At 66.8% G+C, this 922,746-nt stretch carries 783 protein-coding genes, 8 tRNA genes, 13 pseudogenes and 1 riboswitch (1 of these 805 only partly in view); of the genes and pseudogenes, 504 read left to right on the forward strand and 300 right to left on the reverse strand.

What is annotated here, in order from left to right:
• Positions 1-104 precede the first annotated feature (104 nt).
• A complete protein-coding gene (locus AC5ZH6_RS04315) occupies positions 105-653 on the forward strand; it encodes a hypothetical protein (RefSeq protein ID WP_006372432.1) in 549 nt (182 codons plus the stop codon).
• Between the two features lie 31 nt (positions 654-684).
• On the opposite strand, the gene AC5ZH6_RS04320 is transcribed toward AC5ZH6_RS04315, so the two are convergent.
• The 5 genes from AC5ZH6_RS04320 to AC5ZH6_RS04340 all read right to left on the reverse strand — a co-directional run bounded on the left by AC5ZH6_RS04320 (position 685) and on the right by AC5ZH6_RS04340 (position 6,800).
• Positions 685-1,260 carry an FAD-dependent oxidoreductase gene (locus AC5ZH6_RS04320; RefSeq protein WP_006372433.1) on the reverse strand — a complete coding sequence of 192 codons (576 nt, stop codon included), beginning with the start codon at positions 1,258-1,260 and terminating at the stop codon, positions 685-687.
• A complete protein-coding gene (locus AC5ZH6_RS04325; protein ID WP_306304200.1) occupies positions 1,257-2,555 on the reverse strand; it encodes an aldehyde dehydrogenase (NADP(+)) in 1,299 nt (432 codons plus the stop codon). Before AC5ZH6_RS04325 ends, AC5ZH6_RS04320 begins: the two co-directional genes overlap by 4 nt.
• A 230-nt stretch (positions 2,556-2,785) precedes the next feature.
• Positions 2,786-5,020 (reverse strand): AAA family ATPase, encoded by a 2,235-nt coding sequence (locus AC5ZH6_RS04330; RefSeq protein WP_006372435.1) that lies wholly within the window; start codon positions 5,018-5,020, stop codon positions 2,786-2,788.
• Entirely contained in the window at positions 5,017-6,066 is a 1,050-nt protein-coding gene (locus AC5ZH6_RS04335) for a CDP-alcohol phosphatidyltransferase family protein (protein WP_006372436.1), read from the reverse strand. Before AC5ZH6_RS04335 ends, AC5ZH6_RS04330 begins: the two co-directional genes overlap by 4 nt.
• Positions 6,063-6,800, reverse strand: coding sequence for a phosphatidylserine decarboxylase (locus AC5ZH6_RS04340; protein ID WP_006372437.1), 738 nt, complete (start codon positions 6,798-6,800; stop codon positions 6,063-6,065). The genes AC5ZH6_RS04335 and AC5ZH6_RS04340 overlap by 4 nt, the downstream gene beginning before the upstream one ends.
• Positions 6,801-7,006: 206 nt before the next feature.
• Here AC5ZH6_RS04340 and AC5ZH6_RS04345 point away from each other — a divergent pair, with 206 nt between their 5' ends.
• Positions 7,007-8,380, forward strand: a complete 1,374-nt coding sequence (locus tag AC5ZH6_RS04345) for an HNH endonuclease (protein ID WP_035728796.1) — start codon at positions 7,007-7,009, stop codon at positions 8,378-8,380.
• On the opposite strand, the gene moeA is transcribed toward AC5ZH6_RS04345, so the two are convergent.
• Complete coding sequence (gene moeA, locus AC5ZH6_RS04350) at positions 8,336-9,577, reverse strand: molybdopterin molybdotransferase MoeA (protein WP_496168512.1); 1,242 nt, start codon at positions 9,575-9,577, stop codon at positions 8,336-8,338. The genes AC5ZH6_RS04345 and moeA overlap by 45 nt on opposite strands.
• Before the next feature lie 80 nt (positions 9,578-9,657).
• On the opposite strand from moeA, the gene AC5ZH6_RS04355 reads away from it, so the two are divergent.
• Positions 9,658-10,455 carry an HAD-IIA family hydrolase gene (locus AC5ZH6_RS04355; protein WP_006372440.1) on the forward strand — a complete coding sequence of 266 codons (798 nt, stop codon included), beginning with the start codon at positions 9,658-9,660 and terminating at the stop codon, positions 10,453-10,455.
• 9 nt (positions 10,456-10,464) lie between these two features.
• Here the strand turns inward: AC5ZH6_RS04355 and AC5ZH6_RS04360 are convergent, their stop codons facing one another.
• The 5 genes from AC5ZH6_RS04360 to AC5ZH6_RS04380 form a co-directional block, all read right to left on the reverse strand.
• Positions 10,465-10,920: an SRPBCC family protein gene (locus AC5ZH6_RS04360; protein ID WP_006372441.1), complete on the reverse strand. Its 456-nt coding sequence runs from the start codon at positions 10,918-10,920 to the stop codon at positions 10,465-10,467.
• Between the two features lie 119 nt (positions 10,921-11,039).
• The gene (locus AC5ZH6_RS04365) at positions 11,040-11,471 is read right to left on the reverse strand and encodes a DUF350 domain-containing protein (protein WP_006372442.1); all 432 of its coding nucleotides are present in this window, start codon (positions 11,469-11,471) and stop codon (positions 11,040-11,042) included.
• A 272-nt stretch (positions 11,472-11,743) separates the two neighbouring features.
• Positions 11,744-12,856 (reverse strand): acyl-CoA dehydrogenase family protein, encoded by a 1,113-nt coding sequence (locus AC5ZH6_RS04370; RefSeq protein ID WP_006372443.1) that lies wholly within the window; start codon positions 12,854-12,856, stop codon positions 11,744-11,746.
• Between the two features lie 49 nt (positions 12,857-12,905).
• Positions 12,906-14,105: an acyl-CoA dehydrogenase family protein gene (locus AC5ZH6_RS04375; protein WP_006372444.1), complete on the reverse strand. Its 1,200-nt coding sequence runs from the start codon at positions 14,103-14,105 to the stop codon at positions 12,906-12,908.
• Positions 14,080-15,345, reverse strand: a complete 1,266-nt coding sequence (locus AC5ZH6_RS04380) for an MFS transporter (RefSeq protein ID WP_006372445.1) — start codon at positions 15,343-15,345, stop codon at positions 14,080-14,082. The genes AC5ZH6_RS04375 and AC5ZH6_RS04380 overlap by 26 nt, the downstream gene beginning before the upstream one ends.
• A 104-nt stretch (positions 15,346-15,449) precedes the next feature.
• Here AC5ZH6_RS04380 and AC5ZH6_RS04385 point away from each other — a divergent pair, with 104 nt between their 5' ends.
• Entirely contained in the window at positions 15,450-16,043 is a 594-nt protein-coding gene (locus tag AC5ZH6_RS04385; protein ID WP_006372446.1) for a TetR/AcrR family transcriptional regulator, read from the forward strand.
• Here AC5ZH6_RS04385 and AC5ZH6_RS04390 read toward each other — a convergent pair whose 3' ends face one another.
• Positions 16,044-17,033, reverse strand: a complete 990-nt coding sequence (locus AC5ZH6_RS04390; protein WP_006372447.1) for an alpha/beta hydrolase — start codon at positions 17,031-17,033, stop codon at positions 16,044-16,046.
• 74 nt (positions 17,034-17,107) lie between these two features.
• On the opposite strand from AC5ZH6_RS04390, the gene AC5ZH6_RS04395 reads away from it, so the two are divergent.
• Positions 17,108-18,523, forward strand: coding sequence for an amidase (locus AC5ZH6_RS04395; protein ID WP_020172405.1), 1,416 nt, complete (start codon positions 17,108-17,110; stop codon positions 18,521-18,523).
• 169 nt (positions 18,524-18,692) lie between these two features.
• Here AC5ZH6_RS04395 and AC5ZH6_RS04400 read toward each other — a convergent pair whose 3' ends face one another.
• The 3 genes from AC5ZH6_RS04400 to AC5ZH6_RS04410 all read right to left on the reverse strand — a co-directional run bounded on the left by AC5ZH6_RS04400 (position 18,693) and on the right by AC5ZH6_RS04410 (position 21,185).
• Positions 18,693-19,118, reverse strand: coding sequence for an HIT family protein (locus AC5ZH6_RS04400; protein WP_006372449.1), 426 nt, complete (start codon positions 19,116-19,118; stop codon positions 18,693-18,695).
• Between the two features lie 70 nt (positions 19,119-19,188).
• Positions 19,189-20,820: a monocarboxylic acid transporter gene (locus tag AC5ZH6_RS04405; RefSeq protein ID WP_006372450.1), complete on the reverse strand. Its 1,632-nt coding sequence runs from the start codon at positions 20,818-20,820 to the stop codon at positions 19,189-19,191.
• Positions 20,817-21,185 carry a DUF485 domain-containing protein gene (locus AC5ZH6_RS04410; RefSeq protein ID WP_006372451.1) on the reverse strand — a complete coding sequence of 123 codons (369 nt, stop codon included), beginning with the start codon at positions 21,183-21,185 and terminating at the stop codon, positions 20,817-20,819. Before AC5ZH6_RS04410 ends, AC5ZH6_RS04405 begins: the two co-directional genes overlap by 4 nt.
• A 203-nt stretch (positions 21,186-21,388) precedes the next feature.
• On the opposite strand from AC5ZH6_RS04410, the gene AC5ZH6_RS04415 reads away from it, so the two are divergent.
• Complete coding sequence (locus AC5ZH6_RS04415) at positions 21,389-22,330, forward strand: dipeptidase (RefSeq protein WP_006372452.1); 942 nt, start codon at positions 21,389-21,391, stop codon at positions 22,328-22,330.
• A gap of 12 nt (positions 22,331-22,342) precedes the next feature.
• Here AC5ZH6_RS04415 and AC5ZH6_RS04420 read toward each other — a convergent pair whose 3' ends face one another.
• Genes AC5ZH6_RS04420 through AC5ZH6_RS04435 form a run of 4 tightly spaced genes read right to left on the reverse strand, consistent with a single transcriptional unit; the run spans position 22,343 to position 26,542 of the window.
• Positions 22,343-24,091, reverse strand: coding sequence for a sodium/solute symporter (locus tag AC5ZH6_RS04420; protein ID WP_006372453.1), 1,749 nt, complete (start codon positions 24,089-24,091; stop codon positions 22,343-22,345).
• Entirely contained in the window at positions 24,091-24,516 is a 426-nt protein-coding gene (locus AC5ZH6_RS04425; RefSeq protein WP_006372454.1) for a hypothetical protein, read from the reverse strand. Before AC5ZH6_RS04425 ends, AC5ZH6_RS04420 begins: the two co-directional genes overlap by 1 nt.
• Complete coding sequence (locus AC5ZH6_RS04430) at positions 24,513-25,298, reverse strand: LytR/AlgR family response regulator transcription factor (protein ID WP_035728798.1); 786 nt, start codon at positions 25,296-25,298, stop codon at positions 24,513-24,515. Before AC5ZH6_RS04430 ends, AC5ZH6_RS04425 begins: the two co-directional genes overlap by 4 nt.
• The gene (locus AC5ZH6_RS04435; RefSeq protein ID WP_014358880.1) at positions 25,295-26,542 is read right to left on the reverse strand and encodes a sensor histidine kinase; all 1,248 of its coding nucleotides are present in this window, start codon (positions 26,540-26,542) and stop codon (positions 25,295-25,297) included. The genes AC5ZH6_RS04430 and AC5ZH6_RS04435 overlap by 4 nt, the downstream gene beginning before the upstream one ends.
• Positions 26,543-26,658: 116 nt before the next feature.
• Between AC5ZH6_RS04435 and lppU the strand changes: the two genes are divergently transcribed.
• A complete protein-coding gene (gene lppU / locus AC5ZH6_RS04440; protein WP_014358881.1) occupies positions 26,659-27,219 on the forward strand; it encodes an LppU family putative lipoprotein in 561 nt (186 codons plus the stop codon).
• Positions 27,220-27,364: 145 nt separating this feature from the next.
• On the opposite strand, the gene AC5ZH6_RS04445 is transcribed toward lppU, so the two are convergent.
• The 3 genes from AC5ZH6_RS04445 to AC5ZH6_RS04455 form a co-directional block, all read right to left on the reverse strand.
• Positions 27,365-29,032, reverse strand: a complete 1,668-nt coding sequence (locus AC5ZH6_RS04445) for a class I adenylate-forming enzyme family protein (RefSeq protein WP_014358882.1) — start codon at positions 29,030-29,032, stop codon at positions 27,365-27,367.
• Entirely contained in the window at positions 29,029-29,994 is a 966-nt protein-coding gene (locus AC5ZH6_RS04450) for a cyclase family protein (RefSeq protein WP_006372461.1), read from the reverse strand. The genes AC5ZH6_RS04445 and AC5ZH6_RS04450 overlap by 4 nt, the downstream gene beginning before the upstream one ends.
• A gap of 149 nt (positions 29,995-30,143) precedes the next feature.
• A complete protein-coding gene (locus tag AC5ZH6_RS04455) occupies positions 30,144-30,980 on the reverse strand; it encodes a TetR-type transcription factor C-terminal domain-containing protein (RefSeq protein ID WP_081484703.1) in 837 nt (278 codons plus the stop codon).
• Positions 30,981-31,071: 91 nt separating this feature from the next.
• On the opposite strand from AC5ZH6_RS04455, the gene AC5ZH6_RS04460 reads away from it, so the two are divergent.
• Complete coding sequence (locus AC5ZH6_RS04460; protein WP_014358884.1) at positions 31,072-32,826, forward strand: AMP-binding protein; 1,755 nt, start codon at positions 31,072-31,074, stop codon at positions 32,824-32,826.
• 33 nt (positions 32,827-32,859) lie between these two features.
• On the opposite strand, the gene AC5ZH6_RS04465 is transcribed toward AC5ZH6_RS04460, so the two are convergent.
• The gene (locus AC5ZH6_RS04465) at positions 32,860-34,242 is read right to left on the reverse strand and encodes an aminotransferase-like domain-containing protein (RefSeq protein ID WP_014358885.1); all 1,383 of its coding nucleotides are present in this window, start codon (positions 34,240-34,242) and stop codon (positions 32,860-32,862) included.
• Positions 34,243-34,434: 192 nt separating this feature from the next.
• Between AC5ZH6_RS04465 and AC5ZH6_RS04470 the strand changes: the two genes are divergently transcribed.
• The 6 genes from AC5ZH6_RS04470 to AC5ZH6_RS04495 are packed head-to-tail and all read left to right on the forward strand — an operon-like array spanning position 34,435 to position 42,123.
• Complete coding sequence (locus AC5ZH6_RS04470; RefSeq protein WP_014358886.1) at positions 34,435-35,283, forward strand: nitrilase-related carbon-nitrogen hydrolase; 849 nt, start codon at positions 34,435-34,437, stop codon at positions 35,281-35,283.
• A 26-nt stretch (positions 35,284-35,309) separates the two neighbouring features.
• Entirely contained in the window at positions 35,310-36,731 is a 1,422-nt protein-coding gene (gene hydA / locus AC5ZH6_RS04475; RefSeq protein WP_014358887.1) for a dihydropyrimidinase, read from the forward strand.
• Between the two features lie 7 nt (positions 36,732-36,738).
• The gene (locus tag AC5ZH6_RS04480; RefSeq protein WP_006372475.1) at positions 36,739-37,764 is read left to right on the forward strand and encodes a TIGR03842 family LLM class F420-dependent oxidoreductase; all 1,026 of its coding nucleotides are present in this window, start codon (positions 36,739-36,741) and stop codon (positions 37,762-37,764) included.
• Position 37,765: 1 nt separating this feature from the next.
• Complete coding sequence (locus AC5ZH6_RS04485) at positions 37,766-39,097, forward strand: aspartate aminotransferase family protein (RefSeq protein ID WP_014358888.1); 1,332 nt, start codon at positions 37,766-37,768, stop codon at positions 39,095-39,097.
• Positions 39,094-40,590: a CoA-acylating methylmalonate-semialdehyde dehydrogenase gene (locus tag AC5ZH6_RS04490; RefSeq protein ID WP_014358889.1), complete on the forward strand. Its 1,497-nt coding sequence runs from the start codon at positions 39,094-39,096 to the stop codon at positions 40,588-40,590. The genes AC5ZH6_RS04485 and AC5ZH6_RS04490 overlap by 4 nt, the downstream gene beginning before the upstream one ends.
• 24 nt (positions 40,591-40,614) lie before the next feature.
• Positions 40,615-42,123 carry an NCS1 family nucleobase:cation symporter-1 gene (locus AC5ZH6_RS04495; protein WP_006372481.1) on the forward strand — a complete coding sequence of 503 codons (1,509 nt, stop codon included), beginning with the start codon at positions 40,615-40,617 and terminating at the stop codon, positions 42,121-42,123.
• Between the two features lie 21 nt (positions 42,124-42,144).
• Here AC5ZH6_RS04495 and AC5ZH6_RS04500 read toward each other — a convergent pair whose 3' ends face one another.
• The 3 genes from AC5ZH6_RS04500 to AC5ZH6_RS04510 form a co-directional block, all read right to left on the reverse strand.
• Positions 42,145-43,857 carry a protein kinase domain-containing protein gene (locus tag AC5ZH6_RS04500; RefSeq protein WP_238534852.1) on the reverse strand — a complete coding sequence of 571 codons (1,713 nt, stop codon included), beginning with the start codon at positions 43,855-43,857 and terminating at the stop codon, positions 42,145-42,147.
• 213 nt (positions 43,858-44,070) lie between these two features.
• On the reverse strand, positions 44,071-44,553 hold the full coding sequence (locus AC5ZH6_RS04505) for an Hsp20/alpha crystallin family protein (protein WP_006372483.1): 483 nt from the start codon (positions 44,551-44,553) through the stop codon (positions 44,071-44,073).
• 109 nt (positions 44,554-44,662) lie between these two features.
• Positions 44,663-45,817: a hypothetical protein gene (locus tag AC5ZH6_RS04510; RefSeq protein ID WP_014358891.1), complete on the reverse strand. Its 1,155-nt coding sequence runs from the start codon at positions 45,815-45,817 to the stop codon at positions 44,663-44,665.
• 340 nt (positions 45,818-46,157) lie between these two features.
• On the opposite strand from AC5ZH6_RS04510, the gene AC5ZH6_RS04515 reads away from it, so the two are divergent.
• From AC5ZH6_RS04515 to AC5ZH6_RS04550, 8 genes are all read left to right on the forward strand, one after another.
• On the forward strand, positions 46,158-46,934 hold the full coding sequence (locus AC5ZH6_RS04515; RefSeq protein WP_014358892.1) for an ABC transporter ATP-binding protein: 777 nt from the start codon (positions 46,158-46,160) through the stop codon (positions 46,932-46,934).
• The gene (locus AC5ZH6_RS04520) at positions 46,931-47,833 is read left to right on the forward strand and encodes an ABC transporter permease (RefSeq protein WP_496168519.1); all 903 of its coding nucleotides are present in this window, start codon (positions 46,931-46,933) and stop codon (positions 47,831-47,833) included. The genes AC5ZH6_RS04515 and AC5ZH6_RS04520 overlap by 4 nt, the downstream gene beginning before the upstream one ends.
• A 39-nt stretch (positions 47,834-47,872) precedes the next feature.
• Positions 47,873-48,913: an isopenicillin N synthase family dioxygenase gene (locus AC5ZH6_RS04525; RefSeq protein WP_288337922.1), complete on the forward strand. Its 1,041-nt coding sequence runs from the start codon at positions 47,873-47,875 to the stop codon at positions 48,911-48,913.
• A 22-nt stretch (positions 48,914-48,935) separates the two neighbouring features.
• Positions 48,936-49,586, forward strand: a complete 651-nt coding sequence (locus AC5ZH6_RS04530; protein WP_288337923.1) for a GntR family transcriptional regulator — start codon at positions 48,936-48,938, stop codon at positions 49,584-49,586.
• A 31-nt stretch (positions 49,587-49,617) separates the two neighbouring features.
• Entirely contained in the window at positions 49,618-50,823 is a 1,206-nt protein-coding gene (locus tag AC5ZH6_RS04535) for an alkaline phosphatase family protein (RefSeq protein WP_288337924.1), read from the forward strand.
• A gap of 184 nt (positions 50,824-51,007) precedes the next feature.
• On the forward strand, positions 51,008-52,633 hold the full coding sequence (gene groL / locus AC5ZH6_RS04540) for a chaperonin GroEL (RefSeq protein ID WP_006372490.1): 1,626 nt from the start codon (positions 51,008-51,010) through the stop codon (positions 52,631-52,633).
• 158 nt (positions 52,634-52,791) lie between these two features.
• Positions 52,792-53,469 (forward strand): DsbA family oxidoreductase, encoded by a 678-nt coding sequence (locus AC5ZH6_RS04545; protein WP_094601847.1) that lies wholly within the window; start codon positions 52,792-52,794, stop codon positions 53,467-53,469.
• Complete coding sequence (locus tag AC5ZH6_RS04550) at positions 53,462-53,608, forward strand: hypothetical protein (protein WP_165776324.1); 147 nt, start codon at positions 53,462-53,464, stop codon at positions 53,606-53,608. Before AC5ZH6_RS04545 ends, AC5ZH6_RS04550 begins: the two co-directional genes overlap by 8 nt.
• Here AC5ZH6_RS04550 and AC5ZH6_RS04555 read toward each other — a convergent pair whose 3' ends face one another.
• Both AC5ZH6_RS04555 and AC5ZH6_RS04560 read right to left on the reverse strand, forming a co-directional pair.
• Positions 53,609-54,454, reverse strand: a complete 846-nt coding sequence (locus AC5ZH6_RS04555; RefSeq protein ID WP_094601848.1) for an SDR family oxidoreductase — start codon at positions 54,452-54,454, stop codon at positions 53,609-53,611.
• Between the two features lie 199 nt (positions 54,455-54,653).
• Positions 54,654-55,523, reverse strand: a complete 870-nt coding sequence (locus AC5ZH6_RS04560; protein ID WP_094602166.1) for a TetR-type transcription factor C-terminal domain-containing protein — start codon at positions 55,521-55,523, stop codon at positions 54,654-54,656.
• Positions 55,524-55,573: 50 nt separating this feature from the next.
• Here AC5ZH6_RS04560 and AC5ZH6_RS04565 point away from each other — a divergent pair, with 50 nt between their 5' ends.
• The gene (locus AC5ZH6_RS04565) at positions 55,574-56,383 is read left to right on the forward strand and encodes a tyrosine-protein phosphatase (protein WP_094601849.1); all 810 of its coding nucleotides are present in this window, start codon (positions 55,574-55,576) and stop codon (positions 56,381-56,383) included.
• Here AC5ZH6_RS04565 and AC5ZH6_RS04570 read toward each other — a convergent pair.
• Genes AC5ZH6_RS04570 through AC5ZH6_RS04585 form a run of 4 tightly spaced genes read right to left on the reverse strand, consistent with a single transcriptional unit; the run spans position 56,373 to position 60,370 of the window.
• The gene (locus AC5ZH6_RS04570; protein WP_094601850.1) at positions 56,373-57,200 is read right to left on the reverse strand and encodes a glycosyltransferase family 2 protein; all 828 of its coding nucleotides are present in this window, start codon (positions 57,198-57,200) and stop codon (positions 56,373-56,375) included. The two genes, AC5ZH6_RS04565 and AC5ZH6_RS04570, sit on opposite strands and share 11 nt — an antisense overlap.
• Complete coding sequence (locus tag AC5ZH6_RS04575) at positions 57,197-58,183, reverse strand: hypothetical protein (protein ID WP_094601851.1); 987 nt, start codon at positions 58,181-58,183, stop codon at positions 57,197-57,199. The genes AC5ZH6_RS04570 and AC5ZH6_RS04575 overlap by 4 nt, the downstream gene beginning before the upstream one ends.
• Positions 58,180-59,232: a glycosyltransferase gene (locus AC5ZH6_RS04580; protein ID WP_240524104.1), complete on the reverse strand. Its 1,053-nt coding sequence runs from the start codon at positions 59,230-59,232 to the stop codon at positions 58,180-58,182. The genes AC5ZH6_RS04575 and AC5ZH6_RS04580 overlap by 4 nt, the downstream gene beginning before the upstream one ends.
• 31 nt (positions 59,233-59,263) lie before the next feature.
• Complete coding sequence (locus tag AC5ZH6_RS04585) at positions 59,264-60,370, reverse strand: glycosyltransferase (RefSeq protein ID WP_094601852.1); 1,107 nt, start codon at positions 60,368-60,370, stop codon at positions 59,264-59,266.
• A 137-nt stretch (positions 60,371-60,507) separates the two neighbouring features.
• Here AC5ZH6_RS04585 and AC5ZH6_RS04590 point away from each other — a divergent pair, with 137 nt between their 5' ends.
• On the forward strand, positions 60,508-62,091 hold the full coding sequence (locus tag AC5ZH6_RS04590) for a DUF1266 domain-containing protein (RefSeq protein ID WP_288337210.1): 1,584 nt from the start codon (positions 60,508-60,510) through the stop codon (positions 62,089-62,091).
• A gap of 38 nt (positions 62,092-62,129) precedes the next feature.
• On the opposite strand, the gene AC5ZH6_RS04595 is transcribed toward AC5ZH6_RS04590, so the two are convergent.
• A complete protein-coding gene (locus AC5ZH6_RS04595) occupies positions 62,130-62,615 on the reverse strand; it encodes a PaaI family thioesterase (RefSeq protein ID WP_288337209.1) in 486 nt (161 codons plus the stop codon).
• Positions 62,616-62,657: 42 nt separating this feature from the next.
• Between AC5ZH6_RS04595 and AC5ZH6_RS04600 the strand changes: the two genes are divergently transcribed.
• From AC5ZH6_RS04600 to AC5ZH6_RS04630, 7 genes are all read left to right on the forward strand, one after another.
• Positions 62,658-63,263 (forward strand): TetR/AcrR family transcriptional regulator, encoded by a 606-nt coding sequence (locus AC5ZH6_RS04600; protein ID WP_006372502.1) that lies wholly within the window; start codon positions 62,658-62,660, stop codon positions 63,261-63,263.
• A gap of 129 nt (positions 63,264-63,392) precedes the next feature.
• Positions 63,393-64,070, forward strand: a complete 678-nt coding sequence (locus AC5ZH6_RS04605; RefSeq protein ID WP_094601855.1) for a DUF4166 domain-containing protein — start codon at positions 63,393-63,395, stop codon at positions 64,068-64,070.
• 77 nt (positions 64,071-64,147) lie between these two features.
• Positions 64,148-64,588: an SRPBCC family protein gene (locus AC5ZH6_RS04610; protein WP_014358903.1), complete on the forward strand. Its 441-nt coding sequence runs from the start codon at positions 64,148-64,150 to the stop codon at positions 64,586-64,588.
• A gap of 232 nt (positions 64,589-64,820) precedes the next feature.
• Positions 64,821-65,333 carry a DUF6764 family protein gene (locus AC5ZH6_RS04615; protein WP_006372505.1) on the forward strand — a complete coding sequence of 171 codons (513 nt, stop codon included), beginning with the start codon at positions 64,821-64,823 and terminating at the stop codon, positions 65,331-65,333.
• 107 nt (positions 65,334-65,440) lie between these two features.
• On the forward strand, positions 65,441-66,388 hold the full coding sequence (gene ppk2, locus AC5ZH6_RS04620; RefSeq protein WP_006372506.1) for a polyphosphate kinase 2: 948 nt from the start codon (positions 65,441-65,443) through the stop codon (positions 66,386-66,388).
• Between the two features lie 28 nt (positions 66,389-66,416).
• Positions 66,417-67,223 (forward strand): hypothetical protein, encoded by an 807-nt coding sequence (locus tag AC5ZH6_RS04625; protein ID WP_014358904.1) that lies wholly within the window; start codon positions 66,417-66,419, stop codon positions 67,221-67,223.
• Positions 67,224-67,297: 74 nt separating this feature from the next.
• Complete coding sequence (locus tag AC5ZH6_RS04630; protein ID WP_006372508.1) at positions 67,298-67,993, forward strand: rhomboid-like protein; 696 nt, start codon at positions 67,298-67,300, stop codon at positions 67,991-67,993.
• On the opposite strand, the gene AC5ZH6_RS04635 is transcribed toward AC5ZH6_RS04630, so the two are convergent.
• The 4 genes from AC5ZH6_RS04635 to AC5ZH6_RS04650 form a co-directional block, all read right to left on the reverse strand.
• Positions 67,976-69,379, reverse strand: coding sequence for a lipase family protein (locus AC5ZH6_RS04635; RefSeq protein ID WP_247608746.1), 1,404 nt, complete (start codon positions 69,377-69,379; stop codon positions 67,976-67,978). The two genes, AC5ZH6_RS04630 and AC5ZH6_RS04635, sit on opposite strands and share 18 nt — an antisense overlap.
• A 132-nt stretch (positions 69,380-69,511) precedes the next feature.
• On the reverse strand, positions 69,512-70,240 hold the full coding sequence (locus AC5ZH6_RS04640) for a TerD family protein (RefSeq protein WP_006372510.1): 729 nt from the start codon (positions 70,238-70,240) through the stop codon (positions 69,512-69,514).
• A gap of 72 nt (positions 70,241-70,312) precedes the next feature.
• Positions 70,313-72,250, reverse strand: coding sequence for a hypothetical protein (locus AC5ZH6_RS04645; protein ID WP_006372511.1), 1,938 nt, complete (start codon positions 72,248-72,250; stop codon positions 70,313-70,315).
• Between the two features lie 5 nt (positions 72,251-72,255).
• Positions 72,256-73,932, reverse strand: coding sequence for an Hsp70 family protein (locus AC5ZH6_RS04650; RefSeq protein ID WP_006372512.1), 1,677 nt, complete (start codon positions 73,930-73,932; stop codon positions 72,256-72,258).
• A 77-nt stretch (positions 73,933-74,009) separates the two neighbouring features.
• Between AC5ZH6_RS04650 and AC5ZH6_RS04655 the strand changes: the two genes are divergently transcribed.
• Entirely contained in the window at positions 74,010-74,513 is a 504-nt protein-coding gene (locus tag AC5ZH6_RS04655) for a nucleotide exchange factor GrpE (RefSeq protein ID WP_006372513.1), read from the forward strand.
• A gap of 4 nt (positions 74,514-74,517) precedes the next feature.
• Here AC5ZH6_RS04655 and AC5ZH6_RS04660 read toward each other — a convergent pair whose 3' ends face one another.
• The 4 genes from AC5ZH6_RS04660 to AC5ZH6_RS04675 all read right to left on the reverse strand — a co-directional run bounded on the left by AC5ZH6_RS04660 (position 74,518) and on the right by AC5ZH6_RS04675 (position 80,672).
• The gene (locus AC5ZH6_RS04660; protein WP_006372514.1) at positions 74,518-76,608 is read right to left on the reverse strand and encodes a prolyl oligopeptidase family serine peptidase; all 2,091 of its coding nucleotides are present in this window, start codon (positions 76,606-76,608) and stop codon (positions 74,518-74,520) included.
• A gap of 552 nt (positions 76,609-77,160) precedes the next feature.
• Positions 77,161-78,435 (reverse strand): HNH endonuclease signature motif containing protein, encoded by a 1,275-nt coding sequence (locus tag AC5ZH6_RS04665; RefSeq protein WP_496168522.1) that lies wholly within the window; start codon positions 78,433-78,435, stop codon positions 77,161-77,163.
• A gap of 390 nt (positions 78,436-78,825) precedes the next feature.
• Positions 78,826-80,091: an NADH:flavin oxidoreductase gene (locus AC5ZH6_RS04670; protein WP_496168524.1), complete on the reverse strand. Its 1,266-nt coding sequence runs from the start codon at positions 80,089-80,091 to the stop codon at positions 78,826-78,828.
• Positions 80,088-80,672, reverse strand: coding sequence for a TetR/AcrR family transcriptional regulator (locus AC5ZH6_RS04675; RefSeq protein WP_014358913.1), 585 nt, complete (start codon positions 80,670-80,672; stop codon positions 80,088-80,090). Before AC5ZH6_RS04675 ends, AC5ZH6_RS04670 begins: the two co-directional genes overlap by 4 nt.
• 130 nt (positions 80,673-80,802) lie before the next feature.
• Here AC5ZH6_RS04675 and lpdA point away from each other — a divergent pair, with 130 nt between their 5' ends.
• Positions 80,803-82,188, forward strand: coding sequence for a dihydrolipoyl dehydrogenase (gene lpdA / locus AC5ZH6_RS04680; protein WP_026920339.1), 1,386 nt, complete (start codon positions 80,803-80,805; stop codon positions 82,186-82,188).
• Between the two features lie 98 nt (positions 82,189-82,286).
• Here the strand turns inward: lpdA and AC5ZH6_RS04685 are convergent, their stop codons facing one another.
• Positions 82,287-83,051, reverse strand: coding sequence for a hypothetical protein (locus AC5ZH6_RS04685; RefSeq protein WP_496168526.1), 765 nt, complete (start codon positions 83,049-83,051; stop codon positions 82,287-82,289).
• A gap of 163 nt (positions 83,052-83,214) precedes the next feature.
• Here AC5ZH6_RS04685 and AC5ZH6_RS04690 point away from each other — a divergent pair, with 163 nt between their 5' ends.
• From AC5ZH6_RS04690 to AC5ZH6_RS04710, 5 genes are all read left to right on the forward strand, one after another.
• Positions 83,215-84,096 carry a DNA-3-methyladenine glycosylase family protein gene (locus AC5ZH6_RS04690; RefSeq protein WP_020172354.1) on the forward strand — a complete coding sequence of 294 codons (882 nt, stop codon included), beginning with the start codon at positions 83,215-83,217 and terminating at the stop codon, positions 84,094-84,096.
• 171 nt (positions 84,097-84,267) lie between these two features.
• The gene (locus AC5ZH6_RS04695; protein ID WP_496168527.1) at positions 84,268-85,122 is read left to right on the forward strand and encodes an ABC transporter permease; all 855 of its coding nucleotides are present in this window, start codon (positions 84,268-84,270) and stop codon (positions 85,120-85,122) included.
• A gap of 14 nt (positions 85,123-85,136) precedes the next feature.
• Positions 85,137-85,889 carry an ABC transporter ATP-binding protein gene (locus AC5ZH6_RS04700; protein ID WP_094601864.1) on the forward strand — a complete coding sequence of 251 codons (753 nt, stop codon included), beginning with the start codon at positions 85,137-85,139 and terminating at the stop codon, positions 85,887-85,889.
• 101 nt (positions 85,890-85,990) lie between these two features.
• Positions 85,991-87,031, forward strand: coding sequence for an ABC transporter substrate-binding protein (locus AC5ZH6_RS04705; protein WP_006372524.1), 1,041 nt, complete (start codon positions 85,991-85,993; stop codon positions 87,029-87,031).
• On the forward strand, positions 87,028-88,170 hold the full coding sequence (locus AC5ZH6_RS04710) for an LLM class flavin-dependent oxidoreductase (RefSeq protein ID WP_496168528.1): 1,143 nt from the start codon (positions 87,028-87,030) through the stop codon (positions 88,168-88,170). Before AC5ZH6_RS04705 ends, AC5ZH6_RS04710 begins: the two co-directional genes overlap by 4 nt.
• On the opposite strand, the gene AC5ZH6_RS04715 is transcribed toward AC5ZH6_RS04710, so the two are convergent.
• Positions 88,121-88,768, reverse strand: a complete 648-nt coding sequence (locus AC5ZH6_RS04715; RefSeq protein ID WP_094601866.1) for a class I SAM-dependent methyltransferase — start codon at positions 88,766-88,768, stop codon at positions 88,121-88,123. The two genes, AC5ZH6_RS04710 and AC5ZH6_RS04715, sit on opposite strands and share 50 nt — an antisense overlap.
• Positions 88,769-88,780: 12 nt before the next feature.
• Positions 88,781-89,317, reverse strand: coding sequence for a carboxymuconolactone decarboxylase family protein (locus AC5ZH6_RS04720; RefSeq protein ID WP_496168529.1), 537 nt, complete (start codon positions 89,315-89,317; stop codon positions 88,781-88,783).
• A gap of 25 nt (positions 89,318-89,342) precedes the next feature.
• On the opposite strand from AC5ZH6_RS04720, the gene AC5ZH6_RS04725 reads away from it, so the two are divergent.
• The 4 genes from AC5ZH6_RS04725 (at position 89,343) to AC5ZH6_RS04740 (ending at position 94,294) form a co-directional block, all read left to right on the forward strand.
• Positions 89,343-89,810, forward strand: a complete 468-nt coding sequence (locus AC5ZH6_RS04725; protein WP_020172349.1) for a MaoC family dehydratase — start codon at positions 89,343-89,345, stop codon at positions 89,808-89,810.
• A gap of 144 nt (positions 89,811-89,954) precedes the next feature.
• Positions 89,955-91,469: a Na+/H+ antiporter NhaC family protein gene (locus tag AC5ZH6_RS04730; protein WP_006372529.1), complete on the forward strand. Its 1,515-nt coding sequence runs from the start codon at positions 89,955-89,957 to the stop codon at positions 91,467-91,469.
• Entirely contained in the window at positions 91,466-92,983 is a 1,518-nt protein-coding gene (locus tag AC5ZH6_RS04735; RefSeq protein WP_006372530.1) for a basic amino acid/polyamine antiporter, read from the forward strand. The genes AC5ZH6_RS04730 and AC5ZH6_RS04735 overlap by 4 nt, the downstream gene beginning before the upstream one ends.
• 63 nt (positions 92,984-93,046) lie before the next feature.
• Complete coding sequence (locus AC5ZH6_RS04740; RefSeq protein ID WP_006372531.1) at positions 93,047-94,294, forward strand: arginine deiminase; 1,248 nt, start codon at positions 93,047-93,049, stop codon at positions 94,292-94,294.
• A 2-nt stretch (positions 94,295-94,296) separates the two neighbouring features.
• On the opposite strand, the gene AC5ZH6_RS04745 is transcribed toward AC5ZH6_RS04740, so the two are convergent.
• Genes AC5ZH6_RS04745 through ramB form a run of 3 tightly spaced genes read right to left on the reverse strand, consistent with a single transcriptional unit; the run spans position 94,297 to position 98,626 of the window.
• Positions 94,297-94,935 (reverse strand): response regulator, encoded by a 639-nt coding sequence (locus tag AC5ZH6_RS04745; protein ID WP_006372532.1) that lies wholly within the window; start codon positions 94,933-94,935, stop codon positions 94,297-94,299.
• A 10-nt stretch (positions 94,936-94,945) separates the two neighbouring features.
• Positions 94,946-97,144, reverse strand: coding sequence for a sensor histidine kinase (locus AC5ZH6_RS04750; protein WP_006372533.1), 2,199 nt, complete (start codon positions 97,142-97,144; stop codon positions 94,946-94,948).
• 45 nt (positions 97,145-97,189) lie between these two features.
• On the reverse strand, positions 97,190-98,626 hold the full coding sequence (gene ramB, locus AC5ZH6_RS04755; protein ID WP_006372534.1) for an acetate metabolism transcriptional regulator RamB: 1,437 nt from the start codon (positions 98,624-98,626) through the stop codon (positions 97,190-97,192).
• A gap of 92 nt (positions 98,627-98,718) precedes the next feature.
• On the opposite strand from ramB, the gene AC5ZH6_RS04760 reads away from it, so the two are divergent.
• From AC5ZH6_RS04760 to AC5ZH6_RS04780, 5 genes are all read left to right on the forward strand, one after another.
• Positions 98,719-99,267, forward strand: coding sequence for a hypothetical protein (locus tag AC5ZH6_RS04760; RefSeq protein ID WP_496168530.1), 549 nt, complete (start codon positions 98,719-98,721; stop codon positions 99,265-99,267).
• Positions 99,255-99,518, forward strand: coding sequence for a hypothetical protein (locus AC5ZH6_RS04765; protein ID WP_496168531.1), 264 nt, complete (start codon positions 99,255-99,257; stop codon positions 99,516-99,518). The genes AC5ZH6_RS04760 and AC5ZH6_RS04765 overlap by 13 nt, the downstream gene beginning before the upstream one ends.
• 493 nt (positions 99,519-100,011) lie before the next feature.
• A complete protein-coding gene (aceA, locus tag AC5ZH6_RS04770; RefSeq protein ID WP_006372536.1) occupies positions 100,012-101,298 on the forward strand; it encodes an isocitrate lyase in 1,287 nt (428 codons plus the stop codon).
• A 183-nt stretch (positions 101,299-101,481) separates the two neighbouring features.
• Positions 101,482-102,366, forward strand: a complete 885-nt coding sequence (locus AC5ZH6_RS04775; protein ID WP_006372537.1) for a 3-hydroxybutyryl-CoA dehydrogenase — start codon at positions 101,482-101,484, stop codon at positions 102,364-102,366.
• Positions 102,367-102,566: 200 nt separating this feature from the next.
• Entirely contained in the window at positions 102,567-103,340 is a 774-nt protein-coding gene (locus AC5ZH6_RS04780) for a hypothetical protein (protein ID WP_006372538.1), read from the forward strand.
• 34 nt (positions 103,341-103,374) lie between these two features.
• Here the strand turns inward: AC5ZH6_RS04780 and AC5ZH6_RS04785 are convergent, their stop codons facing one another.
• Positions 103,375-103,974, reverse strand: a complete 600-nt coding sequence (locus AC5ZH6_RS04785; protein WP_035728807.1) for a helix-turn-helix domain-containing protein — start codon at positions 103,972-103,974, stop codon at positions 103,375-103,377.
• 29 nt (positions 103,975-104,003) lie between these two features.
• Here AC5ZH6_RS04785 and AC5ZH6_RS04790 point away from each other — a divergent pair, with 29 nt between their 5' ends.
• The gene (locus AC5ZH6_RS04790) at positions 104,004-105,242 is read left to right on the forward strand and encodes a benzoate/H(+) symporter BenE family transporter (protein ID WP_006372540.1); all 1,239 of its coding nucleotides are present in this window, start codon (positions 104,004-104,006) and stop codon (positions 105,240-105,242) included.
• Here the strand turns inward: AC5ZH6_RS04790 and AC5ZH6_RS04795 are convergent.
• The 6 genes from AC5ZH6_RS04795 to AC5ZH6_RS04820 all read right to left on the reverse strand — a co-directional run bounded on the left by AC5ZH6_RS04795 (position 105,183) and on the right by AC5ZH6_RS04820 (position 111,885).
• Positions 105,183-105,632 (reverse strand): MarR family winged helix-turn-helix transcriptional regulator, encoded by a 450-nt coding sequence (locus tag AC5ZH6_RS04795; protein ID WP_244421213.1) that lies wholly within the window; start codon positions 105,630-105,632, stop codon positions 105,183-105,185. The two genes, AC5ZH6_RS04790 and AC5ZH6_RS04795, sit on opposite strands and share 60 nt — an antisense overlap.
• A 107-nt stretch (positions 105,633-105,739) precedes the next feature.
• Positions 105,740-106,855: a DUF3089 domain-containing protein gene (locus tag AC5ZH6_RS04800; protein WP_138944171.1), complete on the reverse strand. Its 1,116-nt coding sequence runs from the start codon at positions 106,853-106,855 to the stop codon at positions 105,740-105,742.
• A 611-nt stretch (positions 106,856-107,466) separates the two neighbouring features.
• Positions 107,467-108,741 (reverse strand): HNH endonuclease, encoded by a 1,275-nt coding sequence (locus AC5ZH6_RS04805; RefSeq protein ID WP_006372543.1) that lies wholly within the window; start codon positions 108,739-108,741, stop codon positions 107,467-107,469.
• A 595-nt stretch (positions 108,742-109,336) separates the two neighbouring features.
• Positions 109,337-110,212: a PPK2 family polyphosphate kinase gene (locus AC5ZH6_RS04810; protein WP_006372544.1), complete on the reverse strand. Its 876-nt coding sequence runs from the start codon at positions 110,210-110,212 to the stop codon at positions 109,337-109,339.
• A gap of 57 nt (positions 110,213-110,269) precedes the next feature.
• Positions 110,270-111,055, reverse strand: a complete 786-nt coding sequence (locus AC5ZH6_RS04815; RefSeq protein ID WP_006372545.1) for an SDR family NAD(P)-dependent oxidoreductase — start codon at positions 111,053-111,055, stop codon at positions 110,270-110,272.
• Entirely contained in the window at positions 111,052-111,885 is an 834-nt protein-coding gene (locus AC5ZH6_RS04820) for a TetR/AcrR family transcriptional regulator (protein WP_244421216.1), read from the reverse strand. The genes AC5ZH6_RS04815 and AC5ZH6_RS04820 overlap by 4 nt, the downstream gene beginning before the upstream one ends.
• A 52-nt stretch (positions 111,886-111,937) precedes the next feature.
• On the opposite strand from AC5ZH6_RS04820, the gene AC5ZH6_RS04825 reads away from it, so the two are divergent.
• From AC5ZH6_RS04825 to AC5ZH6_RS04865, 9 genes are all read left to right on the forward strand, one after another.
• Positions 111,938-113,272 carry a DUF445 domain-containing protein gene (locus tag AC5ZH6_RS04825; protein ID WP_014358936.1) on the forward strand — a complete coding sequence of 445 codons (1,335 nt, stop codon included), beginning with the start codon at positions 111,938-111,940 and terminating at the stop codon, positions 113,270-113,272.
• A gap of 105 nt (positions 113,273-113,377) precedes the next feature.
• Complete coding sequence (locus tag AC5ZH6_RS04830; RefSeq protein WP_006372548.1) at positions 113,378-113,896, forward strand: helix-turn-helix domain-containing protein; 519 nt, start codon at positions 113,378-113,380, stop codon at positions 113,894-113,896.
• 61 nt (positions 113,897-113,957) lie between these two features.
• The gene (locus tag AC5ZH6_RS04835) at positions 113,958-115,103 is read left to right on the forward strand and encodes a histone H1-like repetitive region-containing protein (RefSeq protein WP_496168535.1); all 1,146 of its coding nucleotides are present in this window, start codon (positions 113,958-113,960) and stop codon (positions 115,101-115,103) included.
• A gap of 39 nt (positions 115,104-115,142) precedes the next feature.
• Positions 115,143-115,457 carry a DUF2516 family protein gene (locus AC5ZH6_RS04840; protein ID WP_006372550.1) on the forward strand — a complete coding sequence of 105 codons (315 nt, stop codon included), beginning with the start codon at positions 115,143-115,145 and terminating at the stop codon, positions 115,455-115,457.
• Between the two features lie 183 nt (positions 115,458-115,640).
• Positions 115,641-116,123 (forward strand): RrF2 family transcriptional regulator, encoded by a 483-nt coding sequence (locus AC5ZH6_RS04845; protein ID WP_006372551.1) that lies wholly within the window; start codon positions 115,641-115,643, stop codon positions 116,121-116,123.
• 54 nt (positions 116,124-116,177) lie between these two features.
• Positions 116,178-117,368: a globin domain-containing protein gene (locus tag AC5ZH6_RS04850; RefSeq protein WP_006372553.1), complete on the forward strand. Its 1,191-nt coding sequence runs from the start codon at positions 116,178-116,180 to the stop codon at positions 117,366-117,368.
• Positions 117,365-117,799 carry a hypothetical protein gene (locus tag AC5ZH6_RS04855; protein ID WP_006372554.1) on the forward strand — a complete coding sequence of 145 codons (435 nt, stop codon included), beginning with the start codon at positions 117,365-117,367 and terminating at the stop codon, positions 117,797-117,799. The genes AC5ZH6_RS04850 and AC5ZH6_RS04855 overlap by 4 nt, the downstream gene beginning before the upstream one ends.
• 93 nt (positions 117,800-117,892) lie before the next feature.
• Positions 117,893-118,834 (forward strand): MerR family transcriptional regulator, encoded by a 942-nt coding sequence (locus tag AC5ZH6_RS04860; protein ID WP_035728809.1) that lies wholly within the window; start codon positions 117,893-117,895, stop codon positions 118,832-118,834.
• Between the two features lie 39 nt (positions 118,835-118,873).
• Positions 118,874-119,965 carry an alpha/beta fold hydrolase gene (locus AC5ZH6_RS04865; RefSeq protein ID WP_006372556.1) on the forward strand — a complete coding sequence of 364 codons (1,092 nt, stop codon included), beginning with the start codon at positions 118,874-118,876 and terminating at the stop codon, positions 119,963-119,965.
• On the opposite strand, the gene AC5ZH6_RS04870 is transcribed toward AC5ZH6_RS04865, so the two are convergent.
• From AC5ZH6_RS04870 to AC5ZH6_RS04880, 3 genes are read right to left on the reverse strand one after another with little or no spacing between them, the layout of a single operon-like run.
• Positions 119,910-121,310: a sensor histidine kinase gene (locus AC5ZH6_RS04870; protein WP_006372557.1), complete on the reverse strand. Its 1,401-nt coding sequence runs from the start codon at positions 121,308-121,310 to the stop codon at positions 119,910-119,912. The two genes, AC5ZH6_RS04865 and AC5ZH6_RS04870, sit on opposite strands and share 56 nt — an antisense overlap.
• On the reverse strand, positions 121,307-121,972 hold the full coding sequence (locus AC5ZH6_RS04875) for a response regulator transcription factor (protein WP_006372558.1): 666 nt from the start codon (positions 121,970-121,972) through the stop codon (positions 121,307-121,309). The genes AC5ZH6_RS04870 and AC5ZH6_RS04875 overlap by 4 nt, the downstream gene beginning before the upstream one ends.
• A gap of 58 nt (positions 121,973-122,030) precedes the next feature.
• Positions 122,031-122,750, reverse strand: a complete 720-nt coding sequence (locus AC5ZH6_RS04880) for a DUF5666 domain-containing protein (RefSeq protein ID WP_006372559.1) — start codon at positions 122,748-122,750, stop codon at positions 122,031-122,033.
• A gap of 185 nt (positions 122,751-122,935) precedes the next feature.
• Between AC5ZH6_RS04880 and AC5ZH6_RS04885 the strand changes: the two genes are divergently transcribed.
• The 3 genes from AC5ZH6_RS04885 (at position 122,936) to AC5ZH6_RS04895 (ending at position 127,295) form a co-directional block, all read left to right on the forward strand.
• Entirely contained in the window at positions 122,936-124,240 is a 1,305-nt protein-coding gene (locus AC5ZH6_RS04885; RefSeq protein WP_035728810.1) for a DUF1800 domain-containing protein, read from the forward strand.
• Between the two features lie 31 nt (positions 124,241-124,271).
• On the forward strand, positions 124,272-125,486 hold the full coding sequence (locus tag AC5ZH6_RS04890; protein WP_006372561.1) for a DUF1501 domain-containing protein: 1,215 nt from the start codon (positions 124,272-124,274) through the stop codon (positions 125,484-125,486).
• 519 nt (positions 125,487-126,005) lie between these two features.
• Complete coding sequence (locus AC5ZH6_RS04895) at positions 126,006-127,295, forward strand: HNH endonuclease signature motif containing protein (protein ID WP_006372562.1); 1,290 nt, start codon at positions 126,006-126,008, stop codon at positions 127,293-127,295.
• Between the two features lie 412 nt (positions 127,296-127,707).
• Here the strand turns inward: AC5ZH6_RS04895 and AC5ZH6_RS04900 are convergent, their stop codons facing one another.
• Positions 127,708-128,787, reverse strand: coding sequence for a UDP-N-acetylmuramate dehydrogenase (locus AC5ZH6_RS04900; protein ID WP_006372563.1), 1,080 nt, complete (start codon positions 128,785-128,787; stop codon positions 127,708-127,710).
• Positions 128,788-128,855: 68 nt separating this feature from the next.
• Here AC5ZH6_RS04900 and AC5ZH6_RS04905 point away from each other — a divergent pair, with 68 nt between their 5' ends.
• The 6 genes from AC5ZH6_RS04905 (at position 128,856) to AC5ZH6_RS04930 (ending at position 133,735) form a co-directional block, all read left to right on the forward strand.
• On the forward strand, positions 128,856-129,350 hold the full coding sequence (locus AC5ZH6_RS04905; protein WP_006372564.1) for a DUF2505 domain-containing protein: 495 nt from the start codon (positions 128,856-128,858) through the stop codon (positions 129,348-129,350).
• A gap of 15 nt (positions 129,351-129,365) precedes the next feature.
• Complete coding sequence (locus AC5ZH6_RS04910; protein WP_006372565.1) at positions 129,366-129,875, forward strand: DUF2505 domain-containing protein; 510 nt, start codon at positions 129,366-129,368, stop codon at positions 129,873-129,875.
• 34 nt (positions 129,876-129,909) lie between these two features.
• A complete protein-coding gene (locus tag AC5ZH6_RS04915; RefSeq protein WP_035728812.1) occupies positions 129,910-130,662 on the forward strand; it encodes a methylase in 753 nt (250 codons plus the stop codon).
• A 9-nt stretch (positions 130,663-130,671) separates the two neighbouring features.
• Positions 130,672-131,499: a carbon-nitrogen hydrolase family protein gene (locus AC5ZH6_RS04920; protein WP_006372567.1), complete on the forward strand. Its 828-nt coding sequence runs from the start codon at positions 130,672-130,674 to the stop codon at positions 131,497-131,499.
• A 33-nt stretch (positions 131,500-131,532) separates the two neighbouring features.
• Entirely contained in the window at positions 131,533-132,813 is a 1,281-nt protein-coding gene (locus AC5ZH6_RS04925; protein ID WP_006372568.1) for an LmeA family phospholipid-binding protein, read from the forward strand.
• Between the two features lie 73 nt (positions 132,814-132,886).
• Positions 132,887-133,735: a hypothetical protein gene (locus AC5ZH6_RS04930; RefSeq protein ID WP_006372569.1), complete on the forward strand. Its 849-nt coding sequence runs from the start codon at positions 132,887-132,889 to the stop codon at positions 133,733-133,735.
• An 82-nt stretch (positions 133,736-133,817) separates the two neighbouring features.
• Here the strand turns inward: AC5ZH6_RS04930 and deoC are convergent, their stop codons facing one another.
• The gene (gene deoC, locus AC5ZH6_RS04935) at positions 133,818-134,495 is read right to left on the reverse strand and encodes a deoxyribose-phosphate aldolase (protein WP_006372570.1); all 678 of its coding nucleotides are present in this window, start codon (positions 134,493-134,495) and stop codon (positions 133,818-133,820) included.
• Positions 134,496-134,523: 28 nt separating this feature from the next.
• Here deoC and purU point away from each other — a divergent pair, with 28 nt between their 5' ends.
• Entirely contained in the window at positions 134,524-135,480 is a 957-nt protein-coding gene (purU, locus tag AC5ZH6_RS04940; protein WP_006372571.1) for a formyltetrahydrofolate deformylase, read from the forward strand.
• 43 nt (positions 135,481-135,523) lie between these two features.
• Here purU and AC5ZH6_RS04945 read toward each other — a convergent pair whose 3' ends face one another.
• Positions 135,524-136,513, reverse strand: a complete 990-nt coding sequence (locus AC5ZH6_RS04945; protein ID WP_006372572.1) for an NAD(P)/FAD-dependent oxidoreductase — start codon at positions 136,511-136,513, stop codon at positions 135,524-135,526.
• Positions 136,510-137,400, reverse strand: coding sequence for a class I SAM-dependent methyltransferase (locus AC5ZH6_RS04950; protein WP_244421214.1), 891 nt, complete (start codon positions 137,398-137,400; stop codon positions 136,510-136,512). Before AC5ZH6_RS04950 ends, AC5ZH6_RS04945 begins: the two co-directional genes overlap by 4 nt.
• 48 nt (positions 137,401-137,448) lie before the next feature.
• On the opposite strand from AC5ZH6_RS04950, the gene AC5ZH6_RS04955 reads away from it, so the two are divergent.
• Together AC5ZH6_RS04955 and AC5ZH6_RS04960 are read left to right on the forward strand one after the other, a co-directional pair.
• Complete coding sequence (locus tag AC5ZH6_RS04955) at positions 137,449-138,039, forward strand: helix-turn-helix domain-containing protein (protein ID WP_006372574.1); 591 nt, start codon at positions 137,449-137,451, stop codon at positions 138,037-138,039.
• 58 nt (positions 138,040-138,097) lie between these two features.
• Positions 138,098-139,354: a L,D-transpeptidase gene (locus tag AC5ZH6_RS04960; protein WP_006372575.1), complete on the forward strand. Its 1,257-nt coding sequence runs from the start codon at positions 138,098-138,100 to the stop codon at positions 139,352-139,354.
• A 19-nt stretch (positions 139,355-139,373) separates the two neighbouring features.
• Here the strand turns inward: AC5ZH6_RS04960 and AC5ZH6_RS04965 are convergent, their stop codons facing one another.
• Positions 139,374-140,129 carry an SDR family NAD(P)-dependent oxidoreductase gene (locus AC5ZH6_RS04965; RefSeq protein ID WP_006372576.1) on the reverse strand — a complete coding sequence of 252 codons (756 nt, stop codon included), beginning with the start codon at positions 140,127-140,129 and terminating at the stop codon, positions 139,374-139,376.
• 122 nt (positions 140,130-140,251) lie between these two features.
• Here AC5ZH6_RS04965 and AC5ZH6_RS04970 point away from each other — a divergent pair, with 122 nt between their 5' ends.
• From AC5ZH6_RS04970 to AC5ZH6_RS04980, 3 genes are read left to right on the forward strand one after another with little or no spacing between them, the layout of a single operon-like run.
• Positions 140,252-141,382 (forward strand): ROK family transcriptional regulator, encoded by a 1,131-nt coding sequence (locus AC5ZH6_RS04970; protein ID WP_006372577.1) that lies wholly within the window; start codon positions 140,252-140,254, stop codon positions 141,380-141,382.
• A gap of 53 nt (positions 141,383-141,435) precedes the next feature.
• Positions 141,436-142,248 (forward strand): transglutaminase-like domain-containing protein, encoded by an 813-nt coding sequence (locus AC5ZH6_RS04975; RefSeq protein WP_014358958.1) that lies wholly within the window; start codon positions 141,436-141,438, stop codon positions 142,246-142,248.
• A 5-nt stretch (positions 142,249-142,253) separates the two neighbouring features.
• A complete protein-coding gene (locus AC5ZH6_RS04980) occupies positions 142,254-143,366 on the forward strand; it encodes a zinc-binding metallopeptidase family protein (protein WP_006372579.1) in 1,113 nt (370 codons plus the stop codon).
• Positions 143,367-143,397: 31 nt separating this feature from the next.
• Here the strand turns inward: AC5ZH6_RS04980 and otsB are convergent, their stop codons facing one another.
• The 4 genes from otsB to AC5ZH6_RS05000 form a co-directional block, all read right to left on the reverse strand.
• Entirely contained in the window at positions 143,398-144,180 is a 783-nt protein-coding gene (otsB, locus tag AC5ZH6_RS04985) for a trehalose-phosphatase (protein WP_006372580.1), read from the reverse strand.
• Positions 144,177-145,733, reverse strand: coding sequence for an alpha,alpha-trehalose-phosphate synthase (UDP-forming) (locus AC5ZH6_RS04990; protein WP_006372581.1), 1,557 nt, complete (start codon positions 145,731-145,733; stop codon positions 144,177-144,179). The genes otsB and AC5ZH6_RS04990 overlap by 4 nt, the downstream gene beginning before the upstream one ends.
• Before the next feature lie 3 nt (positions 145,734-145,736).
• Entirely contained in the window at positions 145,737-145,901 is a 165-nt protein-coding gene (locus tag AC5ZH6_RS04995) for a hypothetical protein (protein ID WP_165776325.1), read from the reverse strand.
• Between the two features lie 122 nt (positions 145,902-146,023).
• The gene (locus AC5ZH6_RS05000) at positions 146,024-147,451 is read right to left on the reverse strand and encodes a threonine/serine exporter family protein (RefSeq protein WP_006372583.1); all 1,428 of its coding nucleotides are present in this window, start codon (positions 147,449-147,451) and stop codon (positions 146,024-146,026) included.
• 4 nt (positions 147,452-147,455) lie between these two features.
• Between AC5ZH6_RS05000 and AC5ZH6_RS05005 the strand changes: the two genes are divergently transcribed.
• The 3 genes from AC5ZH6_RS05005 to AC5ZH6_RS05015 all read left to right on the forward strand — a co-directional run bounded on the left by AC5ZH6_RS05005 (position 147,456) and on the right by AC5ZH6_RS05015 (position 150,421).
• Positions 147,456-147,527 (forward strand) — tRNA-Thr (locus AC5ZH6_RS05005).
• Positions 147,528-147,651: 124 nt separating this feature from the next.
• Positions 147,652-148,875, forward strand: coding sequence for an arginine deiminase (locus AC5ZH6_RS05010; protein WP_006372584.1), 1,224 nt, complete (start codon positions 147,652-147,654; stop codon positions 148,873-148,875).
• Position 148,876: 1 nt separating this feature from the next.
• Positions 148,877-150,421 carry a carboxylesterase/lipase family protein gene (locus tag AC5ZH6_RS05015; RefSeq protein ID WP_288337941.1) on the forward strand — a complete coding sequence of 515 codons (1,545 nt, stop codon included), beginning with the start codon at positions 148,877-148,879 and terminating at the stop codon, positions 150,419-150,421.
• Between the two features lie 418 nt (positions 150,422-150,839).
• Here the strand turns inward: AC5ZH6_RS05015 and AC5ZH6_RS05020 are convergent.
• Positions 150,840-152,128: pseudogene (locus AC5ZH6_RS05020) on the reverse strand (HNH endonuclease).
• A gap of 446 nt (positions 152,129-152,574) precedes the next feature.
• On the opposite strand from AC5ZH6_RS05020, the gene selD reads away from it, so the two are divergent.
• On the forward strand, positions 152,575-153,573 hold the full coding sequence (selD, locus tag AC5ZH6_RS05025; protein WP_288338364.1) for a selenide, water dikinase SelD: 999 nt from the start codon (positions 152,575-152,577) through the stop codon (positions 153,571-153,573).
• Between the two features lie 105 nt (positions 153,574-153,678).
• Positions 153,679-154,842, forward strand: a complete 1,164-nt coding sequence (locus tag AC5ZH6_RS05030) for a GGDEF domain-containing protein (RefSeq protein ID WP_288338365.1) — start codon at positions 153,679-153,681, stop codon at positions 154,840-154,842.
• Here the strand turns inward: AC5ZH6_RS05030 and nrfD are convergent.
• The 4 genes from nrfD to AC5ZH6_RS05050 form a co-directional block, all read right to left on the reverse strand.
• Positions 154,826-155,935 (reverse strand): NrfD/PsrC family molybdoenzyme membrane anchor subunit, encoded by a 1,110-nt coding sequence (gene nrfD, locus AC5ZH6_RS05035; protein WP_288338366.1) that lies wholly within the window; start codon positions 155,933-155,935, stop codon positions 154,826-154,828. The two genes, AC5ZH6_RS05030 and nrfD, sit on opposite strands and share 17 nt — an antisense overlap.
• A gap of 7 nt (positions 155,936-155,942) precedes the next feature.
• Positions 155,943-156,992, reverse strand: coding sequence for a 4Fe-4S dicluster domain-containing protein (locus AC5ZH6_RS05040; RefSeq protein ID WP_288338367.1), 1,050 nt, complete (start codon positions 156,990-156,992; stop codon positions 155,943-155,945).
• Positions 156,993-160,313: a formate dehydrogenase gene (gene fdh / locus AC5ZH6_RS05045; RefSeq protein WP_288338368.1), complete on the reverse strand. Its 3,321-nt coding sequence runs from the start codon at positions 160,311-160,313 to the stop codon at positions 156,993-156,995.
• 149 nt (positions 160,314-160,462) lie between these two features.
• On the reverse strand, positions 160,463-161,203 hold the full coding sequence (locus AC5ZH6_RS05050; protein ID WP_043456258.1) for a hypothetical protein: 741 nt from the start codon (positions 161,201-161,203) through the stop codon (positions 160,463-160,465).
• Positions 161,204-161,587: 384 nt separating this feature from the next.
• On the opposite strand from AC5ZH6_RS05050, the gene AC5ZH6_RS05055 reads away from it, so the two are divergent.
• The 4 genes and pseudogenes from AC5ZH6_RS05055 to AC5ZH6_RS05070 all read left to right on the forward strand — a co-directional run bounded on the left by AC5ZH6_RS05055 (position 161,588) and on the right by AC5ZH6_RS05070 (position 164,916).
• Positions 161,588-162,076 (forward strand): CarD family transcriptional regulator, encoded by a 489-nt coding sequence (locus AC5ZH6_RS05055; protein WP_006372593.1) that lies wholly within the window; start codon positions 161,588-161,590, stop codon positions 162,074-162,076.
• A gap of 12 nt (positions 162,077-162,088) precedes the next feature.
• Positions 162,089-162,817, forward strand: a complete 729-nt coding sequence (gene ispD, locus AC5ZH6_RS05060; protein WP_496168545.1) for a 2-C-methyl-D-erythritol 4-phosphate cytidylyltransferase — start codon at positions 162,089-162,091, stop codon at positions 162,815-162,817.
• A pseudogene (gene ispF, locus AC5ZH6_RS05065) lies at positions 162,814-163,275 on the forward strand (2-C-methyl-D-erythritol 2,4-cyclodiphosphate synthase); the annotation flags it as partial. The gene ispD and the pseudogene ispF, both read left to right, overlap by 4 nt.
• Before the next feature lie 123 nt (positions 163,276-163,398).
• Entirely contained in the window at positions 163,399-164,916 is a 1,518-nt protein-coding gene (locus AC5ZH6_RS05070) for an FGGY-family carbohydrate kinase (RefSeq protein WP_288337080.1), read from the forward strand.
• On the opposite strand, the gene AC5ZH6_RS05075 is transcribed toward AC5ZH6_RS05070, so the two are convergent.
• Positions 164,901-165,692, reverse strand: a complete 792-nt coding sequence (locus tag AC5ZH6_RS05075) for an SDR family NAD(P)-dependent oxidoreductase (protein ID WP_288337081.1) — start codon at positions 165,690-165,692, stop codon at positions 164,901-164,903. The two genes, AC5ZH6_RS05070 and AC5ZH6_RS05075, sit on opposite strands and share 16 nt — an antisense overlap.
• 60 nt (positions 165,693-165,752) lie before the next feature.
• Positions 165,753-166,757 (reverse strand): sugar-binding transcriptional regulator, encoded by a 1,005-nt coding sequence (locus AC5ZH6_RS05080; protein WP_006372598.1) that lies wholly within the window; start codon positions 166,755-166,757, stop codon positions 165,753-165,755.
• Between the two features lie 175 nt (positions 166,758-166,932).
• Here AC5ZH6_RS05080 and eltD point away from each other — a divergent pair, with 175 nt between their 5' ends.
• The 10 genes from eltD (at position 166,933) to rlmB (ending at position 178,168) form a co-directional block, all read left to right on the forward strand.
• Positions 166,933-168,021 (forward strand): erythritol/L-threitol dehyrogenase, encoded by a 1,089-nt coding sequence (gene eltD / locus AC5ZH6_RS05085; RefSeq protein WP_288337082.1) that lies wholly within the window; start codon positions 166,933-166,935, stop codon positions 168,019-168,021.
• 52 nt (positions 168,022-168,073) lie between these two features.
• Positions 168,074-169,495, forward strand: a complete 1,422-nt coding sequence (locus AC5ZH6_RS05090; protein WP_496168547.1) for an ABC transporter substrate-binding protein — start codon at positions 168,074-168,076, stop codon at positions 169,493-169,495.
• 9 nt (positions 169,496-169,504) lie between these two features.
• Complete coding sequence (locus AC5ZH6_RS05095) at positions 169,505-170,461, forward strand: carbohydrate ABC transporter permease (RefSeq protein WP_288337083.1); 957 nt, start codon at positions 169,505-169,507, stop codon at positions 170,459-170,461.
• A gap of 2 nt (positions 170,462-170,463) precedes the next feature.
• Positions 170,464-171,357 carry a carbohydrate ABC transporter permease gene (locus AC5ZH6_RS05100; RefSeq protein WP_020172303.1) on the forward strand — a complete coding sequence of 298 codons (894 nt, stop codon included), beginning with the start codon at positions 170,464-170,466 and terminating at the stop codon, positions 171,355-171,357.
• Positions 171,357-172,487: an ABC transporter ATP-binding protein gene (locus AC5ZH6_RS05105; RefSeq protein ID WP_288337084.1), complete on the forward strand. Its 1,131-nt coding sequence runs from the start codon at positions 171,357-171,359 to the stop codon at positions 172,485-172,487. Before AC5ZH6_RS05100 ends, AC5ZH6_RS05105 begins: the two co-directional genes overlap by 1 nt.
• Positions 172,484-173,653, forward strand: a complete 1,170-nt coding sequence (locus tag AC5ZH6_RS05110; protein WP_288337085.1) for an ABC transporter ATP-binding protein — start codon at positions 172,484-172,486, stop codon at positions 173,651-173,653. Before AC5ZH6_RS05105 ends, AC5ZH6_RS05110 begins: the two co-directional genes overlap by 4 nt.
• Positions 173,650-175,296 (forward strand): dihydroxyacetone kinase family protein, encoded by a 1,647-nt coding sequence (locus tag AC5ZH6_RS05115; RefSeq protein WP_496168549.1) that lies wholly within the window; start codon positions 173,650-173,652, stop codon positions 175,294-175,296. Before AC5ZH6_RS05110 ends, AC5ZH6_RS05115 begins: the two co-directional genes overlap by 4 nt.
• The gene (locus tag AC5ZH6_RS05120) at positions 175,293-175,760 is read left to right on the forward strand and encodes a ribose-5-phosphate isomerase (protein ID WP_006372606.1); all 468 of its coding nucleotides are present in this window, start codon (positions 175,293-175,295) and stop codon (positions 175,758-175,760) included. Before AC5ZH6_RS05115 ends, AC5ZH6_RS05120 begins: the two co-directional genes overlap by 4 nt.
• Before the next feature lie 62 nt (positions 175,761-175,822).
• Positions 175,823-177,217: a cysteine--tRNA ligase gene (gene cysS, locus AC5ZH6_RS05125; RefSeq protein ID WP_265077477.1), complete on the forward strand. Its 1,395-nt coding sequence runs from the start codon at positions 175,823-175,825 to the stop codon at positions 177,215-177,217.
• Positions 177,218-178,168: a 23S rRNA (guanosine(2251)-2'-O)-methyltransferase RlmB gene (gene rlmB, locus AC5ZH6_RS05130; RefSeq protein WP_020172298.1), complete on the forward strand. Its 951-nt coding sequence runs from the start codon at positions 177,218-177,220 to the stop codon at positions 178,166-178,168.
• Between the two features lie 4 nt (positions 178,169-178,172).
• On the opposite strand, the gene AC5ZH6_RS05135 is transcribed toward rlmB, so the two are convergent.
• Positions 178,173-178,958: a LamB/YcsF family protein gene (locus tag AC5ZH6_RS05135; protein WP_014358983.1), complete on the reverse strand. Its 786-nt coding sequence runs from the start codon at positions 178,956-178,958 to the stop codon at positions 178,173-178,175.
• A gap of 23 nt (positions 178,959-178,981) precedes the next feature.
• On the opposite strand from AC5ZH6_RS05135, the gene AC5ZH6_RS05140 reads away from it, so the two are divergent.
• A complete protein-coding gene (locus AC5ZH6_RS05140) occupies positions 178,982-180,601 on the forward strand; it encodes a carboxylesterase/lipase family protein (RefSeq protein WP_496168552.1) in 1,620 nt (539 codons plus the stop codon).
• 69 nt (positions 180,602-180,670) lie between these two features.
• Here AC5ZH6_RS05140 and AC5ZH6_RS05145 read toward each other — a convergent pair whose 3' ends face one another.
• Positions 180,671-181,477, reverse strand: coding sequence for an alpha/beta fold hydrolase (locus tag AC5ZH6_RS05145; protein ID WP_014358985.1), 807 nt, complete (start codon positions 181,475-181,477; stop codon positions 180,671-180,673).
• 281 nt (positions 181,478-181,758) lie between these two features.
• On the opposite strand from AC5ZH6_RS05145, the gene AC5ZH6_RS05150 reads away from it, so the two are divergent.
• The 4 genes from AC5ZH6_RS05150 to AC5ZH6_RS05165 are packed head-to-tail and all read left to right on the forward strand — an operon-like array spanning position 181,759 to position 188,495.
• Complete coding sequence (locus AC5ZH6_RS05150; protein WP_496168553.1) at positions 181,759-183,726, forward strand: hypothetical protein; 1,968 nt, start codon at positions 181,759-181,761, stop codon at positions 183,724-183,726.
• Positions 183,727-183,736: 10 nt separating this feature from the next.
• Positions 183,737-185,275 carry a hypothetical protein gene (locus AC5ZH6_RS05155; RefSeq protein WP_014358987.1) on the forward strand — a complete coding sequence of 513 codons (1,539 nt, stop codon included), beginning with the start codon at positions 183,737-183,739 and terminating at the stop codon, positions 185,273-185,275.
• A complete protein-coding gene (locus AC5ZH6_RS05160) occupies positions 185,272-186,831 on the forward strand; it encodes a glycosyltransferase (protein ID WP_496168555.1) in 1,560 nt (519 codons plus the stop codon). The genes AC5ZH6_RS05155 and AC5ZH6_RS05160 overlap by 4 nt, the downstream gene beginning before the upstream one ends.
• A complete protein-coding gene (locus AC5ZH6_RS05165) occupies positions 186,828-188,495 on the forward strand; it encodes a glycosyltransferase family 39 protein (RefSeq protein WP_496168556.1) in 1,668 nt (555 codons plus the stop codon). Before AC5ZH6_RS05160 ends, AC5ZH6_RS05165 begins: the two co-directional genes overlap by 4 nt.
• Positions 188,496-188,524: 29 nt before the next feature.
• On the opposite strand, the gene AC5ZH6_RS05170 is transcribed toward AC5ZH6_RS05165, so the two are convergent.
• A complete protein-coding gene (locus AC5ZH6_RS05170) occupies positions 188,525-189,652 on the reverse strand; it encodes a beta-mannosidase (RefSeq protein ID WP_253193870.1) in 1,128 nt (375 codons plus the stop codon).
• 36 nt (positions 189,653-189,688) lie between these two features.
• On the opposite strand from AC5ZH6_RS05170, the gene AC5ZH6_RS05175 reads away from it, so the two are divergent.
• Positions 189,689-190,231, forward strand: coding sequence for a DUF2599 domain-containing protein (locus AC5ZH6_RS05175; RefSeq protein ID WP_014358990.1), 543 nt, complete (start codon positions 189,689-189,691; stop codon positions 190,229-190,231).
• A gap of 22 nt (positions 190,232-190,253) precedes the next feature.
• On the opposite strand, the gene AC5ZH6_RS05180 is transcribed toward AC5ZH6_RS05175, so the two are convergent.
• The 5 genes from AC5ZH6_RS05180 to AC5ZH6_RS05200 all read right to left on the reverse strand — a co-directional run bounded on the left by AC5ZH6_RS05180 (position 190,254) and on the right by AC5ZH6_RS05200 (position 194,880).
• The gene (locus tag AC5ZH6_RS05180) at positions 190,254-191,141 is read right to left on the reverse strand and encodes a metal ABC transporter permease (protein ID WP_094601913.1); all 888 of its coding nucleotides are present in this window, start codon (positions 191,139-191,141) and stop codon (positions 190,254-190,256) included.
• Positions 191,138-191,965 (reverse strand): metal ABC transporter ATP-binding protein, encoded by an 828-nt coding sequence (locus tag AC5ZH6_RS05185; RefSeq protein WP_496168558.1) that lies wholly within the window; start codon positions 191,963-191,965, stop codon positions 191,138-191,140. Before AC5ZH6_RS05185 ends, AC5ZH6_RS05180 begins: the two co-directional genes overlap by 4 nt.
• Entirely contained in the window at positions 191,965-192,909 is a 945-nt protein-coding gene (locus tag AC5ZH6_RS05190) for a metal ABC transporter solute-binding protein, Zn/Mn family (protein WP_014358993.1), read from the reverse strand. Before AC5ZH6_RS05190 ends, AC5ZH6_RS05185 begins: the two co-directional genes overlap by 1 nt.
• Before the next feature lie 100 nt (positions 192,910-193,009).
• Complete coding sequence (locus AC5ZH6_RS05195; RefSeq protein WP_006372624.1) at positions 193,010-193,627, reverse strand: TetR/AcrR family transcriptional regulator; 618 nt, start codon at positions 193,625-193,627, stop codon at positions 193,010-193,012.
• Positions 193,624-194,880: a cytochrome P450 gene (locus AC5ZH6_RS05200; RefSeq protein ID WP_035728819.1), complete on the reverse strand. Its 1,257-nt coding sequence runs from the start codon at positions 194,878-194,880 to the stop codon at positions 193,624-193,626. Before AC5ZH6_RS05200 ends, AC5ZH6_RS05195 begins: the two co-directional genes overlap by 4 nt.
• A gap of 147 nt (positions 194,881-195,027) precedes the next feature.
• Between AC5ZH6_RS05200 and mshA the strand changes: the two genes are divergently transcribed.
• From mshA to AC5ZH6_RS05215, 3 genes are all read left to right on the forward strand, one after another.
• The gene (gene mshA / locus AC5ZH6_RS05205; protein ID WP_020172289.1) at positions 195,028-196,368 is read left to right on the forward strand and encodes a D-inositol-3-phosphate glycosyltransferase; all 1,341 of its coding nucleotides are present in this window, start codon (positions 195,028-195,030) and stop codon (positions 196,366-196,368) included.
• A gap of 56 nt (positions 196,369-196,424) precedes the next feature.
• Positions 196,425-197,012 (forward strand): type III secretion system chaperone family protein, encoded by a 588-nt coding sequence (locus AC5ZH6_RS05210; RefSeq protein ID WP_006372627.1) that lies wholly within the window; start codon positions 196,425-196,427, stop codon positions 197,010-197,012.
• Between the two features lie 580 nt (positions 197,013-197,592).
• Positions 197,593-198,882 carry an HNH endonuclease gene (locus tag AC5ZH6_RS05215; protein WP_496168560.1) on the forward strand — a complete coding sequence of 430 codons (1,290 nt, stop codon included), beginning with the start codon at positions 197,593-197,595 and terminating at the stop codon, positions 198,880-198,882.
• A 501-nt stretch (positions 198,883-199,383) separates the two neighbouring features.
• Here AC5ZH6_RS05215 and AC5ZH6_RS05220 read toward each other — a convergent pair.
• The gene (locus AC5ZH6_RS05220; RefSeq protein ID WP_496168561.1) at positions 199,384-200,190 is read right to left on the reverse strand and encodes a hypothetical protein; all 807 of its coding nucleotides are present in this window, start codon (positions 200,188-200,190) and stop codon (positions 199,384-199,386) included.
• Between the two features lie 280 nt (positions 200,191-200,470).
• On the opposite strand from AC5ZH6_RS05220, the gene AC5ZH6_RS05225 reads away from it, so the two are divergent.
• The 6 genes from AC5ZH6_RS05225 to AC5ZH6_RS05250 all read left to right on the forward strand — a co-directional run bounded on the left by AC5ZH6_RS05225 (position 200,471) and on the right by AC5ZH6_RS05250 (position 206,274).
• The gene (locus AC5ZH6_RS05225; protein ID WP_496169174.1) at positions 200,471-202,075 is read left to right on the forward strand and encodes an AMP-binding protein; all 1,605 of its coding nucleotides are present in this window, start codon (positions 200,471-200,473) and stop codon (positions 202,073-202,075) included.
• 33 nt (positions 202,076-202,108) lie between these two features.
• Positions 202,109-202,762: a DUF1361 domain-containing protein gene (locus AC5ZH6_RS05230; RefSeq protein WP_014359001.1), complete on the forward strand. Its 654-nt coding sequence runs from the start codon at positions 202,109-202,111 to the stop codon at positions 202,760-202,762.
• 32 nt (positions 202,763-202,794) lie between these two features.
• Positions 202,795-203,541 carry a phosphoglyceromutase gene (locus tag AC5ZH6_RS05235; RefSeq protein WP_079928846.1) on the forward strand — a complete coding sequence of 249 codons (747 nt, stop codon included), beginning with the start codon at positions 202,795-202,797 and terminating at the stop codon, positions 203,539-203,541.
• Between the two features lie 67 nt (positions 203,542-203,608).
• Positions 203,609-203,929 carry a GNAT family N-acetyltransferase gene (locus AC5ZH6_RS05240; RefSeq protein WP_006372737.1) on the forward strand — a complete coding sequence of 107 codons (321 nt, stop codon included), beginning with the start codon at positions 203,609-203,611 and terminating at the stop codon, positions 203,927-203,929.
• A 187-nt stretch (positions 203,930-204,116) separates the two neighbouring features.
• Entirely contained in the window at positions 204,117-205,511 is a 1,395-nt protein-coding gene (locus AC5ZH6_RS05245) for a sensor histidine kinase (protein ID WP_496168563.1), read from the forward strand.
• Between the two features lie 76 nt (positions 205,512-205,587).
• Positions 205,588-206,274: a winged helix-turn-helix domain-containing protein gene (locus tag AC5ZH6_RS05250; RefSeq protein WP_006372735.1), complete on the forward strand. Its 687-nt coding sequence runs from the start codon at positions 205,588-205,590 to the stop codon at positions 206,272-206,274.
• Here AC5ZH6_RS05250 and AC5ZH6_RS05255 read toward each other — a convergent pair whose 3' ends face one another.
• The gene (locus tag AC5ZH6_RS05255) at positions 206,275-207,120 is read right to left on the reverse strand and encodes a DUF3109 family protein (RefSeq protein ID WP_020172282.1); all 846 of its coding nucleotides are present in this window, start codon (positions 207,118-207,120) and stop codon (positions 206,275-206,277) included.
• A 114-nt stretch (positions 207,121-207,234) separates the two neighbouring features.
• Between AC5ZH6_RS05255 and AC5ZH6_RS05260 the strand changes: the two genes are divergently transcribed.
• The 12 genes from AC5ZH6_RS05260 to AC5ZH6_RS05315 all read left to right on the forward strand — a co-directional run bounded on the left by AC5ZH6_RS05260 (position 207,235) and on the right by AC5ZH6_RS05315 (position 218,315).
• Entirely contained in the window at positions 207,235-208,212 is a 978-nt protein-coding gene (locus AC5ZH6_RS05260) for a Ppx/GppA family phosphatase (RefSeq protein ID WP_014359006.1), read from the forward strand.
• Between the two features lie 77 nt (positions 208,213-208,289).
• The gene (locus tag AC5ZH6_RS05265; RefSeq protein ID WP_496168565.1) at positions 208,290-210,188 is read left to right on the forward strand and encodes a DoxX family protein; all 1,899 of its coding nucleotides are present in this window, start codon (positions 208,290-208,292) and stop codon (positions 210,186-210,188) included.
• A complete protein-coding gene (locus AC5ZH6_RS05270) occupies positions 210,185-211,096 on the forward strand; it encodes a sugar phosphate isomerase/epimerase family protein (RefSeq protein ID WP_006372731.1) in 912 nt (303 codons plus the stop codon). Before AC5ZH6_RS05265 ends, AC5ZH6_RS05270 begins: the two co-directional genes overlap by 4 nt.
• Before the next feature lies 1 nt (position 211,097).
• Entirely contained in the window at positions 211,098-212,066 is a 969-nt protein-coding gene (locus tag AC5ZH6_RS05275; RefSeq protein WP_496168567.1) for a thioesterase family protein, read from the forward strand.
• Positions 212,063-212,902 (forward strand): pyrroline-5-carboxylate reductase, encoded by an 840-nt coding sequence (gene proC / locus AC5ZH6_RS05280; RefSeq protein WP_496168568.1) that lies wholly within the window; start codon positions 212,063-212,065, stop codon positions 212,900-212,902. The genes AC5ZH6_RS05275 and proC overlap by 4 nt, the downstream gene beginning before the upstream one ends.
• A 211-nt stretch (positions 212,903-213,113) precedes the next feature.
• Positions 213,114-213,347, forward strand: a complete 234-nt coding sequence (locus tag AC5ZH6_RS05285; RefSeq protein WP_006372728.1) for a helix-turn-helix domain-containing protein — start codon at positions 213,114-213,116, stop codon at positions 213,345-213,347.
• Positions 213,348-213,573: 226 nt separating this feature from the next.
• Positions 213,574-213,675: a 30S ribosomal protein bS22 gene (locus tag AC5ZH6_RS05290; protein WP_003402602.1), complete on the forward strand. Its 102-nt coding sequence runs from the start codon at positions 213,574-213,576 to the stop codon at positions 213,673-213,675.
• Positions 213,676-213,852: 177 nt separating this feature from the next.
• Entirely contained in the window at positions 213,853-214,905 is a 1,053-nt protein-coding gene (locus AC5ZH6_RS05295; protein ID WP_006372726.1) for an NAD-dependent epimerase/dehydratase family protein, read from the forward strand.
• Positions 214,906-215,152: 247 nt separating this feature from the next.
• Positions 215,153-216,307 carry a lysophospholipid acyltransferase family protein gene (locus tag AC5ZH6_RS05300; RefSeq protein ID WP_014359011.1) on the forward strand — a complete coding sequence of 385 codons (1,155 nt, stop codon included), beginning with the start codon at positions 215,153-215,155 and terminating at the stop codon, positions 216,305-216,307.
• A 55-nt stretch (positions 216,308-216,362) separates the two neighbouring features.
• Positions 216,363-216,854 (forward strand): hypothetical protein, encoded by a 492-nt coding sequence (locus tag AC5ZH6_RS05305; protein ID WP_496168572.1) that lies wholly within the window; start codon positions 216,363-216,365, stop codon positions 216,852-216,854.
• Between the two features lies 1 nt (position 216,855).
• The gene (locus AC5ZH6_RS05310; RefSeq protein ID WP_006372723.1) at positions 216,856-217,152 is read left to right on the forward strand and encodes a hypothetical protein; all 297 of its coding nucleotides are present in this window, start codon (positions 216,856-216,858) and stop codon (positions 217,150-217,152) included.
• On the forward strand, positions 217,152-218,315 hold the full coding sequence (locus AC5ZH6_RS05315; protein ID WP_006372722.1) for a zinc-binding dehydrogenase: 1,164 nt from the start codon (positions 217,152-217,154) through the stop codon (positions 218,313-218,315). The genes AC5ZH6_RS05310 and AC5ZH6_RS05315 overlap by 1 nt, the downstream gene beginning before the upstream one ends.
• 52 nt (positions 218,316-218,367) lie before the next feature.
• On the opposite strand, the gene AC5ZH6_RS05320 is transcribed toward AC5ZH6_RS05315, so the two are convergent.
• On the reverse strand, positions 218,368-219,501 hold the full coding sequence (locus tag AC5ZH6_RS05320; protein WP_035728847.1) for an HAD family hydrolase: 1,134 nt from the start codon (positions 219,499-219,501) through the stop codon (positions 218,368-218,370).
• Positions 219,502-219,667: 166 nt separating this feature from the next.
• Between AC5ZH6_RS05320 and AC5ZH6_RS05325 the strand changes: the two genes are divergently transcribed.
• The 6 genes from AC5ZH6_RS05325 to hemB all read left to right on the forward strand — a co-directional run bounded on the left by AC5ZH6_RS05325 (position 219,668) and on the right by hemB (position 225,891).
• Positions 219,668-219,919, forward strand: coding sequence for a glutaredoxin family protein (locus AC5ZH6_RS05325; RefSeq protein ID WP_006372720.1), 252 nt, complete (start codon positions 219,668-219,670; stop codon positions 219,917-219,919).
• Between the two features lie 127 nt (positions 219,920-220,046).
• Positions 220,047-220,745, forward strand: a complete 699-nt coding sequence (locus AC5ZH6_RS05330; RefSeq protein ID WP_006372719.1) for a redox-sensing transcriptional repressor Rex — start codon at positions 220,047-220,049, stop codon at positions 220,743-220,745.
• Between the two features lie 22 nt (positions 220,746-220,767).
• Positions 220,768-222,150, forward strand: a complete 1,383-nt coding sequence (locus AC5ZH6_RS05335) for a glutamyl-tRNA reductase (RefSeq protein WP_020172274.1) — start codon at positions 220,768-220,770, stop codon at positions 222,148-222,150.
• Positions 222,147-223,094 (forward strand): hydroxymethylbilane synthase, encoded by a 948-nt coding sequence (hemC, locus tag AC5ZH6_RS05340; RefSeq protein WP_006372717.1) that lies wholly within the window; start codon positions 222,147-222,149, stop codon positions 223,092-223,094. The genes AC5ZH6_RS05335 and hemC overlap by 4 nt, the downstream gene beginning before the upstream one ends.
• Before the next feature lie 54 nt (positions 223,095-223,148).
• A complete protein-coding gene (locus AC5ZH6_RS05345) occupies positions 223,149-224,903 on the forward strand; it encodes a bifunctional uroporphyrinogen-III C-methyltransferase/uroporphyrinogen-III synthase (RefSeq protein WP_496168574.1) in 1,755 nt (584 codons plus the stop codon).
• A gap of 10 nt (positions 224,904-224,913) precedes the next feature.
• Entirely contained in the window at positions 224,914-225,891 is a 978-nt protein-coding gene (gene hemB, locus AC5ZH6_RS05350; RefSeq protein ID WP_006372715.1) for a porphobilinogen synthase, read from the forward strand.
• Positions 225,892-225,949: 58 nt separating this feature from the next.
• On the opposite strand, the gene AC5ZH6_RS05355 is transcribed toward hemB, so the two are convergent.
• From AC5ZH6_RS05355 to AC5ZH6_RS05380, 6 genes are read right to left on the reverse strand one after another with little or no spacing between them, the layout of a single operon-like run.
• On the reverse strand, positions 225,950-226,708 hold the full coding sequence (locus AC5ZH6_RS05355) for an HpcH/HpaI aldolase family protein (protein WP_006372714.1): 759 nt from the start codon (positions 226,706-226,708) through the stop codon (positions 225,950-225,952).
• On the reverse strand, positions 226,705-227,496 hold the full coding sequence (locus tag AC5ZH6_RS05360; RefSeq protein ID WP_265077495.1) for an SDR family NAD(P)-dependent oxidoreductase: 792 nt from the start codon (positions 227,494-227,496) through the stop codon (positions 226,705-226,707). The genes AC5ZH6_RS05355 and AC5ZH6_RS05360 overlap by 4 nt, the downstream gene beginning before the upstream one ends.
• The gene (gene hisD, locus AC5ZH6_RS05365) at positions 227,493-228,314 is read right to left on the reverse strand and encodes a histidinol dehydrogenase (RefSeq protein ID WP_496168575.1); all 822 of its coding nucleotides are present in this window, start codon (positions 228,312-228,314) and stop codon (positions 227,493-227,495) included. Before hisD (AC5ZH6_RS05365) ends, AC5ZH6_RS05360 begins: the two co-directional genes overlap by 4 nt.
• Positions 228,315-228,372: 58 nt before the next feature.
• Positions 228,373-228,537, reverse strand: coding sequence for a hypothetical protein (locus tag AC5ZH6_RS05370; RefSeq protein WP_496168576.1), 165 nt, complete (start codon positions 228,535-228,537; stop codon positions 228,373-228,375).
• Complete coding sequence (locus AC5ZH6_RS05375) at positions 228,537-229,241, reverse strand: alpha/beta fold hydrolase (RefSeq protein WP_496168578.1); 705 nt, start codon at positions 229,239-229,241, stop codon at positions 228,537-228,539. The genes AC5ZH6_RS05370 and AC5ZH6_RS05375 overlap by 1 nt, the downstream gene beginning before the upstream one ends.
• Complete coding sequence (locus tag AC5ZH6_RS05380; RefSeq protein WP_496168580.1) at positions 229,238-230,371, reverse strand: cupin domain-containing protein; 1,134 nt, start codon at positions 230,369-230,371, stop codon at positions 229,238-229,240. Before AC5ZH6_RS05380 ends, AC5ZH6_RS05375 begins: the two co-directional genes overlap by 4 nt.
• Before the next feature lie 314 nt (positions 230,372-230,685).
• On the opposite strand from AC5ZH6_RS05380, the gene AC5ZH6_RS05385 reads away from it, so the two are divergent.
• The 11 genes from AC5ZH6_RS05385 to AC5ZH6_RS05435 all read left to right on the forward strand — a co-directional run bounded on the left by AC5ZH6_RS05385 (position 230,686) and on the right by AC5ZH6_RS05435 (position 240,998).
• The gene (locus AC5ZH6_RS05385) at positions 230,686-231,693 is read left to right on the forward strand and encodes a LacI family DNA-binding transcriptional regulator (RefSeq protein ID WP_496168582.1); all 1,008 of its coding nucleotides are present in this window, start codon (positions 230,686-230,688) and stop codon (positions 231,691-231,693) included.
• 279 nt (positions 231,694-231,972) lie between these two features.
• The gene (locus tag AC5ZH6_RS05390; RefSeq protein WP_276115016.1) at positions 231,973-232,782 is read left to right on the forward strand and encodes an ATP-binding cassette domain-containing protein; all 810 of its coding nucleotides are present in this window, start codon (positions 231,973-231,975) and stop codon (positions 232,780-232,782) included.
• Positions 232,782-233,867, forward strand: coding sequence for an ABC transporter permease (locus tag AC5ZH6_RS05395; protein WP_006372707.1), 1,086 nt, complete (start codon positions 232,782-232,784; stop codon positions 233,865-233,867). The genes AC5ZH6_RS05390 and AC5ZH6_RS05395 overlap by 1 nt, the downstream gene beginning before the upstream one ends.
• 10 nt (positions 233,868-233,877) lie before the next feature.
• Complete coding sequence (locus AC5ZH6_RS05400) at positions 233,878-234,879, forward strand: ABC transporter substrate-binding protein (protein ID WP_496168584.1); 1,002 nt, start codon at positions 233,878-233,880, stop codon at positions 234,877-234,879.
• 48 nt (positions 234,880-234,927) lie between these two features.
• A complete protein-coding gene (gene hisD, locus AC5ZH6_RS05405) occupies positions 234,928-236,259 on the forward strand; it encodes a histidinol dehydrogenase (protein ID WP_496168586.1) in 1,332 nt (443 codons plus the stop codon).
• 98 nt (positions 236,260-236,357) lie between these two features.
• Positions 236,358-237,470 carry an ester cyclase gene (locus tag AC5ZH6_RS05410; protein ID WP_240524110.1) on the forward strand — a complete coding sequence of 371 codons (1,113 nt, stop codon included), beginning with the start codon at positions 236,358-236,360 and terminating at the stop codon, positions 237,468-237,470.
• Positions 237,471-237,484: 14 nt separating this feature from the next.
• A complete protein-coding gene (locus AC5ZH6_RS05415; protein ID WP_496168588.1) occupies positions 237,485-238,267 on the forward strand; it encodes a nitrilase-related carbon-nitrogen hydrolase in 783 nt (260 codons plus the stop codon).
• Positions 238,268-238,339: 72 nt separating this feature from the next.
• The gene (locus tag AC5ZH6_RS05420; protein WP_496168590.1) at positions 238,340-239,245 is read left to right on the forward strand and encodes a hypothetical protein; all 906 of its coding nucleotides are present in this window, start codon (positions 238,340-238,342) and stop codon (positions 239,243-239,245) included.
• Entirely contained in the window at positions 239,232-239,708 is a 477-nt protein-coding gene (locus AC5ZH6_RS05425; protein ID WP_043456275.1) for a hypothetical protein, read from the forward strand. The genes AC5ZH6_RS05420 and AC5ZH6_RS05425 overlap by 14 nt, the downstream gene beginning before the upstream one ends.
• Positions 239,705-240,391, forward strand: a complete 687-nt coding sequence (mce1N, locus tag AC5ZH6_RS05430; RefSeq protein ID WP_020172267.1) for a transport-regulating membrane protein Mce1N — start codon at positions 239,705-239,707, stop codon at positions 240,389-240,391. The genes AC5ZH6_RS05425 and mce1N overlap by 4 nt, the downstream gene beginning before the upstream one ends.
• 82 nt (positions 240,392-240,473) lie before the next feature.
• Positions 240,474-240,998, forward strand: coding sequence for a DUF6328 family protein (locus AC5ZH6_RS05435; RefSeq protein ID WP_276115022.1), 525 nt, complete (start codon positions 240,474-240,476; stop codon positions 240,996-240,998).
• A 12-nt stretch (positions 240,999-241,010) separates the two neighbouring features.
• On the opposite strand, the gene AC5ZH6_RS05440 is transcribed toward AC5ZH6_RS05435, so the two are convergent.
• The 3 genes from AC5ZH6_RS05440 to AC5ZH6_RS05450 all read right to left on the reverse strand — a co-directional run bounded on the left by AC5ZH6_RS05440 (position 241,011) and on the right by AC5ZH6_RS05450 (position 245,633).
• Positions 241,011-243,065 carry an acyl-CoA dehydrogenase family protein gene (locus tag AC5ZH6_RS05440; protein WP_211542482.1) on the reverse strand — a complete coding sequence of 685 codons (2,055 nt, stop codon included), beginning with the start codon at positions 243,063-243,065 and terminating at the stop codon, positions 241,011-241,013.
• Positions 243,066-243,118: 53 nt separating this feature from the next.
• Positions 243,119-244,654, reverse strand: coding sequence for a hypothetical protein (locus tag AC5ZH6_RS05445; protein WP_496168593.1), 1,536 nt, complete (start codon positions 244,652-244,654; stop codon positions 243,119-243,121).
• Positions 244,655-244,784: 130 nt separating this feature from the next.
• Positions 244,785-245,633, reverse strand: a complete 849-nt coding sequence (locus AC5ZH6_RS05450; protein ID WP_006372696.1) for a LuxR C-terminal-related transcriptional regulator — start codon at positions 245,631-245,633, stop codon at positions 244,785-244,787.
• A gap of 189 nt (positions 245,634-245,822) precedes the next feature.
• Between AC5ZH6_RS05450 and AC5ZH6_RS05455 the strand changes: the two genes are divergently transcribed.
• Positions 245,823-247,523: an AMP-binding protein gene (locus tag AC5ZH6_RS05455; protein WP_211542478.1), complete on the forward strand. Its 1,701-nt coding sequence runs from the start codon at positions 245,823-245,825 to the stop codon at positions 247,521-247,523.
• 9 nt (positions 247,524-247,532) lie between these two features.
• On the opposite strand, the gene AC5ZH6_RS05460 is transcribed toward AC5ZH6_RS05455, so the two are convergent.
• The gene (locus tag AC5ZH6_RS05460; RefSeq protein ID WP_496168595.1) at positions 247,533-248,120 is read right to left on the reverse strand and encodes a hypothetical protein; all 588 of its coding nucleotides are present in this window, start codon (positions 248,118-248,120) and stop codon (positions 247,533-247,535) included.
• Between the two features lie 74 nt (positions 248,121-248,194).
• Complete coding sequence (locus tag AC5ZH6_RS05465; protein ID WP_006372693.1) at positions 248,195-248,737, reverse strand: hypothetical protein; 543 nt, start codon at positions 248,735-248,737, stop codon at positions 248,195-248,197.
• A gap of 80 nt (positions 248,738-248,817) precedes the next feature.
• Between AC5ZH6_RS05465 and AC5ZH6_RS05470 the strand changes: the two genes are divergently transcribed.
• From AC5ZH6_RS05470 to AC5ZH6_RS05485, 4 genes are all read left to right on the forward strand, one after another.
• Complete coding sequence (locus AC5ZH6_RS05470) at positions 248,818-249,546, forward strand: TetR/AcrR family transcriptional regulator (RefSeq protein ID WP_035728842.1); 729 nt, start codon at positions 248,818-248,820, stop codon at positions 249,544-249,546.
• Positions 249,547-249,731: 185 nt separating this feature from the next.
• Positions 249,732-250,895: an acyl-CoA dehydrogenase gene (locus AC5ZH6_RS05475; protein WP_006372691.1), complete on the forward strand. Its 1,164-nt coding sequence runs from the start codon at positions 249,732-249,734 to the stop codon at positions 250,893-250,895.
• Between the two features lie 205 nt (positions 250,896-251,100).
• Positions 251,101-251,697: a hypothetical protein gene (locus tag AC5ZH6_RS05480; protein WP_496168597.1), complete on the forward strand. Its 597-nt coding sequence runs from the start codon at positions 251,101-251,103 to the stop codon at positions 251,695-251,697.
• A complete protein-coding gene (locus AC5ZH6_RS05485; RefSeq protein WP_416361929.1) occupies positions 251,681-251,872 on the forward strand; it encodes an endonuclease domain-containing protein in 192 nt (63 codons plus the stop codon). The genes AC5ZH6_RS05480 and AC5ZH6_RS05485 overlap by 17 nt, the downstream gene beginning before the upstream one ends.
• 63 nt (positions 251,873-251,935) lie before the next feature.
• Here AC5ZH6_RS05485 and AC5ZH6_RS05490 read toward each other — a convergent pair whose 3' ends face one another.
• The 4 genes from AC5ZH6_RS05490 to AC5ZH6_RS05505 all read right to left on the reverse strand — a co-directional run bounded on the left by AC5ZH6_RS05490 (position 251,936) and on the right by AC5ZH6_RS05505 (position 257,573).
• Positions 251,936-252,514 (reverse strand): YdcF family protein, encoded by a 579-nt coding sequence (locus AC5ZH6_RS05490; RefSeq protein ID WP_496168598.1) that lies wholly within the window; start codon positions 252,512-252,514, stop codon positions 251,936-251,938.
• Between the two features lie 72 nt (positions 252,515-252,586).
• Positions 252,587-254,056 carry an NAD-dependent succinate-semialdehyde dehydrogenase gene (locus AC5ZH6_RS05495; RefSeq protein ID WP_035728838.1) on the reverse strand — a complete coding sequence of 490 codons (1,470 nt, stop codon included), beginning with the start codon at positions 254,054-254,056 and terminating at the stop codon, positions 252,587-252,589.
• A 49-nt stretch (positions 254,057-254,105) separates the two neighbouring features.
• Entirely contained in the window at positions 254,106-256,064 is a 1,959-nt protein-coding gene (locus AC5ZH6_RS05500) for a primary-amine oxidase (protein ID WP_496168599.1), read from the reverse strand.
• 69 nt (positions 256,065-256,133) lie between these two features.
• The gene (locus tag AC5ZH6_RS05505) at positions 256,134-257,573 is read right to left on the reverse strand and encodes an aspartate aminotransferase family protein (RefSeq protein ID WP_496168600.1); all 1,440 of its coding nucleotides are present in this window, start codon (positions 257,571-257,573) and stop codon (positions 256,134-256,136) included.
• A 183-nt stretch (positions 257,574-257,756) separates the two neighbouring features.
• On the opposite strand from AC5ZH6_RS05505, the gene AC5ZH6_RS05510 reads away from it, so the two are divergent.
• From AC5ZH6_RS05510 to ccsB, 8 genes are all read left to right on the forward strand, one after another.
• Positions 257,757-259,283 carry a PucR family transcriptional regulator gene (locus AC5ZH6_RS05510; protein WP_496168602.1) on the forward strand — a complete coding sequence of 509 codons (1,527 nt, stop codon included), beginning with the start codon at positions 257,757-257,759 and terminating at the stop codon, positions 259,281-259,283.
• On the forward strand, positions 259,280-260,176 hold the full coding sequence (locus AC5ZH6_RS05515) for an SGNH/GDSL hydrolase family protein (RefSeq protein ID WP_496168603.1): 897 nt from the start codon (positions 259,280-259,282) through the stop codon (positions 260,174-260,176). Before AC5ZH6_RS05510 ends, AC5ZH6_RS05515 begins: the two co-directional genes overlap by 4 nt.
• A 69-nt stretch (positions 260,177-260,245) precedes the next feature.
• On the forward strand, positions 260,246-261,583 hold the full coding sequence (gene hemL, locus AC5ZH6_RS05520) for a glutamate-1-semialdehyde 2,1-aminomutase (protein ID WP_020172252.1): 1,338 nt from the start codon (positions 260,246-260,248) through the stop codon (positions 261,581-261,583).
• A complete protein-coding gene (locus AC5ZH6_RS05525) occupies positions 261,583-262,209 on the forward strand; it encodes a histidine phosphatase family protein (protein ID WP_006372682.1) in 627 nt (208 codons plus the stop codon). The genes hemL and AC5ZH6_RS05525 overlap by 1 nt, the downstream gene beginning before the upstream one ends.
• Before the next feature lie 127 nt (positions 262,210-262,336).
• Complete coding sequence (locus AC5ZH6_RS05530) at positions 262,337-263,014, forward strand: TlpA family protein disulfide reductase (RefSeq protein ID WP_496168604.1); 678 nt, start codon at positions 262,337-262,339, stop codon at positions 263,012-263,014.
• Positions 263,011-263,799 (forward strand): cytochrome c biogenesis CcdA family protein, encoded by a 789-nt coding sequence (locus AC5ZH6_RS05535; protein WP_006372680.1) that lies wholly within the window; start codon positions 263,011-263,013, stop codon positions 263,797-263,799. The genes AC5ZH6_RS05530 and AC5ZH6_RS05535 overlap by 4 nt, the downstream gene beginning before the upstream one ends.
• The gene (gene resB, locus AC5ZH6_RS05540; protein WP_496168605.1) at positions 263,796-265,505 is read left to right on the forward strand and encodes a cytochrome c biogenesis protein ResB; all 1,710 of its coding nucleotides are present in this window, start codon (positions 263,796-263,798) and stop codon (positions 265,503-265,505) included. Before AC5ZH6_RS05535 ends, resB begins: the two co-directional genes overlap by 4 nt.
• Positions 265,506-265,562: 57 nt before the next feature.
• Positions 265,563-266,591 carry a c-type cytochrome biogenesis protein CcsB gene (ccsB, locus tag AC5ZH6_RS05545; protein WP_496168606.1) on the forward strand — a complete coding sequence of 343 codons (1,029 nt, stop codon included), beginning with the start codon at positions 265,563-265,565 and terminating at the stop codon, positions 266,589-266,591.
• Between the two features lie 139 nt (positions 266,592-266,730).
• On the opposite strand, the gene AC5ZH6_RS05550 is transcribed toward ccsB, so the two are convergent.
• Entirely contained in the window at positions 266,731-266,943 is a 213-nt protein-coding gene (locus AC5ZH6_RS05550) for a hypothetical protein (RefSeq protein ID WP_006372677.1), read from the reverse strand.
• A 195-nt stretch (positions 266,944-267,138) separates the two neighbouring features.
• Positions 267,139-267,360, reverse strand: a complete 222-nt coding sequence (locus AC5ZH6_RS05555; RefSeq protein WP_006372676.1) for a BldC family transcriptional regulator — start codon at positions 267,358-267,360, stop codon at positions 267,139-267,141.
• A gap of 484 nt (positions 267,361-267,844) precedes the next feature.
• Here AC5ZH6_RS05555 and AC5ZH6_RS05560 point away from each other — a divergent pair, with 484 nt between their 5' ends.
• From AC5ZH6_RS05560 to AC5ZH6_RS05605, 10 genes are all read left to right on the forward strand, one after another.
• Positions 267,845-268,117: a DUF4229 domain-containing protein gene (locus AC5ZH6_RS05560; protein ID WP_210738916.1), complete on the forward strand. Its 273-nt coding sequence runs from the start codon at positions 267,845-267,847 to the stop codon at positions 268,115-268,117.
• Between the two features lie 19 nt (positions 268,118-268,136).
• Positions 268,137-269,267, forward strand: coding sequence for an L-cysteine desulfhydrase Cds1 (gene cds1 / locus AC5ZH6_RS05565; protein ID WP_020172248.1), 1,131 nt, complete (start codon positions 268,137-268,139; stop codon positions 269,265-269,267).
• A gap of 60 nt (positions 269,268-269,327) precedes the next feature.
• On the forward strand, positions 269,328-270,032 hold the full coding sequence (locus AC5ZH6_RS05570; protein ID WP_020172247.1) for an ABC transporter ATP-binding protein: 705 nt from the start codon (positions 269,328-269,330) through the stop codon (positions 270,030-270,032).
• A complete protein-coding gene (locus AC5ZH6_RS05575) occupies positions 270,029-272,593 on the forward strand; it encodes an FtsX-like permease family protein (RefSeq protein WP_496168608.1) in 2,565 nt (854 codons plus the stop codon). Before AC5ZH6_RS05570 ends, AC5ZH6_RS05575 begins: the two co-directional genes overlap by 4 nt.
• 152 nt (positions 272,594-272,745) lie before the next feature.
• Complete coding sequence (locus AC5ZH6_RS05580; RefSeq protein WP_006372671.1) at positions 272,746-272,988, forward strand: helix-turn-helix domain-containing protein; 243 nt, start codon at positions 272,746-272,748, stop codon at positions 272,986-272,988.
• Between the two features lie 31 nt (positions 272,989-273,019).
• The gene (locus tag AC5ZH6_RS05585; RefSeq protein ID WP_496168610.1) at positions 273,020-273,967 is read left to right on the forward strand and encodes an ATP-dependent Clp protease ATP-binding subunit; all 948 of its coding nucleotides are present in this window, start codon (positions 273,020-273,022) and stop codon (positions 273,965-273,967) included.
• 186 nt (positions 273,968-274,153) lie between these two features.
• A complete protein-coding gene (locus AC5ZH6_RS05590; protein WP_496168611.1) occupies positions 274,154-275,941 on the forward strand; it encodes a siderophore-interacting protein in 1,788 nt (595 codons plus the stop codon).
• Positions 275,942-276,036: 95 nt separating this feature from the next.
• Positions 276,037-276,669: a TetR/AcrR family transcriptional regulator gene (locus AC5ZH6_RS05595; RefSeq protein WP_496168613.1), complete on the forward strand. Its 633-nt coding sequence runs from the start codon at positions 276,037-276,039 to the stop codon at positions 276,667-276,669.
• Positions 276,670-276,845: 176 nt separating this feature from the next.
• Positions 276,846-278,231 carry an MFS transporter gene (locus AC5ZH6_RS05600; protein WP_496168615.1) on the forward strand — a complete coding sequence of 462 codons (1,386 nt, stop codon included), beginning with the start codon at positions 276,846-276,848 and terminating at the stop codon, positions 278,229-278,231.
• A 22-nt stretch (positions 278,232-278,253) separates the two neighbouring features.
• The gene (locus AC5ZH6_RS05605) at positions 278,254-279,135 is read left to right on the forward strand and encodes a 1,4-dihydroxy-2-naphthoate polyprenyltransferase (protein ID WP_496168617.1); all 882 of its coding nucleotides are present in this window, start codon (positions 278,254-278,256) and stop codon (positions 279,133-279,135) included.
• Positions 279,136-279,147: 12 nt separating this feature from the next.
• Here the strand turns inward: AC5ZH6_RS05605 and AC5ZH6_RS05610 are convergent, their stop codons facing one another.
• The 5 genes from AC5ZH6_RS05610 to AC5ZH6_RS05630 form a co-directional block, all read right to left on the reverse strand.
• A complete protein-coding gene (locus tag AC5ZH6_RS05610) occupies positions 279,148-279,546 on the reverse strand; it encodes a hypothetical protein (RefSeq protein WP_455410282.1) in 399 nt (132 codons plus the stop codon).
• Between the two features lie 43 nt (positions 279,547-279,589).
• On the reverse strand, positions 279,590-280,360 hold the full coding sequence (locus AC5ZH6_RS05615) for a potassium channel family protein (RefSeq protein WP_265077507.1): 771 nt from the start codon (positions 280,358-280,360) through the stop codon (positions 279,590-279,592).
• Positions 280,361-280,464: 104 nt separating this feature from the next.
• A complete protein-coding gene (locus AC5ZH6_RS05620) occupies positions 280,465-281,490 on the reverse strand; it encodes a cellulase family glycosylhydrolase (RefSeq protein WP_496168619.1) in 1,026 nt (341 codons plus the stop codon).
• A 118-nt stretch (positions 281,491-281,608) separates the two neighbouring features.
• Positions 281,609-282,460 carry an SGNH/GDSL hydrolase family protein gene (locus tag AC5ZH6_RS05625; protein ID WP_496168621.1) on the reverse strand — a complete coding sequence of 284 codons (852 nt, stop codon included), beginning with the start codon at positions 282,458-282,460 and terminating at the stop codon, positions 281,609-281,611.
• A 128-nt stretch (positions 282,461-282,588) separates the two neighbouring features.
• Positions 282,589-283,752, reverse strand: coding sequence for a lipase family protein (locus tag AC5ZH6_RS05630; RefSeq protein WP_496169177.1), 1,164 nt, complete (start codon positions 283,750-283,752; stop codon positions 282,589-282,591).
• A 116-nt stretch (positions 283,753-283,868) separates the two neighbouring features.
• On the opposite strand from AC5ZH6_RS05630, the gene AC5ZH6_RS05635 reads away from it, so the two are divergent.
• The 3 genes from AC5ZH6_RS05635 to AC5ZH6_RS05645 are packed head-to-tail and all read left to right on the forward strand — an operon-like array spanning position 283,869 to position 287,928.
• A complete protein-coding gene (locus AC5ZH6_RS05635; protein ID WP_211542439.1) occupies positions 283,869-285,521 on the forward strand; it encodes a glycosyltransferase family 2 protein in 1,653 nt (550 codons plus the stop codon).
• Positions 285,518-285,859, forward strand: a complete 342-nt coding sequence (locus AC5ZH6_RS05640) for a hypothetical protein (RefSeq protein WP_249154768.1) — start codon at positions 285,518-285,520, stop codon at positions 285,857-285,859. Before AC5ZH6_RS05635 ends, AC5ZH6_RS05640 begins: the two co-directional genes overlap by 4 nt.
• A complete protein-coding gene (locus AC5ZH6_RS05645) occupies positions 285,856-287,928 on the forward strand; it encodes an acyltransferase family protein (RefSeq protein ID WP_496168623.1) in 2,073 nt (690 codons plus the stop codon). Before AC5ZH6_RS05640 ends, AC5ZH6_RS05645 begins: the two co-directional genes overlap by 4 nt.
• 27 nt (positions 287,929-287,955) lie before the next feature.
• Here AC5ZH6_RS05645 and AC5ZH6_RS05650 read toward each other — a convergent pair whose 3' ends face one another.
• Positions 287,956-288,945, reverse strand: coding sequence for a glycoside hydrolase family 26 protein (locus tag AC5ZH6_RS05650; RefSeq protein WP_496168624.1), 990 nt, complete (start codon positions 288,943-288,945; stop codon positions 287,956-287,958).
• Positions 288,946-289,451: 506 nt separating this feature from the next.
• On the opposite strand from AC5ZH6_RS05650, the gene AC5ZH6_RS05655 reads away from it, so the two are divergent.
• Positions 289,452-289,919, forward strand: coding sequence for a hypothetical protein (locus AC5ZH6_RS05655; RefSeq protein WP_288338193.1), 468 nt, complete (start codon positions 289,452-289,454; stop codon positions 289,917-289,919).
• Here the strand turns inward: AC5ZH6_RS05655 and AC5ZH6_RS05660 are convergent.
• Complete coding sequence (locus AC5ZH6_RS05660; RefSeq protein WP_288338192.1) at positions 289,902-290,186, reverse strand: hypothetical protein; 285 nt, start codon at positions 290,184-290,186, stop codon at positions 289,902-289,904. The two genes, AC5ZH6_RS05655 and AC5ZH6_RS05660, sit on opposite strands and share 18 nt — an antisense overlap.
• A 114-nt stretch (positions 290,187-290,300) precedes the next feature.
• On the opposite strand from AC5ZH6_RS05660, the gene AC5ZH6_RS05665 reads away from it, so the two are divergent.
• Positions 290,301-290,897, forward strand: coding sequence for a hypothetical protein (locus AC5ZH6_RS05665; RefSeq protein ID WP_288338191.1), 597 nt, complete (start codon positions 290,301-290,303; stop codon positions 290,895-290,897).
• Between the two features lie 197 nt (positions 290,898-291,094).
• Positions 291,095-291,922: a DUF2189 domain-containing protein gene (locus AC5ZH6_RS05670; protein ID WP_006372653.1), complete on the forward strand. Its 828-nt coding sequence runs from the start codon at positions 291,095-291,097 to the stop codon at positions 291,920-291,922.
• A gap of 301 nt (positions 291,923-292,223) precedes the next feature.
• On the opposite strand, the gene AC5ZH6_RS05675 is transcribed toward AC5ZH6_RS05670, so the two are convergent.
• A complete protein-coding gene (locus AC5ZH6_RS05675; RefSeq protein WP_496168627.1) occupies positions 292,224-293,777 on the reverse strand; it encodes a sugar transferase in 1,554 nt (517 codons plus the stop codon).
• A gap of 564 nt (positions 293,778-294,341) precedes the next feature.
• Between AC5ZH6_RS05675 and AC5ZH6_RS05680 the strand changes: the two genes are divergently transcribed.
• The gene (locus tag AC5ZH6_RS05680) at positions 294,342-295,358 is read left to right on the forward strand and encodes a hypothetical protein (protein WP_249154767.1); all 1,017 of its coding nucleotides are present in this window, start codon (positions 294,342-294,344) and stop codon (positions 295,356-295,358) included.
• A 1-nt stretch (position 295,359) separates the two neighbouring features.
• Positions 295,360-295,773, forward strand: coding sequence for a hypothetical protein (locus AC5ZH6_RS05685; protein ID WP_006372649.1), 414 nt, complete (start codon positions 295,360-295,362; stop codon positions 295,771-295,773).
• Positions 295,774-295,806: 33 nt separating this feature from the next.
• Here AC5ZH6_RS05685 and AC5ZH6_RS05690 read toward each other — a convergent pair whose 3' ends face one another.
• From AC5ZH6_RS05690 to AC5ZH6_RS05705, 4 genes are all read right to left on the reverse strand, one after another.
• Positions 295,807-297,498 carry an endo-1,4-beta-xylanase gene (locus tag AC5ZH6_RS05690; protein WP_496168629.1) on the reverse strand — a complete coding sequence of 564 codons (1,692 nt, stop codon included), beginning with the start codon at positions 297,496-297,498 and terminating at the stop codon, positions 295,807-295,809.
• Between the two features lie 207 nt (positions 297,499-297,705).
• The gene (locus AC5ZH6_RS05695; RefSeq protein WP_271355003.1) at positions 297,706-299,085 is read right to left on the reverse strand and encodes an alpha/beta hydrolase-fold protein; all 1,380 of its coding nucleotides are present in this window, start codon (positions 299,083-299,085) and stop codon (positions 297,706-297,708) included.
• A gap of 53 nt (positions 299,086-299,138) precedes the next feature.
• Entirely contained in the window at positions 299,139-299,735 is a 597-nt protein-coding gene (locus tag AC5ZH6_RS05700) for a YdcF family protein (RefSeq protein WP_006372646.1), read from the reverse strand.
• 6 nt (positions 299,736-299,741) lie between these two features.
• Complete coding sequence (locus AC5ZH6_RS05705) at positions 299,742-301,178, reverse strand: O-antigen ligase family protein (RefSeq protein WP_244421217.1); 1,437 nt, start codon at positions 301,176-301,178, stop codon at positions 299,742-299,744.
• Positions 301,179-301,436: 258 nt separating this feature from the next.
• On the opposite strand from AC5ZH6_RS05705, the gene AC5ZH6_RS05710 reads away from it, so the two are divergent.
• From AC5ZH6_RS05710 to AC5ZH6_RS05740, 7 genes are read left to right on the forward strand one after another with little or no spacing between them, the layout of a single operon-like run.
• On the forward strand, positions 301,437-302,903 hold the full coding sequence (locus tag AC5ZH6_RS05710; RefSeq protein ID WP_211542421.1) for a tyrosine-protein kinase domain-containing protein: 1,467 nt from the start codon (positions 301,437-301,439) through the stop codon (positions 302,901-302,903).
• Positions 302,904-302,956: 53 nt separating this feature from the next.
• A complete protein-coding gene (locus AC5ZH6_RS05715; protein ID WP_211542419.1) occupies positions 302,957-304,207 on the forward strand; it encodes a lipase family protein in 1,251 nt (416 codons plus the stop codon).
• Positions 304,204-304,896 (forward strand): YveK family protein, encoded by a 693-nt coding sequence (locus tag AC5ZH6_RS05720; RefSeq protein ID WP_211542417.1) that lies wholly within the window; start codon positions 304,204-304,206, stop codon positions 304,894-304,896. Before AC5ZH6_RS05715 ends, AC5ZH6_RS05720 begins: the two co-directional genes overlap by 4 nt.
• Complete coding sequence (locus tag AC5ZH6_RS05725) at positions 304,893-306,182, forward strand: lipase family protein (RefSeq protein ID WP_211542415.1); 1,290 nt, start codon at positions 304,893-304,895, stop codon at positions 306,180-306,182. The genes AC5ZH6_RS05720 and AC5ZH6_RS05725 overlap by 4 nt, the downstream gene beginning before the upstream one ends.
• Positions 306,179-307,462 (forward strand): acyltransferase family protein, encoded by a 1,284-nt coding sequence (locus AC5ZH6_RS05730; RefSeq protein ID WP_094601957.1) that lies wholly within the window; start codon positions 306,179-306,181, stop codon positions 307,460-307,462. Before AC5ZH6_RS05725 ends, AC5ZH6_RS05730 begins: the two co-directional genes overlap by 4 nt.
• Positions 307,459-308,700 (forward strand): lipase family protein, encoded by a 1,242-nt coding sequence (locus AC5ZH6_RS05735; RefSeq protein WP_165776326.1) that lies wholly within the window; start codon positions 307,459-307,461, stop codon positions 308,698-308,700. Before AC5ZH6_RS05730 ends, AC5ZH6_RS05735 begins: the two co-directional genes overlap by 4 nt.
• A 4-nt stretch (positions 308,701-308,704) precedes the next feature.
• Positions 308,705-309,595, forward strand: coding sequence for a sialate O-acetylesterase (locus AC5ZH6_RS05740; RefSeq protein ID WP_094601959.1), 891 nt, complete (start codon positions 308,705-308,707; stop codon positions 309,593-309,595).
• On the opposite strand, the gene AC5ZH6_RS05745 is transcribed toward AC5ZH6_RS05740, so the two are convergent.
• A complete protein-coding gene (locus tag AC5ZH6_RS05745) occupies positions 309,562-310,572 on the reverse strand; it encodes a GDP-mannose 4,6-dehydratase (RefSeq protein WP_211542411.1) in 1,011 nt (336 codons plus the stop codon). The genes AC5ZH6_RS05740 and AC5ZH6_RS05745 overlap by 34 nt on opposite strands.
• Positions 310,572-311,567 (reverse strand): GDP-mannose 4,6-dehydratase, encoded by a 996-nt coding sequence (locus tag AC5ZH6_RS05750; RefSeq protein ID WP_094601961.1) that lies wholly within the window; start codon positions 311,565-311,567, stop codon positions 310,572-310,574. The genes AC5ZH6_RS05745 and AC5ZH6_RS05750 overlap by 1 nt, the downstream gene beginning before the upstream one ends.
• A 213-nt stretch (positions 311,568-311,780) precedes the next feature.
• On the opposite strand from AC5ZH6_RS05750, the gene AC5ZH6_RS05755 reads away from it, so the two are divergent.
• From AC5ZH6_RS05755 to AC5ZH6_RS05790, 8 genes are all read left to right on the forward strand, one after another.
• Complete coding sequence (locus AC5ZH6_RS05755) at positions 311,781-312,842, forward strand: beta-galactosidase (RefSeq protein ID WP_094601962.1); 1,062 nt, start codon at positions 311,781-311,783, stop codon at positions 312,840-312,842.
• 292 nt (positions 312,843-313,134) lie between these two features.
• On the forward strand, positions 313,135-314,331 hold the full coding sequence (locus AC5ZH6_RS05760) for a glycosyltransferase (protein ID WP_496168632.1): 1,197 nt from the start codon (positions 313,135-313,137) through the stop codon (positions 314,329-314,331).
• Positions 314,328-314,957, forward strand: a complete 630-nt coding sequence (locus AC5ZH6_RS05765; protein WP_006372633.1) for an acyltransferase — start codon at positions 314,328-314,330, stop codon at positions 314,955-314,957. Before AC5ZH6_RS05760 ends, AC5ZH6_RS05765 begins: the two co-directional genes overlap by 4 nt.
• Positions 314,958-314,968: 11 nt before the next feature.
• Positions 314,969-316,123 carry a glycosyltransferase gene (locus AC5ZH6_RS05770; RefSeq protein WP_496168634.1) on the forward strand — a complete coding sequence of 385 codons (1,155 nt, stop codon included), beginning with the start codon at positions 314,969-314,971 and terminating at the stop codon, positions 316,121-316,123.
• 2 nt (positions 316,124-316,125) lie between these two features.
• Entirely contained in the window at positions 316,126-317,337 is a 1,212-nt protein-coding gene (locus tag AC5ZH6_RS05775; protein ID WP_496168636.1) for a lipopolysaccharide biosynthesis protein, read from the forward strand.
• Position 317,338: 1 nt separating this feature from the next.
• Positions 317,339-318,469 (forward strand): glycosyltransferase, encoded by a 1,131-nt coding sequence (locus AC5ZH6_RS05780; protein ID WP_496168637.1) that lies wholly within the window; start codon positions 317,339-317,341, stop codon positions 318,467-318,469.
• Positions 318,470-319,038: 569 nt separating this feature from the next.
• Positions 319,039-319,986, forward strand: a complete 948-nt coding sequence (locus tag AC5ZH6_RS05785) for a hypothetical protein (protein WP_271355011.1) — start codon at positions 319,039-319,041, stop codon at positions 319,984-319,986.
• Positions 319,987-320,180: 194 nt separating this feature from the next.
• Positions 320,181-322,031 (forward strand): APC family permease, encoded by a 1,851-nt coding sequence (locus AC5ZH6_RS05790; RefSeq protein WP_271355012.1) that lies wholly within the window; start codon positions 320,181-320,183, stop codon positions 322,029-322,031.
• A gap of 419 nt (positions 322,032-322,450) precedes the next feature.
• Here the strand turns inward: AC5ZH6_RS05790 and AC5ZH6_RS05795 are convergent, their stop codons facing one another.
• A complete protein-coding gene (locus AC5ZH6_RS05795) occupies positions 322,451-322,840 on the reverse strand; it encodes a winged helix-turn-helix transcriptional regulator (RefSeq protein WP_496168639.1) in 390 nt (129 codons plus the stop codon).
• Between the two features lie 43 nt (positions 322,841-322,883).
• Here AC5ZH6_RS05795 and AC5ZH6_RS05800 point away from each other — a divergent pair, with 43 nt between their 5' ends.
• Positions 322,884-323,276, forward strand: coding sequence for a VOC family protein (locus AC5ZH6_RS05800; protein WP_094601968.1), 393 nt, complete (start codon positions 322,884-322,886; stop codon positions 323,274-323,276).
• A 164-nt stretch (positions 323,277-323,440) separates the two neighbouring features.
• Here the strand turns inward: AC5ZH6_RS05800 and AC5ZH6_RS05805 are convergent, their stop codons facing one another.
• A complete protein-coding gene (locus tag AC5ZH6_RS05805) occupies positions 323,441-324,757 on the reverse strand; it encodes an aspartate aminotransferase family protein (RefSeq protein WP_496168641.1) in 1,317 nt (438 codons plus the stop codon).
• Positions 324,758-324,795: 38 nt separating this feature from the next.
• Positions 324,796-326,367: an APC family permease gene (locus tag AC5ZH6_RS05810; RefSeq protein WP_006371106.1), complete on the reverse strand. Its 1,572-nt coding sequence runs from the start codon at positions 326,365-326,367 to the stop codon at positions 324,796-324,798.
• Positions 326,368-326,665: 298 nt separating this feature from the next.
• On the opposite strand from AC5ZH6_RS05810, the gene AC5ZH6_RS05815 reads away from it, so the two are divergent.
• From AC5ZH6_RS05815 to AC5ZH6_RS05825, 3 genes are read left to right on the forward strand one after another with little or no spacing between them, the layout of a single operon-like run.
• Complete coding sequence (locus tag AC5ZH6_RS05815; protein WP_496168643.1) at positions 326,666-327,691, forward strand: phosphotransferase enzyme family protein; 1,026 nt, start codon at positions 326,666-326,668, stop codon at positions 327,689-327,691.
• Between the two features lie 53 nt (positions 327,692-327,744).
• Positions 327,745-328,539, forward strand: a complete 795-nt coding sequence (gene fabG, locus AC5ZH6_RS05820) for a 3-oxoacyl-ACP reductase FabG (RefSeq protein WP_496168644.1) — start codon at positions 327,745-327,747, stop codon at positions 328,537-328,539.
• A complete protein-coding gene (locus AC5ZH6_RS05825; RefSeq protein WP_496168646.1) occupies positions 328,539-329,321 on the forward strand; it encodes a GntR family transcriptional regulator in 783 nt (260 codons plus the stop codon). Before fabG ends, AC5ZH6_RS05825 begins: the two co-directional genes overlap by 1 nt.
• Positions 329,322-329,748: 427 nt before the next feature.
• Here the strand turns inward: AC5ZH6_RS05825 and AC5ZH6_RS05830 are convergent, their stop codons facing one another.
• Both AC5ZH6_RS05830 and AC5ZH6_RS05835 read right to left on the reverse strand, forming a co-directional pair.
• Positions 329,749-330,837 carry a PrsW family glutamic-type intramembrane protease gene (locus tag AC5ZH6_RS05830; protein WP_288336535.1) on the reverse strand — a complete coding sequence of 363 codons (1,089 nt, stop codon included), beginning with the start codon at positions 330,835-330,837 and terminating at the stop codon, positions 329,749-329,751.
• A 151-nt stretch (positions 330,838-330,988) separates the two neighbouring features.
• Positions 330,989-331,648 (reverse strand): hypothetical protein, encoded by a 660-nt coding sequence (locus AC5ZH6_RS05835; protein WP_288336534.1) that lies wholly within the window; start codon positions 331,646-331,648, stop codon positions 330,989-330,991.
• 254 nt (positions 331,649-331,902) lie between these two features.
• Between AC5ZH6_RS05835 and AC5ZH6_RS05840 the strand changes: the two genes are divergently transcribed.
• From AC5ZH6_RS05840 to AC5ZH6_RS05910, 15 genes are all read left to right on the forward strand, one after another.
• Entirely contained in the window at positions 331,903-332,202 is a 300-nt protein-coding gene (locus tag AC5ZH6_RS05840) for a type II toxin-antitoxin system YoeB family toxin (protein ID WP_288336537.1), read from the forward strand.
• Positions 332,139-333,623 carry an arylsulfotransferase family protein gene (locus tag AC5ZH6_RS05845; RefSeq protein WP_288336533.1) on the forward strand — a complete coding sequence of 495 codons (1,485 nt, stop codon included), beginning with the start codon at positions 332,139-332,141 and terminating at the stop codon, positions 333,621-333,623. The genes AC5ZH6_RS05840 and AC5ZH6_RS05845 overlap by 64 nt, the downstream gene beginning before the upstream one ends.
• Before the next feature lie 108 nt (positions 333,624-333,731).
• Entirely contained in the window at positions 333,732-335,057 is a 1,326-nt protein-coding gene (locus tag AC5ZH6_RS05850) for an alpha/beta hydrolase (protein WP_265077537.1), read from the forward strand.
• Positions 335,058-335,396: 339 nt separating this feature from the next.
• Positions 335,397-336,143, forward strand: a complete 747-nt coding sequence (locus AC5ZH6_RS05855; protein ID WP_094601977.1) for a GntR family transcriptional regulator — start codon at positions 335,397-335,399, stop codon at positions 336,141-336,143.
• Between the two features lie 16 nt (positions 336,144-336,159).
• Positions 336,160-337,107: an ABC transporter permease gene (locus tag AC5ZH6_RS05860; RefSeq protein WP_265077538.1), complete on the forward strand. Its 948-nt coding sequence runs from the start codon at positions 336,160-336,162 to the stop codon at positions 337,105-337,107.
• Positions 337,108-337,147: 40 nt separating this feature from the next.
• Positions 337,148-338,023 (forward strand): ABC transporter permease, encoded by an 876-nt coding sequence (locus AC5ZH6_RS05865; protein ID WP_094601979.1) that lies wholly within the window; start codon positions 337,148-337,150, stop codon positions 338,021-338,023.
• Positions 338,020-338,922 (forward strand): ABC transporter ATP-binding protein, encoded by a 903-nt coding sequence (locus AC5ZH6_RS05870; RefSeq protein WP_288336530.1) that lies wholly within the window; start codon positions 338,020-338,022, stop codon positions 338,920-338,922. The genes AC5ZH6_RS05865 and AC5ZH6_RS05870 overlap by 4 nt, the downstream gene beginning before the upstream one ends.
• The gene (locus AC5ZH6_RS05875) at positions 338,922-339,692 is read left to right on the forward strand and encodes an ATP-binding cassette domain-containing protein (protein ID WP_288336529.1); all 771 of its coding nucleotides are present in this window, start codon (positions 338,922-338,924) and stop codon (positions 339,690-339,692) included. Before AC5ZH6_RS05870 ends, AC5ZH6_RS05875 begins: the two co-directional genes overlap by 1 nt.
• 126 nt (positions 339,693-339,818) lie before the next feature.
• A complete protein-coding gene (locus AC5ZH6_RS05880) occupies positions 339,819-341,444 on the forward strand; it encodes an ABC transporter substrate-binding protein (protein WP_288336528.1) in 1,626 nt (541 codons plus the stop codon).
• 65 nt (positions 341,445-341,509) lie between these two features.
• A complete protein-coding gene (locus tag AC5ZH6_RS05885) occupies positions 341,510-343,099 on the forward strand; it encodes an amidase family protein (RefSeq protein ID WP_288336526.1) in 1,590 nt (529 codons plus the stop codon).
• 38 nt (positions 343,100-343,137) lie between these two features.
• The gene (locus tag AC5ZH6_RS05890) at positions 343,138-344,373 is read left to right on the forward strand and encodes an MFS transporter (RefSeq protein ID WP_288336525.1); all 1,236 of its coding nucleotides are present in this window, start codon (positions 343,138-343,140) and stop codon (positions 344,371-344,373) included.
• Positions 344,354-344,566, forward strand: a complete 213-nt coding sequence (locus AC5ZH6_RS05895; RefSeq protein ID WP_265077543.1) for a hypothetical protein — start codon at positions 344,354-344,356, stop codon at positions 344,564-344,566. The genes AC5ZH6_RS05890 and AC5ZH6_RS05895 overlap by 20 nt, the downstream gene beginning before the upstream one ends.
• Complete coding sequence (locus tag AC5ZH6_RS05900) at positions 344,563-345,978, forward strand: amidase (protein ID WP_288336523.1); 1,416 nt, start codon at positions 344,563-344,565, stop codon at positions 345,976-345,978. Before AC5ZH6_RS05895 ends, AC5ZH6_RS05900 begins: the two co-directional genes overlap by 4 nt.
• A gap of 44 nt (positions 345,979-346,022) precedes the next feature.
• Positions 346,023-347,441: an amidase gene (locus AC5ZH6_RS05905; protein WP_496168650.1), complete on the forward strand. Its 1,419-nt coding sequence runs from the start codon at positions 346,023-346,025 to the stop codon at positions 347,439-347,441.
• Positions 347,438-347,629, forward strand: coding sequence for a hypothetical protein (locus tag AC5ZH6_RS05910; RefSeq protein ID WP_288336522.1), 192 nt, complete (start codon positions 347,438-347,440; stop codon positions 347,627-347,629). The genes AC5ZH6_RS05905 and AC5ZH6_RS05910 overlap by 4 nt, the downstream gene beginning before the upstream one ends.
• Positions 347,630-347,697: 68 nt before the next feature.
• On the opposite strand, the gene AC5ZH6_RS05915 is transcribed toward AC5ZH6_RS05910, so the two are convergent.
• Positions 347,698-348,768, reverse strand: coding sequence for a phospholipase D-like domain-containing protein (locus AC5ZH6_RS05915; protein ID WP_288336521.1), 1,071 nt, complete (start codon positions 348,766-348,768; stop codon positions 347,698-347,700).
• Between the two features lie 471 nt (positions 348,769-349,239).
• Between AC5ZH6_RS05915 and AC5ZH6_RS05920 the strand changes: the two genes are divergently transcribed.
• The gene (locus AC5ZH6_RS05920) at positions 349,240-351,015 is read left to right on the forward strand and encodes an HNH endonuclease signature motif containing protein (protein ID WP_496168652.1); all 1,776 of its coding nucleotides are present in this window, start codon (positions 349,240-349,242) and stop codon (positions 351,013-351,015) included.
• A 140-nt stretch (positions 351,016-351,155) separates the two neighbouring features.
• On the opposite strand, the gene AC5ZH6_RS05925 is transcribed toward AC5ZH6_RS05920, so the two are convergent.
• From AC5ZH6_RS05925 to AC5ZH6_RS05935, 3 genes are all read right to left on the reverse strand, one after another.
• Positions 351,156-351,866 carry a TetR/AcrR family transcriptional regulator gene (locus AC5ZH6_RS05925; RefSeq protein WP_496168654.1) on the reverse strand — a complete coding sequence of 237 codons (711 nt, stop codon included), beginning with the start codon at positions 351,864-351,866 and terminating at the stop codon, positions 351,156-351,158.
• 230 nt (positions 351,867-352,096) lie between these two features.
• Positions 352,097-352,789, reverse strand: a complete 693-nt coding sequence (locus AC5ZH6_RS05930; protein WP_496168655.1) for a TetR/AcrR family transcriptional regulator — start codon at positions 352,787-352,789, stop codon at positions 352,097-352,099.
• Positions 352,790-352,825: 36 nt separating this feature from the next.
• Entirely contained in the window at positions 352,826-353,440 is a 615-nt protein-coding gene (locus AC5ZH6_RS05935; RefSeq protein WP_496168656.1) for a DUF4916 domain-containing protein, read from the reverse strand.
• Between the two features lie 185 nt (positions 353,441-353,625).
• Here AC5ZH6_RS05935 and AC5ZH6_RS05940 point away from each other — a divergent pair, with 185 nt between their 5' ends.
• From AC5ZH6_RS05940 to AC5ZH6_RS06005, 14 genes are all read left to right on the forward strand, one after another.
• A complete protein-coding gene (locus AC5ZH6_RS05940; RefSeq protein WP_288338282.1) occupies positions 353,626-355,023 on the forward strand; it encodes an IS1380 family transposase in 1,398 nt (465 codons plus the stop codon).
• Positions 355,024-356,691: 1,668 nt separating this feature from the next.
• Complete coding sequence (locus AC5ZH6_RS05945; RefSeq protein ID WP_496168658.1) at positions 356,692-358,194, forward strand: sugar transferase; 1,503 nt, start codon at positions 356,692-356,694, stop codon at positions 358,192-358,194.
• Entirely contained in the window at positions 358,194-359,495 is a 1,302-nt protein-coding gene (locus AC5ZH6_RS05950) for a UDP-glucose dehydrogenase family protein (RefSeq protein ID WP_496168659.1), read from the forward strand. Before AC5ZH6_RS05945 ends, AC5ZH6_RS05950 begins: the two co-directional genes overlap by 1 nt.
• Before the next feature lie 11 nt (positions 359,496-359,506).
• Positions 359,507-360,793 (forward strand): glycosyltransferase family protein, encoded by a 1,287-nt coding sequence (locus AC5ZH6_RS05955; RefSeq protein ID WP_496168661.1) that lies wholly within the window; start codon positions 359,507-359,509, stop codon positions 360,791-360,793.
• A gap of 110 nt (positions 360,794-360,903) precedes the next feature.
• A complete protein-coding gene (locus AC5ZH6_RS05960; protein WP_496168662.1) occupies positions 360,904-362,769 on the forward strand; it encodes a WecB/TagA/CpsF family glycosyltransferase in 1,866 nt (621 codons plus the stop codon).
• The gene (locus tag AC5ZH6_RS05965) at positions 362,763-363,725 is read left to right on the forward strand and encodes an NAD-dependent epimerase/dehydratase family protein (RefSeq protein WP_496168664.1); all 963 of its coding nucleotides are present in this window, start codon (positions 362,763-362,765) and stop codon (positions 363,723-363,725) included. The genes AC5ZH6_RS05960 and AC5ZH6_RS05965 overlap by 7 nt, the downstream gene beginning before the upstream one ends.
• A 224-nt stretch (positions 363,726-363,949) precedes the next feature.
• Positions 363,950-364,345 carry an LbetaH domain-containing protein gene (locus AC5ZH6_RS05970; RefSeq protein WP_496169178.1) on the forward strand — a complete coding sequence of 132 codons (396 nt, stop codon included), beginning with the start codon at positions 363,950-363,952 and terminating at the stop codon, positions 364,343-364,345.
• Between the two features lie 88 nt (positions 364,346-364,433).
• Positions 364,434-365,816, forward strand: a complete 1,383-nt coding sequence (locus AC5ZH6_RS05975; RefSeq protein ID WP_496168665.1) for an oligosaccharide flippase family protein — start codon at positions 364,434-364,436, stop codon at positions 365,814-365,816.
• Between the two features lie 23 nt (positions 365,817-365,839).
• Positions 365,840-366,736 carry a glycosyltransferase family 2 protein gene (locus tag AC5ZH6_RS05980; RefSeq protein ID WP_496169180.1) on the forward strand — a complete coding sequence of 299 codons (897 nt, stop codon included), beginning with the start codon at positions 365,840-365,842 and terminating at the stop codon, positions 366,734-366,736.
• A gap of 582 nt (positions 366,737-367,318) precedes the next feature.
• On the forward strand, positions 367,319-368,137 hold the full coding sequence (locus AC5ZH6_RS05985) for an O-antigen ligase family protein (protein WP_496168666.1): 819 nt from the start codon (positions 367,319-367,321) through the stop codon (positions 368,135-368,137).
• Entirely contained in the window at positions 368,134-368,628 is a 495-nt protein-coding gene (locus AC5ZH6_RS05990; RefSeq protein WP_496168667.1) for a serine O-acetyltransferase, read from the forward strand. The genes AC5ZH6_RS05985 and AC5ZH6_RS05990 overlap by 4 nt, the downstream gene beginning before the upstream one ends.
• A 41-nt stretch (positions 368,629-368,669) precedes the next feature.
• The gene (locus tag AC5ZH6_RS05995) at positions 368,670-370,088 is read left to right on the forward strand and encodes a tyrosine-protein kinase domain-containing protein (protein ID WP_496168669.1); all 1,419 of its coding nucleotides are present in this window, start codon (positions 368,670-368,672) and stop codon (positions 370,086-370,088) included.
• 144 nt (positions 370,089-370,232) lie between these two features.
• Positions 370,233-387,626, forward strand: coding sequence for an amino acid adenylation domain-containing protein (locus AC5ZH6_RS06000; protein ID WP_496168671.1), 17,394 nt, complete (start codon positions 370,233-370,235; stop codon positions 387,624-387,626).
• Positions 387,623-390,055, forward strand: a complete 2,433-nt coding sequence (locus AC5ZH6_RS06005; RefSeq protein WP_496168672.1) for a DUF4012 domain-containing protein — start codon at positions 387,623-387,625, stop codon at positions 390,053-390,055. The genes AC5ZH6_RS06000 and AC5ZH6_RS06005 overlap by 4 nt, the downstream gene beginning before the upstream one ends.
• A 746-nt stretch (positions 390,056-390,801) precedes the next feature.
• Here the strand turns inward: AC5ZH6_RS06005 and AC5ZH6_RS06010 are convergent.
• On the reverse strand, positions 390,802-392,115 hold the full coding sequence (locus tag AC5ZH6_RS06010; protein ID WP_496167932.1) for an ISL3 family transposase: 1,314 nt from the start codon (positions 392,113-392,115) through the stop codon (positions 390,802-390,804).
• A 490-nt stretch (positions 392,116-392,605) separates the two neighbouring features.
• On the opposite strand from AC5ZH6_RS06010, the gene AC5ZH6_RS06015 reads away from it, so the two are divergent.
• The 11 genes from AC5ZH6_RS06015 (at position 392,606) to AC5ZH6_RS06065 (ending at position 424,619) form a co-directional block, all read left to right on the forward strand.
• Positions 392,606-393,829: an IS4 family transposase gene (locus tag AC5ZH6_RS06015; protein WP_496167491.1), complete on the forward strand. Its 1,224-nt coding sequence runs from the start codon at positions 392,606-392,608 to the stop codon at positions 393,827-393,829.
• Between the two features lie 510 nt (positions 393,830-394,339).
• Positions 394,340-395,860, forward strand: a complete 1,521-nt coding sequence (locus AC5ZH6_RS06020; RefSeq protein WP_496168673.1) for a sugar transferase — start codon at positions 394,340-394,342, stop codon at positions 395,858-395,860.
• A gap of 169 nt (positions 395,861-396,029) precedes the next feature.
• The gene (locus tag AC5ZH6_RS06025) at positions 396,030-397,097 is read left to right on the forward strand and encodes a glycosyltransferase family 4 protein (protein WP_020172185.1); all 1,068 of its coding nucleotides are present in this window, start codon (positions 396,030-396,032) and stop codon (positions 397,095-397,097) included.
• 14 nt (positions 397,098-397,111) lie between these two features.
• Positions 397,112-398,191 carry a glycosyltransferase family 4 protein gene (locus AC5ZH6_RS06030; protein WP_051110357.1) on the forward strand — a complete coding sequence of 360 codons (1,080 nt, stop codon included), beginning with the start codon at positions 397,112-397,114 and terminating at the stop codon, positions 398,189-398,191.
• Positions 398,188-399,297: a polysaccharide pyruvyl transferase family protein gene (locus tag AC5ZH6_RS06035; protein WP_020172183.1), complete on the forward strand. Its 1,110-nt coding sequence runs from the start codon at positions 398,188-398,190 to the stop codon at positions 399,295-399,297. Before AC5ZH6_RS06030 ends, AC5ZH6_RS06035 begins: the two co-directional genes overlap by 4 nt.
• Entirely contained in the window at positions 399,294-400,697 is a 1,404-nt protein-coding gene (locus AC5ZH6_RS06040; protein WP_211542343.1) for an oligosaccharide repeat unit polymerase, read from the forward strand. The genes AC5ZH6_RS06035 and AC5ZH6_RS06040 overlap by 4 nt, the downstream gene beginning before the upstream one ends.
• Positions 400,684-402,117: an MATE family efflux transporter gene (locus AC5ZH6_RS06045; protein ID WP_020172181.1), complete on the forward strand. Its 1,434-nt coding sequence runs from the start codon at positions 400,684-400,686 to the stop codon at positions 402,115-402,117. Before AC5ZH6_RS06040 ends, AC5ZH6_RS06045 begins: the two co-directional genes overlap by 14 nt.
• Entirely contained in the window at positions 402,104-403,543 is a 1,440-nt protein-coding gene (locus AC5ZH6_RS06050; RefSeq protein ID WP_231386730.1) for a tyrosine-protein kinase domain-containing protein, read from the forward strand. Before AC5ZH6_RS06045 ends, AC5ZH6_RS06050 begins: the two co-directional genes overlap by 14 nt.
• Before the next feature lies 1 nt (position 403,544).
• A complete protein-coding gene (locus AC5ZH6_RS06055; RefSeq protein WP_496168674.1) occupies positions 403,545-405,365 on the forward strand; it encodes a DUF4012 domain-containing protein in 1,821 nt (606 codons plus the stop codon).
• A complete protein-coding gene (locus AC5ZH6_RS06060; protein ID WP_496168675.1) occupies positions 405,362-423,025 on the forward strand; it encodes an amino acid adenylation domain-containing protein in 17,664 nt (5,887 codons plus the stop codon). Before AC5ZH6_RS06055 ends, AC5ZH6_RS06060 begins: the two co-directional genes overlap by 4 nt.
• 220 nt (positions 423,026-423,245) lie before the next feature.
• Positions 423,246-424,619 (forward strand): alpha/beta hydrolase, encoded by a 1,374-nt coding sequence (locus tag AC5ZH6_RS06065; RefSeq protein WP_496168676.1) that lies wholly within the window; start codon positions 423,246-423,248, stop codon positions 424,617-424,619.
• Here AC5ZH6_RS06065 and AC5ZH6_RS06070 read toward each other — a convergent pair.
• The 6 genes from AC5ZH6_RS06070 to AC5ZH6_RS06095 form a co-directional block, all read right to left on the reverse strand.
• Positions 424,529-425,467 (reverse strand): type IV toxin-antitoxin system AbiEi family antitoxin domain-containing protein, encoded by a 939-nt coding sequence (locus AC5ZH6_RS06070; RefSeq protein WP_020172176.1) that lies wholly within the window; start codon positions 425,465-425,467, stop codon positions 424,529-424,531. The two genes, AC5ZH6_RS06065 and AC5ZH6_RS06070, sit on opposite strands and share 91 nt — an antisense overlap.
• A 76-nt stretch (positions 425,468-425,543) precedes the next feature.
• Positions 425,544-426,683: an o-succinylbenzoate--CoA ligase gene (gene menE, locus AC5ZH6_RS06075; protein WP_026920313.1), complete on the reverse strand. Its 1,140-nt coding sequence runs from the start codon at positions 426,681-426,683 to the stop codon at positions 425,544-425,546.
• 35 nt (positions 426,684-426,718) lie between these two features.
• Positions 426,719-427,243 (reverse strand): DUF3349 domain-containing protein, encoded by a 525-nt coding sequence (locus AC5ZH6_RS06080; RefSeq protein ID WP_265077571.1) that lies wholly within the window; start codon positions 427,241-427,243, stop codon positions 426,719-426,721.
• Between the two features lie 150 nt (positions 427,244-427,393).
• Positions 427,394-427,702 (reverse strand): DUF3349 domain-containing protein, encoded by a 309-nt coding sequence (locus AC5ZH6_RS06085; RefSeq protein ID WP_094602353.1) that lies wholly within the window; start codon positions 427,700-427,702, stop codon positions 427,394-427,396.
• Between the two features lie 37 nt (positions 427,703-427,739).
• Entirely contained in the window at positions 427,740-428,024 is a 285-nt protein-coding gene (locus AC5ZH6_RS06090; protein WP_094602354.1) for a hypothetical protein, read from the reverse strand.
• Between the two features lie 23 nt (positions 428,025-428,047).
• A complete protein-coding gene (locus AC5ZH6_RS06095; protein WP_026920312.1) occupies positions 428,048-429,268 on the reverse strand; it encodes an inorganic phosphate transporter in 1,221 nt (406 codons plus the stop codon).
• Between the two features lie 214 nt (positions 429,269-429,482).
• On the opposite strand from AC5ZH6_RS06095, the gene AC5ZH6_RS06100 reads away from it, so the two are divergent.
• Complete coding sequence (locus AC5ZH6_RS06100; protein WP_026920311.1) at positions 429,483-430,544, forward strand: LLM class F420-dependent oxidoreductase; 1,062 nt, start codon at positions 429,483-429,485, stop codon at positions 430,542-430,544.
• Between the two features lie 27 nt (positions 430,545-430,571).
• Here the strand turns inward: AC5ZH6_RS06100 and AC5ZH6_RS06105 are convergent, their stop codons facing one another.
• Entirely contained in the window at positions 430,572-431,600 is a 1,029-nt protein-coding gene (locus AC5ZH6_RS06105; RefSeq protein ID WP_014359096.1) for a glycosyltransferase family 2 protein, read from the reverse strand.
• Between the two features lie 264 nt (positions 431,601-431,864).
• Between AC5ZH6_RS06105 and AC5ZH6_RS06110 the strand changes: the two genes are divergently transcribed.
• Genes AC5ZH6_RS06110 through AC5ZH6_RS06135 form a run of 6 tightly spaced genes read left to right on the forward strand, consistent with a single transcriptional unit; the run spans position 431,865 to position 438,860 of the window.
• The gene (locus AC5ZH6_RS06110) at positions 431,865-433,100 is read left to right on the forward strand and encodes an O-antigen ligase family protein (protein WP_231386728.1); all 1,236 of its coding nucleotides are present in this window, start codon (positions 431,865-431,867) and stop codon (positions 433,098-433,100) included.
• Positions 433,097-434,167, forward strand: coding sequence for a glycosyltransferase (locus tag AC5ZH6_RS06115; RefSeq protein WP_014359098.1), 1,071 nt, complete (start codon positions 433,097-433,099; stop codon positions 434,165-434,167). The genes AC5ZH6_RS06110 and AC5ZH6_RS06115 overlap by 4 nt, the downstream gene beginning before the upstream one ends.
• A gap of 8 nt (positions 434,168-434,175) precedes the next feature.
• Positions 434,176-435,063, forward strand: a complete 888-nt coding sequence (locus AC5ZH6_RS06120; protein ID WP_231386727.1) for a hypothetical protein — start codon at positions 434,176-434,178, stop codon at positions 435,061-435,063.
• Positions 435,060-436,556 carry an oligosaccharide flippase family protein gene (locus AC5ZH6_RS06125; RefSeq protein WP_014359100.1) on the forward strand — a complete coding sequence of 499 codons (1,497 nt, stop codon included), beginning with the start codon at positions 435,060-435,062 and terminating at the stop codon, positions 436,554-436,556. Before AC5ZH6_RS06120 ends, AC5ZH6_RS06125 begins: the two co-directional genes overlap by 4 nt.
• A gap of 29 nt (positions 436,557-436,585) precedes the next feature.
• Positions 436,586-437,692 (forward strand): glycosyltransferase, encoded by a 1,107-nt coding sequence (locus AC5ZH6_RS06130; RefSeq protein ID WP_231386726.1) that lies wholly within the window; start codon positions 436,586-436,588, stop codon positions 437,690-437,692.
• A complete protein-coding gene (locus AC5ZH6_RS06135) occupies positions 437,685-438,860 on the forward strand; it encodes a glycosyltransferase family 4 protein (protein ID WP_231386725.1) in 1,176 nt (391 codons plus the stop codon). Before AC5ZH6_RS06130 ends, AC5ZH6_RS06135 begins: the two co-directional genes overlap by 8 nt.
• On the opposite strand, the gene AC5ZH6_RS06140 is transcribed toward AC5ZH6_RS06135, so the two are convergent.
• A complete protein-coding gene (locus AC5ZH6_RS06140; protein WP_020172168.1) occupies positions 438,815-440,041 on the reverse strand; it encodes a putative glycoside hydrolase family 15 protein in 1,227 nt (408 codons plus the stop codon). The genes AC5ZH6_RS06135 and AC5ZH6_RS06140 overlap by 46 nt on opposite strands.
• 122 nt (positions 440,042-440,163) lie before the next feature.
• Between AC5ZH6_RS06140 and AC5ZH6_RS06145 the strand changes: the two genes are divergently transcribed.
• The 6 genes from AC5ZH6_RS06145 to AC5ZH6_RS06170 all read left to right on the forward strand — a co-directional run bounded on the left by AC5ZH6_RS06145 (position 440,164) and on the right by AC5ZH6_RS06170 (position 446,967).
• Positions 440,164-441,525: a polysaccharide pyruvyl transferase family protein gene (locus AC5ZH6_RS06145; RefSeq protein ID WP_231386724.1), complete on the forward strand. Its 1,362-nt coding sequence runs from the start codon at positions 440,164-440,166 to the stop codon at positions 441,523-441,525.
• A complete protein-coding gene (locus tag AC5ZH6_RS06150; protein ID WP_014359105.1) occupies positions 441,522-443,000 on the forward strand; it encodes an exopolysaccharide biosynthesis polyprenyl glycosylphosphotransferase in 1,479 nt (492 codons plus the stop codon). The genes AC5ZH6_RS06145 and AC5ZH6_RS06150 overlap by 4 nt, the downstream gene beginning before the upstream one ends.
• Positions 443,001-443,204: 204 nt before the next feature.
• A complete protein-coding gene (locus AC5ZH6_RS06155) occupies positions 443,205-444,461 on the forward strand; it encodes a class I SAM-dependent methyltransferase (RefSeq protein ID WP_014359106.1) in 1,257 nt (418 codons plus the stop codon).
• Positions 444,458-445,276: a glycosyltransferase family protein gene (locus AC5ZH6_RS06160; protein ID WP_014359107.1), complete on the forward strand. Its 819-nt coding sequence runs from the start codon at positions 444,458-444,460 to the stop codon at positions 445,274-445,276. Before AC5ZH6_RS06155 ends, AC5ZH6_RS06160 begins: the two co-directional genes overlap by 4 nt.
• Positions 445,273-445,929: a PIG-L deacetylase family protein gene (locus AC5ZH6_RS06165; protein WP_014359108.1), complete on the forward strand. Its 657-nt coding sequence runs from the start codon at positions 445,273-445,275 to the stop codon at positions 445,927-445,929. The genes AC5ZH6_RS06160 and AC5ZH6_RS06165 overlap by 4 nt, the downstream gene beginning before the upstream one ends.
• A 9-nt stretch (positions 445,930-445,938) precedes the next feature.
• A complete protein-coding gene (locus AC5ZH6_RS06170; protein WP_014359109.1) occupies positions 445,939-446,967 on the forward strand; it encodes an NAD-dependent epimerase/dehydratase family protein in 1,029 nt (342 codons plus the stop codon).
• On the opposite strand, the gene rfbC is transcribed toward AC5ZH6_RS06170, so the two are convergent.
• Positions 446,951-447,502, reverse strand: coding sequence for a dTDP-4-dehydrorhamnose 3,5-epimerase (rfbC, locus tag AC5ZH6_RS06175; protein WP_014359110.1), 552 nt, complete (start codon positions 447,500-447,502; stop codon positions 446,951-446,953). The two genes, AC5ZH6_RS06170 and rfbC, sit on opposite strands and share 17 nt — an antisense overlap.
• Positions 447,503-447,516: 14 nt before the next feature.
• Between rfbC and AC5ZH6_RS06180 the strand changes: the two genes are divergently transcribed.
• The 4 genes from AC5ZH6_RS06180 (at position 447,517) to AC5ZH6_RS06195 (ending at position 452,381) form a co-directional block, all read left to right on the forward strand.
• A complete protein-coding gene (locus AC5ZH6_RS06180; protein WP_014359111.1) occupies positions 447,517-448,644 on the forward strand; it encodes a Rossmann-fold NAD(P)-binding domain-containing protein in 1,128 nt (375 codons plus the stop codon).
• Complete coding sequence (locus AC5ZH6_RS06185) at positions 448,641-449,993, forward strand: glutamate-1-semialdehyde 2,1-aminomutase (protein WP_020172167.1); 1,353 nt, start codon at positions 448,641-448,643, stop codon at positions 449,991-449,993. Before AC5ZH6_RS06180 ends, AC5ZH6_RS06185 begins: the two co-directional genes overlap by 4 nt.
• A 155-nt stretch (positions 449,994-450,148) precedes the next feature.
• Positions 450,149-451,333 (forward strand): EAL domain-containing protein, encoded by a 1,185-nt coding sequence (locus AC5ZH6_RS06190; protein ID WP_014359113.1) that lies wholly within the window; start codon positions 450,149-450,151, stop codon positions 451,331-451,333.
• Between the two features lie 256 nt (positions 451,334-451,589).
• Entirely contained in the window at positions 451,590-452,381 is a 792-nt protein-coding gene (locus AC5ZH6_RS06195; RefSeq protein ID WP_014359114.1) for a hypothetical protein, read from the forward strand.
• Here the strand turns inward: AC5ZH6_RS06195 and AC5ZH6_RS06200 are convergent.
• Both AC5ZH6_RS06200 and AC5ZH6_RS06205 read right to left on the reverse strand, forming a co-directional pair.
• Positions 452,340-453,491, reverse strand: coding sequence for a ThiF family adenylyltransferase (locus AC5ZH6_RS06200; RefSeq protein ID WP_014359115.1), 1,152 nt, complete (start codon positions 453,489-453,491; stop codon positions 452,340-452,342). The genes AC5ZH6_RS06195 and AC5ZH6_RS06200 overlap by 42 nt on opposite strands.
• A gap of 82 nt (positions 453,492-453,573) precedes the next feature.
• On the reverse strand, positions 453,574-454,743 hold the full coding sequence (locus AC5ZH6_RS06205) for a GGDEF domain-containing protein (RefSeq protein WP_020172166.1): 1,170 nt from the start codon (positions 454,741-454,743) through the stop codon (positions 453,574-453,576).
• A gap of 518 nt (positions 454,744-455,261) precedes the next feature.
• Here AC5ZH6_RS06205 and AC5ZH6_RS06210 point away from each other — a divergent pair.
• Positions 455,262-456,446: an EAL domain-containing protein gene (locus AC5ZH6_RS06210; protein ID WP_020172165.1), complete on the forward strand. Its 1,185-nt coding sequence runs from the start codon at positions 455,262-455,264 to the stop codon at positions 456,444-456,446.
• 14 nt (positions 456,447-456,460) lie between these two features.
• On the opposite strand, the gene AC5ZH6_RS06215 is transcribed toward AC5ZH6_RS06210, so the two are convergent.
• Both AC5ZH6_RS06215 and AC5ZH6_RS06220 read right to left on the reverse strand, forming a co-directional pair.
• The gene (locus AC5ZH6_RS06215) at positions 456,461-457,114 is read right to left on the reverse strand and encodes a YdcF family protein (protein WP_271355735.1); all 654 of its coding nucleotides are present in this window, start codon (positions 457,112-457,114) and stop codon (positions 456,461-456,463) included.
• A gap of 125 nt (positions 457,115-457,239) precedes the next feature.
• Positions 457,240-458,208, reverse strand: coding sequence for a 1,4-dihydroxy-2-naphthoyl-CoA synthase (locus AC5ZH6_RS06220; protein ID WP_271355077.1), 969 nt, complete (start codon positions 458,206-458,208; stop codon positions 457,240-457,242).
• Positions 458,209-458,358: 150 nt separating this feature from the next.
• Between AC5ZH6_RS06220 and AC5ZH6_RS06225 the strand changes: the two genes are divergently transcribed.
• A complete protein-coding gene (locus tag AC5ZH6_RS06225) occupies positions 458,359-458,532 on the forward strand; it encodes a hypothetical protein (RefSeq protein ID WP_014359120.1) in 174 nt (57 codons plus the stop codon).
• Between the two features lie 48 nt (positions 458,533-458,580).
• On the forward strand, positions 458,581-459,237 hold the full coding sequence (locus tag AC5ZH6_RS06230; RefSeq protein ID WP_288337443.1) for a PaaI family thioesterase: 657 nt from the start codon (positions 458,581-458,583) through the stop codon (positions 459,235-459,237).
• 9 nt (positions 459,238-459,246) lie between these two features.
• Here AC5ZH6_RS06230 and AC5ZH6_RS06235 read toward each other — a convergent pair whose 3' ends face one another.
• The 3 genes from AC5ZH6_RS06235 to AC5ZH6_RS06245 are packed head-to-tail and all read right to left on the reverse strand — an operon-like array spanning position 459,247 to position 462,305.
• Positions 459,247-460,548, reverse strand: coding sequence for a saccharopine dehydrogenase family protein (locus AC5ZH6_RS06235; protein WP_211542336.1), 1,302 nt, complete (start codon positions 460,546-460,548; stop codon positions 459,247-459,249).
• 31 nt (positions 460,549-460,579) lie between these two features.
• The gene (locus AC5ZH6_RS06240) at positions 460,580-461,656 is read right to left on the reverse strand and encodes an AbrB family transcriptional regulator (protein ID WP_288337442.1); all 1,077 of its coding nucleotides are present in this window, start codon (positions 461,654-461,656) and stop codon (positions 460,580-460,582) included.
• A gap of 25 nt (positions 461,657-461,681) precedes the next feature.
• Complete coding sequence (locus AC5ZH6_RS06245; protein WP_288337441.1) at positions 461,682-462,305, reverse strand: class I SAM-dependent methyltransferase; 624 nt, start codon at positions 462,303-462,305, stop codon at positions 461,682-461,684.
• Between the two features lie 160 nt (positions 462,306-462,465).
• Here AC5ZH6_RS06245 and AC5ZH6_RS06250 point away from each other — a divergent pair, with 160 nt between their 5' ends.
• The 6 genes from AC5ZH6_RS06250 to AC5ZH6_RS06275 all read left to right on the forward strand — a co-directional run bounded on the left by AC5ZH6_RS06250 (position 462,466) and on the right by AC5ZH6_RS06275 (position 467,963).
• Positions 462,466-463,296 carry a putative endonuclease domain-containing protein gene (locus AC5ZH6_RS06250; protein ID WP_035728201.1) on the forward strand — a complete coding sequence of 277 codons (831 nt, stop codon included), beginning with the start codon at positions 462,466-462,468 and terminating at the stop codon, positions 463,294-463,296.
• Between the two features lie 169 nt (positions 463,297-463,465).
• The gene (menD, locus tag AC5ZH6_RS06255; RefSeq protein WP_006370778.1) at positions 463,466-465,151 is read left to right on the forward strand and encodes a 2-succinyl-5-enolpyruvyl-6-hydroxy-3-cyclohexene-1-carboxylic-acid synthase; all 1,686 of its coding nucleotides are present in this window, start codon (positions 463,466-463,468) and stop codon (positions 465,149-465,151) included.
• Between the two features lie 21 nt (positions 465,152-465,172).
• Positions 465,173-465,712, forward strand: a complete 540-nt coding sequence (locus AC5ZH6_RS06260) for a DUF3592 domain-containing protein (protein ID WP_006370779.1) — start codon at positions 465,173-465,175, stop codon at positions 465,710-465,712.
• Between the two features lie 93 nt (positions 465,713-465,805).
• Positions 465,806-466,969, forward strand: coding sequence for a glycosyltransferase family 4 protein (locus tag AC5ZH6_RS06265; RefSeq protein ID WP_006370780.1), 1,164 nt, complete (start codon positions 465,806-465,808; stop codon positions 466,967-466,969).
• Positions 466,970-467,079: 110 nt separating this feature from the next.
• The gene (locus AC5ZH6_RS06270; RefSeq protein WP_211542322.1) at positions 467,080-467,778 is read left to right on the forward strand and encodes a HemK2/MTQ2 family protein methyltransferase; all 699 of its coding nucleotides are present in this window, start codon (positions 467,080-467,082) and stop codon (positions 467,776-467,778) included.
• Entirely contained in the window at positions 467,775-467,963 is a 189-nt protein-coding gene (locus AC5ZH6_RS06275) for a CDGSH iron-sulfur domain-containing protein (protein ID WP_006370782.1), read from the forward strand. Before AC5ZH6_RS06270 ends, AC5ZH6_RS06275 begins: the two co-directional genes overlap by 4 nt.
• A gap of 47 nt (positions 467,964-468,010) precedes the next feature.
• Here the strand turns inward: AC5ZH6_RS06275 and AC5ZH6_RS06280 are convergent, their stop codons facing one another.
• From AC5ZH6_RS06280 to AC5ZH6_RS06295, 4 genes are all read right to left on the reverse strand, one after another.
• On the reverse strand, positions 468,011-469,021 hold the full coding sequence (locus AC5ZH6_RS06280; protein ID WP_288337440.1) for an iron-containing redox enzyme family protein: 1,011 nt from the start codon (positions 469,019-469,021) through the stop codon (positions 468,011-468,013).
• 37 nt (positions 469,022-469,058) lie between these two features.
• Positions 469,059-469,253 (reverse strand): hypothetical protein, encoded by a 195-nt coding sequence (locus tag AC5ZH6_RS06285; protein WP_006370784.1) that lies wholly within the window; start codon positions 469,251-469,253, stop codon positions 469,059-469,061.
• Entirely contained in the window at positions 469,250-469,423 is a 174-nt protein-coding gene (locus tag AC5ZH6_RS06290) for a hypothetical protein (RefSeq protein WP_006370785.1), read from the reverse strand. The genes AC5ZH6_RS06285 and AC5ZH6_RS06290 overlap by 4 nt, the downstream gene beginning before the upstream one ends.
• A gap of 123 nt (positions 469,424-469,546) precedes the next feature.
• On the reverse strand, positions 469,547-470,560 hold the full coding sequence (locus tag AC5ZH6_RS06295) for a ferritin-like domain-containing protein (protein WP_288337207.1): 1,014 nt from the start codon (positions 470,558-470,560) through the stop codon (positions 469,547-469,549).
• Between the two features lie 202 nt (positions 470,561-470,762).
• On the opposite strand from AC5ZH6_RS06295, the gene AC5ZH6_RS06300 reads away from it, so the two are divergent.
• Positions 470,763-471,458: a demethylmenaquinone methyltransferase gene (locus AC5ZH6_RS06300; protein ID WP_094602370.1), complete on the forward strand. Its 696-nt coding sequence runs from the start codon at positions 470,763-470,765 to the stop codon at positions 471,456-471,458.
• A gap of 194 nt (positions 471,459-471,652) precedes the next feature.
• On the opposite strand, the gene AC5ZH6_RS06305 is transcribed toward AC5ZH6_RS06300, so the two are convergent.
• From AC5ZH6_RS06305 to AC5ZH6_RS06320, 4 genes are all read right to left on the reverse strand, one after another.
• A complete protein-coding gene (locus AC5ZH6_RS06305; protein ID WP_496168683.1) occupies positions 471,653-472,300 on the reverse strand; it encodes a DUF3558 domain-containing protein in 648 nt (215 codons plus the stop codon).
• Entirely contained in the window at positions 472,293-472,706 is a 414-nt protein-coding gene (locus tag AC5ZH6_RS06310; RefSeq protein WP_288337206.1) for a hypothetical protein, read from the reverse strand. Before AC5ZH6_RS06310 ends, AC5ZH6_RS06305 begins: the two co-directional genes overlap by 8 nt.
• 100 nt (positions 472,707-472,806) lie before the next feature.
• On the reverse strand, positions 472,807-473,742 hold the full coding sequence (locus AC5ZH6_RS06315) for an oxygenase MpaB family protein (RefSeq protein WP_020172146.1): 936 nt from the start codon (positions 473,740-473,742) through the stop codon (positions 472,807-472,809).
• 144 nt (positions 473,743-473,886) lie between these two features.
• Positions 473,887-475,128 (reverse strand): geranylgeranyl reductase family protein, encoded by a 1,242-nt coding sequence (locus AC5ZH6_RS06320; protein ID WP_006370793.1) that lies wholly within the window; start codon positions 475,126-475,128, stop codon positions 473,887-473,889.
• Between the two features lie 178 nt (positions 475,129-475,306).
• Here AC5ZH6_RS06320 and AC5ZH6_RS06325 point away from each other — a divergent pair, with 178 nt between their 5' ends.
• A complete protein-coding gene (locus AC5ZH6_RS06325; RefSeq protein WP_288337205.1) occupies positions 475,307-476,323 on the forward strand; it encodes a polyprenyl synthetase family protein in 1,017 nt (338 codons plus the stop codon).
• Positions 476,324-476,456: 133 nt separating this feature from the next.
• On the forward strand, positions 476,457-477,308 hold the full coding sequence (gene htpX, locus AC5ZH6_RS06330; protein ID WP_079928924.1) for a zinc metalloprotease HtpX: 852 nt from the start codon (positions 476,457-476,459) through the stop codon (positions 477,306-477,308).
• Between the two features lie 21 nt (positions 477,309-477,329).
• Here the strand turns inward: htpX and AC5ZH6_RS06335 are convergent, their stop codons facing one another.
• On the reverse strand, positions 477,330-477,821 hold the full coding sequence (locus AC5ZH6_RS06335; RefSeq protein ID WP_006370796.1) for a YajQ family cyclic di-GMP-binding protein: 492 nt from the start codon (positions 477,819-477,821) through the stop codon (positions 477,330-477,332).
• Here AC5ZH6_RS06335 and AC5ZH6_RS06340 point away from each other — a divergent pair.
• The 6 genes from AC5ZH6_RS06340 to AC5ZH6_RS06365 all read left to right on the forward strand — a co-directional run bounded on the left by AC5ZH6_RS06340 (position 477,820) and on the right by AC5ZH6_RS06365 (position 479,985).
• Positions 477,820-477,984 carry a hypothetical protein gene (locus AC5ZH6_RS06340; RefSeq protein ID WP_288337204.1) on the forward strand — a complete coding sequence of 55 codons (165 nt, stop codon included), beginning with the start codon at positions 477,820-477,822 and terminating at the stop codon, positions 477,982-477,984. The two genes, AC5ZH6_RS06335 and AC5ZH6_RS06340, sit on opposite strands and share 2 nt — an antisense overlap.
• A 68-nt stretch (positions 477,985-478,052) precedes the next feature.
• Positions 478,053-478,133 (forward strand) — tRNA-Tyr (locus AC5ZH6_RS06345).
• A gap of 136 nt (positions 478,134-478,269) precedes the next feature.
• A tRNA-Thr gene (locus AC5ZH6_RS06350) sits at positions 478,270-478,342 on the forward strand.
• A 41-nt stretch (positions 478,343-478,383) separates the two neighbouring features.
• Positions 478,384-478,457: transfer RNA gene (locus tag AC5ZH6_RS06355), tRNA-Met, on the forward strand.
• A gap of 85 nt (positions 478,458-478,542) precedes the next feature.
• Entirely contained in the window at positions 478,543-478,710 is a 168-nt protein-coding gene (gene rpmG, locus AC5ZH6_RS06360) for a 50S ribosomal protein L33 (protein ID WP_003929651.1), read from the forward strand.
• 174 nt (positions 478,711-478,884) lie between these two features.
• On the forward strand, positions 478,885-479,985 hold the full coding sequence (locus AC5ZH6_RS06365) for a fused (3R)-hydroxyacyl-ACP dehydratase subunits HadA/HadB (RefSeq protein WP_288337012.1): 1,101 nt from the start codon (positions 478,885-478,887) through the stop codon (positions 479,983-479,985).
• Between the two features lie 24 nt (positions 479,986-480,009).
• Here the strand turns inward: AC5ZH6_RS06365 and AC5ZH6_RS06370 are convergent, their stop codons facing one another.
• Positions 480,010-480,591 (reverse strand): TetR/AcrR family transcriptional regulator, encoded by a 582-nt coding sequence (locus AC5ZH6_RS06370; RefSeq protein ID WP_014359135.1) that lies wholly within the window; start codon positions 480,589-480,591, stop codon positions 480,010-480,012.
• A 1,194-nt stretch (positions 480,592-481,785) separates the two neighbouring features.
• Positions 481,786-482,805, reverse strand: a pseudogene (locus AC5ZH6_RS06375) (DMT family transporter).
• Here AC5ZH6_RS06375 and AC5ZH6_RS06380 point away from each other — a divergent pair.
• From AC5ZH6_RS06380 to AC5ZH6_RS06415, 8 genes and pseudogenes are all read left to right on the forward strand, one after another.
• Positions 482,804-484,222 (forward strand): aminotransferase-like domain-containing protein, encoded by a 1,419-nt coding sequence (locus tag AC5ZH6_RS06380; protein WP_014359137.1) that lies wholly within the window; start codon positions 482,804-482,806, stop codon positions 484,220-484,222. The pseudogene AC5ZH6_RS06375 and the gene AC5ZH6_RS06380 overlap by 2 nt on opposite strands.
• A 297-nt stretch (positions 484,223-484,519) precedes the next feature.
• A tRNA-Trp gene (locus AC5ZH6_RS06385) sits at positions 484,520-484,592 on the forward strand.
• 38 nt (positions 484,593-484,630) lie between these two features.
• Positions 484,631-485,110 (forward strand): preprotein translocase subunit SecE, encoded by a 480-nt coding sequence (gene secE / locus AC5ZH6_RS06390; RefSeq protein WP_006370802.1) that lies wholly within the window; start codon positions 484,631-484,633, stop codon positions 485,108-485,110.
• A 146-nt stretch (positions 485,111-485,256) separates the two neighbouring features.
• Positions 485,257-486,126 carry a transcription termination/antitermination protein NusG gene (gene nusG, locus AC5ZH6_RS06395; protein WP_006370803.1) on the forward strand — a complete coding sequence of 290 codons (870 nt, stop codon included), beginning with the start codon at positions 485,257-485,259 and terminating at the stop codon, positions 486,124-486,126.
• A 90-nt stretch (positions 486,127-486,216) separates the two neighbouring features.
• Positions 486,217-486,648, forward strand: a complete 432-nt coding sequence (rplK, locus tag AC5ZH6_RS06400) for a 50S ribosomal protein L11 (RefSeq protein WP_006370804.1) — start codon at positions 486,217-486,219, stop codon at positions 486,646-486,648.
• A gap of 125 nt (positions 486,649-486,773) precedes the next feature.
• Complete coding sequence (gene rplA, locus AC5ZH6_RS06405; RefSeq protein WP_006370805.1) at positions 486,774-487,490, forward strand: 50S ribosomal protein L1; 717 nt, start codon at positions 486,774-486,776, stop codon at positions 487,488-487,490.
• Between the two features lie 110 nt (positions 487,491-487,600).
• Positions 487,601-488,059, forward strand: a pseudogene (locus AC5ZH6_RS06410) (helix-turn-helix domain-containing protein).
• Positions 488,056-488,511: a VOC family protein gene (locus AC5ZH6_RS06415; RefSeq protein ID WP_006370807.1), complete on the forward strand. Its 456-nt coding sequence runs from the start codon at positions 488,056-488,058 to the stop codon at positions 488,509-488,511. Before AC5ZH6_RS06410 ends, AC5ZH6_RS06415 begins: the two are co-directional and overlap by 4 nt.
• Here the strand turns inward: AC5ZH6_RS06415 and AC5ZH6_RS06420 are convergent.
• Positions 488,489-489,550 carry an LLM class F420-dependent oxidoreductase gene (locus tag AC5ZH6_RS06420; RefSeq protein WP_094602380.1) on the reverse strand — a complete coding sequence of 354 codons (1,062 nt, stop codon included), beginning with the start codon at positions 489,548-489,550 and terminating at the stop codon, positions 488,489-488,491. The two genes, AC5ZH6_RS06415 and AC5ZH6_RS06420, sit on opposite strands and share 23 nt — an antisense overlap.
• Positions 489,551-489,579: 29 nt before the next feature.
• Entirely contained in the window at positions 489,580-490,419 is an 840-nt protein-coding gene (locus AC5ZH6_RS06425; RefSeq protein WP_094602381.1) for a crotonase/enoyl-CoA hydratase family protein, read from the reverse strand.
• 504 nt (positions 490,420-490,923) lie between these two features.
• Here AC5ZH6_RS06425 and AC5ZH6_RS06430 point away from each other — a divergent pair.
• The 16 genes from AC5ZH6_RS06430 to AC5ZH6_RS06505 all read left to right on the forward strand — a co-directional run bounded on the left by AC5ZH6_RS06430 (position 490,924) and on the right by AC5ZH6_RS06505 (position 507,030).
• A complete protein-coding gene (locus AC5ZH6_RS06430; RefSeq protein WP_006370810.1) occupies positions 490,924-491,655 on the forward strand; it encodes an MlaE family ABC transporter permease in 732 nt (243 codons plus the stop codon).
• A 23-nt stretch (positions 491,656-491,678) separates the two neighbouring features.
• Complete coding sequence (locus AC5ZH6_RS06435; protein ID WP_006370811.1) at positions 491,679-492,548, forward strand: MlaE family ABC transporter permease; 870 nt, start codon at positions 491,679-491,681, stop codon at positions 492,546-492,548.
• A complete protein-coding gene (locus AC5ZH6_RS06440; RefSeq protein ID WP_094602382.1) occupies positions 492,548-493,711 on the forward strand; it encodes an MCE family protein in 1,164 nt (387 codons plus the stop codon). Before AC5ZH6_RS06435 ends, AC5ZH6_RS06440 begins: the two co-directional genes overlap by 1 nt.
• Positions 493,711-494,724 carry an MCE family protein gene (locus tag AC5ZH6_RS06445; protein ID WP_288337010.1) on the forward strand — a complete coding sequence of 338 codons (1,014 nt, stop codon included), beginning with the start codon at positions 493,711-493,713 and terminating at the stop codon, positions 494,722-494,724. The genes AC5ZH6_RS06440 and AC5ZH6_RS06445 overlap by 1 nt, the downstream gene beginning before the upstream one ends.
• The gene (locus AC5ZH6_RS06450; protein WP_288337009.1) at positions 494,721-495,722 is read left to right on the forward strand and encodes an MCE family protein; all 1,002 of its coding nucleotides are present in this window, start codon (positions 494,721-494,723) and stop codon (positions 495,720-495,722) included. Before AC5ZH6_RS06445 ends, AC5ZH6_RS06450 begins: the two co-directional genes overlap by 4 nt.
• Positions 495,719-496,963, forward strand: coding sequence for an MCE family protein (locus AC5ZH6_RS06455; protein ID WP_288337008.1), 1,245 nt, complete (start codon positions 495,719-495,721; stop codon positions 496,961-496,963). The genes AC5ZH6_RS06450 and AC5ZH6_RS06455 overlap by 4 nt, the downstream gene beginning before the upstream one ends.
• Complete coding sequence (locus tag AC5ZH6_RS06460) at positions 496,963-498,108, forward strand: MCE family protein (protein WP_288337007.1); 1,146 nt, start codon at positions 496,963-496,965, stop codon at positions 498,106-498,108. Before AC5ZH6_RS06455 ends, AC5ZH6_RS06460 begins: the two co-directional genes overlap by 1 nt.
• Complete coding sequence (locus AC5ZH6_RS06465; RefSeq protein WP_288337006.1) at positions 498,105-499,514, forward strand: MCE family protein; 1,410 nt, start codon at positions 498,105-498,107, stop codon at positions 499,512-499,514. Before AC5ZH6_RS06460 ends, AC5ZH6_RS06465 begins: the two co-directional genes overlap by 4 nt.
• Positions 499,490-500,080 (forward strand): Rv1363c family protein, encoded by a 591-nt coding sequence (locus tag AC5ZH6_RS06470; RefSeq protein WP_288337005.1) that lies wholly within the window; start codon positions 499,490-499,492, stop codon positions 500,078-500,080. Before AC5ZH6_RS06465 ends, AC5ZH6_RS06470 begins: the two co-directional genes overlap by 25 nt.
• Positions 500,077-500,883, forward strand: coding sequence for a hypothetical protein (locus AC5ZH6_RS06475; protein ID WP_288337004.1), 807 nt, complete (start codon positions 500,077-500,079; stop codon positions 500,881-500,883). Before AC5ZH6_RS06470 ends, AC5ZH6_RS06475 begins: the two co-directional genes overlap by 4 nt.
• Positions 500,884-501,177: 294 nt before the next feature.
• Entirely contained in the window at positions 501,178-501,582 is a 405-nt protein-coding gene (locus AC5ZH6_RS06480; RefSeq protein ID WP_079932171.1) for a hypothetical protein, read from the forward strand.
• A gap of 5 nt (positions 501,583-501,587) precedes the next feature.
• Positions 501,588-502,637, forward strand: coding sequence for an alcohol dehydrogenase catalytic domain-containing protein (locus AC5ZH6_RS06485; protein WP_240524242.1), 1,050 nt, complete (start codon positions 501,588-501,590; stop codon positions 502,635-502,637).
• Between the two features lie 4 nt (positions 502,638-502,641).
• Entirely contained in the window at positions 502,642-504,162 is a 1,521-nt protein-coding gene (locus AC5ZH6_RS06490; RefSeq protein ID WP_276115952.1) for an aldehyde dehydrogenase family protein, read from the forward strand.
• Between the two features lie 45 nt (positions 504,163-504,207).
• A complete protein-coding gene (locus tag AC5ZH6_RS06495) occupies positions 504,208-505,536 on the forward strand; it encodes a cytochrome P450 (RefSeq protein WP_094602390.1) in 1,329 nt (442 codons plus the stop codon).
• Positions 505,536-505,748: a ferredoxin gene (locus AC5ZH6_RS06500; protein ID WP_094602391.1), complete on the forward strand. Its 213-nt coding sequence runs from the start codon at positions 505,536-505,538 to the stop codon at positions 505,746-505,748. Before AC5ZH6_RS06495 ends, AC5ZH6_RS06500 begins: the two co-directional genes overlap by 1 nt.
• A gap of 1 nt (position 505,749) precedes the next feature.
• Positions 505,750-507,030, forward strand: coding sequence for an NAD(P)/FAD-dependent oxidoreductase (locus AC5ZH6_RS06505; protein ID WP_094602392.1), 1,281 nt, complete (start codon positions 505,750-505,752; stop codon positions 507,028-507,030).
• A gap of 37 nt (positions 507,031-507,067) precedes the next feature.
• On the opposite strand, the gene AC5ZH6_RS06510 is transcribed toward AC5ZH6_RS06505, so the two are convergent.
• A complete protein-coding gene (locus AC5ZH6_RS06510) occupies positions 507,068-508,216 on the reverse strand; it encodes a LuxR C-terminal-related transcriptional regulator (RefSeq protein WP_079932166.1) in 1,149 nt (382 codons plus the stop codon).
• Positions 508,217-508,277: 61 nt separating this feature from the next.
• Between AC5ZH6_RS06510 and AC5ZH6_RS06515 the strand changes: the two genes are divergently transcribed.
• From AC5ZH6_RS06515 to AC5ZH6_RS06525, 3 genes are all read left to right on the forward strand, one after another.
• Positions 508,278-509,852, forward strand: coding sequence for an acyl-CoA synthetase (locus AC5ZH6_RS06515; protein ID WP_288336372.1), 1,575 nt, complete (start codon positions 508,278-508,280; stop codon positions 509,850-509,852).
• Between the two features lie 47 nt (positions 509,853-509,899).
• Positions 509,900-510,964 (forward strand): ABC transporter ATP-binding protein, encoded by a 1,065-nt coding sequence (locus AC5ZH6_RS06520; RefSeq protein ID WP_094602394.1) that lies wholly within the window; start codon positions 509,900-509,902, stop codon positions 510,962-510,964.
• Between the two features lie 135 nt (positions 510,965-511,099).
• On the forward strand, positions 511,100-512,035 hold the full coding sequence (locus tag AC5ZH6_RS06525) for an alpha/beta fold hydrolase (RefSeq protein ID WP_288337317.1): 936 nt from the start codon (positions 511,100-511,102) through the stop codon (positions 512,033-512,035).
• A 393-nt stretch (positions 512,036-512,428) separates the two neighbouring features.
• Here AC5ZH6_RS06525 and AC5ZH6_RS06530 read toward each other — a convergent pair whose 3' ends face one another.
• Together AC5ZH6_RS06530 and AC5ZH6_RS06535 are read right to left on the reverse strand one after the other, a co-directional pair.
• Positions 512,429-513,718: an HNH endonuclease gene (locus AC5ZH6_RS06530; RefSeq protein WP_496168693.1), complete on the reverse strand. Its 1,290-nt coding sequence runs from the start codon at positions 513,716-513,718 to the stop codon at positions 512,429-512,431.
• A gap of 702 nt (positions 513,719-514,420) precedes the next feature.
• Positions 514,421-517,957, reverse strand: a complete 3,537-nt coding sequence (locus tag AC5ZH6_RS06535; RefSeq protein ID WP_020172140.1) for an indolepyruvate ferredoxin oxidoreductase family protein — start codon at positions 517,955-517,957, stop codon at positions 514,421-514,423.
• A 213-nt stretch (positions 517,958-518,170) separates the two neighbouring features.
• Between AC5ZH6_RS06535 and AC5ZH6_RS06540 the strand changes: the two genes are divergently transcribed.
• The 12 genes from AC5ZH6_RS06540 to AC5ZH6_RS06595 all read left to right on the forward strand — a co-directional run bounded on the left by AC5ZH6_RS06540 (position 518,171) and on the right by AC5ZH6_RS06595 (position 535,003).
• Positions 518,171-519,781 (forward strand): carboxyl transferase domain-containing protein, encoded by a 1,611-nt coding sequence (locus AC5ZH6_RS06540; RefSeq protein WP_496168694.1) that lies wholly within the window; start codon positions 518,171-518,173, stop codon positions 519,779-519,781.
• 91 nt (positions 519,782-519,872) lie between these two features.
• Positions 519,873-521,978 (forward strand): acetyl/propionyl/methylcrotonyl-CoA carboxylase subunit alpha, encoded by a 2,106-nt coding sequence (locus AC5ZH6_RS06545; RefSeq protein WP_496169183.1) that lies wholly within the window; start codon positions 519,873-519,875, stop codon positions 521,976-521,978.
• A gap of 40 nt (positions 521,979-522,018) precedes the next feature.
• The gene (locus AC5ZH6_RS06550; protein ID WP_496168695.1) at positions 522,019-523,164 is read left to right on the forward strand and encodes an acyl-CoA dehydrogenase family protein; all 1,146 of its coding nucleotides are present in this window, start codon (positions 522,019-522,021) and stop codon (positions 523,162-523,164) included.
• Positions 523,161-523,679, forward strand: coding sequence for a MaoC family dehydratase (locus AC5ZH6_RS06555; RefSeq protein ID WP_014359146.1), 519 nt, complete (start codon positions 523,161-523,163; stop codon positions 523,677-523,679). The genes AC5ZH6_RS06550 and AC5ZH6_RS06555 overlap by 4 nt, the downstream gene beginning before the upstream one ends.
• A 57-nt stretch (positions 523,680-523,736) precedes the next feature.
• Positions 523,737-524,633 carry an HpcH/HpaI aldolase/citrate lyase family protein gene (locus tag AC5ZH6_RS06560; RefSeq protein ID WP_020172135.1) on the forward strand — a complete coding sequence of 299 codons (897 nt, stop codon included), beginning with the start codon at positions 523,737-523,739 and terminating at the stop codon, positions 524,631-524,633.
• A gap of 31 nt (positions 524,634-524,664) precedes the next feature.
• A complete protein-coding gene (locus AC5ZH6_RS06565) occupies positions 524,665-526,341 on the forward strand; it encodes an AMP-binding protein (protein ID WP_026920306.1) in 1,677 nt (558 codons plus the stop codon).
• The gene (locus AC5ZH6_RS06570) at positions 526,338-528,341 is read left to right on the forward strand and encodes an acetoacetate--CoA ligase (RefSeq protein WP_020172133.1); all 2,004 of its coding nucleotides are present in this window, start codon (positions 526,338-526,340) and stop codon (positions 528,339-528,341) included. The genes AC5ZH6_RS06565 and AC5ZH6_RS06570 overlap by 4 nt, the downstream gene beginning before the upstream one ends.
• Before the next feature lie 385 nt (positions 528,342-528,726).
• Positions 528,727-530,004: a DUF5336 domain-containing protein gene (locus AC5ZH6_RS06575; RefSeq protein WP_496168697.1), complete on the forward strand. Its 1,278-nt coding sequence runs from the start codon at positions 528,727-528,729 to the stop codon at positions 530,002-530,004.
• 154 nt (positions 530,005-530,158) lie between these two features.
• Positions 530,159-531,811, forward strand: a complete 1,653-nt coding sequence (locus tag AC5ZH6_RS06580; protein WP_020172131.1) for a cell division protein PerM — start codon at positions 530,159-530,161, stop codon at positions 531,809-531,811.
• A gap of 151 nt (positions 531,812-531,962) precedes the next feature.
• Positions 531,963-532,544 carry a phosphoribosylglycinamide formyltransferase gene (gene purN, locus AC5ZH6_RS06585; protein ID WP_043457014.1) on the forward strand — a complete coding sequence of 194 codons (582 nt, stop codon included), beginning with the start codon at positions 531,963-531,965 and terminating at the stop codon, positions 532,542-532,544.
• Positions 532,541-534,145 (forward strand): bifunctional phosphoribosylaminoimidazolecarboxamide formyltransferase/IMP cyclohydrolase, encoded by a 1,605-nt coding sequence (gene purH / locus AC5ZH6_RS06590; RefSeq protein WP_020172130.1) that lies wholly within the window; start codon positions 532,541-532,543, stop codon positions 534,143-534,145. The genes purN and purH overlap by 4 nt, the downstream gene beginning before the upstream one ends.
• Before the next feature lie 111 nt (positions 534,146-534,256).
• Positions 534,257-535,003 (forward strand): sulfite exporter TauE/SafE family protein, encoded by a 747-nt coding sequence (locus AC5ZH6_RS06595; protein ID WP_020172129.1) that lies wholly within the window; start codon positions 534,257-534,259, stop codon positions 535,001-535,003.
• Positions 535,004-535,048: 45 nt separating this feature from the next.
• On the opposite strand, the gene AC5ZH6_RS06600 is transcribed toward AC5ZH6_RS06595, so the two are convergent.
• Genes AC5ZH6_RS06600 through AC5ZH6_RS06610 form a run of 3 tightly spaced genes read right to left on the reverse strand, consistent with a single transcriptional unit; the run spans position 535,049 to position 538,906 of the window.
• Positions 535,049-537,835 carry a fumarate reductase/succinate dehydrogenase flavoprotein subunit gene (locus AC5ZH6_RS06600; protein WP_496168699.1) on the reverse strand — a complete coding sequence of 929 codons (2,787 nt, stop codon included), beginning with the start codon at positions 537,833-537,835 and terminating at the stop codon, positions 535,049-535,051.
• 55 nt (positions 537,836-537,890) lie between these two features.
• Positions 537,891-538,118 carry a 4Fe-4S dicluster domain-containing protein gene (locus AC5ZH6_RS06605; RefSeq protein ID WP_496169184.1) on the reverse strand — a complete coding sequence of 76 codons (228 nt, stop codon included), beginning with the start codon at positions 538,116-538,118 and terminating at the stop codon, positions 537,891-537,893.
• Between the two features lie 26 nt (positions 538,119-538,144).
• The gene (locus AC5ZH6_RS06610; RefSeq protein ID WP_496168700.1) at positions 538,145-538,906 is read right to left on the reverse strand and encodes a GntR family transcriptional regulator; all 762 of its coding nucleotides are present in this window, start codon (positions 538,904-538,906) and stop codon (positions 538,145-538,147) included.
• Between the two features lie 356 nt (positions 538,907-539,262).
• Between AC5ZH6_RS06610 and AC5ZH6_RS06615 the strand changes: the two genes are divergently transcribed.
• The 5 genes from AC5ZH6_RS06615 to AC5ZH6_RS06635 are packed head-to-tail and all read left to right on the forward strand — an operon-like array spanning position 539,263 to position 543,249.
• Entirely contained in the window at positions 539,263-540,129 is an 867-nt protein-coding gene (locus AC5ZH6_RS06615; RefSeq protein WP_496168702.1) for an ABC transporter permease, read from the forward strand.
• 6 nt (positions 540,130-540,135) lie between these two features.
• Positions 540,136-541,194 (forward strand): taurine ABC transporter substrate-binding protein, encoded by a 1,059-nt coding sequence (locus tag AC5ZH6_RS06620; protein WP_265077599.1) that lies wholly within the window; start codon positions 540,136-540,138, stop codon positions 541,192-541,194.
• Entirely contained in the window at positions 541,175-542,026 is an 852-nt protein-coding gene (locus AC5ZH6_RS06625; RefSeq protein ID WP_496168703.1) for an ABC transporter ATP-binding protein, read from the forward strand. The genes AC5ZH6_RS06620 and AC5ZH6_RS06625 overlap by 20 nt, the downstream gene beginning before the upstream one ends.
• Positions 542,027-542,048: 22 nt before the next feature.
• Positions 542,049-542,327, forward strand: a complete 279-nt coding sequence (locus tag AC5ZH6_RS06630; protein ID WP_496168705.1) for a hypothetical protein — start codon at positions 542,049-542,051, stop codon at positions 542,325-542,327.
• On the forward strand, positions 542,293-543,249 hold the full coding sequence (locus tag AC5ZH6_RS06635; protein WP_496168706.1) for a TauD/TfdA dioxygenase family protein: 957 nt from the start codon (positions 542,293-542,295) through the stop codon (positions 543,247-543,249). Before AC5ZH6_RS06630 ends, AC5ZH6_RS06635 begins: the two co-directional genes overlap by 35 nt.
• Here AC5ZH6_RS06635 and AC5ZH6_RS06640 read toward each other — a convergent pair.
• Positions 543,246-543,758: a hypothetical protein gene (locus AC5ZH6_RS06640; protein ID WP_094602410.1), complete on the reverse strand. Its 513-nt coding sequence runs from the start codon at positions 543,756-543,758 to the stop codon at positions 543,246-543,248. The two genes, AC5ZH6_RS06635 and AC5ZH6_RS06640, sit on opposite strands and share 4 nt — an antisense overlap.
• A gap of 243 nt (positions 543,759-544,001) precedes the next feature.
• Between AC5ZH6_RS06640 and AC5ZH6_RS06645 the strand changes: the two genes are divergently transcribed.
• From AC5ZH6_RS06645 to AC5ZH6_RS06670, 6 genes are all read left to right on the forward strand, one after another.
• A complete protein-coding gene (locus AC5ZH6_RS06645; protein WP_014359163.1) occupies positions 544,002-544,409 on the forward strand; it encodes an ArsR/SmtB family transcription factor in 408 nt (135 codons plus the stop codon).
• Positions 544,403-544,897 carry an SRPBCC family protein gene (locus tag AC5ZH6_RS06650; protein WP_211545429.1) on the forward strand — a complete coding sequence of 165 codons (495 nt, stop codon included), beginning with the start codon at positions 544,403-544,405 and terminating at the stop codon, positions 544,895-544,897. Before AC5ZH6_RS06645 ends, AC5ZH6_RS06650 begins: the two co-directional genes overlap by 7 nt.
• A complete protein-coding gene (locus tag AC5ZH6_RS06655; protein WP_094602413.1) occupies positions 544,894-545,472 on the forward strand; it encodes a TIGR03086 family metal-binding protein in 579 nt (192 codons plus the stop codon). Before AC5ZH6_RS06650 ends, AC5ZH6_RS06655 begins: the two co-directional genes overlap by 4 nt.
• 81 nt (positions 545,473-545,553) lie before the next feature.
• Positions 545,554-547,908: a glycosyltransferase family 39 protein gene (locus tag AC5ZH6_RS06660; protein WP_288337436.1), complete on the forward strand. Its 2,355-nt coding sequence runs from the start codon at positions 545,554-545,556 to the stop codon at positions 547,906-547,908.
• A 135-nt stretch (positions 547,909-548,043) separates the two neighbouring features.
• The gene (locus AC5ZH6_RS06665; protein WP_026920301.1) at positions 548,044-549,513 is read left to right on the forward strand and encodes a sigma 54-interacting transcriptional regulator; all 1,470 of its coding nucleotides are present in this window, start codon (positions 548,044-548,046) and stop codon (positions 549,511-549,513) included.
• Between the two features lie 78 nt (positions 549,514-549,591).
• Entirely contained in the window at positions 549,592-551,577 is a 1,986-nt protein-coding gene (locus AC5ZH6_RS06670) for a vWA domain-containing protein (protein WP_014359168.1), read from the forward strand.
• Here the strand turns inward: AC5ZH6_RS06670 and AC5ZH6_RS06675 are convergent.
• On the reverse strand, positions 551,551-552,117 hold the full coding sequence (locus AC5ZH6_RS06675; RefSeq protein WP_496168707.1) for a hypothetical protein: 567 nt from the start codon (positions 552,115-552,117) through the stop codon (positions 551,551-551,553). The genes AC5ZH6_RS06670 and AC5ZH6_RS06675 overlap by 27 nt on opposite strands.
• 104 nt (positions 552,118-552,221) lie before the next feature.
• On the opposite strand from AC5ZH6_RS06675, the gene AC5ZH6_RS06680 reads away from it, so the two are divergent.
• Positions 552,222-552,881, forward strand: a complete 660-nt coding sequence (locus AC5ZH6_RS06680; protein WP_496168709.1) for a DUF1707 SHOCT-like domain-containing protein — start codon at positions 552,222-552,224, stop codon at positions 552,879-552,881.
• A gap of 13 nt (positions 552,882-552,894) precedes the next feature.
• Here AC5ZH6_RS06680 and AC5ZH6_RS06685 read toward each other — a convergent pair whose 3' ends face one another.
• Positions 552,895-553,530 (reverse strand): TetR/AcrR family transcriptional regulator, encoded by a 636-nt coding sequence (locus tag AC5ZH6_RS06685; protein ID WP_211542253.1) that lies wholly within the window; start codon positions 553,528-553,530, stop codon positions 552,895-552,897.
• Positions 553,531-553,615: 85 nt separating this feature from the next.
• On the opposite strand from AC5ZH6_RS06685, the gene AC5ZH6_RS06690 reads away from it, so the two are divergent.
• Positions 553,616-555,115, forward strand: coding sequence for an MFS transporter (locus tag AC5ZH6_RS06690; RefSeq protein ID WP_496168710.1), 1,500 nt, complete (start codon positions 553,616-553,618; stop codon positions 555,113-555,115).
• A gap of 40 nt (positions 555,116-555,155) precedes the next feature.
• Here AC5ZH6_RS06690 and AC5ZH6_RS06695 read toward each other — a convergent pair whose 3' ends face one another.
• Positions 555,156-556,088, reverse strand: coding sequence for an AEC family transporter (locus tag AC5ZH6_RS06695; RefSeq protein ID WP_014359173.1), 933 nt, complete (start codon positions 556,086-556,088; stop codon positions 555,156-555,158).
• 136 nt (positions 556,089-556,224) lie between these two features.
• Between AC5ZH6_RS06695 and AC5ZH6_RS06700 the strand changes: the two genes are divergently transcribed.
• The 3 genes from AC5ZH6_RS06700 to AC5ZH6_RS06710 all read left to right on the forward strand — a co-directional run bounded on the left by AC5ZH6_RS06700 (position 556,225) and on the right by AC5ZH6_RS06710 (position 558,029).
• A complete protein-coding gene (locus tag AC5ZH6_RS06700; RefSeq protein WP_496168711.1) occupies positions 556,225-556,905 on the forward strand; it encodes a DUF4190 domain-containing protein in 681 nt (226 codons plus the stop codon).
• Positions 556,906-557,073: 168 nt separating this feature from the next.
• Entirely contained in the window at positions 557,074-557,247 is a 174-nt protein-coding gene (gene rpmF / locus AC5ZH6_RS06705; RefSeq protein ID WP_014359175.1) for a 50S ribosomal protein L32, read from the forward strand.
• A 101-nt stretch (positions 557,248-557,348) separates the two neighbouring features.
• Positions 557,349-558,029 carry a trimeric intracellular cation channel family protein gene (locus tag AC5ZH6_RS06710; protein ID WP_014359176.1) on the forward strand — a complete coding sequence of 227 codons (681 nt, stop codon included), beginning with the start codon at positions 557,349-557,351 and terminating at the stop codon, positions 558,027-558,029.
• A gap of 376 nt (positions 558,030-558,405) precedes the next feature.
• On the opposite strand, the gene AC5ZH6_RS06715 is transcribed toward AC5ZH6_RS06710, so the two are convergent.
• A complete protein-coding gene (locus AC5ZH6_RS06715; protein ID WP_496168713.1) occupies positions 558,406-559,176 on the reverse strand; it encodes an SDR family oxidoreductase in 771 nt (256 codons plus the stop codon).
• A 171-nt stretch (positions 559,177-559,347) separates the two neighbouring features.
• Here AC5ZH6_RS06715 and AC5ZH6_RS06720 point away from each other — a divergent pair, with 171 nt between their 5' ends.
• The 5 genes from AC5ZH6_RS06720 to AC5ZH6_RS06740 all read left to right on the forward strand — a co-directional run bounded on the left by AC5ZH6_RS06720 (position 559,348) and on the right by AC5ZH6_RS06740 (position 565,282).
• The gene (locus AC5ZH6_RS06720; RefSeq protein WP_014359178.1) at positions 559,348-560,298 is read left to right on the forward strand and encodes an AurF N-oxygenase family protein; all 951 of its coding nucleotides are present in this window, start codon (positions 559,348-559,350) and stop codon (positions 560,296-560,298) included.
• A complete protein-coding gene (locus AC5ZH6_RS06725) occupies positions 560,298-561,917 on the forward strand; it encodes an FAD-dependent oxidoreductase (RefSeq protein ID WP_094602423.1) in 1,620 nt (539 codons plus the stop codon). Before AC5ZH6_RS06720 ends, AC5ZH6_RS06725 begins: the two co-directional genes overlap by 1 nt.
• A gap of 151 nt (positions 561,918-562,068) precedes the next feature.
• Positions 562,069-562,416: a molybdopterin oxidoreductase gene (locus AC5ZH6_RS06730; RefSeq protein ID WP_496168714.1), complete on the forward strand. Its 348-nt coding sequence runs from the start codon at positions 562,069-562,071 to the stop codon at positions 562,414-562,416.
• Entirely contained in the window at positions 562,416-564,914 is a 2,499-nt protein-coding gene (gene nirB / locus AC5ZH6_RS06735; protein ID WP_496168715.1) for a nitrite reductase large subunit NirB, read from the forward strand. Before AC5ZH6_RS06730 ends, nirB begins: the two co-directional genes overlap by 1 nt.
• On the forward strand, positions 564,911-565,282 hold the full coding sequence (locus tag AC5ZH6_RS06740; RefSeq protein ID WP_094602426.1) for a Rieske (2Fe-2S) protein: 372 nt from the start codon (positions 564,911-564,913) through the stop codon (positions 565,280-565,282). Before nirB ends, AC5ZH6_RS06740 begins: the two co-directional genes overlap by 4 nt.
• A 20-nt stretch (positions 565,283-565,302) precedes the next feature.
• Here the strand turns inward: AC5ZH6_RS06740 and dctA are convergent, their stop codons facing one another.
• A complete protein-coding gene (dctA, locus tag AC5ZH6_RS06745; RefSeq protein ID WP_211542238.1) occupies positions 565,303-566,718 on the reverse strand; it encodes a C4-dicarboxylate transporter DctA in 1,416 nt (471 codons plus the stop codon).
• 109 nt (positions 566,719-566,827) lie between these two features.
• A complete protein-coding gene (locus AC5ZH6_RS06750) occupies positions 566,828-571,024 on the reverse strand; it encodes a bifunctional nitrate reductase/sulfite reductase flavoprotein subunit alpha (protein ID WP_496168717.1) in 4,197 nt (1,398 codons plus the stop codon).
• Between the two features lie 235 nt (positions 571,025-571,259).
• Between AC5ZH6_RS06750 and AC5ZH6_RS06755 the strand changes: the two genes are divergently transcribed.
• From AC5ZH6_RS06755 to AC5ZH6_RS06785, 7 genes are all read left to right on the forward strand, one after another.
• Positions 571,260-571,946, forward strand: coding sequence for a response regulator transcription factor (locus AC5ZH6_RS06755; RefSeq protein ID WP_014359185.1), 687 nt, complete (start codon positions 571,260-571,262; stop codon positions 571,944-571,946).
• Between the two features lie 233 nt (positions 571,947-572,179).
• Positions 572,180-573,598, forward strand: a complete 1,419-nt coding sequence (locus AC5ZH6_RS06760) for a HAMP domain-containing sensor histidine kinase (protein WP_496169185.1) — start codon at positions 572,180-572,182, stop codon at positions 573,596-573,598.
• A gap of 203 nt (positions 573,599-573,801) precedes the next feature.
• Positions 573,802-575,439, forward strand: coding sequence for a S1C family serine protease (locus AC5ZH6_RS06765; RefSeq protein WP_496168719.1), 1,638 nt, complete (start codon positions 573,802-573,804; stop codon positions 575,437-575,439).
• A 118-nt stretch (positions 575,440-575,557) separates the two neighbouring features.
• Complete coding sequence (locus tag AC5ZH6_RS06770) at positions 575,558-576,181, forward strand: MogA/MoaB family molybdenum cofactor biosynthesis protein (RefSeq protein ID WP_496168720.1); 624 nt, start codon at positions 575,558-575,560, stop codon at positions 576,179-576,181.
• A gap of 36 nt (positions 576,182-576,217) precedes the next feature.
• Positions 576,218-576,466, forward strand: a complete 249-nt coding sequence (locus AC5ZH6_RS06775; protein ID WP_496168722.1) for a hypothetical protein — start codon at positions 576,218-576,220, stop codon at positions 576,464-576,466.
• A gap of 372 nt (positions 576,467-576,838) precedes the next feature.
• Positions 576,839-577,501 (forward strand): MspA family porin, encoded by a 663-nt coding sequence (locus AC5ZH6_RS06780; RefSeq protein WP_496168724.1) that lies wholly within the window; start codon positions 576,839-576,841, stop codon positions 577,499-577,501.
• A gap of 68 nt (positions 577,502-577,569) precedes the next feature.
• Positions 577,570-578,244: an MspA family porin gene (locus AC5ZH6_RS06785; RefSeq protein WP_496168725.1), complete on the forward strand. Its 675-nt coding sequence runs from the start codon at positions 577,570-577,572 to the stop codon at positions 578,242-578,244.
• A 125-nt stretch (positions 578,245-578,369) separates the two neighbouring features.
• Here AC5ZH6_RS06785 and AC5ZH6_RS06790 read toward each other — a convergent pair whose 3' ends face one another.
• The 4 genes from AC5ZH6_RS06790 to AC5ZH6_RS06805 all read right to left on the reverse strand — a co-directional run bounded on the left by AC5ZH6_RS06790 (position 578,370) and on the right by AC5ZH6_RS06805 (position 583,280).
• A complete protein-coding gene (locus AC5ZH6_RS06790) occupies positions 578,370-578,627 on the reverse strand; it encodes a hypothetical protein (RefSeq protein WP_496168727.1) in 258 nt (85 codons plus the stop codon).
• A gap of 632 nt (positions 578,628-579,259) precedes the next feature.
• Positions 579,260-581,362, reverse strand: a complete 2,103-nt coding sequence (locus tag AC5ZH6_RS06795; protein ID WP_496168729.1) for a heavy metal translocating P-type ATPase — start codon at positions 581,360-581,362, stop codon at positions 579,260-579,262.
• Positions 581,363-581,489: 127 nt separating this feature from the next.
• A complete protein-coding gene (locus tag AC5ZH6_RS06800; RefSeq protein ID WP_271355139.1) occupies positions 581,490-582,386 on the reverse strand; it encodes a large conductance mechanosensitive channel protein MscL in 897 nt (298 codons plus the stop codon).
• A 237-nt stretch (positions 582,387-582,623) separates the two neighbouring features.
• Positions 582,624-583,280 carry an SAF domain-containing protein gene (locus AC5ZH6_RS06805; RefSeq protein WP_211542223.1) on the reverse strand — a complete coding sequence of 219 codons (657 nt, stop codon included), beginning with the start codon at positions 583,278-583,280 and terminating at the stop codon, positions 582,624-582,626.
• A gap of 218 nt (positions 583,281-583,498) precedes the next feature.
• Between AC5ZH6_RS06805 and nhaA the strand changes: the two genes are divergently transcribed.
• Together nhaA and AC5ZH6_RS06815 are read left to right on the forward strand one after the other, a co-directional pair.
• The gene (nhaA, locus tag AC5ZH6_RS06810; RefSeq protein WP_249154746.1) at positions 583,499-584,809 is read left to right on the forward strand and encodes a Na+/H+ antiporter NhaA; all 1,311 of its coding nucleotides are present in this window, start codon (positions 583,499-583,501) and stop codon (positions 584,807-584,809) included.
• 102 nt (positions 584,810-584,911) lie between these two features.
• Complete coding sequence (locus AC5ZH6_RS06815; protein WP_211542219.1) at positions 584,912-585,259, forward strand: FmdB family zinc ribbon protein; 348 nt, start codon at positions 584,912-584,914, stop codon at positions 585,257-585,259.
• An 18-nt stretch (positions 585,260-585,277) separates the two neighbouring features.
• Here the strand turns inward: AC5ZH6_RS06815 and AC5ZH6_RS06820 are convergent, their stop codons facing one another.
• The gene (locus tag AC5ZH6_RS06820) at positions 585,278-585,853 is read right to left on the reverse strand and encodes a 5-formyltetrahydrofolate cyclo-ligase (RefSeq protein WP_496168732.1); all 576 of its coding nucleotides are present in this window, start codon (positions 585,851-585,853) and stop codon (positions 585,278-585,280) included.
• Positions 585,854-585,998: 145 nt separating this feature from the next.
• On the opposite strand from AC5ZH6_RS06820, the gene AC5ZH6_RS06825 reads away from it, so the two are divergent.
• From AC5ZH6_RS06825 to AC5ZH6_RS06835, 3 genes are all read left to right on the forward strand, one after another.
• Positions 585,999-586,949 carry a UTP--glucose-1-phosphate uridylyltransferase gene (locus AC5ZH6_RS06825; RefSeq protein WP_020172095.1) on the forward strand — a complete coding sequence of 317 codons (951 nt, stop codon included), beginning with the start codon at positions 585,999-586,001 and terminating at the stop codon, positions 586,947-586,949.
• 143 nt (positions 586,950-587,092) lie between these two features.
• Positions 587,093-588,397, forward strand: coding sequence for a molybdotransferase-like divisome protein Glp (gene glp, locus AC5ZH6_RS06830; RefSeq protein WP_496168734.1), 1,305 nt, complete (start codon positions 587,093-587,095; stop codon positions 588,395-588,397).
• A gap of 69 nt (positions 588,398-588,466) precedes the next feature.
• The gene (locus AC5ZH6_RS06835; protein ID WP_496168736.1) at positions 588,467-589,123 is read left to right on the forward strand and encodes a GNAT family N-acetyltransferase; all 657 of its coding nucleotides are present in this window, start codon (positions 588,467-588,469) and stop codon (positions 589,121-589,123) included.
• A 35-nt stretch (positions 589,124-589,158) separates the two neighbouring features.
• Here the strand turns inward: AC5ZH6_RS06835 and AC5ZH6_RS06840 are convergent, their stop codons facing one another.
• Positions 589,159-589,953, reverse strand: a complete 795-nt coding sequence (locus AC5ZH6_RS06840) for a hypothetical protein (protein WP_496168737.1) — start codon at positions 589,951-589,953, stop codon at positions 589,159-589,161.
• 181 nt (positions 589,954-590,134) lie between these two features.
• Here AC5ZH6_RS06840 and AC5ZH6_RS06845 point away from each other — a divergent pair, with 181 nt between their 5' ends.
• The 4 genes from AC5ZH6_RS06845 to sepX all read left to right on the forward strand — a co-directional run bounded on the left by AC5ZH6_RS06845 (position 590,135) and on the right by sepX (position 594,121).
• Complete coding sequence (locus tag AC5ZH6_RS06845) at positions 590,135-591,400, forward strand: sensor histidine kinase (RefSeq protein WP_496168739.1); 1,266 nt, start codon at positions 590,135-590,137, stop codon at positions 591,398-591,400.
• Positions 591,397-592,059, forward strand: coding sequence for a response regulator (locus AC5ZH6_RS06850; protein WP_455410480.1), 663 nt, complete (start codon positions 591,397-591,399; stop codon positions 592,057-592,059). The genes AC5ZH6_RS06845 and AC5ZH6_RS06850 overlap by 4 nt, the downstream gene beginning before the upstream one ends.
• Before the next feature lie 32 nt (positions 592,060-592,091).
• Positions 592,092-592,748, forward strand: coding sequence for an SIMPL domain-containing protein (locus AC5ZH6_RS06855; protein WP_496168741.1), 657 nt, complete (start codon positions 592,092-592,094; stop codon positions 592,746-592,748).
• A gap of 137 nt (positions 592,749-592,885) precedes the next feature.
• Positions 592,886-594,121: a divisome protein SepX/GlpR gene (sepX, locus tag AC5ZH6_RS06860; protein WP_496168743.1), complete on the forward strand. Its 1,236-nt coding sequence runs from the start codon at positions 592,886-592,888 to the stop codon at positions 594,119-594,121.
• Here sepX and AC5ZH6_RS06865 read toward each other — a convergent pair.
• On the reverse strand, positions 594,078-594,848 hold the full coding sequence (locus tag AC5ZH6_RS06865) for a hypothetical protein (RefSeq protein ID WP_496168744.1): 771 nt from the start codon (positions 594,846-594,848) through the stop codon (positions 594,078-594,080). The two genes, sepX and AC5ZH6_RS06865, sit on opposite strands and share 44 nt — an antisense overlap.
• Positions 594,849-594,953: 105 nt before the next feature.
• On the opposite strand from AC5ZH6_RS06865, the gene AC5ZH6_RS06870 reads away from it, so the two are divergent.
• The 4 genes from AC5ZH6_RS06870 to AC5ZH6_RS06885 all read left to right on the forward strand — a co-directional run bounded on the left by AC5ZH6_RS06870 (position 594,954) and on the right by AC5ZH6_RS06885 (position 596,917).
• Positions 594,954-595,026 (forward strand) — tRNA-Ala (locus AC5ZH6_RS06870).
• Between the two features lie 65 nt (positions 595,027-595,091).
• Entirely contained in the window at positions 595,092-595,397 is a 306-nt protein-coding gene (locus AC5ZH6_RS06875) for a nucleotidyltransferase family protein (protein ID WP_265077685.1), read from the forward strand.
• Positions 595,381-595,668: a HepT-like ribonuclease domain-containing protein gene (locus tag AC5ZH6_RS06880; RefSeq protein ID WP_496168746.1), complete on the forward strand. Its 288-nt coding sequence runs from the start codon at positions 595,381-595,383 to the stop codon at positions 595,666-595,668. Before AC5ZH6_RS06875 ends, AC5ZH6_RS06880 begins: the two co-directional genes overlap by 17 nt.
• 106 nt (positions 595,669-595,774) lie before the next feature.
• Positions 595,775-596,917, forward strand: a complete 1,143-nt coding sequence (locus tag AC5ZH6_RS06885; protein WP_496168748.1) for an AfsR/SARP family transcriptional regulator — start codon at positions 595,775-595,777, stop codon at positions 596,915-596,917.
• 25 nt (positions 596,918-596,942) lie between these two features.
• Here AC5ZH6_RS06885 and AC5ZH6_RS06890 read toward each other — a convergent pair whose 3' ends face one another.
• Positions 596,943-598,202 carry an IS256 family transposase gene (locus AC5ZH6_RS06890; protein WP_336874021.1) on the reverse strand — a complete coding sequence of 420 codons (1,260 nt, stop codon included), beginning with the start codon at positions 598,200-598,202 and terminating at the stop codon, positions 596,943-596,945.
• Between the two features lie 196 nt (positions 598,203-598,398).
• Here AC5ZH6_RS06890 and AC5ZH6_RS06895 point away from each other — a divergent pair, with 196 nt between their 5' ends.
• On the forward strand, positions 598,399-599,955 hold the full coding sequence (locus AC5ZH6_RS06895) for a hypothetical protein (RefSeq protein WP_496168750.1): 1,557 nt from the start codon (positions 598,399-598,401) through the stop codon (positions 599,953-599,955).
• Positions 599,956-600,044: 89 nt separating this feature from the next.
• Positions 600,045-601,295 (forward strand): alpha/beta hydrolase family protein, encoded by a 1,251-nt coding sequence (locus AC5ZH6_RS06900; protein WP_496168752.1) that lies wholly within the window; start codon positions 600,045-600,047, stop codon positions 601,293-601,295.
• Positions 601,296-601,360: 65 nt separating this feature from the next.
• Here AC5ZH6_RS06900 and AC5ZH6_RS06905 read toward each other — a convergent pair whose 3' ends face one another.
• From AC5ZH6_RS06905 to AC5ZH6_RS06915, 3 genes are read right to left on the reverse strand one after another with little or no spacing between them, the layout of a single operon-like run.
• Positions 601,361-603,748 carry a PEP/pyruvate-binding domain-containing protein gene (locus AC5ZH6_RS06905; RefSeq protein ID WP_496168754.1) on the reverse strand — a complete coding sequence of 796 codons (2,388 nt, stop codon included), beginning with the start codon at positions 603,746-603,748 and terminating at the stop codon, positions 601,361-601,363.
• Positions 603,745-604,743, reverse strand: coding sequence for a TIGR03617 family F420-dependent LLM class oxidoreductase (locus AC5ZH6_RS06910; protein ID WP_496168755.1), 999 nt, complete (start codon positions 604,741-604,743; stop codon positions 603,745-603,747). The genes AC5ZH6_RS06905 and AC5ZH6_RS06910 overlap by 4 nt, the downstream gene beginning before the upstream one ends.
• A gap of 8 nt (positions 604,744-604,751) precedes the next feature.
• The gene (locus tag AC5ZH6_RS06915; RefSeq protein WP_496168757.1) at positions 604,752-605,867 is read right to left on the reverse strand and encodes an Rv3169 family protein; all 1,116 of its coding nucleotides are present in this window, start codon (positions 605,865-605,867) and stop codon (positions 604,752-604,754) included.
• Positions 605,868-605,919: 52 nt separating this feature from the next.
• On the opposite strand from AC5ZH6_RS06915, the gene AC5ZH6_RS06920 reads away from it, so the two are divergent.
• Positions 605,920-606,510 (forward strand): TetR-like C-terminal domain-containing protein, encoded by a 591-nt coding sequence (locus tag AC5ZH6_RS06920; RefSeq protein ID WP_496168759.1) that lies wholly within the window; start codon positions 605,920-605,922, stop codon positions 606,508-606,510.
• Between the two features lie 165 nt (positions 606,511-606,675).
• On the opposite strand, the gene AC5ZH6_RS06925 is transcribed toward AC5ZH6_RS06920, so the two are convergent.
• Both AC5ZH6_RS06925 and AC5ZH6_RS06930 read right to left on the reverse strand, forming a co-directional pair.
• Positions 606,676-607,908, reverse strand: coding sequence for an LLM class flavin-dependent oxidoreductase (locus tag AC5ZH6_RS06925; protein ID WP_496168761.1), 1,233 nt, complete (start codon positions 607,906-607,908; stop codon positions 606,676-606,678).
• 37 nt (positions 607,909-607,945) lie between these two features.
• Positions 607,946-609,391: an MFS transporter gene (locus tag AC5ZH6_RS06930; protein ID WP_020172079.1), complete on the reverse strand. Its 1,446-nt coding sequence runs from the start codon at positions 609,389-609,391 to the stop codon at positions 607,946-607,948.
• Between the two features lie 100 nt (positions 609,392-609,491).
• Here AC5ZH6_RS06930 and AC5ZH6_RS06935 point away from each other — a divergent pair, with 100 nt between their 5' ends.
• Both AC5ZH6_RS06935 and AC5ZH6_RS06940 read left to right on the forward strand, forming a co-directional pair.
• Complete coding sequence (locus AC5ZH6_RS06935; RefSeq protein WP_496168763.1) at positions 609,492-610,535, forward strand: Lrp/AsnC family transcriptional regulator; 1,044 nt, start codon at positions 609,492-609,494, stop codon at positions 610,533-610,535.
• On the forward strand, positions 610,532-611,101 hold the full coding sequence (locus tag AC5ZH6_RS06940; protein WP_014359237.1) for a MarR family winged helix-turn-helix transcriptional regulator: 570 nt from the start codon (positions 610,532-610,534) through the stop codon (positions 611,099-611,101). The genes AC5ZH6_RS06935 and AC5ZH6_RS06940 overlap by 4 nt, the downstream gene beginning before the upstream one ends.
• Positions 611,102-611,238: 137 nt before the next feature.
• Here AC5ZH6_RS06940 and AC5ZH6_RS06945 read toward each other — a convergent pair whose 3' ends face one another.
• The gene (locus AC5ZH6_RS06945) at positions 611,239-611,721 is read right to left on the reverse strand and encodes an excalibur calcium-binding domain-containing protein (RefSeq protein WP_496168765.1); all 483 of its coding nucleotides are present in this window, start codon (positions 611,719-611,721) and stop codon (positions 611,239-611,241) included.
• A 253-nt stretch (positions 611,722-611,974) separates the two neighbouring features.
• Here AC5ZH6_RS06945 and AC5ZH6_RS06950 point away from each other — a divergent pair, with 253 nt between their 5' ends.
• Together AC5ZH6_RS06950 and AC5ZH6_RS06955 are read left to right on the forward strand one after the other, a co-directional pair.
• Positions 611,975-612,703 (forward strand): hypothetical protein, encoded by a 729-nt coding sequence (locus tag AC5ZH6_RS06950; protein ID WP_014359239.1) that lies wholly within the window; start codon positions 611,975-611,977, stop codon positions 612,701-612,703.
• Positions 612,704-612,962: 259 nt separating this feature from the next.
• Positions 612,963-614,051 carry a hypothetical protein gene (locus AC5ZH6_RS06955; RefSeq protein WP_496168767.1) on the forward strand — a complete coding sequence of 363 codons (1,089 nt, stop codon included), beginning with the start codon at positions 612,963-612,965 and terminating at the stop codon, positions 614,049-614,051.
• Positions 614,052-614,068: 17 nt separating this feature from the next.
• Here the strand turns inward: AC5ZH6_RS06955 and AC5ZH6_RS06960 are convergent, their stop codons facing one another.
• Together AC5ZH6_RS06960 and AC5ZH6_RS06965 are read right to left on the reverse strand one after the other, a co-directional pair.
• Positions 614,069-615,133, reverse strand: coding sequence for a fatty acid desaturase family protein (locus tag AC5ZH6_RS06960; RefSeq protein WP_496168769.1), 1,065 nt, complete (start codon positions 615,131-615,133; stop codon positions 614,069-614,071).
• 783 nt (positions 615,134-615,916) lie between these two features.
• Entirely contained in the window at positions 615,917-616,120 is a 204-nt protein-coding gene (locus AC5ZH6_RS06965; protein WP_006369600.1) for a cold-shock protein, read from the reverse strand.
• Between the two features lie 108 nt (positions 616,121-616,228).
• Here AC5ZH6_RS06965 and AC5ZH6_RS06970 point away from each other — a divergent pair, with 108 nt between their 5' ends.
• Both AC5ZH6_RS06970 and AC5ZH6_RS06975 read left to right on the forward strand, forming a co-directional pair.
• A complete protein-coding gene (locus tag AC5ZH6_RS06970; protein WP_020172075.1) occupies positions 616,229-616,447 on the forward strand; it encodes a hypothetical protein in 219 nt (72 codons plus the stop codon).
• 76 nt (positions 616,448-616,523) lie between these two features.
• Positions 616,524-617,474, forward strand: coding sequence for an esterase/lipase family protein (locus tag AC5ZH6_RS06975; protein WP_496168771.1), 951 nt, complete (start codon positions 616,524-616,526; stop codon positions 617,472-617,474).
• Between the two features lie 41 nt (positions 617,475-617,515).
• Here the strand turns inward: AC5ZH6_RS06975 and AC5ZH6_RS06980 are convergent, their stop codons facing one another.
• From AC5ZH6_RS06980 to AC5ZH6_RS06990, 3 genes are all read right to left on the reverse strand, one after another.
• Complete coding sequence (locus AC5ZH6_RS06980; protein ID WP_496168773.1) at positions 617,516-618,229, reverse strand: hypothetical protein; 714 nt, start codon at positions 618,227-618,229, stop codon at positions 617,516-617,518.
• Positions 618,230-618,413: 184 nt separating this feature from the next.
• Positions 618,414-618,737 (reverse strand): AzlD domain-containing protein, encoded by a 324-nt coding sequence (locus tag AC5ZH6_RS06985; RefSeq protein WP_211542189.1) that lies wholly within the window; start codon positions 618,735-618,737, stop codon positions 618,414-618,416.
• Positions 618,734-619,492 carry an AzlC family ABC transporter permease gene (locus tag AC5ZH6_RS06990; RefSeq protein ID WP_496168775.1) on the reverse strand — a complete coding sequence of 253 codons (759 nt, stop codon included), beginning with the start codon at positions 619,490-619,492 and terminating at the stop codon, positions 618,734-618,736. Before AC5ZH6_RS06990 ends, AC5ZH6_RS06985 begins: the two co-directional genes overlap by 4 nt.
• A gap of 18 nt (positions 619,493-619,510) precedes the next feature.
• Here AC5ZH6_RS06990 and AC5ZH6_RS06995 point away from each other — a divergent pair, with 18 nt between their 5' ends.
• Complete coding sequence (locus AC5ZH6_RS06995) at positions 619,511-620,128, forward strand: helix-turn-helix domain-containing protein (RefSeq protein WP_094602451.1); 618 nt, start codon at positions 619,511-619,513, stop codon at positions 620,126-620,128.
• A 3-nt stretch (positions 620,129-620,131) separates the two neighbouring features.
• On the opposite strand, the gene AC5ZH6_RS07000 is transcribed toward AC5ZH6_RS06995, so the two are convergent.
• From AC5ZH6_RS07000 to AC5ZH6_RS07010, 3 genes are all read right to left on the reverse strand, one after another.
• Positions 620,132-620,959 (reverse strand): maleylpyruvate isomerase N-terminal domain-containing protein, encoded by an 828-nt coding sequence (locus tag AC5ZH6_RS07000; RefSeq protein WP_014359247.1) that lies wholly within the window; start codon positions 620,957-620,959, stop codon positions 620,132-620,134.
• A 160-nt stretch (positions 620,960-621,119) separates the two neighbouring features.
• Complete coding sequence (locus AC5ZH6_RS07005; RefSeq protein WP_014359248.1) at positions 621,120-622,658, reverse strand: 4Fe-4S binding protein; 1,539 nt, start codon at positions 622,656-622,658, stop codon at positions 621,120-621,122.
• 113 nt (positions 622,659-622,771) lie between these two features.
• On the reverse strand, positions 622,772-623,773 hold the full coding sequence (locus AC5ZH6_RS07010; RefSeq protein WP_020172069.1) for an AurF N-oxygenase family protein: 1,002 nt from the start codon (positions 623,771-623,773) through the stop codon (positions 622,772-622,774).
• Positions 623,774-624,049: 276 nt separating this feature from the next.
• On the opposite strand from AC5ZH6_RS07010, the gene AC5ZH6_RS07015 reads away from it, so the two are divergent.
• Entirely contained in the window at positions 624,050-625,903 is a 1,854-nt protein-coding gene (locus AC5ZH6_RS07015) for a cation:proton antiporter (protein ID WP_026920294.1), read from the forward strand.
• 8 nt (positions 625,904-625,911) lie between these two features.
• On the opposite strand, the gene rpsR is transcribed toward AC5ZH6_RS07015, so the two are convergent.
• From rpsR to rpmB, 4 genes are read right to left on the reverse strand one after another with little or no spacing between them, the layout of a single operon-like run.
• Positions 625,912-626,181: a 30S ribosomal protein S18 gene (gene rpsR / locus AC5ZH6_RS07020; RefSeq protein WP_014359251.1), complete on the reverse strand. Its 270-nt coding sequence runs from the start codon at positions 626,179-626,181 to the stop codon at positions 625,912-625,914.
• 58 nt (positions 626,182-626,239) lie between these two features.
• On the reverse strand, positions 626,240-626,545 hold the full coding sequence (gene rpsN, locus AC5ZH6_RS07025) for a 30S ribosomal protein S14 (protein ID WP_020172067.1): 306 nt from the start codon (positions 626,543-626,545) through the stop codon (positions 626,240-626,242).
• Positions 626,545-626,709 (reverse strand): 50S ribosomal protein L33, encoded by a 165-nt coding sequence (gene rpmG, locus AC5ZH6_RS07030; RefSeq protein WP_020172066.1) that lies wholly within the window; start codon positions 626,707-626,709, stop codon positions 626,545-626,547. The genes rpsN and rpmG (AC5ZH6_RS07030) overlap by 1 nt, the downstream gene beginning before the upstream one ends.
• Positions 626,709-626,945, reverse strand: a complete 237-nt coding sequence (rpmB, locus tag AC5ZH6_RS07035) for a 50S ribosomal protein L28 (RefSeq protein WP_020172065.1) — start codon at positions 626,943-626,945, stop codon at positions 626,709-626,711. Before rpmB ends, rpmG (AC5ZH6_RS07030) begins: the two co-directional genes overlap by 1 nt.
• Before the next feature lie 85 nt (positions 626,946-627,030).
• Between rpmB and mrf the strand changes: the two genes are divergently transcribed.
• The 8 genes from mrf (at position 627,031) to AC5ZH6_RS07075 (ending at position 636,205) form a co-directional block, all read left to right on the forward strand.
• Positions 627,031-628,380, forward strand: coding sequence for a ribosome hibernation factor-recruiting GTPase MRF (gene mrf / locus AC5ZH6_RS07040; RefSeq protein ID WP_020172064.1), 1,350 nt, complete (start codon positions 627,031-627,033; stop codon positions 628,378-628,380).
• On the forward strand, positions 628,377-628,661 hold the full coding sequence (locus tag AC5ZH6_RS07045; RefSeq protein ID WP_020172063.1) for a type B 50S ribosomal protein L31: 285 nt from the start codon (positions 628,377-628,379) through the stop codon (positions 628,659-628,661). Before mrf ends, AC5ZH6_RS07045 begins: the two co-directional genes overlap by 4 nt.
• Before the next feature lie 86 nt (positions 628,662-628,747).
• Complete coding sequence (locus AC5ZH6_RS07050; RefSeq protein ID WP_155828381.1) at positions 628,748-629,311, forward strand: hypothetical protein; 564 nt, start codon at positions 628,748-628,750, stop codon at positions 629,309-629,311.
• A 307-nt stretch (positions 629,312-629,618) separates the two neighbouring features.
• On the forward strand, positions 629,619-631,235 hold the full coding sequence (locus AC5ZH6_RS07055) for an FAD/NAD(P)-binding protein (protein WP_020172060.1): 1,617 nt from the start codon (positions 629,619-629,621) through the stop codon (positions 631,233-631,235).
• A gap of 1 nt (position 631,236) precedes the next feature.
• Complete coding sequence (locus AC5ZH6_RS07060; RefSeq protein ID WP_006369580.1) at positions 631,237-631,677, forward strand: hypothetical protein; 441 nt, start codon at positions 631,237-631,239, stop codon at positions 631,675-631,677.
• A complete protein-coding gene (locus tag AC5ZH6_RS07065) occupies positions 631,674-633,173 on the forward strand; it encodes an FHA domain-containing protein (protein WP_496168780.1) in 1,500 nt (499 codons plus the stop codon). The genes AC5ZH6_RS07060 and AC5ZH6_RS07065 overlap by 4 nt, the downstream gene beginning before the upstream one ends.
• A 34-nt stretch (positions 633,174-633,207) precedes the next feature.
• Positions 633,208-635,373 (forward strand): cation:proton antiporter, encoded by a 2,166-nt coding sequence (locus AC5ZH6_RS07070; protein WP_094602456.1) that lies wholly within the window; start codon positions 633,208-633,210, stop codon positions 635,371-635,373.
• 1 nt (position 635,374) lies between these two features.
• The gene (locus tag AC5ZH6_RS07075) at positions 635,375-636,205 is read left to right on the forward strand and encodes a protein kinase domain-containing protein (RefSeq protein ID WP_006369577.1); all 831 of its coding nucleotides are present in this window, start codon (positions 635,375-635,377) and stop codon (positions 636,203-636,205) included.
• A gap of 43 nt (positions 636,206-636,248) precedes the next feature.
• Here AC5ZH6_RS07075 and AC5ZH6_RS07080 read toward each other — a convergent pair whose 3' ends face one another.
• Complete coding sequence (locus tag AC5ZH6_RS07080) at positions 636,249-638,024, reverse strand: serine/threonine-protein kinase (RefSeq protein WP_014359261.1); 1,776 nt, start codon at positions 638,022-638,024, stop codon at positions 636,249-636,251.
• Positions 638,025-638,093: 69 nt separating this feature from the next.
• A complete protein-coding gene (locus AC5ZH6_RS07085; protein ID WP_006369575.1) occupies positions 638,094-638,447 on the reverse strand; it encodes a hypothetical protein in 354 nt (117 codons plus the stop codon).
• Between the two features lie 178 nt (positions 638,448-638,625).
• Here AC5ZH6_RS07085 and AC5ZH6_RS07090 point away from each other — a divergent pair, with 178 nt between their 5' ends.
• The 7 genes from AC5ZH6_RS07090 (at position 638,626) to AC5ZH6_RS07120 (ending at position 645,759) form a co-directional block, all read left to right on the forward strand.
• Complete coding sequence (locus tag AC5ZH6_RS07090; RefSeq protein ID WP_026920292.1) at positions 638,626-639,492, forward strand: universal stress protein; 867 nt, start codon at positions 638,626-638,628, stop codon at positions 639,490-639,492.
• 64 nt (positions 639,493-639,556) lie between these two features.
• Complete coding sequence (gene soxR, locus AC5ZH6_RS07095) at positions 639,557-640,003, forward strand: redox-sensitive transcriptional activator SoxR (protein WP_211542168.1); 447 nt, start codon at positions 639,557-639,559, stop codon at positions 640,001-640,003.
• A 43-nt stretch (positions 640,004-640,046) separates the two neighbouring features.
• Entirely contained in the window at positions 640,047-641,087 is a 1,041-nt protein-coding gene (locus AC5ZH6_RS07100) for a patatin-like phospholipase family protein (RefSeq protein WP_014359263.1), read from the forward strand.
• A gap of 10 nt (positions 641,088-641,097) precedes the next feature.
• Positions 641,098-642,321, forward strand: a complete 1,224-nt coding sequence (locus AC5ZH6_RS07105; RefSeq protein ID WP_006369571.1) for an MFS transporter — start codon at positions 641,098-641,100, stop codon at positions 642,319-642,321.
• A gap of 11 nt (positions 642,322-642,332) precedes the next feature.
• The gene (locus tag AC5ZH6_RS07110; protein ID WP_211542164.1) at positions 642,333-643,598 is read left to right on the forward strand and encodes an arginine deiminase; all 1,266 of its coding nucleotides are present in this window, start codon (positions 642,333-642,335) and stop codon (positions 643,596-643,598) included.
• 6 nt (positions 643,599-643,604) lie between these two features.
• Complete coding sequence (locus AC5ZH6_RS07115) at positions 643,605-644,000, forward strand: GntR family transcriptional regulator (RefSeq protein ID WP_006369569.1); 396 nt, start codon at positions 643,605-643,607, stop codon at positions 643,998-644,000.
• A gap of 73 nt (positions 644,001-644,073) precedes the next feature.
• Complete coding sequence (locus AC5ZH6_RS07120) at positions 644,074-645,759, forward strand: BCCT family transporter (RefSeq protein ID WP_211542162.1); 1,686 nt, start codon at positions 644,074-644,076, stop codon at positions 645,757-645,759.
• A 46-nt stretch (positions 645,760-645,805) separates the two neighbouring features.
• Here the strand turns inward: AC5ZH6_RS07120 and AC5ZH6_RS07125 are convergent, their stop codons facing one another.
• Positions 645,806-647,350, reverse strand: a complete 1,545-nt coding sequence (locus AC5ZH6_RS07125; RefSeq protein WP_231387059.1) for a dolichyl-phosphate-mannose--protein mannosyltransferase — start codon at positions 647,348-647,350, stop codon at positions 645,806-645,808.
• A gap of 109 nt (positions 647,351-647,459) precedes the next feature.
• Between AC5ZH6_RS07125 and rsmI the strand changes: the two genes are divergently transcribed.
• On the forward strand, positions 647,460-648,311 hold the full coding sequence (rsmI, locus tag AC5ZH6_RS07130) for a 16S rRNA (cytidine(1402)-2'-O)-methyltransferase (RefSeq protein WP_211542160.1): 852 nt from the start codon (positions 647,460-647,462) through the stop codon (positions 648,309-648,311).
• Between the two features lie 16 nt (positions 648,312-648,327).
• On the opposite strand, the gene AC5ZH6_RS07135 is transcribed toward rsmI, so the two are convergent.
• Both AC5ZH6_RS07135 and metG read right to left on the reverse strand, forming a co-directional pair.
• Positions 648,328-649,527 (reverse strand): aminodeoxychorismate synthase component I, encoded by a 1,200-nt coding sequence (locus tag AC5ZH6_RS07135; RefSeq protein WP_211542158.1) that lies wholly within the window; start codon positions 649,525-649,527, stop codon positions 648,328-648,330.
• Between the two features lie 10 nt (positions 649,528-649,537).
• Positions 649,538-651,142: a methionine--tRNA ligase gene (gene metG / locus AC5ZH6_RS07140; protein ID WP_496168785.1), complete on the reverse strand. Its 1,605-nt coding sequence runs from the start codon at positions 651,140-651,142 to the stop codon at positions 649,538-649,540.
• A gap of 290 nt (positions 651,143-651,432) precedes the next feature.
• Here metG and AC5ZH6_RS07145 point away from each other — a divergent pair, with 290 nt between their 5' ends.
• Positions 651,433-652,548, forward strand: a complete 1,116-nt coding sequence (locus tag AC5ZH6_RS07145) for an alpha/beta hydrolase (RefSeq protein WP_020172054.1) — start codon at positions 651,433-651,435, stop codon at positions 652,546-652,548.
• A gap of 57 nt (positions 652,549-652,605) precedes the next feature.
• On the forward strand, positions 652,606-653,721 hold the full coding sequence (locus AC5ZH6_RS07150; RefSeq protein ID WP_014359268.1) for an alpha/beta hydrolase: 1,116 nt from the start codon (positions 652,606-652,608) through the stop codon (positions 653,719-653,721).
• 33 nt (positions 653,722-653,754) lie between these two features.
• Here the strand turns inward: AC5ZH6_RS07150 and AC5ZH6_RS07155 are convergent, their stop codons facing one another.
• Positions 653,755-656,109: a glycoside hydrolase family 65 protein gene (locus AC5ZH6_RS07155; protein ID WP_014359269.1), complete on the reverse strand. Its 2,355-nt coding sequence runs from the start codon at positions 656,107-656,109 to the stop codon at positions 653,755-653,757.
• Entirely contained in the window at positions 656,106-656,816 is a 711-nt protein-coding gene (locus tag AC5ZH6_RS07160; protein ID WP_006369560.1) for an HAD family hydrolase, read from the reverse strand. The genes AC5ZH6_RS07155 and AC5ZH6_RS07160 overlap by 4 nt, the downstream gene beginning before the upstream one ends.
• Positions 656,817-656,922: 106 nt before the next feature.
• Between AC5ZH6_RS07160 and AC5ZH6_RS07165 the strand changes: the two genes are divergently transcribed.
• The 4 genes from AC5ZH6_RS07165 (at position 656,923) to rsmA (ending at position 660,925) form a co-directional block, all read left to right on the forward strand.
• Positions 656,923-657,801, forward strand: coding sequence for a PhzF family phenazine biosynthesis protein (locus tag AC5ZH6_RS07165; protein WP_020172052.1), 879 nt, complete (start codon positions 656,923-656,925; stop codon positions 657,799-657,801).
• A 116-nt stretch (positions 657,802-657,917) separates the two neighbouring features.
• Positions 657,918-658,784, forward strand: coding sequence for a TatD family hydrolase (locus AC5ZH6_RS07170; RefSeq protein ID WP_338066895.1), 867 nt, complete (start codon positions 657,918-657,920; stop codon positions 658,782-658,784).
• Positions 658,785-658,926: 142 nt separating this feature from the next.
• Positions 658,927-660,045: a resuscitation-promoting factor gene (locus AC5ZH6_RS07175; RefSeq protein WP_196813462.1), complete on the forward strand. Its 1,119-nt coding sequence runs from the start codon at positions 658,927-658,929 to the stop codon at positions 660,043-660,045.
• Positions 660,008-660,925: a 16S rRNA (adenine(1518)-N(6)/adenine(1519)-N(6))-dimethyltransferase RsmA gene (rsmA, locus tag AC5ZH6_RS07180; protein ID WP_020172049.1), complete on the forward strand. Its 918-nt coding sequence runs from the start codon at positions 660,008-660,010 to the stop codon at positions 660,923-660,925. Before AC5ZH6_RS07175 ends, rsmA begins: the two co-directional genes overlap by 38 nt.
• A gap of 88 nt (positions 660,926-661,013) precedes the next feature.
• Here rsmA and AC5ZH6_RS07185 read toward each other — a convergent pair whose 3' ends face one another.
• Both AC5ZH6_RS07185 and AC5ZH6_RS07190 read right to left on the reverse strand, forming a co-directional pair.
• On the reverse strand, positions 661,014-663,128 hold the full coding sequence (locus tag AC5ZH6_RS07185; protein ID WP_094602459.1) for a HelD family protein: 2,115 nt from the start codon (positions 663,126-663,128) through the stop codon (positions 661,014-661,016).
• A gap of 187 nt (positions 663,129-663,315) precedes the next feature.
• On the reverse strand, positions 663,316-664,314 hold the full coding sequence (locus AC5ZH6_RS07190) for an LLM class F420-dependent oxidoreductase (protein ID WP_006369554.1): 999 nt from the start codon (positions 664,312-664,314) through the stop codon (positions 663,316-663,318).
• 143 nt (positions 664,315-664,457) lie between these two features.
• Here AC5ZH6_RS07190 and AC5ZH6_RS07195 point away from each other — a divergent pair, with 143 nt between their 5' ends.
• From AC5ZH6_RS07195 to AC5ZH6_RS07210, 4 genes are all read left to right on the forward strand, one after another.
• Positions 664,458-665,144 (forward strand): HAD family hydrolase, encoded by a 687-nt coding sequence (locus AC5ZH6_RS07195; protein WP_211542153.1) that lies wholly within the window; start codon positions 664,458-664,460, stop codon positions 665,142-665,144.
• 31 nt (positions 665,145-665,175) lie between these two features.
• The gene (locus AC5ZH6_RS07200) at positions 665,176-666,135 is read left to right on the forward strand and encodes a 4-(cytidine 5'-diphospho)-2-C-methyl-D-erythritol kinase (protein WP_211542152.1); all 960 of its coding nucleotides are present in this window, start codon (positions 665,176-665,178) and stop codon (positions 666,133-666,135) included.
• Positions 666,136-666,251: 116 nt separating this feature from the next.
• Positions 666,252-667,373: a lipase family protein gene (locus tag AC5ZH6_RS07205; RefSeq protein ID WP_211545423.1), complete on the forward strand. Its 1,122-nt coding sequence runs from the start codon at positions 666,252-666,254 to the stop codon at positions 667,371-667,373.
• 67 nt (positions 667,374-667,440) lie between these two features.
• Positions 667,441-669,303: an ABC-F family ATP-binding cassette domain-containing protein gene (locus AC5ZH6_RS07210; RefSeq protein ID WP_211542150.1), complete on the forward strand. Its 1,863-nt coding sequence runs from the start codon at positions 667,441-667,443 to the stop codon at positions 669,301-669,303.
• A gap of 3 nt (positions 669,304-669,306) precedes the next feature.
• Here AC5ZH6_RS07210 and AC5ZH6_RS07215 read toward each other — a convergent pair whose 3' ends face one another.
• Entirely contained in the window at positions 669,307-670,083 is a 777-nt protein-coding gene (locus AC5ZH6_RS07215) for an alpha/beta fold hydrolase (protein WP_211542148.1), read from the reverse strand.
• 101 nt (positions 670,084-670,184) lie between these two features.
• Here AC5ZH6_RS07215 and AC5ZH6_RS07220 point away from each other — a divergent pair, with 101 nt between their 5' ends.
• Both AC5ZH6_RS07220 and AC5ZH6_RS07225 read left to right on the forward strand, forming a co-directional pair.
• On the forward strand, positions 670,185-672,461 hold the full coding sequence (locus tag AC5ZH6_RS07220; protein ID WP_370530182.1) for a carbon starvation CstA family protein: 2,277 nt from the start codon (positions 670,185-670,187) through the stop codon (positions 672,459-672,461).
• Between the two features lie 17 nt (positions 672,462-672,478).
• Positions 672,479-672,652, forward strand: a complete 174-nt coding sequence (locus tag AC5ZH6_RS07225) for a YbdD/YjiX family protein (protein ID WP_370530183.1) — start codon at positions 672,479-672,481, stop codon at positions 672,650-672,652.
• A gap of 36 nt (positions 672,653-672,688) precedes the next feature.
• Here AC5ZH6_RS07225 and AC5ZH6_RS07230 read toward each other — a convergent pair whose 3' ends face one another.
• Both AC5ZH6_RS07230 and AC5ZH6_RS07235 read right to left on the reverse strand, forming a co-directional pair.
• Positions 672,689-674,224, reverse strand: a complete 1,536-nt coding sequence (locus AC5ZH6_RS07230) for an ABC-F family ATP-binding cassette domain-containing protein (RefSeq protein WP_006369546.1) — start codon at positions 674,222-674,224, stop codon at positions 672,689-672,691.
• Between the two features lie 146 nt (positions 674,225-674,370).
• Positions 674,371-675,324: a DMT family transporter gene (locus AC5ZH6_RS07235; protein ID WP_020172039.1), complete on the reverse strand. Its 954-nt coding sequence runs from the start codon at positions 675,322-675,324 to the stop codon at positions 674,371-674,373.
• 93 nt (positions 675,325-675,417) lie between these two features.
• Here AC5ZH6_RS07235 and AC5ZH6_RS07240 point away from each other — a divergent pair, with 93 nt between their 5' ends.
• From AC5ZH6_RS07240 to AC5ZH6_RS07250, 3 genes are all read left to right on the forward strand, one after another.
• Positions 675,418-676,308, forward strand: a complete 891-nt coding sequence (locus AC5ZH6_RS07240; protein ID WP_020172038.1) for a LysR family transcriptional regulator — start codon at positions 675,418-675,420, stop codon at positions 676,306-676,308.
• A gap of 5 nt (positions 676,309-676,313) precedes the next feature.
• Positions 676,314-677,321 (forward strand): enoyl-CoA hydratase/isomerase family protein, encoded by a 1,008-nt coding sequence (locus tag AC5ZH6_RS07245; protein ID WP_026920288.1) that lies wholly within the window; start codon positions 676,314-676,316, stop codon positions 677,319-677,321.
• A 514-nt stretch (positions 677,322-677,835) separates the two neighbouring features.
• The gene (locus AC5ZH6_RS07250) at positions 677,836-678,942 is read left to right on the forward strand and encodes an IS110 family RNA-guided transposase (RefSeq protein WP_464394480.1); all 1,107 of its coding nucleotides are present in this window, start codon (positions 677,836-677,838) and stop codon (positions 678,940-678,942) included.
• A gap of 358 nt (positions 678,943-679,300) precedes the next feature.
• On the opposite strand, the gene AC5ZH6_RS07255 is transcribed toward AC5ZH6_RS07250, so the two are convergent.
• The 4 genes from AC5ZH6_RS07255 to AC5ZH6_RS07270 form a co-directional block, all read right to left on the reverse strand.
• Complete coding sequence (locus AC5ZH6_RS07255) at positions 679,301-680,575, reverse strand: HNH endonuclease (RefSeq protein WP_496168790.1); 1,275 nt, start codon at positions 680,573-680,575, stop codon at positions 679,301-679,303.
• Between the two features lie 343 nt (positions 680,576-680,918).
• Entirely contained in the window at positions 680,919-681,593 is a 675-nt protein-coding gene (locus AC5ZH6_RS07260) for a hypothetical protein (protein WP_496168792.1), read from the reverse strand.
• Positions 681,594-681,602: 9 nt separating this feature from the next.
• A complete protein-coding gene (locus tag AC5ZH6_RS07265; protein ID WP_496168794.1) occupies positions 681,603-683,213 on the reverse strand; it encodes a peptide chain release factor 3 in 1,611 nt (536 codons plus the stop codon).
• A gap of 85 nt (positions 683,214-683,298) precedes the next feature.
• Positions 683,299-684,315: a beta-ketoacyl-ACP synthase III gene (locus AC5ZH6_RS07270; protein WP_496168796.1), complete on the reverse strand. Its 1,017-nt coding sequence runs from the start codon at positions 684,313-684,315 to the stop codon at positions 683,299-683,301.
• 258 nt (positions 684,316-684,573) lie between these two features.
• Between AC5ZH6_RS07270 and AC5ZH6_RS07275 the strand changes: the two genes are divergently transcribed.
• Positions 684,574-685,587, forward strand: a complete 1,014-nt coding sequence (locus tag AC5ZH6_RS07275; protein WP_496168797.1) for an ATP-binding cassette domain-containing protein — start codon at positions 684,574-684,576, stop codon at positions 685,585-685,587.
• Positions 685,584-686,345 (forward strand): ABC transporter permease, encoded by a 762-nt coding sequence (locus tag AC5ZH6_RS07280; RefSeq protein ID WP_006370844.1) that lies wholly within the window; start codon positions 685,584-685,586, stop codon positions 686,343-686,345. The genes AC5ZH6_RS07275 and AC5ZH6_RS07280 overlap by 4 nt, the downstream gene beginning before the upstream one ends.
• Before the next feature lie 50 nt (positions 686,346-686,395).
• Here the strand turns inward: AC5ZH6_RS07280 and AC5ZH6_RS07285 are convergent, their stop codons facing one another.
• The gene (locus tag AC5ZH6_RS07285) at positions 686,396-688,111 is read right to left on the reverse strand and encodes a PQQ-binding-like beta-propeller repeat protein (protein WP_496168798.1); all 1,716 of its coding nucleotides are present in this window, start codon (positions 688,109-688,111) and stop codon (positions 686,396-686,398) included.
• 318 nt (positions 688,112-688,429) lie between these two features.
• Here AC5ZH6_RS07285 and AC5ZH6_RS07290 point away from each other — a divergent pair, with 318 nt between their 5' ends.
• Positions 688,430-688,729, forward strand: coding sequence for a hypothetical protein (locus AC5ZH6_RS07290; RefSeq protein WP_211542144.1), 300 nt, complete (start codon positions 688,430-688,432; stop codon positions 688,727-688,729).
• An 83-nt stretch (positions 688,730-688,812) separates the two neighbouring features.
• Here the strand turns inward: AC5ZH6_RS07290 and AC5ZH6_RS07295 are convergent, their stop codons facing one another.
• The 3 genes from AC5ZH6_RS07295 to AC5ZH6_RS07305 form a co-directional block, all read right to left on the reverse strand.
• Positions 688,813-689,883 carry a beta-ketoacyl-ACP synthase 3 gene (locus AC5ZH6_RS07295; RefSeq protein WP_020172029.1) on the reverse strand — a complete coding sequence of 357 codons (1,071 nt, stop codon included), beginning with the start codon at positions 689,881-689,883 and terminating at the stop codon, positions 688,813-688,815.
• 75 nt (positions 689,884-689,958) lie between these two features.
• Entirely contained in the window at positions 689,959-690,525 is a 567-nt protein-coding gene (pth, locus tag AC5ZH6_RS07300) for an aminoacyl-tRNA hydrolase (protein ID WP_211542143.1), read from the reverse strand.
• Positions 690,526-690,534: 9 nt separating this feature from the next.
• Positions 690,535-691,161, reverse strand: coding sequence for a 50S ribosomal protein L25/general stress protein Ctc (locus AC5ZH6_RS07305; RefSeq protein ID WP_211542141.1), 627 nt, complete (start codon positions 691,159-691,161; stop codon positions 690,535-690,537).
• 270 nt (positions 691,162-691,431) lie between these two features.
• Here AC5ZH6_RS07305 and AC5ZH6_RS07310 point away from each other — a divergent pair, with 270 nt between their 5' ends.
• Genes AC5ZH6_RS07310 through AC5ZH6_RS07320 form a run of 3 tightly spaced genes read left to right on the forward strand, consistent with a single transcriptional unit; the run spans position 691,432 to position 692,773 of the window.
• Positions 691,432-691,887 carry a limonene-1,2-epoxide hydrolase family protein gene (locus tag AC5ZH6_RS07310; RefSeq protein WP_211542139.1) on the forward strand — a complete coding sequence of 152 codons (456 nt, stop codon included), beginning with the start codon at positions 691,432-691,434 and terminating at the stop codon, positions 691,885-691,887.
• 27 nt (positions 691,888-691,914) lie between these two features.
• Entirely contained in the window at positions 691,915-692,337 is a 423-nt protein-coding gene (locus AC5ZH6_RS07315) for a TM2 domain-containing protein (RefSeq protein WP_006370851.1), read from the forward strand.
• Between the two features lie 25 nt (positions 692,338-692,362).
• A complete protein-coding gene (locus tag AC5ZH6_RS07320; RefSeq protein WP_006370852.1) occupies positions 692,363-692,773 on the forward strand; it encodes a DUF2752 domain-containing protein in 411 nt (136 codons plus the stop codon).
• Positions 692,774-692,801: 28 nt separating this feature from the next.
• Here AC5ZH6_RS07320 and asnB read toward each other — a convergent pair whose 3' ends face one another.
• From asnB to glmU, 5 genes are all read right to left on the reverse strand, one after another.
• Positions 692,802-694,643 carry an asparagine synthase (glutamine-hydrolyzing) gene (gene asnB / locus AC5ZH6_RS07325; protein WP_006370853.1) on the reverse strand — a complete coding sequence of 614 codons (1,842 nt, stop codon included), beginning with the start codon at positions 694,641-694,643 and terminating at the stop codon, positions 692,802-692,804.
• A gap of 124 nt (positions 694,644-694,767) precedes the next feature.
• Complete coding sequence (arsC, locus tag AC5ZH6_RS07330) at positions 694,768-695,109, reverse strand: arsenate reductase (glutaredoxin) (protein WP_035728230.1); 342 nt, start codon at positions 695,107-695,109, stop codon at positions 694,768-694,770.
• Positions 695,110-695,119: 10 nt separating this feature from the next.
• Positions 695,120-696,295 carry an MFS transporter gene (locus tag AC5ZH6_RS07335; protein WP_265077709.1) on the reverse strand — a complete coding sequence of 392 codons (1,176 nt, stop codon included), beginning with the start codon at positions 696,293-696,295 and terminating at the stop codon, positions 695,120-695,122.
• Between the two features lie 118 nt (positions 696,296-696,413).
• Positions 696,414-697,391, reverse strand: coding sequence for a ribose-phosphate diphosphokinase (locus tag AC5ZH6_RS07340; RefSeq protein ID WP_006370856.1), 978 nt, complete (start codon positions 697,389-697,391; stop codon positions 696,414-696,416).
• A gap of 82 nt (positions 697,392-697,473) precedes the next feature.
• Positions 697,474-698,976 (reverse strand): bifunctional UDP-N-acetylglucosamine diphosphorylase/glucosamine-1-phosphate N-acetyltransferase GlmU, encoded by a 1,503-nt coding sequence (gene glmU, locus AC5ZH6_RS07345; protein WP_496168801.1) that lies wholly within the window; start codon positions 698,974-698,976, stop codon positions 697,474-697,476.
• A 211-nt stretch (positions 698,977-699,187) separates the two neighbouring features.
• Here glmU and AC5ZH6_RS07350 point away from each other — a divergent pair, with 211 nt between their 5' ends.
• The 8 genes from AC5ZH6_RS07350 (at position 699,188) to AC5ZH6_RS07385 (ending at position 709,078) form a co-directional block, all read left to right on the forward strand.
• Positions 699,188-699,943, forward strand: coding sequence for an SDR family oxidoreductase (locus AC5ZH6_RS07350; protein WP_079931750.1), 756 nt, complete (start codon positions 699,188-699,190; stop codon positions 699,941-699,943).
• A gap of 126 nt (positions 699,944-700,069) precedes the next feature.
• Positions 700,070-700,141: transfer RNA gene (locus AC5ZH6_RS07355), tRNA-Gln, on the forward strand.
• A 1,062-nt stretch (positions 700,142-701,203) separates the two neighbouring features.
• On the forward strand, positions 701,204-701,554 hold the full coding sequence (locus AC5ZH6_RS07360) for a hypothetical protein (RefSeq protein WP_348809543.1): 351 nt from the start codon (positions 701,204-701,206) through the stop codon (positions 701,552-701,554).
• A 127-nt stretch (positions 701,555-701,681) separates the two neighbouring features.
• Positions 701,682-702,302 (forward strand): AAA family ATPase, encoded by a 621-nt coding sequence (locus tag AC5ZH6_RS07365; RefSeq protein WP_348809544.1) that lies wholly within the window; start codon positions 701,682-701,684, stop codon positions 702,300-702,302.
• 131 nt (positions 702,303-702,433) lie between these two features.
• Positions 702,434-702,610, forward strand: a complete 177-nt coding sequence (locus tag AC5ZH6_RS07370; RefSeq protein ID WP_496168802.1) for a hypothetical protein — start codon at positions 702,434-702,436, stop codon at positions 702,608-702,610.
• 259 nt (positions 702,611-702,869) lie between these two features.
• Positions 702,870-705,233: an AAA family ATPase gene (locus tag AC5ZH6_RS07375; protein WP_348809546.1), complete on the forward strand. Its 2,364-nt coding sequence runs from the start codon at positions 702,870-702,872 to the stop codon at positions 705,231-705,233.
• A 690-nt stretch (positions 705,234-705,923) separates the two neighbouring features.
• Positions 705,924-706,361, forward strand: a complete 438-nt coding sequence (locus tag AC5ZH6_RS07380; protein WP_348809547.1) for a hypothetical protein — start codon at positions 705,924-705,926, stop codon at positions 706,359-706,361.
• Between the two features lie 14 nt (positions 706,362-706,375).
• The gene (locus AC5ZH6_RS07385; RefSeq protein WP_348809548.1) at positions 706,376-709,078 is read left to right on the forward strand and encodes an ATP-binding protein; all 2,703 of its coding nucleotides are present in this window, start codon (positions 706,376-706,378) and stop codon (positions 709,076-709,078) included.
• Positions 709,079-709,101: 23 nt separating this feature from the next.
• On the opposite strand, the pseudogene AC5ZH6_RS07390 reads toward AC5ZH6_RS07385, so the two are convergent.
• Positions 709,102-709,614, reverse strand: a pseudogene (locus tag AC5ZH6_RS07390) (restriction endonuclease); the annotation flags it as partial.
• Positions 709,615-709,753: 139 nt separating this feature from the next.
• Positions 709,754-710,533 carry a hypothetical protein gene (locus tag AC5ZH6_RS07395; RefSeq protein WP_496168804.1) on the reverse strand — a complete coding sequence of 260 codons (780 nt, stop codon included), beginning with the start codon at positions 710,531-710,533 and terminating at the stop codon, positions 709,754-709,756.
• Between the two features lie 261 nt (positions 710,534-710,794).
• Here AC5ZH6_RS07395 and AC5ZH6_RS07400 point away from each other — a divergent pair, with 261 nt between their 5' ends.
• Positions 710,795-712,054, forward strand: coding sequence for an IS256 family transposase (locus AC5ZH6_RS07400; RefSeq protein WP_163376561.1), 1,260 nt, complete (start codon positions 710,795-710,797; stop codon positions 712,052-712,054).
• On the forward strand, positions 712,038-712,973 hold the full coding sequence (locus AC5ZH6_RS07405) for an amidohydrolase family protein (protein ID WP_496168805.1): 936 nt from the start codon (positions 712,038-712,040) through the stop codon (positions 712,971-712,973). Before AC5ZH6_RS07400 ends, AC5ZH6_RS07405 begins: the two co-directional genes overlap by 17 nt.
• Before the next feature lie 212 nt (positions 712,974-713,185).
• Here AC5ZH6_RS07405 and AC5ZH6_RS07410 read toward each other — a convergent pair whose 3' ends face one another.
• Both AC5ZH6_RS07410 and AC5ZH6_RS07415 read right to left on the reverse strand, forming a co-directional pair.
• On the reverse strand, positions 713,186-714,445 hold the full coding sequence (locus tag AC5ZH6_RS07410; protein WP_336874021.1) for an IS256 family transposase: 1,260 nt from the start codon (positions 714,443-714,445) through the stop codon (positions 713,186-713,188).
• 107 nt (positions 714,446-714,552) lie between these two features.
• A complete protein-coding gene (locus AC5ZH6_RS07415; RefSeq protein ID WP_496168806.1) occupies positions 714,553-715,248 on the reverse strand; it encodes a type ISP restriction/modification enzyme in 696 nt (231 codons plus the stop codon).
• A gap of 128 nt (positions 715,249-715,376) precedes the next feature.
• Between AC5ZH6_RS07415 and AC5ZH6_RS07420 the strand changes: the two genes are divergently transcribed.
• Complete coding sequence (locus AC5ZH6_RS07420; RefSeq protein WP_194984735.1) at positions 715,377-716,777, forward strand: IS1380 family transposase; 1,401 nt, start codon at positions 715,377-715,379, stop codon at positions 716,775-716,777.
• Positions 716,778-717,032: 255 nt separating this feature from the next.
• Here AC5ZH6_RS07420 and AC5ZH6_RS07425 read toward each other — a convergent pair.
• Positions 717,033-717,368: pseudogene (locus tag AC5ZH6_RS07425) on the reverse strand (DUF262 domain-containing protein); the annotation flags it as partial.
• Positions 717,369-717,650: 282 nt separating this feature from the next.
• On the opposite strand from AC5ZH6_RS07425, the gene AC5ZH6_RS07430 reads away from it, so the two are divergent.
• From AC5ZH6_RS07430 to AC5ZH6_RS07450, 5 genes and pseudogenes are all read left to right on the forward strand, one after another.
• Positions 717,651-717,839 carry a DUF7701 domain-containing protein gene (locus tag AC5ZH6_RS07430; protein WP_259851984.1) on the forward strand — a complete coding sequence of 63 codons (189 nt, stop codon included), beginning with the start codon at positions 717,651-717,653 and terminating at the stop codon, positions 717,837-717,839.
• 773 nt (positions 717,840-718,612) lie between these two features.
• Complete coding sequence (locus AC5ZH6_RS07435; protein ID WP_095719468.1) at positions 718,613-719,068, forward strand: transposase; 456 nt, start codon at positions 718,613-718,615, stop codon at positions 719,066-719,068.
• Positions 719,065-720,120: an IS3 family transposase gene (locus tag AC5ZH6_RS07440; protein WP_083249486.1), complete on the forward strand. Its 1,056-nt coding sequence runs from the start codon at positions 719,065-719,067 to the stop codon at positions 720,118-720,120. The genes AC5ZH6_RS07435 and AC5ZH6_RS07440 overlap by 4 nt, the downstream gene beginning before the upstream one ends.
• Positions 720,121-720,205: 85 nt before the next feature.
• Positions 720,206-721,102, forward strand: a complete 897-nt coding sequence (locus AC5ZH6_RS07445; RefSeq protein WP_496168808.1) for an SMP-30/gluconolactonase/LRE family protein — start codon at positions 720,206-720,208, stop codon at positions 721,100-721,102.
• A 113-nt stretch (positions 721,103-721,215) separates the two neighbouring features.
• A pseudogene (locus tag AC5ZH6_RS07450) lies at positions 721,216-722,016 on the forward strand (IS481 family transposase); the annotation flags it as partial.
• A gap of 11 nt (positions 722,017-722,027) precedes the next feature.
• Here the strand turns inward: AC5ZH6_RS07450 and AC5ZH6_RS07455 are convergent.
• Positions 722,028-722,603, reverse strand: a pseudogene (locus AC5ZH6_RS07455) (IS3 family transposase); the annotation flags it as partial.
• A 179-nt stretch (positions 722,604-722,782) separates the two neighbouring features.
• Here AC5ZH6_RS07455 and AC5ZH6_RS07460 point away from each other — a divergent pair.
• The 3 genes and pseudogenes from AC5ZH6_RS07460 to AC5ZH6_RS07470 all read left to right on the forward strand — a co-directional run.
• Positions 722,783-723,328 (forward strand): annotated as a pseudogene (locus tag AC5ZH6_RS07460) (transposase); the annotation flags it as partial.
• Positions 723,329-723,558: 230 nt separating this feature from the next.
• A complete protein-coding gene (locus AC5ZH6_RS07465; RefSeq protein ID WP_211542297.1) occupies positions 723,559-723,876 on the forward strand; it encodes a transposase in 318 nt (105 codons plus the stop codon).
• Complete coding sequence (locus tag AC5ZH6_RS07470) at positions 723,873-724,766, forward strand: IS3 family transposase (RefSeq protein WP_211542299.1); 894 nt, start codon at positions 723,873-723,875, stop codon at positions 724,764-724,766. The genes AC5ZH6_RS07465 and AC5ZH6_RS07470 overlap by 4 nt, the downstream gene beginning before the upstream one ends.
• 49 nt (positions 724,767-724,815) lie before the next feature.
• Here AC5ZH6_RS07470 and AC5ZH6_RS07475 read toward each other — a convergent pair whose 3' ends face one another.
• Positions 724,816-726,078: an IS256 family transposase gene (locus AC5ZH6_RS07475; protein ID WP_182641640.1), complete on the reverse strand. Its 1,263-nt coding sequence runs from the start codon at positions 726,076-726,078 to the stop codon at positions 724,816-724,818.
• A 104-nt stretch (positions 726,079-726,182) separates the two neighbouring features.
• On the opposite strand from AC5ZH6_RS07475, the gene AC5ZH6_RS07480 reads away from it, so the two are divergent.
• A complete protein-coding gene (locus AC5ZH6_RS07480) occupies positions 726,183-727,442 on the forward strand; it encodes an IS256 family transposase (protein ID WP_163376561.1) in 1,260 nt (419 codons plus the stop codon).
• A 27-nt stretch (positions 727,443-727,469) separates the two neighbouring features.
• On the opposite strand, the gene AC5ZH6_RS07485 is transcribed toward AC5ZH6_RS07480, so the two are convergent.
• Together AC5ZH6_RS07485 and AC5ZH6_RS07490 are read right to left on the reverse strand one after the other, a co-directional pair.
• Positions 727,470-729,947, reverse strand: coding sequence for an NACHT domain-containing protein (locus AC5ZH6_RS07485; RefSeq protein WP_496168810.1), 2,478 nt, complete (start codon positions 729,945-729,947; stop codon positions 727,470-727,472).
• A gap of 942 nt (positions 729,948-730,889) precedes the next feature.
• Entirely contained in the window at positions 730,890-731,516 is a 627-nt protein-coding gene (locus AC5ZH6_RS07490) for a hypothetical protein (RefSeq protein WP_348809550.1), read from the reverse strand.
• Between the two features lie 1,194 nt (positions 731,517-732,710).
• Here AC5ZH6_RS07490 and AC5ZH6_RS07495 point away from each other — a divergent pair.
• The 3 genes from AC5ZH6_RS07495 to AC5ZH6_RS07505 all read left to right on the forward strand — a co-directional run bounded on the left by AC5ZH6_RS07495 (position 732,711) and on the right by AC5ZH6_RS07505 (position 737,918).
• On the forward strand, positions 732,711-733,394 hold the full coding sequence (locus tag AC5ZH6_RS07495) for a hypothetical protein (RefSeq protein ID WP_348809551.1): 684 nt from the start codon (positions 732,711-732,713) through the stop codon (positions 733,392-733,394).
• The gene (locus AC5ZH6_RS07500) at positions 733,391-735,685 is read left to right on the forward strand and encodes a hypothetical protein (protein ID WP_496168813.1); all 2,295 of its coding nucleotides are present in this window, start codon (positions 733,391-733,393) and stop codon (positions 735,683-735,685) included. Before AC5ZH6_RS07495 ends, AC5ZH6_RS07500 begins: the two co-directional genes overlap by 4 nt.
• A 130-nt stretch (positions 735,686-735,815) precedes the next feature.
• Positions 735,816-737,918, forward strand: coding sequence for a hypothetical protein (locus AC5ZH6_RS07505; RefSeq protein ID WP_348809553.1), 2,103 nt, complete (start codon positions 735,816-735,818; stop codon positions 737,916-737,918).
• Positions 737,919-738,005: 87 nt separating this feature from the next.
• On the opposite strand, the gene AC5ZH6_RS07510 is transcribed toward AC5ZH6_RS07505, so the two are convergent.
• The 6 genes from AC5ZH6_RS07510 to AC5ZH6_RS07535 all read right to left on the reverse strand — a co-directional run bounded on the left by AC5ZH6_RS07510 (position 738,006) and on the right by AC5ZH6_RS07535 (position 745,711).
• Entirely contained in the window at positions 738,006-738,566 is a 561-nt protein-coding gene (locus tag AC5ZH6_RS07510; protein WP_348809554.1) for a hypothetical protein, read from the reverse strand.
• A 90-nt stretch (positions 738,567-738,656) separates the two neighbouring features.
• Positions 738,657-738,824, reverse strand: a complete 168-nt coding sequence (locus tag AC5ZH6_RS07515; RefSeq protein WP_348809555.1) for a hypothetical protein — start codon at positions 738,822-738,824, stop codon at positions 738,657-738,659.
• A gap of 462 nt (positions 738,825-739,286) precedes the next feature.
• Positions 739,287-739,685, reverse strand: a complete 399-nt coding sequence (locus AC5ZH6_RS07520; protein WP_348809556.1) for a hypothetical protein — start codon at positions 739,683-739,685, stop codon at positions 739,287-739,289.
• A 216-nt stretch (positions 739,686-739,901) separates the two neighbouring features.
• The gene (locus AC5ZH6_RS07525) at positions 739,902-742,085 is read right to left on the reverse strand and encodes a type IV secretory system conjugative DNA transfer family protein (protein WP_348809557.1); all 2,184 of its coding nucleotides are present in this window, start codon (positions 742,083-742,085) and stop codon (positions 739,902-739,904) included.
• 1,912 nt (positions 742,086-743,997) lie between these two features.
• Positions 743,998-744,327: a helix-turn-helix domain-containing protein gene (locus tag AC5ZH6_RS07530; RefSeq protein WP_425476247.1), complete on the reverse strand. Its 330-nt coding sequence runs from the start codon at positions 744,325-744,327 to the stop codon at positions 743,998-744,000.
• A gap of 283 nt (positions 744,328-744,610) precedes the next feature.
• Positions 744,611-745,711, reverse strand: coding sequence for a tyrosine-type recombinase/integrase (locus AC5ZH6_RS07535; RefSeq protein WP_496168816.1), 1,101 nt, complete (start codon positions 745,709-745,711; stop codon positions 744,611-744,613).
• A 1,420-nt stretch (positions 745,712-747,131) separates the two neighbouring features.
• Between AC5ZH6_RS07535 and AC5ZH6_RS07540 the strand changes: the two genes are divergently transcribed.
• From AC5ZH6_RS07540 to AC5ZH6_RS07550, 3 genes are read left to right on the forward strand one after another with little or no spacing between them, the layout of a single operon-like run.
• On the forward strand, positions 747,132-748,259 hold the full coding sequence (locus AC5ZH6_RS07540) for an aromatic ring-hydroxylating dioxygenase subunit alpha (protein WP_496168817.1): 1,128 nt from the start codon (positions 747,132-747,134) through the stop codon (positions 748,257-748,259).
• Complete coding sequence (locus AC5ZH6_RS07545) at positions 748,256-749,224, forward strand: PDR/VanB family oxidoreductase (protein ID WP_496168819.1); 969 nt, start codon at positions 748,256-748,258, stop codon at positions 749,222-749,224. Before AC5ZH6_RS07540 ends, AC5ZH6_RS07545 begins: the two co-directional genes overlap by 4 nt.
• A gap of 51 nt (positions 749,225-749,275) precedes the next feature.
• On the forward strand, positions 749,276-750,655 hold the full coding sequence (locus AC5ZH6_RS07550) for an MFS transporter (protein WP_496168821.1): 1,380 nt from the start codon (positions 749,276-749,278) through the stop codon (positions 750,653-750,655).
• A 93-nt stretch (positions 750,656-750,748) separates the two neighbouring features.
• Here AC5ZH6_RS07550 and AC5ZH6_RS07555 read toward each other — a convergent pair whose 3' ends face one another.
• On the reverse strand, positions 750,749-751,609 hold the full coding sequence (locus tag AC5ZH6_RS07555) for an HpcH/HpaI aldolase/citrate lyase family protein (protein WP_496168823.1): 861 nt from the start codon (positions 751,607-751,609) through the stop codon (positions 750,749-750,751).
• 225 nt (positions 751,610-751,834) lie between these two features.
• Between AC5ZH6_RS07555 and AC5ZH6_RS07560 the strand changes: the two genes are divergently transcribed.
• The gene (locus AC5ZH6_RS07560) at positions 751,835-752,098 is read left to right on the forward strand and encodes a hypothetical protein (RefSeq protein ID WP_006370865.1); all 264 of its coding nucleotides are present in this window, start codon (positions 751,835-751,837) and stop codon (positions 752,096-752,098) included.
• A 24-nt stretch (positions 752,099-752,122) separates the two neighbouring features.
• On the opposite strand, the gene mqo is transcribed toward AC5ZH6_RS07560, so the two are convergent.
• Entirely contained in the window at positions 752,123-753,625 is a 1,503-nt protein-coding gene (mqo, locus tag AC5ZH6_RS07565) for a malate dehydrogenase (quinone) (RefSeq protein WP_496168825.1), read from the reverse strand.
• Between the two features lie 83 nt (positions 753,626-753,708).
• Here mqo and AC5ZH6_RS07570 point away from each other — a divergent pair, with 83 nt between their 5' ends.
• From AC5ZH6_RS07570 to AC5ZH6_RS07600, 7 genes are all read left to right on the forward strand, one after another.
• Positions 753,709-754,599: a LysR family transcriptional regulator gene (locus AC5ZH6_RS07570; RefSeq protein WP_496168827.1), complete on the forward strand. Its 891-nt coding sequence runs from the start codon at positions 753,709-753,711 to the stop codon at positions 754,597-754,599.
• 122 nt (positions 754,600-754,721) lie between these two features.
• Positions 754,722-756,329, forward strand: coding sequence for an ABC transporter substrate-binding protein (locus AC5ZH6_RS07575; RefSeq protein WP_496168829.1), 1,608 nt, complete (start codon positions 754,722-754,724; stop codon positions 756,327-756,329).
• Complete coding sequence (locus AC5ZH6_RS07580; protein ID WP_496168831.1) at positions 756,326-757,291, forward strand: ABC transporter permease; 966 nt, start codon at positions 756,326-756,328, stop codon at positions 757,289-757,291. Before AC5ZH6_RS07575 ends, AC5ZH6_RS07580 begins: the two co-directional genes overlap by 4 nt.
• Entirely contained in the window at positions 757,288-759,924 is a 2,637-nt protein-coding gene (locus AC5ZH6_RS07585) for a dipeptide ABC transporter ATP-binding protein (protein WP_496168833.1), read from the forward strand. The genes AC5ZH6_RS07580 and AC5ZH6_RS07585 overlap by 4 nt, the downstream gene beginning before the upstream one ends.
• A gap of 67 nt (positions 759,925-759,991) precedes the next feature.
• Positions 759,992-760,660 carry an O-methyltransferase gene (locus AC5ZH6_RS07590; RefSeq protein ID WP_496168835.1) on the forward strand — a complete coding sequence of 223 codons (669 nt, stop codon included), beginning with the start codon at positions 759,992-759,994 and terminating at the stop codon, positions 760,658-760,660.
• Positions 760,661-760,737: 77 nt separating this feature from the next.
• Positions 760,738-761,184 (forward strand): SRPBCC family protein, encoded by a 447-nt coding sequence (locus AC5ZH6_RS07595; protein ID WP_496168837.1) that lies wholly within the window; start codon positions 760,738-760,740, stop codon positions 761,182-761,184.
• A gap of 159 nt (positions 761,185-761,343) precedes the next feature.
• On the forward strand, positions 761,344-761,628 hold the full coding sequence (locus AC5ZH6_RS07600; protein WP_006370873.1) for a hypothetical protein: 285 nt from the start codon (positions 761,344-761,346) through the stop codon (positions 761,626-761,628).
• Between the two features lie 27 nt (positions 761,629-761,655).
• Here the strand turns inward: AC5ZH6_RS07600 and AC5ZH6_RS07605 are convergent, their stop codons facing one another.
• Both AC5ZH6_RS07605 and AC5ZH6_RS07610 read right to left on the reverse strand, forming a co-directional pair.
• Positions 761,656-762,840, reverse strand: a complete 1,185-nt coding sequence (locus AC5ZH6_RS07605) for a serine/threonine-protein kinase (protein ID WP_496168838.1) — start codon at positions 762,838-762,840, stop codon at positions 761,656-761,658.
• Positions 762,841-763,167: 327 nt separating this feature from the next.
• On the reverse strand, positions 763,168-764,691 hold the full coding sequence (locus AC5ZH6_RS07610) for an MFS transporter (protein WP_496168840.1): 1,524 nt from the start codon (positions 764,689-764,691) through the stop codon (positions 763,168-763,170).
• 99 nt (positions 764,692-764,790) lie between these two features.
• On the opposite strand from AC5ZH6_RS07610, the gene AC5ZH6_RS07615 reads away from it, so the two are divergent.
• Positions 764,791-765,468: a TetR/AcrR family transcriptional regulator gene (locus tag AC5ZH6_RS07615; RefSeq protein WP_006370876.1), complete on the forward strand. Its 678-nt coding sequence runs from the start codon at positions 764,791-764,793 to the stop codon at positions 765,466-765,468.
• Between the two features lie 12 nt (positions 765,469-765,480).
• On the opposite strand, the gene AC5ZH6_RS07620 is transcribed toward AC5ZH6_RS07615, so the two are convergent.
• The 4 genes from AC5ZH6_RS07620 to AC5ZH6_RS07635 are packed head-to-tail and all read right to left on the reverse strand — an operon-like array spanning position 765,481 to position 769,233.
• Positions 765,481-766,485, reverse strand: coding sequence for a glycine betaine ABC transporter substrate-binding protein (locus tag AC5ZH6_RS07620; protein ID WP_496168842.1), 1,005 nt, complete (start codon positions 766,483-766,485; stop codon positions 765,481-765,483).
• Positions 766,485-767,288, reverse strand: a complete 804-nt coding sequence (locus AC5ZH6_RS07625) for an ABC transporter permease (RefSeq protein WP_006370878.1) — start codon at positions 767,286-767,288, stop codon at positions 766,485-766,487. The genes AC5ZH6_RS07620 and AC5ZH6_RS07625 overlap by 1 nt, the downstream gene beginning before the upstream one ends.
• Positions 767,285-768,592: an ABC transporter ATP-binding protein gene (locus AC5ZH6_RS07630; RefSeq protein WP_006370879.1), complete on the reverse strand. Its 1,308-nt coding sequence runs from the start codon at positions 768,590-768,592 to the stop codon at positions 767,285-767,287. The genes AC5ZH6_RS07625 and AC5ZH6_RS07630 overlap by 4 nt, the downstream gene beginning before the upstream one ends.
• Positions 768,589-769,233, reverse strand: a complete 645-nt coding sequence (locus AC5ZH6_RS07635; RefSeq protein WP_006370880.1) for an ABC transporter permease — start codon at positions 769,231-769,233, stop codon at positions 768,589-768,591. Before AC5ZH6_RS07635 ends, AC5ZH6_RS07630 begins: the two co-directional genes overlap by 4 nt.
• Positions 769,234-769,514: 281 nt before the next feature.
• Between AC5ZH6_RS07635 and AC5ZH6_RS07640 the strand changes: the two genes are divergently transcribed.
• Entirely contained in the window at positions 769,515-770,210 is a 696-nt protein-coding gene (locus AC5ZH6_RS07640; protein WP_006370881.1) for a TetR/AcrR family transcriptional regulator, read from the forward strand.
• A 176-nt stretch (positions 770,211-770,386) separates the two neighbouring features.
• Here AC5ZH6_RS07640 and AC5ZH6_RS07645 read toward each other — a convergent pair whose 3' ends face one another.
• Positions 770,387-771,181, reverse strand: coding sequence for a dioxygenase family protein (locus AC5ZH6_RS07645; protein WP_035728232.1), 795 nt, complete (start codon positions 771,179-771,181; stop codon positions 770,387-770,389).
• A gap of 90 nt (positions 771,182-771,271) precedes the next feature.
• Here AC5ZH6_RS07645 and mfd point away from each other — a divergent pair, with 90 nt between their 5' ends.
• On the forward strand, positions 771,272-774,847 hold the full coding sequence (gene mfd / locus AC5ZH6_RS07650) for a transcription-repair coupling factor (RefSeq protein ID WP_496168844.1): 3,576 nt from the start codon (positions 771,272-771,274) through the stop codon (positions 774,845-774,847).
• Here the strand turns inward: mfd and AC5ZH6_RS07655 are convergent.
• On the reverse strand, positions 774,844-775,986 hold the full coding sequence (locus AC5ZH6_RS07655) for a M48 family metallopeptidase (RefSeq protein ID WP_496168846.1): 1,143 nt from the start codon (positions 775,984-775,986) through the stop codon (positions 774,844-774,846). The genes mfd and AC5ZH6_RS07655 overlap by 4 nt on opposite strands.
• A gap of 304 nt (positions 775,987-776,290) precedes the next feature.
• Here AC5ZH6_RS07655 and AC5ZH6_RS07660 point away from each other — a divergent pair, with 304 nt between their 5' ends.
• Positions 776,291-777,430 carry a nucleoside triphosphate pyrophosphohydrolase gene (locus AC5ZH6_RS07660; RefSeq protein WP_496169189.1) on the forward strand — a complete coding sequence of 380 codons (1,140 nt, stop codon included), beginning with the start codon at positions 776,291-776,293 and terminating at the stop codon, positions 777,428-777,430.
• Positions 777,431-777,452: 22 nt separating this feature from the next.
• On the opposite strand, the gene AC5ZH6_RS07665 is transcribed toward AC5ZH6_RS07660, so the two are convergent.
• The 6 genes from AC5ZH6_RS07665 to AC5ZH6_RS07690 all read right to left on the reverse strand — a co-directional run bounded on the left by AC5ZH6_RS07665 (position 777,453) and on the right by AC5ZH6_RS07690 (position 782,687).
• Positions 777,453-778,202, reverse strand: a complete 750-nt coding sequence (locus tag AC5ZH6_RS07665; protein WP_496168848.1) for a GntR family transcriptional regulator — start codon at positions 778,200-778,202, stop codon at positions 777,453-777,455.
• Between the two features lie 102 nt (positions 778,203-778,304).
• On the reverse strand, positions 778,305-778,730 hold the full coding sequence (locus AC5ZH6_RS07670; protein ID WP_496168850.1) for a hypothetical protein: 426 nt from the start codon (positions 778,728-778,730) through the stop codon (positions 778,305-778,307).
• A gap of 161 nt (positions 778,731-778,891) precedes the next feature.
• The gene (locus AC5ZH6_RS07675) at positions 778,892-779,575 is read right to left on the reverse strand and encodes a phosphonatase-like hydrolase (protein WP_496168851.1); all 684 of its coding nucleotides are present in this window, start codon (positions 779,573-779,575) and stop codon (positions 778,892-778,894) included.
• 62 nt (positions 779,576-779,637) lie between these two features.
• Positions 779,638-780,783 (reverse strand): TIGR03364 family FAD-dependent oxidoreductase, encoded by a 1,146-nt coding sequence (locus tag AC5ZH6_RS07680; protein WP_496168853.1) that lies wholly within the window; start codon positions 780,781-780,783, stop codon positions 779,638-779,640.
• Between the two features lie 483 nt (positions 780,784-781,266).
• On the reverse strand, positions 781,267-781,926 hold the full coding sequence (locus AC5ZH6_RS07685) for a 3-oxoacid CoA-transferase subunit B (protein WP_006370916.1): 660 nt from the start codon (positions 781,924-781,926) through the stop codon (positions 781,267-781,269).
• Positions 781,923-782,687, reverse strand: a complete 765-nt coding sequence (locus AC5ZH6_RS07690; RefSeq protein WP_026920278.1) for a CoA transferase subunit A — start codon at positions 782,685-782,687, stop codon at positions 781,923-781,925. Before AC5ZH6_RS07690 ends, AC5ZH6_RS07685 begins: the two co-directional genes overlap by 4 nt.
• A gap of 190 nt (positions 782,688-782,877) precedes the next feature.
• Here AC5ZH6_RS07690 and AC5ZH6_RS07695 point away from each other — a divergent pair, with 190 nt between their 5' ends.
• The 10 genes from AC5ZH6_RS07695 (at position 782,878) to cysC (ending at position 793,993) form a co-directional block, all read left to right on the forward strand.
• Positions 782,878-783,645 carry an IclR family transcriptional regulator gene (locus AC5ZH6_RS07695; protein WP_020171993.1) on the forward strand — a complete coding sequence of 256 codons (768 nt, stop codon included), beginning with the start codon at positions 782,878-782,880 and terminating at the stop codon, positions 783,643-783,645.
• 102 nt (positions 783,646-783,747) lie between these two features.
• The gene (locus AC5ZH6_RS07700; RefSeq protein WP_496168856.1) at positions 783,748-784,386 is read left to right on the forward strand and encodes a GntR family transcriptional regulator; all 639 of its coding nucleotides are present in this window, start codon (positions 783,748-783,750) and stop codon (positions 784,384-784,386) included.
• A complete protein-coding gene (locus AC5ZH6_RS07705) occupies positions 784,383-785,639 on the forward strand; it encodes an MFS transporter (RefSeq protein WP_496168858.1) in 1,257 nt (418 codons plus the stop codon). Before AC5ZH6_RS07700 ends, AC5ZH6_RS07705 begins: the two co-directional genes overlap by 4 nt.
• A 25-nt stretch (positions 785,640-785,664) precedes the next feature.
• Positions 785,665-786,552: a LysR family transcriptional regulator gene (locus AC5ZH6_RS07710; RefSeq protein ID WP_496168860.1), complete on the forward strand. Its 888-nt coding sequence runs from the start codon at positions 785,665-785,667 to the stop codon at positions 786,550-786,552.
• A 69-nt stretch (positions 786,553-786,621) separates the two neighbouring features.
• Positions 786,622-787,623: an alpha/beta hydrolase gene (locus AC5ZH6_RS07715; RefSeq protein WP_006370922.1), complete on the forward strand. Its 1,002-nt coding sequence runs from the start codon at positions 786,622-786,624 to the stop codon at positions 787,621-787,623.
• Positions 787,620-788,693: a quercetin 2,3-dioxygenase gene (locus AC5ZH6_RS07720; RefSeq protein WP_288338109.1), complete on the forward strand. Its 1,074-nt coding sequence runs from the start codon at positions 787,620-787,622 to the stop codon at positions 788,691-788,693. The genes AC5ZH6_RS07715 and AC5ZH6_RS07720 overlap by 4 nt, the downstream gene beginning before the upstream one ends.
• Before the next feature lie 42 nt (positions 788,694-788,735).
• Positions 788,736-790,247 carry a sulfatase family protein gene (locus AC5ZH6_RS07725; RefSeq protein ID WP_014359339.1) on the forward strand — a complete coding sequence of 504 codons (1,512 nt, stop codon included), beginning with the start codon at positions 788,736-788,738 and terminating at the stop codon, positions 790,245-790,247.
• Between the two features lie 94 nt (positions 790,248-790,341).
• Positions 790,342-791,142 (forward strand): trehalose 2-sulfotransferase, encoded by an 801-nt coding sequence (stf0, locus tag AC5ZH6_RS07730; protein ID WP_006370925.1) that lies wholly within the window; start codon positions 790,342-790,344, stop codon positions 791,140-791,142.
• The gene (gene cysD, locus AC5ZH6_RS07735) at positions 791,139-792,104 is read left to right on the forward strand and encodes a sulfate adenylyltransferase subunit CysD (protein WP_496168863.1); all 966 of its coding nucleotides are present in this window, start codon (positions 791,139-791,141) and stop codon (positions 792,102-792,104) included. The genes stf0 and cysD overlap by 4 nt, the downstream gene beginning before the upstream one ends.
• Positions 792,104-793,993, forward strand: coding sequence for an adenylyl-sulfate kinase (gene cysC / locus AC5ZH6_RS07740; protein WP_496168864.1), 1,890 nt, complete (start codon positions 792,104-792,106; stop codon positions 793,991-793,993). The genes cysD and cysC overlap by 1 nt, the downstream gene beginning before the upstream one ends.
• A gap of 18 nt (positions 793,994-794,011) precedes the next feature.
• On the opposite strand, the gene AC5ZH6_RS07745 is transcribed toward cysC, so the two are convergent.
• From AC5ZH6_RS07745 to efeU, 4 genes are all read right to left on the reverse strand, one after another.
• The gene (locus AC5ZH6_RS07745) at positions 794,012-795,436 is read right to left on the reverse strand and encodes a serine hydrolase domain-containing protein (protein WP_496168866.1); all 1,425 of its coding nucleotides are present in this window, start codon (positions 795,434-795,436) and stop codon (positions 794,012-794,014) included.
• A 104-nt stretch (positions 795,437-795,540) separates the two neighbouring features.
• Entirely contained in the window at positions 795,541-796,836 is a 1,296-nt protein-coding gene (gene efeB, locus AC5ZH6_RS07750; RefSeq protein ID WP_496168868.1) for an iron uptake transporter deferrochelatase/peroxidase subunit, read from the reverse strand.
• A 43-nt stretch (positions 796,837-796,879) separates the two neighbouring features.
• Entirely contained in the window at positions 796,880-798,070 is a 1,191-nt protein-coding gene (efeO, locus tag AC5ZH6_RS07755; protein ID WP_006370930.1) for an iron uptake system protein EfeO, read from the reverse strand.
• Positions 798,067-799,812, reverse strand: coding sequence for an iron uptake transporter permease EfeU (efeU, locus tag AC5ZH6_RS07760; protein WP_288338103.1), 1,746 nt, complete (start codon positions 799,810-799,812; stop codon positions 798,067-798,069). The genes efeO and efeU overlap by 4 nt, the downstream gene beginning before the upstream one ends.
• 483 nt (positions 799,813-800,295) lie before the next feature.
• Between efeU and AC5ZH6_RS07765 the strand changes: the two genes are divergently transcribed.
• From AC5ZH6_RS07765 to AC5ZH6_RS07785, 5 genes are all read left to right on the forward strand, one after another.
• On the forward strand, positions 800,296-800,985 hold the full coding sequence (locus AC5ZH6_RS07765; RefSeq protein ID WP_231387039.1) for a lytic transglycosylase domain-containing protein: 690 nt from the start codon (positions 800,296-800,298) through the stop codon (positions 800,983-800,985).
• Between the two features lie 117 nt (positions 800,986-801,102).
• Complete coding sequence (gene eno / locus AC5ZH6_RS07770) at positions 801,103-802,386, forward strand: phosphopyruvate hydratase (protein WP_014359347.1); 1,284 nt, start codon at positions 801,103-801,105, stop codon at positions 802,384-802,386.
• Between the two features lie 13 nt (positions 802,387-802,399).
• Positions 802,400-803,098, forward strand: a complete 699-nt coding sequence (locus AC5ZH6_RS07775; RefSeq protein WP_496168870.1) for an FtsB family cell division protein — start codon at positions 802,400-802,402, stop codon at positions 803,096-803,098.
• Positions 803,099-803,143: 45 nt separating this feature from the next.
• Positions 803,144-803,668, forward strand: a complete 525-nt coding sequence (locus AC5ZH6_RS07780) for a DUF501 domain-containing protein (protein ID WP_094602496.1) — start codon at positions 803,144-803,146, stop codon at positions 803,666-803,668.
• A complete protein-coding gene (locus tag AC5ZH6_RS07785) occupies positions 803,665-804,612 on the forward strand; it encodes a Ppx/GppA phosphatase family protein (protein ID WP_094602497.1) in 948 nt (315 codons plus the stop codon). The genes AC5ZH6_RS07780 and AC5ZH6_RS07785 overlap by 4 nt, the downstream gene beginning before the upstream one ends.
• Positions 804,613-804,727: 115 nt before the next feature.
• On the opposite strand, the gene AC5ZH6_RS07790 is transcribed toward AC5ZH6_RS07785, so the two are convergent.
• The 4 genes from AC5ZH6_RS07790 to AC5ZH6_RS07805 form a co-directional block, all read right to left on the reverse strand.
• The gene (locus AC5ZH6_RS07790; protein ID WP_020171978.1) at positions 804,728-805,237 is read right to left on the reverse strand and encodes a DUF4395 domain-containing protein; all 510 of its coding nucleotides are present in this window, start codon (positions 805,235-805,237) and stop codon (positions 804,728-804,730) included.
• Between the two features lie 128 nt (positions 805,238-805,365).
• A complete protein-coding gene (locus AC5ZH6_RS07795; protein ID WP_014359351.1) occupies positions 805,366-805,824 on the reverse strand; it encodes a hypothetical protein in 459 nt (152 codons plus the stop codon).
• Positions 805,825-805,943: 119 nt separating this feature from the next.
• Positions 805,944-807,146: a fatty acid desaturase family protein gene (locus AC5ZH6_RS07800; protein WP_020171977.1), complete on the reverse strand. Its 1,203-nt coding sequence runs from the start codon at positions 807,144-807,146 to the stop codon at positions 805,944-805,946.
• 5 nt (positions 807,147-807,151) lie between these two features.
• On the reverse strand, positions 807,152-808,255 hold the full coding sequence (locus AC5ZH6_RS07805; protein WP_026920277.1) for a ferredoxin reductase: 1,104 nt from the start codon (positions 808,253-808,255) through the stop codon (positions 807,152-807,154).
• Positions 808,256-808,509: 254 nt separating this feature from the next.
• On the opposite strand from AC5ZH6_RS07805, the gene AC5ZH6_RS07810 reads away from it, so the two are divergent.
• From AC5ZH6_RS07810 to AC5ZH6_RS07855, 10 genes are all read left to right on the forward strand, one after another.
• Entirely contained in the window at positions 808,510-811,779 is a 3,270-nt protein-coding gene (locus AC5ZH6_RS07810) for an acetyl-CoA carboxylase family protein (RefSeq protein ID WP_020171976.1), read from the forward strand.
• Between the two features lie 52 nt (positions 811,780-811,831).
• Positions 811,832-812,611 (forward strand): SDR family oxidoreductase, encoded by a 780-nt coding sequence (locus tag AC5ZH6_RS07815; RefSeq protein ID WP_006370942.1) that lies wholly within the window; start codon positions 811,832-811,834, stop codon positions 812,609-812,611.
• Between the two features lie 39 nt (positions 812,612-812,650).
• Complete coding sequence (locus AC5ZH6_RS07820) at positions 812,651-813,844, forward strand: acyl-CoA dehydrogenase family protein (protein WP_020171975.1); 1,194 nt, start codon at positions 812,651-812,653, stop codon at positions 813,842-813,844.
• The gene (locus tag AC5ZH6_RS07825; protein WP_020171974.1) at positions 813,841-815,001 is read left to right on the forward strand and encodes an acyl-CoA dehydrogenase family protein; all 1,161 of its coding nucleotides are present in this window, start codon (positions 813,841-813,843) and stop codon (positions 814,999-815,001) included. Before AC5ZH6_RS07820 ends, AC5ZH6_RS07825 begins: the two co-directional genes overlap by 4 nt.
• 74 nt (positions 815,002-815,075) lie before the next feature.
• Positions 815,076-815,747 (forward strand): TetR family transcriptional regulator, encoded by a 672-nt coding sequence (locus AC5ZH6_RS07830; RefSeq protein WP_014359357.1) that lies wholly within the window; start codon positions 815,076-815,078, stop codon positions 815,745-815,747.
• Between the two features lie 167 nt (positions 815,748-815,914).
• Positions 815,915-817,024, forward strand: a complete 1,110-nt coding sequence (sfnG, locus tag AC5ZH6_RS07835; RefSeq protein WP_014359358.1) for a dimethylsulfone monooxygenase SfnG — start codon at positions 815,915-815,917, stop codon at positions 817,022-817,024.
• 1 nt (position 817,025) lies between these two features.
• Complete coding sequence (locus AC5ZH6_RS07840) at positions 817,026-818,300, forward strand: SfnB family sulfur acquisition oxidoreductase (RefSeq protein WP_035734596.1); 1,275 nt, start codon at positions 817,026-817,028, stop codon at positions 818,298-818,300.
• Between the two features lie 92 nt (positions 818,301-818,392).
• Positions 818,393-820,030, forward strand: coding sequence for a serine/threonine-protein kinase (locus tag AC5ZH6_RS07845; RefSeq protein WP_020171972.1), 1,638 nt, complete (start codon positions 818,393-818,395; stop codon positions 820,028-820,030).
• Positions 820,031-820,106: 76 nt separating this feature from the next.
• On the forward strand, positions 820,107-821,030 hold the full coding sequence (locus tag AC5ZH6_RS07850) for a serine hydrolase (protein ID WP_231386712.1): 924 nt from the start codon (positions 820,107-820,109) through the stop codon (positions 821,028-821,030).
• Between the two features lie 181 nt (positions 821,031-821,211).
• Positions 821,212-822,147: a serine hydrolase gene (locus AC5ZH6_RS07855; protein ID WP_020171969.1), complete on the forward strand. Its 936-nt coding sequence runs from the start codon at positions 821,212-821,214 to the stop codon at positions 822,145-822,147.
• A 16-nt stretch (positions 822,148-822,163) separates the two neighbouring features.
• Here the strand turns inward: AC5ZH6_RS07855 and AC5ZH6_RS07860 are convergent, their stop codons facing one another.
• Both AC5ZH6_RS07860 and AC5ZH6_RS07865 read right to left on the reverse strand, forming a co-directional pair.
• On the reverse strand, positions 822,164-823,801 hold the full coding sequence (locus AC5ZH6_RS07860; protein WP_020171968.1) for a YibE/F family protein: 1,638 nt from the start codon (positions 823,799-823,801) through the stop codon (positions 822,164-822,166).
• Between the two features lie 70 nt (positions 823,802-823,871).
• Positions 823,872-825,335: an LLM class flavin-dependent oxidoreductase gene (locus AC5ZH6_RS07865; protein WP_020171967.1), complete on the reverse strand. Its 1,464-nt coding sequence runs from the start codon at positions 825,333-825,335 to the stop codon at positions 823,872-823,874.
• Between the two features lie 127 nt (positions 825,336-825,462).
• Here AC5ZH6_RS07865 and AC5ZH6_RS07870 point away from each other — a divergent pair, with 127 nt between their 5' ends.
• Positions 825,463-825,972 (forward strand): mycothiol transferase, encoded by a 510-nt coding sequence (locus tag AC5ZH6_RS07870; RefSeq protein ID WP_006370953.1) that lies wholly within the window; start codon positions 825,463-825,465, stop codon positions 825,970-825,972.
• Between the two features lie 50 nt (positions 825,973-826,022).
• Here the strand turns inward: AC5ZH6_RS07870 and AC5ZH6_RS07875 are convergent, their stop codons facing one another.
• From AC5ZH6_RS07875 to AC5ZH6_RS07900, 6 genes are all read right to left on the reverse strand, one after another.
• Positions 826,023-826,637 (reverse strand): response regulator transcription factor, encoded by a 615-nt coding sequence (locus AC5ZH6_RS07875; protein WP_006370954.1) that lies wholly within the window; start codon positions 826,635-826,637, stop codon positions 826,023-826,025.
• On the reverse strand, positions 826,630-827,733 hold the full coding sequence (locus AC5ZH6_RS07880; RefSeq protein ID WP_006370955.1) for a sensor histidine kinase: 1,104 nt from the start codon (positions 827,731-827,733) through the stop codon (positions 826,630-826,632). Before AC5ZH6_RS07880 ends, AC5ZH6_RS07875 begins: the two co-directional genes overlap by 8 nt.
• 28 nt (positions 827,734-827,761) lie before the next feature.
• Positions 827,762-828,577, reverse strand: coding sequence for an ABC transporter permease (locus AC5ZH6_RS07885; protein WP_006370956.1), 816 nt, complete (start codon positions 828,575-828,577; stop codon positions 827,762-827,764).
• A 31-nt stretch (positions 828,578-828,608) separates the two neighbouring features.
• Positions 828,609-829,511 carry an ABC transporter ATP-binding protein gene (locus AC5ZH6_RS07890; RefSeq protein ID WP_496168877.1) on the reverse strand — a complete coding sequence of 301 codons (903 nt, stop codon included), beginning with the start codon at positions 829,509-829,511 and terminating at the stop codon, positions 828,609-828,611.
• Positions 829,512-830,455: 944 nt separating this feature from the next.
• Positions 830,456-830,875 (reverse strand): hypothetical protein, encoded by a 420-nt coding sequence (locus tag AC5ZH6_RS07895; protein WP_006370958.1) that lies wholly within the window; start codon positions 830,873-830,875, stop codon positions 830,456-830,458.
• A 97-nt stretch (positions 830,876-830,972) separates the two neighbouring features.
• Positions 830,973-832,913 carry an APC family permease gene (locus AC5ZH6_RS07900; RefSeq protein ID WP_496169192.1) on the reverse strand — a complete coding sequence of 647 codons (1,941 nt, stop codon included), beginning with the start codon at positions 832,911-832,913 and terminating at the stop codon, positions 830,973-830,975.
• A 270-nt stretch (positions 832,914-833,183) separates the two neighbouring features.
• Here AC5ZH6_RS07900 and AC5ZH6_RS07905 point away from each other — a divergent pair, with 270 nt between their 5' ends.
• The 3 genes from AC5ZH6_RS07905 to AC5ZH6_RS07915 all read left to right on the forward strand — a co-directional run bounded on the left by AC5ZH6_RS07905 (position 833,184) and on the right by AC5ZH6_RS07915 (position 835,710).
• Complete coding sequence (locus AC5ZH6_RS07905; RefSeq protein WP_288338037.1) at positions 833,184-833,867, forward strand: MspA family porin; 684 nt, start codon at positions 833,184-833,186, stop codon at positions 833,865-833,867.
• A gap of 64 nt (positions 833,868-833,931) precedes the next feature.
• The gene (locus tag AC5ZH6_RS07910) at positions 833,932-834,603 is read left to right on the forward strand and encodes an MspA family porin (protein ID WP_288338038.1); all 672 of its coding nucleotides are present in this window, start codon (positions 833,932-833,934) and stop codon (positions 834,601-834,603) included.
• Between the two features lie 195 nt (positions 834,604-834,798).
• Positions 834,799-835,710 (forward strand): cation diffusion facilitator family transporter, encoded by a 912-nt coding sequence (locus tag AC5ZH6_RS07915; RefSeq protein WP_288338045.1) that lies wholly within the window; start codon positions 834,799-834,801, stop codon positions 835,708-835,710.
• 37 nt (positions 835,711-835,747) lie between these two features.
• Here AC5ZH6_RS07915 and AC5ZH6_RS07920 read toward each other — a convergent pair whose 3' ends face one another.
• Positions 835,748-836,395, reverse strand: coding sequence for a hypothetical protein (locus AC5ZH6_RS07920; protein WP_288338039.1), 648 nt, complete (start codon positions 836,393-836,395; stop codon positions 835,748-835,750).
• 224 nt (positions 836,396-836,619) lie between these two features.
• Here AC5ZH6_RS07920 and AC5ZH6_RS07925 point away from each other — a divergent pair.
• The 4 genes and pseudogenes from AC5ZH6_RS07925 to AC5ZH6_RS07940 all read left to right on the forward strand — a co-directional run bounded on the left by AC5ZH6_RS07925 (position 836,620) and on the right by AC5ZH6_RS07940 (position 839,986).
• A pseudogene (locus AC5ZH6_RS07925) lies at positions 836,620-837,149 on the forward strand (TetR/AcrR family transcriptional regulator).
• Positions 837,150-837,592: 443 nt separating this feature from the next.
• Positions 837,593-837,859: pseudogene (locus AC5ZH6_RS07930) on the forward strand (response regulator transcription factor); the annotation flags it as partial.
• Positions 837,860-837,955: 96 nt separating this feature from the next.
• Positions 837,956-838,219 carry a winged helix-turn-helix domain-containing protein gene (locus AC5ZH6_RS07935; RefSeq protein WP_288338046.1) on the forward strand — a complete coding sequence of 88 codons (264 nt, stop codon included), beginning with the start codon at positions 837,956-837,958 and terminating at the stop codon, positions 838,217-838,219.
• Between the two features lie 3 nt (positions 838,220-838,222).
• Positions 838,223-839,986: a sensor histidine kinase gene (locus AC5ZH6_RS07940; RefSeq protein WP_288338040.1), complete on the forward strand. Its 1,764-nt coding sequence runs from the start codon at positions 838,223-838,225 to the stop codon at positions 839,984-839,986.
• On the opposite strand, the gene AC5ZH6_RS07945 is transcribed toward AC5ZH6_RS07940, so the two are convergent.
• Positions 839,886-841,910: an acetoacetate--CoA ligase gene (locus AC5ZH6_RS07945; protein WP_288338041.1), complete on the reverse strand. Its 2,025-nt coding sequence runs from the start codon at positions 841,908-841,910 to the stop codon at positions 839,886-839,888. The genes AC5ZH6_RS07940 and AC5ZH6_RS07945 overlap by 101 nt on opposite strands.
• 157 nt (positions 841,911-842,067) lie before the next feature.
• Here AC5ZH6_RS07945 and AC5ZH6_RS07950 point away from each other — a divergent pair, with 157 nt between their 5' ends.
• Positions 842,068-843,057: an LLM class flavin-dependent oxidoreductase gene (locus tag AC5ZH6_RS07950; protein WP_265077813.1), complete on the forward strand. Its 990-nt coding sequence runs from the start codon at positions 842,068-842,070 to the stop codon at positions 843,055-843,057.
• On the opposite strand, the gene AC5ZH6_RS07955 is transcribed toward AC5ZH6_RS07950, so the two are convergent.
• Positions 843,044-843,481, reverse strand: a complete 438-nt coding sequence (locus AC5ZH6_RS07955) for a TIGR03668 family PPOX class F420-dependent oxidoreductase (RefSeq protein WP_288338042.1) — start codon at positions 843,479-843,481, stop codon at positions 843,044-843,046. The two genes, AC5ZH6_RS07950 and AC5ZH6_RS07955, sit on opposite strands and share 14 nt — an antisense overlap.
• Before the next feature lie 61 nt (positions 843,482-843,542).
• On the reverse strand, positions 843,543-844,136 hold the full coding sequence (locus AC5ZH6_RS07960) for a TIGR03086 family metal-binding protein (RefSeq protein WP_288338043.1): 594 nt from the start codon (positions 844,134-844,136) through the stop codon (positions 843,543-843,545).
• A 94-nt stretch (positions 844,137-844,230) separates the two neighbouring features.
• On the opposite strand from AC5ZH6_RS07960, the gene AC5ZH6_RS07965 reads away from it, so the two are divergent.
• The 3 genes from AC5ZH6_RS07965 to AC5ZH6_RS07975 are packed head-to-tail and all read left to right on the forward strand — an operon-like array spanning position 844,231 to position 846,476.
• Complete coding sequence (locus AC5ZH6_RS07965) at positions 844,231-845,181, forward strand: helix-turn-helix transcriptional regulator (protein WP_496168880.1); 951 nt, start codon at positions 844,231-844,233, stop codon at positions 845,179-845,181.
• Between the two features lie 57 nt (positions 845,182-845,238).
• Positions 845,239-845,631 carry a hypothetical protein gene (locus AC5ZH6_RS07970; RefSeq protein WP_006373021.1) on the forward strand — a complete coding sequence of 131 codons (393 nt, stop codon included), beginning with the start codon at positions 845,239-845,241 and terminating at the stop codon, positions 845,629-845,631.
• Between the two features lie 2 nt (positions 845,632-845,633).
• On the forward strand, positions 845,634-846,476 hold the full coding sequence (locus AC5ZH6_RS07975; protein ID WP_094602224.1) for an alpha/beta hydrolase: 843 nt from the start codon (positions 845,634-845,636) through the stop codon (positions 846,474-846,476).
• Here the strand turns inward: AC5ZH6_RS07975 and AC5ZH6_RS07980 are convergent.
• Entirely contained in the window at positions 846,439-847,689 is a 1,251-nt protein-coding gene (locus tag AC5ZH6_RS07980) for an SAM-dependent methyltransferase (protein ID WP_265077817.1), read from the reverse strand. The genes AC5ZH6_RS07975 and AC5ZH6_RS07980 overlap by 38 nt on opposite strands.
• A 159-nt stretch (positions 847,690-847,848) precedes the next feature.
• The gene (locus AC5ZH6_RS07985) at positions 847,849-849,276 is read right to left on the reverse strand and encodes an aldehyde dehydrogenase family protein (RefSeq protein WP_006373018.1); all 1,428 of its coding nucleotides are present in this window, start codon (positions 849,274-849,276) and stop codon (positions 847,849-847,851) included.
• Positions 849,277-849,434: 158 nt separating this feature from the next.
• Between AC5ZH6_RS07985 and AC5ZH6_RS07990 the strand changes: the two genes are divergently transcribed.
• From AC5ZH6_RS07990 to AC5ZH6_RS08000, 3 genes are all read left to right on the forward strand, one after another.
• Positions 849,435-849,755 (forward strand): putative quinol monooxygenase, encoded by a 321-nt coding sequence (locus AC5ZH6_RS07990; protein WP_014359385.1) that lies wholly within the window; start codon positions 849,435-849,437, stop codon positions 849,753-849,755.
• Positions 849,756-849,855: 100 nt separating this feature from the next.
• Positions 849,856-850,560, forward strand: coding sequence for a TNT domain-containing protein (locus AC5ZH6_RS07995; protein WP_496168885.1), 705 nt, complete (start codon positions 849,856-849,858; stop codon positions 850,558-850,560).
• A 2-nt stretch (positions 850,561-850,562) separates the two neighbouring features.
• Complete coding sequence (locus AC5ZH6_RS08000) at positions 850,563-851,012, forward strand: Imm63 family immunity protein (protein WP_014359387.1); 450 nt, start codon at positions 850,563-850,565, stop codon at positions 851,010-851,012.
• Here the strand turns inward: AC5ZH6_RS08000 and AC5ZH6_RS08005 are convergent.
• The 5 genes and pseudogenes from AC5ZH6_RS08005 to AC5ZH6_RS08025 form a co-directional block, all read right to left on the reverse strand.
• Positions 851,004-853,349: an MMPL family transporter gene (locus AC5ZH6_RS08005; RefSeq protein WP_496169194.1), complete on the reverse strand. Its 2,346-nt coding sequence runs from the start codon at positions 853,347-853,349 to the stop codon at positions 851,004-851,006. The genes AC5ZH6_RS08000 and AC5ZH6_RS08005 overlap by 9 nt on opposite strands.
• 522 nt (positions 853,350-853,871) lie before the next feature.
• Positions 853,872-853,997: pseudogene (locus tag AC5ZH6_RS08010) on the reverse strand (TetR/AcrR family transcriptional regulator); the annotation flags it as partial.
• Between the two features lie 109 nt (positions 853,998-854,106).
• Positions 854,107-855,633, reverse strand: a complete 1,527-nt coding sequence (locus AC5ZH6_RS08015; RefSeq protein ID WP_014359390.1) for a DEAD/DEAH box helicase — start codon at positions 855,631-855,633, stop codon at positions 854,107-854,109.
• 280 nt (positions 855,634-855,913) lie between these two features.
• Entirely contained in the window at positions 855,914-856,150 is a 237-nt protein-coding gene (locus AC5ZH6_RS08020; protein WP_006373011.1) for a hypothetical protein, read from the reverse strand.
• Between the two features lie 35 nt (positions 856,151-856,185).
• Entirely contained in the window at positions 856,186-857,709 is a 1,524-nt protein-coding gene (locus tag AC5ZH6_RS08025; RefSeq protein WP_414536949.1) for an alkaline phosphatase family protein, read from the reverse strand.
• A gap of 214 nt (positions 857,710-857,923) precedes the next feature.
• Between AC5ZH6_RS08025 and AC5ZH6_RS08030 the strand changes: the two genes are divergently transcribed.
• The 3 genes from AC5ZH6_RS08030 to AC5ZH6_RS08040 all read left to right on the forward strand — a co-directional run bounded on the left by AC5ZH6_RS08030 (position 857,924) and on the right by AC5ZH6_RS08040 (position 861,737).
• On the forward strand, positions 857,924-859,381 hold the full coding sequence (locus AC5ZH6_RS08030; RefSeq protein WP_496168888.1) for a dihydrolipoyl dehydrogenase family protein: 1,458 nt from the start codon (positions 857,924-857,926) through the stop codon (positions 859,379-859,381).
• 98 nt (positions 859,382-859,479) lie between these two features.
• Entirely contained in the window at positions 859,480-859,914 is a 435-nt protein-coding gene (locus AC5ZH6_RS08035; protein WP_496168890.1) for a MarR family winged helix-turn-helix transcriptional regulator, read from the forward strand.
• Entirely contained in the window at positions 859,911-861,737 is a 1,827-nt protein-coding gene (locus AC5ZH6_RS08040; protein ID WP_496168892.1) for an MFS transporter, read from the forward strand. Before AC5ZH6_RS08035 ends, AC5ZH6_RS08040 begins: the two co-directional genes overlap by 4 nt.
• Here AC5ZH6_RS08040 and AC5ZH6_RS08045 read toward each other — a convergent pair.
• On the reverse strand, positions 861,662-862,297 hold the full coding sequence (locus AC5ZH6_RS08045) for a GPR1/FUN34/YaaH family transporter (RefSeq protein ID WP_496168893.1): 636 nt from the start codon (positions 862,295-862,297) through the stop codon (positions 861,662-861,664). The genes AC5ZH6_RS08040 and AC5ZH6_RS08045 overlap by 76 nt on opposite strands.
• A gap of 344 nt (positions 862,298-862,641) precedes the next feature.
• Here AC5ZH6_RS08045 and AC5ZH6_RS08050 point away from each other — a divergent pair, with 344 nt between their 5' ends.
• From AC5ZH6_RS08050 to AC5ZH6_RS08060, 3 genes are all read left to right on the forward strand, one after another.
• Positions 862,642-863,922, forward strand: coding sequence for a chloride channel protein (locus AC5ZH6_RS08050; protein WP_496168894.1), 1,281 nt, complete (start codon positions 862,642-862,644; stop codon positions 863,920-863,922).
• Positions 863,923-864,065: 143 nt separating this feature from the next.
• The gene (locus tag AC5ZH6_RS08055; protein WP_006372331.1) at positions 864,066-864,329 is read left to right on the forward strand and encodes a 4Fe-4S dicluster domain-containing protein; all 264 of its coding nucleotides are present in this window, start codon (positions 864,066-864,068) and stop codon (positions 864,327-864,329) included.
• Entirely contained in the window at positions 864,326-867,427 is a 3,102-nt protein-coding gene (locus tag AC5ZH6_RS08060; RefSeq protein WP_496168895.1) for an FAD-dependent oxidoreductase, read from the forward strand. Before AC5ZH6_RS08055 ends, AC5ZH6_RS08060 begins: the two co-directional genes overlap by 4 nt.
• A 79-nt stretch (positions 867,428-867,506) precedes the next feature.
• Here AC5ZH6_RS08060 and cynS read toward each other — a convergent pair whose 3' ends face one another.
• A complete protein-coding gene (gene cynS, locus AC5ZH6_RS08065; protein ID WP_006372329.1) occupies positions 867,507-867,959 on the reverse strand; it encodes a cyanase in 453 nt (150 codons plus the stop codon).
• Between the two features lie 120 nt (positions 867,960-868,079).
• Positions 868,080-868,316 (reverse strand): DUF4190 domain-containing protein, encoded by a 237-nt coding sequence (locus AC5ZH6_RS08070; protein WP_006372328.1) that lies wholly within the window; start codon positions 868,314-868,316, stop codon positions 868,080-868,082.
• Positions 868,317-868,524: 208 nt separating this feature from the next.
• Between AC5ZH6_RS08070 and AC5ZH6_RS08075 the strand changes: the two genes are divergently transcribed.
• Complete coding sequence (locus AC5ZH6_RS08075) at positions 868,525-868,992, forward strand: hypothetical protein (RefSeq protein ID WP_014359398.1); 468 nt, start codon at positions 868,525-868,527, stop codon at positions 868,990-868,992.
• Between the two features lie 499 nt (positions 868,993-869,491).
• On the opposite strand, the gene AC5ZH6_RS08080 is transcribed toward AC5ZH6_RS08075, so the two are convergent.
• Positions 869,492-869,568, reverse strand: a tRNA-Leu gene (locus tag AC5ZH6_RS08080).
• A 166-nt stretch (positions 869,569-869,734) separates the two neighbouring features.
• Between AC5ZH6_RS08080 and AC5ZH6_RS08085 the strand changes: the two genes are divergently transcribed.
• The 3 genes from AC5ZH6_RS08085 to AC5ZH6_RS08095 all read left to right on the forward strand — a co-directional run bounded on the left by AC5ZH6_RS08085 (position 869,735) and on the right by AC5ZH6_RS08095 (position 873,705).
• Positions 869,735-872,092, forward strand: a complete 2,358-nt coding sequence (locus tag AC5ZH6_RS08085; protein WP_496168898.1) for an MMPL family transporter — start codon at positions 869,735-869,737, stop codon at positions 872,090-872,092.
• The gene (locus AC5ZH6_RS08090) at positions 872,046-872,726 is read left to right on the forward strand and encodes a TetR/AcrR family transcriptional regulator (protein ID WP_271355328.1); all 681 of its coding nucleotides are present in this window, start codon (positions 872,046-872,048) and stop codon (positions 872,724-872,726) included. The genes AC5ZH6_RS08085 and AC5ZH6_RS08090 overlap by 47 nt, the downstream gene beginning before the upstream one ends.
• 121 nt (positions 872,727-872,847) lie before the next feature.
• On the forward strand, positions 872,848-873,705 hold the full coding sequence (locus tag AC5ZH6_RS08095) for a Bax inhibitor-1/YccA family protein (protein WP_014359401.1): 858 nt from the start codon (positions 872,848-872,850) through the stop codon (positions 873,703-873,705).
• 69 nt (positions 873,706-873,774) lie between these two features.
• Here the strand turns inward: AC5ZH6_RS08095 and AC5ZH6_RS08100 are convergent, their stop codons facing one another.
• Both AC5ZH6_RS08100 and AC5ZH6_RS08105 read right to left on the reverse strand, forming a co-directional pair.
• The gene (locus AC5ZH6_RS08100) at positions 873,775-874,998 is read right to left on the reverse strand and encodes an acetyl-CoA C-acetyltransferase (protein WP_496168899.1); all 1,224 of its coding nucleotides are present in this window, start codon (positions 874,996-874,998) and stop codon (positions 873,775-873,777) included.
• 59 nt (positions 874,999-875,057) lie between these two features.
• Positions 875,058-875,660, reverse strand: coding sequence for a TetR/AcrR family transcriptional regulator (locus tag AC5ZH6_RS08105; protein WP_014359403.1), 603 nt, complete (start codon positions 875,658-875,660; stop codon positions 875,058-875,060).
• A gap of 85 nt (positions 875,661-875,745) precedes the next feature.
• On the opposite strand from AC5ZH6_RS08105, the gene AC5ZH6_RS08110 reads away from it, so the two are divergent.
• The gene (locus tag AC5ZH6_RS08110; protein ID WP_496168901.1) at positions 875,746-877,161 is read left to right on the forward strand and encodes an MDR family MFS transporter; all 1,416 of its coding nucleotides are present in this window, start codon (positions 875,746-875,748) and stop codon (positions 877,159-877,161) included.
• A gap of 19 nt (positions 877,162-877,180) precedes the next feature.
• Here the strand turns inward: AC5ZH6_RS08110 and AC5ZH6_RS08115 are convergent, their stop codons facing one another.
• Complete coding sequence (locus AC5ZH6_RS08115) at positions 877,181-878,119, reverse strand: SGNH/GDSL hydrolase family protein (protein ID WP_006372319.1); 939 nt, start codon at positions 878,117-878,119, stop codon at positions 877,181-877,183.
• 139 nt (positions 878,120-878,258) lie between these two features.
• On the opposite strand from AC5ZH6_RS08115, the gene AC5ZH6_RS08120 reads away from it, so the two are divergent.
• Genes AC5ZH6_RS08120 through ilvA form a run of 3 tightly spaced genes read left to right on the forward strand, consistent with a single transcriptional unit; the run spans position 878,259 to position 882,062 of the window.
• Entirely contained in the window at positions 878,259-879,659 is a 1,401-nt protein-coding gene (locus tag AC5ZH6_RS08120) for a cystathionine beta-synthase (RefSeq protein WP_014359406.1), read from the forward strand.
• Positions 879,660-879,699: 40 nt separating this feature from the next.
• Entirely contained in the window at positions 879,700-880,854 is a 1,155-nt protein-coding gene (locus AC5ZH6_RS08125) for a cystathionine gamma-synthase (RefSeq protein ID WP_006372317.1), read from the forward strand.
• A gap of 8 nt (positions 880,855-880,862) precedes the next feature.
• Entirely contained in the window at positions 880,863-882,062 is a 1,200-nt protein-coding gene (gene ilvA, locus AC5ZH6_RS08130) for a threonine ammonia-lyase (RefSeq protein ID WP_006372316.1), read from the forward strand.
• 46 nt (positions 882,063-882,108) lie between these two features.
• Here ilvA and AC5ZH6_RS08135 read toward each other — a convergent pair whose 3' ends face one another.
• The gene (locus tag AC5ZH6_RS08135; protein ID WP_496168903.1) at positions 882,109-882,627 is read right to left on the reverse strand and encodes an SRPBCC family protein; all 519 of its coding nucleotides are present in this window, start codon (positions 882,625-882,627) and stop codon (positions 882,109-882,111) included.
• Positions 882,628-882,706: 79 nt separating this feature from the next.
• Between AC5ZH6_RS08135 and AC5ZH6_RS08140 the strand changes: the two genes are divergently transcribed.
• Complete coding sequence (locus AC5ZH6_RS08140; protein WP_211542005.1) at positions 882,707-886,006, forward strand: AfsR/SARP family transcriptional regulator; 3,300 nt, start codon at positions 882,707-882,709, stop codon at positions 886,004-886,006.
• Here AC5ZH6_RS08140 and AC5ZH6_RS08145 read toward each other — a convergent pair.
• The 3 genes from AC5ZH6_RS08145 to AC5ZH6_RS08155 all read right to left on the reverse strand — a co-directional run bounded on the left by AC5ZH6_RS08145 (position 885,988) and on the right by AC5ZH6_RS08155 (position 888,250).
• Positions 885,988-886,824, reverse strand: coding sequence for an ABC transporter permease (locus AC5ZH6_RS08145; protein WP_271355334.1), 837 nt, complete (start codon positions 886,822-886,824; stop codon positions 885,988-885,990). The genes AC5ZH6_RS08140 and AC5ZH6_RS08145 overlap by 19 nt on opposite strands.
• Entirely contained in the window at positions 886,821-887,858 is a 1,038-nt protein-coding gene (locus tag AC5ZH6_RS08150; protein ID WP_496168905.1) for an ATP-binding cassette domain-containing protein, read from the reverse strand. Before AC5ZH6_RS08150 ends, AC5ZH6_RS08145 begins: the two co-directional genes overlap by 4 nt.
• Before the next feature lie 89 nt (positions 887,859-887,947).
• Entirely contained in the window at positions 887,948-888,250 is a 303-nt protein-coding gene (locus AC5ZH6_RS08155) for a hypothetical protein (protein ID WP_006372310.1), read from the reverse strand.
• A 274-nt stretch (positions 888,251-888,524) separates the two neighbouring features.
• Here AC5ZH6_RS08155 and AC5ZH6_RS08160 point away from each other — a divergent pair, with 274 nt between their 5' ends.
• From AC5ZH6_RS08160 to AC5ZH6_RS08170, 3 genes are all read left to right on the forward strand, one after another.
• Positions 888,525-889,298, forward strand: a complete 774-nt coding sequence (locus tag AC5ZH6_RS08160; RefSeq protein WP_006372309.1) for a hypothetical protein — start codon at positions 888,525-888,527, stop codon at positions 889,296-889,298.
• A gap of 124 nt (positions 889,299-889,422) precedes the next feature.
• Positions 889,423-890,136 carry a DUF4352 domain-containing protein gene (locus tag AC5ZH6_RS08165; RefSeq protein WP_006372308.1) on the forward strand — a complete coding sequence of 238 codons (714 nt, stop codon included), beginning with the start codon at positions 889,423-889,425 and terminating at the stop codon, positions 890,134-890,136.
• Between the two features lie 94 nt (positions 890,137-890,230).
• Positions 890,231-891,088, forward strand: coding sequence for a hypothetical protein (locus AC5ZH6_RS08170; RefSeq protein ID WP_006372307.1), 858 nt, complete (start codon positions 890,231-890,233; stop codon positions 891,086-891,088).
• Positions 891,089-891,112: 24 nt separating this feature from the next.
• Here AC5ZH6_RS08170 and AC5ZH6_RS08175 read toward each other — a convergent pair whose 3' ends face one another.
• The 4 genes from AC5ZH6_RS08175 to AC5ZH6_RS08190 all read right to left on the reverse strand — a co-directional run bounded on the left by AC5ZH6_RS08175 (position 891,113) and on the right by AC5ZH6_RS08190 (position 893,998).
• Positions 891,113-892,012 carry an SGNH/GDSL hydrolase family protein gene (locus AC5ZH6_RS08175; protein ID WP_006372306.1) on the reverse strand — a complete coding sequence of 300 codons (900 nt, stop codon included), beginning with the start codon at positions 892,010-892,012 and terminating at the stop codon, positions 891,113-891,115.
• A 115-nt stretch (positions 892,013-892,127) separates the two neighbouring features.
• A complete protein-coding gene (gene greA, locus AC5ZH6_RS08180; RefSeq protein ID WP_006372305.1) occupies positions 892,128-892,622 on the reverse strand; it encodes a transcription elongation factor GreA in 495 nt (164 codons plus the stop codon).
• Between the two features lie 138 nt (positions 892,623-892,760).
• Complete coding sequence (locus AC5ZH6_RS08185; protein WP_006372304.1) at positions 892,761-893,513, reverse strand: queuosine precursor transporter; 753 nt, start codon at positions 893,511-893,513, stop codon at positions 892,761-892,763.
• The gene (locus AC5ZH6_RS08190; protein WP_006372303.1) at positions 893,510-893,998 is read right to left on the reverse strand and encodes a DUF4307 domain-containing protein; all 489 of its coding nucleotides are present in this window, start codon (positions 893,996-893,998) and stop codon (positions 893,510-893,512) included. The genes AC5ZH6_RS08185 and AC5ZH6_RS08190 overlap by 4 nt, the downstream gene beginning before the upstream one ends.
• Before the next feature lie 162 nt (positions 893,999-894,160).
• Here AC5ZH6_RS08190 and mca point away from each other — a divergent pair, with 162 nt between their 5' ends.
• The 3 genes from mca to AC5ZH6_RS08205 are packed head-to-tail and all read left to right on the forward strand — an operon-like array spanning position 894,161 to position 897,430.
• A complete protein-coding gene (gene mca / locus AC5ZH6_RS08195) occupies positions 894,161-895,027 on the forward strand; it encodes a mycothiol conjugate amidase Mca (RefSeq protein ID WP_211545405.1) in 867 nt (288 codons plus the stop codon).
• On the forward strand, positions 895,024-895,344 hold the full coding sequence (locus AC5ZH6_RS08200; RefSeq protein ID WP_211541988.1) for a hypothetical protein: 321 nt from the start codon (positions 895,024-895,026) through the stop codon (positions 895,342-895,344). Before mca ends, AC5ZH6_RS08200 begins: the two co-directional genes overlap by 4 nt.
• Before the next feature lie 49 nt (positions 895,345-895,393).
• A complete protein-coding gene (locus tag AC5ZH6_RS08205; protein WP_496168908.1) occupies positions 895,394-897,430 on the forward strand; it encodes a thioredoxin domain-containing protein in 2,037 nt (678 codons plus the stop codon).
• A 9-nt stretch (positions 897,431-897,439) separates the two neighbouring features.
• Here the strand turns inward: AC5ZH6_RS08205 and AC5ZH6_RS08210 are convergent, their stop codons facing one another.
• Positions 897,440-898,045 carry a TetR/AcrR family transcriptional regulator gene (locus AC5ZH6_RS08210; RefSeq protein WP_006372299.1) on the reverse strand — a complete coding sequence of 202 codons (606 nt, stop codon included), beginning with the start codon at positions 898,043-898,045 and terminating at the stop codon, positions 897,440-897,442.
• A gap of 80 nt (positions 898,046-898,125) precedes the next feature.
• On the opposite strand from AC5ZH6_RS08210, the gene AC5ZH6_RS08215 reads away from it, so the two are divergent.
• Positions 898,126-898,521: a DUF4345 domain-containing protein gene (locus AC5ZH6_RS08215; protein ID WP_006372298.1), complete on the forward strand. Its 396-nt coding sequence runs from the start codon at positions 898,126-898,128 to the stop codon at positions 898,519-898,521.
• Here AC5ZH6_RS08215 and AC5ZH6_RS08220 read toward each other — a convergent pair.
• Positions 898,490-899,347: a patatin-like phospholipase family protein gene (locus tag AC5ZH6_RS08220; RefSeq protein WP_006372297.1), complete on the reverse strand. Its 858-nt coding sequence runs from the start codon at positions 899,345-899,347 to the stop codon at positions 898,490-898,492. The genes AC5ZH6_RS08215 and AC5ZH6_RS08220 overlap by 32 nt on opposite strands.
• Positions 899,348-899,379: 32 nt before the next feature.
• Positions 899,380-900,003, reverse strand: coding sequence for a histidine phosphatase family protein (locus tag AC5ZH6_RS08225; RefSeq protein WP_006372296.1), 624 nt, complete (start codon positions 900,001-900,003; stop codon positions 899,380-899,382).
• Positions 900,004-900,267: 264 nt separating this feature from the next.
• Here AC5ZH6_RS08225 and AC5ZH6_RS08230 point away from each other — a divergent pair, with 264 nt between their 5' ends.
• From AC5ZH6_RS08230 to AC5ZH6_RS08255, 6 genes are all read left to right on the forward strand, one after another.
• A complete protein-coding gene (locus tag AC5ZH6_RS08230) occupies positions 900,268-901,581 on the forward strand; it encodes an ISL3 family transposase (RefSeq protein WP_496167932.1) in 1,314 nt (437 codons plus the stop codon).
• Positions 901,582-901,632: 51 nt separating this feature from the next.
• Positions 901,633-902,229 carry a TetR/AcrR family transcriptional regulator gene (locus AC5ZH6_RS08235; RefSeq protein ID WP_006372295.1) on the forward strand — a complete coding sequence of 199 codons (597 nt, stop codon included), beginning with the start codon at positions 901,633-901,635 and terminating at the stop codon, positions 902,227-902,229.
• A 63-nt stretch (positions 902,230-902,292) separates the two neighbouring features.
• Complete coding sequence (locus AC5ZH6_RS08240; protein WP_006372294.1) at positions 902,293-903,249, forward strand: DUF7064 domain-containing protein; 957 nt, start codon at positions 902,293-902,295, stop codon at positions 903,247-903,249.
• A complete protein-coding gene (locus tag AC5ZH6_RS08245; protein ID WP_006372293.1) occupies positions 903,246-905,795 on the forward strand; it encodes a PEP/pyruvate-binding domain-containing protein in 2,550 nt (849 codons plus the stop codon). The genes AC5ZH6_RS08240 and AC5ZH6_RS08245 overlap by 4 nt, the downstream gene beginning before the upstream one ends.
• Before the next feature lie 132 nt (positions 905,796-905,927).
• The gene (locus AC5ZH6_RS08250) at positions 905,928-906,329 is read left to right on the forward strand and encodes a YciI family protein (protein ID WP_244421207.1); all 402 of its coding nucleotides are present in this window, start codon (positions 905,928-905,930) and stop codon (positions 906,327-906,329) included.
• 8 nt (positions 906,330-906,337) lie between these two features.
• Positions 906,338-907,600, forward strand: coding sequence for an RNA polymerase sigma factor (locus AC5ZH6_RS08255; protein ID WP_006372291.1), 1,263 nt, complete (start codon positions 906,338-906,340; stop codon positions 907,598-907,600).
• Here AC5ZH6_RS08255 and rocD read toward each other — a convergent pair whose 3' ends face one another.
• Entirely contained in the window at positions 907,601-909,715 is a 2,115-nt protein-coding gene (gene rocD / locus AC5ZH6_RS08260) for an ornithine--oxo-acid transaminase (RefSeq protein ID WP_081482557.1), read from the reverse strand.
• A gap of 97 nt (positions 909,716-909,812) precedes the next feature.
• Here rocD and AC5ZH6_RS08265 point away from each other — a divergent pair, with 97 nt between their 5' ends.
• The 5 genes from AC5ZH6_RS08265 (at position 909,813) to AC5ZH6_RS08285 (ending at position 913,913) form a co-directional block, all read left to right on the forward strand.
• Complete coding sequence (locus tag AC5ZH6_RS08265) at positions 909,813-910,259, forward strand: Lrp/AsnC family transcriptional regulator (protein WP_006372289.1); 447 nt, start codon at positions 909,813-909,815, stop codon at positions 910,257-910,259.
• Positions 910,260-910,481: 222 nt separating this feature from the next.
• On the forward strand, positions 910,482-911,516 hold the full coding sequence (locus AC5ZH6_RS08270) for an alpha/beta hydrolase (RefSeq protein ID WP_014359426.1): 1,035 nt from the start codon (positions 910,482-910,484) through the stop codon (positions 911,514-911,516).
• The gene (locus AC5ZH6_RS08275) at positions 911,509-912,021 is read left to right on the forward strand and encodes a hypothetical protein (RefSeq protein WP_006372287.1); all 513 of its coding nucleotides are present in this window, start codon (positions 911,509-911,511) and stop codon (positions 912,019-912,021) included. The genes AC5ZH6_RS08270 and AC5ZH6_RS08275 overlap by 8 nt, the downstream gene beginning before the upstream one ends.
• A gap of 309 nt (positions 912,022-912,330) precedes the next feature.
• Positions 912,331-913,428 (forward strand): 3-deoxy-7-phosphoheptulonate synthase, encoded by a 1,098-nt coding sequence (locus AC5ZH6_RS08280; protein WP_006372286.1) that lies wholly within the window; start codon positions 912,331-912,333, stop codon positions 913,426-913,428.
• Positions 913,429-913,523: 95 nt separating this feature from the next.
• Positions 913,524-913,913 (forward strand): helix-turn-helix domain-containing protein, encoded by a 390-nt coding sequence (locus tag AC5ZH6_RS08285; protein ID WP_006372285.1) that lies wholly within the window; start codon positions 913,524-913,526, stop codon positions 913,911-913,913.
• Between the two features lie 13 nt (positions 913,914-913,926).
• Here AC5ZH6_RS08285 and AC5ZH6_RS08290 read toward each other — a convergent pair whose 3' ends face one another.
• The 3 genes and pseudogenes from AC5ZH6_RS08290 to AC5ZH6_RS08300 form a co-directional block, all read right to left on the reverse strand.
• On the reverse strand, positions 913,927-914,532 hold the full coding sequence (locus AC5ZH6_RS08290; RefSeq protein WP_006372284.1) for a ClpP family protease: 606 nt from the start codon (positions 914,530-914,532) through the stop codon (positions 913,927-913,929).
• On the reverse strand, positions 914,529-915,143 hold the full coding sequence (locus AC5ZH6_RS08295) for a ClpP family protease (protein ID WP_211541978.1): 615 nt from the start codon (positions 915,141-915,143) through the stop codon (positions 914,529-914,531). Before AC5ZH6_RS08295 ends, AC5ZH6_RS08290 begins: the two co-directional genes overlap by 4 nt.
• Positions 915,144-915,253: 110 nt before the next feature.
• Positions 915,254-916,871, reverse strand: a pseudogene (locus AC5ZH6_RS08300) (alkaline phosphatase D family protein).
• 101 nt (positions 916,872-916,972) lie between these two features.
• Positions 916,973-917,182: riboswitch (cobalamin riboswitch) on the forward strand.
• Between the two features lie 89 nt (positions 917,183-917,271).
• Between AC5ZH6_RS08300 and AC5ZH6_RS08305 the strand changes: the two are divergent.
• Genes AC5ZH6_RS08305 through AC5ZH6_RS08315 form a run of 3 tightly spaced genes read left to right on the forward strand, consistent with a single transcriptional unit; the run spans position 917,272 to position 920,154 of the window.
• Positions 917,272-918,345, forward strand: a complete 1,074-nt coding sequence (locus AC5ZH6_RS08305) for a FecCD family ABC transporter permease (RefSeq protein ID WP_271355359.1) — start codon at positions 917,272-917,274, stop codon at positions 918,343-918,345.
• Between the two features lie 31 nt (positions 918,346-918,376).
• Positions 918,377-919,150, forward strand: coding sequence for an ABC transporter ATP-binding protein (locus AC5ZH6_RS08310; RefSeq protein WP_094602258.1), 774 nt, complete (start codon positions 918,377-918,379; stop codon positions 919,148-919,150).
• Positions 919,147-920,154, forward strand: a complete 1,008-nt coding sequence (locus AC5ZH6_RS08315; RefSeq protein ID WP_094602259.1) for an ABC transporter substrate-binding protein — start codon at positions 919,147-919,149, stop codon at positions 920,152-920,154. Before AC5ZH6_RS08310 ends, AC5ZH6_RS08315 begins: the two co-directional genes overlap by 4 nt.
• A gap of 58 nt (positions 920,155-920,212) precedes the next feature.
• Here the strand turns inward: AC5ZH6_RS08315 and trhA are convergent, their stop codons facing one another.
• Entirely contained in the window at positions 920,213-920,875 is a 663-nt protein-coding gene (trhA, locus tag AC5ZH6_RS08320; protein ID WP_205741493.1) for a PAQR family membrane homeostasis protein TrhA, read from the reverse strand.
• Between the two features lie 122 nt (positions 920,876-920,997).
• Here trhA and AC5ZH6_RS08325 point away from each other — a divergent pair, with 122 nt between their 5' ends.
• Positions 920,998-921,807 carry an isoprenyl transferase gene (locus AC5ZH6_RS08325; protein ID WP_265077825.1) on the forward strand — a complete coding sequence of 270 codons (810 nt, stop codon included), beginning with the start codon at positions 920,998-921,000 and terminating at the stop codon, positions 921,805-921,807.
• Between the two features lie 18 nt (positions 921,808-921,825).
• Here the strand turns inward: AC5ZH6_RS08325 and pdxR are convergent, their stop codons facing one another.
• Positions 921,826-922,746, reverse strand: partial view of a MocR-like pyridoxine biosynthesis transcription factor PdxR gene (pdxR, locus tag AC5ZH6_RS08330; RefSeq protein ID WP_020171767.1) — the 3' portion only. 555 nt of this gene lie beyond the right edge of the window; the window shows 921 of its 1,476 coding nt (coding positions 556-1,476); its start codon lies off the right edge, out of view; the stop codon is at positions 921,826-921,828.

The following is a 922,746-nucleotide window of genomic DNA, read 5'->3' on the forward strand; positions in this document are numbered from 1 at the left end:
AGTCCCGACCAAGCGGACGTGGGCACCGTGGAGTCACTTCCATCAGGCCCCGACTGCGCGTGTCAGACGCGCCCCGGGCAGACCCGCGAAAGCGAGAGTGACTCATGTCGGCTCCCGACACCACGACCGAGGCCCACGTGCCCGACCCGAACGAGGGGCAAGCCCCGACTACTCCGGTGACCCAGCCCGCTCCGGCAACCGAACCCGCGGCGGCGGCCCAGCCCGCGGCAGCAGCCCAGCCCGCGGCAGCGGGCGGCCCGGCGATCCCGTCGAAGACCAAGAACGCGATCATCGCCGGCGGCATCGGACTCGCGGTGGGATTCGGGCTCCTCGGCTTCGGCGCCGGCTACGTCGTCGGCGACTCCGGGTCGTCGACCACCCAGCAGCAATTCCCCGGTGGTGGCAACGGCCAGTTCCCGGGCGGCGGCACAAATGGTGGTGGCATGAACGGCGGGGGTATGAACGGCGGTGGCATGAACGGCGGTGGCATGAACGGTCAGATGCCGGGCGGCGGCAACGGTCAATTCCCCGGTGGCGGCAGTGGCCAGATGCCGGGTGGAACCCAGAACGGTCAGACGCCGGGCCAGCAGAATGGTCAGACGCCGGGCGGTCAGACGGCTGCGCCCACCCAGACGCAGTCGCAGACCAGCTGATCCGGCGGGCGGCTCCCGGTCCGTGCGGTGGCTATCTCCCGTCGTGACCGGCGAGCTCGCCGAGTCGGATCGGTTGGGCGATGGCCCGATTCTGCGGTGTGGCCGCGGGTGGGCCGGAGGCACCCGCGCGGTCGGCGGCCCGCTCGCCGCAGATCGCGTCGACGTTGGCGCCGCAGAATCGTGCCTGGCATGGCCCGAGGCCGGCCCGAGTGTTCAGGCGTGTCGCGCGTGCCGACGCCTCGGCGCTGTGTGTACCACGCAGCTGCCCCAGGGTGGTGGCCTCGCACCGGCAGACGACGGTGGTGTCCTCCAGCCACGTCTGCCAGCCGTCAGGGATCGAGTGCGCGGTGGTAAGCCGTGTCGAGAAATGTTGTGCTGTTAGGCGTGCGCGCGACATATCTCGTCGATGGTGGATGGTCATAGCGTCTGGGACAGTTGTGCCAGTGCCAGTGCCCTTGTCGGACACGAGAACGTTACCCACGCCGTGCGCGGTCGTTCCGGCGCCGGGCGCGCCGCGATCGATGACCTCCACACCGAGGCCGCGCCGGGCCAGCTCCCGGGTCAGAGCGCATCCGATGATGCCCGCACCGACGATGACAGCCTTCATGTGAAGGACTCCGGGTCGGCTCCCGCACCGGGACGCAGCTCCTGGGGGAGCAGTCCGGCGGGGAAGTTCTGGTAGGTGATCGGCCGCAGGAATCGCGCAATTGCCTTGGCGCCCACCGAGGTCGTGTGGATGGCCGTGCTCGCCGGGTACGGGCCGCCGTGATGCTGTGCGTCGGTGACGGACACGCCCGTCGGCCACTGATTCCACAGCAGTCGGCCGGCCGTGCGAGCGAGAATGCCTATCAGTGACTGCATGTCGTCGCCGACGTCGGAGTCCTCGCCCTGTACCGTCGCGGTGAGCTGACCGGGCAGTGCGTCGGCAAGCGCCGTGAGTTCGGCGGCATCGGCGTAGGTCACGATGACCGACGACGGCCCGAAACACTCCTGCAGCAACGTCTCCGGGTCGTCGAGGACGTGTGCCGCGGTGGTGCGGTGCAGTTGCACGGCAGCGGTGAGGTCGTCGTCGCCGTCGACGGTGGCCAGGGTGCTCACACCGTCGAGTGCGGTGGCCTCGCCCACCGCGCGATCGAAGCCCGCGCGCATCGATGCGGTGAGCATCGGTGCCGGGGCGGGCAGAGTGGCCCGCTCGAGGGCGGCATGCGTCGCCGAGCCGTCGGGGACGATGAGAAGCCCTGGGCTGGTGCAGAACTGACCCATGCCGAGGGTGAACGACGCCACGTACTGCTCGGCGATCTCGGCGCCGCGTGCGCGGTCGGCGGCGGCGGTGACGAACACCGGGTTCACACTGCCCAGCTCGCCGAAGAACGGGATCGGGTCCGGACGCGACGACGCGATGTCGAACAGGGCGCGCCCACCGCGGGTGGAGCCGGTGAAGGTTGCCGCCCGTACCCGCGGATCGGTCAGCGCGGTGATTCCGGCGTCGACCCCGGAGATCGTGCCGAAGACGCCGTCGGGGGCGCCGGCGTCCTGCAGGGCGGACGTCATGAGGTCGCCGATGCGTACCGAGAGCCGCGGATGGCCGGGATGGATCTTGACCACCACCGGGCACCCCGCAGCCAGCGCCGAGGCCGTGTCTCCGCCCGGGACGCTGAATGCGAACGGGAAGTTGCCCGCCGCGAAGTTGAGGACAACACCCAGCGGTAGGTGCGTGCGGCGCAGATCGGGCCGCGGGGCGCCCATCGGCCAGTCGGGGTCGGCGTGATCGACGATCGGATCGAGGTGCCGGCCGGCGGCGACGTACTCGCCGAGATAGCGCAGTTGGAAGGTGGTGCGGACGAGTTCGCCGCGCAGGCGTCCGAGGGGTAGATGGGACTCCTCGGCGGCCAGGTCGATCAGTTCCTCGCCGTGTGCGTCGAGGACGTCGGCAACCTGCGTCAGGCCGCCACCGCCGCCTCGACCTGATCCGGGGTGGAATCGGTGATGTCGGTGCTTGTCGGGGTCAGTACGGGGTTCATCTGGAGTCCTTCCGGGTCAGGTCGGGTCGGGTGCGGCCGGGATCAGCGGTAGCGCCTGCCGAGTACAGCTTCAGTGTCCTTGATGATCAGCTGACGCAGCCGGAGGGAAACCTATTCCGACCGTCGCTGGGCGTAGGCGCGGAGATTCTCCACCTGCGCGGCGTCCAGCGACGGGCGGACCCGGGTGCGGGCGTCGGCGACGTCGTCGGCGGTGACCGTGGCGGCCTCGATGTTGCGGCGCATCGCCGAGAGTGCGGCCTCCCGCAGCAGAGCCGAGCAGTCGGCGGCCGAGTAGCCGTCGAGATCTGTTGCCAGCGACTCGATGTCGACGTCATCGGCGAGCGGGACGTTGCGTCCCGAGGTGCGCAGGATGTCGGCGCGTGCCTGTGCATCCGGTGGTGGGACGAATACCAGTCGCTCGAGCCGGCCCGGCCGCAGCAACGCCGGATCGATCAGATCCGGACGATTGGTGGCACCGAGGACGACGACGTCGGCCAGCGGTTCGACGCCGTCGAGTTCGGTGAGCAGCGCGGCGACCACGCGATCGGAGACCCCGGAATCCGACGACTGACCGCGCCGGGGCGCCAATGCGTCCACCTCGTCGAGGAAGATCAGGGAGGGCGCGGATTCCCGTGCGCGGTCGAACAAGTCGCGGACCGCACGCTCGGAGGCGCCGACCCACTTGTCCATCAGTTCGGCGCCCTTGACCGTGTGTACCGAGAGCCGACCCGACGCGGCCAACGCCCGTACCACGAAGGTCTTGCCGCAGCCGGGCGGTCCGTAGAGCAGCACCCCGCGCGGCGGATCGACACCGAGACGGGTGAACGTGTCGGGATGTTCGAGCGGCCACAGTACGGCCTCGGTGAGCGCCTGCCGGGTCTCGACCATGTCGCCGACGTCGTCGAGCGTGATCGATCCCAACGAGACCTCCGGCGACGTCGCACGCGACACCGGTCGGATCACCCCGACGGCGCCCCGCAGGTCCTCGGCGGTCAGTGCCGGTGAGGCCGTCGATCCGGCCGCGGTCACCCGGGCCGCAGCCCGCAGGGCCGCCTCCCGGGTCAGGGCCGCGAGATCACCGGCGACGAAACCAGGTGTCCGTGAGGCGATCTCGGAGAGCTGCAGGTCGCCCTCGGTGGGCACGCCGGTGAGAATGGCCGCGAGCAATCGGCCGCGCAGCGCCGCGTCGGGCAGCCCGATCGAGAGCTCCCGATCGCACAGTTGGGGATCGCGCAATCGGGTGTCGACCGCTGCCGGTTGTGTCGTGGTGGCGATCAGCGCGATCGTGCCAGGCTGATCATCCTTGCCTGCCAACGCTTCTCGCAGGGTGTCGAGGAGGAGTGTGGAGACCGGTTCGGCCTCGGCGGGTAGCAGGGCGTCGACGTCGGTGATCAGCAGGACCCCGCCGCCGGGACGCAGTGAGGATACGGCGTCGGTGACGGTGCGTAGTCGCGAATTCGCCTCGGTCGCACCGACGGTGGGGCCGTCGATCACGGCCAGCGGCCGCCCGTCCGCCACCGCGCGTACCAGCGTCGCCTTGCCCACCCCGGCCGGGCCGGTCAGCAACACTCCCAGGCGCGGGACCGCACCCAGGGTGCGCAACACCTCGGGCTGATCGAGCGTGATCCGCAGCCACTCGGTCAGTTTCGCCACCTGATCGTCGACGCCGACGAGTTCGGCCACCGGCCGCACCGCGCCTGCGCCCCCGCCGACAGCGCTCGCCACCCCGCCGACAGCGCCCGTCCCAGCACCGACAGCGCCCGTCACCGCGCCGGCAGCGCTCGGCGCGGTGGTGTCGGTCCACATCACTGCGGTGTTGGGCTGCACGCTTACCGGTGCGCCGGGCTCGGTGGCGGTCACCGTGAGAAGCTGTGTGGTCCAGGTGATCCCGACGGATCGGGCAAGGGTGCGCACTGCCTCGCTGGCGGTCAGTTCGGGTCCGAGGTCGCGGGGGAGCAGGGAGACGGTGTCGCCCACCGACAGCACCTTGCCGAGTAGCGCGCGTCGCAGGGTCGGCGCGTCGACGCCCTGGCTGGCCAGCGCCGACCCGGTGACCGTCACCCGGGTGGCGGCCTGCACCTGCACCGGCTCGACGACCACCTGGGCGTTCTCGCGGACGCCGGTGTTGGAGAAGGAGATGTCGTCGAGCAGGATCGTGCCGGTCGATGAGTCCGCGGGGGCAGCGGCGACGACGGCGGCGCTCACGCGCGCACCGGTGATGCGTACCGCATCCCATTCGCGGAGTCCGAGTGCGGTGAGTGCCTCGGGGTGCACGCGCACGATGCCGCGGCGGGCGTCGCCGGCCGACGGGTTCAGGCGCGCGGTCAGCGTGAGTTGGGCGCTCACGCGGTGGGGCTGTCGGCGTCGTCGGGATGGGGGGACGTGCCGTCCGCACGGGGGGTGCCAGTACCGGTGCCGACCGCGCCGGTGCCCGCGGGCCGGTGTAGCCCGAGGCGTGCCTGCGACTTCTTCATCGTCTGCCGACGCCGCGGAATGACGCGCCGTCCGGGCGTCTCGCGCGCCATGGCCCGTCGCTCCGCGCGACGTTCGCGCGGCGGCGCGTCCCAGTGCTCGGGGCGCGAGGCCACCCAGCGGCGGGAGCGCCAGGCGAACGGGATGTGCACGGCATAGCCCGCGATGCCGATGATCATCAGCACATACGGGAAGGTCACCAACAGCGCTGCACCGATGGCGACCAGGATCAGCAGGACCGGCAGAGCGCGCGGCGACACCTTCGCTGCCTTCAACGACGCCGTCGGTACCCGGCTGGCCGCGAGGAACGCGACGATGAGCAGCCACGTGCACACCACCGGCAGCGACGTCCACCAGCCTGACCCGAACTGCTGCAACAGCCCGACGGGCAGCAGCGCGATGATCGCGGCGGCCGGTGCGGGCACGCCGACGAAGAAGTCGCGGGTGTATGCGGGTGCGTCGTCGTCATCGAGGAGGGTGTTGAAGCGGGCCAGGCGCAGCACGATCGCGCAGGTGTAGACCAGGCCGATCAGCCAGCCGATGTCGGCGTGCTCCATCAGGGTCAGATACACCAGGAAGGCCGGCACCACACCGAAATTGATGGCGTCGGCGAGTGAGTCGATCTCCGCGCCGATCTTGGTGGTGGCACCCATCAGGCGCGCCACCCGCCCGTCGATGCCGTCGAGTAGTGCGGCCGCGACGAGCAGGGCCAGTGCCGCATTGATGTTGTCGTTGGAGGCGAATCGGATCGCGGTCATGCCCGCGCAGATCGCGAGGATCGTCAGCGCCGACGGCACGAACATCCGGCCGGCCGACGCCTGACGGCGCAGCCGCGACTGCTCGGCCGGGGTGTGTGCGCGTCCGGCCACGCGCGCGGGCGTGCGGTGCGGGGTTCCCGGCCGGTCGGCGCGCGGACTCATCGGCCTGCCGCTGGATCGGCGCCCGGGCCGAGGACGGCGATCGTCGTCTCGGCCCCGATCGTGCGCTGCCCGAGCCGGACCTGCGGCGTGGTGCCGGGCGGCAGGTAGACGTCCACCCGCGAGCCGAACCGGATGAGCCCGTAGGTGTCGCCGACCGACAGTGCGTCGCCGACCGTGGGATTGCACACGATTCGACGGGCGAGCAGCCCGGCGATCTGCACGACCGCGATGTCGGCGCCCGTCGCGGTGCGGATCGTCATGGTGGTGCGCTCGTTGACCTCGCTCGCGTCGGGGAGATCGGCCGACACGAACCGGCCGGGCGTGTGGGTCACCGAGGTCACCGTGCCGGCGATCGGCACGCGCTGCACGTGCACGTCGAACAGCGAGAGGAACACCGACACCCGGGGTCGCGGCGCGTCGCCGAGCCCGGACTCGGCGGGCGGCACGGCCTCGTCGAGAAGACTCACGGTCCCGTCGGCCGGGGCGGCCACCGCGAACGGATCGGTGGGCGCGACGCGGGCGGGATGCCGGAAGAAGGCCGCGCAGGCCCCGGCGGTCAGGACGGCCGGTGTCCGGATCCACCGGTGACGCCGACCGAGCACCGCGACGGCCGACGCCGCGGCGACAAAGGGGAGGCCCGCCGGATGGACCGGGGGTACGGTTTCGCGGGCCAGGGTGACCAGATGTGCCGGGGACAGTCCGTCTGGTGCGTCCTCACGCGGGCGCCTCGCCACAGTCATCCTCTCCGACGTCGTCCACGCGACCGATCGTCGCGCCCGTTCAGCTTAGAGCCCCGGGTGCCGGTGGCTCCACGTGCTGGGAGGCGGTGTGCATCGACGGCGGTTGTGCACAGCCGGTGAGGTCGGTGGCACATATCACCGAACGCATGTACAATAGATCAAGAGTTCGACGTACGCGCTACGGACACCGGGGGGTGGCAATGCTCGAGACGACCGACGATCTTCGCGAGTTCGCCTGTGCGCTCGTCGAGATGACGGCGGCGGCCACACAGGCCGATGCGGTGGAGCGGATCACCTTCCTGGAAGAACTGAAGTCCGCCGCCGCGGCCGCCCAGGTGCGCGAGACCGCCCGACTCGACGAACTGCGCGCCGCCGATGAAACCGAACGCAATGTGCCCCAAGGTAAGAGGGGTAAGGGGTTGTCGGCCGAGGTCGGTCTGGCGCGCAAGGCGTCGGCGCAGCGAGGTGGCCAATTCCTCGGGTTCGCGCGGGCCCTGGCCACCGAGATGCCGCACACCTTGGGTGCGCTCGAGGACGGCGATCTGACCGAGTGGCGCGCGACCATCCTGGTCCGCGAAACCGCCTATCTGACACGAGAATCCCGCGAGGAGATCGATCGTGTCGTCGCCGGGGACCGGCAGGCTCTGCTGAGCATGGGGGACAGGGCGTTGACCGCGCGGGCCAAGGAGTTGGCCTACGAGCTCGAACCCCGCACCGTCGTCGACCGCAAGGCGAAAGCCGAGCGCGATCGTCGGGTGGCGGTGCGGCCCGCCCCGGATCTGATGGCGCAGGTGTCGGCGCTGGTGCCGATGGCACAGGGGGTGGCGGTGTTCGCCGCGCTCACACGCCACGCCGATGCAATTGCCGGGTCCGACGGACGCACGCGGGATCAGATCATGGCCGACACCCTCGTCGAGCGGGTCACCGGTCAGGCGTGCGCCACCGCGGTGCCGGTCGCGGTGAACCTGGTGATCTCGGCCGAGACGATGCTCGGCGGGGATGCGTCTGCGGAGATCCCCGGATTCGGGCCGATCCCCGCCGAGATGGCGCGGCAGCTCATAGCCGACGGCGTCGACCCCGACGGCGAGACCGCCTCGACGATCCGGCGACTGTACGTACGGCCCGCGGAAGGCACGCTGGTGGCCGCCGACGCGCGGTCGCGGTGCTTCCCCTCGAGCCTCGCGCACTTCGTCCGCATGCGCGACCGGCGGTGTCGGGTTCCGTTCTGCGATGCGCCGATCGCCGAGATCGATCACGCCCGACCGCACCGGCACGGTGGGGAGACCTCGCTCGCCAACGCCGACGGCACCTGCGTGGCGCACAACCGCGCCAAGGAGGCCGATGGTTGGACCTACACGCCCATCGACACCGAATACGGGCACATCCTCGACGTCACGACGCCGACCGGCGCCTGGCATCGGAGCCGGGCGCCGCATCTGGTCGGCCGGCAGCCGCGTGCGTCGATGACCTCGACATGGCGAAAACCCAAACATCCCAATCGGTTACGCCCCGCCCGCCGACCACGCCGGTCACGTCAGCCGAACCACGTCCACCAGGTCGCCGGCCGCCAGTGACACGGTCTCGGCGGGGATGTCGACCAGCGCGTCGGCGTGGGCGAGGTTGCTCAGATGGTGTGATGCCGGTGGCCCGACGGTCGTGACGGCCGGTCCGTCGGGGTGGCGGACGAAGACCGCACGCTGGAACTGACGTTTGCCCGCCGGTGAGGTCAGGGCGGTGGTCAGTTGTGCGCGCAGCCGTTGTCGGCGCAGATGCTGGCCCATCGCGGCGCGCAGTGGGTCGCGGATGAACACCTCGAAGGACACCAGCGAACTCACCGGATTGCCGGGTAAGGTCACGATCGGCACGGACCGTCCGGCCGGACCGCGATAATGCCCGCAGCCCTGGGGCATCCCCGGCTGCATCGCGACCTTCACGAATTCCACCCCGCCGGTCATGCCCAGCGCTTCCTTGACGACCTCGAAGGCGCCGGCACTGACCCCGCCGGAGGTGAGGATGAGGTCGGCGTCGGCGGCGATCTCGTCGAGGCGATGCAAGAACTGGGTCGTGTCGTCGGGGACGAGATGCACGTGCCTGGCCTCGGCGCCGGCCTCGATGGCCGCCGCGGTCAGCATGGCGCCGTTGGATTCGTAGATCTGTCCGTGCCGCAACGGAATTCCCGGCGCCACCAGCTCGGAGCCGGTGGACAACACCGCCACCCGCATCGGCCGGAACACGCTCACCGTCGAGAACCCGAGCCCACACAGCAGCCCGATTTGCGCGGCACCGATACGGGTACCGGCCGGCAGCGCGGGCTGCCCGGCGACGATGTCGGAGCCCGCCGGGCGAATGTGCTTACCGGTCGGCACCGCGGTGGTAATGCCCACCTGCGTGCCCTCGACGGGTTCGGCGCCGCTGAACACGGCGGTGGTCAGTTCCACCGGCACCACCGCGTCGGCACCGGCCGGCATCGGTGCGCCGGTCATGATGCGGTGCGCAGTTCCCGGTGCCAGCGGCGGTGGGTCGACGCGGCCGGCAGGGATGTCGGCGTCGACGCGAAGGTGCACCGGCTGCGCCGGCGTGGCCGCGGCGACGTCAGCCGCGCGGACCGCGAAGCCGTCCATCGCGGAGTTGTCGAAGCCGGGTAACGAGATCGGGGCGACGACGTCGGCGGCGAGCACCCGACCCAGTGCGGCAGTGACGGGCATGATGACCGGCTCGGGCGGGCCGAACAGACTGGCGACGACCTGCTGGTGTTCGGTGACCGTACGCATGGCCCCAGCATGCCATCGCCCCCACGGCGCGCACGCACCGCCGACGCGCAGGTTCTCCCCACACACCCTAGATTTGTAGGATGACGCTCGGGTTGCTGATGGACATCGACGGTGTGATGGTCACGTCGTGGAAGGCGCTGCCCGGCGCGGTCGAGGCGGTCCGCATCCTCGCCGATCGCGGCCTGCCGCGGATGTTCTTGACCAACACGACGTCCCGTTCGCGCGGTCAGATCGCCGACGCCCTCAACAGCTGCGGGTTCGAGGTGTCGGCCGAGGAAATCCTCACCGCCGCCAAACTCACCGCCGAATACCTCGCTCAGACCTATCCGGGCAAGAAGGCGTGGGTACTCAACGAGGGCCCGATCGCCGACGACATGACCGGCATCGCCCTCACCGACGACCCGGCCCAGGCGCAGGTCGTGGTGCTCGGCGGCGCCGGACCGGTGTTCACCCATCGAGCGTTGTCGATCGTGCTCGAGTTGATGTTGGCCGGAGTGCCGGTGGTGGCGATGCACCGATCGATGATCTGGTCGACCGCCCAGGGACTGGCCATCGACACCGGCGTCTACCTCGAGGGCCTGGAGAAGGCGTCGGGTCGCAAGATCCGCGCCATCGGCAAACCGTCACCACTCGGCTTCCGTGCTGCAGTCGAGATGATGAATCTTGAGCCGACCCAGGTGGTGATGGTCGGCGACGACATGCACAACGACGTCCTCGGCGCGCAGGCGTCGGCGCTGATCGGGGTGCTCGTGCGGACCGGCAAGTTCCGCGAGGAGGCACTCGTCGCCCTGCAACGCGACGAGTTCGGGCCGGTCCCCGACCACGTCATCGACTCGATCGCCGACCTGCCCGCCCTCATCGAGAAACTCGACGGCTGAGGGCGCTACTCAGCCCTCGACGGCGCGCTTGATCTTGCCGAGCGTCTCGGCCATACCGAGTTTCAGCTCGGCCTCGAAGTTCTCGGTGCCGCCCATCAACTTGTCGACGAGCACCGACGACACCGTCGACGTCGTCCCGCCCGGCACCTCGCGACGCTCGGTCACGGTGACCCCGCTCGCCTTCGGTGTGATCGTGTAGCTCCACACGGTGCGGTTCTCGGCGACGCGGAAACCGAGTTCCTGGTTGGGGGAGAAGCGGACGATCTTCGACGTCGTCGGCCACACCAGCGGTCCGCGGCGGTTGACGTTGATCGTCTTGGTGCCCAGGCCCACCGGGCCGCGCACGATCATCTTCACGCACTGCGGACTCCATTCGCCCATGCGCTTGAGGTCGGAGATGACCTCCCACACCTGCTCGGGTGTGGCGTCGATGTCGATGGACTCCTCGATGAGTGGTGCGGCCATGCGGTGATTCCCCCTGCGTGGTGTCGGTCCGGCCGGACGGCGCGCGCCGTCCTCTCTGGGGACACTAGGGCACTTATTGAGCAAGCGTCAATAAGCTCATGAGTCACAAGCCCGGGGCGTCAGGCCAGCAGGACCGCCGCGATCACCGCGCCGATACCGAGGAACACCGTCGCGGTCACCCAGATCGCCGGATGCTCGCCGTCGTCGTCGAGCAGCAGGGTGCCGAGCTTGCCGGGGGTGAGCCAGTCGATCAGGACGAACGACCACATCATCACCGCGATGGTCAGCGCGACGTAGACGATGGTGTAGACCAGCCCGCGCCACAGTTCGAGATAGGCGGTGTCGATCACCGAACAGACCATCACCGCTGCCAGTCCGATCACCATCGAGACGGTCAGGATCGTGGCGTTGCGGTTGTGGTCGACCCAGACCAGCTGCCGCAGCCGGCCCGGCGTCACCAGATCGAGGGCGACGAAGCCGACGATCAGCAGCGCGATCCCCACCAGGGAGAACGACGCACCATGTGCCAGGTTGTCCCGCAAGATCTCCACTGAAACCCTCCCGTTCTCGGCACGTCAGCGGCGAACCGCATCCCTGCGGAGAACCCTAGGCCATCACCGGCGCCCGATCGGGCAAGAAGATCAAACCCTGGATGGGCCAAACCCTTACGCGGGTAGCGGGTCGGTTGTGTACTGCCACACCATGACCTGGTTGTTGCGCCTGCTCGAGTCCGAGCACCGGCATCTGCTGAGGGGTGTGGAGAGTTTGTGCCCGGAGGGGGTCGGCGCCACCGATCTCGGCACCGACCCCGTCCGGGTCGAGATCAGGACAGGGCGACCAGATCGTAGGAGTTGACGTTGCGTGCCAGGCTCTGCACGTGCTCGGTCGCGTCGCCGAGGGTGTGGCTGATCGCGGTCAATCGGCTCGTGTAATGGCCGACCGGGTACTCGGCGGTCATCCCGATACCGCCGTGCATCTGGATCGCCTCCTGGCCGATGTGACGGCCTGAGCGGCAGATCTGCAGCTTGGCGCGTGAGGCGATCACCGGGTCGGAGATGCCGTCGGCGAGCGCGGTCGTGGCATACAGGCTCATCGACCGCGCCAGCTCGAGCTGCACGTACATGTCGGCCGCCCGGTGCGTCAGCGCTTGGAAGGTCGCCAGTGTCACCCCGAACTGCTTGCGCGTCTTGAGGTAATCGACGGTCAGGTCGAGTGCGCGTTCCATCGCCCCGACTGCCTCCGCGCACAGCGCGGTCTGGATGCCGACCTCGACGTCGGCGAGCAGTGCCGAGGCGTCGCCGGAACCGAGGCGGGTGGCCGGGGCGCCGTCGAAGACGATCTGAGCGCCTCGACGCCGATCGTGGGTCCGGTAGGCGGTTCGGGTGACGCCCTCGGCGTCGGCGTCGACGAGGTACAGCCCGACCTCGCCGTTCTCGCGCGCCGACACGATCAGCTTGTCCGCGCAATCACCGTGCGGCACCAGCGATTTGGTTCCGGTGAGCTTCCCGTCGGCGGCGGTGGTGGCCACCGCGGCCGCAGGCCAGCGGTCGCCGGCCTCCTGATGGGCGAAGGCCAGGAGCAACTCGCCGCCGGCCAGGCCGCCGAGGAGTTCCTCGCGCAGGTCGCCTTCGGCGGTCGCGACGATCAGCGAGCCCGGGACCAACGCCGCGTCCAGGTACGGCTCGGGTGCCAGCGCTCGGCCGATCTCACCCATGACCGAGGCGAACTCGACGGGGCCCGCTCCGGCGCCGCCGTCTTCCTCGGGAATGGTCAGGCCGAGGATGCCGATGTCGGCCAACGACTTCCAGACGTCGCGGCTCCAGCCCAGCTCGGTGTCGGTGACCTTGCGTAGCGTCTCGACGTCGTAGGTCTTGCTCAGCACGTCGCGGACGGTGTCGCGCAACATCGTCTGTTCTTCGGACAGTTCGAAATCCATGTGTGTTCCTCGTGTGTCGGGAGGTCGAATGGTCGTGTGTGCGGCGCGATTACAGGCCGAGCACGGCCTTGTCGATGATCTGGCGCTGGACCTCCGACGAACCGCCGTAAATGGTCACCTTGCGGTAGTTCAGATAGGTCGGCACCGACAACTGCGCCCACTCCGGGGCCTCGATGTCGGCCGATCCGTTGGGCGCGGCCGGGTCGAGTCCGGCGACCGGAAGCGAATCCGGGCCCGCGATGTCGGCGAGCAACTCCATCGCTTCCTGCTGCAGCTGGCTCCCGCGAAGCTTGAGCAGCGACGATGCGGGGTTGGGCTTGCCGTCGGCCGACGATGCGACCACACGCAGCTGGGTCAGCTCCAGGGCGAGGATCTCGTTCTCGAGTTCGGCGAGGCGCGCGGCGAGGAACGGGTCCTCGATCAGTGGCTTGCCGTCGGCCGCGGTGATCTCACGGGCGAGTTCCTTGGCGCGGGCCAGCTTGGTCTTGGTGTAGCCGACGCGCGCGATGCCGCTGCGCTCGTTGCCCAGCAGGAACTTCGCCTGCGTCCACCCCTGGTTCTCCTCGCCGACGAGGTTCTCCACCGGAACCCGCACGTCGTTGAAGAAGACCTCATTGACCTCGTAACCGCCGTCGATCAACTGGATCGGACGCAGTTCGACGCCGGGGGTGTCCATCGGGAACAGCAGCATCGAGATGCCGGCCTGCTTCTTGACGTCGGGGTCGGTGCGGCACAGGCAGAAGATCCAGTCGGCGAACTGGCCGAGGGTGGTCCAGGTCTTCTGGCCGTTGACGACGTAGTGGTCGCCGTCGCGCACCGCGCGGGTCTTCAGCGACGCGAGGTCCGAGCCCGCCTCTGGCTCGGAAAAGCCCTGGCACCACCAGATGTCGAGATTGGCGGTCTTGGGCAGAAAGCGTTCCTTCATCTCCTGCGACCCGAACTGGGCGATGACGGGCCCGATCATGCCCGCGTTGAACGGCAGCATGTCGGGCACCGACGCGAGGCTCATCTCCTCGCGGTAGATGTGGTGCTGGATCGGGGTCCAGTCCTGGCCGCCCCATTCGGTCGGCCAGTGCGGTACGGCGTAGCCCGCCTCGTTCATGATGCGGGTGGTGGTGACGATGTCCTCGGGGTAGTTCAGCTTCCCGGCGGCCGAGCGTTCGCGCAGGTCCTTGGGGATCGCGGTGGTGAAAAATGTCCGAAGTTCGTCGCGGAAGGCTTCTTCACTTGAACTGAATTTCAGGTGCATGCCTACCTTCATACTCTCCGAGGTCGCGGGCGCAAACCCGGGCCCGGAGATTCGCCCGCCGGCGGGTGCGCGCCGACGCCAGTCCGCCGAGGACGGCGAGTGCGAGCACGTACCCGACGTAGATCGCGACGGTGGCGCGCAGACCGAGGTGGCCGACAACGAGTCCGGCGATCACCGCGGGCACGCTGAAGGCCACGTAGCTGACGATGAAGACCGCCGAGAAGACCTGGCCCCGCGCAGGAGCGGGTGTCTGCGCGCTGATCGAGTCCAATGCACCGAGGAAGGTCCCGGCGAATCCGGATCCGGCGATCAGCGAGCCGACGATGTACACCGGCAGTGACTCGGTGAGCACGCCGGCCAGCGAGATGACCGCACCACCGGCGAGCGCCGGATAGCCGAAGGCCAGTTTGGCCTGCGGCGCCCACGACGTGACCAGCAACGAGGTCAGCGCGCCGGCGGCGAAGAAGGCGAACAGCAGTAGGCCCGCTTCGGCGTGATTGGCGACGCCGAACACGCGCGCCACCACCGATGAGCCGAGCGAGAGGTAGAGGCCACCGAGCGACCATGTGGCCACGAACGCGGGGATGGCCGCCCAGAACAGCGGGCGCACCGCGGCGGGCACCGACGCCTGCGGAGCCAGGGTGCCGAGCAGGTGACGTCGTGACGAGAAGCCCACGCGCTCAGACGTTTCCGGCACGATCAGCAGTGCGATCAGGAGGACGGCGTAGAGGGCGAGGACGATCTCGTAGACCAGGAAGCGAGGGTGGGGAGCGTACTGAACGAGAACGCCGGCCACCGCGACCCCGCCGGCGAGACCGATGGTCGGCCCCGCCCCGGTGATCGCCGACGACAGGCGGGGGCTCGGTGCCATGTCGACGACGGTCGCCGTCAGGGTGCCGATCGCAGCACCGGTCGCCAATCCCTGCAGCGCACGGGCTGCCATCAGGGTGCCGACGCCGTCGGCGACGAGGAACAGCGCCATGCTCGCGATCAGCAGCACCAGGGCAACCGCGAGGACGGGCCGTCGGCCGATGTGATCGGAGAGCGATCCCACCGACAGCAGGCTGATCAGCATCGTGACGACGTAGATCGCGAAGACGCCGGTCAGGGTGAACGACGAGAAACCCCACAGCTGTTGGTAGACGGGATAGAGCGGTGAGGGCGCCGCCGACGCGAACAGCACCATCACCACCGTGGCGGTGACCACCCAGAACGCGCGGTGCGGATGTAGACGCGACACGGGAACCTCCGAAGTTGACGAGCCGGCTAAAGCAAAGGCGTTTGCGTTAGTCAAACTAGCCGGGATGGACTCCTAAAGCAACGCGGTTTGCAATAATCGATTCCATGAGTGCGACAACGGCGACGAATGTGCAGGTGGACGAGGGGCAGCACCCACGACGGCCCGGTGGACGCAGTGCTCGCGTGCAGCAGGCGGTCTACCGCGCCGTGGGACAACTCGTCGGTGCCGGCGAGCGCGAGACCATGACCATCCCGCAGGTCGCCGAGCTCGCCGGGGTCAATCCGACGTCGATTTACCGGCGTTGGGGATCGATCACCGCACTCGTCGAGGAGGTGGCGGTCGCCGTCCTCACCCAGGGCGAGGACCTCCCCGAGACCGGCACCCTGCGTGGCGATCTCACCGAGTGGGCACAGATCATCGCCGCCGACATCGGACGGCCCAAACGTCGGTCTTACCTACGGGCGATGATCGTCGCGCGCGATGAACTCGTCGACGAATGCCCGTGCTGGGAGATCCGGCGCGACCAGGCGCAGCAGATGGTGGCCCGCGCCGCCGAACGCGGCGAGCCCACACCGACCGTCGAGCAGATCCTCGACCACATCATCGCGCCGCTCTATCACCACGCCGTGTTCGGCAAGGCCATCGACGACTCGTTCGCCGCGCAACTGGCCGGCGATGTGATGGCGATGATCGTCTGATCAGCCGCCGATCGCGCGTCGGAAGAACGGCCACGACCGGTGGAGCTGATCCTGCCAGTAGCCCCATGAGTGGGTGCCCGGCCGGCCGATGTCGGCGGTGTAGGGGATGTGCAGTCCGTTGAGGCGTCCGAGGAGTTGCTGGGTGCAGATGCTGGTGGCCGCCTCGATCCCGCCGCCGAGCACCACCTGATCGGTCAGCGTGATCGGGTCGCGCACCGCCTGCGGGGTGTCGTGCGGACCGGGCAGACCACTGGAGTTGGAGATGTAGAGCGCGGTGCCGCGCAGCTTGCCCGCATTGAGGACGGGATCGTTGGCACGCCATAGCGGCCCGTTGTCGGGGCCCCACATGTTCACGGTGTTGCCACCGCCGCGACCGTCGACGACGAGCTTGATGTACTGCTGTCCCAACGGGTCCGACGTCGAGGCGCAACCGCTGTAGGACGCCGCCGCCCGATAGAGCCCGCGGTGCGCGATCGCCAGATTGAGCACCGAGGTCCCCGACGATGAGATGCCGCCGATCGCGTTACGTCCGCTCGTGCGGTAGGCCGAGTCGATGACCGCGGGCAACTCCGAGCCGAGGAACGTCGACCACTTGTTGACGCCGAGCGTCGGATCACGACGAATCCAGTCGGTGTAGTAACTGAATGCTCCCTGCTCGGGGATGACGACGTAGACGTTCTTGTCGGCGAAGAACGACTCGATGTCGGTCCGCGCGAGCCAGGAGGCGCTGTCCTCACCGCCGCCGGCGCCGTTGAGCAGGTACAGCACGCCTCGCGGCTGCGACGGATCGCGCGGCTTGATCACCGTCAGCGGGATGTCGCGGTCCATCGCATCGGAGTGCACGACGATGGTGGTGAGCTTCTCCGACGGCGAGCCCGCCGAGACCATGTGCCCGGCCGCATGGGCGTCGGGAGCCACACCGACCGGGACGAGTAGCGCTGCGATGGCCAGCGCCGCGATCAACAGTCCGCGTCGTGCTCGTCGCGTCATCCCCGGGCCCCGTTTCGTGTGCTTGTGGATGGAGTGGACGCTATCAGGGTCGACGCCCGCTAGGGTGGGCGCGCATGAGGCATGTGCATGCATTCGGTGACGACGCACTCGGGCAGTCCGACGCACTCGGCGTGGCGGCGGCCATCGCCGCGGGGGAGATCTCGGCGACCGAGGCCGTCGACGCCGCGCTCGAGCGGATCGACCGGGTCAACCCGCAGATCAACGCGATCGCCGTCGACGACAGGGAACGTGCCCGCAAGCGCGCCGCCGACGACGATTTCGGTGGCGGGGTGTTCGCCGGTGTGCCCTCGGTCATCAAGAACAACACCCTGATGGCGGGTATCCCGACGACCCACGGGTCCGCGGCGGTCCCCGAGCGGGTGGCCACTGCCAACGAGCCGTTCACCGATCAGCTGCTCGCCACCGGACTGAACATCGTCGGGGCGTCGACGCTGCCGGCGTTCGGCCTGACCGCGACGACCGAATTCGTCGACCGTGACCCCACCCGCAATCCCTGGGACACCGACTACTCCTCGGGCGCGTCCTCCGGCGGATCGGCCGCACTCGTCGCATCGGGGGCGTTGCCGATCGCGCACGGCAACGACGGCGGCGGATCGATCCGGATTCCGGCCGCCGCGTGCGGACTCGTGGGACTCAAACCCAGCCGCGACCGGGTGGTGGCCTCGCCCGAGGGTACGGCGATGCCCATCGACCTCATTTCCAACGGGGTCATCAGTCGCAGTGTGCGCGACACCGCCCACTTCCTCGCCGATGCCGAGAAGTTTTGTCCGGCACCGGGTCTCCCACCCGTGGGCCTCGTCGAGGGGCCATCGGAGCGGCGCCTGCGCATCGCCATGCTCACCGAGCCGCTGACCGGACAGTTGCTCGACGACGACACCCAGGCCGGCCTGACCGCCACCGCCGAACTCCTCGAAAGCCTGGGCCATCGCACCGAATTCATCCCGGTTCCCGTCGACCGTGCCTACGTCACCCAGTTCACCGACTACTGGGCGATGCTGGCGTTCTCGCTGGACCGATTCGGAAAACGGATGATCGACAAGGGTTTCGACCGCAGCAAGCTCGATTCGTTCACCCGCGGACTCTCGCGCATGTACCTGCGCCGCATGTGGCGTACGCCGTCGGTGATCCGCGGACTCAAACAGTCGACCGTGCGCTTCCGGGAAACCTTCGCCCGCTTCGACGCGGTCCTCTCGCCGACGCTGGCACACACCACCCCGAAGATCGGATACCTCGATCCCGCAGGCGATTTCGACGAGATCTTCGACCGGCTGACCCGCTACGTCGCGTTCACCCCGGCCAACAACACCTCCGGCGCGCCGGGTATCAGCCTGCCGCTCGCGCAGACCTCGCAGGGCCTGCCCCTCGGCATGCACTTCACCACCGACCTCGGTGACGAGCGCACGCTGCTCGAACTCGCCTACGAACTCGAGGCGGCACAACCGTTCGCACGAATCAACGACGCCGGCTGACGCCGGAACTCTGGGGGAGATGTCGGGTGTTGATCGACGAGCTGACGGAATTACTGGGCATCGATGTCGACGTGATCAGCGTCGGTGCTCTGACCGACAACGGCGTTGCTCGACGGATACTCGCCTAGGCCGTGCCTCTTTGACCGATGTACTCCCAGTCCAGCGCCCCTCAGCCCAGCGCGACCGACAGCCGATCCGCGAAGTCCGTCATCACCTGTCGATCTCCCGGGACACCCGGCTGCCAGGGCAGTCGCAGGCGGTCCCGATCCCGATCGGCGTAACGCGGTATGACGTGCAGGTGAAAGTGGAAGACGGTCTGCCAGGCGTCGGCGCCGCAGCAGTTGAGGAGATTCACGCCGTCGGCGTCGAGGTCGCCGACCACGGCGCGGGCGATCCGCTGCGCTTCGAGGGTGACCGCGGTCAGATCCTGCGCGTCGATGTCGAGTAGATCGGTGCTGTGGCGCTTGGGGATCACCAGCAGATGGCCGTCGTTGCCCGGCGCGATGTCCATGAACGCGTAGGTGGCCTCGGTTTCCGACACCCGGACACTCGGCGCCGTACCCGCGACGATCGCGCAGAAGATGCAGTTGGTCATGCCCGAATGGTAAAGGCGTGTCTCCCGAGATCACCTCGGGAGACACGCCTTCGGGTCGTCGGATGGCGTCTTAGTGCGCCACCGCCTCTTCGGCGCCCACGCCGGTCAGGGAGCGAACCTCCATCTCGGCGTTGCGTTCCGGGGTACCGCGATCCGACGGCGAGGTCAGCGTGCCGACGATACCGAGCACGAAGGCCAACGGGATCGAGACGATGCCGGGATTCTCCAACGGGAACCAGGCGAAGTCGGCGCCGGGAATCATCGAGGTGGCCTTACCGGAGACCGCGGGCGAGAACACGATGAGCAGCAGCGTCGAACCGAGGCCACCATAGATGCTCCACAGCGCACCGCGGGTGTTGAAGCGCTTCCAGTACAGCGAATACACAATTGTCGGCAGATTGGCCGCAGCGGCGATGGCGAACGCCAGGGCCACCAGGAAGGCCACGTTCTGGCCGTTGGCGAGAATGCCGAGCACGATTCCGAGGACGCCGAGAGTGATTGCGGCGTAGCGTGATACGCGGACCTGCTCGTCCTCGCTGACCTTGCCGCGCTTGATGACGCTGGCGTAGATGTCGTGGGCGAAGGACGCCGAGGCGGTGATCGTCAGTCCGGCGACGACGGCGAGGATCGTCGCGAACGCGACGGCTGCGATGATGCCGAGCAGGATCGTGCCACCGAGTTCGAAGGCGAGTAGTGGCGCTGCGGCGTTCTCCTTGCCGGCGGCCGCGAGGATGCGGTCGGGTCCGACGATCGCGGCGGCACCGTAACCGAGGATGAGGGTGAACAGGTAGAACGCACCGATGAGCGCGATCGCCCAGACCACCGAGCGCCGAGCCTCTTTCGCGGTCGGGACGGTGTAGAAACGCATCAGCACATGCGGTAGGCCGGCGGTGCCGAGAACCAGGGCGATGGCCAGTGAGATGAAGTTGATCTGCGATTCCATCGACCCGCCGTACTTGGCGCCGGGCGCGAGAACGTCACGGGCGGCGACCTTTTCGCTAGACGATCCGCTGATCGCATCCTGCGCGCCACCCAGGATGTGGGACACGTTGAGCCCGAACTTGGCCAGCACCAGGACCGTCATGAACGCGGCACCCGCGATCAGCAGCACAGCCTTGATGATCTGCACCCAGGTGGTGCCCTTCATTCCGCCGACGAGCACATAGACGATCATCAGGGCGCCGACCACGGCGATCACGATCGACTGCCCGGTCCGCGATGTCACGTCGAGCAGCAGGGCGACCAGACCGCCGGCGCCGGCCATCTGCGCCAGCAGATAGAACAGCGAGACCGCCAGCGTCGAGATCGCCGCCGCCAGTCGTACCGGGCGCTGCTTGAGGCGGAAGCTCAAGACGTCGGCCATGGTGAATTTGCCGGTGTTGCGCAGCAATTCGGCGACGAGCAGCAATGCCACCAGCCATGCCACGAGGAATCCGATGGAGTAGAGGAAGCCGTCATAGCCGTACACGGCGATGGCGCCGGCGATGCCGAGGAAGCTGGCGGCGGAGAGATAGTCACCGGCGATGGCGATGCCGTTCTGGGGTCCGGAGAACGTGCGGCCACCGGTGAAGTAGTCGGTGGCCGACGCGTTCTTCTTGCTCGCGCGGATCACCACGAACAACGTGATGGCGACGAAGGCGACGAAGATGGCGATGTTCGCGATGGGGTTACCCACGGCGGCAGATGCTGCGAGAGTGGTCATTTGGCGGCCTCGTTCATCATCTCGGTGCGGATCGCCTCGGCCTTGGGGTCGAGGTCACGATTGGCGAAGCGGACGTAGAGCCCGGTGATGACGAACGTCGTCACGAACTGCAGCAGGCCGAGAATGAGCCCGAGGTTGATGTCGCCCCACACCCGGGTTGCCATGAAGTCGTGCGCGAACGCCCCGAGCAGCACGTACACCGCGTACCACAGCAGAAAGAAGGCGGTCATCGGGAACACGAAGCGGCGCAGGGTGCGCTTGAGATCCTGGAATTGCGGACTGGCCTGCATCGCGACGTATTGTTCGCCCGTCGGATGCGCGGGCGCCGGCGGCGACGCCGGCGTGGGTTGGTCGACAGTGGACACGAGATCCTCCCAAACTGTGATGGTTCGCCCAAACTGTGATGGTCGATGACTCACAGAGTCGATGAGGGCCATGTCACACACAATGGGGTGGCGCGGGTCACACGACGAAACCGGTCATCCGTGCGGTGGGCGGTCGGTCGGCCCAGACGAACGGTCGGAGTCGATCGGCCCGCAACCACACGACGGTGGGAGAGGATGGCCGTATGACGCTTCTGTGGGATCAGCATGCATGTCTGCCGCTGCAACCCGACGCCGACGTCGGATACCTGCGGCGATTCGACCGCAACGGACCGACATATGTGTCGGTCAACGTCGGCTACTCACCGCAGAGCTTCGACGATTCGTCGTTGCTGCTGAGGCGTTTCCGGGCCGCGATCACCGACCACCCGGGCCTGGCGCTCGCGACGACGCCGTCCGACATCGAGGCCGCGGTCGGGCGGATCGCGGTGGCCTTCGATCTCGAGGACTCCAATCCCCTCGACGGTGACCTCGACAACGTCGCCCGGTTCGTCGACCTCGGCGTTCGCACGATGCTCCCGACGTACAACCACGCCAACCGCGCCGGGTGTGGATGCCTCGATACCGACGACACCGGACTGACCGCGTGGGGTCGCGACCTCGTCGCCGAGATGAATTCGGCCGGGATGGTGCCTGACGGTTCGCACTGCTCGGTGCGCACCGGCCTCGATCTGTGCGAGGTGTCGAGCAAGCCCGTCATCTACAGCCATTCGTGCATGCGCGGTGTGTGGGATCACCCTCGCAACATCACCGACGATCAGGCCCGCGAGTGCGCCGCGACCGGCGGGGTCGTCGGGATCACCGGTGTCGGGATCTTCCTCGGCCCCAACACCCCGACGCTCGAGGCGATGACCCGCCACCTCGAGTACGCGGTCGAACTCGTCGGCATCGAGCACGTCGGCGTCAGCACCGATCACTCCTTCGACGCCGAGGACTTCCTCGCCGAGATCCGCGACCATCCCGAGGCGTTCGACGAGTCCTACACGCGGTGGGGTCCGATCCGCTGGATGGCGCCGGAGGCTTTCGTCACCCTGGGAAGCCATCTGGCCCAACGTGGTTGGGCCGCCGACGACATCACCGCGGTACTCGGCGGCAACTTTCGGCGGGTTGCTGAGTGCTCCTGGTGACGGTGCGTGACCTCACTGCGCCGCCCCGTCGCGGGGGAGGCGTTCGACGCCCATCCCGACCCGTTCGGGGACGTGCATCCGCGCGAAGGTGCGCGAGAGGTCGCCGGGCACGCGGGTGCGGGTGGCGAGGCTGACGAGCATCATCGTCGCGAAGGCGAGCGGTACGGTCACCGCCGCGGGGAAGCCGACGATGACCGCGGGCCATCCGCCCAGTGAGGTGTCCCCGATACCGCCGGCGATCGCCAATGATGTTGCGGTGCCCGACGACAGACCACCGACCAGCATGCCGGTGATGGCGCCCGCTGGGGTCAGTCGGCGCCACCAGATGCCGAGGATCAGCAACGGGCACAGGGTCGAGGCCGCGACCGCGAACACCAGACCGACCGTGCGCGACAACTCCAGAGACGTTGCGGCCACACTGAACACGATGGGGATCACCCCGCCGATCACGGCGGCGACCCGGAAATCGCGGATGCGCCCACGCAGGACGTCGGTGGAGATCGCCCCGGCCACACTGACGAGCAGTCCCGACGAGGTCGCGAGGAACGCGGCGATCGCGCCCGCGGCCACGAGTGCGGCGAGGAGTTGGCCGGCCACCCCGCCGATCGCCGCCGACGGCAACAGCAGCACCGCGGCATCGGAGGTGCCCGTGATCAACAGTTGCGGCACATAGAGTCTCGCGAAGACCCCGAGCACCATCGGGAACAGGTAGAACAGGCCGAGCAGGGCGATCACCGTAAGGGCGGTCCGGCGTGCGGAGCGTCCGTCCGGGTTGGTGTAGAACCGCACCAGCACATGCGGCAGTCCCATGGTGCCGAGGAAGGTCGCGATGATGATCGAATACACCTGGTACAGGGGATGATTGCCGCCGAGCCCACCGCCCGGCGCCACCCAGGACGCACCGGTCGTCGGGGCGCCGGCCACCACCGGGGTGGCTGCGCCGGCGTCGAGCCGGATGGTGCTGCCCGAGCTCAATGTGTACTCACCGGGCGCGCGAAAGGCGGCGTCGTCGACGTGTGAGCCGTCGATGGTCCCGGTGACGTGCACCCCGGCGGTCTCCGGGACCGACAGCACGGTGTCGGTGGTGATGTCGACGGTGGTGGCGACGTCGACGCGCGGTGGGGCGGGCTCGCCGACCGGCTCACGGTGTGCGAGGAACACGATCACCAGGGCCAGCGCGGGTACCCCGATCGCGGTGAGCTTCAACCAGTACTGGAATGCCTGGACGAACGTGATCGAGCGCATGCCACCGCCGACGACGTTGACGATCACGATCACCCCGACGGCCACTGCGCCCACCCAGACCGGTACGCCCAGCAAGATGTTGAGAGTCAGTCCGGCGCCCTGGAACTGGGGAATCAGATACAACACGCACACGACGACCACCACCAGCATCGCCGTCTGGCGTGCGGGTCTCGACGAGAGCCGGAACTCGGCGAAGTCGGGCACGGTGTAGGCGCCCGAGCGTCGCAGCGGGGCGGCGACGAACAGCAACAGCCCGAGATATCCCGCGGTGAAACCGACCGGATACCACAGGGCATCCGCACCGTATTTGGCGACGAGTCCGGCGACACCGAGAAATGATGCCGCCGAGAGGTATTCACCGGACACCGCGGCGGCGTTCCATCGGGAGCCGACGCTGCGTGAGGCCACCAGGAAGTCAGACGTGGTACGCGCGAAGCGCCCACCGTAGGCACCGATGACGATGGTCGCCAGTGCCGCCGCGACGAGAGCGAACGCGGTCAGGATCGTCCCCGACATCAGTCGTGCTCCGAGGGGCCGGCGCCCGCATCGTCGTCGACGACGCCCATGAAGTCGCGCTCGGCCTGCTCGGCCAGATGCACGTAGAGTCTGCCGAACAGATACAGCAGCGGATAGACGAGCACCCCGAGGACCAACCAGGACACCCGGATACCGAACACCGCGTACTCGCCGAGCGCTGGAAAGACGATGCCCAGCAACGGAACCAGTGCGATGATCGCCGTCACGCTCAGGCCCAGCCGCAACGCCAAACCCAGCTGTGCGCGCATCAGGCCGCGGACCAGGGCGTCGCCGACCTCGGTCTGCTCGTGCACCTCCACCCGCGTGCGCACCACGCGTGCGCCGCGTCGGCGGGCCAGCACCACCCGCTCCCGCTGCGGTGGTCGCTCCGGGCCCGAAGGCGTCTCGCCCCGGCCCGAGGTCACTGGTCGTCTCCGGTTCGGTAGGCGCGCATCGGGTCCCGGATGAGGCGATCCTTGAGTTCTCGGACCTGCCGGCGGCTCACCGGGAGTTCCACCGCCTCCGAGTGGCCGTTGGCGCGCACCGCCACCATCGTCGTCGACCCGGAGGCCCGCAGCCCGGTCACCATACCCAGCGCCACCAGATACGACCGGTGGATACGCGCGAAGCCCTTGTCCTGCCACCGGGATTCGAGGGTGGACAGCGGAATTCGCACGAGGTGTGCACCGTCCGCCGAATGCAGCCGGGCGTAATCGCCGACGGCCTCGACCCACGAGATCGAATCCCGTCGGATCAGCGAGGTCACCCCGCCCAGTTCGACGGGGATGACGTCGTCGTCACGCGCGGTCGACTCGGGGGTGGTCGTGGGTGGCGCGGCCGCGGCGGCGACCCGATCCACCGCCTCACGTAACCGGTCCTCGCGCAACGGTTTCAGCAGATAGTCCAGCGCGCCGACGTCGAATGCGTCGACCGCGCGGTCGTCGTGGGCGGTGACGAACACGATCTGTGGGGGACTGCTGAGCTTGCGCAGCACGGTGGCCAATTCGATGCCCGAGAGGCCGGGCATGTTGATGTCGAGGAAGACCGCGTCGATCCGGTGGTCGCCGAGTTCACGCAGCGCTCCGGTGGCGTCGCCGGCGGCGAAGACCTCGCCGATCCCGGGCGCGCGGCGCAGCAGGAACACCAGTTCGTCGAGGGCAGGGCGTTCGTCGTCGACAGCCAGGACCGACAGTGCCATGGGTGTCATACTCGCACCCCGGCACGGAATTTGGGGACCCGCATCCCCACCTTGGTGCCCGCGCCGATGCCGGTGTCGACCACCAGGCCGTAGTCGTTGCCGAATGCCGCGCGCAGCCGATGATCCACATTGGTCAGGCCGACCCGGGCTCCCGCCGACCCGTCGCGTGCGCCCGGGTCTGATGTCGCCGATTCGTCGCGCGAGGGCGTGGCGTCGGCGGGCGGATCGAGCGCGTCGATGTCGCCCGACCGCAGGAGCTGGGGGTCCATGCCGACGCCGTCGTCCTCGACGGTGATGACGCAGTCGGTGCCCTCGTCGCGCGCGGTGATCGTGATCGATCCGCCGCCCTTGGCGGCGAGTCCGTGCCGCACCGCATTCTCGACCAGCGGCTGCAGGGCCAGGAACGGCAGCACAACACCCAGAACCTCGGGCGCCACATGTAGTTTCACGTCGAGCGCCGGGCCGAAGCGCGCGCGTTCGAGGGTCAGGTAGCGATCGATGTTGCGCAGTTCGTCGGAGAGCAGGGTGTACTCGCCCGCCGCGCGGAACGAGTAGCGGGTGAAGTCGGCGAACTCGATGATCAGTTCGCGTGCCCGGTCGGGGTCGGTGCGCACGAATGACGCGATCGTGTTGAGCGCGTTGTAGATGAAGTGCGGACTGATCTGTGCGCGCAGGGCGAGGACCTCGGCGCGGTCGAGCCGCGCCCGTGAGGCGTCGAGCTCGGCCAGCTCCACCTGATCGGAGACATACCGGGCGACCTCCGCGATGGCGCCGAGCATGCCCGGGCCCGGGCGGCTCACCGTCGCGACGACGAGCGCTCCCGCGCCGGCGTCCCCGGCGATCAGCGGCTCGGCGACCAGCGCGCGTACCGGGGAGTCCGGGCCGGACGGATCGTTGACGAGTACCCGCCGCTGCTGCGCCAGCGCCGAGGCCGCCGCCGCGTCGGCAGCGGTCAGCACACGTGTGGTCCACACCGGGTCGTCGTCGTGGGCGAGTGCTTCGGCGTCCGCGTCGTACAGGGCCACCCCCTGCGCCGCGGTCAGCGAACGCAGAGGTGGCAGGGCGTCGCGCGCGGATTCGGCACCGAGCCCGCCCCGTAGCGATCGCGCAGCCAGCGACGCCGTGTGCAAGGCGGTGTGTACGGCGCGCTCGGTCGGCGTCGCGACCACCCGCCGGGTCCGGATGAGGACCACGAGGCCGACGACGATCAGCGCGGCCAACACCACCACGATCGCCGCGAGATCACTCGACATCGGAATTCACCGACTCATTGTCGCGCGATCGGCGAGCCCGGGATCGGAACATTGCCGGATGTGTCGTACTGTTTCTCCGGCGATGGCAGGGGGCCAGCGTGAAGGGGGAATCCAGAATGGTGCGATATCTGTCGGCGAGGCTCGTGGGTGCGCTCGGGGTGCCGGGGCTGATTGCGCTTGCGCTGACCGGCTGTTCGGCGCTGCCGTTCAGCAAGTCCACGCCGGTCTCGTCGGTCACCGAGAGCCAGGACGCCGGTGGCGACGTCGACTTCGACGCCGCGATCGGGCAGTGCGTCTACCTGTCCGGCACGATGATGGACGCCAAGATCGACCACGCGACCTGCGGACAGGCGCCCGCCAACTATGTGGTGGTGGCCAAAGCGCCGACCAAGGAGGCCTGCCCGTCCGATGTCGACCAGACCTACTACGTCACCCACGGCGGCACACAACAGGGTGCACTGTGCCTCGACACGGATTGGGTTGTCGGGCAATGCATGACGGTGCCGAGCTTCGGCGACCCGGCGCACGTCCCGTGCAGCTCCACCGATTCCGACGCCCGTCGCATCCTCGCCGTCCTACCGGGAGCGACCGACGAGAGTGGTTGCCCGGACGCGACAACCAACTACTACACCTACGATCAGCGGCACAAGGTCGTCTGCGTGGAGAAGCTGAGCTGAGAGTTCGGCGCCGACAGCGCCCGTCCACACGCCGACAGCGCCCAGCAAAGCGCTGTCACGGCGCTGGTGAGCGCTGTCGGCGTTGAACTGGGCGCTGTCGGCGGTGAGGAGAGCGCTGTCGGCGCTGGGGAGGGCGCTGTGGGTGTCAGCCCTGGTCGCGCAATTCCCGCCGCAGGATCTTGCCGGTGACGGTCTTGGGGAGATCCCCGACCACCTCCACCGAGCGCGGGTACTTGTAGGCGGCCATCTGCTCCTTGCAGAAGGCGATCAGTTCGTCGGGATCGACGGACTGTCCCTCCCGAAGGGACACATAGGCTTTCACGGTTTCGCCACGATAGTCGTCGGGTACGCCGACCACAGCTGCCTCACGCACCGCCGGATGGGTGTACAGCACGTCTTCGACCTCACGTGGCCACACCTTGTAGCCCGAGGCATTGATCATGTCCTTCTTGCGGTCGACGAGATAGAACCAGCCGTCGGCATCCATGAAGCCGACGTCACCGGTGTGCAGGGCGCCGCCGGGGATCGACTTCTCGGTGGCCTCCGGCTTGTTCCAGTATCCGGGCACCACCTGTGGGCCCGACGTCACGAACTCGCCGACCTCACCGACGGCGACGTCGTTGCCCGCCTCGTCGACGACGCGCACCACCGTGTTGAACACCGGTACACCCACCGACAACGCTCCCGACGCGGGATCGACCGGCGCCCGAACACCCAGCGGCACACCGTGAGACGGAGAATTCGTCTCGGTGAGTCCGTAGATGTTGTGGATGTAGGCCCCGAAGACCTGCTCGAGCCGATCACCCATCGCCGGGGCGATGGGCGCGCCACCGGAGTACAGGATCCGCAGACTCTCGAAGTCGTCGGCGCCGGCACCCGGCGCCGATGCGAGAGCGTTGAACGCGGTGATCGCGGCGACCGTGAACACCGGACGGTGTTCGCGGATGGCGTCGAGCATGACCGACGGCTCGAAGCGATGTGCCAGGATCAGTGGTGAGCGGGCGATCATCGCGAACATGACGTGACCGACCAGTCCGGTGATGTGGAACAGCGGCGCGATACCAAGGATTCCTTCGCCGGGTTTCAGTCCGGTCCAGTCCCGATAGGTTTGCGCGTTGAACGCCAGGTTGCCATGAGTGTTCATGGCGCCCTTGGGATTACCGGTGGTTCCCGACGTGTAGGCGAGGACGGCCAGATCATCGGGACCGGGGGAGACATCCGGGAGATCACCACCGACGAAGTCGTCGATGATGGTCACCAGATCGAGAGTCCCCTCGGGCCGGGTGCGCTCGAGCTCGGCGAACAACCGGGGATCGCCGCGCGTCTGGAAGTCCAACGCGGAGCACGTGATCACGGTGTGCACCGACGTCGACCCCGACTCGATGACCCCCTTGGCGACACCGGTGTAGAGATCGTCGAGGGTGAGCAACGCCACAGCACCGGAATCAGTGAGCAGATAGGTGAGCTCGCGGGCCTTGTTCATCGGGTTGATCGCCACGGCGGCGCCGCCGGCCCGCCACGCGGCGAGGAGTCCGATCACGAACGCCGGATTGTTCTGGACGTACAGACCGAGGCGATCGTCATCGCCGAAACCGTGCTCGCGCAGCGTGACCGCGACGGCACGCGAGGCGCGATCGACCTCGGCGAAGGTCAACGACTGATCGAAGTAGATCAGGAAGACGTCGTCGGGATTCTCGGCGACGGCGGCGTCGAACAACGCCAGGCCCGACGCGTACTCCGTCGTGATGTCACCGGCGGTGCCCGGTGGGTACAGCGACAACCACGGCCGCGCGGCGTAGAGACCCTCGCTCACTTGATCACCACCGGGTTGACCGGCGAGCCGGTGGCGTTGTGGATCTTCAACGGTGCTGCGACATAGAAGAACTCGTACACTCCGTCGTCGGCGCAGTCGGCGGCGAGCTTCTCGAGATCACAGATCTCGGTGAAGGCGATGCCGAGGTTGCGCATCAACGCGTTGTGCAGCACCAGGGCGACACCGTTGTTGGGGTCGGTGGTGATCTCGTTGGCGATGGTGTCGGTCACCAGGTTGGGGATCTCCTTGGCCTGGAACCATTCCACGAGTTCGGGCGAGTAGACCAGGCCCGGCTCGCAGAAGTCGTCGTAGAACTTGTCGCCCTGCTGGAAGAACAATTCGAGATGGTTGGTCCGGATGATCAGGATGTCGCGCGGCTTGATCTCGATTCCCTGTGCCTGCGCACACTTTTCGAGATCGGTGTGATCGTAGGTCTCGCGCGGGCCGAGGTGGTCGACGCCGCGGTGGCGCGCCATGTCGAGCAGTACGGCCCGGCCGGCGACGCCACGCTCGGCGATCGGCTCGACGCTGGCCTTGTCGAGGCCACCGATGGTGGTCCGGGCGTCATACCCGTTCCAGATCTTGCCGCCGTACCAGACGTGGCCCAGGGCGTCGTACTGCGTGGAGCCCTGCAGGAAGGCGTTGATCTTGTCGTCGGCGTAGTGCAGGCCGCCGGGGAATGCGGGGCCGTCGCCACCGTCGTCCCAGTGCGACTCGTCGAGGATCATCTCGCGGGTGGCGGGACTGCGGCCCGGCCAGACCGGGTCGCCCTTCGGGTCGCCGATCAGGCGTTGCAGGGTGAACAGTGCGCCCTTCTTGATGAGCGACGCGCCGGCGATCACCTGTTCGGCGGTCAGGTAGTTGAGGCTGCCGACCTCGTCGTCGGGTCCCCACTTGCCCCAGTTGGTCGGCGCGTTGTCGAGGAGTTCGGTGAGTGCAGGAGCTTCGGGAGCGGTGGTCATCGTTGATCCTCCAGTGATGAGCGAATGTTCTGAACTGTCCGAGCGATCGTTCAGGTCGGGTTCAGTGAGATGAGCATCACAGACGTTCCCGGGGTGCGTCAACCCCCGCATCACAGCGATGTGCGGGTGGTGAGATGTGGCGTGCGAGTTCAGTTCTGCTGAACTCGATGGCCCATCATCGCCAGGGCGAGTTCGGCGTATTCGGCGGCGACCTCGGCTGGTGATTGCGGGCCGCCGGGCGAGTACCAGTAGGGCAACGCCATGCACATCGTGGCGATGGCCCGGCCGGTGTTGTGCGGGTTGGGGGTGGTGAACTCGCCGGCCGCCACGGCGTCCGCGGCAACGACGTCGAGGTGCTGTTGGACACGGCGTCGGGAGTCGGCGACGCGGGTTCGGTCGGGCTCCTCGAGGCTGCGCATCTCGGTGGCGGCGATGAAGGCGAGGTCGCGCCGGTGCGTGTGGCACAGGGCGAGCGCCTCCACCATGAGCGCGAAAGATGGCACCGGATGCGGATTTTCGTCGGCAGCCGCCGACATCCGCCAATGCACCTCGGTCATCATGACGTCGAAGAGTGCGACGAGTAGCTGCTGTTTGCTCCGGTAGTGGTGATAGATCCCGGCGACGCTGATACCCGCCGCGCCGGCGACCACGCGCATCGTGGCACCGTGATAGCCGGTCTCGGTGAACACCTCCACCGCGGCCGCCAGGACGGGGTCGAGGTCGAGGTCGGCGAAGTGTCGCCAGTCGTCATCCCCGCGCGGCGGGGTCGGACGGACGAAGGTATCGCCGGCCAGCAGGGCGCCTGCGGTCACCCCGAGCACCGCGGCGACGGCGTTGAGTCGTTCTACGGTGACCGCGACCTTGTTGTTCTCGATCGCGCTCATCGTGCCGACACTGACCTCGAGGCGCCCGGCGAGATCACGCAGGGTCATCCCCGCGCTTTCCCGCGCTCGTCGCACCGCACCGCCCACCGCAGGTTCAGTCACGCTGAACAATGTACGGGCCGAGTCGGGCGCGCGCGGCGATTCGTGCGTTCACCACTGCTGCACGGGTTGCGGCCGTACACTCACGCACGCGATGCGCACATCAGACGACCCCGATCCCCGACGATCGACGAGCGGCCCGGCCCCCGGCGACTACGACCGGCGCCCGTGGCTGGTCCACTATGCGCCGGATCTGGGTGCGCACCTGACAGCGGGCGCTGCGAATGCATTGCAGATGTTCGAGGCGACCGTCGCCGACCGGCCCGATGACAACGCGCTGGACTACCTCGGACAAACGATGACGTGGCGGGAGGTCGACGAGGCTGCCGACGCGGTGGCCGGTCTGCTGGTCGCGCGCGGCTTCGCACCCGGCGATCGACTCGCCATGCTCCTCCAGAACGACCCCGCGTTCATCATCTGTCTCGTCGCGGCGTGGCGGGCCGGCGGGATCGCCGCGCTCATCAGCCCGATGGTCACCGCCGACGAACTCCGGCAACGACTCCGCGACCACACGCCGACAGCCCTGGTCGCACTCGACGACCTCTACCTCGACGTCGTCTCACCACTGCTCGCCGACGGAACCTGCAGCGTGCGCGTCGTGATCACCACGTCACCGCTGGACGGACCGAGCGGTCCGGTCGACGAGCCGAGGCTCTTCGCCGAGGTCACCCGCCGCACCGTCGCCGATGCCGTCGACCTGCACACCCTGATCGCGAATGGGCAAGCGCGACAGAGCTTTGCGCCTCGACCTCTCGGCCCGCGGGACATCGCGGTGGTGATGGCCACCTCCGGGACCACCGGGCCGCCGAAGGGTGCGTGTCTGACCCACGCCAACGTCGTGTTCAGCGCGCACGTCTACCGACGATGGTGCGCACTCGGGGCCGAGCCGATCCTCGCCGCCTCGCCGCTGTTCCATGTCACCGGCCTGATCGGGGCCGCGGCGCTGTCGATGCTGACCGGGTCCCCGCTGGTGCTCACCCACCGGTTCCGGGCCGACGTCGTCCTCGACGCGATCCGCCGCACCCGGCCCCGGTTCATGGTTGCGGTGATCACCGCCTACATCGCACTCGCCGACGAACCATCGTTGTTGCCAGGGGATCTCGACTCCCTGGAGTTGCGGCTGTCCGGCGGTGCGCCGATCGATCCGGCGATCGCCTCGCGCCTACAGGAGCGTCTCGGAGGCTACATCCACAACGTCTATGGACTGACCGAGACGTCGTCGCCGTCGCACATGGTGCCCATCGGCGCGCAGGCGCCCTTCGACTCCGAAACCGGGGTGCTCTCGGTCGGGGTGCCGGTCTTCGACACCGTCGTGCGCGTCGTCGGTGATGACGGAGCAGATCTACCGCCCGGCCAGATCGGCGAGCTGGTGGTCTCCGGCCCGCAGGTGATCGGCGGTTACTGGCGTAACCCTCGTGCCGACGCCGAGGCCTTCGTCGGCGGCGAATTGCGCACCGGGGACATCGGTTTCATGGATACCGACGGCTGGTTCTATGTCATCGACCGCAAGAGCGAGATCATCAACGCCTCCGGATTCAAGGTCTGGCCCAACGAGGTCGAACGGGTCCTGCGCACTCATCCCGCGGTCGTCGACGCGGCGGTGGTCGGCATCCCCGACGACTACCGCGGCGAGTCGGTCAAAGCCTTCGTTGTTGTTGCCGAAATGGAAGCCTCCGAAAAGGATGTCGCCGAGGAGGATTCGGCGGAGATGATCGCGCCGACCGAGCAGGAGCTGATCGACTACTGCCGAGATCATCTGGCGGCCTTCAAGTATCCGCGCGAGATCGAGCTGGTCGGCGAACTGCCCCGCACCGCCACCGGGAAGTTGTTGCGGCGCAAGCTGCGGTGAGGTGTCCCTGTCCGACCCCACCACCGGCCCCGATCACCGCAACGGGTAGAAATCCGCCTGGTTTCCCGACGCCGCTGCCGCGAGGGTCGCCGCGACCCGCTCGACGTCGTCGCGCAGCGTGGCGATCGTGACGCGCACGTGGTCGCCGCCGCGCTGCGGCTCGACGATGAACGGATCGCCCGGTGCGACCTGAATACCGTTGGCGGCCAGATGGATCAATGCGTTGCGTTCGTCGGCGACCGGCACCCACACGTTGAGGCCGTCGGTGCCGCCGACGTCGATTCCCTTGTCCGCCAACGCCTCGACCAGTGCTGCACGGCGGGACCGATACGCCGCGCGGGCGTTGTCGACGGCGGCGACGGACGCCTCGTCGGTGAGCAGTTCGTAGAGCACCCGTTGCAGCAGCCGCGGGGTCCAGCCGGGTCCGAGCATACGGGTGGCGGTGACCCGGTCGATCACCTCGCGCGGACCTGTCATCGCGGCGATCCGCAGGTCGGGGCCATGAGACTTGGAGAAGCTGCGCACATGGACCACCTGATCGGGCAGCCACCGGCCCAGGCTGATGTCGGGGGCGGCCACGGCGGCACCGCTGTGGTCGTCCTCGATGACGACGCACCGCGTCCCCCGGACGGCACGCGCGAGATCGCGTGCGCGGGCCGCGGTCATGCTGACACCGGTCGGGTTGTGGGCACGCGGCTGCAGGAGCGCCACGGTGGGCGCCTGGGCCATCGCGCGGGCGAACGCATCCGGATCGGGCCCGTGGCGGTCGACCGGCACCGGGATGTGCTGCAGGCCAAGGGTGTCGAGCAGATCGAGGAACTGCGGAAACGTCGGGTCCTCGACGATGACGCGGTCACCGAAGCGGGTGACCGCCTGCAGCGAGCGGGTCACCGCGTCGAGGGCGCCGTCGACGACGGTCAGTGCCTGCGCCTTGGACGGCCAACGGGTGCGCAGCAGGTCGCCGAGCTCGGGAACCACGGGATGATCGTGATAGCTGGTCGTCGCGGCCCGCTCGGCCACATTCGACAGTGCGGCTTTCAGTTCGGGGAGCAGCTCGGGGTCCGGTGACCCCTTCGACAGATCGAGCCCGATGCTGCCGTGGGTGCGGGCCATCGTCGCGGTGCGCGACACCCGGGGCACCTCCGGTGAAACGGCGCCGTCGGCGACGAACGTGCCGCTGCGTCCGCGCGAGACCACCAGGCCCGAGCGGGACAACGCCTTCCACCCGTAACTGACGGTCGCGGGGGAGACCCCGAGCTGGGCGGACAGATCGCGCACCGTGGGCAGGCGATCACCCGGGACGAGTTCACCATTGCGGATCATCCGTCCGATGGCGCCGGCGATCCCCGCAGGCGTGGGGTCGTCGATCACGATGCGCTGCGGCGTCACCTCGGTGGCGGGGTCGTGCACGGTCATCGGATACCTCGGTGGGTCGGTCGGGGCGGTCGGTCGGGATCGAGAAGTGTCTTGAGGAGATTCTGTCGTTTCGGCCCCGCGGTCGTAACACATACTCCATAGTGAGAAATATTCCGGAAATGTTTACTCGCCAGAGTGTCATTTATTCAATCACAAGTTGACGAGTCCCACCGACGACGGAGGAAACAAGCGATGACCGTGATCAGAGCGGCGATCACCCAGGCGGAATGGACCGGGGACGAAGAGTCCATGGTCGTCAAGCACGAGGGCCTGGCCCGCGAGGCCGCGGCTCAGGGCGCGAACATCGTCTGCTTCCAGGAGCTCTTCCACGGTCCGTACTTCGGGATCGTCGAAGACGCCAAGTACTACGAGTACGCGCAGTCCGTCCCGGGCCCGCTGACCGAACGCTTCGCGGCGATCGCGAAGGAACTCGGCATCGTCATCGTGCTGCCGGTGTACGAGGAGCAGATGGCGGGCCTCTACTACAACACCGCTGCGGTCATCGACGCCGACGGCAGCTACCTGGGCAAGTACCGCAAGAACCACATCCCCGACGTCGACCGCTTCTGGGAGAAGTTCTACTTCCGGCCCGGCAACCTCGGCTACCCGGTCTTCGACACCGCGGTCGGCAAGGTCGGCGTCTACATCTGCTACGACCGGCACTTCCCCGAAGGCTGGCGGGAACTGGGTCTGAACGGCGCCGAGATCGTCTTCAACCCCTCGGCCACCAAACCCGGGCTCTCGAACCGCCTGTGGGAACTCGAGCAGCCCGCCGCCGCGGCCGCCAACCAGTACTTCGTCGCCGCCAACAACCGGATCGGCACCGAGAGCGGGGAATTCGGCGACAAGGCGGTCACCTTCTACGGCAGCTCCTACTTCGCCGACCCGCGCGGCAACTACGTCGGCGAGGTCGCCTCCACCGACACCGAGGAGATCGTGGTCCGCGACCTCGATCTCGACCTGGTGCGCACGGTCCGCAACGACTGGCAGTTCTACCGCGATCGCCGCCCCGACAGCTACGACGCCATCCCCGCCCGCTGACCGCGCCTTCTCGCGAGAGGATCTCCATGGCAACCACATTCATCCACGGCGGCACCGTCGTCTCGGCCACCGGCAAGGGCGCAGCCGACGTCCTGGTCGACGGCGAGCGCATCGTCGCCCTGCTCGAACCCGGCTCGACGGTGCTCGGCGCCGATCTGGCCACCACCGCCGACACCGTCATCGACGCCACCGGCAAGTACGTCATCCCGGGCGGCATCGATGCGCACACCCACATGTCGATGCCGTTCGGCGGCACCCAGGCCAGCGACACGTTCGAGACCGGCACGCGGGCCGCGGCGTGGGGTGGTACCACCACCATCATCGACTTCGCCGTGCAGAAGTTCGGTGAGCGACTGCAGGATTCGCTGGCGACCTGGCATTCGATGGCCGACGGTGAATGCGCGATCGACTACTCGTTCCACCAGATCGTCGGCGACGTCAACGCCGACTCGCTGGCCGCCATGGCCGGCCTGCAGGACGAGGGCATCACCAGTTTCAAACTGTTCATGGCCTATCCGGGCGTCTTCTACAGCGACGACGCGCAGATCGTGCGGGCCATGCAGGTCTCGGCCGAGACCGGGTTGCTGACCATGATGCACGCCGAGAACGGTCCGGCGATCGACGTCCTCGCCGAGCAACTCGTCGCCGCGGGCAAGACCGATCCGTACTATCACGGGATCGCCCGCGCCTGGCAGCTGGAGGAGGAGGCGACCCACCGGGCGATCATGCTCGGAAACCTCACCGGCGCACCGCTCTACATCGTGCACGTCTCGGCCAAGCAGGCCGTCGGCCAACTCGCCGCCGCCCGCGACGCCGGACAGAACGTCTACGGTGAGACCTGCCCGCAATACCTGTATCTCTCGCTCGAGGATCAGCTCGGCGCACCGGGGTTCGAGGGCGCCAAGTGGGTGTGCTCGACGCCGCTGCGATCCAAGCACGATCACCACCAGGACGAGGTGTGGCAAGCCCTGCGCACCAACGATCTGCAACTGGTGTCGACCGACCACTGCCCGTTCTGTATGAAGGGCCAAAAGGACATGGGCATCGGGGATTTCACCAAGATCCCCAACGGCATCGGCTCGGTCGAACACCGGATGGACCTGCTCTACCAAGGGGTGGTCGACGGCAAGATCAGCCTCGAACGCTGGGTGGAGATCACCGCGACCACCCCGGCCCGGATGTTCGGCCTCTACGGACGCAAGGGTGTCATCGCACCGGGCGCCGACGCCGACATCGTGATCTACGACCCCGCCGGGCACACGTCGATCGGCATGGGCAAAACCCACCACATGAACATGGACTACTCCGCGTGGGAGGGATACGAGATCGACGGCGCCGTCGACACCGTCCTGTCCCGCGGTTCGGTGGTCGTCGCAGACCGTGACTACGTCGGCACCAAGGGCCACGGGAAGTTCGTCCGCCGAGAACTCAGCCAGTACCTCATCTAGGAGCATCATGGATTTCGGAGTTGTCCTGCAGTGCCATCCGCCGTCGGCGCGCACCATCGCGCTCACCCGCCTCGCGGAATCGCATGGCTTCAGCCATGTCTGGACGTTCGACTCGCACGTGCTGTGGCAGGAGCCCTATGTGCTGTTCGCCCAGATGCTCGCCGAGACCCGGCGCGTCACGGTGGGGCCGATGGTCACCAATCCCGCGACGCGTGATTGGACGGTCACCGCATCGCTGTATGCCACGCTCAACGAGATGTACGGCAATCGCACCATCTGCGGTATCGGGCGCGGTGATTCGGCGGTCCGTGTCACCGGCGGCAAGCCGACCACCCTGCGTGATCTGCGCGAGTCGGTGAACGTCATCCGCGAACTCGGCAACTCCCGTGAGGTCGAGATCAACGGCTCCACGGTCCGATTCCCGTGGAGCTCCGGTTCGTCACTGCCGGTCTGGGTGGCCGCCTACGGCCCGAAAGCGCTGGCGCTGACCGGTGAGATCGCCGACGGATTCATTCTGCAACTCGCCGATCTCGACATCGCGTCGTGGATGATCGACACCGTCCGCTCTGCGGCCTCGGATGCCGGCCGCGACCCCTACGACGTGAAATTCTGTGTGGCAGCACCGATGTACGTCGGCGACGACCTCGATCACCAGCGTGATCAGTCCCGGTGGTTCGGCGGCATGGTCGGCAATCACGTCGCCGACATCGTCGAGCGCTACGGCACCGACGGCTCGATCCCGGCCGCCCTCACCGACTACATCAAGACCCGCGAGGGGTACGACTACAACCAGCACGGCCAGGTCGGGAACACCCACGCCGACTTCGTCTCCGACGAGATCGTTGACCGCTTCTGCGTGCTGGGGACCGTCGAGGACCACCTCACCAAACTCGAGGCGCTCGGCAAACTCGGTGTCGACCAGTTCGCCGGCTACCTCCAACACGACAACAAGGAGGAGACGATGCGCATGTACGGCGAGCACATCATCCCGACCCTCACCCGCGGCGGCGTCGCCGTGCGAAAGGAGCAGTGAGATGAGCACTCTCGAGAGCTCGGTGCACGAGCGCGCCTATCAGCTCGACCGCCAGTACGTCTTCCATTCGTGGTCGGCGCAGGCCGATCTGGACCCGATGGTCATCACCGGCGGCAGCGGTTGCCGGGTGTGGGACGATGCCGGGCGCAGCTACCTGGACTTCTCCAGCCAGATGGTCAACACCAACATCGGGCATCAGCATCCGCGTGTGGTGGCGGCGATCGCCGAGCAGGCACAGACGTTGTGCACCATCGCCCCGGCGACGGCCAACCTCGCCCGCGGCGAGGCCGCCAAACGGATCGTCGACCGTGCCCCCGACGGGTTGAACAAGGTCTTCTTCACCAACGGCGGCGCCGACGCGGTGGAGAACGCGATCCGCATGGCCCGCCTGCACACCGGCCGTGACAAGGTGCTCAGCACCTACCGCTCCTATCACGGCAACACCGGTGCCGCCGTCGTCGCGACCGGCGACTGGCGACGCGTGCCCAACGAATTCGCGCGCGGCCACGTCCATTTCCACGGTCCCTACCTCTACCGTTCGGAGTTCTGGGCGAGCACCCCGGAGCAGGAATGCGAACGGGCACTGGCACATCTGGAGCGAACCATCGTCGCCGAGGGGCCCGCGAGCATCGCGGCGATCCTGCTCGAATCGGTACCCGGGACCGCGGGAATCATGGTGCCGCCGCCCGGCTACCTCGCCGGCGTGCGCGCGCTCGCCGACAAGTACGGCATCGTCTACATCGCCGACGAGGTCATGGCCGGATTCGGCCGCACCGGAACGTGGTTCGCCTTCGAACCGCACGACGTGGTGCCCGACCTCATCGCCTTCGCCAAGGGCGTCAACTCCGGATATGTGCCGATCGGCGGGGTCATCATCTCCGACGCCATCGCCGAGACCTTCGCCCACCGGGTCTTCCCGGGCGGACTGACCTACAGCGGGCACCCGCTGGCGGCGGCGTCGGTCGTCGCCGCCCTCGACGCCATGTCCGAGGAGGGCATCGTCGAGAATGCCGCACGCGTCGGCGCCGAGGTCATCGGACCCGAACTCGAGGCGCTGGCAGCGCAATTGCCGATCATCGGCGAGGTCCGCGGCGTCGGCGTGTTCTGGGCGATCGAGCTCGTCACCGACCGCGCCACCCGGGAACCGCTGCCCGCGGCGCAGGTGGCCGGACTGAAGTCCGAACTCGCCGCGCGCGGGCTGCTCGCGTTCACCGCCGAGAACCGCATCCACGTGGTCCCGCCGTGCATCGTCTCCGACGACGAGGTCCGCGAGGCCATGGCCATCTATCGAGAAGTACTGTCCAGCACGACGATCGAAGGAGTGACGAAGTGACCACCACGGTGCTCGACCATTACGTCGGGGGCAAGGCATGGGCGGGGGATTCCGAGCGCACCTCTCCGGTCTACGACCCGGCGCTCGGTGAGGTCAGCAAGCAGGTGCGGTTGGCCAGTGCCGCCGACGTCTCGCAGGCCGTCGCCACCGCCGTCGGCGCCTTCGACGGGTGGGCCAACGCCTCCATCGCGGCGCGTCAGGCAGTCATGCTCCGCTTCCGCGAACTGCTCGCCGCGCGGCGCGACGAGCTCGCCGAGATCCTGACCGCCGAGCACGGCAAGGTGCTCTCCGACGCGGCCGGCGAGATCGCGCGCGGACTCGAGGTCGTCGAGCTTGCCCTGAGCATGCCGCAGCTGTCCAAAGGTGAGTTCTCCCAGAATGTCTCGACCGGTGTCGACGTGTACTCGGTGCGCGAGCCGGTGGGCGTGGTCGGGATCATCAGCCCGTTCAACTTCCCGGCGATGGTGCCGCTGTGGTTCTTCCCGCTGGCCATCGCGGCCGGCAACACCGTGATCCTCAAGCCCAGTGAGAAGGACCCGTCCGCGGCGAACTGGCTCGCTGAGCTGATGACCGAGGCCGGTCTGCCGCCCGGAGTGCTCAACGTCGTACACGGCGACAAGGAGGCCGTCGACGCCCTGCTGACCCACCCGGACGTCCCGGCGATCTCCTTCGTCGGGTCCACACCGATCGCGCGGTACGTCTACGCCACCGGCACCGCACACGACAAGCGGGTGCAGGCACTCGGCGGTGCGAAGAACCACATGCTGGTGCTGCCCGACGCCGACCTCGACCTGGCCGCCGACGCCGCGGTCAACGCCGGATTCGGCAGTGCCGGTGAGCGATGCATGGCGGTGTCGGTACTGCTGGCGGTCGACTCGATCGCCGACGAGCTGATCGAGCGCATCGCCTCCCGGATGGCCGGCCTGCGCACCGGCGACGGCCGCAAGGGCTGCGACATGGGTCCGCTGATCACCGCGGCCCACCGCGACAAGGTGTCGGGCTACATCGACATCGCCATGGCCGACGGCGCCCGCGTCGTCGTCGACGGTCGCGACGGCGAGTTCGACGGCGGCGCCGACGGATTCTGGCTGGGCCCGACGCTGCTCGACGGGGTGCCGCTCGACTCGGCGGCCTACACCGACGAGATCTTCGGACCGGTGCTCTCGGTGGTCCGGGTGCCCGGCTTCGCCGAAGGCGTCGAGATCATCAATGCTTCTCCCTACGGAAACGGCACGGCGATCTTCACCAACGACGGTGGGGCCTCCCGACGATTCCAGCGGGAGGTCACCGTCGGGATGATCGGGATCAACGTGCCGATCCCGGTTCCGGTGGCCTACCACAGTTTCGGGGGTTGGAAGGCGTCGCTGTTCGGCGACGCGAAGGCGTACGGCAGTGCCGGTTACGCCTTCTTCACACGGGAGAAGGCGGTCACATCGCGGTGGCTGGATCCGTCACACGGCGGCATCAACCTGGGTTTCCCCCAGCATGATTGACCCACTTCACTTTTCGGAGAACTGATGACCGACACAACAATTCAGCAGACGCCGGAGCGTTCGGCGCTGCTCAATGCAGATCTCGCGCCCACCGCGGAGGGCAAGGCCACCTGGCGCTCGTGGGATCTGTTCTGTCTGTGGATGACCTCGGCACACAGCCTGGGTAGCTACACCTTCGCCATCGGCATGCTCGCCCTGGGCCTGTCCGGGTGGCAGACGATGCTCGCGCTGTTCGTCGGCGTTCTCGGACTCTGGTTGGGCTCCAACCTGATCGGTGTCGCCGGGCAGAAGGTGGGCGTACCGTTCCCGGTGTTCGCCCGCGCCACCTTCGGCATCTTCGGCGCCAACATTCCCGCCCTGTTGCGCGGACTGGTCGCGGTGTTCTGGTACGGCATCCAGACCTACCTGGCATCGCTGGCGGTGATCGTGCTGATCGTGCGCATCTGGCCGGGCATGGAATCGTGGACCACCGGTGGTTTCCTCGGGCAGAGCCCGCTGGGCTGGATCACCTTCATGGTGCTCTGGGCGGTGCAGTTGCTGGTGCTCAGCTACGGAATGGAAATCGTCCGCAAGGCTTCGGATTTCGCGGGACCGGTGGTGTGGATCGGCATGATCGCGTTGGCCATCTGGATGCTCGAACAGGCCGACTGGAGCATCAACTGGCATGCGCGCGTCGGCGACGTGTTGTCGCTGCCGAGTACCATCGCCGCCTTCGTCGCCGTCGCCTTCCTGATGATCGCCTACATGGCCGGCCCGCTGGTCAACTACGCCGACTTCGCGCGGTTCGCGCCGTCAAAGAAGGCGATCAAACGCGGCAACGCCCTGGGCATCCCGCTCAACGAGACGGCATTCGTGGTGCTCTCGATCATCATCTCCTTGTGCTCGCTCAAAGTGTTCGGCGACGGCACCCTCGACCCGGTGGCGCTGGTGTCCAAGATCGACTCGAACGTCGTCGTGGTGATCGCCGCGGTGTTGTTCGCGATCGCCACCGTGGGCATCAACATCGTGCTGAACTTCGTCTCGCCGTCCTACGACATCAGCAACGTCGCGCCCAAGTACATCTCGTTCCGGACCGGCGGCATCATCACCGCGGTGCTCTCGATCGTGGTGTTGCCGTGGAAGGTCTGGGGTAGCGAGACCGCGATCGTGTACTTTCTCGGCGGTGTCGGTTCGTTGATGGGCCCGGTGTTCGGCATCCTCATCGTCGACTACTACCTGCTGCGCAGGGAGAAGACGAAGGTCGCCGATCTGTATTCGGTCGACCCCGATGGTGCCTACCACTTCACCCGGGGATTCAACCCGGCCGCGGTGGCGGCACTGGTGATCTCGGGTGTGGTGGCCGCGCTGGTGGCGCTGGTGCCCGAGTCGCAGAACATCACGGCGTTGAGCTGGCCGGTCGGCGCGGCGCTCGGCGCGATCCTGATGCTGGTCCTGAGCCGGTTCACCGGTGCGGGTCGGGTCGCGGGTCGCTCGACCGCCGACGTCCCGGTGGAGTCCGAAGTCGGAAGCGAGGTCACCGGCTCACAGGCGTGAGCCGCTGCGGCACCATCGTTCTCAGGCCCGCGTCCCCGTCGACACCTCGTCGTCGGCGACGCGGGCCTTGCCGGTGATCACGGCGTCGCCGAACACCACCGCATCGCCACCGACGTGGGCCTCCCCACTCACCTGGGCATTCCCGTGAACCCGTGCGCGCCCGTCGATCACGGTGCTGCCGCCGATGGTGGCCGCTCCGGAGATCCGGACGTGCCCACGCACCCGCGCATGACCGCCGACCCGGCAGTTCTCGGACAGGATGGCGTACTCGTCGACCAGTGCGTTCTCGGCGACCCGGCTGTGGCCGCAGACACGGGCGTTGCCGATGGCGCCGGCGTCGCCGTCGATGACCGCCTCCTCGTACACCCACGCGGTGCCCGATACCCGTGCGTGCCCGATGATCTCGGCATCACCTGAGATCCGGGCGCCGCCCGAGACGACGGCGTCGGCGAACACCGATGCATTGCCGTCAACCCGTGCGGTACCGCGGATCTCGGCACGATCGCCGACGAAGGCGTTGTCGCGGACGGCGGCATTGTCGGCGACCCGGGCCTCGCCGACCACCCACGCCTGGTCGCCGACCCACGCCTGATCGACGACGTTGTCCGCCGAGGCGACCCATCCGCCGAGATCACCTGCGCTCACCCGGTGTTGGGGGAGATCGCGGGTCGCGCGAATCCGGCGGAGCGCCACGGTGTGCGAGGTGCCCGAGAGTGTGTAGGTGAATTCCTGTGCCGCACCGACGAATTCGATGTGCGAGGGCACCAGCGTCGGTATCGAACCCGAAGAGACCTGGGTCTGGGCATAGGCATCGGCGGGCGAAGGCGCAGGTGGCGGCGCAGCGACCGGCACCGGTGCAGGTGTAGCCGGCGTCGGAGTCGACAGGGCCACCGACAGTGCGTGAACGAATTCCGCGCACGATGGGTACCGCTCGCCGGGGGTCTTCGCGAGGGCGCGCAGGAAGACGGGGTCGATGGCCGGCGACAGGTCGGGACGCATCGCCGAGATCGACGGCGGCGGATCGACGAGGTGTGCCTTCATGATCGTCGCGACGGTGGGCCCCTGGAACGGTTTGCATCCGGTCAGCAGTTGGGCGGCCATACACGCCAGGCTGTACTGATCGGATCGGCCGTCGAGCTCGTGGGCCGAAAGTTGTTCGGGCGAGCAGTAGTCGAAGGTGCCGATGAACGTACCGGCCGCGGTGAGCCCGTCGTCGGCACCGATCTGACGCGCGATGCCGAAGTCGCCGAGCAGGGTCTGGTCGATCTCGGTGTCGATGAGGATGTTGCCGGGTTTGACGTCGCGGTGCACGATGCCGCGGCGATGCCCGAAGTCCAGGGCGCGGGCGGTGTCGCGCAGCACGGCGAGCACGGTCGGCACCGGCATGCCCTGCGGTGCGTCGGCGACGAGTTGGGCGACCGACGTGCCGCGCACGAGACGCATGCTCATCCACAGCAGTCCGTTGTCGTCACCGCAGTCATAGATCGACACGATGTGCGGATGTTCGAGGGTCGCGGCGAGGTGCGCTTCGCGTCGGAACCGTTGGCGGAATCCGGGGTCGGCCGATACCGAGGCGTTGAGCACCTTGAGCGCGACCATGCGCGGTAGCCGCGGGTGATGGGCGGCGTAGACGGTACCCATGCCACCTTGTCCGAGGATGTCGGCCACGCGGTATCCGGCGATCTGTCGCTCACCGGATCGTTGCATTCCCCGCGCCTCCACTGCATCGAGCACCGCACTTGTTGTCGGCGCGCGCCGCTTTTTCCCGCCGCACCGCCGTGCGTGACGTTAGCACCGGTATTGCGGAGAATGCGTGCTCGAGCGGGGGAGATGACACCGATCGAATGAGCACACCATTCCAGTGAGCGACTGCGCCGATCATGCAGCGGCGCCGCCCGGAACAGTTCCGGGCGGCGCCGCTGGGGAAGGGTTGATGGGGCAGGGACGTCAGCTCGCGTCGGACGAGCCGTCGGTGATCTCGATGCGCCGGGCGACCGCGGGTGCGGCCTTGGTGAGCTCGAGACGCAGGACGCCGTCGGTGAGGGTGGCCTCGACCTTGTCGGCGTCGACCTCGCCCGGTACCCCGAGGCGGTAGTCGAACTTGCCGGTGCGTCGGGTCTGATGGCGTACCTCGCCGGTGCGTTCGACCTCGGTGGTCTCACCGTGCACGTGCAGGACGTTGTCGTCGAGTTCGACGCTGATGTCCTCACGCTTGATGCCCGGCAGCTCTGCCTCGACGATGTAGGCGCTCTCGGTCTCCTCGACGGTCACCGCCGGGGTCCACGCGTCGGCGAACCGCGTGGGTTCGAGTCCGGCGAAGGCGGTGTCGAAGAAGTCGAGCAGTCCGCGGTTGTCCTCGAACATCCGGAACGGGCTCAAGAACGGGGTCGCGGCGCGACGGGCGGGAACGAGACGGCCGTTGGTTGCCATGATGATCTCCTTTGACTCGGGGGTGCTCCATGTGGAGCAATCTTATGTCAAGTTGAGCGCACCACTATCAAGTTTTATTCCCGTCGGCACCAACTGACATCGCCCCTGGTCAACGGACGTTCTGGTCGATGAACTCGGTGGTGTACAGCTGCGAGGCGGGCAGGGTGGCCGGCAGGTTCGCACCCGTCTTGTTCAACACCGGGATCAGCTCGTCGATCGAGGTCTGGGCCTTGGTGAGGTCGTAGCCACCCCAGACGCCCGCGGAATCCGGACCGATCACGCCCTTGTCCTTGAGCAGTTGCGCCGAGTAGGCGGCCTCGCCCTTGCTGTAGGGGGTGAACGCGACGTCCTGGCTGACCCAATCGGTGATCGTGGTGTTGATGGCCTCGGGTGCGGAGACATAGTTCTTGCCGGTCTGCTGGATCATCGGGACCAGCTTGGTCAGGCAGGCGCGCAGTGAGTCGAGTTTGTCGGCGCGCACGGTGACGTTCGAGGCGTACACGTCGTAGCCCGCGTCCTTGACCATCGCGTACGTGACGGGCTTGTCCCAGGATGGCGTATCGTGCTCGTAGGTGTACGGCTCGGAGTTCGCGAAGCCCTGCTGTGCGATGGTCGGGTCGCCGACGAAGCGGGCCGGGGCGCCGTCGTATCCGGTGTCGAGCTGACTCTGTTTGAGCAGGCCCTTGGCCACCAGCCACTGCGGGAAGACCTGGTCCTTGGACACCACGACGGTTGCGTCGGAGCGGCCGATGTCGGCGATGGTCTTCCACGTCGGATGTGCCTTCGGGTCCCACATGAGGATCGACGGGTTGTACTGCAGCAGCGGTGTCACGCCGACGACGCGCTGGGCGGTCGCCGCCGAGACCATCTGATCGCCGTGCACCAAACCGAGATCGATCGAATCGTCGGAGTACATCACCGAGGGCACCGATTGGAATCCGATCGCCGGCCCGCCGGCGCGCAGGGTGATGTCGACGCCGGTGTCCTTGCCGTCGAAGACGAGCGGGCCGGTGGCCGACTTCTGATCGGTGTTGACGCTGTAGCCCGGGCCGAGCAGGCTGATGACGCCGGCCATGTCGGATTGTGGCTGCCACTGGAGTTGCACCACAACATCTTTCGGGCACGATGCGGCGAGGTTGTACTGCGGAGGTGCGGGCGGAAGGCTCGACGCGGCGCCGGAGGTGCTCGACGAGTCGGTGCAGCCGGTGATGGCCGCGAGGCACGTGGCCACCGCGGCGCGGAGGGAAACGGTCGGGATTCGCAAGGGGTGCTCCTGGACTGGTTGGAACGAATGAACTGGGTGTAACGGATTGCATGTAAACGTAGGGCACGACGCCGTGTGGGGCCACTTGGCTACATGTAGTCGCCGCTGACCGTCCCTGATCCGTCAGAACGTCCACTGAGCTGGTAATAGTCTGGATTCGAACTGGTGGAGCCCATCAGGATGGGGCTGTGCGACACACAGAGTTCACAGAAGATCACGCGATTGCAATACATGTAATCAAGAATCATCACCACGCAGCCGATGTGGTCGCTACATGTAACGCGACCCCATCTCGGCCTCGTCCACCCGCCATCTCGCCGGCCCAGCACCAGGAGCGCCCATGAGTCTCATCGACACCGTCAACGAGCCGGACGCCCGGCACCTGCGCAAGGGAGTGGTCATCTCGGTGGCCGGGGCGAGTAAACGATTCGAGTCCGGGACCGAAGCGCTTGCCGAGGTCGATCTCGACATCGCCACAGGCGATTTCGTCGCCGTGGTCGGTCCGTCGGGCTGCGGTAAGTCGACGCTGCTGCGGATGGCCGCCGGCCTCGAGTCGCCGACCTCCGGCAGCGTCGCCCTCGCCACCGACTCGGTCGGCGTGATCTTCCAGGAAACCACCCTGCTCGGGTGGCGTTCGGTGCAGGCCAACGTCGAACTGTGTGCCGAACTCGCCGGAATGCCCAAGGCGCAACGCAGATCCCGCGCCGCCGACGCCATCGAGGCGGTTGGGCTCACCGGGTTCGAGAAACAGCTGCCGCGCATGCTCTCCGGCGGTATGAAGATGCGGGTGTCGTTGGCGCGCATGCTCGCCAAGGACCCCGAGGTGATGTTGCTCGACGAGCCGTTCGGCGCGCTCGACGAGATGACCCGCCTCGACATGCAATCGGAGTTGCTGCGGCTCTACACCGCACACCGATTCACCGCGATGTTCATCACCCACTCGATGTCGGAGGCGGTGTTCCTGGCCAACCGGGTCATCGTCATGTCCGCGCGGCCCGGCCGCATCGTCGCCGATCTGCGCATCGACTTCCCCTATCCGCGCGACCCCGAACTGCGATTCGACCCGGCCTTCACCGCTCACGTGGCCGAGGTCTCCACAACCTTGCGAGGTGCATGATGACCCTGACAAGCGCTGTCCCGAGGAAGAACTCGCCCCCGAAGAAGAACTCGGCCCCGAAGGAGAACCCGGCCCCGGCGACGGATTCCGCCGCGGTGCCGCGCGCGGCGTCGCCGGGAACTGCGGCCCGCGCCCGCAAGGTCCTGGCGATGGTGGCACCCCCGGCGCTGTCGCTCGGTGTCGGGATTGCCCTGTGGTACCTCGTCAGCTACCAGATCCTGAGCCCTGAGCGACGATTCCTGCTGCCCCCACCGCATCAGGTGCTGACCACCTCGCTGCTCGACAAGGCCCACGTCGACCCGATGCTCGACGCCCTGCTCGTCACCGCGCGGGTCAGCCTGGTGGGATTCGTGGTGGCTGCGGTGCTCGGCGTGGGCATCGGCGTCGTGATGAGTCGCGGGGCATTTGTCGAACGCGCCATCTACCCGTGGGCGGTGGTGGCCCAGGTGATCCCGGTGCTGGCCATCGTGCCGCTCATCGGATTGTGGTTCGGCTACGGCATGACCGCCCGGACCATTGTGTGCGTCATCATCGCGATCTTCCCGATCATCGCCAACACCCACTTCGGGTTGATGTCGGTGGACCGCGGAGCCCACGAACTGTTCACCCTGTCGCGCGCATCGATGCCCGCCCGGCTGTGGAAACTCGAACTGCCCTCGGCACTTCCGGCGATCATGACCGGTTTCCGTACCGCGTCGGGTCTCGTCGTCGTCGGCGCGATCATCGGCGACATGTTCTTCGCCAAGGGCCAGCCCGGCATCGGCACCCTGCTCGACATCTACCGCTCGCGACTGCAATCGGAGGATCTCATCGCCGCGATCATCCTCGCGTCGCTGTTCGGGATCGCGGTGTTCGCCGTGTTCAGCGTGCTCAACGCGCTCGTGCACCGACGCCGCTGACCCGGCCCCCGCTCACATCCCACTCCCGAGAGGCTCACCATGTTTCACGTCCCCGTCATCGACATCTCCGCCTACCGAGATCCGCACGCCGACCCGTCGGCGCGTGCCGAGATCGCCCGCGCCCTCGACGAGGCCTGCGCCGGAGTCGGTTTCATCCAGATCGTCGGCCACGGCGTCGCACCGGAGGTGATGACCGATCTGGCCGACGCGCTCGACGAGTTCTACGCCCTGCCGCTGGAGGTCAAGAAGCGCTACACCCGGGCGGGGGAGAATCGCGGTTACAGCCCGCCCAAGAGCGAGTCGCTGAGCATGAGTCTCGGTGTGGCCGCGGCGAATCAGATGAACGACTTCTACGAGGCGTTCACCGTCGGCTCCGAACGTGACTGGTACCCGGGGGTATCCGGGCCGCCGGAGGCGAGCTACCCCGACAACACCTGGCCCGACGCGGCACCGGGGTTCCGGCCGGCCGTCGAGCGGTGGTTCGACGAGGCGCGCACCGTATCCCGGATCCTGTTGCGCGCGTTCACCGATGCGCTCGGTCTTCCCGACGGGTACTTCGCGTCGATGGTCGACCACTCCATCGACGCGCTGAAGATGAACAACTACACCCTGCCCGAGGGGGAGATCGACCTGATCGGTGAGCTCACCGGGATGGGTGCGCACACCGACTTCGGCATCCTCACCGTGTTGTGGGCCGATCAGGTGCCCGGGCTACAGGTCCTCGACCACGACGGCGTCTGGCACGACGTCGAGCCCGCCGACGGTGCGCTCATCGTGAATCTCGGCGACGCGATGGCACGCTGGACCAACGACCGGTGGCGTTCGACGATCCATCGCGTCGATCCGCCGGTCGTCGACGGTCGTATCCTGCGCCGGCGTTCGGCGGCGTTCTTCTTCGACGGCAACCACGACGCCGTCATCGAGACCCTGCCCGGATGTGCTCGCACCGATCAGCCCGGATACCCGCCGATCACCATCGCCGACAACATCAATGCCAAGCTGGCCGGCATGAAGTCGGGGATCGCACCGCAGGGTGCCGAGCGGGAGGCGGCGCGCGTCGGCGCGGCACGCCCGGCGTGAGCGCCGATTACGCTGCAAGACGATGAGCGTCGACAACAGCGATGGGGCACTGCTGACCCAGGCCGTCCTGCGTCGGCTGCGCGACGAGATCTTCGACGGGACGATGGCCCCGGGAACGCCACTGAGCGTGCCCGGGCTCGCCACCCGGCTCAAGGTGTCGCGGAGCCCGGTGCGCGAGGCGGTGCAGCAACTCGTCGTCGAGGGTCTCGCCGAATACACCCCGCGCGTCGGGGCCAAGGTCGCGGTACTCGACGAGGACATGCTGCGCCAGGTGTTCGAGGTACGCGAGGTGCTCGACGGCCTCGCCGCCCGGCAGGCCACCGCCCGCGTCACCTTCGCCGACCTCGAGATCCTGTGGGAGCACGTGCGCCGTCAGGAGGAGATGCTCGACAGCCCCGCCGACCATCGGCGCGACGCCGAACTCGACCTCGACTTCCACACCGCGGTCCGTACGCTCTCGGGCAACAAACCGCTGTGCGACGCCCTGCTCAAACTCGACACCCAGTCACACCTGTACCGCTCGGACATGTGGGCACTCGAGGTCAACCGCCGGCTCGCGGTCACCGAACACCGCCGCATCGTCGCCGCGCTGGAGGCCGGTGACGCCGACGGCGCACAGCGCGCCGCATGCGCACACGCGGCAGGCGTACTGGTACGGCTGTTGCGGTCCTGACCGCGTGCCGGTTCGTGCACAATGGCGGGTCATGACCACCGACATCCCCGGCGAGTCGCTCGACGAACTCCCACCGACGCAGTGGGCCGGCCACCCCAACACCCTTGCCGGTGTAATGGGTTGGGCCGCAGGTGTGTTGGGTGTCGGTCCGCAACCGGTTGCGTCGATGCCGCAAGTCGCGGCCGCCGACGTCGTACTGCTGCTCGTCGACGGTCTAGGCGACCGGCTGCTGCACCGTCATGCCGACGTCGCCCCGACGCTGTCGGCGCTGCACGCCACCACCCTGCGGGCCGGGTTCCCGGCCACCACCGCCACCTCCATCACCAGCCTGACCACCGGTACCGCATGCGGCCTGCACGGCATCATCGGTTACGCCTTCCGGCCCGACGACCATTGCCGCACCACGGGTCCGCGCCGGATGCTCAACGCGTTGCGTTGGACCATGGACGCCGCCGACGGACCATCGGCCATGGCCACCTATCCACCCGATCTCGTCGCCCCACTCGCCGGTGCGCTCGCCGGACTCGCCGAGCACGGGGTGTCGATCAGCTACGTGATGCCCGGGGAGTTCCGCGGAACCGGCTTGACCCAGGTGGCCTTCCGCGCCACCGGACGCCATCTGGCCGCCAATACACCCGACCTCGTTCGTGAGGGTGTGGGCACCGCGCTGGCGCGGCGGTCGGGTCGACGGGGCTTCGTCTACGCCTACCTCTCCGACCTCGACGCCGCCGGACACCGATACGGCCCCGGCTCGGAGGAATGGGTGCGCACCCTGCGCACGGTCGACGCGCTCGTCGCCGACCTGGTCGCCGATCTGCCGGCCGACGCCGTGCTCGCGGTCACCGGTGATCACGGCATGCTCGCCGCGGGCCGGCGCGTCGACCTCGACGCGGACCCGCTCTGGACGGCCGGGGTGGAGATGATCGCCGGGGAACCGCGGGTGCGCCACCTCTATGTCGCCGACAGCGCCCGCGACGACGTCCTCGCCACGTGGACGGCCGAACTCGGCGCCGAAGCCCGCGTCGTCACGCGCGAGCAGGCCGTCGACGAAGCGTGGTTCGGCATCGCGGTCGACCCGGACATCGCGCAGCGGATCGGCGACGTCGTGGCCGTCGCCCGCGACCGCACCGTGCTGGTCCGCGGCGACGTCGAACCGCTCGAGGCGAGGATGATCGGGCACCACGGCGCGTGGACCGCCGACGAACAACTCGTGCCGCTGCTCGTCGCTCACGGTTGACGGGTCCGACCAGACCTTGCACTCGCCATGGTCGAGTGCTAAAACGGACGTTGGCACTCACGGACCGTGAGTGCCAGGTCGGGACGGTGAGATCGGTTCCGAATGACACACCGGTCGTCCGTCGCGGGCACCGAGTCCGGCCATAGATACCTGGTGTCACCCCCTATCGGAGGATCACTTACCCATGGCCAAGCAAATCGCGTTCGACGAAGAGGCCCGCCGCGGCCTCGAGCGGGGCCTCAACAGCCTCGCCGACGCTGTCAAGGTGACGTTGGGCCCCAAGGGTCGCAACGTCGTTCTGGAGAAGAAGTGGGGCGCCCCCACCATCACCAACGATGGTGTCTCCATCGCCAAGGAAATCGAGCTCGAGGACCCGTACGAGAAGATCGGCGCGGAGCTCGTCAAGGAAGTTGCCAAGAAGACCGACGACGTCGCGGGTGACGGCACCACCACCGCCACCGTGCTCGCCCAGGCGCTCGTGCGCGAGGGTCTGCGCAACGTCGCCGCCGGCGCCAATCCGCTCGGCCTCAAGCGCGGCATCGAGAAGGCCGTCGAGGCCGTCACCGAGTCGCTGCTCAAGAGCGCCAAGGAGGTCGAGACCAAGGAGCAGATCGCTCAGACGGCCGGCATCTCCGCGGGCGACGCATCGATCGGTGAGCTCATCGCCGAGGCGATGGACAAGGTCGGCAAAGAGGGCGTCATCACCGTCGAGGAGTCCAACACCTTCGGGCTGCAGCTGGAGCTCACCGAGGGCATGCGCTTCGACAAGGGCTACATCTCGGGCTACTTCGTGACCGACGCCGATCGTCAGGAAGCCGTCCTCGAGGACCCCTACATCCTGCTCGTGTCGGGCAAGGTCTCGACCGTCAAGGACCTGCTGCCGCTGCTGGAGAAGGTCATCCAGGCCGGCAAGCCGCTGCTGATCATCGCCGAGGACGTCGAGGGCGAAGCCCTTTCGACCCTGGTCGTCAACAAGATCCGTGGCACCTTCAAGTCCGTCGCCGTCAAGGCCCCGGGCTTCGGTGACCGTCGCAAGGCCATGCTGGCCGACATCGCCATCCTCACCGGTGGCGAGGTCATCAGCGAAGAGGTCGGCCTCTCGCTCGAGGGTGCAGGCGTCGAGCTGCTCGGTACCGCCCGCAAGGTCGTCGTGACCAAGGACGAGACCACCATCGTCGACGGCGCCGGTGATGCCGACGCGATCGCCGGTCGCGTGGCGCAGATCCGCACCGAGATCGAGAACAGCGACTCCGACTACGACCGTGAGAAGCTGCAGGAGCGCCTGGCCAAGCTGGCCGGCGGTGTTGCGGTCATCAAGGCGGGCGCGGCCACCGAGGTCGAGCTCAAGGAGCGCAAGCACCGCATCGAGGACGCCGTCCGCAACGCGAAGGCTGCCGTCGAAGAGGGCATCGTCGCCGGCGGTGGCGTGGCCCTGCTGCAGTCCGAGCCGGCCATCGACGCACTCTCGCTCGAGGGTGACGAGGCCACCGGCGCCAACATCGTCAAGGTTGCGCTGTCGGCTCCGGCCAAGCAGATCGCCTTCAACGCCGGGCTCGAGCCGGGCGTCGTCGCCGACAAGATCCTCAACTCGCCGAAGGGCACCGGCCTCAACGCCGGCACCGGCACCTACGAGGACCTGCTCGCCGCAGGCATCAACGACCCGGTGAAGGTCACCCGCTCGGCGCTGCAGAACGCAGCCTCGATCGCGGCGCTGTTCCTCACCACCGAGGCCGTCGTCGCCGACAAGCCGGAGAAGAACCCGGCCCCGGCCATGCCGGGTGGCGACGAGATGGGCGGCATGGGCTTCTGATCTGATCAGAACCCAACGCTCACACAGCGTTACACGTACAAAGGCCGGTCACCCCTGGGGTGGCCGGCCTTCGGCGTTCGCTGCAGGATTCCGCGGAACGTCCCCCCAGGAGCGAACCTTCTGCGGAATCTGCCGCGCGTGGCCGGAATGCCGGCCCGATGACGACGGTTGAACCGCTCGTGAGTTCAACGATCCCCATCGACGTGTGGTCCGACATCGCCTGCCCGTGGTGCTACATCGGGAAGCGGAAGTTCGAGGCAGGTCTTGCCGAATCCGGCCTCGCCGACCGGGTCGCCATCACCTATCACAGCTTCGAGCTGGCCCCCGACACCCCGGTCGACTTCGACGGCACCGAGGTCGACTTCCTCGTCGGCCACAAGGGCATGCCCCGCGAGCAGGTCGGGCAGATGCTGGCACAGGTCACCGCGATCGCCGCCGAGGCGGGTCTGACCTACGACTTCGATGCGTTACAGCACACCAACACGCTCACGGCGCACCAACTGCTGCATTTCGCGAAAGCCCAAGGGCGACAGCTCGACATGGTGGAGAGGTTGTTCCGCGCGTACTTCACCGAGGGCCGGCATGTGGGACGGGCCGCCGACCTCGCCGATCTCGCGGCCGACATCGGACTCGACCGCGACAACGCACTCGCCGCCCTGACCGACGGCACCTACGCCGACGCCGTGGCCGCTGACATCGCGCAGGCCCGTGCGTACGGCATCAGTGGCGTCCCGTTCTTCGTGATCGACGGACGTTACGGGGTCTCGGGCGCGCAGTCGCCGGAGACCTTCGCCGACGCCTTGCGCACGGTGGCGCGGGAGCGCGCCGATGCCTGAGGACCGCGAGCAGAGCGGCGACGACCCGACCTCGACCACCGACACCGACGGCGCCACCGCACCGGGGTTCACGATGCTCGGCGACGCCGGGGCGGTGTGCGTCAACGGTGTTTGTGACCTGCCGGAGCGCCCGGACTGATCACTTGCGCGTCATCCAGAAATCGAGCTCCAACTCGTCGTCGCTGTCTACGGTCCGGTACTTCGAGAAGTCGGTGACGCCGTCGGCGGCGAGTACCTCGTCGTCGATGTAGCACTGGCCGGTGGCCGCGGCCGGGTCCTTCGACAGGATCGCATAGGCGGCGTCGGACATGATCTCGGTACTGCGGCTACGGGCGATCAGCTGCTCGCTCAAGATGTTTCGCACCGCAGCGGTGCTGATCGTGGTGCGCGGCCACAGGCAGTTCGACGCGACGCCGTCGGCGGCCAGTTCTCGTGACAGGCCCAGGGCGACGATCGTCATGGAGAATTTCGACACGGTGTAGGCGGTGCCGATCTCGTCGAACCAGTGTGGCTCCAGCGAGATCGGCGGTGACAGGGTCAGCACATGTGCGTGATCGGACTTGCGGAGGTAGGGGATGGCACTGCGGGACAGCGAGAATGCGCCGCGGGCGTTGATGTCCTGCATGAGGTCGTAGCGCTTCATGTCGATCTCGGCGGTCGCGGCGAGGTTGAGGGCGCTCGCGTTGTTGATGACGAAGTCGATTCCGCCGAAGCGCTCGGCGGTGGCCGCGACGGCGTCGGCGACCTGCTCGTCGTCGCGGATGTCGCCGACGATCGGAAGTGCTTGTCCACCGGCTTCTTCGATGGCCTGTGCGGCGGTGTAGATGGTGCCGGGAAGCTTCGGGTGCGGCTCGGCGGTCTTGGCCAGCAGGGTGATGTTGGCGCCCGCCCGCGCAAGACGTACCGCGATCGCCTCACCGATTCCGCGGCTGCCGCCGGAGATGATGGCGGTGCGTCCTTGCAGCGTCTTCTCTGATGCGGTCACGAGTGGTCCTCTCGCTGGATGTGCTCATCGCCCCCTTTACAGAGCGATCGATCGGTCACGATCAGGGTGCCTGCTGCCTTCTCAGGTGTCAATACTGGGGTCAGCTCTCAGTATCGCCGGGCCGACGTGTGGTGGCGGGCGCACAACCAGACGTCAACTGTTCGGCTTTTCCGAACATTGCGGAATCTGTGTGCGCCGATTACCGACGCGCGCCGACGAGATTGAGGGCGTATCGGGTGTAGAGCGCGGCGATCTGTTCGGGGGTGTCCGGGCCGTCGGGGTCGTACCAATCCGCCACGCCGATACACAGGCCGACGACGGCACGGGCAGCATCACGCGGACGAGGTGCACCGAACCGGCCGGCTGCGGCGGCGCGGTCGACCTCGGCGTCGAACATCCGCTGCAGGGCGACTCGCCGATCGGCGATGCGACGTCGGTTGGGCTCGACGAGACTGCGCATCTCGGTCGCGCCCAGAAACGACAGTCGTCGACGGTAACTGTGGTAGAGCACAAGGCTTTCCACCATCAGGGTGAATGCCTGCACCGGGTCGCCGCCGGCGTCGTCGCGGGCACCGGCGGCGCGATCGAGCAACTCGTTCATCGTCTGGTCGAACAGGTCGACGAGCATGCCCTGTTTGCTCTCGTGATGGTGATACAGCGAGGCCACCGACAAGCCGGCCGCGTCGGCGATGTCGCGGATGGAACATCCGTGATATCCCTTGGCCACGATGCAACCCAGTGCGGCATCGAGGACGGGGTCGACGACCTCGGCGCCACCGAAATCACGCCACGCCTGCGTGGCGTCGGCTCGGTCGTCGGTGCTCGCCGGCGCGTCGAATCCGGGAACGGGGCCATCCTCGAGCAGCGCCGAGGGGTGAATACCCAGGGCTGCGGCAATCGTCTCGAGCCGTTCGACGCTGATACCGGTCCGGTTGTTCTCGGTGGCGCTCAGCGTCGCCGGACTGATCCCGATCCGTCGGGAGAACTCGCGCAGCGACACGCCACTGGCCGTCCGGACGGCACGAATGCGGTCGCCTGGATGGCGACCGGCGGGGGAATGAAAAGCCACGTGTTCAGGATATCCGAACACACGTGGTGACCTCTGGGATACTCGTCGGCATGACATCGCCTCCGGCTGCCGCCAGCCCCGTGCCGACTCTGCCCAATCTGCGTGATCTCGGCGGGTGGACAACCGCCGACGGGCGGGCAGTCGCCCCGGGACGCCTGTACCGGTCGACGGACTTCTCCGCCATGGCGACGGCCGACCTGCCGCGCCTCGAAGCGCTGGGTCTGCGCACGATCTATGATCTGCGCTCGGCCACCGAGCGAAAAGCGTTGCCCGATCCCCAACTCGATGACGTCATCGACATCCACCTCGACGTGCTGGCCGACGCGGCGATGGCGATCCCCGCCAACATCGGTGCGTTCCTGTCGGATCCCAAGACGGTGGCGATGGCCAGTCAGGAACTGTCCGACGGTAAGGCACGGGAGCTGATCGCACGCACCTATCGGGACCTGGTCTCGCTGCCCAGCGCCGGACGGGCTTATCGCGAGTTCTATCGCGGTCTGCTCGGCGAGCACCCGCGACCGGCACTGTTCCACTGCACCACCGGCAAGGACCGGACCGGCTGGGCGGCGGCGTCGTTTCTCACCCTGATGGGTGTCGCGAAAGACGATGTCTACCACGACTATTTGCTCACCAATGAGCGCCTCATCCCCGCTTTGAAGCCGATCTTCGACGACTTCGCCGCCGCCGGCGGGGATCCCGATCTGCTGATCCCGGTGCTCGGAGTGGACGCAGCCTATCTCGACGCGGCCTTCGCCGAGGTGGACTCCACCCACGGCGGGATCGAGGGGTACCTCGCCGACTCGCTCGGTATCGGCGCGGCCGAGCAGGAGCAGCTGCGCGAGAGATTCCTCATGGGCTGATCCGATGCCACGACGGTTCGGCGCCATCGAACTCGATCAACCCGGCCGCGGCGAAGGCGTGCAGCCACCCCAGCATCGGCCACACTCCCCACCGATCGTGGAAAAGTCGTGCGTTACAAAGGATCTCGTCGAGGTGTTCCACCGGAGGATCAGAGATCGGGTGGTGCTGATGATATGCGTGGGCGCCGCCGACCCAGGCTATCCGAAACTCTCGGGTGGCCGCCTGGAACGCGAAGTCGGTGTCCTCCCCGCCGTATCCGCGGTAGGTCTCACAGAACCCGCCGCTGCGCCGCCAGTCCGCCGCGGTGATCGCGAACGACAACGACCAGAACAACTCCATCCGGTCGTCGACGATCACCGACCCGTCGGGCGGCGCCGGGCGCGCGGGATGGGGGGCGGTGTATGACTCGGGGTCTTCTTCCTCGCCCGGATGTAGATAGGTGACCGGGCCGCAGAACAGCAGGTGCCCATCGGGGTGTTCACGCACGGCCTTTCGGTAGCGGCCGAACATCTCCACACCCGGGATGCAGTCGACGTCGAGAAAGATCAGTATATCGGCACCGCCGGCCAAAGCCGTTCGGGCGCCAAGGTTTCGGGCGCGGGCGAGCGGAAGTGCGCCGAGTCCGGTGGGCAGTTCGACAACCCGGGTCCGCGTGCGACCGGACACCAGATCGGCGACTTCGGGATCGCCCATCGCAACCACGACATGGTCCTCGGGCCGGTCGGTGGCGGCCGCGATGCCCGCGAGCTGACGTTCGAGATGTGCATGGCGACCGTGCACGATGGTGATCGCCGCAGAAGTGGGCGAATCGTTCATCGCGCACACTCCTCGATCACCTCGGCTGCGCGGCCCGCCGCACCTGCGGTACGCCACCGGCCCCATTCCGGCGGCCGGCGACCGGGGTGCCGGGCCGCGTCGAGGATGGCTTCCCAGCTCTGTGGACTCGGCCACTGTGGCGCGACCGTGGCCAGATCGGCGCGCCGCAGCGTTGTCGCGGTGGCATGCTGTTCGTCAAAAGGTCTGTGCTGGGGGAGAACCAGCGCCGGACGTTGGGCGGTGGCAACATCGGCGACGCTGCCCTGGCCGGCGTTGATGACAACGAGTCGGGCGCTGCACAGATCAGGCCATGGATCGTCGACCCAGGTACCGAAACTCGCTCCGAGGCCCCTGATCGACAGGTTCGGATGATCGGCGGCGAGCCGCTCGACGTCGCCGGAGTCCGTGTGTGAACCACCGGTACCGGTCATGACGAGAACATCGGAGCGGCGACACTCGTCGACGTCGATCCGGCGTCCATCGTGGCGACTGATGCCGCCGGTGAATGTCGTCTTCTCGCCGAATTCGTCGAGCCAGCCCGGGCGGTAGAGTTCTCGCGGCCAGGGCGCCACGATCGCGTCGGCGACCCGATGGGCGAGACGGTGCGGCGGGTCCGAACGCTGACCCGGCATCGCGATCACCACGACCGGCACGCCCATCAGCCGGGCGAACACCGCGACCTCCACCGATACGTCGACCACGATCGCCGACGGTTGCCGCTGCACGATGAAGTCGGCGATCTGACCCATTCGTTCCCGTAATCCATTGTCGTGCAATGGAACCCAGTGCAGTGCGTGGTCGGCGGTGACATCGACCGGATGCGGCGAGGTGTCGTCTCGGTCGAGGGTCACGACGTCGGTGCATCCGCCGGGCGGGTCACTCAGGCTCGTCAGAGCGACGACCGGTGAGGTCAGCGCGGAGATGATCGCTTCGGCGCGGGTGCGGTGGCCGCTGCCCTGGTGATGGATGTAGTAGCCGATCACGACGCCATCACCGGTCGCCCCATCAGATCGAGGTAACGCCGCTGATAGCGCTCCACCATCGCCGACTCCGAACAGTTCCGCATCGCGTGTGCGCGTACGGCAGCCCGGTCGAGGTGTTCGGCTGCGCACGCTCCGGCGGCCAGGGCGTCCGGGTCGTCGGAAGCGACGAGAATCCCTGCGTCACCGACGATCTCGGGTATCCCACCCCTTGCGAACGCAGCAACCGGAGTGCCGCACATCATGGATTCGGCCACGACGAGTCCGTACGGCTCATCCCATACCGGAGTGATCAGGGCCACCGCGCACGATCCGACCAGACGGGCGAGCTGGTCTTGGTCGAGATGCCCGACGTAGCGGATGTCGTCGTCGAGTTGCGGTGCGACGCGGGTGGTGTAGTAATCGTGATCACTGATCGGTCCGGCCAGCCGGAGTCGGCGACCGGCCCGGCGGGCCGCGGCGATCGCCAGGTGCGCGCCCTTCTCCGGAACCATCCGCCCGAACCAGACCCACTCGTCCCCGCCCGCGCCGAGCGGCCAGTTCTCGTGCCGAATTCCGTTGCCGATCACCGGGACCGGGCCGGTGATGGGCTCCCAGGACTGTGCGGTGTGATCACTGACCGCCACGCAAGCGGTATCCGGTGTGATGCTCAGCGCCGACTCCAGCCAGGGCGTCGGCGGTGTGTGCAGAGTGGTGAGCATGGGGATTCGTAGCGCCGGCGCCATCGCGATGGGCAGATGGTGCAGGCTGTGATTGTGGACGATGTCGAAGGCATCGGGATCGTCGATCAGGTCGAGCATCAACGAGAGATAGGCGTGGTGTTCACGCAGCACGGTCGTCGGCGGCATCGAGATGTCGGCGCGCGCACGCGCGGAGGGCTCGAATGGCACGGTGTTGAGAAGTGCGGTGCGTAGTTCGGTGTCCGAGCCGGGACCGGCGAACAATGTGACCCGATGACCGGCCTCGACCAGGGCGCGGGTGAGATGCCACACGTGGGCCTCGAGGCCGCCGGCGAACGGTTGGGCGATGGGATGGCGACTCGAGGCGATCATCGCGATCGACAGTGAAGCGTCGCAGCAGCGGTCAACCATCGACACATCCCGCGTAGAGATCGCGGTGGGCGTCGGCAAGCGCGTCCCGTTGCCGCAGACGCTCGGCCCGCGACGGACGCCGTGTCGGCGTCTGCCGGACTTCGTCAAGAGCCTGGGCCAATGACTCCTCGGCGAAGGTCGATTCGGTGAAATCGAAGGTGGCGCAGTCCTGCTGTTGGTGGTAATAGCCGCAACTGGGTGCGATGACGGCGGTTCCCAGATCGTGGCAGGCCTCCAGCCATCCCGAGTGTGTGCCGAAGCGGTACGGCAGTACCGAGGCCGACAGGCCTGCGAGGTAGTCCCACAGTGCGGTGTCGTCGAAGTACGGATGAATCTGCACGCGAGCCCGCGGATGATTTGCCAGAGCAAGCAGTTCGACGCCGAAGTCGGGGTTGTACCAGTGGTTGCCGGGTTCGAAGATCTCGTCGTGTGCGTCGATGCGGATGACGATGTCCGGAGACTGCGCGGCGGCCTCGAGAAGGGTGTGGATCACCGGGAGCGGATCCATGTTCGCGCGCACGCTCTTGGTGTGCACTCCCACGACGAACGGCTCGTCGGTCGTGGTGTGACGCGGCCGGGTGGGTGACAATCGCGTCTCCGGGACGACGTGCGGATGCGGTAACACCGCGGCCTCTCGACCCCAGCGGCTCGAGATCTCCTCTGCAGCACCGGGTGTCAGGGTGATCACCCGGGTGGCTGCCGGGATGAGGAGGTCGAGCGCCTGTTCGTGCGCGCCGGGTTCCGGGTGATGTGGATTGCGCAGATCATGCACGGTGTAGACCAGTGGTTTGCCGTGTCGGTCCAATTCGCCGATGACCGCGGCGATCGTGTCCGGTGCGATGGCGTCGAAACCGAAATGCAGATGGAAGACGTCGAAGTCGTCGGCGTGGTCGGCGATCCAGCGTGGGTCGAGCATCAATGGCGGCCACCACCCGCCTGGGACCGTGGCTCCGTCCGCGGGTACGGGATCGGGTAGGCGGATCACCGGGCGCTGGAGCGCGGTATCAGGACTGCTGGACGCCAGATGTCGGACGTAGACGTGCGATGCCGGTACCGAGGCGACTCGTAGTGGGGAGGACAGCGACTGGCAGGACGGCAACTGAAACCCTCATTCGGTGGCGGGCGAGAACCGGCTGTTCACTGAACCGGGCGTGGTCGACGAACTCATGACCAAGGGGCGGTGTTCCCGCGGGCGCAACGGTTCAAACCCGGTCCGGCGCGGTAGCGTCGCAGACCATGAGACCGGCTGTGGGGGACGTGTTCGCGGGCTATCGGATTCTGGGGGCGATCGGTGCCGACGAGATGAGCGAGACCTATCTCGCCGCTCATCCGAGGTTTCCGCGACGAGACGTGCTCCATCTGCCGGCACCCGCTTTGATCGACGACGACGGTGCGCGCGAGGAATTCGTGCGGCGGGCCGACACACTGTCGGCGGTGGTGCACCCGAACATCGTGCCCGTGTACGACCGCGGCGAGACCGACCGATGCCCGTGGTACGCCACGGCGCACATCGACGGCGGTGATCTCGGCGAGCTGATCGCCGACACGCAGCCGGAACGGATTGCCACCGACACCTTTGTGGAGATCGCTAGGCCGATCGCCGACGCCCTCGATCATGCTCACGAGCACGGCGTGGTCCACGGTGACCTGACGACCTCGGCGATCCTGTTCGCGGGTGACCGGCGCCGACAGGTCTATCTGACCGGGCTGCGGCCCGCACCCCGCGGCGTCGAGCGGCCCGGGGCAGCCGATCGCGAGGCCCTGATCGGGCTGATCCGCATGATGCTCCGTGATCTCGGCGGTGGGGTCGTCGACGCCGTGATCTCTCTCGGTGCGCTCACAGCTCCCGGCGGTCGGCAGACCTGCCGGGATGTCGTCGACGTGCTCGCCGTGGAGCTCGCGAAGGGTGCGGTCAACAAGGGCGCGGACAACGTCGCCCCGGCTGCGCCCGCAACGACCGTGACCCCGACTGCTGTGGCCCCGACTGCAGTTGCCCCGACCGCTGAGTCCCCGACCGTTGCCGCGCCGGGGATGCCAAGTCCGCCGCCGGTGGCCGGCCGGCCGGCCATGCCCGTACCACCCATGCCCACGCCAGGGCCGGTGGGGTTCGGCCCGATCCGCTGGACCGGCTACCCCGGAACGGTCGAGCAGTTGCGCGGACTGGCGTGCGGTGCGTTCTTCGCCGTGGACTCCGGGTCCGACCCCGTCGACCACCTGATGATGGCCGAGAGTGATCGGCAGATCCGTAAGATCATCCGGCGGGCCTGGGCGATCACCGATACCAACTCGGCGGTCGAGACCGTCGAGTTGCTCACGCTGGGGATGGTCACCCCCGATTACGACGCCGTGCTGGCGAGTCTGGCGCGCACGTATCCGGGAGCGCAGCGTGCGGGGATGCGCCTCGACCCGGATGTCGCCGCCGCGATCGCCGCCTGGGTCGGCGTCGAATCCGGGCGCGTGCAGACGCTCGTGCAGGTGGCAGCGCAGTCGCGAACGCTACCCCGGGATCTACCGGTGAGCACCCGAGCGTGGGAGCTCGGGCAGGCCGTCGAGCTGGTGCGGATGTGCCGACGGGCGGGACTCGTCGACGACGCGTGGGCGTGGGCGGCGATCATCGACACGGGGCACCGCGCGCAGCAGTGCTATGCCGACTGGACGGCCTTCGCGCTTGGCTTCGAATGGGGGCGGGCGCTGGCTTCCGCCGAGGACACCCGCGACGTGGCCGCAGCGGCCGACGAGTCGTGCGCCCGCACCCGTCCGGTACTGACCACCCTCCTGACCGATCAGCTCAGTCCGTGGCTGCGAATCCCGTTGCGCTGACCGCGACGTCGGGTCGTCCGATCAGCGTGGCGCGTCGCTCACCGGAACACGATGCACGTCGTCGTGCCGTGCGCGACGAGTTTTCCGTCCGCGGCGAACACCCTGCCCTCGGCGGTCGCGGTGCGTCCACCGACGTGGATGACGGTGCCGACGCCGGTCAGCTCGTCGGCGTCGAGGGCCACCGACCGGATGTAGTTCACCTTCAGTTCCAGGGTGCTGTACCCGACGCCGGCGGGCAGGGTGGTGTGTACCGCGCAGCCCATCACCGAGTCGAGCAAGGTGGCGCAGATGCCGCCGTGCACGGTGCCGAGCGGGTTGGCGAAGTCTGCCTTGGGGGTGACGGCGAAGTGCACCTCGCCCTCCTCGATGCGGACCGGCCGCATACCGAGCAGCCGGCCGATGCTGGGCCGATCGTCGTCGGGGGTGGATTGCCAGGCGCGCAGGAGCTCGAGCCCCGACATCGCGCTCAGATCGGTGGGGACCGATGTGTTCGTTGAGGTCGTCATGATTATGTATGGTTGCATAGAAGCATCGGATTATGAAGGCCTACATAGGAGTGATGCCCGATGGGTGACGAGGCCACCGACATCGTGACGACCAAGACCCGCTCACGCGGCCCGCGTGAGCGCATGGTCGTGCACGCTGCCGATCTGATCGGTCGCGACGGTGTGGCGGCCACCTCGATCGGCGACGTCATCGCGGCCAGTTCGGCCCCACGCGGCTCGATCTATCACCACTTCCCGGGTGGCAAGACGCAGCTGATGACCGAGGCGGTGCGCTACGCGGGTGACTTCATCGCCACCCGGATCGGTGGTCAGCATCCGGGCTCGCCGGCCGAGGCCATCATCGGGATCGGCGACGTGTGGCGTCGGATGCTGGTCGCCACCGACTTCCAGTTCGGCTGCCCGGTCCTCGCCGGCGGTCTCGCCCGGCGGTCGGAGCCGTCCGTCGCCGACGAGGCCGACGAGATCTTCGGAAACTGGCTGCGGCTGATCGCGGCCCGACTGGTCTCCGAGGGGGTCGCCCCAGAGCGTGCGGATTCCTTGGCCAACCTGGTCGTCGCCGCTATCGAGGGTGCCGTCGGGCTGTGCCAGACGCAGCGCAGCGTGGCGCCACTCGATCAGGTCATCGGCGAGCTCGCACGCCTCTGCGACGACGCCGCCGCACACTGATCCGCACCTGTCGGGCCCTCGGGGTCGCGCGGGCCCCGACCACCTCGGGCTCCCGATGTGAACGACGACATAGTAGGTTTTTCGTTCGAACATGTCGTGGGACACACATCTGCGGGAGGTGGTGGGGCGATGACACCGGTGTACCGAGATGTCCTCGGCTCCGACTTCGACCGTCTGCACCCCAACATCGCGTGGCGCTACAGCATCGACTCCACCTCGAATGTCGCCCAGATCGGGACCGGCATCCTCGAGTCGGTCTACATCACCCCGGCGCTGCCGCCACCGTTCTTCTGGTACTACGGCAAACGCAACGCGCTGCCCTCGAAGACGAGCCGGATGGTGCCGTTCAGCCAGGGACATTATTGCTACACCGACGAATTGGGTCGAGAGAATCTGGCCGTGCTGCGCAGCTTCGACTACACCTCGGGGACCCGCAAACTGAATTCGCTGCTCGTGGCCGGACGCATCGGCCTCGTCGACTATTTCGGCGACGGACCCGAACTGCTCTACCCGATCGAGCCGTCGGTGACCACCGCCGGTGAACTGCTGCTGGAGAGCGGGCCGATGCGCTGGCTGGGCCGCGGCCCCAAGGTCGGGATGAAGGGCCTGTTCGGCGCCCAGATGAAGTACATCGAGGGATGGGACGAGGAACGTCAGCGGTTCCGGTGCGACGCCACCGTCCGCAACCCGGTGATCGGGGAGATCCTGCACTTCCGCGGCTGGTTCACCGCCACCGACATCGCCTGCGGCGTGCGCGACATCCCCGACGAGGCGTGGCCGCTGAACCTCGTCGACCGCGAGGTCTGACGGAGCCGCAGCCGGATCTGGCCCGCTCCGACGAGGTTCTCCTGCCGCGGCACTTCACCGCGCGGTACATTCTGCGCATGGCTGTCTCTGCGAGAACCGAGTTCGATGTCGCCGCACCCCCGTCGGTCGTGATGGAGGTGCTGATGGATGTGGAATCCCTGCCCGAATGGTCCGGTCCGCACAAGGCGGCCGCCATCGTGTCCGAACACGACGACGGCACGCCCGATCAGGTCACCATGACCGTCTCGGCTGCAGGCGTCAACGATGATCAGACCGTCTCCTATGCGTGGACCGACAACACCTGCTCCTGGAGTCTCATCGAGTCCAAGATGCTGGCCGAGCAACAGGGCAAGTACACGGTGACGCCGTCGGGCGACGGGTCGCACGTCGAGTTCGAGCTCGAGATCGACCTCAAGGTGAAGCTGCCCGGCATGCTCGTCAAACGTGGCCAGAAGACGGCTGTGGAGACAGCCAAGAAAGGTCTCACCGCGGAGTCGGAGCGCCGCGCAAAAGCCTGATTTCAGACGTCAAAACCCAATGGGGCCTGCCGATTTCGATCGGCAGGCCCCATTGGCGTCCGGGTGGTCCGGTGCGGGGCGACCCGTCCGCGGGCAATAGATGCCGTTCCGTGACCGAGTCGGTCGGGCGGGTGTCGGTGACGGGAGTACGCTGTGCTCAGTCTGACCATCTGGTCATCACTTCCGCCATCGCCAGATGGCTGTCCCAATACGGCGAGGAGGCCGATTCACGTTGCGTACTCACAGGTTTGCGGCACGGGCCCTGATTGTCGCCGTCGGCGGCGCAGGAGCGATCTGGGGTCTCGGCCTCGGTGGCGGTGGTGCCCAGGCGGTCACCTGCAACGCGACGAATGGCCATGAGGTGCAACAGATTCAGGGCACCAGCGGGTGCGGCGCGCGCGCCGGTGTGGGCAGCAGTGCCAGCGCGCAGGAGACCGGTGGGGGTACGGCGGTGGCCGTGTCCGACCGCGGCGGCAACGCCAATGCAATCAACCAGGCGCCCGGTTCGTCGGCGCTGGCGGGGGCCACCACCAACGGCACCTCCTACTCCATCACCACCGGACCCAAGGCGCTCTCCGTCGCCCAGGCCCGCGCCGGCGGGTACTCGGTCGCCATCGGCGGCTGGGGAGGCCAGGCCTACTCGGGTCAGCCCGGCGTCGGCTGCTCGGGCGGTTTCGCCGCGGCCGCCGACACCACCAGCGGCAAGGCGTGCCTGAAGTACGGCTCGATCGACCTGCACAACTGATTTTCACGGGTCCGACTCCTCAGGTCAGTCTGACTTCACAGATCTGAGGGTCTCCTCGTTCACCCCTTCGACACACGACGTTCGTGACCGCGGCATATCGTTGATCCGTGACCGAGTTACACGACCTGGAAACCCTGGGCCCCGACTTCAGCAAGCTCAACGGGCGCGAAGCGCTGCAGAGCCTCGTCGATCTACACGACACCACCCAGTTCGAGGTGAACGACGACGATGACGACGATCCGGTGCTGCTGACGCTGCCCGAGCGCAACGTCGTCGACACCTGGCGTGAGGATTACCCGTACGAGGAGCGGATGAGTCGCCGCGAGTACGAGGTGACCAAGCGCAGGCTGCAGATCGAACTGCTGAAACTACAGAAATGGTCCAAGCAGACCGGCCAGCGTCACCTGCTGGTGTTCGAGGGCCGCGACGCCGCGGGCAAGGGCGGGACGATCAAGCGGTTCAACGAGCATCTCAATCCCCGCGGCGCCCGGGTCGTCGCGCTGGAGAAGCCCTCGGAACGCGAGTCCACCGAGTGGTACTTCCAGCGGTACGTGCAGCATCTGCCCGCGGGCGGCGAGATGGTCTTCTTCGACCGCTCCTGGTACAACCGGGCCGGCGTCGAGCGGGTGATGGGTTTCTGCACCCCCGAGCAGTACGACCAGTTCATGGATCAGGTCCCGGCGTTCGAGAAGATGCTCGTCGACGACGGCATCAACCTGGTGAAGTTCTGGTTCTCGGTGAGCCCGCTCGAACAGCGCACCCGCTTCGCGATCCGGCAGATCGACCCGGTCCGCCAATGGAAGCTGTCCCCGATGGACCTCGCGTCGCTCGACAAGTGGGATGCCTACGGTGCGGCCAAGGAGGCGATGTTCGCCAAGACCGACACCGACATCGCGCCCTGGACGGTGGTGAAGAGCAACGACAAGAAGCGCGCGCGGATCAACGCGATGCGCCACGTGCTCAGCCTGTTCGACTACAAGGGCAAGAACGACGAGCTCGTCGGCACCCCCGATCCGCTGATCGTCGGCCGGGCCCGGGTCATCGCCGACGAGTGAGCGAGTCTCGGCAGGTACCCTCGTGCCGGTGCGAACGTTTCTCAGTGCGCTGCTGACCCTTGTCGCGATGGTGGCCATCGTCGTCGCCCTGCCGTCGATGTGGGCTGCCGAGCGGGTGGTCGATGCCGACGGTTTCGCCGACGTCGCCGCACCGCTCGCGCACGACCCGCAGGTGCAGGCGTTCATCGCCGACGAGATCACCGAGCAGGTGTCCTCCCGGGTCAATGTGCCCGGAGCGTCGACGCTGATCGAACCGTTCGCGAAGCGCTACACGCAGGGACAGGACTTCCCCGCCGACTTCGCCGATCTCGTCCGACAGCAGCATTCCTGGCTCTTCGATCCCGCGCCCGCGGGCGGCTCCCAGGAGATGCAACTCGACATCACCGCGATGGTAAACCGGGCGCTCAAGAGCGCCAACCTGCCGTTCGTGACCTCGGTGCCGGGCAAGATCGAGGTGCCGATGGCCGAGGGCAGCGGGCTCGATGCCGGCCGGTATCACAAAGTCGGACAACAGATCACGACGATCGGATACGTCGCGACCGCGGTCGCGGTGATCGCCGGCCTGCTCGCCCTGCTCGTCGCCCGACGACGCGGGACGGTGCTGATCGCGCTCGGTCTGGGTGGGTTGCTGGCGGCCTTGCTGAGCTGGCTGGCGGCTCTGAATGCGACGACGCTGGTCAACCGCCAGTTCGTCAATCACTCCACCGGCAACGCCCTGACCCGAGCGGCCACCGACGCCCTGGCCAACGACCTCACCTGGTGGGCGACGGTGGGTGCGATCGCCGGGGCGATCGGGATCGTGCTCGGCATCGTCGTGCGGCTCATCGCGCGCTGAGTGTGTCCCGGTCCCCGGCGCGGGCGTCGCTCGACCGGCACACTGATCACCGGGGCTGACGAGTGGGAGACGAGGTGGACCGACTGACGAGCGCCGGCGCGTGGATCTGGGATCGAATCCGTTCCGCTCCCGTGACCTGTGTGTGGCTCGTGATCCTGCTGATGACGACCATCCTGCAGCACTCGATGTCGCCGAGGCATCTCAACCACGTGCTCGGTCATCAGTCGACCAACATCGTCAATCTGCAGAAGGATCCGTTCCAGGTTCTCCTCGCGAGCCTGTTCTGGCTCGACGGTTCGTACTGGTTTCCGTATCTGATCCTCTTCTGCATCTTCCTGATCCCGGCCGAACGATGGCTCGGCACCGCACGTTTCGTCGTGGTCGGTCTCAGCGCACATGTCGTCGCCACCTATGCCAGTGAGGGATTGCTGCGGCGTGCCATTGCATCTGGTGATGCGAGTGCGGACCTGGTACGCATCCACGACGTCGGCGTCAGTTACTTTCTGGCGGCGGTCGCGGCGGTGCTGGCTTATCACATCGCCCGCCCGTGGCGGTGGGTGTACATCGCCGGTTGCGTGGTGATCTACGTCGTCCCGCTTCTCTCGCACATCACCGTCACCAACATCGGGCATGCGTGTTCGGCCCTGATCGGATTCGCCTGGTACCCGCTCACACGCGGCCTCGCCGGGCAGCAGTGGGATCCGATGGTCGTCGTCCGGGCGATTCGGCGGCATCTCGGTTCCCGGCGCCGGTCACAGTGCAGCGAGTAGCCACTGAAGGTCCGGGGCGTAGACGTCACCGGGTCCGCCGAGGCAGCTCACGACGCGGGTCGTGACGCGGGCACCCTTCGCACGATAGGTCGCCGCGGCGCGTGCGAGGTCATCGACGGGCGTCACCGACACCGGCGAGAGGTTCGAGTCGCACCGCGTCAGCCGCAACCGCGCGGTCGGGGTGGGCGAGGTGGGGGTGGCCAGCGCGGCCGCGTCGAAGGCGCGCCGGAAGTCGGGGTCGGCCCACGGGGAATGACCCGGCCGGAACAATGCCGGCAGCGGTACGTACGACAGGGTGAGATAGGTCGGGACCGCGCACGCGTGCCGGAAGGCGTCGGCGATCCTCTTGCCGACTGCGGTGAGTTTGTCGTCGATCCGCATCTCCGGGTGCCCGGTCTCCAGACCCAGCAGATCGGCGACCGCGAATCCGGCTCCCACCGTGCCGCTGTTCCGGCGGATGAAGTTACGGTGATCGGGCACCATCTGACCGATCATGATCGCCGGGATGTGCAGTTCGGGCGCATAGGTTCCGGCCTGCTCGGCGGCCACCGCGGCCGCGCCGCTCCCGCCGCCGGACGGACCGTAGATACCGATCGGCGACGACGCGGTCAACCCGGCCGCGGGCACCGAGCGGGCCGCGCGGCTCGCGTCGAGCAACGCGTGCCCGTCGAAGCGGGGCAGCAGCGTCGGGGTGGGCGACGGACCACCGTCGTCGGCGAGATCGGCGACGACGACGGTGTGGCCGGCACGCAGCGCTGTCGATGCCGAGTCGACCGGGCCCATACCGCGAACCTGATCGATCACCGAGTTGCGTGACATCGACGAGGTGGGCCGGCAATAGGAGCCCATGCTTTCGTCGGCCACACCCATGCCGATCAATGCGCGCATGCCGTGCGGTGGAGTTGCCGTCGGGACGAACAGTGACGCGCTCGCCGCGGTCCGGTCGCCGAGTGGCCCGGTCGTCACGTACAGCATCCGGAACCCGCGCACACCGGGCACTGTGCGTTCCACCGCCGGCGCAGCCATCGGTTCGATCCGCAGGATCTCGCCGAGACGGGCGTCGGCGCCCGGCGGTGTGTGAGCGTAGAACGGATCGGGATCGGCGACGACCGACCTCATCGCGGCATCGGCGATCGCGTTCAGATCGAGCGGTGAATCCGGCCGTGCCGCCGCATATCCGGCGTTCAGCGCGACGGTGGTCATCGTGACGGTGGTCATCGCGACGGTGGTCATCGTGACGGCGACGAGTATTGCACGCAGGCGGCATCGCGCCGCAACGCGCCAGGTCGAGAACTTCAGCACACCATCCCCCGATTGAGTGCCCGGGGACGTCCGGCACGGTCGCCCCCGACGGGCCGACGCCACCAGCAGGGGCGGTGTCGGCATGACCGCGCAGACCTTACGGCACGCGGCGGGCTCGTGGTCGGTGGTGGTGAGCGAACGCACACCGCCCGGGCACGGTCGATGTGCGCGTGCGGCGAGCGGTGTGCGTCAGGTGGTGCGGGGGAAGGGCAAGCGCTACTTGCGGCCGGCCTTCCAGTTCAGTCCCCAGCCGTAGGCCTCGTCGACCTTGGACTGGGAGCCGCGGATGTAGCGCACCTCGCGATTGACGACGAGTTCGCCGCCGCGGTTCTCCAGTAGTGCGATCGCGCACGAGATGGCGCCCTGATCGGCTTCGTCGAGGCGTACCTCGATCTGCGGTCCGCTCGCCGGGAACAGGGTCACCACGCCGTTGGCGCTCGCCCAGTTGGGGGTGCCCTCGTAGATGTAGGCGAAGATCAGCACGCGACGGATCTGATTGGACGCCGACAGGTCGATGTACATGTTCTCGCCGCCGGTGTTCGATCCGGAGCGGTCGTCGCCGTCGAGCCAGATGATCGGCCGTCCCTGGTACGGCGCCTGGAACGAGTTGCCGAGGGCCTGCACGATGCCCTTGCTGCCGTCGGTGAACTCCCAGAGGCAGGCGAGGTCGAGGTCGACGCCGGTGGCGCGCTTGAACAGTCCGCCCTTGGAGCCGGCGGTCCAGTTGAGGTTCACCCGGACCTGACCGGTCGCCGAACCCTGCTTGGTCAGCGACACGCTCGGCGCGGACTTGGTGAGCGTCACCTTCGACAACGACACCGGCGGCTGAGCTGGAGCCTGGTTCGGGTAACCCTGCGGCGGTTGCTGATACGGCTGTGCCTGTGGAGTCGGCTGTGGCTGTGGGGCCGGCGGCGTCTTCGGTCGCTTGGTGTAGTCGATTCCCATGGCAGGTGATTCCCCTCTGAATCTGGTGGTCGAGGTCGGTGATGTCCGATTCGGCGAATTCAGCCTAGCGAATCACGGGCGTGGGTTGGTGTTCGTCGCCGGCAGGGCCGCGCGCGCCCGGGGGCCGAAGGCGGCGGCGACGGTCAGCGCGCCGCTGCCGTCGCGCCGGCACGCCGCCACCGCGATGTGCCCGGGACGTGCGATGGAACCGGGGATCGCGAACCCGCCGTCGATGGCGTAGCGGGTGTTGGTGATCTTCTTCGCCCACGCCGCCGGGTCGGTCGGCGACTGCGGAGGTGCATCCGCCCGAATGACGACGAGGGCCTCGGTGACGCCGTCGGGCCACGCGAAGATCACCCGGTCCCCGTCGACGCGGACGTCGGTGACGGCGGGCAGATCATCGGTCGGTGGCGTGGTGGGAGCCGTGGGTGTTGTGGGTGCAGGAGCCGGGGGTCGGGGCGGGGGCGGCGGGTTACCGGAGATCGCGACGTCGGAGTGCACGCCCGCGCGGGTTGCGGTGACCTCGTAGGTGGGCAATGGGGTTGCGGTGCCGACGCCACCGTCGTCGAGTGCGGTCTCCGAGGTGCGGCCGACCACCTGCCTGCGGCCGTTCGGCTCGACGCGGGTGACCCGATAGCTCACCCCCGCGGTGGGTGAGGGTTCCCAGCTCACCCGCACGGTGCCGTCGACCGCCTCGGCCCGAACCTGCGACGGCGCTGCGGGGGGCGGCTCCGCTGACGCTGCCGGAGGCGGCCCTGGTGCCGGGGCCGGTTCGGGTGGCGGGTCGGTGGCGTCCAGGGTTCGCTGGGCCTCGTCGGCGACCGCATCGATCTGACGGAGTGCGGTGGGGTCGTCGCCGGCGGCTGCGCGCGCCTGTGCACATCGCCGCCGGGCCTCCTCTGGGCGGCCCTTGCGTAAAGCCTGTCGGGCCGAGCGCAATTCGCGCTGCCAGTCGACTGCTGCCGGGGTGTGCGGCGTCGGAGCCGGTGCGGCCGGTGCGGGGGCCGGGGCGGGGGCCGGCTCCTCGACGGCGCCGCCGTACTCGGCCGCGATCGTGGCGATCAGCCGGCGCGCGTCGCGGGTGCCGAGACCGAGTCCACGCGCCTCGTCGAGCATGAACTGGTGATCGTCGGGGTGCAGGCGATCCTCGACGAGGATCGCCGCCCGGATACGGGGCCGCAGATGTTCGGTGACCCGGTCGGTGACCGAGGCGAGGTACGCGACGGTGACCTCGACGGGTCCGAGCAGGATCTCCGCGATGTCGATGAGGAGCTCGTCGACGATGGCGCGCATGCGGCCGGCGGGTAGTTCCCGTGCGCGGTGGCGCATTCCGTCGACGCGCAGCCGGATCTCGCCGCGGTCGGCGGCGTTGTCGGTGGTGAGATCGAGTACCGCGAGCAGTGTGTGGGCAGGCGGTCCGCTGCGGCGGCGGCTGAACTCGGTGAGCAGCTCGGTGATCTGGGAGAGTTTGTGGGCCGACAGCGTTTGCGGCGCGGCAGGAGTGGAAGCCGTTGCCCCGGAGGGGGTATCGGACACTACGCGGTGTCTGCGCAGTCGGGTCGCGACCTCGTCGGTACTGAGTCCACCCATCGCCCCGATCTCGTCGAGACCGGCGCGCTTTCCCTCCGGGATGCCGCCATAACGGGCGACGAGGCGTTCGATCGCGCTGTCCAACAACTGATATCGCTGCTCATCGAGCTCGGTGCGGCGCGCCTGCACGGACCGGGCCAGCGTCACGCGGCGAACCGACTCACGTAGCGGTGCACTGCGGTCGCCGTGTTCGGCGACCAAATGCTCCACGAGCATCCGGTACTTGGGGTGATCGCGTTGTTTCTGCCAGAACGCCCACACCTCGTCGATCCGGGCGGCCACCTCGGGGTCGGAGAGGGTGGCGGCCTCGGCGATCGGGATGTCGTACAGCTCGAAGGGGTCGGATTCCTCGACGCCGCCGCGGCGTTCCACCGCGGCGAGGACGCGTTTGCGGTAGTCGTTGCCGACGAAGGGTTCCACGGCGCTCAGACGTCCCGGCGTCGACTGCGGTGGACCTGGTCGAGTTCCCGCGCGACCTCCGACTGGGACAGCGTCGCACCGGTTTTCGCGGTGAGGGTCAGCGGTATGTCCGCCTCGACATGATGGGCTCTGACGTGCAGCACGCCGTCGAATCCCATCTCGAAGGTGACCCGCACCTCGCTGTTCTCGTCGTGGCCGGGCGGGATGTCCTCGATGGCGCCCTCGATCAGCATCTTCGCGTCGCGCGGTGAGGGCGAGGCCTCCTGCCCGAGTTGTTCGACCACGGTCAGCTCGATGCGCCGCTGGTCGGCGCGCACCGTCCCGAAGGAGCGCTGGACGCGGATCGGCAAGGGCTGGTTGCGATGCACCAGCCAGGTGACCTCGAGTTCGCCGTTGCGACCGCTGACCGCGAGTACCCCGAAGCCGCGAGAAACCACGGTGTCGACGCTGATCTGGAGCATTCGACGGACTCCGGCGACCGGTATCGCGAACGCCGCGGCCACCCGGGCGGCGGCCTCGTCGACATCGGCCGGCGCGGCGTCGACGAGCGTCGCACCGGGCGCCAATCGACCTCGGGTGATCAGGTCGGCGGTGACCAGACGCTCGATCTCGAGTTTCTCCCCGTAGATCGCCGCACCACGCGCGACCGCCAGATCCGGATCGCGCAGTTCGGGGGTGATCCCGAGCCGCGCCGTGATCTCGCGTGTCACCGCAGGCATCCGGGACGAGCCGCCGACCAGCAACACCCGATCCACCTGTGCCACCCCGCGTCGGCGGGCGCCGGCCACACACGAGTCGGTGAGATCGAGGGTGCGTGCGAGGAGTCCGGCGGTGAGTTCCTCGAGTTCGGTGCGGGTCACGGTCAGTACCGACCGCACGCCGTCGTGCGAGACGATCACCGATGTCGAGTTTGATTCGCTGAGTTCGTGTTTCGCACGTTCGGCGGCCATGATCAGGGCCTGCGAACCGGCCGAGTCGTCGAGGGGATCCTCGGCGTCGGGGTGCTCCTCGCAGAACTTCCGCGACAGGTGCAGGGCGAGTCGCTCGTCCCAGTCGGCGCCGCCGAGCTGATGGTCGCCGTCGACGGCAAGCACCGAGATGCGCCGGTCGGCGAGTTCGATCACCGTGGCGTCGAAGGTGCCGCCGCCGAGGTCGTAGACGAGGACCGTCTCGTCGGGTGTGGCCGTGGCGACGGTGTCGGTCAACCGGCTGAATCCGTAGGACAGCGCCGCCGCGATCGGCTCCGACAACACCCCGGCGACGTCGAGTCCGGCGTAGGTACCCGCCTGGATGGTGGCGCGGCGTTCCTCGTCGCCGAAGTAGGCGGGCACGGTGATCACCGCGCGCTCCACCTTCTCGCCGGCGAATTCGGCGTTGGAGACCAACGATTTCAGGATGAGCGCCGAGATCGCCGGGGCCGACCAGCTCCGGCCGTGGGCGACGAACCGCCAATCTGCTTCACCCATACGACGTTTGACGAGCGCGCACACGTTGTCGGGGTCCAGTCGTGCCTGCCTGCGGGCACCTTCGCCGACGACGTGGTCGTGCGCCGACGGCAACAGCACGACCGACGGTGTCGTCGGCGCACCATTCCAGTCGCCGATCACCTCGGGCCGTCCGTCGCGGTCGATCGCCGCGATCGCCGAATTCGTCGTGCCCAGATCGATGCCGAATACGCCCACGGTCGGGGATCGTAACAGCGCGACGCGCGCCGGGCAGGCGTCTCGATGGTGCGAGCGCCGGGTTCTACGCTGGTCGGATGACCGAGGGTGCAGACGACGTCGCCGGTGCGGAGAGCCAGGGTGGTGCCGATGAGGTGGCCGAGCCGTTCCGCCGTCTCGACGAGCGGCTCGAGGATCTCGGGCGGGTGATTGTCCGGCAGTCGCAGTCGCTGGACCGGCTCCTCGACGCCGAGAAGAAGCGGTCGGCGCGCGATGCGGCCGGCGCAGACCTGGCCCTGCTGGTGGACCTGCTGGCGCTCTACGGCGACGCCGCGGGCTGTGCCTCAGCGTCGACCGACGCCGCCGACCGCGCCGCGTTCACCGCGCTGGCCGACGGCCTGGAACGCGTGATCGTCGGCCGCGGGGGCACGCTCGTGACACCGCGGATCGGCGACGACTTCGACGCCGTCACCATGGACGCCGTCGACACCCGGGAGACCGGCGCGGCCGACCGGTCACGGACGGTCGCCGACGTTCTGCGGCCGGGACTGAACGTCGGGCCGCGGTCGGTGCGGCCCGCGGCGGTCGTCGTCTACCGTTGACCGCTCAGTGGTCGGCCGATCCGATGGTGCGCCACAGGAATTCGTACGCCAGTGCCGACTTGAAGGCCGCCTGCTTGTTGTCGGCGGCACCGCCGTGCCCGCCCTCGATGTTCTCGTAGTAGCGGACGTCGTGACCGTACTCCTCGAGTCGCGCAACGAGTTTGCGGGCGTGCCCGGGATGGACGCGGTCGTCGCGGGTGGAGGTGGTGACGAGAATCGGCGGGTAGGTCTTCTCGCGTGTGAGGTTCTGATACGGCGAGTACTCACCGATGTAGGCCCACTCGTCGGGGTCGTCGGGGTTGCCGTACTCGGCCATCCACGACGCGCCCGCCAGCAGCAGGTGGTAGCGACGCATGTCGATCAGCGGGACCTGACACACCAACGCGCCGAACAACTCCGGATATCGGGTGAGCATCACGCCCATCAGTAGGCCGCCGTTGGAACCGCCCTGTGCGCCGAGTTGGGCCGGGGTCGTCAGTCCACCTGCGACGAGGTCCTTGGCAACACTCGAGAAGTCCTCGTACACCAGGTGACGACCGGCCTTCTGGGCTTGGGTGTGCCAGGCCGGGCCGTATTCGCCGCCGCCACGGATGTTGGCGATGACATAGATGCCGCCGCGTTCGATCCAATTGCGTCCCGAGAGCGCCAGATAGCCCGGCGTCAGCGAATTCTCGAAGCCGCCGTAGCCGTAGAGCAGTGTGGGGCCGCTGGTCACGTCGCGGCGCCGGATCACGAAGTAGGGGATCGGGGTGCCGTCGTCGGACGGGGTGAAGAACTGTTCGGCCACCACCGATTCCGCGTCGAAGAACTGCGGGGTCTGTTTGATCACGGTGACCTCGGTGCCGCTGTTGCCGTGCAGCAGGCTCGGTGGCGCGGTGAACGACGTCGCCGACCAGAACACCTCGTCACTGTCGTCGGGATCGGTGTCGAGGACCGAGACGGTCGCGAGTTCGGGGAGCCCGGGTTGTGGCACGACCGTCCAGTCGCCGAGAGTGCGCACGGTCACCTCGGTGTGCACGTCGTGCAGGGTGAGCACGATCAGGTGTGACCGAGTGAAGGAGAATGACTGCAGGCTGGTGTGCGCGTCCGGGGTGAACAGCACCGTGTGTTCGCGCGCCCCGGCGAGGTAGGACGGGTAGTCGAAGACGAGCAGAGTGCCTGCCGGATAATCGGTTCCGCCGACTTCCCAGTCCGAACGGGGGCGGACAAACATCCAATCGTGGTGCACGCTGACGTGGGCATCGGTCGGCACGTCGAGCAAGATCTCCTCGGTGCCGCGGAGCTCGTAGGTGAGCTCGTTGAAGAAATCCGTTGCGCGCGAGACGAAATGACGCTCGAATCCAGGCGTGTGGTCGTACCCGGCGCTCACCGCCACATCGTCGACAGAGCCGGCGAACACCGTCGGCGCCGCATCGACCGGAGTGCCGCGCGTCCACCGTTTGATGACGCGCGGATACCCCGAGGTGGTCAGTGATCCGTCGCCATCGGGCTGTATCCCGAAATCGGTTCCGACATAGACGGTGTCGCGGTCGATCCAGAAGATCGACGACTTCGCCTCGGGGAGCGTGAAGCCGTCGTCGACCCAGCTACGGGTCGCGACGTCGAACTCCCGGACGACGGCGGCGTCGGCACCGCCGCGCGACATCGAGATCAGGGCGCGGTCGTACCCGGGCCGGTTCATGGTGGCCGATTTCCACACCCAGTTCTCGTCCTCGGCGATGGCGAGGGCGTCGACGTCGATGAGGACATCCCACTCGGGGGAGTCGGTGAGGTATTGCTCGAGCGTGGTCCGCCGCCACAGTCCGCGGGGGTGCGCCGCGTCGCGCCAGAAGTTGTAGAGGTACTCGCCCCGGCGACGCACGTAGGGGATGCGGTCGTCGGTGTCGAGGATCTCCAAGGCCTGCGCTTCGAGCTGGGAGAACCGGTCCGAGTCGGTGAGTTCGGCAAGGGTGGGTGCGTTGTGGTCACGCACCCAGGCGAGTGCCTCGTCGCCGGTGACGTCCTCGAGCCACAGGTAGGGGTCGTCGGCGGAGGTGGTGGTGTTGCTGTCGGTCACCTCGCCAACGTACCCGGCTTCAGCCGGCGCGTCCTGCATGCCACATGCTGAGCTCACACGATGACCACGAACTTTCCGACCCCGTCCGTCTCGTCCAATGATGCCGGGCGCTCCCCAACCCAATGGTCGAGGTGACCCGCAACGGGATGCACCTGCCGTGCCACTCCCGTGGTCGAGGTATGGGCGAGGTGCCGAGGAGCGCCAGCGACGAGACTCGAGACACCGTGCGCCGAAATATATTCGGTCCACGGTGGTGCGAATCCAGCACCGGTGCAGGTGGTCTCGAGGCTCGCCGCACGCGGCTCGCACCTCGACCAGCGGGGTATGCGCTCCCCTCGAAGGATGCTGATGCTCTCCCATCCGACGATCGGATGCTGACGCCCTCCCCACCCGGTGGCCTCCCCTCCCGGTGGTCGAGGTGCCGAGGAGCGCCAGCGACGAGCCTCGAGACCTGTTGCGCCGAAGGGATTCCGGGCCAAGGGTACGACCATCCCGACCATCGGGTGGGGATTATCACTATGGAGTTCTCAAACAACAGACGCGGTCCCGGCCGGGCCGGGTGCGGGGAATCAGGTTGTGGGGCAGCGCAGGTCAGGCTGCTGTGTCGTCGAGTCGCATGGTGCGGCGGTGATACGACGGCACCGGCCGGCGTTGCGGATCGATGCTGGCGGGTGGAATCAGCCAGGGATGTCGGTCGAATCCCATGATGATGTCCCACCCGTGGTGGTGCACATCGTCGTGGCAGCTGGTGCAGAGGAGGCATCCGTTGTCGAGGTCGGTGGGACCACCATCGGCCCAATGGTGCGAATGATGTCCTTGGCAGCGTCCGGCGTGGGCACCACACTTGATGCACCCGCGATCCCGCACCAGCAACGCTTTCCGTTGTCCCGGTGTGAAGAAGCGTTTCGCTTCGCCAACACTGAGCGGTACACCGTTCGGATCGAGCATGATTTTGGTGATCGTGGTGTCACACGACAACAGTTTGGCGGTGGATTCGGTGATCGCACCCAGGTTCTGCAAATCCCCACCGAGTGCCGGGTTGTCCGCAGACCAGGTCCACAACAGTCCGTTGGTGGGTTTCGCCGAGAATGTGGTGTCCGCCAATCCCTGTGCCGCGAGTTCGACGATCGTTTCAAACGCCGCGGCGCAGATCTGTTCGGGTGTCCGGGGATCGGGGGATCCGTCGGGTTGAGCTTTGGGCGCCGACAAGGTTTCCATCAGGGTGCGTGTTTTCTCCCCGGCGATGATGTCGAGGTTCGCCGAGATCTCCAGTCGTCCGTCGTCGGTGATGCGGTCGGTGTAGGAGTTGATCGTCTTGTCTTCGGCGGCCGGTAACCCGCCCGGTGTGTCGGCCGCCAACTCGTTACCCAACTGCCGCGCGTAGAGGTTGATTTCGGCGGGGGTGAAACCGGCGAAGTAGTGCGACAGCAGTTTCCGCAGGTATTCACACCGTCGCACGGTGTCGAGGGGTTCGGGGGAGCGGGTGTCGATGTGCGCCAACCCGCGCACGATCGCATCCACATGTTCGGAAGAGATGGACCCGTCCGCTTCATGCGCCAACAACAGATCGACATCGGTGGTGGTGGCGACCCGCACATACCGACCTGCGACGGCGGGTGCGCAACCCATGCTGATCAACAACTCCCGCAGTCGGGTGGTCTTGTGGTCGGCCACGCCCAGCCGGTCCAGTTCGCCGGTGAGGGTGGTGGCGTGGTGATCGATCAGGTTCCGCAACAACAGGACTTGCTTCATCGCGCCGAAGGCTTGGTGTCCGGTCATGTCCGGATTCCATTGCAGGTCGCTGAGTTGGCTGACAATCCCGGCGAAAACCGCTTCGGCGTCAAGAGCTTCGGTGGTGTCGATCATGGGCCCCTCCCCAGTGGCTGATCGGTGTGATGGGTCCACTCTACTCGAACATGTGGATTAGGGTAAGTGTGTTCGATGATTCTGTGGAGGTAAATGTGCTTGTGGACAACAGGTTTCGGTGGTGAGCTGGCGGAAGTTTTCTGTCGGTGGGATGTGGTAGGCGGTGCGGTTTTCGCTGCGGCTGTTCGATGTGGTTGGGAAGCGTGTTGTCTCACCGGGTCTCGAGGCCCGGCGCCTGGGGCGCCGTGCACCTCGACCATCGGGGGAAGGCCCGGCGCCTGGGGCGCCGTGCACCTCGACCATCGGGGGTCTCGACCAGCGGGGGAAGGGGCACATGACCATGGTGTCGCTCATCGCCGATTTCCAGGAGTCACATCGTGTGCGGTGGTCTCACCCACGTACCGGGCACTCGGTGCGTGTGTAGATCGTCGGCATGCACAGGTTGCAGTGGATGCATTGCGACGTCGTCGATGGGTCGTCGCTGATCCGTTGTGGCAGATCGGGTTCGCGGAGTAGGGCGCGGCCCATGGCGAGGAAGTCGAAGCCCTCGGCGAGTGCCGCATCCATGGTGGCACGGTCGGTGATGCCGCCGAGCAGGATGATCGGTAGGTCGACCGCCTCCCGCAGTCGGCGTGCCAACGGCAGCAGATAACCGGGGTGGTACTCGTAGTGCTTGAGGAAGAACGGGCCTGCGGCCTTCAGCCCCCAGCGCATCGGTCCGGTGAACGCGTCGGCGAACGCGGTCCGCGGCGCCTGACCGTGAAACAGGTACATCGGGTTGAGAAGTGAACTGCCCGCGGTGGGTTCGATGGCGTCGAGGTATCCGTCGGCTTCGAACAGCCGCGCCGCCGCGCACGCTTCGTCGACGTTGAAGCCTCGCCACCGGCGTGCGGGTGCGCCGACGGCTCCGACGCCGTCGTACATGTTGAGCTTGACCCAGATCGCGACATCGCTGCCGACCTCTTCGCGCACCGACTCGAGTACCTCGCGGGCCAGCCGGGCGCGGTTGACCAACGAGCCACCGTAGTCGTCGCGGCGGCGGTTGAGTAGCGGGGACAAGAAGCTGCTGAGGAGATAGTTGTGGCCGCAATGGATTTCGAGTGCATCGAAGCCGGAATCGACCGCGATGCGAGCCGCGCGGGCGAATGTGGTGCGCAGCGCGGCGATTTCCTCGACGGTGGGTGAGTGCGTCATCGACATCCCCATCGGCGCCGGGATCGGTGAGGCGGCCAGCGCCCGGGCCCTGTTCGACACCGAGTTGGCGACCGGGCCCGCGTGACCCAATTGTGCTGCCGCACGAGCACCTTCGGCATGGATGGCCTCGGTCAGCCGGACCAGTCCGGGCGCGGCCTCGGGCCGTAGCCAGATCTGATGCCGGTCGGTGCGGCCCTCCGGGGAGATCGCACAGTAGGCGACGGTACTGATCCCGACCCCGCCTGCCGCCACCTCCCGGTGGAACTCGATGAGATCGTCGGTGACGAGGGCGTCGGGGGTGCGGCCCTCGAAGGTCGCGCACTTGATGAGGCGGTTGCGCAGGTGCAGTGGACCGAGTCGGGCGGGCGCGAACGGGTCCGGCGCTGAGGGGTCCGGCGCTGAGGGGTCCGGCGCTGAGGGGTCCGGCGCTGATGAGTCCGGCGCAGTGATGTTGGTGGTCATGACAACTCCTTCGAGACAACCGGTGCGCCGAGTCCGGCGACCACGAACGCGCGCAGTGCCGCGATCGCGTCGTCGGAGAGGGGCCCGTTCCCACCGAAGCGGTGGAGGATCAGCGTGAACGCGAGCGCCCACCGGCGTCGCGCGGCGCGCGTGTCGAGGCCGGGAACCAGCGGCGTGAGCAGATCCACCCAGTCGTCCAGGCGGAACCAGCGGCGCGTCCACGCGGCGTCGGGATGGGCGTCGACGAAGCGGGTCAGCAGTTGCAGATGGAGATGGCCGACGGGATCGGCCCGAAGTCGAACGAGCGGGTCGACGACGAGGTCGATGAGGTCGGCGATGGTGTGGTCGGCGAGGTCGTCACCGCCGAGGGCGTCGGCCCACAGTGGCGCCAACCGGTCCTCCAGCAGGGCTGCGACCAGGTCGTCCTTGGATCCGAAGTGGTAGTGCACGGCCGCCGGATTCACCCCGGCCTCGGTGCAGATGGCCCGCACCGACACGGTGTCGGGTCCGTCGGTCAGGAACAGTCGCTCGGCGGCCATCAGCAGGTGTTCGCGCGTCACCTGGGCGCGTGTCGGTGCCATACCTGTCGATCAAAGCAGATCCCCATCATTGATTCAATCAGTGATGGAAACCGTCGGTGTTCGAGGTGGTTACCGGCCAGTACCGGGGACGCTCTGCGCTGGTACCCGACGCCGTCGTAGGGTGGTGGCCGTGGCTGAACACTTCCAAACAGTTGTCCTGGGTGCTGGTCCAGGTGGGTACGTGGCCGCGATCCGGTCCGCCCAACTGGGCATGAAAACCGCCGTCATCGAAGAGAAGTACTGGGGCGGTGTGTGCCTGAACGTCGGATGTATCCCGTCGAAGGCACTTCTCCGGAACGCCGAGCTGGCGCATATCTTCAACCATCAGGCGAAGACCTTCGGCATGTCCGGTGAGGTCTCCTTCGACTTCGGTCCGGCATTCGACCGCAGTCGCAAGGTCAGTGAGGGCATCGTCAAGGGTGTCCACTTCCTGATGAAGAAGAACAAGATCACCGAGATCGACGGATACGGTGTGTTCCAGGACGCGAAGACCCTGAAAGTGGGGGACCGCGAGATCACCTGGGACAACCTCATCATCGACACCGGATCGACCGTCAAGCTGCTGCCGGGCGTCGAGCTGAGCGACAACGTCGTCACCTACGAGACCCAGATCCTCACCCGTGAGCTCCCCGAGTCGATCGTGATCGTCGGTGCCGGCGCGATCGGCATGGAATTCGGGTACGTGCTGGCCAATTACGGGGTCGACGTCACGATCGTGGAATTCCTCGATCGGGTCCTGCCCAACGAGGACGTCGACGTCTCCAAGGCCATCGCCAAGGAATACAAGAAGCTCGGCGTCAAGGTGCTGACCTCGACCAAGGTGCAGACCGTCACCGACAACGGTGACAGCGTGACCGTCACCTACAAGGACGCCAAGGACAACGACGGTGAACTGACCGTCGACAAGGTCCTGATGTCGGTCGGTTTCGCCCCGCGCGTCGACGGCTACGGCCTCGAGAAGACCGGCGTCGAACTCACCGAACGCGGCGCCATCGCGATCGACGACCACATGCGCACCAACGTCGACGGCATCTATGCGATCGGCGACGTGACCGCCAAGCTGCAACTCGCACATGTGGCCGAGGCGCAGGGCGTGGTCGCCGCCGAGACGATGGCCGGCGCGGAGACGATGACACTGGGCGACTACCGCTTCATGCCGCGCGCGACGTTCTGTCAGCCGCAGGTCGCCTCGTTCGGTCTCACCGAGGCACAGGCCAAGGACGAAGGCTACGACGTGACCGTGTCGACCTTCCCGTTCTCCGCCAACGGCAAGGCGCAGGGACTCGGCGAGACCGCCGGCTTCGTCAAACTCCTCACCAACTCCGAGACCGAGGAACTCCTCGGCGGACATCTGGTGGGCGACAACGTCTCCGAGATGCTTCCCGAGCTGACGCTGGCCCACAAGTGGGACCTCACCGCGCGTGAGCTGGCACGCAATGTCCATACCCACCCGACGATGAGCGAAGCGCTGCAGGAAACGTTCCACGGCGCGATCGGACACATGATCAACCTCTGAGTCACGCGACGAACGCGGCCCGTCCCGGCCAACGCCCGTGGTGCACCACCGGCGCGGACCGGGACGGGCCGCGTTCGTCGTGTTCGACGCCGGAGCGCTCAGCCGTCGGCGGCCACCTTGTTCACCGCCGCGGTGAAGAACTGCCGGAAGGCGGCGTCGTCGGGAGCGGAGCCCGGTGTGGTCGCGGTGTAGAGGGCCGAGACGCTGTACCCCTTCACCGACGCGAAACCGGTGTAGGTGGTGACGGTCACGACCTGGCCGGCCGTGGAGACCTTCTGGTCCTGACGCAGCACCAGGACATCGCCCGGATCCGCCTGGGTGGCCGGTGCGGGTATCACGGTGTTGGTCGCGGTCGCGGTGGTGCCTGCGGCCGCGCCGGTGTTGATCGTGATCGAGAAGTTCTTGCAGGGTCCCGTGGCCCTCGCCCGTGCCGCGGCGACGTCGCTCGACTGCGCGGCGAGGCCTTCGCTGAGAATGCCGCCGCTCGTCGAGGTCGCGACCGCGACACCGAGCTTCGAGGCATCCACGTCCGGCAGCTTCTGCAGATCGGCGCACGCGGACGGGGTGATCGTCGCGTTGCGGGTGGTCCCCTGGAACTGCGACACCGCCTGCTGGAACTGATCCTCCGGCAGCGGGGTGAGGGTGAATCCGGCCGGGAGATCGGCAGCGGTGACCACCAGGCCCTTGACCTTCGCTGGATCGCCGCTGGTCGTCGATACGGTGCTCGGCGACGCCGTGGACGGACCTGCCGACGTTGTGTCAGCGGCCTGCGGTGTCCCCGACGTCGTGCAGCCTGTGATCAGCAGAACCGAGGTGGTGGCCGTCGCGGCCGCCAGAGAACTGCGGATGACCGTGTTGCGCATGAAGTGCCCCCTGTGTCGATGGTTCCGGGCACACCGGAGCCACCGATGAGGGTAACGGCCGGCTGGGCGTCCTTTCCACGGATGGTCGTTCGCGTGAACGCCTCGTCCGCGGTGGTTCGTCCCCGCCCGGGAGTGTCGGGAACGATGGATACAGTCGAGGACGATGAACGCCGAGCGCACCAGGGTGTGGACGCCGCCGGGACCGGTGGATCTGCGATACACGCTGGGACTGCACCGGCGCGGCGGAGGTGACCCCGCGTTCCGCTACGGCCGCGACGGGTCGGTGTGGCGCGCGAGCCACACCCCGGACGGAGCGGCAACCCTGACCGTGCGTGTCGACGGTGAGCGCATCGTCGGCCGCGCGTGGGGCGACGGCGCCGACTGGCTGCTCGAATCGATGCCCGCAATGCTCGGCGGCGACGACGCCCCCGAGTCCATGCCCGTCCACGACGACGTGGTCGCCGGACTCGTTGCCCGCTCGCGCGGGTTGCGCATCGGGGCCACCGGGCGCGTGTGGGAGGCGCTCGTGCCGGCCATTCTCGAACAGAAGGTGGTCGGTGCCGAGGCCTGGCGGGCGTGGCGATACCTGGTGCGCCGCCACGGTTCCCGGGCGCCGGGGCCGGTGCCCGACGACATGCGGGTGCCGCCGCCGCAGGAGCTGTGGCCCTCGATCCCGGTGTGGGACTGGCACCGCAGCGGCGCCGAGCCGGTGCGGATGCGCACGATCCGAGGCGCCACCTCACTCGATGTGGAACGGCACGCCGGTCGGCTCGACATCCTGCGCGGTGTCGGCCCGTGGACCGTCGCCGAGACCCGGGCGCGTGCGGTCGGCGACGCCGACGCGGTGCCCGTCGGCGACTACCACATTCCGTCGGCGGTCGGGCAGACTCTCATCGGGGAACCGGTGGATGACGCGCGCATGCTCGAACTCCTCGAACCCTATGCCGGACACCGCTATCGGATCATCCGGATGGTCGAGATGCACGGCTCGCGTCCCCAGCGACGGGGCAACCGGATGAGCGTGCGCGACTATCGCACGATGTGACTGCCGGATAATCACACGGTGCAAGCGCCGAATCGTCAGACGGTGCAAGCGCCGAACTATTGCACGATGCGAACATCGGTGTCGAGTCCGAAACGGGCTGAGCGCACTTCGCGTCATGCTGAGCGCAACCGTTCTGCCCGCTCCGGAACTGCCGCATCATTGCCCACCATCATGGCAATTTCTCTTATCTCGGGTTCCAGTTCCTCGGCGGCGTCGTCATCCGGGCGACCATCGGGCACCAGGTCGGCGGCGCAGATCCGCGCGGCACGACGCTCACGCGTGCTGACGTGGATCCGGGTCCTCTCACCCATCGGCGTGCTCGCACTGTGGCAACTCGGGAGCGCCCTGGGGGTCCTGCCGCAGGACAAGCTGCCCGCACCCTCGCTCATCGCCGAGGCCGGCTGGGAGAAGCTGCAGAGCGGTGAACTCACCGACGCCATCGTCGCCTCCACCGAACGCGTGGCGATCGGCCTGGGACTCGGCGTGGTCATCGGCATCGGGCTCGGGGTGATCGTCGGACTGAGCCGGCTCTCGGACGCGATCATCGACCCCAACATGCAGGCGATCCGGGCGCTTCCGCTGTTCGGTCTCATCCCGCTGTTCATCCTGTGGTTCGGTATCGAGGAGACCCCGAAGATCCTGCTGGTGGCACTCGGTGCGATCTTCCCCCTGTATCTCAACACCTCGGCCGCGATCCGACAGATCGACCCGAAGCTCCGCGAGAACGCCAAGGTCCTCGGATTCGGCCGCCTGCAGACGATTCGGGAGCTGGTCATCCCCAGCGCCATGCCGCAGATCCTCGTCGGACTCCGGCAGTCACTGGCGATCGCCTGGCTCAGTCTGATCGTCGCCGAGCAGATCGCGGCGACTTCCGGGCTGGGATACCTGATCAACAACGCGCGCGATTTCCTCCGCACCGACGTCGTGTTCTTCGGCCTGATCATCTATGCGGCACTGGGATTGATCACCGACGCGATCGTGCGCGCGTTGGAGAAGTACACCACGCGCTACCAACGGACCAACTGAAGGAGGGCCGGCCCATGACTGCCACCATCGATGCCGCGAGCGCCACGCGGACAACGCAATCGACCGAGATCGCCGGGCAGGTGTCGGCGGCGACCTTCGCCTACGGCGACGCGGAACCGGTGCTGCGCAACGTGTCCCTGACCGTGCGCACCGGCGAGATCGTCGCCATCATCGGCCGCAGCGGCAGCGGCAAATCGACCCTGCTGCGGCTGCTCGCCGGCCTGTCGCAACCCTCGACGGGTGACGTCACCACGTCCGGGGCACCCGCGGTGGCATTTCAGGAGCCCCGACTGTTCCCGTGGCGCACGGTGCGCCGCAACGTCGAATTCGGGGTCGTCCGTTCCCGACTCAAGGGTGCGGCGGCCGCCGCCCGGGTCAACGACACGCTCGCCGAGGTCGGGCTGGCCGACAAGGCCGACGCGTGGCCGGCGCAGCTGTCCGGCGGTCAGGCCCAACGGGTCTCGTTGGCGCGCGCCCTGGTTGCCGATCCGCAACTGTTGCTGCTCGACGAACCGTTCGGTGCTCTGGACGCATTGACGCGGGCGGCCATGCACCGGCTGCTGATCAACCTGTGGCAGGCCCACGGATTCAGCGTTCTCGTCGTGACCCACGACGTCGACGAGGCGCTGCGCCTCGCGGACCGGGTGGTCGTGCTCGCCGACGGGCACATCGCCGCCGACGTCACCGTCGACGCGCCACGTGATCCCGACGGCGCAGCGCAGACCGCGCATCTGCGGGCCCGGCTGCTCGACGCTCTCGGCGAATAGGGCACTCACCGTAACCTCCCGCTCACCAGTTTTCTTGGCCCGACGTCTGTCGGGTCGGCATCATCGAAAGGCTCGTGGAAGAAATGTCTCGTGGTTCACGCATGTCCGCCGGAGGGTTCCGCGGACGTGCGACCGTACTCGTCGTCCTGGCCGGGATTCTCGCGCTTGCGCTCAGTGGCTGTGTCAGCAAAGAGGATTCGACCGGCGCCGTCGCCGACGCCAGCGTCGATCCCGCACAGTTGGCCGGCCTGACGTTGCGCGTCGGCGACCAGAAGGGCGGTACCGAATCGCTCATGCGCGCTGCGGGAGAACTCGATTCGCTGCCGTTCAAGGTCGAGTTCTCGACGTTCACCTCGGGTCCGCCCGAGATCGAGGCCGCCACCGCGGGCAAGATCGACTTCGCCGTCACCGGTAACACGCCCCCGATCTTCGGTGCGGCGTCGAACGCGAAGATCAAGATCGTCTCCGCCTACACCAACAACGCCGGTGGTGACGTCATACTCGTGCCCGCCGGCTCCACCCTGACCTCCGTCGAACAACTCAAGGGCAAGAAAGTCGCTGTGGCCAAGGGAAGTTCGGCCCACGGCAATCTCCTCGAGCAGTTGAGCAAGGCGAACCTGAAGCTCGGCACCGACGTCACCCCGGTCTTCCTGCAGCCCGCCGACGCGTTGTCGGCCTTCTCCAGCGGCGCGGTCGATGCGTGGGCGATCTGGGACCCGTATACGGCTATCGTGCAAAAGGATTCGGGTGCGAAGATCCTCGCCTCGGGGACCGGGGTGGTCAACGGCTACGGCTTCGGCATCGCGTCCAATGAGGCCCTTGCCGACGCCAAGCGCAACACCGCGCTGCGGATCTTCGTCGAACACCTGGCCAAGGCCAGCAAGTGGGCGTCAGCCAACGTCGAGACCTGGTCGCAGCAGTACGCGAAGGCGATCGGCATCGACCCGCAGGCCGCACTGGCGGCACAGCAGCGCAGCGTCCGGCCGGCCATCGAGATCGACGACACCGTGGTCGCCTCGGAGCAGAAACTGGCCGACGCCTTCGCCGCCGCCGGCCAGCTCGACCACAAGCCCGTCATCGCCGACTTCGTCGACAAGCGCTTCAACTCCACCGTGGCGCCCTACGCAGTGAGTACGCAATGACCGCAGAAGCCCAGCCCGAGGCACACTTCCACTGGTTCCTGCCGACCTCCGGCGACGGACGCGAGGTCATCGGCGGATTGCAGTCGGCAGGCATCCTGGGCACCGCGTCCGCGATCCGGCCACCCGATCTCGACTATCTCGCGCTGGTGGCGAAGACCGCCGAACGGTTGGGTTTCGAGTCGGTGCTGACCCCGACCGGAACCTGGTGCCACGATGCGTGGCTGACCACCGCCGCACTCATCCGGGAGACGAGCCGCCTGAAGTTTCTCGTCGCCTTCCGGCCCGGGCTGATCACCCCGACGCTTGCCGCCCAGCAGGCCGCCACGTTCGCCGAGTTCTCCGGCGGCCGTCTCGCCCTCAACATAGTCACCGGCGGTGACGCGCAGGAGCAGGCGCGGTTCGGGGACCGGCTCACCAAGGAGCAGCGCTACGCCCGCACCGGGGAATTCCTGCAGATCGTCCGGCATGCCTGGACGGGAACGCCGTTCGATTTCTCCGGTGAGCATTACGACGTCACCGGTGCGGTGGTGGGCCATCCGCCGAACCCGGTGCCGCAGGTGTTCTTCGGTGGTGCCAGCGAGTACGCGCGCGAGGTGGCCGCGGCCACCGTCGACACCTATCTCACCTGGACCGAACCACCGGAGAAGGTGGCCGCACTCGTCGAGGACGTCCGTGCCCGCGCCACCCGGCACGGCCGGGAGCTGACCTTCGGAATCCGGGCGCACGTGATCACCCGCGACACCCGCGAGGAGGCCTGGGCCGAGGCCCGCAAGTTGGTCTCGCGGATGGACCCGGCATTGATCGAGCTTGCCCGCCAACGTCTCTCGCAGTCGGAGTCCGAGGGACAACGTCGGCAGCTCGCCCTCAACGCCGACCTCGACAACCTCGAGGTGTACCCGGGGCTGTGGGCGGGTTATGGTCTGGTTCGCCCGGGAGCCGGAACCGCATTCGTCGGCAGCCATGCCGAGGTCGCCGACCTCATCGCACAATATCGGGCGATCGGCATCGACCACTTCATCCTCTCCGGGCAACCGCACATCGAGGAGGCCTTCTGGTTCGCCGAAGGCGTGGCGCCGCTGGTGCGTTCGGTCAGTGCCCACCGGGAGCCTGCGCCAGCACATACTGCCCCTCACCGATGACGGTCTGCTCGATGTGTTCGGCACCGCCTCGGCGCAGCGCGCCGGTGATCTCGTCGCGCCCGAAGACGCGGTAGCCGCCGATGGCCGCCAGCGTCTTCACCCCGGGCACCGTCGACACCGGTCCGGCCACCGAGGTGAACACCACCAGCAGCGCACCGGGGAGCGCCACCCGCAGCATCTCGTCGAGCACGGGGAGCGGGTCGGGGATCAGGTAGAGCGCGGCCAGGCAGATCACCTCGTCGAAGGTGTTGTCGGCGAACGGGATCGCGTGCGCGTCGACACGGAGGTAACTCGCGCGGTCGATGCTGTTGGTGGCCACCGCGGTGTGCAGCATCGACGGTGAGTAGTCGATGCCGACCACCCGTCCGTCGCCGGTGAGGCCTGCAGCAATGTCCCGGGTGTAATTGCCGGGCCCGCAAGCGATGTCGAGGACCATGCGTTCACCGGGCCGGCACAGATAGGCGCGTAGTGCGGCGTCGTAGTCGGCGGTCTCGGGACTGCCGAGACTGAAGCCGCGGGTGAACACCGGGCGCCACGCGTGCTCGTAGACGCGGGAGAACAGCGGGTTACGCATCATCCGCGCGGCAAACGACCCCATCGCCGAACGCCCTCAGGCGCGGACGTCGAGCTGCACCCGCAAGGTGTGCAGGGTGGTGGCGAGCATGTCGTACTGACCGACGAGCAGCAGTAGGCCGATGGTGCGGCGCTCGTCGAGGTGGCGGCGCAGCGCCTCCCACGCGACGTCGTCGATGTCGCGGGTGGTCACCAGTTGGTCGACCACGCGCAGGATGGCGCGTTCGCGATCCCCCCATCCGGCGTCGGGACCGTCGAGGATGCGCGCGAGTTCATCATCGGTGATGCCCGCGCGTTTGCCGATCCGACGATGGTGGTCGAGCTCGTAGGCCGACTCGCGCAGATGCGCGACACGGATGATCACCATCTCGGAGTCCTTGCGCGACAACGTCCCGAACGGCATCAGCCGAGCCCCGAAGTACAGCCACGCCCGGAACAGACCACGGGTGCGGCCCAGCGTGGAGAAGATGTGGGTGTCATGGACACCGGTGACGCGCGCGGCGAGGCGGGTGAAGGCCCAATTGGCGGGACCGAGGTCACGGAATCCGCCGGGAGCGATCCGAGGGGTGCTCATGGCATCACGGTAGACTACGGCGATTATGACGACTATCACACCGCGCGTGTTCGGCTCCCTCGATGACGTCAAGGCCGCGATCGGCGAAGACCTCGGCTCCGGGGAATGGCTCGAGATCACCCAGGAACGGGTCAACCAGTTCGCCGAGGCCACCGGCGACCACCAGTGGATTCACGTCGACCCGGAGCGCGCGAAGGCCGGGCCGTTCGGTGCGCCCATCGCACACGGCTTCCTGACACTCTCGTTGCTGCCGATGCTCGCCGGGTCGATCTTCACCGTCGAGGGCCCCAAGCTCGTCATCAATTACGGCATGAACAAGGTGCGTTTCCCCAATCCGGTACCGGTCGGGTCCCGCATCCGCGCCAACGCCGTGATCACCTCCGTCGAGGAGGGTCCCAAGGGCGTGACCATGGTGGTGCGCAACACCGTCGAGATCGAGGGCGCCGACAAGCCCGCATGCGTCGCCGAGAACGTCCGGGTGATGGTGTACTGACCCCGGCGCGTTCACGGCTGCGTGGCCACGTCACGCAGATCGTGACCCCCGAAGAGGGGACGGCGGACCGTCGGCGCCGTGACCCTTCTCCGAGCACTATTGTCTTGCGGCGCAATCGCGTCCGTGGTCTCGGAGAGGGCGCGTATGGACGACGAGGGGCAACGATCCGAACCCGACGAGCCCAACGGCCAGGCCGCACCCACCAGGGAACCCAGCGTCGCCGACGCCGTCGTGCCGATGCTCGCACTGGCCGTGTTGATCGCCGGATCGCTGGCGCTCTTCGGACTCGACGCACTTGACGGTCCGATCCAGGTTGCGCTGATATTCGCGTGTGCCGTCGCCGCACTCATCGCGTTGAAGAACGGCCATCCGTGGTCGCAGGTGCAGGTTGCCGGGCAGGGCGCGCTGTCATCGGTGAGTAGTGCCATCTTCATCCTGCTCGCCGTCGGTGCGTTGATCGGGACGTGGAATCTGTCCGGCACCATCCCAACCCTCGTCTACTACGGCATCCAGGTACTCGCCCCCGGATACTTCTACATCGCCACCGCCGTCATCTGCGGCATCGTCGCGATGTCCATCGGGAGTTCGTGGACCACCGTCGGCACGATCGGGGTCGGGCTGGTCGGGATCGCCACGTTGCTGGGGGTGTCGGCGGCGATCACGGCCGGCGCCGTCATCTCCGGCGCCTACCTCGGTGACAAGCTGTCGCCGTTGTCGGAGACCACGATCCTCACCGCGCAGATGGTCAAGGTCGACCTCTACACCCACATCCGCTCGCAGGCATGGTCGTCGCTGCCGGCTTTCGGGCTCGCGTGTGTGGTCTTCATGATCCTCGGGATCGCCGGACCAGCGGTCACCGCGACCCCCGGCGAGGAGGTCGAACTGGCCAAACTCGACCAGATCTACTGGATCAGCCCGGTGAATCTGATTCCGCTGTTGGTGCTCGTGGTGATGTCCGCGCGCAAGGTCCCCGCGTCGCTGGCTCTGCTGAGCGCGGCCCTGGTGGCCGGAGTGCTTGCGCCATTCACCCAGGCGTCGCTGGTTCGCGAGTTCGTCGGAGACATCGGCGGGTCGCCGAACGTGGTTGTCGGTGCGATGCAGGCCATCTGGAAGGTGATGGCCAACGGACTCACTGTCAACACCGGAATCGCCGACATCGACCGTCTGGTGTCGCGAGGCGGTATGGACAGCATGTTGTTCACGATCTGGCTCATCATCGGTGCGGTCACCTTCGGTGCGCTTCTCGAGCATTTCGGACTCATCAATCGCCTCATCGTGCCCGCCATCGCCGCGGCTCGAACCCGTGGCCGCCTGTATCTGACGGTGTTCGCCACCGCATTCGGGCTGAATCTCGTCGCCGGGGATCAATACATCGCGCTCGTCCTGCCCAGCCGCATCTACCGCGCCGAGTTCGGCAGACGTGGGTTGGCACCGCAGAACCTCTCGCGATTGTGCGCCGACAGCGCGACGGTGACCTCCCCGCTGGTGCCCTGGAACTCGTGCGGTGCATTCATGGGTGCGGTCCTCGGGGTGGCCACGCTGTCGTATCTCCCATTCGCGTTGTTCTGCATCTTCAGCCCGCTGCTCAGCATCGTGTACGGCTTCACCGGATTCAAGATCGTCCACCAGCCCACCATCGGAACGGAGACCTCGGCGTGAGCCAGAACGCAACCGGTGAGCACGCCGGCAGTGAGCAAGCCGGCAAGGTCAATCTGCCGACCCTGACGGCGATGGTCGTCGGCTCGATGGTCGGATCGGGGGTCTTCTTGCTGCCCCGCAGATTCGGCACCGAAACCGGGGTGTTCGGCGCCATCATCGCCTGGGCCATCGCCGGTACCGGAATGTTGATGCTGGCGTTCTGTTTCCAACGCCTGGCCACGCGCAAGCCGGATCTCGACGCAGGGATCTACGCCTACGCCAAGGCAGGCTTCGGCGACTACGTCGGCTTCGCGTCGGCATTCGGTTTCTGGGCGTCGGCGTGCGCCGGCAACTGCTCCTACTGGGTGCTCATCATGACCACCACGAGTGCGTTGTTCCCCGGATTGGGCGACGGTACAACTGTTGCGGCCGTGATCGTCTCGTCCGTGTGCGTCTGGCTGTTCTTCTTGCTCATCAGCCGCGGAGTGCAGCAGGCAGCCATCATCAATCGCATCGCCACGATCGCCAAGATCATCCCGCTGGTGGTCTTCATCGTGCTGGCGCTGGTCATGTTCGACGCCGGATACTTCGCCGACAACTTTTGGGGCGGAAACGGAATCGACGTCGGTTCGCTGTGGGACCAGGTCACCGGAACGATGCTGATCACGGTGTTCGTGTTCCTCGGAATCGAAGGCGCCAGCGTCTATTCGCGATTCGCCAGGAAGCGTGAAGATGTCGGAAAGGCAACCGTTTTCGGGTTTCTCGGGGTACTGGGGGTATTCGCGCTGGTGACGCTTGTGTCCTACGGCTCCATGCCGCAGGGTGAGTTGGCCTCGATCGATCAGCCGTCGGTGGCCTCGGTGCTCGCGCATCTGGTCGGTGACTGGGGTTCGATCTTCATTCGCATCGGCGTCGTGGTGTCGGTGCTCGGCGCCTACCTCGCGTGGACCCTGATGGCCGCCGAGATCCTGTTCATCCCGGCCCGCAGCAAGGACATGCCCGCCTTCCTCGGCCGTGAGAACAAGGCGGGTGCACCGATTTGGGCTCTGGTTCTCGCCTCGGGACTCGTGCAGATCCTGTTGATCGTCGTTCTGTTCGTCGACGACGGGCTGGACTTCATGCTCGACCTCACCTCCGCGCTGGCGTTGCTGCCCTATCTGCTCGCCGCCGCATTCATGCTGAAACTGACCGTGACCCGCGAGACCTACGAGTCCGGGAGATCGCGGACCCCCGACATGATCATCGCGTGTGTCGCGGTCGTCTACACGGCGTTCCTGGTGTGGGCGGCCGGCCTGGACAAACTCTTGTTGTCCTGCATTCTGTACGCGGTGGGAACCGTTCTGTACGTGCTCGCGCGACGCGAACAACGTCTGCGGATCTTCACTCGTGTCGAGGCGATGGTCTTCGGGGTGGTCCTGGTGGGCGCAATCGGCGGGATCATCTATCTGGCAACGGGTTCGGAGGACATCCACGAACACCCCGACCATGAGCGTCACGCGACCTACGTCGAGGGCGCCGACCAGCCCGCGCATTGACGCCGCCCGGATCGGCGTCGTCCCCGATTGTCCCGATTCTGCTGTGAGAAAGGAATTGTTCCGATGGCCAACGCTTCTGCCGCCTATGGTGTCCACTCCGAGGTGGGGCGCCTGCACAAGGTCCTGGTGTGCGCCCCTGGGCTTGCCCACGAACGCTTGACCCCCACCAACGCCGACGACCTGCTCTTCGACGACGTGCTGTGGGTGCAGAATGCCAAGCGCGACCACTTCGACTTCATGACGAAGATGCGTGACCGGGGTGTCGAGGTGGTCGAACTGCATAATCTGTTGGCCGAGACGATGGAGGACCCCGCCGCGCGCGCGTGGCTGCTGGACCGCAAGATCGTCGCCAACGAGGTCGGTCTCGGACTCGTGGCACAGACTCGCGGCTACCTCGACGAACTACCCGCCAGGGAGCTGGCGGTTCTGCTGATCGGCGGGATGTCGACCCGGGACCTGCCGTCGGACCTGCGCTCGGACTACATTGCACTGGCGCGTGAGGAGACCGGTCCCGCCGAGTATCTGATGCCGCCACTGCCCAACACGCTCTATACCCGTGACACCACGTGCTGGATCTACGGCGGCGTCACCCTGAACCCGCTGTACTGGCCTGCGCGCCATGACGAGACGCTGCTGATGAAGGCCATCTACCGGTTCCATCCCGACTTCGTCGGCGCAACCGTGTGGTGGGGTGACCCGGAGAAGTACTGGGGCGCAGCGACGATCGAGGGTGGTGATGTTCTCGTCCCGGGTAACGGCGTGGTGCTCATCGGTATGAGCGAACGCACCTCGCGGCAGGCGGTCACCCAGGTGGCCGCGGAGTTGTTCGCCAATGGCGCTGCCGAGAAGGTCATCGTCGCCGGGATGCCGAAATTGCGGGCCGCGATGCACCTCGACACGGTGTTCACCTTCGCCGATCGTGACGTGGTGAGTGTGTACCCGAAGATCGTGAACTCCATCGATACGTTCATGTTGCGGCCCAACGATTCCGGCGTGGGCATCGATGTCACCACCGAGGACCGGCCGTTCGTGGAGGTGGTCGAGAAGGCACTGGGGTTGGACCGGTTGCGCGTGGTGGAGGCCGGCGGTACGGAGTACGCGTCCGAACGGCAACAATGGGATTCGGGTAACAACCTCGTCGCCGTCGAGCCGGGAGTCGTATTCGCCTACGACCGCAACACCCACACCAACGCGCTGCTGCGCAAGGAGGGCGTCGAGGTGATCACCATCGTCGGTGCCGAACTCGGACGTGGACGTGGCGGTGGGCATTGCATGACCTGCCCGATCATCCGGGATCCGTTGCCCGCCTGAGATCACCGATCGGCGTCGGCGGAGGATCCGCGGGGGATGAATCCGTCGGCGACGCCGGCCGCGTACAGCTCGGACTTGGTCCGCGCGTGCAGCCCGGCCCGGTCATACTTGGCGCGGACACGATCGATGTACTGCTTCGCCGTACTCGGTGCCACCCCCATGCGGCGGGCGACACTGTCGAGTTTGAGCCCGCAGGCATAGAGCTGCAGTGCACGCACCTCCTGGTCGGACAGCGCAGGACGGTCGGATGCGGTGTCGTCGATGAACGCCCGGGCCAGCAGCGGGCTCGTCGCCGGCTCGCCCCGACAGGCCGCGCGCACCGCGGCAAGCAGATCCACGATGCCTTCGTTCTTGCCCACCACGCCGCACACGCCGAGCGCCACCAGGCGACGTACGTGTCGGGGACTGCCGAGCGCGGAGACGACCAGGACCGGGGTTCCCGCGCCGATGATCCGGGCGACGCTGTCGGCGTCGACCAGGCCGGCCGGTCCGAGATCCAGGTCGACGATCACCAGGTCGAGGTCGGTGCGTTCGACGACGTCATCGAGACTGTCTGTGCTGCAGACGATCTCGTGGCCCTCTCGCGAGAGCTGAGCGGCCATCGATTCACGGACGAGTTCGTGGTCGTCGACCAGGGCCATCACCGGCATCTCACACCCGCTGTTCCAGAACACCATCGGGGACGCCGGGTGCGACGACGGTCAGGCTCGGTCCGTCCTCATCGTCGAAGAAGCCCATCGACACCGCATCGTGCGGTGCGGACTCGATGATCACCCGCGCCACGACCTCCCGAGCCCGTGCGGCGGTGCGTTCGTCCACATCAGCGGCGGCGATGATCGACAGGCGCACCTCGTGCGGACGGGCGATCGCGATGAGATCCACCAGAAGCCGCGTCAGAATCGGTGCGGCGGTGGGTAATCCGGCGATGCAGCGCAGGTACCCTTCTTCGCGCTCGGCGTCGGCCCGCACGCTCGCATGCTCGGTGGCAGCAGGGTCGGCGGCGATCCGGTGCAGGAGTGCGGCGGCGGCGATCAGCGTGTCACCCACACCGTCGGCGCGCAACGCCTCGGTGGCCGCCGCCTGATCACGGGCCATGCGGATGGACCGCATTCGCATCTGCCGGTGGTCGATGGCCCGTGACATCGTCACCAGGCGGTGGCGGAGCCAGACGACGGCAGCCACGACCAGCACGTCGGCGACGAGCAGCACCGGCGCGGAGGATGCACAGCCCTGTGGCCCGAGAAGGGTGAGGAGCGTGGTCGCAGCGACGACCATCGCGATGACCGGTCCGACGACGCGAACGCGCCCGTCCACCAGGATCACCACCACGCACAGGGTCGCCGCGGCGTCGCCGGACCAGCCGACGATCGACGTGGTACCGCAGGTGGCGGGCATGCCGTGCGTGCCGACGAGAACAGCGGAGGCGGTCACCGTTGCGCCGATGATCGCCAGGACCGGTGATGACAGTCGACCGGACCGTGCCGCGGTGCCGATGACCGCGACCAGACATGCCGCGGTGAGCGTCCAGACGAGGGCCGCGGTCGACACCGCGCCCGGCGGGGTGTCGCGGCGGTCGACGACGAACATGATGATCGAGATCAGGGCGAACTGCGTGAGCATGATGGCCGATACCGAAGCGGCAAGTGGCCCGGTGCTCGCGACGAGAGTGCCGGCCTGCGAGCCCGGCCGATCGATCTCGGGGGTGATCGTCACCGAGGTGCCGGTGCCGGCGAGGGTGTGCACCGTGATCGCGACGCCGGTGTGTGCGGCGCGTGCGTCCATCGATGTGCGAAGCGCCTGGGGGTCTGCGCAGCCCACACCGTCGTCGTCGACGTGCACCGCGGTCGAATCGGGTGCCGACCACACGCGGGCCACAGGCACCTGTGCGTGCTTGGCAACGTTGGTGAGAGCCTCGCGGATGAGTGCGAGAATCTCTGAGCGGCGCGACGGTGGTAGACCGGCGAGGAATGCGTCGACGGGGGTCCGGTCGGCGATCAGCACCCGTACGCCAAGGGCCGCGGCGTCCTCGATGACCTCGTCGAGCGTGCGCAGCACCGACGTGCCGACATCGCCGACGGTGGCGAGGGCCTCCAGATCGGCACGGCAACGGGCGACGACGGCGTCCTCGCGGCCCGTGAGGCGTCCTCGCGCGATGGCTCCCAGCGTGTTGATGACCGTGTCGTGGAGAAGCCGTGAACGCCGGGCCGCGAGCCGGGTCTCGGCGAGTGCGCGGTCGGCGTCGAGACCGGCGCGCGCGGCGCGGTCGGAGAGCAGGGCCACCCGCCGCAGTGACGCGGCGATCACCGCGGCGGCCGCGGCGCCACACAATGAGTAGACGGGTGTGGCGAGCTGATACCTCAGGACCGTTGTGGTTGCGGGTAGCAGCGCCGCGGTGCAGGCCGTCGCCGCCAGCGTGGTCGATGCCGCGGCCGCCAGTGCTCGACGAGCGGGCAAGACGAGAGCGGCGCCGATGCCGAACATGATGCACGCGTCGACCACAGCGCGAAGGTGCGCGGTGTCGGGAACCGTGGTGGTGGCTGCGATTGCCACCACCAATCCCATCCAGCTCAGCAGGGCGGCGCCGGGACGGGCGTACCCCCGTATCGCGAGAACACCCACCACGAGATGAATCGCGTAGCCGCACCACAGTCCGATGTGATCGTCGGCGCCGTGCCGAATGGACAATGGGACGAGTGGGGCCGCAACGGCCATACCCAGCGCGAGACGGATGAGGGCGGAGTCGACACCCGCGGCGTACATCGAGGTCGTGCGGTGGGGGTCGGCACGGTGCCAGATGGCGTCCCGGAGCGGCCCGGCCGCCCGCGTGTCGACCGCTCCGCCGCTGCGCACGTGATCATTATGCGGGGCGGTCCCCGCCGACGCCCGGGACTTTGGTCATATGTTCATGTACGGCGAGACGGTGCTCCCGTGCTCGTTGACCCGCAGACGCGTGCCCAGCGAGGGGAAGGCACGTTGCGCGCAATGCTGGCGCTCGCACACACGGCATCCCGCGCCGATCGGGGTGATCCGCGCCTGCGGACCGATCTCGAGCCCGTCGGAGTAGATGACGCGCGCGGCATGTCGCAGCTCGCACCCCATGCCGATCGCGAAGGTCTTACCGGGTTGGCCGAAGCGTGCCGCCCGGCGCTCCACGGTCCGCGCGATCCAGAAATACTCACGGCCGTCGGGCATCTCGGCGATCTGGGTGAGGATCTTGCCCGGTGATCCGAACGTCTCGTACACATTCCACAGCGGGCAGGTGCCTCCGGAGGAGGAGAAGTGGAATCCGGTGGCGGACTGGCGTTTCGACATGTTTCCGGCCCGGTCGACGCGCACGAACGACCACGGGATGCCCCGCAGATTGGGTCGTTGCAACGTCGAGAGCCGGTGACAGATCGTCTCGTAGGAGACCGCGTAGAACGCCGAGAGCCGTTCGATGTCGTACCGGAAATCCTCGGCCGCACCGTGGAACTGGCTGTAGGGCAACAGGGTTGCGGCCGCGAAGTAGTTGGCCAAGCCGTACCGGGCCAGCGAGCGGGCCTCGTCGCTGGTGAAGGTGCCGGCCTCGACGAGCTCGTCGATGAGATCACCGAATTCGAGCAGCGCCAATTCGGTCGCGAGCTTGAAGGCGCGCTGCCCCGACGACAGCGCCGCCGACACCTCCAGTCGGCGGGTGTCCGGGTCGAACCGGTGCAGCACATAGTCACCCAGGTCCACGCGGCGGACGACGGTGACCCCGTGACGCTTCTCCAGGCGATCGATGATCTCGCGGCGCACATCACCGGAGTGCATGCGCATCCGGGTGGTCATCTCCTCTGCGGCGACGTCGAGTTCGTGAATGTAGTTGCGGCGCTGATAGAAGTAGTCGCGCACTTCCTCGTGCGGTGCGGTGATCGCGCCGCGCATCGATCGGTCGCCGCGTTCGTCGGTTGCCGCGGCGAGCTGATCGGAGGAGTTGCGGTAGCGCCGGTACAGCGTGACCATCGCGTTCGCGATGTCGGGGTGCCCGGCGACCATCGCACTGATCTCCTGCGGGTCGAGCGCGGTGTCGGTGGCCTCGACGTCGTCGTCGAGCAGCACCTCCCGGAGCTCGGCGACGAGGCGGACGTCGTCCTGGGAGTCGAAGAATCCGGCGTCGACGCCGAAGGTCTCGGTGATCCGGGCGAGCACCTTGGCGGTGAGCGGCCGCGCATCGTGCTCGATCTGGTTGAGATAGGACGGGGATATCTCGAGTGTCTGGGCCAACGCCACCTGCGAGAGGCCGCGCTCCGAACGCAACTGGCGCAGGCGTGAACCCACGTAGGTTCGCGCACCCGCATAGGTCTTGGTCACCGCACACCTCCGCTGCTCACCGTCGCTGGGACCCGCCCGGCCGATGCGCCCGATCCCGGGGGAGTCGATGAGCTTCAGGGTACGGTGACGGCGTGCGGGTAGGGCGCGCTCATCGGCGCAGGGGGACGACGGCGGGGCCGGCGACGCTGGTGGTGGGCCTCGTCGCGGCGGTGACGGTGGCGTGTGGTCATGCGCCGACGACCGTCCCCGATCTGGCGGCCGCGCCGGCCGACCTGCTGCTCGATCCGTCGACGCTGCCGGTCGGATTCACCGCCACCGAGTTGTCGGTGCCCCAGCTCGTCGACGCCAACTCCACGCAACTCAAGGCCTCCGACGCCACCGAGATCACTCCTCCGCAATGCCGGCCCACCGCCGATGCGAAGCTCAATCCGACCCTGACCGAGGCGAATTCGGCGGTACTGGCCGCGCAGGCCTCCTTCGGTGGGCTCGTCGAGCTGGTGACCACACAGATGCGCGACATCGGCGCCGACGTGGCCGCCATGACCGGCGCCTGCGCGCGCACGCAGACGATGATCACGACGGGCAACCTCGCCGGGACGAGCATCGTCACCGAGCACTCCGAGATGGCCACACCGAACTCGGCAAGGACGCCGAGAAGGTCGAGCAGATGCTGCTCGTGAAGTCGGCGACGACGACCACCCTGGCGGATCGATCGGTCCGCACCCGCATCGACTACGTGGGCTACGCGATCGTCGCCCGTCCGGGTGGGGCCGCACCGGTCTCGGTGAGTCTCACGGTGTCCGGTGACCCGACCGACGCCGTCGCGCCGCCCGCGGCGCCACCCGCCGCCCAGCCCCCGCTCGCCGAGCAGGACTTCGTGACGCTGTTCGGCAGTGCGCTGTCGGTGGCCGCGGCGGGCCGCAAGAGCTGACGACGGCGTCGCGCCGGGGCATTCTGCGGTGGCCCGCCGGCGATGGGCTGTCCGATTTTGTGTGAAGGTCGTCACATCCCTATGGCCGGGCGAGGCCGGCCGGCGCTCACGCCGGTCGTCCGCCCTCGCATCGAGGGCGTCGGTCGGATCGTCGAAAATCCCAGTACGCGCGTACTTTTTTATGAAACGCGCGCGGCCTTCACACATCGCCTTTCGCAAAATTTGCAAAACCCAGGGGAATCATGGCCAGTGTTCACACCACAAACCTCACTGGACCTGCGGCTTTGCCCTGTGGCACTCTTGGTTGCAGACACAACCGGATCGCTTCGGCGAGTTCGCAAAAGTGACTGCGGCCCTCGGGTCCCGGCCATCGATTGCACCACTCACCGAAACCGGGCGTCTGTCAGCAAGGGATTCGGCTCGGGTTTCACGCACGGGCCGGACCACCATCGGTCACGTCGGGCCGAGTAGTACAACGAAAGCGAAGTGGCTAATGAGCAACGTCGGAAAGCCCCGTACCGCCGCGGAGATCCAGCAGGACTGGGACACCAACCCGCGCTGGAAGGGCATCACCCGCGAATACACCGCCGACCAGGTCGTCGAGCTGCAGGGCTCGGTCGTCGAGGACCCCACCCTGGCCCGTCGTGGCGCCGAGATCCTCTGGGAGGGTGTCAACGGCGACAACTACATCAACGCGCTCGGTGCCCTCACCGGCAACATGGCCGTTCAGCAGGTGCGCGCCGGCCTCAAGGCCATCTACCTGTCCGGCTGGCAGGTCGCCGGTGACGCGAACCTCTCCGGTCACACCTACCCCGACCAGTCGCTCTACCCGGCCAACTCGGTGCCGTCGGTCGTGCGCCGCATCAACAACGCGCTGCTGCGTGCCGATGAGATCGCCAAGGTCGAGGGCGACACCTCGGTCGACAACTGGGTCGTGCCGATCGTCGCCGACGGCGAGGCCGGCTTCGGTGGCGCGCTCAACGTCTACGAGCTGCAGAAGGCCATGATCGCCGCGGGTGCCGCCGGTACCCACTGGGAGGACCAGCTCGCCTCGGAGAAGAAGTGCGGCCACCTCGGTGGCAAGGTGCTCATCCCCACCCAGCAGCACATCCGTACCCTGACCTCGGCTCGTCTGGCCGCCGACGTCGCCGGCGCGCCGACCGTCGTCATCGCCCGCACCGATGCCGAGGCCGCCACCCTGATCACCTCCGACGTGGACGAGCGCGACAAGCCGTTCCTCGATGGGACCCGCACCGCGGAGGGTTTCTACGGTGTGAAGAAGGGCATCGAGCCCTGCATCGCCCGCGCCAAGGCCTACGCCCCGTACTCCGACCTGATCTGGATGGAGACCGGCAAGCCCGACCTGGAGCTGGCCCGCAAGTTCGCCGAGGCCGTCAAGAGCGAGTTCCCGGACCAGTTGCTGGCCTACAACTGCTCGCCGTCGTTCAACTGGAAGCAGCACCTCGACGACGCAACCATCGCGAAGTTCCAGAACGAGCTCGGCGCAATGGGTTTCAAGTTCCAGTTCATCACGCTGGCCGGCTTCCACGCCCTCAACTACTCGATGTTCGATCTGGCCTACGGCTACGCCCGCAACCAGATGAGTGCCTACGTCGAGCTGCAGGAGCGCGAGTTCGCCGCCGAGGAGCGCGGTTACACCGCCACCAAGCACCAGCGTGAGGTCGGTGCCGGATACTTCGACAAGATCGCCACCACCGTCGATCCCAACACCTCGACCGCAGCCCTCAAGGGCTCGACCGAGGAAGGTCAGTTCCACTAGGACTCGACTGTCCGCGATTGTGCGTACCAGACAGGCGGCCCGCGACTCACGTTGCGGGCCGCCTGTTCCTGTACGGGCGGGGTGTGGTCGACCCCCCGGGGGTCACGCGTCGTCGCCGAATTCTTTGTCGTGTAACGACATCGAGTGCTGGGTTCTTATTGATCTGTCGCTAGGAGTGCTGCAATGTCCGGTGAGATCATCTCGCGCGTGGGTGTCGTCGGCGCGGGGCAGATGGGTGCCGGGATCGCCGAGGTGTGCGCTCGCGCCAACGCCGACGTCCTGGTCTACGAGGCCACGCGGGAACTGACCAGTGCCGGGCGGTCGCGCATCCTGCGCTCCCTCGACCGCGGTGTGTCGAGCGGCAAGCTCACCGAGCGCGAACGCGAACAAGCCTCGTACCGATTGCGATTCACCTCCGATCTCGGGGATTTCGCCGATCGGCAGATCGTGTGCGAGGCGATCGTCGAGGACGAATTGGTCAAGACCCAGGTGTTCGCGCAACTCGACAAGGTCGTCACCGATCCCGTTGCGGTGCTCGCCTCCAATACGTCGTCGATCCCGATCATGAAGCTGGGCATGGCAACCCACTGCGCCGGACGGGTGATCGGCATGCATTTCTTCAACCCGGTGCCGGTGCTGCCGCTCGTCGAACTGGTCACCACGTTGGAGACCGCGACCGAGGTGAGCGAGCGCGCCGAGACCTTTGCCCACGACGTGTTGGGCAAACAGGTGATCCGATCGGCCGATCGCTCCGGGTTCGTCGTGAATGCGCTGCTCGTGCCGTATCTGTTGTCGGCGATCCGGATGGTCGATACCGGTTTTGCGACCGTGGAGGACATCGACAAGGGCATGGTGCTCAGTTGTGCGCATCCGATGGGTCCGATGCGGCTGGCCGATCTCGTCGGCCTCGACACCGTCAAGGCGATCGCCGATTCGATGTACGACGAGTTCAAGGAACCGCTCTACGCCCCACCACCTCTGCTGTTGCGCATGGTCGAGGCAGGTCGGATCGGCAAGAAGGCCGGGCGAGGTTTCTACTCCTACCCCGATGGGGTCACCGACGCGTAGCGCTGTGGACGGTCGGGTCGCTATGACCGTGCTAACAAAGCGCTTGCAATTGCTAGCGAAGCGTGGATACTGGTAGATGGATGCGCCGCAACACCGACGATCTCGACCAGCTCTCACCGTCCCGACGATCATTCATTGATCTCGAGAATCGACATTCGTTGCGCTGCTGAACTTCTGACAACCCCACCAAGGAGGCCGCAATGAGCACCGCCGAACGAACCCTGGCAAACCCCTTCTATGCAGTCGTCGGCGCGGGCGATCTGGCCATCGCGCAGGTGACCGATGTTGTCGCGCAGCTGCGCGAGCGCACCGAAACCGCCACCGAGACCGCGAGCACCCGCTTCGAGGAGACCAAGAGCCGGCTGAACAGCCTGCCCGATGAGGTCCCGAGCATCGACGAGCTGCGCGCCAAGCTGAATCCCGAAGAACTGCGCAAGGTTGCCGAGCCCTACGTCGAGCTGGCCACCACCTTCTACAACTCGCTCGCCGAGCGCGGCGAGGAGACCCTCGAGCGCCTGCGTCAGCAGCCGCTCGTCCAGGAGGGTCTGACCCGCGCCGAGAAGACCTACAACGACGCGGTTGACCTCACCGAGGACGCCCTCGGGGTCGTGTCGACTCAGACCCGCTCGGTCGGCGAGCAGGCCGCCAAGATCGCCGGTCTGGTCGGAGCCCGCGTCGGTGAGGCAGGCGACGCACTCGACGACGCCGCCGATGCCATCGGCGACAAGGTCGACGAGGCTGCACTCGAGGCCGGCGAGAAGCTCGACGAGGCCGCCGAGGCCGTCACCGAGGCCGGCGAGACCGTCAAGGCGCAGGCCGCGACCGCTGCATCCAAGATCGACGGGGCGGCAGGCACCGTGGAGGGCAAGGCGCGCACCGCGAACGACTCGCCCGCCAAGAAGATCGCCGCCGCCAAGAAGGCTCCGGCGAAGAAGGCCCCGGCCAAGAAGGCCCCCGGTCGGGCGACCAGCTGAGCTGACCCGGGCTGAACCGAATTCCCAACGACCCCTACGGCTTCGGCCGTGGGGGTCGTTGTCTGTCGGGTGGTTGTGTATCCGGGGTGTTGGGCGTATCGGGTGAGTCGGGCGTCTCGGGTGAGTCGATGGTGAGCACCGCCAGCGCGCCGTCGTCACTTCGGTAGCTGTGGTCGGTATCCGACATCCACTGCAGGGATCGGCCGGGTCCGGCGGTGTTCTCGGCCCCGAGCGGGCCGGCGGTGACGTGCCCGCGTACCACCCGGACATGTTCGACGACGCCGGGTCCGTGGGCGGGGGAGATCGTGGTGCCGCCCGGATGAACCGCGAGCCAGAACACCTCGGTGGTGGCACCGCCGAGATGGTGTTCGACGTGCAGGAGTCGCGCCGAGAGGTGCGGGCCCGAGCCCTCGGTGCCCGACTCCTCGCCGAGTAACGCGGTCAGCGGTACCCCGAGCGGGCCGGCGACGGCGTAGAGAGTGTCGAGAGTCGGGTTGCGCCTGCCGGATTCGAGTTCGGACAGCGATCCCTTGCCGATGCCGGCGGCGCGGGCGAGTGCCGACAGACTCATGCCGCGCCGCTCGCGGGCCGCGGTGATACGCGCACCGACCGCAGATCTCCCCGGGTGTTCCATAAACAGAACGATAGCGTTATGGTGGCCTGATGACCACCTCTCCGGCATCGTCGATCAGTGAGCCGATCACCGCGGGAATCATCACCGCGCTGGTCGGCTTCACGTCGTCGTTCGTCGTGGTGGTCGCCGGGTTGCGTGCGGTCGGCGCCGATCCCGGGCAGGCGGCGTCGGGTCTGCTCGCGCTCACCGTGACCTTCGCGGTCGGGATCATCGTCCTGTGCGTCGCCACGCGGAAGCCGATCACCCTGGCCTGGTCGACGCCGGGAGCGGCGATGCTGGTGGCCGCGGGCGCGGACTATCACGCCGGCTGGCGGGCTGCGGTCGGGGCTTTCCTCGTCGTCGGAATCCTGATCCTGGCGACGGGGCTGATCCCGGCTCTGGGTGATCTGATCGGCCGGATACCTACTCCGATCGCTCAGGCGATGCTGGCCGGCGTCCTGTTGACCCTGTGTCTGGCACCCATGAAATCGCTTGCAGCGCAGCCGCTGCTGACCCTGCCGATTCTCGCCGTGTGGCTCATCGCGACTCGATGGCTGACCCGCTGGGCGTTGCCGCTGGCCTTGGTGACCGCCCTCGTCGTCATCGGCATCTACGTCGCGGTACACGGTATCGGCGCGGGTGTGACGACGCAGTGGTGGCCGCAAATCGCCTGGACCACTCCGAGATTCGATGTGTCGGCGATCGTCGGGCTGGCCATCCCGCTCTATGTGGTGACGATGGCGTCGCAGAATGTTCCCGGCGTGGCGGTGTTGAAGTCGTTCGGTTATGACACCCCTTGGCGTCCTGCGATGTTCGTGACCGGGATGGGTACGGTCGTCGGCGCACCGTTCGGTGGGCATGCCATCAACCTGGCCGCGCTGTCGGCGGCGCTGGCCGCGGGCGAGGAGGCGGGCACCGACCGAACCCGGCGATGGATTGCCGGTGTGTCCGGCGGCATCAGCTATCTGGTGCTGGCGGTGGCTTCCGGAGCGCTGGTCACCATCACCGCGATTGCGCCGCAGGGACTGCTGGAGTCCGTGGCCGGGCTCGCATTGCTGGCAACGTTCGCCAACGCTTTACTTGGTGCGTTCACCCACAACGAGTTTCGGATCGCGTCGGGTCTGACGTTCGTCACCGCAGCTGCGGGCGTGACGTTCTGGGGGATCAGCGGCGCCTTCTGGGCCATCGTCGTCGGGCTTGTGTCCCACGGGGTGTTGCGTCGTCGAGGGTCAGCGTCCGGACCCGACGGGCATCGCGGAGTTGAGGATCGCCAGCGTAGCGCTCAGTGACTTGTGAGCCGATGCCGACAGGCAGCCGAACACCTCCACCGAGATCGACTCCATCATCGCGTTCGCGTCGGCGAGCGTGGCGCGTCCGCGATCGCTCACCGTGACGATCGATCGCCGTCGGTCGGACGGATCCTTGGCGCGCACCGCCAGGCCGGCCGCATGGAGTTCGTCGATGGCCGCCACCATCGTGCTCGTGTCGATGCCGGTCTCCACCGAGAGTTGTTGTTGAGAACGAGGCCCCGAGTGATCGAGAACCGCCAGGATGGTGAAATGCCGTGTGCGGATGCCGAGTTCGGCGAGCCTGTGCTCGGTCATCCGGAACATCTCCTGCCCCAGTCGCAGGAAGACGCAACTGTCGTGCTGGGAGACCGGCTCGGGTACCAGCGCCACCGCGATCACATCTCCTTTGTCTCGGATACATGTCTCGGCCGTTCCGATGCGCACAAGCCGATGTCGCGAATGATATCGGCGTCCGGCAGAGTTCGCCCTCTGCGGGGTCAGTGCTCACGGGACCAACTCGTGATCTGTTGTGCGGCGATGGAGATGAGACGGTCATAACCGAGGTTGATGTCGACGAGATGCGTGTTGAACAGTGGGAGTTCGTTGGGTTGGCGTCCGCCGTCGATGACCGCGAACCGATACAGGTGATGGCCGTTGGTGTCGACGCAACGGCCGACTGCGCGTTCTTTGCTGGTCGTCCAACTGGACCGAGAGCGGGGTAGCCCCTCCGGGAACGTGGTGTAATCCATCAGCACCGAGATGACACCGAATGCATAAGGGTCAGAGGGAACGGTGATGCCGACCGGTTGTCGGTCACCGCTCAACACGGCCGGGTCTGTGCATGCGATCTCGCTTCCCGATCCCGCCGGTAACCCGAAGGCGGCACTGAGAATGTCCAGATTGCCGTTTCCGAACAGGCTCAGTCCGGTCGGCGGGTCGGTCACTGCCGTGGAATACGCGACAACGCAACCGCTTTCGCCTCGACGTGTGCAGAGGGGGATGTGGCGGAAATCGCCACCCGTGGTGCGTCCCGGTGCGGTCGACACGTTTCCGCCCATCAGGAATGCGCCGACGAGCCGGTTGCGCACGGTCGGGTTGTTGTCGATGTTCTCGCGAATGAGCTTGCGTAGCATGAGCGTTCCCTGCGAGTGGCCGATGAGGATAACTCCTCGCCCGTGGTTGTCGTTGGCAAGGTAATCACGCCATGCGTGTAGTACGTCTTCATACGCGAGATCACCCGCACGCGAGCCCAACGCCTGGGTGGCCAGGGCGCCCAGCGTGACCTGCCGGTAGACGGGCGCGAAGATACGACACTGCGATCGGAAGCGGGCGGCCTGGTACTCGGCGATCGACTTCACCACCGGCGAGGCCACCATGGGAGCGTTGAGTGCAGGATCGCTGGTCACGGTCGGGTACACGTAGAAGCAATCGACAGGCTTGCGGTTTTCCGGTGGTACCGGGGTGACTGTCCGCTTTCCGGTGGACAGATCGGTGGTGTCGGTGGGTAGGTCACAGGGGTCGTTGGTCATCGACGGCGAACACAGCCAGGTGGTGCCCGAGCCTGGTGGTTGCGCCTCGGCAGGCGCCGCGAGCGCGCTGAGTGCTGCAACCATGCTCGTCAAGACGACAAAGACGAGCAGCCGAGCCGATGTCTGACTCTTCAACGGAACCCCCTGAGTAGTATGACGTGGCACATACACGCACCTAAGTGTGTCTTGGACCATAGCTCATTGTTCGTGGTGGAAACAATTAGTGGTGCGATCTGATTGTGTGCCGGTCGACCCGGACCTCGTGAGTCGCGTGAGCGGACACCTGTGATCGGGGTGCCTGATTGTCGGCGTGACGCTCCAATGCCCGGTGTTCGAGGTGCCGAGGAGCGCCAGCGACGAGCCTCGAGAACCCCTGTGCTGACGGGTTTCCGGGCCATCGTGATCCGAATCCAGCGCCAGCGCAAGCGGTCTCGAGGCTCGCCGCACGCGGCTCGCACCTCGACCATCGATCTGTGATGCTCCACCCTACCTGCCCGACGGCCGTCCCATCCCGATGGTCGAGGTGCCGAGGAGCGCCAGCGACGAGCCTCGAGACCCCTTGTGCCGACGGGATTCCGGGCCACGGGCACGACACCTCGACCATCGGGTGGGGTAGTTCTCTATGGAGTTGTCAAACAACAGATGCGGTCCCGGCCGGGCCGGGTGCGGGGAATCAGGTTGTGGGGCAGCGTGGGTCAGGCGGCTGCGTCGTCGAGTCGCATGGTCCGCCGGTGATACGACGGTATCGGTTGTCGTTTCGGATCCACGCTGGCGGGCGGGATCAGCCAGGGGTGGCGGTCGAAGCCCATGATGATGTCCCATCCGTGGTGGTGGACGTCGTCGTGGCAGCTGGTGCAGAGTAGGCAGCCGTTGTCGAGGTCGGTGGGACCACCCTTGCTCCAGTGGGTGAGGTGGTGTCCTTGGCAGCGTCCGGCGTGGGCTCCGCATTTGATGCACCCGCGATCCCGGACGAGTAGTGCTTTGCGTTGGCCGGGTGTGAAGAAGCGTTTCGCCTCCCCAACACTGAGCGGTACCCCATTGGGATCGAGCATGATCTTGGTGATCGTCGTGTCACACGACAACAACTTGGCGGTCGCTTCGGTGATCGCACCCATGTTCTGCAAGTCCCCGCCGAGCGCCGGGTTGTCCGCCGACCAGGTCCACAACAGGCCGTTGGTCGGTTTGGCCGAGAACGTGGTGTCGGCCAATCCTTGTGCCGCCAACTCCACAATCGTCTCGAACGCGGCGGCACAGATCTGTTCGGGTGTCCGAGGATCCGGGGACCCATCGGGCTGAGGTTTGGGCGCCGACAGCGCTTCCATCAGAGTTCTGGTTTTCTCGCCGGCGACGATGTCGAGGTTCGCCGAGATTTCCAACCGTCCGTCGTCGGTGATGCGGTCGGTGTAGGAGTTGATCTTCTTGTCCTCCGCGGCAGGTAACCCGCCCGATGTCTCGGCCGCCAACTCGTTCCCCAACTGCCGCGCGTAGAGGTTGATCTCGGCGGGGGTGAAACCGGCGAAATAGTGCGACAAGAGTTTCCGCAGGAACTCGCACCGTTGCACGGTGTCCATAGGTTCGGGGCATCGGGTGTCGATGTGCGCCAACCCGCGGACGATGGCGTCGGTGTGTTCGGAGGAGATGGACCCGTCCGCGGCATGCGCGAGCAGCAGATCCACATCGGTGGTGGCCGAGATCCGCACGTATCGACTTGCGACGGCGGGTGCGAAACCCATGCTGATCAACAACTCCCGGAGCCGGGTGGTCTTGTGATCGGCGACGCCCAAGCGATCCATCTCGCCGGTGAGGGTGGTGGCGTGGTGATCAACCAGGTTCCGCAGTAGCAGGACCTGTTTCATGGCGCCGAAGGCTTGGGGTCCGGTCATCTCCGGATTCCATTGCAGGTCGCTGAGTTGGCTGACGATCGCGGCGAAAACCGCTTCGGCGTCAAGAGCTTCGGTGGTGTCGATCATGGGCCCCTCCCCAGTGGCTGATCGGTGTGATGGGTCCAGTCTACATCGCCAGGGTGTTCGACGCAAGAGTTGTTTTGATCAATTCTGCTTGTGGACAACGTGTTTCGGCGACGACTTTCTGTCGGTGGGGTGTGGTAAGGGTGCGGCTTTCGTTCGCCTTGTCCTCGATGTGGTTGGGAGGCTGGTTGTCTCGCCGGGTCTCGAGGCTCGCCGCACGCGGCTCGCACCTCGACCATCGGGGGGAAGGCTCCCGAGTATCGGAAGGGCGGGTTGTTCGACCATCGGGGGGTCTCGACCAGCAGGGAAGTGCTGACGATCCGGAGGAGGGCGCCTTGACCGTCGGGAGTGATGCGTCCGCGGCTCCACTGTGCAGACGCGGCTGGTGTAGCGGGGGCGTTTGCGAATTCGGCTCGCGTTCAGGTCGTGCGACGGTGGATGTGGTTGGGAGGCTTGTTGTCTCGCCGGGTCTCGAGGCCCGCCGCACGCGGCTCGCACCTCGACCATCGGGGGAAGGGCTCTCTCGACCGTGGGGGGAGGGAACCATCGGGTGAGGGTCTCTATTATCGGGAGGGGGAGCTGCGCGACCAACGGGAGGTCAGTCGGGGAGGGCGGCCAGGCGCTTCTTCTCGGCGTCGACATCGAAATCGGCGGCGGGCCAATCGAGGTCGAGACCTGTCAGGGCATCGATGAGTAGTTCGCAGATCGCCAGGCGGGAGAACCACTTCCGATTGGCGGGGATGAGGTACCACGGGGTGGCGTCGGAGTCGCAGCGGTCGAAGATCGCTTGGTAGGCCTCGAGGTAGTCGTCCCAATAGGCGCGCTCATCGAGGTCGGCCGGGTTGTACTTCCAGTACTTGTCGGGACGGTCGAGGCGTTCGGCCAGTCGGGCCTTCTGCTCGTCCTTCGACACCACCAGAGCGCATTTCACCACCGTGGTGCCGGCGTCGACGAGTTCGTGCTCGAATCGATTGATGATGTCGTAGCGTGCTTCCCACTCCGATTGCGGTACCAGGGAATGCACGCGCACCGGCAGGACGTCCTCGTAGTGGGAGCGGTCGAAGATGCCGATGCGTCCGGCCGGGGGCAGCGCCTTGCGGATGCGCCATAGGAAGTCGTGGGAGAGCTCCTCGGGTGTGGGCTTGCCGAATCCCTTGATGCTCAGGCCTTGTGGGTCGAGCAGTCCGCCGACGTGTCGCACGATCCCGCCCTTGCCTGCGGTGTCCATGCCTTGTAGGACCAGCAGTACGGAGCGGTGGTCGCCGGCTCTGCCGTTGGCGAAGAGCAACTCCTGCAAACCTGCGAGGATCTCACCGCGTTCGGTGAGCAACTCCTCGCCGAGACGACGGTCGCCGTCGAATCCCGGTGTGCTGTCCGGGTCGAAATCGGCGATCGGGCCGACAGTACCCACGCGCAATGCGTCGATCGGTTCTTGTGCCCAGCCCTTCGTCGAACCTCCGCCGCGCTTGCCCATGATGCAACCTCCTCGTCGTGTGGTCCAGAGGGTACCCAACACCACCAGGGCCGCGGGTCAGGTTGGCGGGTAGAGTGGACCGCCGCCGAAAGCGTCGCGATGCGAATCGGGCTGCGCGCCATCATTGTTGACGATTCCGTGCTCGCGCCCGTACTCCGCGCTGATCAGGGTGTGTCCGGTCAGGTTCGGCAGTGCCGGGTCGTCGGCGAGCGCCGCGATGACCCGACCCACGAACTCGGGGTCCTCCGCGCGCTCCAACGAGAACCCCGCGAACTCCTCGACGCCGAGGGACAGCAGCAACTCGGTACGGATCAGGCCCAGCCACAACGACACCGCGTGGACGCCGGTGCCCTGCAGTTCGATGGCCATGTCGGCGACCATCTTGTCCAGTGCCGCCTTGCTCATGCCGTAGAGCACCGAGTGCAGGTGACCGCGTGTCCCGAACGACGAGATGTTGACGATCAGACCCGACCCGGCGGCCACCATGAGTCGGCCGGCATGCACCGAGGCCACGTAATGGGCGCGCACGCCGACCCCGATCAACGAATCCCAGTCGCCGACCGGTCGCTGCCAGAACGGTTCGCTGAATCCGCCGAACCCGCGGGGTGCCGCCCACACGTTGTTGACCAGCAGATCGAGGTGGCCCTCGGCGTCGTCGATCGTCTCGAAGACCTCGCCGACGGCGGCATCATCGGTGTGATCGCAGGTGATCACCCGGGCCCTGTCGGGCCCGCGTCCACTGCGCGCGGTGGTGTAGACGGTCCATCCGGCGTCGAGAAGTGCGGTGGCCACCCCGAGACCGACGCCGCGACTGGCGCCGGTCACCAACGCCACCCGACTCACCGGAGTGGCGTCTCGTCGTCAGCCGAACCGGGCTCGTGATCGTCCCGGTCTCCCTCGGTTGCTGCGGGCTCGGGCAGCGGCGGAGGGTCGGCCATGAATGCGGTGCGGGAGCCGTTCACCGCGGCGACCCCGACGATCGAACTCCACACCATCATCGTCAGGTAGTCGATGAGATCGTCGACGCCGATGGATCGTTCACCCATCCACCAATCGACGGCGCGCTGGATACCGCCGACGAGGGTGTAGGCCCACACCTGGGCTCCCGCGGCATCACCGTCGCGTTCGCCCAGACGCATCACGATGGTCGAGGTGAGCAGCTGGGCCACCAGCTTCTCCGACTCCGCGGAAGTCACCGACGAACTCGGCGACGCCGACAACGCGAACCGATACAACGCGGGCTCGTCGGCGACGGCATGGACGTAGACGCTGATCACGGTCCGGGTCAGCGTGTACTCGTCGACGTCGTCGGTGATGGTCTCGATCAGCCGGGGCATCAGGGTGGTCTCGAAGAACCGCACCGTCGTGGCGACCCCGAGATCGTTCTTGTCGGTGAAATAGCGGTAGAGCACCGTCTTGGAAACGCCGATGTGCCGGGCGATCTCGTCCATCCCGACGTCCGCGCCGAGTTCACGGACCGCAGCGATTGTGCCGTCGGTCAGTTCGGTGCGGCGCTCCCGCTTGTGGGTTTCCCAGCGCTGCCGGCGACCATCGGGTTTGGAGCGCTCCTCGACCGCCCCGCCGAGCAACGCCTGCTCGATTCCGCGGGTCACGTTCGTCGCCGCCGACACCGCAGCGCGCGCCGCCGCGGCCGGACTGGGACGATTTGCGATCACCCGGCCAGCGTAGTCGCTGCCGGCGGGTAGAAATGGATGGGTGTCAACTGTGACGACCGACGTTTCCGGTACCGGCAGGCATCGGGCTGCGCCGACAAGTGCGCCCGGGTTCTCCTCGGGCGGTTCCGCGTCCGACGACCGCCGTCGCCGTGATCTGCGCAAGATGAAACTGCTGGCGACCAGCTTCCTCATCGTCGCCGCCGTCATCTACCTGTTCACCCGCTACCTCGAACACCGCGACGGCGCCGACGTCGCCGCATGGGTTGGCTATGTGCGCGCGGCGTCGGAGGCCGGTATGGTCGGCGCGCTGGCCGACTGGTTCGCGGTGACGGCGCTGTTCCGGCACCCGCTGGGCATCCCGATCCCGCACACCGCCCTGATCCGCAAGAAGAAGGACGACATCGGCGATCAGCTCGGTGGCTTCATCGAAGAGAACTTCATGACGCCCGAGGTGATCGTGCAGCGCGCCGAGCAGCTGGACCTGCCACGTCGTGTCGCGACCTGGCTGGCCGATCCGAACAACGCCCCACGGGTGTCCGACGAGGCGGCCCGCGCCATCAAGCTCGCGTCAGAGATGTTGCGCGACGAGGACATCGAGCAGTTCATCCAGGCCACCCTGCGGTGGGCGGCCGAACCCGAATGGGCGCCGCCGATCGGGCGCATCCTGCATCAGCTGATCGCCGAGGACCGTCTCGAGCCGGTCTTCCAACTCCTGTGCGACCGCGCCCACGACTGGGCGCTCGGTAGCCAGGACCTCATCGACCGGGTGGTGGAGAGCGACGTCGGACCGGCCTGGAAACCGAAGTTCGTGACCAACCTCATGGGCGATCGGATCTACCGCGAGCTCGTCGATTTCACCTACAAGGTCCGTGCCGACCCGAATCACGAGATGCGCCGGTCGATGCACGAATTCGTCGAGCAGTTCGCCGACGACCTGCAGAACGACCCCGAGATGGTCGCCCGGTTCGAGAACATCAAACGTGAACTCGTGGGCAGCGAGGAAGTGGCCGGCGCGGCGTCGACCGCCTGGAACACCGGCAAGGCCGTCATCGAGCAGATGCTCGCCGACCCGAACAGCACGTTGCGCAACACCCTGACCGATGCCGCGATCAACCTCGGCATACGGATCCGCGACGACCGGCCGCTGCAGGAGAAGATGAACTGGTGGGTCGCACGTGTCGCCAATCACCTTGCCACCAACTACTCGCGGGAGATCATCTCCGTCATCACCGAGACCGTGCGCGGCTGGGACGCCGAGGACACCAGCCGCAAGATCGAGCTCCAGGTGGGCCGCGACCTGCAGTTCATCCGCATCAACGGCACCGTCGTCGGATCGCTGGCGGGACTGGTGATCTACACGATCTCGGTCCTCATCTTCCCCTGACCGGCCCGAGGGGAGGGCTTCGACGCCGCGCCGCGCTGCATGCACTGTGCTTGCACGTGTTAGCACTGGGGTCGATACTGGGCTCGGTGAGCCACGGGAGGTGACATGACAGCGAAGAGGCCCCACAACAGCACATCCGAGCATCGCTCGGGCGACGATCCCGTCGATGAGGCGTCGAGCCCCGACGAGGACGATCGCGACACCGGCGGCGTCGGACACACCGTGGAAGCCGTCACCGCCGTCACCGCGGTGGCCTCGGATGCGGTCGCAACCGCGGCACAGGACATCGGTGGGTTCATCCGATCCCAGCGAATGGCCGCAGAGGTGTCGTTGCGGCAGTTGGCCGAACGGGCCGGCGTCAGCAATCCGTACCTCAGTCAGATCGAGCGCGGACTCCGCAAACCCTCGGCAGATGTGTTGGCGCAGATCGCCAAGGGCCTGCGGGTGTCGGCCGAGGTGCTGTACGTTCGGGCCGGGATCCTCGAAGAACGGCCGGCCAGCCCGGTGCGTGATGCGCTGATCGCCGACGACTCGATCAGTGAACGCCAGAAGCAGATGCTGCTCGAGATCTACGAGTCCTTCCGCAAGGAGAACGCCACCGAGGAGCCGATCCCCGACGAGTGACCACAGGGTGACTCGGGCGGTCGATTCACCACCCGCACAAGCGAATCGAGGAGTTCCGATCATGCCGGACAACCCGTTGTCGACAGCGTTGGGTCAAGTGTCGGCCCTGCTCAACGATTTTCGTGAGCGCGGTGAGGCCGCCACCGAGCAGGCCCAGACAAAGATCGCCGAGAGTATCGAGTCGGCGCAGGAACGGATCACCGAGTCGCGCGAGGACCTCACCGAACGCGTCGCCGAGCGAGTCGATTCCGCGCAGTCCACCCTCGACGAGACGCTGGCCAACGCGCTGGCGACGTTCGAGGAGGCCAAGAGCAAACTCGCCGCCCTGCCCGTCGAACTGCCCGCCGAGATCGAAGAACTGCGCGCGCGATTCTCCCCGGAAGAACTGCGCAAGGTCGCCGACGCCTACCTCGCGGTCGCGGCCGCGCTGCTGGCATCGTTGTCCGAACGCACCGAAGAGGTCGTCGACCGACTCAAGGCCCAACCTCTCGTCGGTGAGAACCTGCCGAAACTGGAGAAGGTCTACAACGACGCCGTCGCCCTCACCGAAGACGCACTGGGAACCCTGGCGACGCAGACCAAACTGATCAGCGGCCAAGCCGCCCGCGGAACCGGTGTGGGACAACTGACCTCGCGACGAACCGCCAAGAAGGCCGCTCGCGCAAAGGGTTCGGCCACCAAGGCGCTGCCCGCGGCGAAGAAGGCTGCCGTGACGAAGGCCGCGCCGGCGAAGCAGGCCGCGCCGGTCAAGGTCGCGGCCAAGGAAGCCGAGGCGAAGAAGGCTGCCGTCGTCGCGCAGGCGCCCGCGAAGAAGGCTGCGGCGAAGAGGACGGCGGCGAAGAAGTCGGCGGCGAAGAAGTCGGCGGCCACGAAGTCGGCAGCAACGAAGTCGGCAGCAACGAAGGCTCCGGCGAAGAAGGCCACGACACCGGGGGCCAAGAAGACTGCGACACCGGCCAAGAAGACCGCTGCGAAGAAGGCCGCTGCAACAAAGGCTCCGGCCAACAAAGCCGCTGCCAAGAAGTCTCCGGCAAAGAAGACGGCAGCCACGAAGACCCCGGCCACGAAAACAGCAGCCAGGAAGACAGCAGCCAAGAAGACCCCGGCGAAGAAGTCCACCGCAGCAAAGAAAACCGCAGCCAAGACCACCGCAGCCAAGAAGAGCCCCGCGAAAAAAACGACCGCACGCAAGTCGCCGCGCTCCTGAGCGTCCGACAAAACCGACATGGAGAGCTAGAGTGGTCGCGTGAATTTCGTCAACGTCCTCGCCGCCGGTCAGAACCTCGTGTTGTGGGTGCTGACCGTGGTCGCCGGTGTCGCGGCCATCGTCGCCCTCGTCCACGCGTCCCTCCAGCGCAAAGACGCCTTCCCGGCGGTCGACAAGCAGAGCAAGGTGCTCTGGGTGTCGTTGCTGGCCCTCGCGACCCTGTTCATCTGGCTGTTCCAGGCGCCGACGCTGTTCTACCTCATCGGCGTCGTCGCGCTGATCGTCTACCTCGTCGACGTCCGGCCGCGCGTCGACTCCATTCAGAACAAGCATTGGTTCCGCAAGATCCGGTGAGCTGAACCCGGGTCCGCGCCCGTGTGCGCCGCGCAGGTTTCACCAGCCGCCCGCGACCGTCCTCGTGACGGTCGCGGGCGGCTCTCGTATGACACGACGCCGGCGATGGCCCGCACCGACGAGTGACGAGCGCCACAGGCATTTAATATGCATCTCAGATGCAAATTATGATCTGATGATCACATGCAACTGACCCGCTTCACCGACATCGGCTTGCGCGTGGTGATGCGCCTGGCCGTCTCGGACGGGTCGATGACCACCCGGGTCCTCGCCGAGGAGATGGCCGTGCCGTATACGCATGTCACCAAGGTGACCGGGCGCCTCGCTGAACTCGGCGTCGTCCACTCCCGGCGGGGTCGCGCGGGTGGGCTGGTGATCACCGAGTTGGGCCGTACGGCCCGAATCGGTTGGCTCGCAGCAAGTCTCGAAGGTGAAGGAGAAGTCGTCGACTGCGACGGCGAAACGCCGTGTCCGCTGCGTCGGGCGTGCCGGTTGCGCGGTGCGCTCGCCGCCGCCCGTCGTGCCTTCTTCGACAGCCTCGACGACGTGACCGTCGGGGACCTCGTGACCGACCCCACCGGAGCGGTCCTGCTCTCCCTCGACCCCCCGCGTCGCGCCGAGGCGACGCCCCACGGTCGAGCGGAATCTCACAGTCAAGCCGAATAGGTTCGGCAACAAACGATTTCGCCACCGGGCGGAACAGATCAGATCGGAGTCGTCGTGCTCACCATGCCCACTCGCGAGGTCATCGCGGCCACCCTGCCCGCCGTCGACGGAGCACTCGGGGAGATCACCCCGAACTTCTACGCGCGGATGTTCGCAGCCCACCCGACGTTGCTCGACGACATGTTCAACCGCACCCATCAGCGGTCCGGTGAACAGCCGATGGCGTTGGCGGGGTCGATCGCGGCATTCGCCAAGCTGCAACTCGAGCCCGATCTGCGGCGGCAGCGATTCATCATCGACCGCATCGCGCACAAGCATGCGTCCCTCGGGGTCACGCGTGATCAGTACTCGATCGTCCACGAGCACCTGTTCGCCGCGATCGTCGAGGTGCTCGGTGCCGCGGTGACCCCGGAGGTCGCCAATGCGTGGGACGAATTGTATTGGGAGATGGCCGATGTGCTGATCCGTGAAGAAGCCGGCCTCTACGCCGCGGCCGGCGTCGAACCGGGTGCGGTGTGGCGCGATCTCGTCGTGACCCGACGCGATCAGGTGGCCCCGGACGCGGTGTCGTTCATCCTGGCCGCGCCCGACGGTGCGGATCTTCCGGCATTCTCTCCCGGGCAGTACATCTCGGTGCAGGTGCCGCTGACCGACGGCGCGCATCAGATCCGCCAGTACAGCCTGATCGGCACGCCGCAGGCGCGCGAGGAGTGGCGGATCAGCGTCAAACTCGCCGGCGAGGTGTCGGCGTTCCTGCACGAGAACGTCTTCGAGGGCGACGCGGTGCACGTCTCGATGCCGTTCGGTGATCTCGTTCTGCCCGAAGATGATTCGCCATTACTGCTGGCATCTGCGGGCATCGGGTGCACACCGGTGATCGGGCTGCTGACCGCGCTCGCCGAGTCGGGCACCGACCGCCCGGTGACAGTCCTGCACGCCGACCACTCGCGGGCCGGCCAACCTCATCGTGGGCAACTCGGCGCCCTCGTCGAGCAGATCGATTCCGCACGGCTCTACCAGTGGTATCAGCATGGTGCCGACCACCTGGTGTCCGACGCGGTGCGTACCGGCCGGATGTCGTTGGACGGCATCGACCTTGCCGACGGCGTCCACGCCATGCTGTGCGGTCCCACCGGATTCCTCGACTCGGTCCGCACCCAGCTGCTCGACCGGAATGTGCCCTCCGAGCGCATCCACTTCGAGACCTTCGGGCCGGAATTGTTGCGCGCCGGCGCCTCGCGATGAGCGTGTCGTACGCGGTGGCGACCGCGGTCACCTTTGTCTGGTTGGGCATGGTGATCGCGATCTCGTTCCTCGAGGCGCCGCTGAAGTTCCGTGCTCCGGGTATCACCATTCCGCTGGGTCTGGGGATCGGACGGCTGGTGTTCCGTGCGCTCAACGCCGTCGAGGCGGGTGCGGCGATCGTGCTCATCGTGTGCGCGGTCGCCGGGGGATGGGTGGGGCAACCCGCGGGCATCCTCGCCGTGGCTGTGGTGGTGGTGCTGGCGGTCCAGCTCGTCGGTATCCGGCCCGCATTGAACCGCCGCTCGGACGAGGTGCTCGCCACCGGAGACGCCGACGGTCCGCGCAGTCACGCGCACCTGGTGTACGTGGCTGCCGAGGTCGTCAAGGTGGGCGTGCTGATCGCTACCGGCGTCGTGCTGCTGGCCGGATGACACGGTGCTCTTTGCCGGATGACCGGACGGGAGAGGCGAGTCGTCGGGCGCGGGTCGTCGGGCGTACGACATCCGGCGAATACACTGTCATTCGTGGCTGAGTATCGGATCAACGACCTGGCAGAGGCGTCCGGCGTCAGCGTCCGCAACATCCGGGTCTATCAGGATCGTGGGCTGCTGCCGCCGCCGACGATCCGCGGTCGCACCGGCTGGTACTCCGACGATCACCTCAATCGCCTGAATCTCATCTCGCGGATGCTCGAACGCGGATACACCTTTGCCACCATCAGTGAGCTCCTGCATGCAGCCCACTACGGGATGAAGGTCGAGCATGTGTTGCGTGGCGCGCCCACCAAGGGCGGCCGATTCCGCAACTTCAAGCGCGCGGCCACGATCACCTTCACCGAATTGCGCAAGACGCTCAACGCCAGCGAGCGCTCCATCGCGCTCAGCCAGAAACTCGGGCTGCTCGTCAAGGACGGCGCTCATTACGCGATCAAGAACCCGGAGGTCCTCGAGGGCGCCGAGGTGCTGGTCAAGAGCGGCGTCGACATCGACGTCCTGCTCGACCGCTTCGTGCGCGTGCAGGACGACCTCGAGGATGCGGCCCGCAGTTTCGTCTCGATCATCACCGACAAGTACCTCAACGAAAACCTGCCGACCCTCGGCGAGGCCAAGGTCAGCAAGATGGCCGAACTGATCCAGACGGTCCGGCCGATGGCCCACGAGATCGTGGAGACCACCTTCCGCAAGGCGCTCGACGACGAGATCACCCGGGCGATCGGCGAGGCGTCGACGTACTTCGACGTCGCCGACACCGATGTTCCCGCCCCCGATGTTCCCGGCGCCGACGTCACCGACGGACCCGCATCGGGCATCGATCCCGAGACCGCAGGCGATGGCGCCCAGAACATGACAACGGGTAGTGTTACATCGAACGCTGTGTCCCCCGACACGTCCGAGGGTCCGACGCCGGGCACCGAGGAGTCGGTGGACACGCCGCAAACGCACCGTCCGACTCCGCGATCGTCCTGATCGCCACACCCGGGCGGTGCCCTGGCGAGAGGGTGACACATGAGTCGACGCGGGTGGGCCATCGGTGGCGTTGCCGCCGGGGCAGGTCTGATCGGGGTCGGGGTGGGCACCATCGGTGCCGGCCTGGTACGCGAAGCCCTGCACGGCGATCCGGCCGTCGACGACGGGCCCGACGATCTGCTGGCCACCCCCACGGCTCCGAGTGACACCAGAACCGTCCGCGCCGCCGACGGCACCCGGCTCAACGTGGTCACCTACGGTCCCGGTGCACGCGGTGACGACGACACCGGTGACGTGATCGTCGCGGTGCACGGATGGACGTGCAACACCACCTACTGGTATCCGCAGATCAACGCCTTCGCCGGTGAACGCACCGTCATCACCTACGATCAGCGCGGACACGGAGCCAGTGAACTCGGTCGCAAACGACCCACCGTCGCGACCCTCGGCCAGGACCTCGACGCCGTCCTCGACGCCGTCGTCCCGCCCGGGCGCCGAGCGATCCTCATCGGCCACTCCATGGGCGGCATGACGATCATGTCGTGGGCGGCGCAGTACCCGCACAAGGTGTCCGATCGCGTGTCGGCGGTGGTGCTCGCCTCGACCGCCGCCAAGGCGGTCATGCAGAATCACCTGCTCATCCCCCTCGATCTGCCGCGCTACAGCAAACCGTTCGCGCCGGCGGTCACCAAGCTCATCACCTCGGCGCCACTTCCGGTGCCGCGCAGCTCCTATGGGCCGCGGATGTCGCAGTACATCGCGCTCGGCTCCACCGCTCGCGCCTCGCACGTCGAGTTCGTGGACAACATGATCATGAGCTGCCCGCCCCGTGCGCGGGCCCGCTGGGGTGCGGCGATGGGCAAACTGGATGTGACCGCGGGGCTGGACGCGCTGACGGTCCCGACGACGATCGTGGTCGGCAGTGCCGACCGCCTGACCCCGCCGTCGCACGCCGAGCAGATCGCAGAGGTGTTGCGGCGCAACGGAACCCTTCGTGATCTCGTCGTTCTCGACGGGGTGGGTCACATGTCGACGATCGAGGCCGGGGCCGTCGTCGACGAGGCCCTCGCGGCGGTCATCGCGGATGCGGAGCAGCCGACCCCGCAGACCGATCACGTCCCGTCGGTCTGAACGGCAACTCCAGGCGGAACACCGCGCCCTGTGTCGCGCCGTCCGGTGTGCGCGGAAGCAGGCGCACCTCGCCCCCGTGGGCGCGGGCCAGACCACGCGCCACCGCCAGCCCCAGACCGGCGCCGCCCGAGCGCCGATCTCGTGAATCATCCAGGCGCACCATACGATCGAAGATCCGCTCGCGGTCGGCGTCGGGGACGCCCGGTCCGGTGTCGCTGACCGTCACGGTCACCCACCCGCCGGACTCGGTGGGTGCGTGGGCGACCGCCACCTCGACTCGCCCGCCGGCCGGTGTGGCCTGGCAGGCGTTGTCGATGAGGTTGGCCAGGATCTGTGAGATCCGGCCGGGGTCGGCCAGTGTCGGAGGGGCGTCACCGGTGGCGACGACCGTCAGCTCCGGATGCAGGATCGCCACCCGGCGACACTGATCCTCGGCAAGGGCGACGAGGTCGACCGCCTCGGGATGCAGCGCCAGACCTGCGTCGATGCGGGCCATGTCGACCATGTCGCCGACGAGGCGTCCGGCGCGGTGGGTCTCCTGAATGAGCAACAGCAGCAACTGTTCTCGATCCTCGGCGGATGCGTCGGCATCCATCTGCAGCAGTGTCTCGGCGATCGCCTGCACCCCGGTGACCGGGGTGCGCAACTCGTGGGCTGCGTCGGCGACGAACTGCCGGACCGACTGTTGCGCGGCGCGCTGATTGGCCTCGGCACCCTCCAACGAGTCGAGCATGTCGTCGAATGCCGCTGCGGTACGCCCCAACTCGGTGTCGGTCCGGGTCGGGGCGAGGCGCTCACCGCGTCGGCCACGCGCGATCGAGCGCGCCACATCGGTCATGGTGTCCAACGGCGCCAGGGCATAACGCATCCCGAACCACAGCAGCAACGCGGTGAGGACGAGCGCCCCCGAACCGGTGATCGCCATCCCGATCAGCAGCCGTGACTGCACCCCGCCGAGCAGATCGCCGTCGACGGCGAGGGTCAGCGTCGCGCCGTCGGCCCAGGATGAGTTGGGCGCCTTGAGGGTGATGGTGCGGCGGGCGACCGCGTCGCGGGTCGGGCGGCCGAACACCTCACCGTCGGCGAGTTCGAGTCGGGCCCGCACCGAGCGGCCCTCGATGCGCTGCAGGAAGATCTCCGGCGTGCGTGAGGTCCGGGCGTACTGCTGGGCGAGGGTGGCCCGATCACTGAGGAGCGCCCCGGCGGCGCGATGGCCCGCCACGGCGAACAGTGCGCTGCCGATGGCGATCAGCGCGACCAACGACACCGCGAGCACCACGACGGCCAGAGCCGTCACCCGGCTGCGCAACGAGCTGCCGGTCAGTCGAGTACGGATCGTCGTCATGACGGGCGCAGGGTGTAGCCGCGGCCGCGTTCGGTGTGCAACAGTCGCGGACCGTGGGCCTCGAGCTTGCGGCGCAACGCACTGACGTTGACCTCCACGAGATTCGGATCGTAGTGGTCGTAACCCCAGACGCCGGTGAGGATCTGGGTTTTGGTGACCACCCGGCCGCGGCGCTGTGCGAGGTAGGTGAGTACCCGGAACTCGGTGGGCGTCAGAGCGATTCGCTCGCCAGCGCGGGTCGCCGTCCCGCCGTCGCGGTCGATCTCGAGGTCATCGACGTAGAGGATGTCGGTGCGCCCGCCACGTCGGCGCAGCACCGCGCCGACGCGCGCCACCAACTCCGCCATCTCGAACGGCTTGACCACATAGTCGTCGGCGCCCTCGGTGAGGCCGTGCAATCGGTCGGCGACGGCGTCGCGGGCGGTCACCATGATGATGCCGGCGTCGCTGCGCCGCCGCACCACGTCGAGCAGGGTGAAACCGTCCGAACCGGGCAGCATGACGTCGAGCAGGACGGCGTCGGGGCGCGCCTGTGCCAGATCGTGTTCGAGTCGCGAACCGTCGGGGCGGGCGAGGACCCGATGCCCGGCCTCGGTCAGTGCCGCGGCCACCGCGACACGGATCGGGGTCGAGTCCTCGATGACGAGGACCGTGGCGCTCATGTCATGTGATTCTGCCAGCCCGCGGTCACGTCTCGGTCATCGTCGACCCCCGTACCGGTCAACTCGGTTGCGCCGAGGTCGGGGCCGGTGCACCACTGGTCTGCGGCGTCGCAGTGCCGGCCGGCGTCGGACGCTTCGCGACGATCCGTGCGGTGACCGTGTCGCCACTTCGGGTCCCGGCGACGACGACCCGGTCGCCGACGGCGAAGTCGCTCTGCTGCTGCGGCTTCCGTTCGGTCCCGAAATGCGTGTCGCCGGTGATGTCGACGGTCACCGTCTTGTCGCCGCGGGTTTGCACCGTCCAGGTCTGGCCGTTGATCGCGGTGATCTGGCCGGTCACCCCGCGTCGGCTCGCCGCGGAGGTGGCCTCGTGGCGGGTCTTCTTGCCGTGCTGGGCGGTGGCTGCGACAGGCTGTGTGTGCGAGTCGTCGTGTCCGGTCGCCCATCCGATACCGCCCCCGATGAGACCGCCGATGATGAGGGCGGCGACCCCGGTGACCAGCGCGGTGCGCTGACTACGCCAGAACGACGGCTTGGGTGCCGGACCGGGAGTGCCCGGTTGCCCCTGCGGTGGCATCGACGGCGGTGGCCCGGAAGGGGGCGGTCCGGAGGGTGGTGGGCCGGCGTATGGGCCCGGCTGCCCCGGGCTCGGTGCGATCGGAGTCGTCGGGTTCGCCCCCTGCGACATCGGTTCGGTACCGAACTGGGTGGTGGGATCGTCGGGCGTGGCCTCGTGCGGTTGCCGGCCGGGTTCTTGCGGGTTCTCGGTGTCTGACATGGCGACCACCGTAGGGCGGGGGAGTACGGGGCAACTGAAGGCTTTCTGAAGGTTGCCACGACAGGACCGACGGTTTGCCGGTCGCCGGGCGGGATGCCGGATCTGCGAGGGTCGTGCTGAAGACTCCCTGAAGGACCGGCGGCGTGGCCTGGTTCCCGGCGCCGGGGTTGGCCAGACTGGCAGCCATGACGCAATCGGCCGACTGGATGGCGGCGGCGAGAGTGGTGCGGCGGTTGGGGTTCGGTGCGACCGGAACCCAGGTCGACGCCGTGGTGGCCTCGGGAATCGACACCTACCTCCAGCGCGTGCTCACACCCGCCCCCGCACCCGATCGTGGGGTCGATGCCACCCCGGCCCCGCACTTCGGCATCGTGGCGCGGGTGCCGCGCAGCGCGTCGGCCGCGGTGCGCAAGCACGTCCGATCCGAACGTTCGGCGCAGACAAAGCAATTGGTGACCTGGTGGACACATCGGATGATCGCCGCCGAGGTGCCCGAACGCGAGAAACTGACCTTCATGTGGCACAACCACTTCGCCACGTCGATCGCCAAGGTCGGCTCTGCCGCGGAGATGCTCGCCCAGAACGAGAAGCTGCGCACGATGGGGCTCGGACAGTTCCGTCCGCTGGCCTACACCATGCTGACCGATGCGGCGATGCTGCGCTGGCTCGACGGCGCCAGCAACGTCAAGGGTGCCGCGAATGAGAACCTCGCCCGCGAATTCATGGAACTGTTCGCCCTCGGACACGGCAACGGGTACACCGAGACCGACGTCCGCGAAGGTGCACGGGCCCTGACCGGGTGGCGGCCGGACAATCGCGGGGGCACGGTACTCAAGCCGACGTTGCATGATTCGGGCACCAAGACCGTCCTGGGCGTCACCGGCGATCTGGACGCCGCGAGCTTCTGCGACGCAGTGCTCGATCACCCGACCTCCGCCGGCTACGTCGCCACCAGGGTGTGGCAGCACCTGGCCGGGGACACGCCGCCGTCGGCGGCCGCGCTGACCCGGTTGACCTCGGCGTACGGCCCCGACCGTGATCTGCGCGGTCTGGTCGCCGCGATCGTTACCGACCCCGAGCTCGGCAACTCCTCGGGAGTGGCCTCCCCCGTGCAGTGGCTCATCGGCGCCACCAGGGCGCTACAGCCGAAACCAGGTGCTTCCGAACTCAAACGAACAACCTCCACCCTCAAGACGTTGGGCCAGCAGCCCTTCTACCCACCCGACGTCGGGGGCTGGCCGTCCGGGCAGGCATGGCTGTCGACCGCCGGCGCCGAAACACGCTGGAACACAGCGATGCGCCTGGCCCGTGACGCGCAGGTCACCACCATCCACGACGCCGCCGCGGGGGAGCGTATCGACGCCGCGGCGCATCTGCTCGGTGTCGGCGGATTCTCCGACCGGACCGTGAAGGTGATGCAGGGGTCGGTCAAGAATCCAGTGACGCTCACCGCGATCGCCCTCAACAGCCCCGAATACCTGACCGTCTGAACACCATTCGCGCGATCCGAGGCAGGAGCACATGAAGACCATCGACGTCAATCGCCGCACATTCCTCGTCGGCACCGGTGTGCTGGCCGCACTCGGCGCCGCGGGCGGGGTTACCACCGTCACCTGGGACGACCTGCACCGGGCGAGCGTGGACCATCCACGAGTCGTGGGCAACGGCGTGCTGGTCATCCTCACCATGTACGGCGGGAACGACGGCATCAATACGCTGATCCCGTACGCGGACAGCGCCTACCACGACAACCGGCCCGAACTCGCCTACGCCCCACAGGATGTGCTGCACCTCGACGACTCGCTTGGGCTGAACCCGGCGATGAAGGGACTGCATAACGCGTGGGGCGACGGGACCCTGGCGATCGTGCGTGGCGTCGGGTACCCGCAGCCCGACCACAGTCATTTCCGCTCCATGGACATCTGGCAGACCGCGTCGCCGGGGTCGGCGGTACCGAGCGGATGGATAGGACGATGGCTCGACGCGACGGGCGATGATCCGTTGCGCGCCCTCAACATCGGGCCGGTGCTGCCGATGCTGTCGATCGGTGCGAAGTCGACGGCAGCCGCACTCGACCCTACGGGTAGCCCGCTCGCCGCGCCGGTCGTCGCACGGCTGGCGCAACTGGGAGCACCGTCGGCGCCGGACAGTCCCGCCGAACAGATGGTCTGCACTTCTTACGCCGCCGAGAACAAGGCGGCGTCGGCGCTGCGTGGGGTGCGGGCGTCGAAGGGGACGACCGGCTCGGCGGGTGCAGAGGGCAAAGCGCTTGCCGAACAACTCGATACCGTCGCCCGGTGCGTGAGCGCCGGAGTGCCGACCAAGGTGTACTCGGTGAGCATCGGCGGATTCGACACACACGCCGACGAACGCGAGACACAGCAGAATCTGCTCGGTGAGGTCGACTCGGCCCTGTCGTCGTTTCTCACCCGGATGGCCGGTGACCCGCGCGGCCGCGACGTCATCGTCATGGCCTACTCGGAGTTCGGTCGTCGCGTGCGCGCCAACGCCTCTCAGGGCACCGACCACGGCACCGCGGGCCCGGTCTTCGTCGCCGGCTCTCCCGTCCGCGGCGGCTTCTACGGTGACGAACCGAGTCTGACCGATCTGGACGACGGAGATCTCAAGGCCACCACGGACTTCCGCGACATCTACGCCGAACTCCTGGGAACCGGCCTCGGCACCGACCCGACGCCGTCGGTGGGGACTGGACGGCGGGCGGTCGGGTTCCTGTAGGTGGGGTTGCCTACACAGGGGGTTTCGAGTACTTGTCGAGACCGTCCTGCTCGAGACCACCCTTTCCCCGGATGATCGAGAACCCTTCCCCTCCCGATGGTCGAGGTGCGAGCCGCGTGTGGCGAGCCTCGAGACCCGGCGAGACAACAAACATCCCAACCACATCCACCGTCACATGACCCAACGCGAGCCGAACTTGTGGACGCCCCCGCTGCACCAGCCGCGCCCGCACATTGGAGCCGCGTACGTATTACTCCCGATGGTCGAGAACCTTTCCTCCGATGGTCGAGGTGCACGGCGCCCCGGCGCCGGGCCTCGAGACCCGGCAAGACAACAGGACTCCCAACCACATCGGATACTCACACGGCGAAATTGCACCGCTTACCACATCCCACCGACAAGACTTCAGCTCCGAAACAAGTTGTCCACAAGCAGAATTGATCGAAAGTATCCCTTGCATCGAACATACTTTCCTGTAGACTGGATACATCGCACCGATCAGCCACTGGGGAGGGGCCCATGATCGACACCACTGAAGCTCCCGACGCTGGAACCGTCGACGCCGAAGCAGTTTTCGCCGACATCGTCGCCCGACTCAGCGACCTGCAATGGAATCCGGACATGACCGGACCCCAGGCCTTCGGTGCGATGAAACAAGTCCTCTTTCTGCGTAATCTGGTTGATCACCATGCCACCACCCTCACCGGCGAGATGGATCGCTTGGGTGTCGCCGATCACAAGACCACCCGGCTTCGGGAGTTGTTGATCAGCATGGGTTTCGCACCCGCCGTCGCAAGTCGATACGTGCGGATCTCGGCCACCACCGATGTCGATCTGTTGTTGGCGCATGCCGCGGACGGGTCCATCTCCTCCGAACACACCGATGCCATCGTCCGCGGGTTGGCGCACATCGACACCCGATGCCCCGAACCTATGGACACCGCGCAGCGCTGTGAATACCTGCGGAAACTCTTGTCGCACTATTTCGCCGGTTTCACCCCCGCCGAGATCAACCTCTACGCGCGGCAGTTGGGGAACGAGTTGGCGGCCGAAACACCGGGCGGGTTGCCGGCCGCCGAGGACAAGTCGATCAACTCCTACACCGACCGCATCACCGACGACGGCCGGTTGGAGATCTCGGCGAACCTCGACATCGTCGCCGGCGAGAAAACCAGAACTTTGATGGAAACCTTGTCGGCGCCCAAGCCTCAGCCCGACGGATCCCCGGATCCGCGGACACCCGAACAGATCTGCGCGGCCGCGTTCGAAACGATCGTGGAGTTGGCGGCACAAGGTTTGGCGGACACCACGTTCTCGGCGAAACCCACCAGCGGACTGTTGTGGACCTGGTCGGCGGACAACCCCGCGCTCGGTGGGGATTTGCAGAACATGGGTGCGATCACCGAAGCGACTGCCAAGTTGTTGTCGTGTGACACGACGATCACCAAGATCATGCTCGATCCCAACGGGGTACCGCTCAGTGTTGGGGAGGCGAAACGCTTCTTCACCCCCGGACAACGCAAAGCGTTGCTGGTGCGTGATCGTGGATGTATCAAGTGTGGTGCCCACGCCGGACGCTGCCAAGGACATCATTTGCACCATTGGGTTGATGGTGGTCCCACCGACCTCGACAACGGCTGCCTACTGTGCACCAGCTGCCATGACGATGTGCATCACCATGGCTGGGACATCATCATGGGATTCGACCGGCACCCCTGGCTGATCCCACCCGCCAGCATCGACCCGAAACGACGACCGATACCGTCGTATCACCGACGGACCATGCGACTCGACGACACCGCAGCCTGACCCACGCTGTCCCACTACCTGATTCCCTGCACCCGGCCTGGCCGGGACCGCATCTGTTGTTTGAGAACTCTATAGCGAAACCCACCCGATGGTCGAGGTGTGTCGCGCCGCCGGTGGCCCGGAATCCTTTCGACACAAGGAGTCTCGAGGCTCGTCGCTGGCGCTCCTCGGCACCTCGACCATCGGGATGGGATGGCCGTCGGGCGAGGCGGGCGGAGCATTCTTCGATGGCGAGTCGTCTTCCCCCGCTGGTCGAGGTGCGAGCCGCGTGCGGCGATCCTCGAGACCGCCTGCACCGGTGCTGGATTCGGGCCACGGTGGTCCGGATGTATATCGGCGCAAGAGGTCTCGAGGCTACGGAGTTATCGCTCCTTCGCACCTCGACCAGCGGGGTCGATCGTCGGGCGGGGTACTACAGCGCGCAGTTCACCAAGACCGGCTCCGGGTGCAGGGTGACACCGAAGGTGTCGGCGACGCCGTCGCGCACGTCGCGGGCGAGAGCGAGGAGTTCTTCGGTGGTCGCGCCACCGCGATTGGTCAGGGCCAGTGTGTGTTTGGTACTCAGACGCACCGGAGCGTCGGGGCCGGGGTAGCCCTTGGCGTAGCCGGCGCGCTCGATGAGCCAGCCCGCGGAGAACTTGACGCCATCCGGTGCCGGATAGGTGGGGACGGCGACGTCGGCACCGAGCCGGCCGGCGATGCGGTCGAGAATGGCCGGCGCGTCGTCGGCCCCGACGATCGGGTTGGTGAAAAACGAACCGGCACTCCAGGTGTCGTGGTCGTCGGGATCGAGCACCATGCCCTTGCCCGCACGCAGCGCCAGGACGGCCTCACGGACCGCCGCGGCGTCGGCGCGGCCACCCGGCTCGACGCCCATGGCGGCGGACAGTTCGCGATACCGCAGTGGCTGACTGGCGCGATCGTCGTTGAGCCAGAACGACACCGCAACCACGACCATCTCGTCGCGATGCTTGAGTCGCGACGTGCGGTAGGCCAGGCCGAGTTCACCCGGGGCCACCCATCGCAGGGTCCCCGAACGACGGTCGAGCACCTGGACCTCACGCAGCACGTCGGCGACCTCGACGCCGTAGGCGCCGACGTTCTGTACCGGCGTCGCACCGGTCGATCCAGGAATCCCGGAGAGACATTCCAGCCCACCGAAACCGGCCTCGACGGTCGCGGCCACCAGATCGTCCCAGGTGACCCCGGCGTCGGCGGTGACATGGGCCCGGCCCGATTCGCGGCCGGTCCCGAACTCGATACGGCTGCTCTCGATGCGGATGGCGGTTCCGGCGAAGCCCGCGTCGGCGATGACGAGGTTCGATCCGCCACCCATGACCAGGACCGGCTCGGAGACGGCGTCGGCGGCGAGGATCTCCTCGACGACCGATCGGGTGTCCTCACAGCGGAGCAGTGCCCGCGCCGGGCCGCCGACCCGCAGGGTGGTCAGGCCGGCCAGCGGCACTCCGGGCTGCAGCGAAGTCTCGGTCACGGGGCCAACGGTAACCCGAGGCGGCGCACGACAGCCGACGTCGGTGGCGTCGAGTAATCTCTCATCCCATGGCGAGCCCGCTGAAGCACTCGGTGTCCTATCCGTTCTCTGCCGACCGGTACTGGGAGATCGTGTCGACCGAGCAGTACTGGCACGACCTGCTCGAAGCCACCAACTCCAGCCACGGCAGGCTCGAGTCCTTCTCGTCGGACGGCACCACGGTGACGGTGAAGATGCTCCAAGGGGTGCCCGAGGATCGACTGCCGTCGGTGGTCACCAAGGTGCGTCCCGGCGACCTCGAGATCCCACGCACGATGACCTTCACCCGGGCGAAGGACGCGGTCAACGGCACGATGCACGCCTCGGTGTCGGGCGCTCCGGCCGACGTCGAGGGCGCTCTGGTGGTTTCCGGTGACCCGGCCGGCGTCGAGTACACGGGCACCGCCAAGGTGGGGATTCCCTTCGTTGGCGGCAAGATCGAGAGCGCCGTCATCGAACAACTCGTGGACCTGCTCGACAACGAACGGGAGAAGACGGTGACTTGGGAGGCCGCTCACCGCTGACGTAACCTGGCCGTCATGGCACGACGTCTCAGCTACTCCGCGCGCTATGCGCATCCCGTGGAGAAGCTCTACGAAGCTCAGAGCTCCCGGCAGTATTGGGATGACATGATGGCGGGCTTCCAGATGATCTCGCCGCACTGCGAGGTGGAAGACTTCCGGTCCGATGAAACCGGCCTTAAAGTGGTGCTCAAGCAGCACATCGGCCGCGATCAGCTGCCCCCGATCGCCCAGACCGTCCTGATGAAGGACATGGTGATCACCCGCGAGGAATCGTTCGGGCCGTTCGACCCGGACAACACCAAGGGCAATTACACCGCGTCGATCCCCGCGGGTCCCGGCAATCTGCAGGGCTGGCAGGAACTGTTCCCCACCGAGACCGGCTGCACCATCCGCAAGACCACCGAGGTCAAGGTCTTCATCCCGTTCATCAACGGCAAACTCGAGCAACTCATGCTGGTCAACCTGGTGGATCTGTTCCGTGCGGAGGCCGAGTACTCCAAGGACTGGATCGACAAGAACCTCTGACGGCGTGACACCCACCCCGAGACCTCACGGTCGGGTGACCCGGGGTACCACCAACATCAACCGCCTGCGCCGCGTTGACCGGTGGATGGCGCACGAACCGTCGATCGTCGCGGCACTGGCCGCCGTCGCGCGACCGATCGTCGTCGACCTTGGATACGGTGCACGGTCCGACACCTGTGTCGAGATGGCCCGGCGACTGCGGCCCGTCGCTCCCGACCTGCAGATGATCGGCCTCGAGATCGACCCCGACCGCATCGTCGCCCCGATCGACGGCGTGCGATTCGCACTCGGTGGTTTCGAGCTCGCCGGATTCCGGCCACAACTGGTCCGCGCGTTCAATGTCCTGCGACAGTACGACGAGCACGAGGTCGCCCCCGCGTGGTCGCAGATGATCACGCGACTGGCTCCCGGCGGGCTGATCGTCGAAGGTACCTGCGACGAGATCGGCCGTCGGTGCGCCTGGGTGCTGCTCGACGCCGCCGGGCCTCGCAGCCTCACCCTGTGCTGGTCGCCCGCGCACACCGGGAGACCCTCCGACCTCGCCGAACGGCTCCCCAAGGCGCTCATCCATCGCAACGTGCCCGGTGAGCGCATCCACGAGTTGCTCGTCACCGCCGACCGCTGCTGGGACAACGCCGCCGGTCGGACGGTCTTCGGCCCACGCGCACGTTGGGCGCAGACCCTCACGCTGATGCGTGCGGCCGGCGTCGACGTCGCGATTCCACGCCGCCGCGTCGTCGACAATCTGTTGACCGTGCCCTGGGAGACGGTCGCACCACGCGGGTAGTTTGGCCACATGCGCATCGCGATGGCCCAGATCACCTCCGGTACCGACCCGGACGACAACCTGCGTCTGGTCGCCGAACACACGGCCGCGGCGGCCGCCGACGGTGCCGTTCTCGTCGTGTTCCCCGAGGCGACGATGTGCCGGTTCGGGGTGCCGCTGGGCCCGGTCGCCCAATCGCTCGACGGGCCGTGGGCCACAGGCGTCTCGCAGATCGCGGTCGAGAACTCGGTGACCGTGATCGCGGGCATGTTCACCCCCGGCGACGACGGGCGAGTCGCCAACACCCTGCTGGTCGCAGCACCTGACGGCGCCCGCATCGGCTACGACAAGATCCACCTGTACGACGCCTTCGGCTTCCGGGAATCGGCCACCGTCGCACCCGGTGACGTCGCGCGGACCGTGACGGTCGACGGCGTCCGCATCGGCCTGGCCACCTGCTACGACATCCGCTTCCCGGCGCTGTTCACCGCGCTTGCCCAAAACGGGGCCGAGGTGATCGTCGTCCCCGCGTCCTGGGGTGCCGGGCGCGGCAAGGTCGAGCAATGGCGGACGCTGGCCACCGCACGTGCCCTCGACTCGACGTCCTATGTGGTGGCCGTCGGGCAGGCCGAACCCGCCGACGAGGAGCTCCGCGCGTCGAAAGCGCCGACCGGCGTAGGACATAGCCAAATCTCAGATCCCTTCGGTAGCGTGGTCGCGTCGTACACGGGGGAGCAACGGCTGGGTGTACACGACCTCGACCTGGGTGTTGTCGCCAAGGCTCGCGAGCAACTCGCGGTCCTCGCCAACCAGCGGGAATTCCGAATCGAACCGACGCCCGTCGCGTACGAACTGTGATCACGCAAGACCGACGCCCCTAGGACGGAGTGCATGGCCGACGACACGACCGACGATCCGCAGACCCCTCGTGGTCCCGAGGATCCGGATGCCACCAAGCAGGTCGGTCGGGAGAACGCGCCGCGCGACCACTCCGCGGGAGGGGACTTGCCGGCCGAGCAAGTACCGGCCGATCAGACTCCGGCCGATCAGACTCCGGCGGAGCCGACCTCAGCAGCGCAGACTCCGGCCCAGCACGGTGCGGGGGAGAATCCCGCCCCCGACACCGAACAGTGGGAGCCGACCACCACCTCCCGCCATGCTCGCGCCTACTCGCAGATCTCCGACGCCACCACGACCCCAGTGACGCCGCCGCCACCCGCGGCGCACCCACAGACCGCGCAGTTCACCACCGGGGAGAACCCGATGGGCGGAGGCGAACCGGGAACGGGTGCGCATGCGGTTCCCCCGACCGGCGACGGTGTGGTCACGACGGCGCCGACGAAACGCGGCAAGGGAAAGTTCATCGCGCTCGGCGCGGTCGGACTGGTGTTGGTGATCATCATCGCGCTCGTCGGCACCGAACTCTTCTTGCGCAGCCGCGCCACCGATTGTCTCGAGCAACAGTTCGGCGCTCTGACCGGTCAGCCCACCAACGTGTCGATCAGCAAGAAACCCATTCTGCTGCAGAAGTTCTCGAACGATTACCCCTACGTCCAGGTGGACACCAGCGACTCCAATTCGACGCAGATGCAACTGCACGTGCGGGCCGACGGGGTCAGCCAGGACGGGAACACGGTCAAGGTCGACTCGCTCGCCGGCACCGGTTACGTCCCGTTCCAGCGGGTGATCGAGCTGAGCAAGCAGGGACAACTCTCCGGTGGCTCGACCGACAACAGCGGGACCAACGGTGGCACCACCAACGGCGGTACGGGAACCGAGGGCTCCGGCATCTTGGGCAGTACCCAGGTCAGTTCGGTCACCGGCAACGCCGCCGACGGCACGATCAAGGTGGACGCCGCGGTACAGGTCGCGATCTTCCCGGTGCCGGTCAGCCTCACCATGAAGCCGGTCCTCGACCAGGGCAAGGTGCGCTTCCAGGTGGAGCAGGCCAGCGCCTTCGTCTTCGGGATTCCCGCCGACTTCGCCCAGCAGTTCGTCGACGGCTTCGGCGACAGCCTCTTCGGTGACCTCACCAAGGAAATCAAGGTCACCTCCCTGAAGGTCACCGACCAGGGCGTCGACTTCGCCGTCACCGGCAGCAACGTCGATCTCGGGTCGGCGGCCGCGTCGACGTCGAGCTCGGGTTCGGCGCCGACCTGCTCGATCCTCTGAGCCGGACGGGCCCCACCACCTCGCAGGTACGCTGGGAGATGTCCGATTTTCCGACCCCGTTCCGGAGGAACCCGTGGGCCAGCTGCTCCTGATCGCCGTCGTCATCCTGCTCGTCGTGGGGGTGGTGGTGGTCATGCAGCGGCGCTCCGGTGCCAACACCGCCCGCACCCTCGACGACGCGAAGGCCGACGCCCGACAGGCCATCGAACGACTCGGCGGGCAGGTGTACATGCTGGTCGGGGATTCGCCCGCCGCCAAGCAGGCGCTCGCCGACGCGGCCGAACGGCACACCGCCGCCGGCTCGCAGATCGACCAGGCCACCAGCCCCGCACAGGCCCGACTCGCCAAACAGACCGCCATCGAGGGCCTCTACTACATCCGCGCCGCACGGACCGCGATGGGCATGGACCCCGGACCGGCGATCCCCGAACTCGACGGACAGAAGAGTGCGGGCCAGGTCACCGAGAACCGTGAGATCGACTTCGAAGGCCGCACCGTGCAGGCCTCGCCCGCACCGTCGCCGACCACCCCGAACTACTACCCGGGTGGCCGCGTCGCCGGCCGACCGGTACCGGCCGGCTGGTACTCCGAACCGTGGTGGAAGCCCGCGCTCGTCGCCGGAGCGTGGGGTGTCGGCTCGATGTTCCTGTTCTCGGCACTGTTCTCCGGTATGGCCGGGGTCAACTACGACGCGGCCGCCTTCGAGAACGGCGTCGGCGACGGCACCGACGCCGGAGCCCTCGATGCCGCGGATTACGGCGATGGGGGCTACGGCGATGGAGGCGGGGGCGACATGGGTGGCGGCGACGCCGGGGGCGACATGGGCGGTGGTGACTACGGCGGCGGTTTCGGTGACTTCGGTGGCGGCAACGACTTCGGGGGTGGCGGGGACTTCGGCGGCGGGGATTTCGGCGGGTTCTGACCGCGAATCACCCATGCGCCCAACTCTTCCGGGCTGATCCCTCAGGTGTGCTGTCGTGGCCTGAACCCGTTGCGGCCGATCGCTATTCGGTGAAGCCCTCCAACACCGCACGGCTGCCCGACAAGCCGAGTCGGGTGGCGCCGGCAGCGATGAGTTCGGCGGCGAACCGTGCATCGCGGATTCCGCCGGATGCCTTCACCCCGACCCGGGCCGGCACGGCGGCCCGCATGATCTCCACTGCCCGCACACTCGCGCCGCCGGCCGGATGGAACCCGGTCGAGGTCTTGACGAAGCTCGCCCCGGCGCGGGCCGCGTGCGCGCAGACCTCGGTCAGGGTGTCCTCGCCGGCAAGGTCGAGCAGCGCCGCCGACTCGACGATCACCTTGAGGACCGTCTCGTCGCCGACGGCCTCACGCACGGTGAGCACGTCGGCGAAGACCTCGTCGAATCGCTGATCCAGCGCGGCGCCGACGTCGATGACCATGTCGACCTCGTCGGCACCGGAGTCCACGGCCAGGCGCGCCTCGGCGGCCTTGACCAGCGAATGGTGCTTGCCCGACGGGAAGCCGGCGACCACACAGGACTTCTGGTCACCGGTGTCGATCGGCAGCATCGACGGCGACAGGCAGACCGCGTAGACGCCGAGCTCCGCGGCCTCGGCGATGGTGGCCTCGGCGTCGGCGCGGGTGGCCTCGGGCTTGAGCAGGGTGTGGTCGACGAGGGCCGCGACATCGGCTCGGCGTAGGTCGGTGATCGTCACACAGACGAGCTTGGCACACTGAAGGACCGTGACCACCCCCGCCACCGCTGTCCCATCCAGCTCAGTCCCCGCCACCTCGGTCCCCGCCACCGACGCCTCCGGTGCCGACCGTCGCTATGTGCTCACCCTCGGCTGCCCCGACCAGACCGGGATCGTCGCGCGGATCTCGAGCTTCCTCGCCGAGATCGGCGGCTGGATCACCGAGGCCGCCTACCACTCCGACGAGGACTCCGGATGGTTCTTCACCAGGCAGGCCGTCCGCGCCGACACGGTGACGATCCCCCTCGACGAGGTGCGCGCCCGATTCGCGGGCATCGCTGCCGAATGGGGACCGCAGACCGAGTGGAAGGTCACCGACACCGGCGAGGAGAAATCGGTGGTGCTGCTCGTCAGCAAGGAAAGCCATTGCCTCACCGACCTACTCGGTCGCGCCGACCGTGGTGAACTGCCGGCGACGATGTCCGCGGTCATCGGCAACCATCCCGACCTCGGCGGACTGACCGAACGCTTCGGGGTGCCGTTTCATCACGTGCCGTTCACCGGACCCGACGGGAAGTCCGGTGCGCGCGCCAAACGAGTAGCCTTCGACCGGGTCGAGGAGATCGTCGACAGCCACACCCCCGACGCGGTGGTGCTCGCCCGCTTCATGCAAATCCTGCCGCCCGAACTGTGCGAGGCGTGGGCCGGGCGCGCGATCAACATCCACCACAGCTTCCTGCCCAGCTTCATCGGCGCCCGGCCGTACCACCAGGCGTTCGCCCGCGGTGTCAAGCTGATCGGCGCGACCTGTCATTACGTGACCGCCGACCTCGACGCCGGCCCGATCATCGAGCAGGACGTCACCCGGATCGACCACTCCGACAGCGTGCGCGACATGGTCCGGCAGGGCCGCGACATCGAAACCCTGGTCCTGGCGCGGGGTTTGCGGTGGCACCTCGAGGACCGTGTGCTGGTGCACGGCCGCAAGACCGTGGTGTTCAGCTGATACCGGTGTTCAACTGACAGCGATGTTCAACTGACAGCGATGTTCAGCCGGCCACCCGGCTCCCGAGCGCCCGCCGGGTGTCCTCCTCGATGAGGTCGACGTTGATCATCGCGCCGCACTGCACCCCGGCCGCCGCCGAGGCCCCGACCATCGCTGCGAGATCCACGGAATTGCCTGCCGCCCAGACCCCGTCGATCGGGGTTCGTCCGGTCCGGTCGGCGGGGATCATGCTGCCCATCGGGTTGTCCTCGAGTGTGCCGCCGAGCGAGGTGTAGATCTCGGCTCGGGCGCGCATTCGTGGTGCGACGACGAGTGCATCGAGCTCCAGCTCGCGTCCGTCGTCGAACAGGACTGCGCGCAAACGGTTGTCGGCGTCGGCGTCAACCCGCGTCACTGGTCCGCCGATGATCTCGATCCCGCGTACCTCGGCCTGCAACCGCTGTTCCGGGGTGAGTGGTGGCATGCCGTGATCGATGAGGGTGATGTGGGAGGTCAACTGGGAGAACAGCATTGCCTGGTGCATGGCCATCGGCCCGGTGCCGAGGACGCCGACCCGCCGACCGCGTACCTCGTAGCCGTGACAGAACGGGCAGTGGAGCACGTCGCGGCCCCAGAGTTCGGCGAGCCCGGCGACGTCGGGGAGTTCGTCGACGAGTCCGGTCGCGATCAGCAGTCGGCGGGCGACGACGGTGGGCCCGCCGGTGCTGTGCACCTCGAAAGCGCAGGTGCTGTGCACCTCGAAAGCGCTGTCGGCCCGGTGTTCTGGGCGCACCACGGCGGTAACGGTGCCCTCGCGGATGATCGCGCCGTATCCGATGGCCTCCGCGCGTCCGGCGCGCAGCAGTTCGGTCGGGGCGATGCCCTCCCGGCCGAGGAGGTTGTGCGCACCGGCGGCGGGTGCGTTGCGGGGTGCGCCGGCGTCGATGACGACGACCGTGCGCAGTGACCGCGCGAGGGTGACCGCAGCGGACAGCCCGGCTGCGCCGCCGCCGATGATGGCCACGTCGACGGTCTCGGTTGCCGTGGTGGTCATGAGATCTCCTGGTTCGCTTCGGTGGTCGATGCGGGCCCGGTCGCGATCCAGATCGTGCGGGCGGCCCGTACGGCGACGTCCGGGCGGTGGCGCAGGGAGGTGGGTCCGTCGCCGAGTAACTCGTCGAGGGTGGCCGCGTCGGTGTCGGTGAGGTCGTCGGCGAGTCCGGTGCGCACCCGGGAGAGCCATGCCTGCGCGTAGGCGCGGGTGAGTTCGGTGGGTTCGGGAACGTCGATTCTCACGGTGTGCCGTGTGCGCATCTCGAATCCGGCGGCGGTGATCGTGTCGGTCCAGTCGGGAAAGCTGTTGGCGCCCTTGGCCCGCATGAGCTCCTCGATCCGATCATTGAGGTCGGTGTGCGGTGTCTCGGTCTGCAGGAATCGGGGCTGATGCGGCATCTCGATGACCGCCAGCACGCCGCCCGGCCGCAGATGGCTGCGTGTGGTGCGCAGGAAGGCGGCGGGGTCGGTGACGTGATGCAGCGACGCCGACGCCCACACGACGTCGGCGGCCCCGACGCTCGCCGGCCAGCCGTCGTCGAGGTCGGCGGTCACCGTCCGCACGGTGCCCGGTCCGGCGGCGTCGATGCGTGCGGTCATCTCGGGGGAGCCGTCGATGGCGACGATCTCGGCGTCCCCGAAGGCCGCTGCGAGGGCGCGGGTGCCGACCCCGGTACCGGCGCCGGCGTCGACGATCACCTCGATGGGCCGGGTGGTCTCGGTGCGGATGAGGGAGATCGCCTCGTCGAGGTAGGTGCCGGTGACAGCGGCGTCGAGTTCGAGCAGATCGCCGATGTCGGTGCCGTCATGATCGTGTGCCCCATGATCTTGTGTCCCGTGCGAGTGCCGTCCGTGGTGCCGATGATCTGATCCGTGCGTGCTGGTCATGATGTCGAGGCTAGCGAGCTGATGCGCAGGGGGCATACCATCTTGCCCATGGAGCAAGAAATCGATGCGGTGGTCCGTCAGCGCATCCGCGCGATGCGCGTCGCCAAGGGGTGGACCTTGGATTCGCTGGCACATCGCTGTCACCTGAGTCCGTCGACGCTGAGCCGGATCGAGACCGGACATCGGCGGGTCGCGCTCGATCAGCTCGTCCCGATCGCCCGCGCGCTGGGCACCTCACTCGATGTCCTGGTCGAGCCGGTCGGCGACGCCGACGTGGTGATCCGTCCCGAACCCCACTCCAACGAGGGCATCACGGTGTGGCCTTTGTCACGTGACAACACCCCGGCCGGTGTGACCGTGGCAAAGATGCGACTCGACGAATCGGTTCGGGACGCCGCCCGCGAGCTGCGGGTGCACCCCGGACATGAGTGGTTCACGGTGCTCAGCGGCACGATCCGGCTCCGGCTCGGCGAACGGACGATCATCATTCCCGCAGGCCACGCCGCCGAGTTCGCATGCACGGTCCCGCATTCGTTGGCCCCCGACGACGGACCCGCGGAGGTCCTCTCGATCTTCGACCACGACGGTGAGCGCGCCCATCTGCGTGGGTCGCCGGCGTCGCCGGCATCGCTGTCTTGACCGAATCACAGCAGGCAGAGAGCCGTTCATCAGCCGGTCTCGGTACCCTGGTCCCGACATGAACACGCAGCCGACACCCAGCCGACGCACCGTTCTCGCGGCGGCAGGCATCGCCACCGCGGGCCTCGTGGCCGCCGCCTGTGGACGATCCGACGACACCACCTCCGCCCAGAAGTCGAAGCAGCCGACCGTCAAGGTCACCTACACACCTGCACTCGACGATCCCGCCGCGCCCAATCCGACCGCCAAGGTCGAGGTCAAGGCGTCGGGCGGCACGCTGAACCCCGACGTCAAACTGGTCAACGCCAGCGGCAAGGCGGTCACCGGCACGCTCTCCGACGATCGCACCACCTTCACCGTCAACGAGGTGCTCGGCTACGGCACCACCTACACCTGGCAGGGCAGTGCCGTCGGGCAGGACCGACTGACGGTGCCGGTCAAGGGATCGTTCACCACCCTCGATCCCAAGCAACAACTCAACGTCGTCGTCAACATCGCCGACGGGCAGGAAGTCGGCATCGCCGCACCGCTGATCCTCAAGTTCGACGGGACCGTCGACGACAAGGAAGCCGTCGAGCGCGCACTGACCCTGACCACCACACCCCCCGCGGAGGGCAGTTGGGCCTGGCTCGGCGAGGACAACGGGTCACGCGTGCACTGGCGCTCCAAGGAGTACCTCACCCCGGGCACCAAGATCCACATGTCGGCCAAGCTGTACGGGCTCGATCACGGCGGCGGGGCATACGGTGCCGCCGACGTCACCAGCGACTACACCGTCGGCCGCTCGCAGATCGTCAAGGCAGACGCGCCCAGCCACCAGATCGTGGTGGTCCGTGACGGATCGACGCTGATGACCTTGCCCTGCAGCTACGGCGAAGGCGACGTCGACCGCAACGTGACCCGCTCGGGTATCCACGTGGTCAGCGAGAAGTACGAGGACTTCTACATGTCCAACCCGGCAGCGGGGTACTTCAACGTCCACGAACGCTGGGCGGTGCGTATCTCCAACAACGGCGAGTTCATCCACGCCAACCCCGAAACCGTTGGCGTGCAGGGTTCGTCGAATGTGACGAACGGCTGCATCAACCTGTCGCTGGACAACGCGCAGCAGTACTTCACCACCGCGATCTACGGTGACCCCGTCGAGGTGACCGGCACCCGGATCGATCTGTCCGAGGCCGACGGCGACATCTTCGACTGGACCTACGACTGGGACACCTGGAAGTCGATGTCGGCGATCAAGGGCACCCCGCAGTCGGCGTCGGTGCCGGCGACCCCGAGTGGTGCACCCTCGTCGGTGAGCGCCCCGAACTGAGGGCCCGGAGCGGCCCCGCCTAGCCGGTCTTGATGTTGCGCCGCGCCGAGGCCTGATCACGCGGTTTGAGCACGATCTGATCGAGATTCACGTGCGGCGGCCGGGACGCGACAAAGCCGATGACCTCGGCGACATCGTCGGCGGTCAGCGGCGTCAGGCCTTGGTAGACGGCGTCGGCGCGTTCCTTGTCGCCCTCGAAACGCACCAGCGAGAAATCGGTTTCGACCATGCCGGGCGCGATCTCGGTGAGCCGGATCGGCTTGCCGAGCAATTCGTAGCGCAACGTCCGATGCAACACTCCCTGAGCATGTTTCGCCGAGGTATAGCCGGCGCCGTTGTCGTAGGCCTCCAGGGCGGCGACCGAGGTGATGGTGACGATCAATCCGTCGCCGGAGGCCTCGAGCGCCGGGAGCAGCGCCTTGGTCATCCGTAGCGTCCCCAGAACGTTGGTCTCCCACATCCAGCGCCAGTCGTCGAGGTCGGCGGTGGCCACCGGGTCGAGGCCTTTCGCGCCGCCGGCGTTGTTGACGAGCACGTGTACCGAGTCCAGGCCGTCGACGAATCGGGCCACCGACTCCTCGTCGGTGACGTCGAGTTGCTTTCCGGTACCACCGATCTCGGCGGCCAGCGCCTGAACCCGATCGACCCGGCGGGCGCCGAGGACCACGTGAAAGCCCTGTGCGGCCAGGGCGCGGGCGGTGGCCGCGCCGATCCCGGAACTCGCACCGGTGACGACGGCGACGCGGGTGACCTCGGAGGCGGTGGACTCACTCATGATCGTGAGTTTACGTGCCGAGCCGGGTGGGGCCCGAGTCCCGGGCCAGACATTGAGCCCCGGACTGGGTCTCGACGCCGATCGGGATGCGCCCGCCGACGGCGATGCTAGATTCTCCAGTCATGCACACGGTCATCCCGGCGACACTCGGTGTCGGGACGACCCCCGCGGCGCAGGTGTTGCAGCGCATCCGGGTCGGTGCGCCCATCACCCGCGACACCCTTGCCGCCGAGACCGGGTTGTCCCCGGCCACCATCAACCGACAGGTGACCGCGCTGACCGAACTGGGTTTCGTCGTCGAACGCCGCGACCTGGTCCATGCCGGCAGCATCGGTCGGCCCAAGCATCCCCTGACCCTCGACCGCGACAGCCTTTGCGTCGCGGGGATGCACATCGGCGCCCGACGGACCCTGCTGGCCATCGCCGACCTCGGTGGGCGCACCCTCTACAGCCACGCCGTACTCACCCCGCACGACGATCCGTACGCGTCGGCGGCCGAACTCTGTCACGCCCTGCGGGAACTCGCCGACCGATTCTCCGGGCGCCGCCTGCTGTGGGGCGGGGTCGCACTCGGCGGGCGCGTCGAGCGCGCCGGCGGTGTGGTCGATCATCCCGTCCTCGGCTGGCGCAATGTCCCCGTTGGAGCGCAACTCGCCGAGGCACTCGGCGTGCCGGTGTCGGTGTGCGAGCATGTGCAGGCCATGGCCGCAGCCGAACTGTTGCTGAGTTCGGCTCGCAGCAGCGCGAATACGGGACTTTTCTTCTACGCGCGCGAAACCACGGGCATGGCCCTGACCGTCGGCGGGCAGGTGGTGGTCCCCGACCGCGGGGCCGGCACGATCGCCCACATCGGTGTCGACGCCCCGACGCTGTGCGGGGGTGCGGCCACCCTGCAGGACGTGATCGGTGTCGACGTCGCACGCCGCGCCGCGCAGCGCCTCGGCGTCTCACCGGACGCGTCGGTGATCACCGACGAACGCGCCCGCATCCTCGGGGAGGTGGTCGCCGTCTTCCGTGACGCGGTTAATCCCGACGAGGTGATCGTCGCCGGTGATGCGTTCGCCGCGCATCCGCAGGGGCTCGGACCGGTGCAGGCGGCCTTCGACTCCGCATCCAGGATCGGTTGGCCGCTGGAGCTCACGGCGTCGCGGTTCGGGTTGTCGGTCCAGGAGAGTGCGGCAATCGTGGTGGCGCTCAGCGTGATCTACGCCGACCCGGTCGCGGCGATGACCCACTGTCGCGCCCGGCCGTAGCGTAGCGGGCGCCAGTGACGCAGAGTCCGGCGTTTTGCCCTACCGTGACAGGCATGACGATCCCCCCTCGCGACGTTGCCGCGACCATGTCCATTTCCGTCACCGCACCCACCGAGATCGAGATGCAGATCGCGGTGGCCCGCATGCCCGGGCTGTCCCTCGACGAAACCCTCCAGGTGACCCTCGACGGCAAGCCGGTGTCGGTGGAGGAGATCGTGGACAATTACGGCGGCCGCATCCACCGGCTGTCGGTGGAGTCCGGTCAGCTCGATGTCGACTATCGGGCCGCGGTGACCACGCCTGCCGATCCGGCCCAGGTCGCGGTCACCGATCATTCGATCTACTTGCGCCCCAGCCGATATGCCGAGGCCGACAAGTTCTTCGGATTCGCCGCGGGTCAGTTCGACACCTCGTTGCCGAAGGGGGAACTCCTCAACCAGGTGACCGCGTTCGTCGAGGATCGCCTCGACTACATCCCCGGCGCGAGTGACCCCATCGACGGCGCCGCCGACACCCTGCTGGCCGGTGCGGGCGTCTGCCGCGACTACGCGCATCTGGTGGTGGCGTTGCTGCGCGCGTTGAACATCCCCGCCCGGTTGGTCGCCGTGTATGCGCCGGGCTGCGATCCGATGGATTTCCACGCGGTCGCCGAGGCGCTCATCGACGGCGTCTGGGTGGTGGTCGATGCCACGCGGCTCGCGCCACGCCAGGGGCTGGTGCGCATCTCGACCGGGCGGGACGCCGCCGACACCGCATTCCTCGACAACCACGAGGGTTCGATCAACCTCGACTCATATCAGGTGACCGCGGTGGTGCGCGGTGATCTGCCCATCGACGACGGAAAGGACCGCATCAGCATAGGCTGAGCGGTGTGCGCGCACTGACGTGCCCGATCTGCAATGCGCTGTCGGGATTCGAGAACCAGAACTGTCCCCGCTGTGGCACCTCCGTCGGAGTACATCTGCCCAGCCGATCACTGGTGGTGGCCTCCGAGGACGGCGTCGACATCGACGGGCGACACTGGGAGCGGTGTTCGAGTTGGTCGCGCACCGGCTGCAACTGGATGACGCCCTCGGAAGTGGGCGAAGGTGAGATCGGTTTGCGGGGACTGTGTTTCCCGGATTCGCTGGTGCGGCGCCAACCCGATCCGTCGGACACCATCGCCGTCGAGAAGCTCGCGCCGACCACCTTCGATCTGCGGATGGTGATCTATCAGCTCGCCGATCTGGGGCTACCGATCGAACCCTACTGGCGCACCAAGGGCGGATTGGCCTTCGACCTGTTGTCCAGTCTGTCGGAGGGCAAACAGGTGATCATCGGGCACGCCGGTGGCGTCATCACCATCGACCTCGCCGAAACCCTTGACGCACATCGTGAACGGCTGCGGGTGTCACTCGGCGAGCCCTATCGCACCATGGTCGGGCACTTCCGCCACGAGACCGGGCACTACTACCAGCATGTGCTCGTCGAAACCGGCGACGGGGCCGACCGCTATCTGGCCCGGTGCCGCGAGATCTTCGGCGACGAACGAGCGAGCTACAGCGACGCTCTCGACCGGCACTATCGGCACGGGCCACCGGCCAATTGGCGTGACTCGTTCATCTCCGAATACGCCACCATGCACCCGTGGGAGGACTTCGCCGAGTGCTTCGCCCACTACCTGCACATCACCGGAACCATCGACACCGCACGTGAATCCGGGCTGATGCTCGAGAGTGATCAGGTGCGTTTCTCGATGGACCGCGACATCGTGCCGCTGGCGACGTACGCCGATCAGCCCATCGAGAAACTGCTGTATGACTGGAAGTGGCTGTCCACCATGTTCAATCGCGTCAACCAGGCGATGGGCAGCCCGCCGCTGTATCCCTTCGACATCCCGCAACCGGTGGTGCGCAAACTCGGCTTCGTCCATCGCGTGATCCGGGAGTCGACCAAGCGTAATCCGGTCACCGATCCGATGGTCGCCGAGCCTGCGGTGTCGTGAACCCGCACCAGTCGCCCGGGCCGCCGCCAGGTCAGCCGAGCGCCTCGCGGCGATGGGCGGCAACGAATTCGAGGACGGCGGCCACATCCGCCGGATCGCCGACGCGATACTGGGCGGCGGTGTCACCGGGGCCGACCTTGATGCTGATGTCGTGGTCGTGGCGCAGATGGGCGAAGGCCTTTTCGTCGGTGACGTCGTCACCGAGATAGATGACGACGTCGGCGCCGGTGCGGTCGCGCAGGAGGTCGAGTGCGAGGCCCTTGCTGGTCTCGATGACGGCGAGCTCGATGACCGCCTTGCCCTCGGTGGCCTCGACCCCGTCCCACCGGGCCGGGCCGAGACGAGCGCGGTCGAGGGCGGTCGCGGCGTCGGCGGGGCTCGCGTTGCGGACGTGCAGGGTGGTGCTGACCGGTTTGACCTCCACCGTGACACCGTCGAATTCTGTTGCGATGGACTCGAACTCGTCGATGATCCGGGCGAGGAGCTGCTGCTGCTCGGCGGTGACCGGTTGCCCGAAGCCGGTGTCGAACTCGCTGCCGTGGCTGCCGACGAGGGTGATCGGGTCGTCGGCGAGACCGGACAGTGCGGCGAGATCCGACAGCGCCCGCCCGCTCACCACGGCCACCGTGGTGCGGTCGAGTCGGGCGGCGGCCCGTAGCGCCTCGATCGATTCGGGCAGACCGACCGCGTCCTGCGGCCGGGAGACGATGGGGGCGATACAGCCGTCGTAGTCCGACGCGAGCAGCAGCCGGTTCACCGTGCTCGCCCGCAGCAGCGCGTCGGACAGCGGTGTGGGGATGCCCTCGGCGCTCATCGCCCGTCGGCCGACTCGTCGGCCCCAGACTCGATCGACCCAGACTCGATCGGCCCAGCCTCGTCGGATTCGGAATCCAGCAGGCGCACACCGCGGTTCGCCGATGCCTCGGTCTCGGTCGTATCGGCCAGGGTGCCGAGGAAACTTGCCGCCCACTTGCCGACGTCGTGCGCCAGAACCTGCCTGCGCAGGGCCCGCATGCGGCGTCGGCCTTCTTCGGGGGCCTGCTCGACGGCGGCGACGATCGCGTCCTTGACGCCGTCGAGGTCATACGGGTTGGCCTGATACGCCGACCGCAATTCGGCTGCGGCACCGGTGAACTCGCTCAGCACCAAGGCGCCACCGAGGTCGTTGCGGCACGCCACGTACTCCTTGGCGACCAGGTTCATCCCGTCACGCAGGGGCGTCACGAGCATGACGTCGGCGGCGACGAAGAAGGCGATGAGGTCGTCGCGGGGGATCGGACGGTGCAGGTACTGCACGATCGGCCGGCCGACCTCGCTGTAGCGGCCGTTGATGTTGCCGACGAGCTGTTCGATACCCGCGCGCATCTGGATGTAACTCTCCACGCGTTCGCGGCTCGGTGTCGCCAGCTGCACCATGACGGTGTCGGCGGCGTCGATTCGCTTCTCCTCCAGCAACTCCTGGAGCGCTCGTAGCCGGACGTCGATGCCCTTGGTGTAATCGAGCCGGTCGACGCCGAGCATGATCGTCTTCGGGTTGCCGAGTTCTTTGCGGATCTCGGCGGCACGTTTGCGGATCTCCTTGGATCGCGCCTTCCCGTCGAGTTCGCCGGAATCGATGGAGATCGGGAAGGCCCCGACCCGTACCGTGCGGAAACCGACCTGCACCACACCGAACCGCGACCGCACGCCGACGGTGCCCTTGCTGGTGGCCTGACCGGCGAGGCGTCGTGCGAGATAGAGGAAGTTCTGGGCGCCGCCGGGGAGGTGGAAGCCGATGAGATCGGCACCGAGGAGTCCCTCGACGATCTCGGTCCGCCAGGGCAGCTGCATGAACAACTCGACCGGCGGGAACGGGATGTGCAGGAAGAACCCGATCTTGAGGTCGGGGCGCAGCATCCGCAGCATCTTCGGGACGAGCTGCAGTTGGTAGTCCTGAACCCACACGACCGCACCCTCGGCGGCGGCCTTCGAGGCGGCCTCGGCGAAGCGGCGGTTCACCTCGACGTAGGTGTTCCACCATTCGCGGTGGTATTCGGGTTTGACGATGACGTCGTGGTAAAGCGGCCACAGGGTGGCGTTGGAGAAGCCTTCGTAGTATTCGGCGATCTCCTGCGTCGACAGCGGCACCGCCTGAATGCCGATCCCCTCGACCTCAGGGTTCTCGTCGGAGTCGGCGATGCCCGACCACCCCACCCAGGCGCCGGTGTGGGAGCGAAGGATGGGTTCGAGAGCGGTGACCAGACCGCCGGGGCTGCGCTTCCAGGTGATCTCGCCGTCGGCGTCGACCGACTTGTCGACGGGCAGCCGGTTGGCCACCACGACGAACTCGGCGCCGGATTCGGGTACCGCTCGGCTCTCCGAGGTCACGGGTCAGGCGTTCTCGCCCGGTGCGATCCCCAACATCGACAGCAGCATCCGGCACTCGTCGGCGTCTGTCGCGTAGGCGGCGACGACGCGTCGCGCGGAGCTCGCGGTCTCGTCGGCCACTGGCTCCAGCTCTTCGTCGGCGATGTCGGTGGTTTTGGCTGCTGCCATCATGTCCCCTCGGTCGTGGCCCCGGATGGGGCGCCGCGGTCGTCGGATGTCGTGGTTGTCGCACCGTCGTGTGGTGCGCGCGACCACCCATGGTACCCGGTCACCCGCTGAGGGCTTCGCGGTCACCACTCGATCCGGCGGCGTCGGCGCAGGCGGCGCCGGTGCGCCCATTCGGGCCGGACGATGCGGGGCCGGCGCAGGGTGCGGGCGATGAACTCGCCGAGGGTCACCCCCGCGGCCAGCGCGCAACCGACGCCCAGGGCGCTTCCGGCCCAGGTGAGTCCGTCGAGAGTCTGATCGTTGAGCAGCCCGTACAGACCGCGGTAGACGGCGAGACCCGGCAGCAGGGGCGTGATACCGGCGACGGCGACCACCAGCGGCGGAGTGAGTGCGCGGCGCGCAAGCAGACCGCCGAGCATCCCGATGCAGACCGCGGCCAGACCGGAACCGATGACGTCGCCGACCGGGATGAACGAGGCGCCCGCGGCGACGCCGACACCGATCACGCCGGAGATGAAGGCGACCGGCAGCGCGCGCCGCTCGGCGTAACAGGCCAGCGCGAACGCGAATGCGGCGAAGGCGCCCGCGGCCACGCGTGCGGGGATGTCGACGGCCGCGAACTCCGTGGTGGTGGTGATGGCGGGCAGGTAGATGCCGACCGCCGAGAGCATCCGCAGCGCCATACCGACGCCGGCGATGATGCCACCGGTCATCAGCAACAGCTCGAAGAAGCGGGCGACGCCGGTGATCGGTGCGCCGGTGATGGCGTCCTGCACCGAGCCCACCAGCGACAGTCCCGACAGCAGCACGACGATCCCCGCCGCGATGACCTGGGACGGCATGATCTCGAACCCGAGTTTCTCGCCGCCCTCGAACACCAGCGCCGCCGGTACCACCGCGATGAAGCCGCCGGTGACCTGTTGGAAGAAGATCGGGGTGCCGATGCGATTGAGTAGCCGATTGATGGTGACGGTGACCCCGGTCGTCACGAACGCCAACAGCGCGATCAGCGGTCCGCCGCCGAGCAGCACGCTGATGCCTGCGGCCATCAGCCCCCACGCGAGAGTCGCGACCTTGTAGGGGTAAGGGTGCGGGGCGGCGATGATCGCGTCGACCATCCGGTGCGCGGTGGCCGGCGTGATCGCCGAATCCCGGATGCGGCGGATGAGTTTGTCGACCTGCGCGAGTCGGGTGAAGTCCAGCGAGCGGTAGTGGACGGTCTCCATCGTCGTGATGGGCGGCAGCGTCGCGCCGCGTCGGGCGCTGACGACGATGGTGTTGTAGGTGACATCCACGTCGACGTCCTCGATGCCGTAGATGTTCGCGACGAACTGGATCTGGCTGCCGGTGTCGATCGCGCCGGTCCCCGAGTCGAGCAGCACCGCGCCGATCTTAGTCGCCAGGTCGAGCACCTCGGTGATGGCCCCGACGTCGAACCGATCGATCGGACGCCGGGGCGCCACCATGATGCTGCCGGGTTCGATGGTGTCGATCGTGGCCTGGCTGGTGCCGATGAGGCGGCGGGCGGTGCGGCGGATATACTCGCGCAAGCATGCCTCCTTAGCTCAGTGGTAGAGCACTCGCCTTGTAAGCGAGCGGTCGTCAGTTCAATCCTGACAGGGGGCTCGCCTGCAGACTGCGGCCCGTCCGGTGTGATTTCGGACGGGCCGTCGGTCTTGGGCGGGTGCAGTCGATGTCGTCGAGTTGTCATCGTCCCGCGCCGGCCTGTGTGCGCGATTAGAGTTCGCGTATGACTTTCCACGTCGACTCCGAAGTGGGTCCGCTGGCCCAGGTCATCCTGCACAAGCCGGGGATCGAGTTGTTGCGTCTCACACCCGACAACGTCAAGGGATTGCTGTTCGACGACGTGATGTGGGCCGAGAAGGCGCAGGAGGAGCACGAGCAGTTCCAGCAGATACTGCGCGACCTCGGGGTGACGGTCCACCTCTATCAGGACCTGCTCGCCGAGGCACTCGCCCAGGACGGTGCGCGCGACGAGCTGGCGGCCGAGCTGATCACCGAAACCCAGTTCGGGACCGAACTCGACGGACCCCTGCAGGAGTTGCTCGACGAGCGCACACCCGACCAGCTGGCCGAGCTGTTGATCGGCGGCATGCTCAAACGAGAGGCGGCGCCGCATCTCGGTGGCGTGTCGAGCCTGCTGCTCCACAGCCTCGACGACGACGACTTCCTCCTCGCGCCGCTGCCCAATCATCTGTTCCAGCGCGACAATTCGGCGTGGATCTACGCCGGGGTCAACCTCAACCCGATGGCCAAACCGGCACGGCAACGCGAGACCATCAACTCCCGGCTGATCTACAACTTCCATCCGATGTTCACCGCGGAGGAGTTCGTGTTCTACAACGGCAACGATCCGATGCGGCACACACCGGCCACCATCGAGGGCGGGGACATTCTCGTCATCGGCAACCGCACGGTGATGATCGGTATGAGCGAACGTACCGCCCCGCAGGGCATCGAGGTGCTCGCCGAAAACCTGTTCAAGTCGGGGACCGTCGACAAGGTCATCGTCGTCGAACTCCCGATGGAGCGGGCGTTCATGCATCTCGACACCGCCATGACGCAGGTCGATCGCGACGCGTTCAGTGTCTACCCATATCTGCCGGATACCTTGCGCTCCTACACTCTGGTGCCGCGAAACGACCAGGGCCACTTCACCGTGACCGAGAACGCCGAGCTGTTCGCCGTGGTGGCCGAGGCGCTCGGGGTGGACACGTTGCGGGTTCTCAAGGCGCCGATCGACCGGCTCGAGGCGGCCCGGGCGCAGTGGGACGACGGCAACAACTTCTTGACCGTATCGCCGGGGGTCGTGGTCGGGTACGAACGCAATGTCACCACCAACAAATACTTGGGCGACAACGGCATTCAGGTCATCGCCATGTCGGGGTCGGAGCTCGGGCGTGGTCGAGGCGGGCCACGGTGCATGTCCTGCCCGATCGAGCGTGAGGCCTAGCATGAGCGACACACAGTCCGGCGGTGGCTCCTCGTCTCCCGTGGTGGAGACCACCTCGGGCGCCTATCGCGGTGTTCGTGACCACTGGATTCACGTGTGGAAGGGCATCCGGTACGCCGCGCCACCCGTAGGTGAGAATCGCTGGCGCCGTGCGCGTCCGGCGATTCCGCACGCCGGTGTCGTCGATGCCGACCGGTTCGGTGCGGTGTGTCCACAGGCGCGTAATCCGGCGATCGGTCTGGGTAGCGACCCGGTGATGGACGAGGACTGTCTGTTCCTCAACGTGTGGGCCCCGGTGGCCGGCGCCGACTCACCGCGACCGGTGATCGTGTGGGTACATGGTGGGGCCTACGTTTTCGGATCCGGTAGTCAACCCCTCTACGACGGCACCCGGATGGCCGCGCAGCGTGACGTCGTGGTGGTCACGATCAACTACCGCATCGGTGCCTTCGGGTTCGCCGACATGGGGCCGGTGATCGATGGTGCGGAAACCAATGTCGCATTGTCGGATGTGCTGGCCGCGTTGACGTGGGTGCGCGACAACATCTCCGGGTTCGGTGGCGACCCGGCGCAGGTGACGGTGGCCGGCGAGTCGGCGGGCGGTGGGATCGTCACCACGCTGCTCACGATCCCGGCCGCTCGCGGACTGTTCCATCGGGCGATCGCCCAGAGCTCACCGGCGACGGCGGTGGCCTCGGCGCAGCGGATGGGGATTGTTTCCGAGCGTATCGCCGCCGCTATTCCCGGCGATCTGCGCTCGGCGTCGTCGGCGCAGTTCGTCGACGCGCAGATGCAGGTCTTCGCCGAAGTACCACAGGAGAATCCGGGAATCCTGGCCTTCACGGTCACCGTTGACGGGGATCTGGTTCCGCATCACCCGATCGACGTGTACCGGGCCGGCGAATCGATCCCGGTGCCGTTGCTGATCGGAACGAACCGCGACGAGTCCGCGCTGTTCCGTTACATGAAGTCCCCGTTGATGCCGATCGACCTGTCGACGATCCGCACCATGTTCGAGCGGATCGCGCTCGAACAGCCCGAACTCCGTGTACCCGATGAGCACACCGTACTCGCGGCGTATCCGCGGAATGCCAAGGCCGCCGGGCTCGGCATTGCGCGTGACCTGGCTTTCCGGATGCCGACGCTGTGGGTCGCTGATGCGCACGCCGAGGTGGCGCCGGTGTACATGTACCGATTCGACTGGGCGCCCAGGATGTTCCGTGTACTGCGCCTCGGTGCCACGCACGGCACCGAGCTCAACTACACCTGGGGCAATCTTCCAGCGGGACGCAAGGACATCACCTACAAGCTGGGTGGGCGGGCAACCGGTGAACATATTGCCGAACGGCTCCTCGGTCGCTGGGGATCGTTTGTGCGAGAAGGTGTTCCCGATGTCCGGCTCGACTCGGGCCCGACGCCCTCGTGGCCCCGATACCGCAGCGACGATCGCCGCTCCCTGGTGATCGACGAGGACGATCGCGTGGTCCAAGGGCTCGACGACAACCTCCGCGACACCTGGGGCAACGACATCCTCGCCTTCCGCTGAGGTATCGCGGGGACGAATCCAGCACCGGTGCAGGTGGTCTCGAGGCTCGCCGCACGCGGCTCGCACCTCGACCATCGGGGGAAACCGCCCCATCCCGGTGGTCGAGGTGCCGAGGAGCGATAGCGACGAGTCTCGAGACCCCTTGTGCTAACGGAGTTCCGGGCCACCGTGGCCCGAATCCACCACCGGCGCAGGTGGTTTCGTGGCTCGCCGCACGCGGCTCACACCTCGACCATCGGAGGAAACCGCCCCATCCCGGTGGTCGAGGTGCCGAGGAGCGCCAGCGACGAGCCTCGAGACCCCTTGTGCCGAAAGGATTCCGGGCCACGGTCACACGACACCTCGACCATCGGGTGGAAATTATCGCTATGGAGTTCTCAAACAACAGATGCGGTCCCGGCCGGGCCGGGTGCGGGAATCAGGCTGCGGCGTCGTCGAGTCGCATGGTGCGTCGGTGATAGGACGGCACTGGTCGGCGTTTCGGGTCGATGCTGGCGGGTGGGATCAGCCAGGGGTGTCGGTCGAATCCCATGATGATGTCCCATCCGTGGTGGTGCACATCGTCGTGGCAGCTGGTGCAGAGTAGGCAGCCGTTGTCGAGGTCGGTGGGCCCACCCTTGCTCCAGTGGGTGAGGTGGTGTCCTTGGCAGCGTCCGGCGTGGGCTCCGCATTTGATGCACCCGCGATCCCGCACCAACAACGCTTTCCGTTGGCCGGGCGTGAAGAAGCGCTCTTGGCGTCCGACGTCGAGGGGTACGCCGTCGGTGTTGAGAATGATTTTGGTGATCGTGGTATCACACGACAACAACTTGGCGGTGGCTTCGGTGATGGCACCCATGTTCTGCAAATCGCCGCCGAGCGCGGGGTTGTCCGCTGACCACGTCCACAACAACCCGTTGGTCGGTTTCGCCGAAAACGTGGTGTCGGCCAAACCTTGTGCCGCCAACTCCACGATCGTCTCGAACGCGGCGGCGCAGATCTGTTCGGGTGTCCGCGGATCGGGGGAGCCATCGGGCTGAGGTTTCGGCGCCGACAAGGTTTTCATCAGAGTTCTGGTTTTCTCGCCGGCGATGATGTCGAGGTTCGCCGAGATCTCCAACCGTCCGTCGTCGGTGATGCGGTCGGTGTAGGAGTTGATCGACTTGTCTTCGGCGGCCGGCAAGCCACCGGGTGTTTCGGCCGCCAGCTCGTTACCCAACTGTCTTGCGTAAATGTTGATCTCGGCGGGGTGAAACCGGCGAAGTAGTGCGACAGCAGCTTCCGCAGGTATTCACACCGTTGCACGGTGTCGAGGGGTTCGGGGGAGCGGGTGTCGATGTGGGTCAATCCGCGGACGATGGCATCACTGTGTTCCGACGAGATGGACCCGTCCGCGGCATGCGCCAACAACAGATCCACATCGGTGGTGGCCGAGATCCGCACATATCTGGAAGCGACGGCCGGCGCGCAACCCATGCTGATCAACAGCTCCCGAAGTCGGGTGGTCTTGTGGTCGGCCACTCCCAGCCGGTCCAGTTCGCCGGTGAGGGTGGTGGCGTGGTGATCAACCAGGTTCCGCAACAACAGGACTTGCTTCATCGCGCCGAAGGCTTGGGGCCCGGTCATCTCCGGATTCCATTGCAGGTCGCTGAGTTGGCTGACGATCGCGGCGAAGACTGCCTCGGCGTCAACATCTTTGACGTCAAGAGTTGTGGTGGTGTCGATCATGGGCCCCTCCCTAGTGGCTGATCGGTGCGATGGCTCCAGTGTACATCGCCAGTGTGTTCGACGCAAGGGGTAGTTTGATCAATTCTGCTTGTGGACAACGTGTTTCGGCGCCGATTTTCTGTCGGTGGGGTGTGGTAGGGGGTGCGGTTTTCGTTTGTCTTGCTTTCGATGTGGTTGGGAGGCTTGTTGTCTCGCCGGGTCTCGAGGCTCGCCGCACGCGGCTCGCACCTCGACAATCGGGGGGAAGGGTTGTCGGGTATCGGGGAGGACGGGTTGTTCGACCATCGGGAGGGGCGGGTTCTCGATCATCGGGGAGGACGGGTTGGTCGACCATCGGGAGGGGAGGATTCTCGACCATCAGGGAGGGCGGGTTGGTCAACCACCAGGGAACGGGTCGAGCCATCGGGGGAGGGAAGGTGCGTCGTCCATTGCCGTAGCATCGGGGCATGAGTGCGGTGGATGACATCGGGGCGTTGCGGCTGACGGGGTTCGCGCACGGCGGAGGGTGCGCGTGCAAGATCCCGCCGGGCGAGTTGGAGGTCGCGGTGGCCGGGCTGACGGGGCAGGTGGGGGAGGACATCCTGGTCGGTCTCGACGACGGCGATGACGCCGCCGCGGTTCGGGTGCGTGACGATCTCGCCGTGCTGTCGACCGCCGACTTCTTCACCCCGGTCGTCGACGACGCGTTCACGTGGGGCGCCATTGCCGCCGCAAATGCGTTGTCGGACATCTACGCCATGGGTGGCCGACCCGTCGTGGCGATCAATCTCGTTGGCTGGCCCCGGGATACGCTGCCGATGGAGTTACTGACGGAAGTGCTGCGGGGTGGTCTCGATGTGGCCGGCCGGGCGGGATGTCCGGTGATCGGCGGACACAGCATCGACGATCCCGAACCCAAGTACGGGATGGCCGTGACCGGAACCGCGGACCCGGCCCGGCTGATCCGCAACGACGCGGCGGTGGCGGGACTGCCGATCACCCTGACCAAACCGATCGGCGTCGGGTTCCTCAACAATCGTCATAAGCAGACCGGGGAGGTCTTCGAGGCGGCGCTCGCGACGATGACCGAACTCAACGACGCCGCCGCGCAGGCGGCGCTGGCGGCCGGGGTGCGCGCAGGCACCGACGTCACCGGTTTCGGGCTGCTCGGACACTTACACAAACTCGCGCGTGCATCGGGGATGGGCGCCGTCATCGATCGGTCGGCGGTGCCTGCTGTCGACGGCGCACTCGAGGCACTACGCGATGGATTCGTCTCCGGTGGCACGCGCCGGAACCTCGACTGGGTACGGCCGCATCTCGACGCCGCGGGCGCCGTCACCGACGACGATCTGCTGTTCCTCGCCGACGCCCAGACCTCCGGGGGACTTCTGTTGATCGGTGAGGTGCCCGGGTATCCGGTGATCGGTGAGACCGTGGCCGGCGCAGGGATCCGCGTGCGCTGAGTCGCCGAGGATCTCGGACGCGGAGAAGGGTCTTTGGACCCACGTGCCCCCGCTCGGCGCGTCGTACACTCGGTCCGCAGGTTTTTCGGCGGAAGCGGGTACCAGATGGGCGGGTTGGATGCGCCCACTTCGACGTTCACATCATGGTTTGTCGGTGATGGTGAGGTCGAGTGGGGATTGCCGTTCTGGGAGCGGATCGGCCACATGCGCCTCAAGCAGATCAGCTTCTCGCTCGGGACGCTGATCATGACGATCGCGGCCGCCGGGGGTGTGTTCAGTCCCGCCGGTGAATACAACGACGTCGTTCGCTCGTTGCTCGCCGTCGGTGTGGTGCTCGGTGCCACCTATGTGGTTCGGTGGTGGGTGTTGCCGCCGCGTCGACGCACCGAGGCCATCATGCTGGTGGCGGGTACGGACGTGATCATCGCCCTGGCGTGCATGAGTCATCCAGATCCCGCGCTCGGAATTGCCGGTACCTCGGTGTTCCTTGTCGTCAGCGGGCTCGCGGCGTTCTACTGTGCGCCGGCGGTTCACGCGCTGCATGCCGTCTTCGCTGCGATCGTCATGTGTGCCATCGTCATCCGGATGGCAGACGAGCCCGGCCCCGGGCACCTGGCGTTGGCGGTGTCGAAGGGCGTTGCCCCGGTTGCTCTCGTGTTGTTCGTGCTCCCGATGGCGCAGTTCATGTTCTGGCGTCTGGGGAGCGACGCCATGGTCGCACAACATGATCCGTTGACACGCTTGGTCAATCGGCGAGGGCTGGCCCGGTTCGCACCACGTCTGCACTGCACCACTGGTCGGGTTGCGATGATCATGATCGACGTCGACGAGTTCAAGCGGATCAACGACACCCGAGGTCATCAACTCGGCGACCTGGTGTTGATGCAGATCGCGAACCGGATCGCCGACGTCGCGGCACGGGCGGAGGTCGCGGGCCGGTCCACGATCGCCGCGCGAATCGGTGGTGAGGAGTTCGTCGTCGTCCTGGACGGCGACATCGACGACGGATGCCGGATCGCCGCCGACCTCTGCCGTGACGTCCACGCGCATGCGACGCCACCGGTGACCATCAGTGTCGGGGTGGCCGGTGCGCCCGCCGCGTCGTGGAATCTCCACGATCTCCTCCGCGACGCGGATCTGGCCATGTACGAGGCGAAACGCCAGGGTGGCAATCGGTTCATCTGCTCACCGCAGTACCCGAGTCGGCACCGCCCCACTGGCCAGTGGCCGGCGCCGAGCCTGCCCCACGGTGTCAGTAACCCGTGGTGATCGAATCGTCGGTGATGCCGGCCGCGCGGCGGGCCGCCAGGCGGCGCTTCTGCGGAATGATGGTGTAGCGCGGGTCTTTTGCCGACTCGATGCCCGCATGGAAGACGCCGAAGCGGGTACACGCCGACGCCGCCAGCAATGCCATCCCCGAGGCCGCCGAGACAGTGCGGGACCGTCTCGAGAACAGTGCGCCGATACCGCCGACGACGGCGAGCCGCTCCGCCCAGCGCATGAGTGTACCGGGCCGGCCGTGGTGAAGTGGTTGGGCCGTAACCGAATCCATGCGACGTTCCATGAGCCGGGTCGCCGCCACATCACCGACGACGCCGACGACGGCGAGGCTGCGGGCCGGTCCCGCCTCGGCGACCGGCGTGGTGACCATCGCCAGTCCGCTCGCCGCCAGACTCGCCGAACTGACGAACACGAACGGCAAATCGCGGTGCATCGCATTCCATGTGGGAGTGGCGGTGTCGCCCAGCAGGACTGCGGTGTAGACGGCGAGCAGCGGCCCGAACGCGCCACCGACGAGACCGGCCGGAGTCTCACCCAGACGCAGCACCGTCCGCAACGGCCCCAACGGAAGTCGCTCTCCGGTCATCCGGTCCACCTCGGCGGCGGCAGCCACTCCGATGCCGCCCGAGAAGGCGGTGAGAATCCACGACCCGACGCTCATCGGGGAGGTGACCTTGAAGGTCCGCAACATGTTGTAGAACCGGTCCGGCCGACCCAGGTCGGCGACCAGCGCCACCGCACCCAGCCCCACCGCCGCCAAGCCGCCCAGCCGCGCGTTGCGGCGCAACGACTCCCGCCCGGTCAGTTGGGCGCCCGCAGCCAGCACACCCGACCCGCCGCCAACGCCACCGAGGAACAGATACAGCGCGATCTCGTCGCCCCACGGCGGTGGTTTGACCACCGGATGGCCGTAATAGCCCTCGCCGGTGAGCTTCTCGAACTCGGCGTCGGGCACCATCGACATCTCACGCGACCCATCGGTCCCGCCGGCGCCACGCCGTCGCCGCGCGACCCGATTGCGGATGCGGTCGCGGCGTCGTGGCGGCTCGGGCGGGCGCAGTGCGTCGTACTCGGAGGTCATCAGGTGCTCACCGCCCGCGCCCGGTGAGGAACGAGACCGCAGCGGCGGCAAGCATTCCCACGGCGGCCACACCGGCACGCCGATACATGCTCGGCAGGTCGGCGGTGCACACCCGCGGATCCGGCGGCAGCCCGTACACCTCGGGTTCATCGAGCAGTAGGAACACCGACCCGGTACCGCCGACGCCGTCGTTGGTGTTCGCCCCGTACAGCCGGGCCTCGGTCATGCCCTGTGCGTGAAGGTGCGCGACCCGCTCGTGAGCGGCGTCGACGAGGTCGTCGTGGTCGCCGAACTTGATGGAGGTGGTGGGGCAGGTCTTGGCGCAGGCGGGGGTCTCGTCATCGACGAGACGGTCGTAGCAGAGCGTGCACTTCTGTGCGACACCACGTTTGGGTACCGGCGGCTGCTCACCCTTGCGCTGGCCTTCGCGGGTGGTGGGTTCGACGGTGCCGTCCGAGCGGCGTTCGACGACCCCGAACGGGCAACCGGCAACACAGGTTCCGCATCCGTTGCACACGTCGTGTTGCACGACGACCGTCCCGAATTCGGTGCGGAACAACGCGCCGGTGGGGCACACGTCCAAACACCCGGCGTGTGTGCAGTGCTTGCACACATCCGACGACATCAGCCACCGGAACTCGGGGGTATCCGGTGGACTGACATCAGCCCGTACACCGGCGACCCCCGGCACATCACCGACCCCCTGCGGGGCGTCGGTCGACGTCGGCTCCCCGCTGGCACCCGGCAGCGCGGGCATCCCCAAATCGGTGAGCGCACGACCGGATTCGCGTGCGGCACTGATCTGTTCGCGGTTCTGCTCGATGAACGCGACGTGCCGCCAGGTACTCGCGCCGAGCGCGACGGTGTTGTCGTAGGACATACCGGTCAACTCGAGATCGCCGTCGCGCGGATTGCCGTTCCACTCCTTGCAGGCGACCTCACATGCCTTGCAGCCGATACAGATCGAGGTGTCGGTGAAGAAGCCCTTCCGCGGCCGTTCGCGATCGCCCCAGTGGGCGTCCGCGGTCGGGTCGGTCGGTCCGGACAATTGGCCCATCTAGTCAGACCTCCCTGGTTCGCCGGGTTCGGGATACACCGTTTCGTGTGCCGGGTCGGTGATCCGTGTGTTGTCGGTCTCCACCGTGACCCCGGCGCGTTCCTGGTAGCGGCGCACGAGATCGAGCAGCGCGGGACCTTGTGGGCGCCGGCCCGCGATCACGTCGCAGGAGGCCACCTTCGACTCCTGGATCTGCACATTGGGGTCGAGGGTGACGCCGAGGAGGTCGTTCACCGCATCGCCGGTGACGACGGCGTCGCCGCCCTGCCCCCAGTGATACGGCAGGCCCACCTGGTGCACCTCGCGGCCGTTGATGCGCAGCGGCGTCATCCGATCGGTCACCAGCACCCGCGCCTCGATCGCCGAGCGGGGCGAGATGATCGTCGCCCATCCCTCGTTCACCAGTCCGCGCGCGGCCGCCAATTCCGGTGACACCTCACAGAACAACTCCGGTTGCAGCTCGGCCAGGAACGGCGACCACCGGCTCATCCCGCCGGCCGTGTGATGCTCGGTCAGCCGGTAGGTGGTGAACACGAACGGGTAGACCTCGTCGCCCCGGTCACCGGCGCTCGGCGCACCCAGATTGTCCCTGCGCGCGAAGGTGATACGCGCCGGCGCCTGCTGTTGCGGATACAGGGCGTTGGCCACCGGCGACTCGTGTGGCTCGTAGTGTGCGGGCAGCGGTCCGTCAACGAGCCCCTTCGGCGCGAACAGCCAGGCCTTGCCGTCGGATTGCATGATGAACGGGTCGTCACCGGCCAGCCCCTCGGCGCCACCGAGGTCCGGATCGGGCCGCGCATCGGGCGCCTTGTCGACCGGGAAGTCGGGCACGTCGTTGCCGGTCCACCTGCGGGCCTGGGTATCCCACCAGATGTAGCGTTTGCGCTCACTCCACGGTCGTCCCTCGGGGTCGGCGGACGCGCGGTTGTAGAGGATGCGCCGATCGGCGGGCCACACCCAGCCCCACTCGTGCTGACTGACCGAATCACCGCCCTGCGGTACCCGGCGGGCCGCCTGATTGGTGGCGTGGGCGTACACACCGGTGTAGATCCAGCAACCTCCCGCGGTCGATCCGTCGGCGGTCATCTGCGTGTACGACGTGAGGTTCTCGCCCGCGTGCGGCCCGGAGGTGAAGTACCCGTTGATCTCCGAGAGCACCGCCTCCGGCTCGGGGTTGCCGTGCTCGTCGAGCGGGTAGTCCCACGTCAGATCGAGCAGCGCACGGTCGCGGTCGTCGGTCGAGTCGGCCAGCCGTTCCCGGATGCGGCGGCCGAGCTCGTAGAAGAAGTCCAACTCGCTCTGCGCCTGCCCGGGTGGCGCCACCGCCTGGTGGCGCCACTGCACCATTCGCTGTGTCTGCGTGAAGGATCCGGCCTTCTCCACGTGGGTGGCCGCGGGCATGAAGAACACCTCGGTGCCGATGTCGGTGGTGCGCAGCTCGCCGGAGGCGATCTCGGGTCCGTCGCGCCACCAGGTGGCCGACTCGATCATGTTGAGGTCGCGGACCACCAGCCACTTCAACTTCGACATCGCCATCCGCTGCTGGCGGCCGTTGGCCGACCCGACCGCCGGATTCTGCCCGAGCACGAAATAGCCCTCGACCTTGCCGGCGAGCATGTCGACGGTGGTCTGATAGGTCCCCGCGGGGCCGGACAGACGCGGCAAGAGGTCATAGGCCCAGTCGTTCTCGGCGGTCGCATTGTCACCGAACCAGGCCTTGAGCAAGCTGATCATGTAGGTGTCGGCGTAGGCCCAGAACCCCTTCTGCTGCGGGGAGCCCACGGCGGCAAGGTAATCGGCGAGCGTGTCGTGCTTACCGACCGAGGGCATCGGTAGATAGCCGGGCAACAGGTTGAACAGCGTCGGGATGTCGGTCGACCCCTGGATGCTGGCGTGCCCGCGCAGTGCCATGATCCCGCTGCCCGGCCGACCGACGTTGCCCATCAACAATTGCAGGATCGCCGCGGTCCGGATGAACTGCACCCCGAGGGTGTGCTGCGTCCAGCCGGTCGCGTAGCCGAAGCAGGTGGTGCGGTCGCGGCCGGAGTTGTCGGCGATCGCCTCGGCCAGATAGGTGAAGTCGTCTATCGAGATCCCGCACATGTCGCGCACCATTTCCGGTGTGTACCGAGCGAAATGGCGTGTGAGGATCTGAAAGACGCTGCGCGGGTGGGTCAACGACTCATCGCGGCGTACCCGCGCGTGCTCGAGGGGTGGGCCACCCGATCCGTGTTCATCGCCGGCGGCGCGTGCCGACGCCGACGTCCCGTGCTCGTGGCCGTCGGGCGAGGCGACCTTGCCGTCGGACGGATCGTCGTAGGCCCACGTCGTCGGATCGTAGGTGCCGGTCTCGGGATCGAACCCGGAGAACAGACCGCCGAGATCCTCGGTGTCGCGGTAATCCTCGGTCACCAGCGTCGCGGCATTGGTGTAGGCCACGACGTACTCCCGGAAGTACCGCTCATGGGTGAGCATGTAGTTGATCAGCCCACCGAGCAGCACGACGTCGGACCCCACGCGGATCGAGATGTGCTTGTCGGCGTTGGCCGACGTGCGGGTGAAGCGGGGATCGACGTGGATCACCCGTGCACCCTTCGCGCGTGCCTCGACCACCCACTGGAAGCCCACCGGGTGTGCCTCGGCCATGTTGCCGCCGATGAGCACGATGCAATCCGCATTGGCCATGTCCTGCAAGGACTGGGTGGCGCCGCCGCGTCCGAACGAGGTCCCCAGACTGGGAACCGTGGCGGAGTGTCATATACGCGCCTGGTTCTCGATCTGGATGGCACCGGCCGCGGTGAAGAGCTTCTTGATCAGATAGTTCTCTTCGTTGTCCAGGGTTGCGCCGCCCAGCGAGGCGATACCCATCGTGCGACGCAGGATCCGGCCCTGCTCGTCGGTGTCCTGCCAGGTGCGGCGACGGGACTCGACGAAGCGGTCGGCGATCATGTCGATCGCGGTGTCGAGGTCGAGGTCGGTCCAGTCCGTGGCATACGGCGCCCGATAGCGAATCGTGGTCTGCCGCATCGGATTGTTGACCAGCTGCTCACTCGACGCGCCCTTGGGGCACAACCGTCCGCGAGAGATGGGGGAGTCGGGGTCACCCTCGATCTGGATGACCCGGCCGTCCTTCACATAGACCTTCTGCCCACACCCGACAGCGCAGAACGGGCACACACTTTGCACGACCTTGTCGGCGTCGGCGGTGCGCGGTGCCATGTCGCGGGTCTGCGCCGACTGCACGGCCGGACCCCGGCCGAACCTGTCGCCGGTGCACAACTGGCGGAACACCGGCCACTCCAGTGGGCGCAAGGAGGGCACGAAGCCGAGTCTAGACCGTGAGCGTCGACGGCCGCGCGCACCCGCAGAAACGACCGCGGGCCGCGCCCTCGAAAGGGTGCGGCCCGCGAATCCGTCTGTAACTCTTGCCCCGGGGACTCTTGCCCCGGAACTCTTGCCGGGGACGAGCGTCAGTGCCCGCCTTCGCCCTCGGCCTCCTGGCCGCCGCGCGGCTGATCGACCCGGGTCTCCAGGGTGGTCGCGTCGACCGAGGCGTCGGCCTTGATGGTGCCGGCGTCGACCCAGTTGCCGTTGTCGTCCTGCACCTGGAAGTAGAAGGTGAGTTCGGTGGTCAGTCCCGGTGCAACCGAGTGCCCGGCGCCGTCGAGTTCGGCCATCATCGCCGACTCGCCGAGCAGTGCCGAGCTGGGATTGGCTGCGCTGGTTGTGGTCGCACTGGTCGCGGTGCTGCCGGACTCCGTGCTGCTGGACTCCGCAGTGGTCGAGGCCGCACTGCTCTGCGACTCACCGGAGGCGCTCGGGGTCGAGCCGTCCGGCAGAACGTTTGCCGGGTTGCCCGCGCGCACGGCCTGTCCGGGCGCGATGGTCGGCTCGCCGGTGATGGTCACCGTCGCCGACGACGGTGCGCCCTGTTGGGACACCGCGATCTTCGTCAGCTTGTAGGTCTTGGTCGGGCTGCTGTTGGCGATGGTGAACGACACCTCGAACGGCCCGCCCTTGTCGAAAACGGTGTCGGCCTGATCGGCCGGGTAGACCACCTGCAGGTTGCGGATCTCGACCTTGTCCCACGTCGCGGTGGCCTCGCCACCGTTGACCCCGGGCATCATGTTGGAGGTCTGCGCGATCTGTCCCGCACCACAACCGGTGGTGCCCAGTGCAATGGCGACTCCCGCAGCCGCGATGGCGGTCACCGACGCCAAGCGTCGTGCAGTCGAAGGTCGTCGCCGAAGTCGAGTTGGCACGGACACCCGTTCCTCCCAGGTAGTCGAACGCATAAACGCAGTGAACGAACGCTGCACTACGCAGCGTAGTGGGCGCGCGTCACAAAATCCCGGCGGGGTGCCAGATTGGCCCGTGTCGTGGCGAGCGCATCGGCGGCGCGGATCTGCGCAACGGGGCGCGAGTGCGGCTGTGGACGCCATGGTTGCGCAGAAGCGATGCGGTTGCCAAGGGGTGGTGTCTCACCTGCCCAAACGCCGAGGCCGGGCGGCCATCATGGCCTTGACCTGCACCGTTGTCTGGGCCGTCTGGGGCGCCCGTGTTAGACTGGCCATACTCGAAAGGGGCACGGAACATTGAATTTCAAAGTTGGCGACACCGTTGTCTATCCCCATCACGGTGCTGCTCGGGTCGAAGACATCGTGATTCGGACCATCAAGGGCGAACAGATCGAATACCTGGTTCTCAAGGTTGCCGATGGTGACATGACCGTCCAGATTCCCTCATCCAAGCTCGAGTACGTCGGCGTGCGTGACGTCGTCGGCGAGGAGGGGCTCGATCAGGTTTTCCAGGTTTTGCGCGCCCCGCACACCGAGGAGCCCACCAACTGGGCTCGCCGGTTCAAGGCCAACCAAGAAAAGCTCATCTCCGGCGACATCATCAAGGTCGCCGAGATCGTCCGCGACCTGTGGCGTCGTGAACAGGATCGTGGACTGTCGGCAGGCGAGAAGCGCATGCTGACCCGCGCTCGTCGCGTCCTCGTCGACGAGCTCTCGCTTGCTCAGAACACCGACGACGAGAAGGCCACCAGCATTCTCGACGAGGTTCTCGCCGCGGCGTCGTAGACGTCGTCTGCTGTGACCGAACAACCCGGGCCGATCTCGTCGGCCCCGGACGGCCACGCGAGTTCGCAGGTCTGCGTGATCATCCCGGCCGCAGGCTCGGGAACACGGCTCGGTGAGTCGATCCCGAAGGCTTTCGTCGATCTGCACGGGCGCACCATCCTCGAACGGTGCGTCGATCAGGTTCTCGATCTCGATGCTCGTGTGGTCGTCGTCGTGCCTGCCGACCTCGTCGGCCGGGCACGATTTCTTCTTCCGCCACAGGTGGGTGTGGTCGCCGGTGGCGCCCATCGTTCCACCTCGGTGCGGGCCGGACTCGCCGCGGCCGGTGACGCCGGGATCATCCTGGTGCACGATGCGGCCCGTCCGCTCACCCCGGTGAGCGTGTTCTGTCGGGTCATCGACGCGATCCGCTCCGGGCATCGTGCGGTGATCCCCGGGATTCCGGTCGCCGACACGCTCAAGCACGTCGAGGAGATCGACGCCGGTCTCGCACAGGTCACCACGACTGTCGATCGAGATCTGCTCCGCGCGATCCAAACCCCGCAGGGCTTCACCCGCGAGGCGCTCGTCGCCGCGCACGCCGACGACGAGGGCCTGGCCACCGACGACGCCGGTCTGGCCGAACGCATCGGGATCCCGGTGTATGTCGTCGACGGCCACCCGATGGCCATGAAGATCACCACCCCCTGGGACCTGCGGGTCATCCGTCAGATCCTGAACTCCGGAGAGGTCGTCACATGAGGGTCGGTATCGGCTCCGATGCCCATCGCGTCGAGTCGGGCGCGCCGTGCTGGATGGTGGGTCTGCACTTCCCCGACGATGCCGGCTGCGAGGGCCACTCCGACGGTGACGTCGGCGCCCACGCGCTGTGCGACGCGGTGCTCTCGGCGGCCGGACTCGGTGATGTCGGCTCCGTGTTCGGGACGGGCCGTCCCGAATGGGAGGGCGTGTCCGGTGTGCAGATGCTCACCCATGTCGCCGAGCTGGTGTCGCAGGCAGGGTTGCGCGTCGTCAACGGTGCCGTGCAGGTCATCGGCAATCGTCCCAAGATCGGCCCGCGCCGCGCCGAGGCGCAACAGGTGCTCTCGTCCGCGCTCGGCGCTCCGGTGTCGGTGTCGGCGACCACCACCGACGGGCTCGGCATGACCGGACGGGGCGAGGGTATCGCCGCGGTGGCCACGGCGCTGCTCGACGATGCCCCAGTCGACGATGCCCCGGTCGACGATGCCCCGGTCGACGATGTCGCGGTCGCACAGGTGCCGGTGGTTGTCGACTCGCCAACACGCTGAGAACCGCGCGCCCCTGCGGTTAGGGTGGTGCGTGTGGATCTGTTACTCGGAATCGACATGGGGACAGGCAGTTCCAAGGGGGTGCTGGTCACCGCCGATGGAACGGTGCTGGCCACCGAGTCCCGTACGCACGAGATGTCGCTACCGCGACCGGGCTGGGCGGAGTTCGACCCGGAGGCCATCTGGTGGCGCGAGGTCTGTGAGATCAGCGCTGCGCTGATGTCGCGATGCCCGCCGGCGGCACGCATCGCGGGGGTGTGCGTCAGCGGCGCCGGCCCGTGCCTGGTGTTGGCCGACGAGGACCTGCGCCCCTGCCGTCCGGCCATCCTCTATGGCATCGACACCCGGGCGAGTGCGGAAATCGAGTTTCTCACAGAGGAATTCGGGGCGGAGGAAATCCTTGAGCGCGGCGGCACAGTGTTGTCGAGCCAGGCCGTCGGACCCAAGATCGAGTGGGTCCGCAGGCACGAACCCGACGTGTTCGCCGGTGCTCGTCGCTGGTATGGATCGAACTCCTACATCACCGCGAAACTCACCGGCGAATACGTGATCGATCACCACACCGCCAGTCAATGCGATCCGCTGTACGAGACCGCACGATTTCGCTGGAATGAGCTCTGGGCACAGCGGATCTGCGCCCACCTCGAGATGCCGCGACTGGCGTGGCCCAGCGAGGTCATCGGCACCGTGCACGCCGCGGGTGCGCAGGCCAGCGGTATCCCTGCCGGCACGCCGGTGGTCGCCGGTACCGTCGACGCCTTCTCCGAGGCGTTCTCGGTGGGCGTCCGTGCGCCCGGCGACCAGATGCTCATGTACGGCTCGACGATGTTCCTGGTCCAGATCATCGACCGCTACCACAGTGATCCGGCGCTGTGGACGACGGCCGGGATCGAGCCCGACACACTGGCTTTGGCGGCCGGGACGTCGACGGCGGGCAGCCTCATCAGCTGGTTGCAGTCGACCTGCGGTGACGTACCGATCGATCAGTTGGTCGCCGAGGCGCAGGCGGTGCCGCCGGGATGTGAGGGGCTGCTGGTGCTGCCGTACCTCGCCGGGGAGCGGACCCCGGTCTTCGACCCCCACGCGCGCGGCATCCTCGCAGGAATCACACTGCGACACAACCGGGGTCACATCTTCCGCGCGGCCTACGAGGGAATCTCCTTCGGCATCCGCCACATCCTCGACCGCTTCGACGACGCCCACGTCGCCGCGCGCACCGTCGCGGTCGGCGGCGGGGTCCGCAGCGCCCTCTGGGTGCAGACGATGTCGGACATCACCGGCCGGGCCCAGCTGATCCCGGAGCAGACCATCGGAGCCAGTTACGGTGATGCCTTGCTCGCCGCGATCGGTACCGAACTCGTTGCCCCCGAAACGGATTGGGCGAGGATCTCCCACGTCGTCGAACCGCAGGACCGGCTGCGCCCCCTCTACGACGACCTCTACGGCACGTGGCTCGAACTCTATCCCGCGACCCGGCCGCAGATCCATCGCCTCAGTGCCCTCGACAATTCGAGCGATCAGGACGGTTCAGGCGATCAACCCATGGTGTAACCGCCATCGATCGGGATGTCGACGCCATTGATCATCGCTGCCGCATCCGAGCACAACCACACCACCGCGTCGGACACCTCGTGCGGAAGGGCGAAGCGGCCCAGTGGGATTCGGTCGAGCATCGGCGCGGCCTTGCTCGCCTCGCCCCACACTCGTTGCCCCATCTCGGTCAAGACGACGGTCGGGCAGACCGAATTGGCGCGGATGCCATGGGGTCCGAGTTCGCGGGCCAGCACCTTGGTGGCCATCACCAGCCCGGCCTTGGATGCGCAGTACGCATAGTGCTCGGGCAGAGGGGCCAGCGCGGCCGCCGAGGCCACCGTCACGATGGAGCCACCGGTGCCCTGCTCGACCATCTGGCGCCCGACGGCGGCGGCGAGCAGCGCCGGCGCGCGGAGATTGACGGTGAGTGTGGCGTCGAAGTGATCGGCGTCGACGTCGACGACGGACTCGGGAAACGAGATGCCCGCATTGTTGATCAGGATGTCGAGTCCATCGAAGGCTGCGGCGGCGCGACCGGCCAATTCGTGTGGTGCATGGGGATCGGTCAGGTCGACGGCGACGCCGCAGACCTCCGTCGAGAACCGTCCCGCCAACTCCTCGGAGGTCGTCGCCAACGCTGTCTCATCGCGGCCGGTGATCACCAACCTCGCACCGGCTGCGGCCAGGCGGGCGGCGATGTCGGCGCCGATACCCTTGGCGCCACCGGTGATCAGGGCGCGGCGGCCGTCGAGTCGGAGATCGCCGACGGCGTCGGGTGCGGTCATGGTCGTCATGGGTACCTCGTGGGAGATGGGGACGGCCGAAGCCGCCGCCGGTGGTGGATGGGCGGGCGGTCAGGTCGGATCGGTGAGACCGACGATCGCGTGGGCGGTGGCCGGATCGGTCACCAGTTGATTGAAGAATCTGCCGGTGGCGCCGGCGATGATCGATTCGGCCTTGTCGGCGCCGATCGCCACGGCGATGCCGACCGGGACGTTGCGCAGCACGTCGAGGGTGACGGCCATGAGCCGGTCGGAGCCGTCGAACTCCACCGATTCGCCTCTGCGGTCGTAGAACCGAGAGCACACGTCGCCCACGGCGTTGCGCAGGGCTTCCGACGACGTCGGGACGAACTGGGGGATGTCGGTGCGCAACAGGGGCGGGGCGCCGACGCCCATCAACGCGCACCGCGCGGTCGACCAGAGCCCGATGACCCGCTCGATACTCGGATCCCGCTGCAACGAGTGGTAGAGGTCGGGGCCCGGAAGTGCCGGTGCGAAAAGGTAATTGGGGCGTGCCCCGGTGCGGTCGGAGACCAGTCGGGTGATCTCGTTGGTCTGATACCACGATTCGGGCTGATCGTTACCGCCCACGGTGGGGACCACGAGCACACCCGGCAATGCGGTGAGGTCGAATTGGGCGACCTCGTAGACGGTGCGGCCGGATGACACGAGCAGCACGTCGCCGGGCAGGAGTCCGGCGCCGGCGAGTGCTCGTCCGACGACCGGTGCGAGCGCGCCGCCCATGACGTCGACTGCGGTACGTCCGGGTCCGGGGTTCGGAAGCGGGGGACTCAGGTGTACCGCGGTCAGCCCGAGGATGCGGGCGACCCGGTCGGCGAGATCGTGGTCGTCGGCGTCCTGTGGCGCCACCACCTCGATGCGGACGATCCCGCGGCGCTTGGCCTCGGCGAGAAGTCTGCTGACGGTCGCGCGACTGGTCCCCAGTTGCGCGGCCACCTCGGCCTGCGTCGCGTCCTCGGTGTAGTACAGCTTGGCCGCCGCATACAACAGTGCAGGTGAGAAGTGCCCGGTGTCGGCGTCCTGGGAGCCGGTCGGGGCGGGAGCAGAGCGGGCCACGTGAAGAGTATGGCATTGAACAGATGCTCACCGCAGCAGATTCTCTGAACATTCGTTCTGGACAAATGACATCACGTCTGGCTAATGTGACTCCAACCACACAAGCCGGGGCTTGTGGCGGACCCAGGACGACGACGCGGCGGGCTGTGCCGGACCGCGCGGACGAGGAGGACGAATGCCCGAACAGATTCCGGAGAAGATGCAGGCCGTGGTGTGCCACGGCCCGCAGGACTATCGGCTCGAGGAGGTCGCGGTCCCGCGGCCGGGTCCCGGTGAGGCGTTGATCAGGGTCGAGGCGGTCGGCATCTGCGCCAGCGACCTCAAGTGTTATCACGGGGCGGCCAAGTTCTGGGGTGACGAGAACCGTCCGGCCTGGGCGGAGACGATGGTGATCCCCGGACACGAATTCGTTGGGCGCGTCGTCGAACTCGACGACACAGCAGCGCAGCGATGGGGAATCGACGTCGGTGATCGGGTGGTCTCCGAGCAGATCGTGCCGTGCTGGGAATGCTTGTACTGCAAGCGCGGTCAGTACCACATGTGCGCGCCGCATGATCTCTACGGATTCAAACGCCGTACCCCCGGAGCCATGGCGAGCTACATGGTCTACCCCGCAGAAGCATTGGTGCACAAGGTGTCGCCCGACATCCCGCCGGCGCATGCCGCGTTCACCGAGCCACTCTCGTGCTCGCTGCACGCGGTCGAGCGGGCGCAGATCACCTTCGCCGACACCGTCGTGGTGGCAGGCTGCGGGCCCATCGGTCTGGGTATGATCGCCGGTGCCTGCGCGAAGAGCCCCAAGCACGTCATCGCCCTCGACATGGCGCCGGAGAAGCTGGACCTGGCCGCGCGGTGCGGCGCCGACATCACCCTCAACATCGCCGAGACCGATGTCGCCGAACGGATTCGGGGACTGACCAACGGCTACGGCGCCGACGTCTACCTCGAGGCGACCGGTCACCCGTCGGCGGTTCCACAAGGACTGAACCTGCTGCGCAAACTGGGCCGCTACGTCGAGTACGGCGTCTTCGGCAGCGATGTGTCCGTCGACTGGAGCATCATCAGCGACGACAAGGAACTCGACGTCCTCGGAGCACACCTGGGGCCCTACTGCTGGCCCGCCGCCATCCGGATGATCGAGTCCGGGGTGCTGCCGATGGACCAGATCTGCACCCATCAGCTTCCGCTGCAGGACTTTCAGACAGGACTCGACCTCGTCGCCAACGGCACGGAGTCGGTGAAGGTCTCGCTGATCCCCGCGTGAGCGCCGGCATGACCCAGCACGTGAGAACCCACGAAGGGAACGACAAATCGTGATGAGGAAGCGAAACCTCGGCGGTCCGGACCTGTCACGCCGAAACTTCCTGCGCGCCATGGGCGTCGCCGGCGCCGCCGCAGCCGCGGTACCCGTGCTTGGCGCCTGCGGCATCGGCGGCGGCGGTGAGGTGCCCAACGGGGCCTCGGAGGTGGCGGGCTCGTTCGACTGGCGCAAGGCATCCGGGGCGACGATCAACATCCTGCAGACACCGCACCCGTATCAGCAGTCGTATCAGCCGTTGCTGAAGGAGTTCACCCAACTCACCGGGATCAACGTCAACGTCGATCTCGTGCCCGAGGCCGACTACTTCACCAAGCTGAACACCGAATTGGCAGGCGGCACCGGCAAACACGACGCCTTCATGCTCGGCGCGTACTTCATCTGGCAGTACGGACCGCCCGGATGGATCGAGGATCTCGGTCCGTGGCTACAGAATTCGGCAGCCACCGACGCCGACTACGACTTCGAGGACATCTTCGACGGATTGCGTAACTCGACCCGCTGGGATTTCCGCACCGGTTCCCCGTTGGGGACCGGCGGGCAATGGGCGATCCCCTGGGGATTCGAGAACAACGTCGTCGCCTACAACAAGGCCTACTTCGACAAGCGCGGAATCCGCTTGCCGGATCGGTTCGACGACTTCATCCAACTCGCCGTCGACCTCACCGACCGCTCGCAGAACCGGTACGGCATCGCCACCCGCGGATCGAAGTCCTGGGCCACCATCCACCCGGGTTTCATGACCCAGTACACCCGCGAGGGGGCGGTTGACTACCGCTTCGACGGGCAGCAGCTCATCGCCGAGATGGACAGCACCCAGGCCATCGACTTCACCACGAAGTGGATCGAGATGCAGCACAAGGCCGGACCGACGTCGTGGACCACCTACGACTATCCCAATGCCACCGGTGATCTCGGCGACGGGACGGCGATGATGGTCTACGACGCCGACTCGGCGACATACCCGAAGAACAAGCCGGGCGCCAGCGCGCAGGCCGGCAATCTCGGGTGGTATCCGGGCCCGGCCGGCCCCGACGGCAACTACAAGACCAACCTGTGGACCTGGAGCTGGGCGATGAACGCCCACTCCACCAACAAGCTCCCGGCGTGGTTGTTCATCCAGTGGGCCACCGGCAAGGAGTCGATGAACAAGGCCGTGCAGGGCGGGATCTACGCCGACCCGGTCCGGCAATCGGTCTTCGACACCACGTTCAAGAAGGTCGCGGCCGATCAGCCCGGCTACCTCGACACCTTCGAGAAGGTGATCGGGTCGTCGAGGATCCAGTTCACACCGCAGAAGAAGTTCTTCGACACCACCACCAATTGGGCTGTGGCGCTGCAGGACATCTACGGCGGCGGCGACGCGGCCGCCCGGCTGCACAGCCTTGCCAAGACAAGTACGTCCAAGGTCAACCTGTAGGGGAATGTCATGATCACTCAGACGCCCAAGGCGTCGGCCACCCGACCCGACGAGCCGGTCGGCGCCCCGCGACGCGCACTCCCGCAGGTCCCGGTCTGGCGCCGTAGACTCCGCCCGTATCTGCTGTCGCTGCCGGCGCTGGTCATCGTCATCGGCATCCTGTATCCGTTCGTCGTCGGCGCCTACTACGCATTCCTCAATTACGCGGCGGTGAACCCGCATCCGCAGTTCGTGGGTTTCCGCAACTTCGCCTCGGTGCTCGGCGACCAGGTGTTCTGGAAGAGCGTCTCGGTCACCGCGATCTTCGCCGTCGTGGCCACCGCGGTCGAAACCGTTCTCGGTGTGGGACTGGCGTTGCTGCTCAACCGCTCCAGCATCATCGGGCGGATCTTCGAGAAGGTGTTGATCCTGCCGCTGATGATCGCCCCGGTGATCGCGGGCGTGATCTGGAAGCTGATGTTCAACCCACAGTCCGGCGTGCTCAATCACGTACTCGGGCTGGGCAACACCTTCGACTGGCTCTCCAGTCAGCACGCCCTGTGGTCGGTGATCCTGGTCGACCTGTGGATCTTCACGCCGCTTGTCGCGATCCTGGTCCTCGCCGGCATCCGCTCGTTGCCCAAGGAGCCGTTCGAGGCGTCCGAGGTCGACGGCGCGAGTTGGTTCTACATGTTCCGCAAACTGATGCTGCCGATGATCTGGCCCTACATCCTGGTCGCGGTCATCTTCCGGTTCATGGACAACCTCAAGGTGTTCGACCACATCTACGTGCTGACCGCGGGCGGGCCCGGGGTGGCCACCCGCACCCTGCAGATCGGGGCCTTCGAGGACTCGATCATCAACCTCGACTACTCGCGCGGCAGCACCTACATGCTGCTGCTCTGGATCATCGTGTTCATCACCGCGCGCATCCTCGTCGGTGTGCTCGGCAAGGCGCAGCGTCGTGCTGCCGGAGCGGAGTCCTGATCATGCCGAAACTCAAGCTTCCCTCTCTGGCCCCGAACGAATTGCTTCCGGGCCGTAAACGATTCACCCTGTCGTCGGTGGCGGCCGATCTCACCGTCATCGTCTGGTTCATCTTCTCGTTGTTCCCGATCGTGTGGATGTTCCTGCTGGCGTTGAAGAACGACTCGCAGCAGACCACCACGTTCTTCCGGTTCAGTCCGACGTGGGAGAACTTCGGTACCGTCCTGTCGAGCCGGGGCACCGAACTGACCAGTGTCGACTTCAAGGCCTCGTTGCTGACGAGCCTCATCAATTGCGGTGGTGCGGTGATCGTCTCGCTGGTCATCGGCATCCCGGCCGCCTACGCGGCGGGACGCTGGCAGTACCGCGGCAGCAACGACCTGATGTTCCAGATGCTCTCGTTCCGATTCGCCCCCGAACTCATGGTGATCGTGCCACTGTTCGTCATCTACAACCAGATCGGGCTCTTCGACACCAAGGTCGGCATGATCTGGGTGCTGCAACTGGTGACGATGCCGCTCGTGGTGTGGATTCTGCGGTCCTACTTCCAGGACCTGCCCGAGGATCTCGAGCAGGCCGCACTCCTCGACGGCTACACCCGCCGCCGGGCCTTCGTGATGGTCGCCCTGCCGATCGTGCGTCCCGGGATCGCGGCAGCGGCGTTGCTGGCGTTCATCTTCGCCTGGAACAACTACATCTTCCCGTTGATCCTCGCCGACAGCAGCGCGAGCACCGTGACCGTCGCGATCACCAAGTTCCTCGGCGGTGGCGGTCAGGCCTATTACAACCTCACCGCGGCCGCGGCCATCATCGCCGCACTACCGCCGTTGGTGCTGGCCTTGACGATCCAGCGCTACCTGGTCCGCGGCCTGTCGTTCGGGGCGGTGAAAGCCTGATGGCCACACTCGATCTGACCGGGATCACCAAACGATTCGGCCCGGTGACCGCCGTCGACGACCTCTCGGTGAGCATCGACAACGGTGAGTTCTTCGTCATCCTCGGCCCCAGTGGTGCCGGCAAGACCACGACGCTCAAGTCGATCGCCGGCCTCGTCGACGTCGACGCCGGGTCGGTGCACATCGGCGGAACCGACATGACGCGCGTGGAGCCCTACCACCGCAATGTGGCGATGGCCTTCGAGAGTTACGCCCTGTACCCGCAGAAGACGGTGACCGACAACCTCGCCTCCCCGTTGAAATCCGGTCGTACCGGCCGTTATTCGAGTGCCGAACGCGCCACGAGGATCGAGCAGGTCACCACCACGCTGGGTATCAACCATCTACTGGACCGCTTCCCACGCGAACTGTCCAACGGACAGCGCCAGCGCGTGGCGCTGGGCCGGGTCCTGGTACGGCCGGCCGACGTCTACCTCCTCGACGAACCGCTGAGCCACCTCGACGCCAAGCTGCGGGCCGCGATGCGTGCCGAACTCAAGCAGTTGGGCGCGGTGTCGGATACGACCACGATCTATGTGACCCACGATTACCAGGAGGCGTTGGCACTCGGTGACCGCATCGGCGTGATGCGAGCGGGTGCGTTGATCCAGATCGGCACCCCCGCGCAGATCTGGCACCGTCCGGCCGACACCTTCGTCGCCCGATCCCTCGGCCAGCCGGAGATGAACCTGCTCGACGGCGTCATCGACGACGGCGCGGTGGTACTCGGCGACGGCAGCCTGCGGGTGCCCGTACCGGCAGGTCTCGACGCCGATCGCGGCGACCGACTTCGCGTCGGAATCCGGCCGTGCGACATCCACATTCGCGGCTCGGAGATCGATCCCGCGGTGGACGTGGAGATGCGCGGTCATGTGCAGCTCGCCGAGCGACTCGGCCGCAACATCGAATTGACGCTCACGGTCGCCGGTGAACAGGTGATCGCCCTGACCACCGGCCGATACGGCGTCGGCGAGGGCTCCGATGCGCGAATGTCGGTGGCGCACCACGATCTGCACTTCTTTGCCGCGGGCGACGGCGACACCGCCCGACTGTCCACCGATCGATCCGACACCGTGGAGGTGGCCCGATGAGTTTCACCCGCACCGCCAAGACCTCATCATCGGCCGACGCCGGGCAGACGGCGCAGAGCCTGACCCTGAGCGCGTTGGTGAAAACCTATGCCGCGCGCGGGCGTCGGGAGTTCACCGCGGTCAAGGGCATCGACCTGGTGATCGAACCGGGCGAGCTGGTGGCGCTGCTCGGCCCGTCCGGCTGCGGCAAGACCACGACGCTGCGGATGATCGCCGGCCTGGAGACGGTGACCAGCGGTTCGATCAGGATCGGCGAGCGGGAGATCTCCGATCTGCCGGCCGCCAAACGCGGGATCGGTGTGGGTTTCGAGAGTTACGCGCTGTATCCGCCGTTGTCGATCAAGGAGAACCTCCTCTACGGACTCAAGGCCCGCAAGGTTTCCGGAGCCGAGCAGATGGTCGAGTCGATCGCACGGCGCCTCGACATGGAGGACCTGCTCTCGCTGCGCCCGGCCGGTTTGTCCAGCGGGCAGAAGCAGCGCGTGGCGCTGGCCCGTGCCCTGGTCCGCAATCCGCCGGTGTTGTTGCTCGACGAGCCGCTGAGCCACCTCGACGCCTCCGCCCGCAACCGGGTCCGCCGCGAATTGAAGGTTCTGCAACGGGAATTCGGCTACACCACGATCGTGGTCACCCACGACCAGGTCGAGGCGCTGTCGCTGGCCGACCGTCTCGCGGTGATGGACGCCGGGATCGTCCAGCAGTTCGGTACCCCCGACGAGGTCTTCGACGACCCGGCCAACCTCTTCGTCGCGCAGTTCGTCGGCGAACCGCAGATCAACGTGCTGCCGGGTACGGCCCGTGTCCGCGACGGGCGGGTCCGCGTCGAGATCGGTACGCGTGCAGGTTCTCTGGCAACCGAGGTGACCTCCGTGGCCGACGGCACCGCGGTGACCGTCGGGGTGCGCCCACAGGACTGCGTCCTCCACCCCGGGCCCGGTACGGACACCGGAGACGGTGTCGAGACCGGAATCGCCGCCGAGGTCGCCTACTTCGAGCATCTGTTGGAGTTCGGGATGACGACAACCACGGTGAGCGGGATCGAGGAGGGCTTCGTGGTGGTCACCCCCGCCGCCGACACCTACGCGACGTCGGATCGGGTGCGGATCACCGCACCCGCCGAACGCGTGTACCTCTTCGACACCGAGACCGGAGCACGACTGCGATGACCACCCTCTACAACGATCCCGCCCGCTTCACCGAGGACATGCTGGCCGGATTCCTCGACGCCAACGCCGAGCAGGTGATGGGCGTGCTCGGCGGCGTCGTGCGCGCCACCACGACACCCGCCGGGAAGGTGGCCGTCGTCGTCGGCGGCGGCTCGGGTCACTACCCGGCGTTCTGCGGGGTCGTCGGCACCGGTTTCGCCGACGGTGCCGTCGTCGGCAACATCTTCACCTCCCCGTCGGCCGACGAGGCGGCCTCGGTCGCCCGCGCCGCACACGGCGACGCCGGAGTGCTGCTGATCACCGGCAACTATGCGGGCGACGTCATGAACTTCGGTCTGGCCGTCGAGCAATTGCGCGCCGAGGGCATCGACGCCCACTACTTCGCGGTGACCGACGACGTGGCGAGCGCCCCCGACGGACAAGAGGACCGCCGTCGGGGGATCGCCGGCGACTTCACCGTGTTCAAGTGCGCGGGTGCGGCAGCCACCGACGGCCTCGACATGGCCGGGGTGGTGCGCGTCGCCGACGCCGCGAACACGGCGACCCGCACGCTCGGTGTTGCCTTCGGCGGATGCACCATGCCCGGCGCCGACGAACCGCTGTTCACCGTGCCCGACGGCACCATGGGCATCGGGCTCGGCATCCACGGGGAGCCCGGAGTGTCCGACGAGCCGTTGCCGAGCGCCGCCGAGCTCGCCCGCACCCTCGTCGACGGCGTCTGCGCGCACGCGCCCGCGGGCGCCGGCGACCGGGTCGCGGTGATCCTCAACGGGCTCGGCCGCACCAAATACGAGGAGCTGTTCGTCGTGTGGGGCACGGTCTCGGCGCTGCTGCGCGAGCGCGGACTGACCGTCGTCGAGCCCGAGGTCGGCGAACTGGTGACGAGCCTGGACATGGCCGGCTGCTCGCTGACCCTCATGTGGCTCGACGACGAACTCGAAAGATATTGGCGCGCACCGGCCGACACGCCGGCATACCGCAAGGGTGCGGCGCACACCGACGCCGGTACTCCTCGCTCGGTACACGACGAGGCCGCCGGTGACGACCTCACCGAGGCGGCCGCGCGTGCCGACGACGACGCCCGATCGGTCGGCCGCGCGGTGGCGCGCGCGCTGGCGTCGATGGCCGAGGTGCTCGCCGACGCCGGCGCCGGCACGGTGTTGCGTGCGGCCGGCTCGCAGTGGGCGGCACGAGCCGGCGGCACCTCCGGGGTGCTGTGGGGCGCGCTGCTCGGCGCCGTCGGCGCGCGGATCGGCGATCGCGGCCGGCCCGACGGGGCGACCGTGGTCGCCGGCGTACGCGACGGTTACGACGCGATCGTGCGGCTGGGCAAGGCGGCACCGGGTGACAAGACGATGCTCGACGCGCTGCACCCCTTCACCGACGACCTCGATCGCCGGGTACGGGATGGGGAGCCCTGGCCGCAGGCCTGGCGTGCTGCAGCGCAGGTCGCCACCGCCGCCGCGGCCGACACCGCCGATCTGCGACCCAATGTCGGACGGGCGCGACCGCTGGCCGAGCGCAGCATCGGGACCCCCGACGCGGGCGCGACCTCGCTGGCGATGTGTCTGAGCACCGTCGCGGCGAGCATGACCCCGACCGGCGTCGGGGTCGGTACCGGTGCGAAAGGAGACCACCGATGACCGGGATACGGATCGTGGTCGGCGCCGACGACGCCGGCTATGACTACAAGGAAGCACTCAAGGCCGATCTCGAGGCCGACGAGCGGGTCGCCGAGGTCATCGACGTCGGCGTCGTCGACGGTGAGCACACCGCCTATCCGCACGTCGCGGTGGATGCCGCGCGGCGGGTGGCCGCCGGGGAGGCCGACCGGGCGTTACTGGTGTGCGGCACCGGGCTGGGGGTGGCGATCAGTGCCAACAAGGTGCCCGGCATCCGCGCCGTCACCGCGCACGACAGCTACTCGGTCGAGCGGTCGGTGCTGTCGAACAACGCCCAGATCCTCTGCTTCGGCGAACGGGTGATCGGGCTGGAGCTGGCCCGCAAACTCACCCACGAATGGCTCGATCACGAATTCGACCCGGCGAGCTCGTCGGCGGCGAAGGTCGAAGCCCTGCGCGGTTATGAGGCCCCGGGTTCCTCGTGACCTCGGACGCCGCCACCGGGGGTGGGCGGTCACGGGCATCGATCCGGGTAGAATCGCACGTCGTGACCCTGCGCCTGTATGACACCGCCACCCGGGAGGTACGCGACTTCGTGCCCCTGCACACCGGGCATGTGTCGATCTACCTGTGCGGCGCCACGGTCCAGGGAGTTCCGCACATCGGTCACGTCCGCAGCGGCATCGCCTTCGACATCCTGCGCCGCTGGTTGCTGCACCGCGGCGACGACGTGCTGTTCGTCCGCAACGTGACCGATGTCGACGACAAGATCCTGCGCAAGGCCGCCGAGGCCGGACGCCCGTGGTGGGAGTGGGCGGCCACCCACGAGCGGGAGTTCTCCGCGGCCTATGACGCGCTCGGCGTGCTGCCGCCGTCGGGGGAGCCGCGGGCCACCGGATTCGTCACGCAGATGGTCACCTACATGGAGCGTCTCATCGAACGCGGCCACGCCTACGCCGCCGACGGCAACGTCTATTTCGACGTGCGCAGCCTGCCCGAGTACGGTGCGCTCTCGGGTCACAAACTCGACGACGTCCATCAGGGCGAGAGCGCGGGCACCGGCAAACGCGACCCGCGCGATTTCACACTCTGGAAGGCGGCCAAACCCGACGAGCCGTCGTGGCCCACCCCGTGGGGAGCGGGACGTCCGGGCTGGCACCTCGAGTGCTCGGCAATGGCCACCTCGCTGCTCGGTGCAGAATTCGACATCCACTGCGGCGGAATGGATCTCATCTTCCCCCACCATGAGAACGAGATCGCCCAGGCGCACGGCGCCGGCGACCCGTTCGCCCGGTTCTGGCTGCACAACGGCTGGGTGACCATGGGCGGGGAGAAGATGAGCAAGTCGCTGGGCAATGTGGTGTCGATCCCGGCGATGCTCGCGCGCATGCGGCCGGTGGAATTGCGCTACTACCTCGGCAGTGCCCACTACCGCTCGATGCTGGAGTACTCCGACGGCGCCCTGACCGAGGCGGCCGCAGGCTATCGACGCGTCGAATCCTTTGTCGAGCGCGTGCATTCGCGCGTGTCGGAGGTCGGCGTGGGTGAGGTACCCGCCGAGTTCGCGGCCGCCCTCGACGACGACCTGGGTGTGCCCGCGGCGCTGGCCGTCGTGCACAACACCGTGCGTCACGGCAACACCGCCCTCGAGAGCGGCGACGGGCCCGGGGCCTTGTCCGCGGCATCGGCGGTGCGGGCCATGACGGGCATTCTCGGCGTCGATCCGCTGGACCCGCACTGGCATTCCGACGCCGCCGACGACTCGGCGGCCACGTCGGCACTCGACGTGCTCGTGCAGGCCGAACTGGCCCGGCGGTCGCAGGCGCGCGCCGACAAGGACTGGGCCACCGCCGACGCGGTACGAGACCGACTGGCGCAGGCCGGTATCGAGGTGACCGACACCCCCGACGGGGCACAATGGAGCTTGAAAGGCCGGGAGTAGATGGCGGGCAACTCGAAACGCAAAGGCGCCGTGCGCAAGGACGGCAGCAAGAAGGGGCAGACCGTCGGCTCCGGCGGTCAGCGACGCCGCGGACTCGAAGGGCGTGGGGCCACCCCGAAGGCCGTCGACCGTCCGTACCATCCGGCGCACAAGCGCGCCAAGGCCGCCGCGAAAACCACTGCGGGACGGCCGAGGTCGCGCAAGGACGACGGGCCCGAGTACGTCCTGGGTCGCAACCCCGTCGTCGAGTGCCTGCGTGCCGACGTGCCGGCGACCGCTTTGTACGTCGTCACCGGCAGTGATCCCGACGACCGGGTCGCCGAGGCGGTCAAGCTTGCCGCCGACCGCGCCATCTCGATCCTCGAGGTGGGCAAGGGTGAGCTGGATCGGTTGTCGGCCAACGGTATGCACCAGGGCATCGCCCTGCAGGTCCCGGAGTACAGTTACGTCCACCCCGACGATCTGATGCGCGATGCCCTCGACAGCGGCACCCCGCCGCTGCTGGTGGCGCTCGACAACATCACCGACCCCCGAAACCTGGGGGCGGTCATCCGCTCCGTCGCCGCCTTCGGCGGGCACGGGGTGCTCATCCCGCAGCGACGCAGCGCGTCGGTGACCGCGGTGGCGTGGCGCACGTCGGCGGGTGCGGCGGCCCGGTTGCCCGTCGCACAGGCCCCGAATCTGACTCGCACGCTCAAGGATTGGGCGGAGACGGGTGCGCAACTCGTCGGTCTCGACGCGGAGGGGGACGTGACGCTTGACGCCTACGACGGCACCGGACCCACCGTCATCGTCGTCGGTTCCGAGGGCAAGGGCCTGTCGCGACTGGTCCGCGAGACCTGCGACTCGATCCTGTCGATCCCGATGGCCGGCGACGTCGAGAGTCTCAACGCGTCGGTGGCCGCGGGAGTCGTGCTCGCCGAGTTCGCACGGCAGCGGCGGCTGGCGTAACGCGCTATGACCCGGCGCTGACCCGAATCCCGGCCAGCCGCAACGCTTCCCGCACCTCGCGGGCGTGTCCGACGGCGCCGGGGGTGTCGCCGTGCAGGCAGATCGACTCGGCGTCGACGCGCAGCACCGAACCGTCGACGGCCACCACGGTGCCCTCGGACACGAGCCGTACGACGCGCTGCGCGATCTCGCGGCTGTCGGTGAGCACGGCGCCCGGCTCGGTGCGCGGCACCAGGGTGGCGTCGGGGGTGTAGGCGCGGTCGGCGAACGCCTCGGCGATGACGGGGAGTCCGGCGTCGCGGGCACGGTGCAGCACCGGTGATCCCGCAAGCCCCATCAACGGCAGGGTGGCGCCGAGCTCGCGCAGCGCGTCGATGACGGCGTCGGCCTGCCGGGTGTGGTGCACGATCGAGTTGTACAGCGCGCCATGCGGTTTGACGTAGGTGACCTCGACGCCGACAGATCTCGCGAGGCCCTGCAGGGCGCCGATCTGGTAGAGGATGTCGGCGGTGAGTTCGGCCGGGGCGATGTCCATGAACCGCCGGCCGAATCCGGAGCGGTCGGGGTAGGAGACCTGCGCGCCGACGCGTACCCCGGACACCGCGGCCCCGCGGCACGTCGCACGCAGTTCGGCGGGAGTGCCGGCGTGGAAGCCGCAGGCGACGTTGGCGCTGGTGACGATCGCCAGCATCGCCTCGTCGTCGCCGACGCCCTCACCGAGGTCGGCGTTGAGGTCGACCGACCGCCCGACCTCCTGCCCGGCGGCCACACGCACAGTGTTCGACGTCACTGCCGCATTGTAGATTCGACAGCATGGGAGTTCCGAACACCGCAGTGGCCGACACCAGGGTCTCGACCGCGGAGGGGATCGTGTCCGGGGTCCGCGGCCGGCGTTCACGGCGCGGCACCGTCGCCTGGCGGGGCATTCCGTATGCGGCGCCGCCGGTCGGCGGTGGACGTTGTGACGCCCCGCAACCGGTGGCCCCGTGGCCCGGCGTGCGGCGCTGCGAGAACTTCGGCGACGCCGCGGTGCAGGACAAACTGCTCACCGCGACCGGCCTCGGACGATTCCAGCCGGTGAGCGAGGACTGCCTGACCCTCAACGTCGTCGCCCCCGACACCGTGGCGAGCGCGCCCCGACCGGTGATGGTGTTCATCCACGGCGGCGCCTACATCCTGGGCACCGCGGCGACCCCGCTCTACGACGGCACGCACCTCGCACGTGCGCAGGACGTCGTCGTGGTCACCATCCAGTACCGGTTCGGGCCGTTCGGGATGCTCGATTTCAGCGGCTATTCGACGCCGGAACGGCACTTCGACGAGAACCCCGGTCTCAAGGACCACATCGCCGCCCTGCAATGGGTGCAGCGCAACATCGCGGCCTTCGGCGGCGATCCCGACAACGTCACCATCTTCGGCGAGTCCGCCGGGGGGACCTCGGTGTTGTGCCTGCTCGCCGCGCCCGGCGCACGCGGACTGTTCCACCGGGCGATCGCCGAGAGCCCGGCCACCGACCTGGCGATCTCCCGCGAGAGCGCCGCGTTGTTCGCCGACGAGTTCCTGCGCCTGCTGGCCGATCCGAACCGGCGCAGCACCGACGCCACCAGCCCGCGCGAGCCGATCGACCCGCACGAGGCGGCCCGGCGCCTCGACGCCGCCACCCCTGAGGAACTCCACCGCGCCGGCGGTCGGCTGATGGGCTTCGCCCGCCACGCCGACAGTGTCGAACCGACCCCGTTCGGACCGGCCTACGGCGTGCCGTCCCTACCGCAGTCGCCGTATGCCGCGGCCCGCGACGGCAACACCGCGCCGGTCCCGCTGATCATCGGCACCAACCGCGACGAGGGCAAACTCTTCGACAAGTTCTGGAATCTGCTGCCCGACACCCAACGCACCCTGCTGGCCATCCAGGACGAGACCGCGCGCGACGAGATCATGAACCAGTACGCCGGCGGCCCCGACGACCAGTTGCGGCTGACCGCCGACAGCATCTTCTGGGCTCCGGTCACCGCCTTCGCCGACGCTCATCGCGCGGTGGCACCGACGTATGTGTACCGCTTCGACTTCCATACGCGTGCCCTCGCGCGCGCCGGACTCGGCGCCACGCACGCAACCGAGTTGTTCGCGGTGTTCGGCGGATATCGGATGCCGGTGTTCGCCGGGCTGGCGACGGCCGACTGGCGCGCCGCGGGCGCGATGGTCGACGAGATGCAGTCCCGGTGGGGCGATTTCGCTCGCGGGCGGCCTCCCGGGCCGGATTGGCCCGCCTACGACGCGGCGCATCGGCCGGTGATGGTGCTCGACCGCACCAGCCACGTCGAGTCCGACCCGGACGCGTCGCGCCGGCAGGCGTGGGATCGGGGGCGTCAACTCCTCGTCGCGTCCGGCGGTTCACCGGAGGCGCCGTCCGACGTCGCCGCGCTCGACGTCTGAGCAGCCGGGTCTCCCGGCGGTCACGGAATCCAGCGATCACGGAGTCCAGCGGTCACGGAGTCCGGTGATTTACGGAGTCCACTGACTCGGCGGGTCCGACATCAGGAACGACAGCACCAGCGGATTGAACAGTTCCGGTGACTCGATCGGCAGGATGTGCGTGCCGGGGAGAATCGCGAGCCGTCCGCGGGGCAACGTGCGCGACAATTCCAGGCTCTGTTCGAGGTGCACCACGCCACGGTCGGCGGCGACGACCAGCACGGGTGCGTCGACTTCGGCGAACTCGGTGACCGCGTAGTCCGGTCCGTTGATCAGGAAGTCCTCGGTTTTCGCGTACACCGTGTCGAAATGCTCTGGGCCGTCCGGGCTTTCCTCGTTGTAGGTGCCGCGCAGGAAGTCGACCAGATCCGGATCCCGATCGGTCATCCGGGAGAAGAACTCGGGCGCGTCGCGTCCTGCGGAGTTGATGTAATTGCAGGTGAGTACGACCCGGGACACCAGATCGGGGCGCACCCGCGCGACGAGGAGCGCGAGCATCGCGCCGTCGCTCCAGCCGACCAGATTGGCCGGCACCCCGACCGCCGTCTCGAGATAGGAGACGATCTGGGCGAGCATCGCATCCATCGACCACGGCCCGGCGATGTCCGGACTGTGGCCGTGGCCGCTGCGTTCGGGAACGAACAGATGCAGACCGGCATCGGTGAATCCGGCGATCTGCGCACCCCACGTCGCCGCCGACGCGAAGGCGCCGTGTAACAGAACCGTCGGCGCCCCGGCCGGGTCGCCGCCGACGAAGTGCCAGATCAGGGCGCCGTCGACGTCGATGTAGCAGCCGGCGTCGACGCGGTCGCCGACGCGGATCCCGGAACGGGTCATCGCGGATGTCGGGGACATGGCGCGCTGCGTCGGAGGAGGAACTCGGTGGGCATGGCGCCCATGCTCCCAGAGTCCCCGTAGCGCGGTGAGAACGTTTGAGAGTCGAAACGGCATCGGTCCGCCCGCGGACGAGCCGCGCGCCACGCGCCCGCCGTGTGTCGCCCGACCGAAGGCGCACATGCGGCGGTCTTTACCGATACGGTGACTTCACCAGACTCGATAAACCGCGAGAATTCTCGGGAGATCGCGTCATCGAGAAATGCCGGCCGTCGAAGGAACCCATGATCTTTCGTGTGCGCGTCACCCCCATTGTCCGCGCAGTGACTGTGTGCCTGCTCGTCCTCGGGCTCGCCGCCGGGCCTGCGGCATTCGTCCACGCGGTGCCGGGCGACCCGCCGCCACCGATGTCCCTCGAGCAGATCGGCTCGTCACCGACCATCACCTTTCCCGGCCAACAGGGGGAGGTGTCGCTGTCGATTCCGGTGCCCGACAATCTGAATCCCGACGAACTGCGTGGCACGGTGTCGTTGCCGTCGTTCGTCACCGGCGGCACCGTCGACGTCATGCAAGGGTCGCGGTTGATCTCGCGGACCCCGATCCCGAACGCACCGAACGCGCAGATCGTCCTGCCACTGGCCGGTGTCACCGTCAGCGCAGACGCCGCAGACATCACGTTGCGCGCCTATCTGACCGTTCAGGGAATCTGCCAATTCGAGCCCGACAATGCATTCACCCTCTCCGGTGCGGTGGTGTCGTTCACCGGGCGAGAATCCATTCCGCAGACCGTCGCGCAATTCCTGCCGCCGATTCTTCGGCAATTGACCCTCGTCATTCCCGACGACGTGAAGCAGGCCGAGGGCGCAGCGGCCGTGGACCTCGCCGCGGCTGTCGTCGCGCACTACGGAACCGCGTCGGTGCCGGTGACCACCGTCGCGCGTCCCCGCTCGGATCTCACACCGCCCACGGCTCCCGGGCCGCTCGAACGTCAGATCGTCATCGACTCGTCGGCGCCGGCGGGGCTGTCGTTGCGCAGCGGCCCGCAGGGCTCGGCGTATCTCGTCGTCGGGGGCCCCGCCGATCAGCTCGTCGCCCAGGCGCGCATGCTGACCAGCAATCTCGCCTCGATCGCCGCGAGTTCGTCGGCGGTCGGCGGCCCCCTCTTCGACGCCCCGCAGCTCGCGCCGGACGTGCAGACCCTCGCCGATCTCGGCATCGGTGACCAACAGGTCGTCTCCAACACCTGGCCGTCGATCTCGGTGGGGATCGATCAGACCCGGTTGGGCCGTCCGTCCAAGAACATCCGGATCCAGCTGATCGGCTCCTACGCACCGGCCGGTGGTGACAACGCCGTGATCTCGGTGCGCATCGGCCGGCGGGTCATCGCAACACTGCCGACGGACTCCTCGGGGACCTTCAACAGCTGGGTCGACCTGCCCGACAACGCGGTCACCCGCTTCACCCAGCTCACCGTCACGCTCGAGCGCGGCGGGGTGAACGAGGGCTGCGGGAACGGCTCGCGCTCGAGTCTGTCGTTGAGTTCGGCCGGCGAGATCACCAGCGACGTCGCCGATCCGCCGCAACCGGCCGGACTCGGATCGGTCCCCGAATCGTTGATGCCGTGGGCCAAGCTGGCCTGGACCAAGGGCGATGTCGGCGACGTCAGCCGCGGTGTGGAGATCGCCGCCGGTCTGCAGCGGCTGTCGGTCGTCCCGCTGGGGCTCGACGTGGTGTCGATGGCCGACGCCGCATCGTCGCAGCAGCCGGCCGTGCTGATCTCGGCCGATGGTCGGGGCCTGCCCGATCTGACCCTGCCGGTCAGCTCGTCGGGCGGCACGGTGACGGTGCATGCCGCGAGCGGGTCGTCGGCGCAGATCACCCTGACCCCGGCGCTGCGGTACGGATCGTTGCAGGCGACGCAGTCCGGCGACCGGACCGTCCTGGTGGCGACGTCCACCGGGGACGGCTCCGATCTCGATGACCTGCTGCGCTGGCTCGACGACGACAACCGGTGGACATCGATTTCCGGGGATGCGCTGATCAAGGTGCGTGATCAGGACCCGGTCTACGTCGACGCCGCGGCGTCGACCCCGCGTCCGTCGGCGTCGTCGGGGCTCGGTACGGGTGCGACGATCGGCATCATCGTCGGCGTGCTCGTCGCCGCGGTCGTGGTGGCCGGCGCGGTGATCCTGGTGCTGCGTCGCCGCCGGTCCGCCGCCGGTGTCGCCGACAGCGCCCCGGACGAGCGGTGATGGTCCCACCATGACGGTGACCGAGCCGACCACCCCGCCGCCGGCGCCCGCCCGGCCGGGTGTGTCGCTGCGCCCGGCCGACCATCCGTCGGTGGTGCTCGCGGTGCGCTGGCTGGTTCTGGCCGCGCTCACCGCCATCGCCTTCCGGGTCACCATCCTCGCGGTGCTGGCGGAGATGCGTGCGCTCACGCTCATCATCTACGTCCCGGTGCTGCTGGCGCTGGTGCTGATCGCGGCGATCGGCAAGTCCTGGCGTCCCACCCCGGAACCGCCGATCTACGACCGGCAGACCGACACCATCGTCGGGGCGATCGTGTTGCTGTTGTCGGTGTCGGTGCAGTTCATGGTCAATCCCCGATACTCGCAGGCCTACATCACCGCGCACATGGACCTGCTGGCGTTGTGGTTGTTCGTGCTCGGCGGGGCGATCGTGATGTTCGGTCTGCGACCGGTGATGCGGTTCCGGTGGACCTGGGCGCTGGCGCTACTGATCTGGCCGGTACCGATGCGGGTGGTGATCCTCACCGCGGGCGGCGGCCCGGTCGCCGCGGGCGCGGTGATGGTCGTCGTCGCCGCGATCGCGACACTCATCGCCGTCGGACGCAACCGTCGCCGGGCCTTCATCGGCGCCGTACTGTCGTTGGTCACCGGACTGGTGATCCTGATCGTGATGCACGTCTATGTCGAAGGCCTGCAGCGAATTCTGCTGGTGGTGGTGCCTGCGGTGGCCGCGGCGCTGATGTCGTCGCTGGTGATGTACTTCGACTACCGCAACCGGCATCGGCTGGGCTGGTCGCCACTGGGACGCAACGTCCATCCGCCGACGCTGGCCCGGGTCCGCAGGCCCGGGCTGTTGTTGCTGCTGGCGACCGTTGTCATCGCCTTCATCCCGGTTCCGGTGACGGCGTCGAGCTGGCCGAGCGCGACCATTCCGGGCATGTCGGTGGGTGTGCCGCTGGCCCTGCCCGCCGACTGGCGGCAGGAGTCGGTCAGTCGGTACGACTGGGCGGAGCGCTTCTACAGCTCGGGATCGGTGATGTACCGGCAGATGGTCGTGCAGCGGCAGGGCAGTTCCCGGTTCGACAAGCAGTCCCGGCCGCGGCGGGTGGCCGTCGACTCCGTGGACACCGGGCGGCCGCTGTCGCTGCAGACCTACCCCTACATCTTTCGCTACGACATGGTCGGCGACCGGTTCGGTCCCTCGGTGGAGGTGCCCATGCCGCACGGTGTGCGCGCCTGGATGTGGACGGTGATCGACGACACCCGCTACCTCAGCTACACCGTCGTGTCGTGGTGGTGGAACAACGGTGACCTCACCCAGCAGGTCGTGCTGTGGTCGGTCGACAACCACGAGACCGACGCCTACTTCCCGGCGCCGACGTACACCGTGGTCGGCAACGTCAACACCATGTTCACCGTGCTGTTCCGCGGGAACGCGGCCATCCGCGACACCACACCCACCTACAAGGACCGGGATCTGTTGGTGCGCTTGGCCGCCGGCATCGTCGACGCGCAGGTCGAGGCGGCCGGACGGGAGGCCGGGACATGAGTGCCGAGGACACCGGAGCGCCCGTGCGGGCCCGGCATCGCACCGAGGCCGATCCGCGGAGCCGTTGCACCCGGCCGACGCGTCCGGTCGCCGAGTTGCTCGTCGACGAGGACTATCGGCAGCAGGCCCTCTACGACGCGGTCGAACGGCTCCGCGACGCCGACGCCGACGCCTCGGCATCCACCGCGTTCTCCCGGCCACAGAAGTACGGCGGCCTGGCCCTGCTGCTCGTCATCGTCGTGTTGGTCGGCTTCTTCCCGATCCCGACGCTGGCCACGCTGATCGGCATCGCCACCGTCGCCTACGTGGTCACGCTGATCGACCGGCTGGTCATCTTCCGACGCGGCCTGGTCAACGGGGCCATCGCCGTCTCCGACGAGCAGGCCCGCGCCCTGTCCGACGACGACCTGCCGCCCTACACCGTGCTCGTGCCCGCCTATGGCGAACCCGAGGTCGTCGGCGACCTCATCAAGGCGGTCGAGTCGATCGAGTATCCGCAGGACAAATTGCAGGTGCTCCTGCTGCTCGAGGAGGACGACGAACCGACCATCCGGGCCGCGCGCGCGATGGAGGACGAGGGCGGCGTGGTGACGGTGGTGCTCACCCCACCGGCGCAGCCGCGCACCAAACCCAAGGCGTGCAACTACGGTCTGCACTTCGCCACCGGCGACATCGTCACCATCTTCGATGCCGAGGACAAACCCGATCCGCTCCAATTACGCAGGGCGGTTTGGGTTTTCCGAAACATCGGCGACGACTCGGTGGTCTGCGTGCAGGGCAAGCTCAGCTTTCACAACGCCACCGACAACCTGTTGACCCGCTGGTTCACCGCCGACTACGGCATCTGGTTCGGGTTCCTGCTGCCCGGCATGATGGTCAGCCGCGCCCCGATCCCGTTGGGCGGCACGTCCAATCACTTCCTGCGCGACGTGCTCGACGACATCGGCGCGTGGGATCCGTTCAACGTCACCGAGGACGCCGACCTCGGCGTGCGCATCGCCGACAGCGGATACCGCACCGCCGTGCTGGATTCGGTGACCCTCGAAGAGGCCAATGTCGATGCGATCAACTGGGTTCGGCAGAGATCGCGCTGGTACAAGGGTTACATGCAGACGTGGCTGGTGCACATGCGTCACCCGATCACGTTGTGGCACATCCTCGGTCCGGTGGCGTGGGTCCGATTCACTTTCCTCATCGCGGGCACCCCGCTCATCGCGTGCATGAACATGGTCTTCTGGTTGATCCTGATCATGTGGATCGCCGGCCAGCCACCCGTTGTCGCGCACCTGTTCTGGGGTCCGATCTACTATCTGTCGTTGCTCTCGCTGGTCTTCGGCAACGGCTCGGCGCTCTACATGAACCTGATGGCCATCCGCGAGGACGACCGCAGCGAACTGGTGGGTTCGGCACTGCTGGTCCCGGCGTACTGGATTCTGATGAGCATCGCCGCGATCAAGGGGATGTGGCAGATCCTGTTCAATCCGTCGTACTGGGAGAAGACGGTGCACGGGTTGGCTTCCGGCGGCGAGGAGACCGGTTCGGGTGGTGGCGCATGACCCGAAATCGGGTGCTGGTGCTGTTCGTGGCGATGTTCGCGCTCTACTGCGGGGTGGGCCTGTACCTGGCGGTCGATGTGCACCTGTACTTCGGCGACGCACTCTCGCGGGTGCAGTCCGCACAGTCGGTGTTGTTCAGTCGCAGTCCGCATCTGGCGGCCATCGGATTCGTCTTCACGCCGCTGACGGCGATCGTGCAACTCCCGCTCACCGCACTGACCCCGTGGATTCCGCAGATGACCACCGACGCGGTCTCGGCGGTGATGATGTCCTCGGCGTTCATGGCCGGATCGGTGATCCAGGTGTCCGGGGTCGCCCGCGACCGCGGCCTCGATCCGGTGGTGGCGACGCTGGCGACCGCGTGTTACGCGCTGAACCCGATGATCGTGCTCTACGGCGCCAACGGCATGAGCGAGGCGCCCTACCTGTTCTGCCTCGCGTGGGCGGCGCGGCGGCTCATGCGATGGGTCGACACCGATGACGTCCACGAATTGGCGGTCGCCGGAATAGCATTGGCGTTGAGCTACCTCACTCGCTACGACGGTGGTGCGGCGGCGCTGGCGAGCACGATCGGGGTCGCCTGGGTCAGTTTCTTCCGCGCCGATCGCACCAAACGGGTCAGTCGTACCTTTCTCGACGCCGTGCTGGTGGCCGCGCCGTCCGGTGTGGCATTCATCGCATGGGCCTTCACCGGTTGGCTCATCACCGGAAATGCGTTCGCACAGTTCTCCTCCGAATACGGCAACGCCGCCATCATCGAGCAATCCGGGGGCAGTGGGTCCAACGGTGCGGGTGAGGCGCTGCGGTTCTCGATGACCGAGTTGGCGATCCTCGCGCCCCTGTTGCCGCTGCTGGCGGTGCTCGTCCTGGTCGTGCGAGCCCGGCACCGCCGTTTGTACGCGGTGTTGGTGCCGCTGGCCATGATCGGCGCGGTGCTCGCGTTCCAGGTCTACACCTACGCACGGGGTTCGACGTTCGGTTTCCTGCGGTTCTACATGACGGTGATCCTGCTCGCCGCACTGGTCTCGCTGTTGGCCGTGCCCGCACGACGCCAGTCGCCGTATCGTCGGCAGGGTCCGCGCACCACTCTGGTGGCCCACTGGACCGGGGGACCGATCCGGCGATACGTGTTCTCCGGCACCATCGCGGTCCTGGTGATGCTGGTGTCGTTGCCCACCACGGCATTCGGGATGACCTCGCCGAAGTACGCGCCGCAGGAGTTCGCGCTGTCGTCGGTGGTGTGGCCGCGCCCGGATTCGGTTTCGCAGCGCCATCTCGACGAACGACGGATCGTGCGCAGCTTCTCCACCGAACGGACCCTCGCCCGCTACCTCGACTCACTCGACCTGCCCGACGGCAGCGTGCTCACCGACACCGTCTACGGATTCGCCGTCGTCGTGCAGTCGCGACGGCCCAAACAATTCGTCATCCCGTCCGACTCCGACTTCGTCGAGGTCCTCAACGACCCCAAAGCCGCAGGGGTGCAATACATGCTGGCGGTACCCGCGTCCGGACGAGGCCTGTCCGACGCCCTCAATCAACGCTATCCGACGCTCTACGAGAACGGTGCGCAGATCGCCGTGCGGGTCCTCGACGTGCGCAACCAGGGGGCCGACCTGCCCGACTGGCGGGTGTACCGGGTGACCGGGAGTCGGTCGGGCTGAGGGACACCGATCGAGCGACGTGGGGCGACTCAGACGATCGCCTGGTCGACGACCCGCCACGCGGGGTCGTCGTAGCCGATGTCGTAGGTGCACTCGTCGGGGCGCGGATCGGGGACGAATGCCCACAGCAACACCCCGGCGACACCTTCTCGCCGGATGTCGGCGAGGCGGGTGCGTAGTTCGGCGGCGCGGGTCGAGATCGACAGGCACGAACCGGCCTTGATGCCGAGTTCGTTGACGACGATCGGCTTGCCGAGGCGGTGCGCCAACGCGATTCGCGCGCTTAGGTCGCTGCCCGCGGGTGGGATGCCCTCGTCGTTGCGATAGTCGTGGTAGTCGAGTACGTCGAGATGCGGCGACTGCGCGACGATGTCCATGTCGGTGCCGGTGGTGCCGCATTGGTCGCCGCCGGTGAAGCCGGCGAACATGGGGTGGCGCCGATCGATGTCGCGCAAGGCGGCCCCGGCGGCATCGAAGAAGTCGCGCAGAACCTGCGCCGCGCCGGGTTGGCAGGTGCGGTGTGCCAGGTCGCAACCGCCTGCGCCGCAGCTGCTGGTCTCCGGCTCACCGACGAGTTCCCAACCGGCGAGCGATGTTTCGCCGGCCCAGCGCTTCACCGCGATCGACATCCAGTCGGCGTAGGTCATCCCACCGACGGCGCGGGTGGTGCGCCATCCGTCGGTGTACCAGGACCGGTCCTTGAACACCCCGTCCTCGCAATCGCCCGACGAGCCGGTCAACACCGGCAGCACCATCTGGTGGTGCCGCTTGGCGGCTGCGAACACGGCATCGAGCGGGCCGAAATCCAGTCCGCCGGTGTGTTTGTTGACCGCGAACATCGCATACAGGTTGAAGCGGGTGAGGGCGCGCGGCGGCAGTGCGCCGAAGTAGCGGTCCAGATCCACCTCGGCCCCGCACCCGGCGTTCACCGCCCAGTTGGTGCCGAGCTGATAGGCGTTGAATCCGGAAGGCCACCACGGCGTTCCGTCGAGGTGCAGACCGGTGGGGGTGGTGTCGACACGTCCGGCGAAATGTGTGGTCTCGGCACCGGATTCGGAACCCGGGTTGAGGTAGCTGCAGGCGTTGAGCCCGAACAGGACCACGGCCAGCACCAGGCTGATCACCGTGGTTCGTACGCGAGTGCGACCGTTCGGCACACCGCGCAGCCTACTCCGGTGACTATTGTCGCGGAGGTGAGACGTCAACCGTGGCACCGAATACTCGCTTCCGTCGTCGGCGCCGTTGCCTGCGCCGTACTGCTCGTCGGCGTGGCCGGCTGCGGCGACGAGTCGTCCTCTGCGACGGGTTCGGAGCCGAGCACGTCCCTGTCGCCATCGTCCCCGTCGCCGGATGCTTCCTCGCCCACCGCTTCGTCACCGTCGTCGTGGATCGAGCCGACGGCGTCCCCGACGACCGATCCGGTGCACCTGCCGCCGTACATCGATCACGTGCAGTGGGTGCAGACGCAGGTCGGGCCGAGCCTGCAGATCTATCCGACGCCCTCGGGTCGCAAGACGACCTCCGACAACGGCGCCGACGTCGCGTGGGCCGAGGTGCTCGCGCTGGCGCCCAACGCCGACACCCCGGGGATGCGCGCCCAGTTCGACTGCCACTGGACCTACGCGCGGATCGTCGCGCCCGACAAGCCGAGCTGGAACATCGAACCCGACCGCCCGGTGGTGTCGCAGCAGGAGATGATCAACACGATGTGCAACCCGGGCGGGCCGGAGGAGTGACACCTCGGCGCCGGTGGTGGGGTCAGGTGCGGGTGGCGTGTGTCCGCCGGGAGCCGATCGCCCGGCACACGAGGTAGATCACGAACGAGATCGTGGTGACGAACACCGAGACCGGTAGTTGCGGCGCCAACGAGAGCAGCAGACCGCCGACGGCGGCGATCTCGGCAAATAGCACCGACAGGCCCAGCACGACCGTCGGATTGGCGCTCAGGCGCGCGGCGGCGGCGCCGGGGGTGATCATCAGCGACATCACCAGCAGCGCCCCGATGATCTGCACGCCCTGCGCGGCGGCGAGGCCGACGAGGATCGCGAACACCACCGACAGCACACGCATCGGCACGCCGCGTGCCTGCGCGACCCGGGGGTCCAGCGAGGCGAACAACAGCGGACGGTAGATGACGGTGAGGACCACCAGCACCACGGCGGTGGTGATCGCGATGGCGGTCATCCCGTGCACGCCGACACTGACGACCTGCCCGGTCAGCAGCGCGAAGCCGGCACCGATGCGGCCGTAGAGTGCCAGGAACAGCACGCCCAATCCCAATCCGAAGGCCATTACGACGCCGATCACCGAATCGCGTTCGCGGGCACGATTTCCCATGAAACCGAAGACGGCGGCGGCGAGGACCGCGCCGATCACCCCGCCGAGATTGATGCTGACACCGGCGAGCAACGCCGCGGCGGCGCCGGTGACCGACAGTTCGCTGGCGCCGTGCACCGCGAATGACATCTGCCGCGACACGATCAGTGGGGCGAGGACGCCGGAGAGTGCGCCGAGCAGCGCCAGCGCGATGAGCGCCTGCCAGACGAAGTCGTAGTGCAGCAGTCGCGCGGTCTCGGCGAAGTCCCAGAAGTCGCGGAGTTCGACGTCGGCGGCCACGACGGTACGGGCGGCCAGAACGGTACTCACAGGCCCGGATGCTCCTCGTCGGCGTGGCAGTGTGCGATGCCCTCTTCGCCGCCGACGACGAGGAGGCGGCCGTTGACGCGCACCACCTCGACGTGACTGCCGTAGAGCGCCGAGAGTGTCGCCGTCGTCATCACCTTCTCCGGCGGCCCCGCGAGGAACTGGCCGCCGACGAGGTAGAGCACCCGGTCCACATACGGCATCACCGGATTGATCTCGTGCGTCACCAGGACCACTGCGGTGTGCGCGGTGCGCCGGCGACGGTCGATGAGTTCGACGACGCGTTCCTGGCTGGCCGGGTCGAGGCTGGCCAGCGGCTCGTCGCAGAGCAGCAGCTGCGGATCGGTGGTCAGTGCCTGCGCCACCCGCAATCGTTGCTGTTCACCGCCGGAGAGCAGCCCGACCGGGGCATCGGCGTAGGCGGTCGCACCGACCTCGGCGAGTGCGGCGTCGACGATGCGTCGGCGTTCGCTTCGCCCGCGCAGACCGATACCCCACCGCGCCCCGTCGACGCCGAATCCGACCAGGTCGCGGGCACGCAGCGCCATGGTGTCGGCGTCGTCGGCGTGCTGCTGCGGGATGTAGCCGACGGCGTCGGTGACGTCGAGGTCACCGGCGCTCAGCGGGTACTGGCCGAGCAGGGTGCGCAGGAACGACGTCTTGCCCGAACCGTTCGGACCGAGGACGGCGACGAACTCGCCGGCCTCGATCGTCAGGTTCAGGTCGTCCCAGAGCACCCGCTCGCCGAAGGCGAGCCGCGCGTGGCGAAACGAGGCGACCGGGATCGGCGTTGCGGGGCTCGGGGTGGCGGGGATCGGGCTGGTCATCAGGCTCCGGACGAGTTCAACGCATTCGCGAGGGCCTCGACCTGACCGCGCTGCCAGACGACGTAATCGCTGACACCGTCGGGCAGCGTTTCGGTGAACTTCACGACCGGTACTTTCGCACCTTGGGCGACGGTGAGCAACGCCTCGGTCACCGTGTCGACGGCCTGGGTGTTGTAGATGAAGGCCTTCACGGTGCGGGAGGTGAGCAGGTCCTGCAGGGCGGCGCGGTCGGCGGCCGAGGGTGACTGACCCTCCTCGACGGCTGCGGTGAAGCCGGCGGGGGAGACGTCGGAGAGTCCGGCCTCGGTGAGCAGGTAGCCGGCCAGCGGTTCGGTCTGGGCGACCTTGGTCCCGTTGTGGGCGGCCTTGATCTGGCTCACCTGATTGCGGACGGCGGCGAGTTCGGTGTTGAAGCGCAGGGCATTGGTGCGGTAGGTCTCGGCGTGAGCGGAGTCCTTGGCGGCCAACGCCTCACCGAGCTTGGTCGCGACCGTTCCGACGACGGCCAGATTGTAGAAGACGTGCTCGTTGACCTCGTGCGAGTGACCCTCGTCGGTGCCGGTCTCTTCGGTGGACTCCTCGTGACCGCCCTCCATGATGTCGAAGGCGTTGATCACCGTGCCGGAGCTGTTCTTGGCGGCCTGCTCCATGTACTCGTCGTAGTGGCCACCGTTCATGAGGATCACCGAGGCGTCGGCGACCTTCGCGGTGTCCGACGCCGACGGCTCGAACTCGTGCGGGTCGTCGGCGCTGTTGGTGAACAGCGCGGTGACCTCGGCGTCGTTCCCGGCCACCGCGGAGGCCACCGAACCCCACACGTTGGTCGAGGTGACCACGGTCGGTTTGCCGCCACTCGACGAGCCGCCGCCGTCGTCCGAACAGCCCGACAGGACCAGGGCCGCGGCGGTCAGCAGACCTGCGGAGGCGACCAATGCACGCTTCATGGAGTAGCACCCTTCGCGAAAACGACAATCGTTACCGAATGCAGTGTAGGGGACGGCATTCGTCGCGACGAATCGGCGCCCGCTCGCCGGTGGGTGCGGTTTACGCGGGAGGGTGCGAAGGAAGGACGACCGGCACGACGAAGCGGGTGAGCAGGTCGCGTTCGGTGTCGGCGTCGGGCGCGGGGGCGGCCAGCAGGGAGACCATCACCCGCACCAGCCAGCCGGCTCGATCGGAGAGGTCGGTGTCGGGGAGTTCGTTGTCACCGAGTTCGTTGTCACCGAGTTCGGGTGCCAGCCGGGCGAGGATGCCGGTGGCCAGGGCGTCGATCGCCGGCGAGAGCAGCGCCAGCTGGGTCGACGTGCCGGCCATCTCGGCGTCGAACCATGCCGACAGAGCCGGGTTCCGGCGCACCCCGGACAGTGCGGTCTCGATCGCGGCGACCAGCCGATCGGCCGGTGTGCCGACCGCGCCGATGCGTTCGGCGACGTCGGTGCCGATGATCGTCGCCGTGCGCTCGACGTAGGCGGCCAGCAGGCGGTCGCGACCGGGGAAGTGGCGGTAGAGGGTGGCGCGCGAGCAGCCCACCGCGTCGGCCACGTCGCGCATGGTCACCGAGGCCACCCCGCGGGCGACGAACAGCGACTCGGCGGTGTCGAGGATGCGCGTGGCCGCCAGGTCGGCGCGGTCGGCGGCCAGCCAGTCGGTGGGCGAGGTCATCGGTGGACCGGGCCGCTCCGGAACGGGACGCAGGTCGGTCGTCGGACGTAATGTCCTGCCGCCCATTCGATTCCGTCGACATCGACCTCGAACTCGGGGAACCGGGCCAGGAGTTCGGTGAGCGTGACGTCGGCCGCCATCCGCGCGGCGGCCGCGCCGAGGCAGTGGTGGTCGCCATGGCTGAAGGTGAGGATGCCGCGCGGTCGACGCGTGACGTCGAGGGCCTCGGCGTCGGCGCCGAAGACCTCCGGGTCGCGGTTGGCCGCGGCGTAGCAGAGCAGCACCTTGCGGCCGGCGGGGATCTCGACCGGACCGTCGGGGGTGTCGTAGCGCACCGGACGGGTCGTCGAGCGGCATAGCCCCTGCACCGGGGAGGTCAGTCGCAGCAGCTCTTCGACGGCGTCGCCGATGAGTGAGGGGTCGGCGACGAGTTGTGCACGCTGATCGGGATGCTCGGACAGTAGCGCCAGCGAGCCGCCCAGCAAGCCCGTCGTGGTGTCGTTGCCGCCGGCGATCATGGTGAACACGAACGCGAGGATCGAGACGAGGCCGGCGTCGTCGTCGGCGCGTCCGGCGGCGACGAGGGTGGAGACGGTGTCGGAGCCGGTGGCGCCTTCGGTGCGGCGCTGCGCGATGAGGTCGGCGAAGTAGCCGAGGAGTTCGCCGGTCGCGGCGCCCGCGGTCCCCGCACCCGGGTCGGCGGTCCCGCCGACTGCGCCGACAATGGCCTCGGTCCACTCGTCGAATCGTGCCCAATCCTTCTCCGGCACACCGAGATAATGCGCGACCAGCATGCTCGGCAACGGTTTGAGGAGCAGGTGTGCGATGTCGACGGGGGTGGCGGGTCCGTGATCGGCGATTTCGTCGAGGCGGGTGGTCACGAAGTCGTGGATCCGCGGCCGGATCGACTGCACCTGACGAGGGGTGAAGCCGCGCGCGACCAGAGCGCGGAAGGCGGTGTGGCCGGGCGGGTCCTGCATGACCATCGGTGGGTTGTCGGCCATGCCGATGGCCTCGATCTCACCGTCGACGACGGTGAGTCCCGCCGCCGAGGAGAACGTCGTCGGGTCGGTGGCCGCGGCCATGACGTCCGCATGCCGGGTCAGAACCCAGAAGTCCGCGCCGGACGGGTCGTCGGTGACGTGATGGACCGGGGACTCGGCACGCAGGCGCGCATACATGCCGAAGGGGTCGCGCCATTGCGCGCCCGAGCGCAGGCGGAAAAGCGGTTCGTGAGACGTTGCAGTCGTCATGTAGTGATAGTGAGACACTCTTGCCAATGTGTCAACGTCCGAGTCGAGAACTGTGGGGCATGTGGACCACACACGGTGGGTGGTCGTGGCCGTCCGGACGGGGGCGCTGACCCGAGCCGTCGCCGTGTGCTTCTCTAAGCTGAAGGGATGAGCTCGTCACGGCCCCGGCGCATCGCGTTGATCTCGGTGCACACCTCGCCGTTGGCGCAGCCCGGTACCGGCGACGCGGGCGGGATGAACGTCTACGTCTGGCAGACGGCGCAGCGTCTGGCCCGGCGTGGGGTGAAGGTCGAGATCTTCACGCGGGCGACGTCCTCGGCGGATGCCCCCACGGTGGCGGCCGCGGACGGGATCACCGTCCGACACATCGTGGCGGGTCCGTTCGAGGGGCTCGACAAGCGGGATCTGCCCGCCCAGCTCTGTGCCTTCACCGCGGGGGTGCTGCGCGCCGAGGCGATGCAGCGGCCCGGCTATTACGACCTGATCCATTCGCACTACTGGTTGTCGGGGCAGGTGGGGTGGCTCGCCCGGGAGCGGTGGGGCGTGCCGTTGGTGCATACCGCGCACACGCTGGCTGCGGTGAAGAACGCCTCGCTGGCCAAAGGGGATGCGGCCGAACCGCGGTTGCGGGTGATCGGCGAGCAGCAGGTGGTCGCGGAGGCCGATCGGCTCGTGGCCAACACCGACACCGAACGCAACGAGCTGATCACCATGTACGACGCCGACCCCGGCCGCGTCGACATCGTGACACCCGGTGCCGATCTCGACTGCTACACACCGGGTTCGCGCTCCGATGCGCGCGCAGAACTCGGACTGCCGGCCGAGGCGAGCATCGTGACGTTCGTCGGTCGTATCCAGCCGCTCAAGGCTCCCGACGTCTTGCTCGCCGCCGCGGCGCCGCTGATCGAGCGGCAGCGGGCGACGGGCCGTCGGCCGGTCCACGTATTGATCGTCGGCGGACCGTCGGGCAGCGGACTCGACCGGCCGACCGCGCTGATCGATCTGGCCGCCGAACTCGGCATCTCCGACGCCGTCACGTTCTTGCCGCCGCAGCCCGCGACGCGCCTGGCGGAGGTCTATCGGTCATCGGATCTCGTTGCGGTGCCCAGTTATTCGGAGAGCTTCGGTCTTGTCGCCATCGAGGCGCAGGCGTGTGGCGTCCCGGTGTTGGCCGCCAACGTCGGCGGACTCGGGGTGGCGGTGGCCGACGGCAGGTCGGGGATGCTCGTGGATGGGCATCAGATCGGGGACTGGACGACCGCGCTGGAGAAAATGCTCAGCAGTTCCGATCAGCTGGCCGCGATGGGACGCCGCGCACGCGAGCATGCCGAACAATTCTCATGGGAGCACACCACCGACGCGCTGTTGGCGAGTTATGCGCGAGCGATGGAATCCTTTGCGGGTAACCGTGTCCCGGCCGTCGGGGTGACCCCACTGGTGCGGGCGACCCGCCGCTGGCGACGCCGTCGGGCGCGGATGCCCCTCTGAGTGATGGTGTCCCGAGAGATTCTCGTGGCCACAACCGTCGAAGCGGAAGGAAGACGATGAGTCACACCGACCACATCGAATTACTCGAAAAGGTGCTCTCCGAACGGGAGATCCCGTTCACCCGTAAGAGTTCCGGCGCAGCCCAGGCCGAGCACATCGTGCTCGAGCTGCCGGGGGAGCGCAAGCTCAAGACGACGGTGCTGCTGACCGCGGGCACCTACGGTGTGCGGGTGGAGGCATTTGTCTGCCGCCACCCCGACGAGAAACTCGAAGAGGTCTTCAAGTTCCTGCTCAAACGCAATCGCCGGCTCTACGGCGTGGCGTACACGATCGACAACATCGGCGACATCTACCTGATCGGCCGGATCTCCGGGGATGCGCTCACCGCCGATGAGGTGGACCGTGTTCTCGGACAGGTACTCGAGGCCGCCGACGGCGACTTCAACGCTCTGCTCGAAATCGGCTTCGCCACCTCGATCCGTCGCGAATGGGCGTGGCGCGTTTCGCGCGGAGAGTCGTTGCGCAACCTGCTCGCCTTCGAGCATCTCATCGACAAGGACTCACTTCCCGAACCCGGAGAACCGTTGCCGGACAGGTACGTTCCCGGCGAAACCTCGGTGATCGACGACGCCTCCGGTAGCTGACCGCTCCACCCGATTCCCGCTGGTCGAGTTCCCTCCGGTGGTCGAGGTGCGAGCCGCGTGCGGCGAGCCTCGAGACCCGGCGAGACAACAAGCCTCCCAACCACATCCGCTCCCGGCAGCGCCAAACGCGAGCTGAACTCGTCAACGCCCGCGCTGCACCATCCGCGTCCGCACAGTGAAGCCGCGGACGCATTACTTCCGGCGGACGAGCACCCCTTCCCCTCGATGGTCGAGCATCTTCCCCTCGATGGTCGAGAACCCTTGCCCCCGACGGTTGAACAACCCGCCCTCCCCGATGATCGAGCGCACTTCCCCTCGATGGTCGAGAAAGTGTTCCCCCTCGATGGTCGAGGTGCGAGCCGCGTGCGGCGAGCCTCGAGACCCGGTGAGACAACAAGCCTCCCAACCACATCGAAAGCAAGACAAACGAAACCCACACCCCATACCACACCCCACCGACAGAAAATCAGCGCCGAAACACGTTGTCCACAAGCATAATTAGCCAAAACACCCCTTGCGTCGAACACTCTGGCGAGGTACACTGGACCCCTCACACCGATCAGCCACCGGGGAGGGGCCCATGATCGACACCACCGAAGCTCTTGACATCAAAGGTGTTGACGCCGAAGCAATCTTCGCCGCCATCGTCACCCAACTCAGCGACCTGCAATGGAATCCGGAGATGACCGGGCCACAAGCCTTCGGTGCGATGAAACAAGTACTGCTGCTTCGTAATCTGGTTGATCACCATGCCACCACCCTCACCGGTGAGATGGATCGCCTGGGAGTGGCCGATCACAAGACCACCCGGCTACGAGAGTTGTTGATCAGCATGGGTTGCGCGCCTGCCGTCGCAGGTCGGTACGTGCGGATTGCTGCCACCGGCGACATCGATCTGTTGTTGGCGCATGCCGCTGACGGGTCCATCTCGTCCGAACACACCGACGCCATCATCCGCGGGTTGGCGCACATCGACACCCGGTCCCCCGAACCCCTCGACACCGTGCAACGGTGCGAGTTCCTGCGGAAACTGCTGTCGCACTACTTCGCCGGTTTCACTCCCGCCGAGATCAACATTTACGCGCGGCAGTTGGGTAACGAGTTGGCGGCCGACACACCGGGCGGGTTACCGGCTGCCGAAGACAAGTCGGTCAACTCCTACACCGACCGCATCACCGACGACGGACGGTTGGAGATCTCGGCGAACCTCGACATCGTCGCCGGCGAGAAAACACGCACCCTGATGGAAACCTTGTCGGCGCCCAAGCCCCAGCCCGACGGATCCCCCGATCCGCGGACACCCGAACAGATCTGCGCGGCCGCGTTCGAAACGATCGTGGAGTTGGCGGCACAAGGCTTGGCCGACACCACCTTCTCAGCCAAACCCACCAACGGCCTGTTGTGGACCTTGTCAGCCGACAACCCCGCACTCGGCGGCGATTTGCAGAACATAGGTGCCATCACCGAAGCCACCGCCAAACTATTGTCGTGTGACACCACCATCACCAGAATCATTCTCAACCCCGACGGCGTACCCCTCGACGTCGGACTCAAAGAGCGCTTGTTCACCCCAGGACAACGCAAAGCGTTGTTGGTGCGTGACCGCGGGTGCATCAAATGCGGAGCACACGCCGGCCGCTGCCAAGCACACCACGCGCACCACTGGGCCGACGGCGGGCCCACCGACCTCGACAACGGATGCCTCCTCTGCAGCAGCTGCCACGACGATGTCCACCGCCACGGATGGGACATCATCATGGGATTCGACCGACACCCCTGGCTGATCCCACCCGCCAGCATCGACCCGAAACGACGACCCGTGCCGTCGTATCACCGACGCACCATGAGACTCGACGACACCGCAGCCTGACCCGAAGCGCCTCTACTACAGCCTGATTCCCCCGCACCCGGCCTGGCCGGGACCGCATCTGTTGTTTGAGAACTCCATAGAGATAATCCCCAACCCGATGGTCGAGGTGTCGTGTCGTCCGAGGCCCGGAATCCCGTCGGCACAAGGGGTCTCGAGGCCCGGCGCCAGGGGCGCCGTGCACCTCGACCATCGGGGTGGGACGGGCGGGGTGGGGCGGCGATCCGGGAGGGACCGGTCCTCCCCGCTGGTCGAGGTGCGAGCCGCGTGCGGCGAGCCTCGAGACCGACTGCACCAGTGCTGGATTCGACCCATGGTGGCCCGGATAATCATCGGTGCAACAGGTCTCGAGGCCCGGCGCCTGGGGCGCCGTGCACCTCGACCATCGGATGGGGAACCGCCGAACGTCATATATCGCTGGTCGAGGTGCGAGCCGCGTGCTCGTCGCTGGCGCTCCTCGGCACCTCGACCACCGGATGGGAGGCTCGCCGGGCGGGAGAAGCGTCAGAAGGTCAGTGGTGTGGTGGCGCTGGGGCCCTGGCGGTATCGGGCGAGGTCGACCGACTGCCAACGTCCGTTGAACTCCGGGATCGGCAGCGGGAACCAATAGCTCGAGTCGAGCCACATTTGGCCGAGAAGAGGGACCGGGCCACCGGAGATGTCGTGCCACGTACCGATCGGAGCATCTCGGAACGTACCGACATTGTGTCCGTCGACGAAGAAGTTGACATACTCCTTGTCCAGCTTGATCGAGTAATCATGCGGATTGGCAAGTAGTTTCGGGTCGAGGAGGACGATCTGCGGGAGCAGGGTTCCGGCCTTTTTGACCATCATGAAGAAGCCGCGCGGCATGTCCTGCGCGAAGGCGTGGAACAACGGCGTGGTGAGAAGCTGGCTGGCCTGGCCCATGAATCCGGCCGAACCGTTCCACATGAACCACGCGACCTCGAGGCCCAGTGGATCGATGGAGCGATTCGAGATCCCCCAACCGGTGGTGCCGTTCCACGTCGGGATCTGTTGTGTGCCGGTCACTCTCATCGTCATCGTCTGGCCCGGCTCGAAGACGGGTTTGGCGAGGAGTTCGGCGTTGTTGTACGGGAACAGGCCTTGCACCGTCGGTGGGACGGAGAACGTGGCGCCTTTCGGGCCGAACGACAAGCGACTGTAGCCGACATCGGTGTTGCACCAGTCGCGAGGCGGATGGGCGAAGTTCTCGTCCATCGGACGAGAGGGTTGTGGCGCCCCGGTGCCGATGTAGCCGGCGGCGGCGCGTGCGTTGAGCACCGCGCAGTTCGGCACGCCGTCATCCACGCCGGGGGTCTGGATGTTGGGGGTCCGCCGATGCCATGCCGGCACCGGCGATGATCGCGGCTGCCGCCGCCACCGCGACCGCCTTACGGATGGCTGATTCACGCTGCATGACGCCTCGATTCACGGAGTGATTCAAATGTGGAAACAGACGTTATCAGAAACATCGTTCGAGATCTGTTCCAGCTTCGGCGAAAGCGACATACCCGACCGAGGTCTGCGTCACAACGTGGCAATGACTGTTGATACGATTGCGCTGATCATCCTGTCCAACGGAGGTGCCATGAGCTTCGCGAGTCCTTTTCCCGATGTCGAGATCCCCGATGTGAGCCTCTACGAGTTTCTGTTCGGGTCGATCGCTGACGCCGATCTGGAACGGGTGGCGCTGGTTGATCCGAAGTCGGGTGCGGAGACCACGTACGGCCAGCTGATCGGTCAGATCAACGCGGCGGCCGGGGCGCTCGCGGCGCGCGGTATCGCGGTCGGTGACGTCGTGGGGGTGCTGTCACCGAACATCCCCGCGTTCGCCACCGTCTTCCACGGCATTCTGCGTTGCGGTGGTACTGCGACGACGATCAATGCGTTGTTCACGGCGAGCGAGATCGCGAAGCAGCTTCGGGATGCGGGCGCGAAGATGCTGGTCACGATCTCGCCGATGGCCGAGCAGGCGCTCGCGGCGGCGACCGAGGTCGGTATCGCCGGGGAGAACGTGATCGTTCTCGACGGTGAGGGGCAGGATGCGACCGGCCACCCCAACGCTGCTGATCTGCTCGCGCCGAATCTGGCTGCCCCGGAGGTCACCTTCGATCCGGCGACCCATGTCGCGGCGTTGCCCTACAGTTCGGGCACCACCGGGAACCCGAAAGGTGTTGCGCTGAGCCATCGCAACCTGGTGGCCAACGTGGCGCAGATCAAACCGTTGCAGGGGATGACACCCGACGACGTGGTGATCGCGGTGCTGCCGTTCTTCCACATTTATGGGATGACCGTGCTGCTGAATGCGGCGTTGTACAACCGTGGTCGCCTGGTCATCATGCCGCGCTTCGATCTCGTCGAATTCCTCGACAACATCCAGAAGTATCAGGTGACCAGCGCTTATATCGCGCCGCCGGTCGCCGTGGCGTTGGCCAAGCACCCGATCGTCGACAACTACGATCTGTCGTCGCTGAAGGTGATGATGTCGGGGGCGGCCCCGCTCGATGACGAGTTGGGCAAGGCGGTGGCCAAGCGTCTGGATCTGCATATGTTGCAGGGCTACGGCATGAGTGAGCTTTCGCCGGTCAGCCACCTCATCCCGATCGACACGACTGCGGCGCTGGGTGTCGAGGAGCCGCCGTTGTCGTCGACGGGGTGGGCGATCCCGAATACCGAGAACAAGATCGTCGACCCGGGGACCGGCAGGGAGATCGAGCTCCCTGCCGAAGGGTTGTCCGAACCCGGTGAGCTGTGGGTCAAGGGCCCCAACGTGATGTTGGGGTATCTCAACAACGAGCAGGCCACCGCCGACACCATCGACGCCGAGGGTTATCTGCACACCGGAGACATGGCGCAGGTCGACCCGACCGGGTGTGTCTACATCGTCGATCGGCTCAAGGAACTGATCAAGTACAAGGGCTATCAGGTGCCGCCGGCGGAGTTGGAGGCGTTGTTGTTGACGCATCCGAAGATCGCCGACACCGCGGTGATCGGGGTCAACGACGACGACGGCGAGGAGATCCCGAAGGCGTTCGTGGTCACCCAGCCCGATGCCGACCTCGACGAGAACGAGGTGATCGAGTTCGTCGCCGCCAAGGTCGCGCCGCACAAGAAGGTCCGCGCCGTCGAGTTCATCGACGCCATCCCGAAGTCGGCGTCGGGCAAGATCCTACGAAAGGACTTGCGCAAGTAGGTGACCGGCGGGTCATCGGGCACAATCGCTGCGGTGATCCCCATCCGCCACCTCGTGCTCGCCGCGTCGCTGATCGCCACCACCGCCCTGACTGTCGGTCTCGGCGTCACCGACCCGGCCACGCCGCTCTACTATCCGACGCGGTTTCTGGTGTGGAATCTGTTTCTTGCCTGGATTCCGATGATCTTCGCGGTCGGATTCGCCGTCGTCCGGCGGCGCGTGTGGCTGATCCCGCTCGGTGTCGGGTGGCTGGCGTTCCTGCCCAACGCGCCCTACCTCGTCACCGACCTCGTGCACCTCCGCGAGGGCTATGACCTGTGGCGGCACATCCTGCAGTACGGCTTCGCGGCGTGGACCGGCATCATCCTCGGCGTGGTGTCGTTGCTGCTGGTGCACCGGCGCCTCGGCCGGGAATTCGGCCCGATCTTCGGCTGGCTGGCCGTCGTGTGCTCGGTCGGGCTGTGCGCGATCGGCGTCGTCATCGGCCGCTTCCAACGCTGGAACTCCTGGGATCTGCTGACCCGGCCCGGATACGTCGTCCGATCGACCCTGGGATGGGTGGGTTCTCCGTTCTCCCACGTCGAATCGACCGGTGTGGCGGTGGCCGTCGCGCTGTTCTTCGGGCTGGCCTACCTGACGATCTGGGCGATCGACGGCCTCGATGCGGTGCGGCCCAGCAAGCGCTGACCCCGCCCGACCGGTGTGACAAACTATCGACCATGAGCAACGGCACCCTGATCCTGATGCGGCACGGCGAGAGCGAGTGGAACGCGTCCAACCAGTTCACCGGCTGGGTCGACGTCGCGCTCACCGACAAGGGCGAGGCCGAGGCGAAGCGGGCCGGGGAGCTCCTCGTCGAACATGATCTGCTGCCCGATGTCCTCTACACCTCACTACTGCGCCGGGCGATTGCGACCGCGCAGATCGCGTTGGACACCGCCGATCGGCACTGGATCCCGGTGGTCCGCGACTGGCGTCTCAACGAACGTCACTACGGTGCGCTGCAGGGCCTGAACAAGGCCGACACCCTCGAGAAGTACGGCAAGGAGCAGTTCATGCTCTGGCGTCGCAGCTACGACACCCCGCCGCCGCCGATCGATCCCGACGCCGAGTACAGCCAGACCCACGATCCGCGGTACGCCGACCTCGCCGAGGTGCCGCTGACCGAATGCCTCAAGGACGTCGTCGAGCGGCTGATCCCGTATTTCACCGAGACCATCGCCGCCGACATCACCGCCGGCAAGACCGTTCTCATTGCGGCGCACGGTAATTCGCTGCGCGCACTGGTCAAGTACCTCGACGGGATCTCCGACGCCGACATCGCCGGTCTCAACATCCCGACGGGCAATCCGCTGCGCTACGACCTCGACGAGAACCTCAAGCCGCTCAATCCCGGGGGCACTTATCTGGACCCTGAGGCCGCCGCGGCGGGTGCGGCAGCGGTCGCGGCGCAGGGACAGAAATAGCCGCGTGTTGTGATCTGTAACACAATCGTCATGGCGGCGCTCGTGTGACAGGCGCTACATTGGGTGCATGGCAGATCCGGGGCACCTGCGCATCGCTCATTCGGCTGCGCGCGAGCGATACGAAGCAATCCTGACCACCGACTCCGACGGTGACGAGATCACGGTGGGATATGTCGATTACGTCTCCGAGCCGTACCAGGTGGTGTTGACCCATACCGTCATCCCGGAGGCCTACTCCGGGCGCGGATATGCCGGCCAGCTCGTCCAAGCGGTTCTCGATGACATTCGTAATGCGGGAAAGCAGGTCGTGCCGGTCTGTTCCTATGTGCGGCGCTTCATCGACCGCCATCCGGAATACGCCGATATGGCGGTACCGGTTCCGCAGTGAGAATGCGCCTGTGCCACCCCGGTTCTGCGCTGGTGAGCCCTGGTGGTGCCCTGACGATCCCGGTCGAGACCCTTCCGTAGGCCATTTCGGTGCCTCAGGTCACGTTTCGGTGGAACACCGCGTGAACGGAAGTCGAATTGTGCCGTCGGGAATGTTCGCGGAGTTTCCGGGACCGTAAGCTGCCAGTGTGACCGCTGCATTCATTGCCGGGGCCATCGTGGTAGTTGTGCTCGCGTTGTTGCTCGGGTACGAGCTCGGTCGTGGCAACGTGCGGGGTCGGTGGTTTCGCCGATCCTCCCGCGACGCCGCCCCGTCCGATCTCGCCGCATCCGTCCACGCCGATCCCGTGCACTCCGACTCCGACGTCATCCCCAGCGGCGCACCCGTCGTCGCCGACCGTCCGCGCGAGGTCCCGGATTCGGCGGCCCTGCGCGAGTCCGATCTCCCCGTGGTCACCCCGGACGGTCAGATGACCAAGGCCGGGCTGCTCAGCCTCATCGTCCGCAACTCCGAGGTCGCGGTCGCCGTCGTCGACGAGTTCCGCGACGTGGTGCTCTACAACCATCGGGCCGTCGAGCTGGGGCTCGTCTCCGAGCATCTGCTCGCCGAACCGGTGTGGGAGCAATCGCTGACCGTCCTCGAGACGGGCGAGCAGGCGCGCTTCGACTTCGTCCCGCCGACCTCCACGCTGGGATTCCTCTCCACCGGGCGCGCCACCAAGCGCAACGCCGAATCGGTGCGCTGTTTGGCCCGGCTCGGCTATCACGGCGACGAGCGCTACGCGATGATCTACGGCACCGACGACACCGAGAACCTGCGGGTGGAGGCCACCCGCCGTGACTTCGTCGCCAACGTGTCCCACGAGCTCAAGACCCCGGTCGGCGCGATCGGTCTGCTGGCCGAGGCACTGATCGAGTCCGCCGACGACGCCGAATCCGTCGAACACTTCGGGCACCGCGTCGTCGCCGAGGCCACCCGGATGGGCAACATGGTGTCCGAACTGATTGCGCTGTCCCGACTCGAGGGCGGCGAGAAACCGCATTTCGCGGCCGTCGACGTCGACGAGCTCATCGACTCCGCCATCGACGGGGCCGCGGTGAGCGCCGAGGCCGCCAACATCGTCCTGCGCGCCGACGAGCCCATCCACACCTGGGTGCGCGGCGATCGGATGCTGCTGCTGACCGCGTTGAGCAACCTGATCGTCAACGCCATCGCCTACTCGCCGGAGAACACGACCGTCTCGGTGAGCCGGCGCGTCACGACCTCGGCCGGGGTGCCGATGGTGTCGATCGCGGTCACCGACCGCGGCATCGGCATCAACCCGTCCGATCAACAGCGCGTCTTCGAACGTTTCTTCCGCGTCGACAAGGCGCGGTCGCGTCTGACCGGCGGCACCGGTCTGGGCCTGGCGATCGTCAAACACGTTGCGGCCACCCACGACGGCACCATCAACCTGTGGAGTCAACCCGGTACCGGGTCGACGTTCACCCTCTCGATTCCCCAGGACCTCGACGCCGAGAATGCGCATGCGTCCGGGGAATCCGAGAAGGAGTCCCACCGAGCCGACCCCCAGATCGCGTGACCTCCTCGGAGGAGGACGACGAGAGTCACGTGACCACGCAACTACGAGAACGTCTGAGAAATAAGGAGCTTCACGAGTGACGCATGTACTGATCGTCGAGGACGAGGAGTCGTTGGCCGATCCGCTGGCCTTCCTCCTGCGCAAGGAGGGGTTCGAGGCGAGCGTCGTCAACGATGGTGCACAGGCCATCTCGGTGTTCGAGCGCATCAGCCCCGACATCGTCCTGCTCGACCTCATGCTCCCCGGGGTGTCGGGGACCGAGATCTGCAAATCGCTGCGCGCCCGGTCGAGCGTGCCGGTGATCATGGTGACCGCCCGCGACAGCGAGATCGACAAGGTCGTCGGACTCGAACTCGGTGCCGACGACTATGTCACCAAACCGTATTCGGCGCGTGAGCTCATCGCACGCATCCGGGCGGTCCTGCGTCGTGGGGGAGACGTCGGCGACGACGACCTCGCCTTGGCGGTCCTGGAATCCGGACCGGTCCGGATGGACGTCGAACGCCACACCGTCGCGGTCAACGGTGAGTCGATCACGTTGCCGCTCAAGGAGTTCGATCTCCTCGAATACCTACTCCGCAACTCCGGACGGGTACTCACCCGCGGGCAGTTGATCGACCGCGTGTGGGGTGCGGACTACGTCGGGGACACCAAGACCCTCGACGTCCACGTCAAGCGGCTGCGCTCGAAGATCGAACCCGATCCGGCCTCGCCGAAACACCTTGTGACGGTGCGTGGATTGGGCTACAAGTTCGAGCCGTGATCAGCCCGCGGCGTCGGCGTCGGTGTCGAGTAGCTCGTACTTGATGTCGGTGTCGCGGCGGCTGGTCGCGGCCCGGGTCGCCGGGTGGATTGCGATGAGCCCGAGTCCGTTTCGGCGTCGGCACGCATCGGCGAGCGCCTCGTAGGCGGGGCGGCCGATCAGCTCGACCAGTTCGGGCTCGTAGGACTGCCACACCTGGGTCGCCCCGACGTGCGCGTCGGGGGACCCCGAGCAGTACCACTTCAGGTCGTGGCCGCCCTCGCCCCAGCCGCGGCGGTCGTACTCGGTGATGGTGGTCTTGAGGATCTGGGTGCCGTCGGGCCGCTCCACCCAGTCCTGCTCGCGACGTACCGGAAGTTGCCAGCACACATCGGGTTTCACGGTCAGCGGTTCGAGACCGCGCCGCAGCGCCATTGCGTGTAGCGCACAGCCGGGACCCCGCTCGAAGTCCGGACGGTTCAAGAAGATGCACGCGCCCTTGTGTTGGCGGGTCTTCAGGGCGGGCTCGTCGTCGAGTTCGTCCTCGACGAGATACCCACGGGGGCCGAGCGGATCCTTGCCCGACCCCTTCTTGTGGAACTGCCAGTCGTCGGCGGTCAGCATCGCCACACCCTTGGCCAGCCGTTTGCGGTCGTCCTTGTCCGACAGATACGCGCCGTGCGTGCAACATCCGTCGGTCTCGCGGCCGTCGACGATGCCCTGGCAGGCGGGCGTGCCGAACACGCACGTCCAGTGCGAACACAACCAGGTGAGGTCGGCGTTGATGACGTGTTCGGGATCGGCCGGATCGGCGAATTCGTACCATTCCCGGGGGAAATCGAGATCGACCTCGGGAGCGGGCGTCATCCGCGGGGCTGCGCTGGGCTTGGGCACATCCCAACGGTAACCGTCACCGCCCGATCGCCGCACCACAGCGACCCGCCGCAGACAACCGAACCCGCGACGCACTACCGTGTATCCGTGCGTTTAGGAGTCCTCGACGTGGGCAGCAACACAGTTCATCTCCTGGTGGTCGATGCCCACCGCGGAGGACATCCGACCCCGATGAGTTCGACGAAGGCGGTGCTGCGGCTCGCCGAGCACATCGATGCCGACGGGCGTCTCACCGCCGGTGCCGCCGAACGGCTCGTCGACTCGATCGAGGAGTTCACCCTCATCGCCAAGAGTTCCGGCTGCGAGCAGATGATGGCGTTCGCGACCTCCGCGGTCCGCGACGCCACCAACTCCGACGGCGTCCTCGCGCGGGTCGCGGCCAAGACCGGCGTCCAGGTGGAGGTTCTGACCGGTCGCGACGAGGCCCGGCTGACGTCGTTGGCCGTGCGCCGCTGGTACGGCTGGAGCGCCGGACGCATCCTGGCGCTCGACATCGGCGGGGGCTCGCTGGAGATGTCGAACGGCGTCGACGAGGAACCCGACGTCGCGCTGTCGCTGCCACTGGGTGCCGGCCGCGTCACCCGCGACTGGTTACCCGACGATCCGCCGGACCGGCGCCGTGTCGGGGTCCTGCGTGATTGGCTCGACGCCGAGATGCGGCCGGCCGCGAAGGAACTCCTCGGACCGGGTAAGCCGGACATCGCGGTCGGCACGTCGAAGACCTTCCGCAGCCTGGCCCGCCTGACCGGCGCCGCCCCGTCGGGGGCCGGTCCCCGCGTCAAGCGGACCCTCACCGCCGGTGGACTGCGGCAGCTCATCGCCTTCATCTCGCGCATGACCCGAGACGACCGGGCCGAACTCGAGGGCGTCAGCGCCGATCGGGCCGGACAGCTCGTCGCCGGGGCACTTGTGGCCGAGGCGGCAATGCGCGGACTCGGGGTCGATACACTGGAAATCTGCCCGTGGGCGTTGCGGGAGGGGGTCATCCTTCGTCGCCTCGATGCGGAGCCGGCCGACACCTCGGATCCGGCTGCATCAGGCATCGGTGCACGCGACGTCCACTGACACGCGAACGACGCGAGTCGCCGTACCGCCACTCCCGGCGGCGCGGCGAGATTGGTGAGGACGGAGAGCGCACTTCGATGGCGAACACACCCGGCGGTAACGAGCCCGGCGGCCGCAACCCCGGTGGCAGCGACCCCGACGGGGCGACCGACTCCCGGCCCATCTCGGTGTCGGAGCTGCTCGCCCGCACGCAGGCCGCCGATGCGGCGGACGCGACAACCGGCTCGCGCCGGGACCGTGGACGTCGGCGCGCGGGGCGTGCCGGTGCCGTCTCGGTGTCCGAGCTGACCGGTGAGATCCCCCGGGTCGAGGGACCTGCCGCTTCTGACACCCCCGGTACGACTCCCGACACCGCCGGCACCCCAGCTCCGACCACTCCTACCCCGAGCCCTGCTACCCCGTCTACTGCTACCCCGGCCACCCCCGCCGCGAGTGCGCCCGCACCGAGCGCCCCCACGCCGGACGGCCCGGAGACAGCACCCTGGTCACCGTCACCGACGTCGGGCGCGTTCCCCCGGTCGCAGAATCCCCTCGCCGCACGAGGCCCGGCGACCGGGCCGGTCACCGAGCCCGGCCCGCGGGTCAGTCGTGGCGCGAGTTCGGAAGCGGCGAGTGGCATGCCGAGCTTTGCTCCGCCCCCGACCCGGGACTTCACTTCCGGTGACGTATCGCGTCGATTGCGGGACCAGCCGGCCGATCCCGCCTCGGCCGCCGCCGATACGGCCGCCGCCGGTTCGGACGCCGGTGGCCCCGATCCGACCAGCCACGACCCGGCCACTGCGAACGCGGTCACCGGCATCATCCCGCTCGTCGACGATGCCGACGCAGCCGCCGACACCGAGGACGCAGCGCCCCGCAGCGGCCGGTTCGAGGAGGTCTTCGACGAGGACTTCGAGGCCTATCGATCGTTCGCCGACGTCGAGCACGCCGAGGAGGAGCCGAAGAAGAAGCGCCGCTGGTTCGGCCGCGGCAAGAAACAGGACACCGCAGCAGCAAGCGCTGCCGCAGCGGGTGCGGCTACCGCGGTTGCGGCCGCGGCAGGTATGGCAGCCGCCGACACCGACGAGTCCGCCGGCACCGGGACTCGCGCAGGTATCACCCACCAGCCCGACGACGTCGCCGCCGACGCCGTCACCGGCATCATCCCGATCGTCGACGACAGCGAGGTCGGCGACGATGTGCACATTCTCGACGCCGACGACGTCGAGGGCGCCGACCTGGCCGCGCCCAGCGGGTCATTCGGCGCCGAGCACGGGCCGTTCGATCAGGCCGATCACGAGCCCGCCGCGACCGTCGCCGCGAACGTCCTCGACCCCGACGACGAGCCCGAACCGCACCGCGATGAGTCGCACCACGATGAGTCGCACCGCGATGTGGCGGGCCACGACGACTCGGCTGCCGGCGCCGCAGGCACGGTGGCCGCGGCCGCCGGACTCGGTGGATTGGTCGCCGCGAGCCGTCGGGCCCGGCGCGACACCGACTCCACCGACGAGCCCGCCGAGACCGTCGCCGCGAACGTCCTCGACGACCATGCCGACGCCGACCATGCCGACGCCGACCATGCCGACGCCGACCCCACCGACGCCGACCCCGCCGAGCGTGGACCCGTCGCCGACGCGACCGCCGACCCGGAGACCCGAGATCGCGCCTCGAAGGCGCGCAAGGCGCGAAAAGTCAAGCCCGCCAAGGCTGATGGGCGTGAGTCGTGGGCCGATCGCAAGCCGGTGTTGGCGTGGCTCGCGGTGATCGCCGAGGTCATCGCCGGGCTGGCCATCGGCGTGGGTCTGTTCTGGGGCTTCACCGAGCTGTGGAAGTGGAATCCGTACTTCGCGTTGGTGCTCGCGGTGCTGGTGATCTTCGGCATCGTCACGTTCACCCATCTGGTGCGCCGGACGTCGGATCTGATCACCACCTTGCTCGCGCTCGCCGTCGGGCTGATCGTCACGATCGGCCCGCTCGTGCTGTTGTCGACGTGAGCGAGTCACGCGAAGCCCTCGGTCCCTCGACGGTGGCCGGGGAGATCCCGATCGGACTCTCCACGGCATCGGTCTACCCGCAGAACACCGAGGCGGCCTTCGCCTACGCCGCCGACCTGGGCTTCGACGGGGTGGAGCTGATGGTGTGGGGTGATCCGGTCAGCCAGGACATCCGGCATGTCGAGCACCTCTCCGAGCGGTATCAGGTGCCGGTGCTGTCGATCCACGCGCCGTGCCTGCTCATCACCCAGCGGGTGTGGGGACGCGATCCACTCAAGAAGCTCGCGCGCGCCGCGCACGCCGCCGAGGCGCTCGGTGCCGCCACCGTCGTCGTCCATCCACCGTTTCGCTGGCAGCGTGCCTACGTCGAGGGCTTCGACGATCTGGTGGGGGAGTTGTCGGAATCGGACGTCTCGATCGCGGTCGAGAACATGTTCCCGATGCGCGCCGACCGCGTCTTCGGGGCCGGTGAACGCTCCGCGCGTCGGCTCACCCGCCGCGGCGGTACACCCGGCCCAGCGGTGTCGGCGTTCGGCAAGTCCATCGACCCCACCGACGACGGTTACGACCACTACACCCTCGACCTCTCGCACACCGCGACCGCGGGCACCGACGCCGTCGCCCTGTACGAGCGGATGGGCACCCATCTGACGCACCTGCATCTCGCCGACGGATCCGGGGCGGCCACCGACGAGCACCTGATCCCCGGAGACGGGACCCAGCCGTGTGCGCAGGTGTGTCACCGGATCGCCCGCAGTGATTTCTCCGGCGCGGTGATCCTCGAGGTCACCACCTCCTCGGCGCGGACCAAACCCGAACGGCAGGCGATGCTCGCGCGTTCGTTAGATTTTGCCCGGCAGCACCTCAAGCGTGAGACGAGCCGGACCCGGTGGCTGCCGGAAAGGTGACATGAGCCCGAAGCTGACCGAACTGCTGGACCTCACCGTGACGGGCGGTCCGGTCGCGGCGCCGACGGCCCCGGCGGAACAACCGTCGATCACCTACGCCACCTCGATCGATCCGGCGTTCACCATCGGCCCCAAGGTGCACGGCGGCACCATGCAGATGATCATCGCGCGGGCGGCCTCGCGCGCGTTCGACGATCTCGCTCCCAGCAGCCCGGACACCGCGCTGCATGCGGCCGACCTCGTGCCGGTCGCGATCGCCAGCGACTATCTCGCCGCGCCCGATCCGGCGCCGGTGGAGGTCACCGCGACCGTCCGCAAACGCGGCCGCACCGTGACCCTGCTGCACGTCGATCTCGCCCAGAACGGCCGGACCATGGTGTCGTCGTCGGTGACGCTGGCCCGCCCGGACACCGGTCACTCGCGGCATTCGTCGCCCCACGTGCTCGACGACCTCGCCCCGACACCGGCCGCCGACGCCCTCCGCATCGCGGACTCGCCGATGGCCGACGTCATCCATCTCGGGGCGGCCCTCGACACCGCTCTCGACACGCACAGTTTCCCGGCGGCACGCGGGCAGACCGGCGATCCGGTGGTGCGCGGCTGGTGCCGCCCCAAGGGTGCCGAACCCGACGCGGACTTCGCGGTACTGGTGTGCGACATCTCGCCGCCGGTCGTGATGAACCTCGCGGTGTTCGGATGGGCGCCGACCGTGCAGCTGACCACCTACATCCGTCGCGAGCCCGCCCCGGGTTGGCTGCGTTTCGCCGCGACGAGTCTGGAGGTGGGCCCCGGGATGTTCGAGGAGGACCACCTCGTGGTGGACTCGATGGGTGCGGTCGTGGCCCAGTCACGTCAGCTCGCGCTGATCCCGGCCGGGCGAGTGCCGAAGAGTTCTGACACAGAAGACCCGACCCGCCAGAAGACCCGACCCAGCAGACCCGTGAACGAGAAAGGCGTACCCCACCAGTGACCGAGCGCATCGCGATCGTCGGCGGCGGCAAGATCGGCGAGGCCTTGCTCGCCGGACTGATCGCCGCCGGCAAACAGGCAAAGAACCTCGTCGTCGTCGAACGTGTCCCGGCGCGGGCCACCGAGATCGCCGACGAGTACGGGGTCCTCGTCACCGACGACGTCACCACCGCGGTCAGTTCGGCGCAGTTCGTCTTCCTGGCGGTGAAACCCGACGACGTCGAGGGTGTGCTGCGCAAACTCGCCACCGCCGACGACGACGCCGAGTCCGAACGTGTGACGGTGACCCTCGCCGCGGGCATTCCGCTGGCCCGCTACGAGAAGATGTTGCAGGCGGGTTCGCCGGTCGTGCGCGTCATGCCCAACACCCCGATGCTGGTCAACGAGGCCATGTCGGCGGTCGCGGCCGGACGCCACGTCGACGACGAGCAACTGCGGGCGGTCGTCGAGCTCCTCGAGTCGGTGGGCCGCGTCGCGGTGGTACCCGAGAAGCAGATGGATGCGGTCACCGCGATCTCCGGGTCCGGGCCCGCCTACGTCTTCCTGATGGCCGAGGCGATGATCGATTCCGCGGTCTCGTTGGGCCTGACTCGCGCACAGGCCACGACCCTGGTCGTGCAGACCATCCGTGGCGCCGGCGTACTGCTCAGCGACTCCGGACTCTCCCCGGTCGATCTCCGTGCGGCGGTCACCTCGCCGGGCGGAACCACCGCCGCAGCCGTGCGCACCCTGGAGACCCAAGGGCTGCGTGGGGCGTTCTACGAGGCGACCGAAGCCGCCGCCGACGCCAGTGCACGCGCTGGACGTCGAGCTGACGTTGAGGGTTCACAACCCTGACACGCCGACCCGTTGGCCCCACGATTAGTGGTTGTTACTCGAGAAACCCCAGTATGTTGTGGTTGAGTACGGCAAAACGGTAATTTCCTGGCCACTCACGTCGCTTTTTTCACATCAGCCACGCTAAGCTCCTTTAAGCACGTGCGTGTCTGGTGTCCGCCGGAGGGGAAGCCGGCGGCCGCGACGCGTGCTCCGGAGGTATGAGAATTTCATGGCACCTGCAGAGACTCCAGGAGACAGGTCGGCATCGGTCGGCAACGCGGCTTCCGGGTCGCAGTTCCTGACCGTCGCCGAGGTCGCATCGCTGATGCGGGTCTCGAAGATGACCGTCTACCGCCTGGTCCACAACGGTGAGCTGCCTGCCGTACGCGTGGGCCGGTCGTTCCGTGTGCACGCCAAGGCCGTGCACGATTACCTGGAGACGTCCTACTTCGACGCGGGCTAGACCCTCGGGCGTGCGGCCCGCTCCACGCCGCGATGGTCGGACGCCGGTGATTTCGGTTTGACGGGGTCCGGCCGGTAAGGTGGGACTTCGGCTACGCCGCACCGGCTCGCCCGTCCGCGTCGGATATCCGTCGGGATTCACCACGACGGCGGTCACGACGCACGGCGACCGTCCCGCAGCACTTGCGGGCTCGATGAACATTGCACGTGAAGTGAGGAAGCACCCCATGGGTTCAGTGATCAAGAAGCGCCGCAAGCGCATGTCGAAGAAGAAGCACCGCAAGCTGCTGCGTCGTACCCGGGTGCAGCGTCGCAAGCTCGGTAAGTGAGCTGATCGCCGGGCCCTCTCGAGGGCTTCGGCGCCGCAACATCGGTGTGGCCCGGCCACGCACCACAAGAACCCGCCGTCGTGCGGGTTCTTGTCGTTGCGCGACCAGGGTGCCGGCGTCGTGCCCGGTGACCTGCTCGCCCGGTGGAGGGGCGCGCCCTCGGGTTAGCCTGATGCCATGACCGACGCGACCGATTCGACGCCGCGGACCGTTCTGGTCACCGGCGCCTCGACCTTTCTCGGGGGCTATCTGGTGGCCCGGCTGGCCGCCAACCCCGACATCCGCCGGGTGATCGCCGTCGATTCGCGCGTGCCGCGCAAGGATCTGATGCGACGGATGGGCCGCGCGGAGTTCCTGCGGCTCGACATCCGCAGGCCGGCGATCGCCAAGGCCATCGCCAACTACGACGTCGACACCGTCGTCCATGCCGCGACGTCGATCATGGACACCGCGCCGCACTCGGCCGCGATCAAGGAGTTCAACGTCGTCGGCGCCATGCAGGTGTGCGCGGCGTGCCAGCGCAGCCCGTCGGTCAAGCGTGTGATCCTGCGGTCCACGGCGATGGTCTACGGCGCGAGTGCGAGCGATCCGTCGCACTTCTCCGAGGAGATCCCCGCCAAGCGTGAACCCACCCGCAGCTACGGCCGCGATCTGCTCGACGTCGAGGGATACTTCCGCGGACTCGGGCGCAGGCGCCAGGACATCGAGGTCACCATCATGCGGCTGCAGGCGATGCTGGGGCCGCGGATCAACACCCGGATCAGTTCGTATCTCTCGTTGCCGGTGGTGCCGACGGTCTTCGGGTTCCAGCCTCGGTTGCAGTTCCTGCACGAGGAGGATGCGCTCGCGGCGATGGAACACGCGACCTTGGCGAGCCGGCCGGGCACGTTCAACGTCGCCGGCGACGGCGTGGTCACCCTGACGCAGGCGGTGCGGCGCACCGGGCACCTCGAACTGCCCGTGCCCGGGCGTCTGCTCGCGCCGATCACCGGGGTGCTGCAGGACCTCCGGTCGGCCAAACTCCGTAGCTCACAAACCGAGTTCCTCACCTACGGCCGGGTGCTCGACACCACCCGGATGCGATCGGAACTGGGATTCGCACCGCGCTACACGACCCTGGAGACCCTCGACGACTACATCGCGCGCAGCGGGGTCACCCCGGTCATCAGCGCCGACCGCTGGCGCGGACTCGAACGCAGCGTCGTGCGGACCGCCCTGCAGTTGCGCTGACGCCCGGGTCGGGTTCGCGGCGTACGTGATGGATGTGACGCCGAAAGTCCCGTGTGACAAGCGATGTCCCGGTTCCTTGCGACCCCACCGCGTATGGCATGCAACCCCTCTGCAACCCGAGTAGCATGGGTGGTCAGCAGTTCGTCCGGTGTCGAACACGCCGCCCATGGTAGGGCTATCGTTGACGCGTAGACAGTGAAGACAATTTCCGATTGGCACATCGACATCAGGGTTGTGGGGTGAGAGCGTGGCGGGTGGTCCGGTACCTGATACGCGCACCGCGAAGGTCATCCAGCTCTACGCGAGCTCGGCACCCTCGTCCGACCGACAGTCCGGCCTCGACGCCGGCAAGGGCCGTCATCCCAGCCAGCAACCGGGTCCGGTCCGTCCGACCGAGTCGCCCCGTCATGAGCCGCTGGGCCATCCCAACACCGACGGGTTCGGTCGGGAGCCCGCGTCGGTGACACCCATCAGTGACGAGATCACCGTCGACGACAGTCTCGGCGTCGAGCACGGGCGCGTGCGGCCCTCGCCGCTGTTCAGTCTCGGCGGCATCCGCAACGCCGTCGCCGATTCCCTCACCGCCACAGCGGGTTTCATCCGAGAGCGGATGACCGGGGATTATGAGGTCGACGATTTCGGTTTCGATCCGCACTTCACCGAGTCGGTGTGGTTCCCCGCGATCCGGCAGGTCTACGAGAAGTGGTTCCGGGTCGAGGTCACCGGGGTGGAGAACCTGCCCGTCGACGGCGGGGCGTTGCTCGTGGCCAACCACGCCGGGTCGATCCCGATCGACGCGATCATGACCTCGCTGGCCGTCCGCGACAATCATCCGACCGGCCGTTATCTGCGAATCCTGGCCGCCGACATGGCATTCGATTCGCCGGGCGTCAGTGAGGTGGCACGCCGGATCGGCGCCACCCTGGCATGCACCGCCGACGCCGACCGCCTGCTGCGCCAGGGCGAGCTCACCGCGGTGTGGCCGGAGGGGTACAAGGGCATCGGCAAGCTCTACAAGGATCGCTACAAGTTGCAGCGGTTCGGTCGTGGCGGTTTCGTCACCACCGCGCTGCGCAATGCCGCCCCGATCGTCCCGGTGTCGATCGTCGGCTCCGAGGAGATCTACCCGATGATCAGCGACCTCAAGCCGCTCGCACGGGTGCTCGGGTTGCCCTATGTGCCGATCACACCGACCTTTCCGTGGCTCGGCCCGCTGGGCTTGATCCCGCTTCCGTCCAAGTGGCACATCCATTTCGGTCGACCCATCGAGACCGACAGCTACGACGCCTCCTCCGCCGACGACCCGATGGTGGTCTTCGACCTCACCGACCACGTCCGCGAGGAGATCCAACAGACGCTGTTCCGTATGCTCTCGCGGCGCGGCAGCGTCTACTTCGGCTGACGCGGTCCCTCGAAGCCCACATCCGGGCGTATGCGGGCCGGTATAGATTGGGCGCATGTCCTTCGATGCGGAACTGGGTCCGCTCAACTACGTCGTCATCACCTTCGAATCGCTTCCGCTTCCGGCCTCCGGATTCACCTCCCTCGCCGATCTCGCCGACGCCGGACGCATCCGAATCCTCGACGTGGAGTTCGTCCGGCGCGCCGCCGACGGTGCGGTCGCGGTGATCGATGCCGCCGAGGCCGGAATGCCCGACTTTGCCGGTGCCACAACCGGACTCATCGACGCCGACGACGTCGCGACCGCGGCGCAGACCCTGCGACCCGGTGGCGTGGCCGTGGTCGTGGTCTACGAGGACCTGTCCATCGTCGAGCCGGTGCGCCGGTGGGAAGCCGACGGCGGGATCGTCGTCGCCGAGGGTCCCATCGTCGTCGACGAACTCCTCGATGCACTCGACGCCACCGATGCACTCGACGCCACCGAATCGCTCGAGCCCACCGAATCGCTCGAGCCCACCGAATCGCTCGACGCCACCGAAGGGAAATGACATGAGTTTGCTCAGGACCGCCGGCCGGGCGGCCGTCGCCAGCTCGGTACACGGCCGCGTGCAGCGCCGCCAGCAGCAGCGTTGGGCTGCCCAGGGAGCCGCAGCTCCGGCCGCGCCGGTACCGGCCGCACCGGCACCCGCACCGGCCGCACCGGCACCCGCACCGGCCGCACCGGCGCCCGCGGAACCGGCCGGCGACGCGCGGTCGGAACTCATGGTGTCGCTGACCGCACTGCGCAACGCCGGGGTCGTCACCGACGCCGAGTTCGCCGCGATCTCCGGAAGGATCTTCGCCTGATGCGCGCCGTCGTCTGTCACCAGGGGCAATTGAGTGTGCAGGATGTGAGTGCGCCCGAACCGGGCGTGGGGGAGGTGTTGCTGCGGGTCCGCCGGGCCGGCATCTGCGGGTCGGATCTCCACGCTCGCTTGCACGGCGACGAGACCGCCGACGTCGCCGCCGCCGTCGGTTACGACGCATTCATGCGGTCCGAGCAGTCGGTGATCATGGGCCACGAGTTCGTCGGCGAGGTCGTCGCCTACGGACCCAAATGCCGCAAGAAGTGGGAGCCGGGTACCGCCGTGGTCTCGTTGCCGATGGTGCGCCACGGCTCTGATCCGCATCTGACGGGCCTGTCCGAACACGCCCCCGGTGCGTACGCCGACTTCGTCATCGTGTCCGAGGACATGACGATGGAGGTCCCCGACAATGTCTCCCTCGACGAGGCGGCCCTGACCGAACCGATGGCCGTCGCCTATCACGCGGTGCGCCGCGGTGAGGTCGGTCGCCGTGACGTCGCGGTTGTGATCGGTTGCGGCCCCATCGGTTTGGCCGTTATCTTGATGCTCAAGGCCACCGGGGTGCGGACCGTCATCGCCAGCGACCTGTCGGCGGGCCGGCGTGATCTCGCGCGACAGGTCGGTGCCGACGTCGTCGTCGACCCGACCGTGGACTCGCCGTGGGACGCCGTCGTCGACAAGGGTCGGTACATGTCGCGGGCGTCGGATCTTTTCGGTGCCGCCTTCGACGGGATGCGCACCCTGCGCCGAATCCCGGTGGTGCCGTGGGCCTCGGTCTTTCATCTCGCCGACAAACTCGGGGCCACCCCGAAGGGACCGGTCGTCTTCGAATGTGTCGGTGTGCCCGGCATGATCGAGCACGTGATGACCGGCGCGCCGCTGCGCTCGCGGATCGTGGTGGTCGGGGTCTGCATGGAATCCGACGCCATCCGCCCGGCGATGGGCATCAACAAGGAACTCGAGCTAAGGTTCGTCTTCGGTTACGACCCGGCCGAGTTCCACGACACGTTGCAGATGATCGCCGGCGGCGACGTCGACGTCACCCCGCTCGTCACCGCGACCATCGGATTGGACGGTGTCGCAGCGGCTTTCGATGCCCTCGGCTCGGCCGAACACCATGCGAAGGTGCTCATCGACCCGGCCAGCGAGGTCGTCACACTCTGACCGCGGGATCGGTGGGCCGGTGGTCGGTCGGTGGGCGCGGGGCCGGGCGAGATCAGCGCCGTCGCCACAGCCGGGTGGCCGCGGCCACCCCACCGCCCGCCGCGCCGAGAGCCAACGCCGTTCCGGCGCCGTACTTCGCGGCCTTGCGGGCGGTGCGGAAGTCGTACATCTCCCAGCCGCGGACCTTGGCGACGTCACGCAGATCGGCATCGGGATTGATGGCGACCGCGGTGCCGACCAGCGAGAGCATCGGGACATCGTTGTGTGAGTCGGAGTAGGCGGTGCACCGTTTGAGATTCAGGCCCTCGCGAATGGCCAACGCGCGCACCGCATGCGCCTTGCCGGGTCCGTGCAGGATGTCGCCGACGAGGCGTCCGGTGAACACCCCGTTGTGGCTCTCGGCGACGGTACCGAGCGCGCCGGTCAGTCCGAGTCGGGTGGCGATGGTCTGGGCGAGTTCGACGGGGGTGGCCGTCACCAGCCACACCTGTTGGCCGGCGTCGAGGTGGCGTTGTGCCAAAGCCTTTGTGCCGGGCCAGATCTTGTCGGCGATGTACTCGTCGTAGATTTCCTCGCCGAGTTCGACGAGTTCGGAGGTGGGGCGCCCGGCGATGAAGCTCAACGCCTTCTCGCGCCCCTCGGCGACGTCGTTGGCGTTCTCCTTGCCGGTGATCCGGAATTTCGCCTGGGTCCAGGCGAAATCGAGGATGTCGCTGTAGGAGAAGTACTTTCGGGCCGCCAGACCGCGTGCGAAATGCACGATGGAGGCGCCCTGTACCAGCGTGTTGTCCACGTCGAAGAATGCGGCCGCGGTGAGATCGCGGGGTGCCTCCGGGCTGCCGTCGGCCGGTGGGCGTGCGCGCAATGAGTCCACGGCGGCCTTCGCGCTGGCCTCGCCGGCGAGTGACTGCCGCAACTCCTGTGCGGTCTGCCGGAAGCGCCCGCCGGCCGCGCTGGCGCGTTCGGTGAGCCACGCGGTGACCCGATGGCTCTCGTCGTCGGCGTCGTGGTCGTCGGGGTCATCGCCGTGATCGTCGTCCTCGGAGTGCACGCCACCGTCGACGAGGTCGGCGTGGGCTTCCCAATCGTCGCCGGAGGGCTCCGCAGGATTTCCCCCGGTACCGGGTACCTCGGCCGGGTTCGTGTCACCGGTTGAATTCGTGTCACCGTCAGAGGTCACACCCACAGTTCACACCTCCGCGACGGCCCGTACGGGCGGTTGGGGCTCGACGGGTACAGCCTAGCGGGGGGTCGAAGTGACCAGACGGCAGACTGGTCCTCATCGACCTCGTCGGGTCGACGAGATGAGGCCGGTCGCCCCTGCGCGGGGCCGGTGTCGAGAGGAGCCCATCATGACGGTCACCCTGCTCAGCCGCGACGGGTGTGCGGCGTGTGCGCGCGCCGCCGACGAACTGGCGCGGATCTGTGCGGAGGAGGGCGTCGATCTCGAGGTCGTCGACGTCGATGCCGCCGCGGCGGACGGCGATGTCGGGTTGCGCGCGGAGTTCGGCGATCGACTGCCGGTGATCCTGCTCGACGGAGAGGAACACGGCTACTGGGAGGTCGACGAGGCCCGGCTGCGTGCCGATCTCGCCCGGCGCTGATCGTGGCCCGGGCGCGGAGATCGGCGGGGTCGTGCCCGGCCGCGACGTGACCCGGGTATACGCTGATCGGCATCGACGCGGGCGACGACGGCCGCCTGCCCGGGTGTGTGGGAGTGGGTGTGCGGCAGTGAGCGTCAGTTCGGAGTCCGGCGACATTCCCGACCCCACCGTCGCCCGTCTCGCGAGTTATCTCTACGTCCTGCGGTCCTTTTCCCGGCGCGGCGTTCTCGTCGCCTCCAGTGGCCAGCTGGCCACCGCTGCGGGCGTGAATCCGGCGATCCTGCGCAAGGATCTGTCGTATGTCGGGGCCAATGGCGTGCGTGGCGTCGGATACGACGTCGGCAAGCTCACCGCCCGCATCTCCATCGCGCTGCACACCGACACCATCGCCACCGTGGTCCTCGCCGGCGCAGGCCGTCTCGGGCGCGCGCTGCTCGCCCACACCGGTGTCGGACGCGGCTTCGTCGTCGCCGCACTGTTCGACGACGACCCCGACACCATCGGACGGCGACTGACCCCCGACACGCCGGTGGTGGCCGCGCTCGACGACATCGAGACCGTGTGCGCCGATCCGTCGCTCGGATCGGTCGACATCGGCGTGGTCGCCACCGCCGATGAGCACGCACAACGCGTCGCCGACGCGTTCGCCGCGGTCGGCGTGCGGCAGCTTCTCAATGTGACGCCGGTCGGGCTCGTCGTCGACTCCGATGTCGTCGTCCGGCAGGTTGATCTAGCCTTGGAATTGCAGGTATTGGCCTTCACGGCGTCGCGCGGCCCGCTCGGTGCCCGCAACGCCGATCAGTTGCGCGCAGTGGCGGACCGGTAGGGGATATGAAAACGGTGACGGCGTGAGTGTCTTGTTGTTCGGTGTTTCGCATCGGAGCGCACCCGTTGAGGTGCTCGAGCGGATCGCGGTCTCCGACCACGACCGGCCCAAACTGGTCGACGAACTGCTCGGTTCGCTGGCCATCTCCGAGGCGATGCTCGTCTCCACCTGCAACCGCGTCGAGATCTACGCCGTCGTCGACGCCTTCCACCCCGCGCTCGAGGCCGTCGGCAAGGTCATCGGCGACCACTCGGGCATGAGCGTCAACGACCTCACCCGCCACGCCTACGTCCGCTATTCCGAGGCCGCCGTCGAGCACCTGTTCACCGTCGCGGCCGGCCTCGACTCGCTCGTCGTCGGCGAACAGCAGATCCTCGGGCAGATTCGTAACGCCTACCTCGACGCCGACGCCAACCGCAGCACCGGCCGCGTGCTGCACGAACTGGCCCAGCAGGCGCTGCGGGTGGGCAAGCGCGTGCACACCGAAACCGGTATCGACCGGGCCGGTGCGTCGGTGGTGTCGGTGGCCCTGCACCGTGCCCAGTCGTTGCTCAACAGCCCCATGACCTCGGCGGTCGTCGTCGGCGCCGGGGCGATGGGCGGACTCGCGACCGCGCAACTCGCCCGCGAGGGCGTCACCCACCTGACCGTGGTGAACCGCACCGTGGCCAATGCCGAGCACCTGGCCGGCAATGTCACCGCCAACCACGGCATCGAGGTGGACGGCGTCGGCTTCGACGATCTGCCCGCGGTGATGGCCGACGCCGATGTCGTCGTCGCCTGTACCGGTTCGGTCGGCTCGGTGATCGGGGTCGGTGACGTGCATTCGGCGCTCGCCGCGCGCGGAGCCGACGCCGACAACCCGCTGGTCATCTGCGATCTGGGACTGCCGCGCAATGTCGATCCGGCCGCCGCGCGTCTGCCCGGCGTGCACGTCGTCGACATCGCCGGGCTCCGCGGGCACGCCGAGGCCAAGGCCGCCGAGGACGACACCCTCGCCGCCCGCTCGATCGTTGCGGGCGAACTCGCCGACTACCTCACCGCACAGCGTCAGGCCGAGGTCACCCCGACCGTTGCGGCGCTGCGGCAGCGGGCCGCCGACGTGGTGGAGGCCGAGATCCTGCGTCTGGAGACCAAACTCCCCGGGCTCGACGATCCGCAGCGCGACGAGGTCGCCAAGGCGGTGCGCCGGGTCGTCGACAAGCTGCTGCACGCGCCGACGGTGCGGGTCAAGCAACTCGCCTCGACGCCCGGTGGCGATCACTACGCCGAGGCGCTGCGTGAGCTGTTCGAGCTCAAACCGGGCTCGGCCGAGGCCGTCAGTGCTCCCGAGACCGGGCTGGGCCAGGCCGGGAGTGCACGTCACACCGGTCTCGATTCCACCCCCGATCAGGGAGAACGTTGAGCGATACGCAGAACCGGGCCGTCATCCGCGTCGGCACCCGGGGGTCGTTGCTGGCCCGCACCCAGACCCAGACCATCATCGACGCCCTCATCGCAGCCGGCCACCCGGCCGAATCGGTGATCATCAAGACCGCGGGCGACGCATCGGCGGCCCCGGTCGCCGAGATCGGCGTCGGCGTGTTCACCACCGCGCTGCGCAACGCCCTGCACGACGGGCGGATCGACGTCGCCGTGCACTCCTACAAGGATCTGCCCACCGCTCCAGATCCGGGGCTGGTCATCGCGGCCGTCCCGCCCCGCGAGGATCCGCGAGATGCCCTGGTCAGCAAGGGTGGACAGGTGCTCGGGGAGCTGCCGCCGGGATCCACGATCGGTACCTCGGCCCCGCGGCGGGCGGCACAGCTTAAAGCATTGGGTCTCGGTTTGGAAATCCGCCCCCTACGAGGCAACCTTGATTCTCGGTTGGGCAAAGTCGCCAGCGGCGAACTCGATGCGGTCGTCGTCGCGCGTGCCGGACTCGTTCGAATCGGAAGGGCCGATGAGGTCACCGAGGCGTTCGACCCGGTGGTCCTGTTGCCGGCACCGGCGCAGGGGGCGCTGGCCGTCGAGTGTCGCTCCGACGATGCCCAACTGGTGAGAACTCTCGCCGAGTTGGACGACGAGTCCACCCGTGCGTCGGTCGACGCCGAACGCGCGGTGCTCGCGGCGCTGGAAGCCGGGTGCACCGCTCCGGTCGGGGCGATCGCCGAGGTGGTCGAGTCGCTCGATGACGACGGGCGCATCTTCGTCGAACTGTCGCTACGGGCGGCGGTGGCGGCCGAGGACGGATCCGATGTGATCCGCGCTTCGGTGGTGGGTCCGGTGGATCGTGCCGACCAACTGGGTAGGGATCTCGCGGCCGAACTGCTGGAACTGGGAGCGGGCGAGCTCGTCGACTCTTCCTAGTTCCGGTGAGGAACACACAGCTCTCAGCGGATGAGGGCAGGAGAGTGCGAACGCATGAGCCGTACGACCAAGAAGGCCAATCCGGGGCGGATCTTTTTCGTGGGATCGGGCCCCGGGGACCCAGACCTGCTGACCGTCCGGGCGCGGAGCGTCATCACCTCCGCGACCACTGCCTACGTCGACCCCGACGTACCGGCCACGGTGGTCGCCATGATCGGTGCCGCGCACCGCGAGGAGCCCGCCGACGACCGGCGTAAACCGGCGAAGCAGACCGCAGAGAAAGCGGGCGCAGAGAAGTCGGGCGCAGAGAAGTCGGGCGCAGAGAAGTCGGGGTCCGACGTGGCCGCCGACGGCGCCGCGACCGAGGCCAAGCCCGCCGACTCCGAGTCGGCCGCCGACCAGCGCGTCGAGGCCGACCACGCCGATACCGATGCCGATCAGGTGGTTCGCCCGGCGCTCGGCGATCCCGGTGAGGTCGCCAAGACCCTCGTCGCGGCCGCCAAGGCCGGTGACGACGTGGTGCGCGTGGTCTCCGGGGACCCACTGACCACCGACTCGGTGCTCACCGAGGTCCATGCCGTGGCGCGCACCTCGGTCACCTTCGAGGTGTTGCCGGGCCTGCCCGCGGCTTCGGTGGTGCCCAGCTACGCCGGTATGCCGCTCGGCTCCAGTCACACCGTGGCCGACGTCCGCGCCGAGGGCGTCGACTGGGCGGCGCTGGCCGCGTCACCGGGACCGCTGGTGCTGCACGCGACGTCGGGGCACCTGGCCGAGACCGCAAGTGCACTGACCGAGCACGGGCTGGCCCCGCAGACACCGGTCGCGATCACCATCAACGGCACCACCTGCGCGCAGCGGACCATCGAGGCCACGCTGGCCACGCTCAACGAGCAGGGCAACGCGCTGACCGGTCCGTTGATCCTCACCGTGGGCAAGGTCGTCAGCCAGCGCGGCAAGCTCTCCTGGTGGGAGTCGCGCGCGCTCTACGGCTGGACGGTTCTGGTGCCGCGCACCAAGGATCAGGCCGCCGACATGAGTGAGCGCCTCGTCGGGCACGGCGCGATCCCGAAGGAAGTACCGACCATCGCGGTCGAGCCGCCGCGCAGTCCGGCTCAGATGGAAAGGGCCGTCAAGGGTTTGGTGGACGGACGCTACCAGTGGGTGGTGTTCACCTCCACCAACGCGGTGCGCGCGGTCTGGGAGAAGTTCGCCGAGTTCGGACTGGATGCGCGAGCGTTCTCCGGGGTCAAGATCGCCTGTGTCGGAGAGGCCACGGCCGAGCGGGTGCGGGCCTTCGGGATCAATCCCGAGCTCGTGCCGTCGGGGGAGCAGTCCTCACTCGGTCTACTCGAGGACTTCCCGCCGTATGACGACGTGTTCGATCCGGTGGACCGAATCCTGTTGCCGCGGGCCGATATCGCCACCGAGACCCTCTCGGAGGGACTGCGTGAGCGTGGCTGGGAGATCGACGACGTCACCGCCTATCGCACGGTGCGTGCGGCCCCGCCGCCCGCCGAGACCCGCGAGATGATCAAGACCGGCGGTTTCGATGCGGTCTGCTTCACCTCGAGCTCGACGGTCCGCAATCTCGTCGGTATCGCCGGAAAGCCGCACGCGCGCACCATCGTTGCGTGCATCGGTCCCAAGACCGCGGAAACGGCAACGGAATTCGGGCTTCGCGTCGACGTGCAGCCGGAGAACGCGTCCATTCCGGACCTCGTGGATGCACTCGCCGAGTACGCCGCCCGACTGCGGGCCGAGGGGGCGTTGCCCCCGCCGCGCAAGAAGTCGCGGCGGTCGCGGTCCTAGGAGGGTGACGATGGCCCCGGTGATCCGTCCCCGCCGACTGCGCACCAGTGCCGCGATGCGTCGTCTCGTCGCCGAGACCACGCTCGCGCCAAGCGATCTCGTGCTGCCGATGTTCGTCGCCGTCGGCATTGACGCCCCGCGTGAGATCACGTCCATGCCGGGCGTGGTCCAACACACCCTCGACTCGCTGCGCAAGGCGGCCGACGAGGCGGTGCGCGCCGGCGTCGGTGGGTTGATGCTGTTCGGGGTGCCCGCGGCCGGTGACAAGGATGCCGTGGGTTCGGGTGCCGACGACCCCGACGGTGTGCTCAACCGCGCGCTGTCGGAGCTGCGGTCGGATCTCGGTGATCGCACCGTGCTGATGGCCGACACGTGTCTCGACGAGTTCACCGACCACGGCCACTGCGGCGTCCTGGACGAGTCGGGTCGGGTCGACAACGACGCCACGCTCGAGCGGTACGTGTCGATGTCGTTGGCGCAGGCCCGATCCGGTGCTCATCTGCTCGGGCCGAGCGGGATGATGGACGGTCAGGTCGCGGCCATCCGTGAGGCGCTCGACGCGGAGGGCTTCACCGACACCGGCATTCTCGCCTACGCCGCCAAGTACGCGTCGGCGTTCTACGGGCCGTTCCGTGAGGCGGTGGGGTCGTCACTGCAGGGTGATCGGCGAACCTATCAGCAGGACGGTGCCAACCGGATCGAGGCGTTGCGCGAGGTGCGACTCGACCTCGACGAGGGCGCCGACATCGTCATGGTGAAGCCGGCGATGAGCTACCTCGACATCGTCCGCGACGTCGCCGAGATATCCGACGTTCCCGTTGCCGCCTACCAGATCTCGGGTGAGTATTCGATGATCACCGCCGCCGCCGAACGCGGCTGGATCGACCGCGATGCCGCGATTCTGGAGTCGCTCACCTCGATCCGACGTGCGGGCGCCAAGATCATCCTGACCTATTGGGCCGCGGAGGTTGCCGCGCGGTTGGGTTGAGCGCGCTCTCCGGTCCTGCCGTGAGTACGCCACGGCAGGACCTGCGGTTCACCCGTGGTTACCGGTCGCGCGGTGCGACGAGGTCGCCGAGTAGAGCCATCAGTGCGTGCGTCAGATTCACCACCACCATGCTTGCGCCTGCTTCCAGTGACGTCCGTACCTGCTCGGCACCGCCGACGATGTCCATCCGCAGACGACCTGCGTCGGCAACCGACCGATGGATCCGGTCGAGTTCAGCGGCGAGCGCCGGATCAGCGCTGGATTCGAGGCCCATCGAGATCGCGAGATCCGCGGGCCCGCAGAGCACACCGTCGATTCCTGCCACCGCCAGGATCTCCGGGGCGCTCGCGCAGCCCGCACGGGATTCGATCATCACGATCGTCAACGTCGTGTCGGCGTCGGCGTGCAGATGCTCGCCTGCGCTGACCGTGCCGAATCGCCCGGCCCGACCGTAGGTGGCGAATCCACGATCACCGACCGGTGGATACCGGGTGGCGGTGACCACCGCGCGCGCGTGCTCCGCCGTGTCGACGTGCGGCACCACCACTCCGGAAGCCCCCAGATCGAGGACGCGTTGGATGAGTGCGGTCTCGTGCTGACCCACCCGGACCAGCACATCGACCCCGTGCACCTGCGCCGCGGTGATGTGGGCTCGCAGCTGTACCTGGTCGGCGGGACCGTGTTCACAATCGATGAGGATGTAATCCATCCCGGCGACAGCAGCCATCTCGACGAGTTCCTCCGAAGGCATGCGGGTGAGCACACCGACGACCTGCTCACCTGCCTGCAGACGACTCTTGAGTGTCGGCCGGCTCATCGGGCCACCATCCCTGCCGACAAATCGATGTCGGCGCCACACAGCCCCGACATCGTGAGCATCGCAATCACCGAAGCGGCGACCTCGTCTTCGGTCACCATGCGCCCCAACGCGGCTCGCGAGACGAAGTTTGCCTGCGCCTCGGCGTAACTCATGCCGGTGCGCTCCGCTTCCCTCGAGAAGTTCCGGTGCATGCGCGGGCCGTCGACGGGACCCGGGGACAGTGAGTTGACGCGGACACCGTAGGGCCCCACCTCCGTGGCCAATGTGCTCGTCAGTCCGATGACCGCCATCTTCGACGCACAGTAGGGGGTGCGTCCGGTCAGGGGTCGCTTCCCCGACACGGATGCGAGATTGATGACGTCCCCATGAGCCCTGGCGATCATCCCCGGCAGGAATTCACGGCACACGAGGTAGGTGCCGCGCACATTCACCGCGAACACCTCGTCCCAGTCGTCGACGGCGACGTCGACGAGATCGGCGACGGGTCCTGCGACGCCGGCGTTGTTGATCAGGATCGACACCTCGGTGTCGGCGAGCTCGGCACCGAGCCGGGTGACCTGGAGTGGATCGGAGACATCGCAGGTCGTGGTGCGCCGGATCAGCGGATGGCGCGTGGTGACCGCATCGAGTGCAGCCGGGTCCCGTCCGGTCACGACGACCTGCGCCCCGTAGGCGGCGAGGGCGCATGCGATGGCCGCTCCGAGGCCGCTCCCGCCGCCGGTGACCAATGCGGTCCGGCCGGCCACCGCGGTCTGCGCCGGCCGATTCTCGGAGGCGACCGTCATCGGGTCGCCGCGCTCAGGGCGTTCGACCAGGGCAGTTCCACGCCGGTGTACTTGGCGGCGCGGACGTCGCCCGAACGAGCATGGCCCTCGAACAGCTCGACGCGCGCCGCGCGCCCGCAGACCTCACCGAGGTGCGCACTCGAGTCGGTGTTGCGCACCTCTGAGTACGTGACGGTCTTGAGGTACTTACCCACCCACAGGCCGCCGGTGTAGCGGGCAGCACCGCGCGTGGGCAGTACGTGATTCGTGCCGATGACTTTGTCGCCGTAAGAGACACACGTCCCCTCGCCGAGGAACAACCCGCCGTAGTTGCGCATGGTTGTCAGGGCCTCGCGCGGTTCGGCGGTGAGTACTTCGACGTGCTCGCTCGCGCGGGCGTCGGCAACGGTGTACGCCTCCGCGAGATCGTCGACGATGATGACCTCGCCGTGGTTGCGCCAGGCGGGCTCGGCGAAGTCCTTGGTGGGCATGTCGACCAGTAGCTTGTCGATGTGGTCGACGACCCGGGCACCGAGGTCTGCCGACGTGGTGACGAGTACCGCGGGCGAATCCGGCCCGTGCTCGGCCTGCGACAGCAGATCGACCGCCACGACAAAGGGGTCGGCGGTCTCGTCGGCGATGACGAGGATCTCGGTGGGACCGGCGAACAGGTCGATGCCGATCTCGCCGAACAGCTGGCGCTTTGCCTCGGCCACATAGGCATTGCCCGGTCCGGCGATCAGATCGACCCGCTCGATCGTCTCGGTTCCGGCGGCCAGGGCCCCGACCGCCTGAACTCCACCGAGAAGGTAGATCTCGTCCGCGCCCGCGAGGTGCATCGCTGCTACGGTCGCGGCTGGGATCTCACCACGGATCGGAGGGGTGCATGCGGCGACGCTAGTTCTCCGGCGTCCAGTGATCGAAGGTTGCCGACCATTCACGAACGGCGGCGTCGCCGCGATCACGGATGTCGTCGAGGATCGCGGTGACGCGGCTGCTCACCTCGGTGCGGTCCGCTCGCGGGTTGGGCTGGGCTGTCGGGGATTTCACTATGGTAGGCATCAGATCTCCTGTAGTTCTGGGGAATCGGTGAGGTGACTGCGGATGAGTTGTGCCAGTCGGTCGGGGCGGTCCCAGGTGCACAGATGTCCGGCATCGACGGACGCCAGCCGGGCGCCGGGGACGGCATCGGCGATCCGCTGGTGATAACGCGGAGGGCAGAGCACGTCGTGGGAGGCAGAGATCACCAGGGTGGGACGGTGCACCCTCGTCAGATGTGCGAGTGCGTCGGATCGAGTCGACTGGGCGGCCAGTTGCGCGCGGAACGTTGTCGGTCCGACCCGACGTGCCATCTCGACGAACCGCTCGACCTGTGCACGGCTCGGACGGGCGTCGGCGAACATGGTGGGCGCGATGTCCTCGCGCACGATTGTCTCGAAATCACCTGCGACGGTACGAGCGGCGTGCGAGCGCCACGCGGACAGTTGGTGGGGTGTCGGTGCGGAGGCGTTGGTGGAGATGGCGCAGAATCCGATGACTCGGTGTGGGGCTCGCCGGAGTATCTCGAATCCGACGATCGCACCGAGGCTCAGCCCAGCGAGGACGAAGGTATTCGGTGCGGTGTCGAGAACCTCGTCTGCCATGCCGGCGATTGTTGGGCGGGTCAGTGGTGGGAGGGAGTGCGCTCCGAGGGCCGGGGCGATGTCGATCCACGTCTCTTCGTCGCACAGCATGCCGGGGATGAGGATGACGGGGGGACCGGTCATGGGGAGGGCACCAGATCTGCCGGAGCCACATACCCATTGGGATCGATGGCCAGTCCCGCGTCCCCGGCGGCCTTGACGACCTCGTCGTCCCACTCGATGCGGACGCGGCCGTCGCCGCTGGTCACCATCAACAACATGCCGGTGTCCGCACCGACGCTGCGGATCTCCCGAAACGCATTGGGCGGCACCGAGAGCATGTCCCACTCGGCGAGACGAACCGATCGGGTGTCCGGTCCGCGATTGACGGTGACCTCCCATTCGCCGCTGTACACCATCAGGACCGTGCTCTGCGAGTGCCGATGCATCGAGATACCCTGCCCGCGAACAGCTCTGAGCCATGAAACCGAATGACCGTGAGGATGGACTATTCGCGGAAGCTGATCGCGGTCCTCGGTCATGCCGAATCCGATCACCGATCCCAGTTCGGTGCTGCCACCCGGCAGAGCCGAGTCCAGGAATGCCCGGTTCGACCAGGTGATGTTTTCGGGCGTGGCGATCCGAGCGGCCATCTGATCCACCGAATACTTTGGCAGGGAATCGATCTGGTGCGGGGTCAGCGGGGTGACGAGTTCACTGTCGTCGGGGAGCGGATCGCCTGCGACGGTGTCGACGAGGCGACCGTCCGCGGTGAGATACAGTCCATGGCCCTTGGCCTCCTCGAGAACCGAGGGGCCCCAGATGATCCCACCGGTGCGGTCCATGCCGAGGACGGTGAACAGAATGCCGTCGTCGGGGCCGATGTTGGTGAAACCCCGGAAGATCCACGTGGGAATCGACGCGATCTGACCTTCGCGGAGGACGAGCTCGCCCTCCGAGCCATCAGCGCCCCATCTCAGGAGGTACTCCCCCTGGAAGCACAGGAAGACCTCGGCGGTGAAGTGCAGGTGCAGATTGTTGGTAACCCCCCGGGGCATGGCGGCCGCGCCGATCTGGAATCCGTGCGGCTCGGTCAGATTCACCACCTGGCCGGCATTCTGGCTCACGCCGCGCCCGATCATCGAGTAGTTGCGCTTCTGGTCGGAGCCGGGAGTGCGGCAGTCGATGAATGCCTGGTTGCAGGAGACGAAATCGGTGCGCAGGATCGTGCGCCGACGCAGCTCCTCGTCACTGACGACGAGTTCGGTGGACATGGTGTGGCTCCCATTCGATCGTGATCGGTTGTGCCCGGAGGTGGACGGAGGCGTCTTGTCGAGCCGGGGGTGAGATTACTCGGCAAGCGATGATTTATACGTATGCATTGTTGCGCTGAGATGGTGCCCGCGTCAACCCCCAAGCCCGGAATCGGTGCGGGTTCGGCTCAAAGAAACTGATGTGCACGAGTTTTGGCTTCGGTCGGAGAAGGGACGGGTCGTAGGCCTGTTGTCGCCGAAGGTGTGGGTAGGCTTGCACCGCATAAGCAATTCATTCGCGTGCACCGACGACAGAGATTGTTTCGAGGAGTGTCATGGCCATCACGAGTCGCGACGTGGCGAGGCTCGCCGGCGTGTCCCAGCCGACGGTGTCACGTGCCCTGCGCGGTGACCCGCGAGTGGCCGAGGCGACCAAGAAGCGGGTGGCCGAGGCGGTCGCGGCCCTGGGATATGTACCCAGTGAAGCGGGTCGGAGTTTGGTCACGCGGACCACGCGACGGATCGGCATCGTCGTCACGGATCTGACCAACCCGTTTTATCCGCAGCTCATCGGACCTCTTCACGACGAACTCGGCGCACTCGGTTATCGCGTCATGGCATTCACCGAGCGGTCCGACAGCTTGTCGGCGGTCGAGCACCTGGTGGATGGGTCGGTCGATGGGGTCGTGTTGCTGACGACGACGATCGGATCACCACTACCGGCCGAGTTGGCCCGGCGGGGGGTGCCGTTCGTGTGTTTGAACCGCGAGTCGGGAACGGGTCTCGGCGATGCTGCGGTCGTCGACAATGCCGCAGGTGGCAGGTCTGCCGCGGAGCATCTCGTCACGCTCGGACATCGTCGTATCGCGGGGATCTTCGGGCCGGAGGACACGAGTACCGGTCGCGATCGCGAGCAGGGATTTCGGCTTGCGCTTGCCGATGCAGGCATCGGGATTCCCTCCGGACTCAGTAGTCACGGACCCTTCGATTTCGACACCGGCCATCGGGAGATGCTGCGTCTGCTGTCGATGGAATCGCGGCCCACAGCGGTCTTCTGCGGCAATGATGTGGTCGCCATCGGCGCTCTCAACGCCGCGATCGCGGCGGGGGTCGACGTGCCGGGCGAGATCAGCGTGATCGGCTTCGATGACATCCCGATGGCCTCGTGGGAGGTCTTCGAACTCACGACAATCGGTCATGATCTGGCCGAGATGGCGGCCTCGGCCGCTCGATTGCTCGTCGATCGGCTCACCGCCGACGGACAAGCCGGTCCGCCGCGACGGATTGTGTCGGTGCCAACTCTCGTCGCGCGTCGGACCACCGGGCCTGCTACGCAGCGCTGAGAAGGCAATCTGACACATGCGTATGTGCCTGGCGCACCGCCTGTGAAGGCAAGCCTCTTTCGTTGAGAAGTACAGGTAGATCGCTATTGCTTCGATGTTCGGGGAATTCGTGATCAGCCCTTGCGTGCGTTCGATTCATACGTATACACTCTCTCGTTGAGACGCCCGTCACACCGGCCGTCCGCACTGTGTCCACCGCGGTGCCCGCCGGTTCGCCCACAGTCATCCGGACGTCGGCCGCCGCCTCACGAGGCGCGGCACACTTCGAAAGGTGAGTCCATGATCTCCACACCGCCACCCGCCACACCCCCACCCTCCCCGAGTCCGATCACGAGAACCCCGCTGCTCGAGGCCAAGGCCCTCTGCAAGAGCTACGGCCATGTCGAGGTTCTTCGTGGCGTTGACTTCACGGTCTATCCCGGTGAGGTCACCGCGCTGATCGGCGACAACGGCGCCGGTAAGAGCACTCTGGTCAAGACGCTGTCGGGGGTCGTTGCACCCGACAGTGGCGAATTGTTGCTCAACGGTAGGCCGACCACCATCGACTCCCCTTTGCACGCACGGGAACTCGGGATCGAGACGGTTTATCAGGACCTTGCCCTGGCTCCTGAACTCAGTGCCGCGGACAACGCCTTCATCGGACGGGAACTCCTCAAGCCCGGTGTGCTCGGTCGGCTCGGTGTCCTCGACAAGGCCACGATGCGAACGCGTGCCAGGGATGCATTCCGTTCTCTCGGAACCGAACTCAAAGACCTCGACGCACCGATCGCCGCACTGTCGGGTGGGCAGCGTCAATCGGTCGCAATCTGCCGGTCGGCAATGTGGGCGCGGCACTTGGTCTTCATGGACGAACCCACGGCAGCACTGGGCGTTGTGCAGACCCGGAAAGTCTTGCAACTGATCCGACGGGTCGCCGACACCGGGATCGCGGTGGTGTTCATCAGTCACAACATGCCCGAAGTCCTCGAGGTCGCCGACCGCGTACAGGTTCTCCGGCTGGGGCGGCGGGTCGCCGACCTCACCGCGAACGAGTGCGACGTCGATGATCTCGTGGGGGCCATGACCGGCGCACTGGACGGAGTTGCGTGATGAGCACCCAGAATACTGCACCCGCCACGTCGAAGGCCACCACTCCCGCCGGAGTGGGTGAGGCCGTGGTCACCACCGACATCCCGGAGCTCAACGGGACGAACGGCCTTCGCGCACAACGGATTCTCCGGAAACTGAAGACCTCGACGCCCGCGTACATGTTTGGCGTGATGGTACTGCTGTTCATCGCCTTCAGCCTCCTCGCGCCCGATGCCTTCCCGACGTTCATCAACGTGCGCAACATCCTCACCGATGGCTCGACGCTGCTCGTCCTCGCGGTCGGCGTCACCTTCGTCATGGTTGCCGGCGGTATCGACCTGTCCATCGGGTCGGTGTTGGTCTTCGCCAACGTCGCCGCGGCCAAGGTCATGACGGCGATGGGCACCGACAACGCCTTCACGGTGGTCGTGGGAACCGTGGTCGCCCTGGCGTGCGGAATCGGTTGGGGAATCTTCAACGGGTTGTGTATCACCAAACTCCGTGTGCCCGCACTGATCACCACGCTGGGCACCCTCGGGGCCGTCCTGGGGTTGGCCAATCTCCTCGTCGACGGCAACGACATCAGTGATCTTCCGACCTCGATGATCTCGCTGACCACCAGTCGAGTGCTCGGTCTGAGTCCCCTGATCTGGGTTGCGGTCATCGTCGTCGTCCTCGGCGCTGCGGTTCTCGCCTTCACCCGTTTCGGGCGGCACACCTACGTTGTCGGTTCCAATGAGGAGGCTGCTCGCCGCGCCGGTATCCACGTCGATCGGCACCTGATCAAGCTCTATGCGCTGAGCGGGTTGCTCGCCGGTCTCGCCGGGATGCTGTCGCTGATTCGGTTCGACACCACCACCCTGTCCGGCCACACCACCGACTTCCTGGCGGTCATCACCGGTGTCGTCCTCGGCGGTATCAGTCTCTTCGGCGGTATCGGAACGGTCGGCGGCGCAGTCATCGGCATCTTCATCTCGACGATGCTCATCAACGGTTTCACGATCATCAACGTCCAGCCGTTCTGGCAACAGGTCGCGATCGGATTCATCCTCATCGTCGCGGTATACATCGACCAGCTCAAGCGGCGCAGCCGTGAGCGCGGGTAGGGCGATCGGCATGACTCGGCAGACAGCCATGCGGCGCACGCAGGTCGCCGCTGCGATGATCCTGGCCGGCGCGCTCACCGTTCTGCTCGCCGCCTGCGGGGGTCAGTCCTCGGCAACACCCACCGGTCAGCCCGCAGGCAAACGTGTGGTCTACATCCCCGGCCTGACCGGCAACCCGTTCTACACCAGCGTGTCCTGCGGAGCCGCCCAGCGTGCACAGCAGGTCGGGATCGACTACGCGACCCAAGGGGCAGCAGAATTCTCGGTACCTCTGCAAACCCAGATCGTGGAAGCGGTCTCCGCGAGCAAACCCGCGGCCATCATGATCGCGGTCACGAGTCCGAAGGCCATGATCGCTCCTCTGCTCCAGGCCAAACGCGACGGCATCAAGGTCATCACCATCGACGGAGACCTCACCGACAAGTCGATCGCACTGACCAACATCGAGTCCGACAACTACAAGGGCGGGCAGATGGCCGGCGAGAAGATGGCACAGCTGATCGGCGGTAAGGGCGACGTCGTCGACATCGACAGTGCGTCGGGCTCGGTGGTGGCGGAGGCGCGACGTCAGGGATTCGTCGATGCGATCGCCAAATATCCGGGAATTCACTTCATCGGAGTCCAGTACAGCGAGAACTCACAGGCGAATGCTGCGCAGATCGCAGCGACCCTCGCCAGCTCGAATCCGAATCTCGCAGGCATCTATGCACAATCGACCAACAACACCGCCGGTGCCATCACAGGGCTCCGAGAGGTCGGCAAGACGAACAAGGTCAAGCTCGTCGGATTCGACGTCTCCGATCCCATCATCGACGCCCTGAAAGCCGGTCAGATCGAGGCCACCATCCTGCAGGACCCGATATCGGCCGGACGTCTCGGCATCGATTCGGCTGTGGCCGCGATCGAAGGGCGGCCGGTCCCGCGTGACCAGCGACCGACGTTCGCTGTCGCCACGCCGGACAACCTCACCACGCCGGCCGTCGCCTCCCATTTGTACAAAACCCACTGCTGATCGCCGATCGGCGCTCCCGACCCGACCACCAACGAAGGAACACACCTCATGAAGTTCACTCCGGCCCGCCTCGCCGAACTCGACGGCCGGTTCCGGTTCATCAAGCAACCTGAGCTGGATCATCCTGCCGCACAGCGTGACCCGAAGGTCATCGAGACCGTCTCGACGATGCTGTCCAGCATCGAGAAGGGAGGAATCGACGCGGTCCGCCGATACGCGGCAGACCTCGACGGTTACGACGCACCCGACTTTCTCGTGTCCGCCGCCGACCTCGCCGCGGCCGGCGAGAGCCTACCGACTGAATTGCGCACCGCGCTCGAGCTGGGCTCGGAACGCACCAAGGCCTTTGCTCGCGAAAGCCGGTCGCATCTGGTCGATTTCGAGATCCAGTTGGCGGAGGGGCTCGTCACCGGGCAGCGATACGTACCGATCTCCCGGGTCGGCGCCTACGTTCCGGCGGGCCGATTCCCGTTGCTGGCCGGCGCCTTCATGACCGTCGGGGTGGCCAAGGTCGCAGACGTGCCGACCGTCGTGGCCTGCACCCCACCACGTCGTGACGGTACCGCCGATCCGGCCGTGCTGTACTCGGCGTATCTGTCCGGTGCCGATCAGGTCTTCGTTCTCGGCGGTGTGCAAGCCCTCGCGGCCATGGCGTTCGGTCTCCTCGGTGATCATCCCGTCGACATGATCGTCGGTGCGGGCAATGCCTATGTCGCCGAGGCAAAGCGACAGTTGTTCGGCACGGTCGCGATCGATCTACTGGCCGGTCCGTCGGAGGTGGCGGTGATCGCCGACGAGACCGCAGACGCGGCGACGGTGGCCGCAGACCTGCTCGGGCAGGCCGAGCACGGCACGGAATCGCCTGCGGCCCTGGTCACCACCTCCGAAGAACTCGCCCACGAGGTGATCGCGCAGGTGCAGGCGCAGCTCGCCGAACTCAAGACAGCCGAGATCGCCGGACCCGCCTGGCGCGATCACGGATCGGTCACCTGGGCGCAGGACCGGGAGACCGCGATTGCGCTGATGGACGATCTTGCCCCCGAACACCTCGAGATCCAGACCGCAGACGACGACTACTACCACGACAATCTACGCAATTACGGGTCGATCTTCCTCGGCCCGTGGAGCACGGTTGCCTACTCCGACAAAGGCATGGCCGGCACCAACCACGTGCTGCCGACCGCGGGCGGAGCCCGTCACAGCGCAGGACTGTCGGTGTCGCGATACCTGAAACCGCTTACTTATCAACGTGTTTCCCGGGAGGCGACCCCGTCCGCTGCAGGTGCTGTGGAGACGATCGCGCACTACGAGGGGATGGCCGCCCACGAGGCCACGGCGACCATCCGACTCAATGCCTGGCGCAAATCGGCGGCCAAGTGAGAATGTCGAAGAACGGAACGAACCCTCTGTCCGACACCGAACAGGACGGCACCACCCTCGTCGAGTCGGCCACGCGACACCTCCCGAAAGGGGACATCATGACCTCGCCGGTCGCCCGGAAGATGCCCGGAGACTTCACCATTGCGCTTCGCCCGGCCAACGGAGCCGACATCGACGGCCATCCGCGCGGAGAGCGCCGACAACCCATGCGGGGTTTCGAGGACACCTATGTCGACATCGTCGACTACATCGTCCGGATCACCCATCGCATCTGGGAGGACCAAGACGTCGGCTACATCTATGACACCTACGCGCCGGGCTGTCGACTGCACACCGACAGCGGCCTGCAGTACGGCGTCGAGGCGCTCGTCGAGGGCACTCTGCACTCGATCAACGCTTTTCCCGATACCCGCCACTACGCCGACGACGTCATCTGGGCCGGAGATGAAGATCAGGGTTTCGTGACCAGCCACCGCGCGATCAACATCGGTCACCACACCGGACCATGGCGGTGGGGCCCGCCGACCGGTCGCAAGGTGCAGACTTGGGTGATTGCGAACTGCTTGGTGCGGGAGAACGAGATCGTCGAGGAGTGGGTGCTCTACAACACGGCCGCACGGTTGGCGGCTTTGGGAATCGACGTCGTGGAAGCCGCCCGGACCTATGCCAACGAGGGCGGACTCGCGCCCCTGAGCGAGCGCGACATCACCGAGGTGGACCGCCTGCGTGGTGGACGTAAGCCGGTGCCCTACCCGAAGCCGAGTGACGATCGTGGCTTCGACGTGGAGCACATGGTCAGGGCACTCTGGCACGACATGTACAACCGGCGTGACCTCAGCGCCGTCGACCGGGCCTACGCGCCAACCGTCTTGTGGAACGGCACAACCAACCGCGTGGGTCGCGGTCGCGGTGATGTCCGCGCCTTCGCGCGCAGCTTGCTATCGACCTTTCCCGACCTCGGGGTAGCTGTCGACGAGGTGTACTGGATGGGTAACGACGCCGACGGGTACCGGGTGATGCTCCGGTGGGTCGGGGCGGGCACCCATCGCGGGTACGCGTTGTACGGCACGCCGACGGGGCGACGTGCACACCTCTGGGGGATCACACAGCTCTACATCAAGGATCGTCAGATCGTCGAGGAGTGGAACCTCTTCAACGAATTCGACGTTCTGGCCCAACTGGTGCGCGACGATCAGCACGCGGATCTGTGACCCGGATCGTCTGTGTGCCCTTGGCGCCGGACGTCGGGCGGTTCGAGCAGAACTGCGTGCTGATCGAGGACGGGATCGCGACGGCGGTGTCGGCTGGTGCCGACATCGCCGTGCTCCCCGAACTGGCCACATCCGGGTATGTGTTCGAGTCGGGGGACGAGGCCCGAGGCGTTGCCTTGCACGCCGACGCCGACATCCTCGCGCGTTGGGCGCTGATGGCCGGCGACACCACCGTGGTGGTCGGGTTCGCCGAAGTGGGAGGCGACGGCTCGCTGCACAACTCGGTCGCGATTCTCGACGGCGGTGAGGTTCGCCGTGTGTACCGCAAGGTGCATCTGTGGAACACCGAGAAGCGGTTTTTCATTGCCGGATCGCTGGCGCCCCCGGTACTCGACACCCGGCACGGCCGTATCGGTGTGATGATCTGCTATGACCTCGAGTTCCCGGAACTGACCCGGAAGACCGTTCTGGCCGGGGCCGATGTGCTGCTGGCTCCGGTGAACTGGCCCTTGGTACAGCGGCCGGTCGGGGAGCGACCGCCCGAGCAGGTGATCGCCATGGCGACCGCCCGCATCAACCGGGTGTTCGTCGCGTGCTGCGATCGGTCGGGTGCCGAGCGCGGCCAGGAGTGGACCGAGGGGACGGTGATCGTGGGCCACGAGGGATGGCCGCTGGCCGGTGCGCGGGGCAGCGAGTTGGTGATCGCCGATGTCGATCTCCGGGAAGCGAGAGACAAGAGGCTGGCCGGTCTGGCGGATGCGCTCGGCGATCGCCGGCCCGACGTCTACGCGACATGATCGGACCCGGCTCTTCTCGGAGTTGATCCTGCGCCACCGCACGGCCCCGAACGGTTAACTACCCTGGTACCCATGTCAGCATCCATCGACCCGGGCCACGGCACCGGGCCGCAGCCCGACTCCCCGGAGGGTGCGAAACCGAAGCTCGTCGAGTCGATCGTGATCGCCTCCGAGCTGTGGCTCGTGGTGATCGTTGCGCACGTCGTCACCGTCATCGCCACCTTCGGGGCCACCCGCGACATGTATCACCAGGTCGCAAAGCAGAGCTACACCCCGGGTTCCGCCGAGTACGACATGATCACCTCCGGCGGTGTGATCGTCGGCGTCGTCGTGGTCACCACGATCATCGAGATCGGCGTCGCGGTGGCGCTGCTGATCCTCACGCGCAAGGGCTACAACTGGGCGCGCTTCATCCTCGGCGCGATCAGCCTGTATCTGGTGATCAGCATGTTCTTCACCCTGTTCGGCGATGTTGCGCCGCGCTGGGCGATGATCCCCAACGTGATCGGTGGCGTGGCCGCCCTGGGTGCTGTGGTGCTGTTGCTGCGTCGCGAGTCCGACACCTACTGCAAGAAGATGGCGCAGTACCGCCGTGCACCCCGGATGGTCGGCACGCCGTATCCACCGGTGCCGAGGTTCGGTCCGTACCCACCGACGCCTGGTTATCCACCCCAGCAGGGCTATCCACCGACGCAGGGCTACCCGCCGACGCAGGGCTACCCGCCCTCTCAGGGATATCCGCCTCCGGGTTATCCGACGCCGGGCCAGTACCCGCCGTCGAACGGCTACCCGCCGAACCCCTCGACCCCGAATCCCTCGACCCCGAATCCCTCGCCGCCGAATCCCTCGGCGCCCGACTCCGCCAAGCGTGGCGTCGATACGCCCGACAACACATCCGACAACCACCGCAACAACGACAACCACCCCGACGACACCGTCTCGCTCGACAAAGGACAGCGCCACCGTGACGAAACCTGATCCCGCCCAACGCCCTCGCGTCGTGGTCTGGGCGTATCGCTGCTGGTTGCTGGCCGGTGCGCTGTTGGTGATCCTGGGCGTTGTCTACGCCGTGCTGGCGGTGATCGTGCCCGGTCCGACTCTGCTGCCGGTCGGTATCGGTGTCCTGATCGCGGCGATCGGCGCCGCCGAGGCATTCATCGGCACCAAGGCCTACACCGGTGACGAGCGCTGGCGCTCGTCGCTGGCCGCGCTGACCCTGGTGGCGGTCATCATGCTGCTCATCCTGAGCTTCCTGGAGTCCCTCCTCGCGTTCGCGCTGCTGGCAGCGGTCATCGGTCTGTTCGGCTCTCTGCTGGCGTACCGCCCCGAAGGCGACGCCTGGTTCACCGGCAAGAACCCGGCCGACATCAAGAAGGGGCAGGCACAGAAAGCTCAGACGTCGAAGTCCGCGGGCAAGAAACGTGGACGGTCGGGACGGTGACCGATCGTTCGCCCGCTCCCGACGACGACCCCGCCGAGACCGAGACCGACGTGCCCGACGCGGGCGCCGATGCACCGGTGGCCGACGCGACCGAGTCGTCCGATGAAGCAGAGTCTCCCGAGCCCGCCACCCCCGAGTCCGAGTCCGCCGAACCCGAGTCCGCCGAACCCGATCCCCATCCCATCCCCGAGGATCGCGGCGAGGTGCTCTTCTACGAGCCCGGCGGAAGCTGGTGGGTGGTGGCCATCGGTCCGGTGCTGATCGGGGCGGTCCTCGCGATGGAGATCAGCGGCCCCGGGCAGGTGCACTGGCCGGTGCTGATCATCTTCGGGTTGATCATCATCGGCTTCTCGGTCGTGCAGGTGATCGCCGCGCGCAGGCATGTGTCCGTCGAACTCACCGAACTGACTCTGCGACAAGGTGTTCGGATCATCGCACTCGACGAGATCGATACCATCTACCCCGAGAACAACGGCCCCGACGCCAAGGATTGGGAGAGCGCTCGTGCCCTGGGCGAACTTCACGGTGTCCCTCGTCGTCGGCGCGGTGTCGGACTCAAACTCGCCGACGGTTCGCTCGCCCAGGCGTGGGCGCGGGACGTGCAGAGGTTCCGGCGTGAGCTCACCGAGGCTCACACCGCGGTCGCGCTCGGCCTGCCACCGCGGGGCTCCGCCACGGACTGACCGGCCGCAGGCCGCAATGCAACGCCCGGCCGCAGGCCGCAATGCAACGCCCGGCCGCAGGCCCCAATGCGACCATGGATCGGTGAGCCCGCACCCAACCGACGACGAATGGAACCGCGAGCAGCGTTCGGAGACGACGACCGAACGTCTCGACCGCAACTGGTCGGCGCTGCTGCAGGAGTTGCGCGTGGTGCAAACCGGTGTGCAGATCCTCACCGGTTTCCTGCTGACGCTGCCGTTTCAGAGCCGGTTTTCCGAACTCGACGACGGTATGCGGGTTACCTATCTGATCACCGTGTCGCTGGCGATGGCGGCCGCGATCGCGTTGGCGGCCCCCGTCGCACTGCACCGGGCGCTGTTCCGCCGCCATCGGCTCGACGTCATCGTCACCAGCGCACATCGCCTGGCCCTGGTCGGTCTCGTCCTGCTCGGACTGGCGTTGGCCGGCGCGATGGTCGTCGTCTTCGGGGCGACCGCCGGTACGGCTCCCGGCATCCTGGCCGGTGCTGCCACCCTGGTGATGTTCGCGTGCCTCTGGCTGGTGTTCCCGTTCGCGCTGCGCGTGCGCGCAGATGACCCCCCATCGGACGCGCGCCACCGACCGTAATGCGCTGCGGTACTACCCGTTCTCGATCATCGGCGCCACCAGGAGGTTCTCCGGGATGCCGAAGGCATCGACGAGAACGTCTGCGTAGGGCCGCAATTCAAGACACAGTTCGTTGACGCCGCGCCGGATCGCCTTGGCGCGCTCCACCGACACGTGCCGGTGCATCAGGAACCATGCCAGGTCGTCCTCGAGCGCCGAGTAGACGAACAGATCGCAGACCTTGCCGAGCAGTTCGGCGGCGGCTTTCGAGTCGCAGTCGTTGATCGCCTCGATGAACGATTCGAGCACCACTCGCTCGGTGTGTACCCGGCCGACCTTCAACAGATGATCCTGGGCGTTGTTGAACACCTCGAAGGCGTCGTTGTCGTCGTCGGTGGCCCGCCGTAACCGCTGCGCACAGGTGCGGACGAGGTGGTCCTCACGGTTGCGGAACAAGCGGATCTGTGTGCCGCGATCGGTCAGCGTCGACTTCTCGGTGTCCTCGTCGGAGCTCTCCAACAGGGTTTGGATCACCTGTCGCGCAGCGGTTTTCTCGACGACGACATCGCGCGCCATACCGGCGATGAATCGCACCCACCCGCCGGCCGAGAGACCCTGCACGTCATCGGCGTAGGCGGAGAGCAACTCCTTGGCGACCAGCTGGGTGAGGACCGTGTTGTCACCCTCGAAGGTGGTGAACACGTCGATGTCACCACGCATGATCGAGAGCTGGTTCTCGTCGAGATAGCCTGCGCCGCCACAGGCTTCGCGGCTGACGTTGATCGCGTGCGATGCGTGCCAGGTGCCGTAGGCCTTCAACCCGGCCGCCGAACTCTCGAGCTGGCGCTGACGTCCGGCGTCGGAATCGTCGGGTGCGGCCGATTGCACCTCGTGCAGCTCGGCGACCAGCTCGTTCTGTGTGAACGTGATGGCATACGATTTCGCGATGAGCGGCAACAGTTTTCGCTGATGGCCCAGATAGTCGAGCACGGTGATCTCGTCGTCGGCGCCGGGTGCCTCGAACTGTTTGCGGACCGTCCCGTACTTCGTGGCGAGCGCCAGCGCCTTGCGTCCGGCCGCACCTGCGGTCGCCGCCACCGAGACCCGACCTCGGATCAGGGTGCCGAGCATGGTGAAGAACCGCCGATTCGGGTTCTCGATGGGGGAGCGGTAGGTGCCGTCGGCCTCGACGTCGGCGTAGCGATTGAGGAGGTTTTCCGCAGGAATCCGGACGTGGTCGAACAGGATTCGGCCGTTGTCGACGCCGGCCAGTCCGCCCTTGTAACCGCAGTCGCTGGTCGTCACACCCGGCAGGTCGTCACCGTTGTCGTCGCGGATCGGCACCACAAAGCAGTGCACCCCATGGCTTTCCGGCTCCTGGCCCGGCCCGGCCGTGATCAGCTGGGCGAAGACCGCGGCCAGCCGCGCGTGCTGCGCGGCACCGCCGATGTAGTCCTTGCGCGCCGACGGGGTGGGGGAGTCGATGACGAACTCCTGCGTCTGCGGGTCGTAGGTGGCGGTCGTCTCCAACGCCTGCACGTTCGAGCCGTGGCCGGTCTCGGTCATCGCGAAGCAGCCGAGCAGATCGAGGCTGATGATGTCGGAGACGTACTTGTCGTGGTGGCGCTTGGTGCCGAGGTTCTCCACGGCCCCGCCGAACAGTCCCCATTGCACGCCGGCCTTCACCATCAGCGACAGATCGGCGTAGCCGAGCATCTCGATGGCGGTGATCGACGCGCCCACGTCACCGGTGCCGCCGTGATCACTTGCGAAACCGGCCGCCGCGAATCCCTGCGAGGACAGTTCGCGCATCTCCTCGAGCACGCGGGCACGTGCCTCGTCGAGGGTGCGCGACGGGTCGGGCAGCAGGTCGGAACGGTTGGCGCGTTCGCGCACACTGTCGCGGGTGGCGCGCCAACGGCCGTCGAGCGTGCGTCGCAGGCCATCGACGAGCAACTCGCGGGTCGCCTGATCGAGTTCGGTCGATTCCTCACGGCCCGGGACGTCGACGTCCGTCGACGCCGCGGTGCTGCGACTGCTCGTGGTGTCGTCGGGGTTCGCGGTCGGCGATTGCGTGGGTGTGGACATGGCTCCACGGTACGGACCCCGCGCGGCCGAGATGGGTGGTTTGGTGTGCGATCTCACGCGCCGACGGCGTGCGCCGGTCGCGCGACCGGTTCCGGCATCCGATGCCTGCCGCCTGCGCCACCGGGTGTGGCAGGCGGGCGCAACGCCGCGCGGACGCCGTCGACGACGGTGGTCACCGCCGCCGCGGGCGTCCCGCGGGCGAGGTCGGCGGCCACCTGCCCGGGAATGGTGGCCGGGTCGCTCGCCGCACGAGTCGGGACGGCCGAAGGCCGGGCGGCGGCCCGGGCGGGTGTGGTCGGGGCACCGGTACCGTGCAGTGCCCGGTCGGCGCTCACCGTGACCTGTGTGGCCGCCGCGCGCGCAGGTGGCTGTGGCGCAAACGAATCGGCGATCGAGTCGAGCAGTTGCCGTCCCGACCCCGCGGCCACCGGAAGGGCCTGCTCGAGTCCCTTGATGTTGGCGGCGATGTTCTCCCCGAGCTGGGCGCGCACCGCCTGCAGGGTCGCGTCGAACTGCGCGACACTGGCCCGCAACGCCTGCGGAGTGGTGGCCGCGGCGAGGTCGGCACCGATCTGTTGCTGGGACTGCTTGGTCCAGATGTTGTAGGTGACCGCATGATCCGGGCGCGTCGCCTCGTCGTAGTCGGGGCGATTGGTCACCCAGTCGTGCGCGGTGAGCGGCTGCCCGAAGTCGAACAACGTGTAGTACCTGCCGAACAGGTAGATCTTCGGAAGCGAGTCCGGCGCGCCGATCGCGGCGCCGCCGATCTGGCAGGGCAGGCAGTAGGTGCCCGGCACCATCGGGTCGAGCGACTCCCAGGTTGCCGCGCCCAGCGCGGTCAACGCCGTGGCCCATTGGCTACCCGACGGCGCCGCGACGTAGCCGGTCGGGGTCTGGGTGAGGGTCTGCCAGATGGCCTTCCATGGCCCGAACGGTTCGAGGCGGTACGTTTTGCCCGACCAGTCCGGTTGGATGTCGACGACCCGGCCGTCTGCGGTCGTGTATGTCTGATCCGTCGGGTCGATGGTGTTGCGGGTCGTGGGAAAGGTGTACCCGAGAACCAGCCGCCACGTCGGAACCTGCCCATATTGGGTGAAATAGAAGACGTCCGAGCAGGGGCCCGGAATGCCCGTACAGTCCGGGGTCATCGGCGCGAACGCCGCCAGCGACAGCCACCATTGATCGTAATTCGCCTGTGCCACCAACGGAATCGGCACCATCATCAGGGTCATACCCTTGAGCTTCTCTTTGTCCTGCTCGTCGAATCCGACGACGTTGGTGGGGATGTAGAGCCACCAGTTGCCCGAATCCTCCAGTGCCGCAGTGGTCAGGTTCACGCCCTGATACTCGTAGGCCGCCATGTTGGCGATCGTCTGCGCCAGGTTCGCCGGAATGTTCGCCACCGAGTCCGCGGTCAGTCGAATTGCGACGGTCGACGCCTCGGGAGTCGCTTCGGCGGTCGGTGTGGGCGGCGGAACATACGTTGCCGCGGAAGCGATTCCCGCTCCGATCAGTGCCGTCGACACCGCCGCCAGTATGCGCCCGGCCGCCTGCCCCGATCGATCCTCGGCCGCGGATGTGTACCCCACGTGTGCCCCCTCGTGCCTTCCCCGGCCTCCTCGCACCGTAGGCACATACAGCCGGTTCCGGCCACCCCCGGGGCCACATTGCCAGGAAACCGACAGTCGTCGCCGATGCCGAAGTGCGTCGACGGCTGCCTCAGGGCAGCAAGCCGATTCGCCGCGCCCGCACCACCGCTTCGCGACGATTGTGTACTTCGAGTTTGCGCATCAGATTGCCCACGTACCCCTTGATCGTCTCCGGCCGCAACGACAACCGATCGGCGATCTCGGCATTGCTGCAGCCGAGTGCGAGGTGCGCCAACACGTCGGTCTCGCGGGTCGACAACGAGACCGCCGTGCTCGATTCGGCCCCTGATCCCAGCCCGCGTAGACGCCTCTCGACGCCGCGCAACCGTTCGGCCAGTGCGGGATCGGTGGTGGTGTCCGCGATCTCCCGCAGCGCCAGATAACTTTCGATGATCCCATCGGCCACCGACGCCGGCACCGTCGTCGGATCGCTCTGTGTCTCAATCTGTTTCACGCGACGATCGACGTCGTCACGGACCTCGATCTCGTGTGCGAGTCGGCGAGCGCCCACCGCGACCCGCGCGACGATCCGATCCCCGATGCGCTCGGGTGCGCGCAGCCCGCCGTAGAGAACCGCCCGGGTGCGCCCGCCGACCACCGCGGGAGCGGCCACCAACGATTCGATGCCCTCCCCGGACACCTCGCGGTCGTAGTCGTGGGTGATCTCGGTGGAGTGGAAGTAGTCGGCGACGGCGCCGGGGCGGCGCTCGACGATGGTCCGTCCGCCGAGCCCACGGTCGGAACCGATCAGGAGATCACGCAGCAGCGCGGTGCGGGTCCCGACGAAACCCGACAGCAGCGCGCCCGGACCGTCCACGAGCCCGCCGAACAGCACCGGCAGGCCCGTCGTCCGATGCACCCCGCGCAACTCGGCGCGCACCGCATCGGCGTCGTCGGGACGCCGGGGATCGGTGACCATGGTCCTCTCCTCCTCGCCCCTTGTCTTTGCCACCGGTACGTGTCGGCCCGACATCGCCATCGGGGCCGAAACCACCTACTTTCGGGGGTGGTGCCGGCACTAGTGTGATCCATACGCTCGGAGGACGACAAACGTCGCGGCCCTCACCCGTGTTCGCATCGGCCGCGGCACGACGATCTGGAGGAGACGATGTCTGTCTCGGACACCGATACGACCCTTGCCGAGGCCCTGGCGCTCGACGCCGACTTCGGCCGGATCGATTGTGGCAGCGCCAACCGGTCCGAACTGAGTCCGCTGCGATTCCTTGAACGCAGCGCAACGGTGTTCGGCGACCGCACCGCGATCATCTACGGGGATCGTCGCGCGAGTTACGCGGAGTTCGCCGACGAGGTGCAGCGCCTCGCCCGGGTTCTCAAGAGCCGGATCGCGCGCGGTGAGCGGATCGCCTATCTCGCACCCAACATCCCGGAGATGCTCGTCGCGCACTACGCGGTCCCGCTGGCCGGCGGTGTGCTCGTCGCGCTCAACTCCCGCCTGGCCGGACCCGAACTGGTCTACATTCTCAATCACGCGGGCGTCACCACGCTGTTCTTCGACGCCGAATTCCGGCACACCGTTTCGCTCATCGCCGACGAGGTCCCCGAGGTGGCCACCACCGTCGAGATCACCGACCCCGAATTCGGTCCGACGATGGGCGATGTCGGCGCGTCGGGGATCACCGGCCTGCAGACCTATGCCGATTTCCTGGCCCTCGCCGACGGTCCCGACGTCGAGCAGGACCCCATCCCGTGGACCGTCGACGACGAGGACACCGTCATCACCATCAACTACACCTCGGGGACCACCGGAAAACCCAAGGGCGTCATGTACACCCACCGCGGGGCATACCTGAACTCCTTCGGCGAGACCTTCCACAACCAGTTCACCGGCCACAGCCGCTATCTGTGGACGCTGCCGATGTTCCACTGCAACGGCTGGTGCACCCCGTGGGCGGTCACCCAGGCATCGGCGACCCACGTGTGTCTGCGTGCGGTCCGTGCCGACGCCGTGTGGGACGCCATCGACGATCTCGGCATCACCCACCTGTGCGGGGCACCCACGGTGTGTACGACGATCGCGGGATCGCCTCGCGCACATCGCCTCGACCGGCCCCTGCACATCACCACCGCGGGTGCGCCACCGAGCCCGACCGTCATCGGTCAGCTCGAGGCGCTCGGTATCACCGTGGTTCACGTCTACGGCCTCACCGAGGTCTACGGCCCGTACACGATCTGCGAATTCCAGGACGCCTGGGCCGAATTGCCCGCCGATGCGCGCGCGGCGAAACTCTCCCGACAAGGCGTCGGCATGGTGCAGGCCGAGGCGGCGCGCGTCGTCAAACGCGATGTCCTGCCGCTCGTCGACGTACCCGCCGACGGAGAAACCATGGGCGAGATCGTGTTACGCGGCAACAACGTGATGGCCGGCTACTTCCGGGATCCGGCCGCAACCCGGGAGGCGTTCGCCGGCGGCTGGTTTCACACCGGCGATCTCGGGGTGATGCATCCCGACGGGTACATCCAGCTGCGCGATCGAGCCAAGGACATCATCATCTCCGGCGGCGAGAACATCTCCACCATCGAGGTCGAACAGGCTCTGGTGAGCCATGATTCGGTCCTCGACGTCGCCGTCATCGGCGTCCCGGACGAGAAGTGGGGTGAGCGCCCGCGCGCCTACGTCCTGCTCACTCCCGAGGCGCAACTGAGCGCCGAGGAGCTCATCGAGCACGCCCGGACCCTGCTGGCCGGCTACAAGGTGCCGCGCGACATCGTCTTCGCCGACGAGCTACCGCGCACCTCCACCGGCAAGGTCCTCAAGTTCGAGTTGCGTCAGGACGCCCAGCACGACTGAGCATCGGGGTCATCGGCGCCGGAATCCACGTCGCAGGTAACGGGCCCGGTAATCGGCGATCACCTGCGGTGGCACCAGTTCCCGCGGTAACAGCACGACGGTGCGCCGGCCCGTGCAGAGCAGCACCACCCGCGAGTTGATCACGACCCGGTCGAACCGCTCGAGCGGGATCTGCGAGTAGGTCGCTCCCACCCGGTGCCCGATCCTCAACGGGGTGAACTCCGCGCCGACCGGTGTCCCGGCGGGCATGATCCGACGCATCCGGCGTTGGCCCAGCACGATGCCCAGCGTGAGCATCGCGGCCTGGGCGAGCAGGAACAGGCCGAGGACCACGACCACCGTAACCACCGCCGGCGGCCAGGAGTCGGTGAAGGATGCGGCGACTGCGGCGACGAGCGCGCCGACGGCGGCGGGCACTGATTGCCGCAGCATCCATCCCGGCGTGAGCAGGGCGCCCCGGCACAGTCGGGGACCGAGTGCGTCGTCGGCGATCAGTTCTGCGCGCAGCACCCTGTCGGGTCCGGCCCCCACGTACGGCGGGGGTGCGGTCGGTGAGAGCGGCGGCGAGGACGACGACGGTGAGAACGGGGAGGCCACATCACGATTGGACCGCATTCCGCCCCGAAAAGCCGCCCCGGTCGGCGGTCCGAATGACCCTACCGAGCCCGACCTCACCGAGCGCCGGACGCCCACTGCGCCGCGAGATGCGGCGGCAACAGCTCCACCGGCACGGTCATCCGGAGCCCGCGATCGGTGCGCAGGACCACGACGTCGTAGCGACAGGTGACGCCGCTGATCCGTGTCATGTGCATGCCGTTGATCAGGCCCGCATAGTCCACGAGTATCCGGCTGTGCGTGATCTCCGCCGACAACATGGAGCCGTCGGGAAGCATTCGTCGCCACAACACCCAGGGCTGCAGCGCCACGATGACCACCACGAAGATCGGGACGGGCGCAAGTGCCAGCGGGTTCGAGGTGGACGGGAACACGAGGGCGAGGCCGATCAGCACGATCAGCATCAGGACGGCCAGGCCCGCCAGGAGGTTGCAGTGGGTCCGGGTCAGCAACGTCGCCCGCGTCAAGCGCCGGCGCACCTGGGAGTCCACCGGAATCGTCGCGTGGAAGGTGGGCGGCGCCATGGTCGACGGGTGGGCCGGGGTCGTCGGCGTACCCCAGTGCCCGGGATTCTGTACGACGAACTCAGGATTCGACATGGGAAATATGGTACCGGCGGCTTCCGCTGTCGCAAGCCGTCGACTGTCGCGCGGGCGGCATCGCGCGCCATACTGGACAGATGGCACCGAGTGACACGACGGTCGATCCGGTCGATCTGCGCACCCAGGTCGTCGCGGCATCGATCCGGCTCTTCAGCGAGTACGGGTACGAGTCGACGACCGTCGATCAGATCGCCGCGGACGCCGGGGTCTCGCGACGCACGCTGTTCCGACAGTTCCGCTCCAAGGAAGACATGATCTTCGCCGATCACGAGGCTCTGATCGCCCAGGTTGCCGAACGTCTCGGCGCCGACGAGTTCGCGCCGGACGAATCGGTGGACGGCCCGGACCCGTGGACGGACGTCTGCGACGCCGCCGAGATCGTCTTCACGCACTTCCTCGCCACCCGGGACCTTGCCGTCCGACGGCTTCGCGTGGTCACCCGGGTACCGGCACTGCGCGACCGCGAGCTCGTCACCACCTACCGCTACCAGCGCGTCTTCGAGGAGTTCCTGCGCCGACGCCTTCCCGACGAGTCGCCCGAGCGCATCGTCGCCTTCGCCGCCGCGGTGACCTCGGTGCACAACTACCTGCTGCGGTCGATGATCCGCGGCGACGCCGACGCCACGGTGAACACGCTTCGTACTGAACTCCGACGCATCCGGCTGGCACTGGGTGCCGACGATGGCGGCGACGACGGTGCCGGTACCGCGATCACCGTCGTCACCCACCCGATCGACGCGGGCGCCGATCAGATCGCCCGTGCGGTCGCCGAGGAGATCCGGGCCCAGCGATCTCGCCGGACCTGACGGCGCGCTACCGACGCCGGTGTGCCCACACGGGTGGCACGTAGTGTCGACATCTGCACCACCGACGGAGTATCCTGGCACTCAGTGTCGTCGTCTGTGGTGCCCGCATCCGTCGCACGACCGGTACCCCGACGAGCATCGATCACCGCCGCGCAGCACTCCGCGCGCATCGAGGAGGAGCCCCCATGGCCTTTGGAAACCCCGGATTCAACGTCTTCGAATTGCCCGAGGAGCACGTCGCGCTCCGCGAGGCGATCCGTGCGCTCGCCGAGAAGGAGATCGAACCGCACGCCGCCGACGTCGACGAGAACGCGCGCTTCCCGCAGGAAGCCCTCGACGCGCTCGTCGCCAGCGGATTCAACGCGATCCACGTTCCCGAGGAGTACGACGGACAGGGTGCCGACTCGGTCGCCGCCTGCATCGTGATCGAAGAGGTTGCGCGCGTGTGTGCGTCGTCGTCGCTGATCCCGGCCGTCAACAAGCTCGGCACCATGGGTCTGATCCTCAACGGTTCCGACGAACTCAAGGCCAAGGTGTTGCCGTCGATCGCCGCCGGTGAGGCGATGGCGTCCTACGCCCTCTCCGAGCGTGAGGCCGGTTCGGATGCGGCGTCGATGAAGACCCGCGCCCGCAAGGACGGCAGCAACTGGGTGCTCAACGGCTCCAAGTGCTGGATCACCAACGGCGGCAAGTCATCCTGGTACACCGTCATGGCGGTCACCGACCCCGAGAAGAAGGCCAACGGCATCTCGGCGTTCATGGTCCACGAGGACGACCCGGGCTTCACCGTCGGCCCGCTGGAGAAGAAGCTCGGCATCAAGGGATCACCCACTGCCGAACTGTATTTCGAGGACTGCACCATTCCCGAGGATCGGATCATCGGTGACGAGGGCACCGGCTTCAAGACCGCGCTGCAGACCCTCGACCACACCCGCCCGACCATCGGTGCGCAGGCCGTCGGCATCGCGCAGGGTGCGCTCGACAAGGCCATCGCCTATGTCAAGGACCGCAAGCAGTTCGGCAAGCCGATCAGCTCGTTCCAGGGTGTGGAGTTCATGATCGCCGACATGGCGATGAAGGTCGAGGCCGCCCGGTTGATGGTCTACACCTCCGCCGCTCGCGCCGAGCGTGGCGAGAAGAACCTCGGCTTCATCAGCTCGGCGTCGAAGTGCTTTGCCTCCGACGTCGCCATGGAGGTCACCACCGACGCCGTGCAGCTCTTCGGAGGTGCCGGCTACACCCGTGACTTCCCGGTCGAGCGGATGATGCGCGACGCCAAGATCACCCAGATCTACGAGGGCACCAACCAGATTCAGCGCGTCGTGATGAGTCGCGCACTGCTGCGCTGAGCCCTTCCCGGCCGAAACGGCGCCCCATCGACTCGTCGATCGGGCGCCGTTTTGCGTCGATCGTGCGCTCAAACCCGTCGATCGTGCGCTCAAATTCGTCGACCGTGCGCTCAAATTCGTCGATCGGGCGTTTCCCCGAACCACTCGTCCGCGCATGTGCCGATGTCGACGGAACCATCGAGGCGACCGCTGCGTCGAATCTCCCATGACCATCGATGAACCCACAGCGACACCCGAACTCGTTTTTCGACGCGACGCCCTCTCGGAGCCGGGAATGTCGCCCGAACGATTCGCCGCGGAATTCAGGCTCCTTCGCGGCGAAGCGCACATCGGGCGCGGCGAGATGCTCACTGCACGTCAGCGGGTGATCGCGATCGCGTCTGCGGCGCAGGGAGATCCCGTGGTCGGCGGTCAGGCCGCCATGGTCATGCACGGTTCCCGGTGGTTCGATTCGGATTTCCCGATATTACTCATCCGAGGCGCCAGCGCCTCTGGCCGCGCGGCGCGGGGCTCCGTCCCCCGTAGGGTGGATCTGCGGCCCGAACACATCGAGGTCATCGATGGCATCGCGGTCACCTCGCCGATCCGGACCGCCTTCGACGTCGGGAGGATTCAGCCGAGAATGCGCGCGATCGGCCATCTCGCCGCGCTCGCCGCGGCCACCGCATACGACCTCGGTGAACTCGCCGACTACGTCGAGACTCAGAAGGGCGTCCGATACGTACGGCAGCTGAAAGGTCCTTGTTGCCCGCCACGACTGGGCCTACCCCGAGCTGAAGATCGGCATCGAGTACGACGGTGAGGAATACCATTCCAGTCCCGAACAACGAGCGAGCGATGCCGCACGCGACGCGGAGTCGGCGCGGCTCGGCTGGAAGGTCATCCGTGCGAACAAACATCGGATGAGAACCAATCCCATGGGCGTGGTGAACGAGATCGCCGAGGCCATCCGCACACGCGGCGGCTACTACTCGTGAGCGCCCGGTCGACGGTTCGAGCGCCCGGTGGACGAAAACAGGCGCCCGGTCGGCGAAAGACGATCAGGCGTAGCTCGGCTGGAACTGCAGGGCGGCGTGTTGTTTGGCCGCGGCCGCCCGGAAATCGCCCATGGCCCTGGGCATGTGGAACGCGTTGGTGACGATGAGAGCCCCGGTGGCGCCCATGGCCTTGAGCATGGCGACGGTGTAGGTGGCGTTCTCCACGGTGTCGGTGGAGCGGCCCTCGTTGACCATCTGCCACATCGGCACACCGCGCCTCATCAGCCCGAGATTCATGAACTGCGCCTCCGACACCGGCAGCCACCAGGTATCGCCGCCGGAGACGATGACCCGATTGAACGGATGCGACCGGGCCAAGGCCGCGCCGGTGTCGAGGCGCTCATTCAGGATCGTCGGCGTCTGACCGAAGGTTCCCATCTTGGCGCCCAGGACGACGATGTAGCGCGTCGGCGGACTCTGCCACAAGAACAGGCTGGTGGGGGAGAGCAGATCCGAGCTGCCCAGACCCGAGCTGCCCCAATCCGACGAACCGTTGTCCGCGCGGGCCGGCGACGACACCAGGCCGCCGACGGTCGCCGCGAGAACCACTACCACGATTGATGCCACCACCCGAAGCCGCATGCGATGTAGCATAGCGCAGACTATTAGCTGTACTAATTGTCTCGTTGGCCTCGAATGGCCACTTCGCGCGGATCAGGTGAAGGCGATGTACTTGACCGTCAGGTACTCCTCGATGCCCTCCGAGCCGCCTTCGCGGCCGATACCGGACTCCTTGACGCCGCCGAACGGTGCGGCGACGTCGGAGATCACACCGCGATTCACACCCACCATCCCGGAGTCCAGCGCCGTCGACACGCGCAGCGCCCGATCCAGGTCGCGGGTGAAGAAGTATGCGGCCAAACCGAATTCGGTGGAGTTGGCGGCCTTGATCGCCTCGTCCTCGGAGTCGAAGGAACTGATCACGGCCACCGGGCCGAAGATCTCGCCGCGGGTGACCGGTGCGTACGCGTCGACGTTGTCGATGACGGTGGCCGGGTAGAAGAAGCCCTTTCCGCCGGGGGCCTTGCCGCCCAGGCGAACCCGGCCGCCGTGCGCGACGGCGGTCTCCACGGCCTCGGCGACCTTGTCGCGCTGCGCCGCGCTGACCAGCGGACCGAGGGTCACGCCGTCGTCGTACCCCGGTCCGATCCGAACCGCCGACATCTTCTCGACGAGTTTCTCGGTGAACTCCTCGACCACACCGGACTGCACCAGAAAGCGATTGGCCGCGGTGCACGCTTCGCCGCCGTTGCGCATCTTGGCCAGGAAGGCGCCCTCGACGGCCTTGTCGACGTCGGCGTCATCGAATACGACGAACGGCGCGTTGCCGCCGAGTTCCATCGACGTGCGCTGCACCCGCTCGGCGGCCTGGCCGAGCAGGTTCTTGCCGACCGGGGTCGAGCCGGTGAAGCTGATCTTGCGAATCCGGTCGTCGCCGATGATCGCCGATGCCACCTCCCGCGCCCGCATCGTCGGGAGCACCGACAGCACGCCCGCGGGAAGTCCGGCCTCGGCGAAGATCTCGGCGAGCGCCAGCATCGTCAACGGCGTCTCGTGGGCCGGCTTGACCAGCATCACGTTGCCCGCGGCCAGCGCGGGACCGATCTTGCGCGTGCCCATGGCCAGCGGGAAATTCCACGGTGTGATCGCCAGGCACGGGCCGACCGGGGCGTGGGTCACGACGATCCGGCCGGTCCCCGCCGGAGACTGGGTGAACCTGCCGTCGATGCGTACCGCCTCCTCGGCGAACCACCGCAGGAACTCGTTGCCGTAGCGCGCCTCGGCCAGGCTGTCGGGCAGGGCGCGTCCGAGTTCGAGGGTCATCAGCATCGCGAGATCGTCGGTGCGGTCGGCGACGAGACCGAAAGCGCGACGCAGGATCTCACCGCGCTCGCGGGCCGGGGTCGCCGCCCAGTCATCGGCGACCGAGGTTGCGACGTCCAGGGCGCGACGCGCGTCCTCGACGGTGGCGTCGGCAACCTGGGTCAACGGTTGCTCCGTTGCCGGATCGTAGACGGTGAACGTACCCGCATCCGACGCGTCGACCGACTCGCCGCCGATCCACAAACCGGTGGGTACGCCGTCGAGAACGGCCTGGGTGTCGATGATCTCGGTGGTGCTCATGAAAGGTCCTCTCGCTGCGATGCTCGGTGGTTCGGTGTTGTTCGCCGATTCAGTGGTGCTCGGCGTTCGATGCGTGACAGTGCGCCGAAGGCGACGGTTCGACGTCGAGTGCCGGGTTGCGGTCGAAGAATCCGAAAGGCTTGAGCCAGAACGAGACCACGTCGGCAGGCATGACCGGCCAGTCCTCGGGACGGGTGATGTGGTGGATGCCGAACACATACCACAGGACGACGTCGGTGTTCTCGATCGACCGGTTGTTCTTGGTCCACTCCGCCAAACCCGTGTCGCGCTCGGACTGGTTGACGAATTCACCTGCAGGCCAACGCTCGTCGGCATTGTTCGGTGTCACCCAGAGGGTGTGGCCGATGACGGTGGCGCGCTGGAAGACCGGCGAGGCGGGGTCGAACATCGCCGGGAACGCGCCGGTCGGGGACAGCTTGTAGGCCGGATGGTGACCGAGCTCGGTGGTGCGGTTGGTGTTGACGATCTTCCAGCTCTTCTGCGTCGCGAAGTCCGGGTCCTGCATGCCCTCGCTCTCGGTGCGCAGTGCCGTATTGCGTTGCGTCAGCGACAGTCCGAGCGGATTTCCCGGACCCATCGGCTCGGCGACGGTCTCCGAGGCGAACACGGTGTTGTCGGTGCCATCGATATCGAGGTCGAGCCGCGCGACGAGGAAGTGCTGGTGGAATGGTGCATACGTGCGATCGTCGATGACGGTGCCGTGCGGATTGCTGGTCACCCCGGGCGGCATCGGTGTGGTCACCATGATGCCGGTGGCGCGGACCTCGCACTCGATGTTGCCGTCCTGATAGAACCGCCAGTACACCAGGTATTCGTAATTGGCCACGGTCACATGGAAACTGACCGTGAGTCGCCGCATACGCCGGACCTCGGCCCCGGCATCGTGATCGACATGCTTCCAGAGGACGGCGTTGTCCTCCTCGTGGATGCAGATGGCGTTGGTGATGGTGTAGGGCTCACCGGCGCTGTTGTGCAGCACCGCATCGAGGTAACGGATCTCGCCGAGGCAGTCGCAGCCGAGTTCGAGCGAGGTCGTCATGAAGCCCAGACCCCACTCGCCGATGTCGAAAGCGGTACGGCGGTAATGGTCCTCGCAGTGGTCGCGGTAGGGCACCACCATCTCGGCGAACGACATGCGATGCGCCACCGACCGCTCGCGCCCGGCATCGTTGTAGGTCACCGAATGCAGGGTCATGCCCTCCCGGTAGTTGAAACCCACTCGCAGCGACCAGTTCTGCCACGTCAGCCGGTTGCCGTCGAGGGTGAACGACGGACCCTCGGGCTGGGTGATCTCCAGAGGCTTGAGTGGCGGGCGCTTGAAGGTGTCGCGGATGCGTTGCGGGATATGGCGCGGCACATACTCGCCCATCACCTGCGGACGCTCGAAGCCACCCGAGCCATCTGCCCCACTCCCGGCGGCCGTATCTTCTATGCGCAGCAACTCCATCGTGTTCACGTCGATCACACAGTGCAGCCCCGACACGGGATTCGCGTACGGATTGGCGCCCTCGGCGTTCTTCACCCAGGTGTCCGACCAGCCCAGACGCCGCCCCTTGAACTCCTCGGGGATCAGCGCGCCGCCGTAGGTCCAGGTGTCCATGAAGACCAGGTCGAGATCGGTGATCCCGCGTCGCGCGAGAGCCGCCTGCACCTCCGGGTGTGCCCGCAACACCCGATCGCATTCCTCGAACTCGTCGACGGTGAAGTTCGCCTGCACGTCCGGGACCAGATCGAACGATTCGACGGTCTCATCGGTGAGGCGTACCACCGACTTGTATGTCAGGTTCTCGGAACTGTTGAGACAGATGACGATCGCCCGTCGTGCGGGGACGGTGCCGTCGGCCTCGTACGCGGCGAGCTCGGCCTTACCCGGCTCGGCGAGTTCGATGGAGGCGTACCGCCATCCGTCGCCGACGCCCTGCTCGCGCGAGAGAACCGCGGAGACGGCCCGGAATTCGTCGGCGGAGAGTGGATCGAGCGGGTGCATACGGTGTCCTTTGTCTCGCAGCGGTTTTCGGAAGTGGACGGTTGGGGCGGGGTCGATCAGGCGGGGCGATCAGACGAGGGACTTGATGGCGTCGCTCAGTACGCCGAGGCCCTCACGGAGCAGGTCGTCGCCGATCACCAGCGGCGGCAGAAGCCGGATCACGTTGCCGTAGGTGCCGCAGGTCAGGACGATGACGCCCTGGGCGTGACATGCCGCGGCGACCGCCTTGGTGAGGGCCGGGTCCGCTTCCGGGCCGCCGGGAGCGGAGCGAGCGGGGCCCATATTGCCGCCGCCGAGAGCGGAGCGAGCGGGGCCCATGTTGCCGCCGCCGGGCCGTACTATTTCGATCGCCATCATGGCGCCCCGCCCGCGGATCTCGCCGATCACCGGCTTGCCCTGTGCGGCAAGTTCATCGGCCGTTTCGGAGAGGACGGAGGTGATGACCTCGCCGATGTGGCGGGCGCGCCCGGCCAGATCGAGGGTTTCCATCTGTTCGATCGCGGCGAGGGCCGCGGCGCACGCGACCGGGTTTCCGCCGTAGGTGCCGCCGAGTCCGCTGGCGTGTACGGCGTCGAGCAGTTCGGCGCGGCCGGTCACCGCCGAGAGCGGCATGCCGCCGGCGATGCCCTTGGCCATGGTGATCAGATCGGGGACGACGCCCTCCTCCTCACACGCGAACCACGTTCCGGTGCGGGCGAATCCGGCCTGCACCTCGTCGGCGATGAAGACGACGCCGTTCTCGCGGCACCACTGCGCCAGGGTGGTCAGGAATCCCGGTGCGGGGACGATGAATCCGCCCTCGCCCTGGATGGGTTCGATGATGATGGCGGCGAGCGAGTCGGCGCCGATCTGTGTCGTCATCGCCGAGATCGCATGTTCGGCTGCGGCTTTGCCGTCCACGCCGAACTGGTCCCGGAACGGATAGCTCATCGGCATCCGGTACACCTCGGGGGTGAACGGACCGAAGTGCGCCTTGTACGGCATGTTCTTCGCGGTCAACGCCATCGTCAGATTGGTGCGGCCGTGATAGGCGTGGTCGAAGGCGACCACCGCGTCCCGCCCGGTCGCCAGCCGCGCGATCTTCACCGCATTCTCGACGGCCTCGGCGCCCGAGTTGAACAGGGCGGTGCGCTTGTCGTGATCACCGGGGGTGAGCGCGTTGAGCTTCTCGGCCACCGCGACGTAGCTGTCGTAGGGCGCGACCATGAAGCAGGTGTGGATGAGATGGGCGGCCTGGTCACCGACGGCCGCGGCCACCGCGGGGTTGGCCGATCCGACCGAGGTCACCGCGATACCCGAGCCGAGGTCGATCAGCGAGTTCCCGTCGACGTCGACGAGGACTCCGCCGTCACCGTCGGCGGCGTAGGACGGCAGGATCGAACTGACCCCGGCGGCCACCGCGGCGGATCGGCGAGCACCCAGCTCGATCGACCGCGGGCCCGGCAGGTCGGTCACCAGCCGTCGCTCCTGGGGCAGGCGGTAGACGATTTCGGTGGCGGAAGCGGTCATCGGGTGTCACCTCGTGCTCGATGTGTGGGGGCCTGTTGTTGTGTGGGGCCTGGGGTGCGCGGCCGCACTGGGCGCTGCTGGTCATCAGTGTTCGCCCAGTGACCCGGTTCACGCGCCTGACAATGTGTCCACCGATTTCTCGGTGACACTCCACGATGTCCAGTCCGGGCGTACGGTGAACGGGTGTCGACGTCCGTTCGCTGGCTGATCGCCCAACGCAGCCTCGAATTGGTGCTGCATGCCGGCGGTGCGGGCCTCGAACGCCCCATCGACAGCGCGGTCAGTTCCGAGCTGCTCACCGCCGCCGAGTGGATGGTGGGCGGCGAGGTGCTGCTCACCACCGGACTCCGACTCACCGACGACCCCGCCGAGCAGCAACGGTACGTCCGCTCCCTCGATGAGGTCGGGGTCGCCGCCCTCGGTTTCGGGGTGGGCCTGGGCTTCGACGCCATACCGCAGGCGATGATCATTGCCGCCGACGAGGCGGGCCTTCCGTTGTTCGAGGTTCCGCTGCACATCCCGTTCTCGGCGATCACCCGCGCCCTGCTCGACCAGATCGCCGCCGGCCGCTCGGCCCGCCTGGTGTCGGCGACCCGCGCGCAACCCCGCATGACACGTGCCGCGGTGGCCCGTGGTCCGGCCGCGGTGGTCGGCGAACTCGCCGACGCGATCGAGCGTCGCGTGCTGCTCCTCGACGCCAACCATGCCGAGGTGGCGTCCTCGCCCGCTCCGCCCGACCCCGACGATCTCGCCCGGGTCCGCGCCCTCGTCGCCCGCGATCCCGCGTCGGCGGGCGCGGTGTTCGTCGCCGACGACGTCACCTTCATGGTCACCCGGATCGGCTCGGCCACAAGGACATTCGGATTCCTCGGCGTTGTCGGGGCACCTCTCGACGAGGTCAACCGGATGCTCGTCGGCCACGCCACCTCGCTGCTGGCCATCGAATACGCCAAACCGCAGGAGGTGCGTCGGGAGATGGCCCTGCTGCAAACCGACGTGCTCGGATCGGCACTCGACGGAGTAGTCGGGCCCACCGCGCTGCGGGTGTTGCGGCGCGCCGCCAGCCCCGACGACGCGGTGCGGGCGGTGGTGTTCACCTTCGCCGGCGACGCCGATGCCGAGCGGGGGCAGGCACGCCTGACCGACGAACTCGAACGCCGGTGGCGCCCGGTGTTCGTGCACCGGGCCGGAACCGAGGTGGCGACCCTGCTACGCGGCGACGACCCCGTCGACGTGGCGATCGGCCTGCTGAGCGTGCTCGCGACCGCTGCGACGGTGCGCGGCGGGATCGGCCCGCCGGTCCGCCTGGCCGACGCGGCGGAGACGCCCGACGCCGCGGCCGTCGCCACATCGGTGACGCAGGCCCGCCTGGCCTGTCGCTCGGCCGCGGTGGGGCAACTCGTCGACCTCGACGACGCACAGTCGCTGCTGGCGGTCGACCCGGTGCGACAAGCGTTGGCCGACAACCACGATCGGCGTCTCGCGCCGATCCTCGACCACGATCGCCTCCAGGGCACCGCGCTGCACCGGAGTCTGCTGGCGTATCTGGAGGCCAATGGCAACTGGGGGAGTGCGGCCACCGCACTCGGCGTGCACCGGCACACCCTGCGCAGCCGGATCGAGAGGGTCGAGGACATGCTCGCCATCGACCTCGCCGATGCCCGCACCCGCGCCGAACTGCTGCTGATGATGCTCGGGGCCGACGCATGAGGCGCGGGGCGCTCGCCACGATGCTGGCGGCGCTGCTGATCCTCGTGGTCGGCTGCGGCGCCGACGACGGATCTCCCGCGCCGTCGTCGTCGGCCCCGAGTTCGACCGGCACCGCTCCGGCCGCGACCGCATATGTCAATCTCGGCGACAGTTACGCCGCGGGCGCCGGAGTCCTTCCGGTGCAATCGGATTCGCCGTTCCTGTGTCAGCGGTCGGCGATCAACTTCGCCCACCTCGTCGCCGCGCAACGTCGGCTGCCGCTCACCGACGTGAGTTGCTCGGGCGCCGACACCGCCGACCTCACCACCAGCCAATACTTCGGCATACGACCACAACTCGACGCGCTCGGACCACAGACACGGCTGGTGACGCTGATGCTCGGCGGCAACGACGAGAACACCTTCGGCGGGGCGATCAGCAAATGCGGCGACGCGATCGCCGACAGCCCCGGAGTCCCCACCGGTTCGCCGTGCCGGGATCGTTACGGCTCGGAGTTGACCGCACCCATCGACGCCGAGATCTATCCGGCCCTCGTCGACGGCCTCACCCGGATTCGCGCCCACGCCCCGAATGCCCGCGTCGTCATCGTGGGCTATCCGTGGATTCTGCCCGCCACGCAGGGCTGCTACCCGGCGATGCGCGTCGCGCCCGGTGACGTGCCGTATCTGCGTGGACTGCAGGCCGACCTCAACGACGCCGTGCGCCGCGCCGCCGAGAAGACCGGCGTCACCTTCGTCGACATGTCGCAGGTGTCGCAGGGCCACGACGCGTGCGCGGGTGCGGCGCGCTGGATCGAACCGCAGCAGGGCACCACGGCGCGGATCACGGTGCATCCCAACGCCCGCGGCCACGAGGCCATCGCGGCGCAGATCGAGGCTGCGCTGGGGCGGTGAGCACGCCCCGGCAGTGCCCTGACCAGGCCGAATTTCTCTCACTCGGTGCCATTTGGAACACTGGAGGCCGTGAGCAGATCCGCCGACGTCGCCGTGAAGTCCAGTGAGCTGTTCGAACGGGCGCAACATGCGATCCCCGGTGGGGTCAACTCACCGGTGCGTGCGTTCTCCGCCGTCGGCGGCGATCCCCGGTTCATCGCCTCGGCCACCGGCTGCACTCTGACCGACGTCGACGGCAACACCTACGTCGACCTGGTGTCGTCGTGGGGGCCGATGATCCTCGGTCACGCCCATCCCGCCGTCGTCGAGGCCGTGCAGCGTGCCGCCGCGGGCGGACTGTCGTTCGGCGCGCCCACCGAATCCGAGGTCGAGCTGGCCGAGGAGATCATCGACCGCGTCGACCCGGTGCAGCGGGTGCGGTTGGTCAACTCCGGCACCGAGGCGACCATGTCGGCGATCCGGCTGGCCCGCGGCTTCACCGGCCGCCCCAAGATCATCAAGTTCTCCGGCTGCTACCACGGCCACGTCGACGCACTGCTCGCCGACGCCGGCTCTGGTGTGGCCACCCTCGGCCTGCCGACCAGCCCCGGTGTCACCGGCGCCGCCGCCCACGACACCCTCGTGTTGCCCTACAACGACCTCGATGCCGTCGCGAAGGCCTTCGAGGAATTCGGTGACGACATCGCCGCGGTGATCACCGAGGCCGCCGCGGGCAACATGGGTGCGATCGCGCCCATCGACGGTTTCAATGCCGGTCTGCGTGACCTCACCCGCCGGCACGGCGCCCTGCTGATCATCGACGAGGTGATGACCGGATTCCGGGTCAGCCCGGCCGGCTGGTTCGGGCTCGAGGGTGTCGGCGCCGACCTCTACACCTTCGGCAAGGTGATGAGCGGCGGCCTGCCCGCCGCGGCCTTCGGCGGTCGCGCCGACGTCATGGAGCGCCTCGCGCCGACCGGTCCCGTCTATCAGGCGGGCACGTTGTCGGGTAATCCGGTGGCCGTCGCCGCCGGCCTGGCGACGCTGCGGACCGCCGACGCGGCGGTCTACTCGGCCCTCGACGCCAACGCCGACCGCCTCGCCGGCCTGCTCACCGACGCCCTGCACACCGCCGGGGTGGCACACCGCGTGCAGAAGGCCGGCAACCTGCTCAGTGTGTTCTTCACCACAGACGGCGCCGCCGACACCCGCATCGTCGACTACGCGGGCGTGAAGGCAACCCAGACCTGGCGTTTCGCGCCGTTCTTCCACGCGCTACTGGACGCCGGTGTGTACCCGCCGCCCAGCGCGTTCGAGGCCTGGTTTGTCTCGGCGGCGCTCGACGAGGATGCTTTCACTCGAATTGCCGACGCGTTGCCGGCCGCTGCGCGGGCCGCGGCAACCGCGCCCACTCCCGGGGAGAGCTGATGCACACGATCGTTCACATGATGCGCCATGGTGAGGTGCACAATCCCGACGCCATCCTCTACGGACGGCTGCCCGGCTTCCATCTCTCCGACACCGGTCGCGCTCAGGCCCGCAAGGTCGCCGACGCGCTGGCCGACCACGACATCACCGCCGTGTTCGCCTCCCCGCTGCAGCGCGCACAGGAGACCGCCGGACCGATTGCCGCCGCGCACGACCTGCCGATCCTCACCAACGACGAGCTCATCGAGGCCGACAACATCTTCGAGGGACTCAAGGTCTCGGTCGGCGACGGCGCGCTGCGCAAGCCGCGGCACTGGCCCAAGCTGCGCGACCCGTTCACCCCGTCCTGGGGCGAGCCGTACATCCAGCTCGCGCACCGGATGCTGGCCGCGGCCAACAAGGCCCGCGACGCCGCCCGCGGCCACGAGGCCGTCTGCGTGAGTCATCAGCTGCCGGTGTACACGCTGCGCCGCTTCCTCGAGGGCCAGCGGCTCTGGCACGACCCGCGTCGTCGCCAGTGCTCGCTCGCGTCGTTGACCAGCCTCATCTACGACGACGACGCCCTCGTCGACATCATCTATTCCGAGCCGGCCGGTGCGTCGGATCCACTCGTGACCGGGGCTTGAGCAGGAGAGTGTTGAACGCGTGAGGGTGCGAGATCGTGGTGGTCGTGACGTGTGTCCGACGCCGTCGGAACGAGGCCACCGGCACCCCTCGCGACCCCGCGTCCGACTTGTCGTAAACGCACGAGTGATGAGAATCTTTGCCGCACTGCTGGTCTCGCTCGCGCTCGGCGTGGCGTTGACCGCGTGCGGTACCGGTGACGACGCGGTCTCGCAGGGCGACACCTTCCAGTTCGTCTCGCCCGGTGGGCAGACCGTCATCACCTACGACCAGGCCGACCGCAAACACATCGCCGATGTCTCCGGCGAGAACCTGACGACCGGAAAACCGTTGTCGCTCAGTGATCCCGAGTTCGCCGACAAAGCCGTCGTGATCAATGTGTGGGGCTCGTGGTGCGGCCCGTGCCGCGGTGAGGCCGCCACCCTCGAGCAGGTCTACGAGCAATACCAGGGCCAGGGCGTCAACTTCCTCGGCATTAATCTGCGTGACAATCGGCAATCGGCACAGGACTTCGTGGACGACCGCCACGTCGGGTATCCGTCGATCTACGACTTCGCCGGGGCCTCGCTGGCCGCGCTGACCACCCCGACGTCGGTGGTGCCGACGACGATCGTGCTCGACCGGCAGCATCGTCCGGCCGCGGTGTTCCTGCGCGCGGTCAGCGCCGACGAACTCGGCGCGATGGTCGGCAAGGTGATCGCCGAGGACCCGGCACCCGGTGGTTCCCCGGCATCAAGCACTTCCACGGCGCCCGCGTCGTCCACCCCTGCATCTGCCGCTCCGTCGTCTGCCGAGGTGCCCCAGTGAGCGGTATCGGACAGACCTTCGCCGACACGGTGTCCTCCGGGCCGCTGCTGCTCGGGGTGGCCGCGGCGGCGGTCGCCGGGATGGTGTCGTTCGCCTCACCGTGTGTGGTGCCGCTGGTCCCGGGTTATCTGTCGTATCTCGCCGGACTCGTCGGTGCCGAGGCCCCCGCGGTCACCGTCGGCGAACCCGCCAAACGCGGTCGCTCTCGCGTGGCGATGGCCGCCCTGCTGTTCGTCCTCGGGTTCACCGTCGTCTTCGTCGCCGCCACCGCGACGGTGATCGGTTTCACCAGCACCGTCATCGTCAATCACGAACTGCTGCAACGCATCGGCGGGGTGGTCACCATCGTGATGGGGTTGGTCTTCATCGGCCTGATCCCGATGATGCAGCACGAGGTGCGACTGGCCCCGCGGATGGTGTCCAACATCGTCGGTGCCCCGTTGCTCGGTGCGGTCTTCGCGCTCGGCTGGACGCCGTGTCTCGGGCCGACGCTGGCCGCGGTCATCGCCACCGCGTCGGGCACCGAGGGGGCGACCGCCGCCAAGGGCGTCACCCTGATCATCGCGTACTGCCTGGGACTGGGTATCCCGTTCGTGGTGCTCGCGTTCTCCTCGGCGTGGGCGTTGCGCAGCCTCGCCTGGCTGCGCAATCATGCACGCGCCATCCAGGTCTTCGGAGGTGTCATGTTGATCCTCGTCGGTATTGCGCTGGTCACCGGACTGTGGGATCAGTTCATCGTCTGGGTGCGCGACGCCTTCATCACCGATCAGGTGTTGCCGGTATGACCCGCGCCGACACCGCGCTCGCCGACCGCCCGGCCCAGCCCAGCCCGCCCCGTCGCCCGCATTGGGTGCTGCGTCGGGTGCTGTGGCCGCTGCGCAACCTGTGGCGGTCGCTGACCTCGATGCGCACCGCGCTGGTGCTGCTGTTCCTGCTCGCGCTCGCCGCGATCCCCGGCGCTCTGCTCCCACAGCGCGAGCTCAACGAGCAGAAGACGCTCAAGTACATCTCCGACCACGGCACCCTGGGCACGTGGATGGACAAGCTGCAGCTGTTCGACGTGTTCTCCAGCGCCTGGTTCACCGCGATCTATGTGCTGCTGTTCGTCTCGCTGGTGGGATGCCTGACCCCGCGGCTGATCGAGCACGCCAAGAGTCTGCGCGCCAAACCGGTTGCCGCGCCCCGCAATCTGAGTCGCCTGCCGCGCCACCTCACCACCACCGTCGACGGTGATCCCGAGGAGATCGCCGAGCGGGTCTCGTCGAACCTGCGGGGTTGGCGACGCAACATCGTCGTCCGTGACGACGCAGCAACAGGCGACGACGCGGCAACAGGCAAGGTCGTCGAGGTCTCCGCGGAGAAGGGGTATCTGCGCGAATTCGGCAACCTGGTCTTCCATTTCGCCCTACTCGCCCTGCTGGTGTCGATCGCGCTCGGCAAGCTCTACGGCTACGAGGGCACCCGCAGTCTCGTCGCCGACGGTGAGGGCCTGTGCAACACCTCGACCGCGGTGTACGACTCGTTCCGGGCCGGCGCGATGGTCGACGGCACCGACCTCAATCACTTCTGTTTCAAGGTCGACGCGTTCTCCGCGACCTTCCTGCCCAACGGTCAGCCCGACATGTACGACGCGACGATGTCCTACACCAAGGGCGCCGGCACCTCCGCCGGTGACTGGCATCAGACGTCGGTGAAGGTCAACGACCCGCTGCGGGTCGCCGGCGACCGCGTCTACGTCCTCGGCAACGGATTCGCCCCGACGTTCACCGTCACCTTCCCCAACGGGGAGAAGCGCACCCAGACCGCCCTGTTCATCCCCGACGAGCTGCAGACGATGCTCTCCTCCGGCGCGGTGCGGTTCGACACCCCGGCGGGCCTCTACCCCGACGAGGACGTACGCCGCAAGAACCAGATCGCCATCGAAGGACTGTTCGCCCCGACCGCGGATTACCAAGGGACCCTGCTCAGTTCGTCGTCGCCTGTGCCGAACGACCCGCAGGTCGCGATCCGCATCTACAAGGGCGACACCGGACTCGACACCGGCCTCCCGCAGAACGCCTATTCGCTCGATCAGAGCCTCATCAACCAGGGCAGGCTGCAACGACAGGCCCAGGTGAACCTCGCCAAGGGCGCCAGCACGACCCTGGCCGACGGCACGGTCGTCAGCTTCGACGGCTACCAGCGCTGGGTGTCGGTGCAGGTCTCGCACGACCCCGCCCAGGACTGGGTACTGGTGTCGGCGGTGGCGATGCTGATCGGTTTGCTGGTGTCGCTGCTGGTGCGCCGACGCCGGATCTGGGTGCGGCTGGTGCCGGCGGATTCGGACCGGGCGGGCACCGACGATGGCAAACGACGTACGGTAGTAGAAATCGGCGGCCTCGCCCGGACCGATCAGGCCGGTTGGGGCGAGGGTTTCGACGAGCAGGCGGCCGGGTTGGTGGAGCCCGGCGGTGGCTCGGCGAAACGCATGTCGAGATGGCGCAAACTCTGACACGGGCGCACCCCACGGCGGCCGCACGCTCTTCCGCAGGACTGATGAGGTGAATCGATGAACACTGGTACAGAGCACGTCGACGAGACGCTCGCCCGGTACTCCGACCTGCTGTTCGGAACCGCCATCACCGTCTACGTACTGGCGATGCTGCTGTTCCTCGCGGCCCTCGCCGGCGCGCGGACCAGGCGGCTGGCGTCCAAGGAACTCGTCGGGGCGGGCGTCGGATCGGGTGCCACCGGAGCCGGTGCCTCCGGGGACCGTACCCCCGGCAAGATCGCCGACACCGCGAGCCGCCGGACCTTCTCCGAGACCCTCGGCGCCATGGCCTATCCGGTGGTCTTCGTCGGCCTGGCCGCGCACATCGCGTCCATCGTCTGCCGCGGGATGGCCGTCGATCGTGCGCCCTGGGGCAACATGTACGAGTTCATCTCGCTGACCTGTGCGGCCGGCGTCGTCGCCGGCGTCGTCGTGCTCCGTAAACCCGCGAACCGGCCGCTGCTGTCGTTCGTGCTGGTCCCGGTCGCGCTGCTGATGTTCATCGCCGGCACCGAGCTCTACACCCAGGCCGCCCCGGTGGTGCCCGCGCTCAAGTCGTACTGGCTGGCCATCCACGTCTCGATCATCTCGGTGAGCTCCGGCGTCCTGCTGGTGTCGGGGGTGTCGAGCATGCTCTACCTCGTCAAGATGGCGTGGGGCGAGAAGGCCGAGTCCCTCGAGCGCACCGAGACCGGCGCCAAGGGTGCGGTGATGCGTCTGGTCGCGCACATCCCGGGCGCCGACGCCCTCGATCGTCTCGCCTACAAATGCGTGGTCTTCGGCTTCCCGCTGTTCGGTCTGGGCGTCATCTGCGGCGCCATCTGGGCCGAATCCGCGTGGGGACGCTTCTGGGGCTGGGACCCCAAGGAGACCGTCTCGTTCATCGCCTGGGTGATCTACGCGGCCTACCTGCACGCACGTGCCACGGCCGGCTGGCGCAACACCGCGGCTGCCTGGATCAACGTCGCAGGCTTCGTCGCGATGCTCTTCAACCTGTTCATCATCAACCTGGTGGTCTCCGGCCTGCACTCCTATGCAGGACTGTGAGTAGCGCGGGACTCTGATCCGCAAAGGACCGAGCAGCCCCACACCGACACGAACGCGCCCCCGGAGCGGAGAACTCCGGGGGCGCGTTCGTTGTGGTATCGGGACGAGGTCGGTCAGTGGTCGTCAGTGCTGGTGATCGTCAGTGCTGGTGATCGTCCGGGTCGGACCCGTTGGTACCGCGGCTGCGACGGTCGAGGTCCATCAGGAACTCGGGATCGTCGTCGGGACCGACCGGGCCGCGTTTGGCGGCCGGTACGCGTGCGCCGTCGTCATCGATCAGGCTGGAACCGAAAACGCGCCACAACAGAAAACCGACGGCCATGATGCCGACCAACGTGAGCAGAAATGCCATGGCAACCTCCCACTCACCACATTACGCGACGGTAGACGGGGGATGCGTCGTCCGACCGACGTCAAAACAGCAGGTGTCGGGCGGCGTCGGCACTGAGGTAGTGGGGCGTGTGCTCATTGCATCCACCTCATGGCGCGGCTCGGTCGGCGTCGTGTGGACGGCGACACCGGCCGAGCCGGCCGCTGCGGCGGCGTCTCAGGGCACGCGACGGTTCAGCAGGGCGACGACGTCTTCTTCGCGGAAGCGACGATGCCCGCCCGGCGTACGGATGGAGCCGAGGATTCCCGAGCTGGCCCACCGCGCGACGGTCTTGGGGTTCACATTGAACATTGCCGCCACCTGTCCGGGGGTCAGCGTGTGCTGGCTCGCCATGCCCGGGGTGATCATCGACAGCGGGTTGGAGTGAATTGCGGTCATGGGAGGACTCCCTCGTGTGTCCGTGCCGAGAACCTGACGCTCTCGGACCCTTTGCGCGCAGTCGCGCGCTGACTCAATGAATACACGCAAAACGCCCAGGTACTCGAACCGTCAGCGGTAGGTAAAGAGAGTGCAAAGAAGCCTGTGACCTGCGCACACGTCCGACCAGTGCCTTTTACGTCCCCTTTGCCGACCCCGGTGACACCCTTGGTACAAAGTGGGCCCTCGACCGCTCCTCGACGTGCACGCCGACCGGGCGTGGTTTTGCGTCCATCGGGTGCCCATTTCCACCCATCGGGCGTCCGATTTCGTCGACCGTGCGCTCAGTGCCGTCGACCGTGCGCTCAATCCCGTCGACCGTGCGTCGATCCGCGTCCATCGGGCGCTCGCCCCTCACCGACCGGGGCAGACCGCGGCGGGCCGCCGGGCCGCGTCACAACGTACGCTGGTCGCCGTGAGTGAAGAGCGTAAACCGCAGGTCGGTATGGGCAGCCTCCTGGCGTCCATCGGCCTGTACACCCTGGCCCGTCTCGTGTTGGTGGTCGTGGTCGCCGCGATCATCATCGGCATCGGCAAGCTCGCGGGCGTCAACGTGCCGCTGCTGGTGGCCGCGGTGTTCGGGGTCCTGATCGCGCTGCCGCTGGGCATGGTCGTGTTCAAATCGCTGCGCACCCGCGTCAACACCCAGATCTCCGCCGTCGACGAGCAGCGCCGCAAGCGCCACGACGAACTGCAGTCGAAGCTGCGTGGCAGCTGACCCGAGCCGACCCGAGACGATGAGCCCCGCACGCACCATCGACATCGATCGCCGCGCCGACCGCTCCTGGGCCGACAACGCGGTCCGGCTGATCGAGGCCGACGCGCGCCGCAGCGCCGACACCCATCTGCTGCGGGTGGAGCTACCCGAGTGGTCGCGCTGGACCGACGCCGACGGCACGCCGGGCGGCGTCGACCTGTATCTCAAGGACGAGAGCACCCACCCGACCGGCTCGCTCAAGCATCGATTGGCGCGATCGCTGTTCCTGTATGCGATCTGCAACGGCTGGATCACCGAGGGCACCACCGTCATCGAGGCGTCGTCGGGATCGACCGCGGTCAGCGAAGCCTATTTCGCGCACCTGATCGGCGTGCCGTTCCTCGCGGTGATGACGTCGTCGACCTCGCCCGCCAAGACCTCCCTGATCGAACGAGAGGGCGGCCGTTGCCATTTCGTCGAACGGCCGGCGCAGGTGTACGCCGAGGCATTGCGTCTCGAGGCCGAACTCGGCGGCCACTTCATCGACCAGTTCACGATGGCCGAGCGCGCCACCGACTGGCGTGGCAACAACAACATCGCCGAGTCGATCTTCGCGCAGATGGCCGACGAGGAGTACCCGATCCCGACGTGGATCGTGGTCGGCGCGGGCACCGGCGGCACGTCGGCGACCCTGGGCCGCTACCTGCGCTACCGCCGTCACCCCACCTGGCTGGCCGTCGTCGACCCGGAGAACTCGGTGTTCCTGCCCGCCTACGAGAGCGGCGACGGCACCCTGACCTCCGAGATCGGTTCGCGCATCGAGGGAATCGGCCGCCCGCGCGTCGAGCCCTCCTTCGTCTCCCAGGTCATCGACCGCATGATCGGCGTCCCCGACACCGCCTCCATCGCCACCGCCCGCTGCGTCAGCGAACGACTGGGCCGCCGCGTGGGCGGGTCCACCGGCACCAACATGTGGGGCGCACTGAAACTTGTCTCGGAGATGGTCGGCGGACGACAGTCCGGCAGCGTCGTGACCCTGCTGTGCGACCCCGGAGAGCGGTACAGCACAACATATTTCGACGATGACTGGCTTGCCGCCCAACAGCTCGACCTCACCGCGCCGACGAGCGTCCTCGACGAGTTCTTCGCCACCGGTCGGTTCACCGGCTGATCCGGGAACGCCGGCCGCCGCGACGTACGCCGACGGCCACACCCTCGCTACCATCGACCCATGGCCGTGGGGGAGCGCAACCTCGTCGAGGCAGTCGACGTCGTCCGTGAATACCGGTTGGGGCAGGAGCGGGTGCGTGCCCTCGACGGGGTGAACCTGACCCTGCCGGGCGGGCAGTTCGTGTCGATCGTCGGCCCCTCGGGGGCCGGCAAATCGACGCTGCTGCACGTGATGGGCGCACTCGACACCCCCACCTCGGGGTCCATCCGCGTCGACGGCGTCGACCTCGGTGCCCTCGACGACAACGCCGCCTCCGAGTTCCGGCGCCATCGCGTCGGCTTCATCTTCCAGTTCTTCAATCTCGTCCCGACGATGTCGGCGTGGGAAAACGTTGCGCTGCCCCAACTTCTCGACTCCAAGTCGCTGCGCCGGGCCAAACCGCGCGCCGTCGAGCTGTTGGAGCGGGTCGGTCTCGGTGACCGCATCAACCACCGGCCGTCGGAGCTGTCGGGCGGGCAGATGCAGCGCGTGGCGATCGCCCGCTCGCTCATCATGGAACCAGCGATCCTGCTCGCCGACGAGCCGACCGGAAATCTCGACTCCACCACCGGACAGTCTGTGCTGCAACTGCTCTCCGACGTCGCCCACGGTTCCGGTGCTCATGACGAGCACGCCGGCCGGTTGGTCGTCATGGTGACCCACGATGAGCACGCCGCGGCGGTCGCCGACACCACGATCACCGTCCGGGACGGAAAGATCGCGTGAGCGCAGGCGCCGGTGGTCTCGTCGCCGGGTTCCTCGCCGGCTTCACCCGCATCCGGGTGCTCAATCTGCGCGAGATCCGGACCCACCGGATGCGCGTGTTCACCTCGCTCAGTGTGGTCGTGGTGTCCTCGGCGTTGCTGGTCGCGGTATTGGGCACCTACGGTTCGTTCACCGCGTCGGTGCGGGCCTTCAACTCGGCGATCTCCGGTGCCGCCGACCTCGAGGTCGCCGCCATCGCCGATTCCGGTGTCGACGCGGGCCTGGCCGCCGAACTGCGTCGTGACCTGCCCGACGCCAAGGCCGTGGTCCCGCTGATCCGCGGGTCGATCACCGTGGGCGGCACGCAGATCCCGTTGCTGGGATCGGACTTTCGGGTCACGGCGTTGTCGGGGGATCTCGCCGCCGCGCAGGGCGGGGTGTCGATCTCACCGGCCGACCTGGAGGACGGGATCATCGCCGGACCCGCCACCGGACTACGTGAGGGACAACAACTCACGATCGGTGACGACGAGGTACGCGTCGCCCGGGTGGTCACCGGTCCCGACGCCGACAAGCTCAACGAGGGTAGGTACGCGTTCGCGTATCTGCCGCTGGCGCAACGTCTCACCGACCTGGCCGGCCCGGCGGGCACCGCGGGCCGGGTGACGTCGATCCTCCTCGTCGCCAAGCCGGGAGCCGACGTCGGACATCTGCGCGCGGAGGCCACTCGCGTCGTCGACGGTCGAGCTGTCGTGGTGAACCCCGACTTCCGGGCCAAGCAAGCGGAATTGGCGAGCTCGGTGACCCGCGACTCGACGCTGCTGGTGGCGTTGGTGTCGCTGGTGATTGCTGCCTTCCTGGTGTTCAACACGATGAACATGGCGGTGGCCGCCCGGCGCCGATCCCTGGCGATGGTGCGCGCGTTGGGTGCCCGCCGCACCCACCTCGTCGGTGACATGCTCGGCGAGGCAGCGTTGTTCGGCATCGTCGGCGGTGCGATCGGGGTACCCGTCGGAGTTCTCGCCGGACGCTGGGCGGTCTCTCAAGTCCCGGAGACCACCCGGGACGGGGTGACCATCGCGATCACGTACCACTTGCCTGCGTATGTACCGGTCGTCGCGATCCTCGCCTGCGTCGTCTCCTGCGTCGGTGCGACGAGTCTGGCTGCGCGATCGGTGTTCTCGGTGTCCCCGGTGGAGGCGATGAGTCCCGGCGAGGTCGCCGACGGCGTGCCCCGTCGTGGTGTGGCGGTGTGGGTGGCGGGACTCGTCGGCGTCGCCGCGGTGATCGGCGCCTGGATCATCGTGTTCACCGTCCCCGGTAGGCCGGCCATCGTCGCCGGCGCCGTCTACGCCATCGGTGCGTTGCTGATCTGCTTCGCGTTCACCCGACCACTGGTCACCGCAGTCGTGCTGTTGGCCAGGGCATTCCGCGGCCCGGGCCGCCTGGCGTCGGTGAACACCGGGCGCGCCCCGCGTCGTGCGTGGGCCACCCTGATGACGGTGGCCGTGGCGATCGCCGTCGGTATGGGAACCTCCGGTGCCCTGGACAATCTCGTCTCGTCGATCTCCACATCCCTCGACGGTCTCGGCGATCCGGACTACTACGTGTCCTCCTCCACCTCGGACGAGGTGCCACTGGGCCCTGTCCTGCCGCCGCGGATCGCCACCGAGGTCGCCGCCGTGCCCGGGGTGAGTGCGGTGATCGGCGGCCAGTGGGCCAACGTCAACATCGGTGAGGACCGTGCCCTCGTCCAGGGACTGGTGCCCGGCTCACGCGCCCCGTTCATGCGCAAGGCGAGTCCCGACGCGGTCCGTCAGGTCCTCGCCGGCAACGGGATCATCCTGTCGAATGTGCTCGCCCGTGCCCTCGGCGTCCACACCGGCGACGTCCTGCGCATCGCCACGCCGACGGGCTACCAGCAGACGGTGGTCCGCGACACCGTCGACTACGTCGCCATCGACTCCGGCACCGCCGCGGTCTCGAGCGCCCTGCTCGGCCGCTGGTTCAACCGGCCCGGCGACACCTATCTGCAGGTGATCACCGCGCCCGGCGCCGACAAGACCCAGGTGCGCGCGGCCCTCGACCGCATCGCTGCGCAGATCCCGCTCGACGGCGGACTGCACGCCCACGTCTACACCGGGGCCGAGGCGCTGGCCGCCACCCAACGCCAAGCCCAGCAGGCCGGCGGCTTCACCGTCGCCATCCAGTGGATCGTGTCGGTGGCGGCCGCCGTGGCGCTGCTCAACACCCTGTTGTTGTCGGTGATCGAGCGCCGACGCGAACTCGGCGTCCTGCGCGCCATGGGCGCCTCCCGACGATTCCTGTCCCAGATGGTGCTCGCCGAAGCCGGGGCGGTCGCCGTCGTCGGCGCACTCCTCGGACTCGTCATCGGCGTTGTCCTGCACCTGCTGAGCGACGAGATACTCAGTGCCACCACCTCATTGGACATCGCGTACTCGCCCCGGCCGATCACGCTGGTGTTCGTCGGGGTGTCGGTGGTGCTCTGTCTCGTCGGCGCGCTCGTGCCCGCCCGCCGGGCCGCGCGCATGAACATCACCGAGTCCATCGCCAACGAGTAGCGCCCCACTCTCGCGACAGCGCCCTCCCCACTCTCGCGACAGCGCCCTCCCCACCGTCGACAGCGCTCTCCTCACCGCCGACGGCGCCCACCCCGTCAAACTTCTCGTCAATAATTCTTGACAACCACTCGACGTCAACATAACCTGACACCATGCACGACGAACAGACCAACGAACCCACCGAGGCCGACCGCCTCGCCGGGGCCGCCGCGAGCGACGACCCTTCTCGAGGTCTGGCCGCGGTACGCGCCCTGCGCACCCTGGCCGACCGCCTCGAGGAAGTTCAGGTCGCCAACGCCCGTGACCAGGGCTGGAGCTGGCAGGCGATCGCAGATGTTCTGCAGATCAGCCGGCAGGCCGTGCACCAGAAGCACTCACAACGCGATGCCCAGTGATGGGCCGCACGACTTCGTAAGGAGAACCATCATGTTCGGTCGATTCACTCGAGACGACAAGATGCTGCTGGCATTCGCCACGCAAGAAGCCGCCGACCTGGAACACCACCGGCTCGGCAACGACCACCTCATCCTCGGGATGCTGTGCAACGCACGGACGCCGCTGTACGGCGTGCTCACCGAGGCGGGGTTGAACCTGATCGACGCGCGAGACGCCTCCCGCGCCTATCACGACGAGAACGACACCGACGACGACGATGCCGAGCAGAGCGCCGCCGACCGCTACGAGGAAGACCGAGAAGCGTTGCGCTCCATCGGAATCGACCTCGACAAGGTACGTGCCGCGGTGCGCGACCGCTTCGGCGACGACCTCGCCGACGGCTGGGCCGAGCGCCCGCACCGGGGTCGCGGACGCGGACGCGGGGACTGCGGCCCCCGAGGCGGACGGGGCCGCGGACATGGCCACGGTCGTGGTCGCGGACGCGGCGGCTACGGACCCCAGGCCTGGGGCCCTCAACCGTGGGGACCGCAAGCCTGGGGACCTCAGGGTTACGGGCCACAGGGTTACGGACCCCAGGGTTACGGACCACAGGGCTGGGGCCCGGCGCCCTGGGCACCGCAGGATGCCGACGCCGAGGACGGACAGTCCGAGGGCTGGGGCCCCGACCGCCGCGGACGCGGCTGGGACGGACCCGGATTCGGCCCCGGCGGACCCTTCGAACCCGGACGCGGCCGACGCGGGCCGCGCGGTCGTGGCATGCGTCCGCGTTTCGCCCCCGAGACGCGTCAGGCGCTCGAGGCTGCGGTCCGCATCGCCCGTGAACGCAACGACCGCGGGCTCCGCGCCGAGTACCTGCTGCTCGGCATCATCGAGGTCGCCGACCCCGCGTCGGTGGCCGTGATCAACTCGGCGACCACGCCTGACGATCTCAAGGCCGCGATCCTCGCGAGCCTGCCGGAGGCGCCGGCCGGGGTCTGATACCTCGCCGCGCCGACGAGAAAGCCGGCCGTACGCACTGTGCGTACGGCCGGCTTTCGGTGTCCGCTGCGCCGGAACCGGGCGTATCGGACGCCCGCACGCGCGGGTACGGTGATGGGCGCACGGACCCGTCGGTCACGCCGACGCCCGATCCGACGACCCCACACCAGGAGATGAGCACCACCGATGAGCCGGTCCCGATATCGCGCCCACCCGCTCGTCCTGCGATGCGTCCAGGTGCGCGCGGTCACCGACGTCACGCCGCGCATGCGGCGCGTCACCGTCGGCGGTGAGCAACTCGGCGCCTTCACCCGCGACGGAATGTCGTTCCCCGCCTTCGCCGCTCCCGCGTTCGACGACCACATCAAGCTCATCTTCGCCCCCGGTGCCGACATCACCGACGCGCTGCCCCGCCAACAGGAGAACGGCATCGACTGGTTGCCCTCGGAGCACCGGGTGACGCGCGATTACACTCCGCACCACCACGATCCGCGGGCGCTCGAGATGCAACTGGACTTCGTCGTCCACACCGACGGCGACGCGTCGGGCCCGGCCGAACAGTGGGTGCGTTCGGCGCAACCGGGCGACGACCTCTGGTTCGCCGGACCCAAGGCCTCCACCGTGATCCCCGACGACGTCGCCGAGTTGCTGCTCGTCGGCGACGAGACGGCGATTCCCGCGATCGCCCGCTTCTTCGCCGAGCGTCCGCTCGATGTGCCGACCCGTGCGATCCTCGTCGTCGCCTCGCAGAATGCGATGCAGGACATCGCGATCGGTGACGGCGACCGACTCGACTGGGTCATCGGTACACCCGGCGACCGTGACGAGTTGCTGGCTGCGGTTACCGATGCTGCGCCTGTCCGTCGTCCCGCTTATGTGTGGGCGTCGGCGGAGAGCCGGGCGCTGCTCCCGCTGCGCCGACTCGTGACACGCGACTGGGGTATTCCCAAGTCCCACACCGACATCACCGGATACTGGCACATTCGTGACGAACCCGCCGATGTTGCAGCAGACGGCGAATCACCCACTGCGGGTGTACCCGTCATGCCGATCGGGTCGCCGGTGGCGTGGATGGCCACCCGCGCGGCCCTGCGGCTCGGGGTGATCGACGCACTCGCCGGCGGAGGTCGCTCCCGCGGAGAGGTCGCCACGGCCACCACAATCTCTGTGGCAAGCCTGGATTCGCTGCTGGGTGTTCTTGTTCCCTGCGGTGTGCTCGGTGTTCGCGGCGACGAGATCGTCCTCGGCCCGGTGGGGGAGCGGTTCCTCGACGACGAGCACGCGCGTGAGGAATTCGACGGTCTCTACGCCGAGCAGGTGCTCGCCCTCGGTGGACTCGCCGACGCGTTGCAGGCCGGGCGACCGGCCTGGTCGGAGCGCACGGGTGACACCTTGCGGACACATGTGGCCACGTCGGCGGAGAACTATGCCGAACTGGTCGAGGAGGCCGAGGGGCTCGTCTTCCTGATGCCCGCGCTTGCCGCACTTCCCCTGTGGTCCAGGTACTCTCGAATCGCCATCGGCGGCCCGGCCGCGCTCGTCGTCGCCGACGGACTGCGCACCGGCGGGGTGCGCGCGGCACTGACCGTGGTGGAGGAGCCGGCCCCGCTGGCCGCGTTGCGCAGCGACGACCCGCCGCCCGGCGTCGACTTCGCCGAAGACTGGGGCACCGCTGACGCCGTCGTGCTCGCGGGTGCGGTCGAGCATCGCACCGACGACGAGATCATCGAGTATCTCGACCGGGTCCATGCCGCCACCGACATCGTGTTGCTGGTCGAGTCGACCGAAGCCGACGCCCTGAACGCCCGGGCCGCCGAGATGGCGGTGGTCGCGCTCGGAGCCGTCGGGGCGCCGCCGCGCACCGGTGCCGACCTCAAACGCCTCGCGCGCGCCGCCGGCTGGTCCGTCGCCTCGGCCACTGCCCTCGGCTGGGGCGTCGAGTTCCTGGAGTTGTCGCCGACCCAGCCCGGCTGACACCACCTCGCCGACAGCGCCCACCCTGATGCCGACAGCGCCCGTCTCACCATCGACGGCGCTCGCTTCGGCGGCGGCTGGTAGAACTGGTCATCATGCCGCCCGCCCCGTCCCTGCAGCGCGACGACATCGTCGACGCCGCGATCCGACTCATCGAACGTGATGGTGTCGAGGGCCTGAGCATGCGGCGGCTCGCGAGCGAACTCGGGTCCAAACCGATGACGCTCTACAACTACGTCGACAACAAATCCGAACTGCTGCAACTCGTCCTCACCGAGGTCGCCGCGCGCATCCCGTGGACCCGACCCGAAGGGCCTCCACGCGAGCGGATGATCACCGTCGCCGTCGACATGTACAACGAGCTCGCCGCGATCTCCTGGATCGTCCCCATCCTGCGTGAGGGCACCACCGTCGGCGCGCCTGCGCTCGTCCTCGCCGATACCTTCGTCTCTGCCGCAATCGAACTCGGCGTCGACGAGGTGACCGCGATGTCGACGTGGCGCTCGGTCTGGTACATCGTCGCCTCCGAGCTGCAGTGGCAGGACACCCTGGCCCGACGTCGTCCGGGTGAGAAGTCGTGGCACCAGACGATCGACCCCGACCTCCTCACCGACGTGCCCACCATTGCGCGACTGCTGCCGCATCTGATCGAGTACTCGCGCGAGTTCCGGGTTCGCGACGCGGTGGCGGCGCAGATCGACGGCGTGCTGTCCCATCTGAACGACTGATCCGACCGTCTGGATCTCCGGGCGCTGTCGGCGCCAACCAGAGCGCCGTCGGCGTTACACCGGGCGCTGTCTGCGACAACCCGAGCGCCCTCGACACCCACCCCAACTTAGGCTAGCCTTCGGTACGCGTACGTAAACGTACGCGTACCGAATTCATCCGAGAGGCCTCACCGTCAATGACCCTCACGCCGCCGACGACGACTCCCACCCATCACCGCGCCCTGGTCGCAACCGTCTTCACCCTGCAATTCCTGGTCGCGCTCGACATGTCGCTGGTCAACATCGCCTTGCCTGCCATGCGCGCCGACCTCGGGTTCACCGCCTCGGGACTGCAGTGGGTCGTCAACGCCTACCTGCTTACCTTCGCCGGGTTCATGCTCCTCGGCGGCCGGCTCGGCGATCTCTGGGGCCGCCGGACCGTCATCCTCACCGGACTCACGGTGTTCGCCCTCGCGAGCATGATCGGCGGATTCGCCACCAACCCAACCATTCTCGTTGCCGCCCGGGCGATTCAGGGGGTCGCGGCCGCCCTGCTCGCCCCCGCATCACTGGCGCTCGCCTCGAGCGCCGACCCGGCCGTCCGCAAGACCGCGATGGCCTTCTGGGGCGGCGCCGGAGCTGCCGGCGGCGCCGTCGGCGTGGTACTCAGCGGGCTGCTCACCGACTGGTGGTCTTGGCGCGCTGTGCTTTTCGTCAACGTACCGATCGTCGTCATCGCACTCCTCGCCGCACTGCGCGGTGTCGACGCCGGGCATCGGCGCAGCGTCGGGCGTCTCGACGTGCCGGGTGCGGTCCTCGTCACCGCAGGCGTCGCCTCGCTCGTGTTCGCGGTCGCTGCTGCAGGTGACCACGGGTGGTCCTCGGCGCGCGCCCTGATCGGCTTTGCCGCCGCGGCAGTACTGCTCACCGGATTCGCTGTCGTCGAGCGCACCGCCGGCCATCCACTCATGCCGCCCCGGCTACTCATAACCCGAAGCATCATGGGGGCGAACATCTTCGGATTCATGCTCGCCGCAGGACAGCTCGCGGCCTTCTACTTCGCCTCGCTTTACGTGCAGACCGTGTGGGACGTCGACTCCGACGTCGCCGGGTTGCTGTTCCTCCCGTTCTGCGCCGGAGTTGTTCTCGGGATAGTTCTTTCGGGGAAGCTGTCGCCGAAGATCGGTGCCCGCAACAGTATCGGTGTCCTCGGTCTCCTCGGCGCCGCCGGACTCGGATTGTTCGCAGTGATGCCCGACGAGTTCGATTTCTGGCGCGGAATCCTGGCACCGTCGCTCGTTGCGGCGATCGGTATCGGCGGATCGATGGTCCTCGTCGGCGCGGTGGGCACGAGCGGCGTGCGGCCCGCAGAGGTCGGTGTCGCCTCCGGCGTGCTCAACAGTTCGCGGCAACTGGGCGGCACGATCGGGCTCGCGGTGCTCGTGACGATCGCGGCGAGTCAGAGCGTCCCGGCCGACGGCTACCACCTCGGATTCGCCGTCGGGGCTGTCTTCCTTCTCGTCGGCAGCGTCATCGCCTGGGCGGTCCTGCCGCGCCACGAGGTCGCAGGCACCGCGCCGTGATCCGCATGGCACGATCGAGTGCGTGGCAACCGCAACGCAGTGGATAGCAGGCGCCCGACCGCGCACCCTCCCCAACGCGATCGCCCCGGTGGTTGCCGGGGTCGGTGCCGCGCTCTTTGCCGGCGGTAACTCCTCCGACGTCGTCTGGTGGAAGGCCGCGTTGGCGCTCGTCGTCGCGACCGCGCTCATCATCGGCGTGAACTTCGCCAACGACTACTCCGACGGCATCCGTGGCACCGACGACGAGCGGGTAGGCCCGATGCGGCTGGTCGGGTCGGGAGCGGCCCAGCCGTCGGCGGTCAAGGCCGCAGCATTCCTGTGCTTCGGGATCGGCGCGATCGCCGGACTGGTCCTCGCGGTGACGACGGCCTGGTGGCTGGTCGTCCTCGGCGCGATCTGCATCGCCGGGGCGTGGTTCTACACCGGCGGGTCCAAACCGTACGGTTACTACGGCCTCGGTGAGATCGCCGTGTTCACCTTCTTCGGTCTGGTTGCGGTACTCGGCACGCAGTACGTCACGTCGGGCCGGGTCGACTGGGTCGGTCTGGTGTGCGCGATCGCGGTGGGCTCGATCTCGACGGCGGTGCTCGTCGTCAACAATCTGCGCGACATCCCCAGCGACACCGAGTCGGGCAAGATCACCCTCGCCGTGCGTCTCGGGGATCGACGTACCCGTGGCCTCTACGTCGGCCTGCTGGCGGTACCCCTCATCGCGAGTTGCGTTCTTGCCCTGGCAACCCCGTGGTCACTGATCGGTCTCGCCGTCGCGCCCGTCATCTGGCTCGCTGCCCGCCCGGTCCTGCGAAAGGCGGTGGGCCCGGATCTCATTCCCTCCCTGGGCGCCACCGGCATCGCGATGCTCGTGTGGTCGATCCTCGCCGCGATCGCGTTGGCCGTCGGCTGAATCCGATACGCCTCAGCGGCATCTCGTGCTGATCGCGACGGTACTGCCGTAGAAGTCGCGCGGGACGGTGTAGCCGTTGTGGGCGACGCTCTGCACATATCCGGCGTCCTCTCGCACCGCGGCATCCGGGAACGTGTAGGCGAGGTGTGCCAGATGACGCAGCGCTGGACCGATCGCGGCACGATCCGCACCGCCGTTCTCGACGGTTACGGCCGCCGCGGCGTCATACGCCCGGCACAGGTCGGCCACCGACGTCGTCGCCAGCGGGTCGCGCTGGGGTGCCAGCACGATCTCGGTGACCGGGGCAGCGGATGTCGTTGTCCCGAGCACGGATTCGTCGTCGGAGGCGCATGCGCCGGCGCCGAGCGCGACGGTGATCAGGGCGATCACCAGGCCGATCCTCCGATACATCCGCCCAGCATAGGAGCCCGACTCGGACGGTACACTCGGCCGATCAGGTGAATTCTGTCGTTGGGTCAGTGCGTCCGGCCACCCCGCCGTCGGTGAGAGCATCTCGCAGCGAACGGATCTCGTCCCGCAGTTCCCGGATCTCGGCGGCGGTCGCCGCGCGTTCGGCGTCGTCCTCCTCGGCGACCCGCTGCACGATCCAGGAGGCGATGGTGGCGGTGATGACACCGATGAGGCTGATCCCGCCGAGCATCAACAGCACGGCCACGATGCGGCCGGTGATGCTCACCGGCGCGAAATCGCCATAGCCGACGGTCGTGACCGTGACGAACGACCACCACACCGCATCGCCGAACGAGGTGATCGTCGCACCGGCGTGCCCCCGCTCGGCGTCGTAAACCGCAAGGGAGGCAACATAGATCAGTAACACCGAGCTTGCCGCGGTGTAGACGATCACCTTCCCGCGGATGGCGCCGCCGATCGCCTTCTGCAACGCGCCGACCAGAACGACGAGACTGATCAGTCGCAGCGGCCGCAGCATCGGCAGGACGACCACCGCGAGGTCGAACAGGTGCCGGACAAACCAGCGCCCTCGTTCGGGAGCGATCACCAGGCGCACCGCGTAGTCCACGGCGAAGGCCAACCACGACACCACCAGCACGACGCGCAGCACCGCGATCCAGACGCTGTCGGGGTGTCCGAGGATCTGAAAGGAGTACGCAACCAAGAAGATTGTCGCAATGATCGCCAGGGGCCACTCGGCGCGGTGCTCCCATCCGGCGAGCAGATCGACGCGGTGGTCTCGGGATGTGGTCATCTCGCCTCATTCGCTCTCGGTACGCCCACGGTTCGCGCCGTGTCTGCCGAGAATCATCACCCGAGCACGTCGCCGAACGCAGCAATTGGCCGACGCGCGGGCCCCTAGTGCGCGGCCGCCACCTCGGGGGTCGGACCGTCGACGACGGTGCCGTGGGGTGCTGCGGTGTCGCCCGGATCGTCGCCGGGCTGGCCGTCGGGTGGATCGCTGTCGGGTGTAACGGTTTGTGTCGCAGGGGAATTCGTTGCCGGTGACGTCGCCGTCGGCGTCTGTGAGGTCTCACTCGGCGTCGCGGTGGCCGTCGTGCTTGTCGCGCCACCACCGGCATCGCCACCACCGGCGCCATCACCACCGCCCGGAGTTTGCGTGGCATCGGTGTCCGGTGTGGTCTCCGGGGCGGGCGCCGCGGGGGCAGCCGACGGCACCACGGGCGCGCTCGACGGCATCGGCACGACCGTTTGCACGACGTCGGGAACCGGCGCCGACGGCGTCGGTAACAGCAGACTGAGCACCTGCTGGGTTCGGACCAGCGCACCTGGGTCGGCGGCCTGGATCGCGGCGCTGGCCGCGTCGAGCAGATCCTGCAGGACGTCGGCCGGCACGAACGCGCTGATTGTCGTGCCCACTTCGTTCCAGATTTCGTACCCGGCGACCTTGCCGCGATATCGGCTGGCCAGCAGCTTCGCGAAGTCGGCGAATTCGGCGGGCGACGACGCCGCCGGTCCGGACGACGGCGTCCACGGGGAGTTCAGCGACGCCACGATCACCACGGTCATCCCGCGCGCGCGTGCCCCGTCGACGATGGCATCGAGCCGCGCCCACCCGTCGCCGTCCTGATGGAGGAAACTCAGCGGGGCCCCGACCCTCAGGTCGGTGACGCCGAGGGCCTGCAGATCGTCGAGCGTGGCGTTGAGCTGGGCGTCGGACATGCGATAGATCTGGTCGTCGGTGACGCCCAGTTGGGTCGGTTCCTCGGCCACCGAGGACAGCGCGACCTGCAGGTTGGTGGTGGTCGCCGGTTCGGCACTGGGCAGTGACCACATCGTCGCCCCGACCATCGTCCCGGCGATGCCGACCGCCAACACACCCGCGCCGATCCGGCGCGCAAGAGGTGTGGCGAGCGCGTGCATGACAGGACTTTCTCAGGTTCGATATGGACGTTCCTCAGAATTGTTCCGTAAAAGCGCGCGACACGGAAGTGACAGGGTGTCCTTCGGCCGGGTGAAAAGCGTGTGCCGGGAGATTTCCTCAGGTGGGGGTGGGGAGACCGAACGCCGCGAGTACCGACTTGGCCCACAATTTCTGGCCCGCCGCGTTGGGGGCGACCCCGTCAGACATCAGCGACGCCCGAGCAGCCGGATCGGCGGGAAACGCCGAATACACGTCGATCACCTGAATACCCTGCGCATCCATCGCCGACGCATACCCCGACACCTGATCGCTGTTGTCGGAGTCGCGTGGTGGGTTCTGCTTGATGACGGCGATACCGGCGTCGGGGAACTTCTTCTGCAATGCCGCGATCAGCGGCTGCACCTTCGTGGCCAACGGCGCGTTCGCGTCCTCGGTGAGCCCGAAGTTCACCAGGATCAGGTCCGGGGTGATCGCCGCACCGCTCGGCGAGGTGGTCAGCGCGGTCAGGTTGTCGACCGCATACTGCACGTTCTTGCCCGCGGCCGAGCCGTTCCAATATCCGACGGCGCCGTTGGGGCCCGAACCGAGTCCGACGGGAGCTCCGTATTTGGCGGTTTGGGTGTTCCAGTACGCGGTCGCCACGGGCCGGTCGAGCGATGTGCTGATCGCCTGCCCGAGCTGCGGCGCCCATCCGTTGGGGGAGGCGCCCGTCGAATCACCGAGGAGCAGCAGCGTCTTCGGTTGCTTCTGGTCCGCCTTGGCGGAGTCGATGAACTCGACGGTCGCCGGGGTGCCGGCCGGTTCGGTGGCGCTCGGCACCGATGGGGTGCTGGCAGCGTTCGACGACGCCGGTGCCGTGCGATTCGAGGAGATCACCAGACCGACCACCAACACGATCACGCACACGACCATCACGATCCACGCCCACAACGGTGCAGAGTCGTAAATTCGCTTCACCAGGTTTTTCATCCGCGCATGACTCCACTCACACCCACAACTCCCGACAAGTGGTCATCACGATAGCGGCCACCGCCGCCGCTCGCGCGTCGCGGATCGGCGCACCGGTGTCGCTGTCGTCCGGTCGGACGAATTCTTTCTCAGCAATTCCCCGCCGCCGGACGATTCGCGAAGCGGTCGGCGATCCACTCGCCCAGCAGTGGACCGGGGTCCAGGGAATGGCCGGCGCCCTCGCGCCGGACGCGCTGCACGGAGTCGCCGAGCGCGCAGCCTTTGCGCAACGTCGCCTCCATGCGGTCGACCGGGATGATCTCGTCGACGCTGCCGTACATCGCCAGGATGGGTATGTCAGTGTGGCTGCGGGGCAACGACATCGACTCGAGGACGCCACGTAGCTCCGCGGCCGCGGCGGTGCTCGGGGTGAAGGCGGAGGTGTCGGCGGCCTGGATTCGCGCCGTCAACGCCGACGTGTTCGCAGCACACGACACCAGCGTGGCCTCCCGCTCGGCGGCCACGCCGTGCAGGTAGTCGTCGGGATCGATCTGCGGATTCGCCTGTGCCACACCCTCGATGAGGATCGGATACAACCAGCGCTGAGCCGGGGTCAGTTCCCCCGATTGCGCGCGTTCGACGAGGTAGCTCGCATCGAGCAACGGGACCGAGGCCACCGCGCCGAGCATCGCTCCACTGCCCCGTCCGTACCCGGCGAACTGTTCGGCACTCGCCCACGCCGCCGCACCGCCCTGCGACGCGCCGACGGCCACCCAGCGCGCACCGATCGTCGGTTCCTTGGACCGGGCGGCGCGGACGGCGTCGATCACGTTGTAGGCCGCGGTCCGCGGCTCGAGGTAGGGATGCGGTGCCGTGGTGGTCCGCAGCCCGAGCCCCTGGTAGTCGGTGGTCGCCACCGCATAGCCCGAGTTGAGGAATGCCGCAACCGCTTTGAGATCGCCGAGCATGTCGGGCCGGTCGGAGGGCCCGCAGTCGCGGGTGATCCCGGTCGTGCCGTGCGCGTACGCGATCAACGGCCAGCCGCCGGCCGGGCGGGTCCCGCCGGGTACGAACACCGCCCCGGAGACCGTCGTGGTCGTCCCGTCGACACCCGACACCGACCGATAGACGATACGGCTCGCCCGCGTTCCCGACGGAAGACTCGTCGCCCACTCGGCCGGCGCCTCGGTGGTGCTCACGACCTGCCCGCGGACCGCGAGCGCGTCGGCGCTCGGTGCGGGCGAGGAGTACGCGGCCGACGAGACGGTCGTCGCGGTGGGCGTGCACGCACCGAGCGCCGGAGCGCACAGCACGGCGACGACGCCGAGGATCGCTCGGCGTCGAAATCGGGGAGAGGGCCACACCACACGAGAACGGTAGCGCCCGGAGGCGTCCCGGATTGCATTGGTGTTGCCGGTAACCGATTCTGTTGGGCGTGGGACTCACGCTCGGGGGCACAGACGTCGACGCCGCGACACTCGATGCCGCCGCGAGCGCGGCCGGCCGCCGCCGCGCCGGCGCGCCACCCGAGCCCGCGCCGCCGCACGCGGTCACCCCGCCCGCCGACAACGAGGTCTATGAGTACCTCGGCCCGCAGATGCGCTGGATTCACCTCCTCATGCTCGTCGCGTTCGGGTTGGCGGCGTGGTCGCTGACCGCGTTCGCCACCGCCCATCCCGTGCTGTGGCCGGCGCTGATCGTCCTCGCCGTCAACGTCGTCGGCACCGTGGCGTCCCTGGCCACCGGGCTCGGCACCCGACGTGTGACCTGGCGCACACACCAACGGCTCGCTGCCACATGGGTTCCCGACGGCGGCCGGTTCGTCTCCGTCGATGTGTTCCTGCCGACCTGCGGCGAGAGCCTCGACATCCTGCGCAACACCTACACCCACGTCCGTCGTCTCGGGTGGCCGGGCGCCCTGGCCGTCCACGTCCTCGACGACGCCGACCGTCCTCAGGTCGCCGGTCTCGCGGCCGAATTCGGTTTCGGCTACCACGTGCGCGGCGACCGCGGGCATCTCCGCAAGGCGGGCAATCTGCGGCACGCGTTCGACCGCACCGACGGTGACGTCGTGGTCATCTTCGACGCCGACTTCTGTCCGCGCCGAGACTTTCTCGCACATCTGATGCCCTACCTCGACGATCCGCAGGTCGCCGTCGTGCAGAGCCCGCAGAGCTTCGCCACCACCGAACGGATGGGATGGATCCAACGGACCGCCGGCGCCACCCAGGAGTTCTTCTATCGGTGGGTGCTGCCGTCGCGTGATCGTCTCGACGCCGCCAACTGCGTGGGCACCTCGGCGCTCTATCGACGCTCGGCGCTGCAGCGTATCGGCGGCTTCGCGCCCATCGAACACAGCGAAGACCTGCACACCGGCCGACACCTGCAACAGGCGGGATTCCGGATTCGCTATGTGCCGGTGGTGCTTTCGCGCGGGCTCTGTCCCACCGATCTCGCCGGCTTCCTGAACCAGCAGTATCGCTGGTGTATGGGATCGCTGTCGCGGATCGCCAATCCGGCTCTGGCGCAGGATCGTCGGCGAATGACGCTCGGCCAGTCGATGGCCCACTGGGCCGGTGTCTTCTACTATCTGACGACGGCGCTGAACGTCTTCTTGTTCTTCGTGCCGGGCATCATCATGCTGGCGGCATTCCCCGAGGACATCCGGCCGGCCCAACTCGTTCCCTTCCTCGCCGGCTTCTGGGTATATGTGGTGGTGTTCCCGCTGGTGTCGCGGACACGCTGGCGCCTGGAGGTGCTGCGCATCCAGATGGCCTACAGTTTCGCGCATGCGGTGGCCATCGTGCACAAGCTCATCGGACGCGAAATCGGTTGGGTACCCACCGGTGCCGTCGGTGTGAGCAACACCCTCGCACGCAGCATCAGCGCGCTCGGCGCGGTGTCGTTGAGCGCCTCGCTCGTCGGGTTCTGGGTATTCGCGATCATCGACGTCGCCGACCGCGGACTGCCGATGTTCTGGATGATGATCGGGTTCGCCGGCGTCTACAGCTATCTGGCGGTGCCGCTGCTCGTCGAATTCCTGCGGGTGCTCATCGCACGCGACCGAAAGACCCTCGCATGACAGGGGAGTGGACCGCTCCGGAGGATCTCGACGGCCCTGATCCCAGCGCCCCTGACCCCAGTGCCCCTGATCCCAGCGCCCCTGACCCCAGTGCGCCGGAGCCCGGCGATCACGCATCCGGCCACCCGGATTCCCGCCCTGCGAGCGGTCCCACCACCGACCGTCTGCCCGTTGCGGACGGCCTGCCGCGGCCGCCGATCACCGAACGCCGCCCGAGCGCACCCAATTGGAACCGGATCACCGCGTGGGAGGTCGTCGGTTACACCGTGGCCATCGTCTTCCTCGCCGCCGTGGCGCTCGGGGTCTTCGACATCATGCTGCCGTGGACCGCCTCGTGACCCGACCCCAGACCTCGGCGTTCTTCACCGACATCGCCGGATTGCGGGGCGTCGCGGTACTTCTCGTCGTCGTCTTCCACTCCCGGGTACCCGGCTTCGGCGGCGGCTTCATCGGCGTCGACGTGTTCTTCGTCATCTCGGGCTTCCTCATCACCGGACTGCTCATCCGCGAGTTCGAACGATCGGGGACCTTGTCGTTCAAGGGGTTCTACGCACGCCGCGCCCGACGGATCATTCCAGCCGCGGCGCTGGTGATCGTGGTGTCGTTGATCGGTGCGGCGCTGACGATGCCGCTGCTCCGGGTGTTCAAACAGTCCATCGATCTGCTTGCCGCGGCAGCGAATCTGGCCAACTGGCACTTCATCGCCCAGAATGCCGACTATCTCGCCGGCGCGATCGACGGCAGCCTGGCGACCCACTTCTGGTCCCTGGCGATCGAGGAGCAACTCTACTTCGTCTGGCCGCTGACCATCTTCGGTGCCGCGGTCCTCATTGCGAGAACCCCACTGCGCAACCACGTCTCGATCCGCTGGTCGATCCTGCTGGTGGTCGGGGCGGTCACCGTCGGCTCACTCGTCTGGGCCATCCGGCTCACCCCGGTCGACCCGGCGACCGCCTACATGGCCACCTACACCCGCGCCTGGCAATTCGGGGTCGGCGGCCTACTCGCCGTGGCCGAGCCGCTGCTGATCGGTGCGGCCCGACGTGCCCGGCCCACGAGGTGGCTGGCGGCCGCGCTGGGCTGGGCGGGTCTCGCGGGCATCGTCGCCTCGGTGGTGACGATCAGCGCGAGCACCCCGTACCCGGGCACCGCCGCTCTGCTCCCGACCGTGTCGACGGCCCTGATCATCGCGTCCGGACAGGTGATTCCGGCCGACATCGGCGCCCGCGCCGGCAACATGTTCACCCCGGGATTCCTGCTGTCGCTGGCGCCGATCCGTTTCCTCGGACGCGTCTCCTACGCGTGGTATCTGTGGCATTGGCCGGCGTTGGTGTTGTTCGAGACACAGACCGGTATCGCGTCGTGGCCGGCGCTGCTGGCTGTCGGCGGGGTGTCACTGGCGATCGCCACCGCCTCGACGCTCTTCTTCGAAGAACCGATCATCGCCAACACCGAACTGCGGCGCAATCATTCGGCGTCGCTGTCGGTCGGGCTCACCGGGCTCGTCGTCGGCCTCGCGGTCGCGATGACCGCCGGCGTGATCACCGTGAAGGTGGCCAGTCGCGACACCGTCAGCAACGCCGCGCTGAGCTATCAGTCGGTGTTCGGGCAGGAGAATGCCGCCACCTCAGGGCCCGTGGTGCCGAACCCGTTCCAGGCCTACGACGATCGCCCCGAGCCCAACGACTGTCTGGTCCGTGTCGGTGAGTACGGCCCCGGACGCGAATGTGCCTTCGGGCCCGGCGACGGTATCCCCGTCGTCCTCTTCGGCGATTCACACGCCGAACAATGGTCGGAAACCGTGCGCGACATCGGCAATGCGCACGGCTGGCGGATCTACCAGTTCACCAAGGCGGCGTGTCCGGCGCAGGATCTCCGGCCCCGACCCGGTCGCCCCGACCCGTTCAACGCCGAGGACTGTGTTCGTTGGCGAGACGATGCCTTGCACCAGATCGCCGCGCTCGCACCGAAGATCATCATCTTCTCGTCACTGTCGACCTACGTTCCCGACTACGGCGAATCGGCACGAGCGTGGGACGACACCCTCGCCGCATTGCGCGCCACGGGTGCCCGACTGGTCTACATCGCCGACACCCCGTACCCGAACTTCCAGATCGCCGACTGCATGTCCGGTGCCCTCGACGACTGGGCGCGTTGCGATTTCCGCCTCGACGACGTCACCCGCCACGAACCGATCCTCACCGAACAAGCCCGCGACCGGGACAAGGACATCATCACCCTGTCGGTCAACAACCTGCTCTGCGAGAACGACACCTGCGTCCCGGCCCGCAACAAGATCCTGCTGTACCGTGACGAATCCCATCTGACCGCCACCGCCGCACACGTTCTCGAACCCGCCCTCACCCGTCAGCTGGACAAACGCCGCTTCGACTACAACGCTCGCTGAGCGGTTCCCGCAGGATGGGCAGGCCCCTCACCACCGCGCCACCCCCGCCCGAAACGCCTCCGTACTCGCGGTGGTGGAGTTGAATCGCCAGTCCCGCTCCTTGTCCATTTGAAACCAGACGAAACCCTCGACGCGCGATTGGTTGTCGACGATGGAGAAGAAGTTCCGGATCCACGACGCCTTGTCCTGCGCGGTGAGTCCGTCGGCACATCCGACCTCGGTGAGCAGGATGGGGTGCGTCGCATCGAGCGCCCGTAACGTTTCGAGACTCGGCACGAACAGGTCGGCGGCCGGCTGCCAGTGATGGCCGGGCGCCTCACCCCAGTTGTAGCCGTCGAGACCCAGCACGTCGATCTGGTCGCGGCCGGGATAGCATTCCCCAAAAGGGTTGGTGCCCAGCGTGAGTGCGTTCGGCGCCCACACGAAACGTACGTTGTCGGGGTGTCGGTCGGCGATCACCGAGCGCATCCGCGCCCACGCGGCGCGATAGTCGGCGGCGGTGTTGCCGTCCACTCCGACCGCCCATGGGTACCAGGTGCCGTTCATCTCCTGCGCGAACCGCACCAGCACCGGCTTTCCCCACGACGCGAGTTGTGTTCCCCATCGCGCGAATTCGGTGTCGAAGGCGCCGGAGGCGATGCGCGACAACGCGAACTCGGGTTGTCCGGTTCCGCCGTCGGGCTTCCACGGCTCCAGCGTCAGTAGGGGGGTAGCGCCGAAGGCGACGACGGCGTCGAGGTCGCCGACGGGTACCGGATCACCGAGCGCACAGAAGCGGTGGACGTACCTCGGTGCCGTACCCGCGAGATTCGTCAGTTGCTGCAGCGGGGTTCGTGTCGCGCCCTGCGCCGGTGTCACCGATGGGATGAACGCGCCCCACCGCCGCTCGTCCGGCGAGGCAGGCGACGGGGAGGGCGTCGTCACAGATCCGGTCGAGGCGCACGCGCTGACTGCGCCGGCCGACCCGAGCACCGTCAGCCGCATCAGGTCACGTCGCGAGAGCGCCGGAAGGGTCACCCGGCCATGCTAAGCCGAACCCGCCGATCCTCAGGCGTGTGCCGGACCGGCCAGAGCCGCCGTCGTCGCGCCTCCGCCGGGCCGGATACGGTTTCGCACAAGGTGGCGCCACCTTGTTCCTCAGTTCCGCCGACCTCAACCGTGAGCTCGACGCCGTCGCGAGAACCGACGCCTGCCGGCTGCGTGTGGGTATCGACTGGTCGAGCATCGAGCCGACGAAGGGCCCCACAACTGGTCCAATCCCGACCAGGTCATCAAAGCTGCCCGAGCCCATCACCTCCGGATCCTGTCGCTGGTCACCACCACCCCTACCTGGGCCCGACGTGCCGCGGCGCCCGGCGCGCTCGGTATGTACGCGCCACCCGCCGACGCAACGATGCGGGGCGCGTTCATGAAGAAGTTCGTCCGAGCGCTATCCCGACATCACCCACCACGAGATCTGGAACGAACCGCATCGCCCTGCCTTCTGGGGTTTTGCCCTGGCCAACCCCACCGAGTACACCAACGTGCTGAAGGCCCCCTACACCGCGATCACGCAGGTACAGCCCGGCTCGACGGTCGTCGCCGCCGGGATGAGCCCGCAGGCCGGTGGCTCCGACTTCCACACCAAGACGTATGCGGCCGGTGCCAAGAACTGCTTCGACGCCACGGCCATGCACGCCTACGGGTTTCCCGGTGGGATCGGCAAGACCTCCAACGGATGGACCGAAACCCAACAGATCCGGGCGGTGATGGTCGCCCACGGCGACGCCGCGAAGAAGATCTGGCTCACCGAGATGGTGACCAAGCAACAGCAGGCCACACAGATCGTCGACGTGTTGCGCGCCGCCGCCGACTCCGGCTACTGCGGTCCCGCGTTCATCTACTCGGTGCGCGACTGGGGGACCTCGGCCACCAACCGCGAGGACAACTTCGGCGCACTGCTCACCCACGACTGGAAACCCAAGATCACCGCCTCAATCCTCGCCAGATAGCGGTGCTCGCTTGCGCGAACGCACGAGAGCCCAGACCGCGATCCCGACCGCGACGAATGACAACAGATCCGATTCGGTGATGCCGTGCCTGCCGGTGAGGCTGATCAGCGTGGCCCCCTCCAGAGGCTTGTTCCAGTAGAGCCAGGCCGCGCCGACCACCACCAACGCCAACGCCGCCCGCACGGTCGGGCGCAGCAGAGTCCACAGCCCGCAGGCGAAAAGCAGGTTGAGCAGGACGAGGGCGTGGAAAAGATCGGGTGAACGCATCGTGAACAAGTATGTCGATTCACCTCCATGAACGCACCATTCGGCCATCTGACGTGTCGTGACGACCGGCGGTCGTCATGCTTACGGTGTGGAGATGGGCAGGGAACGGAACACATGAGACGGGTCGTCGTCGCGCTATGTTTCGCGATCATGCTGGCGGCGTCGTCCGGCTGTGCGACACCGACAGAGTCGACGCCGTCCTCACCACGTAAGACGGTCACGGTGTTTGTCTCTGCCTCCACAACGCCGAGCAGTTCGGTCCCGGCCACGGCCGCGGCTCCGCCGAGCACGGTCGAGACGGGTACCACCCCCGACGCGGCGCCCGTCGTCGAGGAAGGCGTCCAATGCAGTCCACTCGGCGCCACCGCGGTGTTCGCCGACGGCACCACGGCCTACTGTTCCCGAGTGCAGTACACCGACAACTCCGTCTGGTCTCGCAACCCTGTCTTGGCCCCGAATCCTGCTCCACCCCAGACGCAGACGCCGACGACGACTGCGGCGCCGACCATCGGCCAGTCATGCATCGGCGCCGACATCGGCCGCACCGCCACCGACCCCAACGGCACAGCGATCGTGTGTGACAACTACCAATGGGTGCCCAACACCGGTCAAACACCCCAACATCCGTGGGCTGACGATCAACGCGAGTGGACCGAGTGCATTCAGACGCACACCACTGATGAGTGCCGCGAAATACTCGGTACCGGTTAGTGCGAATTCTGCTCCCACCCCGTCATTTCTTAGGTGTGCGAACGAGATTCGTTGTCGCCGAGGCAAGGCGCCAGGGTCTGCCAACTGTGGCGCATTCTTGATTATTTCGTCATGGGCATTTCTCGCCGATGCCATTGCTTTCTCGCCGGGCTCGTGTCACTGTCGCTGACAGTCACTGATCAAACGCGAGGAGTGTCATGACCAGTACGCCAGGCGGACCCGACCAGCCCCCGTACCCGGGGGAGGACCCGCAGAATCAGGGCTACACACCTCCTCCGGGTGGATACGAAGCGCCGCAAGGCGGCTCCTATCCGCCACCCGGGCCAGGGGCATACCCGCCGCCGGCCGGTCAGTACCCGCCAGGCGGCGTACCCGGTTACGCGCCGGCGCCTGCCCAGCTCGACCTCGGCGCCGCTCTGAGCTACGGCTGGAACAAGTACAAGGCCAACGCGCTCAACTGGATTCTGTTCGCCATCGTCACATTCGTGGTCGTCGGCCTGATCGACAGCGCGGCGCGCGGATTCCACTACGACACGTCGGTGCTCAACGCGCAGGGGATCATCGGGTCGCTCGTGTCCGGCATCCTCAGCGTCCTCGTGCAGGCGGCGTTCACCCGAGGTGCGCTCAACGAACTCGATGGAAACAAGCCGTCCTTCGCGGACTTCTTCACCTGGAACAATCTGGCTCAGGTGTTCATCGCCGCGATTCTCGTCTGGGTCATCACGACCATCGGCTTCATCCTCATCATCATCCCGGGACTCATTGCCACGTTCTTGCTCTGGTACACCCTTGCTTTCGCGATCGACCGCAATCTGTCGGCGACCGACGCGATCAAGGGCAGTTTCGAACTGACGTCGAAGAACGTCGGCAGTCTGCTGTTGTTGGCCATCGTGGTGATCGTCCTGAACCTCGTCGGCGCCCTCCTGTGCCTCGTCGGGCTCCTGGTGACCGGTCCGGTCACCCTCATCGCCTCGACCTACGCCTACCGCGTGTTGTCCGGCGGGCAGGTGAGCCCGGCGCAGTGACCATTCGCCTGTTTTCAGTCATTTCCCGAGTAGCCTGACGGAAAAACCCCAGGTCGCGGGTCGGGTGCTATATCGCGAATGACTGAAAACAGGCGAGGCATGAGCCGCTGGCCGCGTCGCCTGGCGAGTACGAATACAGCTTCCACCAAATCAGGTTGAAAACCGCGATTTTCGGGGTCGGGGGCCCGCTCCGGTGTCATCTGTATTCGTAGTCGGCGGTTCCTTCGCCCGGTTGTCGAGGTGTGACGAGCCGCCAGGCGAGGAGCCTCCGTGGTGCGCCGGTGCTGGTGCCGGGACCCGGTCAGTACGCCCCGTCCTTGCGGGCCACCGCCCAAACGGTGCGCCACAGGATGGTGAGATCTTGCATGATGGACCAGTTCTCGACGTAGGAGAGGTCCAGCCGCACCGACTCCTCCCACGACAGGTCCGAGCGCCCCGACACCTGCCACAGTCCGGTGATCCCCGGCTTGACGAGCATTCGCCGCGCAACGCGGCCGTCGTAGCGCTCCACCTCGTCGGGGAGTGGGGGTCGGGGGCCGACCAGGCTCATCGACCCGCCGACCACATTGAACAGCTGCGGGAGTTCGTCGAGACTGTAGCGCCGAATGAACTTGCCGACGCGAGTGACCCGCGGATCATCACGCACCTTGAACAACACACCGGCGCCCTCGTTCAAGGCGGCGATCTGCGGTCGCAAGGCGTCGGCGTCGGTGACCATCGATCGGAACTTCCACATCTGGAACGGCGCATTGTTCAGTCCGATTCGGGTGGCGCGATAGAAGATCGGCCCACGCGAATCCAGCTTCACGGCAATCGCGATCACCACCATCACGGGCAGCAACATCAGCAGCGCCGACAACGCTCCGACCCGGTCGAGAGCTGCCTTCCGAAAGCGGTTCGCCCCTTCATATCTCGGCTTGTCGATGTGGAGCAGCGGAAGCCCGGCGACCGGTCGCACCATCATTCGCGGCCCGGCCACGTCGGTGACGCCGGGCGCGACCAGCATCTCGACGTCACGTCCCTCGAGGTCCCACGACAACTCCTGCATCGCCTCGTGACCGAGAGCTTCCGCGGAGGTCACCGCGACCGCGGTCGCGCCACATTCGTCCACGGCGGCGGCCACGTCGTCGAAGTCACCCCACCGGGGAACCTCGTGGTCGTCCACACGCACTGATGTCCCGACGCCCGGCTGTCCCAGCCGACTGTTGTCCGGGGAGCACACTCCGACGACCGTGTACCCCAACGCGGGATTGCGCATCAGGCGGGCGATGAGTGCTGTCGCCGAAGGGATCTCACCGATCACCAGGAGCCGGTCGAGGTAGGCGCGCGCTGCGTCGGGGTCGGCTTTGCGTGCCGAGACCAGGCGCCGTCGCCACAACCAGCGGGACAGCACCAGGGCGGCCGTCCCGACGGGCAGGGCGACGGCCACATATCCGCGGGCGACGCTGAGGCGAAACAGGAGGTCGACGATCGCGAGTGTGCCGAACACCGTCAGGCATGCGGTGACCACCCGGCTGTACTCCTGCGCCCCCGCACCCAGAATCCGACGGTCCAGGGTCTGGAACACCCGAAGCGCCACGACCCACGCGACGATGAGAAGCAGTGACACGGCGTCGGCGGTGAGTTTGACCCCGTTGAGCACCGGGCCGCTGCCCCAACCGAATCGGGCTGCCTGGGCTCCGACCACCGTGGCGCAGACGATGAGAACGTCGGAGACGGTGAGCAATCGCTGGTAACGATGAACCCACGACCGTGAGGTCTCTCGCTTGCGCATGCCGAACCGAATCCGACGAGCCACGTCCTCGCGCGAGGACCGGTCGCGTGCCGGCCACTCGAGAGCGGGATCACCAGCCATGACGACCTCCGGAAGTGAGTCATTTCCCGACATGTCGCCACCAGACGCCTCGGTGCAGGTGGAGTCGTGCGGGAGAAACGGATGCGGCGTCACCCCGCGACGTCCGCCGTACGAGTGAAGATTACGAGGACAACGTGGTTTCCTCAACCGCTGGGAGACCGGTCGGAAAAGGCCGACAATGAATTCTCGGTAATGCGACCGCAGCGCCGCCGAATATGATGTTCGATTGCCGATCGGCGACCCCTGCGAAATGGAAACATGGTCGGATGCCGAACCCGCAATGCCGCTCTCTGTACAGGAGAAACCGGCCATACCGGAGAAGCGGGGCGGGCACCGACCGCCCTCGCGCGGGCCATTCGTCGGCGGGGGTCCGAACGTTACGAAAATGTCCGCGGAAATCCAGTGAGATAGGTCTCGGCGATATCGGTCTGGTACCGCCGTCTCGACGCGCCGAAACACCCCATCGCCGATACACTGTCCGGCGTGCCACACCTCAGAGGATCGTGTCGACCGCGTCATGCGTCGAGAACCCGGAGAATCGCTGCCCCGTTGATGATCTGTGCCATGGTCCTGGTGATCGTGGCCGGCATGGTCTCCGGAGCACCACGCGCGCAGGCCTCGGTGCTCGCCCCCGCCGCCGGATACGGCTTCGCGCAGGGCAGTTCGCCGCTGACTCAGTCTGCAGCGACCATCAACCGGGAGTTGGACGCGGTGTCGCGGACCGGTGCCGGTTGGCTGCGGGTGATGGTCGATTGGTCCACCATCGAACGCGTTCGTGGACAGTATGACTGGAGCGTCCCCGACCGCGTCATCGGCGCCGCCCGCCGACACCATCTGCGGGTGCTCTCCAACGTGCTGACCACTCCGCAGTGGGCTCGTGGTTCCGCTCCGCTCGGTATCTATGCCCCGCCCGCCGATCCGGCCGCCCTGGGCAGGTTCATGAAGGCATTCCTCGCCCGATACCCCGACGTCACCGACCACGAGATCTGGAACGAGCCGAACCTTCCGTTGTTCTGGGGTGCACAGGCACCCGATCCCGTGCGGTACACCGCGCTCCTGCGGGCAGCATATGTCGCCATCAAAGCGGTGCAACCGAATTCGACGGTCGTTGCGGCGGGGCTGAGCCCCGGTGCCGGCGCGACGGGATTCGTCGCGGCCATGTATGCCGCCGGTGCACAACGCTTCTTCGACGCGCTCGCCATGCACCCGTATGTGTTCCCGGGCGGTATCACCGCCACCCCCAACGGGTGGACCGAGGTCGGCGGAATCCGCGCGGTGATGATGCGCCACGGCGACGCCCGTAAGAAGATCTGGCTCACCGAGATCGGCGCGCCCACCCTGCCCGCCGGGGGTACCGCACCGATCGGATTCGGCGTCACCGACATGGTGACCCAGCGTGCGCAGGCCCGCCAGATCACCGACGTCCTGGCTGCCGCAGCCCGGACCGGTTACTGCGGACCGGCTTTCATCTACTCGGTGCGCGACGCGGGCACCTCCCCGGCCAATCGTGAAGACCACTTCGGTGCCCTGCTGACGATCGACTGGAAGCCCAAGTATGCCGCGACGGTGCTGCGGCGCTGACATGCCGCGACACACCGTGCCTGGCACCGCAGCGTGGGCCGTCACCGCACTGACCGCGGCGGCCGTGACGCTGGCCGTGGCGTCGTGTGGTGCACCGACCAAGGCCGACAATGCCTCCGACACAGCGATATCCACGATCGCGGTCGGGACGCCGACGACCTGCAACCCGCTCCACGGCGATCCGGCAGGGCATGTGGTCGTCGCGGACGGTGTCACGTGCGCCGAGGCCAATCGAGTGATGGACGAGGTCTTTGCGGCCGCACTTCGCGGCGACGGCGATCATCGACACAAGTCGGGTTCGTGGCTGTGTTTCAGCGGTCCGATCCACGGCACCGCGAATCAGCGGACGATGACCTCGGCACTGTGCACCAACAGCGAACCGTCGGCGATCGTGACGGTGACCTCCGCGCGCTGACCCGGTCTCGCCGCCTACGGCGCGTTCGACCGACTACGACGCACTCGACGCGGTGGGCACGGTTGCCGAACCACCCGCGGAGGAAGTTGTTTCGCTTGTGGCGGAGGACTTGTCGGCGGCTGAGGGGGTCGCGTCGGCAGTGGGGGCGGAGGTGGCGCTCGACGTAGTGGCCGAGCTGGCCGGCGCCGAGGTCTCGGGAACGGTCGTCTCGGGAACAGTCGTCTCCGGAACAGTGGTCTCCGGAGCAGTGGTCCCGGTCGTCGTTGCCGACGAAGAACTCGACGCGGTGGGCGCCGCCGACGTCGTCGACGCCGCAGCCGTCGTGGTGGGCACAGAACTCTCGGTCGTCGTCGAGGTCGTCGACGCCGCAGCAGATGTCGAAGCAGCAGATGTCGTGGCAACAGGTGTCACAGCGGCCGACGTCGCCGCAGTGGCTCCGGCCGCGGTGCTCAGCGCCGCGGCCGTGGCCACCGTCTGGGTCGTGGTCGTCGCGGAGGCACCGAACATCGATTGCAGTGCACTTGCCAGGTCCTGCCAGAGCTGCTGGATCGCGGCGAGTTGCGACTGCGCGAGCTGGGTGACCCACTGTTGCAGCGCGCTCGCCAGTGCTTGCCCGAGATCGTGGGTGGCCGAGCCGCTTCCGGAGTATTGGGCGATCAGATCGGCGAGGACCTGGGCGGCGGGTTTGGGGGTCCAGTCGGTCTCGTACAGACCGAAGTTGTCCTCGATGTTCGAGGATCCGGTATCGGTGTCACGCGTGGTGTAGATGTAGATCGGTCCCGCACCGGTCTGGTTCTGCCACGCCTCGATGAAGTCCTGGATGAACGCCGCCTGCTGCGCTTGGGTGTAGCTCCCGGTGGTCGGCTCGCCGTACTCGGTGATCCAGATCTTCTTCGCCGCATCCCCGTACTGGGCCATCAGCGCCTGGATGGCGGTCACCTGGCTGGCCGGGGAGTCCGCGTGATCGTTCTCGCTGTACTCCTCGGAGAACTGGTACGGGTGAAACGACAACGCGTCGAAGTAGCCCGCGGCCCCGGCGGCATACATCTCCTGGACGAAGGTCACGGGATCGAGGGCGGCGCCGGTGGTGGTCGTCGCCCCGAGGACTCCCGCGATCACGAGGGCGTTCGGGTCGGCGGCTTTGATCGCGGTGTAGGCGTCTTTGAGGAATGCGGTATACGACGTCGGGTCGATCGGATTGTAGAACAGTGCGGCATTCGGTTCGTTCCAGATCTCGTAGCCGCTGATCTCATTCTTGTACCGGGTGGCCACCGCACTGACGAAATCGGCGTACTCGTCGGGATCGAAATGGCCATTGATGATATTTCCCGCCCACGCCGGCGTTCCGGTGAGGGTGGCGACGATGCTGATTCCGCGCGATTGTGCCGCCGATACGAGCGCATCGAGTTGCGTCCAGTCGTAGGTCCCTTCCCTGGCCTCCACACTCATCCACGGGATCGCCACCCGGACACTGGTCACCCCGAGTGAGGCGATGTGGTCCAGCGTGGTGTCCAGCGTGGCCGAGTCGAGGCCGTACAGCGAGGAATCGGCGATGCCGATGGTCGTCGAACTCTGATCGATCACGGCCACGAGGCGAATCGGTACCGGCGCCGCCTGGCTGATCACCGACGCGACGGGTGGGATGGTGAGGAAGGGCGCGCTCGACACCGTCCCGAATCCGAGAATTGCGGTGGCACACAATGCGGCGACCCGTGTGGACGACATGACTGGACTACGATTCCGCATGGACTGTCCTCAAATGAATGGACCGTACGTGGACTGCCGGTCCGCCTCTGATGTCAATTGATATCAAATGGCGTGAGAATGCGCCACACGGAATGCTGTGAATTGGCGCGCGCTATCGAGAGCCGCCCATTTACGTTGTTTTTCGTGAACAGAGAATGAATGCCGGTGCGAAGGACCCGGCGAGGTTCAGTGAGCCGTCGAAGCGGTGGGCACCGACGCGGAGTCGGTACCGGGCGCGAGGATCGGTGCAGCGGACGGTACCGAGGGCGTCGTCGATGTCTGCCTCGCCGTGCTCGACACGGCCGACTCCGACTCCGCCGCCGCCGACGCCACGACCGGGCCGGCGTCGCCGGACGACGCACTGCTCCCCGTGGCTGTTGTCCCCGCAGAGCTCACTGCCGCACTCGTCTGCACGGGGGGCGTGGTGGTCACGACCGCCGAGGTACTCACGATCGCTGCGGTCCTGGCGGTCGACGTACGGGGCGCTGTGCTCGATGTCGTCGGCGAATCCGCTGCCGCGAGAGCGGACTCCACCGCCGCCGCATTGGCCCCGGCATTCGCCGACCATTGCGTCCAGCTGTGCAATCCGACGGTGTAGGAGAAATCGACGGGCAACCCGTAGAGGACGGCCTGGGCGTTGAGGGCCAGCGTGGAGGCGAGCGCCCCGAGTTCGATCGCCACGCCGCTGACGAAGGCCACGGGGTTGCCGGTGATGGCCATGATCAGAAAGTCCTGCGGCAGTGGCACTCCGATGCCGGTGGTGATGAGTATGCGTTGACCCGAGGCGGTGATCTCGCCGATTCGGGCCGAGACATCGTGCGCCGACCACGTGCTCGTCGGGCCGAGCGGATCACCCCACATCGCGGTGTTGCCGTTGGCGATGCCGGTGACGTAGCTCTGGATGGCCGGGATCACGAACCATCCGACGGGATTATTGGTTTGGTAGAAACCGGAAAGTGACTGCGCGACAGTGAAGATCTCGGGGTGATCGAGTGCAATGGTGAGTGCGGGCCCACCCGACATCGACAGGCCGACGATCGCGTTGCCGCCGGGCTCGACGGAGAAGTCGTCGGCGAGGTAGGCGGGTAACTCGGTCGACAGGAAGGTCTCCCACTCGGCCGACGCCCCCGGGGTGCCGGTCGCGCCGGCCGGTGTGGACTGCCAGTCGGTCATCCACGTTCCGGCCCCACCCGCGGGCATCACCAGGTTGTACGAGTTGCTGTAGGCGGCCAGGGCGCCGCTGTCGGCGTCGGCCCAGGTACTGCGGGTATCGGGGGCGCTGATGCCGTCGAGCAGGTAGACGGCGTGCTCGGCGGACCCAGGCGCCAACGTCGACGGCCGGATTTGCACCAGGACGATCCGGTTCATCGCTGCCGAGTACACCGCGCAGGTCTGCACAGCGGCTGCCTCGTCGGCCTCGCTCGCCCAGGTGCAGTTGGGGCGCAACTGATCCGGGCTGAGCGCCGCGGCGGGCGGTGCGGCCACGAACGCCGCGGCAGCGCACACCGCGACGGCGGTGGCGGCCTGGACCGCTCGGCGGGACACGCTGGAAATGCGTCGTCGCATGACTGATCCCCTTGCTCGTAGTCTCACTGCTCGTGACCTCGCTGCTCGTGATCTCACCGATCGCACCCGACGACCGCGGCCTTCGCCAGACCCGCGTACTGGTACGCGAAGTTGGCGCCCCAGTACAGGACCGACGACGGATAGTCGCGGGGCACCGCCCGCATCACCACACCGTCGGCACCGCATTGATCGAAGATCATCCGGGCACGCACGAGGTGGAAGCGCCAGCTGATGACGATCATCGAATGCCACCGGTGTTCGCGTGCCATCCTGGTCGCGAACATCGCCTCACCGACCGTGGTGCCCGGCTCCGGGACGAAGCAGATCACCTGCACCGCAGCAGTACTCGCGGCGCACGCGCGATCCATCACCGGGTCGGGGACCTTCCCCTCGAAGCGGTTGTACGGGTCCGAGAGCAGCACCACCGGCGCGTAGCCGCGTCGGGCGAGGTCGATCCCGTACTGTTCCCGCCCGTCGTGTTCGCCGCCGAGGACCACGATGGCGTCCGCGCGGCGCAGGGTGTCCTCGTGGGACCGGTAGAACAGGAAATACCCGACGACCCAGAACGCCGAACCGAGCAGGAGCGCGGTCACCACACCGACGATCAACGCCCGACGCAGGGTGCGATGCCGCCGTAGATACGCGCGCATCCGGCCCTAACCGGCGCCGACCGATGTCGCCCGGGCCGTCGCGCGGGCCGAGACGGACTCGTCGGACGTCGAAAACCGCTGGGCGAACGCGAGAAACGCGATCATCACCGACAGATCGGTCACCGACACGGGGATGGTGACGGTACTGAAGTCCAGTTGCATGCCCAGGACGAAGAACCCGATGAAACACCCGCCGAAGAAAGCCGGCTCCCAGCGGGCGTGTCGCAGGCATCGATACGCCAGCCAGCAGCAGTACAGCATGACCACGGTGAACGCGATCCCGACGAACAGACCACCACGATAAATCGCAAGCAATGGTGCGTTGGCGACGTAGTTGATGGTGAACGCCAGCGAGGGATCCTTGAACTCCGGTATGCCCCAGCCATGCCCGAGAAGCCAGTGGCCGGCCATGTTCGCCGGATAGTCGCGTAACGCGTCACCGCGCGCCGACGAGCCGGTGTCGCCGGAACCGAACGACGAGAAGATCCGGTGTCGCGACGCCGGGACCGCGGCGAGGACCACCATTCCCGCGACCATCGATCCGGCGATGTATCCGCGAGCGCGTCCGGACATGGTGTGGAACACCAGCATCAGGATGACGCCGAGGACCACCGAGAACAACGCCGCACGGCTGAGGGTGCCGGCGATGCACGCCAGCAGGAACAGGCCCAGCAGCCAGCGGGTGCGTCCGCGGAACACCAGTGGGCAGATCATCAGTGCCGCGAGCAGACCGATGCCCGCGGCGTTCGGGTCGATGAACGTCCCCGACAGACGCGGGATCGCGGTGGCGCCGGTGTAGACGAATCGTCCCGCCGATGCCGGGGTGTACCCGAACGGCGAGAGCAGGCTGAAGGTCTTGCCGCCGGTGTCGACGGTCAGCATGATGAGGCCGATCAGGCCGGACACCGCTGTGGCGCCGACGAACACCCGCCCGAAGGTGGCCAGCTGCGATCCGGGAAGGCGACGCAGGGCGACGATCAACAACACCGCCGTCGCCCATTTCGCGTATTCGACGATGTCGGCGAGTCCGGTCATCGTCAACACCACCGACGGAATCGCGATCAACGCGAACAGGATCAGCAACCGGTCCAACGGCTGCAGCTCGATGCGAGACCGTGCAGTGGGGGACCCGGCAGTGGACCACCAGGTAGTGGACGACCAGGTAGTGGACGACCCGGCTGGGGGATGAATGACGGTGGCGAGCAACACCGCCGAGGTCATCGCGAAGATGAGCGGCAGATGCACGCCGGGCACATATCCGGCGGGCAGGCAGGCGAGCACGGCGGCCAGCGCCCACAACAACCAGGTGGGATGCGCCAGTCCGATGTAGGTACCCACGATGACGATGGCAAGCAGCATCACCAGTTGGGTCGGCGTCGGCCCGGCGATGACGGCGGCAAAAGTGATCGCCGACACCGCGCCCACGATTGTCGCTGCGCGCACTGTTCCCACGGTGAGCATCCTTACATGATCGAGCCGCGATCACATGCCGAAGAATGCCGGACCAATGGCGCCCGACGTATTGGTGAGGGTGTTTTCTTGGGCGTTCAACTCTCCGAGTGCGTTGTCGGCGGTTGTGGACTATGGTCTGCGAAAGTGCCATCCGGGTCGGCGAATGTCTGAATTCGCCGGTTGGACCCGAAAAGGTCACTGCGGCTGAGGCTTAGAGGTGGGTCCGGCCGACTGAAAGGAGCTTGCCCGGTGGCTGTTCGGGAATACGTTCACATTCTCGTGAAGTTCTGGTGGGTGCTGATTGCCGGAATGGTGATTCTCGCCACTGCCGGATTTGTTTACGGAATGTTCATCCAGCCTGTCAAATATGTGTCGACGGCAAAGCTGTTCGTCTCCGCGGAGGGCGGCACATCGGTTGGGGAGTCGTACCAGAACAACCTTTTCGCCGAGGCTCGGGTCAATTCCTATGCCCAGGTCGCCACCAGCGACCAGGTCGCCGAACGTGCCTCACGTGCCCTCAACGGCCAGGTGAGTGCCGCCGACCTGAAGGCGTCGACGACGGCCACCCCGATCGACAAGACCGTCATCCTCGACATCTCGGTGAGTGCCGCCTCCGCCGCCCGCGCCCAGTCGGAGGCCGCGGCGGTCACCCGGGAGACGGTCGCCGTCGTCCAGGAACTCGAGACCTCCCGGCGCGGTGGTGAACCCGCGGCCACCGCCATCGTCTACGACGAGGCATCGCTGCCCGGTGCGCCCGCCGGGCCGGCGTGGTGGTTGCTGACCGCCCTCGGCGCCGTGGTGGGTCTACTCCTCGGTCTCGTCGTCGCGCTCCTGCTCGGCCTGCGGGCCCGCCGACGCGTCAACGACCCACTCGCACTTGCCGATACCGCAGACCTTCCGGTCCTCGCGGTGATCGCCGATGAACCGGCCCGCGCCGAGGCCCCACTCATCACCGACCTCGCGCACGATCCCCAGGGCGACGCCTACCGCGACCTGCGCACCAACGTCAGGTTCATCGGCGCAAAACGCACTCCCGACGGCGCGGCACCACGCGTTCTCGCGGTCGTCGGCTCCGGCCCCGACGTCGGCACGTCGAGTGTCGCGGCCAATCTCGCCGCCGAGATCGGCGGGTCGGGTCAATCGGTGGTGCTCATCGACGGCGATCTGCGCGACCCGTCCCTCACGGCGCACCTCGCCGCCGGGGCGAACGCCGGCCTGTCGACCATCCTGACCGGAGAGTCCGACCTGCTCGGGCAGGTCCGCACCACCACCACGCCGGCCTTCCTGCCGGCCGGTCCCGTGCCCCCGTCGCCAGGGGAACTCCTGGGTTCGCACCGGCTGGAAACGGTTCTCGCACAGGCACGTCAGCACTTCGACGTGGTGGTCGTCGACGCCGGGGTGATCGGCCCGGACGCACGCGCCATCGCAGGGCTGGCCGACGGCGTCGTCGTCGTCGCCCGTCGCGGCCGCACCACGCGCTCGGCGCTGCGTGCCGCGGTGGAGTCCGTCGCCACCGTCGGCACGGTGATCGGCACGGTACTGACCTTCGGTGCACCGGCTCGCCGTGCATCGTCGGCGGACGCCGGCACCCCGGCGGGGACCGGCGCCGGCCAACCGTCCGCGGACTCCCCGGAGCCGACTCCCGAACCCACGGCCACCGGACCCACGGCCACCGGGTCGACACGGCCCGAGCCCGCACTGCGTGAGTCGCGGTGAACCAGCACCGGCTTCACAGCACCCCGGGTGGGCCGCGTCGGCGATGGAGGACGGTGATCGTCCTGGCGGCCACCATGATTCTCGGTGCGTCGGCGTGCGCCGCCCATGACGACCAACCCGGGGCGATCGCCCTGGCCCCCGACGTCTCCGGGTCACCACTCGTGACGCCGGAGCCTGCGCCGAGCGTCGATCGTGCCGCCGGCGGATCGGCGCCGGGTTCGGTGCTGACCGTGGGGATGGCGGGTTCCGAGGACATCGCGCCGATCACCGAACTGGGTGCGGTCGTGCATCGTGTCGAATACCGATCCACCTCCGGGATCACCGGCCAACCGACCGTCGTGTCCGGGGTCGTCGCGGTTCCCGGCGGCCGACCCCCTGCCGGTGGATGGGTGACCGTCGCACTGGGCCACGGCAACTCCGGCGTCCGCCACAAGTGCGGTCCCTCGCTCTACACCAATCTGTTGGGCAACGACGTGATCATCGCGGCGTTGTTGTACAACGGTTTCGCCGTCGCCATGACCGATTATCAGGGCCTCGGTATGGACAACGCCGACAACCCGTTCCTCGATGCGCGCACCTATGGGTACAACATGATCGACGCGGTTCGCGCCGCCCGCGCCACCTACCCGTCGCTGTCGGACAAGTGGATCTCCTACGGGGTGTCACTCGGTGGGATGGCCGCCTGGGCCGCAGGCGATCTCGCCGACTCCTACGGCGGTGGTCTGGACCTGTTGGGTACGGTCGGGTTGGTTCCGGTGTCGAACATGCGGGATCTGGTCACCAAGGCCGAGGCGGGGACCCTCACCCGGGATCAGTACCCGCTGCTCGCCTATCTCATCGACGCGTTGTCGCGGGTGCTGCCCGATCAGTTCAACGCCGACGACTACCGGTCGTCCTATGCGAAGTCGGTGTGGGAAGAGGTGCTGAACTGCATCCCCGCAGGCAATTTCGCGGGTCAGTTGCGTGCCACGGCGTCGCTGGGGCCACAAGATCTGCGACCCAGGACCGCTGCCGCCGGGCAGCGCCTCTACGACTGGCTCGATCGCACCGGTCTCCCGCTGGGTACCGGGAACTTCGGTGGCAAACCGTTTTTCATCATGTACGGCTCCGACGACCCGCTGATCGACTGGCCGTGGACCGCCCGCGTGATCGCGCAGTCCTGTCGGCAGGGCGGTCACATACAGGCCATCAAACGTATCGGTGAAACCCACGCCACACTCGATTCCAGCCAGTCGGTCGCCTGGATGCGCAGCCTCGTCAACGGCGGACCCACCCCACCGGCGAATTGTGGTGACCTGCCATGAGATCCCCCAGCGACCGCACACCCGCCGACTACGTCGCACTGTGGGTCCGCGGTCTGCCGGTGATCGCCGCCGCGACCCTCGGGGCGGTGGTGGCCGGACTCGTGGCCTTCATCTTCCTGCCGCACTCCTACGAGTCGCAGGCACGGCTGCTGGTCACCGCGACCGGACCGGCGACGGTGTCGGCGGCACAGGCCTCCGATCTGGCGGGGCGACTGCGTATCTCGAGCTACAGCGACCTCGCCGTCTCCGATCAGGTCCTCGGTCGGACCCGGCTCGCCGACGCCACCGGCGCCCTCGGTGGCGCCGACATCGCCACGCTGCGCAGCCGGATCACGGTGCTGCCCTACGGCGACGGAGCCGTGCTCACCGTCGTCGCGAAGGGCCCGACCGCCGACGCCGCGCAGACGTTGGCCCGCGGGGTCGGCACGAACCTTGCCGGGTTGGTCACCGAGCTCGAATGGAGCCGCACCGACGGCATGCCGCAATACGACGCCGAGGTGATCGACGCCGGCTCGTCCGCGACGTCGGTGTCACCCGGGATCTCGACGACGCTGCTGACCGCGCTCGTCCTCGGTGTGGTGCTCTCGAGCGTGTGCGTCCTGGGCGTCGGGATCTCCCGCGACGTCATCGAGGCACCGCGGGAAGCAGTTGTCCGCGTGCGTGAACCGGCGATGGGGGCCGACCGATGACAGACATTCGCGAGCCGGCCGGCCAAGCAGCGGTCGGCGCCGCACCATCGCGCCGTCTCGCGGGATGGTGGCTGGCGATCCTGGTGATCGTCGCCGTCGTCGCCACCGGATGCTCGTCGAACCCCGACCCCGCTCCCACCGACTCCGGCGACCCCGGTGTGGCCTACGACGTCAACACCAGTGGGACCGGACCGGGCGCGCTGCGCGCCGCGCAGACCATGCCGTACCTCGACCGCCGCGTGACCGCACAGGCGAGCACCGCGCTGCGAATCCGGTACGCGTCCACCGACGGTCGCACCGGAGCCCCGACGACGGTGTGGGGTGCGGTGTTCGTCCCGTCCTCGGCGCGTCCCGCCGATGGGTGGGACACCGTCGTCCTCGCCCACGGCACCACCGGACTTCTCGGCGAATGCGGCGTGACCCTCGACCCCACTCTCGGCGATCTCGCCGCCACCGCCGCGGCATGGCTCGAGCAGGGCTATGTGGTGGTCGTGCCGGAGTATCAGGGCCTCGGCTACCCCGGCAGCAGCGATCCCACCCACCCCTACCTCGACGCGCGCACCGAGGGGATGAACGTCATCGACGGTGTCCGGGCCGCCCGGGCGCTGGTGCCCGGCGTCTCCACCCGGTGGGCGGCGCTCGGCGGTTCCCAAGGCGGACAAGCGGTGTGGGCGGCCAACACGCTGGCCGGCACCTACGGAACGGGACTCGATCTACGGGGGACGGCGAGCCTGTCGCCGGCCGCGCAGTTCTCCGGTCTGGTCGATCTGGCCACCCGACGGCAACTGACCCTCGACCAGTACGGCCTTTACACCTGGTTGATCCTCGCCGTGCAACAGGAGAACCCCGGATTCGACCTCGGCAAGTATGTGCGTGGTGCGGCCAAGAGCCATTGGGATGAACTCGCCCAGTGCCTTCCGGTGCACGCACAGGCGCGGGCGAGCATCCTGCGATCGTTGAGTCCCGACGATCTGACGCCGGACTCACCGGCCGACGCCGCCGCCCTCACCGCATTGCTGGCCCGTCGCGCGGTGCCCGACCAGCGCCCGGCCGCACCGATGCTGGTGCTCTATGGCGGGCGCGACCAGTTGATCGACTCGCGTTGGACCGCCGCCGCGATCGGGTCGGCATGCGCCAACGGCGCCACGCTGCAATCGCAATTCCAACCGGACGCCGACCACGGCGGCGTCGCCGGCGACAGTGTTGTCGGCTGGATTCTCAACAGGTTCGACGACGAGCCGGCCTTCTCCACATGCGGCACCGCCCCCGGGAGTGAGCAACGATGACCGAAGAACTCGCCGACCGACGGCAGCCACCCGTCACGCCCGCCGCGCCGTCCGCGGACCCCGTGAGTCCTCCGACCTACAAGGCCGGCCGCATCCGCGGACTCGACGGACCGCGCGGTGTGGCGTGCTGGGCGGTCCTCATCGTGCACGTGGCCAATCAGTGTTCCCCGGACACGATGGCCAAGGGCGGTCTGGCGATGCTCGGGCAGGCACTGATCTTCTTCTTCGCGCTGTCGGGTTTCCTGCTGTATCTGCCGTATGTGCGAGCACTGCTGCAGCACAAGCAGACCCAGCCCGACACCCGCGCCTACGTCATCCATCGGCTGCTGCGGGTGTTCCCGGGCTATCTCGTCATCTTCCTCATCGTGAACTTCGCGCTGCAGGCCTCGTTCCTGCACAACGAGTGGGCGTCGAGCCACACCGGCACGGACGCGGGCACCGGCATGATCACCGACCCCGGACTGCTCGCCACCAACCTGACCCTGCTGCAGTCCTACTTCCCGCACTATCTGCAGACCGGCATCAGCCCGTCCTGGTCGTTGACCCTCGAACTCGTCTTCTACGCCTGCCTTCCGGTGTTCGGCGCGGCAATGTGGTTCCTGCGGCGACGATTCGGCACCAACCTCGCCGCGCTCGTCCTCGCACCACCGGCGATCCTCATCGTGCTCGGGATCGCCGGGAAGATCCTGGCCGCCTGGCTCACCGACCGCGCGGGCATCACCACCACCATCGAGGCCAACTGGGGACCCAACTGGGCGGCCGTCGTACTGCGCAGCTTCCTGGCCTCCAGCGACAACTTCGCCTTCGGAATGCTGGCGACGGTGGTGTTCGTGGCTGTCGGCGTCGGGATGATCGACGCCCGCCGAGTGCGTCCGATCCGGATCGCGGCGATCGTCGCCATCGTGCCGAGCCTGCTGATCATGCTGGTACTCATCGCCGCCGGCTCCAACTTCCAGTCCACCTTCACCGCACTCGCCTCCGGTCTGCTCATCTTGATCATCGTGTTGCCGATGGCAGCGGGCGGAGACAGCGTCTTCGCCCGTGCCCTGGACTGGCGGCCCCTGGAATATCTGGGGCGGATCTCGCTGAGTATCTATCTGTGGCATTTCCCGGTGATCATCGTGCTGATCAGACTGGGTGTGCTGCAGGGGGATTCCTGGGCCGGGTTGGCGGTCAACATCGTGGCATGCAGTGCGGTGAGCTTCGCGCTGGCCGGCGTGACCTTCCATTTCGTGGAGAAGCCGGCCATGACCTATGCGCGCCGGTTCAAGGTGCGATGACGGGAGTCATCCGTGGTCACCGGACGGGAGTCATCCGTCGACACCGGGTGTTGTTCGGTCTGCTCGCAGTCGCGGTGATCGTGCTCCTCGTGCTGGTGGTGGTGATCTCGGTGCGACTCGCCTCGATCCTCGTCGTCGGCAAGGAGTCGGTGGGATTCCGGCCCGGTCAGGGCCCGGGATCGGTGGTGACGGCGGAGACGTTCAACGGGCTGCCGGTCTCGACGAAACTCGCCGGGGTCAAGGCCTTTCGCGTGACCTATCGGTCCACCGACGCCACCACGAACACACCCACGGTGGTCAGCGCCGTCGTCGTGGCAGGTACCGGTGACCCACCGCGCGGTGGCCGGCCGGTGATCGCCTTCGCCCACGGCACCACCGGGATCAACACGCCGTGTGCGCCGTCGGTCGCCAAGGGCATGTACGGTCTCGGGGCGCTCGCCGGCAACCTCGCCCGACAAGGTTATGTGGTGACGCTGCCCGACTATCAGGGGCTCGGCGCACCCGGGATACACCCGTATCTCGACGCCCCCACCGCCGGATTCAACGTCATCGACAGTGTGCGCGCCGCGCGTGCGGTACTCGCCGACACCTCGCCGCTGTTCGTCGCCTACGGCGGATCCCAGGGCGGCGGGGCCGTGGTCGCCGCCGCCACCGAATTCCCCACCTACGGTGCGGGACTCGAGATGCTCGGTGCCGCTGCGCTCGCCCCGGCCGCCGACGTCGTCGGGGTGGCCGCGAAGGCACGCGCCGGCACCGCCACCCCCGATCAGCGACTGATGCTGCAATGGGTGATCGAATCGTGGGCACGTGCCGATCACACCGTCGCCCTCGACGACTACCGCACCGGTGCCGCCGTGGGCGGCTGGGATGCGTTGTCGCAGTGCGCACCGTCGGCCGGAGCCCGACGCGAGGCCGTGGCCACACAACTGCGCCCCACCGACATCGGGCCACGCACCATCGACGCACAGAACCGGCTGACCGCCCGGCTGATCCGATCCCGCGCGCCCGTCACCCACACACCGGTGCCGCTGCTCATCGCCTACGGCGGCAAGGACACCTTCATCGATCCGGCCTGGACCCGCGCCTACATCGGTGAACTGTGTGCGGCCGGCACCGTCGTCGACGCCGACTTCCAGCCGGACAAGGGACACGGCGACCTCGACGGGGATGCAGTCCTCGGATGGATCGGCCAGAGATTCACGGGCGCAACCGCTCCCGACACCTGCGCAGGAGGATGACCACATGACCGATCAGACCGACCAGACCCCGACGGCCGCGGACCTGCGGCTTCACGGCGACGCCGCGAAGGCCGCACAGTGGCGTACCCGCGCGAAGGACACCGTCAAACGGGCACTGGCCTCGGGCACACCGGTCACCCCGACACCGCCCTATCAGGTCGTTGCCGTCCTCGGCCAGTCCAATGCCCATGGCGCGGGCCGGCTCCTCGATCCCTCGGCAGCACCGGTCACCGATCCTCGGGTGCATCAATGGCCCGGGTGCGGACGCCGCCGTGGACAGATCCTGCTCGCCGAGGATCCGCTGTTGCACGGAACCCCCGGCGCAGGCGTCGGATTCGGGACCACCTTCGGTCGGCTGCTCGCCGAGGACACCGACGGCGCCGTGTTGCTCGTCCCCGCGGCCCGCGGCGACACCAGTTTCCATCCGAAGAACGGTTTCAGCTGGGACCCCGACCAGAGATCGGTGCGCGTCAACCTCTTCGACCGGGCCGTCGCCCAGATCGCCGGCGCGCTCCGGGCCGCCGGTCCCGAGTCCGAACTCGTTGCGGTGCTGTGGCATCAAGGCGAGAGCGACGTACCGCTGACGGCTCCGGAGGCCTATCGGGACCGGCTCGACACACTTATCCGGCGGCTGCGTGACCGCTTCGGCACCGTGCCGTTCCTCCTCGGGCAGATGGTGCCCGAGGAGATCACGACCGGCCACGAGCGCTATCCCGGAATCGATGCCGTACACCGAGATACACCGTCGCGCCATACGATGTGTGTCTTCGTCGAGGGCCCCGAGGGGATGCACAACCCCGGTGAGGCCATCCACTACAACGCGACCGGAGCTCAGGTCCTGGGGGAGCGGATGTTCCGTGCTTACGCCACGGTCCGGCCCGACCCGGCAGGCTGAGCCGCGGCGTCGGCATGCTCGACCGACGCCATGTCATGCTCGACCATCGTCGCCACCACCTCGCTGAAGGTCTTGGTGGGGCGCCAGCCCAGAGTGGTCCGCAGGCGGGTGCTGTCGCCCACCAGGTCGATGCTGTCGGCGGGCCGGAACAACGACTTGTCGGTGCGGACGTGATGATGCCAGTCGGCGATGCCCGCGGCCGCGAACGCCGCCCCGGCGAAGTCGGCGACGCTGTGTGAGACACCGGTGGCGACCACGAAATCGTCGTCGGCCCGCGCGGTGGCCATCGAGATCATCGCCTCGACATAGTCCGGCGCCCAACCCCAGTCCCGTCGGGCGGCGAGATTGCCCAGCGCGAGTTCGGATCTCGTTCCGGCCGCGATCTCGGCGACCGCCCGGGTGATCTTGCGGGTGACGAAGTGCGGAGCCCGTAGCGGCGACTCGTGCGGATAGAGAATCGCGTTCGACACGCTCACCCCTTGCGCGCGGAACGCCGCAGCAAGCAGATGACCATAGGCCTTCGACACCCCGTACGGTGACGTCGGGCAGATCGGGGTCGACTCGTTCTGCGGCGCACTGTGTGTGCCGGCGAAGATCTCTCCGCTGGAGGCGTTGACCACGTGCACCGGATGGCCGTCACGCACCAGATCCCGGGCGGCGGTGAGCAATGCGGCCGTCGCCTGGGCGTTGACCTGACCGGTGTGCACCGGGTCCTGCCAGCTCTGACCGACCGACGACACCGCGGCGAGATGGAAGATGACGTCGGGCCGCACCATCTCGACCACCGACGCGCATGCGTCGACGTCGCCGAGATCGACCGCCACGCACTCGGCGTCTCCGAGCGGGGCGATGTCGAGTTCCCGATGACGGCTCGGACCGACCACTCCGGTGGTCGTCCATCCGTGTTCGGTGAGTGCCGCGAGGAGCAGCCGGCCGTCCTGGCCACTCGCGCCGGTGATCAGCGCGCGGTGGGGCATCACGCCACTTCGCGTGTCACGGAGCCGGATTCGGCCGCGACGTCCGAACGCACCATCATCCGGACGAGAGCGTCGAAGTCGACCTCCGGCTTCCAGCCGAGTTGCGCACGCGCCTTGCTGGAGTCACCGATCAGCAGGTCCACCTCGGCCGGACGGAAGAAGCGCGGATCGATGTGCACATAGCGCTCCCAGTCGTTGATGCCCACCTCGTCGAAGGCCACGTCGAGGAGTTCGCGGATGGAGTGGGTCTCGCCGGTGGAGATCACATAGTCGTCGGCCTCGGGTTGCTGCAGCATCAGCCACATCGCTCGCACGTAGTCGCCGGCGAAACCCCAATCGCGTTTGGCGTCGAGGTTGCCCAGCGCCAGCGACTCCTGGAGGCCGAGGTGGATGCGTGCGACCGCACGGCTGACCTTGCGTGTCACGAATTCCGGTCCGCGACGCGGAGACTCGTGATTGAACAGAACACCCGAACTGGCATGCATGCCGTAGGACTCGCGGTAGTTGATGGTCATGTAGTGACCGAAGACCTTGGCCACCCCGTATGGCGAGCGCGGCCACAGCAGCGTCGATTCGCGTTGCGGAACTTCCTGCACCTTGCCGAACATTTCCGAGCTGGAGGCCTGGTAGAAACGGATCTGCTTGCCGGTGGTGTCCTGGTGCAGGCGCACGGCTTCGAGCACATTGAGTACGCCCGTACCGGTCACGTCGCTGGTCAGGCGGGCGTTCTGCCACGAGTACGCGACAAACGAGACCGCACCGAGGTTGTAGACCTCGTCGGGATCGGCGAAGGCCATCGCCCGCATCAGGCTCGACAGGTCGAGCAGATTCCCGGAGACGATCTCCACGAAGGGATGGGACGCGGCCAGGGCGTCGGCCTTCGGATTGTTCTGCCCCCGAACCAGTCCCACGACCCGATAGCCCTTGGAATGCAGCAATTCGGACAGATAGAGGCCGTCCTGACCGGTGATCCCGGTGATGAGCGCGGTTTTCATGCCAACCCCGATTTCTGATGTGTGTGGATGCCGTGGACGCAGCATCGTCGGCGAGCCCGTGCCTCGGGTCCGACAAAGAGATGTTCGCATGCGGCGCGAGAATTGGCGCGCCGAGTTACCGGAATTGGACAGCATTCGGGCGATTGTCACGCAATTCACATGTATTTCATCTCTGATGAAGAATGTGTCAGAAGCTCTGGTTACGATGCGTGCATGAAACATGTCATGTCTCGCGCGGTGCGCCGTTTGCGGTTTTTCTCAATCGTTCTCGTCGTGATCGCCGTCCTCGGTGCGGGAATGGTCGGCGCCGAGCCGGGCCGCGCGAGCGCGGAGGTGTCCATTCCGCCGGACGGGTACGGGTTCGCCGGCGGTAGCGACATGTTGTGGTTGTCGCAGGCCGACCTGAACCGCGAACTCGACGGCGTCACCAAGACCAAGGCGAGTTGGCTGCGAGTGGTCATCGATTGGAACACCATCGAGCCGACCCAGGGCACCTACAACTGGTCGACGCCCGACCGACTGATCAACTCCGCCCGCGCGCACGGACTGAAAGTGCTGGCCACGGTGGTGTCGTCGCCGGCCTGGTCACGTCCGGCGGGCAGCTTCTTCACCGCTCCGCCCACCGACAACGGTGACCTCTCGACCTTCCTGCGTGCCCTGATCGCACGGTACAAGGCCAACGTGTCGAACTATCAGATCTGGAACGAGGTGAATCTGCCGCTGTTCTTCGGCGGTAGCGTCGACGCCGCCCGCTACACCTCGCTGCTCAAGTCCGCCTACACGGCGGTCAAGGCGGCCCAACCCGGCGCGACGGTCATCAGTGCCGGTCTGGCGCGTTCGGTTGGTCCGTATTCTCCGCTCTCGTACTACACCGCGATGTACAACAACGGCGTGCAAGGCTACTTCGACGCGGCCGCAATGCATCCGTACGTCTTTCCCGGCGGAATCACGACCAACCCGGAGAATGTCATCAGCGACACCGTCGGCCTGCGCAACCTGATGATCGCGCGGGGTGACGGCGCCAAGAAGATCTGGTTCACCGAGATCGGTGCACCCACCGCCGCCGATTCGCCCGACGGGGTGAGTCAGGTCGAGCAGGCCAAGCAGATCACCGACATGCTCTGGTACGCCGCCAACTGCGGGTTCGCCGGTCCGACGCTGATCTACACGATCCGCGACTCGGGGACCAGCACCACCGACCGCGAGCAGAACTTCGGGGCGCTGTTCACCAACGATTGGACGCCGAAATACGCCGCGTCCGTTCTCGCGGGGTGATCGCCGGATTCTTCGGAATCCGAATGTGAAACAAAGAATGGTTTTCGTACCGCGTGTAAGTGGCGTTACAGAATGCGCGAGAGATGCCGGTCACAATGCATTCGAGATGCCGATCATCCGAAGCGATGTTAGCGTTTCCCCTGTCCCAGGGATGCGGTGGCATTCCCAGCACGCACTGACCGATTCCGTGGTTCGAATTGTGCATGCGCCCGTAGGTGGCGGTCGTGTGCATCTGCCTTGGCCTGCCACGGCGATCGGTGTTGCTGCGTACTCACAGAGAATGGATGGACCCGTGGTTACTGATGACGCTCCTCGTCCAAGGATCGCCATAGCGCACGACTATCTGACCCAGCGCGGGGGAGCGGAGAAGGTGGTGCTGTCGCTGAGCCGGGCCTTCCCGGACGCGGTGATCCACACGCTGCTCTTCGAACCCGATCAGACCTATCCGGAGTTCGCCGACAAGACCGTCGTGACCTCGCCGGTGAACCGAATCGGATTCCTGCGCAAGAATCATCGGGCTGCGTTGCCGCTCTTGCCGTTTGCCGCATCACGAATGGTCATCGACGCCGACATCGTGCTCACCAGCACCAGCGGGTGGGCGCACGGCTTCTCCACGACCGGAACCAAGATCGTCTATTGCTATTCGCCTGCGCGCTGGCTGTATCAGACCGACGTGTACCTCGGGGAGACGCCGAGCACACTCAAACGGTTCGCCATGTCGGCGATGGGACCGGGACTCAAACGGTGGGACCGTCGCGCCGCCTACAGCTGCGATCGCTACCTGGCGATCTCCAATGCGGTCCGTGACCGCATCCGCACCACCTATGGACTCAGCTCGACCGTGGTCTCCGCGCCGGTCACCGCGCCCGCCCCGGTCGAGGGTGCGGTATCGCCTGACGCGTCGCTGACCGACGCCCCCTTCTTCCTGTGTATCTCGCGGCTGCTGTCCTACAAGAACGTCGACAAGGTCATCGAGGCCTTCCGGGGCAGCGGGCGTCGCCTCGTCGTCGTTGGGCGAGGTCCGGAAAAAGATGCACTGCAAGCGATCTGCCCCGACAATGTGACCATGCTGCAAGACCTCACCGACGCCGAGATGGCGTGGCTGTACCAGCACTGCGCCGCGGTCGTCGCGGCGAGTTACGAGGATTACGGGCTGACCCCACTCGAGGGCGGGATGTACGGCAAGCCGTGTGTGGTGTTGCGATGGGGCGGTTTCCTCGACACCGTCGTCGAGGGCATCAACGGTGAATTCTTCGACGAGCCCGAACCAGAGCAGATCCGTGACGCGGTGGACCGGGTGGTGGCGATGGACTGGGATACCGACGTCATCCGCCATCACGTGCACAAGTTCGACGAGAGCGCCTTCATCAGTGAGATCCGACGGGTGATCGACGAGAGCACTCCCGGCCCCAAATCTGCAGAGCCCGGAGCGACAGAACTCCGCCCGACCGACCTCGGACCGGCAGCATCGGCAAAGGAGATGGTGTGAGCGACAACGAGACCGTGGCCGCCCCGGCGAGCGTCACCGTCCCCGAACGGGACGATTTCACGCCGAGATACTCGTTCAACGACATCTCCACGATCGCCAAGGCGCGCAATCGCGTCGGAATCCTGCTGTACAACAACCTCATCACCTTCATCCCGTCGCACACCATCCGGCAGGCCTTCCTGCGGCTGTTCGGCGCCAAGATCGGCAAGGACACCTCGATCCTGCGTGGCTGCCAGGTCTTCGACATCGATCAGATCCGGATCGGCGAGGCCTGCTCCATCGGATTCCGGGTGCTCTTCGACGCCCGGTCGGGGATCTGCATCGGCGACAACGTGGTGATCGCCAGCGACACCCAGATCATCGCCGGCAAACACGACCCGGCCAGCCCGGAGTTCGTGCCCGTCATCGAGCCGGTCTACATCGGTGACTACGTGTGGATCGCCAGTCGTGCAACCATTGTCAGCGGTGTGAGCATCGGTCGCGGTGCGGTGGTCGCGGCGTGCGCCATGGTCGGCAAGGATGTCGCCGATCTCGACATCGTCGGTGGGGTGCCCGCTCGCGTCATCTCCAAACGTCCCGAGACCGCGCTCCGATACCGGCCCAAGTACCGGCCGCTGTTCTACTGACGCCGACTGTGATGGCAGAGTTGGCGGATCTACGGGTGATCCACGTGGGCCCGCGCGCCGAATGCGGTGGGGTAGGCTCCTATTCGGTGCGATTTGCCGAGACGTTACGTGGCCACGTTGCCGAGGTGATCGAGGTCCGACACGGGAGCCCGGGGTCTGACACCGTGGCCGACCTGCGTCGTCGGCGTCGACACCTGACCGAGTTGATCGCGGCGTCCGACCGGCCGACCGTGCTGCATGCCGAGTTCTCCGGCGGGTCGGTGGAATCCTTCTGGCCCACAGCTGGTTTCGTGGCGTCGGACAAGCTGGCGATCTCCGCGACGGTGCACGACCCGCCCGGACTGGTGTGGTGGCCTGCGCGCACCCGATTCCTTCAGCGCCGGCGACTGCTCAACCATGGCCTGCACTTCCCGATGCGGGCGGTGTCACGTCGTGTCGAGCGAGGTGTGTTCGGTGATCGGATTCTGTTCGGCACCAGCGTGATCGGTGCACAATCGCTGCGGGAGCGGTATCCGGACGCCACGGTGCACGTCGCACCCCTGACGGTGCGCGCCATGCCGGAGATGCCAGCCGCACCCGGCCGTCCGCGCGCCGTCGGGCTTTTCGGACTCGTGTACCGGGGCAAGGGATTCGAGCACGTCGAACGACTGCGCGACCAATTGCCCGACGACATCGCGATCCGGATCGCCGGCCGCGGGACCGAAAACCTGCCACGCCGTGACGGCATCGAGATCCTCGGCGGGCTGGCCGAGGAGGAGATGGCCGGCTACTTCGCGTCCATCCGGGCGCTGGTGGTGCCGTACGGCGATCGCAGCCCGTACGGCACCGCGTATCCGTCGTCGGGTGTCGTCGCCGACGCCATCAGTCACCTGACGCCGATCGTCACCACCGGTCACGGTGCGCTGCGAGAGTTGGGGGCCGAGGGTGGGGCCGTGGCGATCGACGAGGGCGTCACGGCTGAGCAGACCCCCGCAGCGCTCGCCGGCAAGATCGTCGAGATCATCGACGACACCGAGCGTTTGGCGGTGATGGCCGCGAGCGTGGAAGGTATGCGCAAGCTGCGTGAACCCGACACCGTGATCGGGGGCTATGTCTCGGTGTGGTCATCGGTGCTCGAAAAGTCATCGGCGTCAGAGAGTTCACCGAAGCCTGCGGGGTCGCGGTGACGGTGACCGACGCCCCTGCTCCCGTTGATGGTCGCCGCAACGTGATCAAGGCGGTGGTCGCCGCCGGGTGGGCCTACGGTGGCCGTGCCTCCGGGTTGCTGTGGACCATTGTGGTCGTCGCCCACCTCGGTGTCGGATCGTACGGACAGTACGCGATGGGTTTCGCTTTGGGCGCGATCATCGCTGCGCCACTGGACAATCCGTTCAACGTCCGCGCGATCCGCGAGTCCAAGGAACGTTTCCTCACCGAACGCGCCTCCCGGGCACTGCTCGGCATCGGATTGATGATTGCCGGCGCGGCGTGCTCGCCGTTCTCCTATCTCGCATGGTTCGCGCTGGTCGTCGGTGGCGGCGAGATCGTGTTCAACGCGGTCAAGAGCGCCCCGCTGCGCGACGGACACCCCGATCGGGTGATGCGGATGGACACCATCCGCCAGTTCTCCAGCATCGTCCTCGGCGCCGGATACCTTCTGGTGGCACCGCATCCGAACCTGACGGCCGCCAGCGTGCTATACGCCCTGCCGTACGTGGTGGTCGCCGCGCGTGGGCTGATGCTGGTGCCGGGCAACCGCCCCGGCATTCCCGGCCATCCGCGGCTGATCGCGGTGCTGTTCGCCGAGCACCTGGCCAACGCCGCGTACATGCAGGGCGACATCCTGCTGCTCGGTGCCCTCACCGATTCCGACATCGCCGGGTACTACGCGATCGCCAGCACCGTCGGTTGGGCTGCAGCCCAACTCGGCATGGCGTTGGGCAACACCTATCACGAGCCGCTACGCGCGGCCGGAGGTGCGCTGAGCGCCGGTCCACCCACGAAACACATTGCCGCCGTGGCGGTCGCGACATCCGGATCGGTGATCGCCGCAGGCCTGGTCATGTTGGCCACACCGTTCTCGACACAGCTGGCGTGGTCGCTGGTGATCATCGGGGTGTTCGTCGCGATGCGGGTGGTCAACTTCGTCCTGATGACGGTGTTGTACGTGCAACGACGCGACATCGTCCGCAGCGTTGCCGCCGGCGTGCTCGCCCCGATCAAGCTGCTGCTCGTGTTCGCGTTGGCGCACTGGGGATCGATCGGTGCATGTATTGCGTCGGTGGTGACCGATGCGCTACTGCTGGCCATCTACCTCGCCGCAGTGCGCCGTCCGATTCCCGCGGTGGAAGCCGAGCAGGCTGTGGTGGTTCCGGAACAGACTGTCAGAGAGGGTGAATGAGATGACGTCGGTGACCTTTCTGTTGTCGAAGGACCCCGAGCACGAGCACGGCGGCGACATCGCGCTGTCGCGGGTCGTGATGGACATCGCGCGGGAGAACTTCGATGTGCGTGCGGTGTGTCTGTCGGGCAAGGGGATTGGGCCGAGCGCCGACGGCAGTATCGTCCGGGTGCCCAAACCGGCGGTGAAGGGCCCGTCGTTGGCGTGGCAGAGCGTGACGACGCGACGCAGTCTGTGCCACGTTCGTTACGACGTCGACGAGTTGGTCGATGCTCTCGACGACACCTGCAGCGACATCTATTTCGCCGAGCACTCGTACATGGCGGAAGCGTTTCTGCGTTCGCGCCACAGTGTCTCGGCACCGTTCGTCATCAGCACCGTCAATCCGGAGTCGTCGGTGTGGAAGCTGACCCGCGGCACCATCGGTCGGCTCGAGGCGCCGCGCATCACCGCCGACGAGTTACGGGTCGCCCGCAAGGCCGACGCGCTCGGTGGCTACGACCTCGACGAAGCGCAGTACTACCGCGACAACGGTGTTCCGAACGCACGATGGATCGATCTCACCCTGCCGCCCGGGGTTCCTGCCCATCGTGACATCGCGCCCCCGCGACTGGCATTCATGGGTACTCGGGGATGGCCGCCGAACCAGGAAGCCTTCCTCGAGGCACTGCGTCTGTGGCCGGAGATCTCGAAGGGCATCGACGGAGCTGAACTCTGCGTCATCGGCGCCCCGAAAGCCGGCGCCAAACAACCGACCCTGCCCGACGGCGTCCGCGACCTCGGCTTTGTCGACGACATCACTGCCTTCCTGAGCACCTGTCGTGCACTTATCGCTCCCGTGCGCACCGGCGGTGGGGTGCGCGTGAAACTCCTCGATTCCGCGAGCATCGGTCTGCCCGTCGTCGGGACCTCGGCCGCCATCGGCTCCCTGGGTCCGGTTTTCGGTCTCACCCCGTACGACGACGACGCCGAATTCGTAGCCCGCTGCCGCGAATACCTCCTCGACGCCGAGATGGCCCGCAAGGAAGGCGAGCGACTCTACGACACCAACGCCGCCCGGTGGCACGACCGCGTCCCTCACGAGGCCGTCGAATCCCTCATCCTGCGTCGCCCCCCGACCCCCGGTCACTGAAACCCCTACCGTCGGCCCCCATAATCGGTGGTCGAGGTGTGAGGCGCGCCAGCGCCGAGCCTCGAGACCGCTTGCGCCGCTGCTGTTTCCGCACCACCGACGTCATTCGGTCGTCTGACATTGACCAACCCGCCGGGCTCTTCCTCCCGGTGGTCGAGGTGTGAGGCGCGCTAGCGCCGAGCCTCGAGACCGCTTGCGCCGCTGCTGTTTCCGCACCACCGACGTCATTCGGTCGTCTGACATTGACCAACCCGCCGGGCTCTTCCTCCCGGTGGTCGAGGTGTGAGGCGCGCCAGCGCCGAGCCTCGAGACCTCCTGCGCCACTGCTGGTGCCGCACCACCGACGTCATTCGATCGTCCGACATTGTCCAACCCGCCGGGCTCTTCCTCCCGGTGGTCGAGGTGTGAGGCGCGCTAGCGCCGAGCCTCGAGACCTGTTGTGTCAGAGCTGGTTCCAACCCCTTCTGTCGTGGGGAGAGATCGACGAACGACGCGCGAGAAGGCAGATCGAGAATACGTCCGCGAAAGCACGATACTGTGACCACAAGCGTCGACGAAAGGGAGGCCTCGTGCTCCGGCGACTCTGTGTATCGGCGGTGATGCTCGGTGTGCTCGTGGCGACGGCGGGCTGCCACAACTCGCAACAGGCCGCGCCATCAACGATCACCCACACTGCGACGGCAACCGCCACCGCGTCGTCGAGCACGTCGTGTGCGCCCACACCGAGCTGGCTGGCCGGCGGCGTGGTGCCCACCGGCGGACCGTCTCCGGACACGTGGGCTCATCTCGACACTCATCCGAAGGCCACCAACTTCGACGCCTGCCAAAAGGGATTGGGTTACGCCATCCTCGCCGGCCAGAACGGTGACCGGGACCGCCCCGCAGGTACCGGCTCGAGTCTGTTCGAGGCACTCGCGATCTTCGTCGACGGCAAACTGTCGGCGATCCGCCCGTACGAGTTCCGCGAGATTCGGATTTCGTCCGCGACGCCTGATCGCATCGTCGCGTCGGTCGACACCCGATCCAGCGGTGTCGAGCAACCCGCGTGGAAGAACGTCACGTTCACCGTCTCGGACGGAACCGTCACGGCCACTCCGGATCTCGATGCCATCGCCGACGGCAGGCTCTGGCTGGAACTGAGCCCACAGACACCAACCACCACGACAACCGGCGCGGCCGGTCCACTGATCGATCGAGGCAGCTACCGAATGCTGCCCGCCTCCCAGTTCGCCGACGGCGGTCCGGGTTCGACGTTCGGCTTTGCCCTGCCCTCGGGAAACGTCATCTGCTCCGGCACGTCGACGAGTCTGCTGTGCGAAACCAAGTTCAGCGTGCCGGTACCCCTCGATGACACCTGCGGTTTGTACGACCGACAGGACGAGACGAACGCGACGATGTTCGGCTGGGCGGATTTCGACAAGCCGGTGTGCGCGTCGCTGGTGCAGGGCACCTACCGCCAGGTCGGAGCGACGTTGAACTACGGCACGCCGTCACCTGGCAGCCCCGCCCCGACCTGACGTTCGTCTGCTACTCGCGCTCGGCCGGTCTCGTCTGTGAGAACCCGCATGGCTACGGCTTCACTCTGGCCCGGCAAGGCTTCACACGGTATCGGGTGGGCTGAGCGTCATGCTGCCGTGAACGATCACCGGCGCAGCGTCAAAAGATCGTATGGAACGCGGTATCGCCCGCTTGGCGGACGTAGAACGGCACAGTGCTGAACATCGCCACCCGTACCGCCCCGACGGATTCCGGATCGACACCACAGACCCCGGAGCCGCCCGACCCCGCCGAGAAACGTCGTCTGACCGCGACCACCGGACTCGCCGCACTGTCGTTGGATGCGATGGCGTCGGTGGCCTACGGCCCTGAGGCGATCGTGGTGGTCCTGGCCGCCGCGGGTAGCCACGCCCTCGGGCTGACGCTGCCGGTCAGCGCGGCCATCGTCGCCCTGCTCGCCATCCTGATCGCGTCGTATCGGCAGCTGATCGCGGTCTTCCCCGACGGGGGAGGGGCGTATGCGTCGTCGAAGCGCTATCTCGGACGGCGCCCGGCGCTGGTGGCGGCGGCGTCCCTGGTCATCGACTACGTGCTCAACGTCGCGGTGTCGGTGGCGGCCGGGACCGCTGCGCTGACGTCGGCGATCCCCGCGGCACGGCCGTACACGGTGTGGATCGGTCTGGGTGTTCTGGTGCTCATCACCGCGGTGAACCTCCGCGGCATCGTCAGCAGCGCAATGGTGTTCATGGCGCCAACGGTGATCTTCATCGTGTCGATCCTCTCGCTCATCGTCGTCGGACTGATCACCGGCGGGCACCCGACCCACTCCTCGGTCGAACACACCACCGGCACCCTCACCACCGTGGGACTCCTGTTGGTGCTCAAGGCATTCGCCAACGGATGCGCCGCATTGACCGGTGTCGAGGCCATCGCCAACGCCACCCCGCAGTTCCGGCAGAACCGGGTTCGCCGTGCCCAGCACGCCGAGGTGGCGCTCGGTGTGCTGCTGGGCGTCATGATGCTCGGGGTGGCCGCGCTGGTGGAGGTCCTGCACATCGAACCGCGCGACGGGGTGACCGTGCTCTCGCAGATCACCGAGGGCGTATTCGGGCGTGGTGCACTGTATTACGTCATTCAGGCGGCGACGGTCATCCTGCTCGCGTTGGCCGCCAACACCAGTTTCGGTGGACTGCCGCAGCTGATGAAGGTGGTCGCCGCCGACGATTACCTGCCGCATCGGCTCACCCGCGCCACCCACGGTGTCTACCGCGAGGGCGTGCTCGTACTCGCTGTTGCCGCCGGCATCCTGATCGCGGTGACCGAGGGCAACGTCAATCTGCTGGTGCCGTTGTTCGCGATCTGTGTGTTCATCGGATTCACGCTGGCCCAACTGGGTTTGGTGCGGCACTGGTGGACAGCGCGCACTCGCGGGTGGCGATGGCGTTTGGCGCTCAACGCGATCGGCGCCACAGCGACCGGCCTGGCCACCGTGGTGGTGACCGTGATGAAGGCCGACGAGGGGTCGTTGTGGGTCATCGTGGTGCTCGTCGTGCTGGTTGCGTCGATGTCGGCGGTCTCGCGTGCATACCGTAAGCGTCGGGTCGCCGCGGCCGCCGCCGACCATCACGCCGATCTCGTACGAAAGACGCTCACCCACCGCTCCTTTGCCGGACAGGGGATCGCCGTGGTGCCGGTATCACAGCCGTGCACCGCGGTCGACGACGCGCTGCGCCGGGCCCGATCCTTCGGGCGGGAGGTCCGGGTGGTGCACGTCGAGGTCGCGGTGTCCCCCGATGATGGTTTCGCGACGTGTTGGCGAGAGCGGCATCCGATGGTGCCGCTGGAAACCCTGTACGCCGTCGACGAGGATTCGATCGTCGATGCCATCACGGACTACGTCGAGGGCCTCACCGCCACCGACGACGTGCTCGTCGTCATCCCCGACCCCGACGCCACCGCCCGCTCACGTCTGCTATCCGCCGGACGCGCCGATGATCTCGAAGAGGTATTGCGGCGCGACACCGCAGCGCTTGTCACGCGGGTGTGTGCGCGGCCGGTGGCCTGAAACCAGCATCGGCGCAGGCGAACCCCCGGATGGCTGGGCCCTTCCCCCGATGGTCGAGGTGCCCGAGCGCGCTAGGGCGAGGGCCTCGAGACCTGGTGAGATGAGAGGCATCGCATCCACAGCGGGACTGACGAAACCAGCATCGGCACAGGCGGTCTCGAGGCTCGCCGCACGCGGCTCGCACCTCGACCATCGGAAGATGACGGCCTGCCGCTGGCCGGATCTTCCCCCCCCAATCACGGGGCCGCCTTCCCCCGATCGTGGTGCCGCCCTTCCCCCTTGCCGTGGGCCGTGTCTTCCCCCCCGGTGGTCGAGGTGCCCGAGCCCGCCAGGGCGAGGGCCTCGAGACCCGGTGAGACGATGGGAATCGGAACTACGTCATCTCTGGCGAATCCAGCGTGCTTCGTGCGGCATCAACGTCAGACGTCACGTGATGCGTGGGTCGCGCCGCCCTCGATCAATTCATCGAGATGTGCCCTGGACCAGGCGCACATGTTGTGCAGAAGGACGAGCAGCTCGGCGCCGGCGGGGGTGAGCGAGTAGTCGACGTGCGGACTGGCATGCCCATGATCTCGCCGCGCGACCAGACCGGAGTGCTCGAGCGTCCGCAGAGTCTGAGTCATCACCTTGTGGCTGACCGGACCGACCGATAGGCATACATCGGCGAAGCGCTTGGGCGGACCGTCGAGGTATTCGAGGGTTCGCAGGCCCCATTTGCTGGAGACGGCGGCGAACACCTCGCGGGCAATCGTCTGGGCGGCGAGCACCTCGGGGTTGCTCTCGACGTCTGTACCTGTGGTTACTTTCAAGTGCGTACTTCCCGGTGGGTGGCCGTGTTCTTAACCTCAGAGTATGTCGATTCTGAAAACCTATGCACGATGCTTCGTTGACGATCTGGACTCGGCGCTTCCGTTGTACGAGACGCTCGTCGGGCAAACGGCCGACCTACGCTTTGAGTTCGAGGGAGCGTCGCTCGCCGCCGTGGGAGATCTCCTGCTGATCGGCGGTCCGCCCGAGGTGACCGATCGCTTCCGCGGTACGGTCGGTCCGCTGGTTGTTGATGACCTGACCGAGACGATGGATCGACTGCGAAGCTTGGGCTCGCAAGTGGTGGGCGGGCCGTCCCGGAGCGCGACGGGCACGTTCGCTTATGTTCGTCACCCCGACGGAGCCGTGATCGAGTACGTGCAGTGGGACGCGGAGATCTTGGACAAGGTCAGGTGCAACGAGCGCGTCTGTCAGTAGGACAACCGTGATCCACCGAAACCAGCGCCAGCGCAAGCGGTCTCGAGGCTCGCCCTGGCGGGCTCGCACCTCGACCATCGGATGGTGGCCCTTCCCCCCGATGGTCGAGGTGCGCGAGCCCGCTAGGGCGAGGGCCTCGAGACCCGGTGAGATGAGAGCGCCACTCACCCCAACACCTTCCCCAGTCCCGCACACAACCAGTCGACATCGGCGGACGAGAACACCAGTGGTGGGCGGATTTTCAGCACGTTCGAGTCCGCGCCGCACACGGAGATCAGGATGCCTTCGCGCCGAAGGTCGTTCACGAGACGTCGGGCGAATACGCGGTCCGGGCTGCGGGTGTGCTCGTCGGTGACGATCTCGACGCCGATGTACAGGCCGCTGCCGCGCACGTCACCCACCCTGCCATCGTCGCGGGTGACGTCGAGGATGCCACCGAGGAGTTCGCCGCCGACGGTGGCTGCGTTCTCGATGAGCTTGTCCTCCTCGATGATGTCGAGCACAGCGGTGGCGGCCGCCGCCGCAACCGGGCTCCCACCAAAGGTGTTGAAGTAGGGGACCGCCGTCGCGAAGGGTGCGAGCACCGTCGACGATGCGGCCATCGCCGCGACCGGAATGCCGTTGCCCATGGGTTTGCCCATGGTGACGAGGTCGGGGACCACCGCGTGCCGGTCGAAGCCCCACATTCCTGCGCCGGTCCGTCCGAATCCGGGCTGCACCTCGTCGGCGATGAACACACCGCCGGCGGCACGGACCGCTGCCACGGCGGGTCCGAGTAGACGGGGGTCGACGAAGATCCCGTCGGAAGAGAACAGCGTGTCGACGATCAGCGCGCTCACCCCGAAGCCGGCGCGCTGTAGATCCGCAGCAGCCGCGGCGACGTTCGCGGCAAAGTACTGCGCCGCATCCACGGGTGAGAGCAGGTGGGTGTCGGGGATGGGCACGGTCCGGACATGCTCGCCGACGCCGATTGTCGAGCTCAGCGACGGCGAGATCTCGGTCACCGCAGCGGTGTTGCCGTGGTAGGCGTTGGCGGTGATGATCACCCCACGTGCCCCTGTGTACTGCGCCGCCACCCGCAGGGCGAGGTCGTTGGCTTCAGAACCGGTGCAACAGAACATGATCTGATCGATCTCGCCGGGCAACGTCTCCAGCAGCCTGATCGAATAGTCGACGATCCCCGAATGCAGGTACCGCGTGTGGGTGTTCAGGGTGCCGATCTGTCTGGCGACGGCGTCGGTGACCCGAGGGTTGGCGTGCCCCACGCAGGCAACGTTGTTGTAGGCGTCGAGATACTCGCGGCCGTCGGCATCGAACAGCCGGGTCCCCTGACCACGGACGAGATGCACCGGATCGTCGTAGAACAGTCGATAGGCGGGTCCGAGGACTCGCTCGCGGTCGGTGATGAGCTCGGCGATCGTGGGATCGACGGGTTGGGTTCCGTCAAAGCTGTTGGAATCCATGATGTTCGAGTAGCCCACGATCGCCGTGCCTTTCGGGTGTTGGAGTGGATGGTGTTTCAGCGTTCGTGGGCCTCTTGCAGGACGACCCGCCCGAGTTGGGAGTATCGGCGCGGAGAGCGGACCCGTAGGATCACCGCCAGCGCTATCCCGCCGATCCCCACGACGCCGACGACGTAGGGGATCGCATGGAACACCCAGTCGGTCGACGCGGTACCGGCGGCGAACGAGGCGTTCTTGGCGAGAAGATAGATCACGTACAGCATGCCGAGTCCGCCCAGTAGTGGGGCCACCAGTGTTCGGAACCAGTTCGCGGTCTCCGGATGCTGTTTCTGCACATGGAAATACGAGATGACCGCGAACGCTGCGAGTGCCTGGACGATCATGATGGCAGTCGTCCCGAGCAACGCCATCAACCCGTACAGCCCGGTGTAGGGGTCGCGGCCGGTGACGGCGAAGAACACCACGATCACGGTCGCGACTCCGGTCTGGATGAATCCGGCGATGTGGGGTGAGCCGTGCACCGAGTGCGCCGCGCCCAGCGTCTTGCGCATGCCGGGGATGACGTCCTCACGGCCGATCGCGTAGATGTAGCGGGCCGCGCAGTTGTGAAAAGCCAAGCCGCACGCGAACGATCCGGTCATCAGAAGGATGTGGAACATGTCGACGGCCCACACTCCGAGGTGCTCACGCACCGGTAGGAAGAAGATCTCGCCGGCCGTGTTCGAATCCTGAGCCAGGGCAACGGCGTTGTCGGGTCCGGTGCCGACGATCGCCAACCACGACACCAGCACGTAGAACACGCCGATGCCGATCACCGAACTGAGCACCGCGATCGGGATGATCTTCTTCGGGTCCTTGGACTCCTCGCCGTACATCGCGCTCGACTCGAAGCCCACCCACGACCAGAAGGCGAAGAACAGTCCGACGCCGGCCGATCCGGCCACGGCGATCGGTGATCCACTGGCGCCGGTGACCGTACCGCTCAGGCTGTGAAAGCCGTTGAGCGGGTTGAGTGATCCCCACGACCAGCCTTGGGGTCCGCCGCCGGTGGCGAGGACCGACACTGCGAGAAGCGTCAGCATGGCGATCTCGGTGATCAGCAGGATGCCGAGCACCTTGGCGGCCAGGTTGATGTCGAAGTAGCTGAGGATGGCGTTCACGGCGAGCATCGCCAACGCCAGGATGATCCACGGGATGTGCACACCGAAGAACGTGTTGAGCAGATCCTCCCCGAAGAACGAGAAGATGCCCACCAGCGATGCCTCGAACACCATGTACGCCAACGCCGTCAGGAATCCCGCCCCCAACCCGACAATCCGTCCGAGCCCGTGCGAGATGTAGCCGTAGAACGCGCCGGTGGCGGTGATGTGACGTGACATGGCCGCATAGCCGACCGCGAACAGGGTCAACACGATGGTGGCGACCATGTATCCGGCCGGGGCGTAGGCCCCGTTGCCGAATCCGACCGAGATCGGCACGTTGCCGACCATCGCGGTGATCGGTGCGGCGGTCGCGACCGCCATGAACAGCACGCCGACGAGCCCGACGGCGTTGGGTTTGAGTCGCTGGACGGTGCTCGCGTCGGCGGGTGCCGTGGAGGTGGGTGGGGAATCGACGGTGTCGCTCATCGGAGGATCTTTCGCAACTGGCCTGCCTGGTGGCAGGGCGAGGGCTGGGAGTCGAATTGGTCTGGTTAGCGACTGTGATGACCGGACCGATTGGAGGTGTCGTGTACGAGGTCGCTCGACACGATCACGAATTATTGGCACAGGAGTTGGTGCTGGTCAAGTGCTGAGATCGCAGCGGCGACAACATGTGTTACGCGCAGATTGCCGATGTCGGGTTGATGAAACGATCCGGTGAAGTGCTCGCTATTTGGTCTGTTCTCCGGTTGTCGAAGACCGCCTGCTCGCTCATGCTGAGCCGATGCAGGAGGCGACGGCTCAGATGCGCGAGCGGACCGTACTTGCCGACGACTACCGTGCGTTCGCGGTGGCGGCGGCACCGCGGTACGGGTTGGACAGGGCGGATGTGCGGCTGCTCAGCATCAGCGAGAACGGCACCTTTCTTCTTGAGCAGGACGGCCGGCGTCTGGTGATGCGCGTGCACCGACCGGGCTATCACTCGCGTGAGGCCATCGAGTCGGAGCTGGCGTGGATGGCCGCGCTCGCCGAGTCGACGACAATCTCGACGCCGGCAGTCGTTGCTGCGCTGGATGGTTCGCTGTTGATGTCGATTCAGCTCGGGGCCGAGCGACGTTTCGTCAGTGCCTTCGAGTTCGTCGAGGGCATCAACGGTGAGGACCCGACCGCCGACATCGGTTTCCGGGATCTCGGGGTGATCACCGCCCAGTTGCACGAGCACGTCGAAACCTGGCGAATGCCGCCTGGATTCACCCGATTCCGGTGGGACCTCGACGCCACGCTCGGCCCGCAGGCACGCTGGGGCGACTGGCGTGCCGCACCGGGTCTCACCCGGGGTCAGCAGGTTCGGATCGGCCACGCGGTCGACACGCTCTCGGCTCGGCTCGATGCCTACGGTATGGGCCGCGACCGTTTCGGGCTCGTGCACGCCGATCTCCGTCTCGCCAACCTCATGGTGCACGACGCAACGATCACCGTCATCGACTTCGACGACTCCGGATGGTCTTGGTATCTCGCCGATCTCGGCGCTGTGGTCTCCTTCGTTGAAAACACCCCGCAGGCCGAGACGATGATCGGCGAGTGGGTGTGCGGCTACCGGTCGGTGCGGGCACTCGACGCCGAGCATCGTGCGATGATCCCGACCTTTGTGATGCTGCGCCGCGTCATGCTCACCGCCTGGATCGGCAGTCACCCAGAGGCCGACTCTGCGCTGGCCGCCGGTGCCGACTTCGTGTCGGGCACAGCCGAGATCGCCGACCGTTACTGCCGGGATCGTATGTGGTTGGCCGAGCCGTGCCAGCTGGTATGACGATTGTTTTCTCGAACAACTCTCGCCCGGGTGGCGAGCGAAAGGAGTAGCCGATGTTCGCGCTCGCGGGTAAGTCCGTGGTGGTCACCGGGGCCAGCAAGGGGATCGGGAAAGGGATCGCGTCGGTATTCGCCCGCGCCGACGCGAATGTCGCCGTCGTCGCCCGCAACGCCGAGCAGGTCGCTGCCTGCGCTGCCGAACTCGACCTGCTCGGCACCGGACGAGTGATCGGCGCCGTAGCCGACGTGTGCGATCCGGAGTCCTGTACTGCCATGGCGCGCACGGTGATCGACGCGTTCGGTGGCATCGATGTGGTGTGCGCCAACGCCGGGATCTTTCCGGAAGCGCCGCTGGCGACGATGACCCCGCAGCAACTCGACGAGGTTCTCGACGTCAACGTCAAGGGCACTGTCTACACGGTGCAGTCCTGTTTGGACGGGCTGCGCGCCTCGTCGGCCGGCCGGATCATCCTCACCTCGTCGATCACCGGTCCGCTCACCGGCTTTCCCGGATGGTCGCATTACGGTGCGTCCAAGGCCGCGCAACTCGGGTTCATGCGCACCGCCGCCGTTGAACTCGCCCCGCACGGCATCACCGTCAATGCCGTTCTGCCGGGCAACATCCTGACCGAAGGGCTCGTCGAGATGGGGGAGGACTACATCGCGTCGATGACCCGCAGTATTCCGGCGGGCACCCTCGGCCGTCCTGACGACATCGGTTATCTCGCTGCGTTTCTGGCGACCCACGAGGCCGCGTACATCACAGGTCAGGCGATCGGCGTCGACGGTGGACAGGTGCTGCCCGAAACCCCGGAAGCGGTGCTGCCACTCGACGATGCGACGTCCTGATGGAGGAGACGAAAGGCGGCCCGGTCGCCGAGGACGTCCGACGGCGCATCCTTGCCATGCTCGGTCGCGGTGAGATCGGGCCGGGTTCGCGGCTCGGGTCCGAACGTGATCTGGCCGAGTCGTTCTCGGTATCGAGGTCGACGCTGCGCAGCGCGCTGCTCACGCTCGCCCAGGCGGGCATCGTCGAACGCCGTCCAGGCCGCAGTGGAGGAATCTTCGTGCGCGCCGGAGTGGTCGAACGCGCCGCGGGAGAGTTGAGCAGCCTCCCCGAGCGGCTACTCACCGGCGGACACACGAGCAGATCGCAGGTGCTGGCCACCGAACGGCGCCCGGCCACCGTGGTCGAGGCGCGGTCACTGGAGATCGGCGAGCGCGACGAGGTCCTCGTCGTGCGACGGTTACGCTTCGCCGACGGTGTTCCGCTGTCGGTCGACACCGCATGTCTCGTCGCCCAGCAGGTGCCCGACCTCCTCGACCAGCCGCTTGGCGGATCCCTGTACTCGCTACTCGAGGAACGCTATGGGTTCCGTCCGACCACCGCATGCGAGACCATCGAGGTGGTGATGGCCAATCCGCGTGAGGCGCAATGGCTGCAGATACCACGGAATCGGCCGCTGCTTGCAGTCAGCCGGGTCACCCGCGATCAACGTGGGCGCCCCTTCGAGTACGGCAACGACCTGTTCCGCGCCGATCGCGTGCGGCTGGTCGCCGCCACCAACACCGTCCTCGGTCGCGAGAGCCTGGCCGCCGACGGCGTGGTGGAGCGGGTCGTCAGCGTTTAATCCCCGATCGCCGGCCAAGCCTTCCCCCCGGATGGTCGGCCCACTCGCCGGCCGGTCCTTCCCCCCGATGGTCGAGGTGCGCGAGCCCGCTAGGGCGAGGGCCTCGAGACCCGGCGAGATGATAGGTATCGCAACCACCGCGGAACTGACGAAACCAGCATCGGCGCAGGCGGTCTCGAGGCTCGACCTAGCGGGCTCGCACCTCGACCATCGGGTGGTGGCAGCCTGCCGCGGGCAGGACCTTCCCCCTCGACCGGGGGGCGGCGATGACCTACCCCGATCTCGGGCCGGCCTTCCCCCCGCTAGGGCGAGGGCCTCGAGACCCGGCGAGATGATAGGTATCGCAACCACCGCGGAACTGACGAAACCAGCATCGGCGCAGGCGGTCTCGAGGCTCGCCCTAGCGGGCTCGCGCCTCGACCATCGATTAGCGGTGACCTTCGAACCCTGACCCCGCCGCCGCCGACTCCACCGGTGCAACCTGCGCTTCCGGCACACCCCACTGCACGAGCCGGGGCCGCCAGCGTGGTGCGTTGGTGGCGATGGCGGTCGGTGGGACGAGTTCGCGCAGTACGTGGCGCAGGACCAGGTAGGAGACGACGGCGACGAGGATGGAGAAGACGTTGAGTACCACTCCTTCCTGCACTACATCGGTGAGGGTGAAGTCCTGGTCGGTGACGGTGTTCTTCGACCCGTGCTGGCCGAACGAGCCGATCCCGTCATGCACCGAATGCAGGAGGGCCGCGGTGAGCCATCCGAGGAAGCCGACCTTGGTGATCACCCGCCCGGATCGGTGCGCCGCGAGCCAGATCGCTGCGGCGGCAATACTCGCCCACAGCGGATGCCCGATCTCGGTCAGTGGACGCGTGACCGCTTGCAACAGATGCGAGTTGGTGCCGTTGCCGCCACCCATGTACTGGATGGCCTCGCCGATGCCGAACACCGACCCGCTGATGAGCACCATGAGCACCCCGCGGCGAGGGTCGCCGAATACCGAGCGCGCGAAGATCAACAGGATCAGCGGCACCGCGATCTTGCAGGTTTCCTCGATGGGCCCGGACAACCACAGGTCCACCGCGAAAGGGAGGTGCAGATGCGGCTCGAGGAGCCCCTCGATGGCCGTAGCGACGCCGAGGGCCACCGCCCCCGACACCACGCCGACGACGATCGTCAGAGGGAGTCGATTCAGCTCGGTGAACCGCAGGTGTGGGGCCACGAGCGTGACGATGCCCGTCATCACCAGCACGACGCCGATCGCCGCGGGCCACACCCACCAATGCCCGGAACCCGAATTTCCGATGATTCCGAAACCGACGGCCACCACCATTCCGGCGACGATCCACCAGAACCATTGATGTGTCAGAAAACGCCAGGGACGCCGATGCCACGCAGGTGGTGAGGATACCGAAGAATCAGGTGCGGATTCGCCGGTCCATCCCATTCCGTCCCAGTGTGCAGTGGTTGATGCGGCACCGTAGGGATACCATCCCGGCGGCGGGACCAGCGAGTTCGTCATGACAGCCTGCTTTCGTCGCACGAGTGAAAGCAATTCTCGCACGCTCGTGCACGATCTGCGGAGGTATTCCCCCGAACGAGGGAATAACCAGCACCGGCGGAATTCAGCTATTCGGCAATCGCGACAAGAATGTCTATCTCGTGCAAGGTATTCACAATGCCTCGACGTTTCGGTCGACCAGCCCCCGCAGGTTGGTCATCATCCGCCACGTCATCACCGCGCTGATGACGCTGGTGACCTCGATCATGGCCCGGGTGGCACGGCTGCTGGTGGCGTAACGCTCCCGCAGATGCAGCCGGGTCGCCGACGATCCGTTCGTTGTGACGGGACTCAAGCAGAACGCCCACGTGGTGTCGAAGTCCATGTCACCGGGGGCATCCGCGCCCTGGGAGGACACGACGAGCGCGCGTCCGGGCTCTACCTCGGCCACGCGCAGCGCGATGTCGGGGTGGAGTGTGAATCGGTCCCCGACGGCGACGTCCTGCCATTCCGGATGGATTCGGGTGGCGCCGGTGATCTGGCAGCCGACGAGGTTCTCCAGCCCTTCGAATGAGTAGAAGCCTGCCTTGTTCTGTCCGAGCTGGGCGATCCACGGCCACACAGACGACGGTGGCGCCGCGATGGTGCACGCGCGATCGTTCTGCACCTGCGCGCCCGGAAGCAGGTCGTCACCGGGCAATGCCGCCCGGGCTTCGTCCGCCGTCGCGCCGAGCCGGCGGTGCGCTCCGGTGACCACGACGGCGGCGAGACTTGCAGCGGCAGCCGCAATCGGCGCGAGCAGTGCGGCTGTGGCCGCTCGACGTATCGACATGATGTCTCTCCTGGGTGCGCCGTGCGTCAGATCAGCGCACAGGCTGCGCGAAGGTGATGGTCATCGAGGCCCAGTCCAGCCGGGTGATGGTCCTCATCCACTCATGATGCATCACGAGGCTAGTCGACGATCGCCTTTCCGTACCCGGCCCGAAAGTCGGTGATCGCGTCCTCGCCGGCGATCGCTCGCAGCATCGCCGTCCACGGGTAACGGCAACGTCGTTCTCGCCGTTGACGATTGCCGCATACGGCTTGATGCACCCGCTCTCGGGATCGACGAAGTCTGCGGAAGACTATGTGCACTGGCAATCCGCTGACCGGCGACTACTGACGCGGATCCACACCCTGCTCGACGCGTGCCTGCGCGATGCATTCACCGGCATCGGAAGACCTGAACCGCTGACTCCAGTCGAGGCCGGTGTGGAATCACCATTCCCCGCCCTCCAGCGAACTCCCAGCTCTCTGACAGCGGGCCGTCCTACCCTGACCCCATGGCGTCACACCGGTGTCGGGGTCTGCTGTCCATTGCGGGGGTCGCAGTGCTGGGGTCGGTGATCGCCGCCTGCGGCTCGCCGGGAACGTCGGGATCGACGTCGTCGTCGGCGGCGTCGGCGGTCGCCCCCACCTACACCGTCAACGTCAACGACGCCGCGGGTGCCACCGGCGGCTACGTGTTCTTCAACGAGGGCACCTCGCCGGCGAGCGCTGTGGTCGGGCAGCGCTCGCACGACGAGCGGCGCGCGAGTTCACGGGTCGTGATCGCCGACAAGAAGGGGCGCGTGGTGTGGTCGCGGACCGCCCCGCCCGGCCAGTCGATGGCCGACCTGCAGGTGCAGCAGTTCCACGGCAAGCCGGTGCTCACCTGGTGGCAGGGCAACCTGGCGTCGGGGCAGAGTGGGGTGGACTACATCGCCGACGAGCACTACCAGATCATCGCGACGATCCCGGCCGGACCGGCCGGCGCCAACATCCACGAATTCCGACTCACCGACAACGGCGAGCATGCATGGATCACCATCTACCAGCCGATCACCGCCGACCTGACCGCGGTCGGCGGCGCCAAGGACGGCACCATGTACGACGCGGTGGTCCAGGAGATCGACGTCGCCACCAAGAAGGTGCTCTTCGATTGGCATGCCTCCCAGCATGTTCCGATCACCGACTCGTTCATCTCGCCCAATGACACCGTCGACAACTCCGGCGGCATCTACGACCCGTACCACGTCAACGCGATCTCTCTGGCACCCGACGGTCACGTGGTCGTCTCGATGCGCCACACCTCGACCGTCTACAACCTCGACCCCACCACCGGCGCCATCGACTGGCAGATCGGCGGGAAACACTCGTCGTTCGCCCTCGGTAAGGGAGTGCAGTTCTCGTTCCAACACGACGCCGAGATGCCCGACGCCACCACACTTCGGTTGTTCAACAACAACTCCGACGGTCAGACCACCAACGGTGCGTCGAGTATCGAGTGGATTCACCTCGACACCGCCACCCACACCACGACGTTGATCCGCAACCAGACCCACCCGGGCAACGTGCGAGCCACCGCGATGGGCAACGCGCAGATGCTGCCCAACGGCGACGTGTTCGGCAGCTGGGGGACCGGCAATCACATCGCCGAGTTCACCCCGACCGGGCAGATGGTCTACGACGTCACCCTGGCCCCGACGGGCAGCTACCGCGCCTACTACCAACCGTGGACCGGTGAGCCGATCGGCGTGCCCGAGGCTGTCATCGGCCACGACGGCATGACGATCCGCGCCGCCTGGAATGGCGCGACCCGCGTTGTCCAGTGGCGGGTGCTGCATGGCAGCACCGCCGCCAACCTGACACCGCTGACGACCACGGCGTGGAACGGCGCGTCGACGCCGATCACGCTGCCGCAGAAAGCTTCCGGCTACTACCAGGTCGAGGCACTCGACTCGGCCGGGAAGGTGATCGGGCGGTCGGTGCCGTTGTCGGCGGAGTGAGATCACCCGCTCGTCTGTCCACCTTTTGAGGGACCGATGTGGCATTGTCACCGCCCGTTGCGTCGGGGCCCGTACGGTGGAGTTGATGCGACAAGTGAGGGGCTCCGCATGAAGCGACACGCCACGACCAAGCGATCCACGTCGCGCCGAGTGGCCGCCGCGGTGCTTGCCGTGTGTCTCGCCTCGAGCGGAGCGGCCGTGGTCGGTGCCGGAGCGGCGCACGCGGTCGACCCCGATCGGCTGCGACCAGGATGCGTGTGGCGCACCGCGGAGGATCAGGCGAATCATGTGCAGACCTGTAGCTGGCACTCGGAGTCGCTGGGCCGCGAGGTCACCGTGCAGGTACGGCCGTCCGATCAGCAACCCGGCCAAACCGAACGAGGCGTGTACTTCCTCGACGGGCTCGGCTCCACCCCGGCCTACAGCTCGTGGTCGTTGCCGATCGCAGGTGCGGTCCAGAACTACAGTCCCGCAGACAATCTGGTGATGCCGACGGGCGGGTCGGGGGAGTGGATGACCAACTGGCGTACCGCGCCGACCGGTGCCGCGTCCGCGCCGCAGTGGGAGACCTTCCTCAGCTCGGAACTCCCTGCATACCTGTACTCGAATTTCGATGTCGGACAGCACAACAACGCGATCGTCGGGGTGTCGATGTCGGCGGCACCGGCGATCATCACCGGGCTTGACCACCCCGAGACGTTCTCGGTGATGCGCGCTTACTCCGGTTACTACGAGACCGACAACCCGCTGGGATGGCTCGCGATCCCACTCATCCAGATCAGCCGATCGGGCATCACCAACGGGCTATGGGGAATGTGGGGTAACCCGTTGAGCCCCGGCAACAACTGGGCGCACAACAGCGTGGCGCGCCGACTCCTCACCGAGCCCGCCCCACCCCAGACGATCATCGTGTCGACCGGGAACGGCACTCTCTCACCGGCCGAGATCGACGCGCAGAACGCTGCGATGGCCACCATCTGGCGTGAGCATCCCGAACAACTCCCGGCATTCCTGCTCTCCTCGGCCGACGGAGTGCTCGTCGGCGGAGCGCTCGAATCCGCGGCGTTCGGCTCCACCCTGCTGCTGCAGGCGGCGACCACCGCTGTCGGGCTTCCGGTGCGCTACCGCTATTCGAGCGGCGGTCACAACTGGCTCGCGTGGGGCGACGACGCACACGCCGACGCGCAGGAGGTCGACGCCGCGCTGGATGCGGCAGCCGCCGGTACTTCAACGTCATCGACGCAATCCTCGTCAGTTGCACCGACCTCGCCGACGCCACCGAGTCCGGTGAGCCCGGCCAACGTCGAGCGCGAGCTCTCGTCGTTGCCGGCGACGCTTCCCGCACCGGTGCGTGACGCCGTTGATACTGCGGCCACGGCCATCGGGTCGCTGGCTCCGCATCTGGCGCCGGCGATCACCTCGGCGCACCGCTGAGCCGGTCGGTTCACCGGCCGAGTTTGTTATCTGTCAATGAAATCCAGATACCGCCACTGATCCACCATCTCGCGACGGTGAGGGCAATTCGAAAAGTTCGACAATCGGGTAGCAGCGTCTGCGTCGACCCGCAACTCCGAAGAGCGTTCCAAGACTGATCTGTCCGTCACACCAGGGCGGGGCATTGGCCGCGCAGGGAGTGCCGTTTGGCAGCGTCATTCGACTGTCGGTTATCGAAAGATGCTGGTGAACAACAGCGTACAGATGAGGTTGCCCGCGTAACTATCGCGTTACTGAAATGTTGTTGCGGCGATACACCCTTACCTAACCATTCTCCGCATGAGCTACCCAGGCCGGAACCCGCGAACGCTGCGCAGGTTGGCTGCTACGCGACAGGTTCGTGATCTCTTACGCTCCGCCATCGTCAGCGGTGAGATCACGGACGGAGTCTTGCCCAGTGAATCCGAGCTGATGATGTCGTTTTCGACGAGTCGGCAAACCATTCGCGATGCCTTGGCGATGTTGCGCGATGAAGGTCTGATCGCTCGATATCAGGGCGCGGGAACGTTTGTCGTGGCATCGAAGATCCGGCATGCTTTCACTCACCTGCACGGTGTGGATTCGGCTCCGACTGTCAACACGTTGCTCGACATCACTTACGAACCGTCGGTACCGCGAGTGGCAGCCAAGCTCAACATGCGACCCGGAGACAGTTGCGCGGTGGTCGATTACGTCACGACGATCCACGGTTCGCCTTATTACGTGGCCACCCTCTACCTCCCTGCTTCACTGGGCCCGGTCGTCGAGCGGGCACGCGGTGGTGTCCCGGATTGGTACGGCCTGTACGAGGACGCAGGGATCGAAATCGGGATCACGGATTTCAGCGTGGAGTCCACGATCGTCGTAGACGACCATGTGGCACAACAACTCGCGGTACCCGTCGGGTCCCCGGTGATGCTGTTCGAGCGCCGTATCCGTGACACCGGCGGACTGGTCCTCGAGTACGGCTTCGCTCGCGTTCGGGGAGACCGGATCGCGATCCAAACTCAACTACCGCGGCGGGGTAACCGTCGTTCCGTTCACTGATCCGGGGGAGATTCTCATGCTCACATACGTTGGTCGACGCGCTCTACTGGCGATCCCCACACTCCTGGGAGTGTCGTTGGTCGTCTTCATCACCATCAAGATCATCCCCGGCGATCCGGTCGCCACCATGCTGGGCCCCACCGGTACGCCGGAGGCCCACGCCGAACTGTCGGCGCGGCTGGGACTGGACAGACCGCTGCCGGTCCAGTACGTCACATGGCTGCTGCACGCGGTCACTGGAGACTTCGGCACCAGCCTGTCGAGACACTCCGACGTCGGCCCGATCGTCTCCGACGCCTTGTACAACACGTTGATACTCAGTGCTATCGCCGCCGTGCTCGCGCTGCTGTTGGGTGTCGGCATCGGAGCGTTCGTGGCGTTGCGACCGCACGGGATCGCGGCGAAAATCGCCAACAGCTTTTCCTTGGTGGCCATTTCCGTACCGCAATACTCGGTCGGAATTCTGTTGATCATATGGCTGTCGGTGAACGTCGGGCTCTTTCCGTCCAGCGGCATGTACAGCCCGGTGGGTGGTGGCGGACTCGGCGATCTCCTGAAGCATGCGGCGCTGCCGGCATTCACTGCGGCGCTGGTACCTGCCGGCATCATCGCGCGCATGTTTCGCAGCTCGGTGCGTGACGTCATGAGTATGGACTTCGTCGAATCCCTCACCGCCCGTGGCCTGCCGCAGCGCACGGTGATGCGACACGTCATGCACAACACGGTCCCGTCATTGCTCACCGTCGCCGGTTTGCAGATCGGTTACCTGTTGGGCGGCGTGATCTTCGTCGAAGCCGTCTTCTCCTGGCCCGGCATCGGATTACTTGTCTACCAATCGATCACGCAACGAGACCTACCGGTGATCCAAGCTGCGGTGCTCGTCTCGGCGTTCGCCTTCGTGCTCCTCAACCTCATCGTCGACGTTGTGCAGGGACTCATCGATCCGCGAGTGCGCGTCGCATGATCACACCAACCGACCACCAACGAATCAGGAAGCACGAATCATGAACACTACCGTTGCGGCGTCCGGCATCCGATTCCGGTTGGCGAGCAATCATATTCATATTCCACGCCTGCGACCGTCGATGACGATCGCCACACTCGTCGTGATCTTCGTCGTTCTCATGGCAACGTTCGGCCCACTACTCGTCGCCGATCCGAATGCCGGCGACATCGCGAACCGACTCCAACCCGTCGGCACTGCCGGACATCTCCTCGGAACCGACGGGCAAGGCCGGGACATCCTCGCCCGCATCGTGGTGGGGTCGCGGCTGTCACTCCTCGCCGGTTTGGTCCCGGTTTTCGTGGCGGGCACGATCGGATCGATACTGGGTGTCTCTGCCGGACTGGGACGTCCATGGACCCACCGCCTGATCATGCGGACTCTCGACGTGTTCTACGCCTTCCCCGCGGTCCTGTTGGCGATCGCCATCGCCGCCGCCCTCGGTTCCGGCGTATCCAACTCGATCATTGCTCTCGCGGTCATCCTGATCCCGCCGGTTGCACGTGTGGCCGAGACCGAAACACGGCGGATCGTCGATCTCGATTACATGGAGGCAGCTCGTGCGTCCGGTGCTGGACCAGTGGCCATCGCCTCCCGACAGGTGCTGCCCAATGTCGCGCCACCAGTTGTCGTCTACTGCACCGCGCTCATCGGCCTGTCGATCGTCTACGCAGCAGGGCTCAGCTTCCTCGGCCTGGGCGTCGCACCGCCGACCGCAGAGTGGGGACTGATGGTCAGCGATCACACGCAGTACATCTACAGCCAGCCGATCCTCGCCGCTATTCCCGCGGTCGCCATTCTCATTGTCTCCGTGGCCTTCAACGTCCTCGGCGACGGACTCCGCGACATCCTCGACGTGAAGGGCGGCGACCGGTGACCACCACCGCGATACCGGACAGCAAGACCGGCGAACAACCACCCCTGGCGATCGATTCGCTCGCGACGAGCTTCGTCGGACGCGACGGGACGGCCACCGAGATCGTGCGCGGCGTCTCCTTCACGGTCGGCCGCGGCGAGACCTTGATGCTGCTGGGAGAGAGTGGATCGGGAAAGTCGGTGACGGCCCGTTCGATTCTGCGACTGTACGACAAGTCGGCGCAGATCACGGGTTCGGTCCGCTTCAACGGAGTAGAACTTCTCGACACCACCGACGAAGCGATGCGCGGATACCGCGGTAGTGAACTCGCACTTGTGCCTCAAGACCCCACAGGCGCGCTGGATCCGCTGCGCAGGATCGGTGCACAACTACGCGAGGTCATCCTGATGCACCGGCAGGAGGGCACCAAACGCGCCGCCGACCGCCTTGCGCTCGAGCTCCTGGATCAGGTGGGTATCACTGATCCGCGCCGGGTCTTTCACAGCTTTCCGCACGAGCTGTCCGGCGGTATGCGACAACGTGCCGTCATCGCGATCGCGATCTCCTGCCGTCCGCAGGTCTTGATCGCCGACGAACCCACGACGGCCCTCGATGTGACGGTGCAGGCGCAGATCCTCGACCTCATCGCGGACCTGCGACGTGACACCGGGATGGCGGTACTGATGGTGACCCACGACGTCGGCGTCGCTGCCGACTACGGCGACCATGTCGCCGTGATGTACGCCGGCCGGATCGTCGAATCCGGAATAGCTCATCAGGTCCTGACCCACCCCACCGAGAAGTACACGGCCGGCCTGCTCGCGGCACAACCACGCCCGGGCATTCGCCGGGGAGAACTGCCGACGATGGCTGGATGGACCTGTGGGCCAGACGGATTCCCGACAGAAAGTGTGGCGTGATGACACAACCCTTGCTGCAGGCAACCGACCTGGTGAAGACATACGGCAACCGGCACAGAGCAGTTGACGGTGTCTCGCTCGAGGTCTCGGCCGGCGAGATCGTCGGAGTCGTCGGCGAATCAGGGTCGGGCAAGTCGACCACGGGCCGGATGCTCCTGGGACTGCTGAAGCCCGACTCGGGCACAGTGCTGTTCGACGGGGCGGACATCTATTCGATGTCGCGGGCTCGGCTGCATGAGCTTCGTGCCCGGATGCAGGTGGTACCGCAGAATCCCCAGACCTCGTTGAACCCGCGACTGACCATCGGTGCCTCGATGGAGTTCAACATGCGCGTTCATGGGATTGCGAGAGCCGAACGGCAGCAGCGTGTCTCGGACTTACTCGGCCGGGTGGGGATGACGCCCTCGTACGCGCGCCGATATCCGCACCAGATGTCGGGCGGACAGCTGCAACGGGTGGCGATAGCCCGAGCGCTCGCGACCGAACCACAGCTCGTGGTGTGCGATGAAGCAGTCTCGGCCCTCGACAAGAGCGTTCAGGCGCAGGTGCTCAACCTGATCGCCGACCTCCAGCGAGACATGAACGTCGCGTTCATCTTCATCTCGCACGACTTGGCGGTCGTCGAGCACATCTCCGACAACGTCGTCGTCATGAACCACGGAAAGGTCGTGGAATATGGTTCGGCCGAACAGGTCTGGTCGAATCCGCAGGATGAGTACACCGCTCGTCTGCTCAGCGCGATCCCGGGGAAGTCGCTGATGGCTTCGTGACAGCCTGATCAGCCGACGCGCAGCGCGGCGCAACACAAGATCGACATCTCTCACCACCAGTCCGACCAGTGGCCGGATCGATGACGCCTGCCCACACACGGTCGGGCACCACAATGAAGGAGTACCGTGCAGAAGAATCTCACCTCCCGCTTTCGGGCTCGAGTGCGAAAGCGGGTAGTGCCGCTGGGTTTCGTGTCGGTTGTGGCGGTTGCCGCGATCGCCCTCAGCGCTTGCGGTGGCGGCAAGGCTGTCCAGGGTGGGGGTGACGACACGCTGATCATCGGCATGACCGCCTCCGATATTCCGTTGTTGGACACCGGTCTTGCCCAGGGCCAGGGATACGAGGGGCTGCGGTTCGTCGCCAACCAGCTCTACGACGGACTGACCAAATTCGATCTCACCTCCTCGGACAAGATCCCCACGATCAAACCCGATCTCGCCGAATCCTGGACGGCCAACCCCGAACTCACGGAGTGGACGTTCAAGCTCCGGCCCGGGGTGAAGTTCCAGGACGGAACCCCGTGGAACGCCGACGCCGCGATCTTCAACCTGGAGCGCTACGTCGACACCGGCACCGACCACTACTACCCGGAACTCGCCGCGCAGGGCGGATTGTCGATCTCGGGTGTCAAGTCGTTCGCGAAGGTCGATGACATGACGATCACGATCTCCACCAAGGGCCCGTGGGCGTATCTGCCCAACGACCTCGCCACGGTCTACTTCGGCAGTCCGACGGCCATCAAGAAAGAGGGCAACCAAGGTTTCGGTCAACATCCGGTCGGCACCGGTCCGTTCAAGTTCAATTCCCTCGAGCGTGCCAAGCAACTCACCCTGGACGCGAACCCCGACTACTGGGCCGGTGCCCCGAAACTCAAGCAGCTGATTCTGCGGCCGATCCCGGACCCGACAGCCCGCACCGCGGCAATCCGTTCCGGCGAGGTCAACTGGATCGAGGTCCCGCCGCCCGATGACGTGCCCGCGTTGAAGCAAGAAGGATATGACGTCCTGACGAACTCCTATGACCACGTCTGGCCGTGGGTGTTCGACACGACGCGTGCACCCTTCAACAATGTCCAGGTCCGGCAGGCGCTCAACTGGGCGATCGATCGCGATTCGCTGGTCAGCGGAATCCTGAAGGGGACCGCCGAACCGGCATTGGGCATCGCTCCCAAGGCGAACACGGCGTACCGAAAGTCGAACGAGGTCTACGGATATGACCCGGCCAAGGCCAAGCAGATGCTCGCGCAGGCCGGCTATCCCAATGGCTTCACCATGACGTTGTCGTACCCCACCAGCGGTTCGGGCAACATGGTGCCGACGCCGATGAACACGGCGCTGCAATCCGATCTGGCCAAGGTCGGCGTCAAGGTCGAGCTCAAGCCGATCGAATGGTCGGCGATGCTGACCGACTTCTTTGCCGGGAAGATCCCCGACAACGCGAACGCGGTCAACATCTCGCTGTCGTTCCAGCAAGAAGGCTTCTGGTCGATGTGGTTCGGGAGCCAGTCCCTGCCCAACGTGGGCAAGTACTCGAATCCACAAGTCGATGCCCTTCTGGCCCAGGCGAAGACGGTCGCCAGCGACCAGGCCCGCGCCGACATCTACGCGCAGGTCGCCGGAATCCTCGGACGCGACGCCCCGTGGCTGGTTGTCGTCAACGACAAGAACCCGCGTGTGATCACCGAGAACGTGCACGGGTTCGTGCAGCCGCAGTCGTGGTTCGTTGACCTGACACAGGTCTCGGTCAGTTGACATCTCGTGTGCCGGCGAGATGCGTCTCGCCGGCACACGAGGTCCTCGTTCCAGAAAGGCACATCATGTCTGTACCCCGCGGCCGTATCCGTGGCTTCATCCGTCGGCCCACCCCGCAGGAAGTGGCACAACTCGCCGAACGAGAGTATCTCTCGCTGACGCCAGAAGAAGCCGAGATCTATGCCCGTGTCCTCGACGACACGTTCGCAGCCGTCGACCGGCTCGACGAGCTGGGGGCGCAAGTCCCGTCGTTGCGGCACACCACCCGTGACCCCGGCCGCGTACCCACCGACGTCGAGGATCCCTTTCACGCGTTCACCAGGATCTGCGAGGTCAAGGGCGCCGACGCCGGGCCGCTGCGAGGAATGCGCGTCGGCGTCAAGGACAACCTCTCGGTGGCCGGCATCCCGGTCACGAATTCCTCTCGGACGTTGTCGTATACCCCCACCGTCGATGCGGTGGTTGTCGAGCGCATGCTTGACGCGGGAGCAACCGTCGTGGCGAAGACCAACCTCGATGACTTCTCGACCTCGGGCACCGGAGAATCGAGTTGGTTCGGACCTGCACGCAATGCGGTGGACCCCTCTCGCTCCGCCGGAGGATCGTCGGGGGGCTCCGGCTCGGCGGTGAGATCCGGCGCGGTGGACATCGCCATCGGCGTGGATGAAGGTGGGTCGGCGCGAATTCCCGCCTCTTTCAACGGGATTGTCAGCATCAAGGCGACCCACGGGTTGGTTCCGTCGCACGGTCTGACCTACATGGACCACACGATCGACGCAGTCTGTCCCATGGCGTCGACGGTCGCCGCCACCGCCCGGTTGCTCGATGTGATCTCCGGTCACGATGACCGGGACCCGCAGTGGGTGCGCCGATCCCCCGAGCCGACCACCGCCGAGTCGTCGGTGCATGACGGTGTCGGCGGGCTCCGGGTGGGGGTGGTGACCGAGGCGTGTGACGAGTCGCTCTGCGACCAATCGGTGCTCGATGCACTCGAGGATTCCTGTCAGGCGCTGTCGACAGGTGGCGCCGAAATGAGCCAGATCTCGATTCCGCTGTGGCGGGAGGCCTGGGCCATCGAGACGGCACTGCTGCTGCACCTCGCATGGCTGACCTTCCAGAGCGACGGCATCGGGTACTCGCATCTCGGCGAGGTCGACGTCGAACGTGTCCATGGCTTCGGTCTCGTCCGCCGGATGGAGTCGGACTCGTTCCCGCCGTTCCTCAAGACCTGGCTTCTCGGTGGGCGTTACCTCAACGAACGCTATTTCTCGACCTACTTCGCCAAAGCAGCGAACCTGAGGCGTGCACTCACTGCGCAAGTCAGTGCAGCACTTCAGGACGTCGATCTACTGGTCTGTCCGACAACCCCGCACGTTGCGCCGGTGCTGCTGGATCGCCCGGCCGATGACGATGAATTGCTCTCTCGTGGAACGACGATGGTCGCCAACACGTGCGTCCTGAACCTCAGTGGACATCCCGCGTTGGCCGTTCCGAACGGAGTCGATCAGCTCACCGGTATGCCCACCTCCCTGCAGATCGTCGGGGCGCATTGGGCAGACGAACTGACTTTCCGGGCCGGCCAGGTCATCCAAGACAGTGTGGGCCCGATGCCCGGCAGCGGATTCACCCAGGACTCCCCGGTGGTGTCGATGTGAACGCGGTCCGATGCGGCCATGGCGAGGAGTCCACACTCATGGGTACCGAGCCGCGCGATCGACGAATGTTCTACGCGACGATCCTCACCGCGGGAATCGGTTTCGGGATCGTTGCCCCGTACGTCGCGTTGACCGTCACCGAGGTGGGCGGCAGCCCGACGGCGGCAGCGGTGACCGTTGCGTCGATGGGGATTTCCCTGCTGGTCGTCGACCTGCTCGCCGCCCAGTGGCTGGTCGGCGGCGGCACCCGGGTGATCTTGACCGCCTCGACCCTCACGTTCGCCTCGGGCTCGCTGCTCTCGGCCTTCGCGTCGATGTGGGAACTCGTCGCAGTGGGCCGGGTCGTTCAGGGTGTCGGTGCGGCGATGTTCATGAGCGGTGGTGCCAGTCTGGCGATGCGCCTGGTGCGGTCGGATTCGGCGGACGGCCGCAGCATGATCCGTGTGTTCAACGCGGTGTGGTTCGCCGGCATCGCGCTCGGCCCGCTGATCGGCGGTGGTGTCATCGCTGCCGATCCCGGACTGCCGGGGCTTCGGTTGCTGTTCGTGATCTCGGTGGTGGCGTGCACGGTGGCGGGAATGGCCGGGTGGTTTCTCGTGCCGCGAGTCGATCCCACGCCGGCGAGGGTCTTCGGACCGCCACGGGCGTTGTACGGCAAACGAATTCCCGGGCGCTCGGTCTTGGTGCTCGCCGCGGCCGGGCAGGTAGTGCGGGCCGCGATCGCCATGACCCTCATTCCGCTCATCTGCGGTGCGCAGCAGATGGATTCGGTGTCGATCGCCGTCACCCTGTTCGCGCTCGCGGTGACCGACACGGCGTCGATGTTTCTCGCTCCCAAGATCATTCGCGAATCGTGGCACCCGTTCGTGTTGGCGGCGGCGCTGGTCTGGGGTGCCGGAGTGTGCACGGCCCTTGCTTTCTGGTCTACGGGACCATTGCAGGTCGTGGCATTGGCTCTGGCGATGGGCTTCGCGGTCGGGGTGTCCTGGATCATGCCTGCTCTGATCGCTGTCGAGGTCATCCGACCCACTGCCGACGCGCTCAGCTTGTACCGGATCGCCAGCGACATCGGCCTACTCGTCGGCGGCGCACTGACCGCGCTGGCCCTGGCGACCGTGGGATTGCGTCCCACTCTGCTTGCCGCGGGCATCGCCATGGTGCTCCTCGCAGTTGTCGCTGCGCACCTCGGCCGACGCATGCGCACCCAAGGGATCGTCGTCGGCGATCCGCCACGCCACAAGAGAGGACACGTTCATGCCCTTCCCATCGATTGACCAGTTCGCGGTGTTCGCCACCACTCTCGACATCGAACACTCGCCGGAACGACTCGAGCAGGCATATGAATCGAGCAAACGAGAGCTCCCCGACATCAAGAGACTGCGGGCGCTTGCACTCGACTACGTCGGCGAGGTCAGCGAACCCTGCCACGGACTGGCCTTCATCGCCGGAGCAACGGAGGAAAAGTGAGATCCACGGATTTGGCGGAATTGACGGCGTCGGAACTGATCACGGGCTACTCATCACGCGAGTTCACGTGCACTGACGCCGTCGAGGCCTGCATCACACGGATCGGCGACACCGATCCGGTGCTGAACACGATCATCACCGAGGTCTTCGACCAGGCCAGAGAACATGCCGCGCAGTCGGATGCGCGGTGGGCGGCGGGAACGCAGCGTTCGCTCGAAGGCGTTCCCTACGGCTTGAAAGACATCGTGGCCACCGCCGGAATCCCCACCACGGGCGGTTCGGTGATCTACAAGGATTACGTCCCGAACGCGGATGCTGTTGTCGCGAAACGCCTGTCGGACAGCGGGGCCGTACTCCTCGCGAAGCTCGCGACGTTCGAGTTCGCCTGCGGTGGTGCGGTCAACAAGACGTTCGGGCCGACCCGCAATCCGTACGATGTGACGCGGACGACCGGAGGGTCATCGAGCGGATCGGGAGCAGCGGTGGCGGCACGCCAGATGCCGTTGGCCATCGGGACCGACACCGGGGGATCGATCCGAATCCCCGCCGCCTACTGCGGGTTGTCGGGCCTCAAACCGACGTACGGCCGGGTACCACGGGCAGGGATCATGGGTTTGTCGTGGACGCTGGACCACGCTGGGCCGATGACCCGGTCGGTGCAGGACTGCGCGATCATGCTCGATGCCATTGCCGGCCCGCATCCTTCGGATCCGACGGCGCTGCCTGCGGCTTCGGAGCCGTTCGCCACCGCGATGCAGCAACCGGTCGACGGCATGCGGATCGGCCGTGATCGTCGGTTCCTCGAGAGCCGGATGCACCCCGACGTCGCCTCCGCCTACGAGCAGGCTTTGGTCGACCTCGCGGGTGCGGGCGTCACGATCGTCGACATCGATCTCGGTGACTTCGAACTCACCCAGCAAGCCGCCTGGTCGATCATCTTTGCCGAGATGCTGTCGCTGCACGAGGAACGAGTCAACGACATGGACGCGCGCGATGAGCAGGGTGCGGCCATGCTGGCTGCGACACCATTCGTGACGGCGGCCGATTACCTTCGTTCGCTGCGACTGCGCACGCGTTTTCAACGCCGGCTTTCCGAGGCGATGCAAGGTCTCGACGCTATCGTCACACCCTCGATGTCGACCCTGCCACCGGTGATCGCCGACCAGATGGTTTGTGATCTCGGTGGGGGAGAGACCGCCGCCTGGCTCGACATCGCATGCCAGTCGATGGTGCCGTTCAACTACACGGGCAACCCCGCCCTCGTCGTGCCCTCCGGCACCGTCGAGGGGATGCCGATGAGTATTCAGTTGGTGGGTCGACACCGAGACGAAGCAACCATTCTTGCTGTCGGACAAGCATTTCAATCTGTCACCGACCATCACCTGATCAGTCCGTCGGTCGCTGCTGCCTGACGGTGCACACCACCGAGGATCCGAATCCCACAGAGAAGAGATGAATGACCATGTATCTCAGCATTACCGAGGCGGCGGCAGCGCTGCGAGCAGGGGAGACCACTGCGTCGGCGTTGGTGGACGACTGTATCGATGTCGCCGACCGCTACGACGGCGACATCGGGGTCTTCCTCGCGCGGTATACCGAGTCCGCGAAGGAAGCTGCCGCGCAGGCCGACGAGAAGTTCGCGAAGGGGATCGACGAGGGGCCACTGCAAGGTATCCCTCTGGGTATCAAGGACATCATCACAACGGCAGAAGGTGAGACGACCGCCCAGAGCTTGGTGCTCGACCGCAGTTGGGGGCAGGGTGACGCACCGGTCGTTGCCCGATTGCGCGCCGCGGGTGGTGTGATCATGGGCAAGCTGACGACCATGGAGTATGCGATCGGCATGCCGGACGAGACCAAGCCGTTCCCGTACCCTCACAACCCTTGGAGCCTCGATCACTACGCCGGCGGATCGAGTTCCGGCACGGGCTCCGGTGTGGCGTCGGGGATGGTCCTGGGTGGATTGGGAACCGACACCGGCGGGAGCATTCGGTGGCCATCGGCGGTGTGCGGCATCTCCGGGATCAAGGCCACCTTCGGTCGGGTGCCCAAATCCGGTTGCGTACCACTGGGATACAGCTACGACAACATCGGACCCATGGCCCGTACGGTTGAGGACTGCGCGCTGATGCTGGGCGTCCTGGCCGGCCATGACGCGTCCGATCCGTGCTCCTCGACGGAACCGGTCGCCGACTATCTGTCGGGTTTGACCGGCTCACTCGACGGTGTGCGGATCGGGCTGGACACGCTGGAACGGTTCTGTGACGACGAGTCGTGGGACCCCTCATTGACGGCCCTCATCGCGGACTTCGTCGCGACACTCGAGGCTGCGGGTGCGGTGGTGGTGCCGGTCGAGTTGCCCTACTACCGGGAACTGACGTCGGCGACCTTCCAGGGATTCTCCTGTGAGGCATACGCTTACCATCGCCCCGACCTGCAGTCGCGATGGGACGACTTCAGTGCGGGCGCGCGGATGGCCGTAGCCGCCGGAGCACTGATCCCGGCAGGGGACTACGTCCAGATGCAACGGGTGCGACGCGCAGGACAGCGTCTGGTAGCCGAACTGTTCACCGATGTCGACCTGCTGCTGACGCCGACGACGAGTTGGCCGGCTCCACGGGTCGAGCAGACGGACCTGGGGCCGATCATGCCGACGCTGCACACGCCGTACTGGAACGCCGTGGGCAATCCCGCGCTGGCAGTTCCCGCCGGCGTCAACGCCGAGGGTTTGCCGATGTCGATGCAGATCGTCGGTCCGCCGTTCGGTGAGGCCGACGTTCTGGCCGCAGGCTATGCCTACCAGCAGCGCACGGACTTTCATCGACAATTGCCGCCCATCGTGGCGGCCCACCTGGAGGGAGCAACAACAGCATGAGCATTGACACGAAAGCACTTGTGACACAACAACTGGCAGCGGCGGGTATCGCCCCGTCGCCAGCAGAGATCGACACCCTCATCGAGGGCGCCGACGAGCGGGTGCGGCAGATGGACGCCATGTACGCCATCGCCGAGGCGCGATACGAAGAGCCCGGCTTGATCTTCCAGCCGAGACGACAGGACTGACGCCGGTACGACGCGCGGGTCGGCAGTGCACAGTGCGCTGCCGACCCGCGGTCACGTCAACCCGGCCCTCACCTGTCGACGAATTCCAGATCCGGCCACCGCGCCAGGATCGCGTCGATGACGCTGCGGCGCAGATACCCGATGTCGTCGTCGAGCGTGACGCCGATGGCGTCGAGTCCGTCGGCGATGTCGCCGTAAGTCACTTCCGCCGTCGAACGCGGCACGAGGACGTAGTAGTAGGTGCGCGCGGGGGAGGCGTCGTAGTCGATCCACTTGTGGATCACCTGCCCGGGTTCGGATGCGATGCAGCGCCGCTTTGCCCGGCCGCGGACCTTCCACACCAGCACCACGTGGTTGCCCTCGGCGTAGACGTCCTGAGCCGTCTTGCGGTCGCCGTCATTGCAGAACACTGCGATGTAAGGCTTGCCGACAATGGAATTCTCTTCGGTTGTCGCGTCGTGCTTTTCGATCAGTAGGTCGCGCTCGAACTCGGCTTCGGCAGACATGTCGTCGACCGCCGACACCTGCGTGACGAACAGCTTCGACGGGCGAGGCCACTGGTGGACCTCGTGGGTCTGCTCCCCGGACGCCTGCTCGTCGGGCGACTCCTCGTCGTCCGGCAGAGTCACGGTCGACTGATCAAAGATGTCGCACAGCTCGCGGACCCGGGCGATCGTCAGCGGCGTGGCCCGCTGTTTCCAGTCGGCGAGGCACGAGCGTGCTTCGTCGACCGTGTCGGGACTGTCGGTCAGCACGACGGCCTCCTGCAGCACGGCCTGCGAGCGGTCCGAGACGTTGGCCGACCCGACGGCCACGAACGCGTCGGAGTCGTCGGTGGCATCACAGAGCAGCATCTTGGCGTGTAGGTGAGGCAGCGAATAGACCCGCACGTCTGCCTTGAGCCACGCCAACAGCGAATGGGGGTTGGTCGACTTCTGTTCCACGGCCCGGACCGTGGCGTCGACGATGATCGACGACCCGGATCGCAGCGGAAGGTGGGTGGGCGCGTCGGCGCCCACAGAGGCGATCGCCGCGGTCACCGAGTGTTGCCGAGCGGCGATGAGGGGAGTGAGTTGGGTCCACACCGAACCGGTGAGGAGTCGGGCCGTGCGGTTGGTGCCAAGTCCGAGGGTGTCCACGAGGACTCACAGTAGAGGGCCGTCGCCGTGCTCCACCAGAGTGCGGCGCCCCTCCGATGGTCGAGTCGATCCCGGCGAGCCGACCCCCTCCGATGGTCGAGGTGTGAGGCGCCCCAGGCGCCGAACCTCGAGACCCCCGTAGCCGATTGCTGGACCTGCCCGCGCCGGAGACTCACCGAGCCGCCACCCCCTCCGATGGTCCATCCAATCGCCGCGCCGCCCCCCCACATCGATGGTCCATCCATTCGCCGCGCCGCCCCCTCCGATGGTCGAGGTGTGAGGCGCCCCGGCGCCGAACCTCGAGACCCCCGCAACCGATCGCTGGACCTACCCCACGACCAGGGTCAGGTACGCAAGGCGACCACATTCTGGGCGTTATGTGCGCCCCCTCCGCCCGGCACATCAATGCCCCAAACCATCCCTCGACCAGCGAGGATCAGTTTTGTCAGACCCCGAAGGTATGTTCGATTCATGTCCTCCGAGATCCCGCTCGACCGCGACGCTATCGCCGATGCCGTCGGCGTGCCGAGCCCGACGGATCTGTGGCTTGCGGGCGCGCATGACGAGCAGCCGAAGTCGTTCTTGGAGCAGATTCCCGAGGATGAGGACCTCTCGAAGACCGATCTGGTCGAGGTCATCGCGCATAGCGCCGCGACGATCTCGGCGGCGCACTACCGGATGCTGCAGGGCATCTCGCTGCTTCATGAGGCGCACGAGGAGGAGTACGGATGCGAGGTCGCCGAGAAGACCTCCGGTGAGTCGAGTCTTGTGGAAATCGCCGAGTCGGCGGCGAAGGCGGTCTGCGGAGTCGATCCGCGCGAGCAGTTCGGTCCGGACGGCTTGGACCGTACGGTCGCCGACGTCGGGGCCGTACTGTCGATGTCTCCGGCCGCCGCCAAAGAGATGATCAAGCTGGCCGAGGCTGCCCGCTATCGGCTGCCGTCGACCGGCGCGATGCTCGGATTCGGTCGAATTGACCTGCAACGTTTCAAGATTGTGGCTGCTGCGACCGAACTGTGTGATCCGGAGCTGCTTCCGGAGATCGACGTGAAGTTGTCGGCCATGATCGGTTCCCGTGATCAGATGTCGACGCAACGGTTCACCAACATGGTCAAGCGGGTGGTCTCCAAGGTCGACCGGTCGGTGTCTCGGCGTCATCGGGAGCGGGCACATTCTGACCGGGGCGTCGCGATCGGGCCCGATCGATTCCGGCCGGGCCAGGCGCGGATGACCGCGCAGTTGCCCACCGCCGACGGCGCTCTGGTCGGCACGCAACTCGATGCGATGGCCGAGGGCGTTCACAAGGATGACCCGCGGACCAAGAAGCAGCGGCGCGCTGACGCGTTGATCGCCCTGACGCAGGGACGCGATCGCCTCGCCTGCGAATGCGAGGACTGCACCGCGGTCGCGGATGACAGCGACAGAGACGTCGCACCCGACGACTCAGCGGTGCTCGATGCCGAAGCGCCGCAGTATGATCCGGATGCCGATGAGGCGCAAGCCCCAGAAGCGGAGCAGCTCGCAGAGCACGAACAAACCCCAGAGGAAGCGCAGACGGAGTGCACCTGCGAGTGCGCCGACCATCGTCACGAGCCGGCGGGCCCTCGCGGGACGATCTTCGTCGTGGCCAACGAGTCGACGCTGGCCGGCGAGGACGACGATGACGCGCTCATCGACGGATACGGTCCGATCGACGCCGACGCCGTCCGTCAACTCGCCGAGGCAGAGTTCACCCGCAAGGTCGGGATCTCCCGCGAGTCGGCGCTCAAGGGCATCGACGGTCTGAAGTATCGACCGGGTAAGCGTCTGCAGGCCTTCATCCGGGTGGGTGAGCTGTGCTGTACGTGGCCGGGCTGCAACGAGCCGGTCTGGAAGACCGATCTCGACCACAGCGAGCCGTTCGACCATCAACACCCCGAGCGTGGTGGTCCGACCGAAGTGTGGAACATCAAGCCACTATGCCGTTTTCACCATCGGATGAAGACCTTCGGCCGGTGGCGAGACTTCCAGGACACCATGATGACCGCGATGTTCCAGTCGCCGACCGGGCATTGGTTTGTCGGCAACGCCTTCCGCGGTGTCGACATGTTCCCCGGGCTGAAGGGTGCCCACAAACTGAGGTACCTCAAGAACAAACCACCCGATCATCCCGCCCGCAAGGCGATCGACGCGCGCCACGCCAAGGCACGCGCCGCGGATCAACGTGCCCTGAAGCGTTGGGATGACGCGCATCCGCCGCCGTACTGACCTCGTGCGGCGTGACGTCCGCGATGTTCGGAGCACAGAACCCGTCGGAGACGTCGGGTTCTGTGTGGACGTCGTCACCTGTCGACGTCCGTCTGGATTGCCACCGCGTTCGGCGTCGGCAAGCCGTTCAAGCCCAGCCCTCAGGCCGACGCCACTTCCGCCGACCCGCTGACCTTCCGCCCCGCCTGCGCGCGAATCGCCTTGCGGGTGGTGGCCGGAACTGTGGTGCGCGCGTTGGCGATGGCGCCGTCGATGAGCGCGGCGAGGTAGGGGACGACGCTGTATCCCTCGGACAACGACGACCATTGCCCGAAGACGCGTGCCGCCGATGGGTGGGCGTCCAAATCTGCGTCGGTGAACTCGGGTGTGAGCATGTGATCGCCGCGCCGCACGCGCGCCTCGCCGTTCCACTGCAGTTCCGAGGAGATGACGAACCACGTCGTGCGCCACAACCCGAAGGCTTCGTCGTCGTCGAATCCCAGGTCGTAGCAAGCAGACAGGAAATCCTCGGCCTGGGACAGGGAGGGAATACCGACGCTGGTGCCCTCGTGTAGCACGTCGGAGATCCACGGGATGTCACTCAGCTTGTCGTAGAGGTCCACCGACTGGCTCAGCAGTCGCTCACGCGGGGGACCCGAATAGCGCGACCACACGACGCGCTGGACGACTTCACCGAGCACCATCGTGAGCAGAGTGCTCTTGTTGGGCACGTAGTAGTACACGGCCATCGGTCGCAGATGTAACTCGGCGGCGAGGTGGCGCATGTTGAGGGCGTCGACCCCGCCCTCGTCGAGAATGCGGATCGCCACGTCCACGATGTGCCGCCGTCGTTCGATGTTCGCGCCGTCCATCTTTGCCATTCTTAACGACACTTCGGTCAATAGCGAGTAGGACCAAGGTCCCGATACTGTTCATTTGACTAAGGAAATGCATATCAACCTGCAACTATCTCGGACGAATCCAGTTGGGATGGCACAGAGGCTCTGGCGGAAGCTCGAAACGAATTCTCCGGAATGAACTCAACCACTTTTCGAATATTCGCAACTGCTGAATGATGATGACGTCGAGCATGTTCCGAGAACTACGAGACGTCCACCTCGTGGATCGGCGGGGTGACACCGCCGACCGCAGAGGCCGTTCCGGTTCCGTTCGCCCGACTGACTGCGCCATCGATCAATGCAGCAATGTGCGGTGCAATGGAGTACGTCTCGCGCAATTCGACCCACTGCTCCAAGAAATGTGCAGCCAAGGGACGATCGGTCAATTCCTCGGTGGTGAAGTCTGGTGCCGTGCTCTCACCGGGTTGCGCGCTGTGGGTTTGTGCGCTGCTCATCAACTCCGAGGATACGAGGAACCAGATGGAGCGCCAGAGCCCGAATGACTCGACGGCGTCGAGGCCCAATTCGTGACAGGCCACCAAGAACTGTTCTGCTTGTTCGGGGCTCGGATGTGTCGGCTGGGCGCCGGCGGCCAGCAGGTCGGGAATCCACGTGATCGACGACAGTCGCGTGTACAGGTCCATCGACTGGCTCAGCAGTCGTGTCTGCGGCGGCCCGCAATAGGTGCCGCTCTCGAGACGGTCGAGGGTCTCGGTGAGCACCATCGTCAGGAGTGCACTCTTGTTGGGGACGTAGTAGTAGAGCGTCATCGGTCGGAGGTGGAGGTGGGCGGCGAGGCCACGCATGTTCAGGGACCCGACGCCGCTGTCATCGAGGATGTCGATTGCTGCTTTGACGATCTGGTGGATCCGTGACTGATGACTGAATGGCTCCACGGTCCGATTCTGAACCAGCGCCATACGATCTGCCAGTTATGGGCGATTCTGCAACGGCCACCGGTCGATCGCCTCGATCACCCGCTGCACCAGACTGAAACTGCCAGGCCACATGTCGATGCCGCTGAGTTCGTCGACGTCGAACCACGCGAACGCCGACGCTTCGTCGGCGCTCGTGGGTCGCAGGGACACGTCGGTCGGCATTGTTGCCGCATAACAGGTGCTGACGGCGTGCTTGCGGGGATCGCTACCGAACGGGTGGATGGGCGCGGGCTGCTCATGCGCAAGCCCGAGCCTCGGTGGGAACCACTCGCTGACAACGGGATACCGCAACACATCGAAGTCGATGGCCGCCGCAGCGTCGGCCTCGGAGTCGAAGGTGAACGTGTCGTACGAGTGGCGGACAAGGCCGGCGCGCAGTGTCTCGCCGAAACGGACGCGTCCACCGACCTGACACCACACGTGGGAGGTCCGAACGGGGTCGGGGAACGGACGACTGATGAGCCCGACCCGCAGCACCTCGCCAGTGGCGGGATCGAGGTCCACCGGAAAGAAGTCGACGCAGCAGATCGGCATCGAGCGCTGGATGGCGTTCCATGTTTCGGGGGACAGCCAGCCGTCGGTGGCCTCTGCGTCGGTCTTATGGATCATTCGACAACTGTATCCGCGACCGAAGTGTAAACCCTGAAAGCTCGGACGCGCTTTGCCGACCTAAGCCTGAATCCACCGAACGATCAGCCGCGTAGCAGCGTGTCGAACTGAAGAAAGTGCCCCCTGAACTGGGAAGATTGGAGTTCTCACACAACAAATCCACCAGGTCACGAAAGGCACTTCCGGTGAAAGTGTCCCACAAGTTCATCGACGGCTCCGCCGTGTTCGACGAGGACAACCTCGTCTCGTGCGCCGGACTGGTCCCGGTCATGACACTGGCCGAACACACCCACCTGCCGGACCTGCTCACCGAGAAGGTCTCGATCACCACCACGAAGGTCACCTCCGGGGCCGCGAACCCGGCACCGAAACTGCTCACCCTGATCGCCGGGATGTGCGCCGGCGCCGACAGCATCGACGATATCGACCTGCTGCGCTCGGGCGGCATGCCACACCTGTTCGCAGGCGTCTACGCGCCCTCGACTGTGGGAACGCTGCTGCGCGAGTTCAGCTTCGGTCATGCACGTCAGCTCGAATCCGTGCTCCGCGAACACCTGATCGCACTCGCCGCCCGGGTCGAGATCCTGCCCGGTCTGGCCGAGCAGGCGTTCATCGACATCGACTCGCTGCTGCGCCCGGTCTACGGCCACGCCAAACAAGGCGCGAGCTACGGACACACGAAAATCGCCGGCAAACAGATCCTGCGCAAAGGCCTGTCCCCGCTGGCCACGACCATCAGCACCGCCGACTCCGCGCCGATCATCACCGGCATGCGACTGCGGGCCGGGAAGGCCGGCTCGGGTAAAGGTGCAGGTCGGATGGTTACTCAGGCCATCGTCACCGCCCGCCAGGCCGGCGCGACCGGGACCATCGTGGTCCGTGGGGACTCTGCGTACGGCACCCGCGCGGTCATCTCCGCGTGTCTGCGCGCGAAAGTGTGTTTCTCGCTCGTCCTGGCCAAGAACACCGCCGTCCAACGCGCGATCGACTCGATTCCCGACGAGGCGTGGACCGCGGTGAAATATCCCGGTGCCGTGCGTGACCCGGACACCGGTGCCTGGATCTCCGATGCCGAGGTCGCCGAAACCACTTACACCGCTTTCGCTGCCACCAGGACTCCGGTCACCGCCCGGTTGATCGTGCGCCGCGTCAAAGACGCCCGCTTCCCCGACGCGTTGTTTCCGGTGTGGCGATATCACCCGTTTTTCACCAACACCAGCGCCCACACCGTCGATGCTGATGTCACCCATCGCCGGCACGCGATCATCGAAACCGTCTTCGCCGACCTCATCGACGGGCCCCTGGCGCACATGCCGTCGGGGAGGTTCGGGGCGAATTCGGCATGGGTGCTCTGCGCGGCGATCGCCCACAATCTGCTGCGCGCGACCGGTGTTCTTGCAGGTGGCGGGCATTCGCGCGCCCGTGGGGCGACGCTACGCCGCAAGATCGTCAACCTTCCCGCCCGATTGTGTCGACCGCAACGAAGACCGATCTTGCGACTGCCCACGCACTGGCCCTGGTCGGCTGCCTGGCTTCGACTGTGGGCCAACACCATCGGCCACAGTCCGCCCTCGACCACCTGAACACTGACCGACCCGCCGAGACGGCACGACCGGAGCCGCACCGTGGAAAAGCTGGGCAAACCAGCGGTTACTTCACGCCCTGAGCCCGCACTCGTCTGGAATCCAGATCCGGATCGACCTTCAAGGACTCATCGGTGGATTCAGGCTAAGTGGTCGGCCGCCGAGATCTGGTCGGGTCGACGCTGTGGCGATTGGTTCGAGGCGAAGGTGTTCTCGGATCTGGTGGGTCGCACGAGTAGTGAACGCAATCTGACCGATCGAGGCTCGATACTCGACTCCTTCGAGGAGGCTCGACCCACTCTGTCATGCCCGCAGCAGCCGAGGTGGAGCATTCTCGTCAGCAGCACCTACCGCGTCGACTTCCGACTTGCGCTCAGAGAACCTACAGATCCAGGCCAATGTGCTTGATGAGACGTGCAATAAAGGGGTCCGCATCTGTTGTCCTTGATTTCATTGTGCATCTATCCCAGATTCGCCGATCAGCCATCCGCGGAGATTTGCTTCTTGGCGGGACCTCTGGAGCCGACCAACAATGCATATGCGAAAGCCAGCATCGCCGACACACTCAACATCCGAGTACGCCAGTAGTCCGCATTGCCGGCGACTCCCGGTGATGCCTACCAACCAGCCCTTGTGACCCTGCGACAACTTCTTGCCGACGTCCTCCCACGTGCTGTGCGTGTTGATTCAGAGATATGCCGTAGCGCGTTAGGCGGGCGACGTGGTAGTTACCAAAGTAAGACCGACACACCCAGGCGAGCATTCCTTTGTATAGACGACAAGGCATCGGCATGGCTGTATCTGCTCGAGAACCTCGACAGTCGCAAACAGGAGGATGCGGGGACGGACATCGACGACTTGCTGGGGAGTTCGCCGCTGCGGTGTCCCGAGGTAGCCCGATTGGAGAACGAAAGACGTTGGAATGCAGCCTAGTCCGACGATGCTCCGAGAGACCTTCACCCGTGTCAGCACGTTGCGGAACTGCAGGTGGTCGCCATGGACCAGTCTGGACAGAGGCGTCGGTGGGCACCATCGAGTTGTGCCGCGAGAACAACCGTAGCTCTCTGCGGCGCTGGCAAGAATGTTTGCAATGAAGGAATTCTGTTAGCCGCGTTAAGAAACCTATCCACTGCTCGGCTCTACCTCAAGTATTGCGAATTACGACTTTAGCCAACAGAAGCCTCGCCTGCCGCGCTTTCGAAAAAGTTGAAAGTGCTGTAGTTCGTTTGAGTGAATCTAGCCGCGAGGGGCTTGCAAACATTGTTTCATTCAGATTTCACGCTGTAACAGCCGTGAGCGCCACGACGTCGTGGCACCGCGTGCAGACGGCGAGAATAGCCAAATACACAGGGCTGCAGCACTATTCAACCGGGCGCCCGACGCCCTTTCATGAGCGTGTGAGACGCTCGTCACACGTCCCGGGTTCGCATGTCAAAACTTCCGAATTGTGTGGAACCTGAGAGCAAGCTATCTTTTTCGTACACGTCCGAACCGGGCATCGAACAGAAACCGGGCCGTGGCGCTATCGCACGAAATCGGGAATGACTAAGCAGGGACTTTGGTGTCCGGGGAAGGGCTGTTCGCCTACGGTCGTCCCCGTTCAACACGACGGGAGGTGCACACTGTGTGTACTGTGAGCGCGTTCGGTTGGACTCTTCGGGGGAAGTTGTGACCGCTAATCGCGATCTTAGGATTGGTCGTCGGCCGCTAGCAGCGGACGACGACAGTCATGTCCGCACGCCACAGTCATGGGTGCTCGGGTACCTGCGAACTGTCGCCTGGGGTGACTTTGCAATCGTGGTCGCGTCGATCGCGCTGGCGCAGCTGGTCAGATTCGGTTCCGGCGACCCCCTGGAAGCTAACGGCGAGTCGGGTATTCCCGCCGCGTTCGTCTCGGTCGTGCTCGCAGTCGCGTGGCTGGCAGCGCTTCGCGTGTTCCACACGCTCGATCGTCGGGTCATTGGTTCGGGACCCGACGAGTACAGCCGCGTCGTCACCGCGTGCCTGTCGGTGTTCGGTGTGCTGGCGATGGTGGACCTCTTGTTCCGGCTCAACATTGCCCGCGGTTTCCTCCTGATCGCGTTGCCAGTGGGCACCCTCAGCCTTGTCGCAGCACGCTGGTACTGGCGGAAGCGACTCACACGTCAGCGTCAACGGGCACGCCACCTGGAGAAGCTTCTCGTGGTCGGATCGGTCGGGGCTTCCGCCCCCTTGGTCAAGAGGCTGCTGAACACCCCCACTCTGGGCTACGACGTGATGGGTGTATGCCTGCCGCCGAGTAGGAGGGGCACACCCGAGGAATTGCGCATTGACGACCGCCACGTTCCCGTGTTCGGTGACTTCGACGATGTGACGTTGGCGGTCAAACACACCGGCGCGACCACCGTGGCGGTGACCTCCACCGAAGCGCTGGGACATCAAGCGATGCAGGACTTGTCGTGGGACCTCGAAGGCATGAACGTCGAGATGCTGGTCTCGCCCGGAGTCACCGATGTGGCCGGCCCTCGCATGATGGTCCGGCCAGTCGCGGGTCTGCCGTTGCTCCATATCGACAAGCCCCGGTACGAGGGGGCCAATCGGTTCCGAAAGGCTGCACTCGACAGAGTGGGGGCACTGGCCACGCTGGTGATGCTCGCCCCGATCATGGTCGCTGTCGCGATCGCCATCAAGGTCGACTCTGCCGGCCCGATCTTCTACCGAGCTGTGCGCATCGGGCTGAACAACAAGCCGTTCCAGATGTGGAAGTTCCGATCGATGGTGCGGGACGCCGACAAGCGAAAGCACGAGCTCGCCCACCTCGATGAGGGAGCAGGGGTGCTGTTCAAGATGCGCGACGATCCTCGCGTGACCAGAGTGGGCCAGTTCATTCGGCGCTACAGCCTCGACGAGCTTCCTCAGCTCTTCAACGTCGTCACGGGAAGTATGAGCCTCGTCGGACCGCGTCCACCGCTGCCGGACGAGGTCGCGAAGTACGACGGGCGAATCGCACGCCGCATGCTCGTGAAGCCGGGAATCACCGGGCTCTGGCAAGTCTCCGGCCGATCCGACCTCTCATGGGAAGAGTCTGTGCGACTGGACCTCTCGTACGTCGAGAACTGGTCGATCATGCAAGACCTTGTCATCCTCTGGCGTACCGCCAAGGCCGTGCTGGCGAAAGAAGGAGCGTACTAATGCGGATGGTTGTGTTGGGCCTCGGCTACCTCGGCGCGACCCATGCGGCGTGCATGGCCGAGCTCGGACATGAGGTACTCGGAGTTGAGGTAGTCCCGGAGAAGCGCGACAGCCTTGCCCGGGGTGAAGTGCCCTTCTACGAGCCCGAGCTTCCGGAGCTGCTGAAGAAGCACATCGACACAGGCAGGCTGCGGGTCACCGACTCTTACGCCGAGGCTGCCGACTTCGCAGATGTTTTCTTTGTTGCGGTTGGAACGCCCCAGAAGAAAGGAGAGTACGGAGCCGACTTGCGATTTGTAGATTCGGCAATCGAGGAACTGGTTCCGCTCCTCGCTCAAGACGCTCTGATACTGGGCAAGTCAACCGTACCGGTGGGCACCGCACTCCGACTCAGCGAGCGATCTGAGGAGCTGGCGAAGGACATCGATGTCGAGATAGCTTGGAATCCAGAGTTCCTCCGCGAGGGCTTCGCAGTCAGAGACACGCTACATCCCGATAGGGTGGTACTCGGACAGTTCAGCGGAGGCAGAGCAGAGGTTGTGTGCCGGGAGATCTATGCTTCGATTCTCCAGGAAGGGACACCATTCATAGTCACTGATCCACCCACTGCCGAACTAGTTAAGACTTCAGCTAACGCGTTTCTGGCCACAAAGATCTCATTCATCAATGCTATAGCAGAGGTGTGTGACGCAGCGAATGCCGATGTAAAGGCAATCGCCGACGCCATCGGATTTGATGCTCGGATTGGAAGGAAGTACCTGAACGCCGGCCTAGGGTTTGGTGGCGGTTGCCTGCCGAAGGATATACGAGCCTTCATGGCAAGAGCGGGCGAGCTAGGGGCTGCAGAGGCTCTTTCATTCCTACGTGAGGTCGATAACGTAAACATGCGACGACGAACTAGAATGGTGGAGTTAACCCGAAAAGTCTGCGGAGGGTCTTTGGTTGGTGCCCAAATCGCGATTCTAGGGTGTGCATTCAAACCCGAATCCGATGACGTTCGCGATTCCCCAGCTCTCAATGTCGCCGGACAAATTCAACTGCAGGGAGCCTCGGTTAGCGTATATGACCCAAAGGCGGCAGAAAACGCTAAAAAACTCTTTCCAACGCTTGACTATGCGCCTTCAATAGAGCACGCAACCAGAAACGCCGACGCGATCCTTGTTCTTACCGAATGGAAAGAATTTGAGAATATGGACCCGAATAGCGTGCGCGAATGGGTACGGAAGCTAAACATAATAGATGGCCGCATGTGTCTTGAGCCTACACGCTGGCGTCAAGCTGGATGGACCTATACGGCGTGACTGACCTAACGATGAGCAGAGCGATTCACACGATGAATGACCGGAAGGAAGTGCCTAAGCTTCCGAGGTCGGTGTCGATTGCCAGTGTAGTAATCGCGGTAGGTATCGTCATCTTAGCTATGCGAACGCCTACGCTCAGGTATGCAGATGAACTAGAATACTGGAACTTAGCTCACAGCATTGTTACAGGCCGTGGCTATTCAAACGAGGGGCTCGCAACTGCATGGCGACCTCCGGCATGGCCATTTATGCTTGCACCGACGCAAGCCGTTGGCGTGCGATATGCCGTGCTCTTGCCAGTGTTGTGTGTGATCGCCTCGGCATTCTTGGCGGGCGCCGCTACAGCGGAAATAACAAGAAATAGATGGGGCTGGCTTGCTACTCCATTCACGCTTCTGTACCCGCTCAACATCTATACTGCTACAACTCTTTACCCGCAAGCCTTCGCAACACTGCTGGTGATGGCACTGTACTTCGTGGCTCTACGCGCCTACGCCCTGATCGGAAGGCTAGCCATAACGACGGCGTTCGCCGCTGGCATATGTGGCGCTCTCTTAGCACTATCCGTACCAACGCTTGCCGCGACCGCAGCTTTCGTCGTGGTCTATATAGTCGCACAATGGATAAGATATCACCGTCAGATGGCGGCCACGGTAACCCTCGTCACGTTTGTAACCCCCATACTAATATGGAGTACTAGAAATTGGATAGTGCTTGGGAGTCCAGTCGCGCTTAGCACCTCTGGAGGTCTCAACTTACTATTAGGTAACAATCCAGACGCGCGCGCAGATTCAGGAACTGCAGTCGACATCAGCCACTACCAGCGCGCAGCCGGTCCGTTAAACGAAATCGCGCGTGACCACTACATGCAGGGGGCGGCACTGGGCTGGATAAGGGATCATCCTGGAGACGCAGGAGAGCTCTATGTCAAAAAGCTGCTCAACTACTTTAATCCCTATAACGCACCGGTGACGGCCGTCGGGGGTAACGGACACGAGAAAATAATTCTTTGGACCTGCGCTATAACTATCGTGATGTTCGTAGCCGCCAGAGTTTGGTACCGCGCGCTAGTTCCTTTCCGCGCGGCCGAGTCATTGTTCTGTCTGATTTTCCTGATCAACGCTCCGATAATGGCGGTATTCTTTACACGAACCAGATTTCGCCAGCCCCTAGATAATATATTAATAATCGAGGCCACGATCGGCGTGTTGATCGCATCGACACTGCTGGCCCAGCTCTACTCGATCAGACGCCGAAGCCGGCGAGGAGTGCAAGTAAGCGGAGGGTCGATGCAATGATACCTAAGAATCGCGAGAAACCTCGACATGTAGACCGAGTGATAGTTCACCAAACTGACATTACGAATCCCGCGCCAGGCGGGATCGATACTTGCATACACGGACTCTGTATGTACGCGCCAAAGGACTACCAGTTGGCCGTCGTTGGGGTCGACGCGGGATATGGATCCAAGAAACGGCTCGGGCAATGGCTCGAAATTAACGTGGGAGATAGGCTCGTATACTTCTTGCCAGTTGCCAGGCTAAACTCGGCAGATCAGAATCGCCTTGTGCCGCATTCGTTGCGCCTCGTTATGGGCTTCGTCAAATACTGGCTGAGGATTCCCAGTAGCGACTATATCCAGGCGCACAGAGCAGACGTAGCGTTAGCTCTTATCGCGCTATGCAAACGCGACATCTCATACTTTATCCACACCCAGGACTCCGGAATCGTATCAGGCAACAGTGACTCTATATGGCGAAAAGCAGGCACGATACACAGAGCTATCGAGAATGCGGTGATTACTCGAGCTCGCGGAATCGTCGTGTTCAACCCACAGTATGCAAATAAAGTCAGGGAGAGCAACCGAAATACATTGGCTTCCCCTACATGGTATGACCCCGGTACGTTCTATCCAAGAACCAAAGCTGAGAGACGCGACGGCAAAACAATCGTCTGGGTAGGGAGGTTGCAGCGACCAAAAGACCCGCTACTGGCAGTGAAGACTCTGGAGAAGTTGGTCGAGTTCGAAGAGACTGCTGTCACGCTTAGAATATTTGGGACAGGTTCAGAAGAAACAGCTATACAAAGCTATCTAAGCTCAGTCCGACCAATCGTGGCCAACAGCGTCGAACTGTGCGGTCGACGGAACGCGCGGAATCTTGCTGACGCACTCAGAGATGCAGACGTGTTCTTGATGACTTCTCATCCTGGATACGAAGGCTATCCACGGGTTCTGGTCGAAGCGCTCGCCTCCGGGCTTCCTTGTGTAGCTACTCGCGGGGCGGACACGGGTCAGTTAATAGACAATGGTCTGAATGGATACGTTGTCGAGAGCAGGTCACCGACCGATCTTGCAGAAGCAGTTTTAAAGAGTTTCGAGCTAGACCCCGCCAAGTCGGTGACCTCAGTCGCTGACCTGGCGGCCCCGACAGTCGTTCAACGAATCTTGGGCCTCCTACCGAGGAAGCACCTGGAAGCCACTGGCCCCAGCAAACTAATCTCTGTAGACGAAGACTTAAGATTAAATATCGACGGACAACCAGTATTCGGCGGCGATGCCGCAGAGCTCCTCGACGAGATAGCCGATCTGGTGGCCAGACAGGATCGCGCGCACATGGTGGCAACTCCCAATGTCGACCATCTAGTTAGTCTACGTCGGGACGGCCAGCTTCGTGCTTTGTATTCACAGGCGAGTCTCCGAATCATTGATGGCCAACCGATAGCGTGGGTCGCCAGAATGCTCGGAAGTGCGTACTGTAATCGCCATACTGGAACAGATCTGTTAGAGACCTGTGTTGCGCAATCGGCTCATCGAGGATGGAAGGTCGCGATCCTTGGTGGGGAGCCAGACGTACTACACACAGCTGTTGCGGTGCTTAAAGCACGTTATCCTGACGCCAATCTGGTTGGTATTGAATGGCCAGCGGTAAGCCTAGAACGGCTAGAGGCGAGTGAAGCTTCGCTGCAGGTTCTGGATAGTATTCATCCCAGCATCACTTTCGTCTGTCTCGGATTTCCAAAACAGGAACTCTGGATCAGAGAGAACGCCTCGCGGTTGCCTGCTGGGGTCTACGTCGGTGCGGGTGCTGCCTACGAGTTCGCCGCTGGTACAAAGCGCCGGGCCCCGGAGCTTGTTCAGCGGTTCGGTTTGGAGTGGATATTCCGTTGGGCACAGGAGCCACGAAGGCTATCAAAGCGGTATCTTGTTTCCGACTTGATGTTTGTGAAGGTACTCGCCGAGTCAATTTGGATGCGGATGGAGAGATCGTGGTAGTTGTTGTAACTGGTGCGGCCGGATTTATCGGTAGCACGCTCGTGGACGAGCTACTTAAGAATGGCGAAACTGTACTCGGCATTGACCTATTCACTGACTATTACGACGTAAAAACTAAGCAGAGTAATATTAAACGAGCGCTTAGGAATGAAAGATTCTCGCTAATTCGCGGCGACATCAACTCTATAGACCTGCGCGAACTCTTGGACGGTGTCTCAATCGTATACCATCAGGCAGGACAAGCAGGCGTCAGGAAGTCCTGGGGCGCTTCGTTCACTGAATACACTCAGTGGAACATCAATGCTACGCAGCGCCTGCTGGAAGTCGTGAAAACGGCGTCGAGCGTCGAGCGGTTCGTCTACGCTTCATCTTCGTCAGTGTACGGAAATGCGGTTTCGTATCCCACCAGCGAAGAAGATCTTCCTAGGCCTTATAGTCCCTATGGTGTTAGCAAACTTGCGGGCGAACATCTTTGCAGGTTGTACGCAAATAATTACGGTGTCCCTACTGTCTCGCTCCGATACTTTACAGTCTATGGACCGCGTCAGCGGCCTGATATGGCTATAAGTAGATTCATCTCGAGCGGTTCATCAGGGTCTGAGATCCAAGTATACGGGGACGGTACCCAGCTTCGAGACTTTACTTTCGTCAGCGATGTTGTTGACGCGAACATCGCGGCTGGGAACTGTGATGTTGAGCCAGGTTCCGTATTCAACATTTGCGGAGGAAGCACTGTATCGGTTAATGAGGTCATTGGCCAGATTGGTGTAAGGCTTCACCGTGAGCTCCGCGTCAAGTATATAGCGGCCGTCGCCGGCGACGTGTTTCAGACGGGAGGCACGAACCGGGCTGCCAAGGCTCAGCTAGCCTGGTCACCTCGAGTTTCTCTTGCAGAAGGTGTATCTAGACAGACCGATTGGTATCTTTCGCAAGCGGCGGAGCGGCACGCGTTATGACCGAGGAGTTGATAGGAGTGCAGGAGAAGTATGCTGTAGCGATGGCGGCCGACCTGGCTGCGTATGGGATCAGCCGGTGGCGAGCGTGGTATCGGCTAAAGTATCCAACATTGTATTATCAACGTATTCTGCGGCGCGCCGAGTTACTAAATGACTTGTCAGTGCGGTGGCCCGTGGTATTGCCCCTGGCTTTGGTTCTGCGTGCACGCTTGAAAATGGTCGGAATGAAACTCGGTGTGAGCGTTCCACCGGGAGTCTTCGGTCCGGGATTAAGTATACCGCACTACGGCTCAGTAATTGTAAACAACAAAGCGCGTGCTGGCGCATTTTGCAGACTCCATAGCTCTACTAATATCGGCGAGTTGAACGGGCACGCACCAAACATTGGGAATGGTGTCTACATTGGTCCTGGTGCAGTGGTGTTCGGTGGCGTGGAATTAGGGGACAACGTCGTTGTAGGCGCAAACGCCGTGGTCAACAAATCTATTCCGTCGCGATGCCTGGCCGTCGGCGCACCCGCCAGAAGTCTAGATGGGGCGAGCGTGCACCAGAGGGTGATGCCGGCGCAGATTCGTGCTGCTCTGTCGTTATACCTCGAATCTCGAGGGTTTAGTGAGTAGCCCCCGTGCCTTGCCTGGGCAAGGAGACGAGGTGCGAACCCCTCGACGCCGGAGCATCCTCGGCGCCGGAACTTTCATCGTGCCAGCGATGCTGCAGAAACTGATACCGTTCGTTGCACTCCCTTTGTTAGCGCGTCAGCTTTCGCTCAGCGATTTCGGCAGCGCGAGTGTGTTGACAACGCTCTTCCTGCTTGGCAGCGCTGTCTTGGTTGCTGGACAAGACACTGTCATCTTTCATCGTTCCAGAGGCATGTCTGTGACGGCAGAGCAGCAGGGAATTGCTGAACCGATAGGAGTGGTGTACGCCGTCAACAGCTTGGCGCTCCTCGTTCTGGGGCTCGGTGTCGCGGTTGCTTGTGTTGCTAATCTAGGCGAGTGGTATTTCGCGGTACTAGTCGAGCTAGTCAGCGCATGCCTTTATAGCATAGGGTATGCCGTCAACGTTACAATCTACCGAATCAATACCGATGTAAGACGTTTCTTTGTCGCGGCTATAGGTTTTACGGCGTTACAGTTCTCGCTGAAAATCGGTCTTACCGTCCACGCGACATCGCCGCTAATAATGTGGGCGTTCAGCGACTTAGTTGCCTCGATCGCTGTATGGCTGTTCGGATGGTTTCACCACAGCACCCGGCCGAAGTTCCGGATCCTCGATGGCCTTCAGACTCGGTCGAGTTCGAGGATGGGGTTGCCACTGGTCCCAAGCAAGCTATTCCAATGGCTGCAAACATCCTCCGACCGCCCGATAATGGCCAGACTCGTTGGGTCGGTTGATGTGGGCAGATACGCGGTGGCGTCCCAGTTCAATAATGCAGCGCTTGCAATCACGGTTGAACTCTGCCGCTACTTCGCGCCCCAGATGGCGGACTTCTTACCACGCGGGGAAAGAGCCCACAGCGGTAACCGGGCCACTGGATTCAGAATGGCCGTTCATTGGCAGGTCTGCGGTATATCTATCATAGCAATAGCATTGAGCTGCCTTGGCCCTCTTATGGTGTCGTTTCTCTATCCTGCCGACTTCTCGTCGGCGCGACCATCAGTTGCGGTTCTAGGTTTATCTCTGTGGCTGGCAGGTATAGGCTATGTGCTCATTAACTTTGCCACAATATCGCGTGGGGTTACCGGACGGATTTGGATATACACAGCTCTCGGTGCTGGTGTAACGATCGTGGCAAACTTCTTTCTTATTTCGTGGATAGGCATCCTCGGCGCTGCGGTATCTTCGGTTCTCGGATATGCCTGCACAGCTATAGTCCTTGTTTGGGCAGATTGGGAGCAACTTAGGGAGTCTGGTGTTTTATCGGCACCATCCATAGCTTGCTTTGGAGTTTGCTTCGGGGGGGTTGCCAGTGGCATCGTAGTAAGTGACTCTAGTTCGACATTGTTGTTTTTGACGTTTCTTGTTTGGGCATCGATACTGATGTTTTGCGGCAAGTATTTCGCTAACAAGATACGATCTGGCGTTTGGTGATTAATCGAGGACTGGAGATTGCTATGGGGCTATCAATCGTCTTGCCTGTGCGTAACGGCGGTGAAACAATCGAGCGTGCGGTTCGAAGTACGTTGCGGGCCATGCCTGAGGAGTCATCCGAGTTAATCGTCGGGTGTGACGGTTGTACCGATAACACCTCGGGTCGCCTGGAGAACATCCGCGATCCACGGCTCCGCATTATAGCGTACGACGAGCCGATCGGTATCGCTGCGACACTGAACTTGCTGATCGGGATGTCTACTTACGCGACGGTCGCTAGAATGGACGCGGATGACGTTTGCATGCCGTGGCGATTCAGGCATCAACTCCGTATATTCCGCCCTGGGAGCATCTTGTTCAGCAATGTTCTTCATTTTGGTTCTGGGTTCCGTGTACCGAGGCCCGTTGCGCCTGTACAACTCGGCCCGAGTTCGATTTCTGGTCTTCTCCTTCTCGAGAATCCCGTAGCGCATCCTACGATGATTGCTGATCGGGAGGTACTCCGGACTCTTGGAGGGTATCGAAATGTCCCTGCCGAAGACTACGATCTATGGATGCGCGCCGCGGCGCGAGGCGTACCGCTAGTTCGCGATAGAGTCCACTGTTTAGCGTACCGTCACCATACCAATCAGGTTACTAAGAACCGGGCGTTTATGCGACGACGTTCGTCGTCGCGCGAGCTGAGTGAGGTACACAAAATTCTTTCAGGGAAAGTGTTGGGTACCAGATATGGCGTCTGGCAGTACCTGACAGGTGGGCTGGGTCAGCAGGATAGCTGTCACCTTGCGCAGGAGTATTCTCGATTTAGGTCTGAGCTAGTTGATTTCGCTAGTCAGCTTCCGCGTTTGGATCGGTATGCACTTCTTCGTGGAGTGAGACGTGCCGATCAACGTGTGTTTGGTGACAGGTATCGAGTCTGAACGCCGCTTCTTCCGGGAATTTCGTAGTATTTCTCACCCGAGTCTGGAAGTGTGGAAAGTGTGGAAATTATCATATACGGGTTAGCTCTAGTCGCTTTTGGGTTGGTCGCGGTGATTTCCGTGCCGTGCGTGCGCTTGGATGTCGCAGTTTGCACATGCGTCCTCGCCCGTGCCTTCTGTGAGATCGGCCATGCGGCGGGCGTCGGGCTATTGCCAAGTGGTGCAATTATTATTGGCTTGTCGGTGTACCTTTGGGTCCTTTACGCGTTTCATGTCCCAAGGTTTTGGCTTCAGCCTTCGACACCTTCGGTCGTCTTCTTAATATTTCTGATTGTCTCTGGCGTAACGTACTTTAGCTCGTTTGGCCTTTCGCTTGATTCCTCTGTGTACCTCCTGAGTTTGTCCTCACTATTGCCCCTTGGGGCACTTTGCTCGATTGCTTTTCGTTCATTACGCTATCCCCGAAGCACTAGTTCGCAGGTGCCTGACTTTCTCGGTTCGATGGTAGTCGCAGCAACGGCGCCAGCGCTTTTTCTTATAGTAGGCTACCTTTGTTTTCCGCGCCAGACGATAGGCCTCAACATGCGTGCTGCAGGAAGCTTCGTGCACGCTAACGCCGCAGGCTCGTTCTGTGCAATATCGCTGGTTTTTAGCGTCTGGCTGTTTTGGCAGTATAGAAAACCGTCGTTTGCTGCGCTTGCGGTCGTCTGCCTAATCGCCGTTCTATTGACAGAGAGTCTGAATTCGGCAGCGAGCGGATTGCTTGGAGTTGTTGTGTTGGGACTGTTGCTAGGTCGTTCTGCTATGGAAAGACTGATCTTCTTATTCGCTTGTTCTTCAATTGCTATTGGGTTATACCTGTTCACTTCTGTGGGCGACCGAGTCCGTGAGATTCTCGGCTCGGATGTTACAAGAGCGATCTCATCTGGAGTTAGTGAGAATAGCTTCGAATGGCGCCTCCTAAACTGGTCGGCTTTGATTGCCAAGTGGGAGAACCGTCCTATTTTTGGATTCGGCGGTGGTTCGACACTTGGACCTGTTCAGCCCTACGGTGGTCCTGCTCATAGCGTGTATGTCCAGTTACTCGTCGAAGGTGGGGTTGTCGGCGTGGTCTTGGTTGCGGTGTTGGTTGTGTTACTTTCCGCCTCTCTAGCGGGCAGGTGGCGTTCCGACCCGCTTGCGAGGCCTTTCTTGGCTTGTGCCGCAGCGGTGTTTGGTTGCGTTGCCGTGAATTCGCTTGCCGCTAACCTTCTTTCGAGTGGTGCAGCTTTGTACCTGTGCTGTGTTATCTTGTTCGGTCTGTCGGCGTCGTCGCGCGGCAGGTCGTGCGTAGGCTCCACGAAGTCTGGTGCCGCCAGCGGCGCTATAAATAGTCATAGCGAGAGAGAGGTTCTTCTTTGAAAGAGTATCTTGGTTGCGTAGCCGACGACTGGCGTTCCAACCGTGGCTTCTATGTAGAGTTCGTTTGGTTGTTTACCTTTCGATCGGCCTCGTACCTGAGAAATTCGAAATTGTTGTGTGTGCGGGTCATAGGTTTACCCTTTCGGGTCATTCAACGTATAGTTTCACTAATTGTGTTTTCCATCGATATTCCGACGCGCACTGTCATCGGAAGTGGTCTCTGCGTGCGGCATGGATTTGGACTTGTTGTGCACGCCGACGCAATTCTAGGCCGTGGTGTGTTATTGAGGCACGGGGTCACGATCGGCGCCACCGAGCGCGGCGTACCAGTAATCAAGGACGACGTTGATATCGGAGCGAGCGCGATCATTTTAGGTGACGTGGTTATTGGTGAGGGCGCTGTTGTCGGGGCGGGTGCGGTAGTTGTATGTGACGTGCCGCCGATGGCTGTGGTAGTTGGTAATCCCGCAAGAGTTGTTTCCGCAGGTTGAGATTGTTCTTGACTATTCAAACTCAGAAGGAGGTATAAGTCATGGCTGGTGAAAGTAGCTTGCGCCCACCGTTGTTCTTGCTGTCGGGAGCAGGTGCTTTGAAGGCGGGTTGGTATTGGTTGGTGATCTTAGCTCTGTTGGGTGGTTGTGTAGCGACGGGTATTTCTCTCGTTCAGCGCCCGGTCTATGCAGCTAGTGCTACGATGTACGTCACCATCGCCGGTGGCGATAGTAATGTGCAATCGGTTTATCAGGGAAATCTTGCTTCACAACAACGTGTGGCGTCGTACGCGAGACTCGCGACTTCGACGGTGGTGCTGGAGGACGCTGTTCGTCAGACGAGCCTTCCGGGCGGCGTAGACGCTGCGCGACGATTGGTGTCTACAGACTGGTCGCCTGAGACGGTGTTACTAACTGTGACCGCTCGCAGCGGGGCTCCAGATGCGGCTGCGCAGTTGGCGAATGCTGTTGCCTCGGCTACGTCTGCTCGCGTAGCGGCCCTTGAGACCCCTTTGGGTTCCGATTCGTCGTTGGCGAAGCTGTCTGTGGTTTCGCCCGCAGAACCTCCGTCTTTCGCAGTGTCGCCGAACACGAAGATGAATCTGGTGTTCGGTCTGGTTGCAGGACTGATAGCTGGTGGACTATTTGTTGTTTTCCGTGCGCGTTATTCTTCCAGGGTGGATTCGGCAGATCGACTTGCTGCGGTTGGTGGTGGTGTTCCTGTGTTGGCATCGATTCCGGATGACGATACTGTTCGTCAGCGAACTCTAGTAGATTTCTCGTCTGGTTCAGGTGGTGCTGCGGAGGCGTTTCGCCGTCTACGTTCGAATATTCGATTCGCTAATGTAGATTGTCCGCCTACGATTATTGCCGTAACCAGCTGCCTCCCGGGAGAGGGGAAGACATCAACTTCGTTGAATTTGGCAGCGTCCTACGCGGAAATGGGCAAACGGGTCATCGTCGTCGAAGCTGATTTGAGAAGGCCTAGCATTTCTTCAATTTTGGGCATCGGAACCGAGGCTGGTCTTACGTCGGCACTGAGGCGCGATGGTGACGTTTTGGACTTTGTTCAGAAATCGACGTACGGTTTCTGGGTTTTACCCTGTGGCGAGATTCCTCCTAATCCAGCGGAGCTTTTGGATACTGAACAGACGGGTAGCGTGCTATCCGCGCTGGCTAATTCTTTCGACTTGATTGTTATTGACACTCCTCCTGTAAAGCCAGTGATTGATGCAGTTGTACTGTCTCAGCATGTGGATGGATTCGTTTTTGTTGCTCTGTCGGGGCGTTCAAGATCTCAGGATATCGAGCTAGGGCTGTCGGCCCTGCGTGAGGGACATGCGAATGTCCTGGGCAGTGTTCTGAATGGGGACAGGCGAATGTTCCGTGCCTACGGCGATCGATACTACGGATATCTAACTTCGGACGGCGCTCCGAGCCGAGTTGTTAGCGTTCTTTAAAACATCGGCCTGGCGGTTCGCCAATGATTGTATCGAGGTAGTATTGTGGATTGCCGAACTTCGCGTTATGTACCCATTGAATTGTCTTGAATTGGCGCAGACGTGGTCTGCCGCAGCTCCACGACGCCGCACCCGGGGTGGCACGTGACTACCCTCAGCATCGTCGGCGGATACGAGTTCTTGCTTAACGACGCGCAGAGGTTGCTGCTGCACCGACAAACCGCGATGGCGCGCGTGCCGCTGAACGTCGCAAACTACATTGTCCTTGAGGGTCGACTCGATGTATCACGATTCCTGTGTGCATTGCGGGACGAAGTCCGTGTTGGCCGCTCAGCGCAGATCACGCTGGGCTCAGATGCGTCCGGTACGACCGGCGTCTACGACCCGACACTGCACGACTTCGTGGAGCACATTGACCTTCGGAACGAGGAGGATCCATTCGGCAAGGTGCTGGAGACGATGCGCGAGGACGTGTCCAAACCTGTCGATCCATTCGCCGACAGGCTTGCTCGAGGAATCCTGTTCGAGCTCAGCAGCACTCGATTCGTACTCTTCCAACGGACGCACCACATCGTCACCGACGGGCTCGGTGCCTTCAACTATATGAGCCGCGGACTCTCGAGAATCGGCGAGATCCTCGGCGGTGCTCCCGATGTCAGCGCTCCGATCATTCCTGACCTGCGCGCTCCCGCCCGAGCCGACGCAGAGTACCGCGCCTCACGCCGCTTCCAGACCGACCGTGATTATTGGCGCACCGTGCTCGACGGTGTTGGTGGCGGAACCCCGTCCCCGTCGCTGCATGTCGGGCCGCCGGAAGCGATTAACCGGAGAGTGTCGGCGCTTATCCCTACTCCCATGATGGGCACACTGCGACGTGCTGCGGAGGAGCGCACCACCACGCTCCCGGCGCTCATCGCGACCACCTTGGCTGCGTACTTCGCGCGCATCACCGACCGTGATGACGTCGTCATCGATCTCGCGGTCGCCGCGAGAACTGTCGCTGCTCTGCGGAATACTCCGCTGCCGACCTTGAATTTCGTGCCCGTGCGGACCGGGGTTGGCTCGGCAAGCACCGTCGGGGATGCGCTGCGCTCCACGCAAAGCGCGCTCATGGGCGCACTGCGGCATCAGCGCTACCGGCGCGACGACATCGTCGCCGACCACGGCGGCCCTATCACCGGACCCGTGCTCAACATCATGATGTTCGACCGGAAGATCCAGTTCGGAGAGTTCACCGCCACCTTCCACTCCCTGACCACCGGACCCGTCGACGACCTGTCGCTCAACATCTATCCCGACACTGAAGGCGACCCGAGCGTGGACGGTTCGCTCGTCGTCGAACTCGAAGCCAACCCGAATCGGTACGACGAGGCCGATGTCGTCGAGCATCATCGGCAGATCGTCGCGCTGCTGGGGGAGGTGGCGACGGCTCTTGTCGAGGGTGGGGAGGTGGCTGTCGACGATCTGCCGATGGTGGTGGAGGAGCCGGCTGCGGTGTCGACGCCGGCGCGGGCGCGGGTGTTGACGGAGATCCTCGATGAGACCGTCGAGCGGTTCGGTGATCGGATTGCCGTCGACGGCGGAGCGTGTGGCGAGGACGCGTTGACGTTCGCCGAACTCGATGAGCGGGCAACGGAGTTCGCCGAAGAGTTGCGCGGGTATGGGGCGCGGCCGGGGGAGACCGTGGCGATCACGCTGCCGCGCGGGGTGGAGCAGGTGGTTGCGTGGTGGGCGGTTGCGCGGAGTGGGGCGGCGATATTGCTCGTTGATCCTTCGTTGATGCGGGTGCGGGTGGAGACGATTCTGCGGGTGGCGGGGCCGGTGTGTGTGGTGTCGGAGGAGAGGGTTGAGTTTGGTGGTGGGCTGCGGGGGTCTCGAGGCTCGGCGCATGGGGGCGCCTCGCACCTCGACCATCGATCAAATAGCGCCGACCATCGATCAAATAGCGCCGATCAGCGGGGGGAAGGCGACGATCGCCTCGACCACCGGATAGAGGGCGGCGGCGACAAGCCGGGGGTGGACGACGTGGCGTATGTGGTGTTCACGTCGGGGACGACGGGGGAGCCCAAAGGTATTGCGGTACCGCATCGGGGACTGGCGAACCTGATCCGGGATGCGGAGTCGCTGCTCGACGACGGGAACGGGCCGGGACGGCTGGCGGCGGTCGCGTCACCGGCCTTCGACATCGCGCACTTCGAGATGCTCGCCTGCGCGGGACTCGGCTACACCCTGGTACCGATCCCGTCGATCGACGCCGGCCTCGGCACAGCACTCGTCGAGAACGCCGTCACCCACCTGTACGCCACCCCGTCGCTCATCGCGCGCATCCCCACCCATCAACTGCCGTGGGTGGTCGGCACCATCGGCGAAACACTGCCGCCGGCCGTCGCGAATCAGGTCTCACCTCAACGCATTTTGCGCAACACGTACGGGCCGGCCGAGGCCACGCTGTATGCGACGGTGGCCACCCTGGATGCACCGATCCCCACCGACCGGCCCACCCCGATCGGCACCGCCGTCGACGGCATGGCCGCCTACCTCCTCGACCACCGGCTCCGCCCACAACCGACGGGAATGATCGGCGAAATCTATCTCGCCGGAGCGCAACTCGCGCTCGGATACCTCGACCGCACCGACCTCACCGCCGCCCGATTCGTTGCCTGCCCCTGGCAACCCGGCACCCGCATGTACCGCACCGGCGACCTCGCCCGCATCGACCCCACCACCGGACTCCTCGAATTCCACGGCCGCAACGACGACCAGATCTCCGTCCACGGCGTCCGCATCGAACCCGCCGAAATCGAACGCACCGCCGCCGATGTCGACGGCGTCGACGCAGCCGTCGCCATCGCCGTCCACAACACACAGGGCACCACCATCGACGTCGCGATCACCACCGACACCGACGACCCCACCGTCCTCGCCGCCACCGTGCGCCAGCACCTCTTCGCAACACTGCCGTCGATGATGTGGCCACGCCGCGTGGTCGCCGTCGACGAACTCCCACTCGGCACCACCGGCAAACTCGACCGACGCGCCGTCGCCACCCTCCTCGCGCAGATCCCGATCACACCGATCGCGTACGAGCCACCCGCCGACGCTGACGAAACTCTGGTCGCGGCAACGGTATCCGCTGTACTCGACGTCGACGAGCCGTCGATGCTCGCCTCCGTCATCGACCTCGGCGGAACGTCGCTATCGGTGATGGAGATCGTCGGACGCCTCGCCACCGCCACCGGCCGCGTCCTCACCATCGCCGACATCACCGCCGCCACCACACTGCGCGACATCGCCGCCCGACTCGCCGCCGCACCGACACACACAGCCCCCGCGCTCACGTCGCAGACCACCCGCGACCACTACCGACCCACCCGCCCCCAACAAGAACTCTGGCTCGCACACCGTCTGAACCCCGCCGACGCCGCCTATCACCTGCCCGTCCACCTCGAATTCGCGCCGGCGATCACCACGTCCGTCCTCACCGCAGCACTCACCGACGTCGCCACCCGACACGAGGCGCTGCGTACCGTTTTCGACGCCGCCGACGACGGAACGGCCACCGCACGAGTTCTTTCCGCCGCGCACCTCGCCGACCACCTACCGGTCACCACCGCACCCCTCGACGAGCCCGGCATCCACGCCGCAGCCACCGCGCCGTTCAACCTCGGCGCGGCCCCCGCCTGGCGAGCCACCATCGACGACTCCGGCGACGCCATCTCGGTGGTCCTCGTCGCCCACCACATCACCGTCGACGGCGCTTCCCTCCCCATCCTCGTCACCGACTTCCTCACTGCCGTCGACGCCCGCCGCGACGGCCACGCACCCAGCTGGCCCAGCCCGGCAGCTCCGTTCAGTGCGTCGATCACCCCCGACCCCACCGATACTGCTGCGGCGCAGACCTTCTGGAGCACCCACCTCGACGGCGCACCCGACCGCTCGGCACTGCCCGAACCCGCGCGGCCCGGGCCGGTGAGCTATCACCACCGCCACCTCGACACCACCTCTCGTGAACGGCTCGCGCAGACCGCCGCTGCGGCCGGCGGCACCATCGCAGCCCTGTTGCGGATCACGCTGGCCGCGGTACTCGCCCGCATCACCGGCCTCGACGACGTCGTGCTGTCGGTGCCGACCAGCGGCCGCGCCACCACCGCCGACCTCGGACGCGTCGGCATGTTCGTGCGCACCCTACCCCTACGGCACACCGCCACCCTCGACCAGCGGCTCGGCGAAGCGCTGACGCGCACCGACGCCACCCTCGCCGAGGCGGTACGTCACGCCGACGCCGCACCCGCCGGCCTCGCCGACGTACTCGTCACCACAGCCGTCACACTCCCGGACGTCATCGACACCACCGGCACCCTGCTTCGCACAGTCCGTCCCCTCGACACCGGATTCGCCCAGACCGCACTGCAATTCGCCATCACCGACACCACCGACGGCCTCGACATCCGGATGACGGTCGACGAGCGCCGCGTCGACCCGACCGGCGCAGAACTACTCCTCGACGCGTTCGTGGAGGCCGTCACCCAGCTCGCCGACGCGACCGCCGACACGGTGATCAGGCACCAGCTACCGCCGGTCGCCGCTCCCGCACCAGCCCCGCGACGCACCCCCACCCTCGACCCGATCCGCGCACTCATCCCGCACACCCGGAGCACCCCGCACGCCGTCGCCGTGACCGACACACGGGGCGACCTCACCTACAGCCAACTCGCCGCCCGCGCCCGCACGCTGGCAATCACCCTGCTGCGCACCGGGGTCCGCGACGGCGATCGCGTCGCCCTGCAGATGAGCCGATCGTCGGACACGATCATCGCGATGGTCGCGGTTCTGATGGCCGGCGCCGCCTACGTCCCCATCGACCCCGACCACCCGCAGTCACGCATCGACGAACTCCTCGACGCCGCAACACCTGTCGCGATCATCGGTGACGACCTGCACGTCGAAGCCCGCGGTCCCTCGACCAGTGCGCGCAGTGCCGACCACCGCGCGCCCGGCGAGGCGTACGTCATCTTCACCTCCGGCTCCACCGGAACACCCAAGGGTGTCAGCGTCAGCCGCGACAACCTCGCGACCATGCTCGGCGCCACCCTCGACGTGGTCGGCGCCGGCGCCGCAGACGTGTGGAGCTGGGCGCACTCCTACGCCTTCGACTTCTCCGTGTGGGAGATCTTCGGGGCGTTGGCCTCCGGCGGCCGCATCGCCGTGCTCGACCGCACCACCGTCCGCGACCCACGCCTGCTCCTCGACGCCCTCGCCACCCACGGCGTCACCATCTTGTCGCAGACACCCACCGCCTTCGCCCGGCTCAGCGACCCCGAGATCGTCGGCGACGACGGCGATCTGCCGGCATTGCGGACCGTCGTCTTCGGCGGCGAAGCCCTCCACCCCACCGCGCTACATGATTGGGCGACAACCCATCCCGGCACGCGCTTGATCAACATGTACGGCATCACCGAGACCACCGTGCATCTCACCGCCGCCGACGTCGACACCACCGACGCCCGCAGCATCATCGGCACACCGCTTGACGGCGTACACCTCTCGGTCCGCGACGCCCGCGGACGCCGCGTCCCCGCCGGCGGGCGCGGCGAACTGTACGTCTCCGGGCGGCAGGTCTCTCGCGGCTACCTCAACGCGGCCGCGGCGACCGCCACCCGCTTCGTCGCCGACCCCGAACAGACCGGCGCACGCATGTACCGCACCGGCGACCTCGTGCGCATCCTGCCCGACGGCCGCCTCGCCTACCTCGGCCGCACCGACGACCAGATCCAGCTGCGCGGCCACCGCATCGAACCCGCTGAGATCGCCGCCGTCCTGCGCCGACTACCCGGCGTCACCGACGCCCGCGTCCTCGTCGGACCCGGCACCCGCGCCGGCGACGAACGGCTCGTCGCCGCGGTCACCGGCTCTGACGCATTGGACGAGGCCGTCCTCCGCACCGAGTGCGCCGCCCAACTCCCCGCCTATGCGGTGCCGTCGCGCGTCGGCGTTGTCGCCGCGTGGCCCGTCACCGACACCGGGAAACTCGATCGCTCAGCACTCCTCACGGCGATCACCGCATCAGCCGCACCCGCGCGACCGCTCACCGAGGCCGAACAGCAGGTCGCCGCGGTGATCGCCGAGGTCATCGGCATCGACGCCGTGGACGCCGACGCCAACTTCTTTGCCCTGGGCGGCAACTCGCTGTCGGCGGCACGGCTGGCCGCCAAGCTCAGCGGACCGCAGCGGTGGGTCACCGTCGGCGACGTGTTCGCCCATCCGACGGTGTCGGCGCTCACCACGCTGGTGGGCCGGCCCGCCGAGGTGGCGGTGGGTAAGCCGCTCGCTGCGACGCAACTGACTGCGGCACAACGGGCTTTGTGGATTCTCAATCGCGTCGAACCGTCCGCGGCCTATCACCTCGCCGTGCGAATCCGGTTGACCAGCAGCACCAGTCGGGAAGTGGTTGAGGCCGCGCTGCGTGACGTCGCCGACCGGCACGAGGCGCTGCGGACGATCTACCCCGAGGTCGACGAGGAGCCTGTGCCACGGGTGCTCTCGGCGGAAGAGATTACGCCGATCACCGACCTAGATGAGCGCGAGGCGGTGCGCACACCGTTCGACCTGAGCCGCGACTGCGGCTGGCGGGCTGTGATCTCCGCGGACGGCGCCGAGCTGATCCTGGTGGCCCACCACATCGTCGTCGACGGATGGTCGGTGCCGGTGCTGGTCACCGACTTCCTGCACGCCCTCGACGCCCGACGCGACGGTTCGGCGCCGCAGTGGCCCGAGCCGCAACCGCTTTTGGGCGCGCGACGCGTGCCGGCCGACGCCGACTACTGGACCACCCACCTCGCCGGTGCCCCCACCACACTCGCACTGCCCGAGCCGCCCGACCCGCGCCCCACCGGGCTGACCGCCGGACCGGCTGTGGTGGAGCACTCGACGCTCGACGCGGCCACCGCCGCCGCCCTGGCACAGCGGGCCGCCGACGCCGGAACCACCGTGTACGCGCTGCTCTGGGTGGCGCTCGCCGCCACCCTCGCCGAGATCACCGGCACCGACGACGCCGTCATCGGCATCCCTGTCGCCGGCCGCGACGACCCGGCCACCCATGGCCTCGTCGGGATGCTCGCACGCACCGTTCCGCTGCGCGCCAGCGGTATTCGCTCATCACGTGTCGCTGACGCGCTGGCGCAGGCGCACACTACATTCGCCGCGGCCATGGCGCACGCCGACACCGCACCGGTGACGGTGCCACCCGTGCTCCTCGACCACGACGTCACGCCGCCGATTCCGCCGGGCGTCGCCGAGTACGAGGCGCTGCCCACCGGGCAGGCGCGCACCGCACTGGAAGTCACCGTCCGCGACACCGGCACCGGCATGACCATCGCGCTGTCGGTGGCCGAGCACCACGTCGACCCCGCCGCCGGACCTGTTCTGCTGCAACGATTCCTCGCGTTGCTGCGGGGATTGGCGACGGCTACGGATGCTCGTGTTGAGGATCTGTTGCCTGCCGCAGAGCCGATCGAGTCGCCTGCCCGCACCGCCGACCCCGCCGATGTGCTCGACCTGCTGCGGACCGTGGCCGCGCGTCATCCGGAGGCGACCGCCGTTGCGGACGAACACGGTTCGCTGACGTATGCGGACCTGCTGGCGCGAGCGAGCGCGTATGCCGCGGACCTTGCGGACAGCGGCGTGGGGGCCGGTGAGAGGGTCCCGTTGACGTTGCCGCCGTCGGTGGATGCGGTCGTCGCGATGGTCGGCGTGCTGATGGCCGACGCGGTGGTCGTGCCGATCGACCCGGCCGCACCGCAGGAGCGGGTCGCGGCGATGCTCGCGCGGTGCGAGACGGCGACGACCCCGGGCGATGCCTACGTCATGCACACCTCCGGCTCGACGGGAACACCCAAGGGCGTCATCGCCACCCGCGCCGGACTGGCCGCCATGCTCGCCGCTTCCCGCGACCTCATCGACCCCCGACCGGGCGACGTGTGGGCGTGCACCCATGCCCCCACCTTCGACGTGTCGGTGTGGGAGATCTTCGGGGCGCTCACCTCGGGCGGCACCGTCGCGATCGTGAGCCGCGACGACGTCGTCGACGTAGAGCGCTTCGTCGACGCCCTCGACCACCACGGCGTCACCATCCTCGCCCACACGCCCACGTCGTTCGTCCGGCTCACCGACCCGACGATCGGCGCACACCGGCTACGGACGCTGCGGTGCCTGGTGCTCGGCGGCGAAGCCTTCGACCCGACCGCGCTGCAGCAGTGGACACTCCTGCATCCCGACGTCCGGCTCGTCACCATGTACGGACCCACCGAAACCACCGTCCAGGTGACCGGCGGCGACATCGACGTCGATGACCACCGACCCCTCATCGGCCGACCACTGGCCGGCGTCGGCGCAGAAGTCCTCGACATACAGGGCCGACCGGTGCCGATCGGCGGACGCGGCGAGTTGTACCTCACCGGAACACAACTCGCCCGCGGATACGTCGACCCCGCCGAAACCGCGGCACGCTTCGTCGCCGCACCCGACGGCACACGCCGCTATCGCACCGGCGACCTGGTGCGCCGCCTGTCCAACGGCCGACTGGCCTACCTCGGCCGCACCGACGATCAAGTGCAGATCCGCGGATACCGCGTCGAACCCGCCGCCGTCGTGGCGGTACTCCGATCCGTGCCCGGCGTTAATGACGCGCGGGTCGTCGTCGACTCGGGTGCACAGCCCGGCGACGAGCGGCTCATCGGATTCGTGATCGGCGACGCCGACGAGTCGACCCTTCTGGATGCTTGTGCCGCAGCACTTCCCGCGCATCAGGTGCCCGCGCGGATCGGATTCGTCGACCGGTGGCCGCTGACCGCACACGGCAAACTCGATCGGCAAGCGTTGCTGCGCAGCCTCACTACGTCCGACGTGCGTGAGCCGGGGGAGCTGACCGATCGCGAACAGCTGGTTGCCGACGCGATGGCCGCCACCCTCGGTGATGCGCCACCCATCACCGCCGACACCAACTTCTTTGCCGTGGGCGGCAACTCGCTGTCGGCGGCACGGCTCGCCAGCCGGTTGTCTCAATCAGGGCTCGCGATCTCGGTGACCGCCGTCTTCGCCGGGCCCACCGTGCGGGATCTGGCCGCGCTGGACGCCGTGGCGACGGACGGTGTGCCCGATCTGGATGGTGTTCGCATTGAACCTGATCGGCTCCCACTGGCGCCCGAGCAAGAGGACCTGTGGCTGCGGTGGCGTGCCGAACCCGACCGCACCGGATACCTCATGACCATGGCGATCCCGGTCGCCGAGATCTGGGACGGCAGAATCGACGACCTGCGCGGCGCACTCACCTCCGTCGCCGTGACCTACGACGCGCTGCGCACCAGCTTCCCGATCGCCGACGACGGCACGCCCTACCAGGAGCGCTGGGCCGACGCCGACGTCCGGACCCATCTGGGTGCGCTCGCGGTCACCGAGGTCGCCGACATCGGCGAGGCACTCGCCGCGTTGGCCGAGCCCATCGACCTGACGACGAGCCTCCCGTGGCGCCTCGCCCTCGCCGAACACGACGCCACCACATGGGTTCTCGTGGTCGTCCACCACATCGTCGCCGATGGCGAAACGCTGCCGATCCTGCGGACGGCGCTGACCGCGCCCACCCTTCCGGCCGTCGACTACCGGCGCTACACCCAGTGGCGCCTCGACGCCCTCGCCTCCCGCCGCGCCGAACTCATCGCCTACTGGACGTCGGTGTTCACCGAACCCGTTGCCACGCTGCAACTCCCCGAAATCGACCTCGGTGCACCCGCCGGCGGCCGGCCCCGACACAGTGCGGTGGTGCTCTCGGCAGAGACCACCGCGCAACTCGACGCGCTCGCCGCCGATGCGCGCAGCACCCCATTCATCGCGCTGCACACCGTCCTCGCGATGATCCTCGCCCGACAGTCCGGCAGCGACGTCGTCACCATCGGCACCGCACTGTCCGGGCGAGTCGACCCGCGCCTGGCAGACGTCCCCGGACTCTTCGCCCGCGCCGTCCCGCTGCACACCCGCATCGACCTCGACGTCCCGTTCACCGACCTCCTCGCCGCCGTCACCGCCACCGACGTCGGCGCGCTCGCCCACGCCGACCTCCCGCTCTTCGAGATCGGCCGAATCGCCGACCCCGACCGCGACCGCGCCGGACGCCCACTGTTCGACGTCGTCCTCGGCGCCGTCCCCGACGACGTGGCATCGCGCTACTCCGGCGCTGCCGCACCATTGTTCGGCATCGACGTGATGAGCCACCGCCGCGACGGTCGCGCGCACCTCGATCTCACCTGCGGGGAACGCGTCACCGACCAACCTCGACTCGACGCCTTGGCCTCGCTCCTCGGGTCGGTTCTCGAACAGGCTGTGGCACAACCCGAACGGACCGGTGCCGACCTCCTCGGTGGCTCGGAAGCGCGGCGGGTGAAGCCACCACCGCCGGAGACGCTGGCCGAACTGCTCGACGCGCAGCTCGCCACACCGTCGGCGATCGCCATCGACGATGCCGCGCACCGCATTCCCGGATGCGGTGCCCCGCTGCGTTACGGCGACATCGACCGCCTCGCCGACGCGCTCGCATGGCGGCTGCGGGAGCAGGGGATCGGACCGGGTCAGGTGGTGGCCTGTCACCTGCCGCGGTCGGTGTTCGGGGTGGTGGCCACCGTGGCGATCGCCCGGGCTGGCGCGGCATTCGTCGCCGTCGACCCCGCTGACCCCGCAGCCCGACGCCGCGACATCCTCGACCGTGCCCGTGCTGCCGTGGTTCTCATGCTCGTCGCCGACGAGGTGCCCGACGTGGGTGCGTTGCCGGTCATCGCTGTCGACAATCCGTACCTGTATCCGGCCGAACGGCGACGATTCACCCGCGCCGACCGGGTGCGCCCGCTGCATATCGACGACGCCGCCTACCTCACCTTCACCTCGGGGACCACGGGCCGGCCCAAGGGCGTCGTCGTCACCCATCGCGGACTCGCCGGCTGGGCCCGCGACACCGTCCGACGCCTCGAGCTGACACCCCTCGATCGCGTGATGCACACGTACGCCGTCGGTTTCGACGCGCACCTGATGGGACTCGTGCCCGTCCTCGCCGCAGGAGCCTGCGTGGTGATCTGCCCGCCGGAGGTGATCGGCGGCGACGACCTCGCCGACCACATCGCCGACACCGAGACCACCGTGCTGCTGACGACGCCGTCGGTGCTGTCGACACTGAGCCCCGCGCAGGTGCCGGAGGTCCGGCACGTCGCGGTCGGTGGCGAAGCGCTGAGCGCCCGGCTGGCCGGCACGTGGATGGCGCACGGGCACACCGTCAGCAACGAGTACGGGCCCACCGAGACGACGGTCGCCGTCACCAGCGCGCGATGCCGGCCCGACGGCCCGATCACCATCGGCACCACCATGCCCGGAGTCGACGCCATCGTCCTCGACGGCCGGCTGCGGCCGGTGCCCGACTACACGATCGGAGAACTGTACATCGGCGGAAGTGCCCTCGCACGAGGCTATCTCGACGACCCGGCGGGCACCGCCGCCGCCTTCGTGGCCGGCCCCGACGGGACACGGCGGTATCGCACCGGCGACCTAGTCCACCGGCGCGCCGACGGCGACCTCGTCATCCACGGGCGCGGTGACGATCAGCTGAAGGTGCGCGGCATCCGGATCGAACCGGCCGAGGTGGAGGCCGCCCTCACCGGTCTCCCGGACGTGAGCGAAGCCGTCGTCGCCGCCCGTCGCACCCCGGCCGGTGAGCGGGTGCTCGCCGCATGGGTCATTCCGGCACCCGGTTCCCCCGTTGACGGTGCGAGCCTGCGGGAACAGGTGCGTACGGTGCTGCCGCGCAGCGTGGTTCCGGCGTCGATCACACTCGTCGATCGGCTGCCGCTCGGGCCGACCGGCAAGGTCGACCGCAGCCGCCTGCCCGCCCCGGACCTCGCGGCTGATGTCGCGGAGATCGTCGCCCCACGCACCGATGTGGAGCGGACGGTGGTGGCCGTGTACCGCGAGGTCCTCGGCGTCGACGAGGTGCACGCGCACGCCGACTTCTTTGCCCTCGGCGGTACGTCGTTGTCGGCGACACAGGTCGCCTCACGGCTCTCCGAACGTCTCGGCGCCGACGTCGCGGTCCGCACCCTGTTCGACACGCGGACCGTCGCCGCCCTCGCCGCGGCAATCCCAATGGGCTCCGATGTGCCGGTCGCTGTGCCACGCCACCTGCCACGACCCGAACGGCTGCCGCTGGCATACCCGCAGCGGCGCATCTGGATTCAACATCTCCGTGCTCCCGCGTCGACGGCGTACCACGTGCCGCTGGTGGTGAGGCTGACCGGAGCCGTCGACGTCGACCGGCTCGCCAAGGCGATGGTCGCGGTACTCGGGCGCCACGAGAGCCTACGGACCGTCATCGACGACGGGCCGTGGCAGCGACTCGCCGACGGCGCCGACGTCCGCATCGTCCGGGTGAACGAAGCTGTGGGCGCGGCGATTCGGGACGAGATCACGCGACCCTTCGACCTGGAATGCGAGATCGGCGTTCGCGCAGTTCTTTTCGAGAGCGCCGACCACGTCGATGTGGCCGTGACCGCACACCACATCGCGCTCGACGGCTGGTCGGTGCGACTGCTCCTCGGCGAGCTCGCCCAGGCCTACACCGGCACCGAACTGGCCCCGCCCGCACTCACCTACGGCGACTACACCCAGTGGCACCTCGCGCTCCTCGGGCGCCCCGACGATCCGTCGAGCCGCTACTCCCGCGAAATCCGGCACTGGCAACAGGTGTTGGCCGACGTCACCCCGTTCCGCACCCCCGGCGTCGGCGGCGACGTCGGACCGGGCGGCCGTATCACCCACCGCCTCGACACCGGCGTCACCACCGCGATCACCGCTGCGGCACAACGGGAATCGGCAACCCTGTTCCAAGCAGCCCATGCCGCGCTGGCATCGGTCCTCGGCCGCTGGGCACGACGCGACGACGTGGTCATCGCGATGCCCGTGCACGGGCGATCGGCACCGCAGTGGGAGTCGGTGGTCGGGATGTTCGTCAACACCGTCGCCCTGCGCACCCGGATCGACGCCACCACGTCGATGCGGTCGGCGGTGCGGCAGGCGCGCGACGTCGCGCTCGACGCCCTCGCCCACGCCGAGGTGCCCTACGAGGCGGTGGCCGCAGCCGTCCGCCCCGGTGCCCGCGACGGCATCGACCCGCTCACCTCGATCCTGCTCGTCGGCCAGGACGTGGTGCCCGCGGTCGACGGGGCAGGGGTGTTCAACGCAGGAGTTCTCGCCGACGGGGTGCGAGCGGAGCCCGTGCCACTCGACGGAGATGCGGTGGCCGCCAAACTCGACGCCGAACTGGTGATCACCGTCGTCGAGGGGCACCTCGAGGCGACCGCGGTGTATTCACCACGAGTGTCGGCCGAGGTGGCCGACGCGCTGCTCACCGACGTCTGCGCAGCACTCGCGGCGATGGCCGACGACCTCGACCGACCGTTCCCCGAGCTGATGGCGCTACCGACCGGGGCGGTGGCCGAGGAGGTGACGCCGCGGCCCATTGCGGCTGTCGGCGAGCCGAACTCGCACGATGTGGAGGCGGTGCGCGCGGTCATGGCTGACATCCTCGGCGTCGACGACGTCGGGGCCGACGAGGACTTCTTCACGCTCGGCGGCACGTCGTTGTCGGCGACGCAGGTGTCGTCGAGGTTGGGACGCGACCTGGGGGTGCGGGTGCCGACCGCGCTCGTCTTCGACCACCCGACGCCGCGTGCACTGGCGAGCGCTGTCGCGGGTGTGGTGAGCGCCGTCGGCGGAGAAGTGAGCGCTGTCGCGGGTGGGGAGGGCGCTGTCGGCGGGGAGTGGGTGCCGCTGGCGCCGACGCAACGACGACTGTGGACCGCGGCATCCATGGCCGAGGCCGCACCCCTTTACGCGGTGCCCGTCGTGGTGCCGGTACCCGACGGCGTGTCCGTCGAGAATGCGGCCGACGCTCTGCGCGCCGTGATCGCCCGCCACCAGGCCTTGCGCCTGGCCTACGGCGACACGGGGAGTGGCCCGCGCCAGCGGGTCGTCGAGGGCTGGTCATCCGATGTCGAGATCCTCGCCGCCGAGTCGTTGGACGCCGATGTGCTGACCGGCCTGCTGCACCTCCCGCCCGCCAACTCCGCCGGCACACCGCCGGTGCGGGCGCTCGTCGTCAGCGTGCTCACGGACACCGGCGAGCGGCCACTCGCGGTGGGTATCCTCGCCCACCACATCAGCATCGACGGCGAGTCCGCGGCCATGATCGCCGCCGACCTCACCGCCGCAGTGATGGGCACCCCGCTCGGTGCGTCGACGGGTGATTTCCTCGGTGCCGCAGCAGAACTCGATTCGCGAGAACGTACCGAACGCGCTGACCTGCTGGAGTTCTGGGAGCAAGCTCTCGACGGATACGCCGACGACCTCGGCCTCGTCGAACACCGGCCCGTCGTGCGTGACCTCTCGACGGCAACCGTGCGTCGCACCCTCACCCGCCACCTTACCGACAAGATCCGCAGCACCGCACGCGCCCACCACGCCTCCGAGTTCCACATCCTGCACGCGGCCACAGCATTCGCGCTGAGCGTGCAGGCCGGTGCCGACGACATCGCCATGGCCACTCCCGTCTCACTGCGCGGCGACGACCGGTGGCGCTCGGTGGTCGGCATGCTCGTCTCGACCGTGGTGGTGCGCACCCGGATCGGGGCCGTCGGCACCGTCGAGGAACTCATCAACATGGTGCGCGACGACGACCTCGCGGCCACCGACCATGCCCTCGTCGCCTTCGACGACGTCGTCGACCATCTCGGTGTCACCCGCGTCGTCGGCCGACATCCCCTGGTGCAGATCATGTTCTCGGTGGTCGACGGAGCCATGGCGTCGGGCTCAGCGGCAGCCGCCGGCACCGTGCCCGGCATCGACGAGTTCAGCCCGAGAAGTGAATTCGATCTTCAGGTGATCGTCACACTCGACCCCGAGGGACACCGCATCGACGTGATCTATGCGCGACAACTGTTCTCGGAGGCTCAGATCAACACGATCGTCCGGAGAATCGGCACCGCACTGCAGATCGTCACCGGCGACGGGACACAGCGCCTCGACCCCACCCGTCTGCTGAGCCGGCGCGAGTCGGAGTTCATCCTCGAGCATGCGGGCGCCACCCCCGACAGCGTCGAACCGCCACTGCTGCACGACATTCTCGACGCGGCCGTGCGTCGGCATGCGAACGTGATGGCCGTCGGCGACGGTGTACGGCATCTCACCTTCGCCGAGCTCGACGCCTGGGTCTCGGTGACCGCCCGCAGCTTCGCCGACCGCGGTGTGCGCGTCGGCGATCGGGTCGGGCTGCTCATCGACCGATCGGTCGAATGGGTGGTGGCGTGGTGGGCGGTGAGCCGGCTCGGTGCGGTGATCGTGGCCGTCGACGTCGATCATCCGGCCGCTCGCATCGAGAAGACCCTCGCGCTCGCGCAGGCCCGACCGGTGACCCGTCACGACATCCCACCCCAGCCGCACGGTCCGGTTGCACCTGTTCCAGCACAACGTGTCTCACCCGATGCGCTCGCCTACATCATCACCACCTCCGGCACCACGGGCGCCCCCAGCGCGGTCGCGGTCACCCATCGTGGAGTGCACCGCTGCACCAGCGTGAGCGGCATCTCGGTGTTGGACCGGGTCGCCTTCACCACCGGCCCGGCGTTCGACGCGTCGATCATGGCGATCCTGTCGGCGGTCGGAGCGGGTGCGGCGCTGGTGGTTGCGCCGTCGTCGGTGCGCGCCGGCACCGAACTGACCGCGTGGTTGCGGGAGGTCAGCGCCACGGTGATGCTCGGGACGCCGTCGGTGATGCAAACCGTCGACCCCGCGGCGTTGCCGTCGATGCGTCGCGTCTTCATCGGGGGAGAAGCGTTGCCGCGCACCCTTGCCGACCAGTGGTCGGCGCACACCGAGGTCGACAACGTCTACGGCCCCACCGAAGCGACCGTCTGGGTGACCGGCGCCCCCTATCGATCCGACGAACCGAATCGCATCGGATACCCGCTGCCCGGCATCGGAACCATCATTCTGGACCGGCGTCTGCGGCCGGTCGCCCCCGGTGTCGTCGGCGAACTGTACGTCGTCGGAACCGGATTGGCGCGCGGCTATCTGGGTGATCCCGGCAAGACCGCCGCACGGTTCGTTGCCGGCCCCGGAGGTGAACGGCTCTATCGCACCGGTGATCTCGTGCGCTGGGACCGGCGCGGCGGTGGCCTGATCTATGTGGGGCGCGTCGACCGACAGATCAAGATCCGCGGGCAACGCGTCGAACCCGCCGAGATCGACGCCGTGCTCTTGGGATCGGGGGCGGCACAGGCGGCAACCGTCGTCCGGCCGGGTCCGGCGGGTGCTGTCCTGATCTCCTATGTCGTCGGTGCCGCGGCCGACGTCGAGCAGATGCGCCGCGCGGTCGTCCGCATGCTCCCGCGGCACATGGTGCCCGCGCAGATCATCGCCGTCGACGCGTTACCGCACACCAGCGCAGGCAAGATCGATGACGCTGCGCTCCCACCGCCGCAATGGACCCGATCCGGTCGCGCGCCGACCACCGCCCACGAACACGCGGTGTGCGCGGCGTTCGAGTCGGTCCTCGGGATGCCGGTCGGCATGGACGACGACTTCTTCGACGCCGGCGGAAACTCGTTGGCGCTGATCGCGTTACGTGACGAGATCGAGCACCGTACCGGGTTGCGGATCTCGGTTGCCGAACTGTTCGCGCACGCCACACCCGCCGGCGTCGTCGCCGGCAGTGACCGGCTTCTGGAGCACCGGGTGGTGGAGTTGTCGGCGGAGAGCGCGGCGCGCAAGGCCATGGTGGGGGAGAGCGCGCCGCTGTGGGTGGTGCACACCGTGACGGGCATCGTCACCGATTACGCCCCGCTGGCCCACGCCATGCCGGATCGCCGCGTGCTCGGCCTCCAACTACCCGAGCTCCTCGACACCGCGCACGCGATGCCGGAGTCGTTGGCCGCCATCGCAGCACGTCACGTGACCGCGATCCGCGAGCGCCAACCCGACGGTCCGTATCGACTGATCGGCTGGTCGTACGGTGGGGTGCTCGCCCACGAGATCGCCCGCCAGATCGTCGAGTGCGGCGGAGAGATCGCGTTACTGGTGCTTCTCGACCCGCGGACCCCGGCCGAAGTCGCCGCCGCCGAACTCGTGGGCGTCGCCGACGACGATGCGGCCCGGCTCGACGATCTGCTGCAGCCGCTCGCCGCCGCCGACCCCGACCTGGCAGCCACGGTCACCCACCGCATCGGGATCGTCGTCGACGGGTTGCGCCGACATCAGCCGTCGTCGGTGACCGCAGGTAGGGTCCTGTACCTGGCGTCGAACGACGGCGGCATGGATGTGGACGTGAAGAGGCAGGCGTGGGCGCCCTATCTCGACGGTGACGTCGAGGTGATCGAGACCGGTCGTGCGCACGCCGATCTTGGTGGGCCGGCGTCGATGCGGCAGATCGCGGAACTACTCGAGGAGCATTGGTGAGCGAAGGACAGAGCGGTCCGGGAGTGGGCGACCGGCCCCAGTCGATTCTGTTCGTGTGCACGGGCAACATCTGTCGGTCGCCGATCGCCGAGCGCATTCTGCGGACACTCGCCGGTACCGTCGGGGTGTCGGTGACGGTGACCAGCGCGGGTGTCGGCGCGCAGAACGGTGCGCCGATGCATCCGCTGTCGGTCGAGGTGCTCGACGAACACGGCTACGACGCAGCCGGATTCGAAGCCCACTACCTTCGCCCGCAGATCCTCGACGGTGCCGACCTGGTGCTGACGATGACCCGCGAACACCGCGCCGCGTGCCAGCGGACGACACCCGCGCGGTGGAAGCGGATGTTCACGCTCAACGAGTTCGTGGAGCTGGTCGGCGAACTCGACGGCGCCGGCCTGTCGACGGTGATCGAGTCGCGAGCACGGATCGACACCAACGCCGAGCGCCTCGACATCGTCGACCCGATGGGACAGCCGAAGGAGGCGTTCGAGCGGGTCTTCGCCGAGATCGAACCGCGGGTGCTCGACGTGGCGTCGTGGCTGGCCGGCGGTGCGGCCGTCGAGTTGCCCGGTGGTCGCGAGCCGGAGCCGGTCCCCGTCGAGCCGGTGGCAGACGACGGTACGCCGCCGCCGGAGGACCCGGGGTCGGCGTCGTCGGGTGACGACACGCTGCACGCCCGGAGGTGGCGGAATCGGTGGCTGTGGATCGTCCTCGGTGTGCTCATCGCTGTGGTGGTGATCGGTGTTGCGTGGCTTGCCTATTCGGCGTTCGCGGCGAAGGGGGAGTTGGAGTCGGCCCGCACCGACACGCAACGCGCGCGCACCGCGATCCTCGACGGCGACCAGAAGACGGCCAAGCAGGCCGCGCAGTCGGCGGCCGACGAGGCGGGTAGTGCCGCAGACCGCACCGACGGGGTGGTGTGGTCTGCGGCCGCGGCCATCCCGTGGCTCGGCAAACCACTCGACTCGGTGACCCAGATCAGTTCCGCGGTGTCGGACTACGCCTCCCAGGTACTGGTGCCGTCGGCGGATCTGTCGTCGGTGCTCTCGCCGTCACAGCTGCGCCGCGGCGACACCATCTCCACCGCCCCGCTGCGGCAGGCGCAACCGCAGCTCGCGGCGATCGCGGAGAAGTCCGACGCTATCGCCACCCGCGCCGCCGGGATCGATCCGAGCTGGTCGGGTACGGTCGCCGACGCCCGCAACCAGCTCGTCGACCTGCTCGACCGTGCCAACACCACCGTGCAGGGCACCGATATTGCCGCGCAACTGGTTCCGTCGATGCTCGGCGCCGACGGGCCGCGGAACTACATCCTCGCCCTGCAGACACCGTCGGAGTCTCGGGGGACCGGTGGGCTCGTCGGCGGGTTCGCGATCATCAACGCCACCGACGGCCGGGTGACCGCGCCGACGTTGGGTGCCAACTCGGACTTCCGTAATCCGGCGCGTCCGCAGATCGATCTGGGGCAGGAGTACGACTGGCTGTTCGACTCGTTCAAGCCCTACACCGACTTCCGCAACTCCAATCTGAGTCCGAACTTTCCCGACGCCGCCCGGATCTGGATCGCCAACTGGAAGTCGCAGACCGGTCAGCAACTCGACGGTGCCGTCGCGCTCGACCCGATCGCGATGAGCTACGTCCTGAAGGTGACCGGGCCGGTCACGCTGCCGAGCGGGGAGAAGATCACCGCCGACAACATCGTCCCGATCACGCTGTCGACGGCGTATCAACGCTTCGCCGACAACAATGATGCGCGAAAAGCGTATCTGCAGAGCATCTCCCGAGCCGTCGTCGGCCAGATCTCCGGTTTCCGCGGCGACACAGGTGCGCTCCTCGAAGCACTCGGTCGTGGAGTGCATGAGCGTCGGATCATGGTGTACAGCGCCGATGCCGCCGAGCAGAAGATCCTGGAGTCCACCGACCTCGGACACCAGATCCCGGACACGTCCGCACCGTATCTCCAGGTCGCGCTGTCCAACGCCGCCGGTAACAAGCTCGACTACTACCTGCGCCGGGAGATCTCGTATCAGGCCGCCGGATGCAGCGGGGACTCGCGGAAGAGCACGGTGACCGTCACGCTCACCAACACTCTCGACAACCTCTCGCTGCCCGACTATGTCGTCGCACCCAACGGCACCAACCTGTCGGTGGCCCGCGGAACGAACCTCGTCAACGTCGCGATGCTGACCACCAAGGGCGCGACCGTCACCTCCCTGACCGTCGACGGCGTCGGTCCGCTCTACACCAACGAAACCCTCAATGGCCGCCCCTACGTCTCGACCCTGGTGCGCGTGCCGCCCGGTCAGAAGGTCACCGTCACCATGAACCTCGAGGAGCCGACGTCGGCGCACGGCCCCGCCGACGTCCCCATCCAGCCCCTCGTCGACACCCCGCAGGTAAAGGTGGATGTCCCGGCCTGCCGGTGATCGCCCCTTCTGGGCGACTCCCATGATCGGTCGTCGAGGTGCGACGAGCCGCTAGGCGAGGAGCCTCGAGACGTGGTGACCCGGTGCTGGGTGCCGGCCCGGTACGAATATAACTTCCACGGAATCGGCCCGAAAACCCCGATTTTGGGGGTCGGTAGTCCTCTCCGGTGGAAGTTGTATTCGTAGTCGGCGGTTGCGGTGGTCTCGAGACGCGTCGTGCTTGCTCGGCGCTCCTCGACCAGCGGAGGGGATCGCGCCCGGCGGCATCGAGGGGTGGCGCTCCTCGATCATCGGGTGGGGGCGGCCCTTTCCCGGTCGTCGAGGTGTGACGAGCCGCTAGGCGAGGAGCCTCGAGACGTGGTGACCCGGTGCTGGGTGCCGGCCCGGTACGAATATAACTTCCACGGAATCGGCCCGAAAACCCCGATTTTGGGGGTCGGTAGTCCTCTCCGGTGGAAGTTGTATTCGTAGTCGGCGGTTGCGGTGGTCTCGAGACGCGTCGTGCTTGCTCGGCGCTCCTCGACCAGCGGAGGGGATCGCGCTCGGCGGTGTCGAAGGGTGGTGCTTCTCGACCATCGGAGGGGGCCACGCTCCGGCGGTCCATTGGGCAGAGGGAAAGCGGCTCGATGATCGGACGAGCTCACCAGGAATGCATTCTTGGCGACATTCTTTGACGCGTCCTCACCATTCATGCACGGGATTCCTCGGCATTCTTTGCGGGCTCTTCGAAGTTAGGCGGGCACTGCTCAGCAGTGGAATTGCTGGATGCTGGCCCGCTGGGCGCGGGTGCAGTGGAATCGTATCCGGCGGCGTGAGTTTTCGGTGTTTCGGAACCCGCAGGCCACGCGTTTGACCTGTTTGACCAGGCGGTTGTAGCCCTCGGTACGCGCGTTGGTCAGACCGGTGTGCAGGAACGCCAAGACCGCTGGCCACCAGGTCTCGATCGTGGTCGCCAGCCTGGTGACCTCGGGGATCTGGGTGTCGGCACACCAGCTGTAGAACCGATAGAGACGTGCGCGGATCTCGGCATCATCGACGCTGTCACGAGCGGCGGCGAGCAGTGTGCGGAGCTCTTCTTTGGCGATGTAGGCAGCCAAGATCTGGCCGGTCGGATCGTTGTCGATCAGGGCGTTCCACATATTCGCAAATGACTTGTCCGACAGACGTTCTCGCGATGTCAGCAGCCGTCTCCGGTTGGCCCATTCCGGGTCTTGTTTGCGGCCGCGGCGGCCGTGGGTATCGAAAGTGACCCTGCGCCGGACCGCGGTGACCATGTCGTTGGCCAGCTTGACCAGATGGAAGTGATCGACCACCACCTGCGCGTTCGGCAAGAGGGTGTCGGTGACTGCGGCGGCGTAGGCGGCCGACGGGTCGATGACCACATGCCTCACCGCGTGGCGGAACTGCGAGGTCTGCTCGCAGAGCCAGTCGGTGACCGCGGCACTGGTGCGGCCCTCGACCTGGCCGAGTAGGCCCTGAGTGCCGCCGAGATCGACGAACCCGGTGTCCCAAGGGTCGGTGCGTAGCCAGGACCGGTCGGCAGCATCACGAGTCCAGCGGGGCTTGCCGCGGCGGGTCTCGTCAATACCGAGTACCAGCACCGGTTTCGGGTCGGTCAAGACCTCGTCGGCGTGGGCGGCGAACGCGGCGTGTGCAGTCGGCCACGACACGCCCGCCCCAGCGGCAACCTCGGTCACCGAGCGGGCTGCTTCACCGATGCTGCGGCCGATCTGAGTCCGCAGTCTGGTGGTGGTACGTCGTCGTGCCGGTACCTGCGGGATCGATTCGGTAAACGAGCGACGCACACAGCCAGCGTTACGGCAGTAGTAGCGTGTCTTGTTCCACCGCAACTGAATTGGTGCATCACCATAGCGGATGTCACGTGGACTGGTGATCGCGCGGCCCTTCACAGAACTCGAAGCAACCCGACAGTCCGGACACCTCGCCGCCGCCCGATCGGCCGTCACGACATCAACGATCCGAGTCCCGTCGGCGCGCCGAGAAACCCCGACGACCTCCACTCCTTCCAACCCCAACAACAACGACGTAGCATCGGCCATGCCCCTGGTACTCCTTCACCGAAATCTTGAATGCTTCGCAACATCCAGATTTCCGGAGACCGGGGGCGTCTCACCTCAACGACACGCCGGCCCGCTGACCAGGCCTCGCCCGCTCAACCTTGAAGAGCCTCTTTGCGTGGCCTGGAATCGCGGAACGATGGATTCACGAGAATCAAGAATCCAGTCTCGCAAAGCTGGCGTTCGGGATCTGAGTGAAATGACACCAAGATGCCCATTGTACTGCTGGTTTACATGGCGGAAATACAGGTATTGGCACGCAAGAAAGCACTGTGAAGACCGTCACACTCGCTGGGATCAAGCAATCTGGACTCTGGTCCGTAACGCTGCGACCGGACAGAACGTCCGACCCGGGCGCGCTGGTCATGGCCCTGCGGCCGATCGGCGATCGGGCATTTGTTGAGCAAAGCGAAGAATCTCCGTTAATCGCAATACCGTTCAGTTAAGGTTACATGGGTGTAGTTTGTAGGGTATGCTTCGTGCTGGGTGGGTGAAGCCTGAGTCGGATCGTCGGTTGTCGGATGTGGTGTCGGTGGGCGTGTTGACGCGGACGTTTCCGCCGGATGTGGTGGACGAGGTGATCGCAGCGGCGGGCCGGACCGAGGTGCGTCATCGGGCGTTGCCGGCGCGGGTGATGGCGTATTTCTCGATCGGGATGGCGTTGTATGCCGAGGGCTCGTATGAGGATGTGTTATCCCAGCTCACGGATGGTTTGTCGTGGGCGTCGGGGTGGGAGGAGTCCTATCGCGTTCCGGGGAAGTCGGCGATCTTTCAGGCGCGGTCTCGTCTGGGGTCGGCGCCGATGAAGGCGTTGTTTGAGCGGGTCGCAGTGCCGTTGGGGCGGGAATCGACGCCTGGGGTGTGGTTGGCGGGGCGGCGGCTGGTTGCTGTGGATGGGACGTGTCTTGATGTCGCCGACACGCCGGTCAACGATGAGTATTTCGGGCGGCCCGGGGTGAACAAGGGTGAGCGGGCGGCGTTCCCGATGGCGCGGGTGGTGGCGCTCGCCGAGTGCGGCACGCACGCCATTTTCGCCGCCGCGGTGGGCACCTACGCCCAGTCCGAGGCGGTGCTGATCGAGTCGTTGCTACCGCATCTGACACCGGGGATGCTGGTCACGGCTGATCGTGGAGTGTTCTCGTATGCGTTGTGGCGCAAAGCTATAGCGACCAACGCGGATCTGTTGTGGCGGGTGAAGACCTCAGGTACAGGGCCGTTACCACGACATGTGAAGGACTTTCCGGATGGCTCGTGGCTGGCCGAATTGCACCAGACACATTCGGCCGCGGCGCGGCGCGCTGAGCCGATGCTGGTGCGGGTGATCGACTACACCATCGATGACGGCCGGGAGAACGCCGACCACTATCGGTTGCTGACCACGATCCTGGACCCTGACGAAGTCGGTGCGGTCGAGTTGGCTGCGGCCTATACCGAGCGGTGGGAGATCGAGATTGCCTTCGATGAGCTGAAAACCCACCAGCGCGGGCCCCGTACCGTGCTGCGTTCGAAGTCTCCTGATCTTGTGCTGCAGGAGATTTGGGGGCATCTGTGTTGTCACTATGCGATCCGGTCGTTGATGGTCGAGGCCGCCGGTCACGCCGGCCACGACCCCGACAGGGTCAGTTTCGTTGCCGCACTGAGGATTACCCGCCAATCGGTCGCCCACCAGGGCGACTTTCCCCCCTCACGACCCTGACACCACCAGCCGCAGCTGGCTCACCTTCCTCACTCGCCTCACACGCAGACTCAACCCCGCACGTCGACGACGAGCCAACCCACGCGTCGTCAAACGCAAATACGTGAAATGGCACGTCAAACGCGCTCACCACGCCTCCTGGCCGCAACCGACACAGTCACCGATCTACACAACCGACCCGCTTAACTGAACGGTATTGCCGTTAATCGCGTTCGGTGTGGCTGTCAAACGGTGGAGAAGTCACAAAAGAATTCCAATCCGGCGTTGTGGTCCGGGTAAACGGGGGTTAATGTTGACCCGTGCTAAAGATCAACGGGATCTTGTCAACTGTCCCGCATTGATTGATTCACGTGAACATGGCCGAAGAGTGGTTCGGGGCGGTCATGGGCCCGCGCAAACAGCGCGCAGGTTGGCTCGGCGAAGAGGCCGAGCCGCGAGAAGGCCGGCGGTGGCGATGATGCGACCGCCCGGCCGGCATCGCCCCACCGAGATCTGATCGCGGGAGGTGTGGTGAGTCCGTCAGGGCAAGCATCGGCGCTGAACGTGTGGAGTTCAGACGCAACACAAGACAGCAATCCCGACATCGGCGCACGTCGTAGTCGCCCCCAATGGAGCAAGAAGTACCTGGCCCGGCTGGCCATCTCCGACGCGGTCATCGTGATCGCCGCGGTCACCGTCGCGCACCTTCTCCGGTTCGGCACCGGCAACCCGTTCGGCCAGCGCGGACAAGTCGAGATCCCGGCCACCAGCGTGGCCCTCATCCTGATCATCCTGTGGCTCATGGCTTTACGTGCCAACCACGCGCTGGATCGTCGCGTCGTCGGGTCCGGCCCACAGGAGTACAGCCGCGTGGCCACGGCCTGCTTCGCCGTCTTCGGCGCACTGGCGATCGTCGACCAGATCTTCCGGCTGCAGATCGCCCGCGGCTTCCTGCTGCTGGCGCTGCCGCTGGGCACCATCGCCCTGCTCGTGTCGCGATATCTGTGGCGCCGCAACCTGTCTCGTCAACGCCGCAACCGGCTGAACATGGAAAAGCTCCTGGTCGTCGGCAGCCGCGACACCGCGACATCGCTCGTGCGCCGGCTCACCCACACACCCCAGCTCGGGTACGACGTCGTGGGGGTGTGCCTCCCGCGCACCGTCGCGCCGCTGCCCCCACACATCGAGGTGGGGGAGCATGCGATCCCGGTCCACGGTGACCTCGACGACGTGCTGGCGGCAGTCGACTCCGCCGACGCATCGGTGGTGGCGGTCAGCTCGGCCGAGGTTCTCGGCCCCGACGCCATGCAGGAACTGTCCTGGGGCCTGGAGCGCGTCGACGTCGACATGCTCGTCGCCCCCGGCGTCGCCGACGTCGCAGGCCCCCGACTCACGGTGCGCCCGGTTGCCGGACTTCCGTTGCTGCACATCGACAAACCCCGCTACGAAGGCGCCAACCGATTCCGCAAGGCGCTCGTCGACAGGGTGGGCGCGGCGGTACTGATCCTGGCCCTGGCGCCGGCGATGTGCCTGGTCGCGCTGGCGATCGTGCTCGACACCGGCGCCCCGATCTTCTACCGCGCCACCCGGATCGGGGTGAACAATGCGCCGTTCCAGATGTGGAAGTTCCGGTCGATGGTGGTCGACGCCGACCGCGTCAAAGCCGATCTCCGCGCGCGCAGCGAGGGCAACGGCGTCCTGTTCAAGATGCGTGACGACCCGCGAATCACCCGGGTCGGCAAGATCATCCGCCGCTACAGCCTCGACGAATTGCCCCAGCTGTTCAACGTCGTCGGCGGCACGATGAGCCTGGTCGGCCCGCGCCCACCGCTACCCGACGAGGTCGAGCAGTACGACGGGCGGATCGCACGACGCATGCTGGTCAAACCCGGGATGACCGGGCTCTGGCAGGTGTCGGGCCGCTCGGATCTGTCCTGGGAGGACTCGATCCGCCTTGACCTCTCCTACGTCGAGAACTGGTCGATCATGCAAGACGTGCTGATCCTGTGGCGCACCGTCCGGGCGGTCTTCGACAAGACCGGCGCCTACTGAGCGCGCCCCAACCTGGACGCCCCCAGACCCCGGACGGCGCCGTCGGGTGCTGAGTAACCCCACCCCCGCGAGTACCCGCCGACGCCGTCCGGTCCATTCCCCCCAGAGACATATACCACCGCCAGACACACCACCGACATCCACGACCGACGCGAGAAACGAGAGCCCGATGTCGTACCCGACCCATACCCCCCGAATCCTGCACACCACCAACGTCTATGACGGCGGCATCAGCCGGGCGGTGGAGAAGATCGTCTCGCTGACCCCGCAATACGAGCATCACCTGCTGGCCGCGGGCGGATCGGTCGGCTCCGGTACCGCCGAGTTCGCGTCGGTCACCGAACTCTCCCGAGACCCGTTGCGCGCCATCGGCGACCTGCGCACCCGGACCCGTCAACTGCAACCCGATCTGGTCCATGCGCACTCCAGTTGGGCCGGATTCTTCTGTCGCGCCGCGGCTCTGCCGGTGCACACGATCTACCAGCCACACTGCTTCGTGCTGCAGGACCCGCAACGCGCCGGCTGGAAACAAGGCGTGTTCCGGGCCGCCGAACAACTCCTGAGTCTGCGCAAACACACCATGGTGGTACTGACTCCCGAGGAGGAGTCGGTGGCGCGCAGCATGATCGGCGTGCGCCTCGGCCGCGCCCACGTCGTGCGCGTACCCAACGCCGCGCACCGCGAACCCGCCGACCCGCTGCGCACCGCGACACAACCCTGGCATGAGCGGGCCCGGGTCGCGATGATCGGCCGGATCTGCCCGCAGAAGGACCCGCGGTTCTTCGCCCAGCTCGCCAAGGCACTACAGCGCAAACATGAAGACGCCGAGCTCATCTGGATCGGCGACGGCGACCCCGACGCCAGGCGACTGCTCGAACACAACGGGGTGACGGTGACCGGCTGGGTCGGCGACGACGAACTCGACGCGCTGCTCCGCTCGATCGACGTCTACGTGCACAGCGCACTCTACGAAGGGTTCCCCCTGTCGGTCCTCGACGCCGCGAGCTACCGCATCCCCACCGTGGTCCGCGACATCCCCTGCTTCGACGGCACCCCACTGGTCTGCGAATCGACGGTCACCGAGGTGGCCGAACAGATCCACCACATCGTCGCCGACGACGACTACCACGACGAGGTCGTCGACCGCACCGTGCGCGTGCTCTCGACGATGAACAAGACCAAGCAGCGTCAGGCCTTCGTCGACTGCTACGACGCCTGCCTCGCCGAGGGAGCCTAGCGGTGCGGGTGGGCATGCCGAGGCGCATCCTCGACCGCCACGTCGGCGGCAACACGACCTACGCGCGGTCGCTGGCCGGGCAACTGCGCGACCGCGGCCACACCGTCGACGGATTCGGCGGACTCGGCCACCCGCTGGCCAACACCGTGCGCGAGACCGCAGCCGGAATCCGTTCCACCGAGCTGGATCTCGTCCACTACGTCGCCGACACCGGGCCGCTGGTGCGCACGCGTGTCCCGTCGGTGGTCACCGTCCACGGCGTGGCCAGCAGATGGATCGACACCGGCCGCACCCCGATGGCCGAACGGATCTGGCGCACCCGGGTCGCGCGTGCCATCGACTCCTGCGACCGCATCATCACCGTCTCGCAGGCCAGTGCCATCGACGTCGCGGAAGTCTTCGACGTCGACCCGAACCGTATCGACGTCATCTACCACGGCATCGAACACACCGGCATCGAGCACACCGGCATCGAGCACACCGGCATCGAGCAGACGGGAACAGAAGGCCCAGCGCCCGCCCAGACCGACGAGAACGACCCACCGGTCCGCACGACCATCCGGGCCCTCGACGACTACATCCTGTATCTGGGAAACCTGGAGCCCCGCAAGAACGTCGCCGCGCTCATCCGCGCCATGGACGACGTCCCCGCTGGGGTGACGTTGGTGATCGCAGGCAAACCGGCGTGGGCCGCCGACGCGATCATGGCCGAGATCGCCAACTCACCCCGGGTCCTCCACCTCGGATTCGTCAGCGACTCCGAGCGCGAACACCTGATGCGTCACTGCCGGCTGTTCGTGTTCCCCAGCCGCTACGAGGGTTTCGGGCTACCGGTCCTCGAGGCGCTGGCACACGGCTGCCCGGTGCTGTGTTCGCGGCGCGGCGCACTCGCCGAGGTCGCCGGTCCCGCCTTCGAACTCGCCGAGATCGACGAGTCGGCCATCGCCGCGGGCATCACCGACGCTCTGGCCGCCGTCGCCGACGACGACACCCGCACGAGGCTCGCCGACGCCGGACGTGACTGGGCCCGACAGTTCAACTGGCAGCGCAGCGCCGAGGCGCACCTGGCTGTCTACGAGGAGTTACTGACATGAAAGTCGCCCTGCTGCACTGCTACAGCTCCGACAACCTCGGCGACGGCATGCTCGTCGACCGGGCCGTGGACCTGATCACCGAGGCACTCGGCCCCGACACCGACATCGACCTCGTCGCGGCATACCCGGAATCCTTTCAGTACCTGGGCCTTCGGTGCGTGTCGAGCAAACCGGGATCACTGGGCGAGGCGCGCCGCTACCTGCAGGTGCTGCGCAACCTCGACGGTTACGACCTCGTCGTCGGGGTCGGCGGCGGCTACCTGCGTTTCGGGTCGGGCGTCGAATCCGTCAAGACCGCGATCGTGCACGGACCGCAACTGCTGGCCGCCGGCCGCACCCAGACCCCGACGGTGTACCTCCCGCAGAGCATCGGACCCAGCCGCGGCGCCACCCGACGCCTGGTACGCAGCATGATCGGCTCACTCGACGCCGTGTGCCTGCGCGACGACCGCAGCATCGAGGAACTCGGCACCGCCCCCAACATCGCGCGCATCCCCGACGTCGCGATCATCAGCGGCTCGGTCGCCGACCGCGGCACCGACGACGCCGCCGCCCCGGGCCGCACGACCATGCCGCGGGTGGTGCTCTCGGTGCGCTCGGTCCGCGGCACGCTGCCGCGTCCGGTCACCGAACTCGCCGGGATGCTCGGCAAATTCGACGGCTACGTGCAGAGCGCGGTCGCCGGGAACAACGACACCACCGTGATGGAATCACTCGGCCCGGCCGAGATCCTCACCCCGCGTGAGCTTCTCGACCCGCGCGCCGAACCACGGGTGGTGGTGGCGATGCGTCTGCACGCCGCGTTGATGGCCCTCGAAGCCGGCCACTACGTCATCCACCTCGCCTACGAACGCAAGGGTTTCGGAGCCTTCGCCGACCTCGGGCTCGACGCCTACGTCCATCACTTCCGCAGCTTCACCCCGGCCGTGGTGGAACAACAGGTCGCCCGACTCCTCGACGATCCCGCCGAACGCGCGACCTACGACCGACTGCTCGCCCACCGCGCCGACGCCCACCGCGCCCGGTGGCGCGAACTGCGGGACCGGTTGCGCACCAGCGTCGGCCTGACCCCCGAACTCCACGCGCTGGCGGGACATCCGGGATGACGGCGCCCCACCTCGCCGCACCGCAGGCCGGCCCACCCGGGCGGGCGGAGCAGTCGCGCAGCGCGCCGGCCGGGTTGGCGGCGGGTGAACACGGCTTCCGCCTGATGATCCCGTGGTGGTTCCACCCGCTGTGGATCGCCGCGATCTTCGTTGCGCTGCTGCCCATCTCGGCCGCGTTGATCCCGACAAGTGCGTTCACCCTGTGGAAGACCCCGCGCTACATCGACGCCACCATCGGGATGACCGGCTTCCTCTCCGGCCTGAGCCTGCTGGTGGGTCTGGCGGTGTTCACGCTGCGGGTGCGACCAGGGGTGACGATCGTGCGGGTCAGTGCCTCGGCCGTGGCGCGGCTGCGGGCGATCGCCGTCGGCGCATTCGTGTTGGCGCTCTTCGGTTACGGCATCTGGATCGCCCTGTCGTTCCTGCGCGGGACCACCGTCACCGACTTCGTCAACGTGATCACCCTGCAGGAGGGCGCGATCAGCGCGCTGAAGAAGATGAACCCGCCGGTCGCCGGGATCACCACCTTCACCCAACTCGGGCCGGTCGCCGCCGGGGTGATGATGATGCTGCGCCGCATGGGTGTGCGCGCTTACACCTGGCAGATGGTGGTCCTCGTCGCCCTGGCCGTCTACCGCTCGTTCTTCTACGGCGAACGCCTCGCGATCATCGAGGTCGGTCTGCCGCTGATCTTCCTGTACTTCGCGGTGCAACCGATGCGCACGGGCACGGCGCCGGGCGCTCAGATCGCGCGGGGCGGACCCATCGAACGCGTGATGCGAAAGACCGCACCGTTCTTCGCGATCCCGGCCATCTGGGGTCTGTTCGCGGTGTTCGAATACTCCCGCAGCTGGCTGTACTACCGCAACATCGTGACGACGAGCTTCACCGAATACATCTCCACCCGATTGGCCGGCTACTACGTCACCACCGCCAACAACAGCGCCATGTACCACGCGGCCGTCGCCGGCAAACCACATGACCCGTACTACTCGTTCGCCGCGGTGTGGGACGGGCCGGGGATGTCGATGATCGCCGGACGACCCGAGATCGCCGGACTCGACCCCCAACAGTGGTGGAAGATGATGCTGGAGAACAGCGCCAACCCCGAGTTCAACAACCAGGGCACCTTCCTCATCACCGACGCCGACCTCGGCACACCGCTGTCGATGCTGTACTGGTTCCTCCTCGGCCTCGCCGTCGGCTACCTGTTCTACCGCGCCACCCAGGGCAGCCTCGTGTCGCTGCTGGCCTATTCGCTGACCATCATGGGTCTGCTCGAGGTGTCGCGGATCATCTACTGGTCGCAGGGCCGGTTCATCCCGATCCTGTTGGCACTGTTGGTGATCGCCGTCCTCCTGCCCGGACCGAAACGCCGGGAGATCCATGCGTCCGGGTAAGTCGCTGCGGCAGAAGCTGTCCCGGCCGGGCCCACGGGCCCGGGCGATGGTTTTCGGTGCCGGTGACCAGGCCGTGGTCAGCCTGGCCAGCTTCTTGTTCCTGGTGATCGCCGCCCGCTACCTCGACACCGCCGAACTCGGCTTGTTCGCCGGAGCCATGGTGTTCTACCAGGCGCTCACGGCGATGGCGCGTTCGGTCACCGGTGAACCGCTCGTCGTCCTCTGTGGCGACAAAAGCGGCGGTAGCAACGGCACCGGGGGCAACGGCAACGGCGACAAAGGCAACAGGGGCAACGACATCGACGCCGGCGAGCTCCGCCGCGCAGTCGTGTGGGTCTCGTTGATCGTCCCGCTGATCCTGGCTGTGCTCGGCGGCATCGGCTTCGCCGTCATCGACAACCGGCTGGTGCAGATCTGCTGCCTGTGCCTGGTGGTCTCGCCGATCATCCTCGGCTACGACACCCTGCGCTTCGTCTACATCTCCCGGCTCGACACCGCCTCACTGCTGCTGCTCGACGTCGTCGTCGCGATCGCCCAACTGTCGCTGCTCGCCGCGACCCTCGCCGGCGGCGGCAGCGCCGATCAAGCGATCCTGGTGATGTTCGCCGCACCCGTTGTGCCCCTGGTGATCCACCTGATCCGCGGCGGACTACCGTTGCACCCGCTGCGCCGGTGGGTGACGACGGCGCGCCCGTACCTGGGTAGCTTCTTCTACGAGTCGGTGTGGGGCGCGCTGCTGCAATGGGCGCTGGTGTTCGTGATCGCCGCGGTATCCGGGGTCGCCGACGTAGCCGCCTTCCGCAGCGTCATCGTCATCTACGGACTCACCAACGTCGTCACGAATTACCTGCGCAGCGTGGTGTTGTCGCACATCGTCACCCGCGGCCGGCTCACCCGCGCCGACATCGGCACCGACACCATCGGCATGACCGCGACCATCGCCGTCACCATCGGCACCTCGATGCTGATTCTGCTGATGCTGCCCGACTCGCTGGGCCGTGCGCTGCTCGGCGACACCTGGGCGCACGCCGCGCCGTTCATCCTCATCGGTGGCCTGGCCCGGTTCTCCGCGGCGATGGAAGCCGTCCCCGGAGTGCTGGTGCGTGCCGCGCGCCAGACGTGGTCGGTGGTGCGGGTGCGCACCATGGTCGGGGCGCTCGCCCTGATCGTCTGCCCCCTCGGCGCCTGGCTGGGTTCGGTCACCGGTGCCTTCGTCGCGATGATCGTTATGTCGTGGGTACTGATCGCGTCACTGTTCGCGCTGCTGTTCTCCCGCGTACCGGGCGGTGCGCCCGCATCGCCCCCATCCCCAGAACCGTTGCGAGCCAACCGCGATGACGCGGTCGGTCGCTTCCAGAAGAGCGTCAACCAGAGAGGTAGCAACCATGCGAGTCGAGTCGGTGTCGGTGGACACGAATGACCCAGGACGGGTCGCTCCCGTGCTGGACGCGGTACGCCGTGGCTGGTGGATCGTCCTGGCCTGCGGGATCGTGGTCGCCCTGTGCGGCTTCGGGTACTCCATGCTGCAGAGTCCGGTGTACCGGGCCACCGCTGCGGTGTATGTGACATCCGGATCGGAGGCCTCGGCGCAAACCGCCTATCAGGGATCGCTGGCCTCCCAACAGCGCGTGGCCTCCTACGCCGAACTGGCCTCCTCCGACGAGGTCATCGACCGGGCCATCAGCCAGGGCAACCTCGGGATGACCCGCGACGAGGTGCGTGAGGCGTTGCAGACCTCCGCCAAACCCGACACCGTGATGCTCAACATCAGTGCCGACGCCGGCTCGTCGGAGAAGGCCGCGCAGATCGCGAACGCGGTCGCCGACAGCCTGTCGGGATATGTGGCGACCCTGGAGAGTCCGGCGGCCGGCGGTCAACCACTGGCCAAGGTCACCCCGGTCACCCACGCCGAGAGCAAAACGCAGGCCGTGTCACCCAAACCCGTCCGGGATACGTTGCTGGCGTTCCTCATCGGCATCGTGCTCGGTCTGATCGTGCTGTTCGTCAAGAACCGCTTCGACCGCACCGTCACCTCCACCGCCGATCTCGAGGACATCGGGTCGAGCCTGATCTTCGGGTCGCTGCCGTTCTCGGCGGACCTGCGCGACACCAGTCTGGTGCCGTTCAACAAGGGGGCCTCGGCACTGGCCGAGGCGTTCCGGATGGTGCGGACCAACCTCGCCTTCGCCAACGTCGACGACCCGGTCCGGGCCATCCTGATCACCAGTGGTGGTGCGGCCGAGGGCAAGACGACCACCGCGGTCAACCTGGCACGCTGCCTCGCCGAGGCCGGCAAGACGGTGATCCTCGTCGATGCCGACCTGCGTCGTCCGGCGGTGGCCACCGCACTCGAGATCAACCCGCACGTCGGCCTCACCGACTACCTCGGCGGCGAGGGGTCGATCATGGAGTTCGTCCAGCCCAGCGGCACCGAGCGGCTCAGCATCCTCGCCGCCGGGTCCGTGCCGCCCAATCCGGCCGAACTCGTCGGCTCGCGCCGCGCCGCCGACGGTATCGCCGAACTACGCGAGCGCTTCGACTTCGTCATCATCGACTCACCGCCGGTGCTGCCGGTCACCGACGCCGTCGTGATGTCGCAGTGGGTCGATTGCGTTGCGCTGGTGGTACGTTCGGGTAAGACGCTGGCTCCCGATCTGCGTGCGGTGACCAGCCAGTTCGAGGTGGCCGGTGTCGCTCTGCTGGGCTTCGTGCTCAACGGTGTCCGACGCGGCACCAGCGCCTACTCGGGCGGCTACACCTACTACAGCAACGATCTGGGCAAGCCCAACTCCACCGCATCCGTCGAGGGCTCGACGCCCCGCGGCCGCCTGGGTGCACGGCGGTGAGATGAGGGCACCCGATCAACGCACCCATCGGTCCCGGCTGCGTCCGTCGCGGCGGGTATGGCTCGGCGGTGCGCTCCTGCTGGCGGCACTGGTCGCGGTGGGCTGCTATCTGGGTGTCCGCGCCGAACAGGCGCGGTCGGCTCTCCACGATGCGCAGGACCACGCGGTGACCGCGAAAGCGGCACTGCTGTCCGGTGATTCGCGGAAGTCGTCGGGGGAGGCGTCGGCCGTGCGTGCCTCGGCGGCCGACGCCTACGCCGCCACCAACGACCCTCTCTGGCGGGCCGCGGCAGCGCTGCCGTGGCTGGGTCGGCCGTTGGCGAGTGTGCGTGAGATGACCGATACCGTCACCCAATTCAGCGACGAGGTCCTCGTCCCGAGCGCCGCACTGGCCGGCACTATCGGACCGTCGACGCTGCGCACCGCCGACAACGGAGTCGACGTCGCGGCCCTGCGCAGCGCGGCCCCGCGCATCACCGCGATGGCCGACGACGCCACCCGCCTCGCGCAGCGTGCCCGAGGTATCGACGGCACCTGGCTGGGGCCGGTTGCGCAGGCGCGTACCGACCTCGCCGCGCAACTGGACTCGGCCGCACGTACCGCGCAGGGCACCTCGGTCGCGGCGCGACTGGCCCCGGCGATGCTCGGCGCCGACGGCCCCCGAAACTACTTCGTAGCCTTGCAAACACCGTCGGAGGCCCGCGGCACCGGCGGACTGGTCGGCGGATTCATCGTCATCCGCGCCGAGAACGGACATCTGCGCGCCGCCGAGACCGGCCGCAACATCGACATGTTTCGCCCGAGCAGCCCGCAGATCGACCTCGGTGACGGCTTCGACACCCTGTACTCGACGGTCGAGCCCTACACCGACTTCCGCAACAGCAACCTGAGCCCCGACTTCACCGACGCCGCCAAGATCTGGATGGCCAACTGGCAGGCACAGACCGGCACGGCCCTCGACGGGGCAGCGGCACTCGACCCGATCGCCCTGAGCTACGTACTCCGCGTGACGGGGCCGGTGCGGTTGCCGTCGGGCGAACAGATCACCGCCGACAACGTCGTACCGCTCACCTTGTCGCAGGTCTACACCCGCTTCGCCGACGACAACACCGCACGCAAGGAGTATTTGCAGACCATCTCCCGCACCGTCGTCGCCGACGTCCTCGGTGCCCACGCCGATGCCGGCCGGCTCCTCGAAGCACTCGGCCGCGGCGTGGCGGAACGTCGGATCATGCTCTACAGCAGCCGATCCGATGAACAGGACATCATCGCGTCCACTCCGCTGGCACATCAGTTACCCGACGATTCGGCCCCGCTGATGGACGCGACCATCACCAACGCAGCGGGTAACAAACTCGACTACTACCTGCGCCGCGAATTGAGCTACACCGCAGGCGACTGCTCCGCCGACATGCGCGATGCGACCGCACGGGTGACGCTGACCAACACCGTCACCGACCTCTCGTTGCCGCAGTACGTGATCGGCTCGATGGGTGCCATCGGCAGCGGCCTGCCACCGGGCACCAATGCGGCCGGCGTGCAGATCGCGCTGACCCGCGGCGCGCAGGTCCGCAAGGTCACCCTCGACGGACAATCGGTGCTCTACGGCACCAGCGAACTCCACGGTCATCCGGTGGTCCGCACCCGCGTACCACTGGCACCGGGTCAGCGCAGTGTCCTCGAGGTGACACTGACCGAGCCCACCTCGGCCCGCGGCGACGCACAGGTGCCCGTGCAGCCGCTCGTCGACACCCCGCCCGTGCACGTGTCGGTGCCGTCGTGCGGTGCGGCGACCGGGCAGAGGGCACAGGGATCGCCATGACCGAGAAGATCCAGGTGACCGAACTGACTGCGGCGCAACGCTTCTTCTGGTTGCGGCAGCAGGCGATGCCGTCGGTGCCGTTGAACATGGCGCAGGTAACCGACATCGAGGGACCGCTCGACCGCGAGTACTTCCTCACCGAACTCGCCGAGCAGGGACGCCGAGCGCGAGTGATGCAGCTCCGGTTCGAGGAGGGCCGCCGCGGCCCGGTGTGCATATACGACCCGTCGTTGCACGATCACGTCGAATACGTCGATCTCGGTGACCGACCGGATCCGAATGGGGCTGTGCAAGACATCATCGACGCCGATTTACACCGCGCGGTCGATGTGACCGCCGATCGATTGGCACGGGCCGTCCTGTTCCGGTTGTCAGATCACCGACATCAGCTCTACAACCGTGCGCATCACCTGACCACCGACGGGGTGGCCACTCGCGACAACCTGGTGTGCGCGTTACGTCGTTGTCTTTCCCGCGACCCGAGCGCACCGTCGGTGCCCGTCGCCGACCTTGCCGCCGCGCCAGCCGCCGACCACGCCTACCAGAGCTCATCGCGCCGCGCCCGCGACGCCGACTACTGGCGCGAGGTCCTCGCCGGCCGCGACCCCGCGACCTCACCGGCGCACCGTTCGGGCGGCCCGGCCTCCCGCAATCACACGGTGGCGGCACCGATCCCGATGGCGACGATGGACACGATCCGCGAGCTCATCACGGCCATGCCCACCAGCCTGCCGACACTGATCGCGACCGCCGCCGCGGGCTATCTGAGCCGCCGCACCGGCGACGCCGACGGTGCGCTGACCCTCGCGGTGGCCGCCCGGACGACGGCCGCACTGCGCGCCACACCGCTACCGACCATCAACTTCGTGCCGCTACGCGCCGGCGTCGGCCGACACACCGAGATCCATGCCGCCGTGCGCACCACCGAGCGGGCGATGCTCGGCGCACTACGTCATCAGCGGTACCGGTTCGAGGACATCGTCACCGAACACGGCGATCACACCGGCGGACCGGTCCTCAACCTGATGCTCTTCGACCGTGAGATGCGATTCGGCGAGACGACCGTCCGATTCTCCTCGGTGACCACCGGACCGGCAGAAGACCTGGCCATCAACGTGTTCCCGTCCGGAACTCTCGCCGAATCGACCGACACCGGCACCTTCATCGTGGAGATCGAGGCCAACCCGCGCCGCTACGACCCGGCCGAGGTGACAGCGTTCCACGACGGACTGCTCGCGATGCTCGGCGCACTCGCCGACGCACTGACCGCCCCCGGGTCGGCGCGCGTCACCATCGACGACCTGCCATTGCCCGCGCGCACACCCGCGGTGCCCGGCACCGAAAGTCCCACGGACACACTGCCGGACCTCATCGCCGCCACGGTCGCCCGCGCCGGAAACGACGCGGCCGTCGACGGCAGCCTCCTCGGCGAGCCCGTGATGACCTTCGCCGACCTCGACACACGCACCGCCGACCTCGCGCGCCGACTCTCGGCACTCGGAGCCCGACCCGGCACGCGGGTGGTGGTGCTGATGCGCCGCAGTGTCGATCAGGTCATCGCCTGGTGGGCGGTGGCCCGCAGCGGCGCGACGATCGTGCTGATCGACCCGGCCCAGCCGACCGCGCGGATCGACCGGATGCTCGCGACCGCCGCTCCGATCCTCATCCTCGCCACGAGCCCCGATCATGGTGCACGGAACGGCATTCCGTCACGGTCCCTCGACGACCTCGCCGACGTCGCACCCCATGCCGGCCGGCTACCGGCACCGCATCCGTCCGACGCCGCCTACATCGTGTTCACCTCGGGGAGCACCGGCGAACCCAAGGGGGTCGTCGTCCCGCATACCGGGCCGGCCGCCATCGCCCGCGACATGTGGGCCCGATTCGGGGCGGGTGACGAGATCGATGTCGGGGCGCGCTGGCTCGCGGTGGCATCACCGATGTTCGACATGGCCCACTTCGAGATGCTGGCGTGTGCCGCGCTGGGCCACACCCTGATTCCGGCCGCCGGACTCGACGCCGACCTCGGCCGCGCGCTGCTCGATCACCGCATCACCCACCTGATGGCCACCCCGACCGTCCTGAATCGGATTCCGGTGCACACGCTCCCGCCGACGGTGGCGGCGATCGGCGAGGCGCTGTCACCGGCGCTCGCGGCCCGCATTACGCGTCGACCACCGGGAGGGGGCGGTGCGCGGCGGGTGTTCAACACCTACGGTCCCGCCGAGGCGACGCTGTATGCGACGGCCGCGCCGATCACCGCCGACGTCCACCTCGACCGGCCGGTACCCATCGGCCGACCGGTCCCGGGGATGGCCGCGCTGGTCCTCGATCACCGGCTGCGACCGGTGGCCGACGGGATCATCGGCGAACTCTATCTGTGCGGACCGCAACTCGCGCATGGATACCGGGATCGGCCCGGGCTCACCGCGACGAGATTCCTCGCCTGCCCGTGGCGCGACGGCGCCCGGATGTACCGGACCGGTGATCTCGCGCGCCGTGACCCGACCACCGGTGATCTCGTCTTCGTCGGCCGCGCCGACGGGCAACTCTCGGTCCGCGGGGTCCGCGTCGAACCGGCGGAGGTCGAGAACGTCGCCACGGAGGTCGACGGTGTGGGCGCCGCGGTGGTCGTCGCCGACCACGCACCCGACGGCGATCTGGCGCTCGACGTCGCCTGCGTGGGGACCGGTGCCGCGCCGGGCGGCGACGGACTCGAACGGGCGGTGCGGGCGCATCTCATCGCGACCCTGCCGTCGGTCATGTGGCCGCGGCGGGTGCTGATGCTCGATCGGCTACCGACCGGGCCGACCGGCAAGATCGATCGCGACGCCGTGGCGCACGCGGTGGCCGGGATCGCGCTGCGCGAACCGGAATTCGTGGCCGCCACCTCCGACGTCGAATGCGCGCTCGGCGAGATCGTCGCCGACGTGCTTCGGGTGGAACGGGTCTCGATGGCTGCCTCGGTCATCGACCTGGGTGGCACGTCGCTGACGATGCTGGAGATCATGGCGCGCCTCGGCGCACGGGTGGGCCGTCCGCTGCGCATCGGCGAGCTGACCCCGGCCACCACCCTGGCCGAGATCGCCGCACGCGTCGACGCCGGTGACCTCACCGCCGCCACCGCACCGGCCACCGCGCCGGTCGTGACGCCGGCACAACACCAGATCTGGGCATTGAACCGCTCCGACCCGGCCGACCATGTGTACCACCTCGCCGTGCGGGTCGAGTTCGCGCCGGGCACGGGAACCGAACCGGTGACCGCGGATCTTGTGACTGCGGATCTCGTGACTGCGGATCTCGTGACATCGGCGCTGACCGACCTCGCCCTGCACCACGATGCGCTGCGCCGCGTCTTTCCCGCCCGGCCCGACGGCACCCCGACGGTACGCCTACTACCCACCCAGGCGATGGTCGACGCGATGCCGATCACCCGGGATACCTTGAGCCCGAGCATGGTTCGTTCCGTGGTGGCCGCACCCTTCGATCTCACCGTCGACCCTCCGTGGCGCGCCGTCCTCGACGACAGCCGGGGTGCGGTGTCGATGGTATTCGTCGTGCATCACATCGCGGTCGACGGCTGGTCGATCCCGATCCTGGTGCGGGACATGCTGATCGCGGTCACCGCACGTACCGGCCACCGACTGCCGGAGTTCCCCGGGCCCGGAGACTTCGGCGGTGGGCGACCGGTCGCCGATTCCGATGCGGGACACAGCTACTGGCGGGACGTGCTCGCCGGTGCCCCGACGCGACTCGCGCTGCCCGAGGCACGTACGGTCCGCGACGGGTATACCGAGGCGGTTCATCTGGAACGGGTGGTTGACGCGAGGCTCTCGGCGGCGGCCACCGCACAAGCCGCCGGCGCCGGCGCCACCCTGCAGGCGCTGGTCCGGGTGGCCGTGGCCGCCGTCCTCGCCGGTGTCGTGGGCGACGACGACGTCGTCATCTCGGTGCCGACCTCGGGGCGCTGGAGCTCCTCCGACCTCGAGCGCGTCGGCATGTTCGTCCGGACGGTCCCGGTTCGGTCCCGCGCAGTCGCGTCGCAGACCGTCGCGGAGGCGCTCGCGGGATCGGTGGCCGCACTGCAGGCCGGGATGCGCCACGCCGACACCGCACCCGCACAGCTCGCAGATGTGGTGCTGGCGCAGGCGAATACGATGGACGGCGCCGAGCTCGGCCGTGAACCCGTACTGCCGGGGCGCGCGGTGATCCGCTCGGCCACCCCGATCCGCACCGGGAGAGCCCGCACCGCACTGGAATTCGTCGTCGACGACAGCGGAGACCAGCTGCGGTTGGCTCTGACGGTGGCACCCGATCGCGTCGACCCCGACGGCGCCGGGATTCTCCTCGACCACGTGGTCGACACACTGACCCGGCTGGCACTCGCCGACCCGGCCACCCTCGTCGGGTCGTGCACCCCGGCCGGACGTGGCGTCGCCGCGGAATGCCCGGTGTCAGGCACCGACCCGATCCACGCACTACTCGCACACGTCGGCGCCACCCCGCACGCCATCGCCGTCACCGACGCCCGAACATCGATGACCTACGAGCAACTGTCCACGCGCGCTTTCGAGATGGCGATGGATCTGCGTCGGGTCGGGGTACGGGCGGGTGACCGGGTGGCCCTGCTGCTCGGCCGTGGTGCCGAAACCGTGGTGGCGATGGTTGGCACCCTGATGGCCGACGCGGCCTACGTTCCGCTCGACCCGGAACATCCGCCCGCGCGCATCGCGGAACTCGTCGCCGCGACCTCCCCGGCGGCGATCGTGGGCGACGGCCTGTTGATCGAACCGGGCCCGGGCCTCGGGACCGCGCCCCGCCGACCAGGGATCGCGTACGTCATCCACACGTCCGGATCGACCGGACGGCCGAAAGGTGTTGCGGTGCCGCGTACGGCGCTGGCCGCGATGCTCGGTGCCGCCCTCGACGTCGTCGACGCCACCCCCGCCGACGTGTGGAGTGCGACGCACTCGCACACCTTCGACTTCTCGGTGTGGGAGATCTTCGGCGCACTCTGTTCCGGTGGCCGCGTGGTGATCGTCGACCGCCCGGTCAGCCGGGACCCGGTGCTGCTGAGCGCAATTCTGAACGATTGTGGCGTCAGCATTCTCTCGCAGACCCCGACCGCGTTCGCGCGGCTCGCCGCACCGGATGGTGCCGGTTCGTCGAGCAGTAGTGGGTCGCGGTTGCCGGCCTTGCGGTGCGTCGTGTTCGGCGGCGAGGCGCTGCAAGCACCTGCGCTGCACGATTGGGCGCAGGCCAATCCTCGTGTGCGCCTGATCAACATGTACGGCATCACCGAGACCACGGTGCACCTCACCGCCGCCGACGTCGACACCACCGACGCCCGCAGCATCATCGGCACCCCGTTCGCCGGTGTCGGCTGGTCGGTGCGCGACCGGCACCTGCGTCCGGTGCCGGTGGGCGGTCTCGGCGAACTGTACGTCAGCGGTGCGCAACTCGCCGACGGCTACCTGCACGCACCCGCCCTGACGGCGAGCCGCTTCGTCGCCGACCCCGACGGGTGCGGCGCACGAATGTACCGAACAGGCGACGTGGTGCGGCTGATCGCGCCGGATCGGCTTGTCTACCTGGGCCGGTCGGACGATCAGATGCAGGTGCGTGGTCATCGCGTCGAGCCCGCCGAGATCGCCGCGGCTCTCGTCGAGGCGCCCGGCGTCCGCGAGGCACGCGTGGTGATCGCCGGCGGGACACAACCCGGCGATGAACAAATCCTCGCCTTCGTGATCGACGACGACACCACCGGCGCCGAGGTGCCGGTCGGCGAGCGCGAAGCCCTTCTCCAGCGCGCGTGCGCCACGCGGCTGCCCGGGTATCTGATGCCCACGCGCATCGGCGTCGTCGAGCGCTGGCCGCTCACCGACAACGGCAAACTCGACCGGCACGCCCTGATCGCGGGACTGCCCGCGGTGACCGGCACCCCCGCCCCGCTGACCGCGGCGCAACGTCGCATCGCCGATCTCGTCGCCGAGATTGTTGGGCAACCCGGACCGCAGGCAGCCAGCCGGGCGACAAACGAGGACGGACCCGAGCGGTGGGGACCTGACGTCAACTTCTTCTCCGTCGGCGGAAACTCGTTGTCGGCGGCGCGACTTGCCGCACGGCTGTCGGGACCGGGCACCCAGGTCACCGTCGCCGACATCCTCGCCGCACCGACAATCCGCGGACTGACCGAACTGGTTGCCGCCGACACTCACACACCGCAGGTACGGTCACGTGACGTCCTGTGTCCGGCGCAGCGTGTCCTGTGGGATGCCCATCGCGGACAGCCCGATTCGGCCGCGTACCATCTGGCGTTGCGACTCACGGTGCGTGCCGAGGTGCCCGTGGTGCGGGCAGCGCTGCTCGATCTCGCCGACCGGCATCCGATGCTGCGTGCGGTGTTTCCCGATCGCGGGGACGCAACTCCGGAGATCGTCGTCCTCCACGCCGACGCTCTCACTGGGAATCCGCCGATCACCCAACGCGATACGGTCCCCGACGCCGGTCAGGTCGCCGAGATCGTCAATGCCCCCTTCGATCTGACCACCCGCCCGGCATGGCGCGCGGTGCTCGCCGACTCACCCGCGGGCACCGGCATCGTGCTCGTCGCCCACCACATCGCCGTCGACGGCGCCTCGGTACCGATACTCCTCGACGACCTGCACACGGCGCTGACGGCACGCCTGCGCGGACGCAGCCCGCGCTGGTCCGAGCAGCGCGACGAGCTGCAGATCTCGGTACGCGATGACGACACCGACTATTGGAGAACGGTTCTCGACGGCGCACCCGCACACCTCGCCCTTCCCGAACCGCCCCGACGGCACCCGGCGGCCGAGAAGCCCGCAGTGGTCCACGAGCGCCGTATCGACGCCGACACCGCCGCCGCGGTCGACGACGTGGTGGCCGGAGCCGGCACCACGCTGTATTCGGCACTGTGGGTGGCACTGGCTGCGACACTCGCCGCCGTCACCGACTCCGACGACGTCGTCGCGGCGATCCCGGTTGCCCTTCCTGGCGGACCCCGCGTCGGTATGCGCGCCACCACAGTTCCGGTGCGATGGTCGGCGGCGACGGCGCACCGCCGGCCCGTCGTCGCGCTGCCGATCGACGAGGCACTCGTGTACGCGCACCGCACGATCGCCGATGCCGCCACTCACGCCGCGTCGGCGCCGGCGACCCTGCCCGACGTGCTGCTCGACCATGCCGCCGCGCTGCCTGACTCACCGGGACCACTGATCACCGACATCACGCCGATCGATGTGGGAATCACCCGCACCGCACTCGAATTCACGGTGCGTACGGTCGACGACGGAGCGCTGTCGGTGCAGGTGACGGCGTCACCCGCCCGGGTCGACGCCGCAGCGGTGGAACCGATGCTCGAGTATTTCGTCGCCGCCCTGACGGCCCTGACCGACTCGTCGACACGGTGTGTGGCCGAGTGCCTGCCTTCAAGTGTCCTCGCGCAGAACACTTCTGTTCGCCCCAGCGTTTCTGCGCAGTCGATCGATCCCGTCGACGCGGTCCGCGCCATGGCGACGCGTCAGCCCGACGCTGTGGCGATCGTCGACTCCAACGAGGTCGCGGTCGTCGACTCCGACGATGTGCTCACCTACCGCGACCTGTGGTGTCGTGCCGAGCAGGTGGCCGAGAAGTTGCATGCGGCCGGGACCCGCCCGGGGACCACGGTCGTGCTGGCATTGCGCCGGGGGAGTGAGGCGGTCGTGGCCGCGCTGGGTGTGCTCGCCGCGGGCGCCGTGTTCGCGCCCGTCGACCCGGACCTGCCACCGGCGCGACAACGGTTGCTGTACCGCCGAATCGGGCCCGGAGCGACGATTCGCGAGGGCCTCGAGATCAGCCCCGCCCACAGCGGGACCGGCCCCGAGGTGCCCGGCGCCGCCTACGTCATCCACACGTCGGGATCGACCGGCGCACCCAAGGGCGTGGTCGTCGACCGGACCGCGATGGCCGCGATGCTCGGCGCCTCACTCTCCCGTCTCGGGTGCACCGGTGAGATGGTCGGGAGCTGGTCGCACGCACTGTCCTTCGACGCCTCCGTGTGGGAGATGTTCGGCCCGCTCGCCGCGGGCGGACGGGTCGTCGTCTTCTCCGACGACGACGTCCGCGACCCGGCACGCTTCGCCGCCGGTCTCACCCGACATCGCGTGACCCATTGCGCACAGACCCCGAGTGCGTTTGCGCGACTGACCGATCCGTCGGTCCTGCAACCGCTCGCCGGCACCGCCGACGTGTCACTGGCGTCGCTGCGAACAGTGATCCTCGCGGGTGAGGCCGTCGACCCCTCGCGGTTACGCGGATGGGCATCGGCGCACCCCGACGTGCGGCTGGTCACCATGTACGGGCCCACCGAGACCACCGTGCAGGTGCTCTGCGGCGAGATCGACCTCGACGACGACCGCCCGATCATCGGCACACCACTCGACGGCGTCCACGCCGAGGTCCGCGATCGGCACGGACGAGCCGTGCCCGTCGGTGGACGCGGCGAACTCCACCTCTCCGGGCCGCAACTCGCGATCGGCTATCTCGGTGACCCCGCGACGACCGCGACACGATTCGTGGCCGGACCCGACGGCACCCGCCACTACCGCACGGGTGATCGGGTGCGGCTGTTGCCCGATCGGCGGATCGCCTTCCTCGGCCGCGTCGACGACCAACTGAAGATCCGCGGATTCCGCATCGAACCGGCCGAGATCGTTGCCGCGCTCACCGCGGCCCCCGACGTCCTCGACTGCCGGGTGCTGCAGGACGGTGTCGCGAGTGCAGCGCGTCTCGTGGCGGCCGTCCGCGTGGGCGCCGCAGCGCAGGCGGTACCCACCGAGTCGACCCTGATCTCGTGGTGTGCGCAACGACTGCCCACCTATGCGGTGCCCAGCCGCATCGTCGTCGTCGACGACTGGCCGCTGACCGTCAACGGCAAGATCGACCACACCGAACTCCTCCGAAAGCTGCACTCCTCCAGCGATATCAGCCGGCAGTTGACGCCGCGCGAAGAGGTGGTGGCCGCAGCGATCCGCGAATGCCTCGACAGCGGCGAAGGCCCAGCGGCATCGGAACCGCTCAACCCTGACACCGACCTCGTCACCCTCGGCATCAACTCGTTGACCGCCGCGCGCCTGGCGGCCCGACTGTCTTTGCACGGCAGCAGAATCGGCGTCACCGAGGTGTTCTCCCATCCCACCATCGCCGGGCTGGCGCAGTTGTTGTCGACCTCGCCGATCGTCGACGACGACGCGGTCCCGGATCTGGGGGAGGTCGAGGAGGGGAGCACCGACCCCGATCACCCGGCGCTGACACCGGAGCAACTCGATCTGTGGCTGCGCTGGCGCGCCGACCCCGACCACCCCGGCTATGTGCTCGCCGGCATCATCCCGGTACCGGGCGCCGATGCCCGCGAGATCCGGCGTCGGGTGGCCGAACTGGTCCGGCGACACGACTGCCTGCGCACCGGCTTCCCGGAACTCGACGGGGTGCCCTATCAACGACTCTGGACCGACGACGAGGTCGACGCCTACCTCGGTGCCCTCGATCCCCTCACCGGCGTCGACGCCGACGAGGTCCTCGCCGAGATCGCGCGTCGCCCCATCGATCTCACCGTGTCCCTGCCCTGGCGGGTGCGGCTCGTCGACACGCCGGGCGGGTGTCGGCTGGTGTGCGTGATCCACCACATCAGCGCCGACGGCGAGACCGCCCGCATGCTGCGCCGCGAACTCACCACCGGTCCACCGACCGACTCCACGCGTCGTCTCGACTACCGGCAGTACAGCAGATGGCGACAAGCGATGGTGCGCACCCACCGCGACCGTCTCACCGCCTACTGGTCACGGGTGTTCGCCGAACCCATCGTGCCGCTCACCGTGACCGACATGGACCTCGCCGCAACGGGATCGGGAGCCACACATCACGGGCGAGTGATGTTCTCGACCGAGCTGACCGCGCGGATCGATCGGTGCGCGGCCGCGGTCGGGAGTACCCCGTTCATCGTGGTGCACACCGCGATCGCCGTGGTCCTGACTCGCCAGGCCGCTGCTGCGGAACGCGTCATGACCACCGGCGGTGCGTCGGAATGCACCGTGGGCACCGCGGTGTCGGGACGGACCGATCCTCGATGGAGCACGGTCTGCGGGCTCTTCGCGCGGGCCGTCCCGCTGCGCACCCGCATCGAACCGGACGACTCCTTCGCCACACTGTTGCGCCGCAACACCCTCGGCGTTCTCGGGGCGATCGACCATTCGGATCTGCCGTTGGCCGAGATCGCCGCGATCGCCGACCCGGAGCGTGAACGCGCGGGCCGATCCCTCGTCGACGTCGTGGTCGGGGAGGTACCACCGGACCCGGGCATCACCGGGCTGGATACCACCGGGCTGGGTACGACCGGCAGTACTCAGGCCGCACTGGACATCATGCTCGGCCGCGACGGCGATCGGACGTATCTCGTTGCCGCATGCCGGGACTCGGTCGCCAACTGCGACCGTCTCGACGCGCTCCTGACCGCCATCACCGAGACCCTGGAAAGCGGCACCGCCGACCCCGCGCTGCCGGCACGCGCCCTGACACGCACACCGGTGCCGCAGCCGAGCGTGGAGACGCCGGTCATCTCTGCCCACACCCGTGCGCCGCACACTCTTGCCGAGCTCCTCGATCGTCAGCCCGTGCCGGACGCCACACGGCCGGCGATCATCGATGTGACACATCGCTTTCCCGGATACGGCGAGGTCCTGTGCCACGCGGACGTCGAGCGGCTGGTGCGGATTCTCGCGTGGGCGTTGCGGGATCGCGGCCTCGGGCCCGGAGACGTCGTCGCGAAGCATCTACCGCGATCGTGCTTCGATGTCATCGCGACGATGGCGCTGGCCCGTGTCGGCGCCGCATTCGTCAACCTCGACCCCGCGGACCCACCCCGGCGCCGGGAGCGGCTGATCCAGCGCTCCGGGGCGCGCACGATCCTGACGCTGCGCGCCGATCGCCCGCCCCGACTGCCCGTCAGTGTCGCGGTCGTGGCACTCGACGACCCCGACCTCTACCGGACTCGTCGCGTCACCGAGTTCGAACCCCGGCATCGCACCCGCACACTGCAACTCGACGACGTCGCCTACCTCGCGTTCACCTCCGGGACGACGGGTACACCCAAGGGTGTGGAGATCACCCATCGCGGGCTGGCCGCGTGGGCGCTGACCACCGCCGAACGACTCGGGCTCGACGCCACCGACCGGGTGATGCACACCCACACCACGGCATTCGACGCCCACCTGATGGGTGTGGTGCCGGCGCGCGCGGCCGGGGCGTGCATCGTCATCTGCCCACCCGAGGTGATGGCCGGAGCCGAACTCGCCACCGAGATCACACGGTCGGCGGTGACGGTGCTGATGACCACGCCATCGGTGCTGAGCACCCTGGACCCGTCCCAGATGGCACGGCTGCGGCATGTGGTGGTGGGCGGAGAAGCGTTGCCACGCACGCTCCTGAGCCGGTGGACGTCGTCGGTGTCGGTGACCAACGAGTACGGGCCCACCGAGACGACCGTCGCGATCAGCAGCGCCACCTACCGTCACAACACGACCGGCGCCGTAAGCATTGGCACCCCCAGCCCGGATACCGAAGCGCTGGTGTTGGATTCGTCGTTGCAGGCGGTTCCCGACTACACCGTTGGCGAGTTGTACGTCGCCGGAGCCGCATTGGCGCGCGGCTACCTCGCCGACACCTCCACCACCGCCTCGCGATTCGTCGCGCGCCCCTTCGGCGACGGTGACCGCATGTATCGCACCGGCGATCTGGTCCACCGGCGCGGCGACGGCTCGCTGGTGATCCACGGTCGCGCCGACGACCAACTCAAGATCCGTGGCGTGCGAATGGAGGCCGAGGAGATCAACGCCGCGCTCGCCGGATTGCCCGGGGTGGCAGCCGCCGCCAGTGCGGTGCGCACCAACCGGGCCGGTGAGCCACTGCTGGTCTCGTGGGTCATCCCGGCGCCCGGCGATCGGCCGCGTCCCGAGCGGTTGCGTGAACAAGCGCGGACCGTGTTGCCGCGCACCATGGTTCCGGCCGCGATCGCGGTGGTCGACCGCTTCCCGACCCGACCGAGTGGCAAGATCGATCATCCCCGGTTGCCGAATCCGGTTGCCGCGCAGGAGCCGGTGCCGGGAGCGGAGCGAGCGGGCCGAATTGTGCCCGCGAACACGCCGGTCACCACTTCCACCGAACAGCTCGTCGCCGAGGTCCTCGCGGAGGTTCTCGACTGCGCGGGCGCCGAGATCGGCTCGGACACCGACTTCTTCGCGCTCGGCGGAACGTCGCTGTCGGCGGCGCGGGTCCGGTCTCGGCTCATCGCACGCACCACTCGTGACCTCGACGCCGACGTCGTGTTCCGCGCGCGGACCGTCGGCGAGCTGGCCCGACGGATCGACGCCGCGGCAGACCTCACCGGCCCGATACCGCACCGCGCGCCGCGTCCCGAGTATCTTCCACTGGCATATCCGCAGCGGCGCATGTGGATTCACCACCGCTTCGATCCCGAGGACACCACCTACCACATCCCGCTCGTCCTGCGGATTCGCGGACCCTACGATCCGGCGCGGATCGTCCGGGCGTATCGCGCGGTCGTGGGTGCGCACGAGTCGCTGCGCACCGTCTTTCCCGATGCCGGTCGCGGACCGGAGCAACGTCTCGCCACCGACGTTCCCGACCTCGTCGTGCAGTCGGTCAGCACTGCGGAGGTCCGCGACGCCATCGCGGCGGAAGTCGCACGTCCCTTCGACCTCGAACGCGAGACCGCCATCAGAGCACGGCTGTTCGTCAGCGGTGACAGTGACGAGGGGGAGACCGGCCTCGGCGGCGCCTACCTGGTGCTGACCCTGCACCACATCGCCGTCGACGGATGGTCGATGCGCATCCTTCTCGACGACCTGATGACGGCCTACCGGACGGAACTACCCGCCGAGCCGGCACCCGGCTATGCCGACTACACCCGGTGGCAGCGCGACATCCTCGGGGACCCGGATGATCCCACCAGTCGCTTCACCCGCGACATCGACTTCTGGACCACCGAACTCGGTGATGCCGGCGCACCCGTCGTGCTGCCCGGCCCGCCCGGCGACAGCGGGGGCCGGGTGGTGCGGGACGTCGACGCGCACGTGATCCTCGCGCTCCGGGAACGGACGTCGGCGTTGGGCACGAGCGTCTTTCACGCCGTCCACGGCGCACTGACCGCGACGCTGGGACGACTGACCGGGGAGTGGGATGTCGTGGTCGGTGTCCCCGTGCACGGGCGCTCGGCGCCACAGTGGGAGCGCGTTGTCGGTATGTTCGTCAACACCGTTGCGGTGCGCACCCGGCTGCAGCCGGGTGCGACTGTCGCCGACGCGGTGGCGTGTGCGCGGGAGGCGCATCTGCGGGTCGCCGACCATCAGGAAGTGCCGTACGAGTCGGTGGTGCGTGCGGTGTGCCCGAATGCCCGGTCCACCCACGATCCGTTGACGTCGATCTTGTTGGTGGGGCAGGACGTGGTGCCGGAGCCCGACGCGAATATGCCCGGCGCCGGGAGCGACGCGGTGCGTGCGGAGCCGGTGCAAATGGTGCCCGAGCGTGAGGCCGACGGTCATGATCTCGAGGTGATCGTCGGCGACCGTGACGGGGCGTTGGTGCTCACGGTGGTGTATTCGGCTCGGGTGAGTGCCCGGACGGCCAACGAGGTGGCCGACGCGCTCGTCGACGCAATGGTCGGTTTCGCGGGCGCGGGTGGGGAGCTCGTCGGTGAGGAGACAGTGGGCCGGACGGACACCTCGGAGTCGGTGGCCGCGGCGTTCGCGGAGATCATGGCCGTCGATCGCGTTTCGGTGCGTGCGGATACCGACTTCTTCGATCTCGGTGGTACTTCGCTGTCGGCGGCGCGGGTGGCCTCGCTGCTCACCCGGGAGCTCGGGTGGACGGTGTCGGCGAAGTGGCTGTTCGACCATCCGACCGTCGGTGAGCTCGCCGCGCGGCTCGACCGCCGGATCGCCGAGAAGGCGAACGACGGCGAGGTGCGTGTTGCGTCCGACGCCGAACAGATCGCGACCGCGGCCGGCGACATCCCGCTGACCGGGCCGCAACGACGGATGTGGATGGCCGCAGAACTCGGCAAACCCGGTTATCACGTGCCGGTGCTCCTGCCGATCCCCGGTGGTGCGACTGTGATCGATGTGCGAACTGCGTTGCGTACGTTGATCGGTCGGCATGCCGCGCTGCGCACTGTGTATCCGATGTTCGACGACGGGCCGCGCCAGCGGGTGCTCGACACCTGGGAGCCGACGATCGACCTGCTCGACGCCGGTGCGGTCGGCGAGATGCTCGCGACTCCGTTCGACTCGCTCGCCACCTCTCCACCGGTCCGGGTGGGCCTGATCCCCTCCGAGGAGCAGACGGTGTCTGCGGTGCTGGTGGTGGCGCATCACATCGCGGTCGACGGTGAGTCCTCGGTGGTCTTGCAGCGGGAACTGGACGCGCTGATCACCGGCGGCGTGCTGCCCGCGGCTCCGTCGGCCGCGCGGGTGAGCGGTCGGTTGCTGGCCGCCGAGTCCGCTGCGCGTGACCGCGAACTGGCGTATTGGCAACGTGTGCTGGCCGATCCGCCCGCGCCCCTCGTCCTCGATCACCTGCCGCACGCCGAGGGCGGGATCGTCCGCACTCGTCGCGCGCTCCCGGCGGGTCTGTGGCCGCAGCTCGACGTGGTCGCACGGAGCCTGCGGGTCAGCCGATTCCACCTTGTCCACGCAGCCTTGGCGTGGGCGCTGGCCGTGCAGTCGGGCACCGACGACGTCGTCGTCGCGACCACCACGTCCCTGCGACGGTACCCCGATCTGTCCGAGGTGGTGGGGATGCTGGTCGCGACCGTCGTTCTGCGGACACGGTTCGACCCGCGAATGACGTTTGCAGAGTGGGTGAATCGGGTCCGAGACGACGACATCGCGGCGCTTGAGCATTCGTGGGTTCCGTTCGATGAGGTGATGCGGGAGATCGGGGTCACCGGCGGGTCGGTCGCTCCTTCGTTGGCGGAGGTGGCGGTGACGGTGGGTGCCGACGCGTCCGATCACACGCTCCTCGGTCCGGCTGCGATCGGTCACGCCGACGAATCCCTCACGCCGATGGGGGATTTCGCGCTGCGCGTGATCGTCGATGACGGAATGCTCCTCTGTGCGCATCGGGCGCAGTGGGCGGCTCGTGCGACCATCGAGACCCTGATGGCACGCATGGAGACGGCGCTGCGGCTCCTCGTCGATGAGGCCGAAACACGCATGGCCTCGGTCGATCTGCTGTTGCCCGGCGAGCATGCCCTGATCGAGGCGAGTGCGCACGGAGCGCCGTACACCGATCCCGCGACACTCGGTGACATGCTCGCCGAACCCGCTACACATCAGCCGGAGCGCATCGCCCTCGACGACGGCACGACGCAGCTGAGCTATCGGCACCTCGACGACTGGGTGGCGGTGACCGCACACGCGTTGCGCGCGCGAGGTATCCGCAGTGGTGAGCGGGTGGCGATTCTCATCGAACGGTCCGTACGCCAGCAGGTCGCCTTCCGCGCCGTCACCCGGATCGGCGCGGTGCCCGTCCCCGTCGACGTGGCACATCCGCCGGCGCGGATCGACGCAGTGCTCGAGCGAACCGGCGCATACCCGTTGTACGACAACGATGTTCCGCCGCGACCCTCCACCTCGGGAGCGTCGGTGACCGAGGTGCCGGTCGCGCGGGTGTCGCCGGCATCCGCGGCGTATGTGATCACCACGTCGGGTACCAGCGGCGCACCGAATGCGGTGGTCGTCGGGCACCGCGGGTTGCGGCGGCTCGCGACCATCGCCCCGATCCGATCCGACGACCGGGTCGCGGCGATGGTGAGCGTCGGCTTCGACCCGTCGATCATGGAAATGGTGCTGCCATTGGAGGCGGCCGCCCGGTTGGTGATCGCACCCGCCGGGATCACCGCCGGGACGGAGTTGACCGCGTGGCTTGTCGCGCAAAGAATAACGGTGTTCATCGCGACGCCGTCGGTGCTCGCGACGCTCGACGCGCAGCAACTCCCGTCGGTACGACTGGTCTTCGCTGGGGGTGAGGCGCTGTCATCGTCGATCGCGCGTACGTGGGCAGCGCGCTGCGAACTCATCAACGTGTACGGCCCGACGGAGGCCACGGTCGCGGCAACCTTCGCACCCGTGCGTCCGGACGGGACGGTACGGATCGGCAGGCCCGTCGACGGCACCACCGTCGTCGTCCTCGACCGTTGGCTGCGACCGGTACCACCCGGCGTCGACGGCGAGCTGTACCTCGCGGGAGATGCACTGGCACAAGGCTATCTGGGTGACACCGCGTTGACGTCGGCGCGCTTCGTGGCCTGCCCCGGCGGCGGCCGCATGTATCGCACCGGCGACCGGGTGCGTCTCGAGGGCGACGGTGCGCTGACGTATGTGGGCCGGACGGACCGGCAGATCAAGCTTCGGGGTCAGCGGGTGGAGCCGGCGGAGATCGAGGCCGTCCTGATGGGTGCGGGGGCCACCCAGGCCGCGGTGCTCGTGCGGCCGGGGCCTGCGGGGCCGATGCTCGTCGCCTACGTGGCGGGCGTGGGCGGTGCCGAGGCGGGCCGAGCCTGCCGGCAGCGACTACCGCGACATATGGTGCCCGCCCAGGTGGTCGCAGTCGACGAGATCGCACGCACCGTGACCGGGAAGATCGACACCTCTCGGCTGCCCGACCCCGCCGGGCCTTCATTGCGTGACAGTGGTGTCGAAAACTGCAGTGACGTTACTGATCTGGAGCGTCAGGTGATCGCTGCTTTCGATGCGGTGCTGGGCTGCGAACCAGGCGTCGATGACGACTTCTTCGCCCTCGGCGGGCATTCGCTTCTGCTGCTGCGGCTGCATGCCGAGATCGTCGATCACACCGGGCTGCGTCCGGATCTGGCCGATCTCGTGGCCCATCCGACCCCGCGCGAGGTGGCCGCCGCACTCGCGCGCGTCGGCACCGACCAGGAGCGCGTCGTCGACTTCGACTGTGCCGACAACGATCCCGGACTGCCGCTGCTGTGGGCGGTGCACGGCGTGAGCGGCATGCCGACACCGTTCCGCCCGTTGGCTGCGACGTCGGGACATCGGGTCGTGGGACTGCAACTCCCCGAACTGCTTTCCGGTGAGATGCCCGGCAGCATGGCAGAGATCGCGCGGCGTCACGTCGACGCGATCCGCCGTCGGCAGCCGTCGGGACCCTACCGGCTGATCGGGTGGTCGATCGGCGGGAACCTGGCCCATGAGATCACCCGCCAACTCACCGACCTCGGTGAGCGGGTCGAGCTGCTGGTGTTGATGGACGCACGGACTCCCGACGAGTTGGCACTGGCACCGGCGCAGGAGGGCACGACGGCCGATGTGGTTATCGCCGAACGATTGCGAGCTCTCATCGCTGCGGTGCGTGCGCATCGGACCGGTCGCGTCGACGTCGACGAGGTGCTCTACGTGGCGTCGGCACAGACCGGTGACATTTCCGGGTGGGAGTCGTTGGTGAGTACGACGCCGCGGGTGGCACGGCTCGACGTCTCCCACGCCGAGTTGGGGGAGCCGGATGTGATGGCGAGGGTCGCGCAGTTAATCGCTGACCGTGCCGTCGCGCGAGGGCGCTGAGGCCCGACCCACCGTTCGCGCCTTTGCCGACGCGACCAGGACCATCGGTACAGCAAAGTCGGCGTTTGTGCTGCGTAGAGGGTGTGCTGTCCGTAATGTTCTCTGCGACGACGAGCAGGTGGTTGTCATCGATCCGGGTCGGGGGGAGATCTCGGAAGGCACTGTCATGCGTGGTGGGGGATTCGGTGTGCGGCGACGTGTGGTCACCACACTGTTGGTGGTGAGCGCGACGGCCGGCGCACTGATCGGGGTGGCGGGGCAGGCGCGTGCGGTCGACCCGGACACGCTTCGTCCGGGATGTGTGTGGCGGACCCCGGACGAGCAAGCCGAGCACATCCAGACCTGCACCCTCTACTCGGAGGCGTTGGGCCAGGACGTCGTCGTGCAGGTGCGGGCATCGGATCAGGCACCGGGCCAGACCGAGCAGGCCGTGTATTTCCTTGATGGCCTGGGTTCGAACGACGAGTACAACAACTGGGCGCTGCCGACCTCGGGTGCGGTGGCCGCGTACAGCACCAGCTACAACCTGGTGATGCCAGCCGGCGGTAAGGGCGAATGGGACACCAACTGGCAGTCGGCGCCGACCGGCAGCACCACTGCACCGCAATGGGATACCTTCCTCGGTGAGGAATTGCCCGCCTACCTGAACGAGAACTTCGACATCGGGACGTCGGACAACGCGATTGTCGGCGTCTCGATGTCCGGGGCGCCCGCGGTCATCGTCGCGCTGAACCATCCCGAGGTGTTCGCCGTGGCGCGCTCGTACTCGGGTTTCTACGAGACCAACAACCCACTGGGGTGGGTACTCATCCCGATCATCCAGACCGCGCGCGCCGACATCGACAACGGTCTGTCGGCGATGTGGGGACTCCCGCTGAGCGAGGGAAACACCTGGGCCGACAACGACGTCCTGAGCCGGATCGCCGAGGCGAAGGCCAACGGGCAGACCATCATCATCTCCACCGGCAACGGCATCCCGTCGGTCGGTGAACTCCAGCTCGCCTGGCAAACGCTGCAACAACAACCACTTGTGTTGTGGCCGATCCTCATTCCCGGCGCCCTCGTCACTGAGGTACTCGGCGTCGGACTGGAGGTCGGTGCGCTCACGTCGACGGTGATCCTCAACGCCGCCGCCCAGCGGATGGATCTGCCGGTCGAGTTCACCTACTCCAACGGTGGGCACAACTGGTTCTCCTGGGCGTCGACCCAGCCGTCGGACGCCGCCCAGATCGAAGCGGATCTGGCGGCGGCAGCCCAGAAATCGGCGCAGGAGAAGACGGTGGCGCAAGAGTCGGCGGCGCAGCAGCAGGTGACGGCGGAACAGGTGGCCACGCAGGTGACCACGTCCCAGCCCACGACGACGCCCGCGCAGGTATCGGCTGTCGAGGGGACCACCTCCCAGCCCACCACGACGGCCGCCGATACCCCGGCTGCCCAGCCGACCACCGCCGCTGAACTCACCTCCCAGCCCGCGGCCCCTGAAGACTCCGCAGAACGTTCGCCCTACACGGCACCTTCCGCGGAATCTGGGGCGCCCACCACCTCTGCGGCACCCGTTCCCGCTGCCACGCCCGCAGCGGCCAACGCGCGCTGAATCCGCTCGGCCACATAATCGGGGCGCAGGAGGAGATCGCTGTAGGTGAAGTGCAGGACGTTCCAGCCGGCGTCGCTGAGGTCATTACCGCGTCGTCGGTCTCGCTGAAAGGCCTCGGCGTCGCTGTGGTAAGCCATCCCGTCGATTTCGACGGCGACACGCTGTGCAGGGAAGGCGAAGTCGATCTCGTACGGCGGGGCCGGATGACCTGCGACCCAACCGGTGATGCCGTGGGCGGTGAAGATGTCGATGGCCATCCGTTCGGCGTACGAGCGGCCGCCGTGGCTGATCAGTGCGAGCAGAGTGCCCATCGTCGCCGAGTCCTTGCAGCCACGGCGACGTGTGTAGGCGTCGATCAACTGCTGCTCGGTGACCCGGCGTCGGAGCAAGGCACGGTCGACGACGTCGATGCCCTGCTCGACGCCGGCCTCGAGGACGGTCAGGGGCAGGGCGGTGATCGACAGACCGGAGTGGACGGTCAGGTCCGCGGGCTCGAGATCGCGGAATCGTAATCGTGTGGCGGACAGCTTCTTTCGGTGTCCTCCGGTCGGCACCGTCACCGTGATGATCGGCGGATGCCGATCGACCAGACCCCACCACCAGGCGGCAGCGGCTCCCGACAGCACCGCCCGCTCGTGTGCGCGCAAAGCCGCGATCCGCATGCGGGTGCGGTCGGTGAGCGGATGAGCGGCGAGGCGGTGCGCGCCGCGCGCGACACCGATCAGATCTCCGGCGGAGACCAGGCGGTGGACCGCAGCACGGTTGAGCCCGAAGGCCCGGAAGTCGGCAGCGGTGAGTACGCCGTCATGGCGCAGGGCGAGGGAAAGAAGCCGCGGAGGTAGCGTCATGGATCGTTGGACGCACCCGAGCGCCAGGTGGTTCCGTCACCTTCCGCAGAACGTCACGCCCTGGGCGAACCTTCTGCTACGTCTGCGGCGCCAACCGGGTGCGAAGCGCGCGCCGGTCGACCTTACCGGGGCCACGGAGCGGGAGCGCATCGACGACGATCACCTCGCGCGGTGCGGCGTAGCGATCGAGCCGATCGGTGACCGCGTCCCGAAGGCGTTGTGCGTCCACCGAACCCGAATCGGACTCCACCACGACGGCCACCACCTTCTCGCCGAGACGCTCGTCGGGCAGCCCGATCACGGCGCATTCGGCGACCGCGGGGTCCTCGACGATGACTGCCTCGACGACCTGCGGGAGGATCGTGAGCCCGCCGGAGGAGATGGCTTCGTCGGCGCGGCCGATGATCCTTAGGACGCCGTCGTCGACACGTCCGAGGTCGTCGGTGCGGAAGGTGCCCGGCGTGGCGAAGGCCGGATGGTCGGGGAGCAGGCGATAGCCGTGCGCGACCATCGGTCCGGTGAGTTCGACGCGCCCGATGCCGTCGGCGCTCGCCCCGTCCAGGGTGATCTGCATGCCGTGCAACGGAATGCCGTCGTAGACGCAACCGCCCGCGGTCTCACTCATCCCATAGGTGCGCACGATCGGGATACCTGCCTCGATCGCCCTGTGCAGCAACGGTTGTGGAGTGGCTGCGCCGCCGACGAGCAGGGCGTCGACGTCGGCGAGCGCGGCCGTCGCGCGCGGCGAGTCGAGGACCTTGACGAGTTGGGTGGGCACCAGCGAGGTGTAGCGGCGCGGACCCTCGAAACGATCGAGGGCGTCGGCGAGGGCGTCGGGATCGAAACCCGCCGAAAGATCGAGCACGGCGGGGATGTGCCCGGCGGCCAACGCGCGCAACAACACCTGCAGTCCGGCGATGTGGTGCGGCGGCAGCGCGAGCAGCCAATTGCCCGCGCCGCCGAGATGATCGGCGGTCGCGCGGGCCGAGGCGGCGAGGGTGGCGGGCGTGTGCTGCGAGCCCTTGGGGGTGCCGGTGCTGCCGGAGGTGGCGATGATCAGCGAGACGTCGTCGGCGACGTCGGACCCGATTCCGAAGGCGTCGTGCAGGATTCGCGACTCACGATCCGACTCCGGGACCGGGGCGAAAGCCGCCGAACCGTCGAGGATGGCGCGTAGGTCGTCGAGATGGTCGAGAACCCGCGGCCCGGACGGCAGGGGGAGGGGACGCAGAGCCAGAGGACGGAGGGGTTTCAGGGCTGGTCCTCGTCGGGAGTGGGTGGGTCTCGCGGCTCGTCGCTATCGCTCCTCGCACCTCGACCATCGGGGAACGGCTGGTCGCTATCGCTCCTCGCACCTCGACCATCGGGGAACGGCTGGTCGCTATCGCTCCTCGCACCTCGACCATCGGGAAACGGCTCGTCGCCGGGGGAAGGGGGAGCATCGGAGGAAGGGCCAGCGGAGGGAGGGTTCAGCGGGGAGTCGTCAAAGGGGAAGCCGTGCTCTTCGAGGTACTGCTGCACGCGCGCGAGGTCGGCCTCGTGCGGAAGTTCCTGGGTGACCGCGGAGATCTTGACCCCGGCGTCGATCTTCGAGATGGGTTCCGGTGGCGGGGCCGCCTCGTTGATCAGTTCATCCGACACATGCTCGACCTCGTCCTCGGACAGTTGTCGTCGGAGGATGGCCAGGAGCGGTACGTAGTCGTGGTCGGGCACGCCCTGTGGATATCCGGCGCGCAACCACGCGATGATCCTGGCGACCAGCGGTCGATCGGACATCACGCACCCCCTTCTCGTCTGCGGCCCAACCCTCCGCCGATTGTAGGACGCAAGCTGGGTGGGCCGATTGATGGATATGCAGCGAACAACCCGGCGCCTGGCGAGCAGGTCGTCCGGGTTGTTCGGCGCCCCATGGGCGCTGGATGGAACTCAGGCTGTTGCCGGTGAGGCGGCCAGGGGCCAGCCGACGGCGGCCAGCCGAGAGGCCACCTGATTGATCTCCGCATCGGTCGGCTGGGTCTCGGTGACCTCGAGGATCGCCTGCTTGATCCGCTCTGGCGTCACCGGGGCATCGGCTGCACGATCCTTGGCCAGGACGAGCGCCACGTTGGTGACCTCTTCCTCGGTGAGGGTCCGCATCAGCAGGGCGAGCAGCGGCGGGAAATCGGTGGGCGGAACGCCATCCGGGTATCCCTTGCGAATCCAGTTGACGGCAGAGTCGAACAGTGAGGAGGACATGATCGCCTTTCGCGGTGTGGACGAGATGGCTGGCGGATCAGCTGTAGGCCCAGTCGGGGAAGACCTGCCAGTCGAAGTAGTACGACAGGGTCTGGCGGGTGACCCACAGCAGACCGACCAGGATCGCGGCGACGACGATGGCGAAGAACAGATAGCCCAGCGCCTTCAGCGCCGGATTGGGCGCGCTGATCGTGCCGTCGGCGTTGGCGTCACCGGCGCCGGCCGAGTGTAGCCGCATGCCGATGGCGAACAGGGCGGGCAGTCCGGCACCGAAGATCATGCCGATGACGAGAACCTTGAGGATGGCTTCGAGGATGTCCATGAGTGTGAGGTCCTTCCCGGCCGTCAGGCGAGGGTGGCGGGTTTGTCGGCGGAAGCGTCGTCGGCCGGGATGATCGAGTTGGTGGACTCGTCCCATTCGGCGTTGACGTTGTTGGAGTCGACCTTGTTCTGCTGTGCGCGCCAGTACATGTAGCTCGAGGCGGCCACCAGCAGAATGAAGATGACGATCGCGCCGGTGACGTCACCGAGCAGATGTCCCAGGCCGTAGCAGACGGCGCCCACGATGCCGGCGGCCGGCAGCGTGGTGACCCAGGCGACGACCATGCGGGCCGCGACCGACCAGCGGACCTGCGCGCCCTTCTTGCCGACACCGGAACCGAGGATCGAGCCGGTGGCGACCTGGGTGGTCGACAGTGCCATGCCGGCGGCGCTCGAGGTCAGGATGATCGCGGCCGAGGAGGCCTCGGCGGCCATGCCCTGCGGGGAGGTGATCTCGACGAGTCCCTTGCCCAGCGTGCGGATGATGCGCCAGCCGCCCAGGTAGGTACCGAGGGCGATCGCCGCGGCGCAGCTGAACACGACCCAGATGGGCAGGCCGTGCTTGACCGAGGAGGCGTCGAGGTGGTTGGTGGAGATCAGCGCGAGGGCGATGACACCCATCGTCTTCTGTGCGTCACCGGTGCCGTGGGCCAGCGAGACCAGCGAGGCGGTGACGATCTGGCCGGAGCGGAACCCGCTTTCCTGGCGTGAGACAAGCACTTTCGCGGTGATCTTGAAGACCAGCCAGGTGCCGACCGCGGCCACCGCGCATGCGATGAATGGCGATGCCAGCGCCGGGATGATGATCTTGGAGAGCACGCCGTGCCAGTCGATGCCGCTGGTGCCCATGGCTGCGATACCGGAGCCGATGAGTCCGCCGAACAGGGCGTGGCTCGAACTCGACGGCAGACCGAACAGCCAGGTGAAGAGGTTCCAAAGGATGCCGCCGATGAGGCCGGCGAAGATGATCAGCAGGGCTTCGTTGGCGCTGATGCCGCCGACGAGTTCGCCCGACTTGCTCTGCAGGTGTAAGACGTTCTTGGTGATGGTGGCAGCGACCTCGACAGAGAGGAACGCACCCACCAGGTTCAGTATCGCCGACAACCCGACGGCGACCTTGGGCTTGAGTGCGCCGGTGGCGATGGAGGTCGCCATGGCGTTGCCGGTGTCGTGGAATCCGTTGGTGAAGTCGAAGCCCAGTGCTGTGATGATCAACAGCACGAGAATCAGCATCTCTCCGCTCATGGGCAATATCATGCGTCCGCGGGTGCCGATCTGCATAAATTTCGCTCCGGCAACCATTGTGCAGATCGGCATCATGACCTGCGTGTTTGCCCTCTTCCGCGGGTTGTTCATCTACTGTTCATCCAACTGCACCCACGGGTACACCGAAGCCGGCGCGAGCGAACGATCGCACGGGCCTCTGTGGACGGGTCGCGGTGTGGAAGAATTCGGCGTCATGACGTCGATGAAGCTGGGCATGCCGATCAACTACGCCGGTGATTTCCGCGAGACGATGGACAATCTCGCCGACTTCGAGAAGGCCGGCGTCGCCCGGGTCACCGTCCCCGAGGCGTACAGCTTCGACGCGGTCAGTCAGCTCGGCTACATCGCCGCCAAGACCGAGAAGATGGAACTGCAGACCGGCATCCTGCCGATGTTCTCGCGTACCCCGTCGAATCTCGCGATGACCGCCGCGGGAATGGATTACATCAGTGGCGGGCGGTTCATCCTGGGCATCGGGGCGTCGGGGCCGCAGGTGATCGAGGGCTTCCACGGCGTCAAGTACGACTACCCCGTTGGCCGGGCCCGCGAGAACGCCGAGATCTGCCGAAAGATCTGGCGTCGCGAGAAAACCGAATACCAGGGCCGCCACTACACCCTGCCGCTGACGAGAGAAGACGGCGGCACCGGATTGGGCAAGGCGCTCAAGATCATCAATCACCCTGTGCGTGATCGCATTCCGATGCTCCTTGCCGCGATCGGCCCGAAAAACACCGAGTTGGCCGCCGAGCTGTTCGAGGAGTTCCAGCCGTTCCTGTTCCACCCCGAGTACGTCGAGGCAGCCTTCGGTGAGCCGCTTGCGGCCGGCAAGGCCAAGCGCGATCCATCGCTGGGCGAACTGGGGATCGTGGTACAGGCGAGCGCACTGATCTCCGAGGACGCCGAGCAGATCGAGGTGGCGATGCAGCATGTGCGCAACCACGCCGCTCTCTACATCGGCGGCATGGGTGCGCGTGGCAAGAACTTCTACAACACCCTGGCGGTGCGCTACGGCTACGCCGACGAGGCCAAGCTGATCCAGGATCTCTACCTCGACGGCAAGAAGGCCGAGGCCGCGGCCGCTGTGCCCGACGACCTGGTGCGGGCGATGAGCCTGATCGGTCCGCGCTCGCTGGTGGCCGAACGCGTCGAGGCGTTCGCCAAGTCGGGTGTCACCGTCGTTTTGGCGGGGCCGTTGGCGCCCACGCACGCGGAGCGGGTGGCGACCATGGAAGGTCTTGCCGAGATTCTCGGCTAGCTCGAGCGCGACGACGGGCGAACCCACTCACCACTCGAGATAGCGATTCAGCCGCACGCCGACGCCGTGCCGTAGAGCCTGTGAGCGCGTTCGTGCGAGCCGGGCGAGGGTTGCCGCAGCTCCGGTGTCCTCGGCTGTGGCGCTTGGTATCTCGCGAGACACCACGACGCCGGGATCGGTGTCGGACGCAAAGTCGGCCAATCGTACGGCCACCTCCTGTGACTCCTCGTCGGCACTGTCGAAGGCGGCTCGCGCGCCTCGCGCGGCCTCTTCGGCCACCTTGCGATGCGCAGCGTCGCGCAGGTTGTCGGCTCCCTCGACCGGACGTTGCGCTGCCGCCCGGTCGAGGGCGAGATCATAGACGCGCCGTCGAGCCGTCAGATCCGTGAGGAGCCCTTCGCTGCTCTTCACGAAGTGCATGTTCCGCGAATGCACGCGATAGAACGCCTGATCAGCGTTGTTCACCCGACCCACCCCGTGACCCGACAGCGCCACCTGCAGCCACAGCAACATGTCGGCCCCGGTGGGGTGTTCGGTGTCGTAACCGCCGACTTCTGCCAGCACCGAGGTCCGCATGGCGACCTCGGGCGTCAGGATGATGTTGCGTCCGCGGCGGTACATGCGCGCGGCCCATTCCGGGCCGTCGAAGAGCACCCAGCTGCGCGCGCGGGTGCGGGGTTTCGGCGGTTCACCGGTGAACCGAATGCAATGTCCGTAAACGAGACTCACGTCGGAATGCGCCTCCATCAATGCGACCGATCGGGTGATCGAACCGGGGGTCAGGAGATCGTCGGCATCGATCAGGACCGTGTATTCCGAGGTAACGCGGCCAATGGCGTCGTTGTAGTTCTCCAGATACGGCTTGTTGTACGGCTGCTCGGTCACGCGGACGCGGGAATCGGCGGCCGCGATGCGCCGGGCGACGTCCACGCTGTCGTCGGTGGAGCAGTTGTCGGCGATCACGACCTCGACGTCGACCTCAGGGTTGGTGAATGCACTGGCCACGGCCGTAGGTAGGTAGGCGCCATAGTTGTAGCAGGGGATGAGCACGGTCACGCCCGGTCGGGACCGGAGCGGCCGAGATTTCACGTAGCGCACAAAGCTCCTCAGAACGCCTCCGGAATCGTTCTCCGTGTAGCGCCATCGTAGGAATTCGGGGATTCAGGTTGCCGATTCAGTGGTGACAATGCGAGAGTCTAGATGGTTCATCAATAAGATATAGTCAGATGGCCACGATAGAACAAGACTTTCTTGATGGCGAGTGGACGGGGGTCCCGCTTTCCCTTGGTTTGGACGACACATGGCATGGGATGGGATCGGATGGCACACGCGACCACGATGTGGGTTTCGCACGAGCGCCTGGTGCGTCTGCCGCGAGTTCCGCGGGTCCCTCTGCCGACGCTCTTCTTGTCGGCGGCGGTCGCTCTCGTGGTGGCTGCAGCACCCATCGAGGGCTACCTCATCGCCGCGTACCCCCAGCTGGGGAAGGTTCCCGCTCTCGTCCTCGTCGGTATCTGGCTGATCGTCCGGGTACGGCAATATCGGCTGCCCGAACTGCAGCCGGTACACGTGGCCCTGGCGGCCTTGGCGCTTGTGGTCGTGCTCAGCACGGCAGTGCACCTGACCTCGCCGTTCAGCGTCGAATACGCCGGTCGCTGGCTGCCCTTTCTCCTCACCTGCGCAGTCCTGATCGACGCGGTTGCCCATGAGGTGAAGGTCGAAGTGGTGTTCGCCGCGGCACTGACCGGCGCTGCCATCTCCGCGGTGGGCGCGGTGTACAGCATGTTCGCGTCGGGCGATCTGCGGGCCTCCGGTCCGCTGACCGACCCCAACGATCTCGCCTACGTGCTCGTCGCGGCACTTCCGCTGGCGGTGGGCTTCGCGCCGCATCGGCGATGGCACGCCATCCTGCTCGGCGGCGTGGCCGTTCTCCTTGCGCTCGGTGCGGCCACCACGCTCTCGCGCGGTGGCGGCATCGCGCTGGCGGTGGCGGTCACCTGGTTGGTGATCCGCAGGGTCATCGCCATCCGGGCGGTCGTGCTCGCGGGCATCGGCGCCGCGGTCGCGGTCGGTCTGGCATGGGTCTTCGCCCACTCGTTGGTCGCCTCGGCGGTAGGGCAGAAGGGATACATCGCGGCGTCGAACGTGGACACCCGATTGACTCGCTGGCATGCCGCCGCCGAGATGCTCGGCACGAATCCGATCCTCGGCGTGGGCCCGGGGGGATTTCGCAGCAACTACGTCGCGACGTCCCATCTCGCAGAGATCGCCGAGCAGACGCCGGTGGTGCACAACATGTACATCGAGGTTGCCGCCGAATTGGGGATTGCCGGGATCGTGCTTTTCATCGGGCTGATCGTCGGTGCCCTCGTCGCCTGCGAGCGGGCACTGCGTCTCGGTGCGGAGCCGCGCGTCGCGATCGCTGTTCAAGCCAGCCTGCTCGCCGTCGTCAGTGCCTCGGTGTCCTTGTCGGAGGAGTACTACATGGCGCTGTGGTCGATACTCGCCATCGCCTATGCCCTGTACGCCAAGACGGCTGGGGAGGCGCGTCGATGACTCTTCGCGTACTTCACGTCATTGCCGAGATGGGCGTCGGCGGAGCCGAATCCATGGTCGCCGAGATGATCCGCAATGGTTCGTCACGCGGCTGGTCCTCGGCGGTGGCGTCGAGCGGTGGGATTCGTCTCGACGAGCTCGACGGCACCACCTATCACGTACCACTGGTGCACCGGTCGGTGCGGGGACTGCTCACCGCGCGAGTCGCGGTCGAACGAGCGGCCACCGAATTCGTCCCGGATGTCATTGTCGCCCACAATGTTTCGGCAACCGTGGTTGCCCGACTCGCCGCGCCGCGGCGGCCGATCCTGTCGGTGTTCCACGGCGTTGACGGCAAAGACTATCGGATGTCGGCGATCGTGCTGAGTCTGGCCCCGACCCGCGTTGTTGCGGTCGCCCACGCAGTTGCCGGCAGGTTGCAGAACTCGGGACTGCGCCACACGCCCACGTCGGTGATACACAACGCGGTGACGCCGCCGGTACTACCCGATCGGGGTGAAGCGAGAGCACAACTCGGCCTACCCGGGGACACGCCGATCGCTCTGTGTCTGGCTCGACTGGAACCGCAGAAACGCCATGACATCTTGATCGACGCCTTTGCGCGGGTGCGTACCGACGCACGTCTTCTCATCGCCGGTGACGGGTCGCTGCGAACTTCGATCGCCGACCGCGCGCGACCACTTGGTGATCGAATTCAACTCCTGGGCAACAGATCTGATGTGCCGACGCTGCTCGCCGCCGCCGACGTGACGGTCTTGACCAGTGACTGGGAGGGCTTGCCGGTGTCGGTGCTCGAGTCGATGGCATCCGGTGTGCCGGTGATCGCGCCCGACGTCGACGGACTACGAGAGGTGCTCGGCGATGGCGGTGGCGAACTCATCGCGCCCGGGGACATCGACGGGTTCGCCGATTCGCTGGACAAGTTCCTGCACGACAAGGTGTTCCGCGAGGAGCACGGCCGTCGAGCACAGAAGATCATCAGCGACGAATTCAGCTTACAAACCATGATGGCCGACTACGACGAGGTGCTGCGGTCGATGACGGAGAGGACGATGGCCCCGCGATGACGATCGGAATGAAAACAGTGATCAAGCGGGTCGGAGCCGCGATGGCCGTTGGCCTGGTGGTCTTCGTCGCAGTCCTCGTCGTACTGCTCACCCGGCCCACCGCCTACGACGCGCGAATCAGCCTACTCGCGACACCGTCGTCTTCGAGCTCGTCCAGCTCGGACTTCGGTTCGGTTGTCGCGCTCGGGCTTCCGGCGGCCGTCGATGTGGCACACAGCCCGTCGGTGTTGAACCGGGCGAGCCGTGCGGTGCCCGGCGCCCCCGACGGTGACGCGCTCTCGGGGGCGGTGACGGTGGAGCTCGTACCGGCCTCGGGGCTGGTGCGGGTCACGGTGCGAGCCGACTCCGACGCTGTCGCATCCGGGGTCGCCGCGTCTGTCGCCCAACAGATCTCATCGGCGAATCTGCTGGCACCATCGGCAACTCTACGCATCATCGACACCGAGGCGCAGATCACCCAGGTAGCCCCCGATGCGGCCTACTCCGGCGGAATCGCCATCGTGGCGGGCGCGCTCGGCGCGGCCATCGTCTACGGGCTGATGGTGCTGATCCGGCCCTCGGTGCGAGCCCGCGTCCACAGGGCGCTGGTGCGTAGCAAGATCGAGGGATCGGTCGCCGTCGTCGAAATGGGCGGATCAGAGGGTGTGCCGGACGAACTGATACTGCTCGCCGAATCAGCCGGTCGGCCGGTCCGGGTGATTGCCGCCGATGCCAGGTCGCGCGACGAGGCGGACAAGCTCCGCAACGACCTCACGGAGTCATCGATCACCATGACCGATGATGCCGATGGACCCACCATGGCCGTCGTCGGGAAGCCCGTCGATACCGTGCAACTCGTCGCGAGTATCAATGTGCTGCCGGAGAACGCCGAGTTGCTCGCCGTCGTCGTTCGATGATCATGAATCCTGCGGAGGGCGCACCCGCAGATACCGAGTTCGAGGATTCCGCCGAACTCGGTGCACGTGCCGCGCACGGCGCGGCCTGGCTCGGAGTGATCAATCTGGCGAGCAAGGGCAGCCAGATCATGGTGACCCTGATCCTCGCCTCCTTCCTGACCCAGGGACAGCTCGGTCTCGTCACGGTCGCGGTCTCGCTGATCACCGTCGCCCAGGTGATCCAGGCCATGGGCGTCTACGACGTGATCGCCCGCACCGACGGCAATCCGCTCGCCATGACGCGCACGGTGGCGACACTGTCGATCGGAGTCGGTGCGGTCGCCGCTGTCGTCCTGGTGGCGGGAGCCTCGCCGCTGGCCGACCTTCTCGGCGCTGCCGACGCTGCACCGCTGATCATGATCACCGCGATCAGTCTCCCGTTCACCGCGCTCGGCGGGGTGCAGATGGCATTGATGCACCGCGACCTCGACTTTCGGCGCCGGATGTTGCCCGACGCCGGCAGCGCGCTGATCGGTGCCGTCTTCACCGTGGCGCTTGCGGTGACCGGTGCCGGGGCATACTCGCTGGCCGTCGGACTTCTCGTCGGGGCGATCCTGCAACCGGTCTTCGGATTCTTCGTAGGCGTGCGGATATTGCCATCCTGGGATCGCGAAGCCGCAGCCGAGGCGATGCGGTGGATTCGCGTGGTCGGGCCCGCGGCGATCGTCTGGACGATTTTGATCAACATCGATTACCCAACGATTTCGCGGGTGCTCGGTCCCGACGCAGTCGGCGTCTATTCGTTGGCGTATCGAATCGCGTGGATCCCTTACATCATGGTCGCGGTGGTGCTCGGTGCCGTCGCATTCCCGGTGTACACCAGCATGATCCGACGTGGAGAGCGCGATCAGATCCCTGCCGCTGTCGGACGGCTGACACACGCCACCTTGTTGATCGCCGGCGGCATGTACGCGCTGATCGCCATCATGGCCCCGAGCATCGTGGTACTCGGAGGACAGTGGAGCGGGTCGGTTCCGGTCTTGATCGTCCTGTGCGGGTATGGGCTCGGCATCAGTGTCATGTCCGCGTGGTACGAGGGCATTCGGGTCGTCGGATGGACGCGCACCTTTCTGGCTCTCGAGTCGACCCACCTGATCCTGCTCGCGACATTACTTCCGGTACTGACGCGATACGGCGTGGTCGCGGCCGCGCTCGCCCAGGTGGCGGCGGTTGCGGTCCTCATCCCCGTGGCGTGGATCGTCTCATGGAAGGCGAAGGTCGCGCCGCCGGTCGGCGGGTTCGTGCGGGCGATCCTCGGACTTCTCGTCCCGGCGGGGGCCTGCTATGGCATGCAGATCCTGGCCTATCGCATCGGGTGGATGACGCGACCGGTGACGTGGACCGAAGCGATCGTCGAGGGCGTGGTGATGGTCGTGATCTTCGTGGCGGTTGCCTACATGGCGAACAAGCGCGCCGTCGACGAGTTGTGGCGACTGCGAGGTCGGCGTTCATGATCGCGGAGGAGAACGAAGGAAGGCCGGGCATGCGGATTTTGCATGTGGCGCAACCGATTGACGGCGGGGTCGCCGGTGTCGTGATGGACCTCGTCGAGGATCAGATCGGCAGGGGATGGCGCCCGGTCGTGGCCTGCCCCGAACGCGGCCGGCTGTCGGATGCGCTCGCCGAGATGGGCGCCGAGCATCGCTCCTGGGAGGCAACGCGATCGCCGGGGCCGGCGACTGTGCCGGAGACCGCGGCGCTGCGTCGGATCGTGAGGGACACCCGGCCGGATGCCGTGCACCTGCACGGATCCAAGGCCGGTCTCGCCGGCAGGCTCGCGGTGCGTGGCTCGATACCCACCGTGTTCCAACCACACCTGTGGTCGTTCCAGTCCGACCGCGGTCCCGCCGGTCGGGCGGCGGTGATCTGGGAGCGGATCGCAGCGCGGTGGACCGACCTATTCGTTTGCGTCAGTGGCGACGAGTGGCGGGACGGGCGTGCTGCGCACATCGGTGGCCGAATGGTGGTGGTGGCCAACGGTGTCGACGTCAGCGGACTGGTTCCGGTCGACAACGCCGGGGTCAAGCCGCAGATGGGGTTCGGCCCGGAACCGCTCGTGGTCTGCGTCGGGCGGCTGGCTCCGCTCAAAGGGCAGGACGTCTTGCTCGATGCGTGGCCCGCGGTGCAGTGCGTCATGCCGCACGCGCAGTTGGTCTTCGTCGGTGACGGGCCGCAGGGTGAACAACTTCGCGCGCATCCGGTCGCCGCAGACCCATCGGTGCATTGGCTGGGTAACCGCGACGACGCACACCGTTACCTCGCGGCGGCCGATGTGGTCGTGGTGCCCTCTCGCGCCGAAGGCATGGCATTGGTACCGCTGGAGGCCATGTCACTTGGGCGTTCGCTGGTGGCCAGCGACGTCGGCGGAATTCGCCAGAGTGTCGGTGAGGCGGGGGCTGTTGTACCGCCCGAGGATGTGCAGGCACTGACGACGGAGATCATCCGCCGCTTGATCGACGATGAATTGCGCTCTCGGGAAGGCATTCTCGCCCGTGCGCGAGCCGAGAAGTTCTTCGATCGCCGACGTGTCGGTGAGGAGATCGCCACGCTGTGTGCCGCCCTGGTGACGGAGGTGAGTAGCGATGTCTAGGATCGCCTACGTCCTGACCCAGGACAAAGGCGGGCCCGTCGACGTGGCAGTTCGGTTGGCGCACAACCTGATCGATCAGGGTGACGACGAGGTGCGGGTGTTCGGACCGACGCCCGCACGTGACGCCGATCTGATCGTCGGGTATCACGAACCGATTCTTTTCGGGTCCAAGCGGGACGGTGCGCAGGCCCGCGAGCTGCGCGCGGCGATACGCGACTGGGCTCCCGATATCGTTCACGCGCAGGACCGCCGGGCAGGGCTGGCGATCGTCGGACTCGATCGCCGAACAGCGTCGATTTCCGCCTTGGTGCACACCTATCACGGTGTGCCCGATGATGTTTCCGAATCGTGGTTTCGTGGCGAGCGCGGTGCGGGCGGTCCGTCGTGCTACACCCGGGCGGTGTTGGCCGCCGATGCGGTGGTGGCCCGGTCGGTCGGTGCAACGGTGGCGCCGTCCACGGTGATGGCGGATTTTCTGCACCGCCGGCTCCGGGTGCCGCGTCGTCGCCTCGTCCACATCGACAACGGTGTGGCGTTGCCGACGGCGACACCGTCCTCGGGGCCGGTCCGCCGGCTCATCTTCGTCGGACTGCTGGTCCCGCGTAAAGCGTTGCTGGACTTGCTGAGCGCGCTCGACCGTCCCGGTGTCATGCCCGCCGACGCCACACTGACCGTGGTCGGTGACGGTGAGCAGCGCGCGGCGGCCGAGGCCTTCGTCACCCGATCGGCAATTGCCGATCGGGTCGAGTTCCTGGGTTTTCGGTCCGATGTCGCGGACCTGATCGCCGCACACGACGCGCTGGTGTTGCCGTCGCTGATGGAGCAGCAGCCGTTGGTGATCGCCGAGGCCATGGGGGCGGGGAAGATGGTCGTGGCCACCGACACCGGGGGTGTTTCGGAGATGCTCACCGACGATGGGGGGTCGGGTTTCCTGGCCACACCCGGTGATGTGGACGACCTGGTAAGGCAGCTTCGTCGGCTTTTCGAGCTGTCGGACTGCCGGGAGATCTCGGCGACGATGATTGCACGCGCACGCCGTCGGTTCGACACAGGCGTCACCGCGCAGACGCATCGTGCGCTCTACGCCGGCCTCCTCGACTCACGCATGCCCGGAAGTCCTCGTCACTGTGAGACAGAGACGACAGCATTGCCGGGAGGTAGCGAATGATTTTCTCCGGAACCACCGCCCGTCTGCGGGATGTCGAACGGCTTGGTCGTCGAGGTGGGGTTGACCGCCACGACGCCATCGGCGAAGTGCCGGGTCCACAGGCCGTCGGAAATCGCCGGCGGACCGACCGGTGTGCCGAGCGCCGAGCGTTGCACGGCTTGCCACGGCGGCTGCGCGTAGTCGGGGTCGGGTGCGGCCATCCAGCTCGTTTTGGCGCCGGCGAGCAGGGCAGCCGACGCGTAACCGTTGGACACGTCGGTCAGGTCGGCGCCCTGGGTGATCAACAGGATGTATTCCGTGCCGCGCGCGGCGATGTCGAGCATCTCGGTCCACTGCTCGGTGTCGAGGGGCAGGATCGAACCGTTCTGGCCGGCGGTGGCGAAGTTCTCTTCCATCGCACCGCCGAACCGGGAATGCGAGGTCCAGCGGCCGGGGGTCAGGCGCGCCTCGGCGATGTTGGGAATGAACAGCTTTCCGGCGGCCTGCAATCGGGTGCCGGCCACCGCGACCAAGGCGTCGAGACCCGACCGGATCTTGGCGTTGGTCGCATCTGCCGACCCCGTGCCCTTGATCAGTTGGGTGGAGTAGAACTGCAGCCGCGCGAAATCGTTGTCGGCCAACACCCCGTCCCAGTCCTGCGCGACGACCTCGTCGGTCACCTGGCGGGCCCAGTACTGCTGGTAGCCGGTGTTCCACACCGCCATCTGCCAGTGTCCGGGATACGAAGGCGCCCATTCGATCCGACGGTTTCGGGAGTCCGTTGCGAACCAGTCGGGATGGTTTCGAGAAGCGTAGACGTACCCCACGCCGCTCGGCAGGGCGGTTGCGTCGACACCGTTGTCGACCGCGCCGGAGTAGCTACGGGTGCTCGAAAGGTCTTTGTAAACCAGGACTTTCGCCGACGGGTTCGTCTTCTTGATCGCCTTGAGGGCGTCGACGTCCCACGAGTTGAGCACGATCATCTGGTAACGCTTCGCGACTGCGACGGCCTCGGCTGGTGTTACCGATTGGCCGATGCCGTACCACAATCCGCCGACCGGATTTCCCGATTGGTCGGGAGTCACATCACGAATGTCCTGTGCGCTGCAACCGGTCACGCATGCCATGAGCAGGACAGTGATCAGGGCGAGGGTCGCGGACCGAGGACCGAAACCCGTGCGCGGATCTCGCGATCGGTTCATTCTCCCGAATATAGCGAGCGGCGCGAGAGACCGCTTCCCGCAGTAATGGACGCGACCATCATGGCGACACCTTCCATCACACCCACTCAGAGTGAGCGCAGAGGTTCATGAACATGCCCGAGATGGCTTCCGTCGACGACGACCACGACCATCGCATCCTGATCGAGAACAGCGAGTACTGGCTGCGCAACATCGGCGACCTGGCCATGCTGCACGTGACCGTGGGGCGGCTGCGCGCGCACTGGCCGAATGCCCGGATCGGCATCCTGACCGACTCACCGGCGCTGCTCAGTGCGTATTTCCCCGATGCCCAGGCGATCACCGTGAAAGCCGACGATCCGTGGTCGCCGCCAGGTCGGGTCGAACGGCTCGCGGCGCGCGTGGGCCCGAGGTGGGTGGGGCCGTTCGCGATGGCGGCGGTGCGAGCTCGCCGACGACTGGCGGATCTGGTGAAAACCCGCTTGCCCGGCCTGATCAATCGCATGCGTACGACATCCGAGCCCCGATCGTCGGGGCCGCACCCCGCGTCGGCCGCGCGCGGATCCTTCGCTGCGGCCGCCGGCGCTTCACTCGTGCTGGTACTCGGCGGCGGCTATCTCGCCGACGCGGACAAGCTACAGGCCACCCGGGTCTTCGAGCTGGCTGCAGAGGCGCAGCGCAACATGGTGCCGGTGGCCTTCGTGGGTCAGGGACTGGGGCCGCTCACCGACGAGGACCTACGCGCCCGCGCGAGCGCGGTGCTCCCCGACGCCGGGCTGATCGCGGTACGCGAGCGGCGCCGCGGGCCGGCGCTACTCGCCTCGATGGGGGTGTCCGCCGAACGCGTCCTGGTGACCGGCGACGACGCGATCGCGCTGGCATATGCACGTCGTGATGACACGCCGGGGACGGATCTGGGCGTGTGCCTGCGGGTGGCGGAATATTCGCCGGTCACGCTGCACGCCCAGGGGATCGTCGGCGAGGTCGTGCGCACGGTTGCGGCCCGTCACGATGCGCGTCTGTCGCCACTGATCGTCTCCGAACATCTCGGTGAGGATCGCCGGTCGACGATGCCGTTGGTACGCGGTTACCGCGACGTGCGCACGCCGGCCGGGAGGTTCGTTCACCCTGCTGAGGTGGTCGAGCGTGTCGGTGCCTGCCGGGTGGTCGTGACCGGCGCGTACCACCTTGCGGTGTTTGCGCTGGCGCAAGGGATACCGGTGGTCGGTCTGACATCGTCGGGATACTACGACGACAAATTGCTCGGCCTCGCGGACATGTTCGGTGGCGGGCTCATCGTTGTCGACCTGCGCTCGGACGATCTCGGTACGGAGCTGATGAACGCCGTGGAGTCGGCATGGGAGTCGGCGCCGGACGTCCGCGACGGACTTCGAGACCGCGCAGCCGCGCAGATCGCGCTGGGCGACAGTGGCTATGACCGAGTTTTCGCGCTCGTCGAGGACCGCGACCGAGTCCGCGACACCGACCGCGGGACCGTCCTGTGAGCCGCCGCGATCCGGCGTCGTTGCCGGTCGGGCCGGATCGGTCCCGGACGACGTCGAAAGCGACGAGCGTCGACGTCGCCTCGGTGCGGCAGTCGATGGAGGTGTTGTTGCGCAACGGATTACGGCTGCCCACGCTGTCGCCCGTGCGCAAGGATCCGGTTCTGATCGGCCTCGACGCCGTGGTCCTCATCGCCATCGCCATCGTCACTGGAACACCGCACGGCGCATCCGGGGTGGCATTCAGCATCCTCGGAGCGCTGTTGACCGTGGTGGCACTCGATTTCGCCGGGCTCTACCGGACTCGGGTCACACTGTCCGCACTCGATGACATGCCCCGGCTGGCGGGATGGTCGATCATCGCCTCGGGCGTGATGTTCGCCGTGCTCCGGCCCGGCGTGCACATCACACGTGCGACGGTATTCGCCGGTTGCGTCTTCGCCGCCTTGTTCGTGGTGCGGGTCGCCTATTTCACCTGGGTGCGTTCCCGTCGGCGGTGCAGTGACGCACGCAGGATGCGCGTCGGCGTAATCGGCGACGGTCTCGTCGCTGCCGAGATCATCACCAGCACAAGAGCACAACCGGAACTCGGGGTCGACGTCGTGACCGTGGTCAGCTCGCTGCCGATGCAAGTACTCGCCGACACGGGTGTGCCGTTGGAGGGGGCGGGCACCTCGCTGCAGAAACTCGTCGCCGATCGAGAGCTCGATGCGCTGGTGGTCGCTTTCAGTACGGTTGCTGACTCGGCGCTGATTTCACCACTGCGTGGATGCGACGAACTGGACTGTGAGATTTTCGTCGTTCCACGTCTTTTCGAGTTCACCTCGCTCACCCAGGAAATGGATCGGATACACACGGTCCCGTTGATCCGCCTTCGTCGCGACGCGTTGCGGACCTGGTACTGGCATCTCAAGCGGATCTTCGATCTGGCCTTGGTGGTCGCGGCATTGGTCGTGGCCGCGCCGCCGGCGGCGATCATCGCCTGCGCGATCAAACTGTCCGATCCGAGGGCACCGATCATTTTCCGGCAACAGCGAATAGGTCATGGTGGAGCCACATTCGATCTGTTGAAATTCAGATCGATGCGTCCGGTGGCGACGAGTGCATCGGACCGGGAATGGCAGCCGGTCGACGCCGATCGAATAGGACGTCTTGGCCGATTCCTGCGGAAGACTTCTCTGGACGAACTACCACAACTCTGGAATGTGCTCCGCGGGGATATGTCGATCGTCGGGCCTCGGCCCGAGCGTCCGCATTTCGTTGAACAATTCGAGGGAGCGGTCCACAGTTACGCCGATCGACATCGGGTGCCGGTGGGCTTGACCGGATGGGCGGCGATCAACGGATTACGCGGTGACACATCGATTTCCGACAGAGCGCTCTACGACAACTTCTACATCGAGAATTGGAGTATCTGGCTCGACGTCAAGATCATCGTACGCACTGTCGGCGCAGTGATGCGTGGGTCCGGCGGGTGACGCTATTCCTATGAATCGTCGAGGAAACATGGTCCGACAGCGCTTCTCCGAAAAGGGGAACACAGAAAACTCGGCACCGAATATCGGTGTGACCGGGAGACATTCTCGGAACCTCTTGCTACTATTGATCAGACAGTCCGGAAAATCCCGGACTCACCGGCATCTGGCAATCCGACCGATGCGCAGATCGGAGAAAGAAATCTCATGACATGCCGACTTTGCGGCTCCACGAAGCTGCGCAGCATTCTCGACCTGGGTGCCACGCCACCGTGTGAAAGGTTCCTGACTCTCGCCGGGCTCGACGAGATGGAACCGACATACCCACTGCACCTGCGCCTGTGTGAGGAGTGCCTACTGCTGCAGATACCCGCTCTGATCACCCCGGAGGACACCTTCACCGAGTACGCGTACTTCTCTTCGTACTCGGATTCCTGGGTGGCACATGCTCGTTCGTTTGTCGATACGGCAAGCGAGCGCGTCGGGCTCGACGACGACTCGTTCGTGGTGGAGGTTGCGAGCAACGACGGCTATCTGCTGCGCCACGTGGTCGACGACGGAATCGCTTGTCTTGGAATCGAACCGTCGGTGAATGTCGGAGAGGCGGCGCGTGCCAAGGGCGTTCCGACCGAGACGGCATTCCTCGACGAGGAACTCGCCGAGCGGATTCGGTCCGAACGCCGGCCCGCGGATCTGGTGGTCGCCAACAACGTCTACGCACACATTCCGGATCTGCTGGGATTCACCCGCTCGCTGCGTACCCTGGTCGCCGACGACGGTTGGGTGAGCATCGAGGTCCATCACGCTTTGAATCTGGTGTCGCTCGGGCAGTTCGACACGATCTATCACGAGCACTTCCAGTACTACACGGTGCTCAGTGCCTCCCGGGCACTGGCCACCGCGGGTCTGACCGTCGTCGACGTGGAGATGCTTAGCACCCACGGCGGTTCGATTCGCCTGTGGGCGCGGCCCGAGACGGTCGGCGCGGTGCCCGGTAACAGTGTGGCGCAGGCGCTGGAGATCGAACGGGCGGCCGGCCTCGACGACGTCTCGGGATATCTGGGCTTGCGCGCCAAGGCCGAATCGGTGCGCCAGGAACTGTTGCGGTTCTTGCTCGATCAGCAGGCCCTGGGCAAACGGGTCGTCGGATATGGTGCGCCGGGCAAGGGCAACACCCTGCTGAACTACTGCGGTATCCGCCCGGATCTGTTGGAGTACACCGTTGATCGCAATCCGTATAAGCACGGCCGATTCACCCCCGGTACACGCATCCCGATCCACGCGCCCGAGAGGATCGACGCCGATCGACCGGACGTGATCGTGGTGCTGCCCTGGAATCTCGAAGACGAGATCACCGAGCAACTGCGATATGTCAGAGAATGGGGAGGCGAGCTGGTGTATCCGCTGCCGCAGCTCCACATCGTATCCGCGGATACAGTCAGCACCGGAGGTCAGTCCCGATGAAAGTCGTCTTGTTCTGTGGCGGTTACGGAATGCGTATGCGCAACAACGAGGATGATGCCGTCCCCAAACCCATGCAGATGGTCGGGCCCCGACCACTGATCTGGCATGTGATGCGGTACTACGCGCACTTCGGGCACAAGGAATTCATCCTGTGTCTGGGATACGGCGCCAATCACATCAAGGAGTACTTCCTCGACTATCGCGAGACCGCGTCGAACGACTTCGTGATGCACGACGGAAAGGTGGAACTACTCGATTCCGACATCAGTGACTGGTCGATCACCTTCGTGGACACCGGGATCGAGTCGGCGATCGGGGAGCGTCTGCGTCGAGTGCGTGCGCATCTGGGCAACGACGATTATTTCCTGGCCAATTACGCCGATGTGCTCACCGATGCACCGCTCAACGACATGATCGACGAGGTGAAGCGCCGCGGTTCGGCCGCGTCGATGATGCTCGTGCCACCGCAATCGTCGTTCCACTGTGTCGATGCCACCGAGGACGGGGTGGTCACGGCGATCACGCCGGTGTCGGAGTTCCCGATCTGGGAGAACGGCGGATTCTTTGTGCTCACGCCGGAGATCTTCGACTACCTTCCGGAGGGCGGCGATCTGGTCGCCGATGTGTGCGGGGCGCTGACACAGCAGTCCCGGTTGTTCGCCTACCGGCACACCGGTTTCTGGAAGCCCGCCGACACGTTCAAGGAGCGGGCCGAGCTCGAGGCGCGGTACCAGCACGGTGATTGCCCCTGGATGGTGTGGGAGACAGAGAATTCCGAGGCGCTCGCGCCGGACGAGGTGTCGTTGGCGCGATGATCGACCTCCGCACCGGCGCCGTCGAGGAGGTGGCCCTGTTGGCCGCCCACTGCGACGACATCCCGATCGGGATGGGCGCGACGCTGTTGACCATGACGCGTGCCCACCCCGGCCTGCGTGTTCGTGCGCTGGTGCTGACCGGTGCGGGTACCGAGCGCGAAACCGAGGAACGTGCGGCGCTCGCGGCGTTCTGTCCGGACGCCGACCTCGAACTCACGATCCTCGATTTCCCCGACGGCCGAACGCCGGCACAGTGGAACGAGGTGAAGGACGCGCTCGGCACCTTCCGGCGCGGAACCGCCCCGACCGTGGTGTTCGCCCCGCAACGCCGCGACGCACACCAGGATCACCGACTACTCGCCGAACTCGTGCCGACCGAGTTTCGCGATCACCTGACACTGGGATACGAGATCATCAAGTGGGAGACCGACACCCCGACGCCGACCGTATTCGTCCCCGTCGCCGAAGATGTTGCCCGCGAGAAGGTTCGGCTGCTGCACGAACACTATCGATCGCAGTTGCCGCACGACTGGTTCGACGAGGCGTCCTTCCTGGGTTTGTCACGGCTGCGTGGGGTCCAGTGTCGCAACGATCATGCCGAGGCCTTCGTCCTCGAAAAAGCAATCCTGCAATTCGGGCAATCCTGCAAATAGGAGAATGACATGCGTGTTCTGGTGACCGGACACCAAGGATATCTGGGCACCGTGATGGTCCCGCTGCTGATCGCCGTGGGGCACGAGGTTGCCGGTCTCGACAACGGCTACTTCGCCGACTGCGTCCTGGGACCCGAGCCCGACGATCCGCCGCTGGTGGGTGGCGATCTGCGTGACGTGACGCCCGATCAGCTCGCCGGATTCGACGCGGTGATCCATCTCGCGGCCCTGTCGAATGATCCGCTGGGTGCACTCGAGCCCGAGATCACCTACGACATCAACCATCACGCGTCGGTGCAATTGGCACGCGCGGCCAAGGATGCCGGTGTCTCCCGATTCCTGTACGCGTCGACCTGTTCGGTGTACGGCGCGGCCGGCGACGGTCTTGTCGGCGAGGACGCCCCATTGCATCCTTTGACGCCCTACGCCGAAAGCAAGGTACGCGTCGAGGGCGACGTCGCCGCGCTCGCCGACGCCGACTTCGTCCCGGTGTTCTTGCGCAACGCAACGGCTTTTGGTTTCTCTCCCCGTCTGCGGGCCGACATCGTCCTGAACAACCTGGTCGGCCATGCTGTCCTCACCGGTGATGTGCGCGTGCTCTCCGACGGCACTCCCTGGCGTCCGCTGGTGCACGCACAGGACATCGCGCGGGCGTTCATCGTCTGTCTGACCGCGCCCGCCGAGGTGGTCGGGGCCCGCGCCTACAACGTCGGCACCGAGGCGAACAATCTGACCGTCGCCGAGATCGCCGAGTGGGTGGCGCAGACGGTGCCCGGTTCGGCCCTGCTGATCACCGGAGAGAGCGGACCTGACCCGCGGTCGTATCGCGTCGATTTCTCGCGTGCCCGAAACGAACTCGGGTTCGAGGCGCGGTGGACCATCCCGGCGGGCGCGAAGGAGTTGTACGACGCTTACATCTCCTACGGGCTGACCGCGGACGCGTTCACCCGACGCTTCACCCGACTGACCCGGCTGGAGTCGTTGCGCCATGATGGCCGCCTCGATCCCACGATGCGCCGGATCACCGCAGGTGCGTGAGCAATTCGCGCCAGCTCCCCGCCGACCGGTCGCGCGGGGAAACCACGCTGACCGGTGCCGGCCAGGCGATCGCGAGATCGGGATCGTCGAAGGCAACGCCGATGTCCTCTGCGGGATCATGAGGGCGGTCGATGCGGTAACACACGTCGGCGATGTCCAGCGCCTGGAATCCGTGCAGGAATCCCGGTGGGATGTAGAGGTTGGTGAACTCCTCGTCGTCGAGACGGAAGGACTGGTGATGACCGAAGGTGGGGGAGTCCGGCCGGATGTCGACCACCACGTCGTGGACGGCTCCGTGAGCGCAGCGGACCAGCTTGGCCTCGCCGTGGCCGGAACGCCCGTGCATCCCCCGAATCACTCCGGCGGACGAACGCGACTGCGAGTCCTGCACGAAAGCCGCTGCGGTGCCGGGTCTGCCGAGGTACTCGTCGAAGATCTCGGCGTCGAAGGTGCGGGTGAACAGTCCGCGCTCGTCGCGGTGCGGTTCGGGCGTCAACACGAGTACATCTGCCAGTTCGGTGGTTTCGATTCGCACGGGGTCATCGTCGCATGAGTGGCTGCCGGGCGTGCGCAAGTATCGAACTCACGCGAGTACTCGAACTCGGTCCGGTACCCGCCGCAGACTTCTTTCCACCTGCCGCGCAACCGGTGTCGCCGTTGGAGGCTGCTCATCCGGCCGCCATGGCGCTGTGCGGTCGGTGTGGTCTGGCGCAGTTGGTCGACGACGACACCGTGACCCAGGAGCCGCGCGGCATCGAACCGCAGGCCCTGATCGATCAGGCGGCTGCCGCGGTGGCCGACGCCGCGGCCGCCGGATTCCTGCGGGGCCGGACGGTCACCGAGTTCGGCAGCCCGCACGGTGGGACCTGGATGCCCCATTTGGTCGAGTGGGGTTTCGACGAGGTGATCCACGATCATCCGGGCGGGGCGGACGTCGTGATCGACTCACTGGGCATCATGCATGAGGCGGATCAGGCTGCGGCCTTCGCTCGTCGCGCCGCCGTCACCGCTCCGGACGGGGTGCTGCTGCTGCAGTTCCACTCGCTGCACACGATCGTCACGCAGGGACAGTGGAATGCGCTGCGGCACGGGCACTTCGCGTACTACTCACTGCCCGCGTTGCGGCGTTTGCTCCGCGCAGTCGGGATGGGCGTGGCCACCGCGTGGTCCTATGACCTCTACGGCGGCACCATCATGGTTGCTGCCGTACACGGCGATATCGAGCCCGATGACAGGGTCGCCGCCGTCCTCGAGCGTGAAGCCGCGATGACGGATCCGGCGACCGTGCGAACACTGCAGTCTGCCGTCGACGGCCACGTCGGTGATCTTCGTGCATGGCTGCAGGCGCAACGCGCTGTGGGTGCACGCGTGTACGGGTACGGGGCGTCGTCACGTGTGGTGGCCTTGCTGAGCTTGGCAGGTGTCGACTCGTCGCTGCTGACCGCAGTCGCCGACGCCTCACCGAACAAGCAGGGGCGGCGCATGCCCGGGTGTGACATCCCGATCATCTCGCCCGAGGAACTCGTGACCGCCGACCCGGATCGGGTGGTTCTGACCGTCCCCGATCTGTTGGGTGAGGTGTCGCGGCGGTATCCGACGCTGGGCGGCCGGTGGGTACTCGACGGACCACGTACATACGGGCCGCAGACCGCCGACAGTGAAAGGGCACCCGCATGACCGACCGCCGGATCTTCGCCGAATCGAATCGACTGCAGGCGCACCTCCACCACCTGGTTCCCGGTGGTGCACACACCTATGCCCGAGGAGCCGACCAATACCCGGATGACATGGCTCCGATCCTGGTGCGGGGCTCAGGCGCGCGGGTATGGGATGCCGACGGTAACGGTTACGTGGAGTACGGTATCGGGCTGCGTTCGGTCACCTTGGGACACGGCTATCGGCCGGTGATCGATGCGGCGTATGCCGCGACGGTGGACGGTATGAACTTCAGTCGTCCGACTACGACGGAAATCGCTGCTGCCGAGGACTTTCTGGCTCTCGTTCCGGGTGCCGACATGGTCAAGTTCGCCAAGAACGGTTCCGATGTCACCACTGCGGCGATTCGGTTGGCGCGCGCGGCCACCGGTCGTGACCGCGTGGCCATCTGTTCGCACCCCTTCTTCTCGGTGGACGACTGGTTCATCGGGACCACCGACATGTCCGCAGGGATTCCGGAGTGCGCCTACGCCGACAATCCCCGATTCACCTACAACGACCTCGAGTCGTTGCGCGCGGTGTTCGACGAGTATCCCGGTGAGATCGCGGCGGTCATCCTCGAGGCAGCCACGGCCACCGCCGAACCGGCCCCTGGTTTTCTTGAAAGGGTTCGTCAGCTGTGTGACCGACACGGCACCGTCCTCGTGTTCGACGAGATGATCACCGGTTTCCGCTGGTCGGAACATGGGGCGCAGTCGGTGTACGGCGTCACACCGGATCTGTCGTGTTGGGGCAAGGCGATGGGCAACGGGTTTCCGATCTCGGCGCTCGCGGGCTCGCGGGATCTGATGGAGCTCGGCGGGCTGAACACCGACGCCGACCGGGTGTTCCTGCTGTCGACGACGCACGGTCCCGAGACCGGGTCACTCGCGGCGTTCCGGGCTGTGGTGGCCGCCTATCGCGAGACCGATCCGGTCGCGGCGATGGAGTCGGCGGGCCGTCGGCTCGCCGATGGGGTCAATGCGGTTTCCGCCGAATACGGTGTCGCAGAATCGCTATCGGTAATCGGTCGGCCGTCGTGTCTGGTGTTCGTGACCCGTGGTCCGGAAGGAGTGCCGTCACAGGAATACCGCACGCTGTTCTTGCAGGAGATCATCGAACGTGGGGTGCTCGGACAATCGTTCGTGACTTCGGCGGCGCATTCCGACGACGATGTGGATGCGACGATCGAGGCTGTTCGTGGGGCGCTGCCGACGTACTCGCGGGCGTTGGAGGCGGGTTCGGTGGACGGATTTCTCCGCGGACGGCCGGTGGCCCCAGCGCTACGCCGTGGCGCGGCGCCGCGCCGTGTGCGTAGTCGGATGGACTGATTTCGGGCGGATCCGGCACCCCCCCGGGTCGTCCGGCCACATCACACCGACACGGTGAGAGTCCGATTCCTTTCTGAGGATGGTTCCGGGCCGTAGTCTTGTCCCATGATGGCTGACCGTGCGGGGGGCGGCCCAGGGGATCGCGGTGATGACGCGTGACCGGGTTCGGGGTGGTGGTGGCGATTTCGGCGGACCCGTATCATCGGGTTGCGGTGGCCTACGGGCGGGAGCGGTCGGTGGATATCGCCAAGGCGTTCGTCGAGGGTGTGCTGGCAACGACCGGTACGACCGCCGAGATCATTCGCCGCTCCGACCTCGAGTGGCTTGCCTATTTCAACGAAACCGATGACGCCGCTGTGGAGTTGCTGTATCAGCCGTGGAGTTACGGTTCGCATGCGGTGGATGTGGACGGCTCCGTGCACTTCCTCGAGGTCGCCATGGGGATCGTGCGTACTGAGGACTTCCCCGCGACCGTCACCGACGAGGAGATCGTCTCCGCCGCGGACGCGGCGCTGTCCCGGGCGCTGGTCGACGGACTGAGCGCGGTGATCGCCAACCCTTCTCTGGCGCAATCACTTCGGCGCGAAATTTCCATGGCGAACGCACTCATCTCGGCCGCCGACGACGACTTCCCGGTGTATTACCAGCCCATCGTCCGGCTCTCGGATGACGTCACGGTGGGCTGGGAGTCGTTGCTGCGCTGGACGAATACGGGCTCGGTGCGCAGTCCGGATGCCTTCATGCCGGTCGCTGAGGCCACCTCGCTGATCATCCCGATCGGCCGGCGTGCCATCCGGGCGGTATTCGTCGATCTCGCAGGCCGAATCTCGCAGGCGGCGGGCGACGAGGCGTTCGTGTCGATCAATTTGTCGGCCAAGCAGCTATGGGATGAATCGTTGCCGGCGTACTTCGCCGAACTCGCCGCCGACTGCGGCGTGACACTGAAGCGGGTGTGGATCGAGGTCAGCGAGATCGACGTGATCCGGCCGGCCGGCGTCGCCGCACGAACCCTGTTCGCGCTACACGATCTCGGATGCACGATTTGCGTGGACGATCTGGGGTCGGGTTTTTCGGCATTGCGATATGTCCGGGACCTGCCGGTCGAAATCCTCAAAGTCGATCGCACCCTGATCACCCCATTGCCCGACAGCACCGCCGACCGTGCTGTGGTGGATGCGATCTGCACGATGGCGAAAGCGACCGGATTGCGCGTCGTCGCCGAGGGAATCGAGACCGAGAACGAACTCGCCGAGGTGAACAACCTCTGTTTCGACTTCGGCCAGGGATATCTCCTCGGCCGTCCGGCGGCCGCCGCCCACCTCTTCGGTCCGGAGCGCTGAGCCGCCCGACCACCTCCCACCGGCGTGTTTAGCTCAGCTAACGGTTCTCGGATTTGGGACCGTGGCCGTATTCTGACCAAATGGCGCCACATCAGAGGCCTCCTGTGAAACACGGGGAATTCACGGGATGCACAAGAAGATCTGTGATGGTCCATTTTCCGTTCGTCGTCCCCGAACGGGAATTGTATTCACGATATTCAACCACGTCGTGTAGCCACAGCGCCGCGGTCGACCCTCTCGGAAAGAAGCACGCCTCATGAATGCAGCTCTACGCACCATCGCCACCCGTCACGACTCCGCGATCCGCGGGATGGTGACGCCGAACTACACCCTGCGGGCAGCCACTCCGGCGATGCATCCGGCCCTGTGGCGGGAGTACCTGCGGGGTGCGGAGAACGCCTACACCCGGTACGGCTGTGCGGCCGCCCTGGACTACGAACGGGTGGTCGGGGGCGAGGAGACGGTGATGTTCTTCGTCGTCCTCGACAACTCGCAGCAGGTGGTCGGTGGATTGCGGGTGCAGCCTCGCTTCGCCGCGGCGGCGCAGACGCATGCGCTCGAGGAGTGGGCGGGTCAGCCCGGTCAGGTCCATCTGGTCAACGCCATCGAGGAACGCATGGACGGCGGCATAGTCGAGGTCAAGACGGCCTGGACCGATGAGCGGTCACCGATCGCCAAGGAGGTCGTCGGACAGCTCTCGCGCCTGGGGTTGCCGATCATGGAGATGTGTGGCGTGCAACACATGATGGCCACGGCCGCCGACCACGTGCTCAAGCGTTGGACCTCCGGCGGCGGGCGGGTGGACCCGAGTGTGCCCGCCACCCCGTTCCCGGATGAGCGCTACCGCACCCAGCTGATGTGGTGGGAGCGTGCCACGTTGGAGTCGGCGACGACGCCGGAGGTCTGGGGCCGGATGCGCGACGAGGCCGACCGGCTGGCCGCGATCTACCCGAACTCGCAGGCGTGGGGCGCCCGCCCGCCGGTTGTTCACCACGACCGTTCGGCGTCAGCTCTTTCCGGTGCCCTCACCCATCGCTTGCGCCGCTGAGGCGAACTCGGCCTGACCGAGCTCGTTCCATCCCTCGTGCGTCCCCGCGGCGGATCCGAGAAGGATCTCCTCGATGCCGAACCGGTAGCGACCGGACAAGACGGGCCGACCGCAGACGATGTTGCGCGCAGCGGTCGCCACGAGCGCCCCGGCCATCGCGGCGGTCGACCCGAGTTGTGGCCACGAGGTGACGCTGCGGCCGAGTTGGCTTGCGGAGAATGCCATCCGAGGAGTGACCTCGTCACCGACGATGGCCAACGCCATCTGGAGTCGCTGGGCGGGGTCGGCGGCGTCGCCGGCCGAGAATCCCTCACCGCGACCGTGGAAGATCGGATAGTCCGGGTCGAGGTCATAGCGCTCGACATCGAGGACGACGTCCTCGCCCATATCGGTGGCGCTGAGTACCGGCACCCCGGCCGCACGGGCGCGTCGCCGCATGTCGATCTTCATCGCCACGTCGTCGATCTCCTCGATGATCACCGAGGCCGGTAGCTCCTCGGTGGAACCTGCGAAGGCCGCCGAGCCCAGGAACGCCTCGGCCACATCGGGATGGTAGCCGTCGGGGAATGTGGTGACCTGGGTATACGGGTCGCCTTCGAGGATGCGCCTGCGCGCGAGTTCGACCTTGCTGACACCGAGATCGGTCACCGACCCGACGATGCGGTTGAGATTGGTGGGTGCGAGTTCGTCGGAGTCGGCGATCCGGAATCGGCGTGCCCCGGTCAGCGCGGTGGCGGTCAGGGCCGACGAGCCGACGCTGAGGCCGGCGACCGCGATCACCGCGCTGCCCCAGAGCTGCTGTTCACGCCCGGTCAACAAATGCCGGTTGCGGGCGGTCTTGAGCCGGTAGTAGATGTCGGCGTCGGGCAGGCGCACCAACGTCGCACGCCACGGGAACAGAATGTAGCGGCTGCGGCGCTCGATCAGATGCTCATCGGTGAGGTCGATGGGGTCGGGAGGCGTCGTCTCCGGATCGACGTGATCGAGTCGGTCGAGGACCGCGAGTTCGGGACGCGCGTATGTCCATCCGTCGACGAACGAGAACGACGGCGACGCGCGTAACGCTGTGATGCGTTGCCGGTCGTCGATCGGATCGAGAATCTCCACCACGGCACCTTCTGGATCGGGCCGGGGTCGGATCCCCCGGACAGGGTCATGCGGGTAGGACGGGAAGTGTCGGCTGCCCGACGCGTCAGTGGCGGTCGTCCTGGGCGTCCGACGGTGACGAGTGCAGATGTCGCCAGTAGGATGGGGCCACCGGCGCGGTCTCGGCACGGTTGCGGCCCATTCCCTTCGCGGCGTAGAGCAGTTGGTCGGCCTGGGCCGACAGACGATCCATCAACTCGGAGAGGGTCGGATGGTCGGAGTCGTAGGTCGCTTCGATGATCTTCGCGCACACCCCGCCCACACTGACCGTGGCATCGGTGGACGAAGCCACCGTCAGCCGGATGTCATCGGCCAGCCGGGACAACCCGACGGCGTCGTCGGTGGCGGTCAGAATCGCGAATTCCTCACCGCCGGAACGAGCGACCAGAGAACTCGGGGGAACCGCGTTCTGGATGGCGTTGGTGATCTCCACGAGTACGGCATCACCGGCCGAGTGCCCGTGGGTGTCGTTGTACTTCTTGAAGTAATCGACGTCGACCACGAGAAAGGCGACGCGCTTGTCGGCCGTTGCCGCGGTGCGGAACAGGTGGATTGCGCCATCGAGCAGTCCGCGGCGGTTGAGAGCGAGCGTCAGCGGGTCGGTGACGCTCAGTTGTGCCTGCTGATGCAGCAGCGCGGTCAGTCGTCGGCGCAGGCTGGTGACCAGATAGGTCGGTACCGCGATGGCCATCAGCGCCGCGCCGCCGCCCACGATCAGCGCGGTCGTCGACGTCGCCCGGATGGAGACCACCACGCACACCAGGATGGCTGCGGTCAGCACGAACCCGAGCACCACGGGTAACGAGGAATCCATCGCCGAGAGCGCGGGAATCGCCGCGAGCAGGACGAGGACTGCCAACGCCGCCCCGTTGTCGGCGATAACGAGTGCGGAACCGGCGACGCCGAGCATCCCGCCGAAACTCAGGACGGCGAACCCGCGGTCGGACAGTCGCCGGGCGTAGACGGTGACCGCAACCGACAGCAGGGTGTAGACGCCGATGACCACGAGCACCCATTGGCAATGGGGTTTGAGGAACGTCGAGGACAGGAGTCCGAGGAGGATCAACGGAATCGCACCGGTCTCGCTGACCAGCACGCCGATGGTGCGCTGGTCGAAACTCCGGGCGAACGAGGGGCCGTCGACACCCTTGGTGGCCGGGACCAGCTGGGTCGAGCGGAATCCGGGGTTCGAATTGTCGGGAGGCTGGAGTCTCATCGGGGAGTGGGGTCGACCAGTCGTTGTGGAGGGCGCGGACGGGGTTACGCGCATCGCAATGTGACCGGACGGTGACGAGGGGTTGACGCACCGACGAGCCGCAAAGTCACTCCACTCCACTTGGTCTGGTCGAGCTCGATCGAGATCCGCCGCAGTGGATTCGATCTTTCGCTACGCGAAGTCTCGACGCTGTGTGCAACCCCCGTAGGAGAAAGATACCAGATGCCGGATTGGGCGATTCTGAGAAATCGGTCTGAACGGAACAGTCGGAATTCGGGCCAGGCGAAACAATTCGGCGCTGGCATTGACCTATTCGGATAGTCGTATTCGTGAACCCGGCTCGGCAACCGTGTATTTCCTATTTTATGGTGCGGTGAGGCCGCTCACGGCCGGTAACGTTGTGAGGTGTCGTAGAGGTTACGTGTGCAGCCAACGCACGACCTGGCGAAGCCCAGCGTCTATGATCCGATCACCCGGAACACCGGGTCGTATGCAACCGAAGTAAGGGCGGTCTGGTCGTGCCGGGACATGGACACATCGTTGTCCAAGCGGATCCGTTCCGGCGACTGACCGGGGCATTCGGCCGAGAGCTGGCCGGAGCGGTGGCCGCTCGGTTCATCGAGGGTTTGATGGCTCGCGTCGGACCCGCGGTGGCGATGATGCGCGTGGCCGACCTCGACTACGAACTGGTTCCGACCGCATCCGGCGAGGAGGAGCTCGACATCCTCATCGGCGAACTCCGCGGCGGCGCCCACATCGTCGAGTGGGGCGGTGAGCGGTATTTCCTGGACACCCGAACCGGAGTGGCCTCCCCCCGATATCTGTCCCGCGATCTGCGTAACGGTGTGGGGAAATGGTGCGCGGAATGCGCGTTCACGGCGGCGATTGAGCGGCGGACGCCGCTGGAGGTGTGCGATGACGAGATGCTCGCCACCGTCGACCGGCTGCGCACCACCGTGCTGCGGCTCTCGCGGGCCAAGGTTGCCGACTTCGCGCCGCATTATCAGCCGATCGTGCATCTGCCGTCCCACGAGGTTGCCGGGTACGAGTCGTTGATGCGCTGGGACGACGGCAAGGAGGCCGGCCCGAGCGAGTTCCTCCCGATCCTGGAGGGCACCGCGTTGCTGGGGCCGATCAGCACCTCGACGATCGCGACGGCGGTTGCCGAACTCCCGCGCGGGATCACCATGGCGGCCGGGGCGGATTCGTTCGTGTCGATCAACGTCTCCCAGCGTCAGCTGCTCAATCCGGCCATCGTCGACTCGACCATCGAGCAGGTCGGCAACAGCGGAGCGGACCCTGCGCGCTTCTGGATCGAGTTGCGCGAGGACGAGGTGATCCGCATCGCCAGCGAGGCCGCCCACGCCGTCGATGCGCTGAGCGAGGCCGGATGCACGATCGTCGTCGACGACCTCGGGTCGGGATATTCGGCGCTGAGCTATCTGCGTGATCTGCCCGTCGACGTCCTCAAGGTCGACGGCGACCTGGTGAACTCCCTCGACAGTGACAGCGCGGAGGAGAGTGAGACCACGGTGGCGGTGGTCCGAGCGATCTGTGACGTCGCCCGCGCGACGGGATCGAAAACGGTCGCCGAAGGTGTAGAGGACGCCGCTGTCGTCCCGTTGCTCGTCGACCTGGGATTCGATTACGCGCAGGGATATCACTTCGGGCGGCCCGCGTCGTCGGCGGCGCTGTTCGGTTGAGCCTCGTCTCTGAACTACTTGTCACAGCCGAGAACCGCGGCCTTGGCGAGACCGCCGAACTGGTAGGCGAACTGGAAGCTCCAGTACCGCAGCGACGACGGATACGACCGCGGCACCGGGCGCATGACGACGTCGCCGTCGAAGCACTGCCCGAAGATGTAGCGGGCGCGGACCATGTGGAACCGCCAGCTGACGACGATCACGCTGTGCCAGTGGCGTTGGCGGGCCAGTCGCTGGGTCTCCATCGCCTCGCCCCGCGTCGTCGACGGATCGGGGTCGAAACAGATCACCTCGATGGTGGCGGTGCTCGACGAACACACCCGCTGCATCAGCTGGGCGCCGGTGCGGTGGTAATGGTTGTTCATGTACGGGTCGGAGATGAGGACCGTCGAGGCGTACCCCTCACGGGCGAGCTGTAGTCCGTAATCCTCACGGCCGTCGTGCTCCCCACCGAGCACGACGATGGCGTCGACCCTGCGCAGCGGGTCGGAATGGTCGCGATAGAACAGCTGATAGCCCAACCCGTAGAACGCCGTTCCCGCGAGCACGGCGACGATCACCACGGCGATCACCACACGGCGCAGCAGTCGGCGTCGACGGACCGGGCGCTCGGGTGAAGGGGACTGTCGGGAGGCCGTGAGATCGGGATCGGTCGCCGACGAGGACACGGTGGGCTCGGGTGTCCTCGGGTTCACTCGACCCATTGTGGCTGCGGATCGGGGATCGTGCACCGTGGCGCAGCAGTGATCTGTGCCGCTGTCGGTGGGATCGGTGGTGATCAGCCGGTGGTGATTCAGTAGTAATACGGAAAAGCGTCCCATTCCGGAGAGCGCTTCTGCAGGAAGGCATCCCGGCCCTCGACGGCTTCGTCGGTCATATAGGCCAGGCGGGTGGCCTCGCCGGCGAAGACCTGTTGGCCCATGAGCCCGTCGTCGGTGAGGTTGAAGGCGAACTTCAGCATGCGTTGCGCGGTGGGCGATTTGCCGTTGATGGTGCGTCCCCACTCGATGGCGGTGCGTTCGAGGTCGGCGTGATCGGCCACCCGGTTCACCGCGCCCATCTGGTGCATCGTCTCCGCGTCGTACGCCTCGCCGAGGAAGAAGATCTCGCGGGCGAACTTCTGGCCGACCTGCTTGGCGAGATACGCGCTGCCGTAGCCGGCGTCGAAGGAGCCGACGTCGGCGTCGGTCTGCTTGAACCGGGCGTGCTCGCGCGAGGCGAGGGTGAGGTCGCACACCACGTGCAGCGAGTGACCGCCGCCGGCGGCCCAGCCGTTGACGACGGCGATCACGACCTTGGGCATGGTGCGGATGAGGCGCTGAACCTCCAGGATGTGCAGGCGGCCACCCTCCGCCTTCACGCGTGTCTCGTCGACGCCCTCGGCGCCGGCCGCGGCGACGTCGGCGTCATGGCTGGTCGCGTACTGATACCCGGACCGACCGCGGATGCGCTGATCGCCGCCACTGCAGAACGCCCACCCCCCGTCCTTGGGGCTCGGTCCGTTGCCGGTGAGCAGCACCGTGCCGATGTCGGGGGTGCGTCGCGCGTGGTCGAGGGCGCGGTAGAGCTCGTCGACGGTGTGCGGCCGAAACGCGTTGCGGACCTCGGGGCGGTCGAAGGCGATGCGCACGATGCCATCGGCCCGGGTGGTGCCGACGTGCCGGTGGTAGGTGATGTCGGTGAGTTCGCCGAGGTCGGTCACCGGACGCCACTGGGTCGGATCGAAGGGGGTTGGCGTGGCGGAGGCGGCGTCGGTGCTCATGGCGTTCAGGTTAGGACACCGATCCCGAGCCGCCGGCGAACACCCGGCCGGGGGCGGTGCCGGGCTGCCCCGAGCGCCGGTTTCTTAGAATTTGGCGGGATTCTTCCCGATGAGTGGCCACCCACCAGCGCCTTTTGGCATATTGGCGACGTGGGTGTGTGGGAGATCGTGCTGATCGTCGTCGCCGTGTGGGTGGCGCTGTCGGTCGTGCTCGCCCTGCTCATCGGCGCGATCATCAAGCTCCGGGACCGTCGGGAGGCGCCCACCGAATCCACGCACGTGGATCTGCATGCGGTCGGCAGCACCCGTCACCACCACCGTTAGGCCGCGCCGACTGCGACGCCGATGACCGGCGTCGATACGGTGTCGGGCATGACTTCTTCGCCAGAATCGGGCTGGGCCGTGCCCGCCGACGCGGACTCGCCGCACGAGGGCGGATTCCGCGCCCGCATCGACATCACCACCGACCGCGGCGGCCCGCGCTACGGCGAACTCAGCGAGGAGATCCGGCGGCTGATGGATCTCGCGCGCTACGCGTGCCCGACCCCGGGGATCACCGACGAACTCATCGACCAGGTCCGCGCGCTCAACAAGCGCCTCGAGGACGTGCAGATCGACGAGTGGCGTTCGCCCGCGGGCACCCGAATCGATCTGCCTGCGCGGGGCAACATCACGCTGCCGCCGTACGAGATCAGCGAGGGCGGACCCGACGGCGTGGTTGCCTCGGTGACCTTCCGTCCGTTCCACCTCGGCGGCAACGACGCCGCGCACGGTGGCCACGTCGCGGTGGCCTTCGACGACCTCGGCGGTATGGCATCGGCACTGGCCGTGCAGGGCATCACCCGCACCGCCTATCTGACCGTCAGCTACCGATCGTTGACCCCGTTGCGCACCCCGCTGCGCATGCACACCTGGGTCGAGAACCTGGACGGCCGAAAGGCTTTCGTCAAGGGCACGCTGCACGACGGGGACCGGCTGTGCGCCGAACTCGACGCGCTGTTCATCGCGCTCAAGCCGGGGCAGCCGTAGGCGTCTCGGCTACGTCAACTCGCGGACGTCGAAGCTCGCTCCCGCGGCCCGCAGACGGTCGGCGAGCGCATCGCCCATCGCGGCGGCCGGGGTGAGGACGCCGCTGCGGGCCGGGAGTTCGCCACGGTCGAGGGCCAGGGTGAGCGCACTCTCGCCGAGCATCACCGCGGTGGCCTTGTATCCCGGGTCGCCCGACAGCTTCATCTGCGAGCGGTACCGACGGCCGGTGCTTGTGCGGGTGTAGGTCTCGGTGACGAAAAAGCCTTTCTCCCTGGTCTTTTCGCTCGGACCGCTACCCGGCTTGGGCAGCACGCGATCGAGGAGCCGACGTGTCGGACCGAAACTCATCGCCCCCAGGAACGCTCCGGTGCCGACGCTGACACCGCCGGCGATCAACGCCGACAGGACCGGGATACCGCCGACGTTCATGGTCTCCGCATAGTGGAAATCGGGGCCATAGGCGTTGTCCAGCAACGCGTTCGAGCGTCGCACGACGCGCGTGTTGTACGACGACATGAAGAATGGCGCGAGTGTCCCCGACAACGACGGGTCGACGGTGCGGGCGCGCACGACCGCGATGTCACTGGGCTCCGAGGACATGCTGACCTTCGGGGTGTCGCCCGGATCACCGGACAGCGCTTGCGGATTGAGCAGCAGCCGCCGCTTCTGCGGGTCCTTGGCCTCCTCGGCGATCACCCGCATCGAATCGATGGTGCCGCCCGAGACGCCGCCGCGCATCGACTTGACCACCATCGTGGTGTCGGTGAGCGTGCCCGCCTCGTCGTCGGCGACCTTGCGGTACAGCAGATAGGTACCGAGATCGGAAGGGACCGAATCGAATCCGCAGGAGTGGACGATACGGGCACCGGTGGCCTGTGCGGTCTCGTGGGCCTTGTCGATGGAGAAATGGACGAAGGGCACCTCGCCGGTGAGGTCGACGTAGTCGGTGCCCGCGGTGGCGGCCGCGACGACGAGCGACTCGCCGTAGCGCAGGTAGGGGCCGACCGTCGTGCAGACCACCCGTGTGCGGGCGACCATCGCGTCGAGCGAACTCGGCGACGAGGCGTCGGCGACGATCAGCGGCCAGCTCGACGCCGCGGCGGGCAGGCGTCGACGGACCTCGGCGAGTTTGGTTTCGGTGCGGCCGGCCAGCGCGACCTTGGTGCCGGCGGGTGCATGCTCGGCGAGGTAGCGGGCGGTCAGCTCGCCGACGAAGCCGGTGGCGCCGAAGACGACGACGTCGAACTCGCGGGCGGGCGTGGTGGTTGTCGGTTCAGGTGTGCCGGACTCGGACGGATTCTCCCCACTCATGGCGTCGAGGGTAATCGTCGTGCGAGATCGGTCACAGCGCGGCTGGTCCGGGGCGCCGTCGGGCGGCCCAGCGCGCGGCGAAGGGTGCCACGAACAGCATCAACAGCACACGCAGGATCTGCGCGGCCACCACGAAGGCGACATTGCCGCCGGCCGCGGTGGCCGCGGCGAGCACCGCATAGATGCCGCCGGGGGTGGTCGCCAGATAGCAGTCGAACATCGATTCGCCGGTCCACCACGACAACAGGACGCCGAGCAGCCCGCAGCCGACGCCGATCGCGAGAATCAGACCGATCGCCGCTGGCAGGATGCGCCCGATTGCCTTGAGTCGCTCCATCGTGAACCCCAGCCCGGCCTGCCAGCCGATCAACGCGTAGGCGATCGCGAGCAGGATCGGCGAGATCGCGGCGTCGCCGGCCAGTCCGGTCAGCTCGGCGGCCGTCGACAACGCCATCGGACCGAGCAGGCCGGCCGCCGGGAGGTGGACGAGCCGGCCGACGGGCACGCCGACCCCCGCGCACACCGCGAGCAGCACCAGCCCCCAGCCCTGATCGGTCCAGCTCGGTGACGCCTGCGCGACACCGCCTGCCGAAGCGTCGAACACCATCGACGCGACCAGCGGGATGGTGAGGGTCACCAGGGCCACGCGCACGTACTGGACGACGGCGACGACCCGCTCGTCACCACCGAGTTCACGGGTCAGTGCCACCAGCCCGGACGCGCCGCCGGCGACCAAGGCCAGTGCGCCGGTGAGGGTATCGACTTGGCGGTGCAGTCCGAGCAGGGCTCCGCCGGCCACCGACAGGGCCAGGGTGCCCAGCCCGACGACGAGTACCGGCAACCACGCCGCGCCCAGTCCCGACAGGGTGCTCGGGTCGGCCATGGTGCCGATGTAGACACCGAGCACCCCCTGTCCGGCCAGGAACAGGGGTCGGGGGACGACTGGGGCGTCGGGCGTGTCGGTGTGAGCGCGCGGGGCGAGTCCGGCGATGGCGAGGACCGCGGCGACCACCAGGCCGGCGAACAGGGCGGCGGCGTCGACGTCGAGGAGTTCGAGGAGATAGGCGGCGAGTGCGGTGACGAGAGCCAATCCGATCCAACGACGCACTGGCCCCAGCGTAGGCGGGCCCGGCTCAGCGGGTGCGGGCGCCTCCCAGGCTCAGCGCGCCGAAGGTCTTGGGGGTGCCGTGTTGGTAGAAGCGGTCGAGGTCGGTGATCTCGAATCCGGCGTCGGTGAGGGCGGCGGGGATGTCGCGGGTGAGGTGACAGCCACCGGCGACCCGACGCTGGACGGGCTCGAGGCGGCGCTGCCACCGCTGGACCCGGGGATCGGGTGCGTCACCGTGTTCCAGGAAGCGCAGGGAGGCAGCAGGTTTGAGGACCCGGCGCAGTTCGGCGAGGGCCGCGGGCAAGTCGGCGATGGTGCACATCGTGAACGTCGACAAGGCGCCGTCGAAGGTGTTGTCGGGGAAGGGCAGCGACTGTCCGTCGAGCCCTGCGCGATCGATCGGGACCGGCGACGCCGCGATGCGGTCGGCACCGAGAAGCCACCCGTCATCGGAGGGTTCGATGGCGCTGACCCGGGTCACCGCGGGCGGGTAGGCCTCGATGTTGTGGCCCGAGCCGAACCCGACCTCGACGATGTGGCCGGTCAGCGGTGCGCAGACGCGTCCGCGCAGCGGGACCATCACCGACGACCCGCAGGTCAGGTTGATCAGTCGCGGAAGGAGGTGGCGGTCGTAGAAACCGGAGCCCATGAGGCGAGAATAGGTCCGCCGGCCCGCGTGCTCGCCTGTTTTCAGTCATCTGCCGGGTATGCAGGGCGCGCTGACCTGGGCTTTTGGTGAATCTCTACTTCGGAAATGACTGAAAACAGGCGAGAGGGAGCCAGAACGGGCCCCGCTGCGTCCAAACCTCGTGGACAAGACCGTCGAACTGGGTGTGAAGAGCCGTACGGAGTTGATCGCGGGCGGGCTGACCGACAACGACCTGCGGCGGATGGTGCGCCGAGGAGAACTCGCCGTCGAACGACGAGGGTGGTACTCGACCCCGGGCGCCGACTCCGACGCACTGCTGGCGGCACGGGGATACGGCGCACTGTCGGGTCCGACCGCGCTGGACAAACACGGGATCTGGGTTCCACCGGGCTACGAGGAGGTGCACATCCGCGCGGGCAAGGATGCGATGAGGCGGGGCACGGCCTGCTGTCGACCGCCGGGGCCGCCGCTACCGGTGCACTCGATCCTCGACCCGGTCCCGCTGGCCCTGTGCAGTGCGGTCGGGTGCATGAGTCCCGATGACTGGATCGTCGTCGCCGATTCGGTGCTGAACAGTCAGGGTCTCGATGTGGAGTTGCTGCTGGTGATGCTGCCGCGAGCCAACGCCACCATCGAGATGCTGTTGGCCGAATGCGATCCCCGATCCCAGTCGGGCACGGAGACCATGGTGCGCACCCGATTACGACGACGAGGACATGACGTCGTGGTCCAACCGAATCTCATCGGGTTGGGCTGGTTCGACCTGCGGGTGGGCCGACTTCTGATCGAATGCGACAGCAAGCTTCATCACACCAGTCTGGAGAACTACCGCAAGGACCGTCGCCGCGACCGCAAATCGCTGGCCAGGGGCTACTCGACGATGCGCCTGACCTACGACGACGTTCTCTACGGCTGGGACGACACACTGGCCGACATCACCCGCACCCTCGACGACGATCGACACCGGTTGCCACCTCCCGACGACGAATGACGGTGCCGTTCGCCTGTTTTCAGTCATTCGCCGAGTACACCGGACCCGCCGACCTGGGCTTTTGTCGAATCTCTACTTCCGGAATGACTGAAAACCGGCGAGCCGGGGTGCCACCGGGCATCCTTCGGCGGAGATCGGTGCGGAAAAGCGGCATCGTAGTGTGGAATCCATGAGTTCTTCCCCGGAATCTGCGCCGCCGAACCCGTCCACCCTGCAGGCGCGGGTCATCGTCGACGAAATGGTCCGCGGCGGGGTCCGCGAGGCGGTGCTCTGCCCGGGATCGCGCAATGCCCCACTGGCATTCGCGCTCCATGCCGCCGACGCCGCGGGCGCGCTGCGGTTGCACGTCCGGATCGACGAACGGTCGGCGGGATTTCTGGCCCTGGGGCTGGCGGCGTCGTCGGGGCGGCCGGTGCCGATCGTGATGACCAGCGGCACCGCCGTGGCCAACATGAGCCCGGCGGTCTTCGAGGCCAACTATGCCCGGGTGCCGCTGGTGGTGGTCAGCGCGAACCGGCCGTACGAGTTGCTCGGGTCGGGGGCCAATCAGACCGTCGAGCAGTTCGGGATCTTCGGCACGCAGGTACGTGCGGCGATCAGTCTGGGCCTGGCCGAGGCCGACCTCGACACCAACAGCCAGTGGCGCTCGGCGGTCGGTCGCGTGCTGGCGGCGGCGCGGGGTGCGCGGACCGGCAACGCCGGACCGGTGCAGTTCGACATCCCGTTGCGCGAGCCGCTCGTCCCCGGGCCGCAGACCGGCCCCGAGTCCGACCTCGGCGTCTTCGCCGGACGCCCCGGTGGGCTGCCGTGGACACAGGCTCCGGTCGGCAAACTCGACATCCCACTGCCCATCGACCTGTCCCTCGACACGGTCGTCGTCGCAGGTCATGGAGCTGGTCGGTATCCGGAGCTGGACGGGATCCCAACGGTCGCCGAGCCGACCGCACCGCATGCGGTGACCCCGCTGCATCCGCTGGCGCTCGACGCGCTCGCCCCGAAGCAGGCCATCATCTGCGGTCGGCCCACCTTGCACCGCGGGGTGGCGCGACTGCTCGCCGACCCCGAGGTCCGCGTCTACGCGGTGACCACCGGACCGCGGTGGCCGGATGTGTCGGGCAATGTGTTCGCGACCGGCACCCGGGTCGAGGCGACCGGCGAGGCCGCCGAGGACTGGCTCAAACAGTGCGCCGAGGTTCATCAGCGCGTCCTCGGGGCCGTCGACGCCGAACTCGATGCGGGCGGCCCGGCGACCGGCCTGCACGTCGCGCGTACGGTCAGCGCGGCCATGGTTCCCGGCGAGCAACTGGTCGTCGGCGCGAGCAACCCGATCCGCGACGTCGCATTGGCCGGGCGCGTCTCGCCGGGCGTGCGGGTGCTCTCCAACCGTGGCGTGGCCGGTATCGACGGGACGAATTCGACCGCGATCGGCGCGGCATTGGCCCACGACGTCGACCATCCGGGGTCGCGGACCGTCGCGTTGATGGGTGACCTGACCTTCATCCACGACGCCACCGGACTGATTCTGGGGCCGTCGGAGCCACGGCCGCGGCACCTGCGGATCGTCGTCGCCAATGACGACGGTGGCGGCATCTTCGGGTTGCTCGAGCAGGGCGATCCGCGATTCAACTCCGGCCCGTACGCCGGTGCGTATGAGCGGGTGTTCGGCACGCCGCATCGCACCGACCTGGCCTCGTTGTGTGCGGGATTCCATCTGCCGCACCGCCGCGTCGAGCCATCTGACCTGGCCGCGGTGCTGGCCGAGCCCGGCGCCGGCGGGGTGGAGGTCATCGAGGTGGTCACCGACCGTGAGCGCCTGCGTTCGGTGCACGCGGGGATCGTGGGCCGCCTGCGGTAGCGGGCCCGTATTCTGAGGTGCATGAATCCGGTCATCCTGCGGCGTGTGCAGAAGACGCTGCTGGTGATCGGGCTGATCGTCACGGTGATGGCCGGCGCGATGGTCGTGGCCGCCTTCCGCAACGACGCGGCGATCAACCGCGACAAGGGCACCGTGATGGCCGACATCGTCTCGGCCGACCGCCTGCACGCCGTCGCGTACTTCCAGACGCCCGACGGGCAGATCTACAGCCCGCGGCTGGGGCTGCTGTATCCGACCGAACTCGGTACCGGACAACGCATCAGCGTCGAATACGACCAGAGCAACCCCGACCTGGCCAAGCCCGCCGGGCGAGGGGCGTCGCTGGCGATCATCCCGGCGCTGTCGGTGGCCGCGCTCACGTGGCTGATCGTTGTCGCGGTGATGGTGTTGATCGCCGAGGCCAATCGCCGCCTGCTGCGCCGGGCCGCGCGCCGCGCCGGCGAGGACGACTCCGGTCCCGACGACGGTGACGGCGGCGATCACCCCGACGACGACCCGTCACCCCGTCCCGCCGACGACCGGGCAACCGTCGATGCGTGAGTACGCTGCGGCGACCAGAGGTTCGCGCGGAGTTCGCGCGTAGGTCACATGCGGTCGTCGCCGAGGTCATCGAAGACAACGACCATTGGCGCCATGCGCGTGGCTATCGTCGCCGAGAGTTTTCTTCCGCAGGTCAACGGGGTGGTCAACTCGGTTCTACGAGTCGTCGAGCATCTCGAGGACGCCGGGCATGGTGCGGTGGTGATCGCACCGGATTCCGAGCGAGACGGTCAGCGGGCACCGCGGCTGGTGGGTCGGCACACCCCTGTGCACACGGTGCCCTCGATGCGATTTCCCGGCGTGACGTCGCTGCCCGTCGGGGTGCCGATGCCGAGCATGTACCGAGCCCTGCGCGACGTGCGCCCCGACGTGGTGCATCTCGCCTCGCCGTTCGTGGTCGGTGGGGCAGGCGCGTTGGCGGCCAAGCGGTTGGGCGTTCCGACGGTGGCCGTGTTCCAGACCGACGTCGCGGGATTCGCCGAGGCATACCGCCTTCAGGTGGCCGGGCGCGCGGCGTGGCGATACACGCGGATGGTGCACCTGGCCTGCGACCGCACCCTCGCGCCGTCCACGGCGACGATGGAAGCGCTTGCCGCCCGCGGGATTCCGCGACTGCATCGATGGGCGCGCGGCGTCGACACCGCCCAGTTCTCGCCGGCCAGACGCGATGACGACCTGCGCGCACAGTGGGGTGCGGACCGGTTGATCGTCGGATTCGTGGGCCGGCTTGCGCCGGAAAAGCATGTCGAGCGGCTCGCCCCGCTGGACCGCGACCCGTCGGTGCGGCTGGTGATCGTCGGTGACGGCCCCGAACGTGCTCGCCTGCAACGACTCTGCCCGAACGCGGTGTTCACCGGCGAACTGCGCGGCGAACAACTGGCGCGCGCCTATGCCAGCCTGGACGTCTTCGCCCATCCCGGTGAGCACGAGACCTTCTGCCAGGCCATCCAGGAGGCGATGGCCAGCGGGATACCGGTGATCGGCCCGGATGCGGGTGGACCACGAGACCTGGTGACCCCGTTGTCGACGGGATTCCTCCTCGATCCGGCGACCTACGCCGATCGCATCGCCGAAACGGTCGCCGCGTTGCGGGAGCCCGCCCGACGCGCGGCGATGGGCCGGGCCGGGCTGGCCGCGGTGCGCGCGCGGACGTGGCCGGCGTTGTGCGAGGAACTGCTCGGGCACTACGGCGAGGTCATCGCCGAACGCGGAGGCGATGCGCGGATCGCGATGGGGCGGCAACGGCTCGCCGGGTGAGTAGATCGGCTGCTGCCGGCTGGGGCCGGAACGGTGGTTTGACCCACGCGTGATCGGGGAATGCCGCGTGAGCACGTGTTTCGCCCGCTCATCGGCCCCGGAAGGCGCACATGACCCTCAGCTTCGAGCAGATCAGTCCCGAACCGTCGTACGCCGGTGGCGTGTACCAGCCACAAGAGGATTCGCTGCTGTTGGCCGACTGCCTGCGTCTGGTGCCGCAGATCATCGGCGGTCGGGTGCTGGATCTGTGCACCGGCAGCGGCGTATTGGCGCGGGCGGCTGCGCATTCGGGAGCCGCGTCGGTCACGGCCGTGGACGCCTCGGAACTCGCGGTGCATCACGCGCGGCGACTCTGCATCGACGCCCCGTGTCCGGTTCGGGTGCACCACGGGCGGTTTGAGGACCACATCGGTCGCGACAGGTTCGACGTGGTGACCTGTAATCCGCCGTACGTCCCGGCTCCTGGCATCGACGACGGCGTGGCGATCAGTCCCGGCCCGCGACATGCGTGGGACGCCGGCCCGACCGGCCGCGACGTCCTGGACCCGTTGTGCGCACACGCATCTGAATTCCTCGAGCCCGGCGGGACCCTGCTGCTGGTGCAGTCGGAGTTCGCCGACATCGACGCCACGGTGAATGCGTTGCGCGCCAACGGTCTCGACGCTCACGTGATGGCGGTGCGGTGGGTGCCGTTCGGGCCGGTGATGACCGCGCGCGCCGAGTGGCTCGAAGGTCTCGGGCTGCTCGAGAAGGGCCGCCGGACAGAGGAACTCGCCGTGGTGCGAGCGATCAGGAAAGGTGCGGCATGAGTGACGCGACCCCCATCCGGGTGACACGAGGTGGTCCGATGCTGGTGCCCGGGCCCGTCGACATCGAACTCCCCGACGGCACCCACGTGCGCTCGGATCGGTTCATGGTCGCGGTGTGTGCCTGTGGGCGCAGCCGCACATATCCGTTGTGCGACACCAGCCATCGGCGTCGTCGGCGGGAGTAGCGCGCTCTGGGTGGGCGGGTCCTGGGTGGGCGGGGCAGGCCGGCGCGTCAGACCGGCACAGATGCGACCCCGGCCAACACCGGCCCGGTCTCCCATGCGGCGGTCAGCCCCGCCTCGAATGCGTCCTCGACGAACAGGAATCCGCGGATGCCCAGGATCACATCGGCTTCGAGTTCGGGCTCCTCGGCGAGTAGTGATCCCACCACGTCGCGGCGCAGGACCTGCTCATGGACGGCGTCGGCCTCGACATGTTCGCGATAGAACAGCCGGCACGGCTCGGGGGCGTCGAGCCGTTCGAGCCCGCTCAGCAGCCGAGACGATCCGGGTGACGATGTGATCTCGGTGGCGGCCAGGTGCCCGACGGTCGCGCCGCGCAGAGATCGATGTAAACCGAAGCAGGACATCAGATTCACCGGGGCGAGCGCCCATGCCGGAGCGCGGTCGAGGTAGGCCAGGTAGGCGGGGTCGAGGTCGGCGGCCGCCAGGAGATCGGCGAACAGCTCTTGATGGACGGATTCGCCGCGGCCACCACCGAATTCGTCGAATTCCACCGCGACGAACGCCGCCTTGGCGGTGCGCCGCAGTCGTGGGATGGCCCAGGCGTGTGGATCGGCCTCTTTGAGGTGATACAGCGACCGCAGAGCGAACAGGTCGCGGTACTGCTGCCAGGTTCCGTTGTCGCGCAACCGGAACGAGAGGCCGTCGCCATGGACGGGCTCGACGCTCAACTCGTCCATCAACACTTCGGCTGTCGTCGGCGCGGTATCGAGGCCGGCGCGCACCGCGTCGAGGAAGAGTCCTTCGAGTGCGGTGCGCAGGGCGATGATGCCGGGATCCCACTCCCGATCGCCGACGACGTCGGTGAAGCCCGCGTAGTGCAACTCGTAGGCGACGTAGAGGGCGAGCTGGACGTCGTCGCCGAACGGGTCGTCGCCGGGGGTTGGGTCGGTGGCGACGTCGGTGCCGTCACGCAGCGCGGCGATGAGACGCTCCGAGAGGCAGCCGCGGGGTGCGGGCAGCGCGCGGCTGACCGCCGCGGTGGAGGTGCGCAGATACATGCTTCCGGTGTACCCGTTCGGTGAACTGGGTAAACCGCTAATCGGCGGGCTCGGCGTCGCCGGCGGCGGGGGAGTCGGGGTCATCGGTGCCGGGCTGCTCGGTCGCCGACTCCGGATCGACGACGGTGTCGTCGTCCTCGGCGGGGTTGTGGGTGATCTTGCGTTCGAGGTCATCGACGGTCTCGCGGGCCGCCCGTGACTCGTCGGTGTGCGGCGTGTTGTCGTCGGTCATGTGTCCTCGCCGTCGTCGGTCTTGTCGGTGTGGTCGTCGTCGGTGTGGTCGTCACCGACGAGCTCGGGCGTCACCTCGCGGGTGGCCATGCCGCCGGACCCGTCGTTGTCGGTGGGGCCGGGATGCAACTTGTCGTCGTTGGTGGTGGCGTTCTTGTCTCGGTCGGCCATGGGTTCTCCTGTCGTCGGAGGTCGTGTTCCCGCGTGGGGCGTCGCCGAAACCCTGCGGAGAGACGCACGCCGTCCGCCCCCGGGGTGGTGGGGCGAACGGCGCTGTGGTGCCGGCGGCGAGGGTTACTCGACGCCGACCACATCCTTGGCGATCTCGGCGATGCGCGCCTCGGCGGCGTTGACGACGCGCTGCCGGTTCTTGTGGGCTTCCTCGAAGTGCAGCGTCACGCGGATGTCGGCGGGCTCGTCGAGCTCCTTGATCGCGGCGACGGCGTCGGTGATGTTCAGGTCGGCGTAGTCGGGGATGGGCAGGTCGTCGGGGTCGACTGTGCCTGTCGCCTCGCGGACCGAGGCCACGGTGTCGGCGACGCCGGTGGCGCCGTTGATCCGGGCGTTGTCCTCGATGGCCTCGAGTGCGGCGTCACGGGCGGCGGTCGCTGTGCGCAGGGTCGCCGTTCCCGCCTCGACGAGGCTCTGCCCGGCCTGTTCTGCGGCTTCGGTGGCGTCGTCGACGGTGTTGCCGATGCGGCTGCGTAGACCGGAGAAGGCGTCGGGGACCTGGCGGATCGCGTGTGCGACGCGATCGGCGCTACGCGATGCGGCGATCGCCGGCAGGGTCACCGCACGGGCGGCGAGGCCGCTGACCCATTGGCTGGGACTGCGGCGCAGTGCGGCCGGCCCGCCGAGGGCTTCTTCGGCCAGCACCGTGCTGATCCAGTCGACGGTCTCGGTGTGGGCGTCGATGAGTCGTTCGGCGAGCGCGAGGAGGTCGGCGTCGTCGGCGCCGGTGGCCAGAGCCTTGAGATATGTTGCGCGGCCGAGCAATTGCTGCTCCAGGGCGAGATCACCGAGGAGTGCCTCATCGAGCGGTTGGGCTTGCTCGGCGAGGGTCTTGACCGATGCGGCGACGCGGCCGAGGGCCGGACGAAGGACATCGGCGAAGCCGTCGCGCTCGCGCAGCGCCTTCTCGATGGCTGCAGCACGGTCGCGGCCCTTGCGCGCATTGCCGGCCAGTTCGCCACGCACCGCGTCGGTACGGGCCTGCGCCTGCCGGGTCTCGGCGATCTGGATCTCGGTGTGGGTGAGCGCGAGGATCGCGCGCAGTTGCTGGTGGACGGTGGTGGTGGAGACGGTCATGTTCCCTCCAGATGTTGGGGACGAGCTCTCGTGTCCACGGTGTTCCCCGGTTGGTGAGGAAGAAACCCCGTCGTGGCGAACGGTCGGTGAATGTGCCGCGATGACCGGGTGCCACCTGCGGTTTTGCCGAGATGTGAGTTGGGCCACCAGCGTCGCCGGGCGCTCGGTGGGGCGGCGGTGACGTGCAGGTAGCGTTATCGCCATGGCTACCCCCGATCGTGCGAGTCTGGACAAGGACCCGGCCGAGGTCGCGGCGATGTTCGACGGCGTCGCCAAGCGCTACGACATCACCAACACCGTGCTGTCGTTCGCGCAGGATCGGCGGTGGCGTAAGGCGACCCGCAAGGCACTCGCGCTCACTCGCAACGACGTGGTGCTCGACCTGGCGGCCGGCACCGCCGTCTCCACCGTCGAGTTGGCGACGTCGGGGGCCACGTGCGTTGCCGCCGACTTCTCCCTCGGAATGCTCAAGGCCGGCGCCGAGCGGAACGTACCGAAGGTCGCGGCAGACGCCATGGCTCTGCCCTTCGCCGACGGATCATTCGACGCGGCGACCATCTCGTTCGGTCTGCGCAACGTCCACGATGTGCCGACCGCCCTGGCCGAGCTGTATCGGGTGCTCAAACCCGGTGGCCGCCTGGTCATTTGCGAATTCTCCACACCGACATTGCGGCCATTCCGCACCGTCTACATGGAGTACCTGATGAAAGCGCTGCCCGCGGTGGCGACCAAGGTGTCGAGCAACCCTGCCGCGTACGTGTATCTCGCCGAATCGATTCGAGCCTGGCCCGACCAATTCGGCCTCGGCGACCTCATTCGCGACGCCGGGTTCACCGACGTCCGCTGGCAGAACCTCACCGGTGGAATCGCGGCAATACACTCCGGTATTCGCGTCTGACTCGTCACCTGGGCGGGCACGGATGTCGATTGCCCGGTGGTCGAGGTGACTACCGGCTCGGATCGATTACTCCGGTGGCCGAGGAGCGACGAGCGGCGACATCGCATCGGTTTCGACGTGGTCCGCCAGATCGGTGGTCGAGGTGCCGAGGAGCGATAGCGACGAGCCTCGAGACCGGCCGCTTTGGTGCTGGGTCAGGGTGGCATTTTGTCGATTGTTGCTTTGGTGAAGGCGATGGCTTTGGCGCAGACTTGGTCTCTTGGCGGAGGGTTTATGAACAGAATGGCAGTTGTCGTGACTATGGCGCTTCCAGATTGAACCGCAGTTGTGCATGCGTCCTGGTGTCTGGGATACCCAACTGCGACGGACCTTCCTTGAATGCTGGTGTCATATTGCCATTCGATCGCAGTTGAGTACTTGTTCTTGTAATCCTCGAGTGGAAGATCGTTCCCGACGCCTTGCGAAAGGATTGCTGTGTTCGAATCCCGGTATCTCCAGTCGCATCCTCGGGACGTCTGCATGTTGGCATTGGCGCCATCTGTCGCTGATCGCTGGTTCAAGCCTAATGCCTCTAGTTCCTCGCCAGAGAGTGCTGTGCAAGGTTCATATGACGAGCCGTCGTTCAGGTTGCTCCACCGATCTGGAAAGACGGTATTGAAGGGTAGTCGTTTGCCGTTCGCATCCACTTGTCTGATGCTGGCGGGAGTACTTGGGTGGGACGCCGAAGCGGATGTTCGATCCCGTGTCGGTTCGCCTGAATTAGTTGTGCAGCCGACTATCCCAGAGAGAGTGACGGACATTGTCAACATTGTCTTGGCTATTTTCAGTCGAATGTTATGCATTGATTGATTCGAAAACTAGACCGTTCTTGCTATCTGTCGCAGCCAGCTCGGCGTGTGCCTGGTCGCACAGCGCTTCCAGTGCGTCTAGGCGCTCGATATTTGCCTTCAGTCCAGCTGCGAAACAATTGACGAACTCTGCCGCGCGCTCAGACATATTGGTACCTTCCGGTACGTTGCCGTAGTGATTGCCGTTGTTGACGCGGACCAACTCCGCAACAACCCCCGCCAACTCCGCCGCCAGATTCCTCGCCACCCCGGCCCGTCGCTTCCACTCGGCGTCGATGACCTGTACGACTCCGCCGTCGCCGAGTTCGGGATTCCCGCGGGGAATGGAGGTGTCCGGTGGCGTGGTGGAGTCACCGCCGAGTGGCACACGTGTGCCCGGTTGTACGAAATACTCCGTCATCCCTCCCCCTTCTGGCCCCGGCCAGATCTACGGCGTGAAAGGCATTGTAGCCAGGATCGTCGGGTTTGGGAGGATTGGCGTCGAGGTTGTGGATGAAGGGTCAGCCGGCGTGGCGGACGGGACATCCAGGGGCGAAGGTGCCCAGCTCATCGACCTCATAGCCGCGCGGATAGCAGCGGATCTGCGGCATGTCACGCCCGAACTGGGGGACGGTACGTGGGCCGGCGAAGAACCGGATGGCCAAACCGCGGGCCTTCAGGCCGTTGCGGGCGAAGACACGTTCGACGGCGGTGGGCTTGGGGTAGCCGAAGGCGTCGAGCAAGCGGTCGTCCATGAGGGCGAACGACAGGCGCCGGACGAGCCACGCCGGGAGAAGGCGGAACGGCATGAAGGTGGTGAGCAGATCCAGGGTGGCGTCGGCGACCTTGCGTGATCCGGGGGAGTAGGCGAAATGTTCGCGCTCGTAGTCTTCGAGGAAGTGCTCGAAGTCCTCGTACGTGCCGGGAATGTCTTTGAGCGCCATGTGTTTGCCGAGTTTGCGGTAGTACTCGGTGAGACCGTCGATCTCGTTGCGGCCCAGCGGGCGCCACTCGTAGTCGGCCACCCAGCGGACCGGACACACCACGAACGTGGCCAGTACGTAGAGCATGTCGTCGTTGGAGATGTCGTACATAGCGTGCATCTGGTTGATCCGCCGGACCGCATTGCGGGCGCGTGGATCGGCGAAGCCGTGTTCGACGGGAGCGTCGAGGAGCAGCACGGTGTCGTCGTAACGCTTCTGGGTGCGTTCGGTGAATTCTCCGGTCTCATACAGCAACTCGCCGATCGACGGTACGGCGTAGGTGCGGAAGAGGGCGAAGCTCAGCGCCATCGTGATGCCCCACGGGTATTCCAGGGTGCCGAGGCTGCGTGCGTACCGTTCGGGATCGGCCGCAGGGTCGACACGGGCAAGGTCGTCACGCAGTCGGTAGCGCTCCGCGCGGCGGGTACTGATGCGATGTGAGACCGACGAGGCGACGGACGAAACGGACGGCATGACGCTCCTGAGGTGGCCGTTATATCAGATATTTGAAACATACCATCGGTTTTGTCCCAATCCAATGTGGACGAGCGGCACGCAGAGCGCTGTCGGCGAGCTGGCGAGTGCCGTCGGCAACAAGCAGGGCGCTGGCGCGAAGCGTCAGCTGAACGGCGGCCGTTCGTCGATGCGGGTCGACAGATGGCCGACGCCGCGCCACGCACGGGCGACCAGGTCGGCGTCGTCGGGGGTGATGAGATTGCCCATCACCCGGACCACGAGCGACATCAGCCGGGCCGACCGGATTCCGGGGCGGCCGAGGGCCGGGACTGTCTGCGGCATCGTCAGCAGGCCGGCGAGTCGACGGGCAGCGGAGAAGGCCAGCCCGTAGTGGTCGACGAGCAGGCTGCGCCAGGCGTGCGTGTGGTCGTCGCCGGACAGGAGGCCAACCGCCAGCCGGGCGGTCTCCAGTGCGTAGTCGATGCCCTCGCCGTTGAGGGGATTCACACACGCCGCGGCGTCGCCGATGAGCATCCAGTTGCGGCCGGCGACATTGCTGACCGCACCGCCCATCGGCAGCAGCGCCGAGGCGATGCGCACCGGCTCGCCGGTGATCTGCCACTCGTCGGCGACCATGTGCGAGTAATGCTCGAGGATCGGCCGAAGTGCCATGTGCGCCGGTCGTTTTGATGTGGCCAGAGCACCGACGCCGACGTTGAGCAACCCCTCGCCGAGTGGGAACACCCAACCGTATCCGGGCAGCAGTTCACCGTCGGGTCCGCGGAGTTCGAGGTGCGATCCCATCACGGTGGCGTCGGCGCGCGGGGACGGGACATAGGCGCGCGCGGCCACGCCGTACGCGGTGTCGCGGTGCCACTGTCGGCCGAGGATCTTGCCGAGGCCCGAGCGCACCCCGTCGGCGACGATGACCTGCCCGACGCGGATCGTCCGCCGACCATCGGCGGTGTCGACGACCACTGCGCTGATGCGGTCCCCGGCGCGCTCGACGTCGACGGCTTTGGCGCCCGACACCATTCGTGCACCACGCTCGAGGGCGAATTCGCGGATCGCGTCGTCGAGTTCGAGGCGCGCGACGGCGCTGCCGTAGCCGGGGAACCGGCCCGACGGCCACGGCACGAACACGCTGCGGCCCCAGCCGTTGAGCTGCAGACCGTCCAGACGCGGCCGCGTGTCGAGGAGATGCCCGAGGCCGAGGCGATCGAGTTCGGCGACGGCGCGTGGGGTGAGCCCGTCGCCGCAGGTCTTGTCGCGTGGGAACACCGCCGCATCGACGAGAACCACCTGGCGACCGGCCGATGCGGCGTAGGCGGCGGCCGCCGACCCGGCCGGCCCGGCGCCGACGACCAGGACGTCGGCGGCGTCGGGGACCTCGACGGGGGGCACTTGGCTGCTCACCCGACCAGTATGTCGGCGCACCGTCGGGCGATGCTGCTCGGGCAGCGTCGGTGCCAGACGCTAGGCTGCACAGAGGTAGTGCCCTGGGGTATGGCGCCCGATGCGTCACGCCGATGGCCTTGGCCTTCTCGAAACGGACCTTCTCGAAACGGAGCGGCGCAAACACGTGAAGTCGACATTCACCGGAGTAGACCTCGGGACCGATGAGTTCGCGGAGACCGTGCGGTCCTCGCTGGCCCGTGTCGAGGACCTGCTGCTCACGGAGCTGGCTTCGGGCGACGACGTCATGACCGAGGCCGCGACACATCTCGCGCGTGCCGGGGGCAAGCGATTCCGGCCGATGTTCGCGATCCTCGCATCGCAGTTCGGGCGTAACCCCGACGCCGACGAGGTGATCACGTCGGCGACCGTCGTCGAGATGATCCACCTCGCGACGCTCTATCACGACGACGTCATGGACGAGGCGCCGATGCGCCGCGGCGCGCAGAGCGCCAACGCCCGGTGGACCAACAGCATCGCGATCCTCTCCGGCGACTTCCTGTTCGCCCGGGCCTCCCGGCTGGTCTCGACGCTGGGCCCCGACGCCGTGCGCATCATCGCCGAGACCTTCGCCGAACTCGTCACCGGGCAGATGCGCGAGACCGTCGGTGCCACGCAGGGCGCCGACCCGATCGACCACTACCTGAAGGTGGTGTGGGAGAAGACCGGGTCGTTGATCGCCGCCGCGGGCCGATTCGGCGCGATGGCTTCCGGCGCGACCGCCGACGACACCGAGCGGCTCTCCAGGATCGGCGACATCGTCGGCACCGCCTTCCAGATATCCGACGACATCATCGACATCAGTTCTGTCACAGGCGATTCCGGCAAGACGCCGGGTACCGACCTGCGTGAGGGTGTGCACACCTTGCCGGTGCTGTACGCGCTGCGCGAGGACGACGCGTCGTCGGATCGACTCCGCACACTGCTGCTCGCCGACGACGGATCGGCGCGGCCGCTGACCGACGACGCCGAGGTCGCCGAGGCGCTCGATCTGCTCAACGCCTCGGGCGGCATGGTGCAGGCCAAGGACAAGCTGGCCGAATTCGCCGAGCAGGCTCGTGCCGAACTCGCCCAGTTGCCGACCGGGCCTGCGCACGGGGCATTGAGCTCGCTGGTCAGCTACACCATCGACCGAACCGGATAGCCGAGCGGTCGGATGGCTCACACCCCGCCCGGAAACCGAAACGGGGTCTGGATCGTTTGAGAAACTACAGGGCGTCCCCCGCCCGGCAGCCTGCCGGAGCGCACACCGACGTCGTGACTCGAACGAGGACCTGATGCATTTCAACGGATTGAAGACCGCGCTCCTGCTCGGTGTGATGTCGGCGATCATCGTCGGCATCGGCGCGATGTTCCGCAGCCCCGTCATCCTGTGGGGGTCGGTCATCCTCGCCGTGGCGGTCAACGCCTACGTCTACTTCAACAGCGCCAAGATGTCGCTCAAGGCGATGCACGCGCAGCCGGTGACCGAGGTCGAGGCGCCGGTGCTCTACCGCATCGTCCGCGAGCTGGCCACCTCGGCGCATCAGCCGATGCCCGCGCTCTACATCAGCCCGACGGAGTCGCCGAATGCGTTTGCCACCGGCCGCAATCCGAAGAACGCGGCGGTGTGCTGCACCGCCGGGATACTGCGGCTGCTCGACGAGCGGGAGTTGCGTGCGGTCCTCGGCCACGAACTGTCGCACGTGTACAACCGCGACATCCTGATCAGTTCGATCGCCGGCGCCATGGCCGCGATCATCAGCGGCCTGGCGAACTTCGCGCTGTTCTTCGGCGGCAACCGCAACAACGCCAACCCGCTGTTGATGCTCCTCGTCGCGTTCGTGGCGCCGATCGCGTCGACCCTGATCAAGCTGGCCGTGTCACGCTCGCGTGAGTATCAGGCCGACGCCTCCGGTGCCGAATTGACCAGGGACCCGCTGGCGTTGGCGTCGGCGCTGGCCAAGATCTCCGGCGGCATCCAGGCGGCGCCGCTGCCGCCGCAGCCCGACATCGCCGCGCAGAGTCACGCGATGATCGAGAATCCGTTCCGTGCCACCGACCGGATGGCCAAGCTCTTCTCGACACACCCGCCGACCGAGGAGCGCATCGCCCGGTTGCAGGAGATGGCGCGACGCGGGATCAGCTGAGCGCCTCCGTCACCCCACCCGCTACCGGTAGTTGACGAACTGCAGCGCGATGCCGAAGTCCTCGCCCTTGAGCAGCGAGATGACGGCCTGGAGGTCGTCGCGCTTCTTGCTGGAGACGCGCAACTCGTCGCCCTGGATCTGAGCCTTGACGCCCTTGGGCCCCTCGTCGCGGATCTTCTTGGAGATCTTCTTCGCGTGCTCGGAATCGATGCCCTGCACGAGCGTTCCGGTGATCTTGAACTGCTTGCCCGATGCGGCGGGCTCCCCGGCGTCGAATGCCTTGAGGGAGATGTCGCGGCGGATCAGCTTCTCCTTGAACACCTCGAGGCCGGCGACGGCACGCTCCTCGGCGTCGGAGGTGATGACGATCGCCTCCTCGCCGGACCATGCGATCCCGGTGTTGGTGCCGCGGAAGTCGTAGCGCTGGGACAGTTCCTTGGCGGCCTGGTTGAGGGCGTTGTCGACCTCCTGGCGGTCGACCTTGCTCACGACGTCGAACGATGAATCAGCCATGAGGTACAGCCTAGTGGGCGCGCTCGCGAGTGAAACGGGCGCTCTCGACGTGTGGGGGAGCGCCGTCGGCGGTGAGACGGGCGCGGTCGGCGGTGCGACGAGCGCCGTCGGCGAGGAGGGGAGCGCGCTCGGCGGGGCGGCTCTGACCAGCGGGTTTGCGTGAACGGGCGGTAGTCGTTGTATTCTTCACGGCGTTGTTCACGCGGTCGGAAACGGCCGAGAGAATGGCACGGCAGGTTGCCCGAGCGGCCAAAGGGAGCGGACTGTAAATCCGTCGCGCAAGCTACATAGGTTCGAATCCTATACCTGCCACAAACGAGGAAAATCGTCGTTCGCGACGCGCCGTCAAACCGCTGTAACAGGCGATTTGGTGCGCCGCCGAGTCGGTGTGTAATCTCGTTGAGGCTCTCGAGCAGCCCGGACACGTGACCGGGCAGCACGGGTGAACGCCCCCTTAGCTCAGTCGGCAGAGCGTTTCCATGGTAAGGAAAAGGTCGACGGTTCGATTCCGTCAGGGGGCTCGGGAGGACTTGATCGCCCCCGCGGGTGCTCAGGCCGCCAAGGCGGTGTAGCTCAGCTGGTTAGAGCGCACGACTCATAATCGTGAGGTCGAGGGATCGAGCCCCTCCACCGCTACACAACACGCAGCGCCCGCGGCGGCCCGGGACACGGGGGCGCGAGCGCCGAGAACACGCAAACCCCCCGTGAAAGAAGGATTACAGTGGCTTCCTCAACTGATGTGCGGCCCAAGATCACCTTGGCCTGCGAGGTGTGCAAGCACCGCAACTACATCACCAAGAAGAACCGTCGCAACGATCCCGATCGCCTCGAGATCAAGAAGTTCTGCCCGAACTGCGGCAAGCATCAGGCGCACAAAGAGTCTCGCTGACGCAGTCGTCGGCGATCGGCGACATACAGACATACCTGCGGACCGCCTCGACGAGGCGGTCCGCAGTGGTATGCGCGCGGCACGGATGAGACCTTCCTCGCGCGTCGCGGCAGCAGCCGTCGGAAGTCATGGATCGACGCCACCGGGACGTGGCACAGGTAAGGAGCGAACCGCATGTCGTCACAGATCAGCGACGCCGAGATCAAGCAGCGGACCTCGGAGCTGAAGGCCGCCGGCGAGAAGCTCACCCCCGAGGAGATCGCCGAGCACACCAAGTCGCTCGTCGGCTTCAACTACACCGTCGACGACTATTACGAGATCGGTCGCGAAGAGGTCCGCAAACACGCCCTGGCCGTGCAGGACCCGCACCCGACGCACTGGGACGAGTCCGCAGCGCGCCGCCTCGGCCACGACACCCTGATCGCCGCCCCGACCTATGTGTCGGTGCTGGGCATCGTCGCCCAGCGCAAACTGTTCGAGGACGTCATCACCGGCTACGACCTGTGGCAGATCATGCAGACCGATCAGCGACTGATCTACCACCAGCCGATGAAGGTCGGCGATCAGCTGGTGTGTGACGTGTCGCTCGACTCGTTCCGGCACGTCACCAGCCCCGAGACGATCGATTTGATGGTGACCAAGAACGTCATCTGGAATCAGCGCAACGAGCCGGTGATGACCACCTACACCTCGCTGGCCGCGCGGCCGGGCATGGAGATCGATCCCGAGCTCGCCGAATCGCTCGACCACGTGATGATGAAGGTCGACCGCACCGGCACCGTCGGACGCACCGTCGAGCCCGAGCCGGGACGCTACGACCGCCCCGACCCCACCGAACGTCCCGGAGCCTACGGCGCGGTGGACTTCGACACCCTGACCGTGGGCCAGGAACTACCGGCCAAGCGCTTCCTGCTGACGCGCGGCAACCTCACCAACTACGCCGGTGTGGCCGGAGACCCCAACCCGATCCACTTCTCCGACCACCTCGTCAAGGCCTCGGGCATGGACGACGTCGTGGCGCACGGTATGCAGACGATGGGCCTCGGCGCGACCTTCATCTCCGAGCACATCGGCGATCCGGCGGCGTTCTGCGAGTACAACGTTCGCTTCACCAGCCCTGTCTACGTGCCCGCCGACGACAGCGCCGCCGTCGACTTCACCGGCAAGATCAAATCCCTCGACCCCGACACCCGCCGCGGCACGATCGCGATCGTCGCCAAGCAGGGCGACCGCAAGATCTTCGGGCGCGCACAGGCCGTCATCCAGTTCAACTGACGGTCGTCGGGGTCGTCTCCCGGATCACCCTGCGCCGGCGGCGTGCACCCGGATGAGCGGCACCGCCGCGGTCTCGACGATGTCGTCGATCGCCTCGGCCGACAGTGAGCCCTCCATCAGGAATCGGTAGCGCACGAGGTCGAACGCCAGCGTGGCGGCCGTCGCGGGCACCGGCCCCGCACCGATCTCCCCACGGTCGCGTGCCCGTCGGATGATCACCCCCGACAGATCCTCGGCCTTGGTGCGCAGCACCGTCATCGCGGCCGGATTGGGCTCCGACGCGGCGCCGGCCATGATGCCGAGCGCCACCTCACGACCCTGTGCGGCCAGCCGCTCGAGCAACTCGTGGATCGTGCCCCGTAGATCACCGGCCAGAGAGCCGGTGTCAGGGGGAGTGATGTCGGCCAGGCGTGTGTTGGCCAGGGCGGTGATCACCATCTCCAGCTTGGTCGACCATCGTCGATACAGCACGGCCTTGCTGGTTCCCGCACGCCGCGCGACCCCTTCGACGGTGAGGTCGGCGAATCCGACGTCGTGCAACTCGGTGAGCACCGCGTCGAAGATCGCCGCATCGAGTTCGGCGCCGCGGCGTCGGGTCGCTGCCATCTGCTGCCACCTTCCGACAGTCGGCCGATCGAGCCGGCCCGGATAGGAAACGTTGCGTTTCTTGTTGGGCCAGACTAGCATCGCAGGCGATAAGAAACGCCACGTATCTTAAGGGAATGTGATGATGAAGTCCGACGAAGGGAAGGCCCTCGCCCTGGTGCTGGGCCTGACCGCGGTGGTATCGATCCTGCTGCTGGCGTTCGCGCTCCCCGGGGTGCACTCCAAGCCCAACGACATCCCGCTCGCGGTGGTCGCGCCCGCCGCGGCCACCGAGCAGATCACCCATGCACTCGAGGAGCGTCAGCCCGGCGGCTTCGAGGTCACCGCCGTCGGCGACGAGGCGCAGGCACGCCGCCAGATCCTCAATCGCGAGGTCGAGGGAGCGCTTGTCGTGCAACGGGATTCGACGCGAGTGCTGGTGACCACCGCGGGCAGTCCGGCAGTGGCCACGCTCATCGAGGCCATCGGGCAACAGATGGGCACGCAGATGCACTCGCCGGTCACCGTCGTCGACGTCCGCGGGTTCGGCACCGGCGACCCGAAGGGCGTCGGGCTGGCCGCCGGAGCATTGCCGCTCGCCCTGGGCGGCTGGATCGGTGGTGTGGCACTGATGATGATGATCCGACGGCCACGCAACCTCGTGCTGGCGACACTGGGCTTCGCCGTGCTTGCCGGGCTCGCGATCAACCTCCTGATGCGCTACGTGTTGGGTACTTTCGACACCGCCTTCTGGTATCTGGTGCTGAGTGGAATCCTGGGCATCGCCGCCACCGCGTTCGGGGTGATCGGACTGCGGCGACTACTCGGCGGAGCGGGCCTCGGGATCGCCGCGATTCTGCTTGTGGTGCTGGGCAATCCGCTGTCCGGGCTGAGCAGCTCACCGGATCTGCTGCCCTCTCCGTGGGGTGCGATCGGTCAGCTCCTCCCGCCCGGGGCCACCGGCACACTGCTGCGCAACGTCGGATTCTTCAATGGCCACAACATCATTCATCCGATCGTGGTGCTCACGGTGTGGCTGGTGGCCGGGCTGGGTCTCTACGCGATCGCACTCTGGCGTCAGACCGACGTCAGTGAGGACGACGAACTCATCGACGAGGTCATCGGCATCGACGGTGCGGCACACGGTGACACCGCCGGCGCCGATGAGGCCGACGCGGCGAACGACTCGGCCCCGCACGGGCGCCACGAAATCGGTCACGTCGTCGAGATGTCGGTGCACTCGTCGGCTGGGCACTCGTTTTCGGGACACTCGCGCTGGCGCGGGGCTGCCCCGACGCGGGAGCGCACGGTGAAAGCGGCACACGCGATCACCGCGCACCCGCCGACGACGAGCGGCACGGTGAGATGCTCGCCGAGCATCGCGACGGCCCAGCAGACACTGATGACCGGCTGCACGAGCTGGATCTGACTGACCGTGGTCATCGGCCCGATCGCGAGACCGCGATACCAGGCGACGAATCCGAGGAACATGCTGACGCCGGCCAGGTAGGCGAACGCCGACCACTGGCCGGCGCCGGCGTGCGGTGGGTGGGTGACCACGCTGACCGCCGACACCGCCACCATCACCGGCGCCGCGAGAACCAGTGCCTAGCAGATGGTCTGCCACGAACCGAGTTCCCGCGACATCAGCCCGCCCTGCGCATATCCGATCGCGCCGAGCACCACCGCCGCGGCGAGCAGGGCGTCGGCGACCCCCGGTCCGCTGCCGACGGACCCGCCGTGGGCGAGCAGGCTGAACACGACGGTGGCTCCCACCCCGAGGGCCGCGCCGAGCCAGAAACGCGACGACGGTCGTTCGCCGGTCAACAGCACCGCGACCACCGCTGTCGCCGCGGGCAGCAGGCCGATCACCACCGCGGCATGTCCGGCGGTGGTGCGCTGCATGGCCAGTGAGGTCAGTATCGGGAAGCCGGCCACCACGCCCGCCGACACCGGGACGAGCCGAAACCACTGTCGGCGGGTCGGCAGCGGAGCGCCGAACGCGATCAATGCCACCGCGGCGAGAGCGGCCGCGACGACGGCCCGCCCGCAGCCCACGAACAGCGGGTCGAGTCCCGCACCGCCGGTGCCCCCGACCGCGATTCTGGTGAACGGGACGGTGAACGAGAAGGCGATCACGCCGACGAGCCCCCAGGCCAGTCCGTGGGCGGTCGTCGGGCCCTGCGCCGATAGCGGACGCGAGAGAGATGCGATAGCGCTACTATTGGTTCTCATGTCCGACGATAGCAGTGAGCAGATCGCGCGTCACCTCCGGTCGCTGACCGCAACCGCGAGCCCGGGATCGAAGCTGCCGTCCACCCGCGACCTCGCGGCGCGGTTCGGCGCCGGACCGGTGACCGTGCAGCGGGCGCTCGCGATGGTGGTGGCCGACGGCCTCGTCGAAACACGGCCCGGCCGTGGCACTTTCGTCCGCGCACGTCCGACGCAACGTCGCGGCGCGGAGGTGGCGTGGCAGACGGCAGCGCTCGGACCCCGACGCGACGGTGCGTCCCCGGTCGGTTCGACCCTGCGGCAGGTGCCGCACGACACGATCGCCATGCATTCGGGCTACCCCGACGAGTCCCTGCTACCCATCCGTGAGGTCAGTGCGGCACTAGGTCGTGTGGCGCGGCGGCCGGAGTGCTATCGCAGGCCGCCGATCGCGGGGATTCCGGAGTTGCGGCGCTGGTTCGCCGACGAGCTCTCCCATACCGACTCTTCTGGGTCTGCGCCCGCCGAGTCCTGGCACTCCGCCGATGTGATGGTCGCCTCGGGTGGGCAGGCGGCGCTGGCCGCGGCGTTCCGCGCGCTCGCCGCCCCCGGCGAACCGATCGTCATGGAGTCGCCGACCTACTGGGGTGCGATCGGCGCCGCCCGGCAGGCCGGTCTGGTGATCGTGCCGGTGCCCCGATCCGACGGCGCACCCCGGGCCGACGACCTCGACGCGGCGCTGACGTCGTCGGGGGCACGCGTCTTCTACGCTCAGCCCAACCACGCCAACCCCACCGGCGACCGCTGGGATGCCGGGCAGCGGTCGACGATCCTCGACGTGATCACCGCACACCGCGCGTTCCTCGTCGAGGACGACTGGGCGCACGACCTCGGGATCGACGAGCCGGTGCGGCCGCTCGCCGTCGCCGACCGCGACGGGCACGTCGTCTACGTCCGGTCGTTGACCAAGAGCATGTCGCCATCGATGCGGGTGGCCGGGATCCTCGCGCGTGGACCGGCACGGGTACGGATCGAGCAGGCGCTGGCGCATTCGGATCTGTTCGTCTCGCCGATCCTCCAGTGGGCGGCCCTCGAGGTGGTGAGCAGACCGGCGTGGCGCACCCACCGCAAGACACTTGCCCGCGCGTTGGGGGACCGGCGCGACGCCCTGCTGGCCGCGCTGCGTGAGGCCGGCTTCGATCCGCGCCGGCCAGCCGGTGGACTGCATCTCTGGGTAGACCTGGGCGTCGGCAGGGCCGGTGACGCACCGCCCGACGCCGACGCCGTCGTCGGGCGGGCACTGACCAAGGGTCTCGCCATCTCGCCGGGTACCGAGTGGTTCCCCGCCGAGCCGACCGGCCTGTTCGTCCGGCTCACCTATTCCGCGGTCACCCCGGATCGATACGATGACGCCGTCCGGATTCTCTCGGAGAGCCTCTGACGCCCGAGCGACTGACGCCAAGGGGCCACAGGCCCGTCGGGCGGGGACGTTCCAGGGGCGTTTTGGGTTCGGCAGGGCCCATGTTCTACACTGAAGTGTCTCGATTGACTTAGACTTGCGCGCTACCCATGGGGTGGCGCGTTGGTTTTGTCGGACGGTTGATTCTGTCGGACGGCGGAAGGTCGGTAGCCGAAGGCCACGCGGCCGGACGGCGACGACACACCAGTCCGTAGGGTGGATCGAGATGGTGGTCCGAGTGGCCCGGCGGGATTTCTTGCCGGGACGTGACGGCCGCAAAGGGGCGTAGCTCAACTGGCAGAGCAGCGGTCTCCAAAACCGCAGGTTGCAGGTTCAAGTCCTGTCGCCCCTGCCCTGGTGAGGGCACACGTTGACGAGAGGACCTCGAAGTTGAGCAAGCGAGATCGAGCAGCCCGCGCCAAAGATGCCGCGGGGGACACCGCCGCGTCGGCGGCCGATGAGCTCGAGGTCTCCGATGCCACCGACGATTCCGACGGCGAGAGCACGACGTCACTGACGAAGTCGGCCGACACCGAGCTCCGTCCGTCCGGTAAGCGTTCGGGTCGGGGTCGCCGTTCGGCGTCTGCCGCCGGCACCTCCGACGACGACTCGGATTCCGCAGGTGGAACCGCGGTCGCCGTCAAGGAACGCAAGAAGAAGGCGTCGCCTGCGGAGAGCCACAATCCGTTCGTACGGATCTGGCTGTTCCTGCAGCAGGTCGTCGCCGAGCTGAGGAAGGTCATCTGGCCGAGCCGCCGCGACCTGGTCGTCTACACGGCCGTCGTGCTGGTGTTCGTGGTCATCATGACCGCCTTCATCTTCGGTATCGACCTCGGCTTCGCCAAGGGCGTCCTCTGGCTGTTCGGTTAGCGGTTCACCTCGAGTGAGCGCACCGACCATCTCGGGGCGCCCGACGAACCGGTCGTCGGCGCACGGCGGGCGGCACGGTCGAATGACGACCGGGCGAACGACGTGAGACCTGACCGAAACTGTGAGAAAGAGGAGCGTGGGCTGCAGTGAGCACCCCGGAGAACACCGAAGCGGCTGACGTCGAAGGCGTCGTGACCGACGAGGCCGTCACCGACGAGACCCTCGTGGACGAGACCGACGACCCCGGTGTCGAGGCGCAGGCCGAGGCCGCCGAGGACGAGGCCGCTGCCGTCGAGGGCGGCGAGGCCGCGGTCGAGGCCGATGAGGCAGCCAGCGAGGCTACCGACGAGGTGGCCGGCGAGGCCGACGCTCCTGCCGAGCCCGAGGAGACCGACCCCGTCGAGGAGCTGCGCAAGCAACTGCGTCGCGCGCCCGGCGAGTGGTACGTCATCCACAGCTACGCCGGTTACGAGAACAAGGTGAAGGCCAACCTCGAGACCCGAGTGCAGAACCTCGACGTCGGCGACTACATCTTCCAGGTCGAGGTGCCGACCGAAGAGGTCACCGAGATCAAGAACGGCCAGCCCAAGAAGGTCAACCGCAAGGTTCTGCCGGGCTACATCCTGGTGCGCATGGATCTCAACGACGAGTCGTGGGGCGCGGTGCGCAACACCCCGGGTGTCACCGGCTTCGTCGGAATGACCTCCAAGCCGTCGCCGTTGAGCCTCAACGAGGTGCTGCAGTTCTTGATGCCGCGCACCGAGGCCAAGAAGTCCGCAGCCAAGGCCGCCTCGGCCGGCGAGAGCGTCGAGGCTGCCGCAGCCGCGGTCACCTCGACCATCGAGGTCGATTTCGAGGTCGGCGAGTCGGTCACCGTCATGGACGGACCGTTCGCGACGCTGCCCGCCTCGATCTCCGAGGTCAACGCCGAGCAGCGCAAGGTCAAGGTGCTCGTGTCGATCTTCGGTCGCGAGACGCCCGTCGAACTCGGCTTCAATCAGGTCGAAAAGATCTGATTCGCCCGTCAGCCGGTGACCGGCTGACAACAAGACTTCCACGCCTCCAGCGGACGTGGATCAGCAAGAAGAACAACCAAGGAACTAGAGATGCCTCCCAAGAAGAAGAAGCTTGCCGGGATCATCAAGCTCCAGATCCAGGCAGGCGCGGCCAACCCGGCCCCGCCCGTGGGTCCGGCGCTTGGTCAGCACGGCGTGAACATCATGGAATTCTGCAAGGCGTACAACGCCGCGACCGAGTCGCAGCGTGGCAACGTCATTCCGGTGGAGATCTTCGTGTACGAAGATCGGTCGTTCGACTTCAAGTTGAAGACCCCGCCGGCGGCGAAGCTGCTGCTCAAGGCTGCCGGTCTGCAGAAGGGCTCCGGCGAGCCGCACACCAAGAAGGTCGGCAAGGTCTCGATGGACCAGGTCCGCGAGATCGCCAAGACCAAGCAGGAAGACCTCAACGCCAACGACATCGACCAGGCCGCGAAGATCATCGCCGGTACTGCTCGGTCGATGGGTATCACCGTCGAGTGAGCTTGCGATCTCGCGAGAATCACCGTCGAGTGAGCTCGCGAGGCTGAGAGTCTTCAGATGTAGTGGGAGGGCCGGCTCGGCCCGCACCACCAACCCGAATCGTTTCACGGAGAAAGAACAGAGCAATGAGCAAGAAGAGCAAGGCCTACGCGGCCGCGGCCGAGAAGGTCGACAAGAGCAAGCTCTACAGCCCGCTGGAGGCTGCCGAGCTGGCCAAGGACACGTCGTCGAAGAACACCGACGCGACCGTCGAGGTTGCGATCCGGCTGGGCGTCGACCCCCGCAAGGCGGACCAGATGGTTCGAGGCACCGTCAATCTGCCCCACGGGACCGGTAAGACCGCCCGCGTGATCGTGTTCGCCACCGGCGACAAGGCCGCCGAGGCCGTGGCCGCCGGTGCCGACGAGGTCGGCGCCGAGGATCTCATCGAGAAGATCCAGGGCGGCTGGCTGGACTTCGACGCCGCGATCGCCACCCCCGATCAGATGGCCAAGGTCGGCCGTATCGCGCGCGTCCTGGGCCCGCGTGGTCTGATGCCGAACCCGAAGACCGGCACCGTCACCCCCGACGTGACCAAGGCCATCAACGACATCAAGGGCGGTAAGATCAACTTCCGCGTCGACAAGGCAGCGAACCTGCACTTCGTCATCGGCAAGGCCTCGTTCGACGCCACCAAGCTGGCCGAGAACTACGGTGCCGCCTACGACGAGATCATGCGCGCCAAGCCGTCGGCTGCCAAGGGCCGCTACATCAAGAAGGTCACCGTCTCCACCACCACGGGCCCGGGCATCCCGGTTGACCCGGCGGTGACCCGTAACTTCGCCGAGCCTGCGCAGGCCTGAGCGAATTCGACTCCTCGACACCCCCGATTGCCCTGGTGCAGTCGGGGGTGTCGTCGTTGTGCGGCCCGGCGATCGTTGTGACGGCCCGACGACGGTGAGAGCATGAGCGGGTGAACCGTAGCGTGATGTCGGCCCGCGAGGACGAGAACCGGCGGCTGTTGCGTGCGCGGGATGCGATCGACCGGCATCACGCGCGACGGCTCGACGTCGACTAACTCGCCCGGATCGCGGTGATGTCGTCCGCGCACTTCAGTCGCCGATTCTCTGCGCTGTTCGGCGAGACCCCACACCGCTACCTGCAGCGGCGCAGGATCGAACGGGCTTGTGCCGCACTGAGGTCGGGTCGGACGGTCACCGACACGGCGTTCGCGGTCGGCTATGACAGCGTGGGGACGTTCTCCCGGACGTTCACCGCCATCGTCGGATGTACGCCGACGGCCTATCGCCGTGCCGCGGCCCCGATCCCTGTGCCGGGCTGCGTGGTCCGGGACTGGACGCGACCGGCAACCGGACTGCGCAGTTTCGGAGAAGCGCTCACCGGCGTGGAGCCCGTAGCGTCGTCATCATGATCACCTCGGTTGCCATTCATTCCATCTTCGTTCTCGATCATCAGGAGGCGCTCGATTTCTATGTCGGCGCACTCGGTTTCGAGGTGAGCAGTGACGTGGACATGGGATTCATGCGCTGGCTCACCATCGCCCCGCCCGCCCAACCCGACCGCGAGATCCTGCTGACGGTGCCCGGCCCGCCGGCCACCACACCGCAAGCGGCAGAGGCGATTCGCGATCTGCTCACCCAGGGTGCGCTGGGCACGGCGGCGATCCTCGGTACCGACGACTGCCGGGCCACCTACGCCGACCTCGTGGCCAAGGGCGTCGAGTTCACCCAGGAGCCGCAGGAGCAGCCGTACGGGATCGATTGCGCGCTGCGGGATCCGTTCGGCAACCACATCCGGATCACCGAGCGCACCGACGAGCGTCCGGTCGACGATCGCGACATCAGGCGGTGGTCGGCGTCCTAGGTCGTGCCTCGTCGAGTACCTGTGTGACGGCGGCGGCCCGGGCGGTCGGATCGTCGTCGAACGGGATGAGGTACACGGTCCCGACGCCGGCCGCGGTGAATCGGTCGAGTTGTGCGGCCATCGACGCCGAATCGCCGACGAGTGCCGTCATCTCGATGAGTTCGTCCGGTACGCGCTGTGCCGCGACGTCTTTGGCGCCGCTCAGGAAGTGCTTCTGGATCTCCGCGGCGGCCGAGTCGAAGCCGTACGCACACGCCACACGGTAGTAGAAGTTGCGTTCGGGAGCCCCCATACCGCCGATGTAGAGGGCGTAGTGCCGCTTGATGGCCTCATAGCCGGGTGATCCCGGACCGCCCGCGGCCAGCGGCACCTGTGCGTGGATGTCCAGTGGGCCAAGGTGTTCGGGGCGGGAGCCACCGCCCCGGTCGAGGGGCTCGCCCCAGATGTCGCGGAATCGCTCGGGCGCGAAGAACATCGGCTGCCAGCCGTCGGCGATCTCGGCGGTCAACTCGACGTTCTTCGGCCCGAGCGCGGCAACGAGGATCGGGATGTCGGGGCGGATCGGGGTGGAGATCAACGCCAGCGGCTTACCCAGGCCGGTGCCACGATCGGCGGGCAGCGGCAGCGGATGGTGTCGTCCGGAATGGGTCACCTTGGCGCCGGTCCAGACCGTGCGACAGATCTCGATCACCTCACGGGTACGCCCGAGCGGCGCGTGATAGGGCACCCCGTGCAAGCCCTCGATCACCTGCGGGCCCGACGTGCCCAGGCCCAGCGAGAACCGACCGTCGGTGAGGTAGTCGAGAGTGGCCGCGGTCATCCCGATCAACGCCGGGGTGCGCGAGTAGATCGGGATGACCGACGTCGTCAGCGACACCGACGGAATCCGGCCGGCGAGATAGCCCAGCTGGCTCGGCGCGTCGAACGCATAGGCTTCGGGAACCGCCAGCAGTTCAACACCTTTGGCCGCGAAGACCTCCGCTTCGCCGGCGGCGGTGCGGAAGTCGGTCGAATAGTTGATCAGCAGTCCGATACGCACGACGGACCTCCTCTGGAGTGGATGGATCGTCAGTCTCGGTAGGTCGGCGTACGGCGATCCCGTGCCGCGGCCAGGGATTCGGCGAGGTCCGCGGAGAGCAGGGTGGCGGCATTCCACAGTGCCACCTGCTCGAGGCCGTCGCCGATCGGGTGGTCGCGCGCGAAATTGAGTGCGCGTTTGGTGCCGCGGACCGCCAGCGGTGACCGCGCGGCGATGGTGGCAGCCAGCTCGCGTGCGGAGGCCAGGACGCCGTCGCGATCGTCGGAGACCCCCGTGACCAACCCGATGGCACGGGCCTCCTGCGCGTCGACGGTGCGTGCGGTCAGGGCGAGTTCGCGGGCGAGGCCTTCGCCGATGATCCGCGGCAGACGTTGCAGCACACCGACGTCGGCGGTCACCCCGAGGTCGACCTCCTTGAGACAGAAACGGGCGTCTGCGGCCGCGAGGCGCACGTCGCAGGCGGCGGCGATGTCGAGTCCCGCGCCGATACAGGCACCCGAGATCGCGGCGATCACCGGTGTACGGCACCCCTCGATGGCACTGACCGCGCGTTGCAGTTCGATGATCCTGTCCAGCAACGCTTCCGAACCCCGTCCGGCACACGGGTCGTCGGCGACGGTGGAGAAGTCTTCGAGCATCTGCAGGTCGATGCCCGCGCAGAAGTGGCGCCCGGCCCCGGAGAGCACGACGACGCGTACCGACGGATCGGTGTCGATCTCGGCGAATGCCGACGCCAGGGACCACCACAGTCCGGCGTCGAGCGCATTGGCTGCGGCGGGACGATTCAGCTGCACCGAGGCGATTCCCTCGCACCGGTCGATCACCAACGAGGGATTCTCGGACGTGGACGGACCCGATGATGCCGTCATGAGAGCTCTCCTTCTCCACGATGCGCGCGGCTCGGATGCAGGAGAAGCTAACACGGACGCCGAGCGGGATGACAAGCCTCGGATCGGCCGTCGGGAGGCCGGCAACTCGCGAGCGGGCCGTGGAAAACCGCGGCTGCGCTGCGCCGATGCGGCGCCGGGACAGTGTGAACCCACCCGATCGAGGGAGGGGGGCTACCCCCAATGGGGTAGCAAGACATCACCGGCGGGGCAGGTGGACTCCCACCGAGCTTCGTTAGCGTTGCAGAGCGCCGACGTGTGATGGGCAACACATCAGAGGGTGAGAGTGTTCCATCCGGTCGGCCGAGTCCATTAGTCACGAACGTCGACAGTCCAAATCACGGCGTTCGGCCGCAGGTGATGACCTGCGGAATTCAAGGGGTGTGGTGGTCTGTGGCGACGGTGACCGACGTCGGGAGTACGGCGAGCAGGTCGAGGGGTGGTGGCAGCGCCCGGTGGTCGGCGGCCGGCGCTGCCGCCAAGACCGTGCCGCGAGCGATCGGCGGTTTCTACGCCACGTCGCTGGAAACGTTCCGGTACCTGTTCACCACCCGACTCCACGTGCGGGAACTGCTCCACCAGGCCTGGTTCATCGCCAGCATCTCCATCGTTCCGGCGCTGGCGATGTCGATCCCGTTCTGCATGATGTTCGTCTACGAGATCAACATCCTGCTCACCGAGGTGGGGGCCGTCGATCTCAGCGGCGCCGGTGCCGGTGTGGCCATCATCCGCGAGATCGGGCCCATCATCACCGTTCTCGTGGTCGCCGGTGCCGGCTCGACGGCCATCTGTGCCGATCTGGGCTCACGGACCATCCGCGAGGAGATCGACGCGATGCGGGTGCTCGGCACCGATCCGATCCAACGGCTCTGTGTGCCAAGGGTTGTCGCGTCCACGCTGGTGGCGGTGTTCCTCAACGGTCTGGTGTCGGCGGTCGGACTGATCGGCGGCTACGTCGCCACCGTGTACCTGCAGGGGGCCTCGCCCGGGCAGTACATCACCAGTATCTCGATCATCACCGGGCTGCCGGACTTCTTCGTCAGTGAGATCAAGGCCGGTGTCTTCGGCCTGCTGGCCGGTCTCGTCGCCTGCCACCTCGGGCTGAACGTGAAGGGCGGCCCGAAGGGTGTCGGCGATGCGGTGAACCAGACGGTCGTCTACGCGTTCCTGCTTCTGTTCCTTGCCAATTCGGTGATCACGACGATCGCCATCCACTGATGACCCCGGGAGAAACCGCTTCGATGTCCACTGTCACGACCAAGATCCCACCGAACCGGGTACTCCGGGTCGCGCAACGTGCTGCCTCGGCGCCGTCGGGCTTCCTCGAGGGACTGGGACGACAGGTGTCGTTCTACATCCAGACGGTCGCCACGGTGCCCCGCACCATCCGCCGCTACCGCCTCGAGGTACTGCGGCTCCTCGCCGAGGTGAGCATGGGCAGCGGTGCACTTGCCGTCATCGGCGGTACCGTCGTCGTGGTGTCGATGCTGTCGATCGCGGTGGGATACGAAGTGGGACAGCAGGGTACGACGTCATTGGGACGCATCGGTCTCGGCGCGTTCGCCGGCTTCATCTCGGCGTTCTTCAACACCCGTGAGGTGATCCCCGGAATCGCGGGGATCGCGCTGACCGCAACGGTCGGCGCAGGCTTCACCGCCCAGCTCGGGGCCATGCGCGTCAGCGAGGAGATCGACGCCCTTGAGACGATGTCGATCCCGTCGCTTCCGTATCTGGTGGCCACCCGGCTGACCGCGGGTGTCATCGCCGTCGTGCCGCTGTATGCGGTCGCGTTGTTCGTCGGTTACGCGGCAACACAATTCGTCACCATCGTTCTGTACGGCCAGGCATCGGGTACCTACTCCCACTACTTCAGTGTGTTCCTGGTGCCCAAGGACGTCCTGTGGTCGATGGTCAAGGTGCTCCTGATGGCCGTCGTGGTGATGTGCGTGCACTGCTATCACGGCTACAACGCCCACGGCGGTCCGGCCGGGGTCGGCGTGGCCGTCGGTCGCGCGGTGCGTACCTCGCTGATCGCGGTCATGCTGATCGATCTGCTGGTCGGTCTCGCGGTGTACGGCGGCCCGTCCGGCGCGGTGAAGGTGTCCGGCTGATGGGACATTTCCGCGACTTCGGCCGGATGGCCAACCTCCTGCTCGGCATCGGGCTCATCCTCGTCGTCACCGCCTCGGTGGTGCTCTCACTGGCGCTCTATCGCGGCGATCTGCGCGACACGGTTCCAGTGACCGTCTACGCCGACCGCACCGGCCTCATGCTCGAACGCGGCTGCGACGTCAAGCTCAACGGAGTCGTCGTCGGTCGCGTGGAATCGGTGGTGGCCGAACGTGATCGGGCACGAATCAACATCAGTATCGACTCCGACCGGGTCGACGACATCCCATCGAATGTGTCCGCGGCAATCGATCCGACCACCCTGCTCGGCCGCAAGTTCATCACCCTGGAGCGCCCGCAGTTCCCCGAACGGTCGCGGTTGATCGGGGGCTCGGTCATCGACTTCACCCAGAACTCGACGGAGGTCAACGATCTGCTGAAGTCGTTGGTCCAGGTCGTCGACGAAGTCGATCCGCGCAAGGTGTCCGACACCCTCAACGCACTCGCGCTCGCCGTGAACGGAGCAGGTGACGAGACCGGTCGGCTCATCGATCAGCTCAACACCTATCTCGGCACGTTCAATCCGTACCTCCCGTTGTTGCGCCGCGACATCCGGATCGGTACCCCGGCGGTGCAGACCCTGGCCGATGCCGCCCCGGACCTGTTGACGACGGTGCGCAACCTGACCACGACGGCACACACCTTGACCGACAAACAACAGCAGTTCGCCGCTTTCCTGCTGAGCTTCTCCAACCTGGGCAACACGGGTCGGGACCTGTTCGTGGCAGGCGGACGCCCGCTCCAGGAGTCGGTGGCCTCGCTGAATCCGACGCTGGCCGTGCTCGGGCAGTTCTCCGGCATCCTGCCATGCTTCCTGAACAACCTCGCCCAGACGTCGCGCACTCTCGAGCTCACCAACGGCGGCAGCGCATTACCGGGCCTCAACGTCGTCGGCACCATCCTCGCCGGCAACCCGCCCTACACCTATCCGGAGAATCTGCCGAAGGTCGGCCTGCCCGGCGTGGGCCCGAGTTGCTACGAACCACGCGGCGGGCGCGTGGGTCACGTCGACTTCCCCGACGGCTCCGACGCCTACCGGCCGATCAACGATGCCGGTGATCTGATCGGAAACCCGTTGGCCACATTGCTGTTCGGAGGCCACTGATGAAGACGACGGCAGTGGTACTCAAACTCGTCGCGTTCGTGGCGATCACCACCCTCGCCGGTGCGTTCGTCGCGGTCACCGCCGGAAACCTGCGATTCGGGCCGAGCACCGGCTACAGCGCCGTGTTCAGCTCGGCCACCGGCGTCGAGAACGGTTCCGAGGTGCGCATCGCGGGCGTGCCCGTCGGGTCGGTCACCGGTGTCCATCTCGACGGTGACGGGCATGCCGTCGTCGACTTCGACGTGCGCACCACCAACACGCTCATGGACGGGACCCGGGCGGTGATCCGGTACAAGAATCTCATCGGCGACCGGTTCATCGAACTCCTCGACGGTCCCGGCGAGATGGGCCAACTGCCGGCGGGTGGCACCATCCCGGAAACCCAGACGACCCCCGCACTCGACATGGATCAGGTCGTCAACGGCTTCCGGCCACTGCTCCAGGGCCTCAATCCCGATCAGGCCAACCGGATCTCGGCGTCGCTGGTGCAGGTGCTCAATGGCCAGGAGGCCGCGGTCTCCGATCTCGTCGAGCAGATGGGCACCCTGACGAACTCGTTGGCCGACCGCGATCAGGTGATCGGTGAGATCATCAACAACTTCTCCAATGTCCTGCAGGTCATCAACGCGCGCGCCGACCAGTTCGACGGACTCATCACCGGACTGACCACGCTCGTACGTGATCTGTCCGCCGACAGCGGTCGCATCAGCTCGTCGTTGACCCAGATCAACGGACTCACCGGAGCTTTGGGCGGCATCGTCACCGATGCCCGGCCTGCTCTGGCCGGCTCGGTCACCGGGCTGCAACAACTGACCGGCAACCTCCAACGCAACACGACCACACTGGATGTGATCTTGAATCGACTCCCCGAAACCTACCGACTGATCGGGCGTGCGTCGGGCTACGGCAGCTTCGTCAACTTCTTCGTCTGCGGGCTGGCCATCAAGTACGGGCCCGGCGCGCGTGATCGCACACCGATGTTCACCGCTCCCGCCGCGAGGTGCCAGCCGTGATCGATCTGAACAAGTCCATGCTGGAACGCAATACGCTCACCATGGGTATCGTCGGGACCGTCGCGATCATCGTGGTGCTGGTGCTGGCGTTCAACTTCCGGTCGCTGCCGGTGATCAACAGCGGTCACACCATGCACATCGAATTCGCCGACGCCAGCGGACTGCACGAGGGCGATCCGGTGCTGGTGGCCGGCGTCGAGGTGGGCAAGGTCGACAAGATCTCCCTCGACGGCGCGAAGGTGGTCGTCGATGCCTCCGTTGACACCTCCGATCAGCGGCTCGGCGACGACTCGACCGCGGCCATCAAGGTCCGAACCGTGTTGGGGCAGCGTTGCATCGAGATCACCCCACGTGGAACAGGATCCCTCGGCAAGGGTGCCACCATTCCGGTGGCGCGCACGACATCGGGCTATGACATCACCCGCAGCCTGGAGGAGGTCACCGGCAAGGTGTCGGCGACCGACACGGTGGACCTGTCCACGGCATTGAACCAGCTCACCGACATCGAGGCGGCGTTGCCGCCGGATCTGAAGTCCTCACTGAGCGGACTGTCGCGACTCTCGGAGACCATCGCCTCCCGCGACAGCCAGCTGCGCACGCTGCTGAGCAACTCCGACACGACCAGCAAGGTGCTCGCGCAGCGCAATCAGGAACTGGCCGCGCTGTTCGGGCAGGGGACGACTCTGTTCACCGCGCTCAACCGGCGCTCGGAGGACATCCACGCGATCCTCGTGCAGGCACGGCAGGTCGCCGACGGGCTCAAGGGTATCGCCAACGACAACCAAACAACCCTCAAACCCGCTCTCGATCAGCTCAATTCGGTGCTCGACCTGCTGAACAAGAACCGTTCGAACATCGATCAGTCGATCACCGGACTCAAGACCTTCACCTACCAGCTCGGTGAGGCGGTCGGTTCCGGACCGTTCTTCGGGGTGTTGCTGCAGAACATCGCACCCGCCACGGTTCCCCTCCCCGCGACGACAGGAGCACCGCGATGACCCGCGACGACAGCAGCGCTTCAGTGCCGCGACGCCGCGCCCGAAGTGGCGGGCTGTTCCCGAAGTTCAGCAACTACCGCAAGACCCGCGCCACGAGTTCGGGGAGTTCGACACCCGGCAAGATCACGGTGTGCGTGCTCGCCGTCGCCGCGATCATCGGCGCGACCGCCTACTACGTGGACCGCTCGGGGTCGACGTCACTGACCGTCATGTTCCGCAACTCCGCGGGCCTCTACGTCGGTGATGAGGTGATGGTGCTCGGCGTGCCGGTGGGCAAGGTGGATTCGATCACCCCCGGCCCGAACGGGGTTCAGGTGGCGCTGACCGTCGACGGTCAGCCGATCCCGAAGGACGCCAAGGCCGCGATCATCGCGCCGACACTCGTAACCGGGCGGTACGTGCAGCTCGTCCCGCCCTACACCGGCGGCGACACCCTGGCCGACGGATCGGAGATCCCCATCGACCGCACCGCAACCCCCGTCGAATTCGACGAGGTCAAACAGCAGCTGGTGCGGCTGACCGACGACCTCGGGCCGACCTCGGCGGACGAGCAGGGCTCGCTGAACCGATTCCTCACCACCACCGCGCGCACCGTCAACGGCAACGGTCAGGTGCTGCGGCAGGCGCTCGTGCAACTCTCCGGTGCGTCGGGCACCCTCAACCGCGGTGGTACCGACCTGTTCGCGACGGTGCGCAACCTGCAGCAGTTCGTCTCGGCGATGTCGGCGGCGGACAACCAGATCCGCACCTTCTCCGATCAGCTCGCGACGTTCTCCGGGGTGCTCGCCGACAACCGCACCGAAACCGATCAACTGCTCGCGAGTCTGGCCTCGGCCTTCGACGTGATCAAGAACTTCGTCGACACCAACCGCGAGGCACTCGTGCGTGACGTCGGCAAGGCCAACGACATCACCGGCCTGCTCGTCGACCGCGTCGACACCCTCGCCGACATCCTGCACGTGGCCCCGACCGCGGTGTCGGACTTCTACAACATCTATGACCCGGTGGGCAATTCACTGACCGGCGCGCTCGGCATCCCGGACATCCCCGACCCGCAGTCGTTGATCTGCGCGCTGGTGGCGACGGTCAACGCACCGGAGGGCCAGTGTGCCTCGACGCTGACGCAGATCCGCCAGAACGCGGCGACCGCGGCGGCCCGGGCCGGCGTCAACCCGTCGGCCTCGACCACGCCGGCTGCTCCGACGTCGGCACCCACCTCGACACGGCCGGGAGGACGCTGATGAGATCCGCACGATCCGTTCGTCTCTCACGTGCTGCGCGTGTCTCGGCGCTCGGTCTCCTCGTCGCGGCGGCCGTGGGCACCAGTGCGTGCACCTTCGACGGTGTCAACTCGATCCCGTTGCCGGGCAACACCGCATCGGGTTCGACCTATCAGAGCACCGTCGATCTCGCCGACGCCCAGAACCTGGTGGGCAACTCACCGGTGAAGTCCGAGAACGTCACGGTCGGCAACATCCGCAAGATCGTCACCGACGGCTGGCACGCCCAGGCCGTGCTCGACATCGACTCCGACACCGATCTGCCGGGCAACGTCAACGCCACCCTCGCCCAGACCAGTCTGTTCGGTTCGCAGTACATCGAGCTGCACGTGCCCGACGGACAGCAACCCGAGGGGCGACTCGGCAACGGCGCCCACCTGGGCCTGAACCGCAGTGACGGGTACCCCGCGGTGGAGGACGTGCTGTCGTCATTGTCGTTGGTACTCAACGGCTCTGCCCTGCAACAGGTCCGCACGATCAGCACCGAGGTCGACCAGGTGCTGGCCGGCCGGCAGGAGAACGCGCGTCAGGTCATCGACCGCCTGCAACCGCTGGTGGACACGCTCAACAGCCAGCGCGAACAGATCGGCAACGTCATCGACGCGATGGGCCGGCTCAGCACCGAACTCGATCGGCAGAAGGAGGTGATCGGCGCGGGGATCGACGCCCTGCAGCCCGCCATCGACGTCGTGAACAACCAAGAGAAGCAACTCGTCTCGATGCTCGACTCGGTCGGCCGGTTCGGACAGGTGGCGACCTCGGTACTCGACAACAGTCATCAGAACCTGGTGAGTGACCTACAGAACCTGGCCCCCACGCTCGACGGGCTGGCCAGGGCGGGGGACAACCTCACCGAGGCGCTCAAGATCGCGTTGACCCTGCCGTTCCCGGTGATGGCCACCGACCGGGGAATCAAGGGCGACTACCTGAATCTGTTCCTGACACTGGACATCAGCCCCGGCAAACTGGCCAACGTGGTGCTGCCCAGCCTCACGCGGCAGCCGAGGAATCCGGCGCCGAGGACGCAGGGGAATCAGACCCAGACCGCTCGTGGCTCGGCTGATCCGATGCTGGCCCCGCTGACCGCAGGACGGACGACCCGATGAGATCGAAACTGGTACGCGTCCAACTGATCATCTTCGCCGTGATCTCGGTCCTCGCCGTCGGCTACGGCGCCTATGCCTATGCCGGCTTTCAGCGCTACACCGGGATCGGCACCTATACGGTGACCGCCGATCTCACCGATGCCGGCGGCCTGTACCCCAACGCGCTGGTCACCTACAACGGTGTCGACGTCGGGGTGGTCACCGCAGTCGATCCCGCCGACAACGGTGCGCAGGCGCGCCTGCAGGTGAAGTCCGACTTCCACATCCCGTCGGATTCCGAAGCGTACGTGCGCAGTGTGTCGGCGGCCGGTGAGCAGTTCATCGACCTGGTGCCGACCTCCGGTGAAGGCTCCGGATTCTTGCAGGATGGATCGCGAATCCCGCAGAGTCGCACCAACATCCCGATACCGGCAACCGATGTCATCAACAAGGTGCAGCAGTTGCTCGCCAAGGTCCCCAAATCCGACCTGCACACCACACTCGACGAGGCCTCGACCGCGCTGCGCGACATCGGGCCCGACCTCAACAGTGCGTTGACGGCGTCCAGCGAACTGGTGGGGCTGGCCTCGCAGAGCCTGGACCAGACCACCCAGTTGCTCGTCGACACCGACCCGCTGCTGACGACGGTGGTGCGCTCGGGGCCCGACATCTCCTCGTTCGCCACCGACCTCGCGTCGTTCACCGGTCAACTCGCCATGAGCGACAACGATATTCGGACGACCCTGGATACCGGTCCGGCGGCGATCGACTCGGCGACCGGGCTGTTGGGTGATCTCACCACACCGCTGCCCATCCTGTTGGCCAACCTGCAGACCGTGGGTGAGGTGCTGCGCGTCAACGTTCCGGGTATCCGGCACATCCTCGTCGTGTATCCGGCGATCGCGACCGCGGTCAACACCATGGAACAAGGGTTCCAGGACCCCGCCGACCGCGAGTCGGGACAGGGTGAGCTCGACCTCAAGCTGGGCAACACCAACAATCCGCCGCCCTGCACCAGTGGGTACGGTACGCAACGCCGCAATCCCGGTGATCTGTCGCCGGTTCCGGTCACCGACACCTACTATTGCAACCTGCCCAAGGCCGATCCGCGTGTGACGCGCGGAGCCCGCAACGTGCCGTGTGCGACCGATCCGTCGGTGCGGACCGCGGAGGTGGCGCGCTGCCCCGAGGGGCTGCCGTCGACGTGGCCGCAGATGCTCAGCAGGCCCAACGCGCCCTATCAGCCGCCGCCGACGGTCGGTGGCGGCCCGGCGGATGACGATGCGGCCCAGGCCGTTCCGTACGACCCCCGAACCGGTAGGTTCCGGGCGCCCACCGGCGCGTACTACTCGCTCGGCTCATTACTCAGTCCGGCCGGCCCGACACCGAAGGAGAAGACAACATGGCAACAGCTGTTTCCGCAGTGACGACGCCGCGCACCGACATCGATCCCGAGGACGACGACCTCGAGGTGGAGGCCCAGGCGCCGCCGGCCGTGCCGACTCGCCGTCGCAAGGCGTGGGCCGCCGTGATGGCGGTGTGCCTGGTCCTCGCCGTCGGCGGTGGCACCTGGGCAGGCCTGCTTTACCACCAACACCGCGACGTCGTCGCGGTTGCCCAGCGCGATGAGCTCATCGTTGCGACCACCCGCCAGATGGTGGCCAACCTGGTGACGCTGCGCTACTCCAGCGCCGATGCGGACGTGCGTCGCATCCAGGCCGGCACCACCGGAGACTTCCGCAACCAATTCGCGGACACCACAGGAAGTTTCGCGGCAGTTCTCAAGCAGGGACAGGTCGATTCGACCGGCGCCGCGACGTCGGTGGCGCTCATCAACGCCGATGACCAGCACGCGACGGCGATCGCCGCGGTCACCTCGACGGTGAAGAACTCGGAGGCGCCGCAAGGCCAGCAACGCGTCTACCGGATGAAAGTCGATCTGACCAACCAGGACGGAAAGTGGCTGGTCTCGAATATGGAGTTCGTCTCATGAGTGACACCGCAGTGACAACCGCCGAGAACCTCGACACCACCGAGAGCAAGGACACCGGGGCCGAGAACACCGGGGCCGAGAACACCGAGGCCGAGAACACCGAAGCCACGGATGAAAAGTCCGCAGGCAACGCTCCCGACGCGGCCACGCCCGATGCCGCCCAGTCGCAGGAGGCCGACCGCCCGGCCACCACGGAGATCCCGGCGCAGGAACCGTTGGAAGACAGCGCGCCACGCAAGCGTGGGTTCCCGAAACCCTCGGTCCCGGGCGTTGTCTCGCGCACGGTGGCCGCAGGCTCGCGGCGGCTGGCCCGACTCGGAGCCTGGCGGATCCGGATCGTCACCGCGATCGTCGTCCTGGCGTTCGCCGCGGCCGCCGTGGCACTCGGCATCACCGCACACCAGCACCAGCAGGACCGGACCGCGGCGACGGCCTCGGCCGACGCGTTGGCCGCGGCGAATCGGATCGTGCCGGATCTGTTGACCTACAAGGCCGATGGGATCGACGCGGACTTCGCCGCGAAGTACAAGCTGTTGACCGGATCGTTCCAGGGCGACTTCACGAAGTTGACCCAGCAGACGATCATCCCCGCGGCCAAGCAGCGCAACATCACCACGCAGGCCAAGGTGGCCGCGGCCGGCGTCATCGAGAGCACGCCCACCACCGCGAGCGTGCTGATGTTCATCAACCAGTCCACGACCAGCACCGACGATCCCGATCCGACATTGGACGGCAGTCGCATCCGGGTCAGCCTGACCAAGGACGGCGACACGTGGAAGGTCTCCGGCCTGCAACCTGTCTGACCAGTTTTCCGGTGATGCGGGCCGGTCACCCCCGGCCGCCCATCGCCCCCCGAGCACGGCCCCGCATCGGCACGCCCCCCAGTCGTCGATGCGGGGCCGTTTCCATGCGCATGGACGGGTCGATTCGGGGGATCGGGTGGCCTGGCATGCCGCCGAGGCGCGGCTGTGGCGCCGGTCATACCCCCAAAGGGATACGGAGATGCCACCAAATGCGGTTACCTGCATCACATCGCCTTTGAAAGCATTGCATCACAAGGCAATCAGCCCTGATCTATCGCATCGAAGGAGACAGCAGTGGGTTACTTCAAGGACGCCGAGGAACTGGACACCTACATCGGTGGGGTGTTCCGGGATGCCGGAGAGCACCCGGAGTCCGGTCCGAAACTCAAGGCGGCCAACATCGTCATGCGCGTGCTCTACAACGACCCCGACTGCGAGGTCACCATCGCCTTCCGCGACGACTACCAGGTCATCACCGGACCGAGCGACCTCAAGCCGGACATCACCCTGCTCATGCGCGGCGACACCGCCGATCAGTTCTGGCGTGGTGACTACAACCTCGCGGTCGGCCTGGCCAAGGGACAGGTCAAGGCCAAGGGACCGGTCAACAAGATCCTCAAGCTCGTGCCGCTGACCAAGCCGCTGTTCCCGATGTACCGCGAGAAGGTGGCCGCCAAGGACGCCGAGGTGAAGGCGTGAGCACGATGAAAGCCGCGGTGCTGCACGCACCGCATGTGCTCGAGGTCGACGACGTACCGATTCCGTCCATCTCCGAGCCCACCGATCTGCTGCTGAAGGTCGAGAAGACGGCCATCTGCGGCACCGATCTGCACCCCTACGAGGGCCGCCTGGAACTCGAGTCCGACATCATCCTCGGTCACGAATTCCTCGGCACCGTCGTCGAGGTCGGCGACGCCGTCACCCAGTTCAGCGAGGGCGACCGCGCCGTGTCGTCGTGTGTGGTCAGCTGCGGTGCGTGCTACCAGTGTCGCCGGCACCAGCCCGGCAACTGCGCCGGCAGCCGCATCTTCGGCCTGGGCCTGGCGCTCGGTGATCTCGACGGTGGGCAGGCCGAGTACGTGGTGGTGCCCTCGGCCGACCTGACCGCCCGCGCCATCCCCGAGGGCGAGAACATCGACGACGAGGACATCCTCTTCGCCGGGGACATCATGACCACCGGCCACGAGGCCGTCGCCCGCGCGATGCGCGCCGGCGACATTGTCGCCGTCGTCGGTGCCGGTCCGGTCGGGTTGTGCGCCGCGATGTCGGCGGTCGCACTCGGCGCGAGCAAGGTCATCGTCGTCGACAAGGTCGCCGCGCGACTGACCGAGGCCGAGAAGTTCGGCGCCATCGGCGTCAACTCCGGCGAGGTCGACGGCACCGACGCGGTGCTCGATCTCTCGGATTGGCGGGGCGCCGACGTCGTCGTCGACGCCGTCGGCCATCCGTCGGCACTGCTGGCCGCGATCCCGTTGTTGCGTGCCGGCGGCACGCTCTCGATCCCCGGTGTCTACACCGAGGAGTCGATCGACGGATTCCCCTTCGCCGAGCTCTATCTCAAGGGCGTGAAGGTGGAGATGGGCGTCAGTCACATCACCGAGTACATGGACGAGGTCATCGGACTGATGACCGCGGGCAAACTCCATCCGAGCGCGATGATCTCCCACCGCATGGGCCTGTCGGAGGCAGCCGATGCCTACAAGCTCTTCGAGGCCCGCGAGGCCATGAAGATCATCCTGGATCCGTCGAGGTAGACACATGACAAGTATTGACGTGCAACACCATGCACTGCACATCGACGGCAAGGCCGTCGACACCGACGAGTCGATGACCATCGTCAACCCGGCCGACGCCTCGGTGGTGGCGACAGTGGCCAAGGGCACCGCGAGCCACATCGACGACGCGGTCGCCGCAGGCAAGGCGGCCTTCGAATCGCGGGTGTGGGCCGGCAAGTCCCCACAGGAGCGGGCCGCGATCATGCGGGCGATCGCCGACGCCGCCAACGACCAAATCGAAGAACTCGTCGAGCTGGAGATGTCGGCCAACGGCGCCACCGTGCGTCAGGCCACCGGTTTCCACATCGGATATGCGTTGGCGCACTTCACCTTCTTCGCCGATCTCGCCGACACCTACCAGTTCGTCCGGCCCGCCCCCGTGGTCACCTTCCCCGCGCTCGCGCAGAGCGTGGTGCACCGTGAACCCCTGGGCGTCGTCGGTGCGATCGCACCGTGGAACTTCCCGCTGCTGCTGACCCTGTGGAAGGTGGGACCGGCTCTGGCAGCAGGGAATTCGGTGGTCGTCAAACCCGACGAGCACACCCCGCTGTCGATGCTGCGATTCGCCGAGATCGCCGAGGCCAACGGATTGCCCGCCGGTGTCCTCAATGTGGTTCCCGGCGACGGGCGCGATGCCGGTGCCCGGCTGGCCAGCCATCCCGACGTCGCCAAGATCGCCTTCACGGGATCGACCCAGATCGGCCGGGAGATCATGAAATTGGCGTCGGGCACGGTCAAGGAGGTCACCCTCGAACTCGGCGGCAAGGGGCCGTCGATCGTCCTCGACGACGCCGACCTCGACCTCGCCGTCGACGGTGTGCTCTACGGCTGCTTCACCTACTCCGGCCAGATCTGCGAGTCGGGGACGCGGGCGATCGTGCCGCGCAGCCTGCACGACGAGTTCGTGACCCGGCTGGTGGAACGCGCATCCACGATTGCCGTTGGCGCGCCCGATGATTGGGACACCGACATGGGTCCGGTCATCGACGGCAAACAGCAGGCCCGGATTCTCGCCTACATCAACGACGCCGTCGAAGCCGGCGCACAGGCGGTGATCGGTGGCGGCGTTCCCGAGGGCGAGCAGTTCCAACGCGGCTACTGGGTGGCGCCGACCATCCTGACCCACGTCGACAACTCGATGCCGGTGGCGCGGGAGGAGATCTTCGGACCCGTCCTCACCGTCATTCCCTACGACACCGACGACGAGGCCATCGCCATCGCCAACGACAGCGAGTACGGCCTGGCCGCCAGCGTGTGGACCACCGACAACGGCCGCGGGCTCGCCGTCGCCGAACAGGTCCAGACCGGCAGCGTGTGGATCAACGACGCCCACCAGATCAACGCGCAGGTCCCCTTCGGCGGTTACAAGCAGAGCGGTGTGGGTCGAGAACTCGGCCCCGATGCCCTCGACGCCTACACCCAGGCCAAGGCGGTCCACGTGGATCTCTCCGGTGGCCGTGACGCCAAACCGTACGACATCCTGCTCAGTCACGCCGACGACTGAGCGGCCGCACACACCGACAGCCCAACGATCGACAGGACACCCCTCATGTCAACAACTTTCGACGACGCCGACCTGAGTTTCGACGACGACGACGGTGACGTCGTCCCCAGCAACGACGTCGCGGCGACCCGCGAGTACCACCCGGTCAACATTTCCTCCGATGCGTTCTGGGACCAGGACGCACCCGTGCGGGAGAAGGTGTACGCCCAGCTGCGGGCCACCGCGCCGGTGACCTGGCAGCCGGCCCTGGAGACGACGGTCGTCCCCGATCCCGACGATCCGGGCTTCTGGGCTGTGGTCAAACACGAGCACATCACCGAGATCAGCCAGCACAACGATGTGTTCGTATCGAGCTACGGCGTGATGGCCGACATGTTGCCGTCGATGTTCCTGGAAATGGCCATGTCGTTCCTCGCAATGGACAACCCGCAGCACGACAAGATCCGCAAGCTGGTCAGTGCGGCGTTCACGCCCAAACAGATCCGCAAGATCGAGAACGACATCGCAGCGCGAGCACACCGTATCGTGTCCGCGGTCGCCGATCGGGACGAGATCGACTTCGTCGCCGACATCGCCCGACACCTGCCGATCGAGATGTACGGCGACATGTTCGGCATCCCGGAAGACCGCCTGGTCGCCGTCGGCCACGCGGCCGATGAGATCACGGCCTGGGCCGATCCCGAGTTGCTGGCCGGGAGGGACCCTGCGGAGGTGCAGACCGAGGCCGCGCTGTTCATCCATGACCTGGCCGAGGAATTGATTGCCGACCGCCGCGAGAACCCGAAGAACGATCTGGTCACGAACCTCGTGCAGGCCGAGGTCGACGGCGAGAAACTGACCGACTTCGAGATCGGTGCCGTGATGACCCTGTTCTCGGTCGCGGCGACCGACACCACGCGCCACACCACGAGTTTCGCGGTGAAGGCGTTGACGGACTTCCCCGAACAGCGGGCGTGGTTGTGGGAGGACTTCGAGGGCCGGATCAACCAGTCGATCGAGGAGTTCCTGCGGTGGGGGTCGGTGGTACTGACGTTCCGCCGTACCGCTGTTGCCGAGTACGAGCTCGGCGGCCAGCAGATCCTGCCGGGCGACAAGGTCGTGATGATGTACGGGTCGGGTAACTGGGACACCGAGGTCTTCGACGACCCCGACACCTTCGACCTGCAGCGCAGCCCCAACCCGCATGTCGTTTTCGGTGGTGGCGGTGTGCATTACTGCCTCGGCAACCAGTTGGCCAAGTCGATGATGCGGTCGCTGTTCCGGGAACTGCATCAGCAGATGCCGGATTTCGTTGCCGGTGAACCGAAGCTGATGCGAACCAACTTCATGCGCGGCGTCCTGGAGATGCCGTTCTATCCACACGGGAGGAAGTGATGACCGTGGCGACGACAGGTTGCCGGATCAAGGTGGACATGGGCCGATGCTCGGGACTGGGCTTGTGTGAGGCCGAGGCCCCCGATCACTTCGAGATCGGTGACGACGGGCAGCTCACCGTGCTGTCCTTCGACGTCACCGACCGCGATCGCGACGAGGTCGAGGCCGCGGTGCGCTCCTGCCCGACACAGGCGATCACGATCGAGGACTGACGTGAGTATCGATCACCTCGTGGTGGTGGGTGCCGGACTCGCAGGCATTCGTGCCTGCGAGTCCGCACGGCGTGAGGGGTACCTGGGTGCTCTGACCCTGGTCGGAGCCGAGGAACACCTGCCCTACGACCGGCCGCCACTGTCCAAGGAACTCCTGATGGGACCGGACGAACCGGCCATTCCGGAGTTGCGTGAACGCGAGTTCCTGGTCGACGAACTCGGTGTCGAGGTCCGCACCGGTGCGCCGGCGGTGGGCCTGGACGTCGAGTCGCGCAAACTGGCGACCGCGGCCGGCGACATCGGTTACGACGCACTGATCATCGCGGTCGGCGCGCATGCGCGCCGGCTTCCCGGAAGCGACGGCGTCGGCGGGATTCACACGGTGCGTACCTACGCCGACACCCAGTCGATCTGGCGGGCCCTGCGGTCCTCGTCGCGCGTGGTGGTGGTCGGCGCCGGATTCATCGGCGCCGAGGTTGCCTCGGCGGCAAGAAAATTGGGACTCTCGGCGACGATCGTCGAGGCCGCCCCGGCGCCGCTGACGCGGTCACTCGGCATCGAAGGCGGTGCCCTGTGCGCAGATCTGCACGCCGCCAACGGAACCGAACTGATCCTCGGTGTGGGGGTGGAGGGCTTCCGGACCGGGATTGTCCAGACCGGGGATTTGCAGACTGGGGATTTACAGACTGGGGAATCCCGGGTGACGGGCGTGGTGCTCTCCGACGGTCGGGTGCTCGACGCAGATCTCGTGGTCGTCGGCGTCGGCGCGATTCCGTCAACCCAATGGCTGGCCGATTCCGGTGTGGCACTCAATGATCGCGACGGTGGCGTGGAGTGCGACGAGTATCTGGCCGCGCTGGGTGTCGACGGGACGCCGATTCCGGGTGTGTGGGCGGCCGGTGACGTCGCCCATTGGCCCAACGGATTGTTCGACCGCCGCATGCGACTCGAACACTGGACGAGCGCGGCCGAGCAGGGGGCGCTGGCGGCACGTAATGCCCTGTCGGACGGCGATCTCACCGCGTATCAGACCGTGCCGTACTTCTGGTCGGACTGGTACGGGGTGCGGTTGCAGTTCGTCGGGGTGCCGCACACCGACGAACTCCTGGTGCAACACCGGGCCGACAAGACCGGCGGAACCGTGGTGCTCTACCGCGAGGCCGACACGCTCGCCGGCGTCCTGACCATCGGCCGGCCGGACCTCATCATGAAGTATCGGCGGCTGGTGTCGAAGCGGGCGTCGTGGGCGGATGGGGTGGCGTTCGGTGCCGCCCACTGCTGAACGGCTGGGACCGCGGAGTCCGTCTCGGACTCCGCGGTCACTGTCCGTTCTCGTTGAACCAGAACGCGGTCGCCTCGGATCGATTGGCGGCCTGAAGCTTTCGCAGAACGTGCTTGACGTGCTGTTTGACGGTGCCCTCGGAGATCACGAGCTCGTGCGCGATGGCACCGTTCGTGCGTCCCTGGGCCAGCAGTGCGAGGACCTCGAGTTCGCGGGCGGTCAACCCGGCGTCGGCGATGCGACGCGAGCGAGAGGCGCGCGGCGCGGCCGGGTTCGGGGTGTCGGCGAACACCGGCTCGTCGTAATCCGGGATGAGACTGCGGCGTACGGAAACGCTGTGGGCCTCGTCAGCGGTCTGGCCGATGGCGTCGGTGATCGACTGCAGTCCGGTGCGCAGGGTGGCGAGCTCCTCGCTCATCCGGGCGCGGCTCAGTGCGAGTCGCAGGCTCTGGGCGAACCCCATGAGCAGTTGGCAGTCCTCGCCGGTGACGTCGCCGCTCTGCCGGTACTTGTCGGCGTGCAGCAGGCCGACCACGCGCCCCTCGGACACGATGGGTGCCGCCACGTACGACCGGGACAACGAGACCTCGGCGATCGGGCGATTGACCCGGACGTCCTCCTGCACGTCTGTGACGAGCAGGCCTTCACGACGGCGCACGATCTCGGTCTCGTGGATCTGGGGCCCGAGGGTCTGGGGGTTCTGGCGCCCGGCCTGGTTGATCGCGTCGGACCACTCGGGCTCGTCGGGAACGTAGGCACATTCGGAGGTCCAGAGGCGTCCGTCGACCCGCGAGATGATCGCGCGGTGAAAACCGAGCTCGCAGATCAGTTGCGGGGCGAGGGTGACGATTTCCTCGGTGCTGCACGGCGCGGCCTCGAGTTGCGACACCGCGTCGGCGAGGCGTGCGGCGATGCCGGTGCGTTCGTCGAGGCGGTCGACGAGCAGACGGTCCACGGACTGGAGTTTGGCCAGCCGGGCGCTCAACTCCGGCGACAGCTCGCCGAGTTCGGTGTCGAGTACGGACGCGAGATCCGACCATGCCTGCTGGAGAAGGTGTTTCACCGGAATAAGGTTCCGGTCGGCGTCGCCCACGTGCTCACGCAGTGCGGCCAGGATCTCACGCGAATCCACAAGCGGCCCTGCGTCAGAGGAGGTGGACGCCTTCGCTCTGACGATGTGGTGCATCTACAAGACTCTACCAACGTGTGTTGTCAATCACATAACCCGTTCACGACAGAAGGAAAACATGTATCCAGCAATTCACGCGGCGCGTACTCCCGATAAGCCGGCGATCATCGTCGGTGACACCGGCGACATTCTCACCTACGCCCAACTCGAGCGTCAATCGACGCAATTGGCCAACGCGCTGCGCGCCGCCGGTTTCGTCGACGGTGACGTGGTCGCGTTGCTGAGCACCAATGCCGTCGAGGTGTTCGTCGTGTACTGGGCCTGCCTGCGTAGCGGGCTGTATCTCACGCCGGTGAATACGCATCTGTCGCCCGGCGAGATCGCCTACATCGTCAACGACTGCGGTGCGCGTGCGCTCGTCGCGTCGGCGGATCTCGCCGAGGCGGCCGCGGCGGCCCGGGCCGAGTGCGCGAGCCTCGAGATCGCACTGTCCTTCGATCCGCGAGTCGGCGACGGTGAACGTGGCGAGTTGATCGAGGGATTCGGCGATTACGCGGAGTTCGTGGCGAGCGGGTCGCCCGAGGCGCCCGACCATCAGCGGCGCGGCAACGACATGCTTTACAGCTCGGGGACGACGGGACGGCCGAAGGGGGTCAAGCCGCCGCTGCCCGAGCGGGAGGTCGGCGATCCGGGTGACCCCTATGTGATGGTGTTCGGTGGCACCTATCAGATGGGCCAGGACACCGTGTACTTCTCACCGGCACCCCTGTATCACGCAGCGCCGCTGCGTTTCGGGATGATCACACAGAGCCTCGGTGGCACCGTGATCACCGTCAAGAAGTTCGACGCGCAGCAGTGCCTCGAGCTCATCGAGCGGTATCGGGTCACCCACACCCAGTGGGTGCCCACGCATTTCGTGCGCATGTTGCGGTTGCCGGCCGAGGTGCGGGAACGCTACGACGTGTCGAGCCTGACGCACGCGGTGCACGCGGCCGCGCCGTGTCCGCCGGAAGTCAAGAAGGCGATGATGGACTGGTTCGGTCCGATCCTGCACGAGTACTACTCGTCGACCGAGGCCAACGGCATCACCATGGTGAATCCGGTGGAATGGCAGACCAAACCCGGCACCGTCGGACAGGCGAAACTCGGTGTGCTGCACATCTGTTCCGACGAGGGCGTCGAACTGCCGGTGGGGGAGTCGGGCACGGTGTACTTCGAACGCGACGCGTTGCCGTTCAGCTATCACAACGATCCGAAGAAGACGGCGTCGGCGCAGCACCCCGAGCATCCGACGTGGACCACGACCGGCGACATCGGTTATGTCGACGAGGATGGCTACCTGTTCCTCAACGACCGCAAGGCATTCACGATCATCTCCGGTGGCGTCAACATCTACCCGCAGGAGATCGAGAACTGCCTGGCCCTGCACCCCGACGTCGACGATGTCGCGGTGGTCGGTGTGCCCGATCCGGAGTACGGCGAACGTGTGCTGGCGGCGGTGAAGACGGCGCCGGGCGTCGTCGGCGGCGACGACGTGGCGCAGCGATTGCAGACCTTCGTCCGAGAACACCTCGCGGGGTACAAGGTGCCTCGGGAGTTCCGTTTCGTCGATGACCTGCCGCGTACCCCAACCGGGAAGCTGGTGAAAGGGCCGCTGCGCCAGAAGTTCTCGACCGATCAGGCCGGAGTGTGAGACTCCGCGAGGGACGACGATCCGCAGAGAGGAACTCGAGGTAGACCATGGGTGTCGAGGTGAGTGTGGCGAATCTGACGAAGTCGTTTGGTTCGCAGAATATTTGGCGTGATGTGTCGTTGACCTTGCCGGAGGGTGAGGTGTCGGCGTTGTTGGGTCCGTCGGGTACCGGTAAGTCGGTGTTCTTGAAGACGTTGATCGGTTTGCTGCATCCGGAGCAGGGATCGGTGGTTGTGGATGGCACCGACATCACCCAGTGCTCGGCGAAGGAACTCTACGAGATCCGCAAGTTGTTCGGTGTGTTGTTCCAGGACGGTGCGCTGTTCGGGTCGATGAGTTTGTATGACAACATCGCGTTCCCGCTTCGTGAGCACACGAAGAAGAAGGAGAACGAGGTCCGCGACATCGTGATGGAGAAGATCGACCTGGTCGGTCTGGCCGGTGCCGAGGACAAACTCCCGGGTGAGATCTCCGGTGGTATGCGTAAGCGTGCCGGGTTGGCGCGGGCGCTGGTGTTGGATCCGCAGATCATCTTGTGCGACGAGCCGGACTCGGGTCTGGATCCGGTGCGTACCGCCTATATTTCGCAGTTGTTGATCGATATCAATGCGCAGATCGATGCGACGATTCTGATCGTGACGCACAACATCAACATCGCTCGGACGATTCCGGACAACATCGGGATGTTGTTCCGCAAGGAGTTGGTGATGTTCGGTCCGCGGGAGCAGTTGTTGACCTCGGAGCAGCCGGTGGTCAAGCAGTTCCTTTCCGGTGATCGGTTCGGTCCGATCGGTATGTCGGAGGAGAAGGACGAGGCTCTGGTCGCTGCGGAGGCGGCGATGGCGGCGGCCGGGATCTCCGGTGGTGGCACGAAGGAGGATTTCACCGAGATCATTCCGCAGGTCCAACCGAATCCAGGTATGCCCGAACGCAAGGCGGTCGCCCGTCACCGCGAACGCGTCCTGGAACTGCTGCCGTCGCTGCCGGAAAACGCTCAGCGCGCGATCCGCGAGTCGATGGCGCAGGAGGACGAGATCCGCGCCCAGGCACAGGCCCACGGTCGTCATGCCGGTGACGACGAGCCGACTGTGGTCCTCGACGCGGTGGTCTGACAGCTCATGATGACCGTCAGGACTGGTCGGTCGGCCGATGCCGACCGGTCCTGGCGGCTTCGCGATTTCGCCGGGCGCATCCGGCGACGCTGTTAGCGTTACGACGTCACCGATCACGCGCCGAAGGAGCCAACGATGTCACTCCGCGAAGTCGAGTTCACCTCGAGTAATCAACGGGACACGATCTACGGGTGGATCTACGAGCCGGTGCGTCCGGCCCGGGGCATCATCCAACTGATCCATGGTCTGGGCGAACACTCGCGACGGTATCTCCCGCTGATCACCAGGTTGTTGGATGCGGGGTTCGTCGTGGCGGCCGACGATCACGCCGGGCACGGTAAGACGGCGATGTCGTCGGGCATCTGGGCCGACGCCGGTGATCGGGCCGATCAGGTGGTCGTGGACGATGAACGCTCGCTGCGTTCGATTGTGCGCGAACGTCATCCCGATCTGCCGTATGTGATCTTCGGGCACTCGTGGGGGTCGATGATCGCGCGCGGACTGGTGAGTGGGGACAGTGATCAGGTCGACGGGCTGATTCTGTGTGGTATCGCAGCGGGGATTCACGGGATCGAGAATCTGCTCGACCGCGAGGCTCTCGCCGCCGAGACCGATACTGCTGCACCTGCGTCCGAGGCGTACGTGGTGTCGATGTTCGACGGGTTCATCTCCCGCTATGAGCCGGGATCCGGCCCGACGGCGTGGGTGGCCCGCGACCCCGACGTCGTCCGTGATCACGCCATCGACCCGCTGAACAACTTCGGTGCCCCGATGTCGGTGCGGTTCCTCCGCGGATTCGTCGACCTCTACGACGCCGCCAATGCTGCCGACTGGTACCGGTCGATACGTGCTGATCTTCCGGTGTTGATCCTCGCCGGCGACGGCGACCCGGTTACCAACTTCGGTGAGGGTGCCTACCATGTGGCCAATCAGCTTGCGCTGAGCGGACATCCGGACGTCCGCACCCGTGTGTACACCGGCTTCCGGCACGAGGTTCACAACGAGCCCGAGATCCGTGACGAAGTAGCCGGAGAGATCATCGATTTCGCGAGTCGCTGCGTCGAACGGTGACCTGAACCCGGGTTCCGCGCCACCGTGGACCGAATCCAGCGCCGGTGCAGTCGGTCTCGAGGCTCGCCGCACGCGGCTCGCACCTCGACCAGCGGGGGATGACGCAGGCCATCGAAGGATGCTCGCGTCTTTCCCGCCTGACGATCGGATGCTGACGCCCTTCCCACCCGGTGGCCGCCCTACCCGATGGACGGGCCCTTCCCGCCCGATGGTCGAGGTGCCGAGGAGCGCCAGCGACGAGCCTCGAGACCTCTTGTGCCGAAGGGATTCCGGGCCACGGGCGGCAGGACCACCTCGACCATCGGGAGGGGACTATCACTATGGAGTTCTCAAACAACAGATGCGGTCCCGGCCAGGCCGGGTGCGGGGAATCAGGTTGTGGGGCAGCGTGGGTCAGGCTGCTGCGTCGTCGAGTCGCATGGTCCGGCGGTGATACGACGGCACTGGTCGTCGTTTCGGGTCGATGCTGGCGGGTGGGATCAGCCAGGGGTGTCGGTCGAATCCCATGATGATGTCCCACCCGTGGTGGTGCACATCGTCATGGCAGCTGGTGCAGAGTAGGCAGCCGTTGTCGAGGTCGGTGGGACCACCATCAGCCCAGTGATGCACATGGTGTGCTTGGCAGCGTCCGGCGTGTGCTCCGCATTTGATGCATCCGCGATCTCGCACCAGTAAGGCTTTGCGTTGTCCGGGGGTGAAGAAGCGTTTTTCTTCGCCAACACTGAGCGGTACCCCGTTGGGATCGAGCATGATTTTGGTGATGGTGGTGTCGCACGACAATAGTTTGGCGGTGGCTTCGGTGATGGCGCCCATGTTCTGTAAATCCCCACCGAGTGCCGGGTTGTCTGCTGACCAGGTCCATAACAGTCCGTTGGTGGGTTTCGCCGAGAAGGTGGTGTCGGCCAATCCTTGTGCCGCCAACTCCACGATCGTTTCGAACGCGGCGGCGCAGATCTGTTCGGGTGTTCGCGGGTCCGGCGACCCGTCGGGTTGAGGCTTGGGCGCCGACAAGGTTTCCATCAAAGTTCTGGTTTTCTCGCCGGCGATGATGTCGAGGTTCGCCGAGATCTCCAACCGGCCGTCGTCGGTGATGCGGTCGGTGTAGGAGTTGATCGACTTGTCCTCGGCGGCCGGCAACCCGCCGGGTGTTTCGGCCGCCAACTCGTTCCCCAACTGTCGCGCGTAGATGTTGATCTCGGCGGGGGTGAAGCCGGCAAAGTAATGCGACAGCAGTTTCCGCAGGAACTCGCACCGTTGCACGGTGTCGAGGGGTTCGGGGGACCGGGTGTCGATGTGCGCCAACCCGCGGATGATGGCGTCGGTGTGTTCGGAGGAGATGGACCCGTCAGCGGCATGCGCGAGCAGTAGATCGATGTCGCCGGTGGCAGCAATCCGCACGTACCGGCCTGCGACGGCAGGTGCGCAACCCATGCTGATCAACAACTCTCGTAGCCGGGTGGTCTTGTGATCGGCCACTCCCAGGCGATCCATCTCGCCGGTGAGGGTGGTGGCGTGATGATCGATCAGGTTCCGCAACAGCAGTACTTGTTTCATCGCACCGAAGGCTTGTGGCCCGGTCATGTCCGGATTCCATTGCAGGTCGCTGAGTTTGTCTACGACCGCGGCGAAGATTGCCTCGGCGTCAATATCTTTGGCGTCAAGAGTTGTGGTGGTGTCGATCATGGGCCCCTCCCCGGTGGCTGATCGGTGCGATGGCTCCAGTCTACATCGCCAGTGTGTTCGACGCAAGGGGTGGTTTGATCAATTCTGCTTGTGGACAACGTATTTCGGCGCCGATTTTCTGTCGGTGGGGTGTGGTAGGGGTGCGGTTTTCGTTTTGCCATGCGTTCGATGTGGTTGTGGAGCTTGTTCTCTCGCCGGGTCTCGAGGCCCGGCGCCTGGGGCGCCGTTCACCTCGACCATCGAGGGAAGAGTCCCGGCCGTCGGAGTGATGAGTTCGCGGCTTCACTTTGCGGACGCGGCTGGTGCAGCGGGGGCGTCTGCGAGTTCGGCTCGCGGGCGGCGTCTGAGACGGTGGATGTGGTTGGGAAGCTTGTTGTCTCGCCGGGTCTCGAGGCTCGCCGCACGCGGCTCGCACCTCGACCATCGGGGAGAAAGGTCCTCGGCTATCGGGCCGGGTGGGTTGTTCGTCCATCGGGGAGAAGGATCCTCGGCTATCGGGCCGGGTGGGTTGTTCATCAATCGGGGGACGGGTTCTCGGCTGTCGGGCCGGGTGGGTTGGTCGACCATGGGGGGAGTTTTCGGCTATCGAGTAGAGCGGGTTATTCGACCATCGGGGGAGGGTCTCGATTAACGATGAGGAGGGGCGGGGACGACACGGGCGCCCCTCGCAGCAGCGAGGGGCGCCCGTGGTGGATGTGGTGGTTACAGTCCGAGGGTGGAACGCATCTGGGCAACGGTCTCGCGATAGCGCGCGACGTTGGCCATCTTGATGCCTTCGTAGCCGCGAACCATGTCCGGCAGGGCCGCAAGCTCGACGATCGACGAATGCTGTTGCGGTGTCACCGAACCCGACTCCCAGGCGGCGACGATCGAATCGACCAGGGAACGATACTCGCCGATGAGGGCGCGTTCGGTCCGGCGGATCTCGTTGTAGCCGAAGGGATCGAGGCGGGTGCCGCGCAGCCGCTTCATCTTCGCCAAGGTGCCGAGGCCGGGCTTGGCCCACGCGCCGAGCGACATCTTCTCCTTCATGCCCATGGCCCGCAGGGTCGGCGGGTGCAGACGCACCGCGACTTTCGCGTCGGCGCCGTACTGGTCGGCGACCTGCGCGGCGAACGTCGGGTCGGCGGTGAGCCGAGCCACCTCGTACTCGTCCTTGTAGGCCATGAGTTTGTACAGATTGCGAGCCACCGCGTCGGTCAGCTCGTCGCCCGCGCTGCTGCGATGTACTCGTGCGACGGCGTCGAGGTACTCACGGGCGTAACGCTCGTCGGCGTAACCGACGAGATCATCGACGCGCACCGCGATTGTGTGTGCCAACTCGTCGTCGATGCTGCCGAGAGCGGCCACCTGCGACTGCGCCCACTCGCTCGGCTCGGGGGCGGTCACCACCGGATGCAGCCGTGCGATCTCGGCGCGCACGGCATCCGGGTCGGCCACGACCTGACGCCCCCGGCGGAAGGCCTGGGTGTTGGCCGCCACGGCGACGCCGTTGAGACCGATTGCGCGCTCCACGGATTCGGCGCTGATCGGCAGCGCGCCGGCCTGATAGGCGGCGCCCACGGCGAGCATGTTGGCGTACTGCTCGTGACCGAACAGCTCTGTCGAGAGCGCTCCCGGATCGAGGTAGACCGTGCGTGCCACCCGCGAGTCGATCACGTCGTGGATCTGTGCGTCCGAGGGGAATCCGACCGAGGTGTCCACGACCATCGAACCGGTCGGGATACGCGTGGTCGATACCACGGCGGTGGTCCGGTCCGGGGCGGTGACCTTGAGGTTGACCGCGTCGGCGGCGACCAGGGAATCGCACGCGAGGTACAGGTCGCACGTCCCGGAGGCCACCTTGGCGGCCAGCTCGATCGGCCGGTTGGAGATCTTCACGTCGCTGACCACCGCACCGCCCTTCTGGGCCAGCCCCGTCATGTCGACGGTGCGCGCGGCGTGGCCGTCGAGAGTGGCTGCGGTCGCCAGGATCTGGGAGATGGTGACCACGCCGGTACCACCGATGCCCGTGATCCGCAGCGTCGCCACATCGGTGCCCGGACCCGTGAGTGCTCGCGTGACCGTCGGCCGCGGCAAGGAGTCGGCGGCGAGTTCGGCCGCCGTCGCGTTCTGTGTGCGGTCGGTGGTTCCGGGGGTGACGGTGACGAACGATGGGCAATCGCCCTTGAGGCACGAGTAGTCGAGGTTGCAGGAACTCTGATCGATGCGGGTCTTGCGCCCGAACTCCGTCGGAACAGGATGCACCGAGAGACAATTGGACTTCTCGCCACAGTCGCCGCAGCCCTCGCAGATGCGCTCGTTGATCATCACCCGAGTGGTCGGGGTGTCCAGGGTGCCGCGCTTGCGCTTGCGGCGCTTCTCCGCTGCGCACGCCTGATCGTGGATCAGGACGGTCACACCCTCAACGGCCGCCAGTTCGCGCTGGACGTCGGCGAGTTCGGAGCGATCACGCACGCTCACCCCGGAGGGCAAGGCGTTCGCCTTGGTGCGCGACGGGTCGTCGGAGGTGATGACGATACGTCCGACGCCCTCGGCGAGAAGCAGATTCGTGATCTCGGCCAGGCTGAAGCCACCGACGGGATCCTGGCCGCCGGTCATGGCGACCGTACCGTTGTAGAGCAACTTGTAGGTGATGTTCGCGCCCGCTGCCACCGCCGCGCGGATGGCCAGTGATCCCGAATGGGTGAAGGTGCCGTCGCCGATGTTCTGCACGAAATGATCGGCCTCGACGAACGGCGCCATGCCCAGCCATTGCGCGCCCTCGCCGCCCATCTGCGTGACCCCGGCGACGTCGCCGACCTGGTGGGGGTCCATCAGCAGAACCATGGCGTGGCAACCGATTCCGGCGCCGACGAGGGTGTTCTCGGCCACGTGCGTCGAACTGTTGTGGGGGCATCCGGAACAGAAGTACGGGGTGCGCACGGCCAGCGGCAGTTCGATCCGCGTGCGCCGACGGCTGCTGCGGTCCAGCCAGTCGATCGCGGCGTCGACGTGATGGTGTCGCGCCAACCGCATGGCCAGACCCCGGGTGACCGCGTCGACGTCGAGTTCGCCGAAGCGCGAGAACAGTGTGGACCCGTCCTCGTTGACCTTGCCGACGATGTGCGGGGCGATGGGGTCGCGGAACAGGATGTCGCGCATCATCGTTTCGATGAAGTCGCGCTTCTCCTCGACGACGATCACCTCGTCGAGACGTCCCGACGCCGTGTCGGTGATGAAACGCCGCAAGATCTCCTGCTCGAGCGGGTACACCATGCCCAGCTTGAGGATTCGGATTCCGAGGCGATTGAGATCCGCCTCGGTCAGCCCCATCAGATGCAGGGCCTCGCGCACGTCGAGGTAGGTCTTGCCCGCGGCGACGATGCCGATGCGATCGTCGCTCGAGCGCACTGTGATCCGATTCAGGCCGTTGAGGCGGGCGTACTCATGGGCCCGAGGCATCCGGATGGTGAGCTGATTCTGTTCCAGCTCCATCAGATTCGCGCCGAGAAGACGCCCCGAGGGAACGTGCGGGCTGCGTCCGAGGCCGCCGTATTCGGGGGTGATGCGGGTGGGGTCGAGCTGCACCGTCGAGGCGCCGTCGGCGACGTGTGCGGAGATCTTCAGCGACGTCCACAGTCCGCTGACGCGGCTCAGGTGGGCGGCGTGGACACCGAGGTCGAGGATGTCCTGGGAGTCGGCCGGGTACAGGATCGGGATGTAGAGGTCGGCCAGTGCCATCTCCGAGGCGCACGGCACGGTCGAACTCTTCGCGCCGGGATCGTCGCCGACGAGGGCGACCGCGCCGCCGTCGGGGTGGGTGCCGATGATGTTGGCGTGCCGCAGTGCGTCGGAGGCGCGATCGAGACCCGGAGCCTTGCCGTACCAGTAGCCGACCACACCCGAGCGTGGCTTACCGGCGTTGTCGGGAGCCAGCCCGGTCACCTGAGCGGCGACCTGCGACCCCATCACCGAGGTCGCGGCGAGCTCCTCGTTGAGACCGGGGCGATGAACGATGTCGAGGGGCTCGAGCAGTGCACGACGCTTGGCGAGTTCGAGATCGTAACCGGCGAGAGGGGAGCCCTCGTATCCGGAGATGAAGGACGCGGTGCGCTGATTCATGCGGCGATCGACGAGCGCTCGATCGCGCACCATGCGGACGAGGGCGGCAATGCCGCCGAGGAAGACGGTGCCCGATTCGCGGACGTAGCGGTCTTCGAGTCCGCTGGTCGCGGGGGCATGCGGGGCGAGGGTCATGGGTTCTACCTGGCCTTCTGTAGTTGTGGCGCGCGACTCCCATGGGTGGGGAGACGCAGGTGCGGTTGGCCCGTGGGTGGTGGGCTCACCATCACGATACGAAAAATCGTGATCGTCGTCACGTCGGCTGGGACAATGGCATCTGCGTGACACCGCGCAGGCGGGTGCGTTACAGTGAGTTCAGTTAATCACCACTAACTGAAAGGTGGGTCGGTGGGTTCCACAGTCACCAGCCCGACGCAGACCGCGCCGCAGAACCGGTCCACGTCGCGCGATGAACACCTGGCCAACGTCGCCGCCCTGCGGCAGGCCCTCGCCACGGCCGCGCGCGGCGGAGGCGAGCGGGCCCGCGAACGCCATGTCTCGCGCGGCAAACTCCTCCCGCGCGACCGCGTCGACGGACTACTTGACGTCGGTTCGCCTTTCCTCGAGGTGGCGCCGCTCGCCGCCCACGCCATGTACGAGGGCAAGGTCCCCTCGGCGGGTGTCGTCGCCGGGGTCGGGCGGATCGCCGGGCGCGAATGCATGATCATCGCCAACGACGCGACGGTCTCGGGCGGCACGTACTACCCGATGACCGTCAAGAAACACCTGCGCGCCCAGGAGATCGCCGCGGCCAACCGCCTGCCATGCATCTACCTCGTCGACTCCGGTGGCGCGATGCTGCTGCAACAGGACGAGGTGTTCCCCGATCGCGAGCACTTCGGTCGCATCTTCTTCAACCAGGCCACCATGAGTGCCGCGGGCATCCCGCAGATCTCGGCGGTCCTGGGTTCGTCGACGGCCGGCGGCGCCTACGTACCGGCGATGAGCGATGAAACCGTGATCGTGCGCAACCAGGGCACCATCTTCCTGGCCGGCCCACCGCTGGTGAAAGCGGCCACCGGAGAAGACGTGTCGGCCGAGGATCTCGGCGGCGGGGCGATGCACTCGTCGGTCTCCGGCGTCACCGACCACCTCGTCGACAATGACGAGCAGGCCCTGGCGAAGGTACGCGAGATCGTCGCGACCCTCGGTCCCCGTGACCCCGCGCAGTGGGAGCTCACCGCAGCCCGGCCCTCGACACGACCGCAGACCGACATCTACGACGTCGTCCCCACCGATCCGCGCACCCCCTACGACGTGCGCTCGGTGATCGAGATCCTGGTCGACGCAGGCGAATTCACCGAATTCAAGGCCAACTACGGCACCACCCTGGTCACCGCGTTCGCGCATCTGCACGGCCATCCGGTCGGCATCATCGCCAACAATGGCGTGCTGTTCAGCGAATCCGCGCTCAAGGGAGCACATTTCATCGAGCTGTGCGACCAGCGACGCATACCGCTGATCTTCTTGCAGAACATCACCGGCTTCATGGTGGGACGCGCATACGAAGAAGGCGGAATCGCCAAGAACGGCGCCAAGATGGTCAACGCGGTCGCCTGTGCCCGGGTGCCCAAGCTGACGGTGATGATCGGCGGCTCCTTCGGGGCCGGTAACTACTCGATGTGCGGCCGCGCTTACTCGCCACGGTTCCTGTGGAGCTGGCCCAACGCGCGGATCTCGGTGATGGGTGGCCCGCAGGCCGCCGACACCCTGGCCACCGTGCGCCGCAACCAGATCGAGCGCTCCGGCGGCGAATGGTCGTCCGACGAGGAGGAGACCTTCAAACAACCCATCCGGGAGCAGTTCGAGCAACAGTCCGACGCTTACTACTCGACCGCGCGCCTGTGGGACGACGGCATCATCGATCCCGCCGACACCCGCACCGTGCTCGGACTGGCGCTCGAGGCGTGCCGATACGCGCCGCTGACCGAACCGCGCTACGGCGTCTTCCGGATGTGAGGGCTACACACACATGACCACGACTTCTGACATCCGCTCCAGCACAGCACCATCCACGCCGACCACGGGAGCGGCCGACCCCGCGGCCGCCGTGGTGACGCCCATCAGGACCGTCCTCGTCGCCAATCGCGGTGAGATCGCCTGCCGCGTCATCGCGACACTGCGCCGGTTGGGCCTGCGTAGCGTCGCCATCTACACCGACCCCGACGCGCACGCCCGCCACGTCCGCGAGGCCGACACCGCCGTGCATCTCGGATCGTTGGTGGCCCCGGGAGAACCACGCTCGGCAGGTAACTATCTCGACATCGCCGCGGTGGTGCGCGCCGCGCAGGCCACCGGTGCCGACGCCGTGCACCCGGGCTACGGATTCCTCTCGGAGAACCAACAATTCGCCGACGCGCTGGCTCGCGCGGGGATCGCGTTCATCGGGCCGCCGGCGTCGGCGATCGCGACCATGGGCGACAAGATCACCGCGCGCGCGGCGGTCACCGAGCGCGGGGTGCCGGTGGTACCCGGACTGTCGCGACCCGGACTGACCGATGACGATCTCATCGCCGCCGCACCGGAAATCGGCTTCCCTGTGCTGATCAAGCCGAGTGCGGGCGGCGGCGGCAAGGGCATGCACCGGGTCGAGCACCCCGACGCCCTGCCCGATGCGCTGGCCCGGGCACGGCGGGAGGCGTCGGCGGCCTTCGGCGACGACGCGCTGTTCCTCGAGCACTTCGTCGACACCCCGCGCCACATCGAGGTACAGGTCCTCGCCGACACCCACGGCCACGTCATCCACCTCGGCGAGCGGGAGTGCTCGCTGCAGCGCCGTCATCAGAAGGTCATCGAGGAGGCGCCGTCGGCGCTGTTGGATGCCGCGACGCGGGAGCGGATCGGACAGGCCGCCTGCGACGCCGCCCGCAGCGTCGGCTACACGGGTGCGGGAACGGTCGAGTTCATCGTGTCCGCCCACCGACCCGACGAGTTCTTCTTCATGGAGATGAACACCCGCCTACAGGTCGAGCACCCGGTGACCGAGATGGTCACCGGAATCGACCTGGTGGAACAGCAGATTCGCGTCGCGCGGCGCGAGGTGCTCGCGATCGCGCAGGAGGACGTGACACTGGTCGGTCATGCGATCGAGGCACGCGTCTACGCCGAGGACCCCGCCAACGGCTTCCTGCCGACCGGCGGCGAGATCGTCTCGCTCGCCGAGCCCGACACCGCGGCCGGCCAAGGGGTGCGGGTGGATTCGGCGATGCTGCCCGGCCTCGTCGTCGGCAGCGACTACGACCCGATGCTGGCCAAGGTGATCGCCCACGGCGGCGATCGCGCGGAGGCCATCGAACGCCTCGACCACGCGCTGAGCGAGACTCGTGTCCTCGGTGTGGTCACCAACATCGACTTCTGCCGCTTCGTACTGGCCCGCCCGGAGGTGCGCGAGGCTCGCCTCGACACCGAGCTGCTCGACCGGCTGGCCGCCGGCTACGCTGCGCCCGAGCCCGTTCCGGAGGCGCTGGCGCTGGTCGGTCTCGCCCGCGTCGGCAACCGGCGCGCCGACGACGTGTGGGACAGCCAGGTCGGTTTCCGGCTCGGCGCGCACGCACCGGTCGTCAGCAGGCTCAGTGCGGGTACCCACCGGCGCGAGGTGTCGGCGGAGGTCCACGGCGCCGACGAACGCTGGATCACCGCCGACGTCACCATCACCACCACACCCGATCCCGACGAGGGCACCCCGGCCGCGGATGAGACTGCTGCGGACGAGAACACGGCACAGCCGTGGACCGCGCGCGTGGAATACCTTGCCCAGCACGCCACCACGAGCGGCCGGACCGCACGGCTGATCGTCGACGGCATCAGTCAACAGTGGTCGCTCGCCGAGATCGGCGACCAGTGGTGGGCCTCCGGGCCCGCGGGCACGTGGATCGTCGAACTGACCCGCACCGTCCTCGACGCCGACGCCGCTCAAACAGCAGGCACCATCGTGAGCCCGATGCCCGGCACCGTCGTCGCGGTATCGGCCGCCACCGGCGACGAGGTCGGCGCGGGCACCGCGATCGTGGTGGTCGAGGCGATGAAGATGGAACACACCCTGACCGCACCGATCGACGGGACCGCCACCGTCTCGGTCGCCGTGGGCGACAAGGTCTCCGCCGGTCAGCAACTCGCCCACATCGACAGCCCGGCCCCCACTCCCGACGCCGCATGACAAGCTCGCAGACGTTGACGCACGAAAAGGACTCCCGCCCATGGAATTGACCCAGGAATACACCGACCTCATCGCCACCGTGCGCGACTTCGCGCAATCGGTCGTCGCCCCGGTCTCGGCGAAACACGATGCCGAACACAGCTTCCCGTACGACGTGATCGCCCAGATGGGCAAGATGGGACTGTTCGGGCTGCCCTTCCCCGAGGAGGAGGGCGGCATGGGTGGCGACTACTTCGCGCTCGCGCTGGCGCTGGAGGAACTCGGCAAGATCGATCAGTCGGTGGCCATCACCCTCGAGGCCGGGGTCAGCCTGGGCGCCATGCCGATCCACAAGTACGGCACCCCGGAGCAGAAGGAACGGTGGCTTCCGGATCTGACCGCAGGCCGGGCGCTGGCCGGCTTCGGGCTCACCGAACCCGGCGCCGGATCGGATGCCGGTGCCACCGCCACCACCGCGCGTGATGACGGCGACTCGTGGATCATCAACGGCGCCAAGCAGTTCATCACCAACTCCGGCACCGAGATCACCTCGCTGGTCACCGTGACCGCCGTGACCGGTGTGAAAGACAACGGCCGCAAGGAGATCTCGACGATAGTAGTGCCGTCGGGCACGCCGGGTTTCGTCGCCGAGCCGGCCTACAACAAGGTCGGGTGGAATGCCTCCGACACCCATCCGCTGACCTTCACCGACGTCCGGGTCCCCAAGGAGAACCTCCTCGGCGAGCGGGGCCGTGGTTACGCGAACTTCCTGTCGATCCTCGACGAGGGACGGATCGCGATCGCCGCACTGGCCACCGGCGTCGCGCAGGGATGCGTCGACGAGAGCGTGAAATACGCCAAGGAGCGCCAGTCCTTCGGCAAACCGATCGGTGAGTACCAGTCGGTGTCGTTCGCGATCGCCCGGATGGAGGCGCGCGCCCACGTCGCACGCACCGCGTACTACGACGCGGCGGCAAAGATGTTGGCGGGCAAACCCTTCAAGAAGGAAGCCTCCATCGCCAAGATGATCGCCAGCGAAGCCGCGATGGACAATGCGCGCATGGCCACCCAGATCCACGGTGGGTACGGCTTCATGAACGAATATCCGGTCGCCCGCCATTACCGTGACTCGAAGATCCTCGAGATCGGGGAGGGCACCACCGAGGTCCAGCTCATGCTGATCGCCCGCGAGCTGGGATTCTCATGAGCGAGAATGCCGAAGCGACGTCGACGCCGGTCCGGGTGGTGCAGCGTGGACTGTGGTTCGAGGAGTTCGCCGAGGGTACGATCTACGAACATCGACCGGGCCGCACCGTGACCGAGGCCGACAACGTCCTGTTCACCACGTTGACGATGAACACCCAGGCGTTGCACCTCGACGCGGCGTGGTCGGCGACGCAACCCGGATTCGGTGGGCAGCGACTCATCAACTCGATGTTCACCCTCTCCACCATCGTCGGCTTGTCCGTCGCGCAGCTCACCCAGGGCACCCTGGTGGCCAACCTCGGTTTCTCCGAAGTCGCCTTTCCCGCACCGCTGTTCGCCGGCGACACGCTCTACGCCGAAACCGAGTGCACGGGTAAACGCGAGTCCAGGTCGCGGCCGGGAGAGGGAGTGGTGCACCTCACCCACATCGGCCGCAACCAGGACGGGGTGATCGTCGCGAGGGCGGCACGCGCGACACTGGTACGCAGGCGCCCGTCGGACTCGTCACCGACCTGAGGCCGAGAAGGGCGTCGAGAAATCCGTGCAGCGACGACGAAGGAGTCGAAGGAGATCATGACCTTGCCAGTGGCGGAATCGTTCGGAAATGCCTGGGCGCCCGCAGGACCTGCGATGCTGTTCTGTCCTGCGGACCGACCCGAGCGCTACCAGAAGGCCGCCGACCGCGCCGATGTGGTCATTCTCGATCTCGAGGACGCCGTCGCCCCGGAAAACCGGGTGGCCGCCCGCGAGGCATTGATCGCCCACCCCCTCGACCCCGATCGCACCGTGGTGCGGATCAATCCGGCAGGCACCGGTGACTACCGGCGCGACCTCGCCGCGCTCTCGGACACCAACTATCGGGTCGTCATGCAGGCCAAGGCGGAGACGGTGGAGTCGATCACCGAAACCGCGTTGCAGACCATCGCATTGATCGAGACCCCCACCGGGGTGGTGCGGGTCAACGACATCGCCGCCGGCGTCAACTGCATCGGATTGATGTGGGGCGCCGAGGATCTCGTGGCCGGGCTCGGCGGCAAATCCAGCAGGTTCGGCCCGGACGAGCCGCGCTCGGGCACCTATCGCGACGTGGCGCGTTATGCGCGGTCGGCGGTGCGACTCGCAGCGGCGGCCAACGGCAAGTTCGCCGTCGACTCCGTACACATCGACTTCCGTGACATCGACGGGCTTCGCGACGAGGTGACCGACGCCGTCGCACTCGGATACGCCGCCACCGCCTGCATCCATCCCTCCCAGGTCGACATCATCCGCGCCGGCTACTCGCCGAGCGACGAGGAACTCCAGTGGGCACGACGCGTCATCGATGGGGCCGCCGAATTCGGGGGCGGCGTGTTCAGCATCGACGGACAGATGATCGACGGCCCGGTGTTCCGCCAGGCCGAAGCCGTCCTCTCGCGTGCGGCCGCCTCGGAGGCATCGAGTACCGAGACTTCCCCCGCACCGACCACCTGAGTACCCGCCACATCGGAGGAAAGTGATCACCATGACCGAATCGGTTTCCACGCGAGACGACTCCGAGCTGAGTTATGCCCGGGGCGACGCCGCGCCGCCACTGCTGACCGAGACGATCGGGGCGACGCTGGCTCGCATCACCGAACGCCACGGTGACCGGATGGCCCTCATCGACGCCCCGACCGGCGCCCAGTGGACCTACGCCGAGTTCCGCCGTGACGTCCTCGCGCTCGCCGCCGGACTGTGCAGACTCGGCGTCGCCGCGGGTGATCGGGTCGGCCTGTGGTCGCCCAACCGTGCCGAATGGGTGCTGACCCAGTACGCGACCGCCGAGATCGGTGCGATCCTGGTCAATCTCAATCCCGCATATCGCCAACACGAGATCGAGTACGCACTCACGCAATCGGGCGCCAGTGTGGTGGTGGCGGCCGAACGGTACAAGGACTCCGACTACGCGGGCATGCTGGCCGCAGCACGTCCGGCCGCACCCGAGTTGCGCGAGGTCGTCTTGTTCGAGAGCCCGCAGTGGGCCGAGCTCACCGCGCAACCCACCCCAGACGAGCTCGTCGCGGTCGCCGATCGGGCCGCGGGGCTCACCGCCGACGACCCGATCAATATCCAGTACACCTCGGGGACAACGGGATTCCCGAAGGGTGCGACGCTCTCGCACCGCAACATCGGCAACAACGGATACCTGGTGGGTGAGCTCCTCGACTACAGCGCCGACGACCGGATCTGTATTCCGGTGCCGTTCTATCACTGCTTCGGCATGGTGATGGGCAACCTGGCCGCCACCAGTCACGGTGCGACGATGGTGATCCCGTCGCCGACCTTCGACCCGGAAGCCGCCCTGCGCGCGGTCGCCGACCACAAGTGCACGAGCCTCTACGGCGTGCCGACGATGTTCATCGCCGAACTCGCCCTACTCGATTCGGGTGCCGAGTTCGATCTGTCGACGCTGCGTACCGGCATCATGGCGGGTTCGCCGTGTCCGGAACACGTCATGCGCCAGGTGGTCGATCGCATGCACATGGGCCAGGTGTCGATCTGCTACGGCATGACCGAGACCTCACCGGTGTCGACGCAGACCCGCATGAACGATCCGTTGGAACTGCGCGTCGGCACCGTCGGTCGGGTCGGTCCGCATCTGGAGATCAAGGTGATCGACCCGGTCAGCGGAGAAACGTTGCGGCGCGGCGAGACCGGCGAATTCTGTACTCGCGGTTACAGCGTGATGAGTGGCTATTGGAATCAGCCGGACAAGTCGGCCGAGGTCCTCATCCCCGAACCGACCGATCCACAGGGCTCACCGTGGATGCGGACCGGTGATCTCGCGGTGATGGACCCCAACGGGTATGTCCGGATCACCGGGCGCATCAAGGACATGGTGATCCGCGGTGGGGAGAACATCTACCCCCGTGAGATCGAGGAATTCCTCTACACCCACCCCGACATCCTCGACGCGCAGGTCATCGGTGTCCCCGACGAGAAGTACGGCGAGGAACTGATGGCATGGATTCGGCTGCGCGACGGCGCATCCGAACTCACCGCCGACGACGTCCGCGAGTTCGCGACCGGCAAGATCGCCCGCCACAAGATCCCGCGCTTCGTCCACGTGGTCAAGGAGTTCCCGATGACGGTGACCGGTAAGGTCCGCAAGGTGCAGATGCGTGAGGAGTCCGTCGAGATCCTCGGAACGCTGCGATGACCGACGGCGTCGGGTCGGTGATCACCACCGACAAACGTTCGCAGATGGACGAATTCGTCGACGCGGTCTCGCGGCAGTACGGCATCGACGTGTCCGGTTACCCGGAGCTGTGGGCGTGGTCGACGAGCGAGCCGGCCGCTTTCTGGCGGTCGGTATGGGAGTTCTTCGAACTCTCCGAGATCGCGGGTCCGCTCGCAGAAGGTGACGCCGCGGTGCTGGCCTCGGTCGACATGCCCGGTGCGCGTTGGTTTCCCGACGTTCGGCTGAATTACGTCGATCAGGTGTTGCGGCACGCCCGCGCGGTCGAGGCCGGTGCGGCCACCGATCGCGCGGCCGTCGTCGGCATCGGTGAGAGCGGTGACCGTACGGCGATCGCGTGGTCGGAGTTGCCGCACATGGTCGGGGCGCTGGCGGCGACCATGGCCGATCTCGGCGTCGGTGTCGGGGATGTGGTGGCCGCGTATCTGCCCGACGTCCCCGAGGCGGTCATCGCGTTCCTCGCGACCGCGTCGCTCGGTGCGATCTGGTCGGGGTGCGGGCAGGACTACGCACCCGAGGGTGCCTCGGCCCGGCTCGGGCAGTTGCATCCCAAGGTGTTGTTCTCGGCCGGCGGATATCGCTACAACGGCAAGGACATCGACAAGACCACCGACAGTGCCGAGCTCGCCGCAGCCCTGCCCGAGCTCACCGGGCACATCGTCGTCGGCGGCACCGACCACCGCCCGGAATCGGGTCCACGTGTCCTGTCCTACGCGAGTGCCATCAGCAATTCGTCGACGGTGAACCCGGTGCCGGTGGCCTTCGATCATCCGCTGTGGGTGCTGTTCAGTTCCGGCACCACCGGTCGGCCCAAGGGCATCGTGCACGGCCACGGCGGGGTCGTCGTCGAACATCTCAAAGCCGCTGCGCTCCATGCCGATCTCGACGAGTCCGATGTGTTCTTCTGGCAGACGGCGCTGAGCTGGATGATGTGGAACTTCCAGATCGCCGGTCTGCTGTGCGGCTCGACGATCGTATGCTACAGCGGTTCTCCGCTGTATCCCGACGCGGATCGGTTGTGGCAGATCGTCGCCGCGGAGAAGGTGACCTACTTCGGTACCAGCCCCGGCCAGTTGCAGGCCTCCCGCAAGGCCGGGCTCGTACCCGGGCGCGATCATGATCTGTCGGCACTGCGGACCATCGGCAGCACCGGGTCGTCACTGGCCGGTGACCTGTTCGAGTGGATCGACGACAATGTGGCGCACGGACTCCCGGTGTCCTCGATCAGCGGTGGCACCGATGTGGTGACCGCCTTCGCCGGCGGCTCGGTCGGCGAGCCGGTGGTTCCGGGAGAGTTGTCGGTCCGTTATCTCGGTGTCGCGCTACAGAGTTGGGCGCCCGACTGCACGCCGGTGATCGACGAGGTGGGCGAGATGGTGATCACCACCCCGATGCCGTCGATGCCGGTCGGATTCTGGAACGACCCCGACGGATCACGGTATCGTGCCGCCTATTTCGAGCACGAATGGAGCTCGGTCGGGCCGACGACGCCGGTCTGGCGACACGGCGACTGGGTCACCGTCACCGACCGCGGATCGCTGATCATCCACGGCCGCAGCGACGCCACGTTGAACCGCCACGGCATCCGGATGGGATCGGCCGACATCTACGAGGTGGTCGAGAGCATCGACGAGATCGCCGAGGCGTTCGTCCTGGGCGTCGACGGCCCCGACGGCGCGTATTGGATGCCGCTGTTCGTCACCCTCGTCCCCGGAGCCGAACTCGGCGACGACCTGCGCACCCGGGTGGTCGCCGAGATCCGCTCCCGGCTCTCGCCGCGCCACGTGCCCGACGAGCTCATCGTCGCCCCGGCCATTCCGCACACCCGCACCGGCAAGAAACTCGAGGTGCCGGTCACCTCGGTCCTCGCCGGCCGGTCGGTCGACATCGATCCACGATCCGTCGACGACTACTCGCTGATCGCCTGGTACGAAGAGCAAGGAGCGAAACACGCCTGGTGACGGGGTTTCGTCGCCACCGAGCGGTGGTGACGTTCCGTTGGCGCCGACGCCCTTCGACCGATGGTCGCGGTTCCCGTGGCGCCGGTTCCTTTGGATCGATGGTCGAGGTGCGAGGAGCGATAGCGACGAGCCTCGAGACCCCTTGCGCCACAGCTGGTTCCGCCCCGCAGTCCGCATCACGCAACCCCGCCTGAACCCCGCCGACCCCGTCATTCATCCAACCGACGACCGGTCGCCCGGCACCTCGGCGTCATCCACAACCGGGCGTGGGACCCTGTGGCGCGTCCGCGCGATGTATTAGCGTGGTCGGGTGAGTGCGCTCGGGGCGCGACAACTGTGCGCGCCGGGGGAGACGCGACAAACACGTATTCGGTAGGAGAATCTCATGAGCTACCAGCCAGGAAGTGGCTACGGGCAGCAGCCCGAGTCCGGACAGACCCAGGGTCAGCAGGGGGTGGGCTATTCGCAGCCCGGCCAGGCATCCTCGCCGCAGGGCCATCCACAGCAGCCGACCTACGGTCAGGGCTACGGCCAGACCGCCGGCCAGCAGGGTTACGGTCAACAGGGCTACGGCCAGCAGGGCTACGGTGACCAGTCCGCCTACGGTCAGCAGGGCTACGGTCAGCAGTCGGGCTACGGCCAACAGGGCTATGGATCGGGCTACGGCCAGCAGGACTACGGGCAACAGGGCTACGGGCAACAGGGCTATGGCCAGCAGGACTACGGGCAGCAGGGATACGGCCAACAGGGCTATGGCCAGGCATACGGCCAGCCCGCCGCACCCAAGCAACCGTTCGCCGGCGTCCCGCCGATCGTGGCACCCGTCCTCGCGGCCACCATCGGTGTGCTCGCCGTCGTCCTGCTGTTCTGCGGGTTCGCGGCCGGTTACACCATCCAGGGAAACGTGGTCAACGACACGCAGAAGCTCTTCGCTTCCGATCTCAGTGCCGCCTACGTCCTGGTTGTGGCGACCGGATTCCTCGCGTTCACCGGGCTGATCAAGTCCTACCGGGTGGCACCGCTGGTCGCGGCCGGGGCGACCGCCGGCGTGCTGCTCACCATCATCATGTATTCCGGTGCCGATCTGGACGAGTCCAGCAACTACTCGCTCGGCCACGGTGCCGGCGCGATCATCCTGCTGGTGCTCTCGATCCTGATCTTCCTGATCGCCATCGGTTGGTTGCTCCTCGATCTCGGTGTCGTCAAGACCGCCGCCGCACCCGAAACCGGTACCGCGGCGCAGGCCACCGACCCCGCGGCCGCCTCGGCGCAGGCCACCACCGCATACGGCTACGGCGCCTCCACTCCGGGGGTCACCTCGCAGGCACAGGGCACCGCCTCCCAGCCGGGCGCGACCGCGGTGATCCCGGGCGCGACCCAGGCCACGACCGCCTACCCGACCGCGGGCACCGCATCGTCGGGTGCCCCGGCCATCACCGCCCAACCGTCGGGCGCCCAACCGTCGGGCGCCCAGCCGACCGCAGCGCCGAGCTATGACCCGTCGTCGTATGCCGGATACGGGCAGGGGGCGCACGCCGCTCCGTCGGCCGGCGCGGCTCCCGGGGCGACCGCGGCGATTCCGCAGGCCGGATCCGAGGCGGTCTCCGGCTCCGAGAGCACCTCGATCTTCCAGAAGCCGGAGCCCCCGCAGGCCAACAGCTGACTTCAGCAGCTCTCTCGCGCAGACGTAGCAGAAGGTTCGCCCTGAGCGTTACCTTCTGCTACGTCTTCGCGCAGAGCGTGCGTTTGATCGCTTTCTGACTCGACTGCGGCGCGTCTGCGACACCTCACACGCCCCACGTGCCACGCTCGAACCAATGCCCACGCTGAGAACAGTTGCCTCCGCCGACAACCTCGCGACCCGACTTCGCGACGCTCGGCAGGCCCGTCGCGCCCATCATGACCGCCCTGAACGTGGCCCGCGCGAGCTGATCCTGATCGCGTTCGCCGTACCGGTCGTCTCGGTCCTCGTCACCCTGGTCATCGTGTTCGCGGTGCTGATGATGGCCGGTAGCGGACTGTCGGGAATCGGAACGGCCGTCGCCACCTGTTGGCTCGCCATCAACCAGGTCCCCCTCAGCATCGCCGGGGTGAGCATCGGCATCCTCCCGATGCTGCCGACCCTGCTCGTCGCCGGCGGAACCGCAGCGGTGGTGGCGTCGAGTTGCCGGTCCCGTCACACCCTCTCCGAGTACGTGGCGGTCGGCGCGTCGGCCGTCGCCGGTGCGCTGCTGATGACGGCCATCGCACTCGCCGTCGTCATGGACGGCTCATCGGTGCTGCCCATCCAGAGCCCCAACGCCCTCGAGGCGTTCGGCCTCACCCTCGTCGTGCAAGGTCTCGCCGCCACCGCCGGGGTCGTTCTCGGACGGAGCGAGCTGGTCACCAGCCGCCTCAGCGCCGCCGACCGCCGCGGCATCCGCTACGGATTCGTGGCCGTGCTCGCGCTGTTCGCCGCAGGTGGCCTGCTGATCGTGCTGCGGTTGATCCTGAGATTCGACGCGCTGCGCGATCTCGTCTCCGGCGGCTACGACTTCGACGGCTACCTGGGACTCACCCTGCTGTCGGTGTTGTACCTGCCCAACCTGATCATCGGAGCGGCCGCCGTCCTCGTCGGTTCCGAGGCGCACGTCGGCGGAGCGTCCGTCGACCTCTTCGCCGCCCGCGGCGGATCGGTGCCCGCTCTGCCGGCACTGGCCGTCCTGCCCGACCACACGGTGTGGTGGGCGGTGTGGGGTCTGCTCGTTCCGCTCGTGATCGCCGGTGTCGTGGCCTGGCGTTGCCGCACCTCCGACCCACTGCGGTACGCGCGCTCGATCGGCATGGCTGCCGCGGTCGCCGCGACAACCATGGTGGTGTTCGGCTGGCTGGCCGGCGGCACCCTCGGGGAGATCGGCGCCGCGGGTATCACGCTGGTCACCGCCGGCGTGTACACGCTGGGGTGGATCGGGTTGTCGGGACTGGTGATCGGCCTCGTCCTCAACTTCCTGCCGGCACTGCGCTCCCGCACATCAGCAGCGGCCGGGCGTGATGCCGATGACGGCGATTGGCTCGATGCCGTCGACGCAGACGACGACGCGACAGATGAGTACACCGACGAATATCTGGCCGACGAGTATTCGGCTGACGGCGAGTTGGCCGAGGGCGACTTCGATGACGGGTACGAGGACGTCGATGACGGCTACGCCGCCGACGGTGAATACGCGGGCGCCGACCTCGCCGAGGGTGAGTACTCCGGCCCCGACGTCGAGGACGGTGATCTCGATGGCGCCGACCCCGATGATGCAGCAGACACCGACCCGGCAGACAACGACCCGGCAGACAACGACCCGGCAGACAACGGCGGCGACGTCGACGCGACGCCCACAGCACGCCCGCACCGGACCCGGGCAGCCCGGATCGACCCCGACGACCTCGACGATCCCTGGACGTACGACGACGCGGATACCGTGACCCGTACGAAACGCTGATCGTCGCTTCCGGCGCGCCTTTGCGACGTGACCGAACGCGGTGGCGGTTGCCGCCCCGACGCCGTCGGTCGGTGACCGGCCCACTAGGCTCGCACGTGTGACTGGCGCTCTCCCCGACACCCCGACCGCCGATCGTGTGGCGATCGTCGTGATGGCGTCGGGGACCGGATCGCTGCTCGAGGCCCTGCTCTCTCGCGCGGCAGAACCGGACGCCCCGTTTGTGGTCGCGGCCATCGCCGTCGACCGGGAGTGCCGCGCCGGCGAGATCGCGGCGCGTGCGGGCATTCCGCTCGTCATGTGCAGGATGGCCGGGTATGCCGACCGTGGCGAGTGGGACGCGGCGCTGACCGCGCAGGTCGCCGAATTCGCCCCGGAGTGGATCGTGACCGCCGGATTCATGAAAATCCTTGGTCCCCAATTCCTTCGACGCTTCGGTGGTCGGATCGTGAACTCGCATCCCGCGCTGCTGCCGGCGTTTCCGGGTGCGCACGGCGTAGCCGACGCCCTCGACTACGGGGTCAAGATCACCGGCACGACGGTGCACCTGGTCGACGAGGGCGTCGACACCGGTCCCGTGCTCGCCCAGGTCCCGGTCGTCGTCGAGGACGGCGACACCGCGGAGTCCCTGCACGCACGTATCAAATCGGTGGAGCGTGTGCTGCTCGCCGACGTGGTGACGGATCTCGTCACCCGAGGAGTTGTCATCGACGGACGAAAGGCCCACATTCCGTGAACGCACCCAGCACCGACGCCTCCCGCCGCCCCATTCGCCGGGCTCTGGTCAGCGTCTACGACAAGAGCGGGCTGGCGGATCTGGCGACCGCACTCCACGGCGCCGGCGTGGAGATCGTGTCCACCGGGTCGACCGCGAAGACCATCGCCGCACAAGGTGTCCCGGTGATCGAGGTGTCGGAGGTGACCGGCTTCCCCGAGTGCCTCGACGGCCGGGTCAAGACGCTGCACCCCAAGGTGCACGCCGGTATCCTCGCCGACACCCGTAAACCCTCGCACGTCGATCAGTTGACCGAATTGGGGGTTGCGGCTTTTGATCTCGTCGTGGTGAACCTCTACCCGTTCACCGATACCGTCGCCTCCGGCGCGGGCCCGGACGAGTGCATCGAGCAGATCGACATCGGCGGTCCGTCGATGGTGCGTGGCGCGGCCAAGAACCATCCCAGCGTGGCCGTCGTCGTCGACCCCTACGATTACGACGCCGTGCGTGCTGCCGTGACCGACGGCGGGTTCTCGTTGCGGCAGCGACAAGAACTGGCAGCCAAGGCTTTCCGGCACACCGCCGACTACGACGTGGCGGTGGCCTCGTGGATGTCGAGCGTGGTGGCCCCGCCTGCGTCGACCGCTCAGGGTGAACACGAGCCCACCGGAACCGGATTTCCCGAGTGGGCCGGCGCCACATGGGCGCGTTCGGCGGTGCTGCGATACGGCGAGAATCCTCATCAGGCCGCGGCCCTGTACCTGTCGACCGCCGACCACGAGGGCCTGGCCTCGGCAGAACAGCTGCACGGCAAGGAGATGAGCTACAACAACTACACCGACTCCGATGCGGCGTGGCGCAGTGCGCACGACTTCGACGCGCCGGCCGTGGCGATCATCAAGCACGCCAACCCGTGTGGCATCGCGGTCGGCGCCGACATCGGCGAAGCGCACCGTAAAGCACACGCCTGCGACCCGGTCAGCGCCTACGGCGGGGTGATCGCCGCCAATCGCGAGATCACCGTCGAGATGGCCGAACAGGTCGCCGAGATCTTCACCGAGGTGCTCATCGCCCCGGGATTCGCCGATGGCGCGTTGTCGGTGTTGCAGCGCAAGAAGAACATTCGCATCCTGCGCGCCGTCCCGCCCAAGCGCGGCGGAATCGAGACGCGGCCCATCTCCGGTGGCCTGCTGATGCAGGACCGCGACGTCCTCGACGCCGCCGGCGACAACCCGGCCGGCTGGACGCTGGCGGCCGGCGTCCCGGCCGACGAGGACACCCTGCGCGATCTCGAATTCGCCTGGCGTGCCTGCCGTTCGGTGAAGTCCAACGCGATCCTGCTGGCCAAGGACGGCGCCTCGGTGGGCGTCGGCATGGGTCAGGTCAACCGGGTGGATTCGGCGCACCTCGCCGTCACCCGCGCCGGTGAGCGGGCGGCCGGCAGCGCGGCCGCTTCCGACGCGTTCTTCCCGTTCCCCGACGGCCTGCAGGTCCTCATCGCCGGTGGCGTGAGCGCCGTGGTGCAGCCGGGGGGATCGATCCGCGACAACGAGGTCATCGAGGCCGCCAATGAGGCCGGCATCACCTTGTACCTGACTGGTGCACGGCATTTCGCGCACTGACATGACGCCCGGTCGGCGCCAGATCTCGTCGACCGGGCGCAGTTTTTCGTCGACCGGGCGCTCTATCGCGTCGACCGGGCGCTTCATCGCGTCGAGTGTGCGCCGCGACCGATGAGCATCCTCGACTATCTCCTGCTCGTCGTTGCCGGATTCGGGGCAGGACTCATCGGCTACGTCACCGGCCTGGCCTCCGTCGTCAGCTATCCGGCACTCCTGGCGGTGGGCCTGCCGCCGATCGCGGCGAACGTCACCAACACCGTCGCACTGGTGTCGGTCGGGATCGGCAGCCTCGGTCAGTCCGGGCGCATCCTGCTCGACGGTGACCGCCGACGCCTCGTCGGCGGGGGTGTGGCCGCGCTGATCGGCGGCTCCATCGGCGCGGTCGTCCTGCTGCTCGCGCCCGCCGACAGCTTCAAGGTCACGGTGCCCTACCTCGTGGCCATCGCATCGATCGCGCTGCTCCTGCAACCCCGGCTGCGCGACCTGGCAGCCCACCACGTCGACCGGCCCTGGATCTGGTACGTCGGCTTGGCGGTTGTCTCGATCTACGGCGGCTACTTCGGTGCCGGCGCCGGAATCATGCTGCTGGCACTGGCACTCATCTTCACCAGCGAATCACTCTGGCGGGCAACGCTGTTGAAATCGCTGTTCCTCGGGATCGCCAACCTCGTGGCGGCACTGCTGTTCGCCGTCTCGGGTCCGGTGCACTGGACGGCGGCGCTGGCCATGGCGATCGGTTGCCTCGCCGGTGGCTGGTGTGGGCCGCCGACCGTCAAACGTCTACCGGCGGCGCCGTTGCGGGTCGCCGTCGGGATCGCCGGACTCGGTCTGGCGGTGTGGCTGGGCGTCGACGGATGATCTCGCCGGCGCGCGTGTGGCACACCGCCTCGACGTGGGTACGCCTCACACTCCTGCCGTACTGGCGCGAACCGTGCTGGCACGAACCGTACTGCGACGCACCGCCGCCCGGACATCGGCGTCCGAATCCTCGGCGGCACGTTCGAGAATCGCCCGCACGTCGGGGTCGTCGGCCCAGAGCGACAGGGTCAGGGCCGCGGCTCTGCGGACGTCGTGATGCACGTCGTCGAGCGCGCCGGACAACGCCGCAACGGTCGACTCAGTACGTGCCACGGCCAACCCGCGCGCGGCGCCGACACGGACCTGCCAGGCGCTGTCGCGCAATGCCGCAACCAGCGGCGGCCCGTCGATCTCGGTGTCGCCGAGGTGTGCCATCGCGGCCAGCGCGGCAGCGCGCACCAGCGGATCCCGGTCGCTTGCCAGGACGCGGATGGCTCCGCCACCTACCCCGTTGCCGCCGACCCCGTTGCCGCCGACCCCGTTGCCGCCGACCCCGCTGCCGCCGGCCCCGATGGTGGCGAGCCCCTCGGCGACCGCGATACGGACCTCTCGGTTGTCGTCGACGACTGCCTCGGCGATGGGGGCGGCCGCGTCCAGCGACACCAGGGCGCCGATGGCCTCGATCCGGACGCGGTGGTCGGCGTCGGAGAGAGCGTGGGTGAACAGGTCGCGATCACCGGAACGCAACGCGCGCAACAGGTCGACGACGGTGGAGCGCACCACGGGATCGGCCGAGCCGACGTGGTCGCGTAGCGCGCCGAGTAATTCCGGCGTGGGTTCGAGGATTTCGACGAGTTCCCGTAGCCCGTGTGCGGCGGCGGCGCGGACGTCGGTCGACCCGTCGGCGAGCGCCGCGACGAGCGCGGTGTCGAACGCCTCGGGTGTGGTCTCGCCGAGCACCGAGATCGCGGTGCGGCGCACGGTCGCGTCGTCATCGTCGAGGTAGGTGTCGAGGTCGGCGGCGTGCGCGGGGGACAGAGCCAGGAGTTGAGCGATGCGCGGTGAGGCCGCGGCCGGCGGTGGCGATACCGGTGGACGCACCGGACTGTCGACTCCCCGATATCCCGGTCCGCTGACGATCGGGGGCTCTTCGATGGCGATCACCGACCGGTCCGTCGGCGGAATGTGGTCGAGGCCCTCGACCCCGACGAGGTAGGGCTCGACGGGGCGGCCCACGAACTCCATTGTGCCGTCGGCCGATTTGCGGTGATTGAGGTGATAGCCCCACGTGTCGTCGCGTCGGTCGGGCAGGTCGGCGCGTTGGTGGTAGAGGCCCCAACGACTTTCGGTGCGCGTGAGGGAACTGCGGGCCGCGAACTCGGCACAGTCACGGATGAACGACACCTCGGCACACCGCATCAGCTCGTGCGGCGTGCGTGCACCCATCTGCTCGATGTCGGCGCGCATGCGCTCGAAGGTCTCGATGGCGATGGCCAGTTTGTTCGACGTCTTCGGCGGCGCCACATAGTCGTTGACGAAGCGTCGGAGCTTGTACTCCACCTGGGGTTGCGGTGGCCCGTCGGGGTTGCGCAACGGGCGGTAGATCAGTTCGTGGGCTGCGGCGAGCTGGTCGGACGGCAGGTCGGCGGGCATCGGTAGCTCCCGTGCGGTCTCGGCGGCATGCGTGCCGGTGAGCTCGCCGTAGACGAAGGCGCCGATCATGTAGTTGTGCGGCACGCACGCCAGGTCCCCGGCCGCGTACAAGCCGTCGACGGTGGTGCGGCCGTTCTCGTCGACCCACACGCCAGACGCCGAATGTCCACTGCACAAACCGATCTCGGAGATGTGCATCTCGATGTCGTGGGTGCGGTAGTCGTGTCCGCGATTGCGGTGAAAGGTACCGCGGGTGGGGCGTTCGGTGGTGTGCAGGATCGATTCGAGTGCGCCGAGGGTCTCCTCCGGCAGGTGACTGACCTTGAGGTAGATGGGGCCACGCGCCGAGTCGATCTCGTTGCTCACCTCCGCCATCATCTCGCCCGACCAGTAGTCGGAGTCGACGAAGCGCTCGCCGGCGGCATTGACCTGGTAGCCGCCGAACGGGTTGGCCACGTACGCACACGCCGGCCCGTTGTAGTCCTTGATCAGTGGATTGATCTGAAAGCACTCGATGCCGCTGAGCTCGGCTCCGGCATGATAGGCCATCGAGTAGCCGTCACCGGCGTTGGTCGGATTCTCGTACGTGCCATACAGATAGCCGGAGGCGGGAAGGCCGAGCCGACCGCACGGTCCGGTCGCGAGGATCACGGTCTTGGCCGCGATCTCCACGAATTCGCCGGTGCGCGTGTGCAATGCGGCGGCGCCCACGGCCCGTCCGTCGTCGGTGAGCACGCGTACCGGCATCAACCGGTTCTCGATCGTGATCCGCTCGCGCATCTCACGTTTGCGCAGTACCCGGTAGAGGGCCTTCTTGACGTCCTTGCCCTCCGGCATCGGCAACACATACGACCCGGAGCGGTGCACCCGCCGCACCGCGTACTCGCCGTACTCGTCCTTCTCGAATTTCACCCCGTACCGCTCGAGGCGTCCGATCATCGCGAAACCCCTTGTGGCCGTCTGATAGACGGTCTTCTGATTGACGATGCCGTCATTGGCGCGGGTGATCTCGGCGACGTAGTCCTCCGGTGTGGCCTTGCCGGGGATGACGGCGTTGTTGACGCCGTCCATCCCCATCGCGAGGGCGCCGGAATGACGGACATGTGCCTTGTCGAGCAGCAGCACCGACGCGCCGTGCTCGGCGGCGGTCAGCGCTGCCATGGTTCCGGCGGTGCCGCCGCCGATCACCAGCACGTCACAGTCGCGCCGGGTGCGATCGGCGAGGTCGGGAATCTCCATGGGCTCCATCGGTTCTCCGGAGGTCGAGGATGATGCGGGCGAGTGCACGCGGCGCTCAGAACAGCAGATACGGCATGTTGACGGTGACCGCTCCGGTGGGACACCGCACGGCACACGGCCCGCAGTACCAGCATTCGTCGACGTGCATGTACGCCTTGCCCGAGTCGGGATTGATCGCGAGCGAGTCGAGGGGGCAGACCTCCACACACAGGGTGCAGCCCTCGATGCACAGGGATTCGTCGATGGTGACCGGCACGTCGGCGCGGAAGGTGACCTGGCTCATCGGATTTGGGCTCATGGGGGTTGGGCTCATGGGAGTTGCTCGTTTCGGTAGGCGGTACTGCGCAGAAAGACCCGGTCACTGCGCAGGCGGATGTACTCGAGATCGACGGGCCGGTCGTCGGCGGCGAGGTGGGTGAGTCGTTCGAGGAGAAGAAGTGAACTCCCGGAGGCGATTTCGAGATGTGCGGCCGAGTGGGGGTCGGCGTCGACGGCCTCGACGGTCATGTCGGCGCGGCCGAGCCGGCCCCCGGCGACCTCCTCGAGCACGGTGAAGACATCCTGGGATTCGAGGTCGTGGTCGAGCACCGCGATTCCGAGATCGGGTACCAGGTAGGTGATGTCGAGGCTGATCGGCTCGTCGTCGAGGTATCGCAGACGCTCGATGTAGACGGCCTGGGCGTCGTCGAGACGCAGGCGGCGCGCGACGAGCCGCGGCGGATCGGCGAGTGTGGCGATCTTGACGACGTTGCGGACCGCGCCGTGTCGGCGAAAGGTCTCCTGCAGGCCCAGCAGCGCGTCGAGGCCGTGGTCGAGTTTGCGTGCCACGACGTGCGTTCCGACGCGAGGCGACCGACGGATCAGTCCCTCATCGGTGAGCGCGGCCAGGGCCGCACGAATGGTGTTGCGGGAGACGTTGAACTCGTCGATCAGCGCGCGCTCGTCCAGCGCCTCATCGATGGCGCCGTCGTGAATCGCTCGCCGAAGGACGTCGGCGACGACGCGGGCGTTGTCGGCGCGGACGCGACCGGGTGGCGCCGGGCGTCCTGGGAACGGTGGTTCGGACTGCATGAGTACAGACGATAACCGCTGTTCAGGGGGCCCGAGAGGTCTGTGACGTGCGGTGGGGCGGGCGTTCGCAATGCGCCACCGCAGTGGTCGTTGCGCACGGGTTCACCAGCGTCGTCGGTGCCGGGGAACGCTATTGCGCCACCATCGAGGGCGTTGTGGGGTTGAACTCATCGCGCGCCGAATGTCCGTCGTCGGCGAGGTTCGCCTGCTGTGCACGGCGGCAATGTGGAACTTCAGGATCGGCATCGCGGCCGGGATTAGACCATGGTGTCGATGGTCGGACAACTCCCTCGCCACTTCTCCTCAGCGTGAGGGAATCTCTCGCCGTGCTCTCGGGCGGCGATTACACAATGCTGATGACCTTGTTCGTGGACATCACCCCGCAGGAGCAGGGCGGGGAACCCGAGATCGGGCGACGCGCCGGCCGATCTCGGTGGAAAGCGGTGGGGCTGCACGTCGGCCTGCCGCTGTTGTCGTTGGTCCTGTTTCTGGTGCTGTGGCAGGTCGTCGCGGTCAGTGGCGTGTGGAGCGAGGTTTTCGTTCCCCGGCTCGGCACCGTGTGGCACGCCTTCGTCGAGATGTCGACGACCCACGACGGTTCGATTGGATACGCGGGCTACTACTGGTGGGAGCACCTGTACATGACCCTGCGGCGAGTATTCGTCGGCGTGGTGGTCGGCGTCGGCGTCGGGGTCGCACTCGGGCTGGTGATGGGCTCGGTCCCGGTGATCCGGCGAGTACTCGAGCCGTGGCTGACCTTCTTGCGTGCCCTTCCGCCGTTGGCGTACTTCTTCCTGCTCGTCATCTGGCTGGGAATCGACGAGGCGCCCAAGATCACGCTGCTGGCATTGGCGGCCCTACCGCCCGCGGCGGTCGCCACGACAGCGGCCGTCGGCGCGGCACCGGTCGCACTCGTCGAGGCGGCTCGTGCGCTCGGAGCCTCCCGCCGTGACGTGTTGCGCGACGTCATCATCCCCGCGTCTCTGCCTGAGACCTTCACCGGCATACGGCTCTCGGTGGGCATTGCCTATTCGTCGGTGGTCGCCGCAGAACTGTTCAACGGCATCCCCGGCATCGGCGGTGTCGTCAAGGACGCAAGCAATTACAACAACACCCCTGTGGTGCTCGTCGGTATCGCTCTGATCGGGTTCTCCGGTCTGATCATCGACGGTGTCCTGCGGGTCATCGAGCACCGTGCGGTGCCCTGGCGTGGAAAGGCCTGACCTCACATGACAACCCATCGTCGACGACCGCTGCGCGCGGTACCGATCCTGCTCGCGACATTGGTCGCAGCCCTCCTGATGGCGACGGGCTGCTCGGTCGACCGCTCCGGTCAGGACTCCGGTAAACCCACCATTCGTATTGCCTACCAGTCATTCCCGAGTGGTGACCTGATCGTCAAGAACAATCGCTGGCTCGAGGACGCCCTGCCGGACTACAACATCAAGTGGACCAAGTTCGACTCCGGCGCCGACATCAACACCGCGTTCATCGCCAAGCAGATCGACTTCGGCGCCATCGGATCGAGTCCGGTCGCGCGCGGACTCTCGGCACCACTGAACATCCCGTATCAGGTGGCATTCGTCCTCGACGTCGCCGGCGACAACGAGGCACTCGTGGCCCGCAACGGCACCGGCATCAACACCGTCGCCGATCTGCGCGGCAAACGGGTCGCCACGGCGTTCGCGTCGACGGCGCACTACAGCCTGCTCGCGGCGTTGGCGCAGGCCGGGGTGAACCCCGCCGACGTCGACATCATCGACCTGCAGCCGCAGGCATCGTTGGCCGCGTGGCAGCGCGGTGACGTCGACGCCGTCTACACCTGGCTCCCCACTCTCGACGAGCTCCGCAAGACCGGCAAGACACTCATCGCCAGCCGGCAACTGGCCACCGCCGGAAAGCCGACCCTCGACCTCGGTGTCGTGGCAACCCAATTCGCCAAGGACAACCCCTCGGTTGTCGACACCTGGCGCAAGGTGCAGGCCCGCGCTCTCGCGCTGATCCACGACGATCCGCAGGCGGCAGCGAAGGCCGTTGCGGCGCAGCTGGGTACCACGCCCACCGATGCCGCCAACCAACTCAAGCAGGGAACCTTCCTGACCGCTGCCGAGCTGACCTCACCGACCTGGCTGGGCGTCGACGGACAACCGGGCAATCTCGCCGAGAACCTGCACAGCGCAGCGGAATTCCTCGCCGCGCAACAGCAGATCCCGAGCGCTCCCCCGTTGTCGACCTTCCAGCAGGCCATCTACACGAAGGGGCTACCCGGTGTCCTCTCCGCGCAATGACGCCGTCGTCGAACACGGCCCTGCGGTGTCGACTCCGAATTCGGAGTCGTCGGCGGCAATCACGCTGAGCAAGGTGGTGCAGACCTATGGCAGCAAGGCCGACCGGGTCACGGCGGTGGGACCGGTTGATCTGCGCGTCGATCCGGGTGAGTTCCTCGTTCTGGTCGGCGCCTCGGGGTGCGGCAAGTCCACCCTGCTGAGGTTGATCGCCGGATTCGAGACCCCGACCTCCGGCCGGGTCACGGTGGCCGGGGAGTCCCCGACGCCCGGGGTCGGCGCCGGGGTGGTGTTCCAACAACCGCGGCTGTTCCCGTGGCGCACGGTCGGTGGCAATGTCGACCTCGCGCTGCGTTATGCCGGAGTGCCGAAGGCGCAGCGCAGAACCCGACGCGACGAGCTGTTGCGCCGGGTCGGGCTGGGGGACACCGCAGATCGGCGGATCTGGGAGATCTCCGGAGGACAACAGCAGCGGGTCGCCATCGCCCGCGCGTTGGCCGGGGAGTCGTCGTTGCTGTTGCTCGACGAGCCGTTCGCCGCGCTCGACGCTCTCACCCGCGAAACGCTGCAGGAGGACCTCCGGGCGGTGAGCGCCGACCTCGGCCGGACCAACGTTTTCGTCACCCATAGCGCGGACGAGGCGGCCTTCCTCGGTTCGCGCATCGTGGTCCTGACAGCGCGGCCGGGTCGGGTCGCCCTCGACATCACCTCGCCGATCCCACGACTCGGTGTCAGCCCCGAGGAGATCCGCGATTCCCCGGAGTACACGGTGTTACGCGCGCAGGTCGCCGCGGCGGTCAAGGAGGCCGCGGTGGCCGGGGCCGCGCCGGCGTGACCGACCGGGACCGGTGCCGGGGGTGATCGAGCGATGCGCCGGTGCGCTCGTACTCATGGAGGTTGTCCTCACCGAGGTTGTACTCACCGTGCGGCAAACCCTGGGTGAACCCGCCGGCGCCGACTACACAGGTGACATGACCGGAACCGTCACCGCCCGCCTCGTCGGCCACTCGATGAGCTTCTCGGACGGTTCGCACCATGGTTCCCCGCCGGTGGTACTCGGACCCCGCATCTCACTCCACGATCCGAGTAGGAACACCACCGATGACTCTCTCCACTTCCGGCCCCGCCACGCCTGAGCACGCCCTTTCCACGCCCGCCCTTTCCACGCCCGCACGGTCCACTCCCGTCCCGGCGGGTACCGTCGCCTCCGGCGTCGAATTCGACATCGACGAGTTCGGTCCCCATTTCGGGGCCGAGATCGGTGGTGTCGACGTCGCGTCGGCCACCGACGACGAGGTGCGCGCCATCCGCGCTGCCCTCATCGATTACAAGGTGATCGTGCTGCGCGGTCAGGACCTCGACGACGCCGCCCACATCGAATTCGGCCGGCGACTCGGCGACCTCACCACCGGGCATCCCGTCTGGAACAGCGGCGACGTGCCCGCCGAGGTCTACTCGCTCGACAGCACCGACAACGGTTTCGCCGACGTCTGGCACACCGACGTCACCTTCATGCCGCGCCCACCCATGGGATCGATCCTGCGCCCGGTGGTGTTGCCGCGCAACGGCGGTGACACCAACTGGGCCGACGCCGAGCTGGCCTACCGGTCGCTGTCGGAGCCGATCCGCGAACTCGTCGACAAGCTGTCGGCGGTCCACGACGGCAGCCGTGAGTTCGGTTACTACCTCAAGCAGCGGCGCGGCGGACGCGGAAACGTCTGGGACGGAAAGGAAGTCACCGACCTTCCGCCCGTGACCCATCCGGTGGTGCGCGTGCATCCCGAGACCGGGCGCAAGTCGTTGTTCGTCAACCCCGGCTTCACCTCACATATCGAGGGCGTCTCCGATGCCGAGAGCCGCGGCATCCTCGACCTGCTGTACGCGCACCTGACCAAGCCCGAACACATCGTCCGCCACCGGTGGCGCCTGGGTGATCTTGTCCTCTGGGACAATCGGAACACCCTGCACTACGCCAACCGTGACTATGGCGACAATCGCCGTGTGATGCACCGCATCACGCTGCGCGGAGACGAGCCGATCGGACCGCGACAGCCCTAGCCGCCGCTGGTCTGGATCGTTCCTTCGAACGCGAACGGCGTTGCGGCCGGCGCGCATCCGTGGAAGCTGCCGGTGGGCATCGGGCCGTTGACGCCGACCATCGACTGCCCTCCGTTGACGCCCTTGCGCACCGAGATCTGGATCGCGGCAGCATCTTTTACAGCGGCCGGGAGCCCGAAGGGGCGGATGTCGCTGATCGGATAGATCAGCGAGGCGGCGTTGCCGTCGACGCTGATGCAGGTCACCGGACCGCGAACCTGGATCGGGGTGGGATTCATGCCGTCGAGCAGGGTCGCGGTGTAGGTACCGGTGGTTGCGCCGGCGGTGCGCGATCCCTGGGCGTCGATCCGCAACACCCGAATCGTCGGGGTCAGATGCAGGTCGCCCTGGATCGACAACGACGCGGGCGCTGCCGGGGTGTCGGCGAGTGCGGGTGCGCCGACCGCGAGGGTTGCCGCCAACGCCATGGCCGATGCCAGCGGCACACGTGTTCTTGCTGTGGTCTTCATGATGATGCCCTCTCACTCTTTGGTGCGTCTCACCTCTGCCGCGGCGCCTGCTTCACCTCGTACCCCCTGGCCCGACGGTGCGCCGGCGTTCCTGTGTGGACGCTGAAATCCGAGGTCGACAGCGTCGCGGCGTACACAGCGCCGCGACACTCGGGCAGATATTCAACCGATGGGTTGACAACGGCAACGGAGGGGCGCATGCTCGTATTCAACCGAAAGGTTGTGGAAAGGGAAAGGACTCCGGTGTCCGACGAGTTGTCCAAGATCTTTGCGGCGCTGGCCGATCCGACCCGGCGCGACATGGTGGCCCGGCTCGCGGTGGGCGACGCGACGGTCAGCCAGCTCGCCGAACCCTATGACGTCAGCATCCAGGCGGTGTCCAAGCATCTGAAGGTGCTCGCCGACGCCGGGCTGGTGACCCGAACCCGTGAGGCACAGACGCGCCCGGTGCATTTGGAAGCAGAGGTGTTCGACCTCATGACCAAGTGGATCGAGCGGTACCGCCGACGTGCGGAGGAGCGCTATATGCGCCTCGACGCCGTGCTGGCGGAGATGAACGACGGTCCGGCGGCAACCGCCGGCGGCACCGACAAACCCCGGAACAGCAACCCGAAGAGAATCAACACCGACACGAAAGGGCAGGCATCATGACCACCAGCACCCGTTATCCCGAAGCCGCGATCGAGGCGGACCCCAAGGTCCCCGTCATCCGGATCACCCGTGACTTCCGTGGTACCCCTGCGCAATTGATGAAGGCGCACATCGATCCCGACCTCTTCGTGCGCTGGGTCGGCCCCGACGCGATCTCCAGCCGCATCATCGAGTGGGATGCTCGCGACGGTGGCAGTTGGCGGTACGTCTCCACCCACGACGGCCAGGAATTCGGCTTCCGCGGCTGCTTCCACACCATCGCAGACGACAAGATCGTGCAGACCTTCACCTTCGAGGGGATGCCCGACCAGGTGTCGCTGGAGACCCTGTGGTTCGAGGATCTCGGCGACGGCCGCACCCGGTTGCATGCCCAATCCCTGTGTGACAGCTTCGAAGCGCGCGATGGCTGGCTCGCCTCCGGCATGGAGGTCGGCGTGAACGAGGGCTATGCCGGCCTCGACCGCATGCTCGATGCCGGTGAGCTGTGAGCAGGGGGCTCGCCGAACTCTCCGCCTCGGACCGCCACCGCGACGTGGCTGCGGGGTTCGCCGAACACGTTGCGGCGGTGAAGGACTGGGACGCGCCGACGCCGGTGGACGGGTGGGTGACCCGAGACGTGGTGGCGCACCTCGTCGACTGGTTTGCGGCGTTCCTGGCTGCCGGCGACGTCGAATTGCCCGCGGGTCCACAGGTCGCCGACGATCCCGCAGCGGCATGGGATGCCCGGCGTGCGGCGGTACAGCAGCTCCTCGACGGCCCCGACGCGGAGGCGACCTTCACCCACCCGATGGTCGGGGAGTTGCGCCTGGCCGACGCGATCGACCGGTTCTACACCACCGACATCTTTCTGCACACCTGGGATCTGGCCACCGCCGCCGGTCGGGATCCGCAGCTGGACACCGACTTCGCCGCCCAGGTCTATTCGGGCATGCAGGGCATCGAGGACATGCTCCGGTCCTCGGGACAGTACGGTCCGGCGATGCCGGTACCCGCCGACGCCGACCCCGTCACCCGGCTCGCGGGCTTCATCGGACGCGACCCGGCCTGGCGGCCAATCGGGTGAAACCGACACGGCATCCCCGGCGAATACGACATTCTCTCAACTCCCGCAAAGGAACCAGTTGCCTCACAGCAAGCTGACAGCTTGCCCACACCGGAAAGTCAGTGCATCCGGCGCACGATCATCATCGTGACCGCAACCCAACCCGGTGTCGCTCCGTTCGACACCACTGCGAATGATGCTCCGAGCAGCCACCATCGAGGATCCGATCTGTCGGTTTCCGCGGATTCGACGCTGCCACCGGCCACCGCGCGCGACCGGCTGTGGCTGGCACTACTCCTCATCGCCACGGCCGTCCTCTACCTGTGGAACATCACGACCAACCAGTACGGCAACACCTTCTATGCCGGAGCGGCGTGGGCCGGGTCGCGCAACTGGGAGGCGCTGCTGTTCGGCTCGGTGGACCCGTCCAACTTCATCACCGTCGACAAGCCACCGGTGTCGCAGTGGGTGATGGGCCTGTCCGGCCAGATCTTCGGATTCTCCTCGGCGAGCATGCTGATCCCCGAAGCCCTCATGGGGGTGGCCGCCGTCGCGTTGATGTACGCGATGGTCACCCGCGTCGCCGGTCGGTCGGCCGGACTGATCGCCGGCCTCGCGCTCGCGATCACCCCGGTCGCGGCGATGATGTTCCGGTTCAACAATCCCGACGCCGCGATGGTGCTGCTGATGACCGCAGCGGCCTACTGCACCTTGCGCGCCACCGCGCGAGGATCGGCGCGGTGGCTCGCTTTGGCCGGTGTCGCACTGGGATTCGCATTCCTGGCCAAGATGCTCGAAGGCCTGATGGTGCTGCCCGCGCTCGGCGCGGTCTACCTCATCGCGGCCCCGCCGACGTTCTGGCGACGCATGTGGCATCTGGTGATTGCCGCTGTGGCACTGATGCTCTCGGCGGGCTGGTATGTCGTGCTGACGCTGCTGTGGCCCGCATCGTCGCGGCCCTATCTCGCCGGCTCCACCGACAACAACTTCATGAACCTCGTCATCGGCTACAACGGGCTCGAACGTGTCGAAGGCCGAAGTGGTGGCGGTGGTGCCCACGGCAACCCGGCCAATGCGATGGCCGACTTCGCGCGTGAGAACCCGCAATTGGCGCAGCGTTTCGGTGGTGGTGGTGGCGGCCGTGGCGGATTCGGCGGCGGAATGTTCGGTGCCCAGCCGGGGATCACGAGGTTGTTCACCGGGGAATTCGGTGCCGAGGTCTCGTTCCTGTTGCCGACCGCGCTCATCGCGCTGATCGTCGTCCTGGCGTTGCGTGGGCGTCGTCCCCGCACCGACCTCGTGCGCGCGGCAACCCTGCTGTTCGGTCTGTGGTTGCTCGTCGACGGACTGGTCCTGTCGTACATGAGCGGTATCGCGCACCCGTATTACTCGCTGGCGATCGCTCCGCCCATCGCCGGTCTCGTCGGTCTGGGCGTCCACCAAACCTGGACTGCGCGTGATGCTTCGGTGAGCTGGCAGCGCTACACCGCCCGCTTCGGTCTGGCCGCGATGATTGCCGCGGGAGCCATCTGGTCGTTCGTGCTCCTCGATCACGAGCCGAACTGGCAGCCCTGGCTGCGGTGGGTGGTGCTCGTCGCGGGCATCGTCGCCGCCCTGCTCGTCGCATTGCCGTCGACCTTCGGACGTCGGATCGCGCTGGCGGTAGGGGTGCTCGGCATGATCGGCATCTTCGCGGCGCCGGCGGCATATGCGATCACCGGCGACACCATCTCGCACACCGGTGGCAGCCCGTCGGTGCTGCCCGAACGCAGCACCGCAGGCGGGCACGGCGGATTCGGCGGCACGACGCACTCCGGCCGCGGCGGTACCGGGTCGTCGGGCACCGGGTCGTCGGGTAGCCGTGCAGGCGGATTCGGTGGGTTCGGCGGATTCGGCGGTGGCTCCACGACCTTGCCCACCCAACTCCAGACCATGCTGCAGAGCAGTCACGCACGGTGGGCCGCGGCGGTGTCGCGGACCAGTTCCGCGGCCGGGGTCGAACTCGCCGCGCACGTGCCGGTGATGGGGGTCGGCGGATTCTCCAACGACCCGGCGCCCAGCCTCGCGCAGTTCCAGAAGTACGTCGCCGACAAGGACATCGGCTACTACCTCGCCCCGGAGACCTCGTCGCAGAACGGCAGCGCCAATGCGGAGCTGATGAGCGCAATCACCAAAGCCTTCGGCGGCACCGGTTTCGGCGGCGGGCGGTCCTCGGTGACCACGCAGATCCAGCAGTGGGTGGAGGCCAACTTCCACGGCACCACGATCGGCAACTACACGGTGTACGACCTGACCGTGGCGCCGACACCACAACCCGCGTCGACGACGGCGACTCCGGCGAGCACGACCACCGGTTCGACCACCACCGCCGGTTCGGCAACTCCTGGCTCGACCGCCCCGACCGCCGGTTTCGGCGGCCACCGCACCGGCCGGCACCGCACCGCCACCACCGGGTAGCCGGACCTCGCCGACAGCGCCCTCCCCACCGCCGACAGCGCTCGCCAAAGGGCTGTCGGCGAGGTGGAGGGCGCTGTCGGCGAAAGCAGGGGCGCTGTCGGCGAACCGGGCGCGACCGCGGCCCTCCGGCGTACCGTGGATGAGGTGGCAGAAGACTTCACATCCGGGGATTTCACGACCGACGCCCCGACCGGCGGTTCAACGACCACCGAAACCCGTCATCCCTCTCCTCGCACCCTTGGTGAACTGCGTGCAAGCGGTCATGTGCAGCGCAGCATCCGCGACGAGATCCGTAACAACCTGCTGACCGCGCTGCGCGAGGGCCGCGATCCGTGGCCGGGCATTGTCGGGTTCGAGGCGACGGTCATCCCGCAGCTCGAACGTGCACTGCTCGCCGGACACGACGTCGTCATGCTCGGCGAACGCGGCCAGGGCAAGACCCGCATCCTGCGGACCCTCGTCGGCCTGCTCGACGAGTGGACGCCGGTGATCGCCGGCTCCGAACTCGGCGAGCATCCCTACGAGCCGATCACCCCGGCATCGATCCGCAAGGCCGCCAACCTCCTCGACGACCTGCCCATCGAATGGCGTCACCGCAATGAGCGCTACAGCGAGAAGCTCGCCACGCCGGACACCTCGGTGGCCGACCTCGTCGGCGACATCGACCCGATGAAGGTCGCCGAAGGGCGCAGCCTCGGTGACCCGGAGACCATCCACTTCGGGCTCATCCCGCGGGCACATCGCGGCATCGTCGCCATCAACGAGCTCCCCGACCTGGCCGAACGCATCCAGGTCTCGATGCTCAACGTGATGGAGGAACGCGACATCCAGGTCCGCGGCTACACGCTGCGCCTGCCGCTGGACGTGCTCGTGATGGCCAGCGCCAACCCCGAGGACTACACCAACCGCGGGCGCATCATCACCCCGCTCAAGGACCGCTTCGGCGCCGAGATCCGCACGCACTACCCGATCGAACTCGACGACGAGGTCGCCGTCATCGAGCAGGAGGCCGACCTCACCGCCACGGTCCCGACCTTCATCACCGAGATCCTCGCGCGGTTCACCCGCTACGCCCGCGACCACCCGTCGATCGATCAGCGTTCGGGTGTGTCGGCGCGGTTCTCGATCGCCGGCGCCGAGACCGTTGCCGCGGCGGCGCTGCACCGCGCGGCCGTCACCGGCGAAGAGGTGCCGGTGGCGCGCGTCGTCGATCTGGAATCGGTGATCGAGGTGCTGCGCGGCAAGATCGAGTTCGAGTCCGGCGAAGAGGGACGTGAACTCGAGATCCTCGAGCACCTGATGCGCAAGTCCGTCGCCGACACGGTGCGTGCCCACCTCGGCGGCATCGACATGGCGCCGCTGGTGTCGGCATTGGAGGCCGGCGAGCTCGTGGTCACCGGTGACCGGGTGCCCGCCGCGGACTTCCTCGACTCGCTGCCGTCGCCGGAGACCACCGCGCCGGTGATCGACGAGATCGCCGAGCGACTCGAGGCCGGCTCCGACGGCGAACGGGCCAGCGCCGTCGAACTCGCCCTCGAGGGACTGTTCCTCGCGCGACGCATCGGCAAGGAAGCCGACGAGTCGGGGCAGACGATCTACGGCTGAGCAACCGCCGATCCACGCATTCCTGCGATCCACGGCCGGGCCGAGTCCCGGCGGATTCGACCAACTCGGGAGAAACCCATGGTGCAGAAGAATTTTCACCGATCCCGGTATCAGCGCTACACCGGTGGGCCGGATCCGTTGGCGCCGCCGGTGGATCTGCGGGAAGCGCTGAGCGAGATCGGCGACGACGTGATGGCCGGCGTCAGCCCGCAACGGGCGCTGCAGGAGTTCCTGCGACGCGGGTCGCAGGACATGCGGGGTCTGGACAAGCTTCGCGAGCAAGTGAACCGGCGGCGTCAGGAGTTGCTCAAGAAGCGCAATCTCGACGGCACCTTCACCGAGATCCGTGAACTCCTCGACCGGGCGGTGCTCAACGAACGCAAACAACTCGCCCGCGACCTCGACGACGATGCACGGTTCGCCGAGATGCAGATCGGCAGTCTCCCGGCCTCCACCGCGCAGGCCGTCGAGGAACTCTCCGATTACCGGTGGCGCAGCCCCGAGGCGCAGCAGGACTACGACAAGATCAAGGATCTCCTCGGTCGAGAACTGCTCGATCAGCGTTTCGCCGGGATGAAGGAGGCGCTCGAGGGCGCCACCGACGCCGACCGGCAGCGGGTGTCGGACATGCTCGCCGACCTCAACGAGCTCCTCAACGCCCACAACCGCGGTGAGGACACCTCGCAGGCGTTCGAGGAGTTCATGGACAAACACGGCGAGTACTTTCCCGAGAACCCACGCAACACCGAAGAACTCATCGATTCGCTGGCGCAGCGGGCTGCCGCGGCCCAGCAGTTCTACAACTCGCTGACGCCCGAGCAGCGGGCCGAACTCGATCAGCTCGCACAGCAGGCATTCGGGTCGCCGGACCTGATGAGTCAACTCGCACAAATGGATTCGGCGCTGCGGCAGGCCCGGCCGGGGCTCGACTGGGACAACGCCCAGGAGTTCTCCGGCGATCAGCAGATGGGCCTGGGGGAGGGGGCCGCGGCACTGCGCGACATCTCCGAACTCGAGGCGCTCTCCGAGCAACTGTCCCAGCAGTACGCCGGTGCGCAGATGGACGACATCGACATCGACGCGCTGGAACGGCAACTCGGTGAGCAGGCCGGCGTCGACGCCCGCACCCTGCAGGAACTGGAGAAGGCGCTACGCGAGGAGGGCTTCTTCGACCGGACCGCCGACGGCCGACTCCGATTGAGCCCCAAGGCGATGCGTCAACTCGGGCAGGCGATCTTCCGGGACATCGCCGACCAGATGGGCGCTCGCGGCGACCGGCAGACCCGCAACAGCGGGCTGCTCGGCGAGCCGACCGGCTCGACCCGCGAATGGGCCTACGGGGACACCGACCCCTGGGATGTCTCGCGCACCGTCGCCAACGCCGTGTTGCGCACCGCCGCGGAAGGGCATCCGACCAGCGACCTGCATCCGGGTGTGCGGATCGACGTGCGCGACGTGGAGGTCGCCGAGACCGAGGCCCGAACACAGGCCGCGGTGGTGCTGCTCGTCGACACCTCGTTCTCCATGGAGATGGAGGGCCGCTGGACTCCGATGAAGCGCACGGCGATTGCGCTCAATCACCTCATCTCGACCCGATTCCGCAGCGACGAACTGCATCTCATCGCGTTCGGTCGCTACGCCCGGTCGATCGACATCGCCGAACTGACCGGGTTGCAACCGCGTATGGAGCAGGGCACCAACCTGCACCACGCGCTGCTGCTGGCCGGTCGGCATCTGCGTCGGTTCCCCAATGCGCAACCGGTGGTGCTCGTCGTCACCGACGGTGAGCCGACCGCGCACCTCGACCCGAGCGGGGAGCCGTTTTTCTTCTATCCGCCGCACCCGCAGACCATCGCATTGACCGTCCGCGAGCTCGACCACGTCGCCCGCCTCGGCGCGCAGGTCACGTTCTTCCGGCTCGGCGAGGATCCCGGGTTGGCGCACTTCATGGATCAGATCGCCCGCCGCATCGGGGGCCGGGTCATCGCCCCCGACGTCGACGGTCTCGGCGCGGCGGTCGTCGGCGACTACCTGCGCTCACGCCGGGGGCCACGGCGGGGCTGACGAGGGAGCAGGCGGTGCCGGCGGGGGTGTGCGCCGCCGTCCGATCAGCCACAGGACGAGACCGGTGATCGCGACGGCCAGACCGAAGCCGCCGCCGAAGACCGCGAGCAGGATGCCGCCGATGCCGGAGAACAGCCCGCCCACCGGCACCGGCGGGGCGCCGACGACGTAGGAGTCGCCGCAATCGAGCGCGTACACACCGCCGCTGGTGATCGAGTACTGGGCGAAGGACCGCACGGTGGTGTTCCGGTAGGTGAACGAGTAGGTCGAATTCGACTGTCGGCGTTGGGCTCCCGGGCCGTTGACGGCGCACGACGGTAAGGCGTCCTCGGCGGCGTCGGACTGTGTTCCCGGCGCATAGAGCACCAGGGTGTCGCCGGCGTCGAGGTGGTGTGTCGCCGACCCTCGGATCTCGAACGCCCGCGCCGAGGTGTCGGAGACCTTCGACAGCCCGATCACCGCGATCGGAATGCCCGCGCCCAGGCTGACGACCACCGCGATCATGCCGAGCCACATCAAGACCTTGCCCACTCGCCGCATGGCCCGATCGTGCCAGACACCGGGCACTCCGGTGGCGATCTCAGGGTCGGATCTCAGGGTGTTCACCAATGTCGGGGCCGGCTCGACCGGCCTAGTCTGAACGGGTGAGCACTGCAGAGGACCCGACCTACGACGACGACCGTCGATCGCGGATGCGCGCCGCCGACGCCGATCGTGAACTGGTGCACGAGATCTTGTCGGCGGCGATGGAGCAGGGGAGCCTGACCCCCGCCGAGTACGAGGAGCGAGCGGGAAAAGCGGTGATGGCCAAGACCTTCGGTGAGCTCGATGCCCTCACCGACGATCTGCCGGTCACCCAGCTCGGGGTGGCGCTACCGGAGCCCGACGCGCCGTATCCCTCGACGGTGACGACCGGGAGCGGCCGCGAACCGATCCGCAGCCGTCTGGCGATCATGTCGGGCAGCGAGCTCAAGGGGCAGGCGGCCGTCGCCGATCAGCTCTCGGCCACCGCGATCATGGGCGGCGTGGAGATCGACCTGCGGGAGGTCGAGTTCACCGCACCGCATCTGACGATCGAGTGCGTCGCCATCATGGGCGGCGTCGACATCACCGTGCCGCCGGATGTGGCCGTGGAGGTCGGCGGCGGCGCCATCATGGGCGGATTCAGCAACAAGGCGTCGGGGCCGGGTGCGCCGGGCGCACCCACGATTCACGTCACCGGCTTCGCACTGATGGGTGGGGTGGACGTGAAACGCAAAGAGCGCGGTGAGAAGCCGCGGAAGCCCTGGCAGTGCGGGCACTGAGGCGGCCGCTGCGTCAGCCCACCCGCCCGTAGATCATCCGGCCGATCGTCTGGGTGAGTGCGTCGAGGGCGTGCGCATCACGCGCGTCGTCGGGGTCGCCCTGTGCGAGTTCGGCGAGCCGCCCGTCACGCACGATGGCGACCAGGGTGGCGAGTTCGGCGGCGGCCGGCCCGTCCGGGGCGAGACCGGCGGCGCGGTCGCGCTCGATCTTGGCGGCGAGCCTGGCCACGAAGCGTTCCCTCGCGCGGCCGAGGAATTCTTGTAGCGGCGGATAGTCGGACTGTCCTGATTGCGCCGCGCACGCGAGGATCGGACCGTTGTCGCGCCAGATCGCGGCGACCGCCGCCAACTGGGCGCGCAGGCCGTCGAGGTCGGGGCCGTCGGAGTCGAACCACTCATGGGTGCTGGTGAATTCGTTCCAGGTCTGTTCCATCAGTGTGGCCAGGACGGCCTGCTTGGACGGGAAATAGAAGTAGAAGCTCGTGCGGGAGATGCCGGCCGCCGAGGCGATCTCGTCGATGGTGACCTGGCCGATCGGCCGATGCGACAACAGCCTCCGGGTGGCGGCGAGGATCTGCTCCTCGCGTCGGTCGCCCTTGGTCGGGGCGCCGCGCCGACGACCCGCAGCCGCGGTCTTGGCGGAACTCATGGGTTCATCGTAGGGAACGGCACATAATCGACGTCACGTCGATCTGAATCGACACACTGTCGATTTCTGTTCTATGGTGGTCGGCATGTCTTCTTCGACCACCCGGCGTCCGGTGTCCCCGGCGCTCGTGATCGTCGCCGCTGCGGCGTCGGTCCTGTTGCTCTCGATGATCCAGACCCTCGCGGTGCCCGTACTGCCGCAGATCGGCGAGCAACTCGACGTCTCGCTGACCACGGTGGGCTGGGTGACCACCGCGACGATGCTCGCCGCGTCGGCGTTCACCCCGCTGTTGGGTCGTCTCGGAGACGTCTACGGTCACAAACGCGTGATCCTGGCCGCGCTGGCATTGACGCTCGCCGGCAGTCTCGTTGCCGCGCTTGCCGATTCGATCGACGTGCTCATCGTCGGACGGGTGCTGCAGGGTGCGAGCTTCGGCTTGTTCCCGCTGGCGATCAGCGTGCTGCGCGAAGAACTCCCGCGCGAGCGACTCACCGCCGCCATGGCGATCACCGCCTCGGCGCTCGGCGTGGGCAGCGGGCTGGCCCTGGTGGCGACCGGGCTGCTCACCCGCAACGACGCCGACTATCGCCGGATCTTCTGGCTGTGTGTGGCGATGACCGTCGTGGTGATCGGTCTGATGCTCGCCGCCGTCCCGAACCGTGTGGGATCGGGTGGACGCGTCGACTATGCGGGCGCTCTGGTGTTGGCGATCGGACTGGTGTGTCTGCTGTTGCCGACCTCGCAGGGCCACGACTGGGGGTGGGGATCGGCGCGGGTGATCGGCCTCTACGTCGCCGCCGTCGTCGTCCTCGTCGGATTCTGGGTCCTGCAATCGCGCCGGGCGACGCCACTGGTGTCGGTGGATCTGCTCAAACATCGCGCGGTGCTCGCGACCAACACCGCATCACTGTGCGTCGGCTTCGCGATGTTCAGCGTGTTCCTCGGCGCCACCTACTTCGTGCAGACGCCGGAACTGTTGGCGGGCTACGGGTTCGGTGCCTCGGTCCTGCGGACCAGCGTCGTGTTCATGCTGCCCGCGGCGATCGTGTCGATCCTCGTCGGACCCATCGCCGGACTGCTCGTCGCCCGGAGTGGGCCGCGGGTGGTGCTGCTCGGCGCGGGGATCGTCGGGGTCGTCGGCATGATGATGCTCACCGTGCTGCACGACAACACCGGCGAGATGATCGGCGGCCTGATCGTCGCGAATGTGGCTGTGGCAGCGGCATATGCGGCCATGCCGGCGCTGCTCGTCGCCAACGTGGAGCCACAGGAGACCGGAATCGCGAACTCCATCAACTCGATCATGCGGACCGTCGGTGGCGCGGTGGGAAGTGCCGTCATCATCACCGTGCTCGCCGCCGAGGTGGCGGTGCACTCGGTGCACGGTGTGCCGGTGGCGTTGCCCACCGAGAACGCCTACCGGGTGGCGTTTCTGCTGGGCGCCGGAGCGTTCGCGCTCGCCGCGGCGTTGGCGGCCTTCGCCATTCCGCGCGGCGGACACCCGATGAGCGCCCATCAGCGCGAGGAGGAGATCGCCGTCGGCGCCGCGGGCGAGTTCTCGACGGCATCGGTGTCACTCGACTGATCGGTGTCACTCGACTGATTGGGGCGAAGCCCGCCGGCGATCAGGCCAGGAGCCATGCGATGATCGCGATCGCCGGGATCGACGCGAGTGTGGTGATCAACGCGGTGTCGCGGGCGAGCACCTGACCGCGCCGGTATCGGGTGGCGTAGACCAGAACGTTCTGCGCGGTCGGCAGGGCGCCGATCACGGTCTGCGCAAACAGTTTGTGGCCCTGCTCGCCGAAGCCCCAACGGGCGATCGCGTACACGAGGACCGGCATCGCGATGGTCTTCAGCACGGTCGCGAGTACGATGTCGCGTCGCGGGCTCTGCCCCTTCTTGAACACCGTCACCCCGGTCAGCGACAGGCCGAAGGCGAGAAGGGCTCCCGGCACCGAGGCATTGCCCAGCATCTTCAACGGTTCCAGGATCGCCTGTGGCGGGGTCCATCCGATCGCGGAGATGACCACCCCGAGCACGCCGCCGATGACGATCGGGTTGGTCAGCGGCAACACGATCGCATCACGGAACGGGTGACCGGTCCCGCGTTCCAGCGCGGTGAGATCCAGTGCGGTCAACGCGATCGGCGAGTAGATGAGGATCTGGAACAGCAACAGCGGCGCGATGAACGACGCGTCGTCGAGCACGAAGATCGCAATCGGCACACCGAGATTGACGCTGTTGACATACGACGACGACAGTGCGCCGATGACCAGATCGGGAGTCGGTCTGCGTAACAACACCTTTGCGACGACGAAGTACAGCAGCCCGATGATCAGCGCACTGCCGCCGGCGATGACCAGGGTCGAGGAGAACACGACCGACAGGTCGGTGGTCACCAGCGAATAGAACAGCAGCGCCGGGGTGGCGACGAAGAAGACCAGCCGGGAGAGCACCTCATGGGCATGTTCACCGAGCAGCCCGGTCCGGCCGAGGAGGAATCCGACGCCGACCATGATGAAGATCGCGGTGAAACCGGAGACGACGCCTGACACCCGGACGAGTGTATTGCCGCGTCACCGGTACCGATCGAACGGATGAGTCGCCGGCTTCGGTGCGCGGTGGTGACCGACCGGTTCGCTATCCTGATCGGCATCACGCCTCCGGGCGGCCGATCAGGAAGGTCGAAGCATGTCCACACCGCAGGATGACCGCGGGAACTCACCGGACTCCGGCGCATCGCCGGATGACGAGACGACGATCCATCACCCCAAGATCGACTTCAGCAAGCCGACCACACCGTCCGACGACGCGTCGCAGTGGCAGTCGACCCAGCTGAACCCCTCGCCCCCGACACCGTCGCAGGGTGCGGGGCTGCCGCCGTTGCAGCCGCCGACGCCGCCGGCGTCGTCGACCCCGCCCGCGTACGGCGCACAGCAGTATCCGGCGTCCGGGACGCCCGGCTACGGCCAGCCCGGTCAGGCTGCGCCGGGTTACGGTCAGCCCTCCTATGGGCAACCGGGCTTTGGGCAACCGGGCTATGGACAGCCCGGTTACGGGCAGCAGCCGGGGTACGGACAACCGGGATACGGGCAGCCATACATCGGTGTGCCGGCCAAGCGCACGAATCCGATGGCCATCGCGGCGCTCGTCGTGTCGCTCGTCGGCTGTGGGTGCCTGAGCTGGCTCGGGATCGTGTTCGGGGTCATCGCGCGAAACCAGATCAGGGACTCGCAAGGCACCGAGGAAGGCGAGGGATTGGCACTCGCCGGGATCATCATCGGTGCCGCGGCGCTCGTGATCTTCATCGTCTACATCGTCATCAACGTACTGATCGGTGGTTTCGCGGCGGTGTCGTCGAGTTCGTCGTGACCACCCCTGGTCGGGGGTGATGGCACGTTTTGGATCCGCGACCACCCGCCGGGTAGTCTGGTGGGGTTGCGTGTCGCGCCTAACTGCCGCGGACGCGCTGACCAGGAGCAATCATCCCCCGTACTCGGTGCGGATGAATGGCGAGACCACGTAGAGAAGGGCACGATCATGGCTGTACCGAAGCGCCGGATGTCGCGGGCGAACACCCGCAGCCGTCGTTCGCAGTGGAAGGCGGACAACCCCGCACTGCAAGAGGTCAAGGTGAACGGCGTCGCGCAGCGCATCCCGCGTCGCCTCGTCAAGGCCGCGCAGGCCGGCATCATCGATCTCGATCGCCGCTGAGCGAACGTTTGACCGGATAGCCGGTCCACAACGTACCGACCGCCCCGGGAGTTTCTCGGGGCGGTCGTCGTTGTGAGAGGCGGTTGCCGTGAGGAGTACCCGTGTTGCTGCAGATTCTCACCATTGCCGGCATCGCCGTGTTCGCCGCGTCGGGTGCGGTGCTCGGCGTGCGCAAGGACTTTGATCTCTGGGGCATCCTCACCGTCGCGATCCTCACCGGCGTTGGTGGCGGCATCCTGCGTGACCTGCTGCTCGGGGTCACCCCGCCCACGTCTCTGCAGACCTGGCAGCCGGTCGCCACGGCGGCCATCGCCGGTGTCGTCGTGTTCTTCTTCCATCCGGCCTTCACCGAGTTGCGTCGCACGATCCTGGTGCTCGATGCCTTCGGTATGGGACTGTTCGCCACGACCGGTGCGAGCGTCGCCGTCGGCTTGCACGCGAGTGCGTTGGCCTCGGTGCTCGTCGGGATGCTGACCGCCATCGGTGGCGGTGTGATCCGCGATGTTCTGGTCAACGAGGTGCCGCTGCTGTTGCAGCCGGCCGATCTCTACGCGGTGCCCGCCCTCGTCGGTGCCGGTGTGTACGTCGCCGGGCACGCCATGTTCCCCTCGGCGCACGGGGTGTTGCTGGTGGCGGGGGCCGCGATGGCCACGACCCTGCGTCTGTGCGGACTCGCGTTCCGATGGCGCCTGCCCGTCGCCCCGCGTCGGACCACCGTCTGGCCGACCCTGCGGTTACCGCGACGCCGGGCCGAGAAGCGGCCGGGCGAGGTCGATTCGTAACGGGGTTATTCTGCCCGGTGGTCTCGAGACGCTCCGGCTCGCTGCGCTCGCGCGGGGCTCCTCGACCATCGGGGGAATACAGTTTCCACCGAATCGGGCTGAAAACGGCGATTTTTCGGGTCGGTGGTCCGCTGCGGTGGAAGTTATATCTGTAGGCGGGCGCTCCGGCGGGGCGCCTTTTCCGGTGGTCGAGGTGCCGAGGAGCGCCAGCGACGAGCCTCGAGACCTCGTGTGTCAGGGCAGGTTTCGGGTTCCAGCGTTGGCGTGCGGTGGTCTCGAGACGCTCCGGCTCGCTGCGCTCGCGCGGGTCTCCTCGACCATCGGGGGAAAAGGCTCCTCGACCATCGGGGAACCGGGCTCCTCGACCATCGGGGGCCTACTGCGCGATCAGCTTGTTGACGGTGCGGTTCAGGAAGTTCGGGATGAACTTGGCGGCGTTGTTGAGGAACAGCGTCTGGGTGCCGACGGAGTAGCTGGTGCGGTGCAGCAGGCGATCGATGCGATTCGGGTTCACCGACTCGTAGACCTTCTCGGCAACCTCCTCGGGCGTGATGCGCACCCCGAGGGTCTTGGTCGACTTGGCGTCGTTGTCGGCGAGGGCGGTCTTGGCCCACAGCGGCCAGATGCCGACGACGCGGATGTCCTCGTGCTCCCACTCGAGTTCGAGGGCTTCGGTGAGGCCGGCGACGTAGAACTTGGTGGCCGAATAGGTGGCGATGCCGGGCTGGCCGTAGATCGCCGACGCCGAGGCGATGTTGACCAGGTGCGCGCCCGGCGTCTTCTTCAGGTACGGGTAGGCGGCCTGCGCGCCGAGGGTCACGCCCAGCGCGTCGATGTCGATCTGCGCGCGGATCGCCTCGGGGGTGATCTCGTCGAGGCGTCCCGCGACGAGGATGCCCGCGTTGTTGTCGAGGACGTCGAGGGTGCCGCCGGTGTGTTCGGTGAACGCGGCGAGCGCGTCGGCCCACTGTTGTGGTTCGCGGACGTCGAGGACGCCGGTGATGAAGTCGGGGTGATTGGCGGCCACCTTGTCGAGTGTTTCTGGGTTCACGTCGTAGACGCCAACGGTCCACCCCTCGCGCTCGAACCGCTCGGCCGTCGCCAGCCCGATGCCCGACGCACCGCCGGTGATGAAGATGGAAGACATGTGCACTCCTCGGTGTGACCTGCGCAAACGTGGTACCACTCAGAACTTACTGGTGAGTATAGTAGCGAAGCTGTTTACCAGGTCACACGGGACTGCTATCTTGACAACAAGCGTTGATATGACATCAGCCGTTGTCATAGAAAGACCCGACCGAGACGGAGGCACCGCGACATGACCGCCGCAATGGACCGCACAGCTCCTCACACCCCCACTGACGACGACGGAGTCGTCGTCAGCATGCACGACCAGGGAACCGACGAGGTGTCGACGCGCCTGCTCGCGTCGGCGGCCCGGCTGTCGCGCAATGCGATGACCGAGATCGACTGGTCTCTGCCCATGGACCCGACGAAGTACGGCTGCAGCCCGGAATGGTCGTCGCTCTATGGCACCGCCTACTGGGACGAACTGACCGAGGAGCAGCGCATCTCGGTCACCCGCCACGAGTTCGCGTCGATCATGAACATCGGCATCTGGTTCGAGATGATCCTGCAGGAAATGGTCGTCCGCGATCAGTACCTCGGGGCCTACCACAGCCCCGAGTTCCAGTTCGCGCTCACCGAGATCGCCGACGAATGCCGGCACTCGATCATGTTCGCCAAGGCCAGCGAAAAGATGGTCGGCACGTCGTACAAGCCCACCAAGTGGGTCGGACGGCTCGGCAGATTCTTCAAGGCCACCGCCAAGAACGAGGTCGCCTACGCCGGCATCCTCGTCGCCGAAGAGGTCCTTGACGTCTTCCAGCGCGGCTGCATGCGGGACGAGCGGGTGCTCCCGTTCATCCGCACCGTCAACGAGATCCACGTCCTCGAGGAATCGCGGCACATGAAGTTCGCGCGCGAAGAGGTTCGTGAGTCGATGCAGGGAATCAGCTGGGCCCGCCGCCAGTTCAGTGCGCTGTATGTGTCGGTGGCCGCGTACATGATCGTGTCGAGCCTGGTGCAGCGCAAGGCATTCGAGGATGCCGGACTCGACGCCGACCGTGCCGTCGAGGAGATGAACCACAACTCGCACTTCCAGTCGATGATCCGCAGCAGCTGCGCGCACCTGATGGAGTTCCTCGACGAGGTGGGCCTGCTGACCCGCCCGGCGATGCACTACTACCGGAAAGTGCACATGCTCTGATGTTTGTCATCACCCAATCCTGTTGCAGCGACGCAGCATGCGTGTCGGTCTGTCCGGTCAACTGCATCCACCCGACTCCTGAGGAGCGGGGCTTTGGGACCTCCGACATCCTGCACATCGACCCGCAGGCCTGCATCGACTGCGGTGCCTGCGCCGACGCCTGCCCGGTGGACGCGATCTTCCCCGCCGACAAGCTCGGCACCCGCGACAAGGTCTTCGTCGAGATCAACGCCGACTACTACAAGAACAACCCGGACGCGACCTCGGGGTGGCCGACGCCGGGAGCGGAGCGAGCGGGTCGAAACATCGCCGACGTGGTCTACCCGGAGATCCCGAAACTTCCTGCGGGACTGCGCGTTGCGTTGGTCGGCACCGGACCGTCGGGTGGTTACGCCCTGCGGACCCTGCTCGACCGCACCGAGGCACAGGTGACCGTCATCGACAAGCTGCCCACCCCCGGCGGTCTCGTGCGTGCCGGCGTGGCCCCCGACCATCCGGGAACCAAGGGCGTGTTGCGCGGCTTCGACCTGCTCTACCGCGACCCGCGCGTCACCATGGCCACCAACGTCGAGGTGGGGGAGGGGCCGGGGCAGATCACCCCCGCCGAGCTCGCCGACCACTTCGACGCCGTGTTCTATGCCGTTGGCGCGAGTGAGTCACGGCGCCTGGGGATTCCGGGTGAGGAGCTTGCCGGCTCGACGTCGGCGACCGAACTCGTTGCCTGGTACAACGCGGTGCCCGGCGCCGACGCTGCACCGCCGATCCGCCGCGATGACACCGCGACCGGCCGGGCCGTCATCGTCGGCACCGGCAACGTCGCACTCGACGTCGCCCGCATCCTCATTTCGCCGCCGGAGTTGTTGGCCACCACCGACATCGCCGACCGTGCACTACGCATCCTCGAGGAGCAGAACGTCCACGAGGTCGTCGTGCTCGGCCGTCGCGATCAGGCGTCGGCTGCCTACACCTCGGCGGAATACCGTGCGCTGTCGACGATTCCGGGTGTGGAGGTCGTCGTCCACGACGATCCCGACGCCGAATTGCCGGACTTCACCGGACCCGCCGACCCGCAGCGTCGTCGCATCGTGTTCCTCTTCCACTCCGCCCCGGAACGCATCCTCGGGCAGACGCAGGTCGAGGCCGTCGACGTCCGCACCGGATCGCACACCCGTCGCATCGCCGCCGATCTCGCGGTGCGCTCCATCGGGTATCGGTCGGTGCCGATCGCGGGACTGCCGTTCGACGACGTGCGTGGCGTGTTCCCCAACGACGAGGGCCGGATGCTCGACGAGCACGGGCAGGTCATCCCGGGCGTGTATGTCCTGGGCTGGGCCAAGCGCGGCCCGAGTGGCGGTATCGGCGCCAACAAGATGTGTGCGCAACGCACCGTGGAGGACTTCATCGACGACGCCGCCGCGGGTGTCCTGCCCCGATCCGGGCGCGCGGCCGAGGAGTTCGGAGCGTTGTTGCGCAAGCGAACCCGCCACGTCATCGGCTACCGCGGCATGCGCGCCATCGACCGCATCGAACGGCGTCGCGGCGAGGAGCAGGGCCGCCCGCGTGTGAAGTTCACCCGCATCCCCGACATGGTCGGCGCTGCGGGATGGCGCAAACGATGACCGTGGGCCCGGGCCGTCGTCCATCGGCCCGGGCCAACATCGCAACCCCGGGGTGCGTCGCACCCCGGCGTCGGTGCCACGTGAGCGCCTGACAACGCCCCCGTAACACGGCAGCAAGTCGTATTTCACGCGGCGTCGGGATAGTGGCCCCATGGCCAGTACCCCGCACTTCCTTCAGGGCGTCTTCGCGTTCACCGGCTCCGGGCTTGCCAAGCCCGCGCCGATCGATCCGGTGCTGTCGTATGTGGTGCCCTCCGGACTGACCGCGCAGCCGTTGTACTTTCGGGGCGGCAACAGCGCCGACGAGCTGATCTATGTGACCCTCACTCGCGACGGCGCGCCCATGCGGATCTTCCCGATGGGGGCACGGGGTGCGGTGAACGTTCCGTTGCGGGTGGTCGAGGACGTCGACCCGGATTCGATCCTCGAGCTGGTCCTGGCTGCGCCGGAGGGATGCAGCGCGGAGGTCGTGATCGATTTCGGGATGGTTCTCATCTGATGTGGGATCAGGACGCGACGCCCAAACGTCGGCTGGTCGTCGTCGGCAACGGCATGGCCGGCGCTCGCACGGTCGAGGAGATCCTGGCCCGCGGTGGCGGCGACCAGTTCTTCATCACGATGATCGGCGACGAACCCTACGGCAACTACAACCGCATCATGCTCTCGCACGTGCTCGCCGGAGAGAACGCGGTCGACGACGACGATCTGATGCTGAATCCGATGTCGTGGTACTCCGACAACGGCGTCACGCTCTACGCCGGGGATCGCGCGGTCGCGGTGGACCGCTTTGCCAAAACGGTCACCTGTGAGAGCGGCCGGGTCATCGGCTTCGACGTGTTGATCATCGCGACGGGTTCGCACACGTTCTTCCCCAACATGGACGGTTTGCGCGAACCCGACGGCCGGTTGGCGCGCGGTGTTTTCGGGTTCCGCACCATCGCCGACACCAACGGCATGCTGCAGATGGCCACCGCACGAGATCGGGTTCGTGCGGTGGTCATCGGCGGTGGGCTGCTCGGGCTCGAGGCCGCATACGGCTTGACCACCCAAGGGGTCGCGGTCGACGTGGTGCACTCACCCGGGCACCTGATGAACCAGCAGCTCGACGAGCGTGGCGGAAAAGTGCTGCGCAACACCATCGAAGCGCTCGGGGTGGGTGTACACACCGGTAAACGCACCACCGCTGTCCTGCGTACCGACACCGGAACCGTTGCGGGCGTGCAGTTCACCGACGGTGACACCCTTCCCGCCGACATGATCGTGGTGACCGCGGGTATCCGCGCCAACGTCGAACTCGCACGCGGCGCCGGGCTCGTCGTCGAACGCGGAATCGTCGTCGACGACCAGATGCGTTGCGAGGACGAATCGTTCATCTACGCCGTCGGCGAATGCGCACAACACCGCAGCGAGGTGTACGGCCTGGTCGCGCCACTATGGGAACAGGCGGCGGTCCTCGCCGACGTACTCACCGGCGCCGACCCGCACGCGGAGTACCACGGTTCACGTCTGACCACCAAGCTGAAGGTGGCGGGAGTGGACGTCGCGGCGATGGGTGTCAAGGGCCCGGAACGCGAGGACGACGAGTTCGTCCAGTTCTACGAACCGCGCAACGGCATCTACAAGTCGGTGGTGGTGCGCGACAACAAACTCATCGGCGCGATGCTCCTCGGCGACGTCTCCAAGGTCGGCTTCCTCACCCAGGCCTTCGACGAGAAGGTGCCGTTACCCGACGAACGCATCTCGATGCTGTTCGACATGGGAACCCCCAGTGCGGCAACCGGTGCCGCGGAGCTGTCCGACGATGCGCAGGTGTGCAACTGCAACGGCGTCACCAAGGGTGATCTGGTGGCGTGCGTCCGCGGTGGTGCCACCAGTGTCGCCGAGGTGTGCGCGGCCACCCGCGCGGGCAAGGGGTGTGGCTCGTGCAAGGGGCTCGTCGCCGACATCGTCGAGGTCGCGGCCGGCGACGCATTGACCTCCGATGCCTCCGCCGACTGGTACGTCCCGTGCATCCCGTTGGCGAAACCTGCACTGATCGAAGCGATCCGGTGTCAGGATCTGCGGTCGGTCAGCGCGGTGTTCGCCGCGCTCGCACCCGGAGGGGAGGATGCGACGGCGAAAATGCCGTTGGCGTCGTTGCTGCGGGTGGTGTGGGGAGCCGACTGGCAGCGCGAGCCGGGCGCGTTGTTCGTCAACGACAGGGTGCACGCGAACATCCAACGCGACGGCACGTTCTCGGTGGTGCCGCAGATGAAGGGCGGGGTCACCTCGCCGCAACAGCTGCGCCGGATCGCCGATGTCGCAGAGAAATACGACATTCCGATGATCAAGGCGACCGGCGGGCAACGGCTCGATCTGCTGGGCGTCACCAAGGAAGACCTCCCCAAGGTGTGGGCCGATCTCGGCATGCCGTCGGGCTATGCCTACGGCAAGAGCTTCCGGACGGTGAAAACCTGTGTGGGCACCGACTACTGCCGGTTCGGCCTCGGTGACTCGACGGCGCTGGGGATCGCCATCGAGTCGCGATATCAGGGACTGGAATCGCCGGCCAAGCTCAAACTGGCGGTCACCGGATGCCCCCGCAACTGTGCGGAGGCACTGTGCAAGGACTTCGGGGTGGTGGCCATCGGCAACGGACTCTGGGAGATCTACGTCGGCGGTGCGGCCGGCGCGCACATTCGCAAGGGTGATCTGCTGGCCACCGCCGACTCCCCGGAGGAGGTGATCCGCCTGTGCGGCATCTTCATCCAGTACTACCGGGAGAACGCCAAGTGGCTCGAACGCACCTATGCGTGGGTGCCGCGGATCGGGATCGACGAGCTGCGTGCGATCCTCGTCGACGATCGGGACGATCTCGTCGCGGGTTTGCAGGAGCGTATCGACGAGGCGGTCGCCGGCTACGTCGACCCGTGGCTCGACCGTGACGAGCCGAAGTCGCCCGCCCAATTCTCCTCCGCCCTGCCACTGTTGCCGCTGCCGCAGGTACCGGTCCGGTGACCGCGGTGCGCCGGGCGCCGGGGTCCGTCAGCTCCGAGTCCGTCAGTTCCGAGCCCGTCACCGCGGAACCCGTGGAGATCGGCGAGATGGCCGACCTCGTACTCGGTGAGGGTCGCGCATATGTGCTCGGCGACAAGCAGATAGCGGTGTTCCGGATGACCGACGGCACGCTGCGCGCCACCTCCGCGGTCTGCCCGCACAAGGGCGGCCCGCTCGCCGACGGACAGTTCGACCTCGGCACCATCGTCTGCCCGCTCCACCAGTACGCGTTCGGTTTCGCCGACGGTGGTTGCACCACAGCGGGTATCGGGACGATCGAGGTCTACCGCGTCGAGGACCGCGACGGACGCATCGTGGTGTGGGCGTAGCGGAAACTCGCCGGCCCGCGTCAGCCTTTCGCGACGTCCTGCGCAGCCACCTCGAGCATGGCCTCCTCCTCGGCAAGCAACTCCACCTGTCCGGACATGGCGTCGATGTCCTCGAGCGCGGGCACCGGACGGCCGTCGAGGACGAGTCGCATCCGTTCTTTGTCCAGCTGGCCTTCCCAATTGGCGACGACGAAGGTGGCCACGCAGTTGCCGAGCAGATTCACCGACACGCGCATCGAATCCATGATGCGGTCGGCACCGAGCAGAAGGGCCACCGCCGCTACGGGAATGCTGCCGTGGCCGATGGCGGTCACCGTCGCAGACAGAGCGAGGAACGACGACCCCGGCACCCCGGCCATGCCCTTGGAGGTCAGCATGAGGACGAGGACGGCCGTCAGTTGTTCGCCGAGACTGAGATTCACGCCGAGTGCTTGCGCGAGGAACAGCACGCAGATCGACAGGTAGAGGGTGGCTCCGTCGAGGTTGAACGAGTAGCCGGTGGGTACCACGAGTCCGGTGGTGGTCCGCGAACATCCGGCGTAGGTCAGTTTGGTCATGATGCGCGGCAACACGACCTCGGTGGAGGCGGTGCCGAGCGCGATGAACAGTTCGTCCTTGATGTAGCGCAGGAACTTCCAGAGATTCACTCCGGCGAAGACACGGACGACCGCGGCCAGCACGAGGATGAACAGCACTACGGCGAGGTAGCAGCACGCGATGAGCTTTCCGTAGCTCGCCAGTGACGACAGTCCGTATTGGCCGACGATATAGGCCATCGCGCCGAAGGCGCCGACGGGCGCGAGTTTCATGATCCAGCCGATGATCAGGAAGAAGACGTGGCTGGACTGGTCCACGAACGAGACGACGACGGGGACCTTGGATCCCAGTTTCGCCAGTGCCAGTCCGAACAACACGGCGAAGAACAACACCTGCAGGAGCTCGTTCTCCGCGAACGCCGAGATCACCGACGTGGGAATGATATTCATGAGGAACTCGACCGTGTGCGGTAGTTCGCCGTTGCCGGTCGATTTGGCGACCGCGTCGGCGCCGGTGGCCAGGGTTTGCGGGTCGATGCTGAATCCGCTGCCGGGCTTGACGATGTTGCCGACCGCCAGGCCGAAGATCAACGCGAAGGTGGTGACCACCTCGAAGTAGATGAGTGCCTTGACGCCGATGCGGCCCACCGACTTCAGGTCACCGACGTGAGCGATCCCGAGCACGACGGTGCAGAAGATGATGGGCGCGATGAGCATCTTGATGAGCTTGATGAACCCATCTGCCAGGGGTTTGAGTGCCGATCCGGCATCGGGCCACAGTGCTCCGAGGACGATACCGGCGATGATCGCCACGATCAGCCAGGTGAACAGCGAGGTGTACCAGGCGCCCCGGGTTGTGCGGGTGGGTCCCTCCGACGGCACGGTGATGTCTGTGGTCATCCGGCGAGTGTGGCAACGAGCCAATTCTCTATAGTTAAACGACCATTACAGTGAGGTGAATTCACCTCTGTGCATGATCCGCGGGATCCCGGCCCCTGGTCCCGCTCGGTCAGTACACATCGCGCACATACCGCTTGTCGGCGGCGAGCGCCTTGACGTACTGCTCGGCGCTCTTCTCCGACAGTTTTCCATACTGGGCGACAACACCTTTGATCGTCGCATCGACGTCGCGGGCCATTCGGCTCGCGTCTCCGCACACATAGATGTGAGCACCGTCGTGCAGCCATCGGTAGAGCTCGGCGCCGTGTTCGGCGATGCGGTCCTGCACGTAGATCTTGCGGTCCTGATCGCGGGAGAAGGCGACGTCGAGGCGGGTCAGCAGGCCGTCGGAGAGCATGTCGGTGAGCTCGTCGCGATAGTAGAAGTCGGTGGCGCTGTGTTGTTCTCCGAAGAACAACCAGTTGCGCCCACCGTGCCCGAGTGCACGCCGCTCGTGCAGGAATGCGCGAAATGGTGCGATCCCTGTGCCGGGTCCGATCATGATCATCGGGGTGTCGGGGTCGGCGGGCGGGCGAAAGTGGTTGGTGGGCGTCACGAAGACGCCCACCTCGGCGCTCTCGGCGTGGTCGGCGAGGAAGGTCGAACACACGCCCTGCCGTGGGATGCCGTGCACGTTGTAGCGCACCGCGGACACCGTCAGGTGGACTTCGCCCGGTGCGGTCAGGGGTGAGGACGAGATCGAGTACGAGCGTGGTGCAAGGGGTTTGATGTGGTCGACCCATTCCTGCGGGTCGGCGTCGACGCGGGTTGTCGCCAGCACGTCGACCGATTGTCGTCCCCACGACCATGCACCGAACTCCTCCTTGTTGCCAGGTGCTGCGAGTGTGGACAATGCCTGATCGCCGCTGCGTTCGGCCATGAACCGGACGAGATCGGGTGTGAGGCGCGCGATCTCGAGGTGGTCACGAAGCGCCGTGTCGAGGGTGGTCGTCCCACCCGGTCCCGATGGGCCGTCGGGGATCTCGACTCTGGCCTGCGGGTCGAGGCGTGTGTGGTGTAGCCACTCGTCAACCAGGCTCTCGCTGTTGCGTGGGTAGACGCCGAGCGCGTCGCCGGCCCGATAATCCAGGGTGCCCGGCGGAAGGTGGAAGGCGAAGTTGCGCACATCCTTCGCCGAGCCGGAGGTGTTCAATCGTCTGTTGTGGATCAGGCTGGTACGCAATGGCTTCTTGCGTGAATACCCGGGCGAACTGACCTGCGCGGCGGGTTCGCGAACCTCGACGCGTGCGGCGGTGGGCGTCGGGGCCTCGGGAGTGAGACGGGTGAGAACGCGCTCGAGCCACACCCCGGCGGGCTCCTCGAAGTCCGGCTCGCAGTCCACCCGGTCGGTCAGGCGCGTCGCCCCGAGCTCGGCGAGCCGTTCGTCGAGTCTGCGTCCGTGGCCGCAGAAGTCGTCATAACTGGAATCGCCGAAAGCCAGTACCGAATAGGCCAATTCGTCGAGTGCGGGCGCGTCGTCGGCGTTCAGTCGCTCCCAGAAGCCGGTGCCGTTGTCCGGTGCTTCACCGTCGCCGGTGGTCGCCGTGACGAACAGTGCGGTGCCGGACAAGGTACTCGGATCGCACTCGTCCATCGCGGTGGCCGTCACCGGATGTCCGCCCTCGCGTAAACGCGCGACCAGGGTCTCGGCGAAGTCTTCGGCGTTGCCCATCTGCGACGCCCACAGGACGCTGATCGCTGCGCGTGACGGCACCGGCGCCTCGACGGATCTCGCATCGGCATCCGGGTTGGCGCGGGCCGAGCGTGAGAACATGCCGGCCAGTACTCCGTTGACAAAGGCCAAGGTGTCCGCCGTGAGCGGCGCGCTCGCGGGCAGTGTCGGCACCGCGTCGTGGGGTGGTGCCGCGCGGAGTCCGGCCACGAGGCCGGCGAGATAGGTCCGTTCGGACTCGGTGAAAGACGGAGTGGTGATGTCGGAGACGCCGAGGGCCGCCGCGAGCGAGTCCACGAGCGCTGTCGGCGCGGTGGCGAGCGCCGTCGCCGGGATGGCAGGCGCGGTCGGCGCGGTGGCGGGCGCTGTCGACGGGACCGAACGCGCTGTCGGCGGCGGTTCGGCGGCACCGACTCTGGTGAGGGCGACGGCACACACCTTGAACTCCGGTTGCTGGGAGGCGGGGTCGATGGCATCGGAGGTGACCGCGTTGATCGCGAGGCTCTCGCCCCAGAGGTCGTTCCAGTGGAAGGGGACGAAGACGCTGCCCGGGCGGACGCGGTCGGACACCTGGGCCGGTAGTACCGCACGCCCGCGTCGGGAGGCCACCTCGACACGGTCGGTGTCGGAAATCGCCAGCCGGGCAGCATCATCGGGGTGGATCTCGACGAACGGTCCGGGTGCGAGTTTGTTCAGCTTGGCGACCCGCCCGGTCTTGGTCAGCGTGTGCCACTGGTGTGGGAGGCGTCCGGTGTTGAGCAAAATCGGGTAGTCGTCGTCGGGCATCTCCGCCGGATCGACGTGCGGCCGCGCGAAGAATTGTGCGCGACGCGTCGGTGTGGCGAAGGCCAACCGAGGGCGGGCGTCGTCGTTGAGCTGGTGCAGCGTCTGGCTGTGACCGTCGTTGAGGTAGCGGACGGGGTGCCGCCCGTCGGTGTCGGTGTCCTCCGGCGGACACGGCCACTGGATGGGGGAGCGGCGCAACCGCTCGTAGGTGAGACCGCGCAGGTCATAGCCGGTGCGCGGGTTGTGAAAGCGGCGGATCTCGTCGAAGACCTCCTCGGCGCTGTCGTAGGTGAAGGCGTCGGAATAACCCATCGCACAGGCGATCCGAGCGATGATCTGCCAGTCCGGCAACGCCTGACCGGGTGGCGGCATGGCTGGGGAGAACAATGTGACGTTGCGCTCGGAGTTGACCATGGTGCCGGTGGACTCGCTCCACAGGGCGGCGGGCAGGATCACGTCGGCGTAGGCGTTGGTCTCAGTATCGGTGAAGGCGTCCTGGGTGACAACCAACTCGGCTCGACGAAGGCCGTCGATGGCGGTGCTCCGATTTGCCACCGAGGCAACGGGATTGGTGCAGATGATCCAGCACGCCTTGATCTGTCCGTCGGCCATGCGGGAGAACATGTCGATGGTGCCGCCGCCGACGTCGGTGCGCAGCGTTCCGGCGGGCAGGTCCCATTGCTCTTCGACGAAGGCCCGGTCCTCGTCGGAGGTGACGGCACGCTGACCGGGCAATCCTGGTCCCATGTAACCCATCTCGCGGCCACCCATGGCGTTGGGCTGACCGGTCAGCGAGAACGGCCCGCTGCCGAGACGGCAGATCGCACCGGTGGCGAGGTGAAGATTGATGAGCGCGTTGGTGTTCCACGTTCCGTGCGTCGACTGGTTGAGGCCCATCGTCCAGCAACTCATCCAGTTGCCGGCGGTGCCGATCAACGCCGCCGCGGCCCGTAGGTCCTTGTCGTCGATCCCGCAGATCTCGGCCACCCGCTCTGGCGGGTACTGCTCGGCGAAGGACGGCATCTGCTCGAAGCCGTCGGTGAACTCGGCGATGAACTCCTCGTCGAGATGGCCGCCGACGATCAGCAGATGCAGGATTCCGTTGAGCAGTGCGAGGTCGGTGCCGGAGCGGACGGGTAGGTACAGGTCGGCTTTGTCGGCGGTGGCGGTGCGTCGCGGGTCGGCGACGATGAGGGTGGCGCCGGCCTTGACGCGGTCCATCATCCGCAGGAACAGGATCGGGTGGCAGTCGGCCATGTTGGCGCCGATGACGAAGAAGACGTCGGCGTTGTCGAAGTCCTGATAGGAGCCCGGTGGGCCGTCGGCGCCGAGTGACTGCTTGTAGCCGGTGCCGGCGCTGGCCATGCAGAGGCGCGAGTTGGACTCGATCTGGTTGGTGCCGATGAAGCCCTTGGCGAGCTTGTTGCTGAGGTACTGCGCCTCCATCGACATCTGACCGGACACGTACAGGGCCACCGCGTCGGGGCCGTGCTCGTCGATGATGGCGCGCAGCCGGCCGGCGGTGTCGAGGAGGACGTCGTCGAGGTCGGCGGGCTGCGGCTCGGCGTCGCGGGAAGAACGCACCAGCGGGGCGGTCAGCCGGCCGCCGGAATTCAGCATGTCGGCGGTGGTGGAGCCTTTGGTGCACAGCCGACCGAAGTTCGTCGGGTGATCCTTGCGCCCCGTGCTCTTGAGGACCCGCATCGGCTCGTCCGACTCGCCGGACACCGTCAGATCGAGCCCGCAGCCGACCCCGCAATAGGCGCACAGCGTTGCGGTGGTCGACGGCGAAGTACTCGGCGGGCTCACCGTCCCAGCGTCGGTACCGTGTGTTTCACGACCCGAATGCCGCGGTTACACCGCAATCAACTTGGCCTCACACAGGTGGTCGGTAGATGTGCGGGCTTCCTCCTTCCAGCGCACCGCACCGCGGCGCTGGTGCCGGCAATGCCCCGCACCACGGGTCCCACGCTCGGTGCCAAAGTTCACACGACCTGCGCGTTGCTCAGACACCTCTCAGTAGTTGTGGATAAAACTAGTACCCATGCGAATACTCGTGGTCGACGACGATCGGGCCGTGCGTGAGTCGTTACGCCGATCGCTCACCTTCAACGGCTACACCGTCGACACCGCAGGTGACGGCATCGAAGCCCTGGAGAAGGTGGTTGCGGAGCGACCCGACGTCGCCATCCTCGATGTGATGATGCCGCGCCTCGACGGCCTCGAGGTGTGCCGGCGATTGCGTTCCACCGGTGATGACCTGCCGATTCTGGTGCTGACCGCCCGCGATTCGGTGTCCGAGCGGGTGGCCGGCCTCGACGCCGGAGCCGATGACTACCTGCCCAAGCCGTTCGCGATGGAGGAACTCCTCGCGCGTTTGCGTGCCCTGCTGCGTCGCGCGGCCCCCGAGGACGGCGCCGACTCGGAGACCCTGACGTTCGCGGATCTCTCACTCGACCCGGTGACCCGCGACGTCTACCGCGGCGAACGCCAGATCAGTCTGACGCGCACCGAGTTCGCGCTGCTGGAAATGCTGATGGCCAATCCGCGGCGGGTGCTCTCGCGCAGCCGGATCCTCGAAGAGGTGTGGGGCTACGACTTCCCGACCTCCGGTAATGCCCTCGAGGTCTACGTCGGCTACCTGCGCCGCAAGACCGAGGCCGACGGGGAGACCCGCCTGATCCACACCGTGCGCGGCGTCGGATACGTGCTGCGGGAGACGCCGCCGTAGTGGCCAACCCCAGACATTCCCCGGTGGGCGCCGAGACGGATTCCGCGTCGCCGTTGCCCTTCACAGAGGGACACACCACGTCGGACACACCGTCGTCACCACTGCATGAGTCGGCTCTGCACGCGACGACTCCGCACGCGTCGGCGATGAACCCCGGCAGCTCGATGCCCCTGCGGATTCGTCGAGGTGCCGCGCGTCGGTGGTTTCGCCTGCGCAAACACGGCGAGCGCGAGATGCGGGCGCCGATGCCGTTGACGCGCTCGGTCTCCCTGCGAGTGCGCGTGACACTGCTCTCGGCGACGGTGGTGCTGCTCGCGGTGAGTCTGATGGCCGCAGCCGCCTACTTCGTGGTCTACCGCGCGATGTACAACGAGATCGACACCGGGCTGGAGAGCCGTGCCGACGGCATGACGTTGCTGGCCAAGAACGGCACGATCAACCAGCGTCCGGCGGCGCTGCTGACCGGAACCGTGTTCTCCACCAGCATCTCCATCGGTCTCGTCCGCCCGGACGGTGTCGCGCTGACCGTCGGCGAGGTGCCCTTCGGTGATGCCGAGCGGTCGGTGGCGTTGTCGCCGACACGGCCGGGCAACAACGCGCAGAGCCTGCGGACGATCAACAACCAGCGGGTGCTCGCCCGCAAACTCGACGACGGCAGCACCCTGATCCTGGCGCAGTCGTTGCTGCACACCGATCGCACGCTCAAACGGTTGGCCTGGGTGCTCTTCGTGGTCGGCTGCGGTGGGGTGGCTCTGGCCGCGCTGGCCGGCATGACCGTGGCCCGAGCGGGGTTGAGACCCGTCGCCAGACTCACACGGGCCACCGAACGGGTGGCCCGCACCCAGGACCTCACGCCGATCCCCGTCACCGGCAACGACGAGTTGGCACGGTTGACCGAGAGCTTCAACACGATGTTGCGTGCGCTCGCCGAATCCCGGGACCAGCAGGCGAGATTGGTCGCCGACGCCGGGCACGAATTACGCACGCCGTTGACGTCGCTGCGTACCAACCTCGAACTGCTGATCGCCTCGAGCGAACCCGGAGCACCACAGGTGCCCGCTGCCGACATGGTGGAGCTGCGCTCGGATGTGATGGCCCAGATCGGCGAATTGTCGACGCTCGTGGGCGATCTCGTCGACCTCGCCCGCGAGGATGCCCCGGAAGTGGTGCACGAGGAGATCGACCTCGGTGAGGTGGTCTCCGGAGCGCTCGAGCGGGTACGTCGTCGCCGATCGGATGTGGAATTCAGCACGACGCTGATGCCGTGGTTCGTCTTCGGCGATCAGCACGGCCTCGCCCGCGCGGTGCTCAACGTGCTCGACAATGCCGCCAAGTGGTCGCCGCGCGGACGCACGGTGGAGGTCACGCTCACCCAGCTGACCCCCACCACCGCCGAACTGGCCGTCGCCGACGCCGGCCCCGGCATTCCGGAGGAGGACCGGGCGCTGGTGTTCGAGCGCTTCTACCGCGCCACTCAGTCGCGGTCGATGCCCGGGTCGGGACTCGGGCTGGCGATCGTGCGTCAGGTGGTGGTCCGCATGGGTGGCACGGTACGTGCCGAACAGTCACACCTCGGCGGAGCAGTCATCCGAATGACATTGCCGGGGCATCCGGCGCCGATGGAACCAACGCCGCAGGTGGTTCGTCAGTAGAGAGATGACTCGACAGCGATGCCCGGGACGGCGTTCGCGCGCAGGCCAGGTACTTGATCGCCTAGGGTTGTCTGCGCCACGACAACGGTGACGGACAGCCGCGGTGACAACCAGGGCGAGCGACACAGGACCGGTGTCGACGACACGACTGGCGGACATGCGCCCGCCGGCAGGGATTCTCGACGAAAGATGTGGGGACGACGATGACGGGTGGAGGTTCGCACCGCGGGCCGTACGGTGATGACGCGCAGAACCCTGGTGGCGCGCCGAACTCCGGTGAGTCCGGGTGGACGGGAGCCTATGGCCGTCCGGGCCAGGAGTCGGGTGCGCCCGGATATTCGCCCGGTCCCTCGACCGGCCCCATCCCCACTTATGGTTCGCCCCAATACGGCTCTCCCCAGTACGGGTCACCCCAGTACGGGTCACCCCACTACGGCTCGTCGGGCTCGGCGCCGTGGGAACGGAGCTCCACCTACGGCGACAGCTCCGGATCGAACCCGGAATCGCAGTCGCAGACACCGGGTTTCGGTGAGGGTACGACGCCGACACAATCATTCGGCACTGATCCCTACGGAGCTCAGCCCTACGGTTCGGCGCCTGCCGGTGCGCCCGGCACCGAACCGCTCGGCGCGTATGGCGCCGGATCGGGTCCGGCGGGTCCGTCTGGGCCGGGGACCGGTTTCGGTGATCCGCAACCACTACCCGAGCCGCAGGGCCCCAAGAAGAAGTTCCGCGGCGGGTTGATCGCGGCGCTCGTCGCCGGTGCGCTGGTGATCGGCCTGGTGGCCGGCGGCGTCGGTGGATTCGTCGGCTCCCAGCTCAACGGCGACTCGACGTCGACGGCGGCCAACAACCAACCGTTGGGCGGTGACCCCAGCGCGCGCGACAGCGGCTCGGTGCCGGCGCCGGAGGGCTCGGTCCAGCAGGTGGCTGCGCAGACTTTGCCGTCGGTGGTGTCGATCGACGTCACCACGGGCACCGAACAGGGTGAGGGTTCGGGCGTCGTGCTCAGCGCCGACGGCGTCATAATGACCAACAACCACGTGGTGAGCGGCAGCAATGGCCGCCCCGCCACCGACGTCGTCGTGAACTTCCAGGACGGCTCGCGTTCCGCGGCCCGCGTGCTGGGCGCCGATCCCATCTCCGATATCGCCGTCATCAAGGTCGACAAGTCCGGCCTGACCCCGATCAAGGTCGGCACTTCCGACAATCTCGCGGTCGGCCAGGACGTCATCGCCATCGGAGCGCCGCTGGGCCTGCAGGGCACGGTCACCACTGGCATCATCTCCGCGTTGAACCGCCCGGTCTCCACACAACGCGAGGGTGACACCACCTCGGTGATCGACGCGATTCAGACCGACGCGGCGATCAATCCCGGCAATTCCGGTGGCGCGCTGGTCAACGCGCGTGGTGCACTGATCGGTGTGAACACCGCGATCGCCACCCTCGGCGGCGGCAGCGGCGGCGAGGAACAGCAGAGCGGCAGCATCGGACTCGGCTTCGCGATCCCGATCGACCAGGCGATTCGAGTGGCCAACGAGCTACGCGACACCGGCAAGGCGACCCACGCCGGTCTCGGGGTGTCGGTGCGGCCGAGCACCGATCCGAACTCTCCCGGAGCCCTGATCGCCGACGTGCAGGCCGGCGGCCCGGCCGCAGCGGCCGGAATTCCCAAGGGTGCGATCGTCACCAAGATCGACGACCGCAACATCGCCACCGGTGACGCCCTCGTGGCGGCGGTGCGCTCACACAACCCCGGTGATCGAGTCCAGGTCACCTACACCGCAGGCGGACAAACGAAGACGGTGACGGTGCAATTGGCGACCCTGCAGTCGAACTGATCGAACAGGTGGTTCGTTCGGCTTCACCGCGACGAATCACCGTGCAGGGCCGACGACGACCATGCCGAATCACCACGAGCACGCCGTAGGCGCGCTGAACGCAGAGAGGACAGTGGCCATGACGACCAGCGACCCCGATTTCCAGGTGACCGAGCTCCCGATGACCGAAGCTACCGAGGTGGATCCGGCCGACGTGGTGGCCGCCGACGTCGCGGCGCGCGCATTCGCGGCCCGGCAAGGCGGTTCGGCGCGCGAGTCCACGGGCGACGAGGTGGGACGAGCGTTGGTTGTCGTGGTCGACGACAGGGTGGCTCATGGTGACGCCGACAGCCCACTCGGCCCGCTGGTGGGCGAGTTGCTGGAAGAAGCCGGGTTCCACGTCGACGCGACGATTCTCGTCCCCGGCGACGAGGTGGAGATCCGTAACGCCCTGAACACCGCGGTGATCGGCGGGGTCGATCTGGTGGTGTCGGTCGGCGGTGTGGGCGTGGGGGCTCGTGATGTCGCGCCGGAGGCGACGGAACCACTCCTGGATCGACGGCTGCGCGGTATCGAGGAAGCGGTTCGCAGCTCGGGCCTGGCCGCGGGCGCAACCGACGGCGGACTTTCGCGCGGGCTGGCCGGAATCTCGGGGCAGACGCTCGTGGTCAATATCGCCGACTCGCGGGCGGCGGTCCGCGACGGGATGGCGACCGTGGCACCGCTCGCGAAATATGTGATCTCGAATATCAGGGATTTCTGACCCTGTCGGATTCGCGCACTCGGACGAGGTGATCTGTTGTCCGGAGATGAGACCAACGGCGGCGGTGACGCGGCACGCAAATGCGGTCACGCGCATGGATCGCCCGATCCAGATTCGGCCGATGAGCAGTCGGTTCGTGCTCGGGAGGCGGCGCGACGTCGGCGTGACCTGGACGCGATCTTCGGTGATTCGCTGCCCGAAACAACTCGCGATGAACGTGATCTACGTCATACCGACGAGGGGCGTGCTCGCTACGACCGCGAACGTCCGCCGCACTACGAATAGCGGTCACAGCGCCGACAGCAGCCAGTTTTCCTGTCATTAACATTCGGCATTGTTCCGATTGCTGAGGGCAGATGCATGATAGTGAATGAATTTCCTGAGACACGACTGATTCCAGCTGTTGCTCTCTTTGTGACCTCTCAGATAGCGTTCGCACGGACTACACCGGTACCCAGCGTGGAGGACCGGTAGCGGGTCCTGCAGAACCATGTGAGTGGCGATGCGGTGGTGGCGAGGGCCGTTCACCTTTCGTTAACCCGATCGATGTGATCGGGTTACGTGAGTCGGACACTATGCCTTCGACCGCCGAGGTCATGACGGGATGTGTGGGTGCATGTCCTGTGAGGTTTAGCCGAATCCTGTGAGAGGGAACGAATGAGCAAGTTCAGCAAGCTTGGGCTGCGCCGTGCTGCGGGGGCATGCGCCATCACCGCGGTCGCGGCGATCGGTCTGGCAAGCATGGGTACGGGAAACGCTGCGGCGGCTCCCTTGGCGAACGGATCGAAGGTTGTCACCGGACTCGAGGGTGAGTCGATCACCACCTCGAGTACCGGTAACTCGCAGTTCTCGGTCGCGCGTGTCGCCAACAACGGACTCGGCCGCACCGCGCTCCTGTCGGGCACCTTCGCGGCGAAGGGCAGCGACGGCGTGAACGGTAACCTGACCATATATGTCCTCGCTGGCTGCCAGATCGACGTGAGTGGATTCTCAGCTACGACTGGCGGATCCCTTACGGTCCTCCCGGCACCGCCCAGCGTCACCCTCACCGGTGGTGTGTCCCTTCCGATCGCTCCCGGCGAGGCTGCTATCCAGGCGGTCTCAGTGAGTAAGAGCTTTAAGGCGGGTAAGTCCGCGGCTGTCCAGCTTGCGGATTTCGAGATCACCTTCCCGAACTGCGGCGGATATGCCTCAGCGCGCACTATCGCCAAGGCGTGGGGCGGTAAGGGCTACGACATCAGTGACGACGACGACACCGTCACCGGCTCGGGTACGTTCCTGCAGTCTTCGCTCTACGGTCAGCCCTTCTTCGTCAGCTGATCGAAGCAGATAACACATTCCACGATTTATCTGCTCCGGGCAGATCTTTATTTCCACGAAGGGGAATCATGAACAAGATCATCACGCGCCGCGTGGCGGCAGGTGTCGGTATCACCGGCGCCGCGTTGATGGCGATCACCGCTACCGGTACCGGCGCTGCGTCGGCCAGTCCGGTGGCCAACACCACGTTCACCAAGACGCTCGTCGATGGCACACCGGTCAAGATCGAGCTGTTCGGCCAGAATGTCAACTACCAGACCTCGATCGTCGAGTCCTTCAACTTGTCCCGTGAAGTCTGGGTGTCGGGCAAGGTACGCGTCACCGTCGGCGGTGAGGCCACCGGAGGCACCATCGCCGCTGGCTACATCGTCGGTTGCCAGGTCGATATCGGTCTGGGTGGCGGCGTCACCGGAGATGACGACGGAAACAACGTTGTTGTCCAAAGCAACGGCACTAACACTCCGAAGACTACGACATCCGCGGGAGTGGGAACGACCTTGAAGCTTGGGCCCGGTCAAGCCGGATATTACCCGATCATCTCGACCACCGACAGTGATGGCGACGGTGTGACCGACTACACCTTCACCGGCAGCCAGGGTGGTGTGGCCTACAGCCAGGAGCAGTTCAAGTTGGAGAAGTGCGGGGGCTACGCCGAGGCCAAAGCTAAGGTCACCGTCACCGTGGACACCGACGCAGTGAAGGGTGTCATCACGCTCTACGGCAAGCCATTCTCCATCGGCTGATCGAGCAGCGGAAACGCATCACAGATCGTGCAAGTAAGGGCGGGATACCGAGTTTCGGTGTCCCGCCCTTTCTCGTCGCCATAAGCAGGCCGTGTCCGTCGTGGTCGTGGCCTACGTCGGGGGCGTCACGCTCGGCAAGTCTCTGCGGCCTGATCAATGGCGGCTTCTGCGGCATGGCGCTCCGCTTCGGACCAACCGTGGACGCCGAGGAAGATTTGGCGATTGTCGGCGTCAAGAGGGTGGACTTCCGCCCAATGGTCAGCTCGATCGGATGGGCTGAGTGCGAGCGCATCTGCGAGGCCTTGCGCCGAATCCGGATACTGCATGATCTTCTGGTAGATCGCCGGATTCTGTGCCGCAAGATTGTCTTCGGCTTGCGCCACTGTGCAGTTGGTTCCGGGCACAGGAGTTGTCGGGCCAGCAGCGTCGGCCGATGCCAAGCCGGCTGTTGCCGTGGCGAGAACACCTGCTCCGATGAACGCTAGCGTGAGGTGCCGAATGCGAGGGTGAGTTATGAGTTTCATGGGCTGCCTTTCGTTGAGCACCGACCAACCCTGGTGGTCGGTGACCTACTCAAGAATCTAGTGAGCGCCCTTGTAAATTAGCTGTGAGCCACCTGGTAGTCTGACTCTGTTCGTGCAGGTCAGCGCCGTTTATGCCGACTATGTCGCCGTTCTGACAAAGGCCAGAATAGTGTGCTATCGGCTAGTTGTCGGTCAATTATTGCCGATATGCAACAAGGGCGGGAGACCAGAAATGGCTTCCCGCCCTTTGTCGTTCCGTCGGTCGCGGCATAGGGGAGGACCGCGATCCTGCCGGAAAGAGGTGCGCCGTGTGGTTTGTGCGCGGGTCGGGGGAGATGCGCACTTCCCGCACGGCACCACGGTTGCTCGATTAACCGTGAGCCGGCCGGGTGTTGCCGACGGGACCGACATTAGGCCCGCGACCTTGGGAGTCGTTCGGGGAAACCTGTGAAAGCGCTGGCCGGTCGATCGCGCCGCCTGATGTGGTCGAATTATCCGTTTTCAGTGCGCTGGTGCAGGATTCGGCGAGTGCTCGCCTCGGGTGAGATGTCGAGCCGGCGCAGCAATTGGGCGTTCAGTGCCACGACGACGGTGGACGCCGACATCAGGATCGCGCCGACGCTCATCGGCAGCACGAAGCCGATCGGTGCGAGCGCGCCGGCCGCCAGCGGCACCGAGATCAGGTTGTATCCCGCTGCCCACCACAGGTTCTGCTGCATCTTGCGATAGCCCGCACGCGACAACTCGATCACCGACAACACCGAGCGCGGATCGGAGGATGCGAGGATGACGCCGGCGGAGGCGACCGCGACGTCGGTGCCCGCACCGATCGCGATGCCGACGTCGGCTTGTGCCAGAGCGGGGGCGTCGTTGACGCCGTCGCCAACCATGGCGACCCGATGGCCCTCGCGCTGAAGCTCAGAAACCGTGGCGGACTTGTCTTCTGGACGTACACCCGCGTAGACGCGGTCGATGTCGAGCTCGGCGGCGACGCTGTCGGCAACGGCCTGCGCATCTCCGGTGACCATCACCACCTGCACGCCGAGGCGGTGTAGGGCGTCGACGGCCTGCCGCGATTCGGGGCGGACCTCGTCGGCGAGTCGCAGTGCGCCGATCACCGCGCCATCGGCGACCACGTGCAGGATGATCGCGCCCTGCACGCGCCAGTCGTCGGCGACGGCGAGCTCGTCGAGTCCCATCTCGTCGAGCATGCGCGGACCACCCACCCGTATCGAGCGGCCATGTGCCACCGCGGTGACGCCGACGGCCGGAGACGATGAGAAGTCCTGTGCGGGTGCGATGTCCAGCTCCTCGGAGCGAGCAGCCTGCACGATCGCGCGGGCCAGGGGATGCTCACTGCCGGATTCTGCGGACGCCGCAGCGGCGAGAACGTCGCCGGAGGAATGGTCCGGCGTCGGCTCGACAGCGGTGACCGCGGGCTCGCCCTTGGTCAGAGTGCCCGTCTTATCGAACAAGACCGCGTCGACGGTCCGCATCGACTCGAGCGCCAAGCGGTCCTTGATCAGCACCCCGCCGCGCGCGGCCCGTTCGGTGGCGATCGCGACGACCAACGGGATGGCCAGGCCCAGCGCGTGCGGGCAGGCGATGACGAGCACGGTGATGGTGCGGACGACGGCATCGTCGGGCATCCCGAGTGCGACCCAGACGATCGCCGTCAGAACGGCTGAGCCCAGCGCGAACCAGAACAGCCAGCCGGCGGCGGTGTCGGCGAGACGCTGGGCCCGCGAGGACGATCCCTGCGCTTCGGCGACGAGTCGTCCGATCCCTGCCAGGGCCGTGTCGTCGCCGATCGCCGAGACCTCGATCCGCAACCCGGAATCGGTGGCGACGGTGCCGGCCACCACCGAATCCCCGACGCCCCGCGTGACCGGCGTGGATTCGCCGGTCACCATCGATTCGTCGAGGTTCGCCGACCCGTCCAGGACGACACCGTCGGCGGGTATCGAGCCACCCGGGCGTACGAGCACCACGTCGCCGACGACGAGGTCGTCCGGCGCGACGCTCACGGTCTGCCCGTCGACCACCTTCTCGGCGGAGTCCGGGAGCAGGGCCGCCAACGAATCGAGTGCCGATGTCGCCTGCGCCAGCGAACGCATCTCGATCCAGTGACCGAGCAGCATGATGACGACAAGAAGTGCCAGCTCCCACCAGAAATCAAGCTCGTGATCAAGCAGATGCAGGGTCGATCCCCACGACGCGACAAACGCGACGGTGATCGCGAGCGCGATCAACAGCATCATGCCCGGCGCGCGGGAACGGATCTCGCCGACCGCGCCGCCGAGGAACGGGCGACCTCCCCACAGATAGATCACGTTTCCGATCGCCGGGGAGACCCAGCGCACCCATTCGGCGGAGGGGAGCGAGTAGCCGATCAGGTCGGCGAACATACCGCTGAACACCACGGTCGGGATCGCGAGCACCACCATGATCCAGAAGAGCCGGCGAAATACGGCAACGTGATCTCCGTGCCCGGCGTGACCACTCATCGCACTGTGACCGGAATGGCCTGCGTGTGCTGAGTGCGTGTGTTCCGGGTGATCGGTGGTGTTTCCATGCTGGTCGTGCTGCTCCATGCTGCCGACCATATACCCCTAGGGGGTATGATGCAACGATGCTCTGGACCGTGAGAATCGGGTTCGGCCAACGGCAAAGGCCCGCATCCCCTTCGGGATACGGGCCTTCGATGGAGGTGCGAGCGACTCAGCGGGAGTGGCGGCCGGGGCCGTCCGGCGGATAGTCGTCGGGGTACTGCTCCCCGGGGTACTGCTCGCCCGGATACTGCTGACCGGGCGGCGGATAGTTACCCGGAGGGTAGTTGCCGGGCGGCGGGTAATTGCCGGGCTGTCCGCCTGCGGGCGGGTAGTTACCCGGCGGGGGATAGTTGCCCGGCGCGGGAGACGGCGTCGGCGAACCCGGTCCCGGATACGGCGTGGTTCCCGGCCCCTGGCTGGGACGTTCGGGCGGAGTGAACGGGCCCGACGGTGCCGGATCGGAATACGGTGCCGGCGGCGGGCTGATCCGCTTGGTCGTGGTGTCCGCCGCGGCCCCCGAGCCCGGGTCACGGTTGGCCGGGCCCCCGGGCTCTCCGGTCGGTGGCCCGGAGGGATCGCTGAGGTGCGGCGGCAGGATTGACTGCGCCTGCTCCTTGGCTGCCGAACTCGACCCCTCGGGAGCGAGGAAATCGCGGATCTCGGTGAGCAGCGAGATCTCGGTGACCTGGGCCTCGTCGGGCTTCTTCCCCAGCGACGCAAGCTTGTTGTACGGAACGATGATGATGAAGTAGATGACGGCGGCGACGATCAGGAAGTTGATGATCGCCGCGATCAGCCCACCGAAGTCGAGGAAGGTCGCCTGATTGTCGGTGATCTTGAAGCCGAGCCCACAGACCGAGACCGGGTTGTTGACGACGGTGTCGCCGGCCTTGGTGGTCGAGCCACCGCAGTCGCTTTGTCCGGTGGGGATGGCCGCGAGCAGCGGATTGATGATGCCGGTGGTGAACGCCGTGACGATACCGGTGAACGCAGCGCCGACGATGACCGCGGTGGCCAATTCGACGACGTTGCCTCTGAGTATGAAATCCTTGAAGCCCTTGAGCACTTCCGGTCCTTCCTGATCGGTCTTCGGTGCCGGGTATTCATGCCGCGACGCCCACGGGTGGGTACGGACTTTATGTAAACTCTATCCAGGATCGTAAACGACACTGAGTATTTCGCTCAGTGAGTCGACAAGACGCGCAACAGCAATTGTGTCCAGTGGGTCGTGGTGGCGCCCGGAATCCGGGTGTCCCCTCGGCGTCGGAGTGGCCTGATCGGTCGGCGGTAACGGCGGGCGAGGTTAGTGCAGCACCACCGCGAGTGGCACGTCGAGCCCTGCTCCGGCAACTCGATGAGCTGCGGTTTCGGTCATCGCGAGCAAGATCGGCGGGTTGCTCGTCGCGCGCGTCGGCGTCGTCGGGCCCGCACCGGGAACCAGCGCGACGATGGCACCCGCGGCCAGGATCTGTGCCTGGGCGTTGAGCACATCCACGAGATCCCCGGCCCGTAACAATGATGCGACCGTGTCGTCGGCGAGTCGGACCGGTACCAGCCGCGCATCGGCCCGTCCGGTCAACTCCATCGGCAGGCGCGGCGACAGCAGCCGCGATTCGGTGACGATTTCTCCGGCGCGTACCGGGCCGGTCACCGTATGCGACTCGCCGTCGGCGGTCAGCCGTAGCGCTCCGTCGGGCACGAGGTCCACCGGAATGCGGAGCTCGCGCAGGTCGGTGCCGGTCACGGTGTGTCCCGGAAGCAGATCGCGCGCCGCCACCAGGACCGGCGCATCGTTCTTCGCGCGCTGACCGGTGACGCCGACGGCCACGGCCACCGCCACGAGTAGCAGCGCTGCGCTGCGCCTGATCATCACCGATCGCGCCCAGCCGGGACGCAGGGCGTGAGCGACGCGATCCCGCAGTCGCGGCCCGAGTGCCGAACCACCTCCGAAGACGTTCATGACGGGCAAATTAGCGGTTCTCGGCGCCCCCGATCCGGATCGAGTGACGCCCTGTGGACAAAAGGCTTGTGGGCCTTGTTCTTCCACAGGGTGGACCTCCCGGATTGGACGTGGGCCCTTGTGAACTGGGAGAATGGCATTCGGTGTGCCGGGAAGTCTGGTCGGCTCCGCGCTCGTGACGAGCCGGATTCTTGCCGACGACCGATCAGGAGCCGCCCGTGACGGACCCCGACAACACCTGCACCGACCCCCACGCCGAGTCGGATCCCGCCAAGACAGGCCACACAACCTGGCGGGTTGCCGACCGACGGGCACGCCTGCGGCGGGTACTCGCCCTCGACACCACCAGCGGAATCCTGCTGTTGACCTTCGCGGCAATCGCGATTGTCTGGGCCAACACACCCTGGCGCGAGGCCTACCACCACCTACTCGCGATCGAGGTCGGGCCGGAGTCACTCCACCTGCACCTGACGCTGGCGCAATGGGCGGCCGACGGTCTGCTCGCGATCTTCTTCTTCGTCGTCGGTGTGGAGCTCAAACACGAGTTCGTCGCCGGGGGACTGCGCGATCTGCGACTCGCCGGTGTGCCGATCGCAGCTGCGGTCGGCGGCATGGTCACTCCTGCCCTGGTGTATCTGCTGGTTGTGGGCACCACCTCGGACGATCCGTCGGCGCTGCACGGCTGGGCGACACCGACGGCCACCGACATCGCCTTCGCCCTGGCGGTCCTCGCCATCTGCGGGCGCGGCCTACCGCTGGCGCTGCGCACCTTCCTGCTGACGCTGGCCGTTGTCGACGACCTGCTGGGCATCATCGTGATTGCCACCGTCTACACCGACACCATCGATCTGCTGATGTTGGGTGCCGCGGTGCTCGTCGTCGTGGTCTTCGCACTCGCTGTGCGTGCGCCGCGCACTCACTGGTGGTTGCTGTTGCCGCTGGCGTTGGTGGCGTGGGCGTTGATGCACGCCTCCGGGGTACACGCCACGGTCGCCGGCGTGCTGCTCGGATTCGTGGTGCCCGCCAAACCGATTCGTGGTGAGAAGCTCAGTCGCGCGGAACTGTTCGACGAGACGGTACGGCCCTGGTCGTCGTCGGTGGCGCTACCGGTGTTCGCATTCGCGGCCGCCGGTGTGTCGGTGGTCGGGGCGGGCGATGCATTGGTGGAGCCGGTCTCGCTCGGCATCGTGGCCGGCCTGGTTCTCGGAAAGATCGTCGGCGTGCTCGGCGCGACCGCGGTGATGACCCGATTCACGCCGCTCCGACTACCCGATGCCATCGGTCTGCGAGATCTCGTACCGATCGGCATGCTCACCGGTGTCGGATTCACCGTCGCCTTGCTGATCTCAGAGCTGTCGTTCGAGGACGGCGAGCATGCCGCGCCGGCCAAGGCCGCCATCCTCATCGGCTCGGTGATCGCCGCTGCCCTCGCGGGCCTGCTGCTGCGCTGGGACGCGCGCAAAACCCGCGACCCCGATATGAACCGCGACGGCATTCCCGACCGCGACATCGAGGTCATCGGCGGATAGCCTTCTGACCAGCACAAACCACCTCTACTGGCACTCGGAATGTCCGAGTGCCAGTTTCGGTTAAACTGATCGAGGTTCCTACGTTTCCTGTGGAGGTTTTCGGTGCCCACTTACTCGTATGCGTGCACGGAGTGTGACAACAAGTTCGACGTCGTGCAGTCGTTCTCCGACGACTCGCTCACCGAGTGCCCTCAGTGCACCGGGCGGCTGCGCAAACTGTTCAACTCCGTCGGGATCGTGTTCAAGGGAAGCGGCTTCTACCGCACCGACTCCCGCAACGGCTCGTCGTCGTCGGAGAGCAGCAGCTCCTCGGAATCCAAGTCCGACTCGTCGTCGAGCTCGTCCTCTGACTCCTCGAGCAGCAGCACCAGCCCATCGTCGAGCAGTGACTCCAAGTCGTCGTCGAGCTCCTCGAGCAGCACCAAGGCAGCGACACCCGCTTCGGCCTGACCGACGCACCAAGCTCGCTCACCGCAACCGCGTGAACCCACCACCCGGCGTGAGCGCCCACCCCATCGGCACGTCATAGGCGTCGGCGGGTAAATCGTCGACCAGCTCATGGTCGTAGACGATGCCGACGAGCGCGCCCGCAACCCCGGCGATGCTGCGGTCGTAATAGCCTGCGCCACGGCCCAATCGGCTACCGGTGCGCGCGACCGCCAGCGCCGGGACAAAGACGACGTCGGCATCTGAGACCGCGTCGACGCCCAGCCGCGGGCCCGTCGGCTCGAGAAGTCCGAACCGACCCCTGGCCAGCGAGTCCCGCGCGTCGTAACGCACCCAGTCCAGCGGCGCCGGCGGTCCGGACGGCACCACCGGCAACAACACCGTGCAACCGCGCTCACGCAGTGCGTCGAGAAATGCCACCGACCCCGGCTCGGCGCCCACCGGAACGTATGCCGCGACCGTCACCGTGGCGTCGAGCAGCACAGGGCTCGATGCGAGGTGGGCGACGAGCCGGGTCGATGCGCGGTCACGATCCTCGACGGTCAAGTTCGTTCGCCGGGTCGTGAAGCCGGCCCGCAACTCGTCCTTGCCCGCCACGGGTTCTCCTTCGCCTCAGATCGCAGGTGCCGCGCGTATCGTAGCGCTGACCAGGTGTGACACCGGTCTCGGTGGCGGCGATCTCCCAGCGTTCGCGAATCGTATCTGTGGCTGCTTCCCGGCAACCGACATTAGGGTGTTTCTCATGACCAGCGTGAGTAATTCGACGACCGAGATTCCCGAGTACCACGACGTACCCGACACCCCGCCGATCCCACGTACCGCGGTGGTCCCGGCCGCGGGTCTGGGCACACGATTCCTGCCGGCGACCAAGACGGTGCCCAAGGAGTTGTTGCCCGTCGTCGATACCCCCGGCATCGAACTCGTCGCCGAGGAGGCCAAGTCGGCGGGCGCCGAACGGCTGCTGATCATCACCTCGCCCGGCAAGGACGGCGTGGTCGCGCACTTCGTCGAAGACCTGGTGCTGGAGAACACGCTGGCCAAGCGCGGCAAGGCGGCGATGCTCGCCAAGGTCCGCAAGGCACCGTCGCTGCTCGACGTGGCCTCGGTGATCCAGGACAAGCCGCTCGGTCTCGGCCATGCGGTCGGATGCGTCGAGGACTACCTCGACGACGACGAGGACGCGATCGCGGTGCTGCTGCCCGACGATCTGGTGCTGCCCGGCGGGGTGCTCGAGGTGATGGCCCGTACCCGGCAACGACGCGGCGGATCGGTGCTGTGTGCCATCGAGGTCCCCGGCGACCGCATCAGTGCCTACGGCGTCTTCGACGTCGAGGACCTGCCCGACGCCAACAACCCGAACGTCAAGCGCCTCAAGGGCATGGTCGAAAAACCCGCACCCGAGGACGCGCCGTCGAATCTCGCGGCTGCGGGCCGATACATCCTCGACCGCAAGATCTTTGACGCGCTGCGCCGCATCAAGCCCGGTGCGGGTGGCGAATTGCAGCTGACCGACGCGATCGCCCTGCTCATCGAGGAAGGTGAGCCGGTGCACGTGGTCGTCCATCACGGCACCCGTCACGACCTCGGCAACCCCGGCGGCTACCTGAAAGCGGCCGTCGACTTCGCCCTCGACCGCGACGACTACGGCCCCGACCTGCGCGAGTGGCTCACCGAGCGCCTCAAGCAGGACTGACCCGCCCTCTGGTGTCGGGTATGCGGCCCTCCGCGCGCCTGACACGTGTGCGCCTGCCCGACGACTAGCCTTTACCCGAAGGTCGACCGGCAGGTACCCCGGCCGATGAGAGTGCGCACGGGCCGGCGGCGGAGTGAGGTGAGATGCGTTCGGTTGAGGATCATCTGTCGTTGGTGACGGCCGCGGCGGTCGCGCCGCGCCCGGTGCGTGTGGCGATCTCCGAGGCCCAGGGTTTGATGTGCGCCGAAGAGGTCGTCACCGAACACCCAATGCCCGGCTTCGACCAGGCCGCCGTCGACGGATACGCGGTACGTGCAGTCGACGTGGCACTCGCCGGGGTGCCCGCACCCGAGGAACTCGACGAGTTCGACGCCGGCGGTGCCGAACTCGTCGATCTCGAGGCGAACGAACCGATGATCGTGTCGTTGCCGGTGGTCGGGGAGGTCTCACCCGGAGCCCGCACGCCGACCCGTCTACAACCGCGGCAGGCAGTGCGCGTCGAAACCGGTGCTCCCATGCCGACTCTCGCCGACGCGGTGGTGCCGCTGCGGTGGACCGACGGCGGGGAGTCGAAGGTCAAGGTGGGCCACGGCGTCGAGAGCGGCGACTACGTGCGACGCGTCGGCGACGACGTACAGCCCGGTGACGTCGCCGTCCGTGCCGGGTCGATCATTGGGTCGGCGCAGGTGGGTCTGCTCGCCGCCGTCGGGCATGCGCGCGTCATGGTGCACCCGCGTCCGCGACTGTCGGTGATCTCCATCGGCTCCGAACTCGTCGACATCGACCGCACCCCCGGACCCGGACAGATCTACGACGTCAACAGCTACGCCCTCGCCGCGGCCGCCCGCGACGCCGGCGCCGACGTCAACCGAGTCGGCATCGCCGAACGCGACAGCTCCCGCATGCGGGAAGTCGTTGAAGCGCAACTCATCCGGTCGGAGATCGTGGTGATCTGCGGTGCGATCGGCGGACAGGCGGGCGGCGCGGTCGTCGATGCCCTCAGCGATCTCGGAGACCTCGAGATCGTGCGGGTGGCCATGCACCCCGGCTCGGTCCAGGGCTTCGGTCGGCTCGGCCGTGACGAGGTGCCCACCTTCTTGCTGCCGTCCAATCCGGTCAGCGCCCTGGTGTCGTTCGAGGTGATGGTGCGTCCGCTGATTCGCATCGCGCTGGGCAAACGGCAACCGATGCGCCGGGTCATCAAGGCACGCACCATCGGCCCGATCGCGTCGGTCAAGGGCCGCAAGGGATATCTGCGCGGACAGCTGATGCGCGACGAACGATCCGGTGAATACCTCGTGCAGGTTCTCGGGGCGTCGCCGACCGGATCGAGTCATCTGCTCGCCGAACTCGCCGAGGCCAACTGCCTGATCATCGTGGACTCCGACGTCGAGGAACTAGGGATCGGCGACGAGGTGGAGGTCGCCTTCCTCGCCCAACGCGGCTGACACCGACGAGTCGGCGCGCGTACCGGTTACCTCCGCGCCGGGCGATGGTCACCGCATAGACTCCGAGATGTGTTCAGGTGGCTGAGTGGCGAACCGGTCAGTCCGGGGTGGCCCGCGACGCTGGGACCTCTGGGGACCAGGGCGGGTGCGGTGACGATACGGCCGGTGAAGTTGCGAGACGCCAAGGACTGGAGCGAGTTGCGCATCCGCAACCAGAACTCGCTGATGCCGTGGGAACCGACGGGTGTCGGATCGTGGGCGTCGCGTCATCAGGTCTCGTCCTGGCCGCCGCTGTTCGCGGTGCTGAAATCCGAGGCCAAGCGAGGGACGTTGTTGCCGTTCGTGATCGAACTCGACGGCGTCTACATCGGCCAGCTCACCGTTGGCAACATCCAACGCGGCGCGGTGCGTACCGCTTGGATCGGCTACTGGATCGACGCCGGCCACGCCGGACAGGGCATCACCACCGCGGCCGTCGCGCTCGGCGTCGACCACTGCTTCGGTCCGGTCGGTCTGCACCGGCTCGACGCGACCGTCCAACCGGACAACGTTGCCTCCCAAGCGGTGTTGAGCAAGGTCGGGTTCCGACGCGAGGGGCTGCTCGAGCGGTACATGGACGTCAACAAACGCTGGCGTGATCATTTCCTCTATGCCCTCACCGCCGAGGAGATCACCGGTAGCGCCACCGAAACCCTCGTGCGGTCGGGGCGGGCGGCGTTTCTGTAGCCGAGTTGCCGCTGGCGTGGGTCGACGGGCGCCGGTCAGCCACCGAAGAACACCGCCAGAGCCTGTGCTGACTCAGCGGCCGAGCTGATGTTCGCGGCGCAGACCACCCCGGTGGCCAGCGCGGCGAGCGTCAACGCGGCAGCGCGGACGAACCGCCGCATCCGGGCGCCGCGGGGTGCAATCGCCGCGGCACGAAGGACGACGCCGGCCGCACCGAGAACACCGACGGTGAGCATGCCGGCGATCACCGCGAATGCCGTGTGGTACCGGGCGAAGTCGTCGACGAGAACCTGCAGGGGTGCGGTGAATCCGCCGCCGACGGATGCCATGAGTTCGGTGTGCGCCTGACTCGCGATGGCGAGGGTCGTCGGGTCACCGCTGCCGGAGAGGAAGGGCAGTAGCGAGGACAACGGTGCGATTGCGCCCTGGATGTTCGCTGCCACGATGACGAGAGCGATCGCGGCGACGGCAGCAGCCGGTAGCGCCCGCAAGGGTCGGCGGCGCGTGGGCTCGCTCGTTCCCCGGTAGAGGGCGATGGTCAGTCGACATGCGACAACGAGTAACGCCAGGCCGATCACGGCTTTCGCGATGTGAAAGCGCCGCCAGTCGTCGACAAGAGCCGTCAGATCGGCGGGTGGTGTGCTCGACCCGCTCTTCCAGAAATGGGCGAACGCCGAGCCGAAGGCCGTGGCCATGCCGCCGGGACCGGGACCGGTGAGCAACCAGGGCGCGAGCATCGTCGCCGCAGCGAGCGCGACGGTCAGCACGCCGAGGGCGACGATCCGGGCGGTATTGGTCGTTGGAGTCGGGGGGTGGCGATGAGTGTGCATGACGGGCAATGACTTTCGTTCGGTGATCGGGGACCCGAACCATGGTGGACCCATCGGCCGGTGCGGCACATCGGCAGCGAGAACGGTGTGTATCGCGACGAAGCGTCCTCCGCGCGGACGAGCTCGAAACCGTTCGCGAGGAGGACGCGTCCTGCGGACTCGGGGTCTACAGTTGGCTCCGATGCCGACCCAGATTGCCGAGACCGCACGTCGCTGGCGCGTGTGGTGGATGACCGACACAGCTCCGGGTACCGCGGCAACCGACGGCTCGGTTGCCACTCGCGTCGGCCGGTGGTTACGGATCGTTGCGACGTCGCCGGCAGTATCGGTGATCGTTCCCGTCGTGGTTGTTCTGGGTTGTGCCGCAATCCAATTGAGTCAGCGAAGCGGTCCGACTGCCGCTCATCCAGGGGCCGCGCTGCTCGTGAGTGTGCTGCTGGCGCTCCCGCTGTTGGTGCGGCATCGCCTTCCGGTGACGGTGTTCGCGGTGCTCGCGCTCGTCGCTTTCGTGCAATGGGCCCTCGACCTTCGGTTGGTGGCCGACATCGCCCTGCTGATCGCCGTGTACACGGTGGCGTCGGCGTATCCGGCTCGTACGGCCTGGGCCGCGGCCGCCGTCGTCGAGTTGGGTGCGGTGTTGGCGGTGCTGCGGTGGCAGGCGAGCGGCGACCGCATCGAATCCCTTGTGCTGTTGACCGGGCCGTTGATCGCCGCGGTGTGCGCCGGGATCGCGGTGCGCAACCGCCGGAATGCGATCCTTGGCGCCGCGGAGGGTGCCCGACGACGCGAGCGTGAACGGCATCAGGCCGAACTGCTCGCCGCCGCACGACACCGGCAACAGATCGCGCGGGAGATGCATGACGTGGTGGCACATGGTCTCTCGGTGATGGTCACGCTGACCGAGGGGGTGCTGGCCACCGGGGATCGCGACCCCGCCGCCACGCAGGACGCGATGAGGCGCGTCGCCGACACCGGCCGCGAGGCGCTCGACGACATGCGCGACCTCGTCCGGGTCCTGCGCGCCGACGAGCTGCCGCGCCGACCGCAACCCGGTGTCGACGACGTCGAGCCCCTGGTGGATGAGTGTCGGCGCACCGGAGTCGACATCGAGCTCGTCGTCGAGGGAACCGCGACCGATGTGTCGGCGCCGGAGGGCCTGACCGTGTACCGCATCGTGCAGGAAGCCTTGACCAACGTGCGAAAACACGCCGACGCGACCACGGTTCGCGTGAACCTGGTCTTCCGCGACGACGCGATCGACGTCGAGATCGTCGACGACGGGCGCAGCTCCGCGCGCTCGGCCGAGCCGGGGTTCGGACTGACCGGGGTTGCCGAGCGCGCGGCATTCCATGGCGGTCGGACGGGGTCCGGACCCCTGGTGGGCGGAGGTTGGCGGGTCTGGGCGTGCATCCCGACACGACGCGTCGCGACAGGCGCCGACCGATGACGATCCGGGTGGCCATCGTCGACGACCAGGAACTCGTCCGGCTCGGGCTACGGATGGTCTTGCAGGCCGCCGACGGCATCGAGGTGGTGGGGGAGGCCTCCGACGGTGACGAGGCCGTGGCACTCGTCGAGTCCTGCGCTCCCGACGTGATCCTGATGGATGTGCGAATGCCCCGGATGAACGGCGTCGAGGCGACCCGGCAGGTGGTGGGCCACCGCCCATCGGTGCGGGTGCTGGTGTTGACGACCTTCGACGTCGACGAGTACGCCTTCGACGCCATCCGCGCAGGAGCGGCCGGGTTCTTGCTGAAAGACGTGCGTGGCGCGGAGTTGGTGGATGCGGTCGCGGCCGTCGCCCGAGGTGACGCGGTGATGTCCCCGCGTATCACCCGCGCCCTGGTCGACGCGTACGCCGCGACTCCGCCCGCGCACGCCGCACCCGACCCGGTTCCCGTCGACGACCTGACCGAACGCGAACGGCAGGTGGTGATCGCCGTGGCTCGCGGACTGTCGAATCGAGAAATTGCGTCGGAGTTGTTCGTCTCCGAGACCACGGTGAAGTCGCATGTGGCCAACATTCTCGCCAAGCTCAACCTACGCAACAGGATTCACGTGGTGATCTACGCCTATGAGCGTGATCTCGTGCGACGCGATGGATGAGCAGACGGCGTCGGGTTCCGTAGCATCGGGCCATGACGCAGCTGGAGATCATCGTCCGCGGCAACGCCGACGGAAAATTCACGCCCGAGCGGGCAGTGGTGCACCTTCGGGTGGCGGTGTCGGGGAGCGAACGGGAAGCGGTGTACCGCGACGCGATCGAGGTGCATGCGCGTCTGATCGCGACGCTCGACGAACTGGCCGGTACCGACGCCGTGGCCACGTGGTCGAGCGACACCGTGCACGTGTACTCCCATCGGCCCTATGACGCGAAGGGCAAGCTGCGAGACCTCGTGTACTCCACCAACATCGGCGTCGACATCGAATTCGCCGACGTCGACGCGCTGGGCGGGTTCATCGACGTGTGGGCGCAGGAATCCGGGGTCGACGTTGCCGGCGTGCGGTGGGCACTCACCCCGGAGAGCCGTCGTCGGCACGAGGCGGAGTTGCGTCGCGCGGCCGTCGAGGACGCCGTACTCAAGGCGCAGGCCTACGCCGATGCGGTCGGGCGCGGACCGGTCACCCCGACCCAGCTCGCCGACCCGGAGATGCTCGACGCCCATCAGCCGATGCCCCGGGCACTACTGGCCGCCGGGGCGCCTGCCGGTGACGGCGGCTCGCCATCGCTCGACCTGCGATCCCGCGACATCGAGTTGTCGGTGACCGTCGACGCGCGCTTCATCGCCGAATGACGGTGCGCGTCCACTGAGAAGTGCATGTGAACTCCGACCGTTTCGGGGGTGCCCCGGCGCGTCTGCGCAGGATGCGGCGCGTCCGCACCTAGATTGTGGAGTGGCCCGGTGTAACCAGAGTGAAGAAAGGGAGAGCCATGCCGAACTCCGTCCTGTGGGTCTGCCTCGTTGCGGTGTGGCTCTTCGTGTTGGTGCCGATGGTGATCAAAGGTCGGCCGCAGACCAAGAAGACCACTGAGGTCGCCAAGGCGACCCGCCTTCTCCATCGTGGTGGCACCCGAGCTCGCAGCACTCGTCGGCGCGCGGCCGGTGCACACCCGCACGACCCGAGCTACGTCTCCGAACGCACGACCGCTCGTCGTTCGGCGACCGCGGTTCTCGACGCCGAGGACGACGACACCGTGGATGGCGACGCCGAAGACCGGACTGCAGAAGCGGTTTCGTCGGTCGACTCCGATGCCGACGAGGTGCTCACCGGTGACGTCGAGACCGACGACGTCGGAGACATCGAGGACGCGGTGGCCGAGAAGGTCACCATCACCCGTGTCGAGGTCGATGTCGTCGAGGTCGAGGTGGATCTGCTCGACGAGGACGACGACGCCGAACTGGACGACGAGTCGCAGTTCGAGGACGCCGAACTCGAGGACGACTACGACGATGACGAGAACGCCGAGTACGACGATGACTACGACGAAGACGCCGAGTATGACGACGAAGGCGCCGAGTATGAGGACGACCTCGACGGTGACTACGAGGATTCCGAGTACGACGAGTATGACGATGAGGGCTACGACGACGAAGTAGATCTCGAGGACGAGGTCGACGAAGAACTCGAAGGTCTCCGGAAGCGTCGGGAGGCAACACCTGCCGCGGCGAAGGAGTCGGTTCCGGAGGTCAAGCAGGACAGGAAGTCTCGTCGTCGGAGTGCGTACACGATCGATGCGACCGGCGACGCGTTGCGCTACAAGGAGCGCCAGCGGGTCACCCTGGCACTCGCGGCAATGGTCATTGCGGCCATTGTCTGCGGTGTGCTGTTCGGCCAATACGGCTGGATCGCCACCGGGGTGACGGGCGTGCTGTTCGTCGGATACCTGTTCTACCTGCGGCGAACCGTCAAGGCAGAGCAGCAGATTCGGGCCCAGCGCATCGCCCGCGCACGCCGCGCCGCGAAGGCCGAGGCAGAGCGTGAGCGCCGCGAGATGCAGACACCGGAGTTCGCTGCCGCCCCACCGCCGCCGCGGCTACGTCGTCCCGGTGGTGCGGTGGTCCTCGAGATCGACGACGAGGACCCGGTATTCGACCATCTGCCGCCGTTCCAGCGGCGTCGCGTCATGCGCGAGGACGAGGACTTCCGGCAGGCCGCGGCCGGCTGACATCCAGCGACTCCGGGTGCGCGACAATCCATTCGCGTCCCGATCGGACGGCGCGGCACAATGCCAGCCGTTCACCGATGTAGAGCGACGGCGCTCCCAGCAGCGGAACCCACGACAGTGTCGAGAACGGTCGCGGCGGCTGGGGGCGCCGACTCATCTGCGCGTCGACCTTGCGCAGGATCTGCGCGATGTCCCACAGCAGACGCAGAGCCGATCGCTTCGAGGTTGCGTTCTCCGGGCCGACCGGCGCCACCGACGCCGGGAGAGAGTCATCGGGGAGGTCGCGGTCGCACAGCACCGACGCGAGCAGGCGGATCTGCCACGCGCGGTCAGTGACGCCGTACTCGCGGGCGATCGCGACGAGGACCGTGGCCTGATTGGCAAAGCCCAGCGGAGTTGCCAAGGGCAACACCTTGGCCCACGCGCCCAGCGCGCCGGGATAGGCCACGGCGATCGTGTTGACGGTGCCGAGCCGGCTGATCCACCAGTCGGCGCGATCCTTCATCGACAGCTCCGTCCAGCCCTTGGTGCCCGGCCAGTCGGCGACGTCGAGCGCCTTGGCGACGGTGTGCTGGACCGCGGCGATCCCCGAATGGTCGCCCTCGTCGAAGGTGTGTGCCTTCAGTCCCAGCGGGTCCCGTTCGGCCAGCACGTCGAGGAGCGGATCGATCACCGCGATCGCTGCGTCCAACGCTCTTGCCAACTGCTCATTCGTCATCTCGGCCACGAGGTGCAGGGTAGCGGCACGAGGTACGACACGGTGTGACCTGGCGTTTGTGAGGTGCGCGGGCGGTGCTGCTAGAGTGTCAACGGTCGGTTTCCGGACCGGCACGGGGCTATGGCGCAGTTGGTAGCGCGACTCGTTCGCATCGAGTAGGTCAGGGGTTCGATTCCCCTTAGCTCCACTGAGATCTCGTTTGCAGGTCGGTCTGATTGTCGAAATGCGGCTCGGAGTCTGAGAGACTGAGGCATGACCACCGCGATCCCGCTCGATGCTGAGGCGATCGCTGGTGTGTGCGCGCGGTATGGCGTCAAGCGGTTACGAGTGTTCGGCTCGGTACTGACCAAGCGCTTCGATCCGGGCCGTAGCGATGTCGATTTCCTGGTCGAGTTCAAGAACGGCCGCGAGAACGTGTTTCATGACTACTTCGACCTCAAATCGGCGCTTGAACAGATCGTAGGGCGCGATGTGGACCTCGTGGTGGCCAATGCGGTGAAGAATCCCTATGTCGCCAAGTCGATCTTCGACAGCGCTGAAGATGTCTACGCGGCCTGACAACAGCACAGCGGGATACATCTGGGACGCGTTGACCGAACGTCAGATTGAGATCGTTGGGGAAGCCCTTCGCAACTCTCGGCGGGTTGATGCGGATCCGGCTGCACGAATACCTCACGTGCACACGATTATCGGCATGCGTAACGTCCTTGTGCATGGGTGCGCCCAGGTAGGCAGGTCCATCGTGTGGACAGCAGCGACGATGGACGTGTCGGACCTGATACCGGTACTGGAGGCACTGCTCGGCGAGTCAGAGAACGAGCTGGGGTAATGGCCGACTTTCCCTGCGTCGCACGGGCAAAACCAGCCGGGGTGAGTGACCAGGAGCCGTAAGTGAAAAATCCAGTCGCATCGAGTAGCTCTGCGCGAGACTCGTCATGTATGTGATCCGGGATCTCGGCGAGATGGTGGTCTGGCGGGATGGTGTCATTGTCAATCCTGGCGGCACCAAACCCCGGACGATTCTCGCGCTGCTGTGTGCTCACGCAGGGAGGCCGGTACCCGCGTCTACGCTCATCGCCGAGGTGTGGGGCGCCGACGCCCCGGCAAAGACCCAGCGGGCGCTGGAATCGCAGATGTGGCGGTTGCGGAAGGCGTTGATACCGGAGGGCTTTCCGCCGGTGATCATCACCGAACGCGCCGGGTATCGGCTCGATCTCGATGAGGTGTCGGTGGACTCGATCGATTTCGATGCTGCCGGCGTCGCGGTGCTCAGTGGCGCTGTGGTGGACCCGTCGGCACTCGACGCGGTGCTCTCGACGTGGCGCGGCGAGCCGTTCACCACGGCTGCGCCCTCCCCAGGCCTCGATCAGGCCCGTCGGCAGCTGGACGTCATCCGGACAGCGTTGCTGACCCGTCGTGCCGATCTGAGTGCGGAATCGGGTCAGCACCATCGGGCGATCGACGAGGCCCAAGCATTGATCACCCGGGACCCGCTCGACGAGCACGCGTGGGCGCTGAAGATCGCGGCCCTCGCCGCGACCGGCCAACGCGCCGAGGCGTTCACCGCGTACCGCGACGTCCGCGAACTCCTCGCGACCGAACTCGGCGTCACCCCAGGAGACGAGATTCGTGCGGCTCATCGCCACGCTCTCGGCCAGCACAATCGGAGCGTCAGGCGGCTCCATCTACCGTCGCAACACACGTCGTTCGTCGGGCGCGCCGCCGAACTGGCCGAGACCGTGCGGTTGCTCGAATCGGAACGTGTCGTCGCCCTCGATGGCATCCCGGGAGTCGGCAAGACGCGCCTGGCACTGGAAGCGGCACGGCGCGTTGCCGATTCGTTCGACGACGGCGTGTGGTTCATCGACCGGAGCGCCGACGCTGGCGTGGCCGAAACCGTCCTCACCACAATGCGAATCCAGCCCGCGGCAGACTCCACCGCAGGTCTCGATCAGGTGTGTGATCATCTGGCGACGATGTCTGTGCTACTTGTCCTCGACGGCCCCATGTCGTCCGAGGACGTCGACGTTGTCGACGCGATTCTGCAACGGTGGGTCAAGCCCCTAGAAGTGGTGTAACTGGTTTTTGATCCTTCGTTGGTGATCAGGCGGGCAGTTGCATCAGGTCATCGGTGCTCACCTCCGTCGTGGAGCCGGTGTTGGTACCGGTGGTCAGGGTGAGTCGGCAGCGGCCCAGAACTTCGAGGCCGAGGTAGCGGCGGCCTTCGGCCCATTCGTCGGTCTGTTCTGCCAGGACGGCGCCGATGAGGCGGACGATGGCGTCACGGTTGGGGAAGATCCCAACCACGTCGGTGCGGCGGCGGATCTCGCGGTTGAGCCGTTCTGTGGGGTTGTTGGACCAGATCTGTCGCCACACGTCGTCGGGGAACGCGGTGAAGGCGAGCAGGTCCTCGCGGGCATCGCCGAGGTGCTCAGCGACCTCGGGCAGGCGGTGCTCGGTGTACTCCAGCAGCCGGTCGAACTGGGCGTTGACGGCGTCCGCGGTGGGCTGGTCGTACACGCTGTGCAGCATCGCTTTCACGGCCGGCCACATGGACTTGGGGCACACCGCCATAAGGTTGGCGGCGTAGTGGGTGCGGCAGCGCTGCCACGCGGCTCCGGGCAGGTTCGCTGCGATCGCCTCGACCAGGCCGGCGTGGGCGTCGGAGGTCACCAGCCGCACGCCGCCCAGGCCGCGGGCGACCAGGTCGGCGAAGAAGGTGTTCCACGAGGCCGTGGTCTCACTGGTGGCCACCTGCATACCGAGGACCTCGCGGTGCCCGTCACCGTTGACCCCGGTGGCCAGCAGCACCGAAGCCTTCACGACCTGCTTGTTCTCCCGGACCTTGATCGCAAGCGCGTCGGCGGTGACGAACGTGAACGGCCCGGCCTCGTCCAGGCGCCGGTGGCGGAACGCGGCGACCTGCTCATCGAGATCTTGGGCCATGCGTGAGACCTGCGACTTGGACAGCGAGTCGATGCCCAAGGTCTTGACCAACTTGTCCATCCGGCGAGTGGAGACGCCGGCCAGGTAGCAGTCCGCCACGACCGTGATCAGCGCGGATTCGGCCCGCTTGCGGCGCTCGAGCAGCCACTCGGGAAAGTAGCTGCCCGAGCGCAGCTTCGGTACGGCGACGTCGACGGTGCCGACGCGGGTGTCCAGGGGCCGGTGGCGGTAGCCGTTGCGCCGGTTGGTGCGTTCGGCGGTGCGGGCGTTCCATTCGGCGCCGCACACGGCGTCGGCGTCGGCGGAAAGCAGGGCGTTGATCATGGTCTGCAGCAGCTCGCGCATCAGATCCGGTGATGCGTCGGAGAGGGCTTGGCTAAGCAGGCCTGCAGGGTCGACAATATGGGGTGCGGTCATCGTGATGACTCCTCGAGGATTCTTTAGACGGTTGACTCGAAGGATCACACGGTGGCCGCTCTACATTCGTGCACAACACGGATTCGTAGACGGGCTCGGCCACCGAGTTACACCACTCTAAGGGGCACTACTGCAACGGTGCGCCGCAGTGACAATTCTCGGCTCAAGCGGACCAGTGGGGGTACGGGGCGAGCGCGTGCTGACCGTGCACCCATTGACCGTCCACAGCGATCGCACCGGCGGCCCCTCACCCGCTCAGCAACTTCTCGTCGACCGTATCCGCGTTGCCCGTGGCGTCTTCGATCCCGACCCCGCCGACCTCGACGATCTCGATCGGATCTGTACGGCGATGGGTGGATTGCCGCTGGGTCTCGAACTCGCCGCGGCCCGGATGGTGACATTCTCGGTGCGGGAAGTGGCCGATCAATTCGGAAGTGCGGTCCCCGAGCCGATCAACCGAGCTTTCCGGTTGGCCTACGAGTCCCTGGATGTCGGCCTGGCGCGCCGGTATCTCCGCCTCACCGCGCTGCACAATCCGTTCACCTCGGCGCTGGCCGAAGCCGTGTGCGGCGCCGACGTCGCCGATGATCTGGCCGAACTCTGTCGCCGATCATTGTTGTGGCCCATCCGCGGTGACCGACTCCGGCCGACCCGATTCACCATTCTCGACACGATCGCCGAACACGCTCGAGGACTCGACCGACCAGCTGCACTCGAGGCGGTACGACGACGAGACCACGCAGTCACCGCGTTACTGGCCACGACTCCGATGCACAGCACCATGTCGTCGGCGCGAGACCTCGCCCGCGTCGACAATGATGTCTCCACGGTGCTCGCCTTTCTCGAGTCCGTCGTGAGCGACCCCGCTCGCCTCGACACCCACATCGACCTGATCGAACACCTCGGCCCGTACTGGTACCTCCGCCGACGTCTCGCCGCCGGTATCCGCTTGCTCCGCATCGCATCCGAAACCTGTTCGCGGGGCGGGTGTTCGGCGCGTACGAGCGCGATGGTGACTGCCTGTCTCGGCGCAGCACTGGCATTCAGCCAGCAGACTGCCGAAGCCCACCGGCATCTCACCGCACTGTCACCCGATGACCTCGACACGGCGATCGTCGTGGACGACCCGGACCCCGACGTCGGCTGCCGGCGCTTCGCCTTTCTCGCCCTGGCGAGTTGGACAGGTGACGACCATGCCCTGGCCGGCATCTTCGCGCAGCGGGCTTGGGACGCACTGGCCACGGGTTCTCGCGAGGCAGCCATCGTGACAGCAACCAAGGCACTGTGCGAGCTGACGGCCGGCAACCTGGCGGAAGGCACGCACCATGCCCACACCGCACTCGCGCTCGGAGCCGAACTGGGCGATCCACTGGCCATCCATCTCGCGGCCGTGATGCTGGGCATCCGAGCTCTGATCAACGGCGACACCCGCATGGGACTTCGCTGGAATGACCAGGCGTTTCACGCGTACCTCGACGCCGGGGGCATACAGATCTGTGACACGGTCGAACAGCGCGGCAACCACCTGGTCGCGGCCGGCGAAGTGAACCGCGCCGGCCGGGCATTCGCGGTCGCACGCACCTACGCGCTGGACGCGGGCATGGAGTGGCCGCGCCATCCGTTCACCCACGACGCCATCCGGCGGTGCCGCGACGACGAGAACACGGCCTTCGACCAGGGGTGGCGCGCAGGTATTGCCGAGGCCCGAGACGCACTCGTCATGGGTGATCACGAACGCTTCGCCGGCATGTGAGCGTTTTGTGAGGACCGCACGGTCTCCTTGTCACATCACGACCAGGGGCGACGGGGCCTCGTGATCCGACAACCACCGTGGAGGTACTCATGACACAGCACCTGGCGATGTCCGACGAAGAGTTCGACGGACAGTTCAGTCGCACACTGCAGGCCGCGGCCGTCGGCGCCGCCGATCTCGGCGAGGCCCACGCCACCGCGGACCTGATCGGCGGAAGGTACAACACGCAACGCTGGTACACGCACTGGATGGCCCGCGCCGAATCGGCTCGGGAATCCGCCGAGACAGCACACGTCACCGGCCACCTCGTCACCGCCCACCAGTCGTACCTTCGTGCCAGTGAGTACTACCGGCAGGCGTACTACTTCCTTCGTGCCGATCTCGACGATCAGCGATTGCACGACGCCTATCACGCGCACTGCGACACCTTCCGTCACGCCATGGAACTGTTGCCGCACACCTCGGTGCCCATCGTCGCCGACGAGGTCGCGATTCCGTACGCCGACAATCGGTCCGCGGTTGGCGGACGCACCGACATTCACGCCTGGCTCTTCCGGCCGGTGACCGACCCGAATCGACTTTCTCCGACCATCGTGATGCCCTGCGGATACGACTCCACCGCCGAATCGGGATGGATCTTCGCCCAAGGCGCGCTCGCGCGTGGGTACAACGTCCTCAGCGTGGAAGGACCAGGCCAGGGAGCGTCACTCTATCTGCACCGCATCTTCTTTCGACCGGACTACGAGCACGTCCTCTCGCCGATCGTCGACTGGCTGATCGCCGCACCAGGCGTCGACCCCCAACGGATCGTCGCCATGGGCCGTTCCTTCGCCGGGTATCTCATCCCACGTGCGGTCGCCACCGAGCCCCGCATCGCCGCGATGATCTGCGACCCCGCCCAACCCGACATGGGGGCGAAGATCCCCGGTGGCTGGAAGGGCCGTATCGCGGCACCGCTCATGACGGCCCTGAGCCGGGTCAGCCGGAAACGGGCCGACTTCTTCGGTGCACGCATGGCATCCCATGGAGTGCGCACCGTTGCCGACTACCTCGCGGAACTCACTACTTACACGATGACCGATCGAGCCGCCGACATCGGTTGTCCCACACTGATCATGGAATCTCCCGGAGATCCTGTCGGTGGGCACGGCGCGGCGCTCTACAATGCACTGGCCGTCGAACACAAGACGATATCCACGCCGGCGGCGGGTACCGGTATCGCCGGACACTGCGGCGGCCTGGGGCAGAAAGCTTGGGACGCGGTCGTTTACGACTGGCTCGACGACTGTCTCGCAGGCGTCGATTCGGCAACCGTCGGCGCGTCCGGAGCACCACGATGATCTGTGAACCGTCCTCGACCGGGCGCCTGGTGTAGGCCGGTTCATGGCGTCAATGGTTTCTGACATCACCAAGGTTCGCGGTGATCGAGTCGCACCACGACCCCACGGTCCCCATCCACTCGCGCTCGGTCGCCGGTCCGGAGCAGGTGAGTGCCGACCAGGGTGTTCACGACGCAGGGTAAGCCGTATTCGCGGGCGACCACGGCACCGTGGGAGACCGAACTCCCGATGTCGGTGACCAGAGCGGCGATCACGGTGAAGTACGGTGTCCATCCGACGTCGGTGACGGGCGCGACGAGGATCTCCCCGGGCCGGACGGCGCGCGCCTCACCGATCGTCTTCGCCACTCGCACTGTGCCTTCCACGACACCTCTGCTCGCTGGTCGACCCACGATCCGGTCGTCGGCGATGTCATTCTCGGCGACGGTCAGGCGCGGGGACGGCCGCCCGACCGAGACGTCGTCGAATTCGAGAGAGTCCTGAAATGACAACGCTTCTCGTCGTCGAATGGCGCTCTGTACGAGGTCGGTGATGTCCTCGGCGTCGACGACCCGCCGCAACTCGGCCCGGTCGAGGAAGAAGACGAGATCGGCGTCGGGGAGCCGACCGCTCTCGGCGAGCACCTCGCCGAGATGGCGGTAGCCCCGCTTGAGTTGGTGGGCCATCAACGCCATCCGCGATTTCGTCTCCTCGCGTCCACGCGCGCCGCCCTGTGCCAGGCGTGCCAGGAGGCGAATCGTCGGCGAGGAGTGCTCAGGTGTCGGCGCGCGGCTCGGTTCGCGACCGGGCCGCTCGGTCGCCGATCGCACCATGACCTGCATCATCGTCCCCAGCCCGGCGGGATCGTCGGCCCAGGACGGGTCGCGCATGCACAGTTCCCGGTATCCGCGATGGCCGTGGCGCTCCAAGAACTTCCGCAAGGCGACTCCCGCGTCCCCGGGCGCCGCGCGCAATGTGGTGACCGCGTCATCCGGTGCTGCGGAGAGGAATTCGTCGGCGATGGCTGCGTCGGCGGCGATCTTCTGCACGACCGCGTCGAGTTCGGCGAGCATCTCGGCACTCTCGACGCCCGATGCCCCTGACATGAGACGGGCGGCCTGAGCTTTGCCCTCGTCCTCATCACGGCCGTCGGTGACCGCCCGGCGAACCATCACGCTCTCGAGGACATTGGCCGCGACGGCCGCGCGTGACGATGAACGGACGTGCGTGAGCGTGATGTCGCAGTACAACTCCACACCGTCGTCCAACTGCCGCAGCACGACTCGTGGGTCCGAGCTGCTCGGAACCCGGAAACCGGCGATGTCAGAAGGTATCCGGCGGATCGCCGGGCCCACCGTCAACGCATGGGTGGTCAGCCTGATCGTGTTGCCGAGTTTGCGCAAGAACGGTTGTGCCGGTTTCGGTTGCAGTTCGTCGACCACGCGGCCGCAGATCGAGGTCGAGAACTGTTCCAGCGAGTTCCCCAGAATCCCGGAACTCAGCGCCGTGCCCTCGGTGAGGTTGAGGAACATGTGGCCGTAGAAGTATCCGACCTGCAGCCACGGCGTGTTATAACCCTCCTGTGCCCGCGCGACGACCTGAATCCTCTGCATCGCATAGTCGATCGCGAACCCGGATACCGACGCGGTCAACGGGCAGAACGCGCCCGGCATCATCTCGCCGATGTTGCACCGCGTGTACACGTGGTCGGCGCCGGCGACCGGGGAGTCCATCTCGTTGAGATCGCCCGGCAAGGTGGTGATGGGTCGGGCCTGCAACCACCAGATGTCGCCCGACCGGTCGATGGCCCACTCGAGGTCCATCGGCGTGCCCCATTCGTGCGCCGCGCGCAGAGCACCCGCTCTGATCAGGTCGATCTCCTGAGGTGACAAGACCGGAGCGGCAACGTATTCCGCGACCACCGGTGCACCCTCCTCGTCGAGGACGAGGTGATCGGGCGCAGAGGTCCCGTCGACCAGCGACTCGCCGAGTCCGGCGACCGCGTCGATCACCATCAGGTCGCGGCGACCCGACGCCGGGTCCGCGGTGAACACCACTCCGGCGGCCCGCGCGTCGACCATCTGCTGAACGACCAGATTCATGGTTGTGGTGGTGTGGCCGCTGTAGGCGTACGCGCGCGCGGAGTGCACCGAGGCGGCACACGTGTGGATGGCCTCGGTCAGGGTGTCGACGGAATCGACGCCGAGCACGGTGTCGTATTGGCCGGCGAAGGACTGCTCGCTCCCGTCCTCACCAGCGGCGGAGGACCGCACCGCCACCGGAGTCGTTCCGGCGGCAGCCATCTCGCCGAACCTGGAGGTCACGCTGTCGAGAGATCCGTCCACCGAGGCATCCGCGACCACGAAACCGACTGGGACGGGCAATCCCAGAGCGCGCAGACGCGCGAGGCCGGCGGCCTTGCCGCCGTACCGGTCGTCGGTGATCTCGTCGAACTCGACGGTGGCCGCTGTCATCGCGAACCGACCAGCGCATCAACGATTTCCGCGAGTGCGTCGACGGCGATGGGGCCTGGCTGGTAGAGACAGATGCTGTCGGAGACACCGTCGACGCGGTCGCGGATGTGCGCGGCGATCTCGGCCGGCGTCCCACATGCGGCGATGGTGTGCAGCATCTCGTCGTCGATGAGCGCAGCCATCTCCTGCCAACGCCCTTGTTTGGACATCGCATTGAGTTCGGGCTGCAGGTCGCCCCATCCGTGCGCGTCGAGCACAGGTCGGTACGCGGGGGTGGAACCGTAGAAGGCCAGCAACATTCGCGTCGAGGCGTGGTCGTCGTCGCGGCCGGAGGCGACCGACACGATGATCTCGGGGATCACCGTGAAGTCGTCCGCGCTCCGCCCGGCTTTGGCAAGCCCGTCGCGTACTGCGGGCAGCGTCGTGCTGTGCAGGAAGCGTTTGGACCCGAACGGCATCACCAACAGACCGTCGGCCACCTCGGCCGTCGCACGGGTGAGCCGAGGACCCAACGCGCCCAGATAGATCGGCGGCGGCCCATACGGGTTGGGGCCGGGATTGAAGGTCGGGGTCATCAGCGTGTGGCGATGGTACTCACCGCGGAAGTCCAATCGTTCGCCCTCGTTCCACGTCGCGAAGATCGCACGCAATGCGCCGACAATCTCCGTCATCCGCTCGACCGGCCGATCGAACTCGGTACCGTAGCGCTTCTCGATCTGCGCGCGCACCTGGGTGCCGAGCCCGAGGATGAACCTTCCCTTGCTGAGCAATTGCAGATCGTTGGCCTGGTGGGCGAGTTGAATCGGGTTGCGCGGGAAAGCGATCGCGACGTTGGACATGAGGTCGAGGCCGTCGACCGACGACGCCAGCACCAGCGGAGTGAACACGTCGAATGGTCCCTCGAAAGTGAAGACACCGGAGGCGCCGGCCTCCTTCAGGAGCTTGGCACGGTCCACGGCGTCGGTGGGTCCGAAGAGTGCGGTCATGATCTTCATGGCGTTGCCTATCCCGCCACGTCGGTCCAGTCGGAGAAACCCGACGGATGGTGCGGACCGATGATGCCGTGCTCGAACAGGCCGGCGCCACGGTGTTGTCGGCCGTCGGCCTCGGTACACACCGCACTCCCGACGTGGTCGATGAGGCTGAACGGTGCGCGGGCCATCACCTGCTCGTCCGTCAGATCGAAGGTGACGCGTTCGGCGAACGGACCCTCCTTCCATGTGCCGTGCGCCCACGAGGAATCGCCGCCATAGCCCGAGCCGAAGGCGATGGGCGCGAACAACTTCGACTCGACGTCGAGGGAGATCTGCTCGCCCGCGCGATTGAGGAACTCGATGTGCGCGCCGTGCGGAATCCTGGTCCCGGCGGTGTAGTGGATGGTGACCCGTACGCCGTCGAGTTGCTCGATGCGCCCATCGCGCCACCGGCGGGTGCAGTCGTAGAGACTGCGATGACCGTCGGGATCCTCCTGCAGGATGAGGAACAGGATGAAGTCGTCGAACGCCAATGGCAGGTAGAGCCACCACATTCCGCGGAAAGCGGTGTCGGGACGCCCTAGCGGTTCCGGCTCACCGACCGGCCGGATACCCCACGACCGGTCGCGGCTCGCCACGCTGGTGTCGTGCTCGACGGTCAGTCGTTCTCCGTCGACGTCGATCCATCCCTGCCAGGAACCCACCTGGGCAAAGCGGCACGCCTGCAACGTCACTCGTCGCTCGGTCAGCATGGTGTGCGGCTTCTCCAGCGCCGCCGGGAACAGTCCGCGCCAGGTGAGTTCGGCGGCGATGCCCTCGGTCTCCGCGAGGGTCAGATGCATCTCCTGCAGCGGCTCGACGACGTCGAGGCGATATCCGTTGACGTTCTGATGAAGTCGGTCGTCGTCGATCGCGTCGCTCAGATGAATCGCGGTCTGGGTGTCGCCGCGGCGGACGACGAAGTAGGCGTCCTTGACGCCCAGACGCGGGTAGTAGCCGATGCCGGTGAGCGCCGTGAAGCGGCCCTCGCGGTCGAGCACGTTGAAGTACGAGCGATCGTAGAAGTTCCTGTCGGAGGTGGCCGGCCAGGTGATCGGGGCGGGCGTCTGATGGATCGGATACTCGTCGAGTGGGCTCAGTTCCACCGGAACTCCCTATCAATACGATGCACATTGCATTGGAATTAGAATGTGATCCATGACACCAGATCGCCGAGGCGATAACAAGAGGTCGACGCCGGGGCGGCCCCGCGATGGCCGGATCGATGCCGCGATCATCGCCGCCACCCGCGAGCTGATTCTCGAGACCGGCTATCCCGCGCTGTCGTTGTCGGCGATTGCCGCTCGCGCCGGAACCACCACGGCAGCCATTTACCGGCGCTGGTCGGGCAAGGCGCAGTTGGTGCACGAGGCGGTGTTGTCGGCGGAGGTCATGGCACCGCCGACGGGGTCCGGGGACGTCCGGCAGGACATTCGCGCGCTCGTGGAGATCGTGCGCTCGATGTTCAACCGGCCGGAGGTGCGGGTGGCCCTGCCCGGACTGATCGCCGACACCGTGGCATCGCCCGACGTGCACGCCCGGATGACCGAGAGGCTGGCCGGCGACCTCACCGCCTTCGAGTCCCGCTTCGGTCAGGGACGTCGCGACGACGACCGACTGCCGATGCTCGCCGAGGTTGTCGCGGGGACCGCGATCTTCCGCATCCTCATTCGCAGCGACGCCGCGCTCGACGACACGTGGGTCGACGAGATGGTCGAGCTGATCATCGAACGGTGGCCGGAAGCGTGAGATCGGTCGACGAATACAGATGACACAGACACGCCGCGGTGCAGTTGCGATTCTCGGCGTGTCGCGCCGGAACGGTGGAATCTGTATTCGTTTCGGGTCGGCTCCGTCTGATCACACACGAGAGGACCGACCCCTCCCGGAGCCGGTCCTCTCGCACACCGACAGCTACCTGAACTCGGGCATCACCTTCTTGGCGTAGGTCTCGAGCTGGTAGCGCTGGACGCCGCTCCAGTCGTCGAAGGGCATCGACTGCGCCCAGTATTCGGAGATGACCCAGTCGAGGTTGCCCTGGCCGTAGAGGGTGGACAGGTCGGCGAGCTGGTCATGGACCTGCTCCGCGGTTCCGCACAGCAGCTGTCCTTCCTCGTACATCCGGCGGGTCAGGCCACGGGCGTCGGGAAAGGTCAACGGGCGCACCGGCGGATCGGACTCGCGGCGGTAGCCCTCGTTGAACCAGAACTTCTGGAAGATGTTCTGGTACCAGAAGCCGGAGGTTTCGACGGCGAGATCGAAGGCCTCGTCGAAGGTGACGCCGAGAACGATCTTGGCCACGACGCCGAAGCGCTGCCCGAGTTCGAGGTCGTGGCCGGCCTCGTTGGCGGCGTGCTGGTAGGTGCGGGCGACAGCCAGGATGCGATCGCGGCCGCCGGCGGCGACGTACAGGGTGCGACCGGCCCGGCCGGAATCGATGATGGTCTGCTCGGCGCGGGTACTCGGGATGAAGATCTCCGGCCGGCCAAGCGGTTTCGGGGCGATGCCAACCCGGCGGATGGTGCCGTCGTCGTCGACGTCACCGGGGACGCCGTAACTGCGGGTCCAGTCGGCCAACGGCCAGTCGGGGATACCGGTGGCCGGGTACGGGGCCTGGTAGTGGGGGCCGTCGACGCGGAAAGAGTTCAACTCCCAAGCGGTTTCGATGATCGACAGGTACTCGTCGAACTTGGCGCGGTTGGCGGCGTCGGAACTGGGTGCGTGCGCCACGGCGTCGGCCTGCTGTGCGAGGGTCTGAACCCAGCGGGTCTGGAAGCCGCGGGCGAAGGCGATGCCGAGCCGGCCGGGGAACATGTGGCTGAACTGCGCGAGATCCTCGGCCACGCGCAGCGGGTCGCGGGCGGTGACGACCACCGACATCGGGACGAAGGTGATCTGCTTGGTCAGCGCGGCGAGCTTGGCGTACATGAGCAGGTTGTTCGGGATCGACTCGCCGCCCTCGTACTGCATGTGGTGCTCGGTGGAGCCGAAGGCGTCGAAGCCGAGCTCGTCGGCCCAGACGGCGATCTGCTCGAAGCCGGCGAGCATCTCCTGGTACTTCTCGTTGTTGCGGGACACGGGACGCAGGGCGGCGCGTTCCTCGGGGGTGACCGGGATCGCCGAGCTGCACATGAGCATGGTCTTCATGGTTCTGATCCTTTGAATCTGTAGGGGCAGTGACGAATCAGTCGCTGGTGCGGCCGATGTGGGTGGTGACGAGGCAGATCAGGGCACCGAGCACGAGCAGGAACCCGTTGACGGCGACGGAGGTGTGGAGTGCCGAGACCGGCGAGGCGCCGGAGGTGAGCCGGCTGACGAAGACGGCGCCGAGCACGGCCGGGCCGAGCGCTCCGCCGAACTGACGCAGCGCGGTATTGGTCGCGGCCGCCATCCCGGCCTTTCTCCAGGGGACGGCGTTGACGGCGGTGACCGACACGGTGGTGAGCATCATGGCCAGTGACAGGCCGAAGATGGCCAGGCGCCAGCCGAGGTCGAGAGCCGTGGTGTGCTCGTCGACACCGGTGAGGGTGAAGACGCCGACGGCGCCGACGGCGAGTCCTGCGGTCAGCAGGTAAGCGGGCCGGATGCGATGCATGGTCGCGCCGATCACGGGGTTCACCACGACGGCGACGCCGGTGACGAACAGCAGCCGTAGCCCGATCTGAAGCGCATCCAGGTGTTGGACTTCGCCGAGGAAGACGCTGATCAGGAAGGTCGTACCGACGACGGAGAACAGTGCGAGTAGTGCCGAGAACCCGGCGGCGCTGAAGGCGGGCGAGCCGAACAGCCCGAGGTCGATGAGCGGGGAGGTCGAGCGGGCCTCGGTGAGAAGAAACCCGATCAGCGCGAGTGCTCCGACGATGAGTCCGGTCAGGGTGACCGGATCGGTCCACCCGCGTGCCCCGCCCTCGATGACGCCGAGGATGAGCCCGGCGATGGCGAGCGTGGCGAAGAGCTGGCCGCCGATGTCGAGCGACCGCTCGCCGGGTGCGGTGGACTCGGGCAGCCACGCCGCGGCCGCGATGCCCGCAAGACCCGCAAGGGCGATGACCGGGACGAAGATCCAGCCGTAGGCGACTCGGTCGATGATCGCACCGGAGACGATCGGCCCGACGCACAAGCCGAGCAGCAGTCCGGTCGCCCACACACCGATGTACTTGCCGCGCGCCCGTGGGTCCGGCACGACGTGCGCGATGAGCGCGAGAGTGGTGGGCAGCAGCAGCCCGGCACCGAGGCCGGAGATGGCCTGTCCGGTCCAGATCATGGCGAGTGCGCCGGTGTCCGCGGTGAGGCCGGACAATGCGGCGACTCCGGCGCCGACAACGGTCAGGGCCATGCCGATGAGATAGATGCGGCGGCGGCCGTACCGATCCCCGAACAGCCCGCCGGACAGCACCGCGGCTGCCATCGGGATGACATAGCCGTCGGAGATCCACTGCAGCGCAGCGGTATTGGCGTGGGTGGCGGCGCCGATCCGCGTCAGTGCGACGCTGACGCCGGTGATCGGCACGTAGGTGACGAAAACGCCGAGTACGGCGAGCGCGACGGTGATCGCGCGGCTGGGGTCCGAGGGGCCGGGATCGGGACGCGCCTTGACGGAGATGACAGGACGATTGTTGGTCGTGGTCATGTCGACCACATCCTTTCATGGTGAAGTATATGGTGTTGAAATACCTGACTCGGCAAGCATCGTCCCGGCGTGCGCCGACTCGCGAGCGACGGAGGAAGAAATGGCGGAAACCTCCACGGAAGCCGGTGTTCGGCGAGAATCGTTCCAACTCGACGACCTCGACCGGCGCGTTCTGCGGTGTCTGCAACTCGCACCGCGCGGTGCCTTCCACGCATTCGCCGATCTCCTCGAGGTGTCGGAGCAGACCGTCGCCCGCCGCTACCGGCGCATGCGCGAGGCGGGCATCGTGCGGGTGTCGGCCATCGTGAGTGCCGAGGCGATGGGCGAGACAACCTGGTTGGTGCGCGTGGTGTGCCGGCCCAGCGGCGCGCGCAAACTGGCACAGGCACTCGCGCGACGCGACGACGTGGGGTGGGTGTTCCTCGCCGGCGTCGGCAACGAGGTGATCCTCGCCGTGCGCGCCCGCAGCGCCGACGCCCGCGCGGATCTGTTGTTGATGCGGTTGCCCGCCACCGCCGAGGTGCTGGCCATGAGCAGTGCGGTCGTTCTGCACGAGTTCCCGGTCGGCACCCGCTCGAGTGGCCATCATCTCGGGATCGACCTCGGCGGAGATGTCGAGGATCGGCTACTGGCGCTTGAGGATTCGGGTCCGTCCCGGCAGAACGCCGCCGACGGCGACGCCACGCTCGACCAATCCGATTGGACGTTGATCCGGCGACTGGAGGCCGACGGTCGAGCGTCCTACGCCACTCTGGCCTCGGCCGCGAACATGACCGCCGGTGCCGCGACCAGGCGAGTCCACGCGCTTCTCGCCCGCGGAGTGATCACCCTCGGCGTCGACATCGCGCCACAGGCGGTCGGGCGGACGACCGAGGCGCAGATCTGGATGTCGGCCCCGCCTGCGATCCTGCAGCGGTGTGGCGGAGTGCTGGCCGCTCTGCCGGAGGTCGCGTTTGTCGCCGCGGTGTCGGGCACCCGCAATCTCGTCGCCTCGATCGTCTGCCGAAGTCACGCCGACCTCTATCGGTTCCTCACCGACACCCTCGGCGCGGTCGACGGCCTCGCCGACATCGAGGTGGTGCCCACCGTTGCGATGGTCAAGCAGGCGACCTCGCTCGTCGATCAGGAGGTCCTGGCCCCATGACACCAGCGCCGACGCCACGACGGCCCCGCTCCGGGACGTCGCGCGACGCCGACCGCGTCGACGTCATCCTCGATTACCTGCGTGAGCACGACCCCGACTCCGACCTGGCCGTGAAGGCGGTCGCGATGCGCCTGAGCCGGGCCGCGCACTGGCTCGAACTCCAGATCAAGCGGCAGCTCGCCCCGTTGGGTATCGAGTTGTGGGAACTCGACATCCTCGCCACCCTCTCGCGCGCCGACGGCACCGCACCGATCAGCGTGCTCACCGACTCCTCGCAGGTCAGCGCCGCCGCCATGACCAACCGCATCACCCGTCTCGAGCGTGCCGGCTTCGTCGTCCGCGCCATCGATCCCGACGATCGCCGGCAGATCCGGGTCAGCCTCACCGATGCCGGCCGCGAGCGGGCGGCATCGGTCATCGAAGCCAACGACCGCGCCCAACGGGAGGCGATGAGCGCGCTTGACGCCGTTCTGCTGAGCCGGCTCGCCGAGGACCTGCGTGAGTTTCTGCTGCAGTCCGAAGGTCTTTCGCCGGATGCAAATACGGTTGACGCAGACACGCCGTGAGGCAGCCCGGCTTCTCGGCGTGTCGCGCCGGATCGGTGGAATCTGTATTCGTTGGGGAGGGACTCGGTCAGATTCCTCGGGCCGTCGATGGTGGCACGCCTGGGCGCGAACGATCGAGTGAATAGCCAAGCGCGCGATCAGGATTCGCAGGCCACTCCGTCGCCGTCGCGGTCGAGTCCGGGTCGGTAGCCGGGGTCTCCCACATGCAGCGGCGCCACCCCGGCGGCGCGTGCCTGGGCGCAATTGCTGTAGTAGACGCTCGATCCCTCGTCGGTGGTCGGCGCAACCGGCGCAGCCGGCGCATCGGTGGTCGTCGTTTGCGGGATGAGTCCGCGAGCCACAGTCGGGCCGCCCGTCTGCTCGCTGGTGGTGGGCACCGGCGTGGTGCTCGCGACAGCGGTTGCGGTGGTGGTCTCGGTCATCGTCGCGGTGACCGTACTGACCACCGTCCGCGTCGCCGGGGCGGCCGCCTTGTCGCTGCCGTGCATGGCCGATCCGACCCCGCACGAGAACAGCATGAGTACCAACACCGCGATGATTCCCAGCCCGATGGCCAACGGACTCTTCTTGCGACCCGGTGGGACAGGTGCCGGGGGTGGTGGACCGAATGGCGCTGTCACTGGTGGGGCTCCTTTGCGCAGAGAAAGTCGCGGGCCGAGAGCATGTGAAGAAGAAGCGGGCGACAATTGTCTCGATTGTGCGCTCGAATCGACCGTGCTCGGTATCCGTTGACCGGACGAACCGGCCCATTCGGTGAAAGACACCAATTCCCGCGCTGCCGACCACCGACTGCGGTATCGCCCACCGACTGCGGTATCGCCCACCGACTGCGATATTGTCCGACGTCGGGAACCGTCGATCGAGGAGTACCCAATGAAGATCAGCTTCCGCAGCCTCGTGGCCGCGGCCACCGTGTCCGTAGCGCTCGTCGCCGGTTCCGCCATGGGAGCACCTGCGGCGTCGGCGGCACCGACCGGAGAAGCGCTGGCCGCCAAGCAGGCTCTGGACGCGATCACCCCACACCCGCAGGACGCGGCGAGTGTGATCGACGGAATCAACGCGGCGAACGCCCTCCTGAAGAAACTGGGTATCACCCCGTTCACCCCGACCATCGGCGCCTGCACCGACTTCACCTTCCCGTCGGCGCTCGGCGGGGCGGTTGCGGGGCCGTATACACCGGGCTTGGGGAACTTGACCTTCCCTGTCGTCGGAGACATCAACGCCGTCCGGAAGGGCGAGGTTCTCTACGGCTTCGTTCCGGTCGGCACGTTCAACGACTCCGGAAACAAGTCCGGAATGCAGGTGGCGTGGTTCAACGTCAACACCTTCCAAGGCGGGTTGGGGGCGCCGATGGACGGCTTGGCCGAAACTCTCATCAACGCAGTGGGCAAGCGACTGCAGGCGGCCGGGATTCCGGAGGCGCAAACCCAGGCGACCAAGGCGCTCGCCCCGATCGTGAACGCACTGCCCTCCAACGGCGCACGTGGCGGTCTGGTCGACACCGGTTCGGGCACTGTGCTCTCGGCGATCTACGGCACCGTCAACAAGGGCAACGCGACGTGCTATTTCTTCCCGTCGCTGGGTATCGCCACCGCCCGCTGACGTCGACGGCCGGGCTTACCCACTTTCACGATTCACGAAAGTGATGGAATTCTTCATCTTGCCGAATTAGGTGAGCTGTGGTTGGGTTCCTCGTGGGCATGATGGCGAATGCCGGAGTGCGCGATCGGCGGGCCGGTCGGTGGTGTTGCAGTAGGGGGCATCATCGACGCGGAATGCGCCGGACCAGCGGGGGGTGAGGTCTGGAGGCGATCCCGCCGAAACCGACATTCCGCCGACGTCGAACCAGGACAATCGGACGATGTCACGGCCCCAGAGAACGGCGGTCGTGGTCCGTAGCGCCTACGGAACCACGACCGTCGAATGGTTTCTGATATTCACGATCGGCACGATTCTCCTCACGCGTGCCTATCTTCAGCTCACCGGTTATCCGCAGATCGGTGGCGGCACATTACACATCGCGCATGCGCTGTGGGGTGGAGCGCTGATGATGATCGCGCTCATCGTCGGGTGGTTGTTTCTCGGTGCCACCGTTCGCCTTGCTGCGGTTGCCCTCGGCGGCATCGGATTCGGGCTGTTCCTCGACGAGGTCGGCAAGTTCGTCACCAAGAACAACGATTACTTCTACGGTCCGTCGGCGGAGATCATGTACATCCTCGTCGTGGTCGTGCTGCTGATCAGCAGGGTGGTCCGAGATCTCGCGAAACCGACCGTGGCCGAGGCGCTTGCGAACGCCGCGTCGATCGCCGCCGACGGGGTGAGTCATGGTTTGCCGCCCCGTCGACGTACACAGGCTCAGTGGTTTCTCGCATATGCCGCCGATCGAGGTGGTGACCCGACGCAGATCGCCACGATCCGAGAGTTGCTGTCCACCAGTGCCGCTGGTCCCGACCGACTCATGGCGTTGCGGGCTCGGGCCGTGCGGCTGATCCCCGGGTTCGCGCGCAGTCCCCGTTGGGTGACGGTGTTCGGCGCCCTGCTGGTGATCACCTCGTTGTGGGCGACCGTGCTCGGGGCGTGGCAGCTGTTCGTCGGACACGTCGACAGCGGCGAACTCCACCTGTACCTCGAACTCAGTCGAAACCGGCACGCCGCATGGATTCTGTTCATCAGTGGCGTTGCGACGGCACTGATCTCGATACCGGGAATGATCGCCCGCCGACGAACCGAACGGGCCTGGCCGCTCCGTCTGCTGCGACTCGCCGCGCTGATCTTCACGCTGAGCAATGCGCTGGTCGACTTTGCACTCGAGGGATTCGGCGCCCTGAGTAACCTCGCCGTCGGCCTCGTCGCACTGGCGGTGATGAATTACCACCTCTCGGCTCGGATGTCGGCTGAGATCGGCGAATATGGGGTCGGCGAACTGGGGGTCGGGGACGTACGGGTCTGAGAGTGTGTGACGGGCTCTCAGCGATACATGCGAACCAGGGGGCAGGTGAACGGATCGCGTTCGCCGAGCCCGACCTGATTGAGGTATCGGACGACGATGGCGTAGGAGTCGATCAGCGACGTCTCGGTATAGGTGACCGAGTGGCGTGCACAGTGCGCCTGCACGAGCGGTCGGACCTTGGCGAGGTTGGCGCGCGGCATGCTGGGGAAGAGGTGATGCTCAATTTGATAGTTCAGGCCACCCATCATGAAGTCGATGATCCGCCCGCCCCGGATGTTGCGTGACATGAGTACCTGCCGGCGCAGGAAATCGACACGTACATCCTTGGGCACCAACGGCATACCCTTGTGGTTGGGGGCGAAGGCGCCACCGAGCAGGACGCCGAACACGGCCATCTGGAGGAGAACGAACACGACGGCCTGGGGCGTCGTCATCACCACGAAGGGCAGGACGGTCGCCAGACCGAGCCGCACCACGATGAGCGACAGCTCCAATAATCGATGCGGCACAGGCGCTTTGGATACGAGCCCTTGGATACTGGCCACATGCAGGGCAGCGCCCTCGAGGGTCAACAACGGAAAGAAGAACCAGCCCTGCCGACGTGTGAGCCACGCGGCGATGCCCGACCGCTGCGCCGCGACGTCGGGAACGAAGGCGATGGGGCCGTCGACGATGTCGGGATCGGTCCCGATCTGGTTGGGCGCCTTGTGATGACGATTGTGTTTGCCGCGCCACCAGTGCAGCGAGAGTCCCGCGCCCACCGCCGCCACGATGCGAGCCGTCCACTCGTTGGCCGCAGCCGAGGCGAACATCTGACGATGGGCACCGTCGTGACCGAGGAAACCGAATTGGGTACTGGTCAGGGCGAGGAGGACCGCGAGTGCGGGTTGCCACCACGAATCACCCAGTAGGAAAACCGCCGTCCACAGTGCAAAGAAACTCGCCGATGTGGCGACGATGCGGATCAGGTAGTAGTTGCGGCGGTGGTCGAGAAGGCCGGAGGCGCGAACCTCGGCGGCCAACTCCGTGTAAGAACTCACGAATTCGTTGCGGGGGGCCGAGATTTCTCGGGTGGGGGACACAAGTGCCTCGATCTGTGGTGCTGCGCGGTGGCAGTGGAAGTGGTCGGGCTGACGTGTTGTGCGAGAGCAGAAGTCGGCCACCGGCCCGATCGGCGGGTGGACGCGTCGCGTTGGCATCGACTGTGCGGCGATCTGAGCCGTCGGCGTCGTGCGACGCCACACTGGGTGAGATGATCGTGCGGCCTGGTCGCGCGGTGTGCGCGGGCTACCAGGCCGACTCTACAGCAGGCGAGGCCATCGCAGGAGAAGACCGCCGACGGCGGAGTCGAAAAGCTCCACGCCGGCGGAGGCGGTGAAGGGTGGCCGATCGGGGTCGGTGGGCGGGCTATCGGCCGGATCGGTGGCTGGTCGAATCGCGTGCGGAATCCGAGGTGCGGCGCTCAGCGGTGTCGGAGAACACGAGTTGGAAAGACATCGGATTCTGTGTCAGATCGTCTGTCGGGGAGGGGTTTTCGTTGACGTGGGAAAAGAGGTTGTGGTCCATCGGGTCCTCGAGGTTTGTGGGGTGACGCCATTCGTCAGGGGATTTGCGAGAATCCGTCATCGTTGAGGATCTCTCACGGGTGACGATCCACACCGGCCGTCGGTGATGAGCGAGGCGAGCGTGTGGCCGGATCGCGCGGTGTGCGCGGGCTACGGGTTCGACCCTACAGCAGCCGGTGGCGAGCGGCAGGCGACAGGCCGGTGGTGGGCGCGGGGGATGGGCTCGGTGGACGGAGCCCGGATACGGCTCGGCCCCGACACCGAATCGGTGCCGGGGCCGAGAGGCCGAAGCGAGAGCTCTTACAGAGCGCTCACGTTGGTGGCCTGAAGTCCTTTGGCGCCCTGCTCGACGTCGAATTCGACGCGCTGGGCTTCCTCGAGGGTGCGATATCCGTTCCCGGTGATCGCAGAGAAGTGGACGAAGACGTCCTCACCCTGCTCGTCGGGGGCGATGAAGCCGAAGCCCTTTTCGCCGTTGAACCACTTGACGGTTCCCTGTGCCATCCTGCTACTTCTTCCTGTTGCTTTGGGACGTCGATGCGACGACCCGTAACCAGGGTCTCATACTTTTCGTCGATACCTGACATCGGTGCCTCCGCGTACGCTTTCGCCATGACTGCAACCCGCGTTCCCGCGAAGTTCGAATCGATGTTCGGCGACGTCGGTATCGACCCCACCTTCGAAGCCATCGCCGACGAGTCCGGGGTGGGCGTCGAGGACGCCCGCGGCGTCCTGACCGGCGCAATCGACGACGCCGAGACGGTTCAGAAGATCGCCGACACCCTGTGCATCGTCCCCGAGGCGCTCGCCGACCGAATCGCTGATCGGTAACCGACACGCCGACGAGCTCGTCGCCGATTTCGGCGAACACCCAATCGGTCGCCCAAGCGCTTGCTAGGTTGCCTGCATGAGATTCCGGGGGATCGTCGTCGTCATCGGTGTGCTCGCCGCCGCACTCACGCTGCTCCTCGGCTCGGGTGGCGGAATCGCCCGAGCCGATCTGCCGGTGACCTACAACTTCCTCGGCGGCATCCCCGACGAACTCGCCCACCCGGGCGGCTCCCTGCCCGGCTCGAACGATTTCGGCTGCAAGCCGTCGGCGGCGCATCCGGAGCCGGTGGTGCTCGTGCACGGCACGGGCGGCTCACAGCAAACCAACTGGGGTACCTATGTGCCGCTGCTCAAGAACCAGGGTTATTGCGTCTTCGCACTGACCTACGGAGCGATCGACGGAGCGCCGTGGCCGGTCAGCGCGGTGGGCGGCATGAAGCCGATGGAGTCCAGCGCGGCGCAGCTCGCCACCTACGTCGACAAGGTCCTCGCTGCCACCGGAGCCCGCAAGGTCGACATCGTCGGCCACTCCCAGGGCACCGTGATCCCGGACTACTACGCGAAATTCCTCGGTGGAGCGGACAAGATCGACAAGTACGTCTCGCTGGCACCGCTGTGGCAGGGAACCAATGTCGGCGGCGCCGCCGTCTTGATGCCTTTGCTGCGTGGGCTCGGGTTGACCGACGCGCAATTCCCGCTGTGTCAGGCCTGTGCCCAATTCGATCCGACATCACCATTCTTGACGAAGCTGCGCGCCGGTGGCGTGTATCTGCCGAACATCACCTACACCAACATCAGCACGCGTTACGACGAACTCGTCGTCCCGTATACCTCCGGACAGCTTCCCGGTGGCGCGAATGTCCACAACATCGTTGTGCAACAAGGATGTTCGGTGGACTACACCGAGCATGCGGGTCTCGCCGGTTCACGTCGGGCGGCGTATTTCGTGCTGAATGCGCTCGACCCTGCTCACCCGAAACCGGTGCCCTGTGACCGGGCCGCGCCGATCACGGGAAGTGCGTTCTAGCGGTGCTGGGCCCGTGAGTGTTCGTTGTACCTGCCCCTGCCTCAGTACGAGCCCAGTCGAATGATCGAATAGTCGTACGGGTCCGTGGCCGTGTCCGCGAACGCGAATCCTATGACATTGGCTGATGCCGGAACCTCGTAGATCCACGTCATCTTCGCCGAGAATCCAGGATTCAAATCCTCATTGCATTCGGGTGTCCCAGGGATTTTGTAGAGGTCGTCGACATGCTTATAGTTGTGGTTCGATGAATCCACCGCGACGTCGTTTATCGGCCAGCTGCACGTGAGGTCGATTGCTTTCTGAGTGCCGTTGAGGACGGTGGCATCCACACGGATGAACTTTCCGCCTGCACGCGGCGATACCGATACGAATTCGGCATACTCACTTGTCTTTTGCATCGAGTTTGAGACCTGCTGATAGCTCGGCGGCGAGCTGACCTGGTTGATCGTGACAGTGATGCCGCCATTAGTGACGTTCTGCCCCACTACGTATTCGCGTTGGGGCGTGGTCGTTGTTGCGCCCGATGTGGTCTCAAGTCGGCTGCTATCAGAACGGGTGGCAAATTGCTTGCTTGATTGGTCACTTGTGACAAGTGCGGTGGTGATGACAGCGGTGATCGTGGCAGTTGCCACGACGGCTACTACGATGGCGACAGCCACCCACGCGATCAACCGAGTTCGTCTGGAATCACCATTCGGCTCTGCCGCGCCACCCTCGACATCTTGAGATTGGCGACCCGCAATGTGAATTCTCATTCGCGACAGGCTACGTGTATGTCCGGTGTGTCCGGTATCAGCCGAGTGAACCACATCTTCTTCGTGGTTCAGCTCATCATGCAATGAGCTCGACTGCAGAAATGTTTGTCACGACATGAGCTTGCTCATACTCGCTTGGTCGATCCATGTCGAAACTGCGCGTCGTGTTCCAGCCCGCCCGCAATCACGCCACACCGAGCGCGCGCAGTCCCGCGGCGCTCGCCGCGGCGAGTACCACGACCACCACGATCGGCGCTTTACACAGTGCGGCAACAACTCCGACGGCCACGCCGACGGGACGCGCCCAGCCGACCACCTCGTGGCCGGAGTAGAGGGCTCCGGTGAGGGCCACCGACACCAGCAGCACGACGGCGGCGCGGTCCATGAGTGCGGCGGCGCGTGCCGACACCTGGATGCGGTTACGCAACGCCGGACCGGCGATGCGCAGCAGGTAGGTGCCGATCGCGAGTACCGCGACGCCGACGATTATTCCGGTGGAGTGACTCATGACGCGTCCGCCTGGAGACGTTCGTCCTCGTTCGCGGTTGTCGGCGTCGGGGATCGGTGACGGACGGTCGCCAGCACCCCGACCAGTGCGACGAGCACGGGCAGCCCGGCCGGCACGAACGGCGTCACCGCCAATGCCGCGGCGCCACCGATGAGCGCGGCCGCCAGCGTCGCGCGATCACGTAGAGCGGGTAGCGCCAGCGCGGCCAACAGGGCGGGGAACGCCGCGTCGAGTCCGAGGGACTCGGGTGAGGCGACGAGCGATCCGAGCGCGGCGCCCAGCGCCGCCCCGAGCGGCCAGCATACGAGAATGCCTGTGCCGCAGAGGAAGAACACCGCACGCCCACGTCGGCGGTCGGTCTCGGCGGTGGCCAGGGCGGCGGTCTCGTCGTTGATCAGGTGTGCGCCGACGACCATCGGGATCCCGCGGTCGAGATGGCGACCGACGGCCAAGCCGTAACCGAGGTTGCGGGTGTTCACGAGCAGTCCGGCGGCGGCGCCGAGCAGCGGAGCGCCGCCTGCGGCGAGGACGGCGACGAAGACGAACTCCGACGACCCGGCCAGGACGACGGTCGCGATGATCACCAGTTGCCACCACGCGAATCCGGCGCTGTGCCCGGAGACGCCGTAGGACATGCCGATCACCATCACCGACAGACACATCACCGCGACGGCGCGGATGGTGGCGCTGTCCAGGTCGCGCCACGGCCGGCGAAGCCGGCCGGCCGAGAAAGTCGTACTGTCTGGCGAACGCATGGCCACTATGATGAACACATGGCTCTCGTACGTCAAGGAGAACGATCGTTCGACGAAGCGAACGCCGGGTCTGAGGGTGCCTCGGCGTCGGTCGATCCGAAGAAGCTCGTCGCCGCCGGACTCAAGCGCGAGCGCACCCGCGCCGGCCTGTCGCTCGGCGAGCTCGCGCGTCAGGCCGGGGTCAGCAAGTCCACCTTGTCCCAGCTCGAATCCGGCGTCGGGAATCCGAGTGTGGAGACGATGTGGGCGCTCAGTACGGCGCTGGGAATCCAGTTCTCGGCGCTGCTCGACGCCCCGGAACGCAGGGTCGAGGTGGTGCGTGCGGGGGAGGGGCCGGTCATCGCGGCCGCCGACGCCGACTATCTGACGACGCTGCTGTCGGCGGCACCGCCCGGTTCACGTCGTGACATCTATCTGATCCGGGCCGAACCGGGGGCGCCGCGACGATCGGCTCCGCACGCACGCGGCGTCGTCGAGCACGTGGTGCTCAGCACCGGTCGGGCATTGATCGGGCCGACCGACAGTCCCGTCGAACTCGCGCCCGGCGACTACATCGGCTATCCGGGCGACGTCGAGCACATCTTCGACGCGCTCGAGCCGGGCACCGCGGCGGTGCTGGTCAGCGAATCGCTCTAGAAGTCAGGACGTCATCGTGTGACTGCGTGCCGCGGCGAGTCGCCGGTTGAGCCCGAGCGCCAGCCATGGCTTGGCGCCCCAGGCGAAGGCACGGCCGCCCAACAACGCCGACCCCGGCGAGAAGCGGCCGTGCGCGGCGAGCACGACGGTCTCGGCGTCGATGCTGATGAAGACGTCCGGGTGCGGTGGATCGGTGGGGTCGATCTCCAGACGGCCGTCGACGAACCGATAGATGATCCGCTCGGAGGTGCGGCGGATGCGGATGTCGTAGGTGGCGTTGTGGCCACAGCAGTGATGCGAGTCGGCCCACGGGCGCAGCAACTGATGGCCGCCCCGTGTCACCAACGGAGCGATCGCCGGATCGATCTCCCACTGCTCGCCGACGGCACGCGCGATATCTCGACCCCGCACGGCCATTTCTCCGATGAGGATTCCCAGCGCCGTATCCGAGCGCACGCGTTGACGGCCGCCGATGCGCATCATCGGTACGCGTGCCCCGAAATGCGACACGGTGTCGAGGAGTTCGTCGAGGTCGGCGAGAAAGCGCTCGCTCAGGGTGCACGTGTCCCGGGTGGGGAGATTGGCGATCTGTTTGGCGTAGATATCGGCCAAAAAGCTTGGATGGCAGGGCCATTCGTCTTTGCCATGCACCAGGTCGAGGTAGCGGGAGGGTTCGCAGGCGATGTGGCCGACGCAGTCGGCCAGTGACCATCCCCGCCGGGACGCGACGCGCGCATCCGGGGTGTCGACGTCACGCACGAGTCCGGCGAAACGCTCGCCTATCGTTCGTGCTGCGTCGATGTAGTCGAAACGAGAGATCGTTCCGGGCATGCTCACCCCCATTCGCGCCGACGACGTTACTCGGCGGTGGGGAGATGCGCAGCAGGCGATTCACAGGGAAAAGTCAAAGGAAGCCAAATCGTGACCGTTCCCGGTTTTCGGGGACATTCCGTCCACGAAAACGTGAGAGCTGTCCACAAATTCGTGGGGATCAGCTTCGGCCGAGTCGGGATAAAATCCCTCGCCGCGGGCCTCCCGTGGAGGCGAGCACGCCGCTCTCGAGGTCGTCGACGAGTGACCCGACCGTCTCCGCGGAGTCGGTCTTGTTGGTGCCGATGAACCCCGACGGCCCACGCTTGATCCACCCCGTGACGTACATGCCGGGCACCGCCTCGCCGGTCGATGCGTCGGCGATGACGCGTCCACCGGAATGGGGCACCACACCCGCGGCATCATCGAAGGGCAGCCCGGGCACGGGACGGCCCCGGTACCCGATCGAGGTCAACACCAGCCCGGCGTCGAGGACCTCGCAGGTGCCATCGGGGCGGTCGGTGACCACCCCGTTGGCACGGCCGTCGACGACGCGGATCTCGCGTGGCGCCCGGCCGAACGCGAAACGGATGTGCGGAACCGTGGGAGTTGGGCGGGCGGCGATCTCGCCGAGCACCTCGAGCTTGGCGCGAGCGGTCGGATCGGTCGTCGACGACGGGTCGGGGACGTCGTCGGCGTCGATGGTCACCGGGATGCCGCCGTCGACGAGCCCGACGAGTTCGGGCAGGGTGAACGCCGCATGTTCGGCGCCGCGCCGGCCGACCACCGTCACCCGCCGCACCGCGGACGAGCGCAACGCCGCGAGCGCACGGGCAGCGATGGAGGTACCGGCGAGATCGTCGGGATCACGGACGAGGATGCGCGCCACGTCGAGGGCGACATTGCCGGTACCGATCACCACCGCCTCGGGAGATGACAGATCGACGTCGAGGTCGGCGAAATCGGGATGGTCATTGTACCACCCGACGAAGGAGGTCGCGCTGGTCACGCCGCGCGCGTCGGCGCCGGCAATCTGCAGGCGCCGATCGGTCGGCGCGCCGCCCGTCCAGATCACCGCGGTGTGCCGGGCCCGTAGCTCGTCGAGGGTGAGGTCGCGGCCGATCTCGGTGTTCAGCCGGATCTCCAGACGCGGATGGCCCGCGATGTCGTCGAACAGGCGCATGACGGTGCGGGTGGACTCGTGGTCGGGGGCCACGCCGAAGCGCGCGAGCCCGAACGGCCGATCGAGCCGCTCGTACATCGTGACGCTCACCTGCGGATACCGCAGCAAATCGTCGGCGGCGTACATCGCCGACGGCCCCGATCCGACGATGCCGACCGATACCTTCCCGGCCACCGCGAGCGCGTCGGGGTGGCTGATCGGCGCGAGCGGCAACCGGCGGCCCGGATCGACCGGGAAGCGGGCTTCGGTCAGCCCGATCCGCGAGCCCGCGGCACCCGAGGTGGTGCTGGTGTACATCGACGCGTTGATGTCGATGAACCGTTCCTGGCCGTCGGTGAGACGATGCGACGCCGTGATCGCGCCGACCGGGCACGCGGTGACGCAGGCCCCGCAATCGACGCAGGTGTTGGGGTCGATGTAGAGCATCTCGGCGATGCCGAAATCGGGCTCGTCGGGGGTCGGATGAATACAGTTCACCGGGCACGCGTACACACACGACGCGTCGCCGCAGCAAGCCTGGGTGACTACATGGGGCATGGGATGAGCGATCTCTTGCTTCTACGGAAGGGACCGGACGCTTGCTACGCCGGTGAGCGGCGACCGAGGGACGCGGCGAGCGAGAGGGCCGGGGCGACCGAGGGACGGGGCGATCAGGGCGCGGTGTAGACCGGTTCGCTGCGGAACCGCGATGACCGGCCCGAGATGCCGAGTGCGCGCCACAGCGTCCGCGAGGCCGGGTTCATCAGGCCGCACTGTTCGCCGAGCATTCGGACATCACCGAAGACGTTGCGTCGCACGCGCTTGGATTCCGCTGAACGCCAGAAGATCTCGCGCATCACCGAGTCCGGCACGTCGAACTCGCGACGGAAACTGCGCGGCGGCACCATGATCGCGCCCAGCAGCAGACGCATCGCGATCGGCAGCGCCAACGACAGCACGAAGCGCTGGAAACGGTTCTTCTTCGGGACCGTCTCGCGCAGGTGATGATGAGCGAAGGAGATGTGGCGCGCCTCCTCGGCGACGTGCAGCTGCATCACCGCGGCCATCGCCGGGTGCAGGCTGTCGGTGGTACGCAGGAAGTCCTTCTGCAGGTGATCGATCGGCTCCTCGCCGCCGAGTACGCCGAAGAAGAAGACCGTCGGGAAGATCGTCGACACGAGGGGAACGAACATCGAGATCCGGCGGTAGAACGTCTTGGCCCCGGGGACATCCATCCCGATGCGGTTCACCAGCTCCTGGAACATCAGGGTGTGGTTGCACTCTTCCTTGGATTCGTGCGTGGTGTAGCGAAACCGCTTGTCGCCGTTGTCGAGTGCGAAGCTGTACTGCATCAGGCCACGGATCAGGATCGACTCGAACTGCAGGCCGACCTTGGCCACGTTGGCCTGGCGCCACATGCCGATCGCGATCTGCTTGTCCTGCGGCAGCGCCTGGTACCACGGGTGGCGCCCGATCGGGTCGACGTCATACGACAGGATCCACCGCGGGTCGTCGGGGACGACCGCCATCTCCGGGGCGTCCCAGTCGATGTCGAGGAAGGGGTCGAAGTTGCGGTGCACCGACGCGGCCGACAGGTCCTCGAGGACCTGGTTGTAGTCATTGTCTGCGTCGGACTTGTCGTGTTCGGGGACGTACTTGAGAGCCTGGGTCATCGTCGGTCTCCTCCGAGATCGGTGGGGCGTCGTACGCCGGCGGCGTCGGGCGTCATGCGACAACAATCGTTGTCATTGACGGTAAGTGCGCCCACCCTCTTGTGTCAACAGCCAATGTCACAGTCGGCGGTGTGCCACGTGTCCTCATGTTTGCCGGACGCCCGTACGGTATTGCGCCGTTCGACCCTGCCGCCGTTCGACCCTGACGCCGCTTGACCCTGACGCCGTTCGACTCCGCCTGGCTCGAGCACCGGCACTCGGGAGACGATGTGGGTCATGGAGAAGATCCTGATCGTCGTCGGAGCGATCCTGCTCATCGTGGCCGTCACCGAGATCGCTCCGCGTATTCGTGTGCCCGCGGCACTCGCGCTGGTGGTGATCGGCGCGGCCATCGGCATCATGCCGATCGTTCCGGCGCTGCACCTGGACCCGGAATGGATTCTCGTCGGCGTGCTCCCACCGTTGCTCTACGCCGCCGCCGTGCAGATGCCCGCGATGGAGTTCCGTCGCGACTTCGGGACGATCAGCGCGCTGTCGGTGCTGCTCGTGCTGGTCAGTGCGCTGGCCCTGGGGTTCTTCTTCTGGGCGGTGGTTCCCGGGATCGGCCTGGCCACCGGGGTGGCGCTCGGGGCCATCGTGAGTCCCACCGACGCGGTGGCCACCTCGATCGCCAAGAAACTCGGCGTGCCGTCGCGGGTGACCGCGGTGCTCGAGGGCGAGAGCATGCTCAACGACGCCACGTCGCTGGTGCTGTTGCGGGCCGCGATCGCGGCCACGGCCGCGACCATCTCCTTCTGGGGAGTGCTGGTCAACTTCGCCTACGCGGTGGTGCTGGCCGTGGCGATCGGCGCGGTCGTCGGGATGCTCAATCTGCGTGTGCGGGCCCGCGTCCACGACCCGGCGGTCAACACGGCGATCTCGTTCACCGTGCCGTTCCTGGCGTATCTGCCGACCGAGGAACTGGGTGCGTCGGGGTTGGTCGCGGCCGTCACGGCCGGGCTGATCACCGGCGCGGGCGCCACGCGATTCCTCACCCCGCGCCACCGCATCTCCGACACCCAGAACTGGCGGATGGTCGCGATGCTCGCCGAGGGTGGCGTCTTCTTCCTCATGGGTCTGGAGTTGTTCGGCCTCATGGGAGATGTCGTCAACGAGCACAACGGGGTGCAGCACGCGGTGTGGCTCGGTCTGGCAGCTCTCGGGGTGGCGCTGGCGATCCGGGCCGTCTACATCGTGCCGCTGGTGTGGTGGGTCGATCGCCGACGCCAGCGCGGCGAGGCGATGCGGCCGATCCTGGAGAACTACACCGCGACCGCCACGGCAGGGGCGTCGAAACGCGACGACGCCCGGGTCCGCCGCCGATTCACGCGGTGGCGACGCCGGTTCCACCTCCGTCGCCATCCCGACCCGGACAAGACGTCTCCGACGACGATGTCGCCGGAGACGGCCGGCCGGATCAACGCGCGGATCACCCGGGCGCTGGCCGACATCGACTACTACGACGACGCGCCCTTGGGGCGCAAGGAGGGCGTCATCATGGTGTGGGCGGGGCTGCGCGGCGTCGTCACCGTCGCCGCCGCTCAGACCCTGCCCGACGACACCCACTCCCGGTCACTGCTGGTGCTGACCGCGTTCGTGGTGGCGGCCGCGTCACTGCTCCTCCAGGGCGGGACGCTGTCGTGGCTCATCCGCAGACTGCGACTGCCCGACACCGTCGAGGACAAGCGCGCCGAACGCCTGCGACTGCGCGCCGACATGGACGCCACCATGCAGACCGCGATGGCGCAATCCGAGGTGGTCCGTGAGATCCCTTGGCTGCGTGTGCGTATCGAACAGGCCACTCGCGAGGCCGAAGACATCGATGAGGGAGATGTCGAGGACGGGGACATGAGCGACGGGGACAGAAGCGAGGGGGCGAACCCCGGGCCCGTCATGGGCACGGGCGCCACCTATGGCCTGAACCTCGCCGAGCGCGCACAGATGCGGGCGGTGCGCCGGGAGATCATCGCGGTCCAGCGTGCACGCCTGCTGAGTTTGCGCCGCGAGGGCAGCTACTCGTCGGAGGCGCTGTCGCGAGTCCTCAATCAGCTCGACGCCGAGGAGATCAGCCTCGATCTCCAAGGCGGCTGAACCCGGCGTCAGCGTCGGGAGTCGAAGGGCAACAACGCCATTTCTCGCGCATTGCGGATCGCGGTGGCGACCTGACGCTGCTGCTGTGGGGTCAGGCCGGTGACCCGGCGCGGCCGGATCTTGCCGCGATCGGAGATGAACTGCCGGAGCGTCTCGATGTCCTTGTAGTCCACCGGATCCCGACCTGTCGGGTGTATACCCATGGCGCTCAGCTTGTTTCGTGCTCGTTGCGGGGTCTCGTCGCGGCGCGTGCCGCGCTTGGTGTTCGACGGGGGCATGGATGTTCTCCTGAAGGGGTTGACGGATGACAGGTGTCGACCGGATGGTGGTGCGCGGTCACCAGCTCGACTTGGCTATCCCGGGCAGCTCGCCGCGATGCGCCAACTCGCGGAAGCGGACTCGAGAAAGGCCGGCCTTGCCGATGTATCCCCGAGGGCGGCCGTCGACGGCGTCGCGGTTGCGGATGCGCACCGGGCTGGCGTCGCGGGGCAGTGCCTGTAGGCGGCGTCGGGCGTCGTCACGCGACTGCGGGCTCGCGGTCGGGTCGGCGATGACACTCTTCAGCTGCGCTCGCCGCTCGGCGTAGCGGGCGACGATCTCCTTGCGCTTCTCGTTCTTGATGATCTTCGATTTCTTGGCCATCAGCGGTCCTCCTTGAAGTCGACGTGCCGACGGGCGATCGGGTCGTATTTCTTCAGGACCATGCGATCGGGATCGTTGCGGCGGTTCTTGCGGGTCACGTAGAAGTAGCCGGTGCCGGCCGTCGAACGGAGTTTGACGATCGGGCGGATCTCGTTGCGGGCCATCAGATCTTCTCCCCGCGGGCCCGGATCTCGGCGACGACGGCCTCGATGCCGCGCCGGTCGATGGTCTTGATGCCGCGGGCACTGACGCGCAGCGTGACGTGGCGATCCTCGCTGGGCAGATAGAACCGGCGGCGTTGGATGTTGGGATTCCAGCGGCGATTGGTCCGCTTGTGTGAGTGCGACACCGACTTGCCGAATCCGGGTGTTGCGCCGGTGACCTGGCAACGCGCAGACATGCACACCTCCTTATTGAAAACGATTGGCGTTAGAACCCGCAGAAGGCTACCGTGAAAGCCCTGTAAATGAAAATTGTTACCAACAATGGAAGGGGTGATCGAGATCGACCCGCACTCGCACGAGGCCGGTGGCCCGACGCGCCGCCGGACGCCGGTCACACTCGTCACCGGACTCGATTCCGCCGCAGTAGGGCGCGCAGCCCACGCGCTCGTGATGGCCGGCGTGGTGCTGGTGCACCACGATCTCGGTGCCATCGCCTCGGGCCGGGTGATCCGCACCGTCACCTCGGTGAGCGCCGACGGGTGTGCCGTCGAGCAGATCACCGAGGTCGTCCTCGAGCACGGCTGCGTCTCCTGCACGCTGCGTGAGGACCTGTTGCCGCTGCTACGTCGGCTGCATCAACGTGATTCGGTCGACGAGATCGTGCTGCGCCTCGACCCACTCGTCGAGCCGGAAGCGTTGAGCTGGGCCATCGACAACGTCATCGTCGCCGACATGCCGGGATTCGTCGACGGTCCGGCCGGCCGGGACGTGCAGATCACCGCGACGATCGCCTGCGTCTCGGAGATGGGATGGCTCGAGGACGCCACCGGTGACGTCACCCTGGCCGAGGCGGGGATGGGTGTCGACGACGACGATCGCACCCTGGCCCAGCTCGCGGTGGGACAGGTTGCCTTCGCCGACGCGCTGATCATCCAGGCCGCCGACCCGGTCATGCGCGACGCATGGCAATCGGCCCGGCTGATGGCGGTACTGCGTCGGGTCGCGCCGCGCGCACCGATCCTCATGGAACTGCCGCAGCGCCGGTTGACCGCGGTCACCGTCATGCAACTGTTGCGCGCGATCCCCGACGATGCGCGTCGTGGCCGGATCGACGGCCCGCACGATCCGCTGCTGCGTCACCAACCGCCGCTGGTCGACGAATGTGGGGTCGGCATCGTCGAATTCAACGCCGATCGTCCGTTCCATCCCGAGCGGCTGCACGAGGCGCTCGACGCCCTCCTCGACGGCGTCGTGTGTGCACGCGGCCGACTGTGGTTGGCGACCCGCCCCGACCAGGCGTTCTGGTTGGAGTCGGCGGGGGAGGCGCTGAAGGTGGCCGAGGGTGGCCGGTGGCTGGTGGCGATGGACGCCGAGGAGCAGGCCGAGCAGGACCCGGAACGACGGGCGATGGCGGCCCTGCGCTGGCATCCCGAACACGGCGACCGGCACAGCGCACTCGTCGTCATCACCCATCGCGCCGACCCCGACCACATTCGTCACGCACTCAACGGCGCCTGCCTCGACGACCACGAGATGGCCGCCGGACCCCGGGCGTGGGCGCACTTCCCCGACCCCTTCGGCACCGAACACACCGATCCGTGCGACGACCTGACCCTCGGTGACCCCGCACTCGCCGACCACACCGACATCCCTCGAGAGGACCACCCATGAAACCCGGCATCCACCCCGACTACCACCCGGTCGTCTTCCGCGACGCCTCCACCGGCACCGCGTTCCTCACCCGCTCGACGATGACGTCGGAGGCCACCGTGGAGTGGTCCGACGGCAACACCTATCCGCTGGTGGTCGTCGACGTGACCAGCGACTCGCACCCCTTCTGGACCGGGGCGAACCGTCTGGTCGACACCCAGGGTCGTGTGGAGCGTTTCCGCCGCCGGTACGGCGATCGGGCGAATCGGACGAAGGGTACGCCCGCACCGTCGCCCGAATAGGCCCTCACCAGCGGCGACGGCGTCGTCCTCTGTTCGATTGGTTAACTCCGCTGCCACCGGCGGTCACGGGTTAGAGTGGCTGCGTCATGCAGTCGAACCCACCGGAGGACACCATGCTCCCGCGTCCCGCGCGACCGGCCCGAACGTTGCGAGGCCACGCCGTTCGGGTCCTGCTGGTGACGGCGGCGTTGCTGGTGGCGGTCCTCGCGACGGGCGCGCCGGCGTCCGCGGAACCCCCGGGCGGCGCGCCGTCGGCGCCGGTGGTCGACGAGCCCGGCAGTGTGGTCCCGTCGCCGTCTGACACACCGTCGGAGACGACGACGGTGCCGACCACCTCCGAGCCGCCCGTGTCGTCGACGCCGCCTTCCGAGCCGTCGTCGACGCCGCCGTCCACCCCGAGCCGGACACCGTCGACGACGGTCGCACCGACCACGGTGCAAGAGGTCCCGCAGCAGACCATCCCGGTGCCGAGTACCACCGCGCCGTCGTCGTCGGCGCCGGCGACAGTCACCCAGAACGTCATCCCGGTGGCGCAGAAGAAGTCGACGACCGCGCGGACCGCGCTGATCGCCGTCTCGGTGATCGCGATCGTCGGTGCCGCCGCGATCCTGGCCTATCTGCTGGTCGGCCGAATGCGGAGCCGGCGATGACAGTGCGGAATCGACGATGACGGTGCAGGGACCCGGTTCTCACGGACCCCGGCCGGGAGGGCCACCGCATCAGCCCGGTGTGCGTCCGCCGGTGCCGCCGGCGAACCCGACACGCCACGTTCCGGCGCCGGGTGCGCCCGGCCCGGTGGGACCGCCGCCGGGTGTCGCACCTCGCCCCGGGCCGCCGGGCCGCCATCCGGGGGCGCCACAGCCCGGCCGTTACCGGCCCGGCCCGGCCGGTCCCGCGCAACCCGGTCCCGGCCAACCCCGTCCGGCTCCACCCCGTCCCGCGCCGCCCGGCTCGCCGGTGCCGGGTCCCGAATCGCGGGGGTTCGGCGATGCCGAGGGCCGAACACGCTCGGGCCGCGGCGATCTCACACCGGAGCTGATCGAGACCGACGTGTGGACCGACGCCATGGTCGAGCAGGCCGGGATCCCGGTCGTCGACGTGCCGTTCGTGACCGTGGGGTCGGGGATCGGGTCGTTCGTCACCGTCGATTACCTGCGGATCTGCGGTGTGCCACTGGACCGGATCGTGGTGCTCGGCCCCCAGGATGTGCCGTGGCACTCCTACGAATACCTCACGCGGGTTTCGCAGATCCCGCGCGGTGAGCGGCTGCGATCGGATTCGGCGTCCACGCCGGACAACATCTGGGGTTTCCCGTCCTACGCGGTCCGCGAGGCGTGGGCGACCAAGTCGATCAAGCCGCTCTGGAATGTCGCCGTCGAACCCATCTTCGCCAACTACTACACGCCCAAGGCGGGCCACGCCTTCGAGTCGATGGAGAGGGAATGCCACCGCATCGGGTATCTGCAGTGCCTGCGACAGGGTCAGGTGCGGATGATCCGACGCCGTGCCGGCGGCGGGTACTTCACGATCCTCACGCCACCGAGCGGACCCGAGGCCGGTCCGGGGGCGCCGACGCGGCGAATCGCGTTCCGTAGCCAGTGGGTTCACGTCGCGATCGGCTATCCGGGCATCAAGTTGCTGCCCGACCTGCAGGCGTTCCGGGAGACCTATCGGGATGCGAGCAAGGTCGTCAATGCCTATGAGCCGCACGAGCACATCTACCAGGCGTTGCAGCGGCGCCCGGCAACGGTGATGATCCGCGGCGCGGGCATCGTCGCCTCGCGGGTGCTGCAGCGGCTGATCGACGACCGCGACGCACTCGGCCTGCAGACGCAGATCGTGCACCTGTTCCGCACCTACGTCGACAAGTCGCACGGGCCGCATATCTTCATGCGGCGCAAGGGAAAAGACGGCTGGGCCTATCAGGGCTTCAACTATCCGAAGTCGGTGTGGGGTGGCCAGCTCAAGGCGCGGATGCGCAAACTCGAGGGGCACGAACGCGCCGAGGCGTACAAACAGATGGGTGGCACCAACACACCGGTGCGCGACTCCTGGCAGGAACAGCTCAAGCGCGGCCGTCGCGAGGGCTGGTACCGGGTGGCGGTCGGCAAGGCGGAGTCACTGGTGCCCGCCGCCGGAGGACAAGGCGTGGTGGCGACGGTTCGCGTCGACCCACACGCCTCGATCACACAGGAGGCCCGACCCGACGGGACCTTCGAGCTGTACGCCGACTACGTGATCGATTGCACGGGACTCGAAGCCGATGTGCGCGAACATCGGTTGCTCGCCGACCTGCTCGATCACACCGGCGCGGGTATCAATCCGGTCGGCCGGATGGACGTGGACCGCAACTTCGAGCTGATCGGTACTCGCAACGGCAACGGCCGGATCTACGCGTCCGGGTCGGCCACTCTCGGTGGCTATTTCCCCGGCGTCGACACCTTCCTCGGTTTGCAGATCGCCGCGCTGGAGATCGTCGACGACCTGGCGAAGCAGGGCTTCTGCAAACGGTTGTCGCCCTGGCGCTCGACGGCACAGTGGTGGCGCTGGGCGCGCGGGAAGGGTGTGGACTGACATGTTGCCGACCCTGTGGGGAAGAATTCAGACGCGAATCCTGGTGCTGGGCATCGTCGGTGGGATCTGGACGCTGATCATCGGTCCGTTTCTGCCCGACGGCGCCGCGCTCGGCGACACCTATGCGGTGGCGTTCCTCGTGCTCGCGGTGGTCGTCGTACTCGGCGTCGCGTGGGAGTTCGTGTATCACCTTCTGCAACAATTCCGTTGGGAAAAGGACTGGCCGACGTTGTTCGGGTTGCTCACCGGGATCAACGAGGGCGTCGTCGCCTGGTTCGTCGTGCAGTACGTGCCGATCTTCCCGGGCGATCTCGGCCCGCCCCCGGCCGGTGCGTATGCGCTGCAGTTCGTGACGACCTGGCTGGTCGTGTGGGTGGTCCTCAACGGGCCGTTGCGGGTGATCTTCCCGCACTGGAGATTTCAGGGAGGGCGGTTCGTGTGAGCGCTCCTGTGCCAAGCCCGGGTGTGACACCGCTGGTGACGTTGGTGCCCGGCCCGGGGATCGTCATCCGCAAGACCGCGTTCCTGTGTGTGCTCGGGGACAATGCTCGTGCACTGCTGCCCGACATCCTTGCGATCGAGGACGCGGTGGCCACCGCCGACCGGATGCCGCGCCGCGGTCGCCACGTGGTGCGGGCGGTGGCACAACTCGCGGCGACCGCCGATCTCGATCAGGTCGCCGACATCGGTTTCGCCGCACCCGACAGCGTGGGGATCGCGATCTATCTGAGCGGCACGGTCTTCGGTGAGGCCGATGGTCGTCGCCTGCGCGCCGACGGGTCCGAGCCGTTCGACCGGGCGATCCCCTGGCCGTATGAGGGTCTCGGGCTGTACCTCGCCGATGCCGTTCCCGCCGAGCCCGGTGAGGAAACCTACGATCTCGTCGAGGGTTTCGTCCCGGCCGCCGGCGCCCTGCTGCACACCCCACTGGGTATGCGCGGTACCGAGGTCCTCGATCTCGGCTCGGCGGCCCCCGAGCCGCGCGCCGCGACACCGCCGCGCCCGGCACCCCAGGCCCCCGCACCCCAGCCCGCACCCCAGGACTCCGCACCGGAACCCGAAGCACCGCAACGGGTTCCCGCCCAATCCGACTCCGCCCATCCTGGTCCGGATCGGCCCGAGCCGGCCCGGCCCGAGGCCGCACAGCCGGTGTCGATCGCCAAGGCCCCGGAGCCGCCCCGGGAGTTCCAGTCGTCCTCGCTGGCCCCGGACGACGCCGACGAACCGCCACGCCCCGGGCTCGCCCGCGCCGACCGCCCCGCACCCGCGGCCCCGCAGCGTGAATCGGGACAGCGTGATCCGCTGCCGCGCCGCGACCCGTCGCCACCACCGGCGCCGGTGCCGAATCACGACTTCCGGGTCGACTCCTTGCAGGACGCTGTGCCCGAACAACGCGAACCGTTGCCGGTGCAGGAAAGACAGAAACCCGCCACCGAAGTCGTCAAGCTCGTCGAGTCACGCGCTCACGTCCACGGAATCCGCTGTAGTCGCGGACATCTGAACCATCCGCGGTCCTGGCTGTGCGGGGTGTGCGGGATTCGGATGGATCAGCTGACCGGCATTCTCGTCGAAGGGGAGCGCCCGCCACTGGGATGGCTGTTGCTCGACAACGGCTCCACCTACCTGCTCGACGAGGACCTGGTGATCGGACGTGAGCCGGGGGCGCCGACCCGTCCGGGCCGAGGCGCGCCGAAACCCATCCGGGTGCAGGACGAGTCGGGTCAGCTCTCCCGCAGGCACATCGAGATCCGGTTGGTCGAGTGGGATGTGCACCTGATCGACCTCGGCTCGGCGAACGGCACCTACGTCAGCGACCCCGCGATGGGCAACCGGGAGATCCGGCTGACGCCTCGGCAACCCCACCTGCTGACGCCCGGATCGCACGTGCGAATCGGGGGACGGCACTTCATCTTCGAGTCCCCGCACGCCCGGGCGTGATCCGGGTAGCGAGAATCGTGACGGGATCGGACTGATGGACGCACACACGGTGGCCTTCCTGCTGATCGACGTGGCGGTGGTGATCGCCGCCGCGCGGATCGGCGGACGTATCGCGCAGGCCTGCCGGCAGCCCGCGGTCGTCGGTGAGATCGCGGCCGGAATCGCGTTGGGCCCCAGCCTGCTCGGGCTGCTGCCCGGAAACCCGACCGAGGCGTTGTTCCCCACCGAGGTGCAACCGCTGCTCGGCGCGCTCGCCCAGATCGGGCTCGTGCTGTTCATGTTCATCGTCGGACTCGAACTCGACATGCGTTTGGTCGCCGGACGTGAACGGGCCGCCGCGACCATCTCGGTGTGCTCGATCGTGGTGCCGTTCGCGCTCGGTGTCGGTCTCGCGGTGGTGCTCTACCCGACCAACACGGTGGTGGGCGGCAAGGAGATCGGCCTGACCGGGATGGCCCTGTTCCTCGGCATCGCCATGTCGATCACGGCGTTTCCCGTGCTGGCCCGCATCCTCACCGATCGGGGCATGCAGCGCACCCCGCCGGGTGTGTTCAGTCTGGCTGCCGCGGCCGTCGACGACATCATCGCCTGGACCGCATTGGCTTTCGTCATCGCGGTCATCTCCGGTGGCAGCCCGCTCGCGGTCGCGCGCATCGTCGGTCTGACGGCGGCCTACGTGGCGGTGATGTTCCTGATCGTGCGGCCGTTGCTGCGCAAGCTCGTCACCTGGCGTGACCGGGCCGGTCGCATGACGCCCGACATCCTCGCGGTCATCCTGATCGGGTTGTTCTGCTCGGCCGCGGCGACCGACATCATCGGCATCCATCAGATCTTCGGTGCCTTCGTGTTCGGCGCGATCATGCCCAAGGTGGGCGGTGAAGCGCTCACCCGCGAGATCCTCGAACGACTCGAGCAGGTCAGCGTCCTGCTGTTGCTCCCGATGTTCTTCGTCGTCACCGGACTCGGCGTGAACCTCGCCGGTATGGGACCCAACGCCTGGTGGCAACTGCTCGCGGTCCTCGCGGTCGCGATCGTCGGCAAGTTCGCCGGGGCCTTCACCGGCGCGAGACTCTCGCGAATACCGTCACGCCAGGCGTCGGCGATCGCGGTGCTGATGAACACCCGTGGACTCACCGAACTGGTGATCCTCAGTGCCGGAAAGCAACTCGGGGTCCTCTCCGACGAGCTGTTCGCGATGATGGTGGTCATGGCCCTGGTCACCACGATCCTCGCCGAGCCGCTGCTGCGGGTGATCTACCCGGACTCGGTCATCGCCCGGGACATCGCGGCCGCCGAGCGGCGGGCTCTGGCCGCGGGCACGGCGTCGCGCACCATGATCGTCCTCGGCGACCTCGATGCCGAGGTCGGCGAACTCCTCACCCGGCACCGCCGACTGCTCGCCGCCGGGGTGGGCACCGACGTGGTGATCGCCGGCGTGTTGCCCGCCGTCGGGCCCACACAGCGTCTGGAACTCGGGGTGCCGTTGGTACCCGACCTCTCGGCGATGGCGTCGGCGGTGGAGAAGCTGACTGCGCTGGGCAACCGGCTCGAGGGTGTGTGTTCGGTGTCGGTGTTGTGCCGCTTCAGTTCCGACCCCGGTGCGGATCTGGAGGAGATGGCCGCCAACTGCGCCGCCGACGTCGTCGTCATCGACACGAGCCGGCGCGACATGGCCGCCGAGGTGACGAGTGCACCGGTGCTCGTCGTCGACGAGTCACCGGCCGCCGGTGCAGTGCCGGGGACCGCGCCGCTGGTCTGCGCCGCCACCGACAGCAGGTCCGGGCGCACCGCCGTGCTGTTGGCCGCTGCGCTGTGCCAACCGGTCGGCGGCACGTTGACGGTGATCGCCGCCTCGTCGCGCCGGCGTCTGTCCGCCGACCTGGCGCCGGTTTCCGACCTCGGGGTGCGCGTGACGGTGACCGGTGACGCCGACCTGCTGGTGATCCCTGGCACGCTCGTTCTCGTCGCCGACGACGCCACGACACCGGGTGCCGGACCCGCCACCCTCACGGTGGCCCCGGCCTACACCGTCATCGATCACACCGGCACGAGCGAGCAGTCGATCGCCGAGCGCATCGGAATCCGGTTCGCCGGACGTGGCCCGGGAACCGCCGTGGCCGCACCGCCACACCCGCAATCACCAGAATCCCCGTCCCCACAATCGCCGCCACCATCCACCGCATCCCCGGAGAGGCACTGACATGGCAGAAGTCGATGTCCCACAACAGCTCGCGGATTTCACCGTGCTGCGCCGACTCGGTGAGGGCGGTAACGGCACCTTCTATCTGGCGGTGCCACCACAACGACTCGGGCTCGCCACCGACCGCGTGGTGCTCAAGGTGTTCAGTGGGGTGTGCAGCGACGACGCCTACCGGCGCGGGGTGCGGGAGCTACGCGCGTTCGCCGCGGTGCGCTCGCCCTATCTCGCGTCGCTCTACGACGCGGTGCTGCAGGGCCAGTTCATGTACGCGATGGAGTTCTTCCCGCTCGGTTCGCTGCAGGCGCCCGCGGAGGCGCTGACCCGGGAGGTGGCGCTCGCCGCACTCGCCGACGCCGCCCGTGGTGTCGACGCATTGCACGAGGCCGGGATCGCACACGCCAACATCACCCCGTCGAGTGTGATGCTCACCGGGGGAGAGGGCCCGAAGGTACACGGCGGCAAGATCTCCGACCTCGGCCTGGCCCGGGTGCTCGCCGCCGACGAACCGATCACCAGCTTCGCCCAGCCCGGCGCCGTGCAATACATGGATCCTGCGCTGCTCGCCGGTGATGTACCGTCCCGGGCCACCGACATCTGGTCACTCGGCGCAGTGCTGCATCGCGCGCTGACCGGTAAGGGCGTCTACGGTGAGGTCCCCGACGCCCAGCCGCTGCTGGCGATCCGCGCGGCCCTGTCGACCCCGCCCGCGCTGTCGGAGAACCTCGAACGCGCCGAACGTGCCCTGATCGCCAATTGCCTTGCGCTGTCCGGGGAGCGGCCCGCGACCGCGGGCGAGGTGGCCGAACGGATCGACCGGCTCAGGCACGCCTGACCGGCGGCGGGCCGGCGATGCCCACCCGGACGGGCCGAGGGCCCTACGAGCCGAAAGGTGCGTTGCGCCACCACTCGTCGAGTACCTGCTCGCCGGTGTGCCCGGCCCAGGTGGCCACCACCGTGTAGGGCGCGCGGGCGGAATCGTTGAAATTGGTGATCACCCACCCGTTGGCGACGGTGGTGCGCGACACCCGAACCGACCCCTGCGCCCACGTCCGGGGCGTGCCCGGCTGGGAACCGACGAGGTCATCGACGATGGCGCGGTCGTCTGCGGTCGGGGTGTGCCACACCGTGTACTGCACCCCCGAGGATGCGGTGCAGCTGATCGCGTCGAGTCCGTTGCCGGTGGCCGCCGAGCACGTCGCGCCGCCGAAGCCCTGCGCCTCGGGTCCGGCGGGCAGCAACTGCGGGAACTGTTCGGCGATGGATGCGCTTGCCGCCGACCATGTTCCGGTATCGGGGCGATCGACGTAGGCCAGTGCACCGGCGATCACGCCGATCAGCGCGAGAACCGTCGCCAGCGACACCAGGAGCGTCGTCTTGCGACGATCGTCGCGTCCGGCGGGAGGCGGCGTAACCGGCCGTCGGCCCCGGGTCTGGACCACCTGGGTTGCGCTGTCCGGGTTTCCGGCGGGGGAGAACACACGACCCGACATTCCACCGGTCCGGGGGTCGGAGCGCCTCGCATCGGAGAAACGTGGATCGGAGAACCGTGGATCGGAGGACACCGACGTCGGCGCCCGCCGGGAACCGGTGTGCGCGCCGGGATTCGACGTCTGCCCGGTGATCAGGGCGGTGTGCATCCCCGACGACAGCGGCGAGTTCGGTGACGGCGCCACCCCGACGGCGGTGGCGGCGGCATAGCAGAACTCCGCGCACGTGCGGTACCGTTCGTCGGGTTCCTTGGCCAGTGCGATCGAGAGGACCGTGTCGAGTTCCGGCGGCAGCGTCGGTACCCGGTCTCGGACCGATGGCGGCGTGTCGTGTAGGTGTGCGCTCATCGCGGCGAGTCGATTGTCACGGGGGAACGGCGGTGCGCCGGTGAGTAATTCGACAAAGGTGCAGGCGAGCGCGTAGATGTCGGCGCGCCCGTCGAGCTCGTAGCCGTGCAACTGCTCCGGGGACGCGTAGGGCACCGAGGCGACGGTCAGCCCGGTGTCGGTGAGGTGCATGGCGTCGTCGACGGCGCGAGCGATACCGAAGTCGGTCAACATGATCGCGCCGGTGGTGCCGTCGTCGTCGGACTCGATGAGGATGTTCGCCGGTTTGACGTCACGATGCACCATCCCGCGCCGGTGCGCGTGATCCAGCGCGATCCCGATCTCGGAGATGATGTGCACGGCGAAGGCCGGGTCGATGCCCGTCGGGCGGCTACGGATCAGCGATGCGGCGTCGTAGCCGCGGACATAGCGCATCGCGATCCACAGCTGGCCGTTCTCGACGCCACGGTCGTAGACCGAGACGATGTTGCGGTGCTCGAGGCTGCCGGCGAGGTCGGCTTCGCGTTCGAAGCGGGCACGAAAGCTCGGATCATTGGAGAACGAGGGATTGAGCAGCTTGAGGACGTCCAGACGTGGCAGGCGCGGATGCGCCGCCACGTACACGGTGCCCATTCCGCCGTGACCCAGCACCCGATCGATGCGGTAGCCGGCGAAGACGGTTCCGGGGCTGAGTTGGCCGTAGTGTGCCGGTGCCTGCGGCTGTGTGGGGGCAGGCTCGGACGGCGTCTGCTGTTCGGGCGGTGTGGTCGGGCCCTCACCCTCCGGCGCAACCTCACCCTGCGTCACGTTCTCGCTCCCGTTGCGCTCCTGGCCCATTGCGGTACGAGTGTAGCCGGTGCACCTGCGCCGATCCGGCGGTGTGTGGGCCGATCAGGTGTGGACCGATCAGCCGACCAGTGCGGGAGCCGTGCTGAACAGGAAGACCACGAAGGTGGCGAGCAGAAACCACGCCGCACCCTGCCACACCTGCCAGCGCCCACCCGCGCGCCAGACGGTGTAGGTCCGCCACAAACCGCCGAGGGCGCCGACGCCGACGACGATCGGGGCGGCGACCACCAGTGCGGTGCGCAATCCGTCCGAGGATGCCAACGCGACGAGCAGCGTCGCCAGGCCGAGACCGATGACCACGATTCCGTAGGTGACGGCGGCGCGCAGAGTCGACGGCTCCTCTGGGCCCGGTCCCGGGGGAGAACCGGGCGGGCGGGAATCGGGTGGTGGGGGTGTTTCGTCGGGGGTCATCGACCTTCCGGACATCGGATCGCGGGGGATGTGAATCGGTCATCTCCGACCCTACGCTCCGGGCCGAAACCCGCAATGGTCAGGACTTTCTTCTCATTACCGGTGAGTTCGGACGTGGCAGGATGAACAGTGGAAGGTATGTCCACAGATGTTCGCCACAAAGGGAGATGACAAGACAATGAGCGCAATCCTCGTCGGCGTCGACGGGTCGGAAGCGTCGACCGATGCAGTCAAGTGGGCCGCGGCCGCCGCTCACCTCGAAGGGCATGAGCTCAAGCTGGTCGGCGTCTACGACGCGAGCACGAGCGACTACGCGCCCGGCCTGATCATTCCGCAAGACGTCATCGACGCGATCCGTCAGGACGCCACCGACGCCGTGCACGCCGCCGCGGACGTGGCGAAGGCCATCGCCCCGGACCTGACGATCCACGCTTCGATCGTCGACGGCGACGCCGCACGCGTGCTGCTCGAACTCGGCAAGGACGAGGCCGCGATCGTGCTCGGTACCCGTGGGCTCGGCAGCATCAAGGGACTGTTCCTGGGATCGGTGAGCACCACCGTGGCCGCCCACTCGCGTGGGCGCGTGGTGGTGGTGTGCGGGCCGTCGGAGCCGAGTGCACCGGTCGTCGTCGGCATCGACGACACGCCCGTCAGCGACAGCGCCATCAAGGAGGCCTTCCGCCAGGCGTCGTTGCGCACCACCAAGCTCATCGCGGTGCACACCTGGACCCCGCTCGACGCCGACGCCCTGCACGGCTACGGCATCGACCCCGACGAGGTCGAGCGGATGTCGCAGGACGCCGTCGCCGCCCTCGCCGAGCGTCTGGCCGGATACAGCCAGGAGTTCCCCGACGTCGAGGTGGTGCGCGAGGTGCTGCCGGAAGAACCGGGCAAGGCCGTGTTGTCGGCGGCCGAGAAGTACAACGCCGGTCTCGTCGTCGTCGGCAGCCGTGGCCGTGGCGGCTTCAAGGGTCTGCTCCTCGGTTCGACCAGCCAGAAGATCCTGCACCAGGCGCATCTGCCGGTGATGGTCGTCCGCAGCTGAACCGAGCAATCTCCGGCACGGGTTGCGGTGGCGATGGCCGCCCGGTGGGGCATCATCGGTTCCCATGGGCCTGAAGAAGATCGAGCTCTCCGTCGGGGAACTCGCCCTGCGAGCCGGGATCGCCACGTCCGCGGTGCGGTACTACGAGGAGCAAGGTCTCATCTTCTCCCGCCGCACCGCGGGCAACCAGCGTCGCTATCACCGCGCGATGCTGCGCCGGGTGGCCTTCATCAAGGCCTCCCAGACCGCCGGGATCCCGCTCGCGGTGATCGCCGAGGTACTCGGCGAACTCGGTGACGCCGAATCACCGTCGACGGCCATGTGGGAAGCGGCGTCGAAACGCTGGATCGACGACCTCGATCACCGCATCGCACTGCTGGAGAAGATGCGCGACATGATCGGCTCCTGCGTCGGGTGCGGATGTCTGTCGTTGAGTGCGTGTCGCCTGCTCAATCCCGGGGACGAACTGCACCGGCAGGGCCCCGGGCCGCGTCGGTTGCTGGAGGAATGAGACCACTCCCCGGCGGATGCACGAGGCGCCCTAAGCTGGACCCATGGCCGGAGGTTCACGGGTGGCCCTCGCCCTGGGCAGTGGAGGTGCGCGCGGGTACGCCCATATCGGGGTGATCGCCGAACTCGAGGCCCGCGGCTTCTCCCTCGTCAGCATCGCCGGCTCGTCGATGGGCGCCCTCGTCGGCGGATTGCATTGTGCCGGTGGACTCGCCGAGTACGTCGAGTGGATCAGCGGCCTCAACCAACTCGACGTCATGCGACTGCTCGATGTGTCGCTGACCAAACCGGGCGGGGTCATCGGCGCCGAACGCATCGTCGCGCGCGTGCAGGACATCCTCGGCGACGTAGCGATCGAGGACCTGCCCATCCCGTTCACCGCCGTGGCCACCGACCTCGGTGCCGGCCGGTCGGTGTGGTTTCAGCGCGGGCGACTCGTCGACGCGATCCGCGCGTCGATCGCGATCCCCGGAGTCATCGCACCCCACCTGCTCGACGGTCGGCTGCTCGCCGACGGCGGCATCCTCGACCCGCTGCCGGTGGCGCCGACCTCCGCGGTCGCCAGCGACGTCACCATCGGCGTGGTCCTCGACGGAGAGGGTGGCTCCGCGGCGCGCGCGGCCCGGGAGACCAAGGCCAAGGGCGTCATCCGACGCAACGTCGACCCTATCCTGTCGAGCGAATTCGTGCGCTCGGTCCGCGACCGCATCGGTCTCGACCCGCACGCCGACGCCCCGGATTCCGCCGACACCGTCCCCTCCGGGACCGAGGACATCGGGCCGGCGGGCGAGGACCCGGGCGGTGAACCCAAGACCGGTGAACCCAAGACCGGAGAGCCCAAGACGGGTGAGCCCAAGACCGGGGAGCCCAAGACCATGGGCCGCATCGAGGTGCTCAGCCGGTCCCTCGACATCATGTCGATCGCCCTGACCCGACATCAGATCGCCGGGTATCCACCCGACATCCTCATCGAGATCCCGCGGAAGTCGGTGCGCACGCTGGACTTTCACAAGGCCTCGGAGATGATCGAACTCGGCCGATCGAAGACCGCCGACGCCCTCGACCGGCTTCCCGAACTCCCATGAGCGACCGCGGATGAAACAGATCCCCCGCGGAATCTGGGTGTTGCTGAGCGCCAATGTGGTCATCGCGCTCGGCTTCGGCCTGATCGCCCCGGCGCTACCGAGTTTCGCGCGTAGCTTCGACGTCGGCTACACCGCGGTGTCGGCGGTGGTGTCGGCGTTCGCGGTGATGCGTCTGCTGTTCGCCCCGACCACCGGACGGCTGGTCACACTGCTCGGCGAACGCCGAATCTATTTGTCCGGCCTGCTGATCGTCGCCGCGAGTACCTTCGCGTGCGCCTTCGCCCAGAGTTACGTGCAACTGCTGATCTTCCGGGGGCTCGGCGGTATCGGATCGACGATGTTCACCGTGTCGGCGATGGCGCTTCTGATCCGGTTGTCGCCCAACGACATCCGCGGCCGCGTGGCCGGGTTCTTCTCCGCGGGTTTCTTGATCGGCAACATCACCGGTCCGCTGGTGGGTGCGGCACTGGTCGGGTTCGGGTTGCGGATGCCGTTCGTCGTGTACGCAGTCGCGTTGGTGATCGCGTCGCTGGTGGTGGCCACCCAGCTCCGCGACAGTGGTGCCCCGCCCACCGAGACCGGCGCCGCCCACGGGGTGATGACGCTGCGGACGGCGCTGCGCGACAGCGCCTATCGGGCGATCCTGGCGTCCAACTTCACCCAGGGCTGGGCGTCGATGGGTGTTCGGGTGGCGGTGGTGCCGCTGTTCATCACCGATGGTCTGGGTCAGGAGCCCGCGATGGCCGGTGTGGTGCTCGCGGTGTACGCCGTCGGCAATGTCGCCGCGATCCTGGCGGCCGGCCGCTTCTCCGACCGCTACGGTCGCCGCAAGGTGATGCTGCCCGGGCTGCTCATCATGGCGGTCTCGACCGCGGTGCTCGGCTTCTCACCGAATATTTGGGTGGCCTTGGGGCTCTCGGTGCTCGCCGGCGTCGGCTCCGGGTTGTTCGCGCCGACCCATCAGGCCGCGCTGGCCGACGTGCTCGGTGCCCGTAAACAGGGTGGATCGGCGCTGGCCGCCTACGGCATGTCGTCGGATCTCGGTGCCATCGGCGGGCCGGTGATCGTCGGATACGTCGCCGACAGAGTCGGATTCGGGCCGGCCTTCGTCTTCACCGCCGCCGTCGCGGCGTTCGCCTTCGTGATGTGGCTCTTCGCCCGGGAAACCGCCCCGGAGGTGCTCGGCGCACCGGCCAAGCTCACCGACCCGGAGACACCGGCCACTCCCGACTAACGTATGAGGGCATGGCGAGGACCCCCGAATCCCCCGCGCCCCCCGACGCCTCTGTCGCGGCCGGCCCGTCCGTCCTGGGATGCACGACCGAGGTGGGCCGACTGCGTGCGGTGATCATGCATCGCCCCGGCCCGGAGCTGGCGCGGCTGACCACCGCGAACGACGCCGACTACCTCTTCGCCCGGGTTCCCGACCTCACACGCGCCCGCGACGAGCACGACGCCTTCGCCGGCGCGCTGCGCGACCGCGGCGTCGAGGTGCTGTTACTCGGCGATCTGCTCACCGAGGCGATCGAACACAGTGGGGCCGCACGCATCCAGGGCATCTCGGCGGCCGTCGGGGTGCGCAGGCTCGGCCCGCACCTCGTCGACGAGCTCAGCCGCCATCTGCGCGCGCTGCCGGCCGCCGATCTCGCCCGCGTCCTCACCGGCGGGATCACCTTCGGCGAACTGCCCGACATCAACGTATCGACGTCGTCGTCGCTGGTGCGGCAGATGCATCACGACGACGAGTTCGCGATCGAACCGCTGCCCAATCTGCTCTACAGCCGCGACAGCTCGTTCTGGGTGGGTTCGCGGTTCGCGATCTCGTCGCTGGCGCGTCGGGCGCGGGCCCGCGAGGCGTCGCTCGTCGACCTGATCTACGCCCACCACCCGCGGTTCCTGGGGGCGCGTCGCGCCTACGAGTCCCGGGTGGCACCGGTCGAGGGCGGCGACGTCCTGCTGCTCGCCCCGGGTGTCGTGGCGGTCGGGGTGGGGGAGCGCACCACCCCGGCCGGCGCGGAGGCACTGGCCCAGAGCCTGTTCGCCGATGCGCTCGCCCACACCGTCCTCGCGATCCCGATCGAGCGGACCGGGGTATTCATGCACCTGGGAACGATGTGCACCATGGTCGACGCCGAGAAGTTCCTGGTGCACCCGGTGATGGCAGAAGGCATGTCCGCCTTTGCCGTTCGCGACGACGGCACTGGCGGGGTGAGCGTGTCGCAGGCGCGTCCGTTCGCCGACGCCGCGGCCGAGGCGATGGGCCGGGACCGCATCACGCTGGTCGAACCCGACCTCGCCACCGGGGTGGCCGATCCCGGTCAGTGGAACGACAGCAGCAACACCCTCGCCGTCGAGCCCGGCTTCGTCGTGTCCTACCGCCACAACTCCGACACCAACCGACGGCTGCGGGAGTCGGGCATCGAGGTCATCGAGATCGACGGTTCCGAACTCGACGCGGGGCGTGGTGGCCCGCGCTGCATGGCCTGCCCGCTCGCACGTGACGAGATCTGAGGCCCCGTGACCACCGACCCCAACGTGCCCATCCACCTCGCCGGGCTGCTGCGCATCGATCCCACCGCCGCGCGCCCGCCCTACGAACAGATCCGGTTGGGCGTGATCGAGCTCATCGGGTCGGGAAAGATCTTGGTGGGGGCGCGGATTCCGACGGTCCGGGCACTGGCATCGGATCTGCGCCTCGCGCCCAACACCGTTGCCCGCAGCTACCGCGAACTCGAGGCGGGCGGCATCATCGAGACCCGCGGACGTCACGGATCGTTCATCAAGGCCGGCCCCGACGCCCGGCTCGCGGCCGCCCAGAACACCACCGTCGAGCATGTGAAAAGCCTGCGTGAGCTGGGGTTCGACGACGCGGCGATCCTCGACATGCTGCGGCGCGCTCTCGGCTGGAGTTGAAGTTCGCCAAGATTGTTGCTTGTGTGAATTGGTGCAAAAAGCCCAAAAACCCGCAACCGGAACGCGAGTCTCGTTGGATCCGACGGTGTTCGGGGTCACTGCCGCGATCGTCATCGGTTTCGTCGCCTGGGGGCTGATCGGCCCCGACAGCCTCAACACGGTCAGCGACACCGTCCTCGGATGGATCACCACCAATCTCGGCTGGCTGTTCGTGTTGGCGGCCACCGGATTCGTGATCTTCGCGGTCTATCTCGCGGTCAGCAAGTACGGTCGCATCCCGCTCGGTGCCGACGACGAGAAGCCCGAATACCGCACGGTCAGCTGGATCGCGATGATGTTCAGCGCCGGCATGGGCATCGGCCTGATGTTCTTCGGCTCCTACGAGCCGCTGTTCCACTTCGTCGACGCGCCACCGGAGATGACCGCCGCCGACGTGCGCACCGCCATGGCAACGACCATGTTCCACTGGGGTTTTCACCCTTGGGCGATGTACGCGGTGGTCGGGCTGGCGATCGCCTACGGCACCTACCGATGTGGGCGTACCCAGTTGATCAGCTCGGTGTTCGCCCCGCTGCTGGGGTCGCGGACCAACGGTCCGATCGGCAAGATCATCGACATCCTCGCGATCTTCGCGACCCTGTTCGGGACCGTCGCCTCGCTGGGACTCGGTGCGCTGCAAATCGGTTCGGGGATCAGCAAGGTCGGCTGGCTCGACAATCCGGGCACCATGCTGTTGGTGGCGATCGTCGCGATCCTCACCGCGTGCTTCGTGGCGTCGGCGGTGTCGGGGATCGCCAAGGGTATCCAGTGGCTGTCCAACATCAACATGGTGTTGGCGCTGATCCTCGCGGTCTTCGTCTTCGTGGTCGGCCCCACCGTCTTCATCCTCGATCTGCTGCCGACCACCCTCGGCGCCTATCTCAACGATCTGCCGTTCTTCTCGGCGCGCTCGGGCGCCACCGTCGACGCCGACGGTCAGCAGTGGCTGGCCGACTGGACGATCTTCTACTGGGCGTGGTGGGTGTCGTGGACCCCGTTCGTCGGGATGTTCCTGGCCAAGATCTCCAAGGGCCGGACGATCCGTGAATTCGTCATCGGCGTCATGGTGGTGCCGGTGGTGGTGTCGTTGCTGTGGTTCTGCATTTTCGGCGGCACCGCGATCCGGGAGAACATGGACGGCGTGCTGCCGTTCGACCCCGCCACCGCCGCCAGCGAGGACACTCTGTTCGATGTGCTGGCCAACCTGCCGTGGACGGGTATCGCCTCAGCGCTGGTGATGATCCTCGTCGCGATCTTCTTCGTGTCCGGCGCCGACTCGGCGTCACTGGTGATGGGTACGCTCTCCGAGCGCGGCACCCACGAGCCACGCCGGGTGACGACCGTGTTCTGGGGTGTGCTGACCGGTGCCGTCGCCGCGTTGCTGCTTGCGATGGGCGGAGACGACCCCGACCACGAAGCCCTCAACGGCATCAAGCAGATGGCGATCATCGCCGCGCTGCCGTTCGTCCTGGTGATGATCGGCATGTGCGTCTCGCTGTACATGGATCTGCGGCGTGACCCGCTGATCGTGTCGCGTCAGATCCTCGCCGGACAGGTCGACGACCACATCCGCAAACAGGCCGAGGTGATCAGCACCGGTGAGATGCCGGTCGCCGGCACCACGCCGATCGTGGCGAGCCCGGACGGGCAGGTTCCGGGCGGTCGCGTTTCGGACGGGCAGGTTTCGGACGGGGCGGGCGCGACACCGCGCACCGAGTAGCCCGGCAACAACCGTCGACCGTGCGCTTGATCGCGTCGATCGGGTATCAGCCCCAGCTGGGCAACCAGATCTCCTGCCGCCACATCGTCGGCGAGATGGGGGAGGCGGTCAGGATCGGCCACAGCCAGACGAAGTTGGCGACGACGAGCCCCACATAGAGGGCGACGACGATGACCGCGAGCGCCTGCCTCTCCGGTCGGGTGCCCGGCACGGCGCGTCGCGATCCGCGCAGGATGTCCCCGCAGGCCAATGCCAATCCCATCACCAGGAACGGCGCGAGCACGGTCGCGTAGAAGAAGTACATCTGACGGTCGAGTTCGATGAACCACGGCAGGTAGCCGGCGGCGTAGGCGGTGACGACCGCGGCGTAGCGCCAGTCGCGTCGCACGAACCACGACCACATGCCCCAGAGCAGCATCGGCACCGACAACCACCACATCGCCGGTGAGCCGATGAGCATCTGCGCGCGGACACATTCGCCGCCGCCGCATTGGTCGGGTCCGTTCTCCAGGGCATAGAGCATGGGCCGCAGGCTCATCGGCCACGTCCACGGCTTGGATTCCCACGGGTGGTGGTTGCCCGCCGAGTTGGTGAGATGCTCGTGGAAGCTCAGTACACCGGCCTCGTAGTACCAGAGTGAGCGCCACGCGCCGGGCAACCACGACCATGTGCCACCGGTGCCGATGGTGTTGCCGACCTGATAGCGGTACACCGACGTCTCACTGGAGAACCACGGGATGAACGTCGCCAGGTAGATGGCGATCGGCATCACGGCAAGGCTCATGCCCGCCGGGAAGACGTCGCGACGCAACGTGCCCAGCCAGGGGCGCTGCACGTGATAGGCCTTGCGGGCGGCGACGTCGAAGCCCACCGAGAGCAGCCCGAAGAAGATGATGTAGTAGATCCCCGACCATTTGGTACCGCAGGTCAGCCCGAGCATGACGCCCGCGGTGAAGCGATACCAGCGAAAGCCCAGGCGCGGCCCGAACACCGAATCGTGGATGCGGCCTTCCAGATACACCTTGTGCATGCGTGCCCGCACCTGGTCGCGGTCGGCGATCAGCGCGGTGAAGGTCGCCACGACGAACAGTGCCTGGAAGATGTCGAGCATGCCCAGCCGTGACTGGACGACGAGCACGCCGTCGCAGATCGCGAAGATCCCGGCGATCGCGCCGATCAGGGTGGATCGGGTCATGCGTCGTACGACGAGGTAGATCATCACCACGATCGCGATGCCCGACAGCGCCGAGATCACCCGCCACCCGAGCGGGGTGTAACCGAACATGGCCTCGCCGGCGGCGAGTAGCCATTTGCCGACCGGTGGATGCACGACCAGCCCGTAGGCCGGGTTGTCCTCGATCCAATTGCCGCCGGTGAGGACCTGCCAGCCCTGCGGGACGTAGTGCTTCTCGTCGAAGATCGGGGTGCCGTCGTCGGTCGGCGTGTTCAGCGACCAGAAGCGTGTGATCGTCGCGAGCAACGTGATGACCAGGCCGACGATCAGTCCGCGAACGCGATCGGGAGCGCCGAACAGAGGGTTCGGGATCTCCGGGCCGGGCCGTGGCGCGGTCGGGTGCGCCGACGCCGTGATCTCGGCGCTGAGGTGTCGGTCGCGCTGGGCGACGTCGCCGGCGGTGAGGGTCACTCGTCCGATCGTAATGGTCGCCGGACGGCGACCGGCCAGGCCGTAGGCTTGCGGGATGACTTCGCCGTCGCCGACGGGTGCACTGGTGCTCGCGGCCACCCCGATGGGCCGATACGACGACGCGTCACCTCGCCTGGTCGAGGCCCTGCGCACCGCCGACATCGTCGCCGCCGAGGACACCCGCCGCGCCCGCGCCCTGGCCGCCGGGCTGGAGGTGACCATCGCCGGTGAACTCATCAGCTACTACGACCAGGTCGAGGCCGCCCGCACACCGCGCCTCGTGGAGGCCATCGCCGCCGGCGCCACGGTGCTGCTGATCACCGACGCCGGCATGCCGTCGGTCAGCGACCCCGGCTATCGCATCGTCGTGGCCTGCGCCGACGCCGGACTGCGGGTGACCGCACTGCCCGGGCCGTCGGCGGTCACCACCGCGCTGGCGGTGTCGGGGATGCCGTCGGAACGGTTCTGCTTCGAGGGGTTCGCACCCCGCAAGTCCGGGGCGCGCCGCGACTGGCTGGGCGTGCTGCGCGACGAATCACGCAGCGCCGTGTTCTTCGAATCGCCGCACCGACTCGCCGACTGTCTCGCCGACGCCGTCGAGGTCCTCGGCCCGGAGCGTCGGGCGGCGGTGTGCCGTGAGCTGACCAAGACCTACGAGGAAGTGCGGCGCGGAACGCTCGCCGAACTGGCCGCGTGGGCCGCCGACGGGGTCAGAGGCGAGATCACCGTGGTGCTCGCCGGTGCCGTTGCCGGCGAACCCGACCTCGACGAACTCGTCACCCGTGCAACGGCACTCGCCGACGACGGGATGCGTTTGAAAGACGCGTGCGCGCAGGTCGTCAAGGGCACCAACGCCTCTCGACGCGATGTGTACGAGGCGGTGCTGGCGGCACGATCGGCGGACTGACCGGCGACTTGTGGCGTCAGGCCTGTGCGGAGATGATGCTGGCCGCCTTGTCGAGGCACTCCTGCCATTCACGTTCGGGATCGGAGTCGATGGTGATGCCGCCGCCGACGCCGAGCTCCAGCCCGCCGCCGGGAGAGATCTCGACGGTGCGGATGGCGACGTTGAGATCCAGGAGCGCGTCGGGTCCGGCGAGACCGACTGCTCCGCAATACACTCCGCGCGGCGACGATTCCCATTCCGCGAGCAGCTCGCGCGCCCGTAGTTTCGGGGTGCCGGTGACCGAGGCCGGTGGCCAGGTGGCGTCGAGGAGTCGGGAATTGCCGACGTCGGGCGCCACGATCGCCTCCACCCGCGACACCAGGTGCCACACACCGGGTGCCGGGACGACGGTGAGAAGGTCGGCGACTCGCACCGATCCGGTGACCGCGACGCGCCCGAGGTCGTTGCGGACGAGGTCGACGATCATGATGTTCTCGGCGATGTCCTTCGTCGACGCCGACAACAGGCTCGGGTCGGCGTCGGCGGCGATGGTGCCCTTGATCGGCGACGACGAGACGATGTTGCCGGTCCGGCGCAGGAACGTCTCCGGCGAGAAACTCGCCACCGCACCCCACTCACCTTGCAGGAAGGCCGATTTGGCCGGACGGGTCGCGCCGGTGAGGTCGAGATAGAACTCCAAGGCCGACCCCTCGAGGTGGCCGGTGAAGCGGGTGCACACGCACGCCTGGTAGATGTCGCCGGCGCGGATCGCCTCCAGACACTTGTCGATGGCCTCGACGTGGTGCGCGTGATCCGGTGGCGTCCATCGTGCCGACCACCGCGACCCCGAACACATCAACTCCGAACGCGGCGGGTTTCCGCCGACCCGACCCAGCGCGGCGTCGTCCATCGCCCGGGTCACCCAGCCGGGCTGCGGTGAGCCATCCACCGACACGTGTCGCCACTGCCCGTCGCGCAGTACCAGTAGACGCTCGGTGAGTCCGCCCGCACACGACGGCAGCGTGGCCGCGGGTGCGTGTGAACCACCGAAACCGCAGTAGCCCAACCAGAATCGGTCGGTGCGGTCGGGTGGGCCCGACCCGGCGCGAATCTCGATCGACGGCGCGATCACCGCGTCGGCATCCCACCAGTCGCCGATGAGTGCCGCCGGACCGGGCACGCCCTCTTTCGCCGCGTGCCGCAACGACCGCAGAACGTCGAGCGCGGTGGCCGTCATGCCGGAACGATCACGCCTCGTAACGAGGGAAAACCGGTGCGGGCTTGGGCAGTTCGGTTCCCGGCACCAGTCGCTGCGCGACGGCCGCGAAGTCGCGGTGGTCGTCGACGCGCAGCAGATCGAGCAGTGTGCCGCAGGCCGTCGGCATGACCGGCTGGGCCAACAGGGACACCACACGCACAACCTCGGCGCACACGTAGAGCACGGTGCCGGTGCGCGCCAGATCGGTCTTGGCCAGTTTCCACGGTTCCTGTGCGGAGATGTAGCGGTTGGTCTCGGCCAGCGTCGTCCACAGCGTCTCGAGACCGAGATGAATCGCCTGGGCGTCGAAGTGCTCACGCATCTTCGGCAGCAATTCGTCTGTGGCCGTGAGCAATCGCCGATCGTCCTCGGTGAACTCGGCCGGAGCCGGCACCGCGCCGTCGAAGTACTTGCCGATCATCGACAGGGTGCGCTGGGCGAGGTTGCCGAACTCGTTGGCCAGGTCGGCGTTGATCCGCGAGACGATCGCCTCCGCCGAGTACGACCCGTCCTGCCCATAGGACACCTCGCGCAGAAAGAAGTACCGCACCGGATCGAGACCGAACTCGTCGATGAGGTTGTCCGGGTCGACGACGTTGCCGACGGACTTGCTCATCTTCTCGCCGCGGTTGAACAAGAAGCCGTGGGCGAACACACGTTTGGGCAGCGGCAGGCCTGCGCTCATCAGGAACGCCGGCCAGTACACGCAGTGGAAGCGGATGATGTCCTTGCCGATGATGTGCAGATCGGCCGGCCAATACCGTTCGTAGGTGGCCTCGTCGTCGGGAAAACCCGCGCCCGTCAGATAGTTGGTCAGCGCGTCGACCCACACGTACATGACGTGATCGGGATGCCCGGGCACCGGCACACCCCAGTCAAAGGTGGTGCGCGACACCGACAGATCGGTCAGCCCACCCTTGACGAAGCTCACCACCTCATTGCGCCGCACGTCGGGCCCGACGAACTCCGGGTGGCTCTCGTAGAGATCGAGCAACTTGTCCTGATACGCCGACAGCCGGAAGAAGAAGCTCTGCTCCTCGGTCCAGGTCAGGACGTGACGGGTGTCGGTGGCCACGCGCTGCCCGGCGTCGTCGACCTCGGTGTCGCCCTCGGCGTAGAACATCTCGTCGCGCACGTCGTACCAGCCGGAGTACGTGTCGAGGTAGATGTCGCCGGCGTCGACCATGCGCTGCCAGATCGCCGCCGACGCCCGTTTGTGATCCTCGTCGGAGGTCCGGATGAAACGGTGATAACTCGAACCGAGACGATCCTGCAGCTCCTGAAACCGGTCGGAGTTGCGGTTGGCGAGTTCTGCGGTCGGGATGCCCTCCTTCTCCGCGGTCTGCTGCATCTTCTGCCCGTGCACATCGGTGCCGGTGAGGAAGCGCACGTCGAAGCCGTCGAGCCGCTTGAACCGGGCCAACGCGTCGGCGGAGATGTACTCGTAGGCGTGCCCGATGTGCGGTGCGCCATTGGGGTAGGCGATCGCGGTGGTGAGGTAGTACGGGCGGCCCGCTCCGTGCGAGGCGGTCGCGTCCGTGGTCGGGGCGTCCGGCGAAGTCGGGGCGTCGGTGCTGGTCAGGTCACTGGGCATAGTGATGACAGGATACGGGGTCGCTCCCGGCCGCAGCCCACCCCGTCACGCTCTGGTCAGCGCGAACGTCGGCGAATCCCGCGGCTCCCGGTCGCCGCTGAGCGGTGTACGAATACAGCTTCCACCGCAGCGGGGTACCGACCCCGATTTTCGGCTGTTTTCACCCTATTCCGTGGAAGTTGTATTCGTACTCCGGCTCAGGCTCCGGGCTCCGGGACGTGGGCGTGCCGCCAAGGCCCCGCCGGTCGGATGACCGGGCCGATCCGGACATCACCCGATACCCTGGCCCCATGGTGATGGCTGATCGTCCCGGGGTCGCAACCGCATCGGCGCCGGTGACGGCGTTGACCATGGTCGGCTTGGCCGACAGCATGCTCAACGGCCTGGCCCGCGTGCCGTTCCGCCGGTTCTGGCAGGGGCCGGGCGGACTACTCGACAACGTGGGGCAGTCGGTCACGCGTCAGGCCGTGCGCTCGTTCATGGGCTACATCGTCGGCCTGCCCATCGAGGAATTCCGGTCGATGGAGAAGGTGCTCGACGAACTGTGCCGGACGGTCATCCCACCGTTCATCCACCTCACCGACGACGTCGAGGTCACCGACGACGAGATCAACGGGGTACCCGGGCTGTGGGTGCGATCACGGGCGAGTTCGGATGCCTTCGTCGACGACGACGCGCAGAAGAAGACCATCGACGGCACCATCCTCTACCTGCACGGCGGCGGATACATCGGGACCACCCCGATGATGTACTCGGCCTTCGCCGCATCCCTGTGCAGCGGCACCGGATGCGAGGTCTTCATCGCCGACTACCGGATGGCGCCGGAGTTCCCGTTCCCCGCCGGGGTGCACGACGCCGCCGATGTCTACCGCGGACTGCTCGAGCGTGGCGTCGACGCCGATCACCTCGTCATCGCCGGTGATTCGGGCGGCGGCGGGTTGGCGACCTCGCTGGTCACCTACCTGTCGGAGATCGGGGCGCCGCGCCCGGCGGCTCTGGCGCTGTTCTCCCCGGAGGTCGATCTCGATCTCGACCACCCGTCGATCACCGACAACGCCAAGACCGACATCCTGCCCTGGAACGTGCCCGTCACGCCCTATCTGCATGGCGTCTCACCCGATGACACGCGGGTGTCGATGACGAAAGCCGAACCGGACGCGCGGTGGTTCCCGCCGACCTTCGTGACGTGGGGTGCCGACGAGATGTTCCGTGATCCCATCCGCGAATTCGTGGAGACCCTGCGTGCGGCCGACATCGAGGTCATGTCGCTGGAAGAACGCGGCATGTTTCACGTCTTCCCGATCCTGATGCCGTGGGCGGAGAGTTCGCACGAGGTGTACCGCGAACTCGACGAGTTCGTCGACCGCCACGTCACCCCCGACCCGGCCGCCGTACCCACCCACTGACGAGCGCACCAGCCGACCGACAAGCGGCCTCGCGCACACGGCGCCTAGGCTGGCCGCATGGTGATGGCTGATCGTCCCGAGGTAGCGACCGCATCCGGACCCGTGAGCGCGCTGGCCGTGGTGGGTCTGGCCGAGAGCATGCTCAACGGACTCGCGCGGGTCCCGTTCCAGAAGCCGTGGAGCGGTCCCGGCGGCCTCCTGGACAACCTCGGACAGTCGGTGACCCGACAGACGATCCGCGCGTTCATGGGCTATTCGATGGGCCTGCCGATCGAGGAGTTCCGTTCGATGGAGAAATTCATCGACGACATCTGCAAGATCGTGCTCCCACCGGTCGTCGGTCTGGCCGGCAAGGTCGAGATCGTCGCCGACGAGATCGCCGGGATTCCGGGGATCTGGTGTCGCGCCAAGGATTCCACCGACTCCTACGTCGACGACGCCGAGCAGAAGAAGGCCATCGACGGCACCATGCTGTATCTGCACGGCGGCGGCTACATCGGCACCTCACCGATGATGTACGCCGCGTTCGCCGCCGCCCTCGTCCGCCTCACCGGGTTCGAGATCTTCATCGCCGACTACCGGATGGCGCCGGAATTCCCGTTCCCGGCCGGGGTACACGACGCCGCCGACGTCTACCGCGGGCTGCTCGAGCGAGGGGTCGGCCCCAAGCATCTGGTGGTTGCCGGAGACTCCGGCGGTGGTGGGCTCGCCACCTCGCTCGTGGCCTACCTCCGCGATCACGATCTCCCCAAACCGGCCGCGCTGGCCCTGTTCTCACCGGAGATCGACCTCGATCTCGACCACGATTCCATCGTCGAGAACGCGCCGTACGACATCCTGCCGTGGAGCATCCCCGTCGCGCCCTACCTGCGCGGGGTGCAGCCCAACGACGACCGGGTCTCCGCGGTCTACGGCCATCCCGACCCGCAGTGGTTCCCACCGACGTTCGTCTGCTGGGGTGAGGTCGAGATGTTCCGCGACGGCATCCGGCAATTCGTCGAGAACCTCGAGGCCGCCGGGGTGCCGGTGACCGGCAGGGAGGAGCGTGGCATGTTCCACGTCTTCCCGATCCTCATGCCGTGGGCGGAGTCGTCCAAGCGGGTGCTGCGTGAACTCGGCGAACTCGCCGACCGCTACGTCATCTCGGATCCGCAAGCGGCCCAGACGCACTGACGGTAACGCCAAGATCGGGGACCACCAGGGTTCTCACATCTGACGGCGGTAGGGCTCGCATCCCGGCGGGGCCTTGGGGGGCTCACGCAGGGCGATCTCCGGGATCGACATGGTGACCGGTGTGCCCTCGGTGAGGGTGAACTTGTCGCCGTGATGCGCGAGGTCGATGTCGGGTCCCGAGAGCAGGCGATACGTCGCCGAGCTCTTGTCGATGGCGACCAGCATCTTGGAGTCGCGCACCGTCATCCGGAACGACAGGTAGTCCAGTCGTGTCGGCAGTCTCGGCGCGAACGTGATGTTGCCGCCGAAGTCGCGCATGCCGCCGAACCCGGCCACACAGTCCATCCATGCTCCGGCCAGCGCCGCGATGTGCAGACCGCTCGCCACGTTGTCATGCAGATCGTGCAGGTCGGTGAACACCGATTCGACGAGCAGATCGTAGGAGAGGTCGGGGTAGCCGACCTCGGCGGCGGTGACCGCCTCACAGCACGCCGACAACGACGAATCCCGCACCGTCAGTGGGTAGTAGTAGTCGAAGTTCCGCAGTTTCTGTTCCGGGGTGAAGCTCTCCCCGAACAGGTACATGGCGAACACCAGATCGGCCTGCTTGACGACCTGCTTGCGGTACAGCTCGTAATACGGATAGTTCAGCAACAGTGGGTATTTGCCGCGTGAGGCCTCGAAATCCCATGCGCCCAACAGGGTGAACGCCTCGCACTGCTGGTGCACACCGAGTGCCTCGTCGTAGGGCATCACCATGTCGTCGGCGCAGGCCTCCCAGTGCGCCGACTCGGCGTTGGTGACGCCGAACTGCTGAGCCAGATCCGGGCGTCGGTGCACCGCGGCCACCGCATCCCGAAGATTCTGTTGCGCAGCGAGATTGGTGAAGATGTTGTTGTTGACCACGGCGGTGTACTCGTCGGGTCCGGTGATGCCGTCGATCCGGAAGTGCCCGTTGACGTCGTGATGTCCGAGGCCGGCGAACAGGCGGGCGGTCTCGACGAGTATCTCGACGCCGCATTCGGTTTCGAACTGCTCATCGTGGGTGGCGCGCAGGTACCGGCCGGTCGCGTTGGCGATGTCGGCGCTGACGTGCACGCCCGCGGTGCCCGCGGGCCAGTAACCCGAACATTCGTCGCCATTGATCGAGCGCCAGGGGAACATCGCGCCGCGCTGGGCGAGTTCGGCGGCACGTGCCTTGGCCTTGTCCATGGTGGCGTGGCGCCAGCGCAACTCCTCGCCGGCTGCCGCGGGCACCGTGTAGGTCAGCATCGGCAGGATGAAACTCTCGGTGTCCCAGAAGGTGTGGCCGTCGTAGCCGGGGCCGGTGAGGCCCTTGGCCGGGATCGCACGCGACTGGCCGCGGGCGCCGGCCTGCAGCACGTGGAACAGGGCGAACCGGATCGCCTGCTGCAGTTCGGGATCGCCGTCGAGCTCGATGTCGGCGTCGCGCCAGAAGTCCTCGAGGTAGGCGGCCTGGTTGGCTTTCAGTGATTCCCAGCCGGTCTCCATGGCCATCGCCAGCGCGGCGTCGACCTGTGCGCGTAGTGCGGGCACCGATCGCCGCGCCGACCAGCCGTAGCCGATGTATTTGGTCAGGCTCAGCCGGGTGCCCTCGGGGACGTTGGCCGCGACCGTCAGTCGCGCGAGGTCGCCGTCGGCGCGAATGAAAGTGTCTGCGCGATCCGGGAATTCGATCTGATGGTCCATTCCGGCGGCCATGTGCAGGCCGGATCGCTTGGTGTGGTGGACGAGGATGCCCCAGTAGTTGCGACAGGTCGCGAGGTCCGAGACGAGCGGCTGATCGAGTGCGGCGGCGAGGCGCGGATCGTTGCCCGGCGTCGGAATGGGTTCGTTGGCAAGCAGATCCGATTGCAGGACCAGCTTCATGTCCTCGCCGACCGGCTCCACCTCGTAGTGGATCGCGGCGATGGTGCGCTTGGTGAACGACACCAGCCGCTCGGACTTGATGCGTACGGTGCGACCGGTCGGGGAGGTCCACAGGGTGCTGCGCCGCAACGTGCCGGTGCGGAAGTCGAGCACACGCTCGTGCTCCTCGGTGCGACCGTAACGCAGGTCCATCGGCTCGTCCTCGACGAGCAGCCGGATGATCTTGCCGTCGGTGACGTTGACCACGGTCTGCCCGGATTCGGGGTAACCGTAACCACTTTCGGCGTACGGCAGACCGCGCTGCTCGTAGAAGCCGTTGAGGTAGGTGCCCGGGTGATCGACCGGCTCACCCTCCTCGAAGGTGCCGCGCAACCCGATGTGTCCGTTGGACAGCGCGAAGAGGGTCTCGGTGCGCCCGAGCATGTCGATGTCGAGTCCGCGCCAGCGCAATTGCCATGGGTGGACGTCGAATCCGTAGGCGTTGTCGGAGGTGCTCATGCGGGGAGTAACTCCTCGAGATCGTTGACGACGATGGACGCCCCGGCCGCGGTCATCGACGCGGCCTGGGTGCCGCCGACCCGGTCGATACCGACGACGTAGCCGAAATGACCGGCGGCCCCGGCCTGGACTCCGGAGATCGCATCCTCGAAGACCGCGGCGGCGGAGGGCTCGACGCCCATCCGCTGTGCTCCGAGAAGATACGAATCGGGGGCGGGCTTGCCGCGCAGTCCCGCGGCGGCGGTCTCGAGACCGTCGACGCGTACCTCCACGAACTTCGACAGATCGGCGGCGTCGAGCACCGCGGCACCGTTCTTCGACGAGGTCACCACCGCGATCCGCAGTCCGGCATCCTTGGCGGCCTGCAGATAGCGCACCGATCCCGGATACGGGTTCACCCCATCGCGTTCGAGGCTGGCGAGGAACATCTCGTTCTTCCCGCTGCCGATCGACTCGACGGTGGCGTCGTCGACGTCGTCGATCCCGCGGCTGGCGAGGAAGGCACGCACGCCGTCGTCGCGCGGACGGCCGTCGACGTGGTCGAGGTAGTCCTGTTCGGTGAACGGCGTGAACCCCTCGCCGTCACGCTGACGAAGGTAGGCATCGAACGCCGCCTTCCACGCATGGCGATGCAGGACGGCGGTACTGGTGAGGACACCGTCGAGGTCGAAGAGCGCGACGGTGACGTCATCTGGCAAACCCAACACGAGTGGCCACGCTACCCGTCTGTGGCGGCTGGGGCGCGCTATGCGAGCGACGCGGATCCGCCGGGTGTCGCGCAGGTGCACAAATGTGTGGACGCGTGCGACGCGAATGATGAACCATGAGGCCATGTCTCGTGATGTCGTACAGTCCCGACGCTTCGCCCAGGTCGATGTCTTCGCGTCCCAACCGGTCTCCGGCAATCCGGTGGCGGTGGTCGTGGACGCCGACGGGATCAGTGACGAACAGATGGCGGCGTTCGCGCGATGGACCAATCTGTCGGAAACCACGTTCCTGCTGCCGCCGACCGACCCGCACGCCGACTACCGCCTGCGGATCTTCACTCCCGGCTCGGAGATGCCCTTCGCCGGGCATCCGACGCTGGGGTCGGCGCATGCGTGGCTCGCCGCCGGGGGTGTCGCCGCGGGCGACGACATCGTGCAGGAGTGCGGTGTCGGGCTGGTGCGCATCCGACGGACCGACGGTCGCCTCGCCTTCGCCGCGCCGCCCCTGAGCCGCTCCGGGCCGGTCGCCGACGACACCCGCGCCGAGGTGACCGCCGCCCTCGGCGTGGACCCGCAGCACGTACTCGCCGCCGAATGGGTGATCAACGGACCGCGGTGGATGGTGTTGCAGCTCGATTCGGCGCAGCGCGTGCTCGAGGTGACCCCCGACTTCGCCGCCCTCGGCGACCATGAGGTGGGGCTCGTCGGCGCCCACACCGAGGCGACCGCCCCCGACACCGATGTGATGTTCGAGGTCCGCGCGTTCGCACCCGGCGACGGCATCCCCGAGGACCCGGTCACCGGCAGTCTCAACGCCGGCATCGCGATGTGGCTCCGCGGCGCCGGTCTGGCGCCGTCGTCCTATGTGGCTGCTCAGGGAACCGTGCTCGGCCGGTCCGGACGCGTGCACGTCACCGACGACGGGGAGAACATCTGGATCGGCGGCGAGAGCACGACCGTCATCACCGGCAGCGTCGACCTGTAGGCGGACCGGTAAACCCCGACCCCGGTGCGCCGAGCCCTACAGTTGGCCCCATGACCGACGCCGACAGCGCCCACCACACCGCCGACAGCGCCCTCCACACCGCCGACAGCGCTTCGATGAAGGCCGAGAGCGCCAAGGCGGCCAAGAAGCGGCGGCGTCGGGAGCCGCCGCCGGACCCCGAGCCGCTGCCGGGGCTGGTCGACGCGCACACCCATCTCGCCGCCTGCGGTGGCCGGGATGCGGACTCGGTGCGGGCCATTCTCGATCACGCCGAGAGGGTCGGCGTCGGGCAGGTCGTCACCGTCGCCGACGACATGATCGACGCGCGCTGGGCCCTCGACGCCGCGCACTGGGACGATCGGGCGTTCGCCGCGGTTGCGCTGCATCCCACCCACGCGGGCGAACTCGACGATGCGGCGCGCGCCGAACTCGAACAGATGGCCGCCGATCCGCGGGTGGTGGCCATCGGCGAGACCGGCCTTGACTATTACTGGCCCGGCAAGTCCGAGTCGGCGGCGTCGCCGGAGGTGCAGAAGGAGGCCTTCGCCTGGCACATCGATTTGGCCAAGCGGATCGGCAAACCGTTGATGATCCACAACCGGGAGGCCGACCACGACCTCCTCGACATCCTGGCGGCCGAGGGCTGCCCGGACTCCGTGATCATGCATTGCTTCTCCGGTGACCGAAACGTTGCTCGCGAATGCATAGATCGCGGTTATTTTCTGAGTTTTGCTGGAACTGTGACATTTGCCAATGCCGCCGAGTTGCGTGAGGCAGCTCACCTGGTTCCCGATGGGCAGATCCTCGTCGAGACCGACGCACCGTTCCTGACCCCGCATCCCTACCGTGGCCAGCCGAATCAGTCCTATTGCCTGCCCTATTCGGCGCGGTTACTCGCCGGTGTCCGTCGAACGGATGAGCACACGATGGCGCGGACACTCGGCGACAACGCGCGGCGCGTGTACCGGCTGTCTTTGCAGTAATCACCCCTGCTCGTTATCGTATTGTGATCCGTCGCCTCGGCGGTGGTTTCGTTCCTCGGGATGTGGGCCCTCGGGCCTGTCGGGACGACCACCTCGCGCCGGTGTCGGGGGATGACCACGTCGTCGATCAGGATGCTTGACCTTGTCTGTTTTCGCGAGAATCCACACGTTGGAGTCGATGCGCGCCCGCATCGCCATCGGGGCCGTGCTCTGCACCGTCGCCGCAGGCGGCGTGATGGGCGTGACCATGCACAAACACGTCACCATCGACGTCGACGGCCAGAAGATCCAGGTCGCCACGATGACGATGAACGTCGACTCGTTGCTCGAGTCGCAGGGCTACCAGCCGGCCAGTGGCGACATGGTGTCGCCGTCGCCCGATTCGTCGTTCTCCGACGGCCAGACGATCACCTTCCACCGCAAGAAGCAGGTCGTCCTCGACGTGGAGGGCCAGAAGCGGGTCGTCGAGACGACCGCGGTCAATGTGAACCAACTCCTCGCACAGCAGGGACTCGCGCACGGCGCAGACCAGGCGAACTTCAACGCGAACGGGCCGATCCCGGTCAACGGCGCGGTCGTCGACGTCACGCTCCCCAAGAAGCTCGTCATCATCGACGGTGGGGTGCCCTCGATCAAGTCGGTGCCCGCCGACACCGTCTCGGAGGCCCTCGAGGGCATCGGTGCGCCGCTGCAGGACGCCGATAAGGTCACCCCGGCCGCCGACGCCAAGGTCACCGACGGCACGGTCATCAACGTCACCCGCATCCGCACCACCGAGACCACGGTCGAGGAGGATGTCAACGCTCCCGACATCACCCAGGACGATCCGACCCTGATCAAGGATCGCCGCATCGTCGTCAAGCCCGGTAAGCCGGGCCGAGCGAAGGTTCAGTACGAGGTGACCACCGTCAACGGCAAGATCACCAAGCGCGTGAAGATCGGCCAGGACGTGCTCACCCAACCGGTTGCGGCGACCGTTCGCGTCGGGACCAAGCCGGGCGCCCCGTTCGTGCCGTTCGGTTCGGTGTGGGATGCGCTGGCCCAGTGTGAATCGACCGGTAACTGGGCGATCAACTCCGGCAACGGCTTCTACGGCGGTATCCAGTTCGACCAGAACACCTGGGATCGCTGGGGCGGCCAGGAGTACGCGCCGCGCCCGGACCTCGCCACCCGTGAGGAGCAGATCGCGATCGCCGAGAAGACCCAGGCCGCACAGGGCTGGGGTGCGTGGCCGTCCTGCTCGTCGCGGCTGGGGCTCTGATCTGACCGCCGACGACGCGCCTGCGCATTCGCGCCTACTCGGTCCCGCGCAGATCCGGGCTCTGGCAACCGAACTGGGCGTTCGCCCGACCAAAACCCTCGGGCAGAACTTCGTTCACGACGCCAACACGGTGCGACGCATCGTCGCCGCATCCGGGGTCGGCGCCGACGACGTCGTGCTCGAGGTCGGCCCCGGCCTCGGCTCGCTGACCCTGGCCCTGCTCGGCACCGTCTCACGCGTGATCGCCGTCGAGATCGACCCGGTCCTGGCCGCGCGACTCCCCACCACCGTGGCGGAGTACGCGCCGACCCGGTCCGCGGCACTCGACGTCGTCACCGCCGACGCGATGACGGTGCGCGCCGACGACTTGCCCGCCGCGCCCACCGCGCTGGTGGCGAATCTGCCCTACAACGTCGCGGTCCCGGTGCTGCTGCACCTGCTCGCACAGTGCCCGACCCTGCAGACCGCGCTGGTGATGGTGCAGGCCGAGGTTGCCGACCGTCTCGCCGCCGGACCGGGCGGCCGCATCTACGGTGTCCCGAGCGTCAAGGCCCGCTACTTCGGTGACGTGTCGCGGGCGGGGGCGGTGGGCCGCAACGTGTTCTGGCCGGAACCCAAGGTGGAATCCGGACTGGTTCGCGTACAACGGCATTCACGCTATTCCGACGATCCCGCGGTGCGGGCGAAGGTGTTCGCCGTCATCGACGCCGCCTTCGCGCAGCGCCGCAAGACGATGCGGTCGGCGCTGGCCGGGTGGGCCGGCTCGGCGGCCGAGGCCGAGCGTCGGCTACGCGCCGCCGGCATCGACCCGCAGATCCGCGGCGAGAAGCTCGACGTCGACGACTTCGTCCGGTTGGCGCAGGTCCCGGTAGGCGATTGAGCGCACCACTTACTGCTTCCCGCTGGTCGATTTCCCTCCCGCGCAAGGAAATCGTTGCGCGCGAGCGAAATCGACCAGCGTAAAGGGATCAGGCCGCACCGTCGTCAGGAACGGGCCCGCCGATGTCGAGCATGACCAGGCGCTTGGTCGCCCGGGTCTGTGCCACGTAGAGATCTCGGAGACCGGAGTGGTCCGCACCCCGGATCTCGTTGGCGCCGAGCACGATCACGGTGTCGAATTCCAGACCACGCGCGTCGGCGGCCGGCACGACCATCACATCGTCTCCGAGTGCGCCGGCGTCGAAGCACGATGCGCGCCGTGCCGTGGTGATGATGCCGATGAGCTCCCCGGGGTGCGCTGCCCGTATCGCCGCGAGCAGTTCGTCCACCTCGGAGTCGACGGCATCGTTCGCGACGATGCCGGTCGTCGGATGTTCGCCATGACGTATCGAGCGTGAAAGCCGCTGTGTGGGAGCGATACGCGCGAGGACGGGCGCCGTCGTTTCCAAGATCTCCGCGGTGGTGCGGTAGTTGATCGTGAGAGTGTGGTGGACAAAGCGGTCGTCGACAAAAGGGTGCAGCGCCTCGCCCCAGGAGCTGATGGTCGTGGTCGGTCCCGACTGGGCGAGGTCGCCGACGATGGTCATCGAGTGGTTCGGGCATCGACGCATGAGCATCCGCCACTGCATCTGCGAGAGTTGCTGCGCCTCGTCGACGACGATGTGTCCATATACCGACTCCGGTGGCCCGTCGACGAGCGTGCGGGCTTCATCCAGGAGGGCCAGATCGGCCATGCTCCAACCTTGTCGAGCGCAGTCGACGATCGAGGCGACGTCCTTGTCGGTGTACCGGGGGAAGTGGCGGGTGAGCGAGACGGCGTCGGTGAGCACGTCACGCACCACGCCTTCGGCGGTGAGGAATGGCCAGACCTCGTCGATGGCCCGTGTGATTTCGGCGTCGTCGAGGAGATCATCATGGATACGGTCCCAGTCGATCTCGAGCTCCCCGCTGCCGTCGTCGTCATACGCCGAGGGCCGGGCCTCGCCGGCGAACATTCGATCGAGATCGATGCCGAGTACGTTTCTGATCTCGTCCTCGAAGTCCGAGATCTCCTGTGCGGTTTGTGCTTCCAACTCCGTCACCACCTCGTCAACGATCTGTTCGAGGAATGCCTGCCGTGCCCGGTTGTGGCCGACGCCGCCCTGCAACGCGCTGCGGCGCGCGGCATCCACGCGCGCGGGATCAAGCACGACCGCGCCGTACCCGGTCCGCAATCGAAGGGGTATCCCACGAGGCTGTGAGGTCTCGACTCGACCGGCGAGAAGTTCGGCAAAGTGTTTGCAGCCCTTCGCGAGTGCGATCGGATCGGTCTCTGTGCGCGTCACCGTGAAATCCACCAGGTCGGTGGGTGTACGGAGCGCGACATCGTTCTCACCCAGGGACGGCAGAACGTCGGAGATATAGGTGAGAAATCGTCTGTTCGGTCCGAACACCAGTACTCCGCGAGCGGCAATCGCGGGAAACGCGTACAGCACATACGCCGCCCGATGCAGGGCAACGATCGTCTTGCCCGTTCCCGGGCCGCCATCGACAACCATGATTCCGCGGTGTTCGGATCTGACGATCTCGTCCTGCTCGGCTTGCAATGTCGCCATCGCTTCGCGCATCCGACCCGTCCGGGCTCCACTGAGTGCAGAGACGAGGGGGCTGTCGCCGACGACGTCGGTATCGATCGGTGCGGTCCCGTCGAGGATCTCGTCGGTGAGCTCGACGACCTCACGGTCTCGCAGTCGCAGGTGACGACGCCGACGCACCCCGAGCGGTGACGCCGCGGTCGCCGCGTAGAAGGGTCGAGCAGCGTCGGCCCGCCAGTCCACGAGCAGGGTACGGTGCGAGTCCGACAGGAGCCCGATCCGACCGATGTACAGTGGCGCGCCGCCGGTGGTTCCGTCGATCCGCCCGAAACACAGTGCGTGTTCGGCCTTTCGGAGCCGACGGATGGCCTTGTCCAGACGGGAGAGATCGGCGTCTCGCGCAACACGATCTTCGGGACCGTCGATGGGCGACGAGAGGGCCTCCTCGCGCGCTCGGAGACCGGTCATCGTCTCGGTGTCGAGGCGTGTGTACATCGTGTCGACGGCCTGCTGCTCCTCTGCGATCTGCTCCTCTGCGATCTGCGTTGCCCTGTCGGTGATCTCAGCCATTGACCCGTCTTCCGTCGTTCGACCAACGACGTCCACTGTGGAGGGCGGGCACCGACTATGCAACGTTGACTTCGCAGCCCGGTCATGGCCTTCGGGTAAGAACGGAGGTCAGGGTGCGTTCGGCGGAGATCCGTTGACAGAACAGCATTTCCGTGGCCTGGCACGCACCGTGTTCCAGCGTCAGCGCTCAGGCCGACCGCAACTTCTCCAGCAACGGCCCGGCGGCCTCGTCGAGGAACCGCTCCTGGCTCTCGCCGCCGATCTGCACGAGTGCGACGTCGGTGAATCCGGCGTCGACGAACGGCCGGATACCGTCGACGAGTTCGTCGAGATCCGACCCGCAGGGGATGTTGGCCGCAACGTCGTCGGGGGTGACGAACTGGGTGGCGCCGGCAAATGCCGCGGTCGTCGGCAGGTTCGCGTTCACATGCCAGCCCCCGGCGAACCACCGGAACTGGTCGTGGGCGCGGGCCACCGCGGTGTCACGGTCGGGGTCCCAACAGATCGGGATCTGGCCGATCGCGCGCGCCGGGTCGAGCGCGGCGCCCTGCCCGATCGAGGTGGTCTCGGAATTGGCATTCCAGTGCTCGATGAAGTCCGCGTTCGGCTCGACGGCGATGAGATGGTCTGCGAGAGGCCCGAATTCGTCGATCGAACGGGGTCCGGACACCGCCACGCCGATGGGCACACCGTCGTCGGGCAGATCCCAGATCCGTGCCGAATCGACCTGGAAGTACTCGCCGCGATGGTCGACCAGACCGCCGTCGAGCAATGCCCGGATGATCTCGATCGCCTCGGAGAGCATGGCGTGCCGCTCGGAGACGGCAGGCCACCCCGCGCCGACGACATGCTCGTTGAGGTTCTCACCGCTACCGAGTCCGAGAATGAACCGGCCCTCGGCGAGCAACTGCAGGGTCGCGGCCTTCTGGGCGATGATGGCCGGGTGGTAACGAATCGTCGGGCAGGTCACGTAGGTCATCAGCTCGACCTGCTCGGTCGCGTGAGCCACCGCGCCGAGCACCGTCCATGCGTACGGTGCGTGGCCCTGCGCCGAGAGCCACGGGAAGTAATGATCGCTGGACACCTCGAAATCGAAGCCGGCCTTCTCGGCGGCCACCGCGTCCCGGACCAGCTGCCGGGGTCCGGCCTGCTCGGTCATGAGGGTGTATCCGAATCGTGTCGCCATGCTCGCGCTCCTTCTGATCGGTGCGGACGTCCGAGCGAATCGGAAGTGACGCCACCTCGACGTCCCACCGGCTCGACGTCCAACAGTGCGAAGGTGGATGGTGGGCACGTGGTCTCGACCCAAGAGGAACAGGAGTGACAGCGATGACGCACACCGACCGGACAGAGACGCCGACCGAAGAGGCGCCTGTGGACACCGTGCTCCTCGACGTCGACGGTACGCTCATCGACTCGAACCATCTGCACGCCTTGGCGTGGCAGCGCGCCTTCGCCGGGCACGATCTGTACCCCGAATGGTGGCGTATCCACCGCGCGATCGGGATGGGCGGCGATCAGCTGGTGGGGGAGATCTGCGGGCCGGACGTCGAGAACTCCCTCGGCGATGACCTGCGCGACGAGTGGGCCCAGCAATACCGCAAGCTGCTACCCGAGGTGCGCGCGCTGCCGCGTGCGGCGGAACTGGTGCGGATGCTCGCCGATGGCGGCTATCGGGTGGCGCTCGCGTCGTCGGGGGCGCAGGAGTTCACCGACGCAGCGCTGGATCTACTGGGCCTGACGCGCTCCGACTTCGCCGTCGTGACCAGCGCCGACGACGCCGAGAACTCCAAGCCTGCGCCGGATCTCCTGGCGGTCGCGCGCGAACGTTCCGGCGGTGACACCGCGGTCCTCGTCGGCGACAGCGTGTGGGACGTGGCGTCGGCGAACGAACTCGGTATCGCCTGCGTCGGTGTGCGGACCGGTGGTTTCGCGGGCGCGGAGTTGCTCGATGCGGGCGCGATCGAGGTCGTCGACGACGTCGCCGCGCTGGTCGAACGGGGTTGGCAACCGTGACTCGCACGGCGATTCACTACCCTGGATACCCGTGTCCCCAGCGTCCCTGTCGGTGATCTCCGACGCCGTTTCCGTGCGCGTGCCCGCCAAGGTGAATCTTCACCTCGGCGTCGGCCCGCTCCGCGACGACGGCTACCACGATCTCGTCACCGTCTACCAGGCGCTCTCGTTGTACGACGACGTCACCGTCGCGCGCGCCGCCGCCCTCGGGGTGACGCTGCGCCGCGAGGGCGGACGAGGCGCCGACGCCGCCGACGTACCCCTCGACGACGACAACCTGGCGATCAAGGCCGTCCGCGCGCTCGGCAAGTGGGCCGACCGCGATCCGCGGGTGGCCATCGAGATCGTCAAACGCATCCCGGTCGCCGGCGGAATGGCCGGCGGCAGCGCCGACGCCGCGGGTGCCCTGGTGGCTCTCGCCGCACTGTGGAAACTCGATCTGCCGCGTGCAGAGCTGCTGGAGATCGCCGCCGGTCTCGGCAGCGACGTGCCCTTCTCGGTCCAGGGCGGTACCGCGATGGGCACCGGCCGCGGTGAACAACTGATGCCGATGATCGCGCGCGGTGAGCTGCACTGGGTGCTGGCGTTCGCGCGCGACGGACTGTCCACGCCGGCCGTCTTCGCCGAACTCGACCGTCTGCGCGCCGACCACGCCGACGCCTTCGACGTGCACAACCCGCGGCCCGACGAGCTGGTGCAGGCCCTGACCACCGGGGAGCCGACGCAGATCGCGCCGCTGCTGCACAACGATCTGCAGCCGGCCGCACTGAGTCTGCAGCCGGGACTGCGCCGAACGCTGCGCGCCGGCGTCGACGCGGGCGCGTTGAACGGCATCGTCTCCGGATCGGGGCCGACGTGCGCCTTCCTGTGCGCCGACGCCGACGCCGCGGTGGCCGTGGCCGCCGAACTGTCCGGCGCCGGGGTGGCCCGTTCGGTACGCACCGCATCCGGGCCGGTCAGCGGCGCGACCCGACAGGTGCCCGGGCAGTGATCGAGCGACCCCGACGGCCGCGCACACGAACGCGGGCCGAGCGGGCCAACGCCCGCGGTGTACCCGGGGCGTTCGCTCGGACGCACCGCGAATGTCGTCGGCTCGGGCTCGTCGGTGTGGTCGCATTCGTGGTCGGACTGATGATGGTCGGCCTGGCGTCGCTCGGAGCCGGCTCGGCCACCGCGACCCCGGTCCCCGGGCGCGTGCTCGCCGGCGCCGCGATCGTCGGCGCCGACCTGCCGCCCGGCGCGGCGTCGGGACAACGCCTGACGTATGTGACCCGCGACCAGAATGATCGAATGGCGTTGTCCACCGGCGTGTTCTACGTTCCGAAGGGTACGCCGCCGTCGGGCGGCTGGCGCATCTTCTCCTGGGCGCACGGCACCACCGGGATCGCCGACGAGTGCGCGCCGAGCCGGACCCGCAAGGGCTCCGGTGTCGACACCGCGATCATCGACGCACTCAAGCGCGGATATGCGGTCACCGCAACCGATTACGCGGGCCTCGGCGCACCCGGTGAGACCGAGTATCTCGGCGGACGGGCCGCCGCGTACTCGGTGATCGACATGATCCGCGCGGCCCGCGCCCGCGATGGGTCGCTGGGTACCGAATGGGTCTCCGCCGGCCATTCGCAGGGCGGGCATGCGGCATTGTTCGCCGGCCACGAGGCGCCGTCATACGCGCCGGAACTGGACCTGCGTGAAATCCTGGCCCTGGCACCGGCTTCCGGTATCGAAGGGGTGCTCACCAAGTCGTTCACGCCCAGCGTGCCGAGCCTGGGGAAGCTCAACACCGTCAGTGCGCTGTATCTCTACATCCTCGCCGGCCTCGACCACGCGCGCCCCGATCTGCACGTCACCGATCACCTCACCCAGGCGGGCAAGCGGTCTCTCGATCTCGCCCGCTCGCAGTGCAACGGCGAGGTGTCGACCGCGATGCGGTCGGTGGCGCCGGGGGATCTGCTGGACTCCTCGCTGGGTGACGAGCGCTTCGTGGCCGCGCTCGCCGACTACACGCGGGTGCCGACCGGCGGGTACACGGTGCCGATCCGCATCGATCACGGCCTGCTCGACCCGGTGGTGCCGTTCCCGTTGACCGCGACGCTGGTCCGCTCGATGCAGGCCGACGGCACCGACGTCGACCTGCACACCCACACCCGCGCCGACCACACCGACGTCGTCGCCGATTCGCTCGATCAGGTGATGGGTACCGCCGCGGCGGCATTCGGGCGGGACTGAGCACCGTACCGGCGGGGAGTCGGCGCCACAGGAGAGCCCGACAGTCCGGGGTTGTTATCGTCTACCGGTGCCACCCGCCCCCTCCGCGCTGATCAACGCCGACCGCATCAGCAAGAGCTTCGGCATCAAATCCCTGCTCGACGAGGTGAGCCTCGGCGTGCACGAGGAGCAACGCATCGGGGTGGTGGGACTCAACGGCGGCGGTAAGACCACACTGCTGGAGATCCTCGGTGGCGTCACCGAACCCGATTCGGGGCGTGTGTCGCGGGCGGGTGGGGCGCGCATCGCCGTGGTCACCCAGCGCGGTGAGCTGCCGGCGGGCAAGACGGTCGCCGAGGTCGTCGTCGGCGGCCCCGACGTCGCCGTGCACGAGTGGGCCGGCGATCCGCGGGTCCGCGGCATTCTCGCCGGCATCGGCGTCGACGAACTGCTCGACGCGCGGGTCGACGAACTCTCCGGCGGCCAGCGTCGTCGCGTCGGGCTGGCCGCCGCGCTGGTCTCCGAGGCCGACGTCCTGATCCTCGACGAGCCCACCAACCACCTCGACGTCGAAGGCGTGCAATGGCTCGCCGACCACCTCATGCGGCGCCGCAGCGCGCTCGTCGTGGTCACCCACGACCGCTGGTTCCTCGACACCGTCGCCACCCGGACCTGGGAGGTCCACGACGGTCGGGTCGATGAGTACGAGGGCGGATACAACGACTGGGTGTTCGCCCGCGCCGAGCGGGTGCGGCTGGCCGACGCCGCCGAGGAGCGGCGACGCAACCTGGCCCGCAAGGAGCTGGCGTGGCTGCGTCGCGGACCGCCCGCCCGAACCTCCAAGCCGCGCTACCGAATCGAGGCCGCCGAGAAGCTGATCAGCGACGTCCCGCCGCCCCGTGACACGGTGACGTTGTCGACGTTCGCCAAGCGTCGGCTCGGACGTGTCGTCATCGAACTCGAGGACGCGCACATCGAGACACCTGCGGGACAGGCGTTGCTGGACAATCTGACCTGGCGACTGGCGCCGGGGGAGCGCATCGGTCTGGTCGGGGTCAACGGATCGGGCAAGACGACGCTGCTGCGTGCGCTGGCCGGGGAGGTCGACGTGGCCCCCGGCCGTCGCATCGAGGGCGTGACCGTGAAATTGGGGTGGCTGCGCCAAGAACTCGACGACCTCGACGAGGATCAACGTGTACTCGATGCGGTGGAGTCGGTGGCCGCGCGGATCATGTTGGGCGACAAGGAGTATTCGGCGAGTCAGCTTGCCGAGCGACTCGGTTTCTCGCCGGCCAAACAACGTACCCCGGTTGGCGATCTCTCCGGTGGTGAGCGTCGGCGCCTGCAGTTGACGCGTGTGCTGATGGCCGAACCGAACGTGCTGTTGCTCGACGAGCCGACCAACGACCTCGACATCGACACCCTGCAACAGCTCGAGGATCTCCTCGATTCGTGGGCCGGAACCATGGTGGTCATCTCCCACGATCGCTACCTGATCGAGCGGATCTGTGACTCCACGTGGGCGTTGTTCGGCGACGGCTCGCTCACCAACCTGCCGGGCGGGATCGCGCAGTATCTCGATCGGCGTCGTGAGATGCGTTCCGGCACCACGGGTTCGGGTTCGTCGAAGGTGGGTTCATCGCAGGCGGCATCGGGGCAGACCGCAGAGGGGCGGGCCGCAGACGCGCAGTCCCCGGGTACGGCCGACGCTCCTGCCGAGCGACCCGCGGTGAGTGCCGCCGAACATCGCGAGGCACGCAAGGCGATGAACCGGGCCGAGCGGCAGATCGAGCAACTCTCGCGGCGCGAGGACGAGTTGCATGCCGCGCTGGTGGCCGCGGCGACCGACCCCGAACGTCTGGTGTCGCTCAATACCGAACTACGGCAAGTGGTTTCCGACAAGGAAGCCGCCGAGGCGGCGTGGCTCGAGGCCGCTGAAGCCATCGAGTGAGGCTCAGGGTGCCGACGTCGGCTGCGTTACCCGCTCGGCGTCGATCGACGCCGCGAACTCACTGATCATCGTTCCCGCCACGGCCGGCTGGATCAGCGGATACAGATGGGTGGCGCGAGGGATGACGCGTAGCCGCGCACGCGGCGACAGAGCGACGAACCTGCGTTCGTGGATTCGGAACTGATCCCAGCCACCATTGGCGAACAGCATCGGTCCCGGATACCCGACGAGTGCGGACAGGGCGTCGAATCCGGCGATCTCGTCGACCACATCGGCGATCGAGTGCAACGCGAGGCCGCCGGCCTCCATGTCGTCGGAGACCTGCGCGCCCAACGCCATCCGGGTGAGGAACCGGCTGATCTCGGCGCTCTGCGCGGGTAGGAACGAGGTGGCCGCGCCGAACAACCGAAACGGTGCGGCCAACAACCCGCTGGGCTGGGCGGTCGATCCCATCGCGACGAGCCCTGCCACGCGTTCGGGATGCGCGGCCACGGTGGCCATCGCGACATAGCCGCCCAACGACATTCCCGCGAGGACCGCCGGTGCGCCGAGTTGGTCGACGGCGTCGACGACGGCGGACACCGCCTCGGCCATCGTGAAGGTCTCGGCGCTGCGCGTGCCGTGACCGGGCAGGTCGGGGTGGACCACCGGTCGGTCGGTGACGGCGCTCGCGATGCGATGCAGCGACGCACCGCTGACGCGCAGACCGTGAACGAGCACCACCGGAGTGGGCTTCTCCGACCGTGCGCTGGTACTCATTTCGGCTTCGTTGCAGCTCATCGGGAGACAGTATGACCGCTTTGACCGTCCGCGTATAGTGACGCAGGCCACTATCCGTGGCTCCACTCGAGACGTCGAAAGGGCCCACCAACGCCATGACGATGACCGAACCGACACCGACGAGCGAGCGACGCGAGGACCATCCGAACGTCGAGTTCATCCGCAACGATCCCGATCTCCCACCGGTCGCGATCATCGACCGCTCACCGATGACCGTGCCGAAGAAGATCCTGTTCGCCGTCATCGGCCTGCTCGGTGCGGTGGCGTGGGTGATCGTGGCATTCATCCGCGGAGAAAACGTCAACGCCGTCTGGTTCGTCGTCGCCGCCGTCTGCACCTATGTGATCGCCTACCGTTTCTACGCGCGGATGATCGAGATGAAGGTCGTCAAGCCCCGCGACGATCACGCCACGCCCGCCGAGGAATTCGACAACGCGCAGGACTACATGCCGACCGACCGGCGAGTCCTGTTCGGTCATCATTTCGCCGCCATCGCCGGAGCTGGTCCACTCGTCGGACCGGTACTCGCCGCGCAGATGGGCTACCTGCCCGGAACCATCTGGATCATCATCGGCGCCGTGGTCGCCGGCTGCGTTCAGGACTATCTGGTGCTGTCGATCTCGACCCGGCGTCGCGGACGCAGCCTCGGACAGATGGCCCGCGACGAACTCGGCCGGGTCGGTGGCACCGCCGCGATCGTCGCCGTGCTGGTCATCATGATCATCCTCATCGCGGTGCTGGCCCTGGTCGTCGTCAACGCGCTCGCCGACAGTCCGTGGGGCGTGTTCTCCATCGCGATGACCATCCCGATCGCCCTGTTCATGGGTATTTACCTGCGGTATCTGCGGCCCGGTCGCGTGAGCGAGATCTCGCTGATCGGTGTGGTGTTGCTGCTCGCCGCCATCGTCGCCGGCCGCTACGTCGGCGAATCCGGCTGGGGCAAGGACTGGTTCACCCTCTCACCGGTCTTCCTGAGTTGGGCGATCATCATCTACGGTGTGGCCGCCGCGGTACTGCCGGTGTGGCTGCTGCTGGCACCCCGCGACTATCTGTCGACGTTCATGAAGGTCGGCACGATCGCCCTGCTGGCCCTCGGCATCCTGATCGTCCAACCGGTGATGAAGGCACCGGCCGTCAGCGAATTCGCCTGGAACGGCAAGGGACCCGCCTTCTCCGGCGCATTGTTCCCGTTCCTGTTCATCACCATCGCCTGCGGTGCGCTGTCGGGATTCCATGCCCTCATCGCCTCAGGCACCACACCGAAACTGCTGGCCAAGGAAGGGCAGGCCCGGATCATCGGATACGGCGGCATGCTCACCGAATCGTCGGTGGCGATCATGGCGTTGATCACCGCCTGCATCCTCGATCAGCACATCTACTTCGGCATGAACGCACCCAAGGCGCTGACCGACGGCACCGCGCAGGGCGCCGCCGACTACGTCAACGGACTCGGGGTGAGCGGAAATCCGGTCACCGCAGCGGACTTCACCTCCGCCGCCCAGGGAGTCGGTGAGTCCTCGATCGTCTCCCGCACCGGTGGTGCGCCCACCCTCGCGATGGGTATGGCCGACACACTGCAGCGGGCCATCGGTGGGGAATCGTTGCGCGCGTTCTGGTATCACTTCGCGATCATGTTCGAGGCGCTGTTCATCCTGACCACCGTCGACGCCGGCACCCGGGTTGCCCGGTTCATGCTCTCCGACGGCATCGGCAACATTCCCGGCGCGAGCCGCTTCAAGGATCCGTCCTGGCGGCCCGGAGCGTGGCTGTGCACCGTGATCGTCTGCGCCGCATGGGGTTCGATCCTGCTGATGGGCGTTACCGACCCACTCGGCGGTATCAACACGCTGTTCCCGCTATTCGGCATCGCCAACCAGTTGCTCGCCGCGGTCGCGTTGACGGTCGTCACCGTCATCCTGTTCAAACGCGGACAGGCCAAGTGGGCGTGGATACCCGGAATCCCGTTGGTGTGGGACGTGATCGTCACCATGACCGCCTCCTGGCAGAAGATCTTCTCGTCGAATCCGGCCATCGGCTACTGGGCGCAGCACCGCGACTTCGCCAATGCCAAGGACGCCGGCAAGACGTCGTTCAAGACCGCCAAGAACATCGGCGAGATCGACGCCGTCATCCGCAACACCTTCATCCAGGGCACGTTGTCGATCATCTTCGCGGTACTCGTGCTCATCGTGGTGATCGTCGGTGTCTACATCTCGATGAAGGCGCTGCGTCTTGGTGGACTCCCGACCACCGAGGACCCACCGGAACCCTCACGCATCTTCGGTCCGAGCGGGCTCATCACCACCGCCGCCGAACGCGAGGTCCAGCGGGAGTGGGATGACATTGCCACCCAGCGCCAGACCGAGACGGTCACATGAGGCAGATACTGCACCGGATGGGTGAACGAGTCGCGTGGTACGTCGGCAGCGTCATGGGTGACCGGGACTACGAGCGCTACTTGCAACACCATGCCGCACACGGTGATCCGACGCCGCCGATGAGCGAGCGCGACTACTGGCGCCACCGCTGGGACCACGTCGAGAACAACCCGCAGGGCCGGTGCTGTTAGGGCGTGTCGCCCCGAGGCGTTGCTCCCGGGTGACACTTACCCGATCCGCACCGTGCGGTCGGTGCCGACGCGGTCGCGGAACCCGGGGTCGTGGCTGACCAGCAGCAGCGCACCGGTCCAGTCACGCAACGCCGACACCAGTTCCTCGGTGGTGTCGATGTCGAGGTTGTTGGTCGGCTCGTCGAGGATCAGGAGCTTGGGTGTCGGGTCGGTGAGCAACGCCGACGCCAACGCCACCCGCAGGCGCTCACCGCCCGACAACTCGGCGAGGGCACGGTCACCGGCGTTACCGCGGAACAGGAATCGCGCGAGATGCGCCCGAACCTGTTGCGCGGTGGCATCCGGGTGTGTCGCCGAGAGATCCTGGGCGATCGTCTGCGACGGATCGGCGAAGGTGATGTGTTGCGGCACCAGGGCATACGGCACGAGTATGCGGTCGCCGGCGATGAGGTCGGCGATGAGGGTGGTCTTCCCGGACCCGTTGGCACCGACGAGCGCGACTCGCTCCGGACCGTCGAGGCGCAACCGGTCGTCGGCGATCACCTGGGCGTGCGAGGCGAGGTCGGGTTCGGGCATCGAGATCCGCGCGGTCCGGTCCGCACGGACGTCGGCGCGCGCCGATTCCAGCCGACCCGCCGCCGCGGCGACGTCCTCGCGGTGCGAGGTGCGATACTTGCCCGCCGATACCTGTGCCGCGTTCCTGCGGCCGTGGGCGACGATCTTCGGGACCCGTTTCTCGCGTTCGGCTTTCGCCGCCGTCCGGGCCCGGCGGTCCAGGGCGATCTGGGCGTCGGCGAGGTCGCGTTTCTGTGCGCGCAGGTCACCCGCGGCGTTGGCGACGGCAGCCTCCGCGGCTGCCTGCTCGGTGTCGAGGACCTCGCGGTACAGCGTGTACGGACCGCCGAAGAGCCGCACTCTGCCTCGGTACAGCTCGATCGTGGTGTCGACGCGATCGAGTAACTCAAGGTCGTGGCTGACCAGCAGGACAGTTCCGGAGAACGCGTCGAGCGCCTCGAAAAGAGCTGTCCGCGAATCGGTGTCGAGATTGTTGGTTGGCTCGTCGAGCAGCAGGACGTCGGGGCGGCGGAGGAGGCGGGCCGCGATCGCGAGCATCGTCGACTCGCCACCGGAGAGGGTGCCGACGGTCCGGTCCAGGTCGGCGACGAGGCCCAACGCCGACAGTTGCGCGAGCGCGCGCTCCTCGACGTCCCAGTCGTCGCCCACGGTGTCGTAGTCGTCGGGTTGGACCGATCCGCTCTCGATCCGTCGTAAGGCGTTGCGAATTGTGGCGATTCCCAAGACGTCGGCGACGGTGTCGTCGGAGTGGGCCTGCGGATGCTGGGGGACCAGCGCGCACTCGCCGGACACCGAGATGCTGCCCGTGGTCGGCGACAGTGCGCCGAGGATGAGTTGCAGCAACGTGGTCTTGCCGGCGCCGTTCGCTCCGACGAGTGAGCTGATCCCTGGTGGGACGTTCATCGAGAGATCGTCGAAGACGGTGGTGCCATCAGGCCAGGCGAAGGAGACGCCGGAGAGGGTGATCGATCCGGAAGGGTGCAGGGGTGACGCCATGAGAACTCCTTGAGGTGGTGAGGATTCCGCGGCGACGTCGCGTACGGCGTCGACTTTCGCGGTGGTTTACCGACCTCAGATGTTCATGACTGTCAGATCACTCCTCGATGTGACTCAGCTGGCTGGCGTGCATCAGAGATGCGCGTTCACGATAGCGCGCCCCCGGGCAAGTGTGTCAACCGCTTTTGTTCGCCGGATGTTCCGGGCTCTGCGGTGGTCGCGGGCTGGTTGGTCCGGGGTGGGGCGCCAGGGTGTCGCACGATCACCAATGACGCGGCGCCCAGTACGAGTCCGATGACGATCCCGATATCGGGGCGTTGGCCGAGCAGACCCCACGCCAGCAGTGCCGACGCCGAGGGGATGAGCGTGAACAGCATCGACGTGGCCGCGGCACCGGCGGTGTTGACCAGCCGGAGGAACAGGGTGGTGGCGATCATCGACGAGGCGATGATCATCGTCGGCAACACCCAGGCGGCCCGGAGTGGGTTGGTGATCGACTCGGGAGTCGCGAGAGTGATTGCGGCCGTGGGTATCAGGGCCACGCCCAGCTGGACGGCGTTGCCGGCGACGAGATCGACTCCGCCGCAGAAGCGTTGCTGATAGATGCCGCCGAGCGCGACACCGGTCAGTGCGAGGAGGGTCAGGCCCACGGCGATGCCCATTGTCGAGGCGTCGGCCATCACCCGGGGAAGGCACGCGGCCAGGACCGCGGCCGTGCCGACCGCGATGCCGATCCATTGCCGCGACCCGAGGCGCTGACCGAGCACAGGCCACGCGAGTATCGCCGTGGCCACCGGGTTCAAGGCAATGACCAGTGCGACGATGACGGCGGGCACCCCGAGTTGCAATGCCAGGTAGGCGCAGCCGAATTGGAGGAATTGAGTCAGCAACCCGACGACTGCGACGTGGCCGAGCTGCTGTCCGCGGGGGAAGGCCCGGCGGGTCACGACGGCGATGATGCCGAGGGCTGCCGCGGACCCGGCGAATCGGATGGTCAGGAGCGCCATCGGCGACATCGCGGACACGCCGAGCGCCCCGAGTGGATAGCCGAAGGCCCACAACAGGATGAACGCCGCGGCGGGTAGGGGAGGGATTCTCATGTGCTCCAGCGTGCGCGGCGACCAGGCGCGCCGTCCAACAATGATCAGTAATCGTGATTGATCATGAATCGTAATCGACGTAGGCTGGCTGGTATGGCCAACACGGTTCTCGACATCACTCCGCTGCGCAGCCTCGTCGCGGTGGCCACCTGTGGTGGATTTCACCGCGCGGCGACGGCGCTGCATCTGACCCAGTCCGCGGTCAGTCAGCATGTCCGCCGGCTCGAGACCGTGACCGGACTCAAGCTCGTCGAGCGTGAAGGGCGGATCACCCGGTTCACCGCGGACGGGGAGACGATGCTCGCCGAAGCGCGTAGCATCCTCGCCGCACATGATGATGCGGTGCAGCGCTTGAACATTCGCTCCGCCACCCCGACGTTGACGGTGGCCACGACGGAGCACGGCGCGGACTGGTCACTACCCTTTCTCTCGCAGATCCTGCGGGAACAGTGCCCCGGGCACGCGGTCACGTTTCGTCTCGACCGCAGCCGTCGGGTGATTGCGGCCATCGAGAACGGCGACGTCGATGTCGCGGTGTATCACGAACCGGTTGGCCCCACGACGGAACTGTTGGGCCCCCGCGTGGCGATGCGCTGGTTCGGGGCTCCGGACCTCATCGTCGAGCCCGACAAGCCGCTGCCGCTGGTGGTGTTCGACGAACCCTGCTCGACCCGAGGTGTCGCCCTCGACATCCTTCGGCGGGCACAGATTGATTTCGCGATCATCGTCGAGTCGGCCGACCTCGCCGGCGTCACCGCCGCGGTCCGTGCGGGGCTCGGCGTGGTGTTGCTGCCGGTGGTCAGCCGCCCGCCGGAGGGGTTGCGTGAGGTCACATCGCTGCCGCCGTCGCCGTCGTGCGCCCTGCAGATCCGCTTCGCGCCGACGGTTCCCGAGTCGGTGCAGGCCGCGACGCGCGCGGCACTGGCCGAGACGACGTCGCAGGTCGAGGCGGGTGACCGACGGCGCGCTGACGCGCTAGCGTGAACGTCATGTCGCACATTCGCACCAACGTCGCCAACGGGGTGGGCGAGATCATCCTCGACCGGCCCAAGGCCCTCAACGCCCTCGACCAATCGATGGTCGACGACATGTATGACGTGCTGTTGCGCTGGGCTGACGATGACGGCATCGACACCGTGATGCTGACCTCGGGTACCGACCGCGCCTTCTGCGCGGGCGGCGACATCCGCGCGATCCGCGATAGCGCACTCGCCGGTGATGGCGAGTCGATCACCCGCTACTTCTCCCACGAATACCGGCTCAATCAGTTGATCGCCGAATACCCCAAGGCGCACATCGCGTTGATCGACGGTGCCGCCATGGGCGGCGGTCTGGGCATCAGCGTGCACGGGGAGATCCGGGTGGTCACCGAAAAGGCGATGATCGCGATGCCCGAGACCGCGATCGGCTTCTTCCCCGACATCGGATCCACCTACTTCTTGCCCCGGCTGCCGCAGGGGGTCGGAATGTGGTTGGCGCTCACCGGCGCTCGGGTGCGCGGTTCGCAGGCGTTGTCGGTGGGTCTGGCGACACACTTCGTGCCGTCCGCGGAACTCGGGGGCGTTGCCGACCGAATCCGTTCCGGCGCACCACTCGGTGAGATCCTGGTGCCGTCACCGGACAAGCACACCGACCACCCTCCGCTGCCCGTGGAGCAGATCGGCGAATATTTCTCCGACACGAATGTCGCAGCGATCGTCGGGGGGTTGCGCGGTGCGGTCGGCGACGAGTGGGCCGCGCAGATGCTCGACCTTCTCGGCCACGCATCGCCGACCAGCCTCTGGGTCACCGCGCGACTGCTCGAACTCGGTGAGACCGCGTTGCTCGACGAATGCCTCGAACGCGAACTGCATTCCGCCGAAAAGATCACCGCAACCCACGATTTCGCCGAAGGCGTGCGAGCGGTACTGGTCGACAAAGACCGAACTCCCGCCTTCGTCCCCGCCGAGATCGACGACGTCGATCCCGCAGAGGTCTCCCGCATCGTCGGTGTGTGACACCTCGGATCGGTAGTTTACCTCGAGAACTGTTGTCTTGATGAGTATTCGGGAGATGGTGGCCCGGTTCCAGCTTTGCTGCAGGCGGTCTCGAGGCTCGCCGCACGCGGCTCGCACCTCGACCATCGGAGGAAGGCGACTCGCCACGGAAGGATGCTGACGCCTTCCTGTACCCGGTGGCCCTTCCCACCCGACGGCCGTCCCATCCCGATGGTCGAGGTGCACGGCGCCCCAGGCGCCGGGCCTCGAGTCTATGAGAATTAGGGGTGCAGCCGTATTAGGTTGTGGGTGATGGACCGGGGTGTGGCCCTCCTCGAGACTGACTTCGTGTCCTGAACGGGACTTGTCCGCTCTGGTTCATCGGCCCCGGCCCGGGTGTGCGGGTTGCTTGATAGGAGCTTGACCTGATGACGTAGCCGCGTCATCTGTGTCCCGTCAATAGTCGTGCCTGCCGCTCTCCCGGGCCGGAACCACTGTTGGTTCCCTACTGGAATGGAGAGAACACGTGACTAGTGTGACGGATTTGCGGGAGCTGGTCGAGGTGGTGATCGGCGTTGACACTCATGTGCATGAGCATGCTGCTGCGGCGGTGGATGCGCGTACGGGTGCGGTGTTGGGTCAGGTGCGGGTGAGCGCGGATGTTCATGGGTTCGCGCGGTTGGTGGTGTTTGCCGATAGGTATTCTCCGGCGCGGTTTTGGGCGGTGGAGGGGACCTCGTCGCACGGGGCGGGGTTGTGTCGGTATTTGCTGGGTGATGATTTGGTGGAGAACGTGATTGAGCTTGATCGGCCGGAGCGGATGAAGCGTCGTCATGGTGCTAAGAGTGATGAGATTGATGCGGTGCGGGCGGCGCGGGAGGCGTTGGCGCGCCCGCAGTTGGGGGTGCCGCGTAGTGGGGCGCGGCGGGATCGGCTGGCGGCGTTGTTGGCGGTGCGGGCGTCGGCGGTGCAGGGTGCTGCTGATGGGGCTCGGCAGTTGTTTGGGTTGACGGTGTCGGCGCCGCAGGTGTTGCGGGATCGGGTGCGGGTCGAGTCGTCGACGGCGGCGATGGTTGATCGGGCGGCGGTGTTGCGGATCAGTAAGTCCTGGGATGCGGATACGGCGGCGATGGCGCGGGTGTTGCGCAGGTTGGCCAAGCGGGTCAAGTCGTTGGAGGCCGAGGCTGCGGAGTTGGAGAAGCAGATCAAGGCGGTGGTGAAGTCGTGGAAGCCGGCGTTGTTGGATGTGCACGGGGTGGGTCCGATTGTGGCGGCGACGGTGTTGTGTGCGTGGTCGCATCCGGGTCGGATTCGTAGTCGTGGGGCGTTTGCGATGTTGGCTGGGGCTGCTCCGATCCCGGCCAGTAGTGGTGAGGTCACGCGGTATCGGCTCAACAGGTCGGGGGATCGTCGGTTGAATTGGGCGTTGCATCACATCGTGTTGGTGCGGATGCAGCATGATCCTCGGACGAAAAGGTATGTGCAGAAATGGCAGTCGGAGTCGAACGGGCGGAAGAAGAAGAGTAAGCGCGAGATTCGGCGTTGCTTGAAAACCTACGTCGCGCGCGAGCTCTACGGTCTCCTCGAATACGGCGACAACACTCCCTCGAACGGGGGTGAAACCCCAGCTCACGCAGCATAAATACCCGCTCTTGACAAGACATAGGAGCGTCCCCTTGTGCCGATGGGTATACGGGCCACGGTGGTCCGGTTCCAGCTCTGCTACAGGCGGTCTCGAGGCTCGCCGCACGCGGCTCGCACCTCGACCATCGATCTATGATGCTCCGCCCTTCCCGCCCGACGGCCGTCCCATCCCGGTGGTCGAGGTGCCGAGGAGCGCCAGCGACGAGCCTCGAGACCCCTTGTGCCGAAGGAGTTCCGGGCCGCAGTCGGCACATCACCTCGACCATCGGGTGGGATTATCTCTATGGAGTTCTCAAACAACAGATGCGGTCCCGGCCGGGCCGGGTGCGGGGAATCAGGTTGTGGGGCAGCGTGGGTCAGGCTGCGGTGTCGTCGAGTCGCATGGTGCGTCGGTGATACGACGGCACGGGTCGGCGTTTCGGATCCACGCTGGCGGGTGGGATCAGCCACGGGTGGCGGTCGAATCCGATGATGATGTCCCATCCGTGGTGGTGAACATCATCATGGCAACTGGTGCACAGCAGGCATCCGTTGTCGAGGTCGGTGGGCCCGCCGTCGGCCCAGTGGTGCACATGGTGTCCTTGGCAGCGTCCGGCGTGTGCTCCGCATTTGATACATCCGCGATCACGCACCAACAACGCTTTGCGTTGCCCGGGGGTGAAGAAGCGTTTCTCTTCGCCAACACTGAGCGGCACACCATTGGGATCGAGCATGATTTTGGTGATCGTGGTGTCGCACGACAATAGTTTGGCGGTGGCTTCGGTGATGGCGCCCATGTTCTGCAAATCCCCACCGAGTGCCGGGTTGTCCGCCGACCAGGTCCACAACAGGCCGTTGGTCGGTTTCGCCGAGAAGGTGGTGTCCGCTAGTCCTTGTGCCGCCAACTCCACGATCGTTTCGAACGCGGCGGCACAGATCTGTTCGGGTGTCCGCGGGTCCGGCGACTCGTCAGGCTGAGGCTTGGGCGCCGACAGTGTTTCCATCAACGTCCGGGTTTTCTCGCCGGCGATGATGTCGAGGTTCGCCGAGATTTCCAACCGTCCGTCGTCGGTGATGCGGTCGCTGTAGGAGTTGATCTTCTTGTCCTCCGCAGCTGGCAACCCGCCAGGCGTCTCCGCGGCGAGCTCGTTACCCAACTGCCGCGCGTAGGTGGTGATCTCGGCTGGAGTGAAACCGGCGAAATAGTGCGACAGCAGTTTCCGCAGGAACTCGCAGCGTTGGACGGTGTCCATAGGTTCGGGGGAGCGGGTGTCGATGTGCGCCAGTCCGCGGACGATGGCATCATTATGCTCTGACGATATCGACCCGTCGGCCGCATGCGCGAGCAGTAGATCGATGTCGGTGGTGGCCGCGACCCGCACATATCGTGAAGCGACGGCGGGTGCGAAGCCCATGCTGATCAACAGTTCTCGCAGTCGGGTGGTTTTGTGGTCGGCGACGCCGAGCCGGTCCATCTCGCCGGTGAGGGTGGTGGCGTGGTGATCGATCAGGTTCCGCAACAACAGGACTTGTTTCATCGCGCCGAAAGCTTGAGGGCCGGTCATCTCCGGATCCCATTGCACGTCGCTGAGTTGGGTGACGATCGCGGCGAAGAGTGCTTCGGCGTCAAGAGCTTCGGTGGTGTCGATCATGGGCCCCTCCCCGGTGGCTGATCGGTGTGATGGCTCCATCGTACTCGAACATATGGATTAAGGCAAGGGTGTTCGATGAGTGTGTGGAGGGAAAGGTGCTTGTGGACAACGGGTTTCGGGGATGGGCTGGCTGAGGTTTTCTGTCGGTGGGGTGTGGTAGGGGTGCGGGCTTCGCTGTCGATGCTCGATGTGGTTGGGAAGCTTGTTGTCTCGCCGGGTCTCGAGGCTCGCCGCACGCGGCTCGCACCTCGACCATCGGGGGGAGGGTCTCGATCGTCGGGGGAAGGGTTGCGCTCACCGGAAGGGGGAAGGTCCTCGACCATTGGGGGCATTGGGGGAGGAGTTACGGGGTCAGCTCGAACCAGCCGGAGAGGGTTGCGGCGTCCGCGTCTGACGGCGTCGCCGGTGCCGATGGCCCGTCGAATGGTCCTTCGTCGTTGGGGGAGAAAGGATTTGCGGGTGATGCAGTGGCGTCGGGGCAGGTGAAGTGTCCGGCGGCAAGGGTGGATGACATGGCGGTCACGGCCAGCCGGCAGGTGGCTGAAGAGCTGTACACCCCGTGCACCGAGACTCCGACGAGAGAAGTGATCGGGCCGGTCAGCGGACCGGGAGCCGGCGTACCGGCGACCGGAGGTGGCCCGCCGCCGGTGAGATCGCCTGCAAGGAACTCCAACTGAGCACCATCGGTGCCTGGTCCGGAGAAGGTGAAGAGCAACGAGTCCGGCGGGACCTCGGGGCTTGCGTTGCCCGACTTCGCAAACGAGTAGCAGCGTCCGGTGCCCCCGGACGGGCTGACCGCAACAAGCATGCGGCCCCGGGTGAATCGAAGATCGTAGGCGACGCGATCGATCGCACCCGTCGGCGGCGTCCGTGCGCACTCGCGCGGATCGAGCCGGAGCGACTCACGCTGCACCGACGACGCCGACATCCTGCTGGGAGGCGTCGAGGTGTCACACCCGCAGATCGTTGCGATGACGGCCAGCACGCAGAGTGCACTCCACCGACGAGAGGCGGTCACCGTGATCTGTCAATCAGCGGCTGCGACAAGCGGTTCCAGGAGGAGATCGGGGTGTTCCTTCTCGATGTACTGCAGGCGCCACTTGTCACTGAACAGTGCGAGGAGCACCCCGTCGCTGCTCCGGATGAACACCTCGACGCCGCGCTGACGGTTGAGCTCGTCGGCGCTGTCGGCGTCGGTGCGTCGCGCCAGGGTGTAGCCGAGCGGTTCGATGACGGTGTCGACGTTGTACTCGGCCTTCATGCGGGCGGTGACGACCTCGAACTGCATCGGACCGACGGCGGCAAGAACCGGTGAGGCGTCGCCGCGCAACTCGTTGCGCAACACCTGCACGACGCCTTCACTGTCGAGCTGGTCCATACCCTTGCGGAACTGCTTGTACTTGTCGGCGGTGGTGGCACGCAACGACGAGAAGTGCTCGGGCGCAAACGAGGGGATGGGCGGGAACTGAATACGCGGGTCGTCGTACAGTGTGTCGCCGGGCGCCAGCGCGGTCGCGTTGACCAGACCCACGACGTCTCCGGGGAAGGCGGTGTCGACGGTCGAGCGATCACGGCCGAAGACCGCCTGGGCGTACTTGGTGGCGAACGGTTTTCCGGTTTGCGCGTGCGTCACGACCATGCCGCGTTCGAATTCGCCGGACACGATCCGCATGAACGCCAATCGATCCCGGTGGCTCGAATCCATGCCGGCCTGCACCTTGAACACCACGGCGCTGAACGGATCGGTGGGCTCGCGGACCTCGCCGTCGATCCCGGCGCGTGCGACCGGCGACGGTGCGAGCTCGACGAGGGTCTCGAGTAGTTGGCGCACACCGAAATTCAGCATCGCCGAGGCGAAGATCATCGGCGAGGTCTGCCCACCGAGGAAGAGTTCCTGATCGTGATCCTGCCCCATCTCGGTGAGCAACTCACTCTCCTCGACGGCCTCTGTCCACGCCTGCTCCTCGCGCGCGCTCGCGGCGTCGGCATCCATCAGCTCCTCGGGAGCGATGGTGGCGCCACCGGCGGTGCGGGTGAAATGGATGTAGCGGCCCGTTCGGCGATCGAGCAATCCGCGGAAGTCGCCTGCGATGCCGACGGGAAAGAACAGCGGTGTCGGCAGCAGGCCGATGCGTTCACTGATCTCGTCGATCAGTTCCAGCGGCGTGCGCCCCGGCCGGTCCCACTTGTTGATGACGGTGATCACCGGGATGCCGCGATGACGACACACCTGGAAGAGCTTGAGGGTCTGCGGCTCGAGCCCCTTGGCGGCGTCGATGAGCATGACCGCCGCGTCAACCGCGGTCAGCACCCGATAGGTGTCCTCGGAGAAGTCGGCGTGACCGGGGGTGTCGACGAGGTTGATGACGGCGGGTTCGTCGTCGGGTCCGGCGGTGGCGGGCAGATAGTTGAACTGCAATGCGGTCGAGCTGACCGAGATGCCGCGCGCCTTCTCCATCTCCATCCAGTCCGACACCGTCGATTTGCGGCCGGCCTTGCCGTGGATGGCGCCGGCCTCGCTGATCATGCGGGCGTGCAGCGCCAGCGCCTCGGTCATGGTCGACTTACCGGCGTCCGGGTGGGAGATGATGGCGAAGGTACGACGCCGGCGGACCTCGTCGGCAACGGAAGAACTCACCTGTTGAGGCTATCGGGCCAGGCCGCGGCGTCCCAAACCCACGAGCCCGGACCGCTCGGCCGCCGCGATCCCTCGACCGCCTCGACTACTCGAACGGCACCGGCGGCATCTTGACGACCTGGGCCGCGTAGCTCAGGCCTGCGCCGAATCCGAGCAGCAGTGCGGTGTCGCCTGGTTTGGCCTTGCCGGTGGAGAGCAGATCCTCCATGGCGAGCGGGATCGACGCCGCCGAGGTGTTGCCGGTGTACTCGATGTCGTTGGCGACGACGGTGCGCTCGGGCAGGTGCAAGCTCTTGGCGAGCAGTTCGTTGATCCGCGAGTTCGCCTGATGCGGAACGAAGACGTCGAGGTCCTCGGTGCCGATCTTGGCGGCCTCGAGGGCGCGCTGGGCAGCCTTGCCCATCTCGAACGCGGCCCACCGGAAGACAGCGGTGCCCTGAAGTCGCACGTAGGGGCGCTGAACGCGGTCGCCGTCGAGGAAGGTGACCCAGTCGATGTCCTGGCGGATCGCGTCGTATTGCGAACCGTCGCTACCCCAGATGACCGGGCCGAGCTGTTGGTCCTCGGTCGGCCCGACGACCACGGCGCCGGCACCGTCACCGAAGATGAAGCAGTTGCCGCGGTCGGTCATGTCCAGCGTCACCGACAGCTGCTCGGCACCGATGACCAGCACGTGGGTGGCGCTGCCGCCGCGCACCATGTCCGATGCCAGCGCCATCGCGTAGCCGAAACCGGCGCAGCCGACGGTGACGTCGAAGGCCGGGACACCGTTGCAGCCGAGCTCGGTGGCGACCTTGGTCGCGCCGGCCGGCGTCAGCAGCAGGTGGGTGTTGGTCGCGAGGATCACCGCGTCGATGTCGGACCCCGACAGCAGCGCGTTGGCGATCGCCGTGCGGCCGGCCGCGACCGACATCTGGGTGACGTCTTCGTCGCGCCGCGCGAATCGGCGGGTCTTGATGCCGGTGCGGGTGTAGATCCACTCGTCGGAGGAATCGATGTGCTCGCAGATCTCGTTGTTGGTCACGACGCGCTCGGGGCGGTACGCGCCGATTCCGAGCATTCCGATGTTGTTCACACCGGTCTTGTCGGCGATCACGGTCATAAGTGGGTTCCTTCCGCTATGCGACTCGCCATAGACCGTCTCACATGTCGCCGCTACTGGGAAGTAGACGTGTCCGGCCAGGTCGTCGGCCGCTCTTCTCTGATGTTGCGGATTCATGGACGGCGGCTGTCCGCGATTCGGTGAATTCTCGTCGCCACGCGGGTCTGTACATGTGCAGGCGTCGGAAATCGGACCGATCCACCGACAGGACAGATGACGGCCTTGAGAATGGTGAACAGAGTCGAGGAGAGGGAACCCATGATCCATGCACGAGGTCTCGTGCAGACCTTTCACACCGGACGCGGGAAACAGAAACGAGAGGTTCGCGCGGTCGACGGGGTCGACCTCGACATCGCCGAGGGTGAGGTCGTCGGCTTCCTCGGACCCAACGGTGCCGGCAAGACGACGACGCTGCGAATGCTGACCACACTGCTGCGGCCCAGCGCGGGCACCGCCACGGTCAACGGCTACGACGTGGTGCGCGACGCGGTGATGGTGCGGCGCAGCATCGGCTACGTGTCGCAGGCCGGCGGAACGTTCAGCCAGGCGCAGGCCGGGGATGAGGTCGTCGATCACGGCATGCTGTACGGCATGTCGCGCGCCGACGCCACCCGACGTGGCAAGGCGCTCTTCGAGCAGCTACAACTCGACGGACTCTGGGAACGCATGCCCAAGAACATGTCCGGTGGGCAAAAGCGACGCCTCGACATCGCCATGGGACTCGTTCACGACCCGACCCTGGTGTTCCTCGACGAGCCGACCACCGGCCTCGACCCGCAGGCCCGGGCCAACCTGTGGGAGCACATCCGGCGGCTGCGCACCGAACACGGGGCGACGATCTTCTTGACGACGCACTACCTCGACGAGGCCGACGAACTCTCCGATCGCATCCTCATCATCGACAACGGCCGGATCGTGGCGGCCGACACCGCGGACAATCTCAAGTCGCGGGTCTCCGGTGATCTCGTCGACCTCGAGATCTCCGACGCCGCCCAGGTGTCCACCGCGGCTGCCAAACTGGCGACCATCGCGGGCTCGGTGGAGACCCTCGACCGCCACGTTCGCGGTCGGGTGCAGCACGCCGGCCGTCATATTCCGTCGTTGCTCCGTGAATTGACCTCGGAATCCATCGAATTGGACTCCATCGAGATCATCCGACCAACCCTCGACGACGTCTTCCTCACCATGACCGGCAGATCGCTGCGCGACGCCGAAGCCGCGACGGAGAACGCCGCGGAGACCGAAATCGAGAACGAAGGAGCACTGCGATGACCTTCCTGCGTGAATCCCACATCGTCTTCCGCCGCCAGATCCGGATGAACCTGCGCAATCCCGCATGGGTGGTCATCGGAGTCCTGCAGCCGGTGCTCTACCTCGTGCTGTTCGGGCCGCTGCTCAAACCCCTCGTAGCCCAATTCCCCGGTGGCGCAGACAATCCCTACACCTTCCTGGTGCCCGGCCTGCTCGTGCAGCTCGGCATGTTCGGGGCGATGTTCGCCGGATTCAGCCTCATCGGCGAATGGCGAGAAGGCGTCATCGAGGCCGAACGGGTGACTCCGGCGAGCCGCACCGCGCTGCTCACGGGCCGGCTGATGCGCGACCTCCTGCAACTGTTCGTGCAGGCGCTGATCCTGGTGTTGCTCGGCTGGGCGATGGGGATGCGCGGCTCGGTGATCGGGGTGATCGTCGGCATCGTCATCACGCTACTCATCGGCGGGGCCTGCGCGGCGGCGTCGAATGCGTTGGCGCTCACCACCAAGAGCGAGGACGTGATGGCGCCGGTGATCAACATGGTGTTGATGCCGGTGCTGCTGCTCTCGGGCATCCTGCTGCCGATGACCCTCGGCCCGGCCTGGTTGCAGCGGCTCAGCGACTTCATGCCCTTCCGCTGGATCGTCGACGGCGTCCGCGACACCTTCGGCGGTGACATCGCGACGATGGCGGTGCTGTGGTCGGTGCTCGCCGCGGCGATTCTCGCGGCACTCGGGACCTGGTGGGGGACATCGGTTTTCCGGAAGGAGAATGCCTGACGAGCGGAGCGTTCACGTTCCGTTCTGAAGGCTCGCGGGAGGTTCCCCGGTCACGGGCCGATCGACGAGACGCCGTCGGAACCGCCTGTGCCGAAGATGTGGGATCCCGCGCTGCGCATCGACTGTCCGTCGCTCTGCAACTGCCAGGCCTGTGCCCCGGTGGCGAGGTCGTAGGCAGTCAGGGTGGATCCCCGACTCGTGATCAGACGTGTCCCGTCGGTGCTCAGGACGTCGGTCGTCGTCTGCGTCATACCGATCGTGATGGGCACCGAGCGGACTGCACCGGTCAACGGGTCGAACAGTTGCACCGGGCCATCGGGATTCGGGTTGCCGTCGTTGGTGCTCGGTGCGGTCGACCCGCCACCTTGACGGAGGCGAAGGCCCAACAGATCACCGGCCATCACCGCCGACAGCTGGACCGCGTTGAACTCGGAACCGGTTCGGCGCCAGATGATATGGCCGGTCCTGGGATTGGCGGCCCCGACGATGTGCGAGGTCTTCCCGAGGTCGGCCGCGATGCGCCCCAGGATAGGGGCCGGCGGTGCGGGCGCACCGGTGTCGTCGTTCTGCGCCGCCGGTGCCCAACCCTGCAACGAACCCGTCTTGGTGCCGTCGAGCGAGTAGAAGTCGGTGCCGGTGCCCTGGGGATTGATCACGGCCACACCGCCCTGATAGACGGTGAACGGGACCGTGGGAAACCGGGGGATCGACGATCGGCTCAGCGAGACGATCTGTTTGCCGTCAGAAGCACGCAGCAGCGAGACCTCATCGGAATTGGGCGGCGGAGAGTCGGCTTGGACGATGATCGGCTGGTCGGCGGCGACGCCCGAACCCCGACCCGACCAGGTCACCGTGCCGTCGCTATCGGTGGCGATCATCGCTCCGGGCGAGGTCGACGAGCCATACGTCATCACGAATCGATCGCCGACGGCGTGCATACTTTGCACGCCGTTGGGCCCGGGCGGCAACGGGGTGTCGGCGATGCGCGCGCCGGTGCGCGCATCGAGCACTGTGAGGGTTTCCGACGGTGCGTCCTTGGTTGCTGTGGCACAGGCGATCCGGGTGTCGGTGGCCGCGCACAGGTCGACGAACCGGCCGGGCGGTAGCGCGTGAACGAATCGTGAGCGTCCGGTGGCGGCGTCGATCACCGTCACCGAGGGTGAGTACTCCCGACTTCCGAGCACCAGAGCGGTCGTGCTCGCGCCCCACCACCCGGGCAGCGCGGGTCCCGAGGACCATGTGATGGACGGTTCGGCGGGCATCGAGGCCACGTCGTTCGATGGTGGACGCGGGATGGACCCGATCTCCTCTGCGTGCACGGTATCGTCGCCGGAAGCGAGTGCGGCCGTGGCGGAGTCGCTGCCGCCGTCCGATCCGGCGACGACGATCACCGCCACGATTGCGATGACGACGACGAAGACCACCGACCCCAGTGCGACCCACAGCCAGGTTCGTCCCGAGGACCCGGTGGGCGTGGGGCCGCCGGGGGCCGGGGGCGCGGGCCACGGGTAGCCCGGTGCCTGATGTGTCGGTGCCTGATATGCCGATGCCGGGTATGCCGGTGTCTGGTATCCCTGCGCCGGATAGCCTTGCGCCGCGTTACCGGGTCCCGCGTATCCCGGTCCCGGATATGGCTGCGGTGGATACCCGGGCTGCGGATATCCGGGCTGCTGATATCCGGGTGCCGGTTGGTCGGTCGCCGGTTGGTCGGTCGCCGGTTGGTCGGGCACAGCAGGGTGTTCCGGTGGGTCCACGGGCGTCGTCACGCCGAAGACCCTAGCCGATCGCACATCGCTCGTTGACTCCCGCTGGTCGATTCCCTTCTAGCGCGCCGAGTTCGTTGCGCGGGAGGGAAAACGACCAGCGTGAGCATCAACTCGGTGTCGACGGGAACCGCACCGACGCCGGCTGCGTCCAACCGTGCATGACTGCATATCCACATGACCGCTACGGGCTCATCCGTAGGGATGCCGCTCTGAGGCGCGGCATTTCGGACAGTTGCCGCGCCAACGACGTGAAAGCGGGCCAGTTGATTTCACTCATTCCGGGCGTCAACGTCGAACCCGGTGCGGATTTCGACGGGCATGGCGGTGCCCAGAAGTTGCACCGGCTCAATCCGGGTCGCGTCCGGATCGACCTACGTCACCGATTGCGATTGGGAGTGGCTGGTGGTCGGCGAGTTCGACGGCATGATCAAGTACGGTCGTCTGCGCAGGCCCGGTGAATCGATTGCCGATGCGGTGATCCGAGAGAAGTTGCGCGAGGACGAGATCCGCGACACCGGACCACGGGTCGTCCGCTGGACCTGGAACGACCTTGAAAGGGATGCGTTCATTCCCAGGTTGCATCGCAGACTCGCGCCTCTCGACCTTGTCGCCGCGTGACTGCTCACGACACTTCCGCTGGTCGATTTCGTTCCCGCGCAACGAATTCGCCACGCGGGAACGAAACAGTTCAGCGGTAAGCCTCAGCCCAGCTCGTCGAAACTCGTGATCGCCGGCGCCGGTGGGAGAGTGACGATCGCGCCCGCGTAGGAGAGCCCCGCACCGAAACCGAGCAGCATCGCGGTCTGGCCGCCGCGGGCCTTGCCGGTCGCGAGCATCTCCTCCATGGCCAACGGGATCGACGCCGCCGACGTGTTGCCGGTGTTCTCGATGTCGTTGGCCATGGGGAGGTCGTCGGGGAATCCGAGGTTCTTCTTCATGAGCTCGTTGATGCGGGCGTTCGCCTGATGGGGGATGAACACCTCGATGTCCTCGATGTCCACACCGGAGGTCTCGATGACCGCGGCCAACGCCTTGGGCAGGGTGATCGCCGCCCAGCGGAACACGCGCGGGCCCTGCATCGTCACGACCATCCGGCCGACGGGGTCGCTCTCCGGATCCTTGTGCTGGTACTCCTGCGCGCGGTCCATGTAGGCGGGGATGTCGTAGTTCTGCCCGATGGCCTCGGCGTTCTCGCCGTCGGAGCCCCACACGGTAGGGGAGATGCCGTTCTCCTCGCTCGGCCCGACGACGACGGCGCCGGCACCGTCGCCGAAGATGAAGGCGGTGTTGCGGTCGGTGGGTTCCATGACCACCGACATCGTCTCCACCCCGACCACCAGCACGTACCGCGCCGACCCGGCCCGCACGGTATCGGCCGCGACACCGAGGGCGTATCCGAACCCGCCGCAGCCGGCGGCGATGTCGTAGGCGGGGATGCCGTTGAGGCCGATGTCGAAGGCGACGATCGGGCCGCCGTGCGGGATCTTGGTCTTCCAACTGTTGGTCGCCAGGATCAGCGCACCGATCTCCTCCTTGGCCACACCGGAGTTGCTGATGGCGCGTTCGGCGGCGGCCGCGGCCATCGAGCGGGCGCTCTCGTCGCCACTGATCCAGCGGCGGTTACGAATACCGCTGCGTTCGTAGATCCATTCGTCGGTGCTGTCGAGGACCTCGCACACCTCGTCGTTGCTGACCAGCCGCCTCGGCCGGTACGCACCGATGCCCAGCATCGCGACGTTACGGTGTCCGGTGTTTGCTGCGAGTTTCGCCACGTGTCGTTCCCTTCGGGTTGCGCCGGGAGAGATTCTATGTGCTTGCGCTCTCACGCCTTGGCGCCGACGCGGCGATCACCAGGCGTGCACGGTGTTCTGCGCTGCTTCCAGACCGGCAGTGAGCAACAGTTCGACGGCGTCGGCGCCGTGTTCGATCAGCAGATCGACGTCGGCACGTGCGGCCGAGGGAAAGGGTTTCAGCACGAAGTCGGCCGGATCCTGCCGACCCGGTGGCCGCCCGATGCCCAGCCGGACCCGCAGGTAGTCGCGGGTGCCGACGGACTGGCTCACCGAGCGCAGACCGTTGTGACCGCCTTCGCCGCCGCCGCGTTTGAGCCGCACCAGACCGAAGTCGATGTCGAGTTCGTCGTGCAGCACGATCAGGTCGTCCGGTGTGACCGAATAGAACTTGGCCAGCGGCCCGATCTGACGACCGACGGTGTTCATGTAGGTCCGCGCCTTGGCCACCAACACCGAACCGCCGGCGAGCGGTATCGATGCGACCTCGGCGCCGGAGCGCTTGTGCACCGAATACCGCCCACCGGCGGAAGTGACCAGATGATCGGCGACCATGGCGCCGATGTTGTGGCGTGTCTTCTCGTACTTCGGACCCGGATTACCCAGTCCGACGATGAGTTTCACGTGTCAGGGTCACTCGGACTCGTCGTCGGATTCCTCGCTGGGAACCTCGGCGCCGGCGTCGACGGCCTCGGCCTCGAGGTCGGCGGCGCTCGGGGCCTCGTTCACGGCGACAATGAGGGTCTCCGGATCGGTGACCAGCGTGACGCCCTCGGGCAGCACGAGATCCGAGGCGTGGATCGCGATGCCGGCTTCCTTGCCCTCGACGTCGACGACGATCTGCTCGGGGATCGAGAGCACGTCGGCCTCGATTTCGATGGTGTTGGCGTCCTGGGTGACCAGGGTGCCGGGAGCGGCGTCACCCTCGACGACGATGTTGACCTCGACGCTGACCTTCTCGCCGCGCTTGATGACGAGCAGGTCGGCGTGCTCGATGTAGTTGCGGATCGGGTGGACGTCGACCTGCTTGGTCAGGGCGAGCTGCTTGGTGCCCTCGATGTCGAGATCGATGACGGCGTTGATGCCGTTGTTGCGCAGGATCGCGGCGAAGTCGCGGGCCGGGAGGTTCAGGTGCTGCGGGTCAGAGCCGTGGCCGTAGAGCACGGCGGGGACCTGGCCCTCGCGGCGGGCACGACGTGCGGCGCCCTTGCCCTTGGCGGTGCGGGTGGTGACGGTCAGAGCGTTGGCTTGAGTGGCCATGAGACGTTCTCCTCGGGTGGCGGGACCGGTCGGCCGGTCGTTGGTGGTGCTTCTCGGCGCGACGGCGCCCAACACCACGGCCCCGTCGGTGCGCACGAGGGCACCGGAGAAGACGTGCGATGGTCGCGCCGATCACGGTGATCACTCACCCTCGCCGAGACAACCCAAACAGACTAGCCGATGAGCTGCGCCGATGTCATATCGCGCCGCGCTGATCCGCCTCGGCGCGATCGTCTGTGCCGTTCACCGGTGCCGGGCATACTGGCGGCCATGACCTCACGCACCCCGATCGACATCGTCACCGGCTTCCTCGATGGGCTCGCGCGTGGTGACAGCGCCGCCGCCTGCCTCGATCTCGCCGACGCCGTCGTCTACACGAACGTGTCGCTGGCGACCATTCGCGGGCGCAGGCCGGTCACCAAGATCTTTGGCTCGATGGATTCCTCGCCGGTCTCCTTCGACTACCGGATGGTCAACGTGTCCTCCGACGACACCGTCGTGCTGACCGAACGGGTCGACCAGATCAGTGTCGGCCGATTGCGTGTGCAGTTCTGGGTGTGCGGGCGGTTCGAGGTGGTCGACGGTCAGATCACGCTGTGGCGGGATTACTTCGACTACTTCGACATCACCAAGGCTTTTCTGCGCGGAGTGGTCGGGGTGCTCGTCCCGGCGGCTGTGCGTCCGCTGAACGGTCGATCGAAGGTCGGACGTGCCCTCGCCGAGTGATGGTGTGAGCGCCTAGCATTGCTGCCCATGAGCTACCAGCAACCACCCGCCTACGGTTTCGGACAACCGGCGGGCGGCATGTTCTACGTCAACGTCCTCGGCCAGGAGCACGGGCCGCTCGGTATCACCGATCTGCAGCACATGGCGCTCTCGGGTCAGCTCAAGAGCAGCACCTACATCCGCGCCGCCGAGGCGCCCAACCCGTTCCCGGCCGGACAGATCCCCGGGTTGTTCTCCGACAAGAGCAAGCTCACCGCGGGGTTGTTGCAGATCTTCCTGGGTAGCTTCGGCGTGGGGCGCTTCTACACCGGTCACGTCGGCATCGCGATCGCGCAGATCGCAGTGACGTGGCTGACCTGCGGTCTCGGTGCGATCTGGCCGCTGATCGATGGCATCATGATGCTCGTCGGCAAGGTGACCGACTCCGACGGCCGGCCGCTGGCCGACTGATCGCCCCGCCTCACCAGGACATGACATGACCGCGCACACCGACACCCGCACCCCGAGACTCGCGGCGAGTGAGATCGCCGCCGTCGTGGGGGTCGCCGGTGTCGGTGTGGCGTGCGCGTTGAGCCCCGCGGGAATCGAACACGGGCCGATCCTGTGTCCGTTCCGGCTGGTCACCGGATTGCCCTGCCCCGGATGCGGTTTGACGCGGTCCTGGGTCTACGGCGTGCACGGCGACTGGTCGCAATCCTTTGCCGCGCACCCGTTCGGGCTGCCGATGATCGCCGCGATCGTCGCGCTCGCGATCACCGTGGTGATCGCTCGGGTGACCCGCCGCCGACCACCTCGGCTGGAGCGGCTGCTGTGGAATCCGGTGGCCAAGGTGGTCGTTGCGGCGTGGCTGATCTTCTCGGTGGTGCGGATCCTCCTGGTCATCTGAAGCGTGGCTGGGCCGGCAGCGCGTGTGCTCAGTCGAGCACCAGCTCGGGGGAGTACATGTCGATCCAGTGATACAGGTCGAGCACCCGATCCATCTGGTTGCGCAGCCCCGTGTCGCAGGTTGCCGCATCGGCGGCGATCATCGATGACACCGCGGCGCGGTCGACCAGCGCGAACACCTCATGATCGCGCTCGCCGATCATGTCGGTGAGCTGATCCTGCAGCGTTTGGGTGTACTTGGTGTCCTGCGTTGACGGATAGGGACTCTTGGTGCGGTCGATCACCGACTGCGGCAACACATGTGACGTCGCGTGGCGCAGTAGGCTCTTCTCCCGGCCGTCGAAGGTCTTCATCGACCACGGGGTGTTGTAGACGTACTCGACGAGCCGGTGGTCGCAGAATGGGACGCGGACCTCGAGCCCCACGGCCATCGACGCGCGATCCTTGCGGTCCAACAGCATTCGGACGAATCGCGTCAGGTGGAGATGACTGAACCGGCGCATCCGCCGTTCGTCGTCGGATTCACCGTCGACGACGGGGATGGTGGCGAGCGCACTGGCATACTGGTCGGCGATGTAGTTCTCGACGTCGAGACGCCGCTGAAGATCGCCGGAGAGCATCGCGTGGCGATCGCGCGTCATCGCCGAGGAGAAGGCCAGCCACGGGAAAGTGTCTGCGGCGCGGGCGTTCTCGTCGAAGAACCAGCGGTACCCGCCGAACACCTCGTCGGCCGACTCGCCCGACAGGGCGACCGTCGACTCCGAGCGGATCGCGCGGAACAGCAGGTAGAGCGAGGTGTCCATGTCGCCGAGCCCGGCGGGGATGTCGCGGGCGCCGATCACCGCACGCCGGACCTCCGGGTCGGTGAGGTCGGCCGGGTTCAACACGACGTCGCGGTGCATCGATCCGACGTGCGCGGCGACGTCACGCACGAACGGCGAGTCCGGGGTGTCGCGCATCTCGTCCGGGGTGAAGTTCTCTTCCTGTTCGGCGAAGTCCACCGAATAGCTGTGCACGCGTTGGCCTTCGGAGCCCAGGCGGGCGGCAGCCAAACCGGTCAGTGCGCTGGAGTCCAGGCCGCCGGAGAGCAGTACGCAGCGCGGCACGTCGGCGACGAGCTGTCGATCGACGATGTCGGTGAGCAACTCGCGAACCGTCGCGACCGACGTCTCGAGGTCGTCGTCGTGGCCGTGCGCGGGCAACGACCAGTAGGTGCGGGTGCGCAGGCCGTCACGCCCGACGGTGACGATGGTGCCCGGCTCCACCTCGGAGATGTTGCGCCACAACGACCATCCGGGTGCCTTGGTCATCGCGAACAGTTCCCGCAGGCCGTCGAGATCGACGGTGTGGGGGACCAGCGGGTTGGCGAGGATGGCCTTGGGTTCGGAGCCGAACACGACGCCGTCGTTGGTGCGGGAGAAGTAGAAGGGCTTGATGCCCAGGCGATCACGCACCATGGTCAGTTCCTCGGTCCGCCCGTCCCAGATGGCGAAGGCATACATACCGTTGAGGCGATCGGCCACCTCGGCGCCCCACTGCACGAAGCCCCGCAACACCACCTCGGTGTCCGAGTCGGTGACGAATTCGTGTCCGAGGGAGCGCAATTCGGTGCGAAGCTCACGAAAGTTGTAGGTCTCACCGCTGTAGACGATCGCCACGGTGCCCGCCGGGGTCTGCACCGTCATCGGCTGATGGCCGAGGGGGAGGTCGATGATGGCCAGGCGTCGGTGTCCCAGCCCGACGTGCGGCTCGAGATACGTGCCGACGTCGTCGGGGCCACGGAGCGCCATCGTCGAGGTCATCGCTTCGACGACGTGGCCCTCGCGCCGTAGATCGTGGTCGAATCCCACCCATCCGGTGATACCGCACATAGAAAGCACCTCTCGATTTTCATTAGTGAAACTAACTATCTTCGTAAACCCGTTGTAACACGAGGTTCCGAAGACGTCGAGAAGGCGTGGTGAGATGTCGGTGTTGCCGGATATGCCCGACGGCTCAGAGGATTTCGTCGATCGTGTCGAGAGGGCGGGCGAGACGGGTGCCCTTGTCGGTGACGACGAACGGCCGCTCGACGAGGATCGGGTGTTCGACCATCGCGTCGAGCACCTCGGACTCCGACGCCGAGGCGAGATCGAGGTCCTTGTAGAGCGATTCACGCTTGCGTGCCGCCTGGTGTGCGGTCAGGCCTGCGTCGGCGAAGAGTGTCTCGAGTTGGGCCCGCGTGTACGGCTCGTCGAGGTACTTGACGACGGTCGGCTCGATGCCGGCCTCACGGAGCTTGTCCAGGGCCTTGCGGGACGTCGAGCAGCGTGGATTGTGGTAGATCGTCGCGTTCACCCGACCCACCCTATTCCAGCGCGCCGGCTCGTCCGGGCAGCCGTACGGTCAGCGCCAGGGCGACCGTCGCGCACAGAGCGCCGACGACGATCGGGGCCAGCACGCCCGCCCTGTCGATCGCCTGCGCGCCGACGAGCGCACCCACGCCGATGGCCAGGTTGAAGGCTGTCGAATACACCGTGGTCGCGGCCTCGCGGTGGGCGGGCGCGGTCCGTAGCACGGTCGTCTGCAACCCGATGGGGATGGCGGCGTAGCCGACGGCCCACACCATCAGCGCCACCAGGGCAAGGGGCGTGATGGTGGTGGTCGCCGCCACCAGCCACAGTGCCACCGCGAGAACCCCGATCACCGCCGCGAGGCCCGCACGTGCGGAGGTGAGGCGGGTGAGCAGGGCTCCGGCGGCGAAGTTGCCGGCGACGCCCGCAGCCCCCATCACCAGGAGCACGGCACTGACCAGGTCGACGTCGATACCGATGCCGTCGACGATCAGCGGTGTCACGTAGGTGTAGGCGGCATACGCCCCGGTGATCACGACGGCGGTGATGACGACCGTGACCCGCAGGTCGCGGTTGCGCAGCATCGACGGCAACCGTCGCAACGCGACCCCGCCGGCCGGCCGGGTCGGCCCGAGCAGCACTGCGAGGGCCACGAGGGTCAGCACCGACAACCCGGCCAGCGCCCAGAAGGCGGCCCGCCAGCCGAGTTGCTGGCCGGCCAGGGTGCCCAACGGCACGCCCAGCACCGAGGCGATCGAGACCCCGGAGAAGGTGATCGTGGTGGCGCGCACCGCATATCGCGGGGGCACGAGCAGCAGGGTGGTCGGCGCCACGATCGTCCACAGCAGCCCGAGGGCGCCGCCGATCAGCACCCGCACGACGATGAGCGTCGCGAAACCCGGGGCCATCGCGGTGAGCGCGTTGCCCAGGGTGAAGACCGTCATCACCGCGATCAGCAGGAGTCGCCGATCCACCCGCCGGGTCGTCGTCGACAACGTGGGCGCAGCGATCGCAGCGACAAAAGCGACCGCGGTGACCACCAAGCCGACCGAACCGTCGGAGACCCCGAGATCGGCGGCCATCGGCTGCAACAGGCCGATCGGCATGATCTCGGTGGTCGTGACGGTGAACACGCCCAAGCCGAGTGCGCCGACAGCGGCCCAGGTGCGGGCGCTGACGCGGTCGGTCACGGGCGCTCCTGTCTCGCGGTTTGGGCGGGGAGGGGTGACACGACTGCGGGCCGCCTCGACCATCATGATCGTGGCGGCCCGCAGTCGCAGGACGAAGGCGCGGTGCCGGCGCTACCGGTCAGGCAATGCCGTCGAAAAGGCTTGTCACCGAACCATTTTCGAAAACTTCGCGGATGGTCTGGGCCAGCAGCGGGGCGATCGAGAGCACGGTGAGCTGTTCGAAGTGCTTCTCGGGCGGGATCGGCAGGGTGTCGGTGGCGATGACCTCGGTCGCCCCGCAGTTGGCGAGGCGCTCGGCGGCCGGGTCGGAGAACACGGCGTGTGTGGTGGCGATGACGACGTCGCCGGCACCGGCGTCCTTGAGCTTGCTGACGGCGCCGGCGATCGTGCCGCCGGTGTCGATCATGTCGTCGATCAGCACACAGGTGCGGCCCTCGACCTCACCGACAACACGGTGTGCGACAACCTGATTGGCGACCATCGGGTCGCGGGTCTTGTGGATGAACGCCACCGGGGCGCCACCGAGGGCGTCGGCCCACTTCTCGGCCACCCGCACGCGACCGGAGTCGGGGGAGACGATGGCGATGTTGTCGGTGCCATACTTCTCGCGGACGTACTCCGAGAGCTGCCCGAGGGCGTGCATGTGATCGACCGGCCCGTCGAAGAAGCCCTGGATCTGATCGGTGTGCAGGTCGACGGTGATGATGCGGTCGGCGCCCGCGGTCTTCATCAGATCGGCGATCAGGCGTGCCGAGATGGGTTCGCGGCCACGGTGCTTCTTGTCCTGACGGGCATACGGATAGAACGGCAGGATCACGCTGATTCGCTTGGCCGATCCGCGCTTGAGGGCGTCGATCATGATGAGTGCTTCCATCACCCACTCGTTGAGCGGGGCAGGGCAGCTCTGCAGCACGAAGGCATCCGACCCGCGCACCGACTCCTCGAAGCGCACGAACAACTCGCCGTTGGCGAAGTTGCGCGCGGTCTGCGGCGTCAGCTTGATGCCGAGTTCGTCGGCAACGGCCTGCGCGAGCTCGGGGTGCGCACGCCCCGCGAACAGCATCAGGTTCTTCTGGTTGTCGGTCGTCCAGGTCATGGAAACTCTTCTACTCGGGGCTGGTGGTCGGGACTCGATGGTGTTCTGATCGGGTGGTGGCCCAGACTGCAGGCGGACTCGCCTACGGTCGCCGTGTTTCGTCGATGGTGGTCTCGTCGATGGTGGGTGCCGAGGGCGTCTCGGCGGCCGCGCGAGCGGCCTGCGCGGCGGCCGTGTCCGGACGCTTGCGGACCACCCAGTCCTCGATGTTGCGTTGTGCACCTGCCGAGACCGCGAGGGCGCCGGGCGGGACGTCGTCGCGCACGACGGTACCCGCACCGGTGTACGCGCCGTCACCGATCTGTACAGGTGCGACGAACATATTGTCAGAACCGGTCCGGCAGTTCGAACCGATGACCGTTTGATGCTTGTTCACCCCGTCGTAATTGACGAAGACACTCGAGGCGCCGATGTTGGATTCGTCACCGATCCGCGCGTCCCCGACATAGGTGAGGTGGGGGATCTTGCTGCCCGCACCGATGACCGCGTTCTTGGTCTCGACGAAGGTGCCGATCTTGCCGCCGACGCCGAGGACCGTGCCCGGCCGCAGGTAGGCGAAAGGGCCGACCAGTGCGTTGTCGCTGATGGCCGCACTACTGCCGTGGGTGCGGATGACCTGCGCACCACGTCCGACGACGACGTCGGTGAGCGTGCAGTCCGGTCCGATGACGGCGTCCTCGCCGATCGTGGTCGCGCCGTGCAGTTGGGTCCCCGGCTCGATCCGCACGTCTTCGGCGATCGTGACGTCGACGTCGATCCACGTGGTCGCCGGGTCGACGACGCTCACCCCGGCGAGCTGATGCCGACGCACGATCCGCCGGTTGAGTTCAGCTGCCAACTCGGCGAGCTGCGCGCGGTCATTGCAACCGGCGACGAGCATCGGATCGTCAACAGTGAAGCCGTGCACCGACTTTCCGGATTCACGGGCGATCTCGACGACGTCGGTGAGGTAGTACTCGCCCTGGGCGTTGTGGGTGGAGAGCCCGCGGAGCGCGGTGCGCAGCGCGGTCGCGTCGAAGGCGTAGACCCCGGCATTGACCTCGGTGATCGCCAACTGTTCGGGGGAGGCGTCCTTGTGTTCGACGATCGCGTGCACCCCGCCGTCGTCGTCGCGGACGATGCGGCCGTAGCCGGTCGGGTCGGCGGCGTGGAACCCGGTGACCGTGACCGCGGCGCCACCGTTGGCGGAATGGGTCTCGACGAGGGCACGCAGCGTCGGCCCGTTGAGCAGGGGTACGTCGGCGGCAGTGACCACGACGGTGCCGGTGAAGTCGTCGGGTAGCGCTTGAAGGCCGGCCCGGGCGGCGTCACCGGTACCGAGCGGTTGGTCCTGGACGGCGACCGAGACCGGGATGCCGAGCGACTGCGAGGTGGATTCCACCGCCGCGGTCACCCGCTCACGTTCGTGTCCGACGACGGCGATGACGTGCGCGGCGCCGAGGTCGCCGGCCGCGTGCAGGGCGTGCCCGAGCAGGCTGCGGCCGGCGATGGTGTGCAGGATCTTCGGGGTCTTGGACCGCATACGGGTACCGGCACCGGCGGCGAGGACGATGACGGCGGTCGTCGTGGGGGACGTCTGTGTCATGTCGACCTCCGATGGAGCTGGTCTGTGGGTGGGTTGGCGTCGGGCAGGAGTCGCGCGTCGAGACGATCCGGCGCCGGCCCCGCCGCACGGCAACGGCCCGATAGTACTGACCGGTTCGCGGCCGCCGACCGGCGTCCCCCGGCAGGAATGCTGCCTGATAGAACCAAAGGGACCCACATCACACCCGATGATCAGCAATGAAGGGAAGCCGATGAGCACCCAGAAGACAGCAATCGTGACCGGTTCGGCACGCGGGATCGGTGCAGCCGTCGCCAAGCGACTGGCCGCCGACGGGCTGGCCGTGGCGGTTCTCGACCTCGACGAGGCGAACTGCGCCGACACCGTCAACGCCATCACCGAGGCCGGCGGCAAGGCCATCGCCGTCGGTGCCAACGTGGCCGACGAGGCGTCGGTTGCCGCGGCGGTCGACAAGGTCGTCGCCGAGCTGGGCGCCCCGACCGTCGTCGTCAACAACGCCGGCGTGCTGCGCGACAACCTGCTGTTCAAGATGAGTGTCGACGACTGGGACACCGTGCTGGCCGTTCACCTGCGCGGTGCGTTCAACGTCACCAAGGCCGCCCAGAAGCACATGGTCGACGCCGGCTGGGGTCGCATCGTGAACCTGTCGAGCACCTCGGCGCTCGGCAACCGCGGGCAGGCCAACTACTCGGCGGCCAAGGCGGGCATGCAGGGCTTCACCAAGACCCTCGCGATCGAGCTCGGCAAGTTCGGCGTCACCGCCAACGCCATTGCCCCGGGCTTCATCGAGACCGACATGACCGCTGCCACCGCGGCCCGCGTCGGCATGGACTTCGAGGAGTTCAAGAAGCTCAGCGCCTCCCAGATCCCGGTCAACCGCACCGGAGTGCCCGAGGACATCGCCCACACCGCGTCGTTCTTCGTCAGCGAAGGCGCCGGATTCGTCTCCGGTCAGGTCATCTATGTCGCCGGCGGCCCCAAGGACTGACCTCCGAGCCTCCCGCCGCTCCGTTTCCTTCCCGCGCGTCGACCTGATCGAGCGGGGAGGAAACGGACTGGCGGGAATCGATGCGGACCCACGCGCCGCCCTGTGGCACAATCAGGTCCGCGTTATTCCCCCATGGTGTAATCGGCAACACTTCTGATTTTGGTTCAGGCATTCCAGGTTCGAGTCCTGGTGGGGGAGCAACGGTATAACGCCAGTTCAAAGCTGGTTTTTGCCAACGCTCGATTTACCTCATGCAGACAAGATGCGGATATCGTGCGTGGGAACCCCTCGAAACGAACGACCCCGATCAGGTGTTGGAAGCACCTGCCGGGGTCTGGCGAGGGGATCGGCTCAGGATCCTCCACCGCGTTGACATGCACTCTACCGCTGTTGGGTGTGCGGGTCTAGCGCCACCGCTGATTGCGGTTCTCCCTTCGCCTCTACCGAAGGGAGACGTGCGGTGTCAGTCATTCGTAGGCAGCTCGTCGCTGCCGCACCCGATGATCCGTAACAGCCAAGCCGTCTGACTGCCGTCAGGCGGCCCTTCGTCGTTTTCGCGCACAGCCCGACGCAAACCAGCTGGCGTACGCACTGCCCCATTCACCCGATCAGTGGAGTGGCAGTTCCCCTGGAAGTACCCCCGCGGCCCGGTCCGGTGCCCTGCGGCGACGGTGCATGGGCGCTGACGACGGGACCAGCGGCGAACCGTCGGGACGCTTTGGGGGGTCGGACTATCTGCTTTGCCAGCCCACGAACAAAGGATTTCAATGAACAGCGATCAACTAAACCTGTTGTATGACAGAGCATCTGGTCATGGTCTTCACCCGGTGACGGTGAGGTACCTCCTTCAAATTCATGCGCCAACTCTGTATGCGGCGATGAGCTCCAAAGAGACTGTGCCGAAGCCGGAACGGCGGGGACGTGGGGTCGGGCCAGTGCCACAACCCGGATTCCGGGCGCCGCACTGGCAAACGCGGTGGTCCAAGACCTGCCTCCTGTGCGGAGGACCGTTGCTCGCCGGTGATCGGCTCGACCGCGTTGCACTCGGTGACTCGGGTGCTCGGTTTCCCCACGCTCTGTGCGCACGCGCCAAACGTGCTGCGGCGGCGCAGAAGCGGTATCACGACGCCGATGCGGCGCGTCGGCGTCGCGCCGGTCGAACACGTAACTCGTCGGCCCGCTGATGCAGTGTTCACGCATTTTCGGCTGCTCAGCTAAACAGCTATCTATTCAAAGATTTAACGAGACAAGGAGCTTCGCGTGACAAACGACCCAGCGAATAGGCCACGATCACTCGCAGAATTGCTGGCGCGGCAGCCGAGTGACGCTGAGCGTCAGCACCGCGCCAACGATCTGATCGGGCGGGCTCGCCTTGTCCGCGCGCACGGATGGGACGCATATCGCTACACGTGGTCGACGGGCGAAGTCGCCGGTGTGGCAATGATTCTGGATGACAACGCCGTTCTTTATGACGTCGCGGAGGACGAGTCTGCGGTACTCAGCACGTGGTCGGCGAACCTCTGGGGCATCGCTGGGGGAGAAGCCGACAGCGACAACGGCTATGAGCGGACACGCTGCTGGTTGAGCGAGCTTCGTGTCGCCCTCGAATAGGGCTTACGTGGCGAGAGGCGAAACCCGCGGATCGCGCCGCGCCGGCTAATCGACTTGGCCAATCAGATTTCAATTCATTTAGCCAAATATCCAAGTAGATCAACAGCTTTCAAAGAACGGAGTTCGAATGCTATCTATCGCGGTCGTCAACCTGAAGGGCGGATCGACGAAGACGACGTCTGCCGCCTACTTCCTGCACGCGCTCGCCGAATCGGGGCTGAAGGTGCTAGGTGTCGACGCTGACCCGGAAAACTGTTCGCTCGTGAGGTGGTCTGACCTCGCGAGCTGGTCGATTCCCGTCGTCGGGTTGCCAGTCAAAGACCTCCACCAGCGCCTTGAGTCGATCTCTGACGGGTTCGACGTTGCAGTGATCGATACTCCGCCAATGGAATCCGGACGAGGAATCGTTACGTCGGCCGTTCGGGCTGCCACACACATTGTGGTGCCGATGTCGCCAACGCCCATGGACTTCGATCGACTGCGTGCGGTTCTCGATCTGGTTGATGATGTAACGCCCTTGCGCAGCCAACCGCCGGCTGTCGCTGTGCTCCTGACCCGAGTGGTCACGAACTCGGCGTCGGCGGAGGCGTACAGCGCGGCGGCGAATGAGTTGGTGCCAGTCCTGCCCGCTCGCGTCGCACGGCTGGAGCGGTTCGCTCAAGCATTCGGCTGTGCAGTCGAGAACGCATTGAACACGGCCTACGGTGACGCCCTGCCCCAGTTGCTCGACGTGGAGGCGCGGGCATGAAATCGCGAGCAGAACAGATCCGCGAGCAGGCGGCGCGAGTTGTGGCTCAACCGTCGAATAGGTCCGCGGAGGGGGCAGGTGCACGGGCACGGCTGCCTGCGGTGCCGAAATCGAAGCGAGTCGGGAAAACCGTGAATCTCGATGCGAATCTCAACCAGCGCGTCGTCGCCTGGCAGACTGCGGCTGCCACCAGCCTCGGACTGCCGCGCGTGACGTTCCAGGCCGTCATCGATTGCCTGTTGGAGGAGTTGTTCGACGACGAGCGCCTGTCGATGCGTGTGCGCCAGCGTATCGATGAATCGCAATAACCATGTGGCGATTAGACCGGATGCGGATGCCAAGCCTGTTCTAGGTCGCTCGGTTTGCGGACGGATGGTCGCTCGCTCGCTGAGGGGTCCGCACGAAGCTCTCGTTGTCCCAGCATGAGAGGACGGCGGCGTAGCCGAGAGCCGTAGGAGTGCCCGTAAGTGTCGGGAAGTGATGGCACGATTGCCTCAGCGTGTAGGACTTCTGGCGACTTCACGTTGGTGCTTCACCTCGACCATCCGTCCAAGCAGGAGAACGACCTTGATCCTGAAAACCGTCTACGTCCGGTTCTTCCGGTCGTTCAACTTCGACTATCTACGTCAGGATATCGACGGAAAGAGGTATCCCTGGGAAGCGCTCAACACAGAGCCCGACGCCTACTATCCGTTTGTGCGCGTCGGCTTGGAGCACGACATCACTACCGTGGTTGGTGCCAACGAGTCTGGAAAGAGCCAGCTCATCTCCGCGATCCAGTGCCTCCTCGGCGATAAGCCAGTAGTCCCACGGGACTTCTGCCGGTACTCACGATTCTTCGGAGTCCGGGGAACGATGCCGACGCCGGAGTTCGGCGGGCGCTTCACCGATCTCACCCCTGACGAGCAAACCGCCGTGTCGGAAGCTGCCAGCCTCCACGCGGCACCGACAGAGTTCTACTTCTTCCGTCTGCAGCGTGGGAGCTTTGTCTACGTGAAGGACGGTGCCGGCGAGTATCAAGAGCACATAGTCCAGCCGAACGCAGAGAACTCACAGAAGCTCGAAGACGCTCTGCGACTCCCAGTCGCCCGGCGCGTCGACGCCAACGTCGTGTTGCCATCCAGCGCAAGCCTTTTCGACCTGCAATCGGGTGCCGTGACCCCGGACGTCCGAGATCGTAGCGCCTGGCTTGAACTCTTCAAGGTTCTCAAAGGCTATGCCGACGCACCCGAAGGCGCCACAGAGTCGATCTCAACCTTTGTGCCGAAGCCTCCAGAGCTTCCCGTCAGCGACCGGGAACGCGCCCGCAAGGCACTCCAACTCGTGCGTGACCTACTGGAAAACGTTGCCGACATCGACACGCAGGCGTACTCGGAACTGCTTGGCGCGGACGCAGCCGACGATGGGTACGCCTCTGCCCTCACCGCCAGCGTGACCGACGCCCTCGACGTAACGCTCAACTTCCCCAAGTGGTGGTCCCAGGACAAGGACTTTTCACTCCGTGTGCACAAGGACGCCTTCCACTTGGTCTTCACGCTGACCGATAAGACCGGACAGACATACACATTCGACGAGCGAAGCGGAGGCATGCAGTACTTCCTCAGCTACTTCATCCAACGTGAGGCATACCGACCGTTGAAGCCTGGGCGATCAGAAATCTTGCTCATCGACGAGCCGGACGCCTACCTCTCCACACAGGGGCAACAGGATCTCGTGAAGGTCTTCGCGCGCTACGCCGAGCCCGACGACGGGAAGCCAGCAGCGCAGATCCTGTACGTCACGCACAGCCCCTTCCTCATCGATAAGAACTACCCGCATCGCATCCGAGTACTTCAGAAGGGCGCCGGCGACGAAGGAACACGCATCGTGGAAAAGGCCGCGACCGACAAGTACGAACCGCTTCGCTCCGCCTTCTCCTCATTCCATGCCGACACCGCGTTTATCGGGACCTGCAACCTCCTGGTGGAAGGACCAGCAGACCTCATCCTCTTCTCGGGGATCTCGGCTGCCATGCAGCGACTCACGAAGGGCAACGCAACCCTCGACCTGAACTCGCTGACGATGGTGCCCGTCCACGGCGCTTCTAACTATCGCTACATGGTGCATCTGGCCCGCGGCCGGGACCTGGACCGACCGGCAATCGTCGTGCTCCTCGACTCTGACGGTGCTGGACGCGAGGCAGGGACAGCGCTCGGAAACCTGGAGAAGGGATACGGCAAGAAGCCACTCTTCAATCAGTCCTTGATCCTCCCGATCGATCGGCTACCGAAGGCGGAGCTTGCCCTGGATGTCGACGAGGTCCACGAGCCCGAGGACCTGGTGCCAGCGGCAGTCGCCCGCGTCGCATTGGTCCGGTTCAGCGAGGAGATCTTGTCCGATATCGACCGACAAGCACTTCTTGCGAAACTCCCAGAGGCCCTGGTCGTCAATGCAAGTGAGCGGCTGTTCGACCAAGCTAAGTCAGCTTTCGAGGCGGCTGCCGACGAGTCAAACGTTGCGGCCACGCTTGGCAAGATCGAATTCGCTCACGCAGTCTCCGCCGTGGCCCGCGAGGCCCACGACGACAGTGCACTCAAGGAGCTGTTCCAGAACTTCCACTGCCTGTTTGGGCAGTTGAACAAACTCCAGGATCAAGCGATGGCGGAGCACGCTCAAGAGCAGGTCAAGGAGGTCACCAAGCGAATCGTCGATCGCTTCAAGCGCGACCACCGGGCGCGGGCTCAGAAGGCCACCGTCTCTAAGCTCCTCGATGAGATCGAGGTACAACTGACTGGCTCCACGCCGGGCCACGAGGCCGTGCGAACCGCGGCTCGTCAGATCAGAGACGAGTTCAACCTTGCCGACACGCCGCTTCAGGACGTCGAGGACTTCCCCGCGCTTCGTGACCGGCTCAAGGAGCTAGTTGTCGCACCGGAACGTGTACAGTCGTGATTTCGCACCGAGTCTTCTCCGAGCGAGAATAATGGAGCGACCGCAATGCTCCACGGCTGATTCCAACTCAGGCGTCCTCGTCGGCCGATGTCTCGACCTCACGCCGCGCCCACCGACCTTCGATACGGTTCCCGTCATCGTGATCGAGCACGCATTAGAGAAACCGCAGCCGCTGCTCCCTGCCCGCCATGTGTGTGATTTGCATCACTACAATTATCGGCATCGGCGTCCGACTCGCGCAGAAGAATTGCGCGCTAACCTTAGCCCGAACAACAGCATCCCAGAACCCGTACCTTGGCCTTCAAGCGCCCGTCGAAGTCGCAGGCGTGGCGGCGGATCGCCAACGATCGTCTAAACGTAGCGTGACATCCGAAAGGTTTGAACCAGTGACTATCTGACTGTTCACAGCGCTGCTCACAGCGCTGCGGAAGACAGCGATTCTGGTCATCGACGTAACGTAAGGTGTGGTTGGACCTGCACATGCAGCCATACCTATGCCCACACGACACAGATCGGGTCGTGAGGCTGTCGCGCATTCCGGCCTAGAACATTTTGAGCATCGACGAGTCATGCATATGCCTGCACCTCGGACCCGGCCCCCGAAGTTTCGGCAAGAACGGCGCACAGAGTTCCAGCGGATACGGCATGATTGTTCGCGTACATCAGCGCGCTCGATGAAAGGGGCCTGCCTTGGTTGAGCCGGTGTCGTTGACGTTAGGCGCGGTGGTTGCGGCGCTGCTCACGAAGGCGGCAGACAAGAGTGGTGAGAACCTCGCCGACGGGGCGAGCGCTGCCGTAGGGCGTCTCGCGGCGTGGCTGCGAGAGCGGTTCTCGCGCGACGGTGACCAGCGTGCGGCCGGAGCTCTTGAGATGGCGGAGCGGATCACAGACAGTGATTCCGTTCGTCGAGAGCTGGCGGGCGTGATTGATGCTCGGGCTGCGACGGACGCCGCCTTCAGAACTGCACTCGAGAAGTTGCTTGCCGACGCCGAGCGGCACGGAGTCGAGGTCAAGTCGCTTACTCAGACGGCATGGGGTAACCAGAACGTCCAAGTTGCCGATGTGAGCGGATCTGCGGTGACGACCTCCATCGGAGGACCTCCGGGTAGTGACACCCACGCGAGCTAGACCGCCAAGACAACATGTCTGATGATCAGGGTCACCAATGGGTTCACGGCGACAAGAACGTGCAACTCAGCGGCGTCTCTGACTCAACGATCGAGATCCGCATAGATAGCCATGGTGACACCCGCGGGCCACTTGCGTTGGCGGAGGATGCGATGCAGGCGGGCCGAAAGTGCTTTCTGGCCAGTGACTTCCACGGCGCTTCTGAAAAGTATGAGTCCGCGGTCGAGTTCGCTGTACGAGCCTCAGACACTGACCTTGAGGTTCGAGCGCGTATGAACGCCGCACGAGCCCTTAGCGAAGTGCTCTTTGAAGCGCGCCGCCTAGGGAATCCGACGCTGGGTGCCATGCGACGATTCATCGACGAGCATCTTCGGATCGCCGAGCAGCGCGGCGCCGAGGAATCCGACATCACGCTCGAACGCGCGCTGGCGTCACTACTCGACGATGATCCTGCGAAGACGATCCGCTTAGCCCGTCAGGCACTTGACTTCGTTACGGAGGGCGTTGACGAGAAGTATTTGGTGAATGCGCTCATCGTGCTACTCAATGGCCATCGGAACGCGGGTAGCTCACCCGAAGCTATTGACGACCTCTCCGAGCGGGTGGCGGCTACGCTGCAATCGTCTTCGAACTGGGACTCGCGCGCGCTGCTAAGTGCAGAGTGGCTGCGCAGTAAATCCAGCCCGGAGGTGGCGCGCGAAGACGTCGTAACACTCTGCGAGGTCTTCCGTGGCGCGGCTGAACATACAGACTCACCAACTCGGCTGGCGCACGCGCTCGATGAGGTTCTGGCTGAGATCGCGGAGCACGGTGTGACGTCGGGCCTGCTGATGTTAGCCGAGCTGCGGTACGAACTCGCAGCACTCGTTGGCTCGGAGAAGGCGCTCTGTGCCACCGCACTCCAGACATCCGAAATCGCCGCTGCTCTTGGGGACCGGGCCACAGTCGATCGCTATCTGAGACTCGCCAGAGACAGCGCTGCGAGAGTTCATGCGTTGCCGGCGGGCGCGCCTGAAAGGTCGGAGTGGGACGGCCTTCAAGCCCTCGTATACCGAACTACCGGCAATACCATGCTCCGGTCTATCGACGCGGACGGTGCTGAGGGACTGCTACGTGTCGCTCGCCTGAAGGAGGTGGCAGCGGTATTCGAGCGGGCCATCGACTTCGCAGTTGAGCACCGAGATCAGTTGCGAGGAGACGTTGACGACTACCTTGCCGAGGTCCGATGGTCGCTCGCTCGAGTGAAGCATGATCTCGACAGACTGGCGGAGGCCGCCATGTTGTTTAGGCAGGTTCGGAGTGCTCCTGCAATGCGCCATCCACGGTTCGCCGCTGAGATCGGGCTTCCCGCGTGGCTCGGCGAGGCGCACTGTCTCCTACGATCCGGCCATGGGGAGGAGGCGAGCCTCGCAGTAAGACAGATCCTCGCTGATAGCCGAGCACAGGACGCGACGCGAGGAAACGCCGAACAACTTTCTGCCTACCTCGACAATGTTGTCTTGCCGAGAAACAGGTGGATGAACTCGCAGGCTGCGCGGGAGGTATCGCGTAGTGTGCGACAGGTTGGTCTACGAGCGACTATTGCCCAACAGATCGCACCCTTCGTCGAATGGTGTAAGGCCTGGCCGCGTGAAGACGACAGTCTCGGACCGTATGCCGGGCTATTTGACTTCTGGGGCCGTGGTGGATTCGCGCGCGTCGCTGCCGCTCTGCGGGAGAAGCCGCACTCGGCGATCGCTGTCGACGCCGAGACTGTCGATGAGGTCAGGATGTGGGCACAAATTCTCTGCCCTCTCTTCGAGACGGTTGTGATCAAGTGGAAGGGTCCGATCACCAGTACGGTTGCGATGGTTCCGCAGCGGGCGGACTACGGGGGTCCCGATTCGTTCGGCGGTCATGGCTACGTCACAATGGCAGGACTTCAGCTTTACGATGACTGGGCGCCGACCATCGGGTTTGCGAATCTCATTCCAGACCAAGTCGCGCACATGCTTGCAACTGAGGCCCTTCCCCTTCTTGAGGACGGCCGGCTGGTACTCGTGCCGGCGCCCGTCGTTGGTTGCACGCAGAGCATGGTGGGTTGGACGGACCATCTTCTGCTTGACTTTGTGGGCGGTGTTGTGAGCGTTGCCGATGGGCGCGACTCTGTGAATGAGGCAGAGGGGGCGGCTGCTCGTCCGCGCGTCCTCGACCTCGTTGGCCACTCATTGCCCTACATGGCCGATGTCGGGTTACAAGACCTGGCCAGAGTGCTCGATGAGGGGGATGAGTGGGTTCAACCGTTCCAGAGTCTGCTAGTGCAGTCCTTAAATAGCGATGGGCTGAAGACAGAGAACTGGCAGGGAATCACCTTGCTGGAGAACGACTTCCGGGATGCATCGCGGCAACTGAATGCATGGCTTCGCGATGTCAGCAAGGTCGGCGGTTGGCACGTGGCTGAGGTGCCGGCGGTCGTATCTGCTAGTTCCGCGGAGGAACTTGGCAGCGGAAGCGAGCCCGTCACCGACATGCTCAGGGCGATTACGAGACGCGAACCTGATCTCTCACCCTGGGTCCCCTACTGGAGACTTCAAGGGATGGGAGGACACCTCGATTGGAGCCGTCCTCTCGACAACCCATCTCGACCTTCCCCGCGGGCTGGCGAATCACCGACCGTTCATTCGTGGCTATGTCCGGGCACTCCAGGGTGGGTCATGCCCACTTATCGCGAGGCGTAAGGGTTGCGGTCATCTATGCAAGAGCACGCCATAATGAGCTTGCCGCGGTCGTTGCCCGCAGAGAATCCGGCGAACACCTTCTCGATCGCCGTGGCCTGATGCTGACGCGGCTCGTGCCGGACGGCCAGACCGATTTGCTGCACCGGAATCGTCTGATCATCGAGGGCGTCCTCGGCGTTGCGCCCCCACCAGTCGGTTGTCGAGATGATGATCCGGTTGGTGAACGGGTTCTTACCCGACGCGGTGAAGAACGAGTCGATGTCTCCGTTGCGCAGAGTGTGGGTCGGCTCGTAGAACTTGCACTGGATCGCCTTATACTCACCGCTGTCGCGCTCGCGGGCGAAGAGGTCGATCCCATTGTCCGGCTTGCCTTTACGGCCCGACCAGTCCATCCACCGCCACACCCTGTCGTACTGCTGGCTCAGCGTCGGGTCCAGGTCGAAGTAGCGGACCATCAACTGCTCAAACTTGGTCCCGCGTTCCGAGTTCGACGGCGCCTGCCGAAACGCCTCCATCACCTCGTGGATCGAACCCATACCCTGCTGCCTCCATGCTCGACGTCCTGCAGGAATGAGAGTAGGTTGCCGCGACGGTCACAACTGAGAGTTCACGATGCGTCCGTGTCGCGGCGGTGGGTGGCTCTGGGTGCCTTTCCGGCGATCGATCGCAGCCGCGCTAGCGGTAGACGGCCTCGGCGTCGACCTTGAGCCACCGGTCCGCGCGGGCAACGCTGAGAAGAGAAGGCATCGCCGTCTGACCAGCCGATCCCGTCTCTCCTCCTGGTTCGGCCGACGGTACCGGCACACGGAGTTGATTGAGTGCGTCGAGCTCGGCGTCGGTGGTGTAACCGGAGACCAGCCGCTTCTCCAGCCAGCCGAAGCGTGCGATCTGCTCCGCCGCTCGTAGTACCGTCCGCCGTCGCGAGTCCGGGAGCTGCCCGAGGACTTCCGCGAGCTCGGGTAGTAGCTCGGACACCACCGGGCCCGTCGCGACGCACCACAGCGCCAACGCCCACTCAGCTCGGCCGAGGTCGTCGTCGACGGTCTCCAGCTGCTCGCGCCACCAGTTGGCCTTGCCCACGTTGGCCCGCGCCTGACCAAGGAGCTCGGTTGGGTGTGCGGTCGCCCCGAACGCGGTGGCCTCAGGACGCTTGGTGTACGCGAGCTTGAAGGGGGATGCAGCACCGATGATTGCGATCTCCGAGGCAGTCCAGCAGGGTCCATAGTGATCGTGTACAGCTGTGGCGGTGTCCGCCCACGGGAAGGTGCTGCCCTTGTATCCGGGCCTGTACACACGCGTCTTGGCAACCTTCTCCCACGGCGAGCGGGCCTTTCGCAGCTGGGTGATGGCCTCAGATCGACGGCGCTTCGCCCGGTCGTCGCCGGAGATGAACCCGGTGGTGGAGCTTGTGAAGAACTCTTCGGGTGCCATAGCTGCGGCGACTTGCGCAGGCATGGAGCAGGTCGACGTAACGCACGGGCACTCGCCGTTCAGCACCGCAGTGAGCAGCGCCGCTTCGAACGCCCCTCCGGAGGTTGGGGCCAGGCCCGTACTGAGGTAGAGCTCGGCGGCGCCGTGGGTAAGTCCCCTGGAGTGGTGGGGTTTGGGGGCCGGGGTTTGGGCTGACGACGGTGTGGCGGCCCGCCAAGGGGGTGGGCCATCGCGTAGTGGTCAATGAGTTACGACCAAGTAGCTCACGGAAGGACACACCACGCGATGACCCACTCCCATTCTGGCGTACACGCCCAGTTGGATGCACTCCTGTCCGCCGATCCGCAGGCGATGTTCGCCGAACTGGTGCGGGCCGGCCTGCAGGCGCTGATCGAGGCTGAAGCCTCAGCCAAGATCGGCGCCGGCAGGTACGAGCGCAACGAGGACCGCACCACGCACCGCAACGGGTACCGAAACAAGACTGTCTCGACCCCGGCCGGCGATATCGAGGCGCGGATCCCGAAGCTGCGATCGGGGTCGTTCTTCCCCGCTCTGCTCGAGCGGCGCCGGCGCATCGACCGGGCCCTGTACGCGGTGATCATGCAGGCCTACGTACACGGGGTCTCTACACGTGCAGTGGACGATCTCGTACGGGCTCTCGGTGTAGACACTGGCATCTCGAAGTCTGAGGTGTCCCGCATCTGCGCCGAGCTCGACGCCGAAGTGGAGGCGTTCCGTACCCGCACGCTGGCCCACACCGAGTTCCCGTACGTGTTCGCTGACGCGACGTTCTGCAAGGTCCGTATCGGTGCGCACGTGGTATCTCATGCCATGGTCGTGGCCACTGGCGTTTCCGCTGATGGCACCCGCGAAGTGCTCGGCACGGCGGTCGGGGACAGTGAGTCGTACGAGTTCTGGAATGACTTCCTGCGCTCCCTGAAGGCCCGTGGGCTATCCGGGGTGCACCTGGTCATCTCCGACGCCCATGCGGGCCTCAAGGCGGCCGTAGCCAAGCAGTTTGTGGGCGCCTCCTGGCAGCGCTGCCGGGTGCACTTCATGCGCAACCTGCACGGCACGGTGGCGTCAAAGCACGCACCCGCGGTGACCGCGGCGGTCAAGACGATCTTCGCCCACACCGACCCCAAGGATGTGGCCGCGCAGTGGGACCAGGTCGCCGACACCTTCGCCGGCTCGTTCCCCAAGGCGCACCAGATGATGCGCGAGGCCAAAACGGACGTGCTGGCGTTCACCGCGTTCCCCCGCGGACACTGGCAGAAGATCTGGTCCAACAACCCCATCGAGCGGCTCAACAAAGAGATCAAACGCCGCGCCGACGTCGTAGAAATCTTCCCCAACCCGGAGGCCTTCCTGCGGCTGGCGACCTCGGTGGTGATCGACCAACACGACGAATGGCAAGTCGGTCGCCGCTACCTCTCAGAGAGCTCCATGGGCGAACTCCGAGCCGTCATCGCCGCCAAGCAGCACGCCCTCAACGCCAGCAACGGATATGATCAAAACACGGAACTCGTTGATCACTGCGACTGACCAGACGCGGAACCGATTCCCACCACATCACGGGGCACTATCCCCCGCTGCCGCAGAATTGTCCGATTCGCTGCGTCATGCCGACGACACCCAGGTCGACCACCAGGTCTTGCACCGGTTGGACGCCCGCTGCGAGTACGGCCGGACGCTGCTCGCAACGGAGCTGGCCGCACTCGACGACTCCGCGGATTCTGAAAGGCTTCGGAGCATCACCACACCGGATGATTCCCAACGCGCACGGGTGCCGATCGTCTCGCACGAGGACCACACACCGGGGCAGGGGCAGTTCGCCGACCCCACGACCATGCAGCGGTGGCTGATCACCAACGAGGGTATGACCGAGGCCGCTGCGGTCGACCACGTCGATCGGTGGCGTCGCACCCGCGCCGAACGTCTCACCGTGCGAGACCGCGCCCTCACGTGGCTGGGCGACCTGGCCCGAGCCGGACACATCCGGCTCTTCGGCCACGACCTGGCCACCCCGGAAGACGTCGCGGCTGCCGCCGACCGCGGCTGCACCGTGGCGGAGTTCCCAACGACCCTGGACGCCGCCCGTGCCGCCCGCGACCGAGGCATGCTCGTCGTTGCTGGCGCCCCGAACGTCGTCCGTGGCGGCTCCCACACCGGGAACGTCTCGGCAGCCGAGCTCGTCGTCGCCGGTGTGGCCGACTCCCTGGCCAGTGACTACCTTCCCTCCTCTATGCTCCCAGCCGCAGTGCGACTTGTGCGCGACGGCGTCCTCTCACTCCCACACGCCGTTCGACTGATCACCTCAGGCCCGGCCGCCTGTGTCGGTCTCTGCGACCGTGGCGCGCTGACCGAAGGCTTCCGAGCCGACCTCGTCCTGACTGACCTCAGCAAGACTTGGCCCGTCGCCCACGTCATTTCGACTCAGTCGCATACCGCTGCTCGCGAGTAGCTCGGATTCAGCGGCAGTAGGCCACGAGGACTGTCACCGCTTCGGCTGTCTCACACCAGTCCGGCGGAGGTCAAGCACCGATGACCTGATGCAACTCCCCGCCTGACCGCAAGCGAAGGATCAGAAACGAGTTACACCACCACACGGGGCTTGACCTCCTTCGGTCAAGCCCCTAGAAGTGGTGTAACTGGTTTTTGATCCTTCGTTGGTGATCAGGCGGGCAGTTGCATCAGGTCATCGGTGCTCACCTCCGTCGTGGAGCCGGTGTTGGTACCGGTGGTCAGGGTGAGTCGGCAGCGGCCCAGAACTTCGAGGCCGAGGTAGCGGCGGCCTTCGGCCCATTCGTCGGTCTGTTCTGCCAGGACGGCGCCGATGAGGCGGACGATGGCGTCACGGTTGGGGAAGATCCCAACCACGTCGGTGCGGCGGCGGATCTCGCGGTTGAGCCGTTCTGTGGGGTTGTTGGACCAGATCTGTCGCCACACGTCGTCGGGGAACGCGGTGAAGGCGAGCAGGTCCTCGCGGGCATCGCCGAGGTGCTCAGCGACCTCGGGCAGGCGGTGCTCGGTGTACTCCAGCAGCCGGTCGAACTGGGCGTTGACGGCGTCCGCGGTGGGCTGGTCGTACACGCTGTGCAGCATCGCTTTCACGGCCGGCCACATGGACTTGGGGCACACCGCCATAAGGTTGGCGGCGTAGTGGGTGCGGCAGCGCTGCCACGCGGCTCCGGGCAGGTTCGCTGCGATCGCCTCGACCAGGCCGGCGTGGGCGTCGGAGGTCACCAGCCGCACGCCGCCCAGGCCGCGGGCGACCAGGTCGGCGAAGAAGGTGTTCCACGAGGCCGTGGTCTCACTGGTGGCCACCTGCATACCGAGGACCTCGCGGTGCCCGTCACCGTTGACCCCGGTGGCCAGCAGCACCGAAGCCTTCACGACCTGCTTGTTCTCCCGGACCTTGATCGCAAGCGCGTCGGCGGTGACGAACGTGAACGGCCCGGCCTCGTCCAGGCGCCGGTGGCGGAACGCGGCGACCTGCTCATCGAGATCTTGGGCCATGCGTGAGACCTGCGACTTGGACAGCGAGTCGATGCCCAAGGTCTTGACCAACTTGTCCATCCGGCGAGTGGAGACGCCGGCCAGGTAGCAGTCCGCCACGACCGTGATCAGCGCGGATTCGGCCCGCTTGCGGCGCTCGAGCAGCCACTCGGGAAAGTAGCTGCCCGAGCGCAGCTTCGGTACGGCGACGTCGACGGTGCCGACGCGGGTGTCCAGGGGCCGGTGGCGGTAGCCGTTGCGCCGGTTGGTGCGTTCGGCGGTGCGGGCGTTCCATTCGGCGCCGCACACGGCGTCGGCGTCGGCGGAAAGCAGGGCGTTGATCATGGTCTGCAGCAGCTCGCGCATCAGATCCGGTGATGCGTCGGAGAGGGCTTGGCTAAGCAGGCCTGCAGGGTCGACAATATGGGGTGCGGTCATCGTGATGACTCCTCGAGGATTCTTTAGACGGTTGACTCGAAGGATCACACGGTGGCCGCTCTACATTCGTGCACAACACGGATTCGTAGACGGGCTCGGCCACCGAGTTACACCACTCTAAGGGGCACTACTTGTCCTTCGTCGCCCTCATCGAAGCCGGGCTGTGCACTCGAATAATCTGGCCTGCGTTGGGAGTCCTTTGTCCCGTCCGGCCAGACGGCACCGGCGGAGGCAAGCATGTCTCGAGACGCCAGCGAGACGGACATGATCTCATCCAGCAGTTCCACCTGCGCTTCCTCGAGCCCGACCAGGCGGGTGAGCACCGACAGCAAGTCAAGAAGCTCGCTGGTCCACTCGGGCGGCCAAGACGAGACATGTACATCGTCGAGGGGACTGGACTTCTTTCCTCCTGGTTCGGCCTTGCGGTAGCCGAACCACGACCGGAGCACGTTCTTTCCTCCCACGGTGTACTCCCACACCGCAGGACTCACCGGGCCGAATGCGCCACCACCGAGTCGCACCTCACCCGTGGCCTCATTGAATATCATCTCGGATGGCATCTCAGCTATCGCCGCTAAATTCATCACCCGACGAGAATCTCCAGCCGCGAGCCGCACATCGCCGGCTGGACGCCCGGACTCTGGGTCAACGAACGTAGCGCCATAGGTGTGCAGCCAGGCAACCTCCATCCCGAGCGTGACGGCTCGTTCGAAGAGCTCCGGACTGGTCGTAAACGGCACTCGGATGCCCGGGGTAGTCAGCTCGTCTGCGAAACGCGCGGTAAACCCGGGATGGGAGAGCACCCCCGCTAGCCCCGGTGTTTCATGGGATCTGCGGATCGCTGGGCGAAAATAGACCGAAGTGCTTCCTGAACAGGGGAAACTGGGACTTGTCGAAGGTTCCATGTCCCCACACAGAAAGCACTCGGTAGGTGAAGCGTACGTCGTGGTCGTCTGGTCTGTCCGTTACTGCTGATGGTGTCGGAGTGATCTCCCACGCCGGAGCCATCGCTCCACGCCTTCTGGCGGATCGAGTGGGGCTGACCGCCGAACTGTCGAAGGCCATGACTCGCAGACGGTTCATCCCAGTCCATGACCGTGGCCGGGTCTTGATCGACCTCGCGGTGATGCTCACAGATGGCGGCGAGTCCATCTCCGACATCGGCGTCCTGCGCCACCAATCTGACGCTCTGGGCCCGGTGGCGTCGGCACCGACGGTGTGGCGCACTCTGGACGAGGTCACCGCCGGCAAGCGCAAGAAGATCCAGGTGGCGCGAGCCCGCACGCGGCGGCATGTGTGGTCCCACCTGCCCGGCGGAGTGCCCGCATCCAAGTGTGCGGGCCGGGACCTGGGAGCCACAATCGCGGCTGATGTGGACGCCACCATCGTGGTCACCCACAGCGAGAAAGAGCTTGCTGCGCCGACGTACAAGCGCACCTTCGGCTACCACCCGATCGGCGTGTGGTGCGACAACACAGAAGAGTTCCTCGCCGCGAGCCTGCGCCCGGGTAACGCCGGGTCGAACACCGCCGCCGACCACATCGACGTCCTGGGCCAGGCGATCGCCCAGGTCCCCGCCAACCATCGACGTGATCTGCTGATCCGCTCCGACGGCGCCGGCGCCTCCCATGACCTGCTGAACTGGGTCACCGAGCAGAACCGCGTCCGTGGTCGACGGGTGGAGTACTCGGTCGGATTCTCCATCACCGGCCCGTTGCGACGGGCCATCGCGACCTGCCCCGAGGAAGCGTGGGGGCCGGCATTGAACCCGTCGGGCGACATTCGCGACGGGGCCGAGGTTGCCGAACTGACCGGATTCCTCGCCCCTGGGCTGCTCGCCAAGTGGCCGGCGGGGATGCGGGTGATCGTCCGCCGCGAGCGGCCCCACCCGGGCGCCCAGCTATCGATGTTCGAGGAGATCGACGGGTGGCGCTACCAGGCGTTTGTCACCAACACCGCCACCGGCCAGCTCCAATTCCTCGAGGCCAGGCACCGGGCTCACGCCCGGGTGGAGGACCGGATCCGACACGCCAAAGACACCGGGCTCGGCCGGCTTCCCTCGCGGGAGTTCGCCCTCAACCAGGCGTGGCTGGTGGCGGTGATGCTCGCCGCTGACCTCGTGGCCTGGACTCGGATGCTGGCCTGCACCGGCGACGCCGCAGTCCTGGCGTTGTGCGAGCCCAAGGCGCTGCGCTACCGCTTCCTCCACGCCGCGGCCCGACTGGCCCGCAGCGGCCGACGACGAAGAGTGAAAATCCCCGAAACGTGGCCCTGGGCGGTCGCTATCGTCGCCGTGTTCAGCACGATCGCCGCGATCCCCGAACCCGCCTGACCTCACCTGCCCGCCCACGACAGCACCACCCGGAGACCCGCCACCGGCAGCGCCAGCCGGCGCTCCCGCACGCCCATAGACGCAATCGCACCCACCGTCACCCGGCAGAAGCCGTCCTCGCACTCCATGAATCAGCGGGGCTAGATGTGCGTAATTTTGGCGCAGGTTCCGTTCGCTGCGCCCGTCCTTGCGAACCGGGAGTGCGACTCCTGAAGTTGCCGAGTGAAGGTCAGCGGTCAGGTCCGCGTCCTTTTCTCTCATCTGGGATGCCAGCGCGGTGGCTATCAACACGAATGTTAGAAATCGCTGCTGCCCGTCCACGATGTCGAGCGTCTCTCCCGCGTTGCCTACTTCTTCGCTTGGGGAGGGGTGAAGAATGAAGGTCCCGATCCGGTAGTGCCCTGCTGAGCTGAAACGTCGGATGTCACTGACGAGTTGAGAGACGTTCTTAGCCGTCCACGTGTATGGACGCTGGTAAGCGGGGATGTCCAACTTCATCGTCTGCATCAGCTTCACCACAGACGTGATTTCTGCGGTGAGTTGCCCGCCGGGTCCTCTTTCAGTTGATGCACGTTGCTCCGTTGAGACCATGTCGCAATGCTGTCACAGGCCATCAGTAGTCAAGAACCAATGCAGTGCATGATGTGCCCCGCCGACGCTGTTGACGCGATTGTCGAGATCCGTGTCCGTCGGTTCTCGCAGTGGGAGAACGCCGGGCCCCGGTGAGGCTGTTGATCAGCCGTCCTGGAGCCCTCGGAGGGTTCCGATCTAACAGGGAAGAGCCGTATAGCGGTCACGCTGCGGGTCAGCGCGTGTGGGGTCACTTCCGAGGCGCCACTGCGTCGAAGTTCGTGACAACCGCTGTGGAGTGAGGTGCTCCTGCGAGCCAAGGGCGTGCAAACAAAGGCGTCGGACGTCCACGACGCGTGGTCGGCCTGGATGCGGCGCGTCAACCCCGGCCACGAGTCGATTCGTCCGTTCGACGAGTTGGACTCCGAGACGCGTAGCGAGGACGGCCCCTTCCTAGTCGCGATTAGAACTGCCGCCGAACGTCGTGAGTGACAGCCCCTACCGGCCCGCGGGAACGGGCACCCAATGGTTGTCCTGTACCGGAACGCGGTGGAGCGCGGGCGCCCAGACGTCAGTACCGTTTCGTGGCTACTTTGGCAGGCTCGGCTGAGATGCCCCAGTTCTGTCAATCTGCACCGGCGTATCTCGTCAATCCGGACTGCATAGCGACAGAGGATGAGCCCGAGCACAGCGAAGAGCGTGCCGAGGCTCACCGAGATGAGCAGCACCCCGACGCCCGCCTGACCGGTCTCGTCTCCCACCGCCAGCACCGCGAAGCCGGTCGTAAATCCGCCGGGTATTCCGATGGACGACGCCATGACTCCCGACAGCCCCGGCCTGCCGAGGCGCGCGCACAGCCACCAGAGCAGCAGGGTCGTCGCACCGCACGCCACCACCTGCCAGACGGCGTAATCCCGGCCCGGGCCCGCCGACCACGTGAGCCACGCGCCGAACGATGCGAGCCCGGCCAGAAAGGCGAGGGCCCACACGGCAAGCGCCGGAAGCCCGCGGACTCTGGGCGCCGGACCGCCCCGGGCGCGCGCCTGGTCGCGCTCGTACAGCCAGACGAGCCCCCCGGCGATCGAGCTGGGCACGACGACGAATAGCCCCACATAGGCGAGGAAGCCGACGAGCGAGAACTCGTAACCGGGGAACATATGGCCAGTCTCCCACCTATTCGGGCATCTCCCTATCCGCCAGACTGAGGTGAGACACCCGGGCTGGCTGGTTGAGAGGCTGGGGCGTGAGGAGAAGGAGAACCCAGCATGACTATCACTGCAACTACTGACGCGGCCCTGGAGGCCTCGCAGCCGACGCCGACGACCTCGACGCAGGAGACGGTTCAGGCCCCGCGGACCGGGCGGCCGGCCCGGCGGACGTTCACGGCCGAGTACAAGCGGCGCATCGTCGCCGAGTACGAGCAGGCCCCGTCCGGGCAGAAGGGCCGCGTGCTGCGCCGAGAGGGCCTCTACGATTCCAGCGTCAAGCAGTGGCGGGCCCAGATCGAAGCGGGAACACTGGGCACCGTGTCCAAGAGAAGGCCCCGGGCTGGCCAGTCGCCGGAGCAGGCGCGCATCGCTGAGCTGGAAAAGCAGATCAGCAAACTCGAGTCAGACGCCGCCCGGAAGGACAAGGTCATCGCCGATCGTGACGCCGCGTTGGAGGTCATGGGAAAAGGTGTCGCGTTCTTGGAAGCGCTCTCCAAGAAAAACAAGGGGTGACCAGGGCCGCCTGGCGCACCTGGCAGGCCGAAACCGCGCAGCTGCTGACCGCGCTGCTGGGTGTGGTGCGGTCCTGCGCCCTGGTCGGTAGGTCGCGGGCGACCCATCATCGCCAGGCCAATCCGAAACCGCGCCAGTATGGGCCGCACCCCAAGGCCCGCCATCCTGCCGAGCTCACCGCCGCCGAGCGCACCGCGATACTGGAAGTGCTCACCAGCGAGGCCTACGCCGATCTGTCCGTGGCCCAGGTGTGGGCCCGCGAACTCGACGCCGGCCGGTATCACTGCTCGCAGCGCACGATGCACCGGATCCTGGCGGCCGAGGCGATGAACGGCGAGCGTCGTCGGCAGGCAACCCATCCACCACGGGCGATTCCCGAACTGGTCGCAACCTCAGCAAATGATGTGTGGTCGTGGGACATCACGAAAATGCGGGGCCCGGCCAAGGGCATCTGGTACCACGCCTACGTCGTCATCGACATCTACTCCCGCTACGTCGTGGGCTGGCGCATCGAGACCGTCGAAGACGGCGAACTGGCCGCCGACCTGGTCGCCGCCGCCATCGCCGAGCAAGGCCAGGCACCGGGGTATCTCCACGCCGACGGGGGCGCGGCGATGACCTCGAAGCCGTTGGCCTCACTCCTGTGCGATCTGGATGTAACCCGGTCGCACAATCGGCCGCGGACCAGCAACGACAACCCGTACAGCGAGTCGCAGTTCAAGACCATGAAGTACACGCCGAACTACCCCGAGCGGTTCGCCAGCATCGGTGCCGCCCGGGCATGGATGAACCGATTCATCCACTGGTACAACCACCAGCACCGGCACAGCGGGATCGGACTGCACACCCCGGCCAGCGTCCACGACGGCACCGCCGAGACCATCCGCGACAGGCGCCAGCTCGTGCTCGACGCCGCCTACGCCAAACACCCCGAACGGTTCACCCGACGACCGCGCCCACCCCGACTGCCGGAAAAGGCGACCATCAACGACCCCGACGCCCGATCACCCGAAACTAGCCAAGCCCAACCGAGCACCTCACGTCTCATTTGATTTGACACGCTCCGTCTGGCGGAGTAGCGTTCCTCTTCGTCATCGCCTGAGAGGACCTTCGATGCGCGTTCGCCCCCTTGCCGCCTTGCTCTCCCTCGCCACTGTCGCCGCGCTGGCGCTCGCCCCTACTGCCGCCGCCGCACCGCCCGCGACCGGGTCGCTGGACGGGCCGCCGCCGCTGTGCGGGGTCTGGACCAGCCGCGTCGTCGCCTCGGGATTCGCGCACCTGGAGAACATCGCCGCGCTCCCTTCCGGCGATCTCCTCCTCTCGGAGATCTTCCCCTCGACGCCCGACCAGGGTGCACTGTGGCGCCTCACCCCGGGAGGCACACGACATCTCGTGACGCCGATTCCCTCCCCGGGCGGCATCGTCGTCGACGGCAACCAGGCGTACGTGACGTTTGGGAACGCGATCCCGTCGGCCATTCTCAACACTCCGGACGGCGGGATCACGCGGGTGGATCTCGCCACCGGGCAGCGCACCACCGTCGCGACCGGCCTCGTGATGCCCGACGGTCTCGCCGCGCTGCCTGGCGGCCGCCTGCTCACGACTCGCGCTGCCGGCGCGAATGACCATCCGACGCTCGTCGAGGCCGACGGCACCCACCGGCCGTTTGCGCCGTGGATCACGTCGTCCAACGGCATCGCCCGCGATCCGAAGTCCGGTGATCTCTTTATCGCCCGCACCGCCGTCCAGCCGAGCGAGGTCGTGCGCGTGACCGAGCGCGGCGAGCTCGTCCAGCGCTACCCGTTCGCCGGTATCGGGCCCCTGATCTCCGCCGACGATCTCGACCTCGCGCCCGACGGGAAGCTTTACGTCGCGCAAGAAGCCGGCCGGGTCGTCCAGATCGATCCGTCCAGCGGCGCGCAGTGCGTCGTCGCCGACCAGCCGTGGTTCGCCTCGTCGGTCGCCGCCACGGATGCGAACACCCTGTACGCGACGAGCCTCCTCGGCACGGTTACCGAGTACCGCCGGGGCTAGGTGTACTGACCACGGACGTTGTGTCGCTGGTCGGCATGGCGGGATGACATGAGGAAGACCTCCGTGTGAGGTGTGAAAGCGACGAAGCAACCACACTCACAACGGAGGTCTTCATGTCCCACGCTAACGCCCCGCTGACTCCGACGGGAAGGCTGCGTCTGGCTCGGTGTGTCGTCGAGGACGGCTGGATGCCGCGGCGAGCGGCGGAGCGGTTTGGTGTCTCGGTCACCACGGTCCGCAAGTGGGTCTATCGCTACCGCTCGCTCGGCGAGGACGGCATGGTCGACCGTTCCAGCCGCCCGCACCACAGCCCGGCCCAGACGCCGCGGCGTCGGGAACGACGGGTGATCGGCCTGCGGGTTTCCCGCCGATGGGGTCCGGCCCGGATTGCGTATCATCTGGGTGTGCAGCCCTCGACTGTGCACAAGATCCTGTCGCGCTACGGCTGCGTCAGGCTGGCGTTCACCGATCCTGCCACCGGCGCCCCGGTGCGTGCGGGCAAGCGGCAGGTGCGCCGATACGAGCACGAAGCACCAGGCGATCTGGTGCACGTGGACATCAAGAAACTCGGCCGCATCCCCGACGGAGGTGGGCACAAGGTCCACGGCCGCGCCAAGGGAAAACGTGACCGCAAACGCGGGATGGGCTACTGGTACATCCACAACGCCGTGGACGACCACTCACGCTTGGCCTACAGCGAGCTGCTGGAAGACGAGCGCAAAGACACCGCCGCCGGATTCTGGAAGCGGGCCCACGCCTTCTTCAACGACGCCGGGATCACCGTGCGCCGGGTCCTGACCGACAACGGCATGTGCTATCGCTCCCACGCCTTCGCCGACGCCCTCGGAGGCGATATCGCACACAAGAGGACCCGCCCGTACCGCCCACAGACCAATGTGAACCGCCCCAGGTTTCCCGCCGCTCCCTATGTGGGTTGCAGCTCTCGGTTGAGAGCGGCGTAGTAGCTCTGCTCGAACTCGACGGGCGGGACGTAGCCCAGGCTCGAGTGGAGCCGGTCATTGTTGTACCACTCGACCCATGCAGCGGTCGCGTACTCGACGTCGGCGAGCGTCTTGTACGGCCCGTCGTGGAAGATCGACGAGCGGATGCACTCGGCCTTGTATAGCCCGTTGATCGTCTCCATGAGCGCGTTATCGTAGGCGTCACCGACGCTGCCGATCGACGGTTCGATCCCCTCCAAGGCGAGTCGTTCCGTGAACGCTACAGATGTATATTGACTGCCTGCGTCCGAGTGGCTGATCAGCGACTTCGGCTCGACCGGGTGCCCCTCGCGATCGCGTTGCCACAGCGCCATCCGTAGCGGCGTCATCACCAGATCCGTGGCCATGGTGGTCGCTGCATTCCAGGCAACGATGCGCTGAGCGAATACGTCGACGATGAACGCGACGTAGGAGAAGCCGGCCCACGTTCGGACGTAAGTGAAGTCAGCGACCCACACCCGGTCCGGGCGATCTGAGGTGAAGTCCCGGTCCAGCAGGTCCTGCTAGCGGCCATGCCAATCTCCCTGTAGACGGACACGTACTTCCCTGCTGACGGTCAGTTGATCTCCCTGTCCGTGGCCAAGGGATCGGGCCGTGTCGGTCCCGCGAAAAGCGCCCCTCCGGGGATGTGCTCGAGGTCTTCGACCACCTTTCGAGCGCTGTTCCACCGGAGGGACGCATGAAGAAGTCTGACAGGGAGATCATGGAAATTCTGGAGGCGTACGACGCCACTGAAAGTGCGCACTCCGCCGCACAGCTGGCGGGTGTGGATCCCAAGACCGTGCGGCGGTACGTCGCCGCTCGTGACCAGGGGCGTCCGGTGACCGGCGCGGGCCGCCGTCCGCGGATGCTCGATGAGTACATGCCCAAGATCGAGGAGTGGGTCGAGCGCGGCAACGGCAAGGTCCGCGCCGATATCGTCCACGAACGGCTGGTGGCGATGGGGTTCACCGGGACCGAGCGCACGACCCGTCGGGCGGTGGCGCAGGTCAAGGCCGCGTGGCGGGCCGGGCATCAGCGCACCTACCGGCCGTGGATCACCGAGCCGGGCCTGTGGCTGCAGTTCGACTGGGGCGACGGGCCGAAGGTCCCCGGCCCGGACGGGGTCCTGCGCTCGACGTTGCTGTTCTGCGCCTGGTTGGCGTGGTCCCGCTTCCGGGTAGTCATCCCGGTGTGGGACCAGAAACTGCCCACGCTGATCGCTTGCCTGGACGCGACCCTGCGCGGGTAAGTCCCCTGGAGTGGTGGGGTTTGGGGGCCGGGGTTTGGGCTGACGACGGTGTGGCGGCCCGCCAAGGGGGTGGGCCATCGCGTAGTGGTCAATGAGTTACGACCAAGTAGCTCACGGAAGGGCGTGTCAAGTTTTCTGTGTAAGGGCCGGTCGGTTTGAACCTCCCCAGTTTGAGTGGACACCTGAGATAGCGGGACGAAGGGTCCTGCTGGAAGGATGTCTACATGTCCAGGACGCGTCGGTCGTTTACGCCTGAGTTCAAGGCGGAGGCTGCTCGTCGGGTGATTGACGGGGGCCGGCCGGTCACCGAGGTCGCGCGTGAACTCAACGTGCATGAGAACTTGTTGGGCAAATGGGTGCGCGCTGAACGGATGCGCGATGGTGTCGCCGACGAGGTGCGCAACGCCCCACCGGATCGGGACTTGTCAGCTGGTGAGCGCGCGGAGTTGACTCGGTTACGTGCGGAGCTCGCCGAGAAGGATCGCGATCTGGCGTTCCTGAAAAAAGTATCGGCGTACTTTGCGGCGCAGCAACATCGGTGAGCAAGTTCGAGCTCATTGCCGCGGAGTGCGCCGACCACGACATCACGAAACTCACGGAACTGCTGGGTGTTTCACGATCCGGATTCTACTCGTGGGTGGATCGGCAACGACGTAGGGAGCTGACACCTCGCCAGCAGCGCCGCCGGGATCTGGAGGTGAAGATCCTCGCCCATTGGCAGGCATCCACGCGTACCTACGGTTCGCCGCGGATCACCGCCGATCTGCATGCCGAGGGCGTCGCGGTCTCGGAGAACACCGTCGCCAAGATCATGGCCGAGATGGGTATCGAGGGCATCAGCCCACGCACCTTCAAGGTCAAGACCACCGAGGTCGATCCGACGGCGACCTTCCCACCGGACCGGGTCGGGCGAGCGTTCGACCAGGGTGGCATCGACCTGGTCTGGACCTCTGATATCACCTACCTGACCTGCGGTGAGGGCGAGGCATACCTTTGTGCGATCCGCGACGAGCACTCGCGTCGGGTGCTGGGCTGGTCGCTGGCCGATCACATGCGCACCGAGCTGGTCGAGGCGGCCGTGGACGCTGCTGTGTTCACCCGTGGCGGGTCGGTGGCCGGCACCATCCTGCACAGCGACAGGGGCAGTCAGTACACCAGCCGCGACATGGCCGCCGCATGCGGCAAGCATGGCTTGCGGCGCTCGATGGGCGCGACAGGGATCTGCTGGGACAACGCCGGCGCCGAATCACTGTGGTCGACCGTCAAGCACGAATACTACAAGCGGCACGCGTTCACCACGTACGCGAATCTCACTGCAGGACTTGACAATTACATCAGATTCTACAATCATGACAGGAGGCACAGCTCGTTGGGGATGATCTCGCCTATCGACTTCGAGATCACGTCACTGACAAGTCAGCGATCAAGCTAACCGTGTCCACTTTTTCGGGGGAGCCCCAGTTAGCCCCTCTGCCGGGTGGTCAGAGTGGGAGTCTGTTGGGGAATTGCACGGCGAAGGCGTTGAGCGCTTGGTGCCATCCCTGTGTGCCGGTGCCGAGGTCGCCGCCGCGGGTGGTTTCGATGTTTCGGATGCCCAGATAGACCAGTTTGATCGCCGCCTCGACTGAGGGGAATGAGCCCCTTGTCTTGGTGATTTTCCGGAGTTGGTAGTTGATCGATTCGATCTGGTTTGTGGTGTAGATGACCTTGCGGATCTCGGGGGTGAACGCCAGGAACGGGGTGAAGTCCTCCCACGCATTGCGCCACGCCATCACCGCCCCCGGCGCCTTGGTGCCCCAGGTCTCGGCGAAGGCTTCCATCGCCAGCTCGGCGGCCTGGACGGTGGCCGCGGTGTAGATCGGCTTCATGTCCTTGGCCATGGTCTTGCGGTCGGCGTAGGAGGCGTACTTCATGGCCGAGCGCAGCAGGTGCACCACGCAGGTCTGCACCACCGTCTCGGGGTAGACACTGTTGACCGCGGCCGGCAGCCCGGTCAGTCCGTCGCAGCACAAGATCAGGATGTCCTTGCAGCCCCGATTGCGGATCTCCGCCAGGACGCCTGCCCAGAACTTGGCCCCCTCGGTAGCACCGAGCCACAGTCCCAGCACCTGCTTGCGGCCCTCTAGATCGACGCCTACGGCCACGTGGCAGGCCTTATTGGCCACGACGCCGCCGTCGCGAATCTTGAGCCAGATCGCGTCGATGTAGACGATCGGATACACCGTCTCCAGCGGCCGGGACTGCCACAGGGCGATTTCGTCGGTGACCACGTCGGTGACCCGGGAGATGGTCGCGGCGGAGACGGTGGAGCCGTAGATCTCCTCAAGGTGTGAGCCGATATCCCTGGTGGTCATGCCGCGGGCGTAGAGGGACAGGATCATGTCCTCGACCTTGCCCAGTCGACGGGCCCGCTTCGGGACGATCACCGGCTCGAACGAGCTATTGCGGTCCCGCGGCACGGTCAGCTCCACGGGACCCTGGAGGGTCTGGACGCGCTTGGTGGTCTTGCCGTTGCGGGAGTTACCGGTCCCATGGCCGGCGGGGTCGCCGGCCTCGTAGCCCAGGTGGTCGGAGAGCTCGGCTTCCATGGCCCGCTCCAGCACCGCCTTGGTCATCTGCGTCAGCAGCTCCTCGACCCCGTGGCGGCCCTGCCCGAGTTCCTCGGCGGCGGTCACCATGGCGTCGATCTGATCGGCGCTCAGCACCCCGGCCAAGGGGTTCTGGACATCAGCAATTTCGGTCATTCGGTCAATCCTTCCAAGAGGCGAAACCCGTAGGTCACACCTCGGTTCGAGACCGGACCCTTACACACTCAATGAAACACCCTCACGGAAGGACACACCACGCGATGACCCACTCCCATTCTGGCGTACACGCCCAGTTGGATGCACTCCTGTCCGCCGATCCGCAGGCGATGTTCGCCGAACTGGTGCGGGCCGGCCTGCAGGCGCTGATCGAGGCTGAAGCCTCAGCCAAGATCGGCGCCGGCAGGTACGAGCGCAACGAGGACCGCACCACGCACCGCAACGGGTACCGAAACAAGACTGTCTCGACCCCGGCCGGCGATATCGAGGCGCGGATCCCGAAGCTGCGATCGGGGTCGTTCTTCCCCGCTCTGCTCGAGCGGCGCCGGCGCATCGACCGGGCCCTGTACGCGGTGATCATGCAGGCCTACGTACACGGGGTCTCTACACGTGCAGTGGACGATCTCGTACGGGCTCTCGGTGTAGACACTGGCATCTCGAAGTCTGAGGTGTCCCGCATCTGCGCCGAGCTCGACGCCGAAGTGGAGGCGTTCCGTACCCGCACGCTGGCCCACACCGAGTTCCCGTACGTGTTCGCTGACGCGACGTTCTGCAAGGTCCGTATCGGTGCGCACGTGGTATCTCATGCCATGGTCGTGGCCACTGGCGTTTCCGCTGATGGCACCCGCGAAGTGCTCGGCACGGCGGTCGGGGACAGTGAGTCGTACGAGTTCTGGAATGACTTCCTGCGCTCCCTGAAGGCCCGTGGGCTATCCGGGGTGCACCTGGTCATCTCCGACGCCCATGCGGGCCTCAAGGCGGCCGTAGCCAAGCAGTTTGTGGGCGCCTCCTGGCAGCGCTGCCGGGTGCACTTCATGCGCAACCTGCACGGCACGGTGGCGTCAAAGCACGCACCCGCGGTGACCGCGGCGGTCAAGACGATCTTCGCCCACACCGACCCCAAGGATGTGGCCGCGCAGTGGGACCAGGTCGCCGACACCTTCGCCGGCTCGTTCCCCAAGGCGCACCAGATGATGCGCGAGGCCAAAACGGACGTGCTGGCGTTCACCGCGTTCCCCCGCGGACACTGGCAGAAGATCTGGTCCAACAACCCCATCGAGCGGCTCAACAAAGAGATCAAACGCCGCGCCGACGTCGTAGAAATCTTCCCCAACCCGGAGGCCTTCCTGCGGCTGGCGACCTCGGTGGTGATCGACCAACACGACGAATGGCAAGTCGGTCGCCGCTACCTCTCAGAGAGCTCCATGGGCGAACTCCGAGCCGTCATCGCCGCCAAGCAGCACGCCCTCAACGCCAGCAACGGATATGATCAAAACACGGAACTCGTTGATCACTGCGACTGACCAGACGCGGAACCGATTCCCACCACATCACGGGGCACTATCGGCGCCGTCCGAGAGGTCCATGTCTTCGAAGTCCACAGTGACCCCGGCTCCGGCTTCGCAACAGGCTCCGATCGCGAGCCACGCGTTCTGCTGCTCCGTGCCGATCGCTGCTGCGAGCTGCTCGTACCACCACTTCGAGAACTCGCTGCGCTGGTTGAGCAGCTCACGAAGCACCCGCACGCGTTGGGGGTTGGCGGTATCACTCGGGTTCTTGCTGATCAGTGTCGTCAGCCGTGACCATGTCGGGTCAGCACCGGCGGCCGTGGGGTTTGGCAGCTCGGGCAGTGGGGTGATGTCTCGGCGGTCGAGCGCGGACAGTAGGAAGTTCACCCCCGTGTCGGCACAGAGTGCCGTCAGTACCTTGCGCGCTTCGTGTGGTCGACGCTGGAATACGCCGTCAGTCAGAAGTGCCCACGCGGCGAGGTATGACGCGGGCGCCGACGTGTGTGGCAGCTCCTGTTCGATGCCGGCGGCCAGGACGTAGACGTCGCTGCCCTTCGCGTTGCCGCCGTAGAACCTGGCGGTGTTGAGCCAGTATGGGCGGCGTAGGAGCTCGCGCAGGACAATCGCCTTGTCGAAGTGGGGGTTGTCTTCGCCTGCGTTCCGGTACAGGAATCGGGCGGCGAAGTACTCCCGGAGGGAGAGAACCTCGAACTCGTAGGTGCCGTCCACTTGGCTGGTCAGTGCCCATAGACGGTCGCTGATGCCTACGAAGAGCTCGTCCACAATCGACTCTTGGTTGCCGTAGGTGCGCTGGAAGTGGCGCATCGCTGCCTTGAGGTCGTTGATGCTCATTCGGCCGTTGATCTGCGACTCCTCGGTATGCGCGTGCAGGTACCAACCGAGGAACGGGATGATCTCGAGCAGCTCCTCCTTGTGGTCGCGAACGGCCTTGGGGTGCTTGTTCGCCTCGCGGGCGAGGAGAAGCTCTACGTACGTGTCGTAGAGGTCGGTCCGCTGTGTCGGGGTGGCCGCGCCCTGACGGTGGAGCAGGTCCAGCAGGATCGTCAACTGCATCGGGTTGCCGGCGAGTTCGTGGATGTAGGGCTCGCGGCTCTTCTCGTTGAAGCTCTTCCGCAGCTCCCGGCCGTCCTTGCCCCTGATTTCCCGGACCGCGCACCACTTGCGCAGGTAGTCGGCCCGTTGCTCGCCCGTGAGCTGGTTCAACGTGATGATCTCGAACTTGTCCAGGGTTGGCTCCGGGAGCGCACCCGCGCTCGGCCGCGTGGTGACAACGACCTTGAGCGGCTCGGTGTAGGACTTCCCTCGCCCGGCGAACGCGTCGATCTCGCTGACGACCCGCCGCCGGGTGCTGGCGCTGCCGACCTCATCGAGTCCGTCAAGCACAACGAGGCTGGGAACTCGTTCGAAGATGCCCTGCACCGTGTCGGCAGTAGCGGTGATGCCGCCGCTCGCATGCGTCATGAGGTCAGCGATGAAGCACTCGACGGTCGCCTTCTCGCCCTTGCGCGCCTTATCCCGCTTTCGCTTGCGGTCATCGGAGTGATCCCACACGTCGTTGCCGGCGAGCCACAGAGCATAGTCGCTCAGATCCAACCGGATCGGGAACCGTGGATTATCGAGCGCAGGTAGGGCCTTGGGTCGCTCCGACTCCGGAATGAATGCACTGCGGTGAACTTGGCAGATGTACTGACTGAGTGTGGACTTTCCCTGCCCCGGAGCGCCTCGCACCAGTGTGAACGGCATCGGTGTGTGCAGCAGGTGATGCGCAGCGCCGCCGAGTTCGTTCGAGTAGAGCCCTTGAGCGCGGGCTCTGTCCGGGGAGCGTACGAGCTCTGCGGTGACGTCGACGAAGAGGTCCGCCATCCTCTTCCGGTCCACCTCGACTTGGCTGAACTTGACCCGTTGGTCGTCATCCCACTGCGACGCGGCAACCTGCCGGATCAGCTTGCGCTCCGCCTGGTTCTTGGTGGCGCCGACCTGCTCGGCGACCAGGAATCGGATCAGGTCCCACCCGGCGAGCATGTCGGCGTAGGCCCACTTGATCGAGTCCTCGGAGTTGTCGAGCCACGAGTTGAGCGCCTCGCGCCAGATGCACGACATCTCGTCGAAGCCGAGCTCCTCGGCATACGCGTCCAGCTTTTTGTTCAGCTGCGCGAAGGTGCCGGTCCCGGGCTTGGCGGTGCTCGGCACGTTCGTCACCAGGACGTAGTGCCGCACATCTTCTTTCGCCAGCCGCCGCAGGTTGTCCAGCTCCTTCTTCACCTGGGCGTCCAGCCAGCTGACGGGGTTCTTCTCCGAGCCGGACATGGACCACTTGACCTGGTAGATCAGCACTGTCGACGGGTCGAGCTTGCGCTGCCCATCGATGCCGCCGTCAGCCTGGCGTAGCGCCATGGGTGTGAAGTTCGGGAATTGCGCGGCGAGCAGTGTGTTGACGAGCTGCTGGAAGTCGTGATCACCCAGGCGCTCGTAGAGGTAGCGGTGACGACTCTCGGGCATGGACGACTCCTAGAACTCCAACCCGATCGTGTCAATTGCGGCGTCGGGAACTCCGAATGCTGATTCCATTCAACCCGCTGGCGTTGCGCTGATCGTGGAGATACTCGGCCGGAGTGTCACTGGACACTGGCTCGGAGTTGCCTGCCAGAATCGCACCATGGCCGGTCGCTGCTGCCGAAACTACGCAAATGTGGCTATCGGAAGTCCCCGGCTGACGATCGCGGACACGGGGTCAGTCACTCATGCCGTCGTCGGATGCGCAGAAGTAGTACCGCAGCGCAGCCCCCTGAAGGTCGAGGCCCCGCCAGCACGACGGGGCCTCGATATGAACGCCAGTTGACGCTGGCATTCCTGCCGCTCCAAGGCGCTTCTAGTATATGCGATCGACAAACTCGGCGGCTGGAGGCTGGCTGCTGACGTCTAGATCTCGTCCAAGTGACGATTGGGGCCGCCCCTGTCGATTTAGGTGGTTAGCTGTTTGTTCAAGAATCTAAGCGGGGCAACCCATTCGGACTCCTCGTTGGGGTCTGAAGTTAGTTGCTCATCGCTGAATGACCACGGGTCACGAAGTTGTTGGCCTACAAGACCGCGATCAGTGTTCCACTCCGGATCAGAATCACCGGTGAACAACGCGGCGATGTCCTCGTAACGGCGCCACGTGCGCGGAGCGCGGCCGTCAGCAGCTCGCCGCCGAGCGACAAACCACTGAAACATCCACCTCAGGTACACGTTCGGTCCTCTCACAATTGCTCAACGATCGTGACGCGTTCACGACGTCTGTGGAGGGCGGGAGCCGAACGTCGCGCCACACAGGGAATGGCCTTGTACTGGAGTATCCGCCCGATAGCGGACGGCGCCAAAGTGGCTGTAGATGCGACGCCGTCACTTGATAGGAAAGCCGCCGTACGATCTCGCGGACTACCAATCACGCGGCGGCAGTGATTATGGCGATTCGTCGACAGCGATGGACATCGGCTCGGCGAGGATGCGGGCCACAACGTCACGCTGCGCGTCCGTGAGCTTGTCTGCAGAGGTGCCGCGCAGGACGAGCGCTGCCCACACCGTCTCGCTCATCGGGCAGCTACCACACGTGCGCGGCCCGACCACGCCAAACTGTCCGATGCGCGGCGGGTAGTCCCAGCCGGACTCGAATGCCTCGGTCGCCGTGAGCACGGCCTCGACGCCGCAGACCTCACAGACATGGCGGAGCTTCCAGTGCGCCATCTCGGGTTCAAGTAGCTTGCCTGAGCTGGGCATCAGAACGGCCCCGGACGGACGGCGGCTGTAGTGCGCCTGGTCGGGCACTGCCGTTACGGTCGCGTCGGCGACGGTGACGCTCGCACCCTCGGTTGAAAGGGTGGCGAGCTGCTCGCGCGTCACGGTGATGATGCCCTCGGCCACGCCGGCGGTCAGCTCCGCCGGGGTAGCTGCCTCAACCGCGTGGACAGTGGCGTCGCCGGTGCCCGCTGCGAGCATGCGGGCAGACTGCGGATCGTTGAGCTTCGCGATGAGCACCGCGACGTTGCGGGCGGTGAGCTCAAGTGTTCGGGTGGCTTCATGCCATTCCATGGGTCCTCCAATATGGCGACTCGGGCGTCACGACCTCTCCAGGGCAACTCGCGTATTCCCGGATAGCCGGCGGCTGTCGTTAGGACGTTCTCGGTTGCGATGGCGGGGAGTTCGTCGTGAGCTGGACGCGTTGCCGCAGTGACGAACACATCTGCGTTTCCCAGGTTCCACGATCGACCGCCGCGGGGTTCGTATGCGATGACCGAACCTCCTGCGACTCCGACGAGCAGTTCGCAGAGAGTAATCCGAGGACGTCGGGCATGGTCGGGGACACTATCTATCCGCGACGCGGCCTCTGTGATTGGTACTTGTCCGACCTTGGTCGAGTTGCTTTCGAATAGAGTCACATTTTTCGCACCAGCGGGGCCCCTCGCATAGTGGACAGATGGGATGGTGTGGATCTCATTTCTACACGGGTAGTCTGACACTTGTCGCGCGAAATTCTTTCTCACACTGGGCGGACGGGCGTAGGCTGAGTTCTAGCGCAGCTCGCCGAGGTGGCCGCCGTTAAGGTAGTGGCATAGAGCGAACGCCTCCGACTTCGCGGCATCGCCCGCGAAGGTCTCGACCCCTACCCATTTGCCAGGCTGTGGGTCCCAATAGCAGACCTGATAGATAAGCTTGTCCGTGCTCGCATTGACCAGCCGTACAACATGACTCACCTGTGGCCGCCAGGCTCTTCACGCGGCGTCGGCAGTTCATTGCACTCGACTCGGCGCATCATCACGACAGCCCCATATCCGGGGACGGTGACGTAACCGAACGCTCCCTCAATCGAACACCCCACTTTGTGATCCTCTTTCCGATTGTCCGGAAAATTGTTCAACATAATAGTAGGTCGTTACTCTTCGGCGCGCCCGGGGCGAGTGCGAGAACTAGTTTGCATTTTCCTCCGGTTTAGCTGTTTGGGTAAACATTGAAATACCTATTTGCGGAAATGTGCAAATTCGGACTCGCAGGACTTCGCAACCAGCACAACCGAGGGGGTACCCGCACTCACCTAACCGACTCGCCCGGACGAAGGATCCTCCAATACATCATCACCCAAGGGCTTGACCTCGATTGTCGGGACCTCCGCTCAGGGCATCAGGCTGACACTCGCCCGTGGGCAACGACGGGCGTCGCGGATTCTGATACTCCCGGCAGGTGCCCAGATAAGCTCCGTGCTACACGTATTCTGAGAGAAAGGGCGCTGTGTCGACGGACGGCGAACTCGACCTGTCACGGCCATCGGCGACGCGAACCCAGCATGCGATTCGCTTGTTGGCGTTGATGCATCGGTGCGGTGAACAACCAACGAAGTCGGACCCTCCCGGCACGGTCACCGTGGTACGCAGCGAACTCCGGTTGCAAGCGATGGACTTCTGGTTGCGTAACCCTGACTACTTGGCGGACGAACTCATCACGCTGGTGGAATCCGGCGCCCTCGACGACTCCTACGTGTGTGTTGCTGAGCGTCTCCTGAACGATCCGGAGCCGGACCTGCGCTACTACCCAATGCCCAAGTGGCTGCACGGCGCATTCGAGCCGCTCGACGACGCGTTCTCGCTGCTGGAGACGTACGACTTGGCAACCGCCGTACGAAGAGGAACGCCGGGTCACAATGTGGCGAAGACCCAGTTTTTCTTGACCGAAGCGGGAGCCGCGGCGGCCCAAACGCTGGCCGAGGACGCCACCTTGGGGTGGTACTCGCAGCAGGTCGAGCTGGTCGCGCTTGTTGCCGGTGACGAAGTGGGGAGCCGCTTGAAGGACAGGCAGTACCTCCAGACCACCTACGCGAACACTGACCTTGGCGCGAACATCGCGTCGATTGCGGACCGAGTTCGCGTGCGTCTGGTCGCCCACACGCACGATGGTGGAGCGGAGGAGAACTCGTGAGTGTGCTGGCAGACGCGGTTGTCGCTGAGCTCGCTCGGCTTGCCAGGCGAGCAGCACGGGCAGCCGAGAAGAGGAACGCAGAGGACGGCCCCGCGCCATCTTCACTGCCCATCGATGACGCGATTGACGAGCGGGACTTCGATGAAGACGTTGCCGGGGCTGCGGCCGCCGGTACCGCTGACGTGATCTCGGCTGAGACCGTCGACGAGATCCTGGAGAAGCACGACATCCCGGCGTACGCCTCGAAAGCGATCCCCGTGTCCCTGCGAGTGAGCCGCGTTCACTTCGCAGGTGTGAAGCGGCTACCGGCGACACATCAACTCGCGGTCGGCTATGACGTGATCGTTCCCGACGACGACTCTGCGATGGATGCCGCCGATCCTGCGCCACGGCCGGATGACGTCGAAGCCGATGCGGATACCGGCGTCCACACTACCGCCGACGAGGCGGATACCAGCGGGGATGGTGAGCCAGCTGAGGGCGACGTCGCCGAGAACGTGCCGAGCGTGGAGATACCGTTCTCGTGGACGTGGGAGCCGCCGGCCGGTGTCAACGGAGTTGGGAGCAACCGGAACCTGCGCGGTAAGTCGACTGTGTTGAACGTGATCATGTGGGCGTTGTCAGGGCGATGCGCGAACTTCCAGGTCGACAACAAGAAGTGGATCCGGCACGTCGAAGTCGACTGGCTGATCGGAACCGAGAGCGTACGGGTCGAGTTCGATGCTGACAATGGTCACGCCGTCGGGACGGTCGGCCTCGTCGCAGGCTCCGAACAACTCCGATCGCTGGGAAGCTTCGACGGCGAAGAGGAGTTCGTGGGCGTCATGGGATCGGTCATGATGGCCCGTCTCCGGCTCGCGGAGATCCCGACGTGGACCAAGGACCGCGAAGTCGTGCACCGGTGGCCGGCGTACGCGAGCGCATTCGCAGTGCGCGCCGAGCAGTTAGACCCGGTGGTCGGCAACGTGAAGGTCCTGGGCGTCCGGATGCTGCAGATGTTAGTCGGAACCGACTGGGGGCCTGCGCTCGTCGCGACGCAAGCGGCGCTCAAAGAATGGGAAGCTGAGCGATCTGCCGCGGAGGCCAAGGCCGAAGTCGCCGATCAGGCGGTCAGCGAACAGCGGAAGAAGGCACAGGCGACTGTACATCGTCTCAGCGCCGCTATGAAGGCGATAGATACCGGGACTCCGGACGCAGCGAAGCTCCACTCGGCGGCCGCTGCGGCGACGAAGCTGGCGCACGAAGTGCATGTTCTGGAGCGATCGGTGATGGAAGCCGACTCACAGCTGGATACGGTGCGGCTCCAGCTTCGGGCCGCGAAGGCGCGCACTCATACGCAGCTCGAGGATGCCCTCGCGACACGGTTCTTCCACCAGATGCGGCCGACGGTGTGCCCGCGGTGCACCTCGACGATCACGCCAGAACAGCATGCCGCCGAGACCGACAGGCATGAATGCTCTCTGTGCTCGAAGGGGTTGCAACTCGAGGAAGTCGATGCAGTCCCGGCCACGGCCGCCGACGGATCCCCGGTCACCGACGACGACATGCCTGTAGACGAAGTTCAAGCGCTTGAGGCCGCGTTCGCAGAGGCGAGACACCGGATCGATGCGCTCAATGCCGAGATCGCCACGAAGAAGGAGGGGTTGGCTTCAGCGGAAGCACAGGGTGTCGATGCGATGCGGGAGGTCACGGTTGCTGAGGAGCGTCGGGCACTCGAGCTCGACCTGGCCCGCGCGGAAGGGGCACTCGGCGCGCTGAGTGGAGCTTCCGGCTCCCTCGTTGGCGACTCGGTCGACACGACGGCCTTCGAGGTCCTCGAAGCGGCGAACACTGTTCTGTCCAAATGGGTTCGTGAGCAGCAGGATCCGTTGCTGGAGGACATCTCGGCCGACATCGAAACACTCGCCGTCGGATTCGGCGCTGACAGCCTCTCGAACATCAAGCTCGGAGGTGGTGGGCGGTTGAGTGTCACGAAAGGCGACGGGCGTACGACGTACTCGTCTCTGACCCCCGGCGAGAAACTCCGGGTGAAGATCGCGACCGCGGTCGCGATCATCAAGCATGGGTACGTCGCAGGCATCGGCCGCCACCCTGGGTTCCTGGTTCTCGACTCCCCCGCCGCGGAGGAGATGCCGGAGGAGGATCTCGCGGTGTTAATCGCGGCGCTGGTCGATGTCGCGGGCAAGGCCGGCATGCAGATCTTCGTGGGCACGCGCACGACACGACCGCTCGTGGATTGCCTGCCGGAAGAGAACCGCAGGCTCGCGATCGGGGACGACTACTTGTGGTGACCCCACGAGACGCGCCGCGTGACAGGGTTGTGGACGTACGGCTGGTAGTCCAGCACCGTGAACGACGATCTTGTGCGCACCGCCACCCCGACTTCGTGGGGCGGCGGCCCGAATGCGAAGGAATAAGCCGGTGAGCGAGACGCCCGCTGACTCGGTGCTCGCAACGCTGTGCGAACTGCTCACGAAGTGGAAGGGAAAGCCACCGGCGGATGCGATCGACCAGCTCGGCGGATGGCAGCGCGTCGTCGATGGGCTACGAGGAGCACCCGAGGATCCAGCCTCCGTGGTGCTGGTGCGGATCGCAGCTCTGTGTGTGCCGGAAGGCGGACCGGAGGCGAACGCGGCACTGCCGGAGATCGCGGACGCGGTTGCAGCGATGCAGAGCCCGGCAGGGTTCGCGGAGTCGCTCGACGCACTGCTGGAAGCGCCCGCTGCACTCGACATCGCGGGCGAGCAGCTTGCCGATGCATTGCTCGAACAGGTCAGGGCCATCACTAAGGCGCCATCGGGGAATCTCCATGAAGTGTCTCGTGCGGCGAGTGCCCTGGAGGCGGTGACTCGGCTACGAGTCGGGGGGTACGGATCGCGTTTCGGGCTCCTGGCAGCGTTGGAGGAGGTCAAGGCTCCGATGCCCAAGCGGCTCGCAGCCGCGATCGCACGATCGGTCGGCACCGCAGTGGATCACTGGCCCGAAGCTGTCGGCCTCGTGCCGGTCGTGGAAGCCGTCGCCGGACTTAAGGCGTCCTCAGGTACTCATGTCGACGGCGCAGACCCGGACCATGTCGCATCGGATGCTTCATGGGTGCTGGCGAACATCGCGTTGGTTCAAGCGCTGCGCTCCGACAGCGCGGAGTCCATGCTGCGCGAACTCGACAGGAGCATCCAGTACCTCACGCTCGGCGGCGAAACCTACGGCCGCGAGGATGCGAGACTTCTCGTTCCGATCGTGGAAGCTGTCGCGGGGCTGCTGCGTGCCGGCGATGCGGCCGGCGCCGCTGCGCTTGACGTGCTGCCGACGGCGCAAGTCGTGCGGGAGCTGGTGGAGCGGCAGACTCGCATCGACATCGGCCTGAGCGGCTTGAACCACTGGTACGCGGACGTGAAACGACAAGCGTCTGCCGCGTGGGTAATGCTGGTCGAGGACCTCGCCACCGCGCGGGAACAGCTTTTGCAGGAAGCGTTCTACGAGCCGGAGAAGGCGATCGACGACCTCATGCACGTCTACCGGGCGTCCCGGTCAGTCGAGATGGTGCGCCGTGCAGAGGACTTCGACGGAGTTCTGACGGTCGTGCAGCCGGTGATCGAGTCCGGGTTCGCGTCGAACACGGCCTTCGTGTCGAACCTTGATGTCTACATCGGCAGAATCGCGGTGCGCATTGAGTGCGCCACAGACGAGGATCGGTCCGACCTCGTCGAACAACAGCGCGCGGCTGAGCAGGTTCTGGCAGAGGCGCGCAGGATCCTTGACCAGGGCGGGCCGCCGGGAAAAGGTGGCGGCGGCACGGCCACTACGTCGCTGCCGCCCCAGCTTGAGGACATCCTCGGATCGGACCCGGAGGCTGCCGCCGCGATCGCAGCCTTCGCGCCCGGGACGCTTGAACGACTGGTCCAAGCCGTCGAAAACACCGGATTCTCTAGACACACCACCCTTCAGGAGAACCAGGTATTGACGATGCTCCAAGTCTCCCTGTCCGCGTCACCGGACTACGTGGGGGAGGTCAAGGACGCCGTCAACGAGGTTCTGCTGCAGATGGTGCGATTCGTCAGCAGCCGGCAGAACGCACAGGAAAACCGCCGGGCCTACCTGTACGACCCGAACGCCGACGAAGCGGCGCTTCACGATGACCTATACGAATACTTGTGGTCAGCGTTCGGGGCGACGGTGGACACCGAGGTACAGCAGATCGGAGGTGGCCGGGCCGATCTGCGGATCAAGTACGCGGGCTTCAGCATCTACCTCGAGCTGAAGGCGGACGACACGAAGAAGCCGTTGTCGGAGAAGGGCGCGTACCTGAGCCAGGCCGCGACCTATCAGGCCACGGATATCCGGATCGGTTTCGTCGTCGCACTGCGGACCCGGGCCTATCCGACAGGAGCGCCACACCCACACCTGACTTCCCTGTTCACACACGCGGTTGTCGACGTTGAGGGTGACGACCAGCCTCGGTATCTGATTCTGGTCGACGTGCCTGGAAATCGGAGCTCTCCGGCGGCAAAGAAGGCCAAGGCCTAATCATCCGCAGGCGTGGCACGCGTCGTCGCCGCTGCGCCGGGAAGCGTCGCCGCTAGTCTGACCGACGCTCCCTGATGGTTCCTTCGCTCAACTCTGTAAATCGGACGTGACCGGGATGAGAGTGTCGGGGTCGTAGGCTTTGTCCGCCGCGGGTAGCCGGGTCGCTGCCTCTGGATGGTCAGCGTCGGCCGAAAGGTAAGCGCGTCCGTCCCACGTATGTCGAATAACCTTGTAGACCTTTCCGTCAGGCGAAATGCGTACCAAATCGCCGCGACGAAACCTCCGCGTCATCGCAGTCGCGTCACCGCGATCGCTAAGGCCTTTCACAAGCACGACCGTGTTGCCACCTGGGTCGGTGGTCCACCACCCGCCCCCGTCGGGTGTTCTTTCAAATGCCGTACGTAGTCGGTCGCCGAGGCGTTTGGTTGCCGACTCTGCATCCCCGCTGAGCTCAATCCGCATCGTGGTGTGCGGGCAGTTTGTCGCCGGATTGACCTCAATGCTCAGCGTACTTGATGCGATGAGATAGTGCGGCTCGTCACCGTTCTGCAGTGTAGGAGAATGGGCGCCGAGGAGCGCCGCATAGAAGTCGCTAGCCAATCCCAGGGCCGGTTCGGGAACGTAGATTGCGATCGCTGTGATTCTCATCGAACTCTCCTGATTTCGGTCGGTCAATCGGGTGAAAGTCGCTCATACTTGCCGACGTGCGGTGGCTTCGTCGGCGGGCAGTCCTGCTGATTACAGCGGAGCGAGCATCTCGTAGGCATGCATCTCGCGACGCCAGCGTAGGAGCCCCGCATTCCGTGCCTCCTCGAGGAAATAGATGAGCGATTCGACGTCCCGGCCGGTCTCAGCTGCCCAATGGCCGAAGGTGGTGGGCGGGTATGCCGGTCCGTCTGGGGTCATGATTGGACCGACTCGGATCGTTGAGCCCATGAGAACGTCAATGAAAGTCTGGACGCTCGTACTGGAGGTAGCCTCGGCCGCTCGCTTAGCAGCCTGAGGGTACTCCCTGTAGGGAATAGCGACGACATCGTCATAGCGTTCTACGTGGTAATGATCGTGGCGGTTTCGCGTCCGCTTCGTTCGACGCCTCGCCTTTGCGGCACGGGTTCGGTGGTTCTTACTCATCGTTTATTTCCTCATCTCTTTCGACGTAGAGCCCTTTATGACGTCGGGAACGATGTCGTGGTGAGCGGCGCGCCGCAGGGCGCGCGGGAGAATCGAGCCGGTGCTCGCCGATCGACGCCCACGCTCAGTTCGGCGAGTTGGCCATAGACGTAGTTACCCACATTCGTCCTGGACGCACAGTGCGTCCCCAGAAACGCACGGTGCGTCCGAGATCCAGGTTGCGGACGCACAGTGCGTCTATAATTTGGACATCTCGTAGAGTTTGCTGGCGAAATTGACCAGTGCACGAGAAGGCGGCTTGACCTTGTAACGGTGGCGCCAGCCGACAGAACCATCCCGATGCGCCCGTCTGAAGTGCGGGTGGGCCCGTACAAAGGAGCTTGCACGATGACCCGTCGCGATCCTCGAGCCAACGACGTAGCGCGCCACGAGCTCGGCCGAGTTCTTGGAGATCTCGCGCACGCCGGGGTCGACCAAGCGAGACCGTTTGGGGAGCTTCGCCAGGCCACCGATCGACCAACGATCGGACAGGTCCTCGCGGCCGCCCATGCGCACCGACTCGCGAGTCAGCGTACCGACGAGTTGCTGTGGGATTTGTTGGCGTATGCCCGGTTGGGTGGCGCGACCGTCGCTCAAATTCGCGAAGCGACCGGTCTTTCGGCCACCACAGTGAAGACACGCCTGGGTGTGCGGCCATATGCATCCGCGGCGGGCGTCGACTTCGTGCGGGTCGAGGGGGAGGGCGGAATCGATCGGTGGGACTACCAACCCACGGACTGAGAGCGAGTAGTGCGAACGCCGGGTTGCCGCTCGACAACGAACCCAGTGGATCAGATTCCGCGGCGGTCGCCGTCATGAGATTGATGCCGGGACGTCATCGCTGAACCGCGGTGTGAAATGCGTACCGGGTCCATCCGGTTCAAGGTCTCCCTCATATGCCGGCGATGTCGGGTCGAAGCGCTCCCGGCTGTGAATCGGACCTCGGGTGTCGTCCAGAGGGATTAGTGGCAACTGAGCGATTTCGGCGTACGACCACGAGTGCCAGCAAGCGGCGTCGCCACCCGGCGCCGTGGGCGGGGAGATGGTGCCGTCCTTCGACTGCTTGACGTAGGTGTCGGGAGTTACACCTGTGGTTTGGGTGAAGTCGATGCCGATCCGCGGGACCAGTCGCGGCACCGCCTCGAATTCATGGCGAAACAGTTCCCACGCGTCGAGTGTCGTGCTGTCGGGCGTTTCTTTGACGGGGTCGATTCCCGGTGTGTATCCGTAGGGGGCCTGGAACAACGTCGCAGCACTGGCCTGACCTTCGGTGTCGTCGCTGCTGGTTTGCATGACGATGCCTCGGCCGCGTGCGGATTTGGGGATGTGGTTGGCGGCTTCCATTGCGACGGCTCCACCCGCGTCGCCGCCGGCGAAATTTCTGAAGTCGGTGGCCGACCCCTCTTTGCCGAGCCACAGGCGCAGACGGATGTTGCTCATCCATTTTCGTGGAAAGCTATCGTCGTAGACAGATTGGGCGACGAACATGACATGAACGCGCCTACTCCGACCTTTGCTGAGCAAGCCGTTCATCGCACTCATCACGGACGCGGCGTCGCCTTGCATCTTGCGCTCGGCAAGGTCTAGCCGGAAGGCCCTGAACTCATCGAAAATGAAGACGAGGGCAGGTTCGGCGTACCCCTCGATGCCGTGCGACTTCATGAGTCGAGAACGTCGCGCGCGTTCTTCACGCTCGCGCGCGACGAACGCGACTGCGCGCAGGATTTCCGAGATGGTGCGAGCGAGCATCACGATTCCCGGTCCTTCTCGGTACTCGGCCAGTGGGCTCCAGTCATCTTCGCCTTTTGCGTCAGCGACGACGACGATCGCGCCGCCGGCGAGAAGCATCGTCACCCAGGTCAGAAGGGTGCGGGTTTTCCCGGCGCCCGTGCCGCCCGCGACGAGTACGTGGAGGGCGTCTTGGAGCCGGACCTTGATGTCGTCGCCGTCGATGGTGCGTCCCACAGGGAGGGCGAGTTCGGGATAGCCAGCGATCGCTTCGGCTTCCGAGCGCACCCGAAGCATCGAATCCGGTTCGGGGATGACGCGGTCCGGCCAGCTGGGGACGGTGCATCGAGCCGCCAGCACCACACGAGTGTGAGTTGAGTCGTACCAAACTGCCGCGTTGGGAAGCGCAAGGGCCTGCTGCAGGCGCGGCAGTGCGCGCACGAAATCTGACAGCACTTGGCCTGGCAGTGGTTTGATGATTATCGCCGGACCGTCGTCATGGTCCTCGATAGCAACGACTTTCGGTGCCGACCAACGGGTATAGCGGCTGCCGTCGGGGCGTAAGGTCGACTCGGAGCGCGCCAGTCCCGCTTCATCCCGAAACAAGCGGCGGGCGTAGTCGCGGTCGGTATACAGCTTGCCAATGCGCGGAGCTTCGCGAACCGAGGCCGGGACCCTGCGAGGCTGGGGGCGGCGCGCATACACCAGGAGCACATCCGGTCGTTCGTGTGTGCCCCACACTTCAGCGGATGTGGCCCCGGGAATCTTGCCCTGGAGCGCCGATTGCACTGCGCGCAACTGATCTCCGCTGATCGGACCATCACTCGGTGCTCGCACACCGAGTACCACCTGTAGCTCGTCTACGGAGACGTCGTCGACGACAAGGCGTCGTAACCCCGCCGCCCGCGCTGTCGCCGACCAGACGTCGTTGTGCTGGCCGGCCACCGATTCCTTCGCAAACCTCGCTGGTTTATCGACCACTCGTAGCCATTGCGTGCTGGTTTGCACTTGATGGTCGTAGCGGCGGCCGCGAAGGGGGTGGGCAGCGGCCACCGCCGCGACCAATTCCTTTGCCCTCCCGATCGCCTCGTGATCGCTGCAGTGCTCCTCCTGCGCCGTGACCTGCTTCGCGTCGGGCGCTTTCGGCTCAGGAGTGCCTGGAGCACCGCGTGCGCAGGCGGGCGCCGTTTCCGAGGTGGATGGCTCGGGGAGTTGCGGCTGTGGTGATACGGCCCATTCCGGTTCGTCCCACGCGAAATCACCACTCATTGTCGTCCCATTCCTCATCGGGTTCGGTAGAGCCAGGCGCCGTCGGGTCGTCGTCTTCGCAAGCAGGTCGGTTACTCACCCACAGCCACAGAGCGCCCGTGGAGTGTTCGCGCCCAGCTTGACCGACAGCCCGCAGGAGACGTAGCTCCTGCAGCAGCACAGGTATTCGGCCCTGCAGATCGCTTACTGTCGTGCCTGGCTTCGAGACCTCGAAGTTCAGCTGGGCGTCCCCATTGCCTGTGGAGTCGGGCAGTACCGACGCGAGCCGTATAGCAGGTGTGAACCCCTCGTCGTCTTGGCCGAATCGCCCCCATCCGGTGCGTTCACATACCCATGCAACACGCGTGGCGAGGTCGGTGACGTCTTGTAGACGTCCGTGTGGAACCAGTGTCGCGAGGGCGCTTCCATCGGGCCAAGTACGGTCTGGGATCGGGTCGAGTACATCGTCGACGAAGCCCCACCATCCGCGACGCTCTTGGCCTGGAAACAGCGGGGGTTCAGGCGCGCCAGGCTCGGAGATGTCTGGCATCGTCGGGGTCAGTGTCTGGCCGGCTACCGATACGCCTGCGGTCAGGGGCCTGGAGTTGCCTGCAGCTGCGGCATGATTGCCGCTGGTCGGCATCCACTCGGCCGGTGTCCGCGATGGCGTAAACATCCACACCCACACGAGGCCGACCAGCAATCCCGCGATGACCGTCACTGCCACGATCGAACGTGCGGATCCGCCGTCCGGATCGTTCGACCAGACCACCATCCGAGGAAGAAGTAGCCATGCAAGAAGCCCCAAACCGGCTGTCGTCCCGATCTTTATGCTGTTCACCGCTAAAATCTCTCCAAGTCGTGAAGGATTGGGGTGTAGATCATCTACGACTAAAGATGATCCCGCTGCACTCGCTCGGCGAGTCTTGTAATCCACCAGTCGGCTCGCCATAGATCGCCGTTGTGGACCTTCGCTGCCCATCGCTGGAGCGCCGCCTCTCGGGTCCACCCCAGTTGAGACCAGAGGACTGGCGGTAGCTGTGTGCAATCGTGCGTTGCCCACCAGGGTCGTCCGCTCGGAAGTTCAGCCAGAATTAGTGTTACGCCGAGCTTTTCACCGGTGGACCACGCGAGGAGCCCGGATTTATCGAGCCCGTAAGTGCCGACGAGCCGCACTCGCCGAATCAGGTTTGCGTCGTACCGAGTGCGTGGCGGCTCAGTGCCGTCCGACACGCGAGCTGTTGGTTCGCGGTGTAGCGAGTGGACTCGCGATGACGGTGAGGTGAGGCGTTCGAGAATCCTCCGGTGCCGTGCCGCAGTGTAGGTGTCCATGGAAACTCTCTTTAGCAGTGTTGTTGGATGCTAGGGGTGGTGGTCCTGGCTGGGCTACCCACGAAAGAACGCATTTCGCCATGTGAAACCACCGCGAAGTCCTCGACCGATGTGGCTGTATCATTTTGTGCCAAAGTCTATTTGATGCTCGGTGCTGGAGGGTCGAAACGGGCCCCGGGCCGCGCGGTCAGCCCTAGAGCACATGCGGGGATAGCGTCGTCTTGGAGTGACCAAGAAGCCTCGCATGATGTTGCGGCGCGTGTGTAGCGATCCGCGAGCCATGGCGGCACACCGCCGAACGTCGTGCGCATTGTGACGAGGCGAGGTTGCGGATCGACATGGCGCGGGTAGAGGCCCAGCGAGCACGCGGGGATGATCGATGGGTCCGACCATCCGACGGCGCACAGGTACGGCGATCTAACGTAGACGCTTAGGAGACCAGCCGGCACACTGAACGTGGCGTTCGGATCGACGACCGAGGTCGACGGTGAGGTGGATTGGGACGCAGGTGACGCTGCGTCGGGCAGCTGAGTCGAGCACCCGCAAATGCCACACAAAATCATGAGTGCCGCACCACTGCAGGCCAAGAGGGGGCGACGCATCATGACTCGCCAAATCGCCGGATGTCGTCCCGATGGATCCTGTGTTGTCGTCCGACTTTGGTGACTGTGATGCGCTTCTCGACGGTGCGGCGGCGCACTGTGGCTACTGATATGCCGTATATGCCGGCGACCTCCGAGTAGGAGAAAAACAAACGATCGGGACCGTATCGCGGGGGGACCACTTGATGGGTGTGGTGGTGATGCGGATTTGGTGCCATGGCTAGATCTGACCACATTAAGTCGCGTGTGTCTACCAGCGGATATTTCTCAATTATGTTGCAGTAGTGGGTATTTCGCAAATGCAAGCATGGCTGCATGCGTGCATGCATGCACGCGGATTGCTGGAACGTTCAGCGTTGATGGACTGTATTGATCAGTTGCGTGTAGTCGGTTGATTTGCAGCGAAGAGGGCAATCGGGGGTCCCGGCGTAGTTAAGCTGATAACGCTTTCGGATGAGGATCTACGACTGGGAACGAAGTGAGCATCGCGTGCCGCGAAAGATGCGAAAAGCGGGCCGCACAAGATACGACTACGTCCCGGGTGGGCGAGCACTAGCCAACTCTCGCGGCCGGTCAAATATGCTGTCTTGTAACGGAATTCGTGCTGGTGGGTCAGTGGAGGTCGCTCATTCTTTCGGCTATCGCTTGCTGCCGACCTTCGGCCACGTGCTGGTAGAGCGCAGCCATCTCCATGGTGGCGTGCCCAAGCCGTTCTTGTAGCTCGGCGGTTGTTGCTCCGGCCCAAGCGGCAAAGACTGCGCCTGTGTGGCGCAACGCGTGAACATGCATTTCGGCCTTGGCTGGTGGGAGCACCTTCTTGAATTGCTTGGTGAACGTTGAACGGGGTAGTCGGTCACCACGATGGTTGCTGACCACGAACGTGTTCGGACTGTTGTCGATGACCTTCAGCCGGTTGCGAATCTGTTCGGCGAGAGGGCTGGGAACCCATACATCGCGAACTCCCGCATCTGACTTGACCCCGTCCTTGACCTTCGGCTTGCCGTTGACGAGTGGCGCGGATCTGCGCACGTGGATCACCATGCCCCTGGGTCCATCCTCGATGTCCTTCACCCGAAGCTCGGACAATTCAGCGAACCTAAACGAGCACCACGCCATCAGGGGGAGGCCGAGGGCATAATACTCGGGCAGTTTGGCTGTGCCAAATTCGATTTCGCTGACTGTGAGCAATGTGATAGGCCGCCGCGGGGGCCGCCTTCCGTGGCGTTTGAATCGGGGGTTCTCCGCCGGACTAGTGGCTATGATCTCACGTTCGACGGCTTCCCTGAGCAGGGACTTGAGTAGATTCCATGCCGCCGCACGGCTCGCTTCATAGGTTGTGCCAAGGCCTTGCCACCATTCGTCGAGGCCGTCGGCAGTGATCGCGGCGACGGCGTGGGTACCAAGTCCTGGAATGATCCGACTATCGAGCAGTCGCTTGTACTCGGATCGGGTTGTTGGCTCCAGGGATCTGCCGGCCAGCGCGACTTCTGCGAATTCGGCAAGAGTAAGTGAAGAACGGGAGGCCTTCCTTTCGCGCTCTTTCGGTGGTGTCCAGCCACCTTGATCGATCAGGCTGCGCTCTGTGTGTAGCCAGGCCTCGGCTGCCATTCGGGTGGCGAAGGTCTTGGGCGCGCGGAACCTCGTGGGCGTGCCGTTGAAGACGTGCATATACGACGCTTCGAATCTCCCGCCAGGAGTACGCGGCTTCTGCACGAAGCCCCACCCTCTGCGGCGTCGCTTACCCGGCATCGTGGGCCCCTGTCGTCTGTCATCCGGTGGGTTGCTATGCGCGTTCCTGCTTGCTCATGCAGATAACTCGCGCGATATAGATGCTATCTCGTGGACGCTTGCGCATGTCGGTGGATGCGGCTACAGTCGCTCCTACCGGGCAATACGTGCTCCATATAGCCTGGTCAAACAACTCAATGGGTTCCTAAGTGCATCCAGGTTCGAGTCCTGGTGGGGGAGCCCTTCACCGCCGACAGCGCTCTCTATTCCGCCCACCGCGCCCTGCCCCGCGCCGACAGCGCCCACCACTTCGCCGACAGCGCCGAATTCCGCCGTCGTTCGCTCATCGACAGATGTCGGTCGGCGAGGTGTTGCTAGCGATCTTGAGCTTGCGGTAGGCCCGAACGCCGTCGCATGTGCCGAGGTCGGAGGCGACCAGTGTGTATCGCGAGCCGGGGCCGGTCGTGGAGCAACCGACGCCCCTGCCGAAGTGCATCCAAATATGCTGTCACGTAAGCATTTTGATGGCCTTCACCAACATCCGCGACGATGGATCCACCTCGTACTCTGCCGCCACCGGCGATTGACCATGACCCTAGCGGTCCGCCGCCTCGGGTCCGTGTGGTCCCCATCCGTCGCCGCCGGCGCGGGCGGTCCTGACCGCGGATGGCATCGCGCTGACCCGAATACGGCTCGGTTGGATAAACGCCGAGCTCGTGATCGCCGTGCGCCCGAGCGACCGTTGATTGAAGAACTCGGTCCGCTCGGAGTCGGAGAACCTCCGCAATCGTCATCGGCCACCACTCGATGCGTTCCAACTCTTCAAGCAGGGTCGCAGCGTCCGAGAACTCGGAGGACGCGTCCGGCTTCTGGGCGATCGCCTCGCCGTAGTCGACTCGCCAACCGGCGGCGGTTGTGGTGATCCGAGTCGGGCTCAGCCACGGAGTGTGGCGTGGTCCGAACATCTGAGGTCGCAGCTGCATGAACTCACTGCCCCAGTCCGGTAGGCCACCGTATCCGACGGGCGCAGTCGGTGGCCAGAACCACTCCAAGGGTTCGTTGTCGCCTACATCCAGGTCTGTGACAGCCCACCCTCGCGACCACACTTCTGCTGCCACGTTCTGCTTGAGCAACCGATACCCGTCGCGAATGAACCGGATCTCGTCGTCGGCGGATGACACGCATTCAGGGTAGCGAGACAGGACCCGGTGGGCAGCGAGCCAAGTCGTGCGAGTGATGCACCTTCTTTGATCTGCTGCGCCTCATCCACAACGCAAGGTCGGTGAATGCTGAAACCGTTGACAATCTCTACGGATATGGATTACCGTGTGCTCCACGTCACCAACTATCTACATACATAGATAGTTCGCACCCGCGATGCAGCCTATCGCACGAAGGACACGCCATGACCGATCTCGGCCCCGCGGGAGCCACCGCGAAGAACATGCAGTTTCCACTCAACGCCTGGTACGCAGCCGCCTGGGATCACGAGGTCGGCTCGACGCAGATCCTGGCCCGCACGATCGCGGGCAAACCGTTGGCGCTCTACCGCACGGATTCCGGACGCCCCGTCGCGTTGGCCGATGCGTGTTGGCACCGCCTGGCGCCGCTGTCGATGGGTAAACGGATCGGAGCCGAAGAGATCCAATGCCCCTATCACGGACTGCAGTACAACGCCGCCGGTCGCTGCACGCGGATGCCCGCCCAGGAGACCATCAATCCGTCGGCGATGGTCGCGTCGTACCCGATCGAGGAGCGCCACCGGTACCTGTGGGTGTGGCCCGGTGACCCGACCCTGGCCGACCCGTCGACGATCCCGGACATGTTCCAGATGGATTCGCCGGAGTGGGCCGGCGACGGTCTGACCATCGACGTACGAGCCAATTACCAACTCGTGGTGGACAATCTGATGGATCTCACGCACGAGGAGTTCGTCCACTCGTCCTCGATCGGGCAGGATGAACTCAGCGAATCCGAGTTCATCACCACCCACGACGAGAACACGGTCACCGTGACCCGGTGGATGCACAACATCGACGCCCCGCCGTTCTGGCTGAAGAACATGCGCGACAAGTTCCCCGGATTCACCGGCAAGGTCGATCGTTGGCAGATCATCGAATTCCAGGCGCCGGGCACGATCCGCATCGACGTCGGAGTCGCCAAGGCGGGCACCGGGGCTCCGGAAGGTGATCGCAGTCAGGGCGTCAACGGATTCGTCATGAACACCATCAGCCCGGTCGACGAGCGGAGGGCGATCTACTTCTGGGCTTTCATGCGCAACTACCGCCTCGACAGCCAGCTCATCACCACCCAACTACGCGACGGCGTGCACGGTGTCTTCGGCGAGGACGAGGAGATGCTCACCGCGCAACAGGCGGCCATCGAGGCCAACCCCGACCACGAGTTCTACAACCTCAACATCGACGCGGGCGGGATGTGGGCGCGTCGCATCGTTGCCCGGATGATCGAGCAGGAACGCAGCGCCATCACCAACATCGATGCGCTCACCGCCACCGCAGGGCCACGACGATGACGGACAATCAGATCGAATGGCTCCGCGGCCGGGTGGTGTCGAACGTTCCTGCGGCCGAAGGTATTGCGCGAATCGAGATCGTCACCGACCGGCCACATCACGCGCCGCCGGGGGCGCACCTCGACATCCGGCTGCCCGACAACGACACCCGCTCCTACTCGATCGTGCACGGCTCGCCCGACGGAACATCGGTGACGCTCGGCGTCCGGCGGTCACCGACCTCGCGTGGCGGCTCGCACTATATGCACGGCCTACGTGCCGGCGACGAGGTCGACATCACCGCACCCCTGCAGAACTTTCCGCTGCGCGTCGGCGCGCAACGTTATGTGCTCCTCGCCGGCGGCATCGGGATCACCGCGATGGCGGGGATGGCCGCGGTACTGGCCCGACTCGGCGCCGAATACGAGATCCATTACGTCGGCCGAAATCGCCGGGTGATGGCTTTTCTCGACGAGCTACAGGTGCTCCACGGCGACCGGATCACGGCGTACGCCAATGACGAAGGCGCTCACCTCGACATCGCCGACATCGTCGACGATCTCGACGACAGCGCTGAGCTCTACATGTGCGGACCCATTCGCCTCATGGACGATACCCGCCGCCGTTGGCTCGCCCGCCGACTCCCTTTGGCGAACCTGCGGTACGAAACCTTCGGCAACAGTGGCTGGTTCGACCCCGAGCCCTTTGAGGTCGCCATCCCGAGCCTCGACTTCCGCACCACCGTCGGTACTTCCGAGACCATCCTCGGTGCCCTCGAGCGCGCCGGACTCGACGTCATGTCGGACTGTCGACGCGGCGAATGTGGCCTGTGCGAGTTATCGGTTGTCGAGGTGTCCGGCCGGATCGACCACCGCGACGTCTTCTACAGCGAGAAGCAGAAGACCGACGCAAAACGATTGTGCGCATGTGTATCCCGGGTCGTAGGTGGCGGATCGATGCCGATCCTCACTCTCGAGAAACCCTGAACACCAGGGCCTGGAACCCTTTTCGTCCACCACGACCGATGGAGAACAGTCATGTCTTCTGCGACCCTCGACCCCCGACTCGTCGTCGAACAACACCCCATGAGATCTCGACAATGGATCTGCGTGGCACTCATGGTCGTCCTGAATGCGCTTGACGGATTCGACGTCCTCGCCAGCGCATTCGCGGCACCGGGCATCGCCAAGGACTGGGGAATCGCCCGAGGTGAGCTCGGCGTCATCCTGTCCGCAGAGCTGATAGGTATGGGCATCGGGTCCGTCGTGCTCGGCGGACTCGCCGACCGACTCGGCCGCAAACCGGCAATCCTGTTGTGTCTGAGCGTGATGTCGGTCGGCATGTTCCTCGCTGCGACCGCCGACGGAGTCGCCTTCCTGGTGGCGGTCCGGCTGATCACCGGCCTCGGCATCGGCGGCATGCTCGCCGCGATCAACGCGGTGACCGCCGAGACGTCGAGCGCCAAGGGCCGCAGCATCGCCATGTCGGCGATGGTCGTCGGCTACCCGGTGGGCGCGGTGATCGGTGGTCTGGTGGCGCAACACTGGTTGCTGGTGGCCTTCGACTGGCGTTCGGTCTTCGTGTTCGGTGCCATCGTGTCTGCGGTGATGATCCCGCTGGTGCTACTGCTCGTGCCCGAGACCCCCGCCTACTATGCGGCACGACGCCCCGACGACGCGGTGCGCAAGATCAACCGGAGCCTCAAAGCGCTGCAGCTTCCGCTCATCGACGCTCTGCCCAAACGCGTTACCGCAGCCGAGAAGCCACGGGTTCTGGATCTGCTGCGCAAGCCCGGTCTACGACGCACCACCGTGTTGCTCGCGCTCGGCTACACCTTCCACACCATCACCTTCTATTACGTGTTGAAGTGGGCCACCCAGATCGTCGCCGACCTCGGATACTCGCCCGCGCAGGCGGCCGGCGTACTCACCTGGGCCAACGTGGGTGGTGCAATCGGCTGTCTCATCTTCGGAATCGCCATGCGCTGGTGGGACATCAAGATCCCGCTCGCACTGTCCCTGATTCTCGGCGCACTGCTGGTCTTTGCCTTCGGCATGGGCAAGGACACCCTGCTCGGCTGGCAGGTCGGCGCGCTGCTCGCCGGGATGTTCACCAATGCGGCCATGGTGGGCTACTACTCGGCGTTCGCGCGGTGCTTCCCGGCATACGCCCGAGCGACCGGCACCGGAATCGCTCTGGGCGTCGGACGATTGGGTGCGGCGAGTTCGCCGCTGCTCGCGGGCTTGATGTTCCAGGTCCTCGGCGATCAGAGTCTGCTCCAGGTGTCGGGGATCATGGGGCTGGGATCGCTTGTCGCCCTGGTACTGCTGTTCGCTCTGCCGATGCGCGACGCCGACCGGGCGATGACCGACGAGGCGCTGCCCGCGGTGGATACGAGATCCGCGGAACCCGCCTGAAGCCTCTTGCCACTGGTCGAGGTGAGAGGAGCGCGCCGGCGCCAAACCTCGAGACGCCTGTGCCGGTGAGGTCCTCCGCGTGGCGGTGCAGCGTCAGAGCACAGCTATGCCGAGGCGCTCGGCGCGCTCCACCAATGCCTTGGCTCGCACCAGATTCGGAAGGTCGCTGCCGTCGGTGACGTGTTGTCCATCACCGAGATGGTCGATGAGGCGACGAGCGTGTGCGAGTTCGCTGTCGCTGGGACTCAACACGGTGTTGATGACCCCGGCATGGTCGGGACGAAGGCACAACCGGCCGGTCATGCCCATCGACGCCGCGTGCACCGTGTCGGTGTGCAGGTCGCCGGCGTCGGCGGCCCGTGTGGGCCCGTCGATCGGTCCCGGTAGCCCGGCCACCCGAGACGCGATCACCAGGCGAGCTCGCGGATAGGCAAGGGCCATCGGATCATCGGCCATACCGGTATCGCGGCGGAAGTCGCCGGACCCGAAGGCCAGACGCACACACGACGGGTGCCGGGCGATGAGAGTGGCATCTTCCACACCGGCGGCCGACTCGATCAGCGCGACCACGGGCACACCAACGCCGAGACGGCCGGCCGTTGCCGCCACATCGTTGGGACTCTCGCATTTGGCGAGCACGACGCCGCGCACCCCGGACAGTCCGGCGAGCGCGGTCATATCCGCAGCCCAGTCCGGGGTTCCCGTCTGGGCCACACGCACCCAGGCGCTTGTCGAGCCGAGGAATCGGCGGACCGCCCTCCGTCCTGCCTGCTTGAGTGCGGGGGCCAGGCCGTCCTCGAGATCGAGGATGACCGCGTCGGCGTCGGATCGCAGTGCGACGTCGATCAGCTCGGGCTGGTCGGGTGTTGCCGGGGTCAGCAGCCAGCTGCGGGCGATGTCGAGATCGGGGCGGGCTGTCGGGTCGAGGGTCGAAGCGGTGGTGTCGAACGCCATGTGTCCTGCCTTTCCGTTGACGTGCCCATGGTTGCGCGTCGACGGCTGTCGGCCAAGGTTGTTGTCATTGTGTTCAGCGTCCGTATCCACGCCGATTGTGTCGATTCGCTCGTGGCCGAACGGACTTCCAGATGAGACCTCGGTCACTTTCGCGTGCCCATCCCGGCAATCCGGTCGACTAACCCCCTGATTGCCGAAAGTGCAGGCAAGGGGAGGTGGGCAATCGTGAAGTGGGGACACAGACGTGTGGAGGTGTCGATCGGATCGGCACGGATCACCGGGGCGTGGGCATACCTCGTCCGGACGGTGCTGTTCGTTGCCGGGTGCGGGCTTCTCGCGGCAGCACTCGCGCACACCGGCGACCTCGGGACGTGGTCACAGCGGTGGGGCGCGATGCCGGTGGCGACGGTGTTCGCGCTGGTGCTCGCGGTCGGCGTCGTCCTGTTCTACCTCGGTGCGGTTGCCATCGTCGCCTGGCTGATCGGCTGAGTGCCGCGTGCTGTGTCCCGAGACTCACGCTGACACAGAGGGCTGAGCACCTGGCCCATCGAGACCCAGCGAACACGCGGTCGCCGCAAGTGCATCGTGGACCCCGTCGATAGTCCGCGGCGGATTCGACTGTGCGGGAACGGCGGCGGTCATCACCTGTTGCCACTGCTCACGCCAGTGGTCGGGGAACGCGCGCCGCAATACCTCGATCATGATCGGCACGGCGGTCGACGCCCCGGGAGAAGCGCCGAGTAAACCCGCGATCGATCGATCCGCGCTGACGACGAGTTCGGTGCCGGTCCGCAGTACTCCGCCCCGATCCGCATCCGGGGTGACCAACTGTGCGCGCTGACCTGCCGCGATCATGTCCCAATCGGCGGGATCAGCTCCGGGATAGAAGTGCTGGAGTTGCGCGAACTTGGTCGACTCACGGGCGATCAGCTGCGATACGAGATATCGCACCAGCGCGAGATTGTCTCGGCCGGCGGCACTCAGCGTTCGTAGGTTGTGCCACCGCAGTGTCGCGAAGAAGTCGGTCCAAGTACCGTGCGCGAGAAGCTTGGTGCTGAAGGTGGCGTACGGGCCGAACAGCAGATAGGGCGTCCCGTCTACGACGCGTGAGTCCAGATGGGGAACCGACATCGGCGGTGCGCCGAGCGGAGCTTGGCCGTACACCTTGGCCCGATGCTGTTGAACCACCGACGGGTTCGCGCACCGGAAGAACGCCGCGCCGACCGGTAACACTCCGTAGCCGCGGACCTCGTCAACGTGTGCGCGCTGCAGCAACGTCAGTGCCTTTCCGCCCGCGCCGACGAAGACGAATCGCGCGGTGATCTCGAATCGTTCACCGTCAGAGGTCTGTCCGCGAGCGTTCCACCCGCCCTGGGAATTCCGACGCAGCGTCCTGATCTCGTGATCACAAAGCACCGTGCCGCCGGTGCGCGTGCTCACGGCGAACATCTCGCGGGTCAACGCGCCGAAGTCGACGTCGGTGCCGTCGGCGACCCGCGTTGCCGCGACGGTTTCCTCGGAGTGGCGGTCGGCCATCACCAACGGCGCCCACCGCGCGATCTGCGCGCGGTCTTCGCTGTACTCGATGCCGGCGAAATATGGTTGCCGCTTCAGGGTTTCGTACCTGCGCCGCAGATAGGTGATGTTGCTTTTTCCGAATACCACATCGAGATGCGGTGTTGCCGAGACGAATCGGGACGGGTCGACGAGTCCATTGTCGGCCAGGTACGACCACCATTGCCGGGTCGCCAGGAACTGCTCTGCGATACCGACCGCGTTGGTGGAGTCGGTGGGGTCCGGCATGTAATTGAGTTCGCAGTATCCGCTGTGGCCGGTACCCGCGTTGTTCCAGGCATTGCTGCTTTCCTGTGCCACGGCCGATCCGCGCTCCACAATGGTTGTCCGCCAGGATGGTTGGAGAACTGCGAGCATCGATGCGAGCGTGGCCGACATGATTCCGCCGCCGATCATGAGAACGTCGGTCGGCGCGAGGGTGCGATATCGGTGATTGAACATGATGTCCTTCCGTGGTGTCAGCTCAGTGTGTGCCGCAGGTAATCGATGCGTCCAATGATTGTTTGGGACGATATGATCCGCAAATGGATGAATTGGTTGAGGCGCTCGCGCCCTGCCTTCGGGCGCTCGACGAACTCGACGCGCACGCCGGACACATGACGCGCGCGGCAACGTCGCTGGGTATCCCGCAGTCATCGATGAGCCGTCGAATCCACGCTCTCGAGCGGGAACTCGGCATGGAGCTTGTTGTTCGAGAGGGCAGGACGGTCGCAATGACCCCGCGCGCACGCGAACTCGCCACCAGGATGCGGCCGATACTCCGTGAACTCGCCGGGGTGTTGGCCGAGACGGTATCGGCGGCCGATGCCGACACCGGGACGGTGCGCTTCGGCTACCCGCTGACGTTGGGATCAGGCACGATGCCCGAGATCCTTGCCGCGTTTCGTCGTCGGCACCCCGGTGTGCACCTGCATCTCAAGCAGGCGCACGGTCAGGCGCTGGTGGATGACCTGCAGTCCGGAGAACTCGACCTCGCGGTGGTGATTCCGCCACCGGAGAAGTTGCCGCACAGACTGATCGGCCGCCAGAGCATCGTGATCGTCGTTCCCGACGACCATCGGCTGGCTCATCACCGACGTCTGCGCATCAGCGCGCTCAGTGGAGAGACCTTCATTGCCAACCCACCGAGTTACCACCTGCGACGAATGACCGAGGAGATCTGTCGGACCGCAGGGTTCGAACCGCAGGTCGCGATCGAGATCACCGAGTTCTCCTCGATCGTCGAGCTGGTCTCACGCGGCCTGGGGATCTCATTGCTGCCGCGGGGTATGGCCGGTGCCGGAATGGTCGAGATAGCGCCTATCGGGGGAATTGAGCGAGATGTCGCACTCGTGGTGGGAGCGGCCGGCGAGACCGCAGTGACGACGACGCTGCATGACTTCCTGCGCGAGGCACTTCGATCCACCCCGCTGTAGTGCGGCTACCGGGTTGCCGTCCCACGATATGAAATGCGTTGGGTTGCCAAGTCGGGCGACGGCGGGCAGACTGCGAAACACTGACCACGGGCGCCCGGCGGGCGCGGGAGGGAATGTGCCGCATGGCCGATGCGCACCAACAGTGCAGGTCATCGGCTTTCGCGGCCCCGGTGAGCAGGCGCCGGTTCTTGTCGATGTCGGCTGCTGCGGGCATGGGAGTGGTTGGGGCGTCAGCTCTGGCGGCGTGTGCCCCGAGCGCCGGTTCGGGATTGGCGGACTCGCCCAACACCATTCGCGCGGCCATCGCAGGGGAGCCCGATCAGCTCGACCCGCACAGGACCAGCTCGTATTTCTCCTTCGAAATCCTCGAGAACGTCTTCGACACACTCGTCGAGCCGAACGAGCAACTGCAGATGGTGCCCGCCCTCGCCCAGCGTTGGGAGGTCAGCCCGGACGCCACCCGATGGACGTTCACCCTGCGGCCCGGGGTGCAGTTCCACAACGGTGATCCGCTGACCGCCAACGACGTGGTGTACTCGTATCGCCGGATCATCGACCAACAGCTCTCCAGCTCATGGCGATTGGAAAACGTCGCCACCGTCGAGGCACCGGATGCGCAGACCGTCGTCCTCACCACCAAATCGCCGAGCCCGAACCTGCTCGCCAACATCGGTGGGTTCAAAGGCATGGCGATCGTGAACCCGCGCAATGTGGAATCCGGGGAGATCACCACCCGACCGATCGGCACCGGCCCCTTTGCCTACGAATCCGGCTCGCCCGGAACATCACTGGTCGTCAAGGCTCGTCCCGGACACTGGTCCGGCGGCCCGCACGTGGACGGCGTCGCCTTCAGTTTCATCTCCCAGGGCACCACCGCGGTCTCGGCCGTACGCTCCGGCGAGGTGGACTGGACCGATTCCATTCCGGCGCAACAGATCGGCATTCTGCGCAACGACGACGCGCTCACCGTCGGCACGGTGGTCGCCAACGACTACTGGTACGTGACCATGAACTTCGCGAAAGCACCGTTCGGCGACACCAGGATTCGGCAGGCGGTCGCCTACGCCATCGACCGGCCGTCGATAGCGCAGGTCGTCGGCTACGGCACTGCGACCCCCAATCAGCTCGCCATCCCCAAGACGAGTCCGTGGTTCACCGAATACGACCGCTACACCGCGGGCCTGACACGCGACGCGGCCCTGGACAAGGCGCGCGCATTACTCCGAGCTGCCGGCCACCGCTCACTGCCCATGGGCCTGATGGTCACCACCGAATACCCCGAAACCGTCACCGCCGCCCAGGTCGTCGCGTCCAATCTCGCCGACGTCGGAATCGACGTGACCATCGAACAACTCGACTTCGGGGTGTGGCTCGACAGGCAATCCCAGGGCAAGTTCGACGCGCTGCTCCTCGGGTGGCTGGGCAACATCGACCCCGACGACTACTACTACGCCCAACACCACACGGGCGGCACGTCGAATTCCCAGAAGTACTCCAACCCGGCGGTCGACCGCCTTCTCGACGCCGGGCGCACCGAACTCGACGTCACCCGGCGCAAGTCGATCTACGCCGATGCCGCCACCCGCATCGCCGACGACGTCAGCTACCTCTACCTCTACAATCCGTCGGCCACCCAGGCCTACACCACGGCATTGCTCGATTACACGGTGCGCTCGGACAAGGCCATCCGCTTCCGCGACGCGCGCCTGGACAGGAGCCGCGGACAATGAACGGATTCGGTTGGCCCCTCGTACGTTTCATCCTGCTGCGCCTGCTCTATTCGGCGATCGTCCTGCTCGGGGTGATCATCGTGGTGTTCTTGCTGATCCAGGTGGTGCCCGGCGACCCGGTGCGCATCGCGTTGGGCACCCGGTACACCCCGCAGGCCTATGACGCCCTGCGGCACGCCTCGGGTCTCGATCAGCCCGCATTCACCCAACTCGTCCACTACATCGGCAACGTGTTCACCGGCGATCTCGGCGTGAGCTTTCGTGACAACGAACCGGTGACCACCACACTGCTGCAACGACTGCCGGCCACGATCGCGCTCGCCCTGTCGGCCATCGTCGTGGCGCTGGTGATCTCGATCCCGCTGGGCACGTGGGCGGCGATGCGCGAAGGACGGATGGCCGACAACAGCATTCGCGTCCTGTCGCAGTTCGGCATCTCCGTCCCCGACTTCTGGATGGGTATCCTGCTCATCGCCGTCTTCTCGACCGCGCTGGGATGGCTGCCGTCGGCGGGCTATCGCCCGTTGTCGGCGGGGCCGGTGCCGTGGCTCGAACACATTGTGTTGCCGGCGATCACCGTCGGCGCCGTCACCGGCGCCATCATGACGCGGTATGTACGCACGGCGGTGCTCGAGGCGGCCAACGCGCCCTTCGTTGTCACCGCGCAATCCAAGGGACTCAGTCGCCGCCGAATCCTGGTCGCGCACATCGGCCGCAACGCGCTGGTGCCCGTGCTGACCATCTCCGGTATCCAACTCGCGGCGCTGCTCGGCGGTGTGATCGTGGTGGAGGTGGTCTTCGCCTGGCCGGGCTTGGGCAAACTCGTCTACGATTCCGTCGCCGCCCGCGACTACCCGATGCTGCAGGGCGCGATCCTGTTGATCGCGGCGATCTTCCTGATCGTCAATCTCGTCGTCGACGTGCTCTACGCCATCATCGACCCGAGGATTCGGCTCTCATGACCCTGACCGAGCCCACTGCCGCCCCGGCCGGAACACCGGTGTCGACGGATTCCGCGTGGCGATTGTTCCTGCGTAATCGCGCGTCGGTGGCGGGGGTGATCGTGCTCGTCGTGGTCATCGTGTGCGCGATCTTCGGCCCGATGATCGCTCCCTACGGTGCCAACGACATCAACGTGCCCGACGCGTTGTCCGCACCGAGCTGGTCACACCTGTTCGGCACCGACGACCTCGGCCGCGACGTGTTCTCCCGAGTGGTTCTCGCCGCATCGGTCAGCATGCGGGTAGCCGTTGTCGCCGTGGCCATCTCGCTGATCGTCGGCGTCGTCCTCGGCATGTTCTCCGGATTCGCCGGCGGCGTGGTCGACACCGTCCTGATGCGGATCGTCGACGTGATGTTCTCCTTCCCGGTGATGCTGCTGGCGCTCGCGATCGTCGCGATCCTCGGGCCGGGCGTCACCTCGGCCATGGTGGCGATCGGCATCGTCTACATTCCGATCTTCGCGCGGGTCGCGCGCGCCGACACCCTTCGCGTGCGACAGACGCAGTATGTCGCCGCGGCCACGACGATGGGGGTCTCGACTTCGCGCACCCTGTTCTCCCATGTGCTGCCCAACATCTCGGGGCCGGTGGTGGTGCAGACGTCGATCTCGCTGGCGTTCGCGATCCTCTCCGAGGCAGCCCTGTCGTTCCTCGGACTGGGGGTGCAGCCGCCCGAACCGTCCTGGGGCCGAATGCTCTTCGATGCCCAGGGATTCATCACCAGCGCCTGGTGGATGGGGGTCTTCCCCGGCCTGGCGATCCTGCTGACGGTGTTCGCGTTCAACCTCATCGGCGACGGTGTGCGCGACGTCCTCGACCCGCGTCAGCGAACCCTGCTGCGCAACCGCGGCTCTCGGCGATCGCGCCGCCGCACGGCCGTCTCACCCGCGTCGCCACCGGCCGGTCGCCGAAACGACTCGAACACGGCCGACTCCGGCCCTCAGGATGCCGGGTCCGCCCCGGTACTGGCCGTCACCGACCTCGTCGTCGGGGTGGGCCCCAGGGAGATCGTGCACGGCGTCGGTTTCAGCGTCGCCAAGGGCGAAACCCTCGGCATCGTCGGCGAATCCGGATCGGGCAAGTCCTTGTCGGTGCTCTCGGCCACGGGTCTGTTCGACGCGCCGAGTGCCTACATCACCGGTAGCGCGCGCATCGGCGACACCGAAGTGATCGGCGCCTCCGACGCGGTCCTGCGGTCGGTGCACGGAGCGCGTGTCGGATTCGTGTTCCAGGACCCGTCGTCGAGTCTCAATCCGCTGCTGACCATCGAAGAACAACTGACCGAGGGGCCCCGACGTCACCTCGGTCTCAGCCGGTCGGCGGCCCGCGAGCGTGCGCTGAAACTTCTGCGGGACGTGCACCTACCCGACCCGGAAACGCGACTGCGGTCCTACCCGCATCAGTTGTCGGGCGGGCAGCGTCAGCGCGTGATGATCGCAGTGGCACTGGCCTGTGACCCCGACGTTCTCATCGCCGACGAGGCGACCACCGCGCTCGACGTCACCACCCAGGCCCAGATCATCGATCTCGTCGCCGACCTGCAGCGAGAGCGTGGAATGGCGGTGGTGTGGATCAGCCACGATCTCGGTGTCATCGGCCGGATCGCCGACCGCGTCATCGTGATGCGATCGGGTGCCGTGATCGAAAGCGGCTCGGTCACCGAGGTCTTCGCGCGCCCGCGTAACGATTACACCCGCACACTGCTGGATTCGCGACCGCTGCTCAGCCGGGTCGCCGACCGCGCCGAACCCGAATCTGAGGCGGTGGCTGCGGAATCGCCGATCGTCACGGTCCGCGGGCTCGGGGTGGACTTCACGGTGCGACGCAGCACCGGACGCGAAACCCTGCACGCGGTACGGGATGTCGACGTCGCGGTCACCGCCGGCACCACACTGGGCATCGTCGGCGAATCCGGATCGGGCAAATCCACGATCGCCGGCGTGCTCAGCGGACTCGTCACCAGTGGTGCGGGCACCACCGTGCGCGGCAGCATCGAGGTCGACGTCGACGGACGTACCATCAACGCCGTCGGGGTCCGGGGCGCCGACGCCGCGCTTCTGCGCCGGCAGGTGGCGATGGTGTTCCAGGACCCGGGTGCCTCGCTCGATCCGCGAATGACCGCGCTGGCCTCGATCGCCGAACCGCTGCGCACACACGGACTCGTGTCCGGGCGTGAAGCGCTGCGTACGCGTGCCGAACAACTCCTCGCCGACGTCAGCCTCGACTCCTCGTTCCTGCGTCGCTACCCGCACGAGATGTCCGGCGGGCAGCGCCAACGAGTGTGTCTGGCAAGGGCTCTCGCCTCCGACCCGCAGGTGTTGATCCTCGACGAATCCACCGCCTCCCTCGACGTGTCGGTGCAGTCGGCGGTACTCGATCTCCTGGCACAACTACAGCGGGAGAAGAATCTGACCTACCTGTTCATCGCGCACGACCTCGCCGTCGTCGAGCAGATCAGCGACACGGTGGCGGTCATGCAGGACGGTCGCGTCGTCGAACACGGCCCGGCGTCGCGGATTCTGCACGATCCCGAAACCGAGTACACCCGAAAGCTGCTCGCGGCGATCCCGCCGGAGACACCGCACCGCGCCTGAGGATCTGCCGGGATGGTGCTGACCGAGAGACGCAGACATGCCCAGGTTCGGCGCCTACCGTGAACTCATGACCTCGACGTTGACCAGCCCACCTGTCTCCGCAATTCTCGACCGACTCTACGAGCAGGCCGCACAGGGCGGGCGTCCGTCGGGTCCGCGATCCGCGGGTCCGCCCGCCGAGGTCTCGCCACAGGCGAAAGCCGACTCCGCCGAGGACCGCTACATGGCGATCGCACGGGACACGGGCATCCTGGCGTACTCCCTGATCCGCTCGGCGCGCCCGGCAGTCGTGGTGGAGTTCGGTATGTCCTACGGCATCTCGGCGCTCTTTCTCGCCGCGGCGCTGCGCGACAACGCCCTGGCCGACCCGGCAGCGGCCGGACATCTCTACACCACCGAGCTCAGTGCCAAGAAGGTCTTGGCCGCCGAGAAGTCCTTCGCCGAGGCGCAACTCGACGATCTGATCACCATCCTGGCCGGCGACGCCCGCGACACGCTCGAATCGGTGTCCGGTCCGATCGGGTTCGTCCTCCTCGACGGCTGGAAGGACCTCTACGTCCCGGTCCTCGATCTCCTCGAGCCGAAGCTGGCACCGGGCGCGATGATCCTGGCGGACAACACCTCCCACGCCGAGTCGGCGACCTACCTCGATCGTGTCCGCAACTCCCGCGACTACGTCGGCGTCGGGCTACCCGCCAAGCACGACGACACCGTCGAACTCAGTTGTCGACTCTGACCCGATCTTCACGGCACGGCGAGGCCAGCGCCATCGAAGCGGTGTTGCCGACGCGGCCGCCACGCTAGGCTCGACCGGTGACCTCCGCAGACGATCGCATCCGCTCCGCGTCCCGCGACATCCACGCCGACGCCGCAACGGTTTTCGGGTTGATCGCCGACCCCGCGCGGCAGCCGGACTGGGACGGCAACGACAACCTCGCCGAACTCGTCGACGGCACACGCATCCACGGCGTGGGTGACGTGTTCTCGATGCGCCTGACCAACGGGCAGGTTCGCGAGAACCGGATCGTCGAATTCGACGACAACCGCCTCATCGCGTGGAAGCCCAACGAGCCGGGCAAGCCGAGCCCTGGCCACCTGTGGCGGTGGGAGATCGAGCCGATCGACGACGCGTCGGTGCGGGTGACACATACCGACGACTGGACCGAACTCGACGACCCGGTACGCATGGAGCGTGCCCGGGCGACGACGCCCGAACGACTACGGGCGTCGATCGATCGGCTCGCCGCACTCGTCGAATGATTCCGGGTGATGTTGTGCCCGCAACCCGGGCACAACATCACCCGCAACGGGCGCGCACAATAGCCTGGTGCGATAGCCGCCATCGCCGATTGAACATCACGAACATCTGTGGCAGTCTGGCGCTGTGGTCGGGGAGGGGCCCCGCCCGGGGAGGATGTCATGGCTGCTCGACGGACGATGGTGCGCACGCTCTCGGGAATCGGTATCGGGGTGATGCTCTCGGCGGGAGCCGCCCTCGCCGCCGGAACCGGCCAGGCCGATGCCGCTCCGAACATCCACTGCGCCGGTCAGATCTGCCACAACTACGGTGATCAGATCGGCATCGGATTCGGTACCTATCAGTGCCCCAACGGAATCCAGTATCCGTCGTTCGCGGTGGTGCCGCCGTTCGGCACCGCAGCGGTGTACCCGGCCAACTGTGGTGGCGTGAAGTCGCTCTACTGACGTATCTACCGGTGACGAAAGGGCCCGTCAGGTCAGCGCGACCAGCAGTGCCACGACGATCACGATGACGGCGAGGAAGACCACCGCACCCACGATCACGGCCACACGGGTGCCGGTGCTCTGCTGCGGTGGCACCTGAGCCTGAGCCTGAGCCTGGGATTGCGGATGCGGAACCGGCTGCGGCCCAACCGGAAAGCCCAGCTGTGGTGCCCCCATCTGCGGTGCGCCGGTCGCGCCGGCCACCGGCGGGATGTAGGTGACCGGCGGCAGTTGTCGGCCCATGGTGACGTGCGGGTTCACCGCCGCCGGTGGGGCCGGCACGGCGCCGACCCCTCCGACGCTCGCCGGTGGATTCGGCATCGACGGTGCGGAGGGCATGGGCGGTGCCGCTACGATCCGTCCCTCCAGGGCGTCGGTGGCGGCCTGTGCCAGTTCGCCTGCGGTGACGAACCGCTCGGCGGGATTCTTGGCCATCCCACGTGCGACGACGGCGTCGAAGGGGCTGTGCAGCATAGGCGGCGGCGTGTTGAGGTGTGCGGCGACGAGGACCTGGAGGTCGCCGGCGCCGAAAGGCGCCGAGCCGGTGAGGCATTCGACGAGAACACAGGTCAGCGCGTAGATGTCGGTGGCGGGGGTGGCGATGTTGCCCGCACCGAAGCGTTCGGGTGCCATGTAGGCGAACGATCCGACTGCTGCGCCGGTGTCGGTGAGCCGCGGATCGGTGGTGGTCTGGGCCAACCCGAAATCGACGAGATAGGCGAAATCGTTGCTGTCGATGAGGATGTTGTCGGGTTTGACGTCGCGGTGCACGAGTCCGGCCGCATGCGCGGTGTCGAGGGCGTGGGCGATCTGCTCGATGATCGACACGGCGCGGTCGGGTGCCAGCGGGCCCGCGCCGAGAAGCTTGCGCAGATCGCTGCCGCCGGCCACGATTCGCATGTCCAGGAACAGGAATCCGTCGATCTCGCCCCAGTCGTGGATGGGGATCACGTGGGGATCGCTCAACTGCGCCGCCATCCGCGATTCGCGCAGGAACCGCTCGCGGAACAGGGAATCGCCGGCGAACTGCGGAGACAGCAACTTCAATGCGACGGTGCGCCCGCGACGGGAGTCGCGGGCCTCGTAGACTTCGCCCATGGCACCACGGCCCAGCAACCGTTGCAGGGTGTAGTCACCCAGAACGGAGCCGCTGCGGTCGGCGGGGTCGTGCATGCTGCGGTGGTCCTCCTGCTCGCCCGGGCGCCGAGCGGATTCGTTCCGGCGGGACGTCTTCTCGCGGTACGCTACCCGTTCGGTGTCGCGGCCGCGGGCAGGACTCGCGCAACCAGCGCCCAACCGCCGTTCCGGGTGTTTCGGCCGGTCCTCCAACCGGGTCCGAACTCGCAGGGCGCCAACATCATTCGTCGGGAACCGTCGATCGCACCGGCCGAATCCGTGCGGGGAGGCGGGGTCGGTCATACAGACGGCCCGGTCGCCCCTGACGGGGGACCGGGCCGGGTGTGGACGGCGCATCGAGCCGCTACGGCTCGAGTCGCACTCCTAGTGGGCGGCCACCATGACCTCGTCACCCTCGGTCACCGGCAGCGGTCCGCTGCGGATGACGACCGCTGCGATCAGCGCGCCGAGCGCGAACACGCCGGCCGCCACCCAGAAGGCCACGGTGTAGGAGTGCACGGCGGCCATCATCTTGAGCTGCTCGAGGCTCGTTGCGTGAGCGGCGTTCGACGTCGCATAGGAGGCTGCGGCACTCGAGGCGATGGTGCTCAGCAGGGCTGTCCCCACCGAACCGCCGACCTGCTGCATGGTGTTGACCGTGGCCGACGCGACGCCCGCGTCCTCGGGTGAGACCCCCGAGATCGCGCCCTGCATGGCCGGCGCCATCGAGGCGCCGAGGCCGACGCCCATGATCAGCAGGCCGGGCAGGATGTTGGCCGCATAGGTGCTCGCGTCGTCGAGCTGGGTGAGGAACACCATGCCGACCGCTGCGATCGACAAACCGATGGTCATCAACCAGCGCGGGCCGAAGCGGGGCAGCAGCACCGCGGTCGAGGTCGTCGCGGTGACGATCAGGGCGCCGATCATCGGCAGGAACGCCAGACCGGTGCGGACCGGGCTGAACTGCAGGTTCTGCTGCAGGTAGTAGGTGAGGAACAGGAAGATCCCGAACATCCCGATACCGACGATGAACACCGCGAGGTAGGAGCCACCGCGAGTGCGGTCGAGGATCACGCGCAGTGGGAGCAGGGCGTGCGGGGTGCGCGACTGCAGCCACACGAACAGGGTCAGCAGGGCGGCGCCGGCCACCAGCCAGGTGATGGTCGCCCAGTCGTTCCAGCCGTTGGTCTCGGCGTTGGAGAAGCCGTAGACGATGGAGAACAGGGCGGCCGATACCGTGACGACGCCGGGGAGATCCAGCTTGGGCTGGACCTCGGCGCGATGCGGACCGATGAACAGGACGGCACCGACCAGCGCGATCGCGGCGATCACCAGATTGACGTAGAGGCACCAGCGCCAGTCGGCCCACTCGGTGAGCATGCCGCCGAGCAGTAGGCCCAGGGCGCCACCGCCGCCGGCGATCGCTCCGAAGATGCCGAAGGCCTTGCCGCGCTCGGACGGATCGGTGAACGTCGTGGTGAGCAGCGACAGAGCGGCCGGGGCCAGCAGTGCGCCGAAGACACCCTGACCGGCTCGTGCGGCGACCAACATGTCGAAGTTGACCGCGGCACCGCCGACCGCCGACATGACCGCGAATCCTACGAGGCCGATGATGAAGGTGGTCCGCCTGCCCAGCAGGTCGGAGAGGCGGCCGCCGAGTAGCAGCAGGCTGCCGAAGGCGAGGGCATAGGCGGTGACGATCCACTGCCGGTCGGCGTCGCCGAACTGCAGGGCGGTTTGTGCGTGCGGCAGTGCGATGTTGACGATGGTGGCGTCGAGCACGACCATCAGCTGGGCGAGGCCGAGCACGCCGAGAATGACCCACCGCAGGCGATGGTGCCGGTCGGCTGCCGACTCGGCGGGAACCGCGAGTTCGCCGTCTCCGGACTTTTCGAGAGTTGTTGTCATGGGGACTCCCTGTGGACTAGGTGGAGGACATGCCTCCGGTTACCTGGGTGACAACGGCACCCAACTGGAGATGATTCCTCCGTTTGCTAATCTGTGACCATGACCACTGCATCTGCGTCGGATACGTCCGCTTCGTCGGGTAAACCGCTGCGCGCGGACGCCGAACGCAACCGGCTGCGGATCATCTCCGCGGCACGGGGGCTCTTCGCCGAGCGTGGACTCGACGTGTCGCTCGACGACGTCGCCGAGGCCGCCGGCGTAGGGGTGGGCACCGTGTACCGGCGCTTCGCCAATCGCGACGACCTGGTGTTCGGCGTTTTCCTGGAACACCTGAAATCGGTGGTCGCCCGGACCGGTGAGGCGATCGACGACGAGGACCCGTGGAATGCCGTGGTGGGGTTGATGACCTGGATGTGTCAGGTGATGTCGGAGGATCGGGGTCTGGCCGCGATCATCATGACGATCGACCACAGCAATCCCGAGATCGAGGCCCTCAAGGCCACCCTGTCCGAGCGCATCGAGAAGATCTTCGACCGCGCGATGGCCGCGGGTGTGCTCCGGCCGGATCTGACCCCCACCGATTTCTACGCGCTGTTCACCATGCTCAAGGCGGTCTCCGAGGTCACCGAGCAGTGCGCGCCGGGCACCTGGCGTCGCTACCTCGACCTCATCCTCGACGCCGTCAGCGCCGAACCGTCCCGCACCACGCTCGGTGCGCCGCCGATGACCCCGGAGCAGATCCGCGAGATGCAGAAGGCGCACAAGGCCGGACGGTGAGGACCCGGGCGACTAGGTGATGAGTTTCTCGCTCTTGAGCCAGTCGTAGGCAACGTCGGAGGGATCCTGACCGTCGATGTCGACGCGGCCGTTGAGCTCCTGCATGAGTTCGTCGGTCAGACGCTCCGAGATCGTGGCCATCAGCGGCGCGATCTCCGGATGCGCCTTCAGGACGGATTCACGGACCACGACGGTCCCGCTGTAGGGCAGGAAGTACTTCTTGTCGTCGACGAGCACCTTGAGGTCGAGGTTCTTGATGCGGCCGTCGGTGGTGTACACCATGCCGAAATTGCACGGCGAACTCTTGGCGGTGGAGGTGTAGACCACGCCGGAATCCATCTGCGTGACGTTGCCCGAAGGAACCCCGTTGGGGGCGTTGTAGGGCATGTCGTAGGTCTTGAGCATGGGCAGGAAACCGTCTGGGCGCGAGAAGAATTCGTCGTTGACGCAGAAGGTGCGCTGATCGACGGGCAAGCGGGCGATGTCCGACATCGTCGTGACGTTGAGCCGCTTGGCCGTCGACGACGACGCCGCGAACGCGTAGGTGTCGTTGAAATTCGCGGGCGGTAACCACACCAGATGGTTCTGGGCGAGTTCGACGTCGTGGACCTGCTGCCACAACTGCTGGGGGTCGGGGATGACCTTGGTCTCGTGCAGGTAGGTCACCCACGCGGTGCCGGTGTACTCCCACGCCAGATCCGCTGCGCCGTTGAGCATCGCCTGGCGGCTCGACGCCGATCCGGGTGCGTTGGTGAGGTCGGTGACATCGGCGCCGGCCGCCGCGAGGTAGGTGGCGGCGATCTTGCCCAGCAGGATGCTCTCGGTGAAATTCTTGGACGTGACCGTGATCTCGGCCCCGGCGAGTGGCGTCTTGCCGTCGGGCAGTGCGGACTTGTGAAAGGTGCCCGACGAGCTGACCAAGCCGCACCCGGCGACGACCAGGACGCTCACGGCGAGGATCAGCAGCGCCGAGAGCGGGCGGCGTCCGGAGCGGTTCGAACGATTCAGGGTCGACATCAGATCCCTCGCGGTGTGGCCACCAGCTCGACGAGCCGGCCGAGCCAATCGATGATCAGGGCCAGCAGACCCACCAGGATCGCCCCGGAGATCAGCAGTTTCGGCAAGAACAACGTGATACCGGTGGTGATGAGTGTCCCCAGGCTGGTGGCGCCGATGAAGGTACTCAGGGTTGCGGTACCGACCAGGATGACCAGCGCCGTGCGCACGCCGTTGAGGATCACCGGCACGGCCAGCGGCAGTTCGACGAGCACGAGCGTGCGGGCCGCGGACATGCCGATGCCGCGCGAGGCCTCGATCGTGCGGCGGTCCACCTGCTGCAGACCGACGATGGTGTTCTGCAGGATCGGCAGGATCGCGTACACCACCAAACCGACCACCGCAGTACGGAATCCGGTCCCGAGCCAGAAGGTGAACAGCACGAGTAGGCCCACGGCGGGGGCGGCCTGACCGATATTGGCGATGTTCACCGCGATCGGGTTGAGCCAGCGCATCGACGGGCGGGTCAGCAGGATGCCGAGGGGGATGGCGATGACCACCACGATCACCGTCGCCACCAGGGTCAGTTTGATGTGATCGAGGATCGTGGTCTGCAGGGTTGACCACGACAGCGCGGCGCTCTCGGTCTCGGTGAAGGTCGTGGACTGGTACCAGATGATGTAGCCGACACCGATGACGACGATGAGCAGCGGCTCCAACCACACGTCCATCGGGAACCGCCGGAACCGTTGCAGCGCCGAACTCATCGCGCCGGGCCGCTCGGCCGCGATCCCGGTGGCGCCGGCCGCCTCGACGCTCGTCATGCGCCCGACGCCGTTCGCTCGCCGGCGTCCACGTCGTCCTCACCGTCGTCGGTGGCGGCCACGATCGGTGTCTCGATGGGCCCGGTACCGTCGGCGTGTTCGATGTAGGAGGTGTGCGACTCTTCCTCTCTCGCCTCGGCGAGCTGGGCCTGGATGATGTCCATGACCGATTTGATGCCCAGGGACCCGATCACCGCGCCCCGTCGATCGGTCACCAGTGTTCCGCCCTGACTCGCGGCGAGCATCGTGTCGAGTGCGTCGTTGAGGGTCGACGAGGATGCCACCACCGGAAGTCGTTGGTCGACATAGTCCGACACGGTTTTCTTGCTCGCGAGTTCCTCCAGCGACGGCCACGCACGTGGGTGGCCCGCCTGGTCGACGACGACCACCCATTTGTGGCCGGCTGCGCGGGCCCGGGTGAGGGCGTCGGCGGCCGGTTCGCCCACGTGGACGGTCGTCACCTCGTCGTGGGCGACGTCGCGGACCCGTGACAGCGTCAGATGAGCCAGTGTCGCACCGGATCCGATGAACTCCTCGACGAAGGGTGTGGCCGGGTTGGCGAGGATCTCCTCGGGGGTGGCGTACTGCTCGACGTGGCCGCCCTGCGACAGGATGAGCACCTTGTCACCGAGTTTGGTGGCCTCCTCGAAATCGTGGGTGACGATCACGATCGTCTTGCCGAGTTCCTTCTGGATGCCGATCAGGCTGTCCTGCAAGCGGACCCGGGTGATCGGATCGACCGCGCCGAAGGGCTCGTCCATGAGCAGGACGGGCGGGTCGGCGGCGAGCGCGCGGGCCACACCGACGCGCTGCTGCTGACCGCCGGACATGTCCTTGGGGAGCCGGTGGGCGAATGCGTCGGCGTCGAGGCCGACGAGATCGAGTAGGTATTCGGTGCGCTCGGCGATGCGTTTCTTGTTCCAGCCGAGGACCCGGGGAATCGCCCCGATGTTCTTGGCGACGTCCCAGTGCGGGAACAGCCCGCCGGACTGGATGACGTATCCGATCGACTGCCGCAGCTTGTCGGGGTTCTCCTTGGTGACATCGCGGCCACCGATGTAGATCCGACCCTCGGTCGGCTCGATCAGTCGGTTGATCATCTTCAGGGTCGTCGTCTTGCCGCATCCGGACGGCCCGACGAACGCCACGATGTGCCCGGCATCGATGTCGAGGTCGAGACGCTCCACAGCGGGTTTGTCCTGTCCCCGATACCTTTTGACGACACCCTCGAGGGTGATCGACGCGCCGGTGACGGTGCGGTCGCTGGCGGCCGCCGAGACGGTGGCGTCGGCTGGCTGGGTCATTTCAGTCCCCTCGAGATGGTGAGTCGGCCGAGCAGAACGAGTAGGGCATCGAAGACCAGGGCGACGATGACGATGAGAATCGTTCCGGTGAGAGCCATTTCCAATGCGTTCGCGCCGCCGAGGCGCGAAAGTCCGCTGAAGATGAGCGATCCCAGACCGGGACCGAGTACGTAGGCGACGATCGCGGCGACACCGACGATCATCTGGGTCGAGACCCGGATACCGGTGAGGATCACCGGCCACGCGATCGGCAGCTCGACGGTGAGCAGTATTCGCCACCGCGACAACCCGATTCCGCGAGCGGCTTCGACGACGGTGCCCGGTACCGAGCGCAGTCCGACGACGGCGTTGCCGATCACCGGCATCGTCGCGAAGAACGCGAGCATGAGGAACGAGGGCACCACACCGAGTCCGAAGGGCACGATCAGCAGCGCCAACAGGGCCAGTGACGGAATCGTCAGGGCCACGCGGCTCGACGTCAGGGTCAGCGCCGAGGCCAGTGGCAGCCGGTACACCAGAACGGCGACGACGATGGCGATCGCCGTTCCCACCAGGACGGTTTGAAAAGCCAGGGAGGCGTGTTGGTACGTCAGGAACGTCAGAGTGCTTGCGTGCTGCGAGATGTAGTCCCAAAGGTGCACGTCCGACATCCCTTCACGCATGGGGCACTTGCGCGGTAGACGCAATCGACCTTGGATCACCTTACGGCGGAATGTGCGGCGCGGTGGCGCAATTCGCGCGCAAAGGTCTCCCCGGGTCGTCGAATCGGTCTCCGTACGCCGCCGCTGACCTGCATAGATATCGATGAGGTCACAAAGATTCCCGATGATCGGATCGACGGTGTCGCAGGTGGGGGCGGCGGGTCACCCGGGGTCCGTTCGGCGGATGCCCTGGGTTTCATCGAGGTCGTAAGCTGGTCGGCATGGCAGTCAGTCGTCCCACCGACAAGTCCGACGAGGTCCAGCGCGCTCCGCGGGCCCGGATGACCGGTGCGCAGCGGCGGCTGCAACTCATCGAGGTGGCGCGAGGATTGTTCGCCGAGCGTGGTTTCGAGGCCACCTCGATCGAGGAGATCGCGCAGCGCGCCGGGGTGTCCAAACCGATCGTCTACGAGCATTTCGGCGGCAAGGAGGGGCTGTATGCCGTCGTGGTGGACCGGGAGATGGAGACACTCCTGGAGATGGTCACCTCGTCACTGAGCAAGAACCGCTCGCTGTATCGCATCCAGCAGGTGGCGCTGGCGCTGTTGACCTACATGGAGGAGCGCACCGACGGATTTCGGATCCTGGTGCGCGGCGACTCCACCAACAGCAGCGAGACGGCGACCTACTCCAGCCTGCTCAACGACGCCATCAGCCAGGTCGAACACATCCTGGCCGGCGACTTCGAGCGGCGCGGCTTCGAGCCGACGCTCGCGCCCCTCTATGCGCAGGCGCTCGTCGGCATGGTCTCGGTGACCGCGCAGTGGTGGCTCGACGTGCGCGAGCCGTCGAAAGAGGTGGTCGCCGCCCATCTGGTGAATCTGTGCTGGAACGGGCTGACCCGCCTCGACCCGCATCCCGAACTCGTCGGACCCGACTACGTCGAACCCGATCACCGCACCCCCGAGGCGGACTGAGAACCGCCAGGTTCGCTAGGGCATGTCTCCCAATTCCCTTTGCGCGTCTTTGCGGCTCGATGGCCCCCTGGCGGCGTTGTCGTCGGTCACGATAGCTCCGCTATCGCTCCCTCCTCCGCCTTGCCAGGAAACCATCGACCTCGCAAATCCATCGCAGAGGAATTGGGAGACACGCCCTAGGTCAGCACGACGCTGCGTTTGGCCAGTCCCATCCAGAAACCGTCGATCGCCTCGTCGGGCCGCTGTTCGGGATCGTCGCCCGCGCCGAGTGCGACGAACAGCGGTGCGAAGTGCTCGATGGTGGGGTGCGCGTAGGGCATTCCCGGGGCCCGGCGCCGAAAGTCGATGAGCGACTCCACATCCCCGGCGGCGAAACACTCATGCGCCCATGCGTCGAACTCGGCCGACCACGTCGGCGCCGCCGCGTCGGGACGCCGATCGGTCAGGTACGGCAGCCCGTGAGTGGTGAAGCCGGAGCCGATGACGAGCACGCCCTCGTCGCGCAAGGGGGCCAGTCGCCTGCCGAGCGCCAGTAGTGCCTCGGGTTCGAGCGTCGGCAGTGACACCTGCAGGACGGGGATCTGCGCGTCGGGGTACATCACGGTCAACGGAACGTAGGCGCCGTGATCGAGACGTCGGCGGGCGTCGTGGGCGACCGGGGTGCCGTCGGGCATCAGTGCCTCGACCCGGGCGGCGAGGTCAGGAGCGCCCGGCGAGTCGTAGGTGGTGCGGTAGAAGCGCTCGTCGAATCCCCAGAAGTCGTAGGTCAGCGGCGTGCGCGAGTCGGTGGAGCCGATCGTCAGCGGCGCGGCCTCCCAATGCGCCGACACGACGAGGATCGCGCGCGGTCGGGGGAGTCGCCCCGCCAGCGCACGCAACTGCTCCACCCACAGCGCGCTGTCGACGAGTGGCGGGGCGCCGTGGCTCAAGAACAGGACGGGCGCACGCGACGGTACTTCTGACATGGTCATACGATACGAAACAGAACCGCGGTCCGTTTAATTTCGCGGCGATCCGCCCGTGCGATGGTGGCCTCCGGCACACGACCTACAATCACACGAGTGTCCTCTTCACCTGCCCTCGCCGGGCTCGCCGCGGTCACGTGCTCGGACGCATCGCTGTCCGCCCTGCGCGAGAAGGGCGACACTCCCCGTCTCGACATCACCGGGCCCGACGCCGCGCGCCCCTTCGTGGTGGCCGCCCTCGCGCACGGCACCGCGCCGCTGCTGGTGGTCTCGGCCAACGGTCGCGAAGCCGACGACCTGACCGCCGAACTGGCCGAACTGCTCGACGATCCCGACGCGGTCGCGCAGTTCCCGTCGTGGGAGACCCTGCCGCACGAACGCCTCTCACCGAGCGCCGACACCGTCGGTCGCCGTCTCGCGGTGTTGCATCGACTCGCCGAGCCGGGAAAGACGCCGCTACGGGTGATCGTGACGACGGTGCGCTCGCTGGTCCAGCCCATGGCGCCGGGGCTCGGTGAGGTCCGCACCATCACGCTGCGCGAGAACATCGAGATCGACTTCGACAAGCTGCTCGCCGACCTCGTCGAGATGGCCTACGAGCGCGTCGACATGGTCGGTCGCCGGGGTGAGTTCGCGGTCCGTGGAGGCATCCTCGACGTGTTCCCGACGACTGCGGATTATCCGGTCCGAGTGGAGTTCTGGGGCGACGAGATCACCGAGATGCGGGCGTTCTCGGTGGCCGATCAGCGCAGCCAGCCCGAGGTCGACGCCTCGGTGGTACGGATCCACCCGTGCCGTGAACTCGTGCTGACCGATCAGGTGCGCAACCGGGCAGCCGATCTCGCCGCCGAACATTCCGCAGATCAGGCGTTGTCGGAGATGCTGACCAAACTCTCCGAGGGCATTCCGGTGGAGGGGATGGAGGCCCTCATCCCGGCGCTGGTCGACGGACGGATGCAGTTGCTCACCGAGGTCCTGCCCGACGGGTCGCGGGTGTTGATCCTCGATCCGGAGAAGGTCCGGACCCGCGCCGCCGACCTCGCCGCCACCGGTGCGGAGTTCCTCGAGGCGTCCTGGAACGCCGCCGCACTGGGTGCCTCGGCGCCGGTCGACACCCGCGGCGGTTCCGCCGGAATCGACTTGCAGGCCAGCGCGTATCGGCCGCTCGACGAGGTTCTCGACACCACGGTCGAGGCCGGGCGGTCCTGGTGGACGATGAGCCCGCTGTCGTCGGGTTTCGACGCCGAATTCGACCTCGACCTGACCCCGGGGCCCACTCCGCACGGCAGCGACGACGAGATCGCGCAGACGTTCGCGATGCTCCGCGCGCACGTCGCCACCGGCAAACCCGCGGCGATCGTGGTGGCGGGCAAGGGAACCGCAACCCGCATCGCCGAACGGCTGTCGGACGCCGAGGTTCCGCACAAGCTCGCCGACGCCGGTGCGCCACCGGTCGCCGGGGAGGTGAGCGTGTACTGCGGCACCCTGCGGCGCGGCGTGATCGCGCCGTCGGCCGGACTGGTGATCGTCACCGAGAGCGACCTGACCGGAGCGCGGGTCGCGGCGGTGCGTGACGGGCGACGGCTCCCGGCCAAGCGGCGCAACCAGGTTGATCCGCTCGCGCTGACCGCCGGTGATCTCGTGGTGCACGACCAGCATGGCATCGGCAAGTTCGTCGAGATGATCGAACGCACCGTCTCGGGTGCGCGGCGGGAGTACCTCGTGCTCGAATACGCGGCGGGCAAACGCGGGCAACCCGGCGACCGGCTCTACGTGCCGATGGATGCCCTCGACCAGCTCTCCCGCTACGTCGGCGGTGAGCAACCGTCCCTGTCGAAACTCGGCGGGTCGGATTGGCAGAACACCAAACGCAAGGCGCGCAAGGCGGTTCGCGAGATCGCCGGTGAGCTCGTGCAACTGTACGCCGCCCGCCACGCCGCCCCGGGCTACGCCTTCAGTCCCGACACGCCGTGGCAGCGTGAGATGGAGGACGCCTTCGACTTCACCGAGACCGTCGACCAGATGACGGTGATCGGCGAGGTCAAGGACGACATGGAAAAGGCGGTCCCGATGGACCGCGTCATCGTCGGCGACGTCGGCTATGGCAAGACCGAGATCGCGGTGCGCGCGGCGTTCAAGGCCGTCCAGGACGGCAAGCAGGTTGCTGTGCTGGTCCCGACAACCATTCTGGCGCAACAACATCTGCAGACCTTCACCGAACGGATGGCCGGGTTCCCGGTGCGGGTGCGTGGCCTGTCGCGCTTCACCGACGCCAAGGAGTCCAAGGAGATCATCGAGCAGATGGCACAGGGTTCGGTCGACGTCGTCATCGGCACCCATCGCCTGCTGCAGACCGGGATCGTCTGGAAGGACCTCGGTCTGGTGATCGTCGACGAGGAGCAGCGCTTCGGGGTCGAGCACAAGGAACACATCAAATCGCTGCGCACCCATGTCGACGTGCTGACGATGTCGGCGACGCCGATCCCGCGCACCCTGGAGATGTCGATGGCGGGCATCCGCGAGATGTCGACGATCCTCACCCCGCCCGAGGAACGTCACCCGGTGCTGACCTATGTCGGCGCCTACGCGCGCAAGCAGGTTGCCGCGGCGATTCGCCGAGAACTGTTGCGTGACGGGCAGATCTTCTACGTCCACAATCGGGTCTCGACCATCGACAAGACCGCCAAGGACATCGCCGACATGGTGCCCGAGGCGCGGGTGGTGGTCGCACACGGACAGATGAACGAGGATCAGCTCGAGCGCACCGTGTCCGGATTCTGGAACCGCGAATACGACGTGCTGGTGTGTACCACCATCATCGAGACCGGACTCGACATCTCCAACGCGAACACCCTGATCGTCGACCGCGCCGAGAATCTCGGCCTGTCGCAGCTGCATCAGCTGCGTGGACGCGTCGGCCGCAGTCGTGAACGCGGATACGCCTATCTGCTCTACAGTCCCGAGAAACCGCTCACCGAGACGGCCTACGACCGCCTGGCGACCATCGCGCAGAACAATGAGCTCGGCGCCGGAATGGCGGTGGCGCTCAAGGACCTCGAGCTGCGCGGGGCCGGAAACGTCCTCGGCGCAGAGCAATCCGGACACGTCGCGGGCGTCGGTTTCGATCTGTACGTCCGTCTGGTCGGCGAGGCGGTGGAGGCCTACCGGGCCGCGGCCGACGGCACACCGGTCACCACCGAGGAATCGACGGAGGTGCGCATCGATCTCCCGGTCGACGCCCACATCCCGGTCGAATACGTCGACTCCGATCGTCTGCGTCTCGAGGCGTATCGCAAACTCGCCTCGGCCACCGACGACGACGAGGTGTCTGCGGTGCTCGCGGAGTTGCTCGACCGGTACGGCGAACCGCCGGAGGAAACCCGGCGACTCGCCGCGATCGCGAAACTCCGTCTGCGGTGCCGAGAACGGGGTGTCGCCGAGATCGGTGCGGTCGGCACCAACGTCAAGATCTCGCCGCTGCATCTGCTCGACAGTGAACAGGTCCGACTCAAGCGGCTGTATTCGGCGGCGTCTTACCGCGCCACCACGTCGGTCGTGACGCTGCCGATCCCGCGCACCGGTGGGGTCGGATCCGCGCGTCTGCGCGACAACGAACTCATCGACTACCTGACGACGTTCCTGACTCAGCTCAAGCCCACGCCGGCAGCCTAGGAGTCGGTGGCGTCAGAGTCGGGGGTGTCAGAGTCGGTGGCCTCAGAGTTGGGGGCCGGCGGGGGTTGGTTGGTCTCGTCGTACTTCTGCTGGGCGTTCGTCCGCCACTGGGAGAACTTGCGGTTGACGGTGACCGCGACGTCGGCCGCGGCCTGCCCGACGCCGTCGACCACGCCGGAGAGTCCGTCGCGCAGCCCCTTGACCAGTGGGTCCTGCGACTCGTCGAAGTTGTCGCGATAGGTGCGGGCGGCCTCCCCGACGTCGTCGGAGAACTTTGCGGTGTCGTCATCGGTGCGCAACGGGTATGTGCCGGAGACGATTCGGCCGTACTCGCCGCGGTCGACCCAGCGGGTGAGTTCGGCTGCGCGCAGCACCGAGAAGGGATGGGTCGCCAACTCGAGATTCAACAGTTTGAGCACGCCGTCGCGCAGGTCCCCGGTGCGCTCGTACTCCCGGGCCTGCGCCACGAAGGCCTGGGTGTCCATCTGCTCGAGGTGCTTGCCACCCGCGAGCTTGAGCTCGACCCGTAGCGCGACGTCGAGGTCCTGGCAACACAAAAGGCCGGCGCGATCTCCGGAGAGCTCGGACTTGCGTTGCCATTCCAACAACGCGGCGACCACCGCGCGTAGGGCCCATCCACCGATCGGGATGAAACCGATGGACGCGGCGAGCCGGGTGAGGTGCATGAGCATCGTGCGGTACACCGCATGGCCGGAAAGTGCGTGTCCGAGTTCGTGTCCGATCACAAAGCGCATCTCGTCGTGATCCATCAGCTCGTACATCGCCGAGGTCACCACGATGAACGGCGTGTCCATGCCGATGCAGTAGGCGTTCACGATCGGCGACTGTGTGACGAACAGTTCGGGTGTCGTCGGGGCATCGAGCGTGGCAACGCACTCACCGAGCAGCGTATCGAGGTCGGCGAACTGCTTGTCGCTTGCGCGCGCCGACGTGGCCAGGTACATCAGCCGATGCTGACGCTCTCGTAGCAGCCCCGACAGCGTCTTGAGGACCTGGTCGAATCCCTTGAGCTTGCGCAGAGCCGTCAGCGCGGTGCGGTCGGACGGGTGCTCCCAGGTGCGCGAACTGATCCCGGGGAACTGCGCTCGCGACGCGACGACCTCGGTGGAACTCGACATGTGGCTTCCCTCCCAAGACACGGATCTCCGACGATTCGGACAGGGTATAGGGTAGCGAATCAGCTATTGATCATCGGCAATAGCGTGTGACATTCATGTGGTCGGACGACTGCGGGGATGGAGCTGATCGAGCGGTTACCTCGGTGGGCGCAAACGACTGTCGTCGTCCTGCGAGACCCGCTCGGTGACGTCCCACGATGTCGCTTGTGCAGCGATTACCGTTGTGATGTTGTCGGTGAGCTACCGCGATGTTGTTCCCTACCGTGTGCTGTTGTCGCAGCCCGCAGACGAAAGGCACCTGGAGATGACGGTGGTCCTGCTCGATCCGCTCCGCCCGGACATGATCCCCGTACGCGCCCGCGCCCACCTGTCCGGCACCGTCTACGTCACCGAGGACGTCCCGACCACCGTGCTGTGGGACCTCGATCACTTCGAGCCGGTGTTCACCGAGGACGAGATCGCCGGGACGCTGCTGTCCACGGATCGGCACCATCCACTGGTGGCCGCGCGAATCGCGCAGGGAGACCAGGTGATCGCCGCGACGATCCCGAGCGGCAGCGACCTGCTGCCCGCGGTCGCACTGATGGACACGTTGCGCCGCAACGGTCCGTGGGAGAGCCAACAGACCCATGCCTCGTTGCGACGCTATCTCCTCGAGGAGGCCTACGAACTCCTCGACGCCATCGACGCGGGGGATCAGGCGAGCCTGCGGGAGGAGCTGGGAGACCTGTTGCTACAGGTCCTCTTTCATGCCCGGATCGCCGCCGATCATCCCACCGATCCCTTCGACATCGATGCGGTGGCACGCAGTTTCACCGAGAAGGTCAGCGGCCGCACACCCGGTGTGCTGTCCGGTGCCCATGCCGACCTCGAGACACAGATCCGCGAGTGGGAGGAGCGCAAAGCCGCCGAGAAGAACCGCGGATCGGTACTCGACGGGATCGCCACCACGGCGCCGGCGCTGGCGTTGACCCAGAAGGTCCTCGAAAGGCTCACCGCCGCCGGATATCCGGTGCAGCGTATTGACCCGGCCGTACTCTCGGTGACCGTGACGGCCGGCGACGACAGCGTCGAGGACCAGGCGCGTCGCCGCACGCTGGACCTGATGGCCCAGGTTCGCGCTGTCGAGGAGCAAGCGGCACGTGACGGCGTCACCCTCGACGGCCCGGACTCCTGGGCGGCCGTCCTCGACGGGACGGCCGTACCGGAATCCGGCGATGCGGATGTGGCCGAACAGGAATCGCGCCGCGAAGCCCCCGCCGAGGCCCGGACGGAGATCACCGACGAGATACCGGTGGTGACCGAGTCCGCCGACGACGAGGTAGGTGAATCGGTGGCGCCGGATGAATCGGCCCCGTCGGGTGCGCGCGTCGCCGTCGAGGTCTCCGAGGAGGAGATCATCGACGTCGAGGTCGTCGACACGACCGAACCGCCCACGCACTGACCGCCGCGCGCGCCGGCCGGCCTCACCCGCGTTCGTCGCCGGTCATCGTGTTCATGATCGAGAACGTCACCTGGTCGGGGCGATAACGGTCGTCGGAGTACTCGAACGGTCGGCCCTGCGGGTCGTAACTGGTGCGCCGCTCTCGCAGGAGCGGTGCCCCCGAATCGATCTGGAGTGCTTCGGCGTCGGTGGCATCGGCGGCAACGGCGTCGAGTTCGTGACGCATCGAGGCGAACTGCACTCCCTCGTCCACGAGATGATCGGTGATCGAACCCTTGTCGGGATCGAAGTTGAACAAGCTCGCCCCGACATCGGTGGTGAAGCGGCTGCGCTCCAGCAGTGCCGGAATGCCGTCGAGGGTGCGCAGGCGGACCACCTCGATCAAGAAGTCGTCGACCCCGATCTGCAACGCCTCGGCGATCTCGGCGGTCACCCGGGTGCGGGACACACTGATCGTGTGGTTACCCGGTTCCCGGCCGGTGGTCAGCGCCCATTGCGAGAACGGGGTGAACGACGACAATGTCTGCGTCGGGGAGTGCGGTCGTCGTACGCGCGCCGGTCGTCCGCGGGTCGTGTAGATGAACCCCTCGGTCCGTAACTTGTAGAGCGCCTGCCGAATCGGGCCGCGCGAGACCTGCCATTGATCCATCAGAACGGTCTCCGGCGGCAACTCGTCGCCGGGTTGATAGGTGCCGTCAACGATCTGGTGGCGCAGCGCCTCGTAGATCTCTTGATATCTCGGGGACACCGCCACCTCCGCTTCCGACCACACCGTACCGATGCTGGGTACTGTACTACTTTCCAACTTGTGTACCTACCCTGAAGCCCCTGCTGCGAGGTGATGCAGCAGGGGCTTACGGTGTGACGGTTGCAGTCAGCAGAACGCGGAGGCGTACGACCCTGTGGCTGAATCACGTTCTGTCAGAACGCCATTGACGTAGATGCGGCATTCGACGTACGGGTGGTATGCCTCGTCGTACGCCGTCACGTACGACCCCGTGAGTTGGTAGGTCGAGTGTGAGGTCACTGTGCGGGTTCCTCTCCACAGTGTCACTTTTTCAGAGTTCCTGAACGAGCTGTTCAGCCTCACGTGGTGATCGATTTCTTCTGGGAACCTCTGGAGATCATTCCAGCCGTCGTACCAACTGAAGGAATCGAGGTACCGGGAGTTGCTGATGAACTCGTAGCGAATAGAGTCGCCAACTGTCGGCTCGGAGACTGACGCTTGGGCAGTGCCGAGTTCGACTGTGCTGACGACTGCCGCAACCACGAATACCAGGGCTGCGATGAGCTTTCTCACGATCTACCTTTCTGAGGGGAGTCTGAGAATCGTAAGCTCGGAGCCGTTGCCCTCGGTATCCACCGGCCGGAGGAATCGCGGTGATCCGTTGCGACAGCATGTGCCTGAGGGCCATACGCGTCCGGCTGATGCAGGTCGAGGTGTATCGCGGCGCACAAAGATCACCGGCGGATGAGACCCCTCAGATCGGCGACGCTGTCGACGACTTCGTGCGCGCCTGCGGCTCGCAGTGCCTCGGCGTCGTGGGCCCCGGAGAGCACTCCGACGACGAGTCCGGCGCCGGCACGGAGTCCGGTTGTGACGTCGGACGCGGTGTCGCCGACCACCATCATGGCCTCGACGGCGCTGGTGCGGGTCTTGATCAGGGCGGCCAGCGGCATGTCGGGGTGGGGGCGGCCACGGAGTTCCTCGCCGGGGCAGAGGACGACGTCGGCGATGTCGTTCCAGCCGAGTGCCTCGAGGATGGCTTCCTGGGTCTGCTGCGCGAAACCGGTGGTGAGAGCGATCTTCACGCCGATCTCACGGCAGTGTGAGAACAGTTCCTCGGCGCCGGGCATCGGTGAACACCGGCCCTCGCCGACGAGCTGGGCATAGGTCCGTTCGAACTCCTTGTTCGCCGACTGCGCCTGTTCCTCGTTGCCCTTGGCGAGGTGGCGGAACACGGTGATTTTCGACTGCCCCATGGTCTCGGAGACGTAGTCGAGCATCGCCGCGCGGTCCGCGTCGGTGCGCGACAGCCCGGCGTGCTCGTCGGCGGCGCGGAAGCTCGCGATCACGAGTCCTTCGTCGGCGACGGTGGTGCCCGCCATGTCGAAGACGATGAGTTCGGTGGGGAGAGTGGACATGTGGGAATTGCTCCTTTGTTTTCGAGGGCCGGCGAAGTGCCGGTCGTGGTCGGTGCTGAGGGTCAGACGGCGAAACTGGTCGACGGATCGAATGCGGCGGTGACGCTGGACTCGGCGAGACCCATGCCGGTGGTCATGCCGATTCCGGTGGTGACGGTGACGATGTGGGTGCCGGGAAGTGGTTCGCGCAGCAGGAATTCGCGGTCGGGTGCGCTCGCATACACACCCTGCCAGCGCTCGATCACATCGATGCTGTTGACCCCGAACAACTCTCGGGTGACATCGAGGAGGCAGGCGAATCCGTCCTCACCCTGGAACGGCGATTCGGTGACCTCGCGGAGATGGGTGTCGCCGATCAACAGGGTGCCGTCGGGTTGGGGCGTGTACATCTGGTGGAGGTCGAGTGCGGTGAATTCGGGGTGGGCGGTGTGCAGCCGTTGGGCGACCCGGTGCAGCGACGCCATGGTCTCGAAACCGCTGTAGCGCAACAGTGACCACCCGGTGAACAGGGGCGTGGTCAGCGGGAAGCGCGTCGGCACAGCGGCTTTGATCATGTGCAGGCGGCACCGTTGCAGGCTGATGTCTTCGGCGACCTCGGGGAAGAGCCGATCGATGTCATGATTCACCGTGATGAAGGTGGTGCCGGCGCGCAGCTCACCCCGGGAGGTGCGGACCAGTCCGGTGTCGAAAGACGTTGCCGCGGTGCGCCAGAAGAAGGTGACGCCTTGCGTCTCGAGCCACGCGGCGATCCGTGGGGCGGCGGCGCGGGGGTCGACTTGGAGATCGGCCGGTAGGTACATGCCGCCGGCCACGCCGTCGGCGGCGGCCGGAATCCGGTCGAGGACGGTGTCGCGGTCGAGGAGTACTGCCGTAGTCGATCCGTGGGCCTGTGTGAACTCGCTCATCACGGCCAGTTCGTCGGCGTGTCGGGCCAGGACGGTGGTGCCGGTCGGCGCCGCCCAGAATCCGGCCTTCTCGGCGAGGTCGAGCCAGTGGCGGCGTCCGGCACGCGCATAGTCCAGTGCTTGTCCGGACTGGGCGGTCAGACAAGCGTGCCCGAAGTTGCGGACCGACGCGCCTGCGACCCGATCGTTGTGCTCGACGACGGCGACGGAGAGCCCGCGGCGTAGTGCGTGATAGGCGTGAGCGAGGCCGACGATGCCGGCCCCGACGACGACGACGTCGTAAGACGTGCCAGGTGTGGTCATGGTCGTAGCTTCCCGTCGCGCCGGCTTGATGTCAATACTTTCTGAGAAGAAAGGTATACAAGTAAGGTGACGACCGGGCTACATGAGGTAAGCGTGGGGTTACGAGATCGGGAACATCCGTCGCTGGACATCGCATGCGTCGGCCCGATTGTGAGCGGCCCGGTGTCAGCGGGCGGTCGGATGGGCGGCGACGGCGACGGCGGCGAGGATCGCATCGAGTGCGCGCCGGTCCCAGGCCCCGCCGTCACGCACCACGGTGACAATGGTGTGCAGCGCCGACTGCGTCGTGAGTGGATCATCCTCGAGGAGAACAAGATCAGTTCGGCGTCCGACGCCCCCCGTGCCCGTGAGTGGACTCCAGGCCGAAGAATCGGGCAGGTTCGCTGGTCGCCATCCGCAGCATCGTCGATGGCGCAAGACCCGCCTCGGGCGTCCGCGGTTGCGCCTCCCAGTGCTCACCGGGTGTGGGCCATCCGGTTGACCTCAGCGGAGGTCGATGGTGAGCGCGGTGTCGGTGGCGGTGATGACGTCGTCGGTGGTGATGCCGGGTGCGGTTTCGCGGAGGGTGGGGCCGTTGGGGGTGATGTCGATGACGGCGAGGTTGGTGATGATGCGGTTGACGACGTGTGCTCCGGTGAGCGGCAGGGTGCAGTGGTCGAGGATCTTGGGGTGGCCGCTGCGGTCGGTGTGTTCCATGAGGACGATGACGCGGGCGGCTCCGTGGACGAGGTCCATGGCGCCGCCCATGCCTTTGACCATTTTTCCGGGGACCATCCAGTTGGCGAGGTCGCCGTCACGCGAGACTTGCATGCCGCCGAGGACGGCGGTGTCGATGTGGCCGCCGCGGATCATTCCGAAGGACTGTGCGGAGTCGAAGAAGGAGGCTCCTGGGGTGATGGTGACGGTTTCTTTGCCGGCGTTGATGAGGTTGGCGTCGACGGTGTCGTCGGTGGGGTAGCCGCCGGTGCCGAGGATGCCGTTTTCGGAGTGCAGGGTCACGTGGATTCCGGCGGGTAGGTGGTCGGGGATGAGTGTGGGTAGTCCGATGCCGAGGTTGACGTATTCGCCGTCGATCATGTCGGCGGCGGCGCGTGCGGCCATTTGTTGGCGGGTCCAGCCGGCCAGTAGCGGGGTGGTGGTCATGAGCGGTTCTCCGGGGTGGTGACGGTACGTTTTTCGATGCGGGTGGCTTGGGGGCCGGTGTGCACGATTCGTTGGACGAACACGCCGGGGAGGTGGATGTGGTCGGGGTCGAGGTCGCCGGGGTCGACGAGTTCTTCGACTTGCGCGATGGTGATGCGGCCGGCCATGGCGGCCAGGGGGTTGAAGTTGCGGGCGGTTTTGTCGAAGACCAGGTTTCCGTTGCGATCACCGAGGCGTGCGTGGACGAGTGCGTAGTCGGTGGTGATGGCGTGTTCGAGGACGTAGCGTTTGTCGCCGAACTGTTGGGTCTGTTTGGGTGGGGAACTCACCGCGACTGTTCCGTCGGGGTGGTAGCGCCAGGGCATTCCGCCGTCGGCGACGGGCGTACCGACCCCGGCGGGGGTGAAGAACGCCGGTATTCCGGCGCCACCGGCGCGGAGGCGTTCGGCGAGGGTGCCCTGGGGGGTGAGTTCGACGTCGAGCTCGCCGGCGAGGTACTGGCGGGCGAATTCCTTGTTCTCCCCGACGTAGGAGGCGGTGACTCGCCGGACACGTCTGGCGCACAGCAGGATTCCGAGGCCGTGGTCGTCGACGCCGCAGTTGTTGGAGAACACTTCCAGGTCGGTGACGTCGGTGTCGGCGAGCGCGGCGATGAGGGTGTCGGGGATACCGCACAGCCCGAAACCGCCGACCGCGAGACTCGCTCGGTTGCCGATGTCGGCGACGGCCTCGGCCGCCGACATGAGTTGTGTCGCTGACATCGACATCTCCTTCCGTCCGAAGCGAGCGCTCCGGGTGGTGTGGGTGTGGTGTTCGGTGAGCTGACACCACGACCGGTGTGGTGTGAGTGTGCGTGGCCTGCGCCGACGGGCGCAATGACCCTCGGGATTCTGCTCGTTTCGTGAACACTGTCGGCAAAGTCGTCCATTCAGTGAACGTGTGGGAGATAGGATGGCCGCCATGACCGAGGAGCGTTCCGGGGTGGTCGGGCGGGCGGCGGCGTTGTTGCGGGTGATCGGCGCGCATGAACCCGACGGGGTGACCACGACGGTCGCGGCCCGCCACGCATCGACTGCGCGACCCACCGCGCACCGGCTGCTGTGTGCGTTGCAGACCGAAGGGTTGGTCGATCGCGACCGTGCCGGTCGGTGGACGCTCGGCCCGGAAATCTATCTACTCGGTGCCAGCGCGGCCACCCGCTACGACATCACCGCCGACTCCGCGGATCTCCTCGACGCACTCGCACGTGAGTCCGGCGAGAGCGCGTTCCTGTCTGCGCGGCGCGGTGAGGAAACCGTGTGCATCGCGAGCAGAGAAGGCAGTTTTCCGCTGCGCTCCCATGTCCTGCATGAAGGTATCCGCTTCCCGCTCGGGGTCGCTTCGGCCGGTTTGGCGATCCTCAGTCACCTGCCCGACCACGACATCGATGACTACCTGCGTCGAACAGACCTGACCGACACCTGGGGGCCGGCACACTCCGCACCGGCTCTGCGTGCACGCATCGCCGCTACCAGAATCACCGGCTACGCGGTGAACCCCGCCCTGTTGGTCGAGGGCAGCTGGGGCATCGGCGCCGCAGTCTTCAACCACACCGGCACACCCTGCTGGGCCTTGAGCGTGACCGGCGTGGAAACCAGATTCGGCGACGCCCGCCAAAAAGCCATGGGCGCACTACTCCTCAAACACGCCCACATCCTGTCGCAACGACTGAAACGCTGACGCGAGCCCGACTCACCGCAGCCGGTCGGGCTGCGACCGAGGGGGTATCCGAACCGGAGCCACCTTGTATGCATCCTTGCATGCAAGGTGTAGGGTCGCGGCATGCCCGCACAGTTGTCCAACGCCGCCGACGAGGCGTACGCCGCTACTCGCGAGCGCATCATCTCCGGCGCGCTCGCCGGTGGCACGCTGCTCAGCGAGGTCGAGGTCGGCGCCGACCTCGGCCTGAGTAGAACGCCTGTGCACGAGGCGTTCCTTCGGCTGGCCGCCGAGCAGTTCCTCACTCTCATCCCGCGCCGCGGAGCGGTGGTCAGTCCGGTCACCGCGACCGAGGCCGCCGACGTGCTCGCCATGCGTCAGGCCATCGAAAGTGCCTCTGCGCGCCAGGTTTTCGCAGCGGGCGGTCCGTCTGTGGAGTTTCGTGAGCTGATCGAGCGCAACCTCGCCCGGCAGGCCGGGCTCGCCGCGGACGCCGACGTCGACGGCTTCGTCGAGGCCGACGACGAGTTCCACCTCTTGGCGGTGCGCGCGTCGAAAAACCCGATCGCCGCGCACTTCTACGAGCTCCTGCGCGGGCGGCAACAGCGTCTGCGCAACGTGCTGCTGCGGATCGATCCGGCCACCCTCCCGGCCTCGCACGACGATCACCAACGGCTGGCGGCCTGCCTGTTCGCCGGGGAGCGCGACGAGTACGAGCGCCTCCTCGAGGCACACCTCGCGCGCTATCAGGGGGCGATATGAGTTCGTCGATGCCCATCCGCGCCGGCACCGCCGTGTCGCCGCGTGACCAGCGTGGTCCGGATCGTCGGCCATGGGTCCTGGTGTTCGGCGCGCTGTTCGTCTGCGCCTGGTCGGGCAACCAGTTCAGTCCGCTGCTGCTGATGTATCGCGATGTCGAGCACTACTCGTCGGCGACGGTGACCCTGTTCCTCGGGGTCTACGTCGCGGGACTGGCTCCCGCACTGATCATCGCCGGAGCGGTGTCGGATCACCTGGGCCGCCGGTTGCCGATGATCGCGGGCGTCGCCTTCGGTGTGGCGGGCAGCGTGCTGTTGGCGTTCGACGAACTCGGCCAGTTCCCGATCATCGCGGGTCGGCTGTTGGCCGGCATGTCGGTCGGGACGGCGATGTCGGTGGGCACGAGCTGGCTCAAGGAATTGTCGACGGCGCCGTTCGATCCGGCCGCCGACCGTGGCGCCGGCGCTCGTCGGGCGTCACTGGCGTTCACCCTGGGCTCGGCCTCGGGTGCGTTGATCGCCGGGTGTATCGCCCAATGGGGGCCGATTCCGCAGATTCTCCCGTTCGTCCTGCACATCGCGGTGTCGGCGCCGTTCCTGGTGCTGATCGGCCGCGCACCGGAGACGGTGCGACCCCAGGCGCCGGCGCCGATCTCGGCCCGGCTGCGGGTCACCTCCGCGCGTCACCGGCGCTTCGTACGTGTCGTGATGATCTGTGGCCCCTGGCTTTTCGTCGCCTGCGGGCTCTCCTACGGCTACCAGCCGGTGCTGCTGGCCGACGCCGCGGGTGGCCTCGGGCTGGCGTACGCCACGCTGCTCAGCGTCATCGCGCTCGGTGCCGGTGCTGCCATCCAACCGCTGGCGCGCCGCATCGACTCGCACTCGAGTGCTCGCGGACTCATCGTCGCACTGATGATCCTCGTCGTCGGGATGGCGGTCATGCTGGTCGCGGTGAGCACCGACGATCTGCTCGTCGGGGTGGCCGCGAGTGTGGTGCTCGGCTGCGGCTTCGGCATCGGACTGGTGTCGGGGTTGTTGGAGGTCCAACGGATTGCGCCCGCACACGAACTCGCCAAACTCACCGGCGTCTTCTATGCGGTCGCCTACACCGGTTTCGCGGTCCCGACCCTGTTGGCCGCGCTGACGCCGCCGTTCACCACCGTCGAGTTGCTGCTCATCCTCGCCGCGCTGCTCCTCGTGTCGCTGCTGGTGGTGATCGGCGGATCACGCAAGCATCTGCCTGCCACACTGGGGTGAGCCGTGGCGAGGAGGACATCAAGAAGTGGATCTCACCATCGTGCACCTGCGCTACTTCCTTGCGGTGGCCGAGGAACTGCACTTCACGCGCGCCGCGCAGCGCCTGCACATCTCGGCACCCTCGCTGAGCCAGCAGATCCAGCAACTCGAACGCCGGACCGGCCTCACACTGTTCCGCCGCACTTCGCGGCAGGTCGAGCTCACCGCCGACGGCGCCGCCCTCGTCCCGCTCGCCCGTGACGCCGTCGCCGCGATGGACACCGTGATCGCCTGGGCCGACAGTTCGGGCACCGCGTCGGTGCTGCGCATCGGGATCGCGGCGTCGAGCGAGATGAGCAACCGGCTGCTCGCGACGGCCGTCGAGCGCCACCCGGACACGACCTGGCAGATCCACGGCCTGCCACTCACCGATGCACTCACCGCGCTGCGTTCGGGAGAGGTCGACGTCTCGTTGATGATCGCCGATCAGCCGCCGGTCGAGCCGGCAGGGGTCGTGGTGCGACCCCTGTGGTCCGAGGATCGGGTGCTCGTCGTCAACGAGGGGCATCGTCTCGCCGGGCGGGATTCGGTGACGCTGGCCGAAACCGACGATGAGACCTTCATCGGGATGCGTGGTGGCGGCGAATCGCAGAGTTGGTTCGTCGATCCGCGTCCGAGCGGTCGACATCTCGAGATACTGCCGCTGGCAACGCATTTCGACGAGGTCCTACAGCTGTGCAGCGCCGGGGTGGGAGTCAACATCTGCGGATCGTCGGCCACGGTGACCCATGCGCGACCGGGTCTGCGGTACGTCCCGATCATCGACCTGGCGCCGGTCACGACCTACCTGTGTCACCTGCGTGCCAAGCCGAACGCCCTCGTCGACGCTTTCGCCGCCATCGCCGAACAGATCGCCGCCGACACTCGATCATGAGGCCGGGCCTCATGATCGTGAGGCGATTCCATGTGGACCAGATCACATCCCCGCGGTGACACTGGCACGGTGAGTTCCTCCCCGTCCGGCGCCGTGCAGCGCGACGTCGTCTACCGATCCCGGCCCTCCGGTGACCTGCTCCTCGATCTCGTCGGCCCCTCGGCCCCCGGACCCCATCCGGCCATCGTCTTCGTGCACGGTGGCGGATGGTTCACCGGCGACCGCACGCTCTGCCCGGATCTGCACCGTCATTTCGCCGCAGCCGGATTCGTGATGGCAAGCATTGACTATCGACTCAGTGGTGACGCCCGATTCCCGGCGCAACTCCACGACGTCCGTGCTGCGATCGACCATCTGCGCACTCGCGCAGACGAATACGGCATCGACCCCGAACGCATCGGGGTGTGGGGTGCCTCGGCCGGCGGTCACCTCGCCGCGCTCGTGGGACTCCACGCGCATCGCGCGCGACTGCCCGGCGAGGACGCCGACGTCGATGCCCGGGTGTCCGCCGTTGCCGAATCCTATGGTCCGGCAACGCTGGTCGCCGGTGATGTGGCACCCGGACAGCCACTGCCCGGCGGCTCCACACCGGCTCTGACTCCCGAAGGTCGGCTCCTCGGTGGCGACCCCGCCGACCTCCCCGAGGCCGCCCGCGCGGCGAGTCCGCTGTATCACGTCCACCGCGACGCCCCGCCCTTCCAGATCTCGCACGGTACCGCCGACGTCCTCGTCGGCGACGACCACAGCCGCCTGTTGTTCCGCGCACTCGCCGACGCCGGGGTGGAGGCCGACCTCTACCTTGTCGACGGCTACCGGCACGGCTTCCTGAACCCGCCCCGACGATCCGACGTCCCGGGTCCGCCGGCGATGGACGAGGGCCGGCTCGCCGCGGAGGGTGCCGCTGCCGCTCTGCTGTATTCCGCCCGCAACGGCCGGGAGTCGCAGTGCCGCACCGACTTCGGCTTCGATAACGTCGCGGGATTCTTCGTCCGCCATCTGCACCCCGACGCGTCGGTCTCGCCGTCGTCGGCCCTGTCCCGACCCGCCCACACCTCAGGAGAGAAGTCATGACCACCACCATCGACCCGGAAGCCATGCATGATCGTGCCCCGATCATCGATGCCCTCCCCGGTGAAGCCGTCCCGTATCGCCTCGCGAGTGGGGAGGGGCTGCGCTACGAGATCGACAACCAGCTCTGGACGGTCATCGCGCGAACGGCCGATACCGGCGGATTGTTCGACGCCGCATTCATTCTCGGCCCGCGAGGCGCGGGCGCCGCATTCCACGTCCTGCCGAACCATCAACGCTCGTATCACGTCTTCGAGGGCTCGGTGCAGTTCTGGCTCCCGGGGCGCAGCCGTGTTCTCGCGCCCGGTGACTCCATCCACGTACCGCCGGGAACACCGGTCGCCTACCGCATGCTCGGTCACTGCTCGCGCATCCTGTTCTTTTCCGCTCCGGGTGGTGCGTTGGACGCACTCGCCGGCAGTGGCGCGGGGGTGGACTCACACATCTACTCCGCCGATGCGCACGCAGGTGTGAAAACCCCACTGACAGAACTCTTCTCGTCGATCGGTGTACGTGCCCACGACGAGGCGCTCGCGGCGGCATCCGACGAGTGGGACGACGCGCTGCCGTCGGGGCCGCAGGGATATTTCCTACGGGCACTCACCGGGGATCGGCGCGCCTGGCCGGACTCCCTCAACTCCTATCAGGCGCGCGGTGCCAACACCGGAGGCCGGTACTTCTCGGTGCTCACCCTCGGCGGCCGGTCGCCGTACATCCCGCAGCACTTCCATCGCCACCACACGGAGAACTTCTTCGTCCTCTCCGGCCGGGTATGGCTGTACGTCAACGGCGTCGAGACCCTGCTCACCGCCGGGGATTACCTGCACGCACCGGCCGGCACCATCCACAGCTTCGCCTTCGACGCGCACACCACCCGGATGCTGGGCATCCTGACCTCTGATGTGTTCGAGAACTTCTTCGACGTCACCGGCGAGGCCACCGACGACCTCGTCTACACCGAGGGTCTGATCAACCCGGAGCACATGATGGGCAAGCTCGGCGCGGCCATGGCCGACCTCGACCTCGAGTTCGTCGGTCCGCCGCCGACGCGGACACATGGACTCGACCTCTGACCGTTTGCGACAGCAGAACAGCGCTGCGTGCATCATGGGACGATGCCCATTGACGATGTGCACGACAGCGCGGAACCGGATCGGAGCGCGCCGGATCGGACAGTAGGAGAACCGGCCCGCGAGAACGTGATCCTGGTGCATTGGCACGATCTCGGCCGTCACCTGAGCTGTTACGGCGCCGACGGCGTCGAGAGCCCGCATCTGGATCGGCTGGCGGCCTCGGGTATTCGCTTCGCCGATGCGCACGCGACCGCGCCGCTGTGCTCACCGGCACGCGGATCGCTGTTCACCGGGCAATATCCGCACCGCAACGGGCTCGTCGGGTTGGCCCATCACGGGTTCGCCTACCGCGAGGGGGTGCGCACGCTGCCGCAGATCCTGGGTGAGGCGGGCTACCGGACGGTCCTGTTCGGCATGCAACACGAGAGCACCGACCCGACGAGCATCGGCTTCGACTCGGTCGACGTGTCCGACTCGCGTTGCGATTACGTCGTCGCCGAGTCGCAGTGGTGGTTGGGCCACCACGTCCGTACCGCACCGCAGCAGCCATTCCTGCTGACCGCGGGGTTCTTCGAGACCCATCGCCCCTACCCCGAGGACGAGTACCCGCCCGCCGACACCTCCGGCATCGACGTCCCCGGATTCCTTCCCGACACCACCGATGTGCGGGAGGACCTGGCAGGACTGCACGGCAGCATCACCAAGGCCGACGCCGCGGTCGGCCGGTTGCTCGAGACGGTCGCCGATCTCGGGCTCACCGAGAACACGTGGATCGTCTTCGTCACCGACCACGGCCTGGCGTTTCCCCGCGCGAAGTCGACGCTCTACGCCCAGGGCACCGGGATCGCGCTGATCATCCGGCCGCCGGCGGCGCGTGTGATGTCACCGCAGGTCTACGACGGCCTGTTCTCCGGGGTCGACCTCACCCCGACGATCCTCGATCTGCTCGGGCTCGGCGTGCCCGCCGATGTCGACGGTGCCTCGCACGCCGCGCAACTCGTCCGAGCGGGTCGGTCGGTCCGCGACGAGGTCTGCCGCGACGAGGTCTACACCGAAAAGACCTATCACGACGCGTTCGATCCGATCCGCGCCGTCCGCACCAAGCACCACAGCTACATCGAGAACTACGCGCACCGACCCGAGCTGCTGTTGCCCCTCGACATCGCCGACAGCGCCTCGGCGCGCTCGATCGATCCGGCGGTGACCGAACGCGACCGGCCCCGTGTCGAGCTCTACGACCTCGATTCCGATCCGGATGAGCGCAACAACGTCGCCGAGGATCCCGCCTACGCGCAGATCCGCGCCGATCTCGCCGACCGTCTTGCCCGGTGGCGCACGAGTACCGGTGACGAGCTCCCCACCGAACCCGAGGGCACCGCCATCGCCGAGCGATTCATGGCGGCCTTCCACGCGAAAGCCCTCGACACCGCACCGGAGGAAGAGGCCTTGCCCTCGCGGCGTCCGCTCGGTGCGCGCCGTGAGCTCGACGGCGACATCACCTCCGGTGAGGGCGATGCGGTGCGCGCGTCCGCTGCCGACCGCACACCCCGCTGAGCTTTCACCCGGATCGCGAAAAGTCAACAATTACCCGCGTATTGAGGTAAAAAGCCCAGGTTGCGCTCGGTTTCGGCGTGGTTAGACTGAGCCGATGCCCCACCCGCAGAGCTACCTGGTGTGTGCGAGCCAGCGTAGCGGTAGCACCTTGCTCGTCGAGTCACTCGCGGCCACCGGGGTGGCCGGAACGCCCGAGGAGTTCTTCCAGTACTTCGCCTCGTCCTCGGAATCGCCACAACCCCGTGAATGGTTTGCCGGAGTGCGGGATTCGGCGATACTCGATCTGCTCGACGAGGTCGACGGCGGCACCGTGGACACCCGCGACTTCACCCGGTGGCAGGCCGATGTCCTGGCCGCCGGTCGCAGCGCCAACGGGGTCTGGGGCGGCAAACTGATGTGGAATCAGACACCGCTGCTCATCGCGCGGACCCGGGTCGGCTCGGGATCGTTGCGGACCGCTCTGCGCGAACTCCTCGGGGCCGATCCGCTGTTCGTCCACGTGTTCCGCGATGACGTTGTGCCGCAAGCGGTGTCGATGTGGCGGGCGGTACAGACGCGCGTCTGGCGCGACGGGCACGGTCCGCACTTCGACCCCGCGCGTGATGAACGCGCACAGTACAACGCCGAGGGGATCGCGCATCTCGCGGCGATCCTCGCCGATCAGGAGCGGCAGTGGCGCCGCTGGTTCGCCGACGAGGGCATCACGCCGATCGACATCGAATTCGGCGAGCTGGTCAAGGATCCCCAGGGCACGACCGCCGCCGTGCTCGCTGCGCTGGGTCTCGATCCCGATCTGGCTCCGCCCCCTCCGATCGCACCGCAGTCCAACGCGAGGTCCAAGGAATGGGCGCAGCGCTACCGCCGTGATGCGGAAAGGAACGGATATCCGCTATGACTTCTCCCGATAACGCTACCCCCGAGAACGTGGCCACCGCCGAATTCGATCATGTTGCCGCACTGCGCATCCTGGAGTCCGAGGCGGTGCACATCATCCGCGAGGTGGTCGCCGAACTCGAGCGGCCGGTACTGCTGTTCTCCGGCGGCAAGGATTCGATCGTACTCCTTCGGCTGGCCGACAAGGCTTTTCGGCCGCACCCTTTGCCGTTCCCGATCCTGCACGTCGACACCGGCCACAACTTCGACGAGGTCATCGAGTTCCGGGATCGGCGCGTGGCCGCGAGCGCCGACAACCCCGCAGGCATCAAGCTCATCGTGGCGTCGGTACCCGACGCGATCGCCGCCGGGCGCATCGCCGAATCGACCGACCCGTCGGGATCACGCAACCGGCTGCAGACCCGGGTCCTGCTGGACGCCTTGGAAGAAGGGGGATTCGACGCGGCGTTCGGCGGTGCCCGCCGCGACGAGGACCGCGCCCGTGCCAAGGAACGGGTGTTCAGCTTCCGCGACGAGTTCGGACAATGGGATCCGCGGGCCCAGCGACCCGAACCCTGGTCGCTGTACAACGGTCGCATCCGGCGGGGCGAATCGGTGCGGGTGTTTCCGTTGTCGAACTGGACCGAGACCGACATCTGGCGCTACATCGAACTCGAGGGGCTCGACCTGCCGTCGATCTACTACGCAGCGCAGCGCGAGGTCTTCGACCGGGACGGCATTCTGCTTGCGGTGTCGCCGTTTTCGCAGCCGCCCACAGCCGACGACGTGCGGACCGAATGGGTGCGATACCGCACCGTCGGTGACCTCACCATCACCGGTGCGGTGCGGTCGAGGGCCACCACCATTCCCGAGATCATCGCCGAGATCAGCGAGGCGACCGTCTCCGAACGGGGTGAGACCCGTGCCGACGACCGGACGTCGTCGGCGGCGATGGAGGACCGCAAGCGAGAGGGATACTTCTGATGAGCACCGCGATCTCCGCTGCGCGCCGCCAGATCCTGCGGCTGGCGACCGCGGGCAGCGTCGACGACGGCAAGTCCACATTGATCGGACGGTTGCTGCACGACACCGGCAGCCTGCCCACCGATCATCTGGCGGGGGTCACCTCCTCCGACGGCGACGTCGACCTGGCCGCATTGTCCGACGGTCTGCGCGCCGAACGCGAGCAGGGCATCACGATCGACGTCGCCTACCGGTTCTTCGCCAGCGACACACGCAGTTATGTCCTCGCCGACACCCCCGGCCACGAGCGCTACACCCGCAACACCTTCACCGGGGCGTCCAATGCCCACGTGGCCGTGCTACTCGTCGACGCCCGTCACGGTGTGCAACGCCAGACCCGTCGTCATGCCCGGATCGCGACCCTGGTCGGGGTACCGCATGTGATCGCCGCGGTGAACAAGATCGACCTGGTCGATTACTCACAGCAGCGCTTCGGCGAGCTGCAGGACGAATTGACCGAACTCGCAGTGCAATTGGGGATCGGTGAGATCACGGCGATCCCGGTGGCCGCCACCCTCGGCGACAATGTCGTGCACCGGTCGGCCAACACACCGTGGTACGCCGGACCCACGCTGCTGGAGTATCTCGAGGCGGTGGAGCTGGCGGCACCGTCGCCGCAGCCGCGGGAACTCCGGTTGCCGGTGCAGTGGGTGTCGCGCCCCGGGCCCGACGGAAAGCGCACCTACACCGGCCGTGTGGCCGCGGGGACCCTCGCGCCCGGTGACCCCATCACCGTACTGCCGTCCGGGTCGGTCAGCACCGTGACGTCGGTGGACACCCTCGACCCCCAGCGGCCCGTCGCGGTCGCGGGGCTGTCGGTGTCGGTGCAGCTGGCCGACGAGATCGATGTCGGCCGTGGCGATGTCATCATCAGCGGCGCGCCCGACGCGCACCTACCGGTCTCGGCCCGGGAACTGTCGGCGACACTGTGCTGGCTGTCGTCGGCGCCACTGCACGCCGGGGATCGCGTCGCTCTCAAACAGGGGGCCACCACGGTGCGCGCCACCGTGCAGTCACTGGAACGACGCCTCGACCCCGAGTCGCTGCTCGAGGTCGTCGGACCAACGGAGTTGGGGCTCAACGACATCGGTACCGTGACGCTACGGACCTCATCGGTCGTCGTGGCCGACACCTACGCCCAGAACCGCGACACCGGCGCGTTCATCCTCATCGACGAGGCCTCCAACGACACCGTGGCGGCCGGCACGATCCTCGAGGCACGGGAGGTCATTCCGGGCAAGGCGACGCGCAATGACATCAAGTGGCATCCGAGTTCGCTGCAGCGATCCGAACGGTGGGCCAAGACCGGACAACGTGGGGCGACGGTGTGGCTGACCGGATTACCCGCGTCGGGCAAGTCGACGGTGGCGGTGGCGCTCGAACGCGAACTGGTGAACCGGGCGCGGGTGGCCTATCTCGTCGATGGCGACAACATCCGGCACGGCATCTCCGACGACCTCGGTTTCTCACCCGGCGACCGTGCCGAGAACATCAGGCGCGTCGGGCATCTCGCGCGTCTGTTCGCCGACGCCGGGGTCATCGCGATCGCGTCGATGGTCTCGCCACTGCACTCCGATCGGGAGATCGCCCGCCAATTGCATCGCGCCGCCGAGCTCGACTTCATCGAGGTGCACGTGTCGACGCCGGTCACCGAGTGCGAACGACGCGACCCCAAGGGTCTCTACGCGCGGGCGCGGCGCGGTGAACTCAAGGGCCTCACCGGGATCGACGCACCCTATGAGAAACCGCAATCACCGGACCTGCGTTTCGACACCACCGGTGCCGACATCGACGAACTCGCCGGTCGGGTGCTCGCGCTGCTGGTCGAACGCGGCATCATCGACGAGTGATGTCCACCGAGATCGCGCTCACCCCACCCGGTGCGGTGCCTGTGCGGTGAGCGGCAGGCAGGTGATTGCGAAGCAACCCGGGTTGCCCGACAGCGGCGCACGCAGCGGGGTGTTGCCGCACGACAGTACGGTGCAGTCGCGCGGGGCGTCCGGGCCGACACCGAGTGCGCCGAGGGTGATGTTGGGGTCGGCGAACTGCATCGGGTCGAGATTCAGGTTCATCGCGGGTCGGTAAGGGCCGGGGTCGGGCAGGCGCGGAGAGCGGAAGGCGGCGACCAGCTTCCGGAAGAAGGTGTGATAGAGCTCGCTGATCGGGCTGGCGCTGAGATCGGTGGCCGGATCGGGGGATACGTCGCCGAGGAACCCGTTCCAGCTCACCATCAGTCCCAGACTGGGGACGATGAAATTGTTCTGCTGCAGGAATCCGACCATCGCGTAGGCGTCGGAGGGCAACCCGGCCAACGGGGCCTGATCGACCGTCTGACGGGACGGGAAGGATGGCCCGGTACACGGAGAACTGTTGACCCAGAACAGATACCCGTAACAGTGATTCGTCGGCGAGGGCGTCCGCAACCGCGTGATGTAGTCGGAATCGATGATCCGCCGGGATCGCCATACCCCGTCACCGGCCATCAACAGTCCGAGCCTGGCATAGTCGGCCGGTGGCATGAACAGAAACGCGTAACCGTAGGTGTTCCCGGACCGGTCACGTGCCCAGTAATAGTCGTGGGCATCGATCCCCAACGGACCGAACAGGTTTCGCTGCGCGAATTGCTGAAGGTCTTCGCCGACGGCTCGTTGCACGACGTAGGCGAGAAGATCCGGACCGTGCTGCGTGTACTCGAAAAAGGTCCCCGGACGATGGGTGACCGGCAGTGCCAGAGCCTGTTTCGCGATGTTCGGATCCACGTCGAGGCCTGCGGTGACCGCCTCACTGAGGATCGACTGCGACAGGCCGGAGGTCTGCGTGGGGAGATCGGCGACGGTGATCCGTGCGTGCGCGGCATCGGCCTCGCCCGGCGGGAGATACCTCGCGGTCGATGCATTCAGATCGAGTCGGTGCTGCGTGTAGGCGATCCCGGCGAGCATCGAGATCACACTCTTGGTGGAGCTGAACAGATTCCACGGCACATCGCCGGTGGCTGCATTCAACGGTCCACTGCCGATCAAGCAATTGTTGCGGAAGACCTGGATGTGCGTGCGCATCCGGGACGCCGCGAAGGCGATCGCGTCGTCGAGGCCGGCCTTGTCCACCCCGAGGCGCTCGGGTGCCATCACCGTCGGTTGTGCACAGGCCGGCTGTGTACACGAGGCCAGTGGCGGTGGGGCGGCCGCTGCCGGAGCGCGGGTGCCCACCATTGCGGTCACCGAGGCCACCACCGTGAGCACGACGACAAGCACATTCACGAAGAACTTTCGCGAAACCCGCGTTTCGGACACCATCTCACCCCTGAACCCGACTGCAGCAATATCGCAGTCTGGCACAGGGCATGCACCGGCCGCGGCCGAACAGGCAAGCCGATGTGGCAGGGCAGAAAGGCGCAGGCTCAGCCCTGATACCCGAACATCTTCTTGCCGTACCAGTCACCGATCTCGGTCAGGCCCGGTGGGATCGCGAACAGCGAACTGGAGATCGGGGAGATGTACTCGTTGAGGGCGTCCTGGGCCAGGTTGTTCTGGATGCGGGCGAACTGATCGTGGGCGTTCTTCTGGTAGGCGATGAAGAACAGGCCGGCCGACAGTGTGCCGGTGCGGGTGTCGATCCCGTCGGTGAAGTTGTACCCGCGGCGCAGGAGCTGGGCACCGCCGTTGCTGTCGGGGTGGGCCAGGCGCACGTGGGAGAAACGGTCGATCTTGGTGCGGCCGTCGGTCCCCTTGACCGCGAAGTTCAGATCGGTGAACTCGCCGCCACCCGACAGTGGTGCGCCGGAATCCTTGGTGCGCCCGAAGATCCGCTCCTGATCGGAGATGTCGTCGGAATCCCAGGCCTCGATGTGCATGCGGATCTTGCGGGTGACGAGGTAACTGCCGCCCTTCATCCACGGCTGGTCGGTCTCGTCGCCGACCCACACCCACTTGTCGGCGACGGCCGGCTCCTCGGCCTTGATGTTGGCCGTTCCGTCCTTGAAGCCCAACAGATTTCGTGGCGTCACCTGATCGGTGCTGGTCGCCGAAGCGCGTCCGAACCCTTCCTGCAGCCACCGCAGGGTGACCACGCTGCGCCCGATGCGGGCGAGGTTGCGCACGGCGTGGAAGGCCACCTGTGGGTCCTCGGAACAGGCCTGCACGCAGATGTCGCCGCCGCTGATGGACGGGTCGATGGTGGTGTCGACGGCCAATTGGCCCAGCGGCCGGAGGGCCTCGGGCATCTTGGCGGCCAGGCCGAGCCGGTCGTCGAAGAAACTCGGCCCGAATCCCACGGTGATGGTGAGACGGTTGGGGCCGAGGTCGAACGCCTCTCCGGTGTCGGCGGGAGGTGCCATCGGCCGGGACTCCACGGGACCGACCGGTTTGCCCTCGGCGAGCAGGCTGGCCGCCGCAGCCCAGCGCGCCATCATCGTCTCGACCTGCGCGACCGTCGTCGGCTTGAGATCGAAGGCGGCGAACACGAGTGAATTCTGTTGGCGTGTGGTGATTCCGGCCTGGTGTTCGCCGTAGAACTCGACGGTCTCGGTGGCCGGATCGCTGCTCTCATCGGCGGTGGCGGCGTAGGTGATCCCCGCGCCCGCGGCACCACCGACAGCCAGTCCGGCACCGGCGATACCGGCGCCGGTGAGGAACCCTCGTCGGTTCACCCGGCCCCGTTTCTGCGGTGTGGGTTCTGGCGTGTCGGTGGTGCTCATGGGGTGTCGAATTCTCCTGTGATGCGGTGCGAGGACGGTGCCGTCAGCTGGCGGCGGCGATCTTTCCGCCGGCCTGCGACAGCGGGTCCTTGACCGCGATGATGGCCGCGGCCATGTCCCGCTTCTGCTGTTCGGTCACGTCGTTGAACGGCTTGAATCCGCCGGGCCCGTTCGGATCCCGGAAGCTGTCGATCAGCGAGTCGACTCGGTCGAAGGCCTGCTGGATCGTCGTCGTCAACTGCGGATCGATCTCGTTGAGGGCGGGCTTGACGATGGCGAACGCCTGCTGGCTGCCCTCGATGTTGGCCTGCATGTCGACGAAGTCGATATGCGAGTAGGCCTCTTCCTCGCCGGTCAGCTTGCTGGTGGACACCTCGTCGAGGAGGTCACCGGCACCGTTGATGATGTCGGCGGGCTTGACGGTGAACGAGGGCTCGTTGACCAGGCGCTGCAGATCCTTGACGTTCGTCAGGAGGGTGGCCGCCACCGGCTTCATCCCGTCGAGGTTGCCGGCTTCCCACAGTTGCTTCTCGATGACGTGGAAGCCCTGCCAGGTGTCACCGGGCCCCAGGGCGTCCGGGCGGGCGTCGATGGCGACGTCGAGGTTCACCGCGTTGTCGGTTGAGCAGTCCGAAGCGCCGTTGGCACAGAAGGATCCGGCGATCGGCTCGATGCGCTCGTAGTACGGGCGGGCCTTGATGTAGGCGTCCTTGGCGGCGGCGACATCACCGGCGTTGACCGCGTCGACGAGGGTTTGGGTCGCGGTGGTCAGACTGTTCACCTGGGTGATGACGTACTGCTTGTACTCGGCCGCGGCCGCGTTGAGCTGGTCGGCGACGCTACCGGTGGCCTTGGTGGCCGTACCGGTGACGGTGAAGGTGGTCTTCTCGTTGGTCGCGCCCGGGCAGTACAGCTCATAGGTGCCACCATCGAGCTTGTGCGAGAACGACGTTGCCGCCATACCCGGCGCGATGTTCTCGCGTTCGGCGAGGATCTTGCCGTCCTGCAACAGCTCCACCTCGCTGACCGCTGCCGCGTTGGTGTTCTTGATCTCGAAGGTGATCGGCCCGGCGTCGACCTTGTCGGGGGTGACCTTGCAGCCGTCGTTGGTCATCTCGACGGTGACTGTCTTCGTCGCACTCGACGAATCGCCGTCGTCGCTGCTGCTGCAGGCGGCCACACCTACGATGGCCACGGCGGTCGCCGACACGGCGACCAGTCTGGAAGCCCTCATCGGGTTCTCTCCTTTTTCTCGGGCGGCGCCACCACGGCGGCCGGGTCCACATCCGGGGTCACGTCGGGTCCCGAGGGCTCCGATGTGGCCGGGTCACCGCCACCGGACACCGGGGCCGGCGGTGTCGATGGGGTTGGTCGGGTCGATGGGGTCGGTCGACGGCGTGACGCCATCGCGAGTAATGCTGCGACCACCACCAGTACTGCGGCGATGACGGCGAGGGTCAGCGGAACCGTCACACCGCGCGAATGATGGCGATTGCGCTGATCATTCGCGGCCCCGAGTGCGGTGAGGTCGGCGGCGGTGGGCTGATGCCCGGTCTCGAACGTGGCGACCTTGCCGAGCACGACCGCAGAACCCTGTTCCGGGGTGGCCGTCGCGGTGATCGCGTAGCGCACATCGGCGGCGAGCGGACGGTCGAAATACGGATCGACCGAGACGGTCACCGTGGCGCTGACGACGTAGTCCACCGGTGCCGACTCGCCGAACCGTCGGGTGTCCAGACCCACCGGCAGACGTCCGCCGTTGCCGGCAACGATCTGGGCGACGCTCACCCGCGTCGGAGCGCCCGGTACCAAGGCGGTGATCGGCAGGTTCGGGGTGACGACCTGGTCGAAGGTCGGCGCGGTCAGGCTGCCGAAGGTGGTCGTCTCACCCCCGGACAGTCGTTCGAGGGGGGTCGTGACGGCGCCGCTGGACAGCACACCGGTCGCGGAGTCGGCGCCGGCCTTCGAAACCGACACCGAGACGTCCGCGGGTACCTGCACCGTCGTGCCGGACAGGATGCCGCTGGTGGTCGGGGCCCCGGTGGCTCGTGTCGCCAGCGTCGACGACGGCAGGGCGGGCGTGGCCGGTGCGGTGAGCAACACCACGAGCGCGGCGATCGCCAGCATCGCGGCGCAGGCGCCCGCGACGATCGCGGCGAGTCGCCGCGGGAACGCGCGCCCGGCCGGCCACAGGACGATCGTGCCCACCACCAGCACGTAGATCAGCCAGCCGAGGACCTCGATGAGGACCGGTTTGGGTTGTAGCCCGAGCACGCCGGTCAGCAGCGAGGACTGCACCGAGCCGGGCCGCACCAGCCAGCTCAGGTCGACGACCTGCTGTTGTCCGACGTCGAGCCATCCGGCTTCGTGGGCGGTGTGCAGGGCCGTCATCACCAGTCCGGCGGCGACGAGCACCAACAACAAACCGGTGATCTTGAAGAAGCGGGCGAGGTTGATGTGGACCCCACCGCGGTAGATGCCGTATCCCAGTGCCACCGCGATGGCGATACCGAGGATCGCGCCGGCCGCCGAGGGCACCGCGTTGCCGCTGGCATTGAACGCCGCCACGAGGAAGACGGCGGTCTCGAGCCCTTCGCGCAGCACCGCCAGGAACGCCATCAGCACGAAGGCGAACGCCGACCCGTTGGCCATCGCATCGGATGCGGCGGATTCCAAGTCCCCCTTGAGGTCTCGGGAATGCTCACGCATCCAGACGATCATGTAGGTGACCATCGCGACCGCGATGGCGCCGATCACCGTCTCCAACGCTTCCTGCTGCTGTTGGGGCAGATCGCGGGAAAGCACCTCCAACCCGATCGCCACACCGACGCAGATGAGAACCGCCACGATCACGCCGATCCACATCCAGCGCAGGGCGTCGCTGCGCTGCTGGCGGCGGAGGAATGCGGCGATGATGCCGACGATCAGGGCCGCTTCGAGGCCTTCGCGCAGGCCGATGATCAGGGTTGCGAGCATTGTTGCCCCCGCTTCGGGCGATGCGGACGACCCGGCGCAAAGCCGGGAATGCCCGATTCCGTGGCCTCTGGGCGGGTGGCGACATCACGGTCGTCGACCGTGAACTGCGAGGGCGCCGTGCCCGCCACCAGCTCCATATGCGGCTTTCTTCTCCAGTACACACCGGGTTCCGCGCCGTGCGACGCAGTGTTGGTGAGGCTAACCGACGATAGTATGCCCTTTCCTCGGGAACCGGACACGCTTGGGTGGAGTTGAGAACAATGTCGGGCTCCGACGCGTCGACGAGTGGAGTCCGGCGTCGATGATGTGCAACCCTGTGTCGTTCGTGCGGTCATCGCTGTTCGTGTGGTCATCGAGGGGCCGACGACGAAGGGCAACACGCGTGGTCCACACGCAGGAGAGGTAGTCAGGGTGCTAGCGGGTAGGGGCGTGCGTCGGTATCGCGCGCTGATCGTTGTCGCGATCGCTGCGGTCGTCGGATCGATGACCCTGACGAGTTGTCTCGACATCGGTTCACTGAACCGACCCGACATTCCCGAGGGCATTCCGCCCGCGCCCGGCGCTCAGCAGCCCTACATCGACATCGACCAGCCGGGCCGGACCGCCGACGCCATGGCCGGCTGGGCTCGCCCCATCGCCGAGGGCACCGGCATTCCGTTGATCTCTCTCGAGGCGTACGGCAACGCCGCCGAGATCCAACGCCAACAGCATCCCGAGTGCGGGCTCGCGTGGACGACCCTCGCCGGCATCGCCGGTGTGGAAAGCAAACACGGCACCTACCGGGGAGCGCATGTCGCCGCCAATGGTGATGTGTCGCCACCGATTCGGGGAGTGCCGCTCGACGGCACCCGCGGCAACATGGAGATCCCCGACACCGACCACGGCCGGCTCGACGGTGACCCCACCCACGACCGTGCGATGGGGCCCTTCCAATTCATCCCGCAGACCTGGGAGCGCTACGGCGTCGACGCCAACGGTGACGGCAAGGCCGACCCGGACAACATCGACGATGCGGCGCTCTCGGCGGCCCGCTATCTGTGTGTGTCCTCCGGCGGGGACATGACCACAGCGGCCGGCTGGGAGAAGGCGGTCAAGGTCTACAACAACTCGATGGCCTACGTCATCGATGTCCGCGATCACGCCAACGCCTACTCCGTCAACGTCCGCTACTGACGTCGGGGTCGTTGGCGCAAAGCCATCGCAGAAGAATCGGGAGACATGCCCTAGGCTTTGTCGCGTACCCGTCGGCGCTCAAGAAGACGCCGACCCGTCCATCGAAAGGGGCGCAGCGTGGCAATCATCGAACAGGTGGGCGCTCGTGAAATTCTCGACTCGCGCGGTAATCCCACTGTCGAGGTCGAGGTGCTGCTCGACGACGGCACCTTCACCCGGGCCGCGGTTCCGTCGGGTGCATCGACCGGCGAACACGAGGCGGTGGAGCTGCGCGACGGTGGCGATCGCTACAACGGCAAGGGCGTCACCAAGGCCGTCGAGAGCGTTCTCGGTGAGTTGGCCCCCGCGGTCATCGGTATCGACGCCGAGGAACAGCGCCTCGTCGACCAGGCGCTCCTCGACTGCGACGGCACCCCCGACAAGGGTCGGCTCGGGGCCAACGCCATCCTCGGTGTCTCGCTCGCGGTGGCCAAGGGCGCTGCCGAATCGGCCGGGCTGCCGCTGTTCCGCTACGTCGGCGGTCCCAACGCGCACATCCTGCCCGTGCCGATGATGAACATCATCAACGGCGGTGAGCACGCCGACAACGGCATCGATTTCCAGGAATTCATGATCGCGCCGGTCGGTGCCCCGACCTTCAAGGAGGCGCTGCGCTGCGGCGCCGAGGTGTACCACGCGCTCAAGTCGGTCCTGCACAAGCAGGGTTTGAACACCGCGCTCGGCGACGAGGGTGGTTTCGCTCCCGATCTGCCCAACACCGAGGCCGCGATCGCGGTCATCGGCGAGGCCGTCGAGAAGGCCGGCTACGGTTTCGGCCGTGATGTGGTGATTGCGCTCGACGCCGCGTCGACCGAGTTCTTCTCGGACGGTGTGTACAAGCTCGAGGGCAAGGACTTCTCGTCCGACGAGATGGTGCCGTTCTACGAGAAGCTCATCACCGACTTCCCGATCGTCTCCATCGAGGACGGTCTGGCCGAGGACGACTGGGACGGTTGGGCCAAGCTCACCGAGGCCATCGGCGACCGCGTGCAGCTCGTCGGCGACGATCTGTTCGTCACCAACCCCGAGCGGCTCGAAGAGGGCATCTCCAAGGGCATCGCCAACGCACTGTTGGTCAAGGTGAACCAGATCGGCAGCCTCACCGAAACCCTCGATGCAGTCACGCTGGCGCACAACAACAGCTACAAGACGATGATGAGCCACCGGTCCGGTGAGACCGAGGACACCACCATCGCCGATCTCGCCGTCGCCTGCGGCTGCGGCCAGATCAAGACCGGTGCACCGGCCCGTAGCGAGCGTGTCGCCAAGTACAACCAGCTGCTGCGTATCGAAGAGGGCCTCGGCGACGCGGCACGCTACGCCGGAGACCTTGCCTTCCCACGGTTCTCGTTCGGTTCGTGATTAGCTAGGGCCCATGGCCGATGCCGATGGGCGTTTCAACTCCGAGCGCGACGGGCGTCGGCGGGCGAAGCGATCCACCAGGGATCCGCGTTCTGCCGAACGCGCCCGCCGTGCCCCTCGTCGCTCCGCGTCGTCGTCGCGTCGTACCCCGGTCTCGGTGATCGAGACCGGGGAACAGGAGATCCATCGCGACGACGTCGACCTGGTCGACGAGATCGGCGCCGACGCAAGTCCCGTCGACGCAACCTCCGACGACGCGCCCCGACGGGCGTCGTCGCGGGGGAGTCGTAGGCCGCGTCGTCGCCCCACCATCGCCGATTCCGTCACGGCGCGCGTGCGCGGTCTCGACGCCAAACGTGCGGTGATCATGGCGCTGGTGATCGGTGTCGTCGCCATCGCCCTGGCGCCGTCGCTGCGCAACTACTACCAGGGCCGCTCGGAGTACAACCAGGTCGTCGCCTCCAACGAGCAGCTGCGCAACCAGGAGACCTATTACCAGAAGAAGGTCAACGAGCAGGGCGACCCGGCATACAAGGAGGCTCAGGCGCGCGAGCGGTTGGGCATGGTCCGCCCGGGTGAGACCGGACTGGTGATGATGTACCCGGGTGACGCCGACAAGCAGGCCGCCGAACAGGCCGCGCAGAAGCATGCGGCCAACCCCTGGTACAGCAACCTCTGGGAATCGGTGGCCACGCCTCCCGACGGTCGGTGACCGGCGTTTCTCCCGGCCACCCCTCGGCGGCTACTGTGACCACTCGTGAGCATCTCCTCCGACGATCTCGCGGTTGTCACCGCCCAACTCGGCCGCGAGCCACGTGGTGTGATCGAGGTCAGCTACCGCACTCCCGACGGTGTTCCGGCCGTCATCAAGACCCGGCCACGACTGCCCGACGGCACACCGTTCCCCACGCTGTACTACCTGACCGATCCGCGCCTCACGTCGGAGGCGAGCCGGCAGGAGTCGGCCGGCGTCATGAAGGACATGACCGCGCGGCTGGCGACCGACGAACAGCTGGCTGCCGCCTATCGCGCCGCGCACGAGTCCTATCTGGCCGAGCGCAATGAAATCGATTCTCTCGGAACGGATTTCACCGGCGGCGGGATGCCCGACCGGGTCAAGTGTCTGCATGTGCTGATCGCGCATTCGTTGGCCAAGGGTCCGGGGGTGAACCCGCTCGGCGACGAGTCGGTGGCATTGGCCGCGCAGGCCGGATTGCGTGGGACCGCCATTCCGGCCGACTGGCCGTCGGTGCCCGTCGACGAGAACGGAGATGTCGGATGAGTGTGGTCGCCGCCGTCGACTGCGGTACGAACTCGATTCGTCTGCTGGTCGCGAAGCCCGGGGAGACGACACCGCTGACCGACATCCACCGGGAGATGCGGGTGGTTCGTCTCGGTCAGGGCGTGGACGCGACGGGGCAGTTCGCCGACGAGGCCATCGAGCGCACCCGCGTGGCTCTCGCCGACTACGTCGAGGTGATGGTCGGAGCCGGCGTGGAGAAGGTGCGGATGGTCGCGACGTCGGCGACCCGTGACGCCGCCAACCGGGATCGGTTCTTCGCGATGACCGCGGAGTTGCTCGGTGCGGTGGTACCCGGGGCGATCGCCGAGGTCATCACCGGCGACGAAGAAGCGCAACTGTCATTCCGCGGGGCCGTGGGAGAACTGCCCGCCGATCAGGGGCCGTTCGTGGTGACCGATCTCGGTGGCGGCTCGACGGAGGTTGTCGTCGGGGATGCCGACGGCGTCACCGCGAGCTTCTCCGCCGACGTCGGCTGCGTGCGCGTCACCGAACGTGCCCTGCCGTCCGACCCGCCCACCGTCGAGGAGATCGCCGCCGCACAGGGGTTCATCGCGGAGCGACTCGCCGAGGCGTTCGTTGCCGTCGACGTCACTTCCGCGCACACCTGGGTCGGGGTGGCAGGAACCCTGACGACGCTGTCGGCACTGCATCTCGGTCTGGCAGAATACGATTCCGACGCCATTCACCTGTCCCGGGTGGGGCGCGACGATCTCGACTCCGTGTGCCGAGAACTGGTCGGCATGACGCGTGCCGAGCGTGCGGCGCTCGGTCCGATGCACCCGGGTCGCGTCGACGTCATCGGTGGCGGATCACTGGTGACGATGGAACTGGCCCACCAATTGGCGCAGCGTGCCGGGATCACCGAACTGGTCGTCAGCGAGCACGACATCCTCGACGGCATCGCGCTGGGTTTGCTCGACTAGCCCGGCACCTCGCCGGCGGCGCCCGCTGTTCCGTCGACAGCGCCCGTCAGTTCGCCGACAGCGCTCGCTTTGTGCCGACAGCGCCCGCTATGTCGTCGACGGCGCCTGGGTCAGATCAGCGGGAGGTGTTCGCCAGATCCGGGTTGCGCAAAGAGATGTTGTTGCAGGCCTCGCAGACGGTGTCGGGGATGATCCCGTTGCGCTGCAAGAAGCCGAAGACCACGCAACCCAGGCAGAAGCCGAGCGCGAATTCCAGTGTGGCAGCGACGATCAGGACGCCGACCACGATCTGGGCCGCGAGACCGTAACCGAGGAGGCTCAGCACGAGCGCGGTGGTGCTGAAGGCCAGTCCGATGCCCTGGGCGAACCGCTTCGGGGGTCCGGGAACGAGCTTGGTCTTGCGCCAGATCTTGGGGGCGATGACCCGCACCGAGAGCTGACCGAACGGCGACAGCTTGGGCCCGGACGCGACGCGCAGGGCGAACCCGATCGCCAGCAGCGCGTAGAGCGCCCAGTGATCGACGACGATCGCCACGATTGCGAGAGCCACCACCAGGCCCGCGGTGGATCGCGCCGCGTAATCATTCACCGGATTGGGGAAGGTGAACACCGAACGCACCGACACAAGATCCTCCTCTGACATCCTCAACAGGACGAAGCTACGCGACGGACTGCTCGGGGTCACGGGTTGGGCTCATGACGAATGAAACCGAGGCGTGCGGGCGCTGTCGGCGTCCTGCCGGGCGCTGTCGGTCACTCCTCGACGGGTGCGACCGGTGCCTCCATGGTGCCCTCAAGGGTCGCGCCATCGGTGTCGTCGGCGTGACGGTCATCGGCACCGGAGTCCGGATCGGACTCGTCTAGATCCTGCGGCACCACCGGCGCCTCGAACGACCCTTCGAGGTTGAGTGGCTCTCGGTCCGGCGTTGCCGACTCCGCGATCGCGGGAGCGTCGAGAGAGTCCTCGGCATCGAGAGCACCCTCGTCGTGGTCGTCGGCGAGTTCGGCGTCGATGACGTGGTGCGCCTCGTCCGCCTTGGCGCGTTGCGCGGCTTCCCGCATCTCGAAGCCGTCGGTGACGATCTCACCGATCTCCCGGGCAACGTCGGCCACGGCGCTGGTGATGATGGTGGCGATCTGGCCGACGTGGGTGGCGGTGGACTCCACCAGCTCCTGGATCAGATCCTTGTTGCGTTCGATGCGATCGACCACGGTGGATTCTCCTCGGTGGGTCGTACGGGATGGTGACGCGCGGACGGCAAAGCCGAACGGGCGGCATCGACGGTGTGATTCCGACGATACCGCCCGTCTCGGGGCGACGCGATGGCTGCTCAGGCGACCTCGGCCGGCTTCTGTCGGTCGATGATGACCGTCAGATCGTCGTCATCGTGGGTCATGAAGTTCGGCAGCGACAGCTTGGCGATCTTCTTCCACGTCGATCCGAGCTGATGGCTCAGCGACCCGGTGTTGTACGGCAAACCGTAGCGCTCGCACACCTCGCGTACCTCGGCCGACATCGCCGGATACCGGCTGGCCGGGATGTCGGGGAAGAGGTGATGCTCGATCTGATGTGACAGGTTGCCACTCATGATGTGGAACAGCTGGCTACCGGTGATGTTGGCCGAGCCCAGCATCTGCCGCAGGTACCACTGGCCGCGTGTCTCGTCTGCGCACTCCTCGGCGGTGAAAGTTTGTGCACCGGTGGGGAAGTGGCCGCAGAAGATGATCGAGTACGCCCACACGTTGCGCACCAGATTGGCGGTCGCGTTGCCCAGAAGGGTCGGCACGAACATCGGGCCGCTGAGTGCGGGGAAGACGACGTAGTCCTTGAGAACCTGTCGACTTGCCTTGCGCCACATGCCCTTCACGAGGCCTTTGATGTCGCTCCACTTGCGCTTGCCGGCGACGATGTTCTCCGCCTCGAGATCGTGGAGCATCACACCCCACTCGAACAGCAGCATCAGCGCGGTGGCGTAGCCGAGGTTGCCGAGATAGTAGGGGTTCCACTTCTGATCACGTGCCATCCGTAGGATGCCGTAACCGATGTCGCGATCCTCGCCGAGGATGTTGGTGAAGGTGTGGTGCAGATAGTTGTGGCTGTGCTTCCACTGATCGGCCGGACACACGTTGTCCCACTCGAATTCGCGGGAGTTGTAGGTGTCCTCACGCATCCAGTCGTACTGGCCGTGCATGACGTTGTGGCCGATCTCCATGTTGTCGAGGATCTTCGAGACCGACAGGGCGCCGACACCGGCGACCCACGCGGGCGGGAAGAACCCGAGGAACAACAGTGCGCGCCCGGCGAATTCGAGTCCACGCTGCGTACGGATGATCGAGTACAGGTACTCGCGATCCTTGGTACCGAGATCGGCGACCACGCGGGCCTTGATCTCGTCGAGCTCGCGGCCGAGTTGTTCGACCTGTGCGTAGGAGAGCCGCACGGTGTTGGGGTCTGCAACCTTGCGCAGCGCGAGCGGCGCGGCGGTCTCGGTCTCGGGTGTCTCGGTTTCGGGGGGAAGGATGTTGGTTGCCATGGGTGTCATACCTCGATTTCGACGTCGCCGACGGGTGCGTTGATGCACAGCTGGATCTGGGTGTCGGATTCGGTATCGGTCTCGCCGGTCAGCACGTTGCGGGTGCATCCCGACTTCTTGATTGCGGTGCAGGAAAAGCAGATCCCCATCCGGCAGCCGGATTCGGGGCTCAGCCCCGCCGACTCGGCCTGGTCGAGGATCGTGCGACCGTCGTTGGTCGCCGAGGTGCCCGACGCGGTGAAGCTCAGTTCACCGTGGACGGGCTCATTGGGATCGATGGCCGCCGGCACGGCGAGGGTGAAGGCCTCGCTGTGCACACGGGCGTGCGGATGGGCGGTCTCGTAGTGGTCGAAGACCGCGTCCATGAGGGTCGCCGGCCCGCAGACGAAGACGTCCGCGTCGTCGTGGTCGGCGATGCCCTCGAGGTGCTCGCCGGTGAAATGTCCGATGACGCCCTCGTCCATCCCGGCGTCGTCGGTACCGCGGGTGTAGTGCAGTCGCAGGTCCAGGTGAGGATGGACCGAGGCCAATGCGGTCAGCTCGGCGCGGTAGGCGAGGTCCGACGGTGTCCGGGCGTAGTGGACAAAGGTGATCGGCTCGTCATAGCCATTCGCAACGAGCGTACGCAGCATTGAGAGTGCAGGTGTAATGCCGCTACCGCCGCTGATGAACACCGGCGCACGTACCCCCTCGGCGGGTAGGACGAAGTCGCCCGCAGCCTGCGAGAGGCCGTAGACGTCGCCGACCGCGGCGGTCTTGCGCAGATACCGCGAGACCAGGCCGTCGTCGTGTGCGGTGATGGTCAGCTCGACGGCGCCCTCGGGTCCCGCGGCAGCGTTGGCGGGAGAGAAGCAACGGGTCTGGCGCACGCCATCGACAACAACGCTGAGCTGGATGAATTGACCTGCTTCGTGTCCCTGCCACTGGCGCGTCGGCGCCAGGGTGAGCCGGACCGTTCGGGCGGTCGGACGCTCGACGCGGATCACTCGGGCGCGTAGGTCACGCCAGGTCAGCATCGGGTCGACCAGTTCGAGATAGCGGTCGACCGGATGAGGGGACATGGTCGCCTCGATGATCGAGGAGAACATTTCGGGAAGGCGGATGCTCATGGGGGCTGGCTCCGTTCGTCTCACTCTGGTGAGTGAACATCTGTACTCCGAACAGTGTGGCACGTTTCCGGCCGGATCCGTCAAGGGGTCGGCGCGGTTCGTGATCGCGTCACAGCCCTCGATCCGATGTGATCGACGACACAGTGGTCGCAGAAGCGGCCGAGGTGGTGATGAGGGTGAGGTCAGGTTCAGGTATCGGTGTAGCGTCGGACACACCCGGAGGAAGGAACACACCCGGAGGAAGGAACACTGACGTGAGCCAGGCGCCGACAACGCTGTTCGTGGCCAACCGTGGCGAGATCGCGCTGCGGATCCTCCGAACGGCATCGGAGCTCGGCCTCCGCACGGTCGCCGTGTACTCCGTCGACGACGCGGACGCTCCGCATGTCAGAGCGGCCACCACGGCCGTCGCGCTTCCCGGTACCGGTCCCGCCGCCTATCTCGATGCCGCGGCACTGGTGTCGGCCGCGTCCTCGGCCGGTGCGACGATGGTTCACCCCGGTTACGGATTCCTCAGTGAGGATGCCGATTTCGCCGATGCGTGCCGTACCGCCGGGCTCCGATTCGTCGGCCCGGATTCGCACGTACTGCGCACGTTCGGAGACAAGGCCGCCGCCCGGGACGCGGCGGTATCGGCGTCGATTCCGGTGCTCGATGCGACCGCCTCCGGAATCGACGAACACCAAGCTGACGAGTTCCTGCGGGCCCATTCCGCCGGGATCATGCTCAAAGCCGTCGCCGGCGGAGGGGGACGGGGCATGCGCCCGGTCACCATCCCGGCCGATCTCCCCGCTGCGTTTCGCGCATGCACCGCCGAAGCTCAGATGGGCTTCGGCACTGCCGCGTTGTTCGCCGAGGAACTGCTCACGGGTGCACGCCACATCGAGGTCCAGGTCGTCGCCGCTCCCGCCGCGGACGGCACGGTGCGGGCACTCGCGCTCGGCGACCGGGACTGCAGCGTGCAACGCAGACGGCAGAAACTGGTGGAGATCGCACCGGCGCCAGACCTCGACGACGCGATCCGGCGCGGCATCCACCGTGCCGCGGTCGTGCTGTGCGCCGCCCACGACTTCCGTGGCCTGGCGACCGTCGAATTCTTGGTCACTGCCGCAAGATTCGTCTTCCTCGAGGTCAATCCCCGCATCCAGGTCGAGCACACGGTGACCGAGGAGGTCACCGACGTCGATCTGGTGGCCACCGCACTCCACATCGCCGCCGGCGCCACGTACGAGGAACTCGATCTGCCGGCCGGTATTCTCGCCACGGCCGACGGTGTGAACGGTACTGCGGCTCGGGCGCGCGGGGTGGCGATCCAGGCACGGGTCAACGCCGAGAGGATCGGCGCCGACGGCGCCACGACTCCCGATTCTGGTACGCTGCAGGTCTTTTCGGCGCCGACCGGCCCTGGAATCCGCGTCGATACGCACGGCCGGCCGGGCCTGACGCTGAGTCCGCGGTTCGATTCCTTGCTGGCCAAGGTGATCGCCCACACCCGCTCCGACGACGTCGCCGTCACCGCCCGCAAACTCGACACGGCATTACGTGACTTCGCCATCGGGGGCGTCGAGACCACCATCGATCTGCTCCGGGCCGTACTGGCGGCCAAGGAATTCGGGACGGCCGCACTGACCACGGACTTCGTCGAACAGAATCTGGCCGAATTGAGCTCGGCCGCAGACCGGTTCGCCGGTGAGCGTGCGGAGGTGACGTCGGCGGGCGACATCCCCGCCCGCGCCGACATCAGCATCGGTACCGACGAGCGGGTGATCACCGCCCCGATGGCGGGCGTCGTCGTCTCCACTCCCGCCGCCGACACCACGGCGGCCGGCGGCGAGACGCTGGTGATCCTCGAGGCGATGAAGATGGAGCACGTCGTCGCCGACCCCCACCCGGTCGAGATTCGACGCAGTCTCGTCGACGAGGGTCAATCCGTCAGCGCCGGAACGCCTTTGCTGGTGGTCGCCGACGCCGACCACGACGACGCCGAGGCGAACGCGACCGTCGTGGACCCCGACCACATCCGTCCCGATCTGGCCGAGGTGATCGCTCGCCACGCCGTCACGCTCGACGAGGGGCGTCCCGACGCCGTTGCCAAGCGACACCGGCGCTCGCGGCGCACCGCCCGGGAGAACATCGCCGACCTCATCGATCCCGACACCTTCACCGAATACGGTGCGCTGGCCCTCGCGGCCCAACGCACCCGCCGCAGCGAAGCGGACCTCATCGCCAACACCCCGGCCGACGGCCTCGTGGGTGGGGTCGCGACGATCGGCGCCGACCGCTTCGGTGCTTCCGCGGCGGAGGCCGTCGTCATCTCCTACGACTACACGGTCCTCGCGGGCACGCAGGGCATGCGCAACCATGTGAAGACCGACCGACTGCTGGAGGTGGCCCGGCGCAAGCGGATTCCGCTCGTACTCTTCGCCGAGGGTGGCGGCGGGCGTCCCGGCGACACCGACGCCCTCGGCGCCGCAGGGCTCGAACTCGACACCTTCCGGTCGATGGCGGGCCTGCGCGGGGTGGTGCCGACGGTGGCCGTCGTCTCCGGCCGCTGCTTCGCCGGCAACGCCGCACTCGCCGGCGCATGCGACGTCCTCATTGCCACTCCCGACGCCAACATCGGCATGGGTGGACCGGCGATGATCGAAGGCGGCGGTCTCGGGGTGTTCGCTCCGGAGGAGATCGGACCGGTCGACGTGCAGACCCGCAACGGCGTCATCGACGTGCTCGCGCGCGACGAAGCCGACGCCGTGGCCACCGCACGGCACTACCTGTCCTACTTCCAGGGCGATGACGATCGATGGGAAGCACCTGATCCGCGATCGGCGCGACACGTCGTCCCGGAGAACCGCTTGCGCGCCTACGACATCCACGCCGCCATCGAGTCGATCGCCGACGTCGGATCGGTGCTGGAGTTGCGACCCGTCTACGGCCGCGGCATCGTCACCGCGTTGATCCGGGTCGAGGGTGTGGCCTACGGCCTGTTGGCCAATTCCAGCCGGCACCTCGGGGGAGCGATCGACGCCGAGGCCGCCGACAAGGCCGCCGAATTCCTGACGCTGTGCCAAGCACACGGACTGCCCCTCGTCACGCTGTGTGACACACCGGGTTTCATGGTCGGGCCGGAGTCCGAGGAGCAGGCGACGGTGCGTCGATTCGGCAACTTCTTCGCCGCCGGTGCGCGATTGACCGTACCGTTCGGCACCGTGATCCTGCGCAAGGGTTACGGTCTCGGTGCGATGGCCATGGCCGGCGGGTCCTTTCACGCACCGGAATTCACCATCGCGTGGCCGACCGGGGAGATCGGCGGTATGGGCCTCGAAGGTGCGGTACGCCTGGGCTTTCGCAAAGAACTCGACGCCGTCGCCGACCCCGCCGAGCGGGACGCGCTGTTCGCAGACCTCCTCGCGAAGGCCTACGAGCACGGCAAGGCGCTGCACTCGGCCACCACGTTCGAACTCGACGACGTGATCGACCCGTCGACCACCCGGGACTGGATTCGTCAGCTCGGGCGATCACGTTGAGTTCAGATGACGGGGAGACCCAAGTTACTCGCGAAAGGCGAAACGAATGACAATGCTCCCGGATCTGCACGGCCGCACGGCCCTGGTCACCGGCGCCTCGAGGGGGATCGGTTCGGCTGCGGCCGCGGCACTGGCCGCGGCGGGCGCCAACGTGGTGGTCACCTCACGTAAACCCGACGCGGCGCGGGCCGCTGCGGAGGCGATCGGCCCCAACGTCCTCGGCATCGCCGCCCACGCGGCGGAGGAGGATCAGGCCCGCGCCTGCATCGACACCACCCTCGAACACTTCGGATCGCTCGACATCCTCGTCAACAACGCCGGCACGAATCCCGCATATGGACCACTCATCGCCCAGGATCACGGGCGATTCGCCAAGACGATGGACGTGAACCTGTGGGGCCCGATCCTGTGGACCGGACTCGCCGTACGGGCGTGGATGGGTGCGCACGGCGGATCGGTGATCAACACCGCATCCATCGGCGGTCTCGGTCACGAACCGGGCATCGGCATGTACAACGCCTCCAAGGCGGCACTGATCTACGTGACAGGGCAACTGGCGCTGGAACTCTCACCGAGTGTGCGGGTCAACGCCGTGGCCCCCGGGATCGTGCGGACGCGCCTGGCCGAGGCGCTGTGGAAGGAACACGAGGCGCAGGTCTCCGAGGCCACCGCACTCGGGCGGATCGGTGAACCCACCGATGTCGCCTCGGCCATCGTGTTCCTCGCCTCCGACGCCGCTTCCTGGATGACCGGCGAGATCATGACCATTGACGGCGGGCAACACCTCGGCGACGCGGCGCCTTATCGCGCTTTCGGCGGCGCACTCCGCTGAACAGATCCCCCCATCCCGACACCCACCGAGAGGACTCCCGTGGACACCGACGTCGACGACGTGGCCGTAGATCTACGCGCCCGTGTGAGCAGGCTACTGGCCCAACACGATCCGGCCACCACGCCCGAACGAGACTTCCTGGCCGCACGATTCGATGCCGGGCTGGCATGGGTGCACTTCCGCCCCGGTGACGGTGGACTGGGGATCGCGCAGAGCCACCAGGCCCTGGTCGATGAGTTGCTCACCGCAGCCGGTGCACCCGGACCGGCCAAGTCGCGCAACGGCATCGGTCTCGGCATGGCGGCGCCGACCATCGCGGCGCTGGGGACCGAGGAGCAGCGGCGCCGACTGCTGCGACCGCTGTACCTCGGCGAGCACATCTACTGCCAGTTGTTCAGCGAGCCCGGCGCCGGATCGGATCTGGCGGCGGTGGCCACGCGCGCCGTCCCCGACGGCGACGGCTGGATCGTCAACGGACAGAAGGTCTGGACCTCGAGTGCGCACAACGCCCAGCGCGCCATCCTGGTCGCCCGCACCGATCCGTCGGCGCCCAAACATGCCGGCCTGACCTACTTCATCGTCGACATGAGTGATCCCGGTATCGAGATCCGGCCGCTGCGACAGATCACCGGCGAAGCCGAGTTCAACGAGGTGTTCCTCACCGACGTCCGCATCCCCGACACCGATCGGATCAGTGAGGTCGGCAACGGGTGGCGGGTGGCGACGACGACGCTCAACAACGAACGCGTCGCCATCGGATCGGGCGCACCGCGCGAGGGCGGCATGATCGGAAAGCTCACGCAGCGCTGGCGCACCCATCCCGAGGTCCGGGATCCGGCGAAGCTCGACACGTTGATGCGCTTGTGGGTCGACGCCGAGGTCACCCGCCTCACCGGCGAACGTCTGCGTCAGCAGCTCGCCGCGGGACAGCCGGGCCCGGAGGGTTCGGCGATGAAGCTCGCCTTCGCCCGGCAGGCGCAACAGATCTCCGGATTCGACCTCGAGATCGCCGGCGAGGACGGATTGCGCTACGACGAGTGGAAACTGCGTCGCCCCGAGACCGTCGACTTCACCGGACGCGATACCGGCTACCGGTATTTGCGCGCCAAGGGCAACTCCATCGAGGGCGGCACCTCGGAGATCCTGCGCAACGTGGTCGCCGAACGGGTGCTGGGCCTACCGCCCGAACACCGCGTCGACAAGGACATCGCCTGGAAGGACCTGCCCCGATGAGCACCCCTGGCCCGACGGCCACTCCACCGGCACCGTCGGTGACCGCCGATCTGCAGTACTCCGATACCGAAGAGGCGCTGCGTGATTCGGTGCGACGCCTGTTCGCCGACCGGCTGCCCGCCGACGTCGTCGTCAAGGCCTACGAGTCCGACGCGCCCGACTTCTCACAGGTGTGGCGCACGCTGGCCGCCGATCTCGGTCTCGCGGCGTTGCTGATCCCCGAATCACTGGGTGGCGCAGGCGCTTCCGAGCGTGAGGCGGCGGTCGTGAGTGAGGAGGTCGGACGAGCCGTCGCCCCGGTTCCGTTCCTGAGCAGCGCGATCATCGCCACCGCCGTCCTGCTGCGCGCCGGCGACACCGAACTCCTGCCACAACTCGCCGAAGGGGCCACGACCGCGGCACTCGCGGTCGGGTTGTCGGCGACCCACCCACGGCCGTCGGCCACCGTCGGGCCCGACGGCGCCGTGTCGGGTCGGGTGACCACGGTCGCCGGCGCAACCGACGCCGACGTGCTGATCGTGCCCGCCGACGGTGCCGACGGCGTCGAACTGTATGCGGTGCGTTCTGATTCACCGGGTGTCACGGTGACGCCGGCCCTCGCGCTGGACATGACGCGGCCGCTGGCCGATCTCGAGTTCACCGACGCCCTCGGCCGGCGTGTCGGGTCCGGCGACGGCGGCGACGCGGTACAGGCAGCGCTGCTCACCGGTGCGGCGCTCCTGGCCTCGGAACAACTCGGCGTCGCCCAGTGGTGTCTGCAGACGACTCTCACGTACGTGAAGGAGCGCAGGCAGTTCGGGCGGCAGATCGGGTCGTACCAGGCCATCAAGCACCGGCTCGCCGATCTGTGGCTCGAGGTGTCCTCGGCGGGTGCGGCCGCCCGCTACGCCGCCGACACCGCAGCACGAGGCGACGCCGATGCCGAGATCGCCGCACACCTCGCCGCGTCGTACTGCGGCGACGTCGCCGTCCGGGCCGCCGAGGAATGCATCCAACTCCACGGTGGCATCGGCATGACCTGGGAGTATCCCGCGCACCTGTACCTCAAGCGCGCCAAGGCCGACCAGCTGGCGCTCGGCAACGGCTATCACCACCGTGCCCGGCTGGCCGAACTCGTCGGCCTGGCCCCGTCCTCTTCTGGCGGTAACCGCAGGTGAGAGCGCTTCTCGCGGGTTCGGCGCGCCGTGGACCCGGCACCGGGGACACACCGCGATGTCCTAGACTCGCTTAGGTGACCCGGACCCGCCGCCCCACTTCGCGTGCCCCGCGGCCTGCGGAACCGGAGAGCCGGGCCGATCGCAAGAACCGCACCCGGCAGGCGCTGCTCGAGACCACGCTGGACCTGGTGAGCGAACGCAGCTTCGCCAGCATCAGTCTGCGGGAGGTCGCCCGCGGCGCGGGGATCGTCCCGACGGCGTTCTACCGACACTTCGCGTCGATGGAAGATCTCGGCGTCACCCTCGTCGAGGACTCGATGCGGATCCTGCGCCGCACACTGCGCGAGGGTCGGCGCGATCTCGCTGCTCGTCAGGCGCTGCCGACCGCACAGAATTCGTTGGCGATCCTGCTGCGCCATGTACACGAGCACGAGACCGACTACCGCTTCCTGATCCGCGAACAGCACGGCGGGGTCGCCGAGATCCGTCGCGCGATCGACACCGAACTGCGGTTGTTCTCCAAGGAACTCGCCATCGATCTGTCGCGCATCCCCGATCTCTCGCAGTGGCAACCGCAAGACCTCGAACTGGCCGCCGAACTCATCGTCACCATCATGCTGACCGCGGTGGCCGACCTGCTCGACGGTGAGCACCGCGGGCGCGACGCCGAGGCCGACATCGTGCAGCGCACCGAACGGCAGTTGGTGATGGTGTTCCTCGGCATGGGGCAGTGGAAGAGCGGGTAGGGAAAGTACGGGTAGGCGCCCGATCCGGAAGGACTCCACGTGCGGCGAGGGTTTTCGCGCACGCCGATTTCAAGGGTGGGCCGCGCCGGCTTCTCGGGTGAAGATGGCCGACGTTGTCGCGCACCGCGTCGTCGGTGCGTCGCGTTCACATGACGAGCAGGAGACCCGTGTCCACCGAGAAGATCGCCGACGAGATCAAGTTCGCCTACTGGGTGCCCAATGTGTCCGGTGGGCTGGTGACCAGTGACATCGAGCAGCGGACCAGCTGGGACTACGAGTACAACGTCAAACTCGCGCAGACCGCCGAGAACAACGGCTTCGAATACGCGCTGTCTCAGGTCCGTTACGAGGCGTCCTACGGTGCGGAATTCCAGCATGAGTCCACCAGTTTCAGTCTCGCGCTGCTGCTGGCCACCCAGCGGCTCAAGCTGATCGCCGCCATCCACCCGGGCCTGTGGCATCCGGCCGTGCTCGCGAAGTTCGGTGCGACCGCCGACATCCTGTCGAACGGACGCTTTGCGATCAACGTGGTCAGCGGATGGTTCAAGGACGAGTTCACCCACCTCGGCGAGCCGTGGCTCGAGCACGACGAACGGTACCGCCGCAGCGCGGAATTCCTCGAGGTGATCCGCAAGATCTGGACCGAGGACAACGTCGACTTCCGTGGCGACTTCTATCGCATCCACGACTTCACCCTCAAGCCCAAGCCGCTCAACACCCCCGAGCGTCCCAATCCCGAACTGTTCCAAGGCGGTAACTCGACCGCTGCCCGCAACAACGGTGGCCGCTTCTCCGACTGGTACTTCTCCAACGGCAAGGACTTCGACGGCGTCACCGAGCAGCTCGACGATCTGCGTGCCGTCGCACAGGCCCACGAGCGTGAGGTGCGCTTCGGGCTGAACGGCTTCATCATCGCCCGCGACACCGAAGCCGAGGCCCGCGACACCCTGCGCGAGATCGTCGAGAAGGCGAATCGTCCTGCGGTGGAGGGCTTCCGGTCGGCGGTGCAGCAGGCGGGCAACTCCACCGGCAACAAGACCGGTATGTGGGCCGATTCCTCCTTCGAGGATCTCGTGCAGTACAACGACGGTTTCCGTACCCAGCTGATCGGCACGCCCGAGCAGGTCGCCGAGCGAATCGTGGCCTACAAGCGTCTCGGCGTCGATCTCATCCTCGGTGGATTCCTGCACTTCCAGGAAGAGATCGAGTATTTTGGCGAGCGTGTCCTCCCCCTCGTCCGAGAGCTCGAAGCCGCGCAGCGCAGCACCGTCGGCTGAGATGAGCCTCACCACTTCTGCGGTGCGGGCCGATCGTGGTGCCGCGCGGCTGGATTCGGCCGCGCGGGCCCGGGCCGCCGCGCACGCCCTCGCCGATCGGTTCGCCTCCGGCGCCGCCGAACGCGACGCGCAGCGACGGCTGCCCCACGAGGAGATCGACGAGTTGTCGGCGAGCGGGCTGCTCGCCATCACCGTGCCGGCCCGATTCGGTGGGCCGGACCTGGCACCGAGCGTGGTCGCCGATGTGACGCGCATCCTCGCCGCCGCGGATCCCAACATCGCGCAGATTCCGCACAGTCACTTCGTCTATCTGAACCTGCTGCGGCTCGCAGCGTCGGAAGAGTTGGCACGCAAGCACTTCGACGCCGTGCTGCGCGGCGGCCGGGTGGCCAACGCGCAATCCGAGCGCGGCGGTAAGACGATCGCCGACATCTCCACCACGCTCGTCGCCGACGGTCCCGGCCGGTTCCGTCTCGACGGCGAGAAGTTCTATGCCACCGGCTCGTTGTTCGCCGACACGCTGGCCGTGCTGGCCCGGCATGACGCCGACGAACACCTCGACGGTGGTGAGTACGTGGCGTTCATCCCCGCCGACGCGCCCGGGGTGGAGCTCGTCGACGACTGGGATGCCTTGGGGCAGAAGACCACCGGCTCGGGGACGGTGCGGCTGCGGGGTGTCGCCGTCGATGCCGCAGACCTCGTCGCCCGCGCGCCCGCGGTTTCCCGGCCCACCGGATACGGTGCGTTCGCCCAGTTGCTGCATGTCGCGATCGACGTCGGCATCGCACGCGGCGCCCTCGACACCGCCGTCGAGTTCGTGCGCACCAGTGCCCGACCGTGGTTCGAGGCCGGTGTCGAGCGGGCCGTCGACGATCCGCTGTTGGTGCAACGATTCGGTGAGCTCGGCGTCGACCTCATCACCGCCGAGGCGACCCTCGACGCCGCCGGACGTGCGGTCGACCGGGCCACCGGGTTCACCCCGAGCGAGACCGCCACCGCCGACGGCGCCGACCACGACGCACATGTGGGCGCAGTCGCCGACGCGTCGATTGCGGTGGCCGCGGCCAAGGTCGTCGCCGACCGCGTCGCCACCGGCATCGGATCGGCGCTGTTCGAGGTGGGCGGCACCCGCAGTGCTGCTGCCGGCACCGGCTTGGATCGCTTCTGGCGCAACGCCCGAACGCACACCCTGCACGATCCGGTGCGCTGGAAACTGCAGCACATCGGACGCAAGGTCCTGCGTGACGAGAACCCGCCCGTACACGGTGTCATCTGAGCGAATGAATCGCCGCTGAGACGATCGCGAGGTCGTTCACCCGGACCGCCGACGACGGTCGATTTGTCGGTGTGCACCGTTATGCTCACAGCATGTCAACGAGTCGCGTCAACACCCAGTTCGGGCCGTATCGCCTGGACGAGTTGCTGGGTCGGGGCGGGATGGGTGAGGTCTACCGCGCCTACGACACCACCAAGGACCGCGAGGTAGCGCTCAAACTGCTCAATCCCGGCCTCGCCGACGACGCCGTCTATCAGCAACGGTTCCGGCGCGAATCCCACGCGGCCGCGCGGCTCGGCGAACCCCACGTCATCCCGATCCACGACTGGGGAGAGATCGACGGTGTGTTGTTCATCGACATGCGACTCGTCGCGGGTGAGGATCTGCGCGCGCTGTTGCGGCGTGAGCACGCGCTCGCCCCGGCACGGGCGGTCACCATCATCGAGCAGGTGGCCTCGGCACTCGACGCCGCCCACGCCGACGGTCTGGTGCATCGCGACATCAAACCCGAGAACATCCTCATCGCGCAGAACGACTTCGCCTATCTCGTGGACTTCGGTATCGCCCACGGTTCCGACGACACCCACCTCACGCAGGCCGGCACCGCCATCGGGTCGATCGCGTACATGGCCCCGGAACTGTTCGATGCCGTCCCGGTGAGTATCGCCAGCGATATCTACGCACTCACCTGTGTCCTGTTCGAAAGCCTCACCGGGCGTGTGCCGCATCCCGCCGACACGATCAGCTCGGCGATCAAGGCCGCGGTCATGTCCCCGCCTCCCGCACCGAGCAGCGTCAACGCCGAGGTGCCCCGGGCGATGGACGCGGTCATCAGCCGCGGCCTGGACCCCGAGCCGGCGCGGCGCTACGGCAGCGCCACCGAACTGGCGTCGGCGGCCCGCGCCGCACTGACCGGCGAGACCGGTGACGGCACGACGACGATCGTCCCGACCGCCATGCCCGGACAACCCGGCCCGGACCTGCGCAAGCCGGCCCCGCCGACCGTGCTCGGTGCTGCCGCGGCGAACGACGAGGCGATGCGCGCCACCCAGATCCGACCGTCGGGGCCTGTCGGGCCGATCGGCCCGGTCGGCGGTGGGAGCACACTGAATGTGTCGGGGCCCCAGAGCTATTCGGGGCCCCAGAACTATTCGGGACCCCAGAACTATTCGGGACCCCACAACTATTCGGGACCCCAGAATGTGTCGGGGCCACAACAGTTCTCGGGCCCGCAGGTGCCCGGCGGCATGCCCGCGGGGTATCCGCCGTATGGGCAACCCGGCTATACCGAACCGCGGCGGGACCGTTCGCTGGTCATCGCGGTCACCGCCGTGATCGTGGTGGCCGTGCTCGGTCTGCTCGGCGTCGGGGCCTATTGGTTGTTCACGCGCAATTCGGGCGACGACTCGACGGCGCAGTCACCGACGACGACCACGATCACCGCGGCACCGCCGATCACCAACCAGCCCACGGTGACCGCCGCGCCATCGTTCCCGCCCAATGCGGTTCCCTGTGATGCGACGTCGGCGATCGGCTCGCAGGTGACCAGCTGTGCGTTCGCGCAGGCGGTGCGCGATGCGTACAACAACTCGGGCTCCTACGGTCAGTCGCGCGCGGTGGTCGCCTACAGCCCGGTCACCGGGCAGGCCTACACGATGGCGTGTGCCCCACAGGGTTCGGCGGTGGTGTGTCAGGGTGGCAACAACGCCGTCGTCTATGTCCTGCCGTGATGTCGGGTCCGGCCGCGTGCCCTCGTGGCAGGCGGCGGCGACCGGTGACCGGGAAACGCAGGTGAGGGGAGTGTCGATGGGGAAGCGACGTGGCCGAGCGGTGAGCGTGTCGGTCGCCGGCGTGGCGCTGGCCGTTGCCGGGGTGATGGTGATGACCGGCTGCGCGACCGCGGAGTCGCCCGCGCCGCGATCCACTGTCACCGTGTACGCCTCGCCCTCGCCCTCGCCCTCGTCATCGGCCTCGGCGTCGGCATCGTCGACGCAGCCCAGCGCCGGCGCGAATCCCGCTCTGGCCGCGGGATTCCGACGCGTCGCCGCAGGGACCGGACTGCGGGTGGGCATCGCGGTCGCCCCGGTCGGCCCGAATGCGACGGCGAGCCTGCTGTTCGGTGACCGCGATCCCGGCGTGGCGTGGTCGACGATCAAGGTGCCGCTCGCCGTGGCCGCCGAACGCGAGAACGGGACGTCCACAGCGGAGAGCAACGCCATCATCAACTCCGACAACCAAGCGGCCGAACAACTCTGGGCGTCACTCGGCAGCAACACCGAGGCGTCGGCCAAGGTGACCGCGGTGCTGCGCGAGGGCGGCAACCCGAACACCGTGGTGCCCTCGCAGCAGTTGCGCTCGGGCTTCACGATCTTCGGGCAGACCCGCTGGACGCTGCCGGATGCGGCGACATTCGCCGGACATCTGCCGTGCATGCCGGGCACCGGTCACGTGCTCTCGCTGATGGGCCAGGTCGCCGGCAACCAGCAGTGGGGTGTGGAGATCATGCAGATCCCCAAGACCACCGCCGTCAAAGGTGGGTGGGGCCCCGGCGTCGACGGTGCCTACCTGGTGCGGCAGATCGGCGTCCTCACCTACCGCGACGGTCAGCAGAGCGCGGTGGCGATGAGCGCCGTCGGCGGGTCGATGTCGTCGGGCACCGCGGCGCTCAACGCCCTCGGCAACTGGCTGAACCAGAACATCGCCGCCCTGCCACGCGGCCGGTGCCGCTGACCCCGACCGCTGATCACCACGAGCTGACCCCGACCGCTGCTCGATACCGATCGTTCGGCGCCGCCGGTGTCCCGGTCACGGCCCGCACACGGTGCGGTCTCGGTTGATCGGCCGGGCACGCGGTGGTGTCCAGCAGGCCGTTAGAGTTCTTGATGTTACTGAAGTGACTCAGGAGGCTTGTGTGGCGTTGTGGAAGCGATGGGCCGTGGCGTGTGCGACGACGCTGGTGGTGGCGAGCGCCGGTCTCGCCGGAGCAGGCGTGGCAGGTGCCGCGCCGCTGCCGTTCCCCGTTCCGGCGATGCCCGCGTTACCGCCCCTGCCCGAACCGCTGCGGACGTGGCTGACCCCGCCCGTGCCGCCGCAGGAGGCGTTGACCAAGTCCTTTGCGCCGTTCCAGAAGTCGCTGGCCAAGACCACCCCGGGCGCGATCGGCCTCGCTCTCGCGCCGGTCGGGTCGGACTCGGTGATCTCGTTGGGTACCTTCACCACAGGACGGGCGTGGTCGACGCTGAAGGTCCCGGTGTCGCTGGCCGCCGAACGTCGGCTCGGCTCGGCGGTGGTCGACGACGAGACCAAGGCCATCACGGTGTCCGACAACGACGCCGCGGGGGATCTCTGGACCCAGCTCGGTCCCGGCGCGACACCGGTCGATGCGGTGACCGCGGTCCTGCGCGAAGGCCACGACCTCAACACCCACGTCAGCTCACAGCTCGACTCGGCGACGTCCTACCCCGGCTACACCATGTGGGCACTGGCCGATCAGGCGATATTCGGGGCACACCTGCCCTGTATGCCCGGCACCGATCGGCTGCTGGCCCTGATGGGTGCGGTCGGACCCAACCAACGATGGGGCGTGGCCAACCTCGCCCGGACCAACCAGAAGGTGAGCGCCACGGCCGTGAAGGGCGGCTGGGGCCCGGGCACCGGGACGTCGTCGGCGTTCCTGGTGCGTCAACTGGGCATCCTCACCGTTCCCGGTGGTCAGGTGGCCGTGTCGATGGCCGCCGTTCCGCGCAGCGGCAAGTTCTCCGATGGCACCGCCATGCTCACCAAGATCGGTGACTGGCTCGGACGCAATCTCTCCACCATCCCGACCGGACAGTGCGGATTGGGCTGATCTCGCGTGCGCTGAGTCAGTCCGGCATCGAGTGCCGGCCGGTTCGTGGTGGCGGCTCCGGTGCACGCCGTGACGGCGGTGGGCTCGGGGCGTCCCGAACCGTTGCCTGTGGTTTCGGGGCCTGTGGTCCCGGTGCCCTTCGTGCCGGTGGCCGCCGTGTGGGCTCGGGACGAGGGGAGGCAGGTCGCGATGACGCCGATTGTGCCGGCGCTGTTCGTGAGTCGGTGAGCGGCGCGTCAACTCTCGGGGTGCCGGAGACCTCGGCGGCTGGGCCTTCGGCGGCGCGCGCACCCGACGGTCGGGCCAGGGCCGCGGCGATCCCGGTGGTCAGCGGCACCGACAGCGCGATGGCGATACCGCCGACGAACGATCGCGCCAACTCGACGGCGACGGTGTCGCTGGTCAGCAGCGAACCGAACGGCTGGCGCGCCACCGAGAACAACAGCAACAGTGGCAAAGCGCTACCGGCATAGGCGAACACCAGGGTGTAGACGGTGGACGCGATGTGATCGCGTCCCACCCGCATGGCCGCGCGGAAGGTGGCCAGGCGGCTCGGCTCCCCGGCCGCGGCGAGTTCGAACGCAGCCGACGCCTGGGTGATCGTCACGTCATTGAGCACACCGAGCGTACCGATGATGAAACCGGCAAGCAGCAGACCGCTGACCGAGATGCCCCCCTGGTAGACCTGCAGATTCGTCGTCTGATCGCTGGAGAGTCCGGTGAGGTTCATGGTGGTGATCGACGCCCAGCTCAACACCCCGGCCAGCAGCAACGACATCAGCGTTCCGAGCAGGGCCGAACTGGTCCGCATGCTGATGCCGTGCGCGAGGTAGAGCACGACGAACAGGATGGCGGCCGAACTGACCACCGCGACCGCAACCGGCGATTCGCCGTCGAGGATGGCGGGCAGGGTGAAGGCACCGAGCACGACGAAGGCGAAGACGAGTCCGATCAACGACCGCAGTCCGCGCCACGCGGCGACGAGGATGATCGCACCCGCGAACAGGATCGCCCACACGATCGTCGAGGTGGTCCGGCCGAAGTCGAAGAACGTGTAGCGCGGTTGGCCGTCGGGGCCGGGGGTGGTGCTCATCCGGACCGCGTCGCCGATGTGCAGGGTCGGCTGACCGGGCTGTGGATCGTCGGGCGCGCCGAGGGTTTGCGCAGACGAGTCGGGCCCGCTGCCGGATTGCGCCCGGTTGGTGGGTACCTCCAGCAGCGTGTACTTCCCGGAATCGGAGCCGGAGGTGATCGACACGACGCTCTCGATACAGGGTCCGGTGCCCGCGCCGGAGATCGGGATGTCGGCGGTGTCGGCGATCGTGCCGACCATCTGATTCAGGCAATCACCGCGGGTCTGGCTGACGATCTTGCCGTCGACGGCGTGGATCGCACCGCCGTCGGCACCCCGGAACTGTGCGGGGATCGGGTGCTCACCCCCCGAGGGCCACAGCAGCACGATTCCGGCGATCATCGCCAGTCCGAACACACTCAGTGCACCGATGACGATGCGTCGCGCCATGGGTGTCAGGTCGGCAGCGATGTCGTTCAGTGAATGGGAGTGACTGTGGCCGTGCCCGTTTCGCGGTACCCGTCGCCTTCGGGCGGCTTTGTCCGGACTGTCGGGCGTCGCGCCGCGCTCGCTGCTCACCACGCCACCCTATGACGCCGGCACCGCATGATGGGCGATAGGCGTCGCCGCCGACGCGCGGAGCGGGCGACGGCTATCGGGTCGGCACCCGCCCACGCGCGGCAGCGCGCACCGAGTCGTCAATGGTCGAATTCGCGCCGCCGACACGGAACGACGCACCCCGATGGTTGTCGGGGAGCAGATCGCCACGTCCGAACAGCTTGTGACGCAACGTACCCGGCGTGTATTGGCGACGATAGACCCCGCGACGTTCCAGGGCCGGGATGACGTGGGTGACGATGTCGGCGAAGGACCCGGGTGTGACGGCGTAGGCCACGTTGAAGCCGTCGACGTCGGTGTCGTCGACCCAGCCCTGCAGGGCCTCGGCGATCTCATCACCCGACCCGATGAGCACCGGTCCCATCCCGCCGATGCCGCCCCATGCGGCGATGTCGCGGACCGCCCACTCGTGGCCCGATTCGTCCGCCTGGGCGAAGGCGGCGACAGCGGACTGGATGGCATTGCTGTGCACGTTGCCGATGGGTTCGTCGAGATCGTAGGAGGACAGGTCCAGGCCCATCCATCCCGACATGAACACCAACGACCCCTCGTCGCTGGCGTAACGCCGATACTCGGCGGCCTTCTCGCGGGCGGCCTCCGGCGTCGAGTCGGTGATGATGGTCAACAAGGTGTAGATGCGGGCGTCGTACGGGTCGCGGCCGGCGGCGACGAGTTCTTCCCGGATCTTCGACACCACTTCGCGCAGAATGGTTTTGGTGGGTGCGGCGACGAAGATCGCCTCGGCGTTGGCCGCGGCGAACCGGCGGCCGCGCACCGACGCGCCGGCCTGGTAGATCACCGGGCTGCGCTGTGGGGAGGGCTCGGACAGATGGATGCCGGGCACCGTGAAGTGCTCGCCGCGGTGACCGATGTGATGGACCTTGTCGGGATCGGCGAACACGCCCGCGGCACGGTCGCGGCGTACCGCGTCGGATTCCCAGGAGCCCTCCCACAGTTTGTAGAGGACGGTCAGGTACTCGTCGGCGTGGTCATAGCGGCTGTCGTGCTCGAGTTGATCGGCGGCGCCCATGTTGCGGGCCGCCGACGGCAGGTAGCCGGTGACCACATTCCAGCCGAGCCGACCGCGCGTCAGGTGATCCAGCGTCGACAGCCGCCGGGCGAACGGGTAGGGATGCTCGAATCCCGTGCCGGTGGTGATCCCGAATCCGAGGTGCTCGGTCGCATACGCCATCGCCGACACCAGCAACAGCGGATCGTTGACGGGGATTTGCGCCCCCTGCCGGATCGCGGCCTCGTCGGTGCCGCCATAGACGTCATAGGTGCCGAGGACGTCGGCGATGAACAACCCGTCGAATCCGCCGCTCTCCAACAGGATCGCCAGGTCGACCCAATAGTCGAGAGTGTTGTACTCCCACGAGCGGTCATCGGGGTGGCGCCACAGCCCGGGGGATTGGTGCGCAACACAATTCATGTCGAAGGCGTTGAACCGGATCGGACGTCGGTGCAGGGACGAGGCAGAGTCGGACACCCCGCCCATGGTGGGCAACGCGACCGCCGGTGACCAGGGTTGGGATCGGCGCGAGGCAAAAGTTTGCGCGGGCGTCGACAAGGGTTTCTGCCGTACATGCATGCGCGGAGTGCAATACCGGAGTAGGTGTGGAGGCATGAGAGCCACCGAAGTACTCGCCGACGGATTCGGACGCGTCAAGGAGAACGTGCACGCCGTGCTCGACGGGATCGAGGAGCTACGACTGTCCTGGCAGCCCGCGCCCGGCGCGAACACGATCGCCTGGCTGGTGTGGCATCTCGCGCGCGTGCAGGATGCGCAGATCGCCGACGTCGCGGGCACCGATCAGATCTGGACCTCGCAGGGCTGGTATGAGCGCTTTGCGCTGCCGTTCCCGCCGTCGGCGAGTGGGTATGGGCAGAGCCCCGACGACATCCTCCGCGTCGTCGGACCCGCCGATCTGCTGCTGGGCTACTACGACGCGAGCCATGACGCCACGATCGAGTACCTCGCCCGTGTCGGCGATGGAGACCTCGATCGGGTCATCGACGACAACTGGGATCCGCCGGTGACCCTGGGGGTGCGGCTGGTGAGCATCCTCGACGACGACGCCCAACACGTCGGTCAGGCTGCGTATTTGCGCGGCCTGAACGTCGACCTCGGCTGACCTCGGCCCGCCGAGCGCGCCCGCCAGTCCGCCGACAGCGCCCGGCCGCCTCAGATCCAGCCGCGTTCGCGTGCGACGCGGGCGGCCTCGGCGCGGGTGGCGGTGCCGGTCTTGCCGATCGCCGACGACAGATGGTTGCGCACGGTGCCGGCCGACAGATGGACCTGCGTGGCGATGGTTGCCACTGTCGCGCCCGACAACGCTGCGCGCAGCACCTCGGATTCGCGCTGCGTCAGCGGATTGTCGCCGCTGGTGAGGCTTTCGGTGGCCAACGTGGGATCGATGACGCGGAGACCTGCGTGTACTCGACGCACCGCGTCGGCCAGTTCGCTTGCCGGAGTGTCCTTCACGACGAAGCCGGACGCGCCGGCGTCGATGGCGCGTCGTAGGTACCCCGGGCGGCCGAAGGTGGTGACGATCAGCGAACGCACCCCCGGCAGGTACCGTCGCAGGGCGGCCGCGGCCTCGATGCCGTCGGTGCCGGGCATCTCGATGTCGAGCAGGCACACGTCGGCGGCGTGTTCGCGCGCGGCGTCGACGACCTCGTCGCCGCGCCCCACCTGGGCGACCACCTCGAGGTCGCTCTCGAGGTCGAGTAGGGCGGCCAGCGCGCCACGTACCAGGGCCTGATCGTCGGCGAGCAGCAGGCGGATCGGTTCACTCATCGTCGACCACCGCCGTCAACGTTGTTCCGCCCGTGTTTGATTCGATCGTCAGGGTGCCACCCGCGGACTCCACCCGTTCGATCAGTCCGCGTAAGCCGTTGCCGGGAACAGCTGCGCCGAGTCCACACCCGTCGTCGTGCACCGTCAGTGTGGCGTCCTCGATCCGGACGTCGCAATGAGTGGCGTGGCTGTGGCGGACCACATTGGTGACGGCTTCCCGCAGTACCCACGCGAACAGCTCCCCATGCGGGGTGGCGGTCTGCGGATCGGGAAGTGTCGCAGTGATATCCGCGGCACGGAAGGCGCTCTGTGCGGACGCGATCACGCTCGGCAGGTCCGGGGTGCGCAGAGCTCCGACGGTTGCCCGGACCTCGGCGAGCGCGGAGCGGGCCAGCGCATTGACCTCGGCCATCTCATCTTTCGCGCGTTGCGGGTCGAGATCGACGAGGCGACCGGCCAATTCGGTTTTGATGGTGATCACCGTCAGCGAGTGTCCGAGGATGTCGTGGACGTCGCGGGCCACCCGCTCACGTTCGGCGACCACCGCCAACTCGGAATTGAGCTCACGCTGGCGCTCCTCGGCGCGTTCGCGTTCGCCCTCACGAACAGCGAGCGCGCGAAAACCGAGCATGGTGAATCCGACGGCGACCAGGATGATCACGACGCTGCCGTCGACCTCCCACCCGGCGATCGTCGGCACCGCGATCGACGCGACGATCAACGCGGCCACGGTGATCGCCGCCCACAGGGTGGGGAAGCTGAAGGCGGCGACGACCATCAGGAAAGGTGCTGAGCCGAAGGTGTTCTCGCCGATGATGGGCAGCAGGCCCGCGGCCAGGATGAGCAGAACGACGAAGATCCATACGCCACGCGGTTCGACCTCGGTGCGACCGGTGAGTAGGTACACCGACGCCAAGAGGTAGACCACGGCGAACAGTCCGATGAGGACGAGCCCCACGATCTTGGCGGTGTGGCCGTGGTCGGAGGTGGCGACCGCTCCGATCGGGTAGGCCAGGAACAACATCCAGATGGCGGTGAACACCCAGCGCAGGTTGCGCCAGGGTGCCCACCGGTCGTTCGTGCGGTTGCTCATCATCTCCGGATTCTGCTGGTCGACGGTCCGATCACTGCCGTGCCGTACTGCGACTGTAGAAGAACGAGGCGGTCGAGGCGAAGATCACCGCCCAGATGATCACGTTGGCGACGGTCACCCAGAGCGAGATGTGGGTGCCGTACACGGTGACACCGTGATCGAGCGGATACCGCGCGAGCGTCACGACCCCGAACATCGGTGTGAACTGCGCGATGGTCAGCATGACGCCCTTGAGGGGGACGAACACGTTGCCGGCGAAGGCCAACAGTGCCAACACGCCGCCCATCACCTGCATCGCCCCGTCGGATTTCATGATGCTGCCCACGGCCAGACCGAAGGCGGCGAACACCGATGCGCCGATCCATCCGAGCAGCAGGCAGGCGATCCACACCCCGACCGGGGCGTGCGCGCCGGTGGCGACCCCGGCGACCGTGAGCACCAGGATCGGCAGCGCCCCCATCGCCAACGCCACGCACACCTTGGTGGCCACGTATCCGGTGGGTTGCAGCGGCGTCATCATCAGGGTGCGCGTCCAGCCGGCCTGCTGTTCGAGTGCCACCGACGCAGCGTTGGAGGCGGCGGCGAGGACAGCACCGTAGACGGCCATGCCGATCAGGACATAGAACGCAACATTGCCCGAACCGACTGTGTCAGAGGACTTCTGGGTAGCGCCGAAAACGAGATACAGCAGACCGGGCATGGCGACGGTGAAAACCAGGGCACGCCGATTGCGTAGGACGCGGCGGATGTCGGTGCGCATGTACAGGGGCGCGGGAAGGAATCCGCGGAGTGCGGTGTCGTGTGACGCCGATCGAGGTGCGGCGGACGAGGCCGAGGCGGTGGTCATGGCGGGAGCTTTCTGTCGAAGGGTGGTGGAGTCAGGCAGCGGAGGTGAGGGCGAGGAACGCGTCTTCGAGGTTGTGCGTGGCGATCTCGACCTCGCGGGCGTTCGTGCCCGTCAGCAGGGCGCGGGCAAGTGCATCGGAATCCTTGGCGGACAGGTAGATTCGCCCGCCTCGGCGTTCGACGACCTCGAGGTCGTCGATGGCGCGTGCGACGGCGGCGAGTTCGGATTCGTCCACGATCGCCGAGACGACACGTCGGCTGGCCATCGCGCGGATCTCCGCGGTGGAGCCGTCGGCGACGATCCGACCGTGCGCGATCATGATGATGCGGTCGGCGAAGTCGTCGGCCTCGTCGAGGTAGTGGGTGGCGAACACGACGGTGCGTCCGTGTCGGGCATCGGATCGCATGGCGGACCAGAAGTTCCGGCGGGATTCCACATCCATGCCCGCGGTCGGTTCGTCGAGGACGATGAGGTCGGGGTCGGGCAGGGTCGCCAGCGCGAACTTGAGCCGCTGCTGTTCACCGCCGGAACAGCGGGACACCTTGCGTCCGGCCAGATGCGCGATGTCGGCACGGGCCATCGCCGACTCGGCGTCGGCGCCGCGGCCGTGCAACGAGGCGATGATGCGGACGGTCTCTTCGACGGTGAAATCGGGCAGCAGACCACCGTTTTGGAGCACCGCGGCGATACGTCCGCCGCGAGCCGCAGACCGCGTGCCCTGCCCGTACACCTCGACCGAGCCCGAATCCGGTTGGGTCAGGCCGAGGATCATGTCGATCGTCGTGGTCTTACCCGCGCCGTTGGGGCCGAGGAAGGCGACGACCTCTCCCGGTGCAACGGTCAGATCGAGGCCGTCGACGGCGGTGACCCGACCGCCGTCCCCGCCCCGGAACGTCTTGCGAAGATCTCTCGTGCGGATTGCTGGTGTGTTCATGCATCTCACGGTGCCGTCGACGCCCCGCCCGTCCCCAGAGCAGATGTCATCGATCGTCCATGACGTTTGTCATGTGTCGTGTCGCCGCACCCCTTCGACATCCACACTTCGTTGTCGTCAGTTGTTGCTACGTGGGGGATTCGTTGCGTCGTTGCCTTGCGGCGTCTCGAGGCTCCTCGCCTGGCGGCTCGTCGCACCTCGACGATCGGGTGAAGCGCACCGTTTGTCGGGAATCGTCCCCTTCCGATGGTCGAGGACGGATGTTGTGGTCGGGATCGCCGTCCCCATCCGATGGTCGAGGAGCGCCGAGCGAGCGCAGCGAGCACGTCGCGTCTCGAGACCAACTGTGCGACAGGGCTGGTATGCGCCGGTTACGAATATGGTTTCCACCGGAGCGGGTGGGCGACCCCGAAATTCGGGGTTTTTGGGCCGATTGTGTGGAAGTTATATTCGTAGTCGGCGGTTATTGCCACACCGGCCAGTCAGGTCCGGCGTTATCTCGCTGCGTCTCGAGGCTCCTCGCCTGGCGGCTCGTCGCACCTCGACGATCGGGTGAAGCGCCTCGTTTGTCGGGGATCACCCCCCTCCGATGGTCGAGGACGGTTGTTGTGGTCGGGGTCGCCGTCCCCATCCGATGGTCGAGGAGCGCCGAGCGAGCACGTCGCGTGTCGAGACCAACTGTGCGACAGGGCTGGTATGCGCCGGTTACGAATATGGTTTCCACCGGAGCGGGTGGGCGACCCCGAAAATCGGGGTTTTTGGGCCGATTGTGTGGAAGTTATATTCGTAATCGGCGGTTATTGCCACACCGGCCAGTCAGGTCCGGCGTTGTCTCGCCGCGTCTCGAGGCTCCTCGCCTGGCGGCTCGTCGCACCTCGACGATCGGGTAAAGCGCCTCGTTTGTCGGGAATCGCCCCCATCCGATGGTGGGCAGGGTAACCCGACTAACGCCAGCAACCCTGCAGTGTCTGGAAGTCGCCGGCGAAGGCCATTCCGGTTCCGGTGCAGGTGGGTCCGTGCACACCGTCAACGGTCACCGAAGCGCCGGGTCCGGCGATGCCGATAGCCAGTCCGGGTCGTACCCCGGTCATGGTGACCGAGGCGTTGGGGCCGATGGCGATCGCCGCGGGCCCGGCGTAGTTGGTGGCGGTGGAACTGGCGTGGCCGCCGTCGGCGGTGATCGCCAGGCTCAGACCGGTGTTCGATGCACTGGCCGAACAGCTCTCGCTGGAGGCGGTCTGGCCCGGCAGGGCCGGACAGACCATCGGAGCGGCTGCGGCGTGCGGTGCGGCGGCGAAGGCGATCGCGCCGGCTCCCGCGGTGGCGACGGCGAATCCGAGTGCGAGGCGGGCTGGTGAACGCATGGTGTTGCTCCTCGATGTCAGTGATGGACGGACATCAGGGGTTCGGTGTGCTGCGCGTCACGGATTGCCCGCGGTATCCACGGGATGGTGTGGAGCGTCAGCCGACGTGAATCACGGGCCTGCGTGCGACATCGGGCTCGGCCCGACGCACCACCTCGCGGGTCACCGCCGCCACCTCACCCTGCCCGATGAACAAGAAGCGCAAGATGTTGACGATCGGATTGTCCTCGCTCCATTCGAAATAGACGTTGGGGACGAGGTCGGTCCAGTCACGGATGGCGAACAGGGTGGACGCGATCGTGTTCGGTACCGCCGCCGAGCTCACCCACAGGATGCGGAAGCCGCCCTCGTGATAGCGCCCGTGGATTTCCAGGTCGGTGACGAAGTCCGATGAGTCGGTGACGTTGACCTCCAGGAACACGATCTGATCGGCGTCGGGGATGTGGCTCTCGGCGCGTTGCTGCAGTTCCTTCTCGCGATACTCGACCAGCGAGCGATCGTCGGGGTCGTGGGTGACGATGTGGATCTCGCCGGCCAGTGCGGCACCGTCGATGATCTGCTGAGCAGTCTCGTCGAAGGTGATCTCCCCGCTGCGCAGCTCGAACGAGCGACTGACCCGGGATGCGAACGACAGGATGAGGATCGCGGCGATGAAGAACGCGGCGACCTGCACACCCTCGGGGCGTTCGATGATGTTGGTGACGGTGGTGTAGCAGAACACCAGGGCGATACCGCCGAAACAGATGGTGGCGACGCGCCGGCGATGTTTGCGTACCGAGAGCATGACCGCGATGGCGGCCGAGGTCATCAGCACCAGCACACCGGTCGCGTATGCCGAGCCCTGTTTGTCGACCGAGGCGTCGAAGTAGATTGTGACGCCTGCCGCGATCAGGATGAACACGACCACCAACGGACGGTTGGCGCGCGCCCAGTCCGGTGCCATGCCGTACCGCGGGAGGTAGCGCGGGACGAGGTTGAGCAGTCCGGCCATCGCCGACGCCCCGGCGAACCACAGGATGAGGATCGTGCTGATGTCGTAGACCGTGCCGAAGGCGTTGCCGAGGTCGGCGTGGGCGAGGAACGCCAGCGCACGTCCGTTCGCCTGGCCGCCGACGTCGAACGCCTTCTCCGGGATGAGGATCGTGCACACCAGGCTGCTGGTGATCAGCAGGATGCTCATGGTGACCGCTGCGGTGGTCAGGAGTCGGCGGGTACCGGCGATACGAACGGTCGGGCGATCCGGCGGATCGTCCGGGGAGCCGTCGATCTGGGGCATCACCGCCACACCGGTCTCGAATCCGGACAAACCGAGTGCGAGTTTCGGGAACACCAGCAGCGCAATCGCGATCATCATCCACGGACTGCCGTGTTCGGCGGTCATGGCGTGGCTCCAGTCGACAACGACGTGGGGCGAGGTCGCGATGCGCCACAAACCGTCGGCGATGACCACGACGTTGAGCGCCAAGTAGATTGCGACGAGCCCGACGGCGACCGCGATGGCCTCGGTGAAGCCGCGCAAGAAGATCGCGGCGAGGAAGGCGAGGAACACCAGGGTGATGGCGACGTTGTGTCCGGTGAAAATGTCCGGAACGAACGGATTCTCGATGAAGTGCGCGGTGGCGTCGGCCGCCGAGAGTGTCATGGTGATCAGGAAGTCGGTGGCCGCGAATCCGAGCAGGACGAGGACGAATACCTTTCCGCCCCACCACGGTAGGAGTCGCTCGAGCATCGCGATCGACCCGGAGCCGTGCGGTGAACGTGCGGCGATGTATCGATACACCGGCAGCGCGCCGAACAGCGTCAGGGCCACCAGCACGATCGTGGCCAATGGTGCGATGGTGCCGGCGGCCAGCGCTGCGATGCCCGGTTGGTACCCCAGCGACGAGAAGTAGTCGACACCCGTGAGGCACATCACCTTCCACCACGAGTGGGTTTTCGTCTCGGTGTTCGTGCGCCGGTACGGCCCCATCAAGCCCGCGGGTTCGGGAGAGATGTCGGACAGGAACCACCGTCGCATCGACGGGGAGAACATACGCATGGGCACTCGATGACTGTAGAGCCATCGCGCCGACGATGTGGGCGTACGCGGTCGGCCCGGGACACCGGTTCCTGTGAATCGACAAACTGCGACAAGTCGTACATTTCTATTTCCCAACAACTTTCGGCGACTTGGGGGTTTGCTTCTTGGTAGTGCGATCGACTCCGCTCGTACATCTCAGCGTTACGGCTCCGTATCTCTTAGCCCTCTACGCTTCGCTCGGTCGCCGATACCCGCGGCCACCCGGTACATCTTCTCCGAGGGGAAAACATGAGCACCTCTACGTCACGGCTGCGTCCGATTGCCGCGCGGGCGGCGGTCGCTGGCGCCGCGGCGCTGGGTGTGGGACTCGCGGTCGCAGCACCCGCCCACGCCGATGCCTTCGTCCGACTGCCCAATGGCACCGCTCAAGGCGACGGCCTGACCTTGACGCGCACCCACGAGACCGCACAAATCTCGCCATCGCTCGCCGACAACGGCCTGGGCCGCACCGCATGGGTCAGTGCGAACATCGTCCTGAAGGCCGACGGGCTGAAGGCTTCTCCCGCGGGCCCCAATAACGGTCCGGCCGGCGAGTCGACCTTGCCCGGTTCAAACGGCACCTCCACTGATGGTGCGGCCGCGACGTTGTCGGTTGGCTATATCATCGGTTGCCAGGTCAACATCAGCAACGCAACACTTGGTCTCTCGGGCAGTTTGGACGTCGTCAAGGACACCCTTGGTGGAACTGGAACCGCGAACATTCCCGTCGCGCCCGGCCAGGTCGTGTTCTATCAGCTGGACTACAAAGACATTGAGAAGTCGGGTACCTACTACTTCGACTATGACCGCGCGCAGTTGCAGATTCAGAATTGCGGCGGTTATGCGCAAGCCCGCTCGTTCGTGACTGTGGAAACCACCGGCAACAACCATCGCAAGATTAACCTCTACGGCGCACCGTTCTCGATCGGCTGACGCAAGCCAACGACATCCTCGCGTCGGCTTCGTCGACGCCTCATCACTTCCGAGGGGAAGACACATGACCATCACCTTCAAGCGTCTCATCGTATTGAGCGCGCCCGCGGCGATCGGTGCCGCCGCCGTGTTGTCGGTGGCCGGCGTGGCCGCCGCCGACGTGCATGTTGCACTGCCGTCGCAAACCGACACCCAGCGGCTCGGTGACGGAACAGTCGTCACCGTCACCCGCACCGGTGAAACGGCGAACATCAACCCGTCGCTCGGGGGAACGCCGTTGCATCGCAACGCGTGGGTGTCGGCGAGCTATGAGGTGCACACCAGTACCAAGGCGAAGAAGATCAAGGTGCAGGCCGGTTACATCGTCGGATGCCAGATCAATATCTCTGGTGCATCCGGCTCCGGCTCTGGTGGGGACACCATCAGTACGACTACAGGAACGGCATCGTCCACCACCGCAGGTGCCGGCGGTCAGCTGACCATCGGTCCCGGTCAGGCAGCCAATGTCTACGTCAACGACGTGGAAAGCGCCGACGACTTCGGTGCCGACAAGCACAGCACCACCGTCGGCTTCAAGGGGGTTGACTCAGCCAAGCTGAGCTACGTCAATGAGACAATCCAGGTTAACGGTTGCGGTGGATACGCTCAGGCTCGCTCGTACGCCAAGGTCACCGTGGTCACTGCCAATGCCGAACAGATCACGACCTTCTACGGAAAGCCCTTCAGCCTCGGTTGATCGCCCTCCCACAGGACCGAGACTGAATCGATGATCGCCGCACACCACCACCCGTTGAGACCCGGCTGGTGGTGTGCGGCTCGTTGCGTGGTCGGTGGGTCGTCGAGCCGAATGTGAGACGATCGGCAGATGGCAGTCGAAGACCGAGCCGACGATGTTTTGCGGGCGAGCGCGAGTGGGGCGCAATCGGAGTCGATGGTCACCGTGATCATCGCCTTCGCCATGAACATCCTTGTGGCCGTGGCGAAGACCGTTGCCGCGGTGATCACCGGGTCGGCGTCGATGGTCGCCGAGTCGGCGCACTCGTGGGCCGATGCGGGCAACGAGGTGTTCTTGCTGATCGCCGAACGGCGTGGTGGCCTGGGGCGTGATCGGGCACATCCGTTCGGCCATGGCCGGGAAACCTACATCTGGTCGATGTTTGCCGCCTTCGGCTTGTTCGCCGTCGGCGCTGCGGTGTCGGTGATGCATGGCATCACCTCGCTCTCGCATCCCGAGCCCGACGCCGACTACGTCGTCGGCTACCTCGTGTTGGCGATCTCGGCGGTTCTGGAGGCGACGTCGTTCATCCAATCGATCCGGCAGGCCCGTGCGGGCGGGCGACGAATCTCGATGCACCCGTTACGTTTTGTCAGTCGTACCTCCAACACCACGCTCCGCGCGGTGTTCGCCGAGGATGCCGCGGCTTTGGTGGGCCTGGCGATCGCGGCCACCGGGATGGCGCTGCACGAGATCACCGGGTCGGCGGTGTACGACGCGGTCGGTTCGATCCTGGTGGGCCTGTTGCTGGGCGTCATCGCGATCTTCCTGATCAAACGTAACGGCGAATTCCTGTTGGGGCAGAGTGCCTTGCCCGCCACCCGGCAGGCGATGTTGCGTCGGCTCCTCGACCACCCGGACATCGACCGCGTCACCTATCTGCACATCGAATACGTTGGGCCGGTCCAGTATTACCTCGTCGCCGCCATCGACATCCGCGGCGATCTGCGAGAGCACGACGTCGCGGTTCTGTTGCGCCGCATCGAGGCCGAGATCGAGGAGCAGGACGCGATCGTGGAGGCGGTACTCACGCTGTCCACCGCAGATGAGCCGTCGTTGACAGAGTGAGAATGGCAGGGGGCGGGCGGCCGGGTTCTGGACGGGGTTATCGGACGCGCGGGCGACACCGCCACGCGATCGCCACAGCGGCGAGCAGGTAGATGACGTCGCTGATCCACGCCAACGCGTCCGCCGATCCTAAGGTTGCGGTGGAGACGAATGCGTTCCAGCTGTAGGTGAACAGCAACGCGCTCGCCACGGCGAAGCGGTGGTGCGACGACCAACCCACCCATCGTGACGCGATACCGAGGAGGGTCAGCACCGCGACGATCGCGATGAGCATCAGCGAGGTGGCCAGTGCTGCGCCGTCGGCGCGGCGTCCCAGTTCGAACACGGCACCACCGATCAGCGTCAGCGCGAACAGGATCCACGGCGACAAGGTCTTGCGGGACGATCGCTCACCCCGGTCGACCTGACCACTCCGCCGCGACACCGCCGACGGGCCGAGGAGCGCGACAGCCACGAGGACTGCCGCAATGAGCAGGCACGTCCCCACCTGTGCCGGCGAAGCCAGGAAGTGGCCATAGGCGGGGTAATTGGTGGCGAACACGATGACCGCGCCGACGACGACGGCCACCGCTGTGCAGACCGCACCACGTCGTCGCAGCCATGGCTGTGCGGCGCGCGCCCCCTGCGACGACTCGATCAGCGCGATCGGCGTCGCGATATTCCAACCGATGTGCAGTGTCAGCACGAACACCGTCCAGGGGACTCCGATTCCCAACGCTTCGTTCTGCCCGCCTTCGCGCCCGGAGCTGCGGTCGCCTCCGGTCCGGTCGCGTCCGGCGCACCCTCCTCCGACGCCGTCACCCAGGTCCGGTCCTGAGCGCGACGGAGTGCGGGTCTGCGGGGTCCGGGTCTGGAGGATCCGGGACTGGGGTCGACGAGGTCGCCAACACCATCCTCGGTGCGGCCGAGATGTGTTTCGAGCGATTCGGCATCACCAAGACGACGATGGAAGATGTGGCCCGTGCCGCGAGGATGTCGCGCGCCACGGTGTACCGGCATTTCTCCGACCGGGAGAGTCTGATCATGGCCTCGGTGACCCGTCGTGCGCGGATGAACATCGAACCCGCACGGTCCTACATCGCGAACTGCCGGACACTCGAGGACAAGATCGTCGAGGGAATCGGCCACAATGTGCGCCGTGGTCGGCGTGATCCGATGGTGCATCTGCTCGTCTCGCCGGAGGAAATGACCCTCTCGACGCAACTGCTGTGGCGCTCGGGAACCGCCATCGACCTCACCTACGAACTCTGGGCCCCATCCTCACCGAAGCGCAGATGCTCGGTGAGATGCGCAAGGACGTCGACGTGCGACTGCTTTGCGAGTGAATCGCCGAGATCGAGATCGCCTACATCAGCCAGACCGACGGTTCCGACGACGCACTGAAACGGTTGCAGGAGAAGGTGCGCCGATTCCTGGTGCCGTCGCTGATTCCGGAATGACCGCCCGAACCACCGACATCGTCACAGCACAGTGCCCGGACCGCTGGTCGGCGGTCCGGGCACGGTCTCTGTGAGAGCGACGGCCCCAGACAATGCGCCTCTCGGCAAACGGCCGCTCGAAGCGGCAAATGGGGTGGGGCCCGGGGCAGACTCTGGGACCGTCGATGGCATCAACGCCGGTGGAGCGGCGCGGTATTCCCGCTCGCGCCGAACCGACGCGGGTGTCGGTGCCCAGGATGCTGCTGGTTCCCGTTCGACTGCTTTCCCCGTTCTCACCGCACAGGCTGGTGCCGGCTGTTTAGTCTCGAAACGTGGACGATCCAGCGAGCGGTACGGCTTCGGCGCGGGTGATCGATACGGCGTCCGCGAAGCAGCGGATCCTCGTCGTCGATGACGACGACGGCATTCGCACCGTGGTCTGATGGCAGCTCTGCGATGCCGGATACGCGGTGGTGGAGGCCGACGACGGGGCATCGGCACTGCAGGTCATGTCTCGTGAGGTTCCGCTGCTGGTGGTACTGGACCTGTCGTTGCGTGCCGTGGGTGGGTTGGCGGTACTCGAGGCGATCCGCGCCGGATGTGCCGGGACACCGCGTGATGTGCCGGTCATCATCCTCTCGGGGCGCAACGGTGAGTCCGATCGGATCGGTGGTTTGGACCTCGGTGCCGACGACTACCTGGTGAAACCCTTCTCTCCCGGCGAGCTGGCTGCACGCGTCCGATCGTTGCTCCGCCGGCGCGGCCCGACGACGTCCGCGCCCGTGCTGCAGATCGGACGGCTGGTGATCGACGTCGTCAGCCGTGAGGTGACCGTCAGCGGTGAGCGAGTCACGCTCACCGCCAAAGAGTTCGACCTCTTGGCGTTCCTCGCTCAGAATCCGCGTCAGGTGTTCACACGGCACCAGTTGCTCGACTCGGTGTGGCAGACCGGGGAGTGGCTGGGAGAGCCGACCGTGACCGAGCATGTGCATCGGTTGCGCACCAAACTCCGATACGCGAGCACCGATTCACTCATCCGAACGGTGCGGGGTGTGGGGTATCAGTTCGATCCCACCTCCGCGCCGAGTTGATCGATGTCGGGGAGCCGGGTTCCGGGACCCGACGACGAACTGTCGCCGTCGGATTATCCGGTATTGGTGCAGCGGCAGGCCGAGGTCCTGGAGCTCGTCGCGGCCGACGCCCCGCTGTCGGAGACCCTGACCGCGATCATCGGTGCGCTCGAGGAGCTCATCCCGGGAGCGAGGTGCTCGGTCCTGCTCGTGGACGCCGAAGCATCCGTGCTACGACACGGTGCCGCACCGAGCCTGCCGGTGTCCTATCTCGCCGCGATCGACGGCCTGCCGCCGGGGCCGCGCGCGGGGTCGTGCGGTACCGCCGCTCACCTCGGCATCCCGATCATCGCCGTCGACGTGCGCACCGACGAACGATGGGTCGACTATCGGCATGCCGCGGAGCAAGCCGGTCTTCGGTCGTGCTGGTCGTCACCGATCGCCGATCCGGCGGGGACAACGGTCGGAACCTTCGCCGTCTACCACGACACTCCGCATCATCCCGATGCGCGAGAAAGCTGTCTGGTCGACAGATTCACCTACCTCGCCTCGGTGGCCATCGAACACCGACGACTACTCGGCGATCTCATCGAGAGTGAAGAACTGTTCCGCCGGACCTTCGACGAGAATCCGGCGGGCCAGGCGCTGCTGGACCTCGACGGCACGATCGAGCGGGTGAACGCGGCATTCGTGGCGGTCAGCGGATACGCGCCAACCGAATTGATGGGCAGTGCACTGGATTCGGTGATCCCCGGGGGCCTCGTTTCCGCGGACGGGACGGAGCGGGAGCGCAGGTCGGCGAATTACGTCGCACGGCAGCACACGCATACGCGTCAGCAGCTGCAGTTGCATCGCCGGGATGGTGCTTCTCGACCGGTCGAGACCTCGATCTCGGTTGTCCGAAGCCGAGACGGTCAGCCGGCCAAGCTCGTCCTCAACCTCGTCGATCTCACCGAGCGACTGGCCGCGGAGTCGGAGCGAGCAGCGCGACTCGAGGCCGAAATCGCCAGGCAGACCGCCGAAGACCATGCCACCGCGAAGTCGGATCTGCTGGCGTCGGTCAGTCATGAGGTGCGTACACCGCTGCAGGCGATCACGGGGTTCACCGAATTGCTCACCACGCTCGATCTCGACGCCGAGCGTCGCGGAGAAGCGCTGTCGCGGATCAATGTCGCCGCGGACCATCTGCTGCGCGTCGTCACCGACGTCCTCGACATCAGTCGGGCCGAGGCGGGTGTGCTACCGCTGTCGGTTCAATCGGTGGACATTGCCGAGTCGCTGGAAGAGATCCTGCCGATGTTGGCCGCTTCCGCAGCCGACCGGGGAGTCGCCCTCGTGTCGGCGGTACCGCCCGGCGTCGTGGTGCTGGTCGACCGGGGACGCCTGAATCAGGTGTTGCTCAACATCATCGGCAACGCCATCCGCTACGGCCGACGCGACGGTGTCGTCGAGGTGCGCACAGCGACCACAGCCGAGACTGTCGTCATCGAGATCGTCGACGACGGATCGGGGATCCCCGCCGACTACCTCCCGCGACTGTTCACACCGTTCGCCCGGGCCCGTGACACCGAGGATGCCGGCGCGCCCGTCGGCGGTTACGGCCTGGGGCTGATGTTGACCCATGGTCTGGTGCGCGCCATGGGTGGAACGGTCACCGGGGCCAACGCCGACACGGGCGGCGCGGTCTTCACCGTGGTGCTGCCGGTCGGTTCCACACGGCCCGCCGCTCGCTCGCAAACCGCGCATACCACCGCACGACGTCCGGATCGTCGACCGATGCGAGGTTGATCGCCTGCTCCAGCGAGCGTCCTGCGAGCAATTTCTTGACGGGCACCTCGAGCTTCTTGCCGTTGAGTGTGTGCGGTATGGCCGGCGCCGCGACGATCTCGTCGGGGACGTGGCGTGGCGACAATCGGTCACGCAACGTGTCGGCGATCTGATGTCGGAGCGCATCGGTGACGTCGAATCCGGTTGCGGGGACGACGAATATGCCCAGCCAGTAGCCGCCGTCGGCGGTATCGACGCCGACGACCAGGCTCTCGGAGACCGCCGCGATCCCATCGAGGACATCGTAGAAATCGCTGCTGCCCAGGCGAACCCCGTGACGATTCAGTGTCGCGTCCGAGCGTCCATGGATTTCCACGCTTCCGTCGGAGTGCACCGTGGTCCAATCGCCGTGCTGCCACACGCCCGGCCACATGTCGGAGTAGGTGTCGAGATAGCGCGCGGCGTCGGGGTCGTTCCACAGATGAACCGGCATCGACGGCATCGGCGCAGTGACGACGAGCTCGCCCACCTCACCGACAACGGGCGCGCCGTTGTCATCCCATGCGGCGCAGTCGACCCCGGCCAGTCGGCCGCCGATGCGGCCGACCCGAACGGGGGAGTATTCGTTCGACCCGACAAACGAACCGGCGATATCGGTTCCGCCACTGGTCGAGTCGATGCGTACCTCGGGTCCGATGGTGCGCATCAGCCAGTGATATCCCTCCGCGCCCAATGCCGACCCGCTGACCATCACCTGCCGGATGCGGCTCAGGTCGAGGTCGTGGCGGGCGGCGGCCTCGCTGTGCATGGAGGCTGTCACGACTGCTGCACCGAGGAGCATCACGTCCGCGCGGGTCCGCGCCGCCACCTGCCACACCGCGCCCGCCGGATGGCTCGGACTGCCTTCGTAGAGGACGATGCCCGCGCCCTGGGTGAGTGCGCCGAGCTGCATGTTCCACAGCGCCCATCCGGTGGAGGTGTAGGTGAACATGCGCTCGCCGGGTCTCACCCCGCAATACAGGCCGGACCATTTGAGGCTCTCGAGAGTGATCCCTCCGTGACCGTGGACGAGCCCCTTCGGTGAGCCGGTGGTGCCGGAGGTGAACAGAACCCACAGTGGGTGTGAGAATTCGACCTGCTCGAAGGTGAGCTCGCCCGGCTCGTTGACGACATCGTCCCAGAGCACCGCGGTGTCGGCGGCGGGCGCGGGGAACACGTACGGCACGGTGATCACGTGTCGCACCGTCGGCAGGTCGATGCGCAGCTGGGCAACCACGTCGCGGCGATCGACCACCCGGCCGTTCCAATGGTAGCCATCGACGGCGATCAGCACCGTGGGCTCGAGCTGTGCGAGTCGTCCGACAGTGCCATCTGTGCCGAAATCGGGTGAGCAGCAAGACCATACAGCACCGACCGCTGCGCTGGCGAGAGCCGCGATCACTGCGTGTTCGGTATTGGGCAGGTAGGCGACAACTCGGTCGCCCACCCCAACCCCATGACGCCGCAACCAGGTGGAGAAGGCGCCGACGGAGTGGCGGAGTTCGGCAAAACCGATCTCGTGCGGCGTCGGATCGCCTTCGTGTACGCATACGAGCGCGACGTCGTCGTCGGCTCCGTGGCACAACACCCGCTGAGCCCAGTTGAGGCTGGCGCCGGGAAACCAGCGGGTGAACGGCATGGGATCGGCGGTGCGAATGCGAGCCGGGCCGGTCGAGAACTCGACACCGAAGTACTCGGCGATCGACGTCCAGAATCGGTCGAGGTCGGCGACCGACCAGTCCCAGAGGGCGTCGTGATCGGCGAACCGCAGCGACTCGCGGCGCTCCAGCCAGTCCAGGTAGGCACGCAGGGCGGAGCGTTCGATGCGCTCGGCCGACGGAGCCCACAGCACCCCTGCCTCATGCACGGGTGGTGGCTCGGTGGAGCCGTCAGGCCACTCATTCATGGCTCGAAGATAGTGTGGCGCAACGTCGGTGAAGGTGGACCCGCCACCTGTTGAGGATCTGTTGAGACAGCGTTGAGGGTGGGTTGAGCATTCGCCACTAGCGTCGCGGGTGTACCGCTGTTGCGACCACCGACCGCCAATGATCAGGAGCCGACCGATGAAGCTCGCTCTCTATCTCCCCAACTTCCGCGACGAGGTGACCGTCAAGGAGCTCGAAGACCTCACCGCGCTGGCCGAGGACCTCGATTTCGATTCGGTGTGGACCCTCGACCGCATCGTCGTGCCCGAGGCGTCCGACCGCGAAGAACTGGAGTATTCGTTCGGGATGATGGCCGATCTACCCAACGGATTGCCGGTCATCTCACGCGGCAAGTGGTTCCAGGGAATGCCGCTGATTCCGTGGCTGGCCGCCAAGACCAGCAAGGTGCGGATCGGTATGAGCATCATCGATACCCCGTACCGGTCGCCGGGCGTGCTGGCCGCCGAGCTCGCCACCCAGGACCACCTGTCCAACGGGCGACTCAACGTGGGCATCGGAAGTGGCTGGATGCCTGAGGAATTCGCTGCAGCCAGCGTCTCCCACCTGTTTCCCCGCCGGCACGGACATGTGCGGGAAACGATCGAGATCATGCAGGGCATCTGGTCCAACGACCTGTTCGAGTACCACGGTGAGTTCGCCGACTTCCCGCTGTCGGGCTTCGGGCACAAGCCGATCCAGAAGCCCGGACCGCCGATCTACTTCTCCGGACTCAAGGACCCCAAACGTTCGGCGCGTCGCATCGCCAAGTACGGACTGCAGGGCTGGATCGGAATCCAGGATTCGCCAGAGGACATCGCGAGATGGAAGGGTGAGATCGGCCGAGAGCTCAACGAACTCGGACACGACTTCCCGGACGGTTTCGACATGTGCAGCATGATCTGGTTCGTGATCACCGACGAGCCGACCGACCAGACGCCGGCGGGCAAGGCGTCCAATCTGCTTGCCGGAACCGCTCAGCAGATCGAGGACATCCTCAAGCGGTACCGGGACGCCGGCATGACGATGCCGCTGTTGTGGCCGCCGTTCCGGGATGTCCCGACCTCGAAGACGATGGACGATCTGAAGCGACTGACCGAAGAAATCCTGCCCAAGGTCAACGCGGGCTGACGGCGCCGGTCTGCGCGGACCAGTGGTGCCAGCGCAGACCGGTCACGATGATCACCGCGCCGTGCGGGCGGTGGTCGCGATACTGCGGATACTTCCTCGCCAACGCGGTGATGGCCGTCGTCCCCTCCTCGGTGGCGGCGTCGACGACGACCGCGTGACCGTCCACCCGTACCCACCAGAGCTCTTCCCATTCGTCGGAGTAGTGATCGACGAGCACCGACATCCGAGGATTCTCCTCGATGTTCGCCAGGCGTCTGAGGGCTTGGGAGCGTTTGGGTTTGTGGTCGACGCAGGTGACGAGACGCTCGTCATCGAGCGCGAAGACGATCGGCACCAGATGCGGTGTGCCGTCGGCGCGCGCGGTGGCCAGACGAGCCACGCGCGCCGCGGCGAAAGCCCGCACATAGGTGTTGTCGAAGGACATGGGGTCTACGCTCGCACATCTTCGACGCGGCAGAGCGCGATCGTCAGGCACGGCGTGATCGTCAGGCACGCGTCCACGGCGCGGACTCACGGCCCGACCAGTTCGCCAACCGTTCGGTGGCGCCGGCCTCGGGGCGGGGTTCGACGACGGCGTCGAACGGCACCTCGTCGTCGGCGCGGATCTCGGCCGGGATGAATTGTCGTGCGACCGCGAGTGTGGTCTCGGCAAGTGCCGGCTCGGTCTCGGCGTTCTGGCCGGTGGCCACGGCGAGGTCCCAGCCGTGGACCAGGGTTTCGTTGACGTAACCCCACAGTGCTCCGGCTCCCGGAACCTCGCCCCACGGAACACGTACCGGTGCAGAGAGTTTCGCGTCGTCGGACCAGAGCGCCACGGCCTGGTCGGTGGCGTTGGCGTAGGTGGCGGCATCGTGATGCTCGTCGATGCTGGGAATGGCGAGAACGTCGTCGCCGGCGGCGAGCGCGACCGCCCGGTGGGCGGTGCCGTTGAGGTGTCGGGCGAGCATGCGGACGTCGAAGTCGTCACACGGTGTGGGGGAGTCGAGCTGATCATCGCGAACGTGGGCGAGTAGGTCGCCGACCCATTGGGTGGCCGCGGTGTAGAAGGGGCGGGGATCTGCGGGCTGGGTGTTGGTCATGATGGTGGTCCTTTCGGGTTCTTCGGGCTGGTGAGGACCAGTGAACCCGCGAAACCTGACATCTACTGTCGTGATTTTCTGACAGACTTCTCGCATGCGCGCCGAGCGGTTGTTGTCGGTCCTGATGCTGTTGCGATCTCGGGGCCGGATGACCGCTGCCGAGCTGGCGACGGAGCTGGAGGTCTCCGAACGTACGGTGCTCCGCGACATCGAGGCGCTGTCGTTGTCCGGTGTGCCGGTCTACTCCGAACGGGGCCGCCATGGCGGATTCGCGTTGGTCCCGGGATATCGGACGGACCTCTCGGGACTGACGCTGCACGAATCGATCGCCCTGCTCTCCGGCGGAGGACGAATCGACTCGCCGGCGGCGGCGCGGGCCAAACGCAAACTCGAGGCATCCCTACCGGATGCGCACCGCGGGCAGGTGGCCGACGCGGCCCGTCGAATCCTGGTGCGCCCGGACGGATTCGTGAAAGCGGCCGACGACCTCGATGCGCTGCCGCCGGTACAACAGGCCGTCGTCGAAGGCCGGCGGATTGCCGTGGTCTATCGGCGGCCCGGAGCCGAGCCCGCCGAACGCGTTCTCGATCCGATCGGGCTCATCGTCGCCGGCGACACCTGGTATTTGGTCGCGAATTCCCAAGGAGCCGAACGTATGTATCGGATCTCGAGGATGTCGGACGTGCGCCTTCTCGACGAGCCCGCCGACCGTGCGGACTCCGTCGATCTCGAGCTGGTGTGGGAACGCCGTAGGGATGCGTTCCGCTCCGGTTTCACGCCGCTCGACGTGACGGTCGCGTGCTCACCGGAATCGGTGGAGGCCCTGACGCGTGGACCGGTATCCGTCCTGTCCGTGGAACCCGACTCCGACGCGACCGAAACAGCCGACGGGGTGCGCGTGACGCTGCGCTTCGGCGACGGGGCGCGCGCGACACGGATCCTGTGGTGGCTGTCGTTCGACATCGAGCTCTCGGTGATCGAGCCGATTGCGCTCCGACGAGAGTTGGCAGAACGCGCCCAGCGACTCGCGGCAGTGCACATTTGAACCGTCGGTGCCCGCATTTGCCCCCTGCACCTCGCGCGAACAGCGATAATGGCACCCATGGCAGACAAAGGTGTGCATGGGGTGGGGGCGCGTCCCGGTGAGCGTCAGCGAATCCGGAAGCTGGCGCAGGCCGCACTCAACGCGGATGTGACCGTCGAGCAGGTCGACACGATCCTGACCGATCTGGGCTCGGCGCTCGATGGCTTCGACCGCACGCTGTCCGACCTGGACGGCACCATCGAATCGCTCAACTCCACCCTGGGTCAGCTGAGTACGACCCTGAACATGGTCGATGCGACCGTGGATCGGATGGCCGACGTCGTCGCGCGTCTGGAGAAGGTCGTCGGCAGGGTGGAAGTGCTTGTCGCGGTGGGTGAGACGGCGCTGAAGCCGCTCGGCGCGATCGAATCGGCCGGACGCAGTGTGATGTCGCGGATCGGGCTGGGGTGACCATGTCGGAAGCCGAAGAACGACGGTTCCGCGGAGCGCACGGCGAGACGATCGTCTACGACCTGTACCGGCCGGATGCCGGTGAGCCGCGTGCCGTGGTTGTCATCGCACACGGGATGGGTGAGCACGGTCGGCGCTACCGGCACGTCGTCGATGCACTCACCGGGGCCGGGTATCTCGTGGCCGTTCCCGATCACCTCGGTCACGGGCGATCCGGTGGGGCGCGGATGCGCATCATCCGGTTCAGCCAGTACACCGACGACCTTGCTCGGGTGGTCTCCGAGACGGCGATCGACGGCGTGCCGACCTTCTTGATCGGCCACAGCATGGGCGGGTGCATTGCCCTGGACTACGCCCTCGATCACCCCGAAGCCCTTGCCGGACTGGTGTTATCCGGGGCGGCGATCATGCCGGGTGACGATCTGCCCGGTCCGCTGATCGCGGTGTCCAAGCTGGTGGGCAAGATCGCACCGAACCTGCCGACCCTCGCGCTGGACTCGGGCAGCATCAGCCGCGATCCGGCGGTGGTCGCCGACTACGAGTCCGACCCGCTGGTGCACCGCGGCAAGATTCCCGCCCGTCTCGGAGCCGAGATGGTCTCGACCATGCAGTCGTTCCCCGCGCGGCTGCCTTCGCTGCGGATGCCGGTGCTGGTGATGCACGGCAGCGAGGACACGCTCACCAATCCGGACGGCAGCCGGCTCGTCGACGAGTTGGCGTCGTCGACCGACAAGACGTTGATCATCTGGGACGGGTTGCGTCATGAGATCTTCAACGAGCCCGAAAAGGACGAGGTGATCGGCACTCTCACGCGGTGGCTGGCCCAGCGGGTCGGCGCATCGTGATCTGCTCGACGTCCATGCGGCCGTCCCGGAAGGCCATACGCCCGCCGACGAGGTAGAGCCGCCACACCCGCGCCATCTCCTCGCCGACGAGGTCGACGACGGCGGCCTGGTTCTTCTCGAACGTCTCGTACCACGCGTCGACGGTGCGCACGTAGTCCTGGCCCATGTGCCGGATGTCGGTCACGTGCAGCCCGGCGTCGGCGAGCATGCCGACCGTCTGCGAGACCGGACGCATGTACATGTCGGGGGCGATGAACGACTCGATGAACGGGCCACCACCGGGATGGTGTCCGGCGCGTCGCGACATCTGCTGGATGCACACGCCGCCGCCGGGGATCACCTTGTCGTGCAACACTTTCGCGTACGTGGGGTAGTTGCGTTGCCCCACATGTTCGCCCATCTCGATCGAGGCGACGGCATCGAAGCCGGTGTCGGGGATCTCGCGGTAGTCCTGCACGCGGATCTCCACCAGGTCGCCGAGGCCGCGTTCGGCGATCCGGGCGTCGATGAACTGTTTCTGCTCGGCGGCGATCGTCACACCGACGACGCGAGTGCCATAGTGCTGGGCTGCATACAGCGACAGCGAACCCCACCCGCATCCGATGTCGAGGAGGCGGGCTCCCGGCTCGAGCTGGTCCAGCCCGACGTTGCGGCACACCCGATCCAGCTTGTCGGCTTGTGCATCGGCCAGCGAGTATCCGGGATCGTCGGAGGTCCACAACGCGCTCGAATACGCCATGTGCTCGTCGAGGAGCAACGCGTAGAAGTCGTTCGACAGGTCGTAGTGATGGCTGATCGCGGCCCGGTCCCGGGCACGCGAATGCAGTCGCCCGCGCACCCGCGCCTGCGTTGCCGGCGGGGCCAACGGCAGGCCGAGAAGCCGGTGGGTGACGGCGAGTCGGGCGAGGTCGAACAGCAGACGGGGTGTCGGACGGATCGGCCCGAGACCGCGCTCGGTGACCGCCGCCCACAGGTGGGTCAGCGCCTCGTCGAGGTCGCCGGAGACGTCGAGTTCGCCGGTCACATAGGCCTGCGCCGCACCGAGTTCGCCCGGATGCCACAGCATGCGCCGCAACGCATCCCGGCTGTAGAGGACGACGTGGGGTGCGTCGTCGGGGCCGGCGGTGCTGCCGTCCCACGCGGTCAGATGCACCGGCAGGTCGCCGCCGATCCGGTCTTCGATCACGCGTGCCAGCGATGCGGCGACGGTCATGGGGCCTCCTCGGATGGGGTCGGTCACCCGTTGTTCGCCGCCCGCCGCGGAGCGGATGGGTCGTTACGGGCCGCAGTTGTCCGCCGACGGCGCCCCCCGAGATGGCGAGCGCTGTCGGCGGTACCCGAGGCGCCGCCATGCGACGCTGTGCCCGATGGGTCAGGCGCTGTAGCCCAGCAGCGACTTGACCTCGAGGAAGTCCTCGAAGCCGTAGTCGCCGCCCCACTCGCGGCCGTTGCCGCTCTTCTTGTAGCCGCCGAACGGGGCGGCCGGGTCGACCTGCGCGCCGTTGAGCGAGATCGATCCGGCTCGGATCGCCCCACCGATACGACGCACCTCGTCGAGGTCCTTGCCGGACACGTAGCCGGCCAGGCCGTACTCGGTGTCGTTGGCGATCTTGATGGCCTCGTCGATCGAGTCGTAACCGATCACCACCAGCACCGGCCCGAAGACCTCGGTGCGGGCGATCTCCATGTCGTTGGTGACGTTGGTGAACACGGTCGGCTTGACATAGAAGCCCGTCTCCAGACCGTCCGGTCGACCCGCCCCGCCGATGACGGCGTTGGCGCCCTCGTCGATCGCGCGCTCGATGAGACCCTGGATCTTGTCGAACTGGGCCTCGGAGACCACCGGGCCCAGCCGGACGCTGCTGTTGGGATCACCGACGGTCAGGTCGGCACCGGTGGCCTTGGCGATCTCGGCGACCTCGTCGAGCCGCGAGTTGGGAACGAGCATGCGGCTCGGCGCATTACACGACTGTCCCGAGTTGAGCATCATCGTCGCGATGCCGCCGGCGACGTTCTTCGCGAAGTCCTCGTCGTCGAGGATGATGTTGGGGCTCTTGCCGCCGAGTTCCTGCGCCACGCGCTTGACCGACGGGGCCGCGTTCTTGGCGACCTCGATGCCCGCCCGGGTGGAACCGGTGAAGGAGATCATGTCGACGTCGGGGTGCGACGACAATGCGACACCGACCCCCGGCCCGTCACCGTTGACGAGATTGAACACACCGGCGGGAACGCCTGCGGCGTCCATGATCTCGGCCACGATGGCCGCGCTGAACGGCGCGATCTCCGACGGCTTGAGCACGACGGTGCAGCCGGTGGCCAGGGCCGGGGCCAGCTTGCACATCACCTGGTTGAGCGGCCAGTTCCACGGAGTGATGAACCCGCACACGCCGACCGGCTCCTTGACGATGCGGTGGCTGCCGCGGTCCTCACCGAACGAATAGGTGGGCAGAGTCGCCGCGGCGGTCATGAGGTGACCCAGCCCGATCGGTACCTGAGCAGCCTTCGACAACCCGGCCGGAGCGCCCATCTCCTCGGTGACCGCAGCGGCCAGATCGTCCATGCGCTTCTGATACTCGGCGACGATGGCGTTGAGTACGGCGGTGCGCTCCTCGACGGAGGTGACGCCCCAGGTGGTGAAGGCCCGCTTCGCCGCAGCGACGGCGGCATCGACGTCGGCGGCCGTGCCGAGGGCGACCTGACCCGCCGACTTCTCGGTGGCCGGGTTGATCACGTCGATGAGATTCAGCTCGGTCGGCTCGACCCACTGGCCATCGATGTAGAACTTGGTGATCTCGCGCATGTGTCCTCCGTCTCGGGGCTGATGCCCGTGTGTGTTCCACCCCACAGTATCCCTCCCGGACGGCGCCCGAGCTAGCGGTCGGTAAGCGCGGGTGAACTGTCTCAGAACGAGACGGATCGACGCACCGAACGACCGGTTGGCGTCCTAGGCTGATCCTCATGATCCACATCGTCGCCACCTGGAAGATCAAGCCCGAATACGCCGACTCCTGGCCGTCGCTGAGCAAGGAATTCACCGAGGCCACGCGCTCCGAACCGGGCAATCGCTGGTTCGAGTGGTCGCGCAGCATCGACGACCCGAACGCCTACGTCCTCATCGAGGCCTTCGACGACGACGCCGCGGGAGCCCACGTCAACAGCGATCACTTCGCGAAGGCCACCGCCGAGCTGCCGGCCTATCTTGCCGAGACCCCGAAGATCATCAACACCACCGTCGATCAGGACGACTGGTCGGAACTGGGGGAGATGGCGGTCGATTAGGACTGCGCTTCTCTGAGATCGGGCTGTACAAATAGAGAGGCGCGGTTAAGATCTGTGCAGCTCGCCATGGTGACGAGCACCTTTGTAGAAAGGCGCGGCCATGGTTCGTCGCAGAGTTCTGTTGATTCTGTGCGTTTCTGTCTCGATCATTCTCTCGGGCGGCGGGATTGCCTCGGCCGCACCGGGTTCGGTCGATCTCGGGTCATCCGGCTGGGATATTCCGGGAATCACGCACGGCTGCTCGAAAGAACTGTTCAACGGAGACAAGCGACTCGGGCCCGAAACCCTGTCGAACAAGGCTCCGGTGGGTCCGCAATTGGTCGGTTACCACCGATTCGGAAAGCTCAACGCCACATCTTTCCTGAAGAAGTGGTGGAATGTCGGAAAGAACACCTGGAACTGGCCCGACAAGCAGGGCTACGTGCTCGACGGCAACGGCAATCCGATCAAGAGTGAGTTCACCCTGTCGCCCGGAACGCGAATCGACCGCTATGGCAGCGAGTACGGCAACTTCTTGGCGCCCGAGGGGACACCTTACGCCAAGCGTGGCCTGCCCCCGGTGAACCTGGTTGGCGACTACCCCGAATCGTGCAACTACCACGACTACACGGTGCTCAAGCCCATGAAGGTCTACAGCGGCAAGATCGCCCCTGTATTCGAGCAGCCCAGCCTCGGCCTGCAATACGAGGTGGTGGCCGACCTGCTGGTGGTCACACCGAAGGACGAGGAGTGCGGAGCGACGGTGAACGTCTTCTGGCTGCGATGCGCGGGCTATCTGCAACAGACCTTTCCGGGACCGCAGTAGCGGTGACCCGACCGCCGAACCTGCTCGACGACGAGACGCGCGCACGCATCGAGGACCTCGCGCGCCGGATGGACGCCCGGCCCGGTGATGTGCCGGAACTCGGATTCGTGCGCGACGATGGCTTCCCGTCCTGCTGGCAGGCGCCGGACGGCTCCTGGCATCTGATGAGCCGGGAACGGGGACAGGTCATTTCCGATCGGGTGGCCACCGATCGTGAGGAGTTCGTGCGGATCGTCGCCGAGCAGATCGCCGAGATGCGGGCCCACCGGCTCCACGAGCCGGGTACGCCGGACTTCCGGCGTGCGGCATGGCAGGAACAGTACGACGCACTCGGATCGGTCGACCGAGGGTGGGCCCGGCAATGGCTCGACGCCACGCGAGCGGAGTTGATCTCGCGTGGCGCCGACGCCGCGGTGCTCGGCGGGTTGCCGTCGGCGGAGGATTCAGCGTGAGGTGCTGACGGGTTCGCGTTCGGGCTCGTCATCGGGTGCCGTGCCGGCACCGAGCTGCTCGCCCTCGATGTCGATGTTGGGCAGGATGCGGTCGAGCCAGCGTGGCAGCCACCACGCCTTGTCGCCGAGCAGGGTGAGCACGGCGGGCATCAGCGTCATGCGGATGATGAACGCGTCGAAGACGACGGCGATGGCGAGTGCGAAGCCCATCACCTTGATGAACTGCATGTCCTGCAACATGAACGCGGCGAACACCGAGATCATGATGGCGGCGGCCGCGGCCACCACGCGCGCACTGTGCCGGTACCCGATGACGACCGCCTGCTTCGCGTCGGCGCCGTGTACGTAGGCTTCCCGCATTCGCGTCACCAGGAACACCTGATAATCCATCGCCAAGCCGAACACGATGCCCACCAACATGATCGGCAAGAAGCTCACCAGTGGCTGCGGGTTGCTGATGAGGCCGCCCCAACCGTCGGTGAACAGTGCGACGGTGACACCGAAGGTGGCCGCGACCGACAGCAGGAACCCGAGTGCGGCGACCAGCGGCACGAGGATCGAGCGGAACACCACGATCAGGATCAGGAACGCCAGACCGACCACGATCAGCACGTAGGGGATCAGCGAACTCGACAACCGGTCGGAGACATCGAGTTCGATCGCCGTCTGCCCGGTGACCCCGTACGTCAGGCCGGTGCGTTTCTCGACGCCGGACTCCATGTCGCGTAGGTGGGTCACCAGATCGTGTGTCTGGTCCGAATCGGCGGCGCTGGAGGGGATCACGGAGATCTCGACGGTGTCGCCGGCCTTGTTGATGCCGTCGGCGGCGATCCATGCGTGTGCCACACCGTTGGTGGAGCGCACCTGATCGACGAGGCGATCGAAGGCCTGCACGCGTTCGGGTTCACCGGTGACCCCGCGTCCGTCGACCACGAGGACGAGCGGTCCGTTGTAGCCGGGTCCGTATTCGTCGGCGACGAGGTCGTAGGCCTGTCGCTGGGTGGTCGAGGGGTCCGAGGTGCCGTCGTTGGGCAACGCCAGTTTGAGTCCCACCAGCGGCAAGGCCAGCAGGATCAGCAGCACGACGATGACACCGGTGATCACGCGCGGATGCTCCACCACCCGCCGCACGTAGCGCTGCCCGTTGTGCACGCGCACCGACTCATCGCCGGTGACGTCGGGGGCGTTGAGGAAGCGTAGGCGGCCGGCAAAGGCCTTGCTGCCGAACAGCCCCAGGATCGCGGGCAGCAACGTCAACGCCACCAGGACGGCCACGATGACGGTGCCCGCGGCGGCGATGCCCATCGCGGTCAGGAACGGGATGTTGACCACGGCGAGCGCGGCGAGCGCGATCACCACCGTCGACCCGGCGAACACCACTGCCGAGCCCGCGGTGCCCACTGCGCGTCCGGCGGCCTCGGCGCGGCTCGCCGACTTGTGTATCTCGTGTCGGTAGCGCGAGACGATGAACAAGGCGTAGTCGATTCCGACGGCCAGGCCGATCATCGTCGCGAGCACCGGGGTTTCCTGGCTCAGGTCAAAGAAGCCGGTGGCGATGGATACACCGAGCATGCCCACGGCGACACCGATGATCGCGGTCAGAATCGGCATACCCCAGGCGACCAGGGAGGCGAAGGTCAGGATCAGGATGATCGCGCCGATCCCGATACCGATGATCTCCGAGGTTTCACTGAGCTTGAATCCGCTTGTGGCGGTGCCCTTCATCTCGACGGTCAGGCCGGCGTCGCGGCCGGTCTGGGCGACCTTGTCCATCGCGTCGTGCATCGACGAGGTGACATCCGCGGCGGCCGAGACATCGAACCCCGCCCCGAACTGCACGGCGGTGGCGTCGGCGTTGACCGGCGCTCCGGCCTGCACGGTGGCCGCCGCGGCCTCGGGGGTGGCGCCGAATGTCTTCTCCTGGAAGGCGATCAGCTGCTGACGGATGGGCCCGGGGTTGGCCTGGGTGCCGTAGACCTGCAGCGGATTGATGAGCTTGTCGGGGTTCTTCACCTTCTCGACGGTCTTGAGCTCGTCGAGCATGCGCTGCACCGCGTCGGCGTAACGCGGGTCGGTGAGCGATGCACCCTTGGGTGTGGCCACCACGTAGGTCACGCTGACGTCGTCACCGAATTTCGGCTTGTCCGGAAAGCGTTCGACCATGAGGTTCTGCGCCCGCTCGGACGGAATGCCCGGGATCGAGAAACTCTCGGTGGTGGGTTTGGACAGGAAGGCGGCGCCGACACCGAGTGCGATCAGCACCAAGATCCACACTGCGATCGTCTTGAACCGGTTGGTGTAGGCCCAGCGGCCCACCCGGGACAGGAATGTTGCCACGGAACAAAACTCCTCAGTTGTTGGACAAGCTCGGGGATGTGATCGGAAGTTGTTGTGCCATGCCGGCTCCCAGCTGATCGAAAGCGGCGTCGAGCATCTCGCGGGCGGAGTGGTGCACCGTGTCGCGGTGCCCGACCAGAATTCGAGCGCGGTCCGCGCCGCACACAGTGCGGTGGTGAACGCAAGATGGGGGTGCAGGGTCTCGGGGTCGGCACCGCGGGCGGCCATCATCGCCGACAGTCGGGTGTCGATCGACGCGCCGAGGTCGATGCTGCGGGAGTGCGCGGTCAGGGCGGGTTCGGTGTCGAACAGGCGCAGCAGGGTGACCAGCGCCTCCGGGTCGGTGTCGGAGTCGGTGGCGATCTCGGTCATTGCGAATCGCAGGGAATCCCAGAGTGATTCGCCCTCCGGGCGGGCGCGGACGCCATCGTCGATGCGGTCGAGGAGAACGCCGACAAAGGCGATGAGGGCGTCCTCTTTGCTGGTGAAGTAATTGTGGAAGGTACGCACCGACACCCCGACCTCGGCGGCGACGGCGTCGATGGTCACCGCGTCGATGCCGTCGCGGGTGGCCAGGGTCAGGACGGCCTCTGCGAGGGCGAGGCGGGTGGCCGCCTTCTTGGACTCACGCAGGCCGGAGGAACGCATGACTCCCACCGTACGGAAATTGCACGGGCCTGCAATGTTGCAGACCCGTGCAATTATGAGGGGCTTGTCTCACCGCGACCCGCAGGTGACGCGGGTCACGCGAGTGTGATCAGCGAGCCGACGACGAGGTGTGTCGACGTGCGACCTGGCCGTTGCCGTTGCGGCCGTTGCCGCGCCGTGCATTGCTCTGTCCGTCGCGGCTGCGGGCCCCACCGGACCGCGCGGCGGTTCCGGTGCGAGGGGTGCTCGACTCCGGGTGGCCGGTCGCCGACCGGTGACCGTTGCCCGAGCGTGACCGTGAGCTCTGGCCGCCGGACTGCTCGCTGCGCGCGCGGCCGCCGCTGTGGCCGCCACCGTCGCGACTCCCGGCGCGGGCGCCACCGCGGTTGCGTCCGCCGGACTGGCCGCCGGATCGACGCGGTCCGCGCGCCTGCCGTTGCGGCGCGGGCTGCTCGGGGGCGGGCGTGACATGGGCGGCCCGCTCGCCGACGAGGGTGACGACGGCGTCGGAGCCGGCGTCCACACGCTGCGGGGTCACCTGGATCTTCGCCTTGTGCAGCAGCGAACGCAGGTCCCGGCGCTGCTCGGGCAGGCACACGGTGACGACGTCACCGGCGTTGCCGGCACGCGCGGTACGACCCGAGCGGTGCAGGTAGGCCTTGTGCTCGGCCGGCGGATCGACGTGCACGACCAGCTCGATGCCGTCGACGTGCACACCGCGTGCGGCGACGTCGGTGGCGACGAGCACCCGGACCGAGCCGTTGCCGAAGGCGGCCAGACTGCGGTCGCGCTGTGCCTGCGACAGGTTGCCGTGCAGATCAACCGCGGGAATGCCGTCGGCGGTCAGCTTCTTCGCGAGCTTCTTGGCCTGGTGCTTGGTGCGGGTGAACAGGATTCGTCGGCCGGTGCCGGAAGCGAGGGTGTTGATCAATGCGGTCTTGTCGCCGGCGCCCGCCACCTCGAAGACGTGGTGGGTCATCTGCTCGACGGGCGAGGAGGAGTCGTCGACCGAGTGCATCACCGGCTTGTTCAGGAATCGCTTGACGAGTTTGTCGACGCCGTTGTCGAGGGTGGCCGAGAACAGCATCCGCTGTCCGTCGGCGGGGGTGGCCGCGAGGATGCGGGTGACGGCGGGCAGGAAGCCGAGGTCGGCCATGTGATCGGCCTCGTCGAGCACGGTGATCTCGACGTTGTCCAGACGCACGATGCGTTGCTGCACAAGGTCTTCCAGGCGGCCGGGGCAGGCGACGACGATGTCGGCGCCGCGGCGCATCGCGTCTTCCTGACGCTTCTGGCTGACGCCGCCGAAGATCGTGGTGACGCGCAGGCTCAGCGCAGCTGCGAGGGGTTCGATGGCCGTCGCGATCTGGGTGGCCAGCTCACGGGTGGGGGCCAGGACCAGTCCGGTCGGTGCACCCGGGGTGCGGGTGACCTCCATCTCGGCCAGTCCGGCGACCAGCGGGATGGAGAAGGCCAGGGTCTTGCCGGAGCCGGTACGGCCACGGCCGAGGACGTCGGCACCGTCGAGGGTGTCGGTCAGGGTGTCGGCCTGGATGGGAAACGCCTCGGTCTTGCCGTCGGCGGCGAGTACCTCGACGAGTGCGGTGGGTACACCGAGGGATGCGAATGTCGTCATACGTGTGGTGCCTTTCGGGCAGTCTCACGGCGCAGGGATCACCCACATCCGCGAGAGGGATGGCGAACGCGCGGGTCCGCGCATTCGTTCGCCGTATGAAGTGGAGTGATCGAGGCGGTTCTCTCCGACCGGCAGGCCAGTAGGCCCGGGTGGGACCGCCGAAAACAGTCGTTCTACGACGTCTGACTCCGCGCTGGGCGGGTCATTCGTTGGCCAACGCTACACGGTTGCGGCGAGAATGGGCGAATCGTGGCGCGAGTCACCTCCGGTCACACGCGTCTCAGGCGACGCTGCTCGCGACGGCCACGATCACTCCCGCGACGGTGAGGACCCCGACGACGACCGCACACGCGATGGCCGTACGGCGACGGCCCTGACGTGCGGCGCTGATGCCGAGGCCGACGGCGATGAGGATCGCTGCGGCATACACCGAGATGCCGATGGTGAGCCCGGCGACGGCGCCGTTACTCATTGCGAGCACCTGCGGACAGCGGCCCTGATCACGCGTACCGATCATGGTCCGAGTACATCACGGTCATCCCGCGGCGACGGTCACCCGGTCGGTGCTCGTCGGGTTCCCGGCTGCTGGCGCGGCATCGAATTCGGCGGGACCGGGTAGGGCCGGCCGTGCCCGGCGGTACCCGCCGCGATGTTGGGACCGCATTGCAGCAATGCGTTCTGCGCGTCGGGATTGGGGTCGCCGAAGTGCGGCCGCGCGGAATTCGGCCGACTGCCGAAGTCAAAGGCCGAGGTCATGTCGCCGACGGTCGCACGGCGCCACGCCGTCAGGTTGGGCACGTCGACGCCGAACCGCTTCTCGATCAGCCTCAGCTGCGAGGTGTGGTCGAAGGTCTCCGAGGCCACGAGTCCGCCACGGCTGTAGGGCGAGATCACGAAGCAGGGCACGCGATAGCCGAGGCCGATGGGGCCGCGGATGCCCTTGGCTGCCGGGAACCGGTTGAGATCGCCGACGCTCACGTACTCGCCGGCGGTACCCGGAGGTGCCGTCGGCGGGGTGACGTGATCGAAGAAGCCGCCGTTCTCGTCGTAACTGATGATCAGGGCGGTCTTTTCCCACACCGCCGGATTGGACGTGAGGATGTCGAGGAGTTGCACGATGCCGACGGCGCCGAGGGCGGCGGGCAATGCCGGATGCTCGCATTCCATCGCCGGTGGGATCACCCAGGAGACCTTCGGCAGGCGGTTGGCCTTGACGTCTGCGGCGAAGTCGTTGGGGTAGGTGGGGGCGATACCGCGCTTGGCGAGTTCGGAATTCGGGTCCTGGGCCTGCTTGAAGCAGCCCATCATGCCGTCGAGGATCACCGACGAGACCGGCCCGAAGTCCTTGTTGTTGTAGATCTTCCAGCTCACCCCGGCCTCTTGGAGGTTCTCCGGCATGGTTCGCCACGAATAGACGAACTTGGGGATGAGCGTGGGGGTTTCGAGGAGCGGCCCGCCGTGGCGGCCCTCCGGATCGAGGGTTGCACTCATCCAGTACAGGCGATTGGGGTCGGTGGGTCCGAGCACCGAGCAGTGGTAGCCGTCGCACAGGGTGAAGGCCTCGGCGAGCGAGCGGTGGACCGGGATGTCCTCACGTTCGTAGTAGCCCATCAGTGCCGGGGCGTTGTCGGGGCCGACCGACTTGATCGACATCGGGAGCCAGCCGTCGTTGCGGCCGCCGTTCCAGGCCTGGTGCAAGCCGGCCCACGAATGGTCGGGGTCGTTGATGCACTCGCCGTCGAGGTTGGGCCCCGCGGTGGTGTCCAGCCGGAACGGCATGGTGTAGCCGCTGGGCGTCGGGCCCTTGCCCGGTGCCCATCCGTACTGCTTCCACTTGGTGGATTCCTCACCGAAACCCCGTACGCCGGAATAGGTTCCGAAGTAGTGGTCGAACGAGCGGTTCTCCTGCATGAAGAGCACGATGTGCTCGATGTCGGCGAGTGATCCGGTCCCGCCGGGATCGGCCGATGCATAGGCCTTGTCGATGATCGGTGCAGCCCACGAGGTGAGCAACGCGCCCCCGCCGGTTGCGGCGACACGCCTCAGGAATTCACGCCGACCCAGTCCTGCAAACATCGATGAACCCTCATCTCCTCGTCGAGTCCCACGGGGCAGGCTGTGCCCCGCCATGACCCGCGGACGGTATCCGACCCACACCAACGGCGGGTGAATCCGCTGTGATGCCCGCGAATCCCTCAGCACCCTAGCACCTCGAGGTGCTCGCGGAGGAGTGTCGCCGGGATTGCCGGAGTTGTCGAATCCCGCATCGCGGCGCGCCTACGGTGGAGGGATGTCCACGACAGCGACTTACGACGTCCTGGTGATCGGCGGAGGCCCGGCCGGGGAGAACGCGGCCGATTACGCGATCCGCGGAAGCGACCGCACCGCGGCGATCATCGACCACGAACTCGTCGGCGGGGAGTGCTCGTATTGGGCGTGCATGCCCAGTAAGGCATTGCTCGGGGCGGGTGCCGCCTTGGACGGGGCTGCCGGTCTTCCCGGTGCTCGTCCGTCGCTGGCGTCGATGAGCCCGGACCGCGGCGCGCTGATGGCCTGGCGTGACGACTTCACCTCCCATCGCGACGACGCCTCCCAGGTGCAGTGGGCGCGATCGGCCGGCATCGATGTCATCCGTGGGCGCGCGCGGCTGGTCGGGGAGCGGGAGGTCGAGGTGAGTGGCACCGAGGGGGTCCGGCGGCTGCGCGCACGCCGGGCGGTGGTCCTGGCGACCGGCAGTACCGCCACCATCCCGCCGATCCCGGGTCTGGCCGCCGCGCTGCCCTGGACTTCCCGTGACGCCACCAACCTGACCGACGTGCCGCGCCGGGTGGCGATCCTCGGCGGCGGCGTGGTGGCGTGCGAGGCGGCGACGTGGCTCACCGACCTCGGCTCCGCGGTCACCCTGGTGGTCCGTGGGGATCGCCTCCTCGCGAGCGCGGAACCTTTTGCCGGACAACGGGTTGCCGACGCACTGTCCGAGCGCGGCGTCGATGTGCGACTGCGCGCCACGATCGCCGAGGTGGGTAGGGACGACGCCCGCGACACCGGATACGGTCGGCTCCACGGTGGACCGGTCCGAGTGCACATCGCCGATCGCGACGGCGCGGTGACCGATGAGATCGAGGTCGACGAGATCATCGTCGCCGCCGGTCGCGCACCCGCGACCGCCGACCTCGGTCTCGAGGTCCTCGGCATCGATCCGCACCGACCACTCGACGTCGACGATCATCTCACCGTCGGCGAGCATTCATGGCTCTATGCGGTCGGCGACGTGAATTCGCGTGCGCCCTTGACACACATGGGCAAGTACCAGGCCAGGGTCGCCGGCGAGGTGATCGCCGCCCGCGCCGACGGCACCGATCTCGTCGACCCCCGTTATCGCGCCCTGGCCGATCACGGCGCCGTGCCCCAGGTGGTCTTCACGCGACCGCAGGTCGGCAGCGTCGGACTCACCGAACGCGCCGCGCGCGACGCGGGCATCGATGTACAGATCTCGGCGCTCGACATCGCGGTCGCCGGATCGTCCCTCGAACGCGACAACTATCGAGGTCATGCACAACTGGTGATCGACCGGTCCCGCGATCTGATCGTCGGAGTCACCTTCGTCGGCCCCGAGGTCGCCGAACTGCTGCATTCGGCAACGGTGGCGGTCGTGGGAAGGGTTCGGCTGCAACAGCTCTGGCACGCGGTGCCGTCGTATCCGACGGTCAGCGAGGTATGGCTGCGGCTCCTGGAGCAGGTGCACTGAGGTTTCGAGCCCCGGGGATCGGGCGCTGTCGGAAATGCGCTGTTCGCGCGATACGAGCCATTTGATCAACCAAAACTGATAAGCCTAGGCTGTCGATCATGACCGATGACGACATCCTCGACGTCGCGGCAGGACTGCGGCTCACGCTGGGCGTGCTGTTGCGTCGGCTCCGAGCCCATCGCAACCTCGACGATCCGAGTGTCCCGGAGACTACGGTGTTGGCGCGCCTGGACCGCGACGGTGAGAGCACCGCCGCGGAGCTCGCTCGCCGCGAACAGATCACGCCACAGTCGATGGGGGTCACGATCTCGTCGTTGCTCTCCGGGGGACTCGTCGCCAAGGCTCCCGACCCCGCCGACGGTCGGCGGGCGGTGCTGCGACTGACCGCCAAAGGCCGTGCGGTGCTCGGTGATCGGCGCAATCATCGCACCCAGGCCATCGCGACCGCGATGACCTCGGTCCTCGACGCCGACGAGATCCGGGTCGTCGCCGCAGCTTTGCCGCTGCTCGACCGGGTGGCCGAGGCCCTGTGAGCGCGCCGACGGGCGAGCGGACGGTCACCGACGACCCCGGCTACCGGTGGGTGGCGCTGTCGAACACGACTGCCGCGGTGTTCATGTCGGCGCTCGACGGGTCGATCGTCATCATCTCGCTGCCCGCCATCTTCCGCGGTATCGGACTGGACCCGTTGGCGTCACAAAACATCGGTTTCCTGCTCTGGATGATCATGGGCTACCGCCTGGTGCAGGCGGTGGCTGTCACGACCCTGGGCCGGCTCGGAGACATGTTCGGCCGCGTACGGATCTACAACGCGGGATTCGCGGTCTTCACCGTCGCGTCGATCCTGTTGTCGTTCGACCCTTTTCACGCGTCCGGCGCGGCGATCTGGCTGATCGCGTGGCGGTTGCTGCAGGCGCTCGGCGGATCGATGCTCACCGGCAATTCGGCTGCCATCCTCACGGATGCGTTCGCGCCGGATCGCCGGGGATTCGCGTTGGGGCTCAATCAGGTTGCCGCGCTGGCCGGACAGTTGAGCGGACTGGTCCTCGGCGGTCTGCTGGCCGCGTGGGATTGGCGGGCGGTGTTCTGGGTGAATGTCCCGGTCGGCGTCTTCTTCACGGTATGGGCCTACCGGAAACTCCGCGACAACGGCGAACGCCATCCGGGGCGGATCGATTGGTGGGGCAACGGGACGTTCGCGTTCGGTCTCTCGGCGATACTCATCGCCATCACCATCGGACTGCAGCCCTACGGCGATCACACCATGGGCTGGGAGAATCCGGTCGTGGTGGCGCTGCTGGTCGGGGGCGTGGTGTCCTTGATCGCCTTCGGTCTCATCGAGAGTCGGGTGGCCGAACCGATGATCGAGCTGACGCTCTTCCGGATTCGGGCTTTCACCGCCGGAAACCTGGCGGCACTGTGTGCGTCGCTGGCGCAGGGCGGACTCCAGTTCGTGTTGATCATCTGGCTGCAGGGCATCTGGTTGCCGCTGCACGGCTACGATTTCGCCGACACCCCGCTGTGGGCGGGAATCTTCATGCTGCCGTTGACATGCGGGTTCTTCGTCGCCGGCCCGCTGACCGGTGCGCTTTCGGATCGGTTCGGTGCCCGCGGCTTCGCCACGGTCGGCATGGTGCTCTTCGGATCGAGTTTCGTCGGCCTGTTGTTCCTGCCGATCGTGTTCCCGTACTGGGCGTTTGCGTTGTTGATCGCGCTGAACGGAATCGGCACCGGCATGTTCGCCGCACCCAACACCTCCTCGATCATGGGAAGCGTTCCCGCCCGGTATCGAGGGGTGGCGTCCGGGATGCGGGCCACCTTCCAGAACTCCGGGACCGCACTGTCGATCGGTGTCTTCTTCTCGTTGATGATCGTGGGCCTCGCCGCGCATCTGCCCGAGACCATGTCAGCGGGATTGCAGCAGCAGGGTGTGCCCGCCGGGGTCGCCGGTGAGGTCGCCAATCTGCCTCCGGTGGCTTCGCTGTTCTCGGCGCTGTTGGGCGTCAATCCGATTGAACATCTCCTCGCCGGCACCGGAGTGCTCGGTCACCTGAGTACGGCCCAGCAGCAGGCACTCACCGGTCACGAGTTCTTCCCTGATCTGTTGTCCGGACCGTTCCACGACGGACTCGTCATCGTCTTCGTCGCCTCGATCGGGTTGTCGATCTGTGCGGCCGTCGCCTCACTGCTACGCGGTGCCCCCACGGCGCCGACGCTGACGTCGACGCCGGAGGTCGTGCGCACAGGAGACGACGACAGCAGGGGTCACGACACCAGAGCTCACGACAGCAGTGGACGTCCCAGTGGCAGCGCCGAGCCGCCGGTGGAACTCGACATCGCGTCGAAGAACAGATAGGCGCCGACCGCGGCGAAGGCGAACACCACCCAACCTGCGGCCGTCTGAATGGTGCTACTGCCCTGCGCGGTGGCCACCAGGACCAGAATCAGTGCGACGTCGATGAGGACGAAGAGCAGGGTGAACGCGAACGGAAGGCGCAAGGTGGCCAAGGTCAGCATCACGATCACCACCACCCACGAGGTGAGGAACACCTCCTGCGTGGCCACGGCGTTGTCGGCTCCGACGCCGTACCAGTTGTGGGCGAGACCGAGCACGAGTGCTGCGTAGCTGAGCCAGAATCCGGCGAAGATGCCGAAGACCGCGGCCACGGCGTTCTGCGCGAGCGACAATGCCCACACGGCGGCGACGAGTTGTCCGATTCCGGTGGCGGCCAAGATGATCGGAATCGACGCGCCGACCGCTGTCGCCGGGACGAATCCGATCAGCACCATCCCGAGTGCCACCGATCCGACGATGAAGGTCGGGACGCCGATGGTCGCCGGATTGCCCACGGGCGCCGGCGGTGCGGTATCGGCGGTGGTGATCACGTCGGGTGGGGCAAGTGCAACGTCGGTCATGGGGGTGTCCTTCGCGGAGAGAATGGCATTCATCGGCGATGCCGATCGTCAACGTAGGCGCGTTGTGTCCGGGGTCACAATGATTGGTCGACAATCCTGTTCCGCGACTGGCCATCAGGTCAGCGGGTCAGTGCACCCCTTGGCGAGTGCCTCGCCGGCACCCCTTGGCGAGTGCCTCGCCGGCACCCCTTGGCGAGTGCCTCGCCGGCACCCCTTGGCGAGTGCCTCGCCGGCACCCCTTGGCGAGTGCCTCGCCGACACCTCTTGGCGGGTGCCTCGCCGACACCTCTTGGCGGGTGCATCGCCGACCGCGATCCCGGCTCGCCGGGTGACGGTGCCGCATCATGGACAGCGTGATGCGTAGGTTCGGCTGGTTCGTGCTCGGCGTGATCGCCGCGGGTGTGCTGGCCGGTCTCGCCGGTGGCGCCACCGCCGTGGTACTCAAGGCGATTCAGCATGTGACGTTCGGTTACTGGTCGGGCACACTGCTCGACGGGATCAGCGCAGCGACCGCCTGGCGCCGCGTGGCCGGGCCCGTGGTCGGTGGGGCGCTCGCCGGTGCCGGTTGGTGGTGGTTGCGACGTCGTCGGCAACTGATCCCATTGACCGTCGCGATCGAGCGCGGGGAGCCCGTGGCGACGGCTCCTCGTGCCGCCGACTCGTCGCTGCAGATCCTGCTGGTCGGGACCGGGGCATCGCTGGGACGAGAGGGAGCTGCCCGCGAGTTCGCGGCCGTCGCCGCAGACCTCGTCCTCCGTCGAATCCCGTTGCCGGAATCGGACATCCGGGTGTTGCTGGCGTCGGCGGCCGGCGCCGGGCTCGGTGCGGTGTACAACGTGCCGTTGGCCGGCGCCTTGTTCACCATCCAGCTCCTGCTGCATTCGTGGCGCCCTCGCGAGGTGCTCACCGCGACGTTGACGTCGGTATTGGCCGTCGTCGCGGCGTGGCCGGTTGTCGGCGATCGGCCGACATTCGTCTGGCCCGGCGCTGATCTCACCGCGGCGGTCGCGGTGGTGGCACCAGCCGCCGTGGCGGCGAGCATGGCCCTGGGTGCGGCGTTCTCGCGACTGATGAGTCATGTTCAGCGACAACCGGTCTCGGGATGGTGGTTGATCCCGGCGTTGGCCGGTGCCGGTGCGTTGACCGGCATCAGCGCATTATGGTTTCCCGAACTACCCGGCAACGGCAAGTCCATCATCACCGAATCACTCGGCGGCGGCGGACCTCTGCTCACGGTGGCGGCCATAGCGCTGCTCAAACCCGTCCTCACCGCCACCCATCTGCGCGCCGGTGCGGTTGGCGGCCTGATCACCCCGGCACTGGCCACCGGCGCCGCGTTCGGTGCGGCCGTCGCGATCCTGGCCGAGCACTGGACCGGCTGGGACATCAATCCCGCCGCGGTCTCCCTGCTCGCCGCCGCGGCGTTCCTGGGTTTCTCCCAACGAGCACCGCTGTTCGCCGTCGTCTTCGCCTGGGAGCTGGCCCATCCGCCACCGACGTTCCTGCTTGCCCTGGCCCTGATCGCGGTGGTGGGGTACGGGGTGCAGACGGGGGTTCCGATTCTGCGAGGGAACGGGATTCGTGGTCGCTTCGCGATCCGCTCGCGTGGCCACCGGAACCGGTGACCGCCCGGACCCTCGCTCGGTCGAGACGAGTCGGACACCCCCCATCGGGATAGGCAAGTAGCCCTCGCGGGAGATGGCAGACCCCGACACCGCTCCTAGGCTTGTGATCCAGCGCACAGCCCGAAGGGAACCCGAGGATCGATATGCCGTTTGTCATCGCTGCACCCTGTATCGCCGACTACTCCTGTGTGGAATCGTGCCCGGTCGGGTGCATCCATCCGTCGCCCGACGATCCGGAGTTCGACAGGGTGGAACAGCTGTTCATCGATCCGGACACCTGCATCGGCTGCGGCGCGTGCGTGGCGGCGTGCCCGATCGATGCGGTGTTCGACGCCGACCGACTGCCCGCGCGGTGGAAGGCCTACGAACAGATCAATCGCGACTACTTCACCGGAGGCCTGAAGTGATCGCGCCCGAGTCCTACCGCATCGCGGTGGTGGGATCGGGGCCCGCGGGGATGTACACCGCGCATCATCTGCTCTCGGCCGGCATCGCCGGAACCTACCTCGACGGACGAATGGTCTCCTTGACCGATCGGCCGATGGAGGTCGACATGTTCGACAAGCTGCCGACGCCGTTCGGACTGATCCGGGGTGGCGTCGCACCCGATCATCCGGACAAGAAGCTCATCGGTCACCTCTTCGAATCCGTCGCCACCCGAGAAGGATTCCGGTTCTGGGGCAACATCGACGTCGGCCGGGACATCGGCGTCGATGAGCTCGCCCGGTGGTATGACGCGGTCATCCTGGCGGTCGGCGCCGCCGCCGATGCGCCCCTGGGAATTGCGGGTGAGGAGTTGCCGGGCAGCCTGTCGGCGCGTGAGTTCGTCGGTTGGTACAACGGAACTCCCGAATACGCGGCACTCGATCTCGATCTCGACACCGAACGTGCGGTCATCATCGGCAACGGGAACGTGGCGCTCGACGTCGCTCGTGTCCTCGCCACGCCGCCGGCCACACTGCGTCGGACCGACATCGCCGAACATGCCGCCGAGGAACTGCAGCACAGCAGGATTCGGGAGGTGGTGGTTCTCGGTCGGCGCGGGCACCTGGCCGGTGCGTTCGCCGCCGCGGAACTCGAGGAACTCGGTGACCTCCCGGGCGTCGACGTCGTCGCGCACCCGCAGGAGCTGGCGACGGTCGAGGACATTCCGGCCGCCGGGCCACTGCGGCGAAAGCACGACAGCCTGATCCGGTACTCGCAGACGACACCCCTCGACGACAACCGCCGAATAGTGCTGCGGTTCCTCGCAGCGCCGGTCGCCCTGATCGGACAGCAGCGCGTCGAGGCCGTCCGGGTGATGCGCAACCGAAGGGTCGGTGATTCCTGGACCGTCGAGCAGACCGGGGACACCGAAACGCCGCCGTCCGGTGTCGTGGTGCGCGCCACCGGATATCGCGGACAACCGTTGCCCGGCATCCCGTTCGACTCCGCACGAGGGGTGATCCCGAATGTGGACGGTCGGGTGGAGAACATGCCCGGTGTCTACGTCAGCGGATGGATCAAACGGGGTCCGGTCGGCGTGATCGGCACCAACAAGAAGTGCGCCCGAGACACCGTGCGCTCGCTGCTGGCCGACCTCGACGCGGACCGCTTGCCGCGAGCGGGTGTGCGTGACCGCGCGGCGCTGGACACCTGGGTGCACCAGCGCCGACCCGAGGTCACCACCTTGCCCGGCTGGCGCGGCATCGACATCCGCGAACGGCTCGACGGCAGCGACGTCGGAAGCCCGCGACGCAAGATCGTCGACGCCGACGAACTGGTGCGCACAGCCCGCTCACATCGCCCGGCCCCGCCGCGGCGCCACGATGTGATCGTCATCGGGTCGGGTCTGGGCGGATTGTCGGCGGCGGCATGCCTGGCCGCTGCGGGCAAGTCGGTCCTGGTTCTCGAACAACACGAGATCCTCGGTGGTTGTTCGCAGGTATTCCGGCGTAAGGGCAAGTGGGAGTTCGATTGTGGCGTCCACTATGTCGGGGGATGCGTCCCGGGATCGGACAACTTCATCCCCGCGGTGCTGCGCGGCCTGGGGGTCGAGGACCGCATCGAATGGTCGCGGATGGACGACGATGGCATGGACACCGTCTCGTTCCCGGACCACACCTTCCGCGTCCCCACCGATTGGCATCGCTTCGCCGACGAACTCGCCGCGACGTTTCCCGGTGACGCCGCGGGCCTGGCGAGCTGTGTGCACGAGTTGCGTTCGGTGGGAGACGCGTTCGAACGTCTCAATGACGTCCCGCATTCGGTCCGCGCGGTGCTGCCGCTGGCCACCCGCCCCCGCGAGGCGGCCCTGGTCGCCCGGGCCCTCGAGCAGCCCATCGCGAGGCTGTTCGACCGTCACCATCTCGGGCTCGAGGCCCGCGCAGCATTGCTGTCACTGATCCACCTGCACAACACGCCGCCGGCCCGGACCCCGGCGTTGCTGGTGGCGGCGCTGCTGCAGCACTACTTCAAGGCGGGGGCATACTTCCCGACCCAGGGTGGGCAGGTATTGGGGGCGAACCTGGCCGAGGTCATCGAGGCCAACGGGGGAGAGATTCGCACCAAGGCCCGGGTGGCGTCGATCGACGTCGAGGATGGACGCGTGCGCGGGGTCACCCTGTGCGACGGCGAAATCTGTCACTCCGACATCGTCATCAGCAACGCCGACGCACACCGAACCTTCTTCGACCTGGTCGGCCCCGAGCATCTGCGTCGTCGCACCCTGGACCGCATGCGTCGGTTCCGGCGCCCCCACTCCATCTTCTCGACGTACATCGCCGCCGACATCGACATCTCGACGATCCGGCCGGCAACCAACTACATCCTGCACGGTCGGTACGACGTCGCAGAGACCTATCGGCTCCTCGATGGCGGGGACTGGGATCCGCAGGGCTGGCTGGCGATCAGTTCGCCGACGCTGAAGACGCAGGGCGTCAAGCACTTCGGCGCCGAAGGGCACAGCAGCATCGAGGCGTTCACCGCGGTGCCCGCCGAGTACGAGTTCTGGGGTGGCGGCGACCCGATGGCCGGCACCGCCTACAAGTGGTCCCCGGAGTACGTCCGTCGCAAGGCCGAGATCGAGGTGGCGGTCATGGAACGGGTCCTCGCCGCGATGCCCGAACTCGACGGCCACATCGTGTGGCAGGAGTCCGCGACGCCGATGTCGCATGAGCGATACACGCTCTCGCGCATGCCGTACGGGCCGGAGAACGCCAAGGACCAGATCGGTCCGGGACGTCGTCTGTCGGTGCGCACGGAGATCGACGGTCTGTTCCTCGCGGGCGCCTCGACGGTGTATCTCTACGGGATCGCGTTCACCCTTCGCGGTGGTGTCGGAACCGCATCGCACATCCTGGGACGCGATCTGCTCGCGGAGTTCCGTCGCGGCGTGGTGCTGGGAGACCGTTCGGCCCTGCCGGACCACGGACCCGACTGGGACCCGTTCGAGGCCTCCGGCGGGTATGCGTGGAAGGGGCAGAACAAGGAACGCTCACGGGCGGAGGCCGTCGCCGCCCGGTGAACCGGTCATACGGCGCTACAACGCGATACACGACTGCGCGGGTGATCGAGAACTTCAGTGACGAACCGACGGGTATCGGTTACCAGCGGTAGTCGAGAAACTTCCCGTCGAAGGTGACGACGACGCGGTCGCCGTCGGGATCGGATCTGCGCGCGAAGTCGACCCTGAAGTTGATGGCGCTCATGATGCCGTCGCCGAACTCTTCGTGGATCAGTTCCTTGAGCGCCGGGCCGTATACGGCGAGCGCCTCGTGGAAACGGTAGATCGTCGGGTCCGATGCGGCGGCGTCGTCGGCGGTGCGGGTCGGTTGGCGCACGAGACTTTCCACGACCCTGTCGTCGAGTCCCAAGAAGGCACACAGCGTGATCGCCTTGTCGGCGGGGACCGGATGTTGGCCCAGTAGCGCCGCGACCGTCCACACCAGCGGTGCGTCGATGTGCTCGGCGATGTCGGCCCAGGTCAGGCCCCGTCGAATGCGTTCGGCGACGATCAATTCCGCGGCGTGTGATTTCGGCATGATGGCGGTGGTCATCGGGTCTCCTCTGCTGGTGCGGATGGCTTATCCACCTTGACCACCGTGGTGGCATTCGTCCACCGGAAAGCCGATCCCGCCGCGCAGTGCGCGGCGGGATCGGCCCGGGGGTGTGGTGACTCAGTGGCTCGTGACGGCGATGATCACCCCGATGATGCTCAGCACGATGGAGATCCAGCCCAGCACGATCCCGGCCTGGGCCTTGCCGTGCCCGACGGGGGATTCGGTCTGCGCCTGACGACCGACGATGATCGCCGGGATTCCTGCGATCAGGCCGAGACAGAAGATCGAGACGATCCCCAGCACCAGACTGACCGTGGCCTTCGTATTCTTCTGCACCGGGTTGATGACGTTCATGAATTAGTCGGTCCTTGAATATGGCCGTGTCGGAGCACGGTCGTGGATATGGCCGTCCGTCGATGTCGGATTCCCGGATGTGGATGATTTGGTGATCGCCGATCCGGGGTCAGCAGACTTTATACAGAAGCGGTGGACAGCGGCAACACGAGTGCGGTATTTGTTCATCGGACACTTTCGTGTCCCGTTCACGACGAGGAGAAATTCGATGCGCCGCTCCACTCTCATTGCTGCCACCGCCACGATGGCCGCCACTGTCCTATTTGCCGGATGCGGGACGAGTTCCGATTCGTCGTCGACGGACGACAGCAGTTCGGCGACGTCATCGGTGGCTGCGGTGGCCCTGTCCAAACCGGATTTCATCAAAGCCGCCGACGCCATCTGCGCAGCAGATAATTCCCAGGCGTCGCAGAGCGCGTCGAGTATTCCGGCCGGCCCGTCGGGCGCCGAGCAGCAGAAGGATCTCTTTCTCAGCACATATCGCACCGAACTCCAGAAGCTGCGCGCCCTGACGCCGCCGCCCGAGGACCAGGCCGCCGTCAACGACATCTGGAACGCCCTGGACCAGGGCCTATCCACGGTCGCCAGCAGCCCGGCGGGTCAGTTCGAGAACCCATCGCTCGACAAGGCCAACCAACTGGCGAAGGCCTATGGGATGAAGGTCTGCGGCAGCTGAGTGACCGGGTGTGAACGACCGGTTACCGGGAGGCAGTTGTTTCCCGGTAACCGCGTGTTCAGTTATTGGTGGAGCCGAATATCGATTACCGCCGTTTCGCTCGTACAACCCAGGGGCTGCACCGGCGCATAAATGTTGAGACCAATACCGAATATCGGGAGAATTCAGACCCGAGTTCTGCTGCGATATCGCTGTGGATCGGTTTGTCGCTTTTGCCGATTGATCACTGGTGGGAAAGCTGTTGCGGAATTCGCCATATTATTTCCCTCGGTAGCGGTGGCCAAGCCCATTGATTCCTCTTGGTGGCTGATATTCTCCCGACGGGTGTGCCGCTTTCGCGGATATTGCTGGAGTGCGTTATGGCCGTTTCGGCCGATTCGATTGCGCCTGTTTTCTCGGTGGCGGCGGGGACCGGATATCGGGACGACTGCTTCATGGGAGCCGATGCGTGCGAGGTGCTCGCTCGTCGGCCGTGGCCGAGGCGAAGGCTCGTCACCCGTGGTGCCCCCAGTCGGACTCGAACCGACACTGGGCGGATTTTAAGTCCGCTGCCTCTGCCAATTGGGCTATAGGGGCGCGTCAACAGCATGCCACGGCCGCCTCGGATCGTCGTCGGCGGATCGCATCCATGCGGCGGGTGCTGAGCGAAGGATCGTCGTCACACGGTGGACACGGCCTTGACCCGTTGACTTACTACCGATAACTTAACGGGGGTAACTCACCTTCCACGGCTGGAGTGGCCATGCTGGATCGTTTGACCCGGTTCTTGACCGGATTTCCCAAAACCGTTCTCGCCGTGGCCTTCGTGCTGCTCGTGGGGTGTGGACTGTACGGCGCGTCCGCGGCGGGTCATCTGCTTGCCGGCGGCTACGAGGACCCGAACTCCGAGTCGGCGAAGGCGGCCTCGGTCATCGACAAGACCTTCGATCGGGGTGGTCCGCAGTTCGTTCTCAAGCTCGACGGCGCGCCGGGCGTCGACATGGCGACCGACCCGGCCGCGAAGACGACCGGCCAACAGATCGTCTCCGAATTGAGCTCGAGTGGTCATGTGCAACAACCGATCCTGTCGGTCTGGACCAATCCCGACCTCGCTCCGGCGTTGTTGAGCAAGGACAAGTCGTCGGTGCTGATCGTCACGACTCTGGCCGGCGGTGAGAACGATGCGCCGCGCTACGCCGAGGAACTCGCCCAGCGCTACAGCGGCACGCGTGAGGGCATCACCATCCGGGCCGGTGGGCAGGCGATGGTCTTCCACGACGTCAACGCGCAGACCACCCGCGACCTCGCGGTCGCCGAGGCCATCGCGATCCCCATCAGCTTCCTCGTGCTCATCGTCGTGTTCGGGGGAGTGGTGGCGGCGCTGCTGCCGATCCTCGTCGGCGTCGTCGCGATCGTTGCGACCTTCGCGATGCTGCGCGTCATCGGGTCGATGACCGACGTGTCGATCTTCGCGCTGAATCTCACCACCGCAATGGGTTTGGCGCTGGCGATCGACTACACCCTGCTGATGGTCACCCGATATCGCGAAGAACTCGCCGCTGGCCGGGACACGCGGTCGGCGATCGCGGTGATGATGCAGACGGCAGGCCGGACGGTCACCTTCTCCGGCGTCACCGTCGCACTGTCGTTGTGCGCCTTGGCGATCTTCCCGATGTACTTCTTGCGGTCGTTCGCCTACGCGGGGCTCGGGGTGGTCGTCGTCGCCGTACTCGCCGCACTGGTGCTGACCCCGGCCATGCTCATGCTGCTCGGCCCGCGTATCGATGCACTCGACGCCCGCAGACCACTGAGCCGCCTCCTCGGTCGGAACGCGCCCGCACCGGTCCTGATCGAGCAGGGCCGGTGGTATCGGTTCGTCCGTGGTGTTCTGCGGCATGCTGTTCCGGTGGGTGCCGGTGCGATCCTGGTGCTCCTGGTCCTCGGTGCGCCGTTCGCGTCGATCACCTTCGGCTTCCCCGACGACCGGGTCCTGCCGAAGACGGCCACCGTGCACCAGGTGTCGCAGGAGATGCGCGCCGACTTCGCCGAGAACCTCTCGGGCGCACTGACCGCCGTCGTCACCGGTGGCACCGACCCGACACGCATCGACTACGCGCAAACCCTGTCGCGTGTCGACGGGATCAGTTCGGTGTCGGGTGCCGCCGGCACCTTCGTCGACGGCAGGCAGGTGGCACCACCGCAGCCCGGTGACCTCCACACGGCGGCCGACGGCACCACCACCGCGCTGCTGTCGGTCAGCGGCAGCGCCGAGCCACTGACCGACGCCGGCGCCGACGAGCTGGCAGCCCTGCGTGCAGCGCCCGTCCCGGAGGGCATGACGTCGCAATTCGCGGGGCTACAAGCCAGCAACACCGACACCGTCGACTCCATCTACGCGCATCTGCCGTGGGTGCTCGGTGTCATCGCCATCGCCACGTTCATCCTGCTGTTCCTGTTCACCGGCAGCGTCGTCCTGCCGCTGAAGGCGCTGGTCCTCAACGTGCTGTCGCTGTCGGCGACGTTCGGGGCGATGGTGTGGTTTTTCCAGGAGGGCCATCTCGGCGGACTGGGAACCACCGCAACGGGGTTCCTGGTGGCCACCATGCCGGTGTTGATGTTCTGCATCGCCTTCGGGCTGTCGATGGACTACGAGGTGTTCCTGCTCGGCCGAATCCGTGAGGAGTGGCTGGCCTCGGACCGCACACGGGCGGCCAACGATCACGCCGTGGCCATCGGTTTGGCACGCACAGGTCGCGTGATCACCGCAGCAGCCCTGCTGATGAGCATCGTGTTCGCGGGAATCGCTGCCTCTCAGGTGTCGTTCATGCGTATGTTCGGCGTGGGGCTGACACTGGCGGTCCTGATGGATGCCACGGTCATTCGCATGTTGCTGGTACCGGCGTTCATGCGGATCGCCGGCCGCGCCAACTGGTGGGCGCCACGTCCGCTGCGGGCGCTGCACGATCGCATCGGCCTCACCGAGGCAGCACAGTCCGACCCTCCGGATGCCGACGAACACCCACCAGCAGAGGACCCCACCGACCACCAGCCCATACCGGACCTTCAGGAGAAACGTGACCATCCAGAGGCGGCGGACCCGATCCCCCCGCGGATCGGGTGAACTGCTCGCCGACGAGATCATCGACGCCGCCACCGACCTGCTCCTCGACGAGGCAGATGCCTCGGCGGTGTCGATCCGTGCCGTCGCCACCCGCGTCGGGGTGACGCCGCCATCGATCTACCTGCACTTCGCCGACAAGGACGCACTGCTCGACGCCGTGTGCGCCCACTACTTCGAGCAACTCGACGAGAAACTGGCCGACGCCGAGGCCGGGGTCGGCGACCCGCTCGAGCGGGCACTGAGCCTCGGGATGGCCTACATCCGGTTCGCGCTGTCGACCCCGGTGCTGTATCGGCAAGCGTTCTCCCGTGTCACCGCCGACACCCCGACAAGGGTCGACGAGGTCCTCGCCACGTCGGCGGTCGTGCGGTTCTCGCGCACCGTGACCGAACTCGCCGAGGCGGGGATGTTCGAGGCAGGGGAAGTTGCCGACATCGTCCTCGAATGGTGGTCGGCTGCCCACGGTATCGCCTCGCTGATGATCTCCAAGCCCAGTCTGAACTGGGGCGATGACCTCGAACGTGCCGAAACGATGCTGCGGTCGATGTGTGTGGGCCGGGCCGTGATGGGCGTGACCGCGGCCTTCGAGCCCGACGAGGTCCGCCGGCTGTTGTCCGAGCTGAGCACCCGCTGACCGATTTGTCGGACCCGGCTCCTGACGCGAATGGTCAAGAGAAGGTAAAGTCGGAACTCTGACGGGTGATCGCCCGTTGTCCAGACGAGATACCCACTCACGTTCAGATAGGGAGCGCCAGGTGCGAGATAGCAGCAATCCGGTGATGCGCGGCGTGGTCCGCGACAATCAAACCGCCGGCGGCTATGCGGGCTTCGGCACCGGTGCGGCCGGTGCCGGTCAGGCAGCCATGTACAACCAGTACGGCCAGCAGGTGCCGCCGTACACCCAGCAGCCCACCACGACGACCCGGCAGCTCACCATCGATGACGTCGTCACCAAGACCGCCATCACCCTCGGCGTGCTCACCATCTCGGCGATCGCGGCCTACTTCCTGGTGTCGGCGAACGAAGCGCTCGCGATGCCGCTGTTCGGCATCGGTGCCATCGTCGGGCTGGTCCTGGTATTGATCGCTTCGTTCGGGCGCAAGCAGGACAATCCGGCGATCGTGCTGGGGTATGCGGTGTTCGAGGGCCTGTTCGTCGGATCGATCTCCTACGTCTTCGCCAACTGGATGGTCAGCGGCACCAGTGCCGGCGCACTGATCGGGCAGGCCGTGCTGGGCACCTTCGGTGTGTTCTTCGGCATGTTGCTGGTCTACAAGGTCGGTGCGATCCGCGTGACCCCGCGGTTCACCCGGATGCTGTTCGCCGGGCTCATCGGCGTCATCGTGCTGATGGTCGGCAACCTGATCATGAGCCTGTTCACCGGTGGTGCCGGCATCCTGCGCGACGGTGGCCCGATCGCGATCATCTTCTCGCTGATCTGCATCGCGCTGGCCGCGTTCAGCTTCCTCGTCGACTTCGATGCCGCTGACCGCCTCATCCGGGCAGGCGCCCCCGACCGCGCCGCCTGGGGTGTGGCACTGGGCCTGACGGTCACCCTGGTCTGGCTCTACGTCGAGATCCTGCGACTGCTGAGCTACTTCCAGTCGGACTAGTCCTCGGACTTCAAAGAAGAACCCCGCTCCTTCGGCGAAGGAGCGGGGTTCTTCTTTGTTCTGATCAGCTCAGCGCAGGCGCTCGAGCACCATCGCCATGCCCTGACCGCCACCGACGCACATCGACTCGATGCCGAAGGTCTTGTCGTGGGTCTGCAGGTTGTTCAGCAGGGTGGTGGTGATGCGGGCACCGGTCATGCCGAAGGGATGGCCGAGGGCGATCGCACCGCCGGAGACGTTGAGCTTGTCGTGGTCGATGCCGAGGGCGTCGGCCGAGCCGAGCACCTGCACCGCGAAGGCCTCGTTGATCTCGACCAGGTCGATGTCGGACAACGACATCCCCGACACCTTCAACACCTTGCGGATCGCCTCGATCGGGCCGAGTCCCATGATCTCCGGCGACAGTCCGGTCGCGGCGGTGGCGACCACCCGGGCCAACGGGGTCAGCCCGAGCGCCTTGGCCTTGGTGTCGCTCATGATCACCAGGGCGGCCGCGCCGTCGTTGAGCGGGCAGGCGTTGCCCGCGGTGATGGTGCCGTCGGGGCGGAACACCGGCTTGAGCTGGCTGACCTTCTCATAGGTGGTGCCGGCGCGCGGACCGTCGTCGGTGCTGACCACGGTGCCGTCGGGCAGCGTCACCGGATCGATCTCGCGCTCGAAGAAGCCGGCCTTGATGGCCTCTTCTGCGAGGTTCTGGCTGCGCACACCCCAACGATCCTGATCCTCGCGGGAGATGCCGGTGAAGCTCGCGACATTCTCGGCGGTTTGACCCATCGCGATGTAGACGTCGGGCAGGATGCCGTCCTCACGCGGATCGTGCCACGCCGGGGCACCGCCCTGAGCGGTCTTCTCGGTGCGGGCGATCGCGTCGTCGAAGATGGGGTTCTTGGAGTTCGGGGCGCCGTCGGCACCACCGGAGATCCCGAAGCTCGAGACGCTTTCGACGCCGCCGGAGATGAAGACGTCACCTTCGCCGGATCGGATGGCGTGCAACGCCATCCGGGTGGTCTGCAGCGACGACGAGCAGTAGCGGTTCACCGTGACGCCGGGGATGTGGTCGTAGCCGAGTTCGACGGCGAGCACGCGGCCGATGTTGTAGCCACCCTGTCCGGCGGGCTGGCCGATACCCCAGTGGATGTCCTCGATGTCGGTCGGGTCGAGTTCGGGAACCTTCGCCAGTGCGGCGGCAATCATCTGGCGAGAGAGCTCGTCGGGGCGGATGTCCTTCAGGGACCCCTTCCCGGCGCGGCCGATCGGGGAGCGGGCATGGGCGACAATCACGGCTTCAGGCATGTGGCCCAGATTACTGGACCGCGCGATGCGGCCGATCGGGCGCCATCGGGTGCGGGCGGCTACCCGGGGCCAGGCGTGACCAACGGCAGGAAGACCTCGTCGACGATCTCCTCGAGCGTCTCATCGGCGACCGGCGCCAGCGTCATCATCACCTCGTGACGGTAGAGGTCGAACGGCACGGCGACCACTCGCGCGGTGAGTCGCGACGGGTCGACCTCGCCGCGCGCGACCGCTCGCTCGAGGATCGTGTCGAGGTTCGACGGCCGACCGTCGAAGAGCACCGCGCGGAGATCGCGTGGGGTGTCCCCGGTTTCGGCGTAGAACTCGCCGAGCGCGGCGCTGAGCATGACCAGGAAGTTCGACCGGTTGCGGTTGGCGTCGCGTAACGCGGCCAGCAGATCGCCACGCAGCGTCCCGGTATCGGCGAGGACAGGAGCGGCCAGCTCGCCGCGGCGTCGGATCACCGCACGCACCAGGTCCGCGCGGTCGGACCATCGGCGATAGAGCACCGGTCGGCTCGTGCCCGCTCGCTCGGCCACCGCCTCGAACGTCAGACCGCCGTAGCCGCGGTCACGCAACTGATCCCATGCGGCGTCGAGGATCGCCGCCTCGAGTTCCGCCCCACGGCGACGGGTCGGTTTAGCCCGCTCCTCAAGATCCACTTGCGTATCTTATCGCGCCGGTCTACGGTCGAGAAATAGATACACAAATGTATCTTAATGACTCTATGGGGAACGAGGCCCGCTCATGTCCACCGTGCGGCACGACGAAGGTGCGAACGGCCACGAGACCGTCGGCGAAACGCCGCCGACGCAGGAGGTACCGCGCGAGGTCCGGCGGGTGGCGATCGCGGTCATCGTCGGACTCGTCGCGCCGATTCTGGACACCACGATCGTGACCATCGCGCTCGACGCGTTGAGTCGGGATCTGCACGCGACGGTGAGCACCGTGCAATGGGTGAGTACGGGGTATCTTCTCGCACTCGCGGTGGCTGTTCCGCTGGCGGGTTGGGCGGCAACCCGATTCGGCTCCCGCGCAGCATGGACTGGCGGGCTCGTGCTGTTCCTCGCCGGATCGGTGATGTGCGCGGCGTCGTGGAACATCGACTCGCTCATCGCCTTTCGGGTGATCCAGGGATTCGGTGCCGGGCTGATCATGCCGCTGATGACGTCGATACTGGTGGCGGCCTCCGGCGGGGTGGCGCTGGGCCGACTGGTGGCGATGGTGAGTCTGCCGACGGCGCTCGGGCCGATCCTCGGGCCGGTGGTCGGCGGGATCATCCTGAACTGGCTCGATTGGCGCTGGCTGTTCCTGGTCAACGTGCCGTTGTGCATCGCTGCACTGATCCTCGCGAGACGTATTCCCGCCGACCGCAGCTCCGCGGCACCGCTCGACGTACTCGGACTGCTGCTGCTCGCGCCAGGGCTGGCGGCGTTGCTCCTCGGTCTCTCCAACGCGCACAACGGAATCGGGCAGATGGATGTGATCGTTCCGGTCGCCGCGGGCGTGGTGTTGACCGCCGCCTTCACCTGGCATGCGCTGCGTCGGAATGGAGTCGCCCTGGTCAACGTCGGTGAACTGCGGCGGCGTTCGGTGAGCGTGTCATCGCTTGGATTGTGCTTCTTCGGCATTGCCTCCTTTGGCGCGATGTTCTTGATGCCCTTGTACTTTCAGCAGATCAGGGGTGACTCTGTCCTGCAGGCCGCGCTCGTGCTCATCCCGCAGGGGGTCGGGGCGCTGGCCACCCGAAGCCTGGCCGGACGGTTCACCGACACGATCGGCGCGCGCTGGGTTGCGGTCACCGGCTTCGCGGTGGTGGCCGCGGCGACGGTTCCGTTCGCGCTCGCCGGTGATCACACCAACACGGTCTGGCTGATGGTGGTGCTGCTCGTCCGCGGCTTCGGTCTCGGGACGCTGCTGTCGCCGCTGATGTCGGCCGGCTTCATCGGGCTGCCGGGCTCGGCACGTCACGACGTCAGCATGTTGAACCGGACCTTCCAACAGGTGGGCGGATCGTTCGGCACGGCCCTGCTCGCAGTGGTGCTGACCGCCGGGATGGGTGCCGGCACCGGCTTCCACGACGCGTTCTGGTGGGCTGCGGGTCTCGCCGCCGTCGGCGCCGCGGCCTCGCTGCTGCTGCCCGACGGCCGCGCCGCGGTCTGACAGCGACAACCGGCAACGCTCAGCGCACCGTGCGCGCGATCCGCAGGATCCTCTCGGTGAGTTTGCTGTTGTCCACCGACGGCGACACCTCGGGCGGCTCGGGCAGCGGCTCGGGACCCCACTCGCCGAGCGCCGCGAGCACCTCCGGAAGCAGGATGTCGGCGGCGAGCCCATATCCGTCGGCCGAGGGGTGGTAGCGGTCGAAGGAGAACATCCGGTCCGGGGCGTCGCGGAAGTCCTCCGCCAGCAGATCGGCCATCGGGACCGCACGCCCGCCTGCCGAGACGACCGCGGCCTTCTGCCGCGCGGCCAGTCGCATGCCCCATATCCGCAGCACCGAGCGCAGCGGTTGGGGAATCGCGGTGATCACACCGAAATCGGGGCAGGTACCGACGACCACCTGGGCGTCGATGGCGCGCAGCCTGCTCACCGCCGACCGGAGTCGGCCCGCCGAGGCGCGAACGCCGTTGCGGGCGGTGACGTCGTTGGCGCCCACCAGGATCACCGCGATGTCGGGACGATCGCCGGCGATGAGCATGGCGTCGATCTGCGCGGCCAGGCCCTTCGACGTCGCACCGACGATCGCCTTGTTGCTGTAGCGCACCACGTGCCCGGTCTCGACGGCCACTCGGCGGGCCACCCGCGCGCCCGGCGTCTGCGCGCCGGTGTCGGCGCCGAGACCGGCGGCGGTGGAATCCCCGAACACCGCCAGATGTAGTTCGATCTCATCGCGGTTGTCGCGGGTGACCCGATGCGGGCCACTGCCGTCGGGTCGATAGATCCCGTCACCGTCGGGAGCGTTGTCGGTGCGGTGCGGGATGACGGTGCGCGCCTTCTGCGCCTGCCACACCAGCAGGTTGTAGCCACCCCACGTGATGCCCGCAGCGGCGGTCGTCGCGGCCGCGGTGGCCCCGAGATCGCGCAACAGATGGTGGTCGGTGGGGCGCGGACCGGTCACGGGTGACAGCTTACCGATGCTTCTGCCGACGACCGGTGACCTGCGGGTCTGCGGGTCGCCATCGGCACGGCGATGTTCGGCGATCCGGGAACCGACGTCGGATGGAAACGACGGAGACGGTTCTGGGACCATGGAAGGCATGCGCATCGCCAATCACGTCGTCGACCTGGTGGGCAACACGCCCCTGGTCAAACTCAATTCGGTGGTCACGCCCGGCTCCGGGCTGGTGGCGGCCAAGGTCGAATACCTCAACCCCGGGGGCAGCAGCAAGGACCGCATCGCGCTTCGCATGATCGAGGCCGCCGAGAAATCCGGTGCGCTCAAGCCCGGCGGCACCATCGTCGAGCCGACGTCGGGTAACACCGGGGTCGGTCTGGCGCTGGTCGCACAGCAGCGCGGATACCACTGCGTGTTCGTCTGCCCCGACAAGGTCGGCGAGGACAAGCGCAACGTGCTGCGCGCCTACGGCGCCGAGGTCGTCGTCTGCCCCACGGCGGTCGCACCCGAGCACCCCGACAGCTACTACAACGTCTCCGACCGGCTGGTCCGCGAGATCGACGGTGCGTGGAAGCCCAACCAGTACGCGAATCCCGCTGGGCCGCAGAGTCACTACGAGACGACCGGTCCGGAGATCTGGGCCGACACCGACGGTACCGTCACCCACTTCGTGGCCGGTGTCGGCACCGGCGGCACCATCACCGGCACCGGGCGCTACCTGAAAGAGGTCTCCGGCGGCGCGGTAAAGGTCGTCGGTGTCGACCCCGAGGGGTCGGTGTACTCCGGTGGCACCGGACGGCCCTACCTGGTGGAGGGTGTCGGCGAGGACTTCTGGCCGGAGGCCTACGACCCGAGCGTGCCCGACGAGATCATCGCGGTCTCCGACGCCGACTCCTTCGACATGACGCGACGTCTGGCCCGTGAGGAGGGCCTGCTCGTCGGCGGATCGTGCGGGATGGCCGTGGTCGCGGCACTGCGGGTAGCCGAGCGCGAGGGTCCCGACGCCGTCGTCGTCGTGCTGCTGCCCGACGGTGGCCGCGGCTACATGGCCAAGATCTTCAACGACGAGTGGATGAGCAGCTACGGCTTCCTGCGGACCCCCCTCGACGCGAAGGCCACCGAACCGCTCGTCGGCGACGTGCTGCGCGGCAAGACCGGTGCACTGCCCGACCTGGTGCACACCCATCCGTCGGAGACCCTGCGCGACGCCATCGAGATCCTCCGTGAATACGGGGTGTCGCAGATGCCGGTCGTCGGTGCCGAGCCGCCGGTGATGGCCGGCGAGGTCGCCGGAGCGGTCACCGAACGGGATCTGCTCAGCGCCGTGTTCGAGGGCCGCGCCAACCTCGCCGACCCGGTGTCGGCGCACATGGGAGAACCGTTCCCGCTCATCGGTTCCGGCGAGCCGGTGTCGGCGGCGACCAAGGCGCTCTCGGACACCGACGCGCTGATGGTGGTCGAGGACGGCAAGCCGATCGGCGTCATCACCCGCCACGATCTGCTGGCCTTCGTCAGCACCCATCCGACCATCACCGCCGGCTGACACCGGCTTCCCCCGACGTCCACCGACGAGGAGTTATCCCGTGAGTTCCCAGCAGCGTCCCCGCGGTTTCGCGACCGACGCCATCCACGCCGGCTACGAGCCCAACCCGCTCAACGGGGCGGTCAACGTCCCGATCTATGCCAGTTCGACCTTCGCCCAGGACGGCGTCGGCGGCATGCGCGACGGATTCGAATACGCCCGCACCGGCAACCCGACGCGCCGGGTGCTCGAGGCGAACATCGCCGCGATCGAACACGGCACCTACGGACGGGGTTTCGCCTCCGGGATGGCCGCCACCGACGCGTTGCTCCGTGCGTGCCTGCGCCCCGGGGATCATCTGGTCATCCCGAATGACGCCTACGGCGGCACCTTCCGGCTCATCGACAAGGTCTTCACCCAGTGGGGCATCACCTATTCGGTTGCGCCGGTCACCGACGCCGACGCCATCCGTGCGGCGATCACCCCGCAGACGAAGTTGGTGTGGGTGGAGACGCCCACCAATCCGCTGCTCAACGTCGGCGACATCGAACAGACCGCCGCGATCGCCCACGACGCCGGCGCAAAGTTGGTGGTGGACAACACCTTTGCCACACCGTACCTGCAGCAGCCGCTGTCGCTGGGGGCCGACGTCGTGCTGCACTCGACGACGAAGTACCTCGGCGGGCACTCCGACGTGGTCGGCGGCGCTCTGGTCACCGACGACGCCGAACTCGACGACGCGATCGCCTTCCTGCAGAACGGGGCCGGTGCGGTACCCGGGCCCTTCGACGCCTACCTGACCATGCGCGGCATCAAGACCCTGGCAGTGCGGATGGAAAAGCACTGCGACAACGCCGAAGCCGTCGTCGATTACCTGTCGAATCACGACCGGATCGACCGCGTGCTCTACCCGGGACTGCCGATGCACCCCGGTAACGAGGTCGCGAGCAAGCAGATGAAGCGTTTCGGCGGGATGGTCTCGGTCCTCGTGGCCGGCGGCATCGAGGACGCCCAGAAGTTCTGCGCGCGCACCGAGGTGTTCACCCTCGCCGAATCCCTGGGCGGGATCGAGTCACTCATCGAGCATCCCGGCGCGATGACCCACGCGTCGACGGCGGGCTCGCTGCTCGAGGTGCCCGCCAACCTCGTGCGGCTGTCGGTCGGCATCGAGGACGTCGACGACATCCTCGCCGACCTGGAGCAGGCACTGCAGTAGCGACGCCCATGCTGATCACCGCGTCCGAGATCGCCGACGCCGTCACCGAACTGCGCGGCGTCATGCGTCGTACCCCGATGGTCGCGTCCCGGGTGCTCAGCGAGCGCGCCGACCGCGAGGTCTGGCTCAAGTGCGAGAACCTGCAACGCACCGGATCGTTCAAACCCCGCGGGGCCTACTACCGGATCAGCCGGCTGAACCCGGCCGAACGCGAGCGCGGTGTGGTCGCGGCCAGTGCGGGCAACCACGCGCAGGGCGTGGCGTGGTCGGCGAGCAGACTGGGGATCTCCTCGCGGGTGTACATGCCGGTCGGTGCGGCCCTGCCGAAGATCGCCGCCACCCGCGCCTATGGCGCCGAGGTGGAGCTCGTCGGTGCCACCATCGACGAATCCCTGGTCGCCGCACGCGAATTCGCCGAGCGGACCGGAGCAGTACTGATCCACCCGTTCGATCATCGCGACATCGTGATCGGGCAGGCGACGGTCGGCGTGGAGATCTGTGAGCAGATGCCCGACGTCGGCACGATCGTGGTGCCGCTCGGCGGTGGCGGGCTGCTCGCCGGTATCGCGGCCGCGGTCAAACCCGTTCGCCCCGACGTGCGGATCATCGGTGTGCAGGCCGCAGAAGCGGCCGCGTGGCCACAGTCGCTGGCTGCCGGATCGCCGACGGCCGCGGCGCGGATGGCGACGATGGCCGACGGCATCGCGGTGGCACTACCGGGGGAGGTCCCGTTCGCCCACGTGACCGAACTCGTCGACGACGTCGTCACCGTCGACGAGGACGCGTTGGCGACCGCGTTGCTCCTGATGCTCGAGCGCGCCAAACTCCTCGTCGAACCGGCCGGGGCAGCCGGGGTCGCGGCGGTGGTGGAAGGCGCGTGTGGACAGTTGTCGGGGCCGGTGTGTGTGGTGGCCTCCGGCGGCAACATCGATCCGCTCGTGCTCAGCCACGTCACCACGACCGGACTGAGCGCCGCCGGACGGTTCCTCACCGTCACCGCCACCGTGCCCGACCGCCCCGGGGGTCTGATCTCGCTGCTGGAAATGCTGCGTGACCAGGGCGCCAGCGTCGTCGACGTGGTCCATTCACGTGTCGCCGAGGGACTCGCGCTCGGGCAGGTGCAGGTGACCGTCAGCGCCGAGACCCGGGGGCCCGACCACCAGGCGACGGTGCGCGAGGCGCTGGCTCAGGCGGGTTTCCTGCGCTGAACCGTTGGGGTGGCAGGGCCTTGAGGGGCTGAGCGCCCGGTCCGGGTCAGGCCTGCGGGGTCAGATGCGCGAAGTGCCGCAGGGTGTCCGATTCGATGCTCTTGAACACCGGCACCGAGGCCGGGTTGGAGAACGCATTCAGCGCCCGCGACGACGGGCCGAGTTCGAGGGCGAACGCCCACACGAGACGCGACCCGACTGCCGCCGGGGTGATCTCGGTGTACTCGCCGAACCGCCGCATCCCGGGGACATTGACCTTCGCGACGCGAAAAGCGTTGTGGTAGCTCGAGTTCTCGGCATCCTCGGTCCAGTCGAAGAACACCTCCGAGAGGGTGACATAGCCCGGGGCGAGCGACGCCTGCCGGGTGGTGCCGACTCCGTAGGGCGCCGCCGCGGTGAACTCGATCGACTTGATCGCCTTGCACCAGTCCAGTGTGTTCTGCCTGGTCAGTTCGGCCCACGCGCGCTGAGGTGACACCGGGATGTTGATGTCGATGCGATAGGAGATCGGGGCCGTGTCGAAGAAGTCGAGGTCGAACGGTTCGAGGTCATAGGTGCGCGCCATGAGTCGAGATTAGGGCATCGCCTCCCCGTGTACCGCCACGATCCGTCTGTCCGTCGGCGGAGTCCACTACGCTGGCGGGGTGGCTCATGACGGGGAGGTGATCATCGGACTGCTCGGTCCGGTGTCGGTGATCGCTGCGCCGCACCCGGATTCGGACTCCGACGCACCGCAGGCCACTCCGGTGCCCGGTCTTCGTGCCAAGCGCCTGCTGACGTCGCTGGCCTTGGCCGATGGACGGACCCGATCGGCCGAGCGACTCATCGACGACGTGTGGGGCGACGACGCGCCCCGGTCGCCGAGCTCGGCGTTGCACACCCAGATCTCCCGGTTGCGGCAGTTGCTCGGCGCCGCCCACCTGCAGGGGTCGGGCAGTGGATACCGGCTCGTCGGCTGCCGCACCGATCTCGACGTCGTCACCGAGATGATCGCCTCCACCGACGACGCGGAGTGCGCGGCGATCTGGTGGCGCGGGACCCCCGGCGATGATCTCGGTACCGACGAACCGGGCGGGCTGATCGACGAGCTGACCGCCCGCGCCCGGCAGGTCGCCGATCGCCTCGACCGTTCCCGCTACGCTGCGGCCATGGCAGCCGGCGACCATGTCACGGCACGCTCGATCGCCGAAAAACGGTGCCTCGCCGACCCTCTCGACGAGTCCGCGCATCTGGATCTGATGCAGGCATTGGCCGCCGCGCGGCGGGTCGCCGACGCCATCGCGGTCTACACCGGACTCCGTCGGCGGCTCTCGGCCGAACTCGGGGTGGACCCGGGCGCCCAGATCAGTGCGCTGCACACCCAATTGCTCAGCGGCACCGACACTTCGGTCACGGAGCCGACAGAGGTGCCCCGGACCGTTCGTCGCGGTCGGGGCATCGGATTGCTCGCCGACACCACCGCGCTGATCGGTCGGGACGCCGACGTCGATGCGATTGTGTCAGCCATCGAGACCGGTCGGGTGGTGACCATCCAGGGTCCGGGTGGCGTGGGCAAGACCCGCGTGGCCAACCGCGTCGGTCATCGGCTCGTCGAGACCGGCGCCTCGGTCTTCTATGTTCCCCTGGCGCCGATCCGTGCCGACGACGACGTGGTCCCGGCGATCGCTGCGGCGCTCGGCGTCGGTGAGTCCGATCTGAGCGGTAACCGCCCGCGCATGAGCGTCGGTGACCTGCACGACCGGCTGCTCGACGCCGTGCGCGGTCGCGACGCGGTGCTCGTCCTCGACAACTGTGAACAGGTCATCGACCGGTGCGCCCAGATCGTCGCCGACCTACTCGCCGCCGACGACCACATCCGGGTCCTGGTCACCAGCCGCTCACCACTCATGCTGCCCTCGGAGCGCATCCACCTGCTACCGACCCTCGACGCGCGAGAGGCCGGACCGGCAGTGCAACTGTTCGTCACCCGTGCCCGCGCGGTGAGGCCCGACGCGTTGTTGCCGCCGGGCCGAGTGGCGGCATTGTGTCGCCACCTCGACGGTCTGCCGCTGGCGATCGAACTGGCCGCCGCCCGAATCCGCACGATGACCGTCGAGGAGATCGCCGATCGCCTCGTCGAACGGTTCGCACTGTTGCGCGGTGCCGACCGCAGCGCGCCCGATCGGCACCGCACCCTCTATGCGGTCATCGACTGGAGCTGGGAACTGCTCGACGAGGACGCGCGAATCGCGTTGTGCCGGTTGTGCCGATTCCCCGGGGGATTCACCACCGACGCGGCCGCAACGGTGTTGGGCTACCGCGGATTCCGACTCGACGACACGCTCGCCGCACTGGTCAACCAGTCCTTGCTCGAGGTCACCGAGAGCGGTGGACGCGTGCGGTACCGAATGTTGGAGACGGTGCGCGAGTTCGGGGAGGACAAACTCGGCGCCATCCCGGAGGAGTCCGCGGAGGTCGACCACCGGATGTGGCGGTGGGCGCGTGAATTCTGCATCGACGCGGCCGCACGCTACGACGCGGGGGTCGACGATGTTCTGCTGAGCACGGTGGCCGCCGACGCCGAGAATCTCGTCTGGGTGATGCGCAGATGCCTGGATCGTCTGGCCGACGGAGAACCGGGGCTGACGGCCGAGGGCCCGACCCAGACGCTGCTGACCGTGATCCGGATCTTCCCGGTGCTGTCCGGACTGTGGATGGCGCGGGGGTTGCATGCCGAGGTGTTGACCTGGGGGACAAGGATTCTCGCGGTGGTTCCGACCCCTCCGCGAGAGCTCGCCGACGATGTGCGGCGAGACTGGCAGGCGTCGTTGCTCGCCGCGCTCGCCCACCAGGTGATGCGGCGAGATCTGCGTGCACTCGCGAAGGGCCGCTATCACTTGCGCCTGCTCCATCGACCCGATCATGCCTATGACGAACCGACCGACCTGATCACCGCGTGTGCGCTCAGTCGTACTGCTTTCGAGGCGATGCGTCACATCGTCCGCGGCACACGGTCTGCCGAGTATCGGGTGGCCACTGTGGCATTGGGGGCGCGGATGAACATCCGCGAGAACATGGGCGATCTCGAGGGTGCCCTGCGCGACGGGGAGACACTGCGGCACCGAGCTGTCGACAGCGGCGACACCTGGATGTCGGCGATGGTCGAGGTCAGCGTCGGCAGCGTGCTGGGACAACAGATGCGGTGGTGGGAGGCGGTGGAGCATTATCGCAAGGGCATCGCCGACCTCATCCGGCTCGGCGCCTATGAGGACGAGATCCAGACCCGCACCTACCTGGTGGTCACGCTGATCGCGATCGGCGAACTGGATTCGGCGGCAATCGAACTCGACGTCGTCTCGGACGGGTGGACGCCGGATCAGCCCGACCCGCAGGGCAGCGCCGAACTCGGTGCGGCGTTGATGCTCGCACATGCCGAGTACCGATTCGCCACGGGTGAGCAGGAACTCGCCGGCGACCTCTATCGGCGGGCGGGGCGGCAGTTGATGCGTGAGCATCCCCTCGGTGCCCAGGATCCCGGTGTGCTGATGATGGTCAGCGTTGCCGTCGTCGGTCTGATGCGGGTCGGACTGACAGAGGTGGCGCGAGAGTACCTGTCGGTCCTGGGTGATGGTGTGACCGCGACGTTCTCGGCGTTGGGGTGGCACGATTCGCCGCAGGCCGGGTCGATGGCCTTGGCCGCGGGGTATGTGCTGTGCGCCGATCAGCGGACCCGCCGCGACGGTGCGCAACTGATGATGCTGTCCGAACGGCTACGGGCCCGACGCGACTATCCGGGTTTCGTCTACGTCTCCGAGCACATGCAGGAGCTGTCGGGGCTCACCGAGGAACAGTGGGACGGTGCGACCGCCGCGGTGGCCGAGATGTCTCGACGCCAGGCGGCCGCACGGTTGCAGGCCATCCTGGCGTCGAGGCGTGTCGATGATGCTCAGGCGTTGCGCATATAGGCGCGCACCGCGAGCGGTGCGAACACCGCGGTGATGACGGCCGCACCGATCAGCGACCATACAACGTGAATCCCGATGTGTCCGTTGGCGGTCAGTTCCCGGACCGCGGTGACGAGATGGCTGATCGGATTGACGTTGACGAAGCCCTGCAACCAGCCGGGCATGGTGCTGACCGGGACGAAGGCATTGGACATGAAGGTCAGCGGGAACAGGATCAGCATCGAGATGCCCTGCACGGCTGAGGCTTTGCTCATCAAGCAGCCCATGAGTGCGAAGATCCAGGAGATCGCGAAGCTGCACACGATGACCAGCAGGGCGGCACCGATGGCGCCGAGGGCGTCGGGGCGCCAGCCCATGATGATGCCCATCACGATGGTCAGTGTGGTGGCGATCAGGTAGCGGATCATGTCGGCGAGCAGCGCGCCGGCAAGCGGGCTGATCCGCGCGATGGGTAGGGCCCGGAACCTGTCGAAGACACCCTTGTCCATGTCCTCCCGCAACTGGGTGCCGGTGACGATGGAGGTGGTGATCACCGTCTGCACCATGATGCCCGGAATGATCACCGGCAGATACGAGTGGATGTTGCCGCTGATCGCGCCGCCGAAGATGTAGGTGAACATCAGCGTGAAGATGATCGGCTGGAGCGTCACGTCGAACAGCTGCTCGGGGTTGTGCCGGATCTTGAGCACACCGCGGTAGGCCATGGTGAACGATTGGCGCACCGTTTCAGCAAGGCTCACAGAGGTTTTCACCTTGTCGCGAACTTCGCGCGTGGTGATGGCCGTCGCGGTGGACGTGCGGTTGAGGGTGGTGGTCATGACTGGGTCACCTCGGTGGAGTCGTCGGTGGAGGTGTCGGCGTCGGTCTCGGCGGGCTTGCCGGTGAGTGTCATGAACACCTCGTCGAGGCTGGGTTTCTGGACGTTGATCTCATCGACGGTGATGTTTTGCTCGCGCATGGCGATGAGGATGTCGGGGACGAGGTCGGGGCGGTGCAACGACGCCGAGACCCGGCCGGCCTCGGCCGACAGTGCGGCCGGCTCGCCGAGCATCTGCTCGACGATCTCCGCGACGCGCGGGGCGTCGGCACGGTCGGCGGGCCGCAGCTGCAGGGTGGCTGCGCCGATCGAGTTCTTGAGCCCGTCGGCGGTGTCGTCGGCGATGACCCGTCCGTGATCGATGACGGCGATGCGATCGGCGAGTTGGTCGGCCTCGTCGAGGTACTGCGTGGTCAACAGCACCGTCGACCCACCGCGGACGAGATTGCGGATGGTGTCCCACATCTGGGCGCGGGTACGGGGATCGAGGCCGGTGGTCGGCTCGTCGAGGAACAGCAGCGGCGGGGTGTCGATGAGACTGGCAGCGAGATCCAGGCGGCGACGCATGCCCCCGGAGAAGTTCTTCAGCGGCCGGTCGGCGGCGTCGGTGAGGGAGAACTCGTCGAGGAGTTCCTCGGCGCGTGACTTCGCGGCCTTGCGGGAGAAACCGAGGAGCCGGGCGAAGACGACGAGGTTCTGGGTGGCGGTGAGGTCTTCGTCGACCGAGGCGTACTGCCCGGTGACACCGACGAGCGAGCGGACCGCGACGGCGTCGGAGACGACGTCGTATCCGAAGACCGTCGCCGACCCCGCATCGGGTTTCAGGAGGGTGGCCAGCATGCTGACCGTGGTGGTCTTGCCGGCGCCGTTGGGGCCGAGGACGCCGTAGACCGAACCGGTGGGGACGGCCAGGTCCACGCCGTCGACGGCGCGGTTGTTACCGAATGTCTTGACCAGGCCGTGGGCGTCGATGGCGAGGTCGGTGGTCCGAGCCGCGCCACCCGGAGCCGGGCTGGTATGCAGTGCTTTGGTCATGGACACCACTGTGCCCGGTGTGGCTGTCGTCGCGCTTACGTCGGCTTACGCGTGGTGTCGGCGACTGACAGTGCGACTATCTCTGCAGGTCAGGCGGCTGAGGACACCGAGGTTGCCGGAAGGTCGGTGGCGTAGCGGACGACCGCACCGACCGGGCCGAGGCGGCGTTCGACCGTCACGATGGCGCCGGCGAGTTGCTCGGGGTCGTCGACATCGGCGACGAGTGCCACGGTGTGGCCGTTGTTGCCGAGCATGTAGGGCACGACGTCGGAGTAGGTGCTGCTGACGACGGCGAGCGGCATCCCCGCGTCGAACAGCGTGTCGGCGTAGGCGTGGACGGCCCGATCGTCGGTGAGGACGATCATCGGCACCTCGGGTGCGGGCTTGTGCATTCTCATCGGTCTCTCCGTTCGCGAGTTGTGGTGAACGCGATAGAACCACTGTGAACCCGCAGGTTGTCGGCGGTCTGCGACCAACCTGTGGATCGTCTGTGACCCATCGCACTGGTTGTGGACAGCTTCGCGGCGAATGCCCGAAATGCGCCTAGCCTCCTCGGCCATGGGAAAACGCAAACGCCATCGCAGAGCTCCTCACACCCCGTCGCACGCGCGGCGCGCCAACCGGTCGTCGTCGCGATCGCTCCAGGCGCGGTGGTCACCCGAACGGATGGTCGTATTCCGCGATGAGCTTTCCGACGCCTATGACCGGACCCTGCGTGACTGCGCTGCGGTGACCGAAGACTTGGAGCCACGTCTGCGAGCATTGAACGCCCGATACCACGAGCTGGCCGGCCTGGGTTGCGAGACCGGTGACGAGGACTACGACTGGCTGCTCGGTGAAGTGCGAGCTCAGTTGTCGATGTATCGCATGGCGGACGAGGTGGCGAATCGCTGCGTCGATGCGAGCGAGGCACTTTCGGGCCTTGCGCCGATCTGGTTACCGACGTCGGCGCTGACGGTGGCGTCGGCGGTGACCGATATCGCCGGTCAGAACACCTTCGGATTGGCCGGTCTGCTTCCGAAAGGGCTGATGGTGTTCGCGAAACCCTTCGTCAAGGCCGGCGAGATCTATGAATGCGACTGTCCGCAGACACCGGACGTCGATGTCGACGCGGTGCTGTGGTGGACGGCCGAACCCGAGGACGACGGGATGGTCGACGACGGTGTCGACGAAGGGGAGGTCGACGAGGTCCTGGAGGTGGTGGCGTTGGCTCGTCGGAGTGGCGCACATTCGCCGCGGCTTGAGAATTGGGCGTCGTCGACCCTGATCGAGGTGACCGGTGTGCGCGTGCCGATCGGAAGCACTTTCGACGTACCCGATGGGGCGCGACCGTTGATCGAGATGTTGTGTCGAGTCGGAAAGGCGTTGCAGAACAACACCGTCGGTCTCGTCGAGATCAACGGGGGACGGATGGTGCAGGTGACTGCGAAGGCCGCATGACGGGCCCGGGACGCATGCGTCATCCGGTCGAATGACAGATTCGTCGGAATTGTCGGACCCTCTATGTTGAGTGAGTCGGGAGGCGGTACCGACCGGTTACCGCACCAAGTCAAAGGAGATCGACGTGACCACTCCCCAGGATCCGAATGCCCAGAATGCCGGGCCCCAGTACGGAGCACCCCAGTACGGAGCACCCCAGTACGGGTCGCCCGAATACGGTGCACCCCAGTACGGCCAGACCGGTTATGGGGTTCCGCCGCAACCGATTCCGGCGCCTCCCAAGAAGAAGCGCAAGTGGCCGTGGATTCTCGGCGCCATCGTGGTGCTGATCATCATCATCGCTGTGGCGACGAGTGGCGGCTCCGATGATTCGTCTCCGAGCGGGTCGCAGAACGGATCCGCGCAGAATGCGCCCGCGAACGGCGGTGGGGAGCAGGCGGCCGGGCTCAACACCCCGGTGCGGGACGGCAAATTCGAGTTCGTCGTGACCGGTGTCGAGAAGGGGCTCGCCAGCGTCGGCGACAACCCGTATCTCACCGAGCAGGCGCAAGGGCAGTTCGTGGTCGTCACGATGACCGTCAAGAACATCTCCGACAAGGCCTACGGATTCAGCCCGTCGGATCAGAAGCTCCTCGACGCGCAAGGGCGCGAATTCGAGCCGAGCACGAGTGCGCAGATTGCTCTGGGCGGCTCCGATATCCCGGTGTGGGACAACATCAATCCCGGCAACACCGTGATCGCCAAGGTGGTCTTCGACATGCCCAAGGACGCGGTGCCCACCGCCATCGAGTTGCACGATTCGATGTTCTCCGGTGGCGCGAAGGTCACCCTGGGCTGACCCGAGGAAGCCGCGACGTACCGGTGTCCGCACCGCCCGCAATGGGTGTGCGGACACCGGAGGGTGTCGGCACGAGGGAAGGTTCCCCGCGAATGTGAACCGTGCGACGCCTGCCCCGTGCCGACGCAAGCATCTCGAGGACGAGTTCGCGCAGGCGAAAGCGACTGATGGTCAGGAGATCTCGCCGTGGGGCCCGGGTTGGGCGCCGACGGTGTACTCCCGTCTCGTGCAGGCCTACCGCACTCTCCTGACCGAATGGCCGCACCATCTCGCACACATCGAGAAGCGCCTCGAACACTATGATCGGGTGCTCGACGCGATGAAGGCCAACGGCCGGCAGGACACCGACGCGTTTCGCGAACTCGACGCCCGATCGTTTGAACACGCCGACATGTATGTGACCGTGTATCGCAGCATGCTCACCACCGAGGCCGTCAGCGAGGCGGTGGCCGGGTTCGGCCCGGTCTGGGTGCCCGATACCGTGATGACGGAACTGGGTGTGCCCGGAATCGATATGCGCGACACCCGAATCCTCGCTTCACTCGGGCCGAGTGGGTTGTTGCTGTTCGAGCGGCCGCCGGCGCGCATGCATGAGGACCTCGGGCCGGGTACCCCGGTCATGCCCGAGGTGACTGTCGACGGATTGCTCTGGCATCCCAAGGCGATCGGTGCGTGGGCCGCGCATGCCGACGACATGGCGCCGATGGTGGTCCTGCGCCCGCTCACCCGGAGTACTGCGCTGCAACCACTGCGGGGTATGGGATGGAAATCGTCGATCCTCACCGAGACGACAGTGATCGATGTTCTGCTCCAGCAGCATCATTCGGTCGCCGCAAACCTGTCACCGGTCGTCGAACTCGCCGTCATACTCGCGCATGCCATGCACGACGGTGCGGTGCGAACGGACGTCGGCGCACCTGGGGCGGCCCTGACCATGGTGCGTGCTACGTGAGCGGCAATCCGGGTGGTGTGGCCCTCAGCGCCCCAGACCCAGCGCAGCGGTAGCGATCGAGGCCAACTCCCGCTCGCCCAACGCATTCGGATGGACCGGAACGATTTGCTGGGTGGTCAGGATCGGTTCGATCCAGCGGGTCCCGACCGGCTTGCAACTGTCGTGGCCGACCGACGGGGTGGTGGCGTCGACGAAGGTCACACCGGTCTCGGTGGCCGAGCGTCGAATCGCGTCGTTGAGCGTTGCCTGGATGTCGTAGGTGTAGGCGACATCGCCTGCGGCGACCGGGAACGCGGGACAGGGCTCGTAGGTCGCCGGCATGATCCACGGATAGCTGATCACCGCGATGCGAGCGTGCGGTGCCTTGCTGCGTATCGCTCTCATGGCATTCACCAGCTTCGGAAAGGTTTGTGTCCGAATCTCATTCGCGATGGTGTCGCCGTAGGTGTCCTTACACGGTGAGCCGCGGCCCAGGGTGGTCGCGGCGGCTGCGAGGCACTTGCCCACGGTCCCGGCGAAGACCATTCCGTCGTTGCCGCCGATCATGAAGGTGACCAGGTCGGTGCCGGGGCCGAGGGCGTCGAGTTGTGGATGAAGGCCCGGGTATTGCACCCCGAAGAAATCGTCGGTGGTCGCGCCGCCGCAACTGACGTCGGTGAGGTGATAGCCGAACCGCTGCGCGATGAGGTGGGAGTAGTTGTCGGCCGATTGTGCGCATTGCTCGAGGGTGCCCGGTGCCGTCGGCACGACACCGGAACCGGCCGAATAACTGTCGCCGAGATTCACGTAGGTCAGCGCAGAGGTGGTCGGCGCAGAGGTCGGTCCAGGGGTGGCGAGGGCAGGTCCGGCGCCCATCAACGCGGCCGCGACGACGGCGGATGCGATGAGGCCCCCGACCCTGCGTGCGCGTGCATGCAGGTTCACGCCGAATGTTGTAACACGTTCTCGTTCGCCACGTGGCCCGATCAGCGCACCCGGAGACGACGATCGCGGCCGTCCGGTGAGGACGGCCGCGATCGCAGATCTCGGGATGAACCGGTCAGCTGTGGTAGGGCTCGGCCTTGACCAGCGTCACCTTCACCGTCGCTCCGCTGGGGACGGTGTATTCGCGGGTTTCGCCGACCTTGGTGTCGATCAGCGCAGCGCCCAGTGGTGAGCTGGGGGAGTAGGTCTCCAGCTTCCCGCCCTGAGCGCCTTCCTCGCGGGTGGCGATCAGGAAGGTTTCGGTGTCGTTCTCGTCACCGTCGTAGTAGACGGTCACGACCGATCCGGGCAGCGCAACACCCGACTGGGTGGGTGCCTCGCCGACCTTGGCGTTGTTCAGGAGTTCCTGCAGCTGGCGGATACGCGCTTCCTGCTGGCCCTGCTCTTCGCGGGCAGCGTGGTAGCCGCCGTTCTCCTTGAGGTCACCCTCTTCACGACGCTCGTTGATCTCCGCAGCAATGACCGGACGGTTGGCGATCAGGGAATCCAGCTCGCCCTTGAGGCGGTCGTAGGACTCCTGGGTCAGCCAGGTCACCTGGGTGTCGGTCATCGGTCACTCCTTTGTGTTGTCCGCGCCCTGTCGCGATGTCTTCACGATGGGCATGTGGACTGCTCTAAATGCAGCAACACGACCCCTTGCGGAGCCGTGTATCCGCCTAGGGTACCAGCGAATGAGATCGAACGCACATCACGACGGGGTCGCGCGTGCCTCCGCGAGAGCTGCCACATAAGAGGGCTCGGCCTTTTTCAGCCACGCGCACACCAGATATGTGATGGGCATGATGATGATTTCGACCAACGTCTTCCACAAGAATCCGACGATCGTGTAGTTCCAGAAGTCACCCCAGGTCGAGATGCCCAGCGCCGAGGCGGCGACCGAACAGAACACGAGGGTGTCGGCGAATTCGCCGACGACGGTCGAGCCGAGCAGCCGCGCCCACAGTCGTCGCTCTCCGGCTCGTTCCTTCATCTTCACCAGGACAAAGGAATTGAGGAATTCGCCGGCGAGATATCCGAGTAGTCCGGCCAACAAGAACTGTGGTACCACCCCGGCGACGGCTTTGAACGATTCCTGATTGGAATAGAACGGGGCCGCCGGAAGGTGAATGGTCAGCCAGAAGCACGCGGAGGCGATGAGCAGGACGACGAATCCGGCGAGAATCACCCGACGCATGGTTTTGAAGCCGTACACCTCGCTGATGACGTCGCCGAGCACATAGGCGAGGGGGAACAGATAGAAAGCGCCGTCGGTGACCAAGCCGTTGAGGTGAAAGGGGCCGAGATCGAGATGCAACCACTGGTCGAACAGCAGCACACCTTTGGTGCCGGTGATGTTGCTGATGAGCATGACCCCGACGAACAGCGCGGTCAGCATCGGTAGATGGTGGCTCGTCACGGTCGCGAAGACCGCGCGGTTGGTACGCGTGTCGGTCGCGGTCATCCGGCCGATCCTGCCGACGGCGGAGCGGTGAGATAGGCGGGCACGCTGGTCGAGCAGCCGAACACCTCACCGATCACCGGTGGCTCGGAGGTCTTCACCTCGACCCGGTGTCCTTCTTGCACTTGTCCGGGGCCGATCAGGACCTCGCGGCGTCCGGTCTCCGACCCGTCCTTGGAGCGGGCGCGGATGACACAGGCGACCGGCTGTGACGGGTCGGCCCGGTTCACGGTGAACTGCACCGCCACGGTCGACGAGTTGAGGATGTCGTATCCGGTGGCCTGACCGGAGACGTCCGGATCGGCGAATTTGTGGTAGCCGATGACCGCGAGGATGACGCCGACGACCACGACGAGCACCGACAGTGCGATGAACCACAGTCGACGGCTCGACGCCGATTGTGCGACGGGATAGGTCGCCCGCGGGCCGCTCTGCGGGCGATCCTGCAGGTCGGAGCCCGGTGGCGTGCCCCCGTCTGAACTGTTCACGGGTCAATACCTACCATGAGAGAAGTACCGACCCGAAGGCGAGGAACCGTGCGCGAGACCCACACCGCCGAATCCCACCCGTCGACATCGTCGACCCAGGGTGCCGGCGCGTCGACGCCGACCGGGGTTGTCACGACGTCGCCGGGCGGTGGATTCCGATTGATGGCGGTGCATGCCCACCCCGACGACGAATCCAGCAAGGGGGCGGCGACGTCGGCGAAATACGCCGCGGAGGGCAACGACGTTCTGATCGTGACGCTGACCGGCGGCGAGCGCGGTGACATCCTCAACCCGGCGATGGATCGCCCGGGCGTCAAGGAGCGGATGAGCGAGGTCCGCAAGGAAGAGATGGCCAAGGCCGCCGCGGCGCTCGGTGTGCAGCAGCACTGGCTCGGTTTCGTCGACTCCGGGCTACCCGAGGGCGACCCTCCGCCGCCGTTGCCCGAGGGGTCGTTCGCCACCCTGCCGCTCGAGGTGCCCACCGAAGCGCTCGTGAAGCTCGTCCGCGAGTTTCGGCCGCACGTGATGATCACCTACGACGAGCGTGGCGGATATCCCCATCCCGACCACATCATGTGCCACAAGGTCTCGGTCGCCGCGTTCGAGGCCGCCGGTGACCCCGATGCCTACCCCGGGACCGGTGAACCGTGGACCGTCTCGAAGCTGTACTACACCCACGGCTTCATCCGGGACCGGATGATCTTGTTTTCCGACGAGTTCGAACGCCACGGGCAGGAGAGCCCGTTCAAGGAATGGCTGAGCAAGTGGGATTCCAGCCGCGGCGACCTGATGGCGCGGGTGACCACCCAGGTCGAGTGCGGCAAGTACTTTCCTCAGCGTGACGACGCGTTGCGCGCGCACGCCACCCAGATCGACCCGAACGGGATGTTCTTCGCCGTCCCGCTCGAGTGGCAGCAGCGTCTGTGGCCGACCGAGGAGTTCGAGCTGGCGCAGACCCGGGTGACCACCTCGATTCCCGAAAGCGATCTGTTCGCCGGGGTCGAGGCGAACAGTGAGGTATCCCGATGACGTCCGTTTCGATCGCCGCCGGGGTACACAGCGTGCTCCTGGCCGCCGACCAGCAGCCCCAGGGGCCCGAGTTCGGCAAGGCCTCTCCGCTGGGTCTGCTGATCATCATCCTGCTGCTGATCTGCACGGCCCTGCTCATCTGGTCGATGAACCGGCAACTGCGCAAGCTGCCCAAGACCTTCGACACCGAGCACCCCGAAGCCGATCAGGCCTTCGACGAGGGCACCGATTCGGTGGGCCCGACGACGCCGCAGTCGCTGGGCGACGTGAACGCCATCGGTGACGCGGGTACGGCGAAGAAGCCGGCCGACACCTGACCCGGCAGGTAAATCGTCGGACACCCGAGCACCGGATGCGAGGACACCGATGACCAGTGAGTCCAGCGCAGCGCGCAATGAGCTCGGCGCGGCGACCAGCCCCTATCTCCGCCAGCACGCCGACAACCCCGTGCATTGGCGGGAGTGGGGTGACGGCGCGCTCGCCGAGGCTGCCCGTCGGGACGTCCCGGTCCTGCTGTCGGTGGGGTATGCCGCCTGTCATTGGTGTCATGTGATGGCGCACGAATCGTTCGAGGACGAGGCGACCGCTGCACAGATGAACGCCGAGTTCGTGTGCATCAAGGTCGACCGTGAAGAGCGGCCCGACATCGACGCGATTTACATGAACGCCACCGTCGCGATGACCGGGCAGGGTGGTTGGCCGATGACCTGCTTTCTCACGCCAGGCGGGGAGCCGTTCTACTGCGGCACCTACTTTCCGGACTCGCCGCGCAACGGCATGCCGTCGTTTCGGCAACTCCTCACCGCCATCACCGAGGCGTGGACACAGCGGCGCGACGAGGTCTCCGGAGTCGGTCGCAAGGTCCGAGATCATCTGCACGCCAACGCCGCGGCGTTACCGGCCGGGGCGCTCGAGGTCGACGACCGGCTCCTCACGCACGCGGTGAACACGGTCCTCGGTGACGAGGACCGGGAGTGCGGCGGATTCGGCGGAGCGCCGAAGTTCCCGCCGTCGGCGTTGCTCGAAGCACTGCTCCGGCACACCGAATACACCGGAACGCCCGAGGGTCTCGACGCGGCTCGCCGCACGTGTGATGCCATGGCGCGCGGCGGTATCCACGATCAGCTCGCCGGCGGATTCGCCCGCTACGCGGTCGACAACGACTGGGTGGTGCCGCACTTCGAGAAGATGCTCTACGACAACGCGCAGCTGTTGCGGGTGTACGCGCATCTGGCCCGGATCACCGGCGATCCGCTGGCCACCCGCGTCACCGGAGAGATCGTGGAGTTCCTCCGACGGGACCTGCAGGTGCCCGGGGGCTTCGCGTCCGCGCTCGACGCCGACGCCGCCGGCGTCGAAGGATCGACCTACGTGTGGACGCCGACACAACTGACCGAGGTGCTCGGCGATGCCGACGGCCATTGGGCTGCAGAACTTTTCGGTGTGACCGAGTCGGGGAACTTCGAGCACGGTACGTCGACCCTGCAGTTCCGGCTCGACCCCGACGGATTCGACACCTCAGCCGTCCGAGAGCGATTCGACGACGTGCGCCGACGGCTGCTGGCCGCGCGTGCCGATCGGCCACAACCGGCCCGCGACGACAAGGTGGTCACCGGCTGGAACGCGATCGCCGTGACCGCCCTGGTGGAGGCCGGCGCGGGGCTCGGTCATCCGGAATGGATCGACCTCGCACGCGAGGTTGCCGCGACGCTGCTCGCCGAGCACGTCCGAGACGGTCGACTGCGCCGGGCCTCGCTCGGTGGTGTTGTGGGCGATCCTGTTGCCGCACTGGATGATCACGCAGCGCTGGTCACCGCGCTGCTGACCCTGCATCAGGTGACCGGTGAGGCCCCGTATCGTGATCAGGCCCTGGAACTCCTGGATGCCACGATCGAGACCTTCGCCGATCCGGACGAGCCGGGAAGCTGGTACGACGCGGCGGATAACGAACTGATCGCGCGACCCCGTGACCCGATCGACGGGGCGACCCCGGCGGGAGCGTCGCTGCTGGCCGAGGCCCTGCTCGCGGCGTCGGCACTGGCCGACACCGCTCGCGCCGCGCGCTACGCGGAACTGCTCGATGCCACACTCGGCCGTGGAGCGGTGCTACTGGCCAAACTTCCGCGTTCGGCCGGGCAGTGGCTCGCGGTGGCACAGGCCCGCGTCGCGGGGCCATTGCAGATTGCGGTCTCACAGACACCGGACAGCACCGGAGAACTGGCCGGTCTGGCTCGGACCGTTGCGCCAGGTGGAGCGATCGTTGTTGCAGGTCAAAGAGATTCACTTCCGCTACTGAGAGATCGCGGCCCGGTCGGCGGTGCCGATGCCGCCTACGTGTGCAGAGGCACGGTGTGTGATCTCCCGGTCACCGACGGGCAGGCGCTGCGGGCTGCGCTGGGGTGACCCGGCCATTCAGCTCCGAGGCTGCGTGGTGAGGTCGACGTGCGTTCCGACGGTGGAATCGAGCGCGGCCATGCAGAGGTCGCGGTTCTCCTGGGGTGAGATCTTGTTGTCCAGCAGGGACGCGATGGTGCTGGCTCGAACGAAGGCAATCCACCCGGCGAATCCCACCTCGGCCAGATCGCGTGCGTGGCCGTCGCTTCCGGCCGCGTCGAGCATCGTGTTCCAGAGTGACTCCATGTCGCGATCGATGGGACCGCGTACCGCCGGATCGGCCGATACCGAACTGCGATTGGCGATGAGTACCAAAGCCAGATTGTCGGCGTAGAAGGTCAAGTACGTATCGAGTGCCGTGGCGATGCGGTCGCGCACCGTGTCGGCGGGTGCGGTGGCTGTGTTCTCGCGCAGTCTGCTGTGGGCGCGTTGCCATACGGCACCGAAAAAATGGGCCTTGGTCGGGAAGTAGTGATACAACAATCGGCGCGTGACGCCCGCCGCGGTGGCGATGTCGTCCATCGAAAGGTCTTCGAACCGACCGGAGGATCCGAAGAGTTCCTCGCCGGTATCGAGGAGCGCCTCTCGGCGCTGCTCCGGAGACATCCGACGTCGGCTGGACATTGCTCCATCCTAAGTCTTGCGGACAGCAGGTCCGGCGATCTATCGTCTAGCTATTACACATACGTGAAATAGAGGTCGCCATGCTCACGGTTTTCCGGATCTGGCTCGTGGTCTTCGGTCTTGTCGTACTCGGTATCGCGTTGGCGCACTTGCTGTTCGGGCAAACAACCTATATCGGTGGTGGGACCGTCAATGCCACGATGGACTCCGATCTGCGGTTCTTCAACGTTCTCTTCGCGGCGTACGGCATCGGATTTCTCTGGGCGGCAGGAGATCTGGTCGGCCGAGCACGCGTCGTCGATCTGCTCGGACTTCTGTTCTTCCTCGGTGGCCTCGCCCGGCTACTGGCTTGGGCGACCAGTGGCGCGCCGAGCTGGTTCTACATGCTCATGACGCCGATCGAGCTGGTCATCCCGATTGTGAATCACCTGCTCTTGCGTGCGGTCACGCCGACGCCGACCACTCCGATGACGTGAGTGCGAGGACGCCGTCGTCGTAACCGAGAACCGCTGCCACACCACGGATGTCGGGATCAAGGGGATTGGTTCCGAATCCGGCGGCCGAACGTTGCGAGGGGGTGATCACGCGCGCCGCGCACAGGACCGTCGCGACCTGTGGGGTGACGGTATCGGGATCGTCGAGCATCGGCGCGATGACGATGACCTCGTCGAATCCGGCGGCCAGGTGGGCGTTGGTGGGTGAGAACGATCCGCCGTCGATGTATTCGGCGCCGCCGATGGTGACGGTCGGCCAGATCCCCGGGACGGCGCAACTCGCGGTCACCGCATCGGTCAGGTCGTCGCCCGCGACGGATCGCGCTCCGTCGGGCACCGCGCGCTCCTCAGCGGTGAAGACCGTCAGCTCGCCATCCTCGCGCAGTGCGGTGATCTGCAGGTTCTCCGGCCAGATCTCGGAGGTGTAGCGACCGCGGACCGCGGCCCGACGGCGGCCCGGCTCCGTGCCGGCGTGAGTGTGTGACAGTTCGACGAATCGCCGGGCCCGCTCGGCGCGCGGTGCGCCGGACGACGCCACCTCGAAGAATGCCTCGAGCGCCGAGGCGACGTCGCCCTCGGGTGTCAGTTCGTCATTGCGTCGAGACGCGCGCACCATGATGTCGAATTGGTCGGCAGCCGAGCCTGATTGAAGAATGGCGGTACCGACGGCCGATCCCGCGGACGTGCCGATCACTGCTGCGGCGTCTCCGAGGCGCAGCGCACCGGCCTCCTCCAATGCCGCGAGTACACCGGTCATCCAGCCGATACCGACCAGACCGCCACCGCCGAGCACGATTGCTGTCGCCATCACCGGTCTCCTCTCAGATCCCTCCGGACTTGTCAGATCGAGGTGGGTTTCGCCCATTCGCCCACGGGCCCACGCAATTCGGACAATCGGCGATCGCCGCCCGCCTCGGCGAGCAGGGCCGAACCCGCGGGCCGCAGGTCGATGTCGGCGCCTTGGCTGATGGGCCATCGCAGGAATCGGCAGATGAACGACCGCGAGAAATGCCCATGCGACACGACCACCACATCGCTTGCACCGAGCTGACTTTCGACGCGATCGACGGCGGCGTCGACTCGTCTGGTCATGTCCGCGACCGATTCGCCACCGGGTGCGCCGTGGGTCCAGATCGCCCACGTCGGATCGTGATCCGCCTGGATCTGCACCCGGGTCAATCCCTCGTAGTCGCCGTAATCCCACTCCGCGAACAACTCGTTGGTCTCATCGACGGTGAGGCCGGCGAGTTCGGCGGTCCGCTGGGCGCGGCGTCGGGGAGAGGCGAACACGAACGGCTGGTGCAGACCGATGCGCTCGGTGATGCCCTTCAGTGCAGCGGCATCCTGCTCGCCTTTTGCGGTCAGGTCGATGTCGGTGCGACCGGTGTGCTGATCGGACAGCGACCATTCGGTCTGTCCATGGCGGATGAGCAGAACACGGCGGCGGGTGCGATTGGTGGACACCCAATTCAGCGTAGTCGCCGGGTCTCGCGGTGAGGGCACATCCGGGCCGGTGGAGGGTCTCGACGATGGTTGATTTGCCGTGACACGTCCCGACACCGGCGGGCCGTCAAGGAGGAATCGGTACCGGGGTATTGCGGCTCTTCAAGGTTGAGCGGGCGAGGCCTGGTCAGCGGGCCGGCGTGTCGTTGAGGTGAGACGCCCCCGGTCTCCGGAAATCTGGATGTTGCGAAGCATTCAAGATTTCGGTGAAGGAGTACCAGGGGCATGGCCGATGCTACGTCGTTGTTGTTGGGGTTGGAAGGAGTGGAGGTCGTCGGGGTTTCTCGGCGCGCCGACGGGACTCGGATCGTTGATGTCGTGACGGCCGATCGGGCGGCGGCGAGGTGTCCGGACTGTCGGGTTGCTTCGAGTTCTGTGAAGGGCCGCGCGATCACCAGTCCACGTGACATCCGCTATGGTGATGCACCAATTCAGTTGCGGTGGAACAAGACACGCTACTACTGCCGTAACGCTGGCTGTGTGCGTCGCTCGTTTACCGAATCGATCCCGCAGGTACCGGCACGACGACGTACCACCACCAGACTGCGGACTCAGATCGGCCGCAGCATCGGTGAAGCAGCCCGCTCGGTGACCGAGGTTGCCGCTGGGGCGGGCGTGTCGTGGCCGACTGCACACGCCGCGTTCGCCGCCCACGCCGACGAGGTCTTGACCGACCCGAAACCGGTGCTGGTACTCGGTATTGACGAGACCCGCCGCGGCAAGCCCCGCTGGACTCGTGATGCTGCCGACCGGTCCTGGCTACGCACCGACCCTTGGGACACCGGGTTCGTCGATCTCGGCGGCACTCAGGGCCTACTCGGCCAGGTCGAGGGCCGCACCAGTGCCGCGGTCACCGACTGGCTCTGCGAGCAGACCTCGCAGTTCCGCCACGCGGTGAGGCATGTGGTCATCGACCCGTCGGCCGCCTACGCCGCCGCAGTCACCGACACCCTCTTGCCGAACGCGCAGGTGGTGGTCGATCACTTCCATCTGGTCAAGCTGGCCAACGACATGGTCACCGCGGTCCGGCGCAGGGTCACTTTCGATACCCACGGCCGCCGCGGCCGCAAACAAGACCCGGAATGGGCCAACCGGAGACGGCTGCTGACATCGCGAGAACGTCTGTCGGACAAGTCATTTGCGAATATGTGGAACGCCCTGATCGACAACGATCCGACCGGCCAGATCTTGGCTGCCTACATCGCCAAAGAAGAGCTCCGCACACTGCTCGCCGCCGCTCGTGACAGCGTCGATGATGCCGAGATCCGCGCACGTCTCTATCGGTTCTACAGCTGGTGTGCCGACACCCAGATCCCCGAGGTCACCAGGCTGGCGACCACGATCGAGACCTGGTGGCCAGCGGTCTTGGCGTTCCTGCACACCGGTCTGACCAACGCGCGTACCGAGGGCTACAACCGCCTGGTCAAACAGGTCAAACGCGTGGCCTGCGGGTTCCGAAACACCGAAAACTCACGCCGCCGGATACGATTCCACTGCACCCGCGCCCAGCGGGCCAGCATCCAGCAATTCCACTGCTGAGCAGTGCCCGCCTAACTTCGAAGAGCCGGTATTGCTTCCTATACTGGGCCGATGCCCCGTCCCCTGGTCATCGGTGAGGCCGATCTCCTCGACAACCTGTTGCGCGCATTCGCCGATCTCGGTTTCGAGGGGGCGAGCGTACGCGCTCTGTGCCGGCACCTCGGTATCAGCCACAACCTCATTCACAGTCGATACCAGTCGAAGGAGGCGGCCTGGTACGCGGCCGTCGATCACGGTTTCGCGCAGCTCTTCACGGACTTGACCATCGAATCCGACGAATCCGATGACGACCCGCTGGAACTGCTGCGGATCGGAATGCGCAAGTACGCCTTGGCAACTCTGGACCATCCCGCGCTGGCGCGGATCATCCAACAGGAATCGGCACGTCCGGGCCCGAGATTCGACTACATGCTCGAGCGATACATCACCCCGACCCGGGAGCTCACCGCGGCGCTGCTCGAGGACCTGCAGAGCGCGAAAGTCGTTCGTGCCGGCGCGGTCGAGGCGGTCTATTTCTTCCTGACCACGTGGGGGATCGGCGGCCTGGCGAGTGCCACCGCGGAGATCCGGGGCCGCGAGTCGCTGCGCAGCAGAGACGTGGCGTTGCTGGCGGTCGACGTGGTGATCGACGGGCTGCGCCAGCCTTAGATTGACAAGTGTCAATTAATGGTGAGAGTGTGTTGGGCGTCACTCTCATGAATGGATCTTTCCGTGATCACAGTTGCCGACGAGCACATGCACCCTCCCACCGACCAGCGGTCGTGGCAGGAGAGTTTCTACTTCAACTGGTCCGACGTCGACGGTCGGTCGTTCGGGCTGACGCGCATCGGTCTGAACCCGGCCGACGGGAAAGCTGACGCGCTGCTCATCCTGATCCGCGACGGACAACTCGAATACGTCTATCCCGGTGTCGGTATCGCCGTCACCGCCGAGGAGCGGTCGGTACCGGTCGAACGCGGTCTGGCCGTGGGTAGGCTCACCTACACCATGCGTGAGCCGTTCCAACGGTGGCGTATCGAGTTGACGGGTCGCACCGAGGTCGCGCTGACGTGGACCGCGGTGGGTCCGCCGCACGACTTCACCGCCCTGCGCGACGCCACCGACGGAGCCCATCACTTCGAGCAGGTCGGCACCGTCGAGGGCACCATCAGGATCGGCGGACAGACGCGCCGCGTCGAGGCCCTGGGTCATCGAGACAAGTCGTGGGGTGTGCGCGACTGGGCGTCGATCACCGGATGGGAATGGCTGACAGCACAATTCGGTCCCGACTTTGCCTTCAACGCGACCCTGGCATTGCTCGCGGGTAGCGATGACCCCGCCGGGTTCGTGTTCCGTGACGGTGAGAACAGAGCGGTGACCGCAATCGACGTCGACTACACCTTTGGGCGTGTGCCGCAGGTGCCGGAGTCCGCGCGCATCTTCCTTCGTGACGAATGCGGCACCACGTATGCGATCACCGCCACGGCGATCGCACAGGTGCCACTGGTGAAGAAGGGGCTGTTCCTCCAGGAGACGTACGCCCGATTCGAGACGGTCGTCGACGGAGTCCACCGCCACGGGCACGGTGTTCTCGAACACGCTTGGCATGCCGACCGCCGACAGATCGCGCGCCGGGTTCCCGACCTGATGCCCATGGTCGGTGCTGCGCTGAAAGGGCGACTGCGATGATCCTGCGACTCGAACCCGCTCTCGCGGCAGACATCGCCGAGATCGGGGGCAAGGCACTCGGATTGGTGCGGCTGCTGCGAGCCGGACTGACCGTGCCCGAGGCCTGGGTGATCCCGGCCGAGGTATCGCTGAACGACGATCTGCAGCAGCGGTGTGCTCACGAACTGGAACGCTGGTGGACCCAGGTGCATGCGGAGTATCCCGACGCGCGTTGGGCCGTGCGGTCCTCAGCTGTCGCCGAGGACCTCGACGGCGCGTCCTTCGCGGGCGTGTACGAGACCGTTCTGGGCGTCGACGGACTGGCCGAACTCGAAGCGGCGGTTGCGCAGTGCTGGCGTGCACATGGTGCCGCCCGCGCCGCGGTGTATCGCGAGGGCCGCGACATCGATGGCGCCGGAGGCATTGCGATCGTGCTGCAACGGATGCTCGAACCGCGATGCTCGGGGGTGATGCTGACGGCCAATCCGCACCGACCCTTCGCTCACGACATCGTCATCGACGCATCCTGGGGTCTGGGCGAGTCGATCGTGTCGGGAAAGGTGGATCCCGACCACGTGGTGCTCGACCGAGTCACCGGATCGGTGCGAGAGCAACGCGTCGCCCACAAGAAGATCGAAACCGTGTATGACGGAGCACTTCTCGACCGGCCGGTGCCACCGGAACGCGCGGAGGTGGCATGTCTCGACGACACGGACCTCGCGGCACTGCACGCCACCGCTCGTCAGGTGGGGAGCACCATCGGGCCCGCCCGGGACATCGAATGGGCGATCTGTGACGGATCGGTGTACGTCCTGCAGGATCGTCCCATCACCTCGCTGCCGAGCGCCGACCCGGACAACGTGTGGTCGAGACGATGGGGCGACGAGTACAAATCCGAATACTCGCTGCCCATGTCGTCGGCGGTGATGGGCGCGTGGATGGACATCCCGATGTTCGTCGAACTCCCGCGGCTGCAGAGACGCGGTGATCTGGCGGTCCGTGAGCCGTTCAAGTTCTTCAACGGGTACATGTACATGGACGGAACCTACGCGGCCAGTATGGCGCGTGCCCTGCCGAAAGGCAGACGCGACACCATCTTCGGTGCATGGTTCACCCCACTGTGGATGTCGCGGATCGAGCAGGAACCGTGGAATCCGCGACTGACATGGGAGATGGCGCGGTCGCTGCGCCGTGACCCCAACCGCGGCGGGCAGCGCGCCAATCTGGAGGCGATGCGGGCCCATTGCCGCCGGATCGAGGACCGTATCGCACCCAAATTGGGGCAGGACTATGCAGCACTCGGTGACGAGGAGTGGCGACGACAGTTCGATGAGCTGGAAACCTTTGGGCTCGAACACTTCCGGATCATCCGGTGGGGTATGGGCCTGCACAACACCTTGCTGCATCAGGTTCTCGCCGATCTGCTCCGGCAGTGGTGCGACGACGACGGCGAGCTCTACCGCAGCGTGATCGGCGGACTGCCGGGAACCCGCACGGCGGAGATCAACTCCGAGATCTGCGACCTGGCTCGTGCGGTGCGCGCCGATGAACCGTTCGCGGCCCGATTCCGCGAGTGCGAGAACTGGGATCGATTGCGAGCGGCCGAACCGGACGCGACCGTGTGGACCGAGCTGGATGCCTTCCTCGCGCGGCACGGACACCGCGCCGCGAGCCGCGACATCGCTGCTGCCCGGTGGAGCGAAGAACCCGACGTCGTACTCGGCCTTGTCCGCGCGCAGGTTCGCGGCGGCGCCCGCAGCGCAGGCACCGGCGAGACCATGGCCGCGGCAACCCGCGTCAAGGCCACCGACGCGGCACTGGGACGCGCTGCGCGAGGCCCGCTCGGCCGCATTCGACGGGCTGTTCTGCAGATCGTCATCAAGCGGACGCAGGAGTTCACCGTCTACCGCGAGAACCAGCGGTATCACCTCGACTACCTCATCGCCCACGCCCGCGCGCTGGTCGCCGAGAAGGCACGGAGACTGGTCGACGCGGGGATACTCGAGGCCCTCGACGACGTCTACTATCTGACCGCGCCGGAGTTCTGGTCCTGCGTGAGCCCGTGGCCGGACCTGCGGACACCGGTGAATCGCGACGAGATATGCAAGCGACGTCAGAACCACCTGACCTTTCGCAATCGCATGCCCGCCACCTACCTCTTCGACGACATCGAGACCGAAGGCGAGATCGCCGACGGCGATCGGGCTGCCGGCACGGACGACGGTGACATCACGGGCATCGGCGCATCCCGGGGCCAGGCACGAGGACACACCCGGTGCGTGGACGACATCTCGGGGCTGGAGGCGGTGCAACCCGGCGACATCCTGGTGGCCAAGAACATCGATCCCGCCTGGACCTCGGTGTTCCCACTGTTGGGCGGACTCATCACCGAGACCGGAGGGGTACTGAGCCACGGAGCGATCCTGGCGCGCGAATACGGCATCCCCACGGTCACCGGCGTGGCCGATGCGGTGTCGCTTCTCGGTGACGGAACTCTCGTCGACGTCGATGGCGGTGCAGGCGCCGTCCGGATTGCACACGCCGAAGTTCTCGACGCCCTTCACTGACACCGGCAAAACAATCTCCGCTCGAGGTGTCGAGGTGCGCGTTCCATTTCGTCATAGGGGTGATCGCGCCGCTCGGATGCGATCATGGATCCGGCGAACGTCGTCGGATCGCACCCGATGAGAGGAATCGACATGCAGTATCTTCTGGCGATCACCACCGACGAGAGCGTTCCGCGACCCGCACCCGGCGAGCCCGGTTTCGACGAGATGCGGCAGGCGTTCGCGACCTACGGGAGGGCGCTGGCCGCAGCCGGGGTGCTATGCGACGGGGGAAGTCTGCAGCCCAGCGCGTCGGCGACGACGCTGCGTCTGACCCTGGGGGAGAAGCCCACGGTGACCGACGGTCCGTACACCGAGTCCAAGGAACAACTCGCCGGGTACTACCGGATCGAGGTCGACGACCTCGACGCGGCGCTGGAATGGGCCGGCAGGATTCCGGTCCCGTTCGGCGTTGTCGAGATCCGCCCGATCCTGCTGGTCCCGGGCCCCGACGGAACCCCCACCCCGGTCGGCGACGCGGCTACGACGGGATAGCCGCTGTCGTGACCGACGATCCGGTCGGGGTCGCGGTGACCCGCGTGGCGCGTGAGGAGAGCGGGCGCCTGCTCGCTCTCCTCGCCGCCCGGTACGACGACGTCGACCTCGCCGACGACTGCGTCCAGGAGGCGTTGCTCAAGGCGATCGGGGCGTGGCGCCGCACCGGAATCCCCGACAACCCGACCGCATGGATCCACACCGTGGCCCGCAACGCGATGGTCGACGCGCTGCGCAGGCGCGCCGCCGATCGGCGACGGCTGGCGTCGGCGGCGCGAGATCTCGTGGCCGCGGATGAGATCGGCCCCTCGAGCCCGGAGCCGATCGTCGACGAGAGCGCCGTTCCCGACGAGCGGCTTCGCCTCATGTTCCTGTGTTGCCATCCCGCACTGGACCTCTCGGCGCAGACGGCGTTGACGCTTCGGCTGGTCGGTGGATTGACCACGGCCGAGATCGCCGCAGCCTTCGGTGTCACCGAAGCGACTCTGGCGCAACGTATCGTGCGGGCCAAACGCAAGATCCGCCAGGCCCGCATACCGCTGCGGGTACCCACCGATCTCGACGATCGGGTCGCCGCGCTCCTCGGGGTTCTCTATCTGATCTTCAACGAGGGCTATCTCGCCTCCGCGGTCGATGCCCCGGCATTGGTCCGCGTCGACCTCGCCGCGGAGGCGATACGGCTGACCGAGACGTTGGCGATGCTGCTGCCCGACGACGGAGAAGTTGCCGGGCTGCTCGCACTCGAGCTGTTCCAGCATTCCAGGGCGGCAGCACGCACCGACGACGGCGGTCGTCTCGTCACTCTGGATTGCCAGGACCGGACCCGTTGGGACACCGGGATGATCGGTCGGGCGCAACACCATCTCCGGGAGGCGGTGGCGCGCCCGGGTGTGGGGCCCTACCGCTTGCAGGCGCTGATCGCCGGCATCCATGCACGAGCCGCCGGCAGCGCCGACACCGACTGGGGTGTCATCGTCGAGATCTACCGGATACTCGAACGGTTGACCCCCGGCCGGTTCGTCGCGTTGAACAGTGCGATCGCTCTCGCGATGCACGAGGGACCGGAGGCCGGACTGGCCGCCCTCGATCGTATCGACGGGCTCGACACCCACCATCTGTGGCATGCGGCCCGCGCCGAACAGTTCGACAAGCTCGATCGGCGAGAGGAGTCCGTCGAATCCTTCTCTCGAGCACTGGAATTCGTACGCAACCCGGCAGAGCGACGGCACCTGGAGCGGCGACTGGAGCAGGTGCGGGGGATCGAGTGGTGATCAACCGCATAGTGCGAGGGCGAATCGTTCGATCATCCAGTCGATCTCGTCGTGGGTGATCACCAGCGGCGGCGCGAACCGGATCGTCGAGGAGTGGGTGTCCTTGGCGAGCACACCCCACTGCGCGAGCCGTAGGCAGATCTCCTTGCCGGTTCCGAGCTGCGGGTCGATGTCGAGGCCCGCCCATAAACCCTTGCCACGCACCGCGAGGACGCCGTGGCCCACGAACTCGCGCAGCCGTGCATGCAGGTGCTCACCGAGGTCCGCGGCGCGCGCCTGCCAGGTCCCGTCGGCGAGCATGCGCACCACGGTGTGACCGACCGCTGCCGCCAACGGGTTTCCGCCGAATGTCGACCCGTGCTCACCGGGATGCAGGACCCCGAGCACGTCGGCGTCGGCGACGACCGCCGACACCGGGAGTACGCCGCCACCGAGCGCTTTGCCCAGGGTGTAGACGTCGGGGACGACGTCCCAGTGTTGACATGCGAAGGTCTTTCCGGTGCGGCCGAGCCCGGATTGGATCTCGTCGGCGATCATCAGGACGTCATGATCGGTGCACAACCGGCGCACGGCGGGCAGGTAGCCCTCGGGCGGCACGATGATGCCGGCCTCGCCCTGGATCGGCTCGACGAGCACGGCGACGGTGTGGTCGGTGATCGCCGCGGCCATCGCGTCCACATCGCCGAACGGGACCCGCACGAAACCCGGTGTGTACGGACCGAATCCGTCGCGTGCGGAGTCGTCGTCGCTGAAGCTGATGATGCTAATGGTTCGCCCGTGGAAGTTGCCGCCGGCGACGATGATCTCGGCGGCACCCGCAGGAACCCCCTTGACGTCGTAGCCCCACTTGCGGGCCACCTTCAGTGCGGACTCCACCGCCTCGGCGCCGGTGTTCATCGGCAGCACGAGGTCCTTCTCGCACAGGGCCGCCAGCGCTGCGCAGAACGGTTCGAGTTGATCGGACCCGAAGGCGCGGCTGGTCAAGGTCAGACGATGGAGTTGTTCGGTTGCCGCCGCGACGATCTCCGGATTGCGGTGACCGAAGTTCACTGCCGAGTAAGCGCCGAGACAATCGAGATACCGGTATCCGTCGACGTCGGTGATCCACGCGCCCTCCGCGGTGGCCGCGACCACCGGCAGCGGTGAATAGTTGTGGGCCACATGAGGTTCGGGCGACGATTCGAGATGTCGGGGTGCCCCGATGGTGTTCGGTCCGGTCATGAGTGCCTCCGATGCGGACTGCCCGGCGTCGGCGGCCGGGCGCAATTCCAGTGTGCAGCATTTGATGCCGCCACCACCCTTGAGGAGTTCGGACAGATCGAGGGTGATCGGTTCGAATCCGGCACGACGGATCTGCGACTCCAGATGTGGTGCGGCGTCGGTCATCACGACATGACGGCCGTCGGAGACCAGGTTCAGTCCGAGGACCTGTGCGTCGGCATCGGTGGCGATGATGGCGTCGGGATGGAGTTCGGCGAGCAGGCGGCGAGAGGCCGCCGAGAAGGCCGGCGGGTAGTAGGCGATGGTGCGCTCGTCGAGCACCCCCAGGGCGGTGTCGAGGTGGTAGAAGCGCGGGTCGACGAGGTCGAGGGTGATCACCGGCAGACCGGTCAGTGCGGCGATCTCGGCATGGGTGTCGGGGTGGGTGCGGAAGCCGGTGCCTGCGAGGATGCGGTCGCCGACGACGAGGAAGTCGCCCTCGCCCTCCTGCACCCCGGTGGTCTGGTGGACCTGACGGATTCCCGCGGTGCGGAACCACCGTGCGTAATGCCCGGCCTCGGCCGCCCGTTCCGGGAAGGTGAAGCGGGCCGCGATCGCTGTGCCGTCGACGACCAGGCCGCCGTTGGCGGCATAGACCATGTCCGGCAGACCCGGCTGCGCATCGACCGTGTGGACGGTGTGGCCGAGGGCTTCGTAGGTGCGGCGCAGGCATTCCCATTGCGCCATCGCGCGGTCGGAATCAACACCGACCGACGGATTCATCCATGGATTGATCGCATAGGTGACGGTGAAATGCGTCGGCGGGGTCATCGCATAGGAGCGTGTGCGCGCCACCCTCGCCGGGAATCCGGTGGTGGCTGGGCGCACAGAGACATCGGGGGTCGTCAGCGTCATGAATCGAGCGTAAGCTCGCGCATCGTTGCAATCAATCGACGAAAATTGCGCACATGATGAAGATTTCGTGCGTCGGTGTCGAGGAAGGATCGATACGTTGCGTGGACTCGACGAACTGGACGAGAAGGTGCTGGCGTGTCTCACCCGGGATGCGCGCGCGACCTATGCGCAGATCGGTGATGAGGTCGGGCTCTCGGCGCCGGCGGTCAAGCGGCGAGTCGACCGCCTCGTCGACGACGGCGTGATCAAGGGATTCACCACGGTGGTCGACCCGGCGGCGATGCAGTGGACCACCGAGGCCTATGTGCAGATCTTCTGCCGCGGCAACATCTCGCCGGAGATCCTCAAGGAGTCGTGGGAACCCATTCAGGAGGTCGTCAGTGCGGCCACCATCACCGGGCAGGCCGACGCGATCCTGCGGATCATGGCCCGCGACGTGCATCACCTCGAGCAGGCGCTCGAACGAATCCGGCAGGCCGGTGGCGTCGATCGCACCGAATCGATCATCGTGCTCAGTCATCTCATCGATCGCGGCCATCCCTGACCGAGGTGTCCGGTATCAACCGATGGTCACATTTGGGGTGTACCCATCGTGCCCGACCGGCGGTGTAGGTTGATTCCGACGGTGACAAATGTTGTGCCACTGGGAAGTTCGTCCGATTTGTCGCGGAGGTCGGTGCGCGGAATCGGTAACGGGGGCGGCGTATTCGCCGATAGTCGTCATGAGTTGTGGCAGAGACGAAGTGCTGTCGACGGGAGTGGGTAGATGGTGAGAGGTGTTCGGGCGGGCGCGAAGTGGCGTCGCCGATCGGGTCGGTCGGTGGGCGCCAGGGCGCTCACCCTGGTGCTGGCCGCGGTGAGTGTCGGGGTGTTGTCGGTCATCGGCCAGGGCGTCGCGCAGGCGGCACCTCCGGCACAGACCTGGTGGATCAATTCGTGCGGCATGCCGACGCAAAGCCCTGGCGGACCGCCCAATTCGGTCAAAGTGCGCGCCTGGACGCGACCGCAGAACACCAAGACCGTCGTCCTGCTCGACGGTCTTCGGGCCACCAACGACCTCAGCGGGTGGGAACACAACACGCACATCCAGGATCTCGCCGACCGCGGCGTCAATGTCGTTGAGCCGGTGGGGGGTTACGAGAGCTTCTACACGAACTGGGACACACCGGACAATTTCAGCCGACAGAGCTACACCTACGAGTGGGGATGTGTGATCAGTCGGAGCCTGGTCGCCGCGATGGACGCGCACGGGTTGCGCGGGCCGTCGGGCCACTACGCGATCATGGGGATCTCGATGAGCGGTAGCTCGGCGTTGATCACCGCCGCCGACGATCACCGCGACTTCGACGCGGCCGGGTCGCTGTCGGGTCTGCTCAACACCACCGCCCCCGGCGTGCGCGAAGCGATCCGGGTCGCGATGATCTTTCCCGCGATCGACGGGGGCACCCCGGCGATGAACGTCGACGCCATGTGGGGCCCGCCGTGGTCGACTCGCTGGCTCGACAACGATCCGCTGGTGCAGATCGGCAAGATGCGTGGACTGCGACTGTTCCTCTACACCGGCAGCGGTATCCCGGGCTACACCGCGACCGCAGGCGCTGTCCTGACCGATCCGGCGCTGATCATCGAAGGGGTGCCGCTGGAGGTGCTCTCCTCGGCGCTGACGCACACCTTCGACGTGCAGGCGATGATCAACGGGGTGCCCGTCATGACCGACTTCCCGGTCTCGGGGATGCACGACTGGCCCTACTGGCAGGACGCGGTCAACAACGCCTTCGCGAGAGGTTTCTTCCATGCGTGACCCCGACGGCACGGATCGTCGATACCGGTCGACGCCGTGGACCGTGGTCGGGGTGGGGTGTTTCGGACTGGTGTTGTTCGTCGCCGGCTGCGCCCAGTCCGACAACGGCACCACCGCAAACGCATCGAGGACGTCGGCGTCGGTGAGTTCGGTGACGGCGACCAGCCCGGTGTCGGCCGCCGCCGGGTCGGCGTCGACCGCCGCATCGACCCAGGCGCCGCCACCGACACCGGTGACCCTGCCCAGCGCGGGCACCGCCGAGACGGTGGCGCCGCCGCCGACCTCCGCGCGCACCGCCTTCCTGAACTCGCTGCGCGCGAAGGGGATCGACATGGACGCCGACACCGCGGTGTCGCTCGGGTCGTCGGTCTGCCGGGTTCGCAAGACCGGCGGCGAGGACGCGGCGCGCACGTTCGCGGCGCCGGTGATGAAGCAGGCCATGGGCGCCGAGCCCTCCGACGCACAGGTCGCGGCGTTGGTCGACTCCTCGGGCGGGCTCTGCTGAGCGGGTGGGCTCTGCCGAGCGGCGGCCCGGGTATCCGATCGGGTGCCTCGCAGGCGGTCGTTGGGTCCGGACCGCGGCCCGTGGTAGCCTCGCTGTCGTGATCAGCACCGTGCGCGCCTATTGGCGTTTCTTTATCGAGGCTCCGGGTGAGCCTGCGATGAAGCGCTGATCGCGCCGCACGCCACATCCCGGAGCCCCGAGCAGTGACCACCAGGTCACTGCTCTTGTCATGTCAGGGGCTTTCCGGCGACCACGATGCGGGCGGGCCCAGCGGACAACCAGGGCCCACAACCCGCGAAAGGCATACCAGTGACCACCCTCGGAGATCTCTCCCGAACTCCCGCCGACCGCTCTCTTTCGGCTGAATCGACCTCGGACCGCCGGATCCGCTCGTTCCGGTCGATCCCGTCGCCGGACACCATTCGCACCGAATTGCCACTGACCGCGCGGCGGGCCCTTGCGGTGCAACGCGACCGCGACGAGATCGCGGCCATCCTCGCCGGCGCCGACGATCGGCTGCTCGTCGTCGTCGGCCCGTGCTCGGTGCACGACCCGATCGCCGCACTCGACTACGCGCGCCGGTTGGCGCCGCTGGCCCAGCAGTACTCCGAGCGGCTCAAGATCGTGATGCGGGTGTACTTCGAGAAGCCCCGCACCACCGTCGGATGGAAGGGCCTGATCAACGACCCCGGCATGGACGAGACCTTCGATGTCGAGCGCGGTCTGCGGACGGCGCGGTCGTTGCTGCTCGACATCATCGACCTCGGGCTGCCGGTGGGATGTGAGTTCCTCGAACCGACCAGCCCGCAGTACATCGCCGACGCGGTCGCCTGGGGGGCGATCGGAGCCCGCACCACCGAATCCCAGGTGCACCGCCAACTCGCCTCGGGACTGTCGATGCCGATCGGCTTCAAGAACGGCACCGACGGCAACGTGCAGGTGGCGATCGACGGCGTGAAAGCCGCTGCGGCATCGCATGTCTTCTTCGGCGTCGACGACTTCGGGCACGGCGCGCTGGTGGAGTCGGCGGGCAACTCCGACTGTCACATCATCCTGCGCGGTGGCACCGCCGGACCCAACTACGATGACGACTCCGTCGCCGATGCCGTTGCGGCACTGCAACGTTCGGGTCTGACGCCGCGGGTGATGATCGACGCCAGCCACGCCAACTCCGGGAAGGACCACCTCCGCCAGGCGGAGGTCGCCACACAGATCGCGGCATCGATCCGCGCGCGCCGGGAAACCGGCAACCCGGTGCAGGTGAGCGGCGTCATGCTGGAGAGCTTCCTCGAGGCCGGAGCCCAGTCTCCCGATGCCGATCCGCTCGTCTACGGCAAGTCGGTGACCGACAAATGCATGGACTGGGCGGTCAGCGCCGCGGTGCTCGCCGAATTGGCGCGTGGCTGAACCATTTCGGCGTGGCACCGTCGATCTGCCGCGACGGTTCTGCTCACAGCAGAAGGTGGCGGGTACCGCTCGGGTGCCGTCGTAGGATCGACCCCATGATCGAGCAGACGTCCAAGTCCGAGACCGCCGGAGCCCGGTCGTCGGCACCGGTGGAACCGCTGTTGCGCGAGGTGACCGGCAAGGTTCTGCGACGCCATCGCCACGATCGGGCCGAACGTCTCGTCGAGACCGCTGGTCGGGCCGGTGTCTCGAGCCAGTATCTTTCCGAACTCGAGCGCGGCCGCAAGGACGCGTCGAGCGAACTGCTCGGTGCCGTCGCCGGGGCTCTCGGCCTGTCACTGCTCGACCTCACCCGCGAGGTTGCGGCGGAGTTGGCCCGGTCGATGAGCGTTCCGGTGCTCGGTTCGGTGCCGGCGCGGGGCGGGGATCGGGTGACCACTCGGTGGCGCAACGCCTCCCGGGCGCCACTCGCGCTGGCCGCGTGAGTACTGCGGGCCGTCACCGGCGGGCGAGCACGGCGCGCTCGTCGATGACGTGGTCGGCGATTCCGTAGTCGACGATCTCAGACGCTCGCAGGACCCGATCCCGGTCGGTGTCGTGGCGCAACGTCTCGACGTCGTTGCCGGTGTGGCGGCTCAATGCACGTTCGATCTCCTCGCGGGTCCGCAGGATCTCCTCGGCGGCGAGGATCAGATCGGGAATGGTGCCGCGGCCCTGCCCCGACGGCTGGTGCAGTAACACCCGCGCATGCGGCAGCACCGCACGCCGGCCTGGTCGGCCCGCCGCCAGCAGCAGGGCGGTCGACGAGAGTGCCTGTCCCACACAGGTGGTCGCGATGGGCGCGTGACAGTACTGCATGGTGTCGTAGAGCGCGAAGGTGGCCATCACCGATCCCCCGGGAGAGTTGATGTAGAGGTCGATCGGCGCCTCCGGGTTGTCGGAATCGAGGTGGAGCAATTGTGCGATGAGTGCGTTGGCGACGCCGTCGTCGAGTTCGGTTCCCAGATAGAGGATTCGGTCGTCGAGCAATCGGCTGTAGATATCCATGACGCGCTCGCCCTGCGGCGTTCGGCTGATGACGTTGGGAATCGTGTAGGTGCTCATCGGATCACCCCGAATCCGGCCGGTGTGGTCGCGGCCGGACGCAACTGTGCCACCGAGTCGACGACGTGATCGACGAAGCCGTACGCAAGCGCCTCCTCCGCGGTGAACACGTGATCGCGCAGCGAGTCGGCGAACACCCGATCACGGGTCTGGCCCGTGCGCTCGGCGATGACCCCGAGAACGGTGTCCCGAACATGGCGCAGGTCGTCGGCCTGCAACTCGATATCGGGGGCGTAACCGCCGATCCCCGCAGATCCCTGGTGCAGCAACACCTTTGCGTGCGGCAAGATGAATCTTTTTCCGCGGGTGCCGCAGCAGAGCAAGAATTGTCCTGCGCTGTAGGCCATTCCGAGGTTGACCGTCACCACGTCGTTCGGGATGATCCGCATCGTGTCCATGATGGCGAGCATCGCGGGCACCGAGCCGCCCGGAGAGTTGATCCACAGGCCGATGTCGGCGACCGGATCGTGTGCCGACAGCATCACCAACTGTGCGCACAGCGCACTGCCGATCTCGTCGTCGAGTGCCGAATCGAGCATCAGGATGCGTTGGTTCAGCAGGCTCTCGGCGGTGCGTTTACGGAGGGGTGGGGAGGTCTTCTGTTCGCTCATGTGTCCATGTTGTCGAGCGCTTCGCCAGTGGTGCCATACGATGCTGCTGTGCGCGGAATCGCGCAGCGCACAGCAGATGTGGTGCGGGCACAGTTGCTCTGATGGTCTGCTCAGAGCACCTCGACCTCGGGGCATCCGGCCGGAATGGTCACCACTGCGCGTGTGTGGAGCCGGGCGTCGGCGGTGCTGACGGTCGGGCAGACCCGGAACCGCGCCTCCCACCGGTCGTGGGTGATCGTGGTCAGGACGTATCCGCGTTGGGCGTTGCCGAATCGTACGTGGGGTGAGGCGGCCTTGAGTTGTCGATCGGACTCGTCACTGTCGGCTCCGTCGCCGCCGGAGCTGATGGATGTGCCCGCCAACTCGACACCGACCGTGGGCGCAGGTCGGGTGTAGGTGGATCGCAACTCCGACACCACATTCCGGTGGATGTCGCCGACGATCGACACGAGGTTGGGGGTTCGGCGTTCGCGGGCGCCGTCGAGGACACGGGCCCGCGACGCCTCGTACCCCGCTCCATCCGTCCATGCTCACCGCGCGGACCCCGTCACGCTCGCGCGCGAGGTCGGCGATCGTCGTCTGGTGGGCCAGGACGTTCCATCGGCTGCCGGAGGCCGCGAGACCGTCGAGTATCCACCGCTCCTGGGCTGCGCCGGTGATGGTGCGGTGTGGGTCGGCGGTGGCCGCGTTCTGCCCGGTGTCATTGTCGCCGTTGACCTGATCGCTGCGGTGGGTACGCGTGTCGAGGACGCTGAACTGAGCGAGATCGCCGAACGTGAAGCGACGATAGGCACGAAATCCGCGCTCGGGCGGGGCGAGCCGAACGGCGGTGTTCTCCCACCAGGCGCGCATGCCCGTAGCCCGGCGGAGCAGGAACTGCGGTATGGGTTGGTCGTCCTCGGGAGTGTCGGCGGCCCAGTTGTTGTCGACCTCGTGGTCATCGAAGATCGTGATGAACGGGCTCATCCGATGCGCCGCTTGCAGGTTCGGGTCGAGTTTGTACAGGGCGTAGCGTTCGCGGTAGTCGTCGAGGTCACGGCATTCGCGATACGCCGACGCCGGTACCACCGCGGTGTCGCGTACACCGCCGCCCATGGGGATCGGCTTCTCGTAGATGTAGTCGCCCAGATGAAACATTACGTCGGGGGCCCCGCGGGCCATGTCACCGAACGCCGGATAGTGGCCGTCGGCCCAGGCCTGACAGGAGGCGACAACGAATGACAGTGCGCCGGTAGGTGTTCCGACGCGCTGTGCGGTTCGGGTCCGGCCGACCTCGGAGATCTCGCCGAGCGCGCGAAATCGGTAGAAGTAGTCGGTCCCGGGCGTCAGGCCGCGGACGTCGACGTGCACGCAGTGCCCGGTGTCCGGGCCGGCACGGGTCACCCCACGCGCCACGACGCTCCGCATCCGTTCGTCGCGGGCCACTTCCCACCCCACATCGTGGGTGTCGGCGCCCATGCCGGCCCCGGATGCGAGGGGGTCGGTCGCCAGCCTCGTCCACAGGATGACGGCGTCGGGGAGTGGATCGCCGGAGGCGATTCCCAGGGCGAACGGGTGGCCGGCACCTCGGACCCGTGGAGCAGAGGCGGCGTCGGTCGCGAACAGGGTGGGTGCGGTGGCCAGCCCGGCGGCCAGCGCGGTCCAGGTGAGGAATCGACGGCGGGTCGTCCCGGCGCGCAGCACCTTGTCCGGGGTGACGCGTAGCGGAATATGGCTGGGGGAGGACATGCATCGAGGCGATCACCGCACGGTGTCGTCACGGACGACGACCGGCCACGACTCGGTGATGCGGGGGTGAAGACCTGGGCGACGCCTCGGCGAGATGCCTGCTACGCTCAGCGCGCGTCGGTTCCGACCGGGCCACACGGGCCGGTCGGTGAAAAGGGAATCTGGTGAGAATCCAGAGCTGCCCCGCAGCGGTGACGGAAACGACAGCGGCTCCTCGCACTGGACCTCACGGTCCGGGAAGCGGCCGCGGGTAGGTGGCATCTCGGTGCCGGGTCCGAAGTCCGAAGACCTGCCGCCGTGGCCATGGACAACCGTGGTCGACACTTGCCTCGCGGGATATGGCCGGTGCGCCGATCTGTCGTGCGCGGCTGTCTTCCGCCCGACGAGAGACCGTGCCACAGTGGACGATCACACCTCACCGCAGGCCGCGCCACCCGCGCCGACCTGGGCGCGTGTCGGCGTGCTCGCGGTGCTCGGTGTGCTCGCGCTGTTCGTGGTCGCATGGGCGGGTGTGGCGTTCGGTACCGCCGACGTCGGTGGAACCGATGTGCCGCGCTTCGTGTGGGCCGCACTGACCGGCGGCTCGATCTCCGCCGACGACGCCGCCGCGTACTGGATCGTCATCGATTCGCGGGTACCACGGGTGATCACCGGAGCGGTGGTGGGCGCCGGGTTGTCGGTGGTGGGAGTGGTCGTGCAGGCGATGGTGCGCAACCCGCTCGCCGACCCGTACGTGCTCGGTATCTCCTCCGGCGCATCGGTGGGGGCCACGAGCGTGGTGCTCTTCGGCGTCCTGTCGGGCATCGGGCTCTATGCGATGCCGGTCGCGGCCTTCGCCGGAGCACTGCTCGCGACCCTCATCGTGTTCGGGATGGCCTCCGGTGCAGGCGGATTGACGCCATTGCGACTCGTGTTGACCGGCACCGCGGTGGGCTACGGCTTCTCGGCGCTGACCACGGTGTTGGTGTTCCTCGCACCCACCGGCGACGCCGCGCGCAGCGTGATGTTCTGGCTCCTGGGCAGTCTGGCCGCGGCCGGCTGGTATTCGGCGGTCCTCGTGGGCGTCGTGACCGTCGGCGGGGTGATCGCGGTGGCAGGCTTGGCGCGCTCGCTCAATGCCCTCGCCATGGGCGACGAGGTCGCCGCGTCTCTCGGGTTGTCGGCGTCGCGGTTCCGCGTCATGGCATTTGCGTTGTCGGCGTTGATGACCGGTGTGATGGTGTCGGTGTGCGGGGCGATCGGCTTCGTCGGGCTCGTCGTTCCCCACGTCGCGCGGCTCCTCGTCGGCGCCGACCATCGCCGCCTCGTGGTGATCGCTCCGCTCATCGGCGCGGTGTTTCTCGTCGCCGCCGATCTCGTCGCCAGAACCGCCGTGCCGCCACAAGAATTGCCGCTGGGCGCGATCACCGCCGCCGTCGGGGTGCCGATGTTCCTGATCCTCATGCACCGCCGACGCAGCGTGGTCGATCGATGAAACGGGTTGACGACCACCGGGGGTGGGGAAGATGACGACAGCGGGCTATCACGGGGTCGGCGTCGACATCGGTTCGGCAACGTTGCTGCGCGAGGTGACCTTCACCGCTGCGCCGGGGAGTTTTCTCGGCGTGATCGGACCCAACGGCAGCGGGAAATCGACACTGCTGCGTTGTCTGTATCGCGCCCAGCGCCCCACGACCGGCCACGTCGAGGTCGACGGCGTCGACGTCACCGCCATCTCGATGCGCGACAACGCCCGTCAGGTCGCCGCGCTCACCCAGAGTTCCACGCTGGACTTCGATTTCACCGCAGCCGAGGTGGTCGCCAGCGGTCGGTTCCCACATCGGTCGATCGCGCGGACGTCCCGGGCGAGGGATGCGGCGGCGGTCGAGGAGGCCATGGGTGTCGCCGGGGTCGGCCATCTCGCGGATCGTGTCTTCACCTCGCTGTCCGGGGGTGAGGCGCAGCGGGTGCTGATCGCGCGGGTACTCGCCCAGCAGCCACGGGTCATGGTGCTCGACGAACCGACCAACCATCTCGATGTGCGACACCAGTTCTCGGTGCTGGCCGCAGCCCGCGACTCCGGCGTCACCGTGGTGGCGGCCCTGCACGATCTGAACATCGCCGCCCAGTTCTGTGACACGCTGCTCGTCCTCGTCGGCGGTCGGGTCGTCGGGACCGGCACTCCCGAGCAGGTGCTGGTCCCCGCGAATCTGCGCGCCTGGTTCGACATCGACGCCCACATCGTCCGGCATCCCCGCCTCGACGTCCCCCAGATCCTCTTCGATGAAAGGCAACCATGAGAAGACTTCCGCTGCTCGCGCTGGTCTGCGCGGCACTGCTGACACTCGCCGGATGCGGCGCCGACGTGGCGTCGCCGTCGCAGAGGTCCGCCGGGGCCTCGGTGACCGTCACCAACTGTGGTGCGCCCCTGACGGTTCCCGGCGTGCCGGACCGCGTACTCACCAACGACACCGGTATCACCGAGTTCATGTTCGCCCTCGGGCTCGCCGATCGGATGGTCGGCTACACGACCTACGCGGGCAAGGAACGTGACATCGCCTCCTCGCCGTGGAAGTCGGATTTCGCATCGACCAAGAACCTCGGTGACGCCTTTACCCGAGAGGTCATCGCGGCCGCCGAACCCGACTTCGTGTTCGCCGGATGGAACTACGGGTTCAAGGAGTCCACGGGAGTCACCCCGGACTGGATACGCACCATCGGCGCGGTCCCGTATCAGTTGACCGAGGCGTGCCGGCAGGCCGGCAGCACCGCGCGCGGCATCATGCGGCCCTTCGATGCGCTCTACGCCGACATGAGCAATCTCGGTGAGATCTTCGGCGTGCAGCGCCGCGCCGGTGACCTTGTGTCGCAGTACAAGTCACAGGTCGCCGAGGCCGGGCGCGGAGCCCCGCAGGCCGGTTCACGGGCCAAGGTGTTCCTCTTCGACAGCGCCGACCCGAGCCCGTTCACCTCCGGGCGCAACGCGGCGCCGGATCAGATCATCGACGAGGCCGGCGGCACCAACGTGTTCGGCGATCTCAACGACTCCTGGACCACCACGTCGTGGGAAGCCGCGGCGCAGCGCAACCCTGACGTCATCGTCATCGTCGATTACGGTGCCGGCGAGCAGAACACGGTGGACGCCAAGATCCGCCAGCTCGAGTCACAGCCGCTGATGGCCAACACCACTGCGGTGCGGGAGCGGCATTTCCTCTCGTTCCCGTACGCCGCGCTCGTCGAGGGCCCGCGGAATCCGGCGACCACGGTGGCGCTGGCGAAATACCTGCGGTCGATCGGTCGGTGACAGCCCGGGGCCGACGAACTCGGGGATGCGGTTGTTGGGCCCAGCACGGTGGGGCGTGTCAGGCCAGCACCAACCACACCGCGATGTAGTGCAGCAGCGCCGCGATCGCGGTACACACGTGGAAGACCTCGTGGTGACCGAAGGTCGCCGGCCACGGGTTGGGGCGCCGCAGCGCGTAGAGGATGCCGCCGACGGTGTAAAAGACCCCACCGAGGGCGAGGAGCACCATGACGGTGACCCCCGCGTGGGTCACCAGGGTCGGGGCGACGGCGACGATCACCCAACCGAGCAGCACGTAGAGCGCCACGCCGAGCCAGCGCGGTGCCGCGGGCCAGACGATCTTGAGCACCACCCCGGCGACGGCACCGATCCACACGATCCCGAGCACCCACCAGCGCAGCGGGGACGGCAGGGCAACCACACAGAACGGTGTGTACGTTCCGGCGATGAACAGGAAGATCATCGAATGGTCGGCGCGCTTCATGCGGATCTGGGCGCGGACGGTCTTCCAGTGCACGCGGTGATAGGTCGCCGACACGCCGAAGAGACCGACGATGGTGATCGCGTAGATCGCACACGCCGTCGATGCGGCGGCGCCGAGCAGGAGTGCAGCGCCGATCACCACGGCGATACCGCAGGCCGCGGCCACGAAGGCCGCGTACTGATGGATCACGCCCCGCAACCTCGGCCGATCGGCCACGGGCGTCGTCAGCACGGTCATCACAGGAACCTACGGTATCGTAAGTTAGCTGCCGTGCGGGATGATGTGGCGATCACCTCCCGTCCGTTGGGACACCGACGACCGCACACACCCGCGACCGGGCGCGGCTAATCTGGGTCGCGATGAAACTGCTTCCCGATCGCCTGCGCGGCCCGATGCTCACCGTGTACGAGCGACGCCTGGTCCAGCTGATGGACACCACCCGTCTGCCGTGCCACGTCGCGATCATCTGCGACGGAAACCGGCGTTGGGCACGCGAAGCCGGTTTCGAGGACGTCAGCCATGGCCATCGCGTCGGTGCCCGCCGTATCGCCGACATGCTCGGATGGTGCGCCGGGCTGGGCATCGAGACGGTGACCATCTACCTGCTGTCGACGGAGAACCTGCAGCGTGAATCCGAGGAACTCGACGCGTTGATGGAGATCGTGCCCGACATCGTCGACGAGATCTCCCGGCCCGCCGACGACGCCGACCCCGAGGCACCGGCCGGCGACTGGCAGGTGCGCATCGTCGGCACGCTCGATCAGCTGCCGGAGGCGGTCGCGCAGCGGCTGCGCAGTGCCTCCGAACGCACCCGGGGCCGCGACGGCATGAACGTCAACGTCGCCGTCGGCTACGGCGGGCGTCAGGAGATCGTCGACGCCGTGCGCGCGCTGCTCGCGGAGTGCAAAGCCCACGGCGGGACGCCCGAGCAGATGATCGACGCGGTCACGGTGGAGGCCATCGACCGCAACCTCTACACCAAGGGGCAGCCCGATCCGGATCTGGTCATCCGCACGTCCGGAGAGCAGCGGCTCTCCGGATTCCTGCTGTGGCAGAGCGCGTATTCGGAGATCTGGTTCACCGACGCGTACTGGCCGGAGTTCCGCCGGGTGGACTTCCTGCGCGCGCTACGCGATTACGCAGCCCGGAATCGGCGATTCGGTAAGTAGCTCCGGGCACTTCGTCGGTCAGCGGTACTCGGTGATCAGGGTGGCGAGGGCGTCGACGTCGCGGACGAAGGTCGAGTTGGCCGGACTCGCGAATCCGACGACCAGCCCGCCCTGAGCGACGCCGTTCTCGTCGACGGGCGGATCGGCGTCGGGGTGGCGCATGGCGTCGAGGCCGCCGAAGGCGAAACCCCGTGCGTGACAGTCCCGCAGGAGTCGGTGCTCGACGTCGACCGGCAGCGGGATCACCGCATGCAGGCCGGCCGCGATGCCGGACACCTCGATCCCATCGGCGGCGAGCCGGGCGATGAGGTGATCGCGCCGCGCGCGATAGAACTGACGGCTGCGCCGGATGTGGGTGTCGTAGGTGCCGGCCGCGATCATGTCGGCGAGCACGAGCTGATCGACGATCGAGGCGTCCGGCTCGCGAACCCCCTTGGCCCACATGACCGACGACACCAGCCGCGGCGGCAGGACGAGCCAGCCGATCCGCACCGCGGGCGAGAGGCTCTTGCTCACCGATCCGGTCTGGATCACCGAGTCGGGTGCGAGACCCTGCAGCGCTCCCACCGGGTCACGGTCGTAGCGCAACTCGCCGTCGTAGTCGTCTTCGACGATCACCGCGTCGGTACGCGTGGCCCACTCGACGACCTCCGCGCGCCGATCCGGTGCCAGTGCCACGCCGAACGGATACTGATGACTCGGCGTCAGCACGACGGCGTCGACGCCGGAGTCGGCCAGACGCGACACGTCGGCACCCCGGGCATCGACGGGTAGCGGCGAGGTGGCGACACCGCGCCGGGCGATGACCTCCCGATGGAACGGCAGGCCGTGGCTTTCGACAGCCACTTTCCTCCCGAACACGGTGCGCGACAACAGATCCAGCGACCCACTGACCGAGGTGGTCAACACGATGCAGTCCGGGCTGGTCCGGACGCCGCG

This window comes from Gordonia sp. YC-XJ4 (assembly GCF_059511865.1).

Bases quoted from the DNA above. Each gene is read 5' to 3' on its own strand.
- AC5ZH6_RS06365 (WP_288337012.1), top strand. From the start codon at position 478,885: ATGTCGTCACAGATCAGCGACGCCGAGATCAAGCAGCGGACCTCGGAG.
- AC5ZH6_RS06715 (WP_496168713.1), bottom strand. From the start codon at position 559,176: ATGTCTTCCATCTTCATCACCGGCGGTGCGTCGGGCATCGGGCTGGCG.
- AC5ZH6_RS07865 (WP_020171967.1), bottom strand. From the start codon at position 825,335: ATGGGCGGGGTGTCCGACTCTGCCTCGTCCCTGCACCGACGTCCGATC.
- AC5ZH6_RS05905 (WP_496168650.1), top strand. From the start codon at position 346,023: ATGACCATGTATCTCAGCATTACCGAGGCGGCGGCAGCGCTGCGAGCA.
- AC5ZH6_RS07090 (WP_026920292.1), top strand. From the start codon at position 638,626: ATGAGCGCAATCCTCGTCGGCGTCGACGGGTCGGAAGCGTCGACCGAT.
- AC5ZH6_RS06220 (WP_271355077.1), bottom strand. From the start codon at position 458,208: ATGAGCACCGACGCCGCCTCCGCCACGCCAACCCCCTTCGATCCGACC.
- AC5ZH6_RS05495 (WP_035728838.1), bottom strand. From the start codon at position 254,056: ATGAGCACCACCGAGATCATCGACACCCAGGCCGTTCTCGACGGCGTA.
- AC5ZH6_RS06095 (WP_026920312.1), bottom strand. From the start codon at position 429,268: ATGAGCGGAGAGATGCTGATTCTCGTGCTGTTGATCATCACAGCACTG.
- AC5ZH6_RS06055 (WP_496168674.1), top strand. From the start codon at position 403,545: ATGAGGGCACCCGATCAACGCACCCATCGGTCCCGGCTGCGTCCGTCG.
- AC5ZH6_RS07410 (WP_336874021.1), bottom strand. From the start codon at position 714,445: ATGACCGCACCCCATATTGTCGACCCTGCAGGCCTGCTTAGCCAAGCC.
- AC5ZH6_RS04675 (WP_014358913.1), bottom strand. From the start codon at position 80,672: ATGGCACCGACACGCGCCCAGGTGACGCGCGAACACCTGCTGATGGCC.
- AC5ZH6_RS08155 (WP_006372310.1), bottom strand. From the start codon at position 888,250: ATGCACAAGCCCGCACCCGAGGTGCCGATGATCGTCCTCACCGACGAT.
- AC5ZH6_RS05580 (WP_006372671.1), top strand. From the start codon at position 272,746: ATGCACGACGAACAGACCAACGAACCCACCGAGGCCGACCGCCTCGCC.
- AC5ZH6_RS05855 (WP_094601977.1), top strand. From the start codon at position 335,397: ATGAGCTACCCAGGCCGGAACCCGCGAACGCTGCGCAGGTTGGCTGCT.
- AC5ZH6_RS07725 (WP_014359339.1), top strand. From the start codon at position 788,736: ATGCCCATTGACGATGTGCACGACAGCGCGGAACCGGATCGGAGCGCG.
- AC5ZH6_RS04665 (WP_496168522.1), bottom strand. From the start codon at position 78,435: ATGATCGACACCACCGAAGCTCTTGACGCCGAAGCGGTTTTCGCCGGG.
- AC5ZH6_RS07550 (WP_496168821.1), top strand. From the start codon at position 749,276: ATGTCTTCTGCGACCCTCGACCCCCGACTCGTCGTCGAACAACACCCC.
- AC5ZH6_RS04485 (WP_014358888.1), top strand. From the start codon at position 37,766: ATGAGCACTCTCGAGAGCTCGGTGCACGAGCGCGCCTATCAGCTCGAC.
- AC5ZH6_RS04910 (WP_006372565.1), top strand. From the start codon at position 129,366: ATGGCACGACGTCTCAGCTACTCCGCGCGCTATGCGCATCCCGTGGAG.
- AC5ZH6_RS07655 (WP_496168846.1), bottom strand. From the start codon at position 775,986: ATGTCGAGTTCCACCGAGGTCGTCGCGTCGCGAGCGCAGTTCCCCGGG.
- AC5ZH6_RS07275 (WP_496168797.1), top strand. From the start codon at position 684,574: ATGATCCATGCACGAGGTCTCGTGCAGACCTTTCACACCGGACGCGGG.
- AC5ZH6_RS08100 (WP_496168899.1), bottom strand. From the start codon at position 874,998: ATGCCTGAAGCCGTGATTGTCGCCCATGCCCGCTCCCCGATCGGCCGC.
- AC5ZH6_RS05610 (WP_455410282.1), bottom strand. From the start codon at position 279,546: ATGTATCGGAGGATCGGCCTGGTGATCGCCCTGATCACCGTCGCGCTC.
- AC5ZH6_RS04420 (WP_006372453.1), bottom strand. From the start codon at position 24,091: ATGTCGGGGACGATCCTGACCGCGTTCGCTCTCGTCGCGGCGGCACTG.
- AC5ZH6_RS05740 (WP_094601959.1), top strand. From the start codon at position 308,705: ATGACCGATCAGACCGACCAGACCCCGACGGCCGCGGACCTGCGGCTT.
- AC5ZH6_RS06120 (WP_231386727.1), top strand. From the start codon at position 434,176: ATGAAAACAGTGATCAAGCGGGTCGGAGCCGCGATGGCCGTTGGCCTG.
- AC5ZH6_RS05145 (WP_014358985.1), bottom strand. From the start codon at position 181,477: ATGACCCGTTCCGGGATCCGCGTCGGCGACCGCGTCGACGCCGGCTGC.
- AC5ZH6_RS05505 (WP_496168600.1), bottom strand. From the start codon at position 257,573: ATGACCGCTTCCGCCACCGAAATCGTCTACCGCCTGCCCCAGGAGCGA.
- AC5ZH6_RS06025 (WP_020172185.1), top strand. From the start codon at position 396,030: ATGTCGTACCCGACCCATACCCCCCGAATCCTGCACACCACCAACGTC.
- AC5ZH6_RS05595 (WP_496168613.1), top strand. From the start codon at position 276,037: ATGCCGCCCGCCCCGTCCCTGCAGCGCGACGACATCGTCGACGCCGCG.
- glp (WP_496168734.1), top strand. From the start codon at position 587,093: ATGCGTTCGGTTGAGGATCATCTGTCGTTGGTGACGGCCGCGGCGGTC.
- AC5ZH6_RS08015 (WP_014359390.1), bottom strand. From the start codon at position 855,633: ATGACGACATTCGCATCCCTCGGTGTACCCACCGCACTCGTCGAGGTA.
- AC5ZH6_RS06070 (WP_020172176.1), bottom strand. From the start codon at position 425,467: ATGACGCTACCTCCGCGGCTTCTTTCCCTCGCCCTGCGCCATGACGGC.
- AC5ZH6_RS04705 (WP_006372524.1), top strand. From the start codon at position 85,991: ATGTCCGCCGGAGGGTTCCGCGGACGTGCGACCGTACTCGTCGTCCTG.
- AC5ZH6_RS07185 (WP_094602459.1), bottom strand. From the start codon at position 663,128: ATGGCTGAGATCACCGACAGGGCAACGCAGATCGCAGAGGAGCAGATC.
- AC5ZH6_RS06880 (WP_496168746.1), top strand. From the start codon at position 595,381: ATGTCTACGCGGCCTGACAACAGCACAGCGGGATACATCTGGGACGCG.
- AC5ZH6_RS07845 (WP_020171972.1), top strand. From the start codon at position 818,393: ATGTCAACGAGTCGCGTCAACACCCAGTTCGGGCCGTATCGCCTGGAC.
- AC5ZH6_RS07060 (WP_006369580.1), top strand. From the start codon at position 631,237: ATGTTGCCGACCCTGTGGGGAAGAATTCAGACGCGAATCCTGGTGCTG.
- AC5ZH6_RS08135 (WP_496168903.1), bottom strand. From the start codon at position 882,627: ATGGCGCGCACCTATGACCTCGAACCGTTCGACCTCGACTTCTTCGAC.
- AC5ZH6_RS05370 (WP_496168576.1), bottom strand. From the start codon at position 228,537: ATGCCTACCATAGTGAAATCCCCGACAGCCCAGCCCAACCCGCGAGCG.
- AC5ZH6_RS05380 (WP_496168580.1), bottom strand. From the start codon at position 230,371: ATGTCCACCGAACTCGTCGTCAGTGACGAGGAGCTGCGTCGGCGCACG.
- AC5ZH6_RS04320 (WP_006372433.1), bottom strand. From the start codon at position 1,260: ATGAAGGCTGTCATCGTCGGTGCGGGCATCATCGGATGCGCTCTGACC.
- nrfD (WP_288338366.1), bottom strand. From the start codon at position 155,935: ATGACCTCCGAGTACGACGCACTGCGCCCGCCCGAGCCGCCACGACGC.
- AC5ZH6_RS07310 (WP_211542139.1), top strand. From the start codon at position 691,432: ATGACCTCACGCACCCCGATCGACATCGTCACCGGCTTCCTCGATGGG.
- AC5ZH6_RS08120 (WP_014359406.1), top strand. From the start codon at position 878,259: ATGCGCATCGCCAATCACGTCGTCGACCTGGTGGGCAACACGCCCCTG.
- AC5ZH6_RS07530 (WP_425476247.1), bottom strand. From the start codon at position 744,327: ATGCATGCACGCATGCAGCCATGCTTGCATTTGCGAAATACCCACTAC.
- AC5ZH6_RS05585 (WP_496168610.1), top strand. From the start codon at position 273,020: ATGTTCGGTCGATTCACTCGAGACGACAAGATGCTGCTGGCATTCGCC.
- AC5ZH6_RS06995 (WP_094602451.1), top strand. From the start codon at position 619,511: ATGGCTCTCGTACGTCAAGGAGAACGATCGTTCGACGAAGCGAACGCC.
- AC5ZH6_RS07705 (WP_496168858.1), top strand. From the start codon at position 784,383: ATGAGTTCGTCGATGCCCATCCGCGCCGGCACCGCCGTGTCGCCGCGT.
- AC5ZH6_RS05450 (WP_006372696.1), bottom strand. From the start codon at position 245,633: ATGGTCACCGATCCCCGGCGTCCCGACGACGCCGATGCGGTGCGCGCC.
- AC5ZH6_RS06930 (WP_020172079.1), bottom strand. From the start codon at position 609,391: ATGACCACGACCAACAATCGTCCTGTCATCTCCGTCAAGGCGCGTCCC.
- AC5ZH6_RS05385 (WP_496168582.1), top strand. From the start codon at position 230,686: ATGGCCATCACGAGTCGCGACGTGGCGAGGCTCGCCGGCGTGTCCCAG.
- AC5ZH6_RS06765 (WP_496168719.1), top strand. From the start codon at position 573,802: ATGACGGGTGGAGGTTCGCACCGCGGGCCGTACGGTGATGACGCGCAG.
- ccsB (WP_496168606.1), top strand. From the start codon at position 265,563: ATGAACACTGGTACAGAGCACGTCGACGAGACGCTCGCCCGGTACTCC.
- AC5ZH6_RS04730 (WP_006372529.1), top strand. From the start codon at position 89,955: ATGGACGACGAGGGGCAACGATCCGAACCCGACGAGCCCAACGGCCAG.
- AC5ZH6_RS06840 (WP_496168737.1), bottom strand. From the start codon at position 589,953: ATGCACACTCATCGCCACCCCCCGACTCCAACGACCAATACCGCCCGG.
- AC5ZH6_RS07945 (WP_288338041.1), bottom strand. From the start codon at position 841,910: ATGAATGAGTGGCCTGACGGCTCCACCGAGCCACCACCCGTGCATGAG.
- AC5ZH6_RS05100 (WP_020172303.1), top strand. From the start codon at position 170,464: ATGCCGAAACTCAAGCTTCCCTCTCTGGCCCCGAACGAATTGCTTCCG.
- rlmB (WP_020172298.1), top strand. From the start codon at position 177,218: ATGGCGGGCAACTCGAAACGCAAAGGCGCCGTGCGCAAGGACGGCAGC.
- AC5ZH6_RS07700 (WP_496168856.1), top strand. From the start codon at position 783,748: ATGCCCGCACAGTTGTCCAACGCCGCCGACGAGGCGTACGCCGCTACT.
- AC5ZH6_RS05800 (WP_094601968.1), top strand. From the start codon at position 322,884: ATGTCGATTCTGAAAACCTATGCACGATGCTTCGTTGACGATCTGGAC.
- AC5ZH6_RS05755 (WP_094601962.1), top strand. From the start codon at position 311,781: ATGAAACATGTCATGTCTCGCGCGGTGCGCCGTTTGCGGTTTTTCTCA.
- AC5ZH6_RS08075 (WP_014359398.1), top strand. From the start codon at position 868,525: ATGCGCCGCTCCACTCTCATTGCTGCCACCGCCACGATGGCCGCCACT.
- AC5ZH6_RS07350 (WP_079931750.1), top strand. From the start codon at position 699,188: ATGAGCACCCAGAAGACAGCAATCGTGACCGGTTCGGCACGCGGGATC.
- AC5ZH6_RS05015 (WP_288337941.1), top strand. From the start codon at position 148,877: ATGAGCGACACACAGTCCGGCGGTGGCTCCTCGTCTCCCGTGGTGGAG.
- AC5ZH6_RS08160 (WP_006372309.1), top strand. From the start codon at position 888,525: ATGGTCGTATTCCGCGATGAGCTTTCCGACGCCTATGACCGGACCCTG.
- AC5ZH6_RS05700 (WP_006372646.1), bottom strand. From the start codon at position 299,735: ATGCGCGCGTATCTACGGCGGCATCGCACCCTGCGTCGGGCGTTGATC.
- AC5ZH6_RS05720 (WP_211542417.1), top strand. From the start codon at position 304,204: ATGAGATCCCCCAGCGACCGCACACCCGCCGACTACGTCGCACTGTGG.
- AC5ZH6_RS05325 (WP_006372720.1), top strand. From the start codon at position 219,668: ATGACGGTCACCCTGCTCAGCCGCGACGGGTGTGCGGCGTGTGCGCGC.
- AC5ZH6_RS06685 (WP_211542253.1), bottom strand. From the start codon at position 553,530: ATGAGTTCCGCCAAGACCGCGGCTGCGGGTCGTCGGCGCGGCGCCCCG.
- AC5ZH6_RS07320 (WP_006370852.1), top strand. From the start codon at position 692,363: ATGACCGCGCACACCGACACCCGCACCCCGAGACTCGCGGCGAGTGAG.
- AC5ZH6_RS04655 (WP_006372513.1), top strand. From the start codon at position 74,010: ATGACCGAGGGTGCAGACGACGTCGCCGGTGCGGAGAGCCAGGGTGGT.
- AC5ZH6_RS06785 (WP_496168725.1), top strand. From the start codon at position 577,570: ATGAACAAGATCATCACGCGCCGCGTGGCGGCAGGTGTCGGTATCACC.
- AC5ZH6_RS05865 (WP_094601979.1), top strand. From the start codon at position 337,148: ATGAACACTACCGTTGCGGCGTCCGGCATCCGATTCCGGTTGGCGAGC.
- AC5ZH6_RS06060 (WP_496168675.1), top strand. From the start codon at position 405,362: ATGACCGAGAAGATCCAGGTGACCGAACTGACTGCGGCGCAACGCTTC.
- AC5ZH6_RS05455 (WP_211542478.1), top strand. From the start codon at position 245,823: ATGTCTGTCTCGGACACCGATACGACCCTTGCCGAGGCCCTGGCGCTC.
- aceA (WP_006372536.1), top strand. From the start codon at position 100,012: ATGAGCAACGTCGGAAAGCCCCGTACCGCCGCGGAGATCCAGCAGGAC.
- AC5ZH6_RS04925 (WP_006372568.1), top strand. From the start codon at position 131,533: ATGGCCGACGACACGACCGACGATCCGCAGACCCCTCGTGGTCCCGAG.
- AC5ZH6_RS06580 (WP_020172131.1), top strand. From the start codon at position 530,159: ATGCCCACGCTGAGAACAGTTGCCTCCGCCGACAACCTCGCGACCCGA.
- AC5ZH6_RS07100 (WP_014359263.1), top strand. From the start codon at position 640,047: ATGGCCGGAGGTTCACGGGTGGCCCTCGCCCTGGGCAGTGGAGGTGCG.
- AC5ZH6_RS04710 (WP_496168528.1), top strand. From the start codon at position 87,028: ATGACCGCAGAAGCCCAGCCCGAGGCACACTTCCACTGGTTCCTGCCG.
- AC5ZH6_RS07895 (WP_006370958.1), bottom strand. From the start codon at position 830,875: ATGCGTTCACCAGCCCGCCTCGCACTCGGATTCGCCGTCGCCACCGCG.
- AC5ZH6_RS06905 (WP_496168754.1), bottom strand. From the start codon at position 603,748: ATGACAGCGGCCACCGTCGAGTTCGACGAGATCACCGACGACCGGTAC.
- AC5ZH6_RS06015 (WP_496167491.1), top strand. From the start codon at position 392,606: ATGCTTCGTGCTGGGTGGGTGAAGCCTGAGTCGGATCGTCGGTTGTCG.
- rplA (WP_006370805.1), top strand. From the start codon at position 486,774: ATGAGCAAGAAGAGCAAGGCCTACGCGGCCGCGGCCGAGAAGGTCGAC.
- AC5ZH6_RS04965 (WP_006372576.1), bottom strand. From the start codon at position 140,129: ATGAGTGAGTCCACCGCCTCCGAGGTCACCCGCGTCGCCGTCGTCACC.
- AC5ZH6_RS05440 (WP_211542482.1), bottom strand. From the start codon at position 243,065: ATGTCCACACCCACGCAATCGCCGACCGCGAACCCCGACGACACCACG.
- AC5ZH6_RS04370 (WP_006372443.1), bottom strand. From the start codon at position 12,856: ATGGATTTCGAACTGTCCGAAGAACAGACGATGTTGCGCGACACCGTC.
- AC5ZH6_RS05885 (WP_288336526.1), top strand. From the start codon at position 341,510: ATGTCTGTACCCCGCGGCCGTATCCGTGGCTTCATCCGTCGGCCCACC.
- AC5ZH6_RS04635 (WP_247608746.1), bottom strand. From the start codon at position 69,379: ATGCCGACACCGCCCCTGCTGGTGGCGTCGGCCCGTCGGGGGCGACCG.
- AC5ZH6_RS07170 (WP_338066895.1), top strand. From the start codon at position 657,918: ATGAAGGCCGAGAGCGCCAAGGCGGCCAAGAAGCGGCGGCGTCGGGAG.
- AC5ZH6_RS07890 (WP_496168877.1), bottom strand. From the start codon at position 829,511: ATGAACACACCAGCAATCCGCACGAGAGATCTTCGCAAGACGTTCCGG.
- AC5ZH6_RS05410 (WP_240524110.1), top strand. From the start codon at position 236,358: ATGACCTCGCCGGTCGCCCGGAAGATGCCCGGAGACTTCACCATTGCG.
- AC5ZH6_RS06605 (WP_496169184.1), bottom strand. From the start codon at position 538,118: ATGAGCCAGGTCACCTTCCGCGCCGACGTGCCGGTCACCATCGACGAA.
- AC5ZH6_RS05305 (WP_496168572.1), top strand. From the start codon at position 216,363: ATGTCCTTCGATGCGGAACTGGGTCCGCTCAACTACGTCGTCATCACC.
- AC5ZH6_RS05140 (WP_496168552.1), top strand. From the start codon at position 178,982: ATGGGAGTTCCGAACACCGCAGTGGCCGACACCAGGGTCTCGACCGCG.
- AC5ZH6_RS06845 (WP_496168739.1), top strand. From the start codon at position 590,135: ATGCCGACCCAGATTGCCGAGACCGCACGTCGCTGGCGCGTGTGGTGG.
- AC5ZH6_RS08220 (WP_006372297.1), bottom strand. From the start codon at position 899,347: ATGGCGACAGCAATCGTGCTCGGCGGTGGCGGTCTGGTCGGTATCGGC.
- AC5ZH6_RS06890 (WP_336874021.1), bottom strand. From the start codon at position 598,202: ATGACCGCACCCCATATTGTCGACCCTGCAGGCCTGCTTAGCCAAGCC.
- AC5ZH6_RS04385 (WP_006372446.1), top strand. From the start codon at position 15,450: ATGAGTGCGACAACGGCGACGAATGTGCAGGTGGACGAGGGGCAGCAC.
- AC5ZH6_RS07075 (WP_006369577.1), top strand. From the start codon at position 635,375: ATGGCAGAAGTCGATGTCCCACAACAGCTCGCGGATTTCACCGTGCTG.
- AC5ZH6_RS06470 (WP_288337005.1), top strand. From the start codon at position 499,490: ATGGCAACAGCTGTTTCCGCAGTGACGACGCCGCGCACCGACATCGAT.
- AC5ZH6_RS04970 (WP_006372577.1), top strand. From the start codon at position 140,252: ATGCACACGGTCATCCCGGCGACACTCGGTGTCGGGACGACCCCCGCG.
- AC5ZH6_RS06285 (WP_006370784.1), bottom strand. From the start codon at position 469,253: ATGACCGACGACAACACGCCGCACACCGACGAGTCACGGGCGGCCCGC.
- AC5ZH6_RS06280 (WP_288337440.1), bottom strand. From the start codon at position 469,021: ATGTATCTGCGCACCTCCACCGCGGCGGTCAGCCGCGCGCTGCCCGCA.
- AC5ZH6_RS06780 (WP_496168724.1), top strand. From the start codon at position 576,839: ATGAGCAAGTTCAGCAAGCTTGGGCTGCGCCGTGCTGCGGGGGCATGC.
- AC5ZH6_RS07880 (WP_006370955.1), bottom strand. From the start codon at position 827,733: ATGATGAGCAACCGCACGAACGACCGGTGGGCACCCTGGCGCAACCTG.
- AC5ZH6_RS04435 (WP_014358880.1), bottom strand. From the start codon at position 26,542: ATGTCGAGTGATCTCGCGGCGATCGTGGTGGTGTTGGCCGCGCTGATC.
- AC5ZH6_RS06610 (WP_496168700.1), bottom strand. From the start codon at position 538,906: ATGCAGTCCGAACCACCGTTCCCAGGACGCCCGGCGCCACCCGGTCGC.
- AC5ZH6_RS04415 (WP_006372452.1), top strand. From the start codon at position 21,389: ATGACGCTTCTGTGGGATCAGCATGCATGTCTGCCGCTGCAACCCGAC.
- AC5ZH6_RS05355 (WP_006372714.1), bottom strand. From the start codon at position 226,708: ATGAGCCGGCCGACACTCAAGAGTCGTCTGCAGGCAGGTGAGCAGGTC.
- AC5ZH6_RS04870 (WP_006372557.1), bottom strand. From the start codon at position 121,310: ATGACGACGATCCGTACTCGACTGACCGGCAGCTCGTTGCGCAGCCGG.
- AC5ZH6_RS05160 (WP_496168555.1), top strand. From the start codon at position 185,272: ATGAGTGCCGAGGACACCGGAGCGCCCGTGCGGGCCCGGCATCGCACC.
- rpmB (WP_020172065.1), bottom strand. From the start codon at position 626,945: ATGTCTGCGCGTTGCCAGGTCACCGGCGCAACACCCGGATTCGGCAAG.
- AC5ZH6_RS05985 (WP_496168666.1), top strand. From the start codon at position 367,319: ATGCGTGCTGCAGGAAGCTTCGTGCACGCTAACGCCGCAGGCTCGTTC.
- AC5ZH6_RS06575 (WP_496168697.1), top strand. From the start codon at position 528,727: ATGAGCTACCAGCCAGGAAGTGGCTACGGGCAGCAGCCCGAGTCCGGA.
- AC5ZH6_RS07840 (WP_035734596.1), top strand. From the start codon at position 817,026: ATGAGCCTCACCACTTCTGCGGTGCGGGCCGATCGTGGTGCCGCGCGG.
- AC5ZH6_RS05400 (WP_496168584.1), top strand. From the start codon at position 233,878: ATGACTCGGCAGACAGCCATGCGGCGCACGCAGGTCGCCGCTGCGATG.
- AC5ZH6_RS06290 (WP_006370785.1), bottom strand. From the start codon at position 469,423: ATGGCCGACCGAGACAAGAACGCCACCACCAACGACGACAAGTTGCAT.
- AC5ZH6_RS08235 (WP_006372295.1), top strand. From the start codon at position 901,633: ATGCCCCGTCCCCTGGTCATCGGTGAGGCCGATCTCCTCGACAACCTG.
- AC5ZH6_RS07000 (WP_014359247.1), bottom strand. From the start codon at position 620,959: ATGCCCGGAACGATCTCTCGTTTCGACTACATCGACGCAGCACGAACG.
- rocD (WP_081482557.1), bottom strand. From the start codon at position 909,715: ATGACGCTGACGACCCCCGATGTCTCTGTGCGCCCAGCCACCACCGGA.
- AC5ZH6_RS06425 (WP_094602381.1), bottom strand. From the start codon at position 490,419: ATGACGGCATCATCGGGTCCGTCCACGTCCGAGAATCCCTCGTTGGTG.
- AC5ZH6_RS05310 (WP_006372723.1), top strand. From the start codon at position 216,856: ATGAGTTTGCTCAGGACCGCCGGCCGGGCGGCCGTCGCCAGCTCGGTA.
- AC5ZH6_RS07190 (WP_006369554.1), bottom strand. From the start codon at position 664,314: ATGGCGACACGATTCGGATACACCCTCATGACCGAGCAGGCCGGACCC.
- AC5ZH6_RS07545 (WP_496168819.1), top strand. From the start codon at position 748,256: ATGACGGACAATCAGATCGAATGGCTCCGCGGCCGGGTGGTGTCGAAC.
- AC5ZH6_RS08050 (WP_496168894.1), top strand. From the start codon at position 862,642: ATGGACAGCGTGATGCGTAGGTTCGGCTGGTTCGTGCTCGGCGTGATC.
- rpmG (WP_020172066.1), bottom strand. From the start codon at position 626,709: ATGGCCCGCAACGAGATCCGCCCGATCGTCAAACTCCGTTCGACGGCC.
- AC5ZH6_RS05475 (WP_006372691.1), top strand. From the start codon at position 249,732: ATGGCCTTTGGAAACCCCGGATTCAACGTCTTCGAATTGCCCGAGGAG.
- AC5ZH6_RS05625 (WP_496168621.1), bottom strand. From the start codon at position 282,460: ATGAAAAACCTGGTGAAGCGAATTTACGACTCTGCACCGTTGTGGGCG.
- AC5ZH6_RS04495 (WP_006372481.1), top strand. From the start codon at position 40,615: ATGACCGACACAACAATTCAGCAGACGCCGGAGCGTTCGGCGCTGCTC.
- AC5ZH6_RS06950 (WP_014359239.1), top strand. From the start codon at position 611,975: ATGAAGATCAGCTTCCGCAGCCTCGTGGCCGCGGCCACCGTGTCCGTA.
- AC5ZH6_RS05875 (WP_288336529.1), top strand. From the start codon at position 338,922: ATGACACAACCCTTGCTGCAGGCAACCGACCTGGTGAAGACATACGGC.
- AC5ZH6_RS07940 (WP_288338040.1), top strand. From the start codon at position 838,223: ATGTCGGGGAGCCGGGTTCCGGGACCCGACGACGAACTGTCGCCGTCG.
- AC5ZH6_RS08275 (WP_006372287.1), top strand. From the start codon at position 911,509: ATGCGTGACCCCGACGGCACGGATCGTCGATACCGGTCGACGCCGTGG.
- rplK (WP_006370804.1), top strand. From the start codon at position 486,217: ATGCCTCCCAAGAAGAAGAAGCTTGCCGGGATCATCAAGCTCCAGATC.
- AC5ZH6_RS04405 (WP_006372450.1), bottom strand. From the start codon at position 20,820: ATGACCACTCTCGCAGCATCTGCCGCCGTGGGTAACCCCATCGCGAAC.
- AC5ZH6_RS05935 (WP_496168656.1), bottom strand. From the start codon at position 353,440: ATGATCCATAAGACCGACGCAGAGGCCACCGACGGCTGGCTGTCCCCC.
- AC5ZH6_RS06130 (WP_231386726.1), top strand. From the start codon at position 436,586: ATGCGGATTTTGCATGTGGCGCAACCGATTGACGGCGGGGTCGCCGGT.
- AC5ZH6_RS07590 (WP_496168835.1), top strand. From the start codon at position 759,992: ATGACCTCGACGTTGACCAGCCCACCTGTCTCCGCAATTCTCGACCGA.
- AC5ZH6_RS05560 (WP_210738916.1), top strand. From the start codon at position 267,845: ATGGGCAGCCTCCTGGCGTCCATCGGCCTGTACACCCTGGCCCGTCTC.
- AC5ZH6_RS07850 (WP_231386712.1), top strand. From the start codon at position 820,107: ATGGGGAAGCGACGTGGCCGAGCGGTGAGCGTGTCGGTCGCCGGCGTG.
- AC5ZH6_RS05670 (WP_006372653.1), top strand. From the start codon at position 291,095: ATGACCAGTACGCCAGGCGGACCCGACCAGCCCCCGTACCCGGGGGAG.
- AC5ZH6_RS06440 (WP_094602382.1), top strand. From the start codon at position 492,548: ATGGGACATTTCCGCGACTTCGGCCGGATGGCCAACCTCCTGCTCGGC.
- AC5ZH6_RS08045 (WP_496168893.1), bottom strand. From the start codon at position 862,297: ATGACCGACGTTGCACTTGCCCCACCCGACGTGATCACCACCGCCGAT.
- AC5ZH6_RS04605 (WP_094601855.1), top strand. From the start codon at position 63,393: ATGACACCGGTGTACCGAGATGTCCTCGGCTCCGACTTCGACCGTCTG.
- AC5ZH6_RS06490 (WP_276115952.1), top strand. From the start codon at position 502,642: ATGACAAGTATTGACGTGCAACACCATGCACTGCACATCGACGGCAAG.
- AC5ZH6_RS06310 (WP_288337206.1), bottom strand. From the start codon at position 472,706: ATGACGGAGTATTTCGTACAACCGGGCACACGTGTGCCACTCGGCGGT.
- AC5ZH6_RS05165 (WP_496168556.1), top strand. From the start codon at position 186,828: ATGACCCGAAATCGGGTGCTGGTGCTGTTCGTGGCGATGTTCGCGCTC.
- greA (WP_006372305.1), bottom strand. From the start codon at position 892,622: ATGACCGACACCCAGGTGACCTGGCTGACCCAGGAGTCCTACGACCGC.
- AC5ZH6_RS08250 (WP_244421207.1), top strand. From the start codon at position 905,928: ATGCAGTATCTTCTGGCGATCACCACCGACGAGAGCGTTCCGCGACCC.
- AC5ZH6_RS06550 (WP_496168695.1), top strand. From the start codon at position 522,019: ATGGAATTGACCCAGGAATACACCGACCTCATCGCCACCGTGCGCGAC.
- AC5ZH6_RS04865 (WP_006372556.1), top strand. From the start codon at position 118,874: ATGAGTCGACGCGGGTGGGCCATCGGTGGCGTTGCCGCCGGGGCAGGT.
- AC5ZH6_RS04800 (WP_138944171.1), bottom strand. From the start codon at position 106,855: ATGGTTGCAGCACTCAGCGCGCTCGCGGCGCCTGCCGAGGCGCAACCA.
- AC5ZH6_RS05695 (WP_271355003.1), bottom strand. From the start codon at position 299,085: ATGCGACGACGCATTTCCAGCGTGTCCCGCCGAGCGGTCCAGGCCGCC.
- AC5ZH6_RS04890 (WP_006372561.1), top strand. From the start codon at position 124,272: ATGAAGACCATCGACGTCAATCGCCGCACATTCCTCGTCGGCACCGGT.
- AC5ZH6_RS04950 (WP_244421214.1), bottom strand. From the start codon at position 137,400: ATGACCAGCACGCACGGATCAGATCATCGGCACCACGGACGGCACTCG.
- AC5ZH6_RS04725 (WP_020172349.1), top strand. From the start codon at position 89,343: ATGACGACTATCACACCGCGCGTGTTCGGCTCCCTCGATGACGTCAAG.
- AC5ZH6_RS07970 (WP_006373021.1), top strand. From the start codon at position 845,239: ATGGCAGACAAAGGTGTGCATGGGGTGGGGGCGCGTCCCGGTGAGCGT.
- AC5ZH6_RS07885 (WP_006370956.1), bottom strand. From the start codon at position 828,577: ATGACCACCGCCTCGGCCTCGTCCGCCGCACCTCGATCGGCGTCACAC.
- mca (WP_211545405.1), top strand. From the start codon at position 894,161: ATGGCGGTGCATGCCCACCCCGACGACGAATCCAGCAAGGGGGCGGCG.
- AC5ZH6_RS04375 (WP_006372444.1), bottom strand. From the start codon at position 14,105: ATGCACCTGAAATTCAGTTCAAGTGAAGAAGCCTTCCGCGACGAACTT.
- AC5ZH6_RS04430 (WP_035728798.1), bottom strand. From the start codon at position 25,298: ATGACACCCATGGCACTGTCGGTCCTGGCTGTCGACGACGAACGCCCT.
- AC5ZH6_RS07575 (WP_496168829.1), top strand. From the start codon at position 754,722: ATGGCCGATGCGCACCAACAGTGCAGGTCATCGGCTTTCGCGGCCCCG.
- AC5ZH6_RS06760 (WP_496169185.1), top strand. From the start codon at position 572,180: ATGCGGGCGCCGATGCCGTTGACGCGCTCGGTCTCCCTGCGAGTGCGC.
- AC5ZH6_RS05815 (WP_496168643.1), top strand. From the start codon at position 326,666: ATGCAGGAGGCGACGGCTCAGATGCGCGAGCGGACCGTACTTGCCGAC.
- AC5ZH6_RS06265 (WP_006370780.1), top strand. From the start codon at position 465,806: ATGCGCGTGGCTATCGTCGCCGAGAGTTTTCTTCCGCAGGTCAACGGG.
- AC5ZH6_RS07155 (WP_014359269.1), bottom strand. From the start codon at position 656,109: ATGAGCACCTCCGACAACGCCTACGGATTCGACGTCCACCCATGGCAA.
- AC5ZH6_RS08310 (WP_094602258.1), top strand. From the start codon at position 918,377: ATGACGACAGCGGGCTATCACGGGGTCGGCGTCGACATCGGTTCGGCA.
- AC5ZH6_RS06615 (WP_496168702.1), top strand. From the start codon at position 539,263: ATGACCTTGTTCGTGGACATCACCCCGCAGGAGCAGGGCGGGGAACCC.
- AC5ZH6_RS05590 (WP_496168611.1), top strand. From the start codon at position 274,154: ATGAGCCGGTCCCGATATCGCGCCCACCCGCTCGTCCTGCGATGCGTC.
- AC5ZH6_RS06565 (WP_026920306.1), top strand. From the start codon at position 524,665: ATGACCGAATCGGTTTCCACGCGAGACGACTCCGAGCTGAGTTATGCC.
- AC5ZH6_RS05265 (WP_496168565.1), top strand. From the start codon at position 208,290: ATGGCGAACACACCCGGCGGTAACGAGCCCGGCGGCCGCAACCCCGGT.
- AC5ZH6_RS06080 (WP_265077571.1), bottom strand. From the start codon at position 427,243: ATGTCCGATCGACCGCTGGTCGCCAGGATCATCGCGTGGTTGCGCGCC.
- nirB (WP_496168715.1), top strand. From the start codon at position 562,416: ATGTGGGATCAGGACGCGACGCCCAAACGTCGGCTGGTCGTCGTCGGC.
- AC5ZH6_RS07600 (WP_006370873.1), top strand. From the start codon at position 761,344: ATGGCTGCTCGACGGACGATGGTGCGCACGCTCTCGGGAATCGGTATC.
- AC5ZH6_RS06700 (WP_496168711.1), top strand. From the start codon at position 556,225: ATGTCCACACCGCAGGATGACCGCGGGAACTCACCGGACTCCGGCGCA.
- AC5ZH6_RS04670 (WP_496168524.1), bottom strand. From the start codon at position 80,091: ATGACCACCAACATCACTGCGCCGGACTCATCAGCGCCGGACCCCTCA.
- efeB (WP_496168868.1), bottom strand. From the start codon at position 796,836: ATGAGCACCACCGACACGCCAGAACCCACACCGCAGAAACGGGGCCGG.
- AC5ZH6_RS04335 (WP_006372436.1), bottom strand. From the start codon at position 6,066: ATGAGTCCGCGCGCCGACCGGCCGGGAACCCCGCACCGCACGCCCGCG.
- AC5ZH6_RS06755 (WP_014359185.1), top strand. From the start codon at position 571,260: ATGCGAATACTCGTGGTCGACGACGATCGGGCCGTGCGTGAGTCGTTA.
- AC5ZH6_RS06170 (WP_014359109.1), top strand. From the start codon at position 445,939: ATGCGTGTTCTGGTGACCGGACACCAAGGATATCTGGGCACCGTGATG.
- AC5ZH6_RS06260 (WP_006370779.1), top strand. From the start codon at position 465,173: ATGAATCCGGTCATCCTGCGGCGTGTGCAGAAGACGCTGCTGGTGATC.
- AC5ZH6_RS07910 (WP_288338038.1), top strand. From the start codon at position 833,932: ATGACCATCACCTTCAAGCGTCTCATCGTATTGAGCGCGCCCGCGGCG.
- groL (WP_006372490.1), top strand. From the start codon at position 51,008: ATGGCCAAGCAAATCGCGTTCGACGAAGAGGCCCGCCGCGGCCTCGAG.
- AC5ZH6_RS05290 (WP_003402602.1), top strand. From the start codon at position 213,574: ATGGGTTCAGTGATCAAGAAGCGCCGCAAGCGCATGTCGAAGAAGAAG.
- AC5ZH6_RS04610 (WP_014358903.1), top strand. From the start codon at position 64,148: ATGGCTGTCTCTGCGAGAACCGAGTTCGATGTCGCCGCACCCCCGTCG.
- AC5ZH6_RS06300 (WP_094602370.1), top strand. From the start codon at position 470,763: ATGGCTACCCCCGATCGTGCGAGTCTGGACAAGGACCCGGCCGAGGTC.
- AC5ZH6_RS05360 (WP_265077495.1), bottom strand. From the start codon at position 227,496: ATGACGGTCGCCTCCGAGAATCGGCCGGCGCAGACCGCGGTGGCCGGC.
- AC5ZH6_RS07490 (WP_348809550.1), bottom strand. From the start codon at position 731,516: ATGGAATGGCATGAAGCCACCCGAACACTTGAGCTCACCGCCCGCAAC.
- eltD (WP_288337082.1), top strand. From the start codon at position 166,933: ATGCCCGAACAGATTCCGGAGAAGATGCAGGCCGTGGTGTGCCACGGC.
- AC5ZH6_RS08205 (WP_496168908.1), top strand. From the start codon at position 895,394: ATGACCAGTGAGTCCAGCGCAGCGCGCAATGAGCTCGGCGCGGCGACC.
- asnB (WP_006370853.1), bottom strand. From the start codon at position 694,643: ATGTGCGGTATCACCGGATGGGTGGGATTCGACCACGATCTACGGCGC.
- lppU (WP_014358881.1), top strand. From the start codon at position 26,659: ATGGTGCGATATCTGTCGGCGAGGCTCGTGGGTGCGCTCGGGGTGCCG.
- AC5ZH6_RS06475 (WP_288337004.1), top strand. From the start codon at position 500,077: ATGAGTGACACCGCAGTGACAACCGCCGAGAACCTCGACACCACCGAG.
- AC5ZH6_RS07195 (WP_211542153.1), top strand. From the start codon at position 664,458: ATGACGCACACCGACCGGACAGAGACGCCGACCGAAGAGGCGCCTGTG.
- AC5ZH6_RS07555 (WP_496168823.1), bottom strand. From the start codon at position 751,609: ATGGCGTTCGACACCACCGCTTCGACCCTCGACCCGACAGCCCGCCCC.
- hisD (WP_496168586.1), top strand. From the start codon at position 234,928: ATGAAGTTCACTCCGGCCCGCCTCGCCGAACTCGACGGCCGGTTCCGG.
- AC5ZH6_RS08245 (WP_006372293.1), top strand. From the start codon at position 903,246: ATGATCCTGCGACTCGAACCCGCTCTCGCGGCAGACATCGCCGAGATC.
- AC5ZH6_RS06160 (WP_014359107.1), top strand. From the start codon at position 444,458: ATGAAAGTCGTCTTGTTCTGTGGCGGTTACGGAATGCGTATGCGCAAC.
- AC5ZH6_RS04550 (WP_165776324.1), top strand. From the start codon at position 53,462: ATGCCTGAGGACCGCGAGCAGAGCGGCGACGACCCGACCTCGACCACC.
- AC5ZH6_RS06035 (WP_020172183.1), top strand. From the start codon at position 398,188: ATGAAAGTCGCCCTGCTGCACTGCTACAGCTCCGACAACCTCGGCGAC.
- AC5ZH6_RS07995 (WP_496168885.1), top strand. From the start codon at position 849,856: ATGGTTCGTCGCAGAGTTCTGTTGATTCTGTGCGTTTCTGTCTCGATC.
- AC5ZH6_RS05735 (WP_165776326.1), top strand. From the start codon at position 307,459: ATGACGGGAGTCATCCGTGGTCACCGGACGGGAGTCATCCGTCGACAC.
- AC5ZH6_RS04780 (WP_006372538.1), top strand. From the start codon at position 102,567: ATGAGCACCGCCGAACGAACCCTGGCAAACCCCTTCTATGCAGTCGTC.
- AC5ZH6_RS07015 (WP_026920294.1), top strand. From the start codon at position 624,050: ATGGAGAAGATCCTGATCGTCGTCGGAGCGATCCTGCTCATCGTGGCC.
- AC5ZH6_RS05840 (WP_288336537.1), top strand. From the start codon at position 331,903: ATGCACCCGCTCTCGGGATCGACGAAGTCTGCGGAAGACTATGTGCAC.
- AC5ZH6_RS07395 (WP_496168804.1), bottom strand. From the start codon at position 710,533: ATGCCTGCGCAAGTCGCCGCAGCTATGGCACCCGAAGAGTTCTTCACA.
- AC5ZH6_RS04355 (WP_006372440.1), top strand. From the start codon at position 9,658: ATGACGCTCGGGTTGCTGATGGACATCGACGGTGTGATGGTCACGTCG.
- AC5ZH6_RS05830 (WP_288336535.1), bottom strand. From the start codon at position 330,837: ATGACGAACTCGCTGGTCCCGCCGCCGGGATGGTATCCCTACGGTGCC.
- AC5ZH6_RS07965 (WP_496168880.1), top strand. From the start codon at position 844,231: ATGCGCGCCGAGCGGTTGTTGTCGGTCCTGATGCTGTTGCGATCTCGG.
- AC5ZH6_RS05995 (WP_496168669.1), top strand. From the start codon at position 368,670: ATGGCTGGTGAAAGTAGCTTGCGCCCACCGTTGTTCTTGCTGTCGGGA.
- AC5ZH6_RS06510 (WP_079932166.1), bottom strand. From the start codon at position 508,216: ATGCACCACATCGTCAGAGCGAAGGCGTCCACCTCCTCTGACGCAGGG.
- AC5ZH6_RS07690 (WP_026920278.1), bottom strand. From the start codon at position 782,687: ATGTCAGCGACACAACTCATGTCGGCGGCCGAGGCCGTCGCCGACATC.
- AC5ZH6_RS06140 (WP_020172168.1), bottom strand. From the start codon at position 440,041: ATGAACCGATCGCGAGATCCGCGCACGGGTTTCGGTCCTCGGTCCGCG.
- AC5ZH6_RS05255 (WP_020172282.1), bottom strand. From the start codon at position 207,120: ATGACGCCCGCTCCCGAGGTCGATCTCGATTTCCCCCGGGAATGGTAC.
- AC5ZH6_RS06465 (WP_288337006.1), top strand. From the start codon at position 498,105: ATGAGATCGAAACTGGTACGCGTCCAACTGATCATCTTCGCCGTGATC.
- AC5ZH6_RS04465 (WP_014358885.1), bottom strand. From the start codon at position 34,242: ATGACCGTGCACGACCCCGCCACCGAGGTGACGCCGCAGCGCATCGTG.
- efeO (WP_006370930.1), bottom strand. From the start codon at position 798,070: ATGAGGGCTTCCAGACTGGTCGCCGTGTCGGCGACCGCCGTGGCCATC.
- AC5ZH6_RS06380 (WP_014359137.1), top strand. From the start codon at position 482,804: ATGTCCGACGATAGCAGTGAGCAGATCGCGCGTCACCTCCGGTCGCTG.
- AC5ZH6_RS05375 (WP_496168578.1), bottom strand. From the start codon at position 229,241: ATGACCGGTCCCCCCGTCATCCTCATCCCCGGCATGCTGTGCGACGAA.
- AC5ZH6_RS06525 (WP_288337317.1), top strand. From the start codon at position 511,100: ATGTCACTCCGCGAAGTCGAGTTCACCTCGAGTAATCAACGGGACACG.
- AC5ZH6_RS07570 (WP_496168827.1), top strand. From the start codon at position 753,709: ATGGATGAATTGGTTGAGGCGCTCGCGCCCTGCCTTCGGGCGCTCGAC.
- AC5ZH6_RS06185 (WP_020172167.1), top strand. From the start codon at position 448,641: ATGACCGACCGCCGGATCTTCGCCGAATCGAATCGACTGCAGGCGCAC.
- AC5ZH6_RS07815 (WP_006370942.1), top strand. From the start codon at position 811,832: ATGCTCCCGGATCTGCACGGCCGCACGGCCCTGGTCACCGGCGCCTCG.
- AC5ZH6_RS06990 (WP_496168775.1), bottom strand. From the start codon at position 619,492: ATGCGTTCGCCAGACAGTACGACTTTCTCGGCCGGCCGGCTTCGCCGG.
- AC5ZH6_RS05395 (WP_006372707.1), top strand. From the start codon at position 232,782: ATGAGCACCCAGAATACTGCACCCGCCACGTCGAAGGCCACCACTCCC.
- AC5ZH6_RS05690 (WP_496168629.1), bottom strand. From the start codon at position 297,498: ATGTCGTCCACACGGGTCGCCGCATTGTGTGCCACCGCAATTCTCGGA.
- AC5ZH6_RS04315 (WP_006372432.1), top strand. From the start codon at position 105: ATGTCGGCTCCCGACACCACGACCGAGGCCCACGTGCCCGACCCGAAC.
- AC5ZH6_RS04600 (WP_006372502.1), top strand. From the start codon at position 62,658: ATGGGTGACGAGGCCACCGACATCGTGACGACCAAGACCCGCTCACGC.
- fabG (WP_496168644.1), top strand. From the start codon at position 327,745: ATGTTCGCGCTCGCGGGTAAGTCCGTGGTGGTCACCGGGGCCAGCAAG.
- trhA (WP_205741493.1), bottom strand. From the start codon at position 920,875: ATGACCGTGCTGACGACGCCCGTGGCCGATCGGCCGAGGTTGCGGGGC.
- AC5ZH6_RS07235 (WP_020172039.1), bottom strand. From the start codon at position 675,324: ATGAGAATCCCTCCCCTACCCGCCGCGGCGTTCATCCTGTTGTGGGCC.
- AC5ZH6_RS05420 (WP_496168590.1), top strand. From the start codon at position 238,340: ATGTCAGCATCCATCGACCCGGGCCACGGCACCGGGCCGCAGCCCGAC.
- AC5ZH6_RS05105 (WP_288337084.1), top strand. From the start codon at position 171,357: ATGGCCACACTCGATCTGACCGGGATCACCAAACGATTCGGCCCGGTG.
- AC5ZH6_RS07050 (WP_155828381.1), top strand. From the start codon at position 628,748: ATGCAGTCGAACCCACCGGAGGACACCATGCTCCCGCGTCCCGCGCGA.
- AC5ZH6_RS04570 (WP_094601850.1), bottom strand. From the start codon at position 57,200: ATGAACGATTCGCCCACTTCTGCGGCGATCACCATCGTGCACGGTCGC.
- AC5ZH6_RS07465 (WP_211542297.1), top strand. From the start codon at position 723,559: ATGTCCAGGACGCGTCGGTCGTTTACGCCTGAGTTCAAGGCGGAGGCT.
- AC5ZH6_RS06770 (WP_496168720.1), top strand. From the start codon at position 575,558: ATGACGACCAGCGACCCCGATTTCCAGGTGACCGAGCTCCCGATGACC.
- AC5ZH6_RS06180 (WP_014359111.1), top strand. From the start codon at position 447,517: ATGAGTGGCTGCCGGGCGTGCGCAAGTATCGAACTCACGCGAGTACTC.
- AC5ZH6_RS05950 (WP_496168659.1), top strand. From the start codon at position 358,194: ATGCGGATGGTTGTGTTGGGCCTCGGCTACCTCGGCGCGACCCATGCG.
- dctA (WP_211542238.1), bottom strand. From the start codon at position 566,718: ATGACCACAGACATCACCGTGCCGTCGGAGGGACCCACCCGCACAACC.
- AC5ZH6_RS05660 (WP_288338192.1), bottom strand. From the start codon at position 290,186: ATGCGTTCACCCGATCTTTTCCACGCCCTCGTCCTGCTCAACCTGCTT.
- AC5ZH6_RS06875 (WP_265077685.1), top strand. From the start codon at position 595,092: ATGACCACCGCGATCCCGCTCGATGCTGAGGCGATCGCTGGTGTGTGC.
- AC5ZH6_RS05665 (WP_288338191.1), top strand. From the start codon at position 290,301: ATGAGACGGGTCGTCGTCGCGCTATGTTTCGCGATCATGCTGGCGGCG.
- AC5ZH6_RS05810 (WP_006371106.1), bottom strand. From the start codon at position 326,367: ATGAGCGACACCGTCGATTCCCCACCCACCTCCACGGCACCCGCCGAC.
- AC5ZH6_RS07475 (WP_182641640.1), bottom strand. From the start codon at position 726,078: ATGACCGAAATTGCTGATGTCCAGAACCCCTTGGCCGGGGTGCTGAGC.
- AC5ZH6_RS04775 (WP_006372537.1), top strand. From the start codon at position 101,482: ATGTCCGGTGAGATCATCTCGCGCGTGGGTGTCGTCGGCGCGGGGCAG.
- AC5ZH6_RS04975 (WP_014358958.1), top strand. From the start codon at position 141,436: ATGACGATCCCCCCTCGCGACGTTGCCGCGACCATGTCCATTTCCGTC.
- AC5ZH6_RS05470 (WP_035728842.1), top strand. From the start codon at position 248,818: ATGGCACCGAGTGACACGACGGTCGATCCGGTCGATCTGCGCACCCAG.
- AC5ZH6_RS07950 (WP_265077813.1), top strand. From the start codon at position 842,068: ATGAAGCTCGCTCTCTATCTCCCCAACTTCCGCGACGAGGTGACCGTC.
- AC5ZH6_RS06595 (WP_020172129.1), top strand. From the start codon at position 534,257: ATGAGCATCCTCGACTATCTCCTGCTCGTCGTTGCCGGATTCGGGGCA.
- AC5ZH6_RS07685 (WP_006370916.1), bottom strand. From the start codon at position 781,926: ATGACCACCACCCCGCTACTGGCCGGCTGGACCCGCCAACAAATGGCC.
- soxR (WP_211542168.1), top strand. From the start codon at position 639,557: ATGGGCCTGAAGAAGATCGAGCTCTCCGTCGGGGAACTCGCCCTGCGA.
- AC5ZH6_RS04765 (WP_496168531.1), top strand. From the start codon at position 99,255: ATGCTGCTCGTGAAGTCGGCGACGACGACCACCCTGGCGGATCGATCG.
- AC5ZH6_RS07135 (WP_211542158.1), bottom strand. From the start codon at position 649,527: ATGACGGCCACCGCGCTCGACGTTCTGCGGTCGTTGCGGCACGCGGCG.
- AC5ZH6_RS06415 (WP_006370807.1), top strand. From the start codon at position 488,056: ATGATCACCTCGGTTGCCATTCATTCCATCTTCGTTCTCGATCATCAG.
- AC5ZH6_RS07215 (WP_211542148.1), bottom strand. From the start codon at position 670,083: ATGAGCTGCAACGAAGCCGAAATGAGTACCAGCGCACGGTCGGAGAAG.
- AC5ZH6_RS08210 (WP_006372299.1), bottom strand. From the start codon at position 898,045: ATGTCCAGCCGACGTCGGATGTCTCCGGAGCAGCGCCGAGAGGCGCTC.
- AC5ZH6_RS07605 (WP_496168838.1), bottom strand. From the start codon at position 762,840: ATGCACGACCCCGCCGACCGCAGCGGCTCCGTTCTGGGTGACTACACC.
- AC5ZH6_RS04885 (WP_035728810.1), top strand. From the start codon at position 122,936: ATGACGCAATCGGCCGACTGGATGGCGGCGGCGAGAGTGGTGCGGCGG.
- AC5ZH6_RS04525 (WP_288337922.1), top strand. From the start codon at position 47,873: ATGTTTCACGTCCCCGTCATCGACATCTCCGCCTACCGAGATCCGCAC.
- AC5ZH6_RS05190 (WP_014358993.1), bottom strand. From the start codon at position 192,909: ATGAAGCGTGCATTGGTCGCCTCCGCAGGTCTGCTGACCGCCGCGGCC.
- AC5ZH6_RS05685 (WP_006372649.1), top strand. From the start codon at position 295,360: ATGCCGCGACACACCGTGCCTGGCACCGCAGCGTGGGCCGTCACCGCA.
- AC5ZH6_RS08025 (WP_414536949.1), bottom strand. From the start codon at position 857,709: ATGTTTGCAGGACTGGGTCGGCGTGAATTCCTGAGGCGTGTCGCCGCA.
- AC5ZH6_RS06100 (WP_026920311.1), top strand. From the start codon at position 429,483: ATGACGTCGATGAAGCTGGGCATGCCGATCAACTACGCCGGTGATTTC.
- AC5ZH6_RS06085 (WP_094602353.1), bottom strand. From the start codon at position 427,702: ATGTCCTCCTCACTGTTCGACTCTGCCGTCAACTGGATTCGCAAGGGA.
- AC5ZH6_RS06245 (WP_288337441.1), bottom strand. From the start codon at position 462,305: ATGGGCTCCGGTTTCTACGACCGCCACCTCCTTCCGCGACTGATCAAC.
- AC5ZH6_RS05120 (WP_006372606.1), top strand. From the start codon at position 175,293: ATGACCGGGATACGGATCGTGGTCGGCGCCGACGACGCCGGCTATGAC.
- AC5ZH6_RS06110 (WP_231386728.1), top strand. From the start codon at position 431,865: ATGGCACACGCGACCACGATGTGGGTTTCGCACGAGCGCCTGGTGCGT.
- AC5ZH6_RS08110 (WP_496168901.1), top strand. From the start codon at position 875,746: ATGTCCACCGTGCGGCACGACGAAGGTGCGAACGGCCACGAGACCGTC.
- rpsN (WP_020172067.1), bottom strand. From the start codon at position 626,545: ATGGCCAAGAAATCGAAGATCATCAAGAACGAGAAGCGCAAGGAGATC.
- AC5ZH6_RS04920 (WP_006372567.1), top strand. From the start codon at position 130,672: ATGCGCATCGCGATGGCCCAGATCACCTCCGGTACCGACCCGGACGAC.
- AC5ZH6_RS05040 (WP_288338367.1), bottom strand. From the start codon at position 156,992: ATGGGCCAATTGTCCGGACCGACCGACCCGACCGCGGACGCCCACTGG.
- AC5ZH6_RS06275 (WP_006370782.1), top strand. From the start codon at position 467,775: ATGAGTGACGCGACCCCCATCCGGGTGACACGAGGTGGTCCGATGCTG.
- AC5ZH6_RS04835 (WP_496168535.1), top strand. From the start codon at position 113,958: ATGCCGGACAACCCGTTGTCGACAGCGTTGGGTCAAGTGTCGGCCCTG.
- efeU (WP_288338103.1), bottom strand. From the start codon at position 799,812: ATGCTCGCAACCCTGATCATCGGCCTGCGCGAAGGCCTCGAAGCGGCC.
- AC5ZH6_RS06885 (WP_496168748.1), top strand. From the start codon at position 595,775: ATGTATGTGATCCGGGATCTCGGCGAGATGGTGGTCTGGCGGGATGGT.
- AC5ZH6_RS07080 (WP_014359261.1), bottom strand. From the start codon at position 638,024: ATGGGCCAGGAGCGCAACGGGAGCGAGAACGTGACGCAGGGTGAGGTT.
- AC5ZH6_RS08325 (WP_265077825.1), top strand. From the start codon at position 920,998: ATGAAACTGCTTCCCGATCGCCTGCGCGGCCCGATGCTCACCGTGTAC.
- resB (WP_496168605.1), top strand. From the start codon at position 263,796: ATGACCCGCGCCGACACCGCGCTCGCCGACCGCCCGGCCCAGCCCAGC.
- mqo (WP_496168825.1), bottom strand. From the start codon at position 753,625: ATGTTCAATCACCGATATCGCACCCTCGCGCCGACCGACGTTCTCATG.
- AC5ZH6_RS05845 (WP_288336533.1), top strand. From the start codon at position 332,139: ATGGCGTCACACCGGTGTCGGGGTCTGCTGTCCATTGCGGGGGTCGCA.
- AC5ZH6_RS07240 (WP_020172038.1), top strand. From the start codon at position 675,418: ATGGCCAACACGGTTCTCGACATCACTCCGCTGCGCAGCCTCGTCGCG.
- AC5ZH6_RS06090 (WP_094602354.1), bottom strand. From the start codon at position 428,024: ATGGACATCCTCGAAGCCATCCTCAAGGTTCTCGTCATCGGCATGATC.
- AC5ZH6_RS06940 (WP_014359237.1), top strand. From the start codon at position 610,532: ATGACACCAGCGCCGACGCCACGACGGCCCCGCTCCGGGACGTCGCGC.
- AC5ZH6_RS04480 (WP_006372475.1), top strand. From the start codon at position 36,739: ATGGATTTCGGAGTTGTCCTGCAGTGCCATCCGCCGTCGGCGCGCACC.
- AC5ZH6_RS06230 (WP_288337443.1), top strand. From the start codon at position 458,581: ATGACTTCTTCGCCAGAATCGGGCTGGGCCGTGCCCGCCGACGCGGAC.
- AC5ZH6_RS06690 (WP_496168710.1), top strand. From the start codon at position 553,616: ATGTCTTCTTCGACCACCCGGCGTCCGGTGTCCCCGGCGCTCGTGATC.
- AC5ZH6_RS05150 (WP_496168553.1), top strand. From the start codon at position 181,759: ATGATCTTTCGTGTGCGCGTCACCCCCATTGTCCGCGCAGTGACTGTG.
- AC5ZH6_RS06970 (WP_020172075.1), top strand. From the start codon at position 616,229: ATGACTGCAACCCGCGTTCCCGCGAAGTTCGAATCGATGTTCGGCGAC.
- AC5ZH6_RS08145 (WP_271355334.1), bottom strand. From the start codon at position 886,824: ATGACCACCACCCTCAACCGCACGTCCACCGCGACGGCCATCACCACG.
- AC5ZH6_RS04895 (WP_006372562.1), top strand. From the start codon at position 126,006: ATGATCGACACCACTGAAGCTCCCGACGCTGGAACCGTCGACGCCGAA.
- AC5ZH6_RS08085 (WP_496168898.1), top strand. From the start codon at position 869,735: ATGCTGGATCGTTTGACCCGGTTCTTGACCGGATTTCCCAAAACCGTT.
- AC5ZH6_RS04505 (WP_006372483.1), bottom strand. From the start codon at position 44,553: ATGGCAACCAACGGCCGTCTCGTTCCCGCCCGTCGCGCCGCGACCCCG.
- AC5ZH6_RS07540 (WP_496168817.1), top strand. From the start codon at position 747,132: ATGACCGATCTCGGCCCCGCGGGAGCCACCGCGAAGAACATGCAGTTT.
- AC5ZH6_RS08200 (WP_211541988.1), top strand. From the start codon at position 895,024: ATGACGTCCGTTTCGATCGCCGCCGGGGTACACAGCGTGCTCCTGGCC.
- hemB (WP_006372715.1), top strand. From the start codon at position 224,914: ATGGCCCCGGTGATCCGTCCCCGCCGACTGCGCACCAGTGCCGCGATG.
- AC5ZH6_RS06560 (WP_020172135.1), top strand. From the start codon at position 523,737: ATGACCTTGCCAGTGGCGGAATCGTTCGGAAATGCCTGGGCGCCCGCA.
- AC5ZH6_RS04810 (WP_006372544.1), bottom strand. From the start codon at position 110,212: ATGGGCAAGCGCGGCGGAGGTTCGACGAAGGGCTGGGCACAAGAACCG.
- AC5ZH6_RS07245 (WP_026920288.1), top strand. From the start codon at position 676,314: ATGTCGCACATTCGCACCAACGTCGCCAACGGGGTGGGCGAGATCATC.
- AC5ZH6_RS04695 (WP_496168527.1), top strand. From the start codon at position 84,268: ATGGCAATTTCTCTTATCTCGGGTTCCAGTTCCTCGGCGGCGTCGTCA.
- AC5ZH6_RS05550 (WP_006372677.1), bottom strand. From the start codon at position 266,943: ATGGCATTTCTGCTCACGTTGGTCGGCATCATGGCCGTCGGTTTTCTG.
- AC5ZH6_RS07045 (WP_020172063.1), top strand. From the start codon at position 628,377: ATGAAACCCGGCATCCACCCCGACTACCACCCGGTCGTCTTCCGCGAC.
- AC5ZH6_RS05285 (WP_006372728.1), top strand. From the start codon at position 213,114: ATGGCACCTGCAGAGACTCCAGGAGACAGGTCGGCATCGGTCGGCAAC.
- AC5ZH6_RS04715 (WP_094601866.1), bottom strand. From the start codon at position 88,768: ATGGGGTCGTTTGCCGCGCGGATGATGCGTAACCCGCTGTTCTCCCGC.
- AC5ZH6_RS07990 (WP_014359385.1), top strand. From the start codon at position 849,435: ATGATCCACATCGTCGCCACCTGGAAGATCAAGCCCGAATACGCCGAC.
- AC5ZH6_RS05110 (WP_288337085.1), top strand. From the start codon at position 172,484: ATGAGTTTCACCCGCACCGCCAAGACCTCATCATCGGCCGACGCCGGG.
- AC5ZH6_RS07525 (WP_348809557.1), bottom strand. From the start codon at position 742,085: ATGAGTGGTGATTTCGCGTGGGACGAACCGGAATGGGCCGTATCACCA.
- selD (WP_288338364.1), top strand. From the start codon at position 152,575: ATGAGTGCGGTGGATGACATCGGGGCGTTGCGGCTGACGGGGTTCGCG.
- AC5ZH6_RS07515 (WP_348809555.1), bottom strand. From the start codon at position 738,824: ATGACCCCAGACGGACCGGCATACCCGCCCACCACCTTCGGCCATTGG.
- AC5ZH6_RS04470 (WP_014358886.1), top strand. From the start codon at position 34,435: ATGACCGTGATCAGAGCGGCGATCACCCAGGCGGAATGGACCGGGGAC.
- cynS (WP_006372329.1), bottom strand. From the start codon at position 867,959: ATGACCACCGCCATCATGCCGAAATCACACGCCGCGGAATTGATCGTC.
- AC5ZH6_RS04690 (WP_020172354.1), top strand. From the start codon at position 83,215: ATGAACGCCGAGCGCACCAGGGTGTGGACGCCGCCGGGACCGGTGGAT.
- AC5ZH6_RS04660 (WP_006372514.1), bottom strand. From the start codon at position 76,608: ATGCAGGACGCGCCGGCTGAAGCCGGGTACGTTGGCGAGGTGACCGAC.
- AC5ZH6_RS04995 (WP_165776325.1), bottom strand. From the start codon at position 145,901: ATGGCAGCAGCCAAAACCACCGACATCGCCGACGAAGAGCTGGAGCCA.
- AC5ZH6_RS06720 (WP_014359178.1), top strand. From the start codon at position 559,348: ATGACCGCCGCAATGGACCGCACAGCTCCTCACACCCCCACTGACGAC.
- AC5ZH6_RS05825 (WP_496168646.1), top strand. From the start codon at position 328,539: ATGGAGGAGACGAAAGGCGGCCCGGTCGCCGAGGACGTCCGACGGCGC.
- AC5ZH6_RS07805 (WP_026920277.1), bottom strand. From the start codon at position 808,255: ATGAGCATCCGCCTTCCCGAAATGTTCTCCTCGATCATCGAGGCGACC.
- AC5ZH6_RS06935 (WP_496168763.1), top strand. From the start codon at position 609,492: ATGGCGGAAACCTCCACGGAAGCCGGTGTTCGGCGAGAATCGTTCCAA.
- AC5ZH6_RS07315 (WP_006370851.1), top strand. From the start codon at position 691,915: ATGAGCTACCAGCAACCACCCGCCTACGGTTTCGGACAACCGGCGGGC.
- AC5ZH6_RS08315 (WP_094602259.1), top strand. From the start codon at position 919,147: ATGAGAAGACTTCCGCTGCTCGCGCTGGTCTGCGCGGCACTGCTGACA.
- AC5ZH6_RS08185 (WP_006372304.1), bottom strand. From the start codon at position 893,513: ATGACCGCGACCGACACGCGTACCAACCGCGCGGTCTTCGCGACCGTG.
- AC5ZH6_RS04955 (WP_006372574.1), top strand. From the start codon at position 137,449: ATGGAGCAAGAAATCGATGCGGTGGTCCGTCAGCGCATCCGCGCGATG.
- AC5ZH6_RS05155 (WP_014358987.1), top strand. From the start codon at position 183,737: ATGACGGTGACCGAGCCGACCACCCCGCCGCCGGCGCCCGCCCGGCCG.
- AC5ZH6_RS06965 (WP_006369600.1), bottom strand. From the start codon at position 616,120: ATGGCACAGGGAACCGTCAAGTGGTTCAACGGCGAAAAGGGCTTCGGC.
- AC5ZH6_RS04740 (WP_006372531.1), top strand. From the start codon at position 93,047: ATGGCCAACGCTTCTGCCGCCTATGGTGTCCACTCCGAGGTGGGGCGC.
- AC5ZH6_RS06195 (WP_014359114.1), top strand. From the start codon at position 451,590: ATGAATGCAGCTCTACGCACCATCGCCACCCGTCACGACTCCGCGATC.
- AC5ZH6_RS07400 (WP_163376561.1), top strand. From the start codon at position 710,795: ATGACCCACTCCCATTCTGGCGTACACGCCCAGTTGGATGCACTCCTG.
- AC5ZH6_RS05850 (WP_265077537.1), top strand. From the start codon at position 333,732: ATGAAGCGACACGCCACGACCAAGCGATCCACGTCGCGCCGAGTGGCC.
- AC5ZH6_RS08215 (WP_006372298.1), top strand. From the start codon at position 898,126: ATGCTCACGGTTTTCCGGATCTGGCTCGTGGTCTTCGGTCTTGTCGTA.
- AC5ZH6_RS05030 (WP_288338365.1), top strand. From the start codon at position 153,679: ATGGGCGGGTTGGATGCGCCCACTTCGACGTTCACATCATGGTTTGTC.
- AC5ZH6_RS07775 (WP_496168870.1), top strand. From the start codon at position 802,400: ATGGCCGATGCCGATGGGCGTTTCAACTCCGAGCGCGACGGGCGTCGG.
- AC5ZH6_RS06675 (WP_496168707.1), bottom strand. From the start codon at position 552,117: ATGCGGCGAGTGGGCAAGGTCTTGATGTGGCTCGGCATGATCGCGGTG.
- AC5ZH6_RS05525 (WP_006372682.1), top strand. From the start codon at position 261,583: ATGCACACGATCGTTCACATGATGCGCCATGGTGAGGTGCACAATCCC.
- AC5ZH6_RS07365 (WP_348809544.1), top strand. From the start codon at position 701,682: ATGCTATCTATCGCGGTCGTCAACCTGAAGGGCGGATCGACGAAGACG.
- AC5ZH6_RS04390 (WP_006372447.1), bottom strand. From the start codon at position 17,033: ATGACGCGACGAGCACGACGCGGACTGTTGATCGCGGCGCTGGCCATC.
- AC5ZH6_RS06515 (WP_288336372.1), top strand. From the start codon at position 508,278: ATGTATCCAGCAATTCACGCGGCGCGTACTCCCGATAAGCCGGCGATC.
- AC5ZH6_RS06435 (WP_006370811.1), top strand. From the start codon at position 491,679: ATGTCCACTGTCACGACCAAGATCCCACCGAACCGGGTACTCCGGGTC.
- AC5ZH6_RS05315 (WP_006372722.1), top strand. From the start codon at position 217,152: ATGCGCGCCGTCGTCTGTCACCAGGGGCAATTGAGTGTGCAGGATGTG.
- AC5ZH6_RS04400 (WP_006372449.1), bottom strand. From the start codon at position 19,118: ATGACCAACTGCATCTTCTGCGCGATCGTCGCGGGTACGGCGCCGAGT.
- AC5ZH6_RS04855 (WP_006372554.1), top strand. From the start codon at position 117,365: ATGAGCGTGTCGTACGCGGTGGCGACCGCGGTCACCTTTGTCTGGTTG.
- AC5ZH6_RS05955 (WP_496168661.1), top strand. From the start codon at position 359,507: ATGAGCAGAGCGATTCACACGATGAATGACCGGAAGGAAGTGCCTAAG.
- AC5ZH6_RS04880 (WP_006372559.1), bottom strand. From the start codon at position 122,750: ATGTCAGACACCGAGAACCCGCAAGAACCCGGCCGGCAACCGCACGAG.
- AC5ZH6_RS07480 (WP_163376561.1), top strand. From the start codon at position 726,183: ATGACCCACTCCCATTCTGGCGTACACGCCCAGTTGGATGCACTCCTG.
- AC5ZH6_RS05860 (WP_265077538.1), top strand. From the start codon at position 336,160: ATGCTCACATACGTTGGTCGACGCGCTCTACTGGCGATCCCCACACTC.
- AC5ZH6_RS06600 (WP_496168699.1), bottom strand. From the start codon at position 537,835: ATGGAGATTCCCGACCTCGCCGATCGCACCCGGCGCGACTGTGACGTG.
- AC5ZH6_RS05235 (WP_079928846.1), top strand. From the start codon at position 202,795: ATGAGCAACGGCACCCTGATCCTGATGCGGCACGGCGAGAGCGAGTGG.
- AC5ZH6_RS04745 (WP_006372532.1), bottom strand. From the start codon at position 94,935: ATGGCCCTGGTCGACGACCACGAACTCGTCCGTGAATCGATGGCCGCT.
- AC5ZH6_RS04580 (WP_240524104.1), bottom strand. From the start codon at position 59,232: ATGATCGCCTCGAGTCGCCATCCCATCGCCCAACCGTTCGCCGGCGGC.
- AC5ZH6_RS05215 (WP_496168560.1), top strand. From the start codon at position 197,593: ATGATCGACACCACCGAAGCTCTTGACATCAAAGGTGTTGACGCCGAA.
- AC5ZH6_RS07305 (WP_211542141.1), bottom strand. From the start codon at position 691,161: ATGGCCACTCAAGCCAACGCTCTGACCGTCACCACCCGCACCGCCAAG.
- AC5ZH6_RS05465 (WP_006372693.1), bottom strand. From the start codon at position 248,737: ATGTCGAATCCTGAGTTCGTCGTACAGAATCCCGGGCACTGGGGTACG.
- AC5ZH6_RS06030 (WP_051110357.1), top strand. From the start codon at position 397,112: ATGCCGAGGCGCATCCTCGACCGCCACGTCGGCGGCAACACGACCTAC.
- AC5ZH6_RS05490 (WP_496168598.1), bottom strand. From the start codon at position 252,514: ATGCGGCTTCGGGTGGTGGCATCAATCGTGGTAGTGGTTCTCGCGGCG.
- AC5ZH6_RS04790 (WP_006372540.1), top strand. From the start codon at position 104,004: ATGACCACCTCTCCGGCATCGTCGATCAGTGAGCCGATCACCGCGGGA.
- AC5ZH6_RS06570 (WP_020172133.1), top strand. From the start codon at position 526,338: ATGACCGACGGCGTCGGGTCGGTGATCACCACCGACAAACGTTCGCAG.
- AC5ZH6_RS08035 (WP_496168890.1), top strand. From the start codon at position 859,480: ATGACCGATGACGACATCCTCGACGTCGCGGCAGGACTGCGGCTCACG.
- AC5ZH6_RS04460 (WP_014358884.1), top strand. From the start codon at position 31,072: ATGCGCACATCAGACGACCCCGATCCCCGACGATCGACGAGCGGCCCG.
- AC5ZH6_RS05895 (WP_265077543.1), top strand. From the start codon at position 344,354: ATGCCCTTCCCATCGATTGACCAGTTCGCGGTGTTCGCCACCACTCTC.
- hydA (WP_014358887.1), top strand. From the start codon at position 35,310: ATGGCAACCACATTCATCCACGGCGGCACCGTCGTCTCGGCCACCGGC.
- AC5ZH6_RS08150 (WP_496168905.1), bottom strand. From the start codon at position 887,858: ATGACCAAAGCACTGCATACCAGCCCGGCTCCGGGTGGCGCGGCTCGG.
- AC5ZH6_RS06455 (WP_288337008.1), top strand. From the start codon at position 495,719: ATGACCCGCGACGACAGCAGCGCTTCAGTGCCGCGACGCCGCGCCCGA.
- cysD (WP_496168863.1), top strand. From the start codon at position 791,139: ATGACTTCTCCCGATAACGCTACCCCCGAGAACGTGGCCACCGCCGAA.
- AC5ZH6_RS05095 (WP_288337083.1), top strand. From the start codon at position 169,505: ATGATCACTCAGACGCCCAAGGCGTCGGCCACCCGACCCGACGAGCCG.
- AC5ZH6_RS06145 (WP_231386724.1), top strand. From the start codon at position 440,164: ATGGCTTCCGTCGACGACGACCACGACCATCGCATCCTGATCGAGAAC.
- AC5ZH6_RS04590 (WP_288337210.1), top strand. From the start codon at position 60,508: ATGAGACCGGCTGTGGGGGACGTGTTCGCGGGCTATCGGATTCTGGGG.
- AC5ZH6_RS06495 (WP_094602390.1), top strand. From the start codon at position 504,208: ATGTCAACAACTTTCGACGACGCCGACCTGAGTTTCGACGACGACGAC.
- hisD (WP_496168575.1), bottom strand. From the start codon at position 228,314: ATGCACCTCGCGGGCGCGGACGAGATCTACCTTCTCGGTGGAGTTCAG.
- AC5ZH6_RS05275 (WP_496168567.1), top strand. From the start codon at position 211,098: ATGAGCCCGAAGCTGACCGAACTGCTGGACCTCACCGTGACGGGCGGT.
- AC5ZH6_RS07955 (WP_288338042.1), bottom strand. From the start codon at position 843,481: ATGTCCTTCGACAACACCTATGTGCGGGCTTTCGCCGCGGCGCGCGTG.
- AC5ZH6_RS05115 (WP_496168549.1), top strand. From the start codon at position 173,650: ATGACCACCCTCTACAACGATCCCGCCCGCTTCACCGAGGACATGCTG.
- AC5ZH6_RS05910 (WP_288336522.1), top strand. From the start codon at position 347,438: ATGAGCATTGACACGAAAGCACTTGTGACACAACAACTGGCAGCGGCG.
- AC5ZH6_RS06855 (WP_496168741.1), top strand. From the start codon at position 592,092: ATGACGCAGCTGGAGATCATCGTCCGCGGCAACGCCGACGGAAAATTC.
- AC5ZH6_RS07085 (WP_006369575.1), bottom strand. From the start codon at position 638,447: ATGACCCCCGACGAAACACCCCCACCACCCGATTCCCGCCCGCCCGGT.
- AC5ZH6_RS07985 (WP_006373018.1), bottom strand. From the start codon at position 849,276: ATGCGCGAGATCACCAAGTTCTACATCGATGGCCAGTGGGTCGAGCCG.
- AC5ZH6_RS05725 (WP_211542415.1), top strand. From the start codon at position 304,893: ATGACAGACATTCGCGAGCCGGCCGGCCAAGCAGCGGTCGGCGCCGCA.
- AC5ZH6_RS07150 (WP_014359268.1), top strand. From the start codon at position 652,606: ATGGTGATGGCTGATCGTCCCGAGGTAGCGACCGCATCCGGACCCGTG.
- AC5ZH6_RS06535 (WP_020172140.1), bottom strand. From the start codon at position 517,957: ATGACCCTCGCCCCGCATGCCCCCGCGACCAGCGGACTCGAAGACCGC.
- AC5ZH6_RS06460 (WP_288337007.1), top strand. From the start codon at position 496,963: ATGAGATCCGCACGATCCGTTCGTCTCTCACGTGCTGCGCGTGTCTCG.
- AC5ZH6_RS08295 (WP_211541978.1), bottom strand. From the start codon at position 915,143: ATGAGCGAACAGAAGACCTCCCCACCCCTCCGTAAACGCACCGCCGAG.
- AC5ZH6_RS06635 (WP_496168706.1), top strand. From the start codon at position 542,293: ATGACTCTCTCCACTTCCGGCCCCGCCACGCCTGAGCACGCCCTTTCC.
- AC5ZH6_RS07915 (WP_288338045.1), top strand. From the start codon at position 834,799: ATGGTCACCGTGATCATCGCCTTCGCCATGAACATCCTTGTGGCCGTG.
- AC5ZH6_RS07745 (WP_496168866.1), bottom strand. From the start codon at position 795,436: ATGGTGTCCGAAACGCGGGTTTCGCGAAAGTTCTTCGTGAATGTGCTT.
- AC5ZH6_RS07980 (WP_265077817.1), bottom strand. From the start codon at position 847,689: ATGACCGTCGCCGCATCGCTGGCACGCGTGATCGAAGACCGGATCGGC.
- AC5ZH6_RS05195 (WP_006372624.1), bottom strand. From the start codon at position 193,627: ATGACCTCGCCCACCGACTGGCTGGCCGCCGACCGCGCCGACCTGGCG.
- AC5ZH6_RS05225 (WP_496169174.1), top strand. From the start codon at position 200,471: ATGAGCTTCGCGAGTCCTTTTCCCGATGTCGAGATCCCCGATGTGAGC.
- AC5ZH6_RS06805 (WP_211542223.1), bottom strand. From the start codon at position 583,280: ATGAACGTCTTCGGAGGTGGTTCGGCACTCGGGCCGCGACTGCGGGAT.
- AC5ZH6_RS05185 (WP_496168558.1), bottom strand. From the start codon at position 191,965: ATGACCAGCCCGATCCCCGCCACCCCGAGCCCCGCAACGCCGATCCCG.
- AC5ZH6_RS05555 (WP_006372676.1), bottom strand. From the start codon at position 267,360: ATGACCGCAATTCACTCCAACCCGCTGTCGATGATCACCCCGGGCATG.
- stf0 (WP_006370925.1), top strand. From the start codon at position 790,342: ATGCCCCACCCGCAGAGCTACCTGGTGTGTGCGAGCCAGCGTAGCGGT.
- AC5ZH6_RS06045 (WP_020172181.1), top strand. From the start codon at position 400,684: ATGCGTCCGGGTAAGTCGCTGCGGCAGAAGCTGTCCCGGCCGGGCCCA.
- AC5ZH6_RS07620 (WP_496168842.1), bottom strand. From the start codon at position 766,485: ATGTCGACCCTGAATCGTTCGAACCGCTCCGGACGCCGCCCGCTCTCG.
- AC5ZH6_RS06910 (WP_496168755.1), bottom strand. From the start codon at position 604,743: ATGAAGATCATGACCGCACTCTTCGGACCCACCGACGCCGTGGACCGT.
- cds1 (WP_020172248.1), top strand. From the start codon at position 268,137: ATGAGCCCCGCACGCACCATCGACATCGATCGCCGCGCCGACCGCTCC.
- AC5ZH6_RS08230 (WP_496167932.1), top strand. From the start codon at position 900,268: ATGGCCGATGCTACGTCGTTGTTGTTGGGGTTGGAAGGAGTGGAGGTC.
- AC5ZH6_RS07900 (WP_496169192.1), bottom strand. From the start codon at position 832,913: ATGCGTATGTTCTCCCCGTCGATGCGACGGTGGTTCCTGTCCGACATC.
- AC5ZH6_RS05730 (WP_094601957.1), top strand. From the start codon at position 306,179: ATGACCGAAGAACTCGCCGACCGACGGCAGCCACCCGTCACGCCCGCC.
- AC5ZH6_RS06825 (WP_020172095.1), top strand. From the start codon at position 585,999: ATGACCAGCGTGAGTAATTCGACGACCGAGATTCCCGAGTACCACGAC.
- AC5ZH6_RS08290 (WP_006372284.1), bottom strand. From the start codon at position 914,532: ATGAGCACCTACACGATTCCCAACGTCATCAGCCGAACGCCGCAGGGC.
- AC5ZH6_RS04945 (WP_006372572.1), bottom strand. From the start codon at position 136,513: ATGACCACCACGGCAACCGAGACCGTCGACGTGGCCATCATCGGCGGC.
- AC5ZH6_RS05345 (WP_496168574.1), top strand. From the start codon at position 223,149: ATGAGCCGTACGACCAAGAAGGCCAATCCGGGGCGGATCTTTTTCGTG.
- AC5ZH6_RS06040 (WP_211542343.1), top strand. From the start codon at position 399,294: ATGACGGCGCCCCACCTCGCCGCACCGCAGGCCGGCCCACCCGGGCGG.
- AC5ZH6_RS06620 (WP_265077599.1), top strand. From the start codon at position 540,136: ATGACAACCCATCGTCGACGACCGCTGCGCGCGGTACCGATCCTGCTC.
- AC5ZH6_RS07110 (WP_211542164.1), top strand. From the start codon at position 642,333: ATGGCGAGGACCCCCGAATCCCCCGCGCCCCCCGACGCCTCTGTCGCG.
- AC5ZH6_RS07340 (WP_006370856.1), bottom strand. From the start codon at position 697,391: ATGACCTGGACGACCGACAACCAGAAGAACCTGATGCTGTTCGCGGGG.
- AC5ZH6_RS07960 (WP_288338043.1), bottom strand. From the start codon at position 844,136: ATGACCAACACCCAGCCCGCAGATCCCCGCCCCTTCTACACCGCGGCC.
- AC5ZH6_RS07510 (WP_348809554.1), bottom strand. From the start codon at position 738,566: ATGAGAATCACAGCGATCGCAATCTACGTTCCCGAACCGGCCCTGGGA.
- AC5ZH6_RS07905 (WP_288338037.1), top strand. From the start codon at position 833,184: ATGAGCACCTCTACGTCACGGCTGCGTCCGATTGCCGCGCGGGCGGCG.
- AC5ZH6_RS05680 (WP_249154767.1), top strand. From the start codon at position 294,342: ATGGTCCTGGTGATCGTGGCCGGCATGGTCTCCGGAGCACCACGCGCG.
- AC5ZH6_RS06125 (WP_014359100.1), top strand. From the start codon at position 435,060: ATGATCATGAATCCTGCGGAGGGCGCACCCGCAGATACCGAGTTCGAG.
- AC5ZH6_RS06725 (WP_094602423.1), top strand. From the start codon at position 560,298: ATGTTTGTCATCACCCAATCCTGTTGCAGCGACGCAGCATGCGTGTCG.
- AC5ZH6_RS05920 (WP_496168652.1), top strand. From the start codon at position 349,240: ATGTCCTCCGAGATCCCGCTCGACCGCGACGCTATCGCCGATGCCGTC.
- AC5ZH6_RS06925 (WP_496168761.1), bottom strand. From the start codon at position 607,908: ATGAAGACCATGCTCATGTGCAGCTCGGCGATCCCGGTCACCCCCGAG.
- AC5ZH6_RS07385 (WP_348809548.1), top strand. From the start codon at position 706,376: ATGTCTGATGATCAGGGTCACCAATGGGTTCACGGCGACAAGAACGTG.
- AC5ZH6_RS07875 (WP_006370954.1), bottom strand. From the start codon at position 826,637: ATGAGTGAACCGATCCGCCTGCTGCTCGCCGACGATCAGGCCCTGGTA.
- AC5ZH6_RS04530 (WP_288337923.1), top strand. From the start codon at position 48,936: ATGAGCGTCGACAACAGCGATGGGGCACTGCTGACCCAGGCCGTCCTG.
- AC5ZH6_RS07610 (WP_496168840.1), bottom strand. From the start codon at position 764,691: ATGACAACAACTCTCGAAAAGTCCGGAGACGGCGAACTCGCGGTTCCC.
- otsB (WP_006372580.1), bottom strand. From the start codon at position 144,180: ATGAGCGCCGAGGGCATCCCCACACCGCTGTCCGACGCGCTGCTGCGG.
- AC5ZH6_RS05500 (WP_496168599.1), bottom strand. From the start codon at position 256,064: ATGCACCCGCTCGATCCACTCTCCGCCGACGAATTCCGGGCCGTCTCC.
- AC5ZH6_RS06980 (WP_496168773.1), bottom strand. From the start codon at position 618,229: ATGAGAATTCACATTGCGGGTCGCCAATCTCAAGATGTCGAGGGTGGC.
- mshA (WP_020172289.1), top strand. From the start codon at position 195,028: ATGAGCTCGTCACGGCCCCGGCGCATCGCGTTGATCTCGGTGCACACC.
- rpmF (WP_014359175.1), top strand. From the start codon at position 557,074: ATGGCTGTACCGAAGCGCCGGATGTCGCGGGCGAACACCCGCAGCCGT.
- AC5ZH6_RS06900 (WP_496168752.1), top strand. From the start codon at position 600,045: ATGACACAGCACCTGGCGATGTCCGACGAAGAGTTCGACGGACAGTTC.
- AC5ZH6_RS04805 (WP_006372543.1), bottom strand. From the start codon at position 108,741: ATGATCGACACCACCGAAGCTCTTGACGCCGAAGCGGTTTTCGCCGCG.
- AC5ZH6_RS04830 (WP_006372548.1), top strand. From the start codon at position 113,378: ATGACAGCGAAGAGGCCCCACAACAGCACATCCGAGCATCGCTCGGGC.
- AC5ZH6_RS08030 (WP_496168888.1), top strand. From the start codon at position 857,924: ATGTCCACGACAGCGACTTACGACGTCCTGGTGATCGGCGGAGGCCCG.
- AC5ZH6_RS05295 (WP_006372726.1), top strand. From the start codon at position 213,853: ATGACCGACGCGACCGATTCGACGCCGCGGACCGTTCTGGTCACCGGC.
- cysC (WP_496168864.1), top strand. From the start codon at position 792,104: ATGAGCACCGCGATCTCCGCTGCGCGCCGCCAGATCCTGCGGCTGGCG.
- menD (WP_006370778.1), top strand. From the start codon at position 463,466: ATGAGTTCTTCCCCGGAATCTGCGCCGCCGAACCCGTCCACCCTGCAG.
- AC5ZH6_RS06305 (WP_496168683.1), bottom strand. From the start codon at position 472,300: ATGCATAACATTCGACTGAAAATAGCCAAGACAATGTTGACAATGTCC.
- AC5ZH6_RS07640 (WP_006370881.1), top strand. From the start codon at position 769,515: ATGGCAGTCAGTCGTCCCACCGACAAGTCCGACGAGGTCCAGCGCGCT.
- AC5ZH6_RS06920 (WP_496168759.1), top strand. From the start codon at position 605,920: ATGACACCAGATCGCCGAGGCGATAACAAGAGGTCGACGCCGGGGCGG.
- AC5ZH6_RS07580 (WP_496168831.1), top strand. From the start codon at position 756,326: ATGAACGGATTCGGTTGGCCCCTCGTACGTTTCATCCTGCTGCGCCTG.
- AC5ZH6_RS07290 (WP_211542144.1), top strand. From the start codon at position 688,430: ATGGCGGTGCCCAGAAGTTGCACCGGCTCAATCCGGGTCGCGTCCGGA.
- AC5ZH6_RS07800 (WP_020171977.1), bottom strand. From the start codon at position 807,146: ATGGCAACCAACATCCTTCCCCCCGAAACCGAGACACCCGAGACCGAG.
- metG (WP_496168785.1), bottom strand. From the start codon at position 651,142: ATGCCCAGTGACCTGACCAGCACCGACGCCCCGACTTCGCCGGACGCC.
- AC5ZH6_RS04960 (WP_006372575.1), top strand. From the start codon at position 138,098: ATGAACACGCAGCCGACACCCAGCCGACGCACCGTTCTCGCGGCGGCA.
- AC5ZH6_RS04520 (WP_496168519.1), top strand. From the start codon at position 46,931: ATGATGACCCTGACAAGCGCTGTCCCGAGGAAGAACTCGCCCCCGAAG.
- AC5ZH6_RS05480 (WP_496168597.1), top strand. From the start codon at position 251,101: ATGACCATCGATGAACCCACAGCGACACCCGAACTCGTTTTTCGACGC.
- AC5ZH6_RS05975 (WP_496168665.1), top strand. From the start codon at position 364,434: ATGCTGCAGAAACTGATACCGTTCGTTGCACTCCCTTTGTTAGCGCGT.
- AC5ZH6_RS07435 (WP_095719468.1), top strand. From the start codon at position 718,613: ATGACTATCACTGCAACTACTGACGCGGCCCTGGAGGCCTCGCAGCCG.
- AC5ZH6_RS07485 (WP_496168810.1), bottom strand. From the start codon at position 729,947: ATGCCCGAGAGTCGTCACCGCTACCTCTACGAGCGCCTGGGTGATCAC.
- AC5ZH6_RS05240 (WP_006372737.1), top strand. From the start codon at position 203,609: ATGGCAGATCCGGGGCACCTGCGCATCGCTCATTCGGCTGCGCGCGAG.
- rpsR (WP_014359251.1), bottom strand. From the start codon at position 626,181: ATGCCCCCGTCGAACACCAAGCGCGGCACGCGCCGCGACGAGACCCCG.
- AC5ZH6_RS05980 (WP_496169180.1), top strand. From the start codon at position 365,840: ATGGGGCTATCAATCGTCTTGCCTGTGCGTAACGGCGGTGAAACAATC.
- AC5ZH6_RS06165 (WP_014359108.1), top strand. From the start codon at position 445,273: ATGATCGACCTCCGCACCGGCGCCGTCGAGGAGGTGGCCCTGTTGGCC.
- AC5ZH6_RS06135 (WP_231386725.1), top strand. From the start codon at position 437,685: ATGTCTAGGATCGCCTACGTCCTGACCCAGGACAAAGGCGGGCCCGTC.
- mrf (WP_020172064.1), top strand. From the start codon at position 627,031: ATGGAAGGGGTGATCGAGATCGACCCGCACTCGCACGAGGCCGGTGGC.
- AC5ZH6_RS06555 (WP_014359146.1), top strand. From the start codon at position 523,161: ATGAGCGAGAATGCCGAAGCGACGTCGACGCCGGTCCGGGTGGTGCAG.
- purN (WP_043457014.1), top strand. From the start codon at position 531,963: ATGGCGTCGGGGACCGGATCGCTGCTCGAGGCCCTGCTCTCTCGCGCG.
- AC5ZH6_RS07165 (WP_020172052.1), top strand. From the start codon at position 656,923: ATGATGAACCATGAGGCCATGTCTCGTGATGTCGTACAGTCCCGACGC.
- AC5ZH6_RS07825 (WP_020171974.1), top strand. From the start codon at position 813,841: ATGAGCACCCCTGGCCCGACGGCCACTCCACCGGCACCGTCGGTGACC.
- AC5ZH6_RS07225 (WP_370530183.1), top strand. From the start codon at position 672,479: ATGGGTGAACGAGTCGCGTGGTACGTCGGCAGCGTCATGGGTGACCGG.
- AC5ZH6_RS06445 (WP_288337010.1), top strand. From the start codon at position 493,711: ATGAAGACGACGGCAGTGGTACTCAAACTCGTCGCGTTCGTGGCGATC.
- AC5ZH6_RS04905 (WP_006372564.1), top strand. From the start codon at position 128,856: ATGGCGAGCCCGCTGAAGCACTCGGTGTCCTATCCGTTCTCTGCCGAC.
- AC5ZH6_RS06335 (WP_006370796.1), bottom strand. From the start codon at position 477,821: ATGGCTGATTCATCGTTCGACGTCGTGAGCAAGGTCGACCGCCAGGAG.
- AC5ZH6_RS05200 (WP_035728819.1), bottom strand. From the start codon at position 194,880: ATGACGACTGCAACGTCTCACGAACCGCTTTTCCGCCTGCGCTCGGGC.
- AC5ZH6_RS06850 (WP_455410480.1), top strand. From the start codon at position 591,397: ATGACGATCCGGGTGGCCATCGTCGACGACCAGGAACTCGTCCGGCTC.
- AC5ZH6_RS04845 (WP_006372551.1), top strand. From the start codon at position 115,641: ATGCAACTGACCCGCTTCACCGACATCGGCTTGCGCGTGGTGATGCGC.
- AC5ZH6_RS04640 (WP_006372510.1), bottom strand. From the start codon at position 70,240: ATGGGAATCGACTACACCAAGCGACCGAAGACGCCGCCGGCCCCACAG.
- AC5ZH6_RS06315 (WP_020172146.1), bottom strand. From the start codon at position 473,742: ATGCCGTCCGTTTCGTCCGTCGCCTCGTCGGTCTCACATCGCATCAGT.
- AC5ZH6_RS07720 (WP_288338109.1), top strand. From the start codon at position 787,620: ATGACCACCACCATCGACCCGGAAGCCATGCATGATCGTGCCCCGATC.
- htpX (WP_079928924.1), top strand. From the start codon at position 476,457: ATGCATTTCAACGGATTGAAGACCGCGCTCCTGCTCGGTGTGATGTCG.
- AC5ZH6_RS05925 (WP_496168654.1), bottom strand. From the start codon at position 351,866: ATGGACGGCGCGAACATCGAACGACGGCGGCACATCGTGGACGTGGCG.
- AC5ZH6_RS05620 (WP_496168619.1), bottom strand. From the start codon at position 281,490: ATGCACGCGCTCGCCACACCTCTTGCGCGCCGGATCGGCGCGGGTGTG.
- AC5ZH6_RS06670 (WP_014359168.1), top strand. From the start codon at position 549,592: ATGGTGCAGAAGAATTTTCACCGATCCCGGTATCAGCGCTACACCGGT.
- AC5ZH6_RS06115 (WP_014359098.1), top strand. From the start codon at position 433,097: ATGACTCTTCGCGTACTTCACGTCATTGCCGAGATGGGCGTCGGCGGA.
- AC5ZH6_RS07785 (WP_094602497.1), top strand. From the start codon at position 803,665: ATGAGTGTGGTCGCCGCCGTCGACTGCGGTACGAACTCGATTCGTCTG.
- AC5ZH6_RS05530 (WP_496168604.1), top strand. From the start codon at position 262,337: ATGAGAATCTTTGCCGCACTGCTGGTCTCGCTCGCGCTCGGCGTGGCG.
- AC5ZH6_RS08285 (WP_006372285.1), top strand. From the start codon at position 913,524: ATGATCGAGCAGACGTCCAAGTCCGAGACCGCCGGAGCCCGGTCGTCG.
- AC5ZH6_RS07615 (WP_006370876.1), top strand. From the start codon at position 764,791: ATGACCACTGCATCTGCGTCGGATACGTCCGCTTCGTCGGGTAAACCG.
- AC5ZH6_RS06730 (WP_496168714.1), top strand. From the start codon at position 562,069: ATGGCCAGTACCCCGCACTTCCTTCAGGGCGTCTTCGCGTTCACCGGC.
- AC5ZH6_RS06640 (WP_094602410.1), bottom strand. From the start codon at position 543,758: ATGAAGACCACAGCAAGAACACGTGTGCCGCTGGCATCGGCCATGGCG.
- AC5ZH6_RS07975 (WP_094602224.1), top strand. From the start codon at position 845,634: ATGTCGGAAGCCGAAGAACGACGGTTCCGCGGAGCGCACGGCGAGACG.
- sepX (WP_496168743.1), top strand. From the start codon at position 592,886: ATGCCGAACTCCGTCCTGTGGGTCTGCCTCGTTGCGGTGTGGCTCTTC.
- AC5ZH6_RS04345 (WP_035728796.1), top strand. From the start codon at position 7,007: ATGCTCGAGACGACCGACGATCTTCGCGAGTTCGCCTGTGCGCTCGTC.
- AC5ZH6_RS07005 (WP_014359248.1), bottom strand. From the start codon at position 622,658: ATGCCCCATGTAGTCACCCAGGCTTGCTGCGGCGACGCGTCGTGTGTG.
- AC5ZH6_RS05675 (WP_496168627.1), bottom strand. From the start codon at position 293,777: ATGGCTGGTGATCCCGCTCTCGAGTGGCCGGCACGCGACCGGTCCTCG.
- AC5ZH6_RS07585 (WP_496168833.1), top strand. From the start codon at position 757,288: ATGACCCTGACCGAGCCCACTGCCGCCCCGGCCGGAACACCGGTGTCG.
- AC5ZH6_RS06205 (WP_020172166.1), bottom strand. From the start codon at position 454,743: ATGAGACTCCAGCCTCCCGACAATTCGAACCCCGGATTCCGCTCGACC.
- AC5ZH6_RS07765 (WP_231387039.1), top strand. From the start codon at position 800,296: ATGACCCTGACGAGTTGTCTCGACATCGGTTCACTGAACCGACCCGAC.
- AC5ZH6_RS05390 (WP_276115016.1), top strand. From the start codon at position 231,973: ATGATCTCCACACCGCCACCCGCCACACCCCCACCCTCCCCGAGTCCG.
- AC5ZH6_RS05835 (WP_288336534.1), bottom strand. From the start codon at position 331,648: ATGTCGATACGTCGAGCGGCCACAGCCGCACTGCTCGCGCCGATTGCG.
- AC5ZH6_RS06370 (WP_014359135.1), bottom strand. From the start codon at position 480,591: ATGGCAGCGACCCGACGCCGCGGCGCCGAACTCGATGCGGCGATCTTC.
- AC5ZH6_RS08270 (WP_014359426.1), top strand. From the start codon at position 910,482: ATGGTGAGAGGTGTTCGGGCGGGCGCGAAGTGGCGTCGCCGATCGGGT.
- moeA (WP_496168512.1), bottom strand. From the start codon at position 9,577: ATGCGTACGGTCACCGAACACCAGCAGGTCGTCGCCAGTCTGTTCGGC.
- AC5ZH6_RS05640 (WP_249154768.1), top strand. From the start codon at position 285,518: ATGACAGGGGAGTGGACCGCTCCGGAGGATCTCGACGGCCCTGATCCC.
- glmU (WP_496168801.1), bottom strand. From the start codon at position 698,976: ATGACACAGACGTCCCCCACGACGACCGCCGTCATCGTCCTCGCCGCC.
- AC5ZH6_RS06975 (WP_496168771.1), top strand. From the start codon at position 616,524: ATGAGATTCCGGGGGATCGTCGTCGTCATCGGTGTGCTCGCCGCCGCA.
- AC5ZH6_RS07280 (WP_006370844.1), top strand. From the start codon at position 685,584: ATGACCTTCCTGCGTGAATCCCACATCGTCTTCCGCCGCCAGATCCGG.
- AC5ZH6_RS06485 (WP_240524242.1), top strand. From the start codon at position 501,588: ATGAAAGCCGCGGTGCTGCACGCACCGCATGTGCTCGAGGTCGACGAC.
- AC5ZH6_RS04395 (WP_020172405.1), top strand. From the start codon at position 17,108: ATGAGGCATGTGCATGCATTCGGTGACGACGCACTCGGGCAGTCCGAC.
- AC5ZH6_RS08070 (WP_006372328.1), bottom strand. From the start codon at position 868,316: ATGAACGTCATCAACCCGGTGCAGAAGAATACGAAGGCCACGGTCAGT.
- AC5ZH6_RS08055 (WP_006372331.1), top strand. From the start codon at position 864,066: ATGCCGTTTGTCATCGCTGCACCCTGTATCGCCGACTACTCCTGTGTG.
- AC5ZH6_RS06520 (WP_094602394.1), top strand. From the start codon at position 509,900: ATGGGTGTCGAGGTGAGTGTGGCGAATCTGACGAAGTCGTTTGGTTCG.
- AC5ZH6_RS07070 (WP_094602456.1), top strand. From the start codon at position 633,208: ATGGACGCACACACGGTGGCCTTCCTGCTGATCGACGTGGCGGTGGTG.
- AC5ZH6_RS04685 (WP_496168526.1), bottom strand. From the start codon at position 83,051: ATGCGCAACACGGTCATCCGCAGTTCTCTGGCGGCCGCGACGGCCACC.
- AC5ZH6_RS07660 (WP_496169189.1), top strand. From the start codon at position 776,291: ATGACGGTGGTCCTGCTCGATCCGCTCCGCCCGGACATGATCCCCGTA.
- AC5ZH6_RS05890 (WP_288336525.1), top strand. From the start codon at position 343,138: ATGGGTACCGAGCCGCGCGATCGACGAATGTTCTACGCGACGATCCTC.
- AC5ZH6_RS05770 (WP_496168634.1), top strand. From the start codon at position 314,969: ATGGCAGAGTTGGCGGATCTACGGGTGATCCACGTGGGCCCGCGCGCC.
- AC5ZH6_RS04515 (WP_014358892.1), top strand. From the start codon at position 46,158: ATGAGTCTCATCGACACCGTCAACGAGCCGGACGCCCGGCACCTGCGC.
- AC5ZH6_RS05600 (WP_496168615.1), top strand. From the start codon at position 276,846: ATGACCCTCACGCCGCCGACGACGACTCCCACCCATCACCGCGCCCTG.
- AC5ZH6_RS04875 (WP_006372558.1), bottom strand. From the start codon at position 121,972: ATGAGCGCCACGGTCCTCGTCATCGAGGACTCGACCCCGATCCGTGTC.
- AC5ZH6_RS05970 (WP_496169178.1), top strand. From the start codon at position 363,950: ATGAAACTCGGTGTGAGCGTTCCACCGGGAGTCTTCGGTCCGGGATTA.
- AC5ZH6_RS04565 (WP_094601849.1), top strand. From the start codon at position 55,574: ATGACATCGCCTCCGGCTGCCGCCAGCCCCGTGCCGACTCTGCCCAAT.
- AC5ZH6_RS06270 (WP_211542322.1), top strand. From the start codon at position 467,080: ATGACCCTCAGCTTCGAGCAGATCAGTCCCGAACCGTCGTACGCCGGT.
- AC5ZH6_RS07695 (WP_020171993.1), top strand. From the start codon at position 782,878: ATGGCCGCCATGACCGAGGAGCGTTCCGGGGTGGTCGGGCGGGCGGCG.
- AC5ZH6_RS06235 (WP_211542336.1), bottom strand. From the start codon at position 460,548: ATGAGTGGGGAGAATCCGTCCGAGTCCGGCACACCTGAACCGACAACC.
- AC5ZH6_RS05090 (WP_496168547.1), top strand. From the start codon at position 168,074: ATGAGGAAGCGAAACCTCGGCGGTCCGGACCTGTCACGCCGAAACTTC.
- AC5ZH6_RS06295 (WP_288337207.1), bottom strand. From the start codon at position 470,560: ATGACCGTCTCCACCACCACCGTCCACCAGCAACTGCGCGCGATCCTC.
- AC5ZH6_RS04535 (WP_288337924.1), top strand. From the start codon at position 49,618: ATGACCACCGACATCCCCGGCGAGTCGCTCGACGAACTCCCACCGACG.
- AC5ZH6_RS07230 (WP_006369546.1), bottom strand. From the start codon at position 674,224: ATGGCGTCACCCCTGCACCCTTCCGGATCGATCACCCTCTCCGGCGTC.
- AC5ZH6_RS04595 (WP_288337209.1), bottom strand. From the start codon at position 62,615: ATGCAACCATACATAATCATGACGACCTCAACGAACACATCGGTCCCC.
- AC5ZH6_RS08020 (WP_006373011.1), bottom strand. From the start codon at position 856,150: ATGATCGGTACGCGTGATCAGGGCCGCTGTCCGCAGGTGCTCGCAATG.
- rsmI (WP_211542160.1), top strand. From the start codon at position 647,460: ATGACTTCGCCGTCGCCGACGGGTGCACTGGTGCTCGCGGCCACCCCG.
- AC5ZH6_RS06795 (WP_496168729.1), bottom strand. From the start codon at position 581,362: ATGGAGCAGCACGACCAGCATGGAAACACCACCGATCACCCGGAACAC.
- AC5ZH6_RS07625 (WP_006370878.1), bottom strand. From the start codon at position 767,288: ATGACGAGCGTCGAGGCGGCCGGCGCCACCGGGATCGCGGCCGAGCGG.
- AC5ZH6_RS04450 (WP_006372461.1), bottom strand. From the start codon at position 29,994: ATGACCACCGCTCCCGAAGCTCCTGCACTCACCGAACTCCTCGACAAC.
- AC5ZH6_RS04785 (WP_035728807.1), bottom strand. From the start codon at position 103,974: ATGGAACACCCGGGGAGATCTGCGGTCGGTGCGCGTATCACCGCGGCC.
- AC5ZH6_RS07645 (WP_035728232.1), bottom strand. From the start codon at position 771,181: ATGACCATGTCAGAAGTACCGTCGCGTGCGCCCGTCCTGTTCTTGAGC.
- AC5ZH6_RS05075 (WP_288337081.1), bottom strand. From the start codon at position 165,692: ATGACGACCATGACCGCACCCGACGCCGTCGGCGATCTCCGACTCGAC.
- AC5ZH6_RS06985 (WP_211542189.1), bottom strand. From the start codon at position 618,737: ATGAGTCACTCCACCGGAATAATCGTCGGCGTCGCGGTACTCGCGATC.
- AC5ZH6_RS07220 (WP_370530182.1), top strand. From the start codon at position 670,185: ATGACCGAACCGACACCGACGAGCGAGCGACGCGAGGACCATCCGAAC.
- ilvA (WP_006372316.1), top strand. From the start codon at position 880,863: ATGCTGATCACCGCGTCCGAGATCGCCGACGCCGTCACCGAACTGCGC.
- AC5ZH6_RS07270 (WP_496168796.1), bottom strand. From the start codon at position 684,315: ATGACCGTGATCGCCGACAAGACCGGTGTGAACAACATCGGAATGCTC.
- AC5ZH6_RS07870 (WP_006370953.1), top strand. From the start codon at position 825,463: ATGAGAGCCACCGAAGTACTCGCCGACGGATTCGGACGCGTCAAGGAG.
- AC5ZH6_RS06155 (WP_014359106.1), top strand. From the start codon at position 443,205: ATGACATGCCGACTTTGCGGCTCCACGAAGCTGCGCAGCATTCTCGAC.
- AC5ZH6_RS06340 (WP_288337204.1), top strand. From the start codon at position 477,820: ATGAGGTACAGCCTAGTGGGCGCGCTCGCGAGTGAAACGGGCGCTCTC.
- AC5ZH6_RS05570 (WP_020172247.1), top strand. From the start codon at position 269,328: ATGGCCGTGGGGGAGCGCAACCTCGTCGAGGCAGTCGACGTCGTCCGT.
- AC5ZH6_RS05010 (WP_006372584.1), top strand. From the start codon at position 147,652: ATGACTTTCCACGTCGACTCCGAAGTGGGTCCGCTGGCCCAGGTCATC.
- AC5ZH6_RS07105 (WP_006369571.1), top strand. From the start codon at position 641,098: ATGAAACAGATCCCCCGCGGAATCTGGGTGTTGCTGAGCGCCAATGTG.
- AC5ZH6_RS04700 (WP_094601864.1), top strand. From the start codon at position 85,137: ATGACTGCCACCATCGATGCCGCGAGCGCCACGCGGACAACGCAATCG.
- AC5ZH6_RS06010 (WP_496167932.1), bottom strand. From the start codon at position 392,115: ATGGCCGATGCTACGTCGTTGTTGTTGGGGTTGGAAGGAGTGGAGGTC.
- AC5ZH6_RS05750 (WP_094601961.1), bottom strand. From the start codon at position 311,567: ATGAAAACCGCGCTCATCACCGGGATCACCGGTCAGGACGGCCTCTAT.
- AC5ZH6_RS04545 (WP_094601847.1), top strand. From the start codon at position 52,792: ATGACGACGGTTGAACCGCTCGTGAGTTCAACGATCCCCATCGACGTG.
- AC5ZH6_RS07680 (WP_496168853.1), bottom strand. From the start codon at position 780,783: ATGACCACACCTGGCACGTCTTACGACGTCGTCGTCGTCGGGGCCGGC.
- AC5ZH6_RS05515 (WP_496168603.1), top strand. From the start codon at position 259,280: ATGAGGCGCGGGGCGCTCGCCACGATGCTGGCGGCGCTGCTGATCCTC.
- AC5ZH6_RS05960 (WP_496168662.1), top strand. From the start codon at position 360,904: ATGTACGCGCCAAAGGACTACCAGTTGGCCGTCGTTGGGGTCGACGCG.
- AC5ZH6_RS07255 (WP_496168790.1), bottom strand. From the start codon at position 680,575: ATGATCGACACCACCGAAGCTCTTGACGCCGAAGCACTCTTCGCCGCG.
- AC5ZH6_RS05780 (WP_496168637.1), top strand. From the start codon at position 317,339: ATGACGTCGGTGACCTTTCTGTTGTCGAAGGACCCCGAGCACGAGCAC.
- AC5ZH6_RS06955 (WP_496168767.1), top strand. From the start codon at position 612,963: ATGTCACGGCCCCAGAGAACGGCGGTCGTGGTCCGTAGCGCCTACGGA.
- AC5ZH6_RS04720 (WP_496168529.1), bottom strand. From the start codon at position 89,317: ATGAGCACCCCTCGGATCGCTCCCGGCGGATTCCGTGACCTCGGTCCC.
- AC5ZH6_RS06530 (WP_496168693.1), bottom strand. From the start codon at position 513,718: ATGATCGACACCACCACAACTCTTGACGCCAAAGATATTGACGCCGAG.
- AC5ZH6_RS06500 (WP_094602391.1), top strand. From the start codon at position 505,536: ATGACCGTGGCGACGACAGGTTGCCGGATCAAGGTGGACATGGGCCGA.
- AC5ZH6_RS07630 (WP_006370879.1), bottom strand. From the start codon at position 768,592: ATGACCCAGCCAGCCGACGCCACCGTCTCGGCGGCCGCCAGCGACCGC.
- AC5ZH6_RS05615 (WP_265077507.1), bottom strand. From the start codon at position 280,360: ATGACCACATCCCGAGACCACCGCGTCGATCTGCTCGCCGGATGGGAG.
- AC5ZH6_RS07675 (WP_496168851.1), bottom strand. From the start codon at position 779,575: ATGTCCACTCTCCCCACCGAACTCATCGTCTTCGACATGGCGGGCACC.
- AC5ZH6_RS05745 (WP_211542411.1), bottom strand. From the start codon at position 310,572: ATGCCCCACCGCGCGCTGATCACCGGCGCGAGTGGCCAGGACGGCCGG.
- AC5ZH6_RS05210 (WP_006372627.1), top strand. From the start codon at position 196,425: ATGAGTCACACCGACCACATCGAATTACTCGAAAAGGTGCTCTCCGAA.
- AC5ZH6_RS04360 (WP_006372441.1), bottom strand. From the start codon at position 10,920: ATGGCCGCACCACTCATCGAGGAGTCCATCGACATCGACGCCACACCC.
- AC5ZH6_RS07010 (WP_020172069.1), bottom strand. From the start codon at position 623,773: ATGACCCAGGCTCTCAAGTACGTCCCCGAACACGACAAGTCCGACGCA.
- AC5ZH6_RS07145 (WP_020172054.1), top strand. From the start codon at position 651,433: ATGGTGATGGCTGATCGTCCCGGGGTCGCAACCGCATCGGCGCCGGTG.